General features: G+C 71.0%; 744 protein-coding genes, 16 tRNA genes, 3 rRNA genes, 1 other RNA gene, 15 pseudogenes and 2 riboswitches (2 of these 781 cut by a window edge). Of the genes and pseudogenes, 331 read left to right on the top strand and 448 right to left on the bottom strand.

Annotated features, from left to right (window positions below; genetic code table 11):
• On the bottom strand, positions 1 to 645 hold the 5' portion of the coding sequence (locus tag P8A20_RS24850; protein WP_306103739.1) for a class I SAM-dependent methyltransferase. 81 nt of this gene lie to the left of the window's left edge; 645 of the gene's 726 nt are visible here — the first part of the coding sequence; it begins with the start codon at positions 643 to 645; its stop codon lies off the left edge, out of view.
• 202 nt (positions 646 to 847) lie between these two features.
• Between P8A20_RS24850 and P8A20_RS24845 the strand changes: the two genes are divergently transcribed.
• The 4 genes from P8A20_RS24845 (at position 848) to P8A20_RS24830 (ending at position 5,642) form a co-directional block, all read left to right on the top strand.
• Positions 848 to 1,561 (top strand): TnsA-like heteromeric transposase endonuclease subunit, encoded by a 714-nt coding sequence (locus tag P8A20_RS24845; protein WP_306103740.1) that lies wholly within the window; start codon positions 848 to 850, stop codon positions 1,559 to 1,561.
• A gap of 95 nt (positions 1,562 to 1,656) precedes the next feature.
• A complete protein-coding gene (locus tag P8A20_RS24840) occupies positions 1,657 to 3,609 on the top strand; it encodes a transposase (protein ID WP_511104014.1) in 1,953 nt (650 codons plus the stop codon).
• Positions 3,606 to 4,658, top strand: coding sequence for an AAA family ATPase (locus tag P8A20_RS24835; RefSeq protein ID WP_306103741.1), 1,053 nt, complete (start codon positions 3,606 to 3,608; stop codon positions 4,656 to 4,658). Before P8A20_RS24840 ends, P8A20_RS24835 begins: the two co-directional genes overlap by 4 nt.
• A gap of 3 nt (positions 4,659 to 4,661) precedes the next feature.
• Positions 4,662 to 5,642, top strand: a complete 981-nt coding sequence (locus P8A20_RS24830; RefSeq protein ID WP_306103742.1) for a TniQ family protein — start codon at positions 4,662 to 4,664, stop codon at positions 5,640 to 5,642.
• A gap of 500 nt (positions 5,643 to 6,142) precedes the next feature.
• Here P8A20_RS24830 and P8A20_RS24825 read toward each other — a convergent pair whose 3' ends face one another.
• The 7 genes from P8A20_RS24825 to P8A20_RS24795 form a co-directional block, all read right to left on the bottom strand.
• Entirely contained in the window at positions 6,143 to 7,075 is a 933-nt protein-coding gene (locus P8A20_RS24825) for a hypothetical protein (protein WP_109881133.1), read from the bottom strand.
• A gap of 30 nt (positions 7,076 to 7,105) precedes the next feature.
• Positions 7,106 to 7,273: a hypothetical protein gene (locus P8A20_RS24820; RefSeq protein ID WP_181396811.1), complete on the bottom strand. Its 168-nt coding sequence runs from the start codon at positions 7,271 to 7,273 to the stop codon at positions 7,106 to 7,108.
• Positions 7,274 to 7,650: 377 nt separating this feature from the next.
• Positions 7,651 to 8,868 (bottom strand): hypothetical protein, encoded by a 1,218-nt coding sequence (locus P8A20_RS24815; RefSeq protein ID WP_236057213.1) that lies wholly within the window; start codon positions 8,866 to 8,868, stop codon positions 7,651 to 7,653.
• A gap of 135 nt (positions 8,869 to 9,003) precedes the next feature.
• Positions 9,004 to 9,426, bottom strand: a complete 423-nt coding sequence (locus P8A20_RS24810) for a hypothetical protein (protein WP_109881765.1) — start codon at positions 9,424 to 9,426, stop codon at positions 9,004 to 9,006.
• A 61-nt stretch (positions 9,427 to 9,487) separates the two neighbouring features.
• Positions 9,488 to 11,263 carry a ParB/RepB/Spo0J family partition protein gene (locus P8A20_RS24805; RefSeq protein WP_109881764.1) on the bottom strand — a complete coding sequence of 592 codons (1,776 nt, stop codon included), beginning with the start codon at positions 11,261 to 11,263 and terminating at the stop codon, positions 9,488 to 9,490.
• A gap of 93 nt (positions 11,264 to 11,356) precedes the next feature.
• Entirely contained in the window at positions 11,357 to 11,821 is a 465-nt protein-coding gene (locus P8A20_RS24800) for a DUF6197 family protein (protein WP_202077017.1), read from the bottom strand.
• 74 nt (positions 11,822 to 11,895) lie between these two features.
• Positions 11,896 to 12,624 carry a DUF2786 domain-containing protein gene (locus tag P8A20_RS24795; protein WP_181396874.1) on the bottom strand — a complete coding sequence of 243 codons (729 nt, stop codon included), beginning with the start codon at positions 12,622 to 12,624 and terminating at the stop codon, positions 11,896 to 11,898.
• 628 nt (positions 12,625 to 13,252) lie between these two features.
• Between P8A20_RS24795 and P8A20_RS24790 the strand changes: the two genes are divergently transcribed.
• Complete coding sequence (locus P8A20_RS24790) at positions 13,253 to 13,612, top strand: hypothetical protein (RefSeq protein ID WP_146224273.1); 360 nt, start codon at positions 13,253 to 13,255, stop codon at positions 13,610 to 13,612.
• Positions 13,613 to 14,314: 702 nt separating this feature from the next.
• Positions 14,315 to 14,470: pseudogene (locus tag P8A20_RS24785) on the top strand (IS5/IS1182 family transposase); the annotation flags it as partial.
• A gap of 232 nt (positions 14,471 to 14,702) precedes the next feature.
• Here the strand turns inward: P8A20_RS24785 and P8A20_RS24780 are convergent.
• From P8A20_RS24780 to P8A20_RS24755, 6 genes are all read right to left on the bottom strand, one after another.
• Entirely contained in the window at positions 14,703 to 15,737 is a 1,035-nt protein-coding gene (locus P8A20_RS24780) for a UvrD-helicase domain-containing protein (protein WP_109881759.1), read from the bottom strand.
• Positions 15,724 to 17,319, bottom strand: coding sequence for an ATP-dependent nuclease (locus P8A20_RS24775; protein ID WP_107414843.1), 1,596 nt, complete (start codon positions 17,317 to 17,319; stop codon positions 15,724 to 15,726). The genes P8A20_RS24780 and P8A20_RS24775 overlap by 14 nt, the downstream gene beginning before the upstream one ends.
• Positions 17,320 to 18,635: 1,316 nt before the next feature.
• A complete protein-coding gene (locus tag P8A20_RS24770) occupies positions 18,636 to 19,868 on the bottom strand; it encodes a tyrosine-type recombinase/integrase (protein ID WP_107411333.1) in 1,233 nt (410 codons plus the stop codon).
• Between the two features lie 101 nt (positions 19,869 to 19,969).
• Positions 19,970 to 20,046, bottom strand: a tRNA-Ile gene (locus P8A20_RS24765).
• 211 nt (positions 20,047 to 20,257) lie between these two features.
• Positions 20,258 to 20,330 (bottom strand) — tRNA-Asn (locus tag P8A20_RS24760).
• Positions 20,331 to 20,335: 5 nt separating this feature from the next.
• Positions 20,336 to 20,408: transfer RNA gene (locus P8A20_RS24755), tRNA-Asn, on the bottom strand.
• Between the two features lie 182 nt (positions 20,409 to 20,590).
• On the opposite strand from P8A20_RS24755, the gene P8A20_RS24750 reads away from it, so the two are divergent.
• From P8A20_RS24750 to P8A20_RS24735, 4 genes are all read left to right on the top strand, one after another.
• Complete coding sequence (locus tag P8A20_RS24750; protein WP_147963316.1) at positions 20,591 to 20,893, top strand: YtxH domain-containing protein; 303 nt, start codon at positions 20,591 to 20,593, stop codon at positions 20,891 to 20,893.
• An 82-nt stretch (positions 20,894 to 20,975) separates the two neighbouring features.
• Entirely contained in the window at positions 20,976 to 22,421 is a 1,446-nt protein-coding gene (locus P8A20_RS24745) for an FGGY family carbohydrate kinase (RefSeq protein WP_306104287.1), read from the top strand.
• 138 nt (positions 22,422 to 22,559) lie between these two features.
• A complete protein-coding gene (locus P8A20_RS24740) occupies positions 22,560 to 24,293 on the top strand; it encodes an ABC transporter ATP-binding protein (RefSeq protein ID WP_306104286.1) in 1,734 nt (577 codons plus the stop codon).
• Complete coding sequence (locus P8A20_RS24735; RefSeq protein ID WP_306104285.1) at positions 24,293 to 26,215, top strand: ABC transporter ATP-binding protein; 1,923 nt, start codon at positions 24,293 to 24,295, stop codon at positions 26,213 to 26,215. Before P8A20_RS24740 ends, P8A20_RS24735 begins: the two co-directional genes overlap by 1 nt.
• A 77-nt stretch (positions 26,216 to 26,292) precedes the next feature.
• Here P8A20_RS24735 and P8A20_RS24730 read toward each other — a convergent pair whose 3' ends face one another.
• The 5 genes from P8A20_RS24730 to P8A20_RS24710 form a co-directional block, all read right to left on the bottom strand.
• Positions 26,293 to 27,369, bottom strand: coding sequence for an RNA polymerase sigma factor (locus P8A20_RS24730; protein ID WP_306105197.1), 1,077 nt, complete (start codon positions 27,367 to 27,369; stop codon positions 26,293 to 26,295).
• Positions 27,370 to 27,546: 177 nt separating this feature from the next.
• The gene (dnaG, locus tag P8A20_RS24725) at positions 27,547 to 29,454 is read right to left on the bottom strand and encodes a DNA primase (protein WP_147963319.1); all 1,908 of its coding nucleotides are present in this window, start codon (positions 29,452 to 29,454) and stop codon (positions 27,547 to 27,549) included.
• Between the two features lie 96 nt (positions 29,455 to 29,550).
• A complete protein-coding gene (locus tag P8A20_RS24720) occupies positions 29,551 to 30,810 on the bottom strand; it encodes an NAD(P)/FAD-dependent oxidoreductase (protein ID WP_306104284.1) in 1,260 nt (419 codons plus the stop codon).
• A gap of 118 nt (positions 30,811 to 30,928) precedes the next feature.
• Entirely contained in the window at positions 30,929 to 32,239 is a 1,311-nt protein-coding gene (locus P8A20_RS24715) for a deoxyguanosinetriphosphate triphosphohydrolase (protein WP_147963321.1), read from the bottom strand.
• Positions 32,240 to 32,275: 36 nt separating this feature from the next.
• A complete protein-coding gene (locus tag P8A20_RS24710; protein WP_147963322.1) occupies positions 32,276 to 33,181 on the bottom strand; it encodes a sirohydrochlorin chelatase in 906 nt (301 codons plus the stop codon).
• A gap of 187 nt (positions 33,182 to 33,368) precedes the next feature.
• Between P8A20_RS24710 and P8A20_RS24705 the strand changes: the two genes are divergently transcribed.
• The gene (locus P8A20_RS24705) at positions 33,369 to 34,130 is read left to right on the top strand and encodes a SanA/YdcF family protein (RefSeq protein ID WP_306104283.1); all 762 of its coding nucleotides are present in this window, start codon (positions 33,369 to 33,371) and stop codon (positions 34,128 to 34,130) included.
• Positions 34,131 to 34,197: 67 nt separating this feature from the next.
• Entirely contained in the window at positions 34,198 to 36,273 is a 2,076-nt protein-coding gene (locus P8A20_RS24700) for a molybdopterin oxidoreductase family protein (protein WP_306104282.1), read from the top strand.
• On the opposite strand, the gene P8A20_RS24695 is transcribed toward P8A20_RS24700, so the two are convergent.
• From P8A20_RS24695 to P8A20_RS24685, 3 genes are all read right to left on the bottom strand, one after another.
• Positions 36,236 to 36,694 carry a gamma-glutamylcyclotransferase family protein gene (locus tag P8A20_RS24695; protein WP_306104281.1) on the bottom strand — a complete coding sequence of 153 codons (459 nt, stop codon included), beginning with the start codon at positions 36,692 to 36,694 and terminating at the stop codon, positions 36,236 to 36,238. The two genes, P8A20_RS24700 and P8A20_RS24695, sit on opposite strands and share 38 nt — an antisense overlap.
• Positions 36,691 to 37,029, bottom strand: a complete 339-nt coding sequence (gene cutA, locus P8A20_RS24690; RefSeq protein WP_147963326.1) for a divalent-cation tolerance protein CutA — start codon at positions 37,027 to 37,029, stop codon at positions 36,691 to 36,693. The genes P8A20_RS24695 and cutA overlap by 4 nt, the downstream gene beginning before the upstream one ends.
• Before the next feature lie 92 nt (positions 37,030 to 37,121).
• Entirely contained in the window at positions 37,122 to 37,700 is a 579-nt protein-coding gene (locus tag P8A20_RS24685) for an NADPH-dependent FMN reductase (protein ID WP_147963327.1), read from the bottom strand.
• 205 nt (positions 37,701 to 37,905) lie between these two features.
• On the opposite strand from P8A20_RS24685, the gene P8A20_RS24680 reads away from it, so the two are divergent.
• The 4 genes from P8A20_RS24680 (at position 37,906) to P8A20_RS24665 (ending at position 40,935) form a co-directional block, all read left to right on the top strand.
• Positions 37,906 to 38,700, top strand: coding sequence for an aminotransferase class IV family protein (locus tag P8A20_RS24680; RefSeq protein WP_306104280.1), 795 nt, complete (start codon positions 37,906 to 37,908; stop codon positions 38,698 to 38,700).
• Positions 38,701 to 38,729: 29 nt separating this feature from the next.
• Complete coding sequence (locus tag P8A20_RS24675; protein ID WP_306104279.1) at positions 38,730 to 39,209, top strand: DUF5990 family protein; 480 nt, start codon at positions 38,730 to 38,732, stop codon at positions 39,207 to 39,209.
• Positions 39,210 to 39,613: 404 nt separating this feature from the next.
• Positions 39,614 to 40,279 carry a GVDTG sorting domain-containing protein gene (locus P8A20_RS24670; protein WP_306104278.1) on the top strand — a complete coding sequence of 222 codons (666 nt, stop codon included), beginning with the start codon at positions 39,614 to 39,616 and terminating at the stop codon, positions 40,277 to 40,279.
• A gap of 23 nt (positions 40,280 to 40,302) precedes the next feature.
• Positions 40,303 to 40,935 carry a class F sortase gene (locus tag P8A20_RS24665; protein WP_147963331.1) on the top strand — a complete coding sequence of 211 codons (633 nt, stop codon included), beginning with the start codon at positions 40,303 to 40,305 and terminating at the stop codon, positions 40,933 to 40,935.
• A 67-nt stretch (positions 40,936 to 41,002) separates the two neighbouring features.
• Here P8A20_RS24665 and P8A20_RS24660 read toward each other — a convergent pair whose 3' ends face one another.
• Positions 41,003 to 41,794 carry a sulfite exporter TauE/SafE family protein gene (locus P8A20_RS24660; RefSeq protein WP_306104277.1) on the bottom strand — a complete coding sequence of 264 codons (792 nt, stop codon included), beginning with the start codon at positions 41,792 to 41,794 and terminating at the stop codon, positions 41,003 to 41,005.
• Positions 41,795 to 41,943: 149 nt separating this feature from the next.
• Between P8A20_RS24660 and P8A20_RS24655 the strand changes: the two genes are divergently transcribed.
• The 4 genes from P8A20_RS24655 (at position 41,944) to P8A20_RS24640 (ending at position 47,427) form a co-directional block, all read left to right on the top strand.
• Entirely contained in the window at positions 41,944 to 43,200 is a 1,257-nt protein-coding gene (locus tag P8A20_RS24655) for an NAD(P)/FAD-dependent oxidoreductase (protein ID WP_147963333.1), read from the top strand.
• Positions 43,200 to 45,785 carry a nitrite reductase large subunit NirB gene (gene nirB, locus P8A20_RS24650; RefSeq protein WP_306104276.1) on the top strand — a complete coding sequence of 862 codons (2,586 nt, stop codon included), beginning with the start codon at positions 43,200 to 43,202 and terminating at the stop codon, positions 45,783 to 45,785. Before P8A20_RS24655 ends, nirB begins: the two co-directional genes overlap by 1 nt.
• Complete coding sequence (gene nirD / locus P8A20_RS24645; protein WP_147963335.1) at positions 45,785 to 46,144, top strand: nitrite reductase small subunit NirD; 360 nt, start codon at positions 45,785 to 45,787, stop codon at positions 46,142 to 46,144. Before nirB ends, nirD begins: the two co-directional genes overlap by 1 nt.
• Before the next feature lie 116 nt (positions 46,145 to 46,260).
• Positions 46,261 to 47,427, top strand: coding sequence for an alkaline phosphatase PhoX (locus P8A20_RS24640; protein ID WP_306104275.1), 1,167 nt, complete (start codon positions 46,261 to 46,263; stop codon positions 47,425 to 47,427).
• A 56-nt stretch (positions 47,428 to 47,483) separates the two neighbouring features.
• Here the strand turns inward: P8A20_RS24640 and P8A20_RS24635 are convergent, their stop codons facing one another.
• The 5 genes from P8A20_RS24635 to P8A20_RS24615 form a co-directional block, all read right to left on the bottom strand.
• Positions 47,484 to 47,900 (bottom strand): VOC family protein, encoded by a 417-nt coding sequence (locus P8A20_RS24635; protein WP_147963337.1) that lies wholly within the window; start codon positions 47,898 to 47,900, stop codon positions 47,484 to 47,486.
• Positions 47,901 to 48,047: 147 nt separating this feature from the next.
• Entirely contained in the window at positions 48,048 to 49,052 is a 1,005-nt protein-coding gene (locus P8A20_RS24630) for an ArsR/SmtB family transcription factor (protein ID WP_147963338.1), read from the bottom strand.
• Between the two features lie 481 nt (positions 49,053 to 49,533).
• Entirely contained in the window at positions 49,534 to 52,245 is a 2,712-nt protein-coding gene (gene ppdK / locus P8A20_RS24625; protein ID WP_306104274.1) for a pyruvate, phosphate dikinase, read from the bottom strand.
• 573 nt (positions 52,246 to 52,818) lie between these two features.
• The gene (dusB, locus tag P8A20_RS24620) at positions 52,819 to 53,967 is read right to left on the bottom strand and encodes a tRNA dihydrouridine synthase DusB (RefSeq protein ID WP_147963340.1); all 1,149 of its coding nucleotides are present in this window, start codon (positions 53,965 to 53,967) and stop codon (positions 52,819 to 52,821) included.
• 141 nt (positions 53,968 to 54,108) lie between these two features.
• Positions 54,109 to 54,972 (bottom strand): helix-turn-helix transcriptional regulator, encoded by an 864-nt coding sequence (locus P8A20_RS24615; RefSeq protein WP_306104273.1) that lies wholly within the window; start codon positions 54,970 to 54,972, stop codon positions 54,109 to 54,111.
• Between the two features lie 149 nt (positions 54,973 to 55,121).
• Here P8A20_RS24615 and P8A20_RS24610 point away from each other — a divergent pair, with 149 nt between their 5' ends.
• Positions 55,122 to 56,543, top strand: coding sequence for an MFS transporter (locus tag P8A20_RS24610; RefSeq protein ID WP_306105196.1), 1,422 nt, complete (start codon positions 55,122 to 55,124; stop codon positions 56,541 to 56,543).
• Between the two features lie 76 nt (positions 56,544 to 56,619).
• Here P8A20_RS24610 and P8A20_RS24605 read toward each other — a convergent pair whose 3' ends face one another.
• The 3 genes from P8A20_RS24605 to P8A20_RS24595 all read right to left on the bottom strand — a co-directional run bounded on the left by P8A20_RS24605 (position 56,620) and on the right by P8A20_RS24595 (position 58,696).
• Positions 56,620 to 56,820 (bottom strand): DUF6243 family protein, encoded by a 201-nt coding sequence (locus P8A20_RS24605; RefSeq protein WP_147963342.1) that lies wholly within the window; start codon positions 56,818 to 56,820, stop codon positions 56,620 to 56,622.
• Positions 56,821 to 57,015: 195 nt separating this feature from the next.
• Complete coding sequence (locus P8A20_RS24600; RefSeq protein WP_306104272.1) at positions 57,016 to 57,219, bottom strand: hypothetical protein; 204 nt, start codon at positions 57,217 to 57,219, stop codon at positions 57,016 to 57,018.
• Positions 57,220 to 57,313: 94 nt separating this feature from the next.
• Complete coding sequence (locus P8A20_RS24595; protein ID WP_147963344.1) at positions 57,314 to 58,696, bottom strand: glycine--tRNA ligase; 1,383 nt, start codon at positions 58,694 to 58,696, stop codon at positions 57,314 to 57,316.
• Positions 58,697 to 58,912: 216 nt separating this feature from the next.
• Here P8A20_RS24595 and P8A20_RS24590 point away from each other — a divergent pair, with 216 nt between their 5' ends.
• From P8A20_RS24590 to P8A20_RS24575, 4 genes are all read left to right on the top strand, one after another.
• Positions 58,913 to 59,887, top strand: a complete 975-nt coding sequence (locus tag P8A20_RS24590) for a metal ABC transporter substrate-binding protein (RefSeq protein WP_306104271.1) — start codon at positions 58,913 to 58,915, stop codon at positions 59,885 to 59,887.
• A gap of 35 nt (positions 59,888 to 59,922) precedes the next feature.
• Positions 59,923 to 60,699 carry a metal ABC transporter ATP-binding protein gene (locus P8A20_RS24585; RefSeq protein WP_147963346.1) on the top strand — a complete coding sequence of 259 codons (777 nt, stop codon included), beginning with the start codon at positions 59,923 to 59,925 and terminating at the stop codon, positions 60,697 to 60,699.
• The gene (locus P8A20_RS24580; protein ID WP_306105195.1) at positions 60,699 to 61,598 is read left to right on the top strand and encodes a metal ABC transporter permease; all 900 of its coding nucleotides are present in this window, start codon (positions 60,699 to 60,701) and stop codon (positions 61,596 to 61,598) included. The genes P8A20_RS24585 and P8A20_RS24580 overlap by 1 nt, the downstream gene beginning before the upstream one ends.
• A 65-nt stretch (positions 61,599 to 61,663) precedes the next feature.
• The gene (locus P8A20_RS24575; RefSeq protein ID WP_147963348.1) at positions 61,664 to 62,098 is read left to right on the top strand and encodes a Fur family transcriptional regulator; all 435 of its coding nucleotides are present in this window, start codon (positions 61,664 to 61,666) and stop codon (positions 62,096 to 62,098) included.
• 65 nt (positions 62,099 to 62,163) lie between these two features.
• On the opposite strand, the gene P8A20_RS24570 is transcribed toward P8A20_RS24575, so the two are convergent.
• The 4 genes from P8A20_RS24570 to leuA form a co-directional block, all read right to left on the bottom strand.
• Positions 62,164 to 62,994: an isoprenyl transferase gene (locus P8A20_RS24570; RefSeq protein WP_147963349.1), complete on the bottom strand. Its 831-nt coding sequence runs from the start codon at positions 62,992 to 62,994 to the stop codon at positions 62,164 to 62,166.
• Between the two features lie 22 nt (positions 62,995 to 63,016).
• The gene (gene recO / locus P8A20_RS24565; protein WP_014156371.1) at positions 63,017 to 63,763 is read right to left on the bottom strand and encodes a DNA repair protein RecO; all 747 of its coding nucleotides are present in this window, start codon (positions 63,761 to 63,763) and stop codon (positions 63,017 to 63,019) included.
• 99 nt (positions 63,764 to 63,862) lie between these two features.
• Positions 63,863 to 64,564, bottom strand: coding sequence for a TerB family tellurite resistance protein (locus tag P8A20_RS24560; RefSeq protein ID WP_147963350.1), 702 nt, complete (start codon positions 64,562 to 64,564; stop codon positions 63,863 to 63,865).
• A gap of 235 nt (positions 64,565 to 64,799) precedes the next feature.
• The gene (gene leuA / locus P8A20_RS24555) at positions 64,800 to 66,593 is read right to left on the bottom strand and encodes a 2-isopropylmalate synthase (RefSeq protein WP_147963351.1); all 1,794 of its coding nucleotides are present in this window, start codon (positions 66,591 to 66,593) and stop codon (positions 64,800 to 64,802) included.
• A 292-nt stretch (positions 66,594 to 66,885) separates the two neighbouring features.
• Here leuA and P8A20_RS24550 point away from each other — a divergent pair, with 292 nt between their 5' ends.
• Positions 66,886 to 67,962 (top strand): M4 family metallopeptidase, encoded by a 1,077-nt coding sequence (locus P8A20_RS24550; protein WP_147963352.1) that lies wholly within the window; start codon positions 66,886 to 66,888, stop codon positions 67,960 to 67,962.
• Between the two features lie 76 nt (positions 67,963 to 68,038).
• A complete protein-coding gene (locus tag P8A20_RS24545; RefSeq protein ID WP_147963353.1) occupies positions 68,039 to 68,305 on the top strand; it encodes a protealysin inhibitor emfourin in 267 nt (88 codons plus the stop codon).
• Positions 68,306 to 68,383: 78 nt separating this feature from the next.
• Here the strand turns inward: P8A20_RS24545 and P8A20_RS24540 are convergent, their stop codons facing one another.
• Genes P8A20_RS24540 through P8A20_RS24530 form a run of 3 tightly spaced genes read right to left on the bottom strand, consistent with a single transcriptional unit; the run spans position 68,384 to position 70,796 of the window.
• Positions 68,384 to 69,412: a GTPase Era gene (locus P8A20_RS24540; protein WP_187282401.1), complete on the bottom strand. Its 1,029-nt coding sequence runs from the start codon at positions 69,410 to 69,412 to the stop codon at positions 68,384 to 68,386.
• Between the two features lie 51 nt (positions 69,413 to 69,463).
• Entirely contained in the window at positions 69,464 to 69,817 is a 354-nt protein-coding gene (locus P8A20_RS24535) for a cytidine deaminase-like protein (RefSeq protein ID WP_147963355.1), read from the bottom strand.
• A gap of 49 nt (positions 69,818 to 69,866) precedes the next feature.
• Entirely contained in the window at positions 69,867 to 70,796 is a 930-nt protein-coding gene (locus P8A20_RS24530) for a helix-turn-helix transcriptional regulator (RefSeq protein ID WP_306104270.1), read from the bottom strand.
• A gap of 101 nt (positions 70,797 to 70,897) precedes the next feature.
• Between P8A20_RS24530 and P8A20_RS24525 the strand changes: the two genes are divergently transcribed.
• Positions 70,898 to 72,313, top strand: a complete 1,416-nt coding sequence (locus P8A20_RS24525) for an MFS transporter (RefSeq protein WP_147963356.1) — start codon at positions 70,898 to 70,900, stop codon at positions 72,311 to 72,313.
• 15 nt (positions 72,314 to 72,328) lie between these two features.
• Here P8A20_RS24525 and P8A20_RS24520 read toward each other — a convergent pair whose 3' ends face one another.
• The 5 genes from P8A20_RS24520 to P8A20_RS24500 all read right to left on the bottom strand — a co-directional run bounded on the left by P8A20_RS24520 (position 72,329) and on the right by P8A20_RS24500 (position 76,722).
• Positions 72,329 to 72,682, bottom strand: coding sequence for an MmcQ/YjbR family DNA-binding protein (locus P8A20_RS24520; protein WP_147963357.1), 354 nt, complete (start codon positions 72,680 to 72,682; stop codon positions 72,329 to 72,331).
• A complete protein-coding gene (locus tag P8A20_RS24515; RefSeq protein ID WP_147963358.1) occupies positions 72,679 to 73,962 on the bottom strand; it encodes a hemolysin family protein in 1,284 nt (427 codons plus the stop codon). Before P8A20_RS24515 ends, P8A20_RS24520 begins: the two co-directional genes overlap by 4 nt.
• Positions 73,959 to 74,456 carry an rRNA maturation RNase YbeY gene (gene ybeY / locus P8A20_RS24510; RefSeq protein WP_014156362.1) on the bottom strand — a complete coding sequence of 166 codons (498 nt, stop codon included), beginning with the start codon at positions 74,454 to 74,456 and terminating at the stop codon, positions 73,959 to 73,961. Before ybeY ends, P8A20_RS24515 begins: the two co-directional genes overlap by 4 nt.
• A gap of 12 nt (positions 74,457 to 74,468) precedes the next feature.
• A complete protein-coding gene (locus P8A20_RS24505; protein ID WP_147963359.1) occupies positions 74,469 to 75,491 on the bottom strand; it encodes a PhoH family protein in 1,023 nt (340 codons plus the stop codon).
• Between the two features lie 127 nt (positions 75,492 to 75,618).
• The gene (locus tag P8A20_RS24500; protein WP_306104269.1) at positions 75,619 to 76,722 is read right to left on the bottom strand and encodes a carbohydrate kinase family protein; all 1,104 of its coding nucleotides are present in this window, start codon (positions 76,720 to 76,722) and stop codon (positions 75,619 to 75,621) included.
• 380 nt (positions 76,723 to 77,102) lie between these two features.
• Between P8A20_RS24500 and P8A20_RS24495 the strand changes: the two genes are divergently transcribed.
• On the top strand, positions 77,103 to 78,458 hold the full coding sequence (locus P8A20_RS24495; RefSeq protein WP_147963361.1) for an MFS transporter: 1,356 nt from the start codon (positions 77,103 to 77,105) through the stop codon (positions 78,456 to 78,458).
• Here the strand turns inward: P8A20_RS24495 and P8A20_RS24490 are convergent.
• The 7 genes from P8A20_RS24490 to hrcA all read right to left on the bottom strand — a co-directional run bounded on the left by P8A20_RS24490 (position 78,425) and on the right by hrcA (position 84,879).
• Positions 78,425 to 79,417 (bottom strand): adenosine deaminase, encoded by a 993-nt coding sequence (locus tag P8A20_RS24490; RefSeq protein WP_147963362.1) that lies wholly within the window; start codon positions 79,415 to 79,417, stop codon positions 78,425 to 78,427. The genes P8A20_RS24495 and P8A20_RS24490 overlap by 34 nt on opposite strands.
• 10 nt (positions 79,418 to 79,427) lie before the next feature.
• Positions 79,428 to 80,336 carry a ribonuclease Z gene (locus P8A20_RS24485; protein ID WP_306104268.1) on the bottom strand — a complete coding sequence of 303 codons (909 nt, stop codon included), beginning with the start codon at positions 80,334 to 80,336 and terminating at the stop codon, positions 79,428 to 79,430.
• Positions 80,337 to 80,348: 12 nt separating this feature from the next.
• Positions 80,349 to 80,708 (bottom strand): histidine triad nucleotide-binding protein, encoded by a 360-nt coding sequence (locus P8A20_RS24480; protein WP_306104267.1) that lies wholly within the window; start codon positions 80,706 to 80,708, stop codon positions 80,349 to 80,351.
• Positions 80,709 to 80,785: 77 nt separating this feature from the next.
• On the bottom strand, positions 80,786 to 81,532 hold the full coding sequence (locus P8A20_RS24475) for a 16S rRNA (uracil(1498)-N(3))-methyltransferase (protein ID WP_306104266.1): 747 nt from the start codon (positions 81,530 to 81,532) through the stop codon (positions 80,786 to 80,788).
• Positions 81,529 to 82,602 carry a nitronate monooxygenase gene (locus tag P8A20_RS24470; protein WP_306104265.1) on the bottom strand — a complete coding sequence of 358 codons (1,074 nt, stop codon included), beginning with the start codon at positions 82,600 to 82,602 and terminating at the stop codon, positions 81,529 to 81,531. The genes P8A20_RS24475 and P8A20_RS24470 overlap by 4 nt, the downstream gene beginning before the upstream one ends.
• 123 nt (positions 82,603 to 82,725) lie before the next feature.
• Positions 82,726 to 83,862, bottom strand: coding sequence for a molecular chaperone DnaJ (gene dnaJ / locus P8A20_RS24465; RefSeq protein ID WP_014156353.1), 1,137 nt, complete (start codon positions 83,860 to 83,862; stop codon positions 82,726 to 82,728).
• Entirely contained in the window at positions 83,863 to 84,879 is a 1,017-nt protein-coding gene (hrcA, locus tag P8A20_RS24460) for a heat-inducible transcriptional repressor HrcA (RefSeq protein ID WP_147963368.1), read from the bottom strand.
• A gap of 165 nt (positions 84,880 to 85,044) precedes the next feature.
• Between hrcA and P8A20_RS24455 the strand changes: the two genes are divergently transcribed.
• The 3 genes from P8A20_RS24455 to P8A20_RS24445 all read left to right on the top strand — a co-directional run bounded on the left by P8A20_RS24455 (position 85,045) and on the right by P8A20_RS24445 (position 89,616).
• On the top strand, positions 85,045 to 85,767 hold the full coding sequence (locus P8A20_RS24455) for an MBL fold metallo-hydrolase (protein WP_147963369.1): 723 nt from the start codon (positions 85,045 to 85,047) through the stop codon (positions 85,765 to 85,767).
• A 25-nt stretch (positions 85,768 to 85,792) separates the two neighbouring features.
• Positions 85,793 to 86,611 (top strand): DUF3097 domain-containing protein, encoded by an 819-nt coding sequence (locus P8A20_RS24450; RefSeq protein WP_147963370.1) that lies wholly within the window; start codon positions 85,793 to 85,795, stop codon positions 86,609 to 86,611.
• 119 nt (positions 86,612 to 86,730) lie between these two features.
• Positions 86,731 to 89,616 (top strand): ABC transporter substrate-binding protein, encoded by a 2,886-nt coding sequence (locus P8A20_RS24445; protein ID WP_147963371.1) that lies wholly within the window; start codon positions 86,731 to 86,733, stop codon positions 89,614 to 89,616.
• A gap of 89 nt (positions 89,617 to 89,705) precedes the next feature.
• Here P8A20_RS24445 and hemW read toward each other — a convergent pair whose 3' ends face one another.
• From hemW to lepA, 4 genes are all read right to left on the bottom strand, one after another.
• Positions 89,706 to 90,938, bottom strand: a complete 1,233-nt coding sequence (gene hemW, locus P8A20_RS24440; protein ID WP_147963372.1) for a radical SAM family heme chaperone HemW — start codon at positions 90,936 to 90,938, stop codon at positions 89,706 to 89,708.
• 11 nt (positions 90,939 to 90,949) lie between these two features.
• Positions 90,950 to 92,908, bottom strand: coding sequence for a SpoIIE family protein phosphatase (locus tag P8A20_RS24435; RefSeq protein ID WP_147963373.1), 1,959 nt, complete (start codon positions 92,906 to 92,908; stop codon positions 90,950 to 90,952).
• Between the two features lie 208 nt (positions 92,909 to 93,116).
• Positions 93,117 to 95,006, bottom strand: a complete 1,890-nt coding sequence (locus tag P8A20_RS24430) for an AMP-dependent synthetase/ligase (protein WP_147963374.1) — start codon at positions 95,004 to 95,006, stop codon at positions 93,117 to 93,119.
• Positions 95,007 to 95,283: 277 nt separating this feature from the next.
• A complete protein-coding gene (lepA, locus tag P8A20_RS24425; RefSeq protein ID WP_147963375.1) occupies positions 95,284 to 97,158 on the bottom strand; it encodes a translation elongation factor 4 in 1,875 nt (624 codons plus the stop codon).
• 215 nt (positions 97,159 to 97,373) lie between these two features.
• On the opposite strand from lepA, the gene rpsT reads away from it, so the two are divergent.
• Positions 97,374 to 97,640, top strand: coding sequence for a 30S ribosomal protein S20 (gene rpsT, locus P8A20_RS24420; RefSeq protein WP_014156344.1), 267 nt, complete (start codon positions 97,374 to 97,376; stop codon positions 97,638 to 97,640).
• 493 nt (positions 97,641 to 98,133) lie between these two features.
• Here rpsT and P8A20_RS24415 read toward each other — a convergent pair whose 3' ends face one another.
• On the bottom strand, positions 98,134 to 98,382 hold the full coding sequence (locus tag P8A20_RS24415) for a hypothetical protein (protein WP_147964472.1): 249 nt from the start codon (positions 98,380 to 98,382) through the stop codon (positions 98,134 to 98,136).
• A gap of 85 nt (positions 98,383 to 98,467) precedes the next feature.
• Positions 98,468 to 99,457 (bottom strand): DNA polymerase III subunit delta, encoded by a 990-nt coding sequence (gene holA / locus P8A20_RS24410; RefSeq protein ID WP_147963376.1) that lies wholly within the window; start codon positions 99,455 to 99,457, stop codon positions 98,468 to 98,470.
• An 89-nt stretch (positions 99,458 to 99,546) separates the two neighbouring features.
• Between holA and P8A20_RS24405 the strand changes: the two genes are divergently transcribed.
• The gene (locus tag P8A20_RS24405; RefSeq protein WP_147963377.1) at positions 99,547 to 99,792 is read left to right on the top strand and encodes a hypothetical protein; all 246 of its coding nucleotides are present in this window, start codon (positions 99,547 to 99,549) and stop codon (positions 99,790 to 99,792) included.
• A gap of 126 nt (positions 99,793 to 99,918) precedes the next feature.
• Here the strand turns inward: P8A20_RS24405 and P8A20_RS24400 are convergent, their stop codons facing one another.
• Positions 99,919 to 100,803, bottom strand: coding sequence for a YceI family protein (locus tag P8A20_RS24400; RefSeq protein WP_147963378.1), 885 nt, complete (start codon positions 100,801 to 100,803; stop codon positions 99,919 to 99,921).
• Positions 100,804 to 101,051: 248 nt separating this feature from the next.
• Complete coding sequence (locus tag P8A20_RS24395; protein ID WP_147963379.1) at positions 101,052 to 101,876, bottom strand: arylamine N-acetyltransferase family protein; 825 nt, start codon at positions 101,874 to 101,876, stop codon at positions 101,052 to 101,054.
• Positions 101,877 to 101,976: 100 nt separating this feature from the next.
• On the opposite strand from P8A20_RS24395, the gene P8A20_RS24390 reads away from it, so the two are divergent.
• The gene (locus tag P8A20_RS24390) at positions 101,977 to 102,432 is read left to right on the top strand and encodes a pyridoxamine 5'-phosphate oxidase family protein (RefSeq protein ID WP_147963380.1); all 456 of its coding nucleotides are present in this window, start codon (positions 101,977 to 101,979) and stop codon (positions 102,430 to 102,432) included.
• Positions 102,433 to 102,662: 230 nt separating this feature from the next.
• Here P8A20_RS24390 and P8A20_RS24385 read toward each other — a convergent pair whose 3' ends face one another.
• The 5 genes from P8A20_RS24385 to leuS all read right to left on the bottom strand — a co-directional run bounded on the left by P8A20_RS24385 (position 102,663) and on the right by leuS (position 111,807).
• On the bottom strand, positions 102,663 to 105,389 hold the full coding sequence (locus P8A20_RS24385; RefSeq protein WP_306104264.1) for a ComEC/Rec2 family competence protein: 2,727 nt from the start codon (positions 105,387 to 105,389) through the stop codon (positions 102,663 to 102,665).
• Positions 105,386 to 106,090: a ComEA family DNA-binding protein gene (locus tag P8A20_RS24380; RefSeq protein ID WP_371606791.1), complete on the bottom strand. Its 705-nt coding sequence runs from the start codon at positions 106,088 to 106,090 to the stop codon at positions 105,386 to 105,388. The genes P8A20_RS24385 and P8A20_RS24380 overlap by 4 nt, the downstream gene beginning before the upstream one ends.
• Before the next feature lie 825 nt (positions 106,091 to 106,915).
• Positions 106,916 to 107,761: a DegV family protein gene (locus P8A20_RS24375; protein WP_147963382.1), complete on the bottom strand. Its 846-nt coding sequence runs from the start codon at positions 107,759 to 107,761 to the stop codon at positions 106,916 to 106,918.
• A gap of 174 nt (positions 107,762 to 107,935) precedes the next feature.
• Complete coding sequence (locus tag P8A20_RS24370; RefSeq protein WP_147963383.1) at positions 107,936 to 108,631, bottom strand: hypothetical protein; 696 nt, start codon at positions 108,629 to 108,631, stop codon at positions 107,936 to 107,938.
• A 302-nt stretch (positions 108,632 to 108,933) separates the two neighbouring features.
• The gene (leuS, locus tag P8A20_RS24365) at positions 108,934 to 111,807 is read right to left on the bottom strand and encodes a leucine--tRNA ligase (protein WP_147963384.1); all 2,874 of its coding nucleotides are present in this window, start codon (positions 111,805 to 111,807) and stop codon (positions 108,934 to 108,936) included.
• 429 nt (positions 111,808 to 112,236) lie between these two features.
• Here leuS and P8A20_RS24360 point away from each other — a divergent pair, with 429 nt between their 5' ends.
• Both P8A20_RS24360 and P8A20_RS24355 read left to right on the top strand, forming a co-directional pair.
• Entirely contained in the window at positions 112,237 to 113,550 is a 1,314-nt protein-coding gene (locus P8A20_RS24360; protein WP_306104263.1) for a ferric reductase-like transmembrane domain-containing protein, read from the top strand.
• Positions 113,547 to 115,121, top strand: a complete 1,575-nt coding sequence (locus P8A20_RS24355) for an NADH-quinone oxidoreductase subunit NuoF family protein (protein ID WP_306104262.1) — start codon at positions 113,547 to 113,549, stop codon at positions 115,119 to 115,121. The genes P8A20_RS24360 and P8A20_RS24355 overlap by 4 nt, the downstream gene beginning before the upstream one ends.
• Before the next feature lie 81 nt (positions 115,122 to 115,202).
• Here the strand turns inward: P8A20_RS24355 and P8A20_RS24350 are convergent.
• The 9 genes from P8A20_RS24350 to P8A20_RS24310 form a co-directional block, all read right to left on the bottom strand.
• A tRNA-Ala gene (locus P8A20_RS24350) sits at positions 115,203 to 115,275 on the bottom strand.
• A 157-nt stretch (positions 115,276 to 115,432) separates the two neighbouring features.
• Entirely contained in the window at positions 115,433 to 115,666 is a 234-nt protein-coding gene (locus P8A20_RS24345) for a hypothetical protein (RefSeq protein WP_014156331.1), read from the bottom strand.
• Positions 115,667 to 116,105: 439 nt separating this feature from the next.
• Positions 116,106 to 116,178 (bottom strand) — tRNA-Ala (locus tag P8A20_RS24340).
• A 116-nt stretch (positions 116,179 to 116,294) separates the two neighbouring features.
• Positions 116,295 to 116,948 carry a histidine phosphatase family protein gene (locus tag P8A20_RS24335; protein WP_306105193.1) on the bottom strand — a complete coding sequence of 218 codons (654 nt, stop codon included), beginning with the start codon at positions 116,946 to 116,948 and terminating at the stop codon, positions 116,295 to 116,297.
• Entirely contained in the window at positions 116,945 to 117,376 is a 432-nt protein-coding gene (gene rsfS, locus P8A20_RS24330) for a ribosome silencing factor (protein ID WP_006124372.1), read from the bottom strand. The genes P8A20_RS24335 and rsfS overlap by 4 nt, the downstream gene beginning before the upstream one ends.
• Positions 117,377 to 117,448: 72 nt before the next feature.
• Positions 117,449 to 119,197 (bottom strand): LCP family protein, encoded by a 1,749-nt coding sequence (locus P8A20_RS24325; protein ID WP_147963388.1) that lies wholly within the window; start codon positions 119,195 to 119,197, stop codon positions 117,449 to 117,451.
• Between the two features lie 19 nt (positions 119,198 to 119,216).
• Positions 119,217 to 119,834, bottom strand: a complete 618-nt coding sequence (gene nadD, locus P8A20_RS24320; protein ID WP_014156328.1) for a nicotinate-nucleotide adenylyltransferase — start codon at positions 119,832 to 119,834, stop codon at positions 119,217 to 119,219.
• 38 nt (positions 119,835 to 119,872) lie between these two features.
• A complete protein-coding gene (locus P8A20_RS24315; protein WP_014156327.1) occupies positions 119,873 to 120,034 on the bottom strand; it encodes a hypothetical protein in 162 nt (53 codons plus the stop codon).
• A gap of 84 nt (positions 120,035 to 120,118) precedes the next feature.
• The gene (locus tag P8A20_RS24310) at positions 120,119 to 120,271 is read right to left on the bottom strand and encodes a hypothetical protein (protein ID WP_014156326.1); all 153 of its coding nucleotides are present in this window, start codon (positions 120,269 to 120,271) and stop codon (positions 120,119 to 120,121) included.
• A 110-nt stretch (positions 120,272 to 120,381) separates the two neighbouring features.
• Here P8A20_RS24310 and P8A20_RS24305 point away from each other — a divergent pair, with 110 nt between their 5' ends.
• Entirely contained in the window at positions 120,382 to 121,521 is a 1,140-nt protein-coding gene (locus tag P8A20_RS24305) for a M48 family metallopeptidase (RefSeq protein WP_147963389.1), read from the top strand.
• On the opposite strand, the gene P8A20_RS24300 is transcribed toward P8A20_RS24305, so the two are convergent.
• The 5 genes from P8A20_RS24300 to proB all read right to left on the bottom strand — a co-directional run bounded on the left by P8A20_RS24300 (position 121,451) and on the right by proB (position 127,285).
• On the bottom strand, positions 121,451 to 122,572 hold the full coding sequence (locus tag P8A20_RS24300) for an SCO2583 family membrane protein (protein ID WP_147963390.1): 1,122 nt from the start codon (positions 122,570 to 122,572) through the stop codon (positions 121,451 to 121,453). The two genes, P8A20_RS24305 and P8A20_RS24300, sit on opposite strands and share 71 nt — an antisense overlap.
• A 516-nt stretch (positions 122,573 to 123,088) precedes the next feature.
• On the bottom strand, positions 123,089 to 123,700 hold the full coding sequence (locus tag P8A20_RS24295; protein ID WP_147963391.1) for an SCO2584 family spore wall biosynthesis protein: 612 nt from the start codon (positions 123,698 to 123,700) through the stop codon (positions 123,089 to 123,091).
• Positions 123,701 to 123,806: 106 nt separating this feature from the next.
• On the bottom strand, positions 123,807 to 125,090 hold the full coding sequence (locus tag P8A20_RS24290; RefSeq protein ID WP_147963392.1) for a glutamate-5-semialdehyde dehydrogenase: 1,284 nt from the start codon (positions 125,088 to 125,090) through the stop codon (positions 123,807 to 123,809).
• Positions 125,091 to 125,548: 458 nt separating this feature from the next.
• Positions 125,549 to 126,034, bottom strand: coding sequence for a DUF8830 family protein (locus tag P8A20_RS24285; RefSeq protein ID WP_306104261.1), 486 nt, complete (start codon positions 126,032 to 126,034; stop codon positions 125,549 to 125,551).
• Positions 126,035 to 126,166: 132 nt separating this feature from the next.
• Positions 126,167 to 127,285, bottom strand: coding sequence for a glutamate 5-kinase (gene proB, locus P8A20_RS24280; protein ID WP_306104260.1), 1,119 nt, complete (start codon positions 127,283 to 127,285; stop codon positions 126,167 to 126,169).
• 295 nt (positions 127,286 to 127,580) lie between these two features.
• Here proB and P8A20_RS24275 point away from each other — a divergent pair, with 295 nt between their 5' ends.
• Positions 127,581 to 129,005, top strand: coding sequence for a polysaccharide pyruvyl transferase family protein (locus P8A20_RS24275; RefSeq protein ID WP_306104259.1), 1,425 nt, complete (start codon positions 127,581 to 127,583; stop codon positions 129,003 to 129,005).
• Between the two features lie 159 nt (positions 129,006 to 129,164).
• Here P8A20_RS24275 and P8A20_RS24270 read toward each other — a convergent pair whose 3' ends face one another.
• A complete protein-coding gene (locus P8A20_RS24270) occupies positions 129,165 to 130,451 on the bottom strand; it encodes an acyltransferase family protein (protein ID WP_306104258.1) in 1,287 nt (428 codons plus the stop codon).
• Between the two features lie 289 nt (positions 130,452 to 130,740).
• Here P8A20_RS24270 and P8A20_RS24265 point away from each other — a divergent pair, with 289 nt between their 5' ends.
• Together P8A20_RS24265 and rfbC are read left to right on the top strand one after the other, a co-directional pair.
• Entirely contained in the window at positions 130,741 to 132,765 is a 2,025-nt protein-coding gene (locus P8A20_RS24265; protein WP_261988974.1) for a glycosyltransferase family 2 protein, read from the top strand.
• A gap of 56 nt (positions 132,766 to 132,821) precedes the next feature.
• Entirely contained in the window at positions 132,822 to 133,421 is a 600-nt protein-coding gene (gene rfbC, locus P8A20_RS24260) for a dTDP-4-dehydrorhamnose 3,5-epimerase (RefSeq protein WP_147963397.1), read from the top strand.
• Between the two features lie 61 nt (positions 133,422 to 133,482).
• On the opposite strand, the gene P8A20_RS24255 is transcribed toward rfbC, so the two are convergent.
• From P8A20_RS24255 to rplU, 10 genes are all read right to left on the bottom strand, one after another.
• Entirely contained in the window at positions 133,483 to 134,277 is a 795-nt protein-coding gene (locus tag P8A20_RS24255) for an O-methyltransferase (RefSeq protein WP_147963398.1), read from the bottom strand.
• 189 nt (positions 134,278 to 134,466) lie between these two features.
• Positions 134,467 to 135,351, bottom strand: coding sequence for a dTDP-4-dehydrorhamnose reductase (rfbD, locus tag P8A20_RS24250; RefSeq protein ID WP_306104257.1), 885 nt, complete (start codon positions 135,349 to 135,351; stop codon positions 134,467 to 134,469).
• Complete coding sequence (rfbB, locus tag P8A20_RS24245) at positions 135,348 to 136,334, bottom strand: dTDP-glucose 4,6-dehydratase (protein WP_147963400.1); 987 nt, start codon at positions 136,332 to 136,334, stop codon at positions 135,348 to 135,350. Before rfbB ends, rfbD begins: the two co-directional genes overlap by 4 nt.
• Complete coding sequence (locus tag P8A20_RS24240; RefSeq protein ID WP_147963401.1) at positions 136,331 to 137,398, bottom strand: glucose-1-phosphate thymidylyltransferase; 1,068 nt, start codon at positions 137,396 to 137,398, stop codon at positions 136,331 to 136,333. Before P8A20_RS24240 ends, rfbB begins: the two co-directional genes overlap by 4 nt.
• 154 nt (positions 137,399 to 137,552) lie before the next feature.
• Positions 137,553 to 138,800 (bottom strand): glycosyltransferase family 2 protein, encoded by a 1,248-nt coding sequence (locus P8A20_RS24235; protein WP_147963402.1) that lies wholly within the window; start codon positions 138,798 to 138,800, stop codon positions 137,553 to 137,555.
• A gap of 256 nt (positions 138,801 to 139,056) precedes the next feature.
• Positions 139,057 to 141,252 (bottom strand): hypothetical protein, encoded by a 2,196-nt coding sequence (locus P8A20_RS24230; RefSeq protein WP_147963403.1) that lies wholly within the window; start codon positions 141,250 to 141,252, stop codon positions 139,057 to 139,059.
• 138 nt (positions 141,253 to 141,390) lie between these two features.
• Positions 141,391 to 142,890: a bifunctional cytidylyltransferase/SDR family oxidoreductase gene (locus P8A20_RS24225; RefSeq protein ID WP_147963404.1), complete on the bottom strand. Its 1,500-nt coding sequence runs from the start codon at positions 142,888 to 142,890 to the stop codon at positions 141,391 to 141,393.
• A 378-nt stretch (positions 142,891 to 143,268) separates the two neighbouring features.
• The gene (gene obgE / locus P8A20_RS24220) at positions 143,269 to 144,705 is read right to left on the bottom strand and encodes a GTPase ObgE (protein ID WP_147963405.1); all 1,437 of its coding nucleotides are present in this window, start codon (positions 144,703 to 144,705) and stop codon (positions 143,269 to 143,271) included.
• A 138-nt stretch (positions 144,706 to 144,843) separates the two neighbouring features.
• Positions 144,844 to 145,101 (bottom strand): 50S ribosomal protein L27, encoded by a 258-nt coding sequence (rpmA, locus tag P8A20_RS24215; protein ID WP_014045902.1) that lies wholly within the window; start codon positions 145,099 to 145,101, stop codon positions 144,844 to 144,846.
• A 14-nt stretch (positions 145,102 to 145,115) separates the two neighbouring features.
• Positions 145,116 to 145,436 (bottom strand): 50S ribosomal protein L21, encoded by a 321-nt coding sequence (gene rplU / locus P8A20_RS24210; RefSeq protein WP_015577124.1) that lies wholly within the window; start codon positions 145,434 to 145,436, stop codon positions 145,116 to 145,118.
• 277 nt (positions 145,437 to 145,713) lie between these two features.
• Here rplU and P8A20_RS24205 point away from each other — a divergent pair, with 277 nt between their 5' ends.
• Entirely contained in the window at positions 145,714 to 146,328 is a 615-nt protein-coding gene (locus P8A20_RS24205) for an acyltransferase (protein WP_306104256.1), read from the top strand.
• A 42-nt stretch (positions 146,329 to 146,370) separates the two neighbouring features.
• On the opposite strand, the gene P8A20_RS24200 is transcribed toward P8A20_RS24205, so the two are convergent.
• From P8A20_RS24200 to P8A20_RS24110, 19 genes are all read right to left on the bottom strand, one after another.
• A complete protein-coding gene (locus tag P8A20_RS24200) occupies positions 146,371 to 147,654 on the bottom strand; it encodes a nucleotide sugar dehydrogenase (RefSeq protein ID WP_306104255.1) in 1,284 nt (427 codons plus the stop codon).
• Entirely contained in the window at positions 147,651 to 149,279 is a 1,629-nt protein-coding gene (locus tag P8A20_RS24195; RefSeq protein WP_147963408.1) for a glycosyltransferase family 2 protein, read from the bottom strand. The genes P8A20_RS24200 and P8A20_RS24195 overlap by 4 nt, the downstream gene beginning before the upstream one ends.
• Positions 149,276 to 150,847, bottom strand: a complete 1,572-nt coding sequence (locus tag P8A20_RS24190) for a glycosyltransferase family 4 protein (protein ID WP_261988975.1) — start codon at positions 150,845 to 150,847, stop codon at positions 149,276 to 149,278. Before P8A20_RS24190 ends, P8A20_RS24195 begins: the two co-directional genes overlap by 4 nt.
• Positions 150,837 to 151,814 carry a Gfo/Idh/MocA family protein gene (locus tag P8A20_RS24185; protein ID WP_371606790.1) on the bottom strand — a complete coding sequence of 326 codons (978 nt, stop codon included), beginning with the start codon at positions 151,812 to 151,814 and terminating at the stop codon, positions 150,837 to 150,839. The genes P8A20_RS24190 and P8A20_RS24185 overlap by 11 nt, the downstream gene beginning before the upstream one ends.
• Before the next feature lie 38 nt (positions 151,815 to 151,852).
• Positions 151,853 to 152,971, bottom strand: coding sequence for a DegT/DnrJ/EryC1/StrS family aminotransferase (locus tag P8A20_RS24180; RefSeq protein ID WP_147963410.1), 1,119 nt, complete (start codon positions 152,969 to 152,971; stop codon positions 151,853 to 151,855).
• Between the two features lie 219 nt (positions 152,972 to 153,190).
• Positions 153,191 to 157,369 carry an Rne/Rng family ribonuclease gene (locus tag P8A20_RS24175; protein ID WP_306104254.1) on the bottom strand — a complete coding sequence of 1,393 codons (4,179 nt, stop codon included), beginning with the start codon at positions 157,367 to 157,369 and terminating at the stop codon, positions 153,191 to 153,193.
• Between the two features lie 229 nt (positions 157,370 to 157,598).
• The gene (locus P8A20_RS24170) at positions 157,599 to 158,378 is read right to left on the bottom strand and encodes a TIGR03936 family radical SAM-associated protein (protein ID WP_147963412.1); all 780 of its coding nucleotides are present in this window, start codon (positions 158,376 to 158,378) and stop codon (positions 157,599 to 157,601) included.
• Between the two features lie 122 nt (positions 158,379 to 158,500).
• A complete protein-coding gene (locus P8A20_RS24165; protein ID WP_306104253.1) occupies positions 158,501 to 159,637 on the bottom strand; it encodes a phosphatidylglycerol lysyltransferase domain-containing protein in 1,137 nt (378 codons plus the stop codon).
• Between the two features lie 76 nt (positions 159,638 to 159,713).
• On the bottom strand, positions 159,714 to 161,639 hold the full coding sequence (locus tag P8A20_RS24160; RefSeq protein ID WP_147963414.1) for a TIGR03960 family B12-binding radical SAM protein: 1,926 nt from the start codon (positions 161,637 to 161,639) through the stop codon (positions 159,714 to 159,716).
• A gap of 50 nt (positions 161,640 to 161,689) precedes the next feature.
• Positions 161,690 to 163,219, bottom strand: coding sequence for a CYTH and CHAD domain-containing protein (locus tag P8A20_RS24155; protein WP_306104252.1), 1,530 nt, complete (start codon positions 163,217 to 163,219; stop codon positions 161,690 to 161,692).
• A gap of 49 nt (positions 163,220 to 163,268) precedes the next feature.
• The gene (gene rodA, locus P8A20_RS24150; protein ID WP_147963416.1) at positions 163,269 to 164,462 is read right to left on the bottom strand and encodes a rod shape-determining protein RodA; all 1,194 of its coding nucleotides are present in this window, start codon (positions 164,460 to 164,462) and stop codon (positions 163,269 to 163,271) included.
• Positions 164,462 to 166,636, bottom strand: coding sequence for a penicillin-binding protein 2 (gene mrdA / locus P8A20_RS24145; RefSeq protein WP_147963417.1), 2,175 nt, complete (start codon positions 166,634 to 166,636; stop codon positions 164,462 to 164,464). The genes rodA and mrdA overlap by 1 nt, the downstream gene beginning before the upstream one ends.
• A gap of 79 nt (positions 166,637 to 166,715) precedes the next feature.
• Positions 166,716 to 167,378 (bottom strand): rod shape-determining protein MreD, encoded by a 663-nt coding sequence (gene mreD, locus P8A20_RS24140; protein ID WP_014156296.1) that lies wholly within the window; start codon positions 167,376 to 167,378, stop codon positions 166,716 to 166,718.
• An 11-nt stretch (positions 167,379 to 167,389) separates the two neighbouring features.
• Positions 167,390 to 168,448: a rod shape-determining protein MreC gene (gene mreC / locus P8A20_RS24135; protein WP_147963418.1), complete on the bottom strand. Its 1,059-nt coding sequence runs from the start codon at positions 168,446 to 168,448 to the stop codon at positions 167,390 to 167,392.
• Positions 168,449 to 168,568: 120 nt separating this feature from the next.
• The gene (locus P8A20_RS24130; RefSeq protein WP_031091955.1) at positions 168,569 to 169,588 is read right to left on the bottom strand and encodes a rod shape-determining protein; all 1,020 of its coding nucleotides are present in this window, start codon (positions 169,586 to 169,588) and stop codon (positions 168,569 to 168,571) included.
• Between the two features lie 292 nt (positions 169,589 to 169,880).
• A complete protein-coding gene (ndk, locus tag P8A20_RS24125) occupies positions 169,881 to 170,294 on the bottom strand; it encodes a nucleoside-diphosphate kinase (RefSeq protein ID WP_014156293.1) in 414 nt (137 codons plus the stop codon).
• Between the two features lie 86 nt (positions 170,295 to 170,380).
• Positions 170,381 to 170,749, bottom strand: a complete 369-nt coding sequence (locus P8A20_RS24120; RefSeq protein ID WP_147963419.1) for a DUF4233 domain-containing protein — start codon at positions 170,747 to 170,749, stop codon at positions 170,381 to 170,383.
• A gap of 4 nt (positions 170,750 to 170,753) precedes the next feature.
• Entirely contained in the window at positions 170,754 to 172,277 is a 1,524-nt protein-coding gene (gene folC, locus P8A20_RS24115) for a bifunctional tetrahydrofolate synthase/dihydrofolate synthase (protein WP_147963420.1), read from the bottom strand.
• Positions 172,278 to 172,399: 122 nt separating this feature from the next.
• A complete protein-coding gene (locus P8A20_RS24110; protein WP_147963421.1) occupies positions 172,400 to 175,021 on the bottom strand; it encodes a valine--tRNA ligase in 2,622 nt (873 codons plus the stop codon).
• A gap of 136 nt (positions 175,022 to 175,157) precedes the next feature.
• On the opposite strand from P8A20_RS24110, the gene P8A20_RS24105 reads away from it, so the two are divergent.
• Entirely contained in the window at positions 175,158 to 176,168 is a 1,011-nt protein-coding gene (locus P8A20_RS24105; protein ID WP_147963422.1) for a hypothetical protein, read from the top strand.
• Positions 176,169 to 176,305: 137 nt separating this feature from the next.
• Here P8A20_RS24105 and P8A20_RS24100 read toward each other — a convergent pair whose 3' ends face one another.
• The 7 genes from P8A20_RS24100 to P8A20_RS24070 form a co-directional block, all read right to left on the bottom strand.
• The gene (locus P8A20_RS24100; protein ID WP_147963423.1) at positions 176,306 to 176,611 is read right to left on the bottom strand and encodes a helix-turn-helix domain-containing protein; all 306 of its coding nucleotides are present in this window, start codon (positions 176,609 to 176,611) and stop codon (positions 176,306 to 176,308) included.
• Positions 176,608 to 177,009: a type II toxin-antitoxin system RelE/ParE family toxin gene (locus P8A20_RS24095; RefSeq protein WP_306104251.1), complete on the bottom strand. Its 402-nt coding sequence runs from the start codon at positions 177,007 to 177,009 to the stop codon at positions 176,608 to 176,610. The genes P8A20_RS24100 and P8A20_RS24095 overlap by 4 nt, the downstream gene beginning before the upstream one ends.
• 79 nt (positions 177,010 to 177,088) lie before the next feature.
• Complete coding sequence (gene clpX / locus P8A20_RS24090; protein WP_147963424.1) at positions 177,089 to 178,387, bottom strand: ATP-dependent Clp protease ATP-binding subunit ClpX; 1,299 nt, start codon at positions 178,385 to 178,387, stop codon at positions 177,089 to 177,091.
• Between the two features lie 156 nt (positions 178,388 to 178,543).
• Positions 178,544 to 179,227, bottom strand: coding sequence for an ATP-dependent Clp protease proteolytic subunit (locus P8A20_RS24085; protein ID WP_030122564.1), 684 nt, complete (start codon positions 179,225 to 179,227; stop codon positions 178,544 to 178,546).
• A 67-nt stretch (positions 179,228 to 179,294) separates the two neighbouring features.
• Entirely contained in the window at positions 179,295 to 179,900 is a 606-nt protein-coding gene (locus P8A20_RS24080; RefSeq protein WP_030122563.1) for an ATP-dependent Clp protease proteolytic subunit, read from the bottom strand.
• 286 nt (positions 179,901 to 180,186) lie between these two features.
• On the bottom strand, positions 180,187 to 181,587 hold the full coding sequence (gene tig / locus P8A20_RS24075; RefSeq protein ID WP_147963425.1) for a trigger factor: 1,401 nt from the start codon (positions 181,585 to 181,587) through the stop codon (positions 180,187 to 180,189).
• 150 nt (positions 181,588 to 181,737) lie between these two features.
• Positions 181,738 to 181,814, bottom strand: a tRNA-Pro gene (locus tag P8A20_RS24070).
• 178 nt (positions 181,815 to 181,992) lie between these two features.
• Here P8A20_RS24070 and P8A20_RS24065 point away from each other — a divergent pair.
• Positions 181,993 to 182,066 (top strand) — tRNA-Gly (locus P8A20_RS24065).
• A gap of 114 nt (positions 182,067 to 182,180) precedes the next feature.
• Here P8A20_RS24065 and P8A20_RS24060 read toward each other — a convergent pair.
• Positions 182,181 to 182,528: a DUF1330 domain-containing protein gene (locus P8A20_RS24060; RefSeq protein WP_147963426.1), complete on the bottom strand. Its 348-nt coding sequence runs from the start codon at positions 182,526 to 182,528 to the stop codon at positions 182,181 to 182,183.
• 291 nt (positions 182,529 to 182,819) lie between these two features.
• Positions 182,820 to 183,014 carry a hypothetical protein gene (locus P8A20_RS24055; RefSeq protein ID WP_014156281.1) on the bottom strand — a complete coding sequence of 65 codons (195 nt, stop codon included), beginning with the start codon at positions 183,012 to 183,014 and terminating at the stop codon, positions 182,820 to 182,822.
• A gap of 483 nt (positions 183,015 to 183,497) precedes the next feature.
• On the opposite strand from P8A20_RS24055, the gene P8A20_RS24050 reads away from it, so the two are divergent.
• Positions 183,498 to 184,661 carry an acyltransferase family protein gene (locus P8A20_RS24050; protein WP_187282403.1) on the top strand — a complete coding sequence of 388 codons (1,164 nt, stop codon included), beginning with the start codon at positions 183,498 to 183,500 and terminating at the stop codon, positions 184,659 to 184,661.
• 48 nt (positions 184,662 to 184,709) lie between these two features.
• Here P8A20_RS24050 and P8A20_RS24045 read toward each other — a convergent pair whose 3' ends face one another.
• Complete coding sequence (locus tag P8A20_RS24045) at positions 184,710 to 185,210, bottom strand: HD domain-containing protein (protein ID WP_147963428.1); 501 nt, start codon at positions 185,208 to 185,210, stop codon at positions 184,710 to 184,712.
• Between the two features lie 151 nt (positions 185,211 to 185,361).
• On the opposite strand from P8A20_RS24045, the gene P8A20_RS24040 reads away from it, so the two are divergent.
• Positions 185,362 to 186,540 (top strand): cation:proton antiporter, encoded by a 1,179-nt coding sequence (locus tag P8A20_RS24040; RefSeq protein WP_147963429.1) that lies wholly within the window; start codon positions 185,362 to 185,364, stop codon positions 186,538 to 186,540.
• Positions 186,541 to 186,671: 131 nt separating this feature from the next.
• Here the strand turns inward: P8A20_RS24040 and P8A20_RS24035 are convergent, their stop codons facing one another.
• Complete coding sequence (locus tag P8A20_RS24035; protein ID WP_147963430.1) at positions 186,672 to 187,817, bottom strand: PP2C family protein-serine/threonine phosphatase; 1,146 nt, start codon at positions 187,815 to 187,817, stop codon at positions 186,672 to 186,674.
• A gap of 105 nt (positions 187,818 to 187,922) precedes the next feature.
• Here P8A20_RS24035 and P8A20_RS24030 point away from each other — a divergent pair, with 105 nt between their 5' ends.
• Positions 187,923 to 189,155: a GNAT family N-acetyltransferase gene (locus P8A20_RS24030; RefSeq protein ID WP_147963431.1), complete on the top strand. Its 1,233-nt coding sequence runs from the start codon at positions 187,923 to 187,925 to the stop codon at positions 189,153 to 189,155.
• A 21-nt stretch (positions 189,156 to 189,176) separates the two neighbouring features.
• Here P8A20_RS24030 and P8A20_RS24025 read toward each other — a convergent pair whose 3' ends face one another.
• Together P8A20_RS24025 and P8A20_RS24020 are read right to left on the bottom strand one after the other, a co-directional pair.
• Positions 189,177 to 189,998, bottom strand: coding sequence for an Fpg/Nei family DNA glycosylase (locus P8A20_RS24025; RefSeq protein ID WP_147963432.1), 822 nt, complete (start codon positions 189,996 to 189,998; stop codon positions 189,177 to 189,179).
• A 74-nt stretch (positions 189,999 to 190,072) separates the two neighbouring features.
• Complete coding sequence (locus P8A20_RS24020; protein WP_147963433.1) at positions 190,073 to 190,561, bottom strand: ribose-5-phosphate isomerase; 489 nt, start codon at positions 190,559 to 190,561, stop codon at positions 190,073 to 190,075.
• Positions 190,562 to 190,813: 252 nt separating this feature from the next.
• Here P8A20_RS24020 and P8A20_RS24015 point away from each other — a divergent pair, with 252 nt between their 5' ends.
• Both P8A20_RS24015 and P8A20_RS24010 read left to right on the top strand, forming a co-directional pair.
• A complete protein-coding gene (locus P8A20_RS24015; protein ID WP_147963434.1) occupies positions 190,814 to 192,253 on the top strand; it encodes an amino acid permease in 1,440 nt (479 codons plus the stop codon).
• Between the two features lie 90 nt (positions 192,254 to 192,343).
• Positions 192,344 to 193,642 (top strand): FAD-binding oxidoreductase, encoded by a 1,299-nt coding sequence (locus tag P8A20_RS24010; protein WP_306104250.1) that lies wholly within the window; start codon positions 192,344 to 192,346, stop codon positions 193,640 to 193,642.
• A gap of 39 nt (positions 193,643 to 193,681) precedes the next feature.
• Here P8A20_RS24010 and P8A20_RS24005 read toward each other — a convergent pair whose 3' ends face one another.
• Positions 193,682 to 194,275 carry a biotin transporter BioY gene (locus P8A20_RS24005; protein ID WP_147961262.1) on the bottom strand — a complete coding sequence of 198 codons (594 nt, stop codon included), beginning with the start codon at positions 194,273 to 194,275 and terminating at the stop codon, positions 193,682 to 193,684.
• Positions 194,276 to 194,536: 261 nt separating this feature from the next.
• Between P8A20_RS24005 and P8A20_RS24000 the strand changes: the two genes are divergently transcribed.
• Positions 194,537 to 195,928 (top strand): amino acid permease, encoded by a 1,392-nt coding sequence (locus P8A20_RS24000; RefSeq protein ID WP_306104249.1) that lies wholly within the window; start codon positions 194,537 to 194,539, stop codon positions 195,926 to 195,928.
• 119 nt (positions 195,929 to 196,047) lie between these two features.
• Entirely contained in the window at positions 196,048 to 197,457 is a 1,410-nt protein-coding gene (locus P8A20_RS23995; protein WP_306104248.1) for an amino acid permease, read from the top strand.
• A gap of 79 nt (positions 197,458 to 197,536) precedes the next feature.
• Here P8A20_RS23995 and P8A20_RS23990 read toward each other — a convergent pair whose 3' ends face one another.
• The 3 genes from P8A20_RS23990 to P8A20_RS23980 form a co-directional block, all read right to left on the bottom strand.
• On the bottom strand, positions 197,537 to 198,601 hold the full coding sequence (locus P8A20_RS23990) for a hypothetical protein (protein WP_306104247.1): 1,065 nt from the start codon (positions 198,599 to 198,601) through the stop codon (positions 197,537 to 197,539).
• Positions 198,602 to 198,686: 85 nt separating this feature from the next.
• On the bottom strand, positions 198,687 to 199,157 hold the full coding sequence (locus P8A20_RS23985; protein WP_147963436.1) for a GNAT family N-acetyltransferase: 471 nt from the start codon (positions 199,155 to 199,157) through the stop codon (positions 198,687 to 198,689).
• A complete protein-coding gene (locus P8A20_RS23980; RefSeq protein WP_147964102.1) occupies positions 199,154 to 199,900 on the bottom strand; it encodes a type 1 glutamine amidotransferase in 747 nt (248 codons plus the stop codon). Before P8A20_RS23980 ends, P8A20_RS23985 begins: the two co-directional genes overlap by 4 nt.
• A gap of 813 nt (positions 199,901 to 200,713) precedes the next feature.
• Here P8A20_RS23980 and P8A20_RS23975 point away from each other — a divergent pair.
• Positions 200,714 to 201,661: an adhesin gene (locus P8A20_RS23975; protein WP_147963437.1), complete on the top strand. Its 948-nt coding sequence runs from the start codon at positions 200,714 to 200,716 to the stop codon at positions 201,659 to 201,661.
• Positions 201,662 to 201,931: 270 nt separating this feature from the next.
• On the top strand, positions 201,932 to 202,573 hold the full coding sequence (locus P8A20_RS23970; protein WP_306104246.1) for a superoxide dismutase: 642 nt from the start codon (positions 201,932 to 201,934) through the stop codon (positions 202,571 to 202,573).
• A 119-nt stretch (positions 202,574 to 202,692) separates the two neighbouring features.
• Here the strand turns inward: P8A20_RS23970 and P8A20_RS23965 are convergent, their stop codons facing one another.
• Positions 202,693 to 204,162 carry a pyridoxal phosphate-dependent decarboxylase family protein gene (locus P8A20_RS23965; RefSeq protein ID WP_306104245.1) on the bottom strand — a complete coding sequence of 490 codons (1,470 nt, stop codon included), beginning with the start codon at positions 204,160 to 204,162 and terminating at the stop codon, positions 202,693 to 202,695.
• Positions 204,152 to 205,525 (bottom strand): MFS transporter, encoded by a 1,374-nt coding sequence (locus P8A20_RS23960; RefSeq protein WP_306104244.1) that lies wholly within the window; start codon positions 205,523 to 205,525, stop codon positions 204,152 to 204,154. Before P8A20_RS23960 ends, P8A20_RS23965 begins: the two co-directional genes overlap by 11 nt.
• Before the next feature lie 119 nt (positions 205,526 to 205,644).
• Here P8A20_RS23960 and P8A20_RS23955 point away from each other — a divergent pair, with 119 nt between their 5' ends.
• Positions 205,645 to 205,917: a DUF3253 domain-containing protein gene (locus tag P8A20_RS23955; RefSeq protein WP_147963439.1), complete on the top strand. Its 273-nt coding sequence runs from the start codon at positions 205,645 to 205,647 to the stop codon at positions 205,915 to 205,917.
• Between the two features lie 63 nt (positions 205,918 to 205,980).
• On the opposite strand, the gene P8A20_RS23950 is transcribed toward P8A20_RS23955, so the two are convergent.
• The gene (locus P8A20_RS23950; protein ID WP_147963440.1) at positions 205,981 to 206,631 is read right to left on the bottom strand and encodes a mycothiol-dependent nitroreductase Rv2466c family protein; all 651 of its coding nucleotides are present in this window, start codon (positions 206,629 to 206,631) and stop codon (positions 205,981 to 205,983) included.
• Between the two features lie 143 nt (positions 206,632 to 206,774).
• On the opposite strand from P8A20_RS23950, the gene pepN (P8A20_RS23945) reads away from it, so the two are divergent.
• From pepN (P8A20_RS23945) to P8A20_RS23930, 4 genes are all read left to right on the top strand, one after another.
• Entirely contained in the window at positions 206,775 to 209,363 is a 2,589-nt protein-coding gene (gene pepN, locus P8A20_RS23945; protein WP_306104243.1) for an aminopeptidase N, read from the top strand.
• Positions 209,364 to 209,534: 171 nt separating this feature from the next.
• Entirely contained in the window at positions 209,535 to 210,542 is a 1,008-nt protein-coding gene (locus P8A20_RS23940; protein ID WP_306104242.1) for a hypothetical protein, read from the top strand.
• A gap of 144 nt (positions 210,543 to 210,686) precedes the next feature.
• On the top strand, positions 210,687 to 213,995 hold the full coding sequence (locus tag P8A20_RS23935; RefSeq protein WP_306104241.1) for a S8 family serine peptidase: 3,309 nt from the start codon (positions 210,687 to 210,689) through the stop codon (positions 213,993 to 213,995).
• A 184-nt stretch (positions 213,996 to 214,179) separates the two neighbouring features.
• The gene (locus P8A20_RS23930) at positions 214,180 to 215,208 is read left to right on the top strand and encodes an aspartate-semialdehyde dehydrogenase (RefSeq protein ID WP_147963444.1); all 1,029 of its coding nucleotides are present in this window, start codon (positions 214,180 to 214,182) and stop codon (positions 215,206 to 215,208) included.
• A 99-nt stretch (positions 215,209 to 215,307) separates the two neighbouring features.
• Here the strand turns inward: P8A20_RS23930 and P8A20_RS23925 are convergent, their stop codons facing one another.
• Positions 215,308 to 215,829, bottom strand: coding sequence for a DUF1203 domain-containing protein (locus P8A20_RS23925; protein ID WP_147963445.1), 522 nt, complete (start codon positions 215,827 to 215,829; stop codon positions 215,308 to 215,310).
• 113 nt (positions 215,830 to 215,942) lie between these two features.
• Here P8A20_RS23925 and pepN (P8A20_RS23920) point away from each other — a divergent pair, with 113 nt between their 5' ends.
• Positions 215,943 to 218,519 carry an aminopeptidase N gene (pepN, locus tag P8A20_RS23920; RefSeq protein WP_306104240.1) on the top strand — a complete coding sequence of 859 codons (2,577 nt, stop codon included), beginning with the start codon at positions 215,943 to 215,945 and terminating at the stop codon, positions 218,517 to 218,519.
• A gap of 171 nt (positions 218,520 to 218,690) precedes the next feature.
• On the opposite strand, the gene alc is transcribed toward pepN (P8A20_RS23920), so the two are convergent.
• The 5 genes from alc to P8A20_RS23895 form a co-directional block, all read right to left on the bottom strand.
• Positions 218,691 to 219,836, bottom strand: a complete 1,146-nt coding sequence (gene alc, locus P8A20_RS23915) for an allantoicase (RefSeq protein WP_306104239.1) — start codon at positions 219,834 to 219,836, stop codon at positions 218,691 to 218,693.
• A gap of 59 nt (positions 219,837 to 219,895) precedes the next feature.
• Positions 219,896 to 220,831: a LysR substrate-binding domain-containing protein gene (locus tag P8A20_RS23910; protein WP_306104238.1), complete on the bottom strand. Its 936-nt coding sequence runs from the start codon at positions 220,829 to 220,831 to the stop codon at positions 219,896 to 219,898.
• A 78-nt stretch (positions 220,832 to 220,909) separates the two neighbouring features.
• Positions 220,910 to 221,140, bottom strand: a complete 231-nt coding sequence (locus P8A20_RS23905) for a hypothetical protein (protein WP_442812088.1) — start codon at positions 221,138 to 221,140, stop codon at positions 220,910 to 220,912.
• Positions 221,141 to 221,160: 20 nt separating this feature from the next.
• The gene (gene malQ, locus P8A20_RS23900; protein ID WP_306104237.1) at positions 221,161 to 223,308 is read right to left on the bottom strand and encodes a 4-alpha-glucanotransferase; all 2,148 of its coding nucleotides are present in this window, start codon (positions 223,306 to 223,308) and stop codon (positions 221,161 to 221,163) included.
• Entirely contained in the window at positions 223,309 to 223,641 is a 333-nt protein-coding gene (locus P8A20_RS23895) for a hypothetical protein (protein WP_306104236.1), read from the bottom strand.
• Between the two features lie 350 nt (positions 223,642 to 223,991).
• On the opposite strand from P8A20_RS23895, the gene P8A20_RS23890 reads away from it, so the two are divergent.
• Positions 223,992 to 227,033 carry a glycoside hydrolase family 84 protein gene (locus P8A20_RS23890; protein WP_306104235.1) on the top strand — a complete coding sequence of 1,014 codons (3,042 nt, stop codon included), beginning with the start codon at positions 223,992 to 223,994 and terminating at the stop codon, positions 227,031 to 227,033.
• Here P8A20_RS23890 and P8A20_RS23885 read toward each other — a convergent pair.
• Positions 227,025 to 227,561: an HNH endonuclease gene (locus P8A20_RS23885; protein WP_104785722.1), complete on the bottom strand. Its 537-nt coding sequence runs from the start codon at positions 227,559 to 227,561 to the stop codon at positions 227,025 to 227,027. The two genes, P8A20_RS23890 and P8A20_RS23885, sit on opposite strands and share 9 nt — an antisense overlap.
• A 317-nt stretch (positions 227,562 to 227,878) precedes the next feature.
• On the opposite strand from P8A20_RS23885, the gene P8A20_RS23880 reads away from it, so the two are divergent.
• The 10 genes from P8A20_RS23880 to P8A20_RS23835 all read left to right on the top strand — a co-directional run bounded on the left by P8A20_RS23880 (position 227,879) and on the right by P8A20_RS23835 (position 239,985).
• Complete coding sequence (locus P8A20_RS23880; RefSeq protein ID WP_147963452.1) at positions 227,879 to 228,943, top strand: mechanosensitive ion channel family protein; 1,065 nt, start codon at positions 227,879 to 227,881, stop codon at positions 228,941 to 228,943.
• A 134-nt stretch (positions 228,944 to 229,077) separates the two neighbouring features.
• Positions 229,078 to 230,238, top strand: coding sequence for an ROK family transcriptional regulator (locus P8A20_RS23875; protein ID WP_306104234.1), 1,161 nt, complete (start codon positions 229,078 to 229,080; stop codon positions 230,236 to 230,238).
• 141 nt (positions 230,239 to 230,379) lie between these two features.
• Positions 230,380 to 231,720: an ABC transporter substrate-binding protein gene (locus P8A20_RS23870; RefSeq protein WP_306104233.1), complete on the top strand. Its 1,341-nt coding sequence runs from the start codon at positions 230,380 to 230,382 to the stop codon at positions 231,718 to 231,720.
• 11 nt (positions 231,721 to 231,731) lie between these two features.
• Positions 231,732 to 232,730 (top strand): carbohydrate ABC transporter permease, encoded by a 999-nt coding sequence (locus tag P8A20_RS23865; protein ID WP_306104232.1) that lies wholly within the window; start codon positions 231,732 to 231,734, stop codon positions 232,728 to 232,730.
• A gap of 1 nt (position 232,731) precedes the next feature.
• A complete protein-coding gene (locus tag P8A20_RS23860; protein WP_147963454.1) occupies positions 232,732 to 233,634 on the top strand; it encodes a carbohydrate ABC transporter permease in 903 nt (300 codons plus the stop codon).
• Positions 233,635 to 233,639: 5 nt separating this feature from the next.
• The gene (locus tag P8A20_RS23855) at positions 233,640 to 234,905 is read left to right on the top strand and encodes a 6-phospho-beta-glucosidase (protein ID WP_306104231.1); all 1,266 of its coding nucleotides are present in this window, start codon (positions 233,640 to 233,642) and stop codon (positions 234,903 to 234,905) included.
• On the top strand, positions 234,896 to 235,864 hold the full coding sequence (locus P8A20_RS23850; protein ID WP_147963456.1) for an N-acetylglucosamine kinase: 969 nt from the start codon (positions 234,896 to 234,898) through the stop codon (positions 235,862 to 235,864). The genes P8A20_RS23855 and P8A20_RS23850 overlap by 10 nt, the downstream gene beginning before the upstream one ends.
• A 301-nt stretch (positions 235,865 to 236,165) precedes the next feature.
• Positions 236,166 to 237,554, top strand: a complete 1,389-nt coding sequence (locus tag P8A20_RS23845; RefSeq protein WP_306104230.1) for a GlnX family signal transduction membrane protein — start codon at positions 236,166 to 236,168, stop codon at positions 237,552 to 237,554.
• Positions 237,555 to 237,565: 11 nt separating this feature from the next.
• Positions 237,566 to 238,600, top strand: a complete 1,035-nt coding sequence (locus tag P8A20_RS23840; RefSeq protein WP_147963458.1) for a glutamate ABC transporter substrate-binding protein — start codon at positions 237,566 to 237,568, stop codon at positions 238,598 to 238,600.
• A gap of 47 nt (positions 238,601 to 238,647) precedes the next feature.
• Positions 238,648 to 239,985, top strand: a complete 1,338-nt coding sequence (locus P8A20_RS23835; RefSeq protein WP_147963459.1) for a coiled-coil domain-containing protein — start codon at positions 238,648 to 238,650, stop codon at positions 239,983 to 239,985.
• A 34-nt stretch (positions 239,986 to 240,019) separates the two neighbouring features.
• Here P8A20_RS23835 and P8A20_RS38935 read toward each other — a convergent pair whose 3' ends face one another.
• Entirely contained in the window at positions 240,020 to 240,289 is a 270-nt protein-coding gene (locus P8A20_RS38935; protein ID WP_445978185.1) for a hypothetical protein, read from the bottom strand.
• Here P8A20_RS38935 and P8A20_RS23830 point away from each other — a divergent pair.
• From P8A20_RS23830 to P8A20_RS23795, 8 genes are all read left to right on the top strand, one after another.
• On the top strand, positions 240,273 to 242,711 hold the full coding sequence (locus P8A20_RS23830) for a serine/threonine-protein kinase (RefSeq protein ID WP_445978184.1): 2,439 nt from the start codon (positions 240,273 to 240,275) through the stop codon (positions 242,709 to 242,711). The two genes, P8A20_RS38935 and P8A20_RS23830, sit on opposite strands and share 17 nt — an antisense overlap.
• A gap of 2 nt (positions 242,712 to 242,713) precedes the next feature.
• Positions 242,714 to 244,111 carry a PP2C family protein-serine/threonine phosphatase gene (locus P8A20_RS23825; RefSeq protein WP_147963460.1) on the top strand — a complete coding sequence of 466 codons (1,398 nt, stop codon included), beginning with the start codon at positions 242,714 to 242,716 and terminating at the stop codon, positions 244,109 to 244,111.
• Positions 244,112 to 244,380: 269 nt separating this feature from the next.
• Positions 244,381 to 245,742: a vWA domain-containing protein gene (locus tag P8A20_RS23820; RefSeq protein WP_147963461.1), complete on the top strand. Its 1,362-nt coding sequence runs from the start codon at positions 244,381 to 244,383 to the stop codon at positions 245,740 to 245,742.
• A gap of 111 nt (positions 245,743 to 245,853) precedes the next feature.
• Positions 245,854 to 247,230, top strand: a complete 1,377-nt coding sequence (locus P8A20_RS23815; protein WP_306104228.1) for an FHA domain-containing protein — start codon at positions 245,854 to 245,856, stop codon at positions 247,228 to 247,230.
• A gap of 84 nt (positions 247,231 to 247,314) precedes the next feature.
• The gene (locus P8A20_RS23810) at positions 247,315 to 247,719 is read left to right on the top strand and encodes a globin (protein WP_015577180.1); all 405 of its coding nucleotides are present in this window, start codon (positions 247,315 to 247,317) and stop codon (positions 247,717 to 247,719) included.
• Between the two features lie 159 nt (positions 247,720 to 247,878).
• A complete protein-coding gene (locus P8A20_RS23805; protein ID WP_306104227.1) occupies positions 247,879 to 251,205 on the top strand; it encodes an FtsX-like permease family protein in 3,327 nt (1,108 codons plus the stop codon).
• A 1-nt stretch (position 251,206) separates the two neighbouring features.
• Positions 251,207 to 253,978 carry an FtsX-like permease family protein gene (locus P8A20_RS23800; protein WP_306104226.1) on the top strand — a complete coding sequence of 924 codons (2,772 nt, stop codon included), beginning with the start codon at positions 251,207 to 251,209 and terminating at the stop codon, positions 253,976 to 253,978.
• Positions 253,975 to 254,940 carry an ABC transporter ATP-binding protein gene (locus P8A20_RS23795; protein ID WP_306104225.1) on the top strand — a complete coding sequence of 322 codons (966 nt, stop codon included), beginning with the start codon at positions 253,975 to 253,977 and terminating at the stop codon, positions 254,938 to 254,940. The genes P8A20_RS23800 and P8A20_RS23795 overlap by 4 nt, the downstream gene beginning before the upstream one ends.
• A 78-nt stretch (positions 254,941 to 255,018) precedes the next feature.
• Here P8A20_RS23795 and P8A20_RS23790 read toward each other — a convergent pair whose 3' ends face one another.
• From P8A20_RS23790 to P8A20_RS23760, 7 genes are all read right to left on the bottom strand, one after another.
• Complete coding sequence (locus P8A20_RS23790) at positions 255,019 to 255,714, bottom strand: DUF8010 domain-containing protein (RefSeq protein WP_147963465.1); 696 nt, start codon at positions 255,712 to 255,714, stop codon at positions 255,019 to 255,021.
• The gene (locus P8A20_RS23785) at positions 255,711 to 256,133 is read right to left on the bottom strand and encodes an acyl-CoA thioesterase (RefSeq protein ID WP_073746812.1); all 423 of its coding nucleotides are present in this window, start codon (positions 256,131 to 256,133) and stop codon (positions 255,711 to 255,713) included. Before P8A20_RS23785 ends, P8A20_RS23790 begins: the two co-directional genes overlap by 4 nt.
• A gap of 5 nt (positions 256,134 to 256,138) precedes the next feature.
• Positions 256,139 to 257,803 carry an energy-dependent translational throttle protein EttA gene (ettA, locus tag P8A20_RS23780; protein WP_147963466.1) on the bottom strand — a complete coding sequence of 555 codons (1,665 nt, stop codon included), beginning with the start codon at positions 257,801 to 257,803 and terminating at the stop codon, positions 256,139 to 256,141.
• A 207-nt stretch (positions 257,804 to 258,010) separates the two neighbouring features.
• Positions 258,011 to 259,429: a Cys-Gln thioester bond-forming surface protein gene (locus P8A20_RS23775; protein WP_147963467.1), complete on the bottom strand. Its 1,419-nt coding sequence runs from the start codon at positions 259,427 to 259,429 to the stop codon at positions 258,011 to 258,013.
• Positions 259,430 to 259,677: 248 nt separating this feature from the next.
• The gene (locus P8A20_RS23770; protein WP_306104224.1) at positions 259,678 to 260,103 is read right to left on the bottom strand and encodes a single-stranded DNA-binding protein; all 426 of its coding nucleotides are present in this window, start codon (positions 260,101 to 260,103) and stop codon (positions 259,678 to 259,680) included.
• A gap of 155 nt (positions 260,104 to 260,258) precedes the next feature.
• A complete protein-coding gene (locus tag P8A20_RS23765) occupies positions 260,259 to 262,211 on the bottom strand; it encodes a GTPase (protein ID WP_306104223.1) in 1,953 nt (650 codons plus the stop codon).
• Positions 262,208 to 263,851 (bottom strand): GTPase domain-containing protein, encoded by a 1,644-nt coding sequence (locus P8A20_RS23760; protein WP_147963470.1) that lies wholly within the window; start codon positions 263,849 to 263,851, stop codon positions 262,208 to 262,210. The genes P8A20_RS23765 and P8A20_RS23760 overlap by 4 nt, the downstream gene beginning before the upstream one ends.
• A 319-nt stretch (positions 263,852 to 264,170) precedes the next feature.
• On the opposite strand from P8A20_RS23760, the gene P8A20_RS23755 reads away from it, so the two are divergent.
• Positions 264,171 to 264,243: transfer RNA gene (locus tag P8A20_RS23755), tRNA-Arg, on the top strand.
• A gap of 516 nt (positions 264,244 to 264,759) precedes the next feature.
• On the opposite strand, the gene P8A20_RS23750 is transcribed toward P8A20_RS23755, so the two are convergent.
• Positions 264,760 to 265,329 carry a hypothetical protein gene (locus tag P8A20_RS23750; RefSeq protein WP_306104222.1) on the bottom strand — a complete coding sequence of 190 codons (570 nt, stop codon included), beginning with the start codon at positions 265,327 to 265,329 and terminating at the stop codon, positions 264,760 to 264,762.
• Positions 265,330 to 265,582: 253 nt separating this feature from the next.
• Positions 265,583 to 266,179, bottom strand: a complete 597-nt coding sequence (locus P8A20_RS23745) for an NADPH-dependent FMN reductase (protein WP_306104221.1) — start codon at positions 266,177 to 266,179, stop codon at positions 265,583 to 265,585.
• 112 nt (positions 266,180 to 266,291) lie between these two features.
• Here P8A20_RS23745 and P8A20_RS23740 point away from each other — a divergent pair, with 112 nt between their 5' ends.
• A complete protein-coding gene (locus P8A20_RS23740; protein WP_147963473.1) occupies positions 266,292 to 267,131 on the top strand; it encodes a helix-turn-helix domain-containing protein in 840 nt (279 codons plus the stop codon).
• A gap of 32 nt (positions 267,132 to 267,163) precedes the next feature.
• Here P8A20_RS23740 and P8A20_RS23735 read toward each other — a convergent pair whose 3' ends face one another.
• Positions 267,164 to 267,964 (bottom strand): HAD-IIA family hydrolase, encoded by an 801-nt coding sequence (locus P8A20_RS23735; protein ID WP_147963474.1) that lies wholly within the window; start codon positions 267,962 to 267,964, stop codon positions 267,164 to 267,166.
• A gap of 120 nt (positions 267,965 to 268,084) precedes the next feature.
• On the opposite strand from P8A20_RS23735, the gene P8A20_RS23730 reads away from it, so the two are divergent.
• From P8A20_RS23730 to P8A20_RS23720, 3 genes are all read left to right on the top strand, one after another.
• Positions 268,085 to 269,359 carry a phosphoribosyltransferase family protein gene (locus tag P8A20_RS23730; protein WP_306104220.1) on the top strand — a complete coding sequence of 425 codons (1,275 nt, stop codon included), beginning with the start codon at positions 268,085 to 268,087 and terminating at the stop codon, positions 269,357 to 269,359.
• A gap of 86 nt (positions 269,360 to 269,445) precedes the next feature.
• The gene (locus P8A20_RS23725; protein ID WP_371934441.1) at positions 269,446 to 271,230 is read left to right on the top strand and encodes a serine/threonine protein kinase; all 1,785 of its coding nucleotides are present in this window, start codon (positions 269,446 to 269,448) and stop codon (positions 271,228 to 271,230) included.
• A 26-nt stretch (positions 271,231 to 271,256) separates the two neighbouring features.
• Positions 271,257 to 272,396 carry an FHA domain-containing protein gene (locus tag P8A20_RS23720; protein ID WP_147960790.1) on the top strand — a complete coding sequence of 380 codons (1,140 nt, stop codon included), beginning with the start codon at positions 271,257 to 271,259 and terminating at the stop codon, positions 272,394 to 272,396.
• Between the two features lie 54 nt (positions 272,397 to 272,450).
• Here P8A20_RS23720 and P8A20_RS23715 read toward each other — a convergent pair whose 3' ends face one another.
• The gene (locus P8A20_RS23715) at positions 272,451 to 275,537 is read right to left on the bottom strand and encodes a glycosyl hydrolase (protein ID WP_306104219.1); all 3,087 of its coding nucleotides are present in this window, start codon (positions 275,535 to 275,537) and stop codon (positions 272,451 to 272,453) included.
• Between the two features lie 482 nt (positions 275,538 to 276,019).
• Here P8A20_RS23715 and P8A20_RS23710 point away from each other — a divergent pair, with 482 nt between their 5' ends.
• The 6 genes from P8A20_RS23710 to P8A20_RS23685 all read left to right on the top strand — a co-directional run bounded on the left by P8A20_RS23710 (position 276,020) and on the right by P8A20_RS23685 (position 281,947).
• On the top strand, positions 276,020 to 276,589 hold the full coding sequence (locus P8A20_RS23710) for a GNAT family N-acetyltransferase (protein WP_306104218.1): 570 nt from the start codon (positions 276,020 to 276,022) through the stop codon (positions 276,587 to 276,589).
• 271 nt (positions 276,590 to 276,860) lie between these two features.
• Entirely contained in the window at positions 276,861 to 278,384 is a 1,524-nt protein-coding gene (locus tag P8A20_RS23705; RefSeq protein WP_147960792.1) for a sugar ABC transporter ATP-binding protein, read from the top strand.
• Entirely contained in the window at positions 278,381 to 279,433 is a 1,053-nt protein-coding gene (locus P8A20_RS23700; RefSeq protein ID WP_147960793.1) for an ABC transporter permease, read from the top strand. Before P8A20_RS23705 ends, P8A20_RS23700 begins: the two co-directional genes overlap by 4 nt.
• Entirely contained in the window at positions 279,417 to 280,469 is a 1,053-nt protein-coding gene (locus P8A20_RS23695; protein ID WP_306104217.1) for an ABC transporter permease, read from the top strand. Before P8A20_RS23700 ends, P8A20_RS23695 begins: the two co-directional genes overlap by 17 nt.
• Before the next feature lie 62 nt (positions 280,470 to 280,531).
• Entirely contained in the window at positions 280,532 to 281,617 is a 1,086-nt protein-coding gene (gene rhaS, locus P8A20_RS23690; protein ID WP_306104216.1) for a rhamnose ABC transporter substrate-binding protein, read from the top strand.
• A 15-nt stretch (positions 281,618 to 281,632) separates the two neighbouring features.
• On the top strand, positions 281,633 to 281,947 hold the full coding sequence (locus P8A20_RS23685) for an L-rhamnose mutarotase (protein ID WP_147963477.1): 315 nt from the start codon (positions 281,633 to 281,635) through the stop codon (positions 281,945 to 281,947).
• 45 nt (positions 281,948 to 281,992) lie between these two features.
• On the opposite strand, the gene P8A20_RS23680 is transcribed toward P8A20_RS23685, so the two are convergent.
• From P8A20_RS23680 to P8A20_RS23620, 13 genes and pseudogenes are all read right to left on the bottom strand, one after another.
• A complete protein-coding gene (locus P8A20_RS23680) occupies positions 281,993 to 283,186 on the bottom strand; it encodes a wHTH domain-containing protein (protein ID WP_147963478.1) in 1,194 nt (397 codons plus the stop codon).
• A 52-nt stretch (positions 283,187 to 283,238) separates the two neighbouring features.
• Positions 283,239 to 284,198, bottom strand: coding sequence for an STM4015 family protein (locus P8A20_RS23675; protein WP_147963479.1), 960 nt, complete (start codon positions 284,196 to 284,198; stop codon positions 283,239 to 283,241).
• Between the two features lie 109 nt (positions 284,199 to 284,307).
• On the bottom strand, positions 284,308 to 285,888 hold the full coding sequence (locus P8A20_RS23670) for a vWA domain-containing protein (RefSeq protein WP_306105191.1): 1,581 nt from the start codon (positions 285,886 to 285,888) through the stop codon (positions 284,308 to 284,310).
• Between the two features lie 126 nt (positions 285,889 to 286,014).
• A complete protein-coding gene (locus P8A20_RS23665; protein ID WP_147963480.1) occupies positions 286,015 to 286,899 on the bottom strand; it encodes an ABC transporter permease in 885 nt (294 codons plus the stop codon).
• A complete protein-coding gene (locus P8A20_RS23660; RefSeq protein ID WP_306104215.1) occupies positions 286,896 to 289,685 on the bottom strand; it encodes an alpha/beta fold hydrolase in 2,790 nt (929 codons plus the stop codon). Before P8A20_RS23660 ends, P8A20_RS23665 begins: the two co-directional genes overlap by 4 nt.
• A 217-nt stretch (positions 289,686 to 289,902) precedes the next feature.
• Positions 289,903 to 290,505 carry a DUF4291 domain-containing protein gene (locus P8A20_RS23655; RefSeq protein ID WP_371606436.1) on the bottom strand — a complete coding sequence of 201 codons (603 nt, stop codon included), beginning with the start codon at positions 290,503 to 290,505 and terminating at the stop codon, positions 289,903 to 289,905.
• Between the two features lie 224 nt (positions 290,506 to 290,729).
• On the bottom strand, positions 290,730 to 291,821 hold the full coding sequence (locus tag P8A20_RS23650) for a C40 family peptidase (protein ID WP_306104213.1): 1,092 nt from the start codon (positions 291,819 to 291,821) through the stop codon (positions 290,730 to 290,732).
• 214 nt (positions 291,822 to 292,035) lie between these two features.
• A complete protein-coding gene (locus tag P8A20_RS23645) occupies positions 292,036 to 293,079 on the bottom strand; it encodes an aminoglycoside phosphotransferase family protein (protein ID WP_306104212.1) in 1,044 nt (347 codons plus the stop codon).
• 73 nt (positions 293,080 to 293,152) lie between these two features.
• Positions 293,153 to 294,652 (bottom strand): CoA-acylating methylmalonate-semialdehyde dehydrogenase, encoded by a 1,500-nt coding sequence (gene mmsA, locus P8A20_RS23640; protein ID WP_306104211.1) that lies wholly within the window; start codon positions 294,650 to 294,652, stop codon positions 293,153 to 293,155.
• Between the two features lie 14 nt (positions 294,653 to 294,666).
• Positions 294,667 to 296,578 (bottom strand): annotated as a pseudogene (iolD, locus tag P8A20_RS23635) (3D-(3,5/4)-trihydroxycyclohexane-1,2-dione acylhydrolase (decyclizing)).
• On the bottom strand, positions 296,575 to 297,462 hold the full coding sequence (iolB, locus tag P8A20_RS23630) for a 5-deoxy-glucuronate isomerase (protein ID WP_306104210.1): 888 nt from the start codon (positions 297,460 to 297,462) through the stop codon (positions 296,575 to 296,577). The pseudogene iolD and the gene iolB overlap by 4 nt, the downstream one beginning before the upstream one ends.
• A 31-nt stretch (positions 297,463 to 297,493) precedes the next feature.
• Positions 297,494 to 298,384, bottom strand: coding sequence for a Cgl0159 family (beta/alpha)8-fold protein (locus P8A20_RS23625; RefSeq protein ID WP_147963488.1), 891 nt, complete (start codon positions 298,382 to 298,384; stop codon positions 297,494 to 297,496).
• Positions 298,381 to 299,478 carry a 5-dehydro-2-deoxygluconokinase gene (locus tag P8A20_RS23620; protein ID WP_306104209.1) on the bottom strand — a complete coding sequence of 366 codons (1,098 nt, stop codon included), beginning with the start codon at positions 299,476 to 299,478 and terminating at the stop codon, positions 298,381 to 298,383. The genes P8A20_RS23625 and P8A20_RS23620 overlap by 4 nt, the downstream gene beginning before the upstream one ends.
• Before the next feature lie 180 nt (positions 299,479 to 299,658).
• On the opposite strand from P8A20_RS23620, the gene P8A20_RS23615 reads away from it, so the two are divergent.
• A complete protein-coding gene (locus P8A20_RS23615) occupies positions 299,659 to 300,585 on the top strand; it encodes a sugar phosphate isomerase/epimerase family protein (protein WP_147963490.1) in 927 nt (308 codons plus the stop codon).
• A 224-nt stretch (positions 300,586 to 300,809) separates the two neighbouring features.
• Positions 300,810 to 301,001, top strand: coding sequence for a helix-turn-helix transcriptional regulator (locus tag P8A20_RS23610; protein ID WP_147963491.1), 192 nt, complete (start codon positions 300,810 to 300,812; stop codon positions 300,999 to 301,001).
• A gap of 220 nt (positions 301,002 to 301,221) precedes the next feature.
• On the opposite strand, the gene P8A20_RS23605 is transcribed toward P8A20_RS23610, so the two are convergent.
• Together P8A20_RS23605 and P8A20_RS23600 are read right to left on the bottom strand one after the other, a co-directional pair.
• Positions 301,222 to 302,274, bottom strand: a complete 1,053-nt coding sequence (locus P8A20_RS23605; RefSeq protein ID WP_306104208.1) for a zinc-dependent alcohol dehydrogenase family protein — start codon at positions 302,272 to 302,274, stop codon at positions 301,222 to 301,224.
• A gap of 166 nt (positions 302,275 to 302,440) precedes the next feature.
• Entirely contained in the window at positions 302,441 to 304,702 is a 2,262-nt protein-coding gene (locus P8A20_RS23600; RefSeq protein WP_306104207.1) for an MMPL family transporter, read from the bottom strand.
• 158 nt (positions 304,703 to 304,860) lie between these two features.
• Here P8A20_RS23600 and P8A20_RS23595 point away from each other — a divergent pair, with 158 nt between their 5' ends.
• The 3 genes from P8A20_RS23595 (at position 304,861) to P8A20_RS23585 (ending at position 308,837) form a co-directional block, all read left to right on the top strand.
• Entirely contained in the window at positions 304,861 to 305,685 is an 825-nt protein-coding gene (locus P8A20_RS23595; protein ID WP_306104206.1) for a TetR/AcrR family transcriptional regulator, read from the top strand.
• 97 nt (positions 305,686 to 305,782) lie between these two features.
• Positions 305,783 to 306,088, top strand: a complete 306-nt coding sequence (locus P8A20_RS23590) for a heavy-metal-associated domain-containing protein (protein WP_306104205.1) — start codon at positions 305,783 to 305,785, stop codon at positions 306,086 to 306,088.
• A 247-nt stretch (positions 306,089 to 306,335) separates the two neighbouring features.
• Positions 306,336 to 308,837 carry a heavy metal translocating P-type ATPase gene (locus P8A20_RS23585; RefSeq protein ID WP_306104204.1) on the top strand — a complete coding sequence of 834 codons (2,502 nt, stop codon included), beginning with the start codon at positions 306,336 to 306,338 and terminating at the stop codon, positions 308,835 to 308,837.
• 519 nt (positions 308,838 to 309,356) lie between these two features.
• Here the strand turns inward: P8A20_RS23585 and P8A20_RS23580 are convergent.
• The 3 genes from P8A20_RS23580 to P8A20_RS23570 all read right to left on the bottom strand — a co-directional run bounded on the left by P8A20_RS23580 (position 309,357) and on the right by P8A20_RS23570 (position 313,537).
• Positions 309,357 to 310,655: a citrate synthase gene (locus tag P8A20_RS23580; RefSeq protein ID WP_109879725.1), complete on the bottom strand. Its 1,299-nt coding sequence runs from the start codon at positions 310,653 to 310,655 to the stop codon at positions 309,357 to 309,359.
• Between the two features lie 197 nt (positions 310,656 to 310,852).
• Complete coding sequence (gene recD2 / locus P8A20_RS23575) at positions 310,853 to 313,093, bottom strand: SF1B family DNA helicase RecD2 (protein ID WP_147963497.1); 2,241 nt, start codon at positions 313,091 to 313,093, stop codon at positions 310,853 to 310,855.
• A gap of 171 nt (positions 313,094 to 313,264) precedes the next feature.
• Entirely contained in the window at positions 313,265 to 313,537 is a 273-nt protein-coding gene (locus tag P8A20_RS23570; protein WP_147963498.1) for a hypothetical protein, read from the bottom strand.
• 675 nt (positions 313,538 to 314,212) lie between these two features.
• Here P8A20_RS23570 and P8A20_RS23565 point away from each other — a divergent pair.
• Positions 314,213 to 314,959: a class I SAM-dependent methyltransferase gene (locus tag P8A20_RS23565; RefSeq protein ID WP_306104203.1), complete on the top strand. Its 747-nt coding sequence runs from the start codon at positions 314,213 to 314,215 to the stop codon at positions 314,957 to 314,959.
• An 86-nt stretch (positions 314,960 to 315,045) separates the two neighbouring features.
• Here P8A20_RS23565 and P8A20_RS23560 read toward each other — a convergent pair whose 3' ends face one another.
• From P8A20_RS23560 to P8A20_RS23545, 4 genes are all read right to left on the bottom strand, one after another.
• A complete protein-coding gene (locus tag P8A20_RS23560) occupies positions 315,046 to 316,986 on the bottom strand; it encodes a glycosyltransferase family 2 protein (protein WP_306104202.1) in 1,941 nt (646 codons plus the stop codon).
• A 299-nt stretch (positions 316,987 to 317,285) separates the two neighbouring features.
• Positions 317,286 to 318,119, bottom strand: coding sequence for a sugar phosphate isomerase/epimerase family protein (locus P8A20_RS23555; RefSeq protein WP_147963501.1), 834 nt, complete (start codon positions 318,117 to 318,119; stop codon positions 317,286 to 317,288).
• Complete coding sequence (locus P8A20_RS23550; protein WP_147963502.1) at positions 318,116 to 319,258, bottom strand: dihydrodipicolinate synthase family protein; 1,143 nt, start codon at positions 319,256 to 319,258, stop codon at positions 318,116 to 318,118. The genes P8A20_RS23555 and P8A20_RS23550 overlap by 4 nt, the downstream gene beginning before the upstream one ends.
• Positions 319,255 to 320,406, bottom strand: coding sequence for a Gfo/Idh/MocA family protein (locus P8A20_RS23545; protein WP_306104201.1), 1,152 nt, complete (start codon positions 320,404 to 320,406; stop codon positions 319,255 to 319,257). The genes P8A20_RS23550 and P8A20_RS23545 overlap by 4 nt, the downstream gene beginning before the upstream one ends.
• 111 nt (positions 320,407 to 320,517) lie before the next feature.
• Here P8A20_RS23545 and P8A20_RS23540 point away from each other — a divergent pair, with 111 nt between their 5' ends.
• The 5 genes from P8A20_RS23540 to P8A20_RS23520 all read left to right on the top strand — a co-directional run bounded on the left by P8A20_RS23540 (position 320,518) and on the right by P8A20_RS23520 (position 330,072).
• Complete coding sequence (locus P8A20_RS23540) at positions 320,518 to 321,582, top strand: LacI family DNA-binding transcriptional regulator (RefSeq protein WP_147963504.1); 1,065 nt, start codon at positions 320,518 to 320,520, stop codon at positions 321,580 to 321,582.
• Positions 321,583 to 321,720: 138 nt separating this feature from the next.
• Positions 321,721 to 324,789 carry a type 2 lanthipeptide synthetase LanM family protein gene (locus tag P8A20_RS23535; protein WP_306104200.1) on the top strand — a complete coding sequence of 1,023 codons (3,069 nt, stop codon included), beginning with the start codon at positions 321,721 to 321,723 and terminating at the stop codon, positions 324,787 to 324,789.
• Positions 324,786 to 324,983, top strand: a complete 198-nt coding sequence (locus P8A20_RS23530) for a hypothetical protein (protein WP_145801427.1) — start codon at positions 324,786 to 324,788, stop codon at positions 324,981 to 324,983. The genes P8A20_RS23535 and P8A20_RS23530 overlap by 4 nt, the downstream gene beginning before the upstream one ends.
• Before the next feature lie 78 nt (positions 324,984 to 325,061).
• Complete coding sequence (locus P8A20_RS23525; protein ID WP_147963506.1) at positions 325,062 to 327,977, top strand: helix-turn-helix transcriptional regulator; 2,916 nt, start codon at positions 325,062 to 325,064, stop codon at positions 327,975 to 327,977.
• A 211-nt stretch (positions 327,978 to 328,188) separates the two neighbouring features.
• A complete protein-coding gene (locus tag P8A20_RS23520) occupies positions 328,189 to 330,072 on the top strand; it encodes an AfsR/SARP family transcriptional regulator (protein ID WP_147963507.1) in 1,884 nt (627 codons plus the stop codon).
• On the opposite strand, the gene lanKC is transcribed toward P8A20_RS23520, so the two are convergent.
• From lanKC to P8A20_RS23505, 3 genes are all read right to left on the bottom strand, one after another.
• Complete coding sequence (lanKC, locus tag P8A20_RS23515) at positions 330,059 to 332,674, bottom strand: class III lanthionine synthetase LanKC (protein WP_306104199.1); 2,616 nt, start codon at positions 332,672 to 332,674, stop codon at positions 330,059 to 330,061. The two genes, P8A20_RS23520 and lanKC, sit on opposite strands and share 14 nt — an antisense overlap.
• Before the next feature lie 74 nt (positions 332,675 to 332,748).
• On the bottom strand, positions 332,749 to 334,074 hold the full coding sequence (locus tag P8A20_RS23510) for an MFS transporter (protein ID WP_306104198.1): 1,326 nt from the start codon (positions 334,072 to 334,074) through the stop codon (positions 332,749 to 332,751).
• Positions 334,075 to 334,249: 175 nt separating this feature from the next.
• On the bottom strand, positions 334,250 to 334,408 hold the full coding sequence (locus tag P8A20_RS23505; RefSeq protein ID WP_187282406.1) for a hypothetical protein: 159 nt from the start codon (positions 334,406 to 334,408) through the stop codon (positions 334,250 to 334,252).
• Positions 334,409 to 334,769: 361 nt separating this feature from the next.
• Between P8A20_RS23505 and P8A20_RS23500 the strand changes: the two are divergent.
• The 7 genes and pseudogenes from P8A20_RS23500 to P8A20_RS23470 all read left to right on the top strand — a co-directional run bounded on the left by P8A20_RS23500 (position 334,770) and on the right by P8A20_RS23470 (position 342,397).
• Positions 334,770 to 335,854, top strand: a pseudogene (locus tag P8A20_RS23500) (radical SAM protein).
• Positions 335,851 to 336,585 (top strand): iron-containing redox enzyme family protein, encoded by a 735-nt coding sequence (locus P8A20_RS23495; RefSeq protein ID WP_306104197.1) that lies wholly within the window; start codon positions 335,851 to 335,853, stop codon positions 336,583 to 336,585. Before P8A20_RS23500 ends, P8A20_RS23495 begins: the two are co-directional and overlap by 4 nt.
• A complete protein-coding gene (locus P8A20_RS23490; RefSeq protein ID WP_147964373.1) occupies positions 336,582 to 336,827 on the top strand; it encodes an aroma-sacti cluster domain-containing protein in 246 nt (81 codons plus the stop codon). Before P8A20_RS23495 ends, P8A20_RS23490 begins: the two co-directional genes overlap by 4 nt.
• Positions 336,828 to 336,914: 87 nt before the next feature.
• Positions 336,915 to 340,034, top strand: coding sequence for an adenylate/guanylate cyclase domain-containing protein (locus P8A20_RS23485; RefSeq protein ID WP_306104196.1), 3,120 nt, complete (start codon positions 336,915 to 336,917; stop codon positions 340,032 to 340,034).
• A gap of 3 nt (positions 340,035 to 340,037) precedes the next feature.
• Positions 340,038 to 340,919, top strand: coding sequence for a S8 family peptidase (locus P8A20_RS23480; RefSeq protein WP_147964375.1), 882 nt, complete (start codon positions 340,038 to 340,040; stop codon positions 340,917 to 340,919).
• A gap of 4 nt (positions 340,920 to 340,923) precedes the next feature.
• The gene (locus P8A20_RS23475; protein WP_147964377.1) at positions 340,924 to 341,499 is read left to right on the top strand and encodes a GAF domain-containing protein; all 576 of its coding nucleotides are present in this window, start codon (positions 340,924 to 340,926) and stop codon (positions 341,497 to 341,499) included.
• A 109-nt stretch (positions 341,500 to 341,608) separates the two neighbouring features.
• On the top strand, positions 341,609 to 342,397 hold the full coding sequence (locus P8A20_RS23470) for a sugar phosphate isomerase/epimerase family protein (protein WP_147964376.1): 789 nt from the start codon (positions 341,609 to 341,611) through the stop codon (positions 342,395 to 342,397).
• Position 342,398: 1 nt separating this feature from the next.
• On the opposite strand, the gene P8A20_RS23465 is transcribed toward P8A20_RS23470, so the two are convergent.
• A complete protein-coding gene (locus tag P8A20_RS23465) occupies positions 342,399 to 343,301 on the bottom strand; it encodes an EamA family transporter (protein ID WP_306104195.1) in 903 nt (300 codons plus the stop codon).
• Positions 343,302 to 343,400: 99 nt separating this feature from the next.
• Here P8A20_RS23465 and P8A20_RS23460 point away from each other — a divergent pair.
• The 3 genes and pseudogenes from P8A20_RS23460 (at position 343,401) to P8A20_RS23450 (ending at position 347,043) form a co-directional block, all read left to right on the top strand.
• Positions 343,401 to 344,310, top strand: a pseudogene (locus tag P8A20_RS23460) (LysR family transcriptional regulator).
• Positions 344,311 to 344,476: 166 nt separating this feature from the next.
• Positions 344,477 to 346,315, top strand: a complete 1,839-nt coding sequence (locus tag P8A20_RS23455; RefSeq protein ID WP_147963511.1) for a glycoside hydrolase family 3 protein — start codon at positions 344,477 to 344,479, stop codon at positions 346,313 to 346,315.
• Between the two features lie 125 nt (positions 346,316 to 346,440).
• Positions 346,441 to 347,043 (top strand): hypothetical protein, encoded by a 603-nt coding sequence (locus P8A20_RS23450; RefSeq protein ID WP_147963512.1) that lies wholly within the window; start codon positions 346,441 to 346,443, stop codon positions 347,041 to 347,043.
• Positions 347,044 to 347,086: 43 nt separating this feature from the next.
• Here the strand turns inward: P8A20_RS23450 and P8A20_RS23445 are convergent, their stop codons facing one another.
• The 3 genes from P8A20_RS23445 to P8A20_RS23435 all read right to left on the bottom strand — a co-directional run bounded on the left by P8A20_RS23445 (position 347,087) and on the right by P8A20_RS23435 (position 353,011).
• Complete coding sequence (locus P8A20_RS23445) at positions 347,087 to 348,571, bottom strand: S28 family serine protease (RefSeq protein WP_306104194.1); 1,485 nt, start codon at positions 348,569 to 348,571, stop codon at positions 347,087 to 347,089.
• A 77-nt stretch (positions 348,572 to 348,648) separates the two neighbouring features.
• Positions 348,649 to 349,092: a hypothetical protein gene (locus tag P8A20_RS23440; protein ID WP_371606788.1), complete on the bottom strand. Its 444-nt coding sequence runs from the start codon at positions 349,090 to 349,092 to the stop codon at positions 348,649 to 348,651.
• A 157-nt stretch (positions 349,093 to 349,249) separates the two neighbouring features.
• Positions 349,250 to 353,011 (bottom strand): ABC transporter ATP-binding protein, encoded by a 3,762-nt coding sequence (locus P8A20_RS23435; protein ID WP_306104193.1) that lies wholly within the window; start codon positions 353,009 to 353,011, stop codon positions 349,250 to 349,252.
• Between the two features lie 184 nt (positions 353,012 to 353,195).
• Between P8A20_RS23435 and P8A20_RS23430 the strand changes: the two genes are divergently transcribed.
• Positions 353,196 to 353,552 (top strand): hypothetical protein, encoded by a 357-nt coding sequence (locus P8A20_RS23430; protein ID WP_306104192.1) that lies wholly within the window; start codon positions 353,196 to 353,198, stop codon positions 353,550 to 353,552.
• Positions 353,553 to 353,608: 56 nt separating this feature from the next.
• Here P8A20_RS23430 and P8A20_RS23425 read toward each other — a convergent pair whose 3' ends face one another.
• The 3 genes from P8A20_RS23425 to P8A20_RS23415 all read right to left on the bottom strand — a co-directional run bounded on the left by P8A20_RS23425 (position 353,609) and on the right by P8A20_RS23415 (position 357,842).
• Entirely contained in the window at positions 353,609 to 355,291 is a 1,683-nt protein-coding gene (locus P8A20_RS23425) for a thiamine pyrophosphate-binding protein (protein WP_147963517.1), read from the bottom strand.
• The gene (speB, locus tag P8A20_RS23420) at positions 355,288 to 356,256 is read right to left on the bottom strand and encodes an agmatinase (RefSeq protein WP_306105190.1); all 969 of its coding nucleotides are present in this window, start codon (positions 356,254 to 356,256) and stop codon (positions 355,288 to 355,290) included. Before speB ends, P8A20_RS23425 begins: the two co-directional genes overlap by 4 nt.
• Positions 356,257 to 356,378: 122 nt before the next feature.
• Positions 356,379 to 357,842: a sodium:solute symporter family protein gene (locus P8A20_RS23415; RefSeq protein WP_306104191.1), complete on the bottom strand. Its 1,464-nt coding sequence runs from the start codon at positions 357,840 to 357,842 to the stop codon at positions 356,379 to 356,381.
• A 125-nt stretch (positions 357,843 to 357,967) separates the two neighbouring features.
• On the opposite strand from P8A20_RS23415, the gene P8A20_RS23410 reads away from it, so the two are divergent.
• From P8A20_RS23410 to P8A20_RS23360, 11 genes are all read left to right on the top strand, one after another.
• Positions 357,968 to 359,455 (top strand): PucR family transcriptional regulator, encoded by a 1,488-nt coding sequence (locus tag P8A20_RS23410; protein ID WP_306104190.1) that lies wholly within the window; start codon positions 357,968 to 357,970, stop codon positions 359,453 to 359,455.
• A gap of 103 nt (positions 359,456 to 359,558) precedes the next feature.
• The gene (locus tag P8A20_RS23405; RefSeq protein WP_147963520.1) at positions 359,559 to 359,822 is read left to right on the top strand and encodes a hypothetical protein; all 264 of its coding nucleotides are present in this window, start codon (positions 359,559 to 359,561) and stop codon (positions 359,820 to 359,822) included.
• Positions 359,823 to 359,976: 154 nt separating this feature from the next.
• Positions 359,977 to 361,317, top strand: coding sequence for a type VII secretion integral membrane protein EccD (gene eccD, locus P8A20_RS23400; protein ID WP_306105189.1), 1,341 nt, complete (start codon positions 359,977 to 359,979; stop codon positions 361,315 to 361,317).
• Positions 361,318 to 361,370: 53 nt separating this feature from the next.
• Positions 361,371 to 362,552, top strand: a complete 1,182-nt coding sequence (locus tag P8A20_RS23395; RefSeq protein ID WP_306104189.1) for a MinD/ParA family protein — start codon at positions 361,371 to 361,373, stop codon at positions 362,550 to 362,552.
• A gap of 41 nt (positions 362,553 to 362,593) precedes the next feature.
• The gene (gene eccCa / locus P8A20_RS23390; protein ID WP_306104188.1) at positions 362,594 to 366,568 is read left to right on the top strand and encodes a type VII secretion protein EccCa; all 3,975 of its coding nucleotides are present in this window, start codon (positions 362,594 to 362,596) and stop codon (positions 366,566 to 366,568) included.
• 43 nt (positions 366,569 to 366,611) lie between these two features.
• Complete coding sequence (locus tag P8A20_RS23385; RefSeq protein WP_147963523.1) at positions 366,612 to 368,030, top strand: DUF6177 family protein; 1,419 nt, start codon at positions 366,612 to 366,614, stop codon at positions 368,028 to 368,030.
• A 124-nt stretch (positions 368,031 to 368,154) separates the two neighbouring features.
• Entirely contained in the window at positions 368,155 to 368,490 is a 336-nt protein-coding gene (locus tag P8A20_RS23380) for a hypothetical protein (RefSeq protein ID WP_099172702.1), read from the top strand.
• A gap of 55 nt (positions 368,491 to 368,545) precedes the next feature.
• Complete coding sequence (locus P8A20_RS23375) at positions 368,546 to 368,857, top strand: pore-forming ESAT-6 family protein (RefSeq protein WP_147963524.1); 312 nt, start codon at positions 368,546 to 368,548, stop codon at positions 368,855 to 368,857.
• Positions 368,858 to 368,949: 92 nt separating this feature from the next.
• The gene (locus P8A20_RS23370; protein WP_147963525.1) at positions 368,950 to 369,378 is read left to right on the top strand and encodes a DUF6507 family protein; all 429 of its coding nucleotides are present in this window, start codon (positions 368,950 to 368,952) and stop codon (positions 369,376 to 369,378) included.
• Positions 369,375 to 371,549, top strand: coding sequence for a DUF8616 domain-containing protein (locus P8A20_RS23365; protein ID WP_306104187.1), 2,175 nt, complete (start codon positions 369,375 to 369,377; stop codon positions 371,547 to 371,549). Before P8A20_RS23370 ends, P8A20_RS23365 begins: the two co-directional genes overlap by 4 nt.
• Before the next feature lie 15 nt (positions 371,550 to 371,564).
• Entirely contained in the window at positions 371,565 to 371,948 is a 384-nt protein-coding gene (locus tag P8A20_RS23360) for a hypothetical protein (RefSeq protein WP_147963526.1), read from the top strand.
• Between the two features lie 1,474 nt (positions 371,949 to 373,422).
• Here P8A20_RS23360 and P8A20_RS23355 read toward each other — a convergent pair.
• Positions 373,423 to 373,560, bottom strand: coding sequence for a hypothetical protein (locus P8A20_RS23355; RefSeq protein WP_187282407.1), 138 nt, complete (start codon positions 373,558 to 373,560; stop codon positions 373,423 to 373,425).
• A gap of 140 nt (positions 373,561 to 373,700) precedes the next feature.
• Between P8A20_RS23355 and P8A20_RS23350 the strand changes: the two genes are divergently transcribed.
• From P8A20_RS23350 to P8A20_RS23335, 4 genes and pseudogenes are all read left to right on the top strand, one after another.
• The gene (locus P8A20_RS23350; RefSeq protein ID WP_187282408.1) at positions 373,701 to 373,859 is read left to right on the top strand and encodes a hypothetical protein; all 159 of its coding nucleotides are present in this window, start codon (positions 373,701 to 373,703) and stop codon (positions 373,857 to 373,859) included.
• The gene (locus P8A20_RS23345) at positions 373,856 to 374,719 is read left to right on the top strand and encodes an immunity 49 family protein (RefSeq protein ID WP_306104186.1); all 864 of its coding nucleotides are present in this window, start codon (positions 373,856 to 373,858) and stop codon (positions 374,717 to 374,719) included. The genes P8A20_RS23350 and P8A20_RS23345 overlap by 4 nt, the downstream gene beginning before the upstream one ends.
• Before the next feature lie 113 nt (positions 374,720 to 374,832).
• Positions 374,833 to 375,141, top strand: a pseudogene (locus P8A20_RS23340) (hypothetical protein); the annotation flags it as partial.
• Positions 375,142 to 375,534: 393 nt separating this feature from the next.
• Positions 375,535 to 376,446, top strand: a complete 912-nt coding sequence (locus P8A20_RS23335) for a hypothetical protein (RefSeq protein ID WP_306104185.1) — start codon at positions 375,535 to 375,537, stop codon at positions 376,444 to 376,446.
• A gap of 58 nt (positions 376,447 to 376,504) precedes the next feature.
• Here P8A20_RS23335 and P8A20_RS23330 read toward each other — a convergent pair whose 3' ends face one another.
• Positions 376,505 to 377,629, bottom strand: a complete 1,125-nt coding sequence (locus P8A20_RS23330) for a tetratricopeptide repeat protein (protein WP_187282409.1) — start codon at positions 377,627 to 377,629, stop codon at positions 376,505 to 376,507.
• On the bottom strand, positions 377,626 to 378,879 hold the full coding sequence (locus tag P8A20_RS23325) for an ATP-binding protein (RefSeq protein WP_147963532.1): 1,254 nt from the start codon (positions 378,877 to 378,879) through the stop codon (positions 377,626 to 377,628). Before P8A20_RS23325 ends, P8A20_RS23330 begins: the two co-directional genes overlap by 4 nt.
• 142 nt (positions 378,880 to 379,021) lie before the next feature.
• Between P8A20_RS23325 and P8A20_RS23320 the strand changes: the two genes are divergently transcribed.
• Entirely contained in the window at positions 379,022 to 379,432 is a 411-nt protein-coding gene (locus tag P8A20_RS23320) for a RidA family protein (RefSeq protein WP_147963533.1), read from the top strand.
• A gap of 14 nt (positions 379,433 to 379,446) precedes the next feature.
• On the opposite strand, the gene P8A20_RS23315 is transcribed toward P8A20_RS23320, so the two are convergent.
• Positions 379,447 to 379,755 (bottom strand): hypothetical protein, encoded by a 309-nt coding sequence (locus P8A20_RS23315; protein WP_147963534.1) that lies wholly within the window; start codon positions 379,753 to 379,755, stop codon positions 379,447 to 379,449.
• Positions 379,756 to 380,118: 363 nt separating this feature from the next.
• Here P8A20_RS23315 and P8A20_RS23310 point away from each other — a divergent pair, with 363 nt between their 5' ends.
• The 10 genes from P8A20_RS23310 (at position 380,119) to P8A20_RS23270 (ending at position 390,523) form a co-directional block, all read left to right on the top strand.
• The gene (locus P8A20_RS23310) at positions 380,119 to 380,913 is read left to right on the top strand and encodes a helix-turn-helix domain-containing protein (protein ID WP_147963536.1); all 795 of its coding nucleotides are present in this window, start codon (positions 380,119 to 380,121) and stop codon (positions 380,911 to 380,913) included.
• A complete protein-coding gene (locus P8A20_RS23305; protein WP_147963537.1) occupies positions 380,906 to 381,127 on the top strand; it encodes a DUF397 domain-containing protein in 222 nt (73 codons plus the stop codon). The genes P8A20_RS23310 and P8A20_RS23305 overlap by 8 nt, the downstream gene beginning before the upstream one ends.
• Positions 381,128 to 381,160: 33 nt before the next feature.
• A complete protein-coding gene (locus tag P8A20_RS38750) occupies positions 381,161 to 381,508 on the top strand; it encodes a hypothetical protein (RefSeq protein WP_371606426.1) in 348 nt (115 codons plus the stop codon).
• Positions 381,490 to 381,798: a hypothetical protein gene (locus P8A20_RS38745; protein WP_371934413.1), complete on the top strand. Its 309-nt coding sequence runs from the start codon at positions 381,490 to 381,492 to the stop codon at positions 381,796 to 381,798. The genes P8A20_RS38750 and P8A20_RS38745 overlap by 19 nt, the downstream gene beginning before the upstream one ends.
• A 195-nt stretch (positions 381,799 to 381,993) precedes the next feature.
• Entirely contained in the window at positions 381,994 to 383,286 is a 1,293-nt protein-coding gene (locus tag P8A20_RS23295; RefSeq protein WP_147963538.1) for an ABC transporter substrate-binding protein, read from the top strand.
• A gap of 31 nt (positions 383,287 to 383,317) precedes the next feature.
• Positions 383,318 to 384,259 (top strand): carbohydrate ABC transporter permease, encoded by a 942-nt coding sequence (locus P8A20_RS23290; protein WP_147963539.1) that lies wholly within the window; start codon positions 383,318 to 383,320, stop codon positions 384,257 to 384,259.
• 14 nt (positions 384,260 to 384,273) lie between these two features.
• Positions 384,274 to 385,101, top strand: a complete 828-nt coding sequence (locus P8A20_RS23285) for a carbohydrate ABC transporter permease (protein WP_147963540.1) — start codon at positions 384,274 to 384,276, stop codon at positions 385,099 to 385,101.
• Entirely contained in the window at positions 385,098 to 386,150 is a 1,053-nt protein-coding gene (locus P8A20_RS23280) for a LacI family DNA-binding transcriptional regulator (protein ID WP_147963541.1), read from the top strand. Before P8A20_RS23285 ends, P8A20_RS23280 begins: the two co-directional genes overlap by 4 nt.
• A 52-nt stretch (positions 386,151 to 386,202) precedes the next feature.
• Positions 386,203 to 388,137: a cellulase family glycosylhydrolase gene (locus P8A20_RS23275; RefSeq protein WP_147963542.1), complete on the top strand. Its 1,935-nt coding sequence runs from the start codon at positions 386,203 to 386,205 to the stop codon at positions 388,135 to 388,137.
• A gap of 25 nt (positions 388,138 to 388,162) precedes the next feature.
• Positions 388,163 to 390,523: a glycoside hydrolase family 3 N-terminal domain-containing protein gene (locus tag P8A20_RS23270; RefSeq protein ID WP_306104184.1), complete on the top strand. Its 2,361-nt coding sequence runs from the start codon at positions 388,163 to 388,165 to the stop codon at positions 390,521 to 390,523.
• On the opposite strand, the gene P8A20_RS23265 is transcribed toward P8A20_RS23270, so the two are convergent.
• Positions 390,501 to 390,842, bottom strand: coding sequence for a DUF5713 family protein (locus P8A20_RS23265; RefSeq protein ID WP_147963544.1), 342 nt, complete (start codon positions 390,840 to 390,842; stop codon positions 390,501 to 390,503). The two genes, P8A20_RS23270 and P8A20_RS23265, sit on opposite strands and share 23 nt — an antisense overlap.
• Positions 390,843 to 390,977: 135 nt before the next feature.
• A complete protein-coding gene (locus tag P8A20_RS23260; protein ID WP_147963545.1) occupies positions 390,978 to 391,418 on the bottom strand; it encodes an Asp23/Gls24 family envelope stress response protein in 441 nt (146 codons plus the stop codon).
• 278 nt (positions 391,419 to 391,696) lie between these two features.
• Between P8A20_RS23260 and P8A20_RS23255 the strand changes: the two genes are divergently transcribed.
• From P8A20_RS23255 to P8A20_RS23235, 5 genes are all read left to right on the top strand, one after another.
• Positions 391,697 to 392,854 carry an acyl-CoA dehydrogenase family protein gene (locus tag P8A20_RS23255; protein WP_014156144.1) on the top strand — a complete coding sequence of 386 codons (1,158 nt, stop codon included), beginning with the start codon at positions 391,697 to 391,699 and terminating at the stop codon, positions 392,852 to 392,854.
• A gap of 21 nt (positions 392,855 to 392,875) precedes the next feature.
• Positions 392,876 to 393,751, top strand: coding sequence for an acyl-CoA thioesterase (locus tag P8A20_RS23250; RefSeq protein ID WP_147963546.1), 876 nt, complete (start codon positions 392,876 to 392,878; stop codon positions 393,749 to 393,751).
• 28 nt (positions 393,752 to 393,779) lie between these two features.
• Positions 393,780 to 394,739, top strand: a complete 960-nt coding sequence (locus P8A20_RS23245) for a cation diffusion facilitator family transporter (protein WP_306104183.1) — start codon at positions 393,780 to 393,782, stop codon at positions 394,737 to 394,739.
• Between the two features lie 116 nt (positions 394,740 to 394,855).
• Positions 394,856 to 396,088, top strand: a complete 1,233-nt coding sequence (locus tag P8A20_RS23240) for a cytochrome P450 family protein (protein WP_147963547.1) — start codon at positions 394,856 to 394,858, stop codon at positions 396,086 to 396,088.
• A 501-nt stretch (positions 396,089 to 396,589) separates the two neighbouring features.
• Positions 396,590 to 397,558 (top strand): AraC-like ligand-binding domain-containing protein, encoded by a 969-nt coding sequence (locus P8A20_RS23235; RefSeq protein ID WP_147963548.1) that lies wholly within the window; start codon positions 396,590 to 396,592, stop codon positions 397,556 to 397,558.
• Positions 397,559 to 397,616: 58 nt separating this feature from the next.
• On the opposite strand, the gene P8A20_RS23230 is transcribed toward P8A20_RS23235, so the two are convergent.
• Complete coding sequence (locus P8A20_RS23230; protein WP_147963549.1) at positions 397,617 to 398,405, bottom strand: phosphatase; 789 nt, start codon at positions 398,403 to 398,405, stop codon at positions 397,617 to 397,619.
• 89 nt (positions 398,406 to 398,494) lie between these two features.
• Positions 398,495 to 399,109, bottom strand: coding sequence for an SACE_7040 family transcriptional regulator (locus P8A20_RS23225; RefSeq protein ID WP_147963550.1), 615 nt, complete (start codon positions 399,107 to 399,109; stop codon positions 398,495 to 398,497).
• A gap of 110 nt (positions 399,110 to 399,219) precedes the next feature.
• Between P8A20_RS23225 and P8A20_RS23220 the strand changes: the two genes are divergently transcribed.
• The 12 genes from P8A20_RS23220 to glmS all read left to right on the top strand — a co-directional run bounded on the left by P8A20_RS23220 (position 399,220) and on the right by glmS (position 414,753).
• Positions 399,220 to 400,836, top strand: a complete 1,617-nt coding sequence (locus P8A20_RS23220) for a carboxyl transferase domain-containing protein (protein ID WP_147963551.1) — start codon at positions 399,220 to 399,222, stop codon at positions 400,834 to 400,836.
• Positions 400,837 to 400,849: 13 nt separating this feature from the next.
• Entirely contained in the window at positions 400,850 to 402,898 is a 2,049-nt protein-coding gene (locus P8A20_RS23215; protein WP_306104182.1) for an ATP-binding protein, read from the top strand.
• Positions 402,899 to 402,915: 17 nt separating this feature from the next.
• Entirely contained in the window at positions 402,916 to 403,845 is a 930-nt protein-coding gene (locus P8A20_RS23210; RefSeq protein ID WP_147964113.1) for a hydroxymethylglutaryl-CoA lyase, read from the top strand.
• Between the two features lie 7 nt (positions 403,846 to 403,852).
• On the top strand, positions 403,853 to 405,019 hold the full coding sequence (locus tag P8A20_RS23205; RefSeq protein ID WP_306104181.1) for an acyl-CoA dehydrogenase family protein: 1,167 nt from the start codon (positions 403,853 to 403,855) through the stop codon (positions 405,017 to 405,019).
• Positions 405,020 to 405,204: 185 nt separating this feature from the next.
• Entirely contained in the window at positions 405,205 to 406,233 is a 1,029-nt protein-coding gene (locus tag P8A20_RS23200; RefSeq protein ID WP_147963554.1) for an ABC transporter substrate-binding protein, read from the top strand.
• Between the two features lie 74 nt (positions 406,234 to 406,307).
• Positions 406,308 to 407,159 (top strand): siderophore-interacting protein, encoded by an 852-nt coding sequence (locus tag P8A20_RS23195; protein ID WP_147963555.1) that lies wholly within the window; start codon positions 406,308 to 406,310, stop codon positions 407,157 to 407,159.
• Between the two features lie 158 nt (positions 407,160 to 407,317).
• On the top strand, positions 407,318 to 408,766 hold the full coding sequence (locus tag P8A20_RS23190) for a pyridoxal phosphate-dependent decarboxylase family protein (protein WP_306104180.1): 1,449 nt from the start codon (positions 407,318 to 407,320) through the stop codon (positions 408,764 to 408,766).
• Positions 408,750 to 410,036, top strand: a complete 1,287-nt coding sequence (locus P8A20_RS23185; protein ID WP_147963556.1) for a lysine N(6)-hydroxylase/L-ornithine N(5)-oxygenase family protein — start codon at positions 408,750 to 408,752, stop codon at positions 410,034 to 410,036. The genes P8A20_RS23190 and P8A20_RS23185 overlap by 17 nt, the downstream gene beginning before the upstream one ends.
• Positions 410,033 to 410,605: a GNAT family N-acetyltransferase gene (locus tag P8A20_RS23180; RefSeq protein WP_371934412.1), complete on the top strand. Its 573-nt coding sequence runs from the start codon at positions 410,033 to 410,035 to the stop codon at positions 410,603 to 410,605. The genes P8A20_RS23185 and P8A20_RS23180 overlap by 4 nt, the downstream gene beginning before the upstream one ends.
• Positions 410,602 to 412,383 (top strand): IucA/IucC family protein, encoded by a 1,782-nt coding sequence (locus P8A20_RS23175; protein ID WP_306104179.1) that lies wholly within the window; start codon positions 410,602 to 410,604, stop codon positions 412,381 to 412,383. Before P8A20_RS23180 ends, P8A20_RS23175 begins: the two co-directional genes overlap by 4 nt.
• 205 nt (positions 412,384 to 412,588) lie before the next feature.
• Complete coding sequence (locus P8A20_RS23170) at positions 412,589 to 412,864, top strand: hypothetical protein (protein ID WP_147963559.1); 276 nt, start codon at positions 412,589 to 412,591, stop codon at positions 412,862 to 412,864.
• Positions 412,865 to 412,923: 59 nt separating this feature from the next.
• Positions 412,924 to 414,753: a glutamine--fructose-6-phosphate transaminase (isomerizing) gene (gene glmS / locus P8A20_RS23165; RefSeq protein WP_147963560.1), complete on the top strand. Its 1,830-nt coding sequence runs from the start codon at positions 412,924 to 412,926 to the stop codon at positions 414,751 to 414,753.
• An 85-nt stretch (positions 414,754 to 414,838) separates the two neighbouring features.
• Here the strand turns inward: glmS and P8A20_RS23160 are convergent, their stop codons facing one another.
• A complete protein-coding gene (locus tag P8A20_RS23160; RefSeq protein WP_030875140.1) occupies positions 414,839 to 415,360 on the bottom strand; it encodes a universal stress protein in 522 nt (173 codons plus the stop codon).
• An 821-nt stretch (positions 415,361 to 416,181) separates the two neighbouring features.
• Between P8A20_RS23160 and P8A20_RS23155 the strand changes: the two genes are divergently transcribed.
• The 3 genes from P8A20_RS23155 to P8A20_RS23145 all read left to right on the top strand — a co-directional run bounded on the left by P8A20_RS23155 (position 416,182) and on the right by P8A20_RS23145 (position 418,226).
• Entirely contained in the window at positions 416,182 to 417,411 is a 1,230-nt protein-coding gene (locus tag P8A20_RS23155) for a helix-turn-helix domain-containing protein (RefSeq protein WP_306104178.1), read from the top strand.
• A 10-nt stretch (positions 417,412 to 417,421) separates the two neighbouring features.
• Positions 417,422 to 418,030: an oligoribonuclease gene (gene orn, locus P8A20_RS23150; protein WP_147963562.1), complete on the top strand. Its 609-nt coding sequence runs from the start codon at positions 417,422 to 417,424 to the stop codon at positions 418,028 to 418,030.
• Positions 418,031 to 418,153: 123 nt separating this feature from the next.
• Positions 418,154 to 418,226, top strand: a tRNA-His gene (locus tag P8A20_RS23145).
• A gap of 153 nt (positions 418,227 to 418,379) precedes the next feature.
• On the opposite strand, the gene P8A20_RS23140 is transcribed toward P8A20_RS23145, so the two are convergent.
• A complete protein-coding gene (locus tag P8A20_RS23140; protein WP_147963563.1) occupies positions 418,380 to 419,135 on the bottom strand; it encodes a GbsR/MarR family transcriptional regulator in 756 nt (251 codons plus the stop codon).
• Positions 419,136 to 419,360: 225 nt separating this feature from the next.
• On the opposite strand from P8A20_RS23140, the gene P8A20_RS23135 reads away from it, so the two are divergent.
• Entirely contained in the window at positions 419,361 to 420,029 is a 669-nt protein-coding gene (locus P8A20_RS23135; protein ID WP_147963564.1) for a DUF4097 family beta strand repeat-containing protein, read from the top strand.
• A 200-nt stretch (positions 420,030 to 420,229) separates the two neighbouring features.
• Here P8A20_RS23135 and P8A20_RS23130 read toward each other — a convergent pair whose 3' ends face one another.
• The 9 genes from P8A20_RS23130 to P8A20_RS23090 all read right to left on the bottom strand — a co-directional run bounded on the left by P8A20_RS23130 (position 420,230) and on the right by P8A20_RS23090 (position 433,617).
• On the bottom strand, positions 420,230 to 422,281 hold the full coding sequence (locus P8A20_RS23130) for a TerD family protein (RefSeq protein ID WP_147963565.1): 2,052 nt from the start codon (positions 422,279 to 422,281) through the stop codon (positions 420,230 to 420,232).
• Between the two features lie 187 nt (positions 422,282 to 422,468).
• Positions 422,469 to 423,515: a LacI family DNA-binding transcriptional regulator gene (locus P8A20_RS23125; RefSeq protein WP_147963566.1), complete on the bottom strand. Its 1,047-nt coding sequence runs from the start codon at positions 423,513 to 423,515 to the stop codon at positions 422,469 to 422,471.
• A 284-nt stretch (positions 423,516 to 423,799) separates the two neighbouring features.
• Positions 423,800 to 425,257 (bottom strand): GH1 family beta-glucosidase, encoded by a 1,458-nt coding sequence (locus tag P8A20_RS23120; protein WP_306104177.1) that lies wholly within the window; start codon positions 425,255 to 425,257, stop codon positions 423,800 to 423,802.
• Positions 425,258 to 425,429: 172 nt separating this feature from the next.
• A complete protein-coding gene (locus P8A20_RS23115; RefSeq protein ID WP_147963568.1) occupies positions 425,430 to 426,353 on the bottom strand; it encodes a carbohydrate ABC transporter permease in 924 nt (307 codons plus the stop codon).
• Positions 426,354 to 426,368: 15 nt separating this feature from the next.
• A complete protein-coding gene (locus tag P8A20_RS23110; protein ID WP_147963569.1) occupies positions 426,369 to 427,367 on the bottom strand; it encodes a carbohydrate ABC transporter permease in 999 nt (332 codons plus the stop codon).
• Between the two features lie 169 nt (positions 427,368 to 427,536).
• Complete coding sequence (locus tag P8A20_RS23105) at positions 427,537 to 428,859, bottom strand: ABC transporter substrate-binding protein (RefSeq protein ID WP_147963570.1); 1,323 nt, start codon at positions 428,857 to 428,859, stop codon at positions 427,537 to 427,539.
• A gap of 869 nt (positions 428,860 to 429,728) precedes the next feature.
• Positions 429,729 to 431,228, bottom strand: a complete 1,500-nt coding sequence (locus P8A20_RS23100) for a cellulose binding domain-containing protein (protein ID WP_306104176.1) — start codon at positions 431,226 to 431,228, stop codon at positions 429,729 to 429,731.
• Positions 431,229 to 431,452: 224 nt separating this feature from the next.
• On the bottom strand, positions 431,453 to 432,916 hold the full coding sequence (locus P8A20_RS23095) for a sensor histidine kinase (RefSeq protein ID WP_306104175.1): 1,464 nt from the start codon (positions 432,914 to 432,916) through the stop codon (positions 431,453 to 431,455).
• Entirely contained in the window at positions 432,913 to 433,617 is a 705-nt protein-coding gene (locus P8A20_RS23090; RefSeq protein WP_109881771.1) for a response regulator transcription factor, read from the bottom strand. The genes P8A20_RS23095 and P8A20_RS23090 overlap by 4 nt, the downstream gene beginning before the upstream one ends.
• A gap of 78 nt (positions 433,618 to 433,695) precedes the next feature.
• Here P8A20_RS23090 and P8A20_RS23085 point away from each other — a divergent pair, with 78 nt between their 5' ends.
• From P8A20_RS23085 to P8A20_RS23055, 7 genes are all read left to right on the top strand, one after another.
• Entirely contained in the window at positions 433,696 to 434,256 is a 561-nt protein-coding gene (locus P8A20_RS23085) for a hypothetical protein (protein ID WP_147963572.1), read from the top strand.
• A gap of 439 nt (positions 434,257 to 434,695) precedes the next feature.
• The gene (locus tag P8A20_RS23080) at positions 434,696 to 436,066 is read left to right on the top strand and encodes an MATE family efflux transporter (protein ID WP_261988984.1); all 1,371 of its coding nucleotides are present in this window, start codon (positions 434,696 to 434,698) and stop codon (positions 436,064 to 436,066) included.
• A gap of 45 nt (positions 436,067 to 436,111) precedes the next feature.
• Positions 436,112 to 437,269, top strand: a complete 1,158-nt coding sequence (locus P8A20_RS23075) for a glycosyltransferase family 2 protein (RefSeq protein WP_147963573.1) — start codon at positions 436,112 to 436,114, stop codon at positions 437,267 to 437,269.
• Positions 437,266 to 438,651 (top strand): DegT/DnrJ/EryC1/StrS family aminotransferase, encoded by a 1,386-nt coding sequence (locus P8A20_RS23070; RefSeq protein WP_261988985.1) that lies wholly within the window; start codon positions 437,266 to 437,268, stop codon positions 438,649 to 438,651. Before P8A20_RS23075 ends, P8A20_RS23070 begins: the two co-directional genes overlap by 4 nt.
• Positions 438,623 to 439,495: an HAD-IIB family hydrolase gene (locus tag P8A20_RS23065; RefSeq protein WP_306104174.1), complete on the top strand. Its 873-nt coding sequence runs from the start codon at positions 438,623 to 438,625 to the stop codon at positions 439,493 to 439,495. Before P8A20_RS23070 ends, P8A20_RS23065 begins: the two co-directional genes overlap by 29 nt.
• On the top strand, positions 439,495 to 440,532 hold the full coding sequence (locus P8A20_RS23060) for a Gfo/Idh/MocA family protein (protein WP_306104173.1): 1,038 nt from the start codon (positions 439,495 to 439,497) through the stop codon (positions 440,530 to 440,532). The genes P8A20_RS23065 and P8A20_RS23060 overlap by 1 nt, the downstream gene beginning before the upstream one ends.
• Positions 440,525 to 441,565 carry a LacI family DNA-binding transcriptional regulator gene (locus P8A20_RS23055; RefSeq protein WP_147963576.1) on the top strand — a complete coding sequence of 347 codons (1,041 nt, stop codon included), beginning with the start codon at positions 440,525 to 440,527 and terminating at the stop codon, positions 441,563 to 441,565. The genes P8A20_RS23060 and P8A20_RS23055 overlap by 8 nt, the downstream gene beginning before the upstream one ends.
• Before the next feature lie 34 nt (positions 441,566 to 441,599).
• Here the strand turns inward: P8A20_RS23055 and P8A20_RS23050 are convergent, their stop codons facing one another.
• From P8A20_RS23050 to P8A20_RS22995, 12 genes are all read right to left on the bottom strand, one after another.
• Complete coding sequence (locus tag P8A20_RS23050; RefSeq protein WP_261988986.1) at positions 441,600 to 442,628, bottom strand: aldo/keto reductase; 1,029 nt, start codon at positions 442,626 to 442,628, stop codon at positions 441,600 to 441,602.
• Complete coding sequence (locus P8A20_RS23045; RefSeq protein WP_306104172.1) at positions 442,622 to 443,623, bottom strand: lysylphosphatidylglycerol synthase domain-containing protein; 1,002 nt, start codon at positions 443,621 to 443,623, stop codon at positions 442,622 to 442,624. The genes P8A20_RS23050 and P8A20_RS23045 overlap by 7 nt, the downstream gene beginning before the upstream one ends.
• Before the next feature lie 40 nt (positions 443,624 to 443,663).
• Positions 443,664 to 444,695, bottom strand: a complete 1,032-nt coding sequence (locus P8A20_RS23040) for a glycosyltransferase family 2 protein (RefSeq protein WP_187282213.1) — start codon at positions 444,693 to 444,695, stop codon at positions 443,664 to 443,666.
• Positions 444,696 to 444,704: 9 nt separating this feature from the next.
• Positions 444,705 to 445,763 (bottom strand): UbiA prenyltransferase family protein, encoded by a 1,059-nt coding sequence (locus P8A20_RS23035; RefSeq protein WP_147960695.1) that lies wholly within the window; start codon positions 445,761 to 445,763, stop codon positions 444,705 to 444,707.
• The gene (locus tag P8A20_RS23030; RefSeq protein ID WP_261988758.1) at positions 445,760 to 446,932 is read right to left on the bottom strand and encodes a glycosyltransferase family 4 protein; all 1,173 of its coding nucleotides are present in this window, start codon (positions 446,930 to 446,932) and stop codon (positions 445,760 to 445,762) included. The genes P8A20_RS23035 and P8A20_RS23030 overlap by 4 nt, the downstream gene beginning before the upstream one ends.
• Entirely contained in the window at positions 446,929 to 448,149 is a 1,221-nt protein-coding gene (locus P8A20_RS23025; protein WP_147960694.1) for an endonuclease/exonuclease/phosphatase family protein, read from the bottom strand. The genes P8A20_RS23030 and P8A20_RS23025 overlap by 4 nt, the downstream gene beginning before the upstream one ends.
• A gap of 1 nt (position 448,150) precedes the next feature.
• Entirely contained in the window at positions 448,151 to 449,248 is a 1,098-nt protein-coding gene (locus P8A20_RS23020; RefSeq protein ID WP_371606420.1) for an NAD-dependent epimerase/dehydratase family protein, read from the bottom strand.
• Positions 449,242 to 450,672 (bottom strand): aspartate aminotransferase family protein, encoded by a 1,431-nt coding sequence (locus tag P8A20_RS23015; protein WP_306104171.1) that lies wholly within the window; start codon positions 450,670 to 450,672, stop codon positions 449,242 to 449,244. Before P8A20_RS23015 ends, P8A20_RS23020 begins: the two co-directional genes overlap by 7 nt.
• 113 nt (positions 450,673 to 450,785) lie before the next feature.
• Complete coding sequence (locus tag P8A20_RS23010) at positions 450,786 to 451,892, bottom strand: helix-turn-helix transcriptional regulator (protein ID WP_306104170.1); 1,107 nt, start codon at positions 451,890 to 451,892, stop codon at positions 450,786 to 450,788.
• 396 nt (positions 451,893 to 452,288) lie between these two features.
• Positions 452,289 to 453,356, bottom strand: a complete 1,068-nt coding sequence (locus tag P8A20_RS23005) for an aspartate-semialdehyde dehydrogenase (protein WP_306104169.1) — start codon at positions 453,354 to 453,356, stop codon at positions 452,289 to 452,291.
• 403 nt (positions 453,357 to 453,759) lie between these two features.
• Positions 453,760 to 454,647, bottom strand: coding sequence for a spermidine synthase (locus P8A20_RS23000; RefSeq protein WP_147960691.1), 888 nt, complete (start codon positions 454,645 to 454,647; stop codon positions 453,760 to 453,762).
• 87 nt (positions 454,648 to 454,734) lie between these two features.
• A complete protein-coding gene (locus P8A20_RS22995) occupies positions 454,735 to 455,097 on the bottom strand; it encodes a hypothetical protein (RefSeq protein ID WP_187282212.1) in 363 nt (120 codons plus the stop codon).
• Positions 455,098 to 455,469: 372 nt separating this feature from the next.
• On the opposite strand from P8A20_RS22995, the gene P8A20_RS22990 reads away from it, so the two are divergent.
• Positions 455,470 to 456,702, top strand: coding sequence for an NsdA family TPR-like regulatory protein (locus tag P8A20_RS22990; protein ID WP_511104022.1), 1,233 nt, complete (start codon positions 455,470 to 455,472; stop codon positions 456,700 to 456,702).
• A gap of 99 nt (positions 456,703 to 456,801) precedes the next feature.
• Here P8A20_RS22990 and P8A20_RS22985 read toward each other — a convergent pair whose 3' ends face one another.
• On the bottom strand, positions 456,802 to 457,398 hold the full coding sequence (locus P8A20_RS22985; protein WP_306104168.1) for a histidine phosphatase family protein: 597 nt from the start codon (positions 457,396 to 457,398) through the stop codon (positions 456,802 to 456,804).
• Between the two features lie 313 nt (positions 457,399 to 457,711).
• Between P8A20_RS22985 and P8A20_RS22980 the strand changes: the two genes are divergently transcribed.
• The 7 genes from P8A20_RS22980 to P8A20_RS22950 all read left to right on the top strand — a co-directional run bounded on the left by P8A20_RS22980 (position 457,712) and on the right by P8A20_RS22950 (position 464,100).
• Positions 457,712 to 458,659 carry a phosphatase PAP2 family protein gene (locus tag P8A20_RS22980; protein ID WP_306104167.1) on the top strand — a complete coding sequence of 316 codons (948 nt, stop codon included), beginning with the start codon at positions 457,712 to 457,714 and terminating at the stop codon, positions 458,657 to 458,659.
• Positions 458,556 to 459,740, top strand: coding sequence for a hypothetical protein (locus P8A20_RS22975; RefSeq protein ID WP_306104166.1), 1,185 nt, complete (start codon positions 458,556 to 458,558; stop codon positions 459,738 to 459,740). Before P8A20_RS22980 ends, P8A20_RS22975 begins: the two co-directional genes overlap by 104 nt.
• The gene (locus P8A20_RS22970) at positions 459,731 to 461,359 is read left to right on the top strand and encodes a hypothetical protein (protein ID WP_147963580.1); all 1,629 of its coding nucleotides are present in this window, start codon (positions 459,731 to 459,733) and stop codon (positions 461,357 to 461,359) included. The genes P8A20_RS22975 and P8A20_RS22970 overlap by 10 nt, the downstream gene beginning before the upstream one ends.
• Positions 461,356 to 462,690, top strand: coding sequence for an AAA domain-containing protein (locus P8A20_RS22965; protein WP_306104165.1), 1,335 nt, complete (start codon positions 461,356 to 461,358; stop codon positions 462,688 to 462,690). Before P8A20_RS22970 ends, P8A20_RS22965 begins: the two co-directional genes overlap by 4 nt.
• Positions 462,691 to 462,763: 73 nt before the next feature.
• Entirely contained in the window at positions 462,764 to 463,105 is a 342-nt protein-coding gene (locus tag P8A20_RS22960) for a DUF8844 domain-containing protein (RefSeq protein WP_147963581.1), read from the top strand.
• A 226-nt stretch (positions 463,106 to 463,331) separates the two neighbouring features.
• Complete coding sequence (locus P8A20_RS22955; RefSeq protein ID WP_147963582.1) at positions 463,332 to 464,036, top strand: hypothetical protein; 705 nt, start codon at positions 463,332 to 463,334, stop codon at positions 464,034 to 464,036.
• Positions 464,027 to 464,100 (top strand) — tRNA-Lys (locus tag P8A20_RS22950). Before P8A20_RS22955 ends, P8A20_RS22950 begins: the two co-directional genes overlap by 10 nt.
• A gap of 61 nt (positions 464,101 to 464,161) precedes the next feature.
• Here the strand turns inward: P8A20_RS22950 and P8A20_RS22945 are convergent.
• Positions 464,162 to 465,403, bottom strand: coding sequence for a M6 family metalloprotease domain-containing protein (locus P8A20_RS22945; protein WP_147963583.1), 1,242 nt, complete (start codon positions 465,401 to 465,403; stop codon positions 464,162 to 464,164).
• Between the two features lie 423 nt (positions 465,404 to 465,826).
• Between P8A20_RS22945 and P8A20_RS22940 the strand changes: the two are divergent.
• A pseudogene (locus P8A20_RS22940) lies at positions 465,827 to 467,693 on the top strand (putative bifunctional diguanylate cyclase/phosphodiesterase).
• A gap of 5 nt (positions 467,694 to 467,698) precedes the next feature.
• Here P8A20_RS22940 and P8A20_RS22935 read toward each other — a convergent pair.
• On the bottom strand, positions 467,699 to 468,799 hold the full coding sequence (locus P8A20_RS22935) for an LLM class flavin-dependent oxidoreductase (RefSeq protein WP_147963585.1): 1,101 nt from the start codon (positions 468,797 to 468,799) through the stop codon (positions 467,699 to 467,701).
• 63 nt (positions 468,800 to 468,862) lie between these two features.
• A complete protein-coding gene (locus P8A20_RS22930) occupies positions 468,863 to 469,627 on the bottom strand; it encodes a maleate cis-trans isomerase family protein (protein ID WP_306104164.1) in 765 nt (254 codons plus the stop codon).
• 184 nt (positions 469,628 to 469,811) lie between these two features.
• Here P8A20_RS22930 and P8A20_RS22925 point away from each other — a divergent pair, with 184 nt between their 5' ends.
• The 6 genes from P8A20_RS22925 to P8A20_RS22900 all read left to right on the top strand — a co-directional run bounded on the left by P8A20_RS22925 (position 469,812) and on the right by P8A20_RS22900 (position 475,045).
• Positions 469,812 to 470,771 (top strand): D-2-hydroxyacid dehydrogenase, encoded by a 960-nt coding sequence (locus P8A20_RS22925; RefSeq protein WP_147963588.1) that lies wholly within the window; start codon positions 469,812 to 469,814, stop codon positions 470,769 to 470,771.
• A gap of 218 nt (positions 470,772 to 470,989) precedes the next feature.
• Complete coding sequence (gene ehuB / locus P8A20_RS22920) at positions 470,990 to 471,892, top strand: ectoine/hydroxyectoine ABC transporter substrate-binding protein EhuB (RefSeq protein ID WP_147963589.1); 903 nt, start codon at positions 470,990 to 470,992, stop codon at positions 471,890 to 471,892.
• 19 nt (positions 471,893 to 471,911) lie between these two features.
• Positions 471,912 to 472,646: an ectoine/hydroxyectoine ABC transporter permease subunit EhuC gene (gene ehuC, locus P8A20_RS22915; protein WP_147963590.1), complete on the top strand. Its 735-nt coding sequence runs from the start codon at positions 471,912 to 471,914 to the stop codon at positions 472,644 to 472,646.
• Positions 472,643 to 473,287, top strand: coding sequence for an ectoine/hydroxyectoine ABC transporter permease subunit EhuD (gene ehuD / locus P8A20_RS22910; protein ID WP_147963591.1), 645 nt, complete (start codon positions 472,643 to 472,645; stop codon positions 473,285 to 473,287). The genes ehuC and ehuD overlap by 4 nt, the downstream gene beginning before the upstream one ends.
• Positions 473,277 to 474,110 carry an ectoine/hydroxyectoine ABC transporter ATP-binding protein EhuA gene (gene ehuA / locus P8A20_RS22905; RefSeq protein WP_147963592.1) on the top strand — a complete coding sequence of 278 codons (834 nt, stop codon included), beginning with the start codon at positions 473,277 to 473,279 and terminating at the stop codon, positions 474,108 to 474,110. Before ehuD ends, ehuA begins: the two co-directional genes overlap by 11 nt.
• A 176-nt stretch (positions 474,111 to 474,286) precedes the next feature.
• Entirely contained in the window at positions 474,287 to 475,045 is a 759-nt protein-coding gene (locus P8A20_RS22900; protein ID WP_147963593.1) for an IclR family transcriptional regulator, read from the top strand.
• Between the two features lie 77 nt (positions 475,046 to 475,122).
• Here the strand turns inward: P8A20_RS22900 and P8A20_RS22895 are convergent, their stop codons facing one another.
• The 6 genes from P8A20_RS22895 to P8A20_RS22870 form a co-directional block, all read right to left on the bottom strand.
• Entirely contained in the window at positions 475,123 to 476,751 is a 1,629-nt protein-coding gene (locus tag P8A20_RS22895) for a glycoside hydrolase family 13 protein (RefSeq protein WP_306104163.1), read from the bottom strand.
• Between the two features lie 71 nt (positions 476,752 to 476,822).
• Complete coding sequence (locus P8A20_RS22890) at positions 476,823 to 479,345, bottom strand: CBM35 domain-containing protein (protein ID WP_306104162.1); 2,523 nt, start codon at positions 479,343 to 479,345, stop codon at positions 476,823 to 476,825.
• Positions 479,346 to 479,376: 31 nt separating this feature from the next.
• Positions 479,377 to 480,264, bottom strand: coding sequence for a carbohydrate ABC transporter permease (locus P8A20_RS22885; protein ID WP_306104161.1), 888 nt, complete (start codon positions 480,262 to 480,264; stop codon positions 479,377 to 479,379).
• Between the two features lie 14 nt (positions 480,265 to 480,278).
• Positions 480,279 to 481,253, bottom strand: a complete 975-nt coding sequence (locus tag P8A20_RS22880) for a carbohydrate ABC transporter permease (protein WP_147963598.1) — start codon at positions 481,251 to 481,253, stop codon at positions 480,279 to 480,281.
• A 7-nt stretch (positions 481,254 to 481,260) separates the two neighbouring features.
• On the bottom strand, positions 481,261 to 482,634 hold the full coding sequence (locus tag P8A20_RS22875) for an ABC transporter substrate-binding protein (RefSeq protein WP_371606418.1): 1,374 nt from the start codon (positions 482,632 to 482,634) through the stop codon (positions 481,261 to 481,263).
• Positions 482,635 to 482,792: 158 nt separating this feature from the next.
• Positions 482,793 to 483,803: a LacI family DNA-binding transcriptional regulator gene (locus P8A20_RS22870; RefSeq protein WP_306104160.1), complete on the bottom strand. Its 1,011-nt coding sequence runs from the start codon at positions 483,801 to 483,803 to the stop codon at positions 482,793 to 482,795.
• 188 nt (positions 483,804 to 483,991) lie between these two features.
• Between P8A20_RS22870 and P8A20_RS22865 the strand changes: the two genes are divergently transcribed.
• A tRNA-Lys gene (locus tag P8A20_RS22865) sits at positions 483,992 to 484,065 on the top strand.
• Between the two features lie 66 nt (positions 484,066 to 484,131).
• Here P8A20_RS22865 and P8A20_RS22860 read toward each other — a convergent pair.
• The 3 genes from P8A20_RS22860 to P8A20_RS22850 form a co-directional block, all read right to left on the bottom strand.
• Positions 484,132 to 484,722: a lytic polysaccharide monooxygenase auxiliary activity family 9 protein gene (locus P8A20_RS22860; protein WP_147963599.1), complete on the bottom strand. Its 591-nt coding sequence runs from the start codon at positions 484,720 to 484,722 to the stop codon at positions 484,132 to 484,134.
• 168 nt (positions 484,723 to 484,890) lie between these two features.
• On the bottom strand, positions 484,891 to 486,495 hold the full coding sequence (locus P8A20_RS22855) for an SPFH domain-containing protein (protein ID WP_306104159.1): 1,605 nt from the start codon (positions 486,493 to 486,495) through the stop codon (positions 484,891 to 484,893).
• Positions 486,496 to 486,840: 345 nt separating this feature from the next.
• Positions 486,841 to 488,127 (bottom strand): peptidoglycan-binding protein, encoded by a 1,287-nt coding sequence (locus P8A20_RS22850; RefSeq protein ID WP_306104158.1) that lies wholly within the window; start codon positions 488,125 to 488,127, stop codon positions 486,841 to 486,843.
• A 169-nt stretch (positions 488,128 to 488,296) separates the two neighbouring features.
• Between P8A20_RS22850 and P8A20_RS22845 the strand changes: the two genes are divergently transcribed.
• A tRNA-Lys gene (locus P8A20_RS22845) sits at positions 488,297 to 488,370 on the top strand.
• A 538-nt stretch (positions 488,371 to 488,908) separates the two neighbouring features.
• On the opposite strand, the gene P8A20_RS22840 is transcribed toward P8A20_RS22845, so the two are convergent.
• The 5 genes from P8A20_RS22840 to P8A20_RS22820 all read right to left on the bottom strand — a co-directional run bounded on the left by P8A20_RS22840 (position 488,909) and on the right by P8A20_RS22820 (position 493,453).
• Entirely contained in the window at positions 488,909 to 489,631 is a 723-nt protein-coding gene (locus P8A20_RS22840) for a class F sortase (RefSeq protein WP_306104157.1), read from the bottom strand.
• Between the two features lies 1 nt (position 489,632).
• Positions 489,633 to 490,196, bottom strand: a complete 564-nt coding sequence (locus P8A20_RS22835) for a hypothetical protein (RefSeq protein WP_147963603.1) — start codon at positions 490,194 to 490,196, stop codon at positions 489,633 to 489,635.
• 66 nt (positions 490,197 to 490,262) lie between these two features.
• Complete coding sequence (locus P8A20_RS22830) at positions 490,263 to 491,057, bottom strand: HAD-IIA family hydrolase (RefSeq protein WP_147963604.1); 795 nt, start codon at positions 491,055 to 491,057, stop codon at positions 490,263 to 490,265.
• 142 nt (positions 491,058 to 491,199) lie between these two features.
• Positions 491,200 to 492,090 (bottom strand): hypothetical protein, encoded by an 891-nt coding sequence (locus P8A20_RS22825; protein ID WP_306104156.1) that lies wholly within the window; start codon positions 492,088 to 492,090, stop codon positions 491,200 to 491,202.
• 178 nt (positions 492,091 to 492,268) lie between these two features.
• Positions 492,269 to 493,453, bottom strand: a complete 1,185-nt coding sequence (locus tag P8A20_RS22820; RefSeq protein WP_306104155.1) for an ROK family transcriptional regulator — start codon at positions 493,451 to 493,453, stop codon at positions 492,269 to 492,271.
• Between the two features lie 56 nt (positions 493,454 to 493,509).
• Between P8A20_RS22820 and P8A20_RS22815 the strand changes: the two genes are divergently transcribed.
• Together P8A20_RS22815 and P8A20_RS22810 are read left to right on the top strand one after the other, a co-directional pair.
• The gene (locus P8A20_RS22815) at positions 493,510 to 494,616 is read left to right on the top strand and encodes a Gfo/Idh/MocA family oxidoreductase (protein ID WP_147963607.1); all 1,107 of its coding nucleotides are present in this window, start codon (positions 493,510 to 493,512) and stop codon (positions 494,614 to 494,616) included.
• Complete coding sequence (locus P8A20_RS22810; RefSeq protein WP_147963608.1) at positions 494,613 to 495,092, top strand: heme-degrading domain-containing protein; 480 nt, start codon at positions 494,613 to 494,615, stop codon at positions 495,090 to 495,092. The genes P8A20_RS22815 and P8A20_RS22810 overlap by 4 nt, the downstream gene beginning before the upstream one ends.
• A gap of 72 nt (positions 495,093 to 495,164) precedes the next feature.
• Here the strand turns inward: P8A20_RS22810 and P8A20_RS22805 are convergent, their stop codons facing one another.
• From P8A20_RS22805 to P8A20_RS22790, 4 genes are all read right to left on the bottom strand, one after another.
• The gene (locus P8A20_RS22805; protein WP_147963609.1) at positions 495,165 to 496,025 is read right to left on the bottom strand and encodes a fumarylacetoacetate hydrolase family protein; all 861 of its coding nucleotides are present in this window, start codon (positions 496,023 to 496,025) and stop codon (positions 495,165 to 495,167) included.
• A gap of 125 nt (positions 496,026 to 496,150) precedes the next feature.
• A complete protein-coding gene (locus P8A20_RS22800; RefSeq protein ID WP_147963610.1) occupies positions 496,151 to 496,921 on the bottom strand; it encodes a YidC/Oxa1 family membrane protein insertase in 771 nt (256 codons plus the stop codon).
• Between the two features lie 84 nt (positions 496,922 to 497,005).
• On the bottom strand, positions 497,006 to 497,338 hold the full coding sequence (locus P8A20_RS22795; protein WP_147963611.1) for a DUF6412 domain-containing protein: 333 nt from the start codon (positions 497,336 to 497,338) through the stop codon (positions 497,006 to 497,008).
• A 44-nt stretch (positions 497,339 to 497,382) separates the two neighbouring features.
• Positions 497,383 to 497,916: a winged helix-turn-helix transcriptional regulator gene (locus P8A20_RS22790; RefSeq protein WP_147963612.1), complete on the bottom strand. Its 534-nt coding sequence runs from the start codon at positions 497,914 to 497,916 to the stop codon at positions 497,383 to 497,385.
• Between the two features lie 133 nt (positions 497,917 to 498,049).
• Here P8A20_RS22790 and P8A20_RS22785 point away from each other — a divergent pair, with 133 nt between their 5' ends.
• Together P8A20_RS22785 and P8A20_RS22780 are read left to right on the top strand one after the other, a co-directional pair.
• Entirely contained in the window at positions 498,050 to 499,453 is a 1,404-nt protein-coding gene (locus P8A20_RS22785; protein ID WP_306104154.1) for an MFS transporter, read from the top strand.
• 125 nt (positions 499,454 to 499,578) lie between these two features.
• On the top strand, positions 499,579 to 500,586 hold the full coding sequence (locus P8A20_RS22780) for an SEC-C domain-containing protein (protein WP_147963613.1): 1,008 nt from the start codon (positions 499,579 to 499,581) through the stop codon (positions 500,584 to 500,586).
• Between the two features lie 41 nt (positions 500,587 to 500,627).
• Here the strand turns inward: P8A20_RS22780 and P8A20_RS22775 are convergent, their stop codons facing one another.
• From P8A20_RS22775 to P8A20_RS22765, 3 genes are read right to left on the bottom strand one after another with little or no spacing between them, the layout of a single operon-like run.
• Positions 500,628 to 502,061: an extracellular solute-binding protein gene (locus P8A20_RS22775; RefSeq protein WP_306104153.1), complete on the bottom strand. Its 1,434-nt coding sequence runs from the start codon at positions 502,059 to 502,061 to the stop codon at positions 500,628 to 500,630.
• Complete coding sequence (locus P8A20_RS22770; protein WP_306104152.1) at positions 502,058 to 504,733, bottom strand: substrate-binding domain-containing protein; 2,676 nt, start codon at positions 504,731 to 504,733, stop codon at positions 502,058 to 502,060. The genes P8A20_RS22775 and P8A20_RS22770 overlap by 4 nt, the downstream gene beginning before the upstream one ends.
• A 5-nt stretch (positions 504,734 to 504,738) precedes the next feature.
• Positions 504,739 to 505,314 (bottom strand): hypothetical protein, encoded by a 576-nt coding sequence (locus P8A20_RS22765; RefSeq protein WP_306104151.1) that lies wholly within the window; start codon positions 505,312 to 505,314, stop codon positions 504,739 to 504,741.
• Between the two features lie 228 nt (positions 505,315 to 505,542).
• On the opposite strand from P8A20_RS22765, the gene P8A20_RS22760 reads away from it, so the two are divergent.
• A complete protein-coding gene (locus P8A20_RS22760; RefSeq protein ID WP_147961364.1) occupies positions 505,543 to 505,758 on the top strand; it encodes a DUF4287 domain-containing protein in 216 nt (71 codons plus the stop codon).
• 38 nt (positions 505,759 to 505,796) lie between these two features.
• On the opposite strand, the gene P8A20_RS22755 is transcribed toward P8A20_RS22760, so the two are convergent.
• On the bottom strand, positions 505,797 to 508,127 hold the full coding sequence (locus tag P8A20_RS22755; protein WP_306104150.1) for an ATP-binding SpoIIE family protein phosphatase: 2,331 nt from the start codon (positions 508,125 to 508,127) through the stop codon (positions 505,797 to 505,799).
• Positions 508,128 to 508,326: 199 nt separating this feature from the next.
• Between P8A20_RS22755 and P8A20_RS22750 the strand changes: the two genes are divergently transcribed.
• The gene (locus tag P8A20_RS22750; protein WP_306104149.1) at positions 508,327 to 508,884 is read left to right on the top strand and encodes an SMI1/KNR4 family protein; all 558 of its coding nucleotides are present in this window, start codon (positions 508,327 to 508,329) and stop codon (positions 508,882 to 508,884) included.
• 184 nt (positions 508,885 to 509,068) lie between these two features.
• On the opposite strand, the gene P8A20_RS22745 is transcribed toward P8A20_RS22750, so the two are convergent.
• Positions 509,069 to 510,637, bottom strand: a complete 1,569-nt coding sequence (locus tag P8A20_RS22745) for an MFS transporter (protein WP_306104148.1) — start codon at positions 510,635 to 510,637, stop codon at positions 509,069 to 509,071.
• 114 nt (positions 510,638 to 510,751) lie between these two features.
• Here P8A20_RS22745 and P8A20_RS22740 point away from each other — a divergent pair, with 114 nt between their 5' ends.
• The 4 genes from P8A20_RS22740 (at position 510,752) to P8A20_RS22725 (ending at position 517,360) form a co-directional block, all read left to right on the top strand.
• Positions 510,752 to 511,672, top strand: a complete 921-nt coding sequence (locus P8A20_RS22740; protein WP_306104147.1) for a TetR/AcrR family transcriptional regulator C-terminal domain-containing protein — start codon at positions 510,752 to 510,754, stop codon at positions 511,670 to 511,672.
• Between the two features lie 141 nt (positions 511,673 to 511,813).
• Positions 511,814 to 513,343, top strand: a complete 1,530-nt coding sequence (locus P8A20_RS22735; protein ID WP_306104146.1) for an ATP-binding protein — start codon at positions 511,814 to 511,816, stop codon at positions 513,341 to 513,343.
• A gap of 49 nt (positions 513,344 to 513,392) precedes the next feature.
• Positions 513,393 to 516,317, top strand: coding sequence for a Z1 domain-containing protein (locus P8A20_RS22730; RefSeq protein ID WP_306104145.1), 2,925 nt, complete (start codon positions 513,393 to 513,395; stop codon positions 516,315 to 516,317).
• Positions 516,318 to 516,385: 68 nt separating this feature from the next.
• A complete protein-coding gene (locus tag P8A20_RS22725; protein ID WP_306104144.1) occupies positions 516,386 to 517,360 on the top strand; it encodes a NaeI family type II restriction endonuclease in 975 nt (324 codons plus the stop codon).
• A gap of 428 nt (positions 517,361 to 517,788) precedes the next feature.
• On the opposite strand, the gene P8A20_RS22720 is transcribed toward P8A20_RS22725, so the two are convergent.
• Entirely contained in the window at positions 517,789 to 518,550 is a 762-nt protein-coding gene (locus tag P8A20_RS22720; RefSeq protein ID WP_306104143.1) for a hypothetical protein, read from the bottom strand.
• A gap of 357 nt (positions 518,551 to 518,907) precedes the next feature.
• On the opposite strand from P8A20_RS22720, the gene P8A20_RS22715 reads away from it, so the two are divergent.
• From P8A20_RS22715 to P8A20_RS22700, 4 genes are all read left to right on the top strand, one after another.
• The gene (locus tag P8A20_RS22715) at positions 518,908 to 519,552 is read left to right on the top strand and encodes a KpnI family restriction enzyme N-terminal domain-containing protein (RefSeq protein ID WP_511104034.1); all 645 of its coding nucleotides are present in this window, start codon (positions 518,908 to 518,910) and stop codon (positions 519,550 to 519,552) included.
• A 64-nt stretch (positions 519,553 to 519,616) separates the two neighbouring features.
• Positions 519,617 to 521,029, top strand: a complete 1,413-nt coding sequence (locus tag P8A20_RS22710; protein WP_306104141.1) for a transcriptional regulator — start codon at positions 519,617 to 519,619, stop codon at positions 521,027 to 521,029.
• Entirely contained in the window at positions 521,026 to 522,861 is a 1,836-nt protein-coding gene (locus P8A20_RS22705) for a DEAD/DEAH box helicase (protein ID WP_306104140.1), read from the top strand. Before P8A20_RS22710 ends, P8A20_RS22705 begins: the two co-directional genes overlap by 4 nt.
• Positions 522,861 to 523,316: a very short patch repair endonuclease gene (locus P8A20_RS22700; protein WP_306105186.1), complete on the top strand. Its 456-nt coding sequence runs from the start codon at positions 522,861 to 522,863 to the stop codon at positions 523,314 to 523,316. Before P8A20_RS22705 ends, P8A20_RS22700 begins: the two co-directional genes overlap by 1 nt.
• On the opposite strand, the gene P8A20_RS22695 is transcribed toward P8A20_RS22700, so the two are convergent.
• On the bottom strand, positions 523,251 to 524,456 hold the full coding sequence (locus P8A20_RS22695; RefSeq protein WP_306104139.1) for a DNA cytosine methyltransferase: 1,206 nt from the start codon (positions 524,454 to 524,456) through the stop codon (positions 523,251 to 523,253). The two genes, P8A20_RS22700 and P8A20_RS22695, sit on opposite strands and share 66 nt — an antisense overlap.
• Before the next feature lie 161 nt (positions 524,457 to 524,617).
• Here P8A20_RS22695 and P8A20_RS22690 point away from each other — a divergent pair, with 161 nt between their 5' ends.
• Entirely contained in the window at positions 524,618 to 525,364 is a 747-nt protein-coding gene (locus P8A20_RS22690; protein ID WP_306104138.1) for an HNH endonuclease, read from the top strand.
• A 27-nt stretch (positions 525,365 to 525,391) separates the two neighbouring features.
• Here the strand turns inward: P8A20_RS22690 and P8A20_RS38740 are convergent, their stop codons facing one another.
• Positions 525,392 to 526,024, bottom strand: coding sequence for an ATP-binding protein (locus P8A20_RS38740; RefSeq protein WP_371934411.1), 633 nt, complete (start codon positions 526,022 to 526,024; stop codon positions 525,392 to 525,394).
• A 216-nt stretch (positions 526,025 to 526,240) separates the two neighbouring features.
• Here P8A20_RS38740 and P8A20_RS22685 point away from each other — a divergent pair, with 216 nt between their 5' ends.
• The 3 genes from P8A20_RS22685 (at position 526,241) to P8A20_RS22675 (ending at position 528,365) form a co-directional block, all read left to right on the top strand.
• Complete coding sequence (locus tag P8A20_RS22685; RefSeq protein WP_306104137.1) at positions 526,241 to 527,107, top strand: helix-turn-helix domain-containing protein; 867 nt, start codon at positions 526,241 to 526,243, stop codon at positions 527,105 to 527,107.
• Positions 527,088 to 527,297, top strand: a complete 210-nt coding sequence (locus P8A20_RS22680) for a DUF397 domain-containing protein (protein ID WP_306104136.1) — start codon at positions 527,088 to 527,090, stop codon at positions 527,295 to 527,297. Before P8A20_RS22685 ends, P8A20_RS22680 begins: the two co-directional genes overlap by 20 nt.
• 204 nt (positions 527,298 to 527,501) lie before the next feature.
• Positions 527,502 to 528,365 carry a M55 family metallopeptidase gene (locus P8A20_RS22675; protein WP_306104135.1) on the top strand — a complete coding sequence of 288 codons (864 nt, stop codon included), beginning with the start codon at positions 527,502 to 527,504 and terminating at the stop codon, positions 528,363 to 528,365.
• A 25-nt stretch (positions 528,366 to 528,390) separates the two neighbouring features.
• Here the strand turns inward: P8A20_RS22675 and P8A20_RS22670 are convergent, their stop codons facing one another.
• Positions 528,391 to 529,512: an MFS transporter gene (locus P8A20_RS22670; RefSeq protein ID WP_306104134.1), complete on the bottom strand. Its 1,122-nt coding sequence runs from the start codon at positions 529,510 to 529,512 to the stop codon at positions 528,391 to 528,393.
• 180 nt (positions 529,513 to 529,692) lie between these two features.
• On the opposite strand from P8A20_RS22670, the gene P8A20_RS22665 reads away from it, so the two are divergent.
• Positions 529,693 to 530,301, top strand: a complete 609-nt coding sequence (locus P8A20_RS22665) for a TetR/AcrR family transcriptional regulator (protein WP_147961351.1) — start codon at positions 529,693 to 529,695, stop codon at positions 530,299 to 530,301.
• Between the two features lie 13 nt (positions 530,302 to 530,314).
• Here the strand turns inward: P8A20_RS22665 and P8A20_RS22660 are convergent, their stop codons facing one another.
• From P8A20_RS22660 to P8A20_RS22645, 4 genes are all read right to left on the bottom strand, one after another.
• Positions 530,315 to 530,920, bottom strand: a complete 606-nt coding sequence (locus tag P8A20_RS22660; RefSeq protein ID WP_147961350.1) for a response regulator transcription factor — start codon at positions 530,918 to 530,920, stop codon at positions 530,315 to 530,317.
• Entirely contained in the window at positions 530,917 to 532,134 is a 1,218-nt protein-coding gene (locus tag P8A20_RS22655) for a sensor histidine kinase (protein WP_306104133.1), read from the bottom strand. Before P8A20_RS22655 ends, P8A20_RS22660 begins: the two co-directional genes overlap by 4 nt.
• A 106-nt stretch (positions 532,135 to 532,240) precedes the next feature.
• A complete protein-coding gene (locus P8A20_RS22650; RefSeq protein WP_306104132.1) occupies positions 532,241 to 533,053 on the bottom strand; it encodes an ABC transporter permease in 813 nt (270 codons plus the stop codon).
• On the bottom strand, positions 533,050 to 533,976 hold the full coding sequence (locus P8A20_RS22645) for an ABC transporter ATP-binding protein (RefSeq protein ID WP_147964049.1): 927 nt from the start codon (positions 533,974 to 533,976) through the stop codon (positions 533,050 to 533,052). The genes P8A20_RS22650 and P8A20_RS22645 overlap by 4 nt, the downstream gene beginning before the upstream one ends.
• A 464-nt stretch (positions 533,977 to 534,440) precedes the next feature.
• On the opposite strand from P8A20_RS22645, the gene P8A20_RS22640 reads away from it, so the two are divergent.
• The gene (locus tag P8A20_RS22640; RefSeq protein WP_306105185.1) at positions 534,441 to 536,654 is read left to right on the top strand and encodes a HelD family protein; all 2,214 of its coding nucleotides are present in this window, start codon (positions 534,441 to 534,443) and stop codon (positions 536,652 to 536,654) included.
• Positions 536,655 to 536,735: 81 nt separating this feature from the next.
• Here the strand turns inward: P8A20_RS22640 and P8A20_RS22635 are convergent, their stop codons facing one another.
• Positions 536,736 to 537,482: an SAM-dependent methyltransferase gene (locus tag P8A20_RS22635; protein ID WP_306104131.1), complete on the bottom strand. Its 747-nt coding sequence runs from the start codon at positions 537,480 to 537,482 to the stop codon at positions 536,736 to 536,738.
• A gap of 536 nt (positions 537,483 to 538,018) precedes the next feature.
• On the opposite strand from P8A20_RS22635, the gene P8A20_RS22630 reads away from it, so the two are divergent.
• Positions 538,019 to 539,056, top strand: a complete 1,038-nt coding sequence (locus P8A20_RS22630) for a MarR family transcriptional regulator (RefSeq protein ID WP_306104130.1) — start codon at positions 538,019 to 538,021, stop codon at positions 539,054 to 539,056.
• Between the two features lie 23 nt (positions 539,057 to 539,079).
• Here the strand turns inward: P8A20_RS22630 and P8A20_RS22625 are convergent, their stop codons facing one another.
• The 4 genes from P8A20_RS22625 to P8A20_RS22610 all read right to left on the bottom strand — a co-directional run bounded on the left by P8A20_RS22625 (position 539,080) and on the right by P8A20_RS22610 (position 544,481).
• Positions 539,080 to 540,162 (bottom strand): tyrosine-protein phosphatase, encoded by a 1,083-nt coding sequence (locus P8A20_RS22625; protein ID WP_147964390.1) that lies wholly within the window; start codon positions 540,160 to 540,162, stop codon positions 539,080 to 539,082.
• A 100-nt stretch (positions 540,163 to 540,262) separates the two neighbouring features.
• Positions 540,263 to 540,940 (bottom strand): response regulator transcription factor, encoded by a 678-nt coding sequence (locus P8A20_RS22620; protein WP_306104129.1) that lies wholly within the window; start codon positions 540,938 to 540,940, stop codon positions 540,263 to 540,265.
• A complete protein-coding gene (locus P8A20_RS22615) occupies positions 540,937 to 542,157 on the bottom strand; it encodes a sensor histidine kinase (protein WP_306104128.1) in 1,221 nt (406 codons plus the stop codon). Before P8A20_RS22615 ends, P8A20_RS22620 begins: the two co-directional genes overlap by 4 nt.
• 98 nt (positions 542,158 to 542,255) lie before the next feature.
• Positions 542,256 to 544,481: an MMPL family transporter gene (locus P8A20_RS22610; RefSeq protein WP_306104127.1), complete on the bottom strand. Its 2,226-nt coding sequence runs from the start codon at positions 544,479 to 544,481 to the stop codon at positions 542,256 to 542,258.
• A gap of 249 nt (positions 544,482 to 544,730) precedes the next feature.
• On the opposite strand from P8A20_RS22610, the gene P8A20_RS22605 reads away from it, so the two are divergent.
• A complete protein-coding gene (locus tag P8A20_RS22605; RefSeq protein ID WP_306104126.1) occupies positions 544,731 to 545,597 on the top strand; it encodes an AraC family transcriptional regulator in 867 nt (288 codons plus the stop codon).
• 113 nt (positions 545,598 to 545,710) lie between these two features.
• Here the strand turns inward: P8A20_RS22605 and P8A20_RS22600 are convergent, their stop codons facing one another.
• On the bottom strand, positions 545,711 to 546,022 hold the full coding sequence (locus tag P8A20_RS22600) for a hypothetical protein (RefSeq protein WP_261988766.1): 312 nt from the start codon (positions 546,020 to 546,022) through the stop codon (positions 545,711 to 545,713).
• 83 nt (positions 546,023 to 546,105) lie between these two features.
• Positions 546,106 to 546,993, bottom strand: a complete 888-nt coding sequence (gene aac(3), locus P8A20_RS22595) for an aminoglycoside 3-N-acetyltransferase (RefSeq protein WP_306104125.1) — start codon at positions 546,991 to 546,993, stop codon at positions 546,106 to 546,108.
• Between the two features lie 314 nt (positions 546,994 to 547,307).
• Between aac(3) and P8A20_RS22590 the strand changes: the two genes are divergently transcribed.
• From P8A20_RS22590 to P8A20_RS22555, 8 genes are all read left to right on the top strand, one after another.
• Positions 547,308 to 547,994 (top strand): hypothetical protein, encoded by a 687-nt coding sequence (locus tag P8A20_RS22590; protein WP_306104124.1) that lies wholly within the window; start codon positions 547,308 to 547,310, stop codon positions 547,992 to 547,994.
• Positions 547,995 to 548,200: 206 nt separating this feature from the next.
• Positions 548,201 to 549,877, top strand: a complete 1,677-nt coding sequence (locus tag P8A20_RS22585) for a cellulase family glycosylhydrolase (RefSeq protein WP_147960826.1) — start codon at positions 548,201 to 548,203, stop codon at positions 549,875 to 549,877.
• A gap of 209 nt (positions 549,878 to 550,086) precedes the next feature.
• The gene (locus P8A20_RS22580; RefSeq protein WP_147960827.1) at positions 550,087 to 550,455 is read left to right on the top strand and encodes a CU044_2847 family protein; all 369 of its coding nucleotides are present in this window, start codon (positions 550,087 to 550,089) and stop codon (positions 550,453 to 550,455) included.
• Position 550,456: 1 nt separating this feature from the next.
• Entirely contained in the window at positions 550,457 to 552,658 is a 2,202-nt protein-coding gene (locus P8A20_RS22575; RefSeq protein WP_147960828.1) for a VMAP-C domain-containing protein, read from the top strand.
• On the top strand, positions 552,655 to 553,647 hold the full coding sequence (locus tag P8A20_RS22570; RefSeq protein WP_306104123.1) for an AAA family ATPase: 993 nt from the start codon (positions 552,655 to 552,657) through the stop codon (positions 553,645 to 553,647). The genes P8A20_RS22575 and P8A20_RS22570 overlap by 4 nt, the downstream gene beginning before the upstream one ends.
• A gap of 2 nt (positions 553,648 to 553,649) precedes the next feature.
• Entirely contained in the window at positions 553,650 to 557,387 is a 3,738-nt protein-coding gene (locus P8A20_RS22565) for an SAV_2336 N-terminal domain-related protein (protein WP_306104122.1), read from the top strand.
• 82 nt (positions 557,388 to 557,469) lie between these two features.
• A complete protein-coding gene (locus P8A20_RS22560; protein ID WP_147960831.1) occupies positions 557,470 to 558,069 on the top strand; it encodes an isochorismatase family protein in 600 nt (199 codons plus the stop codon).
• Positions 558,070 to 558,341: 272 nt separating this feature from the next.
• Positions 558,342 to 559,316, top strand: a complete 975-nt coding sequence (locus P8A20_RS22555; RefSeq protein ID WP_147960832.1) for an ATP-dependent DNA ligase — start codon at positions 558,342 to 558,344, stop codon at positions 559,314 to 559,316.
• 59 nt (positions 559,317 to 559,375) lie between these two features.
• Here P8A20_RS22555 and ku read toward each other — a convergent pair whose 3' ends face one another.
• Together ku and P8A20_RS22545 are read right to left on the bottom strand one after the other, a co-directional pair.
• Positions 559,376 to 560,341 (bottom strand): non-homologous end joining protein Ku, encoded by a 966-nt coding sequence (ku, locus tag P8A20_RS22550; RefSeq protein ID WP_147960833.1) that lies wholly within the window; start codon positions 560,339 to 560,341, stop codon positions 559,376 to 559,378.
• 162 nt (positions 560,342 to 560,503) lie between these two features.
• Complete coding sequence (locus P8A20_RS22545) at positions 560,504 to 560,980, bottom strand: GNAT family N-acetyltransferase (RefSeq protein ID WP_306104121.1); 477 nt, start codon at positions 560,978 to 560,980, stop codon at positions 560,504 to 560,506.
• Between the two features lie 133 nt (positions 560,981 to 561,113).
• On the opposite strand from P8A20_RS22545, the gene P8A20_RS22540 reads away from it, so the two are divergent.
• Complete coding sequence (locus tag P8A20_RS22540) at positions 561,114 to 561,590, top strand: excalibur calcium-binding domain-containing protein (protein ID WP_306104120.1); 477 nt, start codon at positions 561,114 to 561,116, stop codon at positions 561,588 to 561,590.
• Here the strand turns inward: P8A20_RS22540 and P8A20_RS22535 are convergent.
• The gene (locus P8A20_RS22535; RefSeq protein WP_306104119.1) at positions 561,572 to 562,507 is read right to left on the bottom strand and encodes an RCC1 domain-containing protein; all 936 of its coding nucleotides are present in this window, start codon (positions 562,505 to 562,507) and stop codon (positions 561,572 to 561,574) included. The two genes, P8A20_RS22540 and P8A20_RS22535, sit on opposite strands and share 19 nt — an antisense overlap.
• Before the next feature lie 251 nt (positions 562,508 to 562,758).
• On the opposite strand from P8A20_RS22535, the gene P8A20_RS22530 reads away from it, so the two are divergent.
• Together P8A20_RS22530 and P8A20_RS22525 are read left to right on the top strand one after the other, a co-directional pair.
• The gene (locus tag P8A20_RS22530; RefSeq protein WP_306104118.1) at positions 562,759 to 563,601 is read left to right on the top strand and encodes a class II fructose-bisphosphate aldolase; all 843 of its coding nucleotides are present in this window, start codon (positions 562,759 to 562,761) and stop codon (positions 563,599 to 563,601) included.
• Between the two features lie 26 nt (positions 563,602 to 563,627).
• Entirely contained in the window at positions 563,628 to 564,407 is a 780-nt protein-coding gene (locus P8A20_RS22525) for a DeoR/GlpR family DNA-binding transcription regulator (protein WP_306104117.1), read from the top strand.
• 40 nt (positions 564,408 to 564,447) lie between these two features.
• On the opposite strand, the gene P8A20_RS22520 is transcribed toward P8A20_RS22525, so the two are convergent.
• The 3 genes and pseudogenes from P8A20_RS22520 to P8A20_RS22510 all read right to left on the bottom strand — a co-directional run.
• Entirely contained in the window at positions 564,448 to 564,981 is a 534-nt protein-coding gene (locus P8A20_RS22520; protein ID WP_147963617.1) for a hypothetical protein, read from the bottom strand.
• 48 nt (positions 564,982 to 565,029) lie between these two features.
• Positions 565,030 to 565,494, bottom strand: coding sequence for a TetR/AcrR family transcriptional regulator (locus P8A20_RS22515; protein ID WP_306104116.1), 465 nt, complete (start codon positions 565,492 to 565,494; stop codon positions 565,030 to 565,032).
• A gap of 172 nt (positions 565,495 to 565,666) precedes the next feature.
• Positions 565,667 to 567,082, bottom strand: a pseudogene (locus P8A20_RS22510) (MFS transporter); the annotation flags it as partial.
• A gap of 155 nt (positions 567,083 to 567,237) precedes the next feature.
• Between P8A20_RS22510 and argG the strand changes: the two are divergent.
• Positions 567,238 to 568,686: an argininosuccinate synthase gene (gene argG, locus P8A20_RS22505; protein WP_147963620.1), complete on the top strand. Its 1,449-nt coding sequence runs from the start codon at positions 567,238 to 567,240 to the stop codon at positions 568,684 to 568,686.
• A 131-nt stretch (positions 568,687 to 568,817) separates the two neighbouring features.
• Positions 568,818 to 569,123, top strand: coding sequence for a hypothetical protein (locus P8A20_RS22500; RefSeq protein ID WP_147963621.1), 306 nt, complete (start codon positions 568,818 to 568,820; stop codon positions 569,121 to 569,123).
• 157 nt (positions 569,124 to 569,280) lie between these two features.
• On the opposite strand, the gene P8A20_RS22495 is transcribed toward P8A20_RS22500, so the two are convergent.
• The gene (locus tag P8A20_RS22495; RefSeq protein WP_147963622.1) at positions 569,281 to 570,621 is read right to left on the bottom strand and encodes a DUF445 domain-containing protein; all 1,341 of its coding nucleotides are present in this window, start codon (positions 570,619 to 570,621) and stop codon (positions 569,281 to 569,283) included.
• Between the two features lie 153 nt (positions 570,622 to 570,774).
• Here P8A20_RS22495 and P8A20_RS22490 point away from each other — a divergent pair, with 153 nt between their 5' ends.
• A complete protein-coding gene (locus P8A20_RS22490; RefSeq protein WP_306104115.1) occupies positions 570,775 to 572,037 on the top strand; it encodes an SGNH/GDSL hydrolase family protein in 1,263 nt (420 codons plus the stop codon).
• Between the two features lie 102 nt (positions 572,038 to 572,139).
• Here P8A20_RS22490 and P8A20_RS22485 read toward each other — a convergent pair whose 3' ends face one another.
• The 4 genes from P8A20_RS22485 to P8A20_RS22470 all read right to left on the bottom strand — a co-directional run bounded on the left by P8A20_RS22485 (position 572,140) and on the right by P8A20_RS22470 (position 575,688).
• Complete coding sequence (locus P8A20_RS22485) at positions 572,140 to 572,817, bottom strand: DUF1707 domain-containing protein (RefSeq protein ID WP_306105184.1); 678 nt, start codon at positions 572,815 to 572,817, stop codon at positions 572,140 to 572,142.
• Positions 572,818 to 573,035: 218 nt separating this feature from the next.
• Positions 573,036 to 574,004 (bottom strand): ABC transporter ATP-binding protein, encoded by a 969-nt coding sequence (locus P8A20_RS22480; RefSeq protein ID WP_147964120.1) that lies wholly within the window; start codon positions 574,002 to 574,004, stop codon positions 573,036 to 573,038.
• Between the two features lie 18 nt (positions 574,005 to 574,022).
• The gene (locus P8A20_RS22475) at positions 574,023 to 574,895 is read right to left on the bottom strand and encodes an ABC transporter permease (RefSeq protein WP_371934410.1); all 873 of its coding nucleotides are present in this window, start codon (positions 574,893 to 574,895) and stop codon (positions 574,023 to 574,025) included.
• Positions 574,888 to 575,688, bottom strand: a complete 801-nt coding sequence (locus P8A20_RS22470; protein WP_306104114.1) for an ABC transporter permease — start codon at positions 575,686 to 575,688, stop codon at positions 574,888 to 574,890. The genes P8A20_RS22475 and P8A20_RS22470 overlap by 8 nt, the downstream gene beginning before the upstream one ends.
• 148 nt (positions 575,689 to 575,836) lie before the next feature.
• Here P8A20_RS22470 and P8A20_RS22465 point away from each other — a divergent pair, with 148 nt between their 5' ends.
• Positions 575,837 to 578,332 carry a transglycosylase domain-containing protein gene (locus P8A20_RS22465; protein WP_306104113.1) on the top strand — a complete coding sequence of 832 codons (2,496 nt, stop codon included), beginning with the start codon at positions 575,837 to 575,839 and terminating at the stop codon, positions 578,330 to 578,332.
• A gap of 52 nt (positions 578,333 to 578,384) precedes the next feature.
• Here P8A20_RS22465 and P8A20_RS22460 read toward each other — a convergent pair whose 3' ends face one another.
• The 3 genes from P8A20_RS22460 to P8A20_RS22450 all read right to left on the bottom strand — a co-directional run bounded on the left by P8A20_RS22460 (position 578,385) and on the right by P8A20_RS22450 (position 579,639).
• On the bottom strand, positions 578,385 to 578,705 hold the full coding sequence (locus P8A20_RS22460) for a DMT family transporter (RefSeq protein WP_014046245.1): 321 nt from the start codon (positions 578,703 to 578,705) through the stop codon (positions 578,385 to 578,387).
• Between the two features lie 45 nt (positions 578,706 to 578,750).
• Positions 578,751 to 578,816, bottom strand: a riboswitch (guanidine-III (ykkC-III) riboswitch).
• Positions 578,817 to 578,876: 60 nt separating this feature from the next.
• On the bottom strand, positions 578,877 to 579,212 hold the full coding sequence (locus P8A20_RS22455; protein WP_033298980.1) for a GroES family chaperonin: 336 nt from the start codon (positions 579,210 to 579,212) through the stop codon (positions 578,877 to 578,879).
• A 76-nt stretch (positions 579,213 to 579,288) separates the two neighbouring features.
• On the bottom strand, positions 579,289 to 579,639 hold the full coding sequence (locus P8A20_RS22450; protein ID WP_147963626.1) for a DUF3618 domain-containing protein: 351 nt from the start codon (positions 579,637 to 579,639) through the stop codon (positions 579,289 to 579,291).
• Positions 579,640 to 579,767: 128 nt separating this feature from the next.
• On the opposite strand from P8A20_RS22450, the gene bcp reads away from it, so the two are divergent.
• Positions 579,768 to 580,235: a thioredoxin-dependent thiol peroxidase gene (gene bcp / locus P8A20_RS22445; RefSeq protein WP_147963627.1), complete on the top strand. Its 468-nt coding sequence runs from the start codon at positions 579,768 to 579,770 to the stop codon at positions 580,233 to 580,235.
• Positions 580,236 to 580,363: 128 nt separating this feature from the next.
• Positions 580,364 to 581,860: a glycine betaine/L-proline transporter ProP gene (proP, locus tag P8A20_RS22440; protein WP_306104112.1), complete on the top strand. Its 1,497-nt coding sequence runs from the start codon at positions 580,364 to 580,366 to the stop codon at positions 581,858 to 581,860.
• A 75-nt stretch (positions 581,861 to 581,935) separates the two neighbouring features.
• Here the strand turns inward: proP and P8A20_RS22435 are convergent, their stop codons facing one another.
• The gene (locus tag P8A20_RS22435) at positions 581,936 to 582,349 is read right to left on the bottom strand and encodes a hypothetical protein (RefSeq protein WP_261988993.1); all 414 of its coding nucleotides are present in this window, start codon (positions 582,347 to 582,349) and stop codon (positions 581,936 to 581,938) included.
• A gap of 443 nt (positions 582,350 to 582,792) precedes the next feature.
• Between P8A20_RS22435 and P8A20_RS22430 the strand changes: the two genes are divergently transcribed.
• The 8 genes and pseudogenes from P8A20_RS22430 (at position 582,793) to P8A20_RS22400 (ending at position 586,881) form a co-directional block, all read left to right on the top strand.
• Positions 582,793 to 582,933, top strand: a complete 141-nt coding sequence (locus tag P8A20_RS22430; RefSeq protein WP_187282410.1) for a hypothetical protein — start codon at positions 582,793 to 582,795, stop codon at positions 582,931 to 582,933.
• 81 nt (positions 582,934 to 583,014) lie between these two features.
• Positions 583,015 to 583,929, top strand: a complete 915-nt coding sequence (locus P8A20_RS22425; protein WP_306104111.1) for a hypothetical protein — start codon at positions 583,015 to 583,017, stop codon at positions 583,927 to 583,929.
• Position 583,930: 1 nt separating this feature from the next.
• Positions 583,931 to 584,488, top strand: coding sequence for a YwqJ-related putative deaminase (locus P8A20_RS38735; RefSeq protein WP_187282411.1), 558 nt, complete (start codon positions 583,931 to 583,933; stop codon positions 584,486 to 584,488).
• Complete coding sequence (locus P8A20_RS22420) at positions 584,443 to 584,973, top strand: SUKH-3 domain-containing protein (protein ID WP_261988994.1); 531 nt, start codon at positions 584,443 to 584,445, stop codon at positions 584,971 to 584,973. The genes P8A20_RS38735 and P8A20_RS22420 overlap by 46 nt, the downstream gene beginning before the upstream one ends.
• On the top strand, positions 584,966 to 585,355 hold the full coding sequence (locus P8A20_RS22415) for a YwqJ-related putative deaminase (protein ID WP_147963632.1): 390 nt from the start codon (positions 584,966 to 584,968) through the stop codon (positions 585,353 to 585,355). The genes P8A20_RS22420 and P8A20_RS22415 overlap by 8 nt, the downstream gene beginning before the upstream one ends.
• Positions 585,352 to 586,296, top strand: a complete 945-nt coding sequence (locus P8A20_RS22410) for an SUKH-3 domain-containing protein (RefSeq protein ID WP_306104110.1) — start codon at positions 585,352 to 585,354, stop codon at positions 586,294 to 586,296. Before P8A20_RS22415 ends, P8A20_RS22410 begins: the two co-directional genes overlap by 4 nt.
• A 350-nt stretch (positions 586,297 to 586,646) precedes the next feature.
• Positions 586,647 to 586,832: pseudogene (locus P8A20_RS22405) on the top strand (hypothetical protein); the annotation flags it as partial.
• A tRNA-Leu gene (locus P8A20_RS22400) sits at positions 586,797 to 586,881 on the top strand. The pseudogene P8A20_RS22405 and the gene P8A20_RS22400, both read left to right, overlap by 36 nt.
• Positions 586,882 to 586,937: 56 nt before the next feature.
• On the opposite strand, the gene rdgB is transcribed toward P8A20_RS22400, so the two are convergent.
• The 4 genes from rdgB to P8A20_RS22380 form a co-directional block, all read right to left on the bottom strand.
• Positions 586,938 to 587,540, bottom strand: a complete 603-nt coding sequence (gene rdgB / locus P8A20_RS22395) for an RdgB/HAM1 family non-canonical purine NTP pyrophosphatase (protein ID WP_147963634.1) — start codon at positions 587,538 to 587,540, stop codon at positions 586,938 to 586,940.
• 21 nt (positions 587,541 to 587,561) lie between these two features.
• Complete coding sequence (locus P8A20_RS22390) at positions 587,562 to 587,951, bottom strand: DUF8711 family protein (RefSeq protein ID WP_147963635.1); 390 nt, start codon at positions 587,949 to 587,951, stop codon at positions 587,562 to 587,564.
• A gap of 112 nt (positions 587,952 to 588,063) precedes the next feature.
• Complete coding sequence (gene rph / locus P8A20_RS22385; RefSeq protein WP_104786209.1) at positions 588,064 to 588,801, bottom strand: ribonuclease PH; 738 nt, start codon at positions 588,799 to 588,801, stop codon at positions 588,064 to 588,066.
• A gap of 169 nt (positions 588,802 to 588,970) precedes the next feature.
• Positions 588,971 to 589,243, bottom strand: a complete 273-nt coding sequence (locus tag P8A20_RS22380) for a PTS sugar transporter subunit IIB (RefSeq protein ID WP_078468346.1) — start codon at positions 589,241 to 589,243, stop codon at positions 588,971 to 588,973.
• Positions 589,244 to 589,427: 184 nt separating this feature from the next.
• Here P8A20_RS22380 and P8A20_RS22375 point away from each other — a divergent pair, with 184 nt between their 5' ends.
• Both P8A20_RS22375 and P8A20_RS22370 read left to right on the top strand, forming a co-directional pair.
• Positions 589,428 to 590,687, top strand: a complete 1,260-nt coding sequence (locus P8A20_RS22375; protein ID WP_147963636.1) for a PTS transporter subunit EIIC — start codon at positions 589,428 to 589,430, stop codon at positions 590,685 to 590,687.
• Positions 590,688 to 590,926: 239 nt separating this feature from the next.
• Positions 590,927 to 592,192, top strand: a complete 1,266-nt coding sequence (locus P8A20_RS22370) for a PTS transporter subunit EIIC (protein ID WP_147963637.1) — start codon at positions 590,927 to 590,929, stop codon at positions 592,190 to 592,192.
• Between the two features lie 80 nt (positions 592,193 to 592,272).
• On the opposite strand, the gene P8A20_RS22365 is transcribed toward P8A20_RS22370, so the two are convergent.
• Complete coding sequence (locus P8A20_RS22365; RefSeq protein WP_306104109.1) at positions 592,273 to 593,025, bottom strand: MBL fold metallo-hydrolase; 753 nt, start codon at positions 593,023 to 593,025, stop codon at positions 592,273 to 592,275.
• Positions 593,026 to 593,199: 174 nt separating this feature from the next.
• On the opposite strand from P8A20_RS22365, the gene P8A20_RS22360 reads away from it, so the two are divergent.
• Positions 593,200 to 593,670 (top strand): type II toxin-antitoxin system PemK/MazF family toxin, encoded by a 471-nt coding sequence (locus P8A20_RS22360; protein WP_306104108.1) that lies wholly within the window; start codon positions 593,200 to 593,202, stop codon positions 593,668 to 593,670.
• Between the two features lie 90 nt (positions 593,671 to 593,760).
• Here P8A20_RS22360 and P8A20_RS22355 read toward each other — a convergent pair whose 3' ends face one another.
• The 7 genes from P8A20_RS22355 to clpS form a co-directional block, all read right to left on the bottom strand.
• Entirely contained in the window at positions 593,761 to 594,711 is a 951-nt protein-coding gene (locus P8A20_RS22355) for a PLP-dependent cysteine synthase family protein (RefSeq protein WP_147963639.1), read from the bottom strand.
• Positions 594,711 to 594,989: a MoaD/ThiS family protein gene (locus tag P8A20_RS22350; protein WP_147963640.1), complete on the bottom strand. Its 279-nt coding sequence runs from the start codon at positions 594,987 to 594,989 to the stop codon at positions 594,711 to 594,713. The genes P8A20_RS22355 and P8A20_RS22350 overlap by 1 nt, the downstream gene beginning before the upstream one ends.
• Positions 594,990 to 595,101: 112 nt before the next feature.
• Entirely contained in the window at positions 595,102 to 595,215 is a 114-nt protein-coding gene (locus P8A20_RS38730) for a putative leader peptide (RefSeq protein ID WP_015577357.1), read from the bottom strand.
• 119 nt (positions 595,216 to 595,334) lie between these two features.
• Positions 595,335 to 595,769 carry a M67 family metallopeptidase gene (locus tag P8A20_RS22345; protein WP_147963641.1) on the bottom strand — a complete coding sequence of 145 codons (435 nt, stop codon included), beginning with the start codon at positions 595,767 to 595,769 and terminating at the stop codon, positions 595,335 to 595,337.
• A gap of 111 nt (positions 595,770 to 595,880) precedes the next feature.
• Entirely contained in the window at positions 595,881 to 597,311 is a 1,431-nt protein-coding gene (locus P8A20_RS22340; RefSeq protein ID WP_147963642.1) for an amino acid permease, read from the bottom strand.
• A 311-nt stretch (positions 597,312 to 597,622) separates the two neighbouring features.
• A complete protein-coding gene (locus P8A20_RS22335) occupies positions 597,623 to 598,210 on the bottom strand; it encodes a DUF2017 domain-containing protein (protein ID WP_147963643.1) in 588 nt (195 codons plus the stop codon).
• A 47-nt stretch (positions 598,211 to 598,257) separates the two neighbouring features.
• The gene (gene clpS / locus P8A20_RS22330) at positions 598,258 to 598,566 is read right to left on the bottom strand and encodes an ATP-dependent Clp protease adapter ClpS (protein ID WP_109879765.1); all 309 of its coding nucleotides are present in this window, start codon (positions 598,564 to 598,566) and stop codon (positions 598,258 to 598,260) included.
• A gap of 88 nt (positions 598,567 to 598,654) precedes the next feature.
• Between clpS and P8A20_RS22325 the strand changes: the two genes are divergently transcribed.
• Both P8A20_RS22325 and P8A20_RS22320 read left to right on the top strand, forming a co-directional pair.
• A complete protein-coding gene (locus P8A20_RS22325; protein WP_147963644.1) occupies positions 598,655 to 599,983 on the top strand; it encodes a nicotinate phosphoribosyltransferase in 1,329 nt (442 codons plus the stop codon).
• 233 nt (positions 599,984 to 600,216) lie between these two features.
• Positions 600,217 to 600,801 carry an isochorismatase family protein gene (locus P8A20_RS22320; RefSeq protein ID WP_147963645.1) on the top strand — a complete coding sequence of 195 codons (585 nt, stop codon included), beginning with the start codon at positions 600,217 to 600,219 and terminating at the stop codon, positions 600,799 to 600,801.
• A 52-nt stretch (positions 600,802 to 600,853) separates the two neighbouring features.
• Here the strand turns inward: P8A20_RS22320 and P8A20_RS22315 are convergent, their stop codons facing one another.
• On the bottom strand, positions 600,854 to 601,198 hold the full coding sequence (locus P8A20_RS22315) for a hypothetical protein (RefSeq protein WP_147963646.1): 345 nt from the start codon (positions 601,196 to 601,198) through the stop codon (positions 600,854 to 600,856).
• Between the two features lie 123 nt (positions 601,199 to 601,321).
• A complete protein-coding gene (locus P8A20_RS22310) occupies positions 601,322 to 603,721 on the bottom strand; it encodes an immune inhibitor A domain-containing protein (protein WP_306104107.1) in 2,400 nt (799 codons plus the stop codon).
• 381 nt (positions 603,722 to 604,102) lie between these two features.
• Here P8A20_RS22310 and P8A20_RS22305 point away from each other — a divergent pair, with 381 nt between their 5' ends.
• The gene (locus P8A20_RS22305; RefSeq protein WP_147963648.1) at positions 604,103 to 604,393 is read left to right on the top strand and encodes a hypothetical protein; all 291 of its coding nucleotides are present in this window, start codon (positions 604,103 to 604,105) and stop codon (positions 604,391 to 604,393) included.
• Positions 604,394 to 604,404: 11 nt separating this feature from the next.
• Here P8A20_RS22305 and P8A20_RS22300 read toward each other — a convergent pair whose 3' ends face one another.
• Both P8A20_RS22300 and P8A20_RS22295 read right to left on the bottom strand, forming a co-directional pair.
• Positions 604,405 to 605,049, bottom strand: coding sequence for an RDD family protein (locus P8A20_RS22300; protein WP_147963649.1), 645 nt, complete (start codon positions 605,047 to 605,049; stop codon positions 604,405 to 604,407).
• A gap of 88 nt (positions 605,050 to 605,137) precedes the next feature.
• Positions 605,138 to 606,703, bottom strand: a complete 1,566-nt coding sequence (locus tag P8A20_RS22295) for an RDD family protein (RefSeq protein ID WP_306104106.1) — start codon at positions 606,701 to 606,703, stop codon at positions 605,138 to 605,140.
• A gap of 216 nt (positions 606,704 to 606,919) precedes the next feature.
• On the opposite strand from P8A20_RS22295, the gene P8A20_RS22290 reads away from it, so the two are divergent.
• On the top strand, positions 606,920 to 607,396 hold the full coding sequence (locus P8A20_RS22290) for an SsgA family sporulation/cell division regulator (protein ID WP_147964124.1): 477 nt from the start codon (positions 606,920 to 606,922) through the stop codon (positions 607,394 to 607,396).
• A 17-nt stretch (positions 607,397 to 607,413) separates the two neighbouring features.
• Here the strand turns inward: P8A20_RS22290 and P8A20_RS22285 are convergent, their stop codons facing one another.
• Entirely contained in the window at positions 607,414 to 608,781 is a 1,368-nt protein-coding gene (locus P8A20_RS22285) for an FAD-binding oxidoreductase (RefSeq protein WP_147963650.1), read from the bottom strand.
• Positions 608,782 to 608,878: 97 nt separating this feature from the next.
• On the opposite strand from P8A20_RS22285, the gene P8A20_RS22280 reads away from it, so the two are divergent.
• Positions 608,879 to 610,537, top strand: coding sequence for a tetratricopeptide repeat protein (locus tag P8A20_RS22280; protein WP_306104105.1), 1,659 nt, complete (start codon positions 608,879 to 608,881; stop codon positions 610,535 to 610,537).
• A gap of 59 nt (positions 610,538 to 610,596) precedes the next feature.
• Here the strand turns inward: P8A20_RS22280 and hppD are convergent, their stop codons facing one another.
• Positions 610,597 to 611,742, bottom strand: coding sequence for a 4-hydroxyphenylpyruvate dioxygenase (gene hppD / locus P8A20_RS22275; RefSeq protein ID WP_147963652.1), 1,146 nt, complete (start codon positions 611,740 to 611,742; stop codon positions 610,597 to 610,599).
• 122 nt (positions 611,743 to 611,864) lie between these two features.
• Between hppD and P8A20_RS22270 the strand changes: the two genes are divergently transcribed.
• The 8 genes from P8A20_RS22270 (at position 611,865) to P8A20_RS22235 (ending at position 618,405) form a co-directional block, all read left to right on the top strand.
• Positions 611,865 to 612,338: an Lrp/AsnC family transcriptional regulator gene (locus tag P8A20_RS22270; RefSeq protein WP_147963653.1), complete on the top strand. Its 474-nt coding sequence runs from the start codon at positions 611,865 to 611,867 to the stop codon at positions 612,336 to 612,338.
• 16 nt (positions 612,339 to 612,354) lie between these two features.
• The gene (locus P8A20_RS22265) at positions 612,355 to 613,002 is read left to right on the top strand and encodes an ABC transporter permease (protein ID WP_014155996.1); all 648 of its coding nucleotides are present in this window, start codon (positions 612,355 to 612,357) and stop codon (positions 613,000 to 613,002) included.
• Positions 612,995 to 614,266 carry a betaine/proline/choline family ABC transporter ATP-binding protein gene (locus P8A20_RS22260; RefSeq protein ID WP_147963654.1) on the top strand — a complete coding sequence of 424 codons (1,272 nt, stop codon included), beginning with the start codon at positions 612,995 to 612,997 and terminating at the stop codon, positions 614,264 to 614,266. The genes P8A20_RS22265 and P8A20_RS22260 overlap by 8 nt, the downstream gene beginning before the upstream one ends.
• Positions 614,263 to 615,117 carry an ABC transporter permease gene (locus P8A20_RS22255; RefSeq protein ID WP_147963655.1) on the top strand — a complete coding sequence of 285 codons (855 nt, stop codon included), beginning with the start codon at positions 614,263 to 614,265 and terminating at the stop codon, positions 615,115 to 615,117. The genes P8A20_RS22260 and P8A20_RS22255 overlap by 4 nt, the downstream gene beginning before the upstream one ends.
• Complete coding sequence (locus P8A20_RS22250) at positions 615,114 to 616,085, top strand: glycine betaine ABC transporter substrate-binding protein (RefSeq protein ID WP_147963656.1); 972 nt, start codon at positions 615,114 to 615,116, stop codon at positions 616,083 to 616,085. The genes P8A20_RS22255 and P8A20_RS22250 overlap by 4 nt, the downstream gene beginning before the upstream one ends.
• 76 nt (positions 616,086 to 616,161) lie before the next feature.
• Positions 616,162 to 616,782: an ArsR/SmtB family transcription factor gene (locus P8A20_RS22245; protein ID WP_147963657.1), complete on the top strand. Its 621-nt coding sequence runs from the start codon at positions 616,162 to 616,164 to the stop codon at positions 616,780 to 616,782.
• 13 nt (positions 616,783 to 616,795) lie between these two features.
• A complete protein-coding gene (locus tag P8A20_RS22240) occupies positions 616,796 to 616,978 on the top strand; it encodes a hypothetical protein (protein WP_306104104.1) in 183 nt (60 codons plus the stop codon).
• A gap of 2 nt (positions 616,979 to 616,980) precedes the next feature.
• Positions 616,981 to 618,405 (top strand): MFS transporter, encoded by a 1,425-nt coding sequence (locus P8A20_RS22235; RefSeq protein WP_306104103.1) that lies wholly within the window; start codon positions 616,981 to 616,983, stop codon positions 618,403 to 618,405.
• Here the strand turns inward: P8A20_RS22235 and P8A20_RS22230 are convergent.
• From P8A20_RS22230 to P8A20_RS22205, 6 genes are all read right to left on the bottom strand, one after another.
• A complete protein-coding gene (locus P8A20_RS22230; protein WP_306104102.1) occupies positions 618,335 to 619,123 on the bottom strand; it encodes a S16 family serine protease in 789 nt (262 codons plus the stop codon). The genes P8A20_RS22235 and P8A20_RS22230 overlap by 71 nt on opposite strands.
• A gap of 76 nt (positions 619,124 to 619,199) precedes the next feature.
• Positions 619,200 to 619,841 carry an IclR family transcriptional regulator gene (locus tag P8A20_RS22225; protein WP_147963660.1) on the bottom strand — a complete coding sequence of 214 codons (642 nt, stop codon included), beginning with the start codon at positions 619,839 to 619,841 and terminating at the stop codon, positions 619,200 to 619,202.
• Positions 619,842 to 620,373: 532 nt separating this feature from the next.
• Positions 620,374 to 622,155, bottom strand: coding sequence for a DEAD/DEAH box helicase (locus tag P8A20_RS22220; protein WP_306104101.1), 1,782 nt, complete (start codon positions 622,153 to 622,155; stop codon positions 620,374 to 620,376).
• A 150-nt stretch (positions 622,156 to 622,305) separates the two neighbouring features.
• Positions 622,306 to 622,695, bottom strand: coding sequence for a type II toxin-antitoxin system death-on-curing family toxin (locus tag P8A20_RS22215; protein ID WP_147963662.1), 390 nt, complete (start codon positions 622,693 to 622,695; stop codon positions 622,306 to 622,308).
• On the bottom strand, positions 622,692 to 622,892 hold the full coding sequence (locus P8A20_RS22210; RefSeq protein ID WP_147963663.1) for a ribbon-helix-helix protein, CopG family: 201 nt from the start codon (positions 622,890 to 622,892) through the stop codon (positions 622,692 to 622,694). The genes P8A20_RS22215 and P8A20_RS22210 overlap by 4 nt, the downstream gene beginning before the upstream one ends.
• 43 nt (positions 622,893 to 622,935) lie before the next feature.
• Positions 622,936 to 624,405, bottom strand: coding sequence for an MFS transporter (locus P8A20_RS22205; protein WP_147963664.1), 1,470 nt, complete (start codon positions 624,403 to 624,405; stop codon positions 622,936 to 622,938).
• A 329-nt stretch (positions 624,406 to 624,734) separates the two neighbouring features.
• On the opposite strand from P8A20_RS22205, the gene P8A20_RS22200 reads away from it, so the two are divergent.
• Positions 624,735 to 624,809 (top strand) — tRNA-Cys (locus P8A20_RS22200).
• A 195-nt stretch (positions 624,810 to 625,004) separates the two neighbouring features.
• Here the strand turns inward: P8A20_RS22200 and P8A20_RS22195 are convergent.
• From P8A20_RS22195 to P8A20_RS22155, 9 genes and pseudogenes are all read right to left on the bottom strand, one after another.
• On the bottom strand, positions 625,005 to 627,338 hold the full coding sequence (locus P8A20_RS22195) for a xanthine dehydrogenase family protein molybdopterin-binding subunit (protein WP_306104100.1): 2,334 nt from the start codon (positions 627,336 to 627,338) through the stop codon (positions 625,005 to 625,007).
• 76 nt (positions 627,339 to 627,414) lie between these two features.
• Positions 627,415 to 628,986 (bottom strand): 2Fe-2S iron-sulfur cluster-binding protein, encoded by a 1,572-nt coding sequence (locus tag P8A20_RS22190; protein ID WP_306104099.1) that lies wholly within the window; start codon positions 628,984 to 628,986, stop codon positions 627,415 to 627,417.
• Complete coding sequence (locus P8A20_RS22185) at positions 628,983 to 629,879, bottom strand: FAD binding domain-containing protein (RefSeq protein WP_147963666.1); 897 nt, start codon at positions 629,877 to 629,879, stop codon at positions 628,983 to 628,985. Before P8A20_RS22185 ends, P8A20_RS22190 begins: the two co-directional genes overlap by 4 nt.
• A 249-nt stretch (positions 629,880 to 630,128) precedes the next feature.
• Positions 630,129 to 631,768: pseudogene (locus P8A20_RS22180) on the bottom strand (beta-N-acetylhexosaminidase).
• Position 631,769: 1 nt separating this feature from the next.
• The gene (locus tag P8A20_RS22175; RefSeq protein WP_306104098.1) at positions 631,770 to 632,618 is read right to left on the bottom strand and encodes a carbohydrate ABC transporter permease; all 849 of its coding nucleotides are present in this window, start codon (positions 632,616 to 632,618) and stop codon (positions 631,770 to 631,772) included.
• On the bottom strand, positions 632,615 to 633,589 hold the full coding sequence (locus P8A20_RS22170) for a carbohydrate ABC transporter permease (RefSeq protein ID WP_306104097.1): 975 nt from the start codon (positions 633,587 to 633,589) through the stop codon (positions 632,615 to 632,617). Before P8A20_RS22170 ends, P8A20_RS22175 begins: the two co-directional genes overlap by 4 nt.
• Before the next feature lie 2 nt (positions 633,590 to 633,591).
• On the bottom strand, positions 633,592 to 634,896 hold the full coding sequence (locus P8A20_RS22165) for an extracellular solute-binding protein (protein ID WP_306104096.1): 1,305 nt from the start codon (positions 634,894 to 634,896) through the stop codon (positions 633,592 to 633,594).
• A gap of 261 nt (positions 634,897 to 635,157) precedes the next feature.
• On the bottom strand, positions 635,158 to 635,457 hold the full coding sequence (locus tag P8A20_RS22160; RefSeq protein ID WP_014155978.1) for a DUF3039 domain-containing protein: 300 nt from the start codon (positions 635,455 to 635,457) through the stop codon (positions 635,158 to 635,160).
• Positions 635,458 to 635,487: 30 nt separating this feature from the next.
• Complete coding sequence (locus P8A20_RS22155; RefSeq protein ID WP_306104095.1) at positions 635,488 to 636,087, bottom strand: YqgE/AlgH family protein; 600 nt, start codon at positions 636,085 to 636,087, stop codon at positions 635,488 to 635,490.
• A gap of 297 nt (positions 636,088 to 636,384) precedes the next feature.
• Between P8A20_RS22155 and murA the strand changes: the two genes are divergently transcribed.
• Entirely contained in the window at positions 636,385 to 637,725 is a 1,341-nt protein-coding gene (murA, locus tag P8A20_RS22150; protein WP_014155976.1) for a UDP-N-acetylglucosamine 1-carboxyvinyltransferase, read from the top strand.
• Positions 637,726 to 638,071: 346 nt separating this feature from the next.
• On the opposite strand, the gene P8A20_RS22145 is transcribed toward murA, so the two are convergent.
• The 6 genes from P8A20_RS22145 to P8A20_RS22120 form a co-directional block, all read right to left on the bottom strand.
• On the bottom strand, positions 638,072 to 638,353 hold the full coding sequence (locus tag P8A20_RS22145) for an HU family DNA-binding protein (RefSeq protein ID WP_003968811.1): 282 nt from the start codon (positions 638,351 to 638,353) through the stop codon (positions 638,072 to 638,074).
• Between the two features lie 402 nt (positions 638,354 to 638,755).
• Positions 638,756 to 640,189 (bottom strand): NAD-dependent malic enzyme, encoded by a 1,434-nt coding sequence (locus P8A20_RS22140; protein WP_147963672.1) that lies wholly within the window; start codon positions 640,187 to 640,189, stop codon positions 638,756 to 638,758.
• Positions 640,190 to 640,657: 468 nt separating this feature from the next.
• Entirely contained in the window at positions 640,658 to 643,027 is a 2,370-nt protein-coding gene (locus P8A20_RS22135) for a HelD family protein (RefSeq protein WP_147963673.1), read from the bottom strand.
• A gap of 123 nt (positions 643,028 to 643,150) precedes the next feature.
• Positions 643,151 to 644,014 (bottom strand): zf-HC2 domain-containing protein, encoded by an 864-nt coding sequence (locus tag P8A20_RS22130; RefSeq protein ID WP_147963674.1) that lies wholly within the window; start codon positions 644,012 to 644,014, stop codon positions 643,151 to 643,153.
• On the bottom strand, positions 644,011 to 644,598 hold the full coding sequence (locus P8A20_RS22125) for a sigma-70 family RNA polymerase sigma factor (RefSeq protein ID WP_147963675.1): 588 nt from the start codon (positions 644,596 to 644,598) through the stop codon (positions 644,011 to 644,013). Before P8A20_RS22125 ends, P8A20_RS22130 begins: the two co-directional genes overlap by 4 nt.
• Positions 644,599 to 644,730: 132 nt before the next feature.
• Positions 644,731 to 645,321 carry a CGNR zinc finger domain-containing protein gene (locus tag P8A20_RS22120; protein WP_147963676.1) on the bottom strand — a complete coding sequence of 197 codons (591 nt, stop codon included), beginning with the start codon at positions 645,319 to 645,321 and terminating at the stop codon, positions 644,731 to 644,733.
• Positions 645,322 to 645,438: 117 nt separating this feature from the next.
• Between P8A20_RS22120 and P8A20_RS22115 the strand changes: the two genes are divergently transcribed.
• The gene (locus P8A20_RS22115) at positions 645,439 to 646,041 is read left to right on the top strand and encodes a GNAT family N-acetyltransferase (RefSeq protein ID WP_147963677.1); all 603 of its coding nucleotides are present in this window, start codon (positions 645,439 to 645,441) and stop codon (positions 646,039 to 646,041) included.
• On the opposite strand, the gene P8A20_RS22110 is transcribed toward P8A20_RS22115, so the two are convergent.
• The 7 genes from P8A20_RS22110 to P8A20_RS22080 all read right to left on the bottom strand — a co-directional run bounded on the left by P8A20_RS22110 (position 645,974) and on the right by P8A20_RS22080 (position 654,605).
• Complete coding sequence (locus P8A20_RS22110; RefSeq protein WP_147963678.1) at positions 645,974 to 646,537, bottom strand: GNAT family N-acetyltransferase; 564 nt, start codon at positions 646,535 to 646,537, stop codon at positions 645,974 to 645,976. The genes P8A20_RS22115 and P8A20_RS22110 overlap by 68 nt on opposite strands.
• Positions 646,538 to 646,546: 9 nt before the next feature.
• On the bottom strand, positions 646,547 to 647,704 hold the full coding sequence (locus P8A20_RS22105; protein WP_147963679.1) for a uroporphyrinogen-III synthase: 1,158 nt from the start codon (positions 647,702 to 647,704) through the stop codon (positions 646,547 to 646,549).
• A 130-nt stretch (positions 647,705 to 647,834) separates the two neighbouring features.
• On the bottom strand, positions 647,835 to 649,166 hold the full coding sequence (locus P8A20_RS22100; RefSeq protein WP_147964125.1) for a nitrate/nitrite transporter: 1,332 nt from the start codon (positions 649,164 to 649,166) through the stop codon (positions 647,835 to 647,837).
• Between the two features lie 201 nt (positions 649,167 to 649,367).
• Positions 649,368 to 650,621 carry an acyltransferase family protein gene (locus tag P8A20_RS22095; RefSeq protein WP_147963680.1) on the bottom strand — a complete coding sequence of 418 codons (1,254 nt, stop codon included), beginning with the start codon at positions 650,619 to 650,621 and terminating at the stop codon, positions 649,368 to 649,370.
• Positions 650,618 to 652,810: a bifunctional polysaccharide deacetylase/glycosyltransferase family 2 protein gene (locus tag P8A20_RS22090; RefSeq protein WP_147963681.1), complete on the bottom strand. Its 2,193-nt coding sequence runs from the start codon at positions 652,808 to 652,810 to the stop codon at positions 650,618 to 650,620. The genes P8A20_RS22095 and P8A20_RS22090 overlap by 4 nt, the downstream gene beginning before the upstream one ends.
• Positions 652,811 to 653,479, bottom strand: a complete 669-nt coding sequence (locus P8A20_RS22085) for a hypothetical protein (RefSeq protein WP_261988997.1) — start codon at positions 653,477 to 653,479, stop codon at positions 652,811 to 652,813. It abuts the gene before it with no gap.
• A 154-nt stretch (positions 653,480 to 653,633) separates the two neighbouring features.
• Positions 653,634 to 654,605, bottom strand: a complete 972-nt coding sequence (locus tag P8A20_RS22080; RefSeq protein ID WP_147963682.1) for a LysR family transcriptional regulator — start codon at positions 654,603 to 654,605, stop codon at positions 653,634 to 653,636.
• 84 nt (positions 654,606 to 654,689) lie between these two features.
• On the opposite strand from P8A20_RS22080, the gene P8A20_RS22075 reads away from it, so the two are divergent.
• A complete protein-coding gene (locus tag P8A20_RS22075; protein ID WP_147963683.1) occupies positions 654,690 to 655,895 on the top strand; it encodes an MFS transporter in 1,206 nt (401 codons plus the stop codon).
• A gap of 75 nt (positions 655,896 to 655,970) precedes the next feature.
• Here the strand turns inward: P8A20_RS22075 and ssrA are convergent.
• The 5 genes from ssrA to ftsE form a co-directional block, all read right to left on the bottom strand.
• Positions 655,971 to 656,358: a transfer-messenger RNA gene (ssrA, locus tag P8A20_RS22070) on the bottom strand.
• A 122-nt stretch (positions 656,359 to 656,480) separates the two neighbouring features.
• Positions 656,481 to 656,969, bottom strand: coding sequence for an SsrA-binding protein SmpB (gene smpB / locus P8A20_RS22065; protein ID WP_306104094.1), 489 nt, complete (start codon positions 656,967 to 656,969; stop codon positions 656,481 to 656,483).
• 18 nt (positions 656,970 to 656,987) lie between these two features.
• Positions 656,988 to 658,175, bottom strand: a complete 1,188-nt coding sequence (locus P8A20_RS22060; RefSeq protein WP_306104093.1) for a S41 family peptidase — start codon at positions 658,173 to 658,175, stop codon at positions 656,988 to 656,990.
• A 68-nt stretch (positions 658,176 to 658,243) separates the two neighbouring features.
• Positions 658,244 to 659,164 (bottom strand): permease-like cell division protein FtsX, encoded by a 921-nt coding sequence (gene ftsX / locus P8A20_RS22055; protein WP_031100677.1) that lies wholly within the window; start codon positions 659,162 to 659,164, stop codon positions 658,244 to 658,246.
• A gap of 70 nt (positions 659,165 to 659,234) precedes the next feature.
• On the bottom strand, positions 659,235 to 659,924 hold the full coding sequence (ftsE, locus tag P8A20_RS22050; RefSeq protein WP_014046319.1) for a cell division ATP-binding protein FtsE: 690 nt from the start codon (positions 659,922 to 659,924) through the stop codon (positions 659,235 to 659,237).
• A gap of 259 nt (positions 659,925 to 660,183) precedes the next feature.
• Between ftsE and P8A20_RS22045 the strand changes: the two genes are divergently transcribed.
• Entirely contained in the window at positions 660,184 to 660,375 is a 192-nt protein-coding gene (locus P8A20_RS22045; RefSeq protein ID WP_147963685.1) for a hypothetical protein, read from the top strand.
• A gap of 132 nt (positions 660,376 to 660,507) precedes the next feature.
• Here P8A20_RS22045 and P8A20_RS22040 read toward each other — a convergent pair whose 3' ends face one another.
• From P8A20_RS22040 to P8A20_RS22025, 4 genes are all read right to left on the bottom strand, one after another.
• On the bottom strand, positions 660,508 to 661,374 hold the full coding sequence (locus P8A20_RS22040) for an LPXTG cell wall anchor domain-containing protein (RefSeq protein ID WP_306104092.1): 867 nt from the start codon (positions 661,372 to 661,374) through the stop codon (positions 660,508 to 660,510).
• A 358-nt stretch (positions 661,375 to 661,732) separates the two neighbouring features.
• Positions 661,733 to 662,839 carry a peptide chain release factor 2 gene (gene prfB, locus P8A20_RS22035; RefSeq protein ID WP_147963687.1) on the bottom strand — a complete coding sequence of 369 codons (1,107 nt, stop codon included), beginning with the start codon at positions 662,837 to 662,839 and terminating at the stop codon, positions 661,733 to 661,735.
• Positions 662,840 to 662,908: 69 nt separating this feature from the next.
• Positions 662,909 to 664,147, bottom strand: coding sequence for a serine/threonine-protein kinase (locus P8A20_RS22030; RefSeq protein WP_147963688.1), 1,239 nt, complete (start codon positions 664,145 to 664,147; stop codon positions 662,909 to 662,911).
• Between the two features lie 147 nt (positions 664,148 to 664,294).
• Positions 664,295 to 665,944: a serine/threonine-protein kinase gene (locus P8A20_RS22025; RefSeq protein WP_147963689.1), complete on the bottom strand. Its 1,650-nt coding sequence runs from the start codon at positions 665,942 to 665,944 to the stop codon at positions 664,295 to 664,297.
• 422 nt (positions 665,945 to 666,366) lie between these two features.
• On the opposite strand from P8A20_RS22025, the gene P8A20_RS22020 reads away from it, so the two are divergent.
• The 5 genes from P8A20_RS22020 to P8A20_RS22000 all read left to right on the top strand — a co-directional run bounded on the left by P8A20_RS22020 (position 666,367) and on the right by P8A20_RS22000 (position 676,056).
• Positions 666,367 to 669,699 (top strand): FHA domain-containing protein, encoded by a 3,333-nt coding sequence (locus P8A20_RS22020; protein WP_306104091.1) that lies wholly within the window; start codon positions 666,367 to 666,369, stop codon positions 669,697 to 669,699.
• 266 nt (positions 669,700 to 669,965) lie between these two features.
• Positions 669,966 to 671,330 carry an ABC transporter substrate-binding protein gene (locus P8A20_RS22015; protein ID WP_187282412.1) on the top strand — a complete coding sequence of 455 codons (1,365 nt, stop codon included), beginning with the start codon at positions 669,966 to 669,968 and terminating at the stop codon, positions 671,328 to 671,330.
• A 4-nt stretch (positions 671,331 to 671,334) separates the two neighbouring features.
• Positions 671,335 to 672,714, top strand: coding sequence for a carbohydrate ABC transporter permease (locus P8A20_RS22010; RefSeq protein ID WP_306104090.1), 1,380 nt, complete (start codon positions 671,335 to 671,337; stop codon positions 672,712 to 672,714).
• The gene (locus tag P8A20_RS22005) at positions 672,711 to 673,625 is read left to right on the top strand and encodes a carbohydrate ABC transporter permease (protein ID WP_147963692.1); all 915 of its coding nucleotides are present in this window, start codon (positions 672,711 to 672,713) and stop codon (positions 673,623 to 673,625) included. The genes P8A20_RS22010 and P8A20_RS22005 overlap by 4 nt, the downstream gene beginning before the upstream one ends.
• Positions 673,626 to 673,821: 196 nt before the next feature.
• Positions 673,822 to 676,056 carry a bifunctional glycosyltransferase/CDP-glycerol:glycerophosphate glycerophosphotransferase gene (locus P8A20_RS22000; protein WP_147963693.1) on the top strand — a complete coding sequence of 745 codons (2,235 nt, stop codon included), beginning with the start codon at positions 673,822 to 673,824 and terminating at the stop codon, positions 676,054 to 676,056.
• A gap of 78 nt (positions 676,057 to 676,134) precedes the next feature.
• Here the strand turns inward: P8A20_RS22000 and P8A20_RS21995 are convergent, their stop codons facing one another.
• From P8A20_RS21995 to P8A20_RS21970, 6 genes are all read right to left on the bottom strand, one after another.
• Positions 676,135 to 677,283 (bottom strand): glycosyltransferase, encoded by a 1,149-nt coding sequence (locus P8A20_RS21995; RefSeq protein ID WP_147963694.1) that lies wholly within the window; start codon positions 677,281 to 677,283, stop codon positions 676,135 to 676,137.
• Positions 677,280 to 680,126: a bifunctional glycosyltransferase/CDP-glycerol:glycerophosphate glycerophosphotransferase gene (locus P8A20_RS21990; protein ID WP_147963695.1), complete on the bottom strand. Its 2,847-nt coding sequence runs from the start codon at positions 680,124 to 680,126 to the stop codon at positions 677,280 to 677,282. Before P8A20_RS21990 ends, P8A20_RS21995 begins: the two co-directional genes overlap by 4 nt.
• Entirely contained in the window at positions 680,123 to 683,575 is a 3,453-nt protein-coding gene (locus P8A20_RS21985) for a bifunctional glycosyltransferase/CDP-glycerol:glycerophosphate glycerophosphotransferase (RefSeq protein WP_306104089.1), read from the bottom strand. The genes P8A20_RS21990 and P8A20_RS21985 overlap by 4 nt, the downstream gene beginning before the upstream one ends.
• A gap of 100 nt (positions 683,576 to 683,675) precedes the next feature.
• A complete protein-coding gene (locus P8A20_RS21980) occupies positions 683,676 to 684,542 on the bottom strand; it encodes a TylF/MycF/NovP-related O-methyltransferase (RefSeq protein WP_306104088.1) in 867 nt (288 codons plus the stop codon).
• Between the two features lie 11 nt (positions 684,543 to 684,553).
• Positions 684,554 to 685,288 carry a methyltransferase domain-containing protein gene (locus tag P8A20_RS21975; protein ID WP_147963696.1) on the bottom strand — a complete coding sequence of 245 codons (735 nt, stop codon included), beginning with the start codon at positions 685,286 to 685,288 and terminating at the stop codon, positions 684,554 to 684,556.
• Between the two features lie 91 nt (positions 685,289 to 685,379).
• On the bottom strand, positions 685,380 to 687,488 hold the full coding sequence (locus tag P8A20_RS21970; protein WP_306104087.1) for a CDP-glycerol glycerophosphotransferase family protein: 2,109 nt from the start codon (positions 687,486 to 687,488) through the stop codon (positions 685,380 to 685,382).
• A gap of 100 nt (positions 687,489 to 687,588) precedes the next feature.
• Between P8A20_RS21970 and P8A20_RS21965 the strand changes: the two genes are divergently transcribed.
• A complete protein-coding gene (locus P8A20_RS21965; RefSeq protein WP_306104086.1) occupies positions 687,589 to 690,993 on the top strand; it encodes a bifunctional glycosyltransferase/CDP-glycerol:glycerophosphate glycerophosphotransferase in 3,405 nt (1,134 codons plus the stop codon).
• 48 nt (positions 690,994 to 691,041) lie between these two features.
• On the opposite strand, the gene P8A20_RS21960 is transcribed toward P8A20_RS21965, so the two are convergent.
• Positions 691,042 to 691,647, bottom strand: a complete 606-nt coding sequence (locus P8A20_RS21960) for a TetR/AcrR family transcriptional regulator (protein ID WP_187282413.1) — start codon at positions 691,645 to 691,647, stop codon at positions 691,042 to 691,044.
• A gap of 104 nt (positions 691,648 to 691,751) precedes the next feature.
• On the opposite strand from P8A20_RS21960, the gene P8A20_RS21955 reads away from it, so the two are divergent.
• Positions 691,752 to 692,732, top strand: coding sequence for an ABC transporter permease (locus P8A20_RS21955; RefSeq protein WP_371606392.1), 981 nt, complete (start codon positions 691,752 to 691,754; stop codon positions 692,730 to 692,732).
• Positions 692,725 to 693,519, top strand: coding sequence for an ABC transporter ATP-binding protein (locus P8A20_RS21950; RefSeq protein WP_147963700.1), 795 nt, complete (start codon positions 692,725 to 692,727; stop codon positions 693,517 to 693,519). The genes P8A20_RS21955 and P8A20_RS21950 overlap by 8 nt, the downstream gene beginning before the upstream one ends.
• 91 nt (positions 693,520 to 693,610) lie before the next feature.
• Here the strand turns inward: P8A20_RS21950 and P8A20_RS21945 are convergent, their stop codons facing one another.
• From P8A20_RS21945 to P8A20_RS21935, 3 genes are all read right to left on the bottom strand, one after another.
• The gene (locus P8A20_RS21945; protein ID WP_306104085.1) at positions 693,611 to 698,629 is read right to left on the bottom strand and encodes an NAD-glutamate dehydrogenase; all 5,019 of its coding nucleotides are present in this window, start codon (positions 698,627 to 698,629) and stop codon (positions 693,611 to 693,613) included.
• Between the two features lie 466 nt (positions 698,630 to 699,095).
• Complete coding sequence (locus tag P8A20_RS21940) at positions 699,096 to 699,767, bottom strand: HAD family hydrolase (protein ID WP_306104084.1); 672 nt, start codon at positions 699,765 to 699,767, stop codon at positions 699,096 to 699,098.
• Positions 699,768 to 699,851: 84 nt separating this feature from the next.
• Positions 699,852 to 700,358, bottom strand: coding sequence for a DUF6912 family protein (locus tag P8A20_RS21935; RefSeq protein ID WP_306104083.1), 507 nt, complete (start codon positions 700,356 to 700,358; stop codon positions 699,852 to 699,854).
• Between the two features lie 280 nt (positions 700,359 to 700,638).
• Here P8A20_RS21935 and P8A20_RS21930 point away from each other — a divergent pair, with 280 nt between their 5' ends.
• Complete coding sequence (locus tag P8A20_RS21930; protein WP_147963702.1) at positions 700,639 to 701,055, top strand: Rv3235 family protein; 417 nt, start codon at positions 700,639 to 700,641, stop codon at positions 701,053 to 701,055.
• Positions 701,056 to 701,317: 262 nt separating this feature from the next.
• Here P8A20_RS21930 and secA read toward each other — a convergent pair whose 3' ends face one another.
• The gene (gene secA, locus P8A20_RS21925; protein ID WP_147963703.1) at positions 701,318 to 704,143 is read right to left on the bottom strand and encodes a preprotein translocase subunit SecA; all 2,826 of its coding nucleotides are present in this window, start codon (positions 704,141 to 704,143) and stop codon (positions 701,318 to 701,320) included.
• A 240-nt stretch (positions 704,144 to 704,383) separates the two neighbouring features.
• Here secA and P8A20_RS21920 point away from each other — a divergent pair, with 240 nt between their 5' ends.
• A complete protein-coding gene (locus P8A20_RS21920; RefSeq protein ID WP_147963704.1) occupies positions 704,384 to 704,974 on the top strand; it encodes a GNAT family N-acetyltransferase in 591 nt (196 codons plus the stop codon).
• Positions 704,975 to 704,983: 9 nt separating this feature from the next.
• Complete coding sequence (locus tag P8A20_RS21915; protein WP_147963705.1) at positions 704,984 to 706,159, top strand: winged helix-turn-helix domain-containing protein; 1,176 nt, start codon at positions 704,984 to 704,986, stop codon at positions 706,157 to 706,159.
• A 36-nt stretch (positions 706,160 to 706,195) separates the two neighbouring features.
• On the opposite strand, the gene P8A20_RS21910 is transcribed toward P8A20_RS21915, so the two are convergent.
• From P8A20_RS21910 to mtnA, 7 genes are all read right to left on the bottom strand, one after another.
• Complete coding sequence (locus P8A20_RS21910; RefSeq protein ID WP_147963706.1) at positions 706,196 to 706,948, bottom strand: response regulator; 753 nt, start codon at positions 706,946 to 706,948, stop codon at positions 706,196 to 706,198.
• A 173-nt stretch (positions 706,949 to 707,121) separates the two neighbouring features.
• Positions 707,122 to 707,811 carry a ribosome hibernation-promoting factor, HPF/YfiA family gene (hpf, locus tag P8A20_RS21905; RefSeq protein ID WP_147963707.1) on the bottom strand — a complete coding sequence of 230 codons (690 nt, stop codon included), beginning with the start codon at positions 707,809 to 707,811 and terminating at the stop codon, positions 707,122 to 707,124.
• A 329-nt stretch (positions 707,812 to 708,140) separates the two neighbouring features.
• The gene (locus P8A20_RS21900) at positions 708,141 to 708,860 is read right to left on the bottom strand and encodes a ComF family protein (protein ID WP_147963709.1); all 720 of its coding nucleotides are present in this window, start codon (positions 708,858 to 708,860) and stop codon (positions 708,141 to 708,143) included.
• 126 nt (positions 708,861 to 708,986) lie between these two features.
• Complete coding sequence (locus tag P8A20_RS21895; protein ID WP_261988999.1) at positions 708,987 to 710,852, bottom strand: LpqB family beta-propeller domain-containing protein; 1,866 nt, start codon at positions 710,850 to 710,852, stop codon at positions 708,987 to 708,989.
• Positions 710,842 to 712,875: an MtrAB system histidine kinase MtrB gene (mtrB, locus tag P8A20_RS21890; protein WP_306104082.1), complete on the bottom strand. Its 2,034-nt coding sequence runs from the start codon at positions 712,873 to 712,875 to the stop codon at positions 710,842 to 710,844. Before mtrB ends, P8A20_RS21895 begins: the two co-directional genes overlap by 11 nt.
• Position 712,876: 1 nt before the next feature.
• The gene (gene mtrA, locus P8A20_RS21885; RefSeq protein ID WP_187282414.1) at positions 712,877 to 713,566 is read right to left on the bottom strand and encodes a two-component system response regulator MtrA; all 690 of its coding nucleotides are present in this window, start codon (positions 713,564 to 713,566) and stop codon (positions 712,877 to 712,879) included.
• Positions 713,567 to 713,570: 4 nt separating this feature from the next.
• Positions 713,571 to 714,719 (bottom strand): S-methyl-5-thioribose-1-phosphate isomerase, encoded by a 1,149-nt coding sequence (mtnA, locus tag P8A20_RS21880; protein WP_147963711.1) that lies wholly within the window; start codon positions 714,717 to 714,719, stop codon positions 713,571 to 713,573.
• 140 nt (positions 714,720 to 714,859) lie between these two features.
• Here mtnA and P8A20_RS21875 point away from each other — a divergent pair, with 140 nt between their 5' ends.
• From P8A20_RS21875 to P8A20_RS21850, 6 genes are all read left to right on the top strand, one after another.
• Positions 714,860 to 716,059 carry a DUF7847 domain-containing protein gene (locus tag P8A20_RS21875; RefSeq protein ID WP_147963712.1) on the top strand — a complete coding sequence of 400 codons (1,200 nt, stop codon included), beginning with the start codon at positions 714,860 to 714,862 and terminating at the stop codon, positions 716,057 to 716,059.
• Between the two features lie 4 nt (positions 716,060 to 716,063).
• Positions 716,064 to 716,753: a DUF4129 domain-containing protein gene (locus tag P8A20_RS21870; RefSeq protein ID WP_306104081.1), complete on the top strand. Its 690-nt coding sequence runs from the start codon at positions 716,064 to 716,066 to the stop codon at positions 716,751 to 716,753.
• Positions 716,750 to 717,988: a DUF4350 domain-containing protein gene (locus P8A20_RS21865; RefSeq protein WP_147963714.1), complete on the top strand. Its 1,239-nt coding sequence runs from the start codon at positions 716,750 to 716,752 to the stop codon at positions 717,986 to 717,988. Before P8A20_RS21870 ends, P8A20_RS21865 begins: the two co-directional genes overlap by 4 nt.
• Positions 717,985 to 719,004, top strand: a complete 1,020-nt coding sequence (locus P8A20_RS21860) for an AAA family ATPase (RefSeq protein WP_147963715.1) — start codon at positions 717,985 to 717,987, stop codon at positions 719,002 to 719,004. Before P8A20_RS21865 ends, P8A20_RS21860 begins: the two co-directional genes overlap by 4 nt.
• A 10-nt stretch (positions 719,005 to 719,014) precedes the next feature.
• Positions 719,015 to 720,328 carry a DUF58 domain-containing protein gene (locus P8A20_RS21855; RefSeq protein ID WP_147963716.1) on the top strand — a complete coding sequence of 438 codons (1,314 nt, stop codon included), beginning with the start codon at positions 719,015 to 719,017 and terminating at the stop codon, positions 720,326 to 720,328.
• A 155-nt stretch (positions 720,329 to 720,483) separates the two neighbouring features.
• On the top strand, positions 720,484 to 720,987 hold the full coding sequence (locus P8A20_RS21850; protein ID WP_306104080.1) for an NUDIX hydrolase: 504 nt from the start codon (positions 720,484 to 720,486) through the stop codon (positions 720,985 to 720,987).
• A 151-nt stretch (positions 720,988 to 721,138) separates the two neighbouring features.
• On the opposite strand, the gene rrf is transcribed toward P8A20_RS21850, so the two are convergent.
• The 4 genes from rrf to P8A20_RS21830 all read right to left on the bottom strand — a co-directional run bounded on the left by rrf (position 721,139) and on the right by P8A20_RS21830 (position 728,014).
• Positions 721,139 to 721,255: ribosomal RNA gene (gene rrf, locus P8A20_RS21845) — 5S ribosomal RNA — on the bottom strand.
• 79 nt (positions 721,256 to 721,334) lie between these two features.
• Positions 721,335 to 724,459 (bottom strand): 23S ribosomal RNA (locus P8A20_RS21840).
• Positions 724,460 to 724,759: 300 nt separating this feature from the next.
• Positions 724,760 to 726,285 (bottom strand): 16S ribosomal RNA (locus P8A20_RS21835).
• Together the 16S, 23S and 5S rRNA genes form the textbook arrangement of a ribosomal RNA operon.
• A 721-nt stretch (positions 726,286 to 727,006) precedes the next feature.
• Positions 727,007 to 728,014: a stage II sporulation protein M gene (locus P8A20_RS21830; protein WP_147963718.1), complete on the bottom strand. Its 1,008-nt coding sequence runs from the start codon at positions 728,012 to 728,014 to the stop codon at positions 727,007 to 727,009.
• Positions 728,015 to 728,132: 118 nt separating this feature from the next.
• On the opposite strand from P8A20_RS21830, the gene P8A20_RS21825 reads away from it, so the two are divergent.
• Positions 728,133 to 729,068, top strand: a complete 936-nt coding sequence (locus P8A20_RS21825) for an RDD family protein (RefSeq protein ID WP_147963719.1) — start codon at positions 728,133 to 728,135, stop codon at positions 729,066 to 729,068.
• A gap of 146 nt (positions 729,069 to 729,214) precedes the next feature.
• Here the strand turns inward: P8A20_RS21825 and P8A20_RS21820 are convergent, their stop codons facing one another.
• The 9 genes from P8A20_RS21820 to P8A20_RS21780 form a co-directional block, all read right to left on the bottom strand.
• The gene (locus P8A20_RS21820; RefSeq protein ID WP_306104079.1) at positions 729,215 to 729,862 is read right to left on the bottom strand and encodes a hypothetical protein; all 648 of its coding nucleotides are present in this window, start codon (positions 729,860 to 729,862) and stop codon (positions 729,215 to 729,217) included.
• A 124-nt stretch (positions 729,863 to 729,986) separates the two neighbouring features.
• Positions 729,987 to 731,444, bottom strand: a complete 1,458-nt coding sequence (gene ahcY, locus P8A20_RS21815; protein WP_147963721.1) for an adenosylhomocysteinase — start codon at positions 731,442 to 731,444, stop codon at positions 729,987 to 729,989.
• A 262-nt stretch (positions 731,445 to 731,706) separates the two neighbouring features.
• Positions 731,707 to 732,783, bottom strand: a complete 1,077-nt coding sequence (locus tag P8A20_RS21810; protein ID WP_147963722.1) for a cation diffusion facilitator family transporter — start codon at positions 732,781 to 732,783, stop codon at positions 731,707 to 731,709.
• A gap of 87 nt (positions 732,784 to 732,870) precedes the next feature.
• On the bottom strand, positions 732,871 to 734,061 hold the full coding sequence (gene manA / locus P8A20_RS21805; protein ID WP_306104078.1) for a mannose-6-phosphate isomerase, class I: 1,191 nt from the start codon (positions 734,059 to 734,061) through the stop codon (positions 732,871 to 732,873).
• A gap of 56 nt (positions 734,062 to 734,117) precedes the next feature.
• Complete coding sequence (locus P8A20_RS21800) at positions 734,118 to 735,254, bottom strand: SIS domain-containing protein (RefSeq protein WP_147963723.1); 1,137 nt, start codon at positions 735,252 to 735,254, stop codon at positions 734,118 to 734,120.
• A gap of 40 nt (positions 735,255 to 735,294) precedes the next feature.
• Positions 735,295 to 735,477 (bottom strand): Trm112 family protein, encoded by a 183-nt coding sequence (locus P8A20_RS21795; protein WP_147963724.1) that lies wholly within the window; start codon positions 735,475 to 735,477, stop codon positions 735,295 to 735,297.
• A gap of 392 nt (positions 735,478 to 735,869) precedes the next feature.
• The gene (locus P8A20_RS21790) at positions 735,870 to 737,237 is read right to left on the bottom strand and encodes a phosphomannomutase/phosphoglucomutase (RefSeq protein WP_147963725.1); all 1,368 of its coding nucleotides are present in this window, start codon (positions 737,235 to 737,237) and stop codon (positions 735,870 to 735,872) included.
• 61 nt (positions 737,238 to 737,298) lie between these two features.
• Positions 737,299 to 738,915 (bottom strand): L-lactate permease, encoded by a 1,617-nt coding sequence (locus tag P8A20_RS21785; RefSeq protein WP_306104077.1) that lies wholly within the window; start codon positions 738,913 to 738,915, stop codon positions 737,299 to 737,301.
• A 159-nt stretch (positions 738,916 to 739,074) separates the two neighbouring features.
• Positions 739,075 to 739,446, bottom strand: a complete 372-nt coding sequence (locus tag P8A20_RS21780; protein ID WP_306104076.1) for a DUF3499 domain-containing protein — start codon at positions 739,444 to 739,446, stop codon at positions 739,075 to 739,077.
• Positions 739,447 to 739,768: 322 nt separating this feature from the next.
• Here P8A20_RS21780 and P8A20_RS21775 point away from each other — a divergent pair, with 322 nt between their 5' ends.
• The gene (locus P8A20_RS21775; protein WP_306104075.1) at positions 739,769 to 740,197 is read left to right on the top strand and encodes a metallopeptidase family protein; all 429 of its coding nucleotides are present in this window, start codon (positions 739,769 to 739,771) and stop codon (positions 740,195 to 740,197) included.
• Between the two features lie 18 nt (positions 740,198 to 740,215).
• Here P8A20_RS21775 and P8A20_RS21770 read toward each other — a convergent pair whose 3' ends face one another.
• The 3 genes from P8A20_RS21770 to P8A20_RS21760 form a co-directional block, all read right to left on the bottom strand.
• Positions 740,216 to 741,766 carry a DUF5719 family protein gene (locus P8A20_RS21770; RefSeq protein ID WP_147963729.1) on the bottom strand — a complete coding sequence of 517 codons (1,551 nt, stop codon included), beginning with the start codon at positions 741,764 to 741,766 and terminating at the stop codon, positions 740,216 to 740,218.
• Positions 741,763 to 745,677 (bottom strand): glycosyltransferase family 2 protein, encoded by a 3,915-nt coding sequence (locus tag P8A20_RS21765; protein WP_306104074.1) that lies wholly within the window; start codon positions 745,675 to 745,677, stop codon positions 741,763 to 741,765. The genes P8A20_RS21770 and P8A20_RS21765 overlap by 4 nt, the downstream gene beginning before the upstream one ends.
• Positions 745,678 to 745,950: 273 nt before the next feature.
• Positions 745,951 to 746,214, bottom strand: a complete 264-nt coding sequence (locus P8A20_RS21760; RefSeq protein ID WP_014155908.1) for a WhiB family transcriptional regulator — start codon at positions 746,212 to 746,214, stop codon at positions 745,951 to 745,953.
• A gap of 648 nt (positions 746,215 to 746,862) precedes the next feature.
• On the opposite strand from P8A20_RS21760, the gene P8A20_RS21755 reads away from it, so the two are divergent.
• The 3 genes from P8A20_RS21755 to P8A20_RS21745 all read left to right on the top strand — a co-directional run bounded on the left by P8A20_RS21755 (position 746,863) and on the right by P8A20_RS21745 (position 749,795).
• Positions 746,863 to 747,402 carry a cysteine dioxygenase gene (locus P8A20_RS21755; RefSeq protein ID WP_147963731.1) on the top strand — a complete coding sequence of 180 codons (540 nt, stop codon included), beginning with the start codon at positions 746,863 to 746,865 and terminating at the stop codon, positions 747,400 to 747,402.
• Positions 747,403 to 747,513: 111 nt separating this feature from the next.
• The gene (cofD, locus tag P8A20_RS21750) at positions 747,514 to 748,470 is read left to right on the top strand and encodes a 2-phospho-L-lactate transferase (protein WP_147963732.1); all 957 of its coding nucleotides are present in this window, start codon (positions 747,514 to 747,516) and stop codon (positions 748,468 to 748,470) included.
• Positions 748,467 to 749,795, top strand: a complete 1,329-nt coding sequence (locus tag P8A20_RS21745; RefSeq protein WP_147963733.1) for a coenzyme F420-0:L-glutamate ligase — start codon at positions 748,467 to 748,469, stop codon at positions 749,793 to 749,795. The genes cofD and P8A20_RS21745 overlap by 4 nt, the downstream gene beginning before the upstream one ends.
• 86 nt (positions 749,796 to 749,881) lie before the next feature.
• Here the strand turns inward: P8A20_RS21745 and P8A20_RS21740 are convergent, their stop codons facing one another.
• The 3 genes from P8A20_RS21740 to P8A20_RS21730 all read right to left on the bottom strand — a co-directional run bounded on the left by P8A20_RS21740 (position 749,882) and on the right by P8A20_RS21730 (position 753,602).
• The gene (locus tag P8A20_RS21740; RefSeq protein ID WP_306104073.1) at positions 749,882 to 750,880 is read right to left on the bottom strand and encodes a DNA-3-methyladenine glycosylase family protein; all 999 of its coding nucleotides are present in this window, start codon (positions 750,878 to 750,880) and stop codon (positions 749,882 to 749,884) included.
• Positions 750,881 to 750,979: 99 nt separating this feature from the next.
• Positions 750,980 to 752,071: a mannose-1-phosphate guanylyltransferase gene (manB, locus tag P8A20_RS21735; protein WP_147963735.1), complete on the bottom strand. Its 1,092-nt coding sequence runs from the start codon at positions 752,069 to 752,071 to the stop codon at positions 750,980 to 750,982.
• Between the two features lie 79 nt (positions 752,072 to 752,150).
• Positions 752,151 to 753,602 carry a peptidoglycan recognition protein family protein gene (locus tag P8A20_RS21730; protein WP_306104072.1) on the bottom strand — a complete coding sequence of 484 codons (1,452 nt, stop codon included), beginning with the start codon at positions 753,600 to 753,602 and terminating at the stop codon, positions 752,151 to 752,153.
• A 139-nt stretch (positions 753,603 to 753,741) separates the two neighbouring features.
• On the opposite strand from P8A20_RS21730, the gene P8A20_RS21725 reads away from it, so the two are divergent.
• From P8A20_RS21725 to P8A20_RS21710, 4 genes are all read left to right on the top strand, one after another.
• Positions 753,742 to 754,494, top strand: a complete 753-nt coding sequence (locus tag P8A20_RS21725) for a TIGR03089 family protein (protein WP_147963736.1) — start codon at positions 753,742 to 753,744, stop codon at positions 754,492 to 754,494.
• Positions 754,495 to 754,680: 186 nt separating this feature from the next.
• On the top strand, positions 754,681 to 756,057 hold the full coding sequence (locus P8A20_RS21720) for an LCP family protein (protein ID WP_306104071.1): 1,377 nt from the start codon (positions 754,681 to 754,683) through the stop codon (positions 756,055 to 756,057).
• A gap of 223 nt (positions 756,058 to 756,280) precedes the next feature.
• Positions 756,281 to 758,011 carry an LCP family protein gene (locus P8A20_RS21715; protein WP_306104070.1) on the top strand — a complete coding sequence of 577 codons (1,731 nt, stop codon included), beginning with the start codon at positions 756,281 to 756,283 and terminating at the stop codon, positions 758,009 to 758,011.
• A 49-nt stretch (positions 758,012 to 758,060) separates the two neighbouring features.
• Positions 758,061 to 759,743: an LCP family protein gene (locus P8A20_RS21710; protein WP_147963738.1), complete on the top strand. Its 1,683-nt coding sequence runs from the start codon at positions 758,061 to 758,063 to the stop codon at positions 759,741 to 759,743.
• 60 nt (positions 759,744 to 759,803) lie between these two features.
• On the opposite strand, the gene P8A20_RS21705 is transcribed toward P8A20_RS21710, so the two are convergent.
• A complete protein-coding gene (locus P8A20_RS21705) occupies positions 759,804 to 760,826 on the bottom strand; it encodes a glycosyltransferase family 2 protein (RefSeq protein ID WP_147963739.1) in 1,023 nt (340 codons plus the stop codon).
• A gap of 191 nt (positions 760,827 to 761,017) precedes the next feature.
• Between P8A20_RS21705 and P8A20_RS21700 the strand changes: the two genes are divergently transcribed.
• Complete coding sequence (locus P8A20_RS21700) at positions 761,018 to 762,520, top strand: LCP family protein (RefSeq protein WP_445978183.1); 1,503 nt, start codon at positions 761,018 to 761,020, stop codon at positions 762,518 to 762,520.
• An 86-nt stretch (positions 762,521 to 762,606) separates the two neighbouring features.
• Here the strand turns inward: P8A20_RS21700 and P8A20_RS21695 are convergent, their stop codons facing one another.
• Together P8A20_RS21695 and P8A20_RS21690 are read right to left on the bottom strand one after the other, a co-directional pair.
• Positions 762,607 to 764,028 (bottom strand): MFS transporter, encoded by a 1,422-nt coding sequence (locus P8A20_RS21695; protein WP_306104068.1) that lies wholly within the window; start codon positions 764,026 to 764,028, stop codon positions 762,607 to 762,609.
• Positions 764,029 to 764,032: 4 nt separating this feature from the next.
• Positions 764,033 to 765,271 carry a M20 metallopeptidase family protein gene (locus P8A20_RS21690; RefSeq protein ID WP_306104067.1) on the bottom strand — a complete coding sequence of 413 codons (1,239 nt, stop codon included), beginning with the start codon at positions 765,269 to 765,271 and terminating at the stop codon, positions 764,033 to 764,035.
• Between the two features lie 59 nt (positions 765,272 to 765,330).
• Here P8A20_RS21690 and P8A20_RS21685 point away from each other — a divergent pair, with 59 nt between their 5' ends.
• Positions 765,331 to 766,473, top strand: coding sequence for an Lrp/AsnC family transcriptional regulator (locus tag P8A20_RS21685; protein ID WP_306104066.1), 1,143 nt, complete (start codon positions 765,331 to 765,333; stop codon positions 766,471 to 766,473).
• A gap of 27 nt (positions 766,474 to 766,500) precedes the next feature.
• Here the strand turns inward: P8A20_RS21685 and P8A20_RS21680 are convergent, their stop codons facing one another.
• Positions 766,501 to 767,049: an acyl-CoA thioesterase gene (locus P8A20_RS21680; protein WP_306104065.1), complete on the bottom strand. Its 549-nt coding sequence runs from the start codon at positions 767,047 to 767,049 to the stop codon at positions 766,501 to 766,503.
• 119 nt (positions 767,050 to 767,168) lie between these two features.
• Between P8A20_RS21680 and P8A20_RS21675 the strand changes: the two genes are divergently transcribed.
• The gene (locus P8A20_RS21675; RefSeq protein ID WP_306104064.1) at positions 767,169 to 768,464 is read left to right on the top strand and encodes an LCP family protein; all 1,296 of its coding nucleotides are present in this window, start codon (positions 767,169 to 767,171) and stop codon (positions 768,462 to 768,464) included.
• An 83-nt stretch (positions 768,465 to 768,547) separates the two neighbouring features.
• On the opposite strand, the gene P8A20_RS21670 is transcribed toward P8A20_RS21675, so the two are convergent.
• Positions 768,548 to 768,757: a DUF397 domain-containing protein gene (locus P8A20_RS21670; protein ID WP_306104063.1), complete on the bottom strand. Its 210-nt coding sequence runs from the start codon at positions 768,755 to 768,757 to the stop codon at positions 768,548 to 768,550.
• On the bottom strand, positions 768,754 to 769,632 hold the full coding sequence (locus P8A20_RS21665) for a helix-turn-helix domain-containing protein (protein ID WP_147963745.1): 879 nt from the start codon (positions 769,630 to 769,632) through the stop codon (positions 768,754 to 768,756). The genes P8A20_RS21670 and P8A20_RS21665 overlap by 4 nt, the downstream gene beginning before the upstream one ends.
• 413 nt (positions 769,633 to 770,045) lie before the next feature.
• Here P8A20_RS21665 and P8A20_RS21660 point away from each other — a divergent pair, with 413 nt between their 5' ends.
• Positions 770,046 to 770,984, top strand: coding sequence for a helix-turn-helix domain-containing protein (locus tag P8A20_RS21660; RefSeq protein ID WP_306104062.1), 939 nt, complete (start codon positions 770,046 to 770,048; stop codon positions 770,982 to 770,984).
• A 35-nt stretch (positions 770,985 to 771,019) separates the two neighbouring features.
• The gene (locus P8A20_RS21655) at positions 771,020 to 771,913 is read left to right on the top strand and encodes a hypothetical protein (protein WP_147963746.1); all 894 of its coding nucleotides are present in this window, start codon (positions 771,020 to 771,022) and stop codon (positions 771,911 to 771,913) included.
• A gap of 76 nt (positions 771,914 to 771,989) precedes the next feature.
• Here P8A20_RS21655 and P8A20_RS21650 read toward each other — a convergent pair whose 3' ends face one another.
• On the bottom strand, positions 771,990 to 773,147 hold the full coding sequence (locus P8A20_RS21650; RefSeq protein ID WP_147964138.1) for an acyl-CoA dehydrogenase: 1,158 nt from the start codon (positions 773,145 to 773,147) through the stop codon (positions 771,990 to 771,992).
• A 231-nt stretch (positions 773,148 to 773,378) separates the two neighbouring features.
• Here P8A20_RS21650 and P8A20_RS21645 point away from each other — a divergent pair, with 231 nt between their 5' ends.
• A complete protein-coding gene (locus P8A20_RS21645) occupies positions 773,379 to 774,722 on the top strand; it encodes a UDP-glucose dehydrogenase family protein (protein WP_147963747.1) in 1,344 nt (447 codons plus the stop codon).
• Positions 774,723 to 774,776: 54 nt separating this feature from the next.
• Here P8A20_RS21645 and P8A20_RS21640 read toward each other — a convergent pair whose 3' ends face one another.
• Genes P8A20_RS21640 through P8A20_RS21630 form a run of 3 tightly spaced genes read right to left on the bottom strand, consistent with a single transcriptional unit; the run spans position 774,777 to position 777,650 of the window.
• Positions 774,777 to 775,970, bottom strand: coding sequence for a dipeptidase (locus tag P8A20_RS21640; protein ID WP_147963748.1), 1,194 nt, complete (start codon positions 775,968 to 775,970; stop codon positions 774,777 to 774,779).
• 7 nt (positions 775,971 to 775,977) lie between these two features.
• Positions 775,978 to 776,514 (bottom strand): 5-(carboxyamino)imidazole ribonucleotide mutase, encoded by a 537-nt coding sequence (purE, locus tag P8A20_RS21635; RefSeq protein WP_147963749.1) that lies wholly within the window; start codon positions 776,512 to 776,514, stop codon positions 775,978 to 775,980.
• Positions 776,511 to 777,650, bottom strand: a complete 1,140-nt coding sequence (locus P8A20_RS21630) for a 5-(carboxyamino)imidazole ribonucleotide synthase (RefSeq protein WP_147963750.1) — start codon at positions 777,648 to 777,650, stop codon at positions 776,511 to 776,513. Before P8A20_RS21630 ends, purE begins: the two co-directional genes overlap by 4 nt.
• 166 nt (positions 777,651 to 777,816) lie before the next feature.
• Between P8A20_RS21630 and P8A20_RS21625 the strand changes: the two genes are divergently transcribed.
• Positions 777,817 to 778,335, top strand: coding sequence for a GtrA family protein (locus P8A20_RS21625; RefSeq protein WP_147963751.1), 519 nt, complete (start codon positions 777,817 to 777,819; stop codon positions 778,333 to 778,335).
• 30 nt (positions 778,336 to 778,365) lie between these two features.
• Here P8A20_RS21625 and P8A20_RS21620 read toward each other — a convergent pair whose 3' ends face one another.
• Together P8A20_RS21620 and P8A20_RS21615 are read right to left on the bottom strand one after the other, a co-directional pair.
• Entirely contained in the window at positions 778,366 to 779,634 is a 1,269-nt protein-coding gene (locus P8A20_RS21620; protein ID WP_147963752.1) for a sensor histidine kinase, read from the bottom strand.
• A gap of 14 nt (positions 779,635 to 779,648) precedes the next feature.
• On the bottom strand, positions 779,649 to 780,326 hold the full coding sequence (locus tag P8A20_RS21615) for a response regulator transcription factor (RefSeq protein WP_147963753.1): 678 nt from the start codon (positions 780,324 to 780,326) through the stop codon (positions 779,649 to 779,651).
• Between the two features lie 489 nt (positions 780,327 to 780,815).
• Here P8A20_RS21615 and P8A20_RS21610 point away from each other — a divergent pair, with 489 nt between their 5' ends.
• Positions 780,816 to 782,306 carry an oligopeptide:H+ symporter gene (locus tag P8A20_RS21610; RefSeq protein WP_147963754.1) on the top strand — a complete coding sequence of 497 codons (1,491 nt, stop codon included), beginning with the start codon at positions 780,816 to 780,818 and terminating at the stop codon, positions 782,304 to 782,306.
• Between the two features lie 100 nt (positions 782,307 to 782,406).
• On the opposite strand, the gene P8A20_RS21605 is transcribed toward P8A20_RS21610, so the two are convergent.
• Together P8A20_RS21605 and P8A20_RS21600 are read right to left on the bottom strand one after the other, a co-directional pair.
• Positions 782,407 to 782,898 (bottom strand): ATP-binding protein, encoded by a 492-nt coding sequence (locus P8A20_RS21605; RefSeq protein WP_147963755.1) that lies wholly within the window; start codon positions 782,896 to 782,898, stop codon positions 782,407 to 782,409.
• 201 nt (positions 782,899 to 783,099) lie between these two features.
• Entirely contained in the window at positions 783,100 to 783,468 is a 369-nt protein-coding gene (locus P8A20_RS21600; RefSeq protein ID WP_147963756.1) for an STAS domain-containing protein, read from the bottom strand.
• 291 nt (positions 783,469 to 783,759) lie between these two features.
• Here P8A20_RS21600 and P8A20_RS21595 point away from each other — a divergent pair, with 291 nt between their 5' ends.
• The 3 genes from P8A20_RS21595 to P8A20_RS21585 all read left to right on the top strand — a co-directional run bounded on the left by P8A20_RS21595 (position 783,760) and on the right by P8A20_RS21585 (position 788,077).
• Complete coding sequence (locus tag P8A20_RS21595) at positions 783,760 to 784,740, top strand: RNA polymerase sigma factor SigF (RefSeq protein ID WP_147963757.1); 981 nt, start codon at positions 783,760 to 783,762, stop codon at positions 784,738 to 784,740.
• Positions 784,741 to 784,869: 129 nt separating this feature from the next.
• Positions 784,870 to 786,078, top strand: coding sequence for a DegT/DnrJ/EryC1/StrS family aminotransferase (locus P8A20_RS21590; protein ID WP_371934409.1), 1,209 nt, complete (start codon positions 784,870 to 784,872; stop codon positions 786,076 to 786,078).
• Entirely contained in the window at positions 786,071 to 788,077 is a 2,007-nt protein-coding gene (locus P8A20_RS21585) for a lipopolysaccharide biosynthesis protein (RefSeq protein ID WP_445978182.1), read from the top strand. The genes P8A20_RS21590 and P8A20_RS21585 overlap by 8 nt, the downstream gene beginning before the upstream one ends.
• Here the strand turns inward: P8A20_RS21585 and P8A20_RS21580 are convergent.
• The 10 genes from P8A20_RS21580 to hutU form a co-directional block, all read right to left on the bottom strand.
• The gene (locus P8A20_RS21580) at positions 788,052 to 789,134 is read right to left on the bottom strand and encodes a glycoside hydrolase family 26 protein (protein ID WP_371606786.1); all 1,083 of its coding nucleotides are present in this window, start codon (positions 789,132 to 789,134) and stop codon (positions 788,052 to 788,054) included. The genes P8A20_RS21585 and P8A20_RS21580 overlap by 26 nt on opposite strands.
• A gap of 47 nt (positions 789,135 to 789,181) precedes the next feature.
• Positions 789,182 to 789,604 (bottom strand): hypothetical protein, encoded by a 423-nt coding sequence (locus tag P8A20_RS21575; protein ID WP_306104060.1) that lies wholly within the window; start codon positions 789,602 to 789,604, stop codon positions 789,182 to 789,184.
• Between the two features lie 60 nt (positions 789,605 to 789,664).
• Positions 789,665 to 791,551 (bottom strand): hypothetical protein, encoded by a 1,887-nt coding sequence (locus P8A20_RS21570; RefSeq protein ID WP_306104059.1) that lies wholly within the window; start codon positions 791,549 to 791,551, stop codon positions 789,665 to 789,667.
• A gap of 200 nt (positions 791,552 to 791,751) precedes the next feature.
• The gene (locus tag P8A20_RS21565; protein WP_306104058.1) at positions 791,752 to 792,555 is read right to left on the bottom strand and encodes a polysaccharide deacetylase family protein; all 804 of its coding nucleotides are present in this window, start codon (positions 792,553 to 792,555) and stop codon (positions 791,752 to 791,754) included.
• Positions 792,552 to 793,829 (bottom strand): glycosyltransferase family 2 protein, encoded by a 1,278-nt coding sequence (locus P8A20_RS21560; protein ID WP_371606785.1) that lies wholly within the window; start codon positions 793,827 to 793,829, stop codon positions 792,552 to 792,554. Before P8A20_RS21560 ends, P8A20_RS21565 begins: the two co-directional genes overlap by 4 nt.
• A 159-nt stretch (positions 793,830 to 793,988) precedes the next feature.
• Entirely contained in the window at positions 793,989 to 795,071 is a 1,083-nt protein-coding gene (locus tag P8A20_RS21555) for a GNAT family N-acetyltransferase (RefSeq protein WP_306105181.1), read from the bottom strand.
• 164 nt (positions 795,072 to 795,235) lie between these two features.
• A complete protein-coding gene (gene hutI / locus P8A20_RS21550; protein WP_147963762.1) occupies positions 795,236 to 796,417 on the bottom strand; it encodes an imidazolonepropionase in 1,182 nt (393 codons plus the stop codon).
• Between the two features lie 173 nt (positions 796,418 to 796,590).
• On the bottom strand, positions 796,591 to 797,961 hold the full coding sequence (locus P8A20_RS21545) for a formimidoylglutamate deiminase (protein ID WP_306104057.1): 1,371 nt from the start codon (positions 797,959 to 797,961) through the stop codon (positions 796,591 to 796,593).
• Positions 797,952 to 799,175 (bottom strand): allantoate amidohydrolase, encoded by a 1,224-nt coding sequence (locus P8A20_RS21540; RefSeq protein WP_147964142.1) that lies wholly within the window; start codon positions 799,173 to 799,175, stop codon positions 797,952 to 797,954. The genes P8A20_RS21545 and P8A20_RS21540 overlap by 10 nt, the downstream gene beginning before the upstream one ends.
• An 89-nt stretch (positions 799,176 to 799,264) precedes the next feature.
• Positions 799,265 to 800,929: a urocanate hydratase gene (gene hutU / locus P8A20_RS21535; protein ID WP_147963764.1), complete on the bottom strand. Its 1,665-nt coding sequence runs from the start codon at positions 800,927 to 800,929 to the stop codon at positions 799,265 to 799,267.
• 365 nt (positions 800,930 to 801,294) lie between these two features.
• Here hutU and P8A20_RS21530 point away from each other — a divergent pair, with 365 nt between their 5' ends.
• From P8A20_RS21530 to P8A20_RS21515, 4 genes are all read left to right on the top strand, one after another.
• Positions 801,295 to 801,699 carry a hypothetical protein gene (locus P8A20_RS21530; RefSeq protein ID WP_147963765.1) on the top strand — a complete coding sequence of 135 codons (405 nt, stop codon included), beginning with the start codon at positions 801,295 to 801,297 and terminating at the stop codon, positions 801,697 to 801,699.
• Positions 801,696 to 802,496, top strand: coding sequence for a helix-turn-helix domain-containing protein (locus tag P8A20_RS21525; RefSeq protein WP_147963766.1), 801 nt, complete (start codon positions 801,696 to 801,698; stop codon positions 802,494 to 802,496). The genes P8A20_RS21530 and P8A20_RS21525 overlap by 4 nt, the downstream gene beginning before the upstream one ends.
• A 38-nt stretch (positions 802,497 to 802,534) precedes the next feature.
• Positions 802,535 to 803,002, top strand: coding sequence for a roadblock/LC7 domain-containing protein (locus tag P8A20_RS21520; RefSeq protein WP_147963767.1), 468 nt, complete (start codon positions 802,535 to 802,537; stop codon positions 803,000 to 803,002).
• 107 nt (positions 803,003 to 803,109) lie between these two features.
• A complete protein-coding gene (locus tag P8A20_RS21515; RefSeq protein ID WP_033305094.1) occupies positions 803,110 to 803,484 on the top strand; it encodes a hypothetical protein in 375 nt (124 codons plus the stop codon).
• 11 nt (positions 803,485 to 803,495) lie between these two features.
• Here P8A20_RS21515 and P8A20_RS21510 read toward each other — a convergent pair whose 3' ends face one another.
• Positions 803,496 to 804,035, bottom strand: a complete 540-nt coding sequence (locus P8A20_RS21510; RefSeq protein WP_147964143.1) for a hypothetical protein — start codon at positions 804,033 to 804,035, stop codon at positions 803,496 to 803,498.
• Between the two features lie 139 nt (positions 804,036 to 804,174).
• Complete coding sequence (locus tag P8A20_RS21505; protein ID WP_306104056.1) at positions 804,175 to 805,032, bottom strand: MurR/RpiR family transcriptional regulator; 858 nt, start codon at positions 805,030 to 805,032, stop codon at positions 804,175 to 804,177.
• A gap of 497 nt (positions 805,033 to 805,529) precedes the next feature.
• On the opposite strand from P8A20_RS21505, the gene P8A20_RS21500 reads away from it, so the two are divergent.
• Positions 805,530 to 806,105, top strand: coding sequence for a hypothetical protein (locus P8A20_RS21500; protein WP_261989001.1), 576 nt, complete (start codon positions 805,530 to 805,532; stop codon positions 806,103 to 806,105).
• Between the two features lie 125 nt (positions 806,106 to 806,230).
• Positions 806,231 to 806,812 carry a thioredoxin domain-containing protein gene (locus tag P8A20_RS21495; RefSeq protein WP_147963769.1) on the top strand — a complete coding sequence of 194 codons (582 nt, stop codon included), beginning with the start codon at positions 806,231 to 806,233 and terminating at the stop codon, positions 806,810 to 806,812.
• Positions 806,813 to 806,930: 118 nt separating this feature from the next.
• Here the strand turns inward: P8A20_RS21495 and P8A20_RS21490 are convergent, their stop codons facing one another.
• Positions 806,931 to 807,734 (bottom strand): maleylpyruvate isomerase family mycothiol-dependent enzyme, encoded by an 804-nt coding sequence (locus P8A20_RS21490; RefSeq protein WP_147963770.1) that lies wholly within the window; start codon positions 807,732 to 807,734, stop codon positions 806,931 to 806,933.
• A gap of 460 nt (positions 807,735 to 808,194) precedes the next feature.
• On the bottom strand, positions 808,195 to 809,601 hold the full coding sequence (locus P8A20_RS21485) for a cystathionine beta-synthase (protein ID WP_147963771.1): 1,407 nt from the start codon (positions 809,599 to 809,601) through the stop codon (positions 808,195 to 808,197).
• A 155-nt stretch (positions 809,602 to 809,756) separates the two neighbouring features.
• Here P8A20_RS21485 and P8A20_RS21480 point away from each other — a divergent pair, with 155 nt between their 5' ends.
• From P8A20_RS21480 to P8A20_RS21470, 3 genes are all read left to right on the top strand, one after another.
• Positions 809,757 to 810,911, top strand: a complete 1,155-nt coding sequence (locus tag P8A20_RS21480) for an SGNH/GDSL hydrolase family protein (RefSeq protein WP_261989038.1) — start codon at positions 809,757 to 809,759, stop codon at positions 810,909 to 810,911.
• Between the two features lie 119 nt (positions 810,912 to 811,030).
• Positions 811,031 to 812,251, top strand: a complete 1,221-nt coding sequence (locus P8A20_RS21475) for an acetyl-CoA C-acetyltransferase (protein ID WP_147963773.1) — start codon at positions 811,031 to 811,033, stop codon at positions 812,249 to 812,251.
• 557 nt (positions 812,252 to 812,808) lie between these two features.
• Positions 812,809 to 813,672: a hypothetical protein gene (locus tag P8A20_RS21470; RefSeq protein WP_306104055.1), complete on the top strand. Its 864-nt coding sequence runs from the start codon at positions 812,809 to 812,811 to the stop codon at positions 813,670 to 813,672.
• Here the strand turns inward: P8A20_RS21470 and P8A20_RS21465 are convergent.
• On the bottom strand, positions 813,669 to 813,998 hold the full coding sequence (locus P8A20_RS21465; protein ID WP_147963775.1) for a hypothetical protein: 330 nt from the start codon (positions 813,996 to 813,998) through the stop codon (positions 813,669 to 813,671). The two genes, P8A20_RS21470 and P8A20_RS21465, sit on opposite strands and share 4 nt — an antisense overlap.
• 100 nt (positions 813,999 to 814,098) lie before the next feature.
• On the opposite strand from P8A20_RS21465, the gene P8A20_RS21460 reads away from it, so the two are divergent.
• A complete protein-coding gene (locus tag P8A20_RS21460) occupies positions 814,099 to 814,329 on the top strand; it encodes a DUF4287 domain-containing protein (protein WP_147963776.1) in 231 nt (76 codons plus the stop codon).
• 83 nt (positions 814,330 to 814,412) lie between these two features.
• Here P8A20_RS21460 and P8A20_RS21455 read toward each other — a convergent pair whose 3' ends face one another.
• The 11 genes from P8A20_RS21455 to P8A20_RS21405 form a co-directional block, all read right to left on the bottom strand.
• Positions 814,413 to 815,297, bottom strand: a complete 885-nt coding sequence (locus P8A20_RS21455) for a Bax inhibitor-1/YccA family protein (protein WP_147963777.1) — start codon at positions 815,295 to 815,297, stop codon at positions 814,413 to 814,415.
• A gap of 164 nt (positions 815,298 to 815,461) precedes the next feature.
• Positions 815,462 to 815,995: a hypothetical protein gene (locus P8A20_RS21450; RefSeq protein WP_147963778.1), complete on the bottom strand. Its 534-nt coding sequence runs from the start codon at positions 815,993 to 815,995 to the stop codon at positions 815,462 to 815,464.
• Complete coding sequence (locus P8A20_RS21445; protein ID WP_147963779.1) at positions 815,995 to 818,088, bottom strand: hypothetical protein; 2,094 nt, start codon at positions 818,086 to 818,088, stop codon at positions 815,995 to 815,997. The genes P8A20_RS21450 and P8A20_RS21445 overlap by 1 nt, the downstream gene beginning before the upstream one ends.
• Complete coding sequence (locus tag P8A20_RS21440; RefSeq protein WP_147963780.1) at positions 818,088 to 818,537, bottom strand: hypothetical protein; 450 nt, start codon at positions 818,535 to 818,537, stop codon at positions 818,088 to 818,090. Before P8A20_RS21440 ends, P8A20_RS21445 begins: the two co-directional genes overlap by 1 nt.
• 264 nt (positions 818,538 to 818,801) lie before the next feature.
• Positions 818,802 to 818,888: transfer RNA gene (locus P8A20_RS21435), tRNA-Leu, on the bottom strand.
• 249 nt (positions 818,889 to 819,137) lie between these two features.
• Entirely contained in the window at positions 819,138 to 821,543 is a 2,406-nt protein-coding gene (locus P8A20_RS21430) for a glycoside hydrolase family 2 protein (RefSeq protein ID WP_147963781.1), read from the bottom strand.
• Entirely contained in the window at positions 821,540 to 822,433 is an 894-nt protein-coding gene (locus P8A20_RS21425; RefSeq protein WP_306104054.1) for an ATP-binding cassette domain-containing protein, read from the bottom strand. The genes P8A20_RS21430 and P8A20_RS21425 overlap by 4 nt, the downstream gene beginning before the upstream one ends.
• The gene (locus P8A20_RS21420) at positions 822,433 to 823,377 is read right to left on the bottom strand and encodes an ABC transporter ATP-binding protein (protein WP_147963783.1); all 945 of its coding nucleotides are present in this window, start codon (positions 823,375 to 823,377) and stop codon (positions 822,433 to 822,435) included. Before P8A20_RS21420 ends, P8A20_RS21425 begins: the two co-directional genes overlap by 1 nt.
• A 4-nt stretch (positions 823,378 to 823,381) precedes the next feature.
• The gene (locus P8A20_RS21415; protein WP_147963784.1) at positions 823,382 to 824,287 is read right to left on the bottom strand and encodes an ABC transporter permease; all 906 of its coding nucleotides are present in this window, start codon (positions 824,285 to 824,287) and stop codon (positions 823,382 to 823,384) included.
• A complete protein-coding gene (locus tag P8A20_RS21410) occupies positions 824,284 to 825,279 on the bottom strand; it encodes an ABC transporter permease (protein ID WP_147963785.1) in 996 nt (331 codons plus the stop codon). Before P8A20_RS21410 ends, P8A20_RS21415 begins: the two co-directional genes overlap by 4 nt.
• Before the next feature lie 84 nt (positions 825,280 to 825,363).
• Positions 825,364 to 827,097 (bottom strand): ABC transporter substrate-binding protein, encoded by a 1,734-nt coding sequence (locus P8A20_RS21405; protein ID WP_306104053.1) that lies wholly within the window; start codon positions 827,095 to 827,097, stop codon positions 825,364 to 825,366.
• A 224-nt stretch (positions 827,098 to 827,321) separates the two neighbouring features.
• On the opposite strand from P8A20_RS21405, the gene P8A20_RS21400 reads away from it, so the two are divergent.
• The 3 genes and pseudogenes from P8A20_RS21400 (at position 827,322) to P8A20_RS21390 (ending at position 831,875) form a co-directional block, all read left to right on the top strand.
• A complete protein-coding gene (locus P8A20_RS21400) occupies positions 827,322 to 828,341 on the top strand; it encodes a LacI family DNA-binding transcriptional regulator (RefSeq protein WP_147963787.1) in 1,020 nt (339 codons plus the stop codon).
• Between the two features lie 171 nt (positions 828,342 to 828,512).
• The gene (locus P8A20_RS21395; RefSeq protein WP_015577481.1) at positions 828,513 to 829,280 is read left to right on the top strand and encodes an ABC transporter ATP-binding protein; all 768 of its coding nucleotides are present in this window, start codon (positions 828,513 to 828,515) and stop codon (positions 829,278 to 829,280) included.
• Between the two features lie 58 nt (positions 829,281 to 829,338).
• Positions 829,339 to 831,875, top strand: a pseudogene (locus tag P8A20_RS21390) (ABC transporter permease).
• A gap of 54 nt (positions 831,876 to 831,929) precedes the next feature.
• Here the strand turns inward: P8A20_RS21390 and P8A20_RS21385 are convergent.
• From P8A20_RS21385 to P8A20_RS21320, 14 genes and pseudogenes are all read right to left on the bottom strand, one after another.
• The gene (locus P8A20_RS21385) at positions 831,930 to 833,234 is read right to left on the bottom strand and encodes a class I SAM-dependent methyltransferase (protein WP_147963789.1); all 1,305 of its coding nucleotides are present in this window, start codon (positions 833,232 to 833,234) and stop codon (positions 831,930 to 831,932) included.
• A gap of 271 nt (positions 833,235 to 833,505) precedes the next feature.
• Entirely contained in the window at positions 833,506 to 834,909 is a 1,404-nt protein-coding gene (locus P8A20_RS21380) for an NAD(P)/FAD-dependent oxidoreductase (RefSeq protein ID WP_147963790.1), read from the bottom strand.
• Between the two features lie 448 nt (positions 834,910 to 835,357).
• Positions 835,358 to 836,299, bottom strand: coding sequence for a Ppx/GppA phosphatase family protein (locus P8A20_RS21375; RefSeq protein ID WP_147963791.1), 942 nt, complete (start codon positions 836,297 to 836,299; stop codon positions 835,358 to 835,360).
• 34 nt (positions 836,300 to 836,333) lie between these two features.
• The gene (locus P8A20_RS21370; protein WP_147964145.1) at positions 836,334 to 836,876 is read right to left on the bottom strand and encodes a DUF501 domain-containing protein; all 543 of its coding nucleotides are present in this window, start codon (positions 836,874 to 836,876) and stop codon (positions 836,334 to 836,336) included.
• A gap of 88 nt (positions 836,877 to 836,964) precedes the next feature.
• Positions 836,965 to 837,435, bottom strand: a complete 471-nt coding sequence (locus P8A20_RS21365; protein WP_147963792.1) for an FtsB family cell division protein — start codon at positions 837,433 to 837,435, stop codon at positions 836,965 to 836,967.
• A 94-nt stretch (positions 837,436 to 837,529) separates the two neighbouring features.
• Entirely contained in the window at positions 837,530 to 838,816 is a 1,287-nt protein-coding gene (gene eno, locus P8A20_RS21360) for a phosphopyruvate hydratase (RefSeq protein WP_147963793.1), read from the bottom strand.
• Between the two features lie 328 nt (positions 838,817 to 839,144).
• Positions 839,145 to 839,837, bottom strand: a complete 693-nt coding sequence (locus P8A20_RS21355; protein ID WP_147963794.1) for a LysM peptidoglycan-binding domain-containing protein — start codon at positions 839,835 to 839,837, stop codon at positions 839,145 to 839,147.
• A riboswitch (cyclic di-AMP (ydaO/yuaA leader) is annotated at positions 839,838 to 840,011 on the bottom strand.
• 290 nt (positions 840,012 to 840,301) lie between these two features.
• Complete coding sequence (locus P8A20_RS21350) at positions 840,302 to 841,297, bottom strand: transglycosylase family protein (RefSeq protein WP_147963795.1); 996 nt, start codon at positions 841,295 to 841,297, stop codon at positions 840,302 to 840,304.
• A gap of 105 nt (positions 841,298 to 841,402) precedes the next feature.
• Positions 841,403 to 842,728, bottom strand: a complete 1,326-nt coding sequence (locus P8A20_RS21345; RefSeq protein ID WP_147963796.1) for a cytochrome P450 family protein — start codon at positions 842,726 to 842,728, stop codon at positions 841,403 to 841,405.
• Positions 842,725 to 843,711 (bottom strand): nucleoside triphosphate pyrophosphohydrolase, encoded by a 987-nt coding sequence (locus tag P8A20_RS21340; RefSeq protein WP_147963797.1) that lies wholly within the window; start codon positions 843,709 to 843,711, stop codon positions 842,725 to 842,727. The genes P8A20_RS21345 and P8A20_RS21340 overlap by 4 nt, the downstream gene beginning before the upstream one ends.
• 29 nt (positions 843,712 to 843,740) lie before the next feature.
• Positions 843,741 to 844,397 carry a SurA N-terminal domain-containing protein gene (locus tag P8A20_RS21335; RefSeq protein ID WP_306104052.1) on the bottom strand — a complete coding sequence of 219 codons (657 nt, stop codon included), beginning with the start codon at positions 844,395 to 844,397 and terminating at the stop codon, positions 843,741 to 843,743.
• Positions 844,398 to 844,567: 170 nt separating this feature from the next.
• Positions 844,568 to 846,128, bottom strand: a pseudogene (locus P8A20_RS21330) (serine/threonine-protein kinase).
• Positions 846,125 to 846,805: a hypothetical protein gene (locus P8A20_RS21325; protein WP_306104051.1), complete on the bottom strand. Its 681-nt coding sequence runs from the start codon at positions 846,803 to 846,805 to the stop codon at positions 846,125 to 846,127. The pseudogene P8A20_RS21330 and the gene P8A20_RS21325 overlap by 4 nt, the downstream one beginning before the upstream one ends.
• 98 nt (positions 846,806 to 846,903) lie before the next feature.
• A pseudogene (locus P8A20_RS21320) lies at positions 846,904 to 849,010 on the bottom strand (N-6 DNA methylase).
• Positions 849,011 to 849,208: 198 nt separating this feature from the next.
• Between P8A20_RS21320 and P8A20_RS21315 the strand changes: the two are divergent.
• Positions 849,209 to 850,024, top strand: coding sequence for a DUF4352 domain-containing protein (locus P8A20_RS21315; protein ID WP_147963801.1), 816 nt, complete (start codon positions 849,209 to 849,211; stop codon positions 850,022 to 850,024).
• Positions 850,025 to 850,201: 177 nt separating this feature from the next.
• Here P8A20_RS21315 and P8A20_RS21310 read toward each other — a convergent pair.
• From P8A20_RS21310 to P8A20_RS21295, 4 genes and pseudogenes are all read right to left on the bottom strand, one after another.
• Positions 850,202 to 850,333 (bottom strand): annotated as a pseudogene (locus P8A20_RS21310) (N-acetyltransferase); the annotation flags it as partial.
• Positions 850,334 to 850,353: 20 nt separating this feature from the next.
• On the bottom strand, positions 850,354 to 850,728 hold the full coding sequence (locus tag P8A20_RS21305; RefSeq protein ID WP_371606384.1) for a hypothetical protein: 375 nt from the start codon (positions 850,726 to 850,728) through the stop codon (positions 850,354 to 850,356).
• The gene (locus tag P8A20_RS21300) at positions 850,725 to 851,462 is read right to left on the bottom strand and encodes an HNH endonuclease family protein (RefSeq protein ID WP_306104050.1); all 738 of its coding nucleotides are present in this window, start codon (positions 851,460 to 851,462) and stop codon (positions 850,725 to 850,727) included. The genes P8A20_RS21305 and P8A20_RS21300 overlap by 4 nt, the downstream gene beginning before the upstream one ends.
• Positions 851,463 to 851,560: 98 nt before the next feature.
• A complete protein-coding gene (locus tag P8A20_RS21295) occupies positions 851,561 to 852,427 on the bottom strand; it encodes an SCO6745 family protein (protein ID WP_306104049.1) in 867 nt (288 codons plus the stop codon).
• A gap of 105 nt (positions 852,428 to 852,532) precedes the next feature.
• Between P8A20_RS21295 and P8A20_RS21290 the strand changes: the two genes are divergently transcribed.
• Positions 852,533 to 853,117 carry a TetR/AcrR family transcriptional regulator gene (locus P8A20_RS21290; RefSeq protein ID WP_306104048.1) on the top strand — a complete coding sequence of 195 codons (585 nt, stop codon included), beginning with the start codon at positions 852,533 to 852,535 and terminating at the stop codon, positions 853,115 to 853,117.
• Here the strand turns inward: P8A20_RS21290 and mfd are convergent.
• Complete coding sequence (gene mfd, locus P8A20_RS21285) at positions 853,095 to 856,625, bottom strand: transcription-repair coupling factor (RefSeq protein ID WP_306104047.1); 3,531 nt, start codon at positions 856,623 to 856,625, stop codon at positions 853,095 to 853,097. The genes P8A20_RS21290 and mfd overlap by 23 nt on opposite strands.
• A gap of 182 nt (positions 856,626 to 856,807) precedes the next feature.
• On the opposite strand from mfd, the gene P8A20_RS21280 reads away from it, so the two are divergent.
• Both P8A20_RS21280 and P8A20_RS21275 read left to right on the top strand, forming a co-directional pair.
• On the top strand, positions 856,808 to 857,050 hold the full coding sequence (locus tag P8A20_RS21280; protein WP_147963806.1) for a type II toxin-antitoxin system Phd/YefM family antitoxin: 243 nt from the start codon (positions 856,808 to 856,810) through the stop codon (positions 857,048 to 857,050).
• Positions 857,050 to 857,424, top strand: coding sequence for a type II toxin-antitoxin system VapC family toxin (locus tag P8A20_RS21275; RefSeq protein WP_306104046.1), 375 nt, complete (start codon positions 857,050 to 857,052; stop codon positions 857,422 to 857,424). The genes P8A20_RS21280 and P8A20_RS21275 overlap by 1 nt, the downstream gene beginning before the upstream one ends.
• 83 nt (positions 857,425 to 857,507) lie before the next feature.
• Here P8A20_RS21275 and P8A20_RS21270 read toward each other — a convergent pair whose 3' ends face one another.
• Both P8A20_RS21270 and P8A20_RS21265 read right to left on the bottom strand, forming a co-directional pair.
• Complete coding sequence (locus P8A20_RS21270) at positions 857,508 to 860,090, bottom strand: ABC transporter permease (protein ID WP_306104045.1); 2,583 nt, start codon at positions 860,088 to 860,090, stop codon at positions 857,508 to 857,510.
• Positions 860,087 to 860,875, bottom strand: coding sequence for an ABC transporter ATP-binding protein (locus P8A20_RS21265; protein WP_147963809.1), 789 nt, complete (start codon positions 860,873 to 860,875; stop codon positions 860,087 to 860,089). The genes P8A20_RS21270 and P8A20_RS21265 overlap by 4 nt, the downstream gene beginning before the upstream one ends.
• 338 nt (positions 860,876 to 861,213) lie before the next feature.
• Here P8A20_RS21265 and P8A20_RS21260 point away from each other — a divergent pair, with 338 nt between their 5' ends.
• Positions 861,214 to 862,830, top strand: coding sequence for an MFS transporter (locus P8A20_RS21260; RefSeq protein WP_306104044.1), 1,617 nt, complete (start codon positions 861,214 to 861,216; stop codon positions 862,828 to 862,830).
• A gap of 109 nt (positions 862,831 to 862,939) precedes the next feature.
• On the opposite strand, the gene P8A20_RS21255 is transcribed toward P8A20_RS21260, so the two are convergent.
• From P8A20_RS21255 to P8A20_RS21245, 3 genes are all read right to left on the bottom strand, one after another.
• On the bottom strand, positions 862,940 to 863,836 hold the full coding sequence (locus tag P8A20_RS21255) for a cellulose-binding protein (protein ID WP_187282417.1): 897 nt from the start codon (positions 863,834 to 863,836) through the stop codon (positions 862,940 to 862,942).
• A 205-nt stretch (positions 863,837 to 864,041) separates the two neighbouring features.
• Entirely contained in the window at positions 864,042 to 866,522 is a 2,481-nt protein-coding gene (locus tag P8A20_RS21250; RefSeq protein WP_371606784.1) for an SUKH-4 family immunity protein, read from the bottom strand.
• Between the two features lie 5 nt (positions 866,523 to 866,527).
• Positions 866,528 to 867,505, bottom strand: coding sequence for an SMI1/KNR4 family protein (locus tag P8A20_RS21245; RefSeq protein WP_147963812.1), 978 nt, complete (start codon positions 867,503 to 867,505; stop codon positions 866,528 to 866,530).
• Positions 867,506 to 867,743: 238 nt separating this feature from the next.
• On the opposite strand from P8A20_RS21245, the gene P8A20_RS21240 reads away from it, so the two are divergent.
• Both P8A20_RS21240 and P8A20_RS21235 read left to right on the top strand, forming a co-directional pair.
• Entirely contained in the window at positions 867,744 to 868,265 is a 522-nt protein-coding gene (locus P8A20_RS21240; protein ID WP_306104043.1) for a YwqJ-related putative deaminase, read from the top strand.
• Between the two features lie 10 nt (positions 868,266 to 868,275).
• The gene (locus P8A20_RS21235; RefSeq protein WP_306104042.1) at positions 868,276 to 868,794 is read left to right on the top strand and encodes an SUKH-3 domain-containing protein; all 519 of its coding nucleotides are present in this window, start codon (positions 868,276 to 868,278) and stop codon (positions 868,792 to 868,794) included.
• Between the two features lie 80 nt (positions 868,795 to 868,874).
• Here the strand turns inward: P8A20_RS21235 and P8A20_RS21230 are convergent, their stop codons facing one another.
• Entirely contained in the window at positions 868,875 to 870,191 is a 1,317-nt protein-coding gene (locus P8A20_RS21230; RefSeq protein ID WP_306104041.1) for a sensor histidine kinase, read from the bottom strand.
• A 289-nt stretch (positions 870,192 to 870,480) separates the two neighbouring features.
• Here P8A20_RS21230 and P8A20_RS21225 point away from each other — a divergent pair.
• From P8A20_RS21225 to P8A20_RS21200, 6 genes are all read left to right on the top strand, one after another.
• Positions 870,481 to 870,552 (top strand) — tRNA-Gln (locus P8A20_RS21225).
• Between the two features lie 162 nt (positions 870,553 to 870,714).
• Entirely contained in the window at positions 870,715 to 872,148 is a 1,434-nt protein-coding gene (gene glmU, locus P8A20_RS21220; protein WP_371934440.1) for a bifunctional UDP-N-acetylglucosamine diphosphorylase/glucosamine-1-phosphate N-acetyltransferase GlmU, read from the top strand.
• Between the two features lie 119 nt (positions 872,149 to 872,267).
• Positions 872,268 to 873,245 carry a ribose-phosphate diphosphokinase gene (locus P8A20_RS21215; RefSeq protein ID WP_014155809.1) on the top strand — a complete coding sequence of 326 codons (978 nt, stop codon included), beginning with the start codon at positions 872,268 to 872,270 and terminating at the stop codon, positions 873,243 to 873,245.
• Positions 873,246 to 873,476: 231 nt separating this feature from the next.
• Positions 873,477 to 874,064, top strand: a complete 588-nt coding sequence (locus P8A20_RS21210) for a 50S ribosomal protein L25/general stress protein Ctc (protein WP_147963814.1) — start codon at positions 873,477 to 873,479, stop codon at positions 874,062 to 874,064.
• Between the two features lie 111 nt (positions 874,065 to 874,175).
• Complete coding sequence (pth, locus tag P8A20_RS21205) at positions 874,176 to 874,769, top strand: aminoacyl-tRNA hydrolase (RefSeq protein WP_147963815.1); 594 nt, start codon at positions 874,176 to 874,178, stop codon at positions 874,767 to 874,769.
• 75 nt (positions 874,770 to 874,844) lie between these two features.
• A complete protein-coding gene (locus P8A20_RS21200; RefSeq protein WP_147963816.1) occupies positions 874,845 to 875,315 on the top strand; it encodes a hypothetical protein in 471 nt (156 codons plus the stop codon).
• A gap of 34 nt (positions 875,316 to 875,349) precedes the next feature.
• On the opposite strand, the gene ppc is transcribed toward P8A20_RS21200, so the two are convergent.
• Positions 875,350 to 878,079, bottom strand: a complete 2,730-nt coding sequence (gene ppc, locus P8A20_RS21195; protein WP_306104040.1) for a phosphoenolpyruvate carboxylase — start codon at positions 878,077 to 878,079, stop codon at positions 875,350 to 875,352.
• A gap of 331 nt (positions 878,080 to 878,410) precedes the next feature.
• On the opposite strand from ppc, the gene P8A20_RS21190 reads away from it, so the two are divergent.
• From P8A20_RS21190 to P8A20_RS21180, 3 genes are all read left to right on the top strand, one after another.
• Positions 878,411 to 879,397: an acyl-CoA desaturase gene (locus P8A20_RS21190; protein ID WP_147963817.1), complete on the top strand. Its 987-nt coding sequence runs from the start codon at positions 878,411 to 878,413 to the stop codon at positions 879,395 to 879,397.
• Positions 879,394 to 880,080 carry a TetR/AcrR family transcriptional regulator gene (locus P8A20_RS21185; RefSeq protein ID WP_147963818.1) on the top strand — a complete coding sequence of 229 codons (687 nt, stop codon included), beginning with the start codon at positions 879,394 to 879,396 and terminating at the stop codon, positions 880,078 to 880,080. Before P8A20_RS21190 ends, P8A20_RS21185 begins: the two co-directional genes overlap by 4 nt.
• Before the next feature lie 103 nt (positions 880,081 to 880,183).
• A complete protein-coding gene (locus P8A20_RS21180) occupies positions 880,184 to 880,786 on the top strand; it encodes a Uma2 family endonuclease (protein ID WP_147964147.1) in 603 nt (200 codons plus the stop codon).
• Between the two features lie 16 nt (positions 880,787 to 880,802).
• Here the strand turns inward: P8A20_RS21180 and P8A20_RS21175 are convergent, their stop codons facing one another.
• A complete protein-coding gene (locus tag P8A20_RS21175) occupies positions 880,803 to 881,600 on the bottom strand; it encodes a trans-aconitate 2-methyltransferase (protein WP_147963819.1) in 798 nt (265 codons plus the stop codon).
• Positions 881,601 to 881,688: 88 nt separating this feature from the next.
• Here P8A20_RS21175 and P8A20_RS21170 point away from each other — a divergent pair, with 88 nt between their 5' ends.
• Entirely contained in the window at positions 881,689 to 882,186 is a 498-nt protein-coding gene (locus P8A20_RS21170) for a MarR family winged helix-turn-helix transcriptional regulator (protein ID WP_147963820.1), read from the top strand.
• Here P8A20_RS21170 and P8A20_RS21165 read toward each other — a convergent pair.
• Positions 882,145 to 882,939 (bottom strand): response regulator transcription factor, encoded by a 795-nt coding sequence (locus P8A20_RS21165; RefSeq protein WP_147963821.1) that lies wholly within the window; start codon positions 882,937 to 882,939, stop codon positions 882,145 to 882,147. The two genes, P8A20_RS21170 and P8A20_RS21165, sit on opposite strands and share 42 nt — an antisense overlap.
• Positions 882,940 to 883,209: 270 nt before the next feature.
• On the opposite strand from P8A20_RS21165, the pseudogene P8A20_RS21160 reads away from it, so the two are divergent.
• Positions 883,210 to 883,647 (top strand): annotated as a pseudogene (locus P8A20_RS21160) (GNAT family N-acetyltransferase); the annotation flags it as partial.
• On the opposite strand, the gene galK reads toward P8A20_RS21160, so the two are convergent.
• From galK to galT, 3 genes are read right to left on the bottom strand one after another with little or no spacing between them, the layout of a single operon-like run.
• Positions 883,637 to 884,812 (bottom strand): galactokinase, encoded by a 1,176-nt coding sequence (gene galK / locus P8A20_RS21155; protein WP_147963823.1) that lies wholly within the window; start codon positions 884,810 to 884,812, stop codon positions 883,637 to 883,639. The pseudogene P8A20_RS21160 and the gene galK overlap by 11 nt on opposite strands.
• Positions 884,809 to 885,789, bottom strand: coding sequence for a UDP-glucose 4-epimerase GalE (gene galE, locus P8A20_RS21150; RefSeq protein WP_306104039.1), 981 nt, complete (start codon positions 885,787 to 885,789; stop codon positions 884,809 to 884,811). The genes galK and galE overlap by 4 nt, the downstream gene beginning before the upstream one ends.
• Entirely contained in the window at positions 885,786 to 886,829 is a 1,044-nt protein-coding gene (gene galT, locus P8A20_RS21145) for a galactose-1-phosphate uridylyltransferase (protein WP_306104038.1), read from the bottom strand. Before galT ends, galE begins: the two co-directional genes overlap by 4 nt.
• Before the next feature lie 238 nt (positions 886,830 to 887,067).
• On the opposite strand from galT, the pseudogene P8A20_RS21140 reads away from it, so the two are divergent.
• Positions 887,068 to 888,737: pseudogene (locus P8A20_RS21140) on the top strand (sodium:solute symporter family protein).
• 15 nt (positions 888,738 to 888,752) lie between these two features.
• Positions 888,753 to 889,040 carry a hypothetical protein gene (locus P8A20_RS21135; protein WP_147963827.1) on the top strand — a complete coding sequence of 96 codons (288 nt, stop codon included), beginning with the start codon at positions 888,753 to 888,755 and terminating at the stop codon, positions 889,038 to 889,040.
• Between the two features lie 39 nt (positions 889,041 to 889,079).
• On the opposite strand, the gene P8A20_RS21130 is transcribed toward P8A20_RS21135, so the two are convergent.
• The 4 genes from P8A20_RS21130 to P8A20_RS21115 all read right to left on the bottom strand — a co-directional run bounded on the left by P8A20_RS21130 (position 889,080) and on the right by P8A20_RS21115 (position 896,171).
• Entirely contained in the window at positions 889,080 to 889,775 is a 696-nt protein-coding gene (locus tag P8A20_RS21130) for a helix-turn-helix transcriptional regulator (RefSeq protein ID WP_147963828.1), read from the bottom strand.
• 245 nt (positions 889,776 to 890,020) lie between these two features.
• Positions 890,021 to 891,940 carry an outer membrane protein assembly factor BamB family protein gene (locus P8A20_RS21125; protein ID WP_306104037.1) on the bottom strand — a complete coding sequence of 640 codons (1,920 nt, stop codon included), beginning with the start codon at positions 891,938 to 891,940 and terminating at the stop codon, positions 890,021 to 890,023.
• A gap of 58 nt (positions 891,941 to 891,998) precedes the next feature.
• A complete protein-coding gene (locus P8A20_RS21120) occupies positions 891,999 to 893,849 on the bottom strand; it encodes an outer membrane protein assembly factor BamB family protein (RefSeq protein WP_147963829.1) in 1,851 nt (616 codons plus the stop codon).
• Positions 893,850 to 894,353: 504 nt separating this feature from the next.
• The gene (locus P8A20_RS21115) at positions 894,354 to 896,171 is read right to left on the bottom strand and encodes an ABC-F family ATP-binding cassette domain-containing protein (RefSeq protein ID WP_147963830.1); all 1,818 of its coding nucleotides are present in this window, start codon (positions 896,169 to 896,171) and stop codon (positions 894,354 to 894,356) included.
• Positions 896,172 to 896,318: 147 nt separating this feature from the next.
• On the opposite strand from P8A20_RS21115, the gene P8A20_RS21110 reads away from it, so the two are divergent.
• Complete coding sequence (locus P8A20_RS21110; RefSeq protein WP_306104036.1) at positions 896,319 to 896,957, top strand: lipoprotein; 639 nt, start codon at positions 896,319 to 896,321, stop codon at positions 896,955 to 896,957.
• Between the two features lie 114 nt (positions 896,958 to 897,071).
• Here the strand turns inward: P8A20_RS21110 and P8A20_RS21105 are convergent, their stop codons facing one another.
• The 6 genes from P8A20_RS21105 to rsmI all read right to left on the bottom strand — a co-directional run bounded on the left by P8A20_RS21105 (position 897,072) and on the right by rsmI (position 901,908).
• Positions 897,072 to 897,971: a 4-(cytidine 5'-diphospho)-2-C-methyl-D-erythritol kinase gene (locus P8A20_RS21105; RefSeq protein WP_306104035.1), complete on the bottom strand. Its 900-nt coding sequence runs from the start codon at positions 897,969 to 897,971 to the stop codon at positions 897,072 to 897,074.
• Entirely contained in the window at positions 897,968 to 898,840 is an 873-nt protein-coding gene (gene rsmA / locus P8A20_RS21100) for a 16S rRNA (adenine(1518)-N(6)/adenine(1519)-N(6))-dimethyltransferase RsmA (RefSeq protein WP_147963833.1), read from the bottom strand. The genes P8A20_RS21105 and rsmA overlap by 4 nt, the downstream gene beginning before the upstream one ends.
• A 9-nt stretch (positions 898,841 to 898,849) precedes the next feature.
• The gene (locus P8A20_RS38725) at positions 898,850 to 899,416 is read right to left on the bottom strand and encodes a ubiquitin-like domain-containing protein (RefSeq protein ID WP_371606376.1); all 567 of its coding nucleotides are present in this window, start codon (positions 899,414 to 899,416) and stop codon (positions 898,850 to 898,852) included.
• Positions 899,417 to 899,547: 131 nt separating this feature from the next.
• On the bottom strand, positions 899,548 to 900,414 hold the full coding sequence (locus P8A20_RS21090) for a TatD family hydrolase (RefSeq protein WP_147963834.1): 867 nt from the start codon (positions 900,412 to 900,414) through the stop codon (positions 899,548 to 899,550).
• Positions 900,415 to 900,446: 32 nt separating this feature from the next.
• Positions 900,447 to 900,839 (bottom strand): hypothetical protein, encoded by a 393-nt coding sequence (locus P8A20_RS21085; RefSeq protein WP_147963835.1) that lies wholly within the window; start codon positions 900,837 to 900,839, stop codon positions 900,447 to 900,449.
• Positions 900,840 to 901,011: 172 nt separating this feature from the next.
• The gene (gene rsmI / locus P8A20_RS21080) at positions 901,012 to 901,908 is read right to left on the bottom strand and encodes a 16S rRNA (cytidine(1402)-2'-O)-methyltransferase (RefSeq protein WP_147963836.1); all 897 of its coding nucleotides are present in this window, start codon (positions 901,906 to 901,908) and stop codon (positions 901,012 to 901,014) included.
• A gap of 53 nt (positions 901,909 to 901,961) precedes the next feature.
• On the opposite strand from rsmI, the gene P8A20_RS21075 reads away from it, so the two are divergent.
• Both P8A20_RS21075 and P8A20_RS21070 read left to right on the top strand, forming a co-directional pair.
• A complete protein-coding gene (locus P8A20_RS21075) occupies positions 901,962 to 903,728 on the top strand; it encodes a dolichyl-phosphate-mannose--protein mannosyltransferase (RefSeq protein ID WP_306104034.1) in 1,767 nt (588 codons plus the stop codon).
• 291 nt (positions 903,729 to 904,019) lie between these two features.
• Complete coding sequence (locus P8A20_RS21070) at positions 904,020 to 905,654, top strand: penicillin-binding transpeptidase domain-containing protein (RefSeq protein WP_306104033.1); 1,635 nt, start codon at positions 904,020 to 904,022, stop codon at positions 905,652 to 905,654.
• 43 nt (positions 905,655 to 905,697) lie between these two features.
• Here P8A20_RS21070 and P8A20_RS21065 read toward each other — a convergent pair whose 3' ends face one another.
• Positions 905,698 to 906,447 (bottom strand): GntR family transcriptional regulator, encoded by a 750-nt coding sequence (locus P8A20_RS21065; RefSeq protein ID WP_147963838.1) that lies wholly within the window; start codon positions 906,445 to 906,447, stop codon positions 905,698 to 905,700.
• A 170-nt stretch (positions 906,448 to 906,617) separates the two neighbouring features.
• Between P8A20_RS21065 and P8A20_RS21060 the strand changes: the two genes are divergently transcribed.
• The 7 genes from P8A20_RS21060 (at position 906,618) to P8A20_RS21030 (ending at position 913,906) form a co-directional block, all read left to right on the top strand.
• Positions 906,618 to 907,631 carry a BMP family protein gene (locus P8A20_RS21060; RefSeq protein ID WP_306104032.1) on the top strand — a complete coding sequence of 338 codons (1,014 nt, stop codon included), beginning with the start codon at positions 906,618 to 906,620 and terminating at the stop codon, positions 907,629 to 907,631.
• Positions 907,628 to 909,298 carry an ABC transporter ATP-binding protein gene (locus P8A20_RS21055; protein ID WP_306104031.1) on the top strand — a complete coding sequence of 557 codons (1,671 nt, stop codon included), beginning with the start codon at positions 907,628 to 907,630 and terminating at the stop codon, positions 909,296 to 909,298. Before P8A20_RS21060 ends, P8A20_RS21055 begins: the two co-directional genes overlap by 4 nt.
• Before the next feature lie 76 nt (positions 909,299 to 909,374).
• Positions 909,375 to 910,487: an ABC transporter permease gene (locus tag P8A20_RS21050; protein WP_306104030.1), complete on the top strand. Its 1,113-nt coding sequence runs from the start codon at positions 909,375 to 909,377 to the stop codon at positions 910,485 to 910,487.
• Positions 910,484 to 911,407 (top strand): ABC transporter permease, encoded by a 924-nt coding sequence (locus P8A20_RS21045; protein ID WP_147963841.1) that lies wholly within the window; start codon positions 910,484 to 910,486, stop codon positions 911,405 to 911,407. Before P8A20_RS21050 ends, P8A20_RS21045 begins: the two co-directional genes overlap by 4 nt.
• A 46-nt stretch (positions 911,408 to 911,453) precedes the next feature.
• The gene (locus P8A20_RS21040; RefSeq protein WP_147963842.1) at positions 911,454 to 912,449 is read left to right on the top strand and encodes an ornithine cyclodeaminase family protein; all 996 of its coding nucleotides are present in this window, start codon (positions 911,454 to 911,456) and stop codon (positions 912,447 to 912,449) included.
• A gap of 99 nt (positions 912,450 to 912,548) precedes the next feature.
• Entirely contained in the window at positions 912,549 to 913,058 is a 510-nt protein-coding gene (locus P8A20_RS21035; RefSeq protein ID WP_306104029.1) for a YbaK/EbsC family protein, read from the top strand.
• Complete coding sequence (locus P8A20_RS21030) at positions 913,055 to 913,906, top strand: EamA family transporter (protein WP_306104028.1); 852 nt, start codon at positions 913,055 to 913,057, stop codon at positions 913,904 to 913,906. Before P8A20_RS21035 ends, P8A20_RS21030 begins: the two co-directional genes overlap by 4 nt.
• A 27-nt stretch (positions 913,907 to 913,933) precedes the next feature.
• Here the strand turns inward: P8A20_RS21030 and P8A20_RS21025 are convergent, their stop codons facing one another.
• The 6 genes from P8A20_RS21025 to P8A20_RS21000 all read right to left on the bottom strand — a co-directional run bounded on the left by P8A20_RS21025 (position 913,934) and on the right by P8A20_RS21000 (position 919,067).
• Positions 913,934 to 914,422: a GNAT family N-acetyltransferase gene (locus P8A20_RS21025; RefSeq protein ID WP_306104027.1), complete on the bottom strand. Its 489-nt coding sequence runs from the start codon at positions 914,420 to 914,422 to the stop codon at positions 913,934 to 913,936.
• Positions 914,423 to 914,455: 33 nt separating this feature from the next.
• Positions 914,456 to 915,253, bottom strand: coding sequence for an SDR family NAD(P)-dependent oxidoreductase (locus P8A20_RS21020; RefSeq protein ID WP_147963846.1), 798 nt, complete (start codon positions 915,251 to 915,253; stop codon positions 914,456 to 914,458).
• Positions 915,250 to 916,410 (bottom strand): serine hydrolase domain-containing protein, encoded by a 1,161-nt coding sequence (locus P8A20_RS21015; RefSeq protein WP_147964148.1) that lies wholly within the window; start codon positions 916,408 to 916,410, stop codon positions 915,250 to 915,252. Before P8A20_RS21015 ends, P8A20_RS21020 begins: the two co-directional genes overlap by 4 nt.
• Before the next feature lie 77 nt (positions 916,411 to 916,487).
• Complete coding sequence (locus P8A20_RS21010; RefSeq protein ID WP_147963847.1) at positions 916,488 to 917,258, bottom strand: energy-coupling factor ABC transporter ATP-binding protein; 771 nt, start codon at positions 917,256 to 917,258, stop codon at positions 916,488 to 916,490.
• Positions 917,255 to 918,016 carry a cobalt ECF transporter T component CbiQ gene (gene cbiQ, locus P8A20_RS21005; protein WP_147963848.1) on the bottom strand — a complete coding sequence of 254 codons (762 nt, stop codon included), beginning with the start codon at positions 918,014 to 918,016 and terminating at the stop codon, positions 917,255 to 917,257. Before cbiQ ends, P8A20_RS21010 begins: the two co-directional genes overlap by 4 nt.
• Before the next feature lies 1 nt (position 918,017).
• On the bottom strand, positions 918,018 to 919,067 hold the full coding sequence (locus P8A20_RS21000) for an energy-coupling factor ABC transporter permease (protein WP_147963849.1): 1,050 nt from the start codon (positions 919,065 to 919,067) through the stop codon (positions 918,018 to 918,020).
• A 178-nt stretch (positions 919,068 to 919,245) separates the two neighbouring features.
• Here P8A20_RS21000 and P8A20_RS20995 point away from each other — a divergent pair, with 178 nt between their 5' ends.
• Complete coding sequence (locus tag P8A20_RS20995) at positions 919,246 to 919,677, top strand: SsgA family sporulation/cell division regulator (protein WP_147963850.1); 432 nt, start codon at positions 919,246 to 919,248, stop codon at positions 919,675 to 919,677.
• 205 nt (positions 919,678 to 919,882) lie between these two features.
• Here P8A20_RS20995 and P8A20_RS20990 read toward each other — a convergent pair whose 3' ends face one another.
• Together P8A20_RS20990 and P8A20_RS20985 are read right to left on the bottom strand one after the other, a co-directional pair.
• Positions 919,883 to 922,096 (bottom strand): MMPL family transporter, encoded by a 2,214-nt coding sequence (locus P8A20_RS20990; RefSeq protein ID WP_147963851.1) that lies wholly within the window; start codon positions 922,094 to 922,096, stop codon positions 919,883 to 919,885.
• A gap of 137 nt (positions 922,097 to 922,233) precedes the next feature.
• On the bottom strand, positions 922,234 to 922,746 hold the 3' portion of the coding sequence (locus P8A20_RS20985; RefSeq protein ID WP_147964479.1) for a TetR/AcrR family transcriptional regulator. The gene runs 60 nt beyond the window's last position; 513 of the gene's 573 nt are visible here — the last part of the coding sequence; its start codon lies beyond the right edge, outside the window — the gene reads right to left on this strand; it ends in the stop codon at positions 922,234 to 922,236.

Below are 922,746 nucleotides of genomic sequence, written 5' to 3'. Positions count from 1 at the left end.
CGCGATCAGCTCCGTCTCGACCTCCTGCCGCTCGCGGAAGCGCAGGGTGGAGTCCGACGTCATTACCTCCCCGTCGGCAGCGAACACATAGGTCCAGCGGAACGTCACCAGCGGCTCGCTCACCTCGATCACTTGGACCCAGCTTTCGACTGGGCCGACATCCGGGATCTCCGTCACGCGATATGAGGCTTCGCGGTTCCACTCCTCCCAGGCACGTCTGGCTGGGTCCCGGGTCTCGAACACCAGACGGCCACCAGGCTGTAGTGCTTCGTACGCGCCACGCAGGGTCTCGCGCCATGCCTGCGGATCAAGGATCTGCTGGGCGGCGTTCGCGGTCATGGTTGCCAGGTCGGCCCGCATCGGCGGAAGTGTCGTGGCATCGCCACAGATCCAGCGCACTCGCTCGCCGCCCCGCTTGGCTCGGGCCACGTCGATGGACGCTTGAGCGGGATCGACACCCACGACTTCGATCCCGCGTTCAGCCAGCAGAAGCGCGAACACGCCTGTTCCACAGCCGATGTCCAGCACTTGACGTGCCCCGAACTCCTCCGTCATCTGGACGTACGCGTCGAGATCGCCGCGATCGGGGTCGAGTGGGTCGTAGATCGCGGCGAGCCGTGGATGTCCAAAACATTCGTCTGTCATGCGGCCGAACGTAGGGGCCGCTGAGCTCGGACGCCTACTCAATTTCGCCGCGTGCCAGCGGCGTTGGCCTTCCTGCCGCGAGAGATCTTCGGCCGATCACTCGGATGGGGGATTTGGTCCCATTCCTTCCTCTCGTTCCCGCCGCTTCTGCACAGTGGTTCACATGGGGGCCCAAGGAACAGCACAGCAGGCGTTGCCAGCCGTGGACCAGTTTGAGGTCGGATGGCGGGATGCCGAGGGTGAGCATCGGCGACCGTTGGCGGATGTGCTCTCGGTGGAGTTTGAGGCAGGTCTGCCAGTACGCGGGTTCCCGTCGTACCGCGGCCAGCGAAACTTCCCGGGCCTGTACTGGTCGGCCACGACAGGCGGGCACGTGGGGTTCGAGTCGTGGCTGGAGCGGGATCACGCGATGCTGCTTGACTTCACGCCGGAGGTGACGGGGCTGCTGTCACAGCCTCTGTGGCTGTTCTGGAAGGACGAGCGGGGTAAGCGCATCTCGCACGCTCCGGACTACTTCGCTCGGTTCGAGGACGGGCGGGGGCTGGTGGTGGACTGTCGGCCGCTGGACCGGATCGACTCACGATCAGCAGCCAAGTTCGCCGCGACGCGCACAGCTTGCGAGGTGGCGGGGTGGGGCTACCGGGTTGTTGGCGAGGTGGACGCCGTGCGGATGGTGAACGTTCGCTGGCTGGCGGGATACCGGCATCCGCGGCACGGGGCCGACGAAGGGCTCGCGGCCCGGTTGTTGGCACTGTTCTCGGCGCCTTCGCCGCTGGTGCCACAGGCTGCGTTGCTCGGCGATCCGATCACGGTGTTGCCAGCGGTGTTCCATCTGCTCTGGCTGGGACGGCTGGCCGCCGATCTGTCACGGCCTCTGTCGGATGCCACGCTGGTGTCGCCGGCGGCGACCCGGTGAGCGGGCGCCCAGGGCCACGGGCGGCGTTGAGGGTTGGGGATCAAGTGCGCCTGGATGACCGGCTGCACGCGGTCGTCGGCCTGTCCGGGACGACGGTGCGGCTCCTCGACGAAGCCGGGTCGGCGAGTCTGGTGTTGCTGTCCCACCTACTGGCCTCCGAAGGCTTTGAGCTGATCGGCCAGGGTGTCGATCAGGGCCGTATGCCGCCGTTCGCGCTGTTGGACATCGTGCCGGAGCGGGAAGCGGAGAAGGCGGCGGCCTGGGAAAGCCATGTGACCGAGGTGGAGTTCGGCAAGCCACTGGATGCTGACCCCACGACTCCACCTCGCCCTGAATACGACCCGGCAAGCCACACAGTGGAAGAGCGAGTGGCGGCCAAGGCTGCGGAACTACGGGCTATCGGATGGCAGGCGAGTGCGGGAACCGTGCAGCGAATGCGCAGGCGCTACCGCGAGCAGGGCCTGTGGGGGCTGGTCGATCACCGCAAGACTCGGGTGTCCTCGCCGACGGGTCGGGCCGATGACCGGGTGGTCTCCGCCATCGCGGAGATCCTCGCCTCGACAACGAACGAGTCCACCGGCACCCGCGGCCGGCTGCGTCGGCGAGTGGAGGCGCTGCTGGCTGAGCGCCATGGCCCGGGAACGGTGCCGATGCCGTCGAAGTCGGCGTTCTACCGGCTCGTCGAGGCGATGAGCGAGGGCACGCATGCTTTCGGCGAGGCCACGTCCCGCAGGTCAGCGGCTCGCCGCCCGCAAGGAGCGTTCACCCCTTCCTCGGCCTGCCGCCCCGGCGAGATGGTGCAGATCGACACGACACCACTGGACGTGCTGGTGGTCCTGGAGGACGGGGTGAGCGGACGTCCGGAACTCACGATCGCCGTCGACGTGGCAACGAGGACGATCTGCGCTGCGGTGCTGCGACCAGCAGGCACCAAGGCCGTGGACGCCGCCCTGCTGCTGGCCAAGATGCTGGTCCCGGAGCCGCTACGGCCCGGCTGGTCGGAAGCACTGGCGATGTCGATGACGCTGATCCCCCACCAGAGGCTGTTGGAGCTCGACGCGCGCCTGGAGCAAGCGGCCGCCAAGCCGGTGATCGTGCCAGAGACGATCGGCATTGATCACGGGAAGGTGTTCGTCTCCAACACCTTCCTGACCGCCTGCCGGTCGCTGGGCGTCTCCGTCCAGCCGTCCCGCCCGGCGACCCCGACGGACAAGGGAATCGTCGAGCGGACGTTTTCCTCGATCAACACGCTGTTCTGCCAGCACATCCCTGGCTACACCGGTTCGAACACGACCCGCCGGGGGGCCGAGGTCGAGGCCGTCTGGACGCTCGCGGAAGTGGACGACCTGTTGCAGGAATGGATCGTGGCCTGCTGGCAGCAGCGGCCACACGAAGGACTGCGCAGCCCATTCCTACCGGGCCGGCCGATGTCTCCCAATGACGCATACGCCCTGCTGGTCTCCCGCACCGGCTACCTGCCGATGCCGCTGAGCGGCCCCGACTACTTGGAACTGCTGCCAGCACTCTGGCGTTCGGTCAACGACTACGGCATCCGCGTCGACCACCGCACCTACAACTGCCCCGGACTGAACCCGCTGCGGCGCCGCTCCTCAGGAGTGACCGCCAAGGGCGGACTCTGGGAAGTCCACTACGACCCCTACGACCTGTCCCAGATCTGGGTACGCGACGCGCGCACCGGAAAGTGGATCACGGTTCCGTGGACACACCGGCACCTGGTCTCCGCGCCGTTCGCGGACTTCACCTGGCGCCGGGCCCGGGACCTGCTCGCCATGCGGGGCCAGGACGACACCAACCAAGCCGCCGTGGCCATCGCAGTCGACCAGTTGCTGACGCGGGCGGAAAGCGGGCCGGACCGCCGCATCGCGGCCCGCACCCGCGCTGCCCTGGAGCCCGCCCGGTCCGTCCCTGCGCTGCCGCAGGCACCAGCTTTTGAAGACGCCGAGGACGAGGCCACCGTCCCGGAGCAGACATCGAGCGTCATTCCCTTCGGCGTCTTCGATGCCTTCACCGACGGGAGTCGCCTGTGAGCGAGGCTCCGCCACCGGACATCGCCAACCCGCAGATGTCGCTGACCACGAAGGAAGGCTGGCGGGCGTTCGTCGATGAGAACCCTGATCCCCCGCCATCGCTCCCGTCCGGCACCGTCCTGGACGAGGACGAGTCGGAGTCCTACAGGGAAGCGCGGATCGATTACCACACACGATCCGTCATCGTGAACACTCCCACGATCCGTGGCGTCGTCACCACGGGCCGCAAACGCATCGTGCTCAACCGGCACCAGGTCTCCGCCCGTCGCGGCCTGATCGTGTCCGGTTCGGCCGGCACCGGCAAGACCACGGCGATCACCCAGCTGGGCAAGAACGTCGAACAGATCACCCGGCGGCGCAACCCCACCACCGTCGGCGGACTGCCGGTCGTCTTCGTCACCGTCCCCCCGGCGGCTACCCCGAAGATGCTCGCAGGCGAGTTCGCCCGATTCCTTGGCATCCCGCTGGAACACCGCATGAGCCAGGTCCAGATCACCAACGCCGTCTGTGATCTGCTCGGCAAGCTCGGCACCACACTCGTCCTGGTCGACGAGATCCACAACCTCGACCTGACCACCCGCAATGGAGCTGAGGCATCCGATCAGCTCAAGTACCTCTCGGAACGGATCGCGGCCACCTTCGTGCTCGCTGGTCTCGACGTCGAAACCAGCAGCCTGTTCCAGGGCACGCGCGGACAGCAGATCGCCGGCCGCTATACGGTCATCCCCTCCCGGCCCTTCGGCCACAAGAATCGCGCGGACAAGGAGAGCTGGCAGGCCCTGGTGGTGACGATGGAGGACTCCCTGCGACTACAGGCCCATCGTCCCGGCACCTTGGTCGCCATGACCGATTACCTCCACGAGCGCACTGGCGGGCTGATCGGCAGTCTTTCCCAGCTCATCCGAGAAGCCGCAGTCGACGCCATCGACAGCGGCACGGAAAAGATCACCAAGCGCATGCTCGACGAGATCGAGCTCGACCACGCTGTCCAGAAGACCCGGCCCGATCACCCCCGAGCCAAATACGCCCGCAGGCCGAAGGCGGCCTGAGCAATGGAGCCCTGGGAAGCCCCGGTCAGGCTCCTGCCCCTTCCTCTGCCGCCTGTCCACGGGGAGGTCTTCGGCTGGTATCTGCATCGCCTCGCCGCCGCCAACCACGTGACGTCGGGCCAACTGGCGAAAACCCTGACCCCATTCAAAAATGCGCTGATCGGCAAGCGGACGGACACGTTATGGCGCTGGACTCCGATGGTTCTGCCGCGGCTGGCACTCCTGACGGGTCTCCCTCACGAGACCCTTCGGATGCTATTGCCAGCGGTCTCCCGGATTGAGGCGCGTACCGGAGGCGAGGTGATCCGCTACCGGCGGCGTCTCTACGTCGCGTGCTCGCACTGCATGCATCGCCGTGGAATCACCGAACCAGTCCTCGCGCATCGCCCCGCCGATCTTCAGCTCTGCCGCCGACACGGCATCTGGCTCGACGGCAACCGCCAATACCGCGTCGGCCACCTTCCAGAACTTGTCACCGCTCAACACCGGCACCGGCGAATCGCCCGCCGCTTCCCCGACACCCTGGAAGCAGCGACGAAGGAAGCGCAGCACATGGTCCGCTCCTGGCTTCTGAACAAGAAGCAGCCCCATCTGCTCTCACGCTGGAACGACCGTCTCGCGCAACTCCCGCCCAAGGAGGCCATCTACGAGAACATCATCAGGCGACGCGTCGACGAGCGGGAGTTCATCGCCACCTACCCGGAGTTCGTCACCATGCTCGGCATGGTGGCCGACCCTGCTTGGCGAGCACGACGGGCACCTCGCCAATGGGTGAACCTAAGCCAGCACCGGCGCACGATCGACGCCGTCTACGCAGAAGCCGAGCACCGGCTCAACGTCCCATCTCTCCGAGAGAATCGACACTCCCACACCTTCTACAACGACGCCCTCTTTCGCTGGACTGACTCCCTGGGACGATCACTGATGCTGGTGACGACGCCGGACGACTACGACGCCCTACGGGATGAGTCCCACCAGAACTGAAAGACACCAGGCCACGGCCATACCGTCCGACAGAACAAATGGGACCGTCTCAGCTCGCGCTCAAGCAGGCGCAGCAACGTCCAGATCCACTGGGCCGCCCGGCTTCCAACCCGTCCCAGCAGAACTGACAAGTCCCAGGTCAGAGACACCTCCTCGATCCAGATCTCTTGGGAACGGACACCTGCCCTTTTCCCGTGCCGCCGACCCGCACCCGCCCGGCCGGGCCCGGCCACAACGGGCCTGGGCGGGGTTCCCTCCTCGGTCGGACAGCTCCGCCGTACCAGGGTTCCGGGCGCGGTGTCCTGGCTCGCGTAGCGACCGCGCAGCGGCTCGGCCTGGACGCCGTGTCCGGGTTCCTGGTACGCCCCTTGGGGTGTCCGGCCGAGGAGGGAACCCCGCCTTCACCCGCACCACAACGCTCCCGCACCCGACCAACCAGCCCCCACCCCCTCCGAGGAGGACCCGCCGGAGGCTGCCTTTCGCTCTGGCCGGCATCCCGTTCACCACAAGGTGGACTGCACGGCGGACTTCCCGCTCGACCATGACCTTGTCGGGATCGAGGACTGCTCGGCTGGGGTGGCTGCCGCGTTCGGCACCTTCACCGCGGGGCAGTAGCCGCCTTCGTCTTCCCATCGGTCGGCGGCTTCGCGCTCGGCGCGTTCGTGCTGTTCGGTGAGCGTGACCGGCCTCCGGTAGAGCTTCCGTGCACTGGAGTCGAGCGGCGGCAGCAGGCGGGCGGCGGCCTTCTGGTCGTCGCGGCGCTTGTGGCGTCGCCGAACCTTGGCGAACCGCGCCTCGTAGGCTTCCCGGTCGGTGCGTTGCAGACCCGCCGGGTGGAGTCGCGCGAGTTCTAGGGCAACCTGGCCCATCGGGCTGGGGATCAGGGTGCGGGTGCCGTCGTCCTGGCGGACGGCGACGAGGAATCGGGCGGCGCACAGGGCCTGCGTCCGTTCGCGGTTGATCCGCCGGCCGCCGTCCCAGACGCCACGTCGTGCTGCCTGCCGGGCCCGTCCGCCCTGCCAGTACAGACGGCCGGACTCGGCGGCCTCCATCACACGGACGTGTCCCGCCGTCCAGCCGAGTTCAGCAACATGCCCTTGGGCGAGATACCGGTTCCTCGCCGCGCGGTCCGGGTTCTCCTGGTCCATGCCGGTGGCCGCCCGTTCCTCGGCCTCCTGCTCGGCCTCTTGCTGACGGCGGGCGCTCTCCTGCTCGGCGTACTCGGCCGCCGTCAGCTTCCGCTCCAGCTCGGCCCGCAGGTCGGCGGCGGTCGTCTCGACCCCGGCGGCCGACTGAGCACGCACGGCGTGGTCGACGGCCTGGCGGGCGCAGTACAACGGGGCGCTGCTTGGCATCGCGGGGTCGTCGGCGTACTGCTCCGCACGGTCGGCGTGGCGCTCGGCCTCGACGGCTTCCTTGTGGGCAGCGCGCATGACCACCTCCAGGCGGGCAGTGGCGCCCGATCAGCTGTGGCACACGGCGGTCATGGCGTCGTCGGCGGCGGTCATGGCGTCGTCGGCGGCGGTGACTGCGAGGATCGCGGCCTGCCTGGCGACCTGGATGCACGTCTGCGGAGACGGTTCTCCTGCCGTGGCGGCCTGGGGACGGACGGCGCAAGCGTTCTCGGGCATGGGGGTGTTCCTCGGGTGTCTCAGCGGTGCGGGCGGCGGCGAGCCGTGGCCTCGTCGTACGGGTGCCGCCCGTGGTCGCGCGGAGCGCGACGGACAGTGCCGTCGTGCCCGAAGGGCACGCCCTTCGGCCCAGCGTCCGGACGGAGCGGGAGGGCCGCCTGCGGCCCGGACGCTCCGGCCGGCTGCGAGCCGGGCCAGGCTGAGCCGTCCCGGAGGGACGCCCTTCGTACGGGGGCCAGTGAGTGGGGGCCGGCCGCCGACGCGGTCGGGCCCGGACGGCGGTGGGCGGAGCGTGGGGTGGGCGGCTCGACGCCGCCCACCCCACGGCCCGGCGGCCGGGGTCCGGCCGGGCAGTGCTTCCCGCCCGGCCGGGCCTGCTACGCGGCGACCGGTTCGCGTGCGGCGACGCGGCACCGGGTGAGAACCGTCTGTGCGGTCTCGCCGTAGATGCTGTGGTCCTTGACCGTGCCGGTCAGCTCGACCTCGTCGCCCTGGTCGGGGACGTCGGCGGCGCTGCTGAACCAGACGAACACGTTGCCCTGCGGGTCCTGGAACTTCACCAGTCGACGGCGCTGGGTCTGGTAGCCGTACGTCCGGCCCTCCAGCTCGATCACGGTGGTGACGGTGGCGGGGGTGGTGATGCGCTCGCCCACGGTGCCCTGCGGCTTGCTGTTCTGGGCGGCCCGCTCGGTGGCCTCCTTCTCCTGGTCGCGGTACCACCCCGCGATGGCGGACACGAGCGTCGGCAGGTGGCGCGGGTCAACGGTCTCGCCCTTCGCCAGCTGGCCCACCTTGTGTCGGTAGTCGGAGAGGCTGCCGTATCCCTGGACGGCCCACGCCCGGACGGCGGCGGCGGTGGTCGGCGCGTCGGGGTCGGCGTCGATGGCGGCCCGCCACTCCATCGGGGCCTTGCGGTCGAAGAAGTACGCTTCGACGCCGTCGGCGGTCGGCTGGGTGTTCTTCCACTGCTCAGACCGGCTGTAGAAGCGGCCCTCCGTGTTCACGATGGCGGCGGTCACCCGCAGGACCTCGGCCACCGGGACGCGGAGATCGGCCGGGATGCCGCCCTCTTCGCCGTCCCAATCGGAGTCCTTCAGCGTGCCGAACCGCCACAGGGCCTCAAGGCCCTTGATCGGCAGTCCGGTGTACGGCTCAACGCACGTGGTGCCCAACTGCCGCATCTCGCCGTTCTCGTGGCGGGCGAGATAGGTGGCGGTACGGTGCCTGGCGATGTTGCAGCCGTGACAGACGTTCGCGATGGCGTGGTATCCGCGCACGGCCTCGGCGTCCTGCTCGGGCAGGCCGGGGAACAGGCTGGTGATCGTCTCGCCCTCCTCGTCGTGGTCCAGACGGGCAAGGACGGTCCAGCCGTGGTGACGGGGGATGTCACCGGAGATCGTCACGGTGACGGTGGGGCGCTTGCCGATCAGGCGGCCGTCGATGTCGTGGTAGTCGGCCAGGAAGGGCGCGGAGACGTCGAGCGTGTAGGCGGTGAGCTTGTGGACGGCGGCGCGGGCGTTGGTGGCCTCGACAAGCTGGCGGACGCGGGCCTGGGCCGTGGCGGGGATGGGAAACCGCATGGCTGCGCTGGTCATCGTGGGTGCTCCTGCTGGTGAGAGAGGAATCGAGCGCCCGGCCGGGCGGGTTGCCCTCCGCGTACGGCCGGGGTCGGGCCGGCTGGCGGCCCGTGGGACCGGAAGGGGGTTGCCCTCCCCCTCCGACACCATTAATTAAACCATGTTTTGGGGTGTGGGGCAAGCATCCCGGCCGGGGATGTCGAGTGCGGCGCGGTCGCGCAGGAACGCGGCGAACAGGGCGGCGGTGTAGCTGTCGGCGGTGCCGTACGTGCGGCGGCAGTCCAGCGCACCGATGCGTTCGCCCCGGTGGCGGACGGGGAACGGCTGGCCGGGGGCCGGGATGGCGAGCGCGTACAGTCCGCGCGGGGTGTCCACGCGCAGGACGACGGCGGCGGCCTGGTGGTCGTAGGCGGCAGACCAGCGGGCGGGGCCAATGCCGAACTCTGCGAGTCCGCCCGCGATGGCGCGGGCCTGCATGATGTCGGCGGTGGTGCCGGGGTCGGGCTCGGCGGGGGCGGGGACGCATCCGCAACCGTGGTCGTCGGCGTGGGTGTCGAACAGAGCTGTACGGGTCACTGTGGGGCTCCTGGGGGTGCCGGGGGCGGTTCCCGCCCCCGGCGTCGGGCGGCTGAGGTGGTTAGGCGGCGGCTTCGTCGTCGCTGGCCGGGTCGTCGGCTTCCTCGGCCTCCGGCTCGCCCGCCTCCTCGTTGGTGCCGGGCTCCTGCTCGGTCTCCGGCTCGCTGCCGGACGTGATCGCGGCGCGGGGCTTCTTCTTCGACGGGTCGTAGGGCTCCTCATCCACGACCGACTGCTCAATGGGTGTGAGCGGGTACCCGAGGGACGCGAGCACCTGGAACCACCGGCCGGTGGGCTTCCGCGTCCACGGGGCGTGCTGGCTGTCCGTCCGCCACGCCGACCGGTTTGCGCACTTCTCCCGGACGGCGGCGATGGCGGCGAACTGGAGCTGAGGGGCCCGGCGCGGGTCCTTGGCGACGTGCCCGGCGAAGCTGCCCCGGTCCTTGGCCTGCTCGGCGTTCAGCCCCAGGAATCCGGCCAGGATCTCCGTGGTGCCCTCCTTGTTCAGGTCGTCGGAGATACCCCAACTGCCGTTCAGGAGAGCATTATTGACGTGTCCGATCAGGGTGTTGGTGGTGTTCTTCGGGAGGTTGCGCCGCTTGATCAGGTCCGTGATCCACTTCCGGCGCAGGGCCTCGGCCGCGTCCCAGTCGATGTTCCCCTTCTTGACGGCGGCGCGGGCGGCGCGCTCAGCCTCCTTGTCGGCGGTGGTCATCGTGCCGCCGCTGGCGCTGGCACCCTCGGGCACCGTGTGCCCGTACAGGCCGGGGGCGGAGCAGTAGGGCTCGTACCGGTCTGCCCGCCGGTCGTCGAACACCCACACCAACCCCTTGCAGTCGGCGTGCTCCTCGGTGCTGATGCCGCGCAGTCGCCACACGGGCATGGCGCGCTCGGACAGCTCCTCGGCGTCCCGGATCTTCTGCCCGGCCGCCTCCAGCTCCGCGCGGTGGGCCTCGGCCTTGGTCCGCTTGTCGCGCTTGGTCCGCTCGACGGCGATGGCCCAGTCAACGTCTCCCTCGTCGGCGTCATCGTCGGCGGCGGCCTCGGTGATCGCGGCGAGCGCTTCGGCGTCGTCCGCGAACTCCGACAGCGCGGCCAGGTGCTCGAACGTCCACTCGTAGCTGCTCGCGCCGCTGACGACGGCCGACAGCTTCTCGTCGGACCGGACCTTGACCAGCGTCTTGACGTCCTTCTGCCGCACGCCTGCGGCCTTGGCGATGCGGCCCAGAGGCGCGCCCGCCTCGGCCGCGCTGAACATGGCTTGGTTCACCTCGGAAGTGCTCAGGCTCTTGCGGTGCTGAGCGGTCGTGATCATGTCGAGGAACTGTCCGGCCGCGTCGCGGTCGTCGTCCTCCCACTCGTACGGCAGGTGGGTAAGGCCCGCGTCCGTCGCGGCGTGGTAGCGGCGGTTTCCGTCGTTGACCTGAAGGACTCCGCCGTCAAGGCGCTGGATCTTGACGGGGATGCGGCACCCCTCGGTGCGGAGCGATTCCACGAACGGCGCGTTGAGGTCCAGGTCTTCGCGGGCGTTCTTCGGGTGCGGGGTGAGCGCGTCAATCCGGATCACGGGGCGCGGGGTGACCGGCACGGCCTCCAGCCCTGCGGCGACGGCGGCGGCCAGTCGCTGGAACCCGTCGATGACCTGCGGCACGTCGCCGTGGGTGAGCACGACGTACAGCGGCTCCACGACGCCGTTGTCCTTCACGTCGGCCAGCAGATCGGCCGGGGCCTCGATGTCGCGGACGTTGCCGGGGTACGCGGCCAGCTCGGCGACCGAGAGGGTCGGCCACGGGGCAGGGGCAGTCTGGACGCCGGCCTGGGTCTTGGTGTTCGTCATCGATCCTTCTCTTTCTGGTGAGAGTTCTTCGGGCCGTTCGGCCCGGTGACGGTGTCGGTCGGGGGGTTGCCCTCCCCCTTCCGACACCATTAATTAAACCATGTTCTTGAGGGTGGGGCAACCGGGGAGGTTGTGATCGCCGTCACTCGGGTGCAGGGCTGCGGCGGCGCGGATCATGGCGGCGGCCTCTGCGGTGGTCCGCTCGGGTTCGTCCCCCCAGCACCACAGGAGGGCGCGCCGGTAGGCGTCCTCCGTGAGCCGCAGCTTTCGCCACCGGACCCCGGACACGGGACGGCCGTTGACCTGGTTGCTGAGCACCACAAGGGAGTCGAACAGGGCGCGTTGGAAGATGTTCCAGGGTTCACCGCGTACGGACCAGCGGGGCCGGACGGAGCGCACGCCGCGCTCCCATGCGTGCAGCACGGTGCACGGGGCGGTGTCGCCCATCCGGCCGGGCTGCCAGAGGTGGTCACCCTGGTAGAGCCCGACGCGTTCGATGTGGTCGGCGGCGGCAGTGAGGATGCGGGCGGGGGTGGCCGGGGGCTTTCGAGCGGGCACGGTCATGCCTCCTGGGGTAGGTCGCGGACTCGGCGGCCGGGGGCGGGGGACGGCCGCCCCCGGCCGCAATGGGGCTACGCGGCTATGGACCCGGCCGCAGTGCGGCCGATCCGCTTACCGCCGATGTCGGCGCGGCTTCCCGCCGTCCATCCGGCTCCGTACCCGTTGCCGGTCATGGTGGTGGTGCCCCCCTTCCGTGCACGGGGGTACGCCTGCTGATAGCTGCGCGAGACGACGACCTTGCGGTCCGCGAGCACGAGGGCCGCACTGCGGCCGGTGGCGGTGGTCTCGCCCCTGGCCTCGTCGCGTGCGCCGCGCTCGGCCTCCTCGATGCGGTCGCCCACCCGGTTGATGAAGCCGAGAAGCCAGGACCGACGCCAGGCACGCGCACCCTGGCCCGGCGGGACCGACTGAGCGGCCAGTCCGCTGTTCATCTGGAGAAGAAGGGAGGTGTAGAGCAGTTCGACACGCTGAAGATCGCTCGCGTACCCGAAGATGTGTACCCGGCGTGCCGGGCCGCTGCCGTCCCGCCCAAGGTGGATCAGCTCGCAGCCGAGAGCGAGCGCAATGCGGTTGATGAGGCGGACCCGCTCCATCGCCCACGGGTTATCCAGAACGATCTTGCGGTCCGTCGGGCCGTCGCTGGCCGGGTTGGCGTCGCTGAGCATCGCCTGTTCGACGCCGTACTTCGCCATCATCTCGAACGCCCGCTTCCGGGCCAACTCCGCCTCCGCCTCCGGAGTACGGGGGTCCTCCGCCTTAGCGAGAAGGGCGCGGATGGTTTCGAGCTTCGTGGTGCTCACGTTCGTTCTCCTGGTGAGAGAGGTTGTCGGCGGCCGGTCGGCCCGCCGTGTGCCGGTCGGGGGTTGCCCTCCCCTTCCGATATCACTAATTAAACCACGTTCTAGGGGTTGGGTCAACCCGGATACATGCTCTGACCTGCCCTTTTCCCGTGCCGCCGACCCGCACCCGCCCGGCCGGGCCCGGCCACAACGGGCCCGGGCGGGGTTCCCTCCTCGGTCGGACAGCTCCGCCGTACCAGGGTTCCGGGCGCGGTGTCCTGGCTCGCGTAGCGACCGCGCAGCGGCTCGGCCTGGACACCGTGTCCGGGTTCCTGGTACGCCCCTTGGGGTGTCCGGCCGAGGAGGGAACCCCGCCTTCACCCCCACCACAACGCTCCCGCACCCGACCAACCAGCCCCCACCCCCTCCGAGGAGGACCCGCCGGAGGCAGCCTTTCGCTCTGGCCGGCACCCAACGAAGGCGTGGTTCGAGATGTCCGCGGACCTGTGCCTACGGTGCGCACGACAAGCACTGACTTCGAACAGAACTGGGGGCATGGGTGAGCACGAATTCGGCAGGACCGGTGAGCGCGTCGGAGCTGCGGCGGCGGGTTCGCGCTGCTGAAGCGGTGAAGGCGAGGACGCGGGAGATGGCCGCCGAGCACGCGCTGACTGCACGCGAGGCTGCGGTGAAGGCGGCCAAGGCGAAGGAGGAAGCCGACGTCACGGCACGGGAGGCTGCTGCTGTAGTCCTGCGGCTGTTCGACAACGATGCCGAGTTGGTTTCGGAACTGCTGGGTGTCCCGGCGGAGGAGCTGGAACGCGAGGCGAAGCCTGTTACCGCCGCTCGGGCGAAGGAGATCATCGAATCGCTGCGAGCCCGCGCCGAGCGGCCCCGCACTACCCGAATTCGTAAGCCTCGGGCGGATGTGGCAGACGCGGCTTCCTCGACCTCGGGCACCCCGGCCCCGGTCGTCACGGCGGACGGCAGCCGGGCTGATGCCGCTTAACAACGACATCGGGCCCGGACTCTTCCCGCTCGCGGCGGTGAACGGGTCCGGGCCCGTTCACGTTGACGAGCAACTTTCCCTCATTGGCGAGCCAACGCCGGTCCGTATACCGGCCGTTGAGTGGATGTCCTGGCTGGCCAACGAGTCCGTTCGGGCCCGGTACTGGGCAAAGGTCTACCGAACCTCGTCAACCGAGGACTGCTGGTTCTTCTTCGGCGGGATCTCCAGCACCGGCCACGCCAGCTTCAGGGCGGCGTCGCGGCCGGGCAGGACGCGACGCGGCACGGTGCCGGGCCACCTCTACGGGTACCAGCTTGCGCACGGTGTCATCCCTCGGCTCGGCTGGGGTACCGACAGCCCAACCGTCTGCCACACCTGCGACAACCACTCCTGCCAGCAGCCTGCGCACCTGCGACTGGGGACAGCGGCGGAGAACCGGGCCGAATGGCTGGCCCGCCGCAGAGACCCGGGTAGCCCCCTCGCTGACCTTCGCGGCCCGGCCGGACGCTCCCGCACCATAGGTTCCGCCATCCGGGCCGGCCGGAACGGCGGGGAGTCCGAAGCGAAGATCGCAGCACGTATCCGTGCGGCGATTGCCGCGGGCCGTCCCCTCAGCCTCTGGTAATGCGAGGCACGGCCCTACCCGCAACCTTCATGATGCACCTTGGATGCATGCGAGCGTCCGGTCCGCAACGACGCGGGACGGTCTCGATCGACTCCACCGTCGCAAGGGCTCACCAGCACGCAGCCGGCGCCCGCGAAGAAAAGGGGGATCAACCCGAGGGCGAGTCGGATGAACCGGCAGCAGTTGCGGGTCGCGAGGCGCTCGGCCGACCCCGGGGCGGGCCGACTACCCGCAGTGCCGTCGTCGCTCATCCGCAGCAGCCGCGACCGGAACCTTTTACGGTAGTCATTCTCGACGCTGCTGAGCAGCGCGTTGGTGTCCATCATGCCGACCAGATGCGGTGCGCTTGAACTGAGAGATCAGGCGCACGTCTGACGATCGATAGACGCTGGTCTTCCGTCATGAGTCAACGGTAGTCGTCGGGCATGACGGCCTCCAGCAGGTTTCCAGAGTCAACAGGGTCTTTTACGGCATGACGAACGTGGCGCTGTACTTCGCCCGGGTCACCGCGACATAGAGCTTCGCTCTGTCTCCGGCCTGGGTGCAGTCTCGGGTCTGGTAGTAACTGATCATCGGCTTCGTCGGGAAGATGAGCACGCGCTCGAACGTGCTGCCCTTCGAGGTACCCATGTTCATTGCGTCGAGACCGCATGTATCGGCTCGCTTGTCCCAGCGCAGCACCATCGGCGCGTACTTCTCTGCATACTCCAACACAGCCGATTTGCTGATCGCGAAGATGCCATCGTGACCAGTCATTTCGGTGTTCTTGGACACGGTACGCGCAAGGTCGGGGTACAGATCGTCTGCGAAATCACAGATGTCCTGGTTGCAGCGGTAACTCTCTACTCGGTTTTCAACGAGGCATAGGTCGGTACGCATAGCCAACCACTCAACGATGCCGCTCCCCTTGTACTTCGAGTTCTTTGTAGCGTTGTTCGTTGCGAAGGTGGCCTGGCGGGGATCGCCAACCACCGTGACGGAAATCGGCGACTTCATCAGCAGGTCCAAGAGTTCGAGGTCGTACCCCGCCATGTCCTGGATCTCATCAATGAAAATGTGGTCGTACATCCGCGAAAGACGATCGACCACCATACCCTTGCTCAGTTTGTTAGCCTCGAAGGAGAACGCCGATACGCCGTCTCGATATGCCGACTTGCCACGGTCTAGGTAGTACTGCTGAGGCTTGCTTTTTGGGATGTACCTCGAACGCTGTCCCACGAAATTGAGCCCACCCATCATTCCCGCTTCGCCGAGAACAAAGCCCTGATAGGGGCGAGCACATTCGTTGAGAAGAAACGTGAACCAACCCATGACCGTGACGTGTCTCGGTAGCACTCCAGTGCCCGCGCTCAATCGGCTCACGATCTGGTGGAGGTTTTCGTTGGTGTAAGTCGTCACCAAGACGCGCTTGCTCGGATCTGCGATGACGCAGTCGATGATGTGCTGGGTCTTCCGCGAGCCTGCTGCCGCGATGACGGCCAGATTATTAGGCGACTGCATCCCTGATGTACTCCGGCATGTTGATGGTCTGGTCGCTAGAGAAGATCATTAGAGCACAGGTTGTCTTTCGATCCTCCATGTGTTCAAGCAAGTCTGCTTCGGAGGTAAAATTCTCTCCGAGGATAGCGTTCATTGCGATGAGACCGTTCGCCTTTAGGAGTTGCGGCTCAAGGGTCTTGTACGTCTTATCCTGTCCCACGTGAACAGAGATGTTCGGGAAGACAGTGTGAGCGGCGTACTTTCGCTGCACCTCTGCGGCCTCGGTACCGTCGTTGTCCCTCACGACGGCGACCACATTGCCGGTGAGTGATGCGATATCCAGGAACCGACGAAATGCCAGTCCACGAACGCTGATTACGTCTACGCCGTCTTCAATGGGCAGGCAACCATGAAGGTCCCTGTAGGCCCGCTGAACAATGAGTTCATCGGACGGCCCTTCCACAAGGATTGACCGTCGAGCAAGCACAAGGCGCAGGGTGTCGTAACCCGACAGCTTACGGAAGTAGTCCTGCGTGTCCGCCGGAAGGCTGTCGAGGCGGAAGCCCTCCGTCGCCGAAAGTAGGACGAGCTTCTCAAGCCCCAGCTTGTTCAGCACGTAGGAGCTGTGCGTAGTGATAAATACCTGCTTGCCGTCGCACTTGTCGCTGATCTTCTTAACCAGCTTGCCCAAGTTGGAGAATGACAGGTGGTTCTCCGGTTCTTCAACCAGGACGATGTGTGCGTCTTCGACCTTCTTGTTGAGAGCAAGAAGAATTTTGAGCGTACTCTGCTCCCCCTTGCCCACATACTGAAATGGCAACTCGTCGAGGTGTGGAACGATACTGCTTTCCCAGCTCGATTTCTGCGAAACATCGATACCGAGCGTTAGTTCGCGATCACTGACGTCACTTGGAGCGCCCCGCAGCTTCTCATTAATCTTTACAATCGAGTCGTCTGCTGCAAAATTCTCGCGGAGGCTGCGATAGGCGCGCGTTAGCTTTACGCGTTCATCTGGCGCAAGGTGCGAGTTGATGATTCCGTTCAGGTAGTAGTCGACACCACTCTGAAGGTGAATGTTAGAAGCGTCAATCAGGGAGGCCGTTGCAGGAATACTGCGGAAGGTAATGCCATTGCCCGAGAAAGCCAGCCAATCGACCCTGTAGTACTCGGTGGGAATCAATCTGACTTGCGTCGGATCCTTGATGAACTCCTTGTACTCAGGCTCGTAATCCGGGTTAAGCGCAACACGAATACGAACACCCGACTCATTGACCCTCAGAAGATTATTGGTTCCCATCAGCTCAGCAGGCGCAGTTTTACTGTCGAGGAACAGCTCAACGATGATCTCTGGTGGCCTGGCTTCTCGCCCCTCTCGGAGGGCGGCGATGTACTCGGCGGTGGCCTCTTGGTGGAACAGATACGGCGACAGCTCCTGGGCAAGCAGCCTGCCTCGCAGCCTGCCCGTGAGCGCAAGGCTGATTGCTTCAAGAATCGTCGACTTACCGGCGTCGTTATCCCCGACCAAGATGTTCATCTTGGGGTCGAAGTCGAGTTTGAAGTTGCGAAATGTGCGGTAATTCTGAATGATAATTTTCGAAAGCATCTGCCCCCCCATTTTCAACCTTCACCGCTCGAAGGCGAGCATTAGCTGAATCAACGGAATCGCTCCGTCGCTCAAACCCCCACCGCACGCCTTCGAACAAGTGGCGAGGATCGTAGCAGGCATCACCGCAGTTACAGGAGTAGAACCGACAAACTTCTTCTAACACCTATACGTTTGGAACAGACGTGCGAATCCCCCGGCCCGAACCACGCCGCTCGCGCTCTCATACGCCTCGGGCGACCTCAACGTCGGGGCAAGCTCCTCCATCGGTCGAGGGCTGCAACGAAGAAGACTCCCCCTATCCGGTGGTCGGTCACGGGGTGTCCTTCATTCCTGGGGCTGGAAACCCGACTCACCGACAGCCGGCCTCAGCCCTTGGGTCGAACCCACTCACTCCCCATCAAGATGGCGCCCAGTCCGGCGGGACCCGGCGGCATCTTCGAGGTCGGTAGGTGTGCGTGGGGTTATATGCCGCTCACGGGACCGCTCAGCGCGCTCGCCTGATGCAGCACTGCCCCGGCTTCTCGCTCGATCGCCGCTTCCAATAGTCCGCCGATGATTTGGTGTTCCGTGAGCTGCTCCAGAGACGGCACGATCACGTGGTGTGCGTCGTTGCGGAGGAAGCCGACGAACCAGAGAGCTGGAGCATCTGTGGCACCGCCCAGATGCAAGGTAGAGGACGGTGCACCGTGTCTCTTCGCTCTCTCACCGTTGCCACCGGCGCCGCAACTGGCGCCGTCTGTTCGTGGCCGTGCAGGCTCGGCGTTCGCCGCGAGCGGCCAGTGCCGCTACTCCTACACCACGACGGGTACGAAGCTGTCGCGACCCCGCCAGCGGCCAGTGCGTCAACTTCGCGACCATGGCCGCCGACCCCGCTACCGTCTCGCGAGCTCCCAAGAATCTGACCGATGCGACCGCTATCGTCTTCCTCGGTACCGACTGCGAAGGCGGCACCTACTACGTCCTGCCGCCCGGCAAGGGTGCCTCCGACCGCCTACGTACGCTCCGTCGTCTTCTCCTGAGAGGACGGGCGCCCATAATCATCCCCTGCGCCTCCCCCACGGACGGCCGGCGGGTCGACGTGATGGAGTTCTTGCGCCGTGCGGGCCTACCCGACGAGGAGCAGGCGCTCGATGACTTCGTGGTGCATGCGCACAGTTCTCGTGGCGGCGGCCCCAAGCGTCGACAGACCACCTCTGACCGATTAATGCTGCTGGGCAGTCGGATACCTCAGAAACCATGCCCGGTCGTGGCCGGAGCCGTGCCCATTCTTGGGAGTTCAGCATGAGAGCGCCTGGCCTCCGCCTCCTGGCAACTCACGCGGCTTTGGAGACATGCTCAGCTGTGGAACCCATAGCCCACTCAACAGCAGCCACGACCTCGTCGTCCGATGCCTCCAGCAGGTGTCCATACCGGTCGACGGTCGTCGTGATCGACTCATGGCCGAGGCGGGCCTGAATCACAGGCAGTGGGACCTTGCCGGCGATGAGCCAGGAGGCGTGCGTGTGGCGGAGGTCGTGGACGCGCGGACGCTTGGTAAGGCCAACAGCGTTGGCGGCGTCGATGGCAGGCTTCCAGCGGTGTGCGTAGAACACGCCGGAGTGCCAGGCCCCGCCTTCTGGCGCGGTGAAGATCAGGTCGGTCGGCTTCTTCCCCTGGCAGCGGCGCCGGAACAGTTTCACCTGCTCCGGGGTGAGCACGAGCGTCCGGCGTGACTTCTTGGTCTTGGGTGCGCCGAGGAACGTCCCGCCCTCTCCACGCCGCTTCCAGGCACGCTGCACGCGGAGCGTCGGCCGTTTCGACGCGAAGGTGAAGTCCCGGGGCTGTAGTGCCGTCATCTCGCCCCACCGGAGGCCAGTACTCACCAACGCATCGACGATGTCGACAGCGTCGGCACGCACATGCGTCTTAAGGAGGGCGTACTCCTCGGGTTCGAGGAAGACCTCGTCATCCTCGGTGTCGTTTCCCTTGGGCAAGCGGGTGTGGGCGCACGGGTTCGAGTCTCGCAGTGCGGGGTCGGCACTCACAGCGGACTGGAAGATGCTGTACAGCAGCCCGTGAAGGTTGGCGATCGTCTTCGGGGCATACGCCCGGCGCTTCGTACCTGCTGGGTGCAGGGGGCCGGGCCTCCCGTTCTGAAGGTCCAGAATCCACTGGCTGACGTGCTCTCGGGTGAGCCTGCTCCCCCGGTTGGAGACTGACAGCTCGCCGAACCACGGGATCATGTGGTTATCGATGAATCTCGTGTAGTTGGTTCTGGTGTGCTCAGATATGTCCGTCAGTAGCCCCACGTAGGCGTGCGCGTAGACCGCGAACTTCTCCGAGTCCGGCAGCGGAGGCTCGTTCGCCTCAACGAATCCCTCGCCCTTGACCCACCCCGGCGGCCATTGCTGTCCGTGACCGTTGACCAGGTCGCGGAACCGCTTCGCCGGATCGTCATCGTCGAAGGTCTCGCGACACCACGCCCCTGTTCGGGAGCCGCCGGCCCGCCACATGACGGTGTACGAGGGGGCTCCGGACAGCCGGGAATTGGTCTTGATGTAAGCCATGGGAGCAAGCGTACGAGGCTTCGGTGCGGCGTTCGTGCGGCGAATGCCTCGTCTGCGCTAGCGTGAAACCTACGTTTTCGCAGGTCACGACGTTTCTGCTGTGGTGGGGCGGGTGGGACTCGAACCCACGGCCGACGGATTATGAGTCCGCTGCTCTAACCGGCTGAGCTACCGCCCCGTTTCGGCGTGGCGCGTACAAGTGTGCGCGCCGTCTGCCGCAGCATAGCCGGTCATACGATCTCCTGCTGCGGATGCCCGGCTTCGCGTGACCATGAAGACCGCGCTGCGTGCTGCCCGGTTCCCGGCGGTACGGAATCCCCCCGAAAGAGTCACGGGCACCCCCGCGCGGGCACACGAAAAAGGACCCCGAAGGGCCCTCTTCCGTCTCGCTCCCCCGACTGGACTCGAACCAGTAACCCTCCGGTTAACAGCCGAATGCTCTGCCAATTGAGCTACAGGGGATCGCGCTCCCCCGACTGGACTCGAACCAGTAACCTGCCGGTTAACAGCCGGCTGCTCTGCCAATTGAGCTACAGGGGATTGCTGCGGGTGCCTCGAATCGTACCTACCTGGCTGCTGCCGAGCGGCGCGCGTTCGCTGCGACACATACATTAGCGCAAGCAGGGGGGTGCTCCGCCAATCGGTATCCCCCGGGGTGATCTCGGGTGTCCGCGGGTAGGCGGGCAGCACACGTCGCACGGAGCGAAGGAAGGGTGGCACCCATGCGGTACCGGCTCACGTTCATCGCCGGAGTGGCGCTCGGTTACGTGCTCGGCACGCGAGCCGGGCGCGAGCGTTACGAGCAGCTGAAGAAGGCCGCGCAGCAACTGGCCGAGAACCCCGCCGTGCGGAACGCGGCGGAGTCCGCCGCGCACGGCGGCCGGGACTTCGCCGGCAAGGCGTACCACTCGGTGAGCGAGAAGGTCGGGGACAAGGTCCCCGTGTCCGTCTCCGAACGGGTGCGCTCGCTGCGGGACCGCAGCGGCCAGAACGGCAGCGACGACTGGGGTACGACGAACACCTGAGGCGCGGTCCCGTGCCGGGCGCCTCCCGGTACGGGACCGGCCCGGTACGGGGCCCGCCCGCGGGTGCGGCAGAATCTTGTGCATGGGCATAGTGGCCGGCTTGGACAGTTCATCCGCCTTCACGCACATCGTCGTCTGTGACACGGACACCGGTGAGGTGTTGCGGCAGGGGTACGCCGCGCATCCGATCGAGGCCAGGGCCTCCGAGGTGGATCCGCAGGCGTGGCTGCTCTCACTCGGTGAGGCGGCCTCCGGAGGGCTGCTCGAAGGCGTACAGGCCATCGGCGTGTCCGCGCAGCAGCACGGGCTGGTGCCGCTGGACCACCAGGGCAATCTCGTACGTCCGGCGCTGCTCGGCAACGACCGGCGCGCTCAGGCCGCCGCGGCGGACCTGATCGACGGGCTCGGCGGGCGGCAGCCCTGGGCCGAGGCGGTCGGGGCGGTGCCCCAGGCCTCCCAGCCCGTGGCGAAGCTGCGCTGGCTGGCGCGGAGCGAGCCGGAGAACGCGCAGCGGGTCGCGGCGGTCCTGCAGCCGCACGACTGGCTGGTGTGGCAGCTCCTCGGCCGGCCCGCCCGCCGGACGACGGACCGCGGTGCCGCGTCCGGTACGGGTTACTGGTCGACGGGTTCCGGTTCCTACCGGCCCGACCTCGTGGAGCTGGCGCTCGGCCGGCAGGCCGCGCTGCCCGAGGTCCTCGGTCCGGCCGACGCCGCCGGGACGACGCCGGAGGGCCTGCTGATCTCGGCGGGCACCGGCGAGACGATGGCCGCCGCCTTCGGGCTGGGTGTCGCCGTCGGGGACGCCGTCGTGTCGCTGGGCGCCTCGGGCTCGGTGATGGCCGTGCACCACGAGGCGCTGGCCGACCCCACGGGGATGATCACTTCCTTCGCCGACGCGACGGGGATGCACTTGCCGGTGGTCCACACGTCGAACGCGGTCCGCGCGCTGCGCGGCACGGCGGAGATGCTCGGACTGGAGGGGCTCGACGAACTGTCCGCGCTGGCGCTGAAGTCGACGCCGGGAGCCTCGGGGCTCGTCCTGCTGCCGTACCTGGAGGGCGAGCGGACCCCTCAGTTGCCGCACACCGCCGGAACGCTGAGCGGGCTGCGGCGTGAGTCGATGAAGCCGGAGCACCTGGCGCGGGCCGCCTTCGAGGGGATGCTGTGCTCGCTGGCCGACGCGCTGGACGTGCTGCGCGACCGCGGCGTGGAGGTGCGGCGGGTGTTCCTGCTGGGAGCAGCGGCCGAACTGCCCGCCGTGCAGGCGCTGGCGCCCGCGCTGTTCGGCACCCAGGTCGTCGTGCCGCAGCCCGCCGAGTACGCGGCACTGGGTGCGGCCCGGCAGGCGGCGTGGGCCCTCGGGGTCTCGCAGGGAACGCTCGATCCGCGCACTCCCCCGGTCTGGCAGGCTGCGGCCGCGCAGGTGCTGGAGCCGGGTGAGGAGCTCGCGGTGGGCGGCGCGGTACGTCAGCAGTACGGGGCGACCCGCGACCAGATCCACCCCGGGGCGTTCGGCGGATCCGTCTGAGAGAAAGCGCCCCGCCCGGCCTGGACCGGCGCGGGGCCCATGATTTGACCCGCGCTTGAGCAAAAGCGTTGGCAGTCATGGACCGGAGTACCGGAGTATGTATCGGCCTCTTCCCTTCGCCGACTCCGAGAGACTCGTGTGCTCATAAAACTCCTGCGGACCTATCTGGGTCCGTACAGACGTCCCATCGTGCTGCTGGTGCTGCTCCAGCTCCTCCAGACCTGCGCGAGCCTCTATCTGCCCAGCCTCAACGCGGACATCATCGACAACGGTGTCGTGAAGGGGGACACGGGTTACATCCTGGAGTTCGGCGGCGTGATGATCGCCGTCAGCGTCGTCCAGATCGTCTGCAACATCGGGGCGGTCTACTACGGCGCCCGGACCGCGTCCGCGCTCGGGCGCGACGTGCGGGCGTCGGTCTTCGCGCGGGTACAGTCCTTCTCCGCACGCGAGGTGGGGCGGTTCGGGGCCCCTTCGCTGATCACCCGGACGACCAACGACGTGCAGCAGGTCCAGATGCTCGTCCTGATGGCGTTCACCCTGATGGTCTCGGCGCCCATCATGTGTGTCGGCGGCGTCATCATGGCGCTCGGCCAGGACGTCCCGTTGTCGGCGGTGCTGCTGGCCGTACTGCCCGTCCTCGGCGTCTCGGTGAGCCTGATCGTCAAGAGGATGCGGCCGCTGTTCCGCACGATGCAGGTACGGCTGGACGCCGTCAACCGGGTGCTGCGCGAACAGATCACCGGTAACCGCGTCATCCGCGCCTTCATCCGTGACGGTTACGAGGAGGAGCGCTTCCGGGGCGCCAACACCGAGCTGACGGACGTCGCGCTGTCGACGGGGCGGCTGATGGCGCTCATGTTCCCGACGGTGATGACGGTGGTGAACCTGTCGTCCATCGCGGTGGTCTGGTTCGGGGCGCACCGCATCGACGGCGGCGGGATGCAGATCGGGGCGCTGACCGCGTTCCTCGCGTATCTGATGCAGATCGTGATGTCGGTGATGATGGCCACCTTCATGTTCATCATGGTGCCGCGCGCCGAGGTCTGCGCCGAGCGCATCCAGGAGGTCCTGGAGACCGAGTCGAGCGTGGTGCCGCCCACCGCTCCCGTGACGAAGGTGCTGAAGCACGGCCATCTGGAGATACGGGGTGCGGAGTTCCGCTTCCCGGGCGCCGAGGAGCCGGTGCTGCGCTCGGTCGATCTCGTGGCCCGGCCCGGGGAGACGACCGCGATCATCGGGTCGACGGGCAGCGGGAAGTCGACGCTGCTCGGGCTGGTACCGCGGCTGTTCGACGCGACGGACGGCGAGGTGCTGGTCGACGGTGCGGACGTGAGGACGCTGGATCCCGTCCTGCTGGCGAGGACCGTGAGCCTGGTCCCGCAGAAGCCGTACCTGTTCTCGGGGACGGTCGCGACGAATCTGCGCTACGGCAATCCGGACGCGACCGACGAGCAGTTGTGGCACGCCCTGGAGGTGGCGCAGGCGAAGGACTTCGTGGAGCGGCTGGAGCACGGCCTCGACGCGCCGATCTCGCAGGGCGGAACGAATGTCTCCGGCGGGCAGCGGCAGCGGCTCGCGATCGCGCGGACGCTGGTGCAGGAGCCGGAGATCTATCTCTTCGACGACTCGTTCTCGGCCCTGGACTACGCGACGGACGCCGCGCTGCGCGGCGCGCTGTCGCATGAGACCTCGGGAGCGACCGTGGTGATCGTGGCCCAGCGGGTGTCCACGATCCGTGACGCCGACCGGATCCTGGTGCTGGACGAGGGCCGGGTCGTCGGGGCGGGCAGCCACCACGAGCTCATGGAAGGCAACGAAACCTACCGGGAGATCGTGCTCTCCCAGCTGACGGAAGCGGAGGCCGCCTGATGGCAGGACCGGGCGGACGGATGATGATGGGGCCCACGGAGCGCTCCATGGACTTCAAGGGGTCCGGGAAGCGGCTGCTGAGGAGGTTCAGCAAGGAGAAGGCCTCGCTGTACCTGATGCTGGGCGCCGTGGCGCTGAGCGTGGCGCTCTCCGTCGTGGGGCCCAAGATCCTCGGTGCGGCCACCGACCTGATCTTCGCGGGTGTCGTCGGACGGCAGATGCCGGACGGCGTCACCAAGGAGCAGGCCATCGGGAGCCTGCGCGAGAAGGGCGACGACGGGCTCGCCGACATGCTGACCGGGGTGGACTTCACGCCGGGCCACGGCATCGACTTCGGCGCCGTGGGCCAGGTCCTGCTCGCGGTGCTGGTGGTCTACGTCGGCGCGGGGCTGCTGATGCTGGTGTCGACCCGGGTGTCGATCCGGGTGATCAACCGGGTCGTCTTCCAGCTGCGTGAGGACCTGCAGACCAAGCTGGCACGGCTCCCGCTGTCGTACTTCGACCGGCAGCAGCGCGGTGAGGTGCTGAGCCGGGCGACGAACGACATCGACAACATCTCGCAGACGATGCAGCAGACGATGGGCCAGCTGATCAACTCCCTGCTGACCATCGTCGGCGTGCTGATCATGATGTTCTGGATCTCGCCCCTGCTGGCCCTGGTCGCGCTGGTGACGATCCCGCTGTCGGTGTTCGTCGCGGCGCGGGTCGGCAAGCGGTCGCAGCCGCACTTCGTGGCGCAGTGGAAGGTGACGGGCAGGCTCAACGCCCACATCGAGGAGATGTACACCGGCCACACCCTGGTCAAGGTCTTCGGACGGCAGGAGGAGTCCGCGAAGGACTTCGCCGAGCAGAACGAGGCGCTGTACGAGGCGGGCTTCAAGGCTCAGTTCAACAGCGGGATCATGCAGCCGCTGATGATGTTCGTGTCGAACCTGAACTATGTGCTGGTCGCGGTCGTCGGCGGGCTGCGCGTGGCGTCGGGTGCGCTGTCGATCGGTGACGTGCAGGCGTTCATCCAGTACTCGCGGCAGTTCTCGATGCCGCTGACCCAGGTCGCCTCGATGGCGAACCTGGTGCAGTCGGGCATCGCTTCGGCCGAGCGCGTCTTCGGTCTGCTGGACGCCGAGGAGCAGGCGCCCGACCCGGATCCCGCCGAGCGGCCGAAGGAGCTGCGCGGCAGTGTCGCGCTGGAGAACGTGTCCTTCCGGTACGACCCGGAGAAGCCGCTCATCGAGGATCTCTCGCTGAGCGTGGAGCCCGGCCACACGGTCGCGATCGTCGGGCCGACAGGTGCCGGCAAGACGACTCTGGTCAACCTGCTGATGCGGTTCTACGAGGTGACGGGCGGCCGGATCACCCTCGACGGGGTCGACGCGGCGAGGATGACGCGTGACGAGCTCCGTTCGGGCATAGGGATGGTGCTCCAGGACACCTGGCTGTTCGGCGGCACGATCGCGGAGAACATCGCCTACGGCGCCTCGCGCGAGGTGACCCGGGAGGAGATCGAGGAGGCGGCGCGTGCGGCCCACGCCGACCGTTTCGTGCGTACGCTGCCCGACGGGTACGACACGGTGATCGACGACGAGGGCGCCGGGGTCAGCGCCGGCGAGAAGCAGCTGATCACCATCGCGCGGGCGTTCCTGTCCGACCCGGTGATCCTGGTGCTCGACGAGGCCACCAGCTCGGTGGACACCCGTACCGAGGTGCTGATCCAGAAGGCGATGGCGCGGCTGGCCCACGGCCGTACGAGCTTCGTGATCGCTCACCGGCTCTCCACCATCCGGGACGCGGACGTGATCCTGGTGATGGAGAACGGCTCGATCGTCGAGCAGGGCACCCACGACGAGCTGCTGGCCGCCGAGGGGGCCTACGCCCGGCTGTACGCCGCCCAGTTCGCCCAGGCGCTGGCCGAGGTCGACTGACGGCGGCGCCCGGCGGCGCGACGGGAGAGGGGGCGGGGACGGCTCACGGGAGCGGTCCCCGCCCTCCGGCGTCCCGCTCAGTCCAGATAGCCGCGGAGCTGGTCGGCGAAGGCGTGGCCCCGCAGCTTGTCGAGGGTCTTGGACTCGATCTGGCGGATGCGTTCGCGGGTCACGCCGAAGATCCTGCCGATCTCCTCCAGCGTGCGGGGCCGTCCGTCGTCCAGTCCGTAGCGCAGCTGGACGACCTTCCTCTCGCGCTCACCGAGCGTGGAGAGGACCGCCTCCAGGTGTTCGCGCAGCAGGAGGAAGGCCGCGGTCTCCACCGGTGAGGCGGCGTCGCCGTCCTCGATGAGGTCACCGAAGGCGACGTCGTCCTCCTCGCCGACCGGGGCGTGCAGGGACACGGGTTCCTGGGCGAGGCGCAGGACCTCGGCGACGCGTTCGGGGGTCAGGTCGAGCTGTGCCGCGACCTCTTCGGGGGTGGGCTCGTAGCCGCGTTCCTGGAGCATCCGGCGCTGGACGCGTACGACCCGGTTGATCAGCTCCACGACGTGCACCGGGACCCTTATGGTCCGGGCCTGGTCGGCCAGTGCGCGGGACATCGCCTGGCGGATCCACCAGGTCGCGTACGTGGAGAACTTGTAGCCCCGTGCGTAGTCGAACTTCTCGACCGCCCTGATCAGGCCGAGGTTCCCCTCCTGGACCAGGTCGAGCATGGTCAGCCCCCGGCCGACGTAACGCTTGGCCACGGAGACCACGAGGCGGAGGTTGGCCTCGATGAGCCGGCGCTTCGCCATCCGCCCCATGACCACGAGCCGGTCCAGATCGACGGCGAGCCCGGAGTCGGGGTCCGGGGTGCCGGCGAGCCGTTCCTCGGCGAAGAGTCCGGCCTCGACACGGCGGGCGAGCTCCACCTCCTCGGCGGCGCTCAGCAGCGGTATCCGTCCGATCTCGCGTAAGTACTGGCGGAAGAGGTCGGAGGTCGGGCCGGCTGCCTCCGGGCGGCTCCGCGGCTGCGGGAGCTCCGGGGGCTCCACCGGTTCCTCCAGCACCGGTTCGGGCGTGCCCGCCGTCTCCGGGTGACGTGTGACCCGGTTCTGCGCGGGAATCGCCGGGACATGCTCGGTCGTGGTCGGCACGGTCCGGGTCTGCACGGGGGCGACCTCCAGGTGATCGCTGCCGGATCGCGGGGGTGGGGGTCCGCCCTCGACGGACCGGCCGCGCTCCGATGACTCAGGCACCGCCATCCAGTGTGGGGTACGACACATCGCCGCCACGAGGGGCGTGCGGTGACTTTTTGCGTCCGGAGCGTGACGGGGTGCTGATCCGCCTCAGAGGGCGGCGGCGCCGTGGCTGCGCAGCGACTGGGCGTACTGCTGGAGGACCCAGACCTCGTTCTGGGCGGCGGCCAGGTGGTCCGGGGCGACATTACTGCCGAGCCGGGCGAGGCTGCTCTGCACGTCGTCGATCCTGCGGTCGACGGCGCGCAGGCGGACCTTGACCAGGTGCTCGCCCGCGTAGGTCTCGTCGATGGACTTGCCGTGGAAGACCTCGACCGCGAGCTCGGTGACGAGCTTGCGCACGGTGTCGTCGGGGGTCACGTCGAGCACCTGGACGAGGTACTCGCGGGTCTCGGCGACGCCCATCTCGGCGCCGCCCGCCTCCGCGATGCACTGGCGCACCGCCGCGTAGGGCGGGGCGGTGAACTCGTCGATGCCGTAGGCGTCGAAGGCGGGCGAGACCAGTGCGGGCTTCTGCAGGGCGAGCTTGAGCAGCTCGCGCTCCGTGCGGTGGGCGGGGCTGCGGAGGTTGAGGGCGGGGCCGGAAGGTGCCGTGGGCGCCTGGATCTGGTGCTGCGGGGTTCCGCCCCGGGAGGGCTTGCCGGGCGCGGGTCCGCGCTCGCCGCGTCCGCGGGCCCACTGGGCGAGCTGGTTGACCCGGTGGACGACGAACTCCTGGTCGAGGATGCCGACGAAGCCCGCGAGCTGGACGGCCACCTCGCGTTGCACGCTGCTCGTCTTGATCTTCGCCACGACGGCGGCCGCCTCGTCGAGCGCGGCGGCGCGCCCGGCGGGGGTCTCCAGGTCGTACCGGCCGACGATCTGGCGGAGCGCGAACTCGAAGAGCGGGGTGCGGGGCTCGACCAGGTCTCGTACGGCGTCGTCGCCCTTGGCGAGCCGCAGGTCGCAGGGGTCCATGTTGTCCGGGGCGATCGCGATGTACGTCTCGGCGGCGAACTTCTGGTCGTCCTCGAAGGCGCGCAGGGCGGCCTTCTGGCCCGCCGCGTCGCCGTCGAAGGTGAAGATCACCCGGGCGCTGCCGTTGTCCATCAGGAGGCGCCGGAGGATCTTGATGTGGTCGTTGCCGAACGCGGTGCCGCAGGTGGCGATGGCGGTCGTGACCCCGGCGAGGTGGCAGGCCATGACGTCGGTGTAGCCCTCGACCACGACGGCGCGGCTCGCCTTGGCGATGTCCTTCTTGGCCAGGTCGATGCCGTAGAGCACCTGGGACTTCTTGTAGATCGACGTCTCGGGGGTGTTGAGGTACTTCGGGCCGTTGTCGTCGTCGCGGAGCCTGCGGGCGCCGAAGCCGACGGTGTCACCCGAGGTGTCGCTGATCGGCCACATCAGCCGGCCCCGGAAGCGGTCGATGGGGCCGCGGCGGCCGTCCTGGGAGAGACCGGAGCTGATGAGCTCCTTGTCGCTGAAGCCCTTGCCGCGCAGGAAGCGGGTGAGGTGGTCCCAGCCCGCCGGGCTGTAGCCGACGCCGAAGTGGGCCGCGGCGTCCTGGTCGAAGCCGCGCTCCGCGAGGAACTTCCGGCCGATCTCGGCCTCCGGGCCGTTCAGCTGCTCGCGGTAGAAGTCGGCGGCGATCTTGTGCGCCTCGACCAGCCGGATCCGCTCTCCGCGCTGGTGGGAGGGGTTGTAGCCGCCCTCCTCGTACCGCAGGGTGATGCCCGCCTTGGCGGCGAGGCGTTCGACCGTCTCGGAGAAGGTGAGGTGATCGATCTTCATCACGAAGGCGATCGTGTCGCCGCCCTCCTGGCAGCCGAAGCAGTGGAACAGGCCCTTGCCCGGGCTCACCTGGAAGGAGGGGGACTTCTCGTCGTGGAAGGGGCACAGACCCTTGAGGTTGCCGCCACCCGCGTTGCGCAGCTGTAGGTACTCGGACACGACGGCGTCGATCGGGACCGCGTCCCGGACCGCCTTCACGTCGTCGTCATTGATCCTGCCTGCCACGGGTGAAGTCTACGGGTGGGGCCGGGCATCCGGGACCGGCCGGCCGCGGGGCGGGCGCCCCGGGCGGCGGACGGGTCCCGGAGGCCCGGGCAGCGGTCAGAGCAGGGAGTCCAGGGGCACCGACGGGTCGCCCAGGGCGTCCGGGTCGACCGGCCGGGCGGCCTTGATCAGCTTCTGGATGTCCTCGGTGACGTCCCACACATTGACGTTCATCCCGGCGAGGACGCGCTGGTCCTTCAGCCAGAACGCGATGAACTCGCGCTTGCCGGCATCGCCCCGGATGACGACCTGGTCGTACGAACCGGGCGGTGCCCAGCCGGAGTACTCCAGGCCGAGGTCGTACTGGTCGGAGAAGAAGTACGGCACGCGGTCGTAGGTCACGTCCTGGCCGAGCATGGCCTTCGCCGCCGCGGGTCCGCTGTTCAGCGCGTTCGCCCAGTGCTCCACGCGCAGCCGGCCGCCGTAGAGCGGATGGTCGACGGACGCGATGTCCCCGGCAGCGTAGATGTGGGGGTCGGAGGTGCGCAGCGAGGCGTCGACGACGACACCGCCGCCCTGGGACCGGTCCGCCATGTCGAGCCCGGCGGCCTCGGCGAGCGAGGTGCGCGGGGCCGCGCCGATCGCGGCGAGCACGTCGTGGGCGGGGTGCTCCTCGCCGTCGTCGGTCCGTGCCGCGAGGACCAGGCCGTCCTGCCCCGTGATCTCGGTGAGGCGTGCGCCGAAGTGGAAGCGGACACCGTGTTCGGCGTGCAGGTCGGTGAAGATCTGGCCGACCTCGGGGCCGACGACGTGGTGCAGCGGGGTCGCCGAGGGGGCGACGACGGTGACCTCGGCGCCGTACTCGCGGGCGGCGGCGGCGATCTCCAGACCGATCCAGCCCGCGCCGGCGATCACCAGGTGTCCGTTGTCACGGCCGAGCGCGGCCAGGACGCCCCGCAGCCGCTCGGAGTGGGCGAGACGGCGCAGATGGTGGACGCCGACCAGTTCCGTGCCCGGGATGTCGAGGCGGCGGGGCTCGGCGCCCGTGGCGAGGAGCAGCTTGTCGTAGTGGACGACCGTGTTGTCGCCGAGCTGCACGGACCGGCCGGCCCGGTCGATGGAGGTGACCACCTGGCCGAGGTGCAGCTCGATGTCGGCGCCCGCGTACCAGGCGGTCTCGTGGACGAAGACCGACTCCCGTTCGTCCTTGCCCAGCAGGTAGCCCTTGGACAGGGGAGGCCGCTCGTACGGATGGTCGCGCTCGTCGCCGATGAGGATCACCCGGCCGCTGAAGCCCTCCGCCCGCAGTGTCTCGGCCGCCTTCGCTCCGGCGAGTCCTCCGCCGATGATGACGAACGTCCGATGTGCGTCGACCACTTGATGCCTCCTCGGTACTTGGCTGCGCGGCGCCTCCATCTGCGAGCGTCCCGCACGCAGCGTGATGGCGAAAGAGGGTGTGCCCCGATCAGGTCACGGCCTGTGGCATGTGGCCCGGTCACGGTCCAGTCTGCCGGGCGCCCGTGAGTGTTCCGTGAAGGGACCGGGCGGAAGCGTCCGTCAGTGCGGCGATCTGGTCGACGAGGACCCGCTTGCGGGCCCGGTCGTCGGGGGCCGACGTGTACAGGGCGCGGAACTGCGGCTCCAGTCCTTCGGGCGCGCGTGCGGTGAGGGCGGCGGCGAGTTCGGCGATGACGATGCGCTGTCCTGCCCGGATGACCTCCTGCTCGGCGCGCTGCATGACGTAACGGTCCGCGACTGCCTTGAGCACGGCGCACTCGTTGCGCACCTCGCGCGGGACGATGAGCTCGGCGCCGTATCTGCCGAGCCGTCCGGGGCCGTACGCGCTCTGGGTCGCGGCCTCCGCCGCGAGGCAGAACCGGCCGATGAGCTGGCTCGTCGCGTCCTTCAGCCGGGCCTGGGCGACCGCGGTGCCGTCGTAGCCGCGCGGCCACCACTCCTGGGCGGTGAGCCGGTCGAGGGCGTCGGCGAGCTCCTGCGGGTCGGTGTCCGCCGGGACGTACCGGCCGACGGCGACGGCCCAGATCTCCGCGCGCTCCGGCTCGGCGAAGAGGCAGCCCGGGTCGATGTGCCCGGCGTGCAGCCCGTCCTCGAAGTCGTGAACCGAGTAGGCGACGTCGTCGGACCAGTCCATGACCTGGGCCTCGAAGCACTTGCGGTCCCGTGGTGCGCCCTCGCGGACCCAGGCGAAGACGGGCAGGTCGTCCTCGTACACACCGAACTTCGGTGAGTCGGGGTCGGTGGGGTGCGCGCCCCGGGGCCACGGGTACTTGGTGGCGGCGTCCAGGGCGGCGCGGGTGAGATTGAGCCCGACGCTGACGTGCTCCCCGCTGCGGGGGTCGCGGACGAAGCGCTTGGGTTCGAGGCGGGTCAGCAGGCGCAGCGACTGGGCGTTGCCCTCGAAGCCGCCGCAGTCCGAGGCGAAGTCGTTGAGCGCCTGTTCGCCGTTGTGGCCGAAGGGCGGGTGGCCCATGTCGTGGGAGAGGCAGGCCGCCTCGACGAGGTCGGGGTCGCAGCCTAGGGCGGCGCCGAGCTCCCGGCCGACCTGGGCGCACTCCAGGGAGTGGGTGAGCCGGGTGCGCGGGCTGGCGTCCCAGGCGCCGCTGAGGGTGCCGGGCGTGACGACCTGGGTCTTGCCGGCGAGCCTGCGCAGGGCGGCGGAGTGCAGCACCCGTGCGCGGTCGCGCTGGAACGCGGTGCGGCCGGGCTGTTTGTCGGACTCGGTGTCCCAGCGCTCGGTGTCGGCTGCGCCGTACGGCGTGTCCCTGGGGTCGTGCGTACCGTCCATGCCCCCGACATTAGACCGACGGACTGACGGGGCGGGTCAGGCGCTGGCCAGCAGGGGCGGATGCGTCAGGGCTCCGTGGGCGGGCGTGTCGGTGGTCAGGGCCTGGTCGTAACGGTGCAGCAGGAGGCGTGCCATCGCCGGGTGCGCGCCGAGCGGCGCGGCGGCGACGCCCGGGGCGGCGGCGGCCGAGACCGTCGCGAACCGGCCGGGGGCCGTGAAGTACGAGGCGAGGGCCACCCGGTGGCGACCCCGGGCGGCGAGTGCGCGCAGGGCGGCCGGCACGTCGGGCGTGGCCGCGGAGGCGTATGCGGGGACGACGGGGACCCCGCCGAGGCGGTCGCTGAGCATGGCTGCGGTGCGGCGCGCGTCGACGTCCGAGTCGGGGTCGCGTGACCCGGCGGCGGCGAGCACGACGGCGGCGCTGCGGCTGGTGCCGTCCGCCTCCCGCCAGCCGGCCTCGACGAGTCGCTCGTACAGGGCCTCGACGAGCAGCGGGTGCGGTCCGAGCGGGGCAGCGACACGGGTACGGAGGTGGCTCGCGGCCGCCGCGGCGAGGGGCAGGTCGTGCCGGACGTGGTGGCCGCGGCCGAGCAGCAGCGGTACGAGCACGGCGTCGCCCCGCCCGATGCCGTCCAGTGTGTCCGGCAGCAGGGGCTCGTTCAGCTCGATGTGGCCGAGCCGGACGTCGAGGCCGGGCCGCAGCTCCCTCACCCGGTCCAGGAGCTCCAGGACGGTGCACAGGGCCTGCGGGTCCCTGCTGCCGTGCGCGACGGCCACCAGGGTGGGGGCGGATCTCCGGATGCGGTGCATGGGCCTGCGGGTTCCGTTCGGGGAGACGAGGCTGAGCTGGGTTCCGAGCTGGGCGGTGATGCGGGTCAGGAGTTGCGCCGTGCTGTCGAGGGGCAGGGGCTCACGGGGGTGTTCCGGTGCCGGCTCCGTCATGGACCGATGGTGCCGGGCGGACGTTGCCGGGCCGTTTCGCACCGGTGACGGGTGTTTGCCTCAGTCTCACGGGGAGGTGGCCGTCGGTGTCAGCACCCGCTGCTCCTCCCTGCCGGCGGCGCGAACCATTCACCCTCGCCGTTCGTCCCCCTCCACGAGGAATCCGGTACGAGGGCGGGGGCGCGGCATGCGGCTGAGGACACCGTGGAAGCGGGGCCGTGTGCGGCCGGCGGTTCCGGGACGGCTCGCGGTCGCGCGGCTGCGGCTGCGGCTGCCGAGGACCCGGCGGGGGCAGCGGCGGCTGGTGCAGGCGCTGATGGTGGTCTGTGCGGTGGCGCTGGCGCCCGCGACGTGGTTGCACACCACGGCCGACGCCCGGGTGCGGACGACGGCCGGGGCCCCGGCGCAGCAGGTCGCCGTGGTGTTCGGGGCCGGGCTGTGGGAGGGGCGGCCGTCGCCGTATCTCGCGCGCCGGCTGGACGCCGCCGCCGAGCTGTACCGGACCGGGAAGGTCCGGGTCGTGCTGGTCACCGGGGACAACAGCCGCGTGGAGTACGACGAACCGGATGCCATGCGCACGTACCTCACGGCGCACGGGGTGCCGGACGGGCGGATCGTCAGTGACCACGCGGGCTTCGACACCTGGGACTCCTGCGTCCGGGCGAGGAAGGTGTTCGGGGTCGACCGGGCCGTACTGGTGAGCCAGGGCTTCCACATCCGGCGGGCGATCGCGCTGTGCCGCTCGGCGGGGATCGACGCGTACGGGGTCGGGGTCGACGACGTGCACGACGTGACCTGGTACTACGGCGGGACGCGGGAGGTCCTCGCGGCCGGCAAGGCGCTCCTGGACGTCGTGTTCGAGCCGGATCCGCACTTCCTGGGGCCGCGGGAGCCCGGGGTGGCGGAGGCGCTCGCGGAGGACCTCACGGCGGCGGGCGGGGCGGGCTGAGGTGCGCGTACCGGGGGCGTAACCGGGCGCACCGGTACCCGTAATACCGGCCTCGCACGCTGGGCGCATGGCCCGCACCGAGACGTCCACCCACTGCCCGTACTGCGCGCTCCAGTGCGGGATGAAGCTGCGCCCGGTCACCGACGGCGGGGTGGTCGAGGTCGTGGAGCGTACCGAGTTCCCCGTCAACCGGGGCGCCCTGTGCGGCAAGGGGCGCACCGCGCCCGCCGTGCTCGCCGCCGGTGTCCGCCTCACGGGACCCCTCGTGCGGGACGCGGACGGCGAGCTGGCCCCGGCGAGCTGGGACGAGGCGCTGGGCCGGATCGCGGACGGGCTGAGCAGGACACGGGCGGGGCACGGCGCGGACGCCGTGGGGGTCTTCGGCGGGGGCGGTCTCACCAACGAGAAGGCGTACGCACTCGGGAAGTTCGCCCGGGTGGTGCTCGGGACCTCGCAGATCGACTACAACGGCCGCTTCTGCATGTCGTCGGCGGCCGCCGCACACCAGCGCGCGTTCGGCCTCGACCGGGGGCTGCCCTTCCCGCTGGAGGACATCCCACGGACCGGGTGCGTGATCCTGGTCGGTTCGAACCTCGCGGAGACGATGCCGCCGGCGCTGCGCTATCTGACCGAGCTGCGGGAGAACGGCGGCCGGCTGATCGTCATCGATCCGCGCCGGACCAGGACCGCCGAGCAGGCGGACCTGCATCTGGCGCCCCGGCCGGGCACCGATCTGGCCCTGGCGCTGGGCATGCTGCACCTGGTCGTGGCGGACGGGCGGGTGGACGAGGAGTTCGTCCGCGCCCGGACGAGCGGCTGGGACGAGGCCCGGGCGGGCGCGATGGCGCACTGGCCGGAACTGGTGGAGCGCCTCACCGGGGTGTCCGTGCCGCAGCTGCGCGAGGCCGTGGAGATGTTCTGCGGGGCGGAGGACGGGATGGTGCTCACCGCGCGGGGCCCCGAGCAGCAGGCCAAGGGCACGGACACGGTCGGGGCGTGGATCAACTTCTGCCTGGCCACCGGCCGGGCGGGCCGCCCGCTGTCCGGCTACGGCTGCCTGACCGGTCAGGGCAACGGCCAGGGCGGGCGGGAGCACGGCCAGAAGGCCGACCAGCTGCCCGGTTACCGCAAGCTCACGGAGCCGGCGGCACGCCGCCATGTGGCCGGGGTTTGGGGCGTCGACCCCGACTCGCTGCCCGGTCCGGGCCGTAGCGCGTACGAGCTGCTGGACGCGCTGGGGCGGGATGTGCGGTCGCTGCTGGTCATGGGGTCCAACCCGGTCGTGTCGGCGCCGCACGCGGGGCACGTCGAGGAGCGGCTGAAGTCGCTGGACTTCCTGGCCGTCGCGGACGTCGTGCTGTCGGAGACGGCGGCGCTGGCCGATGTGGTGCTGCCGGTGACGCAGTGGGCGGAGGAGAGCGGAACGACCACCAGCCTGGAGGGCAGGGTGCTGCTGCGGCGGCGCGCGGTCACGCCGCCGGAGGGGGTGCGCAGCGATCTGGAGGTGCTGAACGCGCTGGCCGGTCTGCTGGGGCACGGGAAGGGCTTCCCGGCCGATCCGGAGGAGGTCTTCGACGAGCTGCGCCGGGCTTCGGCGGGCGGTCCCGCCGACTACGCGGGCATCACCTACGCCCGGATCGCGGCCGAGGACGGGGTGTTCTGGCCCTGCCCGGACGAGGAACACCCCGGGACGCCGCGGCTGTTCCTGGAGCGGTTCGCGACGGACGACGGGCGGGCGAGGTTCGTCCCGGTCACGCACCGGGCCTCCGCGGAGGAGACCGACGCGGAGTACCCGGTGGTGCTGACGACCGGCCGTGTCGTGTCCCAGTACCAGTCGGGGGCGCAGACCCGCCGGGTGGCGGAGCTGAACGCCGCCGCGCCGGGGCCGTTCGTGGAGCTGCATCCCCGGCTCGCGGAGCGGATCGGGGTGGCCGAGGGCGAGGGCGTCGCGGTCACCTCACGGCGGGGGCGGGCGGTGGCACCGGCCCGGATCACCGTGGGCATCCGTCAGGACACCGTGTTCATGCCGTTCCACTGGCCGGGAGAGGGCCGGGCCAACTCCCTGACCAACCCCGCGCTGGACCCGGTCTCCCGGATGCCGGAGTTCAAGGTGTGCGCCGTGCGCGTGGAGGCCGCCGGCTGAGCCAGTCACCGCCCGGCACGGGTGTACCGCCGGTGCGCAGGGACCGGGCGACGGCGGCCGCGGCCAGGTAGACCCAGGCGCGGACGGGCTCACCGGGGACGTCCGGTGGCAGCCCGGGGACGGCCCGCCGGGCCACCCGCTCGTACAGGTTGCGCGGGTGCTCCGGCCCCAGGTACTGCTCCAGGCCGTCCAGCAGCCCGAGCAGTTCCGCGTACGCCCCGGGCGCCGCGGTGACCAGTGCGCCGCGGACGGTGCCGTGGCCCTCGATCGCGTACGGGTAGCCGGGGCCCTCGTAGAGGAGGGCCCCGGGCAGGACCGCGGGCCGTTCCTCGCGGGTGCGGCCGCGGAGGAACCGGTCGTGGTTGGGCTCGCCCGGGAGCAGCGTGCCGTATACGAAGAAGGGCAGCGGGGCGTCCGTCACAGCGTCGCCGTGGGCGCCGTCTCCGCGGACACCCAGGCGAGGTAGCGCTCGCTGCCGCGTACGACGGGCATCGCGATGATCTCCGGCGTCGCGTAGTCGTGCGCCGCGACGAGGTGGGCCTCGAGCTCGTCGTACCGCGCGGCCGTCGTCTTGAACAGCACCTGCCACTCCTCGGCCGTCTCGACGGCGCCCTGCCAGTGGTAGACCGAGGTGACGGGAGCCGGGATCTGGGCGCAGGCGGCGAGCCGTGCCTCCACCGCGCCCCGGGCCAGGGCGCGGGCCTTCTCCTCGCTGTCCGTGGTGGTCAGTACGGTCAGCCATGCGGGCTCGGTCATCCCGGCTCTCCTCGTTCTCGGCGTTCTGGGGGTCCGCGGGGCCTGCGGCGTCCGTGGCGCTCGCGGCCCCTCGATTGTGGGCCCACGGGGCGTCAGGCGCCGTACGGGTGCCGGGTCCTGGCCTCCCTGAGGGCGCGGCCCCACCAGACCAGCTGGTCGAGCATCCTCTTGGCCGCTCCGTCGGCCTGGGCCGGGTCGGTGAGTTCACCCCGGTCGTCGAAGAGGGCGCCCGCGTTGTGGAAGGAGACGGTGTCGCGCACGGAGACCGCGTGCAGTTCGGCGAAGACCTGGCGGAGGTGCTCGACGGCCCGCAGGCCGCCGGAGATCCCCCCGTACGACACGAACGCGACGGGCCTGGCCTGCCATTCGGCGAAGTGCCGGTCGATGAGGTGCTTCAGCGGGGCCGGGTAGGAGTGGTTGTACTCGGGGGTCAGCACGACGAAGGCGTCCGCGCGCGCCAGCCGCGCGGTCGCCTCGGCGGCGCCGGTCGCGGGCGGCTCGGTGTCGGCGACGTCGATCAGTTCGGTCTCGATGTCCGGGTGTCCGGCCGCGCGCCTGAGGAACCAGGCGGCGACCACGGGCCCGAAGCGGCCCTCGCGGTTGCTGCCGAGGATGACGGCCACCTTCAGCGGGGCGTCGGACGGGGTGGTGGCAGAGGTTTCGATGTCCATGCGCCGAAGACTCACACCTCAACCTGGATCGAGGTCAAGCGCCACCTAAAAGTTGTTGCAGAACTGGGCGAACGACGATTTTCCGCCATGATCCGAGTCCTCGCAGACGCCAATTTGCCCGCTTTCAAGCGGTGCTCGTGACGCTGACCATGAAGTGCTCCGCGATCTCCGATCCCCTTCTGCAACAACCTTTAGGCTGGAGGTCATGACGACTTCCGTGCCGGACCCCTACGTCGAGTTCGACGGGAGCCCCGCCACCGAGGAGGATCTGCGGATCCCTGCCTTCGCGGGCTACGGCCACTTCACCGCGATGCAGGTCAGGGACCGCACGGTGCGCGGCCTCACCCTCCATCTGGACCGCCTGGACTCAGCGAACCGGGAACTGTTCGGAGCACCCCTGGAAGGGGAGCGCGTGCGGGAACTGATCGGGCACGCGCTCGACGGCGCGGGGGCCCGGGACGCGTCGGTGCGCGTGCACGGCTACCACCCGCCGGGCAGCACGTCGACGGTGACGATGGTGACGGTGAGGGAGCCGGCGCGCGCGGACGGTACGCCGCGGAGCCTGATGTCGGTCCCGTTCTCGCGCTCCGTACCGCACATCAAGCGCCCTGGGGAGTTCGGCCAGATCTACTACGGGCAGCAGGCCGGGCGTGCGGGCTTCGACGAGGCGCTCCTGACCTCGCCCGGCGGCATGGTGACCGAGGGATCGATCACCAACATCGGCTTCTGGGACGGGACCTCGGTGGCCTGGCCGGACGCCCCGGCACTCACCGGGATCACCATGGCGCTGCTGGAGCAGGGGCTGGCACGGACGGGCCGGCCCTCGGTGCGGCGCGGGGTGACGCTGGAGGAGGTGGGCGCGTACCGGGCGGCGTTCGTCACCAACTCGCAGGGCATCGCGCCGGTCCACCGGATCGACGACATCGCCTTCGCCGTCGACGAGGACCTGATGGAGCTGCTCGCCCGGGTGTACGAGGACACTCCCCGCGAGCCCGTCTGACCCCTTCGGCGTACGCGACGATGGGGCGCATGCAGATCCACATCGAAGCATCGGACCTCCCTGGCCGCGCCTGCGGCCCCGACACCGACTTCGCCGGTTTCGACAACATCCACGTCGGCGTCCAGCGCAAGGACCGGCTCGACGAAATGCTCGGCCTGCACCCCGGCGACGCGGCCCGCGCCTCCTGGACCCTGGACTGCACCGCCGTGTCCACCACGGAGGGCGTCGAGGTGTCGGGGCCGTACGTCCAGAACCGGCTCGGGGGGCGCTTCGTCTATCTGTCCTGGGGCACCGTCGACGACTCCGGCGCCTTCACCATGTTCCGCCGGGCCAAGCTGATGATGAGCGACATCGAGCCGGAGGTCCTCCGGGCGGCGGCGCGGACGGGGCACCTCACGGCTCGTCTGCGCCTGAGCGACGACAGGGGGCAGCCGCGGTGCGCCCGGGTGCGCCCGCCGGACGTCAGCTGGTCGGCGACGGAGGGCGCAAGCGGCGGGGGCGGGGCCTGAGGGGCGCGCGCAGGGAGGGGCCCGGTCGGCGGACCGGGAGGCGGCCCGGGAGGTGGGAGACATGACACCGCCCTCACCGGTCCCGGGGGGGGTGGGCCGGTGAGGGCAGTTGCCGTGGGGGCGGCCGGGGGGCTGCCGTCCCGTGGGGGGGTAGAGACCGTTTGCCCGACCGACCCGACCTCACTCCTGTGACCTGCGTCACATTCGCCGGTGTGGGAGATCACCCGATCGGCACCGGCCCGGCACCACGACCTCCGTCACCGCCGCGACCTGCGCGGGCCGGGCGGACGGACGTACTCCCCCTGGTCCGTACGGGTGAAAGCTGATGGTGCGTCAGCATGCGGACGGCGGGTCAGGCCCGTTACCTCGAAGGCAGGACACATCCGTCTGCCCGGAGGATTCCCATGCGCAGCCCCGCCCGCCTCGTGACCGGTACCGCCGCCGCGGCCCTCACCGCCGCAGCGCTCGGCCTCGCCATCCCGTCGGCCCACGCGGACGGCCTCGGCGGGCCGGAGCGGACCGCGGCGACGGCGGCACCCGATCCGGCGGACTGCGGATCCGTGGACACCACGGCGGAGGTCCCCTGCGACAGCGGTGGGGTGGCGGCCGACGACCCGGGAGGGGTCGAGGACGGCCTGGACCCACTGGCGGATCCGGGGGCCGGGGAACCGGAAGAGCTCGACGGGCCGGACCCGGCCGACGAGCCGGCGACGCCGGACGATCCGGCAGCGGTGTCGGGGCCTTCCTGGCCGCAGACCGAGGAGGGCGACACGGGAACCGGGGATGATGCCGGAGCGGTCGAGCGGCCCGGGACCGGGACGGGGACCCGTCCCGCACCCCCCTCGGAGACCGACCCCGGATCCGCGAAGCCGCCCGTGCCCCCCGGGCACAGGCCCACACCCGCGCCCAGCCCCAGCCGGCCCTCCGGGCACGTGGGTACGGGAGTCGGTGGCAGCGCCGCCCCCGACACCGCCCAGCTCGCCACGGGCGCCGGCCTGGTCGGAGCGGCGGCCGTGGCCGGTGTCCTGCTGCTGCGCCGAAGCCGCCGCGCGTACGGCACGCGCCGCTGAGGGCGGCCGGCGGAGGACGGGCCGTGGACAGGACGGCGCTCAAGGCCAGGGCCTGGGTGGTGGGCATCGCCGCGCTGTGCGGGACCTGGCTGGTCCACAACGGGGCGGCCGTCCGGACCGCCGCCCCCCAGCCGTCCACCGCCGAGGCCTTCACCGCCGGCGCCGAGCTCCGGCCCGGCACCCGGGTCGCCGAACCGCTGCGCCCCTCCGTCCCGGTCAGGATCCGCATCCCGGCCATCGGCGTGGACGCGCCCATGACCGGCCTCGGGCTTGGGCCGGACGGCAGCCTCGACGCACCGCCCACCGGGAACCGCAACCTCGCCGGCTGGTTCGAGGGCGGCACCCCGCCCGGCACGAAGGGCACCGCGGTGGTCGCGGGCCATGTCGACGACGCGGAGGGGCCGTCGGTGTTCTACTCCCTCGGGTCCCTCAAGAAGGGGGCCGAGGTCGAGATCGACCGCAGCGACGGCCGCACCGCCGTGTTCGCCGTCGAAGCGGTCGAGGTGTACGAGAACGACGCGTTCCCGGACGACCGGGTCTACGGCGCCACCCCGGGCGCCTCGCTGCGGCTGATCACCTGCGGCGGCGGCTTCACGCGCGAGACCGGTTACCTGGGCAACGTGGTGGTGTACGCCCACCTCACCGGAGCACGCTGACCGGCCCGGGCGCCCGCCGGGCCGACCGGGGTGCGCGCCCGCCGGTCCGGCCCCCGAAAGCGCCCGGTCAGGCCGTCCACTGGTCGAAGCCGAGCTTGGCGACCAGCGAGAACACCACGACCAGCAGCACCCCGCGGACGAAGTCGCTGCCCTTCCTGAGGGCCATCCGCGCGCCGAGCATCGCGCCCGCCAGATTGAATACGGCCATGAGCGCGGCCAGCTGCCACAGGACGGTCCCCTGGTAGGCGAACATCGCCAGCGCGCCGGCGTTGGTGCAGACGTTCACGATCTTGGCGTTGGCGGACGCGGTTACCAGGTCGAGGTGGAGCACGGCGGTCAGCGCCAGCACGAGGAAGGTGCCCGTGCCGGGGCCGAACAGCCCGTCGTAGAAGCCGATACCGCCACCGACCAGCACGATCGCGGTGACCGTACGGGCCCGGGTGACCTTCTCGCCCCCGCCGTCACCGGCCACCGCCGTGCCGAAGGACGGCCGCAGCATCACGAAGGCGGCGACCGCGAGCAGCACCACCATGATCACGGGGCGCAGCACGTCGCTGCTGATGCCGGCCGCGAAGAAGGCGCCGGTCATCGATCCCGCGAGCGCCATGAGCCCGATGCGTACGGCGGTCCCCACCTGTACCGGCGCCTTGCGCACGTAGGTGACGGCCGCGCCGGACGTGCCGACGATGGCGACGGCCTTGTTGGTGCCGAGGATGTGCGCGGCCGGGACGTGCGGCAGCCCCAGCAGCAGGGCGGGCAGGAGGAGGAGCCCGCCGCCGCCCACCACCGCGTCGATCCAGCCGGCCGCCGCGGCGGCCAGACAGAGGACGACCAGGGTGGTGAGGGTTGTCTCAGGCATGCTCGCGACTAAAGCAGATGGTGGGTACACCGTCCAACCGGCGGTGCACCGGCCCTCACAGAGGGCGCCGGGACACGCTGAGCGCAAGGTTCCTCCCGGGAAACAGGAGGGATGCGGTCGGGTAACACCCGCCGCGCACTCTCGTCGGTATGAGGACACAGTCGGAGAACGCGGCACGGGTGGTGGTGATCGGCGCCGGGATGGCGGGCGCACGGCTCGCCGCCCGGGTCCCCGGCGTCACCGTCGTCGGCGAGGAGCCGCACGCACCGTACAACAGGGTGCTGCTGGCCGAGGTGCTCGCCGGCCGGTACGAGCCGGACGTCATCGCCCTGCCGCCCGCCGAGGTGCGGCGGGGGGTGCGTGTCGTGCGGATCGACCGGGCGGAGCGCCAGGTGCTCTGCGACGACGGCAGCGTCATCGGCTACGGGCGCCTGGTGCTGGCCACCGGTTCCAACCCGGTGCTGCCGCCGCTGCGGGGCCTCGGCCACACGCTGCCGGACGGGGTACATCCCTTCCGCACCCTCGACGACTGCCTGGCCCTGCGCGCCGCGGCGCGCCCGGGCGTGCGCGCCGTCGTCATCGGCGGCGGGCTCCTCGGGGTGTCGGCGGCCCGCGCCCTGGCGGAGTGCGGCGCCCAGGTGGTGCTGGCCCAGCAGGGCGAGCACCTCATGGAGCGCCAGCTGGACGCCGAGGCCGCCGGGATGCTGCGCCGTCATCTGGAGACCCTCGGGGTCGAGGTGCACACCGAGTGCCGGGTGCGCGGGCTTCGCTGCACCGACGGGGACACCCCGGCGGTGCGGGCCGTGGAACTCGCCGACGGCTACGAGCTGGAGGCCGAGATCACGGTGCTGGCCTGCGGCGTCCGCCCGAGGACGGGGCTGGCGCAGGCCGCCGGGCTCGACGTCCGCAAGGGCGTCGTCGTGGACGACGAGCTGCGCACCTCGGACCCGTACATCCACGCGGTCGGCGACTGCGCCGAGCACGACGGGAAGGTCTACGGGCTGGCGGGCGCCGCGCTCGAACAGGCCGACGTACTGGCCGAGGTGCTGGCGGGCCGCCCCGCCCGTTACGGGGGCACCAGGGCCCTGACACGGCTCACCCTGCGGTCCCCCTCGGCCGCCCCCGCACCTTCCGGAGCCGCCGTCGCCTCCGGGACGTCCGGGGGCCTCGACCTGGCCGCCTTCGGCGACTCCCGCCCGATGCCCGGCGACGACGTGATCCGGCTGGCCGACGCCACCCGGGGCGCGTACCGCACGGTCGTCGTCAGGGGCGACCGGCTGGCGGGCGGGGTGCTGTTCGGCGATCTCGCCGCGGTCGGCACCCTCGCCCGGACCTGGCAGGACGACGACCCCCTCCCCGCCGACATGTCCCTGCTCCACCTGCTCACCAACGACGGAGGCTTCTGATGCCGGTGTCCACTCCCCCGACCGCCCCCACCGCAGGCGTGCCGACGATCGTGGTCGTCGGGCACGGCATGGTCGGACAGCGGTTCCTGGAAGCGCTCGCCGACCGCGGCCTGACCCCCGCGGCGGGTACCGCCAGGGTCGTCGTGCTCTGCGAGGAGCCCCGCCCCGCGTATGACCGGGTGCAGCTGACCTCGTACTTCTCCGGGAGGACGCCGGAGGACCTCTCGCTCGTCGAGGCCGGGTTCATGGAGCGCCACGGCATCGAGCTGCGCGTCGGCGACCCGGCGGAGAGCGTCGACCGTGAGGCGCGCACCGTCACCGCGCGCTCCGGGGAGACCTTCTCCTACGACACGCTCGTGCTGGCCACCGGTTCGTACCCGTTCGTGCCGCCCGTCCCGGGCAAGGACGCGGAGGGCTGCTTCGTCTACCGCACCATCGAGGACCTCCTCGCGATCGAGGAGTACGCGAGGACGGCGAGGACCGGAGCGGTCGTCGGCGGCGGGCTCCTCGGTCTGGAGGCCGCGGGCGCGCTGAAGGGGCTCGGACTCGAGACGCACGTCGTGGAGTTCGCCCCCCGGCTGATGCCCGTCCAGGTCGACGACGGCGGCGGCGCGGCGCTGCTGCGCACCATCGAGAACATGGGCCTCTCCGTCCACACGGGTGTCGGCACCCAGGAGGTCACCGCGGGCGAGGACGGCCGGGTGAACGGCATGTCCCTGTCGGACGGTTCCTCGCTGGAGACCGACCTCGTCGTCTTCTCCGCCGGCGTACGCCCTCGGGACCAGCTGGCCCGTGACTGCGGTCTGGCGGTGGGCCCGCGTGGCGGCATCATCGTCGACGAGGAGTGCCGCACCTCCGACAGCGCCGTCTTCGCGATCGGCGAGTGCGCGCTCGCCTCGGACGGCCGGGTCTACGGGCTGGTGGCGCCGGGCTACGAGATGGCACTGGCGGTCGCCGAGGTGATCGCGGGCAACGCGGCCTCCTTCACCGGCGCCGACCTCTCCACCAAGCTGAAGCTCCTGGGTGTGGACGTCGCCTCCTTCGGTGACGCCCACGGCGCTGCCGAGGGTTGTCTCGACGTCGTGTACGCGGACTCCCGCTCGGGTGTGTACAAGAAGCTCGTGATCGGCCAGGACGGCACGCTGCTCGGCGGTGTCCTCGTCGGTGACGCCGACCAGTACGGCACACTGCGGCCGATGACCGGCACGGTGCTGCCCGTCGCCCCCGAGCAGCTGGTACTGCCGGCAGGTGCGGGCGGCCCGGTCACCCTCGGCCCGTCCTCGCTGCCCGACGACGCCGTGATCTGCTCCTGCCACAACGTCACCAAGGGCGCGATCTGCGAGCACACCACGCTGCCCGAGGTGAAGAAGTGCACCAAGGCCGGTACCGGGTGCGGCAGTTGCGTCAAGGTCATCGGTCAGCTGCTGCCGCAGCCCGAGGACCAGGGGCTGTGCGGCTGCTTCGAGTACACCCGCAGCGAGCTGTACGAGATCGTCCGCACCCTCGGTGTCACGACGTACGCCGGGCTCCTCGACTCGCACGGCCGCGAGTCGGCCCGTGGGGGCGACGGCTGCGAGGTCTGCAAGCCCACGGTCGGCTCGGTCATCGCCTCCCTGGCCCCGACGGTCGGCGCGAGCGGCTACGTCCTGGACGGCGAGCAGGCCGCCCTCCAGGACACCAACGACCACTTCCTGGCCAACCTCCAGCGCAACGGCTCGTACTCCGTCGTGCCGCGCATCCCCGGCGGTGAGATCACCCCGGAGAAGCTGATCGTGATCGGCGAGGTGGCCCGGGACTTCGGCCTCTACACCAAGATCACCGGTGGCCAGCGGATCGACCTGTTCGGCGCCCGTGTCGACCAGCTGCCGCTGATCTGGACCCGTCTGGTGGACGCGGGCTTCGAGTCCGGGCACGCCTACGGGAAGTCGCTGCGTACGGTCAAGTCCTGCGTGGGGCAGACCTGGTGCCGCTACGGGGTCCAGGACTCCGTGAAGATGGCGATCGACCTGGAGCTGCGCTACCGGGGGCTGCGTTCGCCGCACAAGCTGAAGTCGGCGGTCTCCGGCTGCGCCCGGGAGTGCGCGGAGGCCCGCGGCAAGGACTTCGGGATCATCGCCACGGCGCAGGGCTGGAACCTCTACGTGGGCGGCAACGGCGGCGCGACCCCGCGCCACGCGGATCTGCTCGCCCAGGACCTTTCCGACGCCGAACTGGTCCGTCTCATCGACCGGTTCCTGATGTTCTACATCCGCACGGCGGACCGTCTGGAGCGCACCTCGACCTGGCTGGACCGGATCGAGGGCGGCCTGGACCACGTCCGGGACGTCGTCGTCCACGACTCGCTGGGCCTCTGCGACGAGCTGGAGCGGCTGATGGCCGACCACGTCGGCGGCTACCGCGACGAGTGGGCCGCGACCATCGACGACCCGGAGCGGCTGAGGCGCTTCGTGACCTTCGTGAACGCCCCCGACGCACCCGACCCCTCGGTCAAGTTCGTCCCGGAGCGGGACCAGGTCAAGCCCGACCTCGACATCCTCGCGGGCCCGGTGCTCGCCATCCGCACTCTTGAAGGGACATCCTCCTGATGACGACGCAGACACTCGGAACGACGCGGGACACCCGGACGATCCGGCTCGCGGACGGGGACGGCTGGCTGACGGTCTGCGACCGCGAGCTGCTGACCCCCGGGCGCGGTGTGGCGGCGCTCCTCCCGGACGGCCGTCAGGTCGCGCTGTTCGTGGACCGCTCCGGGCGGGTGTACGCGATCGACAACCGCGACCCCTTCACCGGTGCGTACGTCCTCTCCCGCGGCCTGGTCGGTTCCGCCGGGGGCCGGCCGTTCGTCGCGTCGCCGCTGCTGAAGCAGCGCTTCGACCTGGAGACGGGCGCCTGCCTGGACGACGACGAGGTCTCCGTGCCGGTCTTCACGGTCCGCGCGGACTGACCCCGCCCTGTTCATGACACGTTGGAGCTCCGGCAACCACGCGCCCCTACTGTCCTGACGTTCGACCCGCCGGGCCGACCGGACCGGCGGGCCAGCACGTCACCCGTGGAGTGATCGTGGAACGTCGGACCTTCTTGCGCACAGCGGTGATCGGCACCTCGGCGGCGGCTTTCGGCGGCACCCTGTGGCGGGGTGCCGCCTTCGCGGACCCCGCCCAGCCTGCCACCGGCCCCTACGGCGCGCTGCAGGCGGCGAACAGCAACGGCATCCTGCTGCCGAGCGGCTTCACCAGCAGGATCATCGCCCGATCGGGACAGACCGTCCCCGGCACCTCGTACACCTGGCACAGTGCGCCCGACGGCGGGGCCACCTTCACCGACGGCGGCGGCTGGATCTACGTCTCCAACGCGGAGGTGTCCGCGAGCAGCGGCGGCGGGGCGAGCGCGGTGCGCTTCGACTCCTCGGGGACCGTCACGTCGGCGTACCGCATCCTGTCCGGCACGAACACCAACTGCGCGGGCGGGCGGACCCCGTGGAACACCTGGCTGTCCTGCGAGGAGGTCACCCGCGGCTCCGTGTACGAGACGGACCCCTGGGGAGTGAACGCCGCCGTGCAGCGCCCCGCGATGGGCCGGTTCAAGCACGAGGCGGCGGCCGCGGACCCCGACCACGGCTACGTCTACCTCACCGAGGACGAGACGGACGGGCGCTTCTACCGCTTCCGTCCCACCACCTGGGGCAGCCTGTCATCGGGCACGCTCCAGGTACTGGTCGCGGGCACCGGCACCTCGGGCCCGGTGACCTGGACGACGGTCCCCGACCCGGACGGCTCGCCCACCCAGACCCGCTACCAGGTCTCCGGCGCGAAGGTGTTCAACGGCGGTGAGGGCTGCTTCTACGCGGCGGGCACCTGCTGGTTCACCACGAAGGGCGACAACCGGGTGTGGGCGTACGACGCGAACGCCTCGTCCCTCTCGCTCGTCTACGACGACTCGCTCGTCACGGGCGGCAGCGCCCCGCTGACCGGCGTGGACAACGTCACCCGTGCCGCCTCCGGTGACCTGTACGTCGCGGAGGACGGCGGGAACATGGAGATCTGCCTGATCACCCCGGACGACACCGTCGCCCCGTTCCTGCGGATCAGCGGCCAGTCGGGTTCGGAGATCACCGGCCCGGCCTTCTCCCCGGACGGCAGGCGGCTCTACTTCTCCTCGCAGCGCGGCACCAGCGGGAGCTCGTCCGGCGGTATCACCTACGAGGTGACGGGGCCGTTCCGCTCCTGATCCGCCCCGGGGCGGCGTCCACGGGGCCGGCTCCGTGAACGCTGCCCCGCCGTGCGTCAGGCCTGGCCCTCGACGGCGGCCGGGTCCATCCAGACGACCTCCCAGATGTGGCCGTCCGGGTCCTGGAAGGACCGGCCGTACATGAAGCCCTCGTCCATGGGGTCGTTGGCGGGCGACCCGCCGTTGGCCAGCGCGGCGTCGGCCATCTCGTCGACCTTCTCGCGGCTCTCCGCGCTCAGGGCGAGGAGCACCTCGGTCGTCCGGGAGGCGTCGGCGATCTCCTTCCTGGTGAAGTCCTTGAAGCGCGGCTCGCTGATGAGCATGGCGAAGATCGTGTCGCTGATGACGAGACAGGCCGTCGTCTCGTCGCTGAACTGCGGGTTGAAGCCGAACCCGAGCTTCGCGAAGAAGTTCTTCGTCGTCCCGAGGTCCTTGACCGGAAGGTTCACGAAGATCATCTGAGGCTGAGGCATGGTGTCCCACTCTTCCGTCCGGCACTCTGCGGTGCTCCGGCGCTCCCTGCGAGCGCCTACAAGGGGTTAGACGGCCGGGGGCCGCGAAACTCATCGGCCGAAGAAAGAACGTTCCTCTGCAACTGCCCCGCCGACCGGCCGCGCCCTTCAGGGCACCGCGATCGGGGCTCCGCCCCTGATCAGGGCGGCGCCCAGTGGCGTCAGGGTGTGCAGGACCGAGCTGCCGTGGCGCAGGGTGCGGACCAGGCCGGCCTCGCGCAGCACACAGGCGTGCTGGCTCGCCGAGGCCAGGGAGACACCGGTCCTGCGGGCCAGCTCGCTCGTCGTGCAGCCGTTGTCTATGGACCGCAGGACCGCCGAGCGGGTGTGCCCCACGAGCCGGCCGAGCCAGGGGCCGGGTTCCGGGACCGCCGGGGCCCCGGGGTGGGTGACCGGGTAGACCAGGACGGGCGGGAGCACCGGGTCGCGGTAGACGACGGGGGTGGTCCGGCAGAAGAACGAGGGCTGCAGGAGCAGCCCCCGCCCGTCGAGGCTCAGTTCCCGGTCGACGGGGTAGTCCGCCTCCAGCACCGGGGCGCGCCAGCGGATCATCGGCGGCAGGGTGGCGAGGAGTTCGTCCGCGCCGCCGTCCAGCAGGGCACGGCCCCGGACGGCCCGGTCGGCCTCGACGCTCGCCCGGATGTGCGGCCAGTACGGCTCCACGGCCGCGCGGTGGTAGGCGCGCAGGGTGGAGATGAGGCGTCCCAGCGGCTCCGTACGCCCCTCGGCGAGTGCCTCCGGCAGCGCGGGCCCGGAAGGCGTCCTGCGCGTGAGGAGGGCGCTCCCCGTCAGCAGTCCGGTCTCCGCGCGGATCCGGTCCACCGGGGTGTCGCGCAGCGCCTCCATTCCGGCATCCAGTCCGAATGGCTCCGAACTCCCCTGAGAAGGCGTCAGGAAGTCGGGGAAATAGCCGCGGGGTGGAACGACGGTGGACAGCAGGCGTGCTTCACCATTCAACCTGGTTCGGGATTCCTTCCGCCATTTCCCGAACACGGTGGAACCCCGCCGGTCCCTCAGCCGGTGGAAACTGAGAATGGTTTCCCACATCGCGTCCGGCCTCGTGGCCATCCGCACGCGCGAAAGGTCCACCCCGGACACATGGATACGCAGCACCGAACCCCCACCTGTTGCACCCGCAATTGCCCCCGCCGAAGCGTATGCACGGCGTCACAGGAGGTCACCACGGGGTTTCGGCCACAGTTGAAATGTCTCGCCCGTATCCCTGCCACCCGAAAAGCTGTACGACGTCGGGTGCGTTACCGGAGTCACCGAAGAGCGGGTGAGGGCCGTGGGGGGCTTTGCCCGTTCGGCGGCGGTGAACGATGGTGCGGCTCCGCACCCGGCAGGGGTAAGCGGGTGCGGTCCGGGGGTGGGGATCCCCGGGCCGCACCCAGGCCGCACGTCCTCGATTTGCGCATCGAACGGTGAAAAGCGAACCACTTCGAATGGTTCGCCGTTCAATTGACGAAGCGGCGGCACCCCCGCACAGGGTGCCGCCGCTTCCGGGTAATCCGGCTCCGCCGTCGGACCCCGATGAGGGTCTCTGTGATCCGCCGGCGGTGTCCGGAGTCGTGACGATCGCTCGAAGCAGAACTCAGCGGCTGTCGCTGCCCCGCGATTCGGCGGCGGCGCGGCCCGCTTCGAGCCGGGCGACCGGAATGCGGAACGGCGAGCAGGAGACGTAGTCCAGGCCCACCTCGTGGAAGAAGTGCACCGACTCGGGGTCACCGCCGTGCTCGCCGCAGATTCCGAGCTTGAGGTCCGGGCGGGTGGCCCGGCCCGCCTCCACGGCACTGCGTACGAGGGCGCCGACGCCGTCCTTGTCGATCGTCTCGAACGGCGACACCCCGAAGATGCCCTTCTCCAGGTACGCGGTGAAGAACGAGGCCTCCACGTCGTCGCGGGAGAAGCCCCACACCGTCTGGGTGAGGTCGTTCGTGCCGAAGGAGAAGAACTGGGCGGCCTCGGCGATCTGACCGGCGGTCAGCGCCGCCCGGGGCAGCTCGATCATCGTGCCGATGCTCAGCCGCAGTTCCGTGCCGGTGGCCGCCTCGACCTCGGCGATCACCTGGTCCGCCTCCTCGCGGACGATCTCCAGCTCCTGCACCGTGCCGACGAGCGGGATCATGATCTCGGCACGCGGGTCGCCCTTCGCGTTCTTCCGCTGAGCCGCCGCTTCGGCGATCGCACGTACCTGCATCGCGAACAGCCCCGGGATGACCAGTCCGAGACGGACACCACGCAGCCCCAGCATCGGGTTCTGCTCGTGGAGCTTGTGCACGGCCTGGAGCAGGCGCAGGTCGTTCTCGTTGGCGTCCTTGCGGGACTCGGCGAGCGCGACCCGCACGGAGAGCTCGGTGATGTCGGGCAGGAACTCGTGCAGCGGCGGGTCGAGCAGCCGGACGGTGACGGGCAGCCCGTCCATCGACTCGAACAGCTCGATGAAGTCGGCCTTCTGGAGCGGCAGCAGCGCGTCCAGAGCGGCCTCGCGCTCGTCGTCGGTGTCCGCGAGGATCAGCTTCTCGACCATCTCACGGCGCTCACCGAGGAACATGTGCTCGGTGCGGCACAGGCCGATGCCCTGGGCGCCGAAGCGACGGGCCCGCGAGGCGTCCTCGGCGTTGTCCGCGTTCGCCCGTACCCGCAGACGGCGGACCCGGTCGGCGTACGCCATGATCCGGTGCACGGCGGCGACGAGCTCGTCGGCGTCGTCGGCGCCCGCGTGCATCCGGCCCTCGAAGTACTCGACGACCGGGGACGGCACGACCGGCACCTCACCGAGGTACACCTTGCCGGTGGATCCGTCGACGGAGACGAGGTCGCCCTCCTCCACCACGGTGTCCCCGACCGTGAGCCGGCGGCGCTTGGTGTCGACCTCGATCTCCTCGGCGCCGCAGACACAGGTCTTGCCCATGCCGCGGGCGACGACGGCGGCGTGCGAGGTCTTGCCGCCGCGCGAGGTCAGGATGCCCTCGGCGGCGATCATGCCGTCGAGGTCGTCGGGGTTGGTCTCCCGGCGGATCAGGATGACCTTCTCGCCCGACCGCGACCACTTGACGGCGGTGTAGGAGTCGAAGACGGCCTTGCCCACGGCCGCACCCGGCGACGCGGCGATGCCGCGGCCCAGCAGCACGCTGGCGGCGCCGTGGTCGAAGCGCGGGAACATCAGCTGGGCGAGCTGGGCCCCGTTGACCCGCTGGAGCGCCTCGGCCTCGTCGATGAGCCCCTGGTCGACGAGCTGGGTGGCGATGCGGAAGGCGGCGCCTGCGGTGCGCTTGCCGACCCGCGTCTGGAGCATCCAGAGCTGGCCGCGCTCGATGGTGAACTCGATGTCGCAGAGATCCTTGTAGTGGGTCTCCAGCGTCTCCATGATCTTCATCAGCTGGTCGTACGACGCCTTGTCGATCGACTCCAGCTCGGCGAGCGGCACCGTGTTGCGGATGCCCGCGACGACGTCCTCGCCCTGCGCGTTCTGGAGGTAGTCGCCGTAGACGCCCTGGTGGCCGCTGGCCGGGTCACGGGTGAAGGCGACCCCCGTGCCGGAGTCGGGGCCGAGGTTGCCGAAGACCATCGAGCAGATGTTGACGGCGGTGCCGAGGTCGCCGGGGATGCGCTCCTGGCGGCGGTAGAGCTTGGCCCGGTCGGTGTTCCACGAGTCGAAGACCGCCTTTATGGCCAGGTCCATCTGCTCACGCGGGTCCTGCGGGAACTCCCGCCCGGCGTCACGGGTGACGATCTTCTTGAACTGCTCGACCAGCTTCTTCAGGTCGGCCGCGTCCAGATCCACGTCGACCGTGACGCCCTTGGCCTCCTTCGCGGCCTCCAGCGCCTCCTCGAAGAGGTCGCCGTCGACACCGAGCACGGTCTTGCCGAACATCTGGATGAGGCGGCGGTAGGAGTCCCAGGCGAAGCGCTCGTCGCCGGCCTGGGCGGCAAGGCCCACGACCGAGGCGTCGGAGAGGCCGATGTTGAGGACCGTGTCCATCATGCCGGGCATCGAGAACTTCGCACCGGAGCGGACGGAGACCAGCAGCGGGTCGTCGGCCTGGCCGAGGTTCTTGCCCATCCGCTTCTCGAGCGCTTCGAGGTGCGCACCGACCTCGTCGCGCAGCTCCGCCGGCTCGTCACCGCTGTCGAGGTAGACCTTGCACGCCTCGGTGCTGATCGTGAAGCCCGGAGGGACGGGCAGCCCGAGGTTGGTCATCTCGGCGAGGTTGGCACCCTTGCCGCCCAGAAGGTCTTTCAGATCCTTGTTGCCCTCGGTGAAGTCGTAGACGAACTTCTGGGGATCTTTGTTTTCCGACACGGGTCTCGACTCCTCGAGGACGCGGTGGCTGCCCTGACGGCGAGGAACATACCCAGATCGAAGGTGTCGCGGTACGGCCACTTGCGCGTCGCGGGGGCTCAACCACCCGTCCGCCAGCAGATCGAAAGTAATGGGCCGGTCGCCCCCGGAAGGGCATCTCGTTCACCTCTTGAAGCCATGGTCACCGAGAGACCACCACGGGCACCCGTTCGGGAACTCACCGTGACGGATGACTTGATCGATCAAAGTAAACCCGCTTGGCACCCAGTGCCGTCATTTGAGAAGTACAGCCTGCCCGCGAGTGCTCATCTGAGCAAAACGCCTCTCAGGGGTGGCGAGAATCACGCTCCCGAGTGCGCTCAGATGTCACCATCCGGACGACCGCGGGACAACTGCCGGTCACCACGGCGCGACACAGCGTCGACAAAGCGATCCCGCCCACTTCCCCGAGAGGACCGACATCCGGGTCACGCCGTCGAATCCCCGGGAAGGTGACCGATCCGACGGGAAAAGCCCGCTCGTATGAGCGGGCTTTTCGGGGGCACTCGGTGCCCTGTCGTAGCGGGGAGGCGCTCAGCCGCCCGAGGTGTCCAGCTCCGCGTCGGCGCTGACTCCCGCGCAGTCGTACGGGTCCTTCAGCCAGCCGTCCGGCAGCGCCACCCGGTTGTTGCCGGAGGTGCGCCCCCGGGGGCCGTCCGCGCCGTCCGGCCAGGGCTGGTCCAGGTCGAGTTCCTGGAGCTGTCCGCCCAGTTCCTCCAGGGAGGAGGTGACCGCGAGCTTCCTGCGCATGTCCGAGCCGACCGCGAAGCCCTTGAGGTACCAGGCCACGTGCTTGCGGAAGTCGATCACTCCCCGGCTCTCGTCGCCGATCCACTCCCCCAGCAGCGTCGCGTGGCGCAGCATGACCTCGGCGACCTGGCGCAGGACGGGCTCCTGCCGCGTTCCCGTGCCCTCGAAGGCGCTGACCAGGTCACCGAAGAGCCAGGGGCGCCCCAGGCAGCCGCGGCCCACGACGACGCCGTCGCAGCCGGTCTCACGCATCATCCGCAGGGCGTCGTCGGCGCTCCAGATGTCGCCGTTGCCGAGGACGGGGATCTCGGGGACGTGCTCCTTGAGACGCGCGATGGCGTCCCAGTCGGCCGTGCCGCCGTAGTGCTGGGCGGTGGTCCTGCCGTGCAGGGCGACGGCGGTGACGCCCTCCTCGACGGCGATACGGCCCGCGTCGAGGTAGGTGGTGTGGTCGTCGTCGATGCCCTTGCGCATCTTGATGGTGACCGGGAGGTCGCCCGCCTGTGCCACGGCCTCACGGAGGATCGCGCGCAGGAGCGGCCTCTTGTACGGCAGGGCGGACCCGCCGCCCTTGCGGGTGACCTTGGGGACGGGGCAGCCGAAGTTCAGGTCGATGTGGTCGGCCAGGTCCTCGTCGACGATCATGCGCACCGCCTTGCCGACGGTGACCGGGTCCACTCCGTACAGCTGGATCGAGCGCGGCGTCTCGGTCGCGTCGAAGTGGATGAGCTGCATGGTCTTCTCGTTGCGCTCGACCAGCGCCCGCGTGGTGATCATCTCGCTGACGAACAGCCCCTTGCCGCCCGAGAACTCACGGCACAGGGTGCGGAAGGGCGCGTTGGTGATGCCGGCCATGGGGGCGAGCACGACCGGCGGCTGCACGGTGTGCGGGCCGATCCGGAGCAGCGGGAGGGCGGGGGCGAGCGTGGTCATGGCCCCATTGTCCCGTACGCGCGCGGTGGCGCGGAGACCGCCCGCCCGGGCCTCGCGGAGGAGTGCTCACGGGGCCGACGACCTGGCCTCCCCGGGAAGTGCCCGCAGGGCCTCCCGGAGGGTGCGTGCCGGGCCGTCCGCTCAGGTGTCCGCGAGGGCCGACTCCATCAGCCGCTCCAACCCCTGCCGGGACTCCTCGTCGGAGGGGACGTACGTCACCAGGCGCGGGCCCGCCGAGGGGCCCAGCCACAGGTCGGTGTGGTCGAGCCTGAGCAGCCCCACCCGGGAGTTACGGAAGACCTTGGTGCGGTTCACGGGTCCGACGACCTCGTGCCGGGCCCAGATCTCGCCGAACTCGGGCGAGGCCGCCTCCAGCCGCGCCAGCAGTGCCTTCCAGGCCGGTTCGGCCAGGTGTTCCGCCATCGACGCGCGGCACTTGGCGGCCATCGTCCGGCGCACCCCGGGCAGATCGACGACGGAGGCCCGCCAGTCCTCGTTGACGTAGGCGAGCAGCATGCAGTTGCGGTCCTCCGGCGGGACGTCGTCCAGGTCGCACAGCAGCCTGCCGTAGGTACGGTTGTAGGCGAGGATGTCGTACCTGCTGTTCTGGATGCAGGCCGGGAAGGGCTCCAGGCGTGTGAGCATCTCCTGGAAGGCCGGGGTGACACCGGCGCAGTCCGAGCCGGGTGCGGGGTCGACGGCCCCGGCGAGGGCGAAGAGGTGGGTCCGCTCGCTGCGGTCGAGCAGCAGGGCGCGGGCCAGCGAGTCGAGGACCTGCGGCGAGACCTGGATGTCGCGCGCCTGTTCCAGCCACGTGTACCAGGTGACGCCGACGGCCGAGAGCTGCGCGACCTCCTCACGGCGCAGGCCCGGTGTGCGCCTGCGGGGGCCTCGGGGCAGCCCGACCTGCTCGGGCGTGATCCGCTCACGACGGCTGCGGAGGAAGCCGGCGAGCTCGCTGCGCCGGACGTCGGTCCCGGACACCTCGGTCTGCGTGGTCGTCATACCCCCAGCCTGCCGAACGCCCCGGCGTATTGCCAGGTGCTGTCGGTACCAGGACAAGGAGACTCTGGTACCAGGCTGGGTACCGGTCCAGAGTCGGTGGAGTGAGTGAATCATCCGTACTGACGAAAACTTCCGCCACAGGCATCAAGGTGGCGCGCCACGACCACCCCGCGCCGGTGCTCGGCGGCCTCGGGCTGTTCACGGTGCTGATAGGCGCGGCCCTGCCGCTCATCGACTTCTTCATCGTGAACGTCGCCCTGCCCACCATCGACCACGACCTGGCCGCGGGCCCCGCTCTGCTCGAACTGGTCGTCGCGGGCTACGGCCTCGCGTACGCCGTGCTGCTCGTCCTCGGCGGCCGCCTCGGCGACATGGCCGGACGGCGCAGGCTCTTCCTCATCGGCATGGCCGCCTTCGGCCTCACCTCCCTCGCCTGCGGGCTGGCCCCGGACGCCTGGACCCTGGTGGGGGCGCGGGTGGCGCAGGGCGCCGCGGCCGCGCTGATGCTGCCGCAGGTGCTCGCCACCATCCAGGCGGCCACGGCGGGACACCGCAGGGCGCGGGCCATGAGTCTGTACGGGGCGACCGCGGGGCTCTCCATGGTCGCCGGGCAGATCCTCGGCGGCGTCCTGGTCTCCGCCGCCCCGCTGTCCTCGGTCCTCGGCGAGAGCGCCGGCTGGCGGTCGGTGTTCCTGGTGAACGTCCCGGTGGCGGTGGTGGGGCTGGTCCTGGCCGTCCGCACGGTGCCGGAGAGCCGCTCGGACCGGCCGGCTCCCGTCGACGTACCGGGCACGCTCCTGCTGACCCTCTCGCTGGTCACGCTGCTCGCCCCGCTGACGGAGGGGCGGGCCGCGGGGTGGCCGCTGTGGACCTGGGTGTCCCTGGGCCTGTTCCCGTTCGCCGCGGTGGCCTTCTACCGGGTCGAGCGACGGGCCGACGCCCGGGGGCGGGTCCCGCTGGTGCCGCCGAGCCTGCTGCGGCTGGAGTCGCTGCGGCGGGGCCTCGTGCTGGTGGTGCCGTTCTCGATCGGCTTCGGCGGCTTCATGTTCGTGATCGCGGTGGCCCTCCAGCAGGGCCTGGAGATGGGTCCGGCCGCGGCCGGAATGTCACTGGCCCCGATGGCCGCCGCCTTCTTCGCCGCGTCACTGGCAGGCCCCCGGCTGGTCCGGCGCTTCGGCAGCCGGGTGGTGACGGCCGGCGGGATGATCCAGGGCGTGGGTGTCACGGTGCTGGCACTGACCGTGTGGCACGGCTGGCCGGACCTCGGGCTGCCGGGGCTGCTGCCGGGCGTCGCGATCGCGGGACTGGGGCAGGGGCTTCAGCTGCCGGTCCTGATGCGGATCGTGCTGTCCGACGTGCCGGCCGAGCGGGCCGGAGTGGGCGGCGGCGTGATGACGACGACCCAGCAGGCGGCTCTGGCGCTCGGGGTCGCCACGCTGGGGACGCTCTTCCTGTCCCTGGCGCCAGGTGCGGGGATGCGGGACGCGCTGATCGTGACGCTGCTGGTGCAGCTCGCGGCCGTCGTCCTGACGACTCTGCTGAGTCTGCGGCTGCCCCGCGCGGTGAGGTGAGGTGAGGGGGAGGGACGGGCTCGGGCCCGGATCACGAGGTGATCCGGGCCCGAGCCGTGCGGGTCATGCGAGGAGGTCAGCTCCCGGCCGGTGCGTCCTGCGCCGGAGCGGCCTCAGCGGCGGCGCGCTCACGCATCTTGCGCACCAGCTCCTGCTTCCTGTCCTCGGCGACCTTGCGGTCCTTGTCGCGCGCGGGGCCCGCGCCCTGTCGTTCGGCGGCGGACAGCTTCTTGCGCTGCCCGCCCACGCCGAGAAGGTTGTTGCGGCTCTTTGCCACGGCGTTCTCCCGTTCATGGTGAGGAAGTGAGGATGACGTGTCGTGTATCGATCCGATGGGCGACGGGCGGTCGGGCCCGTCGCGCGCTCACTCGTAGATCTGGAAGAACGAAGACATGACGGAAAGGTACCCCGGCCGCGGGGGCACCTCATCCGGTTTTTCCCGGCCACGCCCCGAGTGCTCCCCCGCGCCGGCTCAGGCGGTCGGGTCGATCGTGGCCTGGTGGGCCTCGGCCAGGTGCTCCTCGGCCTTCAGCCAGGGCAGGAACTGGGCGCCCTTGCGCCACCCGCAGGTGTCGCAGGTCAGCTGCCGCCGGGTCCCCGACTTCCTTACGTGGACGACGTGTTCACGGCCGTGCCGGTCCCATCTGCTGACCTTGCTCGTGGTCATGGACGGCATACCGGGCCTCCCTGTGGACGAGTGCGCCCAGTGTGCACGAGGCCCCCGGTTCCGCGTGGCGGAACCGGGGGCCTCGTACGGACGGCGGGTGCGGTCAGCAGCCCAGCAGACGGGAGCCGAGGTAGCTCTGGATCTGGTCCAGGGAGACGCGCTCCTGCTTCATGGTGTCGCGCTCGCGCACGGTCACCGCGTTGTCGTCGAGGGTGTCGAAGTCGACGGTGACGCAGAACGGCGTACCGATCTCGTCCTGGCGGCGGTAGCGGCGGCCGATGGCACCGGCGTCGTCGAACTCGATGTTCCAGTTCTGCCGCAGGTCGGCGGCGAGGCCCTTGGCCTTCGGCGAGAGCTGCGGGTTGCGGGACAGCGGGAGGACGGCGACCTTGACCGGCGCGAGCCGCGGGTCCAGACGCATCACGGCGCGCTTCTCCATGACGCCCTTGGCGTTGGGCGCCTCGTCCTCGTTGTAGGCGTCGAGGAGGAAGGCCAGCATCGAGCGGCCGACACCGGCCGCGGGCTCGATGACGTACGGCGTGTAGCGCTCGCCCTTCTCCTGGTCGTAGTAGAAGAGGTCGGTGCCGGAGGCCTCGGAGTGCGCCTTGAGGTCGTAGTCGGTGCGGTTCGCGACGCCTTCGAGCTCGCCCCACTCGCTGCCGCCGAAGCGGAAGCGGTACTCGATGTCAGCGGTGCGCTTGGAGTAGTGGGAGAGCTTCTCCTTCGGGTGCTCGAACCACCGCATGTTCTCCTCGCGCAGGCCGAGACCGGTGTACCAGTTCCAGCGCTGCTCCATCCAGTACTCCTGCCACTGCTCGTCCTCGCCCGGCTTGACGAAGAACTCCATCTCCATCTGCTCGAACTCGCGCGTGCGGAAGATGAAGTTGCCCGGAGTGATCTCGTTCCGGAAGGACTTGCCCATCTGCGCGATGCCGAACGGCGGCTTCTTGCGCGAGGTCTGCTGCACCTGGCCGAAGTTGGTGAAGATGCCCTGGGCGGTCTCGGGGCGCAGGTAGGCGACCGAGCCGGTGTCCTGGGTCGGGCCGAGGTGGGTGGAGAGCAGACCCGAGAACGCCTTGGGCTCGGTGAAGGTGCCCTTGTTGCCGCAGTTGGGGCAGTTGAGGTCGGCCAGGCCGTTGACGGGCGGCTTGCCGTGCTTCTCCTCGTACGCCTCCTCCAGGTGGTCCGCGCGGTAGCGCTTGTGGCAGGAGGTGCACTCGGTGAGCGGGTCGGAGAAGGTGGCGACGTGGCCGGAGGCGACCCAGACCTCGGGGGCCAGGATGACCGACGAGTCGATGCCGACCACGTCCTCGCGCGCGGTCACCATGTAGCGCCACCACTGGCGCTTGAGGTTCTCCTTCAGCTCGACGCCCAGCGGCCCGTAGTCCCAGGCGGCCCGCTGGCCGCCGTAGATCTCACTGCAGGGGTAGACGAAGCCACGGCGCTTGCTCAGGCTGACGATGGTGTCGATCTTGTCGGCGGCCACGGTGCTCTCTTCATTACGACGGCGAAATTGGACAGGGGCGGCGCGGAGCGCCTCGCTGGGGGCTGTACGCGAGACGGGCGGGCGAATGCACCAGATTACCGGCGGGCGCACCCCTTGGATCAAATCGGTGGGGCGCATCGCGGTCACCGGGTTCGGATCCGGGCATCTCATCAGCCTTGTTGACAATCGTTTCCACTTTTGTTGAAAATGACTGTCATGAACGTACGTCGCCTCATACCCACAGCCGCCGTCGCCGGAGCAGTCGCCCTCGGCCTCACCACGCTCTCCGCCTGTTCCTCCTCCGACGCGGCCGAGGGCGGGAACGACGGCAAGCTGGACGTGGTGGCGTCCTTCTACCCGATGCAGTTCCTGGCCGAGGAGATAGGCGGGTCGCACGTCTCCGTCACCACGCTGACGAAGCCGGGCACCGAGCCCCACGACCTGGAGCTCTCCCCGCGGCAGACCGGCGGTCTGAGCGACGCCGACTACATCCTCTTCCTCAAGGGCGTCCAGCCCGCCGTCGACGACGCCGTCGAGCAGGCCGGCGTGAAGAACACCGTGGACGCGGCGAAGCTCACCACCCTCGAACACCACGGCTCCGAGGTCGGCCACGACCACGGGCACGAGGAGGAGGGCGAGGAGCACGAGCACGAGGGCGAGGAGGAGGCCGGACTCGACCCGCACATCTGGCTGGACCCCGTGAAGTACGCCGAGGTCGCCGAGGGTGTGGGCAAGTCCCTGGAGAAGGCCGACCCCGACCACGCCGCGGACTACCGCAAGAACACCGACGCCCTGGTCACCGAGCTGAACGCCCTGAACACCGCGTACGAGACCGGGCTGAAGAACGTCTCCACGAAGACTTTCATCACCACGCACTCCGCCTTCGGGTACCTCGCCGAGCGCTACGGCCTCACGCAGGAGGGCATCGCCGGCATCGACCCCGAGGCCGAGCCCAGCCCGGCCCGGATCGACGAGATCCACTCCGTCGCGGAGAAGAGCAAGGCGACCACCGTGTTCTTCGAGACGCTCGCCAGCGACAGGACGGCGAAGACCCTGGCGAAGGACCTCGGGCTGAAGACCGGCGTCCTGGACCCGCTGGAGGGAATCACCGACAAGTCCGCCGGCGCTGACTACATCGAGGTCATGAAGTCCAACCTCACCGCGCTGCAGAAGGCACTCGGCGCGAAGTGACCCAGGAAGCACCCCGACCCGCACCGGAGGCGATCGTGCCCGAGCCCAGTACGCCAGAAGCCGTGATCAGCATGCGCGGAGCCACGGCGACGCTCGGCGCACGCGCCGTGCTGCGGGGGGTGGACCTCACCGTCCACCGCGGCGAGGTCGTGGCGCTGCTCGGCGCCAACGGATCCGGCAAGTCCACCGCCGTGCGTTCCGTCATCGGCCAGGTTCCACTCACCGGCGGGACCGTCGAGCTGTTCGGGACGCCGCTGCGCCGGTTCCGCACGTGGTCCCGCGTCGGATACGTGCCGCAGCGCACCACCGCGGCGGGCGGTGTCCCCGCGACGATCCGCGAGGTCGTCTCCTCCGGGCGCCTGTCCCGTACGAAGCTCGGACTGCCCGGCCGGGCGGACCGGGCGGCCGTGGACCGGGCCATCGAGCTCGTCGGCCTCTCCGACCGTGCGAAGGACTCCGTGAACGCCCTCTCCGGCGGCCAGCACCAGCGGGTCCTGATCGCCCGCGCGCTCGCCTCCGAGCCCGAGGTGCTGATCATGGACGAGCCGATGGCCGGCGTGGACCTGGCCAGCCAGGAGATCCTCGCCTCGACGCTGCGCGAGCAGGTCGCCGGCGGGGCGACGGTGTTGCTCGTCCTGCACGAGCTGGGCGCCCTGGAGCCGCTGATCGACCGGGCGATCGTCCTGCGTGACGGCTGCGTCATGCACGACGGCCCGCCCCCCGAGGCCGTGGGCCAGCACGCGCTGCCCGGCCACGACCACGTACACCCCCACGCGGCCTCCGAGCCCGTCCGGACGGGACTGCTGACCTGATCATGCTGGAATTCCTGAACCCCCCCTTCATGCAGCGGGCACTGATCGCGGCCGTCCTGGTCGGGATCACCGCGCCCGCCATCGGCATCTACCTGGTCCAGCGCCGTCAGGCCCTGATGGGCGACGGCATCGGGCACGTGGCGATGACCGGTGTCGGCCTCGGCTTCCTGCTCTCCACCAACCCGGTGTGGATGGCGACGCTCGTCGCCGTGGCCGGCTCGGTCGTGATGGAGCTGATCCGCTGGTACGGCCGCACCCGGGGCGACATCGCCCTGGCCATGCTGTTCTACGGCGGCATGGCGGGCGGGGTGATGCTGATCAACCTCTCGGACACCGGCTCCAACGCCAATCTGACGTCGTTCCTCTTCGGCTCGCTCTCGACGGTCTCCGAGGAGGACGTCATCGCGATCGTCGCGCTGGCCGCCTTCGTGGTGCTGGTCACCGTGGGGCTGCGGAGGCAGCTGTTCGCCGTCAGCCAGGACGAGGAGTTCGCCCGGGTCACCGGCCTGCCCGTGCGGGCGCTCAACCTGCTGGTGGCCGTGACGGCGGCGATCACCGTCACCGTGGCGATGCGGGTCGTCGGGCTGCTGCTGGTCAGCGCGCTGATGGTGGTGCCGGTCGCCGCCGCGCAGCAGATCGCGAAGTCCTTCAAGGTGACGTTCGTCCTGGCAGTCGTCATCGGTACGGCCGTCACCCTGGCCGGCACGGTGACCTCGTACTACCAGGACGTGCCGCCCGGCGCGACCATCGTGCTGCTGGCCATCGCCGCGTTCGTCGTGCTCACGGCGCTCGCCACGCCGCTGGCCCGCAGGCGCGCCCGGGGCGGCGGGAGCGACGCCGACCGGTGCACCCTTGAGGTACCGGCCGCCCGCGCGGCGAAGGACGACGTGCAGGTGTGACCGTGACCCCCGGCCGGGCTGGCACAATGGCCCGACATACGTACGGGCGACACGAGGAGGCAGCTGTGGCGACGGCGCCGATCAGTGGCACGAACGCGGCCCCGGTACGCGGCCGGTCCACCCGGCAGCGGGCGGCGGTCGCGGCGGCGCTCGACGAGGTCGACGAGTTCCGCAGCGCCCAGGACCTGCACGACGTGCTCAAGCACCGGGGCGACTCGGTCGGACTGACCACGGTCTACCGCACGCTCCAGTCCCTCGCCGACGCCGGCGAGGTCGACGTCCTGCGCACCACCGACGGCGAGGCCGTCTACCGGCGCTGCTCGACGGGTGATCACCACCACCACCTGGTCTGCCGCGTCTGCGGCAAGGCCGTCGAGGTCGAGGGCCCCGCGGTGGAGCAGTGGGCCGAGACCGTGGCGGCGCAGCACGGCTATGTGAGCGTGGCCCATACGGTGGAGATCTTCGGCACCTGCGCGGACTGCGCGAACCCCGAGGACTGACCCCCGGCGGGGCTCAGCACGAACGGCCCGGAGGGGCCCCGGCGACGGGGCCCCTCCGCGCGGTGTCAGCCCTCCGCGGCCTTCTCGTCCTTGGTGATCTCCTCCGCGCCGCCGAAGCGCCGGTCGCGCCGGGCGAACTCCAGGCAGGCGTTCCACAGGTCACGGCGGTCGAAGTCGGGCCACAGGACGTCCTGGAAGACCATCTCGGCGTACGCGCTCTGCCAGATCAGGTAGTTGGACGTGCGCTGCTCCCCGCTGGGGCGCACGAACAGGTCCACGTCCGGCATGTCCGGGTAGTAGATGTACTTCGCGAACGTCTTCTCGTTGACCTTCGACGGGTCGAGCTTCCCCGCGGCGACGTCCTCGGCGATGCGCTGCGCGGCATCGGCGATCTCGGCCCGGCCGCCGTAGTTGACGCAGAAGTACAGCGTCATCCTGTCGTTGTCCTTGGTCTGCTCCTGGGCGACCTGGAGTTCCTGGACGACGGACTTCCAGAGCTTCGGCATACGGCCGACCCAGCGGATGCGGATGCCGAGCGCGTCCATCTCGTCCCGGCGGCGGCGGATGACGTCGCGGTTGAAGTTCATGAGGAACTTCACCTCGTCCGGCGAGCGCTTCCAGTTCTCCGTGGAGAACGCGTACAGCGAGAGGTTCTTGACGCCCATCTCGATGCAGCCCTTGAGGACGTCCATGACGACACCCTCACCGACCTTGTGGCCCTCGGTGCGCGGAAGACCCCGCTCCTTGGCCCAGCGGCCGTTCCCGTCCATCACGACGGCCACGTGCTTGGGCACGAGTTCGCCGGGGATCTTCGGCGGGGTGGCGCCGGAGGGGTGCGGCTCGGGGGTCTTGTACTCACGCCGGTTACGACCGCCGAGCATCCCGCGTACTGCCATGGGCTTCTCTCGTCTCCCTGTGTCACTTTTCCACGTACCGCAGCGAGCGCAGGCCGCGCTCGAGATGCCAGTGCAGATAGGCGGACACGAGTCCGCTCCCCTCCCTGACATGACGCGCCTCGGACGCGTCCGCCGTCTCCCAGTCACCGGTGAGCAACGCGCTCAGCAGTTCGACGGCCTCCGCCGAGGGTACGACGCTCCCGGGCACCCGGCAGTCGCCGCATATGACGCCGCCCGCCGCCACGGAGAAGAACCGGTTCGGTCCGGGCATACCGCACTTGGCGCAGTCGACGAAGCTGGGGGCGTAGCCGTTGACGGCCAGGGAGCGCAGCAGGAAGGCGTCCAGGATCAGGTTCGGCGCGTGTTCGGCGCGTGCGAGGGTGCGCAGCCCGCCGACGAGCAGCAGGTACTGCTGGACCGCGGGCTCACCCTCGTGGTCGGTGAACCGCTCGGCGGTCTCCAGCATCGCGGTGCCGGCGGTGTAGCGGGCGTAGTCGGAGACGATGCCGCCGCCGTAGGGGGCGATCGTCTCGCTCTGGGTGCACAGGGGGAGACCGCGGCCGATCAGCTCGCTGCCGCGCGCGAAGAACTGCACGTCCACGTGGGAGAAGGGCTCCAGGCGGGCCCCGAATTTGGACTTGGTGCGGCGCACCCCGCGCGCCACGGCGCGCACCCGCCCGTGGCCGCGGGTCAGGATCGTGATGATCCGGTCGGCCTCGCCCAGCTTCTGCGTGCGCAGCACGACGCCGTCGTCCCGGAACAAGCTCATGCGTCCATTGTCGCCCACCGGGCCGGGCGCCTGTCGGCGGTCCTCGGCCCCGCCGCCACCGCCGGGGTCCCCAAGGTCCCCGGAAGCCCTAGGGGAGCCTCAGGAAGGCGTACGCGCCGCTTCCAGCAGCTTCGCCGTCTCGGCGGGGCAGAGCTGCAGCGCGCCGCCCACCGTGGTCAGCACCTCGCGCTCCGCCTGGCCGTACGGGCCGTCGGCGAGGGCGATCCGGGCTCCCCGCAGGAGGATCGCCTCACGGCCGGGCACGGCCAGGTGCGGTGCGAGCGGCTTCAGCACCTCGTGCAGCTCGATGGCGAGGGCGGCTCCGCAGGCCTCGGCCGCGGGGTCGCTCCCGTCTCCGTGGCCGGCGTCGGCGGCGAGCACCTCGACGATGGTGAAGAGCTGTTCCTGGGAGCAGTCGTCGAGTCCGGCGTCGCGGACGACGGCTGCGGCCGTCTCCAGGACGGTGCGGGAGGTGGTCCCGCCGGCGGCGAGCACGGCGAGAGTGACCGTGTGCACGGCCTCCCGCAGCATGGCGGAGAAGCGGGTGGTGGTGGGGTGGTCGAGGGTGTCCGGCTCGAAGTGCGTGCCGCAGGCGGCGCATTCGACGACGGGCCCGGCGGTACCCCGGGCCAGCAGCGGCAGTCCGAGGACGGTGAGACGGTGGCGGCCCGTGAGGCGCCGGTAGTTGCGGTCGCCTCCGCAGCACGGGCAGAAGAACTCGCCGTCGCCGACGGTGTCCCAGACGGTGCGGATGCCGTAGAGGCGCAGTCCTACGGCGCGTTGTCCTTTGGCTGTCCGCACGTCGCACACCTCCGTGACTCCCCCGTACGCCTTCCGGGCACGGGAGGTGACCCCGCGGCCACATTGCCGCGTTGGACGTGATGTTAGCCACATGCGTGATGCGACGTCAGCATCCCGGACGTCACAACACCCGGATATGGCCGAACCCCGCCCACCTTCGTCGGGTGGACGGGGCTCTCGGGCCGTACGTTTCAGCGGCGTATCCGATGTTTGTCCGGAATGCCGCCTGCCGTTGTCAGCGGGTCGCGCGGTTGACCGCGGAGACGACCGCCTTGAGCGAGGCACGCGTGGTGTTGGCGTCGATACCGATGCCCCACAGCACCTTGCCGTCGATCGCGCACTCGATGTAGGAGGCGGCCTGGGCGCTCGCGCCCTCGCTCATCGTGTGCTCGGTGTAGTCCAGCAGACGGGCGTCGATGCCGATGGCCTGCAGCGCTTCGAAGAACGCGGAGATCGGGCCGTTGCCCGTGCCGGTCAGCACCGTGTCCGTGCCGTCGACGGTGGCCTCGACGGTGATGGTGTCCTGGCCGTCGCTCCCGGTGGTCGTCTGACCGGAACGGATCTGCACGCGGCCCCAGGCGTTCTCGGGGCTCGGCAGGTACTCGTCCCGGAAGGTCGACCAGATCTGGGTCGGCGTGACCTCGCCGCCCTCGGCGTCGGTCTTGGCCTGAATGATCCGGGAGAATTCGATCTGCATCCGGCGCGGCAGGTCCAGCTTGTGGTCGTTCTTCAGGACGTAGGCGATCCCGCCCTTGCCGGACTGCGAGTTGACCCGGATGACGGCCTCGTAGGAGCGGCCGACGTCCTTCGGGTCGATCGGCAGGTACGGCACCGCCCACTCGATGTCGTCGACGGTCACGCCCCGGGCGGCCGCATCGGCCTCCATGGCGTCGAAGCCCTTCTTGATGGCGTCCTGGTGGGAGCCGGAGAAGGCGGTGTAGACCAGGTCGCCCGCGTAGGGGTGGCGCGGGTGGACCTCCATCTGGTTGCAGTACTCGCTGGTGCGGCGGATCTCGTCGATCTGCGAGAAGTCGATCTGCGGGTCGACGCCCTGGGAGAACAGGTTCATGCCCAGGGTGACCAGGTCGACGTTGCCGGTGCGCTCGCCCTGGCCGAACAGGCAGCCCTCGATGCGGTCGGCGCCCGCCATGATCGCCAGTTCGGCGGCGGCGACGGCGGTGCCGCGGTCGTTGTGCGGGTGGACCGACAGGCAGACGTACGGGCGGCGGGTCAGGTTGCGGGACATCCACTCGAACCGGTCCGCGTGGGTGGAGGGCGTCGAACGCTCCACCGTGGCGGGCAGGTTGAGGATGATCTCGCGTCCCTCCTCGGGCTGCCAGACGTCGCAGACGGCCTCGCAGACCTCCAGGGCGAAGTCCAGCTCGGTGTCGGTGAAGATCTCCGGGCTGTACTGGTAGCCGAAGATCGTCTCGTCGCCCAGGATCTTGTCGGCGTACTCCATGACCAGCCGGGTGCCGTCCACGGCGATCTGCTTGACCTCCTCCTTCGAGCCGCGGAAGACCACGCGGCGGAAGGTGGGGGCGGTGGCGTTGTACAGGTGGACGGTGGCCCGGTGGGCTCCGCGCAGCGACTCGACGGTGCGCTCGATCAGTTCCTCACGGGCCTGCGTCAGGACGGAGATCGTCACGTCCTCGGGGATCGCGCCCTCTTCGATGATCGAGCGTACGAACGCGAAGTCGGTCTCGCCGGAGGACGGGAAGCCGACCTCGATCTCCTTGTAGCCCATGCGTACGAGCAGGTCGAACATCTCGCGCTTGCGGGCCGGTGACATCGGGTCGATCAGGGCCTGGTTGCCGTCACGCAGGTCCGTGGACAGCCAGCGGGGCGCCACGGTGACGCGGTTGTCCGGCCACGTGCGGTCCGCGATGTCGACGGCCTCGTAGCCGCGGTACTTGTGGACCGGCATCCCGGACGGCTTCTGCAGCTGCTTCGCGTTGGTCACCGGAGTGGGGCCACCGACGGGGGTGGTGACGGCATCGGTGTGCGCGGGGGGATTCACTGCGGTCATGGCGTACGGCTCCTCTGAGGTCCAGCAGGGGCGGCCGACTGTGTCGCTGCAACAGCGAACTCCGCGGGGAGGGAGCCGGCCTACGACTACAGGCCCTCGCCGCGGCAGCTAAGAAGGAGCAGCCCGAAACGCATGATGCGGCAACACTAACCGAGGGGCGCCTGGTGCGTCGGTCCGTATCAGTATGCGGGATCGGTGCCTCATGGAGGCAGAACAGTGATACATCACTCTATTTCGTCAATCGCGATCGCAACCAGTGACAGGTTGATGACGGAATGCCACAGTCGATCGCATGCAGCCTCGACCGAACAACGGGCTCCAGCCCGTCTTCTGCACCATCGTGCCGCCCCACGTCCTCGACAAGCTGTCCCAGGCCGACGACCCGCTCCTGGCCGATCCCGCACGTCGCACCCTGGAGGCCGACGGGGCCCGACGCCACCACCGGCGGGTGACCGCGCTCGCCTGGACACCCCAGGCGGCCCGCACCTCGGCCGCGGTCCCCAGCAAGCCCCACCGCACCCTGTACGACTGCCGTCACGGCACGGACCTGCCGGGCGTCAAGGTCCGTGACGAGGGCGATGACCCCACCCAGGACGCCAGCGTCAACCGTGCGTACGCGGGGCTCGGCGCCACCTTCGACCTGCTGCTCACGGAGTACGGCCGCAGCTCGATCGACGGCAAGGGCCTCCCGCTCATCGGCTCCGTGCACTACGACGAGAAGTACAACAACGCGTTCTTCGACGGCGAGCAGATGGTCTTCGGGGACGGCGACGGCGAGATCTTCCTCGACTTCACCATCGCGATCGACGTCATCGCGCACGAACTGGCCCACGGACTCACCCAGTACACCGCCAACCTGGCGTACGAGGGCCAGTCCGGCGCGCTCAACGAGTCGGTGTCCGACGTCTTCGGCTCCCTGGTCAAGCAGTACTCGCTGGGCCAGAGCGCGGACCAGGGCGACTGGCTGATCGGCGCGGGGCTGCTCGCCCCCCGGGTCAGCGGTGTCGCGCTGCGCTCGATGAAGGCTCCGGGCACGGCGTACGACGACGACGTTCTCGGCAAGGACCCGCAGCCCGCCTCGATGGACGACTACGTCGACACGGACGAGGACAACGGCGGGGTCCACATCAACTCCGGCATCCCCAACCGTGCCTTCCACCTGCTGGCCACGGCGCTCGGCGGCAACGCCTGGGAGCGGGCCGGACGGATCTGGTTCGACGTGCTGACCGGCGGTGAGCTGGCCCAGGACGCGTCCTTCACCGACTTCGCCAAACTCACCGTCAAGGCGGCGCAGCAGAGGTTCGCGGAGGGCGACGAGGCGGAAGCCGTCCTCAAGGCGTGGTCGGAGGTGGGTGTGCCGACCAGGTGACCGGGTGGATAGCTGCCCGGCGACCGGGTAGGTACGGGCAGGGCCGTCCGGACGGGGTCAGGCAGGAGCCAGACGCATGCGTATTCAGGTGAGCCGGACCGGCGGGTTCGCCGGCATCGCACGCCACGGCGAGATCGACACCTCGGGACGGCCCGACGCCTCGGAATGGGAGGCTCTGGCAGAGGCGGTGCTCGCCGCCGGGCGGGGCGGCCCTCCCGCGGGAGTTCCGGACGGTTTCCGCTACCGGATCACGGTGGGCGACCGGACGGTCGACTGCGCGGACCCCCGGCTCACCGAGGAGCAGCGGACCCTGATCTCCCGGGTCCTGAAGGAGGGCGCGTAGCCTCCCGGGTCGGGAAGAAGTACGTCCCCTGGGCCGTGCCCCGCATCAGGTGCGGGGCACGGCCCAGGGGGTTCTGCCTCAGAATCCGAGCTTGCGCAGCTGCTTGGGGTCGCGCTGCCAGTCCTTGGCGACCTTCACGTGCAGGTCGAGGAAGACCGGGGTGCCGAGCAGCGCCTCGATGTGCTTGCGCGACTTCGTGCCGACGTCCTTGAGCCGCTTCCCCTTCGGGCCGATGATGATGCCCTTCTGGCTGGGCCGCTCGATGTAGACGTTCGCGTGGATGTCCAGCAGCGGCTTGTCCGCCGGGCGGTCCTCGCGGGGCAGCATCTCCTCGACGACGACCGCGATGGAGTGCGGCAGCTCGTCCCGTACGCCTTCCAGTGCGGCCTCGCGGATGAGCTCCGCGACCATGACCATCTCGGGCTCGTCGGTGAGGTCGCCCTCCGGGTAGAGCGGCGGGCTCTCGGGCAGCAGCGGAGCGATGAGGTCGGCGAGCAGATCGACCTGGCCTGCCCCTCGGCCGCCACCACCCTTGTCCGAGGGAGTGCGTCCCGCCTCCTGCTCCGCCTTGACCGCGGAGACCGGGATGATCTCGGCCCACTCGAAACCGAGCTCGTCGGCCAGCGCGGAGACGGCGAGCAGCTGCTCGGCGAGCGCCTTGGGCTCGACGAGGTCGGTCTTGGTGATGATGGCGATCTTCGGGGTCTTCTTGATCCCGGCGAGTTCCTTGACGATGAACTTGTCGCCGGGGCCGAGCTTCTGGTCGGCGGGCAGGCAGAAACCGATGACGTCGACCTCGGCCCAGGTGGTCCGCACGACGTCGTTCAGCCGCTCCCCGAGCAGTGTGCGCGGCTTGTGGAGGCCGGGCGTGTCCACCAGGATCAGCTGGGCGTCGTCGCGGTGCACGATGCCCCGCACCGTGTGCCGGGTGGTCTGGGGGCGGTTGGAGGTGATCGCCACCTTCTGACCGACCAGAGCGTTCGTGAGGGTGGACTTGCCCGCGTTGGGGCGGCCCACGAAGCAGGCGAAGCCGGCCCGGTGGGGGGCGGTGTTCTCAGCCTGCTGCGCAGCAGCTTCTGTGTTCGGTCGAGCGCTCATGGCGCCCATTCTCCCCGATCCGCGCGGCGGCGGTGCACAGCAGGGCGCCGCCGCCCCGGATCAGCCCGCGGTCACCGTGGACCGGAGCGCCCCGTCGGGCCCCGCGAGCAGCACGGGGGTGTCCGGACCGCCCAGGTCACGGACGGCGGCGCGGTCGGCGTCGGAGGCGGTCGCGGCCTCGGAGACGACGGCCGCCGCCTCCAGGGAAGTGGCGCCGCCGGCCACCGCCATGGCGACGGCGGTCTGCAGTGCGCTGAGCTTCAGCGACTCCAGGGCCACGGTGCCGGCGGCGTACGTGCGTCCGGTCTCGTCCCGTACCGCCGCGCCCTCCGGTACGGCGTTGCGGGCGCGGACGCTGCGGGCCAGGGTGACGATCTTGCGGTCCTCGGGGCCGAGGTCGATGCTGTCGGTCATGCGCTGAGCATACGAAGTGTGAGGGCGCCCGCCCCGCGACGGGGTCCGTTCACCCCGGCACGGGGTACATCGAGCCGCGCCGGCCCTCGGGAGAGGCCAGCCACTGGAGCTTGGCCTCCGTGCCCGTGTCAGGGAGCGGTGTGTGCAGCACGATCACCAGGTCGGGGCGGGCCGGCACGCGCAGCTGGGTGGATTCCACGGAGAGGGTGCCGACCAGCGGGTGCTGGAGCTCCTTGCGGATCTGGCCGCCCGGGGTGACATCGCGCCGGTCCCAGAGGGCGGCGAACTCGGGGCTGAGTTCTCCGGCCTCGGCGACGACGGCCCGGAACCCGTCGTCCTCGGGTGATTCCGAGCAGGCCGCCCGGTACTGCGCGACGACCTGGTTGGCGATGGTCTCCCAATGCGTCGACCTGGCCCGGTACACCGGGTCGGTGAAGAAGGCGATCATGCAGTTCTGCACGATGCCGGGGCGCATCCCGAGCACCGCCGCCGCCGCGTCGTTGTAGAGCACGATGTTCCAGTAGCGGTCCATGATGTGCGCCGGGAAGGGCATCCAGGCGTCGATGAGCCGGTTCAGGCCCTCACACATGTCCTGGTGGGCCGGGTCCACCTCCAGGGCGGGCGGGTTGAGCCCGGCCAGCACGTAGAGATGGCGGCGCTCCGCACTGCTGAGGCGCAGCACCCGGGCGACGGAGTCCAGCACCTGGGGCGACACGGTGATGTCGCGGCCCTGTTCCAGCCACTGGTACCAGGAGACGCCGACCCCCGCGAGGACCGCGACCTCCTCCCGGCGCAGCCCAGGGGTGCGCCGGCGAGCACCGCCGTCCGGGAGGCCGGCCTCGGCCGGGGTGACCCTGGCCCTGCGGCTCATCAGGAACTCGCGGAGTTCGCCGAGGCGGTGGGCCTTGTCGTCGGTGCCGGTGCCGGTCCGGGGCGTGGTGCTCCGGACCGCGCGGCTGTTCCGGGCCGGTGAAGCCACGTACTCCCCCTGGTGTCCGTACGCGTGCCTGCCTGGTGGTGCGGGCAACAGGATAAGTGCCCGCTCCCCACGGATATTCCGGCGGATCCAGGGTGTGGGACATGGCGATCGAATCCCCGACCCCCGTGTCCGTCGGCCCTGCCGACCCCCTCGTACCGGCACCTCCCCGGCTCTCCGGCAGGGCCCGGCTGGTGCTGTTCGTGCTGTGCGCCGCCCAGTTCATGGTGGCGCTCGACTTCTCCGTGCTGAACGTGGCGCTGCCGGTCCTCGGTGAGGACCTGGGGCTGAGCCGCTCCGGACTGCAGTGGGCGGTGACCGCCTTCGCCCTGCCGTCGGGCGGTTTCCTGCTGCTCTTCGGCCGGATCGCCGATCTCTTCGGCAGGCGGAGGCTGTTCCTCGCCGGTCTCGCCGTCTTCGGGTTGTCCTCGCTGCTGGCGACGCTGGCCTGGGACCCGGTGCCCTTCCTGGCCGGGCGGGCTCTCCAGGGGCTCGGAGCCGCGGTGATCGTGCCGGCCGGGATGTCCCTGCTGACCACGACCTTCCCGGAGGGGCCGCTGCGGGACCGTGCGCTGGGCATCAACGGAACGGTGCTCGCGCTGGGCTTCACGGTCGGGATGGTCGCGGGCGGTGTGCTCACCGACACCCTGGGCTGGCGCTCCACGATGGCGCTGCTGACAGGTGCCGCGCTGATCGTGTTCGTCCTCGCGCCGAAGGTGCTCACGGAGTCGCGCCCGCCTGGCCGGCCGAAGCTCGACGTGCCCGGCGCCGTCACCGTCACCGGTGGTCTGCTCGCGTTGATCCACTCGCTCTCGACGGCGGCCGTGCGCGGCTTCGGGGGCGCGGACGTGCGGATCACCCTGGTGCTGGGGGTGGCCCTGCTGGCCGCGTTCGTGGTCGTCGAGTCCCGCGCCGCGGCACCGCTGGTCTCCCTGCCGATGCTGCGGCGCCGGACGGTCGCCTTCGGGAACCTGGGAGGTCTGGTCACCTTCTCGATGATGAGCACCGTCGTCTTCGTCCTGACCCTCTACCTCCAGGACCTGCTGGGGCTGTCGGCCCTCGGGACGGGTCTCGTCTTCGGTGTCCAGGGCCTGGCCTCGGCCGTCGCCGGGGTCTACGCCCCCAGGGTCGTAGGCCGCTTGGGAGCGCGGCCGACCCTGGTGCTCTCGCTGCTCGGCCAGGGTGTGTTCATCGGGGCGCTGCTCGGCCTGGGCGAGGACTCGGGCGTCCTGCTGGCCACGGTGGCCGTCTCGCTGGCGAGCGCCTTCCATCTGGGCGCCGTCATCGCCTACGGGCTGACGGTGACCTCCGGTGTGCCGGACGAGGAGCAGGGCCTGGCGACGGGCCTCGTCACGACCTCGCAGCAGGTGGGCGTCACGATCGGCATCCCGCTGCTGGGGGTGCTGTCGACCACGCAGGGCTCGATGCTCGACGGCGTACGGCTGGTGGTGGCTGCCGCGGCGGTGGTCCTGGTCGCGACGGGCCTCGTGGTGGCGGCAGGGCTTCGCCGGACCGCCTGACGGCCCGGCGCGGGCCTACGGCCGGTCCAGGCGCAGGCGTTCCGCCTTGGGGAGTCCGGCCACCACCAGGTCGTAGCTGTCCTCCACGAGCTCCCGGACCATCCTGTCCGGGAGCTCGGAGACGGTCACGGTGTTCCAGTGCCGCTTGTTGAGGTGCCAGCCGGGGACGATCGCGGGGTGCTCCTTGCGGAGCCGCAGCGCCTCGTCCGGGTCGCACTTGAGGCTGACCGTCAGCGGCCGGGAGTCGAGCGCGCTGAGGGCGAACATCTTTCCCAGGACCTTGAAGACGGAGGCCTCGGGCCCGAAGGGGAACTCCTCCGCGCTCGCGTTGAACTCCAGGCAGAACGAGCGCAGTTCTCGGGGCTTCATACGGATTCCGCTCCATCCGGTTCCACCAGCACCGTGACGATCTTGTTCCTGCGGCCCGCCGGGGACTCCGCGGTGAGGCGGAGCTTGCGCCCGTCGGGGAGGTCCACGATCGAGGAGGCCCCGGAGATCGGGACCCGCCCGAGCGCCTTCGCCAGCAGTCCGCCGACCGTCTCCACGTCCTCGTCGTCGTACGCGTCGAGGCCGAAGAGCTCCCCGAGGTCACCGATGTCGAGCCGGGCGGTCACCCGGAAGCAGCCGTTCTCCAGCTCCTGGACCGGCGGGAGTTCGCGGTCGTACTCGTCGGTGATCTCGCCGACGATCTCCTCGAGGATGTCCTCGATGGTGACGATGCCGGCCGTGCCGCCGTACTCGTCGATGACGACGGCGACGTGGCTGCGCTCCTGCTGCATCTCGCGCAGCAGGTCACCGGCGTTCTTCGTGTCGGGGACGAACGCGGCGGGGCGCATCGCCGTGGAGACCAGGTCCGCCTCGGCCTCCCGGTTGATGTGCGTCTTGCGGACCAGGTCCTTGAGGTAGACGATCCCGACGATGTCGTCCTCGTTCTCCCCGGTGACCGGGATCCGGGAGAAGCCGGAGCGGAGCGCGAGGGTCAGTGCCTGACGTACCGTCTTGTACCGCTCGATGCAGACCAGGTCGGTGCGGGGCACCATGACCTCGCGCACGAGCGTGTCGCCGAGCTCGAAGACGGAGTGCACCATGCGGCGTTCGTCGTCCTCGATGAGCGACTCCTGCTCGGCGAGGTCGACCATCGCGCGCAGCTCGGCCTCGCTGGCGAAGGGGCCCTTGCGGAAGCCCTTGCCCGGGGTCAGCGCGTTGCCGAGGAGGATCAGGAGCTGCGGGACCGGCCCCATGATCCTGGCCAGCGGCAGCAGCACGTACGCCGCGGCCGTGGCGGTGTTCAGCGGGTGCTGGCGGCCGATGGTGCGGGGCGAGACCCCGATGGCGACGTAGCTGACCAGGACCATGACGCCCATGGCCAGGGCCAGCGCCTGCCAGGTCTCGGTGAACTCCTGGAGGCAGGCGTAGGTGACGAGGACGCCGGCCGACATCTCGCAGGCCACCCTCACGAGGAGCGCGACGTTGAGATAACGGGTGGGGTCGGCGGCGACCTGCTCCAGCTTGGCGCTGCCCCGGCGCCCCGCCCGTACGGCCTCGGCCGCACGGAAGCTGGACGTACGCGCGATGCCCGCCTCGGCACAGGCCGCGAGCCAGCCGACGACGATCAGCAGGACCGCACCGGAGATGAGGGGGACGCTCACGAGACGGTGGGGGCGGGGGACGGCCCGGTCAGCCCGCGCTCGCCGCGCCAGCCGTCGACGATCGCCGCCTGGAGACCGAACATCGCGGCCTTCTCGTCCGGCTCCTCGTGGTCGTACCCGAGGAGGTGCAGCACCCCGTGGACGGTGAGGAGCTGGAGCTCCTCGTCCATCGAGTGCTGCGTCTCGGCGTCCTCGCCCTGCTTCTTGGCGACCTCGGGGCAGAGCACGATGTCACCGAGGAGCCCCTGCGGGGGCTCCTCGTCGTCCTTCGCCGGGGGACGGAGCTCGTCCATCGGGAAGGACATGACATCCGTCGGGCCCGGGAGGTCCATCCACTGGATGTGGAGCTGCTCCATGGCTGCGGTGTCCACCACGATCACCGAGAGTTCGGACAGCGGATGGATCCGCATCCGGGCGAGGGCGTAGCGGGCGATGTCGAGGATCGCCTGCTCGTCGACCTCGGTTCCGGACTCGTTGTTGACGTCGATCGACATGGTGCGCTGCGACTACTTCCCGTTGCGGCCGGTACGGCCCTCTGCGTTGTCGTACTTCTCGTACGCGTCGACGATACGGCCGACGAGCTTGTGCCGGACGACATCCTGGGAGGTGAGCCGGGAGAAGTGCACGTCCTCGACGCCGTCCAGGATCTCCTGGACCTGCCGCAGACCGCTCTTCGTGCCGGTCGGGAGGTCGACCTGGGTGACGTCACCGGTGATGACGATCTTCGAGTCGAAGCCGAGACGGGTGAGGAACATCTTCATCTGCTCGGCGCTGGTGTTCTGCGCCTCGTCCAGGATGATGAAGGCGTCGTTCAGGGTCCTACCGCGCATGTAGGCCAGCGGTGCGACCTCGATCGTGCCCGCGGCCATGAGCCGGGGGATCGAGTCGGGGTCGAGCATGTCGTGCAGGGCGTCGTAGAGCGGGCGCAGATACGGGTCGATCTTGTCGAAGAGCGTGCCGGGCAGGAAGCCGAGCCGCTCCCCCGCCTCGACGGCCGGCCTGGTCAGGATGATCCGGCTGACCTGCTTGGACTGCAGGGCCTGGACCGCCTTGGCCATGGCGAGGTAGGTCTTGCCGGTGCCCGCGGGGCCGATACCGAAGACGATGGTGTGCTTGTCGATCGCGTCGACGTACCGCTTCTGGTTGAGCGTCTTGGGGCGGATCGTGCGGCCACGGCTGGAGAGGATGTTCTGGGTGAGCACCTCTGCGGGGGTCTCCGCGCCCTCCCCGTTGCCGTTCCCGCTCGCCCTGAGCATGGCGATCGAGCGTTCCACAGCGTCCTCCGTCATCGGCAGACCGGTGCGCAGCACCAGCACCATCTCGTCGAACAGGCGCTGGATCAGGGCGACGTCCGTCGCGCTTCCAGTCGCGCTGATCTCGTTGCCCCGGACATGGATGTCGACGGCCGGGAACGCCGTTTCGATCACGCGCAGTAGCGAATCGCCCGACCCCAGGAGCATCACCATGGGGTGCGCGGCCGGAATGCTGATCCGGGCCGTCGCCTGCTGCTGTGTGGGTGACTGAGTCATGGGCCGGCCCTCGGGCCTGCGCATACCTCCCGTTGCAGGGCTGTCGCTGCTCGACCGCCTCTGGAGTACCAGCGTACGACTCCCCGCCGACATCGCCGAGAGGTTTTACCCGGTGATCATCCGCCCTTCACTGACGGAACCCGATGGTCGGGACTGCGCGGCGCAGGGGCCAGGCCCTGCTGTCGGCGGGGAGCAGCTCCTCCAGGAAGGCGTAGCGCTCCAGTGCTGCCGGGTCCTGGTCCGCGCAGGTGCGCACCTGCTGCCACCAGGCGGCGACCTCCGCCCATCCGGGTGCGGACAGGGATCCGCCGAACTCCTGCACCGACAGCGCGGCCGTGAGCCCGGCGAAGGCCAGGCGGTCGGCGAGCGGCCAGCCGGCCAGCGTCCCCGTGACGAACCCGGCGACGAAGACGTCGCCCGCCCCTGTGGGGTCGAGTGCCTCCACCTCGATGGCGGGCACCTCGGCCGCCGTCCCCGTCCGCCCGTCCACCGCGTAGGCGCCTTCCGCCCCGAGGGTGACCACCGCGAGGGGGACCCGCTCGGCCAGGGCGTGGGCGGCGGCGCGCGGGCAGTCCGTGCGGGTGTAGCGCATGGCCTCCTCCGCGTTGGGGAGGAAGGCGAGGCAGTGTCCGAGATCGGGAAGGGCGTCCAGGTCCCAGCGGCCGGTCTCGTCCCAGCCCACATCGGCGAAGACCAGCGCGCCGTTCCGGGCGGCCGAGGCGACCCAGGGGTCGCTGCGGCCGGGGGTCAGCGAGGCGATGGCGGCCCGGGCGCGGGGCGGGCAGTGCGGAAACGTGCCGCCCGGCACCTCGGAGGCGGCCGGGGGCGGCGCCTCGTGGCCGTGCGAGACCATCGTGCGTTCGCCCTCGTAGGCCATCGAGACGGTGACGGGTGAGTGCCAGCCGGGCACCGTGTGCGACATGGACAGGTCGATGCCCTCGCCCTGTTCGAGGGCGTCCCAGCAGTACTCGCCGTAGTGGTCGTCGCCGAACGCGGCTGCCAGCGAGGTGCGCAGGCCGAGCCGGGCGAGTGCGGTGGCCATGTTGGCGACGCCTCCGGGACTGGATCCCATCCCTCGCGCCCAGGACTCCGTCCCGCGCACCGGCGCGCTGTCCAGGCCGGTGAAGATGATGTCGAGGAAGACCGTGCCGGTCAGGAAGACGTCGCAGGCCGGGTCCTGCGGTGCGCGCAGCCCGAGCAGCGGGTCGATGCCTGGATTCGTAGTGCTCACCGTGCGCTCCCCGGCCGTGGCAGATCTGAACAGTGCGAGATCCGGCCAGTGTGCCGGATCCGCCCCCGTATCCGGAGGGCCCGCGCCGGGCCGCGCACACTCACTCCCACCTGCATAAACATGCGCAGCTACCCGGCCTGATGACGCATAAACATGTATGTGACCCAGATCACATCGAGCCGACTTTCCGTCGCCAGGGCGCGCTTGATACAAATTGCCCCGCGAGCACCGTTCGGGACGGTTGACGACGGGTGCCGCTCCTCCCGCTTTTCTCGCTCCACCCTCCCCTGCCACACCCCTGTCTTGCCCTCCCCTGCCTTGCCCCGCCTTACCCTCCCCTGCCTTCTTCCGCCTTCTCAGGCATGTCTTCGGGAACGCCCATGTCCTCGCGCCCTCGCGCCGCGTGGCCCCTGGTCGCCGTGTTCACCGCCGGTTACCTCGCCGCCTACCTGCTCCCCACCATCGTCGGCCGTCTCAGCACCTATCTGGGCCTCAGTTCCGCACAGGCCGGTCTGGTCGGCAGCGCCCTGCTGCTCAGCTCGGCCTCGGCCGGCTTCGCGCTGGCCGGACGCGTCGACAGATTCGGGTCGCGGAGACCGGCGCGCGCGGGGCTGCTGCTCGCCGCGCTCGGGTACGGCTGCGCGGCCCTGACCACCTCGATGCCCCTGGTGATCCTGGGAGTCGTCGTCGGCGGATTCGGATCGGGCACGGCGACCGCCGTCGCGGCATCCGGCATCGCCGCGCAGAAGGATCCGCACCGGACCTCGTCACTCGGGCTGCTCAGCGTCTCCGCGACGGCGGGCGCCCTCTATCTGACGATCCCTCACCTGGGTGGCGGTCACCGGCTGCCGTTCGCGTCCATCGCGCTGGTCGCCCTGCTCGTCTGGCCCGCCACCTCCAGGCTCGGCGGCTCCTCGCCGGCCGGCGGGACGTCACCGGTGCAGGGGCGGCTGCCGCACCGGCGGTCCGGACTGGTGCTGGCGGGCGGGATGCTCGTCTGGTCCATGGCGCAGAACGCCCTGTGGGGTGTGAGCAGCCGCATCGGCGCCGTCCAGGTCGGCCTCTCCGAGGTGACCATCGGCGCCGTGTTCGCCGCCGCGCTGGGTGCGGGACTGCTCGGCGTGATGGGGGCGGGCATGCTGGGAGCCCGGCTCGGGCGCGCGGTTCCGATCGGCCTCGGGACGATGATCATCGCCGGGAGCATCGTGCTGAGCTCCTCGGCCGATGACCTGGGATCGTTCGCGACCGGTGAGATCGCGTGGAACACCTTCTACCCGGTGGTCCTGTCGTATCTGATCGGGCTGGCGGCCTCGCTGGACGTGCGCGGCCGCTGGGCGGTCCTCGCGGGCTCGGCCTCGTCCGTCGGCACGGCGTGCGGCCCCCTGCTCGGCAGCGTGCTCTCCGAGCAGGCGGGCTATGCGGTGATGGGCCTGATCCTGGGAGCCGCGACGCTCCTGGTCGCGGCCCCCGTCACCGCGGTTGCTCTGCACACCGGCGGCCGGCCGCTGGTGCCCGGTTCCGTCCGGCGCAGGGGTGGTGCCCCGGCGGCACTGCTCGCGGCCACGACCAACAGCCTGTCCGGCGCGGTGCCCAAGCTGGGTGCGCCGGAACAGGCGGTCACGGAGATCAGCGTGCCCGCGCTACGGCGCAGGCGGCTGGGCCGGAGCGCGTTCCGCACGGCCGGGCCGGCCGGCGGTGCCGGTCAGTCGAACTCGTACGCCTCGACCTCGGAGTAGTAGCGCGCCCTGCGCTCCTCGTCGTGGTCGAGGAAGGCCGCCTCGAAGGAGTTGCGGGCCAGGGTGCGCAGCTGCTCGCGGTCCAGGCCGAGCGCCTCGTGGACGGCGTGGAAGGTGTCTCCGACGTAACCGCCGAAGTAGGCGGGGTCGTCGGAGTTCACCGTGCAGAGGAGCCCCGCGTCCATCATCGACCGCAGCGGATGCTGCTCCAGGACGTCGATGGCGCGCAGCCGTACGTTGGACAGCGGGCAGAGCGTCAGCGGGATCCGCTCGGAGACCAGTCGGTCGACCAGGTCCGGGTCCTCCATGCAGCGCAGACCGTGGTCGATCCGCTCGACGCCGAGGACGTCCAGGGCCTCCCGGATGTACTCCGGCGGGCCCTCCTCGCCCGCGTGGGCGACCTTGCGCAGGCCGAGGGCCGTGGCGGCCGCGTACACCTCGCGGAACTTCGCGGGCGGGTGGCCGACCTCCGCCGAGTCGAGGCCGACGGCGCTGATGCGGTGGACGTACGGCTTCGCGGCCTCCAGGGTCTCCAGCGCCGACTCCGCGGACTTGTCGCGCAGGAAGCACATGATCAGCTGGGTGGAGATGCCGTGCGTCTCCTCGCTGCGGTCCAGCGCCCTGCCGAGCCCCTCGATGACCGTACCGATCGGGACGCCCCGGTCGGTGTGGGCCTGCGGGTCGAAGAAGATCTCCGCGTGCCGGACGCCCTGGGTGGCTGCGCGGGCGAGGTAGGCGTCGGCCAGCTCGGCGAAGTCCTCCTCGGTGCGCAGCACTGCCATCAGGGCGTAGTACAGGTCGAGGAAGGTCTGCAGGTCCTCGAAGAGGTACGCCTTGCGCAGCTCCTCGGTGTCCGCGTAGGGCAGGTCCACGCCGTTGCGCGCGGCCAGTGCGAAGGCCAGCTCGGGTTCGAGGGTTCCTTCGATGTGGAGGTGGAGTTCGGCTTTGGGGAGGTGCACGGGGTTCTCGTTACGTGTGGCGGGTGGGTACCGGGACCCTGATCAGGTCCTGGGCGATGGTCAGTTCACCGTCGAAGCCGGCTGCCCTGACCTGGCGCTCGAAGGCGTCGGGGTCCGTGTAGCGCTGGGAGAAGTGCGTCAGCACGAGGTGCCGTACGCCGGACTCCTTCGCCACCCGGGCCGCCTGGCCGGCGGTGAGGTGACCGTGGTCGGCGGCGAGCCGGCCGTCCTCGTCGAGGAACGTCGACTCGATGACCAGCATGTCGCATTTCTCCGCGAGGGCGAACGCGCCGTCGCAGAGCCGGGTGTCCATGACGAACGCGCAGCGCTGTCCGCGGCGCGTCTCGGAGACCTCGTCCAGGGGGATGCCGCGCAGGACGCCGTCCCGCTGGATCCGTCCGACGTCGGGCCCCGCGATGCCGTGCTCGGCCAGCTTCGCCGGCAGCATGCGCAGCCGGTCGGGCTCGGTGAGCCGGTAGCCGTAGGACTCGACGGGGTGCGAGAGCCGGTGGCTGTCGAGGGTGTACGCGTCGGTGGTGGCGAGGACCCCGTCGGCGGCCACCGGTGCCTCGGTCAGCTCGACCGACTCCCGGTAGGCCGTCGCGTACCGCAGACGGTCGAAGAAGCGCTGCCCGCTCGCCGGGAAGTGCGCGGTGACGGGGTGCGGGACCTGGTCGAGATTGATCCGCTGGATCACGCCCGCCAGGCCCAGCGCGTGGTCGCCGTGGAAGTGGGTGACGCAGATCCGGTTGATGTCGTGCGCGGCGACGCCCGCCCGAAGCATCTGGCGCTGGGTCCCCTCGCCGGGGTCGAAGAGGATGCCCTCCCCGTCCCAGCGCAGCAGGTAGCCGTTGTGGTTGCGGTGGCGGGTCGGCACCTGACTGGCGGTGCCGAGGACCACGAGCTCTCGTACGGACACGGTGGCGGCCTGCTAACCGGGGGGCCACTGCATCCCGCGTCCGCCCAGGACGTGGGCGTGCGCGTGGAACACGGTCTGGCCGGCGCCGGCTCCGGTGTTGAGCACGATGCGGTAACCGGCCTCGGTGATCTTCTCGTCGGCGGCTACCAGGCCCGCCTCGCGCAGCACGTCGGCGGCGGCCTGCGGGTCGCCCGCGGCGAGGGCGGCGGCGTCCGGGTAGTGCGCCTTGGGGATGACCAGGACGTGGGTCGGGGCCTGGGGGTTTATGTCGCGGAAGGCGATGGTCGTCCCGCTCTCGCGGACGATGGTCGCCGGGATGTCCCCAGTAACGATCTTGCAGAACAGGCAGTCGGTCTGCGGCTCACCCGCCATGGCCCGGCCTCCTCGGTCGTTGGGTCCTCGTGATCAGTACACCGGCATGCTATCCGGCCGGGCGGGGCGGGCGGCTGTCAGCTCCAGCGCCCGGTGCGTCCCATCAGCAGGGCCGCAGCCGCGGTCCCCGCGGTCGAGGTGCGCAGCACGCTGGGCCCGAGCCGGTACGCGGGCGCTCCCGCCTCCGCGAAGGCGGCCAGCTCCTGGGGCGACACCCCGCCCTCCGGGCCCACGACCAACACGATCGTCCCGCCTGCGGGGAGTTCGGCGGTGGCGAGCGGTTCGCTGCCGCTGTCCCGGCCCTCGTGCAGGACGCCCGCGAAGTCCGCCGCGGCCAGCAGCACGGCAACCTGTTTGGTCGTCATGACCCCGGCCACCTCGGGGAAGCGCACCCGGCGGGACTGCTTCCCCGCCTCACGCGCGGTGCTGCGCCATTTGGCGAGGGACTTGAGACCTCGGTCGCCCTTCCACTGCGTGATGCAGCGCGCGGCCTGCCAGGGCACGATCGCGTCGACGCCCGTCTCGGTCATCGTCTCCACGGCGAGCTCACCGCGGTCCCCCTTGGGCAGCGCCTGGACGACGGTGACGAAGGGCACGGGCGCGGGCTCGTCGTGGACGCTCTCCAGGCCGGTGACCACGAGCCGGTCCTTGCCCTCGGCCGCCCGTACGACGCCTTCGGCCCAGCGGCCCTGCCCGTCGGTCAGGACGACGTCCTCGCCCGGGTTCAGCCGCTTCACGGACACCGCGTGCCGTCCCTCGGGTCCGTCCAGGACGAACTCCGGGCCGCTGGGCAGCTGTTCGACGACGAAGACCGGTGCCGTCACTGGGCACTCCTCACACTCACTGCCGCACGCGCGGCTTCCGTTTCTGCCGCGAGCAGTTCCACGAGTTCCCCGGCGGGCAGCTCGCGTGCCATCCGGTGGCCCTGACCCGCCCAGAGGGCCATGCCCTGGGCGTCCCCGGCCTTGGCCGCCGCCCCGCGCAGCCCGCTGGTCAGCTGGTGCACCTGCGGGTAGGCGGCGGGGGCGTACGGGCCGTGCTCCCGTACGAACCGGTTAACCAGTCCGCGTGCGGGGCGGCCGGAGAACGCCCGGGTCAGAGCCGTCGTCACGAACAGCGGGTTGGTCAGGGCCTCTTTGTGCAGCGGGTGCGCACCCGACTCCGGGCAGGGCAGGAACGCCGTGCCGAGCTGCGCGGCGTCGGCCCCGGCCGCCAGGACGGCGGTGATCTGGGAGCCGCGCATCAGCCCGCCGGCCGCGATGACCGGCAGGTCGACGGACTCGCGGATCTCGGCGGTCAGGGCGAGCAGTCCGGTGCCCGTGAGGCCGCCCTGGGGATCGTCGCGGTGCGTCGACTGGTGGCCGCCGGCCTCGACGCCCTGGACACAGAGTGCGGCCGCGCCCGACCACGCGGCGTTCCTCGCCTCCTGGGGCGAGGTGACCGTGACGACGGTGAGCGTGCCGGCGGCGGCGAACGCGTCGAGGACCTCGCGGGTGGGGCAGCCGAAGGTGAAGGAGACCACGGGTACGGGGTCGTGCAGCAGGATCGCGACCTTGGCGTCGTACCCGTCGTCCCCGCCGGCGTCCGGGTCGCCCAGGGGGGTCTCGTACCAGGCCGCCTCGCCGGCGAGCTGGTGGCGGTAGACCTCGACGGCTCCCGGGTCGGCGACGAGGGGCTGCGGCATGAAGAGATTGACGCCGAAGGGACGGCCGGTCAGCCTCCTGAGCTGCTTGATCTCGTTGTACATCCCGTCCGCCGTCTTGTAGCCGGCGGCGAGGAACCCCAGCCCTCCGGACTCGGAGACCGCGGCGGCCAGCTCCGGCCGGGAGGCGCCTCCCGCCATAGGTGCCTGCACGATCGGGTACCGGCAGAGAGCGGTGAGGGGCGAGGACATGACCGCATCGTGCCACGTCCGGCGGATCGTGCCGAATCAGCCCTTTCACCCGGACGGGAACACCGCCGCGGACACGGCGACGCCCGCCGGTGCGGAGACCGGCGGGCGTCGTGGTGACAGGGTTCAGCGGCCGTTGAAGGCGTCCTTCAGGCGGGAGAACAGCCCCTGCTGTCCCGGCTGGAACTGGCCCGTGGGCCGCTCCTCGCCTCGCAGCTTGGCCAGCTCCCGCAGCAGGCGCTCCTGCTCGGGGTCCATCTTCGTCGGGGTCATGACCTCGACGTGCACGATCAGGTCACCGCGTCCGCCGCCGCGCAGGTGCGTGATGCCGCGCCCGTGCAGCGGGACCGACTGGCCGGACTGGGTGCCCGGCCGGATGTCGATCTCCTCCAGGCCGTCGAGCGTCTCCAGCGGCACCTGGGTGCCCAGGGCCGCGGCCGTCATCGGGATGGTGACCGTGCAGTGCAGGTCGTCGCCGCGCCGCTGGAACACGGCGTGCGAGACCTCGTGGATCTCGACGTACAGGTCGCCGGCGGGGCCGCCGCCGGGGCCGACCTCGCCCTCTCCCGCGAGCTGGATCCGGGTGCCGTTGTCGACACCTGCGGGGATCTTCACGGTAAGCGTGCGCCGCGAGCGGATGCGGCCGTCACCGGCGCACTCGGGGCACGGGGTCGGCACGACCGTGCCGAAGCCCTGGCACTGCGGGCAGGGGCGCGAGGTCATGACCTGGCCGAGGAACGACCGGGTGACCTGGGAGACCTCGCCGCGGCCGCGGCACATGTCACAGGTCTGCGCGGAGGTGCCGGGTGCCGCGCCCTCGCCGCTGCAGGTCGTACAGACGACGGCCGTGTCGACCTGGATGTCCTTGGTCGTGCCGAAGGCCGCCTCGTTGAGGTCGATCTCCAGCCTGATCATGGCGTCCTGGCCACGCCGGGTCCGCGAACGGGGCCCGCGCTGCGTCGCGTTGCCGAAGAACGCGTCCATGATGTCGCTGAAGTTGCCGAAACCGCCGGCGCCGAAGCCACCGGCCCCACCACCGCCCGACTGGGAGAGCGGATCGCCGCCGAGGTCGTAGACCTGCTTCTTCTGCGGGTCCGACAGCACCTCGTAGGCGGCGTTGATCTCCTTGAACCGCTCCTGGGTCTTCGGATCGGGGTTGACATCCGGGTGCAGCTCGCGCGCGAGTCTGCGGAATGCCTTCTTGATCTCGTCCTGGGAAGCGTCGCGGCGCACGCCGAGTACGGCGTAGTAGTCCGTGGCCACTTACGACTCCGCCAGGATCTGTCCGACGTAACGTGCCACTGCGCGTACCGCTCCCATCGTTCCGGGGTAGTCCATGCGGGTCGGTCCGACCACGCCGAGTTTGGCGACTGCCTCGTCGCCCGAACCGTAGCCGACCGCGACGACGGACGTGGCGTTGAGGCCCTCGTGGGCGTTCTCGTGCCCGATCCGTACGGTCATGCCCGAATCCGTAGCCTCACCCAGCAGCTTCAGCAGCACGACCTGTTCCTCCAGTGCCTCCAGCACCGGACGGATCATCACGGGGAAGTCGTGTCCGAAACGGGTGAGGTTGGAGGTGCCGCCGATGATCAGCCGCTCCTCCGTTTCCTCGACCAGAGTCTCCAGGAGAACGGAGAGCACCGTCGAAACGGTTCCCCGGTCCTCGGTCTCGAAGGACTCCGGAAGATCCTGCACCAGCTGCGGGACGTCCGCGAAGCGGCGTCCGACGACCCGGCTGTTGAGCCGGGCCCGCAGATCCGCCAGTGACGTGTCACCGAACGGTGCAGGGCAATCGATCATACGCTGCTCGACCCGGCCCGTGTCCGTGATCAGCACGAGCATCAGCCGCGCGGGAGCCAGTGAGAGCAGCTCCACGTGCCGGACCGTCGACCGGGTCAGTGAGGGGTACTGCACGACGGCGACCTGCCTGGTCAGCTGCGCGAGCAGCCGGACCGTGCGGCCCACGACGTCGTCGAGGTCGACCGCGCCGTCGAGGAAATTCTGAATGGCCCGGCGCTCCGGCGACGACAGGGGCTTGACGCCCGCGAGCTTGTCGACGAAGAGCCGGTAGCCCTTGTCCGTCGGAATGCGCCCCGCACTCGTGTGCGGCTGGGCGATGAAGCCCTCGTCCTCCAGCACCGCCATGTCGTTGCGGACGGTCGCCGGGGAGACCCCGAGGCTGTGCCGCTCCGTGAGCGCCTTGGAGCCGACGGGCTCCTCGGTGCCGACATAGTCCTGGACGATGGCGCGCAGCACTTCGAGTCTGCGTTCGCTGAGCACCGCGCACACCTCCAGCTGTGGTTCTTCGGCGTCTGCCTGGCACTCTGTGCGTTCGAGTGCCAGCAATCCCCCCGGTCAGTGTACGGGGGCGGGGTGGGGCGTGGGCAAGGGCGACCGGCCACGCCGTCGTGGGACCGTGCAGGTCGTTGCCGATAGCGTCGCTGTATGGATGTCTCTTGGGAAGAGTTCGGCTGGGAGCGGTTGGGCAACGGTATCGGGCGGCGGCGCCTGCCCGTCTGGGACGCGACCGTGACGCTGGTGGCCGGGGCGGACGGCGTGCTGCTCCACGACACGGGTTCGACGCTCCGGGAGGGTGTGGAACTGAGGACCCAGGCGGAGGCCCTGCTGGGCCGGAGGGTGACGCATATCGCACTGAGCCATCCGCACTTCGACCATGTGCTGGGCACGGCCGCGTTCTCCGGGGCGGAGGTCTACGGCGCGGTCGGGACGGCGGATCTCCTGGCGCGGGGGGCCGGGGAGCTGCGGGCGGACGCGATGCGGCACGGGATGAGCGAGGCGGACGCCACGGCCGCCACGGACGCCCTGGTGCCCCCGCGTCACCAGGTGAGCGGCGAGTGGACGCTCGACCTCGGCGACGGGTTCCAGGTGCTGCTGGCCAATGTGGGCCCCGGTCACAGCGGCCACGACCTCGCCGTACTGGTGCCCGGTTCCCCCGTCGTGGTGCTCTGCGGCGATCTGGTCGAGGAGTCGGGCGAACCTCAGGCGGGCCGGGACGCGGTCCCCACGCACTGGCCGGCCGCTCTGGACCGGCTGCTCGAACTGGGCGGCGAGGACGCGCTGTACGTACCGGGGCACGGGGCGGTCGTCGACGCGGCGTTCGTACGGGCGCAGCGTGATCAACTCGCCGCCCGCTTCGGCGTGTCGTGAACGGGCGCCCGTTTATCGTCGTGCCATGCGCAGCTACCAGCCGGACCTGACCCCGCCGTGGAAGAAGTCCGCCCCCGCCCCGGAGGTGCCCGCCGAGCCCGATCTGGTGGTCGAGGAGGTTGTCAGCGGCTTCTGCGGCGCGGTGATCCGGTGCGAGAGGACGGCACAGGGGCCGACGGTCACGCTGGAGGACCGCTTCGGCAAGCACCGGGTCTTCCCCATGGAGCCCCGCGGCTTCCTGCTGGAGGGGAAGGTGGTCACGCTCGTGCGTCCGTCGGCCGGCGGCCCGGTCCGGCCCGCGCGGACCGCCTCCGGTTCGGTGGCGGTCCCCGGGGCGCGGGCACGGGTGGCGCGCGCGGGCCGGATCTATGTGGAGGGGCGGCACGACGCCGAGCTCGTGGAGCGGGTCTGGGGCGACGACCTGCGCATCGAGGGCGTGGTGGTGGAGTACCTGGAGGGTGTGGACGACCTCCCCGCGATCGTGCGGGAGTTCGCACCCGGCCCGGACGCCCGGCTCGGGGTGCTGGTCGACCACCTGGTCCCCGGCTCGAAGGAGTCCCGGATCGCCGCTCAGGTCACCGACGCCGACGTGCTGGTGGTGGGGCATCCGTACATCGACGTGTGGGAGGCCGTGAAGCCGTCGTCCGTGGGCATCCCCGGGTGGCCGGCCGTGCCGCGCGGCCAGGACTGGAAGACCGGCGTGTGCCGCGCGCTGGGCTGGCCGGAGAACACGGGAGCCGCCTGGCAGCACATCCTGTCCAGGGTCGGCTCCTACAAGGACCTGGAACCGCAACTGCTGGGCCGCGTGGAGGAATTGATCGACTTCGTCACCCTTCCTGCCTGATGTCCCGGTAGCGTCGAGGAGGATCCGGTATCGATCCCCGTGAACACCTGCGCCACACACGGACCATCCGTTATTGAGTGATGACGGCAGGGCCGGGCTCAGGGGAAGGCACGGGGCTGATGACGCGCGAAGTGTGGCGGGACAGTGCGGAGAACGAGGCGGCCTCCGCCGTCTTCCACCTCATGCAGCAGCTGATCGACCAGTACCGGGTCAACCGGCCGGTGATGCCTCTGGTCGTCGCGCAGGCCGAGGACGCCTCCGCCGGCCCGGAGACCGACGCCAGGGTCGAGCAGATCGTCCACCAGGTCCACCGTGCGAACCAGCTGCGCCGGGTCCCGGTGAAGCTCCTCGACGGGGGCGGTGACACCCCGTACGAGGCGGCGCTCTCCATGGTCCGCGCCCTCACCGAGCGGCCCTGGGAGACCCGGGGCACCTCGCAGTACAAGCCGTTCGTCTTTCCCCGCTCCCGGCTGCTCGCGGCCATCGAGCAGGCCACCGCGACGGTCGTCGCACAGCCGGGCCGGGGTTCCGCCCGGGAGCGCGACGAACGGATCCTGGAACAGCTGGGCAGCCTGCGCTGGCGGCCGAGCCGGTCGGGGCGCAACAGCTGGTGGGACTCCCTGCGCGCCTCGGTCCGCCCGGAGACCTTCCTGGGGGCCGTCTTCATCGCCGTGCTCAGCGTGCTGCTCGGCGAGATCGGCTGGGTGCTCACCGCCCTGGTGGCCGCCGCGGCCCTGCTCGGCCTGGCGGTCGTACGGCTGATGACGAGGGCGGCGCCGCCGCTGCTCTGGCTGCGCGGGGCCAGCAGATGGCTCGCGACCACGTCGTCCCTCGCCGCGTCGAGCACCGCGTACCCGTCCGACGGCTGGTCGCGCTTCTCCCCCAGCGGTTCGTGGCGGGTGATCCGGGCGCGGGCGGCCGCCGTCGCCGAGCGGGTGGCCGACGCGGCGGCCGGCGACGAGCACGCGCGCCAGTTCCATCTGGAGCTGCGGGTCCAGGCGCTGCTGGAGGACCTGCTGGACAGCTACCGGGCGCACGCCCCGGACTGGCGTCGCGGCAAGCGCACCGTCCCGCCGGTGGTCTTCCTCCCCACGGCCACCCAGGACAACGGCGGCGTCCTGCTGATCAACGCCGTCAACAACGTGCGTTCGCGGCGCAGCGAGGTGGATCCGCTGCTGCTCCTGGCCTCCCTGCCCGCCGACCGGATCATGCGGCACACCCCGCCGCTGCCGCCGGAGCCGCCCGCGAACGCCGGGGCGAGCACGGGGGCCCGCGCACGGTACGAGACCTGGGTCGAGGACCTGAGCGTGGGGCAGGCGCCGGCGGCGGCCGTGACGCTGGCCTGGGTGCTGCGGCTGCCCCTGTCCTCCGAGCAGCTGACCCACGAACACGCCCACCTCCAGCTCGTCACCCACCGCGTACGCCGTACCTGGGCGTGGTGGGTGATGTCGCGGAGGACCGTCACCCTCGTGCTGGTCTGCGCGCTGCTGGGGACCTTCCTGTGGAGCGCGCACTGGAAGGAGACGTACTGCTACGGCCCGCTCGTGGGCCGGAGCACGGACTCGGTCAGACTGGCCGGACCCGGGGGCGCCGACGAGTGCGTGGGGGTGGCGACGGTCCCGCAGGTGCGCTTCGCCGAGGGCAACACCCTCCAGCTCAACGGGGTGGGCAAGGGCGTCACCTTCGAGCGGATCGAGCAGGCGATACGCGAGCAGAACGCCGGCATCCCGCCGGGAGCGCCGCGTGTCACCGTCGTCTACGCGGGCCCGCTGACGGGCACCGACACGAACCGCGAGGACACCCGCAAGGGCCTGGAGGAGCTGACCGGCGTCTACCTGCACCAGCGGTTCGTCAACGACACGGCGAATCGTTCCGTCAAGCTCCGGGTGCTGACGGCCAACGGCGGCCAGGACATGCTGCGGCAGACGACGGCGGTCAAGAAGATCATCGAGGTGGCCCGGCGGGACTCCTCCGTCGTCGGCGTGGTGGGCCTCGGACGCAACACCACGGAGAGCGCGGCGGTCACCGGGCTCCTCCAGCGCGCCGGGCTGCCCGTGGTGGACACCACGAACTCGGGCAGCGACCTGGCCCGTGAGTACCCGAACTACTTCGGTCTGGCCGCCACCGACGAGGAGCAGGCGGACGCCGTCGGGCTCGTCGCCGGCCAGCTGGCGGACCGGCTGGAGGATCCGCAGGCCGTCGTCCTGTCCAGGAAGGTGGGCAACGAGGACAAGGACCGTTACACGACCGAGCAGCGCCGGGTCGGTCTGCGGATGCTGAAGGAGTCGGGCTTCGCCCTGGTCTCCGACACCCGGTACTCCCTGTCGAAGGACGGCAACTCCGCCAATCTCGACGCGCCCCTGCACGCCATCTGCGGGGCGGAGCGCGTGCCCGACGCCCTGTACTTCGCCGGCCGGGTCGAGGACGTCAACACGCTGATGTCCGGCCTCGGGCAGACGGCGGGCTGTTCGGACAAGGCCATCACGGTCTTCACGGGCGACGACCTCACCAAGGCACGGTTCGACGACGCGACGAAGCTCGCGGACAAGGTCACGCTCTACTACGGCGCCCTCGCACCGATGAGCCAGGGCGGGGGCCGGGCGTTCTACGAGGACTCCCGCAAGGCGCTGCAGTCGCTGCTCCCCGAGGGACAGCAGCTGCCCGCCCTGCCGAAGGAGCGCCCGTACGAGGACCGGCTGTTCACCAGCGGGCAGACCGTCATCTCCTACCAGGCGACGGCGGCCCTCTACGCGGCGGCCACCCGCAGCGACAACCCGCAGAGCGCGGCAGAGACCTGGGCGACGCTGTACTCGGTGGCCCTGCACGACATGCCGACCGGGACGATCACCTTCCGGGGGACGATTCCCTACACCGACCAGAGGGTGCACGGCCTGGACGTCGTCGAGGTCACCCGCCCGGGCCCGGACGCCCGGAGCCGCAGCGTGTGCGGCCGGGCCGCGGGTGACCGCACACCGCTCACCCGCGCGGACTGCCGGGTGCCGTAGGGGTGCTCCGGGGGGGGCGGCTGAGGCCTCTCCCGGTGCCGAGCATGCGGGCTCGGCGGGCTCGGCGGCTCGTCGGGCGTCCTGGCCGGCTAGTCCACCAGGTCCCGCACCACGGCGTCGGCCAGCAGCCGGCCGCGGAGGGTGAGGACCGCGCGTCCCTCACCGTACGGTCCGGGCTCCAGCAGCCCGTCGGTCACGGCGCGGGCGGCCGCCGCGAGACCTGCGGGAGCGAGCAGGGACAGCGGGCAGCCCTCGACGAGCCGCAGCTCCAGCAGGATCCGCTCGACCCGCCGGTCCTCGTCCCCGAGCACCTCACGGCCGGCCCCCGGCGAGCGGCCCTCGGCGAGTGCCTGCGCGTAGGCCCCGGGGTGCTTGACGTTCCACCAGCGCACCCCTCCGACATGGCTGTGCGCGCCCGGTCCGGCGCCCCACCAGTCGGCCCCGCGCCAGTACAGCTCGTTGTGCAGGCAGCGGCCCTCGGGCGTACGGGACCAGTTCGACACCTCGTACCAGGAGAAACCCGCGGCCGCCATCGCCTCGTCGGCAATCAGGTAGCGGTCGGCGTGGACGTCGTCGTCCGTCATCGGGACCTCGCCCCGGCGGATGCGGCGGGCGAGCTGGGTCCCCTCCTCCACGATCAGCGCGTACGCCGACACGTGGTCGGGTCCTGCGCCGATCGCCGCGTCCAGGGAGGCCCGCCAGTCGTCGTCGGACTCACCGGGGGTGCCGTAGATCAGGTCGAGGTTGACGTGCTCGAAGCCGGCCGCGCGGGCCTCGGCGACACAGGCCTCGGGCCTGCCGGGCGTGTGGGTGCGGTCCAGGACCTTCAGGACGTGCTGCCGGGCGCTCTGCATGCCGAAGGAGACGCGGTTGAAGCCGCCCTCCCGGAGTGCCGCGAGATAGGCCGGGTCGACGGACTCCGGGTTGGCCTCCGTGGTGATCTCCGCGTCCTCCGCCAGCCCGAACTCCTCACGGATCGCCGCGAGCATCCGGACGAGGTCGGCGGCGGGCAGCAGCGTCGGCGTACCGCCGCCGACGAAGACCGTGCGGACGGGACGGGGGTCGTCGCCGAGCACCTTGCGGGCCTGGCGGACCTCCTCGACGAGATGGGCGGCGTAGTTGTCCCGGGACGCCAGGGCGCCCCCGGAACCACGCAGCTCGGTCGCGGTGTAGGTGTTGAAGTCGCAGTAGCCGCAGCGGGTGGCGCAGTAGGGCACGTGCAGGTAGAAACCGAGCGGACGGCCGGCGGCGCCTTCCAGGGCATGGCGGGGCAGCGCCCCGTCGTCGGGCACGGGCTCACCATCGGGCAGTACGGAAGGCATACCGTCCATTGTCACTCGCCCGCGGAGTCATCCCGCACAGCCGTGTGCCGCCCCCCGTCGACCTGGAGCACCAGCAGGGCCAGGTCGTCGTCGGGCGGGCGCTCGGCGAAGGCGTGGACGGCCTGCTTGATCCGGTCGGCCATCCCGGCGGCGGTAAGCCCCGCGCAGCCCGCCAGGACCCGTGCGAGGCCGTCACCGTCGTCGAACATCAGCCGCCCCGAGCGCCGCTCCGTCACCCCGTCGGTGACGCAGAGGAGGCTGTCGCCGGGTGCCAGGTCGAAACTCTGGCTGTCGTACGCCACGTCCTCGACGACGCCGAGCAGCACCTGCGGCTCGGCGGCCGGGCGTACGGAGCCGTCGGGGCGCAGCAGCAGCGGGAGGGGGTGGCCGGCGCTCGCCACGGTGCAGCGCACCCCGCCGTCCGGGAGCGGCACGAGGGAGCCGTACAGCAGGGAGAGGAAGCGGGACTGAGTGCCGTCCTGGATCTGCTCGCCGCCCTGGAGCTGCTGGCCGCCGGCAGCCGCGACCATGAGGGCGGCGGCCTCGGCGGCCTCCATGGCGTCGTCCAGGAGGAGCCGGTTGAGCCGGTCGAGGACCTCTCCGACGCGGAAGCCCTCCCGGGACAGCAGACGCAGCCAGGGCCGGGCGAGGCCGGTGACGACGGCGGCCTCGGGCCCGCTGCCCTGGACGTCCCCGAGCACGAAGCACCAGCGGCCGCCGGGGCACGGGAACAGGTCGTAGAAGTCGCCGCCGACCACGCCGTCGTCACCCGGCTCGTACACCAGGGCGCTGGTGACCCCGGGTATCTCGGCGACCTTGCTGGGCAGCAGTCCGCGCTGCAGGATGCGGCTGATGGTGGCCTGCCGGGTGTAGGCGCGGGCGGCGCCCACGGCGAGGCCCACCCGCCGTACGAAGTCCGCGAGGAGGATGGCCACCTCGTCGGGAATGTGGTCGTCGCCCTCGCGGCCCACGAGCAGCGCGCCGAGCGTGCGCCCGCCCGAGACGATGCGGTGGGCCAGCGCGGCTCCCGTACCGTCACCGCGCTCCGCGGCGCCGCCCGGCCAGGGGATGGGTACGGGGCCGGCACCGACACTGCCGGGTAACCGGAGCGGTTCCTTCTCCAGCGTGGGGCGCAGCAGCTCGGTCCGTGCCTCGTCGCTGTGCCAGACCCCCGCGAGCCTGGGGGCGGCCGCCGGGCCGCCGCCCTCGCTCTCCAGCCATATCGCGCACCAGTCGGCGAGCCGCGGCACCAGGAGGCGGCCCGCTGTCGAGGCCACCGTGTCCTCGTCGAGCTGGCCCGCGAGGAGGCCGGAGGCCTCGGCGAGGAAGGAGAGCCCGCCACGCCCTGCCCAGCCCGCGTCGTCGCGCGCGGCCTGCCCGGCCGCGGGGGTGAGGATCCCGCCGTCGCGCAGTCCGCGCCTGCGCGAGGCGTCGTCGGCGGCCGGGGTGTCGGGCAGTCCGTAACGGTCGTCCCCGAGGAGGCGGGCCCAGACGGTCTTGAGGCCGGTGCGATAGGTGATGCCCCAGGACTCGGCGAGGGTGGCGACGAGCTGGAGCCCCCGGCCGTACTCGGCGGGGTCGGGCCGGTCGGCCCGCTCGTCGCGCACCGACCGGGCCGGATGGTGGTCGGTGATCTCCAGTACGAGGGCGGCCGGTTCGGGGCCGGCCGGGTCCTCCAGCCTGAGGAGCAGCTCGACGGTCGTACCGGCGTGCACGACGGCGTTGGTGACCAGTTCGCTGGCCACGGTCAGAGCGTCGTCGGTCAGCCGCTCCCCGAACTCACCGGACGAGGGAAGCCCCAGCCCCGTCCAGTCGGTGAGCGCGGCCCGGACGAATCTGCGGGCCGCGGCCGAGGCCTGCGGGATTCCGGGCAGGCTCGTGCGGGCGGCCGGACGCGGATCGCCGCTCTGACCTGCGACGACGGTGCCGGGACGCTGGACTGTGTCCCGCTGCAAGGGAATGGGCCCCACGGTGCGGCTCCTGACGGTCTCGCGAAACGCCGCTGACGTATCCCGACAGGGTGACAGACCGGGCGCACCCATAAGCACCGAGTGACGGAAGTCGCCGGGACGGGACGGAAACGGGCCGGGGCCGGTGGGTGCTCCCGCATCCACCGGCCCCGGCCCCGACGTGCTCCTTCGGCCGTCCAGCCTCGCCGGGAGCCCGTCCCCGTCTCGTCTACGCCTCGCGGGAGCCCGCGTACATGTCGTCGATCAGGTCCTTGTACTCGCGCTCGACGACCGGGCGCTTCAGCTTGAGGCTGGGGGTCAGCTCGCCGTGCTCGATGTCGAGGTCGCGCGGCAGGAGCCGGAACTTCTTGATGGTCTGCCAGCGCTGAAGGCCCTCGTTGAGGCGCTTCACATAGCCCTCGATGAGCTCCACGGCCTGGGGGGAGGCCACCACGTCGGCGTACGGCTTGCCGCCCAGTCCGTTCTCCTCCGCCCAGCCGAGGATGGTCGGCTCGTCGAGCGAGATGAGGGCGGTGCAGAAGTTACGGTCGGCGCCGTGCACCAGGATGTTGGAGACGAACGGGCACACCGCCTTGAACTGGCCCTCGACCTCCGCCGGGGCGATGTACTTGCCGCCGGACGTCTTGATCAGGTCCTTCTTACGGTCGGTGATCCGCAGGTAGCCGTCCTGGGAGAGCTCGCCGATGTCGCCGGTGTGGAACCAGCCGTCGGACTCCAGCACCTCGGCGGTCTTCTCGGGCAGCCGGTGGTAGCCCTCCATCAGCCCGGGGCCGCGCAGCAGGATCTCGCCGTCGTCCGCGATCCGGACCTCGGTGCCGGGGAGCGGCTTGCCGACGGTCCCGGTGCGGTAGGCCTCGCCCGGGTTGACGAAGGAGGCGGCACTGGACTCGGTCAGGCCGTAGCCCTCCAGGATGTGGATACCGGCCCCGGAGAAGAACAGGCCGATGTCGGGGGCGAGGGCGGCCGAGCCGGAGACGCAGGCTCGGAGCCGTCCGCCGAAGGCCTCACGGATCTTCGCGAAGACGAGGGTGTCGGCGACCTTGTGCTTGGCACCGAGCGCGAACGGCACCGAGGCCCTGCCCGTGCGCCGGAAGTTGTCCTGGGACACCGTGGCGTGCTCGCGGGCGACGTCGGCCGCCCACTGGAAGATCTTGTACTTGGCCCCGCCACCGGCCCGCGCCTTGGCGGCGACACCGTTGTAGACCTTCTCGAAGATGCGGGGAACGGCCGCCATGTAGGTCGGCTGGACCACCGGCAGGTTCTCGATGATCTTGTCCACGCGGCCGTCGACGGCCGTGACGTGCCCGACCTCGATCTGGCCGGAGGTGAGCACCTTCCCGAAGACGTGCGCGAGCGGCAGCCAGAGGTACTGGACGTCGCCCTCGGTGATCAGGCCGGTCGCCACGGTCGCCTTGGCCATGTACGACCAGTTGTCGTGCGGCAGCCGCACACCCTTGGGCCGGCCCGTGGTGCCCGAGGTGTAGATCAGGGTCGCCAGCTGGTCCGGGGTGATCGCCGCGACCCGGTCGGTGACCGCGTCGGGGTTCTTCACCAGGTGCTCGGCGCCCCGGGCCTCGAGCTCGGCAAGGGTGAGGACCCAGCCCTCGGGGTCGCCCTCGGCGGCCTCGGCGCCGGCCGGATCGATGACGACTACATGCGCCAGTTCGGGCAGATCGGCCCGGCTCTCCCGGGCCTTCGCCAGCTGGGCGGCATCCTCGGCGATCAGCACGCGGCTGTCGGAGTCGGCCAGGATGAAGGCGGACTCCTCGGTGTTCGTGGAGGGGTAGATCGTCGTCGTCGCCGCGCCCGCGCACATCACACCGAGGTCGGCGAGGATCCACTCGACACGGGTGGAGGAGGCGAGCGCGACACGCTCCTCCGGCCTGACACCCAGGGAGATCAGACCGGCCGCGATGGCGTGGACCCGCTCGGCGGCCTGCGCCCAGGTGAGCGACTTCCAGTCGTCCGGGCCCTGCCCCGACGCGGCAGGCACCGGATAGCGGTACGCCTCCCCGTCCGGAGTGGCCGCCACGCGGTCGATGAAGAGAGTCGCCACGGAGGGCGGTCGGCTATCGATCAAGGTCTGTGTGTCGCTCACGACGTCCTCCGGGCCTGCGGCATTGCTACGACCGGCTTATGGATGCTGCTGCTTGTATGTCCTGCTTCTCGTTCCCGCTCGGCCTGCTTGTTTAACTGGCGAGTAACTAACGGGTGGTGATCAGACTAGAGCGAGTGGGACCGTCGCGTAAGAGGCAACGGGCCGCCGCTTGATAACGAACCGGGCCCCTGCGCCACGGGTGTCCGCGGCACAGGGGCCCGTTGGGCTACTCCCAGGTACGCCCGACGGCGTACTCCCGGGTCGCCCCGGGCGGGTGCTACTTCTTGGCCTTGCCCTCACCGGCCGACTCGTCGGTCGACAGGACGGAGATGAACGCGTCCTGCGGCACCTCGACGTTGCCGACCATCTTCATCCGCTTCTTGCCTTCCTTCTGCTTCTCCAGCAGCTTCCGCTTACGGGAGATGTCACCGCCGTAGCACTTGGCGAGGACGTCCTTGCGGATGGCGCGGACGGTCTCACGGGCGATGACCCGGGAGCCGATGGCGGCCTGGATCGGCACCTCGAAGTTCTGCCGCGGGATGAGCTTCTGCAGCTTGGCGACGAGCCGGACGCCGTACGCGTACGCCTTGTCCTTGTGCGTGACCGCGGAGAAGGCGTCGACCTTGTCGCCGTGGAGCAGGATGTCGACCTTGACGAGCTGGGCGGACTGCTCCCCCGTGGGCTCGTAGTCGAGCGAGGCGTAACCGCGGGTCTTGGACTTCAGCTGGTCGAAGAAGTCGAAGACGATCTCGGCGAGCGGAAGGGTGTAACGGATCTCCACCCGGTCCTCGGACAGGTAGTCCATGCCGAGCAGGGTGCCGCGCCGGTTCTGGCAGAGCTCCATGATCGCGCCGATGAACTCGCTGGGCGCCAGGACCGTGGCCCTCACGACCGGCTCGTGCACCTTGTCGATCTTGCCCTCGGGGAACTCGCTCGGGTTGGTGACGATGTGCTCCGAGCCGTCCTCCATCTCCACGCGGTAGACCACGTTGGGGGCGGTGGCGATGAGCTCCAGACCGAACTCGCGCTCCAGGCGCTCACGGACCACGTCGAGGTGCAGCAGACCGAGGAAGCCGACGCGGAAGCCGAAGCCGAGCGCGGCCGAGGTCTCCGGCTCGTACACCAGGGCGGCGTCGTTGAGCTGGAGCTTGTCCAGGGCCTCGCGCAGGTCCGGGTAGTCGGAGCCGTCCAGGGGGTAGAGCCCCGAGAACACCATCGGCTTGGGGTCCTTGTAGCCGCCCAGCGCCTCGGTCGCCCCCTTGTTCAGGGAGGTGATGGTGTCACCGACCTTGGACTGCCGGACGTCCTTCACACCGGTGATGATGTAGCCGACCTCGCCCACACCGATGCCGTCGGCCGGAGTCATCTCCGGGGAGGAGACGCCGATCTCCAGGAGCTCGTGGGTGGCGCCCGTCGACATCATCTTGATGCGCTCGCGCTTGTTGAGCTGACCGTCGACGACCCTGACATAGGTCACGACACCGCGGTACGCGTCGTAGACCGAGTCGAAGATCATCGCGCGGGCCGGGGCGTCCGCCTGGCCGACCGGGGCCGGGACATCCCGGACGACCCGGTCGAGCAGCGCGTCCACGCCGACACCGGTCTTCGCGGAGACCTTGAGCACATCCTCGGGCTGGCAGCCGATGAGGTTGGCCAGCTCCTCGGAGAACTTCTCGGGCTGGGCGGCCGGCAGGTCGATCTTGTTGAGCACCGGGACGATGGTGAGGTCGTTCTCCATCGCCAGGTAGAGGTTGGCCAGCGTCTGCGCCTCGATGCCCTGGGCGGCGTCGACCAGGAGGACGGTTCCCTCGCACGCGGCCAGCGACCGGGAGACCTCGTAGGTGAAGTCCACGTGGCCCGGGGTGTCGATCATGTTGAGGATGTGGGTCGAGCCCTTGCCCTCGCCCTCGGTGGGTGCCCACGGCAGACGGACCGCCTGGGACTTGATGGTGATGCCGCGCTCGCGCTCGATGTCCATCCGGTCGAGGTACTGGGCGCGCATCTGCCGCTGGTCGACCACTCCCGTCAGCTGGAGCATCCGGTCGGCAAGGGTCGACTTGCCGTGGTCGATGTGCGCGATGATGCAGAAGTTACGGATCAGCGCCGGGTCGGTACGGCTCGGCTCGGGCACGTTGATGGGAGTCGCGGGCACGCAGGGTCCTGATTCTTGAGACGCCGGACGCCGTGTCTCGGGTCGATGTCGGGTCGGACGGATCGATACGTAGCCTCCATGGTCCCACGCCTGCGGGGCCGGGACCGGTTTGGGCCGGTCCGAGGGTGGCTGCTACCGTGGGCAGCTGTGCCTCGTGGCCCTCAGAAGCGGCGTGGCGCACATAGAAGATCCAACGAACCTGAAAAGGCTCTTTCGTGGCGAACATCAAGTCCCAGATCAAGCGGAACAAGACGAACGAGAAGGCGCGCCTGCGCAACAAGGCCGTCAAGTCCTCGCTCAAGACCTCGATCCGCAAGGCCCGTGAGGCTGCCGCTGCCGGTGACGTCGAGAAGGCCACTGTGGCCGTCCGCGACGCCTCCCGCCAGCTCGACAAGGCTGTCTCGAAGGGTGTCATCCACAAGAACGCCGCCGCCAACAAGAAGTCGGCGCTGGCTCTCAAGGTTGCCGCCCTCCAGGGCTGAGCTACTGATGTGATCGCCGGAACGGACACAGCGGGCCCTCTCTCCCGCTCCTGACCGGCACCCCGCGCCGCACACCGAACCTGCGTTCGCCACGCGGGTGCGGCGCACCAAGAGTGAACCGAAGGCCCCGGCCGTGTCCTCCCCAGGACGACGGCCGGGGCCTTCGTGCTGGGCACTCTCGGGCAGGGCGCTCACGGGAGCGGCCGGGCGGTGGGCCCGTCCGACCCGGGGCGCGCGGTGGGACGGGGTGCGCGGTGGGGGGCGGGCCGTAGGACCGGGCGGGCGGTGGGACGGGGCGGGCCGTAGGACCGGGCGGGCGGTGGGACGGGGCGGGCCGTAGGACCGGGCGGGCGGTGGGACGGGGCGGGCCGTAGGACCGGGCGGGCGGTGGGACGTGCGCGCGGGCGGATGAGCGGTGACGTCTGACCCGACCGGTGGAGGTGTGGTGGCCGGTCCTGCGCGGTGCGCAGACCGCGCGCGAGTGGCGGCCTGATCACTCGCTGACGTTCAAGGCCGCACAGTTCGACACCCCGAGATCGGACAGCACCGCCCGCAACCGCTCCAGGGCCGCAGTCGTGGCAGTCGTTTCCGAGTCCCCCTCGATTTCGAGGTCAAGATGGCAACGACCCATGCCACTGCCGGCGCCGATGATTTCGCCGTCGAGCTCGAACGCCGCTTCCAGAGCCTCCTCGACCTCATCACGGTCGATGGGCAGCCCCACGAAGACGATCTCGACGAACACCCCAGTCCCCCTCTCAACAGGCGACCCGGCGACCCGGCGACACGTAACGGTCGAGGCGCTGGCGGCCACTCGAGCGCGGGTACGGCTAGCGGCCGCCGGAGCGCGCCGCACGGGCTACGGCGACCACGGCCTTCTCCAGGGCGTACTCGGGGTCGTCCCCACCGCCCTTGACACCGGCGTCGGCCGCCGCGACCGCCATCAGGGCCGCCGCCACTCCGTCCGGTGTCCATCCCCGCATCTGCTGGCGGACCCGGTCGATCTTCCACGGCGGCATACCGAGCTCGCGGGCCAGGTCCGCCGGGCGTCCTCCCCGGGCGGAGGAGAGCTTGCCGATCGCCCGGACGCCCTGCGCGAGAGCACTGGTGATCAGGACGGGAGCGACACCGGTGGACAGCGACCACCGCAGTGCCTCGAGCGCTTCCGCCGCCCGGCCCTCGACCGCGCGGTCGGCGACGGTGAAGGACGAGGCTTCGGCGCGGCCCGTGTAGTAGCGGCCGACGACCGCTTCGTCGATGGTGCCTTCCACATCCGCCACCAGCTGCGAGACGGCGCTCGCCAGCTCCCGCAGGTCGCTGCCGATGGAGTCCACCAGCGCCTGGCATGCCTCGGGGGTCGCGGAGCGCCCGAGTGCCCGGAACTCCGACCGCACGAAGGACAGCCGTTCAGCCGGCTTGGTGGTCTTGGGACACGCGACCTCACGCGCCCCCGCCTTCCGCGCGGCGTCCAGCAGACTCTTGCCCTTGGCCCCGCCGGCGTGCAGCAGCACGAGGGTGATCTCCTCGGCGGGGGCGCCCAGGTAGGCCTTGACGTCCTTGACCGTGTCGGCGGAGAGGTCCTGTGCGTTGCGCACGATCACCACCTTGCGCTCGGCGAAGAGCGAGGGGCTGGTGAGCTCCGCGAGCGTGCCGGGCTGCAGCTGGTCCGGGGTCAGGTCGCGGACGTCCGTGTCGGAGTCGGCGGCTCGGGCCGCACCCACCACGTGCTGCACCGCACGGTCCAGGAGCAGGTCCTCCTGGCCCACGGCGAGCGTGACGGGGGCGAGCGGATCGTCGGTGGAATTACGCTTGGTGGCCATCGCGGTCCAGCATCCCACGGCCCTGTGACAACGCCGCGGGGCAGCCGCCCCGGCGTACCGCCCCACCTGACCTGCCGGACAATGACCGGGTGAGCGACGTGAGACATGTACTGGTCCTGCCCGACCGTGACGCGGCCGAGGAGGTCGCGGGAGAACTGGCCGACCGGTTCGGCGTGACCGAGGAGCCTCAGCTGGTGCGGGACGCACTGGCCGGCGAGGACGACGCCGACGACGCGCAGTGGCTGGTGGTGGTGGAGGATCCGGCCGCGCGGCTGGACTCCACGGCGCTCGACGCCTTCGCCGCGGAGTACGAGGGCTGGCTGGAGGCACCGTAACGGCGAAGACGTAAGCCGTGGGCCGGTACGCGTTGCTGGTGCGCCGTGCCGGTCCGGCGGTTCGGGGATCTGGCGATTCGGTCCGGGGATCCGGCAATCCGGTCCGGCGATCCAGGTGCGGCGCTGTCAGCCCTTCGGGATGATCTGGATGTCCATGTCGATCTTGATGCTCGGGCCGACCACGGCGATGCCGCGCGCCAGCATCGTCTGCCAGGTGAGTGTGAAGTCCTCACGGTGCAGTTCGGTGGTCGCCCGGCAGGCGGCCCGGGTCTCGCCCTCCAGGCCGTTACCCAGACCGAGGTACTGGGTGTCCAGGGTGACTGTGCGGCTCACACCGTGCAGGGTGAGCGCGCCGGTCACGCCCCAGCGGGTGCCGCCCCGGTGGACGAAGCGCTCGCTGTAGAACTCGAGGGTCGGATAGCGCTCGACATCCAGGAAGTCGCCGGACCGCAGGTGGTCGTCACGCATCCGGACATTCGTGTCGATGGACGAGGCGTCGATGACGACGTGCATGGCGGAGTCCTCCATGCGGTCGGCGATCCGCACGGCACCGGCGAACGTGTTGAACCTGCCGTGGATCCGGGCCATGCCGATGTGACGTGCCGTGAAACCGATCTGCGTGTGCGCGGGCTCGATCTCCCAGTCACCCGGATCGGGCAACTGGGGAGGCTGGGCCACCTGGAGGAAGACGTCTCCGAGGCTCGTGTGACCGCCCTGGTCCAGGGTGACCGAACGATGGAAGGGGGTGAAGCCCTCGGCTGTGACACCAAGCCGGTAGTCACCCGGGGGAACGGTCGCGACCACGTTCCCGAAGGGGTCCGTCTCCCCGCTGACGACCTTGCGGCCCGCGCTGTCGGCGACGACGAAGTCGGCCGGCCGCACAGGCTCGGAGACGGGGTCCAGCACACGGCAGCTCAGCATGGCGGCGTCCTGCGGCACCGGGAACCCGGCGGGAGCGTTGCTCTGTGCGGTGCCGGACTTCCCTCTGCTGCCTAGCCAACGGCCGAACATGTGCACGCACTCCCCAGGGTGGTTCTCACCTCGGACCCCTGACAGTCGGACGTCGTTGTCGGAGCAGCGGCCCGCCGACGAATAGGTATTCGATCACCGTTGCGACGTTCGAGGCAAACGCAGCAGCTCAGAGTGGGTTGTGCCGAGCTGTGCGGAGCTGTGCGTCACTGTACGCAGGTACCACCGAAGGTCCAGTTTTGTGCGGGTTGGAGGACTCGTGGGCGCCCTGTCCTGCGGTGCGGCACACGTCACATGGTCAGGGGCGGGCGCACCACCGGCGGGCGGGTGAGGGCCATACCGAAGTGGTCGTGGTAGGCCGCGAGAACCTCGGCGTCGTCCCGCAGCTCGGTCGTGTGGCGTTCGCCCCGCACGGTCGTGATCAGAGTGCGGCCGCGGAGGGTCACCCGGCCGTCCTCCGTGCACCGGGAGCAGACCAGTGACCGGGTGAAGTGGGAGTCCGGCGAGGTGCGGTGATACCAGGCCCCGGCCCGGAAGTCCGCCAGCACGCGCGGTCGCAGGTCGAGGCGGAACTGCCGCGAGCCGTCGCGCAGCAGGTCGAGGTCCCCCTGCGGCGCTTCCCGGAACCTGAACGTGCCGCTGGGATCGCTCTGTTCCGTGCGGACCGCCAGCTCGAGCGGGTGCAGGGCGTGGTCGCCGAACCCGACATCCGCGAGCCAGGGGCCCGCGCCGTCGTCGGTCTCCACGCGCAGGGCGATGTGGTCGTACGGGATGCCGAGGCGGCCTCCGTCGCCGAACACCTGCGCCTGGAGCGGAACTACACGAAAGCCCAGCTCTCGGAGAAGCGCGGCAAAGGCGCCGTTGAGCTCGTAGCAGAAGCCGCCCCGGCGGTCCGTCACGATCTTGTCGACGAGCTTCTCGTCCTCCAGGACGACATCCTGACCAAGGTGGACGGAGAGGTTCTCGAAAGGCACGGACATCAGGTGGCGGAGCTGCAGCTCGCGCAGCGCCGCGGCATCGGCCCGGGGTGGGCGGGCGGCGCCGATCCGTTCCAGATAGGCGCCCACCCAGCCGGGCGTGGGTGCGTGAGCGGTCTGCCGCGCGTCCTCGTGCATGCCGGAAGTCTGTCGCGGCCGGGCGGGCGGCGCCATTGGCCCCTGGACCTAGGACCGTCGGCCGAGGCGGCGGCCACAGCCGATGGCTAGCGTGTGAGTCATGACGGAGCGAGAGCCGGCACGCGGCCCCGAGCAGCGCAAGCAGGATGTACTCGATCATCTGGAGAAGGACGAGGACCTCTGGGTGTCGACCGCCTCCGCCGACGGTGTGCCGTGCCTGGTGCCCTTGTCGTTCGTCCTGGACGAGGACACCCTGCTGCTGGCCACCCGGCGCACCAACCCGACGGCGGTCAACGTGACCCCGTCGGGACAGGTCCGCGTCACACTCGGGCACACCCGCGATGTGGTGCTGATCGAGGGAACGGCCGAGGTCGTCGAAGGCGCGGATCTTCCCGCCGACTCGGGTGACGCCTTCGCCGAGAAGCTCGGCTGGGACGTTCGCGGACGCTCTTCGTGGGTGTATCTGCGCATCACTCCGCACACCGTCAAGGCGTGGCGCGAGGTGAACGAACTGGCAGGGCGCGAGCTGATGCTCGCCGGGACCTGGCTGGTCTGACAGCCGGGGCCCGCATGCCTGCACGGCCGGCATGCTCTCCACTGCCGGCCTTTTCACCACGGCCCGGGCGGGGGGACAGACCCGGGCAGCGGCATGGAGTCGGGCGGGGGTAAGGGCAGGGGACGGGGCAGGGGCACAGGACCGGGCAGCGGCACGGAGTCGGGAGGGGGTACGAGTCCGGGCAGGGGCGCGGGACCGGGCAGGGGTACGAGCCCGGGCGTTTCTCGTGTTCATGACCGGCCCGCCGCACGCAGCTGTGAGCCGGCGCCTGTCACCGCGATCGCGCCGTGGATGTCGGTGCGCAGAACCTTCGCTCCTGTCGCTTCGAGTGCCTCGACCGTGCGGGCCGCCGGATGGCCGTACGGGTTGTCCGTGCCGCAGCTGATCAACGCGAGCCTCGGGCCTGCGCTGCGCAGGAGCGCTGCGTCCTGATGCGCGGAGCCGTGGTGCGCGACCTTGAGCACATCGACCCGGGGCAGCGCCGGGTGGCTGCGCAGCACTCCCCTCTGCGCCGGTGGTTCGAGATCGCCGAGGAGAAGCAGGGTCAGTCCGCCGGAGCGGACGAGGAGCGTGACGCTGGAATCGTTCGGTTCCTCGGTCACATGGGCGGACGCCGTCCCCGGCGCACCGGCCGCCGGCCAGAGCACCTGCCAGTCCAGGGGGCCTGTCCGACGCCGCTCCCCCGGAACGGCCCGGGTCGTCGGGACGTGCGCCTGCGCCGCCGTCCTCCGCACGAACGCCGCCTGCTCCGGCGGCTCATCGAGACTCGTCGTCTGGATCGTGCCGACCTCGCGGCCCTTCAGTACACCGGGCAGGCCTCGCACATGGTCGGCGTGAAAGTGGGTCAGCAGCACGAGGGGCACACGGGTGACACCGAGATCGCGGAGGCACCTGTCGACGAGGCGGGGTTCAGGACCGGTGTCCACGACCACTCCCGTGCCGTCCCCGGCAGCGAGCACCATGGCGTCCCCCTGCCCCACGTCGCAGAGCGCGAAGGCCCAGCCGGGCGGCGGCCATCCCGTCATGAGCCGGGTGAGCGGCACCGGTCGCAGCACCGCGAGGACCAGCAGGAGCGCAGCAGCGGAGCACACCCAGGGGTGGCGGGCCAGGCGTCGGGCCGAAAGCGCCAACAGGGCCGTGATGACGGCCAGGAGCGCCGCTCCACGCCAACCCCCCGGCCAGTCCAGTTCCGCCCCGGGAAGTGCGGCTCCTGTGCGCGCCACGGACGCGATCCACCCGGCCGGCCAGCCTGCGACGTGGGCCAGCGCTTCCGCCACCGGTATGGAAACGGGGGCCACGGCGAGCGCGGCGAATCCCAGGACCGTCGCGGGCGCCACCGCGAATTCGGCCAGGAGGTTGCAGGGAATCGCCACCAAGCTGACCCTCGACGCGAGAACCACGACCACGGGCGCGCAGACGGCCTGAGCAGCTCCTGCCGCGGCCAGCACCTCGGCGAGCCGTGCAGGGACCCCGTGCCGTTGAAGCGCGCCACTCCATTTCGGGGCGAGTGTCAGCAGTGCTCCGGTCGCGAGCACGGACAGCAGGAACCCGTAACTACGGGCCAGCCACGGGTCGTACAGCACCAGCAGCAGAACGGCCGCGGCCAGTGCCGGGATCAGTGATCTGCGCCGGCCCGTCCCGATGGCGAGCAGTGTGATCACACCGCAGGCAGCCGCGCGCAGCACGCTCGGCTCCGGACGGCAGACGATCACGAAGGCCAGTGCGATCCCGCCGCCGGTCAGGGCTGTCATGCGCAGGGAGATGCCCAGTCGGGGTGCCAGGCCTCGGCGTTCGCTGCGCAGTGCCGTGCCCGGGGGGCCGATGAGAAGGAAGAGCAGAATCGAGAGGTTGGCGCCGGAGACGGCGAGCAGGTGCGTGAGGTCGGTGGCTTTGAAGGCGTCGTGCAGATCCGGCGGAACCCGTGAGGTGTCGCCGACCACCAGCCCCGGCAGGAGTGCCCGCGCATCGGCGTCGAGGCCGTCGGTGGCCTCCCGCAGACCGGACCTCAACTGCCCCGCCACACGTTGCAGCCGGGAGGGCTCCGCGATGACCCGCGGCGGGGCGTCCGCGTCGGTGCCGAGGACGGCTGCGACGTGCTCCCCCTCATGACGCGGAGGGGAGAGCCGTCCGCTGATGCGGAGGCCTGTCGAGGGCAGCAGCTGTTGCCACTGCGCCGCCGCAGCACCCGGGGCGACCATGACCAGGACAGGGGTCCGAAGCCTGGTGACCGTGCCGTCGGGGGCGGTCAGCCGGTCGACCTCGGCGTCCAGGAGCAGGGAAACAGGCGTGCTGTGATCGCCCCGCACACGTGGCCGGGTCTGTCGGGGATCGGATGTGACGGTCACGTCCACTTCGACCCGCTCGTACGACTCCGCCAGTCCGGGGAGCGGGCCCCTGCGGGCATCCGTGCCGTGCAGCCCGGCCACCGTCGCCCCAGCCGCCGCGCAGAGCAGCGCGGCGGCTGCCGCCGTGACGCGCGTTCCCCAGCGCCCGTTGTGTCCGGCAGGCGCCGACGGCTCGGTCGGCGGGACCACAGGCCCTGCCGGACGCACCCGGCTTCCTGGAGCGGCCGGAGCAGGAGCCGAAGCCGGAGCCAGAGCAGGCGCAGGCGCAGGCGCAGGCAGGGACGCCGAATTCACACCCGCTGGATCCACACCAACCGGACTCGTGGGTGCCGAAGTCGCGGTCACCGCGCCCGGTGGGGTTGCCGGACCCGCCCTGCCCCAAGGCCTGGTTCGTGCCAGGAAGCCGGATACAGCAAGGAGACCCAGGCCGGTGCACGCGCAGAGAACAGATCCGGTCACCACCCACCTGCCCGGCGCTCCGAGCGCCAGCGCCGCTGCCGCCCAGGCCGCCAAGGCCGGAGGGACCAGCCGTAGGTCGGCCGGAGTCGCCTGGCGCGGTTCGGCGGCACCGAGCCGCCGGCCCGAATCGGTATGGACGTCAGGAGCGTTCACGGCCTGACCAGCGGTCGGAGGTCGGCGAACCGGCGGTCCCCGATGCCATTGACCTCGCGAAGCTCGTCCACGGAGCGGTAACCCCCGTGCTCGGTTCGGTAGTCGATGATGTGCTGCGCGAGCACCGGGCCGACACCGGGCAGGGTTTCGAGCTGCTCGACGGTGGCCGTGCCTAGGCTCACCAGCGCGGCGGGGCCGGCCCGTCCCGTCGCGGATCCGCCTGTTCCCGGTCCGCTCGCGGGTGGCGGCGCACCGGGCACGCCCACCGCCACCTGCTCGCCGTCCGTCAGGACCCGCGCGCGGTTGAGTGAGGTGGCATCGGCGCCCTCCCGGATGCCTCCCGCCGCGCGCAGCGCGTCCGCGACACGTGAGCCCGCCGGCAGATACTGGATCCCCGGCCGTCGCACCTTGCCGCTCACATCCACGACGATCTGCTCGCCGGAGGCGGTGCCTGTGCTCGAACCCGTATGCGGGACGGGTGTGGGGCCGGAGATTTGAGCGCTCGGGGCCCCTTCCCCGTCCGCCCGGACCGCGGCCGCCTCCGTGACCCGGTCGGGAGCGCTCACCGCCTCCGGACGGGACGACCAGAAATGTGTCGCCGCGAATACCGCGGCGCCGACCAGGACAACGGCCAGCGCGGCCAGAGCGCGTGGCTCGAGGCCGCACCGCAGCTGCACCCACAGCGGTAACCGGTCGCGCAGCGCGGGGCCCGCTTCTCGCCACCACCGGGGCCTCGTGTCCGACGCGTCGGGTGCCTCGCGACGCGGTGGTGAGCCGGACCCGGCCGGCGGGGCTGCCGTGGGGCTCGCATCGGCTGCTGAGTATCGCGACGGGGCCGCGGCCCAGGACGGCGCCGCGCGGATGCGTCCGTCCTCGTCGCGCGGCAGCGAAGCCGTGGGCACTGTGGAAGCCGCGTCCGCCGTCGCCGCCCCACGCACCGCCGCCGCCCCGGCCGTCGCCTCACCCGCCGTCCCCGTATCCGCTGTCCCCGCACCCACCGTCCTCGTCACAGCCGTCGTCGCAGCGGCCAAGGGCCGGTCCGTCCCCAGGAGCGCGTCCGCACGGAGCCGGGAAGCCGCCGCGGTCCCGGTGTCCGGCCCACGCGTGGGGCGCCGTCGGAGCCTGTGCCGGGCCCCGGATGCGGTACCGGGCGAGGTTCCGGCCCCTCCGGCGGGGCGGACACCGGGCCTGAACCGGGCGCGCCCCGGCGGGCCTGCTCCCAGGGGCGCACCATGCGCGGACCCGTGTACGGACCTGTGCGCTGCCCGAGGCCTGGCCGCGCGCACCACCGCGTGCCGGGGTGGGTCCATGGCGGCATGCGCAGGAAGATCCGGAAGCCGGTGCGAGGCCGGGACCACGGCGCCATTGCCGAGGCCCTGCGGGTCGGTGGCGCGGCTGGGTGGGGGAAGCAGTCGGAAGGTCATGGCTCAGACGCTAGACACATCCGAAAAAATCCGTCGGGACGCCCCAAATACAGTGGATAACTCACCAGTTGTGGATAACTGCATCACCCGAGGAGGTGAAATTCAGTGCGGTGCGACGACTGCACCCAGCAGTCCCGGACCGGTGTGCGCCCCGATCACCGCACCGACTTCGCTCACATGCAGGTCGACGAGCCCTGGGATCCGTCCTCGCAGCCGTTCCGCCAGTCGCTCGGCTCCTTCGGGAGCGGCCAGGTGGTGAACGGCGATGTCCACGGCACCTGTGCCGGCCTGTCCGGCGACGATCTCCTCGAGCCGTGCGATCGCCTTGGACGCGGTCCGCACCTTCTCCAGCATCTCGATACGGCCGTCCTCCAGCCGGAGGAGCGGCTTGACCGCCAGGGCCGACCCCAGCAGCGCCTGTGCGGCGCCGATGCGCCCACCTCGGCGCAGGTAGTCCAGCGTGTCGACGTAGAAGAAGGCCGACGTCTCGGCCGCCCGTTTGTCGGCCGCTGCGACCGCCTCCTCCAGACCGCCGCCCGCCTCGCCCGCCTCGGCGGCTGCGAGAGCGCAGAACCCCAGGGCCATGGCGACCATGCCGGTGTCGACCACCCGCACCGGGACGGGCGCTTCCTTCGCCGCGAGCACGGCTGCGTCGTACGTACCGGAGAGCTCCGAAGACAGATGGAGAGAGACGATGCCGGTGGCCCCCGCCTCCGCCACCGCTCGATAGGTGGCGGCGAAGACGTCCGGACTGGGCCGCGAGGTGGTCACGGACCGGCGCTTCTGCAAGGCGAGCGCCAGTGACCGGGCCGAGATCTCCGTGCCCTCTTCCAGCGCCTGATCACCCAGGACGACAGTCAGCGGCACTGCGGTGATGCCGTGCCGTTCCATCGTCTGGGGCGGCAGGTAGGCCGTTGAATCGGTGACGATCGCGACATGGCGGGACATGAGCCGGAGGTTACCTTCCGAGGTGGGGACACGGCAGCCCGGGACCGGCCTACTGATCATCTCCGGTCCGCCGGGCACCCGTCCCCGGCGTGCCTCCGGCGTATCGGAGATGTCCAGGAATCACATGCTCCGTCGCTTGCCAGCCGAGGACCGTGGACCCGAATTGGATTCGTGTCAGTTCGTCGTCTCCGGCTTGGCGGACTTCTGCCACGGATAGCCCGTGCGCAGCCGGGGGTCCGGAGGGGTGAGCGACGGTGGTGTCTGTTGGTCCGCCGGTCCGGTCCAGTTGTGCCCGGCCGCCTCGCCCCGGGAGGCAGTCGGTTCCTCGGTCGTCCAGTGCCGCAGAGCCCCGGCCTCCAGGTCGATCTGCGCGCCGAGCGCGGCCAGATCGTCGTCGGCGAACTGCCTTGCACGGTCACGGGCAGCCCAACGCAGCGATTCCGCCGCGTGCGTGATGCGTTCCGTGCGCTCCTTCAGGCCCGGCAGCAGCGTGGCCACCGTCGCCCGGTCCGGCTCGCGTTCCAGCCGCTTGAGGTCCTCCTCGAGCTCACGTCCGTGGGCGCTCAGACGCTGGAAGAGGCCCAGCGACTCCGAGAGGGAGGCGTCCTCCGTCACCCCGGCGTTCAACGCGTCCTGAGTGGCCCGCATAGACGTACGCAGCGAGAGCCTCAGCTGGGCGAGCTCCCCCGGCACACCCGGCTGGCCATAGCTCTTGGCCCGCAGCGTGGTGTCCTCCACCGAGCGGCGCGCCTGCGTGATCGTCCGGTCCACACCCCGCTTGGCCGCGCGCACCGTCTTCACACCGGCGTACACACCGAGCGCCATGAACGCCACGAACAGCAGCGTCAGGATCAGGATCACGGCTTCCATGAACGCCCCTAGGTCGTCGAATCGGCTGCCCGTGTACGGTCGCCCCTTCTACCGTAAACGGAACGGGCAGGCCGAGGGTTCCACCGGAACCCCCAACCTGCCCGTAGGGGAAAGCCCTGGCCTCGAGCGAAAGCCCTGGCCTCGGGGAAAGCCGTGGCCCGCCCGGCCTGGCGGCCGCACGTTCGGCCTGGCCCAGCGCGCGCCGGTCAGCGCCTTCGGCCGACCGTCCGGCGCGAGGGCGCATGGGCGGGACTGCCGGCCGATGCCGTCACGCGCCGACGCCGCGGGCCACCCCGGCGCCGTTACGCAGGGACGATGTTGACCAGCTTCGGCGCCCGCACGATCACCTTGCGGATACCGCCCCCGCCCAGCGCGGCCACGACGTTCTCGTCGGCCAGGGCGAGCGCCTCCAGTTCCTCGTCCGTGATGGACGGGGAGATCTCCAGACGGGCCTTGACCTTGCCCTTGATCTGCACCACGCAGGTCACTGTCTCGTCCACGACGTACGCCGGGTCCGCGAACGGGAAGTCCTGGTGCACGACGGACTCGGTGTGGCCCAGCCGGCGCCACAGCTCCTCCGCCACGTGCGGTGCCAGCGGTGCGGTCAGCAGCACCAGCCGCTCGGCAACCGAGCGCGAGAGCGGGCCGCCCGCCTTCGTCAGGTGGTTGTTCAGCTCGGTGATCTTGGCGATGGCGGTGTTGAAGCGCATCCCCGCCATGTCCTGGCCCACGCCGTCGATGGCCTTGTGCAGCGCCCGCAGCGTGTCCTCGCCGGGCTCCGTGTCCACGACGGTGACCTCACCGGTCTCCTCGTCGACGACGTTGCGCCACAGCCGCTGCAGCAGCCGGTACTGACCCACCACGGCGCGGGTGTCCCACGGGCGGGAGACGTCCAGGGGTCCCATGGCCATCTCGTACAGCCGCAGGGTGTCCGCGCCGTACTCGCCGCAGATCTCGTCAGGCGTCACGGCGTTCTTCAGGGACTTACCCATCTTGCCCAGGACGCGGCTGACCTTCTCGCCGGCGTGGTAGTACGCGCCGTCGCGCTCCTCGACCTCGACTGCCGGGACCGCGATACCGCGGCTGTCCCGGTAGACGAATGCCTGGATCATGCCCTGGTTGTACAGCTTGTGGAACGGCTCGGCCGACGAGATGTGCCCCAGGTCGTGCAGCACCTTGGACCAGAAACGGGCGTACAGCAGGTGCAGAACCGCGTGTTCCGCACCACCGACGTACAGGTCCACGCCGCCGGTGGGCTGCCCCTCCCGCGGCCCCATCCAGTACTGCTCGATGGCCGGGTCGACCAGCCGCTGGTCGTTGTTCGGGTCCAGGTAGCGCAGCTCGTACCAGCAGGAGCCGGCCCAGTTCGGCATGGTGTTGGTCTCGCGGCGGTAACTCCGCGGGCCGGCGCCGTCACCCAGGTCCAGGGTTACGTTGACCCAGTCGGCATTCCGGGACAGCGGGGTCTCGGGCTGGGTGTCCGCGTCCTCCGGGTCGAAGGTCCGCGGCGAGTAGTCCTCGACCTCCGGCAGTTCCAGCGGCAGCATCGACTCGGGCAGCGGGTGGGCGATGCCCTCCTCGTCGTACACGATCGGGAAGGGCTCTCCCCAGTAGCGCTGACGGCTGAACAGCCAGTCACGCAGACGGAAGTTGACGGTCCCCTCACCGACACCACGCGCCTGCAGCCACTGAGTGATCTTCGCCTTGGCGTCGACGACACCCAGGCCGTCCAGCGAGACCTCGTCGTTGGCCGAGTTGACCAGCTTCGCCTCGTACGAGGCGAACGCGTCCTCCCACGTCGAGGTGTCCAGGCCTCGGTCGTCCGAGGGCTCGACCACGCAGCGCATCGGCAGCTCGAAGGCGCGCGCGAAGGCGAAGTCACGCGCGTCGTGCGCCGGTACGGCCATGATCGCGCCGGTGCCGTAGCCCATCAGGACGTAGTCGGCGATGAAGACGGGGACCTTCTTGCCGCTGACCGGGTTGGTCGCGTAGGCACCGGTGAAGACGCCGGTCTTGTCCTTGGCTTCGGCCTGCCGTTCCACGTCGGACTTGGCGGCGGCCTGCTTGCGGTACGCGGTGACGGCCTCGGCCGGGTTCGCGTGGCCGCCGGTCCAGACCGGGTGGGTGCCCTCGGGCCAGGCGGCGGGGATGATCCGCTCGACCAGCTCGTGCTCGGGTGCCAGCACCATGTAGGTCGCACCGAACAGGGTGTCCTGACGGGTGGTGAAGACAGTGATGTCTCCCGCACCGTCGACCGGGAAGTCGACGCGCGCGCCCTCGGAACGACCGATCCAGTTGCGCTGCTGCAGCTTGATCGCCTCGGGCCAGTCCAGCCCGTCCAGGTCGTCCAGCAGCCGGTCCGCATAGGCGGTGATGCGCATGTTCCACTGGCGCAGCTTGGCCTTGAAGACCGGGAAGTTGCCGCGCTCGGAGCGGCCGTCCGCCGTCACTTCCTCGTTGGCCAGCACGGTGCCCAGCCCGGGCGCCCAGTTGACGGGCGCGTCCGAGGCGTACGCCAGGCGGTACTGCCCCAGGATGTCGGCGCGGTCGGCGGCGCTCAGCGTGCTCCACTCCCGGCCTTCGGGAACCGGGCGCTCACCGCTCTCGAACTGGGCGACCAGGTCGGCGATCGGGCGCGCCCGGTCGGCGTCGGTGTCGTACCAGGAGTTGAAGATCTGCAGGAAGATCCACTGGGTCCACTTGTAGTACTCCGCGTCGATGGTCGCGAAGGAGCGGCGCTTGTCGTGGCCCAGGCCCAGCCGTCGCAGCTGGACCTTCATGTTCTCCATGTTGGCCTCGGTGGAGGCGCGCGGGTGTGTGCCCGTCTGCACGGCGTACTGCTCGGCCGGCAGGCCGAACGCGTCGAAGCCCAGGGTGTGCAGGACGTTGTGCCCGGTCATCCGCTGGTGGCGGGCGTAGACGTCGGTGGCGATGTAGCCCAGCGGGTGACCGACGTGGAGACCGGCACCCGAGGGGTACGGGAACATGTCCATGATGAAGCGCTTCGGCTTCGCCGCCAGCCCGGAACCGTCCGCCAGGTCACCGGTCGGGTTGGGCGCCTCGTACGTCCCCTCGGCGTCCCAGAAGTCCTGCCAGCGTGCCTCGATGTCGGCGGCCATCGCTGCCGTGTAGCGGTGCGGCGCGGCCACCTCGGCCGCGGAATTCGTCTCGCTCATGATCCTCAAAGCTCCATCGATCGTCATCTGCCGGCGCCCACGTCTACGGACACACGTCTACGGAAACGAAAAATCCCCTCGCACAGGAGGGGACGCCGCGCCGAGTCCGACCAGGCATTCTCACCGGTCGGGAGTGATCAGCGCGGCTCGCTGAGCAGAAGGCGTACGGCACGCATGGCGTCAGGGTACCGCACGGGCCCGGAGCCCGGCCCGGCACATATCCCGCCGGAAGATCGCCCGGGTCGCGCCACTCCGGCACCGACGGGCACACCGTCGGCGCGAAGCTTCCACACGACCCACACACTCCGGAGGTTACTCCGCGTACTGCCCCCTATCGGGGCAACCGCTCAAACCTCGTACCGGCCGGTAGACGGCGACCTAGCATGCGGCGACGGGACCGCTTTGCCGAGCCATTCGGAGTCGCCCCCCATGAAGCCTCATCGCAGGATCCGTTCCTCCTCGTCCTTGAGTTCCGGCCCAGGAACGAGCCGCCCGCTGCAGGGCGGACTGACCGTCGCGGCACTGGTGCTCATCCCTCTGCTCGCCGTCGCGGGGAGCGACGGCATGCGTGCCACGTTCGACTTCACCACCGGCGTACTGACGCTGGTCTCCCTCACCGCAGCGGTCGGCTGGGGCCTGTTGGCCACCGACCGGGTCTTCCTCTCGACCCGCCAGCGGCTCGTATGCCAGGGCATCCACCGAGCAGCCGCCGTCGCCTCACTCGGCTTTCTCCTCCTGCACGGCACCGTGAAGGTCGCACTCGGGCACGTCGGTCCGCTCGGCGCCCTCATACCGTTCGGCGCGGGCGTGAGCGGCACCGCGGGCCTCATCGGCTTCGGCTCACTGGCCGGGCTGCTGATGATCGTCGCCGCGGCCACCGGGGCGATGCGCAGCGCGTTCGCCACCCCCGGCAGGATCGCGGGCCGCTGGCGGGCCCTGCACGCGCTGGCATATCCCGCATGGTGCGCCGCCCTCGTCCACGGCCTGTACGCCGGACGCCAGCCCGCGACCTGGGTCGTCGTGATGTACATGCTCTGTCTGACCGCGGTGGCCGCCGCGCTCGCCCTGCGCCTGCTGCCCGTCCCGGCCAAGCGTCTGCTCACCGAGCTCGTCACCAGCCTGACGGGCCCGGACGCCCCTCCGTCGGCGTCGGATCCGGTCATACGCTCCTCCCCGCTCCCCGGCGCGGAGTCCGCGCCTGCGCTGTCCGGCCGGGGCCTCCCGCCCGGAGCCCCCGGCTGGGGCGACGACAGGGGCGTACGCGGCACCCCGGTCCGCCCCCGGACGCTCGCCGCGCCGGAAACGCCCGGAGCCCTCCCGCACGAGCCGACGGAATACGCGTCCCAGCCGTTCGGGCGGGCGCCGCAGGGACTACAGCAGTACGAAGCACCTCCGTACGGATCGCCACCGCTGTACGAACCCCCGCCCCGCAGCTCCGAGCGACTCGCCCCCGGTACCTTCCCCGCCCCGGCGCCGGGGGCGTCCCAGGGCTCCCGGACCGGCAACTCCGCGGCATACCGGGCCGTCTCCCGGGCCTCCGGCCCGCCCCCGGGGCAGACAGACGACCGCTGGCCCTCCCCGTCCCCCGCCCCTCCCCCACAGACGCTCATGCACGCGTACGCCCCGCCCCCGGAATCCGCCCCGGCGTCCGCCTCCGACCCGGTGACCGAGCAGCTGCCGGGACCGCTCTGTCCGCCCTCGGCGGGAGAGCCCTGGAACGCGCCGGCAGGAGACCGCCCGTGAATGTGCCCCTGCCCGATGTGCCCGAGGTCCGCGTCGTCGGGCTCCCCCAGTTGACCAGCGGCTTCGACCTGGTGGAACGCCTCGATCTCGCCATGCACCTGAAGGTGCACGGCCCGCTCGACCCGATGACCGGGGAGCGGCTGGCCGAGCTCGCGGAGTCCGTGTCACTGCGCGGGCGCGGTGGTGCGGGCTTCCCCTTCGGGAAGAAACTGCGGGCGGTCGCGAAGGCCTCCGTACGGCGTGGGGTGAGGCCGGTCGTCGTGATCAACGGGAGCGAGGGCGAACCCGCCTGCCGCAAGGACACCGTGCTCCTCAACCGCGCCCCGCACCTCATCCTCGACGGCGCCCTGCTCGCAGCGGAAGCACTCGGCGCACGCACGCTGGTCGTGGCCGTCACCCGGAACTCCACCGAGATCTCCGTGCGGTCCGCCCTGGCCGAACGAGGGCTGTCCGACCGGCGCGGGCAGCACCTTCGCGCCCGGGTGGTGCGCACCCCGGAGCGCATGGTCTCCGGGGAGGCGTCCGCGGTCATCCGCGCGGTGAACGGCGGCCCCGCCCTGCCGCCCGGCCGCCGCGAGCGGGCGGCGGAGTCCGGGGTGGCCGGCGCGCCGACCCTCCTTTCCAACGCGGAGACCTACGCGCAGCTCGCCGTCGCCGCCCGGCTGGGTTCCCGCCGCTACGGGCACACCGGTCTGCCCGACGAACCCGGCACCGTCCTTCTCACGGTTTCCGGGGCCGTGGCGCGTCCGATGGTCGTGGAGGTTCCCACCGGGGTACCCCTGCGATACGTCCTGCAGCTGGCGGGGGCGCCGCCTCTGCCCCAGGGCGTGCTCACCGGCGGCTACCACGGCAACTGGATCGACGCGCTCGCCCTGCACGACGCGGTGGTCTCCAGAGCCTCACTGGCCGCGGTGGGCGGGGCGCTCGGAGCCGGCGCCATCCTGCCGATCGGGCCGGAGACCTGCCCGATCGGGGAGTCGCTGAGGATCGCGAACTGGCTGGCCGCCGAGACCGCGGGGCAGTGCGGCCCGTGCAAGCTGGGTCTGCCCGCCGCCGCGGGCGGCCTCTCCGACGTCCTCAACGGCGGCGGTCCCGCCGCTCTGGAGGCGCTCCGTGAGGTGACGCAGGCGGTGAAGGGCCGCGGTGCGTGCAAACACCCGGACGGGTCGGCCCGTTTCCTGTCGTCCACCCTCTCCGCGTTCACCGACGACCTCGCCGCGCATGTGCTGGACGGCGGCTGCGGACGGGAGACGCTGGGCGTGCTGCCGTTGCCCTCCCCCGGCTACGAGGACCTGGAGGAGTCCATCCCCAGCGGCGAGAAGCTGGCGGTGGACTGGACGCTCTGCCAGGGGCACGGACTCTGCGCGGACATCGTCCCGGAGCTGATCAGGCTGGGTCCGGACGGCTATCCGGCGCTCGCGGACGCCGCCGTTCCGGTGCACCTGAGGGGCCGGGCCCAGCGCGCCGTACGGCGGTGCCCCGCCCTTGCGCTCCGCATCGAGCAGGCTCCCGCGGAACGGCCCGCGCTGCCGAGTGCCCAGCGCAGGGCCCTGGGCAGCGGACGCGACTGACCGCGCACCGCCGAGCACGTCGGGAGTGCCGGACGCAACAAGAAGCGGGCCATCCGATTCGGATGGCCCGCTTCTTCACTGTGGAGCTAAGGAGAATTGAACTCCTGACCTCCTGCATGCCATGCAGGCGCTCTACCAACTGAGCTATAGCCCCGTGCTGTTTGCCACCCGGTTTCCCTGGCGACATCGAGAACATTACACGGTCCCACCGGCCCATCAAAAATCGTTTCCACTCTGTCCCGAAATGACCGGCGGGCGAAGCCCTGACCAGCGGTTGCTCCGATCTTGAGCGGACCGGCGCTGGTACCTCGTCAGGCAGTGGCGAAGGAGTAGAACCGCTTGAGGGTGCAGTGCTCCTCCAGGAGGCGGCCGTAGATGGGCTCGCCTTCGAGCTCCCGGTACGTCTCGATGGGGTCGCCTTTTATGATCAGCGCCCGCGCGCACTCCTCGCACCAGTACTGGAACTCCGTGTTGACGGGGTCCATGTCCCTGACGATGGGCGTACCGCTGCCGCACCAGTCACATTTCCGCCTGTGCGCACCCATCCGGTCAGCTCCGACGGTGGCCGCAGGCCGTGCACGCGAAGGGACCCTCGTACGAGGCGCCGAGGTAGCGGGGTGCGGCGGAAGCGAGGGTGGTGGAGCGGTGGATCGCGGTGGGTGCAAGGGACGGACCCGGGGCCCGTACGCGGCTCGCAGGCATCGCGCTCCCTCCCGATCGGTCCGTCGCCCCCTCCGGCGCTCCGATTCTGCCACGGCGCCGCAAGCAGGTCAGCCCGACGACCGCCCCGCTGACCGCCTTTGTCCTGAAGGAGGCCCACGGGGACAGCCCGCGTACCTGCGAAGACAGCGCCGGAACACCCTTATGGCCCTTGTCCCAGGCGGGCCAGGGCAGTTGAGGCACGACCGGCGCGCGTCACCGGCCCGGTTCCACAGGACCATGAAAAAAAGATCCCGCCCCCTGCTGGGGACGGGATCTTGACTGTGGAGCTAAGGAGAATTGAACTCCTGACCTCCTGCATGCCATGCAGGCGCTCTACCAACTGAGCTATAGCCCCGCTGTCCGCTGTGTTTCCCTGCGTTTCCGCGCTGCGAACAAGAAGAACTTTAGCCTGCGACGAGCCGGAAAGTGAAATCCGGCCCCAGCCGCCCGGAGAGAGCCTCCGGGCGCCCGCTAATCGTCGTCCCCGAGCACCGGTTCGGGGAGCGTCCCGGCGTTGTGCTCGAGCAGGCGCCAGCCACGCGCGCCTTCGCCCAGCACCGACCAGCAGCAGTTGGAGAGCCCGCCGAGCCCCTCCCAGTGGTGGGACTCGAGCCCGAGCAGACGGCCGATGGTCGTCCGGATGGTGCCGCCGTGACTCACGACGACGAGCGTGCCGGCGTCGGGCAGCTTGCCGGCGTGCTCCAGCACCACGGGGGCTGCCCGGTCGGCGACCTCGGTCTCGAGCTCGCCACCGCCCCTGCGGACCGGCTCACCGCGCTTCCACGCCGCGTACTGATCGCCGTACTGTCCGACGATCTCCTCGTGCGTGAGTCCCTGCCAGGCGCCGGCGTACGTCTCACGCAGCGCGGAGTCGTGTGCGACGTCGAGGCCGGTGACCGAGGCGAGCTCGGCGGCCGTGGCCGCGGCGCGCCACAGGTCGGATGCCACGATCACGTCCGGCTTCAGCGACGCGAGCAGCCTGGCTGCCCGGCGGGCCTGCCCGACACCGGTCTCGGTCAGCTCGATGTCCGTGGAGCCCTGGAAACGGCGCTCCAGATTCCACGCCGTCTGACCGTGCCGCCAGAGGACGATCTTGCGGCCTCTGCCGCTCCTGCTGCCGTTCAGCTCTGGTCACCTTCCGTGCCGCCGTTGAGCTGGGCGTGCTCCTCGGCCTTGCCCCGGGTCTTGACCGCGTCCTCGGGGAGGGCGATCTCGGGGCAGTCCTTCCACAGGCGCTCGAGCGCGTAGAACACGCGCTCCTCGCTGTGCTGGACGTGGATCACGATGTCGACGTAGTCGAGAAGGATCCAGCGGGCGTCGCGGTCGCCCTCGCGGCGAACCGGCTTGGCGCCGAGCTCCTTCTGCAGCCGCTCCTCGATCTCGTCGACGATCGACTTGACCTGGCGGTCGTTGGGAGCCGAGGCCAGCAGGAAGGCGTCGGTGATCGACAGTACATCGCTGACGTCGTAGGCGATGATGTCGTGCGCGAGCCGGTCGGCGGCCGCCTGGGCGGCGGCGTTGATGAGCTCGATGGAGCGGTCCGTGGCGGTCACATGCAGGCTTTCGTCGGCGGTCAGATCAACCCCTAGGGTCTCACGGACCGCCGACAGCCCTTACGACGTCCGCTAGGAGATCTTGTAGTCCTGTCCGAGAGCGACGGACACGTCGGCGTTCGCCGCGGGCTCGCCCTTCTTGACCGAGCTCTCCGGCAGCCCCAGGGTCTTGGCGACCTCGACCGCCTTCGCCTTGTCCTCCGCGGCTCCGTACACCACCTGGGACGACGTCGCGGTGTCCGCCTTGCCGCTGTCGACGAAGGCGTAGCCGCCGTTGACGAGCTGGACCCTCGCGGACTCGGTGCCCTTCGTGTTCCCCGTGGCGTTCCTGATGCCGACGCGCACCGCCGCACCCTGCTCCGGGGCCTTCACCTTGCCGCCCAGGACGTCCTTGACCACGCTCGCGGTGGCCTTGTCCGTCAGGGTCCCGTCGCTCTGGACCGGAAGGAGCTCCGTCTTGTAGTCGCCCACCTTGGCGTGCCCGGCGAGCTTGGCCAGCGAGGCACCCAGGTCCTGCTCCGGCAGGGACGGATCAAGGATCTGGGCGAGCGTCTCGATGGTGACGGTCGCGGCCTTGGGGTCCTCGGACAGCTTGCGCAGCACACTGCGCATGACCTGGCCGAAGCGCGTGAGCTGCTTGGCCTCCGGTTCGCCCTCGCCCTGGTAGGTGGCGTACGCGACGGCCATCGGGCCGCTCAGCGTCTGTCCCTCCCCCTTTTCCACGAGCGGCGAGGCGCCCTTCTTGGAGTCGGGAACCGCCGTGTCCGTGTCGACCTCGATGTTGCCCACGAGCTCGACGAGGTTCTCGAGGTACGGCGTGTCGAGACGCCAGGTGCCGCTGATGCTGGTACCGAGCAGGGTGTCGATCGCCTCGCGGGTACCGGTGGACCCGTCGTCGTCGACGGACTTGCCGAGCGTGGTGGTGGATCCGTCCTCGCCTGCCACAGCCAGCGAGTTGGGGAGCAGGACGGTGGTGCCCTGTCCGGTGGTGACGTTGTCGACGAGCAGCGCCGTGGAGGTGCCGCCCTTCTTGGTGTTGTGCAGATGAACGACGATGACGTCGCGTTTCTGGGGGCCCGTCGCAGTGGTGCTCTGCTCGTCGCCTCCCGAGACACCCGGGATCTTCCCGGCGAACCAGAGATAGCCCGCTCCGCCGACGACCACCAGGGCCACGACGACTATGAGGGCGACCATCCGGTTGTGGCCGCGCCGTCGTGCCTCCTCGCGCCGCTCACTGCGGCTCTCGGTGAATTTCAGCCAGTCGATGACATCTTCGGAGTCCTCGTCGGGCTCCTCGATGAAGGCGAACTGCTCGGTGCCGGGCTGGCCCTCGGCACGGCGCCGGCCGGGAACGGCTGCGTCAGCCGGCGGTTCGGGGTCACGCCGCTGCTCCGGCATCGGCGGCGGGGCGGCGGGAGCGGCCGGGGCTGCGGCCCACTGCTGGGTCGAGTCGTCCACTGCGGGCTGTTGGCCGGTGTCGTAGCCGTACATGGCGTCGCCGTAGCCGTCGCCGTACCCGTATCCCTGCTGCGTGGGCTGCTGTGCCTGCTGTGGCTGCGGTGCCTGCTGCTGGGTGTGCTGAGCGGCGTACGGGTCGTACTGCTGCTGTTGCGCACCGGCGTACGGGTCGTAGCCGTAACCGTAGCCCTGCTGCGACTGCCCGTCCTGCTGCTGGGGCTGCTGGGGCTGCTGGGGCTGCTGCTGGGCGTACGGGTCGTACTGCTGCTGCCCCTGCTGCTGGTAGACCGGCTGCCCGTACTCGTCGTAGCCGATGATCTGCGGCTGCTGGTACGGGTCGTACGGGTTCTGTCGGTCGTTCACAGGTGCCCCTCTACGTGGCTCATTCGCCGCGGTACAGCTGGCGCTTGTCGATGTAGCGGACGACACCGTCCGGTACCAGGTACCAGACCGGCTCACCCTGTGCGACCCGGGCGCGGCAGTCCGTGGACGAGATCGCCAGCGCGGGCACCTCCACCAGCGAGACGCCGCCCTTGGGCAGGCCGTCGTCCGTCAGCAGGTGGCCCGGCCGGGTCACACCGATGAAGTGCGAGAGCGAGAACAGCTCCTCGGCGTCGCGCCAGGTCAGGATCTGGGACAGGGCGTCGGCACCGGTGATGAAGAAGAGGTCCGCGTCACCGTGGGCCGTGCGCAGATCCCGCAGCGTGTCGATCGTGTACGTCGGTCCGCCGCGGTCGATGTCGCTGCGGCTGACGGAGAACTGCGGGTTGGACGCGGTCGCGATGACCGTCATCAGATAACGGTCCTCGGCCGGGGACACCTGCTTGTGACTCTTCTGCCAGGGCTGCCCGGTCGGGACGAAGACGACCTCGTCCAGCTGGAAGTGGGCGGCCACTTCACTGGCCGCCACCAGGTGTCCGTGATGGATCGGGTCAAAGGTCCCGCCCATCACGCCGATTCGGCGCTTGCCGCGGCCGGTAGGCACTTCCTGCTCTCCCATGCGTGCAGACCCTACTGGTACAGCTGTTCGCCTCGGACTCAGCGGTCCCGGTTGAAGCGCGTCGTGATCCACAGCAGGAGCAACAGGGCGACGAGCGCGCCGCCACCGGTGAGGTACGGGCTGAGGCTTTCGTGGTTACCACCCTGCTCGCCTTCGGAGGCGAGGGTGACCAGCTGGTGCGCGGTGCTCGAGAGGCTCATCTTCTGCAGGACCTATCCATCGGGAATCAGGAGGGAGACGTCGGGCACATCGTATGCGGGCGTCACGGGCACGCTCACGCCGACTCAGTCGTTGTTGTCGTCGTTGCGGTATCCGCGCAGCAGGAACCAGGCGAGCAGGGCCGCTCCGACGAGCGCGACAAGCAGTACGACGCGAAGCGTGTTGCCCGGTCCCTGGTCCTCGGACACGGCGGCGAGCATGACGGCGGTATGCGGCATTCCGGGCGCTCCTCAAAGTTATCCACAGCCCCCCGCACACCGTAGCGCCAGCGCATACGCTGGCTTTTGTCAGGGGGACGAGCAACGTCTCGTACGAACAGGGGGCATCCATGACCGACACCAGTCACGAGAGCGTGCCGAGCAGGCAGCGCAGGCGATTCCCGGACATCTCCTCGCGGGCCTACGAACATCCGGCGGACCGCTCGGCCCTGGTGGCCCTGCGCAAGCTGAGCGGTTTCGACACCGTCTTCAAGGCGCTCAGCGGCCTGCTTCCCGAGCGCAGCCTGCGGTTGCTCTTCCTGTCGGACTCCGTCCGGGTGAGCGACGCCCAGTTCGCGCACCTCAACGACATGCTGCGGGACGCCTGTTACATCCTGGATCTCAAGAAGGTCCCTCCGATGTACGTGACACAGAACCCGCAGCCGAACGCCATGTGCATCGGCCTCGACGAGCCGATCATCGTCGTGTCGACCGGGCTGGTGGAGCTGCTCGACGAGGAGGAGATGCGAGCCGTCGTCGGCCACGAGGTGGGCCATGCCCTGTCCGGTCACTCGGTGTACCGCACGATATTGCTGTTCCTGACCAACCTCGCGCTCAAGGTGGCCTGGATCCCGCTCGGCAATGTGGCGATCATGGCCATCGTTACAGCGCTGCGCGAGTGGTTCCGCAAGTCGGAGCTGTCCGCCGACCGGGCCGGTCTGCTGGTGGGACAGGACCCGCGCGCGTCGATGCGCGGGCTGATGAAGATCGCCGGTGGCAATCATCTTCACGAGATGAATGTCGACGCCTTCCTGGCCCAGGCCGACGAGTACGAGAAGAGCGGCGACCTCCGCGACTCCGTGCTGAAGATCCTCAACGTGCTGCCTCGGACGCATCCGTTCACGGCGGTGCGGGCTGCCGAGCTGAAGAAGTGGTCGGAGAGCCGGGACTTCCAGCGCATCATGGACGGCCATTACCCCAAGCGGGACGAGGACAAGGACACGTCGGTGACTGACTCGTTCCGTGAGTCCGCCGCGCACTACGCGGACACGGTCCGCACCAGCAAGGACCCGCTGATGAAGCTCGTCGGTGACATCGCCGGCGGTGCGGGCGACCTGGGGGGCAAGCTCCGGGACAAGTTCACGGGCGCGGGCGGCGGGAACACCGGCGGCGGCAACGCGGGCAAGGGCGGCTCGGGCGCTACGGACGGCTCCGAGGGGACCTGGAGGCGTCCGGGCTCCGCGGAGGAGGGCCCGGAGTCGGGGACGTGATGCCCAGAGTGCCGCAGAGTGCCGCCGTCGGCACACCCTTGGCGTAGGGGTCGGTGCCCGCAGGACCGCGGGTGTCCGCCTGCCGGCCCGCGAGCAGAGGGCGCAGGGCTCCCGTCGTCACAGTCGAGCACGACTGGGGGCCGGCCTGGACGTAGGCACTGCGGACCTCCAGTCGGTGCAGCCGGATGTCCTCCCGGTCGAGCAGGAAATGCAGTACGCGACGCACGGTGAAGAGAGAGGCTCCGTCGGCCCGGTGGGGGCCGGGCACAGCGGGCCGCAGTGCGTAGGTGAAGGTGTGGTCGGACACCACCTCCAGGGTGTCCGACCCCGCCTCCGCGTAGGTGAGAGTGCCGTGGGCCCTGATGTCGGGGTCGGCAAGTTCCACTTCGGCCGGGTCGAAGCGCACCAGCCAGCCGGTCGCGCTGTGCTCGCCGTCGGCGGCCGGGGACTCCATGCTCCGGTCGAACTGAGCGGTCTGATCCGGGTCGAGGAGTCGTCCGACCGGCCGGACCACCCCGCCGGTGATGACGTCGGGGTCGAGAGAGGAGTTCACCAGGTAGTCCTTGACCGTGGTGAGGGCCATGGTCACCTGGCTGTCCGAGAAGTTCTTGGTCCGCCTGACCGACGGCAGGTTGATGCCTGAGGCGCCGGTGGCGTGGGCCGCTGCCGGACCGTCGTCGAGGAGCGACTCAGCTGTTCCTCCGGGTACACGGCCCTCGGGGGCGAGCGGGATCACCGTCGTCCGCAGCGGCTCCGCGCGCCTGGCGACGGGCGTCGGGTAGGGGTTCCGGAAGCCGAGATACACAGCGGCGGCGAATGCCAGCGCGATCAGCACGACGAGAGCGATACCGGCCCGCGGCCGGTGCCTGCGGGAGCCACGGCCGGGGAGGGAGCGCACGGCGCGCGCATGCCCGCCCATGCGTTCCTGCGCTGAGAATTCCTGCAGCCGGGCAGCGCGGACGAACGATTCGTCGAAGACGAGTGAGCGGTACTCGTCCTCCCCGCCCGGGTTGTCGGGCGGCCCTTCGGGCGGTTCTTCGCGGCCTGTCATGACTTCTCCCGATCTCCGCGCCACCGGCGGGAGCTGGCGCTGGGATCCGCCTGGGCACTTGGCCCCGGGCGGACCTGTCCGTCACGGGTTCGACAGATGGACAAGTGGCTGGCCCTCTCCCCGGGGACGGGGACGGGGAGGAGGGATCACAAGGTCGTACCTTCAGATTGGGTCGATCCTCATCAAGGTAAACGCCTCGCAGGTGGGAGCGCAGGCGGAGCGCGGCCGGGCGGGGTCAGGGGCGGCGCAGGAGAAGTCTCGTCCTGGCCCGGGGCCCGCAGGGAGGACGGCACGGGGAGCGGCCGAGGAGGGTCGGGAGGGATGGCGGGACGCCGGGCCGCCGGGACGGGTGGGATGCGACCGGAGAGAACAGCTCGGGAAGGCGGCCGGCGAGGACCTGGGCCTTGCTACGCGTTCACAGGTGCTGGTGCCGCGTGCCGGTGCCGCGTGCCGGTGCCAGGTGACGGTGCTCGGCCAGGCCTGGGCCTGCCGGACGTGGGGCCGTCGCGCCCCTGCTCATTCGGCGGCTGAAGGTGTGCGGGGAACAGCGGAAACCGCAGGGCGGGAGTAGTCGGCCGAGGCGGAAGGGGCCGCGCCCGGCTCACCGACGCCGCTGGTGGCCGGTGGCGGCACCTGGTCCTGCCGGTTGGCGGCCGCGCCCCGGTACACGGCGCTGAAGGCGAGCGCCACCATCCCGATCCCCATGAGCAGGGCGAGCAGCCACGCGACAGGCCGGTGCCAGCGGGCCGAGCCACGGTAGGGGCGCAGGGCACCGCCGTGCGGCCCGTAAGGGCCGTCATCGTCCTCGTGGACGGCGTCGGGGTCATCTGGGTCGTAGGAGCCGCCGAAGGCCCTCCCGTGGCCGTACACGCCGTCGGGGCCGTACCCGTCGTCGTAGAGATCGTCGTCCAGGGAACCACTGCCCGAACGCGCCCTGAACGCCTCGGCCTCGGCACGGTCCTGGGCGGCGGCGAGGAGACGCTCGACCGCGGTGGGTTCGTGGATCTCGGCCGACCTGACGAAGTCCTCGTCGAACACCACGGAGGCGAAGTCCTCGTCCGCGCCCCCGCGGTCGTCGTCGGGCTCCCAGCCGTCCGGGAACGGCCTGCCCCCCACGTCGTCCGGCACAGCCTCAGCGTAGCCCCGGCGGGGTGATTTGGGCAGGGAGCCCGCGAAATCGCCCGACCTGCCGCCTCACCCGACCTGCCGCCTCGCCCGGGCGGGAACGGTCCCGCTAACGGATGTGACCGTCGCCGGTGACGATGTACTTCGTGGATGTCAGCTCGGGCAGCCCCATCGGCCCACGGGCATGCAGCTTCTGCGTGGAGATTCCGATCTCGGCGCCGAACCCGAACTGACCGCCGTCCGTGAAACGGGTGGACGCGTTCACGGCGACCGTCGTGGAATCCACCAACTGGGTGAATCGGCGGGCCGCCGCCTGCGATGTGGTGACGATCGCCTCGGTGTGGCCTGAGGACCAGAGCCGGATGTGCGCCACGGCGGACTCCAGGGACTCCACGACCGCGGCGGCGATGTCGTACGAGAGGTACTCGGTCTCCCAGTCCTCCGGCGTCGCCGCCACGACGGTGGCCTTGGACCCCTCGGCGTGGGCGAGCACCCGCTCGTCACCGTGCACGGTCACCCCGGCCTCGGCCAGCGCGTCCAGGGCCAGGGGCAGGAAGTCCGCGGCGATGTCCTTGTGGACCAGGAGAGTCTCGGCCGAGTTGCACACGCTCGGGCGCTGCGCCTTGGAATTGACCAGGATCTCGACGGCCATGGCGAGATCGGTCTGCGCGTCGACGTACACGTGGCAGTTGCCGGTGCCCGTCTCGATGACGGGAACCGTCGACTCCTCCACGACGGTACGGATCAGCGAGGCACCGCCGCGCGGGATGAGTACGTCGACGAGGCCGCGTGCCCGCATCAGTTCGCGCACCGAGTCACGGCTCTCGCCCGGGACGAGCTGCACCGCGTCCGCCGGAAGTCCGGACCCGCCCACCGCGTCACGGAGCACCCGAACGAGTGCGGTGTTGGAGGCGTACGCCGACGAAGATCCACGCAGCAGCACCGCGTTGCCGGACTTGAGGCAGAGCGCGGCGGCGTCGACCGTCACGTTGGGCCGGGCCTCGTAGATGATGCCGACGACTCCGAGCGGCACCCGCACCTGACGCAGATCGATGCCGTTGGGGAGGGTGGAGCCCCGGACCACCTCACCGACCGGGTCGGGCAGAGCGGCCACGTCGCGCGCGTCCGCGGCGATCGCGCGGATCCGCTCCGGCGTCAGTGTGAGCCGGTCGACGATCGACTCGCTCGTACCGGCCTCCCGGGCCTTCGCGACGTCCTCGGCATTCGCCTCGACGATCTCGCTGGTGCGCACCTCGAGTGCGTCCGCGATCGCCATCAGGGCGTCGTCCTTCGCCGCGCGCGGGAGTGGCGCGATGTCGTCGGCGGCGGCGCGTGCCCGGTAGGCGGCCTGGGCGACCGGGGACATGTTGTCGTACGGCGAAAGCGTGGTCATGCCCGCAGGGTAGTGCGCACGCTGCGGGCATCCGCCACGTATCCCGTGATGCGAGACAGCCGTACCGCTGCCCGGACCCCCGCCAGGCCCACCTCGTCGGGGACCTCCACCAGGACTGCCCGGCCGACCGGTACCGCTCCACCTGCCCTGCCCTGTCGGTACGGATCCGACTGGCGCCGGCACGCCTCCCGGGCGGGCCTGCCGGCACCCTCTCGGCCGGTAGCCGCACCCCCGGTCGACGCGGACGCACCCCGTCACCGCGGACACACCCCGTCACCACTGGTGCACCCCGTCACCGCAGGCACACCCCGTCACCACTGATGCACCCCGTCACCGCGGGCACACCCCGCCGAAGCGGGGCGTACCTTCCGGTCGGCCCGGGTACTCCGTGCCGGCCACACCTCCCCGTCGGCAGCGGGCAACACCCCCGCACGCGGACACCCCCGTACGGGCGCACCTCAGTACGGGTGCACCCCGACGGGGAAGGCCGGCGGCGGGCCGTAGCCCTCCGCGACACGCAGGTGGTACGTCTCCCGGTCGATGACCTCCAGGCCGACGATCTCCCAGGGCGGGAGCCGTGCGCTGGACCGGTGCTCGCCCCACAGCCGCAGAGCGACCGCCGCGGCGTCGTGCAGGTCCCGGGCCTCTTCCCAGTAACGGATCTCCGCGTGGTCGTTGGCGTACCGGCTGGTGAGCAGGAAGGGGTGGTCGTGCGCCAGTTGCTCCAGCCCGCGTCTGATCTCCTTGAGGGGGGTCGGGCCGCCGGAGACACTGAGGGTGATGTGCCACAGCTTGGAGCGGGTCAGTTCCTCGTCCGTCACCACCGGTTCCTGTTCGAGGGTCTGGTCGGTGGGGGGACCGACGAAGTCGGCTCCCGCCCCGACGCTGGTCAGGGCACGGCTGCCCGTTCCGCGGGGCAATGCCCCCGGGCGCGCTCGTCTCACCGGCGGCCTCCTGTGAATGTGTGGCTGTCCCGACCCCTTTTTGTGTCCCTCTGACAAAGTTGACCAGCCCGGGGCCGGGCGTGGGGCGGTTTTCGTGAAGGTCTCAGCCCGAAGGCTGGACTTTCAGCCGTTTCAGGGGGCCGGACGAGGCGTGAGGACGACGAGATCGTCCCTGTGTACGACTTCCCGCTCGTAGGCGGGGCCCAGTTCACGCGCGAGGTCATGGGTGGACCGGCCGAGCAGCTGGGGGATCTCCTTGGCATCGAAGTTGACCAGCCCCCGGGCGACGGCCCGGCCGGCGGGATCCCTCAGCTCCACCGGGTCGCCCGCGGAGAACTCGCCCTCGACCGCGGAGATCCCGGCGGGCAGCAGGGAGGTGCGGCGCTCGACGACGGCGCGCACGGCTCCGTCGTCGAGCGTGAGGGCACCCTGCGGGGTCGAGGCGTGGGCCAGCCAGAGCAGCCGGTCGGCCGAGCGGCGTCCGGTGCGGTGGAAGTACGTGCCGGTGTCGCGCCCCGCGAGGGCGTCCGCGACGTGGCTCGCGGAGGTGAGGACGACGGGGATACCGGCGGCGGTGGCGATCCGGGCCGCCTCGACCTTGGTGACCATGCCCCCGGTGCCGACGCCCGCTTTCCCCGCGCTGCCGATGGTGACGCCTTCCAGGTCGGCCGGTCCGCTCACCTCCGCGATCCGGGAGGTGCCCGGTGTGCTCGGGTCCCCGTCGTAGAGGCCGTCGACGTCCGACAGGAGTACGAGGAGGTCGGCGTGGACGAGGTGCGCGACGAGCGCGGCGAGCCGGTCGTTGTCCCCGAACCGGATCTCGTCCGTCGCGACGGTGTCGTTCTCGTTGACGACGGGGAACGCGCCCATCTCGAGGAGCTGGTCGAGCGTGCTGTACGCGTTGCGGTAGTGGGCGCGCCGGCTGGTGTCGTCGGAGGTCAGGAGCACCTGTCCGACCCGTACGCCGTAGCGGGCGAAGGATGCGGTGTAGCGGGCGACGAGCAGTCCCTGGCCGACGCTGGCGGCGGCCTGCTGCCGGGCGAGGTCCTTGGGCCGGCGGACGAGGCCGAGGGGGGCGAGGCCGGCCGCGATGGCACCGCTGGAGACGAGGACCACCTCACGCTCCCCGCCGCTCCTCACCTTGGCGAGCGTGTCGACGAGCGCGTCCACCCGGTCGGCGTCGAGGCCGCCGGCCGCGGTGGTGAGTGAGGAGGATCCGACCTTGACGACGATCCGGCGGGCGTCCGTCACACCCGGCCTGCTCCCGGCGCCGCCGCCGGAGGAGGTGCGGGCCGCGCCTTCGGATCCCTCTGCCGCGCCTCGAGATTCCCTTGCCCCTGACACGTACGCCGTCCCCACATCACGTCGTCCTGCTCCGTCGTCCTCAATCTACGCGAGCGGGGCACACGGGCACCGCCCTGTCTCAGCTGCTGTCACCGCCGGGCTCCTTACACGGAAGCAGTGCGGACGTCGGCTGACCGACATACGCCCGAATGGAGTCATTTACGTAATCTCCACCAGGCATTCATCGGGCTACCCTCTTTATGTGACAGATGAACCGGCCCGCCAGAGGCGCATCCTCCTCCGATCAGGCAAGAGCCCCTTCGATGTGGCTTCGCTCGAACAGTCCCTCCACAGAGATGTCTTCGCCACCAACGCGGGCAATCTGATCTTCAGTGACGCGGCGCACAAGCTTCTGACAACTTCACGGGCCGAGGTCTTCTCCAACGGCATCCGTACGGACCCGTCGGCGGCCGACCGCATAAACGAGGAGTTCGACGCCTTCGTCGTGCCTCTGGCCAACGCGTTCCGTCCGACGTTCGAGCGTCCCCTGAAGCGGATGACGCAGCTGATCAAGAAGCTGCGCATCCCCGTCGTCGTCCTGGGTGTCGGCGCACAGGCGGACCTCAAGTACAACGCCGACCGCCTGAAGCCGATGGAGCCGACGGTCAGGGAGTTCGTCTCGGAGGTTCTCAACCACAGCGCGTCCATCGGCGTGCGGGGCGAGTTCACCGAGCAGTACCTGAACAACATGGGCTTCAAGGACGTCGAGGTCATCGGCTGCCCCTCCATGTTCATGCACGGCGAGACGTTCACGCTCGAGAAGGGGGCCGAGTCGCTCACCGCGGAATCCCGCATCTCGGTGAACGGCTCGCACAGCGCCGTGCGCTCGCACGGCCTCGACGCCATCATCCGGCAGGCCCACGAGCGCTATCCGCATCTCCGGTTCGTCGGGCAGAACCTCCTTGAGGCCCAGCTGCTCCACTGGCGGGAGACGTCGAACCCGATCGGCGCGCAGACCTCGATGCCGACCCATCCGTCCCACCCGATGTACCGCGAGGGCAAGGTCCGGCTCTACGTCGACCCGGCCACCTGGATCGAGGAGCTGCGCGCGTTCGACTTCTCGTTCGGCTCCCGCATCCACGGCAACATCGCGGCCCTGCTGGCCGGCGTGCCGAGCACCGTGCTCTGCAGCGACTCGCGGACCCTGGAGCTCTGCCGGTACTTCGGCATCCCGCACCGCAAGATCTCCGAGACGCCCAGGAACATCGACCCGGCCGAGCTGTACGAGGCCGCCGACTTCGGCGAGCTGGTGAACGGCCACAAGGAGCGCTTCCTCCGCTTCACCGGCTTCATGGAGAAGAACGGCCTGGAGAACACCTTCCACCACGGCGACAGCGGGAAGGCCTTCGACGCACAGCTCTCCAAGCTCGCCCTGCCGCCCGCCGTCCGCCCGTGGACCGACACGGATCCTGATGCGCTGAGCAGCCGCTTCAGCTTCATGCAGAGCCGGCTGGAGGAGCTGACCGAGCAGAACGCCCTTCTGCTCGGCCAGCTGGAGAAGAAGGGCAGCCGGCCGGTCGACATCAGGGTCCAGGCCGGCCAGGGGGCCGCAGCGTGGCCGTCCGCCTACCGGCGTGCCCGCCGCGTGGTGGGGCGTCCGGTCCGCAGGCTGCTGCGCCCGGAATAGCGGGGAGTACGTCCACTGCCGCCCGGCACCCACCCCCGTGACGTGCCGGGCGCAGGGCGGACGGCAACCGGCCGGCGCCGCTTCTCCAGCAGCTGCCGGCCACACCGCCTGCACCGGCCGCACGCCGGTGAAAGCCAGGGGGCAGGGCTCACAGCCGTGTCACGCCCGCTTGCCCACACCCTCGGCCGGCGACACGTCAGCGGTGACCGCTGACGAGACGCCACCGGGCGGATCCGGCACCGTCGGCCGTGCCGCGTCGCCTTCGCCCGTCGGACTCCGCCCGGCCGACCGGCTCGAGCCGAGGTCCTTGAGCCGCATCGCCGGCCGTTCCACCACATGCCATGAGAGCACCGCGGCGGCCAGTGCACCAGCGAGTGACATCCCCAGGTACGGCCAGAAGCCCCATCGGGTGAACCCGACCGCGACCAGGGACTGCTGGACGACGAAGCCGTAGATGTACATACCGTACGAATAGTCATGCCGAGCGCCGATGCGCCGGAACGGCGCGGGCAGGCGGATGGCGAGCCACAGCAGCAGGTAGGCGTAGGCGGGCAGTCCGACGACGAAGAAGTATCCGAAGCGGAGGCTGCCGAGGAACACCAGCGCTGATGCCACACCCAGAACGTCGCTGACCGGAACACGTTCGCGGTAGAGCTCGATCACAGAGCCGAGGGCGAAGGCGAGGCCGAGATAGAGGACGACGTCCGGGTCGAAACGGCCCATGAAATGAAAGAGCTCGAGACTCGTGTGGTAATCGGAGTCGTCGAAGCCCGACCAGAACGGCACCTTCAGCGCGTCCCGGACCACGAGCAGGCCGAGGACACCGACGACGAGCAGCACGACCCGCCGGGCACGCAGGAGCGCGCCCGTCAGTGCGAGCAGGGCCACCCCGACATAACAGAGCACCTCGTAACGCAGCGACCACAGGGCCGCATCGATGCTGGGGCTGTGCGCGAGGCCCGACTCACCGGCGGTGGCCACCACGCCGGAGACGTCGTTCTGCAGCGGCGCGACCGCCCAGTTCGACGACATGTAGCGCAGCGGCCCCTCCGGATGGCCCCAGAAGCCTTCCAGACCGCCCTGTTGCCGCCAGTACAGAAGCGGAGCGACCAGGAAAGCGGTCACCGCGAGGCAGACCCACAGCCCCGGCAGCAGTCTCAGCGCCCGGTGCCACAGGAAGCGCCCGAGAGGCAGCCTCTTTCCGCTTCTGGTGACGAGGATGCCCGACAGCACGAAGAAGCCGTAGACGGAGAGTTTGCCGAGGTCGGTCTGGCCGTGGCTGAAGTGGTGTCCGAATTCCTCGTCCCCGAAGCCGAGAATCCGGGCATGCGAGACCACCACCGCGGAGGCCAGGGTGAGCCGGAGGAAACCCAGACTGTTGTCGCGGCCGGAGAAAAGCTCGGCGACCGAACCCAACGACCACCGCAAACCTCTGGGAACACTCACGTTGCGCGAATGGATGGGGCCTCCTGGAACGAGCGGGGAGCGCGTCCTCGATCTGCTCGTCACGTGGATCGAAAAGACACAGAGGAGAACGGACCGCTCCAGCGGGTCAAGATCGGCCACCGGCCTCGGCCCGGCGACCCCGGACACCCTACCCTCGGAGGACGAACCCGAACTGTTCGATCCCGTGCAACCGCTAGAGTGCATGCGGGCGGCGCCCCCTGCTCCGAAGTCGACCGCCGGCCCCAACCCCCACCTTGTTGTCCATGGTTCTCAGAGATGGGGCACAGTCGTGTCAGTCAAAGTCAGTGTCGTTATCCCGGTCTACAATCCCGGCAAATACATCGATCCCTGCATCGATTCCCTGCTGCGTCAGACCCTCCCCGCAGACGAGTTCGAAGTCCTCTTCGTCAATGACGGATCGACGGACGACACTCGCGAACGGCTCGAGGAACTGGCCACCAGACACCCCCATTTCCGGGTGATCACCATTCCGAATTCAGGGTGGCCGGGAAAGCCTCGCAACATCGGTGTCGCGGAGGCGGCCGGCGAATACGTGCAGTTCGTGGACCAGGACGACTACCTCGCGTCCGAGGCGCTGCAGCGCCTGTACGCGATGGGGCACCGGAACGGCTCTGACATCGTCATCGGCAAGGTGGCCAGCAACTTCCGTGGGGTACCGCACGGTGTCTTCAAGGTGTCGCGCGAGAAGTGCACCCTGCGCGACGCGCCGCTGTACGACAGCCTGACCCCGCACAAGATGTTCCGCACGGAATTCCTCCGCGAGAACGGGATCGCCTACCCGGAAGGGAAGCGCCGCCTCGAGGACCAGCTCTACATGATGCAGGCCTACTTCCCGGCGAAGGTGGTCTCCATTCTCGGCAACTACACCTGCTACTTCTACTCGAAGCGCGACGACGGAAAGAACGCCGGGTCGGCGAAGATCGTCCCGTCCGGCTACTACGGGAACCTTCGTGAAGTGCTCGACGTGGTCGTCGAGAACACCGAGCCCGGTGAATTCCGCGATCTCCTCCTCCGCCGCTTCTACCGCGTGGAGATGCTGAGCCGTCTCAGCGAGCCGGCCGTCCTCAAGTACACCCCGGAGTTCCTCGACGAGATGTGCGACGCCGTCGAGGACGTGGCCAAGGACTTCATGGACGACGGCGTCCACGACGGTCTCGGCCCCGTACAGCGACTGCGCTCGACGCTGCTGCGCAACGACGACCGCCAGGGACTCCTGCGTATCGCCCGGTTCGCCGCGTCCGTGAAGGCGGGTGCGCGGCTGGATGAATTCGCCTGGCAGCCGAACGGCGAGATCGCCGTCACCGTCAGCGGCCGTCTCGTCCACGGTGACGACAAGGAACCGCTGCGACTGCTCGAACGCGAGGGGCGCTATTTCCTGCACCCCGACTTCACCGGCGGGCTGATGCCGGAGGGCGAACTCCTCGACGTCACCGACGACCTCGACGACTTCTCGGCGGAGATCTCGCTGCGCAACCGCGAGACAGCCGTCGAGTGGCCGTGCCCCTCGACCTTCACCACCGAGATCGAGAACCTCGGCGACGGTGTCTGCGAAGTCGTCCTGCACGGTTCCGGCACCGTTTCCTCGGAACGCGTCAAGGGCCGTGGCCGTGTCTCCCGCGGCTTCTGGGACGTGTGGGTCCCGCTGAGGGGCCTCGGGCTGGTACGCAAGGCCCGGCTCGGTGCCGACCGTGCGCCGCAGGTCGACGCCGCGTGTCTGCCCGCATCGCTGGGTTCCCCTGCACGAGCCGTCATTCCGTACTTCACGGAACCGCACGGCAATCTCACGCTCGACGTCGCCCGCCGCGGCAAGAAGCTGGCCCCGTATCTCGCGGACCGCCCGGTTCTGCTCGTCCCGGGCAGCAGGCCCGAACTCCGGCTGGATCTGTTGACCGCCCCGAAGACGGCCAGGTCCGAGGTGCGGCTGGTGCTGTCCTCGTCCGGCGCCGCCCACACGTTTCCCTCCACACTGGTCCCCACGGAAGGCCGCGCCCACCTCCTCCTGCCCGCTCTGGCAGGCGCCCCGGCCGGCACCTGGCAACTGGCCGCACAGCTGGACGGCGGGAACAACGCCCCCCTCCATCTCTTCGAGGTGTCCGTAGACGCCCGTGGACGGATCAAGCTGCCCGTCGGCCTGCCCCTGGCCGACCGGGATCTCGTGAACAGGGTGAACTCCAAGCACCGGAAGGTGACGGTCCGCCGTGCGCTGAGTGCGGTGGGCGGACCGCTCGCCCGCCGACTCCCCAGCCGGGCACGCGCCAAGGCACGCCGTCTCGCCAACCGGATCATCGGCTGACCGCACCTGCCTTTCGAGCAACTGAGACCAGCAACAAGCACAAGGACGTGATCAACATGCGGCAGCTCTCCATCGCGGGCGCCATAGTTCATGAACCGAAGGTCTTCCCGGACAGCCGCGGCAGCTTCCACGAGTGGTTCCAGGCACCGTCCCTCGCCGAGGGCATCGGGCACCGGCTGAGGCTCGAACAGGCCAACTGCTCCGTCTCCAGCCTCGGCACGCTGCGTGGAATCCACTTCGCCGACGTGCCGCCGAGTCAGGCGAAGTACGTCAAATGCGTCCGCGGCGCCGTGCTCGACGTCATCGTGGACATCCGGGTCGGTTCGCCGACCTACAAGCAGTGGGAGGCCGTGCGGCTCGACGACGTCGACCACCGGTCCGTGTACCTCGCGGAAGGCCTCGGCCACGCCTTCATGGCGCTGACCGACGACGCGACGGTCGTCTACCTGTGCTCCGAGGGCTACTCCCCCGGCCGCGAGCACGGCATCAACCCGCTCGACCCCGAGCTGGGCATCGAGTGGCCCGCCGGGATCACCCCGCTGCTCTCCGACAAGGACGCCGCGGCCCCCACCCTGGCCGAGGCCGAGCAGCAGGGCCTCCTGCCCACGTACGAGGCCTGCCAGGCCTACTACGAGGAGCTGCGCTCGCGCGCCTGACGGTGTGAAAAACGGGAAGCCCCCGGTCCGGATGCACACGGACCGGGGGCTTCGTCGTGGCTCAGACCGCGACGGCCTCCACGCTTCTGCGCAACGGAGCGAAGGCCGACCGGGGACGGCGCAGATTGCGCGCCCGGGCCAGAGCCGGCCAGAAGTCCGCGCCGAGGAGGGCCTCGGGGGCGACGGCGTTCTTGCGCACCAGTACCTCGTCCGGCACGTTCTGCGGGTCGGGTACGACGTACTCCTCGACGATCTTGTCGTAGGCGTTCTTCAGGACGGTGCTGTCGGGGTCGGCACCGAAGACGACCACCACGCCGGTCGGCTCCGTGTCGACCTCCACGACGAGGAGGTCGGGCCGGTAGCGGCGCAGCACCTCGGCCACCTTGTAGACGTCTCCGGTCCAGAATTTGGTGTGCCGGTCCCGGGCCGCCTCGTCGACGTCCCGCGGGAGCATGTCGTCCAGGACGATCACGCTCGACCAGCGGGAATGCCGCTCGACGTTCATGAAGTCCCGCAGCGCGTACTCGAACAGGTGCATGCCGTCGATGAAGGAGAGTTCCAGTTTCGGGTCCGCGCCGAGCAGGTTCAACGGATCACGGCGGGCAAGGGCCCTGAACGGGTTCCGGCCGTTGCGCAGGTGCAGCAGCGGGTCCTTGCGCTTGAAGAAGTCGTCGCTCGTCGCCTTGACCAGGTGGACGTCGCAGCTGATGTCCGTCACCACGCGGAATGCCGGGTCGACGGCTACGGAGGGAACCCTGGAAAGGGCCAGGCTCCTACCGTCGTTGACACCGATCTCCAGATAGTTCCGGGGCCGGTAGACACGGTGCAAGGACTGGAGAAACTCATGGCGGTTCACTGGAGCAGCCCTTCGACAGGAACCAACTGGCCTGGTTTTGCGAGCAAGCTATCCCATGAATGTGTCGCACGGGAGTCTTTCCGTAGGACATCTCCGCGCCCGGCGGAGGGTGGGGCCCGGATACGGCGAAGGCCGGGCTCTTCCTCTGGGGAAGGGCCCGGCCCTCTGCGTCGGCGCGGCTGAGAAGCGTCAGGATCGTTCCGCGGCGAGCAGCGCGGGGAACGCCTCGCCGAGCGCGCTCCGCCAGTCACGGAGCGGCTCGATCCCGGCCTCCTTCCAGCGGTCGTGCCCCAGCACGCTGTAGGCGGGTCGGGGAGCCGGCCGTACGAAGGCCTCGCTCGTGGTGGGGCGCACCCGCTCCGGATCGGTGTCCAGCAGTCGGAAGATCTCCCGGGTCAGTCCGAACCAGGTCGTCTCACCGCCGCTGGTGCCGTGGTAGACACCGGCGGGAGCGGTACCGGCGAGAGCGCCCTGCCCGAGCCGGACCAGCCGGTCGGCCAGATCGACGGTCCAGGTCGGCTGCCCGCGCTGGTCGTCCACCACGTCGAGGGTGTCCTTGACTCTTTCCAGCTTGATCATCGTCCGGACGAAGTTACCGCCGGCCGCACCGTACAGCCAGGCGGTCCGGACGATGTATCCGCTGTCCGGCAACACGTCCAGTACCGCCTGTTCCCCTGCCAGCTTGGTCCGGCCGTAGGCGCTGCGCGGGCCGGTCGGGGCGTCCTCCGGGTAGGGCCGGGCGGCGTCGCCCGCGAAGACGTAGTCCGTGGAGACCTGCAGGAGTACGGCTCCGTACTCCTGGCATGCCCGGGCGAGCACCGCCGGGCCCCTGCCGTTGACGCGCAGCGCGGCTTCCTCGTCCGTCTCCGCGTCGTCGACGGCTGTCCAGGCGGCGCAGTTGACGACCACTGCGGGGCGGTGCTCCTCGAAGGCGGCTCGGACCGCGGCCTCGTCGGCGATGTCGACGGTGTCCCGTCCCGCCGCCACTGCGGTGACGCCGTCGACGGCGAGCCGGGCCAGGACGTCCTGGCCCAGCATTCCTCCGGCTCCGGTGACGAGCCAGACGGCGCTCACAGCGCTGCCCGGTCCTTCAGCGGCTCCCACCAGGCGCGGTTGTCGCGGTACCACTGCACGGTGTCGGCGAGGCCCGTGGCGAAGTCCGTGCGGGGCTCGTAGCCGAGCTCCTCGCGGATCTTCGTGCAGTCGACGGAGTAGCGCCTGTCGTGGCCCTTGCGGTCCTCGACGTAGGTGACGCTGGTCTCCCAGTCGGCGCCGCAGGCTTCCAGGAGCAGTCCGGTGAGCTCCTTGTTGGAGAGCTCGGTGCCGCCGCCGATGTTGTAGACCTCGCCGGCGCGGCCCTTCGTGCGGACGAGCTCGATGCCCTGGACGTGGTCGTCGATGTGCAGCCAGTCGCGCACATTGGCGCCGTCGCCGTACAGCGGCACGGTCTTGCCGTCCAGAAGGTTGGTGACGAACAGCGGGATGACCTTCTCGGGGAAGTGGTGGTGCCCGTAGTTGTTGGAACAGCGGGTCACCCGCACGTCGAGGCCGTGCGTGCGGTGGTACGAGAGGGCGATCAGATCGCTGGACGCCTTGGCCGAGGAGTACGGCGAGTTCGGCTCCAGCGGGTGCGTCTCGGGCCAGGAGCCCTCGTCGATCGATCCGTAGACCTCGTCCGTCGAGATGTGCACGAAGGTCTTGACGCCGGCCAGGTGCGCGGCGTGGATCAGGGTGTGCGTGCCCACGACGTTCGTACGGACGAACTCCGCTCCGCCGTCGATGGAGCGGTCCACGTGGGACTCGGCGGCGAAGTGGACGACCTGGTCGTGCTCGGCCATCAGCTTGCCGACGAGCTCGGCGTCACAGATGTCGCCCTGGACGAAGGCGAAGCCCGGGTGGTCACGGACCTCGTCGAGGTTGGCCGGGTTGCCCGCGTACGTGAGCTTGTCGAGGACCGTCACGGCGACATCGCCCGGTCCCTGGGGGCCCAGCACGGTACGGACGTAGTGGGAGCCGATGAATCCGGCCCCGCCGGTCACCAGGATGTTGGTCGTCATGAAGAGATCTGCACCTTGCTGTGGTCACCGAGCACGAGCCGGTGGGCGGACGGGTTGCGGGGCGCGGGGGTCACTTCGACGTCCCGGCCGATGAGGGAGGCCTCGACCCGGCGCACACCGGAGATGGACGCACCGCGCAGGACGATGGAGTACTCGATCTCGCTGTCCTCGATCCGGCATCCCTCCGAGACCGAGGTGAACGGGCCGACGTAGGAGTCGCTGATGACCGCGTCGGCACCGATGATCACGGGGCCGACGATACGGCTGCTGGTGACCTTGGCCCCCGCCTCGATCCGCACCCGCCCGATGATCTCACTGCTCTCGTCGACGGTCCCCTCGGTGACGGCCTTCAGCGTCTCCAGGACGGAGCGGTTGACCTCCAGCATGTCGGTGACGTTGCCGGTGTCCTTCCAGTACCCGGAGATGGTCGTGGAGCGGACGTCGCGCTGCTGGTCGATCAGCCACTGGATGGCGTGGGTGATCTCCAGCTCGCCGCGCCACGAGGGCTGGATCGAACGCACGGCCTCGTGGACGGCCGGGGTGAACAGGTAGACGCCGACGAGCGCGAGATCGCTCTTCGGCTCCTTCGGCTTCTCCTCGAGGGAGGCGACCCGTCCCTGGGCGTCGAGTTCGGCGACGCCGAAGGCGGTCGGGTTGGGCACCTTGGTCAGCAGGATCTGCGCCTCGGGGCGTTCCGCGCGGAACTCCTCGACCAGTCCGGTGATTCCACCGACGATGAAGTTGTCACCGAGGTACATGACGAAGTCGTCGTCCCCCAGGAAGTCGCGGGCGATGAGCACCGCGTGTGCCAGGCCACGGGGCTCGTCCTGCGGGATGTACGTGACGTCGATCCCGAGAGCGGAGCCGTCGCCGACGGCCTCTCGGATCTCCGGAGCCGTGTCACCGACGATGATGCCGACGTCGGTGATCCCGGCCTCCGCGATGGCTTCCAGCCCGTAGAAGAGGACGGGCTTGTTCGCCACCGGGACCAGCTGCTTGGCCGACGTGTGCGTGATGGGGCGAAGGCGGGTGCCCGCCCCACCGGAGAGTACGAGAGCCTTCACTTTGTCCCTGTCCCGACGATGATATGTAGATCCCTTGAGGGACCATGAATATTGTGCGAGTTTATCCCTGAGTTCCCAGCCGTTGGGCCACCGGTCACCCGGCAGGACGGTGAACGGCCGTCCTTGTGCGCCGAGTGGACCACGGTGCCCGGCATCAGCTGGTGCTCAGTCGTGCGCGCCAGCCACGGAGCTCCCTGCGCAGCCGCCGGACGATACGCCGCGGCGTGGACGGCTGCTCCGGCGCGGACCGCAGGATGCGCTTCGGCCTGGTGACCCGGTCGGTGCCGTGCCAGTCGGGCACGGTGACCTGGTAGTCGGCGTCCCGGAGCCCGGCCTCCTCGTCCCGGAAGTGCGGATAGGCGAGGAAGAGCTTGTCGCCCTTGTCCGAGCTGACCAGGTCCGGGACCTTCTTGGCCCGCAGGAATTCCAGTACGTCGGCGAGCAGGTCGAGGCGGCCGCGCGCGACACAGGCGAGCCTGAGCCGCTCGGCCACCTTGATCTTGCGGGCCACACCGTTCGTCCAGTAGCTCCGCATCAGAGGAGCCGCGAGTTCCATCTTGTGCCGCTGTTCCTCCTCCGGCTGCTTCAGGAGGCCGGGGGTGAACTGCTGGAGCATACCGACCGTGAAGGGTCTGACCATGAGGAAGTCACGCTTCGGCCCGGCCGGCTCCAGTCTGTGGATGAGCGCCATCATGGCTTCCATCGCGTCGAAGCGCAGGACGTAACTGCCCCTCTTGGTCGCGTGCTTGCCGTCGTCGCGGCCGACGAGGTGGTAGCAGGTGTAGTCGGCGATGACGGAGACTCCCGCACCGCGCAGATACGCCTCCATCGTGAAGAGGGCGTCCTCGCCGGTCTCGAGCCGTTCGTCGAAACGCAGGCCGATGCGCTCCAGCAGGTCGCGCCGGAAGAGCTTCTGCGCGCTGAGGGTGTATATGACCTTGGAGCGGTGGACGTCCACCCGCTCCTCGGTCCGCGACCACATCGACTTGGGCGCCCCCCTGTTGACGCCGATCACCTTGCCGAGGATCACGTCGGTGCCGGCCCGGTCACCCATCGCGACCATGCGCTCCAGGGCCTCCTCGCCGAAGTAGTCGTCCGCGTCGAGGAAGAAGACGTACCGGCCTCGGGCGAGGCCGAGACCGACGTTGCGCGGGCCGCTGGGGCCTCCTGAGTTCTCCTGGCGGACGACGCGCATGTCGATCGCGGTCCTGGCGGCGAACTCCTCCAGGTACTCCCCCGTGCCGTCGGTCGATCCGTCGTCGACGGCCACGATCTCCATGCGCCCGGCCGGAAGCGTCTGGGCCTCGACGGACTCCAGGCAGCGGACCAGGTACGGCATCGCTTCGTAGGCGCCGATGATCACGGTCACATCTGGCGTGTTGGTGGTAGCGGTGGTGCCCATCTCTCCCCGGTTCACACATAAGCGTATTCATCAGGAGAAACGATGGAACGACGGCACATAGCTGGTTCCCGGCACAGACACGCCGAACGGCCCGTACGTTCCCCTCCCCCAGAAGGAGACGGGCGGGCCGTCGTATGGGTTGCGTCGAAAATCGTACAAACTTCGACCGGATGCCGGCGAGGCGGATAACACCAGGTGAACGACCTGGCGCCCGGCCGGCCCCACCGAGTTCGGCGGGGCCGGCCGGACCCCGTGATCAGCGGACCGTCGTGGGACCCGCGCCGATTCCGGCGTCGGCCTCCGGGGCGTCAGGCTCGTCCGGATCGACTGCGGCGTCCGCCTCGGCGATGATCTCGGCCGTGCCGTCACCCGCACCGCTGGACGCCGCCTCGGCGTCCGGCAGGGGTGCCGGCGGCTGCTGCCCGCCCACACGCTGGGCGACGCCGGCGTTGCGGGTCTCGGCCTTGGCCGCGAGTGCCAGGACAGCGGCGTTGAACTGCTCCATGGAGGTCGGCTCGTCCGGACCCAGCAGGTAGGTCTTCAGCTCGTGACGGCCTTCGGCGAGCGGGTCCGACGCCGGGTCGGCGACGGACCGCAGCAGCTCGTCGATCTCCGCGGCGCTGTTGGAGAGGATGACGGCGGCCCTCACGGCGGTGTTCTGGCGCTTGAACTCGTCCGCACCGAGCTCGGCCGAGTCGGTGACCGCGTACGGCTTCCCGCTCGCGATGAAGTCGGACACCACGCTGGAGATGTCCGAGACCATGGCGTCGGACTGGTTGAAGCAGTCGTACAGCTTCGGCTGGGAGCCGGTCACCGTCTTGTGCTCCCACCAGCCGAAGGAACGCCAGTAGGCGTCGTTCCACTCGGCACGCAGGGTGGTGATCTCGGTCTGACGGGCCGGGTCGGCGAGCGAGAGGCGGGAGGCCTCCGACTCGTCGGCGCCCGCGCGTCCCGGCTTCGCGAGCTCCGCCAGGCGGCCCTCGATCCGGACCAGCTCCGCCTTCGCCTCCGCCTGTCCGGCAGCGGCGGCGGCAGCCTCCTTCACCCAGCGGGGATCGGCGGCGCGCTGCTGCGCGGAGGTGGCGATCAGGTTCTCGATCCGGGCGTTGACGGCCTTTGCCTTGGCGCTGCGGATACCGGTGAAGGGGTGCGGCTTGTAGATGACCCGGACCGGGCTGTCGGCCTTCAGCAGCCGGCGGACGATGTTCTCACCGGCGAGGAGGAGTGACGTGTTGCCCGGGTTGTCGTCCCAGCCCTCCCAGGTGGGGGCGTACAGCACCGTGGGGACGGGGTTCCGCGTGGTGCCGCTCCAGGTCTCGATCGGCGCCAGCTGCGGTCGTCCCACCTCGACGATGTCCTCGTCGCGGACACCGACATCGGCCAGGGCGTAACGGTCGCGGCCTGCGCGGCCCGCCGTCCACACCTCGTCGTACACCTTGGAGTACGGGTTGACGCTGGCCAGCTTGTCGCTGTCGCCGTGGCCGATGAAGACGTGCTTCATCGTCGGGACGCGCAGCATGTGGATGTTCTTGCCGACGTTGGCCGGATACAGGCACACCCGGACGCTGGAGAGGTCCATGTTCATCAGGTGGGTGCCCGCCGGCACGCAGACCACGGGCACGGCGGTGTCCGCGAGCTGCGACACGAGGTTGCGTTCGCGCATGACGATCAGCGGGCGGCCCTCGACTGCGGCCATGGTGTCCAGCCACATGTTGCCCTGGTAGGCGGACTCGCTGGAGCCGGAGAAGTAGAGCACGACGGTCGGCTGGTACTCGCCCAGCCAGGTGTCCAGGGCCTTCAGCACGGCGGGGGCGGAGGGCGCCCGCCTGTTCCGGCGCAGGTACGGGACGAGCACCGCGTTGTAGCCGAGGGCCAGCACCAGCGTCAGAGCGGCACCGGCGTACCCGATGACGTCCTCGCCCGTGCCCGCTGCGATCAGGACCCCCACCACAGCGGGGAGGTCGAGGTGCAGCATCTTCTCGCTGGCCCGGTGCAGCAGTGCGCGCGGAGGACCGTCCGGGATGCGGATGGAGTGCAGGTCCACGTTCCGGGTGACGATCGGCAGGGTGCGGCGCAGACGGATCAGCGTCGTCAGCGCGCCGTGCGGAGCCTGGAGACCGTAGAAGAGCAGGAAGCAGGCGACAGCTGCGTAGAAGAGAGGTTCCTGCGAGAGGTCCAGCCGGGCCAGGAGCAGGATGATCATCAGCTGACGGAGCAGGAAGCGGATGGACAGACCCGCCCGCACCTTTCCGAGCCTGTTGACCAGGTAACTGCCGCGCTGGTGCAGGAACCAGTCCGCGATGTACGTGACAGCCGTGGCCGCCGCGAAGAACCAGATATCAGGGACGAGAGCGGCGACCATGACGCAGGGATAACCCAGCATCATCAGTATCGCTGCCGCCAGTTCAGACCCACTGCCCACACGGGCCAGGCGGATGGCTGTGGAAATCACGAAGAACCTGCTCCAGGGGGTGCCGGTTGTTTCACGTATTGAGGGAAATGTGAAGGTGCGGCTTCACGCATTCGGGCCTCTGGAATCACTGTCGAGTGATTCCAGAGGCCCGAAAAAAAGCACATTTGTCAAGAATTATTACACATCTTCTTGACGGTCCAGCACCGAGGCCAGGGCCTGTTCGAATCCAGACGCCTCCGCGACGTCACGGGTCGGGTCCTGCTGCCGTACGTCGATGACGTGGCCCGTCATCGCGGACAGGAGGACGTCGAGCGAGGTGCGCGCCACGGCCTCCGAGGAGAGCAGCGAGCCCTCCGGCTCCTGGCCGAACGCCTTGGTCCGCATGGGGGTGGCGGTGCGCTCCGGGTTCACGCAGTTGACCCGGACGCCCTCGCCCGCCCACTCGTCGGCGAGCGCCTGAGTGAGGTTCACCATCGCGGCCTTGGTGGAGGAGTAGAGGCTGTACTCGGCACGGCCCCGGGTGTAGCTGCTGGAGGTGTACAGGAGCAACTGCCCCTGGGTCTCCGCCAGGTACTTGTACGAGGCGCGGGCGATCTGCACGGGCGCCAGGTAGTTGACGTTCAGCGCTTCCTGGATCGTCGTGTTGTCCGTCTCGGCCAGCTTGCCGATGCGCAGCACACCCGCGGTGTTGATGACGTAGTCGATGCGGCCGGTCTCCGCGTAGGCCTTCGACAGCGCGTCGTCGATGTGCTCGGGGTTCTCCACGTGCGTACCGGTGGTGGAGCGGCCCAGGGCGTACACCTTGGCGCCGTACTGCTCGGCCAGCGTGCCGATGTCGGCGCCGATGCCGTACGAACCGCCGAAGACCACCAGGGTCTTGCCCGACAGCAGCTCACGGTAGGCGGCCTCGTCGGCCTGGCGCGGCGCCGCGGTGGAGGCCAGCTGGAAGAGCTTGTCCGTGATGAAGACGTCGACCGGCTGGGTGACCTTCATGTTGTACTCGTCGCCCGCGACCACGTGGATCGGCACGTCGGGGAGGTACCGCAGGACGACCGAGCAGTCGTCGGTGGCCTGGAAGTTCGGGTCGCCGGCCGCGACCTCGTACGCCTTGCGGATCGTGGACAGCTTGAACGCCTGCGGGGTCTGGCCGCGGCGCAGCCGGGACCGGTCCGGGACGTCGGTGATGAACTCGCCGTCCTCGCCGTGGGTTCGGGTCACGATGATCGTGTCGGCGGACGGGATGGCGACGTCGACGGCCTGGTAGCGGCCGAGGGCGTCGACGCAGTCCTTGATGACACGCTGCGACAGCAGCGGACGGACCGCGTCGTGGAAGAGGACGTTGCGGTCCTCACCCTCCGCGAGCCCCTCGCCGAGGGCCGCGATGGCACGCTCGGTGGTCTCGTTCCGGGTGCTGCCACCCTCGATGACCTTGATGACCTTGGTCAGCCCGGCCTTGGCGACGATCTTCTCGACGTCGGGCACGAAGCCCGGCGCCATCAGCACGATGACGTCGTCGATGTCCTCGGCGTTCTGGAAGATGGTCAGCGTGTGCTCGATGACGGCCTTACCGGCGATCTTCAGCAGCTGCTTGGGGATCGACAGGCCCACGCGTTGGCCGGTCCCACCGGCGAGCACGACCGCTGTGGTCCGGGGCTTGGCTTCATGCGGCACAGACACAGACGACCTACCTTGCGATGACAGGGGGGAACAGTGTGATGGTCGCACTCTCCGCGACCGTCTCGCAAGGCGGACGTTTACTGCCACTCGCCCCCGGGAAACCTGCGGTTCACCGTCTGGCCAGGCAGATTGGCTCCTCCGGGGCCCGACCCGAGCTGCCCGGCTACACAGATGTGTGACGCAATCTGCACATGAGCGGCCGCGCCGGGCCCGTCACCTGCCGGTTTCCGGTGGGATCCCGCCCCGGGCCCCCCGGTGCGCGAGCCCCGGAGCCCGCTGACGGATCGCCCGGGTCGTGCGGGGCCGGTGAAGCCCCGCACGACCCGTACGGGAGGTCCTGCGCCGTGGAGCGGAGTCCGCCCACGACGCGCGGCGCCCCTAGAAGGGGTCGAACTCGTCGTACTCGCGCTGCGGGTCGTCGCGCTCCGACTCGCGTTCGCGGCGTCGCTGAGCGGCGGGACGGGGCGCCTCCATGCGGTGGTCCTCACCTCGGCGGCCCAGCATCTCGGCGCCGGCGGCCATGGTCGGCTCCCAGTCGAAGACGACCGCGTTCTCCTCGGGGCCGATGGCCACGCCGTCGCCGGCCTGGGCACCCGCCTTGCGGAGCTGGTCCTCGACGCCGAGGCGGTTGAGCCGGTCGGCGAGGTAGCCGACGGCCTCGTCGTTGTTGAAGTCGGTCTGCCGGATCCAGCGCTCGGGCTTCTCGCCGCGCACGCGGTAGATGCCGTCCTCCTCGACCGTCACGGTGAAACCGGCGTCGTCGACGGCCTTGGGACGGATGACGATGCGCGTCGACTCCTCCTTCGGCTTCGTGGCCCGCGCCTCGGCGATGATCCCCGCCAGGGCGTAGCTGAGGTCGTTGAGGCCCTTGTGCGCGATGGCCGAGACCTCGAAGACGCGGTAGCCGCGCTCCTCCAGGTCGGGGCGGATCATGTCGGCCAGGTCCTGGCCGTCCGGGATGTCGACCTTGTTGAGCGCGACGATGCGCGGGCGGTCCTCGAGGCCGCCGTACAGCCGCAGCTCCTCCTCGATCATGTCCAGGTCGGAGAGGGGGTCACGGTCCGACTCCAGCGTGGCGGTGTCCAGGACGTGCACCAGGACGGAGCAGCGCTCGACGTGCCGCAGGAACTCCAGGCCGAGGCCCTTGCCCTGGCTGGCGCCCGGGATGAGGCCCGGGACGTCCGCGATGGTGTAGACGGTGGAGCCCGCGGTGACGACGCCCAGGTTGGGGACCAGGGTCGTGAACGGGTAGTCCGCGATCTTCGGCTTGGCCGCGGAGAGCACCGAGATCAGCGAGGACTTGCCGGCGCTCGGGTAGCCGACGAGCGCGACGTCGGCGACGGTCTTGAGCTCCAGGACGATGTCCCGGCTCTCGCCCGGCTCGCCGAGCAGCGCGAATCCGGGCGCCTTGCGACGGGCGGAGGCCAGCGCGGCGTTGCCGAGGCCGCCGCGGCCGCCCTGGCCCGCGACGAAGGTGGTGCCCTGACCGACGAGGTCGGCCAGTACGTTGCCGGCCTTGTCGAGGACGACGGTGCCGTCCGGGACGGGCAGCACGAGGTCCTGACCGTCCTTGCCCGAACGGTTGTCGCCCGCGCCGGGCTGGCCGTTCGTGGCCTTGCGGTGAGGGTGGTGGTGGTAGTCGAGCAGAGTGGTGACGGCCTGCTCGACGACGAGGATCACGTCGCCGCCGCGTCCGCCGTTGCCCCCGTCGGGGCCGCCCAGCGGCTTGAACTTCTCACGGTGCACGGAGGCCACGCCGTGGCCTCCGTTACCCGCGGCGGCATGCAGCTCGACGCGGTCCACGAAGGTGGTCATGGTGGGGCCTCCAGGTACTGCGGAAAAATACGGATTGTCTCTTGACGTAACGCGCCGAGGGCGGACCCGCTTCCCCGGATACCGGGAAAGCTGAGATCCGCCCTCGGAAGGTGCTGCGACGTTCAGCCGTTGCCTGGATCAGGCAGCGACGGGAACGATGTTCACGACCTTGCGGCCACGGTGCGTACCGAACTCCACCGCACCGGCGGTCAGCGCGAACAGCGTGTCGTCGCCGCCACGGCCGACGCCCGTGCCCGGGTGGAAGTGGGTGCCGCGCTGGCGGACCAGGATCTCACCGGCGTTGACGGCCTGACCGCCGAAGCGCTTCACGCCGAGCCGCTGAGCATTGGAATCGCGCCCGTTCCGAGTGGACGATGCGCCCTTCTTGTGTGCCATGTCTCCTCAGTCCCTTACTTCGCAGCCGCGGGGATACCGGTGACCTTGATCGCCGTGTACTGCTGGCGGTGACCCTGGCGACGGCGGTAACCCGTCTTGTTCTTGTAGCGAAGGATGTCGATCTTCGCGCCCTTGTGGTGGTCCACGATCTCGGCCTGGACCTTGATGCCGTCCAGCACCCACGGGTCGCTGGTCACGGCGTCGCCGTCGACAACGAGCAGGGTCGAGAGCTCGACCGTGTCGCCAACCTTGGCGGTGGAAATCTTGTCAACCTCAACGATGTCGCCGACAGCAACCTTGTGCTGGCGACCACCGCTGCGCACGATGGCGTACACGCGGATCTCTCTCTCACTCGGAACGGATCCCCTGATGCCAGCCGCCCGCACGGGCCGGGGCCCACGACAGTCCGGAAGGATGAGCGGCCTCCCCCGGGGACGGATCACCGGGAGGGATGTGCTCAGGGGGTAGGCGCACAGAAACACGCCGAGAGTCAAGATTACGGGGGCGCACCCCGGAGGGTCAAACCGGGTCCCGCCCGTCGCCTCCGCCCGGACAGGACCCCTGGGGCGACCGTACGATTTGCCCTGATCCGTCCCACGAAAGGTGCTGCACGTGAACTACAGGGTCCAGCCCACCGCCCAGGTCGACGAGAGTGCCGAGATCGGGGAGGGCAGCAGTGTCTGGGATCTCGCCCAGATCCGCGAGGGGGCCAGGCTCGGCGAGGGCTGTGTGGTGGGCCGCGGGGCGTACGTGGGCACGGGCGTGAGGATCGGCGACAACGTCAAGCTGCAGAACTACGCCCTGGTCTACGAGCCGGCCGAACTCGGTGACGGCGTCTTCGTCGGCCCCGCCGTGGTCCTCACCAACGACCGCAACCCGCGGTCCGTCGGCCCCGAAGGACGGCAGAAGCGCGGCGGCGACTGGGAGGCCGTGGGTGTGACGGTGGCCGAGGGCGCCTCGCTCGGCGCCCGGTCCGTGTGTGTCGCGCCCCTGCGCATCGGCCGGTGGGCGATGGTGGCGGCGGGCGCCGTCGTGACCCATGACGTCCCTGACTTCGGCCTGGTCGTGGGCGTGCCGGCCCGCAGGGTCGGCTGGGTGGGGCGCAGTGGTGTCTCCCTCGTCGAGCGCGCCGACGAGCCGGGCGTCTGGGAGTGCCCGGAGACCGGAGCGCTCCACGACGAGGCCGGTGGCGCCCTCACGGAGCGCACCACCGGCCGAGGTCTCTGACCCGGGACCGCCTGCGGACTCCCCCGGCGGATCCCGCTGAGGTCAGCCGCCGATCACCACCCTGCGCACTCCCTTCCACAGGTCCGGGTCCGTCGTGCGGCGGCCGTCGACGAGGACACGGACGTCCGGCAGGGCGTCCGCGGACAGCTCGCGGTACCCGGGGTGGTCGGTCTGGAGGATCGCCGCGGTGACGGTCTGGTCCTCGTGCGGGACGAGGCCCAGGGCCCGCAGCTCGTCGGGCCCGTACAGGGGGTCCGAGACGAAGGCCACCGCGCCGCGCTCCCGGAGCGCCTCGACCACGCCGAAGACGCCGGAGAACGCGGTCTCCTTGACACCGCCGCGATAGGCGGCGCCCAGTACCAGGACCCCGACGCCCTCCAGGTCGCCGTAGGCGGCGGCCAGCAGGTCGACGGCGTGGCGGGGCATCGCGGCGTTGGCCTCGCGGGCCGCCCGCACCACGGTCGCGTCCGGGTCGTTCCACAGGTACATCTGCGGGTAGACCGGGATGCAGTGGCCGCCGACGGCGATGCCGGGCCGGTGGATGTGGCTGTAGGGCTGGCTGTTGCAGGCGTCGATGACCTGCTCGACGTCGATGCCGTGCAGGCCGGCGAAGCGGGCGAACTGGTTGGCCAGACCGATGTTGACGTCCCGGTAGGTGGTCTCGGCGAGCTTCGCCAGCTCGGAGGCCTCCGCCGTACCGAGGTTCCAGACTCCGTTGCGACGGGGCAGGTCGTCACGCTCGTCGAAGTCGAGCACGGTCTCGTAGAACTCGACGCCCCGCAGCGTCGACGCCTCGTCGATACCGCCGACAAGCTTGGGGTAGCGCCGCAGGTCGGCGAAGACGCGGCCGGTCAGGACCCGTTCCGGGGAGAAGACGAGGGGGAAGTCGCGCCCCGGGGTGAGCCCGGATCCTTCCGCGAGCATCGGCGCCCAGCGCGTACGGGTGGTGCCGACCGGCAGGGTGGTCTCGTAGCTGACAAGGGTGCCGGGCCGCAGGCCCGCGGCGACGGCCTTCGTCGCCGCGTCCATCCAGCCGAAGTCCGGGGTGCCCCCGGCGTCCACGAACAGCGGGACGACGATCACGACGGCGTCGGACGCCGCGACCGCGGCCGTGGTGTCCGTCGTCGCGGAGAGCAGCCCCGCGCCCACCGTCTCCTCGATCCTGGCAGCCAGGCCGTGCTCGCCGGGGAACGGCTCGGTGGCCGCGTTCACCAGTGCGACGACCCTCTCGTCGACGTCCGCCCCGATGACCGTGTGGCCTTTGGCGGCGAACTGCACGGCGAGCGGGAGCCCGATCTTGCCAAGGGCGACTACACAGATGTTCATCGGCTTCGCTTCCTCTTCGGTCTCAACAGCCTCCACAGCCTGGTACCCGGTCCGTTCCGGGACTCCACCAGTGGAGCTGTCGTGATCACGAGCCGGCCCTTGGTGTTCGGCCTCGCCGCGACCCGGTGGGGCACGGCCTCGCCCCAGCGGCGGGCCAGCGGCATGGGCCGCCCCTCGGTTCGCACCGGGATCTCGTAGGTCGACCCCGCGACGTCGACGTAGACGCGGACCCCTTTCGTGGCCAGGACCGCGGGGACCGGGACGCGGGCGTGGACCTGTGTGCCGAGGCCGTCCGCGGTCGCCACGAAGGTGAAGTCGCCGGGTGCCGGTGGACGTCCGTCCCCGCCGGGCAGCCGGCGGGCGCCCGCCCGGTCCGCGCTCTGCGGCATGGCGCCCTGCACCAGGGCGACCACCAGGGAGTCCACGTCCCCGACGACCCGGAGCCTCAGCCGCACGACGAGCCGGAGTTCCTCACCGCTCTGTTCCCAGTCGGCCGACTCCAGCTCCGTACCCGCCGCGAGCCTGCCCGCCACCGTCTCGCCGAGGACCTCGTAGTACCGGTCGTCCAGTCCCACGCCGGGGTCCCTGAAGCCCGGGTGGACGGCGAAGGCGCGATCGCCCTCCAGCCGGAAGGGCGGGGCTCCGGAGGCGGCCTCGTCCGTGACGGCCCTGCTCAGGGCCTCCAGGGCCCCGCTCCCCGCCAGCCCGAAGCGGACCCGGCGCTTCACGCCCGTACCGTCGCGCAGCGCGTCGGTCCAGTACGCGTCCAGCAGCACGGACAGCCCTTCGCAGACGCGCCGCCGGGTGTCGGTGTCGAGCGCCGGGAAGTCCGTCAGCAGGAGCTTGGAGAGCTCCCAGGCGAAGTGCCGTGCGAGGAGCGCGTCCCGCCGAGGTCCGGCCGGGACGAGACCGGCCACGTGGTCCATGATCCGGGCGGTGCACCGCAGCCGGGCCAGGTGGTCGGCCCGGTAGGTGATGTTGCTCGCGTCGCCACGCTTGACGGCGTAGTAGCAGATGTAGTCGGCGAGCACCGAGATGCGGCGGGCGCGCACGCACGCCTCGATGGTGAACGGCTGGTCGCTGCCGACGGGCAGGTCCTCCGGGAAACGCAGGTGGTGCTTCTCCACCAGGTCGCGCCTGAACAGCTTGGTGTTCGCCAGGGTGAACGGCAGGGGTGAGTCGTACAGGCTGACGTCGGGGGCGTTGCGGGCGTACAGCTTCTGGTGCACGTACCGTCCGCCTACTCCGACCATCCGGCCCGCGACGACGTCCGATTCGTAGGTGTCCGCACAGGCCACCAGCCGCTCCAGCGCCTCCTCGCCCAGGTGGTCGTCGGAGCCTACGAAGAAGACGTAGCGTCCGGTGGCCTTGTCCAGGGCGCGGTTGCTCGGGGCGGCGGGACCACCGGAGTTGGGCTGGCGCAGCACCGTCACGACCGCCGGGTACCGTTCTGCGAACCGGTCGAGTTCCCTCGCGCTGTCGTCCGTGGAGCCGTCGTCGACCGCGATCACCTCCAGGCGTTCCGGCCCGATGCTCTGCTTCACCAGGGAGTTCAGGCACTCCGTCAGGTAGGGCATCGTGTTGTACACGGCGACGATCACGGTGACGTCGGGGCACGCCGTCATGAGGTCACCGGTGCCATCCGTTCGCCCACCGGTGCGCGCGCGCCCTCGACGAGCCGGGAGTACACGCTGTCGAGGACGGCCGCCTGCGCCTCCCAGGTCCACTCCGCGAGCATGCCCGGCCGGTGGTAGGCCTCGCGGTAGCGCCGGGGGTCGGCGAGGACCGCGGTCACCGCCCGCACGTAGTCCGTGACGTCCTCAGCGGTGAAGACCTCTCCCTGCCCGGTCGTGGTGGCCATCGCGCCCATCGTCCGGACGTCACTGACGACGAGGGGCAGCCGGGCGTGGGAGTACTCGAAGAACTTGGTGATCAGGGCGATCTCGTGGTTCGGCCAGTGGTGGATCGGGATGACGCCGACGTCAGCCGCGGCCAGGTGGCGGACCACCTGGTCGTGCGGCACGTACGGCAGGATGTGCACACGGTCCTGCACGGCGAGTGCGACCGCCCGCTTCTTGAGTGCCTGCATGTAGAGCGAGTTGCCGCGCGGGACGACGAAGGCGACGTGGGTGCCCGGGAGCTGCGGCAGGGCCTCGACCATGATGTCGAGCCCTCTCTGCGGAGCGGCGGAGCCGCTGTAGACCGCCAGTGGCACCTGGGGTCCGATACCGCACAGCGCCCGCAGGTCGGGGACGGGCTCGAAGGCTCCTTCCGCGGGGGTCACGGTGTCGGGAGCGTTGAGCACCACCTCCGGGAGTTCCCGCAGCCCGTGGTGCTCGACCAGCATCTGCGCGAGGGTGGCCGACACGGTCGTGACGGCGTCCGCGTACTTGGCGTGTTCCCGCTCGTGGGCGCACTGGGCGACGTGCCAGCGCGGGTGCGGGTTCCAGGGCTTGATGCCGGGCAGGAACTCGTGTGCGTCCCACACGAGTTTCACGGTGCGGCCCCTGGCCTCGGCCCGCAGCTTGGCACGCGCGCCCACGCCGAGCATCCGGAAGTCGTTGGCGTGGATCAGGTCGGGTTCGAGGGAGTCGATGACCTTGCCGTAGGCGAGCTCCAGGTCCCACAGACCGGGGTCGAGCCGACGCCAGGCCCTCTCCCCCATCGCACGGACCCAGAAGGCCGTGGTGAACCGGTCGAGCGGGGTGTCCATGTCCTTGCGGCGGCGCTCCAGCGCAGCGGTGTGCCGGGCCCGCAGCCGGACCCACCGGTGCATGCCCCGGGACAGCAGACGTGTCGGCAGCAGCCTTGTCCGCGCGACGGCGGAGCCGGTCCGCCCGGTTTCGATGACCTGGAGGTTGAGCTCGGCGCGCCACGCCTTCATCCGCTGCTTGCGGTATTCGGCAAGTGGTCCCGGCGGGTAGGCGAGCGGAGCGCGGAGCACCGCCCGGCGGTATTCGTGGCGGCGTCGGTGCAGGGGCGTCGGGACCGGCAGCAGGCGGACCCGGGCCTCACCCAGCCGCCAGCTCCTGGCCTTCTTGTCGGGGGACTTGCCGAGGAGCACCACGTCCCAGCCTGCCGCGGCGGCCGACAGGGCCTCCTTCTGGACCCGGGAATCACCCTTCACCCCGTTCTCGACCAGCATGACGATCTTCCCGCGCAGGGGCGCCGCGACCGGGTGGTCATGCTCCATGGCGCACCGCCTCCTCCGCCTCGAAGACCACCGTGCGCCCGCTCCTGGCCGAGTCGAGCAGGGATGCGGCCACCTCCACGGTGCGCAGCCCCTGCCGCAGTGTGCAGATGTCGGAGGAGATGCCCTGCACGGCGTCCCGGAAGAGTTCGTGTTCGACGAGCAGGGGCTCACGCTTGGGGATCGCGTAACGGATCATGTCGCCCTCGGAGACGCCGCGGAACGCCCGCAGGGCTTCCCATTCGGTGGCGACCGAGGCGTTCGAGTAGAACGTCAGGTCGGCGGTCAGGGTGTCCGCGACGAGGCAGCCGCGCTCGCCGGTGACCGAGGTGAAGCGTTCCTTGAGCGGGCTCAGCCAGTTGACCAGGTGGTTGACCATGGTCCCGTCGGAGAGCCGGCCCACCGCGCTGACCATGTCCTCGTACGGCCGGCCGGACTTCGACACCGTGTGGGCCGCGATCGACACATAGCTCCGGCCGGTCATCCAGGCCGTCAGGTCGATGTCGTGGGTCGCCAGGTCCTTGATCACGCCGACGTCGGCGATGCGGTGCGGATAGGGCCCCTGACGTCTGGTCACCACCTGGTACACATCTCCGAGTTCGCCGGTCTCCAGGCGGCTGCGGAGCGAACGCAGGGCGGGGTTGCACCGTTCGATGTGGCCGACGCCCGCCGTCAGGTTCCGTGACTCGAAGGCGTCCACGAGACGCAGGGCGCCTTCGACGGAGTCCGCGAGCGGTTTCTCGACGAGCACGCACACTCCGGCCTCGGCGAGTCTCAGGCCGACTTCCTCGTGCAGGCCCGTCGGGCAGGCGACGACGGCGTAGTCGATGCCCATGGCGAGCAGGTCCTCGACGTCCGTCAGCACGGGAGCCCCCTGCGCCCAGCCGTTCTTGTCGCCCAGCGGGTCGACGACGCCTGCCAGGGTGACGCCTTCCAGGGCGGTGAGAACGCGGGCGTGGTGGCGGCCCATGGAGCCGAGACCGATCAGACCGGCCCGCAGTCCGGCGTTCACAGGATTACCTCCAGGGCGTTGACGGCGGCTGCCACACGCTTCAGGTCCTCCGCCGTGAGGGAGGGGTGCACGGGCAGGGAGACGACCTCGGCGGCGGCCCGCTCGGTCTCGGGGAGGTCCCAGAAGCGGCCCGCCTTCTGGTCCGGCTCCCAGTAGGGCTTCAGACGGTGGATCGGCGTCGGGTAGTAGACCGCGTGGCCGATGCCCGCCTCGGCGAGCTCCGCCATCGCGGCGTCCCGGACCCCGGGGACGCGCACGGTGTACTGGTGGTAGACGTGGCGGGCGCCCTCGGCGACGGGCGGCGTGGTGACCCCGGGGACGGTGATGTCCGCGTCGAGGTGGGCGGCGTTGGCCCTGCGCTGCTCGGTCCAGGCCCCGATCCTGGTGAGCTGTACCCGGCCGACGGCGGCGGACACGTCGGTCATCCGCATGTTGGCACCGACGATCTCGTTGGCGTAGCGCTGTTCCATGCCCTGGTTGCGCAGCAGGCGCAGGGTGCGCGCGAGTTCCGCGTCTCCCGTGGTGACCATGCCGCCCTCCAGGGCGTGCATGTTCTTGGTCGGGTAGAAGCTGAAGGCACCGCCCGTGCCGAAGGCGCCGACGGGGGTGCCGTTCAGGGCGGCGGCGTGCGCCTGGCAGGCGTCCTCGACCACGGCGAGGCGGTGCTTTCCGGCGACGCGCGTCAGCCGGTCCATCGCCGCCGGGTGACCGTAGAGGTGCACCGGCATGACCGCCGCGGTGCGTGGTGTGACCGCGGCTTCCACCGCGGCCGGGTCGAGGCCGAAGCTGTCCGGTTCGATGTCGGCGAACACGACCTCCGCGCCGGTCAGGCGTACCGCGTTCGCGGACGCCGCGAAGGAGAAGGAGGGGACGATCACCTCGTCGCCCCTGCCGATGCCCAGGGCGAGCAGGAGCAGGTACAGGGCCGAGGTGCCGGAGTTGACCGCGACGCAGTGCCGTCCGCCCACCAGGCCGGAGAACTCCTCCTCGAAGGCGGCGACCTCGGGGCCCTGCACGACACGGCCGCTTCGCATCACACGGACCGCGGCCGCGATCTCGGCCTCTCCGATGACGGGACTGGCTGCTGGAACAGGCTGCTGGTTGGTGTTCGTCATCGACGCCCTCCTTGACGAGTGCGCCGTTCGCGCGCCTCTCGCCCTGCCACACCAGGGATGCGTCGAATAATGACACATCAGACATATGGGGCGCAGGAAATGAGCGGCCGCGGCCGTCCGTCGCGAGGACGGCCGGTGAAACGCATGTGTCCCGCCCCGAAGTTCTCGGGGCGGGACACATGCGTGCGGACGAGCGTCAGACGGCCGTCGGGGGAACGGTCACTCGCTCTCCCCCGTACGCGCGGAAGCGGCTGCGGAGGGCGACGACTGCTCGGCGGCGACGGTCTTCCTCGCCGGTGCCTTCTTCGTCGTCTTCTTGGCGGCGGTCTTCTTCGCGACCGTCTTGGTGGCGGTCTTCTTGGCCGCCACCTTCTTGGCCGTGGCCTTCTTCGCGGTCTTCCGCGCCGCGGTCTTCTTGACCGGGGCTTCCGATTCCGCTTCCTCGGCTCCGGCGGTCCCGGGCGTGTCGGATCCGGTGTCCGCGACGACCACGGCCGCCGCCTCCTCGGTCCCGGCAGGCGACCCGGCCGGTGCGGTGACCTTGCGGGTCACCCGGCGGCGGGCACGCGGCGGGGCGGCGGGAGCGGACTCCTCGTCGGCAGCCGGGGCCTCGGACGCCTTGGTGTCCTCCGAAGGCGCGGGAGCCGGGGCCGCGGGGGCCTCGACGACCGGGTCCTCGACCGCGACGGGCTCCGCCGCGGGCTCGGCCGGCTGCACCGGAGGCGTCACGTCGGCCTGCTTGGGCGAGCCCGCCGGAGCGGTCGCCTTGCGGGTCGCCCTGCGACGCGTACGTGCCGGGGGCGCTGCCTCGGCCTCGGCGGCGGGAGCCTCCACCGGTGCCTCGGCGACCGGTTCGGGCTGCGGCTTCTCCTCGGCCACCGGGGCCGCGGGAGCGGTCTCGGCGGCAGGAGCGGTCTCGGCGACACGGGCGGGAGCGCCGGCCGGAGCCGTCGCCTTGCGGGTCGCGCGCCGGCGGCCACGGCCGCGCGTCGCGGCAGCCTCGGCCTCGGCCGCGCTGCTGTACAGCTCCTCGTCGGCCACGAACTCCGGCTCGGGCAGGGCCACCGGGGCGGCGACCTCGGCGGCCACCTCGGCCTCGGTCTCGACCTCGGCCGGCTGCTCGGCGTGCGCGTGCTCCTGGCCGTGCTCGTGCTCGTGCCCGGCGCCACGGCCGCGCTTCTTGGACCGCTTGCCGCCACCGCCGCCCGCGGACGTGGGCTGCTCCATGTGGACGATCACACCGCGCCCGTTGCAGTGGACACAGGTCTCGGAGAAGGACTCCAGCAGGCCCTGGCCCACCCGCTTGCGGGTCATCTGGACCAGGCCCAGCGACGTGACCTCGGCGACCTGGTGCTTCGTGCGGTCGCGTCCCAGGCACTCCAGGAGCCGCCGCAGGACCAGGTCCCGGTTGGACTCCAGCACCATGTCGATGAAGTCGACGACGACGATGCCGCCGAGGTCGCGCAGCCGCAGCTGGCGCACGATCTCCTCGGCCGCCTCCAGGTTGTTCTTGGTGACGGTCTCCTCGAGGTTTCCGCCCTGGCCGGTGAACTTGCCGGTGTTGACGTCGACGACCACCATCGCCTCGGTCTTGTCGATCACCAGGGAGCCGCCGCTCGGCAGGTAGACCTTGCGGTCCAGCGCCTTCATCAGCTGCTCGTCGATGCGGTACGTCGCGAAGACGTCGACCTCGGACGTCCAGCGCGAGAGGCGGTCCGTCAGGTCCGGCGCCACGTGCGAGACATAGCCGTGGATGGTCTCCCAGGCGTCGTCACCGCTGACGATCACCTTCGAGAAGTCCTCGTTGAAGATGTCCCGGACGACCCGGACGGTCATGTCCGGCTCGCCGTAGAGCAGGGTCGGCGCGTTGGAGCTGCTGGTGCTCTTCGCCTTCTTCTGGATCTCTTCCCACTGCTGCTGCAGCCGCTCGACGTCACGGCGCAGCTCGTCCTCGCTCGCGCCCTCGGCGGCGGTGCGCACGATGACGCCCGCGTCCTCGGGGACGATCTTCTTGAGGATCGTCTTCAGCCGGGCGCGCTCGGTGTCGGGCAGCTTGCGGCTGATGCCGGTCATCGAGCCCTCGGGCACGTAGACCAGGTAACGGCCGGGCAGCGAGACCTGGCTGGTCAGGCGGGCGCCCTTGTGGCCGATCGGGTCCTTCGTCACCTGGACGAGGACGGACTGGCCGGACTTCAGCGCGGTCTCGATACGGCGCGGCCCGTGGGCCATGCCGAGTGCCTCGAAGTTGACCTCGCCCGCGTACAGGACGGCGTTGCGGCCCTTGCCGATGTCGACGAACGCGGCCTCCATGGAAGGCAGTACGTTCTGCACCTTGCCCAGGTAGACGTTGCCGACGTAGCTGGTCGCCTGCTCCTTGTTGACGTAGTGCTCGACGAGCACGTTGTCCTCGAGGACGCCGATCTGGGTGCGCTCGCCGCTCTGGCGGACGACCATGACACGCTCGACGGCCTCACGGCGGGCCAGGAACTCGGCCTCGGTGATGATCGGGACGCGACGGCGGCCCTGCTCACGCCCCTCGCGGCGGCGCTGCTTCTTGGCCTCCATACGGGTCGAGCCCTTGATGGACTGGACCTCGTCGAAGCCGGTGCCGGGCTCGCGCTCGGCCTCCTTCTTGCGGGGCTCACGGACCTTGACGACGGTGCGCTCCGGGTCGTCCGTGCCCGTGGCGGTGTCCTCACCGGAGGCGTCCCCGCTGCGACGGCGACGGCGACGGCGGCGACGGCTGCTGCTGGAGCCCGACGCGGACTCGTGCTCGTCGTCCTCGTCGTCGTCCTGCGACTGCTGCGGCTCGTCCTCGGAGTGGTCAGCGGCGCTGTCGTCCTGGTGCTCCGCGTCGTCCATGTCGTTGGCCTCACCGCGACGGCGACGGCGGCCACCACGACGGCGACGGCGCGAGGGCCGGTCCCCGTACTCGTCCGTCTCGTCGCCCTCGTGCTCGGCGTCCGTCTCGGACTCCTGCTCGTCCTCGGCGGTGACGGCGGGCTGCTCGGCCGGAAGCGTGACCGGGGTGGCGGCCGGCTCGGTCTCGACGGCCTCGCCACGACGGCGGCGACGACGGCGCGAACCACCCTGAGGTGCGGACTCGGACTCGGCGGGCGCGGCCTCGGCGGGCTGCTCGGCCTTGCGCGGCGCGCGATCGGCGGTCCGCTGCTCCTCGGCCTCGTCGCTCTCGTCGTACGCGGTGGCGGGGCCCGCGGCGGCGGCCGCGGCAGCGGCGGTCTCCGGGGTCTGGAACATCGGCTCGGCGAAGACCGGGGCCTGGAACACGGCCACGGCGGGGCGCGCCGCGCGACGGCCCTTGCGGGCGGGCTCCTCGGCCTTGCCGGTGAATTCGGGACGGCCCGCGGCGGCGGTGGCCCGGCGGCGCTGACGGCCTCGCGGCGCGGCCTCCTCGACCTGCTCGGTCTCGGTGGCCAGCTCCTCGGCGACGGCGGCGGGAAGACTCTCGGCCTTCTCGGCGGCGACCTCGGCGGCCTCCTCGGCGGGCTGCGGGGAACCGGCCGGCGCGCTCGCCTTACGGGAGGCGCGGCGACGGGTACGCGCCGGCGGCGCGGACTCGGCGGGCTCCTCCTCGCGGGCGGGCTCTTCCTCGCGGGCAGGCTCGACGGCGGGCTCGGTCACCGGCTCGGTGACGGTCTCGGCCGGGGCCTCGGCGGCCTGCGCACCCTGCGGCGCACCGGCCGGAGCCGACGCCCGGCGGCGCTGACGGCCTCGCGGGGCGGCCACGGGCTCGGCAGCGACCTCGGGCTCGGCCTCGGCCTCGGGAGCCTTCACGGGCTCGGCCACGGCGGTTTCCTGCGTGACGGTCTCGGCGGACCGGGGCGCGCCCGCGGGAGAGGTGGCCTTACGTGTGGCGCGGCGACGGCCGCGGGGGGCCTCCGCGACGGGGGCCTCGGTGGTCTCCTCGGCCTCTTCCTCGGCCGGAGCGGTCTCGGCGACCGGCTCCACGACCTCGGCGGCCTGCGGCGCACCCGCCGGAGCGGTCGCCTTACGGACCGCACGACGACGCGGACGCGCCGGCGGCGCGGCCTCGGCCGCCTCGGTGGTCTCCTCGGCCTCCTGCTCGGCCGGAGCGGTCTCGGCGACCGGCTCCACGACCTCGGCGGCCTGCGGCGCACCCGCCGGAGCGGTCGCCTTACGGACCGCACGACGACGCGGACGCGCCGGCGGCGCGGCCTCGGCTTCGGGCTCGGGTGTTACGACGTCGGCGGCCGGTACGGCAGGGGTGACGTCCTCGGGGGCGGCCGTACCCGGCGGGCCCGCGGGGCGGGAGGCGGCGCGGCGCCTGCGGCGCGGCGGCAGCTTGTCCCCGGGGGCGTTGTTGTCCTCCGCGTTCGCGGGGTTTCCGGTGGTACCGGCTTCGTTCGGCTCGTGCATGCGGGCGGTTCTCCCGTCGCGCTCCCGGGCGCCACGCCTGATTCCGGTCCGACGCGATGCGCGTGATGTACGCGCTACCGCCGTCCGGGGCGCGGGCGCCGCACGGGAGCTGATGTCTGGCTCGCCGGTTCCGTACGCGCTACGCACGGCCTGGCGAAAGTCTTATGGGGCGGTGCGCGGCCCGACCCAGGTGGCTCCCGAGTCCAAGGGCTGCGCTACAACGACCGCCTTACGCGGAACCTGCACCTTCAGGCGCCGTCGCGGCGGCTGCCGGATCGGCCGTGGTAACGGCCGGGGCTGCCTCGCGGTCGGGCGCGAGCGGGTCGGTCACCGTGCCGGACTCCTCGTCGAAGAGCCCCTGCGCCAGCCTGGTCACCGCAGCGGGGACCGGCGGCGTTAGGTCGGCCACAGCTCGGAGACCGGACAGGACGTCGTCGGGTCGCACGGCAGGTGTCACGTGCCGCACTACCAGCCGCAGTATCGCACAGGGCCCGTCCCCGGACCTATCAGGCTGTGGATCAAGGGCCTGCAGACCGACGACGGCGGCACGGGCGTCGAAGGTCCTCATGCCGTTCTTGGCACGGCGCTGGACCTCGACGGTCTCGGCGTCCATGAAGGCGGTGACGGCCTTCTCCGCATCCTCGACCGGTACGCCGTCCAGCCGCATCTCCCATACGGAGGCGGTCAGCCGGTCGGCGAGGCCGGAGGTACGGGCCTCCACGGCGTCGACGACGTCGAGCCCGTCGGGCATCGACGCGTCGAGCAGTTCGCGGAGGACGTCCGGATCCCGCGCCTCGGTGAGGGCGATCTCCAGGAACTCGGCCTCGCTTCCCGTACCCGTGGGGGCGGCGTTGGCGTACGACACCTTCGGGTGCGGGGTGAAACCGGCCGAGTAGGCCATGGGCACCTCGGAGCGGCGCAGCGCCCGCTCGAAGGCACGCTGGAAGTCTCTGTGACTGGTGAACCGGAGGCGGCCCCGCTTGGTGTAGCGCAGTCGGATGCGCTGCACCGCCGGTGCGGGCGGCGGGCCTTCGGGCTGTCGCTTGCCCAGTGGTTCTTCTCCTCGGTGCGGGGCGGCCGCGTCGGCGAGCCGCCCACGAAATACGGGGTGCCCCGGGGTGCCGCTCCGGCTCACCCCCGCTCGACGGTTTTGTCGGCGAGCAGGGAGATCTCGGGCGCGGGCGCCGCGCTGGGGACAGTCGTTGTCCTACCCAGGGTACGCGCAGCGGACCCTCCGAGTTCCCGCGCGTCCGTGACCTGCGGTGCTCCGACCAGAGCGCGCCAGGCGTCCCGGCGCGCGGAGCGGAGTGTCTCCCGCGCCGAGGCCAGGACGCCGCGGGCTGCGCGTGCCGCCTCCGCCGCGGCGCGCCGGGTCGGGGCCCAGACCGCGTCGCGCAGGAAGTGGCCCACCGGTGTGCACAGGGTGCGGTAGGCCCAGGCCACCGGCGCACCGACCAGGTGCCGGGCCAGCCATGCCAGTGCCCGGCCGACGGCGCGCGACACGAAGCCGGCCACCCGCCAGGCGACGCCGAAGGCCGCCGCGATCTCCCGGCCCACCGGGGCGAGGACCCGCCGGTGGAGCCATACGAGGGGCCGAACGAGCAGCGTCATGACCAGCCACACCACACCGGCCCACGTCCCCCGCCCGACAGCCGCGAGGCCCCGCCCGATCATCTCCGCCGCCCACGCGGCCCCGAGGCCCACCGGGGTCAGCACGTACCGGTACACCAAGGAGAGGGGCAGGAGGAACAGGTGGGTGACGAGCCAGTCCGCCGCGATGCCCGAAGGCCGCAGGAGGTACCGCCACACGCCGATGGCCGGCCACACCAGGAAGAAGGTGACGAGTCCGGACACCGCCGGCACGAGCAGCCTGGCGTAGGTCCATCGCAGGCCGTGCCCGAGCGGGGTCAGCAGGTTCTCGTACAGCCACACCAGCGGGAGCGCGACCCCGTAGCGGGCGACCGGGACGGCGACGTACCGCCACAGGCCCACCCAGGGCCACACGAGAAGAGCCACGGTCAGCCACGTGAGGGCCCTGCCGACCGGGGCGAACACCTGGTCGTACAGCCACTCCAGCGCCCGTCCCAGGGGGCGGAGCAGTACCCGCTGCAGGACGCGGCCGCCCGCGGTGAGGAGGTCCCACAGCATGCGCACGGGCAGGACCAGGACCAGCACCACGATCCGCACCGGGATTCTGACCAGGACCGTCAGACAGCCCTCCCCGCCTTCGTACGGCGCCGGTGTGCGGTGCTGCTTCTCGAGGTCCATGCGGGGAATGACGCGAACGCCCGGCCCAGGGTTTCCCGGGCCGGGCGTTCGTCACCGGTCTGTCACCCGAAGGGGCCTACTTCACGACGGTCAGCGGCAGGAGCTTCTTGCCCGTGGGGCCGATCTGGATGTCCAGGTCCAGCTGCGGGCACACGCCGCAGTCGAAGCAGGGGGTCCAGCGGCAGTCCTCGACCTCGGTCTCGTCGAGCGAGTCCTGCCAGTCCTCCCAGAGCCAGTCCTTGTCGAGGCCGGAGTCCAGGTGGTCCCAGGGCAGGACCTCCTCGTAGGTCCGCTCGCGGGTGGTGTACCAGTCGACGTCCACGCCGAAGGCGGGCAGCGTCTTCTCGGCGCTCCTCATCCACAGGTCGTAGCTGAAGTGCTCGCGCCAGCCGTCGAAACGGCCGCCGGACTCGTAGACCTCGCGGATGACGGCGCCGACGCGGCGGTCGCCGCGGGAGAGCAGTCCCTCCACGATGCCGGGCTTGCCGTCGTGGTAGCGGAAGCCGATGGAACGGCCGTACTTCTTGTCGTCGCGGATCTTGTCCCGGAGCTTCTTCAGCCGGGCGTCGGTGTCCTCGGCGCTGAGCTGCGGGGCCCACTGGAACGGGGTGTGGGGCTTGGGCACGAAGCCGCCGATGGAGACGGTGCAGCGGATGTCGTTCTGCCCGGAGACCTCACGGCCCTTGGCGATCACGTTGACCGCCATGTCACCGATCTGGAGGACGTCCTCGTCGGTCTCGGTGGGCAGACCGCACATGAAGTACAGCTTCACCTGGCGCCAGCCGTTGCCGTACGCGGTGGAGACCGTACGGATCAGGTCCTCCTCCGAGACCATCTTGTTGATGACCTTGCGCATGCGCTCGGAGCCGCCCTCGGGGGCGAAGGTGAGGCCTGACCTGCGGCCGTTGCGGGTCAGCTCGTTGGCCAGGTCCACGTTGAAGGCGTCGACGCGGGTGGAGGGCAGCGAGAGCCCGATCTTGTCGTCCGTGTAACGGTCGGCGAGGCCCTTGGCGATCTCACCGATCTCGGTGTGGTCCGCGGAGGAGAGCGACAGGAGCCCGACCTCCTCGAAGCCGGTGGCCTTGAGACCCTTCTCCACCATCTCGCCGATGCCGGTGATGCTTCGCTCCCGCACGGGGCGCGTGATCATGCCGGCCTGGCAGAAACGGCAGCCGCGGGTGCAGCCGCGGAAGATCTCCACGGACATCCGCTCGTGGACCGTCTCGGCGAGGGGGACGAGCGGCTGCTTCGGGTACGGCCATTCGTCGAGGTCCATCACGGTGTGCTTGGACACGCGCCACGGCACACCGGACTTGTTGGGCACCACACGGCCGATGCGGCCGTCGGGCAGGTACTCGACGTCGTAGAAGCCGGGAACGTAGACGCCGCCCGTCCTCGCGAGGCGGAACAGCACCTCCTCCCGGCCGCCGGGGCGGCCCTCGGCCTTCCAGGCGCGGATGATCTCGGTGATCTCCAGGACGGCCTGCTCGCCGTCGCCGATGACCGCGCAGTCGATGAAGTCCGCGATCGGCTCGGGGTTGAAGGCGGCGTGGCCGCCCGCCAGAACGATCGGGTGGTCGACGGTGCGGTCCTTGGACTCCAGCGGGATGCCCGCGAGGTCCAGGGCCGTGAACATGTTGGTGTAGCCCAGCTCGGTGGAGAAGCTGAGGCCGAACACGTCGAAGGCGCCGACGGGGCGGTGGCTGTCCACGGTGAACTGCGGCACCTTGTGCTCGCGCATCAGCTCCTCGAGGTCCGGCCACACGCTGTACGTGCGCTCGGCGAGGACGCCCTCGCGTTCGTTGAGCACCTCGTACAGGATCATGACGCCCTGGTTGGGCAGTCCGACCTCGTAGGCGTCCGGGTACATGAGTGCCCAGCGGACGTCGCATTCGTCCCACGGTTTGACGGTGGAGTTCAGCTCACCGCCGACGTACTGGATGGGCTTCTGCACATGCGGGAGCAGAGCTTCGAGCTGCGGGAAGACCGACTCGGCAGACATCTGAGGACCTTCGTAGCTGGCAGGGGTGACCATCAAGCGTAACCCGGTGCTCAACCTTCCAGCGCCGCGCGCGGTCCTGGGCGGGACGCCCGCGCCCAGACCTCGGGCAGCTCGCGTTCCCGTGCCTCCGCCGTCGCTTCCTCCCGGCCGTACAGGAGTCCCCAGGTGAAGGCTGACTCCCCCGCGCCGTGCGCCTGGACGGCCAGGGTGCGCAGGGCGTCGCGCGCGACGACGCTGTCCTGGTGGTCGCCGAGGACCGACTGCACGGACTTCATCCGCCTGGCGAACCTCTTGGCCGGCTTGCCCAGGGCCGGCCTGGCGGCCTCGGCGGCGTAGCGGACGCGTTTGGCGGCCTTGCGCGCCTCGTGCATGGCGGTGTCGCGCTCCTCGCCCGCGGGCAGGCCCAGGGCGTTCCCTACGCGCGTGGCGAGGCGTTCGTAGTCCTTGAGAACGGCGCGGGGCAGGGTGGCCCGCGGTGCCCGCGCCGCATCGGGACGCAGCGGCGGGTCGGCGAGGAGACCGTCCAGCGCGTCCAGCAGCGTCAGGTAGCGCTCCGCGTCGAGCACGGAGGCCACCCGCCTGCGCGAACCGGTGCGCCGGGCCACGGAGGTGATCCGCAGCCGGGCCTCCACGGGTCCCAGGACCAGGGTCCCCGGCAGCGCGGCGACACGGGAGCTCAGCCGTGCGTCGAGGACCTCCTGGTCGCGGTCGACGCCCAGCTCGGCGGCGAGCCATTTCAGTTCGTCGCGGAGCGGGTCGGTGACGCTCCGGTCGAGCACCTTCCGGTACGTCCTGAGGGCACTGCGCAGCCGGCGCGTGGCGACCCGCATGCGGTGGACACTGTCGGGCAGGTCACGGCGTACGGCGGGGTCGAGCTCGACCAGGGCCGTGACCTGGCGGCGTACGTAGGCGAGTACGTGATCACCGGCGGTGCGCGGGGCGGGTTCCTTCTTCTCCTTGCGCCGCGGCTTGCCCGGGGCGGTCTCGGCCAGGGCCCTGGACAGCTTGGAGGGCGCGGCCGACGGCCGGATCCCGGCCTTGCGCAGCCGGCGCTCGACGGCGTCGAGGAGGGCGGGGTCGGCGTCGTCGGCCAGTTCGACCTCCATCTCGGTCCACGCCGCGGTGGCACCGTGCCCCTCCTCGGTCAGGCGTTCCGCGAGGACCTCGTCGATGCTCACCTCGGCGAGAAGGGCGCCGTCCGCGTCGAGGAGGTGGTGGACGTCCCGTGCGGAGAGGATCCGGACCACGGGGTCCACCGGGGTCCGGCGCACACGGGAGCGGAGCAGATCACCGAGGCCGGGCGGCAGGGCGTCGGTGAGCGGCGCCCGGATCTCCTCGCGTACGTCGGCGGAGACGGGGATCTTGAGGTGCCAGCCGGCGTCGTCACCGCCGGTCCTGCGCCGGAGCGTCAGGGAGTCCGCGGCGAGCCGGAGGTCCGCGGTGTCGTAGTAGACGGCGTCGAGTTCGCCGAGCCCCCGGTGGACGACGGCCGAGATCCCGGCCGCACGGGTCAGGTCCGGCAGCCGGGTCTCAGGAGTCGCTTCGTACTTCCGCTCGACCTCACGCTTCGAGTCCGCCATATGACGAATCTATCCGCGATGCCCCGGAACATGCAGGGCTGGGCGAACCTCAGGCCGACATCGGCCGTTGCACCTTGATCGACTGGAGCAGCCCGATCGCCACCCAGACGGCGAACATCGACGAGCCTCCGTACGACACGAACGGCAGGGGCAGTCCGGCCACCGGCATGATCCCGAGGGTCATCCCGATGTTCTCGAAGGACTGGAAGGCGAACCAGGCGATGATGCCGGCGGCCACGATCGTGCCGTAGAGCTCGGTCGTCCCGCGGGCGATACGGCAGGCGCGCCACAGGACGACGCCGAGGAGGACGATGATCAGCCCGGCTCCGAGGAAGCCGAGTTCCTCGCCCGCGACGGTGAAGACGAAGTCGGTCTGCTGTTCCGGGACGAACTGGCCCGTCGTCTGTGACCCGTTGAAGAGTCCGGTGCCGGTGAGCCCGCCGGAGCCGATGGCGATGCGGGCCTGGTTGGTGTTGTAGCCGACACCCGCCGGATCGAGTGCCGGGTTGGCGAAGGCCGCGAAGCGGGCGATCTGGTAGTCGTCGAGGACGCCGAGCTGCCAGACGGCCACCCCGCCGGCCGCGCCCGCGCCGAGAAGCCCGAAGACCCAGCGGTTGGACGCGCCGGATGCGAGGAGGACGCCGAGCACGATGACGGCCATGACCATGACCGAGCCGAGGTCGGGCATCAGCATGACGACGGCCATCGGGACGAGCGCCAGTCCGAGCGCCTTGGCGACGGTCCGGTGGTCGGGGTGCAGCTGGTCACCCGCGTCGACGCGGGCGGCGAGCAGCATCGCCATGCCGAGGATGATCGTGATCTTGGTGAACTCGGAGGGCTGGAGGGAGAAGCCGCCGGGCAGGAGGATCCAGGCGTGCGCCCCGTTGACGGTGGCGCCCAGCGGGGTGAGGACCGCGAGGACGAGCAGGACCGACAGCCCGTAGAGGACCGGCACCGCTCCCCGCAGGGTGCGGTGCCCGAGCCAGATGGTGCCGATCATCAGCGCGAGGCCGATGCCCGTGTTGAGCGCGTGCCGGAAGAGGAAGAAGTACGGATCGCCGTGGGTGAGGGAATCCCGGCCACGGGTCGCCGACCAGACCAGCAGCGAGCCGACGAAGGACAGCGCGAGGGACGATCCGAGCAGGGGCCAGTCCAGCCGCCGCACGACCGAGTCGCGGGCGGTGAGCCTGGCCCAGACGGAGCGTTCCTCGGGGCCGTAGCGCGAGACGGAGAATCCGGCCATCAGTCACGCCTCCCGACGGTCGCCGGCAGGGCACCCGCAAGAGCCTGCGTGCCGTCGTCGACGGGCGCGGGGACGTACGGCTTGATCTTGGGCGACTCGATCTGGCCGTCGGGCTTGATCTTGGGCAGTGCCTTCTGGGGCTGGGGAAGCAGCGCCTTCTTGATGTCCTGCTTGCCGCTGGCGTCGAGCCCGTAGAGCGCGTTGTAGATGTTGCGCACGGCGGGGCCGGAGGCGCCGGAGCCCGTACCACCCTGGGAGATCGTCATGACGATCGAGTAGTCCTTGGTGTACGTGGCGAACCACGAGGTCGTCTGCTTGCCGTAGACCTCGGCCGTGCCCGTCTTGGCGTGCATCGGGATCTTGTCCTGGGGCCATCCGCCGAACCTCCAGGCGGCGCTGCCCCGGGTCGCGACTCCCGCGAGGGCTTCGTCTATCTCGTCGCGCGTGTCTCCCTTGAAGGGGAGCTTGCCGTGGGCCTGCGGCGCGATCTCCTGGACGGTCCTGCCGTCGCCGCTGACGATCGCCTTGCCGACGGTCGGGTCGTAGAGGGTGCCGCCGTTGGAGATCGCGGCGTAGATGGTCGCCATCTGGATCGGAGTGACGAGCGTGTCGCCCTGGCCGATCGAGTAGTTGACGGAGTCACCGGCGCGCATCTTGTTGCCCTCGAGGCAGCCTTCGTACGCGATCTTCTCGACGTACGTGCCGTCCTTCTTGCCCTGCTTGCACCAGGACGCCTTGTTGACGTCGTAGAAGTCCTGCTTCCACTTGCGGTCCGGAACGCGGCCGGCGACCTCGTTGGGGAGGTCGATGCCGGTCTCCTTGCCGAGCCCGAACTGGTGGGCCGTCCTGTAGAACCAGTCGGCGGGGTCCTTCTTCGGCTTGTTGCCGCCGTCCTTGGCCCATTCCTTGTGCGCCAGGCCGTAGTAGACCGTGTCGCAGGAGACCTCCAGGGCGCGCCCGATGCTGATGCTGCCGTAGCCCTGGGACTCGAAGTTCTTGAAGACCTGTCCGCCGATGGAGTACGAGCTGGGGCAGGGGTAGTTCCCGTCGAACGGGTACCCGGCGTTGACCGCCGCGGTCGAGGAGACGACCTTGAAGATCGACCCGGGTGCGGCCGTGCCCTGGATGGCCCGGTTCAGCAGCGGGAAGTTGGACTTCTTGCCGGTGAGCTTCGCGTAGTCCTTGGCGGAGATGCCGCCGATCCAGGCGTTGGGGTCGTACGTCGGCAGGGACGCCATGGACACGATGCGGCCGGTCTTGGCCTCCATGACGACGACGGCCCCGGAGTCGGCCTTGTACAGCTCGTTGGTGTTGCGGTCCATCTCCTTGCGGGCCGTCTCCATGGCCTTGTTCAGCTCGTACTCGGCGACGGCCTGGACCCGTGCGTCGATGGAGGTGACGACGCTGGAGCCGGCTTCGGCCTCGTCGTTCTGGGCCTGGCCGATGACGCGGCCGAGGTTGTCGACCTCGTAGCGGGTGACACCGGCCTTGCCGCGCAGTTCCTTGTCGTACGTACGCTCCAGGCCGGAGCGGCCGACCTGGTCGGAGCGGAGGTAGGGCGAGTCGCTGTCCTGCGCCTTGGTGACCTCTTCGTCCGTGACGGGCGAGAGGTAGCCGAGGACCTGCGCGGTGTTGGCCTTGCCGGGTGCGGCGTAGCGGCGCACGGCGGTGGGTTCGGCGGTGATGCCGGGGAAGTCCTCGGCGCGCTCGCGGATCGTGAGGGCCTGCTGGGTGGTGGCCTCGTCGGTGACCGGGATCGGCTGGTAGGGCGAGCCGTTCCAGCAGGGCTGCGGGGTCTTGGCGTCGCAGAGCCTGACCTTGTCCTGGACGTCCTTGGGCTTCATGTCCAGGACGTCGGCCAGGCGGTTGAGGACGCCGACGCCGTCGTCCTTCATCTTCATCAGCTCGGTGCGGCTGGCGGAGACGACGAGGCGGGTCTCGTTGTCGGCGAGGGGCACCCCGCGCGCGTCGAGGATGGCACCGCGGACAGCGGGCTGCACGACCTGCTGGACGTGGTTGTTCTTGGCCTCGTCGGTGTACTCCTGACCGTTGCGGATCTGGAGGTACCAGAGCCGTCCGCCGAGCGTCAGGAGCAGGGAGAACACGAGGACCTGGATGACGACGAGACGGATCTGGACCCGCTGGGTCCGGCCCGTCTCCGGAATGTTGCTCACGGGGCGCCCCCGGTGGTGGTGGGTCGGCCGGGGGTCCGGGGGTCGACGCCCCCGGTGCTCGTCCGGTGCCGGTACGGGCTCACAGTCGCTTGACCCCCTTGATCCTGCCTGCACGTGCGGCGCGGCTGCGGGCCGCCCTCAGGCGCATCCCGTTCCGCTGGTTCCCGATCCGCAGCCCGGTGCCCGAGGCCAGCCAGCCGGCGGCGACGTCACCGCTGCCGGAACTGTCGGCGACCGGGTCGTTCTCGGTGCGTCTGGCGAGCGCCATGATCAGCGGAACGGTGAACGGCGCGAGGAGCAGGTCGTACACGACGGCGGTGAACAGCAGACTGCCCAGGCCCACGTGGCGGGCGGCCGTGTCGCCGACGAGGGAGCCGACACCCGCGTACAGCAGGGTGGACCCGAGTGCCGCGACGACGACGAAGGCCATCGGGGTGAAGGCCGACTTGAGCCGGCCGTTGTCGGGGCGCGTCATGCCGGCGACGTAGCCGATGACGCAGAGCACCAGGGCGTAGCGACCGGCCGCGTGGTCGGCGGGCGGTGCCAGGTCGGCGAGGAGGCCCGCGCCGAAGCCGATCAGGGCGCCGCTGACGGGCCCGTACACGAAGGCGAGTCCGAGGACGACGAGGAGCAGCAGGTCGGGCGTGGCGCCGGGGAGCTGGAGCCGGGCGAGGACGGACACCTGGATGACGAGGGCGACCACGACCAGGGCGACGGAGAGCAGCATCCTGTTGATACGCATGGGGATCAGCTCTATTCCTGCTCGTTCGCCGCGTCACCGGCGGCCGGGTCGGCGTTGCCGGAGGCGTTCGGTGAAGCGCCCGGGGAGGCGGAGGAGCCGGGCTCCTCGTTGATGTTCCCGACGACCTTCCCGTTGCTGTCGACGAGGTCGCCGTTCGGCTGGGCGGTGACGGTGACCGTCGGGGTGGGCTTGGGCTTCTCCGGCTTCTTGGGCTGCGCGGGGAGGACCATGTCACGGGGGTTCTCGCGGGGCGCCTGGACGACGATGCCCACGATGTCGAGCTTGGTGAAGCCGACGAACGGGCGGACGTAGACCGTCCGGGTCAGGTCGCCGCCCGAGGGGTCGACACGGACGACCTCGCCGACGGGCACCCCCGGGACGAAGGGCTTGTCCTTGCTGGACCCGAAGGTGACCAGCCGGTCGCCCTTCTTCACGTCGGCCTTGCCGTTGAGGAACTGGACCGAGAGCGGCCGGGCCCCCTGTCCCGTGGCGAAGCCGAGTTCGTCCGTCTTCTCCAGCCGGGTGCCCACGGTGAAGTCGGGGTCGTTGGCGAGCAGGACGGTCGCGGTGTTCGGACCGACGGTGGTGACCCGCCCGACGAGCCCTTCGCCGTTCAGTACGGTCATGTCGCGCTGGAGACCGTCCTCGGCCCCGGCGTCGATGGTGATGGTCCAGGAGAAGCCCTGGGCCGCTCCTATGGCGATGACCTGGGCGGCCTTGATGCCGAACTGGCCGGCCCCGGCGCTCTTCAGCATGGTGTCGAGCTGACGGACCTTGCTGGTGTTGCGGTCGTCGCTGCCGAGCTTGGTCTTCAGCGCGGCGTTCTCGTGCTCCAGAGCCGCGATCCGGTCGTGCCGGTCACCGGAGTCCCGTACGGCGCCGATGGCGTTGCCCACCGGGTCCACCGCCGCCGCGACGCCGTTCTCGACCGGTCCGAAGACCGTGGCCGCGGCCTGCCGGGCTCCGTCCACCGGTGACTCCTCGCCACCGCGGATGTCCACCGTGATCAGGGCGAATGCGATGGCGATCAGCAGCACCAGGAGCAGCCGGCTCTCTCGTGTGTCCCTCACGTGCGGCGGCCGTGCCTTCCTCGTCGGAATGTTCGTGCCTGTATTCGAAATGTTGGTGCCTTTATACCGACGTTCCGCCGTACGGGACGGCAGTGCCCGTACGGCGGAACGTCGCGGTTCCTACCGCCGGGGCTGGGCGTCCAGCACCTGCTGGAGCGCCTCGAACTCCTCGACGCACTTCCCGGATCCGAGGGCCACCGAGTCCAGCGGGTCCTCGGCGATGTGGATCGGCATGCCCGTCTCGTGGCGCAGCCGCTCGTCGAGTCCGCGCAGGAGCGCGCCGCCGCCGGTGAGGACGATGCCGCGGTCCATCACGTCGCCCGAGAGCTCCGGCGGGCACTTGTCGAGCGTCGTCTTCACGGCGTCGACGATCGCGTTGACCGGCTCCTCGATGGCCTTGCGGACCTCGGTGGCGGAGATGACGACGGTCTTGGGCAGGCCCGAGACCAGGTCGCGGCCGCGGATCTCGGTGTGCTCGTCCTTCTCCATCTCGAACGCCGAGCCGATCGTGATCTTGATCTGTTCGGCGGTCCGCTCGCCGAGGAGGAGGGAGTACTCCTTCTTGATGTGCTGGATGATCGCGTTGTCCAGTTCGTCACCGGCGACCCGGATCGACTGGGCAGTGACGATTCCGCCGAGCGAGATCACGGCGACCTCGGTGGTGCCGCCACCGATGTCGACGACCATGTTGCCGGTGGCCTCGTGGACGGGCAGACCTGAGCCGATGGCCGCGGCCATGGGCTCCTCGATGATGTGCACCTGACGCGCGCCCGCCTGCGTCGACGCCTCGATGACGGCGCGTCGCTCGACCCCTGTGATGCCGGAGGGCACACAGACGACGACCCGCGGGCGGGCCAGGTAGCGGCGCTTGTGGATCTTGAGGATGAAGTAGCGGAGCATGCGCTCCGTGATCTCGAAGTCGGCGATCACGCCGTCCTTCAGAGGCCGCACGGCAACGATGTTGCCCGGCGTGCGGCCGATCATCTTCTTGGCCTCGGAACCGACCGCCAGGATTCCGCCGGTGTTGGTGTTGATGGCCACGACGGACGGCTCGTTCAGAACGATGCCGCGCCCCCTGACGTACACCAGCGTGTTGGCAGTCCCGAGGTCGATAGCCATGTCACGGCCGATGAACGACATTGAGTTCCCCTTGTTCCCCATGAGGATGCGTCGGGCCTTCCCAGGAAGCGAAGAATGGCTTGTTCTAGGTAGGCGAGGTTGGCGCTGCGGGCGTGGAAGCTTCCATCGTAGTGCCGTATGCACGGACACAGCGCGAGGGTCCTTCGCCGTGGCGGGCGGAACGGCTGCCCGTTCCACCCATGGTGACGTTACGTCGGAGGGATGCGTTCCCGCGATACGTGACCCTATGCCGAAGGGCGACCGAATTACTTCGGTCGCCCCAGGTCATGAGCGCTGATTGGCGGAGCCGAAGTCAGGAAAGCCCGGGAAAGAAAAGCTTGAGTTCTCGCTCTGCGGACTCCTCGGAGTCCGAGGCGTGGATGAGGTTCTCCCGGGTGATCGTGCCGAAGTCACCGCGGATCGAGCCGGGCGCGGCGGCGATCGGGTCGGTGGGACCGGCCAGGGCACGGACGCCCTCGATCACCCGCTCGCCTTCGGCCACAAGAGCGACGACGGGGCCGGAGGCCATGAACTCGACGAGCGGCTCGTAGAACGGGCGGCCCTTGTGCTCGCCGTAGTGCTGCTCCAGCGTCTCCTGGTCGAGCGTGCGCAGCTCCAGCGCGGTGATCGTCCAGCCTGCCTTGCGTTCGATGCGGCCGACGATCTCGCCGATCAGCCCACGCCGGACGGCGTCGGGCTTGAGAAGGACGAGGGTGCGCTGAGTCATGTGCGGCTCCTTGGAGACTTTCGGGTGCGGGTGAGGGCGAGATTACAGGGGTACGCCGGCCGGTCCGCGACCGGGCTCACGCTGCGTCATCCTTGGGCCGGAGCCTCCGCGCTCTCCTGCGCCTCGGCCTGGGCCGCCCATCGCGCCTTGGCCTCGTCGATCCTGCGGCCGTAGTGGACCGAGGCCCACCACAGCGCGGCGAAGATCACTCCGAGGATGAACATCATCGGGACGAAGAAGCCGCTCAGCACCAGCAGGATCTGGAGCCCCCAGCCGAGCTGGACGCCGCCGGGGCGGGTGATCACACCGCAGAGCAGGACGGAGAGCAGCATGCCGATGCCGCAGACCGTCCAGACCGTGGCCATGGACATGTCGTCGGACTTCATCGCCACGAGCCCGGCGAAGCCGATGACGAAGAATTCGCCGATCAGCGTCGAAGCACAGAGCGTACGCACAGGGTCAGCGCCTTCCCAGAAGCAGCCGGGCCTCGCCGACCGTGATCACGGATCCGGTCACCAGGACCCCGGCGCCCGCGTATTCGGCCTCTTCCTCGGCGAGGGTGATCGCCGCCTCCAGGGCGTCGTCGAGGCGCGGCTCGACCTGGACGCGTTCGTTGCCGAAGACCTCGACGGCGACGGCCGCGAGCTCGTCCGCGTCCATGGCGCGCGGGCTGGAGTTCTGGGTGACGACGATCTCGGCGAAGATCGGCTCGAAGGCTTCGAGGAGCCCCCGGACGTCCTTGTCGCCGCTCGTGCCGACGACGCCGATGAGCCGGGAGAAGCTGAACGCCTCGGAGATCCCCTCGGCTGCGGCGAGTGCGCCGGCCGGGTTGTGCGCCGCGTCCAGCACGACGGTCGGGCTGGACCTGACGACCTCCAGACGGCCCGGCGAGAGGACGGAGAGGAAGGCCTTGCGGACCGCCTCCACGTCCAGACTGCGGGCCTGCTCCGCGCCGATGCCGAAGAACGCCTCGACGGCGGCCAGCGCGACCAGGGCGTTGTGCGCCTGGTGCGCCCCGTAGAGCGGCAGGAAGATGTTGTCGTACTCGCCGCCCAGGCCCCGCAGGGTCAGCAGCTGGCCGCCGACCGCGATCTCGCGGGAGACGATGCCGAACTCCATGCCCTCGCGGGCGACCGTGGCGTCCACCTCGACGGCCTTCTTCAGCATGACCTGCGCGGCGTCGACCGGCTGCTGCGCCAGGATCACCGTCGCGTCCTGCTTGACGATGCCGGACTTCTCGCCTGCGATCTCGGCGGGGGTGGAGCCGAGGCGGTCGGTGTGGTCCAGCGAGATGGGGGTGACGACGGCGACCGTGGCGTCGATGACGTTCGTCGCGTCCCAGGTGCCTCCCATACCGACCTCGACGACCGCGACGTCGACCGGCGCGTCGGCGAAGGCCGCGTACGCCATGCCCGTCAGCACCTCGAAGAACGAGAGCCGGTAGGGCTGCTGGGCGTCGACCATCTCGATGTACGGCTTGACGTCGTTGTACGTCTCGATGAAACGCTCGGCGTCGATCGGGGCGCCGTCCAGGCTGATCCGCTCGGTGATCGACTGGACGTGCGGGGAGGTGTAGCGGCCGGTGCGCAGGTCGAGGGCGTTCAGCAGGGCCTCGATCATGCGGGCCGTGCTGGTCTTGCCGTTCGTCCCCGTGATGTGGATCGAGGGGTAGGCGCGCTGGGGCTCACCCAGCACGTCCATCAGGGCCGCGATACGGGTCACCGACGGCTCGAGCTTGGTCTCGCCCCAGCGGCCGGCGAGCTCCTGCTCCACCTCGCGCAGCGCCCGGTCGGTCTCGGGGTCGGCGGGGCGGTCGGGGACCGCCTCACCCTGGGGCGGTCCCGACTGGGTGCGCAGCGTGCGGCTCCCGGCCTCGATCACCGCCAGGTCGGGATCGCGCTGGGTCTCCTCGTCGACGATCTCCGCGAAGGTGTCGTCGGGATCGGACGCGTCGTGCCGGTCTGAAGGGCGGGGCTCACTCACAGGGCCAGTCTACGGATGGCCGCGGACATCGCGCGCAGCGCCCGGTGCCGCGCTCCCCCGGGCACGGCGGAGCCCCCGCGCTCCCGGTCGGTCGGGGGCGCGGGGGCTCCGCACTCAGGTCATCAGCCCTTCGGCAGGTTCGCCAGCTGGGCGCTGATCCGCTCGATGTCGGCGTCCGCCTTGGCGAGCCGGCCACGGATCTTGTCGACCACGTTGTCCGGGGCCTTCGCCAGGAAGGCCTCGTTGCCGAGCTTCCCGTTGGCCTGGGCCTTCTCCTTCTCGGCGGCGCCCAGGTCCTTCGTCAGGCGCTTGCGCTCGGCCTCGACGTCGATGGTGCCGGAGAGGTCGAGGCCGACCGTGGCGCCGGCGACCGGAAGCGTGGCCGTGGCGTGGAAGCCCTCGCCGGCGGGCTGCAGGCGCAGCAGCTGGCGGATGGCGGCCTCGTGCGGGGCGAGAGCCGTGCCCGTCAGGGTCAGCTCGGCCGGGACCTTCTGGCCGGGCTGGAGGCCCTGGTCGTTACGGAAGCGGCGGACCTCCGTGACGACCTGCTGGACGAGCTCGATCTCCTTCTCGGCCGCGTCGTCGCGGAAGCCGGAGTCGCCGGGCCACTCGGCGATGACGATGGACTCGCGCCCGGTGAGCGCGGTCCACAGCGCCTCCGTGACGAACGGGACGATCGGGTGCAGCAGCCTCAGCATCACGTCCAGGACCTCGCCGAGGACCCGGCCCGAGACCTCGGCCGGGCGGCCCCCCGCGAAGAAGGTGGTCTTGGAGAGCTCGACGTACCAGTCGAAGACCTCGTCCCAGGCGAAGTGGCGCAGGGACTCACTGATCCTGGCGAACTGGAAGTCGTCGTAGAAGGCGTCGACGTCCGCGACGGTCTTGTTGAGCCTGGACAGGATCCAGCGGTCGGTGACCGACATCTCCTCGACCGGGGGCAGTTCACCCTCGATCGTGGCGCCGTTCATCAGGGCGAAGCGGGTGGCGTTCCAGATCTTGTTGGAGAACTTCGCCGAGCCCTGGACCCATTCCTCCCCGATCGGCACGTCGGTGCCCGGGTTGGCGCCGCGCGCGAGGGTGAAGCGCAGGGCGTCAGAGCCGTACTTGTCCATCCAGTCCAGCGGATTGACCACGTTGCCGAAGGACTTCGACATCTTCTTGCCGTGCTCGTCGCGGACCATGCCGTGCAGGACGATGGTTCCGAACGGCGGGACGCCGTCGTTGACGTACAGGCCGAACATCATCATCCGGGCGACCCAGAAGAAGAGGATGTCGTAGCCGGTGACCAGGACGGAGTTCGGGTAGAACTTCGCGAGGCTGTCGGTCTGTTCGGGCCAGCCGAGCGTGGAGAACGGCCACAGGCCCGAGGAGAACCAGGTGTCCAGGACGTCGCTGTCCTGGGTCCAGCCCTCGCCGGAGGGCGCCTCGTCGTCCGGCCCGACGCAGACGACCTCGCCGTTCGGTCCGTACCAGACGGGGATACGGTGGCCCCACCAGAGCTGGCGCGAGATCGTCCAGTCGTGGAGGTTGTCGACCCAGTCGAAGTAGCGCTTCTCCATCTCCTGCGGGTGGATCTTGACGCTGCCGTCGCGGACCGCGTCACCGGCGGCCTTGGCGAGCGGGGCGACCTTGACCCACCACTGGAGCGAGAGGCGCGGCTCGATGGTGGTCTTGCAGCGCGAACAGTGCCCGACGGAGTGGACGTACGGCCGCTTCTCGGCGACGATCCGGCCCTCGGCGCGCAGGGCGGCGACGATGGCGGAGCGGGCCTCCAGCCGGTCCAGGCCCTCGAACGGGCCGGGGACGGTGATGACCGCGCGCTCGTCGAGGACGGTGAGGAACGGCAGGTCGTGGCGCCTGCCGATCTCGAAGTCGTTCGGGTCGTGCGCCGGCGTCACCTTGACGGCGCCGGTGCCGAACTCCGGGTCGACGTGGTGGTCGGCGACGACGGGGATCGTACGGTCCGTCAGCGGCAGCTTGATCTGCTTGCCGACCAGGTGCTTGTAGCGCTCGTCGTCGGGGTGGACGGCGACGGCGGTGTCACCGAGCATCGTCTCGGCGCGGGTGGTGGCGACGACGATCGTCTCGTCACCGTCCCCGTACGTCATGGAGACCAGCTCGCCGTCGTCCTCCTGGTACTCGACCTCGATGTCGGAGATCGCGGTGAGACAGCGGGGGCACCAGTTGATGATGCGCTCGGCGCGGTAGATCAGCCCGTCGTCGTACATCTGCTTGAAGACGGTCTGGACGGCCTTGGACAGGCCCTCGTCCATCGTGAAGCGCTCACGGGACCAGGCGACGCCCTCGCCGAGGCGGCGCATCTGACCGGAGATCTGACCACCGGACTCGTTCTTCCACTGCCAGACGCGCTCGACGAAGGCCTCGCGGCCCAGGTCGTGACGGGACTTGCCCTCCTTGCCGAGCTCGCGCTCGACGACATTCTGGGTGGCGATCCCGGCGTGGTCCATGCCCGGCTGGTAGAGCGCCTCGAAGCCCTGCATGCGCTTCCGGCGGACGAGAGCGTCGATCAGGGTGTGCTCGAAGGCGTGGCCCAGGTGCAGCGATCCGGTGACGTTCGGCGGCGGGATGACGATGCTGTAGGGCGGCTTGTCGCTGTTCTCGTCGGCTTCGAAGTAACCGCGTTCCACCCAGCGCTCGTACAGCTTCCCCTCTACGTCGGCCGGCGCGTACTGGGTCGGCAGTTCGGGGATGCTGGCTGGCTGCTGCGCTGCGTTCTCGGTCACGCCAGACAGTTTAGGGGCGTCACAGTCGTGCACTGAAACCGGTTTGTTGAGTAACGGTGTGCACCTGGGTGACCTGAGTGGGCGCCGTTTCCGTCAGGATGTTCGGAACGCATAAGCATTCGGAGGGGACAGCACCATGAGCTACAACCAGCCGGGCCCGTACGGCGGCCAGCCGCCGCAGGGCCAGCCCGGACCGTACGGACAGCAGCCGGGTCCGTACGGACAGCAGCCCGGCCCTTACGGCGGCCAGCCCCCGCAGGGTCCGCCGCAGGGCCAGCCCGGCTACGGCTACCCGCAGCAGGCCCCCCAGGGCGTCCCGCCGCAGCAGCAGCCCCCGCAGGGCTACGGCTACCCGCAGGGCCAGCAGCCGGGCCCCTACGGCCAGCAGCCGCCCACCCCGCCGTACGGCGGCCAGCAGGCGTACCCCGGCATGCCGCCTCAGCCGGGCGCCCCGAAGAAGAAGACGGGCCTGATCATCGGCGCGGCCGTGGTCGCGCTGGCCGTGGTCGCGGGCGGGGTGTACTTCCTCACCTCGGGCGGCGGCAACGGTGACGTGGCCGACTCGACCAAGGGCTACAAGATCACGCCGGCCGCCTCGGTGGGCGACTACAAGAAGAGCGACAGCGACTCGTCGTCGGACACGATGACGAGCAAGGAGAAGACCGAGGCCGAGGCCCTGGGCATCAAGGACGCCCACAAGGCCCAGGCGCAGTACCAGAGCGGCGACCTCGACAAGAACCCCCTCACGACCAAGATGCTGATGCTCTTCGGCAACTGGGGCGAGGTCTCCGACCCGGCGAAGGCCCTCGACGGCATGTTCACCCAGGCCAAGATCGGGATGGCCCAGAGCGACAACGAGGGCAAGGCCACTCTGGTCGGCAGCCCCGAGAGCGTCACACCCGAGGGCTTCGAGGGCGCACTCATGAAGTGCCAGCAGATGAAGGTGGTCAACGACGAGGCCGACGGCACCGCGGCAGGAGGCCCCAAGGAGATGCTGATGCCTGTCTGCATCTGGGCCGACTACAGCACCGTCGCGGCGGTCGTGGGCGTCGACATCGGCGCGGCGATGACCAACAAGTCCATGACGCAGGACGAGGTGGCCGGCCTGGCCGCCAAGCTCTACAACACCTCCCGCACCAAGGTCTGACCCTCGACGCCGAAGGGGCGCCCGGCCGTCGGCCGGGCGCCCCTTCGCGTGCGCGTCGTTCTCGTCGCCGCTACGCGGACTTCTCGTGACGGCCGCCGTCGTTCTTGCCGATCGCGCGGGAACGAGTGCGCGGCGAATCAGAGCTTCACGGACAGGTTTCCGACCGTCGCCAGTATCGTCAGCTCGCCTCCGATTGCGTGCAGGTAGGCCGACATCGTCGATGTGTCCAGACGCACGCCACCACGCTCGATCTGACTGATCCGCCCCTGAGTCACGCCCATGGCCTTCGCCACCTGGACCTGGGTCAGCCCCTGCGCCTTCCGGAGGGAAGCCAGCTCGTGGCCCCGCTCCGCGTCGACCATCTCGCTCTTGATCGCATCGATGCGGGCGCGCTTCTCCGGTGTGATGTCAGCCGCGAGGTCGGCCATGCTGCCGAGGTTCATCCGTCCTCCTCCTTCAGAGCTTCAAGGTAAGCCATGTACTTGGCATCGGCTTCTCTGATCGCCTTGGGGTACCAGGCTGCCCACTGCCGCCCGCTCGCCTTGTTTCCCGCGACGAGGAACACAGCTCGTCGTACCGGATCGAAAACGAAGAGCATCCGGATACTTACCGTGCTGCCGTTGCGTGGACGGAGCTCACGCATGTTGCGGTACCGGCTGTCCTCGATCGCCCCGACCGTCGGTCGCCGTAACGCCGGACCAGCCTCCTGGAGGCGCTCCAAGGCGGCTATGACGTGATCGTGACTATCCGGATCCTCCTTGGCCAGCGCATGAATCCAGTCCAGGACATCTGCGAAGAATCTGAGTTCGTACGGACCGTCCACAGTGAGAAATATTAGCACTGACTAATGCTGACGGGTCAAGAAAAGGGGCGCCCGGCCGTCGGCCGGGCGCCCCTTCGCGTGCGCGTGGTCGTCGCCGCTACGCGGACTTCTCGTGGCGGCCGCCGTCGTTCTTGCCGATCGTGCGCGGCTCGCGCGGGACCAGCGTCGGGTTGACGTTGTTGCGGACGACGTCCGGGGTGATGACCACGCGGGCCACGTCCTTGCGGGACGGCACGTCGTACATCACGGACTGGAGGACCTCTTCCATGATGGCGCGCAGGCCGCGCGCGCCCGTCTGGCGGAGGATCGCCTGGTCGGCGATGGCTTCGAGGGCCTCCCGCTCGAATTCCAGCTCCACGCCGTCGAGTTCGAACAGGCGCTGGTACTGCTTCACCAGCGCGTTGCGCGGCTCGATCAGGATCTGGAGCAGTGCCTCGCGGTCCAGGTTGTGGACCGAGGTCAGCACGGGCAGACGGCCGATGAACTCGGGGATCATCCCGAACTTCACCAGGTCCTCCGGCATGACCTCCTGGAACTGGTCGCTCGCCTGGATCTCCAGCTTGGAGCGGATCGTCGCGCCGAAGCCGATGCCCTTGGCGCCGGCCCGCGACTCGATGATCTTCTCCAGGCCCGAGAAGGCGCCGCCGACGATGAACAGGACGTTCGTCGTGTCGATCTGGATGAACTCCTGGTGCGGGTGCTTCCGTCCACCCTGCGGCGGTACGGAGGCGGTGGTCCCCTCCAGGATCTTCAGCAGGGCCTGCTGGACGCCCTCGCCGGAGACGTCACGGGTGATCGACGGGTTCTCGCTCTTGCGGGCGACCTTGTCGATCTCGTCGATGTAGATGATCCCGGTCTCGGCCTTCTTGACGTCGTAGTCGGCCGCCTGGATCAGCTTCAGCAGGATGTTCTCGACGTCCTCGCCGACATAGCCGGCCTCCGTCAGCGCCGTCGCGTCCGCGATGGCGAACGGGACGTTGAGCATGCGGGCCAGCGTCTGTGCGAGGAGTGTCTTGCCGGAGCCCGTGGGGCCCAGCAGCAGGATGTTCGACTTGGCGAGCTCGATGGCGTCGTCGCGATTCGAACCGCCGCCGTTCTCGCCGGCCTGGACCCGCTTGTAGTGGTTGTACACAGCGACCGAGAGGGCCTTCTTCGCGGGCTCCTGCCCGACGACGTACCCCTCGAGGAACTCGTAGATCTCGCGCGGCTTGGGGAGCTCCTCCCACCGCACCTCGGAGGTCTCGGCGAGCTCCTCCTCGATGATCTCGTTGCAGAGATCGATGCACTCGTCGCAGATGTACACACCGGGTCCCGCGATGAGCTTCTTCACCTGCTTCTGGCTCTTTCCGCAGAACGAGCACTTGAGCAGGTCGCCGCCATCACCGATGCGTGCCACGAGGTGCTTCCCCTTCGCCTGGGAGCAGCCTGGTTCAGCGGCTCCTGGTGCCTCTATCCGACGGTACCTTGCCTGGCCCCCCGTTCGGGCCCCCCTTGGCACGGTTCACACGGCCGGGGCCGTGCGGACGGAATGTGCCAAGGGGAAAGACCGACGTCAGACCGACGCGCCTGCGGTGGTCTTACGGGTGGAGACGATCTGGTCCACCAGACCGTACGCGAGTGCGTCGTCGGCGGTAAGGATCTTGTCGCGCTCGATGTCCTCGCTGATCTTCTCCAGCGGGGTGGTGGAGTGCTTGGCCAGCATCTCCTCGAGCTGGGTGCGCATCCGCAGGATCTCGTTGGCCGCGATCTCCAGGTCGGAGAGCTGCTCACGGCCGGTCTGCGAGGACGGCTGGTGGATCAGCACACGGGCGTGCGGGAGCGCCATGCGCTTGCCCGGGGTGCCCGCGGCCAGCAGGACCGCGGCGGCGGAGGCGGCCTGGCCCATGCAGACCGTCTGGATGTCCGGCTTCACGAACTGCATCGTGTCGTAGATCGCGGTGAGCGCGGTGAACGAGCCGCCGGGGCTGTTGATGTAGATCGAGATGTCACGGTCCGGGTCCATCGACTCCAGGCACAGCAGCTGCGCCATGACGTCGTTGGCCGAGGCGTCGTCGATCTGGACTCCGAGGAAGATCACGCGCTCCTCGAAGAGCTTCGCGTACGGGTCGTACTCACGCACGCCCTGCGAGGTGCGCTCCACGAAGCGCGGGACGACGTAGCGGTTGTCCACCTGCGGGCCGGTGTAGAGGCCGCTCGCGGAGGCGCCGGAGAAGTTGTTCATGTGGGTCTTCACCATCCTGGTGGCGTATCTGTGGGCTGTAGGTCTCGGCGTACGAGAGGGTGCGGGGTGGTGCACGCCCGGATCAGGCGCCGGTGCCGCCGCCGCCCGGGATGCCCGACGCGACCGTGATGATCTCGTCGATGAGGCCGTAGTCCTTGGCCTCCTCGGCGGTGTACCAGCGGTCGCGGTCGCCGTCGCGGATGATCGTCTCCACGGTCTGGCCGGAGTGGTGGGCGGTGATCTCCGCCATCCGCGTCTTCGTACGGAGCAGGTACTGCGCCTGGATCTTGATGTCCGAGGCGGTACCGCCGATGCCGGCCGAACCCTGGTGCATGAGGATGTCGGTGTTGGGGAGCGCGAAGCGCTTGCCCGCAGTGCCACCGGTGAGCAGGAACTGGCCCATCGAGGCCGCCATGCCCATACCGATGGTGACCACGTCGTTCGGGATGTACTGCATGGTGTCGTAGACCGCCATGCCTGCCGTCACCGAGCCGCCGGGGCTGTTGATGTAGAGGTAGATGTCCTTGTCGGGTTCCGCGGCAAGGAGCAGAAGCTGTGCGGTGATCTTGTTGGCGATGTCATCGTCGACCTGCTGACCGAGGAAGATGATGCGCTCGCCGAGCAGTCGGCTGTAGACCTGGTCACCGAGGCCTCCACCGAGGGACGGCTCTCCGGCGGCGTAGGGCATCAGATTCGTCACGTATCCACCTGCTCGTCTCTGACGGCTCCGGCCGTCTCAGCGTCTTCGTACCGGGCGGGCCGGGACTACCCGACCCTTCCTATTCATGGACCCTAACGCGCAGGTGGGACAACGCCATCCCGGTTCCCCAACTGTTCGCTGGGAGCGCAAGGTGAGCAGTCCGCACAAGGGTTCCCGGGTACCTCCCCCGGGCGCGGGCCGATACGACGGCGGGCCCCGGACGTGGTACGTCCGGGGCCCGCCGCGTGGATCAGGTCAGCGAGCTGAACGGGGCTCAGGCCTCGTTCTTCTCGTCCTTCTCCTCAGCCTTCTCGGTGCCCTCGGCGGCCTCGACCGTCTCGGCGGCCTCGTCCGCTGCCTCTTCCTCGTCCTCGAGCTCGACGATCTCACCGTTGGTGTCCGTGACCTTGGCGGCCTCGACGACGACGGCGAGCGCCTTGCCGCGGGCGACCTCGCCGACGAGCATCGGCACCTGGCCGCCTTCGACGACGGCCTGGGCGAACTGGTCGGGGCTCATGCCGGAGGAAGCCGCACGCCGCATGAGGTGCTCGGTGAGCTCCTCCTGGTTGACGTTCAGCTTCTCCTTGTTGACGAGCTCGTCAAGGATGAACTGGGTCTTGATGCCCTTGATCGCCTGCTCGGAGGTCTCGTTCTCGAACTCCTCCAGGGTCTTGCCCTGGATCTCGAGGTACTTCTCCAGGTCGAGACCCATCTGACCGAGCTGGTGGTGCTCGAGGTTGTGCTTGCGGGTCTGGACCTCGTCCGCGAGAAGCTTCTCGGGGATCGGGACCTCGGCCAGCTTCAGCAGCTCCTCGAGGACGCGCTCCTGGGCCTGGGTGGCCTGGTCGTACTGCTTGGTGTTCTCGAGGCGCTTGCGGCTGTCCTCGCGGACCTCGGCGAGCGTGTCGAACTCGCTCGCCATCTGCGCGAAGTCGTCGTCCAGCTCGGGCAGTTCGCGGGCGGAGACGGCGGTGACCTTGACGGTGACCTCCGCTTCCTTGCCCTCGGCGGAGCCGCCCTTCAGCTCGGAGGTGAAGGTGGCCTCGCCACCGGCCTCCAGGCCGGTCACGGCCTCGTCGATGCCGTCGAGGAGCTCGCCGGAACCGATGGTGTACGAGACACCCGCGGCCACGCCGTCCTCGAGGACCTCTCCGTCGACCTTGGCCTCCAGGTCGATGGTCACGACGTCGCCCTCGGCGGCGGCGCGCTCGACCGGGTTGGTGGACGCGAAGCGCTCGCGGAGCTGCTCCACGGCCTTGTCGACGTCCTCTTCGGTGACTTCGAGTGCGTCCACGGTGACCTCGATGCCGGAGTAGTCCGGAATCTCGATCTCGGGACGGACGTCCACCTCGGCGGTGAAGGCCAGCAGCTCGCCGTCCTTGAGCTCGGTGATGTCGACCTCGGGCTGGCCCAGAACGTTGAGCTCACCCTCGTTGACAGCTTCGGTGTAGAACTTCGGAAGGGCGTCGTTGACGGCCTCCTCCAGCACAGCACCACGGCCGAACCGCTGGTCGATGACGCGGTTCGGGATCTTGCCCTTACGGAAGCCCTTCACCGTGACCTGCTGGTTGATCTTCTTGTACGCCGCGTCGAGGCTGTCCTTGAGCTCCTCGAAGGGCACCTCGATGCTGAGCCGAACCCGAGTCGGGTTCAGGGTCTCCACGGCGCTCTTCACGGTTCGGTCTCCTTGGTGGCTGACTTCTTGGGGTTCTGCTGGGCCGCCGAGAGGCGGCTTCGCGGATCGAGCCCGGTACATCAGACACACGGGCACGCAATTTGCATAGTAACGGCAAGGTGGAGGACTCCCACAATGCGATCTTGCTGGTGGTCGGGGTGGCCGGATTCGAACCGACGACCTTCCGCTCCCAAAGCGGACGCGCTACCAAGCTGCGCCACACCCCGTCGGTGCGACACGTAGGGTACATGCCGACGAGCGCTGCGTCGGCCGCTTTGCACGGGCCGTCACCGAGCCCGTCACGGGGGCACGCCGATACGGGTGTGCGGACACCATCCCCGACCCGCTACGATGCTGTGCGTACCGAGTTCCGCCGGGCCTTTCCGGTCCGGTGACGCGGTGTCTGCGGGCGTAGCTCAATGGTAGAGCCCTAGTCTTCCAAACTAGCTACGCGGGTTCGATTCCCGTCGCCCGCTCCAACGGCCCAGGGCCGGGCGGAGGATTTTTCCTCCGCCCGGCCCTGGGTGTTTCGCGTGGCACTTCGCACGTGTGGCACAGGTCACGGGCGAGGGCCTGCGGCTCGGCGCCGGCCGCTACGCGTGAGGCAGCGCGTCCCGCACCGCCCTGGCGGAGGCGGCCGGGTCGTAGCCGTCGGGGACGCCCTCGACCAGGATGATGTCGCCCTCGATGTGCCGAGAGCGCAACGGCGCGATCTCCTGGTACTCGGGAGAGTCCCACCAGGCCCGCGCCTCGGCGATCCCGGGGAAGCCGAGCACCACGACACTTCCCGGCCAGGCACCCTCCTTCACCTCGTGCGGCATGAAGTGCACCAGGAAGCTGCCGCCGTACGTCTCGAAGGTGGCGGGTAGCCGCTCGACGTACTCGGCGATCTCCGGGTGCGGGGCGGCGTCCTGCAGGTGGGCTATGGCGTAGGCGGGCATGGCGTCCTTCCGGTCGGCGGGGCTGCGTCGCTCCGGAGCCTGGCAGGTCCGCTCCCCGGGTTCGATTACCCGGCGGGTAAGGAGGTCCGCCCGAGGCGGAACGGCGGTGCGGCCCGGGCGAGTTCGAGGCGCTCACAAACCGCGCACCCGCCCCGCTGCCGCGAACGCGCCGACGGGGCGGAGGGGTTCGGCCGCCCGCGCCGACGGGGCGGAGGGGTTCCGCCGCCGTTCGCCCGTGCGTAGGACCCGACGGGCGGTCGCCTGCCGGGCCGGGCACTTCCGTGTGACTCCTCAGAAGCTGATCTGGTTCAGCGTGTCGGCTATCGAGTTCATGAATCTGTTGATCGACGGCGCCATGCCCGTCGACGCCAGGAAGAAGCCGAACAGCACGGCGACGACCGCCGGCCCGCCCTTGATCGACCCACCGCGGATCAGCACCACCAGGACGACCCCCAGCAGAAGCACCACAGACAGTGAAATGGCCACGACTGATCACACCCTTGGTCGGTCCGCCTTGCCGGCCCGGTGGCATGCGGCCGGCACACACCTCCGTCGCGCCCATCGTGCCACCAACTCCCCTGCTGATGCTGCCGGGTGAAGGAGGGAAACGACCGGATCACGCCATCCTCCGCGCCCGCGCGCGCCCGGGCGTGACCGGGCGTGCGCCGTGGCGTCACGGGGGCGGCGCGGGCGCGGACGGCAAAGCTGTGCACCCGCTGTGCGCAGGGCAGTTCGAATAACGGTCGATGTGATCGTTTCCATATCCCCACACTTCATTCACAGCGATTTGCCAGGAGTTCGTGCGACGAAATTCACTCTCGCCAACCAGCCACCTATATGCCCTGTTTAAGGTGGATGAATCAGTACGTAACGGGCACTCATGGGTGGTTTCGCATTCGAATGACCGGGAACACGCGGTATTTCTAGCGAGTTTTACGCGTGCCGATCGACGGGTCTAAGGTGCAGCAGATGTCCAAAGCTCCGAGCGAAATTCAAAGGGCCCCGATCACCCCGGAGAGCCGGGAGTCGGAGCCGAGACGTGAGCAGGTGCTGACGGTCGAGCGCGCCCCCGCCGCCGCTTCACGGACCGCTCAGGACCGCACCGGTGCACCCGCTCCGGCCAAGCACCGCGACGCGTACTTCGACAATGTGAAGTACCTCGCGATCGTGCTCGTCGCCGTGGCTCACGCCTGGGAACCGGTGATGGACGGCAGCCGGGTCACCAGAGCGCTGTACATGTTCGTGTACACGTTCCACATGCCGGCGTTCATCCTCGTCTCCGGCTACTTCTCCCGTTCGTTCGACATGAGCTCGGCCAAGGTGAAGCGTCTCGTCACCGGGGTCGTCGTGCCCTATGTGCTCTTCGAGACGGCGTACTCGCTCTTCAAGCGCTATGCGGGCGGCGTGGACGACGCCCCCATCAGCCTGCTCGACCCGCTGTTCCTCACCTGGTTCCTGATCGCCCTGTTCATCTGGCGTGTCACCACACCGATCTGGCAGTCCCTGCGCCACCCGCTGCCCGTAGCGCTCGTGATCGCCATGCTCGCCTCGGTGTCCCCCGAGATCGGTGACGACCTGGACCTGCAGCGCGTCTGCCAGCTCCTGCCGTTCTTCGTGCTCGGTCTGCTGATGAAGCCGGAGCACTTCCAGCTGATCCGCCGACGCGAGGTGCGGCTGCTGGCCGTGCCGCTGGCCGCCGGTGCCCTCGCCTTCGCCTACTGGGCCGCGCCGCACATGCGGCTGGGCTGGTTCTACCGCAGCAACAGCGCGCAGGAGATGGACTTCCAGTGGTGGACGGGGCCCGTGATGACCCTGGCCATGTTCGGATGCGCGCTGCTGCTCACGTTCGCGTTCCTCGCCTGGGTCCCCCGCCGCCACATGTGGTTCACCGCGCTGGGTGCCGGGACCATCTGCGGCTACCTGCTGCACGGCTTCCTGATCAGGGCCGCTGACTACTACGGCCTGTTCGAGCACAACGAATGGCTCTCCGGCCCCGTGGGGCTCGTCCTCGTCTCCCTGGTCGCGGCCGTCGCCGTGACCCTGCTCTGCACCCCGCCGGTCCGGCGCGTCATGCGCTTCGCGACCGAGCCGGACATGAAGTGGGCGTTCCGCAGGTCCCCCGCCGAGCGCTGAGCCTGTCCGGATCGGCCCCCTCTCCCCGGGGGCCGGTCCCTCAGCACGTCAGCCCGTGGCGGGGTTGGCTTGATCCCGTCGTTCGACCGGCCCGGCGCCCCCGCCGAGCCCCAGCAGGCCGCGTACCTGCGCATATTTCTCGGTCAGACGGGTACGGGTCGCCGGCTCCAGGACCGCGAGCCGGTCGGGGTCCGCGTTGTGCGCCAGATCCGACTCCTTGATCAGCAGCGCTCCGGGCGTGGCGAGAATCCGCCCGGTGTACGCGAAGAGGTCCTCGCCGTCCCGCTTGGTGACGGCGAGGACCATTTCCTTTACCCGCCCGGACAGCGGGGCGTCCTCCAGCCACCGCCGGGACAGCGCGCCGTCCTCGACCGCGTCGTGCAGCCAGGCGGCGGCGATCTGCTCCTCGCTGCCGCCCCGGATCCGTACGCCCTCGGCCACCGCGGCCAGGTGCTCGGCGTACGGGCGCCCCGCCTTGTCGGTCTGCCCGTGATGGGCCTCGCGGGCGATCGTCTCCACCTGGGACAGGGTCAGATACGGCGTCGGCATGGGCCGACTGTACGCCCGGTCGTCATCTCCTCCGACGGTTCCACGAGTGCACCCCTGATCGTTCGGTAAACTAATTACTGACGATTCCTTGACGCGCTCTTGACCGAAAGAAGGAGACAGGCTCATCGGACACGCAGACACGCTCATCGCCATGGGGGGCGCGTTCCTCGCCGCCGCCGTCCTCGCCCGCGTCGGCGGCCGCATCGGACTGCCGACCATCCCCCTCTTCATCCTCGCCGGGATACTCCTCGGCCCGCACACCCCCGGGGTCGTCCTCCTCGACGACCCCCACGACCTGGAGATGCTCTCCGCGCTCGGCCTGGTCCTGCTGCTCTTCTACCTCGGCCTCGAGTTCCACCTGGACGACCTGAAGAAGGGCGGGCGCAAGATGGCGCTCGCCGGCGGCACCTATCTCGCCCTGAACGTCGGCGCCGGTCTCGGCTTCGGCTTCGCGCTGGGCTGGGGCACCTCGGAAGCGCTGGTGCTGGCCGGTGTGCTCGGCATCTCGTCGTCGGCCATCGTCACGAAGGTCCTGGTCGACCTCGGCCGGATCGGCAACCCGGAGACCCGGCCGATCCTCGGCATCATCGTCGTCGAGGACGTCTTCCTCGCCCTCTATCTCGCCGCGCTGCAGCCGATCCTGTCCGGCGCGGACAGCCTCGGGGCCGCGGTGCTCGACGGCGGCAAGGCCTTCGGCTTCCTGCTGCTGCTCGCCCTGATGGCCCGGTTCGGCACGAAACTCGTCGGCAAGCTGATGAACACCAAGGACGACGAGCTCCTCGTCATCTCCTTCCTCGGTGTCGCCGTCTTCGTGGCCGGGGTGTCGGAGTGGTTCGGGGTCGCCGACGCGATCGGCGCGTTCATGGTCGGCCTGATGCTGGGCAGCACCACTTCGGGCACCCGCATCCTGAAGCTGGTCCATCCGCTGCGGGACGCGTTCGGAGCGATCTTCTTCTTCGCCTTCGGACTCTCCATCAACCCGGGCGACCTGCCCAGCGTGCTGTGGCCGGTGCTGGCCGCCGTCGCGGTGACCGTGCTGATGAACGTCTTCGCCGGAATGGCCACGGCCAAGATCTACGCCTTCGGTCCGAAGGCCACGGCGAACGTCTCCACCACCTTGCTGGCGCGCGGTGAGTTCGCCCTGATCCTCGCCACGATGGCGGCGGGCGCGGGCCTGGACGAGCGGCTCTCGCCGTTCATCGCCGGGTACGTGCTCCTGCTCGCGGTCCTGTCGCCGCTGGCGGCCGGCCGCTCGCACTGGCTCGCCCGGATCCTCCCCGGAGGGCGCACGCGGGACAAGGAGACCGAGAAAGAGGCGGTACCGGTCTGAGGGGCGGCCGACCCGGGTGCGGAGGTCCTGGCCGCGCACCCGGGATGACGCCCTGCGGTTCCGCTCCACCTTCGGGTGATTGCAGGGCCCGGAAATTGACGCCTGTACGTTTTCGACCGCTTCCGTACGGTTCAGCCGCGACGGGAGAGCAGCAGGAGGGCGCGGTCGTCGTTGACGTCCTTCGCGCAGGCCTCGATCAGATGCCAGGCCGCGCCCTCGAAGCCCGTCGCGACGTAGCGGTCGGCCTCGCCGGTCAGCCGGTCGATGCCCTCCGCGATGTCCCGGTCGGACGCCTCCACCAGGCCGTCGGTGAAGAGCATCAGGACGTCCCCGGGGGCCAGCGAGCCCTTCACGGCGTCGAACTGTGCTCCGTCGTACACGCCGAGCAGCGGGCCTTCGGCCGCCTTCTCCTCCCACAGGCCGTTGCCCGCGTGGAGTTGCAGCGCGGGGGGATGGCCGGCGGAGAGGATCTCGTAGTCGCCGGACTCCAGGTCCAGGACGAGGTGGATCGAGGTGGCGAAGCCCTCGTCCCAGTCCTGGCGCAGCAGATAGCCGTTGGCTGCGGGCAGGAAGCCGTGCGGCGGGAGGGAGCCGAGGAGGCCGCCGAAGGCGCCCGACAGGAGCAGGGCGCGGGAACCGGCGTCCATGCCCTTGCCGGAGACGTCCGTGAGGACGACCTCCAGGGTGCGCCCGCCGTTGGTACGGGCGGCGACGACGAAGTCGCCCGAGAAGGACTGGCCGCCCGCGGGGCGCAGTGCCATCTCCCGGTGCCAGCCCTCGGGCAGCCGCGGCAGGGCGCTCTGGACCCGGATCCGCTCGCGCAGGTCGAAGAGCATCGTGCCGCCGCGTCGCCACGGCACCCCGACCCTGGCACGGAACTGGGCGAGGACGAGTCCGAAGAATCCGCAGGCCGCGACGACCAGGACGGTGCCCGGTGTGACCCGGGCGGGCCCGTCCGCGTAGGGGCCGAGGGCGATGGACTCGACGATCAGGGCGGCGGCGGCCGTGGCGTAGAGACTCAGCAGACTGGCCGGCCTCAGCAGGAGACCGCCCGCCACGATCGGCAGGGCCAGGGCGGTCGGGGAGCACCAGACCGGGTTGAGCAGCGTGGTGCAGGTGATCACCGGAATGATGATCAGCAGTCCGGCCAGGGCTATCCAGTCGGATCCGTCGCCACGGAAGTAGTCGACCCCGGACCGGCGCAGCGCGATGCGCGCCCGGTGCGCGGATCTGCGCCACCGGGCGGTGAAGGTTTCTGCCCCACTGCGACGTGCCATTGTCGGGACTTTATCCACCCGACGGCCTCCGGTGCAGGGGGACCCGGTGCCAATGTGTTCGAAACCAGGTCGCCCCGGGCCACGCGCCCCTGATAAGCAGGGCTCATGAACACGGATTTGCGCACATTGTCGGCCACGGAATGGGACTCCTGGCTCGGCTGTATCGAGTTGGCGTTCGGCGGCGTCCCCCTCTCCCCGGAGTCCCGCGAGCTGTACGCCGCACTGGCCGAACCGCAGCGGGCGCTGGGGCTCTGGGACGGTGCCGAATGCGTCGGTACGGCAGGTGCGTACAGCTTCCGGCTGACCGTGCCCGGCGGGGCGGCGGTGCCGGCCGCGGGGATCACGATGGTGAGCGTCGCCTCGACGCACCGCAGGCAGGGCCTGCTGACGTCGATGATGCGGCGCCAGCTGGACGACGTCCGCTCGTGGGGTGAGCCGCTCGCGGTGCTGACGGCGTCGGAGCCCGGTATCTACGGCAGGTTCGGCTACGGCGCGGCGTCGGCGGAGGCGAACCTGCGGATCGACAGCTCCCAGGTCGGCCTCGCGCTGCCGCCGGGCACGGACGGGGTGCGGGTGCGCCGGTCGTCCCCCCAGGAGGCGCTCGACGCCTGCGAGGCCGTGTACGCGCGCGTGGCGCCGGACCGGCCGGGCACCCTGGTGCGGCAGCCGGGCTGGGAGAGGGTGCCGGTGAGCGACCCGGAGAGCTCCCGGGGCGGGGGCTCTCCGCTCCAGTGCGTGCTCGCGGAGCGGGACGGCGAGGTCACGGGGTACGTCACGTTCCATCTGCGGCCCGGCTGGGACGGCGCCGTGCCCAAGGGGACGGTCGCGGTGCGCGACCTCGCGGCGCTCGACCCCGCGTCGTACGCGGCCCTGTGGCGCTTCCTGTTCGGGATCGACCTGACCTCGGTGGTCGAGTGCGGCAGCCGGCCCGTGGACGACGCGCTGCTCCGGCTGGTCTCGGACGTCCGGCGCTGCGAGGTGCGGGTGCGGGACGGGCTGTACGTGCGGCTGGTCGAACTGGGCGCGGCGCTGGAGGCCCGGTCCTACCGGGCCCCGGTCGACGTGGTGCTGGAGGTGGAGGACGCCTTCTGCCCGTGGAACGCGGGGCGTTGGCGGCTGACCGCCGACGCGAAGGGCACGGCCACCTGCCGGCGGACGGACGACGGGCCCGAACTGGCCCTGTCGGTGAACGAACTGGGTGCCGCGTATCTGGGTGGGGTGTCGCTGACGACGCTGGCGGCGGCCGGGGCGGTGCGCGAACTGCGGGAGGGCGCGCTGGCCGAGACCTCCCTGGCGTTCGGCTCGGACGCCCAGCCGTGGTGCCCGCACGGTTTCTGATACCGGCGTATCCCGGCCTGCCTACCTGCCCGCCGCGGAGGGCTGGCAGGCCGGGCACCAGAAGAGGTTGCGGGCCGCCAGGTCCGCCGTGCGGATCTCGGCGCCGCAGATGTGGCAGGCCTGCCGGGCGCGGCGGTAGACGTACACCTCGCCGCCGTGGTCGTCGACCCGCGGGGGACGGCCCATGGCCTCCGGCAGGTGCTCGGGGCGGACCGTGTCGATCCGGTTGTTCCGCACGCCCTCGCGCATCAGGACGCCGAGGTCGGCCCAGATCGCGTCCCACTCGGCCCGGGTGAGGTCCTTGCCCGCGCGGTACGGGTCGATGCCGTGCCGGAAGAGGACCTCGGCGCGGTAGACGTTCCCGACGCCCGCGACGACCTTCTGGTCCATCAGCAGGGCGGCGACGGTGACGCGGCTGCGGGAGATCCGCCGCCAGGCCCGTTCGCCGTCCTCGTCCGCGCGCAGCGGGTCTGGGCCGAGCCGGTCGTGTATCGCCCGCTTCTCGGGGCCGGTGATCAGGGCACAGGTGGTGGGGCCGCGCAGATCGGCGTGGTGGGCGTCGTTGAGCAGGCGCAGTCTGACGGTGTCGGTGGGCGGAGGCGCGGGGACCGTACCGAAGCCGAGCTTGCCGAAGAGGCCGAGGTGGATGTGGACCCAGGCCGATCCCTCGAAGCCCAGGAAGAGGTGCTTGCCGTGGGCGTCGACACCCGTGAGGGTCCGCCCGTCCAGCAGTGCCGCGCTGTCGGAGAACTTCCCCTGGGGGCTGCTCACCCGCACCGGGCGGCCCGCGAACCGCTCGCGGTGGTCGGCGGCGAGGCGGTGGATCGTATGCCCCTCGGGCACGGCATGTCTCCTGGTGACGCGCCCGTGCCGCCGGGCGGGAGCCCGGCGGCACGGAGGAAGCGGGTGCGGGCGGTTCAGCCCTGCTGGGGGTGGTGGGCCGGGATCGCGGGGAGCTCGCCGGTGTTCTCGTACGCCGAGAGCATCTCGATGCGGCGGGTGTGACGCTCCTCACCCGAGTACGGCGTGGCCAGGAAGATCTCGACGAACTTCGTGGACTCCTCCACCGTGTGCATCCGGCCGCCGATGGCCACCACGTTGGCGTCGTTGTGCTCGCGGCCGAGCGCGGCGGTCTGCTCGCTCCAGGCGAGCGCGGCGCGGACGCCCTTGACCTTGTTCGCGGCGATCTGCTCGCCGTTCCCGGAGCCGCCGATGACGATGCCGAGGCTGTCCTTGTCCGCTGCCGTCCGCTCGGCGGCGCGGAGACAGAACGGCGGGTAGTCGTCCTGGGCGTCGTAGATGTGGGGACCACAGTCGACGGCCTCGTGGCCGTGGGCCGCGAGCCACTCGACGAGGTGGTTCTTCAGTTCGTAGCCGGCATGGTCGGAGCCGAGGTACACGCGCATGGTGCGAAGTGTGGCACGGACCGGGCGGGGTAATCGTCAGCGGGGTCGGAGCCGCCGGGGTTTCCCGGGGGGCCGGTTCAGGTCCGGACCTGTGTGCCGTGCCACTCGGGCAACGATCGGGTCAAGGAACCGGATTAAGGGGTTCCGCTTCTGGTGCCGATCGGGCTTGAATGCGTGGCCTTGCCTTCGCACCACCCCTGCTGAAGCAAGCAATACCGACACACGTGATCAGAAAACGTAAGGATTCGATCCATGACGTCGCAGACGACTCTGGCCGGACCGGGCCAACAGCCCGGCGAGCCGGGTAAGCCCGATTCCCCGGACGGGCTTCAGGCAGGTCTCAAGAACCGTCACCTCTCGATGATCGCCATCGGCGGCGTGATCGGGGCGGGCCTCTTCGTCGGCTCCGGAGCCGGCATCGCCGCGGCGGGACCGGCCATCCTCCTGTCGTACGCGCTGGTCGGCCTCATGGTCGTGTTTGTCATGCGAATGCTCGGCGAGATGGCGGTCGCCCGGCCGAGCTCGGGTTCCTTCTCCGCCTACGCCGACCAGGCCCTGGGCCGCTGGGCCGGCTTCTCCATCGGCTGGCTGTACTGGTTCTTCTGGGTCGTGGTGCTCGCCGTCGAGGCCACGGCGGGTGCCAAGATCCTGGAGAGCTGGGTACCCGGCGTCCCGCAGTGGGCCTGGGCCCTGATCGTCATGGTGGTCCTGACGGCGACCAACCTGGTCTCCGTCGGCTCGTACGGTGAGTTCGAGTTCTGGTTCGCCGGGATCAAGGTCGTGGCGATCGGCGCGTTCGTCGTCGTCGGTCTGCTCGCCGTCTTCGGCGTCCTGCCGGGGTCGGACCACGCGGGGTCGGGCCTCGCCCACCTCACGGACACCGGCGGGTTCTTCCCCGAGGGGCCGGGGGCCATCCTCACGGGTGTGCTGATGGTCGTCTTCTCCTTCATGGGCAGCGAGATCGTGACGCTGGCCGCCGGTGAGTCCGAGGACCCGCGCCGCGCCGTCTCCAAGGCGACCAACAGCGTGATCTGGCGTATCGCCATCTTCTACCTGGGCTCGATCTTCGTCGTCCTCACCCTGCTGCCGTGGAACGACCCCTCGATCGTCGAGGACGGTTCGTACGTCGCCGCGCTCAACGTCATCGGTATCCCGCACGCCGGGCAGGTCATGGACGTCATCGTGCTGACGGCCGTGCTGTCCTGTCTCAACTCCGGCCTCTACACCGCCTCGCGCATGGCGTTCTCGCTCGGACAGCGGGGGGACGCGCCGAAGGCGTTCTCCACGGTGAACAAGCGGGGCGTGCCGCAGGCGGCGATCCTCTCCTCCGTCGTGTTCGGCTTCGTGGCGGTGTTCTTCAACTACCAGTGGCCCGACACGGTGTTCGCGTTCCTGCTGAACTCCTCGGGCGCGGTCGCCCTGTTCGTGTGGCTGGTGATCTGCTTCACCCAGCTGCGGATGCGCGGGATCATCCTGCGCGAGTCGCCCGAGAAGCTCGTCGTCCGGATGTGGCTCTTCCCGTATCTGACCTGGGCGACGATCGCGATGATCTCCTTCGTCCTCGTCTACATGCTGACCGACGACGCCGGGCGCGAGCAGGTGCTCCTCTCGCTGCTGGTCGCCGCCCTGGTCGTGGCCGTCTCGCTGGTGCGGGACGCGCGCAACCGGAAGGCGGCGACACCGGTCGAGTGATCGGTACGGATACCTGACGGCAGGTGTCAGGTATACCCGGAAGGCTCTCCCTCGCCACGCGATCCCGCGAGCGAACGGAGAGCCTTCGTCATGACAGCCACACCCACGGCCGGGAGTTTCCAGACCGGCTTCGCCATCCGTCCCGATCTCCTCGTGGAGGCCGGCGGGGCCGCCGACGTCCGGGACGCCGTCCGGGACGCCGCCGCACACGGCCGGTCCGTGGCCGTCCGCGCGACCGGCCACGGGCTGCCGGGCCCGGTCGAGGGCGGGGTGCTGATCGACACCCGCCGGATGGACACCGTGGAGATCGATCCGGAGCGCCGCACCGCGCGCATCGGGGCCGGCACGACCTGGGGACGGGTCGTCGGGGCAGCCGCCCCGCACGGACTCGCCCCGCTGAACGGATCGGCGCCGGGCGTCGGCGCCGTCTCCTACACCCTGGGCGGCGGTCTGGGGATCCTGGGCCGGGAGTTCGGCTACGCGGCCGACCTTGTGCGCGCGCTGGACGTGGTGACGGCCGACGGTGTCCTGCGCCGTGTCACCCCGGACACCGAACCGGACCTCTTCTGGGGTCTGCGGGGCGGCGGCCACCGGCTGGGCGTCGTCACGGAGCTGGAGATCGGCCTGGTGGCCGTGGAGCGGCTGTACGGCGGCTCGCTGGCCTTCGACGGGGACTCCGCACCGGAGGTGCTGCGGCGCTACCTGGAGTGGACCCGGACCGTGCCGGACACCTGCACCTCGTCGCTCGCGGCGCTGCGCCACCCCGACGTCCCGCAGATGCCGGACGCCCTGCGGGGGCGGTACGTCGTCTCGGTGCGTGTGGCGTACACCGGCTCCGCCACGGACGGCGAGGCGCTGGTGGCGCCGCTGCGGGCCATCGGCCCCGCGCTCTCGGACTCGCTGCGGGAGATGCCGTACACGGAGAGCCACACCATTCACAGCGATCCGCCGTTCCCGCACGCCTACTACGGCGAAGGGCTGATGCTGCGCGAACTGGACGCCGGGAGCGCGGCGCGGGTGCTGGAGCTGACCGGGCCGGGTGCCCCGATGATGACGGTGGTCCAGCTGAACCACCTGGGCGGCGCCCTGACTTCGCCGCCCCCGGTCGACAACGCGGTGCCGCACCGGGAGGCGGGCTTCCTGCTGCGGCTGCTGGCGATGACGGCGGGGACCGACGTGGCCGCCGCACGGGACCTGTTCTCGAAGGCCGCCGCGGAGACGGCGCCCCACGGCCTGGGCCGTGCGCTGAACTTCTCCTTCGGCGGCGGGGACCGCACCGGCGGCCTCCACGGCCCCGGGACACGCGAGAGGCTCGCCGGTCTGGTGTCGCGTCACGACCCGGCGAGCCTCTTCGGTGGTGCCTACGGCGCAGGGGGCGACGCCGGGTGAACTGGGGCGGCGTCGGTGACGACGCCCGGTGACCCGGTGTCAGCCTCGGCGGCCCGCCAGCTTCCAGGAGGCGGGCAGCGCGCCCATGGCAAGCGCGGCCTTGAGTGCGTCGCCGACCAGGAACGGCACGAGGCCGGCCGCGACGGCGGCGCTCATCGACATACCCGTGGAGAGCGCCAGGTACGGCACGCCGACCGCGTAGATGACGAGGGAGCCGACCGCCATCGTGCCCGCGGTGCGCAGGACGGACCGGTCACCGCCCCGGCGGGCGAGACCACCGACGACCGTGGCGGCCAGCAGCATGCCGAGGACGTAGCCGAAGGACGCGCCGCCCGGGCCGGACGTGCCCTCGGAGAACCACGGCATGCCTGCCATGCCGACGAGCGTGTACAGGGCGAGGGAGAGGAATCCGCGGCGGGCGCCGAGCGCGGTGCCGATGAGCAGCGCGGCGAAGGTCTGGCCGGTGACGGGGACCGGGGAGCCGGGGACGGGCACCGCGATCTGGGCCGCGATGCCCGTGAGTGCGGCACCACCGACGACCAGCGCGGTGTCCACGGCGTAGCGGTGCCGGGCTACGGGCAGCAGGTCGGCGAGGACCGCTCCGGAACGGGCGGGGGCGGCAGCAGTACTCATCGGGACTCCGCGGGTGAGGTCGGCAAGCAGGGACGGACTGAAGCGACGTTAGCCGACGCGATATCCCTCCATCACCATCAGCCGCCCACAAAGCGGCGGTTGCGGGATTGGTCGGGTTCACACAAAGAGCGTCGCGCAACAATCCCTCGGCGTGATGCTGGTCACGGAGGCAGAGGTGTACGCGGCCCTCGGTTCGGGAAGGGGCGCCGCCCCGTGAGACTGTAGGTTCCCCATAAATGATCCGAGAGTGATCCGCAGCTCATGCACGACGCGCCCCCCACGCACTCCCCCGTTCCGTCCGAGCCCCTGGCCCCCGGTCTGAAACAGCGCCATCTGACGATGCTCGGCCTGGGCGGGGTGATCGGTGCCGGGCTCTTCGTCGGTTCGGGCGCCGGGATCGCGGTCGCCGGGCCCGCCGTCGTCGTCTCGTATCTGATCGCGGGCGCGCTCGCGATGCTGGTGATGCGGATGCTCGGCGAGATGTCGGCGGCGATGCCCGCCTCCGGGTCGTTCTCCGTCCACGCGGAGCGGGCGCTGGGCCGGTGGGCCGGATTCAGCGTGGGCTGGCTCTACTGGTTCCTGCTGGTGGTGGTCCTCGCCGTGGAGGCGACGGCCGCCGCGCAGATCGCCCACGGCTGGGTACCCGCGGTCGATCAGTGGCTGTGGGTGCTGCTGTTCATGGTGGTGTTCACGGTGGCCAACCTGACGGCCGTGAAGAACTTCGGTGAGTTCGAGTTCTGGTTCGCCGCGCTGAAGGTGGGCGCGATCGTGGTCTTCCTGGTGCTCGGTCTGCTGGCCGTCCTCGGCGTCCTGCCCGACACCGGTCCGATGGGGCTGACGAACCTCACCGGCCAGGGCGGTTTCCTGCCCAACGGCTGGGACGGCGTGGTGTCCGGGGTGCTCACCGTGGTGTTCGCCTTCGGCGGGCTGGAGGTCGTGACGATCGCGGCGGCCGAGACCGACGATCCGGCGCGTGCCGTGGGCCGCGCGGTGCGCAGCGCGGTGGTGCGCATCCTCTTCTTCTACGTCGGCTCGATGCTGGTGATCGTGACCGTGCTGCCGTGGACCGCGCAGCAGGCCGGTCTCAGCCCCTACGTGAAGGTCCTGGACTCGATCGGGGTGCCGTCGGCCGGGCAGATCATGAACATCGTGGTGTTCGTGGCGCTGCTCTCGGCGCTCAACGCCAATCTGTACGGCTCGTCCCGGATGATCTTCTCGCTGGCCGAGCGCGGGGAGGCACCGCGGGGGCTGCTGAAGGTGTCCGGCGGGCAGGGCGGCGGTGTGCCCCGTAGGGCGGTGCTCGCCTCGGTGGCCTTCGGGTTCGTCTCCGTCCTGCTCAATCTGCGGTGGCCCGACACCGTGTTCCTCCACATGCTCAACTCGGTCGGGGCGGTCCTGCTGTTCGTCTGGGGCCTGATCGCCGCCTCCCAGCTGCGGCTGCGGCGCCGGCTGGAGCGGGAGGCGCCGGGCGCCCTGACGCTGCGGATGTGGTGCTTCCCCTATCTGACCTGGGTGACCCTGGCCGGTCTGCTGGCCGTCCTGCTGCTGATGCTCACCGATGACGCGGCCCGTCCTCAGGTGCTGTGGTCGGCGGGCGCCACCGGTCTCGTGCTGCTCGTCGCCGTCGTACGGGAGCTGCGCACGAGGCCGTAGGCAGGTGCGCACCTTGTGTGAGCCTGGTGACCGTATAGCGGACGTCCGTTCCCCCTGGGCGGGACCCGTGCCCAGACTGTGGCCCGACCCCTGTCCCGACCAGTGAACAGAGCCTGTCCATGTCCCGGACCTCCGCGCCGCCCCCCACGGACGCCACCTCCCCCGCCGCCGACTCCGCGCTCACCCACGGACTCAAGCAGCGCCACCTCTCGATGATCGCCCTGGGCGGTGTGATCGGAGCCGGGCTCTTCGTGGGCTCGGGTGCGGGCATCGCCGCGGCCGGTCCCTCGATCGTCGTCGCGTACGGCATCTCCGGACTGCTGGTCATGTTCGTGATGCGGATGCTCGGCGAGATGTCGGCGGCCAATCCCGCCTCCGGCTCCTTCTCCGTCCACGCGGAACGGGCGATCGGCCCCTGGGCGGGCTTCACCGCCGGGTGGTCGTTCTGGGTGCTGCTCTGTGTCGCCGTCGGGCTGGAGGGCATCGGCGCCGCGCAGATCGTCACCGGCTGGCTGCCCGGCACACCGGAGTGGGTCTGGGTCGCCCTGTTCATGGTGATCTTCCTCGGCACGAATCTGGCCGCCGTGAAGAACTTCGGTGAGTTCGAGTTCTGGTTCGCCGCCCTCAAGGTCATCGCGATCACCCTGTTCCTGGTGCTTGGTCTCCTCGCGATCCTGGGTGTACTGCCCGGCACGGACTCCCCCGGCACGTCGAACCTCACCGGGGACGGCGGCTTCATGCCGAACGGTTCGGAGGGGCTCATCATCGGTCTGCTCGCCTCCGTCTTCGCGTACGGAGGCCTGGAGACCGTCACCATCGCGGCGGCCGAGTCCGAGAACCCGGTGCGGGGTGTCGCCAAGGCGGTGCGTACGGCGATGTGGCGCATCGCCGTCTTCTACATCGGCTCGATGGCGGTCATCGTGACCCTCGTGCCGTGGGACGACCCCCAGGTCGCCGAGGTCGGCCCGTTCTACGCGATGCTCGACCACCTGGGCATCGGCGGCGCCGCGGAGATCATGAACGTGGTCATCCTGGTCGCCCTGCTGTCCGCGATGAACGCCAACATCTACGGCTCCTCGCGCATGGCCTGCTCCCTCGTAGCCCGTGGTCAGGGGCCGAAGGTCCTCGGCAGGATCTCCTCCGGTGTCCCGCGCAACGCCGTGCTCGCCTCCTCGGTGTTCGGCTTCCTGTGCGTGCTGCTCAGCTACTGGCGTCCCGAGGACGTCTTCCCCTGGCTGCTCAACATGATCGGCGCGGTGATCCTGGTCGTCTGGATCTTCATCGCGGTCTCGCAGCTGATCCTGCGCAGGCGGACGGAGCGCGAGTCCCCGGAGAGCCTGGTCGTGCGGATGTGGCTCTTCCCGGTCCTGACGATCGTGGCGCTGGTGGCGATGGCCGGCATCTTCGTCCTGATGCTGCGCCAGCCCGACACCCGGGACCAGCTGCTGGCGACCGGGGCGCTGACGGCGGTGCTGATCGCGATCGGTGCGGTGCGGCAGAAGCGGGCGGGGCTCGGGCCGGACGCCTGACGCTTCCGTGGCCGCCACACGCCCGGCGGCCACCGTGCGCGGACGAGGACGGCGGCCCGCCCGTGGCGAGGTGCCGCCGTCAGTCGCCCCCGCCGCCTCCGCCGTCACCGCCGCCGCCGTCCCCACCACCGCCGCCGGAATCCCCGCCGTCGCCGCCGTCCGCGCCCCAGCCGTCGCCGCCGCCGGACTCGTTGTCCTCGCGGCTGTTGCCGAGGTTGCTGAACCAGGGGCGGTCCCAGGACACGTCGCCGGCCACCGGCTCACCGCCGCCGCCGTCCGTGTGCCGCTCCGACCGGAACCGTGCGGTACCGGTCGTGTCGCCGATGCCGAAGGTGACGGCGAAGGCCTGGGCCATGACGGCGTCCAGCGGGTCGTCGGCCTCGTAGTGCACCGGGGACAGCGGCCTCAGCACGTTGTCCGGCGTGCGGGCCAGGCGCGGCGGGCGGGCCAGCAGGGCGACGCGCCGACCGTCACGCAGCAGCCACGAACTCGTGGCGCTCTCCCGCCGCAGCACCCAGTGCGTTCCTGGCAGCCGCACCTCCACCGCGCTTCTGGACCTGCGCAGCTTCTTCCTGAGCACGAGGTCCGCCGTGGCCTCACCGACCGTCAGGCGCAAGCCCTTCGACGGGTCAGGGGCGTCGCCCTGGAAGCCCCGGGGCGCGCGGACGCGTACGGCGGGGGCGTACGGGCCCCACACGTCCACGCGCACCAGCCGCCGGTCCACGGCGACGGCGACCGGCCCGGCGGGTCCGCCCGCGAGCCTCCGCGCGATCCACAGTGGTACGCCCTCGACGCGTGCCCGGTCCGCCAGGGCGGCCACCTGCCCGGGCCCACCGCAGCGCCGGACCGCCAACTCGCCGAACGCCCGGGCGAAGGCGGCAGCCTCCCGTGTCTTCAGCGGGGTGGTGGTGCCGGTGACGCGGGTGAGCGGGACGATCCCGGAGCCCTCGGCGAGCCGGTCCAGCGGGCGCTCCGCCCCACCGCCTCCCAGCCAGTGACCGCGCAGGTACGCCTCGGCCATGGCGCCGAGGTTCAGCTCGTCCAGCGGTGTGGTCCTGCCTCCCCTCCGCAGCCGCTCCTCGGTCAGCTCCACGGTCTGCGCCAGCGGATTCCAGGACCGCTCGCCGTACAGCACCTGGCTCACGTCAACCCCCGTAATACGTGCGTGGCTCGGGCAGGAGGACACCTTCACACACGGTGCGCCCCGGCCGTCCGCCGGGGTCGTGCCCTCAGCCCGCCCGCCGCCGGACGAGGCCGAGCTCCAGCAGCGGCAGCCTCCGGCCCGGCACTGAACCCGACGGCGTCGATCCGATCCGTACCGCTCCCATCGCCGTGTAGAAGGGCTCGGCGTTCGGGTCGGCGTCGATGGTGAGCCGTACGAACCCGGAACTGCGCGCCCGCGCCACGGTGTGCTCGAACAGCAGCCGCCCCACGCCCCGGCCGATGGTGTCCGGCTCGACGAACATCATGGCCAGGGCGCCCTCGGGCGGTTCCCCGGCCAGGGTGGTGAAGCCCAGGACGCGTCCGCCCTCCTCGGCGACCACCGTGCGTCCGTGCGCCATGTCGTCCGGAGTGACCGTCAGTTCGTCGCGGCAGGCGGCCATGAACGCCTCGTCGTACCCCCAGTGCGCCTTGGACCGCAGGGCCAGTCCGGTCAGCGCGGCGGTCTCCTCGGGCCGCCCCTCCCGTACGTACGTCATCGGCTCCGCCCCGCTCCCACGGCGGCCGAGGTCACCACGTCGGCGAAGCGGTGGGCCACGGTGCGCCAGACGGCGGTGGTGGCCGGCTCGTCGCGCAGGGCTCGGGCGTGCAGCACCTCCGGGGCGGGGGCGCCGTGCCGGGAGAGCCGGACGGGGTCCCACCGGAGGACACCCGCTGCCGTCGCCTCCGGATGGAACTGCGTGCCCCACGCCGAGGGACCGACCCGGAAGGCCTGGTAGGGGCAGTCGTCACTGTGCGCCAGCCAGTGTGCGCCGGGAGGCAGCGCGGTGACGGCGTCCACGTGGTTCTCGATGGCCCGGGGGTGCGCGGGCAGCCCCTGGAACAGCGGGTCGTCGCCGGCCTCGGGGCGCAGGCCGAGCCGGGTGCTGCCGAACTCGGGCGTTCCGTACTCCCCGCGCACCTCGCCGCCGGCCACCTGGGCGAGCATCTGGCCACCGAGGCAGATACCGAAGAACGGGGTCCGCCCGGCGAGGGCCTGGCGCACGAGCGTGCGGGTCGCGGGCAGCCACGGCGCGCGGGCGTCGTCGTCGGGCAGGTAGCAGCCGCCGAGGACGACGAGCGCCTGGTGTTCCAGCCGGCCGGGGAGCGGCGCGCCCTCATGGGCCGGGACCACGCGGACCGCGACGCCGCGTTCCTCCAGCCAGCCCTTCCAGCGGCCCGGGCCGTCCCCGGGTCCGTTCCGGATCACCAGTGCCGTGGCCGCTGTCGCCGTGCCGCCCATCCGTACCCCCACGCCGTCCTCCGCCCGCCGGTGCGGGGCCAGCCTACGCACGGCGGCGGGCGCGGGCGCGACCGCCGACCGGCCTGAGCGATCACCCTCGAACAAGCGCACGATACGGTTTGCCTCATGTCCGTCGGCCGCAGGCCTCGTGGGCATCATCCACCGTGCCCGCGTGGGCTGTTGGTCAGGACGGCGGCCGAGGATCGGCTCGCTGTTTCGGCCCCGCCTGCCGTGAGATCCCAGTGGGCGGAGACTGCCGCGGACCGCGCTGCGTGCCTGTGGTAACCGCACGATGCCGTCGCCGTCAGTTCTCATGCAGAGGAGTCCATCACCATGCCCCAGAACGAAGAGGCGGCGGACGAGCGGGAATACCCGGCCGCGCAGGACCGTGGCGCCGCCAGGACGGAACAGGCTCCTTCCCTGGAGCCGGGCGAGCGCGATCCTGCGGCTGGATCTGTACCCGCCTCCGCTACGGAACCGAGGGGTGAGGCCATCGGAGCCGAGACCGCGGCTGCAGGAGTCGGCAGGTCCGGCAAGCCGGGGCAGTCGAAGGGGCTCGGGGCGGATGCGGTGGATGCCGGGAGTACCGCGAAAGCCGGGAAGCCTGCGGACCCAGGGGAATCAGCGCGGTCCGAAGGAGCCGGGGGCGCCGGAGGTGCTGACGTTTCAGCCGGGACCGCGTCGAGCGGAACATCTCTGATATCCACCGACGCGGAGCGTCAGGCCACGGTGGCCGTCGGCGCCGGGAGGAACGGCGCGGCATCCGGCCCCGCAGCAACAGCCTCGGACAGCGGCCCAGTTGCTTCCAAGGAGGTGGGGCGCCCCGGTAAGGCACTGCTGGCCGCCGCAGCAATCGCCGGTGTCCTGCTCGTCAGTGTCCCCTTCCTGATCGCCGTCGGCGACGACAGTCGGCCCGGTGCGAGCGAGGCACCCGGCACGGTGCTCGGCGGTGGCGGCACAGACGCGCCCGGAACCTTCTCGGCGGCCTCACCTGACGCCCGGCAGGGTGGGGGGCCCAAGGCCGGTGGGGCCACGGCGCCGGGCAGCGGGGCGGAGGCATCCGGACGGGGCCCGGACGAGGTTGGCCTCACCGCGGGAGGGGACACGCCGGAGAACGAGGCGAAGGGCGGGGCCGGCGAGGCGGGGACGACTACCGCCCCCGCCTCCACTGCGGACAAGTCGGCTCCATCCCGGAATTCCGGCACCTCGTCCCCGCCGCCGAAGGCGCCGGCAGCCTCTGCCCTCGTCTACACGGGGGTCGTCGGACACGGTTGTCCCACCCCGTCCGGTGGCGGCTACAAGCAGGTCAATTACTTCAGCGACGGCACAGCGGGCTGGTACACCCGCACGACCGGAGCCTGGACGGGTGACGGGTGCAACGGCAGTTACGCTGCGGTCCCCATGTCCGGTTCCACGTCCACGGACGGGGAGAGCAGGGTGATGTGGTGGTGGAGGCCGGGCACCGAAGCGCGCACCTGCCAGATCTCCGTGTTCATCCCGCACAGCAACACGACCCTGTACGTGGGAGGGCACCCCTCCACGTATCACGTGCTGGTCGATGCCAACGACCGGACGACGAAGTACAGCAGTTTCACCGTCAACCAGGCAGGTCTGCGCGGTCAGTGGATCGGCGTCGGCACGTTTCCGGTCAAGGGCTCCACCATCGGCGTGAAGCTCCTGGACCGGGGTGACGACTGGTCCGATGGCTGGGGTAAGGCGCACCACGCGGCGGCGCAGATGAAGGCGACCTGCCGTTCCTGAGCGTCGGCCGTCGCGGGAGTCTCCCTCCGCACCGGCGTCTCTGTCGCGGTCGGCGCGCAGATCGCCACCGCGAGCGCACCGCTGGCGGCGCAGACCGCAGGGGCGACTGCCAGTACGTCATCGCGACCGGGGACCGGTCACATCGGCCCAGGGAGCCACTTCTCCGCGCTGAGGGACCAAGAGCTGATCACTTCCGCCGCTTCCTCCTGCTAGCCTGCAATTGCGAAAGACTTGCAATAACAACCAGGCAGCAGCTGGAGGGTTCGACCCATGGCCACGTACACGCTTCCGGAACTCCCGTACGACTACGCGGCGCTCGAACCGGTCATCAACCCGCAGATCGTCGAGCTCCACCACGACAAGCACCACGCGGCGTACGTCAAGGGTGCGAACGACACCCTGGAGCAGCTGGAGGAGGCCCGCGACAAGGGGGCCTGGGGCGCGATCAACGGCCTGCAGAAGAACCTCGCGTTCCACCTCTCGGGCCACATCCTTCACTCGATCTACTGGCACAACATGACCGGTGACGGCGGCGGCGAGCCCCTCGCGGCGGACGGCGTGGGCGACCTGGCGGACGCGATCGCCGAGTCCTTCGGCTCGTACGCCGGCTTCAAGTCGCAGCTGACGAAGGCCGCCGCGACCACGCAGGGCTCCGGCTGGGGCGTCCTCGCCTACGAGCCGGTCAGCGGCCGGCTGATCGTCGAGCAGGTCTACGACCACCAGGGCAACGTCGGCCAGGGCTCGGTCCCGATCCTGGTCTTCGACGCCTGGGAGCACGCCTTCTACCTTCAGTACAAGAACCAGAAGGTGGACTTCGTCGAGGCGATGTGGCGCGTCGTCAACTGGCAGGACGTGGCCAGGCGTTACGCCGCCGCCAAGGAGCGCGCGGACGTACTGCTGCTGGCCCCCTGACCGGCCTGAGGCGTCCTGCCTCGTGATCGTCTTCTCAACCTTCACCCGGCAGGCGGATGGACGGAGAACCCCCGCGAGGACATGACTCGCGGGGGTTCTCCCATGGGTGGGGCCGGGACTCAGATCCGGAAGACGGAGCCGATGAACTCGGCGAGCAGCCTCTCCTTGAGCGGACCCGGCAGCGCGTCCAGCAGGACGAGTACGGGCGCCGCCCGGTCCGGGAGCCCGGCGCCGTCGCCGAGCCCGGCGAACGCGAGGACGCCCGCCACCTCGTCGGGCCCGAGCGTGTCGGGGTCCAGCCCGGCGGCGAACGAGGCCAGGTCCGGGTCCACCACCACCGGTTCCAGGGCGCGGGCCTTCGCCAGCGCGACGTCGAGGTCGGCGAGCAGGGAGCCGACCTGGCCGACGGTGGCGGGGGTGAGCGTGAGGTGGAGGTTGGGCGGCAGCCCGTCGAAGGAGAGCTGCGGCTGGAGGTACCAGCCCAGCTCGCGCATCTCGTCGGCGAGGTGCAGGAGCAGGCTGAGGTCCGGGGTCACGCCGTCCTCCCCCTCGACGGTGAAGGCGACGAGCCCGGCGGCGGGATCGCCCAGGACCCGTACGCCGTCCACGGCTCGCAGCCCCGCGAGCAGCCGGTCCGAGGCCTCCCCGACCCGGGCCGCGAGAGCGGTGTAGCCCTCCTCGCCCACGTGCCGCAGGACCGCCCACGCCTGGGCCAGCAGACCGCCGGACTTGGTGCCCTGCACGGTCGGGTTGACGACGGGGTAGCCGGGCCAGCCGGCGTGGGCGAAGTACTGGTGGCGGCGGAGTGCGGCGTCGCGGTGGAGGACCACGGAGGCGCCCTTGTCCGCGTAGCCGTACTTGTGCAGGTCCACGGAGAGGGAGGTGACACCGGGGACGGACAGGTCGAAGGGTTCCACCGCGCGTCCGGAGCGCCGGAGGTACGGCAGGATCCACCCTCCGATGCAGGCGTCCACATGGCAGAGCACCCCGCGTGCGGAGGCGGCCGCCGCGATCCCGGCGACGGGGTCGATCACCCCGTGGGCGTAGGAGGGGGCGGAGGCGACCACCAGCGCGGTGCGGTCGGTCAGCGCGGCGGCCATGGCGGCCGTGTCGGCGCGGAACGTGACGGGGTCGACGGGTACGACGACCGGCTCGAGGCCCAGGTAGGCGGCGGCCTTGTGGAAGGCGGCGTGGGCGGTGGACGGCAGCACCAGCTGGGGTGCGCTGATCCCGCGCTCCGACCGGGCGTGGTCGCGCGCGGTCTTGACGGCGAGCAGGATGCTCTCCGTGCCGCCGCTGGTGAACGTCCCCTGGGCGCCGGGGGCCCCGAGCAGCGCGGCGACCGCACCGACCACGTCGTTCTCCAGCCGGGCCACGCTCGGGAAGACCGTGGGGTCGAGCCCGTTGACCGTGGCGAACGTGGTGTACGCCTCGGCGGCCAGTTCGTCGAGGCCGTCCAGCCCCGCGTCGTAGACGTAGGCGAAGGTGCGGCCCCCACGGGTGGGCGCGTCCGCCTCGCGCAGGGAGCGCAGTTCGGCGAGCACGTCGGCGGCGGGGCGGCCCTCGGGCAGGGCGGGTTCAGTCGGCACGGGCGGGCTCTTCCTGGAGGGGCCGGCGCACGGCCGGGGTCACGCGGTAGCGGCTCAGCAGGAGGAGGCTCGCCGCGGCCAGCAGGGCGGGCAGCACGCTCATTCCGACGCTGATGCCGGTCAGGGCCGCGGCAGGCTGTTCCACCTGGTGCGCCGCGTCGGAGGACCGGAAGCCGGTCACGGCGAGGACGAGGGCGAACACCCCGGCGCCCAGGGCGAAGGCGAGGGTCTCGGCTGCGGTCCACAGCCCGGTGAAGGTGGCCGCCCTGCGCCTGCCGGTGGCGGCGGCGTCGGCGGCCAGGGTGTCCGCGAGCATCGTCAGGGGCAGCAGCTGCAGCCCGGCGTAGGCGATCCCGACGAGGACGACCGCCGCGTAGCCGACGGCAGGCCCCACGGACCCGGTGAAGGCGAGGAGCACGGCGCCGGCGGTGTAGAGGAGCGACGCGCACCACTGGGCGTACGTCACGCCCTTGCGTCGGGCCAGGCGGTTCCACAGGGGCATGAAGAGGACCAGCGGGCCGATGAGGCAGGCGAACAGGGGGGTGACGGCGCCCGCCGAGCCGAGGGTGTACGTCGCGAAGTACTGGACACCTGCGAGCATCACGCCGATGGCGAGGGCCTGAAGGGTCCACATGCCGGCCAGGTACAGGAACGGCCTGCTGGACCGGGCGGCGGCGAACTGCGCCCGGAGCGAGGGTTCGGCCTCGCTGCGGGCGACGGCCGGGGCCCGGCGGGTGGCGGACCAGGCACCGAACATCCCGACCGCCAGGAGGACGGCCACGGCCGCGCCCATCAGCCGGTAGCTCCCCGGGGTGTCGCCGTCGGCGTGCGCGATCGCCGGGGCGAGCGCGCCGGACAGCAGGATCGCCACGCCGAGGAACCCCACGCGCCAGCCGAGGACGCGTCCGCGTTCGTGCGGGTCCTCGGTCATCTCGGCGGGCATCGTCACGTACGGCACCTGGAAGACGGCGTACGCGGTGGCGGCGAGCAGGAACAGCGCGGCGACGTAGCCGGCGGCCGGTGCGCCCCGGAGCGGCGGCGCGGCGAAGATCAGCGCGAAGAGCGGCGGCAGGGTGCAGGCGCCGATCAGCAGGAACGGCCGGCGCGGGCCGCCGCGCAGCCGGCTGCGGTCGGAGAGCGCACCGACCAGCGGGTTGACCAGGACGTCCCAGGCCTTCGGGAGGAAGACGGCGGCACCCGCGACGGCGGCGGGGACGGCGAGCACATCGGTGAGGTAGTAGAGCAGGATCAGGCCCGGCACGGTCGCGAAGGTGCCGGTGCACAGCGAGCCGAGCCCGTACCCGATCCGCACGGTGCGCGGCAGGGGCGGGGCCACGTGATGGTCCGCACCCGCAGCCGGCATGCGCAGATCATGAACGACGGTCCGCACGGTCGGCAATACCCGCGGGCCCCGCGACACACGACCGGAACACCGCGGGCGGCGTCCCCGCGTCCTGCCGGGCCCGCTGCGAGACTGACGGGGTGACGGACGACGGGCGGCAGACGGACCGGGGCCTGGAACGGGCCATCCTGGAACTGCTGGAACATCGCGGGCCGGGCGCGACGATCTGCCCCTCCGATGCCGCGCGTGCGGTGTACGAGGGGGACGGCGACGGCTGGCGTGCGCTCATGGAGCCTGTCCGCCGGGCGGCCGGGCGGCTCGTCGAGGCGGGCGAGGTGGAGATCACCCAGGGCGGCCGGCCCGTCGAGCCGGCGAAGGCCCGCGGTCCTGTCCGTATCCGCCGGGCCCGCTGACCCCGGGGGCCGCCGGGCGGTGCGGGCGCCCAGGTCCCGGGAGCCCGCACCGCCCGGACCGGGTCAGTCGAAGACGGGGCCCTGCGTACGGGTCCGCTTGATCTCGTAGAAGCCGGGGATCGACGCCACCAGCAGCGTGCCGTCCCAGAGCTTCGCGGCCTCCTCGCCCTTCGGGGCGGGGGTGACGACCGGGCCGAAGAAGGCGATCTGCTCGCCGTCGGCGCCGGGCACGGCGATGACCGGGGTGCCGACGTCCTGGCCGACCTTGTCGATGCCCTCCTTGTGAGAGGCGCGCAGCTCCTTGTCGTACGCGTCGGAGTCGGCGTACTCCAGGAGCTCGGCCGGGAGGCCGACGTCGGCCAGCGCGCCCGCGATCGCCTCGCGCGTAGGGCCCTCGCCGTTGTTGTGGATGCGGGTGCCGAGGGCCGTGTACAGCGGGCCGACGATGTCGTCGCCGTGCTTCTGCTGGGCTGCGACGACGACCCGGACGGGCGCCCAGGCCTGGGTGCGCATCATGTCCTGGTACTCCTCGGGCAGCTCGTCGAGCCTGGGCTCGTTGAGGACGGCGAGGCTCATGACGTGCCAGCGCACCTCCACGTCACGGACCTTCTCCACCTCCAGCATCCAGCGGGAGGTCATCCAGGCCCAGGGACAGAGCGGATCGAACCAGAAGTCGGCCGGAACCTTGCCGCCGGCCGTGCTGTTCTCGGGCATGTCTCTCCTCATGAGGTCGGTCTGGCACCTGCCTGCCCGAACACCACAGGGCCCTCCCGCCATTCCCGTGCACCGGCTCCGACGGCCGCATGGGAGGATCAAAGGTCTTCGAATGAGACACATGAGACACGAAGGAGTGCTCCGTGCCCGGTGAGAACCTGTCCCGCGACGAGGCCCGCGAGAGGGCCGAGCTGCTGACCGTCGACGGTTACGAGGTCGCCCTCGACCTCCGCTCCGCCGTCGGCGAGCCCGACGGGGGCGACGAGGCCGGTCCGCGCACCTTCCGCTCGCAGACCACGATCCGCTTCCGCGCCGCCCGCGCCGGGGCCTCGACCTTCGCCGATCTGCTCGCGCCGTCGGTGGACGCGGTGACGCTGAACGGCAGGGACCTGGACCCCGGGACCGTCTTCGACGGCACCCGGATCACGCTGGACGGACTCGCGGAAGGTGAGAACGTCCTGGTGGTCGACGCGCGGTGCGCCTACAGCCGGACCGGCGAGGGCATGCACCGCTTCGTCGACCCGGAGGACGGCGAGGTCTACCTCTACACGCAGTACGAGCCGGCCGACGCGCGGCGTGTCTTCGCCAACTTCGAGCAGCCCGACCTCAAGGCGCCCTACCGCTTCGAGGTGACGGCGCCGGAGGGCTGGCGGGTGTGGAGCAACGGCGCGGAGGAGCCGCAGGACGGCGAGGTCCACCGGTTCGCGGAGACCCTGCCCATCTCGACGTACATCACCGTGGTCGTCGCGGGTCCGTACCACTACGTGAGCGACCTCTACACCCGTACGTCCGACGACGGCGAGAAGCTGGAGATCCCCCTCGGCGCGATGTGCCGCAAGGGGCTCGCGCGCCACTTCGACGCGGACGACGTCTTCCTCGTCACCAAGCAGGGCCTGGACTTCTTCCACGACCACTTCGACTACCCGTACCCCTTCGGGAAGTACGACCAGGCGTTCGTGCCGGAGTACAACCTCGGGGCGATGGAGAACCCGGGCCTCGTCACCTTCCGCGAGGAGTACATCTACCGCGGCAAGGTCACCTCGGCGTCCTACGAGCGCCGCGCCAACGTGATCCTGCACGAGATGGCGCACATGTGGTTCGGCGACCTGGTCACCATGCAGTGGTGGGACGACCTGTGGCTGAAGGAGTCCTTCGCCGACTTCATGGGGACGTTCTCGATGGTGGAGGCCACCCGCTTCACCAACGGCTGGATCACCTTCGCCAACAACCGCAAGGCGTGGGCCTACCGGGCCGACCAGCTGCCGTCCACGCACCCGATCACGGCCGACATCCGTGACCTGGAGGACGCCAAGCTGAACTTCGACGGCATCACGTACGCGAAGGGCGCCTCGGTGCTCAAGCAGCTCGTGGCGTACGTGGGCCGGGACGCGTTCCTGGAGGGCGCGCGCCGCTACTTCAAGCGGCACGCGTACGGCAACACTCAGCTGGGCGACCTCCTCTCCGTGCTGGCCGAGACGTCGGGCCGCGACATGACGGCCTGGTCGCGCGCATGGCTGCAGACGGCGGGGGTCAACGTCCTGACGCCGGTCGTGACGTACGACGGCCAGGGGCGGATCGCGGAGCTCGCCGTGACCCAGGAGGCCGCGGCCTCACACCCGGAGCTGCGCCCCCACCGGGTCGCGGTGGGCCTGTACCGGCTCTCCCCGGAGGGCGAGCTGGTGCGGTTCGCGCGGACCGAGACCGATGTCGCCGGGGAGCGGACCGTGGTCACGGAGCTGGCGGGGTCCGAGAGGCCGGACCTGGTGCTGGTCAACGACGACGACCTCACGTTCTGCAAGGTCCGCTTCGACGAGGGGTCCCTGGCCACCCTCCGCGAGCACCTCGGTGACATCACCGACCCGCTGGCACGGGCCCTGTGCTGGTCCGCCCTGTGGAACCTGACGCGGGACGCGCTGCTGCCCGCCCGGGACTTCGTGTCCCTGGTGCTGTCCTTCGCCGGCCGCGAGTCGGACATCGGTGTCCTGCAGATGCTGCACGCGTGGGCGCAGTCGGCACTGGTGCACTACGCCGCGCCGGCCTGGCGCGAGGAGGGCGGCCGGGCGCTGGCCGAGGGCGCGCTTGCGGAGCTGCGGCGGGCCGAGCCCGGCAGCCAGCACCAGCTGACGTGGGCCCGGTTCTTCGCCGCCGTCGCGACGTCGGACGCGGACTTCCAGCTGCTGGGCGGGCTGCTCGACGGCTCCGCGGTGATCGAGGGCCTGGACGTCGACCAGGAGCTCCGGTGGGCCTTCCTGTCTCCGCTGGCCTCTCACGGCAGGGCCGACGAGGCCGCCCTGGACGCCGAACTCGCCCGGGACGACACGGCGTCGGGCAAGCGGCACCACGTGCGGTGCCTGGCGTCCCGCCCCTCGGCGGCGGTCAAGGCCCAGGCGTGGGCGGCGGTGGTGGAGTCCGACAAGCTGTCCAACGCACTCGTCGGGGCGACGATCGCCGGCTTCGGGCAGCCGTCGCAGCGGGAGCTGCTGGCGCCCTACACGGCCTCGTACTTCGAGGCGATCGAGCGGGTGTGGGCGGAGCGGTCCATCCAGATCGGGATGGACGTGGTCAGGGGCCTGTTCCCCGGGTTGCAGGACGACCCCGCGACCCTGTCCGCGACGGACGCGTGGCTGACCTCGCACCCGGACGCGGCACCGGCGCTGCGGCGGCTGGTCCTGGAGGCCCGGGACGATCTGGCGCGGGCGCTGCGAGGACAGGGGCGCGACGCGGCGGCGTGAGGATCCGGCGCGCGCCCCGCACAGACGTGCGGGGCGCGCGCCGCGCAATTCCCGCCGCGACCGCCCTTTTCGACATTCGAACTTCCGTGCTTTAGGACGGTGTTGTCCTGGAATGTCGACGGGCTTGTAACACGGGTTATCGGGCGGCGGGGCTGCGGGAATCTCCCCGGCATGACCCAGAACGCCCCGCTCCCCCCACGCCCCGTCCACGAAGCGGCCCGCCGCGTGCAGTCCGCCGCACAGCTGCGCGCCCGCGGTGTGACCGCCGCGCACACCGCCGCGCAGTGTCTGCCCGGCGGTCCGTGGCAGCAGCTGCTCCCCAGCGTGTACCTCCTGCACCGTGGAGCGCCCACGAACGACGACCGGGTCCGCGGCGCCCTGCTCTACGCCGGGCGGCCCCCGGCCGGCACCCTGCGGACCGTGCCCGCCCAGCACGGCCCCGGTTACGGCGAGTCGATGGTCACGGGCCTGGCGGCACTGGCCCTGTACGGCTTCACCTCCGCGCCCCCCATGATCGCCCTGCACCGGATCGACGTACTGGTGCCGCGTACCAGGCGGCTGCGCTCCACCCGGTTCGTCCAGGTGACCCGGGCCGCCGCCCTGCCCCGGCCGCAGCGCCGGCGAGGGGTGCCGCTGGCCCCGGTGGAGCGGGCCCTGGCCGACGCGGTGGCCTCGCTCACGGACGCCCCGACGGTGCGCCGGATCCTGACGGAGGCGGTGCGCGGCGGACACTGCGAACCCGGTTCCGTCGTGAGGGAACTGGGCGACGCGAAGCTGCTGGGCCGCGCGCACGTGGTGGACGCCGTCGAGGCGCTGCTGATCGAGGGGCGGGCCGCGGCGGAGGACCGGCTGTACGGGATGGTGCGCGCCCACGGTCTCCCCCAGCCGCTGTGGAACGTGGAACTGTCCCTGCCCGGCGGCGGATTCCTGGGCGGGGTGGACGCGTACTGGCCGGAACAGGCGGTCGCGCTCGAGATCGGCGCCCGCTCACCCCGCGAGGAGCGCGTCTCCTTCGCCGCGGAGCGGGAGCACCTGGAGCGGCTCGGGGTGACGGTGGTGCGGGTGACACCGAAGCAGCTGCGCGAATCTGCGGCACAGCAGTCGGTGGTGCTGCGTACGGCCATGATGGCGGCCGAGGACCGCGAACCGGCCGCGTACGTGGTGGTCCTGCCACGCTGAGTGGCGTAATGGCACCGGTGGCGGATCTACGCCATGTCCCTTTTCGATCACCGTCAACTCTCCACAAAACCCTGTCTTTTACGAAAGGCTGAGCGGTCATCGGGTACCGAATTCCGGACTCTCTCTTTCGTTCACACAACAGGGATGCTGATGACCAAGGAATCCCCCAGCTCCATACCCGGGGCGAGACGCGCGGCGCGTATAGCCGCCGCGGCCGGTCTGGCGGCCGCACTGGCCGCCTCCGGCGCGTCCCCCGTCCTCGCCGCCGACGACCCGGCCGCCTCCCCGGTGAAGCCCGCCGCCACGAGCGCGAAGGGCGACAAGCTGGGCGAGGCCGACGCCGCAGTGCTGGCGAAGGCCGAGGCCAAGGGCGAGAAGAACATCACGATGATGGTCGCCACCACCCCCGGCGCGACCGAGAAGGTCGCCGAACAGCTGGACTCCGTCAAGGGGTCCGTGGTGGGGCAGACGTACGACAAGCTCGGCTACGTCCGGGCGACCGTGCCGACCGCGACCGCCGAGGCCACCATCAAGGCGACGCAGAAGCTCTCCTCCGTCCAGGGCATCGATCTCAAGCAGGAGATCAAGCTGGACGACCCGACGCCCGCGGGCGACCGGGTCGCCGGGGCGAAGCAGCCGAAGGCCACGGGAAGTTACGCGGCGCCGGACAAGAACACCCCCGCGAAGAACCCGTACAACCCGTCCTTCGAGACGGGCGCGGTCGACTTCGTGAAGCAGCACCCGAAGGCCGACGGCCGCGGGATCACCATCGGCGTCCTGGACTCCGGTGTCGACCTCGGCCACCCCGCGCTGCAGAAGACCACCACCGGCGAGCGCAAGATCGTCGACTGGGTGACCGCGACCGACCCGGTCAACGACGGCGACGGCACCTGGCTGCGCATGACGGCCTCCGTGTCCGGCCCGACGTTCACCATCGGCGGCCGCACCTACTCCGCGCCGGAGGGGTCCTACAAGATCCAGCTGTTCTCCGAGGCCGCGACCCGCGGCGGCGACATGGCCGGTGACCTCAACCGGGACGGCGACACCACCGATGTCTGGGCCGTGCTCTACGACCCGGTCGCCGGCACCGTCCGCGTCGACCTGGACAACGACGCCGACTTCCGCAACGACACCGCGCTGAAGCCGTACAAGGAGAAGCACCAGGTCGGCTACTTCGGCACGGACAACCCGGCGACGCAGATCGTCGAGCGCATCCCGTTCGTCGTGGAGACCCGCAAGGACGTCGTCTACAACGCGGCCGGCGCGAAGGCCGACTACGTGAACATCGGCGTCATCGAGAGCGAGCACGGCACCCACGTCGCGGGCATCACCGCGGCCAACGGCCTGTTCGGCGGCAAGATGAACGGCGCGGCGCCCGGCGCCAAGGTCGTCTCCTCGCGCGCCTGCACCTGGTCCGGTGGCTGCACCAACATCGCGCTGACCGAGGGCATGATCGACCTCGTCGTCAACCGCGGCGTCGACGTCGTCAACATGTCGATCGGCGGCCTGCCGCCGCTCAACGACGGCAACAACGCGCGCGCCGAGCTCTACAAGCGCCTCATCGACATCTACGGCGTCCAGCTGGTCATCTCGGCCGGCAACGAGGGCCCGGGCCTGAACACCATCGGTGACCCCGGCCTCGCCGACCACGTCATCTCGGTGGGCGCGTCGATCTCCAAGGAGACCTGGGCCGCCAACTACGGCTCGAACGTCACCAAGAAGTACGACATGCTGCCCTTCTCCTCGCGCGGTCCGCGTGAGGACGGCGGCTTCACGCCGACCCTGACGGCACCGGGCGCGTCGATCAACACCACGCAGACCTGGTACCCCGGCGGTCCGGTCAAGGAGGCGGGCTACTCCCTCCCCGCCGGCTACTCCATGCTGCAGGGCACCTCGATGTCCTCGCCGCAGGCCGCCGGCGCCACGGCGCTGCTGCTGTCCGCCGCGAAGCAGAAGCACATCGAGCTGCCCCCGGCCGACCTGCGGACCGCGCTGACCAGCACCGCCACCCACATCGACGGTGTGCCCGCGCACGCCCAGGGTGCCGGTCTGATCGACATCGTCGGCGCCTGGAAGCAGATCGAGAAGCAGGGCGCCCCGGCGCACGAGTACTCGGTCAAGGCCCCGGTCGACACCGCGATCGACTTCGCGCTCAAGGACCCGGGCTTCGGCACCGGCCTGTACGACCGTGAGGGCGGCCTGAAGGCCGGCCAGAAGAAGTCGTACGACGTCACCGTCACCCGCACCACGGGCCCGGACAAGGCCGTGAAGCACAAGCTGTCGTGGAAGAACAACGACGGCACCTTCTCCCTGACCGGTTCGAGCACCGTCTCGCTTCCGCTCGGCAAGCCGGTGACCGTCAAGGTGCAGGCCAAGCCGCGCACCGCGGGCGTCCACAGCGCGATCCTGCGGGTGGACGACTCGAAGACCAGCGGCGTGGACCAGCAGATCCTCTCCACGGTGGTCGTCGCCAAGGACCTGGTGAAGCCGGGTTACGCGTTCTCGACGACCGGCTCGGTGCAGCGCAACGGCACCACGTCGTACTTCGTGAACGTGCCGGAGGGCGCCGAGACCCTGGAGGTCGCGCTGAGCGCCCTGCGCTCGGGCAGCCAGACGCGGTTCATCTCCATCCACCCCTACGGGGTCGCGGTGGAGGACAGCTCCACGATCAACTGCTACCCGAACTACGAGAACCCGGCCAACACCTGCCGTCCGGACACGCGCTCGTACAACGCGCCGCAGCCGGGCGTCTGGGAGATCGAGGTCGAGTCCCGCCGTACGTCGCCGCTGCTGGACAACCCGTACAAGCTGGACGTCTCGCTGCTCGGCGCCTCCTTCGACCCGGCGGTGCGGACCATCCCCGAGGCGAAGATCGGCACCCCGGCCGCGGTGGACTGGACGGTCACCAACAACGCGGGCGACCTGGAGGGCAAGCTCAAGGGCGGCTCGCTGGGCTCGGCCGACGTCGAGCGCCCGTCGATCTCCACGGGTGGCGAGTACACCAGGACGGTGACCATCGGTGCGGGCGTCGAGAAGCTGGACGTCGCCATCGGCAACACGTCGGACGCCAACGCGGACATCGACCTGTACGTCTACAAGGGCGACACCGAGGTCGGCGCCTCCACGACGGCGGGCTCCGAGGAGTCCGTCAGCCTGGTGAAGCCGGCGGCCGGCACGTACACCGTCGTCATCGACGGCTACTCGGTCCCGGCCGGTACCACCGAGTACGACTACCGCGACGTCTACTACGCGTCGTCGCTCGGTGAGATCAAGGTCGACGAGTCGAAGGCCGTGAACCTGGCCAACGGCGCGTCCGCCCAGGTCACCGCTGAGGTCGTGGTCGCCGGAGCGGCCCCCGAGGGCCGCCAGTTCTTCGGCGAGGTCCAGCTGGTGAACGCCCGCGGCACCGCGGCGGGCACCGGCAGCGTCGTGATCGAGAAGGTCGCGCCGTAGCCGTCACGGCGGTGTGATCCGTACGACACCTCATGACTGTGGGGCGGGAGCTATCAAGGGCTCCCGCCCCACAGCTCCGTGCGGCGCCCGTCCGCCTGCCGGACAATGGATTGGACAAGGGAGCCGGGGACATACGCATCATGGACCGGCAATCGTGCCCGTTCGCATCTGTGAGGGAGTCCCAGTGAAGGTCGGAATCGTCGGCGCCACCGGTCAGGTCGGCACAGTCATGCGCAGCATCCTGGCCGAGCGGAAGTTCCCCGTCGCCGAGCTGCGGCTCTTCGCTTCCGCGCGTTCCGCGGGTTCCACCATCGCTTACGAGGGCACGGACATCACCGTGGAGGACGCCTCCACCGCGGACTACACCGGTCTGGACATCGTGCTGTTCTCCGCGGGCGGTGCCACGTCGAAGGCGCTGGCCGAGAAGGTCGCCTCCCAGGGCGCCGTGGTGATCGACAACTCCTCCGCATGGCGTAAGGACCCCGAGGTACCGCTGGTCGTCTCCGAGGTCAACGCGCACGCGATCGCGAACCGCCCCAAGGGCATCATCGCCAACCCGAACTGCACCACGATGGCCGCCATGCCCGTGCTGCGCCCCCTGCACGACGAGGCGCAGCTGGACGCGCTGACCGTGGCCACCTACCAGGCGGTGTCCGGCTCCGGGGTCGCCGGTGTCGCCGAGCTGCACGGCCAGGCGTCCAAGGTCGTCGCGGAAGCGGACAAGCTGACGCACGACGGTGACGCGGTGGACTTCCCCGAGCCGGGCGTCTACAAGCGCCCGATCGCCTTCAACGTACTGCCGCTCGCCGGGGCGATCGTCGACGACGGTTCCTTCGAGACGGACGAGGAGCAGAAGCTCCGCAACGAGTCCCGCAAGATCCTGGAGATCCCGGAGCTCAAGGTGTCCGGCACCTGTGTGCGGGTCCCGGTCTTCTCCGGTCACTCCCTCCAGATCAACGCCCGTTTCGCCCGCCCGATCAGTGTCGAGCGCGCCTACGAGCTGCTGAAGGACGCCGAGGGCGTCGAGCTCTCCGAGATCCCCACCCCGCTCCAGGCGGCCGGCAAGGACGCCTCGTACGTCGGCCGCATCCGCGCCGACGAGACCGTCGAGCACGGCCTCGCACTGTTCGTCTCCAACGACAACCTGCGCAAGGGTGCCGCGCTGAACGCGGTCCAGATCGCGGAGCTGGTGGCGGCGGAGCTCAAGGGCTGACCCCACTCGTCCGCGGAAGGGCGGCCCCTGGTGCCCGGGGCCGCCCTTCCGCGTGCCCGCTCGCTCGTCGCCCCGGAGGGCGGGAGCGGGAAGGAGCGGCTACGCGAGGGGCACCCCGGCCCCGCCCCGCCGTACCTCGAAGTGGAAGCACCCGTACTCCACGGCCCGCACGTGTACCAGCGCCACGTCCGGGTCGGCGAAGGCCTCCGCGAAGGCGGCGTCGAAGCCCTTCTCCTCCTCGGCCGGGATCTCCAGCAGCCGGCCGCCGATGATCGCGCCCTCCGCGTCGTAGCGGCGGACGGTGCGCAGTGCGCCCGCCCGGGAGAACGGATAGCCGGTCCGGTCCCCCGCCGGGCCCTCGCACCGCTCGGCGTGGATGAAGACCGGGCCCTGTTCGTCGTACGCCCCCGGGCGCGCCCAGGTCTCCGCCGCCCAGCGTCTCAGCGGCGCGTAGGAGACGAGCGCGATCAGCTCCCCCGACTCCGTGCCACGCAGGCAGCAGCGCAGGGGGTCGCCGCCCTCCGTGGCCTTGTACGGGACGCAGGGACGTCCCGCGTCGTCGGTCGTCCGGAGCTCTTCCAGGGTGTCCGGCCCGATGGGCCGTGCCTCGTGTGCGGTCATGGTCCGAGGGTGGCCCGGACACCCGCGCAGGTCCGGCGGAAAACGGACATCGCGCTGCGCCCGCCCCACGTGGAAGGATGACCAGAAACATCGCATATCAAGGAGATGACCGCGTGCCTGGCACGAATCTGACCCGCGAAGAGGCACAGGAGCGGGCGCGCCTGCTGACCGTGGACGCGTACGAGATCGATCTCGACCTCTCCGGCGCACAGGAGGGCGGCACCTACCGGTCCGTCACCACCGTGCGCTTCGACTCCGCCGAAGCCGGTGCGGAGACCTTCATCGATCTGGTCGCCCCCGCCGTGCACGACATCGTGCTGAACGGCAAGGACCTGGACATCGCAGCCGTCTTCCGGGACTCCCGGATCGCGCTGAAGCACCTCCGGGCCGGCGCGAACAAGCTGAAGGTCGTCGCCGACTGCTCGTACACGAACACCGGCGAGGGCCTGCACCGCTTCGTCGACCCTGTCGACGAGCAGGCCTACCTCTACACCCAGTTCGAGGTCCCGGACGCCCGCCGGGTGTTCGCCAGCTTCGAGCAGCCCGACCTGAAGGCGACCTTCCGGTTCACCGTGAAGGCCCCGTCCGGCTGGACCGTGATCTCCAACTCGCCGACGCCCGAGCCGAAGGACGACGTCTGGTCGTTCGAGCCGACGCCGCGCATCTCCACCTACATCACGGCCCTGATCGCCGGCCCGTACCACTCGGTGCACAGCAGCTACGAGAAGGACGGCCAGTCCGTCCCGCTCGGCATCTACTGCCGGCCGTCGCTCGCCGAGTACCTCGACGCGGACGACATCTTCGCGGTCACCCGGCAGGGCTTCGACTGGTTCCAGGAGAAGTTCGACTACGCGTACCCCTTCGCCAAGTACGACCAGCTCTTCGTCCCGGAGTTCAACGCGGGCGCGATGGAGAACGCGGGCGCGGTCACCATCCGCGACCAGTACGTGTTCCGTTCGAAGGTCACGGACGCGGCCTACGAGACGCGCGCCGAGACGATCCTCCACGAGCTCGCCCACATGTGGTTCGGCGACCTGGTCACCATGGAGTGGTGGAACGACCTCTGGCTGAACGAGTCCTTCGCGACGTACACCTCCATCGCGTGCCAGGCGGACGCCGAGGGCTCGAAGTGGCCGCACTCCTGGACCACGTTCGCCAACTCCATGAAGACCTGGGCGTACCGGCAGGACCAGCTGCCGTCGACGCACCCGATCATGGCGGACATCCAGGACCTCGACGACGTCCTGGTGAACTTCGACGGGATCACGTACGCGAAGGGCGCCTCGGTCCTGAAGCAGCTCGTGGCGTACGTCGGCAAGGACGCGTTCTTCAAGGGCGTGCAGGCCTACTTCAAGGCGCACGCCTTCGGGAACACCCGTCTGTCGGACCTGCTGGGCGCGCTGGAGGAGACCTCCGGCCGTGACCTGAAGACCTGGTCCAAGGCGTGGCTGGAGACGGCCGGGATCAACATCCTGCGCCCGGAGATCGAGACCGACGGGAACGGCCACGTCACCTCGTTCACCGTGCTCCAGGAGGCCCCCGCGCTGCCCGCCGGCGCGAAGGGCGAGCCCACCCTGCGTCCGCACCGGATCGCCATCGGCTGCTACGACCTCGACGCGGCGGGCAAGCTGGTGCGCACGGACCGGATCGAGCTCGACGTGGACGGCGAGCGCACCACGGTGCCGTTCCCTTCCGGCACGGCTCGTCCGGCGGTCGTCCTGCTCAACGACGACGACCTGTCGTACGCGAAGGTCCGTCTCGACGAGGAGTCGCTGCGGGTCGTCACCGAGCACCTGGGCGACTTCGCCGAGTCCCTGCCCCGCGCGCTGAGCTGGGCCTCGGCCTGGGACATGACGCGCGACGGCGAGCTGGCGACGCGTGACTACCTGGCGCTGGTCCTCTCAGGGATCGGCAAGGAGTCGGACATCGGCGTCGTGCAGTCGCTGCACCGTCAGGTGAAGCTGGCGCTCGACCTCTACGCCGCCCCGGAGTGGCGCGAGGCGGGCCTGAACCAGTGGACCGAGGCGACGCTGGCGCACCTGCGCGCGGCCGAGCCGGCCGGTGACCACCAGCTGGCCTGGGCCCGCGCATTCGCCGCGACGGCACGCAGCCCGCTCCACCTCGACGTCCTGCAGTCGCTGCTCGACGGCACGCAGGAGATCGAGGGCCTGGCCGTCGACACTGAGCTGCGCTGGGCGTTCGTGCAGCGCCTGGCGGCGACGGGCCTCCTGGACGAGGAGGAGATCGCCGCGGAGTACGAGCGTGACAGGACGGCCGCGGGTGAGCGTCACGCGGCGTCGGCGCGCGCGGCCCAGCCCTCCGAGGAGGCGAAGGCCGAGGCGTGGGCGTCGGTCGTCGAGTCGGACAAGCTGCCGAACTCCCTCCAGGAGTCGGTCATCAGCGGTTTCGTGCAGACCGACCAGCGTGAGCTGCTGGCGCCGTACACGGAGAGGTTCTTCACGGCGGTCAAGGACGTCTGGGACTCGCGCAGCCACGAGATGGCGCAGCAGATCGCGGTCGGCCTGTATCCGGCTCTCCAGGTCTCGCAGGAGACGCTGGACGCCACGGACGCCTGGCTGGAGTCGGCGCAGCCGAGCGCAGCGCTGCGCCGGCTGATGTCGGAGTCCCGCTCGGGCGTGGAGCGTGCGCTGAAGGCGCAGGCGGCCGACGCCGCAGCGGCCACCGCCTAACGGTCCTGCGGTACACGCGACGAAGGGGGCGCCTCCTGCGGGGGCGCCCCCTTCGTCGTGCGTGGGGACGGGCGCGGACGCCCGGGGTTCACCGTGGTTTGGGACGTGGTGACCGCTGGAAGCCGCCCGGCGGGCGGGCGCGGTTGCGCAGCCGTCCGCCGGGCGGGGGCATCAGGCGCCGGACTCCTGGTGGCGGCGGGCCAGTTCGGCCGCGCCCGCCTCCGTCAGCGAGCCGTGGAGGCGCATCCGGGCCACCCCGCCGTCGGGGTAGGCGTCCAGGCGTACGTGGGTGACCACGGCCTCGGTGTCGAGGACGAAGCGGTGGAGGGTGTCGGGCTGGAGCCGGGTTCGGGGCAGGATCTCGAACCATTCGCCCGTGTCGCCGTCGCGGCCGTGGAGGCCGGCCCAGCCGGCCGCGTTGCCCTTGAGGTAGGCGGTGTCGATCTCGACCGCGCGCACCGCGCCCTGGGCGGGCAGACGGAAGCGGACCCAGTCGTTCGTGTCGCGGACCCGGCGGCGGCGGTTCTCCCAGCCGTCGTCCATCTTGCGGGAGGTGCCGGGCAGGATGATCTGGGCCGGCGAGGAGTAGAAGCGGTCCGAGGCGTCCTCGTACATGCCGCCGTTGAGGATCGAGATCAGGTCGATCGTGCCCAGCGCGGCGAGCCAGGCCGGGTCGGGGACGACCTCGCCGTGGACACGGAGGCGGGCGATTCCGCCGTCCGGGTGCTGGCAGATCCGCAGGTGCGTCCAGCGGCGGCCCCCGGTGACCTCGAAGCCGTTGGCGGCGTGGCCGCGCACGGGGGTGGGCGGGACGAGCTCCTCCCACTTCACGTCGTCGGCGAGGAGCTCCGCGGGGCCGGGGGCGCCTTCCACGGCCGTCGCCTGGACGGAGACGCGCTGCGGGTAGTTGCCGCGGAAGTGTGCGGTGTCGACGACGACGCCGCGGATGATTCCGGGCGTGCCCAGTCGGACGATCGCCCAGTCGTGGTCCTCGGGGGCCGGGAAGGGGTGCTCCGCGTCCGTGCCCCGGCGGCGGCGGGTCTCCCAGCCGTCCATGATCTTGCCCTTGTGGCCGAAGCGCTCGGGGTCGAAGACGGCGGGTTCCCGGATCAGGAGGTTCTCGCGCTCTGCGAAGAACTCGTCGTTCGCCGCGATCACTCCGGCGCCGAGGCGGCGGTCCGCGAGGTCGACCAGTTCGGTGAAGGGGAAGTCGCCCGCGCGGTAGTCGGCGTAGGGGTCACCACCGCCGTAGGGGGCCGCGTCGTTGGCGTGCGGGTCGCTGGGAGAAAGCTCCGTCTGGTTCTCGTCGGTGGGCATGGGCCCACTGTGCCGCCGCGACAACGATCAGGTCCATCGAAAGTTTTCGTACGGTTCTTTCAGCCCTGCTTAACGGTGGGCCGACCGGAAGCGGCCGCCACCTGCTGGAGCGCGCTCAGCACCCGGGCGACCGCGGGGCCGTCTTCGGCGCCCTGCCGTACGGCCGCCACCACATGGCGACAGGGCCGGTCCGCCTCCAGGACCCGCATGGCCACGCCGTGGTGCGGCCGGTCGGATGCGGAGACCATCCGGGGGACCAGCGCGACGCCCATGGACGCCCGCACCATGGCGAGGATGGCTGTCCAGCCGGCGGCGCTGTGGGCCTGCTCGGGAACGAAGCCGGCGGCCTCGCACGCGGCGGTGGTGATCTCCGACCAGGGGCCGGACCCGCCGAAGATCCAGGGCTCCTGCGAGAGGTCCGCGAGCCGCAGGGCGGGCGCTCCGGCGAGGCGGTGACCGGCGGGCAGCGCCACGTCCAACGGGTCGGCGAGGAGCGGCAGCAGGGTGAAGCGGGGGTCCCGGGCCGTCGGGGCGTGCGCCGCCAGGGAGAGCGCCAGGTCCACCTCACCGGCCGACAGCAGCTCGAAGGCCTGGGCCGCCTCCGCCTCACGTACGCGCACCTGGGGTCCGGGACGCCCCTCGGCGCCCAGCAGCCGCACGGCGGGCACCACGAGGGCGGGCACGGCGGTCGAGAAGGCGCCGACACGCACCTGGCCCGCCTCGCCCCGCAGATAGCCGGTGAGTTCGGCGTCGGCCCGCTCCAGCTGGGCGAAGACCGCCTCGGCGTGCCGCAGCACCAGGTGCGCGGCGTCGGTGAGCCGCACGCGGCGCCCCTGCGCCTCCAGCAGCTGTACCCCGAGCTGCCCGGCGAGGTTGGTGAGCTGCTGCGAGACGGCGGACGGCGTCATACGGAGGGCTTCGGCGGCGGCGGTGACGGTCCCCCGGTCGCGCAGGGTGCGCAGGATGCGGAGCTTCTTGACGTCCCACTCGGTCATGCCCGCAACCTACCGGGGTCCGGACACGCCGGTGCGCCGCGCGGTACGGAGTACCGGCGGCGCACCCGGGAGAATTCCCTAGGCCTGCTTCTCGGACTTGTCGAGGACCATCACGAGGCCCGCGATCACCAGGAACAGGACGATCGGCAGCGCGACGTAGAGACCGAGGGTCTCCAGCACGTTCAGCCCCGGCCCCGGGTCGTCACCGTCGTCGCGGGTGAGCGCGAGCGCCGGGGACGACATGAGCAGCATCATCAGCGTCGTACCGGCCGCGACGGCGCCGGCGCGCATAGCGTTCTTCTTGTCCACGGTGCAAACGTAGCGAACGCCTACGAGGGGCGCGCGCCCGGGGGTGCCGTACGGGACTCCGGACCCCCCGTCAGGACGGCCATCAGCCGGTGCAGCCGGGGCGAGGCGGTGATCTCCTCCAGGGTGACGGGGTGGCCTTCCGCGTCGGCGACGGGCAGGCGCCAGTTGGGGTACTGGTCCCAGGTCCCGGGCAGGTTCTGCGGACGGCGGTCACCCACGGTGTCCGGGAGCCAGACGCCGGACATCAGGGCCGGGGTGCTCCGCAGGAAGCGGTGGACGGCGCGGACGGCCGCCTCCTCGTCCCCCTCACCCTCGGGCAGCAGCCGGAGCCGGGCCAGGTAGGCGAGCCATTCCGCGGTGTCGGCGGCGTCCTCGGCCAGCTCCTGCTCCAGGGGGCGGGTCAGCAGACCGAGCCGGTGGCGGAGCGTCACATGTTCGCCCGTCAGCCTCGCGGCGGTGGAGGGCAGGTCGTGGGTGGTCGCCGTCGCCACGCAGCCCTCGCGCCACGTCCCGGGGGCGAGCGGGCGCCCGTTCCCCGCCCAGTCACGCTCGAACCAGAGCACGGAGGTGCCGAGCACCCCGCGCCGGGCGAGCGCCTCGCGTACGCCGGGCTCGACGGTGCCGAGGTCCTCCCCTATGACGACGGCACCCGCCCGGTGCGCCTCCAGGACGAGGACGGCGAGCATCGCCTCGGCGTCCTGGGTGACGTAGGCGCCCTCGGTGGGCGGGAGCCCCTCGGGGACCCACCAGAGCCGGAAGAGGCCCATGACGTGGTCGATGCGCAGGGCCCCGGCGTGGGCGAGGAGGCCACGCAGGAGGTCCCGGTAGGGGGCGTACCCCAACGCCGCGAGGGCGTCGGGGCGCCAGGGGGGCAGTCCCCAGTCCTGACCGTGGGCGTTGAAGGCGTCGGGGGGCGCGCCGACGGACATGCCCCGGGCGAACGCGTCCTGCTGCGCCCAGGTGTCGGCGCCGTCGGGGTGTACGCCGACGGCGAGGTCGTGGACGATCCCGACGGGCATCCCGGACTCCCGGGCGGCGCTCTGCGCGGTGGCGAGCTGGGTGTCCGTGAGCCAGGCGAGCCGGCAGTGGAAGTCGACCCGGTCGAGCAGGTCGGTGCGGGCCCGGGCGCTCTGCGGGGAGCGGGGGTCGCGCAGCCCTTCGGGCCAGGCGCGCCACTGCGGTCCGTGGACCTCGGCCAGGGCGTACCACAGGGCGTGGTCCTCCAGGGCCTGCCCCTGTGCGGCGAGGAAGTCGCAGTAGGCGGCGCGGCGGCCGGGAGTCAGGGGGACCTCGTGGACGATCTCCAGGGCCTGCTTCTTCAGTGCCCAGACGGCGTCACGGTCGATCAGCGCGCCCTTGTTCAGCACGGCCTCGCGCAGCGCCGCGGCTTCCTGGCGCAGGTCGTCCAGGGCCGCTCTGCCGGGCTCGCCGACATGGCCGTACTCGGGGATCGACTCGATGTGCAGATGGACGGGATCGGGGAAGCGGCGCGAGGAGGGGCGGTACGGGGACGGGTCGGTCGGTCTGCCCGGTACGGCGGCGTGCAGCGGGTTGACCTGGACGAATCCGCTGCCCAGGGTCCGTCCCGCCCAGGCGGCGAGGTCGGCCAGGTCCGCGAGGTCCCCCATGCCCCAGGAGCGGGCGGAGAGCATCGAGTAGAGCTGGACGAGGAATCCGTGCGTGCGCGGAGGCGGCTGGGGTACGCGGTCCGGAGCGACGACGAGCGTGGCGGTGATGTGGCGGTGGTCCGGGGTACGGACGGTCAGCCGGTGGACGCCCAGGGGCGGTTCGGCCCACCAGGCGGGCGTCCTCGGCGCGTTCTCGACGGGTGCGGGGGCGGGCAGGACCCGCATGCGCAGGGGCCGGGATGCGCCGGTGGTCCCCGGTTCGGGCTCGACCGTGAGGAGTGCGCCGGGCGGCAGCGCGGTGAGCGCGTCCGGCAGCGGCTCCCCCGACCAGGCCACCACCGTCGGCGGGAGCAGTCGGGAGGCCGCCGCCGATTCGGCTGCGGCGAGCGATCTCCGTACGTCGGCGGGTGTGGCGGCGTCGACGCCCAGCGCGGCGAGCACGGCGGTGACCGTGTCGTCGGGGACGGACACCGTGACGTCCGCGGACGGGGAGAAGGAGGTGGCGACGCCGTGCAGTGCGGCGAGCCGGGACAAGCCCATTCAGACTCCTGGGGACTCCATGCCCCCCGCGGTGCCGGGTGCTGTCGGCTCGCTGGTCAGAGGGGCGACGGCGGCGAGCGGTGGCTCGCTCGTGAGGGGTGTTGCGTCGGCGAGCGGAGGCTCGCTGGTGAGCGGGGGCTCACTGATGAGCGGGGCGCTGTCGGCGAACGCGGGCTCGCCGGTCAAAGGGGACACGTCGGCGAGCGGCAGCTCGCTGATCATCGGAGGGGCGGTGAAGTCGGGGGACGTCTTACCTGCCAGCGGATCGGGATCCATGGGGCTCGGTACCTGTTTGGAGAGGGCGGAGAGCAGAAGCTGCGCGGATGCGGGCACGTTGGCCTCCTGGCCATGGACAACAGGACACAGCAGGCCTACCCAGCGGGGGCGGGTGCAGGCGTGGACGTGACATAGGCGTTATGACTAACGAGCCCAACGTGCCGTGGGTCACATCACGTTCCCGCACTCGCCGGGTATGCGTGGTTTTCGGCCACTCGGCAACTCTTCCCCGAACACCCACACTCCACACCCTGCAGCACATCAGGCATATCCGACGTAACGGCCATGTGCATTGACACCTCCGCGCGCGGGTGGTGGGCTCGGACGTCATTGCCGGGGCAACGGTCCCGCTCGGACCGGGGGCCCGGTCCGGACGCCGGACCTGAGTGAGGACGAAGGGGTACGGCGTGCAGCTCGGGCGCAGGAGGCATGCGACGGCCGTCGCCGTCGCCGTGATCGGCGGGCTGCTCGGCCCGTTCGTGCCGGCCGCCGTGGCGGCCCCCGTCACCCCCGCCGCGACAGCGGCGGACCGCACCGGTGACACCCCACTGCCTCCGGTCTGGCCCCGCCCGCAGTCCGCGGAGGCGTCGGGGCGGGCCGTCACCCTGGGGACGGAGGTCACCCTCCTGCCCGGCCCGGAGGCCGATCCGTACGCGGTGGAGGCGCTCAGGGCCCTCCTGCGCGACTCCGGCGTGCGCACGGTGCACGACGCCCTGCCCGGCAGGGGGCCGGTGCTCCGGCTCGGCGGCACGGACGCCGGCCACGCCCTGCGGGCCCTGCGCGCGCCGGAACGCGCCGATCTGCCGTCCGGGGGCTACCGCCTCGCCGTGGGCGAGACCGGCGGCCGCGCCGTGATCGCGCTGGACGGCGTCGGCGAGGACGGCCTGTTCCACGGCGTCCAGACCCTGCGTCAGCTCGTGCGGGACGGGACCGTCGCCGGGGCCGTGGTCCGCGACTGGCCGGGTACCGCCGTACGCGGGACGACCGAGGGCTTCTACGGGCAGCCGTGGACCCGCGAGGAGCGGCTCGCGCAGCTCGGCTTCATGGGGCGCACGAAGCAGAACCGCTATCTCTACGCGGCCGGCGACGACCCCTACCGGCAGACCCGCTGGCGCGAGCCCTACCCGGCCGGCGAGCGTGCCGACTTCCGTGCGCTGGCGGCGAAGGCGCGGGCCGAGCACGTGACCCTGGGCTGGGCCGTCTCCCCCGGGCAGGCGATGTGCATGACCTCGGACGCGGACGTGCGGGCGCTGAGCCGGAAGATCGACGCGATGTGGGCGCTGGGGGTGCGGGCGTTCCAGCTGCAGTTCCAGAACGTCAGCTACAGCGAGTGGCACTGCGACGAGGACGCGGAGACGTTCGGCAGCGGGCCCGAGGCCGCGGCCAGGGCGCAGGCACGGGTCGCGAGCGCGGTCGCCCGGCACCTCGCGGACCGGCACCCGGACGCGGAGCCGCTGTCGGTGATGCCGACCGAGTTCTACCAGGACGGCGCCACCGACTACCGCACGGCGCTCGCCGCCGAGCTGGACGAACGGGTGCAGGTGGCCTGGACCGGCGTCGGGGTGGTGCCGAAGACGATCACCGGGCGGGAGCTGGCGGGTGCGCGGGCGGCCTTCCGCCGTCCCCTGGTCACCATGGACAACTACCCGGTGAACGACTACGCGCAGGACCGGATCTTCCTCGGCCCGTACACCGGGCGGGACCCTGCCGTGGCCGGGGGGTCCGCGGCGCTGCTCTCCAACGCCATGGAGCAGCCCTCGGCGTCCCGCATCCCGCTGTTCACGGCGGCCGACTTCGCCTGGAACCCGAAGGCCTACCGGCCGCAGGAGTCCTGGCGGGCGGCGATCGCGGACCTGGCGGGCGGCGACGCCACCGCGCGGGCGGCCCTGGAGGCGCTGGCGGGCAACAGCGCCACCTCTCTGCTGGGCGGCGACGAGTCCGCGTACCTCCGGCCTCTGCTGTCCGCGTTCTGGGCGACGCGTCCGGCCGCGCACACGGCGGACGGGGCGGCCCGCGACAGGGCTTCACGTGAGCTGCGGGCCGCCTTCGGCGTGATGCGGCAGGCCCCGGAGCGGCTGAGGACCCCGGCGGACGGCAGGCTCCAGGACGAGGTGCGGCCGTGGAGCGGACAGCTGGCCCGGTACGGCAGGGCGGGCGAGCTCGCCGTCGACCTCCTGCGGGCGCAGGAGCGCGGCGACGGGGCTGCCGCGTGGAAGGCCCAGCTGGCGCTCGAACCGCTGCGAGAGAAGATCGCGGCGAGCACGGCGACGGTGGGCAAGGGCGTCCTGGATCCGTTCCTGAAGCGGGTGGTCGAGGAGGCTGACGCCTGGAACGGCACCGGCCGCGACACGGGCACGACGAGCCGTGACGCCCACGGCCACACCCTCCGCCTCGACCGCGCACGCCCGCTGGAGGCCGTCACCACCCTGACCCTGCCCGGCGACGGGGCGGCGGACGCGGTCCTGGAGGCCCATGTCCCCGGCGAGGGCTGGCGCGGCCTGGGCCCCCTGTCGGCGGCGGGCTGGACGCGGACGGCGGCGAAGGGGCTGCGGGCGGACGCGCTGCGGGTCAGTGTGCCGTCCGCCCGTCCGGTCCTGGTCGGCCCCCCGGCCCCGGGGGTCACGGGCACGCACCCGTCCTTCGACGAGGTCCCGGAGGTGCGGGCGCTCGTCCCCTGGTTCGAGGACGAGCCGGCTGCCCGTCTCGCCCTCGTCCGCGACCGGACGGACGCCGTGATCGGAGGCGGTACGCAGCGGGTCGAGGCGCGGCTGGCGGGCGGGCGCCCCGGCGAGGTGAAGGGCAGGCTCACGGCGAAGGCCCCCGAGGGCATCGAGGTGAAGGTCCCGGAGCAGGCGACGGTGACGGGCGGCTCGCGCACCGACATCCCCGTGGACATCACCGTCCCGGCCGACACCCCGGCCGGTGAGTACGAGGTGCCGCTGCGCTTCGGGGGTGAGGAGAGCACGCTGACCGTGCGGGCCTTCCCTCCCACCGCGGGCCCCGATCTGATGCGTACGGCCACGGCGTCCTCGTCGGGCGACGAGACCCCGGACTTCCCGGCCTCGGCGGCCTCCGACGGCGATCCGGAGACCCGCTGGTCCTCACCCGCCGAGGACGGCGCCTGGTGGCAGGCCGAGCTGCCCGCCCCGGTCCGGCTGGGCCAGGTCGTGCTGCGGTGGCAGGACGCCTACGCCTCCCGCTACCGCGTGCAGGTCTCCCCGGACGGCCGCACCTGGCGTACGGCGGCGACCGTGCCGGACGGCGGGGGCGGGCGCGAGAGCGTCCGGACCGACGCGAAGGACACCCGCTTCATCCGGGTCCAGGGCGACGGCCGGGCCACGGAGTACGGCTACTCGCTCTGGTCGGTCGAGGCGTACGCCGTCGAGGCGGACGGCACGGACGCGCGCCCCGGGGGCCAGGAGACACCGAAGGCCCGGTCCTCAGGCTGAGACGCCGTCGATCCGGGCCATCACGTCGTCCGCTCCGAACGGCTGCAGATAGGGCAGCCAGCGCGGATCGCGGTGCCCCGTCCCGATGATCCGCCAGGCGAGCCCGCTGGGCGGCGCCGGCTGGTGGCGCAGCCGCCAGCCCAGCTCGGGCAGGTGGCGGTCCGCCTTGACGTGGTTGCAGCGGCGGCAGGCCGCCACGACGTTGTCCCAGGCGTGCTGCCCGCCCCGGCTGCGCGGGATGACGTGGTCGACGCTGGTCGCGGCGGCCCCGCAGTACATGCAGCGGCCGCCGTCCCTCGCGAAGAGCGCCCGGCGTGTGAGGGGGACGGGCCCCCGGTAGGGGACCCGTACGAACCGCTTGAGGCGGACGACGCTGGGCGCCGGTACCGCACGGGTCGCACTGTGCATGAAGGCGCCGGACTCCTCGAGGCAGATGGCCTTGTTCTCGAGGACGAGGACGAGTGCGCGGCGCAGTGGTACGACGCCGAGCGGCTCGTACGAAGCGTTGAGAACCAGGACGTGCGGCACGTGGATGCCTCCTTGTACGCCGGCGACGCGTGGCTCGCGCCGGGACGATCCGATCTCAGTCTCTCCTCATGCCTGGTCCGAGCGCCACCACGTGCGGGTAACGGGCCGGGGGGATTTTCCTCACGCGCCCGCCTCCCGAGCGGTCCGAGGACCCCTTGACAGGCGTTCCGGCAGGGCGTCCGGTCCCCTCGCGTGATCGTCCGCACCCTCTGCGTGCCCGGGTGAGACGTGTCTCTCCCCCGCCGGCGGCAACGAACCACGCCCCCTGCTTCGTTAGTCTTATCGGTCTGCTGTCGCCCCACCTGGAGGTCCCCGCCGTGTCCCTGTACGCCCTTCTGGCCGCGGCCCCGTCCCCCGGTGCCGCGGGCTCGCTGGACGAAGCGGCCGAGCGGGCCGGGAACGCCGCGGGCTGGGTCGAGGAGAACTGGTCCACCTGGCTGAACACCGGTCTCCGCATCATCCTCATCGCGGCCGTCGCGATCGTGCTGCGCTACCTGATCCGGCGCGCCCTGACCAACCTCATCGACCGGATGAACCGCAGCGCCCAGGCGGTGGAGGGCACGGCCCTCGGTGGCCTGCTGGTCAACGCGGAACGCCGCCGCCAGCGCTCCGAGGCCATCGGCTCCGTGCTCCGCTCGGTCACGTCGTTCCTGATCCTGGGCACCGCGGCCCTGATGATCCTGGGGGCCTTCCAGATCAACCTGGCACCCCTGCTGGCCTCCGCGGGGGTCGCCGGTGTGGCGCTGGGCTTCGGCGCGCGCAACCTCGTCACCGACTTCCTCTCCGGCGTCTTCATGATCCTGGAGGACCAGTACGGCGTCGGGGACTCGATCGACGCGGGTGTCGCCTCCGGCGAGGTCATCGAGGTGGGTCTGCGGGTCACCAAGCTGCGCGGCGACAACGGCGAGATCTGGTACGTCCGCAACGGTGAGGTGAAGCGGATCGGCAACCTCAGCCAGGGCTGGTCCACCGCCGGCGTCGACGTCACGGTCCGCCCGGTGGAGGAACTGGAACTGGTCCGCAGGGCGATCGCCGAGGCCGGCGAGACCATGACCAAGGAGGAGCCCTGGTCGGAGCGGCTGTGGGGCCCGGTGGAGGTCCTCGGTCTGGACGCGGTGCTGCTCGACTCGATGACCGTACGGGTCACGGCCAAGACCATGCCGGGCAAGTCCCTGGGCGTCGAGCGCGAGCTGCGCTGGCGGATCAAGCAGGCCCTGGACGCGGCGGGCATCCGGATGATCGGCGTCGTTCCCGCGCAGCCGGACGCCGCCACCGCCGACCCGACGGCGTCCATGGCGGCCCCGTCCGCCTACGCCTCGGCGACCTCCCCGCAGTCGCTGGCGGCGACCCCGATAGCACCGCCGCCCAATCTGTCGAAGTGAACACAGGCGCACAGCGCCCCCGAGGTAACGCTTTGGTTGCCTCGGGGGCGCTTCCCATTGACGGGTCCGGACCGTCGCCATACCGTCCTCCCATCGACAGTAAAGTTTCCTAACAGAAGGCGGGTGCGTCGCTCATGGCCGGAACCACACCGGGTACGCCGCGCGTGCTGCGGGCCATGAACGACCGGGCGGCGCTCGATCTCCTGGTCACCCAGGGGCCCCTCACCCGCACCCGCATCGGTGAGCTGACCGGCCTGTCCAAGCCCACCGCCTCCCAGCTGCTGGCGAGACTGGAGGAGGCCGGCCTGGTGCGGTCGACGGGCAGCCAGAGCGGGCGGCCCGGGCCGAACGCCGTGCTGTACGAGATCCACCCGGCCGCCGCCCATGTCGCCGCGCTCTCCGTCGGCCCCACCGGGATAGACGCCGTCGTCGCGGACATCACCGGCGCCGTGGTCGGCTCCTGCCGCGTCGAGGCCGACGCCGTCGCGGAGGACGTGCGTCACCGCACCGCCCAGCTCGTCGCCGAGGCCGTGGACGGCGCCCTGCGCCCGACCGGTCTCGGCCACGACGACCTCGACGCCGTGGTGATCGGCACGCCCGGCGCGATCGACCCGCACACCGGGCAGCTGCGTTACGCGCCCCATCTGCCCGGCTGGCACTCCCGCACCCTGCTCGCCGACCTCGCCGAGGTGGTCGGGCGGCCCGTGGTCATCGAGAACGACGTGAACCTCGCGGCGGTCGCCGAGCAGTACGAGGGCGCGGCCCAGGACCACGACCACTTCGTCCTCGCCTACCTCGACGAGGGCGTGGGTGCCGCGATCGTGCTGGGCGGCACCCTCCTGCGCGGCGCCACGGGCGGCGCCGGGGAGATCGGCTACATGCCGTTGCCCGGCGCCCCGCTCGCCCGCGGCGGCGCGGCCGACTGGGCGGGCCCCGACGCGGGCGGCGGCTTCCAGAGCCAGGTGTCCTGCCCCGCCGTGCGTGACCTGGCCGGGGGCAGGCCGCTGGCCGAAGCCCTCGCCGACGAGACCGTGCGCGCGGAGGTCGCCCGCCGGCTGGCGACCGGCCTGGCCTCCGTGGTCGCCGTGGTCGACCCCGAACTGGTCGTCCTTTCCGGCCGGGTGGCCCAGGAGGGCGGGGAGGAACTCCGTGAGCGGGTCGAGGCCGAGATGACCGGTCTCGCGCTGCCCAGGCCGCTGCTCCGTATCAGCGACATCGAGGGCGATCCGATCCTGACCGGCGCGCTGCGGACGGCCCTCGCCCAGGCACGCGACAGCGTCTTCGACACCGCCTGACCCGACCGCCGCACCGCCTGAACCACCCGCCACCGCACCGCGCCGCCCGTATCAGGTGGCGCGTACGGCACCCCCGTACCCGGCGCCCCGCCCCCGCGGCGCCCCGTCCCCCGCGAAGTACCGCTGCAAAGGAAGTCCGCTATGGCGCTACGGCGCTTTCGTACCCGCGTGCCCCTGGCGCTCGGCGCAGCCGCGCTGCTGCTGTCCGGCTGCGCCAGTCCGAGTACCGGCAGCAACACCGACGACCCCACGAAGCCCGTCACGCTGAAGTTCTGGCACGGCTGGTCGGCGCCCGGCGAGGTCAAGGCGATCAACGAGAACATCGCCCGCTTCGAGAAGCTCCATCCGAACATCGACGTCGTCTCCACCGGCAACGTGAGCGACGAGACGATCAACCAGGCTCTGCGCGCGGGCGGCGGAGACGCACCCGACGTCGTGACCTCCTTCACCACCAACAACGTCGGGCAGTACTGCTCGTCCGGTATGTGGGTGGATCTCGACCCCTTCATGCGGAAGAGCGGGATCGACAAGGCGAAGGTCTTCCCGAAGACGCTGCTGGACTACACGCGGTACGAGGGCGTCCAGTGCGCGACGCCTCTGCTCGCAGACGCGTTCGGCATGTACTACAACAAGGACGCCTTCGAGGCGGCGGGGATCACCCGGCCCCCGCGCACCATGTCGGAGATGAAGGCCGACGCGGTCAAGCTGACGCTGAGGAACAAGGACGGCTCGCTGAAGCGCGCCGGCTTCATGCCGAACTTCCAGCTCTACCAGAACTCCCCCGACCGGATGTTCGCGCAGTGGGGACCGGAGTACTTCGACGGCGAGGGCAGGGCGAAGCTCGCCGACGAGCCGAAGACCGAGGACTTCTTCAGCACCATGCGCGACCTCTCCGACGCACAGGGCGGCTACGCGGCCATGGAGAGGCTGCGCGCCCGCTTCGGTGACGAGATGTCGTCGCAGAACGGCTTCCTGACCGGCAAGCTCGCCATGCACCTGGACGGTGAGTGGCGCGGGCTGATGCTCGACGAGGCGAAGGCGGACTTCGACTGGGCGGTCGCCCCGCTGCCGGTCCCCGACGACCAGGCGGACACCTACGGACGCGGCTATCTGACGGGCACCGTCGCCGGCATCGCGCACAGCAGCATGCACCAGAACGCGGCCTGGGAGCTGGTGAAGTACCTGACGGTCGACACGGAGCCGGTCGTGCACTTCGCCAACGCGATCCACAACGTGCCGTCCACGTTCGAGGCGCTGAAGTCCCCCGGCCTGGACGCGGATCCGGCGTTCCGCACCTTCATCGAGATCGCGCGGAACCCGCACAGCCAGGCCGTTCCGCCCTCGAACAACGGCGGTCAGTACATCACCTCGTTCGGCGGCTTCTCGCAGTCCGTCGAGGCGGGCAGGACGAAGGACCTGCACCGCGCGCTGAAGGACCTCGACGACCAGATCGACGCCGACAACCTCCAGTCGGAAAACTGAGGAGCCGAGTCATGGCACTGTCCCTCTCCACCCCGGCGAAGTCCGCCGGACGGGCGACCGATCCGGCCCCCCGCGACTCCCCCCTGCGGCGCAAGCGGAACCGTGAGCGGCTGCGCAACCTGGGATTTCTCTCGCCCTGGATCGTCGGGTTCTCGGTCTTCTTCGGATACCCGCTGATCGCGACCGTCTACTTCTCGTTCATGCACTACAACCAGATCAAGGCGCCCACCTTCGTGGGGCTGCGGAACTGGCGGTACGTGCTGGAGCAGATGCCGCTGTTCGGCCCGGCCCTGTGGAACACGCTGTGGCTGGTCGTCGTGATGGTCGCGCTGCGCGTGGTCTTCGGCCTCGGCATCGGCCTGCTCATCACGAAGGTCAAGACGGGTGTGGGGCTGTTCCGTACGGCCTTCTACATCCCGTACCTGGCTCCGCCCGTCGCGGCCACGGTCGCCTTCGTCTTCCTCCTCAACCCGTCCACCGGGCCGGTCAACGAGGTGCTGTCGTGGATCGGTCTGCACGGGCCGAACTGGTTCAACGACCCGAACTGGTCGAAGCCCTCGCTGGTCCTGCTCTCCCTGTGGGGCATCGGCGACCTGATGGTCATCTTCATGGCCTCGCTGCTCGACGTCCCGAAGGAGCAGTACGAGGCCGCCGATCTGGACGGCGCGGGCGCCTGGACTAAGTTCCGTTACGTCACCTGGCCCGCCATCATCCCGATCGTGCTCTTCGCCGTCGTCACCGGAGTGGTGCAGACGATGCAGTACTACACACAGGCCCTCGTCGCGGGGAAGCTCGCCTCGGGCGTCTCCATCGGCCCCGGCACGGTGATCCAGCCCGGGTATCCGGAGCACTCCACCCTGACGGTCCCGCAGCTCGTCTACTCGCTGGGCTTCCAGAACTTCAACACCGGCGCCGCGTGCGTCCTCTCCCTCGTGCTCTTCGCCATCGCCATGGCCGTGACCCTTCTGCTGATGCGCAAGAGCGTCGGCCTCATCCCGGCGGAGGACTGAGATGACCACCACCACCCTGACCAGGCCGGACACCGCCGTGCCGGGCCGACCGGGCGGCACCGACACGGCCAGGCACCGCCGTAAGCGGATCCTGAACTGGATCGCGGTCCACTCCGTGGCCGTCGCGCTCGCCCTGTTCTTCGTCCTGCCGTTCGTCTTCGTGTTCCTCACGTCGGTGATGAGCGACGACCAGGCGATGAGCGGCGATCTGTGGCCTGGCTCGTGGAACTGGTCGAACTACTCGACGGTCTTCCACACACCCGGGTTCCTCGACTGGTGGCGCAACTCGCTGATGTACGCGCTGCTGGGCACCGTGTTCACCGTGTGCTCGTCGGTGCCGGTCGCCTACGCCCTGGCCAAGTTCCGTTTCCGTGGCCGGCGCACGGCGATGATGCTCGTCATCTCCACGATGATGCTGCCGCCGCAGGTCATCATCATCCCGATGTACCTGGTGTGGGCACAGCAGTTCCACCTGTCGGGCTCGCTCTGGCCGCTGATCATCCCGATGGCGTTCGGCGACGCCTACTCGATCTTCCTGCTGCGGCAGTTCCTGCTGACCATTCCGCAGGAGTACATCGAGTCGGCGAAGGTCGACGGGTGCGGTGAGCTCCGCACCCTGCTCAGGATCGTCGTCCCGATGGCCAAGCCGGGGATCGCGGCCGTGGCGCTCTTCCAGTTCTTCTACTGCTGGAACGACTACTTCGGGCCGCAGATCTACGCCGCGCAGAATCCGGGCGCCTGGACCCTGAGCTACGGCCTGGAGTCCTTCAAGAGCGCCCACGCGGTCAACTGGAACCTGACGATGGCCGCGACCCTGCTCGTCATGGCGCCGGTCGTCATCGTCTTCTTCTTCGCACAGAAGGCCTTCGTAGAAGGCGTCACCCTCACCGGAGTAAAGGGCTGAGAACCATGAAGCTCGCAGTAGTTGGTGGCGGGTCCACCTACACCCCCGAACTGATCGACGGCTTCGCGCGGCTGCGGGACACCCTGCCGGTGGAGGAGCTCGTGCTCGTCGACCCGGCGGCCGACCGGCTGGAGCTGGTCGGCGGCCTGGCGCGGCGGATCTTCGCCAGGCAGGGCCACCCCGGGAAGATCGTCACCACCTCCGACCTGGACGCCGGGGTCGCCGGCGCCGACGCGGTGCTGCTCCAGCTCCGCGTCGGCGGGCAGGCCGCCCGCAACCAGGACGAGACCTGGCCGCTCGAATGCGGCTGCATCGGCCAGGAGACCACCGGCGCGGGCGGTCTGGCCAAGGCGCTGCGCACGGTGCCGGTCGTCCTCGACATCGCCGAGCGGGTCCGCCGCGCCAATCCCGACGCGTGGATCATCGACTTCACCAACCCGGTCGGGATCGTGACCAGGGCGCTGCTCCAGGCGGGGCACAAGGCGGTCGGCCTGTGCAACGTGGCGATCGGGTTCCAGCGCAAGTTCGCCGCGCTGCTCGACGTGACGCCCGGTGAGGTGCACCTCGACCACGTCGGGCTGAACCACCTGACGTGGGAGCTCGGGGTGCGTCTCGGCGGCCCGGACGGCGAGGACGTCCTGCCGAAGCTGCTCGCGGAGCACGGCGACGCGATCGCCGGCGACCTGCGCATGCCCCGGCAGATCGTGGACCGGCTCGGTGTCGTCCCCTCGTACTACCTGCGGTACTTCTACGCGCACGACGAGGTGGTGAGGGAGCTCGGCACGAAGCCGTCCCGCGCCGCCGAGGTGGCCGCGATGGAGAAGGAGCTCCTGGAGATGTACGGCGACCCGGCCCTGGACGAGAAGCCCGCGCTGCTCGGCAAGCGGGGTGGGGCCTTCTACTCGGAGGCCGCGGTGGACCTGGCGTCCTCGCTGCTCGGCGGGGGCGGCTCCGCGGTGCAGGTGGTCAACACGTACAACAAGGGGACGCTGCCGTTCCTGCCGGACGACGCGGTGATCGAGGTCCAGGCCCGGGTCGACGGCACGGGCGCCGCCCCGCTCGCCGTCCCCGCGCTGGACCCCCTGTACGCGGGGCTGATCGGGCACGTCACCGCCTACGAGGACCTGGCCCTGGACGCCGCGCTGCGCGGGGGCCGCGACCGTGTGTTCAAGGCGCTGCTGGCGCACCCCCTGATCGGCCAGTTCGAGTACGCCGAGGCGCTCACCGACAAGCTGATCGCGCACAACCGGGAGCACCTGGCGTGGGCCTGACCGCACATGTGCTCGCGGTCGACGCGGGCAACAGCAAGACGGACGTGGCCGTGATCGGCGCCGACGGAACGGTTCTCGGCAGTGCGCGCGGGGGTGGGTTCCAGCCGCCGGTCGTCGGGGTCGACGTGGCCGTGGACGCGCTGGGAACGGCCGTGCTCGCCGCGTTCGAGCAGGCCGGGGTGACGGGGGTCGGGCATGTGTCGGCCTGCCTCGCCAACGCCGATCTCCCGGTCGAGGAGCGGGAGCTGGCCGAGGCGCTGGTGGCCCGCGGCTGGGGCCGGACGGTCGAGGTGCGCAACGACACCTTCGCGATACTGCGCGCGGGGGTGGACGAGCCCCGCGGGGTGGCCGTGGTGTGCGGCGCGGGGATCAACTGCGTCGGGATGGGGCCGGACGGCGCCACCGCCCGGTTCCCCGCGATCGGCCGCATGTCCGGTGACTGGGGCGGCGGTTCGGGGCTCGCGGAGGAGGCGATGTGGTTCGCGGCGAGGGCCGAGGACGGCCGCGGTGAGCCGACCGAGCTGGCCCGGACCCTGCCGGGGCACTTCGGGCTCGACTCGGTGTACGCGCTGATCGAGGCGCTGCACCTGGGACACATCCCGTTCGGGCGCCGGCACGAGCTGACCCCGGTGCTGTTCTCGACCGGCGCGGCGGGCGACCGGATCGCGCAGGGCCTGGTCGAACGGCAGGGGGACGAGGTCGTGGCCATGGTCTCGGTCGCGCTGGCCCGGCTCGGCCTGCTGGAGGAGGAGACGCCGGTGGTGCTGGGCGGCAGCGTGCTGGCTGCCCGCCACCCGGCGCTGGACGACCGGATCACCGGGCTCCTCGCCGTACGTGCCCCGAAGGCGGTGATCCAGGTGGTGTCGGCTCCGCCGGTCCTGGGTGCCGCGCTGCTGGGTCTGGACCGCACCGGCGCCGCCCAGGAGACGCACGACAGGCTGCGGGCGCAGTACGTCTGAGGCCCGCGACGAAGGGCGCCCCGTGGCTGTGCCGCACGGGGCGCCCTTCGCGTGCATGGGGAACCGACGGGTACTCCCGGACGTGTTCATGGAGGGGGAATCGGGGCGTGGGGAGCCGGCGCCCCGCCGAATCGCCTTGAACGTCTGCGCCCGTCCTGGTCGAATACGGGCAACGACGCGTGATCCGGGCACTCCTGGTGGATGGACGGCGGCCCCGGGGGTCATACTTCTGGCCAGGACCAGTCGTCCTCCGATCGGCCGGGGGGCCCGGGCCGTCGTCAGTGACCGAGGGGGAGGTCAAGTGACATACCCGCCGAGCGGGACCGCGCTGCGGGAGCCCGGCCAGGACCGGCCGTCCGCGCCCGTGACCGTACCCGCGCCGCGCCGTGGTGCCGGGGCCGAGGCCGCCGCGCGGCTGCGCACCGCGGCGACGACCGAACCGGGCAGGCTGCAGATCTACGGTGCCGTACTGGCCCTGCTGGTCCTGGTGTTCGGGGCCGTCACCTGTCTGGAGATCGCCGGAAGGGCCTCGTCCGCCGACGACGTGGTGACCCGGAGCCAGCCGCTGAGCGCGGACGCCGCGAGCATCTACCGTTCGCTGGCCGACGCGGACACGATGGCCGCGAGCGGCTTCCTCGCGGGTGCGCAGGAGCCCACGGACGTGCTCGCGCAGTACGACGCGGACATCAGGGAGGCCTCCCGGCTGCTGATCGACGCGGCGGCGAGCACCGACTCCTCGACGACGTCGCACGACGAGATCACGACGCTGAGCCGGCTGCTCCCCGTTTACACGGGCCTGATCGAGCGGGCCAGGGCCAACAACCGGCAGGGACTGCCGCTCGGAGGCGCCTACCTCCGGTACGCCAACCAGAAGATGACGAACGAACTGCTTCCGGCGGCCGAGCGGTTGTACGCGGCGGAGACGGGCCGGCTGGCCACCGACTCGGCCGACGCACGACGGCTGCCCTTCCTGTCCCTCGGGGCCGGGATCGTCGCGCTGGGCGCGCTGGTGTGGATGCAGCGGCGCAACTACCGCAGGACGAACCGCGTCTTCAACCACGGGCTGCTCGCGGCGACGGCCGCGGCCACGGTGGTCCTGCTCTGGCTGGCCGTGGGGCACACGGTGGCCAGGGCCGAGCTGCGGGGCGCGATGGTGCACGGCCAGGAGTCGCTCGACGTCCTCAACAAGGCACGGATCAACTCCCTGAAGGCACGCGCGAACGAGAACCTCACGCTGGTCGCCCGAGGTGCCGTGCTCACCCCGGACGGCACGCGGGACCAGTACGAGACCGACTACGGCACGGGCATGAAGGAACTCGGCGCGCAGCTCGAAAAGGCGCGGGAGCTCGCCGACGACGCCCGTGGGAGCAAGCCGGTGAAGGACGCGATCGACGGTGTGTCCACGTGGCAGGACCGCCACGGGAAGGCCCGGGCGACGGACGACCGGGGCGACTACGACAGTGCGCTGCGGCAGATCATCGGCCCCGAGGACTCCACGGGCGAGTCCTTCGAGCAGGTCGACGACGCGCTGGAGCGGGCACTCGCCCACGAACAGGACGAGTTCGACGCGGCGGCACAGGACGGGCGCGGGGCGCTGGGCGGGCTGCCCCTCGGGGCCGCCGTCCTCGCCGTACTGGGTGCGGTGGCCGTGATCGTCGGGGTCAACCGCAGGCTCTCGGAGTACCGGTGAGGGGACGAGCGATGACCAGGGCGAAGGGCCGGGCCACACGCGGCGGGCTGCGCGGCTGGGGCGGGGTGACGGGCATGGCGGTCGCCTGTGCCGTCACCGCCTCGCTCACCCTGCTGCCGCTGGCGCACGGCGACGGGACGTTCGGCGGGCAGAGCGCCGGCCACGGCGCCGCCCCGGCGGCGCCCGCCGAGGCGGAGGAGTGCAAGGACCCGGAGGCGAGCCTCCCGGCCGAGGACGCGGACGGGCCGAGCATCGAGAGGATCAGGAAGCGCGGGAAGCTGATAGCGGGCGTCGACCAGAACAGCTTCCAGTGGGGTTACCGCAACCCTGAGAGCCGCACGCTCGAAGGCTTCGACATCGATCTCGTGCACGCGATCGCCGAGGACATCCTCGGCGACCGCGACGCGGTGATCTTCCGTGCCATCCCCACCAACCAGCGCATCGCCGCGCTGGAGAACGACAAGGTCGACGTCGTCGTCCGCACGATGACGATCAACTGCAGGCGCATCGGCCAGGTGGCGTTCTCCACGGCCTACTTCCAGGCCGGCCAGCAGGTCCTGGCGCCCAAGGCGTCCACGATCGACGGCTACAACGAATCGCTGAAGGGCAAGCGGGTCTGCACGGCTGAGGGTTCGACGGCGTTCGACGCGCTGAACGAGAAGTCCTTCGGCGCGGTCTTCGAGGACGAGCACGACGGCACCGGGCAGGACGAGGACCGGCTGACCGTGCCCAACCAGCTGGACTGCCTGGTGCGGCTGCAGCTCGGCGAGGTCGACGCGGTGGTCACGGACAACGCGCTGGCGGCGGGCCAGGCGGCCCAGGACCCGGCCGTGGAGCTGAAGGGCGACAAGCCCTTCACCACGGAGTACTACGGCGTCGCCGCGAAGCTCGGTGCGGACGACCTGGTGGCCAGGGTCAACCATGTGCTGGAGGATTACCGCCGGGGCGGTGCCGACAGCCCCTGGATGACGTCGTACCGGGCGTGGCTGGCGACGGGGCTGCCCGGGATCACGGGCCCTCCGGCGCCCAAGTACCGGAGCAACTGACCCTGCACGGGCCCCCGGGCCCGGCGGAACGAGCGGAGAGGTGATCGATGGGCGTCGCGGGTTCCTTCCCCAGCTTCGCGGGGAGGCCCCCCGGCCCGGTCATGGGCCGGGACGAGGCGGACCGTACGCTGGCCCGGCTCGGTGCCGAGCACGAGGCCATCGAGACCTCGCTCCTCGCCCTGGAGGAACACGCCGGCCGCCGGCTCCTGGAGGGCGCCACCCTGTCCGGTGTCACCAAGGAGCGCTGGGGACCCACCAAGCGGTCGATCACACTGCTCTGGCAGTACTTCGACACCTACGCCGGGACGCTGGCCTCGGCCCGTGAGATCCGGGCCAGGCGCCGCTACCCCGGCAGGAGCGACCTGGTGGCCCTGACCGACCTGCTGCGCGGCGACGGTGTGACCGTGGCAAACCAGGGAGTGGCCGGCCCGGGTTCCTCGCTCACCGGTCCGGCCCGGCTCTCCGAGCGGTTCACGCTGGAGGAACTGGTCGCCCGGATGAACGAGCTGTACGCCCAGGCGCTGGACATGGTCCTCGCGTCGGACTCCGTGTGGTCGGCGCTGCCCGCCCGGATCGATCTGCTGGCCGCCGAGCTGCGCCGCACCGGCTCGCTGGCGCACTCCGTCGGGGTGCGGCCCGGGGAGCATCCGGCGGGCGACGACCTGGAGTCGATCGCGGAGGAACTGACCGCGCTGCGGGCGCAGGTGATCTCCGATCCGCTGGCGTTCTGGGTGCCGGGCCCCGGCAGTGCCGCGCCCGGCGGAGGGCGGCCCGACACCACGCGCTACGACCGCGCGGCCCGCGCCCTGGAGGAGGTGCGCCGTGAGATCGAGGCGGTGCTGGCGGTCCGGCAGGACGCCGAGCAGCGTCTGATCCAGGTGCGTGACCTGCTGTCGCGCGCGAACCGCACGCTCGCCGAGGCCCGGTTGGCGCGCGGCGAGGTGCTGGCGAAGATCGCCGCCTCCGAGGTGCCCGCGGTGAGCGGGCCCCCGACCGTGCTGCAGGAGCGACTCGCGACGGCGTCGGCGTACCGCAGGCACGCTCAGTGGAACCGGCTGTCACCGCTGCTGGAGTCGCTGGAGCGGGAGGCGGAGGACGAACTGCTGCGCGCCCGGGAGTCGCTGACGTCAGTCACCGAGCCGCTCGCGGTCCGGGCGGAGCTGCGGGGCAGGCTGGACGCGTACCGGGCGAAGGTGGTCCGGCACGGTCTGGCGGAGGACCCGCTCCTGATCGAGCGGTACGACGCGGCCCGGCGGATGCTGTGGAGCGCCCCGTGCGATCTGCGGGTCGCCGGGCAGGCGGTACTGCGCTACCAGCGGGCCGCCACGGATCAGCTGACACAACGCCGTCCGGGCGGGCACGACGGACAGGGGGAGACATCATGAGTACGGAGTGCCAGCGCCCCACCTGTGAGGGCAGCTACGAGGACATGGGCGGCGGGGAGCTGTACTGCGACACCTGCGGCCTCGCTCCGGTCGTGTCGCCGACGGGCATGGTGAGTTCGCCGCCCACCGGCATCGCGGCCGGCGGCCGGACCGGCGACAGCGCCTCGCAGCGGACGGGTTCGCGGGCGTCCGCGCGTTCCTCGTCCCGCTCGTCGACCTCTCGGCGCTCGGTGTCCGGGAGGCTCTCGCGCTCGTTGTCGGGAAGCCCCACGTCCCGCTCGGTCTCGGTGCGCTCCTCGGGCACCTCGACGGGCTCCGCCTCGGGGCGCGGCCGGCTGGGCGCCGGCCTGGTGCTCGTCCCCGACGTGCCGCGGCCCGACCCGCACACCGCGGTGATGGAGGACCCGGAGGTCCCCGAGCGGAAGCGGTTCTGCTCGCGCTCCGACTGCGGCGCGGCGGTGGGCCGGGCCCGCGGCGAACGGCCGGGCCGTACCGAGGGGTTCTGCACCAAGTGCGGCCACCCCTACTCCTTCGTGCCCAAGCTGCGCGGCGGTGACATCGTGCACGGGCAGTACGAGGTGGCGGGCTGCCTGGCGCACGGCGGGCTCGGCTGGGTCTATCTGGCCGTGGACAGGGCGGTCTCCGACCGCTGGGTCGTCCTCAAGGGCCTGCTGGACACCGGGGACCAGGACGCGATGGCCGCGGCCATCTCCGAGCGGCGCTTCCTCGCGGAGATCGAGCACTCCAACATCGTCCGCATCTACAACTTCGTGGAACACCTCGACCAGCGCACGGGTTCGCTCGACGGCTACATAGTGATGGAGTACGTCGGCGGGAAGTCGCTCAAGGAGATCGCCAACGAGCTCCGCACACCGGCCGGGAAGCGGGACCCGCTGCCGGTGGAGCAGGCCTGCGCGTACGGGATCGAGGCGCTGGAGGCGCTCGGCCATCTGCACAGCCGCAACCTGCTGTACTGCGACTTCAAGGTCGACAACGCGATCCAGACCGAGGACCAGCTCAAGCTCATCGACATGGGCGCGGTGCGCAGGATGGACGACGACGAGTCGGCCATCTACGGCACCGTCGGCTACCAGGCACCCGAGGTGGCCGAGGCCGGACCGTCGGTGGCCTCGGACCTCTACACGGTCGCGCGGACGCTCGCGGTGCTGACCTTCGACTTCCAGGGGTACACGAACGTCTTCGTGGACTCCCTGCCCGATCCGGACAACATCGAGGTGTTCCGGAGGTACGAGTCGTTCTACCGGCTGCTCGTGCGCGCCACCGACCCCGACCCGGCCCGCCGGTTCTCCTCGGCCGCGGAGATGGCGGAGCAGCTGACGGGTGTGCTGCGGGAGGTGATCGCGCTGCAGACGGGACGTCCGCGCCCGGCGCTCTCGACCCTGTTCGGGGTGGAGATGCGCGTGACGGACACGGAGTTGTTCGCGGAGCTGACCGAGGAGGTGTCGCGGCTCGGCGTCCGGAGGGATCCGTCCGGCGGCGGAGGGCGCTTCGGCCGGCGCCGGGCGTCATCCGTTCCGGCGGCCGCCCTCCCCTCCCCTGCCCTGACCGCGACGCCCGCTCCCCCCGCCGCGGCCCCGCAGGCGGGGGGTGCCGCGCCCCTGTACGCGCCCGACACCCATGTCAGGGGAAGTGCCGGAAGCGGGACCCCGGGCGGCGCGGTGGCCCACGTCCAGCGGGCGTCCGTCCCCGCGCCCCGCCCCGCGGTCCCGGCCCCGGGTGCGCTGCCGTCCGTGATCCCCGGCGCGGGTCCCCGGCTCGCCGCGTTCGACGCGCGGGCGACGTCCCTGGCCCTGCCGGTCCCCCGGGTCGACCCGAACGACCCCAACGCCGGATTCCTCGCGGGGGTGATGGCCTCGGCACCCGCGGAGCTGATCTCCGCACTGCACTCCGTGCCCGCCGCCTCGCTGGAGACCCGGCTGCGGGAGCTGCGCGCCCGCCTGGAGATGCGCGAACTCGACTCCGCCGTGCGGGCGCTGACAGCGGTGGAGGCGCAGCACCCGGACGACTGGCGGGTCGTCTGGTACCGCGGTGTCACCTCGCTGGTGACCGGTGACAACGAGAACGCCGCGCTGTCCTTCGACGCGGTCTACGACGCCTTCCCCGGCGAGCCGGCGCCGAAGCTCGCGCTGGGGGTGTGCGCGGAGGTACTGGGGCAGCTGGACAACGCGGCGGAGTACTACCGCCTGGTGTGGGCGACGGATCCGAGCTTCGTCAGCTCGGCGTTCGGCCTGGCCCGGGTGCAGATCGCCGCCGGGGACCGGGCGGCGGCGGTGCGCACCCTCGAATCGGTGCCGGAGTCGTCGATCCACTACACGGCGGCCCGGGTGGCCGCGGTGCGGGCGAGACTCCGCGGGCGTGCCCCGCAGGAGCCGCTGATCCACGACCTGTCCGCCGCAGCGGACCAGGTGACCGCGCTGAAGGGATACGGCCTGGACGCGGTGAGACGCGAACGGTTGTCGACCGAGGTACTGGGTACGGCACTTGACTGGGTACTCTCCGGTAGTCCCACGGCTCAGCCGGCGGCTCCGTCCTCCCCCGCAGCCGCGGGGCCGGGGACGGTCCTGGGCAGCGAGCTGGACGAGCGGGGCCTCAGGTCAGGTCTGGAACGCTCGTACCGGATGCTCGCCCGGCTCGCGCAGCGGGGCGACGAGAGGATCGAACTGGTGGAGCGGGCCAACCGCCTCCGCCCCCGGACCTGGGTGTGAAGATGTCACAGAGCCACCAGCAGGCCTCCTTGCCGGGGTGCCCCAGCTGCGAGGAACCGCTGGAGTCGGGCGACCGCTTCTGCGGTGCGTGCGGGTACGACCTCTCGGCCGTGCCCGCGCCTCCCGGTGACCGTCCGACGGTCGCCATCACCGTGCCGGCGCAGGGCGTCGGCTCGCCGGTCGCCGCCGGGCAGGTGGAGTGGCCGCGTGCCTCCGAGACGGACAGCTCCGATCTGCCCGCGCCGACGCACCGCCCGGCCGATCTGCCGGGCGTGGACTCGGGCGGCAGGCCGCTGCCCCTCGCGGACGGGGCGGCTGTCCGCTTCGACGGACCGGACGCCCGGGCGACCCCCGCCCCCGGTGACGCCCAGGCGGCCCCCGGCCCTGGTGGGCCGGACGATCCCTCGGGCGACTTCGAACTGGCCGCGCCCGACCCCCGCACCGTGGAACACGCCACGGCCGACGGCTCGGTGGCCGGTGCGAAGGTCTGCGTGGCCTGCCGCTCGGGCCATGTGGACACCGACGGCTACTGCGAGAACTGCGGCCACGCCCAGCCCCGTGAGCGCGACCACATGGAGCAGGAGCTCGATTCGGTCGCGGCGGTCAGCGACCGCGGTCTGCGCCACCACCGCAACGAGGACGCGTTCGCGGTGTCCTCCACCGCCCTGCCGGACGGCTCCCCCGCCGTCGTCGCCATCGTGTGCGACGGCGTCTCGTCGGCGAGCCGCCCGGACGAGGCGTCGGCCGCGGCGGCGAGCACGGCCAACGAGTCGCTGCTGGAGTCGCTGCCCCGCGGGACGCATCCGCAGCAGGCCATGCACGACGCGATCGTGGCGGCGTCCGAGGCCGTCAACTCCCTCGCGCAGGACCCCGGTCAGGCTCTGGAGCACGATCAGCACCGTCATCAGAACGCCCCGGCGTGCACCCTGGTCGGCGCGGTCATGGCGGGCGGTCTGCTGATCATCGGCTGGGTCGGCGACAGCCGCGTCTACTGGGTCCCGGAGGACCGCGCCCACCCGCCGGCCCGCCTCACGGAGGACGACTCCTGGGCGGCACAGATGGTGGCGGCCGGCCTGATGAACGAGGCGGAGGCGTACGCCGACGAGCGCGCCCACGCCATCACGGGGTGGCTCGGCGCCGACGCGTACGAGCTGGAGCCGCACACGGCGTCGTTCAAGCCGGACCGGTCCGGTCTGGTGGTGGTGTGCACCGACGGCCTGTGGAACTACGCGGAGGGCGCGGCGGAGATGGCCGCGGCCGTGCCGGCCGACGCGTTCGAACGGCCGCTGCACGGTGCCCAGGTGCTGGTCGGTCACGCGCTGGACGGCGGGGGCCACGACAACGTAACAGTGGCGCTGCTGCCGTTCGCCGTGGCGGCGCCAGGGGCAGGATCCGCCTGAACCGCGGCCGGTCCGCCGGCGTACGGCCGGCGCTCCGCCCTGTCCCGACGCCCTGTCCCGACGTCCTGTCCCGTCTCCCAGCCCCGACGCCCTGTGCGACGCCTCGTCCCGACGCCCCTCGTGCGCGCGCTTCCCGTCCCGAGTCCGGCTTTCGTGTCCCGCACCTCCGCGTCACACGTCCTGGAAATCCGTCCTGGAAATCCGTCCTGGAATTCAGTCCGCACCACTGTCCTCGTCCGACACAGGTGGAGCCTCAAGGAGCCGATCAGATGGCCAACTTCTCCAAGTCCAACGTGCCGCAGTTCTCCGTCGAGGTGTACCAGAACGAATACCTGCCCGAGGGCGGCCGTGACGTCAATGCGATCGTCACCGTCACCTCCACGGGCGGAGGTACGACAGGCGGCGTGCCACTGACCGACGGGGTGCGGTCGTCCGCTCGCGTCCCGGGGCAGGCCCCGGCCGCCGCCGTGGTGCTCATGGTCGACTGCTCGGGCTCGATGGACTATCCGCCGACCAAGATGCGTAACGCGCGTGACGCGACGGCTGCGGCCATCGACACCCTGCGTGACGGCACCCGGTTCGCGGTCGTCGCGGGGACGCACACGGCCAAGGACGTGTATCCGGGCAACGGGCAGCTGGCGACGGCCGGTCCGGAGACCAAGGCCCAGGCGAAGGAGGCCCTTCGGCGGCTCAGCGCCGGCGGGGGCACCGCGATCGGGACCTGGCTGCGGCTTGCCGACCGTCTCCTGGGGGCCGCGGAGGTGGACATCCGGCACGGCATCCTCCTCACGGACGGGCGCAACGAGCACGAGTCCCCGGAGGATCTGCGGGCCGCGCTGGACTCCTGTGCGGGCCGGTTCACCTGTGACGCGAGAGGCGTGGGCACGGACTGGGAGGTGAAAGAGGTCACAGCGATCGCCTCCGCCCTGCTCGGCACGGCGGACATCGTGGCCGATCCGGCCGGGCTCGCCGCGGACTTCACCGAGATGATGGGGAACGCGATGGGCAAGGAGGTCGCGGACGTCGCACTGCGGATCTGGACGCCCGTCGGCGTCGAGATCGTGTTCGTCAAGCAGGTGGCGCCCACGGTCGCCGACCTGACCGGCCGCCGCACCGGGGCGGGGCCGCGCGCCGGTGACTATCCGACCGGCTCCTGGGGCGACGAGTCCCGGGACTACCACGTGTGCGTCAGGGTTCCCGAGGCCGGCATCGGCCAGGAGATGCTGGCGGCCCGGGTCTCGCTGATCCTGCCGCCCGCCTCTGCGGGCGGTGTCCCGCAGACACTTTCGCAGGGGCTCGTACGGGCGGTGTGGACGGACGACATGGCCGCGTCCACCTCGATCAACCCCCAGGTCGCGCACTACACAGGACAGGCGGAACTGGCGCAAGTCATCCAGCAGGGACTCGATGCGCGTAAATCGGGCGACTTCGACGGCGCCACGGCGAAACTGGGCCGTGCGGTGCAGCTCGCTTCGGCCTCCGGAAACGCGGATACTGCGAAACTGCTTTCGAAGGTGGTCGACGTCGTCGACGCGGCGACCGGTACTGTGCGACTGAAAGCGAGGGTCGCGGATGCGGACGAGATGACACTCGAAACGCGCTCGACCAAGACGGTTCGCGTCAAGAAGTAGCGGTACGAACCACACGAAACAGCCGTACGAAGAGCCACCCCGGCCCACCGGACGGCGCACCGACAAGCATGGCGGCCTCCGGGCCGGACGAGGAGAGGGGGAAGCGCCGACATGCCGACCTGCCCGAACGGACACCAGTCGGGTTCCGAGGACTGGTGCGAGGTCTGCGGACATCGCATGGCCGGGACGGGCGCGCCCGCGGGCTCGGTCCCGCCGCCGCCTCCCCCGCCGCCCGCGCGCGGTTACGGCTACCCGCCGCAGGGCGGGGAGCCGACCGCGCAGGCCGAACTCTGCCCGCAGTGCCGGACCCCGCGTGAGGCGATGGCTCCGTACTGCGAGGAGTGCCGCTGGAACTTCCTCACGAACACGGCGACGTCGTACACCCCGCTGGCTCCGCAGGGCGGGGCAGGCGCCCCGCCCGGACTGAACCTTCCGCCCGGCTTCCAGGCGCAGCAGGGACCGCCGCAGCAGCAGCGGGACCCGTTCGAGTACCAGGGCTCCCGGCCTTCCCAGGTGAACCGGCCGGCCGAGCCGCTCTCGCCCGAGCAGGACGGCCGCCCGGGTCCGCCGCCGCCTCCGCCGTCCTTCCAGCAGGGGCCGCCGCCCCCGCCGGCGTTCCAGCAGCAGTCGCCGTCCCCGTTCGAGCCGCAGGGCCGGCCGGGGCAGCCGGGTCCAGGGCAGCCTGGCCAGCAGCTTCCGGGTCAGCAGGGTCCGGGCCAGCAGGGTCCGCCGCTTCCGGGTCAGCAGGGTCCCGGTCCGCAGGGCCAGGGCCAGGGTCAGAGCCCGCAGGGTCCCGGCCGGTCCGGCCCGCCGTCGCCGTTCGAGCCCCAGCGGCAGGGGCCGCCGCCCCCGTCGTTCCAGCAGCAGTCCGCGCCGCCCGCGCCACAGCGGCCGCAGGCGCCGGGGACGGGTGGGGGCGACGACTGGATGCTGCCGCCGCCTTCGCAGCAGCAGTCGCCGCCGGCCGCCTTCCAGCAGGGCACGCAGGCTCCGCAGGGTCCGCAGTCGCCGCAGGCACCCCAGCCGCCGCAGCAGCAGTTCCCCGGCCAGGGCCCCGCCCAGGGCGGACGGGACCAGGGCCCGGGCAGCTGGACCGCCGTGATCGCGCCGGACCGTGACTACTTCCTGGCCATGATGCAGCGCAGCGGCCCCGAGGCGACGGGGCTCAACCTGCCCGCGTACTCACCGGAGCAGCGCCTCGCGCTCACCGGCAACCAGATCACCGTCGGCCGTCGCCGGCACAGCACCGGTGAGTCCCCCGACATCGACCTCGCAGTACCGCCGGAGGACCCGGGCGTCTCGCACCAGCACGCCGTGCTGGTGCAGCAGCCGGACGGCGGCTGGGCCGTCGTCGACCAGAACTCCACCAACGGCACCACGCTCAACGGCGCCGAGGACCCGATCCAGCCGTACGTCCCCGTCCCGCTCCAGGACGGCGACCAGGTGCACGTCGGGGCCTGGACGACGATCACGGTCCGCCGCGACTGACCTCCGGGCCGCGCGGCGCACGTCTGTACGGACCGGGGTCCTAGGACCCCGGTCCTCGGCCGGTGCGTCTGCGACGATGGACGGGTGACTGAGATTCCGCGCGACACGCTTCAGGAGCAGACCTTCTACGAGCAGGTCGGCGGCGAGCAGACGTTCCGGCGCCTGGTGCACCGCTTCTACCAGGGCGTCGCCGACGACCCGCTGCTGCGGCCGATGTATCCCGAAGCCGATCTGGGCCCGGCCGAGGAGCGCTTCGCGCTGTTCCTGATGCAGTACTGGGGCGGTCCGCGCACCTACAGCGACCGGCGGGGGCACCCTCGGCTGCGGATGCGGCACGCCCCGTTCCAGGTGGACAGGGCGGCGCACGACGCCTGGCTCGGTCACATGCGGGTGGCGCTCGACGAGCTCGGTCTCTCCCCCGAGCACGAGCGGCAGTTGTGGGACTACCTCACCTACGCCGCGGCCTCCATGGTCAACACCGCGGACTGAACCTGTGTGCGGAATCCGGTACTCCACAGCCGCATAACGGTCACGATCCCATCAAGGTGCGCCCACAGGCGGTTTCCAGCGACCGGTGCACTCTGAAAGCATCCGTTACACGCCGGGGGGCGTGCGGGGCGTACGGCTACTGAGGTTCGGGGGATACAGGTGATGGGGTTCGTCCTTCTGCGGGTGCGTGCGCACCGGCTCCTGCTCACCGCCGCCCTTCTGGCCGTCGTGCTGACCACGTGCGTGCTGGCCGCGCTCACCGCGTTCTCCGGTTCGATGGGCGACGCCGCCCTGCGGCACACGCTCACCCACCGCTCCGCCGAACAGGCCGCCCTCTTCGTCTCCGCCGACGTGGACCGCGAGGAGCGCGCGGAGGCCGACTCGGCGGTGCGCCGTGCGGCCCGCGACACGTTCGACGGACTGCCGGTGACCGTGCGGAAGCTGGAGAGTTCGGGGCCCTACGCCCTGCCCCGTGAACTCCAGGCACCCGCCGCGCGGCGCGGCCAGCCCGACCTCACGCATCTCGCCTCGCTCGACCGCAGCCGGGTCCGTCTGGTCGCGGGAAGCATGCCGGACGCCGGGGCCGGGGGCGCGCAGGATCCGGTGCAGGTGGCGCTGCCGCGTACCGCCGCCGAGGCACTGAAGCTGGAGCCGGGTTCCCGCGTCACCCTCACGGACCGGCTGCGCGAGACTCCGCTCCCGGTCGAGATCACCGGTCTCTACGAGGCGTCCGACCTGGACGATCCGTACTGGCGGCTGGACCCGCTCGGCGGGCGCGGTGCCCGCAAGGTCGTCTTCACCACGTACGGCCCGCTGCTGGCCGATCCGGCCGTCCTCGGTTCGGGCCGGGTGGCCGAAGGCGCGGTGTCCTGGCTGGCCTCCGCCGACTTCCGTACGGTGACGACGGGCCGGACCGAGGCGCTGCACCGGGCGTCGACGGAGGGGCCGAAGAAGCTGTCCGCCTCGGCGGTGTTCGGGGACGGGGCCACCGTACGGACCTCGCTGCCGACCGTCGTCGACCAGATCGAGCGGGCGCTGCTGGTGTCGCGTTCGACGATCATGATCGTCGCCGTGCAGCTGGTCCTGCTCGCCGGGTACGCCCTGCTGCTGGTGGCCCGGCTGCTGAGCAGCGAACGCGGCGGTGAGACCGAACTCCTGCGGGCCCGGGGCGGGTCCAGGGGCCGGATCGCCGCACTGGCCGCGGTCGAGGCCCTGCTGCTCGCGGTGCCCGCCGCGGTCGTCGCGCCGCTGCTCGCCGGTCCGCTGACCCGGCTGCTGGCGGACCGGAGCGCGCTCGGCCGGATCGGGCTGCGGCTCGACGGCGGGGTGGACGGCACGGTCTGGCTGGTGGCCGGCGGCGTCGCGCTGGCCTGTGCGCTCGCCGTCGTCGCCCCCGCTCTGGCGGCGGGCGCGGGAGGACGCCGCGGGGCCCGGGCGGCCGCGCTGCCCACCCCGGTGAGGGCGGGCGCCGACGTCGGGCTGCTGCTGATCGCCGGTGTGGCGTACTGGCAACTGGACCGTCGGACCGGGGCGTCCGGCAGCGGTGTGCTCAGCGGCGACCGCGAGGGCGAGCTGGGCATCGATCCGCTCCTCGTCGCCGCTCCGGCACTGGCGCTGCTCGCGGGCACCGTGCTGACCCTGCGTCTGCTCCCGCCTGCCGCCCGGCTCGCCGAGCGTCGGGCGGCGGGCGGCCGTGGGCTGTCCGGGGCGCTGGCGGGCTGGCAGTTCAGCCGCCGGCCGCTGCGCGGCGCGGGCCCGGTGCTGCTGCTGGTGCTGTCGGTCGCGATGGGCATGCTGGCCATCGGCCAGAGCGCGTCCTGGGACCGTTCGCAGGGCGACCAGGCGGACTTCAGGTCGGGTGCGTCGGTGCGCATGGTGGGCACGCTGTCCGGCGATCCGGCGAAGGCGGCGGCGTACTCGGATCTGCCGGGTGTACGGGAGGCGGCACCGGCGTTCCGCACGACGGCGGACCTGTCCGGCGGCCGGACGGCCGAGGTGCTCGCCCTGGACACCGCGCACGCGGACGAGCGGATGCTGATGCGCGCGGACCTCTCCGGCACACCGCCGCAGGGGCTGTTCGACGCGATCGCCCCGCGGAGCACGGCGCGGACCGGGGTCGTCCTGCCCGAGGGCAGCGAGCGGGTGCTGTTCGACGTGCGGATCCGTGACACCTCGGCACCCGGCGGGAAGTCCCCGTCAGGTTCGTCGGGCCTGGTCAGTGTGCTGTTGGAGGACCGTTACGGCCTCGGGTACCGGGTCGGTGCGGGCAGCGTCCCTCTCGACGGCCGTACGCACGGCCTGTCCTTCCCCGTGTCGGCGTCGGGTGAACTGGCGGTGACGGGCTTCGAGCTGGACAGCGACGTGCCAGAGGGCCGCGCCGAGACGCGCGTGGTCTCCCTGACCGGGCTCAGGGGCGTGACCGCGGGCGGGGACGAGCGGCCGGCCACCGGCTCGGACGGGGTGCGCTGGCAGGCGAAGGCGACCATGGCGGCGGCCGGGGAGGAGCAGGCCGCGGAGCCGCCGGGGGCGGTGACGGGCTCGGGTGCCTCGCCGGCCTTCCGGTACGGAACCGGTTACACCCCCGCGGAGGGCGGCTACTACGGCGACCCGGTCAGCACCCTCCGCGTCACCGCGGTCCGCCCCGCGGCGCCCGTACTCAAGGCGGTGGCCACCGACGCGTATCTGACGTACGCGGGCGCGAGGCCGGGCCAGGAGGTCGACCTCACGCTGGCGGGCAACACGGTCCGGGTCACTCTGGTCAAGTCCGTGCGGGAGCTGCCGACCACCGGACCGGGGGCGGTCTCCGGGGCGCCCGGGGGCACCTCGGTGGACGCGTCCGCGAAGCCGGGCGGCAGTCTGCTGCTGGACCTCAGGGCGGTGTCGGAGGTGCTCGCCCACCGGGAGGGGGCCGCCCTCGCGCCCACCGAGTGGTGGCTGAGCACCGCACCCGGCGACGGTGCGGAGGTGGCGGCGGAACTGCGGGCGCTGCCCGGTACGGATCCCGCGCAGGTGCGGGTGCGGGACGAGGTGGCGCGGGAACTGGCGGACGACCCGCTGGGGGCCGGGCCGCAGGCGGCGCTGATGGCAGTCGCCGTGGTGGCCGCGGCACTCGCGGCGGTCGGCTTCGCCGTCGGGCTCGTGGGTTCGCAGCGCGAACGGGCCGCCGAGTTCGCGGTGTTGCGGGCGCTGGGTACCCCACGCCGGCGGCTGGCCCGGATGGCGGCCGCCGAACAGGGCGTGCTGATCACCCTGGCCCTGCTGATCGGCCTCGCCCTCGGGGCGGTGCTCACCAGGGCCGTCGTACCGCTCGTCGTGCTGACCGGGCAGGCCGCCCGGCCCGTACCGGACGTACTGGTGATGCTGCCGGCAGGCCAGGTCGCGGTCCTGCTCGCCTCGGTCGCCGCCCTGCCGCTGCTGATCGTCGCGGCGCTCACACTGCGCCGCGCCGATCCCACGGTGTCGCTGCGCCACCAGGGGGACAACTGACATGAACGCCGCCAAGATCCAGGCTGCCTGCGCCCCTTGGGTGCGTACGCGGCTGCGCACCGCCCCAGGTGTCTCCGCCGCCCTGGCCGTCCTGGTGTTCCTGACCGCCTTCCTCGCCGCCGCCTACCCGCGCTCCGTGGACGCGTACGAGACGAAGGCGCTGCGCCACGACATCACGGCCGCCTCCCCGGGACAGAGCGTGCTCGAGGTGACGACACTGCCGCCCCCGCTCGGCCTGGCTCCTTCCGTGCGTGAGGCCGCGATGCGGGAGAAGGTGCTGGCCTGGGCCCAGGGTGAGCTGATCGGGGCGCTGCCCGCCCCGGTGCGCGCGGACGTGCCCGCGTCCTCGTACGGGGTGCACACCACGAAGCCCCTCGTCGCGGACGAGCCGTGGCTGCCCCGCCCCGACGCGGTGCCGCCCCGGCTCACCTATGCCGCGCCCTCGGCGCTGCCGGAGCACAGCACCCTGCGGTCGGGGCGCTGGCCCGTCGCCCGGGACGCGGTGACGCTGGACACCCGCGAGGTGGAGGCGGCCGTCACCGAGGAGACGGCGGGCGAGCTGAAGATCGAGCCGGGCTCCACCGTCGCGGTGCCCACCACGACCGGTACGCCGCTGACCGTGCGCGTCACCGGCATCGTCACCCCGTCGCAGCCGAAGAGCGGCTACTGGGCGGTCGACCCGCTGTTGCGGGCCCCGTCCCTGGTCAGGGACCCCGGGTCCCCGACGCCGGTCTTCTACTGGCGGGCCACGCTGCTTCTGGCCCAGGACACCGGCCCGGCCCTGCTCGCCACGACCGGTGAGCCGGAGATGTACTGGCGGCTCGCCCCCGACGCCACGGGGCTGACCGCGGCCGACGTGCCCGCGCTGGAGAGCGGCATCGCGGCCGTCGAGAACGGCCCGGGGCTGCTGGAGCTGCGCGACATCGCCGGGCCGAACACCACGCTCACCACCGACCTCGACGCGATCCTCGGCGCCTACTCCTCGATGCGGGCCGCCATCGGGCCCGTCGTCACCGTCGCCGCCGTGGGCATCGGGGCGGTGGCCGCCGTCGTCCTGCTGATGACGGGCGGTCTGATCGGCACCCGCCGCCACCACGAGATCGCCCTGATGCGGTCCCGTGGCGGGTCCCTGCGGGGCATCGGCGGGCGGCTGCTGGCCGAGACGGCGGTGTCCGTCGTTCCGGCGGCGGCGCTGGGGCTGGCGGCGGCCGTCCTCCTCGTCCGGGAGGCGCGGTTCCTGCCGGCGCTGGTCGGCGCCGCGGCGGTCGCAACCCTCGTCTGCGTGGTGCTGCCGCTGCGCACGGCCCTGCACCACCGCAGGCCGATGCTGCACGGTGCCCGCGAGGACGTGACGCACGCCAGACCCTCCCGGCGCCGCACGGTGGTCGAGCTGACCGTCCTCGTCCTGGCGGTCGGCGCCGTCGCGGCACTGCGCCGCCGCGGCACGTCGACTGGCTCGGGCGCCGATCTGCTGGTCAGTTCCGCACCCGTCCTGGTGGGGCTGATCGCCGCCCTCGTCCTCGTGCGGCTGTACCCGCTGCCGCTGCGGCTGGCGGCGCGCCCCGTGGCCCGGACGCGCGGAGCGGTCGGATTCCTGTCGCTGGCCCGCGCGGGCCGCGCCTCGTCGAGCGGCACCCTGCCCCTGCTGGCCCTGCTGATCGCCCTGACCACGGCTGCGTTCGGCGGCTCGGTGCTCGCGGGGGTCGCGGACGCCCGGGACGAGGCGGCGCTGCGGGCGGTCGGCGCGGACGCCAGGATCAGCGGGGAGGGAGCGCTGTCCCCGGTCTCCGACGGCTTCCTCCGGCAGGTGCGGGAGACCGCAGGGGTGGAGGACGTCGCACCCGTACGCATCGAGTACGGGACCCCGCTGGCACCCTCCGCGGACGTCCGGTCGGACACGAAGCGCGCCACACTGGTGGGCGTGGAGCCGGAGTCGTACGCGCGCCTGGCCATCGGTACCGGGCTGCCGGCCTTCCCCGTCGCCTCCCTGACGAGCGGGCCGGGGCAGGACGGGGTGCTTCCCGCGGTGGTCTCGCCCGCGCTGGCGGAGCGGTTCGGCGACCGGCCGCACACCGTCCGGTCGGAGGCGGGGGACGTCACGGTGCGGGTCGCCGGGGTGCTCCCGCGCACCTCCGCGGTGACCGGCTCGGAGTTCATGGTCGTCGACGCGGGGAAGCTCGCGAAGCCGGGCACCACGACGTTGCTGGTCACCGGCTCCTCGCTCGACAGGCGGCAGTTGCGGGCCGCCGCGCGGGAGGCCGGACCGGAGTTCGGCGTGCGACTGCGGTCGGTGGAGCGCGCCAGGTTCACGGACACCCCGATGCAGTCGGGCGGGGAACGGATCTACGGGGCGGCGGTCGTGGCGGGCGCGGGCTACGCGCTGCTCGCCGTGCTCCTCTCCCTGCTGCAGTCCGCGCCGGAGCGCACCACGCTCCTGGCCCGGCTGCGCACCATGGGGCTCACCACCCGGCAGGGGCGGCGCCTCCTCGCGTCCGAGGCGATGCCCCAGGCGCTGCTGGCGGCGTTCGGTGGGCTCCTCGTCGGCTGGGCGACCATCGTCCTGCTGGCGCCGGGGATCGATCTGGGGGCGCTGGCACTGGCCGGCGGCGACCCCTCGGCGCAGCACACCGCTTCGCTGAGGGCCGACCTGCCGTCGCTCGTTCTTCCGGCGGTCGGCGTGGTCGTCCTCGCCGCCGCCGTCGCCGGCGTCCAGGCGTGGTGGGCGAGCCGCCGTGGCTCGGTCAAGGAACTCAGGGCAGGAGACACCCGGTGACATCGTCGACAGAGACCACGCTGGCGGAACTCGAGAAACGGGCCACCGCGCGCCGCGACCGGCCTTCGTACGGGCACGACGCCCTGATCGCCTGCGACCGGCTGGTACGCGTCTTCTCCACCGACGGTGTGGAGGTGCAGGCGCTCCAGGGGCTCGACCTCCTGGTCACCGAGGGCGAGTTGATGGCCCTGGTGGGCGCCTCGGGCAGCGGGAAGTCGACGCTGATGAACATCCTGGCGGGTCTGGACGTGCCCACGGCCGGGTCGGCGAAGGTGGCGGGCTGCGACCTGCTGGCCATGGGGCAGAAGGAGCGGCTGCGCTACCGCCGGGACGTCGTCGGTTTCGTCTGGCAGCAGACCTCCCGCAACCTCCTGTCTTATCTGACCGCCGCCCAGAACATCACGCTCCCCATGCAGCTGCGCGGCGGCGGCCGCAACCGCGAACGGGCAGCGCGGGCCGAGTCGTTGCTCACGATGCTGGACGTCGCGGACTGCCGGGACCGCCGGCCCGCCCAGATGTCCGGCGGGCAGCAGCAGCGGGTGGCGATCGCGGTGGCCCTCGCCAACAACCCTTCGGTGCTGCTCGCCGACGAACCGACCGGTGAGCTGGACTCCGCGACCGGCGAGCAGGTGTTCGCCGCGTTCCGCCGGGCCAACGAGGAGCTCGGCACGACGATCGTGATCGTCACCCACGACCAGGCGGTGGCGAGCGAGGTACGCCGCACGGTCGCGATCCGCGACGGCCGTACGTCCTCCGAGGTCCTGCGGCGCACCGAGGTGGACGCGGCGACGGGGCAGGAGTCCCAGGTGGCGCGGGAGTACGCGATGCTCGACCGGGCGGGCAGGCTCCAGCTGCCCGCCGACTACACCGCGGCGCTGGGGATGGAGCACCGGGTGATGCTGGAGCTGGAGCAGGACCACATCGGGGTGTGGCCGGACGCACCGGACGCGCCGAAGGAGTAGAGCCGGCCGCGGAGGACCGGGCCCGGAGCCGGCCGTTCCGGCAAGAGGGGGGCTGTTCCGGCGGGAGGGGGCCGTTCCTCAGACGGTCCCGACCGTCACGGCGAGCGTGCCGAGGCCGCCGCCCGTGCCCCGCAGGGCGATCGAGCCGAACGGCGTGCGCAGCCGGAGCCAGGCGCCGGCCGTGAGCAGCGCGACGGGGAAGTCGGGGGCCGGGCGCAGGAAGCCGAGGGACTGCGCGGCGTGCACCGCGCGCAGCGGCAGTTCCGTGTCTCCGACGGTCCGGGACCAGATGTCGCGGCCGATCAGGTCGCGTTCCGCCCGGGTGCGCCGGTCCTCCGGCAACGCCGCGTCGCGGGACCGGAATTCGGCCACCGCGTCGGCGAGCCGGGTGCGGAGGTCCAGGGGTCCCGGCAGCCCGGGGCGTTCCCGCCAGCCTCCACGTGGTGGCAGCATCCCCGCCCACGGGGGCCCGGTGACGGCGGACGGGAGCGCGCTCACACCGGCCTCGCCGTCGGTGCCGTCCGTGTCCAGGGATTCGAGGAGTTCGCCGGCCGAGACCGTGACGTCGAACTCGTGGGTCGCCGACAGCCTGGCCGTCCGGATCGCGAGGACCTCGAACGACGGCGGCCGGCCGAATACGGCCAGTGCGCCGCCGCCCGCCTGGAGACGGACGGCGGCGGCCCGGTCGTAGTGCAGCAGTCGGCCGAGGAAGGCGGCGAGGTCCGCCGCCTCCCTCGCGTCGGCGAACCGCGGCGACCGTACGGGCACTGTCATACGACGGCGGGCTCCTGGTCGAGGTACTCCTGGAGGAAGAGCTTCTCCTCGGCGGTGATCCGCCGGGGCCGCTCCTCGGCCAGGTTGTAGGGCACGACGACCGTCGACGCCCGTACGTAGACCTGCTCGGGGTCCTTGACCTCGTAGGCGATCGTCAGGGACGCGGCCGTTATCTTCGTGACCCAGGACTCGATGGTCACCGGCGCGTGCCGGTGGACCAGCGGGCGCACGTAGTCGATCTCGTGCCTGGCCACGACCGAGCCGCCCGAGAAGGACGGCGAACCGTCCCCCGGCGCCAGCCGGAACATGAAGTCGATGCGCGCCTCCTCCAGGTAGCGGAGGAAGACCACGTTGTTCACGTGGCCGAAGGCATCCATGTCCGACCAGCGGAGTGGGCAGCTGTAGATGTGACGGGCCAACTCGATCAGCCTCGCGTGAGCTTCTTGTAGGTGGCACGGTGCGGGCGGGCCGCGTCCGCGCCGAGACGCTCGACCTTGTTCTTCTCGTACGACTCGAAGTTGCCCTCGAACCAGTACCACTTGGAGTCGCCCTCGTACGCCAGGATGTGCGTGGCGACGCGGTCCAGGAACCAGCGGTCGTGGGAGATGACCACCGCTGCACCGGGGAACTCCAGCAGCGCGTTCTCGAGCGAGGACAGGGTCTCGACGTCGAGGTCGTTGGTGGGCTCGTCGAGGAGCAGCAGGTTGCCGCCCTCCTTGAGCGTAAGCGCCAGGTTCAGACGGTTGCGCTCACCACCGGAGAGGACACCGGCGGGCTTCTGCTGGTCCGGGCCCTTGAAGCCGAACGCGGAGACGTACGCCCGCGAGGGCATCTCGACCTGGCCGACGTTGATGTAGTCCAGCTCGTCCGACACGACGGCCCAGAGGGTCTTCTTCGGGTCGATGTTGGCGCGGGACTGGTCGACGTAGGAGATCTTGACCGTGTCGCCGACCTTGATGGCGCCGGAGTCGGGGGTCTCCAGGCCCTGGATCATCTTGAACAGCGTGGTCTTGCCCGCACCGTTCGGACCGATGACGCCGACGATGCCGTTGCGCGGCAGCGTGAACGACAGGTCGTCGATGAGGACCTTGTCGCCGAAGGCCTTCGAGAGGTTCTCGACCTCGACGACGATGGAACCGAGCCGCGGGCCCGGCGGGATCTGGATCTCCTCGAAGTCCAGCTTCCGCATCTTGTCCGCCTCGGCCGCCATCTCCTCGTAACGGGCGAGACGTGCCTTGGACTTGGTCTGCCGGCCCTTGGCGTTGGAGCGGACCCACTCCAGCTCTTCCTTGAGCCGCTTGGCGCGCTTCTCGTCCTTGCGGCCCTCGACCTTGAGGCGGGTGGCCTTCTTGTCGAGGTACGTGGAGTAGTTGCCCTCGTAGGGCAGGGCGCGGCCCCGGTCGAGCTCGAGGATCCACTCGGCGACGTTGTTCAGGAAGTACCGGTCGTGCGTGACGGCGACGACGGCGCCCGCGTACTTCGAGAGGTGCTGCTCCAGCCAGTTCACCGACTCGGCGTCGAGGTGGTTGGTGGGCTCGTCGAGGAGGAGGAGGTCCGGGGCCTCGATGAGCAGCTTGCAGAGCGCCACACGGCGCTTCTCGCCGCCGGAGAGGTTGTTGACGGGCCAGTCGCCGGGCGGGCAGCCCAGGGCGTCCATGGCCTGCTCCAGCTGGGCGTCGAGGTCCCACGCGTTGGCGTGGTCCAGGTCCTCCTGGAGCTTGCCCATCTCGTCCATGAGCGCGTCGGAGTAGTCGGTCGCCATGAGCTCGGCGACCTCGTTGAAGCGCTTGAGCTTGCCCATGATCTCGGCGGCGCCGTCCTGGACGTTCTCCAGCACGGTCTTGCTCTCGTCGAGCTTCGGCTCCTGCATGAGGATGCCGACGCTGAACCCGGGCGAGATGAAGGCGTCGCCGTTGGACGGCTGCTCCAGGCCCGCCATGATCTTCAGCACCGTGGACTTACCGGCACCGTTGGGCCCCACGACACCGATCTTCGCGCCGGGCAGGAAGTTCAGGTTGACATCATCGAGAATCACCTTGTCGCCGTGCGCTTTGCGCGTCTTGCGCATGGTGTAGATGTACTCAGCCAAGAGAAACCGTCCGGCAGCAATAGAGGTGTGGGCAGATACACCCATCTTGCCTGACGTCCGTGCCCGGATGGAAACCCGTCCGGTCCCCGGTACGGGCCGGACCCCTTGGGGCGGCCCGCCCGGAGGGGCCCGGGGAACACGAAGGGCCTGGTACGGAGGTCCGTACCAGGCCCTTCACCGGCGCATTCCCGCTGCGCCTGTGCTCAGTCACTCACCGCTGGTCTGCGGCTTCTTGCGGCGGAGCATGAAGACCGCGCCGCCGCCGAGGACGACGAGGGCGATGGCGACACCCGCGATGACGGGGGTGGCGCTGGAACCGCCGGTCGCGGCGAGGTCACCCTCGGTGCCCGGGGTGCTCGCGGCGGGCGCGGGCGTGGGCTCGGAACCGGTCTGGGTCGTGGTGTCGTCACCCGGGGCCGGGGTGCCTGCGGTCTCGCAGTCCAGGACGCCCTTGAAGTTCTCGCTGAAGCCGCCGGGGCCGGTGATCGTGAAGTCGTAGGCCTCGTCCTCGCCGACCGGGACGGTCACCGTGCGGGTCTCACCGGCCGGGATGGTGTGCTCGGTACCGGCGAGCTCGAAGGTGAACGCCTCGTCACCGGTGTTGCTCGCGGTGATGTCGACGCCGCCCTTGGCGCAGTTCTTCTGCGCGGTGACCGCCGGGACGGCACCCTTCTCGGCCCAGGTGGCGGTCGCCGTCGCGGAGACGGTCGACTCGCTGGAGCCGGCGAGGATCATGGTCTGGCTCTTGGTGAGCCCGGCGAAGACCCGGCCGACCGGCACGGACGTGGTGGCCTGGACGGTCAGCGAGGCGGAGCCGTCGGTGGCGTCCTCGGGGACGGAGAAGTACAGGTCGGAACCGTCGGCGGCCTCGGTGACGGCCTTGCCGGCCTTGTCCGTGACCTGGACCCCGCTGGCGGCGGCGTCGGCGGGCGGTGCCACCGAGACCTGGCCGGCGTCGGTGTGGACGGTGATCGGACCCAGCTTCTCACCGGCCTTGCCGGAGACGGCGGCCGGAGACAGCCCCACGGACGCCTTGGGCTCCGCGACGTTCTGCGCGTTCGCCTCCAGCCAGTCGGCGAGCTTCTCGGCGTTCTCGTCCTTGGCCGTCACATCGGCCTTGTCGGAGAAGCGCCAGATGGCGACCTGGGTGCCGGCGGCGGCGGTCTTCTCGTTGAGCGGGCCGGTACCGGCCTCCTTGGCGAGCGCCGCGAAGTCGTTGACCTGCGGGTAGGAGTGCTGCAGGATCCAGCGCACCTTGCCGGCGTCCGCGTTGGCACCGAGCGAAGACTGGTCCCAGGGGGTCTCCAGGTACTTCGCGCCGTCCTTGGTGGGCGTGTGGAAGTCGATGCAGTACGTCTGGATCGTGCCGCCGCCGTCGACCTTCATCTCGAACAGGCCGGCGGGCAGCTCCTGGGGCTTCTTGCCCTCACCGGTGTTGAGCTGGGCGGTGCCGTAGGTCTTCAGACCGTCCAGTACGGCGACCGCACCACCCTGGTGCGCACCCGACTCGTCCGCGGGCGCGGCCGTGGCGGCCGTCGCTCCGACGATCGTTCCCGCGGCGACCAGCCCGGTGGCCAGCATCGCGGCGGCCGTCCTGACGAGACCGCGGCCCTTGCTCGGGCCCACTGGGGAGCCCTCCGTCGCCGCCGTGGACGACGAAGTGAACGCTGAAGACACAGAAATCACAGAATTCCCCTCCGGGCGAGGCCTTCACGCGTGGTGTGCGTGTGGGAGGTGCCTCGCCAGCAAACTCAAGTGCCGCATGAGTACGGGGGAATCGTAAGGAGCGAGCGGAGGGGAATCCCCCGTCATGCCGTCAGATAAGCATTCCGACTCGTAATCGTTATAGCCCTGTTCGGCGCGCCCCCTCCCCTTCAGGACACCGATGTCATTTCTGTGGCCGGTTTCTGACGGTGCGTAGGCGCTGTCAGGGCGGGGTCGCATCTGACCACGCGCCGGAACGCGGCCGTGCCCCTCGTCAGGTCGTGTCCCACCGCCACCGCGTCGATGTCCACGGAGGTCCGCCACACCCCGTCCCGCTCCTCCTCCCGCACCTTCAGACGGCCGTGGACGACGAGCGGCTCTCCGACGGAGACCGAACCGGACAGGTTCGCCGCGAGTGTCCGCCGTGCCCACACCGTGTAGAAGCCGGTGCTGCCGTCCGTCCAGACCTGCTGCTCCCGGTCCCACCGCCGGGGTGTCACAGCCAGCCGGAATCGCGCCGTCGATCCCGTCGCCGTCTCCCTGAAATCCACCGGGGTCGCCGCGTTTCCCACCAGCGTCACCATGGTCTCGTTCATTTCCCGTCCCCGATTCCCCGCGGCATTCCGTCCGCTTTCCGTCCCGCCGGCCGCCCCGCACCGACGCGGTGCGAGGACCGTGCGGTCCGGCGCCCGGGGCCGGACCGCTGAGACCATGCTGGACGGAAACGCGGAATCCCGCCGGGGCCTGTGGATCACGCACCGGTTGTGGAAAACTCCGTCACCGCCACATAGCGTTCCCGCACCTCCCGGTAGCGCGCCAGTTCCGCCGCCACCGGATCGAGGACCCTGGCCCTGCCGCAGCCGGCCGCCGCCTCGCGCAGGCGCCGCTCCGCCTCCTGCCCGTACCTGCGCGCCGGACCCCGCGCCGCGGCCGCGCACGACCACTCCACGAGCGGTCCGCCGATCACTCCCGCCAGCATGAGCAGAGCCGGGGTGAGCAGGCCGGGTTCGATCACGCCCACGATCTGGCCGAGCAGCCACAGGCCCCCGAAGATCTGGAGCAACGTCATCGAGGCCTGCGCGAAGACGGCCGCCGGCCACCACGCGGGGCGCGGCGGCCTGGTGCCACGCGTCACCGGGGCCCCGGTGACGGGTGCGGTCGCCCTGCCCGACGACGCGGAGCCACGCTTTCCCCGCCCCGCCGCCGTGGTGGACCCGCCCTGCCCGACGGGAGCGGATCCGGTGTCCGTGTTGCCTCCGCGGCCCCGGCCGCCGCCTCCCGACTGCGCGTTCCGTGACAGGTCGTCCAGCGCCTCGGGCAGTCCCTTCGCCCCGTTCACCGCCGCCTCGCGCACGGCCTGGGCCCATGGCGTGGGCAGCCCGTCGACGGCGTCGTCCGCCAACTGCCGCACGGCCTGTTCCACCCGTTGCCGGGCGGTCAGCTCCTCCTCCGGAGGTGCGAGCACCTGCGCCATCAGGTCGAGGCCCCCGAGCTGCCGGGTGGACTCGTACCAGCGCCAGAGCCGCAGCCAGGGAGTCCCGCAGGCCCGGCCCGCGTTCCTGCGCCACTCACGCTCCGCCGCCTGGCCGGCCGCCGCCGCTCCTACGGCCTCCGCGAGGCGCTCGGTGAACTCGTCGCGGGCCCGCTCGCCGAGTCCGGGCCGCCCGTCGGCGACGTACACCGACCGGAGCCGTGCCGCGGCCGCGTCCACGTCGGCGGACAGCCTGCGCGCCGCCGCGGTGCGGTCCTGGACGAACCTGCCGAGCAGTTCACGCAGGTCGCCCACCCCGGCCCCGCTGAGCGCGGACAGCGACATGACCGTGGCGCCGGGTTCGCCGTGTTCCCCCACCGCCATGCCGTCCTCGTCGAGCAGCCGGCGCAGATCGTCCAGCACCAGGTCGGCGGCCTCGCCGGACAGCCGGTCGATCTGGTTGAGCACGACGAAGGAGATCTCGGCGTGCCCGGCGAGCGGCCGCAGATAGCGTTCGTGCAGGGCGGCGTCGGCGTACTTCTCCGGGTCGACGACCCAGATCACCGCGTCGACCAGGGCCAGCACCCGGTCCACCTGATCCCGGTGCCCGGTCGCCGCCGAGTCGTGGTCGGGCAGGTCCACCAGGACGAGACCCTGCAGCGCCTCGTCGACGGCCGTACCGCCCTGCACCGGCCTGCGCCGGAGCCGTCCCGGGATGGCCAGCCGGTCGAGCAGCCCCGCGGCACCGTCGGTCCAACTGCAGGCGATGGGCGCCGAGGTGGTCGGCCTGCGCAGCCCCGTGTCGGAGATCTGCACGCCCGCGAGTGCGTTGAAGAGGGTGGACTTCCCGCTTCCGGTGGCCCCCGCGACGGCAACGACCGTGTGCCGGGCCGACAGCCGCTGGCGGGCCGACGCCTCGTCGAGCACGCGTCCGGCCTCGGCCAGGGTTCCGCCGTCGAGCCGGGCGCGGGAGAGTCCCACCAGCTCGCGCAGCGCGTCCAGCCGGGGCCTGAGCGAGCTGCCGGGCATCGCGTACGCCTCGGCCTCGGGCCCCGGTTCGTCCTGCGGGGGCCGTTCGGCCTCCAGCCTGTCCTGCGCGGCCTCGGCGGCGCGGCGGGCGATGAGCCCGTCGTCCCAGCGCCGCACGTCGTCGCCCGGGACCTCCGCCGGCCCCTCCCCTTCGGGCCCGTGTCCTTGTCCGTGGTCCCGGCCCTGGTCAGTGACGGCAGTCATCGCTGCCACCTCGCCTTCTGCAGTAGGGACAGCGCTGCGATGAGTTCGGCCTGTGGTTCGGGGGCGACCTCGAGCCCGTCCAGCGGGGCGAGCCGGCGATCGCGCTCACCCTGCATGACCTGGTCCAGGCAGCCGGTGAGCAGCGCCCCGCCCTTGTCGCGGAGGCGCAGCGCCCCCTGGGCGCCGATCCGTTCGGCGAGCTGCTCCCCCGCGCCCCTGGCGCGGCGCCCGCCGAGGAGGGCGGCGGCCAGGAGCGCCGCCACCGTCTCGGCGTCGGGCGCCGCGTTGCGTTCGAGCAGCCGCGCCTCCTCCTCGGCGAGTTCCTCCAGCACCCGCCGCCAGCGCCGTACGGCCATGCCGATCCGGCCCTGGATGTCCTCGGCGGGCCCCCACCCTCCGGCCTCACGGCCCGCGTCCTCGAACCGGAAGATCCCGGCGGCGGGCTCGCGTTGCCAGGTCGCGCGGATCTGCTCGTCGGAGGCCGCCACCGCGCACTGCAGCAGGGCCACCAGGCTCTCCACCAGCGCGTCCAGGAGTTCTCCCGCGGTGCTGTACAGCGGGTATCCGCGCCACCGGGTGCGTGCTCCGCCGGCCAGCACCGCGCCGTTGCCGAGCCGCCGCCGCACGCGTGCCAGCTCCTTCCCGTACGCCTCCTCGACCACGCCGGTGAGCCGCACGGCCGCCGCGTACTGCGCCGCCACCGCCCCGGCCAGCTCGGGCATCCGCACGTTGAGCGAGTCGATGACCCCGGTCGCCGTGCGTCCCACGGCCTGCTGACGGGCTGCCGGGTCCTGCGCCCGGTGGGTGAGCCAGGCGCGCAGGGGCGCGACGGCGGTGGTGGGCAGCAGTCCGCTGCCCCCGCCCGCGGACTCGGGGAGCTCCGGGATGGTGAAGCGGGGCACCTCGCCGAGACCGGCCCGGGTGAGCAGGGCGGCGTACTGCCGGGACACCTCGGCGATCACCTGGTGCGGCACCCGGTCCAGGACGGTGACCAGGGAGGCGTCGTACTCCTTGGCGGTGCGCAGCAGGTGCCACGGCACGGCGTCGGCGTACCGGGACGCGGTGGTCACCATCACCCATACGTCGGCTGCGCAGATGAGCTCGGCGGCCAGGACCCGGTTGCGTACGACGAGGGAGTCGATGTCGGGTGCGTCGAGCAGCGCGAGTCCCCTGGGCAGGGTCGCCGCGGTCTCGACCCGCAGCACGGTGTCGTCCCGGTCGCCGTCGATCCCCAGGTGGTCGAGGCCGTCCGGGTCCGGGACCTGCCCCGGAGGCAGCCACACCCGTGTCAGCTGGGGCAGCACCCGCACCCCGGCGAACCAGTGGTGGTCGTCCGGGTGGCAGACGAGCACGGGGGTGCGCGTGGTGGGGCGCAGCACCCCGGCCTCGCTGACCCGGCAACCCACCAGCGAGTTGACGAGCGTCGACTTGCCCGCGCCGGTGGATCCCCCGATGACCGCGAGCAACGGCGCCTCGGGGTCCTTGAGACGGGGTACGAGGTAGTCGTCGAGCTGGGCGAGCAGTTCGGTCCGCGTCTGCCGGGCGCGCGGGGCGCCCGGCAGCGGGAGTGGAAGACGCACGGCAGCGACACGGTCGCGCAGGGCGGAAAGTGCGTCGATGAGCTGGGGCCGTACATCCATGGTTACCACATGTGAAGAATGCCCAATTTTGGAGCCATTTTGAAGCGTATAGGCCCCTCTGCGCGGCGAATCCATCCCGGGGGACAGAGGGGACGAGTAGGGCGCAGGCATAACGAGTGCACAACGCCCGGGGCGCGAGGCGCGAAAAGCGATGCATGAATCGCACCTACCTGCGATTATCGGTTCGCTTCACCGAACCTCCACATCGTGCCACGCAGGTGAAGCAACCGGGACGAGGTGATCTGAGCCCTATCCTTGTCCCGGCAAGGTCCGCGGATGGCTTGAACCAGCGCCCTCCGGGGCATCAGGCCGACACCCGGCCCCCGTAGCTCAGTGGATAGAGCAGGCGCCTTCTAAGCGCTTGGCCGCAGGTTCGAGTCCTGCCGGGGGCGCTCAACGTGCACCACTGTGAGGCCCTCCACCCCGGAGGGCCTTTTCGCTGGTCAGGGGCACGTTACCGAGTGATGCGTAGCGGGAACGTAAGCGCCGGACCGGCCTCATGTGACCACGAGGACGGTCCGGCGCTGTCCGGCTGTCACCGGGCTTCCGACCGATCGGGCGTGTACAGCGAACGGCCGGCGCCCGCGCGTGGACCGTCGTATCGTGCGCTTGCGGTAAGCGTGAGGCAGCGGGGGGTAGGTCGCCGTGCCCGTGACCGCCCGCCCTCTTCCGCTCCTCGACACACTCACCGAAGCGCAGCGCCGCGGCGCCGACCGCGTGTTCCGTGCAACGCCCCTGCGTACCGAGCCGACGAGTGCGGCGTAGCGAACGCGTGAGCGCCGGGCCGGCCTCGCTCGGCTGCGAGGGCGGTCCGGCACGGTCGGTCTTCCGGGTACCGGGGCGGCGCGCGGCGTGACTCCGTCCGCCGACAGACCCCGGGACTCCTTGCTCCTGGGACGATCAGCGATTCACTTCTTCACCGGCGGGCAGGTCCCCGTGTCCTCGCCGATGGAGTTGATCTCGGCGTTCGACCGCGAGTCGTCCGCGTAGTCGATCTGGTCCGTGCACTTCGTGTCAGGGTCCTTCGGCGTACCCGACCCCTCACCGGCCTTCTGCACCGGCGGGCACGTCCCCGTGTCCTCGCCGATGGAGTTGATCTCGGCGTTCGACCGCGAGTCGTCCGCGTAGTTGATCTGGTCCGTGCACTTCGTGTCAGGGTCCTTCGGCGTACCCGACCCCTCACCGGCCTTCTGCACCGGCGGGCACGTCCCCGTGTCCTCACCGATGGAGTTGATCTCGGCGTTCGACCGCGAGTCACCCGCGTAGTTGACCTGGTCCGTGCACTTCGTGCCGGACTCCGCAGGCGTGTCGGACGACTTGCCCTCCGCGGTGCCGGACTGCGGGGTGTCCGAGGCCGTCACCGACGAGCTGCTCGCAGAGGAGGACGCGTCGCCGCCACCGTCGTTGTTGCATGCCGTCAGCGCCAGGCCGAGGGCCACGGCGGTCATGGTCAGTACCGAGATCTTCCGAGTGCGCATGCTGGTCTTTCCTCTGCGTGGGGGAGCGGGCGACTGGGCTGGGCGGTTGTTCGCCCGTGTGGCTTTCTGCCTCCCGAGACGGCCGGTGGGGTTGCACGAGTTGCCTCTTGATCGTCTTCAGGACACGTTCGTGACATGCCGGTGGTCGCGTCGTGAAGTCCGCATCGGGCATCGACGCGGGTGAGCGCAGCGCGCGCGGGAGCGCCGGACCACCCTCCAGGTCGCGCAGGGGAGGTCCGGCGCCGGGTTCCCGTCAGGCGGGGTACGGGTTCGCCTCGCGCGCCGCCCGGAGGGCACCCGCCCACCAGGCCAGTTGTTCGAGCAGCGTCTTGGCGTACCCGGGGGCCCCGGGGTCGAGGGGGCGGCCGTCCTCCCACGCCGTGTAGTAGTTCGGGAAGGCGAGACCGTCGCGGATCGTGACGGCGTGCAGTTCGGTCAGTACGTTCTCCAGGTGCAGCACCGCGTGCCGGCCGCCCGCCGCCCCGCCGTAACTCACGAACGCGACGGGCTTGGCCGTCCACTGGGTGAAGTGCCAGTCGATGGCGGCCTTCAGCGACGCGGGATAGCTGTGGTTGTACTCCGGCGAGACCACGACGAACGCGTCGGCGCCCTCCAGGGCCGACGTCAGCGCCGCCATCCCGGCCGGGCGGGGATAGTCGTCCCCGGCGTACTTCGGCGACGCCGCCGGAAGCTCCAACGGGATGTCGAGATCGGCCAGATCGACGATGCCGACGTCGAACGCGCCGTGGGCTGCCGCCTGTTCGGCGACCCATGAGGCCACGACCGGGCCGAACCGTCCCTCGCGAACGCTTCCGACGAGGATCACCAGCTTGTGCCTGTTGCTGTCCATGCCCTCACGATCGGACCACGCCGCGGCCACAGCCAGACCGTGCTCAGGCTGGCCCCCGCAGGGCCTCCCTCGGCCCTCCGCGATCCGCCCGCCGCGCCCTATCCTCGAACGCATGGGGACGCCGTTGGGAGACTTCATCCGGGCCAGACGTGACAGCATCCAGCCGCAGTCGCTGGGCCTGCCGGACCACGGGCGGCGCAGGGCACCGGGGCTGCGGCGCTCGGACCTCGCCGGGCGTGCCGGTATCAGCGTGGAGTACTTGACCCGCCTGGAGCAGGGCCGTGACCGCAACCCCTCGGTCGCGGTGGTGAACGCGGTCGCGGACGCGCTCAGCCTCAGCGCCTCCGAGCGCGAGCATCTGCGCTTCCTCTCGAAGATCACCGGCGGCGAGTGCACCGCCCACGCCCGGCCCGCACCGCCGCTCCGGGAGGTCCGCCCGCAGGTACTGGAGACGCTCCGCCTCCTCGAACCGGGCATCGCCATGGTGACCAACCGGCTGGGCGACGTCCTCGCCCGCACCAGCGCGTACGAGTCGGTGACCGGCGGGACCGGGCTTCTCGACTCCGACGCCCCGAACCTCACCCGCTACGTCTTCACCGACCCCCGCGCCCGGACGTTCTTCGCCGACTGGGACGCCGTCGCCGACGAGCAGGCCTTCGACCTGTGGCTCGCGCCGTCCATCGGGAGCTCCGAGCGGCTCACCGCGGAACTCGCCCCCGTAGCGGGCCCCGACTTCACCCGCCGCCTGAACAGCCATGAGGTCCCGCGACGCGGAGCCCTCCGCCTCAAGCACCCGGCCGGGGGCGAACTCCGACTGCTCCGCGAGACGCTCGACCTCGCCTCGGACGCCCAGCAACTGGTCGTCTTCCTCCCCGCCGACGAGGAGACGTCGCAGGCGCTGGCCCGGCTCCCCGACCTGCCGACGCACGGGCGACTCCGGGCCATCTCGTAACAGCGGTCCGGCCGGAGCTCCCCCAACTTCACTCAGCGGCCCGACCGTTCCAGCAGCGCGGGTACGTCCGCGAAGGAGTCGACCACGTGGTCCGGGGTGCCGTCGGCCGCCGCGTGGGTCTCCGGCCGGTACTTGCCTGTTCTGACCAGTGCCCCGGTGATGCCGTGGCGCTGGGCGGCCAGCACGTCCGTCTCGATGTCGTCGCCCACCATCAGCGTCCGGGCGGGGTCGGCACCGAGGTGTGCCAGCGCCGCGGCGAAGAACGCCCCGGACGGCTTGCCGGTGACGACGGCCTCGGTGCGCGCGGCGCGCTCCAGGCCGAGGAGGAAGGCGCCGGTGTCGAGGTCGAGTCCGCCGGCGGTGCGCCAGTACAAATTGCGGTGCATGGCGACGAGGGCCGCGCCCCGCTGGACGAGGTGGAAGGCCCGGTTGAGCGCGGCGTAGGTGAAGGCGGAGCCGGCGCCGCCGAGGACGACGACGTCGGGGACGGCGCCCTCGGTGTCCTCCTCCTCGACGAGGGGCACCCCGGACAGGTCACCCCGGACGTCACCGGTGTTGATCAGCAGGCAGCGGGCTCCGGGGTGGTGCTCGCGCAGGTGGGTCGCGGTGACGGCGGGCGCCGTGAGGATGTCGTCGGGACCGACGGAGAAGCCCGCATCCGCGAGCCGCCGGGCGATCGCGGCGCGCGTCCGGGACGTCGTGTTGGTGACCAGCGCCAGCGGCACCTCCGCGGCCCGCAGGGCCTCCATGGCCTCCACCGCACCGGGCAGCGGCTCCCAGGACACGGTGAGTACGCCGTCGATGTCGATCAGGACCGCGCCGATTCGCTCCATACGACCGACCGTCCCCGACTTGCCGAACCGGCGCAAATGGGATTGTTTCGAAGGTGGGGGATGTGCGTGTGCGTTCCGTGCTCCCCCACTGACGAGTACCTCTCCTGGAGGTGAACCACCGTGCAGTTCACCGACCGCACGGACGCCGGGCGCCGGCTCGCCGCGGCGCTGCGGCATCTGGGGAAACACGAACCCGTCGTCCTGGGGCTGCCGCGCGGCGGGGTACCGGTGGCCTACGAGGTCGCGCAGGCCCTGGGCGCCCCGCTCGATGTGATCGTGGTCCGCAAGCTCGGGGTCCCGTACCACCCCGAACTGGGGTTCGGCGCCATCGGCGAGGGCGGGGTGCGGGTCATCAGCGAGGAGATCGTCCGTCGTACCGGGGTCGGCGAGAAGGACCTGGTGGCCGTGGAACGCACCGAGGCGGCGGAGCTCGTCCGGCGGGCGCACGCCTACCGGGAGGGGCGGCCCCGCCTGTCGCTGGAGGGGCGCGCGGTGGTCGTGGTGGACGACGGGGTCGCCACCGGGGCGACCGCGAGGGCTGCCTGCCAGGTGGTGCGGGCCCAGGGCGCCGCCCATGTCGTCCTGGCCGTACCGGTCGCGTCGCCGGATGTCGCCGCCAGGCTGCGCGAGGACGTCGACGAGGTCGTCTGCCTGTCCACGCCGAGCCTCTTCTCCGCCGTCGGCGAGTGGTACCGGGACTTCTCCCAGACGTCCGACGAGGAGGTCGTCGCCCTGCTGGCGCGGGCTTCCGCCGATGTCGCCACGGCCGAGGAGGTCGAGGTGGACGCGGGCGGGGTACCGCTCTCCGGGGATCTGGTGCTCCCGGCGGACGCCGGGGCGGTCGTGGTGTTCGCCCACGGTTCGGGCAGCAGCCGCCACAGTCCGCGCAACCGTTCCGTGGCCGCGGTCCTGAACCGCGCCGGCCTGGGCACGCTGCTCTTCGACCTGCTCACGCCCGGTGAGGAGGTCTACCGTGCGAACGTCTTCGACATCGGGTTGCTCGCCGGGCGGCTGGCCGACACCACCCGCTGGCTGAGGAACCGCGTGGATCTCCCGGTCGGCTCGTTCGGGGCGAGCACGGGAGCGGCTGCGGCGCTGCGGGCCGCCTCCGCTGCCGACTCGGGCGTCGGCGCCGTGGTCTCCCGTGGCGGGCGCCCCGATCTGGCCGGTGCCGACCTGTCCGGGGTACGGGCTCCCACCCTGCTCGTCGTGGGCGGTGACGACACCACGGTGATCGGCCTCAACCGGCAGGCGCAGGCCGCGCTGCACTGCGAGAACCGGCTGGAGATCGTCCCGGGTGCGACCCATCTGTTCGAGGAGCCGGGCGCCCTGGACCGGGTCGCGGACCTCGCCCAGGACTGGTTCACAGCACATCTTCTTCCGCGTCGTCCGTAACCTCCCAGGACGCACCGAACGTACGAACTCACTTTCACAAGAAGTGATTTGACAGAGCATCAGCTGTCGTAGGCTCCCGTTCGGGCATTTTCGGCAGGGACGAGCAGGGGAGGCTCCCCATCAGCACCGACGGCGACATCTTCAGACCTCTTGGCCCCCAGGATCCGGGCGAGACCGCCGGGTACCGGCTCCTCGCCCGCATCGGCGAGGGCGGCATGGGCACCGTCTACCTCTCGCACACCCGGGGCGGTCAGGCCGTCGCCCTGAAGCTGATCCGGCAGGAGTTCGGGGACGACCCCGAATTCCGCCGCCGGTTCGAACAGGAGGTACAGGCGGCCCGTCGGGTGCAGGGCTACCACCTGGTACCCGTGGTCGACCACGACACCTCGGGGCCCCTCCCCTGGCTGGCTTCGGTCTACGTCCCCGGAGTGTCGCTCCAGAACGCCCTGGAGACGTTCGGGCCGTTGCCCCTCCCCGCCGTGTTCCAGCTCGTCGGCTGCACCGCGCAGGCCCTGGCCGCGATCCACGCGGCGGGTGTCGTGCACCGCGACCTCAAGCCCGGCAACGTCCTTCTCGGCCCGGCCGGGCCCTGCGTCATCGACTTCGGCATCGCACGCGCCGTCGACGCCACCCAGCTCACCCGCAGCGGCGGTCTCATCGGAACCCCGCAGTTCATGTCGCCGGAACACGCCCTCGGTGACTCCGTCGGACCGGCCTCGGACGTGTTCTCCCTCGGCCTGATCGCGGCTCTCGCGGCCACCGGCCGCCACCCCTACGGATCGGGCGGCGTGATCACCGTCGCCGCGCAGATAGCCAACACCTCCCACCGGCCTCCCCAGCTGGACGACTACCCCGACCCGCTGCGTCCGCTCCTGGAGCGCTGCCTGACCGCCGACCCCCTGGAACGCATCGCGCCGGCCGAGCTGGCCCAGCTGTGCGAGCAGGCGGCAGGCCGGTCACTGCGCGACTTCGACGACTGGCTGCCCCCGGCGCTCGCCGCGGAGATCTCCCGGCGCGAGCAGGCCTCCCGGCAGCCCCTGCCGGCCCCCGACCGGGGCACGGCGGAGACCGGGCCGGGTCAGGGAGCCACGGTGCCGCCCGGCACCGGCCCGGGCCTGCCGCCCGCCTCCTCGGGCACCTGGGCGCCGGCCCCGCCGGGCACCGCGCCCCGGCACCCCACCACGGCCCCGCCCGCACCCACGCGGCCCGCCCGGCGCGTCCCGCCCGCCCTGCTGGTGGCCGGGGCGGTGATCGCGCTCGTCATCGCCGTCACCGCGACCTGGATGATCGCGAGGCCCGACGGCGAGGGCACAGACACGTCCGCGGGCCCGCGTACGACCGCGGGAACCGGCAGCACCTCCGCGTCCCCGAAGGAGAGCGCGTCCGCCGGGCCGGGGCAGGGGGGATCGAACGCCCCGGCGGAGCAGGCCACCTACACCGAGGTCTTCGCGGGCAAGCCGCTCACGATCCGCGCGCCCGCCTACGGCACCGGCACCCACGTGGACCTGGACGCACCGAAGCTGTTCCCGAAGGGCATGATCGGCGAGGTCGAGGACCTGGAGATGACGTATCAGGACTGGTCCAACGACGACCTGCAGTTCCTCACCCCCATGGGCAGGAGCGCGGGCAAGGAGCCGCAGCAGTGCCGCGACGGTGCCGACACGGACACCCTGCCGTCGAGCATCCTCGCGGAGGACCTGAAGGCCGGCGAGGTCATCTCCGAGGGCACGATCCTCTGCACGGTCACCGCCGAGGGCAACCTCGCGATGCTGGAGATCACCGACGTCCTTCCGAACTCGGTGAAGGGCGACCTCGCCAACGAGCTGCCCGACTTCGTGACGAAGCTGACCCTCTGGAAGATCGACGAGTAGCGGCCGGCGGCGCGGAGGCCGATCCGATGGACAAGCACCTCACCACCGACTTCCACGAGGCCTGCTTCCTCGTGGACCTGTCCAACGTCGTACGCGACCGGAGGCTCGGGGAGCCAGGCGCCCGGTCGCTGCGCCGGCTGCGGCTGCTCGTGGAGGCCGCGAAGGCACTGGCACGCGACCCGGACGTCAAGCTGTATCTGGTCGCTGACACGAGCCTGCGCCACGGCGGACGCCGGGAGTTCGGCGATCCGGCGGACATCCGGCTGCTCGGGAGCTGGGTGCGCCGCGGCCTGGTCGAGGAGCTGCCCGACGCCGACGACCGGCTGCTGGAACTCTGCGAGCTGACCGGCATCCCGGTCGTCACGGGCGACCGCTTCCGAGGCGCGCGGGGTGAACGCCCCTGGCTCCAGGGGAACACCGACGACTTCCTGGAGCCACTCCCGGGCCCGGGCGGAACCGTCCGTCTCGTACCCGTCGACATGGGCGTCGCCGCCGCCGTGGCCATCTCCATGAAGCTGGAGGAGGACGCCCTCAAGAAGCAGGGCCTGCTGGACTCGCGCCGCAGGCCCCGCTTCGACGTGGTGAGCCGCAACTGGCGCTGCGAGGACCGGCGCTGCACGCTCTACGACACCGCCAGGGGCGCCGCGGCGCTGCTCCCCCGGATGCGCCGCGGCGCACCGACGTGCGAGGTACACGGAGGTGTCCTCTCCGACGACGGCCCCCGCACCGCCACCGTCCAGCTGAAACTGCTGCTGGACGGGGAGCTGAAGGCGAGGTTCACGCTGGAGAACGGCACGACGGTGCCCGTCGGCAGGGCCCCCGGCCCGGCGGGGATCGCCCTCCACGGGCTCGTCCCGCCCGAGCGGACCGCCGGCCTCAGCCGCGTCCACGTGAGCCTGCGGATCAGCGACGGGATCGTCCACGTCCTGGACCGGAGCAGCTACGCGACCACCCGGTGGCGCTCCTCCGCGGGGCGTGGCGGGCCCGGTGCCTGGCGGGCGCTCGGCACGGCGGAGGAGCGCTTCGGCGGCGGGGACGAAATCCTGCTGGTGGAGGGAGTGGTGCTGGCCCGGAGCGGGCGCCGCTTCCCCACCGAGCTGGCCCAGGAGTGGCAACGGCGCAGGCCGTTGCCACCCGGCGCGGCTGACGTGACCAGGAAGCACTGACCCGGACACGTCGTCCGGGAGCCACCCGGCCCGCGTCAGCCCCGTCCCCTCGTCTCAGCGGCCGGCGGCCGCCCTGCCGTACGGAACGAGTCGCACGGGCCCCACCAGGCCGTACTTCTGCCGCTGCGCCACACCGAAGACGGGCGCGTTCGACACCCTGAGCCGGTTGAGCAGGGTCGTGGCGACCTCAACCTCGATGGTGTTGGTCCCCCTGCGCAGATACGGACCGACGTCGACGGCGGTCGTCACCTGGTCCGCGGGCGGCAGATGGCGCCCGTTGACGGTGACCCGGTAGGTGTCGAAGACCTCGCCCAGCTCCAGCGTCGCGCCGTGACCGCCGGTCCAGGGCCGGCCGAGGCCGAGGGTGACGCGGTAGCGGCCGATGCCGGAGGAATCGGCCAGCTCCGGGATCTCGGACCAGGGGACGAGCCCGTCGAGCTCGACCGTGCGGCGGGTCCTGCGGGTGGTGGAGGGGGTGGCGCCCGGGGTCCAGTCCTCGGCCGTCAGCGTCCAGCGGGTCAGCGGGACCGGCTCCGGTACGTCGTCGATGACCGCCGTGACCGTGCGGCCGTCGCCGAGGGTCGTGGCGTACGTCCCCGGGCGGGTGTCCCGGATCTCGGGCCTGCCGTCGGCGGCGCGGCGCACCTCGGCGGCCTCGGTCGCGGTGGCGTGCCACTGCGGGGCGGGGCCGGTGGCCCAACGGCCGGGCCGGGCGGTCGCGATGATCGTGGTCGCGCCGGGTTCGAGGGTGACGCGGATCCGCAGCCGTCCGTCGGACAGCCGCGTGTAGGCCGCGAGCGGTTCGATCGTGCCGGTCCACGCGTCGAGGCGGTACGGCACGACGTCGCGGTGGCGGGTGGTGAGCGTGACGTCGTGGCTGATCCGGGTGCCGGTCGAGTTCTTCCTGCTGACCGCGTCGTTGGCGAAGAAGTAGTAGTCGGCGTCGCTGTCGGCGCGGTGGTTGTGCAGCAGCATCGACGGTTCGGCGTACTCGACGTCCCGGGTCAGGCCGAGCGCCGCGATGCCCTGCGGGACGTCGGGGCGGTCGGGGACGTTGCTGACGGTGGGCTGGGCGAGGAGCTTCCGTATCAGTGCGAGGAGCCTGTCGTTGTCGCCGGTGCGGGGCATGCCCGGCACATGGCCGTCGCTCCAGTCGCCGATGACGATGATCGGCAGGCCCTTGCGGGCGTAGCCGAGGAGTTTCTCGGCCACGTCGGTCTGGAGGGTGTGCTCACGGCCGATCATGACGTCGCCGTCGACGAGCAGCGCCTTGTACGCCGGCCCGTCGGGCGCGAGTACGCCGTTCCTCACCACGGCGTTCGGGAGGTCGAGCAGGCGTGGGCTGAGGAAGAGGTGGGTCCAGCCGACCGGTACACCGTCGGCGGTGAACCAGGACGCGCCGAGTCCGGAGCCGGCGTAGCCCTTCTGCCACAGGACACCGACGTCGACCTTGTTGACCCCGGTCTGAAGCACCTGCTGGGTGCGGCTCAAGTAGCCCGCGATGTCCGGGAAATGTCCCCAGGTCGGCTGGCGCGGGCCCCAGGCCTCGCCGTAGCCCGTACCGCCGTTGTACGGGGAGAAGGCGGCGAAGCCGGGCCAGGCGGCGCCGGGCGCGGAGGCGTAGGCGAAGCCGTGGAAGACGGCCTGGTTCACTCCGGCCGCGTACTGGGTCACGAGCTTCTTGAGCGTGGCGTCCCAGGTGGTGGCGTAGGCGCCGCCCGCGGTGCCGCCGGCCTCGTTGGAGAGGATGAGCTTGCCGCCCATGTCCCGGCCGCCCGCCAGGGTGCGGAAGTCGTCGAGGTTCTTGAAGCCGAGCGACTCGCCCTCGGAGATGTCGAGGACGGCCGCCTTGTACATGGCGTCGGTCTGGAGTCCGTACGGCTGGATGCGCAGCTGGAGCCCGAGGGAGTGGGCCCATTTCTGCACCGGCAGCAGGTGGTTCTCGACGTACAGCTCGGTGACGACCTCCATGAAGTCCCGCCGGACCGCCTTGTTGGTGACGGCGTCGAAGGCGAAGACGTACTTCTCCTTCGTCTGGAGGAGCGCGGGCAGGTACGGGGCGAGGGCGTAGCCCGTGCGGCGTTCGAACTCGGCCGCGATGCCCGGGGTCCAGAGCGTGGCGTGCGTCTCCATCTCGATGGAGTCCTCGAAGAGCGCGCCGCCGTTCTCGCGCAGCAGCGCGCGCATGCGGGAGGTGAGGATGTGCTCCTCCCAGTGGTCGATCACCGCGCGGGTGCCCGCCGCGCTGAAGTGGTCGACGACGTAGCTGAGCGGGGAGGTGTGCGCGGGGCCTTCGGGGCGCTGGCCGGAGCCCCGCTCCCAGCAGGCGATGACGAGCCATGTGCCCTCGTCGGGGGCCGTCCACTCCAGGGTTCCGTCCGCGGGCACGCGGGAGGTGAGATCGGTGACGGTGTCCAGGTCGAGCTGTACGGGTGTGGCCGTGGGCGAGGCACCGGCGGCGACCCGGGCGGCCAGGGCCCGGTGGAGCGTGCGGGTGGTGACGCCGGAGCCCGGGGCGGTGACGGGCTCGGGCAACGGCCCGGAGTACGCGCCGCCGGCCGGGAGGACCGTGACGCCGTGGGCGAGCTCCTTGACCGCGCCGGGGCTGTCGGGCGTGATGCCGGGGACGGCCGCCGGCCAGGCCGGACCGAGGGTGAGGTCGACGACGATGTCGCGCTTGCGGGCCCTGCGCAGAGCGGTTTCGACGGCGTCGGTCCAGGCGCGGGTACCCCAGCCGTGTCGTACCGGGTCGACGGGTTCGGAGAGGCTGTGGGTGACCGCGGCGATCTCGACGCCGCCGAATCCGGCGGCCGCGATCTGATCGATCTCGCGCTCGATCTCGTCGCTGTCGACCAGCGCGTCCGGCCACCACCAGCGGAACTTGGGCCGGACGGGAGCGGCAGGGTCGGCGAAGCGGCGGGCGAAGGCGCCCTTGGCGGCGGGGCCGCCGGCCGGGGAGGCCGGCGCGGCGGTCGCGGTCCCCTCGGAGAGGGGCAGCGCGGCGAGGGCACCGGCCGCCGCGGCCATCCCGAGGACGGCCCGTCGTCGGAGGCTGCTCAGCGGGCCTGTCCCGTCGTCCGCTCCGGCTCTCGTCGCCGCTTCGTTCCCGGCCGTCTCTCCGGAGCCCGGTCTGTTCTGCATCTCGCCACCCTGCTGGTTCGCCCGTCGGCACGCATGCCGTCCGAGCGGACGGACATGCAGGTTTTAACGTTTCAATATCCCGGCAGGAAGATACGCAGACCGCCACGTCGACCACAAGAGCCGTGCACGACCTCCTCCCCCACGGGCGCCGCGAGTCGGGAGAACCGATGCGGAGCAGTGCGGACAACAAGTGACGAAACACCCTGCGCCACAGGGCAGTTCCCCGCCGGAGAGCATCCCGGGGCCGCACAGCAGGGGGCCCTCTCGCGCCGATGAAGGCATAAAACGATTCAACCGCGCCTCGACGTCACCCCCAGGATGAAGCGCTCCACACCCCATCCCCCGGTCCACTCGCCCCGCAGGCTCCGCACAGGAGACCGCGAACCTCCCCGTCGAGACCCCGGGTGCCGCCACGACGGCACTTCGGGCCGGGGCGTCGCGACCTATCCTTTCCGGAACGGTCCAGGGCGGGGAGTGGTGCGATGACGCGGATCCGGCGGATGGAAGGTGCGGACCTCGCCGCGCACACCGAAGGGATCCGCCAGGTGTACGCCGACGTGTTCTCGGCGCCGCCGTGGAACGAGGGCCCCTCGGCGGCAGCCCGGTACGCCGAGCGGCTCGCCGGCGACGCGGCGCGCCCCGGGTTCACCGCAGCCCTGGCACTCGACGGGGACGCCGTCACCGGCTTCGCCACCGCCTGGACCACACCCGGCACCTTCCCCTCCGGCCGCAGCTACGGGCATGTCGCCGAGGCGCTCGGCCCGGACCGGGTCACGGCGTGGCTGTGCGGGGCCGTGGAAGTGGACGAACTGGCCGTGTCCCCCGGATGCCGAGGCACCGGACTGGGGGCGGCGCTGCTGTCGGCGGTCACCGAGGACGCACCGGGCGGTCGGTGCTGGCTGCTCACATCCGTGCACGCCGAGGCGGCACTGCGCTTCTACCGGCGCGCGGGCTGGCACCAGGTCCAGGTGCCGGTTCCCGGCAGGGCGGGGCTGACCGTTCTCCTCGGACCGGCCCATCCGGCAGCCGCGGACCCCGCCGTCCGGACCTGAACGGGCGGCACCTGGTGCGCACTTGCGAGTGCAGCGATGCATGACCGTTATATGAATCGATTCAAGCGCACGGAAGATAGTGGACTGCCCTGAACGCTGTCAAGGGCGCCCGCCCCTCACCCCCTTTCAGGTCGTACATCGCGCCTCTTCCTGGAACTTCTCGGCATCAACCCATTGACTGCGCCCGCAATCCCCGTTTAGCTTCCGAGCAACCTGATTGAAACCTTTCACGGCGGGTGGCGCGGAACGGTCCCACCGCTGAGGAGCTCCCATGAACCAGTCCGCCCCGGACCCGGCCCCGGTCCTGGCCTTGAAGGGCGTGAGCAAGTCCTTCGGTGCCGTACGGGCTCTGCAGGACGTGTCTTTGCAGTTGTTCCCCGGCGAGGCCCACGCACTCGCGGGGGAGAACGGCGCAGGCAAGTCGACCCTGATCAAGGCCCTCGCCGGAGTGCACCGACCGGACAGCGGCGAGGTGCTCCTCGACGGCGAGCCCGTCGTCTTCCACGGCCCGGCGGACGCACGCGACGCCGGCATCGCCGTCATCTACCAGGAGCCGACGCTATTCCCCGATCTCTCCATCGCGGAGAACATCTTCATGGGCCGTCAGCCCCGGCGGTCCCTGGGGCGCATCGACCGCAGAGCCGTGCACGAGACAACCGCCGCACTGATGCGGAGGCTCGGGGTCGATCTCGCCCCGGACCGGCCCGCCCGCGGGCTGTCGATCGCCGACCAGCAGATCGTCGAGATCGCCAAGGCGCTCTCCTTCGACGCCCGCGTCCTGATCATGGACGAGCCGACGGCCGCCCTGACCGGCAGCGAGACCGCCCGGCTCTTCGCCGTCGTCCGCGCACTGCGCGCGGAGGGCGCGGCGGTGCTGTTCATCTCCCACCGCCTCGACGAGATCTTCGAGCTGTGCCAGCGCGTCACGACCCTGCGGGACGGCCGGTGGATCTCCTCCGAGCCGCTCGAGGGGCTCACCGAGGACGACCTGGTGCGCAGGATGGTGGGGCGTGACCTCGACGACCTCTACCCCAAGCAGGACGCCGAGGTCGGCGAGGTCGCCCTGTCGGTGCACCGGCTGACCCGCGAGGGCGTCTTCCGCGACGTGTCCTTCGACGTCCGCCGCGGCGAGATCGTCGCGCTCGCCGGGCTTGTCGGTGCCGGGCGCACGGAGGTCGCCCAGGCGGTCTTCGGTGTGGACCGCGCCGACGCGGGCGAGGTGAAGGTGGCGGGCACGGTGCTGCGCCCCGGTTCGCCGACCGCCGCGATGGACGCCGGTCTCGCGCTCGTACCGGAGGACCGGCGCCAGCGTGGTCTGGTCATGGATATGTCGATCGAGCGCAACATCGGCCTCACCGGCTTGAACGAGGTCCGCAAGCGCGGGCTCGTCAGCCGGGCTCTGGAGCACGACAGGGCCGCCGACTGGGCGGTGCGCCTCCAGCTCAAGTACAACCGGCTGGCCGACACCGTGGGCGTGCTCTCGGGCGGCAACCAGCAGAAGGTCGTGCTGGCCAAGTGGCTGGCGACCGGGCCCGCCGTGCTGATCGTCGACGAACCGACCCGCGGGATCGACGTCGGCACCAAGGCGGAGGTCCACCGGCTGCTCTCCTCACTCGCGGCGGACGGCCTGGCCGTACTGATGATCTCCTCCGATCTCCCCGAGGTCATCGGGATGGCCGACCGGGTGCTCGTGATGCACGAGGGCCGGCTCGTCGCCGAGATCCCGCGCGGCAGCGCCACCGAGGAGTCGGTCATGGCCGCGGCCACCGGACGCAATGAAAGGGCAGCGGCATGACCACCACCATCGGGAGTCCCCCCGACACCGCGAAGGCGCCGGAGCGGAGTGCCTCCTCGCTCGTGGACGCGGTCTTCCGGGCGCGCGAGATCTCCATCGCCGGGGCGCTGGTCCTGCTGATCCTCGGAACCTACCTGGCCAACCCGCTCTTCCTGTCCGACCAGGGCGTCAAGGACCTGCTGCTCAACGCGTCGATCCTGGTGCTGCTCGCGGTCGGCCAGTCCGCCGTGGTGATCACCCGGAACATCGACCTGTCGGTCGGCTCGGTCGTGGGCCTCTCCGCCTTCGCCTGCGGCAAGTTCGTCGCGGGGACCGACCACGGGGTGCTGACGGTGATGCTGCTCGGCATTGCCATCGGTGTGGTCTGCGGCCTGGTGTCCGGCGCCCTCGTCAGCTTCGGCAGGGTCCCGGCGCTCGTGGTGACCCTGGGCATGCTCTACATCATCCAGGGCATCGACTACTGGTGGGCGCAGGGTGAGCAGATCAGCGCCTCCGACGTGCCCGAGGCGGTTCTGGGCCTCGGCAGCGGCAGTGTCCTGGGCGTCCCGTACCTGCCGCTGATCGCGCTGGTCCTGCTCGCGGCGACGGCGTACTTCCTGCGCGGCTACCGCTCGGGGCGCGAGCTGTACGCGATCGGGTCGAGCCCCGAGGCCGCCCGCCTCGCCGGAATTCCGATCCGCCGCCGGGTGCTCGCCGCGTACGCCTTCTCCGGGGCGGTGGCCGGCTTCGCCGGGGCCCTGTGGCTGGCCCGCTTCGGCACCGTCGTCGCGGACAACGCGCACGGCTGGGAGCTGACCGTCGTCAGCGCCGTCGTCGTGGGCGGTGTCGCCATCACCGGCGGCACCGGCACCGTATGGGGCGCGGCGCTCGGCGCCCTGCTGCTCACCACCATCGGCAGCGTCCTGGTCGTGCTGAAGGTGGACTCCTTCTGGCAGGGCGCCATCACCGGTGCCCTCCTCCTGCTGGCCATCAGCGTCGACCGGATCGTGAACCTGCGGATGACCGCCGCACTGAGGAAGAGGAACGCCCGTCATGACCACGGCGCCTGACACCAAGGCGGCTCCCACGCCGCGGGCCGGATCCAAGCCCTCTCCCGTGCGCAGCCTGGCGCTGCGCTGGGACACCGCGGTCGGTGTCCTGCTGGTGGCGGTTCTCGTCGTCGGGCTCGGGACCACCGAGGGCTTCGGTTCAGCTGAGAACCTCGCGTTCGCCTTCAACGACATCGCCGAGGTCGCGATCATCGCCCTGCCGATGACCCTCCTGGTCGTCGCCGGCCAGGTCGATCTTTCGGTCGCCTCCATGCTGGGCCTGGGCAGCGCGCTGACCGGTGCGCTCTGGGAGGCGGGCTGGGCGTTCGAGACGATCGTCCCGGTGGTGCTCCTGGTGGGCGTCGCCGGAGGTCTCCTCAACGGCTGGCTGGTCACCAAGGTGGGGCTGCCGTCCCTGGCCGTCACCATCGGCACCCTGGCGCTCTACCGCGGGCTGGCCTCGGTGGCGCTCGGCAGCGACGCGGTGACGGACTTCCCGCAGGTCTACGCGGACTGGGCCGTCGACACCACGACCGTCCCGGGCACCTTCCTCACCTATCCGGTGCTGCTCTTCATCGTCCTGGCCGCGGTCACCGCGGTGGTGCTGCACGCCACCGGACTCGGCCGCTCCCTCTTCGCGATCGGCTCCCAGGAGGAGGCCGCGTACTTCGCCGGCATCCGGGTCAAGCGGATCAAGCTGCTGCTCTTCGTCGTGACCGGGCTGTTCTCCGCGTTCGCGGGTGTCGTCTTCACCCTCCGGTACGGAAGCGCCCGCGCGGACAACGGACTCGGCTTCGAAATGCTCGTCATCGCGTCCGTCCTGCTCGGCGGCATCGACTTCGACGGCGGGAAGGGCACTCTCTTCGGCGCGGTCGCCGGTGTCCTGCTGATCGGTGTCCTGAAGAACCTGCTCACGCTCAACGACATCGCCAACGAGGTGCAGGTCATCGTGACCGGACTGCTGCTCGTGGCGTCCGTCCTGACCCCACGGGTCATCGCCACGGTCGTCGAACGACGGCACCGGCGGGCCGCGAACACCCCCGCGCCCCAGCCGTGACCCCTCCCCCTCTCCCCCGTCTCCGTCCTTCCCAGCTCCTTCATCGAAAGGCACACGCCGCCATGATGCTCCGCAATGCCGCCGGGCGCCGCGCCGTCGCGACCGCAGCCACCGCCGTCTCCCTCGCCCTGGCCCTGACCGCCTGTTCCGGCACCACGAAGGACAGCAAGGAGAGCGGGGGCGCGAAGGCCGCGAGCTCGGCGAAGGCCGACCCGGACGCCCCGCTGAAGAAGGGCCTGAAGATCGCCTTCCTGCCCAAGCAGATCAACAACCCGTACGAGAAGATCGTCGACGAGGCGGGCATCGAGGCGGCGAAGGAGTACGGCGGCACGGGCAAGGAGGTCGGCCCGTCCGACGCGAACGCGTCCTCGCAGGTCTCCTACATCAACACCCTGATCCAGCAGCGCCAGGACGCCATCCTCGTCGCGGCGAACGACCCTAACGCGGTGTGCGGCCCGCTCAAGCAGGCGATGAAGAAGGACATCAAGGTCGTCGCGTACGACTCCGACACGGCGAAGGACTGCCGGCAGCTCTTCATCAACCAGGCCAGCTCGGAGGAGATCGGCCGCAGCCTGGTGAGGCACCTCGGGGAGCAGATCGGCTACAAGGGCAAGGTCGCGATCCTGTCGGCCACGCAGAACGCGACGAACCAGAACACCTGGATCGAGTTCATGAAGGAGGAGCTGAAGCTCCCCGAGTACAAGGAGATGGAACTGGTCAAGGTCGCGTACGGCGACGACGCGGACCAGAAGTCGTTCCAGCAGACGCAGGGCCTCATGCAGGCCTACCCGGACCTCAAGGGCATCATCTCCCCCACGACGGTCGGTATCGCCGCCGCGGCACGCTACCTGAGCGACTCCTCGTACAAGGGCAAGGTCGTGCTGAACGGTCTCGGCACGCCGAACCAGATGCGCAAGTACGTCAAGGACGGCACGGTCGAGCAGTTCTCGCTCTGGAACCCGGAGGAGCTCGGGTACCTCGGCTCCTACGCGGCCGCCGCGCTGGCATCGGGGCAGATCACCGGCGCGGAGGGCGAGAAGTTCGAGGCGGGCAAGCTCGGTGAGTACACGATCGGCAAGGACGGCGAGGTCATCCTCGGCGAGCCGACCGTCTTCGACTCCAAGAACATCGACACGTTCGACTTCTGATCGGGGGCCGACTCCATGCAGCGCGTCTGTTTTCTGCTGAAGGTCCGTGAGGACCGCAAGGACGAGTACCGCGAGCGCCACGCCGCGGTGTGGCCGGACATGCTCGCCGCGCTGTCGGAGGCGGGCTGGCACAACTACTCGCTGTTCCTGCGCGAGGACGGCCTGCTGGTCGGGTATCTGGAGACGGAGGACTTCGACGCGGCCCGGAACGCGATGGCCGCGACGGAGGTCAACGCCCGGTGGCAGCGGGACATGGCCGAGTTCTTCGAGCAGTCGGAGGCCGCCGACGAGGCCATGGTCCCGCTGACCGAGGTGTTCCACCTGGCCTGACCGGCGTCCGCCCCGGCTGTCCGTGACGGCCGGGGCGGACCTGGGTCAGGACGCGGCGAGCGCACCCCGTACGTCCGGGTACTCCACCTCGTCGGGGAGCGTGTAGCCCAGGGCGGTCAGCCGTGAGGCGACGTCCGCGGGGCTCCGGCCCGTCAGGCTCGCGCTGCGCAGGACGTTCTCCAGGTGGACGTCGTCGAGGTAGGACCGGTCGACGGTCTCCAGCAGCCGGACGTCCGCCTCGTCGGCGGTTTCCGGCAGCTCGGCGTTCTCGTGCAGCCAGTGCCCCAGCTCGGTCAGCCTCGCGGTGATCCCGGCGGGGCTCCGCCCGGTGGCGAGGGCGGCGCGCAGGATGTGCCGCATCCGAAGGCCGACGACCGTGTTCCTCTGCAACCAGGGCCGGCAGCCGTCGAGTTCCTCGCTGAGGATGACGAGGTCGTCGTCCTGCGGGGAGTCGGGCACCGCTGCGCCCGGTCCCCCGACCCCCAGCACCTTCAGCCTGGCCACGATGTCCGCGGGCCGGCGCCCCGTCTCCCGCGCGACGGCGAGGACGTGCCCGAGGGGTGCCGACGCGTAACGGCCGGGATAGCGGGCGTGGTGGGTGTCACCGAACCTGAGGATCCGCTCGTCGTCGGGCTCGGGGGTGTACGGGAGCCGGAGGCCGAGAGCGGACATGCGCGTGGCGGCGGCATGTGGGCTGCAGGCCAGGTACTCGGCCGCCTCGAGCACATGGGCGGCGGACACCTCGTCGCCCCATCCGAGCCAACTGCCGTCGCCCCGGCGGTCCGTGCGGATCAGCATGACGTCACGGGGGTTCGGCGACCCGGGGAGCGGTCCGCTGTCGCCGAGCCGGTAGCCGAGGGCCGTCAGTCGGCGGGCGATGTCGGCGGGAGAGCTCTTGGCGTGCCCCGCCGTTTCGACGATCTCGCGCAGTGACACGGGCTCACCGACATCGATCCACTGCTGCGAGTAGCTGTCGTGCCCCTTCCTCTTGACCAGCTCGGCGTCCTCGATGCCGATGGAGTCGGGCCAGAGGGCTCCGGAATGCTGGACATCGGTGTGTCCCAGGGCGGCCAGCCGGGCGACGACCGCGGTGGGGGCGTGGCCCCGTACGGCCGCGGCGTACAGCACATGCGCGTACGGCACCTGCCCGGTGGGGCTCAGCCAGGGGCGCCGGCCGTTGAGATGGCGGCTGACGAGCAGAAGGTCGTCCGGGTCCTGGAACTCGGGGGTGTATCTCATCGTGCGGGCCTTTCGACAGCGGAGGAGGAGCGGCCGGGCTCGGCGAGGGCGGTCATTCGCTCACGGCGACGTACCGGTTGGGCCCTGTCCCGAGCTCGGGAAACCTTTCGTCCTCCTCTTCGTTCCGTGCGGTGAGGTCCACCCGCACCCCCTGCGGCTCCAGCTCCGTCCAGATCCGCAGCATCATGTCCTCGCTGAGGAAGTGGTGCGAGAGGTCGAGCTCCCGCAGGTGGCCGAGCGACTGGCCGGTCAGGAGCGCCTCCGCGCCCCCGTCGCCGAGGGTGCCCATCGACAGGCTCAGCGAGCTGAGCCGGCGTACGACCGGGGCGGAGGCCAGGGCCGCCGCCAACTCGTCCTGGTGCGGGCCGTTCTGCAGCCCCAGGTGTCGCAGGGCGGGCTTGCCGGTGCCGGCGAGCAGGGGGGCCAGGTCCTCGGCCGTGGTGCCACCGCCGTAGTCCTCGTCGCCCAGCCACAGCTCCAGGCGTTCCAGGGACGGCAGGGAAGCGGCGGCGATCTGGGCTGCGGCGGCGGGCGGCAGCCCGCCGGACTCGACGCGCAGCACCCGAAGCCCTTCGTGGCCCGTCACGGGGAACCGCAGCCCGTCGCCCCCTCGCACGGCCAGTTCCCGCAGGCCTGGAAACGTCTCCAGGAGCTCCGCGAGATCGTCCAGAGCGATCGTGGAGATCATCGCCTCCTCGTCCTCCAGATCGCCGAGGAACAAGGCTTCGAGCCCGGTGAACCGGGGAGCCAGATCGATCAGCTCGTGCAGACCGCTGCCGCCCTCGCCGTCGTACCAGGGGCTGCCGAAGACCAGGGCGCGTATCCCGCCCAGGTCGACCGACTCGGTGAACCGCCCCCAGTAGGATTCGTATTCTTCGTCGGACGAGTACGGCCCGCAGTGCAGACGCCAGGCCACGGCTCCCGCGTCGGGCAGATCCGTGGGGTCCGCGTACGGCGGAAAGGTGAAGGCCGGCAGTCCGTGGAACTGCGCGACATGGTGGACGTACGACAACTCGCGTCTCCTGAAGGCCTGTTCGGTTGGTGTCGTAGTTTTCTACCAGCCGCCACCGACAGGACGGGCCCGGTCGGGGTACTCACCCGCCGGGCCCCGGTCGGCCGTGTCAGCCGAGCTCGCCCTCGTCACCCGGCGGTTCGTCGTCGCCGCCGCTCCTGATCCGGTCGGCCTGCTCGATCATCGTGGCGAGCCTCTCCACCGCGCTGTCCTCGGTGGATGAGGCCAGCTTCCTCGCCCGGGTGGCGAGTTCGCCGAGCGCGGGCGTCCCGGGGAGGTCGCCGCCTCGCAGGGTGTCCGCGAAGTACGCGGCCACCGCGGTCACCTGGAGCCGTGCGCCTGCACCGTCCCAGAGCTTTCCGCCGACCGCGCCGGTCTCCACCGAACCGGTCTCCTCGTGGGCCTTCCGCGTCTTCGGGTCCAGCCAGCGCACGGTGGCCGTCGCGACGTGGCCGGAGGCACCCTTGCGGAGCCGTACGGCGTAGAGCGCGGTCACCGTGTGGCCGGGGCCGACCTCACCGCCGTCGACACCGTCGTCACGGAAGTCCTCGTCGGCGACCTTGCGGTTCTCGTAGCCGATCAGTTCGAACTGCTGGACCGTCCTGCGGTCGAAGGCCACCTGGGCCTTGGCGTCACGGGCCCGGAGTTCGACATGGGCGGGAAGCTGGTCGACGAAGACCTTCCTGGCCTGTGTCTCGTCGGCGATGTAGGTGGTGTTGCCGTCGCCCTTGTTGGTGAGGCGTTCCATCAGCTCGTCGCCGTAGTCGCTGCCGACCCCGACCCCGAAGAGGGTGATGCCGTACTCCTTGCGGGCGTCCCCCACGCGTTCCAGGATCGCGTCGGCACCGGTCTCGCCGGTGTTGGCGAGGGCGTCGGAGAGCAGGACGACCCGGTTGGTGGCGCCCTTGCGGTGACCCTCGACCGCCTCCCCGTAGCCCCGTTCGACGCCGGCCGCCACGTTCGTGGAGTCGGCGGGCTCCATCTCCTCGATGGCGTCGCGGAGCTTGGCGCGGTTGCCCTGGAGCCGGGTCATCGGAAGCCGGGTCTCTGCCTCCTCGCTGAAGGTGACCAGGGACACGGAGTCGTCGTCGCGCAGTTCGTCGGCGAGGATCCCCAGCGAGGTCTTCGCCAGGTCGAGGCGGCCCGGTTCGGCCATGGAACCGGAGATGTCGACGACGAAGGTCAGTGCGGCGGGAGGGCGTTCAGCGGTGTTCGAGGCGGCCTTGGTGGCGAGCCCGACCCGGACGAGCGACCAGTCCGCGGCGTCGGAACGTGCGCCGTCGACGCTCACCGCGAAGCCGTTGCCCTTCGGGCGCTCGTAGCCCTGGCGGAAGCTGTTGACGAACTCCTCCGGGCGCACCGTGTCCGCTGCCGGCAGCTGTCCGTCGCCGAGGGTGCGGCGCGCGTATCCGTAGCTCGCGGTGTCCACGTCGAGAGCGAAGGTCGACAGGTAGTCGGGCGCCGCGCTCTCCCGGGCCGGGCCGTCCTCCGCCCGGCTCGCTCCGTCCTCCTGCTGCGGTGCCGCGGACCCGCCGGAGGGCTGCCTCCCCCCGGCGGGTCCGCCACTGCCGGCACCGCGGTCGAATCCGGAATCGCTGGTCGTACCCGATCCGCTGCATCCGGTCATCAGGATCCCGCCCACCAGGAGGAGCGCGAGCCCTCCCCGATACGTCCTTGCCCTGCGGTCCATCCGTACCCCCCACGTCGTAGACATCTGTGAATGTGACGTGTGAGGAGGCCGGGCGGAGTCGTCAGAAGCGTTGCGGAACCGTCTCGATGGCGCAACGGCGGGCGGTGGCGTGGCGGAACGTCAAGGTCAGGACACGATGTCCTTACGACTGAACCCGCGGAAGGCGAAGGCGAACAGGATCAGGGCATAGGTCACCGACACCGCGGCGCCCTTGACCATGCCGCCCCATTCGAGATCGGGCTGGAGTGCGTCGGCCCAGGCGAACTGCCAGTGCGCGGGCAGGAACTCACGCCAGTCCCCGAGAGCGGTGACCGCGTCCAGGACGTTGCCGACGATCGTCAGCCCGACCGCGCCTCCCACGGCGCCCAGCGGTGCGTCCGTCTTCGTCGACAGCCAGAACGCCAGCCCCGCGGTGACGAGTTGCGAGACGAAGATGAAGGCGACGACCAGTGCGAGGCGGGGCACGGTGTCCGAGGTGGCCAGCGCGCCCCCGGTGGGAAGCTTGAGCGGCCCCCAGCCGTACGCGACGGCTCCCGCGCCCAGTGCGACGAGCGGCAGCAGCACCATTGCGGCGAGGCTGAAGCCGAGTGCCACGACGAGCTTGCTCCACAGCAGCCTGGCCCGGGGCACGGGTGCCGCGAGGAGGTAGCGCAGCGAGGACCAGCTGGCCTCGGAGGCCACGGTGTCCCCGCAGAACAGGGCGACCGGGACGACGAGCAGGAATCCGGCGGAGACGAAGAGGCAGGTCGCCGCGAAGTTCGCCCCGGACTCCGTCGCGACGTCCATGAGGTTGATCCGCGAGCCGCCCCCGCCGCCTCCTTCGCCACCCGGCGTGCCGCCGATGGCGAAGGCGATGATCAGGATGAACGGCAGGGCCGCCAGCACCCCGCCCATGAGCAGGGTGCGGCGCCTGCGCAGCTGCCTCATCGCCTCGACGCGCAGCGGCAGGGTCCGGCGGGCGTGGTAGCCGGGGGCTTCGGCGAGGGCCTGGATCTCTGGTGCGGAGCTCATGCGGATCCTTGGGAGATGAGGGTGAGGAACGCGTCCTCCAGGCGGCGGTGCGGCCCGACGCCCGTCACCGGCACGTCGAGACGCACCAGTTCGGCGACGAGCTGCGCCGCGGTGGCGCCGTCGAGACGGACCAGCAGCCCGTGGCCGTCGTCCGTGCGGACGGCGGAGCCGATGCCCGGAAGGGCGGCCGCCTTGTCCACGAGTGCTTCGGTGACCTCGGCGCCCGTGGTGACGAGCAGCATGTCCCCGGAGCCGGTGATCTCGGCGACGGGTCCGGCCTGGACGAGCTGTCCGCGGTCCATGACCACCAGGTGCGTGCAGGACTGTTCGACCTCGGAGAGGAGGTGGCTGGACACGATCACGGTCCGGCCGCCGGCCGCGTACCGGATCATGACGTCCCGCATCTCGCGGATCTGGGGCGGGTCGAGGCCGTTGGTCGGTTCGTCGAGGATGAGCAGGTCCGGCATGCCGAGCATGGCCTGGGCGATGGCGAGACGCTGCCGCATGCCCTGGGAGTAGGTGCGCACGGCGCGGGCCAGGGCGTCGCCGAGCCCGGCGATCTCCAGGGCCTCGTCGATGTGGGCGTCCTCGGCGGGCCGCCCGGTCGCCTGCCAGTACAGCTCCAGGTTGGAGCGGCCGGACAGGTGCGGGAGGAAACCGGCGCCTTCGACGAAGGACCCCACGCGGGACAGCACGGGCGCCCCGGGGCGGATCGCGTGCCCGAAGACCCGGATCTCGCCGGCGTCGGGGGTGATGAGCCCCATCAGCATGCGCAGGGTGGTGGTCTTCCCGGCGCCGTTCGGTCCGAGGAGGCCGAGGACCTGACCCTTCTCGACGCGGAAGCCGAGGTCGCGCACCGCGTACCGGTCGGTGGACTTGGCGTACTTCTTGGACAGGCCCGTGATCTGCAGAGGAACACCGGTCAGGGCCGGGTCCGGGGCGGGGGTGGCGGTGCGCCTGCGTGCGGTGAGCAGGAGGGCCGCGGCGATGACCGCGGCTGCTGCGGGGAGGCCCCAGGTCCACCAGGGCAGGGTGGCCGCCGCGGTCTTCACGCCGGGTGCGGTGGGCACGGTCAGCGCCCCGTCGAGGGTGACGGTGTACGTCGCGGGCTCGGCGGGTGAGGCGTAGGCGAGGTCGGTCGCCGAGAGGACGAGGCGGAGCCGGTGTCCGGCGTCGACCTCGTGGTCGACGGCGGGCAGGGTCAGCTCGACCGGCTTGCCCTGCTCGGCAGGAGTGATCCGGTAGGGGGAGACGAGCTGGGAGGGCAGCACCTGCTGCTTCCCGTCCGGCGAGACGTCGTAGACCTTGCCGAACAGCACCGCGTCGCCGTGGTCCGCCTTCACGTCCACGGTGACGGTGGGAGATCCGGTGATGTGGACGGAGCGCTCCAGCGGGGCGGACTCGAAGCGTGCGTACTGCCCGGGGAAGTCGAGGGAGAGCCCGACGCCGAGGGACGAGAGCTGGGAGAGCCCGCCCCCGATGCCGGGGAGGGCGGAGACGGAGGGCGGGGCTGCTCCGGCGGGGTTGCGGAAGGTCTGGGTGAGGCCGTCCGGTGCCTTACGTCCGCTGCCTGCGCCGCCGGTGGCCGGGGTGTCCTGGTCCCCTCCGCCGGTGGTGTCGTCCTGCCCGCCACCACCGGTCATGCCGCCCTGGCCGCCGCCCGTCGCGGGCTGCTGCCCGGCGCCGGTCAGGGGGATCTTCCGTCCGCCGCTGGTCAGCCCGGGGTAAGCGTCGCTGTCGGCACCGCGCTTCAGGGCGGCGCCGTCGGTGGAGTCGACGCCACCGGTCCGGGTCACACGGAAGCCGGGCCCGGTGTCGGCGCCCTCGTCCTTCTTCAGATAGCGGTCGAACCAGTCACCGACCCGGCCCTGGACGCGATCGCCCTCGTCGTCCCCGCCGTCGTGCCCTCCGGAGATCCAGTCGACGGACACGGGTGCGCCGTTGGCCTTGATGGCCTCGGCCATGGCGTCCGCCTGGCCGAGGGGGAACAGGGAGTCGCTCTGGCCCTGGAGGATGAGCGCCGGCACGTCGATCCGGTCGGCCACGGCCTCGGGGGAACGTTCACTCAGCAGTTCACGCGCGGCGGTGTCCGGCTTGCCGCTGACCGCGACCCGCTCGTACATCTCGCACAGCTCCTTCTGGAACCTCTGGCAGCCGCCGCCGGAGCTGACGAAGATCCCGGCCCAGAGCTTCTTGAACACGCCGTCGGGGAACAGCGCGTCGGCGAGGTTCCAGTAGCTGATCACCGGTGCGATGGCGTCGACGCGTTCGTCGTACCCGGCGGCGAGCAGGGACACGGCGCCGCCGTACGAGGCGCCGGTGACACCGACGCGCGGGTCGCCCTTCGCGTCGAGCTCCACCTCGGGCCGGTCGGCGAGCCAGTCGATGAGCCCGGAGACGTCCTTGACCTCGCCGTCGGGGGCGTTGAGGGTGATCTCCCCGGTGGTCCTCCCGAATCCCCGGGCGGACCAGGTCATGACGGCGTACCCGTCGGCCGCCAGCTTCTCGGCCTGTGCGCGCACGTCGTTCTTGCTGCCGCCGAAGCCGTGTCCGATCAGGACGGCCGGCCGGCGCCCGGTGCCTCCGGACGTGAAGTACGAGGTGTCGACCGACACCCCGTTCATCTTCAGCATCTGGTCCTGCCGGTGCACGGACGGCTCACTGTCGTCGGCGGTGGCGGTCCAGGTACCGGCGCCCACGAGCACGGCGAGGGCGGCGACGACCGCGGCCCACCGGCCTCGGGTACGGGGCAGCCGGTGCCGCCACCGGGAAGTCGGGTTCTCCATGACTCGACCCTAAACGGAGCGGCCCGGAGGCCGGGGCGCCCCCGGGGGGAGGTGCGCGGCATCCCTGGGAGGTACGTCCGGCCCTCCTCGTACTCCGCATGCGGTACACCCGGCCCCACGAAAGGGCACATACGCGCACATCCGCACCAGTCGCGCCACCACCACCGCGGGGCTCCCCTGCGCGCTTCCGAGGACGGAGCCGTGGAGGTGCCGGCCCTCAGCGGCCGGCCGGCACCGGAGCACCGAGGCCGGTGAGGGGTGTTTCGACGGGCAGGAGAGCGGATGCCCTGTCGGTCTCGCCCGTCCTGACGAGTGCGTGGATCTCGTGGGCGAGCGGCGTGACGTCGGTGACGGAGACCAGCCACTCGTCCGCGTAACGCCGTGCCGCCTCCCCGCTCAGTCCGAGCTGGAGGGAGCGGTGCGGCAGCGCGTTCAGGTGGAGGTCGCGTTCCGGGTCCCACTGGACGCGGGTGGGGCTGCGGCGCAGGTTCCGCCGCCAGGTGGCCTGGTCCGGGTGCACTCCCCTGACGTAGTGCGAGAGTTCGGCGTTATCCAGGGCCCAGGCGAGGCCCTCGCGGGTGATCTCCACGGCGAGTACGGTCTCCTGGCCCTCCTTGGTGCCCCAGCCGCAGCGGTACATCATCCACAGGAAGCTGGGCTTGATCCACGTCATGCGGTCGCGCTTCCAGGCGGGCGGGAAACGCCCGTCACGGGCGGCGGGCAGTCCGATCGCGGGTTGATAGGCCTGGTACACGGTGACGGTGGAGTCGGTGTGCCGCGCGCGGATCTCGTGACGCGGCTGACCGGTCTGGTCGTTCATGCGCCTCAGCATGAGGGCTCTCCGCGCCTTACGGCATCCGGTTTTCGCCGCGTGGACCGGGCCGTCCCGGTCTCGTCGGTGATCGCGGGCCACGCGCCGGCGACGGACGGGGCGGGCACGGCGACGGACGGGGCGGGCACGGCGACGGACGGGGCGGGCACGGCGACGGCTCCTTCCCGCCGCCTGCGCGGTGGGAAGGAGCCGTCGCCCAGGGGCCGCCCGCGTCAGCGGGTGCCGAGCAGGACGCGCCAGGTCTCCGGGCCGACGACGCCGTCGACCTTCAGGTGGTGCTTCTTCTGGAATGCGACCACCGCCGACTTCGTCTTAGAGCCGTAGGAGCCGTCGAGCGCGAGACCGTAGCCGTAGACGTTCAGCTGTGTCTGCGCCGCCTTCACCGCCTGGCCGGTCGAACCGGACCGCACCGTCCTGATCAGCTTGGACCAGGTGTTCGGGCCGATGACGCCGTCGGCGGCCAGGGACCGGGACCTCTGGAACGTGATCACAGCGGAGCGGGTCTTCGTGCCGAAGACGCCGTCGGCCTCGACCTTGTGGCCCCCGGCGGCCAGCAGCCGCTGGGCGGACCTCACGTCCGCGCCCCGGGAACCGCTCTTGAGGACCGGCCAGGAGACGCTCGGGGAGGGAAGCTGCCCGCCACCGCCACCGCCACCCAGCTTGACCGGACGGAAGGGGTCGTAGTTGTCACTGCCGATCCCGTACCTGAGCTGCCGGTGGGTCGTGCCGTACGTACCGCGCTGTTCGTACGCCCAGTAGGCACTGTGCGACGCGTTGACCCACTTCTCGAAGATCACCACATGGCGGAAGTCGCCGTCGGTGGTGCTGTAGTCGATCAGCAGGTCACCCTTCTTGAGCTGACTCACGCTGCTGAGCCGCTTGGTGACACCGTTGCGCGAGTCGGCCAGTCCCACGGTGTTCAGGCCGGGCTTCCCCAGCCCGAGCGCCATCGACACGAAGCCGGAGCAGTCCTGCCGGTATCCGTCCTTCCAGTTGCGCTCCATGCTGTAGGGGACCGGGCCCCCCTTGTCGGCCGTGAGCCACGTGCGGGCCCGGTTGATCATCGTGTCGCGCGAGAGCGTGGCCGTGGCCATCGTCGAGAACTCGCCGGCCTGGGTGACGAGCGCGCTGTCGGCCTCGGGCTCGGGCCCGTAGTCGGTCTCCTGTCCCGCGGCGACCGTCACCGGATCCGAGGAGTCACTGATGGCGATCGACGTCACGGCGATTGCGGACGCAACGCCTCCGGCGGCAACACCCATGAGAGCGAGACGCGTACGCCGCGTGAGCTGGCTTCGAAGAGACATGATTCCCCCGTATTCCTTCTGCTGTGGCACATGTTGTGGCACGCCGACCCGGGTGGGCCGAGCGGGTTCCGAGCACTTGCCGTACTTCGGGGACTACGTGAGCCCCTGGCGAAGAATCACAATGGCAAACTTTGCAGCCCGGGCCCAGCCCTGTACGGAAGCCACATCAGTCAGTGACGCGACCCCGACAATGTCTCGGCTGTGTGACTGCCGCTCAGGGGCGCCGCGTGGGCACCGGGCGGAGCGCCGGCCAGCGGTCGAGGAGCGCGCGTCGCAGGTCCGACGCGAGAATCCGGAGTCTCCGCAGCTCCCTGTGGTCCGCCGTCGTCGCGGCGACCACTCCGAGCCGGTGGACGAGGCGTTGGCGGGCGGTGGCCGTGCCCCATCGCCAGTCCTCGTGCGGGAGCCGGGCCAGATGGTCGGTGCTGCCCCGGTGGGCGCGCTGGACCAGGGCGTCGCCCCGGATCAGCCAGCCGGCGCAGGCGTCGGCGAGACCGGCGTCCGGGAGCGGGGTGCCGGTCCCGGCGTGCCAGGCCGTGCGGTAGGCGGTCTCCGCGCGTTCCAGCAGGGGGCCTGCCGCCCTGGTGACGCACCAGCAGGTCGGGAACCCGACGCGGAGATAGGCGAGTTCCATCAGGCCGCTGCCGAGGGAGGCCTGCTCGAAGTCGATGAACCTGACGCCGTCGGGGGTGTGCAGGTCGTTGCCGGGGCACGGGTCGCCGTGGAGCAGGGCGGTCCCTTCCGCCCGGCCGAGGCGGTCCACGAGGGCGTGGAGCTCGTCCCGCACCCCGGGCCCCTCGGTGACCCCGAGCGTCCCGGCCAGGGTGAGGAACGAGCTGACGTCGGCGGCGGTCGGGCCCTGCCAGCGGGGAAGGGCACCGGCGTCCTCGGGGCCGGCGGTGCTGTGCAGCCGGGCGAGGGCCGTCGCGTAGTCGACGATCCACTCGGCGGCGGGCCGCCGGTGGTCGAGGTGTTCGAGGACGAGGACCCGCTCGGCGGGGTCGGTCCCGAGGAGGGCGGGCACGACCGGGGAGCCGGGCGCCCGGCCGGCGATGCGCAGGGCCGCCACCTCGCGCGTGTACCGCTCGTCGGCCTCGGGGGCTTCCACCAGTTGTTTCAGCACGGCCGGCCGACCGGCCAGCTCGATGCGCCAGACCCGTGAACGGGGGCTGCTCTCCAGGAGGGACGGGTCCGCGGCGGGCGGGCCCAGCCGGTCCCTCAGCGCCTCACCGAACGGAAGCTGCGACGGCGTCTCCATGGGGCCAGTGTTCCACTGCGGGCTCCCGCGTCTCCCTGGTTTTCCGGGGGGACGCGGGAGCCCGGAGGCCGGATCAGTGGTTGCGGGGGAAGCCTAGGTCGACGCCCGCCGGGGCGTCGGCGGGGTCCGGCCAGCGGGTGGTGACGACCTTGCCACGGGTGTAGAAGTGCACGCCGTCGTTGCCGTAGACGTGGTGGTCGCCGAAGAGCGAGTCCTTCCAGCCGCCGAAGGAGTGGTAGCCCACCGGCACCGGGATCGGGACGTTGACGCCGACCATGCCGGCCTCGATCTCCAGCTGGAAGCGGCGGGCCGCGCCTCCGTCGCGGGTGAAGATCGCGGTTCCGTTGCCGAAGGGCGACGCGTTCATGAGGGCGACGCCGTCCTCGTACGTCTCCACGCGCAGGACGCACAGGACGGGGCCGAAGATCTCGTCGCGGTAGGCGTCGGATTCGGTGGAGACGTTGTCCAGGAGGGACAGCCCGATCCAGTGGCCGTCCTCGAAGCCCTCGACGGTGTGGCCGGTGCCGTCGAGCACGACGTCGGCGCCCTGCGCGGCGGCGCCGGTGACGTAGGAGGCGACCTTGTCGCGGTGGGCGGCGGTGATGAGCGGGCCCATCTCGGAGGTGGGGTCCGTCCCGGGGCCGATCTTGATCTTCTCGGCGCGCTCGCGGATCTTCGCCACCAGTTCGTCCGCGACGGAACTCACCGCGACGACCGCGGAGATGGCCATGCAGCGCTCACCGGCGGAGCCGTACGCGGCGGAGACGGCGGCGTCGGCCGCGGCGTCCAGGTCGGCGTCGGGGAGGACCAGCATGTGGTTCTTCGCGCCGCCGAGCGCCTGGACACGCTTGCCGTTCGCGGAGGCGGTGGCGTGGATGTACCGGGCGATGGGGGTGGACCCGACGAAGGAGACGGCGGCGACGTCGGGGTGGGTGAGGAGCCCGTCCACGGCGACCTTGTCACCGTGCAGGACGTTCAGCACACCGTCGGGCAGGCCCGCCTCGGCGGCGAGCTCGGCCAGCAGGTTGGCGGCCGACGGGTCCTTCTCGCTGGGCTTCAGGACGAAGGTGTTCCCGCACGCGATGGCCAGCGGGAACATCCACATCGGCACCATGGCGGGGAAGTTGAAGGGCGTGATGCCCGCGACGACGCCCAGGGGCTGGCGGATCGAGGAGACGTCGACCCGGCTGGAGACCTGTGTCGACAGCTCGCCCTTGAGCTGGGTGGTGATGCCGCAGGCCAGTTCCACGATCTCCAGGCCGCGGGCGACCTCACCGAGCGCGTCGGAGTGCACCTTGCCGTGCTCGGCGGTGATCAGTGCGGCGATCTCGTCGCGATGGGCGTCGAGCAGGGCCCGGTAGCGGAAGAGGACGGCGGTACGGGCGGAGAGCGAGGAGGTGCCCCAGGTCCCGTACGCCGTCTTCGCGGCGGCGACCGCGGCGTCGACCTCCTCGGTGGAGGCGAGCGCGACCTGGGTGGTGACGGCGCCGGTCGCCGGGTCGGTGACCGGACCGTGGTTGCCCGACGTGCCCTCGACGGTCTTGCCACCGATCCAGTGGTTGACGGTCTTCATGAACGGGGTCTCCTTCACAGGTGGCGGCGTCGGGCTGCGATCTGCCGGTCGTACTCTTTCCTGGCCTCGACCGCCGGCGGGCGGGTCGCGGTTTCGGCTACGGGAACATCCCACCACGCCTGCGCCGGGGGAGGCCCCGACACTGTGTCTGCCGTTTCGGTCTCGACGTAGACACAAGTGGGACGGTCCGCGCCGCGCGCCTCGGCGAGGGCCCGGCGCAGCTCACTCACCGACGCGGCGCGCAGCACCCGCATGCCCAGCGAGGCCGCGTTGGCTGCGAGGTCGACGGGCAGCGGGGCGCCGGTGAACTCCCCCTCCGCGGTGCGGTGCCGGTAGGCGGTGCCGAGGCGTTCGGCGCCGACGGACTCGGAGAGGCCGCCGATGGACGCGTATCCGTGGTTCTGCAGGATGACGAGCTTCACGGGTAGTCCCTCCTGCACGGCGGTGACGATCTCGGTGGGGTTCATCAGATACGTGCCGTCCCCGACGAGGGCCCAGACGGGCCGGTCCGGCGCGGCGAGCTGGACCCCGAGGGCGGCGGGGATCTCGTATCCCATGCAGGAGTAGCCGTATTCGACGTGGTACTGCCGCGGGGAGCGGGTCCGCCAGAGCTTGTGGAGGTCGCCGGGGAGGGAGCCGGCGGCGTTGATCAGGATGTCGTCCTCGGTGACCAGTTCGTCGAGCAGTCCGAGGACCTGGGCCTGCGTGGGACGGGCGTCCGGGTCCGCGGTCGAGAAGGCCGCGTCGACGCGCTGCTCCCAGCGGCCCTTGGCGTCGGTGTACTCGGTCTCGTAGGCGGGGTCGACGCGGTGTCCGCGTGCGCCCAGGGCCTCGGCGAGCGCCTCGATCGCGGTACGGGCGTCCGCGACGAGGGGCAGCGCGGAGAGCTTGTGGGCGTCGAAACCGGTGATGTTGAGGTTGAGGAAGCGCACGGCAGGGTCGGCGAAGAGGGTGCCGGACGCGGTGGTGAAGTCGGTGTAGCGGGTGCCGATGCCGATCACCAGGTCGGCCTCACGGGCGAGCGCGTCGGCCGTGGCGGTGCCGGTGTGGCCGACGCCGCCCACGTCGGCGGGGTGGTCGTGGCGCAGGGAGCCCTTCCCGGCCTGGGTGGAGGCGACGGGGATGCGGGTGGCGGCGGCGAAGGCGGCGAGGGTCTCCTCGGCGGCGCTGTGGTGGACTCCGCCGCCCGCGACGATCAGGGGCCGGCGCGCGGCGCGCACGGCGCGGACGGCCTGGTCGAGTTCGTGGGGGTCGGGGCGGCCTGCGGACGTTCCAGACCCGTGTCGCGAAGAACTCCTCCGGCCAGTCGTACGCCTCGGCCTGCACGTCCTGCGGCAGCGCGAGAGTGACGGCACCCGTGTCCGCGGGGTCGGCGAGGGTGCGCATGGCCTGCAAAGCGGCGGGGATCAGCGCCTCGGGTCGGGTGATCCGGTCGAAGTAGCGGGACACGGGGCGCAGGCAGTCGTTGACCGAAACGTCGCCCGAGTGGGGCACTTCGATCTGCTGGAGCACGGGGTCGGCGGGCCGGGTGGCGAAGGTGTCCCCGGGCAGCAGCAGTACGGGCAGGTGGTTGACGGTGGCGAGCGCGGCGCCTGTGACGAGGTTGGTGGCGCCGGGGCCGATGGAGGTGGTGACGGCGTGGACGGACAGCCGGCCCGACTGGCGGGCGTATCCGACGGCGGCATGCACCATGGCCTGTTCGCTGCGGCCCTGGAGGTACGGCATCGCGGGGCCGGCTTCGACGAGCGCCTGTCCGACTCCCGCGACGTTGCCGTGGCCGAAGATGCCCCAGGTGGCGCCGATCAGACGCTGACGGCGGCCGTCGCGCTCGGTGTACTGACGGGCGAGGAAGGCGATCAGGGCCTGCGCGGTGGTGAGCCTGCGTGTGGGCGCGGTCGTGCCGGAGGTGCGGCGTGATGCGGTCACCGGGTGGCCTCCGGACCCTGGAGCGGCAGGCGTGGGTCGACGGGCTGCCCGGGCCAGGTGTCGCGGATCCAGCGGTGGTCCGGGTGGTCGCGGATGAGCCACTCGCGCTGCTCTCCAGGGCCCGCCATGACGTTCAGGTAGTACAGGGTCCGGCCGGGCGGGGCGATGGACGGGCCGTGCCAGCCGTCGGGGATGAGGACGGCGTCCCCCGTGGCGACTTCGGCGAGGACGTCCGTGCCGCCCTCGCGGGACGGCGACACCCGGTGGTAGCCGAGGCCGTCGCCCTCGACCTCGAAGTAGTAGATCTCCTCCAGCACGGATTCGGCACCGGGGTGGTGCTCGTCGTGCTTGTGCGGCGGGTACGAGGACCAGTTGCCGCCCGGGGTGAGGACCTCCACGGCGATGAGCCGGTCGCAGTCGAAGGTGTCGGCGGCGGCGAAGTTGTTCACCTGGCGCGAGCAGGTGCCGGCGCCGCGGAGTTCGACCGGTACCTCCGGCGCGGGGCCGTAGCGAGCGGGGAGTCGTCGCTCGCACTTCGCTCCTGCCAGGGCGAAGCGGCCTCCTGCGCCGGAGGCGATCTGGGCGCGGGCGTCGCGAGGGACGTAGGCGAAGTCGGTCACGGCGCCGAACACGTCTTTTCTGCCCAGCAGTTCAAAGATCTCACCTGCTGTGTGCACCGTACAGCCACCGGACAACGGGAGGACGATCCATTCGCTCTCCCCGGTTACCAGAGTGTGAACACCACCCGGTTCGAGCTCCAGGACGCGCAGACTCGACCGCTCCCACCCGGCCCGCTCGGGACCGATGTCGAGGGCGTAGGGGCCGCTCGCCGCGTGCCCGGCCCTGAGGTGGTACCTCTGCTGCTCGTCGGACGTCGTCGTCATGGCACCATCCCTACCCGTCGTCAGGCCTCGTTCACAGAAGTCCTACGGCCGTGTCGACCGCTCCCGCCACGTCACCGTCGGCGGGGTAGAGCAGCGAACGCCCGACGACCAGCCCCTGGACGGTCGGCAGCCGCAGCGCGCCGCGCCACCGCTCGTAGGCCGTGTCCGGGTCCTCCGAGATGTCGCCGCCGAGCAGGACCGCGGGGAGGGTCGAGGTCCGCATCACCCGCTCCATGTCCTCGGGGTCGTGTGTGACGGGGACCTTGAGCCAGGTGTACGCGGAGGTGCCGCCGAGCCCCGAGGCGATGGCGATGGACGTCGTGACGGCGGCGGCGCCGAGGTCGGTGCGGATTCCCGCGGGGGTTCGCCGACAGAGGAAGGGCTCGACGAACACCGGCAGCCGGTGGTCGGCCATGGCGTTCACGGTGCGGGCGGCGGTGTGCAGGGTGTCCAGGGAGCCGGGGTCGTCGTGGTCGATCCGCAGGAGCAGCTTGCCTGCGTCGAAGCCCTGCCGGGAGAGGTCGACGGGGCGGTGGCCGGTGAAGCGGTCGTCCAGTTCGAAGGAGGCTCCCGCGAGCCCGCCGCGGTTCATGGAGCCGATGACGATCCTGTCCTCCAGCGCGCCGAGGAGCAGCAGGTCCTCCAGGACGTCGGCGCCCGCGAGCACCCCGTCGACACCGGGACGGGCCAGGGCGAGGCAGAGACGTTCGAGCAGGTCGAAGCGGTCGGCCATGGCCAGGTCGTCGTCGCCGACGGCGAGGGCGCCACGGGCCGGATGGTCCGCGGCGACGATCATCAGCCGTCCGGTGGGCCCGAGGAGGGGGCGTCGGCGGCGGGCCCCGGCGGCCTCGGCGACGGCCTCGGGGCGGTGGGCGCGGAGCCGGACGAGATCGGCGACACCGGCCGCGGCGGGCGAGGTCATGGGGCTTCATCTCCCGTGGCCGCGCCCACCACGCCGTAGGCGAGGGCCTGTTCGACCTCGTGCGGGAACGGCATAGCGGAGGAGCAGGCGAGCCGGGAGGCGACGATGGCCCCGGCCGCGTTGGCGTAGCGCATGACGTGTTCGATGTCCCAGCCGGCGAGCAGACCGTGGCAGAGGGCGCCACCGAAGGCGTCCCCGGCACCCAGGCCGTTGACGACGTCGACGGGGAGGGGCGGGATCTCGGCCGTGGTGCCGTCCCGGTGGACGGCCAGGACCCCGCCCGGGCCCTGTTTGACGACGGCGAGTTCGGGTCCGGCGGCGAGCAGGGCGGTGGCTGCGGCGTGGGGTTCACGCTCCCCCGTGGCGATCTCGCACTCGTCGAGGTTGCCGACGGCGACCGTGGCGTGGGCGAGCGCCTCGCGGTAGTGGGCGCGTGCGGCTTCGTCGTCGCCGCCCTTCTGCTCGCCCCAGAACATGGGGCGCCAGTCGAGGTCGAAGACGGTGACACGAGGAACTCCCGGCGCCTCCGGGGACTCGGCGCGGGCCGACGCGGCCGGGGCTCCGCTGTCGGGGTGACTGTGCGAGGTCTCGGCGCGGGCCCGGCCGTCCGCGGCCTCGGCGCGGGCCCGGAGTGCGGTGAGGGTGGCGGTGCGGCTGGGCTCGGCGCACAGCCCGGTCCCGGTCATCCAGAAGACCCGGGCGGCCCTTACCGCGTCGAGGTCCAGCTCCTCGCTGCGGATCTCCAGATCAGGGGCCTTGGGCTGCCGGTAGAAGTAGAGCGGGAAGTGGTCCGGCGGGAAGATCTCGCAGAAGGTGACCGGGGTCGGGTACTCCGGGACTGCGCTCACCCACCGGTCGTCCACACCGAACTCCCCCAGCGCCTGGTGGAGGTAGTCGCCGAAGGCGTCCCGTCCGGTCCGTGTGATCACAGCCGTACGCCGTCCCAGCCGGGCGGCGGCCACGGCGACGTTGGACGGTGAGCCGCCGAGGAACTTCCCGAAGGTCTCGACCCGGGCCAGCGGTACACCGGTCTGCAGCGGGTAGACGTCCACCCCGATCCGCCCCATGGTGATCACGTCGTACGGCTCAGGCATACGCATCCCTTCGACCCGGTACTCCGACCGGTGCTCCGGCCCGGCGCAGCACCTCTGGAGTCGGCCACGGCCGGACGGCCGCTCCCAGGTCTAGCCCTCGTCCGGAACCCTGTCAACACTTTGTCCGGACATTCGGACGAACTCTTGACACTGTTTCCCGAGGGCTGGAGGGTGGGCGATATGACCTCCTCCGTACCCTCTTCGGCCCGCATCCGTATCGGCTCGGCACCCGATTCGTGGGGGGTGTGGTTCCCCGACGATCCGCAGCAGGTGCCCTGGGAGCGATTCCTCGACGAGGTCTCCGAGGCGGGCTACGAGTGGATCGAACTCGGCCCGTACGGTTACCTGCCGACCGACCCCGCCCACCTCGCGGACGAGACCGCCCGCCGGAATCTCGCCGTCTCCGCGGGCACCGTGTTCACCGGATTGCACCACGGTCCGGCGGTCTGGGACCGGACCTGGGAGCATGTCGCCGGCGTCGCGGCACTCACCCGGGCGATGGGCGCCGGGCACCTCGTGGTCATCCCGTCGTTCTGGCGGGACGACAAGACGGGTGAGGTGCTGGAGGACCGTACGCTCACCGCCGCCCAGTGGCGCGACCTCACCACCCAGACCGAACGTCTGGCCCGCGAGGTGCGTGACCGCTACGGGCTGCGGATCGTGGTGCACCCGCATGCCGACACGCACATCGACGGCGAGGAGAACGTCAACCGCTTCCTCGACGCCACCGATCCCGAACTGGTCTCCCTCTGCCTCGACACGGGCCACTACGCGTACTGCGGCGGGGACAGCGTCGAACTCATCCGGACCTACGGCGAGCGGATCGGCTATCTGCACCTCAAGCAGGTCGACCCGGCGGTGCTCGCCGATGTCGTGGCGGACGAGGTTCCGTTCGGCCCGGCCGTGGCGCGCGGTGTGATGTGCGAGCCGCCGGGCGGAGTGCCCGCACTGGAGCCGGTGCTGGACGCCGCACGCGCCCTGGGCACCGACCTGTTCGCCATCGTCGAGCAGGACATGTACCCCTGCCCGCCCGACAAGCCGCTGCCCATCGCCCGCCGCACCCGCGAGTTCCTCCGCATCTGCGGGCCCGCGCGACCGTCCTCCTGAGTCCCGACCCTCCGAGTCACTGGATCCTCTCCAGTCACCGCGGTCACCGCGGTCACCGCGGTCACTGCGGCCACTGCGGCCACTCGCCGCTGCAGTCACTCCTCTGTCACGTATGTCCGGGTTCCACCGGTCCTGTGTCACAGCCTCGCGACGTCCCCTGCCCGGACCTTGAGCCCGTCGTTCACCGGAACAGAGGTGCACGGACGTACGGAGAGGTGTCATTCATGACGGACAGAACGCTCTGGTCGTACAAGGACATTGCGGCGCACATCCAGGTCCGGCCGGACACGATCCGTTCCTACCGCAAGCACGGTCTGCTGCCGCCTCCTGATGACGTCCGGCACGGGAAGCCCTATTGGTTCGTGGAAACCGTCCTCGCGTGGATCGCGTCCCGGCCCAGCAACCGGGGCCGTTGAGCCGGGGACCGACACCGAGGCCCTCGAACCGGAGCTGTCGGGTCGGGGCCGGGGCCGGTGGTCCTGGCTGTCGGGTCGGGTCGACGGGCTGGGCGTCGGGTCGGGGCCGGCGGTCCGGGCTGTCGGGTCGGCGGGCCGGGCTGTGGGGGCGGGCGGTTCAGGTCGCCCGGACCTCCGTCAGCCCGCTCCGGGCCCGGCCTCCGGGCTCGTCGACCGGTGCTCAGGCCTCCCTCGCCGGCTCGATGATCGTGACGCCCGCTCCGGGCGCGTTGCCCATCGCGGCGAGGGCCGCCGGGGCGGCGTCCAGGGTGATGGTGGAGGTCACCAGCAGGTCCGGCCGCAGCGCCCCGGCCCGGACCATGTCCATCATCGGCGGGTAGTCGTGGGCGGCCATGCCGTGGCTGCCGAGGATCTCCAGCTCCAGGCCGATCACCCGCGCCATGGGAACGACGGGATCACCGGCGGCCGAGGGCAGCAGCCCGACCTGGACATGACGGCCCTGCCTGCGAAGGCTCCGCACGGAAGCGGAGCAGGTGACCGGGGAGCCCAGCGCGTCCAGCGACAGATGGGCCCCGCCGCCGGTCAGTTCGCGCACCGCCTCGTCCGCACCGGCGGGGTGCGAGGAGGCGTCCACACATGCCGAGGCACCGAATGCCCGCGCCAGCTCCAGGGCACGCTGCGAGACGTCGACCGCGACGACCCGGGCTCCGCACGCCACCGCGATCATCACGGCGGACAGCCCGACACCGCCGCAGCCGTGCACGGCCACCCACTCCCCCGGCGCCACCCGCCCCTGCCCCACGACGGCCCGGAACGCCGTGGCGAACCGGCACCCGAGCCCGGCCGCCGTGGCCGACGACAGCCCGTCGGGCACCGCGACCAGATTCACGTCGGCCTCTTCCAGCGCCACGTACTCGGCGAAGGATCCCCAGTGCGTGAAGCCCGGTTGGGTCTGACGTTCACACACCTGCTGGGCGCCGGCCGCGCAGGCGGGACACCGGCCGCAGGCGCAGACGAAGGGCACGGTGACCCTGTCGCCGGCACGCCAGTTACGCACGCCGGGGCCCACCTCCTCGACCACCCCGGCCAGTTCGTGCCCGGGTACGTGCGGGAGGACGATGTCCGGGTCGTGGCCCACCCAGCCGTGCCAGTCACTCCGGCAGAGCCCCGTGGCCTCCACCCTGACCACCACTCCCGCGCCGGAGGGGACGGGATCCGGAAGGTCCCGGACCCGGGCCTCCTGCCCGAACTCCTCGAACACCACTGCCCGCATCGACTCCGCCTCCCAAGATCCGGCCACCGTCGGGCGACCAATGCCGGCCGACAGCCGTGGGCCGTCGGCCGGCTGTCGTAGAACGTCATCCGTCTGCCGTCATGCTGCTGCCGTCGTTCGGCAACCGGGGTCCGGCCGTCGCCGGCCCGCTCGTGATCCGGCGAATCTACGCCCCGGCCGTGATCTTGTCCCGCTCCCGCCCGGTTGCCTCGGGCCGCTCCTCGTCGTCCTGGCCGGGGGTCGGGGCCGGCTCTCCCTCGCTCAGCCCGAACCGCCGGTGGAAGGCGCGCAGCGGCGCGGGGGCCCACCAGGTGACCCGGCCCATCAGCTTCATCACGGCCGGCACCAGCAGACTGCGCACCACCATCGCGTCCATCAGCACGGCCAGCGCGATCCCGAGCCCGAGCATCTTGGTATTGGTCACCCGCGAGGTGCCGATGGCGACCATCACCACGGCAAGGATCACGGCGGCCGCGGTTATCAGTCCGCCGGTGCGGCGGAGCCCGAACGTCACCGCGTGCTCGTGGTCGCCGGTCCGGTCGTACTCCTCCTTGATCCGGGAGAGCAGGAACACGCCGTAGTCCATGGAGAGACCGAAGGCCACGCAGAACATCAGCACGGGCAGTGTCGTCTCTATGTCACCTGTGCTGGTGAAGGAGAGGATCCCGGAGAGGTTTCCGTCCTGGAAGACCCAGACCACCGCTCCGAACATCGCGGTCAGGCTGAGTGCGTTGAGGACGACCGCCTGGAGGGGGATCAGGACACTCCCGGTCAGCAGGAAGACCAGCAGCAGTGTCACCACGACGATGATTCCCACCGCCCAGGGCAACCGGTCCGCGATGGCGTCCTTGGAGTCGACCAGGACAGCCGCCGTGCCGGTGACCGAGGTGTCGAACGGCGCCGGCTCGACTCGCAGCTTCCGGACCAGATCCTGGGCCCCCTGCCCGACGGACTCCCCCTCGGGCAGGACGTCGTAGTACGCGAAACCGTCCCCGGTGACGGGGCCGTTCACCTGCCGCACTCCGGGGAGCGCCTCGATCCGCTCCTTGAAGTCGGCATACCGGCCGGGGCTCGCCTCGCCCTCCGCGAGGACTTCGAGTCCGCCGCCGGGGCTTCCGGGGAAGCCATCCCGTATGTGTTCCTGGACGACGCGCGACTCGGCCGTGGCCGGCAGTTGCCGGTCGTCCGCCGTGCCGAACCTCACGCCGAGGAACGGGAGCCCCAGGAGCACGAGTCCGACCGTGGTGACGACGGCGAAGACGGGAGCCCTTCGCATCACGAGCACCGAGAAGCGGGCCCATCCCTTGCCCGGGTCCTCGGACGCGTCCGAGGAGGCGCCCGGCCCGGAGACCTGCTTCCCCCTGCGGCGGCGCAGCGGTTGGCGCAGGTCGAGTGCGTTGACCCGTGGGCCGAGCAGCATCAGGGCTGCCGGCAGCAGGATCAGGGCAGCGGCGGCGGCCAGCAGCACCACGGCGATGCCCGCGTAGGCGAAGGAGCGCAGGAAGTACTGGGGGAAGACCATCATCGCGGCCAGCGACACCGCCACCGTCAGCGCGGAGAAGAGCACCGTGCGTCCCGCCGTGCGCAGGGTGGTGCCGATCGCCGTGCGGGGGTCTGCCCCGGCGGACAACTCCTCGCGGAACCGGCGCACGATGAACAGCGCGTAGTCGATGGCGAGCCCCAGCCCGAGGGCCGTGGTGAGGTTCTGGGCGAAGACGGAGACATCGGTGAACTCGGTGATGCCGCGCAGCACCGCGTTGGTCCCGAGGATCGCCACGATCCCGACACCGAGCGGCAGCAGGGCGGCGACCGCGCTGCCGAAGACCATGACGAGCAGCACCAGCGTGACCGGCAGAGCGATGAGCTCGGCTCGCAGGAGGTCTTCCTGGATGATGCTCTGCATCTCGTGCTGGACGGCGACGGGCCCCCCGACCGAGACCTCCACCGGGCCGTGCGTGCCCTGGTAGACGGGGGCTATCCGGTCCAGGATCTCACCGGCGCCCTTCTCGTCGCCCCCGATCCGGGCTGCGACGATCGCTTCGTGCCCGTCCGCGGAGCGCAGAGCGGGAGCCTTCGTCTGCCAGTACGAGCCGACGCCAGTGATCCCGGGCTCGGCCGACAGCCGGTCGGTCAGCCGGGCAGCCTCGGCCGCCACCGCGGGGTCGTCGACCGAGGCGCCGCCGCTGTCGACGAGCAGGAGCAGATTGGGCTGCGACGCCGGGAACTCACGCTCCAGCACCCGGGTCGTCCAGGTCGACTCGGCGTCGGGTGCCTCCCAGCCGCCGCTGCCCATCCGGTCGGCCACTCCACTGCCCGCGAACACGGCGAGCGCCGTGATCACGAGAGCGGCCAGCAGCGCGAGCCGTGGCCGCGCGGTGACGAAGCGGGTCCACCCCCCGACGCGCTCCGAGCTGTTGACTTCCGACATGGTGCGGTGTCCCCTTCACCGGGACCCGGGCTGCGCAGGGCAGCATGGGTCAGCCATTGCCCCGTACACTGACAAACACGAGTCCTCGCTCGTGTTTCATCAGAATGCGAGTGACCACTCGTGTTTGTCAACCGCGTCTTGAGAGCTGGGGATCGACCGTGCCGGAGGCCAGAGCGGAAGAAACCGCCACACCCGAACCGAGCGGCGGGCCCGGCAAGCCCGGCGGCAGAGCAGGCGACGGGCCGGGCGCGGGGACCGGCACCAGAGCCGGACACGGGCCGGACGCAGGAGCCGACACCGGGACCAAAGCCGGAGCCGAAGCCGGGCCGGGCGGCGCGACCGGCCGGCCACGCCGTCGCCAGGCGCGCGGCGAGGCCCGCATCGCCCAGCTGCTCGAAGCAGCCGCCGACGTCTTCTCCGCCAGCGGATACAACGGCGCCAGCACCAACGCCATCGCCCGCGAGGCGGGCGTCTCACCCGGCACGCTCTACCAGTTCTTCCCCAACAAGGAAGCCATCGCCATCGAGCTGGGCGAACAGCTCATGCACCGCTGGCGGGAGACGTACGGCGCCGCGTTCGTCATCAGCCGCATCGAGCTGCCGCTCGACAGGCTGCTGGACACGGTCCTCGACCCGCTGATCGCCTTCAACTGCGAGAACCCGGCCTTCGCGGTGCTCACCCACGGCTCCGAGATCCCGGGCGTGATCTCCCGGGAGCACGACGCCCTGCACGCCACCATGCTCACCAGGACGGAAGCACTCCTGGCCGCCTATCTGCCGGATCTTCCCCCCGACCAGGTCGCCCGCACCGCCGAGATGTCCTTCGTCCTCTTCAAGGCCGGACTCGACCTGATCATGTCGCACGAGGATGCCGAACGGGAGGCGTACACGGAGGAGTTGAAGACCGTGATGTACCGCTACCTGGAGCCCCTGGTGTGCGACACACCCGGCAGGGCGACCGGACGGAACATCGATACCCCCTAGGGGTATAATTTGGGGTGCGGGCAGGCTCACCGGGCCTTCCGGTGCGCCCTCGCGCCCCATCCGTCACACGATGTGTGCCTGCGAAGAGGAGAACGCCATGACCACCGAGACAGACACGCCCCGGACCTCCGGTTCCTGCTGCTCGTCCACCGGCTCCTGCGGCGAAGGGGCGGCCGACGCCCGGACGGAGGGCGTCACCGCGGTGTACGAGGTCAAGGGCATGACCTGTGGTCACTGCGAGGGAGCGGTCTCCGAGGAGATCTCCGGACTGGAGGGGGTGACCTCGGTGAAGGCGGAGGCGGCCACCGGCCGGGTGACCGTGGCCTCCGCGGCAGCCCTGACCGACGAGGCCGTACGCGCCGCCGTCGACGAGGCGGGCTACGAGCTCGTGGGCCGCGTCTGAGACGGGCCCCTCTCCCGCCCGCCGGCGCACGGCCTGCCGGGCACGCGCCATCGGAGCGCGTGCGCCGACACGGGAGCGCGGCAATGCGGGAGCCCGCACTCCGGCACGGGGCGTCACCACGCGCCGCCGCTGCGGGAGCCACGCTCGGCTCGCACCGCCCAGCGCCTGCCCTCGGGCCGGTTCCGCCACCAGGAAGCAGATACTGGTGGGGAAACGGCCCGACTGTTCGACCCAGGAGTCCGCACACATGGCCAGCACCACGGCAGCCGAGACCCCGGTGGCCGAAACCTCCGACGCCGAACTGACGATCGGCGGGATGACCTGCGCCTCGTGCGCGGCCCGCGTCGAGAAGAAGCTCAACCGGATGGACGGGGTGACCGCCACCGTCAACTACGCGACCGAGAAGGCCCGCGTCTCCTACGGCGCGGGCACCACGCTCGACGACCTCGTCGCCACGGTCGAGAAGACCGGGTACACCGCACAGCCCGTCGTCCGCCCCGCCCCCGCGCGACAGCAACCGACGTCCGAGGCGCAAACGCCACCGCGCACCCCACCGGCAGGCGAAGCCGCCGCGGCCGGGCTCGTGACCGGCACCACTCATGCCGCCGCCGGGCTCGTCACCAGTTCCCCCCGCGACCCCGCCCAGCACGAACCCGGCACCATCCGCGACCCCGCCGGGCACGAGCCCCCACCTTTCCGCGAGGGCGGCGGGCCCAGGGGTGACGACCCCGTCGAGGCCGCCGAGCGCCGGGCCGACGAAGCCCTCGCCGCGCTCCGGCACCGCCTCCAGGTCTCGGCGGTGCTGGCCGTGCCGGTGGTCCTGATGGCCATGGTCCCCACCCTCCAGTTCGACAACTGGCAGTGGCTCTCCCTCACCCTCGCGGCCCCCGTCGTCGTCTGGGGCGGGCTGCCCTTCCACCGCGCCGCCTGGACGAACCTGCGGCACGGTGCCGCGACCATGGACACCCTGGTGTCGATCGGCACGCTCGCCGCCTTCGGCTGGTCGCTCTGGGCCCTGTTCCTCGGCACGGCGGGCATGCCGGAGATGCGCCACGGGTTCGAGATCACCGTTTCCGGGTCCGACCCCTCCTCCACCATCTACCTGGAGGTCGCGGCCGGAGTCGTCGGCTTCATCCTGCTGGGCCGCTACCTGGAGGCACGGTCCAAGCGGAAGGCAGGTTCCGCCCTGCGCGCCCTGCTCCGTCTCGGGGCGAAGGATGTCACGGTCCTGGTTCCGGACACGGGGCCGGAGCAGGGGGTCACCGAAATACGCGTCGCCGTCGACCGGCTCCTGGCCGGCGACCGGTTCGTCGTACGGCCCGGCGAGAAGATCGCCACGGACGGCACCGTCGTCGAGGGCTCCTCGGCCGTCGACGCCTCCATGCTCACCGGGGAGTCCCTTCCGGTGGACGTCGCTCCGGGCGACTCCGTCACCGGCGCCACCCTGAACGTGTCCGGACGGCTGGTAGTCGAGGCCACCCGGGTCGGCGCGGACACCCAGCTGGCCCGGATGGCCAGGCTCGTCGAGGACGCGCAGAGCGGCAAGGCCGCCGCCCAGCGCCTGGCGGACCGGATCTCCGCGGTCTTCGTCCCCGTGGTGCTGCTGATCGCTTTGGTGACGCTGGTCGCCCAGCTGCTCGCCACCGACGACATCACCGCCTCGTTCACCGCCGCCGTGGCCGTGCTGATCATCGCCTGCCCCTGCGCCCTGGGGCTCGCCACGCCCACGGCCCTCATGGCCGGCACGGGACGGGGCGCGCAGCTCGGCATCCTCATCAAGGGCCCCGAGGTCCTGGAGACCGCACGGAGGATCGACACGGTCGTCCTGGACAAGACCGGGACGGTCACCACCGGCCGCATGACTCTCGGGCGCGTCCACACCGCTCACGGGACCGCCGAGGCCGACCTGCTCCGCCTCGCGGGCTCCCTTGAGCACGCCTCCGGGCATCCGGTGGCCCGCGCGGTGGCCGCGGGTGCAGCCGACCGCACGGGCGCGGCGTTCCGCGCACCGGCGGACTTCACCGACGTCCCCGGTCTCGGGGTGCGCGGCACTGTCGAGGGGCACGTCGTGCTGGCCGGCCGGGCGAAGCTCCTCGCCGAAGCCGGGATCACCCTCCCGCCGTCACTGACGGGCGCCATGGCGCAGGCGGCGGGCCGGGGGAGCACGACGGTCGCCGTGGCCTGGGACGGCGAGGCGAGGGGGATCCTGGAGGTGGCCGACACCGTGAAGGAGACCAGCGCGGAGGCCGTCGCGGAGCTCCGGGCACTGGGCCTGGACCCGATCCTGCTGACCGGCGACAACCGGGCCTCGGCAGACGCCGTGGCCCGCGCGGTCGGCATCGACACGGTTCACGCGGAGGTGCTCCCGGAGGAGAAGGCGCAGGTCGTGCGGCGTCTCCAGGGCGAGGGCCGGTCCGTCGCGATGGTCGGCGACGGCGTCAACGACGCTGCCGCACTCGCCGTGGCCGATCTCGGCCTGTCGATGGGCACCGGCACGGACGCGGCGATCGAGGCGGGCGACCTCACGCTGGTGCGTGGAGATCTCAAGGTGGCCCCTGCCGCCATCCGGCTGTCGAGGCGTACTCTGTCCACCATCAGAAGCAACCTCTTCTGGGCTTTCGGCTACAACGTGGCCGCACTGCCTCTCGCTGCGTTCGGGCTGCTCAGCCCCATGATCGCGGGTGCGGCAATGGCGTTCTCGTCGGTCTTCGTCGTGACGAACAGCCTGAGGTTGCGCTCCTTCACATGATTTCCACAAAGAGACTTAGATCACACCGATTCGAGGGTAACCATCTGATGGGTTGGTGAGTCTAAGAGTGCGATGCCAAGGATGTCTTGGGGGACGTCCGATGGAGTGTCTTGGGGGACGCTCCTGGCAAGTGTTGGCCGGGGCACGTGCACCGGGGAGCTTTGAGCGGCCCTCCTGTCCGTACGTACCCCGGCGGCCCGCACAGCAGGACCGAACTGAATAGGCACCACCGCACAACAACGGGAGTTCAGGCTCCCTGCAGACGCCCGGCCGGATCCCGTGGGGGGAATCCGCTCCGGGATATGGGAAGCGCCCTGTCCGTCGACCCGTGGGGGGATCGGCGGCGGGGCGTTTCTCGCTTGTGCCACAGGCCGGCCGAATGGCCACCACAACGGCACCGGACAAACCCCTGAACGCCGAATCGCCCCGGACACCGCGCTCCGAAGTGTGCGAGCGCGGTACGCGGGGCGAAGGATGCCGGCCGTGAGCGGCCGGGTTGGAGCAGCTGCCCTAAAGGCTTCAGCGGCCCTCGACCGGGACGAAGTCGCGCAGGACCTCGCCGGTGTAGATCTGGCGCGGGCGGCCGATGCGGGATCCCGGCTCCTTGATCATCTCGTGCCACTGGGCGATCCAGCCGGGGAGGCGGCCGAGCGCGAACAGCACGGTGAACATCTCGGTCGGGAAGCCCATGGCGCGGTAGATCAGGCCCGTGTAGAAGTCCACGTTGGGGTAGAGGTTGCGCGAGACGAAGTACTCGTCGGAGAGCGCGTGCTCCTCCAGCTTGAGCGCGATGTCGAGCAGCTCGTCGGACTTGCCGAGCGAGGACAGCACGTCGTGCGCGGCAGCCTTGATGATCTTGGCGCGCGGGTCGAACGACTTGTACACCCGGTGGCCGAAGCCCATCAGGCGGACGCCGTCCTCCTTGTTCTTCACCTTCTGGATGAAGGAGTCGACGTCGCCGCCGTTGGCCTGGATGCCCTCGAGCATCTCCAGGACCGACTGGTTGGCGCCACCGTGCAGCGGTCCCCACAGGGCGGAGATGCCGGCGGAGATCGACGCGAACATGTTGGCCTGCGAGGAGCCGACCAGACGCACGGTGGAAGTCGAGCAGTTCTGCTCGTGGTCCGCGTGCAGGATGAGCAGCTTCTCCAGCGCGGAGACGACGACCGGGTCCGGCACGTACTCCTGGGCCGGGACGGAGAAGGTCATGCGCAGGAAGTTCTCGACGTAACCGAGGTCGTTGCGCGGGTAGACGAACGGGTGACCGATCGACTTCTTGTACGCGTACGCCGCGATCGTCGGGAGCTTGGCCAGCAGCCGGATCGTCGAGAGGTGACGCTGTTCCTCGTCGAACGGGTTGTGGCTGTCCTGGTAGAACGTGGACAGCGCGCTGACGACCGAGGACAGCATCGCCATCGGGTGGGCGTCGCGCGGGAAGCCGTCGAAGAAACGCTTGACGTCCTCGTGCAGCAGCGTGTGCTGGGTGATCTCGTTCTTGAAGGCCGACAGCTCGTCGACCTTGGGAAGGTCGCCGTTGATCAGCGTGTAGGCGACCTCGAGGAACGTCGAGCTCTCGGCGAGCTGCTCGATCGGGTAGCCGCGGTAACGCAGGATGCCCTGCTCGCCGTCGAGGTAGGTGATGGCGGATTTATACGCGGCCGTGTTGCCGTATCCGCTGTCCAGCGTGACCAGGCCAGTGTTGGCCCGGAGCTTCCCGATGTCGAAGCCCTGGTCGCCGACGGTGCTGTCGATCACCGGGTAGGTGTACTCGTCATCGCCGTACCGCAGTACTACAGCGTTCTTGGTGTGCTCGCTCACGTCATCCCTCACCGACGTAGTGCCTCTTCTTCGAGGTGCCCTGACTGTCTCCACCCTCCCCCATTTGGCTCAGGAGAGTGCACTCGGGGTCGTCCATTGGACCTACCCACGGCACTGAGTGCCGTCAACTTTCTCATCCTGCCCCCTTGACCGCGGTTCCGGAAGAGCTCAGTGATGTTTCCCACCGTTTTGATCGATCATTTTTTCGGGAAGTCTTCCGCCGTACCGCCGCTGAGCCGGAAATCCAGTGCCGTACAGCGCCTGCCTGCGGAAACGGTGCGGACCGCCTGGCCGATGGCCTTGCGCGAGCCGACCAGCACGACCAGCCTCTTGGCCCTGGTCACGGCGGTGTACAGCAGGTTCCGCTGGAGCATCATCCAGGCGCTGGTGGTGACCGGGATGACGACCGCCGGGTACTCGCTGCCCTGCGAGCGGTGGATGGTCATCGCGTAGGCGTGGGCCAGTTCGTCCAGCTCGTCGAAGTCGTACGCGATCTCCTCCTCCTCGTCCGTGAGGACGGTCAGCCTCTGCTCGTCCACGTCGAGTGCTGTCACGACACCGACCGTGCCGTTGAAGACCCCGTTCTCCCCTTTGTCATAGTTGTTTCTGATCTGTGTCACCTTGTCGCCTACCCGGAAGACCCGGCCTCCGAACCGTTTCTCGGGCAGACCCGGGCGGCCGGGGGTGATGGCCTGCTGGAGCAGCCCGTTGAGATGGCCGGCGCCTGCCGGGCCGCGGTGCATCGGGGCGAGGACCTGCACGTCACGGCGTGGATTCAGGCCGAACTTGGCGGGGATGCGGCGGGCGGCGACATCGACGGCCAGCACCCCGGCGTCCTCCGTCTCGTCCTCGACGAACAGGAAGAAGTCGTCCAGCCCCTGGGTCAGCGGCGGCACCCCGGAGTTGATGCGGTGGGCGTTGGTGACGACGCCGGACTTCTGGGCCTGCCGGAAGATGGTGGTCAGCCGGACCGCGGGGACGGGGCCGCCCTCGGCCAGCAGATCGCGCAGCACCTCCCCCGCGCCGACCGAGGGCAACTGGTCCACATCGCCGACCAGAAGGAGATGGGCACCGGGTGCCACGGCCTTGACGAGCTTGTTGGCGAGCAGCAGATCGAGCATCGACGCCTCGTCGACGACGACCAGGTCGGCGTCCAGCGGCCGTTCGCGGTCGTACGCCGCGTCCCCGCCGGGCTTCAGCTCCAGCAGCCGGTGCACGGTGGACGCCTCGGCGCCGGTCAGCTCCGAGAGGCGCTTCGCCGCCCGCCCGGTGGGAGCGGCCAGCACGACCTTGGCGTTCCGGGCACGGGCCAGCTCGACCACGGAGCGGACGGTGAACGACTTCCCGCAGCCGGGTCCGCCGGTGAGGACGGCGACCTTCCTGCTGAGCGCGAGCCGGACGGCCGCCTCCTGCTCGGGGGCCAGCGTCGCCCCGGTACGCCGCGCGAGCCAGGCCAGCGCCTTCTCCCAGTCGACGTCCTGGAAGCCGGGCATCCGGTCCTCCGGGGTACGCAGCAGGCGCTGGACCTGGGCGGCCAGGGAGATCTCGGCGCGGTGGAAGGGCACCAGGTACACGGCGGTGACGGGCTGTCCGTCCTCGGGGCCCGGCACCTTCTCCCGTACGACGCCTTCGGGATCCTCGGCGAGCTCGGCCAGGCAGTCGATGACCAGCCCTGTGTCGACCTGGAGCAGCTTCACCCCGTCGGCGATCAGCCGCTCCTCGGGCAGGAAGCAGTGCCCCTGGTCGGTGGACTGGGAAAGGGCGTACTGGAGCCCGGCCTTGACCCGCTCGGGGCTGTCGTGCGGGATGCCCACGGCCTGGGCGATGCGGTCGGCGGTGAGGAATCCGATGCCCCAGACGTCGGCGGCCAGCCGGTAGGGCTGGTTCTTCACGACGGAGATCGAGGCGTCCTCGTACTTCTTGTAGATGCGGACGGCGATCGAGGTGGAGACGCCCACGGTCTGGAGGAAGACCATGACCTCCTTGATCGCCTTCTGTTCCTCCCAGGCCGCGGCGATCATCTTCGTCCGCTTCGGACCGAGGCCGGGCACCTCCACGAGCCTCTTCGGCTGCTGCTCGATGATGTCGAGGGTGTCGACGCCGAAGTGGGTGGTGATGCGGTCGGCCATGACCGGCCCGATGCCCTTGATCAGGCCGGAGCCGAGGTAGCGGCGGATGCCCTGGATCGTGGCGGGAAGGATCGTCGTGTAGTTCTCGACGGTGAACTGCTTGCCGAACTGCGGATGGGACCCCCAACGGCCCTCCATGCGCAGCGACTCGCCGGGCTGCGCCCCGAGCAGCGAACCGACGACGGTGAGCAGATCGCCCGCACCACGGCCGGTGTCGACGCGGGCGACGGTGTACCCGTTCTCCTCGTTGGCGTAGGTGATGCGCTCCAGGACGCCTTCGAGGACGGCCGTGTTCGGCGTGGTGGACATGTGCCGACGCTACCGGCCGGTGCCGACAGAACCGGAACCGTCACATGGCGACCCCAGCGGCCACCGGTCACGTCGCAGCGATGGCGATCAACGCCTGGTGCGCATCGGGTGCCACGGACGCACTCGCCGACGGCCGTGAAGCGCGGACCGGGACCGCCGGCGAAGCGGGGGTCACCTGCCGGAGGGCGCCCCCCTCAGGACGTAGGAGAGGCAGACCAGCAGCAGGCCTGTGACGGTGAGCGCCATGCTCACGCCGAAGCCGGCGAAGCGCACGGCCGCTGCGGCCAACGCGAGCACCAGAGCGCCCGCACCCCACACCATCGGCTCTCGCACGGAGCCGCGCAGCCACGGGATCGCCACCCGTCCCGTGACCGCCGTCATCACCCCGGCGGATCCGAGCAGCAGGGCGATCACGACGCTGAGCAGAATGTAGAACGTGGGCACGCGCTCTCCCCTCGACCACTACGGCCGCCGTCCTCGCAGCGGTCCGGTCCGAAGATAGCAACACAGGGATCCCGCGGCCTCGACGTGCGGACGACAGCATCATTCCGCGCTGACCACGCCTATTTTGACGGCACGTCATATTGCGCCCCAGGGCCGCCGGCGGCCACTACCGCTACGGCCCGCTGTGGGCCACGGTAGACCCCTTCGGCGGCCCGGTCGGTGCCGGTGTCGCACTCCTGAAGGCCGGCTGGTCCGGGTTCTTCCAGAAGGCCGCGGCCAAGGCCAACGGCAAGAAGAAGTGCATGGCGCTCGGTGCCGGCGGAACCCGGTACGGCCCCGGAGTCGCCTACGGCGGGCCGTACCGCTACACCCGTCGCTGCTTACACCCGTCCGTCCGCGAGCGACCGGCTCGCCCTGAACACACCGCGCCCGCGGGCCCACAGAACTCGCGGGCGCGGTACGTCCTGCGAAAGGTGCCTCGGCGAAGCCGGGGGTGCCCTCCGGACGGCCTTCGGGCCGGGCGTGGAACGGCGTTCACCCGCACCTGCGGGGGTAGTGGAACCCATGGTTGCGGGAAGGCCGCCATGCGGCACGGCGGGCGTCGGCCCCCGTGCTCCGGCCTGCGGAAACACCCTGCTGAAGCCTAGAGTCGGTGCTTCTGGAAGGGGGCTCCGGATGGACCGGAACATACGCTCGGTGGACGATGTACTGGCGCTCATGGACAGCCTGTTCGCCCCGGAGGCCGACCGGTGGACCAGCGAGGCGGGGGCGTGGTGGGACGGGTTCTACGAGGACCGGTCGAGGCCCGTGCCGTTCTTCGTGGACAAGCCGGACGAGAACCTCGTCTCCGCGCTCGACCGGGGTCTGATCGCCCCCGGCCGCGCACTCGATCTCGGCTGCGGGCCGGGGCGCAACGCACTGTTCCTCGCCTCGCGGGGCTTCGAGGTGGACGCCGTCGATCTGTCGCCGGGGGCCGTCGCGTGGGCCGAGGAGCGGGCCGCCGAGGCGGGGGCGGACATCCGTTTCCGCTGCGGTGACGCCTTCGCCGAGGGAGCGACGACCGGGCCGTACGACCTGATCCACGACTCGGGCTGCCTCCACCACCTGCCGCCGCACCGGCGTGTCAGCTACCTCCGGCTCGTGGAACGTTCCCTCGTGCCGGGCGGGCACCTCGTCCTCACCTGCTTCGCCTCCGGCGCGATGGGTTCCGAACTGCCCGACTCGGAGCTCTACGGCACGGGTGGGCTGCAGGGCGGACTCGCGTTCACGCCCGAATCGCTCCGCTGGATCTTCGAGGGGATGGAGGAGGTCGAGCTGCGCCGGATGCGGGACGAGCCGGCCGAATCCCCCTGTTTCGGCGAGGACTTCCTCTGGGCCGCGCTCTTCAGGAAGCCCGAGGGGCCCGGGCCCTTCGGGCCGTGACCGCCGTGGTCCCCGCCTCCACCAGGTGAGCGGGGGCGTCCGGCGCCGCGACCCCCGGGGCGAAGCCCGGCAAAGGCTGTGCCGCCTCAGCCAGGCCGGCCGGGCAGCCGTCGTCGTACGCGCCGGACCTGGCGGTTGTCGGCGACCGCGTCGAGGATCCGGCGCCCGGCACCGGCCTCGTACGCCGGGCCCTCCAGCCGGAGCAGGGCGCCGCCACGGATCACGGCGTACGCGACCGGGGCGTCCGCCTTCGGCAGGGTGACAGGATGGCGTCCGTCCGGGAGCTTCAGGCGGGCCGGGAGACGCAGCAGCGCCGTCGGGCCGTCGGCGTCGGGGGCCACTTCGGCGGTGGTCTTCAGGCCGGACACGGTGACCTTGACGGAAGCCGGCGTTCCGGGCCCGGCGGCCACGTACGGCAGCGGGAGCGTCCGCTCTCCGCGCGCGGAGTTCGCGGCGGCGGCATCGGCGGTGTCGGGACCGAGCCGGCGCAGGCGCTGGTCCACGTCGAGGGTGAGCTGGCCGACGCCGGCCGTCCGGTACGGCAGGGCGAGCCGTCCGCCGACGAGCGCCGGGCCCGCGGCCGGGGCGCCCGGGGCTCCCTGCCCGATCACCCGGACCATGCGGTCGACGCCCAGCAGGTTGACGAACGCCCACACGTCGTACACCCCGCGCCCGACCGGCTGCCCGCCGGCCAGCCGCTGCGGATCGAGGTGGAGGCGCCCCGAGGCGCTGAGCCCGGACCGGCCGTCGCCCAGGGGCCGGAGCCTGACCTCCAGATCGCCTTCCGGATACCACCAGTCCTCCCGGTCCCGGTCCTTGACGACGATCTCCGCGTAGGCCATCCGGAACGGGTCGCGGACCTCCCAGCCGTCTTCCGCCCCCGGTACGCCGGTCAGCAGCTCCGGGTCCAGCCACCACGTCCCGTCGCGCTCGGTCAGCACGACCGGCTCGCTGTCGCCGCGCAGGAGTTCCACCGTGAGGTCGGCGACGAGGCGGCCGTCCTGCCAGTGCGGTGTGCCGAGCTCGCTGCGGACGTTCACGGCGCGGATGTGTTCGGCGAACGCGGACGCCCCGTCGAAGTCGCCGCCCTCCAGCAGTTCGGCCCTCAGGCCGCTCACCGCGGGCAGTCCGCGCCGCACGGCGGCGGGGAACTCCTCCAGCGCCACCTCGCGGGCGGTCTCGAACCGCCGTCGCTGTTCGGCGGGGTCCTCGCGCAGGATCTCGGGCTCGCGAGCCCTGGACAGGACCTCGACGTGGTAGAGGCGGTGCAGGAGCCGGTTCTGCAACCCGTCGACGTCGTCGGAGGGTTCGGTGCCGCCCTTGATCTGGCCGATGACGGTGCGGAGGTTGGGCCAGAAACCGTGGCGCGGATTGAAGCGGTGGCGGGTGTTGTTGCCGCCGTCGTCCCGCTTCATCCAGTAGTAGCAGGGGTAGTCGGCGAGGACCGATATTCGCTCCGCCTTCAGGTAGGCGGCGGTGACGAAGGCCAGGTCCTCCATGATCCAGGGGCCCTCGGGGAAAAGCAGCCCGTGCTCCTCGACGAAGGCCCGCCGGAACATCTTGTGCGGCGACATGCTCTGCATGAGTTCTTCGTTCTCGATGGTGCAGCTGTCCAGAGTGTGCCGGAACAGCCGCCGGGGCCGCACCATCGTGCTGGACATCTTGCCGATCACCACATCGGCCCGGTTGCGCGTCGCGTGGTCGTACAGCCGCTCCAGGGCTTCGGGGCCGAGCATGTCGTCGTGGTCGACGAACTGCACGTACTCGCCCTTGGCGTGCCTCATGCCCCGGTTGCGCGGCCCGCCCGGCCAGCCGGAGTTGGGCTGGGTGTGCACCTGGACGTGCCGGTGCCCGGCCGCCAGTTTCTCCAGCCGTGCCAGGGTGTCGTCCGTGGACCCGTCGTCGACGTAGATGACCTCGTACTCGTCGGCCGGAAGGCTCTGCCCGAGCAGCGACGGCGCGCACTCGTCGACGTACTTCCCGGTGTTGTACACGGGGACGATCACGCTGACTTTGACTCTTGGCATTCCCACGGACCTCACTGTTGGCATGCGCGGGGTACCTGGGCCGTCCCCCGCGGGACCGGGCTGCGGGGGGCCGCGACCTGATCCGTCTACAGAAACCTTCCGGGCGCTCCACGGACGGCTCACGAAAGCGGAATGGGGCCCGGCCATGAGGCCGGACCCCCCTCGCTTTCCCCCTCCGTCGGGCTTCCCGATCCCCCCGGACCCCTCCCCAGAAGTCCCGACGCAGAGTACGACCGGGGAAGGTACACAAAGGTTGCACGCCTTGACGATCTCTTTACCTTTGTGTCGCGGACCCGCTCTCAGCAGGCATGTTCCAGGTACCGGGCGGCCACTTCACCGATCACTTCGGCGCCGTCACGCGCCCAGAGCCCCTCGTTGAAGATCTCGACCTCGATCGGCCCGTCGAATCCGGTGGCCTCGACCTGCCGCCGCATGGCACGGAAGTCCACGCAGCCGTCGCCCAGTTGCCCCCGGCCCACCAGAACGCCCGCCGGGAGCGGGGTGATCCAGTCGGCGAGCTGGAAGGAGTGGATCCGTCCGCCGGCGCCCGCCCGGGCGATCTGCGTGGCGACCTGGTCGTCCCACCAGATGTGGTAGGCGTCGACGACCACCCCGACCTGCTCGGCAGGGAACCGCTCCGCGAGGTCCAGTGCCTGGGAGAGTGTCGAGACCACGCACCGGTCCGAGGCGAACATCGGGTGCAGCGGCTCGATCGCGAGCCGGACACCCCGCTCGTAGGCGTACGGCGCCAGTTCGGCCAGGGCGTCGGCGATCCGCTCACGTGCCGCGTGCAGGTCCTTCTCCCCCGCGGGGAGCCCGCCCGAGACCAGGACCAGGGTGTCGGTGTTCACGCCCGCGGCCTCGTCGACCGCCGCGCGGTTGTCGTCGAGCGCGCGGGCGCGCTCGGCGGGGTCGGTCGCGGTGAGGAAGCCGCCGCGGCAGAGGCTGGTGACGGTGAGACCGGCGTCCTTCATCAGCTGTCCGGCGCGCTCGACGCCGTACTCCTGGACGGGGGCGCGCCACAGGCCGACCTGGCCGATACCCGCCTTGGCGCAGCCCTCGACGAGCTCGGGCAGGGACAGCTGCCGGACCGTCTCCTGGTTGACGGACAGGCGGGAGAGTTCGGTGCTCATCGGCTTCCTCCGTGGACGGTCAGCAGGGCGCGCATCCGGGACTCCGCAAGCTCGGGGTCCGGGAACAGGCCCAGCCGGTCGGCCAGTTCGTACGCCTTCGCCAGGTGCGGCAGCGAACGGGCCGACTGCAGGCCGCCGACCATCGTGAAGTGGTCCTGGTGGCCCGCCAGCCAGGCGAGGAACACCACGCCCGTCTTGTAGAAACGGGTCGGGGCCTCGAACAGGTGCCGCGACAGTTCGACCGTGGGGTCCAGCAGGTCGCGGAACCCCTGCACGTCCCCGGTGTCCAGGACCCTCACCGCGTGCGCGGCGAGCGGGCCCAGAGGGTCGAAGATGCCGAGCAGCGCGTGACTGAAGCCCCGGTCGTCACCCGCGATCAGCTCGGGGTAGTTGAAGTCGTCGCCGGTGTAGCAGCGCACCCCGCTCGGGAGACGGCGCCGTACGTCGATCTCCCGCTCGGCGTCCAGGAGCGAGATCTTGATGCCGTCGACCTTGTCCGGGTGTTCGGCGATGACCTTCAGGAAGGTGTCCGTGGCGGCGTCGAGGTCCGAACTGCCCCAGTAGCCCTCCAGCGCCGGGTCGAACATCGGGCCGAGCCAGTGCAGGACGACCGGTTCGGTGGCCTGGCGCAGGAGGTGGGCGTACGTCTCCAGGTAGTCCTCGGGGCCGTTCGCCGCGGCGGCCAGCGCGCGGGAGGCCATCAGGATGGCCTGCGCCCCGCTCTCCTCGACCAGGGCGAGCTGCTCCTCGTACGCGGCGCGCACCTCGGACAGGGAGGCGGGGCCGGTGAGCTGGTCGGTGCCCACACCGCAGGCGATCCGGCCCCCCACGGACCTCGCCTCGGCGGCGGAGCGGCGGATCAGCTCGGCCGCACCGGCCCAGTCCAGCCCCATGCCGCGCTGCGCGGTGTCCATGGCCTCGGCGACCCCCAGACCGTGCGACCAGAGATGGCGGCGGAAGGCGAGGGTGGCGTCCCAGTCGACGGCGACGGGGTCGTCGGGGCTGATGTCGGCGTACGGGTCGGCGACGACGTGGGCGGCGGAGAAGACCGTACGGGAGGCGAGCGGCGCCCCGTCCGGCGCCAGGTCGAGCGGCGTGGCCCGGGGTTCGTACGGTCCCTGCGGGAGGTGGATGGTCACAGGCTCAGCTCCGGTACGTCGAAGCGGCGGCCCTCGGCCGATGACTTGAGGCCGAGCTCGGCGAGCTGGACGCCCCGGGCGCCCGCCATGAGGTCCCAGGTGTAGGGCTCGTCGAGGACGATGTGGCGCAGGAAGAGCTCCCACTGGGCCTTGAAGCCGTTGTCGAACTCGGCGTTGTCGGGGACTTCCTGCCACTGGTCGCGGAACGGCTCGGTGACCGGGAGGTCGGGGTTCCAGACCGGCTTGGGGGTGGCCGAGCGGTGCTGGACACGGCAGTTGCGCAGGCCCGCGACGGCGGAGCCGTGGGTGCCGTCGACCTGGAACTCGACGAGCTCGTCTCGGTTGACGCGGACGGCCCAGGAGCTGTTGATCTGGGCGACGGCGCCGCCCGCCAGCTGGAAGGTTCCGTACGCGGCGTCGTCGGCGGTGGCGGCGTAGGGCTTGCCCTGCTCGTCCCAGCGCTGCGGGATGTGGGTCTGCACGTGTGCCGAGACGCTGGTGACCTGGCCGAACAGCTCGTGCAGGACGTACTCCCAGTGCGGGAACATGTCGACGACGATGCCGCCGCCGTCCTCCGCGCGGTAGTTCCAGGAGGGGCGCTGGGCGTCCTGCCAGTCGCCTTCGAAGACCCAGTAGCCGAACTCGCCGCGCACGGAGAGGATCTCGCCGAAGAAGCCGCCGTCGATGAGGCGCTTCAGCTTGAGCAGGCCCGGGAGGAAGATCTTGTCCTGGACGACGCCGTGCTTGATGCCGGCGTCGCGGGCGAGGCGAGCCAGTTCGAGCGCGCCCTCGACGTCGGTGGCGGTGGGCTTCTCGGTGTAGATGTGCTTGCCGGCGGCGATGGCCTTCCTGATCGCCTCGACGCGGGCCGAGGTGACCTGGGCGTCGAAGTAGATGTCGATCGACTCGTCGGCGAGCACCGCGTCCAGGTCGGTCGACCACTCGGTCAGGCCGTGCTGTGTGGCGAGTGCCTCCAACGCGTGGGCGCGGCGGCCGACGAGCACGGGTTCCGGCCAGAGCACCTGGCCGTCACCGAGGTCGAGGCCGCCCTGCTCGCGGATCGCGAGGATCGAGCGCACCAGGTGCTGCCGGTATCCCATGCGTCCCGTGACGCCGTTCATGGCGATGCGCACTGTCCTGCGTGTCACGAAAGTTCCCTCCATACAGCCGTAGCAAGCGCTTTCTATGCGGTATGACGCTAGCCTGCCGACAGCGGCCCGGACAAGGGGGTCCGCTTCACAACTCCTCGGAGGAGAGCCATGACAGTCACCCTGGCGGACGTCGCGGCCCGCGCCCGGGTGTCCCCGGCCACCGTGTCCCGTGTCCTGAACGGCAACTACCCGGTGGCCTCGTCCACCCGGGAGCGGGTCCTGCGCGCGGTGGACGATCTGGACTACGTGCTGAACGGCCCGGCCAGCTCGCTCGCCGCCGCCACCTCCGACCTGGTGGGGATCCTCGTCAACGACATCGCCGACCCGTTCTTCGGCATCATGGCCGGGGCCGCGCAGAGCGAGATCGGCGGACCGGGCGACGGATCGGGCCGCGGCGGCGGCGAGAAGCTCGCCGTCGTCTGCAACACCGGTGGCTCCCCCGAGCGCGAACTCACCTACCTGACCCTGTTGCAGCGCCAGCGCGCCGCGGCCGTCGTCCTCACCGGCGGGGCGCTGGAGGACCCGGCTCACCAGGCCGCGATGGCCGTGAAGCTGGCCAGGCTCGCGGACGCGGGCACCAGGATCGTCTTCTGCGGACGCCCCCCGCTGCCGGACACCGACGCGGTGACCGCAGCGCTGGCCTTCGACAACCGGGGCGGTGCCCGGAGGCTCACCGAGCATCTGATCGGCCTGGGGCACCGCCGGATCGGCTACGTCGCCGGGCCCCTGGAGCGCACCACGACCCGGCACCGGCTGGAGGGCCACCGCGAGGCCATGAAGGCGGCCGGGCTGTACGGCGACGAGGAGAACGTCACCGTGCACGGCCCCTACGACCGCAGTTCCGGCTACGACGCCACGCTCGAACTCCTGCGCCGCGAGCGCGAGGTGACGGCCGTCGTCGCCGCCAACGACACCGTGGCCCTGGGCGCCTGCGCGGCGGTCCGGGACCTCGGGCTCCGCATCCCCGAGGACGTCTCGGTGGCCGGCTTCGACGACCTGCCGTTCTCGGTGGACGCCGTACCGGCGCTGACGACCGTGCGGCTGCCGCTGTTCGAGGCGGGGGCACGGGCGGGCCGGCTGGCCATGGGCAAGGAGACACCGCCGCCCGGCGGCGTCGCGACCATCGCCGCCGAGCTCATGGAACGGGGATCGACGGCGGCACCCTCCCGCTGACCTGGCACTCCCGTACCGGCCGGGCCCCGTACCCCGAAAGATGGGGGCCACTCCCCCATGTGCGGGACCCGGGCGCCCTCCAGGATGGGCACGGGAGAACCGCTGGGGCCTCCCTGGACCGGGGAGGTGAACGCGGTGATGGAGAAGGAAGCGATCGGCGGTACGGCGTCATCGGACGGCGCGGGCAGCGAGGACCACGCCCCCGTACCGGACACCGCCGGCCTCTTCGGATTCCGGGAGCACGGCGAACCGTGGTGGGTTCCCGGCACGGTCGGGCCGCGTCCGGCGGCCGAGCCCGAGTGGGCCTGCTTCGCCCGGGAGGCCGTCGGCCGGGCGCCGCGCGCGGCGTGGATCGAGGACCGGGCCTACCCGGACCTGACCGGCTTCGTCCCGGTCGTCGCCCCGTTCGCCGCCCGGGCGGCCGACCGGCTGGTGTCCGCGCCGTCCGGGGACGGCGGCGCGCGGCCGGCACCGGCCGCCTGCTCCGCCGGTGTGCTGGACGGCTTCCGGCGCGACGTGGAACGTCGCCTGGCCGTGCTGGCCGCCCGGACCCTCGTGTCGGAGCTGCACGTCGCGCGGGTCGGCGGCAGGCTGACGGGACCGGGACCGCGTGAGCGCTTCCGGGACTTCCTGCGGCTGACCGCGAGCCGGGCGGGCCTCGCCTCGCTGGTCACCGCCTATCCGGTCCTCGCCAGGGTCCTCGCGCAGGCGGCCATGAACGCGGCGGACGCGTTCGCCGAGATGCTCGGCAGGCTCGCCGCGGACGGTGTGCCCCTCGCTTCCTCCACGGTCCTGGGGGACCTGGGCGCGGGACGGCTCACCGACTACGGGCCGCACACCCTGACCGAGGTCGAGGCGGGTACGGGGGACAGCCACCGCGGTGGCCGGTCGGTGATGCTGCTGCGGTTCTCCGACGGCGCCAGGCTGGTCTACAAGCCGCGGCCGCTCGCCGCGCACCGGCACTTCGACACCCTGGTGCAGTGGTTCAACTCCCTGGAGGGGACGCCCGGTCTGCGGGCGCCCCGGGTCCTGGACCGGGGCGCGTACGGCTGGGCCGAGTTCATCGAGGACTCCCCCTGCGGATCGGCGGCCGGGACCGCGCTCTTCTACCGGCGCCTGGGTGCGCTGCTGGCCCTGCTGCACGTCCTGGACGGCACGGACCTGCACCACGAGAACCTCATCGCGTGCGGGGCGCATCCCGTCCTGGTCGATGTGGAGACGCTGTTCCACCCGCCTCTGACACAGGTCCCGCCCGCCGATCCGGCCGCCCGTGCCCTGTACAGCTCGGTGCACCGTGTCGGGCTGCTCCCGCAGTTGCTGGTCGGGGACACCACCGCGCTGGACATGTCCGCCGTCGGCGGCGGCCGGGCGGCCTCCTCCCCGCTGGAGACGGCTTCCTGGGCGGCGGCGGGCACCGACACCATGCATCTGGTGCGCACCACCGGGCGGTTCGGCGCGTCGGCCAACCGCCCCACCCTGGACGGGGCTCCGGCCGATCCGTTCCGGTTCACCGACGCCCTGTGCGACGGTTTCCGCGCCGCGTACACCGCTGTCAGCGACTCGCGCGCCGAACTTCTGGGCCAGAAGGGCCTGTTGCGGCTCTTCGCGGACGACGAGACCCGCTTCGTGCCCAGGCCGACCTGGACGTACGCCACGCTGCTGCACGAGTCCACCCACCCGGATCTGATGCGCGACGCCGCCGAGCGCCAGCAGGTGTTCGCGCTCCTGCGCACCGGCGCCCTGGGCACCCCCGCGCTGGCCGGTCTGGAGGACGAGGAGATCGCGGAACTGTGGCAGGGCGACGTCCCGGTGTTCACCACGCGTCCGGACTTCACCGAGGTGTGGAGCGGCTCCGGGCGCAGGATGCGAGGGCCCGCCGGGCCCACCGGGCTGGCGCGGGTGGAGGCGAAGATCCGGGCCCTGGACACCGTGGACCGGCTGGACCAGGAACGGATCATCCGAACGGCCATGGTGAGCACCTCCACGGAGCCCCCGCACGGCGCCGCCGGGTCCGCGCGGCCCAGGACCGAGGCCACCGCGCCGGAACCGGAGCGGCTGCTGTCCGCCGCCCGTTCGGTGGGTGACCAGCTCGTCTCGCTCGCGTACCACAGCGGCAGCCGGACCAACTGGATCGGCCTGGAGCTGCTCGGCGAGCGCTACTGGCGCCTCACGCCGCTGGCGGCCGACCTCGCGGGCGGCTACACGGGGCCCGCGCTGTTCCTCGCGCAGCTGGCGTCGCTGACCGGCGCCGCCCGGTACGCGGACGCGGCGCGGGCCGCGCTGGCACCCCTGCCGGGCCTGCTGGACGCGCTGCACCTGCGCGGGGACGACCTCGGGATGCTCGGTTCCGGCGCCTTCTCCGGCCTCGGGGGCATCGCGTACGCACTGACCGAGGTCGGGACGCTGCTGGACGACAGCCGGGTCCTGGACTGGTCCGGGCCCGCCACGCGGCTCGCCTGCGCGGCGAGTTCGGCCGAGGAGGGGCTCGGGGTGCGCGGCGGTGCGGCCGGGGGGCTGGTGTCGCTGCTCGCCGTGCACCGCGCCACCGGCCGGACCGAGGCCTGGCGCGGTGCCGAGCGGTGCGCCGAACGTCTCGTGGCGACGGCCCCGCCCACGTCCGGGGGCTTCGCGGACGGGGCGGCGGGCATCGGCTGGGCACTGCTGCGGTTCGCCGGGGCGGGGGGCGGCCCACGCCACCGGAACGCCGGGCTGGAGGCCCTGCGGGGTGCAGTACGGGGTGCCGGGAGCGGCCGGGCCTGGTGCGAGGGGACGTCCGGGATCGCGCTCGCGGTCGCCGACAGCCCCGAGGCCCTGGCCGATCCGGTGCTGCGCGACTGGCTCGCGGAGCAGGCCGGTGACGTGGCCCGGGCCGCGCCCCAGACGGACGACAGCCTGTGCCACGGGGAACTGGGCGTACTGGAACTGCTCGGTCATGCCTCCCTGCCCCGGCTGCGCCCCCACTGGCTGCGCCGGACCGGCACGCTGCTGGCCGCCGCCGACCGGGCGCAGTCGCACTGCGGGACGCCCGGACACGTACCTCACCCCGGGCTGCTCACCGGCCTGTCGGGCATCGGACACGGGCTGCTGCGGGCGGGATTCCCCGACCGCATCGGGCCGGCACTGCTCATGCGCCACTCCACGGGGGCCGACCGGACCCACGTACCCATGACGTTCTCGATCAACGACCAGAAGAAGAGGCAGAGATGACGCAGATCAGCGAGTCGGCCGGATACGTGGACGTCACCGCGGCGCACGAGGGCGCCTTCGAGCACCCTGCGGGCCGGATATCACTGGGGAACAACGGGGGCCTGGGGCTGAGAAGCAGACTCCTCAGCGCCTCGGACGGGGACGTCGTCAACGGCCCCGACCTGCCATGGACGACGTTCACGGTACCGATGTAACCGATTCCCGCCACCGTGCACTTCATGACGGGAATGTGCCTACTGCCGCACTCTGTACGGCTCCAGTAGCCTGCGGCCATGCGTGCGAATTCGCCGGTCGTCGTCGGACGTGACGAGGAGATCGGTCTGCTGAGCAGCGCCCTGGACGCCGCGCGACGGCGTTCGGGGCGCGCGCTGTTCCTCGTCGGCGAGGCGGGGATCGGCAAGTCCCGGCTGGTGGGCGAATGTGCCTACCGGGCCTACGGGCTGGGCATGCCGGTGCTGCGCGGGCGGGCGGGCTCCACCGGCCTGGTCGTGCCGTTCCGGCCCCTGGTGGAGGCCCTGTCGTCCCACTTCCGTGCGGCGGGCACCCCGAAGGACCCGGAACTCGCCCCGTACCACCCGGCGTTGGCCAGGCTGGTCCCGGAGTGGCGGAGCGGGGCGCCGGCCGGATACACGGAGACCGTGGTCGAGCTGGCGGAGGCCCTGCTGCGGCTGTTGTCGGTCCTCGGCCGGGACACCGGCTGCGTGGTGCTGCTGGAGGACCTGCACGACTGCGACACGGAGACCGTCGCGGTCGTGGAGTACGTCATCGACAACCTGGCGGACCTGCCGGTCCTGCTGCTGGGCACCCTGCGCCCGGAGCAGGGGACCGCCCTGGACCTCGTACGCTCCGCCGAGCAGCGTCACACCGCGACGGTGGTGGAGTTACGCGGGCTCGGCGACGCGCACGTACGGACCCTGACCGGGGCCTGTCTGGAGACGCCGCCCGAGCTGATACCCGAAGCGGTGCAGAGCCGTCTGGTCGAACGCGCGGCGGGCAACCCCTATCTGGTCGAGGTGCTGCTCGACGACCTCCTCGACACCGGCAGGCTGCGGCGCACGGAGACCGGATGGGAGGCGGCGGACCAACCGGACGGAAGCCTCCCGTCGCGCATCCTGCGGAGCTGGGCCCACCGGCTGGACCGGATGGACGAGCCGGTGCGGGACCTGCTGCTGACGGCTGCGACCCTGGGCGGCCAGTTCTCCGTGGCCGTGCTCCAGACCGTCACCGGGCTGGAGGACCGGGCCCTGTTCACCCACCTGCGGTCCGCGGTCGAGACCGGTGTGATCGCCCCCGACGGCGCGGCCCCCGACCGCTACACCTTCCGCCACGCCCTCACCGCCGAGGCGCTGGTCTCCTCGCTCGCGCCGGCCGAGCGCGCCGCACTGGCCCGCCGTGCCGCCGCGGCGGTCGAGCGGTCGGGGGAGCCGCTCGACGAGGACCGGCGGCAGCTCGTGGCCACGCTGGAGCTCGCGGCGGGCAACCGCGCGCGGGCCGCGCTCCAGTTCGCCGAGGCGGGCCGGCGGATGCTCGCTTCGGGTTCGCACGGTTCGGCCGTGGTGCTGCTGGAACGTTCCCTCTCCCTGGCGGCGGACGCCGATCTCGCGGCCGTCACCGAATCCCTGGCAGTGGCCCGGGCCGAGGGCGGCGATCTCGACGGGGCCCTGGCGCTGGCCGACGGCCTGCCGCCGCTCCCCGCCCGCTCTGAGGCGGCCGCCCGGCGCGGGGACGCCCACATCAAGATCGCCTGGGTGGCGGTCATGGCGGAGCGCTCCGAGGACACGGCACGTCAGATCGCTGCCGCGCGAGCACTGTTCGGCCCCACACCGTCCCCCGCCCGCCGCGCCTCGCTCGCCGTCGTGGACGGTCATCTCTCCCTGCTCCCCGGGGAGGACCGGCGGGAGCCGGAGGCAGCGGAACGGGCCGCGCTCGATGCCGCCGGGACCGCCGAGGCGGAGGGACTTCCGGTCGTGGCCTGCCAGGCCTGGCAGTTGCTCGCGCTGCTCCACCGGGAGCGGGGCTTCGACGCCGCCGACGCGTGTCTGGAGCGGATGCTCACCCTGTCCACCGAGCACTCCCTGCCGCTCTGGCGGGTGGAGGCTCTGGTGCGCCTGGGGGTGAACGGCTTCATGCGGACCGGTGACGCGGCCCGCCTGCACTCGGCACGGGCGGCCGCGGCGGAGCTGGGTTCCCTGCTGCTGGCGCAGACGGTCGACGGGCTGCTCGCGATGAACGCGGTGATGTGCGCCCGGTGGGACGAGGCGGAGGAGATCACCGGGCGTTCGGTGGAGGCGAGCGCCAGGATCGGCAACCACGGCGCGCACCGCTATCTGCTGCTGGCCGGGGCGGCGGCCGCGGCGCACCGGGGCCGCCGGCGGGAGACGGACCGGGCCCTCGTCGCGTTCCGCAGGGCGGGTGGGGAGCAGTCCGCGCTCGTGCCCCTGCGGCTGGGGTTCTGCGGGGCGATCGGGGCGTTGCTGGAGGAGGACCGCCCCGCTGCCGCGGCGGCACTGGACGCCGCCCTTGCCTGGGAGCGCGACCACCCCAGCTACTACTACCTGAGCGGCCGTTACGGACTGCGCCCGCTGCTGCGGGTGCTGTCGGGCGACGCGGCGCGCGGGGAGTACGAGGAGGTGGCCGGGGCACCCGGCGCCGCCCTGGCCTGGAACCGGCAGTTCCTCGAACTGACGGAGGCGGTGCTGCTGGGCAGGGAGGGCGACACCGCGGGTGCCGCGCGGCGGATGACGTCCTTCCACGCCCGGTCCGTGGCCTTCCCTGTGGCCCGTCATCTCGGTCTGCGGCTGGTCGCGGACGCGGCGCTCGCCGACGGGTGGGGCGAGCCGGTCGTGTGGCTGCGCACCGCCGAGGAGTTCTTCCACTCGGCCGGGGTGCAGCCGGCGGCCGCGGCGTGCCGGGCGGCGCTGCGGCAGGCGGGGGTGAGCGTGACCCAGCACCGTGACGGACGGGACCGGATCCCTCCGCCGCTGCGGACCAACGGGGTGACCCCGCGCGAGTACGAGGTGTTCGTGCTGCTGGCGGAACGGCCGGGCAACCAGCAGATCGCCCGGCGGCTTTCCATCTCACCCCGCACGGTGGAGAAACACCTGGCCAGCCTGCTGAGCAAGACGGGCCGGGCGAACCGTACGGCCCTGTGCGAGTTCGCCGCCGAGTGCGTGGTCGACGTGCCCTGAGCAGGCGTTCCCCCATCCGGCCGGCCTACCCGCCCGCACCAGGCCCTCGGGATGGGGGAACAGGCCCTCAACATGGGGGCATCGGACGGCGGGGGTCGGGTGCGTCGCCCGGAAGATGCGGGGCGGTCACCGATGTGCCCCGTTCCGCGTCGCGGCAGCATCGGCACGGTACGGCAGCTCGTCGCCCCTCCCCCGGCCAGGAGGCCCGCTGATGCCCCTTCCCCCCGTCCGCCCCGGCTCCCCCGCCACGGTGTACTTCTCGCTGCTCGGGCCGCTCTCGGCGGTGATCGACGGCAGGCCGCTGCCGCTCGGACCACGCAAGCAGAGGCTGGTCCTGGCCACCCTGCTGTCACGGCCCAACACCCCCGTGCCGGTGGACGTGCTCACCGACGTGGTGTGGCCGGAGGGCCCGCCGCGCACCGCGCGCAAGAACCTCCAGGTCTATGTCAGTGCCGCCCGCGCGCTGTTCGGGGCCGTGGACGGCGACGACCGGGGCCGGGTGGTGCACGACTGCGGCGGCTACCGGCTGCGGGTGGAGGAGGGAGAGCTGGACACCCTGCGCTTCCGGACGCTGGCCCGGGCGGGCCGGGCCGCGGGTGAGCGGGGCGACCTGCGCACCGCCGCCCGGCTGCTGCGGGAGGCACTGGACCTGTGGGGGGAGCGTCCGCCGCTGCACGACCTCCGGGACTCCGCCGGGGTCGCGGAGGAGGCCGAACGCCTGGAGGCCCGCTGCCTCACGGTCTACGAGGACTGGGCCGAGGCCGAGATCGAGACGGGCCGGGCGGGCGTCGCGGTGGACGGCCTGCGGGACCTCGTCGAACGCCACCCCTTCCGGGAGCGGCTGCGGGCCGCGTGGATGAACTCCCTGCACCAGACCGGGCGTCAGGCGGAGGCACTGGCGGTGTACGACGACTACCGGCAGCTGCTCGCCCGGGAGCTGGGTCTGGAACCCAGTCCGGCGATGGCGGGCCTGTACCGGGCGATGCTCGGCGAGGGCCGGTCCTCGCGGGCCTCCGCTCCCCGGAGCGCGGCGGGCGGTGTGTCGCTGCCCGCGGACAGCAGGCACTTCACGGGCCGCGAGGACGAACTGACGCGGCTGCTCGACGTGTCGGGGAGCCCGGAGGGTGCCGTGCTGGTCGTCTCCGGCCCGGCCGGTGTGGGGAAGTCGGCACTGGCCGTCCGGGCGGCCCACATGCTCGCCGACAGCTTCCCCGACGGTCGGGTCCACGTACGGGCGCGCAGGGAGGACGGCGTGCCCCGCTCCCGGAACGACATGCTGGACGAGCTGGGGCGGTTGTGCGGGGTGGGCGGCCCCGGCCGGCCGGATGCCGCGCGGGCCGAGGAAGCCTGGCAGGACTGGCTGGCGCGGCACCGGGCGCTGATCGTGCTGGACGACGTGGCGGACGAGGCGTCGGTTCGCGGACTGCTGCCCCGGGCCGGGCGGAGTTCGGTGCTGCTCACCGCCCGCGGTCAGCTCGCCGGTCTCGAAGCGGTGCACCGGACGGCGCTCGCCGCCCTCGGGGAGGACGAGGCACTTGAGCTGCTGGGGACGCTGATCGGCGGGGACCGGCTGCGGACGGACCGGGCCTCCGCGGTGCGCATCGTGCGGGCGTGCGGGGCACTGCCGTTGGCGGTTGCGGTGAGCGGGATGCGGCTGGCGGTGCTGCGGCACCTTCCGCTGGCGGAGTACGCGGACCGGCTCGACGACCCGGCGGCGGCCCTGGACGAGCTGGTGGCCGGGGACGTGTCCGTACGCTCACGGCTCGCCGCGGGCTGGCGGGACCTGGGGGCCCGTGACCGGGGGGCCCTGGCCCGTGTCGCGGGGCTCGCGTGGGACGGCGGCTTCACGCTGGAGCGGGCGATGGCGGCGCTGGACAGCGACGAGCGGGGCACGATCCGGGCGGTCGAGTCACTCATCGACACCGGCGCGGTGACCTCCCCCTCGGGCGAGGTCACCGCACATGCCGCGCTGTACGAGGTGCCCCGGCTCCTCTGTCTGTACGTACGTGAGGAGGCGGGCCCCGAGGGGGCCGGCGCACGCCGGCCGGCGCTCTCCCCCGGGGGCGGTGCTTCCCGTCTCCTCAGCCGAGGGTGAGCAGGTCCAGCAGGCCGGGGAGGTTCTCCCCGGCCTGCTGGTCTCCGGGGTCGCGTCCCCCGGCGCCCCCGTCGCGGCCCCCGGACAGGAAGTGCAGGGCGAGCAGCAGACCCGCCGCTCCCGTGCCGAGGTCGGCGGAGAAGCGCCGCAGCGTCGCACCCGGGACGAGCAGCCGGTCCTCGTCGGCGACGAGGTGCCAGGCGAGGTTGCGCACGGAGGCCAGGACTCCCTGGCCGGTCCGGGTCACGGGGTCGAGCTGGCCGGCGGCGGCCGCGAGGCCGGCGCGCCCGGTGAACAGCCCCGGCTCGCGGACGAACTCCATGGCGCAGCCCTGGGCCACGCCCGGGATGAGAGCGCTCAGCTCCTCGTCCTCGTACCGGGCGGTGTACGCCTGGGAGACCAGCGCGACCCCTGAACTGCCCTGTCCGAGGTAGAGCAGATGGCGTCGGCCGTCCTTCACCTGGAGCGAGCCGTCGTCCATGGTGACGAGGTGAGCGGCCTCGCGTCCCAGGGCGGTGCGGGCCGCCCGGCGCAGCCATTCCTCGCCGGTCAGCGTGTGCAGTTCGAGGAGGAGCAGGGCGGCTCCGCTCAGCCCGCGCAGCAGTCCGGCCGACTCCGGCAGCCGCATGCCGTCCACCTGTTCGCCCCGTACCAGCCGGTCCAGGTCCCGGGCGGTGCGCAGGGCGTCGTCGACCAGCCGGGGGTCGGGGGCCGCACCGTCCACGCGGGCCATGCGAAGGGCCGCGAGCGCGGTTCCGGCCCGCCCGGTGAACAGATCCGCCGAGGCCGTCGCCGGTGCGAGGGACGTCGCACGCTCCCACACCTCGCGTCCCTGCTCGGCGCGGCCCAGGAGGGAGAGCACCAACGCGGCGCCGGGCAGCCCGTCGTAGAGTCCGCCTGCCCCTGCGGGGTCCCTGCGCAGCGCAGCCGCCGCGAGCCAGTCGGTCCACTCCGCGGGGACGGGGGCACCGGTCCGGTGCAGGGCGTACAGGACGCCCGCCGCACCGTTCACGAGGTCGGTGCCGCCGGTGGCGAAGAGGTCGGGCCCGCCCGGGAAGAGGCGGTCCGCCCGCCCGGGTGTGGCTCCGGCGTGGATCCCGGCCAGCAGCCGGGTGCGGAGCCCGGCCCAGTCCACCTCCGGCCCCTCGAACAGGGCGGCCACCTCGTCCTCGCGCCGTCGCGAGGCGTCCAGGCCGTGGAGGAGTCCCGGCCTGCGGGGGCCCGCTCCGGCCGGGAGCGAGTACCGCCGTCGGGCCCAGCGCTCCAGGGTGAGGGCCTTCGCCCGCTCCAGTCCGGCCATCTCCATGACCGGCATCAGCATGCTGAGCCAGGTCGCCCAGAGCGCGTAGGCGTCGGCCTCCGTCCCGGGGGTGCCCTGCGGTGCCTGGAGGCCCTGGGCGCCGGCCAGCGGGGTGTCCTTGTCGTCGAGCGCGGTGGCGTACTCGAAGTCGACGAGGGCGATCCGCCCGTCGGGCCGGACGATGATGTTGGAGGGGTGCAGATCGCCGAAGCGCAGGCCGCGCGCGTGGATCGCCTCCAGCGCCCGGGCGAGTTCACCGGTCACCGACTCGGTCCAGGCGACGTAGGGGGCGAGTTCGTCCGCCGAGTCGGCCCCGCGTACGAGGGCGAAGCGGGCGACGATCTCCTCCAGCAGGGTGTTCCCCTCGATGTGCTCCTCGATCAGGAAGTGGTGCTCCCACACGGTCCGCACCCCGTACACCCGGGGTACGCAGTCGAGTCCGGCCAGCGCCGTCAGCGCCCGGTGCTCGCGGTGCAGGCGGGTGACGGCGTCGTCGCCCGCGGCGTCGAGTCCGCAGTGCGGACGTGCCTCGCGCAGCACCACGCGCCGCCCCGTCCCCGTGTCCTCGGCGAGGTAGATCCCGCCGGCGTTGGAGAACTGCAGGGCCTCGGTGACCTTGTACGGGAAGGTGTCGTCGCGGGCGGCGGCGCGTGCAGCGAGGTGCGGGCGCAGCGCCTCGGGGACCTCGACCCAGGAGGGCGTCCGGAACACCACACCGCGCTCGTCGGGGACGAGCTTCCCGGACGGGTCCCGCAGGGCGAGGACCCGGCGGCCCCCGGCGTCGTCGCACCAGCGGGGGACGAAGGCGCCGTAGCGCGTGTAGACCGGTGCGTCGCCGATCCGGAGGTCGCTGAGGACGTAGGGGCCGCTGCGTCCCGCCAGCGTCCGGGACAGCTCGTCGGCCAGCGCGAGGAACACGGGCTCGTCGGGCGGGTAGGCCGCGATGAACTTACCGGCGCCGCTGCGGTTCATGTGCTTGCCCGCCACCAGCAGCAACGCCTTCTCGCTGCGCAGGAATTTGAAGGGCACACCGTGGCGGACGCAGATCCGGGCGGTGTCGCGCAGGGTGGCCTCGGCCTCGCCGGGGACGGTGGACACATGGATCTTCCAGCCCTGCTCGGCCGGTTTCACCCCCTCGGGCACCAGCGAGGTCCACAGCCCCACGGCCTCACGGCGCCAGCCCTCCGGAGGCGGATCGGTGTCGAGCCGGTACCGCGACTCCTCGTCGGGCAGCCGGGCCGGAGTGTCGTAGTACGTACGGTCGGCGAGGCAGTACAGCTGGGTGTCCTGGATGCCTGGCACGCTCGGCTCTCTCTTCTCGAAGCCCGCGGGAAGCGCGGACGGTGGCGGTGGGGGGCGGGCCCCGGGTTCGCGGATCAGTCCCCGGTGCCGGAGGGGTTCGCGCCCGCAGGCGCGCGGGCCGGTCCCGCCCCGGGCTCGGTGCCGGTCCCGGGCTCGGTGCCGGTGTCCTGCCGGCCGGTGGGCTCCCCCGCCGGGGGCGGGGCCGGCTTCGTCCTCGCCGAGCGGGCGAAGGTGACCACGAGGGCGGAGACGGCCAGCACGCAGCCGGTCAGGGCGAAGGCCCAGCGGGCGCCGAAGGCGGTCAGCAGGGCGCCTCCGGTCAGCGGCCCGAACGGCTGGACCATGGAGGACAGGAAGCCCGCCGCGCTCTGGACCCTGCCCACCTTCTCCTCCGGGGTCACGACCAGGAGCTTCGAGAGGAATCCGATGCTGGCGATCGTCGACAGGCACATGGTGAGCGCGCACATGATCCCGGCCACCAGCGGTTGGCTGATCCAGGCCATGACCCCGGCGGCCGCCACACAGGTCCAGCAGGTGGCGACGATCAGGACCCGGGAGTGCCGGGCGGGGCTGATCCGCGGCGCGAGCAGCGCCCCGGACAGCGCCCCGGCGGAGACGCAGGTGAGGACGAAGCCGCCGCCGACCCCCGACGTGCCCCCGTCGGAGAACGCGGTCAGGGCGGTGAAGGTGAGCGCCCCGAAGGCGAAGTTCATGCCCAGCCCGAACACGAGGAGGACCGTACGGAGGTAGGGCAGGCCCCACAGGAAGGTCAGGCCCGCGAGGAGTTCGCGCCGGCTGAACACGGCGCCCGCCTTCGCCCTGGCCCGGGAGCGGGTGCGCACGAGGGCCACGCAGACGGTCGACAGGAACAGGCCCAGGGCCTCGGCCGCGAACGGCAGGGCCGGGTGGATGCCGAACAGCGCTCCCCCGACGAGTGGTCCGACGAGCCGGGCGGTCTGGGTGCGTGCCTGGAGCCGCGCGGTGGCGGTGCCCATCTGGTCGGCCGGGACGACCGCGCGCATGAGGCCGAAGACAGCCGGCCCGTAGACGCTGCCGATCACCGCGCCCGCCGCGGCGCAGAGCAGGACAAGTGGCATGGGGACGTGTCCGGACCAGACGGCCACGGTGAGGGCGGTGACGACGATCAGGCTGCCGACGTCGCAGACCCGCATCAGCCGGCGGCGTTCGACACGGTCGGCCATCACCCCGCCGGGCAGCATCGTGATCAGCACGGTTCCCACGGACACCGTCCCGATGGCTCCGGCCTGCACCGCCGATCCGGTCTCCTTGAGCACCAGCAGCGGAAGGGCGAGGGCACTCATCTGCCCGCCCAGGACCGCGAAGAGGCCGCTCAGCCAGAGCAGCCGGAAATCCCTGTTGCCGCGCAGCGGCGTGGTCATCGTGAACTCCCGGGGGGACGGTCTGGGTCGTGACGAGGGGTGCGGGCCCGTCCGGGCCGCGGAAGCGACGGCGGGGCGGCTCCGTCAGACGGAACCGCCCCACATCACCAGCCGGCCGGGCGCCACGGCGGGAGCTCCTGCAGCCGCCCCCCGCGGCGCCGCCCGGTGCGTCCGGCTAGTCCGCCAGGACGACGCTGATCACGCTGACGCAGCTGCCGCCCGGCGCCTCGATCTCCTTGTTGGCCGTCTCCTGGAGGTCCAGTACGGAGTGCGCCTCGACCTCGGGGGTCTCGTCGGTGTTGTCGTCGGCGGCGGGCTTGGTGTTCTCGGCCATGGTGGTCTCCGTCCACTTGTGACTGCACTGGTTCCGGGGGCCCTGAGGTGCCGGGTTTCCGGTGCGGCGGGCCGTTGCCTGCCGTTGCCGAGAAAGTTAGGACGGCCCGCCTGGCGATCGCTTCGGCGGCGGTATGGCTCCGGTATCGGCCCAGTTCAGGGCCGCTCCGTGCACCGCACCCGGCTTCCGGGGCGGGCCCGGGACCCTGCCTGAGCTGCGCCCATACCGCTCCTGAAGCATCGGTGGACCGTCGTCGAACCGCCGCCCCGCAGCCTGGGTGCACTTCCGCGCACGCCGGTGGGTCCACGGGAAACGGTCCCTCCGCGCGCACGCTCCGGCCCCGACAAGGAGGCGGCCCCGCATGGAACTCGGCGAACTCGTCGGCCGGCGGCCCTTCCCCGCCGCCGGTCTGCTGCTCGGCCTCACCCGGCGTTGCCCGCTGAGCTGTGCCCACTGCTCGACCGGCTCGTCCCTGTCCACGCGGGAGGAACCGGACGCCGGCCGTCTGGTGCGCTTCGTCGGCTCGTTCACCCGGGAGAACCGTCCCGACGTGGTGATGCTGACCGGTGGCGAACCGCTGCTGCTGCCCGCGCTCGTCGAGGAACTGAGCGCACGGGCCCGCGCCGCGGGATCGCGTACGGCGCTGCTCAGCGGCATGTTCTTCGCCCGCTCCCGGGAGATCCCGCCGCCGGTCCTGCGCGCGATCAGGGGCGTGGACCACTTCTCCGCCAGTCTCGACGCCCACCACGAGCGGGAGATCCCCCGGGCCGACGTGTTCCGCGCGGTGCACCGGATCCGGGAGACGGGTGTGGCGGTGAGCTTCCACCTCACCGGCGAGGGGGCGGACGACCCCTACCTCGCGGACATCACCCGTGCCGTCGACTCGGAGTTCGGCGGCCAGGTCCCCTCACTGGTCAACGAGGTGCGGGCGTTCGGGCGGGCCGCCTCCTGGGCCGCCCCCGCCCGCACCGGCCCGGATGCCGGCACGGTGTCCCCGTGCGCCATGGCCGCCTGGCCGGTGGTCGCCTTCGACGGCGCGGTGCTCGCCTGCTGCAACCAGGACACCGTGGACCTGCGGCCGGCCCCGCCCACCTGTACCTCGGGCACGTCGACACCGACGACTGGGCGACCGTACGCGGCCGGGCCCTGGAGTCACCGGTGCTGCGCATGATCCGCACGGTCGGTCCCGCCCATCTGGCCGCGCGCGCCGGGGTCTCCCCCGGCGGCGCCCCGTACTGCCACGGCTGCCGGGCCCTGGGGTCGGACGACAGGGTCGCCGACGAGGCCCGTTCGGTGGCGGCGGGGGCCGTCGGGGCGCTGCTGGACCTGACCGCGGCACGCCGCGGGGCGGCCGAGGGCCCGGTGGGCGTCGTACGGCACCACGGCTGTGCCGCGTACGCGCCCCTGGTCCTGGCCCGCGTTCCCGCTGGGGACGGCTCCCGGTGAGCGCCCCCGGGCCGAGTTCCTCGGCGCGGCTGCGGGTCACGCTGCGGCTGCTGGACGCGGAACTGCTGGGTGCGATGGAGCACATGTGGCGTCCCGAGGACCTGCTGCCGCGCTACCGGCGCTACCTGTGCACCATGCACGCCGTGGTGCGGGCCTCCGTACCCCTGATGGAACGCGCCCTGGAGCGCGCCCTGTCGCTGGACGTCCGCGGCGACCCGCTGGCCGGGCCGCTGGCCGCGTACCTGCGCGAGCACATCCAGGAGGAGGAGGGGCACGACGCCTGGCTGCTGGAGGACATCCTCGCGGCGGGCTCGCTGCCGGGGGACGCGCTCGGCCCGATGCCCTCGCCGGTCGTCGCCGCGCTCGCGGGCTCCCAGTACTACTGGGTCGAGCACCACCACCCGGTGGCCCTGCTCGGCTACATCGCGGTGCTGGAGGGTTACGCGCCCGCCGGGGACCTGACGTCCCGTATCGCGGCGACGACCGGCCTGCCGGACACGGCCCTGCGGACGGTGCGGGAGCACGCGGCGCTGGACACGGGACACGTGGACGAGCTGTACGCGCTGCTGGACCGGATGCCGCTGACCCGCGATCAGGAGTCCGACGTGACGGTCAGCGCCATGCACTCCCTCGACGCGCTCACCCGGCTGTTCGTCCGGCTCGGGCGTTCCGCGGCGGCACCGCTGCCGCGGGGGGCCGGACCCTCCACACCGACGGGAGTCACCCCATGACCCGACCATCCGAAGGCAACGGCACCCCCCGGGCGCCCGGAGACGTCGAACGGCCCACGCTGCCGGACGCGTTGTACGAGGCCGGCCTGCCGGTGGACATGCTCACCGACGAACAGCGCCTCGTGCTCAGCGAGCTCACGGAGGAGGAGCTCGCCGTGCTGCTCGACATCAAGAGCCGGCTGGACGCGGTGGAACCCGAGGTCCAGGCACACGGCGAGATCGCCGGCGGCGCCCTGTTCTGAGCGGTCCCCGTGCGGGGGCGGGGCCGGTGCGCCGGCCCCGCCCTCCCGGCAGCAGCGCGGCCCCACCACCGGAGAGAAGGGAACGTCATGAACTGCACCACGTGCCGCCAGGACCTGCCTCAGGACGCCAGGTTCTGCTCGTCCTGCGGGACGCCGTGCGCCGTCGCGGCCGCGCCCGGGGAGGACGAACGCAAGCCGGTGACGGTGCTGTTCTGCGATCTCGTCGGCTCCACCGCACTGTCGGGAGTGCTGGACCCCGAGACCCTGCGCACCGTGACGCTGCGGTACTTCGAGGCGATGAGCGCGCAGATCGTGGCCCGGGGCGGTACTCCGGAGAAGTTCATAGGAGACGCCGTGATGGCGGTGTTCGGTGTGCCGGTGGTGCGGGAGGACGACGCCCGTCGGGCGCTGGCCGCCGCTCTGGGCATGCGGGACGCGCTGGCCGAGCTCAACGAGGAGCTGCACGCCACCCTCGGCATCACGCTCGCCACCCGGGTCGGTGTCAACACCGGTCAGGTGGTGGCCGGCGGCGACGCGTCGGCCCGTCAGGCGCTGGTGTCCGGGGAGACCGTGAACATCGCCGCGCGCCTGGAGCAGCACGCCGGGGCGGGTGAGATCCTCCTCGGCCCGGACACCCTGCTGGCGGCGGGGCCCACGGTCTCGGCCGAGCCCACCGGTCCGCTCCGGCTGAAGGGCAAGCAGGACAGTGTGGAGGCCTACCGGCTGCTGGCCCTGGGGGCGGACGATCCGGAGCTGCTGCGCCGCTTCGACGTGCCTTTCGTCGGGCGCCGCGCCGAGCGGGGCGCCCTGGACGCGGCCCTGTCGGACACCGTGCGCGCGGGGCGGGCCGGTCTGCTGCGCGTCGTCGGCGAGCCCGGCATCGGCAAGACCCGGCTCGTACGGGAGTGGCTGGCCGGGCGGTCCGCCTCGGGGGCCCTCTCCTACGGCGCCGGCCGGTGCCGCGGACACGGGGACCGGGGCACGCTCACCCCCCTAGCCGACGCCCTGCGTGAGCTGCCCGACCTGGCCGCCCGCCAGGAGGCTCAGGTGGCCGACGACGCGACGGCCCTGCTGTCGGCGGGGCTGCTGCGCGACGGCACGCCGAACGCGCCGTTCGAGGACATGTGCGCCGCGCTGGCGACGACGCTGGGCCGTGCGGCCCGGGAGAGGCCCTTCGTGCTGGTGCTCGACGACACGCACGAGGCGGCGCCCCTGTTGACGCGCACCCTGGAACGCCTGGTGGACGGCTCGGGGCCCGCCGGTGTTCTGATCGTCTGTGTGGGCCGGCCGGACGGGACGGCCGACTCCGGGGACTGCCTCCAGCTCACGGGACTGCCCCCCGAGGAGAGTGCGCGGCTCGCCGGCCTGCTGGCGCGGCTCGACGGTGGCGCGGGGCCGGTGGACGAGCGTCTCCTGTCCCGCGCCGAGGGCAATCCGCTCTATCTGGAACAGCTCCTGGTCGGCGGCCGGATGGACGGCGCCGGGTCGGGGCTGCCTCCCACGCTCCAGGCCCTGCTGGGCGCCAGGATCGGGGCGCTGGCCCGGACCGAACGGACCATGGTCGGCCTGGCCGCCGTGATCGGCCGCGAGTTCACCTCGGTGGAGCTCCTGCTGCTGGAGACGTCCGCGCGGCTGGCGGAGCTGCGGGGGCCCGCGGCTGTGAACGTCTCCCCCGCCGACCGGGCGCACCGGCTGGGGCTCATCGAGGAGGTGCTGGTCGCGCTGGCCGGGCGGCGGCTCGTGGAGCCGGGGGCGGGCCCGGAGCCGACGGCGTACCGGTTCAGCAGCGGGCTGGTGCACGAGGTGACGTACGCGTCGTTGTCCAAGCGCGCCAAGGCGGACCGTCATGCCTGGGCGGCCGAGCTGCCCGCGGTGCTGCGGGCGGGTGACGGCGCCGTCGGCGGCCATCTCGAACGGGCCTGCCGCTACCGGGCCGAGCTGGGGCTGCTCGACGACCGGACGGGGCGGCTGCGCGGCCGTGCCGCCGCCGCGCTGGGCCGCGCCGGGGCCCAGGCGGCGTCCCGGTCCGACCTCGCCTGGGCCGACGACCTGCTGGAGCGGGCGGTCGAGCTGGACCCGGACGACGCGGGCTCGGTCCGCAGGCTCGGCGAGGTCCGGGTGGCACTGGGCAGGACCGCGAGCGGGGCGCGGCTGCTGCGCCGCGTGGCCGGACTGGACTCGGAGTCCGTGGAGTCCGCGCATGCCAGGCTCGCGCTCGCGGTGCTGGACCCCTCGGGTCCGGGTCCCGGGCTCACGGCGACGGCGCGGGCGGTGCTGCCGGTCTTCGAGGCGGCGGGCGACGCGGTCGGCCGGGCCAGGTCCCATCTGAGGCTCGCCCAGCACCTCCAGCAGGCCGGCCTGCACGAGGAGGCGGAGCGTGACCAGGCGTGCGCCCTGGAACAGGCGGTGCTGGCCGGAGCCGAACCGGAACGGGCCGGAGCGCTCGGGGCCATCGGCATCTCCCTGTGGCGCGGTCCGGTGCCCGCCCCCGAGGCGGTGGCCCGCTGCCTGGGCCTGCTGGCCGCGCACGGGGAGGGCCGCCCGACGGTCAGACTCACCCTGAACTGCCCCCTGGCCGTGCTGTACGCGCTCCAGGACCGGCCCCGCGAGGCGTACGCCTGCCTCTCCGAGGCCCAGGAGCTGGCGGGGAGACTGCGGTTCGCCGAGGCCGAGGTGTTCCTGCCCGTGTTCCGGGCCGCCGTCGAGGCACTGCTCGGACGCGGCGGCACGGCGCTGGAGCTGCTGGCCGGGGCCGACGAGGTGGCCCGGCGCGCCGACGCGGCGGGGCTGCGGACCGCCGTGGCGCTGGACGCGGCCCGGATCGAGCTGGACGAGGGCCGGACCGGGCGGGCGGTGGCCTGGATCTCGGGCATCGGTGAGGCGTCGGAGCTGAGCCCCGCGGACGCCGTCGACCTGAACGGGCTCCGGGGCCGGCTGGCCGCTGCGGACGGGCGTCCGGCGGAGGCGGCGGGGCACGCGGACCGGGCCGTGCGGGCGTCGCTGCTCACGGACTCCCCGCTGGTCCGGGCGACGGCCGAACTGGACCGGGCCCGCACGCTGTTCGCACTGGGGCGGCAGGCCCCCGCGCTGGTCTCGGCACGTGCGGCGCGGGAGCACTTCACGAGCAAGGGGCATCTGCCGGGGGCCCGCCGGGCCGCCGGCTGTGTGCCGGACGAGGCCATGGTCACCACGACGGAGAGGAGCTGACCGATGGGAACCGTCGGAACAGGCACGGTCCCGGGGCAGGGACTCACCTGGAGCCTGCGCGGACGCGGCCCCGACGACGTACCGGTCCCCGCGGACGAGGGGCCGCCGGGCGGTCTGCCCGCGCGGCAGGCGACCGGGCGCGGGGTGCGGGTGTGCGTGGTGGACTCCGGTGTGGAGCTCGACCACCCGCTGGTCGGCCCGGTGGAGAGTTCCTGGGTGGTGGTCAAGGACCCGGGGAGCGGAGCGGTCACGGTCGAACCGACCGACACCGGCGACACCTGCGGACACGGCACGGCGTGCGCGGGGATCATCCGCCGCACCGCGCCGGACTGCGAGATCCACAGCGTACGGGTGCTGGGCGAGCGGTTCTCCGGCACCGGCGAGGTGCTGATGGCCGGGCTCCGCTGGGCGGTGGAGCAGCGCTTCGACGTGGTGAACCTGAGCCTGTCGACCACCCGCGCCCGGTTCGCCCCCGAGCTGCACGGCCTCGCCGACCGGGCGTACTTCGGCCGCACGGTGATCGTCGCCTCGGCGCACAACACCCCTGTGGAGAGCTTCCCCTGGCGGTTCGCCTCGGTGATCTCCGTGGGCAGCCACCAGGAGGACGACGAGCTGCACCTCTACAACCCGGAGCCCCCGGTGGAGTTCTTCGGGCCGGGTCAGAACGTGTCCGTGCCGTGGCTGGGGGGCCGGACGATCCGCACCACGGGGAACAGCTTCGCCACCCCGTACGTCGCGGGGCTCTGCGCCCGCGTCCTCTCCGGGCATCCCAGGATGACGGCCTTCCAGCTCAAGAACGCCCTCTACCTCTCCGCGGCCAACGTGCACGCGGACCCGCGTCCTTCCACAGCGGCAGGAGACACCCGTGACGACTCCGAGAACTGACGCCATGCCCACCTCCCCGTCCTTCCACGCCCCGGGTGACGCCGCCCGGCACGAGTTGCTCCAGTCGGTCGTCGACGTGGCGCGGGCGATCTTCGGGGCGGCGGCCAGCTCCGTCTGCCTGCTGGACGAGGAGGCGGACGAGCTGGTCTTCCAGGCGGTCTCCGGCGAGGGCGAGGCCTTCCTGGTGGGGCGCAGGTTCCCCGCGGGGCGCGGTATCGCCGGCTGGGTGGCGACCTCGGGTGAGCCGATGGTGGTGGACGACCTGAGCCGGAACACGTCGTTCGACCGCTCGTTGGCGGAGTCCACCGAGTACGTCCCGGACGCCCTGATGGCCGCCCCGCTGATCAGCGAGTCACGCGTCCTAGGGGTGCTGGAGGTGCTGGATCCCTCCCCCCAGGCGCGGTCGGGCGTCCGTGAGCTGGACCTGCTGGCGATGTTCGCCCGGCAGGCGGCGGCGGCGCTGCGGGTGCTCGCCCCGCACGCGGCCGCCACCGGCGGGCGGGGGCTCGAGGGCGAACGGCGCGAGGACGCGCTGGAGTTGCTCGGCAGCCTGGAGCGACTGCTGCGGGGTACGGGCTGAGGGGCCGTACGCTGGGCGTCGCGCGGGAGTGACGGCCGGTTCCGGAGGGCAGGAGCCGGGTGAGTGCCGGGCCGTTCCCGCGCCGGCTCCCAGTGGAAGGACACAGATCGTGAAGCTCGCTTTCTCGACCCTCGGAGTACCGGGCATGCCCGTCGCGGACGTGGTGCGGCTCGCCGCCGGGCAGGGCTACCAGGGGGTCGAGCTGCGCGCCCACCCGGAGGAGCCGGTGCACCCCGGCCTGGGGTCGTTCGAACGGGCCGCTGTGGTGGAGGAGTTCAAGCGGGGCGGGGTCGAGATCCTCACCGTCGCCGGTTACGTGAAGGTCGCCGCCGCGGGCGAGGACGGGCCGGTGCTCGCGGAGCTCGCCGGGCTGGTGGAGCTGGCCCGTGACCTGGGCGCCCGGTACGTCCGGGTGTTCCCCGGGGGCGGGGACCAGGATCCCGCCGAGTCCGACGCGATCGCCGCCCGCCGGCTCGGGGCCGCCGCCCCGCACGCCGCCGACCTGGGAGTCCGGATCCTGCTGGAGACGCATGACTCGCACCGGGGCGGGGCCGACGTCGCGCGGGTGGTGGGCACCGTCGGGCACGGGCAGATCGGCGCGCTCTGGGACGTCATGCACACCTGGCTGGCCGGTGAGGAGCCCGTGGCCAGCCACGCGGTGCTGGCCCCGCACCTGGGATACGTACAGGTGAAGGACATCGCCTCCGCCGAGGACACCACCCCGCTGGCCCTCGGTGCCGGGGTGCTGCCGCTGCGGGAGTGCCTGGACACGCTGGACCAGGACAGCTGGGTCTGCTGGGAGTACGAGAAGCGGTGGTACCCCGAGGCCGCCGGGCTGCCGGAGCTGCTGGCGGCGGGACGCGAACACGTCCTGCGGCTGGGCGCGCCGAAGCAGTAGGTCAGACGGCCGGCTCCCGGACCTCCGGCAGCGGGGGCGCGACGGCGGGGCGGGGACGGGGCAGTGAGGTCAGGGCCACCCCGCCGACCAGCAGCGCGGCGGCGCACCACCGCAGCGGGCTGACCGCCTCGTCGAGGATGAGCGCGGCCGAGGACATCCCGAAGACGGGCACGAGCAGGGTGAACGGGGCCACGGACGAGGCCGGGTGGTGGCGGAGCAGGAATCCCCAGGCCGCGAAGCCGAGGACGGTGGAGATCCAGGCGACGTAGAGGACGGTTCCGGCGCCGGTCAGGTCGAGCGCGGCCAGGGCCTCGGTGTCACGGTCCCAGCCCTCGAAGATCAGCGAGAGGCCGAGCAGCGGCAGCACCGGGACGGTCGAGACCCACACCATGAAGTTGAGGGAGTCCCGCGGGGCGGCCTTGCGGGTGATCACGTTGGACACGCCCCAGCAGGCCGCCGCCAGGATCACCAGGACGAAGGCGAGCACGGTTCCGCCCGTCCCCTCGTCGACGGCGGCCACCCCGATGCCCGCGAGCGCGATCCCCATGCCCAGGACGCGTCGCCCGCCGGGCCGTTCGGACAGGAACAGGGCCGCGAACAGCGCGGTGAAGACGGCCTGGACCTGGAGGACGAGCGAGGAGAGCCCGGCGGGCATCCCCTGGTCCATCCCGATGAAGAGCAGCCCGAACTTGGCCACTCCCAGCGCGAGGCCGACGCCGATGATCCACTTCCAGGCCACCGTCGGCCGGCCGACGAGGAACACGGCGGGCAGCGCGGCGACGAGGAAGCGCAGGGCGGAGAAGAGCAGGGGCGGGAAGTGGGCGAGGCCCAGCTCGATGACGACGAAGTTCACACCCCAGACGGCGGCGACCAGCGCGGCCAGGGCGATGTGGAGGGGACGCATGCACCGAGCATCCGGCGCGGGGACCATGTAGCACCAGCGCGGATTTCTTCATGGTTGGATTGAGCACTGCTTACGCTTCCCGCTCGCCCGGAGGTCCCGGTGCTCGACCTGTCCCGGCTGCGCGCCCTGCACGCCGTCTCCGTCCACGGCTCCGTCGCGGGCGCCGCCGCCGCACTCGGCTACACCCCCTCCGCCGTCTCCCAGCAGATCACCAAGCTGGAGCGGGAGACCCGTACGACCCTGCTGGAACGGCGTGGGCGTGGCGTGGCGCTCACCGAGGAGGCGCTCCATCTGGCCTCCACCGCGCAGCAGTTGCTGGCCATCGTGGAACAGGCGGAGACGACGCTGGAGCAGCGCAGGGGGCTTCCGACGGGGCGTCTGTCCATCGCCGCGTTCGCCTCCGCCGCGCGCGGGCTGCTGCCGGGGGTGCTGGCGGAGCTGGGACGGGAGCACCCGGCGCTGGACGCGCGGCTCACCGAGGTGGATCCGCATCTGTCCGTCGACCTGGTGGCCAAGGGCGTGATCGATCTCGCGGTCGCCCACGACTGGGACATCAGCCCGCCGCCCGCTCCGGAGGGCGTCGCCCAGGCGGTGCTCGGTGACGACCGGTGCGATCTGCTGGTGCCGGAGGGGCACCCGCTGGCCGGCCGGGAGGCGGTGCGGCGGGAGGAACTGGCCAAGGAGCGTTGGGTGTGCCAGCCGGCCTGGCACGGTGTGCCACGACTGGCTCGTACGGACACTGCGGGCGGCGGGGTACGAGCCGGACATCCGGCACCGGGCGGAGGAGAACCACACACAGCTGGCCCTGGTCGCCGCCGGGCTGGGCGTGGCGATGATCCCGAGGCTGGGACGGGGTCCGCTGCCGGAGGGCGTGGTCGCGGTGCGGCTGGACCCCGTGCCGGTCAGGCGGCTGTACGCGCTGTGGCGGACGGAGGCGGCGCGGCGGCCCGCGATCATCGCGGCGGTGTCGGTCCTGCGCGACCGTGGCGCGGGAGCGGGCCTGACCTGAGCGGAGGGCGGCGGACGGCGGGGCCCGGCCGCGCGCGCCGCGCTCCCGGGGCGCCACTCACCCGTCCGGGTGCCACACCGTTCTCGGGCCACCCTCTTGACTGGTAGTTACTTTCCATATATCCGTACCTTCTTGGAAGTTTCTTTCAGTACCGGAAGGGGCTCACGTGCACCACCGCACCTCCAGACGCACTCTCCTCACCGCCACGGCGGCGGCCGCCGCGGCTGCGGCGACCGGCGTCGCCGCTCTTCCCGGCACCGCGCAGGCAGCCGCCTCCGCCACCTCCACGGACAGCCGTCTCAAGCGGCTCATCGCCCGGATGAGCCTGGAGGAGAAGGTCGGCCAGCTCTTCGTGATGCGGGTGTACGGGCACTCCGCGACCGAGCCCGACCAGGCGGACATCGACGCCAACCTCGCCGAGATCGGGGTCCGGGACGCCGCCGAGCTGATCTCGACGTACCACGTCGGCGGCATCATCTACTTCGCCTGGGCGCACAACACCCGCGACCCGCACCAGATCGCCGACCTCTCCAACGGCATCCAGCGGGCCGGGCTGGCCGGACGCACCCCGCTGCCGCTCCTCGTCTCCACCGACCAGGAGCACGGCATCGTGTGCCGGGTCGGCGAACCGGCGACGCTGCTGCCCGGAGCGATGGCCCTGGGCGCGGGCGGGTCACGCTCCGACGCCCGCACGGCGGGCCGGATCGCCGGGGCCGAGCTGGCGGCGCTGGGCATCAACCAGAACTACGCGCCGGACGCCGACGTCAACGTCAACCCGGCCAACCCCGTCATCGGTGTGCGCTCCTTCGGCTCCGACCCGGAGGCGGTCGCCGGGATGGTCACCGCACAGGTGAAGGGGTATCAGAGCTCCGGGATCGCCTCCACCGCGAAGCACTTCCCGGGACACGGTGACACCAGCACCGACAGCCACACCGGTCTGCCCGTCATCCTTCACACCCGGGAGGAGTGGGCCGAGCTGGACGCCCCGCCGTTCCGCGCGGCCGTGGCGGCGGGCATCGACTCGATCATGACGGCGCACATCGTGGTGCCCGCCCTTGACCCGTCGGAGGACCCGGCCACCCTGTCCCGCCCGATCCTCACCGGCATCCTGCGCGAGGAGCTCGGTTACGACGGCGTGGTGGTCACCGACGCCCTGGGCATGGAGGGCGTCCGCACGAAGTACGGCGACGAGCGCGTACCCGTCCTCGCGCTGCTGGCGGGCGTCGACCAGCTGCTCAACCCGCCGGACCTGAAGGTCGCCTGGAACGCCGTGCTGAGCGCGGTGAGGAGCGGCGAGATCAGCGAGGCCCGCATCGAGGAATCGATTCTGCGCATCCTGCGGCTGAAGACGAGGCTCGGGCTGTTCCGCGACCCCTACGTCACCCACCGGGGTGTCGACCGCACCGTGGGCGTACGGTCGCACCTCGCCACCGCCGACCGGATCGCCGAGCGGACGACCACGCTGCTGTCCAACACCGGCTCGCTGCTGCCGCTGTCCCGCCGGTCCCACCGGAACCTCCTGGTGGTGGGGGCGGATCCGGCCTCGCCCTCCGGCACGACCGGCCCGCCGACCACCACGCTCGCCGGGGCCTTCGAGGAGCTGGGGTTCGCGGCGACGGCGCTGTCCACCGGCACGGCACCCACCCAGGCGAAGATCGCCGAGGCTGTGGCCGCCGCCGCGGGCAAGGACGCGGTGGTCGTGGGCACGTACAACGTGTCGGCGACCAGCTCGCAGCGCACCCTGGTCAGCGCCCTGGCGGCCACCGGCGTCCCGGTGATCACGGTCGCGATCCGCAATCCGTACGACATCGCCCAGCTGGCCGGGACGGGCTTCGCCGCGAGCCTCGCCGCGTACTCCTGGACGGACGTCGAGCTGCGGGCCGCCGCCCGGGTGATCGCGGGGCGGGCCCGCCCCGAGGGCAGGCTGCCGGTGCCGGTGCAGCGGGCGGACGCCCCCGCACAGGCGCTCTACCCGGTCGGCTACGGGCTGTCGTACCGGGTGTAGGCCCGCCGCCACGCCGTGACAACCACCCGATGAGCTGAAAACACCCCGTGCACCTGGCGTGCGCCCGCTCCGGCGGGTCACGCTGGGTGCACGTCCCTGTGGGCGTACAGGGGGGGTCGTCGTCCATGGAAGAGCGCCGTGCCGTGCGGGTGTCGCGCGTCCTGCTGCCCGTCGTCGCGGCGCTCGTCCTGAGTGCCTGCCGGCAGCCGGTGACCGGCACGCCGGGCACGCCCGCCGGGAGTCCGCGCGTGGGCACGGCGGCCACGGGCCACGGGCCGGAGTTCCTGGGCCCGGCCGAGTGCGGTTCGCGCGGAGAGGCGGTCCGCGAGGTGTCGTGCGGCAGCGAGAAGGCGGCGGCGCGGGTACTGGCCCGGCACAGCGGCACCCCGTCGGACGGTCCCGCGTGTCCGCCCACGACCGACTTCGTCCTGAACATCTCCCGCGGCGGCCCTTCCGCTCCCCGGGGTTACGCGTGCATGCGCAACCTGGAGTCCCCGCACCCGGGTGATCCGGGACAGGGCGGCGGTCCGCGCACGGTCGTCGGGGACTGCGTCCACGGCTTCCGCGACGGCGAGGTCAGGGAGACCGCGTGCGACGGATCGGGCGAGCGCCCGCCGGAGTTCGAGATCGGGTCGGCGGTGGCACGGCGTGCCCTCTGCCCGGACACCACGGATCTGTATGTGCGGCTGGGCGGGGACAGGCCCGTGGGCTGCGCCCACCGGGTGTGATCGGCACCCGGCGGACACAGCCCACGTCGGAGCTGGGTGCCTGTTACGGCCTCAGCGTCCCCCGGTTCCGCTGGAGTTCGTCGTCCCGCTTGTCGAGGCGGGCGTCGAACTTCGCGAGGGGCTTCGCCTTCGCCGGGTCGGCCTCGACGGCCGCGGGCGCGACCCCGGCCCAGCGCAGGATGGCGGCGGTCGCCTTCGCCTTCTCGTCGGCGACGAGGCCGGCGACCTTGGAGCCGTGGTTCCCGCCGGGCACGGTGTAGACGTAGCTGTCCCTGGCGCCCTTGCCGAGGCGGAAGGGCTCGGCACCCCACGGGTCGTTCTCGCCGTAGACGTACATCATGTGCCGGGCGTTGTTCCTGACCCAGCTGTCCACGTCACGCATGGCCGAGTGCTGGAACTTCATCGGGATGGAGCGCGGCACGAAGTTGCGCGGCGGCTGGTAGCCGTAGCGGCTGAGGTTGCCGAGCCAGGGCTGCCGGATGTCGGGCGAGCCGAGCTGGGTGCCGGCCTGGTAGTAGTACGGCGTGTACGTCGCCAAACCCTGGTCCGCGTAGGCGGAGAAGCCCGAGATGCCGTCGACGGAGTCCCAGATCTCCTGGTCGGTGGCGTTCTTCGCGTCGGCCGGGACGGACTCGCAGTCGGCGAGGAGGCTGTACTGCCAGAACGCCCAGACGTAGTCCATGACGACGGCCTCGTACGCCTTGTCGAGCGTGCCGACCGTGTCGAAGGTGAGGCTGTTCTCGGCGGCGTAGGCCGCGAACTTCTTCTCCAGCGGCTCCCGGCGGACGAGGGCCTCGCGCTGGACGCCGCTCAGCCGGTCCCGGCACTCCTTGGTGCCGACGCGGGCGAAGAACCGGTCGTACGCCGAGTCCTCGTCGTTCACCACGTCGTTGGGGGCGACATAGGCGACGACGCCGTCCATGTCCTTCGGGTAGAAGCGCTCGAAGTAGGTGGCGGTCATGCCGCCCTTGGAGCCGCCGGTGGTGAGCCAGTTCTGTGAGTAGATCTTCTTCAGCGCCTTGAAGACCCGGTGCTGGTCGCTGGCGGCCTGCCAGATGTCCAGCTTCGACCAGTCGGCGGGAGCCGGGCGGGACGGGGTGAAGAACCGGTACTCCAGGGACACCTGGTTGCCGTCGATGATCTGCGTCGGCTCGCTGCGGCTCGGGTTGGTCGAGACGTTGTAGCCGCTGGTGAAGAAGACCGTGGGCCGGTTCGTGTCCTTGTGCAGCAGGGTGACGCGCTGCTGGAACGTGCCCTTGGACGGGTGCTTGTGGTCGACCGGCTGGGTGTAGTTAAGGACGAAGAAGCGGTACCCGGGGTACGGCTTCTCCTCGATCAGACTCATCCCCGGGATGGCCAGGATGCGGTCCTTGATGTCCTCGCTGCTGCTCTCGCTGCTGCTGCTGTGGCCGCTGCTCTGCTTCGCGGCCGGTTCCGCGGCGGTGGCCGCCCCGGCCGAGGCCCCGGTCGCACTCACTGTGCCTATGAGCACCGCGAGCGACAGAACACCTCTGAGCGCCTTGCGCATGCACCCTCCCCTTGATTCACGACAGTCGCCGTGAACCTAGCGGGGGTCGCACCCGCCACGCCAGACCCACTCGCACCTCAGCACAGGATCCACCCGGTGGAGCCGGAGGAGCCTCCGACGGAACCCGAGGCGCGGACACAGCGGTTCAGCGCGTGCACCGTGACCGGTCCGGCCAGCTGGGTGAACTTCCCGCTGTCGACGACCGCACGGCCGCCGCGCGGCTGGAGCGACACCCGCATCGCGCGGCGCGCGCCCGGCTTCTCGGCGACGCTCACGGCGCACGCGTAGGCACGGCTCTTGTAGACGCGCAGCGAACCGGTGGAGAACGTCACCGTCTTGACGAGCCGCCCGGAACAGGCGGACGCGGCATGCGCCGGGGCCGATCCGGTGGGGCCGAGCACCAGGCCGAGTGCCCCGAGGAGCGGGAGGACGAGCAGCGCCGCCATCGCACGCCGGCCCTCCGGTCGCCCCGGCCGTCCCGATGACCTCAGCGGTCCCGTCACGCCGTCCACCCCATCCACCCCGCCCGCTTCATCGAACACTTTGACCTTCACCGGACACACGTACGCACGGGTGTACGACGCGGGAAGGGGGCCATCGGGTTCCGGAGCGGCGGAAACGGGTGCCCGGTGCCGTCCGGCGGTCGCCCGCTGCCGTCCGGCGGGTGCCCGGCGGGCGTCACACGCCTGCCGGGGTGTCCTCGCCCAGGTCCTCCCCTATGAAGGTGCGCCACAGTCGCGCGTACGCGCCTTCCCTGGCCAGCAGCTCGTCATGCGTACCGTCCTCGGCGACCCTGCCCCGGTCCATCACCACGACCCGGTCGGCCCGGGCCGCCGTGGTCAGCCGGTGGGCGACCACCAAAGTGGTGCGCCGGCCCGCCAACCGGTCGGTGGCCTGGTTGACCTGGGCCTCACTGGCGAGGTCGAGGGAGGCGGTCGCCTCGTCGAGCAGCAGGACGTCGGGGTCGACCAGCTCGGCACGCGCCAGCGCGATCAGCTGGCGCTGGCCGGCCGAGAGGTTGCGGCCGCGTTCGGCGACCCCGTGGAGGTAGCCGCCCTCCAGGGTGGCGATCATGTCGTGCGCGCCGACCGCCCGGGCCGCCGCCTCCACCTGCGCGTCGGTGGCCTCCGGCAGCCCGTACGCGATGGCGTCGCGGACCGTCCCCTCGAAGAGGTAGGACTCCTGCGGCACGACTCCGAGCCGGTGCCGGTACGCCGTCCTGTCGAGCCTGCGCAGATCCGTGCCGTCCGCCGTCACCCGCCCGCTCGTCGGGTCGTAGAAACGGGCGACGAGCTTGACCAGGGTGGACTTGCCCGCGCCGGTCTCGCCGACGAAGGCGACCGTCTGGCCGGCCGGGATCCGCAGATCGATGCCGGTCAGGGCCTCCTCCTCGCCCGTGTAGGCGAAGGACACGTCCTCGAACGCGATCTCCCCGCGCAGCGACGTCACGTCCTGGGGCTCGTCGTGGTCGGCCGTGGAGGTCGGCTCCCGCAGGAGTTCCTGGATGCGGCCGAGGGAGACGCTGGCCTGCTGGTAGCCGTCGAAGACCTGGGACAGCTGCTGCACGGGGGCGAAGAACAGGTCGATGTAGAGCAGGTAGGCGACCAGCGCACCGGTGGTCAGCGTTCCGTTGTCGACCCGGCCGGCTCCCACGATCAGCACGGCGGCGGCCGCGACCGAGGCCAGGAGCTGCACGAACGGGAAGTAGACGGAGATCAGCCACTGCCCCCGCACCCGGGCCTGGCGGTAGTGGTCGCTGCGCGCCGCGAACCGCTCGGCGCCGTCGGTCTCGCGCCGGAAGGCCTGGACGATCCGCAGCCCGGCGACGGACTCCTGGAGGTCGGCGTTGACGACGCTGATGCGTTCACGGGCGAGCTCGTACGCCTTGACGCTCTTGCGGCGGAAGAAGAAGGTACCGACGATCAGCACCGGCAGCGTCGCGAACACGACCAGGGCCAGCTGGATGTCGAGGACGAGCAGCACGACGGTGATGCCGAAGAAGGTGACGACGGAGACGAAGGCGGTGACCAGGCCGGTCTGCAGGAAGGTGGACAGGGCGTCCACGTCCGTCGTCATCCGGGTCATGATCCGGCCGGTCAGCTCGCGCTCGTAGTAGTCGAGGCCGAGCCGCTGGAGCTGCGCGAAGATCTTGAGGCGCAGGGAGTACAGCACGCGTTCGCCGGTGCGGCCCGTCATCCGGGTCTCACCGATCTGCGCCAGCCACTGCACGAGGACGGCGAGCAGTCCGAGTCCGGCCGCCGCCCAGACCGCGCCGAGCGCCATCTTCGTGACGCCGTCGTCGATGCCGTGCCGGATCAGCACGGGCAGGAGCAGACCCATGCCCGCGTCGACGGCGACCAGGCCCAGGCTCACCAGCAGCGCGGCCCCGAAGCCGTGCAGCAGCCTGCGCAGGCCGTACGACTTCTCCGGGCGTACCGCGCTCGCCTCGTCGATGGCGGGGACATCGGTGGCCGGGGGCAGCGCGTCGACCTGGGCCAGGAGCTCGGGGGTGGCGGGCATCCCGGCGGCCGCCGTGTCGCGCTGCTCCTCCTTGCGGATCCACAGCCCGGGGGTGACCCCGCGCTCCGCGTCGAACTCCGCGTCGAGCTCCTCCAGGAGCGCGCGGTCGTCCTCCGGCTCCGCCACGACCGCCTTGGGCCGGTGGCCGGGAGAGGTGCCGCCCATCTCGTCCGGGTCGGTGAGCAGCCGGCGGTAGAGCGCCGACCGGCGCTCCAGCTCCGCGTGCGTACCGATGTCGGCGAGCCGGCCCTGGTCGAGGACGGCGATGCGGTCGGCGAGGCCGAGCGTGGACCTGCGGTGGGCTATCAGCAGGGTCGTGCGGCCCTCCATGACCTGGGCCAGTACCTCGTGGATCTCGTGTTCGACCCGGGCGTCGACGGCGGAGGTGGCGTCGTCGAGGAGCAGCAGGCGGGGGTCGGTGAGGATGGCGCGGGCGAGGGCGACGCGCTGGCGCTGGCCGCCGGAGAGGGTGAGCCCGTGCTCGCCGACCTTGGTGTCGTAGCCCTCGGGCAGCTCGGAGATGAAGCCGTGCGCCTGCGCGGCCCGTGCGGCCCGCTCGATCTGCTCCTGGGTGGCGCCGGGGTGTCCGTACGCGATGTTTTCGCCCACGGACTCGGAGAAGAGGAAGCTGTCCTCCGGCACGAGCCCGATGGCGGCCCGCAGCGAGTCCTGGGTGAGCTCACGGACGTCGTGGCCGCCGACGAGGACGGCGCCGTGCGACACGTCGTAGAAGCGGGGCAGCAGGAGCGAGACGGTGGACTTGCCGCTCCCGGAGGCGCCGACGACGGCGACGGTCTCGCCCGGCTCGATGGTGAGGGAGAACCCGTCCAGGACCGGGCGGTCGTCTTCGTAACCGAAGCGGACGTCGTCGAACTCGACGCTGGCGGGGGCATCGGCCGGGAGCGTCCTGGTGCCGTCCGTCATGGAAGGCTCGGTGTCGATCAGCTCCAGGACGCGCTCCACACCGGCCCTGGCCTGCTGGCCGACGGTGAGGACCATGGCGAGCATCCGGACCGGGCCGACGAGCTGGGCGAGGTAGGTGGAGAAGGCGACGAACGTGCCGAGCGTGATCTCGCCCCGGGTGGCGAGCCAGCCGCCGAGGGCCAGCATCGCGACCTGGCCGAGCGCGGGGACGGCCTGGAGCGCCGGGGTGTAGCGGGAGTTCAGCCGGATCGTGCGCAGTCGGCCCGCGAAGAGCTTGCGGCTGACCTCGCGGAGCTTGCCGGTCTCCTGCTCCTCCTGGCCGAACCCCTTGACGACCCGGACGCCGGAGACGGCCCCGTCGACCACTCCGGCGACGGCGGCGGCCTGGCTCTGGGCGTACCAGGTGGCGGGGAAGAGGCGGGTCTTGGAGCGGCGGGCGATGAACCACAGGGCGGGGGCGACGGCGAGGGCGATCAGGGTCAGGGGCAGCGAGAGCCACGCCATGATCACCAGGGAGATGAGGAAGAGCAGGATGTTCCCGATGGTCATCGGGAGCATGAAGAGCAGCCCCTGGATCAGCTGGAGGTCACTGGTGGCGCGTCCGACGACCTGCCCGGTGGAGAGCTCGTCCTGCCGCTTCCCGTCGAGCCTGGTCAGGGTGCCGTACATCTCGGTCCGCAGGTCGTGCTGGACGTCGAGGGCGAGCCGGCCGCCGTAGTAGCGGCGGATGAAGGTCGCGACGTAGACGAGGACGGCTGCACCGATGAGGAGGCCGGTCCAGACGCCGAGGGAACGGGTGTGGCTGCCGACGACGTCGTCGATGATCACCTTGGTGATGAGCGGGACGAGGGCCATCACGCCCATGCCGGCGAGCGAGGACCCGAGGGCCAGGACGACGTTGCGCCGGTAGCGCCAGGCGTACCCGGTCAGCCTCCGGCCCCAGCCGGGCTCCCGGGTGTCCCGCTCCTCCGCGCCCTGTTTCTCCGCGCCCGCCACCCGTGCCTCCTGATTTCGCCCCGTTGCCCCGCCTGACCTACCGCATCTCACCAACGCGGTCAGCAGCGGATTTCATCCTTCCGCAACAATTCCCGGCCGATGGGCGGAGGCGGGGGCGGGGTGGTCCTAGGACCACGGGGGTATGGATGAGCCCGCACACCGGAACCACAGGACGGGGACGTCGATGGCGAGAGACATCGAGGCGGATGCCTACCTCTGCGGCAGGCTGTACGCGGCACTGGCCGAGTTGCAGAGGCTCGGCATCGGGGAGCACCACTCCCTGGGCAGGCAGGAAACCCTTCGGAAGCTGGCCAAGGAGCCGTCCAAACACCTGATCGATCACCTGCACAAGGCCGGGAAGTATCTGGTGGACGCCGGGAGACGAGGGCAGGGAAGCCCTGCGGCCACGGTGTTCAGGTCCCTCCCGGATCTGCTGCCCACCGGACGGGAGCTGCCCGGCTGTCTGCGCGACGCCGCTCTGCAGGAACGCTTCCAGGCCGGGATCACGGCCCAGAGGGCGGAGATCGCCAAGGCCGTCTGACGGCGGGTGCGGCCGGACGACGGGCTGTCCGCTCCCATCCGGCCGCAGCGGACGGGCTACAGGTGCGTCGGCTCGAACATCCTCAGCAGGGCGGGGAGCACCACCACCGACGGGCCGGGGGCCGCGAGGGCCTTGCCGAGGTCGGCGGCCAGGGACTCCGGCGACGTACGGACCGCCGGGACGCCGAAGGACTCGGCGAGGGCGACGAAGTCCGGGCGGGAGAGCTCGGTGGCCGTGGCCTCGCCGAAGGCGCCCGTCATGTACTCGCGCAGGATGCCGTAACCCCCGTCGTCGACGATCAGCCAGGTGACGGGCAGGTCGTACTGCCGCGCGGTGGCGAGCTCGGCGATCGAGTACATCGCGCCGCCGTCGCCGGAGACCGCCAGCACGGGCCTGGTGCGGTCGGCGGCGGCCGCGCCGATCGCGGCCGGGAAGCCGTAGCCGAGGCCGCCCGCGCCCTGCGCCGAGTGCATGGTGTTGGGGTGGCGGGCGTCGAAGGCGGACCAGGCCCAGTAGGCCAGGATCGTCATGTCCCAGAAGCTGGGGGACGTGTCGGGCAGCGCCTCGCGGACGGAGGCCAGCACCTGCTGCTCCAGGGTGAGGTCCTGCGCCGCGATGCGGTCGTGGACCCGCTCCAGGAGCTCGCGCACCCGTTCGGCCGCTGTGGCGTCCTCGCGGGGCTCCACCGTTTCGAGGAGGTCGGCGAGGGCCTCCCGGGCGTCGGAGTGGATGCCGAGTGCGGGGTGGTTGGACTCCAGCTTCCCGGCGTCGGCCTCGATCTGGATGACCCGGCCGCGCGGGGCGAAGGTGTGGTAGTTCGAGGAGAGCTCGCCGAGCCCCGATCCGACGACCAGCAGCACGTCGGCGGATTCCAGGAAGTCCGTGGTGTAGCGGTCCTCCAGCCAGGACCGGAGCGAGAGCGGGTGTTCCCAGGGGAAGGCACCCTTGCCGCCGAAGGTCGTGACGACCGGGGCGTCGAGCTTCTCCGCGAGCGCGCGCAGCTTGCCGGCCGCGTCGGAGCGTACGACTCCGCCGCCCGCGATGATCGCGGGACGCTCGGCGTTCGACAGCAGGTGGGCCGCCGCGAGGGTGAGCTCCGGGCGCGGGTACAGCTCGCGCGGGGTCGCGTCGAGGGCGCTGACGACGGGCAGGACCGTCTCGGCGAGCAGCACGTCCTGCGGTATCTCCACCCAGACCGGGCCGTGCGGGGCGGTCAGCGCGGACTCCCAGGCGGCGGCGATCGCCGAGGGGATCTGCGACGCCGTGCGGACGGTGTGCACGGACTTCACGATGTCGCGGACGGAGGCCTTCTGGTCGCGGAGCTCGTGCAGATAGCCGTGACGTCCGCCGCCGAGCCCCGCGGTGGGGATCTGGCTGGAGATCGCCAGCACGGGCGCCGACGCTGCGGCCGCCTCCTGGAGCGCGGCCAGGGAGGTCAGCGCGCCGGGACCGGTGGACAGCAGCAGGGGCGCCACCTCACCGGTGATCCGGCCGTAGGCGTCGGCGGCGAAGCCCGCGTTGTTCTCGACGCGCAGCCCGACGTACGAGAGTGAGGAGCGCCGCAGCGCGTCGAACATGCCGAGCGCGTGCTGGCCGGGCAGCCCGAAGACGGTGGTGGCGCCGAGGCCCTGGAGGGTCTCGACGACCAGGTCACCGCCGTTGCGGCCGGGCGGAGGGTTCAGCGCCGCCTCCGCCTGCGCGGCGGTGAGCTGCGGCCGGTCGTCGTGGTCGTGGCTCACTTGGTGCGGCCCTCCGCGATCTGGCGGGACATGATCGTCGTCAGCTCGTACGCCGTGTGGGAGGCGGCGACGGAGGTGATCTCCGCGTGATCGTACGCCGGGGCGACCTCGACCAGGTCGGCCGAGACGAGGTGGCAGGAGGAGAGGCCGCGCACGATCTCCAGGAGTTCGCGCGAGGTGAGGCCGCCGGCCTCGGGGGTGCCGGTGCCGGGTGCGTGCGCGGGGTCGAGGACGTCGATGTCGATGGAGATGTAGAGCGGCCGGTCGCCGATGCGCTGCCGCAGCTGGTCGGCGATCTCGTCGACACCGCGCCGCATGACGTCGGCGGAGGTGACGATGCCGAAGCCCATCTTGGCGTCGTCGGTGAGGTCCTGCTTGCCGTAGAGCGGGCCGCGGGTGCCGACGTGGGACAGGGCCTCCGTGTCGAGGATGCCCTCCTCGACGGCGCGGCGGAACGGGGTGCCGTGGGTGTACTCCGCGCCGAAGTAGGTGTCCCAGGTGTCCAGGTGGGCGTCGAAGTGCAGCAGGGCGACGGGGCCGTGCTTCTTGGCGACCGAACGCAGCAGGGGCAGCGCGATGGTGTGGTCGCCGCCGAGCGTCATCAGCCGGGCGCCGGTGGAGAGCAGGTCGTCGGCGGCGGCCTCGACGGTCTCGACGGCCTCGTTGATGTCGAAGGGGTTCACCGCGATGTCACCCGCGTCGGCGACCTGGGCGAGGGCGAAGGGCGAGGCGTCCTGCGCCGGGTTGTAGGGGCGCAGGAGGCGGGAGGCCTCCCGGATCGCGTTGCCGCCGAAGCGGGCACCCGGACGGTAGGAGACGCCGGTGTCGAAAGGCACGCCGACGACGGCGACGTCGGTGGAGCCGACCTCGTCGAGCCGTGGCAGCCGGGCGAACGTCGCGGGTCCGGCGTACCGCGGGACGCGGGAGGAGTCGACGGGGCCGCGCGGCGTCTCGTTGCTGCTCATGGGTGCGGGTGCCTTTCGTTCGGTCATGCACGCCTTGTGGGCGTTCATACGGTATTCAGTCTGCCAGGGCCCGTTCGGACCCCTGTTCCGTCGGTCGCCGGTCGCCGGTCGCCGGTCGTCGGTCAGACGGTGACCGGGTCCGGGGTGGCCGGCTCCTCGGTTCCGCGTCCCGCCAGCCGTTCGCGCCAGGCGGTCAGCACGGCGGGGTCGGTCGGCTTCGTCGCCAGCGAGACGACGACGTACACCGCGAGCGAGGCGAGCAGTCCGTAGTAGACCGGCTCGTTGGCGAGGATCCCGTATCCCGCCATCAGCCCGATCACCGAAGCACCGCCGACCGCGACCGCGGCGAGGGCGCCCGCCGCCGTGCCCCGGCGCCAGAGCAGACCGCCGAGGATCGGCACCAGCAGTCCGCCGACCAGCAGGTTGTAGGCGACGGTCAGTGCCTCGACGACGTTGTTGAGCGCGATGGCGATCACGATGACGGCGACGCCCATGATCAGAATGAAGGCACGGTTGCCCTTCACCTCGTCCCGTTCGTCGCCGTCCTCCTTGGCGACCACGCCCCGCAGCCGCGACCAGATGTCGTTGTTGGCGACGGTCGCGCAGGCGATGAGCGCGCCGGAGGAGGTCGACATCACCGCGGCGAGCGCGGCGGCCAGCACCAGGCCCCGCACACCGACCGGCAGTTCGTCCTTCACGATCGTCGCGAACGCGGCGTCGGCGCTCGGCAGCTTCGGGTACATCACCTTGGCGGCCGTGCCGATGACGGCACCGGCGAGCGCGTACACCAGACAGTAGGTGCCGGCGACGGTCCCGCCCCAGCGGGCCGTGCTGTCGCTGCGGGCGGTGAACACGCGCTGCCAGATGTCCTGGCCGATGAGCATGCCGAAGGTGTAGATCAGGACGTACGTGAAGATCGTCTCGCCGCCGATGCCCAGCGGGTCGAAGTACTCGGTGGGCAGCTTCGCCTTCATCTCGCTGAAGCCGCCGGCCTTGACGACGGCGATCGGCAGGAGCAGGAGCAGGACGCCGATCGTCTTGACGACGAACTGCACCATGTCGGTGATCGTGATCGACCACATGCCGCCGAGCGTCGAGTACGCGACGACGATGGTGCCGCCCAGGATGATCGCGACGGTCCGGTTCACGTCGAACAGGACGTCGAAGATGGTGGCGTAGGCGATGGTCGAGGTGACCGCGAGCATCAGCGTGTACGCCCACATGACGATCCCGGAGATGACACCGGCCCGGCCGCCGTAGCGCAGGTCGAGCATCTCGGAGACGGTGTAGACCTTCAGCCGCGCGATGCGGGCCGAGAAGAAGACGGACAGGGCGAGCAGCCCGAGGCCGATGGTGAAGACCATCCAGGCGCCGGAGAGCCCGTACTGGTAGCCGAGGCCCACGCCGCCGATCGTCGAGGCTCCGCCGAGGACGATCGCGGCCATGGTGCCGGAGTACATCCAGGGGCCGAGCCGCCGTCCGGCGACCAGGAACTCGCTCTTGGACTTGGCGCGGCGCATGCCCCACCAGCCCATGGCGAGCATGCCGGCCAGATAGACGACGATCACCGCGTAGTCGACAGCCATGGGCTTCCTCCGTCTCGTTTTCCGCTCAGGGGCCGGATGTGGTGATGGAGACGGTAGGTGGCCGGAAGCCGACGCTGAAGTGTACGTTTCCTCCATCCTCGACCCCATGAGTGGATGGAACATCCATGCCGGACTCCCCCGCCGGGCCCCCCACCCCTCCCATCCCGCTGGCCGAGCTGCTGGCCCGGGAGGAACTCGGCCTGCGTCGCATCGCCGGCCCGGAACACGCGGATCTGCTGTGGGTGCACACCTCGGAGATGGCCGACCCGTATCCGTATCTGCTCGGCGGTGAACTGCTGCTGACCGCGGGGGTCCAGCTGGCGGACGCGGACACCTACGTCGCCCGGCTCGTGCAGGCGGGGGCTTCGGCGCTGGGCTTCGGGGTGGCGCCGGTGCACGACACGGTGCCGGCCGCCCTGGTGGAGGCGTGCGAGCACCACGGCCTGCCGCTGGTGGAGGTGCCGCCCGAGACCCGCTTCACCACGATCGCCCGGGCGGTCTGGCGGCTCATGGCGGAGGCGCGGCACCGGGAGCTGCGCCGGGTCACCCGGGCGCAGCAGGCCCTGGCGACGGCGGCGGCCCGCCCCGATCCGGTACCGGCGGTGCTGCGGCAGCTCGCCGTGCAGCTGGAGGGCCGGGTCGCGCTCCTCACGGCGGACGGCGGGGTGCTGCACGCGGCGGGCGGGCACCCGGCCCCGGACGTGCGGGCGGCACTGGCCCGGCTGGCCCGGGTCGTGACACCGGCGGCCCTGCCCGGGACGCCCTCCTCCCCCTCCCGTAAACCGAGTCCGTCGTCCGCGACCGACACCCGGGGCGACACCCATCTGTTCGCGTACGCGCTCGGCGGCGGCCAGGGGCTGACCCTCGTCCTGGCGACACCCCGCCGCGACTCCGGTGACCACACCGTCGCGGGGATCGCCGTGGTGCTGCTGTCCCTGCTCACCGCCCCGCACCAGGGCGCCGACGCGGCGGGGCGTTCGGCCGCACTCGTACGTCTCCTGCTGGGCGCGGCCCCGCAGGACGTGGCCCCGCTGCTGGGCGACGGGGACGGCGACGACTGGACGGTGGTCCACGCCCGGCGGGCCGACGGCACCCCGGCCGACGCGCTGAACGCGGGAGCCCTGGGCGCGGCACTGGGCTCCGCACTGTCGGAGGTGGACCGCGACACCGTACGGATCCTGCTTCCCTGTCCACACGAGGCGGTGGCCCCGCAGCCCGGCTGGACCCTCGGCGTCTCCGGCCCCGCCCCGGTCACCGCCCTGCCCGACGCCGACACCCAGGCGTCCCGCGCCCTCGGCCACGCGGAGGCGACCCGCACCCCGCTCGGCACCCACCGCCCGGGCGCCGGGGGCCTGGCCGGCCTCATCCCGGCCGACCGCGCCGAGGCCCACGCCCGCGCCCTCCTGGCCCCGCTCACCGACCCCCTGGCCGAGACCCTGCGCTGCTGGCTGAGCCTCCACGGCAGCTGGGACCGCACGGCGGTCGCGCTCAAGGTCCACCGCAACACGGTCCGCCAGCGCATCGCCCGGTGCGCGGCGCTGCTGGACACGGACCTGGACGACATGGACGTACGGACGGAGCTGTGGTTCGCGCTGCGGGGCCGCACACCGTGAGCCCGCCCTGAAACCGCCCCTGAGATGTGCTCCTCACCGACGCGTGCCTTATGTTTCAGGACGACCGACTGACGCGACGACCGACCGAGGCGACGGACGACGAATGGCACGGGATTACGACAGTCAGCTACTGGAGTCGGTAGGGGTACGCCGACGCAGAATGCGCGACGCCCTGCTGTTCGGCGCGCAACGTGCGCGGCGGACCGCCGATGAGCGGCTCGGGAAGGTATTCGCGGGAATCGCCATCGCGGCCGTGATGTGCGCGGGCTGTGTCGGATGGTCATTCCTCCAGCACACGCTGGACAAACAGAAGGCCGAGCAGGAAAAGCAGCAGCGCCAGGCCCAGCGGTACGACCACAACGGCTGACCGGAGGCGAGGGAACCACTCACGGAATTCCGGCAAATACCGGATGATTCCCTCGGATTGAGCACGGAAAAGACCACGGTTACCGGTACGCCCCTTTAGCCACGAAAGCTCTCGAAGCCGTGATGATAGGTTCCCGTAAGTGGTGACCACAGCGATAACTTCCCGGACGGAACTGAGCCGGGTGACCCTGGTCGGCGAACGACGCAGGGCCGACATCGTCCTTCCGTCGGACACCCCGATCGGTCAATTGCTCCCGGACATCCTCCAGGTACTCGACGACCGGATCGCCTCGCGCCCGCTGACACGGCAGTTGATGACGTCCGACGGCTCCGCACTGCCGCACGACAGCACCCTGGCGTCGGCCGGGATAGCCGACGGCGCCGTACTCCGGCTCGTCAGGACGCATTCCGCGCCGCCGGCGCCCGTGGTGCACGACGTCACCGACCAGGTGGCCGACGACCTCGATCTGCGGGCGTGGCGCTGGCGTCCCGCCGCGCGCCGGGCGGCCGGGGGTGTGGCGACCGTCGTCTTCGCGGTGATCGCCGCGCTGCTCGCCCGCCGCGAATTCCCGCTCGGCGCCCTGGCCGGCTCCCTCACCGTTGTCACATCGGTCCTCATGGCGGCCGGTGCCGTCGTCGCGAAGGCGGGACAGGGGAACCGGGGCCTGGCGACAGCGCTCCTTTTTCTCTCCGGCGCGATCGGCACCCTCGCCGCGTGGACCGCGGCCGACGCCTACGACTGGCCGGGCACTCTGCGCCTCGCCGCCGTCGCGGGAGCGGTGATCCTGACGCTGGTGATGCTCGGCTACTTCTCCCCGCTCGGCCGCGGCGGGCTCATCGGCGCCGTGGCGACTGCCGCGCTCACCGTGGTGTGGGAGGGTGTCGCCGCCGTTCAGGGGGACCCGGCCCGGCTCGGTGCCGTCATGGCGGTCGTCTCCGTCGTCCTGCTCGGCCTGTTGCCTCGCCTGGCCCTGATGGCGTCGGGGCTGACCGCACTCGACGACCGCCGTTCGGGCGGCGTCTCCGTCAGCCGTCACGAGGTGGGCAACGCGCTCGCGGCCACGCATCGCGGCCTCGCCCTCGCGACCCTGGCCACCTCGGTCTCGGCTGCAGGCGCGGGCTGGCTGATCACCCGGGCCGAGACGCAGACGGTGTGGACCGTGGTGCTGACCTCGGTCGTCACCGTGGTCCTCCTGTCACGGGCACGCGCCTTTCCCCTGGTCGCGGAAGTGGTCGCGCTCTTCGCCGCCGCGACGGTCCTCGTCGTGCGCCTGGTGATGCTGTGGATGCAGCACGGCGGGAGCGCCGGGCCGATCGTCGTGCTCGGCGGGGCAGCGGTTCTGCCGCTGCTCGTCCTGGCTGTGCAGCCGCCGGAGCACGTGCGGGTCCGGCTCCGTCGGACGGCCGACCTGGTCGAATCCATCGGCATGGTGGGTCTCTTCCCGCTCGCCGTCGGCGTGTTCGGTGTGTTCGGACAGCTGCTCAACAAGTTCTGAGTCAACGCGCGGACGCTCCGGCAGGGGCACCACGGCGGAGAAGAAGGGCAGAGATGCCGAACGCGGACAACTGGCAGGGCGATGTACTGCGCGACCTGGGAGGCGCTGCCCCCGGTGGCGGTCGTCGCCCCGGCGATGCGGCACACGCCGTCGGCGCCCACTCGCAGGGCACGGACATCCCCGCCCCCGGTGCCCCGGTGCCGGACGCCGGCCCTGCGAGGGGTGCGCCCGGTCAAAACGTTCAGGCCGCTCACCAACGCCAGGAACGGCCTGCTCCGGCGCCGTACACGCCTGGTGCCCGGGCTCCCCGCAGCACCCCCGACTCCCGGCCGGTGGTGGACGACGGCCTGGCCGGGGCGGTACGCAAGCCGCGCCATGGGGAGCCCTTCGCGGCACGTGCCGCACATGCCCTGCGCCGTATCGTTTCCTCTTCCGCCGCGCGCGAGGTCGCCGAGATCACCCGCACCGCCGAGCGGCTCCAGCAGCCTGTGACGACCGGCCGCCAGATCGCCGTCACCTCCATCCGGGGCGGCGCGGGCAAGTCGACCGTCGCCGCACTGCTCGGCACCACGTACGCCCACTACCGGCAGGACCCGGTCCTCCTCGTGGAGGCCGATCCGGCGCTCGGTTCGCTGCCACTGAGGCTCGGCTCCCAGTCCCTGCGCTGGACCACCGGTGACGTCGCGGACATCGTCGAACCGCAGATGTCGCTGCTGGACGTCACCGGCTACCTCGTCCAACTTCCCGACAACGCCTGGCTCCTGCCCGGAAGCCAGGGCCGGATCGGCGCGATGCTGGACACGAGGGCGTACGAACGGGTCATGGTCTCCCTGCGGCGCTACTTCGGGGTGACGGTCGTCGACTGCGAGACGCTGCCCGCGGAGGTCGCCCGGGTCGCGCTCTCGGCCTCCCAGGCCCGCGTGCTGACCGCCCCGGCGACCCTGGAGGGCGTCACGAGCACGTACAACGTGCTCGAGTGGGTGAAGGGGCTGCCCCGCCACGTGATCGAGGGCACGGTCGTCGTCCTCACCGAGCAGACGCCCCGCGCCGGGATCGACCTCGGCAAGGCGGCGCAGAAGCTCGGATCCACCGGCGCGAGCGTCCAGGTCCTCCCCTACGACCGGCATCTGGCCGCCGGCGGCGCCATCCGCACGGAGCTGCTCGCCCGCTCGACGAGGCAGGCCGCCACCCGCCTCGCCGCGGACGTCTTCCAGCTCTCGCAGAAGCGTCGCTGACCCATGCCGAGCCCGAGCCCGACCGCGAGTGACGGACGATCATGAGTACCCGACTGATACACCGCCCGGCCAGGACCACCCGGCCGCCGGCAGCCACCGAGGCACGCATCATCGAGGCCCCGCCCAACCTCCCCGAGGGGAAGGCGGGCAACATCGCGATGTCGCTGCTGCCCGTCGCCGGGGTCATGTCGTCGGTCGTGATGATGACGGTCGTCCGCAACAGCCAGTTCGCCGCTCTGGGCGCGATCATCCTGGTCGTCACGGTCATCGGCTCCGTCGCGCTGCTCTTCTCGCAGCGCGGCAAGGCACAGCGCACCCGCCGGACCCAGCGCGAGGCCTACCTCGCCTACGTCGAGGACCTGCGGGAGGAACTCTCGGGCGAGGAGCGGGCGCGCCGTGAGCTCGCCGACGTACTGAACCCGCCGCCGCACGCCCTCTACGACATCGTGCGGGACCCGGCCCGTCTGTGGGAGCGCCGCCGTGTCGACGCCGACTTCCTCCGGGTGCGGCTGGGCACCGGCGAGATGCCCGTACGTGATCTGAGGATCGCCGACCAGGGCTCGTCGGTCCTCACCCCGCCCGACCTCTTCATGCTCAACGAGGCGTCGGCGCTGATGACCCGCTTCCGCACCGGCACCGAACTCCCGCTCACCGTCCCGCTCGACCGGGTCGGCAACATCAGCGTCGTCGGCCCCCGCGAGGACTGCCTGCGGGTGGTCCGCGCCCTCCTCGTGCAAGCGGCGGCGACCCACGCCCCCGACGACGTGGCGATGGCTCTCGCCGTGCCCGGCGACCGGGTCGCCGACTGGGAGTGGGCCAAGTGGCTGCCGCACCTGCTGGACCCCGACCAGCTGGACGGCCCGGTCGCCGCCCGGCGTATCGCCCCGTCCGCCCCCCAGCTCGCCCGGCAGCTCGGCCCCGAACTCCGCCGCCGCGCCTCCTACGCGGCCGAGCTGCGCCGTGGCCTGGCCGGCAAGGACGCCCTGTCCATGACCTCCCGACTGCTCGTCGTCACCGACGGCCACGGTGAGGACGCAGTCGACCTGCCGCGGCCCGATGACGCTGTGGGGCTGCGCGACATGGGCGTCACGGTCCTGCATCTGCTCGAACAGCGCGTCCAGGAACCGGGGCACGTCGGCATCCGGATCACCGTCGAAGGCACCGAAGTGCTCATCGAGGACCTGCGGGAGCAGGAACCGGTCAGCGCCCACGGCACCGTCGACGAGGTCGGCATCCCGTTCGCCGAAGGTCTGGCCCGGATGCTGGCACCGCTGCGCCTGTCCGCCGAGTCGCTCGTCGACGCTCCGCTGTCCGGCCCCGTCGACTTCGCCGGCCTGCTCGGCATCGACGACGTGGCCCGGCTCGACCTGTCCCGGCTCTGGGCCCCGCGCGGCGAACGCGCCTTCCTGCGCGTGCCCATCGGCATCAGCGACTCCCACGAACCGGTACTCCTCGACCTGAAGGAGTCCTCGGAGCTCGGCATGGGTCCGCACGGCCTGTGCGTCGGCGCCACGGGGTCCGGGAAGTCGGAGCTGCTGCGCACCCTGGTCCTCGCCCTGGTGGCCACGCACCCGCCGGAGGACCTTGCCCTGGTCCTCGTCGACTACAAGGGCGGCGCGACCTTCGCACCGTTCGCGAACCTGCCGCACGTCGCCGGTGTGATCACCAACCTGGAGAACCAGGCAGGTCTCGTCGAGCGCGTCCACGCCTCCCTCGCCGGTGAGGTCAAGCGCCGCCAGCAGGCGCTCAAGGACGCGGGCAACGTCGCCGACATCGGTGACTACGCCGCGCTGCGCGCCGAGAAGCGGCCCGACCTGGACCCGCTGCCGCACCTGTTCGTCGTCATCGACGAGTTCGGTGAACTCCTCACAGCCAAGCCGGACTTCATCGACCTGTTCCTGTCCATCGGCCGTATCGGCCGCTCCATCGGCGTGCATCTGCTGCTGTCCAGCCAGCGCATCGAGGGCGGCAAGCTCAAGGGCCTGGACACCTACCTCTCCTACCGGCTCGGTCTGCGCACCTTCTCCGCCGACGAGTCCCGCACGGTCCTGGACACCACGGACGCCTTCCATCTGCCGCCGCTGCCGGGCTTCGGCTACCTCAAGGTCGACACCAGCCACTACGCGCGCTTCAAGGCCAGCTACGTCTCGGGGGGCTACCGAGGTCCCGTCCAGCGCGCGGACGAGGAGGAGACGGGCCCGCTGGCCCTCGAGTACGAGGCGTTCAACACCTTCTCCGCATCCGGCGATTCCGGCCCGCAGGAGCCCTCGACGCGGCGCCGCGAGACGGGGCCGACCGAGCTGGGCGTCGTCGTCGGACAGCTGGAGGGTGCCGCCGGACCGGTGCGCAGCATCTGGCTGCCGCCGTTGCCGGCCGCTCTCACCCTGGACAGCGTGGCGGGCCCGCTGGACGCCGGCCCGCGCGGCATGCAGCTCGCCGGACGCCGGGGCCCGCTCCAGGTGCCGCTCGGTCTGCTCGACGACCCGACGAAGCAGTGGCAGGGCCGGTGGTTCCTGGACCTGACCGTGGCCGGCGGTCACGCCGCCTTCATCGGGGGCCCGCAGTCCGGCAAGACGACTCTCCTGCGTACGTTCGTCCTCTCGCTCGCGCTGACCCACACCCCGCAGGAGGTCGGCGTCTACGGCCTCGACCTGGTGGGCGGTGGCCTCCAGGCGTTGTCGGGCCTGCCCCACGTCGGCGGTGTCGCGGGCCGTGCGGACCGCGAGCGCGCGGGACGCACGGTCGAAGAGGTGCGGAACATGCTCGCCACCCGCGAGGAGCTCTTCCGCGAGCACGGCATCGACTCCGTCGAGCAGCTGCGCACCCTGCACGCGGCGGGCAGGCTGCCTCAGCTCGCCTCGGCCGAGATCGTGCTCGTCATCGACGGGTTCGGCGCGCTGCGCGACGACTTCGAGGAACTGGACGACGCCGTCGTCGACATCCTCAAGCGCGGGGGCGGCTACGGAATCCACGTCGTCGCGGGCATGCTCCGCTGGAACGACGTACGCATCGCCACCCAGTCCACCTTCGGCACCCGCCTGGAGCTCCGGCTGAACGACCCGGGCGAGTCCAGCATCGACCGCAAGCTCTCCCAGACCCTGTCCCCCGACGAGCCCGGCCGCGTCCTCACCGACGGCAAGCTCTTCGCCCAGGCGGCTCTGCCCCGTACGGACGGGCTCGCCGACGCCACCGGCCTGGGAGCGGTCCTGGAGCGCACGGCCCGTACGGTCCGCGCCACATGGAGCGGAGAGGTCGCCCAGCCGGTGCGGGTCCTGCCGCACGTGCTGGAACCGCACCTGCTGCCGGGCCCTGCCGCCGAGCCCCGGAGGGTACCGATCGGCGTCGACCAGACGGCGCTGGAGCCCGTCCTCCTGGATCTGTTCGAGCACGACCAGCACCTGCTGGTCATGGGTGACAGCGAGTGCGGGAAGACGAATCTCCTGCGGACCGTCGCCGCCGGGCTGATCGACCGTTACGGCGAGGACGAGCTGGTCTTCGCCGTGATGGACCCTCGACGGAGTCTGCGCGGCGCGATCCCCGAGGAGTTCAGGGGCGGTTACGCGTACAACGCCAAGCTGTGCTCCGGCCTCTCGGCCGGGATCGCCACCGAGCTGGAGAAGCGGCTGCCCGACGGCAGCACGCCCGTCGAGGACCTGGAGCCCGGCAACTGGGGCGGCGGTCCGCGGATCGTGGTCCTCATCGACGACTACGACGTACTGACGACGGCCGGCCAGTCGCCTCTCTCGCCGTTCCTGCCGTACATTCCGTCCGCGGTGGACATCGGCCTCCACTTCGTCCTGACGCGCCGCGTCGCGGGTGCGTCGCGCGGGATGTACGAGCCGCTGGTGCAGGGCCTGCGCGAGTCCGGTGCCTCGGCCGTCCTCATGACGGGCGACCGCAGCGAGGGCCAGCTGTTCCCTGGCGTGTACGCCACCCGACAGCCGCCGGGACGCGGCGTGCTGATCCGCCGGGGCTACGCGAACCGCCTGATACAGACCGTGTACACGCCCGGCTGACCACCGGCACACCTCCACGAACGACGAAGGACCGGACGACCCAATGACCAAGGACGTCATCGCCCTCACCACCCGCATGCCCGACCCGTGGACCGTGCTCGTGGGGCTGCTCTCCGGGGGTCCCGACAAGCTGGTGGGCACCCACGGTGACGGCGCCGTCGTACAGCTCTGCGACCCGGAGGGCCGTCCCCTGGTCTCCGTCGAGGCACCGCTGCTCGTCCAGGTGGCCGGCGAGGCGGAGCGACTGCTCGGGGCCACGGCGCCGGCTGTCCCGTTCTGGTGGACGGAGGCCCGCGCCACCACAGGTGTCACGGAGGCCGAACAGCTCGCGGGCACGTTCGCCGCCCGGCTCGCCCACCTGGCCGGCGGCTCCGCCTGGCCCCCGGAGGCCGCCCGTTCGCTGGCCGTGGTGCCGACCGACGGTGTGAGCGTGGCGCCCACGCCGGCCGCCGCGGTCCCCGCCGTCGACGTACTCACCGAGAAGGTCGCGGTCGTCATCCAGGACCGTCCGGTGGTCGCCCTGACGGCATGGCTCGCGGACGCCTACCGGGCCGCCACGGAGGCCGGGCTGGGACTCCAGGTCGTCGCACCGTCCGGCACGACACTCTCCCCCGCCGCTCGGCACCTCCTGGGAACGTGGCCGTCGCGCTGGATCGTCCAGGACGAACGCGACGGCTACTACGACGGGCTGTCGGGTGCCGTGCTGCGCTGGCAGGACGGCATCTTCGCACCGGTCGAAGGCCCCGGTTCGACCGCGGACGATCCGCGGAGCCCGGTCGCCGCGTCCTACGGAGAGGTGTCGGACACCGGCGAGCGGCAGCTGGCACTGACGTTCCGCTCGATCCACCCCGCCGACGACCGACTGGTGCTGGGCGGCGGCCTGGAGTCGGTGTGGCGCGAGCTCACCGGCGCGCCCCCGGCGGGCTGGGGGACGGCCGAACCCGCCAACCTTCCCTGGTCACCGCAGCGTCTGACGGACCTCGCCTTCGAACGGGCCCCCCGGCCGACCTGGACCGTGGTCGTCGGCACCCCGGAACGCCCCGGGCTCGCCACCGTGCGCGTCACCCGCACGACGGCGGGAGTGGAGGAGGAGGTGACGCTGGCGTTCGGCTACGGCGCCGACGAGGAGATGCCGCTGGACGCGCTGCCCCGGGCCGCGGAGGTGCTCGCCACGCGCCACCGGCTCCAGTCGATGCTCGTACAGGTCCGCAAAGCCCGCCGGGACCTCGCGGTGCCTCCCCGCTTCGAAGGGCCGGGCGTCCCGGTGGCCTTCGTGCTGGGCGCCGACGAGGTCCGCGCGATACCGGGCGACCGTGCCCGGCGTACGCCCCTGACCGCGAAGCCCGTTCAGCTCGGCCCCAGGGCACGCCCCGCGTTGTACTACCCCCTGCCGGGCGATCCGTCGGACCTGGCGGGCTGGCAGGACTACGAGCGGCTGATGCGGCATCTGAAGGGTGCGTGACGGGGGTCTTCCGCCGAAGTGTATTGGGATGGTCACAGTGACCTGATTGCTGATTGCATCAGCGATGTCCGGGTTGATAGACATGGTGATTCGTACGGTTGTTCAGTCTGGTGGGGGGAACCTGATGAAGTTCGACATGGGGGCATCGGTTCTGACGAACCTGATGTCGCGCTCCTCGGAGTCGAGCACGGACCTGGGCACGCTGATCAATCAGCTGATCCAGGCGGCGCAGCCCCTGGAGGGCAAGTTCAACGGTGCCGGCAAGGCCGCGTTCGACTCGTTCAAGATCCGCTCGGACGAGATCACCGCGGCGCTGAACGGCTCTCTGGCCGCGCTGCTCGGTGGCCAGTCGGGGATGGACGCCGCGTTCGGTGAGGGTGACCAGGAGCAGGGCGAGAACGCGAGGTCGCAGATGGCATCGGCGAACTTCGACGCCGCCCGCTTCTCCGGTCGCGGCTGACCGCCCCTCTTTCCACTCGCAGGCTCGGATCTCATTCCACGGGGAGTAATCGACTATGGCCACGGACAGCGACCGCCGCTCCTACGACACGGGTGCGTCCACGGAGGCGCAGGGCAACATCCAGGCGGTCATCGCCCGCCTGGAGCAGGTGATCTCGGCGCGGGACGCGCAGGTGAAGGCAGCGATGCTGGACTTCGCCGCGGACGGTGTGGCGGACGAGTACCACGGCAAGGAAATCCGCTGGAACAACACCTCCACCGAGGTCAGGAACATCATCCAGCTGCTGAAGACGACGCTGGAGAAGAACGACGGCACCGCGCAGCAGACGCTTGCACGCGCGAAGGCAGCGGTCGACAACATCGGCTGACGTAGGGCGCGTTCGGGTTGGAGGAACGTTCCCTCCGACCCGGACGGGGCAGCGAGACGGTTCGGCGCAGGGGTACACGGGGGTGGGCGTTCATGACGGCGTGGGACATCAAGCCGCAGGGGGTGCAGGGCCAGTTGCAGGTCACCGGCACGCATGCGGGTGACCTGGAGAAGGCTCTGACGGCTCTGGTCACGACGATGTCGGAGGCGGCGACGGCCGCGGGGACCGCCGTGCCGGGTTCGGAGGCCTCGGTGCCGTTGCAGGGCCCGGTGCCGGTGGGCGCGGCCCCGCTGTCGGCACCCACGCTCGGGCCGGTGGCCTCCGCGCTGAGCCAGTACCTGGAGACGCGCCAGGGCTACCTGAAGTCGATGGCGGAGCGTATCCAGGCCGCCGTGCTGGGGGCGGCGAAGGCCACCAACGAGTACGTGGCGGGCGACCTGGACGCGGCGAAGCACGCCCAGGACGCGGCCAAGGCCGTGCGGCTGGACCTGCTGAAGGATGCTCCCGGGGGGCACAAGTGAGCAACGACAAGCCGATCCCCCTCGAAGGCATACCGGTCTTCACGGGAAACCTGGCGACACTGGATGTGAAGGTCACCGAGCTGACCTCGGCCGCGGAGACCATCGCGACGACCACCGGTGACGTGCACAGCAGCTTCGGCGGCCTCCAGGCCTTCTACCAGGCGCCCGAGGCGGACCAGCTGTTCGCGACGACGAAGCCGGTGGAGACCAGCGGGCAGACCCTGAAGTCCGACCTCAAGTCCATCGCCGGGGCACTGAGCACGTACTCGGACGAGGTCTACCCGCTGGTCGAGAAGCTCAGGGAGATCAAGCGGGACGCCGGCGCGTTCCTCGTGAAGATCAACGCCGACGACAAGTGGCGCGAGGACGGCGACCTGATCGAGGAGAACAACCAGCGCCGTGACGAGATCGCCGAGACCCTGGCCGCGTTCCAGGAGGCGGAGGTCGCCTGTTACAACAAGATCGTCGCCCTGGTCTGTCTCCTGCCCCTGAAGACGAGCGACGGCTCGGACAGCAAGAACCAGTACGGCTTCGACGCCGAAACCCTCAAGCACGCCGAAGGCCTCCCCTGGGGCGACCCGCTCGTCGAGTCCACGCCCGGCTGGCAGGTGTGGGAACACGCCTGGGACTTCACCAAGGGCTTCTTCGTCGACGGGGTCTGGGGCACGATCAAGGGCCTGGGCACCCTGGTCGGCGTCGACGGCTGGGACGCGGCCGGGCAGGCCTGGAAGGGCCTGGCCCAGCTCGCCACCGGTGTGGCCATCTCCCTCAGCCCGGTGGCGGCCGTGCAGTTCTGGACGGCGAAGGACGAGGACCTGCCGACCTGGCTGCGTGAGTCCCGCACCGCGGTGAAGGAGACGGGCAAGGCGCTGATCGCCTACGACCAGTGGGGCGAGAGCCCCGCCCGGGCAGCCGGCGCGGTCACCTTCAACGTCGTCACCACCGTCTTCACCGGCGGCACCGGCGGCGCGGTCGCCGGCGGCGGCAAGGCCGCGCTCGCGGCCAAGGCCCTGTCCGCGGCGGGCAAGGTGGGCCGATTCGTCGACCCGATGACGTACATCTTCAAGGGCGCGGGCTTCGGCCTCACGAAGATCGGCGACGTCATGACCGGCCTCAAGGGCCTGGGCACCATCGAGATACCGCCACTCCCGGACAACGTCTTCACCCTCCCCGAAGGCGCGGTACGCCTGTCCGACGGCACGGTCGACCTCCCCGCGGGCACGGCGATACCGGAGGGAGCGGTCCGGCTCGCGGACGGCACGGTCAGACTCCCGGAGGGAGTGATCGCGCTCCCGGAAGGCACACTCAAGAACCCCTTCGACGAGGGCGCCGCCTACGCTGACCGCGAGGGCAACCTGTACGACGAGAGCGGCAACCTCGTCCAACGCGCCGATCAAGCCCGCGTGGAGACCCCGGTCAGGGTTCCGGAAATGGCTGGAGCGCGTGACGAAGCGGGATCATCCGCTCCCGCAGGTCATTCCTCTGACAGCACGCACGCACATGACTCAAGTGGTCACGGCCCCGGTTCCGACGAAGTACCTGGGGGCGGCGATCGCCCCGATGTACCGGATGGCCAGGACGAATCAGTCCTGCCTGAATTTGATGGTGCTTCCAGTAGCGAGGCCGCCGACATGGCCACTCGCCGCGACTTCGAAGCGCGTGTCTCACCTGAGTCCACCATTCCGGCACCACCCAAGGAACCTGGCCATTACGTACTGGAAACTGGCGACCCTGTCTACTTCAGCGACGGCAGAACGGCCATCGGTTACGACAGGAGCACCAAGGTCAACTTTGACTACGTCCGACCGCTAAACGGATACCACGACGTGGTGGTCCACGGGAACAATCAAGGATTCTTCGAGCCTGGCCGGGTCAATGAAGCTGGTTCTGGCTTCTCTGCGGGGGACACCCACCCCACGCACATCGCCAATGCGATCCGCGCTAACCCAAGCTATGCCGGGGGCCCCGTACGGCTGGTTTCGTGCCACACAGGAACGGTCACAGAAGGAGCCTTCGATGTTCCTGCAGCCCAGTCCGTCGCTAACGAACTGGGAGTACCCGTGATGGCTCCCACCAACAAGGTTGGTGTGAGCACAAGGCTAGGACCCGGCCAGACGCCGACCATCTTCGATGGAGGATACTGGCGAACGTTCTTGCCCCTAGCGCACTAGTAGAGGATATTACGCATGCAAATCGCTGGTTTCTTTCAGGAGCTATGGGCACCGTCTTTCGGACAGGCCGCAGGAAGCGTCCAGGACTTCGTTATGCCGACCCCCTACACAGACGCGAAGAAGATCACAGAGTACCTACTGGCTGGGCACGATATTTTCAGCGTGATGGGCTCCTCCCGCGACGTCCTGGGCTCAGGCAAGACCGTACTCGGGGGGGACTCGATCCTGAGTGACAATGAATGGATCTGGCGGGGCGACCTCTGGTTCTACGTCTGGAACCATCGCGTACAACTACCCGGTGAATTTCTTGCGCGCCTGAGGGCGAATAATTACGAGATGCCTGCTGAGAACGAGCAACGGCTTACAGAGATCGCCAGGTACGTGCAGTCCAATCTGTGAGGTTGCCAACGCGCGCCACCGAGGGCGGGCTGCTCCACCATCCACCGATACGCACTCGAATACCCTTCTGCTCGGGGCGGCTCGTGCGTCAACTTTTCCCAGCGTGACGGAACGGCACCAGATCGAGGACGTGCAACAGGGAGCCCCTGCGGCGGCCCACTCCTGCGGTGTCTCCCCAATGGAGCGCCACCAGGTCGAAGCCGACCACCTCGCGCCCCCATCACGTTGTGCGCCTGCAGCGTCACCAGGGCGGCGAATCGGAAGTCCCACGGCTCACGGGTCAGCGCCGAAACAGCGAGCATCAGCACGTCCACGGCTACTGCCGTGTCACCGTTGGTCGTCCCCAGGTACCGCGCGTCACCCCTGCGGAACACCTTCACGTACGGAGAGCGGGCAATGGGGCCTCAACCCGATTGCCTTGCTGGCTCAGCCCCACAACGCCCCACCCCGGAAGGCACACTCAAGAACCCCTTCGACGAGGGCGCCGCCTACGCTGACCGCGAGGGCAACCTGTACGACGAGAGCGGCAGCCTCGTCCAACGCGCCGATCAAGCCCGCGTCGAACCCGGCAAAGCCGACTTCGACGCGGACACCCCGGACCACGCCCGGGTGGAGACCCCGGCACGGCAGCCGGTGCTGGTGGGGGCGGGGGCGCGGGTGGGCGACGAGCTGGGAGATGTCGGCCGGGCCGCAGACGGCGCGCAGGGTGGCGGAGCTGTCAACCCAGCGCCCGGCGGTGGGTCAACAATGGCCTGCCGAGCAACAGCCTGTCCAGCGGTAACGCCGGCAACGGACTGCCCGGTGGGCGAACAGAGACGCCCGGCACAGGTCCTGCGAACAACCAAGACCTGCCCGGCAGCCACGCAGCCGACAATGGCCCTACCGGCGGCTCCAGGCACCCCGCGACACCGAGCACCGGCAGCCTTGACAGCGCAGCCCGCACGGGGAACGACGCGACCACTCCGGCTGGCGATAGTGCTGTTACGCCCCAGCCCGTACCGCGTCCTCGCTTCATGCGTGAGGGGCCGAATCCATACGGCCCTCCTGGTTCACTCGCCTTGGAGCAGATCGAAGACATCTAAGTTTACCGTGCCAATGAAGAACCAGGCTATTTCGATCACCACTACCGGAAAGATGGCACTCGCAAAAACCTGGAGACCTACGACACGAGCGGGCTCACTCCACCGCAACTCACCCGACTTTCGGAAGATTCCCCCTGGATCCGCGCCAAGGATGCGCCAGCACCGCCCTCTCCCCACTACCTAGATGCCGCTTACGTCAAGGTGAGTGCGGACACTGTCACGAGCGATGCCAGACTTGCAATTCTTGACGAGGCCGCCCAGAAACGACACTTCGCCGTACAATGGGACAACTTATTACCGATTGGAAAGCGGAAGCTGGAAGGGCTCACGCTAGCCAGCCGACCCACGAATCGGCCGGGCTCTGGGGTGAATCAAAGGGCACTTACAAGGAATCACACACCGAGATGAGTAAGGCGGCCGAAGCCTTCGGAGAGAAGGTCGCCACACACCACTACATTGCCCAGCGCCACTTGGGCTTCGACCGTCAGCCTCTCCTCGGTCCGAAGAATGGAAATGATCAGTTCGATCAAGTATCGAAGCATGACGATGGGCGTGTCGTCGTTGTCGAGGCCAAGAGCAGCCCTGGGACAGAGCTCGGCAGGCGCACGCTTTCGAATGGTAGGCAAGTTCCCAAGGGAGCAGAGAGTACTTCCTCGACATCATGAAAGCTATGTCGAAACGCGGCGAAGACGAAGCCGTTCGCGCTCTGAGGGATGCACTCAGGGACGGAAAGCTGGAATACGTCGTAGTCAAGGGGGAGAAGAACGCGGGCAGGTACACTGGATATCAGTACCGGCGGTTCGACATCACCAAAAGGACTCTTCCGTGATCGCAAATATCACCCGTCACGACATGCCGGGTGGCCCTGATGCCGAAAATTTTGCAGATCGGCTAACCAGGAGCCAGGCAAAGGACATTGATGAGCTTGAAGAGTCAGCAGACCTGATCGACTTCACATTTACAACATCCCTTTTGGCGCTGCACGCCCGCTGCGTCATTGACCCCCGCGCCGCAGCAATTGAAACATGGGAAGCCGCAGTCAACGCGATGCAGTTGGGCTCGACGCTTTTCGCCGTGACCGGTGCGAGCAATGGGACCATCGAGTGCCGTATCGATCGAAAGTTGCGGTCCATTCCGGCACTCGGCTCTATGTCAACTGCCGATGCGGGTAACTGGCTGACAGCTTTCTGGCTTGCTGTTATCTGTCGCGAACAGCAACGGATGACGCAACTTTGCGAGATCCGGTTGGAAATGCTCCGGTCACCTGATGGTTCCTACGACGAGTTCGTGTACAACTGGGTGGATGTCCTACAGACCTACTGGCTGCGGCGCCCGGGACTGGTGGACAAACTAATTGCCACGATCGAGGCGTCGGATCCGGCAGCGACCCGGATCACTCCGCGAGACATGCTGCAAGGTGTGCTTTATCCGCCGATCAACCTCTTTTACCACTTCGTGCGCAAGGACGAAGAGGGCTTCAGTCCCGCTCTGGCTGACGCATTGAAGCTGCACAAGGCTTACTGGACCATGAATGAGGAACGGGAGAAGGACATCGACGGAAGCTTCGCTCTGGGGCCGCTTGCCATCGCCTGTCTCGCATACGACGGCGGGTTCACAATCGGAGTCGAATCCGAGTACCTGCCCAAGCACCTCCTCCAGCGCGAATGGCTCGGCGAGTTCCCTACCTGACAGTAGTAAGGATCGTCCATCTGGGCAGCCTCTATGCCGAGCCGGGAGCGAAGAACAGCACGTCGGCGTGCAGAGTGGCGGCTCCTTCGCATTGACGCCGAGGACATCTGAGCCCGGTGGCGGCGGTGCAGTTCTGGACGGCGAAGGACGAGGACCTGCCGACCTGGCTGCGTGAGTCCCGCACCGCGGTGAAGGAGACGGGCAAGGCGCTGATCGCCTACGACCAGTGGGGCGAGAACCCTTCTCGGGCAGCCGGCGCGGTCACCTTCAACGTCGTCACCACCGTCTTCACCGGCGGCACCGGCGGCGCGGTCGCCGGCGGCGGCAAGGCCGCGCTCGCGGCCAAGGCCCTGTCCGCGGCGGGCAAGGTGGGCCGCTTCGTCGACCCGATGACGTACATCTTCAAGGGCGCGGGCTTCGGTGCTCTGTCCGGCTCAGCCAGCCTCCTTCCGATCGCACCAGATCGTCGCCACGGTTGGCCCCATTCACCTGCCCTCCCTGGCCGGGACTCTGCGTTGCCGGCTGAGCCCCGCGGCACTGCTGGACACGGACCTGGACGACGTGGACGTACGGACGGAGCTGTGGTTCGCGCTGCGGCAGGGACGACCGGCCGGACGCGTGCTGCACGACGTGCCCCGGACCGGCCTGGCATCCGCCCGGACCGGTGACCTGATCATCTATTAGAATGACACCACGCACACGGGCACGTACCTCGGAGGCGAACCATATGGTCCACGTTCCGTGGCCCGGACAAGCGACTGCACCGCCTTGTTCCATGGCCGTCCTCGGCGTGCTCCGGTCCGGTGTCTGAGCGGATGTCCCACTCGTTGACGCCCCGTGACGCGGGGAACCTCCCCACACTCAGCGCACAGCCACTCATCCGTCTCGACGCCTACGTGGCGGAGGACGGGTCGACGGTCGTCAACGGCCACCTGCTGGCGATGGGCGGCACCCGCCCGCCCAACGAGGCGATTCTCGACGCTGTGGCCATGTTCGCCCGCACCCTGGGAACTCCGGTGGCGGCGACCGTCATCGACCGCAGTGTGCGGCAGGTGGCGCGGCTTCGAGTCTTTCCCGACGGCTCCAGCCGGACCATCGCCGAGGAGGAGGACCTGCCGCCCGGGCGTGAGCGAACCACCGCCGAGGAGAAGGCGTTTCCTCCGCTCGCCCGCGTCGAGCGGATCATCCAGCACGCTCAGCGTGAGGAACTGCACGCCGCGTTCGTCCTCGCCGGCGCACTGCGGGAGCATCTGACCCTGCGCCGGGGCGCGGAGGACGAACTGTCACTGGAGGCCAGGGCGATCGAGGCGTACATCGCTTATCGCCGCGGCGACTACACGACCTCCACCGGCCTCGCGCTGACCGTCGCGCGCATCCGCTGCGGCAGCGATCTGCACCGGGCCGTGCCCGAGGTGGCCCGTGCCACCGCGGCGTGGCAGCGGCTCCAGGACCAGGCTCAGGTGGCGACCAGGGGGCAGGAGCTGCTCCACATGTGGGAGAAGTTGTCTGCGGAAGGTCTGCTGCGGGAACCGTCCCACCACGCCATGGCCCAGGCCGTCCGGAGCCGGATCGAACGGGGCAGCCCGTACGCGGAGACCCCGGCCCCCACCCCCGCGGCGGCCCTGCCCGCGGCTCCGCGCCCGGTCGCCCCCGAGGACACGCCTCTCGCGCCCACCCGAAGGGGGATACGGCGCTTCACCAGGCGGGCGGGACGACGGGACAGTTGAACCCGGGCTGTGTGAGCGAAGTCGTGCGGTAACCGGGGCCCTCAGGTTGCCGTCCGGCTCAGCCGGTCTTCCTCCGGTCGAACCACATCGTCGCCACCGTCGGCACCAGGCCGGCCCAGAACAGTACGAGCGGAACCGTGCGCTCCGTCCAAGGTATCTGGATGATCAACAACGCACAGAGCATGACCCACGCCGCCTGGCCCAGGACGATGCGGGGCCACGTGCGGCGCCGGATGATCGATCGCAGGTTGACCTGGACACCGGCGCGCAGGCGGCGGTAGCGCAGCAGTGCGCCCAGGACCCAGACGACGGCCATGGGGACGAGGTCCCACAGCCGCTGGCCGAGCACGAGCGGCAGCTCCCGCTGGGTCTCCCCCTCCGTCTCGAACAGGTCGATACCCACGGCTGCGAAAACCAGGCAGAGCAGAGCCAGCCAGCGGACGCCGCGCAGCAGGCGGTAGGAGGCGTCGTCCAGGCCGCGCTGCATCAGCTCCGAGCCGGGGGCGGAGGCCAGCGCGTCGGCGTAGAGGGTGGCGGCCTCCTTCGCCATGACGCCGGGGGCGGCCGCCGCCTTCTTCGCCTGCCGGGTCAGGGCGTCCTCATGCTGCGGGTCGATCCGGAGGACAGCCCGCTCCCACTGGTCGGCGGCGGCCCGGTCGCCCAGCATGTCGACGATCCGCAACCCCACCTCATAGGCGTACACCTCCTCGGGGCCCAGCCGGATCGCCTCCCGGACGAGTGCGTCGGCCTCCCGCAGGCCGGGCAGTACGTCCTCGCGCCGTGCCTGGCCGCCGTTGGCCTGTCCGGAGTGGATCAACCTGATGCGCCACAGCCAGTCGGCGAGCAGCGCGTAGCCGTGCCAGTGGTCGGGGTCGAGCCGGATCACGTCGCGCAGCACGCCCTCCGTCTCCGGGAAGCGGCCCGACGCCCGCAGGGCATGGGCGTGGATCGTGAGTGCCCCGGTGTCCTCGGCGTTCAGGGCCAGTGCCCGCTCGGTGGCTTCCAGCGCCTTCGCGCCGCCCTTCTCGTCCCAGAGATGGCTGCGGGCCAGCTTGACCCAGGCCCGGATGTCCTCGGGGTCCTCCGCGAGCCTCTGGGTCAGCAGTTCCCTGGCCTCTTCGTACCGCTTCAGGTCGATGAGCAGGTCGGCCCGCTCCACGGCGGGGTGCAGGGTCGCGGTCACAGCTTGCGCCTCTTCTTCAGGTAGGCCACCAGGTCGTCGTACATCCCGCCCTCGTTGGCGAACATCGCCACGTTGCGTGCGGAGGCGAACCACGGTTCCGCGGACGGAACCACGTCGTCGGCCGCGGCCAGCAGGTCCTTCATGCCGATCATGCGTACGGTGCCGGTACGCACCGAGTCCAGCAGTGCCCGCTCGGCCGCCGCCTCGCAGAGATGGGCCAGGTCCGCGCCGGACAGACCGTCGGTGATCTTGGCCAGCTTGCTCAGGTCGATGTTCTCGATCGGCCTCTCCCGCAGGTGGTGGCGGAGGATCGCCTCCCGGGCGGTTCTGTCGGGCGGCAGGACGAGGATCGTCCGGTCCAGGCGTCCGGGGCGGCGCAGGGCGTTGTCCACGTCCCAGGGCACGTTGGTGGCGGCCAGCACGAACACGCCCTCGTTCGCTGCCGAATCGATGCCGTCCAACTCGCTGAGCAGTTGGTTGACCGTGTTGCGCATGCCGCTGTGCGCGGTACGACTGCGCTTGGCACCGAGTGCGTCCAGCTCGTCCAGGAAGACCACGCAGGGCGCCTGGCGGCGGGCGGTCTCGAAGATCTCGTGCATGTTGCGTTCGGAGTTGCCCATCCACATGTCGAGGACGTCGTTCACCGACACGGATAGGAAGGCGGCGCCCAGCTCACCGGCCACCGCCCGCGCCACGAACGTCTTGCCGCAGCCGGGCGGCCCGTACAGCAGCAGCCCGCCACGAAGGCTCTTGCCGTACAGCTTGCGCAGCTCGGGGTTGCGCAGAGGCGCGAGGAAGGCTGCCTCCAGACGGTCCTTGACGTCCTGCATGCCACCGACGTCGGCCAGTCGCACGGTGCCGGGTTCCTCCACGTCCCACGCGCCAGCATCCGCGGAATCGTCCTGCCCGTCCGCGCGGGCGGGCGTCTCGGCGAACCGCGGCGGCACGGCGTCCCCGACCTGTTCCGCGGCGGCCTTCCAGTCGAACCCGGCCCGCGGGCCCGGGCGTTGCTCCGACTGCGGGGGCTTCGCCGGCGACGACGGCGCCATGCCCATCGCCTGCGCCATCAGGGCCCGAGCCTGGGCGTCGCCCGGTACGTACTGCAGGGCCACGGCCGCCTCGGCGACGGCGTCATCGGACCGTCCCTCCTCCAGCAGAAGCTGGGCCAGGTGCAGCCGCAGGGGCACATCGGCGGGTACGGCGGAAACCGCGGCACGCAGGCTCTGTATGAGAGGGGAGTCGTCCGGCATGATCCTCAGACTAACGTCGCCGCGGCCACCCCCCTGAAGAGGCCGCACCCCTGGCCCCGGGCGTGAAAAAACGAGGCGGTGACAGCCGCGCCCTGTGAGGATGGAGCGCCCCTCGCTCCCCTCTTCGAAGGTCGGAACACCCATGGCCCGCGCTGTCACGCTCATCAGATCCGCCTCACTGTCCGACGTGGCCGAGTACGCCTACGCCGCCACCGCCCCCGCCGACGCCCGGCTGATCTTCCTCGCCGGCGCATGCCCGCTGAACGAGGACGGTTCGACGGCGGCGGTGGGCGACTACGCGGGCCAGGCGGCGAAGGCGTTCGAGAACATGCGCACCGCCCTCGCCGACGCCGGCGCCTCGCTGGAGGACGTCATCAGTACGCGGGTGCTCGTCGCGTCCTCGCGGCAGGAGGACCTGGTGACCGCCTGGGGCGTGGTCCGGTCAGGTTTCGGCGAACACGACGCCCCGAGCACACTGCTGGGCGTCACGGTCCTCGGGTACCACGACCAGCTCGTGGAGATCGAAGCGGTCGCAGCGGTGCTCGACGCCTGAGAGCGGTCGCCCGCTCAGCCCTGGGGGCCGGCGCTCGGAGCCGCGAGTCGTTCACCCCGGCTCCGGGCGATCCGGTGCACGTCGCGCAGCGACTCGGCCAGGCGCGCCACCACGTAACGGAGTTGCGCTGCGGTCACCTGCCGGTCGTCGAGCATGTCTGCCGCGTGGTCGAGCAGTTCGGCAGCCATGGCGAGCTGGACGCTCTCGGTGCCGTCCGCGATCCGGGAGACGTGCCCCGTCCCGTCGCCGATGACATAGCAGGGCTTGCCCTCCGGGCCGGCCCACGGCAGCAGTCGTGCCGCGTCGGGGATCCGACCGGTCATACGATCCGCCCCATGCCGCACCTCGGGCAGTGCCTGATGTCGATGCCGTACATGGCGAGCCACAGCGGGCGCTCCGGCAACGACTCGGACGACACAGGCCCGGGAGGAGGGGGCACCCGGAGGTCCGGCGGGACCGGCGGGACCGGTTGAAGGAGACACAGCAGCGTCTCGAGGATGCGGATGGCGCAGTGCAGCACGTCGTCGACTCCGTTGCATGGGTGGGCGATGGCCGCGTGGTCGTGCCTGGGGCCGACACCTGGCCATCTGTCGCTGAGTAGCGATTCGCTCACAGAGTGGGACGACCGGGACTAGGCTCGCCAGGGGGTCGTTGGTGACAAATCATTCGTCACATGGGAGTCGACGTTGAGTAACACCTATGGGGAATGGCTCAGGGAAACGCGTCGGGCGGCCGGGCTCACACAGCAGGAACTGGCAGACGCGGCGGTGATGACCCGTTCGCACATTGCACACATCGAGGCGGGGCGTCGCGTGCCGTCGAAAGAGGACGCACGGCGGCTGGACACTGCCCTGAACACCGGAAACGTGCTGAGCAGCTTCCTTCCGGACGACGACGCGGCGGTCGCCGACTACTTCGAATCGGCTCTCGTGCTCGAACAACAGGCGTTGATGCTGCGTGAGTTCGCCCTCTCGTTCGTCCCGGGAATCCTGCAAACGGAAAGGTACGCGCGTGCGGTTCTGAGCACGTCGTTCCCTCCGGTGAGTGAAGAGGAATGTGACAGGCTCGTTGTCACACGGCTCGATCGAGCGAAGATCCTTGCCGCTCCGGTACGGCCTGTGGTTTGGGCGCTGCTCGACGAGGCGGTGCTACGCCGCGCTGTCGGCAAACCGGATGTCATGGCAGAGCAGATCATGCACATCGTGGGTCTGGTGGAGAAGAGGCGCGTCCGCGTCTACGTGCTGCCCTTCGGCCTCGGGGTCCACCCCCTCATGCAGGGCATGCTCACTTTGATGCGCTTCGAGGACCAGCCCCCTGTGGCCTACTCGGAGGGCATTCAAGTCGGCAAGGTGCACGACTCGCCGGCCATGGTCGAGCGGCTCGAAGGCGCCTACGATCTTGCCCTGGGCGACGCGATGCCGTTGCAGGAGTCATTGACCTTCATGAGGGCGACCGCAAAGGACTACGGATACCGTGGCTGAACACACCATTCCCGACGCTTCCGCGCTCACCGGCTGGCGCAAGTCCACCTTCAGCGGCAACGAAGGCGGCAGCTGCCTGGAGGTCCTGGACGGCCACCCCTCCGGCGTCCCCGTCCGGGATTCCAAGTCGCCGCAGGGCCCGGCCCTGTTGATACCGGCCGCAGGCTGGTCGTCCTTCGTCGCCGCCGTCAAGGCCGGGTGCCTCTCCGCCTGAGCCGCGCACCCCGCCCCGGCTAGGGTCGCGGGCATGCGTGGTGTGCGAGTGGTCCTGATCGGGGGCACGTCGAACGTCGGGAAGTCGGCCGTCGCCAAGGCAGTGGCGGACAGGCTCGGCTTCGACTGTCTGTCGACCGACGGTCGGGCCCGGCACCCGGGCAGGCCCTGGCGGACGCCGGAGCGGGAGGTGCCGCCGCACGTCGCCGAGCACTACGGGACCCTCACGGTCGACGAGCTGATCCGGTCCGTCCTCGACCACTACGAGCGGCTGTGGCCCCGCATCGAGGCGCTGGTCACGACCCGCGCCACCGGTGGCGGCGCGGTACGGGCCTGGTCCTGGAAGGCTCGGCGCTTCGGCCGGTGCCCGTCGCCGGGCTGAAGGTCCGGCACACGGCCGCCGTATGGCTCACCGCCGACGTCGCGGTGCTGCGCGCACGGGTGCACGCGGCCGGGCACTACGACGCCGCGACGACGCGGGAACAGCTCCTGATGGACGCGTTCCTGGCCAGGACGGAGCGCTACCAGAGGCTCATGCTCGACGCCGTCGACGGGCTGGGCCTGGACCTCGTCGACGCGGGCGCGGGGCACGCGGTGGCCGGCTTGGCCGAGTCGGTGCTCGCGGCCGCCGGTGCGCAGGACGCCGTAGGCCGGCGGGCCGCCGGAGGCTGACCGGGCCCGCAGCACACAGAGCACGGCCAGGTCGAGCCCGCACCACACGACTGGCACAGCCAGCCCGAAATGTCGCCCTTTCCAGCATGCGCAACCGGGGGTTGACCATTCCTTCCCTCGCACCTAAGTTTCTCGCAACCCGCTGGTACATCGATTAACCACTCCGGTTAACGTCCTGGTTGGAGACATCCCGCTGTGCGCTCACCCCTGAGTCGGCGCGGTTTCCTTGCCGCTGGTTCCGGCCTCGCCGCCGCTACCGCGCTGCCCGCAATGTCCGGCTGTTCCACGCTCGCCTCGGCCGATTCCGACCCCGGCACGCTCGTCGTCCACACCCAGCTCGGCACGACCGCGCCGGGCTCGCCCACGTACACCGCCGCCGTGAAGGACTTCGAGAAGGAGAACCCGGGTCTCCGGGTGAAGAACCTCGTCAACGGCGACGACCTCCCCCAGGTCTACGAGACCTCGCGGCTGGCCCGTAAGGAGCCGGACGTGGTCATGGTCAACCTGTACGACAAGACGCTCGCCTGGACCGACGTCGGCGCCACCGTCGACGTCAAGGGCTACCTCGACGACTGGGGCCTGCGCGAGCGCGTCCTGCCCGCCGCGCTCACCGAGTGGACCGACGACGAGGGCAGGATCCGCGCCTTCCCCTACTTCGCCGCCAACTGGCCGGTCGCCTTCAACACCCATCTGCTCGACCGCGCCGGTGTCGGCGCGATCCCCACCACCGGGGACCAGCTCATCGGTGCCGCGCGGAAGCTGCGGGCCAAGGGCATCGCACCGGTGACCGTCGGCGGCAACGACTGGACGGGGCAGAAGCTGCTCGCCCAGATCATCCAGACCTTCCTCACCCCGGAGGAGGCCCGGCAGATCTACACGACCGGGGACTTCAGCGGGAGCCGGGGCGCCCGCGCGGGCATCGACTACTTCGTGACGCTCCGGGACGCGGGCGTCTTCGCCGACAAGGCGCAGGGGCTGACCTCCGACTCGATGACCACGCAGTACAACACGGAGGCGGCGGCCATCCAGTCCGCGATGTCCTCCGCCCTGGCCAAGGTCCCGGCGAAGGCTGCCGGGCACACCGAGATCGGCGGCTGGCCGCTCGCGCCGGGCGCCGCCCACGAGAAGCCGACCATCCTGCGCTCGTTCACCCTCATCGGCTTCTGGATCAGCCCGAACGGCGTCAAGAAGCTGTCCTCGGTCGAGAAGTTCATCCGCTTCATGTACCGCCCCGAGATCGTGTCGCGCTTCATCACCGAGAGCGGCCGTGACATGGCGCTGGTGACCGACACGGTCAGCAAGGACTTCCCGCTGGTGGCCGAGGCCCAGCAGCTCGGCGACCGGGTCGGCCAGGCGCTCCTGCCCGACCTCTACGTCCCGCCGACCGCGACCCAGCCGCTGATCACCGCGACCAGCACCGCCTTCACCCGGGGGACGAGCGCGGCCTCCGTGCGCTCCGCCCTGGAATCCGCCTACCGCACGGCCTGATCCGCGCGCCCGAGCCTTTGCGAGTCCTCCTATGACGATGCTCTCGTCCGCCCCGGGCGGCGCCTCGGTCCGCGGACCGGTCACTCCCCCGCCGTCCGCCTCCGTCACCAAGCGCCGTACGCAGGGCGGGGTCATCCTCGCCGTGCCCGCGCTGGTCTGGTACCTGGTCTTCATGGTCGGCCCACTGGTCGCCATCTTCGTCATCGCGGCCCTGCACTGGCCGGGCATGCTCCAGCCGGTCTCGTTCGCCGGTACCGGCAACATCAGCACGGTCCTTGACGATCCGGTCTTCTGGGACGCGGTGCAGAACACCGCGGTGCAACTCGTCGTGGCAGTGCCGCTGATGATCGTCGGCGCGTACATGCTCGGGTACTACGTCGCGCAGAAGCCGCCGGGACACCGCGTCCTGCGGTACCTGCTCTTCATCCCCGGGCTGATCTCCACCCCCGCCAAGGCGATGGTGTTCTACGCGGTCCTGTCGCCGGACGGCCTGCTCAACGGCGCGCTGGACAAGGTGGGTCTCGGCTCGCTCACGGACGCCTGGCTCGCGTCGCCCTCCACCGCGCTCGCCTCCCTCATCCTCCTCGACGTGTGGAGCGGCATCGGGTTCACCGCCGTGCTGTTCGCGGCCCGGCTCGGCAGCGTGCCGGACGAGATCGGTGAGGCCGCGCAGCTCGACGGCGCCGGTCACTGGCGCGCCATGTGGCGCATCCACTTCCCCGTCATCAGGGACTTCGTCGGTGTCGTGACGATGCTCCAGTTCCTCTGGACGCTCTTCGGTTCGGCGCAGAACGTGCTGCTGCTGACCCAGGGCGGCCCGGGGAGCTCGTCGACGACGTTGTCCTTCCTCGTGTACCAGAAGGCGTTCATCGCGGCCGACCTCGGCTACAGCCAGACCGTCGGAGTGGTCCTCTTCCTGGTCGGCCTCGCCGGGCTGCTCACCATCCGCCGCGTCTTCCGCCAGAACTACTGATCGGAGCAGGTCCCATGAAGTTCGGAAGGTCCTGGCTGCCGGCGCACATCTTCGCCTGGCTGTACATGGTGCTGCTGGTCGTACCCCTCTACTACCTGCTGGTCTCGGCGTTCAAGACGAACGACCAGATCTTCGGGAGCCCGTTCTCCCTGCCCACCTCCTTCTCCACCACCAACTTCACCGAGTCGTTCTCCTCCGCGCACCTCGGGCCCGCGATCCTCAACTCGATGCTCGTGACCGCGCTGGCGCTGGTGCTGACCCTGGTGCTCGCGATACCCGCCGCCTTCGCGATCGCGCGGACGGAGGGCCGGCTCGGGGCCCTGGTGGAGCGGGTGTTCTCGCTCGGCTTCCTGGTCCCCACCTTCGCCGCGCTCTTCCCCACCTTCCTGCTCGCCGCCGCCACCGGGCTGTTCCACACCCGGGCGTTCATGGTGCTGTTCCTGCCGGCGACGGCGATGCCGCTGTCCGTCGTCATCCTCGTGCAGTTCATGCGGACCATCCCACGCGAGATGGAGGAGGCGGCCCGCATGGACGGGGCGTCCACCTTCGCCGTCCTGCGGCACGTCTACACGCCGATGTGCATGCCGGGCATCGCGACGATCCTGCTGCTGAACTTCCTGACGTTCTGGAACGAGTACCTCTACTCGCTGGTCATCATCGGTCCCGACCCGGACCTGCGGACGGTGCAGGTCGCCCTTCCCACGCTCAAGTCCCTGACGGGGACGGACTACGGCATCCTTACCGCGGGCACGGTGCTGACCCTGGTCCCGGTCTGGGTGGTCTACACCGTGCTCCAGAAGCGGATGCAGCAGGCCCTCGTCAGCGGAGCGGTGAAAATGTGAACAAGCGTCTCGAAGGGCGTGCCCCCGCGCGCCCCACGATCAAGGCCGTGGCCGCGGCGGCCGGGGTGTCGACCGCGGCGGTCTCCCAGGCCGTCAACGGCACCGGCCGGATCTCGGAGGCCACCCGCCGCCGGGTCCTGGACGCGGCCACGGAGCTCGGCTGGTCCCCCAGCGCCTCCGCGACCGCGTTGCGCCGGGCCCGTACGCGCACGATCGCGCTCGTCGTCCGGCGGCCCACCGACGTGCTGGGCTCCGACCCGCACTTCAGCGAGCTGATCACCGGCCTGGAGGGCGAACTCGCCCCCCGGGGCTACGGTCTGCTGCTCCACCTGGTCGCCGACATGGCCCAGGAGAGCGCGCTGTACGAACGCCTCGCCGCCGAGGGCCGCATAGACGGCGCCGTCCTGACCGACGCCCGCGCCGACGACCCGCGTCCGGACCTGCTGCGCGGCCTCGGGCTGCCCGCCGTCCTGCTGGGCGCCCCCGACCCCGGATCGCCGGTCCCCCGGGTGGGCCTCGGGCAGCAGGGTGCGGGCATACGGGAGGCGGTGGGTCATCTGCTGGAGCTGGGCCACCGGCGCGTCGCGTACGTCGCGGGACCGGCCGAACTGCTGCACACCCGGCTGCGGTTGCACGCCTTCGAGGAGGCGCTGGCCGAGGCCGGTCTGTGCCCCGTCGCCGTACGGCACAGCGACTTCACCGAGCGGGCGGCCGTCGACGTCACCGAGGCTCTGCTCTCCCTGCCCGACCGGCCGACCGCCCTCGTGTTCCCCAACGACTCCATGGCCGTCTGCGGCATCGGCACGGCGCAGCGCGCCGGGCTGCGGGTGCCGGACGACCTGTCGGTGGTCGGCTACGACAACCTCTCGCTCGGCCGCTGGGTCCATCCCCGGCTGACCACCGTCGACCAGCAGGTGCAGCGCGTCGGCGCGGCCGCCGCGCGCACCCTCCTGGCCGGCTGCGGCGAGGACGTTCCCCCGCCCGTGCTCGACGGCCGTCCGCGTCTGGTCGTACGTGAGTCGACCGGCCCCGTGCCGTCCCCGACCTGAACCACCGCACCGCCACCGCACCCCCCGCACAGCGAAGAGGACCTGTAGAACCATGCGACGCCACAGCGCCCAGCTCACCCACGACTCCGCCGTCCTCCCGTGGCTCGGCGCCAACTTCTGGTCCCGCACCGGTGGTCCGCTGATGTGGCGGAACTACGAGCCGAAGACGGTGCGCGAGGAGCTGGGCGTGCTCAGGGAGCACGGTCTGAACATGACCCGGTCGTTCTTCTACTGGCCGGACTTCCACCCGGAGCCGGGCCGCGTCGACGAGGAACTCTGCGACCGTTTCCGCGACTTCCTGGACGCCCACCACGAGCTGGGTATGGGAACGGTCCCCACCTTCATCGTCGGTCACATGTCGGGCGAGAACTGGGACCCGGCCTGGCGCGGTGACCGGGATCTGTACGAGGACGTGTGGCTCGTCGGCCGGCAGGCGTGGTTCGTCTCCCAGATGACCCGCCGCTTCAAGGACCACCCGGCGGTCACGGGCTGGCTGATCACCAACGAGATGCCCGGCTACGGGCGGATCTACCAGGTCGACCCTCCGTCGAGCGATGTGGTCACCGCCTGGGCGCAGTTCATGTGCGACGCCGTGCGCGCGGCGGGCGGTACCCAGCCGGTGTCGCTCGGCGACGGGGCCTGGGGCATCGAGGTGACCGGCCGCGACAACGGTTTCTCGCTGCGGGAGACCGCCGAGTACGTCGACTTCGTGGGGCCGCACGTCTACCGGTCGGACACGGACCGGCCGCGCCAGCACTACCGGGCCGCGTTCGAGTGCGAGCTGGCCGCCGTGACGGGCCAGCCGGTCGTCCTGGAGGAGTTCGGGCTCTCCACGGACGTCGTCTCCGCCGCGAACGCCGGGATCTTCTACCGGCAGACGCTGCACAACTCGCTGCTCGGCGGGGCGACCGGCTGGATGGCGTGGAACAACACGGACTACGACGACCTGTGGGAGCAGTCCCCGTACGACCACCACCCCTTCGAGATGCACTTCGGGATCACCGACAGTTCCGGGCGGCCCAAGGAGCCGCTGCGTGAACTGGCGTCCTTCGCGAAGGTTCTGGAGCGGGTCGAATTCCCGCGCTGCCGCCGCACCGACGCGGACGCCGCGCTCGTCGTGCCGTCCTTCCTGGAGCGCGGCTACCCGTACAGCCGGCCCGCCGATCGTCCGCTGATCTTCACCTCGCTGCACCAGGGCTACGTGGCGGCGCGCGGCGCCGACCTACCGGTGGCGTTCGCCCGTGAGGCGGACGGGCTGCCGGAGGACGCCTCGCTGTACCTGCTGCCCTCGACCCGTCAGCTGACCACCCGTACGCGCCGGGACCTGGAGCGCAGGGCCAGGGAGGGGGCCACGGTCTACCTGTCGTTCTGCTCGGGCGAGTACCCGACGACCCGCGGCCCGTGGTTCCACGACCTGGACGGGCTGTTCGGGGTGGAGCTCCAGCTGTCCTACGGGGTGGCGGAGCCGATCGAGGACGACGTCCTGGAGATGACGTTCGCCGAGGACTTCGGGTCGATCGCGGCGGGCGAGGTACTGACCTTCCCGGTCGCGGGCAACGAGGACAGCCGCGCCTATCTGCCGGTCGTCCCGGACGGCGCGCGGGTCGTCGCGACGGACGCGCACGGCCGTCCGGCGCTGCTGCGGTACGAGACGGGCGCGGGCCGCACGGTCCTGGCGACGTATCCGCTGGAGCACATGGCGGCGCGCACCGCGCGCGCCAATCCGGAGCAGACGCACCGGCTGTACGCGGCCCTGGCCGATCTCGCGGGCGCCGCGCGGCCGGTGACCGTCGACACCCCGTACGTCAGCGCGGACACGCTGGTCCGGGAGGACGGTACGCGTTTCGTGTGGCTGGTGAGCCAGTCCGGCGAGGAGCTGACCGTGCGCCCGGTGGCGGACGGGGAGCTGCGCGAGCTGACCGGCGGGGAGCCGGTGGGGGACGTGACCCTGGCCCCGTACGGGGTGCACGTGCTCGAACTGCGCTGACCGCCCGACCCCTTGAGGAGCCGCGATGTCCGAACCACTGTTCCGCGATCCGGAGATGCCCGTCGCCGACCGGGTCCGCGACCTGCTGTCACGGATGACGCTCACCGAGAAGGTGGGCCAGGTCAACCAGCGGATGTACGGCTGGGACGCCTATGAGCGCACCGGGTCGGGTCACCGGCTGACGGACGCGTTCCGGGCGGAGGTGGCGCGCTTCGACGGGATGGGCGCGCTGTACGGGCTCCAGCGCGCCGACCCCTGGTCGGGCGTGACCGCGGAGACGGGGATCGGAGCCGGGGACGGGGCACGGGTGTCCGACGCGGTGCAGCGGCACGTCGTCGAGAACACCCGGCTCGGCATCCCGGTCCTGCTGGTCGAGGAGATGCCGCACGGGCTTCAGGCCCTGGACGGGACTCTGCTGCCGGTCAATCTCGCGGTCGGCGCCACCTGGAATCCTGAGCTGTACGAGGAGGCGGCCGGGCTCGCGGCCGCCGAGCTCAGGGCGCGCGGCGGCCATGTCGCGCTGGTCTCCGCACTCGACCTGGTGCGGGATCCGCGCTGGGGCCGCGCGGAGGAGTGCTTCGGCGAGGACCCGTATCTGGCGGCTCGGTTCACCGAGGCGCTGGTGCGCGGTGTGCAGGGTCCGGCCGGGGCGGCCATCGGGCCGGACCGTGCGGCCGTGGTGCTCAAGCACTTCGCCGGGCAGGGTGCGACGGTGGGCGGGCGGAACAGCGCGGCGACCGAGCTGGGCGCGCGGGAGCTGCACGAGATCCATCTCGTGGCGGCGCGTGCGGGCGTGCGGGCCGGGGCCGCGGGTCTCATGGCGGCGTACAACGAGTTCGACGGTGTGCCGTGCGCGGCGAGCCACCACCTGCTGACCGGGATCCTCCGGGAGCGGTGGGGCTTCGAGGGCCTGGTGATGGCCGACGGGCTCGCGGTGGACCGTCTGGTGCGGATGGCCGGTGATCCGGTGGCGGCGGGGGCGCTGGCGTTGCGGGCGGGGACCGACCTGAGCCTGTGGGACGACTGCTACCCCGGGCTCGGGGAGGCGGTCCGGCGGGGGCTGGTCGAGGAGTCCGTGCTCGACCGGGCGGTGGGCCGTGTCCTCGCGCTGAAGTTCCGCCTCGGCCTCTTCGAGCGCCCGTACACCGTCGAGCGGGCCCCGGACCCCGGCCGGCTGGAGCGGCTGAGTGAGCGTATGGCCCGGGAGTGCGTCACCCTCCTCGAACACGACGGGGTGACACTGCCGTTGGCGGACCTCCCTGCGGGGACCGTCGCGGTCATCGGGCCGAACGCCGATTCCGTACCTCAGCAGATCGGCGACTACACCGCTCCCCAGCGGCCCGGCACCGGAGGTGGCGTGCTCGCGGGTGTCCGTGCCTCGGCGCCGGAGGGCACCGAGGTCGGGTACGCCCGGGGCTGCGGCCTCGTCGGCGGTGATCTGTCCGGTCTTCCCGAGGCGGTGGCACTCGCCGCGGGGGCGGATGTGGCGGTGCTGGTCCTTGGCGGTTCGAGCGCACGTGAGCAGGACACGCGGTTCGACGCCAACGGGGCGGCCGTCGTCTCGACCGGCAATCCCGTGGAGATGACCTGCGGTGAGGGCGTCGACCTGGCCGAGCTGGGGCTGCCGCAGGGCCAGTCGGCGCTGCTGGACGCAGTCGCCGCGACCGGGACCCCGGTGGTCGTGGTGCTGGTCCAGGGCCGGCCGCACGCCCTGCCGGACCTCACCGGGAAGGCCGCGGCGGTGCTGAGTGCCTGGTATCCGGGTCCGTGGGGCGGAAGGGCGGTCGCCGACGTGCTGTTCGGCGCGGCAGGACCGCAGGGGCGGCTGCCCGTCTCCGTGCCCCGCTCGGCGGCCCAGCTGCCCGTCTTCTACAACGGGAAGGACCACGGCTACCGGGGTTACGTCGACCAGCCCGCCACCGCCCGCCATCCCTTCGGGCACGGGCTGTCCTACACGACGGTGGAGTACGGGGAGCCCCGGCTGTCCGGCGCCGCCGCGGCAGCCGACGCGTTCGCACAGGACGACGGCCCCGCGCCCGTCGTCTGCGAGGTGCGGGTCTCGAACACGGGGGCCCGGCCGGTGCGGGAGACCGTGCAGCTCTACGTGCGCCGGGTGCTCGGCGGCACCACGTGGCCCCGGACGCGCGAACTGCGCGGCTTCGCCCGGGTGGAGCTGGCACCCGGTGAGAGCACCGACGTCACCTTCCCGGTGGACGCGCGCACCCTGGCCTCGTTCACGTACGCCGGTGAATGGGCCGTGGAACCCGGTGAGTTCGCGATCGGGACGGGGCCGTCGTCACACCTCACCCAGGAGGCCCGGCTCACGGTGACGGCGGGCGGGCGGGCGACGCTCCCCGGGGACCTCACCAGTCCCGGGTCGCGATGAGCTCCTCCACATCCGCCCCGGTGAAGCCGTAGGCCATGGCGATCGACCAGAAGTCCTCGGCTATCTCCTCGCGGGCGACCGTCTCGATCTCGCTCCCCGCCGCCTCGAACTCGGCTTCCAGGGCGTTGAACTCCTCGGTCGCCGCGTGCGTGAGCGCGTACAGCGCGGCCAGGTCCGCCGGGTGTTCCGCCTCGATGCGCTCGCAGAGCCGGACCAGGACGGCCCTGCCCCGGTCGACGAGACGGTCCGGGAAATAGGGGTCCCGGTACAGCCCGCCCAGGAACGCGTACTCCGCCATGCGCCGGTCGCTGATAGCCATGCCCCGTCCCCGCCCTGCCGTCGGCCCGTGGGATCACGTCCTCGCGGTGATCCACAGGTCCGATGGTGCACCACACCACTGACAGTCAGTGGAGGGTGCGCGGGCGGCGGGCGTGGGACTGCGCGGGGGCGGTCGTCACTGCACGCGCGCGGAGGACCGGCCGCCGTCCCCCTCGTCGTCATCGTCGTCGTCGCCCGGGATGTGGACGTCGAAGACGTTGATGTTGATCTCGACGACCTCCAGGCCCGTCATCGTCTCCACCGCGTCGGTCACATGGGTCCTGACCTTGTCGGCGAGTTCATGGATGGGGATGCCGTACTCGACCTCGATGTCGACGTCGACCGCGGTCTGCTTCTCCCCCACCTCCACCTTCACGCCGCGCCCTCCGCCGGAGGACCCGCCCACGCGTCCCGCCACCGCGCCTATCGCCTTGGACGCTCCCCGTCCCACCGAGTGCACGCCCTCGGTCTCACGGATGGCGATGCCGGCGATGGTGGCCACCACTCCGTCCGCGATGGTGGTCCTGCCACGCGTCTTCTCCCCCGAACTCCCGCCCGAGGTCTCGAATTCAGCCATGACTGCCTCACAGAGAATCGATGCGGCGAGGCTGCTCGCGTCCTCACCGGCTCTCATCTCACTGTGCGCCTGCCCGCCGCCCCTCGCCATCGAGACGCACACAGCGCTCGCGGCGGCCACGCTCCGCGACCACCCGCCCCCGGCGGGCCCTGCGGGGAGCCGGGCGTGCTGCGCATCACCCTGGACAGCCGCCGTGACCGCCGGGTAACTTTTGACCAGGACTGAGCAAGCGCTTAGCCACTGCGACCGAAGCCGAAGCTGACACCAGGAGGCACCCCGTGCGCCGTACGGTTTACAACGAGGACCACGAGGCGTTCCGGGAGACCATCCGCGCCTTCATCGAGGCCGAGGTCGTCCCCGTCTACGACGAGTGGTTCGCAGCGGGCCAGGCGCCTCGCGACTTCTACTACAAGCTCGCCGAGCTGGGCATCTTCGGCATCGAGGTGCCCGAGGAGTACGGCGGCGCCGGCGAGGAGTCCTTCAAGTTCGAGGCGGTGCTGTACGAGGAGACCGCCCGCGCGGGCATCTCCTTCGGCGGCTCCGGCGTGCACGTCCTGCTCTGCCTTCCGTACCTCAAGGCGTACGCCACCGAGGAGCAGAAGAAGCGCTGGCTGCCGGACTTCGTCTCCGGCAAGTCCATGTACGCGATAGCCATGACCGAGCCGGGCACCGGTTCGGACCTGGCCGGCATGAAGACGACCGCCAAGCTCTCCGAGGACGGCACGCATTACGTCCTCAACGGCGCCAAGACCTTCATCACCGGTGGTGTGCACGCCGACAAGGTCATCGTCTGCGCCCGCACGGACGCCCCCAAGGCCGACGACCGCCGCCACGGCATCTCGCTCCTGGTGGTCGACACCAAGTCCGAGGGCTACTCGGTCGGCCGCAAGCTGGACAAGCTGGGCCTCAAGGTCTCCGACACCGCCGAGCTGGCCTTCGTGGACGTCAAGGTGCCCGTCGACGACCTGCTGGGCGAGGAGAACAAGGGCTTCTCCTACCTCGGCCAGAACCTCCCCCAGGAGCGCCTGGGCATCGCCGTCGGCGCGTACGCGCAGGCGAAGGCCGCCGTGCGGTTCGCCCAGCAGTACACGCAGGACCGCACCGTCTTCGGCAAGACCGTCGCGTCCTTCCAGAACACCAAGTTCGAACTGGCCGCCTGCAAGGCCGAGGTCGACGCGGCCGAGGCCGTCTGCGACCGTGCGATCGAGGCCCTGGACGCCGGCGAGCTCACCCCCGCCGAGGCCGCATCGGCGAAGCTGTTCTGCACCGAGGTCGCGCACCGCGTGATCGACCGCTGCCTCCAGCTGCACGGCGGCTACGGCTTCATGAACGAGTACCCGATCGCCCGCCTGTACACGGACAACCGGGTCAACCGCATCTACGGCGGCACCAGCGAGGTCATGAAGTCGATCATCGCCAAGTCCATGGGCCTCTGAGAGCGGCTACGTTTCTCCTCCATGAGCGCAGCACTCGAATCCCTGCTCGATCTGCTCGACCTGGAGCGGATCGAGCAGGACATCTTCCGGGGCACGAGCCGTTCGGCGGTCGTGCCCCGGGTCTTCGGCGGCCAGGTCGCGGCCCAGGCCCTGGTCGCCGCCGGGCGCACGGTCCCCGGGGACCGTGGCGCCCACTCCCTGCACGCGTACTTCCTGCGCCCCGGGGACCCGGGCGCGCCGATCGTCTACAGCGTGGACCGGATCCGCGACGGGCGCTCCTTCACGACCCGCCGGGTGGTCGCCGTCCAGCACGGCAAGCCGATCTTCCACCTCTCGGCGTCGTTCCAGGTCCACGAGGAGGGCATGGACCACCAGGCGGTCATGCCCCCGGCGCCGGACCCGGAGACCCTGCCGACGGCGGCGGAGATGCTGCCCCGCCACGCGCACCGCTTCACCGACCCGAGCATGGTGGACCGGCTGCTGGAGGCCCGGGCCGCCGTCGACCTGCGGTACGTCGACGCGCCGCCGTTCGCCACGGCCGGTGAACCCCGCGAGCCCCGCTCCCAGGTCTGGTTCCGGACCCACGGCAAGCTGGCGGACGACCCGCTGCTGCACGTCTGCATGGCGACGTACGTCTCCGACATGACGCTCCTCGACTCCGTGCTGCTCGCCCACGGGCGCGGCGGCTGGTCGGTCGGCGACGTGGTGGGCGCCAGCCTGGACCACGCGATGTGGTTCCACCGCCCCTTCCGGGCCGACGAGTGGCTGCTGTACGACCAGGAGTCACCGTCCGCGTCGGGCGGGCGCGGTCTCGGGCAGGCCAGGATCTGGACGGCGGACGGCAAGCTGGCCATCACGGTCATCCAGGAGGGCCTGGTACGCGTCCCGAGGGACTGAGGCCGAGCATTCGGACATACTGCCCACCATGGGTGACGAGCAGACCGAGGGCGGCGAGTCCACGTCCACCGTCGTCGTCGCGGCGGCCGCCAATCTCGGCATCGCGGTGGCGAAGCTGGTGGCGGGCCTGATCAGCGGTTCGAGCGCGATGCTGTCGGAGGCGGCGCACTCGGTCGCCGACACCGTCACCGAGCTCATGCTCCTCACCGCGCTGAAGCGCAGCGAGAAGCCGCCGGACGAGGACCACCCGCTGGGCTACGGCCCCGAGCGGTACATCTGGGCGATGCTCGCCGCCGTCGCGACGTTCGTCGGGGGCGCGGTGTTCTCCCTGTACGACGGCATCCACACCCTGCTGAAGGGTGAGGAGCTGGGCGATCCGCTCGTCTCCTACGTCGTCCTCGCGGTGGCCTTCCTGCTGGAGGGCTTCTCGCTGCGCACGGGGGTACGGCAGGTGCGCGGGGAGGCCGCGCGGCTCCGGATGCCCGCGCCGCGCTATCTGCGCCGGACCCCCGACACCGCGGTCAAGGCCGTCGTGATGGAGGACTCGGCGGCCCTGGCGGGGCTGCTGCTGGCGGCCGGCGGGCTGCTCGGCGGGCAGCTGTCCGGTTCGGCGGTGTGGGACGGCATCGCCTCGATCCTCATCGGCGTACTGCTGGTGTACGTGGCGTGGGTGCTGTGCCGGTCCAACGCCCAGCTGCTGATCGGCCGGCCGCTCCCGGCGGACATGCGGGCCGGGGTGCGCGAGGAACTGTTGTCCGTGCCGCACGTCGTCGAGGTGCTGGAGCTGACCACGCTGATCCAGGGCCCCTCGGAGCTGCTGGTCGCCGCGAAGGTCGATTTCCGGGACGCCTCGACGGCCGCGCAGATCGAGTGGGCGTGCGAGGAGGCGGAGCAGCAGCTGCGGGAGCGCTACCCGTCGATCCAGCGGGTGTACCTGGACCCGACACCGGGGCGCGCACAGCGGGCGGCGGCGCGCCCGGGCGGCTGATCCGGGCGCGGGGCGGACACGCGCGGGAATGTGAGGGTGCTGCGGGAGGCGGGGTCCGCGCTCGCCGCGAGGGGTAGAACCGTGGCGATCTCTTTCCCTACCGAGGAGAACCGTTCGTGCCCCAGCATCCCGCCCCCATCGTCCTCGACCCGGCCGCCCGTGACGCGGACGCCGAGCACGAGCTCTTACGCGCCCAGGGTCCCGCCGCACGCATCGACATCCTCGGGGTGGAGGCGTGGTCGGTGAGCGACCCGGTTCTGCTCAAGCAACTGCTGACCAGCCCTGAGGTGTCCAAGGACGGACGCCGGCACTGGCCCGGCTTCGACGAGGCCGTCCGGACCTGGCCGCTGGCCCTGTGGGTCGCCGCGACGAACATGTTCACCGCCTACGGGGGCGACCACCGCCGTCTGCGGCGCACCGTCGCGCCCGCGTTCAGCGCCCGGCGCGTCGCGGCCATGAGGCCGACCGTCGAAGGCATCGTGGAACAGCTCCTGGACGCCCTGGAGGCCACCCCCGCCGGTGAAGTCGCCGATCTGCGCGACCGGTTGGCGTATCCGCTGCCCATAGCGGTCATCGGCCGGCTCCTGGGCGTCCCCGACGACCGGGCCACCGAGTTCCGCTCCCTGGTCAACGACGTGTTCTCCACCACCCTGACCCCCGAGGAGGCCGCGTCCAACGCCGAGCAGCTGTACGCCATGCTCGACGCGCTCATCGCCGCCAAGCGGGCCGCCCCCGGTGAGGACATGGCGTCCGTGCTGATCGCCCTGGGCGAGGAGAACGCCGACGGGCAGGGGCTGGCCGAGGAGGAGTTGCGCGACACTCTCCTCCTGATGATCAACGCCGGTTACGAGACGACCGTCAATCTGATCGACCAGGCCGTGACGCACCTGCTCACCGACCCGGACCAGCTGGCCCACGTCCGTGCGGGCCGCGCGTCGTGGACGGACGTCGTGGAGGAGACGCTGCGTCACTCGCCGCCGGTGAAGCACCTCCCCCTGCGGTTCGCCGTGACCGACATCGCGCTGCCCGACGGACGGACCATCGCGAAGGGCGAGGCGATCCTCGCCTCCTACGCCGCGGCCAACCGCCACCCCGGCTGGCACCGGGACCCGCACGCCTTCGACGTCACCCGGATCACGAAGGAACACCTCGCCTTCGGCCACGGGATCCACTTCTGCCTGGGCGCGGCACTGGCCAGGATGGAGGCCGAGATCGCGCTGGAAGCCTTCTTCGACCGCTTCCCCGACGCCGCGATCGCCCCCGGGGAGGGGGACATGGGGCCGGTGGCTTCGCTGATCAGCAACGGGCACCGGGCTCTCCCAGTGCGCCTGCGTCCGCGACGGGACTGACCGTCGCGTCATCCCGCGGCGTGACCGGGTGGTGCTCGATGCGGCTGCGCTCCACACCCCCGTGACCGGTGGAGCGCAGCCGCATCGTGGGCCGAACCCCGCCCCCGCCGGGATCAGCCACGAGCGCCGCGGTCCGGACCCCTCCGGTCCGGTCGCGGCTTGCCCGACAGACCTTAGGGCGGAGAGGGGGTGCGCACTGTGTCGGTCGTGCGCAAAACTTTGTCAGCAGCGCGAGTTCGGGGGCGGTCACCCCACCGGCCGTCGTCCGAGCGCCCCTGGCCGAGGACGGCGCGCGGAGGCCGGGGATCCCTCCACAGCGTTGCGCGGGGTAGCGGAACACTGCCATCCTGTTGCCCGGGTCATGCGTGTCTAGGGGTGGATCATGGAGGAACGGGCCAGAGGGTTTCCTGACGGACCGTGCGGACCTGACGGACCGTGCGGACCTGACGTGGCGTACGGATCCGGGGGATCTCGCGCCCCGCACCGGCGAAGGCTTTTCCGGTGAGCTCGGTCCTGGACACCTCGGACATCCCGGCGCGGGACCGTGAAGAGGTGATCCGGCACGCGGTGTGGGAATCCCTGGTGCGGATCGACATCGATCATCACCTGTCGCCCGAGGACCTCGCGGTTCACATCGGGCTGGACACTGCGGGCCCCCTGGGGATCTGCTCGGCGCGAGCGACCTCGATGACCATCAGGCGGACCCCGCGCCTGGCACGGGAGGACGAGGAGCCGGCCGTCTTCCTCGGCCTGCAGGTGTCAGGCACCAGTCTGGTGGCGCAGAACGGCCGCCAGGCTCTGCTGAGGCCCGGGGACTTCGCCCTCTACGACACGGTCACGCCCTACACGCTCCTCTTCGACGAGGGGGTGCACCATCACTTCATCCGGTTTCCCCGCGCGGCGCTCGCGCTTCCCGAGCGGGCACTCCGGGACGTCACCGCGGTCACCCTCGGCTCCGGCAATCCGCTGGCGGGCCTCGCCTCCACGTACTTCTCCCAGCTGGTCGTCAGCGAAGAGCTGCACAGCGGTTCGTACGCGGACGCGGTCGCGGAACCCAGCATCGAACTCGTCCGTGCCGTCGTGGCGACCCAGCTCGGGAGCCAGGACCTGGCCAGGGCGCCGCTGGAGGCCACGCTGGGCCTGCGGATCAAGCGGTACATGCGCGCGCACCTGGCCGACAGGGACCTGTCCGCCGCACGGATCGCCGCCGCGCACGACATCTCGGTACGTCACCTCTACACGGTGCTGGCCCGGTCGGGTATCGCCCTCGGAGACTGGATCCGCTCGCACCGCCTCGAGGAGTGCAAGCGGGAGCTGGCCGGCCCCGCGGGAAGGGCCCGGACCATAGCGGCGGTCGGACGGAGCTGGGGCTTCGTGGACGCGACTCACTTCAGCAAGGTGTTCAAGAAGGCCTACGGCGTCTCGCCCCGGGACTGGCGCGAGGAGAACCGCCCCCGCGCCTCGCCGTGAGGGGGCGGGGGCGACGACCGCGGTGAGGCGCGCGGGTCACGAACCGGCGTCACTCCCGTTAGACGGAGGGGAGCAGCCCGGCCGCGTCCAGCAGGTAGTCGGTCATCGGGTCGTAGTAGCGCGGGTCGGCGACATGGTCGTCCAGGGGCACCGTGACCTGGAGGGTGCCCTCCGCCTCCCCCAGGAAGAGTGCGGGGTCGTTGCAGTCCGCGTAGCCGATCGAGTCGATCCCGCGCTGCCCGGCGCATCCGGCCCAGCCGTGGTCGGCCACGACCAGGTCGGGCCGCGGCCGGCCCTCGCGCTCCAGGCCGTCGAGGATGGCGGCCATCGGCACCGGCGAGTGCGTGTGCCAGAGGGTCGCGCCGCGCTCCAGCACGGCGACGTCGGCGAACTGGAAGACCATGCCCTCGTCCGCCATCAGGCCGCCCGGGATCCGTACGATCTCGCATCCGGCCTCCCGCAGGGCGTTCGCGGTCTGCCGGTGCACGTCGAGCAGCCCGCCGGGGTGACCGGTCGCGAGCAGCACCCGCTCCCCGTCCGCGGCCGCCTTGCGCAGCCGGGCCGCCATCCGGTCGAGGGCGTCGACCGTCAGTTCCGGGTCGATGGTGTCCTGCCCCTGCCGGTGCTCCGGGTCGTCGTTGACCCCGCATCTCTCGGCCATCACGGCCAGCACGTCCTGCTCGTCCGTCCAGCGGTCACCGAGCTCCAGCCCCAGCCAGAAATGGCGGTTGCCGTTGGCGAGCTGGCGGTAGTGGGAGAGGTTGTTGTCGCGGGGGGTGGCGACGTCGCCCGCGATACGGGTGCGGACGAGGTGCTCGACGAGGGCGGCGCGGCTGGGTATCGGCATGCACCCATTGTGCCGTCGGGTACGCGGTGTGTGCCCGGTGTCTCGACCGGCGGGATCCCGAGTGCGCCCGTACGGGTCCCGCGCGGGTGCTACGAACCCGCCGCCTCGAAGGCGCCGCGCGCGAGGCGGTGCAGCAGGGCGGCCGTGGCCGTGCGGTCCGGGAGGGCCTCGGGGCGGGTCAGGTGGGGGGTGGAGTTCAGCAGGCCGAACACCGCGTGGACGGTGACCCTGGCCTGGTTCTCCGCGAGGGCCGGGTAGAGGGCGCGTACGACGTCGACCCAGACCTCCACGTACTGCCGCTGGAGCTGGCGCACGCGTTTGCGGTCCGTGTCGCGCAGACGGTCCAGCTCGCGGTCGTGGAGGGTGATCAGGGGGCGGTCGTCCAGTGCGAAGTCGATGTGGCCCTCGATGAGGGCGTCCAGGAGGGCGTCCGGGGAACCGCCGCGGGAGGCGCCGTCCTCGGTGACACGCAGCCTGCCGCCTGCCAGCAGGCGCTCGCTGATGCCGACGAGCAGTTCGGCGAGCATCGCGTCCTTGCCGGGGAAGTGGCGGTAGAGGCCGGGGCCGCTGATCCCCACCGCGGCCCCTATCTCGTCGACCCCGACACCGTGGAAGCCGCGCTCGGCGAAGAGGCGGGCGGCCTCCCTGAGGATCTGCTCGCGGCGGGTGGGAGCCGCGACACGGGCGGCGGCATGGGTGCTCATGAGGATTCATTCTAGACAGGCGGGTTAGCGCTCGTTAACCTGAGCTGCGTTCGTTAACGTTCACTAACTCCCATCGGACTACTGCGGTACGGGCAAGGGGGCTCGACAGGATGCAGCAGGCACCGGTCCTGGTGAGCGCGGCAGATCCCGCCTCGGAGGCCTGGCAGGCCAACGAGGCGGCGCATCACGCGCTCGCCGAGGAGCTGCGCACGCGGCTCGCCACGGCACGGCTCGGCGGGGGTGAGAAGGCCCGCGCCCGGCATGTGGCACGCGGCAAGCTGCTGCCCCGGGAGCGGGTGGACACGCTGCTCGACCCTGGTTCGCCCTTCCTGGAGCTGGCGCCTCTCGCGGCCGAGGGGCTGTACGGCGGCGCGGCGCCGGCGGCCGGCGTGATCGCCGGGATCGGCCGGGTCAGCGGCCGCGAGTGCGTGATCGTCGCCAATGACGCGACCGTCAAGGGCGGCACGTACTACCCGATGACGGTGAAGAAGCACCTGCGCGCCCAGGAGGTGGCCCTGGAGAACCGGCTGCCGTGCCTCTACCTCGTCGACTCGGGAGGCGCGTTCCTCCCGATGCAGGACGAGGTGTTCCCCGACCGGGAGCACTTCGGCCGGATCTTCTACAACCAGGCCCGCATGTCCGGTGCCGGCGTCCCGCAGATCGCGGCAGTGCTCGGCTCCTGCACGGCGGGCGGGGCGTACGTCCCGGCCATGAGCGACGAGGCGGTCATCGTCCGGAACCAGGGCACGATCTTCCTGGGCGGCCCGCCGCTCGTGAAGGCGGCCACCGGTGAGGTGGTGACGGCGGAGGAGCTCGGCGGTGGCGAGGTGCACTCCCGTACTTCCGGGGTCACCGACCATCTGGCCGAGGACGACGCGCACGCGCTGCGGATCGTACGGAACATCGTCGCGACCCTCCCGGAGCGGGGCCCCCTCCCCTGGTCGGTGGAGCCCGCCGAGGAGCCGAAGGCCGACCCGGCCGGGCTGTACGGCGCGGTGCCCGTCGACTCGCGTACGCCCTACGACGTGCGGGAGGTCATCGCCCGGGTGGTGGACGGCTCACGCTTCGCCGAGTTCAAGGCGGAGTACGGCCAGACGCTGATCACCGGCTTCGCCCGCATCCACGGGCACCCCGTCGGCATCGTCGCCAACAACGGGATCCTGTTCTCGGAGTCCGCCCAGAAGGGCGCCCACTTCATCGAGCTGTGCGACCAGCGCGGCATCCCGCTGGTGTTCCTCCAGAACATCTCCGGCTTCATGGTCGGCCGGGACTACGAGGCCGGGGGCATCGCCAAGCACGGCGCCAAGATGGTGACGGCCGTGGCGTGCACGCGGGTACCGAAGCTGACGGTCGTCGTCGGCGGGTCGTACGGCGCGGGGAACTACTCCATGTGCGGCCGGGCCTATTCACCGCGGTTCCTGTGGATGTGGCCGAACGCCAAGATCTCGGTGATGGGCGGCGAGCAGGCGGCGTCCGTGCTGGCCACCGTCAAGCGGGACCAGATCGAGGGCCGCGGCGAGGAGTGGCCGGCCGAGGACGAGGAGGCCTTCAAGGATCCGGTCCGCGCGCAGTACGAGCAGCAGGGCAACGCCTACTACGCCACCGCCCGGCTCTGGGACGACGGTGTGATCGACCCGACGGAGACCCGGCAGGTGCTGGGACTCGCTCTGACCGCGTGTGCCAACGCCCCGCTGGGCGACCCCCAGTTCGGCGTCTTCCGGATGTGATGTGAGGACTTCCATGTTCAGCACAGTTCTGGTCGCCAACCGTGGCGAGATCGCGGTCCGGGTCATCCGGACACTGCGCGAGCTCGGCGTGCGGTCGGTGGCCGTCTTCAGCGACGCCGACGCGGACGCCCGGCACGTCCGGGAGGCGGACACGGCGGTACGCATCGGGCCCGCGCCCGCCTCGGAGAGCTATCTGTCGGTGGAGCGGCTGCTGGACGCCGCCCGCCGCACGGGCGCCGAGGCGGTCCACCCGGGCTACGGCTTCCTCGCGGAGAACGCGGGCTTCGCGCAGGCCTGCGCGGAGGCGGGGCTGGTCTTCATCGGGCCGCCCGCCCCGGCGATCTCGCTGATGGGCGACAAGATCCGCGCCAAGGAGACCGTCGCCGCGGCCGGCGTCCCGGTGGTGCCGGGCTCCTCCGGGAGCGGGCTCACCGACGCCCAGCTGCGAGCGGCCGCCCGGGAGATCGGGATGCCCGTCCTGCTGAAGCCCTCGGCGGGCGGTGGTGGCAAGGGCATGCGGCTGGTGCGCGAGGAGGCGCTGCTGGCCGACGAGATCGCGGCGGCGCGGCGCGAGGCGCGCGCCTCGTTCGGTGACGACACGCTCCTCGTGGAGCGGTGGATCGACCGGCCGCGCCACATCGAGATCCAGGTCCTGGCCGACGGCCACGGCAACGTCGTCCACCTCGGCGAGCGCGAGTGCTCCCTCCAGCGCCGTCACCAGAAGATCATCGAGGAGGCTCCCTCGGTCCTGCTCGACGAGCGGACCCGGGCCGCGATGGGCGAGGCGGCCGTGCAGGCGGCACGGTCCTGCGGCTATGTGGGCGCGGGAACGGTCGAGTTCATCGTCCCGGGCGACGACCCCTCCTCGTACTGGTTCATGGAGATGAACACCCGTCTCCAGGTCGAGCACCCGGTCACCGAGCTGATCACCGGCCTCGACCTGGTCGAGTGGCAGCTGCGGGTCGCCTCCGGCGTCCGCCTGCCGTACGCCCAGGCCGACATCACCCTCACCGGGCACGCCGTCGAGGCGCGGGTCTGCGCGGAGGACCCGGCCCGCGGCTTCCTCCCGTCCGGCGGCACGGTGCTCGCCCTGCACGAGCCGCAGGGCGGCGGGCTGCGGACGGACTCGGGGCTCAGCGAGGGCGTGCCGGTCGGGAGCACCTACGACCCGATGCTCTCGAAGGTCATCGCGTACGGCCCGGACAGGCCCACGGCGCTGCGCCGGCTGCGCGCGGCCCTCGCGGACACGGTGGTGCTTGGCGTGCCGACGAACGCCGGCTTCCTGCGGCGGCTGCTGGCACATCCGGCGGTGGCCGCGGGCGACCTGGACACCGGCCTCGTGGAGCGCGAGGCGGGCGGCCTGGTGCCGGAGGGGGTGCCGGAGGAGGTCTACGCGGTGGCGGCGCTGCTGCGGCAGCCGCCCCCCGTGCCCGCGGCCGGCTGGGTGGACCCGTTCTCGGTGCCGAGCGGCTGGCGGCTGGGCGGCACCCCCGCGGAGACCTTCCACCACTTCCGGGTGCCGGGCCACGACCCGGTGCGCGTGGGACTGCGTAAGGGCGCGGCGGGCTCGGCCTCGCTGACGTTCGGCCACGCCGGGGACCGGGAGGAGCGGGCGGACGCGTGCGGGCCGGTGCCGTCGCTGCCCGGCTCGGAGAGTGCCCGGCTCGTCGAGGCGTCCGGGGCGCGCGTCGTCATCGAACTCGACGGCCTGACGCACACGTTCAGCCGGGCGTCGTCCCCGGAGGGGGTCTGGCTCGGACGGGACGGCGACACCTGGCACGTCCAGGACCACGACCCGGTCCAGGCGTCCCTCGGTGGCGCCGGCCGGTCCGGCGCGGACACGCTCGCCGCGCCCATGCCCGGGACGGTCACGGTGGTGAAGGTGGCCGTCGGGGACGAGGTCGTGGCCGGGCAGAGCCTGCTGGTCGTCGAGGCGATGAAGATGGAGCACGTCATCTCCGCCCCGCACGCCGGAACGGTCACCGAACTGGACGTCATCGCCGGCGCCACGGTCGCCATGGACCAGATCCTGGCCGTGGTGGCCCCGAGGGAGGAATCGTGACCGACACCGGACTGCCCATGACGGTGCCCGCCCAGGGGCTCCCGGGCCGGGTGCGCATCCATGAGGTCGGCGCCCGCGACGGACTTCAGAACGAGAAGTCCGTCGTACCGACCGAGGTGAAGGCGGAGTTCGTCCGCCGGCTCGCGGAGGCGGGGCTCTCCACGATCGAGGCGACCAGCTTCGTGCACCCGAAGTGGGTGCCCCAACTGGCGGACGCGGAGCAGCTGTTCCCGATGCTCGGTGAGATCGCCGACGTCGGGGACGTGGCGCTCCCCGTCCTCGTGCCGAACGAGCGCGGCCTGGACCGGGCGCTCGCGCTCGGCGCCCGCCGGATCGCCGTCTTCGGTTCGGCCACCGAGACGTTCGCCGCCCGCAACCTCAACCGCACGGTGGACGAGTCGCTCGCGATGTTCGAGCCGGTGGTGGCCCGGGCCGAGGACGCCGGGGTGCACGTGCGCGGCTATCTGTCGATGTGCTTCGGCGACCCGTGGGAGGGCGCGGTCCCCGTCGCGCAGGTCGTCCGGGTCGCGAAGGCCCTGATGGACCTCGGCTGCGACGAGCTCTCCCTCGGCGACACGATCGGCGTCGCCACCCCGGGCCATGTGCGGGAGCTGCTGTCCGCGCTGAACGACGCTGGCGTGCGCACCGACACGATCGGGGTGCACTTCCACGACACGTACGGCCAGGCGCTCTCCAACACCCTGGCCGCGCTCCAGCACGGGGTGACGACGGTGGACGCCTCGGCGGGCGGCCTCGGCGGCTGCCCGTACGCGAAGAGCGCCACCGGCAATCTCGCCACCGAGGATCTCGTGTGGATGCTCGACGGTCTCGGTGTGCACACCGGGGTCGATCTCGGCGCACTCACCGCCACAAGCGTGTGGATGGCCGAGCAGCTGGGCCGCCCGAGCCCGTCCCGTACCGTCCGCGCGCTGTCCCACAAGGAGTGAAGCACCCATGTCCCTTGACCACCGGCTGACCGCCGAGCACGAGGAACTGCGCCGTACCGTAGAGGAGTTCGCACATGATGTGATCGCCCCGAAGATCGGCGACCTCTACGAGCGCCACGAGTTCCCCTACGAGATCGTGCGGGAGATGGGCCGGATGGGCCTGTTCGGCCTGCCGTTCCCGGAGGAGTACGGCGGCATGGGCGGGGACTACCTCGCCCTCGGGATCGCCCTGGAGGAGCTGGCGCGGGTCGACTCGTCCGTGGCGATCACCCTGGAGGCCGGCGTCTCGCTCGGCGCCATGCCCGTCTTCCGGTTCGGGACCGAGGAGCAGAAGGAGCGGTGGCTGCCGAAGCTCTGCGCGGGAGAGGCACTGGGCGCGTTCGGGCTGACGGAGCCGGACGGCGGCTCGGACGCGGGCGGCACACGGACGACGGCCGTCCTGGACGAGGCCACCGGCGAGTGGGTGATCAACGGCTCCAAGTGCTTCATCACCAACTCCGGTACGGACATCACGGAGCTGGTGACGGTGACGGCGGTCACCGGCCGCAAGGAGAACGGCGCCCCGCGCATCTCCGCGATCATCGTCCCGTCCGGTACCCCGGGCTTCACGGTGGCCGCCCCGTACTCCAAGGTCGGGTGGAACGCGTCGGACACCCGTGAGCTGTCCTTCTCCGACGTCCGCGTCCCGGCGGCGAACCTGCTCGGTGAGGAGGGCCGCGGGTATGCGCAGTTCCTGCGGATCCTGGACGAGGGCCGGATCGCCATCTCGGCGCTGTCGACGGGCCTGGCGCAGGGCTGCGTGGACGAGTCGCTGAAGTACGCGAAGGAGCGGCACGCCTTCGGGAGGCCGATCGGCGCCAACCAGGCCATCCAGTTCAAGATCGCGGACATGGAGACCCGGGCGCACATGGCCCGGATCGGCTGGCGCGACGCGGCCTCGCGGCTCGTCGCGGGTGAGCCGTTCAAGAAGGAGGCGGCCATCGCGAAGCTGTACTCGTCGACGGTGGCGGTGGACAACGCCCGGGACGCGACGCAGATCCACGGCGGGTACGGCTTCATGAACGAGTACCCGGTGGCACGGATGTGGCGCGACTCCAAGATCCTGGAGATCGGCGAGGGCACGAGTGAGGTGCAGCGGATGCTGATCGCCAGGGAGCTGGGCATGGACGCCTGACGGACGCGCTCCAGGGGACACCGGAAGAGCCTCCCTCCCCGCCGGGGAAGGGAGGCTCTTCCGCGCGCGGGTAACGGAACGGCCGCTGCCCCTTGCCCTCCTCGCCCGCCATATGTGAGGTTAGGCTAGCCTTCCCTCGAATCGTCAGCGGGCGCCCTGCGGCGCGTACGAAAGCAGACTCACTCATGACCGTCCTCCGGACCAGCTCACTCTCCCGCCGCGGCCTGTTGGCCGTCGGTGGCGCCGTCGGTCTCGGTGCCGTCCTCGCGGCATGCGGTGACAGTGACGAGAAGGGCTCCGCCTCGGGTTCGGGTGCGGAGAAATCCGGCCCCTGGTCCTTCGAGGACGACCGTGGGCAGACCGCCGAGGCCGAGTCCACGCCGAAGAACATCGTCGCGTTCATCGGTGTCGCCGCCGCGCTCCACGACTACGGCGTCGAGGTGAAGGGCGTCTTCGGCCCGACGAAGACCTCGGACGGCAAGGCCGACGTGCAGGCGGGCGACCTCGACATCAGCAAGGTCGAGATACTCGGCAACGTCTGGGGCGAGTTCAACGTCGAGAAGTACGCGGGGCTCGCACCGGAGCTCCTCGTCACCGCCATGTGGGAGAAGGACGCCCTCTGGTACGTGCCGGACCAGTCCAAGGACAAGATCCTCAAGCTGGCCCCGAGCGTCGCCCTGTGGGCCGCCCAGACCACGGTCCCGAAGGCGATCCAGCGCCACGAGGACCTCGCCGCCTCCCTCGGCGCCGACGTCAAGGCCAAGAAGGTCACCGACGCCAAGGCCGCCTTCGAGAAGGCGGCGGCCCGGCTGCGCGCCGCCGCCAAGTCCCAGCCGAACATCAAGGTCCTGGTGGGCTCGGCCAGTCAGGACCTGTTCTACGTCTCGCTCGCCAAGACGTCCGCGGACACCCTGTACTTCCAGGAGCTCGGCGTGCAGTTCGTCGAGCCGAAGGTCAACGAGGCAGGCTTCTTCGAGGAGCTGAGCTGGGAGAACGTCGACAAGTACGACGCCGACATCATCATGATGGACAACCGCTCCTCCGCGCTCCAGCCCGACGCCCTGACCTCGAAGCCGACCTGGGCCGGACTGCCCGCCGTGAAGGCCGGTCAGGTCATCCCGCGCACGACGGAGCCCATCTACTCCTACGACAAGTGCGCCCCGATCCTCGACGCCCTCGCCGAGGCCATCGAGAAGGCCAAGAAGGTCGGCTGATCCCCTGGCCCGGCCCGGAGCGTCTCCGGGCCGGGCCGTCATCCGCCGCTCCGCCTCCCGGGAGGAACCCTCGTATGACGACCGCGACCGCACCCGCCATCGCCCCCTTCCGGTTCTTCGGCCTGACGGTCCTGCGGACCAGCCGGCTGAGCCCGTCGATGCGGAGGATCACCTTCGGCGGGCCGGGGTGCGACGGCTTCGTCGCCGGAGGCCGCGACCAGAGCCTCTCGGTCTTCCTGCCGCATCCGGGCCAGACCGAGGCCGTGGTCCCGGTCGACGGGAACGGTGAGTGGTTCCCGGCCTGGCGCGCCCTGCCCGCCGACGTCAGGGCGGTCATGCGGTCGTACACCGTGCGCGCCCAGCGGTACGCCCCGGACGGTTCGACCGAGATCGACATCGACTTCGCGCTCCACGAGGACGGCGGGCCCGCCTGCCGCTGGGCCGAGGCCGCCGTACCGGGGCAGCGTCTGACCGTCCTGGGCCCCACCGGTGAGGCCAACAACGGCGTCCGTTTCCAGCCGCCGCAGGACACCGGCTGCGTGCTGATCTGCGCCGACGAGACCGCGCTGCCCGCCGCGTCGGCCGCACTGGAATGGCTGCCGGCCGGCACGAAGGCCCGGGCCTGGCTGGAGGTCCCGCACAGCCTGGACCGTCTGGACATCCGCACCGAGGCCGACGTGCGCATCACCTGGCTCGTGCGGGCGGAGGGCGCTCCCTCCGCCGTCGACGCCGTGCGCGCGGAGGAACTGCCCGAGGGCACCCCGTACGTCTGGATCGCCGGTGAGTCGTCCGGGGTCAAGGCCCTGCGCCGCCACTTCGTCCGGGAGAGGCTGCTCGACCGCCGCCGGGTCACCTTCACCGGCTACTGGCGGCGCGGGCTGAGCGAGGAGCAGCTGAGGGAGCAGGCGGCGCGGGTCGCGGCGTAACACCCCTGCGTGTCTTGTGGGGTTCCTGTGACGGACACCCCGGGGGCGAAGGACGCGAACATTGTTAGGTTAGGGTTACCTAACTTAACCGTCGCGCCCTCGCCCCCCTCTCTCTGCCCGGAGGGCCGCGACGACGTCCCCACCCGGGAGGCCCCCTCATGCGTTCCCACCTGCTCAACCGCACGACGGCGGAGGACTACCGTCGCTCCGTCACCGCGGGAGTCGAACAGGTCGCGGCCAGACTCGCCTCCACCGAACGCCCGTTCACCGGCATGGACGCCGACGGGCTCGGCCCCGTCGTCGACGCCATCGATCTGGACCGGCCGCTCGGAGACACCGCCGCCGTACTGGACGAGCTCGGCGAGGTCTACCTGCGCGACGCGGTGTACTTCCACCATCCCCGCTACCTCGCCCACCTCAACTGCCCGGTGGTCATCCCCGCGGTGGTCGGCGAGGCGGTGCTCTCCGCCGTCAACTCCTCCCTGGACACCTGGGACCAGAGTGCGGGAGGCACACTGATCGAGCGCCGGCTGATCGACTGGACGGCCGGCCGCATCGGCCTCGGACCCGCGGCGGACGGCGTCTTCACCAGCGGCGGCACGCAGTCCAACCTGCACGCGCTGCTGCTGGCGCGCGAAGAGACCAAGCTCCCTCCGCAGGAGTTCAGCCGGCTGCGGATCCTCACCTCCGAGTGCAGCCATTTCAGTGTCCAGAAGTCGGCCAAGCTGCTCGGCCTCGGCCCCGACTCCGTCGTGTCCGTCCCCGTGGACCGCGAGAAGCGCATGCAGACCGTCGCGCTGGCCGCCGCCCTCGAACGCTGTGCGGCCGAGGGCACCGTGCCGATGGCCGTCGTCGCCACCGCGGGGACCACGGACTTCGGCTCCATCGACCCGCTGCCCGAGATCGCCGCCCTCTGCGACCGGTACGCCACCTGGATGCACGTCGACGCCGCCTACGGCTGCGGGCTGCTCGCCTCGCCCACCCGGCGCGAGCTGATCGACGGCATCGAGCGGGCCGACTCCGTCACCGTGGACTACCACAAGTCCTTCTTCCAGCCCGTGAGTTCCTCCGCCGTGCTGGTGCGTGACCGGTCCACGCTGCGTCACGCGACCTACCACGCGGAATACCTCAACCCGGAGCGGACCGTCCGGGAACGCATCCCCAACCAGGTGGACAAGTCCCTGCAGACCACACGCAGGTTCGACGCCCTGAAGCTGTGGATGACGCTGCGCACCATGGGCGCGGACGGTGTCGGGGAGCTGTTCGACGAGGTGTGCGACCTGGCCGCCGAGGGCTGGCGGCTGCTGGCCGCCGACCCGCGCTTCGACGTCGTCGTGGAGCCGCGGCTGTCCACCCTGGTCTTCCGCTACGTCCCGGACCGCGTCCGGACGTCCACCGACATCGACCGGGCCAATCTGTACGCCCGCAAGGCCCTGTTCGCCTCGGGTGAGGCCGTGGTGGCGGGTACGAAGGTCGGCGGCGGCCAGTACCTGAAGTTCACCCTGCTGAACCCCGAGACGACCACGGCCGACATCACCGCCGTCCTCGATCTGATCGCCGGCCACGCCGAGCAGTACCTGGGAGAGTCCCTTGACCGCGTTTCCTGAGCCCCGCACCGCCCCGTACGACTTCATCGGGATCGGGCTCGGTCCGTTCAACCTCGGGCTGGCCTGCCTGACCGAGCCCGTCGAGGAGCTGGACGGCCTGTTCCTGGAGTCCAAGCCGGACTTCGAGTGGCACTCGGGGATGTTCCTCGAAGGGGCCCACCTCCAGACCCCGTTCATGTCGGACCTGGTCACGATGGCCGACCCGACCTCGCCGTACTCCTTCCTGAACTACCTGAAGGAGCGGGGCAGGCTCTACTCGTTCTACATCCGGGAGAACTTCTACCCGCTGCGCACCGAGTACAACGACTACTGCCGGTGGGCGGCGGCCGAACTAGGCAGTATCCGTTTCAACCAAACCGCACAGTCGGTTACGTACGACGAGGGCGACGGCCTCTACACCGTCCGCACCGCCGACAGCGCGTTCCGTGCCCGCCACCTGGTCCTGGGGACCGGCACCCCGCCGCACATCCCGGAGGCCTGCCAGGGGCTGGGCGGCGACTTCCTGCACAACTCCCGCTATCTGCGGGAGAAGGCGAACCTCCAGGCCAAGAAGTCCATCACTCTGGTGGGCAGCGGCCAGAGCGCGGCGGAGATCTACTACGACCTGCTGTCCGGGATCGACGCCCACGGCTACCGGCTGAACTGGGTGACGCGCTCCCCCCGCTTCTTCCCGCTGGAGTACACCAAGCTCACGCTGGAGATGACCTCGCCGGAGTACGTGGACTACTTCCACGCCCTGCCCGAGGACACCCGCTACCGGCTGGAGTCCGGCCAGAAGGGCCTGTTCAAGGGCATCGACGGCGAGCTGATAGACGCCATCTTCGACCTGCTCTACCAGAAGAGCCTGCACGGCCCCGTGCCCACCCGGCTGCTCACCAACTCCGCTCTGGACAGCGCGCGTCACGACGCGTCGACGGGGACGTACACCCTGGGCCTGCGCCAGGAGGAGCAGGGCAGGGACTACGAGCTGCACAGCGAGGGACTCGTCCTCGCCACGGGCTACCGGTACACCGCGCCGGCCTTCCTGAAGCCCGTCACGGACCGGATCCGGTACGACTCCCGGGGCCGTTTCGACGTGGCCCGCAACTACAGCATCGACACCACCGGGCGCGGGATCTTCCTGCAGAACTCCGGGGTGCACACCCACTCGATCACCTCGCCCGACCTGGGCATGGGTGCCTACCGCAACGCGTACATCATCGGCGAGCTGCTCGGCCGCGAGTACTACCCGGTCGAGAAGTCCGTCACGTTCCAGGAGTTCGCAGCATGACCCGCACGCAGCAGACCGGGGCGTTCTCCGTGCGCCCCATGGACACCGGCCCCGGAAGGAAGGGCGGCAGGTCCGACGCGGAACTGGTCCACGAGTGGGTCACCCATCCCAGGTCGGCCTTCTGGATGATGGGCGACGCCCGGCTGGAGGACGTCGAGCGGGAGTACGCGGCGATAGCCGCCCACCCCCACCACGACGCCTTCATCGGCCTGCACGACGGCCGGGCCTTCCTCATGGAGCGCTACGACCCCACCGAGGTCGAGCTCGCGGGGCTGTACGACGCGGAGCCCGGGGACATCGGGATGCACTTCCTGGTCGCCCCGCCCGAGACCCCCGTGCACGGCTTCACCCTGGCCGTGATCACCACCGTCATGGAGACGCTGTTCGCCGACCCGGCGGTACGCCGGGTCGTCGTCGAACCGGACGTCACCAACAGCGCGGTGCACGCGCTGAACAAGGCCGTCGGCTTCGAGGTGATCCGGGAGATCACCAAGCCGGAGAAGCAGGCCCTGCTCAGCGCCTGCACCCGTGAGCAGTTCGAGGCCGCGACCACTGGAGCCGACCGATGACCACACATCCCGCGACCGCCGCGGTCGACCACCTGACGCCCGAGCGCTGGGCCGTCGCCAACCGGCAGCTGATCCGCAAGGCGCTGGCCGAGTTCTCCCACGAGCGGCTGCTGGACCCCGCCCCGCTCGACGACGGCCGCCATGCCGTGCGCAGCGACGACGGGACCGTCGAGTACCGCTTCGCCGCCCGGCGCTTCGCGCTGGACCACTGGCAGGTCGACGCCGGGTCGATCACGCGCCACCGGCACGGCTCGGACCTCCCGCTGGACGCCCTGGAGTTCTTCGTCGAGCTCCGCGCGACGCTGGGCCTGTCGGCGGAGATCCTGCCGGTGTACCTGGAGGAGATCTCCTCCACGCTGGCCGGAACCGCCTACAAGCTGACCAAGGAACCGACCACCTCCGCTCAGCTCGCCGTGGCCGGTTTCCAGGCGATCGAGACGGGGATGACCGAGGGTCACCCCTGCTTTGTCGCCAACAACGGGCGGCTCGGCTTCGGGGTCGGCGAATACCGCGCCTATGCCCCCGAGGCCGCGACCGGAATCCGGCTGATCTGGCTGGCGGCCCGCCGTGATCGCGCCACCTTCACGGCGGGTGCCGGGCTGGACTACCCCACCCTCGTCGCCGACGAGCTCGGTGAGGAGACCCTCGGCAGGTTCGCCGCGAGGATGCGGGACCTGGGGCTCGACCTCGACGACCACCTGCTGATCCCGGTCCACCCCTGGCAGTGGTGGAACAAGCTCGCCGTCACCTTCGCCGGAGAGATCGCGCGGCAGCACCTGGTCTGTCTGGGCGAGGGCGACGACTCCTATCTGGCCCAGCAGTCGATCCGGACCTTCTTCAACGCCGACCACCCCGGGAAGCACTACGTCAAGACGGCACTGTCCGTGCTGAACATGGGCTTCATGCGCGGGCTGTCCGCCTCGTACATGGAGGCGACCCCCGCGATCAACGACTGGCTGGCCGGTCTGATCGAGCGCGACGACCTGCTGCGCGGGAGCGGGTTCTCGATCATCCGGGAGCGGGCCGCCGTCGGCTACCGCCACCACGCCTACGAGGCGGCGACCACCAAGGGCTCCCCCTATCTGAAGATGCTGGCCGCCCTGTGGCGGGAGAGCCCGGTCGCCTCCCTGACCGGGGGCGAGCGCCTCGCCACCATGGCCTCCCTGATCCACACCGACGACGAGGGCCGCTCGGTGGCGGGCGCCCTGATCGCCGAGTCGGGGCTGGCCCCGGCCGACTGGCTGCGCCGCTACCTGGACGCGTACCTGGTGCCGGTGCTGCACAGCTTCTACGCGTACGACCTGGTGTTCATGCCGCACGGCGAGAACGTGATCCTCGTCGTCGAGGACGGCGTCGTGCGCCGGACGGTCTTCAAGGACATCGCCGAGGAGATCGCCGTCATGGACCCGGACGCGGTGCTGCCGCCCCAGGTCGAGCGGATCCGCGCCGACGTCCCCGAGGACATGAAGCTGCTCTCGGTGCTCACCGACGTCTTCGACTGCTTCTTCCGCTTCCTGGGGGCCGGTCTGGCCACCGAGGGGGTACTCGACGAGGACACCTTCTGGCGGACGGTCGCCGAGTGCGTCCGGGGCTACCAGGAGTCGGTGCCGTACCTCTCGGACAAGTTCGAGCAGTACGACATGTTCACGGAGGACTTCGCGCTGTCCTGCCTGAACCGGCTGCAGCTGCGGAACAACCGGCAGATGGTCGACCTGGAGGACCCGGCGGGCGCGCTCCAGCTGACCGGCCGGCTGCGGAACCCGATCGCGGGGTACTGAGCGGGGGTCCGGCCCCGCCCACTCCGGGCGGGGCTTCTCCGGGCGCGGCTTTCCCGGGCGCGGCTTTCCCGGGCGGGGCTTATCCGGGCGGGGCTGGATGAGAATCTTATGCTCATTCCAGACATAAGCCCCTCCTGGATGAGATCCCTGCCCGATTTCGGGCAGATTTCTTGCGTAACGAGACCGCTCCACGCAATATCGACGAGTGCTCGAACACCGTCCCGCGCATGACGACCTCATCGACCACCTCGTACGTTCCACCGCGCTCCGGCGCGGCGAGGCGGCCAGGGTGGTCCTCGACGTGCTGGCGTACTTCGACGAGACGACCGAGGGCTTCGTGCGCCGCCGCCACCGCGAACTGCAGGCCGGCGGTCTGGTGAACACGGAGATCTTCGAGCGGATCGCGGCCGAGCTGCCGCACCGCGCGGTGGCGCCGCAGGAGCTCTCGCTCCGCCAGCTGCGCCGCATCGTCTACGGCTGAGCGATCGGCGGCGGGCCGGGCACCGAACTTTTGTACGTCGATGGAGGGGCAGAGAATCCATGTGCGGGATCGTCGGATACATCGGGAAGCGTGACGTGGCTCCGCTGCTGCTGGAGGGCCTGCAGCGGCTGGAGTACCGGGGCTACGACTCCGCGGGCCTCGTCATCACGGGCAAGGCCGCGGCGGGCAGGCCCGGCACCCTGAAGATGGTCAAGGCCAAGGGCCGGGTCCGCGAGCTGGAGGCCCGCGTGCCCAAGCGGTTCGCCGGCACCACGGGCATCGCCCACACCCGCTGGGCCACCCACGGCGCCCCGAGCGACGAGAACGCCCACCCGCACCTGGACGCGGAGGGCAAGGTCGCCGTCGTCCACAACGGCATCATCGACAACGCCTCCGAGATCCGGGCAAAGCTGGTCGCCGACGGCGTCGAGTTCCTCTCCGAGACGGACACCGAGGTACTGGTCCACCTGGTCTCCCGCTCGCAGGCACTCACGCTGGAGGAGAAGGTCCGCGACGCATTGAAGTCGGTCGAGGGCACGTACGGCGTCGCCGTGCTGCACGCCGACTTCAACGACCGCATCGTCGTCGCCCGCAACGGCTCCCCCGTCGTGCTGGGCATCGGCGAGAAGGAGATGTTCGTCGCCTCCGACGTGGCCGCCCTGGTCGCGCACACCCGCCAGATCGTCACCCTGGACGACGGCGAGATGGCCACCCTCAAGGCCGACGACTTCCGCACGTACACCACCGAGGGCTCGACCACCACGGCCACGCCCACGACCGTGGAGTGGGAGGCCGAGTCGTACGACATGGGCGGCCACGACACGTACATGCACAAGGAGATCTCGGAGCAGGCCGACGCCGTGGACCGCGTGCTGCGCGGCCGCATCGACGACCGCTTCTCGACCGTGCACCTGGGCGGCCTGAACCTGGACGCGCGAGAGGCCCGCGGGGTCCGCCGGATCAAGATCCTGGGCTGTGGCACGTCCTACCACGCGGGCATGATCGGCGCCGGGCTCATCGAGGAGCTCGCCCGCATCCCCGCGGACGCGGAGCCCGCGTCCGAGTTCCGCTACCGCAACCCGGTCGTGGACCCCGACACCCTGTACGTCGCCGTCTCCCAGTCCGGCGAGACCTACGACGTGCTGGCGGCCGTCCAGGAGCTCAAGCGCAAGGGCGCCCGCGTCCTGGGCGTGGTGAACGTCGTCGGCTCGGCGATCGCCCGCGAGGCGGACGGCGGAATGTACGTCCACGCCGGCCCCGAGGTCTGCGTCGTCTCCACGAAGTGCTTCACGAACACCGTCGTCGCCTTCGCGCTGCTCGCACTGCACCTGGGCCGCATCCGCGACCTGTCGGTGTCCGACGGCAAGCGGATCATCGAGGGCCTGCGCAAGCTGCCCGAGCAGATCGGCCGCATCCTCGAGTCGGAGGACGAGATCAAGAAGCTCGCCGAGGAGTACGCGGGCGCCCAGTCGATGATGTTCATCGGGCGCGTCCGGGGCTACCCCGTCGCACTGGAGGCCTCCCTGAAGCTCAAGGAGATCTCCTACATCCACGCCGAGGCCTACCCGGCCTCCGAGCTCAAGCACGGCCCGCTCGCGCTCATCGAGCCCGCGCTGCCCACCGTCGCGATCGTCCCGGACGACGACCTGCTGGAGAAGAACCGCGCGGCGCTGGAGGAGATCAAGGCCCGCAGCGGCCGTATCCTCGCCGTCGCCCACCGCGAGCAGGAGAAGGCCGACCACACGATCGTCGTCCCCAAGAACGAGAACGAGCTGGACCCGATCCTGATGGGCATCCCGCTGCAGCTGCTCGCCTACCACACGGCACTCGCCATGGGCCGTGACATCGACAAGCCTCGCAACCTCGCGAAGTCCGTCACCGTCGAGTAGCCGAGTGGCGGACACCACCCGTCCGCCCGCCCGCACGACGGCACCGTGAAAGGCCCCTGACGCCCCGTCAGGGGCCTTTCACGGCTCAGGGGATGACGATGACCGGGCGCTGCGCCCGACGCGCCAGACGGCCGGCCACGGATCCGAAGATCCGGCCCACGATGCCGTGCGTGGAGCCGACGACGATGGCGTCGGCCGAGTACTCCCGGCCGACCTCCTCCAGCTCGTGGCAGATGTCCCCGCCGCGCTCCACGAGCACCCAGGGGACCTCGGTGAGATAGTCCGCGCACGCCAGCTCCAGCCCGAGGACCTCGGTGCGGTGGTCGGGGACGTCGACGAACACGGGCGGCTCGCAGCCGGCCCAGACGGTGGTCGGGAGCCGGTTGGCCACATGGACGATGATCAGTCCGGAGCTGTGCCGGTGCGCCATACCGATGGCGTACGCGAGGGCGCGCTCGCTGGACATGGAGCCGTCGAAGCCGACCACGACACCATGCCGGAAGGCGGGATCGCAGGAAGGGCGCGACTCTCCGACCGTCTGAGGCTCCGACCCGGGGTCGGCTACCTGCTTGCGGTCTGCGGGTTCAGGGATTTCGTGACCGGCCATCGGTGTCTCGGCGAAGAGAGTCCTCGTGAGGAGAGCGGTTTGGAGGTGTACCTGCGAGCGATGGAGCTGTGTCCGGGAAACATCTTCCCAACCCCCTACCCCCAAGGGTACGGCGCCACTCCTCCACTGCCCAGCCCTCGCACAGCGCATGCGGCGGTGGAGGGAGCATGCCGGAGAACGCCCCGGTATGGCAATGCCGGTTGCGTCGTACATCCAGCTCGTGGACGCTCGGACGGGTTCCCGCCACTCCGTCCGGACGACCCTCGCGCCGGCTCCGGCCGGACGGCCGAATGCACTACCCGACCGCTCGGCCCGGAACGTCACGCCCCGCCATCATGCAATTGCACAACGTCGACCTCGGGGGGCCGGACGGCCTCAAGAGGCCCCTGAGGCGCATGGAGGCTCCCGAGGACAGGGGGCGTACGCCGGTCACATGACTGGAATACACGCACGCAACCATCGGTTTTCAGCCAACTTCACCCACACCCCGTTCCCTTGGTGTCACCAGGGCTCAACCCGCTTGCCACCAGGAAGGAATAGACCGCGCGGTACGCTTTGACCCTATGGGGACGGGCCATGATCGCGATGCGCACTTCCCTGTGGGGCTCGCGAGTGAAACGCTTCGTGATCGAACGCTTCGCGCCAAGTTGCCTTGTCGACATAGTGCCGGTGGGGGAACGTGTCACGTCGGCACCACGGAACGCAGTAGATTCGATCATGAGTCGAGGACTGGGGACCCGTGCGAGACCGAGGGGAAACGTGCAGGAGCGACAGGCCCGTAGGGACCAGGAAGACGCGAACACCGAGGGGGGCTTAGCGTCATGAGCCAGGACTCCGCCACCGCAACGGAGGCCGCACGGAAACTGACCGGGCGGCGACGCCGGGAAGTCGTAGCCGTACTGCTGTTCAGTGGCGGCCCTATCTTCGAGAGCTCCATTCCGCTCTCAGTTTTCGGAATCGACCGGCAGGACGCGGGCGTTCCCCGCTACCGCCTGCTGGTCTGCGGAGGCGAGGAAGGACCGCTGCGCACCACAGGCGGGCTCGAACTCAGCGCGCCGTACGGCCTGGAGGCGATCAGCAGGGCAGGCACCGTCGTGGTGCCCGCCTGGCGGTCCATCACCTCCCCGCCGCCCGCAGAGGCACTGGACGCGCTGCGCCGCGCCCATGAGGAGGGTGCCCGCATCGTCGGTCTGTGCACGGGGGCCTTCGTCCTCGCCGCGGCCGGCCTGCTGGACGGCCGCCCGGCCACCACACACTGGATGTACGCACCGACGCTGGCCAAGCGCTATCCGTCGGTGCACGTCGATCCGCGTGAGCTCTTCGTCGACGACGGCGACGTGCTCACCTCGGCCGGGACGGCGGCCGGAATCGACCTCTGCCTCCACATAGTCCGTACCGACCACGGCACCGAGGCGGCCGGGGCCCTGGCCCGCAGGCTCGTCGTACCGCCGCGGCGCAGTGGCGGTCAGGAGCGCTACCTCGACAGGTCTTTACCTGAAGAGATCGGCTCCGACCCGCTCGCCGAGGTCGTGGCCTGGGCGCTGGAGCATCTCCACGAGCAGTTCGACGTGGAGACGCTGGCCGCGCGCGCCTACATGAGCCGGCGGACCTTCGACCGCAGGTTCCGCTCGCTCACGGGCAGCGCACCGCTCCAGTGGCTCATCACGCAGCGCGTGCTGCAGGCGCAGCGGCTGCTGGAGACCTCCGACTACTCGGTCGACGAGGTGGCGGGCCGCTGCGGCTTCCGCTCACCGGTCGCGCTGCGCGGGCACTTCCGCCGCCAGCTGGGCTCCTCCCCCGCCGCGTACCGCGCCGCGTACCGGGCACGCCGTCCGCAGGGCGGGGTGCTGGAGAGCGTCACCACGGCCATCGACACGTCCGTGCCCCTCCAGGGCACGGCATCGGGTCGGCGGGCCGCGGCGGCCTCCTCCGGCCCGGCCCCGGTCGTCGCGGCCACGGGTCCGGGGGGCGGTGTGGAACGTCTGGGGGCGGTTCCCGAGGCGTACGTTCCGGGCCGCCCGGCCCTGCCGGGGCAGCGCAGCGCCCCGTAGGGTGGGGCCCATGAACGATCGCATGGTGTGGATCGACTGCGAGATGACCGGGCTCTCGCTGACGGACGACGCACTCATCGAGGTGGCCGCGCTGGTCACCGACTCGGAACTGAACGTGCTCGGTGAAGGGGTGGACATCGTGATCCGCCCGCCGGACGCGGCCCTGGAGACCATGCCCGAGGTGGTGCGGCAGATGCACACCGCCTCGGGCCTCCTCGACGAGCTGGCCGGGGGCACGACCCTGGCCGACGCCGAGGAGCGGGTCCTGGCCTACATCCGCGAGCACGTGAAGGAGCCCGGCAAGGCCCCGTTGTGCGGAAACTCGGTCGGCACCGACCGGGGCTTCCTGGCTCGGGACATGCCGTCACTGGAGGGCTACCTCCACTACCGGATCGTCGATGTGTCCTCGGTCAAGGAGCTGGCACGCCGCTGGTACCCGAGGGCGTACTTCAACAGTCCGGAGAAGAACGGCAACCACAGGGCGCTGGCCGACATCCGCGACTCCATCACGGAGCTGCGGTACTACCGGGACGCGGTCTTCGTGCCGCAGCCCGGCCCGGACTCCGCCCGCGCCAAGGAGATCGCGGCGCGCCACTCGCCGTCCACCGGACAGCAGTAGAAGACCCGCTGGTCACGGGCCCTCCGGGGCCCGTGACGCGGCCCTGAGGAACTCGGGCGCGAGCACCCGCTCGGACCCTGTACACTTTTTCTCGGCCGGTCAGTGAAACGACCGGACGACATGGTGGGTATAGCTCAGCTGGCAGAGCACCTGGTTGTGGTCCAGGATGTCGCGGGTTCAAGTCCCGTTACTCACCCTGAATGATCAGCCCCTGACCTGGGACAACGGGTCAGGGGCTGATCTTTTGCGTTCGCGGGCCCACGACGACCGTGCCGGAGGTCATCCGCGCCGAGCGGCTCCTGCCGGCGGCACGGGGTCGACCACCGCCCCGGACCGCTCAGGGCCCTGATTATCCGTCGTCCGGGTCCGGCCCGTCGGTGCCGGCCGCGGCCTCCTCCGGTTTCACGTAGAGGATCTCGCGGGCCTGTTCCGCTGCGCGGGTCGTGCTCTCGCTGATGAAGTCGAGGAAGCGGGCGATGTTCTCCAGGCGGACGGCGGCCGGGGTACCGGGGCCGAGGACCCCGACGCCCTGCCGTGCGGTCTCTATGACCTGCATGAGGGCCTGGGCGCTGGCGATCGTCGCCTGGTACCAGACGTCGTCGTCGACGACGTAGCGCTCGCGGCGGCGTTCGTCGCGCTCCCTGCGGACAAGGCCCTGACTCTCCAGGAAGGTGATCGCCTTGGAGATGGACGCCGGGCTCACCTGGAGTCGCTGGACGAGCTCGGAAGCGGTGAGGCTGCCCGAGTCGGTGATGTAGAGGCAGGACATCACGCGGGCCATCATCCTGGGTGTGCCCGACGCCATCATGACGGTGGTGAACACCTCCTCGTACTCCTTCACCGCCTCGGCGTCACGCCCGTGGGGCTGCGGGAACGCCTCGGCCCCCCGGGGCGCGGCCTGCCTGCGGCGGTGGGTGCGCTGTTCGGTGGCGCGGTGGGCGAGGTCGGCGCGGTAGCCGGCGGGGCCGCCGTTGCGCATCACCTCGCGCGTGATCGTCGAGGTCGGACGTTCCAGGCGCCTGGCGATCTCCGCGTAGGCGAGGCCGTCGCCCAGTCCCAGCGCGATCTGCTGACGTTCCTGCTGGGTGAGTCTGCCTCCCGGCATCGCGGTCTCTCCTTCGTCCGGTGCGTGGTACCGCCACCCTAGCGTTCACTCCCATTCTGTTGCAACGAGTGATTCATATCCTGTTGCGTTCGGATCTGGTCCGTTGCAACGATATTCCTGCGACCACCTGCTATTACGTGCCCGCGGCGCAACAAAGCCGTTGCCACATCAATGAACGCAACGTAGCGTTTCACTCATCGGAAACACGATCCCAAGGAGCGCGTCATGCAGAACTTCGACACCCCCGCCCTGGTCTCCACCACCCTCGACGTCCCCTCGGGACTCATCAGGATCGTCGCCTCCGACCGGACCGACACCTCTGTCGAGGTCCGGCCCGCGGATGCCTCGAAGAGCCGCGACGTGAAGGCGGCGGAGGGCACCGAGGTCTCCTACCGGGACGGTGTCCTGCGGATCGCGGTACAGGGAGCGACGAGCCGGGTCCTCGGAAACTCCGGATCCGTCGAGGTGACGGTCCAGCTGCCCGCCGGCTCGCACGTCGACGCGAGGACGGCCGCCGCCGGGTTCCGGGGCGTCGGACGACTCGGCGACGTCACCTTCGAGGGCGCGGCAGGCTCGGTCGAGCTGGACGAGACCGCGAGCGCCCGCCTCGCCCTCCAGGCCGGCGACATCGCGGTCGGCCGCCTGGGCGGCCCGGGCGAGATCAGCACCCAGAAGGGCGGCATCCGTGTCGCCGAGGCCGCCGGCGGCACCCTCACCCTGCGCACCGAGGCCGGGGACATCTCCGTCACCGCGGCCCGCGGAGTGTCCGCCGCCCTGGACGCCGGCACCGGCTACGGGCGGATCGACAACGCGCTCAGGAACACCGACGGCACGCCCGGCCTGTACATCAAGGCGACCACGTCCTACGGCGACGTCACCGCCCGGAGCCTCTGAGCCGCGGGCTCCTCAGAGCTACGGGCTCCGGAGCCCGGCCACATGGGCGAAGCACCGAGGCCCGGCCCGGGGGCGGCGCGAACGGCCCGGGTGACACCGGCCACAGAGGACTCCGGGCCGCATGACGAGCCGCACCCCGGGCATCCGATCCACAGGCCCTGCCGCGCGTTCCCCCGACGCGGCAGGGTCTCCTCGTGGGGTCAGCGAGCGGCCTCCACCCCACCACCCGGACGACGTGCTCCGCGAACGTCCAGCTGAGCGATCACGAGGGCGTGGAAGCGGTCCACCGCCTCGTCGACGCTCCGGATGAACCCGGTCTCCGCACTGCCACGCCCGTTGCCCATTCCCTTGAACAGGGACAGCCGGAAGCCCACGATCTCCCCGCCGCCCTTGGGAAGGAGGTCTCCGGGCTCGGGCCGCAGACGTTCCAGTGTTCCGCGTGGCCCGACGCCGTCCCCTTCGAGAAGCGTCTCGATGTGCAGGTCCGCAGGCGCCGAGGAAAGCTGCCTGATCAGACGCTTCGCCCGATTGAGCGGATACCCCTGCTCGGCCGCCGCCACCTCGATCGACGTACGCAGCTTCCCCGTGCGCAGGTCCGCGGCGATGGCCAGATTCCCCGGAGTGCCCTCGATACGGAGCTCGGCCTCCAACCGCCCCTGGGAACAGAGCCTGTCGGCGAGCTCGGCACGTCGGGCGTGGGGGTCGGACCCTCGTCTGGTCCGCTGGACGGGAAGGACCTTCTGGCCCAGTTCACCCCCGAGCCGCAGGCACACCTGCCGGACGAGCCTTTCCCAGCTCTCGATGACCTCGGTGGCCCGCGGATCGCCCTGGCAGAGCGTCTCGTCGTCGATCCCCTTACGGACGGGCACCCAGGCTGCGCCCATGTTCTGGAATCCGTGGCAACCCGACTGCTCGTGCTGCAGGTAGTGCAGAAGCTCCTGCAGCAGCCAAGCGTGCGCGGCGTTGACCACTCCCTCATGACGGATCAGCATCTGTGCCTGGTGGGCGACTTCGGCCCAGGAGAGGTGCCAGAGCGCGACCTTGTGCTTGCGTCTGCCGTCGATCCTGACGTCCACGAGGGGGCTGCCTTCGAGCGCGACGTCGTTGGAGAGGGTGATGACGGCCTCGTAGCCGCGGCGGGCGGCGATGTCCATGTACGCCTGCACCTGGTCCGGCTTCAGGGCGTTGCCGTTCGTCTTCGTCTCGACCAGGGCGGTCCACAGTTTGCCTGCCCGCTCGACACGGATGACTCCGTCGGGCCGACGGGGCGAGTCGCCGTGCGGCAGTGACACCTCGGTGAAGGTCTCCATCCTCCCGGCGGGCGCGCCGAACCCGGCTGTGAGCCGTCGCCCGAACTCGGGCACCTGCGTCATCACCGACAGGAGCACCGACGTCGCGCGCATCTCACGTTCGCGGTCGCTCCTGAGGGTGGAGAGCGGGAACAGCCTGGCCGTGCGCCAGGAGTCGTTCTCGGCGAGCGTCTTCCTCGTGGCCCTCGGAAGTGTGACCTTCTTCTTGGCCGTGCGCGGCCGGGCGCGCCTCTTCGGCTCGGGCGGCGTCGCCTCGCCGGCCGTCACGGGAGCCGGTGGTTCCGGGGCCCGGGGCGCCGGAACCACCGGCTCCCGGCCTCCGCCCTCCTGCCCCCGCGCCACGGGCTCCTCCCCGGGGTCCCCTCCCCGGGCCTCCTCTTCCCGGGCCTCCTCCTCGTCGTCGTCGATGTCGACGCCGAAGTCCGTTGCCAGCCCGCCCAGACCGGATGCGTAGCCCTGCCCGACGGCCCGGAACTTCCACTCGCCGGTGCGGCGGTAGAGCTCCCCGAAGATGAAGGCACTCACGGCTCCCGCGTCCTCGACGGAGAACTGGACCAGACCGTCACCGGAGCTGTCCGCGAGCTTCAGACAGAGGTCGTTCAGATCCCCGAAGCTGGATCCGCCGTAGCGGCTGGCCGCCACCACGATCTGCTCGACCTCCGGCGGTACAGCGTCGAGATCGAAACTGATCCGGTCCTCGTTGCCGTCAGCCGTGGGGCTCTTCCCGAGCAGTTGGACGCTGCCGTTGCCGACCGCCGGGTTGTTGTAGAAGCAGAAGTCGGAGTCACTGCGGACCTTGCCGTTGCCGTCGAGCAACAGCACGGACACATCGGCGTCGCCCTCGCCCGACGGGCTGCTCCACCCGAGGCTCATCACCACGGACCCGACGTCGTCACTGAGCGTGCCCAGCCCGACGTTCGCGCCTTTGACCATCTTCTGCATGCGGCCCCCCAGATGCACTGCCGGACCAGAGCGCACGCGCGGCAGATCGCTACATGGCGTCGTGTGGTGCGTCACACACTCGCCGAACTCCGGGAACCATATCGGCCGGGTGGACGCCGCATGGAGAACTTGTGAAAAATAAGCCGGTCGTGTGTGCGCACCTCCGCTGCCGACGACGCGGCACGCCTCAGGACGACTCGCGTACCACCAGCTCCGTGGGCAGCACGATCCGCGGGCGCTCCCGCGTGCCGTCGCCAGAGGAACGGTTCGCGATCTCCTGGAGCAGGACGCGCGTCATCGTGCGGCCCATCTCCTCGATCGGCTGGCGCACGCTCGTCAGGGGCGGATCCATGTGGCGGGCCACCGCGGAGTCGTCGAAGCCGATCAGGGCCACGTCGTCCGGGATACGGCGGCCGGACTCGCGCAGGACGTGGCGGGCGCCCGCCGCCATCACGTCGGAGGCGGCGAAGACCGCGTCGACGTCGGGGCGGCGCTCCAGCAGCTCGCGCATCGCGCGGGCCCCGCCCTCCTCGCTGAAGTCGGCGGGTGCGATCAGCCGTTCGTCGGGGTCCAGGCCGGCGGTGGCGATGGCCTTGCGGTAGCCGTCGAGGCGGCGCTGGGCACCGTAGACGTCCAGCCGGCCGGTGATCGTGGCGATGTTGCGGCGGCCTCGCGATATGAAGTGGTCGACGGCCGCTCGGGCACCCTCGAAGTTGTCCGAGTCCACGGAGGGCAGCGTCTCCGCCGCGTGCCTGCGGCCGCTGATCACGGCGGGCATGCCGAGCTGTTCGAGGAGATCCGGCAGCGGGTCGTCCGCGTGGACGGAGACCAGGAGCACCCCGTCGACCCGGTGCGCGGTCAGGTACTGGGCCAGCCGTCGGCGCTCGCGGTCGTTGCCGGCGAGGGTCAGCAGCAGCTGCATCTCGGTGTCGGCGAGGGCCGCCCCGACTCCCCGCACGATGTCGGAGAAGTACGGCTCCGCGAAGAACCGGGTCTCGGACTCGGGCACGACGAGGGCGATCGCGTCCGTACGGTTGCCGGCGAGCGCACGGGCCGCGCGGTTGGGTACGTACCCGAGCTCGGCGACGGCCGCCTCGACGGCCTCCCTGGTCTGGGCGCTGACCCGGGGCGAGCCGTTGATGACGCGAGAGGCCGTGCCCCGCCCCACTCCGGCCCGGGCCGCTACCTCTTCGAGCGTGGGCCGCCCGCCACTCCGTACTCGCGCTGCCGCCATGGCTGCCTCCCGTTCGCGGTCAATTTCTCACAGCGGGATGGCCAAACCAAGTCCCACCGTCCGATCCCTTGACACTCGTCCGGACCCGGCGGTCTCAGCAGCGCCACAACTCTTGGGAGCGCTCCCAAGCGTACGGGGTCCGGATGACGAACACGTAAGGCGGGCCACAGGACGATGCCGCCCGGTGGCCGACGCGCCCGCCCGGGCAAACGGAAAAGCGGGACCCGGCGAAGTGCCGGGTCCCGCTGTGAAACCTGTCCGGGGTCGGACGGTGCCGATCCGGGTCAGACGCCGCCGACCGGGGGCAGCGCGTGACGGCGGATCACGTCGGAGTACCAGTGGGCACTCGTCTTGGGGATCCGGCGCTGCGAGGCGTAGTCGACGTACACGGCACCGAAGCGCTTCGAATAGCCGTACGCCCACTCGAAGTTGTCCATGAAGGACCAGAGGAAGTAGCCACGGACGTCCGCGCCGTCGGCGACGGCCCGCTGCACGGCGTCGAGGTGCCCGTGCAGGTAGGCGACGCGCTCGGGGTCCTCCACCTTGCCCTCGGGCGAGACGTAGTCGTCGAACGCCGCGCCGTTCTCGGTGACCATGAGCGGCAGGCCGGGGTGGTCCCGGTGGGTGTCCATGAGCAGGTTGTAGAGCCCGTCGGGGTCGATCGACCAGTCCATCGCGGTGCGCTCCTTCCCCTCGGGGAGGTGGAAGGCGACGTGCTCGGATCCGGGCCACGGGGAGTGGTCGCTGGCGCCGTGGGCGTCGCTGCGCGCGTAACTGGCGCCCTGTGCCGGGGTGGAGACCAGCGTCGGCGTGTAGTAGTTGATGCCGAGGGCGTCGACCGGACGGGAGATGGTGGCGAGGTCGCCGTCCTTGACCAGCTTCGACCAGTCCACCAGGTGCGAGGTGTCGGTGATCAGGTCCTCGGGGTACTCGCCCCGCAGCATCGGACCGGTGAAGACACGGTTACCGACCGCGTCGATGCGGCGGGCGGCGTCCGCGTCGGCCTCGCTGTCGGTGAGCGGGCGGACCTGGTGGAGGTTGAGGGTGACCGAGGTCTGCGCAGCAGCGGGGAGTTGGGCGCGCAGAACCTCGATCGCCCGGCCATGGGCGAGGTTGAGGTGATGGGCCGCCTGCAGCGCGGCTGCGGGCTCGGTGCGTCCGGGGGCGTGCACGCCGGATCCGTAACCGAGGTAGGCCGAGCACCACGGCTCGTTGAGGGTGGTCCACATGCCGACGCGGTCACCGAGCGCGCCGGAGACGATCGCGGCGTAGTCGGCGAAGCGGTCGGCGGTCACGCGCTCGGGCCAGCCGCCGGCGTCCTCGAGCTCCTGGGGCAGGTCCCAGTGGTAGAGGGTGGCGACCGGCATGATGCCGGCGTCCAGCAGTTCGTCGACGAGCTTGCGGTAGAAGTCCAGGCCGCGTTCGACGGCCGGGCCGCGGCCGGTGGGCTGGACCCGGGACCATGAGACGGAGAAGCGGTAGGCCTTCAGCCCGAGCTGCTTCATGAGGGCGACGTCGTCGCGGTAGCGGTGGTAGTGGTCGGCGGCGATGTCGCCGGTGTCGCCGTTGCGGACCTTGCCGGGTGTCCGGCTGAAGGTGTCCCAGATGGACGGCGTGCGGCCGCCCTCGGCGGCGGCACCCTCGACCTGGTAGGAGGCGGTCGCCGCGCCCCAGATGAAGCCCGTGGGGAACTGCGTCCCGGGCGCCTGCTTCGGGGTGGTGTCGGGTCGTACGGCAGTCATGCGGGAGCGCTCCCATGGGTGGAGGGACAGGGACAGGAAGTGCGGGGACCCGGCCCCCGTACGGCCTGCGGTCAGGTACAGGCCGTACGGAACGGCCGTGGGCCGGGCCGGGAAGGACGGAAGGCCGGGTGGAACGGCTGTGCCGGGATCGGACCGGAAGGGCGGGCCGGGGTCAGCCCTTGACCGCGCCCGACATGATTCCCCCGACGATCTGCTTGCCGAATATGACGAAGACGACGAGCAGGGGCAGGGTGCTGATCAGTGCGCCCGCCATGACGATGCTCTGGTCGGGCACGTAGGACGCGCTCAGCTGGCCGAGGGCCACCTGGAGCGTGGGGTTCTGCTGATTCAGCGCGAGGTACGGCCAGAAGAAGTCGTTCCATGACTGGACGAAGGTAAGCATACCGAGCACCATCATGGCCGGTCGGGCGACCGGCAGCACGATGCTCCACACGATGCGGAGGTTGTTGGCCCCGTCCATCCGGCCCGCCTCGATGAGCTCGTACGGCAGCGCCTCCAGGAGGTACTGACGCATGAAGAACACGCCGAACGCGCTCACCAGGGTCGGGAAGATCACCGACTCCAGCTGACCGCCCCAGCCGATGTCCGACATCATCATGAACAGCGGTACGACGCTGAGTTGCGGGGGGATGGTCAGCGTGGCGATGACCGCGGTCATCAGCGCGCCGCGGCCCTTGAAGCGCATCTTGGCGAAGGCGTAGCCGGCCAGGGTGCAGAAGAACAGGGTCGCCACGGTGATGCTGGAGGACACGATGACCGTGTTGACGATGGCCTTGCCGAGGTTGGCCTGTTCCCAGGCCGCCTCGAGGTTGTTGAAGAGGTTGCCGCCCGGGATGAGGGGCGGCGTGGTGTCCAGCACCTCGTCCTGGGTGCGGGACGCGGCCACGAGCGTCCAGTACAGCGGGAAGATCGAGCCGAGGCCGACGACGACGAGCGCGAAGTAGGCGAAGGGGCCCGCGTGGTGCTGGCGCCCGGCCCCAGGCTTGAAGCGGCGCCGGCGCGGAGGCTCGTCACCGACGGCGGCCTTGGAGACGCGGCGGTGGTCCGGGGCGGTGATGGGGCTGGTGGTGGTCATGGATATCGCTCCCCGTCAGGCCGCGGTCTTGCGCATGAAGCGCCCGACGAGCCAGTTGATCGCGGCAATGAGCAGCAGCAGGACGAGCATGGCCCAGGCGACCGCGGCGGCCGGACCGAGGTGTCCGAGGTTCCAGCCGTAGTTGTAGAGGTAGATGCTGAGGGTCTCGTACTGGTGCTCGGTGCCGCCCCGCGCTCCGACCTGACCGCCTTCGAGCAGCAGGGGCTCACCGAACAGCTGCATGGACCCGATGGTGGAGATGACGATCGTGAAGAGGATCGTGGGCCTGAGGGCGGGGATCGTCACGTTGCGGAACTGCTGCCAGCGCGAGGCGCCGTCGAGCGAGGCCGCCTCGTAGAGGTCGGACGGGACGGCCTGCATCGCGGCCAGGTAGATCAGGGTGTTGTAGCCCGTCCAGCGCCAGATCACGATGACCGCGATGGCGATGTTGGACGACCAGTGTCCGTTGGCCCAGTTCGTCTCGCCGGCGCCGAAGAAACCGAGGACCCAGTTCAGCAGGCCGCCGTCCGCCCGGAACACCAGGGCGAACACGAGGGCCGCGGAGGCCACCGAGGTGGCGTAGGGCGTGAGGATCACGGTGCGCCAGAAGGTGCTGGCGCGCAGTTTGTAGTTCAGCAGGTGGGCGAGGCCCAGCGCGATCATCAGCTGCGGCACGGTCGAGATGACGCCGATGACGAAGGTGTTGGTGACCGCGGTCCAGAATTCGGAGTCCTGGAGGATGGTGCTGAAGTTCCCCCAGCCGACCCATTCCATCTGGTCGAGGCTGGTCATCTCCACCCGGTGGAGGGCGATCCAGCCGGTGTAGATGAGCGGGTAGAGCCCGAAGGCCCCGAAGACGAGGAAGAAGGGCGCGATGTAGGCGTACGGCGACGCCTTGTCGTCGAAGCGCCACAGTCGGCTGCGCCAGGCCTGGCGGCCGGGCGTCATGGGCTTCGGGGCGCGGCGGCCGGGCCGCGGGCCCTGTACGCCCCGGGTGGGGGTGGTGGTTGCCACAGGTGGGAGTCCTTCCCTGGGTGTGCCGACACCGCAGGGGCAGGCCGGACCTCTGGTCAGGTCCGGCGGAGGTGTCGGAGAAGGTGCGCGGTGCCGGTGGGAGAACCGGCACCGGTGCGGGCCGGCCGGGACGCGTGGAAGTCGTCCCGGCCGCCCGCACCGGCGAGGATCAGCCGATCACCTTGTCGATCGCCTCGGTCGCCGCCTTCCAGGCGTCGTCCGGCTTGGTGCCACGCTGCTCCATGTTGTTGATCTGGGTGGAGATGGTGTCCTTGATGACGCCGTCCTTCGGGCCGAGCACCGCCGCGGGGATGGCCTGTGCCTCTTCGGCGTAGATCTCACCGATCGGCGCGTTGTTGAAGTACTCGAGCTTGGCGGTCTTCACGTCGGGCAGGTCGTAGGCGCCCTTGTTCGACGGGAAGAGGCCTGCGGCCTTGAACACGGCGGCCTGCTGCTCGGGCGCGGTCAGCCACTTGACGAGCTCGCCGGCCTCCTTGACGTGCTTGCCCTTCGCGGGCACGGAGAGGAACGAACCGCCCCAGTTGGCCGCGGTCTCACCCGGGGTGCGGGCGATGTCCCACTTGCCCTTGAAGTCGTCACCGGAGTAGGTGGCGATCTGCGCGGCCATCCACGCGGGGCAGGCCACGGTGGCCATGCTGCCCTTGCGCAGGGCGGCCTGCCACGGCGGGCTGAACTGGGCCAGGCCCTGGGTCAGCTTCTTGTCGACCGCCTCGGAGGCGAGCTTCCAGCCCGCCTGGACGCCGGCACTCTCCTTGTAGATCGCCTTGCCGTCCTTGGAGTAGTACTGCTCCGAGTCGGAGCTGACCACGCCGTTGTACATGGCGCTGGCGGAGTCCATGAAGAAGGTGTCCTTGGGGGCCTTCTTCTTGTACTCCTCACCCAGCGCGAGGTAGTCCTCCCAGCCGCCGGCGAGCTTCGCGGCGACCTCGGTGCGGTCGGTCGGCAGACCCGCCTGCTCGAAGAGGTCGCGGCGGTAACAGATCGACATGGGGCCGATGTCGGTGCCGGCACCGATGACCTTGCCGTCGTCGGTGCTCGCCTGCAGCGCCTTCCAGTTCACCCACTGGTCGGGGTCGATCACCTTGGAGAGGTCGGCGAAGGCGTCCGCCTTGGTGTCGACGAGCTCCTTCACGCGGCCGACCTCGATGCCCTGCACATCGGCCAGGCCGCTGCCCGTGTTGAGCTGCTGGAGGAACTTGGGGTAGTAGACCTGCTCGTCGGCCGTGACGTTTTCCTTGACCGTGATGTTCGGGTGGAGCTCGTGGTACTTCGCGAAGAGCCCCGCCTCCTTGTAGCCGAACTGTCCGAAGTCGGCCACGGTCAGGGTGATGTTGCCGTTCGCGTCGGCCTCGTCCGAGTCCGATCCCGAGTCGCTGCAGCCGGTCAGCAGCAGGGCGGCGGCCGAGAGGCCCGTGGTGGCCATGACGGCGGTTCTGCGGCCTCGACCTGCGACGGTGCGGGTGATGCGCATTCCACTACTCCTTGTTCCAGGGTGGGACTGGCGTTCGATCTGCTCGGCATACGCACGAGTGGCGCGCGTGCCAGTGGTACGGAGAGGACATGGGCGGTGCCGTCCCCGTACGAGCGAAAAACCTCGTTCGATATGGGAGCGCTCCCATGCGCTGATGCCGGAAGGTTGCTGCCTCAAGGGGGTGGGTGTCAAGAGTTGAAGACGCTTCCGTTGCCCGAGCGTGTCCTGCAAGTCACGGGAACGTGTCCGACCGAGGGCTTGCGCTTGGTCTCGCGCCCTGCATGCGTGGGGTGTTGCTCTCCGGATCACCGCAGGTCAGCCGGGGTATCGGGCCGCGATTCGCCTCTGAGGGCCCGGGAAGGACCGCCGCGCCCCACGGATCCCCGCGCCTCGCGCCACGGGGCGCCGGCGGCCCGCCAACCCGCTGATGCCCGCCGGAAGATGAACGGGACGAGGGTGCCGTGGGGGCGCACAGGGGGTCACGAGAGGTTTCCGCGTTCTTTCCCCGAACTCCACCACGGGGCAAAGGGGGTTCCGCTTCGCTCCGGACAAGCCGGCGGAAGGAGGACACGCCGGACGCGACGGAGGGGTCCGGCAGACGCGACGGACGGGTCCGGCAGACGCGACGAACGGGTCCGGCAGACGCGACGGACGGGTCCGGCGGACGCGACGGACGGGTCCGGCGGGCGGGACGGACGGGTCCGGCGGGCGGGACGGGACTCGCCCCTCCGTGTGCCGGAAGCGCGGACGCACAGGGGCGCGCGCCCCGGCCGGATGTGGGGGGTGTGGGGGCCGGCCGGGGCGCGCGGAGGGGGGTGGGTCGAAGGGTGCGCCTGAGCCCACGGGGAGGGGGCCGGAAGGCCGCCGGACTACCGGAAGGCGCCGAACGCCTTGGTGAAGGCCAGCGGCTCCTGGAGGATCGAGCTGCACGTCGCGTCCGCGGTCGGCTTCGCGCCGCCCGCGCACTGGGCGTCGCGTGTGCCCGACCACATCGCCAGCCTGCCGATGCCCTTCTCCCTTGCGAACGAGACCAGTTGGGTGGCGTCCTGAACGGTGAAGATCTCGGTTGCGACGTCGTTCACGCCGATCATCGGGGTCACCGCGACCGCCTTCCAGGCAGCCGCGTCCGAGAGCCCGAGCACGCCCTTGATCTGCGCCTGGGTGGCCGTGGCTGCCTGGGCGGCGTAGTCGCCCATGTCCCCGCTGTACGAAACGCCGTAGTCCATCGCCATGATGTTGACCGCGCCGATCGTCACGCCGTTCTTCTTCGCGTCCGCGATCAGATCCACGCCCGGCTGGGTCAGGCCCTCCGGCATCACCGGCAGCGTGAAGGACACGTCCAGCCCGGGGTGCGACCTCTGGAGCTGGGTGATGGCCTGCGCACGACGGGAGTTGGCGGCGGAGTCGGGCAGCGCCCCGCCTTCGATGTCGAAGTCGACCTTGGTCAGGCCGTAGGCGTCGATGACCTTGCCGTACGCCGTGGCGAGTTCGGCGGCGGAGGAGCAGTGCAGAGCCAGTTCGGCACCCGCGGCTCCACCGAAGGAGACCCGCACGTCACCGCCCGCGGCTCGCAGCGCGGTGATCTGGGCGGCCACCTTGTCGTCGCCGAGCCCCGTGACCCCGCCCCACAGCGGGGCGCAGCTGCCGCCCGAGGTGATGAACGCCAGGGTGAACTCCTTGACGCCCGTCTTCGACGCCGTGTCCAGCAGGTCGTAGGCAGGGTGGAGGGAGGTGTCGACGTACGGGGCGAATCCGGCCCCGTCGGCCGTGCCGCCGGCCGGACCGGAGGGCTCGGCGGTCGGCTCGGCGGTCGCGGTCTCCGTCGGCCCGGCGGTCGCGGTGCCCGTGGGCGTCGGGGTCTTCGTGGGCGCCGGGGTCGGCGCGGCCGTCGGGGTCACGGTCGGGCGTCCGCTCGGTTCGGGCGCGGTGCCGCCGTCCGTGGAACAGGCGGCGTCGTTGATGAGGCAGCTCCGCGGATCGGCGGCGGTTCCGGCGGAGGCGGCGACGAAGCCGACCGTCACGGATCCGCCCGGGGCGATGTCCTTGTTCCAGCTCGCGGGCTCGACGGTCACGTGGTTGCCGCTGACGGTGTGCTCGCCGTTCCAGAGGGACTCGATCTTCGTCCCGGCGGGCAGGTCGAATTCGAGCGTCCACCCGGACTGCACGGTCGCGGTGTCGTTCGAGACGACGTACTGCCCCGTGTAGCCACCGGTCCAGCCGCTGGCCCTGGTGTACGTGGCGCCGACGGCGGCCGCCTGCGCCGTGCCCGTGAGTGCGAGGACCGTGCCGCCCACGACCGCTGCGGCGACGAGCGCGCCGACCGCCTTCGTGCGGGTACTCGCCGTACGCCGGTGCGTGCTGGTGCCCATCGCGTGCCTGCCTTCGTCCTGCCGGGGGTGATTGCGCCTGAACGCTAGCCGCCTCGAACCGGGCAAAAGGCACTCATGGGAACCGGGCCGGTGTTCTTAGGGTTTGCTTAAGGAGGACATCGGTACGGGTTAAGACCGCGGGTGCCGGCGGCGGGCCGGGGCAGCTGTTCGCGCTCCCTCAGGCGTCCGTTCGCGGGCCCGGCGGTGCGACTGTTCGCGCTCCCTCAGCTGCCCGTTCGCGGGTCCCGGGCGCCATGGAGTTCCGCGTTCCGCCCTTTGCCTCCCCGCGGGCCCCGGCTTCCGCTTCGCCGCCCGACCCGGTGCCCCCGGCGCGCCCGCTCGGCCGGTCCGCCGTCCAGCCCGATCCAGATGCGCACCTCGGTGCCACCGAGCACCGACCGTCCGATCCGCAGGTCACCGCCGGTGGATTCGGCGACCCGGCGGACGATGTCGAGCCCCAGACCGGTCGATCCCACCCCGCCCTGAGCCCCGTTCCGCCCGCTGGCACCGCGGGCGAGGGCGGACTCCGGATCGGGTATACCGGGGCCGGCGTCCGAGACGAGCACGAGCACCGCGTCGCCGCTGTGGTGCACGTCGACCGCGAAGGCGGTGCCCTCCGGGGTGTGCCGGAAGACGTTGCCGAGCAAGGCGTCCAGAGCCGCCGCCAGTTCGGGCCTGGCGACCGGGATCCGCACCGTGCGGTCCACTCCCGCCAGCCGCACCGTGCGTCCCTCGTCCTCGGCGAGCGCCGACCAGAACCCCATGCGTTCCCGGATGACTTCGGAGGCGTCGCACCCCGCTCCCGCGCCCGACTGCTGGCCCTGGGTCTGCGGGCGCTGCTCACGCGCCGTGCGGATGATCGTGTCGACCTCGTGCTCCAGCTGCTCGACGGCCGCCCTGGTCTGTTCCGCGGCCGGGCCCTCGCCCAGCGAGGCGGCGTTGAGGCGGAGCACGGTCAGCGGGGTGCGGAGCCGGTGGGAGAGGTCGGCGGCCAGCTCGCGCTCGTTGGCGAGGAGCTGGACCACCTGGTCGGCCATGGAGTTGAACGCGACCGCCGCGGAGCGGAGTTCGGTGGGCCCCTCCTCGGGGACCCTGGTGCCCAGCCGCCCCTCCCCCAGGTCCTGGGCGGCGCCGGCCAGGCGCTGGGCGGGCTGCACCATCCGTACGCCGAGCCGGTCGGCCACGGCCACCGAACCGACGATCAGCGCGATGCCGACACCGGCGAGCACCAGCCAGGCGGTGCCGACGCCGTTGGAGACGTCGTCGTCGGCCACGAAGACCTCCACGACGGCGATGCCCCCCGAGCCCAGCGCGGTGGGCTGGAGCAGTACGGAGCCGCCCGGTACGTCCGCGATGGAGGCGCGTCCGGACGCTCCGACGGTCGCCAGGTCCTCACGGGTGGCGCGGCGGGTGCCGATCTCCAGTCGGGGGCCGCCCGTCCCGTCGGCGGGGACATGGACCGCGAGGCGTCCTTGGCCGCCGGGTTCGGTGGACAGGACGGCGCGGATCAGCTCCTCACGGTCGGTGGTGATGGTGAGGGTGGGGCCGATGGTGGCGGCCTGCCGCTCGGCGTCGGAGAAGGCGCGGTCGCGGGCCATCTCCTTGATGACGAGTCCGAGTGGCACGGCGAACGCGATCACGACCATGGCGGTGACGGCCAGACATACCTTGACCAGGGCCCATCTCATGCGGCGGGCCCCGCGGCCGGTGGTTCGAGTTTGACGCCGACTCCCCGCAGGGTGTGCAGATAACGCGGCCGGGCCGCCGTCTCGCCCAGCTTGCGGCGCAGCCAGGAGAGGTGGACGTCGATGGTCTGGTCGTCGCCGTACGACTGCTTCCAGACCTCGGCCAGCAGCTCGCGTCGCGGGACGACGACACCGGGGCGGCCGGCGAGGAAGGCCAGCAGGTCGAATTCGCGGCGGGTCAGGTCCAGTGCCGTGCCGTCCAGTTCGGCCTGACGGCGCAGCGGGTCGATGGAGAGCCCGCCGACCTGGAGGACGCGCGGGGGCGGCGCCTGCGCACCGGCTCCGCGCGTGCGGCGCAGGACGGCCGCCATCCGGGCGGAGAGGTGCTCGACCGAGAACGGTTTGGTGAGGTAGTCGTCGGCACCGTCGTTGAGGAGCCTGACTATCTCCGCCTCGTCGTCCCGCGCGGTCGCGATGATCACCGGTACGTCGGTGATGGAGCGCAGCATCTTCAGTGCCTCGGCGCCGTCGAGGTCGGGCAGCCCGAGGTCGAGGACGACGACGTCGAAGCGGAAGTGCGCGACCTCGCGGAGCGCTTCGAGGGCGGTGCCGACGCTGCGCACCGTGTGCGAGGCCTCGGTCAGGTGCCGGATGAGGGCGGAACGTACGAACTGGTCGTCCTCGACCACGAGCACACTAGGCATGCGCCGCACCGTAGCCCATCCGGAGTAACGGGGTCCCCTCCAGGACAGGGCCGGTGCGGGTGGTGCAGGATGTGCCCGATGCAACGAGGACTCGTACACGCGATCGCGTGGTCGCTCGCCACGGGTGCGGCGGTCACCCTGTCGTGGTGGGGCGTGCACACGGTCATGTCGGGCACCGTGTACGACCCGCCCCGGGCCGTTCCGATCTCGGTGGGGGCCAGGAGCGGGCAGGCGACGGACGAGCCGGTGTCGTCCTCGACGCACCGCGCGGCTCCCCCGGCCTCTGCTTCTGTCCCGCCGAGCGCGACGGCGTCCACGCCCGCGCCGTCGGCCGCTCCTTCCCGGCAGCCGTCCTCCCGCCCGCCGGACCGGAGCCCGGGCCCCGCGAAGACCTCGCCGCCCGCGGCGGACGCGGGCGAGGTCAGGAGCTATCCGACGCGCGGCGGCAGGGTCGTCCTGGAACTGGCGGACCACTCGGCGAAGCTGGTCTCGGCGACGCCCGAGCCGGGGTGGTCGATGCAGGTGTGGACGAACCCGGAGTGGATCCGGGTGGACTTCAGCGACGGGGCGGGGGCGACGCTGTCCGTCTTCTGCACCTGGAACGGCCATCCGCCGACGGTCGAGGTCGTCGACCAGTAGCCACGTGCGGGCGCGCGGTGCCGCCCGTCTCCCTCCCGGCTCGCACCACCGATGTGAATCGGCCGATCCGCGCGAGAGTATCGGCCACACGCGACCGTTCCGTCGCGCCTGTGACAAGCCGTGTTCCTCCGGCTTTCCGTCACGGACGGTGTCTCCGGGATTCTCCTTCGAACACTGGCAGGTGTTTCATCCCTTTCCGGCCGTGACTCCTGGTCACTCGTCCCGAGTACCGGCCGGCAGCCGTCGCGGCGCGGAATCGTCGCCTCCTTTTGGATACTTGCTTCCTGGAGAAGTCGGCGTGCGGATAACATCGCGCTGCCCGACCGGAGGAACGGATTTCCCCAGATCCCGTCCCCGAGCCCTGAGGCTTTCCGGCCGTGTCGTTCGGCATTTCGTACGGATACGGCCCGACAGGGCAAGGGAACGGAGACGCACGGTCGTGCCGCCAAAAGGTAATCTCGGGGTCTTCTCCCTGAGCTGGCCCATCTTCCTCCAGCTGCTGTCGACGTATTCCATGGGTCTGGTGGACGTCTGGGCGCTGGGCCGGATCTCGGACGACGCCGCGGGCGCGGTGGGTTCGGTGAACACCGTCGCGACGTTCGTGCTCATGATGTTCTCCTTCATGGGGCAGGGCGGCAGCCTCGTGTACGCACGCGCGCTGGGCCGGGGGGAACCGGGGCAGGTCCGGGAGTACTACTTCGTCGCCCTGCTGCTGCACGTGGTCCTGGGCGCGGCGGTGAGCATCGCGTTGTTCGTCCTCGCCGAGGACGTGGCCGGCCTGATGGGACTGCGCGGGCAGCACCTCGCCTTCGGTACGACGTTCCTGCAGATCGTCGGGGGAAGTGCGGTGCTGCACTCCCTGGTGGCCATGCTCGGCGGAGTGCTGGCCGCGAACGGGTTCACCCGGCACGCGATGTTCGCCGCCGTCTTCACCAACGTCGTCAACGTCACGCTGATCCTCGTCCTGGTGCTGTCCACGTCAGGCCCCCGCTGGGGCGTCAGGGGTGTCGCCCTGTCGACGGCGCTCGCCACCTGCGCCGGTCTGCTGTACAGCCTGTGGCTGGTGTTCTTCAGGATCCGGATCAGGTTCCGCCGCCCGGGAACCGTGGGGCAGTTGAAGGCGCACGCCGCTCTGCTCGTCGCCTTCTCCCTGCCCACGATGCTGGAGCCCGCCTTCTGGCAGCTCGCACAGATCGTCACCACGCGGATCATCTCGGCCGTGGGGACCGACGAACTCGCCGCGCGCATGTACACGCTCAGCATCACCAACATGATCGGCATGTTCTCCTCGGCGCTGTCCCAAGGCCTCCAGATCGCGCTCGGGCACCTCGCGGGAGCCGGGGAGACCAACCGCATCCGCCGGCTCGCGCGCAACACCCGTGCCGCCGGGGTGGTGGCCGCGGTGGCCCTCGCCCTGGTGACGGGCCTGTCCGGCGAATGGATCATGCGGGGGTTCACCACCGATCCGGAGATCGCCGACGCCGGGAAGCTGCTGCTCTGGTGCGGCCTGCTCTATCTCCCCGGTTCCTCGCTGATCATGACGACGGCGAGTTCCCTGCGTGCCGTCGGTCATGTCGTGTTCCCGGCCGTGGTCGGCATCGTCGTCCTGTGGGCGGTCTTCCTCCCCCTCGCCTACGCCCTCTCCCTTCCGCTGGGGCTCGGAATACTCGGAGTGATGATCGCCATGGCGGTCGACGAAAACCTCCGTGCCCTGCTGATGGATATCCGCTGGCGCCGTCTTCCCGGGAAACGCCAGGAGCGTCCAGCGCTTCCCGAGCAGACGAAAAGGGCGTCCGTCTCCGATACCTGATCCGACGCGCCCCGCACTGCTGATGACCGATTCCTTAGGAGATCCGTGAAGGTCAGCCTCGTCATTCCCACTTACAATTCGAAAGAACTGCTCGCACCCTGCCTGGTGTCCCTGAACCACCAAATCGTGGCGGCACCGGACGCATTCGAGGTCGTACTCGTCGACGACGGCTCGACGGACGGAACGGGTGAGATGGTGGACGCCCTGTCGCTCACGTATCCGCTCCGCAGGCTGTACCTCCCCCGCACCGAGCGCTCCTGCCGCTCGGCCGCCCGCAACGCGGGTGTCGAGGCGGCCGACGGCGAGGTGATCGCCTTCGCGGACGGCGACCAGATCATCGACCCCCTCTTCGTCCAGGAGCACGTCCGCTGCCACCGGGACCGCACCGACGTCGTCGCGATCGGCTTCCGTGACTACCTGGCGCCGGGCCCGGTCGATCTCGGCCTCCTCGGGAAGGAGTTCGCCCCCGAGGCGTTCCCGCCCGTGGCCGAGGCGGACGAGCGCGCGGAGGTGACCCGGGCCCTTTCGGAGAACCTGGCCGGTCTGGCGACGGGCTGGCACTTCCTGTACGGCTGCAACGTCTCCGTGCGCAAGGAACGGCTGCTGGCCGTGGGGGGCTTCGACGAGAACATCAAGAGGTGGAGCTTCGAGGACGTCGAGCTGGGATACCGCCTGCACCGCGCGGGCCTCGTCCTCGTCCACACCCCCTACGCCCGTGTCTACCACCAGGCCCACCCCGAGTCCGACCGGGAGCGCTACGCGGACTGGCGTGAGAACTTCGCCTACTTCGTCGACCGTCACCCCGGGACCGAGGTGCGGTTGCAGTGGATCCTGGACGACTACTTCGACCCCGACCGCGAGAACCGGCTCAGCTGGTTCGACGCCTACCTCCGGTTCGAGTTCGCCTGCCGGGCCCTGGAGGGGAGGCTGCCCCTGGGGCGGAGGTACGAGGTTCTGGTCGTGGACGGCACCGGCCTGCCCGGTGCGGCGGCGGAGGTGGCCCGGCGCGGCGCCCTGACGGACCTGGTCGTGATCGACACCACCGACGACCGGGATCTGCCCCTCACCGTCCAGGGCCTGCGAACGGGACGGGAACTCCTCTACTTCAAGCGCCCGGACCCTCGGGTGCTCCGGAAGGCGGCCGACGCCTTCGGCTTCACCGCTCCGGAGGTCCCGGCGGCGTACGAGGAGGCCGCGGCGTGACCACCGTGGCCCAGGATCTCCCTGACACCGGGGTGCCCCGGGGCGGTGTCTTCACCGGGGACAGCCAAGGTCTGCACGGGCTGGTGCTGGACGTACGCGGCGGGACCGTCCCCGCGTACACGTCCTCCGGCTGCGTCGCCCACGGTGAGCTGGCCGGTCTGCTCGCCGGACGTACGGACCGCCTCGACCCGTCCGCCCCGGACTCCGTCTTCCACCGGGAGGAGCACGAACCGCTGCCGGGCGAGCGGCGTCCGGTCCCGTTCCTGCCGAAGTCGCGGCTGCTGACGCCGGCGGAGCAGCGGGTCGCGGCCGAGTGCTTCGCGCGCACCCTGGCGACGGGTGAACTGACCAGCGGGCCGGCGGTGGCCACGTTCGAGGCGGCGCTCGCCGATTTCACCGGTCTGCACGCGACCGCCACCAGCAGCGGCACGGACGGCCTGATCGTCGCGCTGCGTTCGGTCGGGGTGGAGCCCGGCGACGAGGTGATCATCCCTGCCAACAGCTTCGCGGCGACCGAGAACGCCGTCCTGGCCTGCGGGGCCGTCCCCGTCCTCGCCGACGTCGAGCCCGAACGCCACACTCTGGACCCCGTGTCGGCCGGGGCCGCCGTCACCTCCCGCACCAGGGCCGTCCTGCCGGTCCACCTGTACGGGCGGCTGGCCGACATGGCGGCGCTCCGCAGGACCGCCGACGCCCACGGTCTGCGGGTCGTGGAGGACGCCTGCCAGGCGATCGGCGTCACGGGCGTCGGACGGCACTCGGACGCGGCCGTCCTGAGCTTCAACCCGTACAAGAACTTCGGACTGACCGGCAAGGCGGGGGCCGTCCTCACCGGGGACGGTGAACTCGCCGAGCGGGTCCGGGCGATCGCCTACCACGGCTTCCACCCGGACACGAAGAACGTGAAGACGGAGCCCTGGGGGCTCAACTCGAAGATCGACAACCCGATCGCCTCGGTCGCCATGGGGCTGCTGCCCGGACTGACCCTCAAGAACTACCGGAGGGCCTTCCTGGCCGGGCGCTACGTCACCGGCCTGGCGGAGCTGCACGCCGCAGGACTGCTGACGCTGCCGTCCTTCACCCCCGACCACGCCTGGCACCTCTTCACCGTGCGGGTTCCGGGCGGGCCCGCGGAACGGGAGAGGATCCGCGCCCGTGTGCGGGAGGACGGCGGAGTGGAGACGGACATCTACTACCCCGTACTCACCCACCGGCAGCGGACCCCGCTGCACGGGAGGCTCTTCTCCCGCAGTCGGCTTCCGCACACCGAACAGCTCCACACGACGGCGTTCCAGATCCCCCTGCACAACCAGCTGTCCCTCACCGAACAGAACCGAGTGATCGAGGCGTTGCATGCTGCCGTCCGTCCGACCGCGCGCTGAACCCGCCTCCCTGCCGGTGCCGCGGCGGGTCGGAGCGGTGGCCTTCTGCGACTTCGACGAGACCTATCTGGCCCATGCCCCGACCGCCGCCGAGGTCGCCGACCGGGAGGCGCTGGAGGACTTCCTCGTGGAGGCGGCCGGGCGTCACGGGCTGCTCTTCGGCTGGGTGACCGGCAGTTCGCTGCCGTCCGTCATGGACAAGGTCAGGGCCCACCGGCTGCGGAGACTGCCGCACTTCATCGCCTGTTCCCTCGGGACCGAGCTCCTGTACCTCCGTGACGGTGTCGCGCACCCGGACCCGTCCTGGCAGGAACGGCTCCCCGAGCCCGGACGGCTGGCCTCGCTCGCCGAGGCGGTGACCGGGGAGCTCGCGGACCGGGGGGTGCCGCTCGTGCCTCAGGAGGGCAGGCCACCCGGCAGCCTGGTGCGGAGCCACTACTACTACGCCCGTACGCCCGCGAGTGACGAGCGGAGCCTGGCCCTGGTCAGGAGCACGGCCGAGAGGTACTCCCTGGGCGTCGGGGTGAGCCGCTGCAACCCCGCGGCGGGCGATCCGGAGAACTGCTACGACGTGGACTTCCTCCCGGCGGACTGCGGGAAGCGGGCCGTCGTCCGGCATGTACGCCGGGCGTACGGTGTGCCGCCCGCGGACACCTTCGCCTTCGGGGACAGCGGCAACGACCTGGAGATGCTCCGGGAGGCCGGCCGTGGGGTCCTGGTCGCCAACTGCACAGCCGAGGCGCGCAGTCGTCATCCGGACGTGTCGGGCCTCCCGTACGCGGCCGCGATCCTCGCGGTCCTGCGCGACCGTCCAAGAGAAGAACCACGGAAGGAGTCCCGTTGATGCGCGTGGGAATCATCGGCGCGGGGAACATCGGCAGGGTGCACGCCCGGGCGGTCCTGGCGTCGGCCGACGACGGCGTCTCGCTCGCCGGCCTCTTCGATGTCGACCAGGGGCGGGCGGACACACTGGCCGCGGACCTGGGGACGCGGGCCTTCGCCTCGCTCGGCGAGCTCCACGAGGCGGCCGACGGGATCGTCGTCGCCTCTCCCAACCGCACCCACGCCGCCTACGCGTGCGAGGCCCTCGCGCAGGGCAGGCACGTGCTGTGCGAGAAGCCGATGGCCACCTCGCTCGCGGAGGCCGCCGACATGCTGCGGCTTTCCTCGGGCGCCGCGGGGGTGTCCTGCGTCGGCTTCAACTACCGCTATCTGCCGGTGGTGCGGGAGATCCGCCGGCGGATCGAGGAGGAGGAGATCGGCCGCGTGCTCCATGTGGCCGTCGCCCTCCGGCGTTCCAGCGCGGTGACCCGGGCCCGCTTCACCTGGCGGGACGGCCCGACCGAGCGGTCGACCAGCGGCGCGCTCGGTGATCTGGGGGTGCACCTCGTGGACATGCTGCACTTCCTTTTCCGGAGTCCGGTCGACACCGGCAGCTGCCGGGTCGGGCTCCAGACGAGGGTGGCGACGAAGGAGGGGCACGACGTGGTGGTCGACGACCACGCCTTCGTGAGCGGCGGTCTGACGGGCGGCCCGCACTTCACCCTCACCGCCTCGAAGTCGTCGGCGCCCGAGGAGCTCGGTCTCGCCGTCACCGTCACCGGGAGCCGCGGGGAGCTCGTGTACCACTCACGTGACGGCCAGCTGCTCCAGGTGCGTACGGGAGTGGACGTCGAGCCGGTCAAACTCCTCGGCCCCGCCCGGCTGCCGGACCCGCCGGGCGAGGTGACGGGCTGGGGCGACTCCTTCCTGGAGCAGCTCCAGGAGTGGGCGGGCGCCGTGTCCGGGACCCGGCCGGGGGCGCTGGCCGGCTTCGACGACGGGCACCTCGCCCAGCGGGTCCTGGAGGATCTGCTGCGCCGGGGAGAGCGTCTTGGGTAGGCGCTCCGGGGGCCGGCGGCCCACGCTGGACGCCGTGGCCCGGCGGGCCGGGGTGTCCCGGTCCGCGGTGTCACGCGTGGTCAACGGCGAGCCGGGGGTGCGCGCCGCGGTCGCCGAACGTATCCGGGTGGCGGTGGCCGAGCTCGGTTACGTGCCGAACCAGGCGGCCAGGAGCCTGGTGACCCGCCGCAACAACGTGGTGGCCGTGGTGGTGACGGAGCCCCAGAACCGCCTGTTCGTCGACCCGTTCTTCGCGGAGCACCTGCGCGGGATCAGGGAGGAACTCGCAGTCCGGAAGGCCCAGCCGGTACTGGTCTTCATCGAGTCCCCGGACGACTACGCGCGGGTCGGCCACTTCCTCGGCGGCGGGCACGTGGACGGCGCGCTGCTGTTCTCGCTGCGTGCGGACGACCCGCTGCCCGCGATGACGGAGCAGCTGGGGATCCCCGTCGTCCTCGGCGGACGGCCCGTGGTGGGAGGTGGCGAACGGGCCCGCACCCACCTGTACGTGGACGCCGACAACCGGGGCGGCGCCCGGGAGGCCGTACGCCATCTCGTCTCGCTCGGCCGGAAGCGTGTCTCGACCGTGACGGGCCCGCTCGACCAGGCCGCCTCGGTGGACCGGCTCGACGGCTATCGCGACGTTCTCCTGGACGGGGCACCCGAGTTGGTCGTCGAGGGTGACTTCACCCGGCGGGGCGGCGCGGAGGCGATGGCCGCCCTGCTGGAGCGGTGCCCGGACCTGGACGGGGTGTTCGTCGCCTCCGACCTGATGGCCGCGGGGGCGCTGGACCTGCTGCGGGAGCGCGGGGTGCGTGTGCCCGAGGACGTGGCGGTCGTCGGGTTCGACGACCTCCCGTCCCTTGCCGGCACGATGGACCCGCCGTTGACCACGGTGCACCAGGACATCGTGGGCATGGGCAGGACGATGGCCCGCCTGCTGTTCCGCGAGGCGTCCGGCGTGGCCGGCGGGAGCCACCCCCTGTCCTCCGTGATCACCCCGACCCGGCTGGTCGTACGGGAGTCCGCCTGACCTGCCGGGCCCGGGCGGGTGCCACGGAGGGCTGCTACCGGCCGTCGCCGGGCACCGGGGCTCCGGCGGGGGACGCGTGCGACGGGCCGAGGGGGGCGAGCGCGTCGAGTTCGTCCCGGATCTCCGGCCCGAGGTCCAGCTCCAGCCCGTCCATGGCCTCGTCCAGCTGGGCGACGCTGCTCACGCCGAGCACCGGCATGACGGGTACGGCGCCACCGGCCATCCACGCCAGGGACAGCTGGTTGGCGGTCACCCCCAGCCTTCCGGCGAGTTCCCTCAGCCGGCTCAACCGCTCCTCGTTGCCGGGGCTCCGGTACTCGGGGGCGAGCGGGCGGTCGGCCCGGGTCAGGGCTCCCTGGAGCAGCGGCGAGTACCCCTGGAGCAGGGCGCCGTGCTCGTGGGCGTGGGCGAACAGGGCGTGGTCCAGGGGAAGCTGCGGCCGGATGTCGGCCGCCGGGTCGGGCCAGAGGTAGGAGTGGCGTGCCTGGATGACCCGCGGGGCCGCCGTCGTGGGGTCGTCCGCCGCGAGGCGGGCCGCCTCGGCCAGCCGGGCCGCGTCCGGGTTGCTCGCGCCGACGACACCGACCCGTCCCGAGCGCACCAGTTCCGACAGGGCGCCCAGGGTGTCGGCGAGCGGTGTCCGCGGGTCGTCGGCGTGGCTGAAGAACACGTCGACGGAGGGGCGTCCCAGCCGCTCGGTGCTCCGCTCGAACTGCTTGAGCACCACCTCCGGGCTGAGCCCTTCGGCGGACTCGGGGAACGGGCCGTCGAGCGGATCGGGCAGGCAGCCGACCTTGGTGGCGATCAGCAGCTCGTCCCTGACCCCCGTCGCGGCCAGCCAGCGGCCGATGACCAGTTCCGACTCCTCGCCCGTGCCGCCGGGCGCCCAGAAGGCGTAGCAGTTCGCGGTGTCCAGGAGGCGGCCGCCGCGCTCGGCGAAGCGGTCGAGGATCTCCCGGGAGGTCCTCTCGTCGACGGTGGTACCGAAGTACATGGTGCCGAGGGCGGCTCGGGTGCCCCGGAGCCGGTCCATGACCGATTCTCCGTAGACCGTCGTCAGCATGCGTCGTCCTTTCGTGGGTGGTGCGGTGCGGTGGATGGGACGGGGGAGGCCGGGGCGAGGGAGCGGGGGGTCCGCGCGGCCAACGAACCGTAGCCGAAGGCGAGTACGTCGGCAGCCGCCAGAACCAGCCGACTGGCGGCAGCCGCCGCGGCGGCCTCCGGCGCGGGCAGGACGGAGGCGAGGGACACCGCGAGAAGCGCCTCGCGCACCCCGAGCCCGTCCGGGACGACCACCACCAGACTGCTCAGCGAGGTCGCGACGGCGAACCCCGCGACACAGGGCAGTACGGCCCGGAGCGGGTCGGCGCCGAGCGCGACGGCGAACAGCCACAGGTGGACGCCGGTCACCAGCCACGACGCGGCGCACAGCCACACGGAGCGGCGCAGCACGCCGAGCGGGACCGGCGCCAGCCTGCGCGCGAGCGCCGGCACCACCTTCACCAGCCGCACCGACACCGCCAGCAGCCGGGGAAGGAGGAGCAGCAGGACGGGGGCCAGGGCGGCGGCGGCGAGCGCCGCCCCCGTCCCGTAGGCGTGATGCGCCAGGGCGGCCAGCCCCAGCACACCGCCGGTGCCCAGGGACACGGCGGCGTACAGCCCGAAGGCCGCGGTGAAGTGGAAGACGGTGATTCCCGAGGCGGCGGCGAGTCGGGACTGCAGCACGATCGACCACATCACCCCCGGTACGTACTTGCCCAGTTGGCCGGCCGCGAAGATGCGTACGGCGGAGGGGCGGGACAGCGGGACCGACAGGGCCTGCAGGGGTTCGCGCCAGGAGAGCGCTGTCAGCCACAGCCCCGCCAGGGCCGGGACGAGGGCCAGGGGCAGCACCGGTCCCAGCAGCCCGACGGCCGTGCGGGTCGCCTCCCCGTCCCGGGCGAAGGAGTGCGCCAGGAACCCGGCGCACAGCGCGAGCACCAGCGCGGTGGCCGTGCCCCGGACCCAGGGGCGCCGTGCGAAGGCCCGCAGTGTGTCCAGGCGTCCCCGGCCCCCCAAGGAGACCGTTTCCCCGGGGGCGGGGGGCCCGGGCGCGGTGCTAGACATCGGCGACCGCGCCGCCCGTGGCCGGCGGGTTGGAGTAGCGGCGCCGGAAGGACGGTGAGCCCGTCCATCGGACCGCCCCCACCAGGGCGGCCACCCCGGTGGTCGCGGTCATCAGGGTGTGCAGCCCGGCCATCAGCGGCAGGGCGCGGGCGCCCGCCGTCGCGTGCAGGAACCGCAGCAGTCCCCACTCCTCGGCGACGAACGCACCCACCCCCGCCGTGACCGCGACGGCGCCCGCCACCGGCCACAGGGGTGCCGCGGCGAGGCCGGTCAGGGCCAGGGCGGTACCGGCGACCGCCCTGGGACGGTAGGCGGTGTCCGACAGCTGCGGCCTGCCCGCACGGTCGCGGTCGCTGAAGAGCGCGACCAGGGGGACCGAGCGGCGGTACTGCTTGCGCAGCAGGATCCCGATGCGGTCGTCGTCGTCGTGGCGGCCCACGATCCTCGGGTCGAGCAGCACGGTCGAGACGGCCGAGAGCCGGGCCCCGTACTCCACGTCCTCGGTGTCGCGCAGCGACTCGTCGAGCGGTCCCGCGCGGTCGTAGGCCGCGCGCGGCATGGCCCCGAGCGAGAAGTACGCGGCCTTGACCTCGCCCGCGGTCCGGCGGCGCCAGTAGTGCCCGTGCAGCACCTTGTAGCGCTCCACAGGTCCGTCGTCGATCAGCGGTACGGAGTCGTAGATGCCGCAGACGAAGCCGATCCGCGGGTCCGACTCCAGTACGTCCACGGCGCGTCGGACGGCGTCGGGGCGCAGTGCGATGTCGGAGTCGAGGAAGAAGAGGATGTCACCCGTGCTGTGCCGCACGCCGGTGTTGCGGGCGGCGGAGACCCCCGCGTTGGCCGTGCGTATCAGCCGCACGTCGAACTCCTCGGCGATCTGCGGTGACGCGTCGGTGCTGCCGTCGTCGACGACGACGATCTCGATGTCCGGATAGCTCTGGCCGGCCACGGCCGTGAGGCACTGCCGGATGGTCCGCGCGTAGTTGTAGTTGGGAATGATGACGGAGACACGGGGCGGTCGCACGAGCACACCTCACAGGAGTCGGCCGGCGGCCAGGCAGGCCAGCCACAGCACGGCGTTGATCACGAGTGGCACATCCGTGAGCACGTCCCGTCCGGGCTCCCCGCCGCTGCTCCTGACCGCCACCATCTGGACGTAGCGGCAGACTGCGAAGACGGCGAAGGGCACGGTGGCGACGGCCAGTACGGCCGCGTGCGGATGTGATGCGGACAGGACGAACATCTCGTAGCTGATCAGCGTGGCCGCCAGCAGCAGGGTCATCAGCTGGTCGAGCAGCGGCACCGAGTACCCGGCGAGGGCCGGGCGTTGGGCGGAGGCCTGCCCGAGCAGTTCGGCGGCCGCCAGCTCGTGGCGGCGCTTGCCCAGTGAGAGCAGCAGGCAGGTGCAGTAGACACAGATGATCAGCGCGGGGTTGAAGGGGGCCGCCACCGCCACGCAGCCCGCCACGGCGCGCAGGACGAATCCCGAGGCGACCAGGCTGACGTCGACGAGCGCGTGGTGCTTCAGCGCCAGGCAGTACGCCAGGTTGATCACGCCGTATCCCGCGATCGCCGCCTGGGCCTCGCCGGGGAGGAACGACGCCGAGACGGCCAGGGCCGCCAGGCAGGTCAGGCCCAGCAGTGCCGCACCGAACGGGCCGATCCGCCCGCCGGCCAGGGGCCTGTGCCGTTTGACCGGATGCAGCCGGTCCCTCTCGCGGTCCAGCCAGTCGTTGAGCACGTAGACGGCCGCCGAGGCCGCCGTGAACGCCACCACTGCGGCAGCGGCCTTACCCGGGTGCCGGAGCAGGGCGGCGGGGTCCAGGGCCAGGGGCGCGACCAGGACGAAGATGTTCTTGATCCATTGCCGGGGCCGCAGGAGCACCAGCGCCGCGGGCATCCTCCTCCGGCGCCTGGGCGGTCTGCGGGCCTCGCCCGCGGGCGGAACGGGCTGCTGCCGACCGCGCCACTCGCGTGCCGGCGCCTCGGCGGTGACGACGGCGGTGGCCGCCCGTCGGGAGGGGGCGGGCGGTACCGTCCTGCTCTCCGGTTCCTCGGTGTCCACGGCGTCGCCGCCGCCGACCCGGTTCACAGCCGCCCACCGGGCAACAGCCGCCGAAACGCCTCTTCGTGGGCGTCGAGGAACGCCTCTCCGCCGAAGAGCTTGGTCGCCGTCTCCGCGCCGGCGACGCGGTCCTCGGCGGGCATGTGCGCCATCTCCAGCAGTGCCTCGCGCAGGGCGTCGGGGTCCCGGGGCGGGACCAGCCGCCCGAAGCCGGTGGACGCCACCGGGTAGCGGGAGCCGGACAGGTCGGTGCTCACCGGTGGGATCCCGGCCATCATGGCCTCGACCTGCACGATGCCGAAGGACTCGGATATCGACGGGAGAGCGAAGACGTCGATCGAGGCGTAGAAGTCGCGTACGGCCTCGCCCCGGAGCAGACCGGTGAAGCGGATCCGCGGGTCGTCGCCGGCCTCCGCGCGCAGTTCGGCGATGTTGCTGCCGCCCGCGACGGTGGTGTAGTCCCCCGCGATCAGCAGCCGTGCCTCCGGGTCCGGCATGGAGCGGAAGGCACGTATGAGGTATTCGATGCCCTTGTCGACGGTGATCCGGCCCATGAAGCCGATGTGCAGCCCGTCGCCGTCGCGCAGCCGCGGTTGGCCGCCGCTGCGGTCGACGCAGGGCGAGGAGATGGGCAGGAGCTTGCGGCGGCGGATCGTGGGCCAGATCCGCGACCCCCGTGCCTGGTCCTCGCTGTTGGTGATGACGATGTCCGCCTTGCGGACGGCGCTCTTGCAGACCTCGTCGACGGCGCGCATCCCGAAGCGGTTCACCGGGCCGTCGGGCAGGAACACGTCGATGTGGTAGGTCACGACGAGGCGGGCCTTGCCCTTGAGCGCCGCGACGAGGGCCGCCTCGGGGTTGGGCAGGTGCATGTGGACGATGTCGGAGCGGGCGGCGAGACGCCGGGCCAGCAGGGGCAGCGCCGGGGAGACGAAACCACGGCTGATGTTGGCGAGGACGGGCGCGCGGAACACGTGGACGCCGTTGATCACCTCGTAGCGCGGCAGTGCGGGGTCGTGCTGGGCGCACACGACCGCGATGTTCCAGCCGCGGGCGGCCAGGCCCTCGGCGGTCAGTCGGGCGGCCTCGGTCAGGCCGCTGATGTAGGGGGCGTAGTAGTCGAGCATCACCGTCACGTGGAACCGGCTGGGGCGCATGGTGGATCCCTCGCTCAGGGGGTTGTCCTGCGGGCTCATCGGGTCTCCTTCGGGTGTCCGGAGGCGGTGGGGTCGGGAACGACGAGACGGATCTCCTGGGCCGCGTGGTCGGAGAAGTCCCCGCCGCCGCCGAAGCGGTAACCGGGCACGGCCAGGTCCTCGGTGGTGAACAGCCAGTCCAGCCGCCACAGCCGGGGCAGTGGGTAGTCGGAGACGGGCCAGGAGCGGGCGGGGAGTACGCCGCTCCCGGGGCTGTGCGTCCGGGTGCCGGGGGCGGGGTCGAGGAGGCTGCCCGTCCACGGCGAGTTGAAGTCCCCGGTCAGCAGTGCCGGGTTGGGGTTCTCCGCGAGATCGGAGCGCAGTGCGTCCAGTTCGCGGTCGCGCCAGTCGTACTGGTCCTGCAGGAAGCGGTAGAAGCGGCCGGAGAGCGGGTTGTCGCCGACCTGGAAGGGGACCGGCATGTGCACGTTGTAGAAGGAGACCGTGCGGGCGCCGACCCTGATGTCGGTGCGCTGCGCCTTGCTCCCCTCCCGGTACCAGGCGGTGCCGGTGTCCGGTACCCGGCGGTGGTGCTCGGCGACCACGGGCAGCCGGGAGAGCGTGATCAACTCCCCCTCGACGGAGATGTGGTAGCCGGGGAACTCCTCACGCAGCCGGGCCGTGTCGTCGATCCTGACCGGCTCGTCGCCCTCCCAGTACAGGTACTCCTGGAGGAGGTACACGTCGGCGTCCCTGCCACGGAGGAAGGCGTAGAAGTCCTGCTTGTCGTCGTCCATCTGCCAGTAGTCCGTGCTCCAGGCGAACACCTTGACCGGGGTGCCCCCGGCGGTGGTGCCCGGCCCGCCCGACAGAACCGGTCCGAACCCGGCCAGATGGGCGCCGGCCAGGAGCAGGAGCACCAGCACGGGGGCCAGCCACCGGCGTACCGGCCGCGCGAGCGGGGCCAGTGCGAGCAGCAGCAGCGGCACGGCCACCAGCGTCAGCGGGGGTACCGCCTCCACGAGCAGCCACAGCCACCAGCGCCCCGCGAGCAGGACGTGCAGGACGAGGAGCACGGCCCATACGCCGGTCGCCGCCACCAGCAGGCGGGTGCCGCGGCACCAGCGGCGGGCCCGCGGGCCCTCACCGGTGCCGCCGTCCGGCCGCCCGTCCGGAGGCGGGCCGGCCGCGGTGTCCCCGTGCGCACCGGGGGCGTCGTCCGTGCCGGGGACACCGGATGTGGGCATGGGTGTCCCCGGCACCTGGGTTCCGGCCATGTCAGAAGAAGACCTTCGCGAGACCGAGGGCTCCCTGCCGCCACGGATCCGTGCTGGTCCGGCCGCCGTCCCGGCTCGCGGCCGGCGGCGGGGCGGCCGCGCGCTGCCCGCGCCACCAGTCGTACGTGCGCAGGATGGCTTCCCGGTTGGACTGGCGGGGCCGGAAGCCGAGCCGTTCCTGCGCCTTGTCGACGCTCACGTAGGAGTCGTCGAGCAGCTTGTACAGCAGCCGCCCGTAGACCGGGGAGATGCCCGTCCGCTCCAGTGCCCGCAGCACGGCCACCGCGGGGCGGCCCGGGATCGAGACGACCGACTTGCCGTGCCCCGCCGCGTCCAGCACCGCCTGGAAGTCCTCGCGCAGGGTGGCGAACTCGACGGCGCCGATGTTGTACGTGTCGTGCGCGACCTCGTCCGGGGCGCGCAGCACGGTGACCACCGCGTCCACGAGGTCGTCCAGGGCGAGCATCTGGATGCGCACGTCGCCCTTGCCGAGCACCGGGAAGTTCCGGCCCTCCTCGGCCCACTGGAAGAGCATGTCGAACAGGCCCATGCGGCCCGGTCCGACGAAGGTCTTGGGCCTCAGTACGGGCAGGCACATCCCTCCGGCGCGGAACCGCTCGGCGACCTTCTCCGCCTCCGCCTTGGCCGTGCTGTAGGTGTCCACCGGCTCGTGCGGGTGGTCCTCCGGCGTCGGCACCAGTTTGGGCAGCCCGTACACGGCGGTCGAGGAGATGTGCACGACCCTCGGGGTCCGGACCGCTTCGGCCGCCTCCAGCACGGTGGTGGTGCCCTCGACGACGATGGACCGGATGTCGGCGGCGGGGTAACTGGGCAGTGCCGACGCGCAGTGCACCAGGGCGTCCGCGCCGTCGAGCGCCCTCCTGACGGCGCGTGGGTCCCGGATGTCGCCGGTGGAGGAGGTCAGGCCGGAAGCGGCCGGCACCGGTCTGAGGTCGAAGGCATGGACCTCACGGCCCTCCTTCAGCAGCCGCTCCACCAGCTGCGCGCCGAGGACACCGGCGGCGCCCGTGACCGTGACGCGTCCGGGCAGTGGGGGCAGGGCGTCCCCGGCTTCCGTCTCGTTCCACGGGTTCACCACAGCGAGCTCACCCGCTCCTTCATGAAGCGTGCCAGCAGCCGGTTCATGCCCTCGGAGAGGGTGGCGTCCAGGGCGTCGAGGAACCGTTCGACCTCGTCGGGTCCTGCCACCAGGGGCGGGCTCACGACCAGCGGACTGCGGCCGTTGAGCGTGTAGTAGGAGTAGACGTCGTGCTTGCGGTACAGGGTGTCGATCACCGCCGCGGTGATGATCTTCGTCCTGATCAGCGGGTCCTTGGCGAGACCGCCGGCCGGCAGCTTGCCCACCAGATCCAGGACCTTGGGGCCGCCGGACAGGAACACCCCGAAGAGCGCCCCCGATCCGCGCACCTCGGCTATCAGGTCCGGGTAGGTCTTCTGGATGCGTTCCAGCCCCGGCCGCAGCACGTCCTCGATGGCACGGGCCCGCGCCGGGTAGTCGTCCTCCACCGCCACCGAGACGGCCTCGATCGCGGTCGCGGTCTCCTCACCGAAGCCGTAGTACGTCGTGCTCGTACTCTGCATCATGGCGTCCGTCATGTTGTCGTACACCTTGCTGAACACGGGTTCCCGTGCGACGAAGGCGGAGATGGAGGACTTGCCGCCGCCGAACGACTTGGAGGTCGTCACGACGTCGGGGACCAGGCCCTCGTAGCGCGTGAAGTGGAACATGCTGCCGGTCTTGCCCCAGCCGGTGTAGATCTCGTCGAAGATCAGCACGATGTCCTCGGCCGTGCACAGTTCACGCAGGCCGCGCAGGAACTCCTCGGAGCACCAGCGCATCGTGGAGGCGCTGAACGGCTCGATGAGCAGCGCGTACACGTCGCTGCGGCCGTTCGCGTCGCGGGCCTCGGCCAGCGCCCGGCGGACCGAGTCGAGGTCGTCGTACGCGAAGGTGCCGATGCCGGGGATGGTCGGGAAGTCGAAGTGGTTCTGCGTGCTCCCGGTCAGTCCCCCGGAGCCGAGCAGCTTGCCGTGGAAGCTGATGTCGGCCCGCAGGATCCGCTTGCGCCGGCCGCCGTGGTACTTGTACGCCAGCTTGACGGCTCCTTCCACCGCCTCCGCACCGGAGTTCGGCAGGAAGGAACGGTTGAGGTCGCCCGGCATGACGGCGGCCAGGTTGTGGCCGAGAGCGGCCAGGTAGGGCGAGAAGTAGGTCTTGTGCACCTCCATCCGCAGCTGTTCCTGGAAGCGCTTGCGGGCCGCGACGATCCGGGGGTGGTTGTGCCCGTGGTTCAGCACGCCCACGCCACCGGTGAAGTCGAGGATCTTGCGCCCGTCGCGGGTGTGGACGTAGGCGCCTTCCGCGTGGTCGATGAGCTCCTGGCCGAAGCCGAAGGAGGTCATCAGGCGGACCTGGCTCTTGTTGATGTAGGTGCGGTAGAGATCGTGCACTTCGTCGACGTCGAGCTTTTCGGCCTCGTCGAGGGTGATGAGCTGTGCCATTGGGCCTCTCCCATGCGACATCGTCGTGAGACAGCGGTGTCTGTCGGCGCTCACAACGTCGCACGGGAGAGAACCCTGGCACGAGGTGCCACCGGCGTCCTGTGCCGGTACGGCTACTTGTGGACAGCGAGTTCCTCGCCGGCCGGATCGTGGCCCGGAACGTCGCCCGTGACGCTGTTCGCGCCGCTGCCCTGGACGTCGCCCGTGACGCTGTCCACACCGCCGGCCGCACTGTTCTCCGCGGCCTGGCGGCCGAGGAGGACGCCTGCCTGGAAGCGGCTGGTGGCACCCAGTTCCGTCATCAGGGCGGAGATGTAGCGGCGGCAGGTACGGGCGGCCATCCCCAGCCGGCGCGCGATGACTTCGTCCTTGAGTCCCATGGCCATCAGCCGCAGGATGGACGACCGCAGTTCCGCGCTCACCTGTTGCTGGTCGGCAGGCTCCGTGCTGGTGAACGGCCGGCCCACCTGCCAGGCCGCCTCGAACGAGCGGCAGAGATAGGCCACCAGGGTCGGATCGGTGACGACGGCCGCGCCGGGCGGCTCGGAGCCCTTCCGCTCCTTGGGCACGAAGGCGGTGCGGCGGTCGTAGACGATGAGCCGCTCGGAGAGTTCGGCCGAGGTGCGCACCTCGGCGCCGGCTTCGGAGATCTGCGCGACATAGCTGCGGGTGGTGAGGCTCGAGCGCGCGGTGTGCTGATAAAGAGTGCGTACCCGGACACCGCGCCGTAATAATTCCTGCGTCTGTACGAGATCCGACTGAAGAAGGTGGGCCGATCTGCCGCCCCCGGGCTGAAGACTCATTCGCTCTTTGGTGCAGCGACGCCGGGCGAGGTCGATCTCGCGGCGCACATCGGCGGCATTATCGAGAACTCGTATCGACACATCTGTGCCCTGGTGGTGCTCGACTGAGCGGTATAGCGTTGACAAAGTGCTCAACTGGCGGTGAATTCCCGCTATCTGTCTTCGCTGACGGGCGACCGACATCTCCAGCGGTGCGATCAGTTCGACCTCGACGACCTCGGGGTCGAGGGGGACGGCAGGTCCTTCGCCCCCCTGGCTCAACAGGCGCAAGCCCTGGAGGGCCTTGCGCGCTTCGGCGATCCGCGCCCTGTCCACCCCGAGCTCGGTGGCGATCCTCTCGTCGATGAAGACCCCGGCCCTCAGCGCTGATCTGTAGGCGTCGACCGCAAGTTCGTCCAACAGTGTCTGGCTCTCCACGCGTCCCTCTTCGCTCGGCGTCCGGCGCTTTCCACTTGTGGCCGCGCCATCATAGGACACCCAATGAACCGGGATCGGGAACGATTTGGCTGGCAGGCTCTGAAGCTCCCGACCAACGGGTGCCACGAGTTGTCGAATGAATCGAATCGAGGGAAAAACAATGGCGAACAATCGCCGGTTTGAAGTCCGTTTCCTGCTTGCACCCCTCCTCCTGGCCGGAATTACCGGTTCCGCAGGTATCACGGGTTACGCCGCCCTGGCAGGCCCCGAATCCGCCGTGTTCACGACCGCCGACGACCAGTGGGACTCCGTCCCCCACACCCCCGGCGAGGGGGCGGCCTCGTACGTTGGTGCCCGGCAGTAGCGCGGCCGCGTCCGGAGCACGCCGGAGCCGCCTCAGCGGGGGAGGCTTTTCGGCCGCTCCCCGGACGCGCGGGAGGCCAGTGCGATCCGTGCGATCCGCAGGAGGGTCGAGGCGCCTCCCGCCCGTAGGTTGTCGAAGACCAGCCACAGCAGGAATCCCCGCGACGTGTGCGGACCGACCCGCACCCTGCCCACGTGGAAACGGTCCGGGTCGCCGGCCGTCAGCGGGGTCGGGGCCGAGCCCAGGTCCTCTCCCTCGTGCACCACGAAATCCGGGAGCGAGGACAGGAGTTCCACGAGTTCCGGCCGGTCCACCGGGGCATCTGTCTCCACGAAGAGCGTCGCCCCGTGTCCGCTGACCACCGGAACCCGTACGCAGGTCACCGCCACGTCCATGTCCGGCAGCTCCAGGACGCGTCGCGCCTCCTGGACGAGGCGCTGTTCCTGACGGCTGGCCCCGTTCTCCAGGATCCGGTCCACGGCCGGCAGGACGTTGAACGCCAGGGCGGGACGGAACCGGTCGGCGGGGAGCTCCGCCCCCGGGTCGGACAGCGTCAGCTCGGCTCCGTCCAGCAGTTCGTCGACCCCCTGGTGCCCCAGCCCGGAGGCGGCCTCGTACGTGCTCAACACCGCGTGGCGCACCCCCCGCCACCGCTCCACCGCGTGCAGCAGGACCGTCAGGGGCACGGTCATGCCGCTGGGCACCGCGACGACCTCCGCGGGACGCTCCGTCAGCAGGCGGTCGTTGACGGAGGGGACGACCAGGGGGATCTCAGGGTGCGAGCTGAAGGCACCGGAGGCGTCGACGACCAGCGCACCCTCCGCCATCGCCACGGGAACCCAGCGGCGGCTCACCTCCTCGCCCGCGCAGAACAGGACGAGGTCGGCGCCCGCGAAGTCGAACTCCTCCAGGTCGTGCACGGTCTCGGCCCGTCCACCGACCGGAATCCGCCGGCCCGCCGACCGTGCCGAGGCCACGAGCCGTATCTCCCGGTGCCGCATGCGGTGTTCCACGATCAGTTCGAGGACGGTGGCTCCGAGCGCACCGGTCGCGCCGACCAGGACGATACAAGGGTCCGCGGGGAGCTGGGCACTTACCATCAGGCACTCCGATCTGGCGAGGACCGAGCCCAGGCACGCGTTCCGCCGACCGGTCCGGCCGGCGGCGCACCGTCTCCGAACCGGGAGGCGCGGAGAGCTCGTACGGCGGGAACGGCGTAGCCGGTTCCGCATGCCGCGTCCTCCATGAAAACCCTGAACCCGCCCCTCCGGCACAGGGCGGTGCTGTCAGGAAGCGGACAGGCCGGAGCATGCCATCACCGGGCCCCGCACGCCCGCCACCTGGGCCGGGGCCCGCACAGGAAGCACACCACACCGCGGAAGCGCTTCACCACCGAAACCCCTGTTCCACCGGGGTCGGCGTCCGCACGGCAGGCACACCGCACCGCGGAAGCGCTTCACCACCGGGACGGCCTCGGCGGCTCCCGGCCGCGGAACGGACCGCTCAGTCGAAGGCGTCCGGCGGCGGGGCGGGCGACGGTTTGGCGCCCTCGTCGGTGACCACCGCGGCGCCGCCCGTGAAGTCGGCGAGCACACGGCCCTGTTCGACACGGCCGGGATGCGGGTCGCTCGCGACCCGCCTGGTCAGTTCGGCGACCGCGATCGGCAGGTCGGACGCGACCAGGACCGCGTTTCCGAAGCGGCGGCCGCGCCAGACGGTCGGATCGGCGGCCAGGGCCAGTTCGGGGAAGAGGGAGGCGGCAGTGGCGACCTGTCCGCGCAGATGGGTGAGCGGGGGGCCGTCGGCGAGGTTGGCGGCGTACTGGCCACCGGGCTTCAGCACCCGCCGTACCTCGGCGAGGAATTCGGCGGAGGTGAGGTGCGCGGGTGTACGGGCACCACTGAACACGTCGGCGATGACGAGGTCGGCCCAGCCGTCCTGGATCCTGCCGAGCCCGGCGCGGGCGTCCGCCGAGCGGACCCGTATCCGGGCCTGCGGGTCCAGGGGGAGCTCCCGGCGCACCAGCTGGACGAGCGGCGCGTCGATCTCCACGACCTGCTGGGTCGAGCGGGGGCGGCTCGCGGCGATGTACCGGGCGAGGGTGAAGGCTCCGCCGCCGAGGTGGACCACCTGGAGGGGCCGGCCGGGCGGCGCGGCAAGATCGATGACGTGGCCGAGCCTGCGCTGGTACTCGAACGAGAGGTAGGAGGGGTCGTCCAGGTCGACGTGGGACTGCGGGGCGCCGTCCACCAGCAGGGTCCAGGCGCGCGGGCGTTCACGGTCGGGCACCAGCTCCGCGACGCCGCCGTCGACCGTCGCGGTGACGGGCTCCTGCCGGCGCTCGGACCGCTTGCGGTCACCCGCGCCCTTGGCCGCTCCTCGACGTGCCACGCGCGTCCGTCCTCGCTCACCTGTCGGGCCGGTCACCTGGGACGGCCGGCCGCGGCGGGACCTCCGCCCACCTGGCCATTATGGCCCTCAGCGGCAGTTGTCGGCCGCCTCGATGAGCCGGGCCGCCTGGTCGAGGGCGGCCCGCAGGACGGCCGGGTCGGTGACGGGGGTCTCCGCGGCGGGCGGCAGGAGCCAGCCACCTCCGACGGCGGGCGGCTCGGCGGGGATGCGCAGCCCACGGCCGTCCGTCCGCGTACAGGCGCTCCCGGGAACGTCCCATGCCTCCGCCGTGCCGGGCGGCACCAGGAAGCCGAGGACGGCGCAGGCCCCGTCGTGCAGGACCGGGCCGACCGGCTCGTTGTCCGCCGCCCTGCGCAGGATGTCCACGGCCTCCAGCCCCTGGCGCGCGGGGACGGTCACCAGGTCGCACGGCGTGGTTTCCGGGCCCATGTGAGGCAAGGGAACCCCTCCTCTTCGTCTCGCCGGGTCGGGGCCACGCCCCTTCTCCTCATGGACCAACGCGCCGACGGCGTCAACGGCTACGGCGGCACGCCGCCGCAAAGGGTGGCAGTTCATGGCAGATCAGGGGCGAGATGTCCGCTTTATAGGCAAACGCTGTGTGTGCGAGTCGTCACAGCAGGTACGTTCTTGCTCCGCCGGGACACCGGACGCAGGATCCCGGCGCACCAGAGAGGGCCCCGCCATGGTGTCGACACGGGCAGTTCCCAACCTCGTCTTCCGTCGGCTGCGCGGCCGGCGCTCCGCCGGGGAGTTCGCGGCCGCGGTCCGCCGGGCCGCCCGCGAGATCGGTGAACAGGTCGCGTGCGACGCCCGGTACATCGGGCGCGTGGAGTCCGGCGAGATCCGCTGTCCCAACTACGCCTACGAACGGGTGTTCCTGCACATGTTCCCCGGGACGAGCCTCTCGGACCTGGGCTTCTCGGACCGCGAGAGCGTGCGCGGCCGGGGGGCCCGCACGGCACCCGCCCCTCCGTCCACCACACCCCCCACGCTCGACAGCGACATCCACGAGGAGAGCGACGTGCTGCGTCGCGTGTTCATGACCGGCGGTACCGCCACGGTGGCCGCGTCCCTGGGGCTGGGCGGCCGTTCCGCCGCCGCCGGCCCCTCGCCGTCCCCGCCCAGCGCCGGGTGGGCGAGGCCGAGGTCAGCGCTGTGGAGAAGGCGGTACGCCGGATCCGGCTGCTGGACGACCGGCACGGCGCGGACGGCCTCTACCGGCAGGCCTCCCAGCCGCTGCGGGCCGCCTACGCCCTGCTCGACTCCGGGACGGCGACGCGGGGCAGCACGGCGGACCGGCTGCACGCGGGCGCCGGTGAGCTGGCGATCTCCGTGGGATGGCTGGCCCACGACTCGGGCCGTTTCGACGACGCCCGCTCCCATTACGCGGAGGCGCTGGCGACGGCGCGGCTGGCCGGGGACGCCGCGCTGGAGGCGCACGCGTTCTGCAACGCGTCGTTCCTGGCCCGTGACACCGGGCGGGCCCGCGAGGCGGTCCGTGCCGCGGAGGCCGGGCAGCGGGCGGCCCGGCCGCTCGGCTCACCGCGGCTGCTGGCGCTGCTGACACTGCGGGAGGCGGGGGCCCGGGCGTGGCTGGGCGACCGCACCGGGTGCGAGAAGGCGATCGGGCGTGCCCGTGCGGCCTTCGACCGCGGCGCGCGCGACTCCGACCCGGAGTGGATGTCCTTCTTCCGGGAGGCCGAGATGGAGCTGCTGGAGGCCCAGTGCTGGTCGGCGCTGGGTGACTGGGCGCGTGCGGCACGGCACGCGCTGCGCGCGACCCGTCTGCAGGACCCGCACTTCACCCGGAACCTCGCGCTGTACCGGGCGCAGCTCGCCTGCGACCTGGCGTGCGCGGGCACGGCCGACGAGGCCGCGGCGGCGGGGCACCAGGTGCTGGACCTGCTGGACCGGGTCCAGTCCTCCCGGATCCGCGGAATGCTGTCGAGCGCCGTGCGAGCGCTGCGGCCGAGGGGCGGGCCGGAGGTGACGGCCCTCCTGGCCCGCTACGAGGAACTGCCGCCCGGCGTCTGAGGTCCCGCCCCGCTCAGGGCCCGCCCCGGCGTCCGACGGACCCGCCCCGCTCGTGACGCCCCGGCGCCCGAGGGACCACCCGCCCGGTACCGCCCCGGCTCAGCGGTCGAGGTGCCCGGTGTCGTTCCAGCGTTCCAGCGCGGGGAGACCGTACGCCCAGCCCAGCACCGACAGGGATGTGGGTTCCAGCCGGATCCGCGCGGCGAAGGACACGTCCTCCCCCAGCCACCGCGCGCCCAGCACCCGCAGGATGTGCCCGTGGGCGAAGACCAGCACGTCGCGGTCGGCGGAACGCGCCCACTCGACGACCTCGTCGGCGCGGGCGGAGACCTCGGCGAGGGTCTCGCCCCCGGGGACGCCGTCGCGCCAGATGAGCCAGTCCGGCCGGTCCGCCTTGATCTGCGCGGGGGTCAGGCCCTCGTAGTCCCCGTAGTCGAACTCCATCAGCGCGTCCCAGGGCTCCGCCCGCTCGCCGAAGCCGGCGATGGCGCAGGTCTCCGAGGCCCGGACCAGCGGGCTGGTCCGCACCTCGACGCCCGGCAGGCCGCCCCAGGGCTCCCGGTGCAGCCGCTCGCCGAGCAGCTTGGCGCCCTCGCGGCCTGTGTCGAGGAGGGGGATGTCGGTCCTGCCGGTGTGATTGCCCTGGACGGACCACTGGGTCTGTCCGTGCCGGGCGAGCAGGATTCGCGGTGCCATGACGGCTCTCCCTGAAAATACGAAGATCCGAATAGGTGTGGACCCTAGGATCTGGTGGGTCCGGGACAGCGGTGTCCGGGACGGCGACGGAACGGCGAACGCGGGCGTCCGGCCGGAGGACCGGAGCGGGCTCGGGCCCCGCTCCATCATCCCGCACCCGTCGCACGAGCAACCCACGGGGCGTCGCAGGCGTCCCTCCGTGCGCATGACCTGGGACGCCCGCGGGGGAATGCCCCGCCGGAAATCGAGGCATACGACCACCGTACGGTTGAACGCCCGCCGTCGACCGAATGAACATGGGGAGAGCTGCCGGATGCCGCACGCCACCGCCGCGACACCGCCGTCCGGTCACCGGCCCCGCTGGTGGACGGAGCTTCCGCTGATCGCGGTGGTGTACGGCCTGTACTCGATGGGCCGGCTCCTGGTCCACGAGAACATACCGGCGGCCGTCGACAACGGTCTCGCGATACTCCGCCTGGAGAAGGCGCTGCACCTCAACGCCGAGCACCCTCTCAACCGGCTGCTGACGGCCAACCCCGCGCTCGGCATACCCGCCGACTTCGCGTACGCCTCCCTGCACTACCTGGTCACACCGGCCGTCCTGGTCTGGATCTTCCGGCGCCGCAGCGCCGCCTACCGGGCCGCCCGCACCTGGCTGATGACCTCCACACTCCTCGGGCTGGTCGGCTTCACTCTGATGCCGACCTGTCCGCCCCGGCTCCTCGACGCCCACCACGGCTTCGTCGACACGATGGCCCAGTACAGCTCCTACGGCTGGTGGGGCGCGGGAGCCAGCGCCCCGCGCGGCCTCAGCGGGATGACCAACCAGTACGCGGCGATGCCGAGCCTGCACGTCGGCTGGGCGGTCTGGTGCGGCGTCCTGCTGTGGCGCCACGGCCGTCATCCGCTCGTCCGCGCGGCGGGCGTCGCCTATCCGCTGATCACCGTCCTCGTCGTGATGGGGACCGCGAACCACTATTTCCTGGACGCCGTGGCCGGGGCCGCCGTGATGGCCGTGGGCGCCCTGCTGACCAGGCCGTTCATGCGGCTCGCGGACCGCGTCAAGGACCGGGTACGGATCGTGTTCGCACGGGTGCCCGCATCCGTCACCCCCGCGAAGTCCCCGATTGTCAGTGGCGGATGCAAGACTTCCGCGGGTGAGCGAATACCCGGCCAGCGGACCGCCTCCGCAGATTCCAGCGACGCGCGCACCCTCTCCCCAGCCGAGGCCGACGACGACGCTCCGGCAGCGGCTCGCTGAGCTGCGCGGCCCTTCCGTCGCGCCGCATCCGCTCGACGCGCGCGCGCTGGCCGCGCTCGCCGCCAACCCGGGATGCAAGCGGCGCGCCCTGCTCGACGGCGCGGGCGTCGACAAGGCCGGGCTGGCCACCGCGCTCGGCTCCCCCGCCGCGTTCGGCCAGTCCCAGTTCGCGTTCATCCGCGGGAACGCCTTCGAGGCGAAGGTCAAGGCCGACGGCGGCACCGAGCTGCTGCGCCTCCTCGTCGAACGGCTCGGCCACGGCGCCGAGGCACCCGCAGAGGCGAAGGTGCCCGATCTGACGGCCGCCGGCCCGGAGGGCCGCGCCGCGCGTACGGCGCTGGCGCTGCGCGAGGCCACGGCGGCGGGCGACTGGGCGCTGCTCGACCATCCGATGCTGGCCCTGGAGGTCGCGGGCTCACCCGCCTACCTGGAGCCCGACGCCGTGGTGGTGCACCCCGACGGCACCTGGACGGTCGTCGAGATCAAGTCGTTCCCCATGATCGACGGTTCCGCGGACGCGGCGAAGGTCGGTGCGGCGGCCCGCCAGTCCGCCGTCTACGTCCTGGCGCTGGAGCGGATCGCGGCGGTGACCGAGGGCGCCGAGGTCGGCCACCGGGTCCTGCTCGTCTGCCCGAAGGACTTCTCCAACCTGCCGACCGCCTCGGTCGTGGACGTGCGCAAGCAGCGCGCCGTGACCGACCGCCAGCTGACCAGGCTGACCCGCGTCGAGGACATCGCGGCGGCCCTGCCCGAGGGCACGACCTTCGCCCCGGACCGCTCCCCCGAGGAGCTCGGCACAGCGGTCGAGGCGGTACCCGCCGCATACGCCCCCGAGTGCCTGGCCGCGTGCGAGCTGGCCTTCCACTGCCGGGCGAAGGCCCGCGCGGAGGGCGCGGTGGGGTCGCTCGGCCGCAGTGTGCGGGGCGAGCTCGGAGGCCTGACGACGGTCGCCGGGGTGCTGGCCGCCGCAGCCGGCAAGGAGGGTGACCCGGCCGACCCGACGGTGGCCGCTCTGCGCAGGGCCGCCGCCCTGCGCGCCGAGGCCCTGGCCGCGGTGGGCGGCGGTGTCGCATGTCGCTGATCAGCACCCTCGCCCGGCTGGAGGCGGTCGACAGCGGACGGGCCCAGCCGCTGGCCACCGTGCGGCACCGGCATCTGGCCGACCGGCCGCTCGTGCTCGTGCCGCTGACGACCGCCGGTGAGGCCGGCGCCCCGCTCGGCGCGCTCGTGGGCACGGACCGCGCGGCGCCCCGGCTGCTCGCGGTGCCCCAGCCGCGCGACCGCGACCTCCGGTTCGCCTTCCTCGCCGAGCTGGCCGAGGCCGTGCTGCCGCACATCGAGTCCTGCGCCGACGACGTCGAGCCGGCTGAGCGCAACGAAGTGGATCCCGGGACCGGCAAGAAGGTCAAGGTCGAGGTGGAGCTGTGCGCGGACGCCGCCCAGCTGATCGTGCCCAGCAGGGCCGGCATCGACTTCGTACGCCTGCTCGGGCGGTCCATGCGGTTCCGGCGGACCGCCGAGGACGATCCGGACACCCCCTTCCCGGCTCCCGCCCGGGTGCCGCTGCTCGGCCGCTGGCTGACGCACTACGGGGAGCGGGCCAGAGTGCCGGGCAGCTCGCTGCTGCTCGCCACGACGGACCTGGTGAACCGCCACTGGGCGACCGGCCAGAGCAGCCTGGAGGACCAGCATCTCGGCGCGCTCCTCGCCTGGGTCGACCCGCACGGGGGATCCGGTGCGGAGGCGGCCCTCCGGGCGGAGCTGGAGCGGGACCGGGACGGTCAGCTCATCTGCCCGCCGGCCGGGCCGGCGACGGATCCGGCCTTCGACAACAAGCTGCTGGCGCCCGCGATCGAGCGGTACGACCGGGCGCGCTCGGCACTGGGCGCCGCGGAGGACGGCCTCGACGCGGACACCCGGCTCGGTGAGCTGAGCGGCGCCGAGCGGGAGATCAGGTCTCTGCTCGCGGGGGTGCTGCTGCCCACCTGGGACGCGGTGTGGCGGGGACTCGACCTGCTGCGGGAGCTGCCGGAGGGGACCCGGGCGCAGGACCGCTGGACCAGGGACCGCTGGTCGTTCACCGGGCACCGGGACCGGGTGCTGGCGGGCGAGCCGCCGCAGCCGCGCCGGGACGACGCGGTGACGGCGGCGCAGAAGCTCGCCTCGCGGGAGACGGCCCAGGCGCAGCTGGACGCCCAGGAGGCCCTCGACGATCCGCTGGTGCTGGCGGGGCGCAGGCTGGCGGGCGAGGCGTTCGTCGGGGAGGTGACGGAGGTGGAGATGGCGTACAGCGAGTCGAAGCGGCCCTCGCCCCGCCCCCTGGTCACCGTGCGGACGGAGGAACGCCCGCATCTCGGTGAGCGGACCAAGGTGTACCGCTCCCTGGAGGGCGATCCGGTCAGGTCGCAGACGGCGGAGTTCGTCGCGTACGCGACCGAGGAGACGGAGGACGGGGAGGAGGCGGTCGGTCTGGTGCTGCGGATCATGGACCGGATGGGCCGGGGCAAGGAGCCCGCGCCCGGTTCGGTGCCCGAGCCCGGCGACCGGATCGCCTGGACCCTGTTCGAGCACGACCAGCGCGGCGGCCCGAAGCTGCCCGATCCGGAGGACACCCCGTGGACCCACGGCGGCCCGCCGGGCGCCGCCGGCACGGCAACCGCCGAGCGGCCCGATCCCGTGACCGCGGAGGACCTCCTGTGACAGCCGTTCTCGATCCGGGTGCCGCGGCTGCGCGGGCGACCGACGCGATCCTCGGCGACACCCTGCGCGGTACGGCGCGCGGTGTCGTGGTGGACTCGCCGCCGGGCGCGGGCAAGTCGACGCTGGTGGTGCGGGCCGCACTGGAGCTGGCCGCGGCGGGCCGCCCGCTGATGGTGGTAGCGCAGACCAACGCCCAGGTGGACGACCTGGTGGTGCGGCTGGCCGAGAAGGCGCCCGATCTCCCGGTGGGCCGGCTGCACAGCAGCGACTCCGATCCGTACGACAAGGTCCTGGACGGTCTGGACAACGTCCGCACGTCGGCGAAGGCGGCCGATCTGGCGGGCCTGGACATCGTGATCTCCACGGCCGCCAAGTGGGCGCACGTGAAGAACGTGGAGCCGTGGGGCCACGCCATCGTCGACGAGGCGTACCAGATGCGGTCGGACGCGCTGCTGGCCGTGGCCGGGCTGTTCGAGCGCGCCCTGTTCGTCGGGGACCCGGGCCAGCTGGACCCGTTCTCGATCGTGGGCGCCGACCAGTGGGCCGGCCTCACGTACGACCCCTCGGCGAGTGCGGTCTCGACCCTGCTGGCGCACAATCCGGAACTGCCGCAGCACCGGCTGCCCGTGTCGTGGCGGCTCCCCGCGTCCGCCGCGCCGCTGGTCTCGGACGCGTTCTACCCGTACACGCCCTTCCGCAGCGGCACGGACCACGGTGACCGGCGGCTGTCGTTCGGCGTGCCCTCGGACGGTTCGGGGCCGGACCGGGTGCTGGACGAGGCGGCGGGGTCCGGCTGGGGGCTGCTGGAGCTCCCAGCCCGCCACACCCCCCGCACGGACCCGGAGGCGGTCCGGGCCGTGGCCCTGGTGGTGCGCAGGCTGCTGGACCGGGGTGGTGTCGCGACGAGCGAGCGCGGCCCCGACCCGGTTCCGGTGACGGCGGAGCGCGTCGCGGTCGGCACGGCCCACCGCGACCAGGCCGCCGCGGTGCGTGCGGCGCTCGCCGAGCTGGGTGTGACGGGCGTGGCGGTCGACACGGCGAACAGGCTCCAGGGCCGCGAGTTCGACGTGACGGTGGTCCTGCACCCGCTGTCGGGGCGCCCCGACGCCACGGCGTTCCATCTGGAGACGGGCCGCCTGTGCGTACTGGCCTCGCGGCACCGGCACGCGTGCGTCGTGGTGTGCCGCGCCGGGGTGGCCGACCTGTTGGACGAGCACCCGTCCACGGAGCCGGTGCAGCTGGGCGTGACGGTGAAGTTCCCCGACGGCTGGGAGGCGAATCACGCGGTCCTGTCCCACCTCGCCGAGCACCGCGTGCATTGGTCGCCCTGATCCTGGGCAGCGCTCTTGCGCCGGGCTGGACAATGGAAGGTGGCCGTCCGGCCGTACGAGAAGGGAAGACCACATGGCACAACCCGAGCGGAACGAGCGGCAGAGGCTGCGTCCGGCGCCGCTGCTCTTCGAGCCGTCGGAGGCGGCAGCCGACCCGGAGCACTTCTTCGACCTGGAGTCGATGGAGGACCCGAAGGAACTGCTGGCCCGCGCGACGGAGCTGACGCTCGCCTTCCGGGCGGCGACCGACCGGGCCGTGGAGTTCCAGGCCGTGGCAGCCGCCCAGCTCGCCGATCCGCGGCGCTTCGACCGGCTGACGGCCGCGGAGATAGCCGGGCGCGCGGAGTGGACCGAGGACTACGCCAAGAAGATGATCGAGTTCGGCCGGTCCCTGCTCGACGCCCCGGCACCCTGACCCGGCGCCGCAGGACGCGGGCCCTGACACGGGCGGGGCCCCGCCCGCCCCTCACGACGCAGCCCCGGGTGCCCCTCCGGCCCCACACGCCGCACGACCGTGCGTCCGTCACTGCGGGTACACCCCTGGCATATGCCGTCGGGCAAGATACTCCGTCGGCCCGTGCCCTGTCCGGCTTTCGGCAACTCTGCGGGACAGGAGCGTCACAGCCGGTAGACATGACGCCATGAGCGCCTGGCTGAACGACGAAACGACCCCGCGGACCGGCACCGGCACCGCCCCGCACCGCGGTGTCGACATCTTCGCCCTGCTGCGGGACCGTACCGGCCACCGGACCGACGACGGGGCCGCCCAGGTCACGGCGTCGGGAGCCGCGTGGCTGGCGGGCGCCTCCGCCCACCCCCGCAGCACGCTCTCGCAGTGGGAGGCCCGCCCCTGTGCACCCGGGGTGCTGCCGTGCGGCTCCGCGTTCGACGTGGTGAGCGTGCCGGCGCTGTTCGGCAGGCGCATGCTGGAGCGGCTCTGGGCGGAGGGGCCCGGATCGGGCCCGGTCGCCACGCACCGGGGCCGGATGCTGCTGTTCGCCTCCCCGGGGACGGCCCAGCGGCTGCCGTCCCTCCTGGCGTGGGAGGAGTGGGGCACCGGTCCCGCCGGCGGGCTCCACGGGCATGAGGGCTCCCTGCCGCCGGTGCTCTGCCACGGGACGGGGGACGCGGTCACCGTCCCGCCCCTGACCGGCGGCGCGGACGGCGGCGGGCCCCGCTGGGTGGTGGCCCCGGACACCCGTGACCCCTGGCTTCCGGGGCCGGACGTGCTGCTGTGGGCCTGCGTGCGGGTGGGCAGGTCGGCGGCCCCGTCGACCACCGGGAATTCGATTTTTCCTCCCGCCGATCCGGGTGCTAATGTCTACGACGTCACCAGGCGCCGTTAGCTCAGTTGGTTAGAGCAGCTGACTCTTAATCAGCGGGTCCGGGGTTCGAGTCCCTGACGGCGCACCGACGGAAGAAACCCCCTCGCGGAAGCGAGGGGGTTTCTTCGTGTGCGCGTCCGCCCAGGTCAGACGCCGGTGGTGACGCGGACGGTCCACGCTCCCGACCGGGTCCGGTCGGCGACCTCGATGCGGATGCGCTCGCCCGGCACGGTGTAGCGCTCCCCTTCCCGGAGGGGGGCGTCGGCGAGCGGCGGGTAGACCGACCGGTCCCAGCAGGCGTCCGATTCGGGGTGGGTGTCCAGCACCTCGACGGGGCCGCCGCCGGACGGCGTCGCGTTGCGGATGCGGTAGACGAGGACTCCCTCGGTGCAGGTCGCGCGGTCGTTGCCCGTGGCACTGCGGGCCTCGATGGCCAGGGCGCTGTCCGTGCCGGTCCTGACGACCGCGAGCCGGGTCCCGACGGACGCCCCGGGCAGGGGCACCTCGGCCATGGGCTGCAGGGTGAGGTCGGCCGATCCCTGCACGCACACGACCTCCTGGCCCTCCAGCCAGCCGAGCTTCCACTTGTGCCAGCCGAACAGGTCGGGCGACAGTCCGAACTGGCTGCCCATCACGTCCCAGTCACCGACGTAGGTGTCCCAGTCGCCCTTTCCGTCGTCCGGCCGGTGGTAGAGGTCGGCCAGGTCGAAGACGTGCCCGGTCTCGTGCGCGAGGACGTTGCGGTCCGGCGGGTGCTCCTCGAACACGGTGACCACGCGCCTGATGTCCGTACCGTCCGCGCGCACCGGCCGGTCGAAGTTGACGACCTTGGTGGCGTCGGAGTCGACGCCCGGGGCATCCGGGTCGGCGACCAGGTAGACGATGTCGTACGCGGAGAAGTCGGTCTGCTCGTCGGCGGCTCTGATCGCGTCGCGCAGATAGGCACCGCGGCGTTCCGAGTCCCAGTCGCGCTCTATGCCGTACCAGGTGGACGGGTGCGGCATGGCCGTCCACTGCCGCTGCGGGTGCGCGCGCAGGGTGAACTTCCCGTACGAGGCGCGCTGGAAGAAGTGGGTGGTGGAGGGGAAGTAGTCGGCGGCGAGCACCTCCGGGGGCACCACGGGCTCGGAGTCGGGGAACGAGAGGAAGACCATGACGGCGTCGAGGCCTCGTTCGGGGCGCGGGTAGGCACCGTTCCAGGTGTCGAGGCCGAGGGAGTGGTGCGCTCCGGTCCTGGGCAGCGCGCACGGTCCCGCGTCGCCCGAGGCCGCCACGGCCGGTCCGGCGACCAGCCCGGTGGCGGCGAGCGCCAGGAGGGAGGTGAGGGCAGCCGCCGCACTGCGCAGTCTCGGCCTCTCCGGTCCCCCGGGTCCGTGCTGACGCGGCACATCTACCTCCGGGTGGCGAATGCGGGGCTTGTTCCTCACCCTGTGCCGATTCGCCGGTCCACGCCCTGTTGTGCTGCCCCACACGGGTCAGTGGGGGCCCGGCCGGCCCATCCATGGACGGATGATCACATTCACAGACAGTCACATTTGCTCACGCGGAAATCCGAATGAACCAGATCGGCGCAAAAGCGATCACCTATCACCAAAATGCAGGAGTGCGTCTGTCCTGTGTGGGCACCGGGCAGACGTGGGCCATGCGCGTGCCAGGTGTCCGAAACGGCGGACGCGCTGGAACGGCCGGTGCGCCACCCTCTATGCTTCACCTCGCTTTCCTGCGTGGTTGCCGCCTCTGGGACGGCGTTCCACTCCACGCGCCTGCCCGGCCATACCTGTTCACGACGATCTGCACAGCGGGAGCGAGCGGTGAGCGGAACCGACGAGGGGCCGATGCCCCGAGCGGGCACGACCCCCGGCGCCGGGCCACCGGAGGTCACTCAGCGTGATCACCTGAGGCCGGGTCTGTCGGAGCTGCGCGACTACCGCGCCGCGTTCGCGGCGGCCGCCCTCCCGATGGCCGTCGTCGACCTCCGCGGCCAGGTCGTCACGCCGAACGACGCGCTGGCCGGGCTGCTCGGCACCGACCCGGCGTCCCTGACCGGCCGGCCCGCGGCAGACCTCGTCGGGCTCTCCTCGGACGGCCCCACCTGGCGGGCGTACAACGAGGTGCTGCGCGGCACCCGGCCCAGGCTCCGGTGCACCAGGCGGCTCAAGCACGCCGACGGCCGGCCGCTGTGGGCGGAGGTCACCGTCGTGCCGATGGGCAACCCGGCCGGCGGCGCGGAGCGGGTGCTGCTGTCCGTCGCCGACGTCAGCGACCGGCGTGAGCTGCGGGAGCGGCTGCGCCATCTGCGGATGCACGACCCCGTGACCCGGCTGCCGAACCGCACTCTGTTCTTCGAGCGGCTGGCGGGCGCCCTGGAGGCACCGGCTGCCGCGCAGGCGCCGGACACCCTGCCGCCCCAGGACGGGACGCCGCCGGCACCCGGCCGGATCGGCATCTGCTATCTGGACATCGACGGCTTCAAGGCGGTCAACGACACCCTGGGGCATCGCACCGGCGACCGGTTGCTGGCCGCCGTCGCCGGGCGGCTCACCGACTGCGCCGAGGCCGACGGGCACCGCACCGGCGGCCATCTGGTGGCACGCCTGGGTGGTGACGAGTTCGCCATCCTCGTCGAGGACTCGTCGGGGACGCATCAGCTCACGGAGCTCGCCCGTTCGGTCCTCGCCGCCCTCCAGCGGCCGTTCGAGGTGTCCGGACACCGGCTGTCGGTCTCCGCGTCGATCGGCGTGGTGGAGCGGTCGTCCGCCGGTACCTCGGCCACCGCCCTGATGCAGGCGGCGGACACCACGCTGTACTGGGCCAAGGCCGACGGCCGGGCCCGCTGGACCCTGTTCGATCCCGAGCGCAACGCCCACCGGATGACCCGGCAGGCGCTCTCCTCCACGCTCCTCCCGGCCGTCGAACGCGGGGAGTTCACGCTGGAGTACCAGCCGCTGGTCGGCATGGCGGACGAGATCGTACGAGGTGTGGAGGCCCTCGTCCGCTGGAACCACCCGCGGTTCGGGCTGCTGGCTCCCAGCCGGTTCGTCCCGATCGCCGAGGAGGACGGCACCATCGTCCAGCTCGGCCGCTGGGTACTGCGCACCGCCTGTCTACAGGCCCGCAGCTGGCAGCTCGAACACCCGGAGGATCCGGCGCTGTTCATCAGCGTCAATGTCGCCGTGCGACAGCTCTGGGACTCGGATCTGGTCGCCGACGTCGCGGAGATCCTGGCCGAGACCGGCCTGGAACCCGGTCTGCTACAACTGGAGCTGACCGAGTCGGCCGTCATGGGTTCCCCGGGCCGGCCGCTGCGGGTGCTCCAGGCACTCAGCGACATGGGCATCCGCATCGCGATCGACGACTTCGGTACGGGCTACTCCAACCTCGCCTACCTGAGCCTGGCTGCCCGTGTCCGTGCTCAAGCTCGACGGCTCCTTCGTGCGCGGGTTCCGCTACGAGGACGGCGCCCACCCCAGCCCGGCCGACGAGACGATCGTCGAGGCCATGGTGCAGCTGGCGCACCGCCTGGGCCTGACGGTCACCGCGGAGTGCGTGGAGACCTCGGGCCAGGCGGAACGGCTGCGACGGATCGGCTGCGACACCGGGCAGGGGTGGCTGTACTCACGTGCGGTGGCCCCGGAGCGGATCGCCGAACTGATCGGCGCCAGGCCTCCGGAGGGCTGACCGGGTCAGTCCACCCGGGGCAGACCGTAGGCGTCGGCGATGAGCTCGTACGAACGCAGCCGGGCCTCGCCACCGTGTGCGTTGGCCGTGATCATCAGCTCGTCCGCGCCGGTGCGCTTGGCCAGGTCGTCCAGGCCCGTGCGGACCTCGTCGGCCGTGCCGTGCACGATGTCCTTCAGCCAGCCGTCGACGAACTCGCGCTCCATGGGGCTGAAGTCGTGCGCCTCCGCCTCCTCCGGGCTCGGCACGAGACCCGGGCGTCCGGTGCGCAGCCGGACCATGGACAGGGCACCGGTGAGCACCTGGCGCCTGGCCTCGCGCTCGTCGTCGGCGGCCAGTGCCGCGACCCCGATGAGTGCGTAGGGGGCGTCGAGTACCGCGGAGGGCTTGAAGGACTCCCGGTACAGGTCCAGGGCCGGCACCGTGTTGCGGGCCGAGAAGTGGTGGGCGAAGGCGAACGGCAGTCCGAGGACACCGGCCAGCCGGGCGCTGAAGCCGGAGGAGCCCAGCAGCCAGACGGGCGGGCGCGCGGGCGACTGGACGCCGCCGGGCGAGGTGGCCTGCACGGGTCCGGGGACGGCGTGGATGCGGGCGTAGGGGTGCCCGTCCGGGAAGTCGTCGTCCAGGAAGCGGGTCAGCTCGGCCAGCTGCTGCGGGAAGTCGTCGGCGCCCTCGTTCAGCCGGTCCGTGCGGCGCAGGGCGGCGGCGGTGGCGCCGTCCGTGCCGGGGGCCCGGCCGAGGCCGAGGTCGACGCGGCCGGGGGCCATCGCCTCCAGGGTCCCGAACTGCTCGGCGATCACCAGCGGGGCGTGGTTGGGCAGCATCACGCCGCCGGAGCCGAGCCTGATGCGCTCGGTGTGGGCGGCCAGGTGCGCGAGGATCACGGCTGGGGACGAGGAGGCCACACCGGGCATGGAGTGGTGCTCGGCCACCCAGAAGCGGTGGAAACCGCGGCTCTCGGCAAGCTTGGCGATGTCCACGCTGGTGCGCAGGGCCTGGGTGGCCGTGCGGCCCTGGCCCACGGTCACCAGGTCGAGCACGGAGAGGGGCACGGAGGCCGTACCGCCCTTCGTGCCGCGAATCTGGTCGCCTCGGTTCTCGTCCACGTGTTCGGCCTCTCCGGTGCTACGTCTGTGTACCGGAGATTGCAAACAGGAGGATGGCTCCGCTTATTCCCGCACCTCGATGCCCCGGGGCTCGGAGGCGCCCAGCGGGGGCTCCCGGGTGGCGAAGAGCGTGCCGAGGGTGGGTGCCCAGATGCGGCGTTCGGCCAGCCGGAGGCCTTCCCAGACGGCCACCTGGTTGGCGGTGAGCACCGGCTTGCCGAGGAGTTCCTCCAGCTCGGGGACGTACGCGGCGGTGTGCAGGGCGTTGTCGGGGAGCAGGACCACCTCGGCGTCCGGGTGGTCGCCGGCCACGGCGAGCTCCTTCACGAGCTCCACGTCCGCGGCGGCGGCGTCGGACGCCCCGATGATGCCGCTGCCCCGGGTGGCGGTGACCTCGACGCCTCCGGACTCCAGGAAGCCGGCGAAGAGCGCGGCGATGTCCTCGGAGTAGGTGGCGGCGACCGCGACGCGGGAGGCGCCCAGCTCGCGCACGGCCTGGACGAACGCGACGGACGAGCTGGACGCGGGGAGCCCTGCGGCCCTGGCCAGCGCCGCCGCCTGCTCGTGCGCCCCGTCCCAGCCGTAGGCGAAGCTGCCGCCCGAGCAGGCCCAGACCAGCGACTCGGCACCCGCCATGCGCAGTTCCTCGACACCGGCGCTCAGACGGTCGGGCGCGCCCGCCTCGCGGAGGTTCTCGACCCTGCGGGCGTCCTCGTCGATGTCGGTGTGGAAGAGCGGCACTCTGATGTCGCTGTCGAGCATGACCTCGATCCGCGGGAAGTCGTCCTCCGCGGCATGGCCCGGGTAGAGAAGTCCTACGGTCGTCATGTCCATCCTTCCCCTGCGTTCCGGATGTCCCGCGGGCGCTCGCGCCACCGCTGCCCCTGCTGGGACAAGTATTCCCCTTCCGGCCCCCTGCCGTCGCCCGCAACGGGCGTGACCTGCGGTTTCTCCCACGGGGTGGAGGCCCTGTTGACGGGCGTGTGCCCCGGTGCGAGCGTGGTCATTCCTGATGACCGCTCCTGTGATCCTCGTCCTGGACACCGACCCGCCGCCGCGCCTGGGCCGGCTGGCCGGCCGGGCCGTCGTCCGGTACGCCGACGGGCGGACGCTTGCCGGGCTGCTGCCCGGGGCGGACGTGCTGCTGGTCTGGGACTTCACCTCCGACGCGGTCCGCGAGGCCTGGCCCGGCGACGGTCCCCGTCCCCGCTGGGTGCACACCGCGAGTGCCGGGGTGGACCGGCTCCTCTGTCCCGAGCTGGCCGCCTCCCCCACCGTCGTCACCAACGCCCGGGGCGTATTCGAGCTGCCGATCGCCGAGTACGTCGCGGGGCTGGTGCTCGCCTTCGCGAAGGACCTCCCCCGCACGCTGGAACTCCAGCGGCAGCACCGGTGGGGCCACCGGGAGACCCGGGGGCTCGCCGGCACCCGCGCCGTGGTGGTCGGGGCGGGCCCCGTCGGCCGGGAGATCATGCGGCTGCTGAACGCCCTCGGCGTCCAGGTGGCACTCGTCGGTCGGACGGCGCGGCGCACGATCCACGGCGTGGAGGACCTGGACCGGCTGGCGGCGGGAGCGGACTGGGTGATCGGCGCGGCCCCGCTGACGGACGCGACGCGCGGCATGTTCGACGCCCGCTTCTTCGGGCTCCTCCAGCCCTCCGCGCACTTCGTCAACGTGGGGCGCGGCGCGCTCACCGTCGAGGAGGACCTGGCCGAGGCCCTGCGCCGGCGGTGGATCGCGGGCGCCGCGCTCGACGTGTTCCAGGAGGAGCCGCTGGGCTCCCGCAGCCCTCTCTGGGAGGTGCCCCGCCTGCTGGTCTCCCCGCACATGAGCGGCGACACGGCCGGCTGGCGCGACCGGCTGGGCGAGCAGTTCGTCTCGATGTACGAACTCTGGTCATCCGGGGAGCCCTTGCCCAACGTGGTGGACATAAGGCGTGGTTACGTACCTTCCACCGATATCCCGGACTGATGATCGGACATAACGGGTAGTCATGAAAGCGGACCGGTCCGGGAATACACCCTGCGACCCGGCCGTCGCCCTCCGCCCATGACGAGACACGGGAAGGTCACCCTCCGGCCACCGTTCGGTTACATGGCAGCGCTTGCTGCATAGGCGTCCCGGATCGGGCAGGTGCTCACCCTGTCCGGACCGTTCGACACCCCGATTTCTCCAGGAGATTGCGAACCATGGCTGACTTCCCTCACCTGTCCCGTCGAGGCTTCCTCAATCGATCCGCGGCTGTCGGAGGTCTGCTCGTCGTTCCCGGCCTGCTCTCCGCGTGCAGCAAGACCGACGCCGGCGCCGCGGACGGTGAGGGCGCGCTCGACAAGCTCCGCAAGCAGGGCTTCGTCAGGGTCGCCTACGCCAACGAGGCCCCGTACGGCTACATGGAGGGCAAGGAGCTCAAGGGTGAGGCCCCCACACTGCACCGGGAGATATTCAAGGCCCTCGGCGTCGACGAGCTGAAGCCCACGCTCTCGGAGTGGGACGGCCTGATCCCCGGCCTCCAGGCAGGCAAGTACGACGTGGTCAGCGCGGGCATGGCGATCACACCCGAGCGGTGCGCCAACGCCCTCTTCTCGGAGCCGGAGTTCATCTCCCCCACCGCCCTGATGGTGAAGAAGGGCAACCCGAAGAAGGTCACCGACCTGGCGTCCGCGAAGGCGGCGGGGATCACCGTCGGCGTGATGTCCGGTGCGGTCGAGGGCTCGTACGCCAAGGGCGCGGGCATCGCCGAGGGGAAGATCAAGACGCTGCAGAAGCCCCAGGACGGCGCGGACGCCGTCAAGGGCGGCCGGATCGACGCCTTCCTGCTCACCGGTATCTCGCTGCGCTGGCTCGCGAAGACCAACCCGGACACCGAGGTCACCGAGGCGTTCGTCCCCGAGCTGGACGGCAAGCAGCAGTTCTCCCCGGGCGGCGCGGTCTTCCGCCAGGGCAACGAGGACCTGCGCGACTCCTTCAACCGGGAGCTCAAGAAGATCGTCTCGGACAGGTCGCGTTACGTCGGACTGCTCCAGGACTACGGCTTCGGCGCCACCGAGATCCCGCCGGCCACACTCAAGACGGCCGACCTGTGCAAGGGCTGACAAGGGCGGACCACACCGTATGAGCGACTTCTTCTCCACGCTTCTCGACGAACTGCCCCAGGTCGGCGCCGGCCTGTGGGTGACGGTCCAGGCCACCGTCCTGGGCTCCCTGCTGGCCCTGCTCCTGTCGTTCACCCTGGGCCTGGCGGCCGGAAGCGGGCTGCTGCTGGTGCGCGGGGTCTCCCGGACCGTCGTGGAGTTCTTCCGCGGCACCTCGCTGTACATCCAGCTGTTCTGGCTCTACTACGCCATGCCCCAGCTGACGGGCTACGAACTGACCCCGCTGCTCTGCGGTGTCGTCGCGTTCGGCCTGAACTACGGGGCGTACGGCTCCGAGATCGTGCGCGGCGCGATCAACTCCGTGCCCCGCGCCCAGTACGAGGCGGCGGTGGCGCTGAACATGACGCCGCTGCACCGGATGCGGAAGGTGATCCTGCCGCAGGCCTGGGTGCAGATGATCCCGCCCTTCACCAACCTGCTGATCCAGCTGCTGAAGTGCACACCGCTGCTGTGGCTGATCTCCGCCGCCGACTTCATGACCACGATCGAGCACATCCGCAGCCTCACCGGTGAGACCCTCACCGCGTATCTGCTGCTGCTGGCCGTGTACTTCGTGCTCGCCTACACGCTGACCCTGCTGATGAACCTGCTGGAGCGGTCGGCCAAGCGCCGGCTCGGCCTCCACACCGGCGGGCGCAGCCTGCTCAGGACCCGCACGGCTGAAGCCGTCACCACCACCGGAGGTACCCGGTGAACCAGACGTTCGACTGGGACGCCGCCGGCGACGCCCTCCCCCTGCTGCTCGAAGGATTCCGGGTCACCCTGCTCGCCACCGTGCTCGGCACGCTCGTGGCGGCGGTGCTCGGGCTCGCCATCGCGGTGGCCGGCCGCGCGCCCTCCCGGTTCGTGACGGTGCCGGTGAAGGCGGTGATGGAGTTCGTGCGCGCCACCCCGCTGCTCGTCCAGCTGGTCGGCGCGGCGGCCCTCTTCACCTCCGTCGAGCCGCTGACGATCGGCATCGTGGTCCTGGGCATCCACTACGCCACCTACACCTCCGAGGTGTACAGGGCCGGGATCGACGGCGTACCGAAGGGCCAGTGGGAGGCCTGCCGGGCACTCTCGATGTCGCCCCGCCGGACGTGGCAGGCGGTCATCCTGCCGCAGGCGGTGCGCAACGTACTTCCGGCCCTCGGCAACTACGCGATCTCGATGTTCAAGGAGACCCCGTTCCTCGCCGTGATCACGGTGCACGAGATGGTCTTCGAGGCCCGCAGTTACGGCGCCGACCACTTCGCCTACACCGAGGCATTCACACTCGCCGGACTGGTCTTCCTGGTCGCGAGCTACCCCACGTCGCTGCTGATGAGAAAGCTGGAGAAGCGCCTTGGCCACTGAACCCGCCCCCCTGGAGAAGATCGCCGACGCGGCCGGGGATCCCCTGCTCACCGGTGTCGAGCCGCTCGTCCGGTTCGACAGGGTCGTCAAGCGCTACGGCGACCACGTGGTCCTGGACGAGCTGGACTTCAGCGTGCGGCGCGGCGAGCACGTCACCCTGATCGGGCCCAGCGGCTCGGGCAAGACCACCATCCTGCGGCTGCTGATGACGCTGGAGAAGGTCAGCGACGGCGTGATCTGGGTGGACGGTTCACCCCTCTCGCACGTACGCAGGCCGGACGGTTCGCTGAAACCCGCGGGCGAGAAGGAGCTGCGCGAGTCCCGGAAGAAGATCGGGATGGTCTTCCAGCAGTTCAATCTCTTCCCGAACATGAAGGTCCTCCAGAACATCACCGAGGCACCGGTCAACGTCCTCGGCATGGACAAGGACGAGGCCGAGTCGCGGGCCCGGGAACTGCTCGACCTGGTCGGGCTCTCCGGGAAGGTCGACGCCCACCCCTCCCAGCTCTCCGGCGGCCAGCAGCAGCGCGTCGCCATCGCCCGCGCGCTGGCCATGCGGCCGGAGATCCTGCTGCTCGACGAGGTGACGTCGGCGCTGGACCCCGAACTCGTGGCCGGGGTGCTGGACCTGCTGGGCGACATCGCCAGGACCACCGACATCACGATGCTCTGCGTGACCCACGAGATGAACTTCGCCCGGGACGTGTCGGAGACGGTCCTGATGTTCGACGCGGGGCGGGTCGTGGAGTCCGGTTCGCCGGAAAAAATATTCACCGACCCCGAACACGAACGTACGCGCGAGTTCCTCAACGCGGTGCTGTGACCTTGCCTTTGACATACCGCTCATGACGTTGGCATATGCCAAGCGGGTGCGCCCCTGCTGACCGGGCCGGGGCGCACCGCCAACTCCGCTACAGGGCCTGTAATTCGGCCATTTGGCGACTATCGTGGGTCGTGAGCTTGCGGTCACAACCTGGTAGAGGCCCTGGAGGGGGAACCGTGGCGTTGAAGCCCGAGCCGAAGGCGCCATTCCTTTCGGTGCAGTACGCCCTGCGGGTGCTGGAGTCGGTGTCCACGCACGGCGACGGGGTGACGGCGGCCCGCATCTCCCGGGAGACCGGCCTGCCCGCCGGGCATCTCGCCCCTCTGCTGCTGACACTGCGCCGCGAGGAATACGTCGAGCAGATCGCCGACGGCGCGTACGTCGTCGGGCCCTCGCTCCTGGAGCTGGGCTCCGGCACCGCACGCAGGCGGGCCCTGGAGGCGAAGCTCCAGCAGACGCTGGTGCAGCTGCGGGACTCGGTCGGCGCGGCGGTCTACGTCAGCCGCTACGTGGACGGGGAGATCCGGATCACGCAGGTCGCCGACGGCCCGCGCACGCCCGCCGTCAACGAGTGGGTCGACTTCCGCTCGGCGGCCCACGCCAGCGCGATCGGCAAGTGCCTGCTGACACAGCTCGACCAGAACGGCCGCCGCGACCACATGGCCCGGCACCGGATCGCACGGCTGACCTCCCGGACGATCACGAGCGAGAAGGTGCTCTTCTCGAAGCTGGACAGCCAGCCGGCGACGGTTCCGGTGCTCGACCTCCAGGAGTACGCCGTGGGCACGGTGTGCGCGGCGGTCCCGCTGACGGCGGGCTCGTCGGCCGGGTGCCTGGCGCTGTCCCTGCCGATCGAGCACGCGCACCGGCTGCGCGCCGCCGCGGACACCCTGAACCGGCGCGCGGCGCCGGTGCTGCTGTCGCTGGCGCTCTGACGCGGGACCAGGGGCGAGGCGTTCCGGGTGACCGGAACGCCTCGCCCCTGGTCCCCGCCGGGAAGGGCGCCCTCCTGTCAGAGGGAAAGCCAGACCGCCGTGTCCGGGGGCACAGCGCCGTCCGGGAGCGGGCCGCTGGCGAGCAGGACCCGCGCGCCCTCCGGTAGCGGCACCGCCGTCGCCGACGCGTTGAGCAGGCAGCGGAAGCCGTCCTCCCGGTCGAAGCACACCGTCCCGGGCTGTGCGTCCACCCAGGTCAGCGACTCCGCCATGCCGGCCAGGCGGTCCCGGCGCAGGGCCAGCGCGGAGCGGTAGAGGCTCAGGAAGGACTCCGGGTCGGTCTGCTGGGACGCCACGCTCAGTTCGGACCAGGCCGCCGGCTGCGGGAGCCAGGGGGTCGCCCCGGACGCCTCGGATGCCTCGGGCGAGAAGCCCAGCGAGGGCCCGGACCCGCTCCACGGCAACGGCACCCGGCACCCGTCCCGCCCCCGGTCCGTCCCGCCCGACCGCACGTAGGTGGGGTCCTGGATCAGGTGGTCGGGCAGGTCCTGCACCTCGGGCAGGCCCAGTTCGTCACCCTGGTACACGTACACCCCGCCCGGCAGGGACAGCGTCAGCAGCGCGGCCGCCCTGGCCCGGCGGCGGCCGAGCACCGGATCGCTCGGGTCGAGCAGCCGCTTGTCACCCATGTCGAAGGAGGTGTCCTCCCGTCCGTACCGTGTGACGTGGCGGATGGTGTCGTGGTTGGAGAGCACCCAGGTGGGCGGAGCCCCCACCGGAGCATGCCCGGCCAGGGTCTCCTCGATGACCCGGCGCAGCGCGTCGGCCTCCCACGCGCAGCACAGGAAGTCGAAGTTGAACGCCGAGTGCAGCTCGTCGGGGCGCAGATAACGTGCCGACTGCTCAGGGGTCGGCAGCCAGACCTCACCGACGAAGGTGCGCTCGCCGTCGTAGGAGTCGAGAATCTTGCGCCATGAGCGGTAGATGTCGTGCACCGCGTCGCAGTCCTGGTAGGGGAGGTCCGTGATGTCCGGGTCCGGACCGACGTCGGGCAGGCCGGGCTTCTTCGCCAGGCCGTGGGCGACGTCGATACGGAAGCCGTCGACACCCCGGTCCAGCCAGAAGCGCAGGACGTCCTCGAACTCGGCACGGACCTCGGGGTGCTCCCAGTTCAGGTCGGGCTGTTCGGGCGCGAACATGTGCAGGTACCAGGGCCCGGCGCTTCCGTCGGCCTCGGTCACCCGGGTCCACGCGCTGCCGCCGAAGTAGGAGGTCCAGTCGTTGGGGGGCAGTTCGCCCGCCTCCCCCTTCCCGGGGACGAACCAGAAGCGTTCGCGCTCGGGGGATCCGGGCCCCGCGGCAAGCGCCTCACGGAACCAGACGTGCTGGTCGGAACAGTGGTTGGGCACCAGGTCGATCAGGACCCGCAGACCGTGCTCGTGCGCCCGGGTGATGAGTTCCTCGGCCTCTGCGAGGGTGCCGAACAGCGGGTCGACGTCGCGGTAGTCCGCCACGTCGTAGCCGCCGTCGGCCATGGGTGAGGTGTACCAGGGGTTGAACCACAGGGCGTCGACGCCGAGCTCCCGCAGGTACGGGAGGCGGCTGCGGACCCCGGCGAGATCACCGGTGCCGTCCCCGTCACCGTCCGCGAAACTGCGTACGTAGATCTGGTAGATCGCGGCGTGCCGCCACCAGTGGGTGGTCACTGAAGCTCCTTGCTCTGTTTGTATGTGGTGGTGCGGGCCCGCAGGTCAGGGGCGGGCCCGCACCGTTCGGGCTACCAGCCGGTGTTGCCGGTGCCCCGGGTGATCGTGAAGCCACCCGTGCTGGAGAGGCCGCCGGCGGCGGCGCCGGCGACGGTGACGCCGGAGAACGTTCCGGCGCCCGCGGAGTTGATCTCGATGCCGTGGGAACCGGCCTTGTCGATCTTCAGGCCGTCGACGGTGAGCGCGCCGACGTTCTTCTGCCAGGAGATGAGCAGCCCGCTGTAGGTGCTGTCGAGGATCTCGTTGTCCTTGACGAGGACGGGCGCGGTGATGTCGGAGGAGTCGGCGTAGATCCACAGGGCGCCGAGCTCGCTCTGCCAGTTGGGTTCGTAGCCGCCGGTGCGGGTCAGGGTGTTGCGCTGCACGGAGGTCGTCCCGCTGAAGGGCACCGGGGCGAACCGGCTGCTGATGGCGATGCCCGAGGAGCCCGTCACCGTGTCGGCCAGGAGGTTGTCCTCGACCCGGTTGCCGTGGCCGCCGTAGACGCCGACGGTGTTGGCCAGCATCGGGAGCTGCACCGTGTTGAAGCGGAACGCGCTGTCCGTGACGGCCTGGGCCTCGGAGTACATCGCGAGCCCGTCGTCACCGGTGTTGCGGACGCTGCTCTGGGACACCTCGGTCGCCCTGGTGCCCTTGTGGAGGTTGACGCCGTCCGCGAAGGTGTCGCGGATGCGGAGCCCGGAGGCGTACAGACCGTCGGTCGGGGCGTCGGTCCAGAGGCCGACCTTGGTGTGCTGGATCCAGAGGTTCGTCAGGGTGGACCCCTTGCCGAAGTCACCCTCGACCGCCGCGTCGAAGTTGGCGTCGTCGCGGTAGGAGACGTCACCGGCGATCATCAGGTCCTGGACGTTGCTGGTGCCGCCGCGTCCGAAGAGCCCGCCCTTGCCGTTCCTGCCACGGAGCACGGTGTGCCACTGCCCGGCGCCCCGCAGGTCCGCTCCCGCGAGGTCGACGTGCCCGGAGATGTTGTACGTCCCGGCGGGCAGCCAGAGCCCCTTGCCCTGCGAAGTGGCGGTGGCTACGGCGGTGTTGAGGGCACCGGTGTCGTCGGTGGAGTCGTCCGGGGTGACTCCGAGAGTGGTGGCGGAGACGAAGCCGGTGGCCGGCATGGTCAGGGCACCCGGCGCGGTCTCGGTCTCGACGAGGTCCAGGGTGTAGGAGGCGGCGGTGTCGCCGGCGTCCTTCTGGAATTTCAGCACGGTTCCGGCAGGCAGCCCGGCGGTCAGCAGGGTGCGGGTCTCGTCGAAGAAGTGGTGGCCCGCCCCCTGGGACGGGTCGTTGCCGTAGGGATAACTGCCGTAGACCCAGCTGTACTTCGAACTGAGGGACAGGTCGCGGAGCTGGGTGCCGTCGGCGTAGACGCTGAGCGTGGTGTCGATACCGGTGCCGGCCGCGTTGTCCGGGACCGAGTAGCGCAGGGTCAGCGCGTTGGCGGGCTCGGTCAGCGTGAACTGCACGTACTCGCCGGTGGCGTCCAGCACGACGGCCTTGCGGCCGGACGACTCGGACGGGACGGTGAGATAGGTGCGGTCGGGTCCGATGGTCGTGGCGTTGGTGCTGCCGCTCTCGGCCTCGTACGTGGTGTACGGGAGGGTCGCGCCCCGGGCGCTGTTGGGCGTGGAGCCGGTGACTCCGATGCCGTCGAGCTGGAGGGTGCCGTTGTCCCCGGCCGCGGTGCGCAGGCTGACGTGGTTGAGCGCGGCGCGCAGTGGGACGTCGGTAGCCGCGCTCTTCCAGGCGCCGCCGGTGCCGGGCAGGGTCACCCGGCGGACGGTGGTGCCGTTGGCGAGCAGGGTGACGGTGGACGCGGCCGCGTCCGGGGTGCGGTAGCGCACGGTCAGCGGGTACGTCGCCGCGCCGGGGGCGTTGACCGCGAAGACGGCCCGGGCACCGGTGGCGGTGAAGCCGGAGAGGTAGGCGCTGCCCTCGTAGCCGGAGGCGGTGGTGGCCTTCGCCGGGCCGCCGGACACGAAGGCGTCCTCGGCCTGGTGGGTCAGGGTGGTGGGGCCGCCCGGGTCGGTGGGCGTGGTGGGGGTGGCCGGGGTGGCGTTGTCGATGTTGACGTTGCCGCTGTCGGCGGTGGTGAACGTCCACGCGACGGTGTTGGCGCCCTTCGCGTACGTCACCGCCTCCTGGTGTGTCGCCCAGGTGTCCCAGTTCGCCGTCGCCGGGAGACCGACCTGACGGACCTTGGCCCCGTTGACGTACAGGCTCAGCGTCATCGTCGCACCGGTGCCGTTCGCGTACCGCAGCGACACCGAACCGGCCCCCGCGGTCTCCGCCGTCACCCCGAAGGACACGGACGCGGAGCCCTTGTTGGCATCGGTGAAGCCACCGACGAAACCGGTTCCCGTGTAGCCGCTGTGGTCGGTGGAGACGGCGGCGCCGCCCGACAGCCGGCCCGACTCGGCTTCCAGGGTGACGGTCGCCGCCTGCGCCGCCGTCCCGTACAGGACGGTGCCGAGGAGGGAGAGGAGTACGGGGTATATGAACCGCGCTGCGGCTCGGGAGCGCTTCCTTGGTGCAGGAGACACGGCTGTGTGTCCTTCCCTTGAGGGTGGTGGGTCAGCCCTTGAGGCTGCCCGCGGTGAGACCCGCGATGATGTGGCGCTGGAAGATCAGGAAGAGGACGAGCAGGGGGATGCTCGCCATGACCATCCCGGCCAGCAGCTGGTTGGCCGGCATGAACTCCGAGAGCCGGTTGAGCGCGACGGTGATGGGCTGCTTCGCCTCGTCGGGGAGGACGAGCATCGGCCAGAGGAAGTCCTTCCAGACCCCGACGACCGCGAAGATCGACACGACGGCGAGCACCGGCCGGGAGAGCGGCAGGACGACCGAGATCAGGACCCGGAGCGTGCCGGCCCCGTCGATCCGCGCCGAATCCAGGAGTTCGACGGGAATCTGGTCGAAGAACCTCTTCAGGATGAAGATGTTGAAGGCGTTGGCGGCCGCCGGCAGCCAGATGGCGAAGGGCGTGTTGATCAGGTTGACGTGGAAGAGCGGCACGTCGACGACGGTCAGATAGGTCGGCACGAGCAGCGCCGACACCGGGAGCATCAGGGTCGCCAGCATCATGCCGAGGACGACGTTGCCGAGCACGGGCCGGAGCTTGGACAGGGCGTAGGCGGCGGACACGTCGATCAGCAGCTGTGTGAGCCAGGCCCCGAAGGCCAGCAGCAGTGTGTTGAGGAAGAACTGGCCGAGGCCGACGTTCGTCCAGGCGTCGGCGTAGCTCTCGGGGTGCCAGCTCCGGGGGAACAGGCTGAGGTTCTGGTCGGCGAGCTCGGACGACGACTTCACCGCTCCCGTCGTCATCCAGTAGAGCGGGAAGACGAAGGCGACCGTGAAGCCGGTCAAGGTGGCGACGAGCACGAAGCGGTAGAGGAACCGGCCTGTGCGCCGGTTCATCTCGGCGGGCGCGATCAGTGTGCGTACGGGAGTTTCGGCAGCCATGGCAGCAGTTCCTCTCAGCCCTTGCTCCGGGTCAGGCGCAGATAGACGACGGAGAAGAGGCCGAGCACCACGAAGAGCAGCGTGCTCATGGCGCTGGCCAGGCCGAAGTCGTTGTAGACGAAGGCGTAGCGGTAGAGGAGCAGGAGCACGGTGACGGTGGCGTCATCGGGTCCCCCGCCGGTGAGGACGAAGGGTTCGACGAACACCTGCATGGTGCCGATGACCTGGAGAAGCAGGGTGATCATCAGGATGAAGCGCATCTGCGGGATCGTGACGTGCCAGAGCCTCTGCCGGACCGAAGCGCCGTCGAGCTCGGCCGCCTCGTACAGCTCGCCGGGGATGCCGCCGAGCGCCGCCAGGTAGATCAGGGTGGTGGTGCCCATGTTGGCCCAGGTGGAGACGAGGACCAGGGACACCATCGCGAGGTTCTCCGACTCCAGCCACTGCTGGGCCGGCAGCCGGAAGACCTCCAGCACGCTGTTGAACAGGCCGGGGCCCGGGTCGTAGAACTGGCGCCAGAGCAGCATGGTGACGATCGGCGGCAGCATCACCGGCAGGTAGACGGTCATACGCAGATACGACCGCCCGTGCCGCAGTTCGTTCAGGACGACCGCGGTGGCGAAGGGTGCGGCGAAGCCGAACACGAGGGCGAGCAGGGTGAAGTATCCGGTGTTCTGCCAGGCGGTCAGGAACAGCGGGTCGTCGAACAGGCGCCGGAAGTTGTCCAGGCCCACCCAGCGGGCTGGTTCGGCGAAGGTGACCTGCTGGAAGCCGAGCAGGGCCCCGCGCACGATCGGGTACCAGGAGAAGAGCGCGAAGCAGAGCACTCCCGCCGCGAGGAAGAGGTACGCGACCAGGTTCTCGCGCACGGCCCTGCGGATCCGGGGGTTCAGGATCGCGGCCCCCCTGCGGGGCCGGGGCCCTGACCGCCGGGGGCCGTCGTCCCCGGCGGTCTTCTCCGCGGCGTCGGAGAGCGGCTGGACGGACATCGTCACGTCACTTCACCGAGGCGAGGACGGTGTCGGCCTTCTTGGCGGCCTCGGCCAGCAGGGCGTCGAGGTCGGCGTCCTCCTTGGTCAGCACCGACTGCATGACACCGTCGAGGATCGTGTAGAGCTGCTGGGCGTTGGGCGGCTCGACCTTGGTCTCCACCTGGGCGTTCCGCTCGATGAAGGGCTGGTAGTTCTCGACCGGGGTGTTGGCGTACCGGCCGTGGATCCTGTCGATCTCCGCCTGCGTGTCTCCCGCGAAGAGCCGGGGCTGCGGCAGCCCGATCGGAACACCGGACTTCTTGGCCCGCTCGCTGTCCACCGCTTCGCGCTCCGGGCTGCGCAGGTACTTCCACTGGACCCACTGCAGCCCGGCCTTGATCTTCTCCGGGGACGCCTTGGGGTTGAACATGAAGCCGTCGCCGCCGCCGAGCGTCGCCGTGCCGGGCAGCGCGGTCAGGCCGTACTCCTCGTACTCGCGCTCGAACTGCTTGACGATGGTGGGGATGTTGTCAGGGCCGGCCATGTACATCCCCAGCTTGCCCGAGCCCATCATCTTCTGGACGTCGGCTATCTCCAGGAGCTGGCGGGTGCCCATGGACCTGTCGGTCCACCGCATGTCGTGCAGGGCCTGGAGCGCCTTGCGCCCCGCCTCGCTGTCGAACGCGGCCCTCCACCTGCCGTCCTGCCGTGCGGCCACGTCACCGCCCATGGAGTAGATCCACGAGGTGAGGTGCCAGCCGCCCTGGTTGTTCTTGCTGTAGTCCGCGTAACCGACCGTGCCGTCACCGAGGGAGCTGATCTTCTTCGCGGCGGTGCGGACCTCTTCCCAGGTGGCCGGCGGCTTGTCGGGGTCGAGTCCGGCCTTGGCGAACAGGGACCGGTTGTAGAGCAGGCCGAGCGAGTAGTTGCCGGTGGGCAGTCCATAGGTCTTGCCCTCGCCGTCCTTGAACACCTTCATCAGCGCGGGGTCGATGTCCTTGTGGAACGGCACGTCCGCGACGTACTCGCTGATGTCGGCGGCCTGACGCCGCTGGATGAGTCCGGCCGGGTCGGTGAAGTAGACGTAGTACACGTCCTCCAGCTGGCCGCCCGCGAGCTTGGCCGCGAAGGTCTTCGGGTCCATCTGGCCCTCGCGGGCGTCGATCCTGATCTTCGGGTGGCCCTTCTCGAAGGCCTTGACGTCCTCCATGAAGTTCTGGCGGTCCAGTGCCTGGGTCTTGGCGGGCATGCCGTTGACGCTGATCGTGACCACGCCGTTCTCGTCCTTCCCGGACGGCGAGGAGCCGGAGCCGCCGCACGCCGTGAGGGCGAGGGAGAGAGCGACGGCTGTCGCCGAACCGAGGACCTGACGTCTGCTGATGCCGGGCATGCCAACCATGGGGATCGTGCCTTCCTGGAGGTCCGCCACGGGGTTGTCGGACCCCGCGCACTGAGCTGCGCCGAAGGTAGAAGCCCGTTACGCAAGAAGTCAATGCATCTACGCAAGAAAGTAATCTCAGCGGCTTGTGCAAGAAACACGGCACCCGCCCGGGTCACTCAGTGCGGCCGGGCGGCGGTGGACCTCCGGACGATCAGTTCGGTGTCGAACATCAGAAGCTCGTTCGCACCCGCGTGGCCGTCGATCTGTGCCACCAGCGAGGACACGACCGCCGAGGCCATCGCCTGGATCGGCTGCCGGGCGGTGGTCAGCGGCGGGTCCGTGGCCACCATGAACGGCGAATCGTCGAACCCGACCACCGAGAGGTCCTGGGGCACGGACACCCCCTGCCTGCGGGCGCCCCGGATCACCCCGAGCGCGAGGGCGTCGCTGGCGCAAACGATTCCGGTGACCCCCTCCGCCAGGAGGCGCGGCAGCGCGGTGGCACCGCCCTCCATCGTGAAGAGCGCGTGCGCCACCAGCCGCCGCCACTCGTCCGCGGCGATACCGCGGCGCGCGCAGAAGGCGGCGAAGCCGGCGAGCTTCCGGGCCGAGGGGACGTGCCCCACCGGACCGAGGACCATGCCGATCCGTTCGTGCCCCAGCGCCGCGAGGTGGGTCAGCGCCTGGTCGGCGGCCAGCGTGTCGTCAACCCTGACCTGAGCGACACCCGCGTTCTCGTCGGCGGCGTTGAGCAGCACCATCGGGACCTTGCGTTCACGCAGGGCACGGCCGTGTTCGGGGCCGGCGTCGGCGTAGCTCGCCCCGATGAAGACGATGCCGCCGATGTTCTGCTTCAGCAGCATCTCGATGTAGTGCGCCTCGGAGACGCCGTCGGCGGTCCTGGTGCAGAGCACGGGTATGAGGCCGCGCTTGTTCAGCAGCCCGCACAGAGCCTCGGCGAACGCGGAGAAGATCGGGTTCTGCAGGTCGGGCACGACCAGGCCGATCAGCGCGGCGCGCTCGGCCCGGTAGCGGCTCGGCCGTTCGATCCCGCAGACGTCCAGTGCGCTCAGCACCGCTTCGCGGGTCGTGCTCGCCACATCGGGGCTGCCGTTGAGGACGCGGCCGACCGTCGCCACGCTGACACCCGCGTACTCGGCCACCTGAGAAAGTCGTCGTTTCGTCACGGAGCTCACCCTACAAAGAGCTACGCAAAAATGAAGATCACTTACGAAAGAAAGTGACTTTTGCTGCGCGAGGGGCCCGCGAGCCACGTGGAGGGCCGAACGGAAGGCAGTGGCCGGGGCCACACGGCAGGGAGCGGGCGCGTGTCATCACCACCCCCGAGGACCAGGTATTATTTTCGAGTCAGCAGGCGCCGTTAGCTCAGTTGGTTAGAGCAGCTGACTCTTAATCAGCGGGTCCGGGGTTCGAGTCCCTGACGGCGCACAGACACCACAGTGGGCGGTCTCCTTCGGGAGACCGCCCACTGTGCGTTGTGCCGTGCCGGTACTGTCAGAACTGCACGTCGGAGCACGCGTAGAACGCGTTGGTGGTGTCCGCGACGTTCCAGACGGCCAGGACGATGTGCTTACCGGTCTTCTGGGTGGGCATCGAGCCCTGGTGCGTCAGCGTCGCCGGGGGCTGCTGGTTGCCGTACGGCACCGTCATGAAGGGCTGCGATTCCAGGGCGGCCCTGGTGAGCGGCTTGCTGGAGTCCCAGCCGTTCTTGGTGATGTAGTAGCGGAAGTCGCTCGTGGAGTGCCGGGCGGTGAACTGCCAGCGGAAGCTGTAGCCCTGCCCGGCGGTGACCTTGGTGGCGGGCCAGGCGCCACCGCGCGGGTCGTCGAGCTGGGCGAACTGACTGTTCCCGCCGGAGCAGATCTTGCCGTCCGCCGGTCCTGCCGCCGGGAAGCCCTTGGGGCCCTCGACGCTCTGCGGCTCCCACTGGATGTTGCCGCAGTTGGCGACGGTGCCGTTGGCGCAGAGCTTCTGCCGGCTGATGGGGGAATCCGTGTAGCCGTGACTGCTGGCACTGCCGGTGGCGAACATGGAGACGCCCGCTATCGCCAGGCCGATGACGGCCGCGCTTGCCCTTTTCCGCATGCTGTGTCGCTCCTCGAGAACGTGGGGGATGTTCTGGGGATGATCCGAGCCGTGCTGCGCGCATCGTTCGTGCGGTCTAGACCAAGTCCAGATTATTGACACGGCATGAACATGTCCAGACCAATGTGGATCGGGTTTCGGCGCCCGTTCCCCTGCGACCGGAGGCGTTCAGACCCCTTCTCCGCTGCCGCGTCCGGTGTAGAAAGCCACCGTCAGATCCCTGACCAGGGCCTTGTGTTCGTAGGCGTCGAGCTCGACGATGCCGCGTGCCGTCAGCCTGCCGACCGTGTCGTCCACGGCATCGACCACGGAGGTCAGCACCCCGTCCCGGTGCTTCGCGTCGATGGCCGCGACCCGGCACCGCTGCATCGCCGCGGCGATCTCGGGGGCGTACTCGATACCGGTCGGCTGCGCCGAGTACACCTCGACGCCCACGGGCACGCAGTCCGCCTTCAGCACCCGGGTCAGCGCGTCGCCCACCGCCTCCGCGTCGCGCAGGGTGTGGGTGTCCTCGTGGAAGGCGTCGGCGGGCAGTTGCGAGAGGACCCGGGCCAGGGCCGCCTCCACCTGGTCGCGCAGATAGCGCTCGTGGTCCGCGACGCCGAGCGTGGCGCGGGCGGTGTCCCTCACCCGCCAGACGACGAGGACCTGGACGCGCAGCGCGGTGCCACTGGCGTCCACGGCGGGCAGCGGCTCGCTGCGCCAGTGCCGCAGGCGTACGTCGACACGGCGGCGCCTCAGCAGCGGGGAGATCCAGAGGAGGCCGGTGCGCCGGACGCTCCCCCGGTAGTCACCGAAGAGCGTCAGCACCGAGGCGTGACCGGCCCGGCCCCGCCCCAGACCGCAGCAGGTGAACAGCACCACGGCCACCAGGAGACCGAGCAGCGCCCAGGCCAAGGACCCGATGCCGTTGTCGGGGCGCGCCCCGAGTCCGATCCGGCCGGTCACCGCGGCGGGCAGCGCGCCCTGCCACCAGAGCAGGGCCAGCCCTGCGGCCACTCCGGTTGCCGCCGTGAACAGTGCCGCCCAGCCGGGCAGCACGGGGCCGGGCCGCTCGGCGATCCGGGGGTCGGCGAGGGGCGAGGGCCGGGTGGGAGCCTGCACCTGGGGCGACCGCGGCATCGGCGGGCGGCGGTCACCGGAGCGCCGGGCCGGGCCGGTCCCGGCGGAGGCACCGGCGGAGGTCCCCGCGGAGGCGCCGCCCGGACCTGCGGCCGTGATGCCGGGGTCGTCACGGAAGAGCAGGTGCACGGGGATGGTCGCGGTGGTCTCGGTGGCGATGACGGGCTGCCGCCGCCCGGCACCCCACCAGGCGACCGGGTCCGCGGCACCGACGGCGAGCGCCACCGGGGCGCGCTCCTCGTCGACCGACACGCGGGGCGCGCCGGGCGCGGTCCTCCGGGGACCCGGGGCCGCAGGCTCCACGAACTTCACGGACTCTGCAAGCTCCGCGGAATCCACGGGCTCCGCGGGCTCCACCGACTCCATGGGCTCTGCGGGCCCCACGGGCTCCGCAGCCGGAGGTTCCGCGTCACGCACCGCCCCCGGCAGCGCGTCGTTCACCACGTCGTTCACCACGTCGGTCACCGCGGCCCGCCCGGGTTCCGCCGGCAACGGCTCCGGACCACGCACCGCCCCCCACAGCACCGGCTCCGCCGACAGCGGGGCCGGTTCGGGATCCGGGTCCGGGGCCGGCGCATGCGGGCCGGTTTCCGGCGCCGCGCCCAGGTCCAGGTCGAGTTCCACCGGGGCGGCGGGGCCGACCACGGCCACCGCGTCCAGGGCCGGCCCAGGTCGGCCGGGATGTACTCGTCCTCCGGGCCGGGGGGATCGCCCACCACGGGCAGCACGCCCGGCACCCCCACCGGCACCACATCGGACACCCCCACCACGGGCACCGCATCGACCGCGGAGTCCGCCACCGCGCCCGGCTCCGGGAGCCGGGCCCCACGGTTCTGCGTCACCGCCTGCCCCGACGCGTCCCCCGTGCCGGGCCCGGTGCCGGGCCCCGGCACGATCACCCGCGTGTCCCGCTCGCCCAGCTCGTCCCACTCGCCCCGCACGTTCTCCGTGGATCGCATTCCCGCCTCCGTCATGTCCGTTCCGTCACTTCAGCCGTCACGCGAAGAGCCGCCGCCATGTCTCCGGCCCCGGATAGCCGTCGGCCGCACTCCCGCTCCAGCCCTGGGCGCGCTGGAACGCCTCGACGTTGCGGCGGTCGGCCTCCGTCCAGCGCGGGCCGGGGCCCGTCAGGTAGTGCGCGCCGTACCCCTTCTTCACGAGCTGGGCGCCGAGCTTCCGGACGTGGTCGTTGGACTGCCCGGAGGCGAAGAAGCTCTTCCCCGGGTACGCCGCGGTCCCGCCCTGGGTGCTGCCGGTCCCGGCGGCGGGGATCCGGTGGCCGGTGCCCTTGATCAGCAGGCTCCAGGTGCCGGGGCCCGGGAGGCCGTCCGCCTCCTTGCCCTTCCACCCCTGTGCCAGCTGGAACGCCTGCGTCGCCCGCTTGTCCGCGTCGCTCCAGCGCGGCCCGGCGCCCGCCGTGTAGAAGCGCTTGCCGCCCTGGGCGATGAGCAGCTGCCCGAGCCGGGTCACGTGCGCGTTGTTCTTCCCGGGGCCGAACTTCGCGGCCCCGGGGAACGCGGTGACCGAACCGCTGCCGCTCGTGCCGCTGACGATCCCCTTGTAGCGGTAGGCGACGTACTTGGAGGAGTTGCTCCAGTACGCCATCGGCGTCGTCGCCTTCCTCGCGTGCGGACTGGTCTGCTCGTACGCGAGGTAGTGGGTGTGCGTGTGGTCGGTCCAGCCGCCGAAGACCGTGACGTGCGACCCCACCGAGGGGTCCGCGAGGTTGTGGAAGAGGAGGATGTCGCCGGGCTCCAGATCGGCCCGGGCGATCTTCGTGCCGAAGGCGGCGAGGCTGCCGGTCCACTCGTTCGTACCGAGGTTCCACGCCATCGACACGAAGCCCGAGCAGTCCTGGCGGTAGCCGTCCGACCAGTAAGCCGCCATGTTGTACGGGACCTTCGCCGTCACCCATTTCTGGGCGCGGCTGATGATGTCGGTACGTGTCGTCGTGCGCTGCGTGGTGTCCGGGGTGGAGGGCGGCCCCGAGGCTCCGCTGCCGCTCAAGGGGCCCACCGTGCCCTGCGGGCTGCCCGGCTGGGGGTCCACCGCCGTATCGGCGCGCGCGCCCCGTGCGGCGGCGGTCGCGGCGGCCTGGCCCGCCCCGCAGGACAGGACCACCCCGGCCGCGGTGACCATGACCAGCGCCCGTCGCGCGCCGTGCGCGGCGGGGTGGCCGCCGTGGCGCACGGGCAGCGCCGCAGCCGTACGACGGCGCCGTGCACAGCCCGGACAGCCGCAGTCGGCGGGGGGTTCGTACTCCTCGAAGACCGGCACAGTCATGCGACTCCTCTTCCCTTCGGCAGTCGTCCAGATCTTCCATAGATCAACATTCCCGGCGTATGCCATGGTGACTGATTAAAGGGACAAAACGACCATCCGACAGGCCGTACCGGAAAGGAATTGGTCAGGAGCACTCCCGCAGATCGGGTAAAGTTCTCCAGGTCAGCAGGCGCCGTTAGCTCAGTTGGTTAGAGCAGCTGACTCTTAATCAGCGGGTCCGGGGTTCGAGTCCCTGACGGCGCACGCAACATCGAGGCCCCCTCACCGAGTGTGAGGGGGCCTCGCTGCTGTGCGCGACGGCGTACGGCACGCCCCGGGGGGCGCCTTTCGCCACCCCTGTGCGCCCTCTTCACGGTCTCCACCCAAACCGCACGCATGTCGGTCGAACCCGCAGGTTTCGCCCTTGTGTTCATGCCGCACAGCCGCCGATCCGGCCGAACCCCGTCGCGACCACGGCTTTCCCCGGGCGGTCCGGACGCAAGGGCCTCCACATCCGCGCGCCCGTACCGGCCGGCCGACGACCGCATCCCGTCGCGGCACAGCGGACCGGGCCCCGGACGCTCCCGCCCGGATCCGGACATCCTGCCGGAACCACTCGGGGCCCCGGGCATAGTCGCTCTACAGTGTCGTGTCAGTGAACGACCCGACCTCCCGCGTCGTGTCCGGGCCACTCCCGCGACCCGGACGCCGCGGTAGAGGACCGGCCCGGCCGGCGACTCCGAGGGGGAGCGGACGCCGGCCGGGCCAGGTCATCCCGTCGCGACGGGTCACATGCGGCACGTCAGGTGCGGCTCCCCGCCGCTCCCTTCGCCGCGTTCACCGGGCCCCCCGCCTCCGTGCTCCTCCCGGCGGACTTCTCCGCCGTCAGGTACGCGGAGACGACGACATTGGCCGTGTACGCATGGGACGCGTGGTCGTACGTACCGCCGCAGGTGATCAGCCGGAGCTCCGCCCGCCCGTCCTCACGCGGTCCGTACGCCTTCTGCGCGTCGAACCGTTCCCGGGTGAAGACCTGCACGTCGTCGATGGTGAACTCGGCGATCTTTCCGTCGGACCGGCTCACCCGGACCTTCTCGCCGGGCTTCGCGGCACTCAGGCCGTAGAACACGGCGGGCTTCGTCTCGGTGTCGACGTGGCCGACGAAGAGAGCGGCGCCCTCCGTCCCCGGTTCGGTGCCGTCCGCGTACCAGCCGACGGCTTTCGGCGTTTCGAACGGCGGGGGCTCGATCGCCCCTTCGTCGTCGAGCCCGCGCCGCACGACGGTCGCGTCGATCCCGACGGAGGGGATCTCGACCCGCTGCGGCGCGGCACCGTCGAGCGGATCGTGGGCCGGGGGCAGCGGTACGCCCAGGGGGCGGCCGACCGCGGCGACGTCACCGGTCGTCGGGGCCGAGTTGCCGGCGGTGGCGGCCCGGCCCCACAGCCACAGGCCCAGCAGGAGGACGGCCCAGGTGACACCCGTCAGCAGGCGGCCCGTTCCGGCGGGGCGGTCGGGGGCCGCCATCTCAGTGGAGCGCCGAGCGGCGTCGGCGCGCGCTGCGGAACGCGACGGCGACGGCCGCGACGGCGCCCAGCCCGAGTCCGATGATCGCGTGCCGGGTGCCGGGGCCCTCGTCGGCCGCGGCTTCCTCGGCGAGCACCGCGGCGCCTCCGCCGCCCGCCCTTACGGGGGCGACGGGCGAGGGACGGCCGTGATGGACGACGGTGACCGTGCCGGTGGCCTTGCCGTGGCCGTCCTTGCAGGTCACCCAGATCTCGTAGTCGTCAGGGGCGGCGTCGGAGCGGATCCGGGCGTGGGCGACGAGGCCCTTGCCGTCGGCCGGTTCGAAGCGTGCTTCGGAAGCGAACGCCTCGGAGTTGCCACGGGCCGACCTGTCCTTGCCGCAGACGTCGACCCGGAGCTCCACCTCCCCGCCGGGGGAGACACGCGACGGGCTGACCGAGACCGTTCCGGAACGCTTCTCGTTCGCGGGGTCCTCGGCCTTGGACTCGGCCAGTGCGGCGGACGCGGGAAGGGCTATCGTCCCGGCCACGATCGCGGCACAGAACGTGAGGGGCAGTGAACGCATCGTAAACCTCCTGAGGGAAGGTTCACGCCTGCGGGGCCGCCCCGCATCCGCTGTAGCCCGCTCGGGTCACGGCATCGGCAGGTCGACCAGGTCGACGAGGTCCGCGATCGATTCGACCACCGTGGAGGGCCGGAAGGGGTAGCGGTCCATGTCGGCCTCCGTGGTCAGACCGGTGAGGACCAGGAAGGTCTGCATCCCCGCCTCCAGCCCGGCCAGCACGTCGGTGTCCATCCGGTCGCCGATCATGGCGGAGGTCTCGGAGTGCGCGCCGATCGCGTTGAGCCCGGTCCGCATCATCAGCGGGTTGGGCTTGCCCGCGAAGTACGGGGCCTTGCCGGTGGCCTTCGTGATCAGCGCGGCGACCGAGCCGGTCGCGGGCAGCGGGCCCTCGGCGGACGGGCCGGTCTCGTCGGGGTTGGTGCAGATGAAGCGGGCACCGCCGTTGATCAGGCGGATCGCCTTGGTGAGCGCCTCGAAGCTGTAGGTGCGGGTCTCTCCGAGGACGACGTAGTCCGGCTCGTGGTCGGTGAGGACGTAGCCGATGTCGTGCAGCGCCGTGGTGAGGCCCGCCTCGCCGATGACGTACGCCGTGCCGCGCGGCCGCTGGTCGTCCAGGAACTGGGCGGTGGCCAGGGCGGAGGTCCAGATGTTCTCCACGGGCACGTCCAGACCCATGCGCTTGAGGCGCGCGTGCAGGTCGCGGGCGGTGTAGATGGAGTTGTTGGTGAGGACCAGGAAGGGCAGTCCGGAATCCCGCAGCCGCTTGATGAAGGCGTCGGCCCCGGGGATCGGCGTGCCCTCGTGGATGAGGACGCCGTCCATGTCGGTCAGCCAGGATTCGATCGGCTTGCGCTCTGCCATGTGACGGACTCCTGCCGTACGCGCTGTGCACCGAGGTGCTGGACGCCGGCGGCACCGCGTTGTGCAGCGCCGACGTCCCCGATCCTAGGCTGCCTGTTCCCGCGGACGGAACCGGTTGATCACACGGACCTGCGGTGCCTGATCAGCGGTGTCCTCCGCGCAGGCGCCGGGACCAGAGCAGCGCGGCCGCTCCGGCGAGCACGAGTGTGACGGCTGCGAGGCCGGCCCGGAGCGCGCGGGCCTGGCCGGTGCGGGCGAGTTCGGGCACGGCGTCGCCCTCCGCGTCCGTCGTGGCCCCGTCGTCCCCGGGCGCCTCGATGCCGCCGTCGACGACGGCGAAGGAGTAGGCGGCGGACTCTCCGACCCAGTCGCCGTCGCTGCCGGCCTGCTCGGCTTCGTCCCCGGCGGCGCGCCGCTGGACGATGGCGGCGTGGGCCGTGACCTTGCCGGGCCGGGTGTCGGAGGTGAACGCCATCCGGACCTCGACCGTGACGGTCTTCCTCGCGGGGACGGTGAAGCCGGGGAAGTCGTCGTCCTGCTCCCCGCCGCCGAAGACACCGATCTGCTCGTCGCGGTCGGTGGACTCCCAGCTCACCCGGTGTTCCTCGTCGGGGTGCGCCCGCTCGGTGAACTGCAGCTGGATCTGTTCGGCCGTGAGTGTCCGGTCCTCGTCGGTGAGCACCAGGACGGGGTGGATGGAGTGGCACGACTCGGAGGTCGTGTTGGTGAGGTCGAGGAACCAGGTCCCGTAGCCGCCGCCGGAGGCGTAGGTGTCGGGGCCTCCGTGGATCCGTGTCTCGATGGGGAAGTCCTCGCCGTCGGGATCGCCGCAGGCGGGCGACTCCGGGGCCGCGACGGTCACGGCGTCGGCCACGGCTCCGGTCGCGGCTCCGGTCGCGGCGGGGACGGTGACCGGGATGGCGACGGCGGCCGGGACTCCGAGGAGGCTCACCGGGACGACCAGCCCCGCGGCCAGTCCGAGGCGGGTGAGGGCACGGCCGTCGCGCAGCCGTGCGGGAGGCTTGCTGGACATGGTGGGTTCACCCTTCGCTGCTCGCGAACGGCCGGGGCGGGCGGCCACCTGCTGGGGGCGGCGGCGCTGCCGCGCGCGGCCGGACGTACGGCCATGGCGGTTCGTTTCAGTCCGCGACGCTGTCACGCGCGTGCGTGCGGCCGCCATCGCTCGGCGGGGTGCACCGCCCGTTCGGGCGTCACGATCCGCTCGATCGGCCCCGCCCTGTGGCGCCCTGCCGCAGCGGGGCCCGCTCGCCGCCGTCCTCTCCCGCCCGGCCGAAGAGCGGGGCGAGGACGAGCTGGGCCGCCCCCTCCGCGACGGGGCGGTCCCCGCCGCCGGCCACGGTGACGGGGACGGCCGCGCCGGTGCCCTCCCGGCGGGCACGCTCCTCGATGACGGCGCGGACCCCGCTCACATAGGCGTCCTCGTGGGCGGCGACCGTACGTCCGCCGAGGACGACCCGGTCGATGTCGAGGAGCCCGACGAGGTTGGCGGCGCCCGCTCCGAGGACCCGGGCCGCCTCGGCGATGTCGCCGCGGGCGTCGGCGGCCAGGCAGAGCGCCTCCACGCAGCCACGCCCGCCGCAGTCGCACGGGGGCCCGTCCAGCTGGAGCGTCTGGTGGCCGAACTCTCCGGCCCCGGTGCGCGCCCCGCGGTGCACGGCTCCTCCGAGGACGAGTCCGGCGCCGAGGCCGGTGCCCAGGTGGAGGTAGGCGAAGTCGGCGTCGGCCCGTTCCCGCAGGGCGAGACCGAGGGCGGCGGCGTTGGTGTCCTTGTCGACGACGACGGGCAGCCCTGTGTGCTCGGCGAGGGCGTCGCGCAGTGGGTAGCCGTCCCACTGCGGGAAGCCGGTGACCCGGTGCAGCACCCCGCCGCGGTGGTCCAGCGGGCCGGGCAGGGCGACGCCCACGCCGAAGACCTGCGGGGCCGCGGCCCCGGGGGCCAGAGGGGCGTCGGCCCGTACCGTCCGCACCGCGCGGGTGGCCGTGGCGAGGACCTCGGCGGCCGGGGCTCCGAGGTCCAGCGGGAGGGTGCGGGTCGCGACCGTGGTGCCGGCGAGGTCGGCGAGGACGGCGGTGAGTTCGTCGCGGTCCAGGTGGAGCCCGACGGCGTATCCGGCTTCCGGGACGAGGCGCAGGACGGTGCGGGGCTTGCCTCCGGTGGAGGCGAGCCGGCCGGCTTCCGCGGCGAGGCCCTCCGTCCGGAGCCGGGCGGTGATCTTGCTGACGGCCTGCGGGGTGAGTCCGGTGCGCTCGGCGAGCTCCAGCCGGCTGATGCCCTGCTCACCGGCCACGCGCAGCAGGTCGAGGACGAGCGACGCGTTGTGGTGGCGCAGGGAGGGGAGGTTCGCCCCGCCGCTCCTGCTGTTACTCCTGTTCACCGCACCATTGTCTCCATCGCTTGCACTTTGGCAACAGCGTTGCTTAAGTGGTTTGCATGACTGTCAACGCTCCTCTCCGCGTCGGGCTCGTCGGCTACGGCCTGGCGGGTTCCGTCTTCCACGCCCCGCTGGTGTCCGCGACCGGGGGCCTCGTCCTCGACACGGTCGTCACGTCGAACGAGGAGCGGAAGGCGCAGGCCCGCGCCGAGTTCCCCGGCGTGCGGCTGGTCTCCTCGCCCGAGGAGCTGTGGCCGCGCGCGGACGAGCTGGATCTGATCGTGATCGCCTCTCCGAACAGGACCCATGTCCCGCTCGCCAGGGCCGCTCTGGAGGTGGGGCTTCCGGTGGTCGTGGACAAGCCTCTCGCCGGTACGGCCGCCGAGGCACGCGAGCTGGCCGCACTGGCCGCGGAGCGGGGGCTGCTGCTCTCCGTCTTCCAGAACCGCCGCTGGGACAACGACTTCCTGACGCTGGCCGGCCTGATCGAGGAGGGCCAGCTCGGTGAGGTGCAGCGCTTCGAGTCGCGCTTCGAGCGGTGGCGGCCGCAGCTGAAGGGCGGCTGGCGCGAGTCGGGCGACCCGGAGGAGATCGGCGGGCTGCTGTACGACCTGGGCAGCCATGTCGTCGACCAGGCGCTCACCCTGTTCGGCCCCGCGGTGCAGGTGTACGCGGAGTCCGACGTACGCCGTCCGGGCGCGGCCGCCGACGACGACACCTTCATCGCGATCACCCACGTCGACGGGGTGCGTTCGCATCTGTACGCGAGCGCCACCACGGCGCAGCTCGGCCCGCGCTTCCGGGTGCTCGGCTCGAAGGCCGGCTATGTGAAGTACGGCCTGGACCCGCAGGAGGCGGCTCTGCGCGAGGGCGCGCGCCCGGTGACCGGCGAGCCGTGGGGCGAGGAGCCCGAGGAGCTGTGGGGGCGGGTAGGTTCGGGTGAGTCCCCGCTGACCGGCGGCGGTGACCCGGTCCGCACGCTGCCGGGTGACTACCCCGCGTACTACGCCGCTGTGGCCGCCGCCCTGCGGGGCGAGGGTGAGAACCCGGTGACGGCGCTGCAGGCCGCCGCCGCCCTGGACGTCCTGGAGGCGGCACGGCGCTCGGCCCGCGAGGGCGTGTCCGTGACCCTCCTCCCCCACCACGACGAGGAGCGGCACGCATGAGCACCGGTGCACCGACCATCTCCGAGCTGATCGCGCAGGAGCGGCGTCTGACGCTGCCGCGCTTCGGCTACGACGACGCGTACGCGCTGGGCGGCCTGCTGGTCGCGCTGGCCCGTGAGCGGCACGCCCCGGTCGCGATCGACATCCGGCGGGGCGGTCAGCAGCTGTTCCATGCCGCGCTGCCGGGTTCGAGCGCGGACAACGACGCCTGGATCGAGCGCAAGCGCAGGGTCGTGGAGCGGTACGGGGAGAGCTCGTACCTCGTCGGGACGCGTTTCCGGGCGAAGGGCACGACGTTCGAGCAGTCCTCGCGACTGGACCCGGACACGTACGCCGCGCACGGCGGCTCGTTCCCGATCGCCGTGGAGGGTGCGGGCGTGATCGGTTCGGTCACGGTGTCCGGTCTCCCGCAGGCCGAGGACCACGCGCTGGTGGTGCAGGCGCTGGAGCAGTTCACGGCCGGCCCGCGGGACTGAGGGAGGGCGCACCCTCGGACCCGGTGAACGGCCGAAGCGGCCGCCGGGTTTTCCCGGCGGCCGCTTCCGTGCCTACGCGTCCTTGAATTCCTGGCGCTGGCGTCCGAGCCCCTCGATCTCGAGCTCCACGACGTCGCCCGCGCGGAGGTAGGGCTTGGGCTCGGGGTGGCCCATGGCCACCCCGGCGGGGGTGCCGGTGTTGATGACGTCGCCCGGGTAGAGCGTCATGAAGTGGCTCAGATAGCGCACGACCTCGCCGACCGGGAAGATCTGCTGGGCTGTCGTGCCGTCCTGCTTCAGTTCGCCGTTGACCCAGAGCTTCAGCGGCAGCGCCTGCGGGTCGGGCACCTCGTCGGCGGTGACGAGCCAGGGGCCGAGCGGGTTGAAGGTCTCGCAGTTCTTGCCCTTGTCCCAGGTGCCGCCGCGCTCGATCTGGAACTCCCGCTCGGAGACGTCGTGCGAGGTCGCGTATCCGGCGACGTGCCCGAGCGCCTCCTCGGCGGTGTCCAGGTAGCGGGCGGTGCGGCCGATCACGACGGCGAGCTCGACCTCCCAGTCCGTCTTCCGGCTGCGGCGCGGCACGAGGACGGTGTCCTCGGGGCCGACGACGGTGTCGGGGGCCTTGAAGAACAGGATCGGTTCGTCCGGGATCGCCGCTCCGGTCTCGGCCGCGTGGTCGTGGTAGTTCAGCCCGATGCACACGATCTTGCCGATCCGCCCGAGAGGCGGTCCGACCCGGAGGCCGTTCGCGTCGAGCGGGGGCAGAACGTCGGGCGTCTGGGCGGCCTCGCGCACCCGGGCCAGCGCCGAGGCATCGGCGAGGAGCTCTCCGTCGATGTCGGTGACGAGGCCCGAAAGGTCACGCAAGGTCCCGTTACGGTCAAGCAGTGCGGGGCGTTCCGCGCCAGCCGTACCCACTCGAAGAAGCTTCAACGGTCCATCTCCCCTTGGTCGAGATCGAGCCTGTCGATGGGTTGCGGCCAGCGAAAGGCTTGGCTGATCCTCCAAGACATCGGATCACTTCGCAAGACCCTGTTCACGTACTGGACCCGGACCGCTCAGACGGCGGGGGCGACGGCGGCCTCGGCGGCCGGGGTCTCCCGGTAGAGGTAGGCGCGCTCCAGGGCGGTCCAGGTGGTGCTGGTGACGATGTACAGAGCCGCCGCGAGCGGCACGTAGGCGACGGAGACGAGGGTCAGGAAGGACATCAGCGGCATGACCTTCGTCATCGCTCCCATGCCGGGGACCGGCTGTCCGTCCGGGCCGGTGGCCGGCGTCATGGGGTTCGCCGCCATCTGGCGCTTGGTGCGTCCGTAGTTGAAGGTGGCGACGGCCGCGACGATCACGAACAGCCCGAGGTAGACGAGCCCCTGCTGGCCGAAGGGCCCGCCCGCGGAGAGCGCGTGGTGCCAGCGCTCACCGAGGGGGGCGCCGAAGAGCTCGTGGCCGAGCAGCGAGTTCGGGTCGCCGCCGATCCTCTGGCTGGAGAAGAGGTGGTAGAGCAGGAAGAAGGCGGGCATCTGGAGCAGGCTCGGCAGGCAGCCGGAGAGGGGCGAGACCTTCTCCTTCGCGTGGAGCTCCATGAGCGCCTTCTGCATCCGGTCGGGGTTCTTGGAGTGCTTCCTGCGCAGTTCGGCGATCTGCGGCTGGAGCTTGGTGCGGGCTTTCTGCCCGCGCGCCGCCGCCCGTGAGAGGGGGTGGACGGCGAGCCGCACGAGGGCGGTGAACAGGACGATCGCGGCGGCGGTGGAGGCGTTCTGGAAGAGGGGCTGGAGCAGGTCGGCGAACGCGCCGACCAGGCTCGCGAAAGCGGACATGAATGCGGACATGGGTGAGCCCTCCGGGGGTCTCGTCGTGCCGGGGAGTGATGACTCGGCAGGACGACCCGCGCAGGGGCGTGACAGATGTGCCCTCTACGCGGCCGTCAGGAGGGCGGCCCCGGGCGCTCGGGGCCTGGTGCGTCCCCGGGCGTCGGGGTCGCGTTGCGGGAGGAACGCGGTGCGCTTCTCCCGGTCGCGCATGGCGGTGCGCACTCTCGTACGGGGTACGGGGGCGGCGCAGCGGGCGCTGATGACGGAGCAGACGAGGAGGGCCGAGCCGGCGGCCGCGGTGGCGGCGAGCGCGACGGCGGCGGAGAAGCTGCCGCCCTCGGCGAGGAGGACCTCGGTCAGGAACAGAACGAGGAAGGCGGCGGGGCGGAAGAGCCGGACGACCGCCCGGCGTACGCGGTTCATGTCGTCGTTCATCGGCCCTCCCCCCTCGCTTCGCGTTCGATCGTGTCCTTCAGCCGTTATACACGATCGGCGTCCAGCGGCTGAAGGAGCCGGCGGGGGGAGAGCAGCGCCCGGCTGACGGGGTCCTCGGGGTCGGGGTCGAGTCCGGTGCCGGGCCGCATCTCCACGTCCTCCAGCGGGACGCCGGTGTTCCCGCAGGCCGGGCACTGCCCGTAGACGCCGAGCTCGGTGCCGCAGTCGGCGTGGAAGAAGAGGCGCATGGGGAGGGTGCCCTCGATGTGCTCGCGGCCCCAGAGACCGAGGGAGCGCACGGTGGGCCAGAGGGCCTTGCCGCTGTCGGTGAGGACGTACTCGTCGCGCGGCGGCGACTCCTGGTAGCGCACCTTGGCCAGGACCCCGGCCTCGGTGAGGGCCTGGAGGCGGGAGGCCAGGACGGCGCGTGGGATGCCGAGGTGGCCGAGGAAGTCGTTGTAGCGGCGTACGCCGTAGAAGGCGTCGCGCACGACGAGCAGGGTCCAGCGTTCGCCGACCACTTCGAGAGCGCGGGCGATCGAGCACTGCTGTGCCGCGTAGTCCTTGCCGAGAGCCATGGACACGACTTTACCCCCATCGGTTCGGTGAATGAACCTACCCGTGCTAGCGTGTGCCGCCTCAGTAGGTTCATTCAACGAACCTTCGGCCATGAACCTGGTCAGCAGGCGGGCCGATCCCCGGAGGGACGTCATGACCCAGCAGCCCGTACGGACCGCCACCGCTCCCGCGCCACGGCCCGTCCGCCTCCGCCCGCCGCACCGGCCCGGTGCGACGCTCGCCGTCACCAGCGCCGCCACCGCCGTCGCGCTGATGAACTACACCGCGCCGATGGCGGCGCTCCCCGCCCTCTCCGCCGCCTCAGCCACCCCGCCGGCCGCCCAGGCGTGGCTGCTCAACGGGGCGCCGCTCGGTCTCGCGGTGCTGCTGCTGGTCGCGGGCAGCCTGGCCGACGACTTCGGCCGTCGCAGGCTGTTCCTCATCGGCACCTTCGGCCTCGGCCTGACCGCCGCGCTCGGCGCCCTCACCACGGACACCGTCGGCTTCACCCTCGCCCGGGCCGGTCAGGGCGCCGCGAGTGCGGCGATCCTGGCCACAAGCCTCGGACTGCTGGTCGGCGCCTATCCGGTCGGCCATGCGCGGATCAGGGCCATGGGGGTGTGGGGCGCGTTCGTCAGCGCCGGGATCGCACTGGGCCCGCTGCTCGCGGGCTCGCTCGGCGGCCTCGACTGGCGGCTCACGTACCTCGCCCTGGGCCTGGCCGCCCTCGTCACCGGGATATTCGCGGTCCGGACGCTCACCGAGTCCCGCGCGCCCCGCGCCGGGCGGCCCGACATCGTGGGCGCCGCCGTGCTCGGTCTGGCGATGACCGCGCTGCTGACGGCGCTGACGCTCGGCCGTGACGGCTGGCTGCGCGCGCCCGTCGGTCTGCTGCTGCTCGCGGCCCTGGCGCTGACCGCCGTGTTCGCCGTGGTGGAGCGCCGCGCGGCGGCCCCGCTGATCGACCTGTCGCTGTTCCGCAGCCGCGCCTTCCTGGCCTCGGCGGTGGGTGGCCTGTTCACGGGGCTCTCCGTGATCGGCCTGTTCAGCTATCTGCCGACCCTGCTCCAGCACGCGCTCTCGATGTCCGCGCTCGACTCGGCCTGGCTGTTCCTCCTCTGGTCCGGTACGTCGTTCGCCGTGGCCCTGCAGTCTCGGCGGCTGACCGGCCGGGTCTCGGCCCGGCACCAGCTGGCGGCCGGTTTCGCGTTCCACGCGGTGGCGGTGCTGCCGATGCTGGGGACGCTGACCGGCGCACCGGGCGACGCGGGGGCGTCGGTGTGGGCGCGGCTCGTCCCGGCCCTGGTCGTGGCGGGTGCGGGCAGCGGCCTGATCAACGCGGCACTGCCCCGCCTGGCGGTCGAGTCCGTACCGGCGGAACGCGCGGCCATGGGGTCCGGCGCCAACAACACCGCCCGCTACCTCGGCTCCTCCGCGGGTGTGGCCGTCACGATCGCGGTGGCGACGACTCCGGCTGGCGCCGACGGGGCGGTGCTGCTGTCCGCCGTCATGGCGGTCGTGGCCACGGCGGGTGTCCTCCTCCTCCGGGAGCACTGAGCGCCCTCCCGGCCCGTACGCCCCCGCGCTCCTGGCCGGGTGTTCTCCCCGGCGCCCTCCAGGCTTCATCGGCGCTCCCGACCGCGCCCTCTCACCTCACCCCCGTCCCGCAGTACCGTGTGGCCATGCGCCCCGACACGCCTGCTGACCACATCACCGAAGCCGAGCGCCTGCTCCGCACCGCGGGGCAGTATCCGGAGGACCACGAACCGCTGTTCCTCCAGGCCGCCGCCCATCTGGAGCTCGCCGGAGAGCGCGCCCGCGCGAGCACGCTCTACGACGAACTCCTGGGATCCACCGATATCCCCGTCGAGAACCCGCACCGGGTCAAAGCGCTCAAAGCGTCCAACCTGTGGGAGTACGGCCACGAGGCGGAGGCCCGCGCGATCATCGACGGCATCCGCGCCGCAGGTCCGCTCGACGCGGCACCGTGGGAGATCGCCGCGGAGACGCTGGAGGCGCACGACGAGCTGGAGGCGGCCCACGACTTCTTCTCGACCGCGCTGACGCTCCTCCTCGCGCCGGGCGAGGAAGTGCCGTACGCCACCGAGTCGCTCCTGATCGGACGGCACCGGGTGCGCAGGCTGATGGGCGTCGCCCATGACGCGTGGGACGAGCTGGCCGACACGCTCCACACGGCCGCCGTCCCGCTGGACGAGCTGCACGACCCGAAGCGCCTGTGGGCCCTCGGCTCGTCGGACCCGGGCGAGCTGCGGGCGGAGATCAACCGGCTCCGCGCCGAACTGGGCACCTACCGGAGCGCGTTGTCCCGTCCGTTCCCCGTCGCGGTACTCCACTGGCCCGAGGACGAGCTGCGTGAACTCCTCACCGCCTACCCGGAGCTGGCCCAGGAGTACGTCTCGCACGAGGACCATCTGGCGCGTCTGGAGGCCGCGTTGCGGGATCTGCATGCCGCCGGCACGCCGAACCTCGGCATCGTGACGGGCACGGTCCCCTCCTACGAGGCGTTCGCCGCCTCGGAGGCCGCGTCCCCCTCCGACCCCGACCTGCTCCCCCAGTACGCGACGACGCTCGCGGCCCGGGGCCGCGCCGTCCCGTGGCCGCCGGCGCGCAGCGCGGCGTGCTGGTGCGGTTCGGAGCGTCCGTACCGCTCGTGCCACGGGGTGAGCTGACACGTCCCGCACTCCGCGGGTGGGAGGGGCCCGCGCTCCTCTCACCTGCCCGCGAACACGTCCCGCAGGGCGTGGTCGAGATGGTCGGCGGCCGCCGCGGTGTCGGGTCTCTCCGCGGCCAGCAGCGCGTGCACATGGGACTGCAGGACCTGGGTGAACGCCCCGTAGTAGGGGGTGCGCGGACGCTGCACGGCCTCGGTCAGCGCCGCGCCGAGGAGCCGGATGTACGCGTTGCGTGCCTCGGGCCCCTGCCCCTTGGGGGTGCCCTCCCCCGTGGCCGCCGCCTTCGGTGAGTCCCCGGCGGGCCGGAGGGCGGCGGCGACGCGGGGCCAGCAGGGCTTGGGCGCGCTGCCGTACACGGAGGCCCGGGTCGCGGCGAAGCCCGCGTCGAGCAGGCAGCGCTCGCTCTCGCGGGAGGTCAGGAAGGTGATGAGGGCGCGGGCGTTCTCGGCGCGCGGCGAGTCGGCGGTGACGGCGAGGTTCTGACCGCCGAGCACGGCCTTCCCCGGCAGCCGGTTCACGGCGTACTCATCGGCCTTCATCAGGTTGCCCAAGGCCCCGTAGGCGTAGGGCCAGTGGCGCAGGAAGACGGCACGGCCCTCGGCGAAGTCGGTGAGGGACGCCGTCTCGTCGGAGGTGAGCGCGGCGGGCTGGACGCGGCCCCGGCCGACGCGGTCGAGGAGCGAGTCGAGTCCCTTCTTCAGCTCTCCGGGGCTGGAGCTGTACCGGCCCTCGCTGTCGGTGAGATGGACCCCTGCGTCGGCGAACGCCTCGACGGTGTTGACGGTCAGCCCTTCGTACTGCTTCAACTGGGTCGTCCAGCCCGCCCGTTCGTGGGGGCGGACCGGGTTCAGCCCGAGTGTCCTGACCGAGGAGTAGAGCTGGTCCCAGGTCCAGTTGGCGTTGGGCTGCTTGTCCGGCTCGATGTCGGCGTCGGTCAGGAGGTCGGGCCGGTAGTACAGCAGTCCCACGTCGGTGTTGAACGGCCGGGCGTAGGTGCGGCCCTTCCACACGGTCGTGGCGTGGACCTGCCGGATGAAGTCGGCGTCGTCGTCGGCGCCGCTCTCCGCGACGGGCAACGGGCTGATCAGTCCGGCCTCGGCGAACTCCGGGATCCAGGTGATGTCGAGGTTCACCACGTCGTAGCGGGCACTGCCGGACTGAAGGGCGCCCAGAAGCTGACTGCGCTGCTGGTCGGCGGCCCCGGGCAGCTCCACGAGCTTGGCCTGCCGGTCCTTCGATCCGGCGTGCCGGCGGTTCCACTCCTCTATCAACTGCTGCCGCACACTGCCGGAGCCGGTGACGTCGAGCCCGCTGGCGACGACGATGGGGCCCGCCGCCGTCTCCTTCTCGCCGGACTTCCCGGAACCCTCGCCCCCGCCGGTGCAGGCGGCTGAGACGAGCGCGAGGAGACAGCCGAGAGCCACGGCGGCCCTGGCCCGGCGGCGGGCGGTGCCACGTTCGGCGTGCGTCATTCCGCGTCCCCCGTACCGGCCTTGGCGACCTCCGCCGCTAGTTCGGCCGCGATGTCGTCGCCGGGATCCAGGCAGCGTCCGCCGCTCGCCACAGCGAGCCGGTCGCCGAACCTGCCGGGTGCGCAGGCCCCGTCCTGGAGCGAGACCGTCACGATCCTCACGGGCGGCGTCCTTCCCGCGTCCGTGACCAGCGCCGCCTGCTCGCTCTTCCCGACGTCCTCGAAGTCCTCGCCGTCGGTGACCAGGACGAGGAGGCGCGGCTGTTCCGCGACGGTGGAGTCACCGCGCAGGGCCGTGAGCGCGGCGCGCAGCCCCGCCCCGATACGCGCGTCGAAGGCGGCCGTCCCGGCTCCGGCGACGGCCTTCCGCACAGCGGCACCGGTGTTCGGCCCGAGCCCCACCAGCTCCGTCACCGGTTTCCCCGGGGCGACCGCGGCCGTCCACACCCCGTACGAGTCCTCGGCCCCCAGGGACCCCATCGAGCGGGCCACGAGTTCCTTGGCACCACCGGTGCCGTCCCAGAGCCGTTTGTCCGCCACGGAGGTCGAGTTGTCGAGGAGGTAGAGCACCCGGCCGGGCCCGAGCGCCCCCCGGTAGCGGCTCAGGGTCTCGTTCAGCGACGCCGACGCGTCGGCGTTCGGGCCGGTCGTGGGGATCCGTTCGCGCACGGCCGTCGTGTTGTCCTCGGACCGCAGCACCGAGTCGTCACCGGGCGGCGCCGGATCGCCCTCGTCGACACCGCGGAAGCCGTCGTCGGTGAAGCACTCCTGGGCGGCCCGGTCCGTGACCAGCCACTCGTAGAAGTCCTCGACGGCCGTCCTCCGGGCGACGGCGTCCCTGTCGGCACCTTCCCAGGAGACCCGGACGAAGGGCAGGTCCAGCATCGGCACGTCGGAGGGGTAGTGGGCCACCCGGTGCGCCAGGGCCTCGGTCGCGCAGGCGGGGCGGCCGGTCTCGCCCGCCGAGAGGTTGAACTGCGCCAGGGTCTGCTCCGGCACGAGGACCGCCGCCCGGTCCTCCAGGTCGTTGTGCGTACCGTCGGCCAGGGCGCACATCAGTTCCCGCGCGGTGGAGGGCATGGGCCGCAGAGCCCCCGCCATGCCCTGTTCGACCGTGGAGGCGTGCCCGTCGGCGGAGGTGGCGTACAGCGCGTCGGTCGCCAGCAGGGCCGCCTCGGTACCCTCGGGATCGGGGCGCAGGATCTCGACCTCCTGGGCGGCCTCCAGCCCGGTGATGATCTCGCCGAGCGGGTCGTCGGTCTGGAGGCTCTGGGGCAGGGACATGGTGTCCGGCACCCCGAGGACAATCGGCGTGTAGGCGACGGAACCCAGACGGTCGAGCTTCACGACGCTCCTCCCCGTGCTCGTGGACGTCTCCCCGCCTCCCGGGCCACCGCCCGCCCCTTCGGCGGTCGCCCGCTGCCATGCGCTGCCCGCGGCCGGGATCCAGACATCGGGCTGTGCGCCCACGTCCCGCTGGGGCCGCGGGCAGACGCCGGAGGCCGGGCAGACGGCGGGCGGTTCCTGCCAGAGCGAGGAGGACCGGAGGGCGGACACCGCGTCGGTGGCCTTGGCGTCGTACACGTTGATGCCGACCGTCCGGCAGCCGTGGGCGTCCCTCCTGGGATAGGCGTCGGCGGCCTTCTGCACGGTGGGCCTCAGGTCGGGGTCGGTGAGCACCCGCAGTTCGAGGGGCGAGTCGCACGCGCCCTCGGCGGACCCGCCCAGGAGGTACCACGTACCGCCCGTGGCCAGGACGGCCACGCCCGCCAGCACGAGTGCGGTCGTCCGGGTCATGCGGCGGACCAGGACGGGGAGCAGGCGGTGCGGGAGGGCCGGGGCGGAGAGCCGCGGCCACCGCCTCGTGTGCCCCTTCGGCGCGCCGTCCCGCGGTGGCTGCCGCGGGGGTTCGGGTCCCGCGGCGAGCGCGAGCACCACGTCGTCGCCGTGCCGCCGCTCGTCCGGCACCCACGGATGCCCGTCGACGGCCTTGTACGGCGCCATCGCCCGGCGGATACCGGTGACGATCCTGGTGAAGGTGACCGGCTCGCCCTCGCCCGTGGTCAGCAGCCGGTGCAGGGCCGCCGTGAACTCCGTACCGGTGCCGGGGTCGCCGGGCGGGATCTCCACTCCCGGCTCGGCGGCGGTGAGCAGCGCGAAGTTCTGTCCGGCCGCGGGGCTGAAGGCCCAGAGGGCGTTGCCCGCGAAACAGCAGTCGAGGATGACGACGACCCAGTCGGCGCGGGCGTAGCGCAGCTCGGGCATGATGTCGTCGCGCCAGGACAGGGTGTCGACGAAGGGGTGGTGCCGGTCCCTGGTCACCCGGGAGTCGGTGAACATCAGGTTGAGGTCGCTGCCGTCGGGCCGCACGATGCCGTGTCCGGCGAAGTAGACCACCAGCAGGCCGGTGACCTCCTCACGGGCCGCGGTCAGGGCGGCACGCACCCGGAGCGGGTCGACGGTGGCCGGGCCGCCGTCCGCGGGGACCTCCACGAGGTCGTCCGGGCCGAGCATGCCGGTGCGTTCGGCGGTCAGCGCCTCGCGCATGAGGCGGAGGTTGGTGGCGACGGCCGGGAGGTCGTTCCGCGCGCCCTCGTAGTGCTCCACCCCGATCAGCACGGCTCGGTGCCGCTTGGCTCTGTTCGCCTCGCCGCGCGCGTCGTACGGCGGCACAGCCGCTAGTCCTGTCCGGGCTCGTCGCCGCCGCGCGGCCGGTTCGGCCCGCCGGAACCGGGTCCGGTACCAGGTCCGGCGTCCGGGTCCCCGTCACGACCGCTGCCGGAGTCACGCCTGCCGGTGCCAGGGTTGCCGGTGTCGCGGCCGTCGGTGTCGCGGCCGTCGGTGTCGCGGCCCTCGGTGTCGCGGCTCAGGCCGGAGCCAGGCCCCTCGGACGGTCCGTCGAGGGTGACGCGGGGTGTCTCCTCGGGATCGGCGAACCGGCGCCGGTTGCGCAGCCAGGTCTCCACGGACCGCCACGCGTTCTCGGTCACGGAGCGCGCCACCTCGACGGAGACGACGAGGATGATGTCCTGGATCAGCTCCCCGCTCATCGCCTCGGTCTGCGTGAGCGAGTCCTTGCGCGCCAGGCCGGCCTCGCCCCGTTCGAGCGCGTCCTCCAGGACCGGCGCGCTCTGCAGCCAGGTGTGGAGGGCTTCGAGGTCGTCGCGCCGGGTGTGCGTCCCGCTCACGGCGATCCGTAATTCGACCTTCTCCTGCCCCGGCTCCCCCGCGCCCGTGTCCACCCCGTCCGCCATGCGTGCCCCCATCGGCCCCATCGCCCTCGTCCCGCAAGGGACTGGTCTCTGAACACACGAGTATTTCATGGGCATTGACACCAGGCACCCCTTTGTTCCGGGTTCCCTCAAGGCCCTTGCGTCTCCGCCGATGAGTTCTTCCGCCGACCGCGGTCATACCAGCTGACAGACTTCCGACCGCAACGTGGGCGCAGGCCACGACGGAACCGAACGACGGGACGCGACGACATGACCGATGCAGTGAAGGGCCCCGCGAGCTACTTCCCCTCGATCGAGAAGAAGCACGGCCGCCCGATCGCGGAGTGGAAGGGACTCATCCGCTCCTCGCCCCTGACCAGGCACATGGAGATCGTCGCCTGGCTGAAGGCCGAACACGGTCTGGGCCACGGCCACGCCAACGCCCTGGTCGCACACACCCTCGCCGAGGACGAGGCGGCCGGGTAGGCCCCGGCTCAGTTCTCCCCGCCTCAGTTCTCCCCGGCTCAGTTCTCCCCGGCTCGGGTCTCTCCCCCGGGGATCGCCTGTTCCGACCAGACGGTCTTGCCCTCGGGGGCGTAGCGGGTGCCCCACAGCGAGGCGAGCTGGGAGATGATGAAGAGCCCCCGCCCGCCCTCGTCGACCGCTCCGGCGTACTTCATGTACGGGGCGGTGGTGCTGCCGTCCCGGATCTCGCAGGTCAGTCCCCGGTCGAGGATGAGGCGGAGTTCCACGGGCGGACTGCCGTAGCGCACCGCGTTGGTCACCAGCTCACTGACGATCAGCTCGGTCGCGTCGCCCGTGTCGCCCTCCAGGTGCCAGTCCGCCAGCGTCTTGGACGTGAGGCGGCGCGCGGTCGCCGGTGCCGACCTGTCGTAGGGCAGCTCCCAGGCCGCGTACCGGTCCGCGGGCATGGCGTGCGTCCGGGCCAGCAGCAGGGCGGCGCCGCGGAGTTCGGGGTTGTCCGGCAGCGCGCGGGCGACCGCGTCGCACAACTCCCCCATCGGCCGGTCCGTGGGCAGGAGTGCCTGGCGCAGCGCGCCGGAGGTGGGCTGGGCGTGGCCGCGCAGCGCGTTGCTGTGGAGCGCGACCAGGCTGCCTTCCTTCAGCGAGAGGGAGACGGCGGCGACGGGGGCCCGGTCGGCGGTCCCCAGCGGCGGCCCCACGGGCAGCCCGACGACGTAGGCGGCGCCGTCCGGTTCGACGACGAAGGGGGCGGGGTGGCCGGCCGACGCCACGGTGCACGTCTCGGTGAACGGGTCGTACACCGCGTACGCGCAGGTCGCGGCCAGCGGTTCCTGGTTGAGCGGGTCGCTCTGCGGCAGCTGGGCCCGTTCCTCCGCGAGCCTCGCCGCCGTGTCGTACAGCCGGGCGAGGAGCTCGTCGGGCTCCAGGTCGAGGGCGGCGAGCGCGTGGACGACGGTGCGCAACTGCCCCATGGTGGTGGCCGCGTGGATGCCACGCTCGGAGACCTCCCCGATGACGAGTCCCGTGCGGGCCCCGGACAGGGCGATGGTGTCGAACCAGTGGCCGGCGTCCCCGCCGGGCAGCAGCAGGTGGTCCGTCTCGACGGCGGGCTGGGGGGCGGTGCTCTGCGGCAGCAGCCTGCGCTGGAGGGCGCTGGCGATGGTGTACTCGTGCACGTAGCGGCGGGCGTTGTCGATGCCGAGGGCGACACGGGAGACCATCGCCGACACCACCGGGATGTCCGCCTCGGTGAACGGTTCGGAGTCGCCGCACCGGTAGAGGCTGACCAGCCCCAGGACCGCCCCGTGCACCGTGAGCGGGGCCACCAGCAGTGTGTGCGCACCGATCCTGCGGAGGGAGCCCGCGCGCGCGGAGTCGGCGTCGGCCCAGGGGGCGTCGTCCAGCGGAAGGACTCGGATCCTCAGATCGGACAGGGCCCGGTGGTAGGGGGTCCCGGGGGCCACCGCCCGTACGTCCCCGACCGGGTGCGCGGCCTGTCCGATGCCGTCGTACGCGGCGCGCCTCAGCGGTACCTCCAGGCTCAGCGGCCCGGGGTCGGGGGTCTCGCCGCGCAGCACCGCGTCGACGACCTCGACGACGCCGACGTCCGCGTAGTCGGGGACGATCGCCTCCACGAGTTCGCGGCAGGTGGTGTCGACGTCCAGCGTCCCGCCCACGCCGTCGCGGACCGCGTCGAGCGCGACGTCCCGGCGCAGGCGTCCGACCTGCTCGCTGATGTCGACGACGGACACGGACACCCCCAGCACATTGCCGCCGTCCCCGGGCCGCGCCCCGCTCCCCTCCTGGAGCCGGAACGCCGTCAGGGCGAGGGTGCGCCGCCCGCCGGGTACGTCGCCGTGGGCCGCGCGGAAGGGCCGGTCGACCCCGGGTTCGCCGGTGCGCAGGACCTCCCGCAGGAAGACCTCCACCCGCTCGGGTTCCTCGAAGGCGCACACGTCCCGGAAGGGCCGTCCGCGCAGGCTCCCGTTCCGGTGCGTGCCGGAGGCCGTGGAGGGATCGCTGATCCGCAGGAGGCGCAGGTCCGGATCGAGTACGTGGACCCGCACGCGTGCCTGCGAGAACATCACGTCCAGCAACGCCGCCCCGACCGCGTCGTCGCCCTGGCCGCCGGTTCCGTGGCTGCCGCCGGCCGCCCAGACGGCCCACCCGGAGCCCGCGAGGGGCTCCAGCCGCAGGCCACCCGGCGCCTCGCCGTCCCCGGCGGACCGCCGGGTGTCCCCTGCCAGGACGTCCATCACGCGCAGGCCCAGTGCGTCGGCGGTGGCGGGGCCGAAGCGCCGCTCGGCCGCCCGGCTCCAGCCGGTGACCACTCCGGCGCCGTCCACGACCATCAAGGGCGCATCAGCCATGAGCGCGACTCCTTCGCCCCCTCACGGGACCAGGACCGGTGCCTTCCGCGAATGACCCGGGAACGGGCCTCCGCACACGTCGGCACGTACGCAACCAGCATCGGTCCCAGGTGCGCCGCCCGCGACCGGAGGGCACGGGCCCGGGCCGTGGCCCGCCGGGCGGTGGCCCGGTGTCGGTGGCGGCCCCTAGCCTGCGGCCATGAGCAGCGCGACCGACACGGACCGCACCTTCCCCGCCGCCCTCGCCGCGGTGGCCGAGGTCGACTTCTACGACGACCACTACCTCAGCGTCGACGAGGACGAGGACGAGTACCACCGCTTCGACTTCGAGCCGACCGCTTACTTCGAGTCGGCCGAGTGGACGGCCGGCATGTTCCGGAGCTGGACGGGGAACCCCGAGGCCGACGGTGACGTCTACCTCCCCTTCGGCCAGGACGGCGCGGGCGGCCGGGCCATGGTCTGGCGTGCCCGCCCCGGCCGCCCCCTCACCGACCAGCCGATCGTGTTCCTCGGCTCGGAGGGCGAGGTCGGCGTGGTGGCGGGCAGCCTCTCCGACTTCCTGTGGGTCCTGGCCGACGGCTACGGCCCGATGGAAGCCGCGCTTGCCGAGGAACTCGCGTCCCGCCCCGAGGAGCCCCTGGTCCGCCTCGCCGAACGCCACGCGACCACACCGCGGCGGACGGCCGAGGAGATCGTCACGGAGACCCGGGCGGAGTTCCCCACCTTCGAGGAGGACATCCACGCGATGTGCCGGTGACAGCGGCGCCTGCCCGGTGGTGACTCGGGCCGGACCCGGTCCGCCGTGTCGATCTCGCCGTCTCGCCGTCTCGATGTCCCGATGTCCCGATGTCTCGATGTCTCGATGTCCACGAGGCCGTGTCAGGACTCGCCGGCACGGCAGGGCGTCCTGACACGTCAGCGCGGCACGGCGTCCTGACACGTCAGCGCGGCACCGTGTCCGGGCTGGTCCGTCCGGCGTCCGGTGCCGAAGAGGGCCCGGTCGTCGCGCCCGCACCCCGCAGGAGGCCGACCGACAGGGCGGCTGCGCACACCATGACCAGGGCCGCGCCGACCGCCGCGATGCCCAGCCCGTGGGTGAAGGCCTCGCGTGCGGCCGTCAGCACGGCGTCCGCCGTCGCGGGCGGCAGTTCGGCCGCGACGGCTGCCGCGCCGCCAAGGGTCTCGCCCACCGCGTCGGCGTACTGCGTTCCCGCGGGCAGTGCGTCCGCCATGTCCCGGCTGTAGACGGCCGCACCGACGGAACCCAGGATCGCCATGCCCAGGGCCCCGCCCAGCTCCTGCCCCGACTCCAGCACGGCCGCCGCCGAGCCGGCCCGTTCCGGCGGGGCGGCGCCCAGCGCGAGTTCGTTGGCCAGGGTCATGGCGGCCACGAGTCCGCCCGCGTAGACGGCGGCGCCGACCAGGCCGACCCACAGGGGCGAGTCGGTGTGCAACCGCGTCATCCAGAGGAAGCCGCAGGCGGCCATGAGGAAGCCGCCCCCCATGACGTACGCACGGTCGATCCGCTGGGCGAGCGCGGCGCCGGTCGGCGCCATGACGGCCACTCCCGCCGCCGGCACCAGGCTCCACAGGGCGGCGGTCAGGGGGCTCAGTCCGAGCACGGACTGCATGTACTGGGTGAAGAAGACGGCCATGCCCACCGTGGCGAACATGGCGAGCACGTCGGCGAGCACGGGGCCGCCGAAGGACCGCCGTCCGATGAGGCCGAGGTCGATCAACGGGTGGGCGAGGTGCTTCTGGCGGCGTACGAAGACTGTTCCGAGCACGAGCCCCACGAGGACGCAGACCGCGGGCAGCGGTTCGTAACCGTGCCGGGCCCATTCCTTGATGCCGTAGATGACCGTGAGGAGGGCACCCAGCGAGAGCGCGGCGCTGAGGACGTCGAAGCGGCCGTGAGCGGCGGTCGCGGTCTCCGGCACCAGGATGGGGACGAGCACGAGCAGCAGCACCATGGCGGGGAGGTTGATGAGGAACACCGAGCCCCACCAGAAGTGTTCGAGCAGCAGCCCGCTGACGACGGGGCCGAGCGAGATGCCGGCGGTCATGACACCGGTCCAGATGGTCACCGCCTTCGCACGCTGCTTCGCGTCGTGGAAGAGGTTGCGGATCAGCGCGAGGGTGGAGGGCATCAGGGCGGCACCGCCGATCCCGAGCAACGCACGTGCGGCGATGAGCATCTCGGCGGACTGCGCGTACGCGGCGGCCACCGAGGCCGCTCCGAACACCGCCGCTCCCGCCAGGACGAGCGTGCGCCGCCCGATGCGGTCGCCGAGGGAGCCCATGACGATGAGCAGGCCGGCGAGCACGAAGCCGTACATGTCCAGGATCCACAACTGCTGTGTGGCGCTGGGCTCCAGGTCCTGGCTGATGAACGGGATGGCGAAGTAGAGGATGGACACGTCCATCGAGACGAGGAGCAGCGGCAGCATCAGGACGCCGAGGGCGGTCCATTCCTTACGGCCCGCGAGGGGACCGGATGTGTTCTCCATGCTCCGTACGGAAGCGGGCTGTCACGTACACCGCAAACAGCAACCTAGTGCACCGGCGAGAACCCGCAGATGAAAGGGTTACGACAGCACCAGGTGCACTAGTACGGTGCCGCCATGACGACCGAACCGCCCTACCTCCGCATCGCCGGGGAGATCCGCCGCCGCATCGAGTCGGGCGAGCTGGGCCCGGGCGATCCGGTCCCCTCCACCCGCCGGATCACGCAGGAGTGGGGCGTGGCGATGGCCACCGCGACGAAGGCCCTCGGGGCGCTGAACCAGGAGGGACTGGTGCGGGCGGTGCCCGGCGTCGGCACGGTGGTCGCGGAGAGCGGCCGAGAACGCGCCACCACGCCTGCCCGCCAGCTGAGCCGGGAACTCGTCATCCGCACGGCGATAGAGCTCGTGGACGCGGAGGGCCTCGCAGCCCTCTCGATGCGGCGCATCGCGACGGAGTTCGGCACGTCCACCATGGCGCTCTACCGCCACGTCCCGAGCAAGGGCGAACTGGTCCGCCTGATGGCGGAAGCGGTGTTCGGCAGCGGCCCGACAGGCCCCCGCCCGACGGGCTGGCGCCCCCACCTGGAACGGGAGGCCCGCTGGCTGTGGAAGCAGTACGCCCGCCACCCCTGGCTGGCCCGCTCCGTGGCCGGCCTCACCCGCCCGATGGCCTCCCCGAACGCGATGCAGTACACGGAACGGGTCCTGGCAGGCCTGGCCGGCCTCGGCCTCACCCCGGAACAGATGCTGCACATCCACCTCACGATCCTCGGCTACGCCCAGGGAATCGCGATGGCCGTCGAGCTGGAGTCCCAGGCACGCCAGGACAGCGGCATGACGGCGGAGGAGTGGATGACGTCGATGGAACCCCGCATGGCCGCCGTCCAGACGACCGCGGCCTACCCGGTCCTGTCCACGTTCTTCGGCACCGACGACTTCGAGCTGGAACTGGGCACCCTCTTCGAATTCGGCCTGGCGCGGGTGCTGGACGGGGTGGAGGGGCTGGTGGAGGGGGCCAGGCCCGGCGTGAGGCCGTGAACCGCGCGTCCAATATCAGCCGTTGGCCGAATTCACCGGGGATTCCCCTATGTCTCACCTTTGCAATACGATCACATTCAACAATCAGCTACGGGCCGCTCACCCCCACACAGGTCCCGTTCCGTCTGTGCGAGGAAGCCCATGCCGCCCTACCAGCCGTCCTCGGACTGGCAGTACGAGATCCCGACGACCGGCAGCAAGCGGCTGCCGCCCGCCGCGCGTTACGTCGAGTCGCTGGCGCACCAGGGATACGGTTTCGAGGCTGCGATCGCGGACCTCGTCGACAACTCCATCGACGCGGGCGCGCGCAACGTCGTCATCAGCTTCCTCCGGGACGAGGACCGGCTGGTCAGTCTCCTGGTCGTCGACGACGGACAGGGCATGAACGACGAGGCGCTCGACACCGCGATGACGGTGGGTGGGCGGCAGGAGTACGGGGCCAAGGCGCTGGGGCATTTCGGCGCGGGCCTCAAGGCGGCCTCGCTCTCGCACGCCGACTCCCTGACCGTGATCAGCCGCACCAAGCGCAGCCCGTCCACCGGCCGCCGGTGGCTGACGGCACGTGCCCAGGCCGACTTCACCTGCGACATCGTGGACCCCGGCTACTGCCAGGATCTCGTCGACCGGTACGACGGCCTGATCGAATGGCACGGCACGATCGTCCGCTGGGACAAGGTCCGGGCCTTCGACACGATCACCGCGGGGCAGGCCGACCGCTATCTCGACGACGCCATCGAGAAGCTGGAGACCCATCTCGGGCTCCACCTGCACCGCTTCCTGGCTGATGACGCGTTCAACGTCGACATCGTGGTCGAGGACGTCACGACCACGGAGGAGCTCGACCACCGCGGTGTGGAACCGATCGACCCCTTCGGCTACCGCCTGCCCGGCCGGGCGGGCTACCCGCGTACGTACACCGCTCCCGTCGAGGGGGTCGGCGACGTGGCACTGACCGCGCACATCTGGCAGCCGAAGTCCCCGTTGGTCAGCTTCCGCGGCATCGGACCGCTAGCGGAGCGGCAGGGCTTCTACATCTACCGCAACGACCGTCTCGTCCAGGCGGGCGGCTGGAACAGCACCCGCAGCCCGGAGGGTCACCTCGCGCTGGCCCGTATCGCGATCGATCTCCCGGCTGAGGCGAACGACGTCTTCAGCCTCACGGTCAAGAAGGACGGCGTGACGGTCACCCCGGCCTTCGCCCGAGGGCTGGAACAGGCGACGGACGCGACGGGCCACACGTTCGGCGAGTACGTCCAGGAGGCCCAGACGACGTACCGGGAGGCTGCCAAGCGGGTCACCGAAGTGACGCGCGACGCCGTCATCCCCGCCGGCAAGGGGCTGGACCCGAAGCTGCGGCGAACGCTGCGGGACGAACTGCCGGAACTGGAGGGGGAGGAACCGATCACCTTCCGCTGGGCGTCCCTGGCACCGGATCTGTTCTTCGAACTCGACCGCGACGTACGCGAGATCAGGCTCAACAAGCTGTACCGGACGGCGTTCAACGGTGACCGCAGGGGCGGACTCAACGACGCTCCGGTCGTCAAGAGCATGCTTTATCTGATGGTGGAGGAGATCTTCCAGAAGTCCCGGGTCCGCGCCTCGCGAGCCGACAAGATCGCTCTGTGGAACAGCGTCCTGGTGACAGCAGCGCGCTGCGAGATGACCCGCTGAGCTCCGCCTCGATCCGCTCCTGTCACACCTCCGAGAAAGCCGTCCCGCCATGACCGACCATCTGTTCAACCTGCACGGCGACGTCCTGGCGTCCTTGCGCCGGGGCCCGAAGGCATTCGCGAGGCTGGCCCTAGCGCACTCGGAGTCGGACGAACCGGCCGACATCGACCTCGGTCATTTCCGGGACCGGCTCGTCGCGGCCGGACCGGGTGACGAACTCGTCGCACTGTGGCACCGCACTCTGACCGCCTGGGACCTGGCGGAGCAGACGGACTGGTCCGATGCCCCGGCCCGTACGGACGCCCGGCGCACCGACATCCTCGACCGTCTCGGCTTCGGTGCGGACCTGCGCAAGGCGCTGGACGAGGCCGTACCGGTGTTCAAGGAGCCCGGGGCCACGGTCATCAGCAAGGAGTTCACGTCCTGGTACTCCAGGGACGCCGCGGCAGCACGCGCCTTCTACTGGAACTCCTACGAGCAGACACTGCGCGGCAAGGGCTGGTCGGACGCGGCCGTGTCGAGCCTGGACGAAGCCAGCCACGCCGTGGTCGAGCGCCTCTCCGATCCGACCCGTACCGAGGCGTACGGGTCCCGGGGCCTGGTCGTCGGATACGTGCAGTCGGGCAAGACGGCCAACTTCACGGGTGTGACGGCGAAGGCCATCGACGCGGGGTACCGCCTGGTCATCATCCTCGGCGGCACCCTGAACCTCCTGCGGGGCCAGACCCAGCGTCGCCTGGACATGGAACTGATCGGCCGGGAGAACATCCTGCGCGGGACCGACCCGGCGGACACGGACGCACTCATCGGCGTCGACTACCAGGACGACGAGGATTGGCCGGCGAAGTTCGTCAGCCATGGCGGCCGTCCGTCGACGCTGGGCTCGTTCGACATCGAGCGCCTCACGACGCGGGACAACGACTACAAGAGCCTGGAAACAGGCATCCGGGCCCTCGAATTCGACAAGCAGGACCGCACCCAGCCCCTGTACTCACCGGACAACCTGCATCACGCCGCCGCACGCGTGATGGTGGTGAAGAAGAACTCCTCGGTGCTGGCCAAGCTCATCAAGGACCTGAAGAAGATCGGTCCGATCCTCTCCGAGGTCCCGACACTGATCATCGATGACGAATCCGACCAGGCGTCGGTGAACACGACGGATCCCAAGAAGTGGGAGGACGGCAAGGTCGCCCGCAAGGCCATCAACGGCCAGATCACACAGCTCCTCGGCCTGCTTCCGCGCGCCCAGTACGTCGGCTACACGGCGACGCCCTTCGCCAACGTCTTCGTCGATCCGGGCGACGAGGAGGACATCTTCCCCAGAGACTTCCTGATCTCGCTCCCCAGGCCGACCGGCTACATGGGGGTTCAGGACTTCCACGATCTGGAGTCCGACGGCACGGCCGAGGAGACGCACGTACGCGGGATCTACGACGACACCGGAGACCGCCTCCAGGAAGCACTGGACGCCTTCGTCCTCACGGGAGCGCTGAAGCTGTACCGCGCGGACCGTGACGTGCCCGCAGGGCCGTTCCGCCACCACACCATGCTGGTCCACGAGTCCGTGCAACAGCGGGAACACGCGGCCCTCGCGCTGCGGATCAACTCGATGTGGCACCGGTCGGCATACACGGGCCAGGAGGGCCACGCACGCCTCTCCGCCCTCCTGGCATCCGATTTCCAGCGCTTCGCGGACGACGGCCTGCCGACCCCCATGTCGTACGACGACCTGAGGCCGTACGTCTCCCGGGCCCGCCAGTTGATCAACTCGGGCGGCGAACCCGTGATCATCGTCAACGGGGCCACCGAACGCGACTACGAACAGGCCGAGCTCGACTTCGACCGGACCCCGCACGTGTGGAAGATCCTGGTGGGAGGCACGAAGCTCTCCCGTGGCTTCACGATCGAGGGCCTCACGGTCACGTACTACCGCCGCCTCGCCCAGCAGGCCGACACCCTGATGCAGATGGGCCGCTGGTTCGGCTTCCGCCCCGGCTACCGCGACCTGGTCCGCCTCTACATCGGCCGCGAAGAACCGATGGGCAAGAAGAAGACCGTCGACCTCTACGAGGCCTTCGAGGCGATCTGCCGCGACGAGGAGACCTTCCGCGCCCAGCTCACCCGCTACGCGACCCTGGTGGACGGAAAGCCGCAGATCACCCCGGCCCAGATCCCGCCGCTGGTATCGCAGCACCTGTCCTGGCTCAAGCCGGCGGCCCGGAACAAGATGTTCAACGCGGAGCTGGTGGAGATCCGGTCGCCGGGGCAGCCAATTGAACCTGCCGCCTACCCCGCGGACGCAGCGGCAACCAGGCGTAACACCGAACGCTGGCGGCCTCTGCTTAACGCTCTCGGCTCAGCGCCTGTGACGCTCACGAACCCCTCGGACAATACGAGCTCACTCTCACGCAACTTTTCCGCTCTCACAGCGACCATCTCCCACGCTGAGCTTGTCTCCCTCTTGAGTGCGCTTGAGTGGGATCGGCCCGAACTCTTCCGGCCCCATCTCACCTACCTCGCGCAGCTCGACGGAAGGCTGGCCACTGTGGATGAATGGCTGGTCATCGTTCCCCAGCTGTCCCGATCGAACCGGACCGAAGCAAGCATCCTGGGTTCGGTCCCACTTTCGCTTGCACGTCGAAGTCGTCAGGCAGGAAAAGCGGTCTTCGGGCGCATCTCAGGTGTGGAGCACCGAACTTCAGCTCAGCGGCTCATCAATGGGCCAGGCAGCGTGGATATCTCGGTCAGCCCGACCACAGGAGTGATGCTGCTGTACCCAGTGGTAGAGAGCCAGAACGACGCGGACACCTCCGCAGCAGCACCCCATGGTGTAGCTGACCCGTCAAAGGTCACAATGGCCTTCACCCTGATTCCGCCGAAATCTGCCATCGACTCCACGCGGCAGCTCCTTCGCTTCCAGGCCAAGGACTCCAGCCACGCCCGGGACGTCTTCGTAACGACGAAATCCTCCTGACGGGAACTGCCGGTGACCAGGCAGTCAGCTCAGATACCCCCTCCGCGCAATCCACGAAAGAGCGTCAAGTGACTCTTTTTGACCTTCCGGGGCCGGCACAGGGCGTCTGCGACGACCCTGAACTGATGCTGGTCCACCAACACCTCATGACGCTCGACCCGGATGGCTCACGCTTCTCCCGGGTACTGCGGGACACTATCGACCAGCTGCTAAATGGTGAGGCCACGGGCAGGTACGACTGGAAAACGCTGTTCAAAACTGAGAAGACCCACGCCGGCACACTCGTTGAGATCAACCTGCAGCGCGAGTTCGAGTTCGATGACGGCATCGACATGGACTATCGCATCGAAGGAATCGACGTCGACTGCAAGTACTCCCAGAAATTCGGCGCCTGGATGATTCCACCGGAAGCAGAAGGGCACTTGTGCTTGCTCGTCTGGGCTGACGACTACGTGAGTCGCTGGAGTGCTGGACTGCTACGCATAGAGCGCGAATGGCTCAACGTGGGCACGAACAGAGACATGAAGTTTACGGTCAAGGCGGAGCACCGCAGCAGGATTACCTGGCTCTGGAAGGATGCGACGCTCCCAGAAAACGTCCTTCTCCATCTCGACGATGCCACGCGAACACGCATCCTGATCCCGGGGAAGCAGAAGGGGCAAGCTCGCGTCCGTGAGCTCTTCCGCTCCGTGCTCGGCAAGCGGATCGGACGCGGTGTCGTGCGCACTGCTGCTCAGCAGCTGGACTACATGGCACGTGTCCGCGAAGGAGACAAGGGACGCGCTCGCCCAGCGCTGCGCCCAGAGGGCATCATCATCCTCGGTGACTACCACTCTCACCAAGCAGTAGCCCGCGCACTCGGAGGCCCCGTCCCAGGAGAAGGTGAGTTCGTTGCCCATCGTGTCACTCGAGCTCTCCCTGAACACGGCGATCGCCCGCGAGCAGAAATCGACGGAGATCTCTGGGTTGTAGCTGAGCCCGGCGAGGCTGTCGGCACGGCGCCACGGCTCCCGGAGGCGCAAGTCGGCCGAGGGGGCTACTGACACTGCCAGCGCCCTCAGCGGGCACATCCGGCCGCGAGAGGACACCGGCTTCCGGCGCCCTCCCGCGGCTACGCAGGTCAGCCCTCACACGGCCCGCCACCTGGTGCAAGCTCCGACTGGCGCGAAGTTCCGAACACATCAGGACGCAGGCTCCGGAGGCATACTGTCGGAACTCCCGCTGCGCACTACGGTGACGGTCACCGATTCAATCGTGGACCAGGATGCACCGTCCTCGTACACCAGAGGGGCGACAGGACGCTTCCTCTCAACGCGGGTTGTGATTTCGGACCAACTGGTTCGCGTGTCATCAGAACTGTCCATGGGGGTTATCTCCGCTTCACTGAAGGTGAACGTACACAGGGGTAGCCAGCGGGGCGTCATGCCTCCCTGGCACGAGGCTGGCAGGGATCTGATCGTGAACGTGCCGGTTACTGATAGCCGCTATGGCCCTGACCTGCGTCACCGACCGACGGGAGCGCCGCTCGCATGACCAGCTCGGCATATGCGGTGAGTTCTCGCTCTATCAGCGCAAGAGCAAGACGCATCGATTCGTCCTGAACGCGCTCACGTCCCCCCAGAATGACCGTCTCCGCAAGGTCCTCCCGGCCCATGTCGTGTAGCTCAGCCACGGTTGCGCTGATCTCGCTCGGCGCCATGGCCTTACTGGCGGACCACGCGATGCCAAGCAGCGTCCTGCGCTCGCCAGCCGCGCCCGCAGCGATAAGTGCGTCAATCGTTTGAGAGGCCACACTGCCCGGAGCGTTGCGCCGGTCCTGTGCCGAAAGTGCCGGACGAGTCATGCACGACCCTGCCGAAACAGGCGTCTTGCCGTTGCTACGAGGTGCCGAAGCAGTGGTGGACACACTCAATGCCGCACGTTCATCCCGGCTCCGCCGCGCAGCAGAGCGGCGGAGCCGCTCAAGCTCGGACAGTGTGACAGCGACGCTCTGCGGTTTCGCCACCACGGCGAGCGCGCGGTGCATCTCTTGCAGCCTTTGCTGGCCCGGCACCCGGCGGCCGCTCCAGTAACAGGAAAGACTACTCACCGGTATCCCCAGGAACCTGGCACGAGCCCCCTGCATCGAGTAGGGACTACTCCTGAGCAACTGACGGAAGCTGTCGGCGAACGCTATGCGGTCGAGGTCGCAACCCTTCCAGTAGTCCTCGCTGACACAGCCAGCGGCAGCCATAAGTCCCCCTCGTATGAGTCGCGTTGAGCAAGAGCCAGTCTTTCCTGGATCGGCAGGAGCGCAACCCCCATCGTCGGCTTCCGCTCGTCAACTTGTTTGCATGTCGCCGAACTTGAGCAACAAGTGTTTGCACTTAGGATCGAGGCGTCGGCGACTTGTTTGCGTTCGCCCGCAAAGACCTGAAGGGACTTGCCCGGACAGCAGGCGTGCACGTCCAATAGAGGACGTGGGGTGCCGCCTGCCACGGCCGCAACGGCCGCCAGTTCGCGCCCCCTTGGAGACCGCTACCAGGCGCGAAGGGTAGAAATAGTGATTTCACCGGATATTCCCTCATGGCAGGATCCGGGCCGCGGAACAATGGCCCGGTGCGCACTTTGGCTAGTCGCAGAGGTGGGCGTGGGTGAGGTGTTCACGAAAACCGAACTTCGTGACGCCTTTCCCGAGACATCACAGATCGACCGCCGAATGCGGGACCTCCGGGATCGCGGATGGAAGATCGCCACAAACAGGGACGACCCGTCCCTGACGTCAAGCGAGCACCGCTTCGTCGCGATGGGAGCTGAGGTCTGGAAGCCGGGCCAGTCGAAGGCCAAAACGCCGGCCTCCAGCGTCACGGCGACGCAGCGTCGTGAGATTTTCGAGGCTGACGAGTATCTGTGCCGCGTCTGCGGCATCGCCGCCGGCGAAGTGTACGAAGGCGGTGTGGAAACCGCTCAGCTCGACGTCGCACGACGGGAGGTCATCAGGCCGGGGGCCAAGGTGGCAACTGAAATGATCACCGAGTGCCGGCGTTGCAGGATCGGCGGCCGAGGCGGCCAAGCTGACCTAGCGGGGCTCCTAGGCCGCTTGGGGCAGATGAGCCAGATCGAGCGCGATCACTTCTCCCAGTGGATGACGTTGGACCGCCGGGACTTCAGCATGATGGAACGCCTCTGGGGTCAGTACCGGACGCTGCCCGCAGAGTCACGCAAAACAGTCCGGGACACCATGAGGCGGGCCTAGCGCTAAAAAGCGTGAACGGTGCTCCGCCGAGGGCGGAGCACCAGAGAGAACATGAGGAATGCAGATGCTGAAGTTCAGTCCTCCTCCGAAGGCTGCGAGAAACGCCGATTTCATCGCTCGTCGACTCAAAGAGGCCATTGAGGGAGACGGGCCACGCGAGTCAGTAACCGTGGAATGGAACGGGCGACCGCTCCATGTAGGCGTGATCAACATGCCTTTGCGAGACGTCTACTACAATCCTGCGACTCACCGAATCAGGGCGCAACGCGATCACGATCCTGTGCTTGCAAAAACTTTGGAGTCGGACCCCTGGCTGGAAGAAAGCCAAGAATACCTCAACCGCCTATTGGTCGGCAGGCCGACTAGCCCCGAGGATCCTGACCCGGATTTCATTGCTCTGATGAATAGTCTCGGCGAGGTTGATCAACAAGAGCCCGGGTTGATCACGCACGAGGGAATTCTGGTAAACGGAAACACCCGGGCCGCCGCATTGAGGAAACTGAAGAAAACCTCAATTCGCGTCGGGGTACTCCCCCCTTCATTCACCTGGGAGGACATCAATGCAGTCGAGCTTGCATTGCAGCTTCGCCCAGATGCACGGCGAGACTACTCATACATCAACCGCTTGCTGGCAATGGAAGAGCAGGAGCTACTGGGACGGGCAGCAGAAGATATCGCCAAAGAATTCCACATCTTGCTGAAAACTTTCAAGCAGGAGCGTTGGATTCTTGGAGTAATCCAAGAGATGATTGATCGAAGCCGAACAAAGGACGGTTCACAGCTAAGCCTGACGGATTTCGAGGGACACCAAGAGAACCTTAAGGAATTGCATCGAAATTACCTCAAGGAGGAGGCCTCCAGCCAGGAAATCGCCGAACAGGTGAAAGAGAATAGGGTCGCGGCGATTATCCTCGACTTCGCCAAAACCAAGACACGACTAATCGATGGCAGGTTTCAAAAAAATTACCTCAAGGACGCAATTCCTCATAGCTTTAACAAAGATTACCCACAAGCAGATGCAGGGATTTCAATCCCAGGACTCAGCGTTTCTGTGGCCCCGCCTTCCCTACCTGTCAGCCAGGCTCGGGCATTCACAGATGAAATCCTTCAGGCTCAGTCTCTTAGTTCCGGACGTCACACTTCCGCAGAAACCAAGGAAACAGCCCAGCGCACCCTGATCTCGATGAAAAAGACGATGCGAAGGGCGCTAGACGCGGCCGATCGTGATGACCGGCTGAAGAAGGTACAGCAGACCACCGCGGAACGTTTGGACGACGCCAGTGCCGCCATCAACCAAAGCGTTAGCGACTTGGCGCGCGCGTTCGCGACCAGCAGCCTGGATGAGGAGAGCTTCGACAGCGCACTGCTCCGTCTCAAGGAGAGCGTTCTGAAACTGGCGCGGCAGGCCAACCGCGGGATCCGTGAGCCCGGCGACGGCATGACGTGGCTCATCAAGGCCAGTGAGGAACGGACATGACAGTTTCCGGCGAACCCTCGCTGCGACTCAGTTTCCACGAGACCCGCACCAAGGTCATCTTGAGGGCACAATCCGAAAGCCACGAGCAACTGGTGCGGTTGGCCGCCCGGTTCGGCAGTGGCAGCCAACGGGGGGCGCTGGCTGCTGAGGTTGACCTTGAGGACTTCCTCTCCCATCTAGCATTTCTTAGCCAGTGGCATGATCCTGCTGGGGTGTCCTTTTCTCCCGACCTGAAGGCCCTTGCGGAAGGGTCGGTAAAGGACTCGCAGGCAGTCGACTCTCGACTGGCAGCAGGGCGCCAAGGACTGGAATTTTCCGAGACGGTTACCCCCGTCGATGTACCAGGCCGGCTGGGGACCGCATGGAGGGCACCGCTGGCTGAGTTCCAAACTCGCGATATCGCCAAGCTGCTGTCACTCACGCATGGCGCGAACTTCAGCGTGCCCGGCGCGGGCAAGACCAGGGCAGCAATGGCTGTCTATGCGGCGCTTCGTCATGCTGGCAAGGTCAGACGCTTGCTCGTCGTCAGCCCCAAGTCCGCGTACGAAGCATGGCAGGACGAGAGCGAACACTGCTTCACAGCACCGCTGACAGTCCGCGTCTTCGAGCGGCGCCCCAGTACCGACGTTGAATTGCTGTTGGTCAACTACGAACGGCTGAGCCGCTACCAGAAGGATCTGGCGGACTGGCTGAGCGCTGCGCCGGCCTTGATGGTCCTGGACGAGGCCCACAGGATGAAGCTGGGAGTCCGAGGAACGTACGGCACAGCTTGCATGGCACTCGGTCCATTGGCGCGTCACCGTCTGATCCTCACGGGAACGCCCGCCCCAAATGGCGTCAAGGATCTGGAGAGCTTGCTCTCTTTTGTGTGGCCGGGACACGGCCGACGAGCTGTGGACAAGGCGGTGGCAGGTGGCGACCTGGCCCACGCGAGTAAGATCCTTCGCCCTCTGTTTACGAGGACGACGAAGAACGAACTTGACCTTCCTCCTGCAGATGTGCGAGTTCACTACGTCGATCTTCCACCCGCCCACCGGGAGTTGTACTCAGCTCTGCGTAAAAGGCCGCACGGTGCAACGAATGCGGAACAGGATGAGTTCTCGAGACTGGGTAAGGTTCTTGTCTACCTGATCATGGCCAGCACCAGCCCAAAGCTGCTGGACAAGGGTGCTGACCGTTACGATCCCCTCCCCTTCATTTTCCCTCCGTATGAACCGCCACGTGACGGATCTCTACGGGACCTCATGCGGGACCTGCCACACTATGAGATGTCACCTAAGTACGAGGCTGTGCTTCGAACTGTTGCAGAGAACGCGCGGCTGGGGCGCAAGACGCTGGTCTGGTCAACATTCGTCCGCAACCTGACCACGCTGGGGATCGCACTGGAAAAATTCCATCCGGCGGTCGTGCATGGCGGAAGCATCGATCGGGATGAGCAGATCAGAAGGTTCCGGCAGGATCCTGATTGCATGGTGATGCTTTCGAACCCTGCAACGCTTGGGGAAGGTATTAGCCTTCACCACGTATGCCACGATGCCGTGTACCTAGACCGTGACTTTTCGGCCGGCAGGTTCCTGCAGAGCTTGGACCGCATCCATCGCCTTGGGCTGAAGACCGGCACGGAAACCCGTATCACGGTCCTGATCGCAAGAGGAACAATCGACGAGGAAATCCACAACCGCCTCGGGAAGAAACTGGATTTCATGGGAAAGATCCTGGATGACCCATCAGTGCAGGAGCTGGCAGATCCAGACGAAGAAGTGGCACCGTGGGGGATGGATATCAAAGACCTCCGAGCCCTCCTAGAGCACCTGGATGACCCCAAAATATGATGGACGAAGAGAGCGACTGGCAGCCGCCAGACGGCTCATGGGCGTCATCGGCCGCCCGCCGCCGGAACATGCAGGCGATCAGGAGCCGGGATACCAAACCGGAGCTACTGATCAGAAGACTTTTGCACGCGCGAGGACTGCGGTATCGGGTGGCGGCCAAACCGCTGCCTGGGCTTCGTCGGACGGCAGACATTGTCTTCCGCCCAACGAAGCTCGCAGTATTTGTCGACGGCTGCTACTGGCACGGTTGTCCGGAGCATTACGTCCCGCCTAAAACGAACACCGGCTACTGGTCCAGCAAAGTAATTCGGAACGTGACCCGCGACAGAGACACCGATCAGCGTCTCGCTGACGCAGGGTGGACTGTGCTCCGCTTCTGGGAGCATGAGTCACCCGACGACTGCGCCCTCGCGATCGCGGCTGCCGTCAGCCGCCTCCGACACGCTCGGCACTGAGAGATCCGCCATCGTGAACAGCAGCTCGCTCTCCCTGACCCGGGACTGGGTCTCCAGCATCTCGGCCGTGACGCCGGCGTCCTTCGCGGCCTTCAGGGCGGCGATGATCTGCTGTCCAACCGCCTCGGCCACTGGCGGAGGGAATGCATTCCCCACTTGCCGGTAGGCCGCAGTCTTCTTTCCTTCAAACTTCCAGCTTGGGGGAAAGCCCTGGATGATCGCTGCTTGCTCTACCGTCAGCTTCGGCCCCGCCTCAGCAAAAAGATCACGCTCCTGGCTTTCCTGCCGTTTCATTTCCGCGGAGTCATTCGCTACGCCGAGGCCGCAGACTCCCAGTGACGCCCACGCCCTTTTGGCACGAGTCGGGCCGAGGTCAGCGCCACCATGCTTCTTCGAACCACCAACAAGCGTCGGCGCTACCCCCTTCGAGGCGTCCCTCAACCAGGCCTTGAACGCTTCATCGGCCCTGGGGTCATCTACCTCTGCGAAACGCTTGCGCATGGAGTGTTCCAGAGCCTCCCCCACTGTAAGAAGTGCGCGCTTCTCCGGCTCTCTAGCGGCGAAGAACGGGATCAGAGGCTCCTTCAGCGCGACCAGAATGGCCCGAGGGCGAAGCTGGGGAACTCCGTAGTTCTTGGCTTCCAGCACTTTCCAGTAGCACTGCCCGTAGCCCATGTCCGCAAGCTCTCCCAGAAGCTCCTCCCGGTACTCCAGGAACTTCTCCCATGGCTCCAGCAGGCCGCGGACATTTTCGATCATGACGGCTTTGGGCCTCAGCTCGTCCACGAGTCTCATCATGTCCGGGAAGAGATCCCGCTCGTCGTCCCGTCCAAGCTGCTTGCCTGCAAGAGAGAACGGCGGGCACGGCACACCACCGGCCAGCAGATCAAGCTCCCCCACTTCCAGCCCTAGCTCCAGCCTCAGGTCCTGCGGCTTGAGTTTCGTCAGGTCAGCCTGCTTGACCTTGCAACCTTCCCACTCTGCATTGCCCTCAACGTTCGACTTGAGAGTCGCAACTGCGTTCACATCAATCTCGATGAGCGCGAGATGCCTGAAGAGCGCGTTGTGCAAGCCCAGGGCCTGCCCACCCGCCCCAGCGCAGATCTCAACTGAGGTGAACTCCCTCTCAGTGCTGGTCATGCACCCTCCTCACAAGCTTTCCCGACTGGCGCCCATTGCCGCCAGTCGTCACAGAGGGTGACAGACCCCACTGACAACGCGACCGCTTCCAAGTGTGCGTCACACACCAATACCCTCCGACCGCCCCACACGTGACAGCGAACACTCATACGATATGGCCCGTGCCGAAAAGCCCTGCATGGACCCGTGACGAGCTACTGCTGGCCTGCGCCCTCGTGGTCGAGAACAACTGGAATGAGCTGCGGGAAGGTGATCCACGAGTCCTCGATCTCTCCGGCCTGCTCAGATCGCTGCCCTTGCACCATGGCGCTGCGCAAACAATCCCGAAGTTCAGATCCGTCGGCAGCGTCAGTCGCAAGACGTCAGATCTCGCCTCGAACCACCCTGAGTACGTCGGCGTCTCCACCAAGGGCGGGCGGCTGGACAAAGAGGTGATCGCCGCCTTCATCGCCCGGCCCTCCGAGATGCTTGGGGCTGCCGCCGCTCTGCGCCAGGGTATCGGCACCGGCGCGTTGTACGAGATTCCGGCTGACCCCGACGAGGTCGATGACGACGGGAGCTCGGCTGTCGAGGGGCGCCTCCTCACTCGCTGGGCCCTGCATCGAGAGCGTGACCGCGGAATACGGGCTCGCAAGATCGCCAGGGCCGAGAAGTTGGGACAGCCCTTGCGCTGCGAGGTCTGCACCTTCGATTTCGGTCGCTTCTACGGGCCCCTCGGCAAGGGCTACATCGAGGTTCACCACCGCCTGCCTCTCCACATCTCCGGGCCGCGCGAGACCGGACTGGACGATCTGGCACTCCTGTGCGCCAACTGTCATCGCATGTGTCACAGGAGCAGCCCCGGTGCATCCTGGCGCACGCCTGGCGCCCTGAGAGCTGAGATGGACCAGCCCCCGCCGGGCCCCTGACCAGGCGCCCGGTCTGCCGGGCCACATTCACGCGGCAGCCAAATCGGCCTCATATCGCAGCTGCGCGCAGTCAAGGACGTCGCCCGGGTCACAGTCCTGGGAGTTCAGCCAGTGCAGAAGATCCACAATCAATGCGGCCGCTCGCTCCTCTTGCGCCCGCGGATAGCTGAGCAGCGGCACAGCCTCTGCTGGGACCAGCTCCCGATATTCATTGAGAACCAGGCTGGCACGCCGGACCCGTACACACTCGGCGCTCTCAGGACGAGACATATCGCACCAGACCGCCTTCCCTGATGCGGTAATGCGGGTACCCCAGCCACGGGCAACTGCTGACAGCAGGTGAAGACCACGGCCGCATTCCGAGGCGTACCCAGGCTGTGCAAGGGACGGGACCTGATGACTTGAGTCATGTACCTCGATCCGGATCACATCAGCGCGACACGCAAGGACGAGGGCGGCAGCGCTTCCGAGCCCTACGTGCCTGATGACGTTCGTCGCGAGTTCTGTAACCACAAGTTCGGTCTCATCCGCGAGGCCAGCCAAGCCCCACAGGGCCAGCTCCGTCCGAACGGCTCTCCGCAAGACGCATAAGGCATCGGGGGAAGCCTTGAACGGAAGGACATACAGGTGCGGAGCCTGCGAGTGGTTGTGACTCGTCATGCCAGGAACTCCCTCCTGAGCACGGCAGTGCCGGGCTCACAGTATCCAGACGGCTGCGCTGCGTAGCGCTTGGAGGCGAGTATGGCATTGAGAGATTCCGCTGTGTAACTTCTCGTCGCTCTCGAATGAGTGAATCCGGTAGTTCGGTAAGTCAGCGCCGATCTAGCCTCGTAGGGCCGCGGCAGCCGCCCCCGGCATCCGCTGAAGGGAAGCTGTATGCCAGCGAGGGCCACCACCCGTCGACGCCATCTCGGCGCGACGATGCGCAAGCTGCGCGCCCGCACGGGGATGACTCTTGAGGAGGCGGGGCAGCTCGTCGGCGTATCCAAAGCCACGGTGAGCCGCTACGAGACCACTGAGGGCCCGGTCAAGTGGCTCGTAATCGACGCTCTCTGCCGCGAGTACGGAGCGAGTGCTGCTGAGCGTCAGGTGATTGTGGCCTTGGCCAAAGACGCCCGGCAGCAGGGTTGGTGGAGCTCGTTCGTCGACCACATCCCCGAGACCATGAACCTCATGCTCACCCTCGAAGACGAGGCAGTGCGTGAAGATCACTTCTCCTGTGTGTACGTCCCCGGCCTGCTTCAGACACGGAGTTACACAACTGCTCTTCAGCAAGCCAACGAGATGCGCCGCTCCGCTGAGGAGATCGACCGTCTCGTGGACATCCGCATGCGCCGGCAGGAGATCCTCAGCCGTCCCGACGCTCCGCACCTCTGGGCAATCCTTGACGAGTCCGTGGTGCGTCGAGTGATGGGCTCCCCTGCCATCATGCGGGAGCAGCTCAGCCACCTGCTCGCCAGCAGCGTCTCAGGAAACGTGACTCTGCAGATCCTGCCGTTTTCTCGTGGTGCTCACAGTGCAGCGCTTGGCAGCTTCGTCATTCTCGGTGGGCCGGAGCCCTCCCTTGACGTGGTGTACGTCGACCTCCATGTCGGATCCGTCTTCATGGAGAAGGACGCGGAACTGGCACGCTACCGGCTTGCGTTCGAATACCTGCGCGCACAAGCGTTGGACATCGAAGCTTCACGGGAGCTCATCAGCCGTGCCAGGGAGGACCTGAAGGATGACGAGAACGAGCATTGAGGGACCAGACGCCGCCTGGTTCAAGTCGTCGTACAGCGGCGGCAACGAGACAGAGTGTGTAGAGACAGCCTTCGTCGATTCTGGTACTTCAGTACGTGACAGCACGCGCCCACATGAGGGACTACTTCATGTGCGGTCCGCAGCCTGGACCGTCTTCGTCGACTCGCTGGGAGGTGGTCAGCTCAGCTGAGGCGGCCTGCAACCTTGTGTCCTCCGGGTCGCGGAACTCGGTCCCATCCAGTTCCCGCGGTGGTGAGGACCGACCTGCACGCCGTGTCGAATAGCCGCCGGGGGTGGCATCTAGCGGCGGGACAGCGCGCTCCGGTGTCCCGCCCCTGCGGCTTCACTCCGGCAAGGCGACACGCCCCCGCTCTGCCCGTAGGCTCCCCGTTCCATGAAGGCACCGAAGGAAACGAACGAAACGAAGTCCCCGAAGGTACTCATCTCCGTCGACATGGAGGGCGTCTCCGGGATCGTCCACACCTCCGAGACCAACCCCGACCGCTACGACTACGAGCGCGGCCGGGCGTTGATGACCGCCGAGGCCAACGCCGTCGTCGCCGGTGTCCTGGATGCCGAGCCCGCGGCCGACGTCCTGGTCGCCGACGCGCACGGGCCGTTCCGCAATCTGCTGCCGGAGCAGATGGACCGGCGGGCGCGCCTGGTCCGGGGGAAGCCGCGGTCCCTGGGCATGGTCGCCGGGCTCGACGAACACACCGACGCCGTGCTGCTCGTGGGCTATCACGCGCGTGCCGGTGCCGGGCCCGGCGTGATCGCCCACACCATGAGCGGCGACATCCTGGATGTCCGGGTGGCCGGGCGTTCCCTCGGGGAGATCGGCCTCAACGGTGCCCTGGCCGGGCACTTCGGCGTCCCCGTCGTGATGCTCAGCGGTGACGACGTCGCCTGCGCCGAGTTCGAGGAGCTGGTCCCCTCAGCGGTCGGCGTAGCCGTCAAGGAGGCCATCGCGGGGTCTGCCGCCGTCACCCTGCACCCGGAGGAGGCCCGGAAGCGGCTCCGTGCCGCCGCGGCCGAGGCCGTCGGGCGACGCGCTCACGTCCCGCCGCTGGTTCTTGACGGCCCTGTCGCTGTCGAAGTGGACCTTCTCAGCCCGTTCTCCGTCGACCTGGCCCTGCTCGTGCCGGGTGTCTCGCGTGCCGCGGGCGGCCGTACGGTCGCCTTCACCGCCGCCGACTTCGCCGAGGTGCACCGGCTGGTCCTCCTGCTCGTACAGCTCGCCTCGATCAAGCCGGGCTAGGGGCTCCCGCGCGGGCGCCGACCGCTCACCGCCCCGTGGGGAACGCCGCGCGGCGGCCGACGCCGACCATGATGATCGCGACGACCGCGAGCGCGATCATCCCGGCCGGCAGGACCCGTGCGCCCACTCCGTCCACGAGGACGGCTCCCACGGCTCCGGCCGCGAAGATCGCCAGGTTGAAGGAGGTCGTCAGCATCGCGTTGGCCGCATCGGCGTTGTCGCCCGCGGCCTCCCCCATGGCCGTCTGCAACTGTGTCGCGGCGCCGCCGAACGCGATGCCCCACAGGACGACCGCCGTCAGCGCGCCCACGGTGGACTGCTGCGCCACGGCGAGGAACGCGCCGGCGACGACGAACAGGGCCACGCTCGCCAGGGTGAGTCGGCGCAGTGCGCGGTCGATGAACACACCGGTGAACCAGATCCCGCCGAGTGCCGCGAGGCCGAAGACGAGCAGGGTGAGGTCGGGCCGGAGTGCGAGGCGCATCTGCTGCAGGTAGGAAGCGATGTAGGTGTAGAGCAGGTTGTGCGCGAGCATCCAGACGAAGACGACGGCGAGGATGGTCGCGACGCCGGGAATGCCCAGCACCCGGCCGAGCGGGGCGCGTGTCCGCGCGGCCTGCCCCGGGGCGTCGGGCACGAGGTACTTCGCGAAGACCATGACGACGATGCTGAGCAGCGACATCGCGGCGAAGGACCAGCGCCATCCGACCGTGGACCCCAGCCAGGCCCCGAGGGGGGTTCCGACGGCGAGCGCGACCGGGGTTCCGGTCATGGCGATGGCAAGGGCGCGCCCTGCGTGTTCAGGTGCGGCGATACGTCGGGCATAGCCGGCGAGCATGCCCCACAACAGGCCGGAGAAGGCTCCCCCGACGAACCGGGCGACAAGGGCGACGGAGAACGACGGGGCCAGCGCGGTGACGGTGTTGGCGACGAGGAACCCGAGCAGGCCGGCGAGGAGGAGCGGTTTCCGCCGCATCCCGCGCGTCAGGGTGATCGCCGGGATCGCCGCGAGGACGGTCCCGATCGCATAGGCGCTCACGAACTGCCCGGCGCTGCCTTCGGAGACGTCCAGGCCGGCGGAGAGCTGCGGGAGCAGTCCTGCCGGCAGCGTCTCGGTCATGATCACGATGAATCCGGTACACGCCATCACCACCAGCGCCGGAACGGGGAACGCATCACGTGCTCGCTCGTGAATCGGCGGCGTGGGGCACGTTGTGGCCATCGGACGGACTCCCTCAATCAGATATGGATCGACCGATCCGATATTGACGAGGGCGGCTGCCGGTGTCAAACTGGATCAGTCAGTCCGCAATCGAGGAGGTTCGCCGTGTCACCCGCCGGCCGTCCCCGCACCTTCGACATGGAGGCCGTCCTGGAGTCGGCGATGCTGCTGTTCTGGGAACGGGGCTACGAATCGACCTCGCTGGCCCAGCTGCGCGAGGCGACGGGACTTTCCTCAGCGAGCCTGTACGGCGCCTTCGGCTCGAAGGAAGGGCTGTTCGAGAAGGCGGTGGAGCACTACGTCGCCGGGCCGGGCCGGGTCACCGATGTGGTCGCCGACGAGGAGATCAGCCCTCGCGAGGCCGTCGCGGGGCTCCTCCACGGGTCGGTCAGCATGCAGACCGACCCGTCCCACCCGCGCGGGTGCCTCGTCGCCCTCACGGGAACGGTCCGCCTGCCGGGAGCGGAGGATGCCGGGGTGCGGGAGGTCGTGGCGGCGCGTCGCGCAGTCGACCGGGCGCGCATCAGGGCATGTGCCGTGCGCGGTATCGCCGCGGGGGAGCTCGCCGAGGACACGGATGCGGATGCCGTCACATCGATGGTCCACGGCTTCCTGCTCGGCATCTCCACCCAGGTGTGCGACGGCGTCCCGGCCGCGCACCTGCACGCTGCGGCGGACGCCCTCCTCGTGAACTGGGGCGCACCGGAACGCTGATGCCGTGTGTGCGTCAGAGCCACCCCCGCTCCCGCGCGATACGCGCGGCCACGTGCCGGTTCTCCGCGCCCAGCTTCATCGCGGCGGAGGAGAGGTAGTTGCGGACCGTCCCGCTGGACAGCGATGCGCGGGTGGCGATGTCGGCGACCGGGGCGCCGTCCTCGGCGTACGACAGGAGTTCCGCCTCCCGGGGTGTCAGGGGTGATTCGCCGGCGGCGATGGCGTCGGCGGCGAGTTCCTGGTCGACGTAGCGGCCGCCGGTGTGCACCGTGCGGATGATCTGGGCCAGTTCGTGCGCGGACACTGTCTTGGGCACGAAGCCGCGCACCCCCACGCTCAGGGCGCGCTTCAGGGCTCCTGCCCGGGCGTGGCTGGTGACGATCATCGAGGCGCAGCCGGGCACGGATTCGCGCAGCCGTGTGGCGACCCCGATGCCGTCGAGGCCCGGCATCTGGAGGTCGAGCACGGCGACGTCGGGGCGGTGCGCGACGGCCATGGCCAGCGCCTCGTCGCCGGTTCCGGCCTGCGCGACGACGGTGATGTCGTCCTCCAGGGTGAGCAGCGAGGCGAGCGCGCCCCGGATGAGGTGCTCGTCGTCCGCGAGCAGGACCGTGATCATGCGTCTTCTTCCCAGGGGATGCGTGCGGTGAGGCGGAAGATGCCGCCGGGTTGGTGTTCGGTGGTCAGCGTGCCACCCGGGCCGGTCAGGCGTTCCCGGAGCCCCGCCAGGCCCGTGCCGCCGCCGGAGGGGGTGTCGGGCGCGCCGTCGTTCTCCATGACCAGCAGGGCCGTGGTCGGGCCCGCGGTGCGCAGCGCCATCGTGCAGCGGGTCGCGGCCTGCGCGTGGCGCAGGACGTTCGTCGTGCCCTCGCGCACCACCCAGCCGAGGGCGGACTGCACGTCGGGGGGCAGTCGGCCCGCGGGGCCGTACTCGATGCGGCAGTCGATGCCCGCGGCCTCCAGGACGGAGCGCGCTCCGACGAGTTCGGTGTGGAGGTCGGCGGTACGGTAGCCGCGTACCACCGACCGGATCTCGCGCTGGGACTCCCGCGCGATGCGCTGCACCTCCACCATGTGCTCCTCCGCCTCGGGCAGGCCGCGCCGCGCCAGTTGTGCCGCGAGTTCGCTCTTGAGCGCCACGACCGCGAGGTTGCGGCCCAGCACGTCGTGCAGGTCGCGGCCGAAGCGCAGGCGTTCCTCGGCGACGGCCAGGCGGGACTGTGTCTCGCGTGCGGCGGCCAGTTGCTCGATCAGCCGGACGCTCCAGCCGGACGCCCGGGACGCGGTGGCCATGAACGGCACCATGAACACGCTGGCGCTGACGGTGAGTACCAGGGACGGGCCGGGCAGCCCCGCCACGCCGGCCCCCGCCAGGGCCGCGACCGCGACGACCGCCACCAGGGCCGCTCCCCGGCGGAGCGACAGGGCTAGGGCGGGCGGTCCGGCCCAGAACATCAGCAGCCACACCATGTAGGACGTCAGCGCTCCGGCGCCGATGCGTCCGGACGACAGCAGTACGCACCCCACGGCCGCCATGACCAGGGTCAGGGCCGTGTACGCCACCACGAGCAGGGTGGGCCGTCGGCCGGCGGTCAGGTAGTGGCTCAGGGCGGACCGCCACAGCATGAACTGGACGACGGCGTGCACCGCGCCCAGCACGGCCACGGTCGCCAGTACGGGGGCGTCACCGTCCGACTGGAACATCCAGATCGTCCAGAGACCCACCTCGGTGAGGGCGAGAAATCCGACGCTGCCCACCGCGTACCGGCGGTACCGCTCGGGGCCGTCCTGGCCGCCGAGCCGTTCCACCCAGTCCTCCACGCTCACGCTCATGATCTCCGACTTCCCCGTCCGGCGGCCGTCGCACCAGGTGGCTCGCACCAGGTGGACCGCACCGGGTGCGGGGCCGGCCGCGCCGACCCCGGTGGTTCCGACCTGGTCAGCCGCGCGGTCCCCAGCGGAACCACCGCCGCACACCGAGCGCCGCGAGGCCCGTCCAGGCCAGGGCGAGGAGCAGCGCGCGGCCCTGGTCGGCGGCGCCGAGGTCGCCCGTCCAGCCGCCCCGCAGGAGGTCCATCACCGGTGAGAAGGGCAGCCAGGCACTGATGTCGCCCACCACGCCGGGCAGTACCTCGCGCGGTACGAACATCCCGGAGCCGGCCATGCTCAGCAGCCAGAACGGCAGGAACGTCAGCTGAGCGCTCTCCGCCGTCCGGGTGACCGCGGCGGTCAGGGCGCCCGCGGCCACGAGCATCGCGCCGCCGATGAGCAGTCCGAGGACCATCAGGTGCGGGGCGGTCGGTGCGGGTGCGTCCAGGACGACCGTCAGGCCGATGACCAGCAGCGCGCACTGTACGTACGCCAGCAGCAGGGCGGGGAGTGCTCCGCCGGCGAAGATCTCCCAGTCGCGCACCTCACCCGTGCGCAGCCGCTTGAGCACGAGGCTCTCGCGGCGGGTGACGTAGACGCCGACAAGGTTCGTGTACACGGAGAAGATCAGCGCCAGGCCGAGTGATCCGGGCAGGAGGACGGTGGCGATCGACAGGCCGGTGCCGTCCAGGTCCAGGCCGTTGACCACGCCTCGCATCGAGAAGGTCGTGATGGCCGGTACGAGCAGCGCGGTGATCAGCGCCGCCCGGCTGCGCAGCAGCAGGGTCAGTTCGGCGCGGCCGAGGGCGGCCATGCGGGACGCGGAACCGCGTCGCACGGGCGGGGCGGTGTCCAGGGGGCGGGAGGGCGCGGTCGTCGTCATCGTGTCTCCTCGTGGTCCAGGCCCTTGGCGATCTCCATGAAGGCTTCTTCCAGTGATGCGGACCGGGCGTCGAGGCCGTGCAGCGTGACGCCTGCGTGGTGGGCCCAGGTGAGCAGTTCGGTGGCCGTGCGCTGGAGGTCCCTGGTCTCCAGGCGGACCGTCCCGCCCACGGTCTCGTGCCGGGTCACGCCCATGGCCGGGAGCGGGGGGAGCTCGCCGAGGAGGCGGTCCTGGGGCAGCCGGAAGCTGATCCGGGCGGGCCGTTCGGCCACCACGTCGGCCACGCGCCCGGTGGTGGCGATCAGCCCCTGGTGCATGATCGCCAGCCGGTCGGCGAGCTGTTCGGCCTCCTCCAGGTAGTGCGTGGTGAGGAGCACGGTCGTGCCCTGGAGCTTGAGCTCCCGGATGAGTTCCCAGGTGTCGCGGCGGGACTGGGCGTCGAGGCCGGTGGTCGGCTCGTCGAGGAACAGCACCTCGGGGCGTCCGAGCAGGGCCAGCGAGAGGTCGAGGCGCCGGCGTTCGCCGCCGGAGAGCTGCTTGACCCGCACGGCCCGACGGTCGGACAGGTTGGTCATTTCGAGGGCCTCGTCGGCGGGCCGGGCACCGCTGGTGCAGCCCGCCCACATCCGCACGGTCTCCAGGACGGTCAGCTCCGGCGGGAAGCCGCCCTCCTGAAGCATCACGCCGATGCGGTGCCGCACCGCCGACCGGTCGCGGAACGGGTCGTGGCCCAGCACCCGGACGGATCCGCCGGTGGGAGTGGCCTGGCCTTCGAGGAGTTCGAGGGTGGAGGTCTTTCCGGCGCCGTTGGTGCCCAGTAGGGCGAACAGCTCACCGCGAGCGACCGTGAAGTCGATGCCCTTTACGGCGTCGAAGTCGCGATAGCTCCGTTTCAGTCCGACGGTTTCGATGACGGGGTTCATGCACTCCACACTCCCGGCGAAACGGGGCCGGGGGCAGTGCGCTCTGTCATCAGACGCGTATGACACCTGTAATGCGGGTCCATGACATATGGCACCCCACCTGCTCGGCACCCCACCGGTGCGGGAGCCGGGCGGCACGGCGGCCGGGCGGTCACGAGGAGCTGCGGTGCCGGTGGTCCAAGTGGTTCCGGTGGTCCCGGTGGTCCCGGTGCCGGCGTGGGACCGCAGCATCACGCGGACATGCCGAACGCCCTGCGGCGCCGACCGGTCGGGCCGCTGCCGGAGGGGGGTGCGCAGCGGGAGCCGCCGAATACGGCAAATCCCCGGTCCGTAATTGCGGACCGGGGATTTCCTCACGTATATTGGGTCGTTCTGTGCACCCACAGAAAAGGCCCCTCAGAGGGGGCCACTAGAAACACCATATCCGGCAGGGAGCGATTTTGTCAACTCGCGAAAACGTCGAATTGCAGAAGGAGCAGGAATTCATCGACCGGCTCTACGACCGTGTCGACACGCTGCGCGGGGACACCGCTCAGCGCGTCGAGGACGCGTTGACCCCGGTGGGGAACGGCTTGCAGGCCCGGCTCGAACGCGACGTGCTCGTCGCCGAGCGTTCCGGCCTGCTCGCCGCCCTGAACGCGGTGGACGGCTCGCTGTGCTTCGGCCGTATCGATCTTCGCGACGGCGCCGCGCACCACATCGGCCGGATCGGTATTCGTGAGGACGACACCGAACACACGCCCCTGCTCATCGACTGGCGCGCCCCGGTGGCCCGGCCCTTCTATCTCGCCACCGGGCACACGCCCATGGGGCTGCGCCGGCGCAGACACCTCACCACCGAGGGCCGCACGGTGACCGAGCTGCACGACGAGATCCTCGACCTGGGGGACCGCGAACGCACCGGCTTCGAGGACCCGAGCGGCGACGCCGTGCTGCTCGCCGCGCTGAGTTCCGCCCGCACCGGCCGCATGGGCGACATCGTGCGGACCATCCAGGCCGAGCAGGACCGCATCATCCGCGCCCCGCACCGAGGTGTCCTCGTCGTCGAGGGAGGGCCCGGCACCGGCAAGACGGCGGTCGCCCTGCACCGTGCGGCCTTCCTGCTGTACGAGCACAGGGAGCTCCTGGCCAAGCGTGCGGTCCTGGTCGTGGGCCCCAACCCGGCCTTCCTCCGCTACATCGGCGAGGTGCTGCCCGCGCTCGGCGAGACCGGCGTCATGCTCGCCACGCAGGCGGAACTCTTCCCCGGCGTCCACGCCCGTGGCACCGACACCCCCCGCGCGGCGGCGGTCAAGGGCGGTGCGGACATGGCGGAGGCGCTGGCCCTCGCCGTGCGCGACCGGCAGGCACTGCCCGAGCCCGGCGCGCCGGTGATCGTCCCGCACGACGACGGTGACCTCGTCCTGGACTGGGAGATCGCCTACGAGGCACGGCAGGCGGCCCGCGAGACCCGGCTGCCGCACAACCTGGCCCGGCCGTACTTCACGTTCCACGTCATCGACGCGCTCACGAAGCAGCTGACCGAACGCATCGGCGCGGACCCGTACGGCGGCCCCAACTTCCTGGGCCCGGACGACGTCGCCCAGCTCGGCAAGAGCGTCGCCACGAGCGAGGAGGTGCACGCCGCCGTCGGGGACCTGTGGCCGCTGCTCACCCCCGAGGGGTTCCTCGCCGACTACCTGGCCGAGCCGGTGTACGTGCCCGACGAGGACGCCGAGGCCATCCGGCGCACCCCCGGCGACGGGGAGTGGACCCCGGCCGACGTCCCCCTCCTCGACGAGGCTGCCGAGCTGCTCGGGGCCGACGACAGCGCCGAGCGGGCCGCAGCCGAGGCGGAGCGCCAGGAGCGGGTCGCCTACGCGCAGGGTGTGCTGGACCTGTCGCGGGGTTCGGAGACCTACGAGTTCGAGGACGAGGAGGACTCGGAGATCCTGGCCGCGCACGACATCATCGACGCCGAGCGGATGGCGGAGCGGCAGGAGGAGGCCGACCACCGGAGCGCCGCCGAGCGGGCCGCGGCGGACCGGACCTGGGCGTTCGGCCACATCATCGTCGACGAGGCGCAGGAGCTGTCGCCGATGGCCTGGCGGCTGCTGATGCGCAGGTCACCGACCCGCTCGCTGACCCTGGTCGGTGACCCGGCGCAGACCTCGGAGGAGGCCGGCATCGGCTCGTGGGACCGCATCCTGGAGCCGTACGTCGGTGACCGCTTCGAGCATGTGCGGCTGCGCGTCAACTACCGTACGCCCGCCGAGATCATGGACCTGGCGGCGAAGGTCGTCCGCGCCCAGGACCCGTCCTTCGAGCCGCCCGGGTCGGTGCGCTCCACCGGCGAGACGCCGTGGACGCGGGATTCCGGTGCGGATCTCGCGGGCGCCGTGGCACGGGCGGTGGAGGAGCTGACGCCCGAGGAGGGGCGTCTCGCGGTGATCGCGCCGCGTGAGCTGCACGAGGAGATCGCGGCCCCGCTCGACGGGATCACGGCCGGCGCCGAACCCGACCTCACCCGTCCCGTGGTGCTGCTGGGCCCGCGCGAGGCCAAGGGGCTCGAATTCGACCACGTCCTGGTCGTGGAGCCCGGACGCTTCGGTACGAGCGACCTGTACGTGGCGCTGACCCGGGCCACGCAGCGCCTGGGCATCGTGCACCGGGAGGACCTGCCCGAGTCGCTGCGCTGAGGGCGCACCGGGGGAAGGCGCGCCGGGAGAGAGCGTGGGTCCGGGCGGCGTGTGCCGCCCGGACCCACGCCGGTCAGGCCGTCAGCGGGCCATCAGTGCGAAGACACCCCAGCCGAGGTACTCGCGCTGGTACCGCGTGTAGCGCGCGGGTTCGGTGGTGAGCTCGGCCCGCACCTCGGCGGTCAGCTCGTCGTCGGGGTTCCGGTCGAGCCAGCGGCGGAGGTTGAGCCACTGGGCCGCCTGGTACCGGTCCCAGCTGTCCTGGTCGGCCAGGACCATCTCGACGACGTCGTACCCGAGGTCGCCGAACCGCTCGACCAGCTCCGGGAGAAGCAGGAATTCCGCCTTGCTGCCCGCGTGGCAGGCCCGGGCGGTCTCCTCGTCCGGCACCTCACGGCGCCAGTACGGCTCGCCGATCAGCATCAGGCCGCCGGGGCGCAGACTCCTGCCCAGCAGCTCGACGGTCCCGGCCGCGCCGTCCCCGATCCAGGTGGCGCCGATGCACGCGGCGAGGTCGACCGGCTCGTCCGAGACGTAGCCGACGGCGTCGTCGTGCAGGAAGGTGACCCGGTCGGCGACACCGAGTTCGGCGGCGCGGGCGCGGGCCTCCCCGGTGAACACGGTGCTGATGTCCACCCCGGTCCCGGTGACGCCGTGGTCACGGGCCCAGGTGCACAGCATCTCGCCCGATCCACTGGCGAGATCGAGCACGCGGGTCCCGGGCGCCAGGTGCAGCGCCTGACCCAACGCGGCGAGCTTGCCGGGGGTGAACGGGTTGTGGATGCGGTGGCTACTTTCGCGAACGGTGAAAATGCGTGGAAGATCCACGAGAGGTGTTCCTTCGGTTCGATGAGGTCATTGCGTCTGCGGGGAACAGCCGACCGGAGTCGACCGCCGTGGCTCGGACCGTCATCAAAAGCACCTCGTTCGAACGTATGGATCTACAACCCGGTCACCGTAGGCCTTCCGGATTCACGTCTCCACCGATTTTCCGGCTCTTCGGACGGGGGTCCGAAGATGTCCGGCGCTCGGAGCTCAAGTCCCGGGATCCGAGCTCCGTCTCCGGCAGGGTCACTCGTTCGGGGCCCGGAATCAGATCCTCCGCCCGGCACCCGAGCTTCGGGACCCGGGCGTCGGGATCCGAGGTCCGGGATTCGAGCGATGCCTTCAACCGGTGGGGAAAAGAAGGGTTTTGGGAAAACCTCCCCGCCCTCCCCACCCCGTCACGGCCAGCAAGTATGACTAATTGTGACCAACTTGCGGCGGAGCGTGGCGACTGCCTACGGTGCGGGAACCAAGCGACCCCGACGCGGTGTTGGCACACCGGGCCGGGGTCTCACCGCAAGATCGAAGAAGGCGATCCCGTGGCTACCCCGCACAGTAACTCCGCCCTGCGCGCCCCCGCATCCCCGCGCCCGTACCCGATGGCCAAGCCCGGTTACGGCAAGCGCTCCATGCCGGACCAACGCGCCCGCAGCGCCCATGACTTCGCCCTACTTCCGGCCCGCGAGCGGTATGTCGCCGGGTTCGTCGACCAGCTGCCCGACGGCGCCTCGATGGACGTCAAGAGCCTCGCCAAGCAGCTGCCGCTGTACGGCCAGCAGGCCGTCGGCTCGGCTCTGAGGGCTCTGGCCACCGCCGGGCATCTGCGCCGTGTGCGGTGCCTGGTCGGCGAGTCGGGCCAGGTGCGCTGGGTGTCACGGACGTTCTGGTCACGTACGGCCCGCGACAACGAGTGGTGGGCCGCCACCGAGGTCACCGTCACCCTGGCAGCGGCGCCCGCGATCGCACCCGCCACCGAGCTGGTGCACAGCAAGCCGATGCACACCGAGCCCGCACCCCCGCCGGTGCCGCCCGCCGCCCCCGCCGCGCCTGCCACGCCCCCGACGCCCGCCGCGCCCGCCGTGCCGCAGCAGCGGGCCCCGGGAAGCGCCACGGCCCCCGAGGCCCCCTCCCCCGCCTATCTCGCGCTGGCGCGGCTCGGGCGCGTCGACTCCCGCCTCGCCCTGTCCGCCGCCGACTGCGCCGCCCTGGAGTCCAGGGCCGCCGAGTGGCTCGCTCGCGGCGTGGACGCGGACTACCTCACGCAGGCGCTGACCGCCGGGCTCCCCGACCGGGTCGGCTCCCCCGTCGGCCTGGTCCGCCGCCGCCTCACCGACAAGATCCCGCCGCACGCCCCCACCGCACCGACGCCTCCCGCTCCCGGTGCGCCCGTCCGTCTCGTCATGCTGGAGTGCACCGAGTGCGGCACCCCGGGGCGCCCGGAGGCCCTGCCCGACGGCCTCTGCCGCCCGTGCCGCAGCCAGGGCCGGGACACCGCGCTCCCGGCAGCTGATCACCCGAGCGAGGAGGACGTCCGTGCGTTCGCCGCCGGGCTCAGGGACATGCTCAAGTCGCCCTGAGCAGGGTCGGCCTCACCGGGGTGTCAGCCCACCAGCAGGTCCCGCTTCAGGTCACGGACGTCCCCGGCGTCCAGGCCGAGCGCCTTCTTCTCGTAGCCGCCGAACGAACCGAACCGCTCCCTGACCTCGTCGAAGCCCGAGTTGAGGTATTCGGGGCGCACGTCCAGCAGCGGCTTGTACACCGCCGCCTGCGCGGCCGGCATGGAGGCGAGGGCCGCCGCGTTGGCCTCGGCGCGGTAGTCGTTGGAGGCCAGGTAGTCCGCCATGACGGTCGCGCGCGGGACGCCGAGCGCCGTCAGGAGGGCCGCGTTCGCCCAGCCGGTGCGGTCCTTGCCCGCCGTGCAGTGGAAGACGACGGCGTGCGAGGAGTCGTCCGTGATCCCGCCGAAGACCGTGCGGTAGGCCGTCTTCGCGGTGTCACCGCTGACCATGAACTTCTCGCCCTCGACCATCATCGCGACGCCCTCCTCCGGGGTCGTCGGCATCGCGGTGAAGGTGGGCGACCCCGCCAGCACGTCGGCGACGACGTGCGTGGCACCGGCCGGGACACGGTCGGGCGCGGCCGAGCGCTCGGACTCCGTGCGCAGGTCGTAGACCGTACGGACCGACAGCCGCCGCAGCTTCGCCAGATCGGCGGTGGTGAGCTTGTCCAGGGCGTCCGAGCGGTAGATCTCGCCCATCTTCACCCAGTGGCCGTCGGCCGTGCGGTAGCCGCCCGCGTCACGGAAGTTGACGGCTCCTTCGAGTGCGATGAGCCGGTCGGCGAGGTGCAGCCTGCCGCCGCGCTCGGGCACCAGGTCGAACCACTGGCGGTCGGCGGCGGGCAGCCCTCGCACCGTGACCTTGCCGGTCGACCCGCCGGAGGCGACGGTCCGTCCGTTCGCCCTGACGGCGACGTGGCGTATGCCGGGCGCCTTCCACTCCACCGTGTACGAGCCGTCGTCCGAGGCGGTGACCTCGGCCTCGGTGAAGGGGATGCGCGTGTGGGACCCCTGCGCCTGACCGGCGTGGGCGTGGTGTGCCGAGGCGGCGGGGGCGGTGATCCCGACGAGGAACGCGGCGGCCAGGGCGCAGGAGGAGACCCTTGCGCGGGTCATGTGTGTCATGGCGTGATCGTCGGAGAGCCCGACGAGTGCCGTCGGAACAGCGGGTGAACACCACCGGAAAGCCCGCCGAACACGGCGGTCCCGGCCCTCGGCGTGTGCGTCAGCCGCCGTAGGGGCGGGGCTGGACCAGCCCGCTCTGGTAGGCGACGACGACGAGCTGGGCGCGGTCGCGGGCGTGGAGCTTGTTCATGGCGCGCTGGATGTGGCTGCGGACCGTCAGCGGGCTGACCACGAGCCGGTCGGCGATGTCGGTGTTGGACATGCCGTGGGCCGCCAGGGCCATGACCTCGCGTTCGCGGTCCGTGAGGGCGGCGAGACCCTCGGGCGGGGCGAGCGGGGAGTCCTGGGGGGTGGCGAGGAAGCGGGTGATGAGCGCGCGGGTCGCCGTGGGGGAGAGCAGGGACTCGCCCGCGGCCACGGTACGGATGCCGGTCAGCAGGACGTCCGCCCCGACGTCCTTGCCGAGGAACCCGCTGGCACCGGCGCGCAGGGCCTCGGCGACGTTCTGGTCGTTCTCGAAGGTGGTGAGGATCAGGACGCGGGTGGCCGCCAGTTCCGGCCGGGAGCAGATGTCGGTGGTGGCGGCCAGCCCGTCGGTGCCCGGCATGCGGATGTCCATGAGGACCACGTCCGGACCGTGTTCGAGGGTCAGGTCGACCGCCTCCCGGCCGTCGGCGGCCTCGGCGACCACGGTCATGCCGGGGTCCGACTCGATGAGGATGCGGAAGGTGGCCCGCAGCAGGGCCTGGTCGTCGGCGAGCAGGACGCGGATGGTCATGGGGCATTGCTTCCGTCGGGGTCGGCCGGGAAGAGGGGGCCGTCCAGGGGCAGGGTGCAGGTCACGTCGAATCCGCCGTCGGGGAGCGGCCCGGCGTGGAAGGTGCCGCCCGCGGCGAGGGCGCGCTCGCGCATCCCGAGGAGCCCGAAGCCGTGCCCGGGGCCGGGCCGGTCCGCGGGGCGGGCGGAGCGAACGGTGTCGTTGGTGACCGTGACGGTCAGGCGGCGGGGGGTGTACCCGAGCCGTACCCGCGCGGTGCGGGTGGCGGCGTGCTTGGTGACGTTGGTCAGGGCCTCCTGGACGATCCGGTACGCCGTCAGGTCGAGGCCCGGTGGCAGGGGCCCCGGCTCTCCCTCCACGGCGACGGAGACCTCCAGGCCGGCCGTCGCGCAGGCGGCCACCAGGTCGGGCAGTTGCGCCAGGCCGGGTGCCGGAGCCAGGCCGTCGTCGGTGTCGGCGTCGCTGTCCTGGCGCAACAGACCGACGGTGGACTTGAGTTCACGCAGAGCCGCGGCCGTGGTCCCGGAGAGCTTGTCCAGGATCGCGTACGCCTGCTCCGGGTCGGTCCGCGCCAGGTGGGCGGCGGTACCCGCCTGCGCGTTGGCCAGGGCGAGGTGATGGGCGACGACGTCGTGGAGTTCCCGCGCGATGCGCATGCGCTCCTGGACGACGCGGTGGCGCGCCTCCTCCTCGCGTTCGCGGGCGGCGTGCTCGGTGCGTGCGGCGGCGTAGTCGCGACGGACGCGTACGTAGCTTCCGAGCGCGGCGGAGAGCAGGACCCAGGCCGCCGGGTTGACGACGCCGATGACCCAGCCGCTGTGGAGTTCGCTGTGCCCGACGACAGACACGATCGTGGCAGCCGCCGCCGCGACCGCCGTGCTCCAGGCGGTCACGCGGTTGACCCGCAGGTTGGTGGAGTACTGCGCGGTCAGCAGCGGGCTGAACAGGAGGGGCGTCATGAGGTAGCCCATGCTGCCCTCGGCGACGGCGCACAGGGTGGTCAGCGCGAGGACCGGAAGAGGGTGACGACGGCGCCGGATCAGCGCCGCGGAGCCGACGGCGGAGAGGACGACCACGGGCCACAGGGAGCGCGGGCCCGGCATCGTCCAGTGGCTGAGGAGGCCTCCGCCCACGGCGATCACGAACACCAGCACGATCTTCGCGGCCTCGGTGGTGCGGGGGCTGCTCGTCGCCCGGCGCTGCCAGGTGGTGCTCATCGTGTGCTCTCCGGGGTCATGTCCAGGTGCGGCCATCGTGGCAGACGCGGGCCGCGGAGCCGCCGAAGACGGCTCCGCGGCCCGCCGGGCGGGTCCGCTCAGGTGCGGGCGGGTTCCTGCGGGCGGGTGCCGGTGCCCGTGGAGTCCTGCGCGTGCGGGGCAGGGGCCCGGGTGATACCTGTTCCCTCGACGTCGACGCGGGGCAGGATCCGGTCGAGCCACCGGGGCAGCCACCATGCCTTGTCCCCGAGCAGGGCGAGGACTGCGGGCACGAACGCCATGCGGACGACGAACGCGTCGAACAGCACGGCGACCGCGAGGCCGAAGCCGATCGTCTTGATCATCGACTCCCCCGCGCCGATGAACCCGGAGAAGACCGCGATCATGATGACCGCCGCTGCGGTGACCACACGGGCGCTGTGCCGGAAGCCGGTCACCACCGCCTGCGGCGGCCGCTCCCCGTGGACGTACGCCTCCCGCATCCGGGCGACGAGGAACACCTCGTAGTCCATGGCCAGTCCGAACACGATGCCCACCAGGAAGATCGGCATCAGGCTCATGATCGGCCCGGCCTGCTCCACGCCCAGCAGTTCGGCGCCCCAGCCCCACTGGAAGACGGCGACGACCGCGCCGAGCGACGCGAGCACCGACAGCAGGAACCCGAAGGCGGCCTTGACGGGCACCAGCACGGAGCGGAAGACGACCATCAGCAGCACCAGCGACAGGAGCACGATCACGATCAGGTACGGGACGAGGGCGTCCTGAAGCGCCTGGGCGACGTCGATGTTCATCGCGGTCGAACCGGTGACCTCGAAGGTCGCCCCGGTCCCCTCCTCCAGCGCGGGCCGCTCGGCCCGGATGGTCTGCACGAGGTCCTTGGTGGTCTCGTCGCTCGGCCCGGTGGACGGCACGACCGAGAGGAGCGCGGCGTCGCCCGCGGGGTTGAACTGCGCCGGGGAGACGGACACGACACCGTCGGTGCCCTTGATCTGCTCGGCGATCGTCGCGGCGGCGGCCTTCGGATCGGCCGCGCCCCTGACGTCGGCGACGACCGTCAGCGGACCGTTGAATCCCGCGCCGAACCCTTCGGCGAGCGCGTCGTAGGCACGGCGTTCCGTCGAGGAGACCGGCTTGGCCTCGGCGCCCGGCATGCCCATCTGCAGATCGGCGGCGGGCAGGGCGAGCACGCCCAGGCCGACGACACTGGCCAGCAGCACCGTCACCGGGCGGCGCAGCACGAAACGGGCCCACCGGGTACCGCCGTTGCTCCCGGCTCCCGCGGACCGGCCGGCCGGTCGCCGCCGGGCCTTCCGGGACAGGACGGCGTCCGGCCACATCCCGAGCAGCGCGGGCACCAGCGTCAGCGCGACCAGGACGGCGAGGACGACCGCCCCCGCCGCGCAGAGGCCCATCTTCGTGAGCATCGGCACGCCGATCACGGAGAGCCCGGCCAGGGCGATGACGACCGTGAGACCGGCGAAGACCACGGCGGACCCCGCCGTGCCGGTCGCGATTCCCGCCGCCTCCCGGGGCTCGTGTCCGTTGGCCCGTTCCTCCCGGTAGCGGGACACCACGAGCAGGGCGTAGTCGATGCCGACGGCGAGACCGAGCATGGAGGCGAGCGTGCCGGTGGTCATCGACAGGCCGAAGGCGCTGCCGAGGGCGAGGATCGTGCACATGCTGATCCCGACGCCGATGACGGCGGTGAGCAGGGGGAGCCCGGCCGCCGCGACGGAACCGAAGGTGATCAGCAGGACCACGGCGGCGAGTCCGATGCCGATGGCCTCCCCCGCCCCGCCCGCGGCCGGCTGGGTGGCGAGCGCGGTTCCGCCCGTCTCCACGGTGAGACCCGCGTCGCGGACCTCGTCGACGGCGCTCTCCAACGCCGCCTTGTCCGCGTCGGTCAGATCGCCCGCGGCAACCTTGTAGCTGACGGTCGCGTACGCCGTCGAGCCGTCCTCGCTCACCGCGCCGGCCTCGAAGGGATCGACGGCACGGGCGACCTGCGACTGGCCGGCGGCCTCCTCGACCAGTGTGTCGATGGCGGCGCGATTACCGGCCGCGGTGACCTTCTGGCCCTCGGGCGCGATGAACACGATCCGCGCGTCGGCGCCGTCGGCGTCCGAGCCCGGGAAGCGCTCGCCTATGAGGTCGAACGCCTTCTGCGCCTCGATGCCCGGCATGAAGGAGGTGCCGTCGTCGCCGGCGGCGGGTGCCTTGGCGGCGCCCGCTCCGACGGCGCCGAGGACCACCGCCCACAGCAGGACGACGAGCCAGCGCCGCCGGAAGGCGGTGCGGCCCAAGCGATAGAGGAAGGTAGCCACGAGTCTGAGATCTCCGCATCCGATGTGGGGTACTGCTCAAGACTCGCGAAACGGGGCGTCCCCGGCGTCATGCGCCTACCGGCACTTGTGCCTGGTGCGTCCGCACGAGGCGGGGAGCACGGTCGTCCCCCGGGATGAGGAGAGCCCCGCCGCGCGGACCGGGCCGGCCCCACCGCATCGGGCACAGGATGTCGGGTCCGGCAGGGTGGGCCCTTCCTAGCGTGGGTGAGGACAGGGAAGGAGTCCGGAATGCTGGAACGGCTGAACCAGGCCATGGAGCACATCGAGTCGCATCTCGACCAGCCGCTCGACGTGGCAGGCCTGGCACGCGTCGCGATGACGTCGGAGTACCACTTCCGGCGCATGTTCTCCGCGCTGGCGGGCCTCCCGCTGTCGGAGTACGTCCGGCGCAGACGGCTGACGGTGGCGGGCGCCGAGGTGCTCGCCGGCGAGCGGACGCTGCTCGACATCGCGACGCGCTACGGCTACGGCTCGGGCGAGGCCTTCGCCCGTGCTTTCCGGGCCGTGCACGGCGTGGGTCCGGGCGAGGCCCGGCGCACGGGTGCGGCGCTGCACTCCCAGCAACGGATGTCCTTCCGCCTCATCGTCGAAGGGACCAGCAGCATGCGATACAGGATCGTGGACAAGGCCGGTTTCCGCGTGGTCGGCAGGAAGGCCCGCGTACCGCTCGTCCATGAAGGTGCGAACCCGGCGATCGCCGGCTTCATCCGGGGCATCGGCCCGGACGTGATGCGCCGCATCACGGCACTCGCCGACCAGGAGCCGGCCGGGATCGTCGGGGTCAGCGACCAGCTCGACCCGAGCCGGGCCGAGGGAACCGAACTCGACTACTACCACGGGGTGGTGACCGGCGCCGAGGTGCCCGAGGACATGGACGCCCTGGACGTCCCGGCCGGCCAGTGGGCCGTCTTCGAGCACTCGGGACCGTTCCCGCAGTCCCTCCAGTACCTGTGGCGCGACGTGTTCACGCAGTGGTTCCCGTCGAACCCGTACGAAAGCAGGCCGGGGCCCGAGATCCTGAGCGTCCGGCTCTCCCCGGACGGGGAGCGGGCGGACGCGGAGCTGTGGATCCCCGTGGAACGGTCCGCCGCCTGAGGGGCGTGCGGGTCCGGGGCTGAGGGCTGTCCCGTGATCTCCGGTGGATCAGCGCGCGGCGTCAGATGCGGTGCACCGCAAGGCGGAGGGACGCCAGGTGTGTGGCCGCCGTGTCAGGCCGGCTCGAAGCCGCTCCGGAAGACGCCGCCGTACTCCCCGGGCACCTCCCAGCACGTGTAATGGCGGCCAGGAAGATCGGGCAGGTCGACCCCCAGCGCCTTCGCCAGGTCGGCGGCACCGGTCCTGCGGGTCCGAGAGGGCTCATCGGCGGCGTGGTAGAGGGCAGTGGCGCCGCGCAGTCCGATCACCACGTACTCCACACGCCTCCCCGCACCGACGACCGATTCCTCGTGGTGCTGCTCGTGCCGGGCATCCACAACCTGCCCGCAGAGCCCGCATCCCAAGTCGTCCCGTGAGGTGTCCACGGCAGGCATCGTACGGCTCACTCGTACGCGTGGGGCCACCAGCCGTCCTCACCCCGGACAGCCAGCCGGCGGCCCTGGTCCCATCACTGATCCGAAACGCCCTGGCGGGCGCCGCCCAGCTTCTCCCTGAGCCAGGTGAGGCCGAACTCCACGACCTCACCCGCCTCCAGGAGCAGACTGTCGGCGGCGCCGACCCTGCCCCGGCGCCCGGCGCCGGTGGCCAGCATGTCCCGGACGATCGTCTCGAACGAGTCCTGGCCGACGGGCGTGACGGAGGAGTAGTCGAAGGCACCCTGCGAGGAGTCGATGTCACGGAAGCGGCGCCAGACCTGCCGCCCGCCTTCCAGGACCGGCTGCTCGTACTCCACGAAGCGCTTGCCCGGCACGTCGGACAACGCCTCCGCGTGGTGGAGCAGGGTCAGGGTCTCCAGGGGCGCGCCCAGCATCAGCACCCTGCCGCCCAGGGCGACGAGCCGGGCGAGCGGACTGCCGGGACCGTGCGGGTCGTCCCACGGGTGGTCGGCCGTCAGCTCGGCGGCCGCCGCACCCAGCGCGGCCACGCTGACGTCGGGGTGCCGGCTGCGGACGGCGCCCGGCCACCGGCGCAGGGCCTCCGGGAGACGGCCGTTGTCGTGGTCCGCCTCGCTCAGCACCGGGTCGTACACGAAGGGTTCGGACCGTACGGCGTCCTGCCAGGGGCTCGGCCAGTCGGAGAAGTCGTACGGCAGGGCGTCGTTCCAGCCGCACGTCACCATCAGGGTCCCCCGCTCCCCCACGGCCTCGCGCAGGGCACCGATGAGGGCCGGGGGGCCGCCGACGACGTATCCGAGGGCGGACATCCGCGTATGGAACATCACGGTGTCGCCCTCGGTGAGCCCGAGCGCGCACAGGTCGCCGACGAGCCGGCCCCGGGTGACGGGCCCGCCTGCACGGGCGAGCAAGGCGGCCTGGTCCGGGCGTGGTTGGTCCATGGAGGCGACGCTACCGCTCACCGGGGCGGCGGGGCGGGCGGTCGCCGGTCGGGCCGGACGGCGGCACGGCCCGACCGGAGCGCCGGTCGGCGGCGCCCTCTCGGGCCCGGCGGGCCGGGAGGACGCCGCCGTCACCGCCCGGATCCGGCCCCGTTCCGGTCTCCGTTCCGGCCACCGTTCCGGTCTGCGTGCCGTTCACAGACACTCCACAGACTCGGGGAACCGCGCCGCGCGGTCCGGCCGTCCTCACGCCCGAACCACCGTGCGGATTCAGCGGATGCCGTGCGGGACACGCCAGGTATCCAAGGAGCAGCATGACCTTCCACCGCAGCACCAGACCCCGGAACAGCCGCTCCGGCGACGCCGCCTCCCCGTCGCCGCGCGGCGCGCGTACGGCTCTTCGCAACTGCGCGAAGGGCGTCCTGGTGCTCACCCTCGCGCTCGGGGCGACCACGGCGTGCGGGCCCTTCTCGGACAGCGGCAGCGGGTCGTCGAAGGACCGCAACGGTTCGTCGAACAGCGGCAGCCAACCGTCCAAGGACTGGAAGGCCGGGGACTGCGCCGGACCGGACACGAGCCGGTCGAAGGACGGCTTCCAGGCCCTCGACTGCGACGACCCCAAGGCCACGATCAAGGCACTGGAGGTCAAGGACGGCGAGATGTTCGCCGGGGCCGTCGAGTGCCCCGCCGGGACCGACGAGATCATCTCGGTGAAGGTGTCCTTCGGCGGCGACGCGAGCGCCGGCCTCCCCAGCAAGACCATCTGCGGGCGCAACCTCTCGGACGACCACCCCGGCGACGCGGGCGCGGGCGGCGGACAGCTCGTGGTGGGCGACTGCGTGGACGACCGGGCGAAGGAAGTCGCCTGCGCGAGCGGCGGGAACAAGGTCCTCGCCCTCACCAAGACATCCGAGGAGTGCCCGGCGGAGGCGGACAACCCCATCGAGCTCTTCCCGAGCCCCGGCCGCCCCTACGACGCGATCTGCACCAGCAAGGCCTGACGGCAGGACACGCGGGCGAGGCCCGACGGACGCTGTCCGGTCCCGCACCCGACGGTGCTGGGGCCGGGCAGCGTCCGTCCGCGAGCGGCCGGGCGTCGAACTGTGCGCGATGTCTTGACGTGCCCCTGGCGAGATGGCTTTATGGGAGCGCTCCCACGTCCTCGTCCGATGTTTGCGTCCCCCGGCACCCACTTTCTGGAGTCGCAGTGAGATCAGCAACGAGCACGGCACGAACGAGCCCCCCGGCCCTTCTCCTCAGGGCGATGGCCGCCCTCATCGGCGTCGTCCTGCTGGGCGCCCTCGGCCCGGCCGCGGCCCAGGCCAGGCCCGCGCAGGCGGAGGCCGCGGCGACCGGCCTGCACATCAGCGACGGCCGTCTGCTGGAGGGCAACGGCAACGACTTCGTCATGCGCGGCGTCAACCACGCGCACACCTGGTACCCGGGCGAGACGCAGTCGCTGGCCGACATCAAGGCCTTCGGCGCGAACACCGTCCGCGTCGTCCTCTCCGACGGTCACCGCTGGACACGGAACGGTCCGGCCGAGGTCGCGGGCATCGTCGCCGACTGCAGGACCAACCGGCTGATCTGCGTACTGGAGGTGCACGACACCACCGGATACGGGGAGGACGCCGCCGCCGGCACCCTCGACCACGCGGCCGACTACTGGATCAGCCTCAAGGACGTCCTCGCGGGCCAGGAGGACTACGTCATCGTCAACATCGGCAACGAGCCCTGGGGCAACACCGACCCCGCCGGCTGGACCGCGCCGACGACCGCCGCCGTGCAGAAGCTGCGTGGCGCGGGATTCGCCCACACGATCATGGTGGACGCGCCCAACTGGGGCCAGGACTGGCAGGGCGTCATGCGCGCCAACGCCCAGGCCGTGTACGACGCCGACACCACAGGCAACCTGATCTTCTCGATCCACATGTACAGCGTCTACAACACGGCCCAGGCGGTCACCGACTACCTGAACGCCTTCGTGAACGCCGGACTGCCCATCCTCATCGGTGAGTTCGGCGGCCCTGCCGACCAGTGGGGCGACCCGGACGAGGACACCATGATGGCCACCGCCGAGCAGCTCGACCTCGGCTACCTGGCGTGGTCCTGGAGCGGCAACACCGACCCGATCCTCGACCTGGCCATCGACTTCGACCCGAGCCGGCTGAGCTCCTGGGGCGAGCGCATCTTCCACGGCGCGAACGGCATCGCGCAGACCTCCAAGGAGGCGACCGTCTTCGGCGGCGTCACCCCGGGCGACACGCAGGCCCCGACCGCCCCCGGCACCCCGACCGCCTCCGCGGTGACGGCCACCTCAGCCACCCTCTCCTGGACCGCTGCCACCGACAACGTTGCCATCGCCGGGTACGACGTCGTCCGCGTCAACGGCGCCACCGAGACCCCCGTCGCCTCCTCCACCACCAACAGCGTCACGGTGACCGGCCTCACCGCGGAGACGGCGTACTCGTTCGCCGTCTACGCCCGCGACGCCGCAGGCAACCGCTCGACACGGTCAGCCACTGTGAGCGTCACCACCGACCGGACCACGCCCACGCCGGGCGTGGGCTGCTCCGTCGGATACCGCGTGGTCGGCGAGTGGCCCGGCGGGTTCCAGGGCGAGATCACCATCCGCAACACCGGTACCGCCGCCGTCAACGGCTGGAACCTCGGCTTCAGCTTCGCCGACGGGCAGACGGTGTCGAACATGTGGGGCGGGACCCCCACGCAGAGCGGAGCCACGGTCAGCGTCGCCCCCGCCGCGTACACGGCGCAGATCGCCGTGAACGGCTCGGTCACGGTCGGCTTCACCGGCAACAAGGGAGCCAAGAACACGGCACCGGCCGCGTTCACGCTCAGCGGCACCGCCTGCACGACCGCCTGACCCACGCGCCGCACCGGCCGGGGCCACCCGTCCGACCCGAGCGCCGCACCGGCCGGCAGGGACCATCACCCTGCCGGCCGGTCCTCTTCCCGTATCTGGTGCCCCTGGAGTGGGCCAGCAGCCGTCCGGCCGCCCGCGCTCATGCCGGTCCCGCGGATCATCTTTCCCAATCGAGCCTAATAACAGGGCCGTTGGGAGAGGATTGCTCCGTGTCAGACTTCATGGAATTCGAATTCGACGACGGTTCGGCCCTGGCGCTCCAGGTGTTCCCGGCAACCTCTCCGGACGAGACCTCGGCACCGGGCTTCGGCACCTCCGTGCCGGTGGCCCGGGGCGCGCGGCTGGGAGCCGTGGCCGGAACCGCGTTGCGGGGGGTGCTGGCCCCGCTGGTCCCCCTCCTCCAACAGATCCGTGACACGGCGGCCTCGGTGCCCGATTCGCCCGACGAGATCTCGGTCAGTTTCGGCGTCAGGATCGGGCACGATCTCAAGCTGGGTGTCGTGGGTGTGGCGGGCGAGGCGACGCTGACCGTCACCGCGAACTGGCACCTGGGACAGCAGTCCGCCACGGACAGCTGAGATGCGCGGACGGGACGATCGTGGCGCGTCCGACAGGGACGCCGCACGGCTGTCCCTGGTGTCGGTCCTGAGCCCGGGCACGGCCCGGATCGTCGGCAGCGGCGTCTACGTGGGTGAGCGGCGGCTGCTCACCTGCGCCCATGTGGTCAACGAAGCCCTGGGCCGTGCCATGTTCGCCCGGCCGGCTCCGGAGAACGCCTCCCTGCCGGTGCGATTCCCGTGCGCGCCCGAGCGGCCCGCCCTCGCCGCACGGCTCGTGGCGTGGAAGCCCGCGCACCGCGCGGGGGCCCCCGACATCCCCGTCATCCTCGGTGAGCCGTTGTGGGGCGGTGATCTGGCCGTACTGGAACTCATGGAGGAGCCCTCGGCACCCGCGGCGCCCGCGCCCTGGCGGTACATGGACCGCGGCCAGGAGGTCCGTGCGTGGTACGGCGACGGCGCGTCGTTCACCTACGCGGACAGCAGCGTCGGCTCGGTGCAGCACGACCACGGATTCGTCGACGGCGCGCCGCGTGGGGCCGCGATCGGCCCCGGCTACAGCGGAGGGCCCCTGTGGTGCGACAAGGAACAGGCTTCGGTCGGGCTCGTGCTGGGTGTGATGTCACCACCGGACGGCCCCTTCCGCGGCGAGAACGTGCTGCGCCGGGCCATCGTCGCGCCGTGGCAGACCGTCGAGCGCTTCCTGGCCGCACTGGAGATCCGCGTCGGCCCGGCGCGGAGCGACACCGGCAGTCTCCCGCCCGGTTCGGTCGCCCCGGTCCTGCGGCACAAGCTCCACACAGTGATCCTGAACCTCCTGCCGGACGAGGAGCAGCGTCTGCGCCACACCCACCGGGTGCTCTCGGCGCTCGGGCTGCCGGGCGGTTCCGCGGCCGACTCGTCGGTGGCCGCACTCGTGGATCTCGTACTCACCCGGCCCCGAGCCGCCGCCGTCCTCACGGACGAACTGCCCCGCGCGCTGCGTGAGACGGCGCTGAAGCTGCTTTCGCTGTGCCGGGGTGCGCTGGTCCCTGGCATCCTCACGCCGCTGGAGCTCGCCTCCCTGCTGGCCCTGCTCGACGGGGAGCCCGGGCGGCTCCTCGAAGAGGCGGCGCGCGACGCACTGGTCAACACCACCTTCTGGGACGAGCCGCTCGAAACACTCCGTGGCGAGCCGGACGACGCCGTGCGGCATCTCGTGCTCGCGCTGGAGAACTACTGGGGCGACAGCGGGTCCACCGACACCCCGCACCGCGTGCCCGCCCTGCTCACCGCGGTGGAGTACGTCGCCGCGCTCACCGCGCCCGGGCAACGGAGCGAGCTGCGCGAATGGGTCGCGGCCGTGGCGGAGAGGACCGGCGTGCACGAGTCGGTCCTGTTGTCGCGACGCACCGACGCGGAGGACTGGGCCCGCGCCAGGCGGGCCCGCACGACACCCGCCGAGCCGCGTCTGACCGTGCGACTCGACAGGGACCCGTCGGGCGGGCACCGCTGCATCATCTGGTACGACCCCGGCACCGGACAGGACGGCGCCCTGCGGCAGGTGCTGGCGGACGACGAACCGCGCGGGCCGCAGGACGTGGCCCGGCTGGTCCAGGACGTCCTCCTGCGCGAGGTCCCCGCCACCGTGCGGGTGCGCAGTTCCCCGCTGGTCGAGTTCCTCGTCGAGCCGGAGGACCTCGACCTCCCTGTGGACCGCTGGGACGACGGCGACTCGGAAAGCGGCTTCCCGTCCGTCCTGGGCGTGGAGTACGCCGTCGTCGTGCGGTGTCCGGAACTGCGCACACAGTCGTTGAAAAGGCTCAGGGCCTGGGAGACGCGGTCGGTGGGCTTCCCCTCCGGAGGGTTCGCCCGGCTCATGCCGGAGCACAGCGAGCCGGAGCACGTGTACAAGCTCCTTCACCAGGACCAGCAGACGGGCCGGCTGGCCATAGGCTGCGCCCCGGAGCACCGGCCCAGGCTCCAGGTCGTCTGTCTGGCCCACGGCATCCCCGTCGTGCTGTGGGACCGCAACGACTCACCGCGCCGGATCGACCAGCTCACCGCACTCATGCTCAACGGCCACCCCCGCAGCCTGCCCGAACGCGTCCGGGCACACCGTGCGCGGACGCTGGGCAACTCCGGGGAGGAGGCGGTGGCCCCCGTACTCGTGTGGGACGACGCTTCCCGCACTCCGCCCGACCCCTACTGGAGCGACCCGTCCTGGGAGGACGCGACCTCATGACGGCAGCAGAGCACCCCACTTCGCAGGACCCCGGCAGCTGGCGGCTCTTCCGCGGCGAAGGACCGCCGCGCCAGGTGACGATGCCCCCCGCGCCGCCATGGCGGCGCTTCGGAGAGCGGGACACGGCCGGGTCCGGCGGGACGACCGCCCCGGGCGACCCGCGCCCCTATCTGATCGGTCCGACCCAGCGGGACATCGTCAACGCCGCTCTGCATCTGCGCAGACCGCTGCTGGTCACCGGCCATCCGGGAACAGGAAAATCGTCACTGGCCCACGCGGTGGCCCATGAGCTCGCCCTGGGCCCCGTGCTGCGGTGGCCCGTCAACAGCCGGTCCACACTCGCCGAGGCCCTGTACCACTACGACGCGGTGGGCAGGCTGCGCGAGACCAACCTTCGGCAGCACGCGGACGACACAGCCCCCGGCATCGGCTACTTCATCAGGCTCGGACCGCTGGGCACGGCCCTGGTGACGGCCGGACGTCCTCGCGTGCTGCTCGTGGACGAGCTCGACAAGGGGGACGTCGACCTGCCCAACGACCTCCTGACGGTCTTCGAGGAGGGGGAGTTCGAGATCCCCGAACTCTCACGGCTGCCACCTGGCGAGGACGACGTCGAGGTCCACAGCGCGCGGGGCGGCGACACCGTGACCGTGCACAGGGGTGTGGTGCGCTGCCAGGAGTTCCCGGTCGTGGTGATCACGAGCAACGGAGAGAGGGAGTTCCCGCCCGCCTTCCTTCGTCGCTGTCTGCGGCTGGACCTGCCGGACCCGGACGAGCAACGGCTGCGCGCCATCGTCGCGGCTCATCTGGGCGCGGAGGCCCTGCCCCGGGTCGACGATCTGGTCCGGGCGTTCCTCGCCAGACGGGCCCCTGGCGAGCTGGCGACGGACCAGCTGCTGAACGCGGCGTTCCTCCGGCTGGGCGGAGTCGATCTGGACGCCGACGGACTGCTGGAAGCGGTGCTGCACAGGCTGGGGGGTGCTCTGTAGCCGTGCCCGACCGTCTGCTCTCCCTGCTGCGGGACGTCGGGTTCGACGTCACGGCCGAGGAACTGGTCGACTGCCTGTGGCTGGCCGAGCGGATACCGGCCGACGCGCCGCTGGCGGTGGCCGCGGGTCTCCTGGGCACGGACACCGACGCTCTCGGCGCCGCCCAGGAACCCGGCGCTCCGTCGGTGACCGCGTGGCCGGAGGCGAAGAGGGGGGCAGGCCTGCCGGAGGCGACGGACGCGGAGCAGCCGCGGGCCGAACTGCACTCCGCCGCGGCCGTGCCCGAGGAGACACCCCGAGCCGGCGGGAGTGACGACACCGGCCCCGACGACGGCGTCGCGCAGGACCGGGACCCCGACGACGGATCCGGTATCCCCGATCCAGGGACCCCGGCGGAGAACCGGCAGCCCGAGGAGAACCGGAATCCCGCGCTGCCCGTACGGATCCCCCATCCGCACGCGCTCGCCCTCCCCTTGCGGACGGCACGCGCGTTGCGGCCTCTGAAGCAGTACCGCCCGCATCCGTCGGCGGAGGAGCTGGACGAAGCGGAGACCGCCTCGCAGATCGCGCATTCGGGTCTCCTCGACGTGGTGACGCGTCCCGCCCGTGACCGGTGGCTGAACCTCGCGGTGGTCGTCGACGACGGCGTCTCGATGCTCCTGTGGCAGCAACTCTGCTCGGAGCTCAACTCGCTGCTCGCACACCTCGGCGCCTTCCGCCAGATCCGCACCTACGGACTGCGGCTGAGGCCCGGCCGGGTGCCGAGGCTGAGCTCGCGGCCCTTCGTCCCGGACACGCCGACCGTGTCCGCCGAGGTACTCACCGACCCGTCGGGCCGGACCATGACCCTGGTGATCTCCGACGGGGCCGGGCCCGGGTGGCGTACCGGTGCCATGCGGGACGTGCTGTCGCGCTGGGCGGCACACGGCCCCACCGCGGTGATCCACACCCTGCCGCCCCGCATGTGGCGGGGTTCCGGGCTGCCCACCCGGCGCTGGGCGGTACAGGCGCCGGGCCCCGGGGCAGCCAACGCGACGTGGCGGGTGCGGGACACCGTGCTGTCCGAGGTGCTCTCCCCGCTCGCCATGACGCCCGTCCCCGTCCTGACCCCGTCCCCCCAGGCGTTCGCCGAATGGGCCAGGGTCACCGCGTCCGGAGGGTCCGGCGGTGTGCTGGCCCTGTGGGACGCAGAAGCAGCGGAGCGGCAGCGTCCGCCCGGTGCCGCGACCTCCTCACGCAGGAAGAGGCCCGCTCCCCGCGTCCGGCCCGACGCTCAGGTGCAGCGATTCCGCCGGGCCGTCTCACCCGAGGCCTACCGCCTGGCCGCACACCTGGCGGCGGTGTCGCCGCTGACGATCCCGGTGATGCGCCTGGTGGTCCGCTCCCTTCCGCGCCCGGTCACCACGGCCCATCTGGCCGAGGTGTTCCTGAGCGGCATGCTCCGGCCGGCGGAGGCCGAGCACGGGCCCGCCGCCGCCACGGTCCTGCCCCAGCAGCGCGTGTTCGCATTCACCAGCCGGTCCCGGGACATCCTTCTGGATGCGGTCCCCACCACCGAGGTGCTCGCCTCCACCCGCCGGGTGTCCGAGCACATCGCCGAACTCGTGGGCCGTTCACCGGACTTCCCCGCCTGGCTGAACCGCCCCGACGGGACGAGCCGCCTGCCCGACGACAGCAGCGCCTTCGCCTGGCTGAGCCCCGCGCTCCAGGACCGCCTCGGGCTGACCGGGCTGTCGGCGCAGGAGTGGGCGGAACAGCCGACGCTGCCGCAGGAGATCCGGCTCAGCCCTCCGGGGAGCATCTACCCCCAGTTCCCGATGGTGGGCTACTCGCAGACGAGCACCACCTGGTCGGCCCTGGACGGCGGATCCCTGGAGACCATCGGCGGATACCGGCTCACCTGGCAGGCCAAGCAGCCTGGCGGGCCCTCCCTGTACGCCGGAGCCAAGGGTGAGGACACCGCGGTGATCCGGGCGGGCTCGACGCGGGGGACGTCCGTGCTCCGTCGGGAGGCTCTCGCCCTCGCCCGGTTCGATCACCCCTGCCTCCCCTCGCTCCTCGACGCCGACTTCGCCGCCACCAACCCCTGGGCCGCCGCCACGGGCGCCCTCACCCGGCTGGGACAGGGAGCACCGACGCTGCGCGCCCTGGCCCAGGGGCTGCGGGTGTACGAGAGCTTCGGCACCGACCTGATCCTGGTGCTCGGCCAGAGGCTCGCCTCGGCCCTGGACCACAGTCACCACGCGGGGGTCGTGCACGGCCATCTGACGGCGGACCGTGTGCTGCTCACACTCGACGGACCACTGCTCGTCGGCTGGCACCACTCCAGGATCTCCGGGCCGGGTGTCGGCCCCGAACCCGGCCGGACGGGTGCGGACGTGCGCGCGCTCGCCGCTCTGCTCGCACTCCTCGGGGCTCGTACGGACTGGCACCCGATGAGCGGGAGAAGGTTCGCACCCCTGCTGTCCGGTGACGGCGATGCGCAAGCGGCGGGTCACGAGCTCGCCGACGAGATCTCGGATCCGTCCCTCGCCGCGGTACTCCGCCCTTTCCTGACGCTACCGACGCACGACGTAGCGATGTCGGCGGAGTCCATGCTGGCCGCCTTCCGCGACCGCGTCCCCCGGGACGCGTTCCTGCAGCCGTTCTCCTGGTGGCTCCCCCGGAGCACGACGGCCCTCGTCGACCACGCCCGGCTCGACCTGTCCTCGAAAGCCGCGCCGGATCCGCGCCTCCTGCTCCCGGCACCGCTGCCGCCCGGGGCCGAGGTGCCCGCCGTTCCAGGTTGGGAGCTCCTGAGGGAAGGCGAGGGGGAGGACGCCCACGAGCCGGGCCGGCGAGGACGGCAGCTCACGAAGTGGTTCCGGCTGCCGGGCCGTCCCGAGCGCGTCTCGCGCCGCAACCTGCGACGCCTCAGGAAGGCGGGCGAGGAGACAGTCATCCGTCCTTTCGACAGCAGGACGGACCGCCAGGGTCGTATCGCCCTGGTGTTCGGTGCGGGGACCGGCTGCGGACGATCGACCGTGTCCGTGCAGCTCGCCTCCGCTCTCGCCGACGCCACGCCCGCCTCCGGGCGCCCCCCTGTGCTGATGCTGCCCTTCCATCCTGCGGCGCACGTACTCGGATACCGCATGGTGGCCGACGAGGGGGCCGCGTACCGGCACGGGGGCTCCGGCTACCGGGTGTCGGCGACGATCTCCCCCGACGACGTACGGCTCTCCCCCACCGGGGTCTGGGTCACCCTGAAGGACTCCAGCCGTGCGGACTTCGTCCACCAGCACGCTCCGGCCGGACAGCCACCGCCCCCGCCTCGGGAACACCGGGACATCCTGGCCCGTATGCGCAGGATGGGCACCCTCGTGGTCGACTTCACCGGCGGTTTCGCACCGCCCGGTCCGTCCCTGCGCGGAACCTTCGGCGACGTCGACCGGCTCGTGGTCGCCTGCTCCGGAGACCCCGGTGAGGTGACCGGCACCCTGGCCGAACTGAGCTGGCTCGCCCAGCACGGCCACGCACCGCTCGTGTCCGGGGCCCTTCTCGTCCTGTCCGACGTGGCGGGCACGCCTGAAGCACTGTCCGGTCACGACGAGGCGGAGAGCCGGCTCGGCCCCCTCGTGAGGACCGTGGTGCGTGTCCCCTACGACCAGGCGCTGGGCGACGACGGGCTGGTCGACTTCTCCGCTCTCGACCCCCTGACGAGAGGCGCGTTCAGGACGGCCGCCCACACTCTCTTCGACTGAAGCCGCTTGCCTCCGGGCCCGCATTCGGACGGACCACGCTCTGGACGCCCGGATCCCCGCCTCCCCGGGCCATGATGGCGGCATGACCTCCCGAGCGGCCCACCCGCATCCAACTCACCTCGAAGCTCTCATCGTTGTCGACGTCCAGCGGGCCTTCGTCCGTGGTGACGGGGCGCTGCCCGAGGCGGCGCGTCTCGTGGACCGGACGGCGGAACTGATCGCGCGGGCACGGGAGGCGGGGGCTCTCGTCGTGCACGTCCAGAACGACGGCCCCGCCGGAGCGGACGACGAGCCCCACACCGCCGGGTGGGAGCTCCACCATCCCGTCGAGGCGGGACGCGGGGACGTGGTGATCCGCAAGACGCACGACGACGCGTTCCAGGAGACTTCCCTGGAGGGACTGTTGACGTCTTCCGGGGTGCGGTCACTGGCCGTCTGCGGCCTGATGTCCGAGATGTGCGTCCAGGCGACGGCGCGTACGGCCGTGGCACTGGGACACCGCGTCGTCCTGCCGTACGACGCCCACGCGACGTACGACATACCGGCCGAGCCCGGAATCAGCGCGGTGGTCCCCGCGGCCATGGTCTCGCGGGTCGCCGCATGGCCCCTCAGCAGGGACGCCGATGTCACCGCCCGCACCGCCGACGTCAGGTTCACGGCCCCTGCGGCCACGGGTTCCTGAGCTGTCGCACACCGTCGCGCCGTGGCGGGTCACCGCTCTCGGTCGAGCCCTTCGATCCGGTCGAACCCCTCGTCCCGGCCGAGCCCTTCGACCACCCGCCGGAGTTCGCGGGGCCCGCTTCTCGGCATCGCCCCCATCGCGGGCGCGACAGCCCTCGCCGGCATCCGGGAGCTGCGCGCGGCCGAGGGCCATGACCTGTCGGTCATGGCGGGGTGACGGCGTACCCGTGGTGTCACCAGGCCCGGCGGGGTGGCTGCTGAGAGGCTGCGGCCATGACCTCCCTGCCCCTGATCGCCCCCATGCTCGCCACCCCGGGCCGTCTGCCGCCCGCCGCCGTCGACGAGCAGTGGGCCTACGAGGTGAAGCAGGACGGCCAGCGCGCCATGGCCTATCTGCCGGGAGACGGCTCGATCCGGCTGCTGGCCAGGTCGGGGGCCGTCATCACTCCGGCGTATCCGGATCTGGTGGCTCTCGGTCCCGCGCTCGGGGGCGTGCCGGCGGTTCTGGACGGTGAGATCGTCGCGCTGGACGACCAGGGACGCAGCGACTTCGAGCGGCTCCAGTCACGGATGGGGCTCTCCGGGTCGCCCGCGAAGGCCGCCCGCATGGCGCAGCGCGTACCGGCGCACCTGGTGCTGTTCGACGCCGTGTTCCTGGGCGACCGGAGCCTCGTACGGCTGCCCTGGGCGGAGCGCCGTGCGGCGCTCGAAGGGCTCGGGCTGGACGGGCCGCACTGGTCGACGCCCGCCGTGGTCGTGGGGCACGGCGAGCAGGCCCTGACCATGACGCGGGAGGCCGGGCTGGAGGGACTGGTCGCGAAGCGGCTGAGCTCGGTGTACGAGCCTGGGGTCCGCGCCCGTACGTGGATCAAGATCCGGCACGCCCACACGGCGGACGTGGTCGTCGGCGGCTGGGTGCCCGGGCGGGGCCGGCTGGGCGGCCTGCCGGGGGCGCTGCTGGTCGGCGAACGGCACCCGGGCGGCCTGCGCTACGCGGGGAGCGTCGGCACCGGCTGGAGCGACGCCGAAAGAACCAGGCTCGCCGAGCTGCTGCGGGTCGCGGCCGTCGACACCTGCCCCTTCGACGAGACGCCACCGGTGGCCGGTGCCCGGTGGGTGCTGCCCCGGCTGGTCGGCGAGGTGCGGTACTCGACCCGGACGAGGGCGGGGCGGCTGCGCCAGCCCTCCTGGCACCGGCTGCGGCCGGATCTCGCGCCGGACGACCTCGCACCGGGCGACCCCGGGTGACGCCTGTGCCCCGCCGCCCGCCGCCCGCTGCCCGGGGCACCCACCGGCCGCCGTGCTGCTCAGGAAGCGGTGCGCTTCTTCGCGGCCGTCTTCCTGGCCGGCTGTTTCCTGGCCGCCGCCGTCTTCCCGGAGGCGGCCTTCTTCGCCGACGTCCTCTTCCCCGCCGTCTTCTTCCCCGCCGGTGCGGCCTTCTTCCGGGCGCGGGGCCTGCCGGGTGTCATCTCGTGCACGGTCGCGTCCTCGCCCCGCGTCTGTCTGGCCTCCTTCACCGAGGCGTTCAGCGCGGCCATCAGGTCCATGACCTTGCCCGGCTCCTCCTCCTCGGCGCCCGCCGCCGCCGGAAGGGCCTTGCCCTCGGACCTGGCCGCGAGCAGCTCCTCCAGTGCCTCCCGGTAGCGGTCGCGGAAGCCGGAGATGTCGTCCAGGGCCATGCTGTCGGTGAGCTGCACGGCACGTTCGATCTCGTCCTCGTCCAGCTCGGTCTCCCGGGGTGCGAGGGACTCCGGGCTGCGGATCTCGTCGGGCCAGCGCATCGAGTGCAGCACGATCGCGTCCTCCCGCACCCGCAGCAGACCGAGGCGCTCGCGGTTGTGCCAGGCGAACTTGGCGACGGCGACCTTGTCGCTGCGCTCCAGCGCCTTCCGCAGCAGCGCGTACGGCTTCGCCGCGACCTGGCCGTCGACCGCGAGGTAGTAGCTGTCACTGATCCGCACGGGGTCGATGCTGTCGGCCTCGACGAACGCGACGATCTCGATGGCCTTCGCCGTGGGCAGCGGCATCCGGTCGAGCTCCTCGTCCGTGACGGGCACCGTCCGGTCCTTGGCGACCTCGTAGCCCTTGCCGATCTCCTCCTGCGACAGGACCTCGCCGTCGAGCTCGCACACCTTGCGGGTGCGGATCCGGCCCATGTCCTCACGGTGGTACTGGTGGAAGGAGATCGAGTGGTTCTCGGTGGCGGACACCACCTTGATCGGGATCGTGACCAGCCCGAAGCTGATCGCGCCCGTCCACAGGGGCCGTGGCATCCGGTACCTCCAGACCCCCCTGGCGGCTTGGCCGGGAGGCGGACCGGTGCGCCTGGAAGGGAGAACCGGCCCGAGAGGGCCTTGGCGCGAACCGGGCCACCGCCCGTATCCCCGATCCTCGCGCCCCCGGCCCGGGACCGCATGTGGATCACCGGGCACGGGTCACCCGCGGGGCAGGCTCAGCTCGCCGACGACCTGGTCCCCGCTCGTCTCGCCGGTCTTCCGGAACCCGAGCCGCAGATAGAACCCCTCCGGCCCGTGCTCCCCCTCCCCCCAGGTCACCGCCACCCCGCTCCCGCCGCGCCGCCGGATCTCCTCGCACACCTGGTCCACCGCGAAGCGGCCGTACCCGCGGCCCTGTTCCCCGGCTGCGATCGCCAGCCGCCAGAGCCCGGAACGGGGCCGGTCCTCCGGCTTCTCGGGGTAGAACCGGACGTCGAAAAAGGCCATCACGAAGCCGACCAGCCGCTCACCGTCGAAGATCAGCCGGGGCCAGGCCGTGCCGGGGTCGGCGTAGGCCTCGGCGAGGGACCTGGCGACCGGGGAGACGAAACGTTCCTGTTCGGGTGCGACCTTCAGCCGGCACGCGTCGAGGACGTTGGCCGGGGTCACCTTCTCCAGGCGGAGCTGCGTAGTCATGCGCGCACCGTACGGGCGCATCCGCGCTCCGGGCCATCGAAATAGCGCCCGGCCCGGCGCAGGAGGTCACCAGGCGGCGGGGCCGGCCGCGTCGAAGAATCCGCCGGTGGGGGCGGCCTAGTACGGCCTGACCGTGGAGGGCCCGGCCGCGCACGGCACCGTCACGGTCGAGGGCGGGGCCTTCGTCTACACCCCCACCGACGAGTACGCGGGCGAGGACGAGTTCACCTACGAGGTGGCCCTGAAGGGCAGGAGCAAGGGTCCGGCGGACGACAGTGCCGTCGTGCGGATCACCGTCTCCGAGCCGACTCCCACACCCACCCCGACGCCCACGCCGACCCCCACGGTCGCGCCGGCTCCCGAGGTGAAGGCCACGAAGCCCGCCGAGCCGTCCGTGTACTACGAGAACTGCCACGCGACACGGGCCGCCGGTGCTGCGCCCGTCCGGCGCGGTGAGCCTGGTTACGCCGCCCACCTGGACCGGGACGGCGACGGGGTCGCCTGCGAACAGGCCACCGCTCCCGCCGATATCTGCGCAGCCGCCTCCGGAATCACCGGAGGCGGCTGCTTCCGCCCTGGACCTGCGCTCCGTCAGCCCTTGAGGGCGTAGGCCGAGTTCGGACCCGCCTCGATGGAGGTGACACCCGACTGCACGGAGCTCGGAGCCGTCCGCCCGCTGCCCCAGGCGATGACCTTGCCGTTCTTCAGCGCCAGGCTGTACCACTCGCCGGCGGAGATCGCCGAGACTCCGGACCGGGCCTCGGTGGGCACGGTGGTCTGGTTGTAACGGTTGTCGCCCCAGGCGATGACCTTGCCGTCCTTGAGCGCCAGGCTGTGGAAGATGCCGGCGGCGACGTCGTCCACACCGGACTGCGCCTCGGCGGGCACCGTGGTCTGGCCGAAGTAGTTGTCGCCCCAGGCGATCACCCCGCCGTTCTTCACGGCGAGCGCGGTGTAGACGCCTCCGTCCAGCGCGGTGACGCCCGACTGGGCCTCGGCGGGCACGGTCGACTGTTCCGCACTGTGCTGCCCGAACACGATCACCTTCCCGTCCTTCAGCGCCAGACTCACCCAGGCTCCGGCCGCTATCGCGTCGACACCGGACCGGGCCTCGGCGGGCACGGTCGTCTGGCCGTACTCGTTGCTGCCCCAGGCGATGACCTCGCCGTCCTTGAGCGCCAGGCTGTGATCGTTGCCTGCCGCGATCGCGTCCACGCCGGACTGCGTCTCGGCGGGCATCGTCAGCTGACCGTCGAAGTTCGTTCCCCAGCCCAGAACCCGGCCGTCCTTCAGGGCCAGCCCATGGAAGTAACCGCCGGCGATCGCGTCGACCCCCGACTGCGCCTCGGCGGGGACCGTGCCCTCGCTCCAGTCGTTGTTCCCGCCCCAGGAGACGACCGAGGTCGAGGCCGACGGAGCGGCGGACGGTTCGGCCGCCGTCGCGGGGACTGCGGACAGGGCGGACAGGAGACCGCTCATCACCAACGCCGCTCCGAGGCGGTGGAGTCGGACGATTCCGTTCGGCATGGATCAACCCTCGCAAGGTCGTCGTGGAACGCGTGTGTGATCGCCATCCAAGTACAACCTCCGACCTGTCAGGGGGAGTTAATCAGCCAACCCCCGGCGCGAGAGAGGACCGAGAGCGCGCGGACCGCACCTTCACGACCGCACGGACAGCAAGAACGCTCTTTTCCAATCTGCTTCAAACAAGCTATAAATGAGCAACTTCGAGCACCATTCGCCTGGGTTCACGCAACCCGCACCCGCGAAGGACGCCCATGCCGCTCATATCCACCGGCGAGATCACCGACGGAGCACGGTCCGGCGCGACCGGCGTCGGGGCCTTCAACGTCGTGCAGATCGAACACGCGCAGGCCATCGCGAACGGGGCGCAGTCCGCCGGACTGCCGGTGATCCTGCAGGTCAGTGAGAACACCGCCCGCTACCACGGCGGCCTCGAACCCATCGGGCTCGCCTCGCTGGCCGTCGCGCGGGCCGCGGGCGTACCGGTGGCCGTGCACCTCGACCACGCGGAGTCCGCCGACCTGGTGCGCGAGGCCGTGCAGCTCGGCTTCACCTCCGTCATGTTCGACGCGTCGGCGCTCCCCTACGCCGACAACGTCGCCGCGACCCGCGATATCACCGCCTACTGCCACAGCCACGGCGTGTGGGTGGAGGCGGAGCTCGGGGAGATCGGCGGCAAGGACGGCGCCCACGCCCCGGGGGTGCGCACCGACCCGGACGAGGCCAGGGCGTTCGTCGAGGCCACCGCGGTCGACGCCCTCGCCGTGGCCGTCGGCAGTTCGCACGCGATGCTCACCCGCGACGCCGTCCTGGACCTCGCGCTCATCTCCCGGCTGCGCGACGCGGTGGGGGTCCCGCTGGTGCTGCACGGCTCCTCGGGCGTCGGCGACAAGGGTCTCGCCGCGGCGGTCCACGCCGGCATGACGAAGGTCAACATCTCCACGCACCTGAACAAGCTGTTCACCCGGGCCGTCCGCACCTATCTGGACGCACACACCGAGGCGGCCGACCCCCGCAGATACCTCGGGCCGGCCCGCGACGCGGTCGCCGCGGAGGTGGCACGCCTGCTGGACGTCCTGGCCCGGCCCGGGCGATAGGGTTCACTGCGAGCGAGGAGGACCAGGTGGCGGCACACACACGATGGACCCGGCTGCTGGAGATCCTCGGCAACCAGGGTCAGATCGACGTACTCGACGCCGCCGAGCAGCTCGGCTGTTCCGCGGCCACCGTCCGCCGCGACCTGGACGAGCTGGCCCGGCAGAACCTGCTGACCCGCACCCGGGGCGGGGCCGTCGTGAGCACCGTCGCCTACGACCTGCCGCTGCGCTACAAGGCGGCCCGCAGGGCCGACGAGAAGCAGCGCATCGCGAAGGCCGCGGCCGAGCTGATCCCGACCGGCTCCACGGTGGGGCTCAACGGCGGCACGACGACCTCCGAGGTCGCCAGGGAGCTGGCGCTGCGGCCGGAGCCCTCGGGCGGCGGCGTGGCGCTGACAGTGGTGACCAACGCGATCAACATCGCCAACGAGCTGGCGGTCCGCCCCCAGGTGAAGATCGTCGTCACCGGCGGGGTCGCCCGGCCGAACTCGTACGAACTCGTGGGCCCGCTGGTCGACTCCGTACTGCGCACCCTCGCCCTGGACTACACGATCCTCGGCGTGGACGCCGTGCACGCCCGGTTCGGCGCGGCCACGCACGACGAGTCCGAGGCCGGCGCCAACCGTGCCCTCGCCGAGTGCGCGGGCACGGTCGTGGTGGTGGCCGACTCCTCCAAGCTCGGCCGCCGCGCCTTCGCCCAGGTCTGCGAGACGAGCGCGGTGTCGGTGCTGGTCACGGACCGGGACGCCCCCGAGGACGTCGTCGAGGAGTTCACCGGCCTGGGGATCGACGTCCTTCGGGTGTGATCCTTCGCAGGTGTCAGCGGGGTGTGATCCTCCGCAGGTGTCAGCGGTAGTCCTCCGGGTGCCCCTGCATCCAGGTGTTGATGCGGTCCCGGGTGCCGGTCAGCTCGGTGCGGTGCTTCTCCAGGTTGGGTGTGGACACGTCGCCGTCCAGTGTCGTGCGCAGCGTGCCGATCCAGGCGACGGGCTCCGCGAAGTGACCCGGACCCTTCTTGTCGGCCTTCATCGCCTTGTCGAGACGGTTCAGCTCGTCGTTGACCCGGCCCAGGAAGTAGGCGCAGTTCCCGTCCCCGGGGGTGCAGCCGTCCTGGTAGGTGGCCTGGAGCCCGGCGAAGGCGTCGCGGACGAGTTCCGGCGCGCTCGGATCCTCCTGGATGACGAGCGTGGGCGTCGGTGAGGGCGTGGCCATCGGGGACGCCCCGTCGGCCTCCGCCGCCGCCGCGACCGCCGCGGAGGGGTCCACGTACGGGACGTCGCCCCCCGGGCCGTCGGTGGTGGTAGCCGCACTGCAGCCCACCAGGAACGCCGCCAGTACCGCGGCCGGAATCACGGCACGCAGGCCGGTACGGATCAACATGAGGCCCCCCTCGTCGCTTCAGGACCGGACCCTACCGCTACCGGTGGATCAGCCCGCCACCAGAGCCTGCATCGCGGGGGCGTAGAGGTCCGCGAGGTGCTCCGGCGTCGCGAGGGAGCCCGCCCCCTCGCGGTGGAGGCTCAGGGTGGCGCCCAGGCCGATGAGCTGGCCGGCGATCAGCTCGGCACGCAGGGCGGGTTCACGGCCGGGGAGGCGGGCCGTCAGCCGTGCGGTCACCTGCTCGTGGAAGCGGTCGCGGAGCAGGGAGCGTTCGTCGTGGTTGCCGAGGGAGAAGACGACCCGCAGCAGGGGGTCGCCCTTCTGTTCCCTGCGCCGGCGTACGAGCGTCAGCACCATGTGACGGCCGAGACCGTCGAGCGGGGCGTCGAAGAGCTCCTCGGCGGCCGGACCGAAGTCGGCGACGGTGTTGAAGAGTTGCTCCTTGCGGCCGAAGTGCTTCACCACGAGGGAAGCGCTGACCCCGGCGTCGGCGGCGATGCCCCGGATCGTCACCTCCGCGTACGGACGCTGCGTGAAGGCCCGGCGCGCGGCGAGGAGGATCGCGTCCCGGCCCGTCGCGGACGCGCCGGGAGCCGCGGCCGGTGCCGTCGCTGCGGTGGCTCTGGCGGTCAAGCGCCCTCCTGGATCGGCATCGTCCGCGTACGGCCGCTGCTCCTGCGTCTCCCCCGACCGTACCCGTGCCGGCGCGTTCGGAGGGGAGGCACAGCGTCACCGCGAGGGCGAGCAGGGCCGCGCCCGCGGCGATGAGGAAGACCAGCCGGTAGGCGCCCAGCGTCGGAGCCGGGCGCCCGGCGGCCAGGAAGGTCATGTTGGCCAGCACGGCGGCCACCGTGGCGCTGCAGAACGCCTGGCCGATCGAACGCATCAGCGTGTTCAGACCGTTGGCCGCTCCCGTCTCACCGACGGGGACGCCGCGCATCACCAGCGCCGGGAGCGCGGAGTACGCGATCGCCGTGCCCGCCGCCACGACGGTCGCGCCCGCGATGATCGTCCAGAGGCTGTGGCTGGTGAAGTACCGCACCACGTAGCCGACGGCGATGATCCCGGAGGCCAGCGCCAGGCTGGTCCTGGGTCCGTGTCTGCCGGAGATGCGGGCCGAGACGGGCGAGAGCAGCACCATCGTGACGCCGCCCGGCAGCAGGCACAGCCCGCTGACGACGATGGAGGCGCCGAGGCCGTAGCCGGTGGCCTTCGGCTCCTGCACCATCTGGCCGGTGACCAGGGAGTTGGCGTAGAACGCGAAGCCGATCAGCAGGGCCGCGATGTTGGTGAGCAGCACGGCGGGGCGGGCCGACACCCGCAGATCGACCATGGGGGTCCGCACCCGGAGTTCGTACGCCCCCCAGACCAGCGCGATCACGGCCGAGGCGGCGAGCAGGCCGAGGGTACGCGCCGAGGTCCAGCCCCAGCCGCCGCCCTGGGTGACGGCGAGCAGCAGGCAGACCAGCGTCGCCGTGAGGCCGAGCGCGCCGAGCGCGTCGAAGCGGCCGCGGGAGCGGATCGGGGACTCCGGTACGCAGCGGAGCACCAGGACGATGTCGAGGAGCCCGATCGCCGCGGAGACCCAGAACATGGTGTGCCACTCGAAGTTCTGGATGACCACGGCCGCGATCGGCAGGCCCACCGCCGCGCCGATGCCCATCGAGGAGCTCATCAGCGCGACGGCGGACAGCACCCGCTCGGGCGGCAGCTCGTCGCGCAGGATGCTGATGCCGAGCGGCACGACGGCGATGGCCGCGCCCTGGAGGGCCCGGCCGGCGATCAGCACGCCGATCTGGGAACTGACGGCGCACAGGACGGAGCCCACGACGAGGACGCCCAGGGAGGCGATGAGGACCCGGCGCTTGCCGTACATGTCGCCGACCCGGCCCAGGACGGGGGTGAACACCGCACCGGTGAGGAGGGTGACGGTGACCAGCCAGCTGGCGGCCTCGGGGGTGGCGCCGGTGAGGTCCGGTATGTGCGGGAGCAGCGGGACGACGATCGTCTGCATGATCGCGACCACGACTCCGCAGAAGGCGAGGACGCCGGTGGCGAGGCGTGGGTGGTGCGGGGCGGCGGCCGGTGCGGGTGCGGTCATCGGGGCTCCGTACACGGGAAGAGGTGGGGTGCACAAGCGTTCACCCCACAGGGTAAACGCTTGTGCACCCCGGCGCTCCGGGGTGCCCGATCCGGCGGGCACACCTCCCCATGACGGCATTTGCATATACATGCGAGCGAGTGCATACTCTTCCTATGTCTAAGGTCCTCACCTCCCTGCCCACCGGCGAGCGCGTCGGCATCGCCTTCTCCGGCGGCCTCGACACCTCGGTCGCGGTCGCGTGGATGCGCGACAAGGGTGCCGTCCCGTGCACCTACACCGCCGACATCGGCCAGTACGACGAGCCCGACATCGCCTCGGTGCCCGGCCGCGCGAAGGCCTACGGCGCCGAGATCGCGCGCCTGGTCGACTGCCGAGCGGCACTGGTCGAGGAGGGCCTGGCAGCGCTCGCCTGCGGCGCGTTCCACATCCGCTCGGGCGGCCGTGCCTACTTCAACACCACGCCGCTGGGCCGCGCCGTGACCGGCACCCTGCTGGTGCGGGCGATGCTCGAGGACGACGTACAGATCTGGGGCGACGGCTCCACCTTCAAGGGCAACGACATCGAGCGGTTCTACCGCTACGGCCTCCTTGCCAACCCGCACCTGCGCATCTACAAGCCGTGGCTCGACGCCGACTTCGTCACCGAGCTGGGCGGCCGCAAGGAGATGTCGGAGTGGCTGGTGGCCCACGGGCTGCCCTACCGCGACAGCACCGAGAAGGCGTACTCGACCGACGCCAACATCTGGGGCGCCACCCACGAGGCGAAGACGCTGGAGCACCTCGACACCGGTGTGGAGACCGTCGACCCGATCATGGGCGTCCGGTTCTGGGACCCCTCGGTCGAGATCGCCACCGAGGACGTCACGATCGGCTTCGACCAGGGCCGCCCGGTCACGATCAACGGCAAGCCGTTCGCCTCCGCCGTCGACCTGGTGATGGAGGCCAACGCGATCGGCGGCCGGCACGGCCTGGGCATGTCGGACCAGATCGAGAACCGCATCATCGAGGCGAAGAGCCGCGGCATCTACGAGGCGCCCGGCCTGGCCCTCCTGCACGCCGCCTACGAGCGCCTCGTCAACGCGATCCACAACGAGGACACCCTCGCCCACTACCACAGCGAGGGCCGCCGCCTCGGGCGGCTGATGTACGAGGGCCGCTGGCTGGACCCGCAGGCGCTGATGGTCCGCGAGTCGCTTCAGCGCTGGGTCGGCTCGGCCGTCACCGGCGAGGTCACGCTGCGGCTGCGTCGCGGCGAGGACTACTCGATCCTGAACACCACCGGCCCCGCGTTCAGCTACCACCCCGACAAGCTGTCGATGGAGCGCACCGAGGACTCGGCGTTCGGCCCCGTGGACCGCATCGGCCAGCTCACCATGCGCAACCTCGACATCGCCGACTCGCGCGCCCGCCTGGAGCAGTTCGCCGGCCTGGGCCTCGTCGGCGCTGCCCAGCCCTCACTGATCGGCGCGGCCCAGGCGGCGGCGACCGGTCTGATCGGTGCCATGCCGGAAGGCGGCGCCCAGGCCATCGCCTCGCGCGGCGAGGTCTCCGGCGACGACGAGCTGCTGGACCGCGCCGCGATGGAGTTCGGCACCGACTGACGGGTGCCCCGGCCGGTACGCCGACACGGATCCGTATCCTCGGAATCCGAGGACGCACGACGGACACGTCGGCGCACCGGCAGGCACGGCGGACACGCCGGCGCACAGGCAGGAAAGCGAAGGTGGCGGCAATGGCGAAGGTCCCGGCAGCGGCAGTGGCGGCGGGCGGTCTCCTCGGCGGTTACGGAATCGCCCGCTGGACCGGGAAGCGCCCGCTGGGCGGTGTCGCCCTGGCCGCCGCCGGGTCGGTGGCGGCGTACGAGTGGAACCGGCAGGCCGGGGCCCGCGCCGCCACCGGGCTCACCGTCGCCTACGTCGCCGCGTTCGCCGGCTCGCACCCCCTGGCCAAGAAGCTCGGTGCCTGGCCCGCCGTGTTCACCGTGGCCGGCGGGGTCGCCGCCGCGTCCTGGGCGGTCACCCGCCGCAGCGCGCGATAGCCCCGGCACGGCGTCCCGGCCGGCCTGCCGGACGGGGCCCCGCGGGAAAAAGTCCGGCCCCGGGGATTGAACACGGGCGCCGCGGGGTGCGTACTGAAGAGCAACTCCCCGCGTGACCCGGGGGCGTGCCCGTACGACAGGACGGGCACGCCTCCGGTCAGCCCCCCAGCGCGTGCGACACCGAATAGATCGCCAGCCCGGCCAGCGCACCCACCACGGTCCCGTTGATCCGGATGAACTGCAGGTCACGGCCGATGTGCGCCTCGATCTTCTTCGACGTCTGGTCCGCGTCCCAGCCGGCCACCGTGTCGCTGATCAGCGAGGTGATCTCCGTGCGGTACGTCGTGACGACATACGCCGCCGCATCCTCCAGCCAGCCCTCCAGCTTGGCCTGCAGCCGCTCGTCCGAGGCCAGCCTGGCGCCCAGGGACATCAGCGACGCCCGCGCCCGCATCCTCAGCTCGCTCCGCTCGTCCTCGGCCGCCGCGATGATCATCGAGCGGACGGAGGACCAGGCGGACGCGATGACGTCCTGGACCTCACCACGCCCCAGGATCTCCGACTTCAGCCGCTCCACCCGGGCCCGGGTGTCCGTGTCCGTCTGGAGGTCGGCGGCGAAGTCCGTCAGGAACGTGTCGATCGATCCACGTGCCGGATGGCCCGGCATGTCACGCATCTCCGTGACGAAGCGCAGCAACTCCTTGTAGACCCGCTCACCCACCCGCTTGTCCACGAACCGCGGCGTCCAGCCCGGCGCCCCGCCCTGCACCGCGTCCATCACGGAGTCCCCGTGCAGGACCAGCCAGTCGTGGGCCCGTACGCAGACGAGGTCGACGACCCTGCGGTGACCGCCGTCCGAGACGATCTTCTCCAGCATCTTCCCCATCCCCGGACCGACTTCCGCCGCGTCCGCCCGCCGGGTGATCGCCTCCCCGACCACCGCCTGCACGTCGGAGTCCCGCAGGACGGTCAGCGCCCCGCGCAGCGCGGTGGCCAGCTCGGCGGTGACGCGGTCCGCGTGTTCCGGGTCCGCCAGCCAGGTCCCGAGCCGCGAACCGACGCCCAAGGCGTGAATTCGGTCACGAACGACGTCTCCGGAGAGAAAATTCTCGCCCACGAAGGAACCGAGTGACTCCCCCAACTGGTCCTTCTTGGTAGGAATGATGGCGGTGTGCGGGATGGGCAGGCCGAGCGGACGCCGAAAGAGCGCCGTGACGGCGAACCAGTCCGCCAGCGCACCCACCATTCCGGCCTCGGCGGCCGCTGCGACGTAGCCCGGCCAGCCGCCCACACCCTCGTTCTTCGCCCAGGTGGCGAGGACGTACACGAGCGCGACGAGCAGGAGCAGCCCCGTGGCGGTGGTCTTCATACGGCGCACACCGCGCCGCTTCTCCTCATCGGCGGCGGTGTACGCGAACCCGCCGAGCGTCGGCCTCGGCCGGACGGCCCCGGGGCCGTCCGTCCCGGGCGCCGTTCCCTGTCCCGCGTCCTGTTCCATCCGCTCCACCCGTCCGCGTACGCGTCACGCCGTGCCGTACGCATTGTCCCTACCTCACCTACTCCCGGGCCGCACGTCGAGTTCCCCGCGGCCTGTCGCATCATGAGAGAAACCCGAACACCCGGCCGAACCCCGCAAGGAGAATCACCGCAGATGCCCAGGCGCCAGCGCTACGCCCTGCTCATCGCCCTCGCAGCAGGCACCGCGACGCTCGCCACCGCCGTCGCCTTCGGCACGACGCTGATCACCGACGAGCGGCAGACACCGCCGAGCGGGTCCCCGAGCCGCACCGCGGCCCACAACCCCGCCGCGCCGGCCAACTCCCTCGGCACCTGGGTGGCCACCTGGACCGGAGCACCCGTCAGCGCGGAACCCGCCGCCGGACAGGGCTACCCCGGCCGCACCATCCGCAACGTCGTGCACACCAGCGTCGGCGGTGACGCCGCCCGCATCACCCTGTCCAACCTCTTCGGCACCGCCCCGCTCGTCATCGACCAGGCCGCCGTCAACACCCGCCCGGTGACCTTCCAGGGGCGTCCCACCGTCACCGTCGCCGCGGGCCGGCAGGTCGTCAGCGACCCCGTCGTCGTCCCCGTCGCCCCCGACGCCGACCTGGAGGTCACCCTCCGCACCCCGTACGCCTCCGGACCCGTCACCCAGCACCCCAACACCCACCAGACGTCCTTCCTGGCCGACGACCACGGCACCTGGAGCACCACCCGGTGGCGCTACCTGACCGCCGTCGACGTCCGCAACACGACCTCTCCCGGGGCGATCGTCGTGATCGGCGACTCCCTCACCGCGGGCAGCGGCTCCACGACCGACGCCAACGCCCGCTGGCCGGACGTCCTCTCCGACCGCCTCCGGCACACCTACGGCATCGCCAACCAGGGCATAGCCGGCAACCGCCTCCTGCGTGACAGCCCGCTCGCCGTGGGCGGCGTGAAGAGCATCGGCGGCCTGAGCGGCACCCACCGCTTCGACCGCGACGTCCTGTCCGTCACCGGAGCGAAGACCGTGATCATCGCGCTCGGCATCAACGACGTACAGCAGTTCCCCCAGGAACCGGACCCCGAGCGCATCATCGCCGGGCTCCGCGCCCTCACCGAGCGGGCGCACGCCCAGGGGCTCCGGGTCGTCGGCGCGACACTGACACCCTTCGAGGGCTACTCGAACTGGACGCCCGAACGCAACGACGTGCGCCTCACGGTCAACAAGGAGATCCGCTCCGGCAGGATCTTCGACGCGTTCGCCGACTTCGACGAGGCCGTACGCGACCCGTACGCGCCCGACCGGATCCTGCCCGAGTACGACTCCGGTGACCGGCTGCACTTCAACGACGCCGGCTACCGCGCCCTGGGCCGCGCCATCGACCTCGGCACGGTCGACGGGACACCGAAGGCCGACGCCTTCTGACCCGCGCACCACGCGAAGGCCGGACGGACGACCGGCCTTCGCACCCCGGCAGGATCGGGCCTACGCACCACGGCGATATCCGGCCTTCGCACCCCGGCAGGATCAGCCGAGCTCCTTGCGCCCGTCCCCCGTGTCCGGCTTCTGCAGCCGCAGCCGCTCCTGCTCCTGGAGCCGCCGCTTCTCCGCCTTGCTCCGCTTGCGCTCCACACCGACCCCGCCCATCAGCGCGAACCCCGTGATCCTCACCCGGGGCGCGTCCGGAGCCGGCTCCGGCTCCTCGTCGAGCTTGGAGTGCTCCCCGAAACCGCCCATGATGCCGAGGCCGTTGACCTGGACGTTCAGGTCCGGCGGCACCGTCACCTGCATCCCGCCCATGATCGTGAAGCAGCGGATCACGACATCCCGCTCGGCGAAGTGCGCCTCCCGCAGGTCGATCTCGCCGCCGCCCCACATCGCGAACGCGGTGAACTTCGGTCCCACCGTCCAACGGCCCTTACGGCTGAATCCGCCCCAGAAGGCGAACGCCCCCGACGACGTGGGAGCACCACCGATCCGCGCGGGCCAGTTCGCCGACGACCCCTTCCGCCCGGCCACCGCAGCGGCCTCCGGCCCGCCCGGCGCCGGGAGGTCGCGCACGAGCGGCACCAGCTCCCCGTGCGTACGCGCCTTGAACGTCGCGTCGAGCCGCTGCTCGAACTCGTCCATCTCCAGCCGGCCCTCGGCCACGGCCTCCCGCAAGGTCTCGGCGACCCTCTCGCGTTCCGCGTCGGAGGCACGCATGTCCGGGTTCTCACTTGTCATACCGCGCACCCTATAGAGCAACCACGGCACGGCCTAAGGGCTGTCCCGTAATCCCTGGCGGGCGCACGACGACAGCTACGGCACCTCGCCGCGTTGTCGGAACGCCCGAATACATCCAGTATGCGGGTGTCCCTCCGCCTTGCGATGCACCGCATCCGACGCCGCGCGCTGATCCACCACGGATTGCGGGACAGCCCTCAGGCGGCGGAATCCGACGCGTACATCTTCGCGATGACGGACTCGATGTCCGGCTCCCGCACCGACAGATCGACCAGCGGATAGTCCGCCGCGATACGCGCCACCAGCGGCGCGGCCGACGTCGCCGCCGGGAACGCCAGCCACTGCCGGGGCCCCTCCACCTTCACCACCCGCGCCGAGGGCTCCGACCCCAGCTCGATCGGCGGCAGTTCCCGCTCCAGGTCCACCACCAGCGTGCGCTCGCTCTCCCCCACCTCGTGCAGCCCGGCCAGCGCACCGTCGTACATCAGACGGCCGTGGTCGATCACCATCACCCGCTTGCACAACTGCTCGATGTCGGTCAGGTCGTGCGTCGTCAGCAGCACCGTCGTCGACCGCTCCGCGTTCAGGTCCCGCAGGAACCCACGCACCTTGGCCTTCGACACCACGTCGAGCCCGATCGTCGGCTCGTCCAGGTACAGCACCTCCGGGTCGTGCAGCAGCGCCGCCGCGATATCGCCCCGCATCCGCTGCCCCAGCGACAGCTGACGCACCGGCACCTCCAGCAGCGCACCCAGATCCAGCAGTTCGACACACCGGTCCATGTTCTCCCGGAACCGGCTGTCCGGGATCCGGTACATCCGGTGCATCAGCCGGTACGAATCACGCAACGGAAGGTCCCACCACAGCGTCGTACGCTGCCCGAACACCACACCGATCCGGTGCGCCAGCTTCGTACGCTCCCGCGACGGGTCGATGCCCGCGACCCTCAGCCGGCCGCCGCTCGGTGTGAGGATCCCCGTCAGCATCTTGATCGTCGTCGACTTCCCGGCGCCGTTCGGCCCGATGTAACCGACCATCTCACCGCGCGGCACCCGGAAGCTGATCCCGTCCACCGCCCGCACCTCCCGCCGCTCACGGCGCATGAAGCCCGTCCTGCGGCGCACGTCGAAGACCTTCTCGACGCCGTCGAGCTCGATGAAGTCCATGTCGTCCACGCCCACTCCTCAGCTTCCCGTACTGCGGTACGCCCGCAGCCCCACCCGCCACGCCAGCCCCGCGACCACCCAGCACCCCACCGCCACCAGCGGCGGCAGGAACGCCACCCAGCGCGGCAGGTCCAGCGGATAGTCCCGGCCCAGCACGTACAGGGCCGGCAGCCAGCTCACGAACGCCAGCGGCACCACGAACGTCACCCCGCGCACCAGGTCCTTCGCGAACACCGACGGCGGATACTGCAGCAGCGTCGTCCCTCCGTACGTGAACGCGTTCTGCACCTCGGAGGCGTCCTGGGCGTAGAACTGGAACGCCGCCCCCACCACGAACACCGCTCCGAAGACGGCCGCCCCGCTCAGCACCATCATCGGCAGCATCGCGACCTTCAGCGGCGTCCACTCGATGTCCAGCACCACCAGCGCGTAGCCCAGCACCAGCAGCCCCTGCGTGATCCGCCCCAGCCTGCGCAGCGCGAACCGGTCGGCGGCCACCTGCGCCAGCACCGGCACGGGGCGCACCAGCAGCGTGTCCAGCGTCCCGTCCCGCACCCGCCGCCCCACCCGGTCCATCGACCCCAGCACCAGGTCGGCCAGCCCGAACGCGGTCGCCGACGCGCCGTACAGCAGGGCGATCTCCGGCAGCGTGTAGCCGCCCAGCACGTCGACGTGCGTGAACATCAGCATGATCGTGACGAAGTCGAAGCCCGTCGCCACGAAATTCCCCACGGCCGTCATCACGAACGACGCGCGGTACGCCATGGTCGAACGCAGCCACATCGCCACGATCAGCCCGTACGCCCGCACCCCCTCGACCAGCCGCGACCTCTCGGCGAACGCGATCCCCGGCTCCGCCCCGACGACGCCCTCCACCCCGACCTCAGCCACCCTGGACCACCACCCTCCTGGTCGCCACCGACTGCAGGAGCCGTCCCGCGAGCAGCAGCACCACCGCCCAGCCGGCCTGGAAGGCGTACGCCCCCGCCAGGTCCCAGCCCGCGTAAGTACCGAGGAACACATCGGCCGGCACCTGCAACAGGGACGACCACGGCAGTGCGCGGGCCACGTCACCGAGCACACCGGGGAACAGGTTCAGCGGCAGCAGCATCCCGGAGAAGAACAGCCCCGCCAGCCACGCGATCTGCATCGCCCCCGCCCCGTCCATCAGCCAGAAGGCCGAGAGCGCCACCAGGAAACGCACCGCGAAGCTCACCACCACCCCCAGCGCCACCGACACCAGGAACGCGAGCCAGGTCCACGGGGAGCCCGGCAGCGCCAGATCGAAGGCCAGTGCGCCCAGCACCATCGGCACGATCCCACGCCCCAGCAGATGGAAGGCGGCCCGGCCCAGGTCCCCCGCCATCCACCACAGCTGCAGATCGGCGGGCCGGTACAGATCGACCGCGATGTCGCCCGTCCGGATCCGCTCCATCAGCTCGTCCTCGAAGCCGCCGCCCATCATCGCGCAGGTCATCAGCAGGGCCTGACCCAGCCACACATAGGTCAGCGCCTGCGACATGTCGTACCCGCCGAGGTGCGGGCGCTCGTCCCACAGGGCGATGTAGGTGTACGCCATGATGAAACCGAAGACGGTGTTGGTGAACACCCCCGCGAGCGTGGCCACCCGGTAAGTGGCGTACCGCCGGAATCCCCCGGCCGCCACCACGGCATAGAGCCGCACCTCGCTCCCCCCTCTTCCGCCAAAGCGCACGACCTTAGTCGAGGCCCGCCGGCCGCCGCGACCCTATTTCAGCCCGAAGAATCCGAGGGTTATCCGCCCGAAAAGTGCACTATAGGAAAATCATCCGCAGTCGAGGAGCCTCACAGTCATGAGCCAAGAGCCACCGCAGGACGGCGGAGACCCTGGTCAGCAGGGCTCCCAGGGCTGGACCCCCCGAGACCCCTCGGCCGCGGCCCCCGACCCCGACCCCCAGCACCCGAACGGCGCAAAGGACGCCGAAGGGCGCACAAAACGCCCCAAGCGGCCCAAGCGCACCGGCTGGCGACGCGCCGTCCCCACCTGGCGCATGGTCCTCGGCGGCGTACTCCTCCTGGCCCTGCTCCTCGTCGGCGGATTCATCGCCGGCTACCAGATCGTCGACATCCCCGCCGCCAACGCCAGCGCGACCGCCCAGTCCAACGTCTACCTGTACGCGGACGGAAAGACCGTCATCGCCCGCGACGGCGAGATCAACCGCGAGAACATCCCCCTCCGCCGCATCCCCCGCACCATCCAGCACGCCGTACTAGCCGCGGAGGACCGGGACTTCTACTCGGAGGACGCCATCGACATCAAGGCCACCCTCCGCGCCGGCTGGAACACCGTCACCGGCAAGGGCAGGCAGGGCGGTTCCACCATCACCCAGCAGTACGTCAAGAACTACTACCTCGGCCAGGAACAGACCGTCGTCCGCAAGGCCAAGGAATTCTTCATCTCCATCAAGCTCGACCGCGAACAGAGCAAGGACGAGATCCTCGAGGGCTACCTCAACACCAGCTACTTCGGCCGCAACGCCTACGGCATCCAGGCCGCCTCCCACGCCTACTACGGCAAGGACGTCGAAGACCTCGACGCAGGCGAGGGCGCCTACCTCGCCTCCCTGCTCAACGCCCCCAGCTCCAACGACGTCGTCGCCCACCCCGAGAACAGGAAGGCCATCCTCGCCCGCTGGGACTACGTCCTCGACGGCATGGTCGAACACCACTGGCTCACCCCCGACGACCGCGACGCCATGACCTTCCCAGTCCCCGGCAAGGCCAAGCCCGCCACCGCGCTCTCCGGCCAGCGCGGCTACATCGTCCAGGCGGTCGACCACTACCTCGCCGCCAACAGGATCCTCGACGAGAAGACCCTCGCCACCGGCGGCTACCGCATCACCACCACCCTCCAGAAGAAGAAGCAGGACGCCCTCGTCGAAGCCGTCAAGGACAACGTCCTGTCCAGGACCAGCGACGAACGCGACGCCGACCGCAACGTCCGCGCCGGCGGCGCCTCCGTCGACCCCGGCACCGGCCACGTCGTCGCCCTCTACGGCGGCGTCGACTACACCAGACAGTTCGTCAACAACGCCACCCGCCGCGACTACCAGGTCGGATCCACCTTCAAGCCGTTCGTCCTCGCCGCCGCTCTCGCCAACGGGTCCACCACCCAGAAGGACCGCCCCATCACCCCCAACACGCACTACGACGGCGACAACGAACGCACCGTCCAGGCCGCCACCGGCCCCACCGACTACTCCCCCGCGAACGAGGACGACGTCGACTACGGCTCCATCACCGTCCGCGAGGCCACCGACAAATCCGTCAACGCCGTCTACGCCCAGATGGCCCAGGACGTCGGCCCCCAGGAGGTCAAGGACACCGCCGTCGCCCTCGGCATCCCCCAGGACACCCCCGACCTCACCGCCTCCCCCTCCATCGCACTCGGCCCCGCCACCGCCAGCGTCGTCGACATGGCCTCCGCCTACGCCACCCTCGCCGACCACGGCGAACAGCGCCCCCACACCCTCGTCTCCAGGATCAGCAAGAACGCCGACGAGCTCGACCTCCCCAAGAGGACCACCCGGCGCGCCATCAGCCGGGAAGCCGCCGACACCACCACCTCAGTCCTGCGCAGCGTCGTAGACGGCGGCACCGGCACCGCGGCCCAGAGCTCCGGCCGCCCCGCCGCCGGCAAGACGGGCACCGCCGAGGAGGACAAGGCCGCCTGGTTCGCCGGCTACACCCCCGACCTCGCCACCGTCATCGCCGTCATGGGCCAGGACCCCGAGACCGGCGTCCAGAAACCCCTCTACGGCGCACTCGGCCTCGCCCGCATGAACGGCGGCGGCGCACCCGCCGAGACCTGGGCCGCCTACACCAAGGCCGCCCTCGAAGGCAGCCCCGTAAAGAACTTCGACCTACAGGCCGACGAAGGCCCCGAGGAACCGGACCCGGACGAGAGCGGGGACCCGGACGAGAGCGGGGACCCCGACGACACCGAGGAAGCCGGAGGCACCCGGAAACCGAGGGGCCGCGAGGACACCGACGAACCCGGCACCGCGGACTCCCGCGAGGAACGACGCGGAACACGCACCCGCACGCCCGACTCCCCCTCGGAAGCCACCCGCGCCCCCCAGGAACCCCGCACCGCCGACCCCGCCGCCGCACCCCCACGCACCGACGGCCGGGACCGCGGAACCGACGCCCGCTCCCCCCACCGGCCCGGAACGGAACCCGCCCACCGGGAACCCGCCCACCCGGAACCCGACCGCCCCGGCGCGGGCCCCCCGGCCGACCCGCACGACAGGGACGGGCAGGACCCCCACGGCCCCACCCGCCCCTGAACACACGATGGCGGCGCCCCCGGACCCGGGAGCGCCGCCATCGCCGTTCAGCTCAGTGACCGGACGTCGCCTTCAGCCCCACCACCGCCACCAGCAGCAGACAGACGAAGAAGATACGGGCGGCGGTCACCGGCTCGTTCAGCACGACCATGCCCAGCACCGCCGCACCGGCCGCACCGATCCCCACCCACACGCCGTACGCCGTACCGATCGGCAGCGTCTTCGCCGCCTGCGACAGCAGCATCATGCTGGCCACGATCCCAAGGCCCGTGAACACACTCGGCCACAGCCGCGTGAACCCCTCGGTGTACTTCATCCCGATCGACCAGCCCACTTCCAGCAGACCGGCAACGACCAACAGAACCCACGCCACGACGGCACCTCCACGACGAAACACGCGAAACACGTGACCAACACGGGCGCGTCGTCTTTGCGGAAACCCGGTACGGCGCATCTCGTCGGGGTCCCACCACCGTAGCAAGCCCACAGAACAGCCAAAAGGCCTGGTGACCACAGTCACCAGGCCCACCCGACACACAACTACCTACAGATACAGCCCGGTCGAATCCACCGAACCCTCGAACCGGTCCGCCGCCACCGCATGCAGATCCCGCTCACGCATCAGCACGTACGCCACACCCCGCACCTCGACCTCGGCACGGTCCTCGGGGTCGTACAGCACCCGGTCACCCGGCTCCACGGTCCGCACGTTCTGACCGACCGCGACCACCGCGGCCCACGCCAGACGCCGGCCGACCGCCGCCGTCGCCGGAATCAGGATCCCGCCACCCGACCGCCGCTCACCCTCGGGCGAGTCCGACCGGACCAGCACACGGTCGTGCAGCATCCGGATCGGCAGCTTGTCATCGGTGTTGCTCATGCCGTTGTCGCTCACGCGCAGAAACCTACCTGCCCCGAACCGCTCCGAACGCCCCAGGGCCGCACGGAAACCGCCCTCAGCGCCTCTTGCGCCGCACCGACCGCGCAGGCCCGGAGGACCGCGACGACGACACCGTCAGCAACGCCACCGCGGCGACCACCACCACCGCCGCCGGAATCACCCGCTCCAGCCGCGGCGAACCGTCCTCCGCCACGAACTGCGCCTTCACATCCGAAACCGAACGGTTCACCGCGACGTACGCACGCCCCGCCGTCCGGTCCACCGTCGACGCGACCTTGGCCTTCGCGTCACCGATCATCGTCTTCGGGTGCACCCGCACCCCGATCTCGTCCAGCACCACCGCAAGCTGCGCACGCCTGCTGATGATGTCCGCCTCGATCTGCGCAGGGGTCCTGGTATCCGACACTGCGCCGCCTCCGTGGTCGTCTCGGGTAAACCTTCATCGACAGTCTGTCAGCTCGGCCGCCCCCACACCCGGCGGCACCCCCTATTACGCTCGGTGCCACACAGCACACGTGCCACTCGAGGAGAGACATGAGCGAGCGACTCCAGACCGGCGACACCGCCCCCGCCTTCACCCTTCCGGACGCCGACGGCAACGATGTCTCGCTCGCAGACCACAAGGGCCGCAAGGTCATCGTCTACTTCTACCCCGCCGCACTTACCCCCGGCTGCACCAAGCAGGCCTGCGACTTCACCGACAACCTGGAGCTGCTGACCGGCGCCGGCTACGACGTCATCGGCGTGTCGCCCGACAGGCCGGAGAAGCTCGCGAAGTTCCGCGAGAAGGAGAACCTCAAGGTCACACTGGTCGGCGACCCCTCCAAGGAGACCCTGGAGGCGTACGGCGCGTTCGGCGAGAAGAAGCTCTACGGCAAAGTGGTGACAGGAGTGATCCGCTCCACGATCGTGGTCGACGAAGAGGGCAAGGTGGAGAAGGCCCTCTACAACGTCAAGGCGACCGGACACGTCGCCAAGATCATCAAGGACCTCGGGATCTGACCCGATCCAGGGGGGTCCTGGCCGAAAAAGGTGTGACCGAGGTCGCAATCTCCCGTTGATTCGGTTTGCAACCGCCATGACTGCGCAGAAGCCTTTCCTGGAACACCGTTCGACGAAAGGAACCGGCCATGGCGGCCTCCGACCCCCACCAGGCGGCCGACCCTGATGCGGTCAAACGCCACCCGGCACTCTTCCGGGCCATCCGGAAGCGCCAGAACCCCCGGCTCCGTCGGACGGACATCACCATCACCGACGACCAGGCGGTCAAGCGTGCCGTGAAGGCGGCATCGCTCGGTAACGCCATGGAGTGGTTCGACTTCGGCATCTACTCCTACCTGGCCGTCACCATCGGGCACGTCTTCTTCCCCTCCGGGAACGACACCACCCAGCTCCTCTCGTCGTTCGCGACCTTCGCCGTGGCATTCCTCGTCCGGCCCCTGGGCGGCATGTTCTTCGGCCCCATGGGCGACAAGATCGGCCGCAAGAAGGTCCTCGCCCTCACCATGATCCTCATGGCGGTCGGCACCTTCGCGATCGGCCTCATCCCCTCCCACGACACCATCGGCGTCTGGGCCGCCGTCCTGCTGATCTTCTTCCGGATGCTCCAGGGCTTCTCCACCGGCGGCGAGTACGGCGGCGCGTCCACCTTCATCGCCGAGTACGCCCCCGACAAGCGCCGCGGCTTCTTCGGCAGCTTCCTCGAATTCGGCACCCTGGCCGGCTACGTCGGCGCAGCCGGACTCGTCACCCTGCTGTACGCCCTCCTGGACACCGGCCAGATGGAGTCCTGGGGCTGGCGCATCCCGTTCCTCGTCGCCGGTCCCCTCGGCCTCGTGGGCCTCTACCTGCGGCTCCGCCTGGACGAGACCCCCGCCTTCCAGAAGCTGGAGGGCGGCACCGCGCACGCCACGGAGGCCGCCGACCACGTCGAGTCCACCGCCAAGGGCGACCTCGCGAAGATCTTCCGCCAGTACTGGCCGACGCTGATCCTCTGCATCGCCCTGGTCGGCGCGTACAACATCACCGACTACATGCTGCTGTCGTACATGCCGACGTACCTCTCCGACGAGCTCGGCTACAGCGAGACCCACGGCCTGCTGATCCTGCTCGGCGTCATGGTGTTCCTGATGCTGATCATCAGCCAGTTCGGCAAGCTCTCGGACCGCTTCGGCCGCAAACCGCTCCTGATGACCGGCATGCTCGGCTTCCTGTTCCTGTCGCTGCCGGCCTTCCTCCTGATCCGGCAGGGCAGCATCCCGGCGATCATCATCGGCATGCTGATGCTGGGCCTCTCCCTGGTCTGCCTGCTGGGCACGATGTCCGCCGCCCTCCCGGCCCTGTTCCCGACCAACGTCCGCTACGGCTCCCTGTCGGTCGGCTACAACCTCTCGGCGTCGATCTTCGGTGGCACGACCCCGCTGGTGATCACCGCCCTGATCAGCTGGACCGGCTCGAACCTCATGCCGGCGTACTACGCCATGGCCGCGGCCCTGGTCGGCGTGATCGCGGTGGCCTGCATGAAGGAGACCGCCAACCAGCCTCTGGCCGGCTCCCCGCCCTCGGTGGAGACGGAAGAGGAAGCGGCGGACCTGGTCCACTCCCAGAGCCCGGACCCGAAGTTCTGACGCACGCTCCTCGCGGGAGGGCCTGCCATCGGGGAGTACCCGGATGGCAGGGCTTCCCTCCGGCGCCTGCGGCCTTCAGCCGCGCATGAGGTCCTGGTTGACACGTTCGACGTGTGCGTGCAGCGGCCCCTCGGTGACCACACCCTCGCCCTGGCCGCGCCTCCAAGGATCCACCTCGATCACAGTGACCAGTGCGTTGCCCAGCCCGATCACCACCCACCAGTCCCGGCCATCAGCATGGACCCGCCAGGTCGACTTGACCCACTTGCCGGTATCTGTGCGTACGTCGGCCGAGACCAGGGCCCAATGATCCGGGTCGAACGCCGTCAGCTCCTCGACGGGCGCGTTGCGCTGCTGGAGACGCTCGATCACGTGAGCCCCCTGCGCCTTCAGCCGCGCCGGCTCGCGCAGGATGTGGCGCACGCGGGTGAACAGGGAAGCCGGCCCGGACTCGGCGTGGAAGCGGGCTGTCTCGAAGCGGTGTGCCACGGTGATTCCTTGGGCAGTTCGGTCAGGTGCTGTGTTGGAAACGCACCGGCGCGCTCAGCACAGCCCGGGCGCCTGCGAAGTCGGCCGGACGGGCCGCCACCATGGCGACGGCGAAACGTTGCGGTAGGGCGGCGGAGAACTTCAGGCCGCGTATTGCGCGCGGCAACGCCGCCAGTCTTGTCCTCGTCCGGCGGAGCCGTCTCACTGGGGCGTGGACCGCAGCAGTGCGACGCGGCGCCTGCCCCCGCCGTCCCCCGTCAGGGAGTCGGCGAGGGAGGGGGTTGTGCAGCACCTCGACCAACTGACGCAATGGTGTTGATCCCATTGCCCTATCGACTCGTCGGGTGTCCGGGAAATGCCTGGGCTTACGAACTCGTCGCATGGCATGCTCATTGATCTTGCTACAAAGCGGTTATCTGCTGAATATCGGGGGTTGAGGCATCGTGGGGTACACGATTCCTGAGGGCGTCGACACGATGCTCGATGTGGTCGGTGTGGGCTGGCCGAACGTAGACGAGGACGCCTACCGCGACATGGCGGACGCACTGCGGGAGTTCGGGGACGACGCAGACGACGACGCGTAAGCCGCCTACCAGCACATCCAGAAACTGCTGGCGACCGGGCAGAGCGAGTCACTGACCGCGCTCGACAAGCACTGGTCGAAGGTGCAGGGCAAGCATAAGGATCTGGCGAAGGCCGCGCGGCTCGTCGCGGGTGCGCTGGACCGGGTCGCGGACATCATCGTGGCCCGCAAGATAGCCGCCGTGGCCGAACTGGCCGACCTGTGCGCGACGGTGGGAATCACCCTGGCCTTCGCACCGCTGACCGCCGGGCTGTCGACGCTGCTCGCCGGCGCGAAGATCGCGGCGACCCGTATCGCCTTCAAGCGGATCCTCAAGGAGATGGCTGAAGCCGCCGTATCGGAGATCGTCGCGACGCTTACCGAGCCGGCGGTCGCCGCGATCGAGAACATCGTGGCGGATCTGGCGGTCCAGACGGCGCTGAACGTCGCGGGTGTACAGGAAGGCTACGACCCAGGCCAGACGGCACAGGCGGGCAAGGACGCGCTGCAGATCAACTCGGTTGGCGGGTCCGGTGGCCCGGGCGGTGGCCCGGTGATCGACCACGATGCGCACAGCAAGGCCGGGATGCACCTGGCCGGTGTGCAGATCACGATGCGCGAGAAGACGGGCGGCAAGCTCGGCAAGGCCAAGGGGCACCATGGCCGGGCCAAGGGCAAGGACTCCCTGACCGCTGTACTCGACACCACGATCGAGGGGGTGGTGGAGAAGCTCGGCAAGGCACTGGGTGATCTTGGCGACCACGTCGGCAAGACGGTTCCCGATGGCATCACCAGGAGTTCCAAGACGCACAAGGACACCGACCACGACATCCGCGACGGAGTCCAGAAGATTCATGCCCGGGTAGGCGAGGACAAAAGCGGCTCCGGCGGGGGGCGGTGGAGGCGGAGGGGGAGGGGGAGGGGGAGGGGGAGGGAGAGGGGGCAGGGATGGCGGCGGAGACCCCAACGGGAAGCCGATAAGTCCTCAGCCGGGCTGGCACGGGAAGAGCGCCGGTAAAATGAAGCACCACCGACGTGACGCGTTGGACGTGAGCCACCTGAGCCCGGAACAGCAGCGAGACGCCCTCCGTCGGGAAACGCGCGGACTTGCGGACGATGCCCAGAAACAGGCACCTGGCCATCACCCGACCGGCAAGGATCGCCTGGTGAAATCATGTGCAGGAGCTTTGCTGCACGAGGGAACTCTGACGAGCCACTCGAGCTCCACCAAGCGGCACGGCCAAGTACTCCTCGACACCCACCCGGCGCTCAAAAATGTCGTCGATCAGGTGGAAAGAGACATCCGAGCAGATAACGAGAACCCGGGTGCCGGGCACGGCAAATGTGCCGAGGTTGCACTCATATCCGACCGTCTGCACGGCATAGAGACAAGAGACAACATAAAGATCAGCACACCCGACGACATTCGCAGGGCCATGAGCGGCGCACTCGTATACTCCCTGCAGATCGGGGAGCAGGATTCTCCCACCGGACTCAAGAAGCACGGGGACTACAAAGAGCCCTGCCGGTCATGTTCAAGAATTCTTCCGCTGGTCGGCGTCACAGCACACACATAGGCAAGGGAAATATGTCAATTCTTTCCACAGCAGAAGAAGTGGATGCGTGGCTGTCAGAGGCCGGATGGCATCCGGGGCGCAACGTCGGAGACGAGGCATCCGAAGCAGTTTCCGCCGTCGTCGAGCGATATCGCTCGTACGGCGTGGAGATCGAACCTTCCGCCCCCGCCCTCGCCTTCATTCGGGAGCATGCATTCCTTCGGGCGGTCATCGACACCGCGCCAGAGAATTTCGCCGTCTTTACGCCGCATCTCGTATTCAAAGGGGATGCCGAGGAAATCTCCGAACTCGCCACAGACCTCGGTGTACAGCTTTTCCCGGTCGGGTACGACACCTACGATGGTTCCACCCTGCTCATTGACACGAACGGGCGATTCTTTTTTTCGCATCACACAGGAGCATACTATCTGGGGCGCGAAAAATACGAGGCACTGATGAGCCTCATGAGTAGCGAGATGGAAGATGCGGAGAACTACTTTGTCTGACCTCGTCCCCGGAGTGGCGGCTTCACTACTCGTCAACGGCCAGATCTTCAGTCAGACCAATCTCGGTGGTGATGGACTGCCTGACCTTCACCCTGCGGTGCGGGACTTCTTCGACGCCCTCCCCACGGAGAACCGCGAGTACTTCGTCGGGCACTGCGCCGAGTCCGCCTTGGTCTCGGACCAGTTGTGGGGGCTGGACCGTCAGCGCCCCGACGGGGGGACGACAACCCTCGACGAGGCCGCATCCCACTTCACCGGGGCTGCCCTCGTCGCGAAGAAGATTCGCAGCCAGGGCGACCCCGATCACGGCTCCCCGGCTCAGGTATGCCGTTCCTGCTCGGCGCTGCTCGAGCGGCTCGGCATCGACGTCATCAGCTCATGACACGCGGCGAGGATGTACTGGCATCCGCCGGGTGGCACCAAGGCCGTGATGTCGAATCGGAGGCCTTGTCAGCTGTCTTCAGGGCTGTCGCGCTCGTAGAGCCGACGCCCGGCACCTCGCCGTGGGTGCTGTTCCCCGCTGCCGAGCAGGCACTGCGCGCATTTCACGGACTGCGCTCGCGTCCGGCCGGGCCTGGTCAACAGGTCGCGCCCACGGGATGGGTGATCGACCCCGTGGCGGTCCGGCATGCCGGACATCCGCTGTCGCGTCTCACGGAGAGCACGGGATCCCGGCTGTTTCCGCTCGGACGCACGGACGCCGACGCAATCCTCGCCGTAGACGAAGAGGGGCGACTCTTCTCGATCGATCACGGAGGACAGTGGCTGCTCGGTGAAACGGTCCGTGAAGGCCTCGCCGCGTTGACTGAAGGACGTGCCCCGCACAGGATCGCCGCCCGGCAGTGGGCTTGGACCGTCTCGTCGCCGAACGGGGAGCCGCTGGCCGACGTCATACACACGGCGCTTGTCGCTGTCTACGTGCTGCACCACCGGCAGGTATTCAGCGCCCGACACCTTCGGCTGATCGTCACGCCCCTACGTGGCATAGCTCCGGTCGCCCTGGACCGTACTGTCCCCTTGCCTGGCGGTTCTCTGGAGGACGGTGCAGTGCCCCTTGCGGCAAAGATGGAAGCCCTGATCGAGGCTGAGGATGTGACGACACGAGGAGCAGAACTCAAGGTGGAGGTGCCTGCTCCGCGTAACGCCACCGCTCAGCAGTCGTCCGTCAGTTGCGCTGTGCGCACGGGACACCTCGCGAAGACCCCTGCGACCGTGGAGCTGCATCTCGCCGCAGGTGCGGATGCCTCGATCGGCCGCCTCCGGACAGCCGTTCAAGCGTGTTCCGAGGACCTGGCCCGACAAGCCCCGGCCCTCTCTGCCTGAGAGAGGCCCGTCACCAGCCGCGAGTCCGAACACGGCCAGGACCGGCCCGCCCATGGGACGGCCAGCCAGGCAGGTCAGCGAGTTCCAGAACAGGGCCTGGTGTGGTGACTGCGTCGGTTCACCGGGTTGCCCGTTGTGCTGGTGGAAAGTGACGATGCTTTCGACCAGCAGGGGAGGCGGAATGGCAGCACCGGTCAGGGCCCTGCGGCTGACGAAGCAGGCCCTCATGCCCCGCACCACCCCGCCACGCCCCCTCGACGTAGAAGCGATCTTCCCTGCCCTGGCAGCCCACTGGCGCACAACCACACGGCTCCACCCTCGCCACGACTCTCCCAGGCCCCAGGAAGCTGAGCGACGGCCGCATGGAGAATCTGCGGCTCCTGTGCCCGAACTGCCATGCGGTGACCAGTACGTGGCGCCGAGGGGCGCACGCCGAACGGGGGGCTCTGGAGACTCCCTCACCAGCTGAGCCGGCAGGCCGGTACGATGACAGACGGCTAGCGGCGGTGGTGCAACTGGCGACACAGCAGACTTAGGATCTGTGGCCCGTGAAACGGCTTGAGGGTTCGAATCCCTTCCGCCGCACCGCAAACGGCCTGCGAATCGAAGGATCGATGCGCAGGCCGTTTTTGCGTCCAATCTCAGCCCACCAACTCCCGCACCACCGGCACCAGCGCCCTGAACGCCTTCCCCCGGTGGCTGATCGCGTTCTTCTCGTCGGGGGTGAGCTCCGCGCAGGTCCGTGTCTCGCCGTCCGGCTGGAGGATGGGGTCGTAGCCGAAGCCGTAGGCGCCGGCCGGGGCGGTGCGCAGGGTGCCCGTGAGGCGGCCCTCCACCACGCGTTCCGTGCCGTCGGGGAGGGCCAGGGCCGCGGCGCAGGCGAAGTAGGCGCCGCGGTGCGGGGCGTCGATGTCTCCGAGCTGGGCGAGGAGCAGGTCCAGGTTGGCCCTGTCGTTGCCGTGGGCGCCCGCCCAGCGGGCGGAGAAGATGCCGGGGGCTCCGCCGAGTACGTCGACGCAGAGGCCGCTGTCGTCGGCGACGGCCGGGTGGCCGGTGGCCCGGGCCAGGGCGTGCGCCTTGAGGAGGGCGTTCTCGGCGAAGGTGACGCCGGTCTCCTTGACGTCGGGGACGTCGGGGTACGCGTCCGCGCCGACGAGGTCGTGGGTCAGGCCCGCGTCGGCGAGGATCGCGTGGAGTTCGGTGATTTTCCCGGCGTTGCGGGTGGCGAGGATCAGGCGCGTCATGCGTCGATTATCGCCGACCGGTCAGGGAGTGCAGACCTTGCCGATCTCGGCGGCCGCGTCGGTGACGGGGGTGATGTCGGGGGTGGCGTCGCCCTTGTCGATGGAGTCGCGGACGTTGCCGACGCCCGCCTGGAGGTCGTCGACGGCCTTGCTCAGGTCGGCGTTGTCCGTGGTGTCGCCGAGGTCCTTGAGTTCCTTGTCGATCTGGTCCAGGGATTCGGACGCCTGGGTCGGGTCGTCGGAGGCGTTGGACACGGCCTGCTGGAGATTGTCGACGCTGGTGGCGATGGCGTCGGCGGTGCGGACGCAGTCCAGGGCCTTGTCGACGGCGCCGCAGCCTGCGGCCGCTGTGAGCGTCAGCAGGGTGGCGGTGACGGCGAGTGCGGTGCGTTGGTGGCGGCGCAAGGCCATGGTGCGGTCCCTCCCCGGGGGCGGATACGTGGACGGACGCACGGTTCGACCCGTGCGCCCGTATCCGCTACGACGCCGTGCGCTGGGTATTTGGTTGCTTCTTTACCCGCCTTTACTCGCCGAGTGTGCGGGCGAGTGCCTCTTCCTGGAGCTTGGCGAGGTCGGTGCAGCCGGCGGTGGCGAGGTCGAGGAGGGCGTTGAGCTCGTCGCGGTCGAAGGGCTCGGCCTCGGCGGTGCCCTGGACCTCGACGAAGCGGCCGTCTCCGGTGCAGACGACGTTCATGTCGGTCTCGGCGCGGACGTCCTCCTCGTAGCAGAGGTCGAGGAGGGGGGTGCCGTCGACGATGCCGACGCTGATCGCGGCGACGGTGCCGGTGAGGGGCTTGCGGCCGTGCTTGATGATCTTCTTGCCCTGGGCCCAGGCGATGGCGTCGGCGAGGGCGACGTAGGCGCCGGTGATGGCGGCGGTGCGGGTGCCTCCGTCGGCCTGGAGGACGTCGCAGTCGAGGACGATGGTGTTCTCGCCGAGGGCCTTGTAGTCGATGACCGCGCGGAGCGAGCGGCCGATGAGGCGGCTGATCTCGTGGGTGCGGCCGCCGATCTTGCCGCGTACGGATTCGCGGTCGCCGCGGGTGTTGGTGGAGCGGGGCAGCATGGAGTACTCGGCGGTGACCCATCCTTCGCCGCTGCCCTTGCGCCAGCGCGGGACGCCTTCGGTGACGGAGGCGGTGCAGAAGACCTTGGTGTCGCCGAAGGAGATGAGTACGGAGCCTTCGGCGTGCTTGCTCCATCCGCGTTCGATGGTGACGGGGCGGAGCTGTTCGGGGGTGCGGCCGTCGATACGAGACATGGCGTCGAGCCTATCGGCTGAGGGGGCCGGGTCCGTTCGGGTGTGAGGTGGGTGCGGGGCGGGCGGGGAGCCGGCGCGGGGCGGATGCACGGCAGGCCCCGCTCCGTGCCGGTCGGGGGCGGAGCGGGGCCTGCGCGTGGGATCTTGGTGGGCCGGCCGGGTCAGCCGGTCACATCATGTCTTCGATGTCGGCGGCGATGGGGTCGGCGTCGGTGCCGATGACGACCTGGATCGCGGTGCCCATCTTGACGACGCCGTGGGCTCCGGCGGCCTTGAGCGCGGCTTCGTCGACCTTGCTGGGGTCGTGGACCTCGGTGCGGAGGCGGGTGATGCAGCCTTCGATCTCGTCGATGTTCTCGATACCGCCGAGCCCGGCGACGATCTTCTCAGCCTTGCTGGCCATGTCCTTCTCCCTGGTCTGTACGTGCGTGGGGCGGCCCACCGTGGGTCCGTTTCGTCACGGTAACGCACGGTTGGCCCAACTTCACGGGCGGGTAACCGCGCTGTCCCCAATGATGACGATCACCGGCGCCCTGCCTCACGACGGGGCTCCGCACCCTATCGAAACTGGTCTACACCAGTTTGCGACAACCTCCAAACCTCATGTGTGCCGGGAGGACTTGCCGATGAGTTCGAGCGCGGCTGCAGCACCGCAGCGGAAGTGGTGGAACGGGCCGGTCCAGGGCTTGCAGAAGGTCGGCCGGAGCCTCCAGCTGCCGGTGGCCGTGCTGCCCGCGGCGGGCCTTCTCGTCAGCCTGGGCAACCTCTTCGACTCCTCGCTGCACGGCGCCTTCTGGGACAAGTTCGCGAAGGTCCTCCTCAATGGCGGGACGGCGATCCTCGACGGCGAGGTGGGGCTGCCCCTCCTCTTCTGCATCGGTGTCGCGATCGGCTTCGCGAAGAAGGCGGACGGTTCGACGGCCCTGGCCGCCGTCGTCGGCTTCCTCGTCTACCGGGGCGTGCTGGCGGCCTTCCCGGTGGACGACTCCGTGACCGAGGCGACGCCGGACGGGGTGCCGCAGAATCCGGGGGTGCTGGGCGGCATCATCATCGGGCTGCTGACCGCCGTGGTCTGGCAGCGGTACCACCGCACGAAGCTGGTCGACTGGCTGGGCTTCTTCAACGGGCGCCGCCTGGTGCCGATCCTGATGGCGTTCCTCTGCGTGATCCTGGGGGTGCTGTTCGGCCTGCTGTGGCAGCCGGTCGGTGACGCGCTGACCTGGTTCGCCAAGCAGCTGATCGATCTGGGTGCCTGGGGTGCGGCGATCTTCGGTTTCGCGAACCGGCTGCTGATCCCGATCGGCATGCACCAGTTCCTGAACACCTTCTTCTGGTTCCAGGCGGGCGAGTTCACCGGGTCCGACGGCGGCACGGTGCAGGGGGACATCTCCCGCTTCTTCGCCGGGGACCCGTCGGCGGGCCAGTTCACCTCGGGCTTCTTCCCGATCATGATGTTCGGCCTGCCGGCCGCCGCGCTGGCGATCGCGCACACCGCGCGTCCGGAGCGGCGCAAGGAGGTGTCCGGTCTGATGCTGTCCGTGGCACTGACGTCGTTCGTGACGGGCGTGACGGAGCCGCTGGAGTTCTCGTTCCTCTTCGTCGCCCCGCTGCTGTACGGGGTGCACGCGATCCTCACCGGGGTCTCGATGGGGGTCACCTGGGCGCTCGGCGTGCATGCGGGGTTCAGTTTCTCGGCCGGGCTGATCGACTACGTCGTCAACTGGCACCTGGACACCAAACCGTGGCTGATCATCCCGATCGGGTTGTGTTTCGCGGTGATCTACTATGTGATCTTCCGGTTCGCGATCACCAAGTTCAACCTCCAGACCCCCGGGCGTGAGCCCGTCGAGGAGGAGGAGAAGATCGAGGAGGACCTCACGAAGTAGGCCCTCTCCGTTCTCCGCGCGCCCCCGGACCCCATGGTCCGGGGGCTTCGCCGTGTCACCCAGGGTGGCGGGCGGACTACGGCGCAAATTGAAGGTTCCTTATCTAACCCTCACCGTGCTAAAACTGGTCTACACCACTGAGTGGTCCAGACCACGCGGCCGTCTCCCGCCGCGTTCCTCGAGTCGCCGCCTCCCCGGAACCCCGTCCCCGGCGGCGCCTTGCCTACCGGAGGAAGTTCATGAGTACGGACACCGTTCCGGCCGCCCCCGCGAAGAAGCGTGGCGCCGGCGTGATGGCTGTCATGCAGCGCATCGGCCGCAGCCTGATGCTGCCCGTCGCGGTCCTGCCCGCGGCGGCGCTGCTGGTCCGGCTCGGCAATGCCGACATGCTCGGCCGCGAGTCGTTCCCGACCTTCATAACGAAGCTCGCCGGGTACATGGCCGCGGGTGGCGGTGCGATCCTCGACAACATGCCGCTGCTGTTCGCCGTCGGCATCGCCATCGGCTTCGCGAAGAAGTCGGACGGCTCCACCGCCCTGGCCGCCGTCACCGGATACCTGGTCTTCCAGAAGGTGCTGGCCACCTTCACCGACGGCAACCTCCCGCAGGTCGCGAGCGTCGCCGACGGCAAGATCGTGATGAACGACGCCCCCGTCAACGCCGGTGTCCTCGGTGGTGTCGTGATGGGCATCGTCGTGGCCCTGCTGTACCAGAAGTTCTACCGGACGAAGCTGCCCGACTGGGCGGGCTTCTTCAGCGGCCGCCGCCTGGTCCCGATCCTCTCCGCCTTCGCGGGCCTGGTCATCGGTATCGTCTTCGGTCTGATCTGGCCGGTCCTCGGCGCCGGTCTGCACAACTTCGGTGAGTGGCTGGTCGGTTCCGGCGCGGTCGGCGCGGGCATCTTCGGTGTCGCCAACCGTGCGCTGATCCCCGTCGGCATGCACCACCTGCTGAACTCCTTCCCATGGTTCCAGGCCGGCGAGTACGACGGCGCCCACGGCGACATCGCCCGCTTCCTGGCAGGCGACCCGAACGCCGGACAGTTCATGACCGGCTTCTTCCCGATCATGATGTTCGCCCTCCCGGCCGCCTGCCTGGCGATCGTCCACTGTGCCCGCCCCGAGCGCCGCAAGGTCGTCGGCGGCATGATGTTCTCGCTGGCGCTGACCTCGTTCGTCACCGGTGTGACCGAGCCGATCGAGTTCACGTTCATGTTCATCGCCCCGGTGCTGTACGCGATCCACGCGGTGCTGACCGGTGTCTCCATGGCGCTGACCTGGGCGCTCGGCATGAAGGACGGGTTCGGCTTCTCCGCCGGTCTGGTCGACTTCCTGCTGAACCTGGGCATCGCGTCGAAGCCGTGGCTGCTGGTGCTGGTCGGCCTCTGCTTCGCGGCGGTCTACTACGTGGTCTTCCGTTTCGCGATCACGAAGTTCAACCTTCCGACGCCGGGCCGTGAGTCCGACGAGGAGCTCGCCGAGCTCCAGAAGGCCGAGGCCAAGTAGTCCGGCCGCTGCCGCAGCACGGCGAAGCCCCCGTTCCCTCCGAGGAGGGAACGGGGGCTTCGCCGTGCTGTCGCCTGTCGTCAGATCTCGTAGACCGCGCCGGGCAGGGCGAGGTCGACCGGGCCGTCGTAGACCTCGCGGGCGTCGGCGAGGTTGCGGTCGGCGTCGGTCCACGGCGGGATGTGGGTGAGGACCAGGCGTCCCGCTCCGGCGCGGGCGGCGTACTCGCCCGCCTCGCGGCCGTTGAGGTGGAGGTCCGGGATGTCCTCCTTGCCGTGCACGAACGATGCTTCGCAGAGGAACAGGTCGGAGCCCTCGGCGAGTTCGGCCAGCGCCTCGCAGGTGCCGGTGTCGCCGGAGTAGGTGAGGGCGCGTCCGTCGTGCTCGACCCTGATGCCGAAGGTGTCGACGGGGTGGCGGAGCTTCTCCGTGCGGACCGAGAAGGGGCCGATCTCGAACGACCCGGACTTCAGCGTGTGGAAGTCGAAGACCTCGCTCATCGCGTGGTCGGACGGGGTGTCGGCGTGGGCCGTGGTGAGCCGCTGCTCGGTGCCCTCCGGTCCGTACACGGGGATGGCGGCGGGGCGTCCGCCGTCGAAGCGGTAGTACCGGACGACGAAGTACGCGCACATGTCGATGCAGTGATCGGCATGGAGGTGGCTGAGGAAGACGGCGTCGAGGTCGTAGAGACCTACGTGGCGCTGCAGCTCGCCCAAGGCGCCGTTGCCCATGTCGAGGAGCAGCCGGAAGCCGTCGGCCTCTACGAGGTAGCTCGAGCATGCCGAACCCGGTGACGGGAACGAGCCGGAGCAGCCGACGACGGTGAGCTTCATGGAGCGTGAACCTCCGAGGCCTGGGAACGGGGAGGGTTCGTGCGGTCCGTCGAGCGTAAGGCGCGAAACCGCTGGTCGCTCCTCCACGGCCTGCCGTTGTGGGGGAACTCACCTGTGCTGTCACCGGTTCGATGGAAGGCCGGGTGCGGTGCGGCGCGCCGGTACGGTCGGTGCATGAACTCGTGGTGGTGGGCGGCACTGGCCGTCGTTGTCCTGCTGGCGCTCGTGGCGACGGTCTCCGATGCGCGGGGGCGTGGTGGGCGTGGTCCGCGGCGTCCGGGTGGGCGGACGCGTCCGCCGGGGCGTGCTCCGGAGCGGAAGAGGGGGCGGCCGCACGGGGAGCCGCGGCCCGGGGAGATCTGGTGGGCGGACGTGCCGTTCGAGGACGGGCCGGGGTCGAAGGACCGGCCGTGTCTGGTGCTGTCGGTGCGGGGCGGTACGGCGGTGGTCGCCAAGATCACCAGTAAGCACCATGAGGAGCGGCCGGGGGTGATCGCGTTGCCGGCGGGTTCGGTGGGGGACGCGCGGGGCCGGCGGAGTTTTCTGGAGACGGACGAGCTGAGGGATGTCGCGCTGTCGGGGTTCCGGCGGAAGGCGGGCGAGCTGGACCGGGGGGTGTGGGGGCGGGTGCGTGATCTGGGGTGAGCGTGCGGGAGGCGCGGGGCGGGGTGTTCTCCCGTCCCGCGCCTCCTGAGCGTGTGGCCGTTGTTCCTCGGGTGCGGTCCCGAGGGTCCGTCAGGCCCAGAGCTGGCCGTGCAGGGTTTCGATGGCGGCTTCTGTCGTGGGGGCGGTGTAGACGCCGGTGGACAGGTACTTCCAGCCGCCGTCCGCGACGACGAAGACGATGTCGGCGGACTCTCCGGCCTTGACGGCCTTGCGGCCGACGCCGATGGCGGCGTGGAGCGCGGCGCCGGTGGAGACGCCCGCGAAGATGCCTTCCTGCTGGAGGAGCTCGCGGGTGCGGGTGACGGCGTCGGCGGAGCCGACGGAGAAGCGGGTGGTGAGGACGGAGGCGTCGTAGAGCTCGGGGACGAAGCCTTCGTCGAGGTTGCGCAGGCCGTAGACGAGGTCGTCGTAGCGGGGTTCGGCGGCGACGACGCTGACGTCGGGCTTGTTCTCCCGGAGGTAGCGGCCGACGCCCATGAGGGTGCCGGTGGTGCCGAGGCCGGCCACGAAGTGCGTGATGGAGGGGAGGTCGGTGAGGATCTCCGGTCCGGTGGTGGCGTAGTGGGCGCCGGCGTTGTCCGGGTTGCCGTACTGGTAGAGCATGACCCAGTCGGGGTGTTCGGCCGAGAGTTCCTTGGCGACGCGGACGGCTGTGTTGGAGCCGCCTGCCGCCGGGGAGGAGATGATCTCGGCGCCCCACATGGTGAGGAGGTCGCGCCGTTCCTGCGAGGTGTTCTCCGGCATGACGCAGACGATGCGGTAGCCCTTGAGGGTGGCCGCCATGGCGAGCGAGATGCCGGTGTTGCCGCTGGTGGGTTCGAGGATGGTGCAGCCGGGTGTCAGCCGGCCGTCCTTCTCCGCCTGCTCGACCATGTGGAGCGCGGGGCGGTCCTTGATCGAGCCGGTGGGGTTGCGGTCCTCGAGCTTGGCCCAGATGCGGACGTCCTCGGACGGGGACAGCCGCGGGAGGCGGACCAGGGGGGTGTTGCCCACGGCCGCCAGCGGGGAGTCGTACCGCATCAGCGCATGCCGCCGGCGACGGCCGGGAGGATGGTGACGTTGTCGCCGTCGGAGAGCTTGGTGGTGATGCCGTCGAGGAAGCGGACGTCCTCGTCGTTGAGGTAGACGTTCACGAAGCGGCGGAGCTGGTCGCCGTCGACGATGCGCTCACGGATGCCGTTGTGGCGGGTCTCCAGGTCGGTGAGGAGGTCGGCGAGGGTGTCCCCGTTGCCTTCGACGGCCTTGGCGCCGTCGGTGTAGGTGCGGAGGATGGTCGGGATGCGGACCTCGATGGCCATGGCGTGGGCTCCTGTCGAAAGCGGGGAGGTGGCGTGGGGCGCGCGTTTGTGTGCCCCCGCGCGGGGGTGGTGCGTACGTGGTGCGCTCGGACCGCGGCTCAGGCCGGGCGGTTCACGGGCAGGCGGCAGCCGGACACATCGCGCTGGAAAGCCTGCACAGGTCGACGTGCAGCCGCGCGACGAGCAGCATGCCCGGCGTCTTGTCGCTCACGTCATGGGGAACCATGGGCTCATCGTATCGATTCCCGACCGGGTTTCCGGAGTGTGATTCCACATCGTGGATGGTGAGCGTTCGCCATGTGGACAGACGGTGGGGCGGCGGGGTGCCGGAGCCGCCCCCGCGCGTCAGGCTGCGGTGGGGTAGGCCTCGACGACCTCGACTTCTTCCTCGGTGATCTCGCCGTCGACGATGCGGTAGGACCGGAACTGGAAGGGGCCTTCGTCGTCGGTGTCCGCGGTGGAGACCAGCACGTAGTGGGCGCCGGGTTCGTTGGCGTACGTGAGGTCGGTGCGGGAGGGGTAGGCCTCGGTCGCGGTGTGGGAGTGGTAGATGATCACCGGCTCCTCGTCGCGGTCGTCCATCTCGCGGTAGAGCTTGAGCAGGTCCGCGGAGTCGAATTCGTAGAACGTGGGTGAGCGTGCGGCGTTGAGCATGGGGACGAAGCGTTCCGCGCGGTCCTCTCCGGCCGGGCCGGCGACCACTCCGCACGCCTCGTCGGGGTGGTCCGCGCGGGAGTGCGCGACGATCTGGTCGTAGAGCGCCTGGGTAAGGGTCAGCATGGCGCCCAGGATAAGCAGAGGGCCCCCGCGTACCGAGGAGTGGTACGCGGGGGCCCGTATGCCGGACAGTGCCGTTGGGGCGGCGGTGTCCTGGGGCTGCCGTCGCGCGGGTCAGCGCTTGGCGAAGGCCTTGTTGTCGGGGTTGCGCGCCTTGAGGACCAGGTAGGAGACGCCCAGGATGAGGCCCCACAGCGGCGCGCAGTACAGGGAGATCCTGGCGTCCTTGTCGATGGCCATCATGACGATGACGAGGCCGATGAACGCGAGGGCGAACCAGCTGCTGAAGGGGGCTCCGGGAGCCTTGAAGCTGGACTGGGGCAGTTCGCCTCGGTCGGCCTTGGCGCGGAAGCGGATCTGGCAGACGAGGATCATGATCCAGGCCCACATGCCGGAGATGGTGGCGAAGGAGACGACGTAGTTGAACGCGTCGCCGGGCCACTGGTAGTTGATCCAGACGCCGACGAGCATCAGCGCGGCGGAGAAGGTGGTGCCGGCCAGCGGGAGGCCGTTCTTCGTCAGCTTGGTGAAGGCCTTCGGGCCCTGGCCGTTGATCGCGAGGTCACGGAGCATGCGGCCGGTGGAGTACATGCCGGAGTTGCAGGAGGAGAGCGCGGCGGTGAGCACGACGAAGTTGACGATGGCGGCGCCGATGCCGAGGCCCATCTCCTCGAAGGCGGCGACGAACGGCGAGACGCCCGGCTTGAAGGTGCTCCAGGGGACCACCGAGAGGATCATGATCAGCGCGCCGACGTAGAAGACGGCGATGCGCCACGGCACGGTGTTGATGGCCTTGGGCAGGACGGTCTTGGGGTCCTTGGACTCTCCGGCGGTGACGCCGACGAGTTCGACGGCGAGGAACGCGAACATCACGATCTGGAGGGTCATCAGCGTGCCGCCGATGCCCTGGGGGAAGAAGCCGCCGTCGTTCCACAGGTTGGCGACGGTCGCGGTGTCACCGGCGTCGGAGAAGCCGACGGTGAGCACGCCGGCACAGATGAGGATCATGCCGATGATCGCGGTGACCTTGACCATGGAGAACCAGAACTCGAGCTCGCCGAAGAGCTTCACCGAGATCAGGTTGGCACCGTAGAGAATGACGGTGAAGACCAGCGCGGACAGCCATTGCGGGATATTCCACCAGTACGTCATATAGGTGGCGGCCGCGGTGACTTCGGTGATTCCGGTGACGACCCAGAAGAGCCAGTACGTCCATCCGGTCACGAATCCGAAGAAGGGGCCGAGGAATTCGCGGGCGTACTCCGAGAAGGAGCCGGACACCGGGCGGTACATGAGGAGTTCGCCCAGGGCGCGCATGATGAAGAAGATGACCAGGCCCGCGATGGCGTAGGCGAGGATGAGGCTGGGCCCGGCCCTGTCGATGGCCTTGCCCGCGCCGAGGAAGAGTCCTGTGCCGATGGCTCCGCCGATGGCGATCATCTGGATCTGACGGGCTCCCAGGCCACGCTGGTAGCCCTCGCCCGCCGGGGCGTCGACGGCCTTCGGGCCGTCCGCCTGTCCGTTGTCGACCTGCGCCGATGTCATGGTGGTGCGCCTTTCTCCACGCCGATCCGCGCCGCCCTCGGCGTCGGATCAGGTCCTGATCCCCCCGGATATGGATGGAGTGCCGCCGGCGTTCGGCCGGCTTGTAGCGCCCCCGGGGACAGGGGTGGCGTCCCCGGGCGGTCGTGAAGATTTATCACGACCGCCGGGCGAGCCCGACGGACATTATGTGGCGCACACCACAGGAAAAAGCGGACAAGCGTTTCCAGGCGCTGCAAAGAACGCCGTTCAGGTGACGGGATCGTTATTCGGATTTGAGCATCCGTTGAGCGAGCCCGTGGTTCCCGGGGATCTCAGTCGGGCATCAGCGTTTCGATGAGGGTTTCCTGGAGCGCGCCGAGCCAGAGATAGGCCATGACCATGGGTTTGCGGGGGTCGCTGTCCGGGAGCCGGTAGAGCGATCCGTCCTGGCCCTCGTCCTCGTCGGACACCTCGAGGCGGGTGCCGATGGTGAGCCGGAGGTCGTTGAGGGAGCCCAGCCAGTGGCGGCACTCGTCGGCGGCGAGGGAGAGCACCGCGCCGTCTTCGGGTACGGGCGCGAGCGCGTCGAGCGACCGCACGACGGCGAGGGCGTCCTCGCGCTTGCGCGTGCGCAGGTCGTTCTCGGTGAAGCGGCGGAACTCGGCGGACGCCTCACGCAGCTCCTTGTCCGCGTCGCCGTACGCCTCGGGGAAGAGCCGGGCCAGGGCCGGGTCGGAGGGCGGTTCGCTCGGCCCTTCCGCGAAGAGCGCGGCGAGCGGGTCCTCGCCCTCGGCGGGTTCGGTGCCCGGGCCGATCAGTTCGAGCAGCTGGACGGCGAGGGAGCGCAGGATCGCGACCTCGACCTCGTCGAGGGCGACGGACGCGCCGCCGCCTGGGGTGGCCTCGAAGTGGCCGGCCATGAATTCTCCGATGGTGGGTCGGACGGAGGGCAGCGGTGGTGGGTGGGTCAGTTGCGGTCCTGGGTCAGGGTGGCCCAGAGCCCGTATCCGTGCATGGCCTGGACGTCGCGTTCCATCTCCTCGCGGCTGCCGCTGGAGACGACGGCGCGGCCCTTCTGGTGGACGTCGAGCATCAGCTTGTGCGCCTTGTCCTTGGAGTAGCCGAAGTAGGCCTGGAAGACATACGTCACATAGCTCATGAGGTTGACCGGGTCGTTGTGCACCAGCGTCACCCACGGGACATCGGGCTCAGGGACGGCGAAGGTCTCCTCGGCCGATTCGGGACGTTCGATCTCTACGGGGGAAGCAACGCTCACCTACCCCATGCTGCCACCAGAGGGGGGCCCGCGCACAAACGGCGCCCCCATCTCGTCACTTTGACGAATAGGGAGTAGCATCCCCGGCATGAACTCAGCGGACCTTGGGCGACGGGTCGGTGTGCCGTCGACCGCGCTCTTCACCGACCAGTACGAGCTCACGATGGTGCAGGCCGCACTGAAGGCCGGCACCGCGGACCGGCGCTCCGTCTTCGAGGCCTTCACGCGCCGACTGCCCGAGGGGCGGCGCTACGGCGTCGTCGCGGGCACCGGGCGCGTGCTGGACGCGGTGGAGAACTTCCACTTCGACGACGAGATGCTCGCCTTCCTGCGCGACCAGAACATCGTGGACGCCTCCACCGTCGACTGGCTGGCGGACTACCGCTTCAGCGGCGACATCTGGGGCTACCCGGAGGGCGAGGTCTACTTCCCGGGCTCGCCGCTGCTGCGGGTCGAGGGCTCCTTCGCCGAGTGCGTGCTGCTGGAGACCGTGATCCTGTCGATCCTGAACCACGACTCGGCGATCGCCGCCGCCGCGTCCCGGATGTCGGCCGCCGCGGGCGGGCGCCGGCTCATCGAGATGGGCGCCCGGCGCACGCACGAGCTGTCGGCGGTGGCGTCGGCCCGCGCGGCGTACGTCGGCGGCTTCCACACCACCTCGGACCTCGCCGCGGGCTTCCGCTACAACATCCCGACGGTCGGGACGAGCGCGCACGCCTTCACCCTGCTGCACGACAGCGAGCGGGACGCGTTCCAGGCCCAGGTGGACTCGCTGGGCCGCGGGACCTCGCTGCTGGTCGACACCTACGACGTGACCGAGGCGGTCCGTACGGCGGTGGAGATCGCGGGACCGGAGCTGGGGGCCGTACGCATCGACTCGGGCGACCTGCTGCTCGTCGCCCACCGGGTGCGGCAGCAGCTGGACGAGCTGGGCGCCACGGAGACGAAGATCGTGGTGACGTCCGACCTGGACGAGTACGCGATCGCCTCGCTGGCCGCCGCCCCGGTCGACGCGTACGGGGTGGGCACCCAGCTGGTGACCGGGAGCGGGCACCCGACGTGCTCCATGGTCTACAAGCTGGTGGCGCGTGCGCGATCCGCCGATCCGGCCGATCCGCTGCTGCCGGTGGTGAAGAAGTCGCTGGGAGCGAAGTCGTCGAGGGGCGGCCGCAAGTGGGCGGCTCGCCGGCTGGACGAGTACGGGGTCGCGGAGGCCGAGGTGATCGGCACCGGTGACGTCCCGGCGGAGCTGGCGGACCAGCAGCTCCTGGTGGAACTGGTCAGGGGCGGCGAGGTCGTCGCCCGGGAGCCGCTGGAGGCCGCGCGGGAACGCCACAGCGCGGCACGCGCCGGGCTCCCGATGTCGGCGATGCAGCTGTCGCGCGGGGAGCCGGTGCTGCCGACGGAGTACGCCTGAGGCCCTCGGGGTACACGTGGGACCTGCCCGCCCCGTCCCCGGGCGCCGGTCCGGTTCCGGGGAGCCCGCCCGCGCGTGCTCCCCGGAACCGGCGCCGCACCGTCGGGCGTGTCGGGGGGGAGAGCCGATGCGTGCACCCCCTCCCGCCGGGTGCGCCGAGTCTCTAGGCTCGGTGGCATCCCCACCGCACCGGTCCGCGGAACACGCCGAACCCCCATCGAAGGACAACCGTCATGCATCGCGCCTTGATCGTCGTCGACGTTCAGAACGACTTCTGCGAGGGCGGCAGCCTCGCGGTGGCGGGCGGCGCAGATGTCGCCGCCGCCATCACCGACCTGATCGGCGAGGCCCAGCCCGGCTACAGCCATGTCGTGGCCACCCGGGACCACCACATCGATCCCGGTGACCACTTCTCCGCCGCTCCCGACTTCGAGCGCTCCTGGCCGCCGCACTGCGTCGCCGGCACGGAGGGTGTGGGCTTCCACCCCAATTTCGCCCCCGCCGTCGCCTCCGGGGCGATCGACAGCGTCTTCGACAAGGGCGCGTACACCGCGGCGTACAGCGGTTTCGAGGGCGTCGACGAGAACGGCACCGGGCTCGCCCAGTGGCTGCGGGACCGGTCCGTCACCGCGGTCGACGTCGTGGGCATCGCGACGGACCACTGTGTGCGGGCCACCGCGCTGGACGCCGCCCGTGAGGGTTTCGCCACGCACGTGCTGCTGGCCCTGACGGCCGGAGTCGCCGAGGGGACCACGGCGCGGGCTCTCGAGGAGCTGCGCACCGCGGGCGTGGAGCTGTCGGGCAAGCCGGTCGTCTGATCCCGCGGGCCTGGGTCGCGGGGCCGGCCGGTCCGCCCCGTGCCGGGCGCGCTCAGGCCGCCGGGCGGGCGGGTCCGGCGTATCCGGCGGAACCCAGCAGCGCCCGTATCGGGTGCCAGAGCTCCTGGCCGGTCTGGGGCGCGGTGCGCCAGAGCAGCCCGTCCGGGTGGTGCAGGACCGCCGTGACCTCGTCCGGGGTCGGCGGCTGGGCGTTGCCCCGGAGGTAGACGGCACGCATTCCGAGGTTGCGCAGCCTGGTCAGGGCGCGCGCCCGGTTCGCGGCGTGCACGAGCACCCGCACCTGTTCTCCGGGGCCCGGTCCGGCCGCCGGGCCGTTCAGGGTCAGTGCCACCACCACGGTGCCGTTGGGCAACCTGCAGAAACCTCCGCCTGCCATGCTTCGCGCTCCCCCCGTAAGACTTCGTGTCAATAAGGATTCGGTAGGACGCACCTAAACACGATCGGCCGCCGCCCGCTAGAGGGCGACGGCCGATCATGCTGTGACCTGGCGCTTTGTCGACTACTTGCCCGAGGGCCCGACCTTCACGGTCATCGTCGAGCCGCTGAGGGGCTCGTTGACGATGGTGATCCGGGTGTTGGTGTCAGAAACCTTGACACTTCCTGTCGGGTTTTCCTCGTACCAGTAGGTGCCCTTGCGGTCGTCGAAGACCGGGACGCCCAGCGACGGCTTGATCTTCAGCGGGACGTCCGCGTTGTGCAGCGTGAAGCCCTTGTTCGGGTACCAGCTGAACGGCGCGTCGAAGGGCTGGATCTTGTTGCGCAGGAGCGAGCCGTTCGTCCACTTCAGCGGCTTGGCGTGCGAGTCCACCGGCAGGATCAGGCCCTGCCCGGGGTGCACGGACGTGTTGTTGTCCTTCTGGGAGGTGTCCCAGAGCCACACCATCAGGCCGTTCTGGTACGAGTAGTGCTCGACCCAGTCCGGACGGGTGGTGGTGAAGCCGAAGTTGTACGGGCCGACCTCGAGGGTCTTGTCGTACGAGACGTACTGGCGGTTCTCGGCGATGTAGTACTGCGGGTAGTCGTTGGTGAACGACTCACCGATCCGCGAGAAGCCCTTGGCGGTCCAGCCGTTGTCGTCGCCCTCCGCGTCGTCCGCGAAGAGGACGGCGCCGTCGGCGGTGACGGTGATGGCGTCGGCGGTGAAGCCCTTGCCGCCCGCGCCGCCGTCCGTCTGGTAGCGGAAGCGCAGGTCGATCTTCTTGCCCGCGTAGGCGTTCAGCGGGTACGAGAGCTTCTTGACGGCGCCGGAGACGTCGGTCAGGGCCGGCTTGTCGCTGGCGTCACGCGGGATGGCCTTGCCGTCCGCCGTGCCGTCGAGCGCGGTCCAGCTGGTGCCGCCGTTGTCCGAGACCTCGGTGTAGAGGTAGTCGTAGTCGGCCTCGATGTCGTACCAGCCGGACAGGTCCAGCGACGCGGACGTCATTCCGGTCAGGTCGACCGGGCGCGTCAGGGTGTTCGACAGGTCGTCGCCCATGTCGCTCCACCACTGCTTCGAGCCCTGCGCGGGCTTCGTGACGGTGGTGGTGACTTCCTTCTCGGGCAGCTCGACGACGAGCGCCTGCTTGTCCTTGGTGTTGTACTCCGAGACACCCAGCTTGTGCGTCGACTTCGTCGCGGCCTTCGCCGTGTCGTAGTCGAGCCAGCCGAGCTGCAGCTTGTCCCAGGCGGTCATGTCGCCGGGGAGGTTGCCGATCTCGCCCTTGCCGGTGCCGAGCCAGGAGCCCGCCGACATCAGCGACCAGAAACCGACCGAGTTCTCGCCGCCGCCGGAGGTGTCGTACAGGTCCGGGAGGCCGAGGTCGTGGGCGTACTCGTGGGCGAAGACGCCCAGGCCGCCGTTCTCGGGCTGCGCGGTGTAGTCACCGACCCAGATGCCCGTGTCGCCGATCTCGGCGCCGCCGGCCTTGTTGCCCGTGGGGCCCGTCGCACCGGCGTTGGTGCCGTAGGCGTACCAGCGGTGCGCCCAGATGGCGTTGGTGCCCTCGGCGCCGCCGCCCGCGGACTCGTCCTCGCCGGCGTGGACCAGCTGGAAGTGGTCGATGTAGCCGTCGGGCTCGTTGAAGTCGCCGTCGCCGTCGAAGTCGTAGCGGTCCCACTGGTCGTACTGCGCCAGGTCGGCCTTGATCTGGTCCTGCGTGCGGCCCTTGGCCTTCTGGTCGGCGACCCAGGCGTTGACCCCGTCGCGGACCGCGTCCCAGACGTTGGCGCAGTTGGTCGAACCGCAGTAGTTCGAGCCGTAACGGGCCTCGTTGTAGGGGACCTTGACCCAGTCGGAGACCTCGCCGTCGACGGAGTAGCGCCCGGAGGACGTCTTCTCGTAGTACGTCTTGAGCGATTCCTTGCCCTTGCCCTCACCGAAGTAGAGGTCCTGGAAGTGGGCCTGGTCGTAGTCGGCCTGCCAGGCGGTGCTGTTGTCCTTCGCCGGGTCCGGCTCGGCTATCTCGTTGTGCAGCGGGCCGGGCGTGCCGCCGTACTTCTTGACCGGGGGCTTCGGGCCGTCGCCGTCGGGGTCGAACATCGTGGTGTCGTCGACCTGGTCGCCGAACTCCACGAGGATGGTGAAGATCTTGTCGGTCTTCTCCCGGCCGAGCTCGACGTACTTGCTCTTGCCGAGCTTGACGACCTTGGAGCCGTCCCTGGCGGTCACCTTCTTGTCGCCGGACAGGACCTGCTCCAGCGCGGCCTGCCGCTGGGCGTCCTGCTCCTTGCTGAAGGGGCCTTCCAGGTCGTGCTCGTGGGCCTTGACCGGTGCGGGGTCGCGCCGGTCCACGGTGGTGGCGCCGGATGCCGGCGCCCTGTCGTCCGCCTGCGCCGTGGCGAAGGCTGAGGCCGTCGCGGCGGTGGCGGCCAGGCACACGGCTACGGCGGTTGCGCGCAGCGCCCGTCTCTGAGTGGTCACTTGATGCAGTCCTCCCCGGCGTTCGCGTCCGCGGCCAGGGGGTGATTACGGGGCCGCGCGCGTTCAACGCGTCACAAGTGACGACATTTGATCGGAGTTATGAGAGAAAAGACAGACCTTGACTTGCACACACCAAGTGCACTATGCGGGAGTCCTCTTCCGGTATCCGGACGGGGCCGCGGGACCCTCGATCTGTCAACCGGCGCGTCCGAAACCCTCGTCGGCAGGAGCGTGACTCAGTGCGCCCCCCGTGCACCGGCACCGTGGGTTAGGCCACGCTTACTACCGGTTCCCCACGGGCATCCACCGTCGTAGAGTCGATTGACAGTGCGAACGTGTTGAGAGACCTCCCTATCCGACACCCCGAGGACGGATACCGCCATGCCGCGTCCGACTGCCGCACAGTTCTCCTACGGTTCGGCCACCGTCGTCTTCTCCGCCCTCGCCATGCTGCTGCTGTTCCGCACGGAGTCCGGCATCGGTGTCGCCGCCGTGGGGACCGCCGCGATGGTGCTCGGCCTGCTGGTGGCCGTGGCCCTGCCGGCCCGCACGAGGACGGTCCGGGAGGCGACGCCGCCGCCCACCGCCGCCCGTACGCACCGCACGATCGAGGACATCGAGATCGCCGCCGCTCAGCGCCGGCAGGTCGGTGAGCACTCGCTGCGCCGCTGAACACCCGCCGCTCACGGGACGGTGACGACCACGGTCTTGCCCGCCTTGTCCTGCAGGCCCTGCCGGTAGGGCTTGTCGGTGAACATCAGCACGATGTTGATGAGCCACCACAGGCACGGGCAGCACAGCAGCGCCGGGAGCCAGAGCACGACGGCACGCATCAGCGAGGAGCTCGTGTCGGGGACCGAGCCGTCGTTGAGCATCGCGACGCGCATCTTCAGCAGCCGCTTGCCCGGAGTCCGGCCGTCCTTGTGGGTGAAGTACGTGTCGTAGGCGACGTACACCACCAGGCCGATCAGCGACCAGACGAGCTGGTGCCCTGTGTAGGCGTTGCCCACCGCGTTGCCGAAGTCGTCGTTGCCGTCGTCCGAGACGTCGACCGCCCCGCCGAAGGGCAGCGAGATCAGATACAGCGGGATCGAGATGATGAGGAAGTCGATCAGCCGCGCCAGGATCCGCTTGCCCGGTTCGGCGAGCGGCGGCATGCCGGCCAGCGGATCGGCACCGCCGTAGGGACCGCCGCCGCCGTACGGGTCGTTCGGCGGCGGGGGCGGAGGCGGCCCGCTGTCGTAGGGCGAACCGCTCGGAGGCCCCTGCGGCGGCCTCTTCGAGAAGGGGTCGTCGTCGGGCGGCGGAGGCGGTGGTTCAGTGCTCATGGGGGCAGTGCACCCCGGCCCGTGAAGGCCCGCAACGGCTGAGGTCCCTTCGGGGGACGGGGCGTCAGCACACGGGCGTACGCCGCCCCTACCGGCCCGCGACGAAGGTGCGGGCGGCCTTGTCGTGCCAGCACTGGCGCCACGGACGGTCGATCAGACACCAGAGCACGTTGACCACACCGACGACGGCCAGACCAAGCACCCCGTAGACCAGCCACCGGCGCAGGGCGGCCCCCAGGCTCGGCGCGTCGTGGGACTCGATGTCCCGCACCTCGATGCCGCACAGCTTCTTGCCCAGCGTGCGGCCCCACTTGGAGGTGGGCACGGCCTCCAGGAGGAAGCCGAGGACCAGGAAGGCGGCGAGCACCCCGCCGAACAGGCCGGCCGTGGTGGAGTCCAGGAGCCAGACGGTCACCGTCTCACCGGACATCTTCGCCGCTTCGATCTTCCGGTCGATGTGCTCCAGCGCCTGGGTGACCAGCGGGAAGCCGACCGCGCCGACGACCGCGCCGAGGACGACCGTGTCCAGCAGCCGTGCGGCCAGCCTCTTGCCGAGCGCCGCGGGCCGGGCGGCGGCCTGGGACCGGACGAGCTGCTGGAAGGGGTCGTCCGCCACGGGCTTCCAGGGCACGACGGGCTGCTGCTGCCCGGGCCCGGCACCCTGCTGCTGCGTGGGCATCGGGCTCTGCTGCGGCCGGGGCTGCTGGGGGCGCGCCGCCTGCTCGGGCTGGGCGAGCTGGTGGACCTGCTGCGGCCAGGACGCGGATCCGCCGCCGGGGCCCGGCGTCAGAGGGGTGTTCAGCCCCTGCGGCTGCGGGACCGGCGCAGGGGCCGGGGCGGGCTGCGCGGTGCCCCCGGGCTGCACGGCACGGATCGTCATCGTGCCGTCGGCGTGCGCGGGACCCGCGGGCCCCTCCGCACGCGGACGCCGAGGACGGTCGGCGGCGGGGCCCACTGCGCGGATCGTGACCGTACCGTCGGTCGGCGGACGGCCGCCGCTTCCGGGACGGTCGGCGCGGATGGTCACGGTGCCGTCGGGCACCTCGTCGTTGCCGTCGCGCATACCGGGCAGGGCGCCGCGCGTCGGGTCCGGGCCGCCGGGCCGCCGTGGGTCGGCGGGCGCGCCGTCCGCCGGGGCGGAGGCGGCGGGCGGGGCACCGGGGCCGGACGTACGGGGCTCGGGGGTGCGGGCCTCGGGGCCGGACGTGCTGGCCTCGGGGGCGCGCGGGTCCTGGCCGCCCCACGAGACGCGGTTGTCGCGGTCGCCGCCGAAGCCGGTCTGCCGGGAGGTGTCCGCCTGCCAGGCGGTCGATGGCAGGGACCGGCCGCGGGCCGCGTCCACCTCGGCGGCGCCCGGGCCGGCGTCCCCCCGCGCCGCGTCCGCCCCCTCGACCTCGTCCAGGTACATGGGCCCCGTCTCGTCCACCGGGGCGGGCCTGCCCGGGGCCGCGTCGGCCGCCGGGGAGGGCGGCGTCGCGGGAGTCGGAGCGGGTGTCGTCGCGCGAGTCGTCCGGCCCTGCTGGGGCGCGGGCCGACTGGTGCCGGGGACCCACGAAGCGCCGTTCCAGTACCGGACGTATCCGGGGATGGACGGGTCGGGGTAGTAGCCCTCGCTGGGGCTTTCGTCACCGGGTGCCGGGGTTGGGGCGCTCATCACCGTGGTCCCGTATCTCTTCGAGGCCTCAATACAAGGGTCCACATCTATCAGACCGCCGAGCACCCCCGGGCCTGTCCTGCCGTTTGGACCACTTTCAGGGTCCGGGCAAGTTTTTCTGGGAAGTCGCGTCATAGACGTCCGGGAGGGCGCTCTCTCCTTGTGAGGACCGGTCGAGGAACCGGCCCCTACGAGCATCGGAAGGTCGTGCACCTCATGCAGAACGCCGTGGAACGCGAGCTCGAAGTGAAGCTGGTCCTGTCGCCGGAGCGGTCGGTCCCCGTGCCCGCCCGGCTCTCGTACTTCACCGACGACCCGTACGCCGTGCACGTCACCTTCCACATCGGCTCCGAGTCGCCCGTGCACTGGACGTTCGCCCGCGAGCTGCTGGTGGAAGGGGCGTTCCGGCCGTGCGGGCACGGGGACGTACGGATCTGGCCGACGAAGGTCGAGGAACGGGGCATCATCTGTGTCGCCCTCACCTCGCCCGACGGCGACGCCCTGCTGGAGGTGCCGTCCGTCGCCGTGACCGCCTGGGTGGAGCGCACCCTGCGGGTGGTGCCCCCGGGGACCGAGAGCGGACTGCTGGGCCTGGACGGGGCGCTCTCCGAGCTGCTCACCCCGCTGCCGGCCGACGACCTGTGGCTGAGCGATCCGTGGTCCCAGGACGAGCCGCAGGACGGCGAGGGGTGAGCGGTGGTACGCCGCCCTCAGAACAGCTTGCCGGGATTGAGCAGTCCGAGCGGGTCGAAGGCGGCCTTGATACCTCGCTGCAACTCGAGCCCGACCTCGCCCAGTTCGCGGGCGAGCCACTCCTTCTTCAGTACACCGACCCCGTGTTCGCCGGTGATGGTGCCGCCCAGTTCGAGGCCCAGCGCCATGATCTCGTCGAAGGACGCGCGGGCCCGGCGGGATTCGTCGGGGTCCGTGTGGTCGAAACAGACGACGGGGTGGGTGTTGCCGTCGCCCGCGTGGGCGCAGACACCGATGGTCAGCGCGAACTTCTCGGCGATCGCGGCGGTTCCCTCGATCATGGCGCCCAGCCGGGAGCGCGGCACGCACACGTCGTCGATCATCGTGGCCGACTTGACGGTCTCCAGGGCGGGAAGGGCCGACCGGCGGGCCTGCAGCAGGAGTTCGGACTCGGCGACGTCGTCGGCGGGCACCACCTCGGTGGCTCCGGACGCCTTGCAGAGTTCCCCGACGGCGGCGAGGTCCGCCGCCGGGTCGGGCGTGTCGAACGCGCAGAGCAGGAGGGCCTCGGTGGATTCGGGGAGGCCCATGGAGGTCATCGCGTTGACGGCACGCACGGTCGTACGGTCCATCAGTTCGAGGAGTGACGGGGTGTGTCCCCGCTCCATGATCCGGCACACGGCGTCACAGGCCGCCGCCGCGGAGGGGAACTCCGCGGCGAGCACGAGCTGCTGCGGCGGCCGGGGCCGCAGCGCGAGGACGGCCTTGACGACGATGCCGAGGCTGCCCTCGGAGCCGACGAAGAGCCGGGTGAGGTCGTATCCCGCCACGCCCTTCGCGGTACGCCGGCCGGTGTTCAGCAGCCGTCCGTCGGCCAGGACGACCTCCAGGCCCAGGACGTACTCGGCGGTGACGCCGTACTTCACGCAGCACAGTCCGCCGGAGGCGGTGCCGATGTTCCCGCCGATCGTGCACATCTCCCAGCTCGACGGGTCCGGCGGGTAGTACAGCCCGAGTTCGCCGACCGCGCGGGAGAGCGCGGCGTTGACGACGCCCGGTTCCACGACCGCGATCCGGTCGACCGGGCTGATCTCCAGGATCCGGTCCATCCTGACCAGGGAGAGCACGATGCAGCCGTCGGAGGCGTTGGCCGCGCCCGACAGACCGGTCCTCGCGCCCTGGGGGACGACCGGGACCCGCAGGGCGGTGGCGGTCCGCATGACGTGCTGGACCTCCTCGACCGTGCGCGGGAGCACGACGACGGCGGGGGTGCCGGCATCGCAGAAGCTCGCCATGTCGTGGGCGTACGAGGCGGTGACGTCCGGATCGGTGATCAGGGCCTCGGCGGGAAGACCCGCGCGCAGTCGTTCGAGGAGTGCGTCCATGATCCAAGCGTGGCACCCGGGGCCAATGGTGTGAACCCGTCTGCGTCGGCCTTCACGGAGCGCGATGCGATCTTCGTACTGACGCAGAGTGATGGTCATGGATGCCAAGCCGCAGCAGAACCCGGAGCCGCCCTACTCCCCCCTGCCGCCCCAGGGCGCGACGTCCGTCCCACCGCCTCCCGCGCCGATCCGCACCACACTGCGCAGGGCGGCCTTCGGCGCGGTGGCCGGAGCCGTGCTCGTGGCCGGTGCGGTGATCGCCGTACCGGACGACGACATGGCCGCGCCGCCGGCACCGGGGCCCGTGGCACGGGCCGAGGCCGCGGCGGCGGCCGGGTCACCGGCGTCCCTGTCCGATCTGACGGCCCTCATCGGTGACCGGCAGAAGTGGGTGGAGACGCACCCCGCGGACGCCCCGTCCTGGGCGGTGCTGGGCTCGGCGTACGTCGAGTGGGGACGGCGGTCCGCGGACGCGGCGTACTACTCCCGGGCCGAGCAGGCCCTCCAGCGTTCGCTGGCCGCTCAGCCGGGTGAGCGCGGGAACACGGAGGCGTGGGTGGGTCTCGGGGCGCTCGCCAACGCCCGGAACGACTTCCTCGCCGCGAAGAAGTGGGGTGAGACGGTCCGTTCGCGGCAGCCGAAGGGCTGGACGGCGTACCCGGTGCTGATCGACGCCTACAACGGCCTCGGCGACTACGCGGCCGCGGCCAAGGCCACGGAGAAGTACGGCACTCTCCGCAAGGGTGTCCCGGCGCTGGCCAGGACGTCCGAGATGTACCGCAACCAGGGCTGGCGCGAGGACGCCCTGGCCACCGCCCGGGAGGCGGCGGACCACGCGGGCACGGCGGCCGAGAAGGCGGTGGCCCTGCACCGCCTCGGGGAGCTCGCCGCGGAGCGGGGGGAGCCGGCCGAAGCCCTCGCGGAGTACGACGCGGCCCTGCGCACCGACCGGAGCCACCTCGTGTCCCTCGCGGGCCGGGCGCGTGCCCTGGCCGCCCTGGGCCGCACCGACGAGGCCCTGGCCGACTACCGGACCGTGACGACGAAGCTGCCCCGCCCCGAGTACGTGCTCGAACTCGGCGAGCTGTTCGAGTCGCTGGACCTGGACGGCGACGCCCGCACCCAGTACACGAGGCTCCGCGGCCTCCTCTCGCAGGCGAGGACGGCCGGGGTCGACGAGTCCCTGACCGAGGCCCGTCTGGAGGCCGACCACGGCGACCCGGAGGCGGCGGTGGAGCTGATGCGCACCGCGTGGGAGGCGCAGCGCCGCAGTTCGGCAGTGGCGGACACGCTGGCCTGGTCGCTGCACAGGGCGGGCCGGAGCGAGGAGGCCATGCAGTACGCGGACCAGGCGGTGGGGACCGGGGTGCGGAACGCCTCCTACGCCTATCACCTGGGCGTGATCGAGAGTTCCCTCGGCCAGGACGGTCCGGCCCGCGGCCATCTGGAGGAGGCCCTGCGCACGAATCCGGACTTCTCGCCGCTGGCCGCCCCGCTCGCGCGGGAGGCCCTGGACGAGCTGGGTGATCCGGCGGAGGGCGGCCCGGCCCAGATGCAGCCGCCGGCGCCCGAGCCCTCGGCCGAGCCGGAGCCGTCGCAGGAACCGTCGCCGGAGCCGTCGCCGGAGTCCGGGGCGGGGGCCTCGCCCGAAGCTTCGGAGAAGCCCTCGCCGGACGGCGGGAAGGGGAGCCCGGAGCCTTCGGCCTCGGTCTCCCCGTCCCCGCGGACGAGGGACGGGGCCACGGCGGCCCCGTAGGGCACCGCACGCGTGAGGGGCCCCCTCCCACCCGGGAGGGGGCCCCTCACGCGTCGTGGTCAGAGGTTGCCGCGCTTCTCCTGCTCGCGCTCGATCGCCTCGAAGAGGGCCTTGAAGTTGCCCTTGCCGAAGCCCATCGAGCCGTGCCGCTCGATCATCTCGAAGAAGACCGTCGGGCGGTCCTGGACCGGCTTGGTGAAGATCTGCAGCAGGTAGCCGTCCTCGTCACGGTCGACGAGGATCTTCAGCTCGCGCAGTGTCTCCACGGGGACCCGGGTCTCGCCCGCCCACTCCCCCAGGGTGTCGTAGTACGAGTCCGGGGTGTCCAGGAACTGCACGCCCGCCGCCCTCATGGCGCGCACGGAGGCGACGATGTCGTTCGTGGCGAGCGCGATGTGCTGGACGCCCGCGCCGCCGTAGAACTCCAGGTACTCGTCGATCTGCGACTTCTTCTTCGCGATCGCCGGCTCGTTGATGGGGAACTTCACCTTGAGCGTGCCGTCGGCGACGACCTTCGACATCAGGGCGGAGTACTCGGTGGCGATGTCGTCGCCCACGAACTCCTTCATGTTGGTGAAGCCCATGACCTTGTTGTAGAAGGTCACCCACTCGTTCATCCGGCCGAGCTCGACGTTGCCGACGCAGTGGTCGACGGCCTGGAAGGTCCTCTTGGCGGCAGGCTCGACGATCGGGTCGGCGGCGGCGTAGCCGGGGAGGTAGGGGCCGTCGTACCCGGAGCGGTCGACGAGCGTGTGGCGGGTCTTTCCGTACGTGGCGATGGCGGCCAGCACGACCGTGCCGTGCTCGTCCTTGATCTCGTACGGCTCGGTGACGCCGGTCGCTCCGTGCTCGACGGCGTAGGCGTACGCCTTCCGGGCGTCGGGGACCTCGATGGCGAGGTCGACCACACCGTCGCCGTGGGTGTGCACGTGGTCGGCGAGGAAGGTGCCCCACTCGGTGGACGCCTTGATGACGGAGGTGAGGACGAAGCGGGCGGATCCGTTGGTCAGGACGTAACTCGCGGTCTCGCGGCTGCCGTTCTCCGGCCCGGAGTAGGCCACCAGCTTCATGCCGAAGGCGGTCGAGTAGTAGTGCGCCGCCTGCTTGGCGTTGCCCACGGCGAAGACCACCGCGTCCATTCCCTTGACCGGGAAGGGATCGGCCTGCCGGGCGGTGTCGGGGGTGGTGTGCACAGTCTCAGTCATGTCCGAAGGTTCCCGCCGCTCCGCAAGGTGCGCAACAGTTCGTACATCCACTGGTCAATACGTCCAGCCTGACGCGAGGATGGGCGGGCCATCTGTACAGCCTGACCATCGGGAGACGGATCATGGCGATCGATCATCTGGACGGCCGGCTCATCCTGCTGCTGGCCCGCGAGCCCCGTATCGGTGTACTCGAGGCGTCCAGACGTCTCGGGGTGGCGCGCGGGACCGTGCAGGCCCGGCTGGACCGGCTTCAGTCGAATGGCGTCATCCGTGGTTTCGGCCCGGAGGTGGATCCGGCGGCGCTCGGCTACCCCGTCACCGCGTTCGCCACGCTGGAGATCAAGCAGGGCCAAGGCACCGACGTACGGGCCCATTTGAGTGGCGTGCCCGAGGTGCTGGAACTGCACACGACGACCGGTCACGGGGACATGCTCTGCCGCCTCGTCGCCCGGTCGAACGCCGATCTCCAGCGGGTGATCGACCGCGTCGTGGGCTTTGATGGCATCGTCCGGGCCTCCACGGCGATCGTCATGGAAAACCCGGTGCCCCTGCGTATTATCCCGCTGGTTGAGCAGGCTGCAGAGGACACCGACTGAGCCTACGGAGCAACATGTGAACTTCTGGGAGTATGTGGGCACCCGCCACCAGCAACTGCTCACCGACACGTATCAGCACGCCAGCGCCGTATTCCAGTGCATGGTCATCGCCACTCTTCTCGGCGTCCTGATCGGTGTCGTCAGTTATCGGAGCAACTGGGGCGGCTCCCTGGCGATCACGTCCACCTCGGCGATCCTCACCATTCCCTCGCTCGCCGCGATCGGTCTGCTGATCCCCCTGGTCGGCCTGGGAGTCCCGCCCACCGTGATCATCCTGACGCTGTACGGGCTGCTGCCCATCGTCCGTAACTGCATCGTCGGGCTGCGCGGGGTCGACCCGTCGCTCGTCGACGCGGCCAAGGGCATCGGGATGTCCAGGACACGACGGCTCCTCAAGGTCGAACTGCCCCTCGCGTGGCCGCCCATCCTCACCGGCATCCGGGTCTCCACCCAGATGCTGATGGGCATCGCCGCCATCGCCGCCTACGCCTCGGGCCCCGGACTCGGCAACGAGATCTTCGGGGGCCTCGCCTCACTGGGAAGCGCAAACGCCATCAACAAGGTCCTTGCCGGCACGATCGGCATCGTCATCCTCGCTCTGCTCTTCGACGCCGCCTACGTGCTCCTCGGACGGCTCACCATCCCTAGGGGGATCCGTGCCTGAGACCGCGATCGGGTCGACGGAGTCGGGTCCGCCCCGCCCCGCCTCCACCTCCGGCGCCACCATCCAGCTGGAGAACCTCAGCAAGTCCTACCCCGGCAGCCCCGCCCCGGCCGTGGACGAGGTGTCCATGGACATCAAGGCCGGTGAGACCGTCATCCTCGTGGGCCCCTCCGGCTGCGGGAAGTCCACCACCCTCAAGATGATCAACCGCCTGATCGAGCCGACGTCCGGGCGGATCAGGATCAACGACGAGGACGTCACCGACATGGACCCGGTGAAGCTGCGCCGCAAGATCGGTTACGCCATCCAGTCCTCCGGTCTCTTCCCGCACATGACGGTCGCGGAGAACATCGCCCTCGTGCCGAAGATGACCGGCTGGTCGAAGTCCGGGGTGAAGGACCGGGTCGAGGAGATGCTCGACCTGGTCGGGCTGGACCCCCGGGAGTTCCACGGGCGTTATCCGCGCCAGCTCTCCGGAGGCCAGCAGCAGCGCGTGGGAGTGGCACGGGCCCTGGCCGCCGACCCGCCGGTGCTGCTGATGGACGAACCGTTCGGGGCGGTCGACCCGATCACCCGCGACCACCTCCAGGACGAGCTGATCCGGCTCCAGCACGAACTGCACAAGACGATCGTCTTCGTCACCCACGACTTCGACGAGGCCATCAAGCTGGGCGACCGGATCGCGGTGCTCCGGGAGCGTTCGCACATCGCGCAGTTCGACACCCCCGAGGCCATCCTCACCAACCCGACGGACGACTTCGTCTCCGGCTTCGTGGGCGCGGGCGCCGCGCTGAAGCGGCTCAACCTCACCCGTGTGCGGGACGTGGGGATCGCCGACTTCCCCACGGTGAACGTCGAGGACCCGCTCCAGTCGATCTTCAACAAGCTGCGGGACGGCCGGCACAACGAGCTGCTGATGCTGGACCGCCGCAACCGGCCCTACAAGTGGCTTCGGCGCGGCGATCTGATGCGGGCCAAGGGTTCGCTCGCCAGGGCCGGTCAGCTGGTGCACGACACCGTGACCCGGGACGCGACGCTGCACGACGCGCTGGAGGCGGTCCTGACCGACAGCGGCGGGCGGGTCGCGGTGACGGGGCGGCGTGGTGAGTTCATCGGCGTCGTCGACATGCACACCCTGATGAACTCCGTCCAGGAGCTGCTGGAGGCCGACCGCCTCGCCGCCATGGAGCACGAGCACGACCTGGAGGAGCTGCGCGTCCACCGGACGGAGCAGGAGCAGGAGGGCGGTGGCAGCGGGCTATGACCCCCAGTCATCAGGCTCCCCCCAAGGGATCACGACCGCCCGGAGAGCACGACGTCGGCGGACACGCCTTCCGTGACGAGGAGGCGGAGCCCTCCCCGCCGCAGCCGGCGCCGGCACGGCGGGTCACCTGGCAGAAGCTCGTGCTGGTGCCGGCCGTCTGCGCGGTCGTCCTGGTCGCGACCTACCTGTGGATCTCCCAGGTCGAACTCGACTCGATCGCGAAGAACTCGCTGGCCGGGGACACCGTCGAGGTCCGCTGGTGGCAGCACGTCAGGCTGACCGCGATCTCCACCTTCTGGGTGCTGATCATCGCGATCCCGCTCGGCATCGCCATGACCCGGCGCGGCCTGAGGAAGGCCGCCCCCGGTGTCACGACCCTCGCGAACATCGGACAGGCCACACCCGCGATCGGGCTGCTGGCCCTGCTGGTGATCTGGCTGGGCATCGGCCCGTCGACCGCGATCATCGGCATGGTGATCTACGCGGTGCTGCCGGTCTTCTCCAACACGGTGGCAGGCCTGAACGCCATCGAGCCGACACTCGTCGAGGCCTCCCGGGGCATCGGAATGTCGGCGATGGGCACCCTCACCAAGGTCGAACTGCCCCTCGCGGTCCCGCTGATCCTCGCGGGCGTGCGGACGGCGCTGGTGCTCAACGTGGGCACGGCGACGCTCGCCACCTTCGGGGGCGGCGGCGGACTCGGCGACCTGATCACCTCCGGGATCCAGACGCAGCGCATGCCCGTGCTGGTGCTGGGCTCCGTGCTGACGGTGGTGCTGGCGCTGCTGGTGGACTGGCTGGCGTCGCTGGCCGAACTGTGGCTGACGCCGCGCGGACTGGAGGAAGCGTGAGGGTACGTACGGGCCTGGCATCGGCGGCCGCGCTCGCCCTCCTGCTCACGGGGTGCGGGCTGAAGAGCGGATCGCCGCTGGTGGACGACGTGGGACCGGGGTCGCTCGGAAAGGGACAGCCGCTCAAGGGCGCGTCGCTGACGGTGACCTCGAAGAACTTCAGCGAGAACATCATCCTCGGGCAGATCATCGGCCTGCTCTTCAAGGCGGCCGGTGCCGAGGTCCTGGACCGGACGAACCTGCCCGGGTCGATCAGCGCCCGGGAGGCGGTCGTCAAGGGCGAGGCGGACGCGCTGTACGACTACACGGGCACGGCCTGGATCACCTACCTGGGCCACGCGGAGCCGGTCGTCGACCCGCAGAAGCAGTACGAGGTGGTCCGCGACGAGGACAAGGGCAACGGGGTGACCTGGCTCCCGCCGTCCACCCTGGACAACACCTACGCCCTGGCCATCAGCAAGAAGAACAACGCCAAGTACCACCTGAAGACGCTGTCGGACGTGGCCGCGCTCGCGAAGAAGGACCCGAAGGCCGTGACGGTCTGCGTGGAGAACGAGTTCGCCTCCCGCGACGACGGGCTTCCCGGCATGCAGAAGAAGTACGGGATGAGCCTGCCCGCCTCGAACATCCAGAAGATGGACGCCGGGATCATCTACACCCAGGTGTCGAAGTCCGACTCCTGCCTGCTGGGCGAGGTGTACACCACGGACGGCCGGATCAAGGCGATGAACCTGGACGTCATGGAGGACGACAAGCAGTTCTTCCCCAACTACAACGCCGCGCCGGCCATCCACACGGCGACCCTGGACAAGTACCCGGAGATCGCGGAGCTGCTGGCGCCGGTCACCGAGAAGCTGACGACCCAGCTCGCACAGGAGCTGAACTCCAAGGTGGACGTGGACGGGGAGGACCCTCACGAGGTCGCGAAGGACTGGCTGCTGAAGGAAGGATTCATCAAGGAGGGCTGAGCGGAAGCCGGGCTTCCAAAGAAGTCTCTGCAAAAAGAGTGTTGCAAAGCTGTCTTTGCAACTTTATGGTCGTGCCATGCCTGCGAACGTGCCCGAGGAACGGCCGACCCCTTACACCTCCGACGACCCGAGGCTCCACCACGTCGACACCCGCACCCTGCGCGGTCTCGCCCACCCGCTGCGCATCCGACTGCTGAACGCCCTGCGGGAGTTCGGCCCGGCCACCGCTTCCGGACTCGCCGACCGGCTCGGCGAGTCCAGCGGGGCCACCAGCTACCACCTGCGCCAACTGGCGGCGTACGGCTTCGTCGAGGACGACCCGGAGCGCGGGAAGGGGCGCGAGCGGTGGTGGAAGGCCGTCCACTCGGGCACGGTCTTCGGGCGCGGCGAGAACTTCCTCCAGCACCCGGACCCCGAGGTGCGCGGCGCCATCGGGGTCGTCCTCCACGAGGTGGCGACCACGCACACCCAGGAGCTGAACACCTGGCTCGGGACGATGGGCGACTGGTCCGAGGAATGGCGCCGGACCTTCGACCTCAGTGACTTCAAGCTGCGCCTCACACCGGAACTCTCCCTGGAGCTCACGGAGAAGATCCATGAGCTGGTGAACAGCTACCGGGGCCGTGTCCCCGAGGACGCCGAGGGGTCGGCCGTGGTCCGCACCCACCTGCACGTGTTCCCGCGCCCCACCGACTGAGGGGATCACCGTCATGCACAGCGACATCCACTTCCTGCTGCACGCCCACCGGTCCTCCGAACTGCGCCGGGAGGCGGCCGCGTTGCGCGCGGTGCGCCCGGGGATGCGTCACCGGGTGGGCTGGGCGATGGTCGAGCTGGGCCTGCGTCTGGCACAGGCCAGGCCCGCCCCCGCCCGCGCCGCCAGAACGGCCTGACCGTGGACGGGGGGAAGCCGGTTCGGCGCCGTACGCCGCTCGCCGCAGTCCTGGCTGCCAACTCCATATCGACAGCGGGAACTTCGCTCACCCTCATCGGCGTGCCGTGGTTCGTCCTGGAGACCACGGGGAGTGCGGGCCGGGCCGGTGTCGTGGCCTTCTGCGCGACCCTGCCGATCGTCGTCGCCGCCCTGATCGGCGGGCCCGTCATCGACCGGATCGGCCGGCGGCGGGTCTCCGTCGCCTCCGACGCGGTGTGCGGTGCGGCCGTCGGCGCCGTTCCCCTGCTGCACCACGCGGGCGCACTCGAATTCTGGATGCTGTGCGCGCTGATGGCGCTGAACGGGCTCGCGCACACCCCCGGCAACACCGCGCGTTACGTCCTGGTCCCCGACCTCGCCGAACACGCGGGCACCACCCTCGCCCGCGCCGCCAGCCTCTTCGACGCGGTGTCGCGCGGCGCCCGCATGGTCGGCGCGGCACTCGCCGGTGTGCTGATCGCTGTCGCCGGGGCCGAGACGGTACTGCTGCTGGACGCCGCCACGTTCGCGTTGTCGGCCCTGCTGGTGGCGGCCGGCGTACGCGGGGTCCGCGCGGCCGAGCCCCGCAGGGACGCGGCCCCGGTCTCGCTGCGGACGTACCGCGCCGAACTCCGGGAGGGGTACGCCTACCTGCTGGGCAACAGGCTTCTGCTTGCCGTGGTCGTCATGGTGATGTTCATGAACGGCACGGACCAGGGCTGGAACGCCGTCCTGCTGCCCGTGCACGCCGAGGGCGAGCTGGGCGGGGCGAGGGACCTGGGGCTGCTCACCGCTCTGTTCGGGGCGGGCGGACTGGCCGGGGCCCTGCTCTACGGGGCGGTGGGCCACCGGTTCTCCAGGCGGGCCGTCTTCTCGGTGTGCGTGGTGCTGTGCGGCGCCCCCAGGTTCCTGGTCGCCGCGCTGACGGGGACGACCCTGCCGCTCGCGGTGACGATGGCACTGGGCGGCGTCGCCGGCGGCATGCTCAACCCGATCCTGACGACGGTGACGTACGAACGCGTCCCCGAGGAGCTGCGCAGCAGGGTGTCCGGTGCGCTCACCGCGGGCTGCGAGCTCGCCATGCCCGTCGGCGGCCTCGCGGCGGGCCTGCTGGTGGAGGGGGCGGGCGCGACGGGGGCGCTGCTGGCGATGGGCGGTGTGTACTTCCTCGCGACACTGAGCCCGCTGGTCCTCCCGGCGTGGCGGGACATGGAGGGCCCGAAGGAGCGGACCGGCGGACCGGGTTCGGAGCCGGAGCCGGATTCAGGTCCGGAGCCGGGTTCCGGCCCGGCTTCAGGTCCGGACCCGGGTTCAGGCCCTGAGCAGCAGCCGCAGGTCAGCAGCTCGGGACCTTGCCCCCCTGGTCCAGGGCCCGCAGAGATGACACCGCGCTCGTCAGTGTCGTGACGGGGATGAGCCGCAGACCGTCGGGCTGCTCGGCCTCGGCCTGCTTGCACTCGGCCTTCGGGACGAGGAAGACGGTCGCACCGTCGCGCCGGGCGGCCTGCGTCTTGAGAGAGACCCCGCCGACCGCGCCGACCGTGCCGTCCGCCTCGATCGTCCCCGTACCCGCGACGGTACGGCCGCCGGTCAGGTCACCGCCGGAGCCGTTGCCGACCAGCTTGTCGATGATGCCCAGGGAGAAGAACAGGCCCGCGCTGGGACCGCCGACGTCGGCGAGGTGCAGGGTGACGTCCACGGAGCCGGGCTTCTTGTCCAGGTACTCCAGGGCCGCGTCGACGGCGACGTTCTGCGACTTCTCCATGTCCTGGAGGTTGTGCCGTTCGATCTCCTTCTCGGAGCCGCCTGTCGGGTAGACGGAGTCGCGCGGCATGACCGCCCGGTCCGTCCTGAACCAGCTGTCGACGACGTCCCCGACACCGACGTCGGCGGTGGGCGCGGTCGCCAGGATCGTCGTCATCCTCAGCTCGCCCTCGGTGGTCCGGGTGGGCGTGCCCTTGATCGTGATGACCGGCTTCCCCTTGTCGTCCCCCAGGACGTCGGCGGTACTGCCGGGCTGCGCCACGGTGAACGGCAGGGGAGCGAAGGCCGCCGTGCCGAACAGTGCGAGGACGGGCAGCGCACAGAGGGCGAGGGCGCGGGGGCGGGAGAGACGAATGGCCACCCGACCAATCTAACCGCCGCTCGCCTTCGTCCCCGACCGCCCGTGCGGTCGGGGACGACGACGTCGGGCCTTGTCTCTAGCGCAGCGCGTCGGCGACCTCACGAGCCGCGTCGAGGACCCGCGGCCCGACCCGTTCCGGTACGGCGTCCGCGAGCATCACCACACCAACGCTGCCCTCCACGCCGGAGACCCCGACCAGCGGAGCGGCGGCCCCGCAGGCCCCCGCCTCGAGCTCGCCCTGCGTGAGGGTGTAGCCCGGGTGGCCGGCCGTCTTCTGCCGGGCGGTGAGGATCGCCCGGCCCGCCGCGCCCCTGTCCAGGGAGTGCCGGAAGCCGGCCCGGTAGGCCACGTGGTAGTCGGTCCAGGTCGGCTCGACGACGGCGACCGCGAGCGCGTCCGACCCGTCGACGAGCGTGAGGTGCGCCGTGGCCCCTATGTCCTCGGCCAGGGAACGCAGCGCGGGCAGCGCCGCCTCCCTGACGAGCGGGTGCACCTGGCGGCCGAGGCGCAGCACGCCCAGGCCTACTCGGGCCCGGCCGCCCAGGTCGCGCCGGACGAGCGCGTGCTGTTCCAGGGTGGCGAGCAGTCGGTAGACCACGGTGCGGTTGACGCCGAGTTTGTTCGACAACTCGGTGACGGTCAGGCCGTGATCGGTATCGGCGAGCAGTTTGAGGACACGCAGTCCCCGGTCGAGCGTCTGAGAAGTCTCCGCGGTCACGACGCCCTCTCCCTCGTGGTGAGCGGGGCGGTTGTCTCAGGGGTGCCGACGCCGGTCCCACGGCGACGCACCGAGAGGCCGCCGACTGGCCATGGCACCGGCTGCGCTCCGCGGCCACATTGCCACGGGGCGTTCATGTTTCGGGGAGATTAGCGAGAGGGTCCGCTCAGCGGAAGCCCTCGTCCAGAATCCGGGCGCCCCCGAGAACGGTGCGGCATAACCGCCGGTCAGCGGCGGGCCGTCCGGAACGCGAACATCTACGCGCGTTCTAGTCGGGTGACTCGGCGGCAACGCTCCGTGCATCACATGTGAACGATTGTTAACCCACAGTGAATGAGCAACGCAAAAAAATTTCCGACCCCGGCGCCCGGCACCCCGGCACACGCCTGCCGACGCCCTCGCGCGCCTCTCGCACCGAGGCGGTCGCACGGCTCCGCGTGCCCTTCCCTGGGTGGCCGGCGCGCCATGGGCCGGCCCCGGAACCCGGTGCGCGGACGGACGTCCGCCGCGCACCGGGCCGCTCGGGCCGGACTCAGCGCATCCGCGTGGCCCACTCCTGGACCTTCTTGATCCGGTCCTGGATCTGTCCGGCCGTCGCCTCCGCGCTCGGCGGGCCGCCGCACACCCGCCGCAGTTCCGTGTGGATCACGCCGTGCGGCTTGCCGCTCTGGTGCGTGTACGCCGACACCATCGTGTTGAGCTGCTTCCGGAGCTCCAGCAGCTTCTTGTGCGTGACCACCGGCCGCTCCTCCGCGGCCTTCTCCAGGAGGTCGGCCTCCGAGGCCGGCTTCTGGCGGCTGTGGGCGATCTGCCGGGTCTGCCGCTTCTGGAGCAGCAGCTGCACCTGGTCGGGTTCCAGGAGGCCGGGGATGCCGAGGTAGTCCTGCTCCTCCTCGCTGCCCGGGTGCGCCTGCATGCCGAACTCGGCGCCGTCGTACAGCACCCGGTCGAAGACCGCGTCGGACTCCAGGGCCTCGAAGGGCAGCTGGTCCTCGGTCTCCTCGTCCTCCAGCTTCTCCGCGTCGGCGAGGAGCTGGTCCTCCTCCGCGAAGGGGTTCTCCTCGTCGCTGCCCTTCTTCGGCTTGTCGAGCACGTGGTCGCGCTCGACCTCCATCTCGTTGGCGAAGTCGAGCAGCATCGGAATGGTCGGCAGGAACACCGAGGCGGTCTCGCCGCGCCGCCGGGACCGCACGAAACGGCCGACCGCCTGGGCGAAGAACAGCGGGGTGGAGATGGTCGTCGCGTAGACGCCGACCGCGAGACGCGGCACGTCGACGCCCTCCGACACCATCCGTACCGCGACCATCCAGCGCGACCCGTCCTGGCTGAACTTGTCGATGTTCTTGGACGCGGCCTTCTCGTCGGAGAGGACCACCGTCGGCTTCTCCCCGGTGACCGACTTGAGGATCTTGGCGTAGGCGCGCGCCGAATCCTGGTCCGTCGCGATGACGAGCCCGCCGGCGTCCGGGATGCCCTTGCGCACCTCGGTCAGCCGCTTGTCGGCGGCGGCCAGCACGTTGGGGATCCAGTCACCGGTCGGCGCGAGCGCCGTGCGCCAGGCCTGCCCGATGGCGTCCTTGGTCATCGGCTCGCCGAGCCGTGCGGCGATCTCGTCCCCGGCCTTGGTGCGCCAGCGCATGTTGCCGCTGTAGCTGAGGAAGATCACGGGACGCACGACGCCGTCGGAGAGGGCGTTGCCGTAGCCGTAGGTGTAGTCGGCCGAGGAGCGGCGGATGCCGTCGTTGCCCTCCTCGTACGCCACGAACGGGATCGGGTTCGTGTCGGACCGGAACGGCGTACCCGTGAGGGCGAGGCGCCGGGTCGCCGGGTCGAAGGCCTCCTGGCACGCCTCGCCCCAGGACTTCGAGTCACCGGCGTGGTGGATCTCGTCGAGGATCACGAGCGTCTTGCGCTGCTCGCAGCGGTTGCGGTGCAGCATGGGGCGTACGCCGACACCGGCGTACGTGATCGCGACCCCGTGGTACTCCTTGCTCACGGGACCCGCGCTGTACTCGGGGTCCAGCTTGATCCCTATGCGTGCGGCTGCCTCCGCCCACTGCTTCTTGAGGTGCTCGGTGGGCGCCACGACGGTGATCTGCTGCACCACGTGGTGGTGCAGCAGCCATGAGGCGAGGGTCAGCGCGAAGGTGGTCTTGCCCGCGCCGGGGGTGGCGACCGCGAGGAAGTCGCGCGGCTGCTCCTGGATGTACTTCTCCATGGCACCCTGCTGCCAGGCTCGCAGCTTCCCGGCGGTCCCCCAGGGGGCGCGGCCGGGAAAGGCGGGTGAGAGGTGGTGGGAGGCGGTAGTAGTCACGGTCTCCGGTTCGGGGCACTCGGGTACGTGGGGCGCTGTCCGTGCGGGCCGCGGGCAGCCCGTACGCGATACGACAACCGGGCCACCCTACCGGCGGGCGGCGCCGGACCTTCCTGGGCGACGCCGCCCGGGAGGATAGTGCGACAGCGGTCACACCTTGGCGACGACCAGCTCGCGCAGCCCCTGGGCGATGACCTTCACCTCGTCGGTCTCACCGGTCGCCACCGCGATGACCAGGCGTTCCGCCGCATCGATGTCCGGACGCAGGTCCACTCCGTTCATCGCCAGGAACGAGACGCAGGACAGCCAGGCCATACGCTTGTTCCCGTCGAAAAGCGGATGATTGATCGCAAGGGACTGCAGGAGAGCCGCAGCCTTGTCGATCACGTCCGGGTACGCCTCTTCGCCGAACATGGCCGCGGAAGGGCGGTGCGCAGCAGATTCGAGAAGCCCGGCGTCCCGTACGACGATCTGCATGTCGGCGCAGGCATACCCCGCAATGACCAGGATGTCCTCGGACGAGAGATAGACGCAGGTCACTTCAGACGGTCCATGAGCTCGCCCCACTTGGCGGCCTGCTCCTTGGCGGTCTTGCGAACGATGGCCTCCTGCGCCGTCCGAGCCAGGTAGTCGTCCACAGCCTTCAGCAGTATCGCGTGCATGCTGGTGCCCTCCTGCTCGGCCCGCTGCTTGAGTGCCTCGGTCTGATCCTCGCGGAGACGCAGGTTCATAGCCATACCAAAACGGTACCATCGCGTGGGGTCACATCAGTACCATTGTCTATTCGTGGGGTTGCACCCGGCTCGCCACCCACACCCCCACCAGCGCCACCGCCGCCATCGGCAGGAAGACGACGGTGAAGGCGCCCGGATGCGCCGCTGCCGTGCCTCCACCCACGGCACCGTGCGCCGCCGCGCCCACCGCGCCACCTCCGAGGGCGGCGAAGGCCGCGCCACCCGCCGCGAGCAGCAGCACGTTGGCGAGCCCGTCGGAGATCTGCAGGGCGGCGGAGTTCGCCCCCGCGTCCTGCGGCGCGGACAGCTTCAGCAGCAGCACGCTCGTCGACGCGATCACGATGCCCATGCCGAAGCATCCGACGCCCCAGACCGCGGCCAGGGTCCAGACCGGCACCGCCTCGATGAGCACGCTCGGCGCGGCGACGATCGCCGCTGTCACGAGCACCATGCCCATCACCATGAGAGCGCCCCGGTGCTGCTCCAGCCGGGGCCGGGCCAGGACCCACGAGCCGAGCGCCCAGGTCAGACCGCCCGCCGCCAGGGAGAGGCCGGCGAGGGTCGGGGACAGCCCGCGCTGGGTCACCAGCATCAGCGGGACGAAGGACTCGGCGACGATGAACGAACCGGCTGCGATCCCCCGGAGCAGGATCACCGCGGGCAGTCCCCGCGCCGCACGCATGGTGCCCCGGGGCAGCAGTCCGCGCACGGCGGGGACGAGCAGGGCGGCCCCGGCGAGCGCCGGGACCAGGGACAGCCACCTCAGTTCCTGCCCCGCGTACTGGAGCAACCCGGCACCGGCCGAGATCCCGAGCGCGAGCCGGATGCGGCGGGCGTCGAGGGGCTCCGCCGCGGCCTCCGCGTCGGCGGGGCCGCCCGCCATCCGCCGGATCGCGGGCAGGGCGAGGCCGAGGGGCAGGAGGATGAGCACCGGGATGCCCACGAAGACCCAGCGCCACCCCAGGTGCTCGGTCACGGTCCCCGAGGCGAGCGGCCCGACGACGGACGGCACGATCCAGGCGGCCGAGAACGCGGCCATGATGCCCGGCCGGATCCTCTCGGGATAGGCGCGCCCGATGACCACGTAGAGCGCCACGATCACGAGACCGCCGCCGATGCCCTGGACGGCCCGGCCCGCGATGAACGTCCACATACCGCCCGCGGTACCGGAGAGCAGCAGCCCCACCCCGAACGCGCCGATCCCCGTGGCCAGCGGCGCGAGCGGCCCGCGCCGGTCGGCCCACTGCCCGGAGAGCACCATGGCGAAGAGGCTGGTCGTGAAGTACGCGGAGAACGCGAACGCGTAGAGCGGGATGCCGTGCAGCTCGCGGGCGGCGACCGGCATGGCCGTACCGACGGCGGTCGCCTCGAAGGCGATGAGCAGGACGACGGACACGATGCCGATGCTGAGAGCCCTGTACGTACGCCCGAGCACGCCCTCTGCGGGAACGGGTGCGGTGGTCGTCTCCACGAGGGCGGCCGTGACCTCGGCGTCACGGGGTTCCAGGGCAGTCATGAGCCCCAGAGTAAGGGCCGCAATGGCGGGTGACCCCTGTCGGTGGGCGGTATCCGGCTGGTCCCTTGGTCGTACGACCGGAGCTTCGCCCGGCCCGTGTACGGGAAGGCGGTACGGCGGTCGCGTCGCACCCCGCCCACCGCCCTTGAGCACGAGGGCGGGCGTTGCCGTGTCCGGGCGTGCGCGAGCGCTGCCGCGGAGAGTCGCGGCTCGGCCCTGCCGTCGTTCATGAACGGCGTGTGGCAGTCACGTTGCGGCAGGCCCGCGTCCCTTGAGGTGCCAGCGCCCCGGCCGTACGGTCGTGAGCACGGGGAGAGCGACACCACCTCGACCGTGTGCCCGAGAGGCTCAGGGGCTCGACTGCAACTCGAGTTACACCGGTTCGATTCCGGTCACGGTCTCCACCCACGGCGCCGGCGCGGAACATCCGCCCGGCGCCGCGCCGTTGCCGCCACCGGGCGCGGACGTAGGATCCGGCCCCTTGTCCGGGCACGTGATCAGCGGATCCACGGGGGACCACGCCGGGCAGCACCCTGACCGAGTACGACGTCACCGCCACCGTCGGGGACGGCGCCTGCTGAGCGAGGCGCCGCCCCCGCTCAGGACTTGGGCGTGGCCACCGCCGCCTGGGGGCGGATCGGAAGGCGGTTGACCGGGCGGCCCGTCGCGGCACGGACCGCCGAGGCGACCGCGGCAGGGGACGTGACCACCGGGACCGCCGAGGCCGGCTTGGCGCCGAAGGGGGCCACCACGTCGCGTTCCTCGATCAGCTTGACGATGCGGATGTCCGGCGCGTCCAGGGCCGTCGGGAGCGCGTACCCGGTGAGGTCCGGGTGCCGGATCAGTCCGCGGGCGGTGCGGAGGTTCTCCGTGAGTGCCGCGCCGATGCCCTGCGTGACGCCCGCCTCGATGCGGGTCGCCAGCTGCGACGGGTTGAGGATCCGGCCGACGTCCTGGGCGACGGCCATCTCGACCACCCGGACCGAGCCGAGCTCGATGTCGACGTCGACCACCGCGCGGACCGCGCAGAAGGCCAGACCCACGAACGCGTCGCCCTGCCCGGACTCGTCCAGGGGTTCGGTGGGGTGGGGGCGGCACTGGGCGGTGGCCCAGAGTTCCTTGCCGTCCATGGCCTCGGTGACCGTCGTGGACAGCACACCGTCGTAGGAGGTGATCTTCCCGTCGGCGATCTGGAGGAGCTCGGTGGACATGCCGAACTTGTGGGCCAGCGGCTGGAGGAGCTGTGTGCGGACCATCCTGGCGGCGCGTTCGACCGCACCGCCCGAGACCCAGGTGTGGCGGCCGTGCGTCGCGGGGCCCGCGGGAGGCTGGTCGGTGTCCACCGCCGCCACGTGGACCTCTTCGACACCCAGCGTCTCCTGGACGATCTGCCGGGCGAGCGTGGTGAATCCCTGGCCGGTCTCGACGGCAGCGCAGATGACGGTGGCGACACCGTCGTGGACCCGCACCGTGGCCGTGGAGACCTCGTCGGCCCCCTCGGCCCCGAGCATGTGGACCATGCCCAGGGCGTAGCCGACTCCCCTGCGGACCGCCCCGGGCTCCCCGGCGCCCTCCGGGCCGCCCGGGAGCAGCCAGTCGTCCTCCGGGGCGTCCTTGGGGAGCGCGGGCAGCGGGAAGTCGCGCAGTTCGCCGAGGAGTTCGGCGACGGGGGCGGGGCAGGTCACCGTCTGGCTGGTGGGGAGGATGTCTCCCGTGGACAGGGCGTTGCGCAGCCGGAGCTCGACCGGGTCGATGCCCAGCTTCGCCGCCAGCTTGTCCATCTGGCCCTCGTAGGCGGCGCAGACCTGCATCGCGCCCTCGCCCCGGACGTGCCCGGACGGCGGGTTGTTCGTACGGACCGCCCAGCCCTCGATGAAGGCGTGCGGGACGACGTACGGGCCGCAGGCGAAGGCCACGGCGGCGGCGAGGGACTCGGACGAGGAGTCCGCGTAGGCGCCCGCGTCGAGGAGGATCTGCGCCTCGACCTTGACCAGCCTGCCCTCCGCGTCCGCGTGGTGGCGGTAGCGCAGCAGGGTCGGGTGGCGGTGGGCGTGCCCGAGGAAGGACTCCTCGCGGGTGGCGGCCAGCTTGACGGGGCAGCCGGTGTGCAGGGCGAGCAGGCCGAGCGGGATCTGGAAGCCGGGGTCCTCCCGGTCGCCGGTCGCTCCGGGGACACCGGTCACGACGACCTTGACGTGCTCGGGGTCGAGGCCGAAGCAGGCGGCGGCCAGGTCGCGGTCGGTGTGCGGGTCGGTGGACGCCGTGTAGAGCTCGACGCCCCCGTCGGGGCGCGGCACGGCGAGGCCGGCCTCGGCGCCGATCGGGGCCGGGTCCTGGCGGCCGATGCGGTACAGGCCCTCGACGATGACCTCGCCGACGGTGTCCGGGTCGCCGTAGCGCAGCGGGATGTGGCGGATGAGGTTGCCGTCGGGGTGCAGGGGTTCGGCGGCGAAGGCCTTCTCGGGGTCGGTGACCGGTTCGAGCACCTCGTACTCGACGGCGATCGCCGCGGCGGCCAGCCTGGCCGTGTCGGGGTGGTCCGCCGCGACCGCGGCGATCGCCTCACCGTGGTGGCGTACGAGGTCGGAGGCGAACACGGGCCGGTCGACGACCCGGCGGCCGTACGAACCGTCTCCGGGGATGTCCTCGTGCGTGACGACCGCGCGTACCCCCGGCATGGCGACGGCGGCGGTCGTGTCGATCGACAGGATGCGCGCGTGCGGGTGCGGGGAGCGCAGCATCGACGCCCACAGCAGCCCTTCGGCCCACAGGTCGGCTGCGTAGGGGAACGTGCCCTCGGTCTTGGCGCGGGTGTCGGCGGGCGGCAGCGAGGCGCCCAGCCCGAGCGCGGGCACTTCCTTCTCCGGTTCCGCGCCCTCGGACTGCGGTGTGGTCCGCGTGGTGGTGGTCGCGGTGGCTGCGTCGCTGGTCACGCCGCCTCCTTGTCGTTCGCTCCGCTGCTACGGCTGTCGTCGGGGGTGACCGGTCGTGCGGGGGACGCCACGGAGTTCACCGGACGTCTCCCTCGTGCGTCTGGACGCCGCCCTCACCGGGCGCGGCCTGGTGCGGGATGCGCGGTTCGGCGTCGTCCGGTGCGGTGGCCTCCGTCTCGGCGGTCGCCTCCCGGGCCGCGACGACGTCGCGTACGGCGTCGAGCACACCCCGGTAGCCGGAACACCGGCAGAGGTTGCCGCACAGCGCCTGCCGGGTCTCCAGCTCGCTGGGGGCGTGGTTGCCCTCCAGGAGGTCGTGGACCGTCATCGCCATGCCCGGGATGCAGAAACCGCACTGGACGGCCCCGCAGTCGGCCAGGGCCCGCTGCACGTCGGACGGTTCGCCGTCCACCGCGAGGCCCTCGACGGTGCGGACCTCGCTGCCGGCCGTCGTGGCGGCGGGGACCAGGCAGGAGGCCACCAGGCGTCCGTCGACCTGGACGTTGCAGGCTCCGCACTCGCCCTGCGAGCAGCCGTCCTTGGCGCCGGCGAGGCCGAGGCGTTCGCGGAGCACGTACAGGAGCGACTCGCCGATCCAGGCGTCGCTGACGGGGCGGTCCGCACCGTTCACATGGAGGAGGTACGAGGTCGAGGGGTGCTCGCTGGGGCCGTCCGGCAGGACGGGAGCGGTGCTCTCCTCGGGGGGCACGAGCTCGTGCTCGGGGGTGGGTTCGGGACCCGGGGTGGGTTCGGGACCCGGGGTGGGTTCGGGGTCCTGCGCGCGTTCCGCCTCGGGCGCCGCCTCCGGTGCCTCGGCCGCGGGGGCCTCGGCGACGGGGGCCTCCATGACGGGGACATCCCCGACGGGAACCTCCGCGGGCTCCTCGGGTCCGGGGGCCTGCGGGGCCGTCTCAGGGGCCTGCCGAGTCTCCTGGGGTGCCTCGGTGGCCTCCGGGGCGTCCAGGGCCTCCACGGGCTCCGGGGACCCCGCGTGGGCCTCCTCCGCGGCGGGCACGGGCTCGGCCGGCCGCTCCTGCGTCGCCCAGGGCGCGGGGGCCCCGCCCGGCAGAGTTGCCGGGGGCGCGTCCGCGTACCACTGGGAGGCCATCGCGGAGGCGGCGAACTCGCCGGACTCCTCCGGGAGGTCACCGTTGGCGACCGGGATGGTCCACTCGCCGGTGTGGCCGGCGGGCTCCGGGGCCGGCTCCGGCTCGGGGACGGCCTCGGTGAAGTTCCACTGGGCCGTGGTGGACGACGTCTGCGCGTACTGCGAGGTGTCCGGGTACGGCTGCTGGTACGGGTCCTGCTGCTGGTTCGGGTCGGGCCAGTGCACGGTCTCCGGCGCGGCCTCGGCGTTCGCGGACCGGTCGGCGGCCCTCTCCTGCTGGCTCTGCGTCTGCACGACCCAGCTGCCCGTCGCCGCGGGGTCGAGACCCGCCGCCGGGGTCAGCGGCAGGATCATCGGCGGCACGTAGCTGTGGCCGGGGGCGGCCAGCGGGTCGTTCCCGAGGGCCGCGAGGTCCTCCGGGGGCAGGTGGACGAAGGCGGTCGCCTCGGCGTCGTACTCACCGCCCTGCGGGGTCGGTGTCCAGCCGGCGTACGGGTCGGGCTGCCCGTGCTGCTGCTCGGGGTTCTCTTCATTGCTCACGACAGTGCCCTCCCCAGTGCGCGTCGGGCGAGCGCGGCGACCGTGCGCCGCAGGTGCAGGACGGCGGGCGACAGCGGAGGTGCCTCGCTCCCGTCGTCCGGTGGAGCCTGGTCCGGGATGCAGGCCGCTGCGACGTACTCGCCGAAGGCGGCCAGCGCGTCGGGGGCCAGGCCGCGTTCGCCGTCCCAGTCGATCAGGGAGGCGATCCAGCGCTCGGCCTCCAGCGGCCGCAGCGGCATCGGGGCGATCGCGCCGACCGCGCAGCGCACTCCGCGCCGGGCCGGGTCCAGGACGATCGCGACGGAGGCGGTGGCCCGGCCGGGACCGGTGCGGCCGGTCGCCTTGAGGAAGACCTGTGGGGCGTGCAGGAGCGGCACGCGGACGAAGCCGATCAGCTCGGCGGGTTCGAGCATCTCGCGGCCCGCCAGCAGGTGTGAGACGGGAATCTCACGGCGGGAGCCCCCGGCGCCCGCGATGACCAGTTCGGCCTCCAGGGCGGCGAGCACCGGCAGGGCGTCACCGGTCGGCGCCGCTGTGGCGATGTTGCCGCCGAGCGTCCCGGCGTTACGGATCTGGGGCGGGCCCGCGGCGCGCGCGGAGGCGGCCAGTGCGGGGATCAGCGCGGCGAAGTCGGGCCGTCCCATGCGCGCATGGGTGAGACCGGCGCCGAGCAGGGCGTGGCCGTCCTGGTAGTGCCAGCCGCGGAGCTCGCTGATCCGGCCGAGGCCGACCAGTCCCGAGGGCCGCAGCAGGCCCTTGTTGACGGCCGACATGAGGTCCGTGCCGCCGGCCACGGGAACGGCGGCGGGCATGGCGCCCAGAGCCGCCACGGCCTCGTCGAGCGAGGCCGGCAGCGTCACCGACTGCGTCGCCTGCGGTGCGTGCGTGGTCAACCCAGCTGCCCCTTCCCGGTGTCCCGGCAGTCCCGCCTGTCCGCCGTACGGTACGTGCTCACGGCCGGGACGTGGCAACTCTGGCACATCTTCCGGGCTGTCCGACGCGAGGGTCCACGAAGGGAGATTCCGTCCCCGACCAGGGGAAAAGTCACCTTTGCCAAAGCTTCTTCCCGACGTACGAATTGCACCTCTTCGGAGAGTTCGTACGACTTATTCGGTTCCCCTGGCCGGGATGTGGGGCGCGGGTCACACGATCGGGGGTGGTCCCTCGATCGGGCGACCCAGGATGCCGGGCCGGCGTTGCCACGGAAGCGGGCCCGCGTGCGGCCGGTAGTCGACGCCCAGGGCGTCGAGCCGGGCGTAGTGCGTCTCCATCCGGCCTTCGAAACCGGCGAAGTCCCGCTCACCGGAAGCCGGGAGCCGGGACCAGGCGACCTCGGCGAAGGCGGCGAGCCGCGGGAAGACCTGGTAGTCGACGCGCTGCCGGTTCTGCATGACCTCGGTCCACACGTTCGCCTGGGTGCCCATGATGTGCCCGGCCGCCTCCTCGGAGATGCCTGGCGGCACGGGCTCGAAGCGGTAGACGTCCTCCAGGGTGCGGACGAACCCGATGGGCATCGGCTCGTCGGGGCCGCCGTCCTGACGGTGGTCCAGATACACCTGCTGCTCGGGGCACATCACCACGTCGTGCCCGGACTCGGCGGCGGCGATCCCGCCCGCGTAACCCCGCCAGGACGACACCGCGGCGCCGTCGGCGATGCCGCCCTCCAGGATCTCGTCCCAGCCGATCAGCCGGCGGCCCCGGTCGGTGAGCCAGCGGTCGAAGTGGCGGATGAACCACGACTGGAGTTCGTCCTCGTCCTCCAGCCCGAGTTCCGCGATGCGGGCCTGCGCGGTGGGCGACTGCTTCCACTGTTCCTTGGGGCATTCGTCACCGCCGACATGGATGAACGGCGAGGTGTCGGCCGGGAAGAGGCCGAGCAGTTCCTCGAAGACGCCCTCGAAGAAGCTCAGGGTGTTGTCGGTGGGGGCGAGTACGTTCGGATTGACGCCCCAGGTGTCCCACACGGAAAGGGCGGTGGTGTCGATGACGTCGGTGTTGCCGAGTTCCGGATAGGCGCTGATGGCTGCCTGCGAGTGGCCCGGGATGTCGATTTCGGGGACGACCCGGATATGGCGTTCGGCGGCGTAGGCGACGATTTCGCGGATGTCGTCCTGGGTGTAGAAGCCGCCGTGCGGTGTCTCGTCCCAGAGTTCCGACGCGCGGTGGCCGTATTTGGTCCGCGCGCGCCAGGCTCCGACCTCCGTGAGGCGGGGGAAGCGCTTGATCTCGACGCGCCAGCCCTGGTCGTCGGTGAGGTGGAAATGGAAGACGTTCAGTTTGTGCGCGGCCAGCAGGTCGAGCATGCGCAGCACGCCGTCCTTGGGCGTGAAGTGCCGTGCCACGTCGAGCATCAGACCGCGCCAGCCGAAGCGCGGGCCGTCCTCGATGTCCGTGGCGGGAAGGCGGGGGCGCGCGGCGGGGCCGGCTGCGCACGACGGAACGCCTCGGGGCCGAGGAGCTGACGGAGGGTCTGTGCCGCCCAGAACACCCCGGCGGGGCTCCCGCCGGTGATCAGCACGCCCCGGGCGGGTCGCACGGTGAGCCGGTAGCCCTCGGGCTCCAGGGCGGGGTCGACGCGCAGCTCGACGGTGTTCGCGGCCTCCTCGGCCCCCGCGGCCGCGGGGGCGAACGGCAGGCCGTAGGCCGCCCCGAGGGTGGAGCGCAGCCAGCGTTCCGTGCCCTCGGTACCGGGGCCGGCCGTGATCGTGGTGGACGCGTCCAGGAGGAGTTCCCGGCCGTCGTCGCCGGCGGTGCGCAGGGGCGCCGGAATCAGATGGTGCATGTCAGTCCTTCACCGCCCCGCCCAGTCCGGAGACCAGACGGCGCTGTACGAGTACGAAGAAGACCAGCACGGGAATGGTCATCACCGTCGAGGCGGCCATGATCCCTCCCCAGTCGTTCTCGTCGGGTTTGAAAAAGACCAGCAACGCCATGGGCAGCGTCGACTGGGAGGTGTCGCTGATGATGAACGACTTCGCGAAGAGGAAGTCGTTCCAGGTCGAGATGAACGAGAAGACGCTGGTCGCCACGAGGCCGGGGAAGACGAGCGGGAAGAGGATCTGCCACAGGAATCGGGTGCGGCTCGCCCCGTCGATGTAGGCGGCCTCCTCCAGGGCGTCCGGGACGGCCTTGACGAAGCCGCGCAGCATCCAGATCGCGAAGGGCAGCGAGAAGGCGAGGTGCGGCAGGATCAGTGATCCCAGCGTGTTCAGCTGGCCGAAGTCCCGCATCAGGAAGAACAGCGGGATGGTCAGTGCCTCGACCGGCACCATCTGCGCCACGAGGAACATGATGAGCAGCGTCGTGCGGAACTTGAAGCGGAACCGAGTGACGGCCGTCGCGGCCAGGAACGCGATCAGTGCGGACGCCATGACGACCGTGCCGGCGACGACCAGACTGTTGAGGAAGTAGCGGCCGAATTCCTGTTGTTCGAAAACCCGGCGGAAGGAGTCGAGTGAGGGCGCCAGGGTCCAGGGGCGGGCCTCGGTGGACTGGATCTCGCCCGCCGGCTTGAAGGCCGAGAGCACCATCCAGTAGAGCGGGAACGCGACCGCGGCGGCGATGACGAGGGCAGCCGCCTCCGCCGCCAGCCTCCCGGGCAGGCGGACGCGCAGCAGGGCACGTGTACTCACAGTTCCTCCCCCTGGCGCCGCACCAGGCGCAGGTAGACCAGCGTCACGGCCAGCAGGATCACCAGCATCACGACGCCGATCGCCGATCCGAGGCTGTACTGCGAGGACGCGAACGCCTTCTGGTACGCGTACACGTTGAGCACCAGGTTCTGGCCGGCGATGCCGCCGCCGTTGGTCATGACGTAGATCTGGGTGAAGACCTTGAAGTCCCAGATGACCGACTGGATGGTGACGACGATCAGGATGGGCCGCAGCATCGGCGCCATGACCGACCGCCAGATCCGCCACTGCGAGGCACCGTCGAGCGAGGCCGCCTCCAGCACCTCGGTGGGGATCGCGCGGATGCCGGCGTACACGGTGACCATCACGAACGGGAAGGAGCACCAGAGCACTTCGAGGAGCACCAGGGCGAAGGCGCTGTAGCGACCGTACGTCCAGGAGAAGTCGCCGAGTCCCAGCACCTTGTTGACCGGGCCGAAGTCCGGGTCGAAGAGGAAGACCCAGACGGTCGACCCGGTGATCGCCGGCGTCGCCCAGGCGCCCAGCGCGGCCATCATGAGGGCGAGCCGGGGCACGGCGCGGATCCGGGTCAGCAGGACGGCCAGGGCGCAGCCGACGAACAGGGTGGTGAGCACGCAGGCCGCGGCGAAGACCACGGTCGCGAGGAGCACCTGCCAGAACTGGCTGTCACCGAAGAGCGTGGCGTAGTTGCCGAAGCCCTGGAAGGTGGCCGGTTCACCGCCGCTGACCTGGGCCTGGGTGTACTCCAGGAAGGAGATCAGACCCAGCTGGTAGATCGGGTAGACGAGGAGTCCGCCGAGCAGGACGAGCGCGGGCAGCAGGTAGAGCCAGGGGGTCCAGCCGGAGCGCCGTGCCGGGGACGCCGGGCGGCGCCGGGGCGGGCGGGTCGTGACCCCGCCCGCCCCGGGCCGCCCGGGGGTCTTGCGGAGTGTCGTGGTGTCCGCGGTCATCGTCAGCCCGCTTCGGCGAACGCCGTGTCCATCTTCTTCGCCGCGTCGTCCGAGGCGGCGGCCACGTCCTTACGGCCGCTGACGATCTCCTGGAACATGGTCGGCAGGACCAGCGAGGCGTCGATCTGGCCCCAGGCCGGTGAGGCCGGGACGAACTTCGCGCCCGCGCCGAGCGTGTTGACGAAGGGGCCGACGAAGGGCTCCTTCTCCGCGACGGATTCCAGTACGTCGGTGTACGTCGGCAGGAAGCCCATGGCGTCGAACATCTCGGCCTGCGTCTTCTTGCCGGTCAGCGACTTCATGAGGTCGACGGCGAGGGTGCGGTGCGAACTGCTCTTCAGGACACCGATGTTGTTGCCGCCGGCGAACGCGGGGGCGATCGAGCCCTCCTTCACGCCGGGCAGCGGCACGACCGCGTACTTGCCCTTCACCGTGCCGGCCTTGACGGCGGCGTGGCTGAAGTCGCCGCCGATCGCCATGGCCGCCTTGCCGGAGGCGAAGGCGGTGACGGTCGCGTTGCCGCCCATGGCCGCGCACTTGGCCGCCGGACAGTTGTCGTCGCCGAACAGCGAGGTGTACGCCTCGATGCCCTTGCGGGCCTTCGCGCTGTTGATCGCGGACCGGTAGGTGACCCCGGTCTCGTCGGCGAGTTCGCCGCCCTGCGCCCAGATGAACGGCATGGCGCCGTAGGTGTACGCGCCGCCCACCGCGAGGCCGTAGAGGTCCGGCTTCTCCTTGTGGATCTTCTTGGCGGTGGAGATCAGCTCGGCCTGGGACTTCGGGGGCTCGATGCCGAGCTCGTCCAGGACGTCGGTGCGGTAGTACAGCGCCCGTACGCCGACGAAGAGCGGCGCCCCGTACACCGAACCGTCCACCGTCACGGACTGCTTGGCCGTCGGGTCGGTGTCCTTGGCCTCGTCCCAGGCCGCGAACTCCTTGCTGATGTCGGCCAGACCGCCGTCCTTCACGTAGCCGGCGGTGTCGGTGTTCCCGTACTCGATGAGGTCGGGGGCGCTCTTCGGGTCGTTGAAGGCGGCCTTGATGCGCTGGGCCCGGGTGTCGACGGGTATGTACTCGACCTCGACCTCCGCGCCCTCGTGGGACTTCTCGAAGTCGGCGACCGCGGCGTCGACGACCTTCTGCTTGGGCTTGTTGCCGACCTCCTGGAAGAGCCAGACGCGGAGCGTCCCGGTCTTCTTGTCGCCCTCGGAACTGGTGTCGGAGGTCTGCGGCGCGCAGGCGGTGGCGGTGAGGCCGGCGAGCACAAGAGCCGCGGCCGGCGCGGCAATTCGGGCAGAAAGCTTCATCCGGAACCCCTACCGGTCATTCGTTGCATTCCATGCAACGTGCGTTTCGTTCTGCACAACTGGCAGGAGACTAAGGGGGTCCCTCCGCGCCGACAAGTGGTCTCAACCACTCTGTGACCACGCGGTGCAGCCCGTGCAACGCACACCCCCGCGCCCGGCACGCCGACGGCCCCCGGGGCGCGCGTATCCGCGCGCCCCGGGGGCCGTGGTCGGAATCAGGAAAACGGGATAAAGGGATGAAAAGATAAGAGGCCGGGCGGACTACTTCTTACCGCTGTCCTTGCCGCCCTTGCCCTTGTCCTTGTCGCCACCGGCGCCCATGGACTCGTAGATCTCCTTGCACATGGGACAGACCGGGTACTTCTTCGGGTCGCGCCCCGGGACCCAGACCTTGCCGCAGAGTGCCACCACGGGAGTGCCCTCCAGGGCGCTCGCCATGATCTTGTCCTTCTGGACGTAATGGGCGTAGCGCTCGTGGTCACCGTCGCCGTTCGACACCTGCGGCGTCGGCTCTACGAGGGTCCCCGTACCTGCCCCACGCTCGGGCTCAAGAGTGCTCATAACTGCCAAGCGTACTGAAAGCTCCGAGCATCAGTTCAGCGAAGGGTCGTCCGGATACGTCGCGATCATGGCCAGTTCGCTGCGCTGTCGCCGGAGAACGGCACGCCAGAGGTTCTCCGGGTGCGGGGACGAGACGTCGCCCGGCTCCGACTCGACCACGTACCAGGCTCCGTCCGTCAGCTCCGACTCCAGCTGACCGGGTCCCCAGCCCGCGTATCCGGCGAAGATCCGCAGCGAACCGAGCTCGGCGGCCAGCAGTTCCGGCGGGGCGTCCAGGTCCACCAGGCAGATCGCCCCGTGCACCCGCCGCCAACCGAGGGGCGCCGCTCCCCCGCCCGGGCGCCCCGCGCTTCCGGAGCCCCCCTCGTCCCCGGGGATGAGGGCGACGCCCAGCGCCGAGTCGAGCGACACCGGGCCCCCCTGGAAGACCACGTCCGGCCGGCCGGCCAGGCCCGCCCAGGACTCCAGGATGTCGCCGACGCCCACCGGGGTCGGGCGGTTGAGGACGACACCCAGCGAGCCCTCCTCGTCGTGGTCGAGGAGCAGCACCACCGCGCGGTCGAAATTCGGGTCCGCCAGGGCGGGTGCGGCCACGAGCAGCCGTCCTGTGAGCGAGGACACCTCCGTCATGGCACAGATGATCCCGCATCTTCGCCCTCCGCGGGGGCCAAGTGGCCTGCCCGGTCCCGGCGGGCGCCCGTCCGCAGCTCAGGGCGCACGGAGGCGGCACGGGCGCACCGGGAGCGCACGGCCGGGGAGCTGCCGGACGCACCGTACGGATGGTGACCCTCCGCAAGGCATCGCGCGCAGAACGTGTTGTGGCGGATTCATGACGTTCGTATACCCCCCGGCGCCTTACGGAAGGGGGGCGGAAGCCCATTACCCTTTTGATGGCCCCCTGCCCGACCACTCCGGAACGCGAGATACATGACCGGCACAGACGATGTCCTGCTTGTCCACGGCGGCACCCCGCTGGAGGGCGAGATCCGCGTCCGAGGCGCCAAGAACCTGGTGCCGAAGGCAATGGTCGCCGCGCTGCTCGGCAGCGGGCCCAGCCGGCTCCGCAACGTGCCCGACATCCGCGATGTGCGGGTGGTCCGGGGACTGCTGCAGCTGCACGGCGTGACCGTCCGGCCCGGTGACGAGCCGGGCGAACTCATCCTCGACCCGTCGCACGTCGAGAGCGCGAACGTCGCCGACATCGACGCGCACGCGGGCTCGTCGCGCATCCCGATCCTCTTCTGCGGCCCTCTGCTGCACCGCCTCGGCCACGCCTTCATCCCGGGCCTGGGCGGCTGCGACATCGGCGGCCGGCCGATCGACTTCCACTTCGAGGTGCTCCGCCAGTTCGGCGCGACCATCGAGAAGCGGGCGGACGGCCAGTACCTGGAGGCCCCGCAGCGGCTCCGGGGCACGAAGATCCGTCTTCCGTACCCGTCGGTCGGCTCCACCGAGCAGGTGCTGCTGACCGCCGTCCTCGCCGAGGGCGTCACCGAGCTGTCCAACGCGGCCGTCGAGCCGGAGATCGAGGACCTCATCTGCGTACTGCAGAAGATGGGCGCGATCATCTCCATGGACACCGACCGGACCATCCGGATCACAGGTGTCGACAGGCTCGACGGTTACACCCACCGGGCGATCCCGGACCGTCTGGAGGCCGCCTCCTGGGCGTCCGCGGCCCTGGCGACCGAGGGCAACATCTACGTGCGCGGCGCCCAGCAGCGCTCGATGATGACCTTCCTCAACACCTTCCGCCGTGTCGGGGGTGCCTTCGAGATCGACGACGAGGGCATCCGCTTCTGGCACCCGGGCGGCGCGCTGAACGCCATCGCGCTGGAGACGGACGTGCACCCCGGCTTCCAGACCGACTGGCAGCAGCCGCTGGTGGTGGCCCTGACGCAGGCGGCCGGACTGTCGATCGTCCACGAGACGGTCTACGAGTCCCGGCTCGGCTTCACCTCGGCGCTGAACCAGATGGGTGCGCACATCCAGCTCTACCGGGAGTGCCTCGGGGGCTCCGACTGCCGCTTCGGGCAGCGGAACTTCCTGCACTCGGCGGTCGTGTCCGGTCCCACGAAGCTCCAGGGCGCGGATCTGGTCATCCCTGACCTGCGCGGTGGGTTCTCGTACCTGATCGCCGCCCTGGCGGCCCAGGGGACGTCCCGGGTGCACGGCATCGACCTGATCAACCGCGGCTACGAGAACTTCATGGACAAGCTCGAGAAGCTCGGCGCCAAGGTCGAACTCCCCGGCGGCTCACTCGTCTGACGCACCGCCCGGCGCGCTCCGGCGCGCGCACGGTGCTGCCGCACACAGCATTGCGCACCCGCACACCACAGTCCGCCGCCCCGGCCCCGCGAGGGACCGGGGCGGCGGGCTTTTCCGTGCCGTCGGGCGCCCGTCACCCGTACGGGCGCCACAGAACGCCCGTACAGAGCCGAACGGGGCGGACCGGCCGCCCGGGTCGGCCGGAGGGCGCCGGGGCGCCGCAGCCCGCCTCACAGAGCCCGCACGGGCGGTGTGCGCCCGCGACGTGGCTCCCGGCGCCGCCCCGGGTACGCCGAAGGGCGGCCGCCCCTGCCGGGACGGCCGCCCTTCTTGCTGCCTCGAGGCCTTACTTGCCCTTGGCGGCTTCCTTGAGCTTCGAGCCCGCGGAGACCTTCACGCTGTAGCCGGCCGGGATGTTGATCGGGTCGCCGGTCTGCGGGTTACGAGCGGTGCGAGCGGCACGGTGGGTGCGCTCGAAGGTCAGGAAGCCGGGGATGGTGACCTTCTCGTCGCCCTTGGCGACGATCTCGCCGACGGTCTCGGCGAGCGCGGCCAGAACGGCGTCGGCGTCCTTGCGGGTCACCTCGGCACGGTCGGCCAGGGCGGCCACCAGCTCACTGCGGTTCATGTTTGTACTCCCGTGTTCTTCTTGCCTGTGAGGCGTGAGATCGAAGCCGATGCTGCCAGGGCCCTCTGACAGTCCCCGGACCCGGGTCTGATGTCAGACCCTCGCGCCCGAATACGCATCCTGCCCCCACCTGCGGCGCTAACGCCAATCCGGAACCCCTCGACGTCACACGAAAAGCACCACCGAATGCCTGTGATGACGTTCCGTCGACTTGTTGGAGCGGTCCGCAGCGGATGCCGGGCCGGTGGGTCTCGCTGCCCGCCCACCCTAAAGGGGCGTTTGGGACGCCGCGACCCACGACGCGCCGTACGGACCGCCCGGACGTGAGCTACGGCACCGTCCGCGGGGGCCGTGGCCGACCCCCGCGGACGGCGTGTGGCGGCGCCGTCCGGGGGTACGGGCCTACGCGGGGTCGGAGGCCGCCTCGGCGATTCCGGCCGCCTTCGCTGCCTCACGGACGGCACCGGCGACGGCGCCCGCGACCTTGTCGTTGAAGACCGACGGAATGATGTAGTTCGCGTTCACCTCGTCCTCCGCGACGACATCGGCGAGGGCGCGCGCCGCGGCGAGCATCATCTCCGTGTTGACGGTGCGGGACTGAGCGTCCAGCAGGCCGCGGAAGACACCCGGGAAGACCAGCACGTTGTTGATCTGGTTCGGGAAGTCGGAGCGCCCGGTGGCGACGACCGCGGCCGTCTCACGGGCGATCGCCGGGTCCACCTCGGGGTCCGGGTTCGCGAGCGCGAACACGATCGCGCCCTCCGCCATGGCCGCGACGTCGGAGCCGTCCAGGACGTTGGGGGCGGAGACGCCGATGAAGACGTCGGAGCCCGCGACGGCCTGCTTGAGGGTGCCGGTGACGCCCTCCGGGTTGGTGTTGTCGGCGATCCAGCGCAGCGGCGAGTCCGGGGTGGCGTCCACCAGGTCCTCGCGGCCCGCGTGCACCACGCCGTGGATGTCGGCGACGACCGCGTGCTTGACGCCCGCCGCGATGAGCAGCTTCAGGATGGCCGTACCGGCCGCGCCCGCGCCGGACATGACGACCCGTACGTCACCGATCGACTTGTCCACCACGCGCAGCGCGTTGGTCAGGGCGGCGAGGACGACGATCGCGGTGCCGTGCTGGTCGTCGTGGAAGACGGGGATGTCCAGGGCCTCGCGCAGCCGTGCCTCGATCTCGAAGCAGCGGGGGGCGGAGATGTCCTCCAGGTTGATCCCCGCGAAGCCGGGGGCGATCGCCTTGACGACGGCGACGATCTCGTCGGTGTCCTGCGTGTCCAGGCAGATCGGCCAGGCGTCGATACCGGCGAAGCGCTTGAAGAGGGCCGCCTTGCCCTCCATGACCGGGAGCGACGCCATCGGGCCGATGTTGCCCAGGCCGAGCACCGCCGAACCGTCCGTGACCACCGCGACGGAATTCCGCTTGATCGTCAGACGGCGGGCGTCCTCGGGGTTCTCCGCGATCGCCATGCAGACCCGCGCCACACCCGGGGTGTAGATCATCGAGAGGTCGTCACGGCTGCGGATGGGGTGCTTGGACGCCATCTCGATCTTGCCGCCGAGGTGCATCAGGAACGTACGGTCGGAGACCTTGCCCAGCACGACGCCGTCGATGTCACGCAGACCTTCGACGATCTCGTCGGCGTGCGAGGTCGAGGAGGCCGCGATCGTGACGTCGATCCGCAGCTTCTCGTGGCCGGAGGCGGTCACGTCGAGGCCGGTGACCGAGCCACCGGAGGACTCCACGGCCGTGGTCAGCTGGGAGACCGCTGTGCCGCTCGCGGGCACCTCCAGCCTGACCGTCATCGAGTACGAGACGCTGGGCGCCGTTGCCATGGCCGAGTCCTTCGCTTTCCTGAGCTTCGTTGCCGCACGCGAACGGGGGCTCAGCCCCGCACGTGCGTTCCGATCGTCGCACCTACCGGCCGGTAGCAGGTAATGCCTGCCACCTTTCGGAAACTTTTTTCCACCATACGAGAAGTAGCGGTTCGGCGTAACCCCGATCCGCCGTGAAACGCTCCGTGGGACGCGGCAACGGCGCTCCGGGCCTCGCCCGGACCCGTACATACGAACAGACCCGCGCCACCATCAGGTGACGCGGGTCTGTCTTCTCGCGGTCAGGTGACACCGGCCCGCCATGCTCGCCTCGCGGCAAGTGGTCGCTCGTAGCGACGAAGGTTGGGCCCGGGGGCTTGGATCGAGCCGGTGTCAGATCCAGGCTAACAAACACCCCGCAGAAGTGAATCCCGTGCGACGGGCAGACTCGGAAAAGTGCTTCCTCCTCCGGCCGCCCGACGCCTCCGCTCAGTCCCTCAGCAGGTCCGGAACCCCGTTCCCGTCCGGCATGTCACGCTCCCCCGAGACCACGGTGAGCTGTTGCGTCGCACGGGTGAGTGCCACGTACAGCACCCGCAGGCCGGCCGGTGACTCGTCTGCGATCTCCGCCGGGGAGACCACCACCGTGGCGTCGTACTCCAGGCCCTTCGCCTCCAGGCTGCCCAGCGCCACGACCCGCTCCCCGAGCTCCTCCAGCCAGGCACGGGCCTCGGCACGGCGGTTCATCGCGACGACCACGCCGACCGTGCCGTCCACCCGGGTGAGGAGCCTGCGCGCCTCCTCGCGGACGGTCGAGGCGAGGTCCCCGTCCCGCACGGTCTCGAAGCGCGGCTCGACCCCCGTCGAGCGGACCGCCGCCGGTGACTCCATGCCGGGCATGGCCAGCGCCAGCACCTTGGCCGCGAGCTCGGCGATCTCCGCCGGATTGCGGTAGTTCACGGTGAGGGTGAAGTGGCGCCGCGGCCGGTTGCCGAGCGCCTCGTCGCGGGCGGCGGACGCCTCGTCCGGGTCGGACCAGGAGGACTGGGCCGCGTCACCGACGATCGTCCAGGTGGCGTGCCGGCCGCGGCGGCCGACCATCCGCCACTGCATCGGCGTCAGGTCCTGCGCCTCGTCGACGATGACGTGGGCGTACTCCGTGCGCTCCGCCGCCAGCCGCTCGGCCCGCTCACGCTGTGTCTCCTCGCGCTGCGGCATCAGCTCCTCCAGACCGGTGAGCTGGTCCAGCGGGTCGGCCTCCCGCTTCCGCTTCGGGCGGGCCGGGGTGCCCAGCAGGGTCTGCAGCTCGTCCAGGAGCGCCACGTCGTGGACGGACAGCGCGCCCTTGCCCTCCTCGTCCAGCCGTCTGAGCGAGCGGGCCAGGCGGCGCACCTCGCCCTGGTTGAGGATCCTGCGCGCCCACCGGTTCAGGCGCCGCTCGTCGGACATCGCCGCCAGGACCTGGCGTGGGGTGAGTTCCGGCCACCAGGCGTTCAGGAAGGTGAGGAACGGTGTCTCGGTGGACACGTCCTCGTCGAACGAGGAGCGCAGTTCGGCGGCCAGCTCGGGGTCGGTGTAGCGGCCCCGGCCCGACGACTTGTTCCAGAGGGCGTCCAGGAGCAGCTTGCGGGCGCGCGGGCGCAGCAGGTTGACCGGTGCCGTGCCGCCGAGGACGTTGTGGCGGATCCGCCGGAGCTCGTCCGCCTCCAGCTCGACGCGGGCGCCGAACGCCACCACCCTCAGCCGGGTGGGGGTGCCCGCCTCGGCCCGGTCCTCTCCGAACTCCAGCTGCCCCTCCTGGGGGGCGGGCCGCGCAGCGGGCTGCTCCAGTGCCCCGCGGGCCGCCTTGCGCAGCACGTGGAGCATCCGGGAGGACCCCTTGACACGGGCGACGGCGGGCTCGTCGTACGTGGTCGCCCCGTCCGGCCCCGAGGCCTCGTCGGACAGCGATCCGACGGCGCGGATCGCGACCTGGCCCTCCTCGCCGAGCGAGGGCAGCACGCCCTCGGTGTACGCCACGAGGAGCGGGGTCGGCGAGACGACGAGGATGCCGCCCGAGTACCGCCGCCGGTCCTGGTAGAGGAGATACGCGGCCCGGTGCAGGGCCACCGCCGTCTTGCCCGTGCCGGGTCCGCCGGACACCTCGGTGACGGAGGCGGCGGGGGCACGGATGACCATGTCCTGCTCGGCCTGGATCGACGAGACGATGTCCCGCATCGTGTGGCTGCGGGCCTGCCCCAGCGCGGCCATCAGGGCGCCGTCGCCGACCACGGGAAGGGCCTCGCCCGCCAGGGTGGCGGTGAGCTCCGGACGCATCAGGTCGTCCTCGACCCCGAGGACCCGGCGGCCCTTGGAGCGGATGACCCGGCGGCGTACGACCCTGCCCGGCTCCTTCGGCGTCGAACGGTAGAACGGCGCGGCCGCGGGCGCCCGCCAGTCGATCACCAGCGGCGCGTAGTCGGAGTCGAGTACTCCTATGCGGCCGATGTGGAGGGTCTCCTCGATCCCGGCGGTGCCGTCCTCGCCCACGGCGTCGTCGGCCGCCTCGACGGACGTGAAGGCGCCGTCCGGGCCCCGTTCGCCGTCCTTGCCGCGCAGCAGGTCGATCCGCCCGAAGAGGAAGTCCTCGAACTCGCTGTTCAGCCGGTTGAGATGGATTCCGGCGCGGAAGACCTGCGCGTCCCGTTCGGCGAGTGCGCCGGGGGTACCCACCTGGCCCCGTTTGCCGGCGTCCTGCATGAGAAATTCCGCCTCGTCGATCTTCTCCTCGAGACGGCGGTAGACCCGGTCCAGATGTTCTTGTTCGACACCGGTCTCCCGGTCCCGCAACGAATCGACAGCGGCATCCTGCGCGGCCACCGGGGCCCCCTTCTGACGTGCATCGAGCAGCCGTCAACCGTACGCGAAAGGGGGCCCCGAGCGCACCTGCCGCTCGGGTCACGTTTCGGGTGGTGCATGCCTCCGGGCCGGCCGCGCGGCCGCTCAGGCGCCGATCTCCACCAGCCGCTCGCCGTCGAAGGTGCGCACCTCGAAATGGTCGATGTCGGAACGGGCCATCGCGGCGCCTCCGTGCACGTACAGCGGGTTCCGTGCGCTCTCGTGGGCGGACCCCTCGATGCCGTATCCCCATTTCGGTACGGACCAGGACGTGACGACCTCCTCGTCGCCGTTCCTGGACACGGCGACCAGGCTGCACTTCTGCGGGCCCTTGACGTTCTCCAGCCGCAGGACCGTGTGCGTGCCCCAGGCCTTCGGCTCCATGCCGACCGTGGCCTCCACCCGGGTCACGGGATCGGTCGCCTGCTTCTTCTCGGGCATGTGGTGGAAGAAGGCGTCCTCGGCGGGGCTCGTGGGATGGGGGTCGGCCGCCTCGACCTTCGTGCGGGAGTCCTCACCGGCCGTGGCCGTGACGGCGGCCACCGGGCCCCCGATGACGAGGACCGCCGCCGCGACCAGGTACCGGGTACGCCGGCGCCGCTGGGAGCGCTTCCGCGCGACCTCGTCGACCAGGCCGTCCAGCAGCCGCGGCGCGGGGCGCTCCGGGACGTGCGGCACCGGGCGCGCGCCCGGGACGGCGGACGGGGACTCCGCCAGCATGGCCAGCACGGGCTCCATGCCGGCGAACTCGTCGAGGTGCGCGGCGCAGGACGCGCAGCCGGCCAGATGCGCCTCGAAGGCGGCCGCCTCGGCCTCGTCCAGGATTCCCAGCACGTAGGCGCCGGCGGCGTCGTGACCGGCGCCCTCCTCGGGGAGGGCGAACGGGTCGCCGGGCGGCACGGGCGGGCCCTGCGGCCCCCGGGGACCTGCCGGCCTGGGCCCGAAGGGCTGCCACTCCTGGTCGCTCATGCCGTGATCCCCCTCTCCTCGAGTGCGAGCTTCATGGAACGCAGTGCGTAGAAAACCCGGGACCGCACGGTCCCGCTGGGGACACCGAGGATCTCGGCTGCCTCGTTGACCGTACGGCCTCTGAAGTAGGTCTCGACCAATGCTTCCCGGTGGGCCGGGGTCAAATCGTCGAGTGCGTCCGAGAGCGTCATCAGCCACAACGCCTTGTCGATCTCGTCCTCCGCGGGAATGACCTCCAGCGGCGACGGATCGACCTCGCGCGGCCGGGCCTGCCGGCTGCGGTGGCCGTCGATGACGATGCGCCGTGCGACCGTCACCAGCCAGGGGCGGACGGAGCCGGTTGCCCGGTTGAGCGAACCGGCGTTCTTCCAGGCACGGATGAGCGTCTCCTGCACCACGTCCTCGGCCCGCTGGCGGTCCCCCGCGACGAGGCGGAGCACGTAGGCGAGCAGCGGGCCCGCGTGTTCGCGGTAGAGCGCCCGCATCAGCTCCTCGTCGGGGACGTCGGAGGGAGGGCGGCGCACTGCACTGCGATGTCGAGCCCTGTGCGGACGGTCATCGGCCACGGCCGCATCCTTGCGCACCCGAACCTCCCGGTCGAGACCCTGTCGAGCTCTGTGGCCATCGGTACGGATGCGGGCGCGAGTTCATTCAGATGCCGGGCAACTTTCTTTCGGGCAGGGCCGGTTCGGGACCGACTACGACATCCGGCCGCGTCAGGTCAGGGCCTTCGCCCGGCGGCGGTGCCGGGCCACCCGCTCCCGGTTGCCGCACACCTCGCTGGAGCACCAGCGGCGCCGCATCCCCCGTGACGTGTCCAGGTAGAGCCTTCGGCAGGCGTCGCCCTGGCACCGGCGCAGGGCCGCCCGCGCCACCGGGTCCGTCAGCAGGTCCAAGGCGTCCCGGGCGACCGCGGCGAGCAGCGCCCCGCACGCGGGGTCGGCGATCGGCGCCCGTACGAGCGTCCCGCCCTGCCCCCGCACGGCCCGCAGGCCCGGCGGGGCGCCCGCCGCCAGTGCGTTGACCTGTTCCAGGTCGTCGTCGGCACCGCCGCCGGTCAGCTGAGCCGTCATCAGCCGGTCGATGCCCGTCCGCAGCCGCAGGAAGCGGGCCACCCAGGTCTCGTCGACGGTCTCCAGCGGTGTCCCGCGAGGGACCAGCCGCGATGCCACCAGCCACTCGGCGAGGGACGCGGGACCGTCGATCTGCTCGCGGGTGCCGGACATCTCGGCGCCGGTCGCCACCAGGTCCAGGCAGAACCGTCCCGAGTCGAACCGCCGGCCGTACGTGCCCCTGCCCTCCGCCATGAGCCTGTCACCGCCTCGGGGGTCACCTGTGGGAGGAGAGTCACCCCCAGAGTGCCCCCGTCCGGCCCGGCCCGGTACCCCTCCTGCCGCCCCGGGACTCCGCCGTACGGTGTCCTCATGAACGACGGAACGGTCACCCTGTCGGCGGGGCACCTCCGGCTGCGCCCCTGGCGGCGGGACGACATACCGGCGCTGCTCGCGGCGTACGACGACCCGGCCATGCGGCGATGGCTGCGGACCCAGGTCGCCGACGCCGAGGAGGCGGAACGCTGGATGACGGTCCAGGAGGAGGGCTGGGCGTCCGGCGGCCGGTTCAGCTTCGCCGTGACCGACACGGCCCGGGAGGGTGTGCTCGTCGGCAATCTCGCGCTGAACCGCGTGCCCGGCGCCGCGAGCGCCCAGGCCGGTTACTGGACGACGGCGGCGGCCCGCGGCAGGGGCGTGGCCCCGCTGGCGCTGCGATCGCTCACCGGCTGGGCGTTCGGCAGGTTCGCGGAGGACGGCCTCCGGCGCCTGGACCTGTTCCACGGCACGGGCAACGAGGCGTCCTGCCGGGTGGCGGAGAAGTCCGGGTTCGCCCTGGCCGAGTCCGTGCCCGCCGAGCCGCCGCGGTGGCCGCTGGGCGGCCACCGGCACTCCCGGCAGGCAGCGGTCAGCCCTGCGGCGGGCCGTCGTGCAGGATCCGCTGGAACATCCGGTGGTCCTGCCACGCCCCGTTGATGTGGAGATAGCGGGGCGCCGTGCCGTACAGCTCGAAGCCGCACTTGGCCAGGACGCGCTGCGAGGCGACGTTGTCCAGGACCGTCCCGGCCGCGATCCGGTGCAGTCCGAGCCCGTCCCGTGCCAGTTCGCAGACCCGGGTGACGGCGGCCGTGGCCAGGCCCCGGCCCGCCCGGTCGACGTCGGTCCAGTAGCCGAGCCGGGCGTTGCGGAAGGGCCCGCGTTCGATGGAGGCCAGCGTCACCGCCCCCACGACCCGGTCCTGGTCGTCGGCCAGCGCCCAGGGCATGACGCGCCCCGCGTCCCGGTCGGCCAGCAGCCCGGTGAGCCGCTGGACCTGGCCCTCGACGGTGTAGAAGGTGTCGGGGCGCACCGGCTCCCAGCGCCGCATGTAGGCCCGGCTGCGGGTGTACGCCTCGGCGAAGGACTCCGCGTCGCCGAGTGTCGCCGGCCTGAGCCCGACCCCGTCGGCCAGGGGATGGATGTCGTCGATCATCCCCGCACGTTAGCCGCCGGTCCGGACCCCGTCGTACTTGGTGTCCGCGGAGGGGTCCAGCGCCAGCCGGTAGCCGCGCTTGACGACCGTCTGGATCAGCCGCGGAATCCCGAGTGCCGTACGCAGCCGCGCCATCGCCGTCTCCACCGCGTGCTCGTCGGTGCCGTTGCCGGGCAGGGCGCGCAGCAGGTCGGCGCGGGAGACCACCCAGCCCGGTCTGCGGGCGAGCGTGTGCAGCAGGGCCATCCCGGCCGGGGGCACCGGGCGCAGGGCACCGTCGACGAGCACGGCGTGGCCGCGGATCTCGACCCGGTGACCGGCGACGGGGAGCACACGGGCCCGGGCGGGCAGCTGGGCGCAGATCACCTGGACGAGGGGTCCGAGCCGGAAGCGCTCCGGCTGCACGGTGTCGATGCCCTTGGCCTGCAGGGGCAGGGCGGTGACCGGTCCGACGCACGCCGTGAGGACGTCGTGGCTCAGTGCGTCCAGCACCTCGGGGAGTATGCCGCGGGCCTCCGCCCGGTTCAGGTAGGAGGCGGCGGCGGGAGCGCTGGTGAAGGTGAGGGCGTCCAGGCCGCGCCCGACGGTGGCGTCGAGCATGCGGTCGAGCGGGGCGATGTCCTCCGGGGGCATCCACCGGTACACGGGTACGCCGACGACCTCGGCGCCCGCCGCGCGGAGCGACTCGACGAAGCCGGGCAGCGGTTCGCCGTGCAGCTGGAGCGCGATCCGGCGGCCGGGGACGCCCTCCTCCATCAGCCGGTCCAGGACCTCCGCCATCGACTCCGACTGCGGCGACCACGCCTCGGTGAGCCCGGCCGCCCGGATGGCGCCCTTGACCTTCGGGCCACGGGCCAGCAGCTCTGTGCCGCGGAGCAGTTCGAGCAGCCCGTCACCGATGCCCCAGCCGTCGGCGGCCTCCACCCAGCCCCTGAAGCCGATGGCGGTGGTCGCGATCACCACGTCCGGTGGGTTGTCGATGAGTTCCTTGGTCGCGGCCAGGAGCTCGCTGTCGTCCGCGAGCGGAACGATCCGCAGCGCGGGCGCGTGCAGAACCGCGGCGCCCCTGCGCGTGAGGAGCGTCCCGAGCTCCTCGGCGCGACGGGCTGCGGTCACCCCGACCGTGAAGCCCGCCAGGGGCCCGTGCTGTGCGTCGTCGTCGTGCATGGCGTGATACCCGGCTCTCGTCCCGCTGTTGCTCGATGATGCGGAGGACCGAGAGTGTCAACGCTGCGTGACAGTCTCGGTCCTCCTGTATTTCCCGCCCGTTACGTCCTTCGACGCCTCCCGGTCACCCTCACACCTCGGCATAGCTGAGCTGGGGCTTCGCGGCGACCGCTTCGGTACGCCGAAGGTATACCGCCCACGTGAGGGTGAAGCAGACGGCGTAGAAGCCGAGGAAGCTCCAGAAGGCGGCCGTCCCGCTGCCCGAGGTGGCGAACGACTGACGGAACGCGAGGTTGATCGCGAGACCGCCCAGCGCCCCGACCGCGCCGATGAGTCCCATGGCCGCGCCGGACAGCCGCCGCCCGTACGCCGCGGCCTCCTCGCCGCGCAGCCCCTTGGCGATCCCCTGGGCATGGAAGATGCCCGGGATCATCTTGAAGGTGGAGCCGTTGCCGAGCCCCGTCAGCACGAACAGCGCGATGAACCCGACGAGGAACACCGCCAGCGACTCGATGCCCGAGGCGTACACGACGACGCCGGTCGCCACCGCCATCGCCGCGAAGTTCCACAGGGTGATCCGGGCGCCGCCGTAGCGGTCGGCGAGCCAGCCGCCCGCGGGCCGGATCAGGGAGCCGAGCAGCGGGCCGATGAACGTCAGCGAGGCGGCCTGCAGCGGGGTCCGGCCGAACTGGGTCTGCAGGACGAGTCCGAAGGCGAAGCTGTAGCCGATGAACGAGCCGAAGGTGCCGATGTAGAGCACCGACATGATCCAGGTGTGCGGCTCCCGGACGGCCTGGAGCGCCGCCCCGGTGTCGTTCTGGACGGGCCGCAGGTTGTCCATCCTGAGCGCCGCGCCCAGCGCTGCGACGACGATCAGGGGGACGTACACCCCGAGCACGATCCGCGGGTGCGCGGCGCCGGCCGTGCCGATCACCAGCAGGCCGACGAGCTGGACGACGGGGACGCCGATGTTGCCGCCGCCCGCGTTGAGCCCGAGCGCCCAGCCCTTCTTGCGGAGCGGGAAGAAGGCGTTGATGTTGGTCATCGACGAGGCGAAGTTGCCGCCCCCGATGCCGGTGAGCGCGGCGACGACGAGGAACGTGGTGTACGAGGTGCCGGGTTCCATCACCCAGAAGGCGGCGCAGGTCGGCACGAGGAGCGACAGCGCGCTGACGATGGTCCAGTTGCGCCCGCCGAACAGCGCGACCGCGAAGGTGTACGGCACCCGGACGACGGCGCCGACCAGGGTGGCCGTGGAGATCAGGAAGAACTTCCCCGCCGGGTCGATGCCGTACTCCGGCCCCATGAACAGGACCATGACGGACCACAGGGACCAGATCGAGAACCCGATGTGCTCCGAGAGCACGGAGAACCACAGGTTCCTGCGGGCGGTCCTCTCGCCCGTCTCCCGCCAGAAGGTCTCGTCCTCCGGCTCCCACTTCTCGATCCAACGACCGGCCATCATGCGCCTCCACAGGGGTCGGGGTGTTGTCCTGCCGACCCTACGGAGCCCGCGTTTCGGTGCGGTGCCAGGAGGTGACCTGTGCGCAACCTTGCTCTCACTCGGGCTCCGGGAGCGCGGTGAGCAGGGCCGCCGGGGTGCGGTGAGCAGGGCCGCCGGGGTGCGGTGAGCAGGGCCGCCGGATCACCGCACCCCGGCCGGTCAGGCCCCGCGCTTCCCGCCCGCCCCGTTCGGCCAGAGGCGCGGGCGGCGCCTGGCGGCGACGTCCTCGACCCAGCCGAACGCCAGGATCGCCAGCGCTGTCAGCGGCCAGATGACGATCAGGATCAGCACCTCGTACGACTGCTCGATCCGCGTGCCGAACGTGTCGCCGAGCCACGGCACGGACCAGAGCTGGTCCACGAGGTGCGCGCCCGCCATCAGCAGCAGGTTGTGCCAGAGGTAGATCGTCACGGCCCGGTTGTTGGCCAGTGTGACCAGGCCGTCCCAGGCCGCGAGCCTGCCGGGGAGCTTCTGCCAGGCCGGGGCGTGGACCAGGAGGATCGCGCAGAAGCCGAGGGACCAGGTGGCCTGGGCGAGCGGGATCTCGTCGAGGTTCCAGCCCTCCTCCGTGAGGTGCCCGGACGCCCACCACAGGCCGAATCCCATGACGATCGCGGCGGACGACACCGCCAGGTAGCGCGGGATCTCCTTCAGCAGGCCGTCGTTGTGGGCGAATCCCAGGATCCAGCAGGATCCGAACACGGCGAAGTCGACGAGGCTCTCCCCGAAGGTGCCGGGGACCGTCACGAGACCCGTGCCGATGACGGCGGTGAGGGCGACCGGGGCGAGCAGGGTGACCCACGGCAGCCTGCGGAACGCCTTGAGCAGCAGGGGCGAGGCCAGCACGAACCAGAGATAGGCCCGGATGTACCAGAGGGGCCCCGCCGCCTGGTCGGCCCAGCTCAGCTCCAGCCATCCGCCGGCCGAGCCGTTCTCCTCGGGGAAGGGCGGCGCGCCGAGCGGGAACAGATAGCTGCCGAGCCTGACGAACCACCACAGCCCCTCCTCACGGACCGGCTTCCAGCTCAGCGCGAACATCACCGGCACGACGACGAGCGAGAACGCCCACATCGGGGGCAGCAGCCTGCGCAGCCGGCTGCGGATGACGCCTGCGGCCGGCCGGGCCAGCGAGCGGGCCATCAGCGAACCGGCCAGGGCGAACATCACGCCCATGGACGGGAACAGGATCGTCAGCCAGGCCCAGCCGAAGAGGTGGAAGACGACGACCCGGACGAGGGCCACGGTCCTGAGCAGGTCGAGGTAACGGTCCCGCCCGGGCCTGGCACGGGGTGCGGTGGCGTCACCGGCGGTGTCCGGCCCGGCGGGCAGGCGCTCCGGACGGGCCGACGGGACGGGCCGGGCGGACGGGGCGTACCCGGCTCCGTCCTGCCGGGGCGGCTGGGGGTAGGTCATGCCACCGGCCTCCGTTCCGTTTCCTTGCGCCGGTTCGTCGTACCGCCCGGCGCCTCCACCACGCCGGTGCGCCGCAGCTTCTGCCAGCGCAGCCGGCCGCCGGTGAGAGCGGTGATCCAGGACTGGAGCAGCACGACGTACATCAGCTGCCGGTAGAGGATCTGCTGGAGCGGCAGGGAGATCAGATGGGTCATGCGCTCCCGGTCGAGCCGGAAGGCGTACGCGGCGCAGACGGCCTGCACCAGCAGGACCCCGAACCAGGCGGCGACGGTCTTCCCCGTCGGGCCGAAGACCAGTCCGTACAGCAGGAAGACGTCGATCAGGGGCGCCAGCAGCGGGGCGACGACCATGAACAGGGAGACGAACGGCAGTCCCACACGCCCGAAACGGCCCGAGGGCCCGCGCTCCACGACCGCGCGGCGGTGCTTCCAGATGGCCTGCATCGTGCCGTACGACCACCGGTAGCGCTGCGACCAGAGCTGCTGCACGGACTCGGGGGCCTCGGTCCACGCCCGGGCGTTCTCCGCGTAGACGACGCGCCAGCCGTCACGGTGCAGGGCCATGGTGACGTCGGTGTCCTCGGCGAGGGTGTCCTCGCTCATGCCGCCGATGCGGTCCAGCGCGTCCCTGCGGAAGGCTCCGACCGCGCCGGGGATGGTGGGCATGCAGCCCAGCAGGTCGTACATCCTGCGGTCGAGGTTGAAGCCCATCACGTACTCGATGTGCTGCCAGGCGCCGATCAGCGAGTCGCGGTTGCCGACCTTGGCGTTGCCGGCGACCGCGCCGACCCGGGGGTCGGCGAACGGCTGCACCAGCTCACGCACGGTGGAGGGTTCGAAGACCGTGTCGCCGTCCATCATCACGACGATGTCGTGACGGGCGTTCGCGATGCCGTTGTTGAGCGCGGCGGGCTTGCCCGCGTTGCGCTGGCGGACGACCCGGACGTTCGGGATCCACATCGCCTCGACGAGATCGGCCGTTCCGTCCGTGGAGCCGTCGTCGATGACGACGACCTCGATCGGGTGGTCACTGGCCACCAGCGACCGCACGGTGGCCTCGATGCACTCGCGCTCGTTGTACGCCGGCACGAGGACCGAGACCGGGCGGGTGAACTGCCCGCCCCAGCTGAAGTCCTTGCGGCGCACCTTCCTGGCGTGCAGGAAGGAGAGCAGCAGCATCAGCCCGAAGCGGACCATCACGAGGACGCCGATGGCCGCGAGGCCGACCACCAGGACACCGGTGACGTGCTCGGAGATCTCCACCGCCCCTATGAACGCCTTGCCCTTCCAGAGCGCGAACCCGGTGACCGGGGTGTGCGCGCTGGGGGCGCCGAGCGCCGAGGTCAGGTTGGTGAATTCGTAGCCCTGCCGCTGCATCCGCGGCAGGAACTCCCCCAGGGCGGCCACGGTCTGGGACCGGTCGCCGCCGGAGTCGTGCATCAGGACGATCGCGCCCCTGCCGTCCTTCGGCGTGGCGCGCTCGATGATCGCGGGGACGCCGGGGCGCTTCCAGTCCTCGCTGTCGGTGTTGTTCACGACAGTGAGGTAGCCGCGGCTGCCGATGTACCGCGTGACCGGCCAGGACTTGTCGTCCATGGCGTCGGAGAACGAGGAGTAGGGCGGCCGGAACAGGGACGTGCGGATACCGGCCGCACCCGCCAGCACCAGCTGGTTCTGGGAGAGCTCCCAGTCGATGCGGCTGGTGGACTGGAACGAGAGGTCGGGGTGGTTGAAGGTGTGCAGCCCGATCTCGTGCCCCTCGTCGACCATCCGCCGCACGAGCTCCGGGTGGCGGGAGGCCATGGTGCCGGTGACGAAGAAGACTCCGTGCGCGTGGTTCTTCCTGAGCTCGTCCAGGACGCGCGGGGTCCAGACCGGGTCCGGACCGTCGTCGAAGGTCAGGACGATCTTGCGGTCGGGTATCCGGAGCGTCCTGGCGTTCCCGCCCGCGGTGCGGGCGTCGATGACCGGGCCGCCTTCGAGCACGCTGTCCGGCACCTGGTCGGTGGGAGCGGGTGCCTGGACGCGGTGGTCGGCGAGGATCTCGCTGTGCACGTATCCGCGCAGCATGAGCATGGCGAGCAGGGCCACAAGGAGGACTGACGGAAGCAGATAGCGCATGGGAAGCCTGCGCCGGACGGTCCGCTTCTTCTTCCGGTTGTGCCTGCCCCGCGAAACGGGGGGTGTCATCTACTGAGTGCCTTCTTGAGGTTGCACCGGTGATTCCGAGGGGTCCGGGGACGCCGGCGGACTCTCCTCGACGGGCGGTTCGGTGGTGACCGACGGCGAGGGCTCGCCGCTCGGCTGTTCGGAGACCGGGGCGCCCGGGACGGGGGCCGAGGATGTGGAGGCGCCCTTCGTGGGCTTGCCGGCCGCGGAGGCCGGGGCGCTCGCGGCGGGCGCGGCGGAACCGGACGCGGAGGCGCCGCCGGACGCCAGGGCCGCGGCGGAACCGGAAGCCGACGACGCCGGGGCGCCCGGCGTGGCTCCGGGGCTCTCCGACACGACGTCGCCGCTCGGCGCGGGCCGCACCTCGACCTCTTCCGCGTGCTTCTTGTCCTGCCCGGAGAGCGGCAGCCAGGGAGCGCTGGAGTTCCCGCCGAGCACGGCGACCACGAGCGTCACCGCGTACACGGCACTGACTGCGGCGAGCACCCAGCCCACACGCCGGTACGTCTTGCTGCGCCGGCCGCTCTCGTCGACGAAGACCGGCCCGTCCGAAGGGTCCGGAGGAGCGGGTTCGACAGGTAGTTCGGAGAGCTGACGCCCCAGACCGTCCAGTTGGACGGTGACGTCGCCCGGCTCATGCGTGTGCCCGGTTCGGGTACCTTCGCGCCAATTTTCCACAGGTGTTCGCACATCCCCCACTCAATGAACCGGGTGCACGTGGAATGACTGGAAACGCGCCATCGGACAGGGCCCCCACCCCGCCGTACGCCACCCGCCACCGAGCACCCGAAGCGCGAATGTAGCGCACTACCGCGTCAGAAAGAGGGATGTATCACCATGTTGCTCATGACCGGCGATCCATGAGTGAAGCATCGATTCCGGGCAGCCACGAAGTGGATGGCCTCTCCAACCATCCTTCCGAACCGGCGAGTTCGGCCACCGCTGCACTCAACGCGGACAGACCTGGGTGGTCGAGTCCCCTGCGCCACACCATCAGCAGCGGGGACAGCGGCACCGGCCGCACGAGCGGGCGCAGCACCGTCCCCGGCAGCGGCGGAAAGCCCTCGACGGCCAGTACGGGGTGGCCAGTCTTCGTCATGACCCGCTGAAATTCGGCCACGCCGACGGCTAGCGGAGCCGGCGGAGCCAGCACGATGTCCCACTCCGCGAAAAGCATCGATGCGAGATTCGTCCACTCGCGCGTGCGCGTATTGCCCGCCCCCGCGTAGACGGTTTCACCGGCCAGGTCACTCATGGCGACCGTCGCACGCCCCGCCAGAGGATGATCGCCCGGCAGGAGTACGGCCATCGGCTCGTACCGCACCGGCTGTACGGAGAGCTGGGCGAGGACCGCGGGGTCGAGCCCGGCGGCCCGCCCGAAGGAGACGTCCAGCCGTCCGGCGAGCACCTCGCCGGCCGCCCAGGTCAGCCCGCTCTCGAAGCGGGCCATCAGCTCGCAGTCGGGGGCGAGCTCCCGCGCCCGGGCCAGCACCCGGGCCGCGGTCATCCCGTCGGTGTTCAGATCGACGAGCAGCGGGCGGTCCGCCGGGTCCGCGAAGGCGGCACGGAGCGCGGCGTGCGCGTCGAGCACCCGGTGGGCGTACGGCAGGAGGCGCTCACCGTCCGGGGTGAGGGACACCTGCCGGGTGGTGCGGACGAAGAGCTCCCTGCCCAGCTCGCGCTCCAGCCTGCGGATGTCCCGGCTCAGCGCCTGCTGCGCCACGTAGAGCCGGGCGGCGGCGCGGGTGAAGTGGAGTTCCTCGGCCACGGTGACAAAGGCGCGGAGGATGCGGGGATCGGTGTCGATGGCGGCCACCGGCCGAATTTACAACAGAAGTGCGTCAGTGGCCTCCGATCAGGTGTTGGACAGCACGGGCCACCCGATCCGAGGCTGGAGGACGTGCCTCTCGAAACCGCCGGCCCGGCTCCTGCTGCCCCGGCTCCCGCCGGCCCGTCCAATCCGTACGTACGGCTGCTCGCCACCCCCGGCGCGCGCGCCTTCACTGCGGGCAACCTCCTCGCCCGGCTGCCCATGGGGATGTTCAGCGTCAGCGCCGTCATCATGATCGCCGGGGCCCACGGTTCGTACGCCCTGGCCGGGGCCGTCACCGCGACCGGACTGGCCGCGACCGCAGTGGTCGCCCCCTGGACCGCCCGCCTCGTCGACCGGTACGGCCAGGCCAGGATCGCGGTGCCCGCCACGGCGGTCGCCGTGCTCGGCTCACTGGCCCTGGTGCTCTGCGTACACCACGACGCACCGGTCTGGACGCTCTTCGTCGCCTACGCCGCGACGGCCACCACCCCGAACACCGGTGGCATGTCGCGGGCTCGCTGGGCCCATCTGCACCGTGGCGACCCGGCGGCCCTGCACACCGCCAACTCCTTCGAACAGGCCGCGGACGAACTGTGCTTCATGCTCGGCCCGGTCCTCGCCGCGTCCCTGTGCGGCGCCCTCTTCCCCGAAGCCGGCACCCTCACCGGAGCGGTCCTGCTGATGACCGGCGTCCTGGTCTTCGCCGCGCAGCGTGCCACCGAACCGCCGGTGACCCCCGGCACCCGGGCAGCCTCGCCCCTGCGCACCCCCGGCATGGCCGCCCTGCTCGCCGTGTTCCTCGCGACCGGGGCGGTCTTCGGCTCGATGGAGGTCGTCTCCATCGCGCACGCGGGGGGCGCGATCCTCGCGCTCCAGGCCGGGGGCTCCTGCGTGGCCGGGCTGCTGTACGGGTCGCTGCGCCCCGCCGCGCGGGTCGGGCGCCGGCTGCTGCTCTGCCTGACGGGAATGACCGCGCTGATGTCCCTCCCCCTGCTGGCCACGGCCACGACCGGCTCGCTGCCCGTGCTGGCGTGCTGCCTGCTGCTGGCGGGGGCCGCCACCGCGCCCACCATGGTCACCGGGATGACCCTGGTCCAGCGGCTCACCCCGCAGGCGCAGCTCAACGAGGGCATGACGCTCGCTGTCACGGCTCTGCTGGGCGGGGTGGCCGTCGGCTCGGCCGTGGGCGGCTGGGCGGTGGAGCACGCGGGAACGGTCGCCGGATACGCGGCTCCGACGTGCGCGGCCGCACTCGCCCTGGCCGTCGCGGCCGTGGGGACACGCCGGGCCTGACGTGCCCGGGCGGCACACATGAAAAAACGAGGACCCCGCTGCCGACAGGCAACGGGGTCCTCGTTCACATGGGAATTGTGGAGATGGCGGGAATCGAACCCGCGTCCAACGGTGCGGAACCAGGGCTTCTCCGAGTGCAGTTCGCTACGCTTTTCTCGGCCCCGGAGGTCACGCGAACAAGCCTCCGACAGGCCCAGCCACTGTTTGATTTCCTCCTAGGCCCCGTGACCGGGCTTAGAAGTTTAGATCCCTAGTTGATGCCAGGATCCGGGTCGGGATCACCCCCGGGCTGACACTCCGCAGAGTCTTCGCTTAGCTGCTAATTAGGCAGCGAGGGCGAAGGCGGAGGAATCGCGCTTGGAATTGGCGATTATTGTTTGCGACATATGGTTTACGAGATCATTGCCGCTTCCTCGACTCGCTTCCCCTGCTTCGACATCCGCTGTCGAAACCGATCATCCCCATGTTGTTTTTTCAAATGCGCGCACCCTCTGTGAGGTGCACGGCCCATCGTACGTGACCAACGCACGCGGATGCCACCGTATTCCGGTGGCTCCGGGGCGCGGGCCCCGGTCCGGGTGGCGGCTACGCGCTGCGCTGCCGCCGGCGGGCCGCCGAGATCGCACGGTTCGTCTCCCGCGTGTCCTGCTTCTCGCGCAGCGTCTGACGCTTGTCGTACTCCTTCTTGCCCTTCGCGAGCGCGATCTCGACCTTGACGCGGCTGTCCTTGAAGTACAGCGCGAGCGGCACGATCGTGTGGCCCGTCTCCTGCGACTTGGACTGGAGCTTGTCGATCTCGGCCCGGTGCAGGAGCAGCTTGCGCTTGCGCTTCGCCGAGTGGTTGGTCCAGGTGCCCTGCACGTACTCCGGGACGTGGATGTTGTGCAGCCACGCCTCCCCGTTGTCGATCTGGACGAAGCCGTCGACCAGCGACGCCCTGCCCATCCGCAGCGACTTGACCTCGGTACCCATCAGTACGAGACCGCACTCGTAGGTGTCGAGGACGTGGTAGTCGTGCCGCGCCTTCTTGTTCTGCGCAATCATCTTGCGTTCGGTGTCTTTTTCCTTGGCCATAGTGCGGTCATTTTCGCACTACGACCCACCCCCGAGGCCACTCAATACCGTCTCGCCCCGCTGCTGGGCCTCCGGACCCGCCCCGACGTCCGGCGTGATGCCGCTTCCCTCGACGCTGCGGCCGGCCGGAGTGCGGTAGTGCCCCACGGTCAGCTCGGCCACCGAGCCGCCCGGAAGCTTGCTGGGCATCTGCACGGATCCCTTGCCGAAGGTGCGTGATCCGACGGTCACCGCCCGCCCCCGGTCCTGCAGCGCGCCCGTCAGCAGCTCGGCCGCGCTCATCGTGCCGCCGTCCACCAGGACGACCACCGGCCGACCGGTGTCCCCACCGGGCTCGGCGTACAGGGCACGCTGCTCACCGTGCACGTCGTAGGTGGCGACGAGCCCGCCGTCCAGGAAGGCGGAGGAGGCGGTGACGGCCTCGGTGACCAGCCCGCCCGAGTTGGCCCGCAGGTCCAGGAGGATCCCGGCGTCCCCGGGCACCTCCTCCACGGCGTCGCGGACCGCGGTGCCCGCGCCCTTGGTGAACGCGGCGACCTTGATCAGCACGGCGGAGGAGGGGCCCTGCCCGAGCCGCCGGACGCTCACCGGGTCGGTGCTGAGCCGGGCCCTGCGCAGGGTCGTGGTCCAGGTGTGTCCGCCGCGGCCGATCCCGAGGACGACCGGGGAGCCCTCGACCGCCTTCGCACGGTCCCCGCGCAGCAGCGCGACCACCTCGGCGACGGGGCGCTTCTCGACCGGACGGCCGTCCACGGTGCGCAGCAGGTCTCCCTTGCGCACGCCGGCCAGGTCCGCCGGTCCGCCGGACTGGACCGCGGTCACGGCGACCTCGCCACGGGCCGAGCGGCGGGCGGAGACACCCACCCCGGTGTACGAGCCGTCGAGGGCCTGCTCGAAATCCTCGTACTCCCGCTCGTCGTACACCGCGCCCCAGCGGTCCCCGCTGCGGCTGACGACCTCCTCGGCGGCGTCCGTACCGGACTTCCCGTCGGCCTCCGCGTCGGCGGCCGCGTCCGCGATCTCCTCACGGTCCACACCGCCGACCGTGGAGGACACCGCCCGTGTCCTTATCTCCGTGCCCGTGTCGTCCTCGCGGGGCAGGGACCCGGTGGCCGCGGCGGTGGCCAGCACGCTCGCGAACACCAACGTCAGGGCCGCCCCGCGGTAGATCCCGCGGGGTTTCAAATGGTACGTATGGCCCGGCATGTGGCCGAGTGTAGGACAACGCCCCGTCCGCACACGGCGCGTTCGCCGCATGCGGTACGGGGCGCTCGTCACACCTTGAGGTACTTGCGCAACGCGAAGAGAGCGGCAACGGCGGGCATCAGCAGCCCGATCGCGATGACCAGCGGAAGCTTCGTCAGCACCGCTTCCCAGCCGATGAAGTCGATCAGGTTCAGCTTCTCCTGGAGCGCGAGTCCGCCGTCGATCAGGAAGTACCTGGCCGCTATCAGGATCACGCAGGCGAGCAGTCCACCGATCAGGCCGGCGAACGCGGCCTCCATGATGAACGGCATCTGGATGTAGAAGCCCGAGGCTCCCACCAGCCGCATGATGCCCGTCTCCCGTCTCCGGCTGAACGCCGAGACGCGGACGGTGTTCACGATCAGCATCAGCGCGATGACCAGCATCAGCCCCATCAGGAAGATAGCGGCCACGTTCATGCCGTTCATCAGCCCGAAGAGGTTGTCCAGGATGCTCCGCTGGTCCTGGACGGACTGCACGCCGTCACGGCCGGCGAAGGCCGTCGCGACGACCTTGTACTTCTGCGGGTCCTTCAGCTTGACCCGGAAGGACTCCTGCATCTGGTCCGGCGTGATGTTGCCGGCCATCGGCGAGTCGCCGAACTGCTCCTGGTAGTGCTTGTACGCCTGGTCGACCGTCTCGAAGAGGACCGGCTTCTCCACGGCCTCCATCTTCTCGAGGTCCGCCTTGATCTCCTTCTTCTGCTCCGCCGTGACGGCGCCCTTGGCGCACTTGGGCACGTCCTTGGCGTCGTTCTTGTTGCAGAGGAAGATCGAGACGTTGACCTTGTCGTACCAGTAGGTCTTCATCGAGCTGACCTGCTCGCGCATCAACAGCGCACCGCCGAACAGGGCGAGCGAGAGGGCGACGGAGACCACGACCGCGAAGGTCATCGTGAGGTTACGACGAAGACCGACGCCGATCTCCGACAGGACGAACTGGGCGCGCATGGCGTCCTTTCAGTACTCGATGCTCGTGCAGAGGCTCACAGGGGCCGGCGGACCGAGCCGCCGGCCCTTCTCAGTGCTGGTAGCCGTAGACGCCGCGCGCCTGGTCACGTACGAGACGGCCCTGCTCGAGCTCGATGACGCGCTTGCGCATCTGGTCGACGATGTTCTGGTCGTGGGTCGCCATGATCACGGTGGTGCCGGTCCGGTTGATCCGGTCCAGCAGCTTCATGATGCCCACGGAGGTCTGCGGGTCGAGGTTGCCGGTCGGCTCGTCAGCGATCAGCAGCATGGGGCGGTTGACGAACGCCCGCGCGATCGCGACACGTTGCTGCTCACCACCGGAGAGCTCACCGGGCATGCGGTCCTCCTTGCCCCCGAGACCCACGAGGTCGAGCACCTGCGGCACGGCCTTGCGGATCTCGCCGCGGGGCTTGCCGATGACCTCCTGCGCGAAGGCCACGTTCTCGGCAACGGTCTTGTTGGGGAGGAGCCGGAAGTCCTGGAAGACGGTGCCCAGCTGGCGGCGCATCTGCGGCACCTTCCAGTTGGACAGCCGCGCCAGGTCCTTGCCGAGCACATGGACCATGCCCTGACTGGCGCGCTCCTCACGGAGGATGAGCCGCATGAAGGTGGACTTGCCGGAGCCGGAGGAGCCCACCAGGAAGACGAACTCGCCCTTCTCGATGTCGAGTGAGACGTCCCGGAGAGCTGGGCGGCTCTGCTTCGGGTAGGTCTTGGAGACGTTGTCGAATCGGATCACGGATGCACCACGGTCGGCCGGGGGTAGGTGAGCGTGACCATACGCGAACCGGGTGAGCGCGTGCAGTCGGCGTCCGTCAATGAGGGATTTGTGACGGAAAGCGGCATGGAACGAAACGGGGCGTGCCGGACCTTGCCCTTCGGGCCGCGCCGAAACCCGCCCGAGCTGGCACAGTGGTAGGGGGAACAGTCTCGTTTCCCGGAGCGTTGTGCGGAGAGAACGTGAATGCGGCTCCCGCCGCGCGGGAGGAGGACTGCGCATGACCTATGACCGACTGGTGTGCGCGAACTGCGCGGCGCCCGTGAACGAGGGCCGCTGCCGTGTCTGCCGGGCGAGCCGGGAGCGGATGCAGGAGCAGGGACCCTTCGCCGGGCTCAGCCCGGCGATGCTCGTCGCACTGATGGTGATCCTGGTGGCCGCCCTCGCGCTGCTGGCACACCAGGCCATCTGAGCCGGAGGCGGCACCTCGCCGCCCGGCGGGGCTGAAACGTGTGCGTACGGCCGCAGGAGCGGCTCGGTACACGGAAGGGCCCGGGAAGGCCGTAAAGGCTCTCCCGGGCCCTTCTGCATGCGCTTACGGGCGTCAGGCGACCGTACGACCGCCGCCGACCAGACGCGGCAGGAGGCGGAAGCCGATGCCACCGGCGATCATCGTGGCAGCACCGAGCAGCAGGAACGTGGTCTCGGCCGCACCGGTCTCGGCGAGCTCGTCCTTGCCCTTGCCCTGCTCGACCGGCTGGTTGCCGACACTGTCCGTGTCGGTGTTGTCATCGGCGTCCGGGTAGGACGGGTCCGGCGTACCGGTGGATCCGCCGTCGGTCCCGCCGTCGGTGCCCGCACTGGAACCACCGTCGGTGCCACCATCGGTACCACCGTCGGTACCACCATCGGTGCCGCCGTCAGTACCACCATCGGTACCACCGTCAGTACCACCATCGGTACCACCGTCAGTACCACCATCGGTACCACCGTCAGTACCACCGTCGGTGCCGCCGTCAGTACCACCGTCGGTGCCGCCGTCAGTACCACCATCGGTACCGCCGTCAGTACCACCATCGGTACCACCGTCAGTACCACCATCGGTACCACCATCGGTACCACCGTCGGTGCCGCCGTCAGCACCACCATCGGTACCACCATCGGCACCGCCGTCAGCACCCCCGATGAGGCCGCCGATGAGACCACCGGCGCCACCGTCGGTGCCGCCGTCAGTACCACCATCGGCACCGCCGTCGACGCCACCGGCACCGCTCTCGCCACCGCCGTCGACGCCGCCGGCATCGCTGCCGCCCGCCGTGCTCTGGGTGCTGACAGTGGCCTCTTCGGTGTCCACACCGATGTTCACGATGCCCGCAGCCTGGGCCGCACCGGCGGCCGTGAGCGAGGCACCTGCGGCGATAACCGCACCAGCGGCTATACGCGCGACGCGGATTCGCGTCTTCTTCGTCATCTGTTGCTACCCCCAGTAGCTGATCTCGTCGATGGAGCAGCCATATGCGGTCCTCGGCCCTGCGGGGTCACTTTCTCTGCAGGGCCACGCCGTACGTGGTCATCCCGCCCGCCCCCGATCACACCTGTCCCAGACATACGCGTGCTGCTCTAGCACCCTGTCCAGAGATAAGGGCTACGTCAAGGCCGTTTCGGGGGCATACGGGCCGCTATGGGGGTTCTTGACGGCTATTCGGAATCACGACTGTGACTCATCGGTCACATCTCCCCCTCAACTACCGGGCATACACGTCGAGGTGAAAAGAGGGCGGGCCCGGACAGGGAAAACTGTCCGGGCCCGACAATCCCTACGGGTGAGGCTACTTCTCGTTCTGCTTGCGCCAGCGGATGCCGGCCTCGACGAAACCGTCGATCTCGCCGTTGAAGACCGCTTCCGGGTTACCCATCTCGAACTCCGTACGCAGGTCCTTGACCATCTGGTACGGGTGCAGGACGTACGAACGCATCTGGTTGCCCCAGGAGTTGCCGCCGTCGCCCTTGAGCGCGTTCATCTTCGCCTGCTCCTCCTGGCGGCGGCGCTCGAGGAGCTTCGCCTGGAGGACGTTCATCGCGGACGCCTTGTTCTGGATCTGCGAGCGCTCGTTCTGGCAGGAGACGACGATGCCGGTGGGCAGGTGGGTCAGACGGACGGCGGAGTCCGTGGTGTTGACGCCCTGGCCGCCGGGGCCCGACGAGCGGTACACGTCGACGCGGAGCTCGGACTCGTCGATCTCGACGTGGTCCGTCTGCTCGACCACGGGCAGCACCTCGACACCCGCGAAGGACGTCTGGCGCCGGCCCTGGTTGTCGAAGGGCGAGATCCGGACGAGCCGGTGGGTGCCCTGCTCGACGGAGAGCGTGCCGTAGGCGTACGGCACCTCGACGGCGAAGGTGGTCGACTTGATGCCGGCCTCTTCGGCGTACGCCGTCTCGTAGACCTCGGTCTTGTAGTTGTGCCGCTCGGCCCAGCGGAGGTACATGCGCTGGAGCTTCTCGGCGAAGTCGGCCGCGTCGACGCCACCGGCCTCGGCGCGGATGGTGACCAGGGCCTCGCGCGCGTCGTACTCGCCGGAGAGGAGCGTGCGGACCTCCATCTCGTCCAGCGCCTTCCGGACGGACTCCAGCTCGCTCTCCGCCTCGGCGCGCGCGTCGGCGTCGCCCTCGTCCTCGGCGAGCTCGAAGAGGACCTCGAGGTCGTCGATGCGGCCGCGCAGGGTCTCGGTCTTCCGGACCTCGGCCTGGAGGTGCGAAAGCTTGCTGGTGATCTTCTGCGCCGCGTCCGGGTCGTCCCAGAGGGACGGCGCCGCCGCCTGCTCCTCGAGCGCGGCGATGTCGACCCTCAGCGCATCGAGGTCCAGGACGGCCTCGATCGACCCCATGGTCGAGGAGAGGGACTTCAGCTCTTCGGAAATATCGACGACTGCCACGGGTCCAGCGTAACGGCTGGACGGGTGAACCTGCCCCTCCCCCGGACCCCGACTCTCCCGGGCCGCCTCTCAGGGGGCCGTGGGCGCCGAGTTCCGCGTGTCATCGGGGGACGAGCCCGGGTCGTCGCCGCTCGTGGCGAACCATCCGCCGACCCCTATCGCGGCACACAGGGCGACGGTCGCCACACCGAGGGTGATCCTGCGCTTGCGGACGGCCGCCGACTTGTTGCGGGCCGAGCCGGGGCGTGGCCTGCCGGGCGCGCGGGGGGCGCGGGCCGTGCCGAGGGGGCCGCCGGAGAGTTCGTCGGGGGCGGGGACGCGCATGCTCGTGTGGGTGTCGCGGTTGGAGTCGGGGGAGGATCCGGGCACCAGCGGGACCGCTCCGCGGCGGCGGGGCTCCTCGCGCGCCGGGGTGTACTGCTGCTCGTCGTAGGTCTGCGGTTCGGCCTCGTTGTCCGGCTCGTCGACGTCGAGCGGGGGTATCCCGGACAGGAGCGGGATCAGTTCACGCAGCCGGGTCGCGAGCTCGGAGGCGCGCAGCCGGGAGGCCGGGGCCTTGGCCAGGCACTGGACCAGCAGCTGCCAGAGCTCCTCGGGGATGCCCGGGAGCGGGACGACCGTCTCGGTCACATGACGGCGCAGGACGGCCCCGGGGTGGCCGCCGCCGAAGGGGGTGAAGCCGGCGAGGAGCTCGTAGAACACGGTCGCGAGGGCGTAGATGTCCACCGCGGCGCGGGGCGGAAGCCCTTCGACGATCTCGGGGGCCAGGTAGTCCGGCGTGCCGATGATCTTGGTGGCCTTGGTGCGGCGCGGGGTGTCGATGAGCTTGGCGACGCCGAAGTCGGTGAGCAGCGCGGGGTGTGAACCGCCGGGGCCGAGCGGGCCCTCCATGTCGAGCAGGATGTTCTCCGGCTTGACGTCGCGGTGGACCACTCCGGCGCGGTGCGCGGCGGCGAGGCCGTCGGCGACGTCCGCGACGATCGCCGCGGCGGCCTCGGGCGCGAGACGGCGCTCCCGGTCCAGGCGGGTGCGCAGATCCGTGCCCCGCACGAGGTCCATCACCAGCGCCAGGTCGGTGCCGTCCACGACGAGGTCGCGGACGGCGACGACGTGCGGATGGCTGAGCCCGAGCAGCGCGGTGCGTTCCTGTACGAAGCGGCCCACGAGCTCCTGGTCGGACGCGAGGTCCTCGCGGAGCAGCTTGATGGCGACCGGGCCCTCGGGCCCTTCGCCGAGCCACACCGTGCCGGCGCTGCCGCGCCCCAGGATCTGGTGGGCGGTGTACCGGCTGCCGATATTCCGTGCCAAGACTGCTCCCTCAGCGGCTGGCGTTGACCCCCCGGTCGACAAAGTTACGCGGCGAACGGGGGGTCGCGTGCCCGGGATGGCGCCAACCTTCACTTCTGCGGGCGAATTGGGCCCGCAGAAGTCGACAAAGACACGAACCGGGGGATGTTACTGACCGGTCGTGCCGCCCGAATCGGTCCCGCCGAGTTCCTTGAACCAGTCGGTGACGTTGCCGATGCCGTCCCCTATGGCGTCCCAGAAGCTCTGCCCCTGGGCGATCCAGTCCTGAAGCGGCGTCAGTTCCCAGATGAGCCAGGCGGCGACGACCAGCAGCACCACGGAGAACAGGCAGCCCTTGAGGCAGCCGAGGCCGGGGATGCGCATCGGGTTGGCGCTGCGCTGCCTCGGCTGTCGCGGGGCCGGCGGCTGGGGTGCGGGCTGCTGCGGGGGCGCGTACTGCTGCCGCTGCTGGGGCTGCTGCGGCTGCTGGTAGCGCTGCGGCTGCTGCTGGGGGTACTGCTGGGGCTGCTGGCGCTGCGGCTGCCGTCGTTGCGGGGCCTGGGGCTGCTGTTGCTGCTGTTGCTGCTGCGCCTGGGGCGGCTGCTGGCGCTGGGGCCGACGGCGCAGCGGGTCCTGGCTCGGGTCGAGGTACTGGACCTGCGTCTGCTCGTTGCGGTCCCGGGCTGCCCGGAGCTGGGACTGCCAGGGGTGCGGCTCGTCGGGCTGCGGGGGGCCGTCGGGGCGCGGCGGTACGGGCGGCATCATCGCGGTCGGGTCGGCCTGGCCGCCCCCGCCCGGGGTCTGCTGCATCACGCTGGTCGGGGCCGCGGGGTCGTACGAACCCGCGTTGCTCGGCAGCACCTGGGTCTGGTCCGCGGCGCCCGGGGTTTCCGGGACGGCGGCGGGCGCCGGGTCGGGGGCCAGCAGGGCGCCCACGCCCTCGGCGGCGGCGATCTGCGCCGAGTTCGCGTGCACGCCGATGCCCTCGCCGACGGTACGCAGCGCGCGGGCGAGGTTCACGGCGCTGGGCCGCTGGTCCGGGTCCTTGCGCAGGCAGCGTTCGATCACCGTCCACAGCGGCTCGGGGACGTTGCCGGGGCGGCGGGGCTCCTCGCTGAGGTGCCGGTGCAGGACCTCCAGAGCGGTGCCCCCGGCGAACGGCGGACGGCCGGTGACCAGTTCGTACAGGAGGATGCCGGCGCCGTAGATGTCCACGGCGGAGGTCTGCGGACGGCCTTCGGCCGACTCGGGCGCCACGTAGGCGGGCGTGCCGACGAACTCGTGCGTCCGGGTCAGGCCCGGGGAGTCCGCGAGGCGCGCGATGCCGAAGTCGGTGAGCATCGGGTGCATCTCGCCGTTGCGCTCGTCGAGCAGCACGTTGGCGGGCTTCAGGTCACGGTGCACGACACCGTCCGCGTGGCTCGCGGCCAGCGCGTCCGCGATCTGCGCGGTGAGCAGCGCGGCGGCGACCGGGGTGAGCGGACCGTTCTCACGGAGATAACGGTGCAGGTCGGGGCCGTCGACCAGGTCCATCACCAGGGCGAGGAGATCGCCCTCGACGACGAGGTCCCGGGTGCGCACGATGTTCGCGTGGGTGAGCCGCAGCAGCACGGAGCGCTCACGCAGGAACCGCATCACGACATCCGCGTCGTTGGCGAGTTCCTCCTTGAGCACCTTGATCGCAACGGTCTCACCGGGCTGCCCGGCGACGGCCGCCTCGGCGCCCGCGGTCTCCCGCTGGCGGGCTCGCCAGACGGTGCCCGTGGCGCCGCGTCCGAGCGGCTCCTCGAGCAGGTACTTGCTGCCTACCGGCCGCACGTCATGCGCTCCCTGCTGGTCGATGTGCTTGCGGTCCCCCCGGGCCCGCCCGGATGTGTTCCGGCCCACTCTAATGCCGCCGTACGGGGCACCGGTCGGTCGTCCTCCGGTCGCGTCACCGCTGTGTCAGCGGGAAGACGCGCACTCGGAAGAGTTGGTTGCCGAACGAGTGTGCAGCACCTCCCCGGCAGGACCAAGCAGGCACTTTTACACCCACACTCGGCCATTCAAGATCACTAAGCGGTCACCCCCGGGCGTGTTGTCAGTGGCAGGTGCGAGGATGCCTGCAGCACAGAACCGTGGGGTACGGAGCCTCACGTTCCGTGACGACCTGTACCGGACGACGCGTCCGTGCCGGGTGGGGGGAATCACAGGGCTTTTCCCCTGCCGGGCACCCCGCGCAGAAGGGACCGCTGACGGCGATGCAGATCCGGCTGACCGTCCTCGCGCCGCACAGCGGCCAGAACCCGGCGCGCGCCTGCGACGTGCTCGTCACCGCCCCGGCCGGCACGGCTCTCGCCGCCGTCGCCTCCGGCCTGGCCACGGCGGTCGCGGGCCCAGAGGGCTCGCAGGGCGGTGGCGCCATCGTGCTGTACGCCGGGCGCGAGCGGCTCGACCCCCAGCGCTGCGCCCTCGGTGAGCCGCCCCTGACGGACGGCGCGGTGCTCTCCCTCCAGGTACCCGGGGACGACGAGGCGGCCGACGACGCCGTTCCCGCACAGCTGCACGTGATCGCTGGACCGGACGCCGGCGGGGTCCATCTGCTGCACGGCGGACAGATCCGGATCGGCCGCTCCGCCGAGGCCGACGTCCCGCTCGACGACCCCGACGTGTCCCGGCTGCACTGCGCCGTGACCGTCTCGGAGGACGGCCGGGTGTCCGTCGCCGACCTCGGGTCCACCAACGGCACCTCCCTGGACGGCGCGGACGTCCACGACCGCCCGGTCCGGCTGGCCCCCGGCGCCCTGCTGCGGCTCGGGGAGTCCACGCTCCGGCTCACGTCCGGAACCCGTACGCCCACGCTGACGACCGCACCCGACGGCGAGGGCCATCTCAGGGTGGCCCTCGCCGAGGCCCCGGGCGTCCCGGTGCCGGCCGGCACGGGGACGGGCCCGGCCGGCACCGGGGTGCACGGCCACGCGTACAGCACCGCCGCCGAGCACCCCACGCACCGGACCTACGACGACGGGCCGGCCGGGCACGACGACCCACAGCGCCACCCGTCTCCCCAGGTCACCCACGGCCGCGGCGCCCCGCTCACCCACCCTGAGCCCTCCAGACGCGGCGGCATAGGCGCCTGGGCGCGGCGGCTCGCCGGCGGCAAGGGGGAACAGGCGCACGAAGCGATGCCCGGTGACCCGTCGGCAGCCGGACAGGATCCCGCACGGGCCGCGCACGCCCCCTCCGCACCCCTTCACTCCCCCTCCGCGCCCGCGGGGACCTGGCCGGATCCCGCGACCGTGCTCCTCACGGCGCTCGGCCCCGGTCCCCGCCTCTGGGAGCGCGACACCACCCACCCCGAGGCCTTGGTCGTACGGCTGGGGACGACGGAGCGGGCCGACCTGCCCGCCGTGCCGGTCACCGTGGGCCTGCGGGAGGCCGGCTCGCTGGGGCTCGCGGGTCCGCGCGCCCGGCTGTCCGGGCTGGCCCGGTCGACGGTGGCGCAGCTCGCCGCCCTGCACTCCCCGTTCGACCTGGAGATCGTGCTGATCAGCACGGACCGGTCCCGGAGCCTGGAGGAGCGGCGGCGCGAGTGGTCCTGGCTCGGCTGGCTGCCCCATCTGCGTCCGATGCGCGGCCAGGACTGCCGCCTGCTCCTCGCCTACGACCGCGAGCAGGCGGGCGCCCGGGCCGCGGAGCTGGAGCGCCGCATGCAGGAGGGCCCTCTGGGGTCCGGCTGGGCGAGCGCCGACCGGTCCGCCGTCGCGGAGGCGGCCCGCCGGCACGCCGGGCCGTACACCGTGGTGATCGTGGACGGCGATCCCGGCTCCGCGGCCCTGCGCGAGACGACGGCCGGGCTGGCCGGAGCCGGAGCGGCCTCCGGGATCCATCTGATCTGCCTGGCCGAGACCCCGGCCGCCTCCCCGACGTCCCCGGTCGCCGCGACCTACGACACCGCGTGCCGGGCCTCGATCGCCTTCAGGGAGTGCGGAGCGGTCGCCATGCTCAGCGGCGACGTGGCGACGGCGCTGCGGCTGCTGCGCACGGCGGGAGGCCAGGCGGCGGGCCACGGCACCGTCGCCGCGGTGGACGCCGTGTCGGTCGCCTGGGCCGAGCGGTTCGGGCGTGCCCTCGCCCCGCTGCGCGACGAGGGCTCGACCGCCCTGCCCGGCCGGCCCACGGCGGCAGCCCTGCCGCCGTCCGCCCGTCTGCTGGACGAGCTCGGTCTCGCCAGAGCCACACCGGCCTCCCTGATGGCCCGCTGGGCCTCCACGGCCGAGGAACAGCCGGGCGCGACGGTCCGCCCGGCCGCATCCGGCGCGGCGGACCTGGACACGACCGGTTCCGGCCGCACCCTGAGCACCGGGCCCCGGGTGGCCGCGCAGCGCGAGTCCCCCGACTCCGGCCGCACCCCGTTCCGGGGCAGCGGGCCGACCAGCGCGGGCTCCGGCCGCTCCGCCTACACCACCGCGGGGGACGGCGGCTCCCCCCGGATCGGCGCGCAGCGGCGTGACAGCGGGGCCGTGGAGACGGGGCCCGCGGCAGCGTCCGCCGGGTACGCGGGACGCCCCGTGATCGTGCTGGGCGCCGGTCCCAGGGGTCCGCTCTCCGTCGACCTGGCCGACGAAGGCCCTCATCTGCTGATCGAGGGCCCCGCGGGCAGCGGCCGTACGGAGCTGCTGCGCGCCGTCGCCGCCTCACTGGCCGCCGCCGCACGGCCCGACCGGCTCGGCATACTCCTCATCGACGGGGCGGGCGGTGAGCACGGGGAGCGCGGCGAGGGACTGCGCCCCTGCACGGAGCTGCCGCACGTCCACACGCATCTGGTGGCCTCCGACCCCGTACGCATGCGGGAGTTCGCGCAGGCGCTGGGCGGCGAGCTCAAGCGCCGGGCGGAGCTGCTCGGCTCCCTGGACTTCACCGAGTGGCACGCCCGGTACGAGGAGTCGCAGACGCTCACCGGACGCCGTCCCGCGAGCGCCGCCGAACAGCGCGGGGACCTCGAATCGCCCGCGAGCGGCACCCTGCGGCTGAGACCCGCCGCGGCGCGTCCCGCGGACCCCGGGCCCTCGCCGCTTCCCCGGCTGGTCGTCCTGGCCGACGACTTCGACGCCCTGGTCGCCCCGGCGCTCGGCAGCCCCGGGCGCCCGTCCGCCGGGTCCGTGGTCCGTGTGCTGGAGGCCGTGGCCAGGGACGGCGGGCGTCTCGGCGTCCATCTGGTCGCCACGTCCGCCCGCCCGGACCGCACCGAGGACACCGAACTGGCGCGGGGCGCGCGGCTGCGCATCGTGCTCGACCCGCCCGTCGTCCCCCCGTCCCCGGACGAGGCGGCGCCGGGGCGGGGGCGGCTGGGGCATCCTGACGGCCGGGTGACGCCCTTCCAGGGCGGCCGGGTGACCGGCCGCATCCCGCGCACGGCGACCCTCCGCCCCACCGTCGTACCGCTGGAGTGGGAGCGGATGGGCGATCCGCCGGCCCGTCGGCCGGTCCGCGAGCTGGGCAACGGCCCCACGGACCTGGCCCTGCTGGCCAGCGCCCTGGAGAGGGCCGCCCGTTCGGTGAACGCGGAGCCGCTCCCCCCGCTGATCCCCTGAGCGCCGTCCCATGACGGCACGCCGGCCGGCCGGTGTCGCTCGCTGCCGCTCCGGGAGCGGCGTCGGCGGTCCACCGACGTGACGTCACGAGCCGATCACGATCACGGAGTTGGCGCGGACGGCGGTATTGCGGCCACGGTGCGCCGGGCATAGGACTGTGCGCACGGACGATGTGAACCGCACGATGTGAGACGTGAACGGCACCGCAGGGTCCCACCGTTGGTGCCGGTCCGCGCTCATGCGCGCGCAGGAGAGACGGGGCAGGGATGCGCAGAACCCTTCGAATGCGTAGGGCCGCACTGGTGTTCACCGCGATCGGGGCGCTGGCTCTCACCGGATGCGGTGACGACGGCGCCGGTAAGGACAAGCCGGGCGACGACGCCGGCAAGGGCGAGGGCAGTGCGCCGAGCGTCACTCTGCCGAAGCTCGACGGCGAGAAGATATCGGTGGCCGCGGTCTGGACCGGGCCCGAGCAGGCCAACTTCACCAAGGTCCTCGACGAGTTCGAGGCACGGACGGGCGCCACGGTGACCTTCGTCCCGGCGCAGGACCCGATCGTCAACTTCCTCGGTACGAAGATCGCGGGCGGCCAGCCCCCGGACGTCGCGATGATCCCGCAGGTGGGCGCGATCCAGCAGGCCGTGGCCAAGAAGTGGGCCAAGCCGGTGGGCGCGGAGGCGAAGGCCGAACTGAGCAAGAACTACGCGAAGGTCTGGCAGGACCTCGGCGCTGTCGACGGCACCCAGTACGGCGTCTACTTCAAGGCCGCCAACAAGTCCCTGGTCTGGTACAACGCCAAGGCGTTCGAGAACGCGGGCGCGAGCGAGCCGAAGACCTGGAAGGACTTCGTCGCCACGGCCGAGACGGTCTCCGCCTCCGGTGTCACCCCGGTCTCGGTGGGCGGCGCCGACGGCTGGACCCTCACCGACTGGTTCGAGAACATCTACCTCTCCCAGGCAGGCCCGGAGAAGTACGACCAGCTGGCCAAGCACGAGATCAAGTGGACGGACCCGTCCGTCAAGGACGCCCTGACCTCGCTCGCCGAGCTCTTCGGCAAGCCGAGCCTGATCTCCGGCGGCGCCGACGGGGCCCTGCAGACCGAGTTCCCGGTGTCGGTCACCCAGACGTTCACCGGCGGCGACCAGCCCAAGGGCGCGATGGTCTTCGAGGGTGACTTCGTCTCCGTCAACATCGCGCAGACCGAGGCGAAGATCGGTACGGACGCCAAGGTGTTCCCGTTCCCCGCGGTCGGCGCGGACTCCCCCGTGGTGACGGGCGGCGACGCGGCCGTGGCGCTCAAGGACGGCAAGGGCGCCCAGGCGCTGCTGACCTGGCTCGCCTCGACGGACGCGGCGAGGATCTGGGCCGAGGCCGGCGGGTTCATCTCGCCCAACAAGGCTCTGGACGCCGCCGCGTACCCGAACGACGTGCAGCGCAAGATCGCGGAGGCGCTGATCGCCGCCGGTGACGACGTCCGGTTCGACATGTCCGACCAGGCCCCGCAGTCGTTCGGCGGGACGCCGGGAAAGGGTGAGTGGAAGACCCTCCAGGACTTCCTGAAGAACCCGAAGGACATCGCGGGGACTCAAGCGAAGCTGGAGTCCGACGCGGCCAAGGCGTACACGAGCTGACGGGGTGACCACAGCGACAGCGGGGGGCGCCGGGAGCGCGCCCCCCGCCGACAAGCATCCTGACACGGGTCCTGGCACGGGCAGGCGGCCGCGTGGAAGCGTGACCGGCACCAGGAGGGCCGTCGCGGCGGCGTTCCTGCTGCCGGCCCTGGTGCTGCTCGGCGCACTCGTCGTCTATCCGATCGTGTACTCCGTCTACCGCTCGTTCCTCGACCAGTCCGGCACCGGTTTCGCCGGCCTCGACAACTACGAGGCGTTGTTCACGGACGCCACCATCCGGACCGCGGTCAAGAACAACGCGATCTGGGTGGTGTTCGCACCGACGGTCGCCACCGTCCTGGGGCTGATCTTCGCGGTCCTCACCGAACGGATCCGTTGGGGTACGGCGTTCAAGCTGATCGTCTTCATGCCGATGGCGATCTCCATGCTGGCCGCGGGCATCATCTTCCGGCTGGTGTACGAGCAGGCGCCGGAGCGCGGTGTCGCCAACGCCGTGGCGGTCGGGGTGCACGACACGTTCGCGGAGTCCTCCGGTTTCCCGAAGGCGCATCCGCTGCCCGTCCATCCGCTGAAGGCCGGCGGCGATGGTTCCTTCGTGACGAAGGAGACGGTGCGCGCCGGGCAGCCGGCGAACCTGCCGCTGGTCGGCGTGGTGCCCGCGAAGATGCCGGGCGACGCGGAGCCCGCGAAGGCGGCCACCGCGTCCGGTGACGGCATCACCGGGACGACCTGGCTCGACTTCACCAAGGGCGGCGGCGGGAAGCCCAACGTCGTCGACCCGGAGGAGCTCGGTCTCAAGGGCCTCACCGTCGAGGCGGTGAAGGACGGCAAGGTCGTGGCCACGGCCACGGCGGGCCCGGACGGTGTGTTCACCCTGCCGGCCTCGGCCGACGGGTCCCTGCTCCGGCTGCCGGCGGACAACTTCCGCGAGCCGTACAACGGTGTCGACTGGCTGGGGCCGTCCCTCGTGACGCCGGGGATCATCGGCAGTTACGTCTGGATGTGGGCCGGATTCGCGATGGTGCTGATCGCCGCCGGGCTGGCGGGCCTGCCACGCGAACTCCTGGAGGCCGCGCGCGTGGACGGGGCGAACGAGTGGCAGGTGTTCCGCCGGATCACGGTCCCGATGCTGGCGCCCGTGCTCGCGGTGGTCCTGGTCACCCTGATGATCAACGTACTGAAGATCTTCGACCTGGTCTTCATCATCGCGCCGGGTTCCTCGCAGGACGACGCCAATGTCCTGGCCCTCCAGCTGTACCGCACCTCGTTCGGCACTGACGCGGATCTCGGGGTCGGCAGCGCCATCGCCGTACTGCTGTTGCTGCTGGTGATCCCGGTGATGCTGTTCAATGTCCGCCGGATCCGGAAGGAGGGGCGCCGGTGACGACGACCGAGACCTCACAGGCCGAACAGGGCCGGCGGGCGGGCAGGCCCGCCGGAGCCACGGAATCCCTGGGCGCGCGGATCGCCGCCCGGGCCGGCGGCGGAGTCATGCGGGTCTTCCTCGTCCTGGTGGGCCTGTTCTGGCTGATGCCCACCATCGGACTGCTGCTCTCCTCGCTGCGCGGACCCGAGGACATCGCGGCGAGCGGCTGGTGGAAGGTGTTCACCGCCCCCTCCGAGCTGACCTTCTCCAACTACCAGCGTCTGCTGGACAATTCGACGATCACGGATTCACTGTTCAGTACGGTCCTGATCACCGTTCCGGCCACGTTCCTGGTGGTCGTCATCGGCTCGCTCGCCGGGTACGCCTTCGCCTGGATGGAGTTCCCCGGCCGCGACTGGTGGTTCCTGGTGGTCGTGGGGCTGCTGGTGGTCCCGGTGCAGGTCGCCCTCATCCCGGTGTCCGAGCTCTTCGGCACCATCGGGATCTTCGAGACGACCTTCGGCGTGATCATGTTCCACACCGCGTTCGGGCTGCCGTTCGCCATCTTCCTGCTCAGGAACTTCTTCGCCGAGATCCCGCGCGAGCTGCTGGAGGCCGCACGGCTGGACGGCGCGGGCGAGATCCGCCTGTTCACCCGGGTCGTGATGCCGCTCGGCGGCCCCGCGATCGCCTCACTCGGGATCTTCCAGTTCCTCTGGGTGTGGAACGACATGCTGGTGGCACTGATCTTCGCGGACTCGGAGTCCCCGCCGATCACGGTGGCGCTCCAGCAGCAGGTACGGCAGTTCGGCAACAACATCGACGTGCTGGCGCCCGGCGCCTTCGTGTCCATGGTGATCCCGCTGGCGGTGTTCTTCGCCTTCCAGCGGCAGTTCGTCTCCGGTGTGATGGCCGGAGCGGTCAAGTGACGGGAGCCGGCGCCGACACGTAGCGGGGCCGGCACCGGACAGCACATGCGTTCGTCAACATCAGGGCGGTCCGTTCACTCTCGAACGGGCCGCCCTACCTCGCACTTCCCCCGTATGCCACATCCGGCGTAACCATGTCACTCCTTCGGCCGTTTGCGGGCCACCTGCCCGCCCGCGAGCGACCCCTGGATGTGTTGTGCCCCGGTTCAGTGTCATCGTGCCCGCGTACCGGGTCCAGGCGTATCTGCACGCGTGTCTCGACTCCGTGCTGAACCAGTCCTTCAAGGACTACGAGATCATCGTGGTCGACGACTGTTCACCGGACGCCTGCGGCCCGATCGCCGACGAGTACGCCGTACGCGACCCCCGGGTCAGCGCCGTCCACCTGCCGCGCAACTCCGGTCTCGGCCCCGCCCGCAACGCCGGGGTGGCCAGGGCCACCGGAGACTACCTGCTCTTCCTCGACGCCGACGACACCTTCGCCCCCGAGGCGCTCCAGGCCATCGCCGACCGGCTGGAGGCCACCGGCGGCCCCGACGTCCTGGTCTACGACTACGCGCGGACGTACTGGTCGGGCGAGAGCGTGCGCAACACCTTCGCCGAGCACCTCTCCGAGACCGGCCCGGCCTCCTTCCGGCTCGCCGACCGTCCCGAACTGCTCAAGGTGCTGATGGTCGTCTGGAACAAGGCGTACCGCCGCGAGTTCATCGAGGCCGGGGGGTTCACCTTCCCGCCGGGCTACTACGAGGACACGCCCTGGACCTACCCGGTGCTGATGGCCGCCGGGTCGATCGCCGTGCTCGACACCGTCTGCGTCGGCTACCGCCAGCGGCGCCGCGGCAACATCCTCTCCACGACGACCCGCAGGCACTTCGACGTCTTCGACCAGTACGACCGGGTCTTCGCCTTCATCGACGGGCGCCCCGAACTCGCCGTCTGGCGACCGGTGATGTACCGCAGGATGCTCGACCACTTCTCGACCCTCTTCACCTCCAGGGACCGGCTGCCGCGCGGCACCCGGGTCCAGTTCTTCCGGCGGGCCCGCGCGCACTGCCGCCGCTACCGCACGCCGGGCGCCCCCGTGCCACGCCGGGCGCGGCTTCGGCACGCGCTGTTCAGGCTGGGCGCCCACCGCACGTACCGCGCCCTGTGGACCGCTCAGCGGCTGCGCGGCCGGCTCGGGCGCACCGCCGCGTCGGTGAACCGGGCGGCGCGCGCGGCGGCGCTCCAGCTGCACTACCGCGTCCAGCTGCTGCTGCCCGTACGGAGCGGGGACGCGGTGTTCGCGGCCTACTGGCACCGGGGCTACACCTGCAGCCCCGCGGCGCTGGAGGCCACGGCCAGGGCCCTCGTGCCCGGGCTGCGCACCTCCTGGATCTGCCGCCCGGAGGACGCCCGCACGGTGCCAGACACGACCCGTGTACTGCACCCGGGGACGGCCGCGTACTGGGCGGCCCTGGCACGCTCCAAGTACCTAGTGAACAACGTCAACTTCGACCGCAGACTCGTGAAGAGACGGGGGCAGGTCTTCCTGCAGACCCATCACGGCACGCCGCTGAAGACCATGGGCACCGACCTCGTGCACCGGCCCGCGGCGGCCGGCGGCATGGACTTCGAACAGCTGCTGCGCAACGTCGACAAGTGGGACTTCTCGCTCTCGGCCAACCAGCACTCCACGCTGGTGTGGGAGCGCACCTACCCGTCGGGTTACACCACGCTGGAGTACGGCAGCCCGCGCAACGACGTCTTCCACCGCGCGGACCCCGGCAGGACCGCGCGGCTGCGCGAACGCCTGGGCGTGCCGGAGGGGAGCACCGCCCTGCTGTACGCACCGACGCACCGCGACTACCGCCGCGCCCAGCAGCACGCACTGGACCTCGATCAGCTGATCCGCGTCCTGGGCCCGCACTTCGTGATCCTGGCCCGCTCCCACTACCTGGACACGGCGTCCCGGGCCGCCGCCGGGCACATCCGGCACCCGCGGATCATCGACGTCAGCGCCCACCCGTCCGTCGAGGAGCTGTGTCTCGCCTCCGACGGGCTGATCACGGACTACTCGTCGCTGATGTTCGACTACGTCAACCTGGACCGGCCGGTCGTCCTGCACCTGGAGGACGCACAGGCCTACGAGGCGTCCCGGGGCACGTACTTCGACCCGGCGGCCTTCCCTCCCGGCGCGGTGGCCCGGGACCAGGAGGAGCTGCACGAGATCTTCGCCACCGACCACTGGCGCGGGCCCCGGTCCGCGCAGCGCCGGGCGGCGTTCCGCGCCCGGTTCTGTCCGTACGACGACGGGCACGCGGCGGAGCGGGTGGTGCGGCGGGTCTTCCTGGACGACACGTCGGAGATGCCGCTGCCCGCCCAGCCCGCGGGCCGCGGGCCCACCGGGGTGCCGCGGCAGGTACCGGTACGGGAGTACACCAACGGGTGACGCCCGGGCCCGGGTGCACAGGACACGCGCGGCACGGGCCCGGGGGCACGGGCCCGGCCGAGGGCGGCGTCTGCCCGGTCAGCGCTCCAGGAGGGCGAACAGCTCTTCCCAGCGGCCCATGGTCTCCGCCTCGGAGAACCGCTGGACGTTGGTCCGCGCCCGGTCGCCCATCGCGTCCCGCATCCGGGGGTTGCCGGTGAGCCGGAGCAGCCGGTCGGCGAGGGCCCCGATGTCACCGGCGGGCGCGAGCAGCCCGTCCTCGCCGTCGCGGATGATCTCCCGTACGCCCGGCGCGCAGTCGAACGCCGCACACGGAACGCCGCTGGCCATGGCTTCCAGCAGCGCGAGCGGGAAGCCCTCGCCGCGTGAGGACTGGACGAAGACGGAGGACTCCGCCAGCGCTCCGGGGACGTCGTCCGTGCGCCCCCGCCAGTCGACGGAGGTGTCGAGGCCCAGGGCGGTGCACTGCGTTCTGAGCTGCGTCTCGTCCTCCCCGGTGCCGTACACGTCCAGTCGCCAGTCGGGACGCTGCGGAGCCACGAGTGCCCAGGCGTCCAGGAGCATGTCGATGCCCTTCTGGTCGCTGAGCCGGCCGATGCTCGCCACGGACTTCTCGCGGCGCGGGGACGGCACCTCGGGCAGCCCGGCCAGGGCGTTGGGCATGAAACCGACGTTGTTCATCCCGTCGCCCGCCCACTTGTCGGCGTCCTCCGCCGTCAGGACGAGCCAGTGGTCGAGCGACGGATAGTGGTTCCTGATCCAGCGGTAGCGGTGGCTCGCACGGGAGTAGTCGTAGGACTCGTGGCTCATCCCGATGACCCGGAGCCCTCCGGTGTCCGCCTCTCCGACCCATTCCATCGCCCAGACCTGGCTGACGATCACCACCCCACCGGGCCGGGCCCCCCGGAAGATCTCCGAGAGCTGGTCGACGGCACGCCGTTTACGTACGACGCGGCGGGCCTCGGCCCGCCGGGCGGGGATACGGAAGCGGTCCCGCAGCCCCTTGGGCGCCCAGGGGGTCGCAGGGTGCGCCGGGTGGAGAGCGGTCACGGGGTAACCGGGCGGATCGGGCAGGGCCATCTTCCGCTCGGCGGCGTGGACGCCGACGGTGTGCACCCGGTGGCCCGACTCCTGGAACAACTGGGCGGTCCGGTGCATCCAGCCCGTCACCCCGCCGAGCTCGTCGGTGCTGTTGGACACGATGAAGATGTCACGGCTGCCGCTCATCGGCCGGCCTCCCCGGTAGGGACGGTGCGGGAAGGGGTGACGTGCCGGGCGAACACGGTGTCGACCACCGCGCGGGCCGCGTCCCCCCGGTCGTAGGCGCCGAACTCCTCGGCGAACGCGGCGCGTCGCTCCTGGAACCCGGTGTCGGCGGTCTTCAGCCGCTCCAGCACGGCGAACAGCTCCTCCTCGGTCGCCGTCACGGGTCCCGGCGCCTTCTCCCGCAGGTCGAAGTAGCTGCCCCGCTCCGCGGCGTAGGCGTCGAGATCGGGGGCGAAGAGGACGATCGGGCGGTCCAGGAGGGCGTAGTCGAACATGATCGACGAGTAGTCCGTGACCAGGACGTCGGTGAGCGCGAGGAGTTCGCTGACGTCGTGGTGACGCGAGACGTCCACGACCGTCCCCGGCGGGCACGCCGGGAGACTCGCCGCCTCCAGGTAGTGCGCCCGCACCAGCAGCGTGTACCTGTCGCCGAAGCGTTCCGCGAATCGCGCCGCGTCCAGCAGGAGCCGCTGTCGCTTGCGCCTGCCCGGCCCGCCCCGGAAGGTCGGCGCGTACAGCACGACCTTGCGGTGGTCGGGCAGGCCGAGCTCGGCCGCGAGCGCCGGCCGGGGCAGCCGCCCCTCGGCCTCGTCCCGCGCGCGTGCGGCGAGCAGGACGTCGTTGCGGGGGTACCCGGTGCGCAGCAGCGTCCGCTCGGGCAGCCGGTAGGCACGGGCCAGTGTGCGCTCGTCGTGCTCGGAGCGTACGAGGAAGTGGTCGAAGCGTTGCACGGCCTGCTGGAGCCGTTCGCGCTGAGGGGTGTTCTGCAGGCGCACCCGGGTCTCGTCGAAACCCATGCGCTTGTACGCCGACCCGTGCCAGGTCTGGAGGTAGGTCGTGCCGGAGGGCTTGTCGAGGTTCTGCGGGAACCCCTGGTTGTCGACCCAGTACTCCGCCCTGGCGAGGGCCCACAGATAGCGCCAGGACCAGCGGCGCACGAGCCGGGCGTCCGTGGGGAAGCCCTCCGTGGAATCGGCGTACGCCCAGACGGGGCGCAGCCGGAGCCCTCGGGCGCGTACCTCCTCGTGGACGGCGCGGGGACTGTCGCCGTAGCAGGTGCCCATGTGGCTCTCGAAGACCACCGACCCCTTGCGCGCGGGCAGTCGCAGCAGCCAGGAGCGGTACACCGCGGTCTTGAAGCCCCTCGCGTGCAACCGGTCCCGGCGTCTGCCCAGGGCGCGCAGCGCCAGCCTCAGCCGGCGTGCGGGGCGGAAGTGGGTGGCGTAGTGGACCAGCCGCCGGGCCGTGCGGGCGGGGCGGTGCCGGGCTTCGAGCCTGAGTGCCAGATGGTCCCGGAGAGTGATGTAGGGCTGCCAGGTGTCCCCGGTCGTCCTGCCCAGCCGCGGCCGGGCGGGGGAACGGTCCCCGGGCCCGACGAGGTCGTGCGGCGCGAAGAGGTCGCTCACCGAGCTGGTCCGGCCGTCCTCCACCACCATCCGCGCGTCCCACACCGTGTCGCGCGGGCCGAAGGGGCGAAGCAGGCGCGTCACGTCGAGGCCGGTGGACCAGCTGATCCCGGTCGCGTCGGGCCGCAGCGAGTCGACCGAGGCGCGGAAGGTGCGGGAGCCGTCGCGTACGCGGAACTCGAGACGGGCGGTGAGGGGGCCGTCCGGGTCGGGCCCGGTGTGGGAGGGCAGGACGAGCCGGCCCGCGAGCAGGACCCGGCTGCCGTGCGCCTCGTAGCGGGTGACCCGGTTCATCAGCCGCAGCTCGCCGAACGGCCGGTACTGGTGGCCGAGTCCGGTGACGTCCAGCACGGGGTCGGGGCCGCCGTGCCAGTACACCCGGCCGTCGTCCTTCAGCGAGAGGGGCGCTGCCACGGCACCCCTGCGCCGCAGCGCGTACGCCGCCGTGAGCACCCCGTCCGCGTCGCCCCGCTCCAGCAGCCGGACGCCGACGCGCTCGACGGGCGGCAGGGTCAGCAGGACCGGTTCGGGGACGACGTCGGGCAGCACCCGGGCCGCCGTCGCCGCAATGCGTTCGCGGGCGGCGGCGGGCCGTTCGGGGAAGGTCCGCACGAGCGGCACGAGGTGGTCCAGCAGGAAGGCCCGGTCCCGCTCCTCGCGCAGTCCCGCCAGTCCCTGGGCCACCAGCACATGGCACACACGCCGGTGCGCCTCGACGAGCCCGGCGAGATCCCGGCCGGCGTCGGGCGCGGCCCGCCCCGAGACGATCCGACGGCGTACGAGTGCGATCCGGCCGACCACGGCCGCCACCAGGGGACCGAACAGGACCGCGCTGTGGGTGAGGTCCTCGTCGTAGCGAAGGGCATGGCGTTCCAGTGCCGCGCGGCGTACGCAGAATCCGGTCAGCAGAGCGTCGCGCACGGCCAGTTCGGGGGCTTCGGTGAACCGGGCGACGGTGCGGGAGCGTGCGAACAGCGGTTGCTGCCAGGAGGGTTCGCGTTCCTTCGTCCCGTCCCCGGTGAGACGGCTCCAGCGCCCGGCGACGAGATCGGCACGGGTACGCGTCCCGGCCTCCCAGAGGTTGCGGCAGGCGTGCCGCTGGAGGCGTTCACCGGCATCGAGCACGAGTACGTAGGTGCCGCGCGCCGCGTCCAGACCGGTGTTGCGCAGCGAGGCGGCGCGGTCCGTGCCGGGGTCGAGCACCCGGACCCGGTCCGGGAAGCGTCCGGCCTGTGTCCCGGCCGCCGCGCGCAGCGCGGCAGGGGCCCCGGAGGGCAGCACGACGACGGCCTCGACGGCGCGCATGCTCTGTTCCAGCACGGATTCGAGGGAGGCGGCCAGTGCCTCCTCCCCGCCCTCACCGGCGGTGATCACACAGCTGAAGTCGGGCGTGCTCATGCCTGGGCCCCCTTCAGCATCAGGTCCACGACCCGTGCGGCGGCGGTCCCGTCGTCGAAGTCGCAGAAGGCCTCACGGAAGCGGGCGTACGCCTCACGGTGGCCCGCGGTCGCGGCGTCCGGGTCGCGCAGTGCCTCGACCACCGCCGCCGAGTCGGTGATCAGCGGGCCGGGCGCCCGGTTCTCGAAGTCGAAGCAGAAACCGCGCAGGGTGTCGCGGTAGTGCTCCAGGTCGTAGGTGTGGAACAGCATGGGCAGGCCCGTCTGGGCGAAGTCGAACATCAGGGACGAGTAGTCCGTGACCAGCACATCGCTGATCAGCATCAGCTCGGCGACGTCGGGGTGGCGCGACACGTCACGGACGAAGTCGCTCTCCGGGACACTCCCACCGACCAGGTAGTGGCGGCGCACCAGCAGGACGTGGTCCTCGCCGAGCGCCTTCCGCGCCTGTCGCAGGTCCAGTTGGAGGTCGAGCCCGTAGCGGCCGCCGTGCTTGGGCCGGTCCTCGCGCCAGGTCGGGGCGTACAGGACGACCCGCTTGCCGTCGGGCACGGCGAGCGACCGCCGGACCGCGTCGGCCGTCTTCGCCCGGTCGGGGGCGTACAGCAGGTCGTTGCGCGGGTAGCCGCATTCGAGCACCTCGCCCGTGTGACCGAAAGCGCGGCGCAGGATCGGTGTGGAGAAGCTGTTCGGCGACACGAGCACGCTCCACTGGGCGGCCCGCCGCGGCATGGACTCCATGTACGCGGTGTCCGCGAAGGCGGTTCCGGCCAGGTCGCGGCCGATGCGCTTCAGCGGGGTGCCGTGCCAGGTCTGGACGACGAACTGACCGTCCGCACGTTCGAACCACTCGGGCAGCTGGGTGTTGGTGACGATCCACCGGCTCCGGGCCAGGGCCTCGTGCCACTCGGCGCTGTGCAGGGCCACGGCGCGCACCCCGGCGGGGACGACGGCCTGCTGGTCCCGGACCACCCAGAGGTGTTCGACGCCGGTGCCGCGCCGGGCCAGCTCCTCGTGGACGGCGCGGGGCGAGTCGGAGTACTGCCGCCCGTCGAAGCTGGAGTACAGCACGGCGTCGCGCAGCTCCTCCCCGCGCGCGCCCGCCCAGCGCTCGCGCAGCAGCCGCTGCCCGTACGCGCCCCGCTCCGCCGGTGCCAGGGCACTGCCGGACCGCAGGGAGAGCCGGTCGTGGAAGCGCCGCTCCAGGGTGAAGCGGCGTCCTCCCTCCTCCCGCCACAGCGGCAGCCCGGCGTGCAACTGGTGCACCACGCGCAGCGGGAAATAGCGCTCCGGGTCGGTCTCGCCCACTTGCCGGAGGAAGGGGTACCACCGGCCTTCGGCGAGCGGCAGCACACCTCCGGGGCCGTCGACGGACCCGGGGGACAGCACCACACGGAACCCTGCGCCCGTGCGCTCCACGGCGAAGGTGTGCTCCTCCTGGTGTCCGCTGTGCCGCAGGACCAGCTCGTCGGTGTGGTAACGCACCGCGGGGAAGGTCCCTTCGAGGACCAGACCCGTGCCATCGGCCCAGGACGTGACAGTGATGACGGGCCGCACGTCCCGGTCGGTGAGCACCAGGTCCCCGGAGGGATTCGCGGCGGCATAGACCTCACGGCCGCCGGGCAGCGGGTAGCGCGCGGCGTCGGTCTCCGGGCGGGCGGCGACCGGCAGCCGGCGCGTCCCGCCGGTGAGCTGGACGCCCCAGTCACCGTCGGAGCCCCGGAACGTCATCAGCGGCACCTCGGCGACGACGGTGCGGCCGTCCGAGCCCTCGTCCGCCGCCAGGGGGAACTCGCGGATCTCCTTCGTACGCCACTCCTGGAGACACAGGACCGTCGGCGCCTCCCCGCACATCAGCCGCACCGCGATCCTGATCCCGTCACCGGCGTCCGTCGGCCCGTGGCCGGCGAGCACGGCGTCGACCCGCTCGGCGCGCAGCTCCAGCTTGTTCCCGGAGAGCAGCGGGACGACCCGGGTGCGCTCGTCGACGTACCGCACCGCGGGCGCGGCCGGATTGCCGAGCAGCCGCATCGGTCCACGGCGCGGCCGTCCGGCGCCGACGACGACGGATTCCAGCTTCCACAGGGTGCGGGTGCCCCGCGCGGTCGCCCGGGTGACGAGCCGGCGCGGGTCGAGGACCGTCTCGAAACCGGAGCGTTCGTAACCGTGCAGCGAACGGCCCGATCCGGCCGCCGCTTCGTCGGTCACCGTCCTGTGCAGCCGGAGCGGGACCAGCCGGCGGCCCGACCTCAGCCAGCCCGCCCCCACCGGCCCTCCCGGGGCGTTGCGGACGTACGCGTACCCCTTGAGGTGCAGCAGCCCGTCCCGCCACACCGCCTCGGTGAGGTGCGCGTGCACGGGGAGGTCCTCGGCGGACAGCGCGGTGACCTTGCCCGGCAGGGGTGCGACGACGCCCGGATACCCGGCCCGCGGCCGCAGCCACCCCCGGACGTGAAAGGTGTCGCGGTCCGTGGACTCATGGGCCAGGAGCGCGAGCAGCTCCGCCGTCCTGCGCTCCCGGATCAGCTGCCACTTGACCCGCAGGTGCAGGGGCAGTCCGTCGAGGACGGCGGGGTCGACCGTGTCGGCGAAGGCGTTGGCGTGCGTGAGGAAGGCCTCGTGGAAGTCCTCGTCGCCCTCCGGGAGCGCCTCGATGAACAGCCAGAGGTCTCCCGAGAGCGCGTGCTCGTCGTAACGCCGCTTCGCGTCGCCCATGTCCCGGTCCGCGAGGAAACGGCTCACCGTGGACACCGCCGTGACCCGGTCGCGGATGCCCCGGGCCACCGCGCGCCGGGTGGTGATCGAGCCGTCGCGGTCCCGCCAGTGGTAGACCGGCTCCTCCACGACGTCGACGCTCCGCGCCAGGAAGTGGGCCGGCAGGACCACCGCGATGTCCTCGTACAGGACACCCGTCGGGAAGGCGAAGGCGTGCTGGTCCCAGAAGGACCTGCGGAAGACCTTGTTGCACGCGATGCGGTCGCCCAGCAGGATCCAGTCCCGGGTGACGTGGGTGGCCCGGCGGGCCCTCTCCATCGGCCTGCGGAACATCGGGGACTGTTCGAGCAGTCCGTTCGCCCGGAGCCTCAGGACGTTGCCCGTCGCGAAGTCCGAGCCGGAGGCGTCGAGTTCGCCGACCATCCTGGCGAAGGCGCCCGGCGGCACGATGTCGTCGCTGTCCACGAACGTCAGGAACACGGCGTCCGGATGCGCCTGCCCGGCCCCCGCGTTGCGTGCCGCCCCGAGCCCTTCGTTCTTCTGCCGGATCAGCCGGAAGCGCGGGTCGCGCCGGGAGAACTCCAGTGCCACATCGGCACTTCCGTCCGTCGAGCCGTCGTCGACCATGACGACCTCCAGGTCGGCCATGGTCTGTCCGGCGAGCGACTCCAGGCAGGCTCCGAGGTACTCCTCGACGTTGTAGAGCGGGACGACGACGGTGAGACGGGGTGCCATGACGCTGCGCACGATCCTTCCGGACGGACGAACATACTTCCTCTAGTGGAACGAGCCCCGTGCCGGGGAGGCACGGGGCTCGCGACGGGGCACCGCCCGCTCAGGGTTTGACGGCGATGCGGCCCTCGTCCATGCGCAGCAGCAGGAGTTGCTCGCCGGTCTCCTCCAGGAACTCGTCCACGGCCTGGCGCGAACCCTGCCAGTAGCCGTAGTCGTCGATCAGCAGCACACCGCCGCTCACCAGACGGCCGTACAGGTGCCGCAGCTCGTGCTTGGTCGACGCGTACCAGTCGGTGTCCAGCCGGAGGATGGAGATCTGCTCCGGCGCACGCTCCGGGACGGTGTCCTCGACCTTGCCCTGCACGTAGTGGACGCGGTCCTTCGGGTACGGGACCTGCTCGAACCCGGCCTGCACGTCCTCCAGGGAGGCCACGGCCCAGATCGGCCGGTCCTTGCCCTGCGCGTCCAGCAGTTCCCGGGCCGGCCTGCCGTCCCGCCGCAGGTCCTCCGCGGTGGGCGGGGTCATGCCCTCGTACGTGTCGAAGAGGTAGAGGTCCCGTTCCGTCTCGCCGAGCGACAGGAGCGTCTTCGCGCAGGCCTGCATGGAACCCCCGCGCCAGACACCGCACTCGACGATGTCTCCCGGGATCCTGTGCCTGACGATGTGCCGGGTCGCGAGGACGAAGGCGTTGAGCCGCTCCGGGGAGGTCATCGTGTACGGCTTCACCGCACGGATGATGTCCTTCGCCTCGTCGTCGTAGTCCGCGGGCAGGGCCGGCTTCTTCACCGCGGCCGGCTTCGCCACGACGGGCTTCACCACGGGCGGGGCCTGGGTGGCCGCCGGGGCGGACCGGGGAGCGGGCACGGTCGCACGCCTGAGCTGGTATCCGGTGAGTTGCTGAAGGACGCCGTTGACGGCGTTGCGCCAAGCCATGGGGCCGGACAGTACGCGCGCTTTGCGGCTCATGTCATCTTTCGTCAACCTGTAGTTGATGGGACCGTACGGCTGTCCGGGCGTCCGCACCGCTCCCGTCCGTCCAGCGGACGCGGCAGCGGGATCCGGTCCACTCCCCCGGCCCGGTCGGCCCACCAGACCGCCGTCTCCCGTACGGCGAGGTCGACCAGCGTGTTCTTCAGCCGGGTCACCGGCCGCCGGTCGGGCCGCGGCCTGCGGAAGACACCCACCGAGTCGCCCCAGTAGGCGGCCCCGGAGTCGATGGAGGCGTAGTCGTGCCAGATCCCTCTGGCCGGCGGGAAGTCCGTGTAGGCCTCGCGGAGTTCGAGCCGCGAGTGGGCGGCCATGGCGCGGAAGCCGTCGGGGTAGTAGCGCCAGCAGTCCTGCGCGTCGTGGGCGTGCCCGCGCGAGGGCGCGGTGATGAAGGCGTGGCCGCCCGGCCTGAGCACGCGGGCGATCTCCATCATCGACACCCAGAAGAAGGGGATGTGCTCGAACGCCTGGCCGGACAGCACCACATCGGCGCTCCGTGACTTCACGGGGATCCGGTAGGGGCGGGTCATGACCGCGTCCACGTTGGGGCCGTCGAGGACGTCGACGCCGAAGTAGTCGACGTCATGGCCGGCCAGCAGCCCGCGGTGGGTGCGGGTCTGCTTCCCGGAGATCCGCGAGCCGAGGTCCACGACGCGGTGCCTGCGGTCCTTGGGCAGATACTCCTCGATGCAGAGCTGCATCTGCTCGTAGGCCGACCGGTGCATGAGCTTCTCCCAACGTTGCCTGATGCGCGCGCTGTCGAGCACAACGACGGCGGGGTGCGGAGGGGTCGCCCCGTACGGGTGACGCCCTCGCTCAGTCCGGCTCCACCGGGAAGATCCGCCGCACCACGCGCTCCGCCGCGTGCCCGTCGTCGTACGGGCAGAAGCGGTCGCGGAACGCGGCGCGCAGGGCGTCGGCCTCCGGGGATCTCCAGGCACCGCCGCGCAGTACGCCGACGAGCTCGTCCTCGGTGGTGGCGACCGCCCCGGGGGTGTCGCCGGGGCGGCCGGACAGCAGGTCGACGTACGTACCGCGAGCTGCGCGGTAGGCCTCCCAGTCGGGGACGTAGGCGATGATCGGGCGGTCCAGGCAGGCGTAGTCGAACATCAGGGACGAGTAGTCGGTGATCAGCCCGTCGGCGGCCAGGAAGAGTTCCTCGACAACGGGGTGCGCGGTGACGTCGACGACCCGGCCCCCCGCCTCCGTCCCGGCCGGACGCCCGTAGAAGTAGTGGGCGCGCACCAGCAGCGTGAATCCGGGGCCGAGTTCACGGCTGAGGCGTTCCAGGCCGAGCCGGGGGACGAATCCCCTGCGGTAGTCACGGTGGGTGGGCGCGTACAGCAGGACGGTCGATCCGGGCGCGATGCCGAGTTCCGCCCGGATCTTGCCGGTCAGCTCGGGGGAGGCCGTGCACAGGACGTCGTTGCGCGGGTAGCCGTACGGCAGTTGCTCGTAGGAGGAGGGGTAGACCCGGTCCCAGACCTCGGTGCTGTGCGGGTTGGCGGAGAGGCTGAAGTCCCACTGGTCGGCGTGGTCGACGATCCGCTCGAAGCTGACACCACCGGTGAGGGCGGGGTAGGGGAGCTGGTCCAGGCCCATGGTCTTCAGCGGGGTCCCGTGGTGGGTCTGCAGATAGGTCTGGCCGGCCCGTTTGGTGAAGCCGCCGGGAAAGCTGGAGTTGTTGACGAGGTACGTCGCGGTGGCCATGGCACGCCAGTAGGCGCGGGAGCCCTCGATGACGTACGGCACCCCGGGCGGCATCCGGTCGCGGTGGCGGGAGGAGACGGCCCAGACACCCCGGATGTGCGGGACCAGTTCGCGGGCCTTGGTGTAGACGGCGGCCGGATTGCAGGCGACGCCCCTGTTCCAGTAGGCCCCGTACACGGCGAGGCGGGGGTCCAGCGGACGGCGCAGGTCGGCGCGGTAGAGGATTCTCAGCACGCGGGCGCGCAGCGACCTCCGGCCCGCGCGCGCGAGGGCTCGCGCCCGTGCACGCCCGGCGCGGACCGCTGCCCGGACCCGGTGCGAGAGGTGGCGGCCGGGGAGCTCCGCCGCCCGGAAGAAGGCGGCGCGGTCGCCCGGGGCGATGCGGCCCGGGTCGTCGAGCACGGCCGTCAGGTGCGCGACGCGCGCGGCCCGGATCCGCGGGTCGCCTCCGGTCTCGACGGCGAGCCGCTCGTAGGCGCGGATGACGGCGAAGTGCGCGCGGCCCGGCGTCGTGGCCGGCGTTCCGGTGCGGCGCAGTCCGTGGCGTACGCAGATCCGGTCGAGCTCGGCGAGGGTGCCGGCGTCGGACGCGAGGAGGGCCGCACGGTGTACCGGCACGACGTCGTCGTACGGGCCCTCGGTGAAGCGGAGCCGGTGGGCCTCCCAGAAGGCGCGGCGGAAGAGCTGGTTGCGGGCGGCCGGGAGGGTGGTGTCGCCCGGCCGGACCGTGCCCCACCAGTCGACCCGGTCGTGGCCCAGGCGCAGCACGTCGGGCGGGTCGTGCGGCCGGCGGGCGCCGGAGGGGTCGTGCGGCCGGCGCCCGTCCGGCCGGTCCGCGGGCCGGTCCTCGTCGGGCCGGTCCGCGTCCGGCCGGTCCGCCGAGAGCCGTGCGGAGATCTCCGCCACCGCTCCGGGAAGGAGCAGGTCGTCCCCGTCCAGGAAGAGCAGATAGGTCCCACGCGCCGCCGCCGCACCGGCGTTCCTCGCCACGCCCGTGTCCCAGGGACCGTCCAGGACCAGCACGCGCACCCGGGGGTCGCGCTCGGCGGCCTCCCGTGCGACGGCGAGCTCCAGTGGACCGTCCGGCGTGCAGACGGCGATCAGCTCCGGGTCCGCCCGGCCGTCCCCGGCCGGTGCCTGCCCGGTCACGGACTCCAGGGCCGCCCTCAGGTACCCCTGAACACGGTGGGCGGGCACGACGACACTGAGGAGCATGGCAGCCGAGCGTAACGGGGCCCCCACCGCCCGCCCTAGCGATCTTCACCCGATCGGGTCAGCCGCGTGACCCGGGGCGCTCCTCCGGGTTGATCCGTACATGAAGCCACTCCTCAGCGTCGTCGTCCCCGTGCACAACGTCGAGGACTACCTGGCGGAGTGCCTCGACTCGCTGGCCGGGCAGTCCCTCGATGCCATCGAGGTGGTGATGGTCGACGACGGTTCGACCGACGGGAGCCGCCGGATCGCCGAGGAGTTCGCCGCACGGGACGACCGCTTCCGCTGCGTCCACCAGCCCAACGCGGGCCTGAGCGCCGCACGGAACACGGGCGTCGCCCGCACCACCCCCGGTGTCCCGTACCTGGCGTTCGCCGACAGCGACGACGTACTCGTCCACGACGCGTACGAACGGATGCTGGCGTCGCTGGAGTCGACGGGCTCCGACCTGGTGACGGGCAACGTGTGGCGGCTCACCGGGCAGGGACTGCAACAGGCCTGGCAGTACCGTTGGCTGACCGGCGACCGCCTCCGCACCCACATCACCCGCGACGCCCGGCTGCTCGCGGACCGCGTCGCGTGGAACAAGGTGTTCCGGCGCTCCTTCTGGGACCGGCACGCCTTCTCCTTCCCGGTGGGCAAGCTCTACGAGGACACCCCGGTGATGATCCCCGCGCACTACCTCGCCGGGTCGGTGGACGTGCTGCACGAGCACGTCTACCACTGGCGGATCAGGGAGGGCTCGATCACCCGGCGGCGCACGGACGTGCGGGGCGTACGGGACCGGATCGCCGCCTGCGAGCAGGTCAGCGCCTTCCTCTCGGACCGCGGCGCCGGGCAGCGGCTGCGCTACGACGCCTCGTGCCTGCGCGACGACTTCGTGTACTTCCTGGAGGGTCTGCCGATGGGCGGCCCCGCCTACCGTTCCGCCTTCATGACGGACGCGGGCGCGTTCCTCGACCGGGCGGGTGACGCGGCCCTGGCCGGGCTGCCGGCCGAGGCGCGCATCCGCTGGCGACTGGTGCGGGAGCGCAGGGTCCACGAACTGCTGGCCGTGCTGGAGTTCGAACGGGCCAACGGTACGGGCACGTTCGCCGTGGCGGGCCCCCCGGGCCGGCGGCGGGCCGTGCACCCCGGGGTGGCGGACGGCAGGAGTGTCTCGGCGCGCCTGGGCAAGGGCGATCTCCCGGCCGTGGCACGGCTGGTGGACCCGTCGTGGGCCGACGACGGCACACTGCGGCTGCGCGGATACGCGTACATCCGCAATCTCCCGGCAGAGTCGGCCCGGCAGTCGCTGAAGGGCGCCCTGGTGCGGGAGGCGGTGGGCGGGCGGATGCGGCCCGTCCCCGTTCGCACGGTCCGGACCGACCGGGCCACCACCGACTCCGGCCAGGAGCTGCACCGTTACGACCACGCGGGCTTCGAGATGGTCCTCGACCCGGGACGGCTGGGGCCGGGCCGCTGGCTGGTGGGGGTGGTCGTCGCCGGCCACGGTGTCGTACGGCGGGCCGCCCTGCGTGCGGTGGAGGCGGCCTCGGCCCAGCCCCTGGTGCGGGACCTGGGCGGGGGGCTGCGCGCGGCACTCGGTTACCGGGACGGCCGGCTGGAGCTGACCGTGACCCGGCTGCCCGCGACGGCCACCGGCCACGACCGCGGGCGGGGCATGCTGGAGTTGACCGGGCGGCTGCACGGGGACGCCGCCCGGCCGACCGCCCTGGTACTGGCCCGCGAGGGGGCCGAGGACGTCGTCTGCCCGGTGCGGTCCGGAGGTGGCGACGGCATGGACCGGGACGGCAGCGGTTTCGGCGTGCGGCTCCCGCTCGACGCGCTCGCGGCCGGTTCCGCGCCCGGGCAGGGCCGGTGGCGGGCGGCGCTGCTGACCGACGGTGTCCGGGTGCCGCTCGCCGCGGCGCCGGACCTGCCGCCCCCCGCCTTCGCCGACGCCGAGGGCAACCTGGTGGTGGACCTGACCGGCGACCCGTACGTGGACCGTGCCGGGCCCACCGCCGACGGCGGGCTCCGCATCCACGGGGCCGGGACCGGCACACTCGAACTGCGGCACGGCACCCTCGGCTGGACGGTGCCCGTCCCCGTCTCGCGGCAGAAGTCCGTCGAGCCGCAGGAGCCCGCCGAGAGGCGGGAGCAGCGCTTCGCCGCCGTGCTCGCCCGGCCGCCCCGTGAGGGCGACTGGGAGGTGTTCCTGGGCGGCAGGCCCGTGCGGGTGGGGACGGCGCTCGCCGCCCGTCTGCCGCTGGGCGCCTCCGGGTCCGGATTCCACCTCGGCCGACGTCACGGCGACCGGCTGACCGTGCACTGCCCCTCTCCGCTCGGCGAAGCGGAGCGGAGCGCGTACCACCAGGGCCGTCTGCGGACGGCGCACCTCCCCGCGCAGCGCCGGCTTCCGCTCCGGGACGTCGTGCTCCACATCGGGGACGGTCCCGTGCGCGCCGTGCACACCGAGCTCGCGCGCCGGAGCACGGACGCCGAGCTGCTCTGGGTCACCGACGGGTCCGCGGGCACCGCGTCCGCCGTCCCGCCCACCGCCGTCCCCGTCGTGGCGCACAGCAGCGCCTGGTACGAGGCGCTGGCGCGGTCCCGAAGGATCGTCGTGTCCGGCCATCTGCCCGCGTGGTTCGAGCGCCGCCCGGACCAGACGGTCGTGCAGATCTGGCACGGCTCCCCGCTCGGCAGGTTCGGCCTGGACCTCACCGGCTCCCTGTACGCCGACCACCAGGACCTCGCCACGCTGGCCCACCGCTCCGCCCAGTGGTCGGTCCTGGTCTCCCCCGGCGACTTCGCCACCCCGCACCTCCGCCGCGCCCTGGCCTACCGCGGTGAGGTGCTGGAAGCGGGTTCACCGGCCGACGACCTGCTGTTCGCCCCCGGCAGGGACAAGACGGCCGAACGGGTACGCCTGCAGCTGGGCGTCCCGGACGGCCACCGGGTGGTGCTGTACGCACCGACGTACCGCGACCACCTCGCGCACGCGCCGGGCGACGTCCCCCTCGGCTCGGCGCCGCTGTACCGCTGGGACCCCGCGCTCGACCTGCCCGCGCTGACCCGCTCGCTGGACCGGCGCACCACCGTGCTGGTCCGCAGGCACCCGCGGGTGACGGGCAGCGTGCCCGTCCACCCCGCCCTGCGCGACGTGTCCGCGCACCCGGACGCCACCGAGCTCCTGCTGATCGCCGACGTGCTGCTCACCGACTACTCGGGCCTGGTGTTCGGCTTCGCGCACACGGGCCGCCCGATGCTCTTCCACACCTACGACCTGGAGCACTACCGGGACACGGTGCGCGGCTTCTGTCTGGACTTCGAGACCCGGGCCCCCGGGCCGCTGCTCGTGACCACCCAGGAGGTGGCCCAGGCCCTGCGGACGACTCCGGCGTCGGCGGCTCTGCACGCGGAGGCGTACGAGAGCTTCCGGCGGGACCACCGCGGTCCTGCCGACGGCGGCGCGGCCCGCCGCGTGGTGGACAGGCTGCTCGGGAGCCCCGGCTCCGCGTAGGGCGACGGGCCGTGAGCGTCCGGGCGTCAGGCCTTGAGCGCCCCGGCGTCAGGCCTTGAGCGCCCGGACCGCCGAGGCCGCGAGGTCGTCGAGGTATCCCTCGGGCAGCTCGCCCCTGACCACGGCCAGGCGCCAGTACAGCGGTCCGACGATCAGGTCCAGCGCCCTGTCGGGGTCGCTGCCCTCGGGCAGTTCGCCCCGCGCCACCGCGGCCCGTACGACCACGGCGGCCACCCCCTGCTGCTGGTCGAGCAGGGCGGCCTTGATGGCGTCGGAGATCTCCGGGTTGCGGGCCGCCTCGACCAGCAGGTCGGGGATCACCTGCGAGGCCACGGGGTGGCGGAGCGCGTACGCGGCCAGTTCCAGGACGGCGCGCACGTCCCCGTGGAGCGAACCCGTCGCGGGCGCGGGCATGCCCTGCGCGGCGACCGCCGCGACCAGGTCCAGGACGAGATGGAGCTTGGACTTCCAGCGGCGGTAGACGGCGGTCTTGCCCACCCCCGCGCGCCGGGCGATGCCCTCGATCGACATCCGTGCGAATCCCACGGCGGCCAGCTCCTCGAAGACGGCGCCGCGGATCGCGTCGGTGACGTCCTCGCGCAGCACCGCGGCACCTGCCGGGGTGCGGCGCCCGGTTCGCCGTTCGGTGGTCATGGCCCGAATGATAGACCGTAACGACGAAACGGTTGCGTTGCGACGTACAAACGTCCTACTGTCAGCGTTGCGACGATACGGTTCCGTCCCATCGACCCGGATCTATGCGCACCGACACCCCCGCCCCCCTGTCGAAAGCGATCGTGGTGAGCCAGACAGCAGCCCCGCCGGCCCCGGTGGACACCGCATCACCCGCCCTCCTCCCCGTGTACGAACCCGGCGAGCTGGCCGCGCTCGCGGCCCGGCACGGCCTGACCGTCAGCGGGGCACGGCCGACGCTCGGCGCCTACGTCCGCCAGCTCTGGGGGCGCAGGCACTTCATCACGGCCTTCGCCACGGCGAAGCTGACCGCGCAGTACAGCCAGGCGAAGCTCGGCCAGATCTGGCAGATCATGACCCCGCTGCTCAACGCGACGGTCTACTACTTCATCTTCGGCGTCCTGATGAACACCAAGCACGGAGTCCCCGACTACGTGCCCTTCCTCGTCACCGGCGTCTTCATCTGGACCTTCACCGCCAGCTCGATCACCGCAGGCACCCGGGCCATCAGCGGCAACACCGGACTGGTCCGTGCCCTGCACTTCCCCCGGGCGTCCCTGCCGATCGCCCTGGCCATCCAGCAGCTCCAGCAACTGCTGTTCTCCTTGGGCGCGCTGACCCTGATCCTGCTGGTGTTCGGCCAGTACCCGCGGCCCTCCTGGCTGCTGGCGATTCCCGCGCTCACGCTCCAGGCCCTGTTCAACACCGGCCTCTCGATGGTCATGGCCCGGCTGGCGGCCAAGACCCCCGACATCGCCCAGCTGACCCCCTTCATCCTGCGCACCTGGATGTACGCGTCCGGCGTCATGTGGAGCCTGGACACCCTGCTCTCCGCCGACCGCGTCCCGCGGCTCGTCCTGCTGGCCCTGGAGTGCAACCCGGCGGCCGTCTACATCGACCTGATGCGATACGCCCTGATCGACAGCTTCTCCGGCACGCAGCTGCCCCCGCACGTGTGGGCCGTCGCGACGGGCTGGGCGCTCGTCTGCGGCATCGGCGGTTTCGTGTACTTCTGGAAGGCCGAGGAGAGGTACGGACGTGGCTGACACCGCCGACACCCGGGCACCCACCGTCGTCGTCGACGACGTCCACATCACCTACACGGTGAACGGCGCGCGCACCGGAAGGGGCAGCGCCACCTCCGCCCTGAACAGGATCGTGTCGCGTGGGCAGCCCCGGGGCGCACGCAAGGTGCACGCCGTGAAGGGCGTCAGTTTCGCGGCGTACAAGGGCGAGGCCATCGGCCTGATCGGCTCCAACGGATCCGGGAAGTCGACACTCCTCAAGGCGATCGCGGGGCTGCTGCCCCCTTCGCAGGGCCGCGTCCACACCCAGGGCCAGCCCTCGCTGCTCGGCGTGAACGCCGCCCTGATGAGCGACCTGACCGGGGAGCGCAACGTCGTGCTCGGCGGCCTGGCCATGGGCATGACGCGCGAGCAGATCCGCGAGCGCTACCAGGACATCGTCGACTTCTCCGGCATCAACGAGAAGGGCGACTTCATCACCCTGCCCATGCGGACCTACTCCTCCGGCATGGGGGCCCGGCTGCGCTTCTCCATCGCGGCCGCCAAGAGCCACGACGTCCTGCTGATCGACGAGGCGCTGTCCACCGGCGACGCGAAGTTCCAGCGACGCAGCAAGGACCGCATCAAGGAGCTCCGCGAGGAGGCCGGCACGGTGTTCCTGGTCAGCCACAGCAACCGGTCGATCACCGAGACCTGCGACCGGGCGATCTGGCTGGAGGCGGGCACCCTGCGGATGGACGGCCCGGCCGAGGACGTCGTCGCCGCGTACGAGGAGTTCACCGGGCCCGCCAAGCCCCGGAAGAAGTGACGCCCTGACGTCATGAAGCCGTCCGCCGGACGGGCCCGGTGGGGCCCGCCCGGCGGACGGCTTTCGTCGCGGCGCGTGCGGCCGCGCCGGGTCAGGCGTGCGTACGCAGCAGGGTCCGCATCGTCCGCATGGCCACCGACAGGTTCGCCAGGTCGAAGGACTCCGAGCCCCGGATCTCCTCCAGGGTGGCGCGCGAACGCGCCAGGATCGCCGCGTTCTTCTCCTCCCAGGCCGTGAACCGCTGCTCGGGCGACGAGGTCCCGTTGCCGACGGACAGCACGTCCGACGTGAGCGCGGCGTGCGCCGCGTACAGGTCCTCACGGATCGAGGCGCGGGCCATGGACTGCCAGCGGTCGGCCCGCGGCAGGTCGATGATCCGGTCCATCAGCTGGGTGATCCCCAGCCGGTCCGCGAGGTCGTAGTACACCTCGGCGACGGCCAGCGGGTCCTTGTCCGTACGGTCCGCGATGGCCACGATGTCCAGCGCCGGGAAGGCCGAGGAGAATCCGGCCACCCGCACCGCCAGCTCGTCCGGCACACCCACCGAGGTGAGCTCGTCGAGGATCGACCGGTACCAGTCGGAGTCCGCGCCCTTGAGCAGCTTGGGCAGCTCGTTCCAGACGCGCTCGACGCCCTCGCGGAAGAAACCGATGGTCTCCGCGATCTCGACCGGCTGCGGCCGGTTGCCGAGCAGCCAGCGCGAACCGCGCTCGACGAGCCGGCGCGAGTGCAGCCGGACACGGGTCTGCACGTCGGCCGCCACCGTGTTGTCGAGCGCCTCGACGGCGTCCCACACGGCGGACAGCCCGAAGATCTCACGGGCGGCGTACTGCGCCCGCACGATCTCCTCCAGCGACGCCCCGGTCTCCTCGCGCAGCCGGTGCAGGAACGTCGAACCCGCACTGTTCACGGTGTCGTTGACCAGCACCGTCGTGATGATCTCGCGGCGCAGCGCGTGCCCGTCGACCGCCTCCGGGAAGCGCTCGCCGAGCTGCTTCGGGAAGTAGGCGTGGACCAGCTTCTGCAGGTGCGGGTCGTCCGGCAGGACGGTGGCGACCAGCTCCTCGGCCGCCGTGATCTTCGTGTAGGCGATCAGCACGGCCAGTTCCGGCTGGCTGAGGCCCTTGCCGTGGTTCAGCAGTTCACGGATCTGGCGGTCGTTCGGCAGGAACTCCAGGGCGCGGTCCAGGTGCCCGTCGCGGCCGAGCCTGCGCATGAAGCGCTGGTGTGCGTGGAGGAGTGACGGCGCCTGGGCGCAGGCGTTGGCGAGCGCGGTGTTCTGCGCGTAGTTGTTGCGCAGCACGAGCTGCCCGACCTCGTCGGTCATCTCCGCGAGCACCTTGTTGCGCTGCTTCACGGTCATGTCGCCGTCCCGGACGAGACCGTTGAGCAGGATCTTGATGTTCACCTCGTGGTCGGAGGTGTCCACACCGGCGCTGTTGTCGATCGCGTCGGTGTTGATCCGGCCGCCGGCCCGGGCGAACTCGATCCGGCCGAGCTGTGTGGCCCCGAGGTTGCCGCCCTCCCCGACGACACGGGCGCGCAGGTCCGCGCCGTCGACGCGGATCGAGTCGTTGGCCTTGTCACCGACGTCGGCGTTCGACTCGGTCGTCGCCTTGATGTAGGTGCCGATGCCGCCGTTCCACACGAGGTCGACCGACGCCTTGAGGATGTTCTGCATCAGCTCGGCGGGCGTCATCTTGGTGACCTTCGCGTCGATACCGAGCGCCGCGCGGATCTGCGCGTTGACCGGGATCGACTTGGCGGAACGCGGGTGGATGCCACCGCCCGCGGACAGCAGGTCCTTGTCGTAGTCCGCCCAGGAGCTGCGCGGCAGGTCGAACAGCCGGCGCCGCTCGGCGTACGAGGTCGCCGCATCAGGGTTCGGGTCGATGAAGATGTGCCGGTGGTCGAAGGCTGCGACCAGCCGGATGTGCTCGGAGAGCAGCATCCCGTTGCCGAAGACGTCACCGGACATGTCACCGACGCCGACGACGGTGAAGTCCTCGGTCTGGGTGTCGTGGCCCAGCTCGCGGAAGTGCCGCTTGACGGACTCCCAGGCGCCGCGGGCGGTGATGCCCATGCCCTTGTGGTCGTAACCGGCGGAGCCGCCGGAGGCGAAGGCGTCACCGAGCCAGAAGCCGTAGGCGACGGCGACGTCGTTGGCGATGTCGGAGAAGCTCGCGGTGCCCTTGTCGGCGGCGACGACGAGGTAGGTGTCGTCCTCGTCGTGACGGACGACCTCCGCGGGGTGCACGACCTCGCCCGTCACCATGTTGTCGGTGATGTCGAGGAGCGCCGAGATGAAGATCTTGTAGCAGGCGATGCCCTCGGCGAGCCAGGCGTCACGGTCCACCGCCGGGTCCGGCAGCTGCTTGGCGACGAAGCCGCCCTTGGCGCCCACCGGCACGATCACGGTGTTCTTGACCATCTGCGCCTTGACCAGGCCGAGGATCTCCGTACGGAAGTCCTCCCGCCGGTCCGACCAGCGCAGCCCGCCGCGGGCGACCTTCCCGAAGCGCAGGTGGACGCCCTCGACACGCGGCGAGTAGACCCAGATCTCGTACGCCGGGCGGGGCGCCGGGAGATCCGGGATGGCCTGCGGATCGAACTTCATCGAGACGTAGTTGTGCGGCTCGTGGTCGTCGGCCAGCTGGAAGTGGTTGGTCCGCAGCGTGGCCTTGATGACGGTGAGGAAGGACCGCAGGATCCGGTCCTCGTCCAGCGAGGCGACCTGGTCGAGGGCCCCGTCCAGCTCCTCGAGGATCCCGTCGATCAGCTCCGTACCCGCCTTCTGCCGGGTCGGGGACATCCGGGCCTCGAAGAGCGATACCAGCAGCCGGGTGGTGTGGACGTTGTTGCGGAGGGTGTCCTCCATGTAGTCCTGGCTGAAGGTCGAACCCGCCTGGCGCAGGTACTTCGCGTAGGCGCGCAGCACCATGGCCTGGCGCCAGTCGAGCCCGGCGCCCAGGACGAGCGAGTTGAAGCCGTCGTTCTCCGCCTCGCCGGTCCAGATGGCCGCGAACGCCTCCTGGAAGCGGAGGCGGGCGTCGTCACCGAGGTGGTCGCCGTTGCCCGTGGCCTTCGGCAGGCGCAGCCCGAAGTCGTAGATCCAGGCGTGCGTGCGGTCCGCGCAGCGCAGTTCGTACGGGCGCTCGTCGACGACCTCGACACCGAGCCGCTGGAGCGCGGGCAGGACGGCGGAGAGCGAGACCTGCTCACCGGTCCGGTAGATCTTGAAGCGGCGCTCGGCGGGGCCGGCACCGACCGGCTCGTACAGGCTGAGCGCGAAGTCCTTGCGCTCGCTCTTGAGCTCTTCGAGGTGGACCAGGTCGGCCACGGCCGCGCGCGGCGAGTGGTCGGCCTTGTAGCCCTCGGGGAAGGACTGGCCGTAACGGCGCAGCAGCTCGGCGGCACGCTCCTCGCCGCACTCGGCGTTCAGCGCCTCCTGGAAGCCGTCGGCCCAGGAGCGGGCGGCCTCGACGAGGCGCGCCTCGATGCGGTCCGCGTCCGAGTCGGTGAGGTGCGGGAGCTCGGTGCCCGGCGGGACACGGACGACGAAGTGCAGCCGGGAGAGGATCGACTCCGTGTTCCAGGCCGTGAAGTCGACGCTGGTGCCGCCGAGTTCCTCCTTGAGGATGTCGATCAGGCGGAGTCTCACCCCGGTGGTGTAGCGGTCCCGCGGCAGGTAGACGAGGGCGGAGTAGTAGCGCCCGTACTCGTCCTGACGCAGGTAGAGCCGCAGCCTGCGGCGTTCCTGGAGGTACAGCACGGAGGTCACGATGGAACGCAGCTGGTCGACGGGCGTCTGGAAGAGCTCGTCGCGCGGGTACGTCTCCAGGATCTGGAGCAGGTCCCGGCCGTCGTGGCTGTTGGGCGTGAAGCCCGCACCCTCCAGCACCTCGGCGACCTTCCGGCGCACGACGGGCACCCGGCGCACCGACTCGGTGTACGCGGCGGAGGAGAACAGACCGAGGAAGCGGCGCTCACCGATGACGTTGCCGTCGGCGTCGAACTTCTTCACCCCGACGTAGTCCAGGTAGCTGGGGCGGTGCACGGTCGCCCTGCTGTTCGCCTTGGTCAGGACGAGGAGCCTGTGCTCCCTGGCCTTGGCCCTGGCGTCCGCGGGCAGCCGGTCGAAGGACGGGCTCACGGGGTGCGCCTCGTCCTCGCTGTGCTGCGGGTCGGAGCGCAGGATGCCGAGCCCGGAGCCGGGGACGGCCGTCAGGGTGTCGGAGTCGCGGAGCTCGTACTCGCGGAACCCGAGGAAGGTGAAGTGGTCGGCGGCCAGCCAGCGAAGCAGCTCGCGGGCCTCCTCGACCTCCTCGTCGGCGAGCTCGTCGAGCGGCTCGGAGGGGAGATCGTCGGCGATCCGCAGGGCGGTGTCGCGCATCTTGTCCCAGTCCTCGACGGTCTCCCGTACGTCGGACAGGACACGCAGGAGGTCGGCGGTGATCTGCTTCAGGTCCGCGCGGTCGGTCTCCCGGTCGATCTCGACGTGGATCCACGACTCGACGAGCGCGTCGTGCGGCAGCTCCTGCCCGGCGTCCTTGCGGCCTCCGGAGCGCTTCCCGTTGGCGCGCGCACGGTCGTCGGCGAGCACCTCGATCAGCTTGCCCGCGACATCGCGGCGCACGAGGACCTGCGGGTGGATCACGAGGTGGATACCGCGGCCCTGCCGGGACAGCTCGTTGGTGACGGAGTCGACCAGGAACGGCATGTCGTCGGTCACGACCTCGACGACGGAGTGACTGCTCGTCCAGCCGTTCTCGTCGACGGTCGGGGTGTGCACCCGCACGTTCGCGGTGCCCTGCGGGCGGTTCTCGGCGAGACGGTAGTGGGAGCAGGCAGCCCCGAAGACGTCGACCGGGTCGCGGTCGCTCACGTCCTCCGGAGCGGTGTGCAGGTAGTAGCGCTGGAGATAGGCGAGCAGCGTGTCCCGGCCCGGTTGCTCGTCCTGGCCGGTCCCGGCTTCGGTACCGGTCGCTCCGGCAAGGTGCACCCGGAGGCCACCTCCCGGGCCACCGACACCACCGCCCGGACTGTTGTCAGCTACCCGGGCCGCCCGTGCGAGCAGCTCGGCCTTGGCTTCGTCCAGCTTGGTCTGCATGTCCTCTGGCTCCTGTCGCGCGCCGTTGCGTGACGTAGGTGAGAAAGACGGCGTACCGCCACGACGCGGGGTTTCCGGTCGGGTTCGACGCTATGCCGCCCGGGAAGATGCCCGGGACCGTATCGGCCATGTTCGGCAGACGGCCCGGGACGCGGAGATCGCGCATGGCCCGGGTGCTGTGGCACTCCGGGCGCAGGCCGGGGGCTTCACTGCCCCCGAGGGATATCGCGCTGATCACGGGACCAGGCTATCCCTCCCGCACCCACAACCGTCATGAGCCGCATATGTACAAAAGAACAACTCGAACTTTGACACTCTGGACATCGCACGGGATCACCTCTGCGCGTAAGGGCACGCACCCGGACCGACGTGTCCGGCGCTCCACCCGGCGCGGGTCCGTGTCCGGCGCTCCGCCCGGCGCGGGTCCTCGGCGCGCTCCCGGCCGGTGTGCCGATCGGCCGTCGCCTCAGTCCGCCATCAGCTCGGCCAGCGCCACGGCCTCGGCCAGGGTGTCCACGACGGGCACACCGGCCGCCTCCAGGCTGCTGCGGCTGTGCGATCCGCCCGTGTACAGCACGGCGCGGGCCCCGACGTGGGCCGCGGCCACGGCGTCGTCCACCGCGTCGCCTATGACCACCGCGGATTCGGGGGCTATGCCCCCGAGCACCTCGAAGTGGCGCTCCATGTGCAGCGCCTTGCTGCCGCCGGAGGGCCCGGTCCGGCCGTCGACGCGCACGAAATGGCGTTCGATGCCGTAACCCCGCACCACGGGGACCAGGTGCTCGTGCCCGTACATGCTCAGGAGCGACTGGCTGCGGCCGCCGCTCAGCCACCGGACCAGCAGCTCCTCGACGCCCTCGGTCAGCCCGCAGGCGGCCCGTTGCTCGGTGTAGTGGCGGTGGAAGAGGCCGTCCATGCGCTCCCACTCGGCGGGAGTGGGAAGCCTGCCCATGAGCCGCTCGTAGAACTTGGGTATCGGCACGCAGTACGTCTCGCGGTACTGCTCCAGCGTGAGCGGCGCCAGGTCGACCTCCGCGAAGGCCGCGTTCGTCGCCCCCAGGACCGCGTGGATGTCGTCCAGCAGTGTGCCGTTCCAGTCCCAGACCAGATGCGTGCGGTGCTTCCCCGGTGTCGCCATACGGAAAAAATACCCGCCCGGTACGACAGTGGCCCCGGCACGGCCACCGGGACCCGGGGCGCCGGGGTCCCGGCCACCGGGGCCTCAGGCGATGAGGCCGGGGATCTCCTGGATCCCGAACCACAGCAGCTCGTGGTCCTCCGCCCCGTCCACTGTGAAACGGGCGTCGTCGTCACCGAGGTCCGCCGCTCCCAGGGCCGCCGCCGCGGCGGCGACATCCTTCTCCGCGTCGTCGGCGTCCACGTGCACCGCGGCGGCCTTCGACAGCGCCACCGCGTCCGCGATGCGCACCTCGCCGAGCGACGAGGCGTCCAGGACGTGGTCCGGATCGGCGGCGGCCGCCCCCTCCGGCACGTCGAGGGCGACGACGACCCGGCGCCGGGGCTCCTCCGGCCGGCCCGCGATCAGCCGCAGCGAGGCGGAGGCGGCCCGGGTGAGCGCCGCGTACTCCAGTTCCTCGATGTCGTCGGAGACGTACCACTCGCGCAGACCGGGCGTCACGGCATAGGCGGTGAGCGGTCCCGGACCGATCTCGCCCGCGCCGTGCACCGTGGCGAGACCGGAGAGGGTGAGAGGGACGTACACACGCATGGATGACCGCTTCCGTAGTCGATGACGCCCTCAGGATACGTGCGACGTCCCCCTTCGGGGTTGCCGATCCGCCCTCCGCCGTCCACCGCGCGAGGCCCGTCACCCTCGCCGTTCCCTTGCGGCGCCGGGCCCGCCACCCGGATAGGTGATCCCGCCGGATGCCCGGCCGGCCCCCGATGCCGGTTGCGGGGCCGTCGACCGGCCCCGTAGAAGATCCCCAGCAGAAGTTACCGCCCGGTATCAGCACGGGCTACGGACAGCAGCCACGGGGGCTATGAGCATGAGCACGGACAGGACGAGGCCGGCCGGACGACACGACCGCAGCAGGCCGGGCACGGTGCCACCGCAACGGCCCCGGCGGCCGCTGCGCCCGCACCAGTGGTTCGCGGAACGCCTGCTCGCCGTCCTCAGCGGCCAGCGCCCGGTGCACTGGATGCTCGGCCACACGATCGGCGAGGCGTACGACCAGCTCGCCGAGCTCGCGCCCGACGCCCCGCTCGGCGCCGGCGGCAGGCGGCCGGTCGTGCGCGCCTGCCGCGGCACCCAGCCGGCCAACGGCGTGGTCGAGGCCTTCGCCAGCATCGCCACCGGCGAGCAGGTCCGCGCCATGGCCTTCCGTCTGGAACAGGGCCCCGACCTGCGCTGGCGCTGCGCGGCGATCGATCTGGGCGGCGAACGTCTCCCGGCGCTCCGATGACGTGACGGGCATACCCACACCAAGGCCACAGAACGGCTCCAGCGGGCCGCACGGCCTCCCTGCCGCCCCTCCGTAGCCCTCCGAGGGCCCGAAGGGCCGGACGGACGCGGGAAGGCCGCAGGTGCTCTCCCACGGCCCCGGGACCCCGGAACCCTTCTCCGGAGCCGTGGGACCCCGGGACCCCAGGACCCTGGGAAACACCCCGGCCCGGACACCTGGCGGTGTCCGGGCCGGGGCGACGTCACATCGGACGGGCCGCGCGCTACTTCTTGCGGCGCCGGCCACCCGTGCTCTTCTGCGCCTTGCGGCGCTCCGCACGCGTCATCCCGTCCGCCTCGGACCGCGCACCGTCACCGTTGGAGAAGTCGCCCTCGACGACGCCGCCCTCCCCGTCCACGGTGGGAGCGGAGAAGTGCAGCCGGTCCGGACGCTGCGGCGCGTCCAGGCCCTTGGCCCGGATCTCCGGCCGCCCGCCCGCCGCGGCCGCCACCGGCGCGTCCTGCTTCTCGAGCGAGGGGCGCTCCGCGCCCTCCGCCACGGGAACCTCCTCGACCTGCTGCTCGACCTGGACCTCCAGGTTGAACAGGTAGCCGACGGACTCCTCCTTGATGCCCTCCATCATGGCGTTGAACATGTCGAAGCCCTCGCGCTGGTACTCGACCAGCGGGTCCTTCTGCGCCATGGCCCGCAGGCCGATGCCCTCCTGGAGGTAGTCCATCTCGTAGAGGTGCTCGCGCCACTTGCGGTCCAGGACGGACAGGACAACGCGCCGCTCCAGCTCACGCATGATGTCCGAGCCGAGCGTCTTCTCCCGCTCCGCGTACTGCTCGTGGATGTCGTCCTTGACGGACTCCGCGATGAAGTCGGCCGTCACGCCGGCCAGGTCGCCCGCGGCCTCCTCGAGCTCCTCGACGGTGACCTTCACCGGGTAGAGCTGCTTGAAGGCGCCCCACAGCCGGTCGAGGTCCCACTCCTCGGCGAAGCCCTCGGCCGTCTCCTGGCGGATGTAGTCGTCGATCGTGTCGTCCATGAAGTGACGGATCTGGTCCTGCAGATCCTCACCTTCCAGGACACGGCGACGCTCGCCGTAGATCACCTCGCGCTGCCGGTTGAGCACCTCGTCGTACTTCAGGACGTTCTTACGCGTCTCGAAGTTCTGCTGCTCCACCTGCGACTGCGCGGAGGCGATCGCGCGGGTCACCATCTTGTTCTCGATCGGCACGTCGTCGGGAACGTTGGCCATCGACATGACGCGCTCGACCATCTGCGCCTTGAACAGCCGCATCAGGTCGTCGCCCAGCGACAGGTAGAAGCGGGACTCGCCCGGGTCGCCCTGACGGCCGGAACGGCCGCGCAGCTGGTTGTCGATACGCCGCGACTCGTGCCGCTCCGTGCCGAGCACGTACAGCCCGCCGAGGTCCTTGACCTCTTCGAACTCCGCCTTCACGGCCTGCTCGGCCTTCTCCAGCGCGGCGGGCAGGGCGGCCGCCCACTCCTCGACGTGCTCCACCGGGTCGAGACCGCGCTGGCGCAGCTCCGCCTCGGCGAGGTCGTCCGGGTTGCCGCCGAGCTTGATGTCGGTGCCTCGGCCGGCCATGTTCGTGGCGACCGTGACCGCGCCCTTGCGGCCGGCCTGGGCGACGATCGTCGCCTCACGGTCGTGCTGCTTGGCGTTGAGGACCTCGTGCTGGACACCGCGCTTGGAGAGCTGCTGCGAGAGGTACTCGGACTTCTCGACGGAGGTCGTGCCGACCAGGATCGGCTGCCCCTTCTCGTGCTTCTCGGCGATGTCGTCGACGACCGCGGCGAACTTCGCGACCTCGGTGCGGTAGATCAGGTCCGACTGGTCCGCGCGGACCATGGGCCGGTTCGTCGGGATCGGGACGACGCCGAGCTTGTAGATCTGGTGGAACTCGGCGGCCTCGGTCATCGCCGTACCGGTCATGCCGGAGAGCTTGCCGTACAGGCGGAAGAAGTTCTGCAGGGTGATCGTGGCGAGCGTCTGGTTCTCGTCCTTGATGTCCACCCCTTCCTTCGCCTCGATGGCCTGGTGCATGCCCTCGTTGTAACGGCGACCGGCGAGGATACGGCCGGTGTGCTCGTCGACGATCATGACTTCGCCGTCGATGACGACGTAGTCCTTGTCCTTCTTGAAGAGTTCCTTGGCCTTGATCGCGTTGTTCAGGTAACCGACGAGCGGGGTGTTGACCGACTCGTAGAGGTTGTCGATCCCGAGCCAGTCCTCGACCTTGGAGACACCGGGCTCGTGGATGGCCACGGTCCGCTTCTTCTCGTCGACCTCGTAGTCGCCGGTCTCCTCGATGCCCTTCAGCGGGTTGCCCGCCTCACCCCTGGTGAGACGCGTGACCAGCTTCGCGAAGTCGCCGTACCACTTCGTGGCCTGGTCGGCCGGGCCGGAGATGATCAGCGGGGTGCGGGCCTCGTCGACGAGGATCGAGTCGACCTCGTCGACGACGGCGAAGTTGTGGCCGCGCTGGACGAGCTCGTCCTGGGACCACGCCATGTTGTCGCGGAGGTAGTCGAACCCGAACTCGTTGTTCGTGCCGTACGTGATGTCGCAGGCGTACTGCTCACGGCGCTGGGCCGGAGTCATGTTGGCGACGATGCAGCCGACCTCGAGACCGAGGAACTTGTGCACCCGGCCCATCATCTCGGAGTCACGCTCGGCGAGGTAGTCGTTGACCGTGATCAGGTGCACGCCCTTGCCGGAGAGCGCGTTGAGATACGCGGGCAGGGTGCCGACGAGGGTCTTGCCCTCACCGGTCTTCATCTCGGCCACGTAGCCGAGGTGGAGGGCGGCACCGCCCATCATCTGGACGTCGTAGTGGCGCTGTCCGAGGACGCGCTTGGCGGCCTCACGGACCGTCGCGAACGCTTCGGGAAGCAGGTCGTCCAGGCTCTCGCCGTCCGCGTACCGTTCCTTGTACTCGTCGGTGAGCGCCCGCAGCTCGGCGTCGGAGAGGTTGACGAAGTCCTCTTCGATGGAGCTGACCTGGTCCGCGATGCGGTGCAGTTTGCGCAGGATCTTGCCTTCGCCTGCACGCATGAGCTTGTTGAAGACGGACACTGAGGCTGGTCTCCTTGCCGGTCGGGCCTGGCACTGGGTCGTGTTATGGACTCTGGCGCGGGCACGGCAGGTGGGCCCCACCGCAACGGCCATCGTAAGCGAGGACCACGCCGCGCCGGGAGGGCTGCTGCCGCGTTGCCCTCGCCGCACCCTCACAGGACAACGGCCGGAAGGCGCGGAAGGTGCCGGGAAGCCCCAAAAGTACTCGCATCCCGCGCACAGGATCCCCAGAATCCATGCATGGAGCCGATCACCCTCACCACCGAACGCCTGCTGCTGCGCCCCTTCGGCCCCCAGGACGCCGAAGCCTCCTACCTCGCCTGCCAGGACCCCGACATCCAGCGCTGGACCGTCATCCCCTCCCCGTACTCCCGTGCCGACGCGGAGCTGTGGACGGAGAAGCTGGCACCCGCGGGCTGGAGGGAGGACACGATGTACAACTTCGCGGTGGTTCGCCGGGACGACGGGCCGCTCGTCGGCGCACTCGGTGTCAACCGCTGCACGCTGCCGGGCACCTTCGAAGTGGGTTTCTGGACGGCTAAGGAACACCGCGGCGCCGGATACACCACGGAGGCTGTGCTCGCCGCGGCACGCTGGGCCTTCACGGCTCTCTCCGCGGACCGCCTCGAATGGCGGGCGGAGATCGGCAACACCCCGTCCAGAGCGGTTGCCCTGCGTGCCGGCTTCCGCATGGAGGGTGAGCAGCGGTCGGCCCTGTTCAACAAGGGGATACGGCGTGACACCTGGACCGGCGCACTGCTCCCGGCCGATCTGGGACTGCCCGGCACGTATCCGCACCGGTCGTCCCCGGGTGTCAGAGGCGCGCTCTAGGGTCGACGCATGACGTCCCTGCCGCAGCCCGTCCTGGAACTCTCCGCCGACCAGGCCCGCCGCATCGCTCTGCGCGCCCAGGGCCTCCTGGGTGCTCCGGACCGCCGCGGCGGGGTCCCGGGCGTGCTGCGCCGCCTCGGAGCCGTCCAGCTCGACACCATCTCCGTCCTCGCCAGGTCGCACGAGCTCGTGCCGTACGCCCGCCTCGGAGCGCTCGGCCGCCGCACGGTCGACGACGCCTACTGGTCCGGGGGCCGCTCCTTCGAGTACTGGTCGCACGCCGCGTGCATCCTGCCGGTCGAGGAGTGGCCGCACTTCGCGTTCCGTCGCCGCGCCTACCGGTCCCGGCCGCACTGGAACCACGACCTGCCCGACGGTTCCTACGAGACGGTGATCAAGCAGCTGCGCGCCGAGGGCCCGCTGACGGCGACCGAGCTCGGCGGCGCGAAGAACGGCGGCGAGTGGTGGGACTGGTCCGCCTCCAAGGTCGCCGTCGAGCGGGCCCTGATGTACGGCGAGGTTGTGTGCACCGAGCGGCGTGGCTGGAAGCGGGTCTACGACCTGGCCGAGCGCGCGATCCCGGACGCCGTGCTCCACGACGACCTGGACGACGCGGAGTGCCTGCGCAGGCTGGTCGCCCTCGCGGGGCGGTCGCTGGGCGTCGGCACCCGGGCGGACATCGCCGACTACCACCGGCTCAAGGCCGAGCAGTTCGACGCCGTCGTGGCGGACTCCGGGCTGGTTCCGGTGTCGGTGCGCGGCTGGGCGAAGCCCGCCTGGGCACACCCCGAGGCCCTGGCCTCGGAGCCGCGCGGACGACACCGCACGACACTGCTGTCACCGTTCGACTCGTTGATCTGGGAACGCGCGCGCACGGAGCGGATCTTCGGCTTCACCCACCGCCTGGAGGCGTACGTCCCCCGGCCCAAGCGGATCCACGGCTACTTCGCCATGCCCTTGCTGGCGGGAGGCCTGCTGCGGGGCCGGGTCGACCCGGGCAGGGAGGGAACCACCCTGGTCGCCCGCCAGGTGTCCCTGGACGGCGCGAAGTCCGTGCCCTACATGGCCCAGGCCCTCGTGGAGGCCGCGTCATGGGTCGGCTGCACCGACGTACGGCTGGAGCGCGTCGACGCACCGGAACTGCGCGAGCCGCTCGCGGCGGAGATCGCCCGCGTCCTTCCTTAGGTGCTGGGCGGCCGCGCCGCGTCACCCGTCTCTGCGCTACCTGATCTCGAGGATCTTCTCCCGCATGGCATAGACCACCGCTTCCATCCGGGAGTGCAACTGGAGCTTCTCCAGGATATTGCGCACGTGGTTCTTCACCGTGTTCTCGGAGATGAACAGTTCCTTGGCGATATCGCGGTTGTTCATGCCCGTGGCCACGAGTTTGAGCACTTCGAGCTCACGCTCGGTGAGCCGCGGCGCGGGTACGAGCCGGCGCTCGTCGGTGCGCTGGATCATCGACTTGAACTCGGTGAGCAGTTTGGAGGCCATCGACGGGCTGATCTGGGACTGCCCGTCCGCGACCGCGCGAATGGCCGTGGCCACCTCGTCCGTCGAGATCTCCTTGAGCAGATAACCGGTGGCGCCCGCCTTGATCGCCTCGTAGAGGTCGGCCTCCTCGTCGCTGATCGTCAGCATGATGATCTTCGCGCTGGGGGCCACCTCCTTGATGGAGGTGCAGGCCTCGATACCGCCGCGCTTGGGCATCCGGACGTCCATCAGCACGATGTCGGGCAGCAGGTCCGCGGCCTTGTCGACCGCCTCGGCCCCGTCCCCCGCCTCCCCGACGACCTGGATGTCCTCCTCCTGCGCGAGGACGATCTCCAGACCTCTGCGGAAGAGAGCGTGGTCGTCGACGACGAGAACCCTGATGGGCTCCTTGGGGGGGCTGCCGTCGTCCGCGACGGATTCCGCACCGGCAGCGCCGCCGGCGTCGCTCGTCCCGCGCACGGGCCCGAAGGTGTCCGCCATCGTTCCTCCCCCTGAAGCCACTGCCTGAGGTCACAGGCTGCCCGCCAACAGCAGTGCGCAGCGCACCGATTGGCATGGGACGCCCATGCTTTCATGCCTGGCCGCCGAAGCGGTGCCCCCGAGGCCGCAGAGACGCTTCAGGGGCACCGTGTGCCGGCTGTGACAGGTGGGTGTCAGCCGCCGAGGGCGCCGCCCGCGCCGCCGGCCTCGTCGGAGGCCAGCGGGTCGGTCCTCAGGTGGATGACACCGTAGTCGTAGGCGTGCCGCCGGTAGACGACACTGGGCTCCTTGGTCTCGGAGTCCACGAACAGGTAGAAGTCGTGCCCGACCAACTCCATCTCGTAGAGCGCCTGGTCGAGTGTCATCGGCGCTGCGACGTGCATCTTCTCGCGCACCACGAGCGGGCCTTCACCCTGGACCTCGAGCGAACCGATCCTGGTGGTGGGCACGGACGGCGTGGTCTCCTCGGGGATGAGCTCGCCGTCCCCGTTGAAGGAGGCGGCCCCCGGCACGACCTCCGCGACCTCGGACGCCGACAGCCGGCCGTTACCACGCCTGCTGTAGCGCTTGTCGTGCTCCTTGCGCAGCCTCGCATCCAGCTTGTCGGTGGCCAGGTCCAGCGCTGCGTAAGGGTCGCCTGCCGCCGCTTCCGCCCGGATGACCGGCCCACGCGAGCGGAGCGTGATCTCCACCCTTGCCGCACGGTCCGCCTGACGGGGATTCGGCTCCTTGGACACCTCGACGTCGAGGCTGATCACCTTGCCGTCGAACTTCTGGATCTTGTCCAGCTTCAGCTTCTCGGCCACGTGCTTGCGGAACCGCTCGGGCACCTCGGTCTTGCGGCCCTTGACGACGATGTCCACGCAGAACTCCGTTCCCGGATCGCTCCGCTTCGGCGGCGGAGCATCTCCCTTTTGCACCAGGCCCCGGTGATCGCCGGAGCCGCGGACTCGGTGGCTTTCACCTCCTCCTCCCCCATCGGCGGGGACTCCACCCCACCGAATTCCATGCTTCTGGCCTACCGGTGAGTTACCTGCCCGAAACCTGGTGGTGCATTCGTCGAGGTGCGGAATTCACCGCCCCTCACAACCGAACATAGCCTGCCCACCGCTGTGTCGGCACCCGCTACTCACGCGTACCTCCGACCGGGGCCCTTTACCCACTCACCACCTGCAACGATGCAAGTTATCTGTCAGTTCCGGTTTATTTCGAAAGCACTCGGAGAAGCAGCGACAACGACGGCCCGGAGTCCATCCGCCGTGGAACCGCCGACGTGGCCCGCGGCGCGGACCGCACGTGCCGCCTCCGCCAGCGTCGACCCGGTCGTCAACAGGTCGTCCACCAGCACGACCCGGCCCCCGTCGAGCAGCCTCCGGGCGCCGTCCGCCACCACGAGCGCGCCCGCCAGGTTCGCCTGCCGGTCCCTGGCCCCCAGCCCCGCCTGGTCCGCCACCGCGCGCCGCTGGCGCAACGCCGTGAGCACCCGGGCTCTCGTGCCCCCACGCCGCAGCTCGGCCGCGGCCGCGGCCGCGATCCTGCGCACCGGATCATGCCCTCGCCGTGCCGTGGCCCGCCGTGCCGAGGGCACGGGCACCAGGAGCAGTGGGCCCCCGTCCCCCGCATGCCCCGCTCCGGCCCGCACAGCAGCCGCCAGCGCCCCGCCGAGCACTCCCGCCAGCCCGAGTGCCCCGCGCTCCTTGTGGGCCAGCAGCATCGCGCGTACGGCGTTCTCGTACGGCGCCACGGCGTGGACGACGGGAAACCCCGCAGGCTCGGGAGCGGGTCTCGCACGGCGCGGCTCGGCATCCAGCGCGGCGGCGCACTCCTCGCACAGCTCTGTCCGTGGACTGCCGCAGCCCCCGCAGGCCGCGGGCAGCACCAGCCCGGTCATCTCCCGCCACCAACTCCGCACGGTCCCACTGTGCCCGGGCAGCGGAGACCCGGCCATCCCTGTGGAAAACCCCTGTGGACAACCGACGGGGGACGCACGCCCGGGTGCCTTGTGCGCCCCTCCCCCGGACGCGGGCCACCCGTCGGCTCAGCCCGGGTAGACCAGCGAGGAGCCCCCCTTGAGGACCGTCTGCCAGTTGTCCCCCGGCGACAGCTTCACTATCCCGTCGCTCTCGGTGTCAGCCATCAGCGGCAGCTGCTCGTCGTCCGAGGCCGCGACGGCCGTCACCTGGTTCACACCCGGCAGGACCCCGGAGGACGAGGTGGACCCGTCGGCCTGCACGTAACGCACCTGCTGCACGCCGCCCTCCTCCTTGCCGACCACCACGAGACGGCTGCGGCCCGACCAGGAGACAGCGGTCACGTCGGCCAGCTGGGGTGCGGCCTGACGCAGGTCCTCCACCGATACCTGCTCGTCCTTCCCCGAGCCATGGCGTTCGACCCGGCCGATGTTCAGCGTCGTATGACCGTCCCTCGACACCCTCAGGGCGATCCGGACCCCGTCCGCGGACATCCGGAGCGACTCGATCCGCCCACCGTTCAGCCCCGGTACCGAGACCTCCTGCGGCTCTCCGGCACCGTCGACGAGACGCAGGAGCCTGGGATCCGACGGGTTGCGGTCGGCGACCCACAGGTCGCCTCCGCCGTCCCAGCTCGGTGCCGACAGCCGGTCCTCCGGCCGATTCGCGCTGCTGGCCACCACAGGGGCGGCCGGCTCGCTCTCCTCGACGAGGGAGGACACGTAGAGGTGCTGCTGATCCGCCGACACCGCGGCGGCCTGCTGTTCGTCCCGGGCCACACCCACGGAGCCCATGGCCACCGTCCCGTTGCCCAGCGGGCCGGTCACCGGCTCAGGATCACCGCTGCCCTTGCTGCTGCCGGGGATCCGCTGCACATGCCCCTTGTCGTCGACGAAGTACTGGCTGTCGGGGCTCTGGGAACCACGGTCCGCGGCGAACTCCTCGGCCTCGTCGGCCCCCAGCGAGCACAGCGGACCGCGCTCCCCCTGCAGCTCCACCTGCCCCACCCGGGCGGACGTCAGGTCCCGCAGGGTGAAGAGCACCTGGGCGGCCATCATCCGGCAGGCGCTCTGCCCGGCCTTGTCGGCCTTCTTGTTGAGCGGCACCTTCAGCACGTTCTGGTCGTCCGGCGCCAGCGAGGTGACCCCGGCCTTCAGCGCCGTGCCCTCGGGGAACCGGGAGTCGACCACCGGCCGCAGCCAGTTCGAAGGGCCCTCCAGCAGCGTCCGCACGGTCTGTGTGGCCGTGTCCATCCGCGTGACAGGATCCGTGCGGTTCCGCACGTACACGGGGTCGGCGACCAGTGCGGTCTCGTCGTCCGCACGCCCGCCGGCGAAGTAGTACTTGTTCACCGACCGGTAGAGGCGCTTGAAGTCGGACTGCCCGAGCACCAGACCGTCCGGCACGATGTCGATGCGCCATTCCTGCTTGCCGTCGGCCCCCTTCTCACGGACCAGATGAAGCATCTGGGAGTACTCCGAGGGGGCGAGGGGACGGTAGGAACTCTGTGCGTCGACCGCCGCCACCTGTTCGCCGGTCAGCGTGTACGTGGTCTCGGCGGTCCTGCGTTCCTTGTCGTGGATCGTGGGCCCGTTGCGGTTGGGCGCCTTCGCGAGCACCGTGGTGCCCTCGCCGGGCTGCCAGGTGCGGGCCGCTTCCGAGGTCAGGTACTTACGGGTGGTCCGGAAGTCGGGGTCGTCGCTGGTCATCGACTCCAGGAAGCCGTCGACGACCTCGATGGGCGAGGCGCCCTCCCTCGGAGCGACGGCATACACCTGCACCTGTGAATCACCCGGCTGCGAGGCGTCGACCGCCTTGACGTCACCGGTGACCGGCATCGCTCCGCACCCGGCGAGCACCACGACGCCGCAGCCCAGCAGCGCGGACAGCCGCACCGCCCGGCCGCGGCCGCCCCGTCGGCGGTCAGTGTCCACGAGTGGTGTCCTCCTGCTCCGGGTCCTGCGTCTCGGGGTCGGTGCCCGCGTCCGTCCGGTCCACGGCCGGACGCGACACCACACGTGCCCCGCTGCCCGGGAGTGCCGCCGGGTGCACCGACACCGGCGTCCTCGCCGCTGCCGGACCGTGCGCCGGCACACCGAGGTGGGAGTGAGCCGCGGAGCCCGACTGGTTCGGTACGGACATGAGCCTGTGCTCGTCCGCCGCCGGTACCGCCTGTTCACGCTCGCGGTCCTCGCGGTTGCGCCGGGAGTCCTCGGGCTCCAGCGGTATCGGCGAACCGCGCAGCGGCTCGTCCGCCGTACGCGGCAAGGTCAGCCGGAACTGCGATCCTCCACCGGGCTCGCCCCAGGCCTGCAGCCAGCCGCCGTGGAGGCGGGCGTCCTCGACCGCGATCGAGAGCCCCAGGCCGGTGCCGCCGGTGGTGCGGGCACGGGCCGGGTCCGCCCGCCAGAAGCGGTTGAAGACCCGGGTCGCCTCGCCCGGCTTGAGCCCCACTCCGTAGTCCCTGACCGCCACGGCCACGGCTCCCTGCGCGACGCCCATGTGCACGACGACGTCCCGGCCCTCGCCGTGCTCGACCGCGTTGACGACGAGATTGCGCAGGACCCGCTCGACACGGCGCGCGTCGGCCTCCGCGACCACGGGCTGTTCGTCACCCACCACGCGGATCCGGGTCCCCTTGCGCTCCGCCAGCGGCTCGGCACCACCGATCACCCGTCGGACGACCGTACGCAGATCTATCGGTTCGGCTTCCAGCGCCGCGGCCCCCGCGTCGAACCTGCTGATCTCCAACAGATCGGAGAGGAGCGACTCGAAGCGGTCGAGCTGGTCGCCCAGCAGCTCCGCGGAACGCGCCGTGACCGGGTCGAAGTCGACACGCGCCTCATGGATGACGTCGGCGGCCATCCGCACGGTCGTCAGCGGGGTGCGCAGCTCATGGCTGACGTCCGAGACGAAGCGCCGCTGCATGCGGGAGAGCTCCTCCAGCTGCTGGATCTTCAGCTGCAGGTTCTGCGCCATCTTGTTGAAGGCCTCACCGAGGCGCGCGATGTCGTCCTCGCCGGTGACCTTCATCCGCTCCTGGAGCAGGCCGGCGGAGAGCCGCTCGGCGATCCCCGCCGCCATCCGTACGGGCGTGACGACCTGGCGCACCACGAACCATGCGATGGCACCGAGCAGCACGACCACGAACAGGCCGGCCGTGGCCAGCGTCGTCGTGACCAGGGTCAGCGTCTTCTCCTCCTGCGTGAGCGGGAAGAGGTAGTACAGCTCGTACGGGTTGTGGTCGACGTCGTAGAGCCTCTTGCCGACGACGAGCCCGGGCTCCGGGTCCTTCCCGTACGAGTACCGGATCAGCGAGTACGTCTGGAAGGCGCCCGCGCCCTTGCCGACGTCGTCCCGCAGCCTCTGCGGGATGCTCGACGCCTCCACGCTGCCCGAGCCGCGCGGGGCGCGGCTGGTGGTGTCGTGGCCGACGGAGTCGGCACTGAGCGCCACCACGTTGAACGCGTTCGCACCACCGCTGGCGAGCTGGTCGACGAGTTCCGTGCGCCAGGAGGTGTTGGCCGTCATTCCGTCGGCGCTCTCCTCGCTCTGGTCCCCCGGGACCAGAGGCGCGTTCGCGTTGGTCTGGGCGGCCGCGAAACCGCCGGCCGCCTGCGTCTGCGCGGCCTTGCCCTTCGCCTCGAGCAGGCCGTTACGGACCTGGCCGATCACGACGAAGCCGAGGAGGAGCACCACGGCGATCGACATCAGCAGCGTTCCCGCCACGACGCGCAGCTGAAGATTGCGCCGCCACAGCCGGACGGCCGGCAGCAGAGGCCCGCTGATCCAGCGCATCAACAGCCGCGGCACGGGACCGCCGGACGTCCGGTCGCGGAACAACCGGCCGCCCAGCGGGACCCTGCCGAAACGGGAAGTTCCCCGCACCGGACCGGCAGCCCGCTCCGTACGGGCCCCGGGCACCCCGGGTGGCGGAGCAGCGCTGCCCAGGGTCATGTCAGCTCGGTCCGGCCTTGTAACCGACACCGCGGACGGTCACGACGATCTCCGGCCGCTCCGGGTCCTTCTCGACCTTCGAGCGAAGACGCTGGACGTGCACGTTGACCAGGCGTGTGTCGGCGGCATGGCGGTAGCCCCAGACCTGCTCGAGCAGCACCTCACGGGTGAAGACCTGCCACGGCTTGCGTGCGAGGGCGACCAGCAGGTCGAACTCCAGCGGGGTGAGGGCGATGGACTGCCCCTCCCGCTTGACCGAGTGACCGGCCACGTCGATGACGAGGTCCCCGATCGTCAGCTGCTCGGGCGCGGGCTCCTCTGACCTCCGCAGACGTGCTCTGATCCGGGCGACCAACTCCTTCGGCTTGAACGGCTTGACGATGTAGTCGTCGGCCCCGGATTCCAGGCCCACCACCACGTCCACCGTGTCGCTCTTGGCAGTGAGCATGACGATCGGCACACCCGACTCGGCCCTGATCAGCCGGCAGACCTCGATGCCGTCCCGTCCGGGCAGCATGAGATCCAGCAGCACCAGGTCCGGCTTGGCCTCTCGAAAAGCAGCCAGTGCCTTGTCGCCGTCCGCTACGAACGACGGCTCGAAACCTTCTCCCCGCAGCACGATGCCGAGCATCTCGGCCAGTGCGGTGTCGTCGTCGACGACAAGGACGCGTCCCTTCATAAACGACATCATCCCATTAGCTAATCGTTACCTGCGATGACCTGGCACACAGCTCTGCCAGTCCGACCCCCGTGACCGGGGAAATGACACCCTCCTCCGTGACGATCGCCGTGACCAGTTCGGGCGGCGTGATGTCGAATGCGGGGTTGTACGCCTTGGCTCCCAGGGGTGCGACGGCCATGCCGCCGCCTCCGTCCCCGGCCGGCACACCCGGTTTCGATGTGATCTCCGTCACCTCGGCCGCGGAGCGCTGCTCCACGACGATCGATGTACCGTCCACCGTCTCCAGATCCACCGTCGTCGTCGGTGCCACGACGAGGAAAGGCACATGGTGGTACTTCGCGAGCACCGCCAGCGGATAGCTCCCCACCTTGTTGGCCACCGAGCCGTCGGCGGCGATGCGGTCCGCCCCGATGAGTACGGCATCCACCTCCCCCGCGGCAAACAGCGAACCCGCCGCGTTGTCCGTGAGCAAGCTGTACGGCATCCCGTTGCGATCGGCCTCGTACGCCGTCAGCCGCGCGCCCTGGAGCAGCGGCCGCGTCTCGTCCACCCACAGCTGCCGCAGGCAGCCCTCCCGGTGAGCCCGGAGAGCCACCGCGAAAGCAGTACCCGCACCGCCGGACACGAGTGCTCCGGTGTTGCAGTGGGTCAACAACCGGTGCCCGCCTCCTTCCGGCAGCAGTTCGGCCAGCAGTTCCAGACCGTACTGCGCCATGCGCCCGCTTGCCGCCGCGTCCTCCTGATGCAGGGCACGCGCCTCGGCGAGTGCCACCGCGGCGGCGGCCTCCGGGCCGGCTCCGCTCTCCACAGCCGCCTGATACTCCCGTGCCACCCGGCGCGCCCCGTACCCGAGATTCACCGCGGTGGGCCGCGCCTGCTCCAGCAGCTTCGCGGCCCGAGCCACGTCCTCACCCCGGACGGCAGCCAGCGCCACCCCGTACCCCCCGGCGATGCCCAGCAGGGGCGCCCCCCGCACCGCGAGCATCCGGATCGCCCGCACCAGGGACGGCACATCGGCACACACCAGCTCCCTCTCCTCGGCGGGCAGCCGCGTCTGGTCGAGGAGCACCACAGCGGAACCTCCCGGAGACTCCTCCCAGCGGAGTACGGAGAGGGCCGGAGGGTCGACAGCCACCGGCGTTTGAGCGTCCTGATCAGCCATCCGCCCAGTCTGCCCGCTGAACCGCCCGCGCACGAAGGCAAGAAGGAGATACGGCCCCAGGCCCGCACGGGAGCGCCGCGTGGCACGATGGCTGGCAACCTGCCGCCCCGATGAGCGGGCAGGACTGTGAAGGAGCGACGATGAACGACTCTCCGGGCTGGGCTTCGCCCGGATCCGCCCCCTCCGACGGCCAGGAGACGGGCATCCCCAAACCCTCCTCGCCCGTTGACGGAAGCGGTCAGTGGTCTCCGGCGCAGCCACCTCCGGGACAGTGGTGCCCGCCGAGCGCCCCCGGCAACGGGCCGGGCGCACCGCCCCCGGCTCCTGGCTGGGGCGGCATGCCCCAGGGCCCCGGCTGGGGCCGCCCGCCCATGGCCGCGAAGCCCGGCGTGATCCCGCTGCGCCCCCTGGGCGTCGGTGAAATCCTCGACGGCGCCGTGTCCACCATGCGCACCCACTGGCGAACGGTCCTGGGCATCAGCCTCACCGTCTCCGTGATCGCCCAGATCGTGATCATCCTCCTGCAGCGCTACGTCCTGCCGGAACAGAAATCCGTCGATCCGAACGCGACCGGCGCGGAGGCGCTCCGCCAGGCCACCGACTCGGCACAGTCGCAGCTGATCAACAGCGCCCCGAGCACGCTCATCGCGATGATCGCCACCCTCTTCACCACCTCGGTCCTCACCGTCGTGATCAGCCGCTCCGTGCTGGGCCGTGGCGTGACGCTCTCCGAAGCGTGGTCCGAGGCCCGCCCCCGTCTCCTTCCGCTGCTCGGACTCAGCCTTCTGCTCAGCCTCATGAGCGCGGGGATCATGGCGGTGGGCCTGCTTCCGGGCCTCGCCCTCGGCAGCGGGGCCGGCGGGGTCGCGCTGACCTTCCTCGGCTTCCTCGCCTCCTGTGTCGTCGTGCTCTGGCTGATGATCCGCTTCACGCTGGCAGCACCGGCACTCATGCTGGAACGGCAGCCCGTGCTCGCCGCGCTCCGCAGGTCCGCCAAGCTGGTCAAGGGCAGTTGGTGGCGAACCTTCGGCATCCTGGCACTGACCTACCTGCTCGTCATCGTCCTGGCCCTGGTCATCACAATCCCGTTCGGCGTCATCGCGGTGACGCTGGACAGCGACGGCCTGAGCGAGCTCCTCAACAGCCGCTCGCCGGACTTCGGCTGGCCCTTCCTGATCGTCACGGGCATCGGTGAAGTGATCGTCTCGACGCTCGCCTATCCCTTCACCGCGGGAGTGATGGCCCTGCTCTACATCGACCAGCGCATCCGCCGCGAGGCGCTCGACCTGGAGCTCGCCCGGGCAGCGGGCGTGCCCGGCTACGACACCCCCAGGAGCTGATGCGGTGACGGGGGCGGGGGGTGCAGCGGCAGTACGGCTCATCGGGGCGGGCGAGGACATACCCGTGGACACCCCACGCGTCCCCGCCCGCGAAGCGGCGCAGGACGAACTGTCCGACCCGATGTACCACGAGCATGATCCAAACCTTCTCGAACGCGGCCTCGACCGCTTCTGGGACTGGATCGGCGATCTCTTCGCCGGAGCCGCCGGGGCCGCCCCCGGCGGCCCGCTCGGCCTCGTCGTAGTCGTCCTCGCGGTCGTCGGCCTGGCTGCCGCACTGTGGTGGCGGCTCGGCACACCGCGGCGCACGGCACGCTCCCCGGAGACACTCTTCGGCAGCACCGCCCGCGGCGCGACGGACCACCGCGCCGCAGCCTCCGCACACGCCGAGGCCCAGCGCTGGACCGAAGCCGTCCAGGAACGGATGCGCGCCCTCGTGCGCGCCTTGGAGGACCGGGCCGTGCTCGACCCGCGTCCCGGCCGCACCGCGGACGAGGCAGCCGCCGAGGCCGGCCAGGTCATGCCGGCGCACGCCGCCCGGCTCCGCGCGGCCGCCCGAACCTTCGACGACGTCACGTACGGCGGCCGGGCCGCCGACGAGGCCACGTACCTGACCCTCTGCACGCTGGACTTGGACCTCGATGCGACGAAGCCGCTCCTGGCCACAGGAACAGCCCAAGGGGGCACCGGTTGACCGCCACCGCGGCCGTTCCCGCCACCTCGGAATCCCGGACTCCCCAGCAGGTCTGGCGGCGTGTCCGAGGAGTGCTGCTCGCCGTCCTCATCCTCGTCGTCGCAGGTGTCGCCTTCGCCGCCGTACGCTCCGGCGGCCAGCACGGCCGGCTCGATCCCCGGTCCGCGGATCCCTACGGCAGCCGGGCCGTCGCCCAACTCCTCGAGAAGCGCGGCGTGTCCGTCGACGTCGTCACCACCCTGGACGAGGCGGCCGGCGCGACGGGCCCCGGCACGACCCTGCTCGTCACCGGCCCCAACATGCTGACCGGCCACCAACAGCGGCGCCTCCACGACGCGACCGCCGGCTCCGCGGGCCGTACCGTCCTCATCTCTCCCGGCAGCCCCTCCGTCGCCCGCCTCGCACCCGGCGTACGAGCGGAAGAGCGCGGACCGGTGACAGCACGCGCCCCACGCTGCGGACTCCCCGCAGCCCGCACAGCGGGGATCGCCGACATGGGCGGGATCCATTACGCGACGGACGCACCGGAGGCCACCGCCTGTTACCCGGACGACGGACTCGCCTCGCTGCTCGTCCTGCCGGAACGGGGAGCCGGCGACACAGTGCTGCTCGGGTCCCCCGACATTCTGCACAACAACCGTCTCGACCAGCAGGGCAATGCCTCGCTGGGGCTTCAACTTCTCGGCTCGCGGCCGCATCTCGTCTGGTACCTCCCCTCGCTCGATGACCCTTCCGCGGCCGAAGGCCGGGACGGCGACACGGATGGCCGGGACGGCGCCGGTGGCGAAGAAGCCGGAGGGGAGAGCGGCTTCATCAGCCTCATTCCTCCGGGCTGGCTCTGGGGCACCCTCCAACTCGCCCTGGCCGCCGTCCTCGCGGCCCTCTGGCGCGGCCGCCGCTTCGGGCCCCTGGTCACAGAACGGCTACCGGTGGCCATCAGGGCCTCCGAATCCACCGAGGGACGGGCACGCCTCTACCGGAAGGCCGACGCCCGCGACCGCGCCGCCACCGCACTGCGGTCCGCCACCCGTACCCGTATCTCCCCTCTGCTCGGCGTGTCCCCACAAGACGCGGACTCCCCCGCCGTGCTCATTCCCGCCGTCGCCGCACGACTCAGCACACCGGGCAGTGACCCCGGCGCCCTCCTCTTCGGCCCGGCACCGGCCGACGACGCAGCTCTTCTCCTTCTGACCGAGCAACTCGACGCCCTCGAAAGAGAGATACGCACCTCATGAGCGCCCCGACACCGGAGACCGCCGAGCTCGCGCCGGCCGCTGACCCCCATGTGGCCGCCACGAACTCCGACAGCGCCCGCGCGTCCCTGGAAACTCTGCGTTCCGAGATCGCGAAGGCCGTGGTCGGGCAGGACCCGGCAGTCACCGGACTGGTCGTCGCGCTCCTGTGCCGGGGCCATGTGCTCCTGGAAGGCGTACCCGGAGTCGCGAAGACCCTCCTGGTCCGCGCACTTGCAGCCTCACTGGAACTGGACACCAAGCGAGTCCAGTTCACCCCTGACCTGATGCCGAGTGATGTCACGGGCTCCCTCGTCTACGACGCCCGCACCGCCGAGTTCTCCTTCCAGCCCGGACCCGTGTTCACCAATCTTCTGCTCGCCGACGAGATCAACCGCACCCCTCCCAAGACTCAGTCCTCGCTGCTGGAGGCCATGGAGGAACGTCAGGTCACCATCGACGGGTCACCCAGGCCACTGCCCGACCCCTTCCTGGTCGCGGCCACCCAGAACCCCGTCGAATACGAGGGCACCTACCCGCTGCCCGAAGCCCAGCTGGACCGTTTCCTTCTCAAGCTGACCGTCCCCCTTCCCTCGCGCGAGGACGAGATCAACGTGCTCACTCGCCACGCGGACGGATTCAACCCCCGGGATCTGAAGGCCGCGGGCATTCGACCCGTGGCAGGCGCGGCCGACCTCGAAGCTGCGCGAAACGCAGTCGCCAGGACTTCGGTGTCCCCCGAGATCGCCGCCTACGTAGTGGATATCTGCCGCGCCACTCGTGAATCCCCCTCGCTCACCCTGGGCGCCTCCCCCCGAGGCGCCACCGCGTTGCTTTCCACTGCGCGGGCCTGGGCCTGGCTCACGGGCCGGGACTATGTCACCCCGGACGACGTGAAAGCCCTTGCCCTTCCCACGCTTCGTCATCGCATACAGCTGCGACCTGAAGCGGAGATGGAAGGAGTCACTGCGGACTCCGTCATCACCGCTGTCCTCGCCCACGTCCCCGTCCCCCGGTGAGGCGGTGACCATGGCCCTTACCGGACGGGCCGCCTTGGTGGCGGCTCTGGGGTCACTCCCCGTAGGCATTCTGGCCCCGAGCTGGACAGGCATGCTCGCGGTCAATGTCCCCCTGTCACTGGCAATTCTGTGCGACTACGCCCTGGCTGCGCCAGTGCGCAGCCTCCGGTTCACCCGATCCGGTGATACATCCGTTCGACTCGGCGACACCGCATCAGTGCAACTCACCGTGACCAATCCGTCCGGGCGCCGACTCCGCGCCCACCTCCGCGACGCGTGGCCTCCCAGCAGCTGGACCTCGGAGACCGAACAGGTCTTGTCCCGGCACCGGTTCGTCCTGGCTGCCGGCGAACGCAGGCGCCTCACCACCCTCCTCCGTCCGTCCCGTCGGGGAGACCGCCAGGCGGACCGCGTCGCCGTCCGGTCGTTCGGCCCGCTCGGTCTCGTGTCCCGTCAGGGATATCACCGTGTCCCCTGGACGGTCCGGGTCCTGCCGCCCTTCACCAGCCGGAAGCATCTGCCGTCACGGCTCGCCCGGCTTCGTGAGCTGGACGGCCGTACCAGCGTGCTCACCCGCGGGGAAGGCACGGAGTTCGACAGTCTGCGCGCCTACGTGCCAGGGGACGACACCCGCTCCATCGACTGGCGGGCCACCGCGCGTCAGTCAGCGGTTGCTGTCCGCACCTGGCGCCCCGAACGCGACCGCCACATCCTCGTCGTGCTGGACACCGGACGAACCTCGGCGGGCCGGGTCGGCGACGTGCCGCGACTCGACGCCGCCATGGACGCCACCCTGCTCCTCACGGCCCTTGCCACGCGCGCCGGCGACCGTGTGAACGTGATCGCTTACGACCGGCGTCTCCGAGCCCAGGTGCAGGGCAGGTCGGCAGCAGGGGATGTCCTGTCCACGCTCGTCGGCACTCTGGCCACGCTGGAGCCCGAACTCGTGGAGACCGACGCCCGGGGTCTTGCGACAGCAGCCATGGCGAACGCTCCTGGTGGCTCCCTGGTCGTTTTGCTGACCGGCCTGGACCCCGCGCCCGTCGAAGAGGGCCTCCTACCGGTCCTGCCGCAGCTCACCCGACGCCACACGGTTCTGGTCGCGGCTGTCTCGGACCCTCACGTCGAGGCCATGACCCAGGCGCGGGGCACAGTGGACGCGACGTACGAGGCCGCTGCCGGCACTCAGACGCAGACCCAGCGCCGTCGCACAGCGGACCAGCTCCGACGTCATGGCGTCACGGTCGTCGACGCCTCGCCGGATGGCCTCGCACCGGCACTGGCTGACGCCTATCTCGCGCTGAAGGCGGCTGGTCGACTGTAGGAATCCGTGCGGGGCCGAAGGAAAAGGCCTCGCATCCCGGAGCTGAGCACTGCCTGACACTCCAGCCTCGGATGGGGTTCTCCGCCTGTGGGCCAAGGCCTGCCGGCAGCCCCGGTTCGGCCCGAGCGAACCGTGCACCACGTACGGTCTGCGGCATGACAACAGAGACTTCAAGGGCCCCGGTGCCCCGGGTGCAGTTGGTCATCGGCATTGTCCGAAGAAGCAACGAAATCCTGCTCGTGCGAGAGCGCCTCGGCATCGACGGCGAGCTGCTCTGGTCCCTGCCCGGTGGCGGAGTCGAGGACGGCGAGCTCATGCACGAAGCTCTCCGGCGGGAGATGCGGGAGGAGACCGGACTACTCGTGGGCGACCCGGTGCGAACCGCATTCCTCATACACATCGACTCCGAACAGTGTCCGTCGGCATTGGCCGCTGCCTTCGAGATCGACGAGTGGTCGGGAGAGGTCGCTCCTAGGGATGACGACATCGAGCAGGCCGCCTTCGTCCCCCTGCCTGACGCCCTGAAGCTGCTGGGTGAGCTGGACAGCGCAACTCAGCGGGAGCCCATCGTCAGCTATCTGACCGGGGACGTCGCGCCGGGTACTACCTGGCTGTACCGCAACCGGGGCATGGAGGAGAGGCTCGTCGCCCGCTGGTGACGCCGGACGGTGGCGCCCTCGTGGAAGGTACGGTCTGCAGCTGGAGTGCCGAGCCGATTCGGCTTCCGGCCGGCTTCTGGGGTCCGGACACCTGCCCGTGAACGCAGAAAAGCCCCGTGCCACAAGGGCACGGGGCTTTCCCGGAATAATTGTTCGGCGGCGTCCTACTCTCCCACAGGGTCCCCCCTGCAGTACCATCGGCGCTGAAAGGCTTAGCTTCCGGGTTCGGAATGTAACCGGGCGTTTCCCTAACGCAATGACCACCGAAACACTATGAAATTAACCAACACCGGATGAAAACACGGCCGTTCGTTATTTCAGAACTAACACAGTGGACGCGAGCAACTGAGGACAAGCCCTCGGCCTATTAGTACCAGTCAGCTCCACCCGTTACCGGGCTTCCACATCTGGCCTATCAACCCAGTCGTCTACTGGGAGCCTTAACCACTCAAGGTGGTGGGAATACTCATCTCGAAGCAGGCTTCCCGCTTAGATGCTTTCAGCGGTTATCCTTTCCGAACGTAGCCAACCAGCCATGCCCTTGGCAGGACAACTGGCACACCAGAGGTTCGTCCGTCCCGGTCCTCTCGTACTAGGGACAGCCCTTCTCAATATTCCTACGCGCACAGCGGATAGGGACCGAACTGTCTCACGACGTTCTAAACCCAGCTCGCGTACCGCTTTAATGGGCGAACAGCCCAACCCTTGGGACCGACTCCAGCCCCAGGATGCGACGAGCCGACATCGAGGTGCCAAACCATCCCGTCGATATGGACTCTTGGGGAAGATCAGCCTGTTATCCCCGGGGTACCTTTTATCCGTTGAGCGACAGCGCTTCCACAAGCCACTGCCGGATCACTAGTCCCGACTTTCGTCCCTGCTCGACCCGTCGGTCTCACAGTCAAGCTCCCTTGTGCACTTACACTCAACACCTGATTGCCAACCAGGCTGAGGGAACCTTTGGGCGCCTCCGTTACTCTTTAGGAGGCAACCGCCCCAGTTAAACTACCCATCAGACACTGTCCCTGATCCGGATCACGGACCCAGGTTAGACATCCAGCACGACCAGAGTGGTATTTCAACGGCGACTCCACAACCACTGGCGTGGCTGCTTCAAAGTCTCCCACCTATCCTACACAAGCCGAACCGAACACCAATATCAAACTATAGTAAAGGTCCCGGGGTCTTTCCGTCCTGCTGCGCGAAACGAGCATCTTTACTCGTAGTGCAATTTCACCGGGCCTATGGTTGAGACAGTCGAGAAGTCGTTACGCCATTCGTGCAGGTCGGAACTTACCCGACAAGGAATTTCGCTACCTTAGGATGGTTATAGTTACCACCGCCGTTTACTGGCGCTTAAGTTCTCAGCTTCGCCGACCCGAAAGTCAGCTAACCGGTCCCCTTAACGTTCCAGCACCGGGCAGGCGTCAGTCCGTATACATCGCCTTACGGCTTCGCACGGACCTGTGTTTTTAGTAAACAGTCGCTTCTCGCTGGTCTCTGCGGCCACCCCCAGCTCACCGAGTAAATCGGATCACCAGTGATGGCCCCCCTTCTCCCGAAGTTACGGGGGCATTTTGCCGAGTTCCTTAACCATAGTTCACCCGAACGCCTCGGTATTCTCTACCTGACTACCTGAGTCGGTTTAGGGTACGGGCCGCCATGAAACTCGCTAGAGGCTTTTCTCGACAGCATAGGATCATCCACTTCACCACAATCGGCTCGGCATCAGGTCTCAGCCTTAACGTGTGACGGATTTGCCTACCACACGGCCTACACCCTTACCCCGGGACAACCACCGCCCGGGCTGGACTACCTTCCTGCGTCACCCCATCGCTTACCTAGTACAAGTCTGGTTCGTCGGCTCCACCACTACCCTCAACTCCGAAGAGATCGGGCCGGCTTCACGGACTTAGCATCGCCTGATTCAGTATTGGGCGTTTCAAAGCGGGTACCGGAATATCAACCGGTTGTCCATCGACTACGCCTGTCGGCCTCGCCTTAGGTCCCGACTTACCCTGGGCAGATCAGCTTGACCCAGGAACCCTTAGTCAATCGGCGCACACGTTTCTCACGTGTGTATCGCTACTCATGCCTGCATTCTCACTCGTGAACCGTCCACAACTCGCTTCCGCGGCTGCTTCACCCGGCACACGACGCTCCCCTACCCATCCATACTCCCGTTGGGGATATGTGTATGAATGACACGACTTCGGCGGTACGCTTGAGCCCCGCTACATTGTCGGCGCGGAATCACTTGACCAGTGAGCTATTACGCACTCTTTCAAGGGTGGCTGCTTCTAAGCCAACCTCCTGGTTGTCTCTGCGACTCCACATCCTTTCCCACTTAGCGTACGCTTAGGGGCCTTAGTCGATGCTCTGGGCTGTTTCCCTCTCGACCATGGAGCTTATCCCCCACAGTCTCACTGCCGTGCTCTCACTTACCGGCATTCGGAGTTTGGCTAAGGTCAGTAACCCGGTAGGGCCCATCGCCTATCCAGTGCTCTACCTCCGGCAAGAAACACACGACGCTGCACCTAAATGCATTTCGGGGAGAACCAGCTATCACGGAGTTTGATTGGCCTTTCACCCCTAACCACAGGTCATCCCCCAGGTTTTCAACCCTGGTGGGTTCGGTCCTCCACGAAGTCTTACCTCCGCTTCAACCTGCCCATGGCTAGATCACTCCGCTTCGGGTCTAGAGCGTGCAACTCAATCGCCCTATTCGGACTCGCTTTCGCTACGGCTTCCCCTCACGGGTTAACCTCGCTACACACCGCTAACTCGCAGGCTCATTCTTCAAAAGGCACGCAGTCACGACTGCATGTGCAAGCACATACAGCGACGCTCCCACGGCTTGTAGGCACACGGTTTCAGGTACTATTTCACTCCGCTCCCGCGGTACTTTTCACCATTCCCTCACGGTACTATCCGCTATCGGTCACCAGGGAATATTTAGGCTTAGCGGGTGGTCCCGCCAGATTCACACGGGATTTCTCGGGCCCCGTGCTACTTGGGTGGTTCTCAAGCAAGCCGTTGATGTTTCAGCTACGGGGGTCTTACCCTCTACGCCGGACCTTTCGCATGTCCTTCGCCTACACCAACGGTTTCTGACTTGCCGACCAATCGGCAGATTGATCAAGAGAACTCCCACAACCCCGCATGCGCAACCCCTGCCGGGTATCACACGCATACGGTTTGGCCTCATCCGGTTTCGCTCGCCACTACTCCCGGAATCACGGTTGTTTTCTCTTCCTGAGGGTACTGAGATGTTTCACTTCCCCTCGTTCCCTCCACACTGCCTATGTGTTCAGCAGCGGGTGACAGCCCATGACGGCTGCCGGGTTTCCCCATTCGGAAACCCCCGGATCAAAGCTTGGTTGACAGCTCCCCGGGGACTATCGTGGCCTCCCACGTCCTTCATCGGTTCCTGGTGCCAAGGCATCCACCGTGCGCCCTTAAAAACTTGGCCACAGATGCTCGCGTCCACTGTGCAGTTCTCAAACAACGACCAGCCACCCATCACCCCACCCTTACAGGTGAGTGCACTGGGGCCGGCAACCGAAGGCGACCGTAACCGGCCGTACCTTCAGATACCCAACAGCGTGCCCGACCCGACCGATCCCTCACCACGTTCCACGCCGAAGCAGTACTAGCAGTGAGTTACCTGTCGTGCCGAATAGTCAACGTTCCACCCTTGAGCAACCACCGTCGAACATTTGCCGACGAAATGGTCTCTGGATTCCCCGAAGGAAACCTAGATGCTCCTTAGAAAGGAGGTGATCCAGCCGCACCTTCCGGTACGGCTACCTTGTTACGACTTCGTCCCAATCGCCAGTCCCACCTTCGACAGCTCCCTCCCACAAGGGGTTGGGCCACCGGCTTCGGGTGTTACCGACTTTCGTGACGTGACGGGCGGTGTGTACAAGGCCCGGGAACGTATTCACCGCAGCAATGCTGATCTGCGATTACTAGCAACTCCGACTTCATGGGGTCGAGTTGCAGACCCCAATCCGAACTGAGACCGGCTTTTTGAGATTCGCTCCGCCTCGCGGCATCGCAGCTCATTGTACCGGCCATTGTAGCACGTGTGCAGCCCAAGACATAAGGGGCATGATGACTTGACGTCGTCCCCACCTTCCTCCGAGTTGACCCCGGCAGTCTCCTGTGAGTCCCCATCACCCCGAAGGGCATGCTGGCAACACAGAACAAGGGTTGCGCTCGTTGCGGGACTTAACCCAACATCTCACGACACGAGCTGACGACAGCCATGCACCACCTGTATACCGACCACAAGGGGGGCACCATCTCTGATGCTTTCCGGTATATGTCAAGCCTTGGTAAGGTTCTTCGCGTTGCGTCGAATTAAGCCACATGCTCCGCTGCTTGTGCGGGCCCCCGTCAATTCCTTTGAGTTTTAGCCTTGCGGCCGTACTCCCCAGGCGGGGAACTTAATGCGTTAGCTGCGGCACCGACGACGTGGAATGTCGCCAACACCTAGTTCCCAACGTTTACGGCGTGGACTACCAGGGTATCTAATCCTGTTCGCTCCCCACGCTTTCGCTCCTCAGCGTCAGTAATGGCCCAGAGATCCGCCTTCGCCACCGGTGTTCCTCCTGATATCTGCGCATTTCACCGCTACACCAGGAATTCCGATCTCCCCTACCACACTCTAGCTAGCCCGTATCGAATGCAGACTCGGGGTTAAGCCCCGAGCTTTCACATCCGACGTGACAAGCCGCCTACGAGCTCTTTACGCCCAATAATTCCGGACAACGCTTGCGCCCTACGTATTACCGCGGCTGCTGGCACGTAGTTAGCCGGCGCTTCTTCTGCAGGTACCGTCACTTTCGCTTCTTCCCTGCTGAAAGAGGTTTACAACCCGAAGGCCGTCATCCCTCACGCGGCGTCGCTGCATCAGGCTTTCGCCCATTGTGCAATATTCCCCACTGCTGCCTCCCGTAGGAGTCTGGGCCGTGTCTCAGTCCCAGTGTGGCCGGTCGCCCTCTCAGGCCGGCTACCCGTCGTCGCCTTGGTAGGCCATTACCCCACCAACAAGCTGATAGGCCGCGGGCTCATCCTTCACCGCCGGAGCTTTTAACCCCGCCCCATGAGGGACAGAGTGTTATCCGGTATTAGACCCCGTTTCCAGGGCTTGTCCCAGAGTGAAGGGCAGATTGCCCACGTGTTACTCACCCGTTCGCCACTAATCCACCCCGAAGGGCTTCATCGTTCGACTTGCATGTGTTAAGCACGCCGCCAGCGTTCGTCCTGAGCCAGGATCAAACTCTCCATGAATGTTTTCCCGTAATCGGGAGAGCACCATGCAAGAGCGGAACAACCAGGTCGGAATATGACCGGTTGTTCACAGCGTCCTCGCTGATGTTGCCTACCCGGTCCGAGGACCGTGCAGGACTTTTCAAAGGAACCACCAACCTGCGTGATGCAGGCCGGGGTATCAACATATCTGGCGTTGACTTTTGGCACGCTGTTGAGTTCTCAAGGAACGGACGCTTCCTTCGGTCCCGTTTCACCGGGGCCCTCCGGGCGCTTCCCTTCGTTCTTGCGTTTCCGACTCTATCAGACTCTTTCGTGTCCGATTCCCGGTCGAAGCGGGTTACTGCTTGGCGGTTGATTAACCACCGTGCTTTCCAGTTCTTCGCTTTCGCGTTTCCCTTTCCGGCGATTCCAACTTTACCAGACTCTTTTCCGTTCCGTTTCCGGTCCGAATTTGATTCCAGCGGCCTGTGGAGTGGCCTTTGCCTTTCGGCTGACTCGACTTTATCAGAAGCGTTTCGGCCGAAGCGAATCCGGCTGTCTGCTTGAAAAGAAGAAGAATCGGTCGGCTCGGCAAGGATCACGTCCTCTGCACGAGCTAGATGAACTTTAGACGTTCCCACCCGAGCTGTCCAGCTCGTTGGAACCGTTAAAATCTACCTCCCCACGCGGACTGTGTCAACAGTTTTTTGTGGGCGATCAGGAGACTAGCAGGTCAGCGCCCTCATACGCACATCGGCTCTCAGGCAGCGGCGGGAAGCTCCGCGCTTCGCCCCTCGGCTTCGAGGTCGCCCGTGTCGCCGGCCCTGGCCGCACGGCCTCCGAGGACATAGACGTAGACGAGAAATGCCAGCTCAGCCGCTACCCCGATGGTGATGCGCGCCCAGGTCGGAAGGCCCGACGGGGTGACGAATCCTTCGATGACGCCGGAGACGAAGAGGACCAGGGCAAGGCCGATGGCCATGCCTATCGCGGCTCGGCCCTGCTGGGCCAAGGCCGAGCGCCGAGTCCGTGGGCCCGGGTCGATGACCGTCCAGCCGAGGCGTAGGCCTGTCCCCGCTGCGACGAAGACGGCGGTGAGTTCGAGCAGTCCGTGGGGCAGCACGAGCCCGAGGAAGGTGTCCAGGCGGCCGGCGGAGGACATCAGCCCGATCCCGACGCCCAGGTTGAGCACATTGACGAAGAGGATCCAGACCACCGGTAGGCAGAGGAACGCCCCCAGGACCAGGCACATGGCTGCCGCCTGGGCGTTGTTCGTCCAGACCTGCGCGGCGAAGGACGCGGCCGGGTGGCTTGAGTAGTACGTCTCGTACTCGCCACCCGGCCGCGTCAGGGCGCGCAGGTCCTCGGGGGCGGCGATCGACGCCTGGACCTCCGGATGGGTGCCGATCCACCAGCCGATGACGGCCGCCAGCAGGGTGGAGAGGACTGCCGTGGGTATCCACCAGTGCCGCGAACGGTAGACCGCGGCGGGGAAGCCGGCGGTCAGGAATTGTGCGGCGTCACGCCACGATGCTCGGCGCGTTCCCGTCACCGTCGAGCGCGCGCGGGCCACGAGCTGGGTGAGGCGGGCAGTCAGCAACGGGTCCGGGGCGCTGGACTGGATCAAGGACAGGTGTGTGGCGGTGCGCTGATACAGGGCGACGAGCTCGTCCGCCTCGTCTCCCGTCAAACTCCGCCCTCGGCGCAGAAGATGGTCCAGGCGGTCCCACTCGGTGTGGTGGGTGTTCACGAAGACGTCGAGATCCATGGTCGGCTGCTGCTCCAGGCATGGTGCGTACGGGTCCGTACTACGGCGGTGCGCTGCGGGTCAGCTTGGCAGACTGTGACCTCGATCGGCAGTGAAGGGCGGCGAGGGGTGGGTGGCGATGAATGAGCTCGTGACCGGGGACGCGGTCGTACTGGGGTTGCAGCCGGCGAGGCTGCCCAGCCGGGTGTTGGCGATCGCCATCGATCTCGCGGTACTTCTGACGGTCTTCGTGCTTCTTTCCATCGGCCTTGCCGTGGCGTCCGTGACGCTCGACGACGCGGCGGCGGCCGCGATCGCCGTCGCCACGTTCCTCCTCGTGCTGGTGGGCGGTCCGGTCGCGGTCGAGACCCTCAGCCACGGCCGTTCGCTCGGAAAGCTCGCATGCGGGCTTCGCGTGGTGCGGGACGACGGCGGCCCGATCCGCTTCCGGCACGCACTCGTGCGGGGAGCGATGGGAGCGGTCGAGATCCTGGGGACCTTCGGCGTGGTGGGGAGCATCGCCTCCCTGGTCTCCGCGCGTGGCCGTCGGCTCGGTGACGTCTTCGCCGGCACGCTCGTCATCCGTGAGCGGGTGCCGGCCGGGCACACTCCGGCCACGCCCCCTCCCCCGCCATGGCTCATGGGTCGTTTCGCGCAGCTGGACCTCTCGGGTGTCCCGGACGGTCTGTGGCTGGCGATACGGCAGTACTTGACCCGGATGAACCAGCTGGATGCGACGGTGCGGGGAGCGATGGCCGAGCGGTTGTCCACGGACCTCGCGGCGTGCACCGGCACTCCGGTACCTCAAGGGGTGCCCGCCGTTGCCTATCTGGCAGCCGTGGTGCACGAGCGTCAGGTCCGTGACGTCCGGCGGGTGGCCGCGGCGTCCGGCCACGGCAGCAGGCCCCCGGCGCCCTGGCCCGTGCCCGCGCGCCGGGATCTGGTCGGCGAACGCACGACGGACGACCGTCCGCGAGGGGTGCGGCAGGGAGATCCGGACATGCCCTCTGCGACTGTTCAGGGCAGGGACGGGGCCGAGGCGCAGGCCACGACCGGGTTCGCACCACCGGCCTGAGGGTTCGTGCACCGGCCTGAGCGTGAGCCGCGTCGCGCGCGACCGGACGGGGACGCTCGGCCGGGCCTTGGGTACCCAAAAGCCTCCAAGGTGTCGAGGGCCACGCCTGCCGCCCCCGGGGCCCCGTCCGCCCCTGCCGCTCGGCCCTACTCGTCCGCGCCTTGGTCCCCGTGCGTCGGGCGGGGCATGGCCGAAGGGGGCGATTCCAGGTGCTCGAGCTCGATGCCCGGAGCCGCCAGCACCACGTCACCGGCGATGTGCACGGCGTGCTGGTCCCCGGTGTCCAGCGCGTTGACCTGGTATTCGTCCACGATCAGAGGCCCGTTGTCAGTGGCGTGCGCTTCACTGTTCAGCAGCGACCAGGACTGGTCGACGGTGCGGGGGGCGAGAACCGGGTCCGTGAAGGTGACCAGACGGACGCGGGTCGCGGGGGAACCGGGGGTGAGGCGCAGGAGCCGGGCGGTGGCGACGAGAAAGGCGGGGGACGTGCCGGAGAAGCTGTGGGCGCGGACATTGCCTTCGGTGGCGTGGGAGCCGGTCGGATTGTTCCGTACCCAGGTGACCCCGTCGAGGGCGGCGCCGCGTACCTGCCAGCTCGCGGCGTGCAGTTCTAGGCGGATGGGGCGGCCGAGTTCGTCCAGTGCCAGATCGACGGAACCCAGGTGGGCGCCCGAGGGCCCGGTCGTCTGGGAGACGTAGCGCCAGCCGGAGGGGCCGGGCGCGCAGTGGAAGTGTTCTTCGCCGAGGGGGGTGTGGTCGTGGACATCATGGAGCGAATAACGGCCGCGGGGCATGGGGTCCTTCGGGTTCCTCGGGCTGTGCGGGTGCGGTACGGGGCAGGCCCCCGACACGGGGGTGCGGGGGCCTGCGCTCGGACCTGCTGCTGAGAGCTGCGCCGGCCGTCGGCCGACGGCCGGCTCAGTAGCGGTAGAGGTCGGACTTGTACGGGCCTTCGACCGGGACACCGATGTAGTCGGCCTGCTCCTGGCGCAGGGTCGTGAGCTTCACGCCCAGCGCGTCGAGGTGGAGGCGGGCGACCTTCTCGTCCAGGTGCTTCGGCAGCACGTAGACGTCGGTCGGGTACTCCTCGGGCTTGGTGAACAGCTCGATCTGGGCCAGGGTCTGGTCCGCGAACGAGTTGGACATGACGAACGAGGGGTGACCGGTGGCGTTGCCGAGGTTCAGCAGGCGGCCCTCGGACAGCACGATCAGGACCTTGCCGTCCGCGAACGTCCAGGTGTGGACCTGCGGCTTGACCTCGTCCTTGACGACGCCGTCGATCTTGGCCAGGCCGGCCATGTCGATCTCGTTGTCGAAGTGGCCGATGTTGCCGACGATGGCCTGGTGCTTCATCCGGGCCATGTCGGAGGCCATGATGATGTCCTTGTTGCCCGTCGTCGTGACGAAGATGTCCGCGGTCTCCACCACGTCGTCCAGCGTCGCGACCTGGTAGCCGTCCATCGCGGCCTGCAGGGCACAGATGGGGTCGATCTCCGTGATGATCACCCGGGCGCCCTGGCCGCGGAGCGACTCGGCACAGCCCTTGCCGACGTCGCCGTAGCCGCAGACGACGGCGGTCTTGCCGCCGATCAGGACGTCGGTGGCGCGGTTGATGCCGTCGATCAGCGAGTGGCGGCAGCCGTACTTGTTGTCGAACTTCGACTTGGTGACCGCGTCGTTGACGTTGATCGCCGGGAACAGGAGGGTGCCGTCACGGTGCATCTCGTACAGCCGGTGCACACCGGTGGTGGTCTCCTCGGTCACGCCGCGGATCTCGGACGCCAGCTGGGTCCACTTCTGCGGCGACTCGCCGAGGGTGCGGTTCAGCAGGGTGAGGATGTACGCGTACTCCTCGCTGTCCGCCGTCGACGGGTCCGGGGCCTCGCCGGCCTTCTCGAACTCGACGCCCTTGTGGACGAGGAGGGTGGCGTCGCCACCGTCGTCGAGAATCATGTTCGGACCGCCGGTGGGCGTGTTGGGCCAGGTCAGAGCCTGCTCCGTGCACCACCAGTACTCCTCCAGGGTCTCGCCCTTCCAGGCGAAGACCGGAACGCCGGCGGGGGCGTCCGGAGTGCCGTTCGGGCCGACCGCGATGGCGGCGGCGGCGTGGTCCTGGGTGGAGAAGATGTTGCAGGAGGCCCAGCGGACCTCGGCGCCCAGGGCGACGAGGGTCTCGATGAGCACCGCGGTCTGCACCGTCATGTGCAGCGAGCCGGTGATCCGGGCGCCGGCCAGCGGCTGCGTGGCGGCGTACTCCTTGCGGATCGACATCAGGCCGGGCATCTCGTGCTCGGCGAGGGTGATCTCCTTGCGCCCGAAGGGGGCGAGGGAGAGGTCGGCGACCTTGTAGTCCTGGCGATTGGCGGCCGTCGTCATAACGGGCTGCTCCTCGTAGTGGGTCGAGGGTGGACTGGCTGGCTCTGCGGCGGCCACGGGCACACGAATGCCCGGGCGATCCGCAGTGCAGTCCGTCGGAGGCCCTCTCTCCCTCGGCCGGCCCGCTTCCGCGAACCGATCGACCGCCATCAGCAGCGACGTCTGGTACTCCCCCGAATCTACACCGAACGGCCCAGCGTGCCCCAGCCCGCCCGGGCAGCGGTGTGGGTCACGGGGCCGTTCGGGGCTGATCCTCAGCGGGTCAGTGGCCGGATTCCTTCGGCGCGTCGCCCGGAGACGAGCTGCCGTCCGACGCATCGCCGTGCGACCCACTGCCGTCCGACGTAGCGCCGTCCGGCGTGGCAGTGCCGTCGGGAGACGCCGGGCCGCCCGGGGCCTTGCCCGGGTTCGCGCCGGCCGCGGCGGCGGCCTCGTCGTAGATGTCGGGCTCGAGGTAGATGACACGGGCGATCGGGACGGCCTCGCGGATCCGCTTCTCGGCGGCGTTGATCGCGTCCGCGACCTCCGCGGCGGACTCCTCCGCCCGCACCGCGATCTTGGCCGCCACCAGCAGTTCCTCCGGACCGAGGTGGAGGGTGCGCATGTGGATGATGCGGGTCACGGTGTCGCCGTCGACGACCGAGGCCCGGATCTTCTCGACGTCCTCGACGCCGGCGGCCTCACCGAGCAGCAGCGACTTCGTCTCGGCGGCGAGGACGATCGCGATCACGATCAGGAGGATGCCGATGCACAGGGTGCCGATGCCGTCCCACACCCCGTTGCCGGTGCCCAGCGCCAGGCCGACGCCTCCGAGGGCCAGGACAAGGCCGACGAGCGCGCCGAGGTCCTCGAGGAGGACGACCGGGAGCTCGGGTGCCTTGGCGCGGCGGACGAACTGCGTCCAAGACAGCTTGCCGCGGGTCTGGTTGGACTCCGCGATGGCCGTACGGAAGGAGAAGCCCTCGGCGATGATCGCGAAGACCAGCACGCCGACCGGCCAGTACCAGGCCTCGATCTCGTGCGGGTGCTTGATCTTCTCGTAGCCCTCGTAGATGGCGAACATGCCACCGACGGAGAACAGCACGATGGAGACGAGGAACGCGTAGATGTAGCGCTCGCGCCCGTATCCGAAGGGGTGCTGGGGGGTCGCCTCGCGCTTGGCCTTCTTGCCGCCGAGCAGCAGGAGGCCCTGGTTGCCCGAGTCCGCCAGCGAGTGGACGCTCTCCGCCAGCATCGATGACGAGCCACTGAAGAGGAACGCCACGAATTTGGCCACTGCGATCGCGAGGTTGGCGGCGAGTGCCGCCACGATCGCCTTGGTTCCGCCTGACGCGCTCATGGGTGCCTGGTGTCCCTTCCTCGGTGCTGCGGCACGGGCGCCGCGTTACGGCCGGACATTGTTGCAGCCGCCGGTGAGGACCGTACGTCAGACCACCACGGTCGCCCGGAAAAGGGTTCCCGTACCGGCCACTTCGACTGTTTCGTCCGCCGGGACGAACACGGATTCGCCGGGTGCGAGATCGATCTGTCCCGCTCGCGGGGCACCTGCCGTGCAGAGCAGGATCTGCGGGGTGGCCGCCGTGAGGTCGACGGGGGCGCCACCGGGCGGCAGGACGTAGCGGGACAGCCGGAACTCGTCGACCGGCGTCTCGTACAGCTCCTCACCGGTGGGTGCGGCCTCGGGACGCAGGACGGCCGGTTCGGTGGCCTCGAAGCGCACGATGCGCAGCAGTTCGGGTACGTCGATGTGCTTGGGGGTCAGACCGCAGCGCAGCACGTTGTCGGAGTTGGCCATGATCTCGACGCCCAGACCGCCGAGATAGGCGTGCGGGACGCCTGCGCCGAGGAACATGGCCTCGCCGGGCTGGAGTTGTACGTAGTTCAGCAGCATGGCCGCGATGACGCCCGGGTCGCCGGGGTAGTGGTGGGCGATCTGGGCGTACGGGGCGTGCGCGCCACCGAGCCGTTCCGCGGCCTCGGACGCCTCGACGACCGTGTGCGCCATCTCGTCGGGGTCCGCGGTGAGGACGGCCGTGAGGACCTCGCGCAGCGCCCTGTCCTCGGGGCTCGCCCGTAGCAGGTCCACGTACGGCTTGAGGGAGTCGACGCCGAGTGCGGCGATGAGGTCGGCGGCTTCCTCGGGCCTGCGGAAGCCGCACAGTCCGTCGAAGGGCGTGAGCGCGCAGATCAGTTCGGGCTTGTGGTTCGCGTCCTTGTAGGTGCGGTGGGGTGCGTCGACGGGGACGCCCCGTCGCTCCTCGTCCGCGTAGCCCTGCTGTGCCTGTGCGAGGTCGGGGTGGACCTGGAGGGACAGGGGGGCGCCGGCCGCGAGCAGCTTGAGCAGGAAGGGGAGGCGGGGGCCGAAGGTGCGGACCGCGGCGGAGCCGAGTTCGCGTTCGGGGTCGGCGTCGATGACGTCCGTGAGGGACTGTTCACCGGCCCCGGAGCCTGTGGAGTCCGCCGCGGCGGGGCGGGTGAGGCGCGATGGGGCTCCCGGGTGGGCCCCCATCCACATCTCGGCCTGCGGTTCACCGGTCGGGGCTGTGCCGAGCAGTTCGGGTATGGCCGTGGTGGACCCCCAGGCGTAGGGGCGCACGGTGTTGGAGAGCCGGTCCATGGAGATGTGTCCTCGTGTGGTGCGCGCGGGCGTGGGCGCCCGGGGATGGCGGGCTGTCAGGCCCGGTTGTCGGAGGCCAGGGAGGCGTAGACGGCGGCGAAGTCGGTGACCGCGAGGAGTTCGGCGAGGGCTTCGAGCTCGCTGCCCTCCTCCGGTTCCAGTTCGCTGATGGCCGTGTCGTGGCTCAGGGCCAGCTCTCGGGCGGCCGGACCGGCGCTCAGGCCTCCGGTCGGGCGGTCGCGGAGGAGGACGACACGGGCCCGCATGGCCTCGGGCTCGTCCACCCGGTCCCGGAAGAAGTCGTCGGGGTCGGCACCTGCGGCGAACGCTCCGGCGAGCAGCCCGCCGTGGGAGGGCAGTGCCTCCGGCAGCTCGGCCACGAGGGCGGGGCGGCCGGCGAGCTCGGCCAGGACGGCGGCGAACCGGCGCCCGACGGGGCCCGCGGCATCCCCTTCCGTCCAGACGAGGGGCAGGCTGTCGGCGAGTTCCGAGGCGAGGGTCTTCGCCGGGTTGCTGTAGGTGGCGATGGCCGGTCCGCAGCGCTCGGCGGTGCGGTCGAGGCGGTCGGCGACCTTCTGCAGCGTGTCGGGGGACGCGTCGATCAGCCCGACCCGGTCCAGGAGTGCGAGCAGCGGGGTGAGCAGGGCCCAGAGCGTGCCGGGGCCGGCCGCGGAGGTCTCGGCGTCGTACTCGCCGTGCGGGGCGGCCGCCATGGGTACGACGAGTCCGTGGACCCCGTCGACGGCTTCACGCAGGGGCGACCGGACGGGCGCGACGGCGACGACCGTGCAGCCGCGGCGGTACGCCTGCTCGGCGAGGAGCGCGAGACCGGGTTCCGATCCGTCGGCCGTGGCGATGAGCAGCAGGTCCACGGAGCCTGCCCACCCGGGCAGCGTCCAGCGCAGTGCTCCGGCGGCCGCCGCGACCCCGGTGGGGCGGATAGCGGTGACGGGTGCGGAGGCGCCGGCGAGGGCACCGACCAGGTCGGCGACTCCGGCCGCGGCCGTGCCGGGGCCCGCGACGAGGACGGCGCGGGGCCGGCCCTCGGGCGCGAGCGTGCCGATTCCGGCCTCGGCGGCGTGCCGGGCCGCGGTGCGCACGCGGGCCCCGGCCTCGGCGGCACCGCGCAGCAGACCTCGGCGGTCTGCTCGGGCCAGGGCGTCCGGTGCGTCGAGCAGCGACTCGTCGAGCATGGTGGTGGGCCTCCGATCGCCGTGCTGATCAGGGTGCGGGTCAGGCGGGGCGGCGGGCCTCGTCGACGAGGAGCACCGGGATGCCGTCCCGGACCGGGTAGGCGAGACCGCAGTCGGTGCCGGTGCAGACCAGCTCGGGGTTCTCGGCCGCGGACCGGTCGTCGAGCCCTGCGTGGCAGGCCGGGCAGGCGAGGATCTCCAGGAGGCCGGCTTCGAGCGGCATGGGGTGGGTCCCTTCAGGCATGCGGTGCGGTTCCGGTCCGGACCCGGTTCGGGTCCGCGGAGCTTGGGGCGTGGTCAGCCTACCGCCGGGCCGAGAGGGTCGCGGCCCGGCAGGCCCCGCCCGACGGGGCATGCGTCGGGCGGCATGCTCGCGGCGGGCGGTACACGCACCGTGGGGCTCATGAGCACCATGGGCGCACACGATGCCTGTGCCATGGGTGCGTGTGCCCCGATGCCCGCCGGTGACGCGTGGAAGCGCGCACAGCGAGAAAGAGGGCGGACGCACCGGTCACGCGCGGACCGGTGCTCGTACGGTCACGCGCGGACCGGTGCTCGTACGGTCACGCGCGGACCGGTGCTCGTACGGTCACGCGCGGACCGGTGCTCGTACGGTCACGCGCGGACGACAGCGAGGACCTCGTCGCGGACCGCCGTCATCGTCTTCTCGTCCCGGGCCTCGACGTTCAGGCGCAGCAGCGGCTCGGTGTTGGAGGCCCGGAGGTTGAACCACCAGTCGGGGCCGGTCACCGTGAGTCCGTCGAGCTCGTCGAACCGCACGTCGTCGCGGCCGTCGTACGCCGCCCTGATCGCGGTGAGCCTGGCCGCCTGGTCGGCGACGGTGGAGTTGATCTCGCCGGAGCCCTTGTAGCGGTCGTACCGGTCGAGGAGGCCCGACAGCGGGCCCTCCTGGCCGCCGAGGGCCGCCAGCACGTGGAGGGCGGCAAGCATCCCCGTGTCGGCGTTCCAGAAGTCGCGGAAGTAGTAGTGGGCGGAGTGCTCGCCGCCGAAGATCGCTCCGTGCTCGGCCATCTCCGCCTTGATGAAGGAGTGGCCGACGCGGGTGCGGACGGGGGTCCCGCCGTTCTCGCGGACGACCTCGGGGACGGACCAGGAGGTGATCAGGTTGTGGATGACGGTGCCCTCGCCGCCGTTGCGTGCCAGTTCCCGGGCGGCGACCAGGGCCGTGACCGCGGACGGGGAGACCCCTTCGCCGCGCTCGTCGACGACGAAGCAGCGGTCGGCGTCGCCGTCGAAGGCGAGGCCGAGGTCGGCGCCCTCGGCGAGGACGCGGGCCCGGAGGTCGACGATGTTCTTCGGGTCGAGGGGGTTGGCCTCGTGGTTGGGGAAGGTGCCGTCGAGCTCGAAGTACATGGGTACGAGGTCCAGGGGCAGCCCCGCGAAGACGGTGGGGACGGTGTGGCCGCCCATGCCGTTGCCCGCGTCCACGACGACCTTGAGCGGCCGGATCCCGTCGAGGCCGACGAGGCCCAGCAGGTGGGCGGCGTAGTCGGTGAGGGTGTCGCGTTCGGTGACCGTGCCCGGGGTGGTGGCGGCCGCGGCGGGGAGGCCGTGCTCCGACCACTGTTCGACGAGCGTGCGGATCTCGGTCAGGCCGGTGTCCTGGCCGACGGGCGCGGCCCCGGCGCGGCACAGCTTGATGCCGTTGTACCGCGCCGGGTTGTGCGAGGCCGTGAACATCGCTCCGGGCAGGTCCATCGCCCCGGACGCGTAGTACAGCTGGTCGGTGGAGCAGAGCCCGATGAGGGTCACGTCGGCCCCGCGTGCCGTGGCACCCCGGGCGAAGGCGTCGGCCAGGCCGGGCGAGGACGGCCGCATGTCGTGGCCGATCACGATGGCGTCCGCCGCGGTGACCTGGACGAAGGCGGCGCCGAACAGCTCGGCGAGCGGCTCGTCCCACTGGTCGGGCACGACTCCGCGCACGTCGTACGCCTTCACGAGCTGCGACAGGTCAGCAACCACGGCCGGTCCTCCTGGGGTCTTTACGGACCGCCCAAACTACCGGGCGGCACGGGGCCGCCGGTCAGGGGAGCATCCAGCCCAGCACCGCCGTGCTCTGGGCCGTCACGACCAGGCACATCACCAGCAGCAGGCCGAGGCTCCACGGCAGGACCTTGCGCAGCAGATCACCCTCGCGTCCGGCGAGACCGACGGCCGCGCAGGCGATCGTCAGATTCTGCGGGGAGATCATCTTGCCGAGCACTCCCCCGGAGCTGTTGGCCGCGGCGAGGAGTTCCGGCGAGAGGCCGGACTCCCGTGCCGCGGACACCTGGAGAGCTCCGAAGAGGGCGTTGGCCGAGGTGTCGGAGCCGGACACGGCGACTCCGAACCAGCCGAGCACCGGGGAGAGGAAGGCGAGTCCGGCACCGGCCGCCGCGACGGACTGGCCGATGGTGGCGGCCTGCCCGGAGAGGTTCATGACGTAGGCGAGGGCGAGTACGGATGTCACCGTGAGGATCGCGTAGCGCAGTTCGTGCACGGTGGCCGCCCATTCCCGCGCCGCGGCCCCAGCCCTTACGCCGATCACGGCGGCGGTGACCAGGCCGGCGAGCAGGACGAGGGTACCGCCGGTGCCCAGGAGCGGGAGCGTGAACACGTTGGCTCCGACCGGTTCGCCGTCGGGGCCGGCGACGTCGAGGAACGGCCAGTCGAAGACCTGGGTCGCCTCTGCCAGCAGTCGCTTGACGGGCGGGATCTGGGCGATCGAGAACACGACGACGATCAGCGCGTAGGGGGCGTAGGCGCGCAGCACCTCGCGGCGCGGGTCCTCCTGGTCGAGGTCCTCGCTGCGCACGCCGGTCAGCACGGCCGCGCGTACGGGTTCGTCGGCGGGCTTGCGGGCGCCGGGGAGAGCGATCAGCGCACCCGCGCCGACGAGTGCGGCGGCGATGTCGGCGAGCTGGGCGGAGACGAAGTTCGATGCGGCGAACTGCGCGACGGCGAAGGCCACTCCGCAGACGAGCGCGGGCATCCAGGTCTCCCGCAGCCCCCGCCTGCCGTCCACCAGGAAGACCAGGATCAGCGGGACGACGAGCGCGAGCAGCGGCGTCTGCCGGCCGACGACCGTGGCGACGTCGTCCAGCGGCAGGCCGGTGACCTGAGCGAGCGTCACCACAGGTGTGCCCATGGCGCCGAAGGCGACGGGAGCGGTGTTGGCCACGAGGGAGACGACGGCGGCCTTCACCGGGTCGAAGCCGAGCGCGACGAGCATGACCGAGCAGATCGCGACGGGTGCGCCGAAGCCGGCCAGCGCCTCCAGGAGTGCGCCGAAGCAGAAGGCGATGACCAGCGCCTGGATGCGGGGGTCGTCGGAGACACGGCCGAAGGAGCGCCGCAGGATGTCGAAGTGCTGCGTACGGACGGTCATCCGGTACACCCAGAGGGCGTTGACGACGATCCACATGATGGGGAAGAGCCCGAAGAGGACACCCTGCGCCCCCGCGGACAGGGTCTGCCCGAGAGGCATGCCGAAGGCCGGCCAGGCGACGAGCACGGCGACCGCGAGTCCGATGAGTCCGGCGCGGTGGGCTTTCATCCGGACGGCGCCGAGCAGGACGAGAACGGTCACGAGTGGCAAGGAAGCGACAAGAGCGGACAGGGCGAGCGAATCGGCTACGGGTTCGAGTTGCTGGACAAACACACAGACCTCCCCGGATTCCGTGATGCGGAAGCGATCTCTCACGGGTGGGGGAATGGTCGTGTCCGCGACAAGTCGGCGTCAATGCTCCGCACCGGAAAACTTCCAGCCGCCCGGCACGGGGCGGGTGTGGCAGGCGGGACGGAAGGAGCAGAAGGTGTGTCAGGACTCCGGGGAGCGCAGCACCCGGAGATGTCCGCGGCGCGCGACCTCCACCGGGTCCGCCGCACGTGGCCCCCGGCCGCCCTGCTGCCGGTCCTGGGGACGGGCCGCCTCGCGTACGGCGTTGGCGAGCGCTTCGAGATCGTCGTTGCTGGGGCGCGCGGGAGCCGAGGGGTCGGCGAGCCGGACGACTTCCCACCCGCGTGGCGCGGTGAGCCGCTCGCCGTGCTCGGCGCAGAGGTCGTAGCAGTGGGGCTCGGCATAGGTGGCGAGCGGGCCGAGGACCGCGGTCGAGTCGGCATAGACGTACGTCAGTGTCGCGACGGCGGGACGGCCGCACGCGGTTCGCGAACAGCGACGTACAGGGCTCACGAGGTTGGACGGTACCGCACTCTTGAGCGGGCTGCGACGACCCTCCCTCGGCCGACCCCCTCGTGTCGCCTCTCGGACAGGCCCCCGCACCCCTCCCCCGCAACCGTTCCGACCTGCGAGGAAGCCGGTGCGCGCGGGTGCTCGGGGGCCGGTCGGCGGTCACCGGGAAGAACATGAGCGGTCATTCGGCGCAGGGCCGGCGATCGGAGCAAGGCCCGAAATGACACTTCGGGCCGGCCTGAACGTTCATCTCGGATCATCCGGCGGGCCGGAGCGGAAGCAGTGATCGTCCCCGCCCGGGGAGGGTTACGCTGCGTCGGTGATGGACAGTTCCGTACCGCCCCTCCCGCCCGAGCCACGGCCCCGCCGCCGCGACCGCCACGGCCGCGGCATGCGCGGACCGGTCGCACCGCCCCAGGTGCCGCTGTCCGTGAGCAGGGCCGAGAGCTTCCGCGATCTGGTGCAGGACTCGGTGGAACGGCTGGAGCGGCGCTGGCCGCAGCTGACCGACGTCGACTTCCTGGTCCTCGACGTACCCGGCTCCCTGGAGGACACCGTCCCCCTGGGCCGCGCGCTGTCAGCCGCGAAGGGGCAGCCCGCGCAGATCGTCGTCTACCGGCGGCCCGTCGAGATCCGCACCAAGAGCCGCGACGAGCGCGCGCTGCTGGTGCACGAGGTCGTGGTGGAGCAGGTCGCGGAGCTGCTCGGCCTCTCCCCGGAGTCGGTCGACCCGCGCTACGGGCAGGACTGAGCCGCCCGCGGCGCGCCCTCAGTCGTCCAGGACCGTCAGGTCCTGCTCGGCCGCGGGCACTTCGACCGTGCCCCCGTCGTCCGGCAGCGTCTGCACGGTGAACATGTCGATCCCGCTCTCCTTCAGCGTGAGCGTGCGGGCCGCGTGCACCGGCCCGCCCGACTCGGTCTCCACCGTCAGGGCGTAGCCGCCCTTCAGACCGGCCGGGACCTCGGGGGTGACCTCCAGCGTCGTACCGCTCTTGACCGTGTACGTCTTGACGGACGCCGCGCCGCCCTCGCTGCCCTCCGACGTCGTGACCTTGACCTTGGCCGTCTCTCCCGGGGCGGTCAGGGAGAGCACCGAGCCCTTCGCCCGGTTGTCGGAGACGGTCGCGCGTTCGCCCACGGGGCCGGTCGCGGGGATGAACGCCACTTCCTGCTCGGCGCCGGTGCCGCGCACCACGCGCAGCGCGGCGACCACCGGAGTCCGGCTGCCGTCTGCGGGGGACAGCCGGATCGATCCGGGCTCACCCCGCGTGACGTCCTTGAGGTCGATGCTCGCGGTCATACGGGACTTGATGTGCAGGGTGGAGTTCCCGGCCGGGGAGAACGTCGCGTTCTTGCCCATGAGCTGCACCTTCACATCGGCGTCGTCCTCCCCGGGGGCGAATGCCACCAGGCGTACGGAGGTGGCGTCGGCCGGGATGCCGGGCAGGATCTGGGTGCTCGCCGGGTCGGCGGAGGCGGCCAGCCAGTCGCTGCCCACCTCGTCCTCGGCGGCGCTCACGACCGCGCCGACACGCCCTGTCCGGGTGGTGACGTGGACGGTGACGTTCTCTGCGGCCTCGCTGGTCAGGGTCGAGATCAGCATGGGGACGCTCGACCTCGCCGGGACCGTGATGCCCTCCCCGACATCGGACTTGAGGGCGCCCTCGGCGCCGAACAGCTCAATGTCGGCGACGGCGGCGGTGTCGTCGGGGTTGGTCAGGTGGACGTAGTCCTGACGGGACGCCCCGGTGCCGGCCCCGGGGAACCAGAAGTCCGTGTCGGGGGCGGTGCAGCTGACGCCGAGAAGGCCGCGGGCACCGCCCGCGGCCGCGACGGTGGTCTGCTGTGCGGTCCAGCCGGGGGCGAAGCTGCCGGTGGCGGTGCCGACCAGGGCGGGGGCGTCGGACTTGGAGGTGTCGGCGGTGGCCGGCTTCCCGAGGTCCTTGAGGGAGATGACGGGCTTGGCCCCCGCCGCCTCGTCCTTGTCGTCCTTGTCGTCCTTGTCGTCCTTGTCCTTCTTCTTGTCCGCGTCGTCCGCCGGCACGTCCTCGTCCGCCGGGAGGGACTCCGCCGGCGTCAGCTCGGCCGTGCCGGCCTCCCCGCCGCCCTCCCCCGCCGGAGTGAAGGACGTGTAGGTCGTGTCCGCCAGATCGGACGTACTCGGCGCCGGGCAGAGCAGGCTGGAGCGTTCGACGGGGAGCCGGGCAGCCGCCTTCGCCTCCGTCACGGTCTCGTCGCCGGGCGCGGTGAGCGCGGCGAACCCGGTGACGGCGGCGAGGGCGACGACGCCCGCGATGAGGGACAGGGGGGTGGACTTCACTCGGACTCGCCTCGCGATGCGTTGCCGTTGCCGTTACCGTGCGGCCACGGGCCCTGGCCCGGGGTCGTGTTCTCGTCGTGCCCGTCATGCCCGTCGTACGGGGCGGCTTCGCCCGTCCCCGTGGCATAGGGCTGCTGCTGGGCGTAGCCGTACTGGTCGTAGGCGCCCTGCTGCTGATACGGGTCCTGCTGCTGGTAAGGGTCCTGCTGCTGGTAGGGAGCCTGCTGGTAGGGATCGGCCTGGTAGTACTGGCCGGCGTCCTGTCCGCCCTGGTGCTGGCCGTAGCCGGCGCCCTGGTACTGCTGGGCGTCCCACTCGCCGTAGTTCTGCTGCGGCACCGCGGCGTAGGTGCCCGTCCCGTCCTGGTCGCCCTGGACAGCCGCGTAGGTGCCCGTCCCGTCCTGGTCCCCCGGAATCGCCGCGTACGTCCCGGTCCCGTCCTGGTCGCCCTGGACCGCGTACGGATCGGAGCCGTCCTGGGCCCCCGGGGCCGGGGCGTACGGGTCGGTGTCCTGCTGCGCAGGGATGTACTCCCCGGGCTCCTGCCCGGAGGTGCCGCCGGCCTCGTCGCCGTACCCCGGCGCCGTGCCGTCCTCGGCGTACGCCGCTCCCGCCGCTTCCTCGCCCGCCGCAGCCGCTTCGGCCTGGGCGGCCGCGCGCAGCCTGCGTGCCCGGCGTCCCTCCCCGGCGACCGGTTCGGCCGCAACGGCCTCGGTCTCCTCGGGAAGGTCGTCGTCGATCTCCCGGCGGCGGCCCGGCAGGGCCAGGACCACCAGGACCACTCCGAGCGCCACCTGCGCCCAGACCCACGCGGTGTGCGTGAGGGGTGCGTCGTACGTCAGGTCCAGGGTGCCGCCCTCGGTGGGGAGCTCGAAGCCCTGTGCCCAGCCGTCCACCGTCTTCGGGGTCAGCGCCCGGCCGTTGAGCGTGGCCTGCCAGCCCGGGTCGGCCACGTCGGCGACGCGAAGGATCCGGCCGGTGTCACCCTCCGGGATCCTGGTGTGCGCCTCGACGGGCAGCGAGCCGACGGGCACCGGCTCGGCCCCCTTGCCGGAGGGGACGATCGCGAGCCGGGAGACCTGGCGGTCGACCCGCCACAGGGCGCTCCCGTCCAGCTGGCTCAGCCTGCTCAGGCCCGGGGTCGAGTCCAGCACCCGGCTCATCTGCCGGGGCGCCCCGTCCCGTACGAGGACGTAGCGGACCGCGAAGCCGCTGAGCTGACTTCCCTGGTCGGCGCCGGAGCCCGCGACCAGGTTGGCGACGACCTTGTCGAGGTGGCTGTTGCTGCCGCCCGCCTCGGTCAGCTCGGCATCGCCGAGACGGGCGCCCGAGCCGCGGACCAGGGTGTAGGAGACGGCGTCCGGCGACGTGCCCCCGAGCACCAGCGTGCGCGCCTGGTCGCGGGTGCTGCTCTCCTCCGCGACGAACGCGGGCACCTGCACGGGGTCGCGGCGCTCGACCGGGCCGGCCGCGCCGCCGATCATCCAGCCGGCCGCGGCCAGGGCGGGCGCGAGCCCGGCGGCCAGGGCGATCAGTGCGGCGACCGGCTGACGCCAGCCGAAGCTCAGGGCGGCGACCCGGACCCGGGCCCCGTCGGCGCCGAGGAGCGCGGCGGTCAGCAGCGCGATGCCGTAGACGAGGGTGGCGGGACCGGCCCAGGTGGAGCCGTTGGAGACCGCCGCGAAGATCAGGGAGACCAGCACCACGACCCAGGCGCTACGGATCGCGAACTGCCGCTCTCCACGCAGCAGCGCGGCCAGCGCCGCCAGCACGATGCCCAGCAGCAGGACGCCGCCCGCGGCCTTGGGGCCGCCGGGGCTGATGCCGAGCAGGTCGAGGGCGGAGGCGGTGCCCGCGCCCATGTCGAGCCCTGCCTCCTTCAGGAAGCCGGACGGGCTCGACAGCAGGGACAGCGACCAGGGCGCGAGGACCAGGATCGGGGTCCCGGCGGTGGCCAGGAAGCGCAGTCCGTACGCGGTGATGTCACCCCGGCGCAGCACGAGCACCCCGATGCCGAGGACCACCGCGAGCGGCCAGACGATCGGGGTGAAGGCTGTCGTGAGGGTGAGCAGCAGGGTGTACGCCCAGGTGGCGCGCCAGCTGCCGCGTGCGGTGGAGTCGTCGCCGCGCAGCCCGTGAGCGGCGACGGCGGCGCGGGCGATCAGCGGGAGCAGGACGGCCAGGACGGCTGTGCCGAGACGGCCGGTGGCGAGCGCTCCGGTGGCGGCGGGCAGGAAGGCGTACGCGACGCTCGCCCAGGCCCGCAGCAGCCGGGACTCGATCAGCGGCCGGGAGGCGAAGTACGCGGTGAGCCCGGCGAGCGGGACCGAGCAGACCAGCAGGAGGGTGAGAGCGAAGCCCGTGGAGCCGAGGAACAGCGCCGACAGGGCGGCGAGCACACCGAGGTAGGGGGGTGCGGTCTGGGTTCCGCCGGTACCGACGGTGTGCCAGGCGTCCGCGTAGCGCCCCCAGAGGTCGGAGACGTCGGCGGGTGCGGGCAGCAGCGCGCCGCCCGCGAGGGCGCCGCCGGCCAGAAGCCCCCGGCAGGCCACCAGCGAGACGAGGAGGAGGAGGGCGAAGAGCACGGGGCCGGGCTTGCGGCCGACCTTCTTGAGCCGTGCGAACTGCTCGACCTCCAGGAAGTCGGCGTCGTCACCGCCCGGACCGGACTCGACGACTCCGTGCCGCGAGCCGCCGGAGTCGGAGTCGGTGCGGTTGCCGAAGTTGCCGGCGACCCCCTCGACGGTGGCGCGGACCGTGGCTCCGGGCGGCGGGAAGAGCGACCTCAGCTCGGACGCGTCCACAGTCCCTCTGCCGCGCGCACGCCGGGCGGCGAGGATCCGCCCGGGGCGCAGCAGGGTGCCGAAGAGCCCGGCGACCTCGTCGAGCGCCTGGCCGGGCACCTTTCCGACGAGATAGGCGAGGGTGCGGAGCAGGGTGCCGACGAGGAGGCGCACCAGGGCCCACGGCAGCTGTTTGCCGCGGGCGTTGACGAGCATGGTGTAGACGGCGCCGGCCTTGTCGACACGGTGCGGGCTGGCGACCGAGCGTCCGGCGCAGTCGATGGGGCGGCGCTCCCTGGCGGAGGCCTCGGCATGCCGCAGGACGGCGTCGGGGGCGACGAGCACCCGGTGGCCGGCCATGTGGGCACGCCAGCACAGGTCCACGTCGTCACGCATCAGCGGGAGCCTGCGGTCGAAGCCGCCGAGCTCCTCCCAGACGTCGCGTCGGATCAGCATGCCCGCGGAGGAGACGGAGAGGACGGTTCGCACCTGGTCGTGCTGGCCCTGGTCCTGCTCACGGCGGTCCAGTCCGGTCCAACGGCGTCCGCTGTTGGCGATGGAGACGCCGACCTCGAGGAGCTGCTTGCGGTCGTACCAGCCGCGGAGCTTGGGTCCGACGATCGCGGCGTGCTTGTCGCCGTCGACGACGCGCAGCATCTCGGCGAGCGCGTCGGGCTCGGGGGCGCTGTCGTCGTGCAGCAGCCAGAGCCACTGGACGGGCTCGCCGTGCGGGAGTTCCGGCAGGTCGTACGCGTCGTCGCGCCAGCTGCGGGTGACCGGGTCCCAGCCGCTGGGGCGCTTCAGGTAGGGCAGGTCGTCGGGGGTGAGGACACCGGCCGTGCGGGTCGCCTCGTCGACTGCGGTGCCGAAGCTCGTGCGCCGTGCCAGGTGGAGGACGCGCTCACCGCCGAGCGCCTCGGTCACCAGGCGGGCGGAGTCGTCGGCACTGCCGGTGTCGGCGGCGACGACGTTCTGTACGGGGCGCTCCTGCCCGAGCAGCCCGCCGAGCACGTGGGGCAGCCAGCGTGCGCCGTCGTGGGAGACGAGCACGGCGGTGACGACGTGCCGGGGGAACTCTGGGGCGGCGGCGGCCTCGTTCGGCGCCGCCGTGTGGCTGTGCACGGACATCGGGGTTCGGGCCCTCCGGCCGGATCCGGAGGGGGTTCCCCCGGGGGCTGCATCGGTGTACACGCGCGCCGCGGCGGGGCGTTGGCGCGTCTCTCGGACGGGGCCCCACACTAACGGTACGGATGTCCGCCCCGCGCCGGTCGGTTGACCAGCGGGAACCGGGGGCCGCCGGAGATGCCGGAGATGGCCGGACATGCCGATGGCCTGGGGGCCGCGCCCTGCGTTCAGGGTGCGGCCCCCAGGCCACCGGGGTCCCGGCGTCGTCGTGCGGCGTCAGATGGCCGCCTTCTTCAGGCGCCGCCGCTCCCTCTCGGAGAGGCCGCCCCAGATCCCGAAGCGTTCGTCGTTGTTGAGGGCGTACTCGAGGCATTCGGAGCGGACTTCGCAGGCGAGACAGACCTTCTTGGCCTCCCGGGTGGAGCCGCCCTTCTCAGGGAAGAAGGACTCGGGGTCGGTCTGGGCGCACAGCGCGCGCTCCTGCCAGCCGAGCTCTTCGTCCGCGTCGTCGACCAGCAGTTGCTGGAACAGCTCGGTCATGTGCGCCCCTCGTCTGTCTCTTGCGTCCCCGTGATGCGGCCGTTATCGATGCGGCCGAACGACACGAGTGAAATTACAAGTGTGTAGCTTCGGGCCAGTCAAGCGAAGATCTGCTATTGGCCTCGGTATTCACTCTGTGGAACCAAGCGTATGCAGAAAGTGTTCAAATCACCAAAAATCTGACATATGACACGCGCGTCGGCCTCCGTCATCTCTCACCGGGTGAGACGAGTGGGGCTGCTCCGATGTTTCGATTTGATCACCGGAGCGACCAAGATCACAGTAGGGTCACGGCCCCCGAACCGCGTTTGGACACACGGCTGATGCGCCACCTTGCCGCTCCGACGGCAGGCAAAACCTTTCTCCACCCCCTTCAACCGGATGGGGTGAAACATTGCCGCCAAATCGGGCATTGAGTTGACAGAACGCGCATCGGACCGGTCTCCTTGACTCCATGCCAGCGACCGCAGCGATGTACACGACCCACATCCGTGGGTTCCGTACCGCTGTTCAGGCCCGCTGTTGCTGTTCCAGCTGTCACAGCTGTTGAAGCCGTAGCGCTCCAGCTCTGATCCAGCCTTCTCCACCGCATTCCGGTCTTCGCGACACTCCACGTACGCGCATCCACATGCCGAGGAACCACCGCACATGAACAGCGACAGCGACCTCTCCATCGCCGGCGACATCCTCGAGGTCCAGCACCTTCTCCAGCCGGCCCGCCCTCACCCCTCCACCGTGTCCGAGTTCGTCGGACTCGCCCGCTCCATCGCCGCGGACCGCGACCGGTGGGCCCCGCTCGTCCAGTACGACACCGCCACCCGCTGGTACCACCGGCTCAGGGCGGTTCCCCAGACCCTCGGCTCCGACCCGGCGGGGGAGGCCCCGATCGGCTACGAGGTCTGGCTGCTGAGCTGGGTCCCCGGCCAGGGCAGCGGACGCCATGACCACGGCCTCTCCTCCGGGGTGCTCACCGTCCTCGAAGGCGAGTTGACCGAACACACGGCGCGCGGTGCGCAGCGCCTGGGCTCCGGCGCCCAGCGCGTCTTCGCGCCCGGCTACGTCCACGAGGTCGTCAACGACTCCCTGGAACCCGCCGTCAGCCTGCACATCTACTTCCCCGGCCTGACCGACATGCCGATGCACTCGGCACAGTGCGCCCCGGCCGCCCGGAACGCGGTACCGGCCTGATCACCCGTCGCCCGCCACCACCCCCACAAGGATCAGGCTCCGCCTGACATCCCACCCGTCGCCCGCCACCACCCCCACAAGGATCAGGCTCCGCCTGACAGACTGTTGTGCATGCGCATTGTGGTTCTGGCCGGCGGTATCGGTGGTGCTCGTTTCCTGCGTGGCCTCAAACAGGCCGCGCCCGACGCGGACATCACGGTGATCGGCAACACCGGCGACGACATCCATCTGTTCGGGCTGAAGGTCTGCCCCGACCTCGACACAGTGATGTACACCCTCGGTGGTGGCATCAACGAGGAACAGGGCTGGGGGCGTACCGACGAGAGCTTCCGGGTCAAGGACGAGCTCGCGGCGTACGGCGTGGGGCCCGAGTGGTTCGGCCTCGGCGACCGTGACTTCGCGACCCACATCGTCCGTACGCAGATGCTCGGCGCCGGCTATCCGCTCAGCGCGGTCACCGAGGCCCTCTGCGCACGGTGGAAGCCCGGGGTCCGGCTGATCCCGATGTCCGACGACCGCGTCGAGACGCATGTGGCGGTGGAAGCGGACGGCGAGAGCAAGGCCGTCCACTTCCAGGAGTACTGGGTGAAGCTGCGGGCCTCCGTGCCGGCGCAGGCGATCGTGCCCGTGGGCGCGGACCAGGCCAAGCCCGCGCCCGGTGTGCTGGAAGCCATCGCCGAGGCGGACGTCATCGTCTTCCCGCCGTCCAACCCCGTCGTGTCCGTGGGCACCATCCTCGCCGTACCCGGTATCCGTGAGGCCATCGCCGAGGCCGGGGTCCCCGTCGTCGGGCTCTCCCCCATCGTCGGCGACGCCCCCGTACGGGGCATGGCCGACAAGGTGCTGGCCGCGGTGGGCGTCGAGTCCACCGCCGCGGCCGTCGCCCAGCACTACGGTTCCGGGCTGCTCGACGGCTGGCTCGTCGACACCGTGGACGCCGGAGCGGTCGACGAGGTCGAGGCGGCCGGCATCCGCTGCCGCGCCGTCCCGCTGATGATGACGGACGTGGACGCCACCGCGGAGATGGCCCGCCAGGCCCTGGCGCTGGCCGAGGAGGTACGGGCATGAGCGGTGGACCCGCCGACGGGACACCCTCGTACCGGGTGTGGGCACTGCCCGGGATGCCCGAGGTACGGCAGGGCGACGACCTCGCGAAGCTGATCGCCGCGACGGAACCGGGTCTGGTGGACGGCGATGTACTGCTGGTCACGTCGAAGATCGTCTCCAAGGCCGAGGGCCGGATCGTCGAGGCCACGGACCGGGAGGCGGCGATCGACGCCGAGACCGTCCGGGTCGTCGCACGGCGCGGGACGCTCAGGATCGTGGAGAACCGGCAGGGGCTCGTCATGGCCGCAGCCGGCGTCGACGCCTCGAACACCCCGGCGGGGACGGTGCTTCTGCTGCCCGAGGACCCGGACGCCTCGGCCCGGGCAGTCCGGGACGGTCTGCGGGACGCGCTCGGGGTGGAGGTCGGCGTCGTCGTCACGGACACCTTCGGGCGTCCCTGGCGCAACGGCCTGACGGACGTGGCGATCGGAGCCGCCGGGGTCAAGGTGCTGGACGATCTCCGGGGCGGTACCGACGGATACGGCAACCCGCTGAGCGCCACCGTCGTGGCCACGGCCGACGAACTGGCCTCGGCCGGTGACCTGGTGAAGGGCAAGGCGTCCGGGCTGCCGGTCGCCGTGGTGCGCGGTCTCCCCCACGTGGTGGCGGAAGCCGGCACGTCCGGGGACGACGGGGCCCGGGCGATGGTGCGGGTCGCGGCCGACGACATGTTCCGGCTGGGTACGTCCGAGGCGGTGCGGGAGGCGCTGAACCTCCGGCGCACCGTGCGGGAGTTCACCGACGAACCGGTCGACCCCGGCGCCGTACGCCGTGCGGTGGCGGCGGCGGTCACGGCCCCCGCTCCCCATCACACGACTCCCTGGCGGTTCGTGCTCCTGGAGTCGCAGGGCGCGCGGACCCGGCTGCTGGACGCGATGCGCGACGCGTGGATCGAGGATCTGCGGCGGGACGGCCGCAGCGAGGAGTCCGTCGCGAAGCGGGTGCGACGCGGCGACGTGCTGCGCAACGCCCCGTACCTGGCGGTGCCGTGCCTCGTGATGGACGGCTCGCACACCTACGGCGACGAGCGCCGGGACACCGCGGAGCGCGAGATGTTCGTGGTCGCGGCCGGCGCCGGCGTGCAGAACTTCCTGGTGGCGCTGGCGGGTGAGCGGCTCGGCTCGGCGTGGGTGTCGTCGACGATGTTCTGCCGGCCCGTGGTCCGCGAGGTCCTGGACCTGCCGGACACCTGGGATCCGCTGGGCGCGGTGGCCGTGGGGCACCCGAAGGGAACGGCGCCGCCGCGGGCCGCACGCGACGCCGAGGCGTTCCTCACCGTGCGCTGAGGACGAACCGCGCGCTGGGACGGGCCCGGCCCGGAGGAGGGCGGGCCCGATCCGGAAGAAGACGGCCCCGGCCCGGAGTAGGGCGGCTACAGCCGGGCGATGTCGCGCGGCGTCATCTTGGGGGCCCGGCGGGCCGGGGTGTGGCCCGAGAGCATGATCAGGCGGGTCGCGCGGTGGCGCTGGCCCTCGTACGGGGCGAGGAGCTCCAGCATCTCCTCGTCGTCGGCGTTCCGGTTGCCCGCGAGCGCGTGACCGACGATCCCCGGCAGGTGGAGGTCCCCGACCGTGACCGCGTCGGCCGCGCCGTTCGAACGCTGGAGGGTCTCCGCCGCCGTCCAGGGACCGATGCCCGGGATCAGCTGGAGCCTGGCCATCGCCTCGGGGAGCTCCATCGCGGCCGCCTCCTCCATGCGCCGGGCCACCCGGACCGCGCGCAGGACGGTGGCGGAGCGCTTGGAGTCCACCCCCGCGCGGTGCCACTCCCAGGACGGGATGAGCGACCAGGTCCTGGCGTCGGGCATCACGTACAGGCCGTACGTGCCGAAGGTCGCGCCGGAGGGGCCCGGGGCGGGGGTTCCGTAGATGCGGACCAGCAGGCGCCAGGCGCGGTAGGCCTCGTCGGTGGTGACCTTCTGTTCCAGGATCGACGGGATCAGGGACTCCATGACCAGCCCGGTGCGCAGCAGACGCAGGCCGGGCCGCCGGTGCCGGGTCAGGGCGAGCAGCCGGTGGCGCGGACGGAAGTCGTCCGGGGTGTCGCCCGCGCCCAGCAGTGCCGGGAGCCCGTCGAGGAGCCACTGTGCGCCGGGGCCCCAGGCCGTGGCCGAGACCGTGCCGTCGTGGGCCGCCGAGACGCGCAGGGTGCCGGGGCCGGCCGGGGTGCGGGTCGCGCGCCAGAAGGTCCCGTCGGGCAGTGCGCGGTAGGCGGGGTCCGCCGGGCCGCGCCGCAGCGGGCCGAGGACCAGCCGCAGGTCGAGCGGCCCCGGTGGGGTCCAGGTCCGTGTCGTGGCGGACGCGGAACCGGCACCGGACCCGGGCTCCTGTCGGGGCACGGCGGTGGTGCGGGGTACGAAGCGTCCTGCCACGGGTGGGGTCCTCGGTCGTCGGGGGTGCCTATCGAGGGTAAGGCCGACGGGACCCGTACACCGTTCGATGGGACACCCGTACCGACGGAAGGTGGCCGCTCACTGGTCGGACGAGAAGCGGACCGAGGCGTCCGGCAGGACCGCGCCGCACCAGATCCGGATCCCGTCACGCAGTTCGTTGTCGGCACCGACGTGAGCACCGTCACCGATGACCGCACCGGTGAGGACCGAACGGCTGCCGATCCGGGCACCCGCGCCGACCAGTGAGTCCGTGATCACCGCGCCGGGTTCGACGACGGCGCCGTCCAGCACGGTGGAGCCCGTGATCCTGGCGCCCTCGCCGATCAGCGCGCCCTCGCCGACGACCGTGCCGCCGGTGAGCTTGGCGTCGGCGGCGACGGACGCGGTGGGCAGGACGAGCCGGTCGCCGCAGCGCCCGGGGACCGCGGGGGACGGAGCGCGGCCGAGGACCAGGTCCGCGGAGCCGCGGACGAAGGCCTGCGGAGTGCCGAGGTCCAGCCAGTACGTGGAGTCCACCATGCCCTGGAGATGGGCGCCTGAGGCCAGCAGCCCGGGGAAGGTCTCCCGCTCGACGGAGACCGGCCGGCCGGCCGGAATCGTGTCGATGACCGACCGGCGGAAGACGTACGCCCCCGCGTTGATCTGGTCGGTGACTATCTCCTCGGGTGTCTGCGGCTTCTCCAGGAAGGCCGTCACCCTGCCCGTGTCGTCGGTCGGCACGAGACCGAAGGCGCGGGGGTCCTCCACCCTGGTGAGGTGCAGGGAGACGTCCGCCCCGGAGGTGGCGTGCGCCGTGACCAGGGCCCGGATGTCGAGGCCGGTGAGGATGTCACCGTTGAACACGATGACGGGTTCGTCCGGGCCCGAGGCCAGCCGTGACGCCACGTTCCGGATGGCGCCGCCGGTACCGAGGGGTTCGTCCTCGGTGACGTACTCGATGGAGAGGCCGAGCGACGAGCCGTCACCGAAGTACGGCTCGAACACCTCCGCGAGGTAGGACGTCGCGAGCACGATGTGCTCCACCCCGGCGGCCCTGGCACGCGCCAGCTGGTGCGTGAGGAACGGCACCCCGGCCGCCGGAACCATCGGCTTCGGGGTGTGCACCGTGAGCGGACGCAGTCGGGTGCCCTTGCCACCGACCAGGAGGATCGCTTCTCTTGCCTCTGTCACAGCACCGTCTCTGCTTCCTGCTGGGGCCGGGCCTCGTTTCGGCTGGCCAGTGTATGCAGACCGTTCGAACGCCTCCCGGTCAGCGGCCCTGCAGCTTCGCGGAACTGGTCCGGGCCGTGCCGAGCTTCTTGTAGAGACGGATTCCTGGGCATTCGGTTGCGAACCCGTCGCGGTGCCCGGAGATGACGTTGAGTTTGGCCTTCGCACCCTTCTTGTACTTACCGCTGCCACCGGAGACAAGCGTGACCTTGCCCTTGGGGTTGCGGCCGAACAGACCGAGCTTCCAGGCGGTGAGCTTGGCGATGGCGGTGACGGCGGCGGCGGGCGGGTTCTTCGAGGTGTACGTCCCGAGTACCGCGATGCCCATGCTGTTGGTGTTGAAACCGAGGGTGTGGGCCCCGAGGACCGCCTTGGTCACGCCTCCGGCGCGGCCTTCGTAGATGTTCCCGCACTTGTCGACGGCGAAGTTGTAGCCGAAGTCTCGCCATCCGCTGCTCTTGACGTGGTAGCGGTAGATACTGCGCAGGACGGAGGGCGCCTGGGCGCATGTGTAGTTGTTGCCGGTGGCGCTGTGGTGGATGAAGGCGGCCTTGACCGTCGAGGTGTAGGCGAAGGCGCGTTCACGCAGGCTCTCGTCGGCGCCCCAGCCCTTACGGGTGACGATGCCGGGCCGCGGTCCCACGAACGGCTTGGCGCCGGCCGCGACGACCGCCTGCTCCTCCGACTCCGCCTTGCTCAGGGCGGGGATCTCGGTGGCGCCCAGCGGCGCGAGGTCGGCGTTGACCGCGGAGCTCTCGGCGGCGGCCGCGGTGAGGCCCGCGGAGTCCGGGAGCGCGCCCGGCTGGGCCACCGCCGTGGCGGGCGTCGCGACCCCGGCCGACGGAGTGACGGCGGACGGGGCGCCTGTGGCGGGGGTGGCTTCGGCGCGCGGCTGTTCCGGGTCGTCGCCCGGGTCGACGAGTTCGACCTGGAGACCGGCGGGGAGCGGGGCCGTGTCCACGGGGCCGGTCCGCGGTCCGGCGTTCTCGGAACGGACGCGCACCTCGACGCCGTCCGAGTCGCCGACCCAGAGCGGGGCCGTGGAACCGCGCACCTTGCCCGACTCGCGCTCGGGGCTGCCCGCGTCGGCCGCGTGGTCTGTGTTGTGGGTCTCCAGGGACTGCCAGCCGGACCACTGGGTGGTGCCGGTCGCACGGGTGCGGACCTGGACGGTGCCGTGGAGCTCGGCGTCGGCGTCGTCCCAGACCACACCGACGAGGGAGAAGCGGTGCGAGTCGCGGCGCTGGAGGCCCTGTGCGGCGTCGGGGTGCATGGACTCGGTGGGTTTGCCGGTGGCCCGCGGGAGCGCGTCGGTGAGCGGTCGCAGGGGCAGTGACTGGGTCGAACCCGCGGGTTCGCCGGGGGATGCCGCGGGCGCCTGTGCGACCGGGGCCCTGGCGGGGGCGGGGGCGGCGGGAGCGGGCGCGGCGAGCGGGAGGGTGAGTGCCGTCGCGCAGGTTACGCCGATCGAGGTTGCAAGAAGTGCACGCATACAGGAAATACTTGGCAGATTCCGGCATGTCCGGCTACTGGAGTTAAGCCGCCACCAGTTGACGCACCGTCTGCCGACCGGTGTACAGGGCACCCGTCGGGCCCAGCCGGTCCGCCGCCCGCCGCGTACCCTTGCGCGGATGAACGCCAGTGATCGCACCCCCGCCGACCTGCTGCGATCCGCGCTCGCCGCGGACCCCGCCCGACCTCTGGTCACTTTCTACGACGACGCAACCGGAGAGCGCGTCGAACTGTCGGTGGCCACCTTCGCCAATTGGGTGGCCAAGACCGCCAATCTGCTCCAGGGCGACCTGGCCGCCGAACCGGGTGACCGGCTCGCTCTGCTGCTCCCCGCCCACTGGCAGTCGGCGGTCTGGCTGCTGGCCTGCTCGTCCGTGGGCGTCGTCGCCGAGGTGCAGGGCGACCCGGCCGGCGCCGATCTGGTCGTCAGCGGACCGGACACGCTCGACCGGGCCCGCGCCTGTCGGGGCGAGCGGATCGCCCTGGCCCTGCGCCCGCTGGGCGGCCGCTTCCCGCAGCCGCCCGAGGGCTTCGCGGACTACGCGGTGGAGGTCCCCGGCCAGGGCGACCGCTTCGCCCCGTACGCCCCGGTGGACCCGGCGGCCCCCGCGCTGACCGTGGGCGGGATGGGCCTGACGGCGGACCAGTTGGTCACACGGGCCCGCGAGGACGCGGCGGAGCTGGGACTCGGCCCGGGATCCCGGCTGCTGACGGGGCGCACCTACGACACCTGGGAGGGACTGTCCGCGGGTCTCTTCGCGCCGCTGGCGGCCGGTGGCTCCGTGGTGCTGTGCCGTCACCTGGACCAGCTGGACGCGGACGGGCTGGCCAAGCGCGTCGAAAGCGAGCGGATCACCGGCACCGCGGTATGACAAGCGCTCCGAGAGCCACCCGTCCGGCCCATGGCGGGCCGAGCCCCCGGGACTGAGCACCGACGGCGGTACATGATCGGTCGTTACGGGGCATCGTCGAGAACGCGGCCTGAATGCACAACCAAGCGTGAGGTTCAGCCGTCTACTTCTGCGACCGGCGGCCCCTCGCGCCGCCGAACGTGAAGGATGGACGCAGACGTGAGCGACAGCCCCGGCACTCCGGCCGAACCGGACCACCCGGACGACCCGGCCGGGGGCGATCCGGCCGAGGGGTCGCGGGACGCGTCCGGTCCGGCCTCCCGGGACGAGACGTCCGCCGGGCCCTCCGAGGCCGGTGACGCCGGGGCAGGGCCGGGCGGGAGCGACGGCGACGGGGGGCCGGGGACCTGGGAGGAACGGCCCGAGCGGGGGCCGGACGGCAGGCGCCACTGGCTGCGCTGGACCGCCCTCGCCGCCTCGTTCCTCGTCCTGGTCGCCGCCGGCGTCGGCTGGTGGCTGTACAAGAAGCTCGACGGGAACATCACGACCGACACGAGTGCTGCCGCCGAGCTCAAGGCGTACGAGAAGGACCGCCCGCTGCCGATCGCGCGGGACGCCCAGAACATCCTGCTCATCGGCTCCGACACCCGCTCCGGCGACAACAGCGCGTACGGGCGGGACGACGGCGGCAGCCAGCGTTCGGACACCACGATCCTGCTGCACCTCGCGGCCGACCGCAGGAGCGCGACGGCGGTGTCGATCCCCCGCGACCTGATGGCAGAGATCCCCAGCTGCCACACGGACGAGGGCAAGGCCACGAAGCAGCAGTTCGCACAGTTCAACTGGGCGTTCGAACTCGGCGGCACGGCCTGCACGATCCGTACGGTCGAGAAGATGACCGGCATCCGCGTCGACCACCACATGGTCATCGACTTCAACGGCTTCAAGGACATGGTCGACGCCGTGAACGGTGTCGAGGTCTGCCTCAAGAAGCCGGTCGACGACGCCGACGCCCACCTCAAGCTCCCCGCGGGCCGGCAGGAGCTGGACGGGGAGGAGGCCCTGGGATACGTCAGGGCCCGTAAGTCGATCGGCAACGGCAGCGACACCGAACGCATGGACCGTCAGCAGAAGTTCCTGGGCGCGCTGGTCAACAAGATGCAGAGCAACGGGGTGCTGCTGAACCCGACGCGGCTCTACCCGGTGCTGGACGCGGCGACCAAGTCGCTCACCACGGACCCCGGCCTGGACTCGCTGAGGGACCTGTACGACCTGGTGCGCGGGATGCGGAACGTGCCGACGGAGAAGGTGCAGTTCCTGACCGTCCCCCGGACCGAGTACCGCGCCGACCCGAACCGCGACGAACTCGTACAGCCGGACGCCGACCGGCTGTTCACACAGTTGCGCGAGGACGAACCCGTCACCGTGGTTCCCGCCGACAAAATCAATTCAGGGGATTCACAGGCCGGTCACAGCTCCGAGAAGGATCCGTCCGGCCAAAAGCCCGGCGATACGGGCGGGAGCCCGACCCCCGCCCCCACCTATTCGGGGTCGAATGCGGCGGACGACCCTTGCGGCTCGTAAAACAATTGCCAAGCCATGGACAGCAATCGGAGCGGAATAGGCGGAATGCCCGGTTGTAAGGAGCGTGGAATGTGTCACGCGCGTCCCCTGTGGCCGATTCGGCCGGATAGTGTGACGCGATCCGGTGCTCGTGGCCAAGAGGCCGCGCACGGCCGGACCGAGCGACCGAGCGCCCGGCCGGGGAGGGCGTCCCGCGTGGCACCGACGGAGGATTCAGGAAACCGTGGACGGGCATAGCCGTGGACGGGCGGACGAAATCGATCCCGCCGACCAGTGGGTGCTCAACCCGCGGACCGGCAATTACGAATTGCGACTGGACAACTCCGGAAGAGAGTCATCGGAACCTCCGCGCGCACGGGACCGCTCCGGTGCCTCGCGTACACGGGACCGCTCCGGCGGCCGGAGGCAATCCGCTTCCCCCCGCGGCGATGTCCCCTCCCAGCGGGGCCGCAGGCAGCCCGGACAGGGGCGCGGCCAGCAGCCGCCGGCCGCCCGCAAGGGCCGCAGGCCGTTCTCCCCGCGGCGGAGGAAGGCCCTGCTGTGGACCGGCGGGGTCACGGCCTTCGTGATCGTGGCCGGATCGGCGGGCGCCTACGCGCTCTACCAGAAGTTCAACGGCAACCTGGACACCGTCGACGTCGGTGACGCGGGCAGCAAGAACGTCGCCGGCGACGGCCCGCTCGACATCCTGGTCATCGGCACGGACAAGCGGACCGGCGAGGGCAACGAGGGCTACGGCGACAAGGGCAGCACGGGCCACGCCGACACCAACATCCTGTTCCACGTCTCCGCCGACCGGACCAACGCGACGGCGATGAGCATCCCCCGGGACCTGATCACGAACATCCCGGACTGCACCACCAAGCAGCCGGACGGTTCGCGGAAGGTCGTACCCGGCACACGGAACGTGCGCTTCAACGTGAGCCTCGGCCAGGAGGGACGCGACCCGGGCTGCACCATGCGGACGGTCAAGGAGATCACCGGCCTGTCGGTGGACCACTTCATGATGGTCGACTTCAACGCGGTGAAGACCCTCTCCACGGCCGTCGGCGGTGTCAAGGTCTGCCTGGACAAGGCGGTCAAGGACCCTGACTCCCATCTCGACCTGCCGGCCGGGGAGTCCACGGTCGAAGGGGAGGACGCGCTGGCCTTCGTCCGCACCAGGCACAGCTTCGGGAACCAGAGCGACCTCGACCGGATCAAGGTCCAGCAGCAGTTCATCGGCTCGATGATCCGTCAGATGAAGTCCGACGACACGCTGACCGACCCGGGCAAGCTCTTCGACCTGGCCGACGCGGCGACCAAGGCGCTCACCGTGGACTCCGGGATCGGGTCGATCAACAAGCTGACCTCGCTGGCCCGGGAACTCGGAAAGATCGACACGAAGAACATCACCTTCGTGACGATGCCGGTGAAGGACAACCCGGCCGAGCCGACGCCGGTCACCGTGGTCGTGGAGCCGCAGAAGGCCGGACCGCTGTTCGCCATGATGCGCTCCGACACCTCGCTCACCGAGGTGAAGAAGAAGGAGCAGGCCGCCAAGGACAAGCAGCAGGCGGTCCTGGAGGGCAGCAGGGCCGAGGCCGCCGACATACGCGTCGACGTGCTCAACGGCGGCGGCATCACCGGCGCGGCGGGCGCGACCGTCGAGTGGCTGCGGAGCGAGCAGGGGGTCACGCAGTCCACGAACGAGGCGAACGCCCCGGCGAAGATCGACAGGACGACTCTGGCGTACGCGCCGGACCAGGCGGATCAGGCCCGCGCGCTCGCGGACATCATGGGCCTGCCCGCCACCGCACTCAAGCAGGGGACGTCGGACTCCGACGGCCTCCAGGCCATGGTGCTGACCCTCGGGGCGGACTTCGAAGGGGCGGGGGTCCCTCTCACGGGTCCGGCAAAGGCGCCGGAAGACATCCAGAGGGCCGACGCCGACACGGCGGTATGCGCGAAGTGACGACGGGTCGTCGCGCCACATCGGAATTCAGACGAGCAGGGGGGCCCTGGTGGGACGAAGCAGCACGCGCGGGGAGGGGACGCGGCCACGCGGACGGCACGACGGACCGCAGGGCGACGGCGGAACCGGCGCTTCCGGCGGCCGGGCGGCCGGACGCGGAGGACACGGCCGACGGCAGCGGACCGCCCCGCCGGAGGGCGGTGACAAGGCGACGGGACCCAACCGGCGGGCACGCCGGGCGGCCAAAGGCGGCAAGCGTCGCATACTGCGCTGGGTGGCGGCCGTCCTCTCCCTGCTGATACTCGGCACCGGCGCCGCCGGTTACGTCTACTACCGCCACCTCAACGCCAACATCAAGAAGGAGGACCTGACCCTCGGCGACAAGGAGATGGCCGATCACAAGGCCAATGCCGCCGGGCAGACCCCTCTGAACATCCTGATCATCGGCTCCGACGCCCGGGACTCCAAGGAGAACCAGAAGCTCGGCGGCGCGAAGGAGACCTTCGGGGGCACCCCGCTCGCGGACGTGCAGATGCTGCTCCACCTGTCCGCGGACCGCAGCAACATCTCCGTGGTGAGCATGCCGCGCGACACGATGCTCACGATGCCGAAGTGCACGGACCCGGACACGAAGAAGGTGTACGCGGCCAGCACGACGGCCGTCCAGACGAACGAGAGTCTCGGCCGCGGCGGCCCCGGCTGCACGGTGGCCGCCTGGTACGAGCTGACCGGCATCACGATCGACCACTTCATGATGATCGACTTCGCGGGTGTGGTCTCGATGGCCGACGCGGTCGGCGGCGTACCGGTGTGCGTCGACGCCAACATCAGTTCGCGCGGCCTCGACGGCAAGGGGTCCGGGCTGAAGCTGAAGGAGGGCACCACGTCCATCAAGGGCGAGCAGGCCCTCCAGTGGCTGCGCACCCGGTACGGCTTCGAGGACAACACCGACCTGGGGCGGGCGAAGGCCCAGCACCAGTACCTGAACTCGATGGTGCGTGAGCTGCGCAAGGGAACGAAGCTCACCGACCCCGGCAAGCTGATGAACCTCGCCGAGGCCGCGACGAACGCGCTCACCGTGGACAAGGGGCTCGACACGGTCAAGAAGCTGTACGACCTGGCCGAGGAGCTCAAGAAGGCCCCGACGAACCGCATGACCATGACGACGATGCCGAACGTCTACGGGACGGGCAATCTCAGCGGCCGGGTGTTCCCCAAGCCGGGCGAGGCCGAGCAGCTCTTCCGGATGATCCGGGAGGACATCCCGCTGGACGGCAAGGCCTCCAAGCGCAAGACCCCGGTCGCCAAGGACACCTCGGGGCCCACGGACGAGATCGCGATCACCGTGCGCAACGCGACCGGCACGGACGCCCAGGCCCCCGCCCAGGGCCGGGCGAGCACGGTCAGGGAACTGCTGACCGACGCCGGCTTCGACAAGGCCGGCATCGACTCCCAGGACGTCGAACCGGCGGCCACGACGGGGGTCCTCTTCCCCAGCGCGGACCTGGAGGGCGACGCCCAGGCGGCCGCCAAGGCCCTCGGGATCCCGGTCTCGCAGGTCAAGAAGTCGACCGAGGTCTCGGGCATCGTGCTGGCGGTGGGTGCCGACTGGCGCGCGGACGGGCCCTACCCGGCCAAGTCGGGCAAGGAGAAGACGCCCGAGTCGGCGGGTGCGCTCAACGGTGCCAACGAGGAGGCGTGCATGCACGTCAACCCGAACTACACCTGGTAGGAAACCGACGAGGAGGGGCCCGCCGTGAACGGCGGGCCCCTCCTCGTTCCCCCGGTGCGGTCAGACCGTCTGCTCCCGCACGGCCGGACGGCGGCTGGCGATGACCTTCTTCGCCAGCGAGCGGGGGCTGGTCAGGAAGCCGTAGCCCCACGACATGTGCATGGTGGCCAGCGCCACCGGGATCTGCGCGCGCGCCTTCAGCGGCAGCCCCTTCCCGGCGGGCAGCGATCCGGCGGCGATCGCGACGGCGTACCCGGCCGGTACGACGAACGCCCACGGGGTGACGGCCGCGCCCACGACGATGCCGGCCGCGATCGCGCAGACGGCGGTCGGCGGGGCGAGGTAGCGCAGGTTGATCGAACCGGAGTGGTACCGGGCCACGACGTGGCGCCAGCGGCCGTACTCCTTGTACTGCTTGGACAGGGCGCGGATGCTGGGCCGCGGGCGGTACTGGACCTTCAGCTCCGGCGAGAACCAGATCAGGCCGCCGGCCTCGCGGATGCGGAAGTTCAGCTCCCAGTCCTGGGCGCGGATGAACTCCACGTTGTAGCCGTCGGCGCGCTCCAGCGCCTCACGGCGGAAGACCCCGAGATACACGGTCTCGGCCGGGCCCGCCTTCCCACCGGTGTGGAAGGCGGCGTTGCCGACGCCGATCTTCGACGTCATGGCGGCGGCGACGGCGTCCTCCCAGGCGTTCTCGCCCTCGGCGTGCATGATGCCGCCCACGTTCTGCGCGCCGGTCTCCTCCAGGAGCCGCACCGCCGTCGCGATGTAGTTCGGCGAGAGCATGCCGTGGCCGTCCACGCGTACCACGATCGGGTGATGTGACGCCTTGATCGCGGCGTTGAGCGCCGCGGGGGTGCGGCCGGTCGGATTGGGGACCGTGTGGACCCGGGAGTCCTCCCGGACCAGCTCGGCGGCGATCTCGTCCGTACGGTCGTCCGACGGACCGAGGGCGATCACCACCTCCATCTCGCCGGGGTACTCCTGCTCCAGGATGTGCCGGACCGAGTTCCTGAGATGGCGTTCCTCGTTGAGCACCGGCATGATCACGGAGACGGCGGGGTACTGCGCGGCAGACATGTGGTCCTCGGGGGGTCCTCGGGGGTTGCCGGGGTTCCGGGGGATGTCGCATCCCAGGAGGCGGCGTGATTCGGCCGCCACGTTACCGCGAACGGGGGACAGCGGCGCGCGCCGCCGGGTCTCCTCCCGGTCTGCAAGTCGTATGGGCCTACCGTGCGAAAGTCCCACTCGCTCGCGCGGAGGTGTCCCTCGTGCCCACGCCGCACCGACCAGCCCGTCCACCGCACCCCCGCTCCGCTCCACCGCAGCGCAGGCCCGCACGGCAGCCCGGAGCGAACGGCCGCCCCTCGGGGCGGAACGGGAAGCGGAAGCCGCCGCCCCGGTGGGGCATGCGGATCGTCACCGGGCTGTCCGTTCTGGTGCTCGGCGCCGGCGGGATCGGCCATGCCGTGGTGAGCGGCCTGGAGACGGGCATCGACCGGGTCGACCCCTTCAAGGACATGAAGAACCGTCCCGCCGGCGGCCACGGCATGAACTTCCTGCTCGTCGGCACCGACGGCCGCGACAAGATCACCCCGGCGGAGAAGAAGAAGTACAAGCTGGGCGGCGCGCCCTGCCACTGCACCGACACCCTCATGCTCGTCCACGTCTCGGCCGACAAGCAGCGCGCCAGTGTCGTCAGCCTGCCGCGCGACAGCTACGCCGAGCTCCCGGAGCACACCGACGGCACGACCGGCGAGAAGCACTCCGCCCATCCGGTGAAGCTGAACGCCGCCTATGCCGAGGGCGGCCCCCACCTCACGGTGCGGACCGTCGAGCAGATGACGGGCGTCAAGATCGACCACTATCTGGAGGTCGACTTCACCAGCTTCATGAAGACGGTCGACACCCTGGGCGGGGTGGAGATCTGCACGGCGAAGCCGCTCAAGGACTCGTACACCGGCCTGGACCTGACCGCGGGCACCCACAAGCTGGACGGCGGCCAGGCCCTTCAGTACGTACGCTCCCGGCACCTCGACGGGGCGGCCGACCTGGGCCGGATGCAGCGCCAGCAGAGGTTCATGGCCGCGCTGATCAAGCAGACGACCAGCAGCGGTGTGCTGATGAACCCGGTGAGGTTCCAGGAGGTCGCCTCGTCGATGCTGGAGTCGGTCCGCGCCGACAAGGGCTTCGGGACGGAGCAGATGCTGGAGCTCGGCAAGGCCATGCGCGGGTTCACCCCGTCCTCGTCCGAGTTCGCCTCCGTGCCTCTCGAGGAGGAGGGCTTCCAGGTCAAGGGCATCGGCTCCACCGTGAAGTGGGACGCCGAGAAGTCGAAGAAGATGTTCCTCGCCCTGCGTGAGGACCGGCCGCTCGCCCCGCAGATGCCGAAGGAGCCCAAGGCCACGCTCGTCGACGTGGCCCCGGAGCAGATCCGGGTGCAGGTCTACAACGGGACGTCGAAGGACGGGCTCGGGCAGGACGTCGACGAGGCGCTGCGCGGCACCGGCTTCAACACCACCCGCGCTCCGCTGGGCGGCGGGGCCGGAGACCTGGAGCGGACGGTGGTCTCCTACGACCCGCGCTGGGACCGGTCGGCGAAATCCCTGGCCACCGCGCTGCCCGGATGCGAACTCCGGGCGGTGAAGGGACAGGGCGGGACCATGAAGGTCACGGCGGGTTCGGACTTCGCCAAGGTGCAGCGCGTGAAGGCCGAGGACCCGCAGCAGGGTGAATTCGGCACGGTCACGGGCGACCAGGTGGTCTGCCCGTGACCGTGCCTCCGGAGGGGACCCCCCGCGGCACCGGGGGCGTGCCCCCCGGGGTCACCCCTCGCGGCGCCGTGGCTTCCCTCCGGGGGTCACCCCTCGCGGCGCCTTGAGAAGGCGGTCGCCACGAGTGCGATGACCGCCGCGGCCGAGGCTGCCAGCCAGAGAGCGGTGTAGCCGCCCTCCCCCGGTTCGCCGGTGGCCGGCGAGAGGAACGCGCCGAGCAGCGCGGCGAAGACCCCGCCCGCCACGGCCCCGCCCAGCGTCTTCACGTTGTTGTAGAGCGCGGCGGCGATACCGGTCCTGGACGGGTCGGAGGCCTCGACGATCACCGTCGGCATGGCACCCAGTGCGAGTCCGATCCCCAGACCGGTGAAGGCGGACCCGGCCGCCATCTGCCAGATCTCCTCGTGCAGGAACGCGAACTGCAGGAAGGTCAGCGCGACCAGCCCGAAGGCCGCCATGAGCGTGGGCCGGTAGCCGAAGCGCCGGGCGACGGCCGCCGTGGCCAGCGAGCCGACGACACTGCCGACGGCGCCGGGCAGCAGCACCAGAGAGATGGACAGCGCGCTCAGCCCGAACCCGTACCCGGTGACCTCGGGGTCCGCCGCGTAGAAGGTCGAGTTGGGCGCCTGGCTCCCGAAGTAGAAGACGCCGAAGAGGAACGCCGCGCAGTAGAAGGGGGCGGTGGTCCGGGCGGCCAGCGCCCGTACGTCGACCAGGGGCTCGGAAGCCCGCAGTTCCACCAGCGCCCACACCGCCAGCAGCACGATCCCGAGCGCCACGGGTCCCAGGACCCGTGCGGAGCCCCAGGAACCGCCCTCCGCCCCGGAGACCCCGCCGAGCAGGGCCACCATCGCACCGCCGAGCAGCACGACACCGGCCCAGTCCACACGGCCACCGGCCCTCTCGCGCGATTCCGGTACGGCGACGAAGGAGACGGGCACACAGATCACGGCCAGCGCGGCGGGCACCAGCAGCGTCAGCCGCAGGTTGCCGAACACGGAGTCGACCAGCCCCATCACGACACCGCCCGCCATGGCGCCGAGCGTCAGGGCGCCCACCAGGCGGGCGATCGCCCGTCGCGCGTCGGCGACCGGGAGCCGGTCCCGGACGAGGGCGATCTCCAGGGGCAGCAGAGCCGCGATCGGCCCCTGGAGCACCCGGCCGGCGAGGAGCGTCGGGTAGTCCGGGGCGAGCGCGACGACGATCGTGCCCGCCGCGATCAGCGCCAGGGCGACGCGGAGCATCCGCCGGTGGCCGTAGAGGTCGCCGAGGCGTCCGAACAGCGGGACGCAGACGGCCGCGGCCAGCAGTTGCACGGAGACGACCCAGTTCAGGGCGGCCGAGCCCATCCCCAGGTGGTCGGCCAGGTCCGGCAGCAGCGGGGCGAGCCCGACCTGGAGGAAACCGCTGGTCACCTCGAAGAGGACCAGGAGCCCGACGACGGCGGTGACGGACGCGGGCAGCGGCTCGGCCGGGGCGTCCGGCGGCGGGGTGGCGGTGGCTGTCATGGGCCTACTCCGCCGTGGAGGCCGCGAGCGGGGAGCCGGCCTCCGGTGTGAGCGGAGCCCCGAGCCTGCGCAGCGCCAGTCCGGCGAGGAGGGCGGCGGCGTGCGGCAGGGCGTCGTCGTCGTAGACGGCCTGCGGCGAGTGGTTCATGGGCGCGGTGGCCGGGTCGGTGCCTGGCGGGCAGGCTCCGAGGCCGACGAAGGCGCCGGGCACGTTCCGCAGCACGAAGGAGAAGTCCTCGGCCCCCGCCATCGGCTTGGGCGCCTCGAAGACGTGGTCCGCGCCCAGGACCTGTCGCGCGGTCTCCAGGGCGAACGCCGCCTCGTCCGTGTCGTTGACCGTCGGCGGGTACTGCTCGACGTAGTCGATCTCGGCACTCACGCCGTGGGCGGCGGCCACACCGTGCACGGTCCGCTCGAAGGCGGCGCGCACGCGTGCGTGGGAGGCGTCGGAGAACGTCCGTACGGTGGCGGCGAACCTCGCGGTCTCCGGGATGACGTTCGCGGCGGTGCCGGCCTCGATCCTTCCGACCGTGACGACGGCCGGGTCGAACACGTCGATCTCCCTGGTCACGGCCGTCTGGAGCGCGGTGACCATGGCGCACATCGCGGGCACCGGATCGGCGGCGGAGTGCGGCGACGAGCCGTGCCCGCCCCGCCCTCGCACCGTGACCTCCACCGCGTCCGAGGCGGCGAGCATGGGGCCGGGCCGGGTCGCGGCGAATCCGGTGGGCGCGCCGGTGGAGATCACGTGCAGGGCGTAGGCGGCGACGACCCGCTCCCCCGCGGCGTCGAGCACCCCCTCGTCGATCATGATCCGAGCCCCGCCCTGGCCCTCCTCGCCGGGCTGGAACATGAGGACGACGTCTCCCGCCAGCTCCTCCCGCCGGGCGGCCAGCAGCCGGGCGGCGCCGACGAGCCCGGTGACGTGCAGGTCGTGCCCGCACGCGTGCATCCGCCCGTCGAGGACGGAGGCGTAGGGGAGCCCGGTGTCCTCCTGGACCGGGAGGGCGTCCATGTCGCCGCGCAGCAGGACGGCGGGGCCGGGCCTGGCGCCCCGCAGCACCGCGGTCACCGAGCTCAGCGCGGTGCCGGTGCGTATCTCCAGGCCGAGGCCGTCCAGTGCGGCAAGGATCTTCGCCTGGGTCAGCGGCAGGTCGAGGCCGAGCTCGGGTTCCCGGTGCAGGGCGTGCCGGAGTTCGGTCAGGGCGGGGGCGAGGTCACGGGCCTCGTGGAGCAAGGACATGGGCGTATCGTGCGGAACGAGACCCCTCATCCATGATCGTCCGCAGGAAAGCGCTCCCCATGAGCCGATCGACGCACGAATCCGCCGGGCACGAATCCGCCGGACTCCCCGAGCGCCTGTTGCGCACCGGGCAGCCGGAGCCGCTGGACGAGCTGGACTACCTCCTGATCACCGCGCTCCAGACCTCCCCCCGGGCGGAGTGGGCGCAGATCGGGAAGGTGCTCAGGGTGGACGCCTCGACGGCGGCCCGCCGCTGGAACCGGCTCACGGAGGCCGGGCACGCCTGGCTCAGCTGTTACACGGTGGCGGTGGGGCCGACGGTGCCGATCATCGCGTTCATCGAGGTGGACTGCGCGGCCGGTGCGCTGCACGACGTGGCGGCGGAGATCGCCGACGATCCGCACCTGATCACCATCGAGCACGTCACGGGCGCCCGGGACCTGGTGCTCACCGCGGCCTTCCCCGACCTGGCGATGCTGGCCCGTTACGTCGGCTTCCGCCTCGGCCGACTGCCCGGGGTGTCGGCGACCCGGTCCCAGACGGCGACCGCCGTCCACACCGAGGGAAGCCGCTGGCGGCTGGACCGGCTGGACCCGGACAGCCAGGACCTGCTGGCGAAGGACCGGACACCGGTCATGCCACGCCGCGGCCTGCCCGCCCCCGACGCGCTGGACACCCGGCTCTACCTGCTGCTGAGCGAGGACTTCCGCCAGCCGGCCGCCCGCCTCGCCGAGCGTCTCGGTGTCAGCCCCACCACCGTGCGCCGCCGGCTGGACCGCATGCACCGGCAGGACGCGCTCATCTACCGCTGCGAGGTGGCCCGCTACCTCTCAGGCTGGCCCATCTCGGTCACCCTGTGGGGCATCGCACCGGCCGGCGAGACCGCGCGCATCACCGCCCAGCTCATCCGCATGCGGGAGACCCGGCTCTGCGCGTCGCTGACCGGCCCGCACAACCTGATGCTCACGGTGTGGCTGCGCTCCGCGGAGGACATCGGGGCGTTCGAGGCCAGGCTGGCGGAGCGCTTCCCGGAGTTCACCGTCGCGGACCGGGCGGTGGCCCTATGGCAGCTCAAGATCGCCGGCCATGTCCTGGACCCCGGGGGCCGCCACATCAGGGGCGTGCCCGTCACGTTCTGGGAGGACCCGGGCGCGGACCGGGCCGAGGACGCCCTGCTGGAACGGCTGCGGGTCCCCCGCTGACCGCACCGGTCGTGCCCTGCAGCGCCCTCAGTCGTCGATGCCCTCGGCCGCGCGCTGCTCCCGCAGTTCCTTGATCGCGCGTCGCCTGGCAAGACGGTGCGTGCGCCGGATCTGCGCCTCCTGGTAGCGCCGCTTGTCGCGCTCCGTCTCCGGCACGACCTGCGGAACACTCCTCGGCCTGCCGTCCTCGTCGACCGCCGCGAACACCAGATAGGCACTGCCGACCTGCTGGGCCGGGGTGGACTCGTTCCAGCGTTCCGCCATGACGCGGACGCCGACCTCCATCGAGGAGCGGCCGGTCCAGTTGACCTGGGCGCGGACGTGAACGAGGTCACCGACCCGGACCGGCTCCAGGAAGACCATCTCGTCCATGGAGGCCGTCACGGCAGGGCCGCCGGAGTGCCGGCCGGCGACCGCCCCCGCCGCGTCGTCGACCAGCTTCATGATCACGCCGCCGTGCACCGTACCCAGGAGGTTGGTGTCGTTGCCGGTCATGATGTGGCTGAGGGTGGTCCGGGAGGCCGAGGTGGGCTTGCCCGGAATCTCGCCCTCCGGTGGCTGGGGCTGATCTGTCATACCGTCCACCTTATGCGGGGGCTTGCCCCCGGTTGCATTGCATCAGCTTCGCAACAGCCGTGACCCGATCTCCGGTACACCCTGTAAGAGGCACAGGTCGAGGCGGCACACTGTTCCGCATGAGCGAATGGCCCGAAGGACGGAACGGCCGACCCGACGACCGCTACGGGCGGGGGAGTGCGAACTCCCAGCCCGAGAGCGCGCGTGCCATGCCGCACGTCCGGCGGCGCCCCGCGCCTCCGCAGTCCCCGCCCCGGATCCCGCCGCAGCAGGGCCAGGGACACGACGGCTACGGCGAGGCACCCGGCTACGACAGCGGCTACAACACGGGCCAGGTCTACGGCGGCGGTGGCGGTGGCGGCCAGCGTGGCGGCGGTCAGGGCGGTGGCCGCGGCGGCCGCGGCGACGGCGGCTACGTCCAGCCCCGCCCCGCCCCGAACTGGGGCCGGCGCCTCAAGGTCGGCACCCTGACCCTCGTGGTCGTGCTGCTCGCGGTCTCCATCGGCACGTACTTCTGGGCCGACGGCAAGCTCAAGCGCGAGGTCGACCTCTCCAAGGTCATCGAGCGCCCCTCCGAGGGCGACGGCACGAACTACCTCATCGTCGGCTCCGACAGCCGCGAGGGCATGACGGCCGAGGACAAGAAGAAGCTGCACACCGGCTCCGCCGAGGGCAAGCGGACCGACTCGATGATGATCCTGCACGACGGCTCCAACGGCCCGACGCTGATCTCGCTGCCCCGTGACTCGAACGTGGAGATCCCCTCGTTCGTCGGGTCCGAGTCCGGCAAGAAGTTCGCGGGCACGGGCCGGACGACGAAGCTGAACGCCGCGTACGCCGAGGACGGCCCGGAGCTGCTGGTCCGCACGGTCGAGTTCAACACCGGGCTGCGCATCGACCACTACGTCGAGATCGGCTTCGGCGGCTTCGCCCAGATCGTGGACGCGATCGGCGGCGTGGAGCTGGACATCCCCAAGGCGTTCAAGGACAAGAAGTCCGGCGCCGACTTCCAGGCCGGCAAGCAGACGCTGAACGGCGAGCAGTCCCTCGCCTTCGTCCGCACCCGGTACGCGTTCGCGGGCAGTGACCTGGACCGCACGAAGAACCAGCAGAAGTTCCTCGCGGCACTGGCCTCCCAGACGGCGACCCCGTCGACGATCCTCAACCCGTTCAAGCTGTACCCGACGATGGGCGCGGGCCTGGACACGCTGATCGTGGACAAGGACATGTCGCTCTGGTCGCTCGGCAACATGTTCTTCGCGATGAAGGGCGTCACCGGCGGCGAGGGCACGTCGATGAACATCCCGCTCTCGGGCCAGAGCGTGAACGGCAACCTCGTCTGGGACAAGGACAAGGTGAAGCAGCTCGTCGAGCAGCTGAAGAACGACGAGAAGGTCACGGTCAAGGGCAACTGACCGGCGGTACGTACGACGAGGGCGGGCCGGGGATGTCCCCGGCCCGCCCTCGTCGTACGTACCGCCGCTCCCCCGCGTCCCGGTCAGTCCCTGGAGGCGTGCTCCACGAACGCCGCCCAGGCGGACGGGGCGAATCCGAGCCGGGGTCCGGACGCGTCCTTGGAGTCGCGGACCAGGACGGAGTGCGTGCGGGCGGCGACCTCGACGCAGTCGTTGCCGTCGCTGCTGTCGCTGTAGCTGCTCTTGAACCACTCCAGCCCGGATGCTTCCTCGGCAATGACCTTGCGGATCATGTCTCTCCCAGCACTTGCTCGATGAAGGCCAGCGACTCCCCTGGCGAGAGAGCCCGAGCCCGGATGATGCCATACCTCAGTTCGAGGATTCGGAGCTGCTTGGGATCGGATACGGGGCGGCCTGCAAACTCATTGTCCGTACGCCCCACAGCCGAGCCGTCCCCGAACTTCAACACCTGGATCCGCCCTCCCGTGCCGGGGTGATCTCCCCGGCACGTGGGCATCACCTGGATCTCCACGTTGGGCAGGTTCCCTACCTCCACGAGGCGTTCAAGCTGTTGGCGCAGCACCATTGTCCCTCCGATCGGGCGGCGCAGGGTCACCTCTTCCTGGACGAAACTGAACTCCGGGGCTGGTTCGCGCTCAAAGACCGAACGCCGAGCCATGCGGGCCTCCACCATGCGTTCGAGCTCGGGTCGGGAGTACGCAGGCCGGCGGGTGGCGAGCAGCGCCCGCATGTACGTCTCGGTCTGCAACAGCCCGTGGATGTTGTGGTTGCCGTAGGCCGCGAGCTCGACCGCCTTGGCCTCCATCTTCGCCAGGTCCCGCACCTTCTTCGGGTACCGCACCTCCGCCACGTCCTGCTTCATGGCCGCGAGCTTGCCGCCCGCGCGCAGGACCTCGTCCGCACGGTCCAGGAACTCGGGCCGGGGGATGCGCCGCCCGCCCTCCACCTTGTAGACCAGGTCCTCGCCGTACCCGATCGCCGCCCCGAACTCGCCGGCCCGCATGCCCGCCGACTCCCGCCAGGCCTTGATCTGGCGGCCGACCGTGGCGATCACCGCGACGCCGGACTCGTCGTCGGGATCGACGTCCCAGCCAGGCTCGTCCGCTCCGCCGTCACCGTGCTGCGTACCGGCCCCGTCCACACTCATCCGTGCCCCGCTTTCCACGTACGTGCCGTCACCGTTCAACCCCGGATGTTCCCCGCACGTCACTCCGGACAGCCAGGACAAGACCGGACAGGCACCGGACAACCGCACCGTGACCGCGCGCACCGGGTCGCGGGAATCCACGACCCGGTGGGCCGCGACATGGTGGGCCGCGACCCGGTGGGCCACGACGTAAAAAGCTGTCAAGTACGTGGGAAAAGAACTTCCCCAACCACACCCGACCCCACCCTGGCCCCAGGTCACTCGCGCGGGTGACATATGGCAACTGGGCTGGATTTGAGACGGGTTGAGTGTCATATGCTCGCCGCGACAACCCATTCAGACATGCGACGGCCCCCGTCGGGACGGCAATCCCGGACGAGGGCCTGACCACCGAGGAAGTAGACGTCTTCCCGATGGATACCCAGCAGGATATCGCGCCCCCGTGCGCCCCACCCGGTACGACCGAGGATGCCAAGCCGTCCTCCGGCGTCGTCCACATCAACTCCCGGCACACCAGCGACTTCACCGTCATCGGCAACCACCTCAGCCGTCATCGGCAGCTGTCCCTGGTCGCCATCGGGCTCGCCGTGCACATCCAGTCGCTGCCCGCCGGAGCGAGAGTCGGCATCAAGCGGCTTGCCGAGCGCTTCCCGGAGAGCGAGACGCGCATCGCCGCCGCCCTGCGGGAGTTGGAGGGCGCGGGCTATCTGCACCGCAGCCGGATGCGGCTCCCCGACGGCCGTGTCGTGACCCGCACCGTCTCCCGCAACCGGCCGGACACCGGACAGGCCGCACCACCGCCCCCTCGGCCGCCGGAAAGGCCCCCGACGCGAACAGCGTCGCCACCCACACCGCATGAGCCCGCGCCCGAGCCCTCGGCGCCACCACCGCCCGCCCCGGTCTGCGTACCCGCCCCCACGGCACGTACGGCGCCGCCCCCACCCGTCCCCCGCCCGGCGACGGACACCCCGGAGCTGCTGCGCGCCGCCGGAGCGCTCCTCGCGGACCTCCGCCGGCTGTCACCCCAACTCGTGCTGTCGGAGCGGGACATCGCGACCCTCGCCCCGGGAGTGGCCACCTGGCTGGAGCGCGACGCCCACCCCGACACGATCCGCCACGCCCTCACCGCCGACCTGCCCGTGCCGCTGCGCCACCCGGCCAAGCTGCTGCGGCACCGGATCACGACCCTCCTGCCGCCGCCGCTGCCCGGCGCCCACGACCTGGCGCCGCCACAGCGCCCCGGCGTGATCGTCATCCCGTTCCAGAACTGCGACCGCTGCGACCGCGCCTTCCGCTCCCGCCACCCCGGCCACTGCCGCGACTGCCGAGCGGAGACACAAGCAGCGGCCTGACCCGGCACACCATCCGCCAACCCGAACGGACCTCCATGGTCAGCGCACCCCACGAGGCGATGCACCGCGTCTTCCAGGAGTACCCGGAGCTCTTCTCCCGGGTCTCCGAAGTGCTCGGAGTCGCCTTCCCGCCCTTCGTGTCCGCCGATGTCGTCACCACCGACCTGACGGAGTCCCGGCCTGTCGAACGCCGCGTGGACACCTTGCTGCGCATCGAGACGGAGGACAACGGGCCCTTCCTCCTCGCGGTGGAAGCCCAGGGGAAGAAGGACCCCGACAAACCGACGAGCTGGGCGTACTACGTCTCCTACCTGCTGGAGAAGTACCGGCTGCCCACCACGCTGCTGGTCGTCTGCCAGGACCGGGCCACCGCCGCGTGGGCTGCACGCCCGGTGCCGCTGGGCTCGCCCCATTGGCCTGTGCTCACCCTCCGGCCGCTCGTAGCGGGCCCGCACAACATCCCCGCCGTCACCGATGTGGCCGAAGCCCGCAAGGACCTGGCACTCGCCACGCTGTCCGCCATCACACACGCGGGCGAACCGGACGTCGGTGCCATACTGAAAACGCTGTCCGCAGCCCTTCGCGGCGCCCCGGACGAAATCGCCGCCCCCATCGTCGAACTCACCGCACAAGGCCTGGGCAACCGCCCCGCCGCACAACAGTGGAGGAACCTGGTGGCCGTGGACCTCTCTTTCTACATCTCGCCCCTCTCCGAAGAAATCCGGGACGAAGGCCGTGCCGAAGGTGAGGCACGGGGCCGTGCCGAGGACATCCTGCTCGTGTTCGACGAGCGTGGGATCGATGTGCCCGACGGAATCCGCAGCAGAATCACCGGCTGCCGCGACCTCGAAGTCCTTCGCCGATGGCTCCGTCGAGCGACCACGGCCAACTCCGCCGAAGAGATCCTTGACGGGGACCGCCCCGCCTGAACCGGCCGATCCCACAAGCGTGCGACGAAAAGGGAGCCCCCACCGAAGCGGAGGCTCCCTCGTCCGATGCGGGGGACTACGGCAGGTTGCGGGCCATGACGATCCGCTGGACCTGGTTCGTGCCCTCGTAGATCTGGGTGATCTTGGCGTCGCGCATCATGCGCTCGACCGGGTAGTCACGGGTGTAGCCGTAGCCGCCGAGCAGCTGCACGGCGTCCGTGGTGACCTCCATCGCGACGTCGGAGGCGAAGCACTTGGCCGCGGCGCCGAAGAAGGTCAGGTCGCCGTCGAGGCGCTGGGACTTGGCGGCGGCGCTGTAGGTGAGCTGGCGGGCGGCCTCCAGCTTCATGGCCATGTCGGCGAGCATGAACTGGATGCCCTGGAAGTCGCCGATCGGCTTGCCGAACTGCTTGCGCTCCTGGACGTAGCCCTTGGCGTAGTCGAGGGCGCCCTGGGCGATGCCGAGGGCCTGGGCCGCGATCGTGATGCGGGTGTGGTCCAGGGTCTTCATCGCCGTGGCGAAGCCGGTGCCCTCCTCGCCGATCATGCGGTCGGCGGGGATGCGGACGTTGTCGAGGTAGACCTCGCGCGTCGGCGAGCCCTTGATGCCGAGCTTCTTCTCCGGGGCACCGAAGGAGACACCCTCGTCGGACTTCTCGACGACGAACGCCGAGATGCCCTTCGAGCGCTTCTCCGGGTCCGTCACGGCCATCACCGTGTAGTACTCGGACTCGCCCGCGTTGGTGATCCAGCGCTTCACACCGTTGAGGACCCAGAAGTCACCGTCGCGGACGGCCTTGGTCTTCATGCCCGCGGCGTCGGAGCCCGCGTCCGGCTCGGACAGGGCGTACGAGAACATCGCGTCGCCCTTGGCCAGCGGGCCCAGGTACTTCTTCTTGAGGTCCTCCGAGCCGGAGAGGATCACCGGGAGCGAGCCCAGCTTGTTCACGGCCGGGATCAGGGAGGAGGACGCGCAGACGCGGGCCACCTCCTCGATCACGATGACCGTGGCGAGCGCGTCGGCGCCCGCGCCGCCGTACTCCTCCGGCACGTGGACCGCGTGCAGGTCCGAGGCGACGAGAGCGTCCAGCGCCTCCTGCGGGAAGCGCGCCTCCTCGTCCACCGCGGCGGCGTGCGGGGCGATCTTCGCCTCGGCGAGCGAACGGATCGTCTCGCGGAGCATGTCGTGCTCCTCGGCCGGACGGTACAGGTCGAAATCGGTCGAACCCGCCAAGACGTTCACTCCCCAAGGATGCTAACTACCGTTAAGTAACCCAATTTTAGTGGCCTCGTCGAGCGGAGGCATACGGGCGCGGCACGTGAGCTTGCCGACAGACCCGGGGGCGGCCCCTGACACGGCCCGGGGACGGCGCGGGAGGCCGCCCCGGGGCGGCCGGAAACCGGCGTTCCGCACGCCCGGATATGCTCGGCTCCGCACGTCTGTCCGCATCGTTCAGGAGCACCCATGGCCCTCAGGATCACCGTGATCGGCACCGGCTACCTCGGCGCCACCCATGCCGCGGCCATGGCGGAGCTGGGCTTCGAAGTCCTCGGGCTCGACGTGGTGCCCGAGAAGATCGAGATGCTCTCGGCCGGCCGGGTGCCGATGTACGAGCCGGGGCTCGAGGAGATCCTGCAGAAGCACGTGGCGGGCATCGAGGGGTCCACCGGGCGCCTGCGGTTCACCACCTCCTGGGAGGAGATCGGCGCCTTCGGCGACGTGCACTTCGTCTGCGTGAACACTCCCCAGAAGCACGGCGAGTACGCCTGCGACATGAGCTACGTGGACAGCGCCTTCGAGTCGCTCGCCCCGCAGCTGACCAGGCCCGCGCTGGTCGTGGGCAAGTCGACCGTCCCGGTGGGCTCCGCCGCACGGCTGGCTGAGCGGCTGGCGGAGCTGGCACCGGCGGGCACGGACGCCGAGCTGGCCTGGAACCCCGAGTTCCTGCGCGAGGGCTTCGCGGTGCAGGACACCCTCCACCCCGACCGGATCGTGGTCGGGGTCGAGAGCGAGCGGGCCGAGAAGCTGCTGCGCGAGGTGTACGCCGGACCGATCGCCGAGGGCTCGCCCTTCGTCGTGACGGACTTCCCGACCGCCGAGCTGGTGAAGACCTCCGCGAACTCCTTCCTGGCGACCAAGATCTCCTTCATCAACGCCATGGCCGAGGTCTGCGAGGCCGCCGACGGCGACGTGGTGAAGCTCGCCGAGGCCATAGGGCACGACGAGCGCATCGGGAAGAAGTTCCTGCGGGCCGGGATCGGCTTCGGCGGGGGCTGCCTGCCCAAGGACATCCGGGCCTTCATGGCGCGCGCCGGTGAGCTGGGCGCCGACCAGGCGCTGACCTTCCTGCGGGAGGTCGACTCCATCAACATGCGCCGCCGCGGCCACATGGTGGAGCTGGCCCGCGAGGCCGTGGGCGGGGGGTCCTTCCTGGGCACGCGCGTCGCGGTGCTGGGCGCCACCTTCAAGCCGGACTCCGACGACGTACGCGACTCACCCGCCCTGAACGTCGCCGGGCAGATCCATCTGCAGGGCGGCCAGGTGACGGTCTTCGACCCGAAGGGCATGGACAACGCCCGCCGCCTCTTCCCGACCCTCGGCTACGCGGACACGGCGCTGGACGCGGTGCGGGGTGCGGACGTGGTGCTGCACCTGACGGAGTGGCGGGAGTTCCGGGAGCTGGACGCGGCGGAGCTCGGCGAGGTCGCGGGGCGGCGGATCATCCTGGACGGCCGCAACGCCCTCGACCCCACGGTGTGGCGCGAGGCCGGCTGGACCTACCGGGCGATGGGCCGCCCGAAGGCCTGACGCGAGGAGGCGGTGGCCACCGGGCCACCGCCTCCTCGCCGAGCCGTGCGGGAATCAGCCCGTCGGGCCGTCCAGCTCGTCGATCGTCGCGTGGGAGGGCCCGACGCGGGCGCTCAGGTCACGGGACACCGCTTCCGCGTCACGCAGGACACGCACGGCGTTCTGCCACGTCAGCTTGGCCAGGTCTGTCTCCGACCAGCCGCGGGTGAGCAGCTCCGCGATCAGGTGCGGATAGCCCGAGACGTCCTCCAGCCCCAGCGGGAGGAAGGCCGTGCCGTCGTAGTCCCCACCGACACCGATGTGGTCGATCCCGGCGATCTCCCGCATGTGGTCGAGGTGGTCGGCGATCGTCGCCACGGTGGCCATCGGGCGCGGGTTGAGCGCTTCGAAGTCCGCGTGGATCCGCATGGCGGCCGGGGTGGTGTCCAGGTGGTGCAGGCCGTGCTCCCGCATGTTGCGGTCGGCGGCGAGCGTCCACTCGACGGCCGCGGGCAGGACGAACTTCGGCACGAAGGTCGCCATGGCCACACCGCCGTTGGCCGCGAGCATCCGCAGCACGTCGTCGGGGATGTTGCGCGGGTGGTCGCAGACCGCCCGGGCGGAGGAGTGCGAGAAGATCACCGGCGCGACGGAGGTCGCGAGCGCGTCGCGCATCGTGGTGGCCGCCACGTGGGAGAGGTCGACCAGCATCCCGACACGGTTCATCTCACGCACGACCTCACGGCCGAACTCCGAGAGCCCGCCGACGCGCGGGGAGTCGGTCGCCGAGTCCGCCCAGTCGGTGTTGTCGTTGTGCGTGAGCGTCATGTAGCGGACGCCCAGGGTGTGCAGGGCCCGGAGGGTGGCCAGGGAGTTGTTGATCGAGTGGCCGCCCTCGGCCCCCATCAGGGAGGCGATGCGCCCCTCGGCGCGGGCCTTCTCCATGTCGTCCGCGGTGAGGGCGCGGCGCAGGTCGTCCGGGTAGCGGGCCAGCATCTCGCCCACGACGTCGATCTGCTCCAGCGTGGCGCTGACCGCGTCGTCACCGGCCAGATGGGGTGCGACGTAGACGGACCAGAACTGCGCGCCGACACCGCCGGCCCGCAGCCGCGGGATGTCGGTGTGCAGGGTGCCGGTCTGGTCCCGCGAGATGTCACGGGCGTCGAGGTCGTAGCCGACCTGCTCGCGCAGCGCCCAGGGGAGGTCGTTGTGGCCGTCGACGACGGGGTGGCCGGCGAGGAGCAGCCGGGCGCGGTCCAGGTTGTCCATCGCCTGCCTACTTCCCGAAGCCGAAGTGGTCCGCACCCTGGGCCTTGGCGCGCAGCCGCTTGCCCTTCTCCGTCGCCTGGTCCTTGAGCTCCTGCTGGAAGTCCTTCATCCGCGCCAGCAGCTCACCGTCGTGGGCGGCGAGGATACGGGCGGCGAGCAGACCGGCGTTACGGGCGCCGCCGACGGACACGGTGGCCACGGGGACACCGGCCGGCATCTGGACGATGGACAGCAGGCTGTCCATGCCGTCGAGGTACTTCAGCGGGACCGGGACGCCGATCACGGGCAGCGGGGTGACGGAGGCGAGCATGCCGGGCAGGTGCGCCGCGCCGCCCGCTCCCGCGATGACCGCCTTGAGGCCGCGGTCAGCCGCCGACTCGCCGTACGCGATCATCTCGTGCGGCATGCGGTGGGCGGAGACGACGTCGACCTCGTAGGGGATCTCGAACTCGCCGAGGGCCTTGGCGGCCGCTTCCATCACGGGCCAGTCGGAGTCGGAGCCCATGACGATGCCGACGACGGGGGCGGAGCCTGGTGCGGTCATTCGGTGATCGTTCCTCGCAGATAGTCGGCCGCGTGCCGGGCGCGCTCCCGCACGTCCGCCAGATCGTCGCCGTAGGTGTTGACGTGGCCGACCTTGCGGCCGGGCTTCACGTCCTTGCCGTACATGTGGATCTTGAGCTGCGGGTCGCGGGCCATGCAGTGCAGGTACGCCTGGTACATGTCCGGGTAGTCGCCGCCGAGGACGTTGGACATGACCGTCCACGTGGCGCGCGGGCGGGGGTCGCCGAGCGGGAGGTCCAGCACGGCCCGCACATGGTTGGCGAACTGCGAGGTGACCGCGCCGTCCTGGGTCCAGTGCCCGGAGTTGTGCGGGCGCATCGCGAGCTCGTTGACGAGGATGCGGCCGTCCCGCGTCTCGAAGAGCTCGACCGCGAGGTGGCCCACCACACCGAGCTCGGCGGCGATCCGCAGGGCGAGCTGCTGGGCCTCACCGGCAAGGCGTTCGTCGAGGTCGGGCGCCGGGGCGATGACGGTGTCGCAGACCCCGTCGACCTGGACGGACTCGACCACGGGGTAGGCGACGGCCTGGCCGTGCGGCGAGCGGACGATGTTGGCCGCCAGCTCGCGTGCGAAGTCGACCTTCTCCTCGGCGAGGACGGGGACACCCGCGCGGAAGGGCTCGGCGGCGTCCGCCTCGGAGCGGACCACCCAGACGCCCTTGCCGTCGTAGCCGCCCCGGACCGTCTTGAGGATGACGGGGAAGCCGCCCACCTCGTCGGCGAAGGCCGCGGCGTCTGCCGGGTCGGCGACGATGCGATGGCGGGGGCAGGGTGCGCCGATCTCGGTGAGCTTGGCGCGCATGACCCCCTTGTCCTGGGCGTGCACCAGGGCGTCGGGGCCGGGGCGCACGGGGATGCCTTCCGCCTCCAGGGCCCGCAGGTGCTCGGTCGGCACGTGCTCGTGGTCGAAGGTGATCACATCGCAGCCGCGGGCGAAGGCGCGCAGCGTCTCCAGGTCGCGGTAGTCGCCGACCACGACCTCACCGACCACCTGGGCGGCCGAGTCCTGGGGTGTGTCACTGAGGAGCTTGAATTTCAGGCCGAGGGGGATACCCGCCTCGTGGGTCATACGGGCGAGCTGACCGCCGCCGACCATGCCGACTACAGGGAACGTCACGTGTACCAGGGTATCGGGCGTGCGGAAGGTCCCCCTCACCCTCTCCCGCCGGGCCCCGGCCGACTCCCTCGTCACACGGTCCCCAGGGCTCACAGGCATCACACGGGAGGGCTGGTTAGCATGGCCGGGTTGACGGGAACCGAACGGACGGGGCTGAGCGATCACCATGAGCGAACGGGGCGCACTGCGGACCCGGCTTGACCTGCTGGGACGCGAGGTCGCCAAGTTCGGCGCGGTAGGCGCACTCGGGCTGGTCGTCAACATCGCCGTCTCCAACCTGATCTGGCGCACCACGGAGATCCCGGTGGTGCGGGCCGGTCTGATGGGGACGGTCGTCGCCATCCTCTTCAACTACGTCGGCTTCCGCTACTGGACCTACCGGGACCGCGACAAGACCGGCCGGACCCGCGAGCTGACGCTGTTCCTGCTGTTCAGCGCCGTCGGTGCGGTGATCGAGACGGGCGTTCTCTACGCGGCGACGTACGGCTTCGGGTGGAACAGCCCGGTCCAGAGCAACGTGTTCAAGATCCTCGGTATCGGCATCGCCACGCTGTTCCGCTTCTGGTCGTACCGCACCTGGGTGTTCAGGGCGCTGCCCGCCGAGGAGGCCGTGCTCGACACGGAGCGATTTCTGGAGCAGCGACGACCCTCCGACGAGGTAGCACCCGGCCCGGTGGCCCACTGACGACGGCGGCCCCGACCACGCCCGGAGGGCTCAGCGCACCGGGCGCGCGTACTCCTTGCGGCTCGGCACGACCCTGCTGAGGAAGAGGGCGAAGACCGGGGGCTGCTGCTGGAGCAGTTCGAGACGGCCGCCGTCGGCCTCGGCGAGGTCCCGGGCCACCGCGAGGCCGATCCCGGTGGAGTTCCGGCCGCTGATGGTGCGCTCGAAGATCCGCGCCCCGAGGTCGGCGGGGACACCGGGGCCCTCGTCGGTGACCTCGACGACGACCTGGTTGCCGGTGACACGGGTGCGCAGCGCGACCGTGCCGCCGCCGTGCATCAGCGAGTTCTCGATCAGGGCGGCGAGCACCTGGGCCACGGCTCCGGGAGTACCGACGGCCTCCAGCCCGTGCTTGCCCGAGCAGACGACGGCGCGCCCCGCGCTGCGGTAGGCCGGGCGCCACTCCTCGATCTGCTGCTTGACGATCTCGTCGAGGTCGAACACGACGGCGGAGCCGGTCCGCGGGTCACGGGCGTTGGTCAGCAGCCGCTGCACCACGTCGGTGAGCCGCTCGACCTGGGTGAGCGCGATGTTCGCCTCCTCCTTCACCGTGTCGGGGTCGTCGGTGACCGAGATCTCCTCGATCCGCATGGAGAGGGCCGTCAACGGCGTACGGAGCTGGTGCGAGGCGTCCGCGGCCAGGCGCCGCTCTGCCGTGAGCATGCGGGCGATCCGTTCGGCGGAGGAGTCCAGGACGTCGGCGACCCGGTCCAGCTCGGTCACCCCGTACCGCTTGTGCCGGGGCCGCGGGTCGCCCGATCCGAGGCGCTCGGCGGTCTCGGCGAGGTCGGTGAGCGGTGAGGTCAGCCGGTCGGCCTGGCGCACGGCGAGGAGCACGGCGGAGATGATGGCGAGCAGCGCCACCGCCCCGATGATCAGCAGGGTCCGGCCGACCTCGCGGGTCACGGTGGAGCGGGACTCCTCGACGGTGACCTTCTCGCCCTGCTCCCCGGTCTCCGTGCTGCGGATCGAGTCGCCGTCCGCGGGGCGCTCGCCGACCTCGATCGGGGACCGCCCCGGGATCTCGACGCGGGCGTAGCGGCTGGGGTCCACCTGCTCGGCGAGGACCTGGGGGGTGATCCGTTCGGCGCCGAGCAGCCGGCTCTCGACGACGCTGATCAGCCGGAATGCCTCGGCGTCGACGCTCTCCTGGGCGCTGTTGCTGATGGTGCGGGTCTCGACGATGACGAGGGAGACGCCGAAGACGGCGATCACGACGAGCACCACGGCGAGCGTGGAGTTGATCAGTCGGCGGCGCATGAGTGTTCTGTACGTCAGCTCTTCTCGAACCGGAAGCCGACGCCCCGGACCGTGGCGATGTACCTCGGATTGGCGGCGTCGTCCCCGAGCTTCTTGCGGAGCCAGGAGATGTGCATGTCGAGGGTCTTGGTGGAGGACCACCAGGTGGTGTCCCACACCTCGCGCATCAGCTGGTCACGGGTGACGACCCGCCCGGCGTCCCGGACGAGGACCCGGAGCAGGTCGAACTCCTTGGCGGTGAGCTGGAGTTCCTCGTCGCCCATCCAGGCACGGTGCGACTCGACGTCGATCCTGACGCCGTGCGTGGCGGGCTGCGGGGCGGGCTCGACCGCGCCGCGGCGCAGCAGGGCGCGGACCCGGGCGAGGAGCTCGGCGAGGCGGAAGGGCTTGGTGACGTAGTCGTCGGCGCCGGCGTCCAGACCGACGACGGTGTCGACCTCGTCGGCGCGGGCGGTCAGCACCAGGATCGGCACGGCGTGGCCGTCGGCCCGCAGCCGTCTGGCGACCTCCAGGCCGTCCATGCCGGGGAGCCCCAGGTCGAGGACGACCAGGTCGACGCCTCCCTGGAGTCCGGCGTCGAGTGCGGTCGGACCGTCCTCGCGGACCTCGACCTCGTAACCCTCTCGACGCAGGGCGCGGGCCAGCGGCTCCGAGATGGATGCGTCGTCCTCGGCGAGCAGTACACGGGTCATGCAGTGATGGTAGTCCGCGCAGGCCCGCCGGGGTGAGGCACTGGTGAGGCCCTGCGGGTCAGGCCCACGAATCGGTCATCCTCCTTCGAATATGCGACCGTGGTTCCACGTCGACCTGTGATCCATATCTCAAGTCCTTTCATATCCCCGCGTGTCGTGTCGTATGGTTGCTCGACGCCTGTTGCACCACCGAATGACCTTTGGGCAGCTTTTCGCGCCAAGGGTCACTTTTGTGTACGGGCCGGTTCCCGCCGGCCCCGACCAGTGAATGACCTGTGGGCCGGGCCCGGAGCGCGAGAACGCGCGCCGGGCGTGGATCCCGGAGCGGTCTGTCCCGCGAGTCGCCCCCGCACTCCCTACGGATCGGGTGGCCGGATCGAATCCCCTTGAGGCGTCAGGGGTGGGGCTCTCCCGCACCGGTGCCGGCTACCCCCCACCGGGCGCGTACCGCTCACGAGGCGAACGCGTCCCGACCAGCAAGGATCGACCATGGCGTCCAGCCTGACGAAGGACTCGGCCAGTACTTCTGGTTCGGAGAAGACCTTCTTCGGCCACCCCCGCGGCCTGGCCACTCTCTTCATGACGGAGATGTGGGAGCGTTTCAGCTATTACGGCATGCGCGCCCTTCTCCCGCTCTACCTGATCGCTCCCAACGGGCTTCACATGAACCCCGCCACGGCCACGGCGATCTACTCGGTCTACCTGTCGCTGGTGTACCTGCTCGCCATGCCCGGCGGCTGGTTCGGCGACCGCGTCTGGGGCCCCCGCAAGACCGTCGCCATCGCGGGCGGCGTCATCATGCTCGGCCACCTGACGCTGGCACTCCCCACCGAGGGCACCTTCTTCGCCGGACTCGGCCTGGTGGCCATCGGCTCCGGTCTGCTGAAGTCCAACATCTCGACGATGGTCGGCCACCTCTACGACGGCCCGGACGACCCGCGCCGTGACGGTGGCTTCACGATCTTCTACATGGGCATCAACATGGGTGCCTTCGCGGCGCCCCTGGTCATCGGCACCGTCGGCGAGAACGTCAACTGGCACCTGGGCTTCGCCCTGGCCGCACTCGGCATGGGACTCGGCGTCGCCCAGTTCCTGCTCGGCACGCGCCACCTGGACGAGCGCAGCCTCGTCGTGCCGAAGCCGCTCTCCGCGGACGAGCGCGCGTCCACACTGCGCAAGTCGATGATCTGGCTCGGCATCGCGGCCGTCTTCTACATCGGCACGGTCGTCACCGGCGTGTACACGCTGAACTGGCTGCTGGTCCCGATCACGATCGCCGGTCTGATCATCCCGGTCATGGTCCTGGTGCGCATCAAGCGCGACAAGGAGCTCAGCCAGACCGAGCAGAAGAAGATGTCCGGCTACATCTGGTTCTTCGTCGCCGCCGCCATCTTCTGGATGATCTACGACCAGGGCGGTTCCACCCTGGCGATCTTCGCCGACTCCTCCGCGGAGAACTCGGTCCTCGGCTGGGACTTCCCGGTCTCCTGGTACCAGTCGGTCAACCCGGTCCTGATCATGGCGCTGGCCCCGGTCTTCGCCGCCTTCTGGCTGGCGCTGAACCGGCGGGGCAAGGAGCCGAGCACGGTCGTGAAGTTCAGCTCCGGTCTGGTGCTGGTCGGCGCGTCGTTCTTCCTCTTCCTGGCGCCGCTGACCATCGCGGGCGACGGCCACAAGGCCGCCGCGATGTGGCTGGTCGCGATCTACTTCGTGCAGACCGTCGGCGAGCTGACGCTCTCCCCGGTCGGCCTGTCGGTCACCACGAAGATGGCCCCGGCCAAGTACGCCAGCCAGATGATGGGTGTCTGGTTCCTGGCCGTGACCGCCGGTGACTGCACCACGGGCCTGCTCTCCCTCGCGGGTGTCGAGCTCAACGGCACCGGGGTCGTCGCACTCCAGGCCACGCTCGCCGTCCTCGCGGGTGTCGCGATCTTCATGTACCGCGGCAAGGTCAAGGAACTCATGGGCAACGTCCGCTGACACGGTCCGCCCGCACGGAAGAGGCCCCGCACCGGACGATCGGTGCGGGGCCTCTTCCGTGTGTGTACAGATATCCGGCGGAGCATACGGGCGGGCCGGGTTACGCCGGTGCCGCGAGCTCCGCCCAGACCGTCTTGCCGGGCTGGTCCGGTGTGCGTGAGACGCCCCAGTCGAGGCAGAGCCGCTGCACGATGAACATGCCGTGCCCGCCGGGCCGCCCCGCGCGGTGCGGGGTGCGGGGCGCCGGCTGGCCCGCGCCGCCGTCGACGACCTCGACCCGCAGGCTCTTGGAGGAGCGGCCGATACGGAGTTCCTCGGGGCCCTCCGCGTGCAGGCAGGCGTTCGTGACGAGCTCGGAGACGACCAGCAGGACGTCCTCGGCGGCCGCCCGCCTGTCGGCGCTCGACGCGGGCAGCCAGCCCCAGTCGTGGAGCGCGGACCGGGCGAAGTCGCGGGCCATCGGCACGATGCCGCTGGCGTCTCTCAGCGAGAGCGCGCGCCACTGCCGGTCGGACGGTACGGCAGAGGCGGAGCCCGTGCCGTCCGGCTCGCGGCCGAGGCCGCCCGGCGGATGCTGCCGGGTGGTGCTCATCAGCGCTTCACCTCACCGATTCACCGTGTGTTGCCATCGAACAGATATTGATCAGATACAGAGTGTGCGGGCTTCATGACCCCGACGGGATCTCTCCTGCCCGGCCGAATGGTGACGACACCCACTTCGGCTACGCCATCAGCGTGACGCGCGCGATAGTCGGGGCACCGGGTGCCGGGTAGACGCATGGGAAGCGCCGCTTCAGCTGCTCAGAGCGTCTTCGAGCGAGGCGTGGACGGTGAAGACCGCCTCCGCCCCCGTGATCTCGAAGACGCGAGCCACCACGGGCTGCATTCCGGCCAGGTGAACCGCTCCTCCGGCCGCCTCGGCCTTCAGGCGGGCACCGAGCAGCACGTTGAGCCCGGTCGAGTCGCAGAAGTCGAGCCGCGAGCAGTCCACCACCAGCCGGGTACGCCCGTGCTCGACGGCGTACTCCAGAGGTTCGCGCAGCAGATCGGCGGTGTGGTGATCGAGCTCACCCGCCGGTGTCACGACTTCGCTTCGGCCCTCGGTCCGGACGTCGACCTGAAGCCGACCCCGGTTCGCGCTGCCGACCGTCCCGCGGTCCATGCCGTCCCTCTTCGCCGTCCGTCACTACCCGCGCCCCTGTGTGCGCGGCTTCATCGTGGCTGCCCCCGACGTGCGTGAAACATTACGCGTTTCCCTCGCCACACGGTAGTCGAAGAACTCCATAAACCGGACATACAGGAGCATTTGGCGCTTGTAACTCGTGGCTGGAACCGGGTAAGGGTAGAAGGGACATCTGCACCAGGAATTTCGATCGGCTTCGGAGGCGCCGCTTCACCGCAGGAACACGTATGGGCATCGGCAGCCATATGCCGAGAACGATGGAGGAGAACCATGTCACCCCGGCTCGACGTATCGCGTACCCACATCGCGACGTCGGCATGTCCTCAGGGACCGACCGATTCCGACTCCGCTGCCGCGAGCGCCGTACCCGGCCCGCGCACCAGCACCCGCACCACCGCCCCGGCCGCCGACGACCACTTCACGGTCGAGGAGTTCGAGGGCATCGAAAGCCTTCCCGAGATCCCGCACTACGCCGAGATCGGCGCGCTGGACGCCAGGGCCCTGTCGAAGACGCTCTTCGCGCGGCTCGAAGCCCTCGAGGAGGGCACCCACGAGTACGCGTACGTCCGCAACACCCTCGTCGAGCTGAACCTGGCCCTCGTCAAGTTCGCCGCCTCCCGGTTCCGCACCCGCAGCGAGCCCATGGAGGACATCGTCCAGGTCGGCACCATCGGCCTGATCAAGGCGATCGACCGCTTCGAGCTCAGCCGGGGCGTGGAGTTCCCGACGTTCGCGATGCCCACCATCGTCGGCGAGATCAAGCGCTTCTTCCGTGACACCAGCTGGTCCGTGCGCGTCCCGCGCCGGCTCCAGGAGCTGCGTCTGGACCTGGCCAAGGCGGGCGACGAGCTGTCCCAGCAGCTGGACCGCGCCCCCACCGTCATGGAACTCGCCGACCGCCTCGGCCTCAGCAGGGACGAGGTCGTCGAGGGCATGGCCGCGAGCAACGCGTACACCGCGAGCTCGCTGGACGCCAAGCCCGACGACCACGGCGACGGCAACGAGGGCGCCCTCGCGGACCGCCTCGGCTACGAGGACCACGGGCTCGAAGGCATCGAGTACATCGAGTCCCTCAAGCCGCTCATCGCCTCGCTGCCCCTGCGCGACCGCACGATCCTCTCCATGCGGTTCGTCTCCAACATGACGCAGTCCGAGATCGGCGAGGAGCTCGGCATCTCCCAGATGCACGTGTCCCGGCTGCTCTCCCGGACCCTGGTCAAGCTCAGGAAGGGCCTGACCGTCGAGGAGTGACCCGGCGTCACCGGAACCCCCCGGTACACCTTGCGGAAGGACCTGACCCGGACAACGGGCGGGTCCTTCCGCATTGTTGACGAAGTGCCACGGACTGGGTCACATTGGGCGGGGTTCTGGGGGGAACACATGGCTCATGGGGAGAGCGGTCCGGGAGACCGTGCCGTCGCGGGAGCGCTGGAAGCGGCGATGGGCACCCGGCTCGGCCGGGAGTGCCTGTACGTCCCGTCATGCAGGCTCGGCCTCTACGTGGCGCTGCGCCACTGGTGCGAACCCGGCGGAAAGATCCTGATGTCCCCGGTCAACGACGACGTCATCCTGTTCGTCGTCCTCGCCTCCGGCCTGCGCCCCGTCCAGGCCCCGCTGTCGGCCACCGACGGGTCGATCGACGTGGACGCGGTGCCCGAATCCGTATGGAAGGGCCTCCGCGCCGTCCTCACCACCAACCTGTACGGAAACCCCGACCAGGCCCGGCGGCTGCGCGGGCGCTGCGACCGGCTGGGCATCCCGCTGATCGAGGACGCGGCACACGCCATCGGCAGCGTCACCGACGGCGCTCCCGTCGGCTCGTTCGGGGACGCCGCCGTCTTCAGCCTCTCCAAACACGTCGGCGCGAAGGCCGGCGGCTTCCTCGCCGTCGCCGACCCGGCCCTGCGCGCACCGCTGGAGCGGGCCCGGGACACCCTGCTCGACCCGGTCCGCCTCACCGCCGAACTCGCCTACGCCGTACGCCCGTACGCGGAGTCGGCCGTCCGCGGGCTGCGGCTCGCCCCGGCGGCCTGGTGGGCCCTGCGGCTCCTCGGACTCCAGGAACGGCAGGAGATCCGGATGCCGTTGCGGCCCGGCGAACTGCGGCAGGCCCTGGACGCCGCACCCTCGCTGACCGCCCTCCACTCCTGGGTCCGCGTCGACATGCACGACTACCGCATCGCTCCCGGCCGATTACGGCTGCGCCGCATCCAGCACCTGCTGGCCCGCCTCGACGGACGGCTCTCCGCCCACCGGGCGGGCACCGAGCGCCTCCTCGCGACCCGCTGGGCGCCCCCCGTCCATCCGGGCTCGCCCGTACAGCCGCTGTTCCGGGTGCCGTTACTGGTCGCCGACCGGGAGACCGCCGTCGCCGCGCTCGCCCGTCGCCGCATCACCGTCGGCTACCTCTACGACCCACCGCTCGACGCCTACGCGGGCGAACGGTTCACCGACCCCTCGCCCTCCCCCGCCGGAGCGGTCCGGTTCGCACGCCACGCCCTGCCCGTCGACCCGCTGCGGGCCGGTCCCGTCATCGACGTACTCACCTCGGCCGGCATCCGCCCTCTGGGGGAGCTGCCCGGTGGCTGACACGGCGAGAGCACGCCCGCAGGAGACCGCAGCGGTGCCCCCGCCCGTTCCGGAGAGCGGTGCGAGCGGCGACTCCATGTTCCGCAACGCCTACGCCCTCATGCTCTCCACCGGCGTCTCCGCCGCCCTCGGCCTCGGGTTCTGGCTGGTCGCCGCGCGCTACTACACCGAGGAGGCCGTCGGGCAGGGATCCGCCGCCATCGCCGCGATGCGGCTCCTCGCCTCGGTCACCGCCACCACGATGATCGGCGCCGTCGTCCGCTACGTCCCCCGCGCCGGACGTGCGACCGCGTCCCTGGTCGCCCGCACCTATCTGGTCAGTTCCTTCGTCGTCACCCTGGCCTGTGTGCTCTTCCTGCTCACCCTGGACCTGTGGGGCGACTCGTACGCCCCGCTCGGCACCCTGTCCGCGGGGCTCGTCTTCACCGGCTCCTGCGTCGCCTGGGCGGTCCTCACGCTCCAGGACGGGGTGCTGACCGGGCTGCGCAAGGCCGTGTGGGTGCCCGTCGGCAACGCGGTGTTCTCCGTCGGCAAGCTGCTGCTCCTCGCCGCATTCGCGACCGCCCTGCCCGTCCTCGGCGTCTTCGTGTCCTGGGCCGCGGCCATCGCCCTGTCCGTACTGCCCCTCGGCTGGCTGGTCTTCCGCAGGCTGATCCCACGTCAGGCAGGGGCCGACCGGGACCGCGAACCGCCCCGGCCGCGCGAGATCGGCAGGTTCCTGGCCGGCGACTCGGTCGGCGCGCTCTTCAGCCTGGCGATGATCAACCTGCTGCCGGTGATGGTCGCCGTACGCTTCGACGCAGCGCACAACGGCTTCTTCTACATCGCCTACACCGTCGGCGGCACCATGGAGTTCATGGCCATCAACATGGCCTCCTCCCTCACCGCCCACGCCTCGCACAGCCCCGGCCGGCTGGCAGAAGGCGTACGCGGGGCGCTGCGCCGCATGGCCGTCCTGCTGGTCCCCGTCGTACTCGTGCTGGTCCTCCTCGCCCCGCAGATCCTCAGCCCCTTCGGCGCCGACTACGCGGAGCACGGCACCCTGGTCCTGCGGCTGCTGGCGGCCGCCGCCCTGCCCCGGGTGGTCGTGGAGCTGCACATCGGTGTGCTGCGGGTGCAGGGCCGCACCGGTGCGCTGGCCGTCCTCCAGGGCACGATGTGCGTCCTCGTGCTGGGCAGCGCGGCCCTGCTGCTCGGACCCGCGGGAATCGCCGGAGCCGGCTGGGCGGTACTCGTCGCCATGAGCGCGGTCGCGACGGTGTCCGCACTGGGACTGCGCTCGGCCCTCACCGGGCGGCCGCCGTGGGGCCTTCGGCGTGCGGGGCGGGATCGCGAGGAGTTCGGGACGAGCTGGGCCCGCCTCGCGGCGGAGCAGACCTCCGGCACCGGCCCGCGGGGCGCCTCCGACAGGGGTGCGGCTCTGCTGTGGGGGCTGCTGGGGCTCGCGGCCGTGCTGTTCTGGGTGACGCTGTCCCGTGCGGCGCCCGACGGGCGCACACGGCTGACCGGCACGCAGCTGGTCGACGCCCTGCCGCCCGCCACCGTGGCCGCCGGGGCCCTGCTGGTCGTCGTCCACTGCGCCGCCGTCGCCCTGCGCCGCCCGAGGCCCGTGCTGCTGGGCGCGACCCTGCTGGTGACCGCGACCGCCCTGCACTCCGCCCCGCTGTTCCTCGGCGTCCGTCCGGCCGCCGCGTCGGGGGAGTGGCACGGTGCCCTGGCCGGACTCCTCGCCGGGGCAGCCTCCTCGGACGACGTGCTCCGCGCCCTGCCGTTCGCGCTCCAGCTGCTCTGTCTGGCGTCGGCCGCGGTCCTGCTGCGGGCCGTCGGGGTCCACTGGCGGGTCACGGCGGCCTCGTTGTGGGTGCTCGCGGTCGCCGGATGGGTCGCGCAGGACGCCCTCGCCGTGGCCGGACTGCCCGTCCTGTGCGGGCTGTCCGCGGCCGCGGCGGTGGCGTACGGCGTCCGGGGGAGGGTCAGCGGCCGGGCACCGGCTGCCTGAACCAGTCGTCCTGGCCCGCCGTGCGGTACCCCTCGAGGCCCGGCCCCTCGTCGACCGTGAGGTCGCAGCCCTTCCCGGGGACCGCCCGGTTCCAGTGCACCAGCGCCTTGGCCCCGGGCATCGTACGGACCACCTCCGGGATCTCCTCGTACCACTCGCGCTGGCGGTCCTCGTCCGCCGGATCGGGCACCGTGGAGAACTCCGCGAACATCAGGGGCTTCGCGGCACTGATGTGGGTGCGCAGCCACTCGTACGCCGGCCGTTGACTGCGGTCGAAGTCCTTCCAGTCCGTGGTGTCGTGGCAGGTGAAGTAGTTGTACTGGTCCATGCCGATCCAGTCGACGTAGTCGTCCCCCGGGTAGAGCCGCTCGAAGAGCCCGCCGTTCGCGAGGTAGCCGGAGACCGTCCACACCCACACCACGTTGTCCACACCGAGCTCCTCGAAGCGGTCGTGGAGGTGACGGTAGGCGGCGATGTACTCCTCGGGCGTGCCCGCGTCACCGACCCGGGCGTCGGTCTCCTGGTCGAAGGAGAGGAACACCCGCTTCCCGTACGCCTTGAGGCGCCGTGCCTGGGGGTCGATGATCTCGCGGTCGTACGCCCCCGACGCGACCTTCGCCCAGCCGAGCTGGTCCTCGGTCCAGTTGGCGTGGTGGGGCTCGCGCCACACCGTGGACTCCCAGGCCAGCATCAGCATCCGGTCCCGGCCGAGGACCTGCTCGTCGGGGGTCAGCAGCTGACCGTCGAGCTCGGTGTTCGACATGTCGTGGTACGTGTACAGGAGGTCGAGTTTCCGGCCGATCTTCTTCTCGAACGCGTACACCGCGTCCTTGAGCGAGCCGTTCCCGGCGTGCGGCACGTAGGCCCCCCACCAGGCCCCGCACGGTGGCACGAGCGTGGCGGTGGGGGCGCACCTCCCTCCGGTCACCGGGCCGGAGGCGGCGTCGGAGGGGAGGGAGCCGGCGGAGGGCGTCGTGCCGTCGTCCCCACCCGAGGACGGCGTGCCGTGCCAGGCGAGGAGCCCGGCCAGCAGTGCGGCGACGGAGACCAGGGCGATCACGAGGGGGGTACGGGGCCCACGCTCCCCGGAGACGCGGTGGCGGGTCACCGGCGCCCCACGGATGTCGCCCGGCCCCTCTCGACCGCGCCCCGGGTGGCCGCGGGCAGCGGAAGGCCCGGCAGGGCGGCGGCGAGGGTGGTGAACGCGGCGAGCGACACCAGGAAGGCGGTCCCCGAGAATCCCTCCAGCAGGAACAGCGTGGTGGCCACGACGACGGACAGGGAGAGTCCGAGGGGCGCGGCGAGCGCGGCCGTTTCGAGCCGGGCACCCGGCCTGAGGAGTCCGGTCTGCGGATACAGCAGGGCGAGCCCGGGGCCGAAGCACACGAAGAGGAGCACGGGTGCCCAGCGCAGGGGCGCGCCCCCCGGCAGCGCGGTCGCGGCGAGCGCCACCCAGCCGGAGAGCGCGAGCACGGCTCTGACGAGGGTCCGCCTGGCGGGGAGCTTCGGTTGCCGGTCCTCGGACACGTGGCTGCCTTCCTGGTCAGGTGGGTTCGCGGGTGCCCGGAGCGGGCCGGGCGGGGTGCCTCAGGGGCTGTCGTAGCGCAGGACGACGCCGTGGCCGGTCCGCTCGACCACGTGGAAGAGGGGTGATGCGGTCAGGTCCCGGGTCAGGGCGGCGAAGCCGCCGGGCGGCAGCAGCCCCTCACCGGCGGTGTAGATGCCCTGGGTGCGCGTGAGGATGACGAAGGCCGTCGTGCCGGGGGGCAGCCGCGTCGAGAGGTAGCGCGCCGGGTCCTGGAGCATCTCGACGTTGCCAGGCAGTTCCTGCTCGGCGAAGAACCAGTGCTCCAGCCGGTCGTAGTCGTGCAGCGCCTGCGGGAAGGAGCCCGTGGTCGCGAGGATCAGGGCCCCGTCGGGCGCCGCGTCGATGGTGCGGGTGACAAGCGCGGTCTCGGCGGGCGGGGTGTAGTTCATCCGCTCCTTGCCGTAGTAGGAGGGCATGAAGCCCGCCGCCAGGGCGGTCAGCACCACGGGGAGGGCGACCGCGCAGACTCTCCGTACAACCGGCCGGATCCGGTGCGCCCCGGCGTCGCCGGCGGCCGGGACGAGCGCCGCGGCGGCGAAGAACGCGGCGCCGGGGAGCGCGAACAGATAGACGCGGAAGAGCATCTCGCCGCCGTAGTCGTTGACGACGAACAGGGGAACGGGCGCGGCCGAGGCCAGCAGCAGCGGCAGGGCGCTGTGCACCAGGCGGCGGCGCAGCAGGAGGGCCGCGCCCGCGAGGCCGGCGACGGCCAGCACCATCAGGACGTTGGCCCGGCCGGCGAGCTCGGGTCCCGCTCCGGTGAGCTGACCGGCGTACCCGGCACGGGAGTTCTGGGTGAGCTGCCCCAGGGAGTCCTTCAGCGTGCCCAGCGTCTCGGTGAACAGGGGCCGGCCCATGGTCAGGTCCCATGCCAGCATGATCAGCACGGCCAGGGCCAGGAGCCCGGGATTGCGGTAGCGACGGGTGAGGTTGAGCGCGAGCAGGGTGGCGCAGAGCATCACCGGGGTCAGCTGGTGCACCGCGTTGACCGCCACGATCAGGGGCACGAGGACGACGGCACCGAGCGCGCGCTGCCGGGTGCCGGTGGGCGGCGGGACGCCCGCGGCGGCGGGATCGAGCCGGGCGCGTGAGCGCAGCCGCCCGGCCGAACCGGGACGCACGAAGTGGCGTACGACGACGGCGAGTACGGCCAGGTGGAGCAGGTAGGCGAGGCCCTGGGGGGCCAGGTAGTCCTGGCCCACCCAGTTGGCGAGCTGGAAGATCCAGACGGCGGTCCAGACGAGGCGCCAGTCCTCGCTGAACGTGCGGTAGATCAGGATCAGGACCGGCATCATCAGCAGGCCGAGGACGACGGGTGCCCAGTTCAGGTAGGAGGCTGCGCCCTCCACGCCGAACGTCCGGACGAGCCCGCCGTTGAGCGTGAAGAAGCCGGGCCACTGGTCGTAGGCGGACATGTTGCCGGACAGGCCCTCCCCGGGGCGCAGTTCGCCGTTCGCCAGCAGGTGGTCGATGACGGCGTCGTGCTTCGAGGCCCAGGGGTAGCGCTCCGAGTCGTAGAGGACGGCGGGTACGCCCTTGAGCGCCATCAGCAGCGCGGCGCAGTACAGCGCCGGCCACCACGGGGCCGTGCCCGCGCGGCGGAGGGCGGCCAGGAAGCCCGCGGTCAGGACGAGCAGGGAGAGGTAGTAGGTGAGCGGCAGCCGGTCCAGGAGCCCGTACTCGCCCATCGAGCGGAACCCGACGTGGGGAAGTGAGGAGGTCCAGAGCCCGGCCGCCAGGAGTAACGGCAGCCAGGTGAGGAGCGTCCCGGGTCTCAATGGGCCGGGGGGACGGCGGGGCGCTCCACCGGAGGCGGCGGGCGGCGGGCCGGGGGGAGGTGCGGCCCCGGCGTCCCCCTTGACCGGTGCGGGCACATGCTGCGGCACGGTGCGACTCCCCCCACGGCTGTGGTCGCGGCCGTCACGCCGCTGCCCCTCAGGACTGTCCCCTTAAGCGAAGTATAGGAACGCGCTTCGGCTTTGTGGGGCTCTCGCCCATTTCCACAGGCGCCCGCGGCCCGTCCTGCTCACTCCCCCACTCCGTCGCCTCCCTCGCCCCTCTCACCCCCTCTCGCCCCTCCCCCCCCTCATCCCGCGAACTCAGGTCCGCGCACGGTGGCTCGCGCCCGCCGGTACCAGCGCCAGCCCACGGTCTGCGGTGAGTCGGGGAACGGGGCCACGCGCACGCCCTCGCCCGCCATCCAGCGCTCGACGTCCCGCGCCGTGTGGCTCCGCCGCAGGATCAGCCGGGCGATCCGGTACGGCTCGTCCCGGCCGGAGCTCAGTGCGTGCCGTACGGCCGCCGCGCTCTCGTATCCGGCGGCCCGCGCGGCGCGGCGCACACGCGCGCTGTTGTATCCGTGCGGATAGGCGAGGTGGGTCACCGCGTGCCCCAGCACGTCCTCCAGCGCCGCCTTGGAGTCGACGAGTTCGGACCTCAGGGCGGCTGCGGGCAGTGTGTCCAGCTGGGCGTGGGTGACGGTGTGCCCGCCCACCTCCATGCCGTACCGCTGGAGCAGCGGCGCCTGCTCCAGCCTCATCATCGGGGCGGGCGGCAGCAGGCTGCCCCCGCCGGACCGGGTCAGCGCACCCGTCGTGAGATACGCGGTCGCCGGCATCGACCGCCCGGCGAGGGCCTCGGCCGTCGGCCCGGGCAGGTCCGCGAAACCGTCGTCGAAGGTCAGGACGACCGGACGGTCCGGCAGCGGCTCACCGCCCGCGAGATGGGCCACGAGGGCGCCGACCGGGACCGCCGTACGGCCGCCGGCCTCGATCGCGTCCAGCTGCGCGGCGAACGCGGCCGGTGTGACGGTGAACTCGGCGATCCAGCCGGGCGGGTCGTCCATCACCGCGTGGTACAGCAGCACGGGGATCCGGCCCCCCGCACTCATCCCTCCGCCCGGGGGCGTGACGCGCCGTGGAGCGCGAGCCGGGCGCGTACGTACCCGAGGGGCCCGTACAGCAGCCCCCTGCGCTCCAGCCGGGACAGATGTCGGGGCCATGGATAGGTGTACGTGCCGTGCGCGCCGGGAACACCGCCGCGCCCCGACGCGTCCGTGCCGCGCGACGCCGTCATCGTGCGGGCATGGGCGAGGCCCCGGGGCAGCCGGGCCAGCAGGGACGGCAACAGGGCGGGCCTGCGGACGAGGAGCGCGGTGAGACAGGCGGTGAGCCCGGCACCGTAACCGTAGGCCTGTCCGCACAGGTCGCCCCAGCGCTCCCGGTGGTGGTGCCAGACGATCGCTTCGGGCGTGTAGCGCAGCGGATACCCCTCGGCGAGGAGACGCACGAAGGCGTAGAGGTCGTCGCCCCCTCGGGCCGGGGTCCCGGTGCCGGTGGCCGGGTCGAAACCGCCGACCGCCCTCAACGGCCCGGCCCGGAAGGCCATGTTGGCGCCGGAGCCGAACCGTCCGGCGGTGAACGGGAACAGCGGCTCGTCCGCGGGCGGGTGTGCGGGGTCGTAGTGGCGCGCCGTGAACCCCTTGGCGAATCCGCCGTGGCTCTCCAGCAGGACTTGCGCCGGGGTGGTCAGCCTGGCGGGCAGGATGAGGCCGGTGACGCAGGCCGTCCGGGGGTCCTCGCCGAAGGGCCTGGTCAGCGCGGTGAGCCAGTGCGGGTCGGCGACGACGTCGTCGTCGGTGAAGGCGAGGACCTCGGACGTGGCGGCGACGACGCCCCGGTTGTGCGCGGCCGCCAGACCCGGCACCGGCTCCACCACGTGTCGCACGCCCCGGCCGGCGTAGGCGGAGGTGACGAGCTCACGGGTGGAGCCGGTCAGCGGGGCGTTGTCGACGACCACGATCTCGAAGTCCGGGTGGTCCTGGGCGAGCAGCGAATCGAGGGCGCGGGCGAGTTGGCCGGGCCGCTCCCTGGTGGCGACGACCACCGTGGCCCTGGGGATCTCCCTCGCCGGTGGCCGCTCCGGGGCGTCCGGGACGACGATCTCGTCCGCCGCCTGTTTCGCGAGGACGGAGGCGGGGTCCTCGCCCTCCCGGACGCGCCCGACAACCGTGCCGACCGGTCGCCCGCGCAGCCGCACGAGGGCGAAGAACCGCCGTCCGTCACCGTCGCGCGGTGCGGCGTCCAGGGGCGGGCCGCCCGGCACGGGTCCGATCCGTACGCCCGTGCCGTCGGCCGCGTCCAGCTCCAGTTCGGCGACGGCCAGACCGGCGAGCCGGCTGATGTCGGGTAACCGCCGGGTGTTCCCCGCTCGTTCGTTCCGGTACGGCATCCGGTCCCCCCGGTCGTGACGTGTGGACGGTCCTGCTTCGGCGCCGGTCGTGACGTGTGGACGGTCCTGGTCCGACGCCGGTCGTCGCTGTTCTCAGGGCCGCTTCGGTCCGCGCAGCCGCCCGGCCCGTGCGAGGCCGCGCTGCGCCAGGCCCGCCAGCCGGGGCCGGTCGCGTACGAAGCCGTGGGCGCGGCGGGAGGGTTCGCGGCCGAGCCACCGCAGGGCCGCTCCCGCGCCCGGTGCGACCGAGGCGCCCTCGTACACCGTCAGTTCGCCGGTCTTCAGGGCGTCCTTGTACTCGGCCGCCCCGCGCCCCATGTCGAGCATCCCGATGCCGTCGTCCGCCGCGGCCCTCGCCATCCGCAGATGCAGGATCAGGCCCGGTGAGAACTTCGCGAACTCCGGGTCGTAGGCGGGGAACCAGCACGAGAGCACCGTCCGCGAGCGCAGCCCGAAGTGCGCGGCCACGGGGCGTCCGCCCGCGTACAGGACGGACAGCAGACCGGAGCATCCGGGTGCGCGGGTGTGGAAGAGGAACTCCGTCAGGTCACGGATCCACGGCTTGGCGAACCGGTCGCGGCGGCCGGTCCTCCGGTACTGGGCGGACTTCCATCCCATCAGGGTCCGCAGCATCTCGGGGTCCCGCTCGTCGAGGACGAGCCGCACCTCGCCGGCCTCGCGGCCGAGCTTGCGCTCCTTGGCCAGGGTCGTCCTGAGGAACTTCGGCGACCCGGCGCGCAGCGCCTTCTCGTAGCTCTCGTAGCCGTCGCCGACATCGATGACGTACGAGGGGTACGAGCGGGCCGCGGCCGGCTCGAAGAGGGTCTGACCCTCCTCCAGGTTGTCGAACTCCCAGGCGGAGAGGCCGCAGCCGCGCAGCAGCTCCCTCGCCGCCGGTGCGAAGCCTGGGCGGAGCACCGCGCCCTGGACGTCGGATACCCCGAGGCCGATGGCCCGGCCGCGGCCGAGCCGCCCCCGTTCGAAGGGGAGGAAGCCCGCCGTCCTCCCCGTCCCGTCGCTGATGACCGCCACCCGGGCGTGCGGCCGGACACGGCCGACGGCCAGGGCGAACTCCGGTTCCATGAACGGGTGGGCCGGGGCGCCGGACTTCGCCCGGAGCTCCCGCCACGTCTCGATGTCCCTGGTGCCCAGATCACCGGGCCTGATCACACGTATGCGCCTGCCGCCCACAAGACCCCCCGGTCCTACCCCCTGAGCCACGCTGCCTCAGAACGGTACCGGGAGGAGTCACCCGGCGGTAGACAGCCGCGACATCGTGTGACCGACCGGTGGAAACCGGATCACCCGTCGCACGGCTGTCACCCCCTGAGCCGTACCCGTCATACGGTCCTCTCCCCCGCACGCCACACCGCACGGACCAGCGGGACTCCCGGCCGGTAGGCGAGGTGGACGTGGCTCGGCGCGTCGAGGAGCACCAGGTCGGCGCGTGCGCCGGGGGTGATGCGGCCGATGTCGGTGCGGCGCAGGGCGGCGGCGCCTCCGGCGGTGGCGGACCAGACCGCCTCGTCGGGGGTCATGCCCATGTCCCGTACGGCGAGGGCGATGCAGAACGGCATGGAGGAGGTGAACGACGAGCCCGGGTTGCAGTCCGTGGACAGCGCGACCGTGGCCCCCGCGCCGAGGATGCGGCGGGCGTCGGGCCAGGCCGCGCGGGTGGAGAACTCGGCGCCGGGCAGCAGGGTCGCGACGGTGGAGCCCTGGCCGAGGGCGTCGAGGTCGGCGTCGTCGAGGTGGGTGCAGTGATCGGCGGACGCGGCGTCCAGCTCGACGGCGAGGCGTACGCCGGGGCCGTGGCCGAGCTGGTTGGCGTGGACGCGGGGATGCAGGCCCCTGGCCAGGCCCGCGGTGAGGATCGTGCGCGCCTGGTCCTCGTCGAAGGCGCCCCGCTCGCAGAAGACGTCGATCCAGCGGGCGTGCGGCGCGCACGCGTCCAGCATCGGCCCCGTCACGAGGTCGACGTAGCCCGCGGGGTCGTCGGCGTAGTCGGGGGACACGATGTGCGCGCCGAGGAAGGTGACCTCGTCGGTGTGCCGGGCGGCGATGCGCAGGGCGCGCGCCTCGTCCTCGACGGTGAGGCCGTAGCCGGACTTGGTCTCGAAGGTGGTGGTGCCCTGCCGGAGCGCCTCGTCCAGGTAGCGCGCGACGTTCGCGGAGAGCTCGTCGTCGGAGGCGGCGCGGGTGGCCGCGACCGTCGTGCGGATGCCGCCCGCCGAGTAGGGACGGCCGGACATGCGGGCGTTGAACTCGGCGGTCCGGTCGCCCGCGAACACGAGGTGGGAGTGGGAGTCCACGAAGCCGGGGACCACGGCACGGCCGCCCGCGTCGACGGCGTTGTCGGTGGCGGGTGCTTTGCTGGATTCACCGGTCCACACGACGCGGTCGCCGTCGATCACGACGGCCGCGTCCCGGATCAGGCCCAGGGGGGTCCCGTCACCGAGGGAGGGGTCGTTGGTGACCAGGTTCGCGATGTGGGTGATGGCGGTCGTGGTGGTCGTCGTCATCCGGACACAGCTCTCTTCGGGTTCGCCCGGCTGGGCTGCCGGGGTGGTCGGCCGGGGTCGTCGGCGCGGGCGGACATCCGGTGCGCCCGGGGTGGTCGGCCCGGGTCGTCGGCCCGGGCGGACATCCGGTGCGCGGCCCGCCCGGGCGCCCGGCGTGCGGGCCGGCCGGGTGGTCAGTGGTGCAGGGCGGCGACGGCCGAGGCGAGTGCTCCGGGCACGTCCTCGATCCGGGTGTGCCGTCCGTCCCGCACGATGTGCCGTCCGGCCACCACGGTGTGCCGCACATCGGCGGCCGTGGCGGCGAATACGGCCGCTTCGGCCCCCAGCCTCGGTACCGGCCCCGCTGTTCTGACGGAGTCCAGTGCGACGGTCGTGAGGTCGGCGGGCGCACCCGGTTCCAGCGTCCCCCCGTCCGGCCGGCCGAGCGCGGCATGTCCGTCGGCGGATGCCGCCCTGAGCAGCGCGGACGCCGTCCAGTGCCCGCGCACGTGGGTGCGCAGGCGTTCGTTGAGCTCCATGGCCCGGGCCTCCTCGAAGAGGTCGATCACGGCATGGCTGTCGCTGCCCAGCGAGAGGGGGGAGCCCGCGCCCTGGAGCGCGGCGGCGGGGCCGATGCCGTCGGCGAGGTCGCGTTCCGTCGTGGGGCACATGCAGGTGCCCGTCCGGGACGCGCCCAGCAGCTCGATGTCCTCGGCGGTGAGGTGCGTGTTGTGGATGCCGGTGGTGCCCGGACCGAGGACCCCGTGGTCGGCCAGGAGCCGCGTGGGGGTCCGGCCGTGGGCGGCGAGGCAGGCGTCGTTCTCCGCGGTCTGCTCGGAGAGGTGGACGTGCAGCGGGACGGCCCGCTCCTGTGCCCACCGGGCGACGGTGGCCAGCTGCCCCGCAGGCACGGCCCGTACGGAATGGATCGCGGCGCCGATCACCACCAGGTCGTCGTCACCCTCCAGGAGGGAGGCACGCTCGGCCCAGGCGTCGGCGGTGACGTCGGAGAAGCGCGTCTGGTGCCGGTTCGGCTCCTCCCCGAACCCGGCGGCGAGGTAGGCGGTGTCGAGCAGGGTGATCCGGATGCCGGCCTCGGACGCCGCGGCGATGAGCGCCTCGCCCATGGCGTTCGGGTTGTCGTAGGGCGTTCCGCCCGGCGCGTGGTGCAGATAGTGGAACTCGCCGACCGCGGTGATCCCGGCCAGCGCCATCTCGGCGTACGTGGCGCGGGCCAGGTCGTAGTAGGTGTCGGGGGTGAGACGCGAAGCCGTCCGGTACATCGTCTCGCGCCATGTCCAGAAGGTGCCCGAGCCGACCTGCACGGTGGAGCGCAGCGCGCGGTGGAAGGCGTGCGAGTGGGTGTTGGCCAGTCCCGGGACGGTCAGCCCGTGCAGCACGGTGGCGCCGGGTGGCGGTGTGCCGACGCCCGTCCGGACGCCGGCGATGCGCCCCCCGGACACGTCCAGGAGCACGCCCGGCTCGACATGGGTGCCGAGCCAGGCGTGCGACATCCAGTACGTCGCGGTGACCGGTGTGCCCGTCGGTTGCGTCGTCAGCTGCACGCGAGGCCTTCCAGTACGTCGGCGAGTGCCCTCACTCCGGCCACGCAGTCGTCCTCCGCGGCATGTTCCGCGGGTGAGTGCGAGATCCCGGTGGGGTTCCGTACGAACAGCATGGCGGTCGGCACGGAAGCGGACAAAATACCCGCGTCGTGTCCGGCTCCCGTGCCGAGCACCGGCACGGCGCGTCCCTCGGCGTCGAAGCCGTCACCACCCCGCTTCTCCAGCACCCGGCGGATCTCGTCCCGCAGCGCGTGCTGGAAGTCCACCACCGGCGTGAACGACTCGCGTACGACGTCGAGATCGATCCCGGCCCGCTCGGCGTGCTCCCGCGCGGCCCGCTCGACACCACTCACCACCGCGTCGAGAGTGTCCTGGTCGGCGGCTCGTGAGTCGAGCCAGCCCCGCACCAGGGACGGGATCGCGTTGACCCCGTTCGGCTCGACGGCGATCTTGCCGAAGGTCGCGAGGCCTCCGGCGAGCTCCGCCTCCCGCCGGGCCGCGAGCACGGTCTCGGCGTACGGGAGCATCGGGTCCCGGCGGTCGGCGAGCCGTGTGGTGCCGGCGTGGTTGGCCTCGCCCCGGAAGTCGAACCGCCAACGGCCGTGCGGCCAGATGGCCGAGGCGACGCCGACCGGGTCGCCGCTCAGGTCGAGGGCGCGCCCCTGTTCCACATGGAGCTCGACGAACGCGCCGATCCGGGCGAGGCGTCCGGGGTCGGGTCCGATGGCGTCCGGGTCGTACCCGGCCGCCTCCATGGCCCGGGGCAGCGCGACCCCGTCCCCGTCCCGGAGCCGGTGCGCGTCCGCGACCGTCAACTGCCCCGCGGCGAGCCGGGAACCGACGCAGGCGAGCCCGAAACGTGCCCCCTCCTCGTCGCCGAAGTTGACGACGGCGACGGGCCTGGTGAACACCGCTCCCCTGCGCCGGAGTTCGTCCAGAGCGGCGAAGGAGGACACCACGCCGAGAGGGCCGTCGAAGGCTCCGCCGTCGGGCACGGAGTCGAGATGGGATCCGGTGACCACGGCGTCCCCCGCGAGGGGGTCACCGTGCCAGGCCCACTGGTTGCCGTTGCGGTCGACCTCGTGGACGAGCCCACGGGACCCGGCCTGGGCGCGGAACCACTCGCGGCAGTCCGCGTCGGCCCCGCTCCAGGCGTACCGGCGGTAGCCGCCACTTGCCGGGTCGAGTCCGAGGGGCGCGAGTCCGCGCCACATCTCCTGGAACGACTCGGGCTCACCGGACCGGGGCCCGGACGCAGCCGGCCCCGGCAAGCCCCGCTCCGGGCCGTCGTCCACGGACCGGGTCACCGGGCGTCGTCCTCCGTCATCGGGACGCGCACGCCCTTGTCCGAGGCGACGGACTCCGCGATGTCGTAACCGGCGTCGACGTGCCGGATGACGCCCATCCCGGGGTCGTTCGTGAGGACCCGCCGGATCTTCTCGCCCGCGAGCTCGGTGCCGTCGGCGACCGTGACCTGTCCCGCGTGGATCGAACGCCCCATGCCCACACCGCCGCCGTGGTGCAGGGACACCCAGGACGCCCCCGAGGCCACGTTGACCATGGCGTTGAGCAGCGGCCAGTCCGCGATGGCGTCGGAGCCGTCGAGCATGGACTCGGTCTCGCGGTAGGGCGAGGCGACCGACCCGCAGTCCAGGTGGTCACGTCCGATGGCCAGGGGTGCGGCGAGCTCGCCGCTCGCCACCATGTCGTTGAACCGCTCGCCCGCCCGGTCGCGTTCGCCGTAGCCGAGCCAGCAGATCCGGGCGGGCAGACCCTGGAAGTGGACCCGCTCGCCGGCCATCCTGATCCAGCGGTGCAGCGACTCGTTCTCCGGGAAGAGTTCGAGCAGCGCCTTGTCCGTCCTGTGGATGTCCGAGGCCTCGCCCGACAGGGCCGCCCACCGGAAGGGCCCTTTGCCCTCGCAGAAGAGCGGCCGGATGTAGGCGGGCACGAAGCCGGGGAAGTCGAACGCGCGGTCGTAGCCGGCGAGCTGGGCCTCTCCCCGGATCGAGTTGCCGTAGTCGAAGACCTCGGCCCCCGCGTCCATGAAGCCGACCATCGCCTCGACGTGCGCGGCCATCGACTCCCGGGCACGCCGGGTGAAGTCGGCGGGCTTCTCGGCGGCGTAGGAGGCCATGTCGTCGAAGTCGACGCCGACGGGCAGATAGGCCAGCGGGTCGTGGGCGCTGGTCTGGTCGGTGACGATGTCGACGGGAGCGCCCTCGGCCAGCATCCGGGGCAGCAGCTCCGCCGCGTTGCCGAGGAGGCCGATGGAGAGCGGGCGCCGCGCGTCGCGGGCCTCGACGGCCAGCTGGAGTGCGTGTTCGAGCGAATCGGCGCGCACGTCCAGGAAGCGGTGCTCGATACGGCGCTCGATGGCGCGCGGGTCGCAGTCGACGCAGAGGGCCACGCCGTCGTTCATCGTGACGGCCAGCGGCTGGGCGCCGCCCATGCCGCCGAGTCCGGCCGTCAGCGTGATCGTGCCGGCCAGCGTCCCGCCGAACCGCTTGGCGGCGACGGCGGCGAACGTCTCGTACGTGCCCTGGAGGATGCCCTGGGTCCCGATGTAGATCCAGGAACCCGCGGTCATCTGCCCGTACATGGTGAGCCCGAGGGCCTCCAGACGGCGGAACTCCTCCCAGTTCGCCCAGTCGCCGACCAGGTTGGAGTTGGCGATCAGGACACGCGGCGCCCACTCGTGGGTCTGCATGACGCCGACCGGGCGCCCGGACTGGACGAGCATCGTCTCGTCCTGCTTGAGCGTCCGGAGGGTGCGGACCATGGCGTCGAAGGACCGCCAGTCGCGGGCCGCCTTGCCCGTGCCGCCGTAGACGACGAGCTTGTCGGGGTGTTCGGCGACCTCGGGGTCGAGGTTGTTCTGCAGCATGCGGAGGGCGGCTTCCTGCTGCCATCCCAGGGCGCTCAGTTCCGTACCGCGCGGTGCCCGTACGGGGCGGGGTCCTGACATGGGGCTGCCTCCTCGCGAATGTGACTCACCTATTCACATCCTGTCCGCCTGAATACTCCTAGTCAACAGGCGCACCGTCGTCCCGTCCGGCCGGTCACTCCCCCGGGGATGCCTCTCGACCGCACCGCGGGCGGCTCCCCGGGTGGCCGACGGGAAGGGCGGACGGCGGGCACCGGAGGGCGGAATTCCGCCACTCGAAGGGTGGTCGGCCGGACAACTTCCGACCACCGCCGGGCGCCCACCAGCGGCTCTTTACACGGCCGTTCGCATGTACCACTGGAAAATGCCAGAACTCCCACCAGGAATGCACACGTTGCGTAGCCTCTCCATTACATCCGTACGCCACGTCGGGAGGGGAGTCCGCGTTGCCCGGAATCGACGAGTGCCTGATCGAGGTCATGAGGCTGCCCGGCGCCCGGGGTGCCTCGGTGGTCGACTGGACGAGCGGTCTCGCGCTCGGCACCATCGGCGAGTCGCCCAACGGCGACCACGAGGCCACCGCCGCCGAGACGGCCGAGGTGGCGAGGATGGCCGCCGAACAGCCGGTCTTCGCTCAGGCCGGACCGTTCGCCGGACCGACGGGCCCGCCCGTCCCCGCCGTCGAGGACGTCATCGTGACCACCGCCCCCGGCTACCACATCCTTCGTTTCGTCGAGACGGCCTTCGACAGCAGCGTCTTCCTCCACCTCTGGCTGGACCGCGCGGATGGCAACCTGGCGATGGCGCGGATACGGCTCGGCGAGATAGCGGAGCGGCTGGTCCTGGCATGAGCCCCACCGTCGCCGACCGGCCCGGCACACCGGAACGGGCCGCTCCTTCGCCGATGTTGCAACGGCTCGCGGCGGAGCGCGCAACCGGCGCACTGATGCGCGACCGCGGCACCCTGTATCTCGCCGACGGCCAGGTGGTCCATGCGGAGAGCCCCGCCACCCCCGGAATCGACGTCCTGCTCACGACGGGCGGCGCTCTGCGTTCCGAGGGCTGGTGGGACGCGATCGCCCAGGCGGGCGCGGGCCGGAGGGTCGGCCGCTACCTCGTGGACAGCGGCCGGGTACCCGGCGGCGCCCTGGAGCTCTGCCACCTGGGGGCGCTGTACGACGCGGCGTTCTTCGCCCTGGCCCCCACGAACACCCCCGCACGCTTCCGCTACGGGGTCTCCCACTGGATCGGTCCCGTCCGTCCCGTACCCGTGCACGCGGTGCAGCGTGAGACGCTCCGGCGCCGCGAACTCCTGGACCGGATCTGGCCGGACGCGCTCACCGACAGTGCGCCGCTCGCGCCCACGGCCCACTCGGTCGACGCCCCGGTACCCGCACGCCAGCGGCACGTACTGGCCCTGGTGAACGGCGAGCGCACGGCCACCGACATCGCCCAGCACCTGGGCCGCTCGGCCTTCCACACCCTGGTCGACCTGCGCCGGCTGGCGGCCGCCGGGCTGGTCGAAGCGGTCCGCCCGGCCGCTTCCGGCTCATTGTCCGGGCACAGCCGCATCACGCTGCCGGAGGTCACGAACGACCCCGACGTCGCCCTGCTGCGCCGGCTCAGAGACGCATTGGAGGCCCTGTGATACGCGCGCTCAGACAGCGTGCCGGGAGGAGACAGCTGATGGTGCCCGAGGCAGAGGTCAAGGATGTCCTCGACGAGCTCCAGCGGTTACGCGCCCGGGTGCCGCTCCTGACGGGCGCGCTGGCCGCCAGCACCGACGGCCTGATCGTCGCCCAGGACACCCCCGGCGTCGAGGCCGAGGGCGTCGCCGCGCTGACCGCCGCCGCACTCGGTGTATCGGTCCGGATGTCCGACGCGACCGGCCGCGGCGCCTTCCGCGAACTCCTGATCCGCGGCGAGAACGGCTACATCGCCACCTACGCGGCGGGCCGCTCCGCCGTCCTCACCCTGCTGGCCGAGGACCGCATCAACGTCGGCCGCCTCCACCTCGAGGGCCGCCGCGCCGGCGCGCGCATCGGCGAGGTCGTCGACGCCGCGCAGGACCGCGCCGACCGCCCCGTGCCGCCCCCGCGCCCACAGCAGTCCGGCGCCCTGCCGCGCCGAGGCACCACACCGGATCCCACGTGACACCCGCACCAGCCGCGGACGGCCCCGGCCGTCCGCGCACCGACCGGAAACGCACCACGAAGTTACGGACCGGCCACCGGGCCGGCCAGGGAAAGGAAACGAACACCATGGCCAACACCGAAGCGTCACTGAAGGATGCGATGGCGTCGATCGAGGGGACCCTCGGTGTCGCTCTCGTCGACTACACCAGCGGCATGGCCCTCGGCACCCTCGGCGGTGGCAAGGACTTCAACCTGGAGGTCGCGGCGGCCGGCAACACGGACGTCGTACGGGCCAAGCTCCGGACCATGGAGCACCTGGGCATCAAGGACGAGATCGAGGACATCCTGATCACCCTCGGCACCCAGTACCACCTGATCCGGCTGCTCAAAACCCGCGGCAGCAACGGCCTGTTCCTCTACCTCGTACTGGACGGCGGCAGGGCCAACCTCGCGATGGCCCGCCACCAGCTGCGGAAGATCGAGGCGGACCTGGAGGTCTGACCTCCGCGCCCTCACCGGCGGCGACGCCGCGCCCCTCCAGGTGCGGCGTCCCCCGCCACGGGTCCGGTCGTCCGGTAGCCCTTGACCTTCCCGCCCGCTGGACGGCCCCGCTCGGCCCAGTCGGTACGCACCCAGTACAGGACGTCGTCCCGCCGCTCCCGCTGCCCCAGCCGTACCGCCTTCAGCCACAGCCCGGCGCCGGCCCCGGCCAGCACGAGCCCTCCGGCACCCGGCAGGACGTAAGCGCTCGCGACCGCCACGAGGAACGCTCCCGCCAGCCACCAGCGGTACGTCCGCCGCCAGTTCCGTACGGTCACGTCCCGGTCCTGGAGGAAGTCGCCGCGGCCGGCCCGTGTGGCGCCGTTCGCGAGCTCCGCGTACCGCCCCGTCCTGGTGAGCGCCACGGCTCCCAGGACCACCAGGAACAACGCGGCCCCGGCCAGCAGGCCGATCCGCCGTCCCGTGAGCCCCGGGACGAACGCCCCGACGGCCGCCGCCAGCAGCCCCGGCCACCACAACGGCGCGGCCCCGGCCCGTACGATCACGGCCACTCTCGCCAAGGACTGCGCTCCGCGCCCCACGTCCGTACCCCTCTCCCACGGTTCCCCTGCGGACCCTCTGGGCGCGGAGGTTAATAGGCGCAGATGAGCGACGTCTGAGAACCGGCGGTGAGCTGACACCGAGCTGGGGCTACTCGACGAACAGCCCTCGTGCGGCAGCCCTCGCGTCGAAGTCCTCCAGCCGGGCCTGCGCCTCGGGCAGCCCGTCGCACATGGCCTCCAGCAGCACCCGGCCCATCAGCATCGGCGCGCACGCCGTGTCGAAGGCCAGCCCGGTGCCCACGGCGGCAGGGATGAGCAGATCGCTGTGGGCCGCCACCGGCGCGAACGCCGAGTCGGCCACGGTCACGACGGTCAGCCCCTGCTCGCGCGCGTACGCCAGCGCGTCCACGACCTCGCGCGGGTGCCTCGGCAGCGCGAAGCACATCAGCGCGCTCGCACCCGCACGCCTGGCGGCGTCCACACGGTCGTGCAGCATGCTGCCGCCCTCGTCGACGACCCGTACGTCCGGGTGCACCTTGGCGGCGAAGTACCCGAATCCCCGGGCCTGCGAGGAGGCCGCCCGCAGTCCGAGCACGAGGAGGGGCCTGGAGGCGGCGAGCAGCCGCCCCGCCCGCTCCACCGGCGCCGGATCGGCGAGCAGCTCGGAGAGCTGACGCAGGTTCTCGATCTCCGCCCGCACCGCCTGCTGGTACTCGTTGAGCGTGTCCTCCAGGCCGTCCGCGTCGGCCGCGTCGGCCGCGTCGACGGGCGAGACCTCCCTCAGGTGCTTGCGAAGCGCGGGGTAGCCGTCGAACCCGAGGGCCACGGCGAAGCGGGTGACGGACGGCTGACTCACCCCGGCCAGCTCGGCCAGCTCCACACTCGAGAGGAACGGGGCATCGGCGGCCCTGCGCACCATGGAGTGCGCGATCCGCCGCTGGGTGGGTGTGAGCCGCCGCCCCTCGAAGAGCCGCTGCAACCGCGCAGCCGGGCTGCTCCCGCTCATGCTGTCCCCTCCAGAGTCCCTCCGCACCGGTCCGGCACCGAGGAATCCATTCAGCCAGCAAGCGCTCTGCATGTCCATATACAGCCCACGCTCCGGACAGCGGCCGGGGCCACGGTCACCCCGTCCACTCCTGGAACGCGCGCGCGACCGTACGGGACCATCGCCGCCTCCGCGATTTCACGTGTTCCCCACAGTTCGTGTCGGGCGGCTTCGCGCAGACCAAGGGCCGACCTCCCGCGGCAGGGAGCTCACACTCCCTCCCCGGCAGCGGGCGTGTGAGCGATGAATGCCGCCACCAGCGCCACCCGCTCCCGGTCGTCAACGTCGGGCGACGGGCTTCACACCCTTCGGTGAAATTCCCCCTCGCGATCCGATGCGGTCGGCGACCACATCGGAGCATGTGGAGAAAACGTGCCCGCACCGGCCGCCCCCACACCCAGACCGGCCGCCCCACAACGCGCGCCGCCTCCGTCCACGCCGTCAGGAAGACACTCCCCATGTCCCAGCAGTACCCGCAGAATCAGCAGCATCCGTATCAGGGCGGTCCCGCCGCCCACCCCGGCGGACCGGTCCCGCCGCAGCAGCCTCAGCCGAAGAAGTCCTGGTTCGCCCGGCACAAGGTGCTCACAGCTCTCGGAGGCGTGTTCGCGTTCTTCATGGTCCTCGCGATCGCCACGAGCGGCGGCGATGTGGACAAGGGTTCCGGGACGGCGGCCACAGCCCCGCAGAAGCAGGCTTCCGCCGATGCCGTGGAGGCAGCCGACGACAAGCCCGCCGAGGAGAAGCGGAAGCTCTCGCAGGCGGACCGGTTCAAGGCCTTCGTCGCCGAGAACGGCACCGCCGCCGAGAAGGCCGCGGCCGAGCACGTCACCAAGGTCCAAGGCGCGGACGGGTCCAACGGAATCCTGGACGCCGCCGATGTCTACACCGACTTCACGGGCGGCATGATGGGCCCGCACCAGGGCGAGGGCAAGCTGCTCGCCTCCGCGTTCGCCGACTGGAAGGACTCGGAGAACGGCCTCGTCACCGTCTACGACGAGGGCGGCGAAATCCTCTCCAACGGCAACTACTGACAGAGCAGCCGGCGGGGACACCCGCCGGCCCGCACCCTCGCCCCGGCTCCGGGCACCGCGCCCGGCGGCCCCACCGATACGCCGCTCGCATTGCGGGACCGTCCGCCCCTGCCGAACCTGGGGTCATGATCCCAGCGAACACGAGAGGGCCGGGTGGCATCGTCGTCCGCTACGGCGACCCCGATGCCGCACACGTGCTGAGCGTCTACGCCGACCTGCGCTGCCCCTACTGCAAGCGCATGGAGCTCGGCCTCGGAGCAGTGATGGAGCGGGCCGCCGACGAGGGCAGGTTCGCGGTGGACCACCATTTCGGCACGTTCATCGACGACTCGGCCGGCGGCAGCGGTTCCCTGGAGGCGCTGGCCGCGCTGGGAGCCGCGGCGGACGAGGGCCAGAAGCCGTTCATGCACTATCTGCGGGCCCTGTACGCCGATCAGCCCAGCGAGGACGTGGACGCATTCGCCGACCGCGACACCCTGCTGCGGCTTGCCGACGAGGTCCAGGCGCTGCACACCGACGCCTTCCGGCAGAAGGTCATGGAGCGCACCTATCTGCCCTGGGCGGCGCAGGTGGCGGCGGCGTTCGAGACGAGCGGCGTCCGCTCCACCCCGACGGTCCTGATCGACCGCACCCCCGTCGCCGTCATCAACCCCACGGGGTACGCCGTCACACCCGAGGCCTTCCTCGCCGGGGCGACTCCCCGGTGAGCTTCTTCGGCACCCGCCCTGACCAAGTGTGCGGACCGCGCGCCCGGACTGTGGCGCGGACCGTGCACCCAGGCGGTGCGTGCGGGCACCCGGACCGTGCGTGCGGGCGCCGAAGGTCTCAGAACACGACGCGTGCCGCCGTCAGCGCCTCCCGCGCCCCGGGATCGCCCTCCAGCTCCAGGCGGCCTCGCGTCGGCCTCCCCGAGACGTGCCGGGCGAAGTCGAGCGCCTCCGCGCGGAGGGTGGCCGCCGGGGTGCCGATGCCCAGCAGGTGGCGTCCTCCCGCCGGGCCGTGGAGGTCGATCTCCACGGCGGGGCCCGTCCAGGCGAGGGCCAGGTCCAGCACCACCTGATCGACGATCTCCCGGTCGTGGCCGTCGAGGGCCACATCGGCCCCGAGGGCGTCGACGAGGTCCACCCGGTGCATCCAGGTGTCGCGGACCACGAGGACGCTCCCGAGGTAGTCGACCGAGTCGTCGGGCAGGGCCCTCGCCTCCGGGTAGAGGAGGCTCAGCCGGGTTCTGCGGCGGACCGGGGCCGGGACGCGGCGCAGGGCGATGAGCGCCTGGGGTGCGAAGTGGGCCAGGGCGCCGATCAGTTCGCGCCCGGGAACGGCCTGCCGGTCCTCGATCTGGATCTCGTTGTGCCCGTCCAGCCGCCCGAGGTGCGGATGGGTCCGTGCGGCGCGACGGATCCGGCGCACGGCGACCCAGGGGCGTGGCAGTTCCTCGTACTGGCCGACGGTGTGGGCCAGCATGTCCCGCACGGTCCAGCCGGTGCAGTGGGTCGGCCGCCGCCAGTCCTCGTCGGAGAGCTCGCGGAACGTCGAGAGCGTCGCCCTGAGCTCGGCCTCGTTGACCATACGTGCCCGTGTCCCGGACGTGCGGGGGATGGCACGGGCGGACGATGTCGTGGTGGCCATGGGCGCGCCTCCCGTCTCCCGGCAACAACGCTACGCCGAACGGGCAAGGCCCGCCCTGCGCGGCGGACCGCCGGGTCGGTGGGGCCGGCCCCACCGACCCGGCGCCCGGGATTCGTACCGTGAGGCGCACGGAAGAGTCTGGGAGCCGGCGGGGAGCGCGGGACGGGCGATGAGCCCGGACGTCCGCGGACATGAATAGTCGCGGGGACCGCCGCACCCCCGGTTGCCCGGAGGGCGGGACGACGGCGGTCCCCGCGAGGGGCGCGATCCCCGGGTCAGGGCCGGGTGTCACGTCCTGGCGACGGTGGAGGTCCGGGAGCCGCTCCGTAGTCCGTGTCGCCGTATGTGGTGTCGGCGGGTTTCCCTGCCGACACCCATTACTCTGCCGGAGCCGTGTTAAGCCGGTGCTGCGCCGACGTGTCGCGCTCGTACCGTTTTCGCGAACCCCGGAGAACGCGGGTCACTGCTTCGGGGCCGAGGAGCCCTTCGCGAGGAAGGCCAGCAGGTCCTGCCTGCTCACGACGCCCGTCGGCTTGCCCTCGACGAGGACGATGGCCGCGTCGGCACCGTCGCCGCCGCTGAGCACGGCCATCAGGTCCTCGACCGGCTCTCCCGAGCCGACCTGCGGAAGCGGGGCCGACATGTGCTTCTCCAGCGGGTCCTGGAGCGTGGCCCGCTGGGTGAACAGCGCGTCCAGGAGCTCCCGCTCCACCACGGAACCGATGACCTCGGCGGCCATGACGTCGGGGTGGCCGGCACCCGGCTTCACGATCGGCATCTGCGAGACGCCGTACTCCCGGAGCACGTCGATGGCGTCTCCGACCGTCTCCTCCGGGTGCATGTGGACCAGCGAGGGGAGAGGCCCCTCCTTGAAGTCGAGGACGGCGCCGACCCTGGCCGACGGGCCGGTGTCCTCCAGGAAGCCGTAGTCGGCCATCCACTCGTCGTTGAAGATCTTGCTCATGTACCCGCGGCCGCTGTCCGGCAGCAGGACGACCACCACGTCCTCGGGGCCGAGGCGCTTGGCGACCTCCAGTGCCGCCACGACGGCCATGCCGCAGGAGCCGCCGACGAGGAGGCCCTCCTCCTTGGCGAGGCGCCGCGTCATCTGGAAGGAGTCCTTGTCGGAGACCGCGACGATCTCGTCCGTGACCGTGCGGTCGTAGGCGCTCGGCCAGAAGTCCTCACCGACGCCCTCCACGAGGTACGGGCGTCCCGAGCCGCCGGAGTAGACGGAACCCTCCGGGTCCGCGCCGACGACCTGCACGCGGTTCTCGCTGATCTCCTTGAGGTAGCGGCCCGTGCCACTGATCGTGCCGCCCGTACCGACGCCCGCGACGAAGTGGGTGATCCTCCCCTCCGTCTGCTCCCAGAGCTCGGGGCCCGTGGTCTCGTAGTGCGAGCGCGGGTTGTTGGGGTTGGAGTACTGGTCGGGCTTCCAGGCACCCGGCGTCTCACGGACCAGGCGGTCCGAGACGTTGTAGTACGAGTCCGGGTGCTCCGGGTCGACGGCCGTGGGGCACACGACGACCTCCGCGCCGTACGCGCGCAGAACGTTGATCTTGTCCGTGGACACCTTGTCCGGGCAGACGAAGATGCACTTGTAGCCCTTCTGCTGGGCGACGATGGCCAGGCCCACGCCCGTGTTGCCGCTGGTCGGCTCCACGATCGTGCCGCCGGGCTCCAGCTCGCCGCTCTGCTCGGCGGCCTCGATCATGCGCAGCGCGATGCGGTCCTTCACCGACCCGCCGGGGTTGAAGTACTCGACCTTGGCCAGGACCGTCGCCTGAATGCCTGCCGACACATTGCGCAGCCTGACGAGCGGGGTGTTGCCGACAAGACTGATCATCGAATCGTGGAATTGCACCGTGTACTCCGGGGTCTCCGAGATATTCAGGCAAGAGTATGCGTACGGGCAGGAGATCGGTCGAAGCGATTGAGCTACGCCCCCCACGGGGCAGGTAGTGCTGTGTACGGCTGTACGGCACGGAGGAGGTGGACCGGACTGTGTCGAGAGCGAGGGTGGCACGGCGGATCGCAGCGGGTGCGGCCTACGGGGGCGGCAGCGTCGGACTGATCGGCGCGGCGACGGTGGGCCTGGTGCTGGCCGAGGTGCAACTGGCGAAACGACAGGTGGGCGGGGGTAAGGCCCCCGTCCCGCCGAGCGCGGACGGACGGTACGGGGTGGCGTTCGCCGGCCCCACCGACCCATTGCGTTTCGTCATGCTGGGAGACTCGACGGCTGCCGGCCAGGGGGTGCGCAGAGCGGGCCAGACACCGGGGGCCCTGCTGGCGTCCGGACTCGCGGCGGTGGCCGAACGGCCGGTGGATCTTCGTAACGTGGCCCTGCCGGGTGCCCGGTCGGACGATCTGGAGCGTCAGGTCTCCCTGGTGCTGGCGGATCCGTCGGGGGTACCGGACGTCTGCGCGATCATGATCGGCGCGAACGACGTGACCCACCGGATGCCCGCGACGCAGTCGGTGCGCTGTCTGAGCACGGCGGTACGTCGGCTGCGCACCGCAGGCGCGGAAGTGGTGGTGGGCACCTGCCCCGATCTGGGCACGATCGAGCCGGTCTACCAGCCCTTGCGGTGGCTGGCCCGGCGGGTGAGCCGGCAGCTGGCGGCGGCCCAGACGATCGGAGCGGTCGAACAGGGCGGACGGACGGTCTCGCTGGGCGACCTGCTCGGTCCGGAGTTCGAGGCGAACCCGCGGGAGCTCTTCGGCCCCGACAACTACCACCCCTCGGCCGAGGGGTACGCGACCGCCGCGATGGCGATGCTGCCGACCCTGTGCGCGTCCCTCGGCCTCTGGCCGGATTCCGATCATCTGGACGGCTCGCGCCGGGAGGGCATCCTGCCGGTCGCCAAGGCGGCGTCCCGCGCCGCACGGGAAGCCGGCACGGAGGTGACGGCGGCGCGCGCCCCCTGGGCCCTGCTCAAGCACCGCAGGCGCAGGCGTCTGCCCGCCCACACGGAACCTGTGCCGCACGGGGACGAAGGGGCAGGCGCGGACGAGGGGCCGGCGCGCGGACGCGCATCGGCGGCGGCATGGCGGTGGGTGGACCGCGGCCACCTCCACCGCGGCAACAACACGGGCGGCAGTCACGGAAACGGCACAGGCGGCAGTCACGGGAACGGAACGGGCGGCCACCACGGGAACAACGCGGGAGACTGAGCGGTTGCTTAGAAAAGAGGTCCGCATCACATCGCCTGTTTGGTGACCTCAGCTATACGTCCGGGTAACTTCCAAGGCAGCCCAGCCTTCCTGCCTTCCAGCCCTCATGGAGCCGCGTGATGCCCGAAGCCGTGATCGTCTCTGCTGCCCGTTCCCCCATCGGCCGGGCCTTCAAGGGGTCCCTCAAGGATGTGCGTGCGGACGACCTGACCGCGACCATCATCCGAACCGCACTGGCCAAGGTCCCCGAGCTGGACCCGAGGGACATCGACGACCTGATGCTCGGCTGCGGTCTCCCCGGCGGCGAGCAGGGCAACAACCTGGGCCGCATCATCGCCGTGCAGATGGGGATGGACCACCTTCCCGGCTGTACGGTCACCCGCTACTGCTCGTCCTCGCTCCAGACCAGCCGCATGGCGCTGCACGCCATCAAGGCCGGCGAGGGCGACGTCTTCATCTCCGCCGGCGTCGAGATGGTCTCCCGCTTCGTGAAGGGCAACTCCGACAGCCTGCCGGACACGCACAACCCGCTCTTCGCCGAGGCCGAGGCCCGCACCGCCGCCCGTGCTGAGCAGGAGGGCACGAGCTGGACCGACCCGCGCGAGGAGGGCCTCGTCCCGGACGCCTACATCGCGATGGGGCAGACCGCCGAGAACCTGGCCCGGATCAAGGGCGTCACCCGCCAGGACATGGACGAGTTCGGCGTGCGGTCGCAGAACCTCGCCGAGGAAGCCATCAAGAACGGCTTCTGGGAGCGCGAGATCACCCCGGTCACCACGCCGGACGGCACGGTCGTCTCGAAGGACGACGGCCCCCGCGCGGGCGTCACGCTGGAGGGCGTGCAGGGGCTGAAGCCGGTGTTCCGCCCCGACGGTCTCGTCACCGCGGCCAACTGCTGCCCGCTCAACGACGGTGCCGCCGCGCTCGTCATCATGTCGGACACCAAGGCCCGCGAGCTGGGCCTGACCCCGCTGGCCCGCATCGTCTCGACCGGCGTCTCCGGCCTCTCGCCCGAGATCATGGGCTACGGCCCGGTCGAGGCCAGCAAGCAGGCGCTCAAGCGCGCCGGGCTGACCGTCGACGACATCGACCTGGCCGAGATCAACGAGGCGTTCGCCGCCCAGGTCATCCCGTCCTACCGGGACCTCGGCCTGCCGCTGGACAAGGTCAACGTCAACGGTGGCGCGATCGCCGTCGGCCACCCCTTCGGCATGACCGGCGCCCGCATCACGGGCACGCTGATCAACAGCCTGCAGTTCCACGACAAGCAGTTCGGCCTGGAGACGATGTGCGTGGGCGGCGGCCAGGGCATGGCCATGGTCATCGAGCGGCTGAGCTGAGTCGCAGCGGAGGGTTGGGGTCGCCCGAGGAACGAGGGCGGCACCAGCCCGCAGCGCAGGCGAGGCTCAGCGCGACCACGAACACCGAGCGGCTGAGCTGAGTCGCAGCGGAGGGTTGGGGTCGCCCGAGGAACGAGGGCGGCACCAGCCCGCAGCGCAGGCGAGGCTCAGCGCGACCACGAACACCGAGCGGCTGAGCTGAGTCGCAGCGGAGGGTTGGGGTCGCCCGAGGAACGAGGGCGGCACCAGCCCGCAGCGCAGGCGGACGGCAGCCGCCCGAGAGGGACAGGGTCCACTCCCCCGATGCCAAGCCCGGGCGGGCCTCGCTTCCCGCGCGGGGGCCTTCTTGAACCGGGGCGAGCCCCGATCGTGACCGAATCTCCCCCAGGATGTGATCTGCGTCCCGGGGGAGAGTCGTTTCTGCAGGTCACACCAGCCACAGAGCTGAACACCGGGCCGAAAGACCTGTCCAATTCGTGACGTAATGCACTGACAGCGGGTGCCGCCGCAGGACAAGCTGATGTAGGAAGTCGGGGGTGTCGATTGAAACCGGGAGTATGTCAGTGAGCGCCATGCCGTTTGCCCTGTTGCTGACCACCGCCGCTGCCACGGCCGTCGGCGCCGCCGCTCTGCACGCTGCTCACGGGCTGCGCAAGCAGGTCACAGCCCTGCGCACGGAGCTGGCGGAAGGCCGCAGCCTTCACGCGTCGCTGCCCGAGCAGCAGAACCGGAACACCGCCACGTCCGCCGAGGAGATACGCGCGGCGGTCGCCGAGGCACTCGCCGAGGAGCGGGAGCGCGAGCTCGCCGAGGCCCGTGCCTTCTGGGCGGCCCAGGAGGCGCGCGACGCCGCCGACGCCCCGTCCCTGCTGGGCGGCCTCGGTGACGACATCCCCTTCTTCATGCCCCGGCAGTCCGACTTCACGGGGCTGGAGGCGATGGGCCTCGATGCCGATGACGCCCTGGACGAGCTGGTGGAGCTGGCGGAGCTCACCGACCTGCCCGAGGCCGCCGAGGTCGCGGAGTACGCGGAGTTCGCCGAGGACTCCCCCGAGCTGGCCGCGGCCCGTCGCCGTCACCCCTCGCACCCGGACTTCGTCCCCGTACAGACACCCGTCGTGACCGACCATGAGCGTACCGTGAACCGCCTCGAGCGGCTCGCCGACACCGGTACGGAGCTGACCGACGTGCGTCCCGGTCCGCTGGGCACGCTCGACGTCTACGTCTTCGCCGACGGCACCACGCTCTGCATGACCCCGGGCCACCGGGAGACCGCCGAGCGGCTCGCCGACTCGCTGCGCTCCGGTGAGCAGCCGGTGCTGCTGGGCGGTTCGGGCGTCTCCGGCGCCTACGCGCTGACGTTCTCGTGCGGCGAGGAGAACGTCTACATCCTCGCCGACCGCGTCATCGCCTCCTTCTAGCGCGGCCCGGGTGCGAACGCCCGCGCAGCCGCCTCCTCGACACACCGCACGGCCTCGTCCAGCTCCTGGGACGAGGCCGTTTCCAGTGCCACGGACAGGTCACGGCCCGCGACCGCGACCTGGTCGCCGACCGCGAATATCCCGACGTCCGGCATGACCCTCGGCTCCCGGTCCGGCGCTTCGGCCCGCTGGGCGCGGACGGAAAGCTTCCTGGCCGTCACCAGCGCCTCGGCGGCCACGCCGTGCTGCAGCCTGCTCTGCGGCGTACTCCGCAGGCGGTCGGCGAATCGGTCCACGGCGGTGATGAGCGGGGTCGTATCGAGCACGCCGTGACCCTACGCGCCCCTGCACGATGGTTGCCAACGCGCCGACGCTCGGGCACGGTGTCGGGAAGGTTCAGCAACGCGCACTGCGTCGGAGGCGCCGATGTCTCAAGTCTTCTCCGAAGAAACCCATCGCAACCTGCTCTCCCGGATCCCCCATTGCACCGGCCGCGACATCGCGACCTGGATCCGCACCGTCGACGAGGGCCCCTCGCTCCTCCGCTTCGAGGAGAAGGTCAGCTGGCTGCGGGGCGAACACGACCTCACCTACGGGCACGCGAAAGCGATCATCCACGAGTACGACCTGAGACGAGCCGCACGAAAGCTCCTCTGAGGCACGCGCATCCTCCCCGCGACAGACGGAACGGCCCGCAGGCGGTGCCTGCGGGCCGTTCCGTCGTCGTCGCGCCTACGGGGTCAGTCGTCCCCGTTGAGGATGGAGAGCAGGCGCAGCATCTCCAGGTAGATCCACACCAGGGTCATGGTGAGGCCGAAGGCGGCCAGCCATGCCTCCTCGCGCGGTGCGCCGAAGTTGACGCCGTCCTCGACCTGCTTGAAGTCCAGAGCCAGGAAGCACGCGCCGAGGATGATGCCGATGACGCCGAAGAGGATGCCGAGGCCGCCGCTGCGGAAGCCCAGGCCGTCACCTCCGCCGAACACGGAGAACAGCAGGTTGACCACCATCAGGAGCATGAAGCCCATGGCCGCGGCCATCACGAAGCCGTAGAAACGGCGCGTGACACGGATCCAGCGCATCTTGTACGCGATGAGGACACCGGCGAAGACACACATGGTGCCCATCACCGCCTGCATCACCGTGCCGGGGCCGATGTAGGTGCTGACCGCGCTGGAGATCACTCCGAGGAAGACACCCTCGAAGGCCGCGTACGCGAGGATGATCGCCGGCGACGCCTTGCGCTTGAACGACTGGATCATCGCGAAGACGAACGCCACCAGGGCGGCGCCGATCGCGATGCCGTACGACTTGCCGAGACTGGCCTCGTCGACCGGCAGCAGGGCCCAGGAGAGCGCGGCGGTGAGCACCACGGTGCCCAGCGTCATGGCCGTACGCGTGACGACGTCGTCGATCGTCATCGCGCCGGAGCGCGCCGGCGCCTGCGGGGCGCCGTACTGGGTGTCCTGCTGGGCGTACGGGTTCGTCGCGTACGGGTTGGCGGTGCCCTGCGCGTACGGGTTGGTACCCGCGGTGGCGGCCCCGGCCTGCGGCGCCGCGTTGAAGCCCGCGTAGCCGTTGTCGCGGCTGAACCCCCGTCGCGAGAAGACCGGGTTGCTGCTCCTCATCTCACTCCTCCATGGCCACCGTGCGTGGCCTTCCCCTAAGAGTAATGGGTAGGCAAAACAATGACCCTAGTGCCAGAGGAGGATCTTTGAGAGAAGATCCATCCTCCGCAGGCACGGATTCCCCCCGGATCCAGGCATGACCTGCCCGGATCCGGGAAGTGCGGTCAGGCGGTGCAGGCCAGCTCCTTCTTGACCGACGGGACGAAGGTCAGGGCGAACGCCTCCATGTCGGCGCGGCGCCGGTCCGCGTCCTCCTCGGCACGTTCCCCGACACTGACGGAGACCGTGAGGTGGGAGACATCGGGCGTGCCGCACGGGGTGCTGATCACGAAGTTCTTGTCTCCCATGGCCCCTGCTCCGCCGAACGGCAAAGGACCCATCTTCTTACGGTTGGTGAACTTGTACTCGACCAGCTCACCCATCGGGTCGTAGAACCTGTCGGTCTTCTCGACACCGGCGACCACGCCCTCGCGCGAGTCCACCGTGACGAAGCACATGCCAGACATATCGGCCAGCCGATCACCCTGCATCACGAGCCTCTCTCCTTCAGGAAGCAGAGGAGAGATCGACTTCTCACTCACCGGCACCCCGCACACGTCCTTGGGCAGTGCGTACTCCCTGCCCCCGCCGCATCCGGCCGCGAGCAGAGCGAGACCGCAGAGCAGGGCCGGGGCGGACGTACGGACCGATCGCCTCATCACTGGTCCCCCGCCACCCCTTCTGCCTTCTTGTTCCCGTCGTTGGCAGCTGCTCCGATGGTGTCGTACACGCCATAACTCTTGGAATACCCCTCGTGTGCGGGATCTTCCGCCCAATCCGAGTTCACCGAGTACCACTCGTCCGCCAGCCTGTGGAGCTGGTGGTTACGCCGCTGGTAGGTGTTCTGGTGATCAGCCGTGGCCTTGTCGTTGATCTCGTTGGTCTCGTCCTGGAGCACGGCCGTGGTGATCGCGTCGACCCCCCGCTGCAACGGGTCCCCGATGACACCGCCACCGAGCGGCGTGAGCACACCACCGACCAGGTGGTACGTCCATGCCTTCTTCCACGACGCGTCGGTGATGTCACCGTCCTTCTCGTCGTTGGTGGCCTGGTACCTGGCTTCCTCAAGGAATCCGACGGTCCTGCCGGCCTTGGTGAGACTGTCCTCAGGGTGTGCCGTCTCGGTGAGGATGTCGGCCCTCATGGCGTGGTTCATCTGCTCCCCGAGCAGCATGTACGTGTCCTTGTTCCGCGAGATCTGCTTACTCACCTCCATGAGCTGGTCCGCAGGCAGCCCATGTGAGCCCAGCGGGTCACTCATGGCCTTGTGGACGGTCTCCCCGTGGTTCCCCATGGCCCTGGCCATGTCGTCGCGCAGCTCCGACGGGAAGTCGTTGCCTGTGGCCGCGAGGTACTCCAGCGAGCGCTTCATGGCATCCGTCTGCTGCGGCGTGTGCGCGGCGAACTCCGCGCCCGGGGCGTCGGGGTCGCTGACGCCCGAGACCGCGGCGAACATCGCCTTGCCAGTAGCCTCCAGAGCCGGGTTGGGCCCGTCTGCCAGCGGCGTGTCATCGAAAGACGTGCGCTCCTTCAGCACCCATTCCGCGTTGTCCTGGGGGTCCTTGGAGTTGAAGAACTCCGTGGACGCGTCGGGGCTGTTGGAAAGCGCCGTCATGAAGCCCGTCATCGGGTCCCGGCCGAAGTCGTCACCGTCCATGAAGTTCATCTTCGGCACCGGACTGCCGAGACCCTGCCAGTAGTTCCCTGGCAGCTTCATCTTCTTCTCGGTCTCGACCAGGGAGTCGCCGTACTTGTTGAGGAATCCGTCGTCGTAGTCACCGACCCGCATCAGGTTGCTCATCAGCTGGTACCCGTACACCCGCGAACCGTGCGTCTGGTACTGCTCGCCCGCGGACTTCACCATGTCGTTCTCCCACTGCCGCATGGCAGGGCTGTCCGACTGGGTGGCTCCTGCGAGGGTCAGGCTGAGGTTCTTCTGGAAGTCACCGAGCTGGTCCCGCTGGGTACGCGCCAGGTCGTTCGGCGAGGAGACGTCCGTGAGGTCGGCCCAGAACTCCAGCGTGCCCTTGGGACCCAGTGTCCTCGCGAACTGTTCCTGGAAAAGCGGGTCGTTCTTGTACGAGTCGAGGGTGGAGTTGAGCTTCCGGAACTCCGCGGGCGACATCTCGTCGCCCTTCTCCTTGATGAGCTTCGCCGCTGCCTCGGCCTTCTCCACGGCGTCGACGGCGGCGTCACGGTCCCCGTACTTCGCCCCGGAGAAGCCGACCTCGGCCTGGTCGGCGATGGTCTTCAGCACTCGGGCCGCGCTGCTGTCGCTCTCGGTCGCCCTGCCCAGGATCCTCTGTACGTCGTCACGGAGGTGATCGACGTCCTGCTGCGAGTGATCGGCCACCTCTGTGCCCTCGGCGGCCCGGTCGGGGTGGATGAGCATCGTGACGGTGAAACCGCCACCGCCGGTGGGCACCACCGTGATGTTCTTCTTCCTGCCACGCTCCAGCGCCTGGTCCAGCTCCTCCTTGTACCCGACGAGTTCGTCGCGGGTGTCCTTGAGGATGTTGTGGATCGTCGTAGCCTGCGTGTGTGCGTCGGAGAACTCGCCCACCGTCTTGGTGACGAACTCCTTGGTGATCGTCGCGTTCTCGCCGGCCCAGTTCGCCTTGTCCGCCTTCGCCTTCAGGTCGTCCCGGGCGGCGTCCTCCATCGTCTTGAGCTTGTCGACCACACCCTTCCACCCTGTGAGGGCCTCGCCGAGCTTCGCGAAATCACCGTCCCGCAGCGTTTCGAGGTCCATCAGCGCTGGGTCCTCTCGGTGAAGCCGTCGTCAAGGGCGGAGATGCTGCTCACCGTGGAGTAGATGTGGTACTCGTCGCCCGCGTGCGCGTTCCTCGTGAAGTCCATGTGGTTGGAGATGTGTGCGCAGGCGTCCAGCAACGACTGGAGTTGCTTCTCCCACCGTTCCTGCACGTGGTCCAGGCCGCCACCGAGATCGAAGCCCTGCGTCGTCAGGTCCTTCGCCGCCGTCTGGCTGACCGACCAGGCGTCACGTCCGTGCCTGCCGAGCGTCTCGAAGAGCTTGAAGGCGCTGTCGCCCACCGCGGCCAGGTCCTGCTGGTCGACCTTGAGGTCCCCCTGCGGTCCGGCCCCAGCCCCGCCCTCGGACGGAACCTGGTTCAGTTGCATCCCCGTCGAGTGTCTACGAGCCGCCTCACTCTTGAGTTGCTCCCACTCGTCCCAAGCCATATCTGGTCCCACCCCGTGCGGATCGACTTTAACGGCCCTTTAACGTACCAACTACTTGCATGAGGCACGCAAGCACGATCGGGAAGTCGGCCATGCGCGGGCGCCCGGGCGGCGGCGCGCGGCGGAACGGTTCGGTACGCACAGTGACCGGGCGACCGCGCGGCCGCTCCGCCGTAGGGGCGGTCACAGGCGGGTGACGATCGAACGGTGGCCGCGGAGCGCTCGAAGCAACGGGAGGCCGGGCGGCTCCACCGGCGGCGCGGGTGGTGCCCGGAGCCGGACTCGAACCGGCACGCCCCCGAGGAGGCAGCGAGGTTTAAGCTCGCCGTGTCTGCATTCCACCACCCGGGCGTGGGCGCGCGACTCCGCGTTTGGCAAAGACCCTATCCGGGGGCATCCCTCGAACAGCGGAACATCAACTCGATGTTGTCTTATTTTATTGATCGTGTGAGGGTCCGTCAGACACCGCCCACCCCGTCAGCACACGCCCCGCCCGGTGGAGCGGGACGAACCCCGGCAAACGGGAATGACGGAAACTCGCCGCACCCGTACGGCTCATCCGCCATGGGGCGCGCCACCGTTCGCCAGGGGCCCGCCACCTCACCCGTCGACGAGGTCGTTGACGCACCGGAGAACGGGCCGGGATCCCAGTGCTTCCGGGTCCTTCAGCACCGCCCCCGTCACGTGGAGGACGGCACGCTCGCCGGGCAGCAGCGTGACGAGCATGTCGTCCACCTCGGCCGCCGGATCCAGCCGGTCGGGGAAGAGCGCGAGGTCTCGAAGCAGCGTCCGCGCCGTCACGGTGACCCGGTAGCCGATGCCCGCCTCGTCACCCTGGGTGACAGTCACGTCGTAACGTGCCGGCGGCAGCGCGACACGGGTGTCCTCCTCGAAGAACTCGACCGTCCTGAGTTCGCCCAGCTCCGCCACCAGCACCTCGCGGGTGCTGTCGTCGGGCTCGGCGACCGACGGCGGCAGGGGCACACGGGTGACCCCGCGGGCGCCCGTGGCCACGGTCACCGTCTCCTCGGCCAGGACGGTTCCGTCCAGGGAGCGGCGTGTCAGCCGTAGCGCGCCCTCCCACGCGAGGGCGGAGTCGTTGACCAGGTGCAGGGCGCCGTCCCGTACGGCCATCAGCCGGTCCGCGTAGACCGAGCGCAGGGCGTACCAGAGCGGCTTGCGGCGGCCGTCGCCGTCCACGGCCGCCCAGGAGACGACCGGCCAGCAGTCGTTGAGCTGCCACACGATCGAGCCCGTGCAGTACGGACCGTGCGAGCGGAAGTGCCGGATCCCGAAGGCGACCGCGCGAGCCTGGTTCAACTGGGTGAGCCAGTGCCAGTCGTCGAACGACCCGGGCTGCGGAAGGTGGTCCCCCAGGCCCTCCAGCAGCTTCCGGTCGCCGTCCTCCGCCTTCTGGTGGTGGGTCATCAGCGGGGCGCCCCGGCTCAGCGGACCGCTGACGGCCCGGCGCAGGGTGGCGTACGCGGGCGGGCCCTGGAAGCCGAACTCCGCCACGAAGCGGTGCGCGGTGTCGGCGTAGTGCGTGTAGTCGACGCGGTTCCAGACGTCCCAGAGGTGGACCGTGCCCCGGGCGGGGTCCTGCGGGGGCAGTTCCGGGGAGCCGGAGTAGGGCGAGCCGGGCCAGTAAGGGCGGGAGGGGTCGATCTCGGCGCACAGGGCGGGCAGCAGCTCGTGGTAGTAGGCGTGCCCCCAGGTGCGGCCCTCCAGCTTCTCCTGCCATCCCCAGTCGGCGTGACCCTCCAGGTTCTCGTTGTTGCCGCACCACAGCACCAGCGACGGGTGCGGGGCGAGCCGCACGATGTTCTCGCGGGCCTCCGCGGCCACCTCGTCGTACAGCGGCTGCTCCTCCGGATAGGCCGCGCAGGCGAACGGGAAGTCCTGCCAGACCAGCAGCCCCTTCTCGTCGGCCAGTTCGTAGAAGTCGTCGCTCTCGTAGAGGCCGCCGCCCCAGACCCGGATCAGGTTGACGCCCGCGGCGATCGCCTGGTCGAGGCGGTCGGAGATCCGCTGCCGGGTGATCCGCGCCGGGAAGCAGTCGTCGGGGATCCAGTTCACCCCGCGTACGAAGACCGGCTCGTCATTCACCGAGATCCGGAACGCCTCACGTTCCAGGCCGACGCTCCGGAAGCCCGTCCTTCCGCTCCACGCGTCGTCGCCGAGGCGGACGGTGACGTCGTACAGCGGCTGCTCGCCGTGGCTGTGCGGCCACCATCGCGCGGCCCCGGGGACGGAGAGGGTGACGGCTGCCCGGTCCTCGCCGGCCGGGACGGTGAGCACGGTCCGCTCGCCGGCCACCTCCACCGACGCCTCCAGGGGGCCGTCCCCGGCACGGTCGGTGTCGAGGGTGAGCGACAGGCGCGGCACCCCGTCCCCGTCGAGGTCGCCGACGGCCTCCACCTCGGCGATGCGGTGGCCGGTCCATGACTGAAGCGCGACGGGCCGCCAGATGCCGGAGGTGACCAGGGTGGGGCCCCAGTCCCAGCCGAAGTTGCAGGCCATCTTGCGGATGAAGGCGTACGGCTCGGCGTAGGCGCCTGGTCGGTCGCCGAGCTTGTCGCGGAGCGCCTCGGCGTAGGTGTACGGGGCGGTGAAGCGTACGACGAGGGTGTTGGGGCCCTCGCGCAGCAACTGCCGCACGGGGAAGCGGTAGCTGCGGTGCTGGTTGGCGGTGGAGCCGACCTCGGTGCCGTTGAGCAGGACCGTGGCGACGGTGTCGAGGCCGTCGAAGCACAGGTCGGTGAACTCGTGCCCGTCGTCGGACCACACGAAGTCGGTGCGGTAGGTCCAGTCGGTGCGGCCGATCCAGCCGAGCCGTTCCTCGTTGTCGTCGAGGTAGGGATCGTCGATCAGTCCGGCGGCCAGCAGGTCGGTGTGGACGCAGCCGGGCACGGCCGCGGGGACGCCGCCCGTGGGGAGAACCGGCGGCACGGGGCCGTCGGCGGTGAGCGTCCAGCCGTCGTGGAGGGGGAGGTGGCGAGGGGTCACGCGAGGGTCCTTCCGCAGTCGGGGAGTCCGGCGCAGGCGACGAAGTGGTCCGGCTCGGTCTCGTACAGGTCGGTGTCCCGTGCGCCGCCCGCGTGGAAGGCGCACACCTCCACGGGTTCCGCGGACGTCCAGGGCTGGTTCAGCCGGGGCACCGCGGCCAGCAGGGTGCGGGTGTAGGGGTGGAGGGGGTTGCCGAAGACCTTCTGCGTGTCGCCGCGTTCGACGACACGGCCGCCGCGCAGCACGACCGTCTTCTCGGCGAGGTAGGTGCCGAGCGAGAGGTCGTGGGTGATGTAGAGGACGCCGAGGCCGCGTTCCTTGAGCCCCGCGAGAAGGTTGAGCACATCGATGCGGGTGGAGGCGTCGAGCATGCTGGTGATCTCGTCGGCGACCAGGAAGCGCAGGTCGAGCAGGAGGGCGCGGGCGATCAGCAGGCGTTGCAGCTGCCCGCCGCTCAGTTGGTGCGGGTAACGGCCGAGCACCTGGCCGGGGTCCAGGCGTACGTCCCGTACCGCCTTCTCGACACGGTCCGCCCACTCCTTGTCGGAGACGCCCGGGTGGTAGGCGCGGCGGACGAGAGCGAAGACGCGGTCGGCCTTGAAGACGGGGTTGTAGCAGCTGAAGGGGTCCTGGAAGACGCCCTGGACCCGGCGGTAGAAGTCCTTGCCGGGCCGGACCTGTTCGCCGTCCAGGGTGAGGCTGCCCGCGCTGACGTGGGTGAGCCCCAGGACCATGCGGCCGATGGTGGACTTGCCGCTGCCGCTCTCGCCGATGAGCGAGACCAGTTCGCCGGGAGACGCCTGGAAGGACACCCGGTCCACCGCGGTGACGGAACCGCCGCCGAAGGCGCCGGCCCGGAAGGTCTTGGTGACACGGTCGAGGGTCAGCATCAGGCCGCCTTCCAGCATGCGACGGTGTGGCGGGGTGCTACCTCGACGACCGGCGGTTCCTCGGCGCACCCGCTGTCGGCGAGCGGGCAGCGGGCGCGGAAGCGGCAGCCGGCGGGAGGGTCCAGCAGGGAGGGCGGGGAGCCCTCGATGCCGCTGAGCGGCTTGTCCTTGTGACGGGCGCCCACCTGGGGCAGCGAGCCGATCAGCATCCTCGTGTACGGGTGGCGGGGCCCGCTCGTCAGCGCCTTCGTGGGTGCCTTCTCGGCGAGCTTGCCCGCGTACATCACCATGATCGAGTCGGCGATGTGCGAGGTCAGTGCGAGGTCGTGGGTCACGAAGATCATGCTGGTGACCAGGCCCTTGTCGCGGAGCCCGGTGAGGGCGCCGACGACGGCCTGCTGGTTGGAGACGTCCAGGGCCGAGGTGACCTCGTCGGCGACGAGTACGGAAGGGTCGAGCAGCGTGGAGATCACCATGACGGTGCGCTGCTTCATGCCGCCGGACAGCTCGATCGGGTAGCGGTCCAGGACGTCGGGTTCCAGGCCGACCAGGGCGAGCCGCCGGTGGAGTTCGTCCGTGTCCACGGTGACGCCTCGTGAGGCGAGGAGCTCACGGATCATGCGGCCGATCCGGCGGGTCGGATTGAGCGCGCTCATGGAGTACTGGGGGACGAGCGAGATCTTGTGGAAGCGGTAGGCGTTCATGGCGCGGTCGTCGGACAGCGGCAGTTCGTCGCCGTCCAGCGTCACCGTGCCGCCCGCGTGCCTCATCCGGCCGTCGAGCCGGATGAGCGACTTGCCCAGGGTCGTCTTGCCGCAGCCGGACTCGCCCGCCAGGCCCAGGATCTCGCCGTCCGCCAGGTCGAAGCCGACGCCGTCCAGGGCCCGGACCTCGCCGCGCAGCGTGCGGTAGTGGACCCGCAGGTCGTTGACGGTCAGGGTCATGTCCTCAGGACTCCCTCAGCTTCGGGTTGAAGACCTCGTCGAGGCCCACGTTGGCCACGTAGAGCGCGCCGACGATCGCGGTGATCCCGGCGCCCGGAGGGACGAACCACCACCACATGCCGAGTTGGAGCGCGCTCCACTGCTGGGCGCTCTGGAGCATCAGGCCGAGCGAGACGCCCTCGGTCGGGCCGAGCCCGATGAAGTCCAGCGAGGAGGCGATGAGGATGGACCCGCCGAAGAGCAGGATGAACATCATGAAGAGGTACGAGCTCATGTTGGGCGCGATCTCGCGGAAGACGATCCGCCAGGTTCCGCTCCCGCTGAGCCGGGCCAGGTCCACGAACTCCCGGGTGCGCAGCGAGAAGGTCTGCGCGCGGATCGCGCGGGCCGCCCAGGGCCACGAGGTCAGGCCGATGAAGAGGCCCTGCACGGCGACGCTGCGCACCCCCATGTAGGCGTTGATGATCAGCAGGACGGCGAGGGCGGGGATCACCAGGACGACGTTGGTGAGCATGTTGAGGATCTCGTCGGTGACTCCGCCCCGGTAGCCGGCGAGGAAGCCGACGAGCATGGCGATGACGGCGGCGATGGCACCGCCGACGACGCCCACCAGGAAGGTCGCGCGCAGCCCGTGCACGAACTGCGCGTACACGTCCTGCCCGAAGGTGGTGGTGCCCAGCCAGTACGTGCCGTCGGGGGCGGACGCCTGCGGTCCGACGTACTCGTTGGGGTTGCCGTTGTCGAGCAGCATCGGGCCCACGACGCCGGCCGCCAGCAGGATCGCGACCAGGCTCGCCCCGATGATCAGCTTGGGGTTGCGGACCGCGTAGTGCAGCGACTCGCGGCCGGGCTTTGCCACGGGGGTTTCGGCGGAGGGTGCCTCGGGCGCCGGGTCGGGCAGTGTGCTCATGACGTGCCTCCTGCCATGCCCGTACGGGTGCGGGGGTCGACGACGACGTACACGATGTCGATGAGGAAGTTGGCGATCAGTACGCCGATGACGATGAACAGGAACGCGCCCTGGAGCAGGAAGAAGTCCTGGTTCTGGATCGCGGCCAGGATCAGTGAGCCGAGCCCCGGGTAGGCGAACACGATCTCGGTGACGAGCGCCCCGGCGACCAGCACGCCCAGTTGCAGGGCGAGCCCGGTGACCTGGGGCAGGACGGCGTTGCGGAAGGCGTAGCGGCGGATGAGCCGCTGGGGCGCTCCGAGGGCCGACAGGTACGACGCGTAGTCGGACTCCAGCTCGTAGATGATCATGTTCCGCATGCCGATGGCCCAGCCGCCGAGCGCGACGAGGAACAGCGAGAGGAACGGCAGCACCCAGTGGTGCAGGGCGTCCAGCACGAAGGCCGCGCTCCAGCCGGGCTGGATGTCCAGGCTGTAGCCACCGGATATCGGGAACCAGCCCGCCTTGGCCCCCAGCGCCCAGGCGAGGATGACTGCGATCCACATGTACGGCATCGCGGTCAGCAGGTATCCGGCCGGCAGCACGGTGTTGTCCAGGACCTTGCGGCGGGCGGACAGCGCGCCGATCCAGTTGCCGACGAACCAGCTGAGCAGGACGGCCGGGATCATCAGGCCGAGCGTGTACGGGAGCGCGTCGAGCAGGACGTCGCCGACGGGCGTGGGGAAGACGAAGATGGAGATCCCGAAGTCGCCCTGGAGGAGCGCACCCCAGAAGTGGAGGTACTGCTGCCACAGGGGTTCGTCGAAGCCGAACAGGTTGTTGTAGTAGCTGCGCATCGCCTCCGCCGCCTCCGGCTGCGAGACGCGGGCGCGGGCGACCATGGCGGAGACCGGGTCACCGGGCATGAAGCGCGGGATCATCCAGTTGACGGTGACGGCGACGACGAACGTCAGCGCGTAGACGAGAAGTTTGCGGGCGAAATAGCGGCGCAAGGGTGCTCCCCTGGTGGAGAGCCCCGCCGGGCGCGCACGGTCAGGTGGCGCGCGCACGGCGGGGCGGTCATGGAGTCGGCGACGTCACTTGGCGGGCTTCAGCTGCGTGAGCGTCTCGAAGCCGCCCATCTCCAGCCAGTTGCGCCACAGGGCCGGCGCGGTCTTCGGTGCTCCGGCGGCGTCCGACGGCCAGTTCTTCCAGGTTCCCGTGGTGGACTGCGACCACAGGCCGTTGTACCAGAGCGGGATGATGGGCATCTCGGTCAGCTGGATGTCCTGGATCTTCGACACTGCGGCCTTCATGCCCGCGGTGTCGTCGGTCTTCACCCCTCCGAGCGCCTGCACCAGCTTCCAGGCCTCCTCGTTCTCGTACCGTCCGAAGTTCACCGTGTTCTGCTGCTTCTGGACCGGCATCTGGAAGATGTAGTCGTAGTACGTCCAGGGGGTGTTCGACAGCTGGCGCTCGTTGTTGATGACGAGGTCGAAGTCCCCCTTGCCACGCTGCTCGTTGAGGGCGTTCTGGTCGGGGAACTCGGTGGTGACCTTGATGCCCGCGTCCTCGGCACCGGCGGCGATGACCTTGGCCGCCTCCATCCAGTCGGTCCAGCCCGAGGGCACGGCCAGCTTCAGGCTGAGGGCGGACCCGTCCTTGTTCTCGACGAAGCCGTCGCCGTCCTCGTCCTTGTAGCCGGCGTCCGCGAGCTCCTTCTTCGCCGCGGCGGCGTCGTGCGTGAAGCCCTTCTCCGCGATGAGGGCCTTGTCCTCGAACTGCTCCCACTGCGGCAGCAGACCGGTCGGGGAGGCCGGCTTGACCAGGTCGCCGTAGACACCCTTGACGATCTTCCCGGTGTCGACGGACGCGGCGAGCGCCCTGCGGAAGGCGGCGTCGTCCATCGGCTTCCTGGTGGTGTTGGGCACCAGCCAGGCGGTGTTGGCGGAGAGCATGTACGGGGCCTCGTCGTAGTACGACACGACCTTCTTGCTCTTGACCAGCGAGGAGGCGCCGGGCAGGAAGTTGTTGCTGAGGTCGAGCTGCCCCTGGCCGAGCTGGCCGATGACCACCTCGTTGCTCGGGTTGGAGACGTCGACGATGTAACGCGGGGCCGGCGTCATGCTCAACGCCTTCGTGCCCCACCAGTCGTCGCGCCGCTCCCACACGACCCGGTCCTGGGTCTTGCTCTTCAGCTTGTACGCCCCGGTCCCGACCGGCTTGTCGTTGACGCCGTTGAGGATGTCCTCGTCGGTGCGCGAGCCCCAGACGTGCTCGGGGACGATCGGCTGGCCGTAGAGGGTGTAGTCCCACTCCTGGTAGCGGGCCTCCTTGAAGGTGAAGCGGACCGTGGTGTCGTCCACCGCCTTCGCGTCGGACAGCCAGCTCCACAGCGAGTGGAAGGCGGACGCCTCGATCTTGCCCAGGCCGTAGGAGTACGCCACGTCCTTCGCGGTGAGCGGCTTGCCGTCGGCCCAGGTGATCCCCTGGCGCAGCTTCACCTCGTACGTCTTGTCCCCGGTCCAGCTGCCCGACTCGGCGAGCCAGGGCGTCAGCTCGCCCTCGTTCGGGTCGAAGTGGAACAGGGTCTCGTAGACCAGTCCCTTGGTGCCGGTCGCGTGGTCCCAGTTGCGCAGCGGGTTGTAGTTGGCCGGAGGCCCCCACTGGGTGCCGGTCGTGTAGAGCGTCTCGTTGCGCGGCAGAGAGCCGCCCTTGCCGGCCGGGCCGCCGGTGCCGCCCGTCCCGGAGCCGCCCCCCGTGCACGCGGTCGCGGCGAGTGTGAACACGGCGAGTGCGGTGGTGACCCGCAGCCGGGTACGCGTACCCATAGCCCCTCCTTTTTCCCCGCGCCGTCCCTGCCGAGCGGAGTTACTGAACCGGGTAAGTGCCGTGAAGGTATGGGCGTCCCGAAGTCGTGTCAATAGAGCGGGAGCGCTCCCATTCCAGTTTTTCCAGGGAATTCCGAAGAGGTCTGGACCGCCCGGAGGAAGACAGAGGTCAGGGACCTGCGGCTAGGATGCGCCTTGAACACGAACCGGTTAAGCGAGGTCCCATGTCCAAGCACCGCCCCACGATCGCCGACATCGCGCGCCGCGCCGGGGTATCGAAGGTCGCGGTGTCGTACGCCCTGAACGACCGCCCGGGCGTCTCCCCCGCGACCCGCGCCTCCATCAAGGCCATCGCGCAGGAGATCGGCTGGCGCCCCAACAGCGCCGCCCGCGCCCTCACCCGTGCCCGCGCCGACACCGTGGGCCTCGCACTGTCCCGCCCGGCCAGGATGCTCGGCGTGGAGCCGTTCTTCATGGAGCTGATCAGCGGCATCGAGACCGAACTCTCCACCCGGGGCTGCGCACTGCTCCTCCAGGTCGTCGCCGACCCCGCGCAGGAGCTGGAGATGTACCGCCGCTGGTGGGGCGAGGGCCGCGTGGACGGGGTGTTCCTCGCCGACGTGCGCTCCCCGGATCCGCGGATCGGGGGCATCGCCGAGCTGGGCATGCCAGCCGTCGTGATCGGCCACCCCTCGGCGGCCGGGCCCCTCACCCCCGTGTGGTCGGACGACTCCGCGGCCCTGCGGGACACCCTGACGTATCTGTCCGCGCTCGGTCACCGCTCCGTCGCCCGGGTCGCCGGACTGCCCGAACTGGCCCACACCCGGCTGCGCGACAGCGCCCAGCGCGAGATCAGCGCCGAACTCGGACTGGACGAGCCGGTGGTGGTGCACACCGACTACTCCGGCGAGGAGGGCGCGCACGCCACCCGGCGGCTGATCAGCTCCGCCTCACGGCCGACCGCCGTCATCTACGACAACGACATCATGGCCGTCGCCGGGCTCTCCGTCGCCCAGGAGATGGGCCTGGACGTGCCCGCCGACCTGTCTCTCGTCGCCTGGGACGACTCCCAGCTCTCCCGCGTCGTGCGTCCCCCGCTGACCGCTCTGAGCAGGGACATCCCCGCCTACGGCACCCACGCTGCCCGCACCCTGCTGGCGATGGTCGCCGGCGGCTCGGCCCCGGGGTTCGAGGACGCCGCGGCCCGCCTGGTCCCCCGCGGATCCACCGCCCCGCCCCGCTGAGGGACCAGGACACTCAGGGTCGGTCTCCTACCTCAGGTGTACGCCGACGCCCGGCGGGTGCGACTCAAGAGGGCCCCGGGAACGGGCACGAGGGCTGACGACCCGGCCCGGGTCCGGAGGCGAGGATGAGGGGGTCCCCGCGAACCTCACGTCCGAACCTGGAGTACCCCTGTGACCACCACCACCGTTCACCGCACCACCGCGGTCGCCGCCCGCGCCACGGAGCTGTCGAAGGTCTACGGCCAGGGTGAGACCCAGGTCGTCGCCCTCGACCGGGTGACCGTGGACTTCCCGCAGGGCGAATTCACCGCGATCATGGGCCCGTCGGGTTCCGGCAAGTCCACGCTGATGCACTGCGTGGCCGGTCTCGACAGCTTCAGCAGCGGCTCCGTGCGCATCGGCGAGACGGAACTGGGGACGCTGAAGGACAAGCAGCTCACCCAGCTGCGCCGGGACAAGATCGGCTTCATCTTCCAGGCCTTCAACCTGCTCCCCACGCTGACCGCGCTGGAGAACATCACCCTGCCGATGGACATCGCGGGCCGTAAGCCCGACGCCGCCTGGCTGCAGAAGGTCATCGACATGGTGGGCCTCTCGGAGCGGCTGAAGCACCGCCCCACGGAGCTCTCGGGCGGCCAGCAGCAGCGCGTCGCGGTGGCCCGCGCCCTGGCCTCGCAGCCCGAGATCATCTTCGGTGACGAGCCCACCGGTAACCTCGACTCCCGCTCCGGCGCCGAGGTCCTCGGCTTCCTGCGCAACTCGGTGCGCGAGCTCGGCCAGACCGTGGTGATGGTGACCCACGACCCGGTGGCAGCCTCCTACGCGGACCGCGTGGTCTTCCTCGCGGACGGCGCGGTCGTCGACCAGATGCTGAACCCGACCGCCGACGGTGTCCTCGACCGGATGAAGGCTTTCGACGCGAAGGGCCGCACCAGCTGACGCGGCGAGGCCGCCGCTCCCCTCCCCCCTTCCGGAACCCATCCCAGGACACACAGACATGTTCCGTACCGCCCTGCGCAATGTGCTCGCGCACAAGGCCAGGCTGCTGATGACCGTGCTCGCCGTCATGCTCGGCGTAGCCTTCGTCTCCGGCACCCTCGTCTTCACCGACACCCTCGGCAACGCCTTCCGCAACCAGTCGGCCAAGAGCTACGACGACGTCGCCGTCGCCGTCAAGACCTGGGCCCAGCGCGGCGACGACCAGGCAGACGGCATCGACGAGGCGACCCTCAAGAAGATCCAGGACCTCGACGGGGTGGCCGGGGCCACCGGGCGCGTCTCCGGGTTCGCCGGCGTCGCCGACACCGGCGGCAAGCTCATCGGCGACGGCTGGTCCAACACCGGCTCCAACTTCTCCCCCGGGGCCGGCGGCAAGGACGCCCAGTACACGTTCACCGACGGCACGGGGCCGATGGAGTCCGGCCAGGTCGCACTCGACAAGGAGACCGCCGCCAAGGGCGAGTACCGCGTCGGCAAGCCGGTGCGGGTCGCCACGAACGGGCCGGTGAAGGAGTACACCCTCTCCGGGATCTTCACCACCGAGGACGGAGCGGTGAACGCGGGCGGCAGCCTGGTCCTCTTCGACACCGAGGTCGCCCAGCAGCTGTACCTGCGGCCCGGCGAGTTCAGCGACGTCACCGTGGCCGCCACGGCGGGCACGTCCGACCAGAAGCTCCTGGACGCCGTGAAGCCCCTCATCCCGGAGACCGCCGAGGCCACGACGGGCGCGGACCTGGCGGACGAGGAGGCCAGGATGACCGAGTCCGGTCTCAAGAGCCTCAACGCGATGCTGCTGGCCTTCGCGGCCATCGCACTCTTCGTCGGCGTGTTCCTGATCGCCAACACCTTCACCATGCTGATCGCCCAGCGCACCAAGGAACTCGCCCTGATGCGCGCCGTCGGCGCCTCCCGCCGGCAGGTCAAGCGGGCCATCCTGCTCGAAGCGGGTGTGGTCGGCGTGGTCGCCTCGGTGATCGGCTTCGCCCTCGGCGTCGCGCTCGCGGTGGGACTGCGCTCCGCGATGGGCGCGTTCGGCGGGAAGATCCCGGCCGGTCCGCTGGTCGTCTCCCCCACCGCGGTCGTCTCCGCGTTCGCCGTCGGCGTGCTGATCACCGTGTTCGCCGCCTGGCTGCCCGCCCGCCGGGCCGCCAAGATCCCGCCGGTGGCGGCGATGAGCAGCGTGCACGCGGTGGCCACCACCAAGTCGCTGGTCGTACGGAACTCCTTCGGCGCCGTGCTCACCCTCCTCGGTTCCGCCCTGATCGTGGCCGGTGCCGCCCAGGGTGACGAGAACGGCCGGTGGCTCCTCGGCGGCGGTGCCTTCCTCGCCCTCGTCGGTGTCATCGTGCTCATCCCGCTGCTCTCCCGTCCGGTGATCGCCCTGGCGCGACCGCTGCTGCGGAAGCTCTTCGGGGTCTCCGGCAAGCTGGCCGCGCAGAACGCGGTCCGCAATCCGCGCCGCACCGGGGCGACCGCGTCTGCCCTGGCGATCGGACTCACCCTGGTCACCGGCATCTCCGTGCTCGGCGTCACGCTCGGCCAGGCCATCGACAAGATGACGACGGACAACATCCGGGCCGACTACATGGTCTCGATGGCCAGTGGGGACTCGCTCGACGAGTCGGCCCTCACCGCCCTGCGCAAGGCCGACGGTGTCGCGGCGGCCTCCCCCAGCGGTCCGTCTGGCTCACCGTCGGCGCCGAGGACGAGGCGGGCGTCTCGGCCTCCGGCGTCACCCCGGGCGACGTCGAGAAGGTCTTCGACCTGAAGACGGTCTCCGGTTCGCTGTCCTCGCTGAAGGACGGTGAGATCGCCGTCGACCGCAAGACCGCGAAGTCGCACGGCTGGAAGACCGGCGACAGCGTCCCCGTGACGTTCCAGGACGAGAAGAAGGAGACCCTGAAGGTCGGGGCGCTCTACGAGGGCAACGAGTTCCTCTCCCCGGTCCTCATCTCCGAGACCGTCGTCACCCCGCACGAGAGCGCCGCCGACATCCGCGAGGTCTGGCTGACCATGGAAGGCGGCCAGAGCGACGCCAACGAGGCGGCCGTGGTCAAGGCGCTCGGCGACAACCCCGCGATGAGCATCATGGACCGCCAGGGCATCCGGGACATGTTCGGCGGGTTCATCAACACCGCGCTGAACATCATGTACGGGCTGCTGGCGATGGCCCTGGTGATCGCCGTCCTCGGAGTGGTCAACACGCTGGCCATGTCGGTCTTCGAACGACAGCAGGAGATCGGCATGCTGAGGGCGATCGGCCTCGACCGGCGCAGGGTCAAGCGCATGATCCGGCTGGAGGCCGTCGTGATCTCGGTCTTCGGAGCGGTGGTCGGAGTCGCTCTCGGTACGTTCATCGGCTGGGCGATCGGGAAGAGCCTGTCCGCCGACATCCCCGGCTACGCCCTGGTCATCCCGTGGGACCGGCTCGCGATCTTCCTGGTGCTGGCAGGACTCGTGGGCGTGCTGGCCTCGCTGTGGCCGGCCCGCAGCGGCGCGAAGCTGAACATGCTGACCGCGATCAAGACGGAGTAACCGCACGAGGGAAGGGCCGGCACCCGCGGGTGCCGGCCCTTCCGCGTTCCCGGGTCAGCCGTTCGCCGACGCCGTCCAGTCACGGGCCCGCAGCGGCATTCCGGCCGCTCCGCCCTCCCGCGGGCGCACCGCGAGGATCTGGTTGACGCCGATCTTGTTGTGCTCGAAGGAGAGCGCGGAGGCGGCCATGTAGAGCCGCCACACCCGGGCCCGGCCCGGCGAGGTGGCCCGGACGGCCTCCTTCCAGTGCTTCTCCAGATTGGCCACCCACTGACGCAGGGTCAGCGCGTAGTGCTCGCGGATCGCCTCGACGTCCCGGGCCTCGAAGCCGGCCTCCTCCAGGGTGGTGACGGTGCGGCCCACCGGGGCGAGTTCACCGTCGGGGAAGACGTAGGCGTCGATGAAGTCGTCGACGTGGTAGGCCGACTCGTCCCTCTCCGGGCGGCGGGCGATCTGGTGGTTGAGCAGCCGGCCGCCGGGCCGGAGGAGTGCGTAGAGGTCGTCGGCGTACTCACGGAAGCGGATCGACCCCACGTGCTCGGCCATGCCGATCGAGGAGATGGCGTCGTAGGGGCCGTCCCTGACGTCCCGGTAGTCCTGGACCCGGATCTCGATCCGGTCGGTGAGGCCCTCCTCGGCGATGCGCTTGCGGGCGAAGGCGGCCTGTTCGGTGGAGAGGGTCACCCCGGTGACCCGGGCTCCGTACTCGCGGGCCGCGTGGATCGCCATCGAGCCCCAGCCGCAGCCGACGTCGAGGAGGCGGTCGCCCTCCTTCAGGGCCAGCTTGCGGCAGACGAGGTCGAGCTTGTCGCGCTGGGCGTCCTCGAGCGTGGAGCCGTCCTGCCAGTAGGCGCAGGAGTAGACCATGGACGGGCCGAGGACCATCGCGTAGAAGTCGTTGCCCACGTCGTAGTGGTGGCTGATGGCTTCCTTGTCGCGGCGTCTGGTGTGCAGCGTCCCGGCCCGGCGGCGGATCTCCTCGGCGGGCGGGGGCGGCGGCGGCCAGGGGCCGGCCAGCTCGACGAGGCCGCGGCCGAACGCGCGCACCTTCGGGTCTCGGAGCGGGTGGACGCTGTCCTTCGCGTCGGCGCCGCGCTCCCAGAGCAGGGAGGCCATGGCGTCCAGGACCGCGTACAGGTCGCCGTCGACGTCGATCTCCCCGGCCACCCAGGCGCGGGCCAGGCCCAGTTCGCCGGGCTTCCAGAGCAGCCGGCGCAGGGCACGGCGGTGGCGCAGGACGAGGGTGGGGGCACCCGGCGGCCCGGATTCGCTGCCGTCCCAGGCCCGGATCCGGACCGGCAGGGGCTCTCCCAGCAACTCTTCGGCAAGAGCGGTCAGCCGCGACGCGGCGTCGGCCATGGTGCACACCTCCGTGGTGGTGTTTCCGAATGTGCCTAAATTCGCATATACGCATCCGAACCGGGCCGCGACACCTCGGGGCCGCGGCGAGGTACACAGGCGTCAACGCCGCCCGGCACCCGCGCCATCCCGTTCCACGGCAACGGAACGGCAAAATACCTGCACTGGCCATCTAGTTGACGGTGCGCAGAGGGGCCACGGAGCGCCGGGAACGCCGAAGGGGCCGTCCGCACCACGGATGGCGGACGACCCCTTCGGTTACGTACAGGCGCTAGGAGGCCTTGGCCTTCTCGCCGGCCTTGTCCTTGTCGCCGTCGGCCTTGGCCGCGACGGGCGCGGGGCTCGGCTTGGCGGCCTCGTAGAACTCCTCGCGGGGAGTCTCCATGGCGCCGAGCGAGACGACCTCGCGCTTCAGGAACATCGCCAGCGTCCAGTCCGCGAAGATCCGGATCTTGCGGTTCCAGGTCGGCATGGCCATGCCGTGGTAGCCACGGTGCATGTACCAGGCGAGACGGCCCTTGACCTTGATCTTCACCTTGCCCATGACGATCATCGCGACGCCCTTGTGCAGGCCGAGCCCGGCGACCGCACCCTTGTTGGCGTGGCTGTACTCCTTCTGCGGGAAGCCCCGCATGCCGGAGATGACGTTGTCACCGAGGACCTTGGCCTGACGCAGCGCGTGCTGGGCGTTCGGCGGGCACCAGGCGTTCGGGTTGCCCGCGCGGCGGCCGACCATGTCCGGGACCTGGGCGTTGTCGCCCGCGGACCAGATGTAGTCGGTGCCCTGCACCTGGAGCTTCTCGGACGTGTCCACGTGACCGCGGGGGCCGAGCGGCAGGCCGAAGCGCGCCAGCGCCGGGTTCGGCTTCACGCCGGCCGTCCACACGATCGTGCTGGAGTCGACCTCGAGGCCGTTCTTCAGGACGACGTGACCGTCGACGCAGGAGTCCATGGAGGTCGAGAGGTAGACCTCGACACCACGGCTCTCCAGGTGCTCCTTGCCGTACGCGCCCAGCTTCGGGCCGACCTCGGGAAGGATCTTGTCGGCGGCGTCGACCAGGATGAAGCGCATGTCCTCGCGCTTCACGCTCGTGTAGTACTTGGCCGCGTCGCGCGCCATGTCCTCGACCTCGCCGATGGTCTCCGCGCCGGCGAAGCCGCCACCCACGAAGACGAACGTCAGCGCCTTGCGGCGGACGTCCTCATCGGTCGTCGAGTCGGCCTTGTCCAGCTGCTCGAGGACGTGGTTGCGCAGACCGATGGCCTCCTCGATGCCCTTCATGCCGATGCCCTGCTCGGCGAGGCCGGGGATCGGGAAGGTACGGGAGACCGCGCCCATCGCGATGACCAGGTAGTCGAAGGGCAGCTCGTAGGCCTCGCCGACGAGCGGCGCGACCGTGGCGACCTTGCGGTCCTGATCGATGGTCGTGACACGGCCGGTGAGAACCTCGGCCTTCGGCAGTACGCGTCGCAGCGGGACGACGACGTGCCGAGGCGAGATGCTGCCGGCAGCAGCTTCGGGGAGGAAGGGCTGGTACGTCATGTACGAGCGCGGGTCGACGACCGTGACGGTCGCCTCTCCATACCGCATCTTCTTCAGAATGCGACGAGCTGCGTACAGGCCTACGTACCCACCGCCTACAACGAGGATCCTGGGACGCTCCGTGGTGCTCATGCCATCGAGTATCCACCCCCCTCGGGGGGCACGCTCGTGAGCCCCTTCACAAGGTATGGGCCACCCTCTGCTACACTTCGCCGCCCACGTGACCCAGGTCATGGTGCGGGTGGGGAACCAGGACGCTCCGGCGAACGTTGTTCACCACTTGTGAGCTGGCCCTGGAGCCACCGACGGGGATGAACCACCCGCCCGGGACACGTCCCGGCCACACCCCCGAAACGTCCGCGCAGCGTCCGCGTGCCGGCCCCGGGCCGCCCGGACAGCCCCCCGGAGGAAGAACTTCGCCCAGTAGGGCCGAATTCCTTGTGAAGAAGTTCACGAACTTCGTCGCGGCGCCTTGCGAAAGGCCTCCCCGGACGGGTCCGGGGAGGCCTTTCGCAAGCTCAGAAGTGCAGGCCGGAATGCGTTTGAGCAGCAGCTCACCGCGTCCGCACCACCCCTGTGATCAGGCTGCCGACCAGGCGATCCCGTCGAGGATGTCGTGCTCACTGACGACGACCTCACGGGCACCGGTCCGCTCCATCACGGCGAGCAGGACGAGGGCGCCCGAGGCGATCACGTCGACCCGGCCCGGGTGCATCGCCGGGATCGCCGCGCGTTCCTCGTGCGTCGAGGCCAGCAGCCTCTCCGTGATCTCCCGGACGCGCTCGACGGAGACCCGGGAGTGGTGGATCGCCTCGGAGTCGTACTCCTCCAGCCCGAGCGCCATCGCGGCGACGGTGGTGACCGTCCCCGCCAGGCCGACGAGCGTCGCCGCGGAGGAGATCGGCACGGTCTCCTCCGCCAGGTCCAGAGCGGCGTCGACGTCCGCGCGGATCGCGGCGATCCGGTCGGGCGTCGGGGGGTCCACCACGGTCCCGTCCACGACGAGATGACGCTCGGTCATGCGTACGCAGCCGATGTCCACGGACCTGGCGGCACGGACACGGTCGTCGCCCACCACGAACTCCGTGGAGCCGCCGCCGATGTCCACGACGAGGTACGGCTTCTCCAGGTGGTCACCGCCAACCAGTTCCTTGGTGGCACCGTCGAAGGACAGCTGCGCCTCCCGGTCGCCCGTGACGACCTCGGGCTCGACACCCAGGATCTCCAGGACACCGCGGACGAACGTGTCGCTGTTCTCCGCGTCCCGGGAGGCGGACGTGGCGACGAACCGGATCCGCTCGGCACCGAGCTCCTTGATCGCGGCCGCGTAGTCACGGCAGGCGTCGAGGGTGCGCTCCAGCGCCTCGGGGGCCAGCCGGCCGGTGCGGTCGACACCCTGGCCGAGCCGGACGATCCGCATCCGGCGGTCGAGCTCGGTGAAGTCTCCGGTGGCGGGGTCCACGTCCGCCACGAGCAGGCGGATGGAGTTGGTACCGCAGTCGATGGCGGCAACGCGGGTCATGGGGCTCCTGTGGTTGTACGGGTACCGCGGAGGGTCAGGACGCGTCGGAGCCGGCTGCGGGGGAGCACGGCGTGACGCACGGGCCCTTCGCCCACCACTCCGGCAGCATCGCGATCGCCTCGTCGCCCAGCGGGTTCACCCCGGGGCCCGCCACCAGAGAGTGGCCGACCAGGACGTGCAGGCACTTCACACGGTCCGGCATTCCGCCGGCGCTCGGGAAACCCTCCAGCACCTCGATGGCGTCACGGCGGGCGATGTAGTCCTCGTGCGCGGCGCGGTAGGCGGCGGCCAGCTCGGGGTCCGTCGCCAGGCGCTCGGTCATCTCCTTCATGACCCCGTTGGCCTCCAGCGTGCCGATCGCCGAAGCGGCGCGCGGGCAGGTCAGGTAGTACGTCGTCGGGAACGGCGTGCCGTCCTCCAGACGGGGCTGCGTCTCGACCACGTCCGGGTTGCCGCACGGGCAGCGGTGCGCGATGGCGCGCAGCCCACGCGGCGGCCGGCCGAGCTGGAGCTCGAACGCGGCGATGTCCGCGGCGGTGGGCGTGGTGGATTCGGTCTGCGGAGGGGGCGTGTCCATGCCTGCCTTGAATGTCATCGGTCGGACTGTATGAATCGGTGCGGGGACGGGGCACGGCGCGTGCCCACGGTCCCGTAACGGTGCGGGGTCATTCCCGGTCGGCGCTGTCGACGCCGTCCCAGAGGTTCGAGTGCCAGGGCCGCCCCGTCGCCCCCGGCTCGCCCCGGCGCACGTCGGCCGCGTCCGGGTCGACCACCGTGTAGCCGGTCTCCCCGGGCAGCACGTAGTGCAGGTGCTGGCGCGCGAGGCGGCGGACGTACGCGTCGTCCTTGAGCCGCGCCTTCTCGTCACGCAGCTCCTCGGTCCGCCGGTGGGCCTCCTGCGAGAGCCTCTCCTGTTCGGCGATCTGGTCGCGCTGGGAGATGTACTGCCGCATGGGGTACGCGAGGGCGACCACCAGCGAGCAGACGATCAGCGCGAGGAACGCGGCCCGGCCGGTGAGCCGGGAGCGCCGGGCCTGGCGGCGGTTCTGGGACCGGTAGACGCGGGCCGCCGTCTGCTCCCCCAGCAGCCGCAGCCTGGTCGCGGTGGAGAACCGGTCGCGGTCCTTCCCGGCCATGTCTCACGCCTCCCCGTTACGCACGTCCGTCCCCGCACACGGTACGGGACCGGATGCGGGGACGGACGGAGGCTGGTGCTCCGGACTCGGGCTGTCAGCCCTCGTAGCGGAACCGCGGGAACGCCGAACGCCCGGCGTAGACCGCGGCGTCGTCGAGGATCTCCTCGATGCGCAGCAGCTGGTTGTACTTGGCGACGCGGTCCGAGCGGGCCGGGGCGCCGGTCTTGATCTGGCCACAGTTCACGGCGACGGCGAGGTCGGCGATGGTGACGTCCTCGGTCTCACCGGAGCGGTGGGACATCATGCACTTGAAGCCGTTGCGCTGGGCCAGCTCGACGGCGTCGAGGGTCTCGGTCAGCGAACCGATCTGGTTGACCTTGACGAGCAGGGCGTTGGCCGAGCCCTCCTCGATACCGCGGGCGAGGCGCTCGGGGTTGGTGACGAACAGGTCGTCACCGACGATCTGCACCTTGGAGCCGAGCTTGTCGGTGATGACCTTCCAGCCCGCCCAGTCGTCCTCGTACAGCGGGTCCTCGATGGAGACCAGCGGGTACGCGGAGACGAGCTCCTCGTAGTACTCCGTCATCTCGGCGGCCGAACGGGACTTGCCCTCGAACTCGTAGACGCCGTCCTTGTAGAACTCGGACGCGGCGACGTCGAGCGCGAGCGCGATGTCGCGGCCCGGGACGTAACCGGCCTCCTTGACGGCCTCGAGGATGAGGTCGAGGGCGGCGCGGTTCGACTCGAGGTTGGGGGCGAAGCCGCCCTCGTCACCGAGACCGGTGGACAGGCCCTTGGTCTTCAGGACCTTCTTCAGCGTGTGGTAGATCTCCGCGCCCCAGCGAAGGGCCTCGGAGAAGGACTCGGCGCCGATCGGCGCGATCATGAACTCCTGGATGTCCACGTTGGAGTCGGCGTGCGAGCCGCCGTTCAGGATGTTCATCATCGGAACGGGCAGCAGGTGCGCGTTCGGGCCGCCGAGGTAGCGGAACAGCGGGAGGTCGGAGGCCTCGGACGCGGCGTGCGCCACGGCCAGCGAGACACCGAGGATGGCGTTGGCGCCGAGGGAGCCCTTGTTCTCGGTGGCGTCCAGGTCGAACATCGCCTGGTCGATGAGGCGCTGCTCGGTGGCGTCGTAGCCGACGAGCTCCGGGCCGATCTGCTCGATCACGGCGAGGACGGCCTTCTCGACGCCCTTGCCCTGGTAGCGGTTGGGGTCACCGTCGCGAAGCTCAATGGCCTCGAACGCGCCGGTGGAGGCGCCGGACGGAACAGCAGCACGTCCCGTGCTGCCGTCGTCGAGGCCAACCTCGACCTCGACCGTGGGGTTACCCCGGGAGTCGAGGATTTCCCTGGCTACGACGACGTCGATGGACGGCACGAGGCATCTCCTTCTGGGATCTGACACTGGTTGGGCAGGGTCACTGTGGCCTTGCGCCACGAGCCTAACCGTCTCGGCCCGCTGCGTCGGCCGCCAGCCCGTCCCCTGGGACGAAAAAGGACCCAAGGACCTGCATAACGGGCAAAGCTCCAGAATTCTACTGGCAAGTAACCACAAGAATTGAACGCCGGCCCCCCGGGGCGGGCAGGCGGCCGCGCACGGATCACGCCCACCGAGGGGCCCTGACACGGCCACGGCCCGGCGCGCGGGGGGTATGCGCGCCGGGCCGGGCCGCCGGGGCAGGAGGGGGACCCCGGGCCGTTTCCGACTACTTCAGGTGGAGCTGCTGACCCGGGAAGATCAGGTTCGCGTCGTCGACGATGTCGTCGTTCAGCTTGAAGAGCTTCTCCCAGCCACCCTTGACCTTCTTCGCGTCGGCGATCTTGCTCAGGGTGTCGCCGGCCTTCACCTTGTACTCGCCGTCACCCTTCTCGACCTTCTGGCCGGTCGGGGTGGTGACGGTCTTCTCGGGAGCCGTGCGCTTCTCGCTGCGCGTGGTGGGCTGCTCGGCCTTGCGCTCCGGCGCGGCCTGCGGGTCCGTGTCGCCGTTCTTCGCGGAGCCGGTGTCGACGCCCGGGTCCACACCGTCGTTCGTCAGGCCGCCGGCACCGGCGCAGGCCCAGGCACCCGGGCCCTGCAGGTCGAGGAGCTTCTCGGCGGCGGCTATCTGCTGGCCCTTGGTGGCCAGGTCGGCGCGGGCGGCGTACTGCGTACCGCCGGCCGCGGCCCAGCTGGACTGCGAGAACTGCAGACCGCCGTAGTAGCCGTTGCCCGTGTTGATGGACCAGTTGCCACCGGACTCGCACTGGGCGACGGCGTCCCAGGTGTCGACGGAGGCGGCGGAGGCACCGGTCGCGCCCATCAGCGGGACCGCGACGGCGGCACCGGTGACACCGGCCAGGGTCGCGATGCGAACGGCCTTGGACGGGCGACGGTGCTTGCCCTTGCTGGAAAGCAGCATGGTTCTCCTCACCGACGCCTACGAGGTGAGCTGTCGGGTTCGGGCCTGTGAGTTGCCCGGCCACCCGCACTCGCGGACGGCTTCACCCCCAGCCGGTCCCCCGCCCGTCCTCCGACGGCCGGAATGCCGGCACTTACCTGGGTCCCCCGCTCCTGCCTACGGCGCTTTACGCGTCGGTCCCCTTCGGCCGACGGCAGGATTCGGCGTGACGGTCGAAGGTGCCCGCGGTGCGAGCGGCTCCGACCGTAGACACACGCAACCCCCACATTCAAAGATGGACATAACGGCCAATCAGCCCTTAACGGTCCAGCCTCATGGTCCGTTTTCGCAGGTCATGGCCAAAGTGGACGGACCGGACGGACGGGGCGTGCCAGTTGAAGCAAAGAGACCCATGTCTCACTTACGCATAAGTGGACATAGGTCTCTTAACTACCCCCACTTTCGGGGTGTTTTCCCGCTTTTGATCAGTTGGCCGCGGCCGTCTCCGCCGCGGAGTCCTGCGCATCCGTCACGAGACCGAGGTTCAGGCTCTGGCCGGGCAGGATGAGGTCGGGGTCGGAGCCCAGCTCGTCCTTGTTGGCCTCGTAGAGAGCGGTCCAGCCACCGGAGAGCTCCTGCGCGTCGGCGATCGCCCAGAGGTTGTCGCCCTCTCGGACCGTGTACGCCTCCTCGGCGCCCTGACGGGCCTCGGAGTCGCCCCGGGAGGCGTGCCGGCCGGACTCGCGCCCCTCGTCCAGCTCCGACCCGGTGCTGCCCTCGGGAGCCGGGGTGCCACGGTGCTTCCCGCCCGTCTCGGCGTCACCCTTCGCGGCGTGACCACCCTTCGCCGCGCCGGACGTCTCGGACGCCTCGGGGGACGGGGTGGCGGACGGCGACGCGTCGGTGCTGCCCGCGTCGTCGCTCGCGTCCGCCGTGTCGCCGGCGGCGTTGCCCTTGGACTCGCCCTTCTCGTCCGCCTCGTCCTCCGACTCCGCGTCGTCCGCCGATCCGGCCGGATCCGACGCCTCGGAGGACGGGGTCCCGGTAGCGGTGTCGGAGTCCTCCGCCGACGGATCGCCGCCCGGGTCGATGCCCGGCAGCGTCCCGTCCAGGGCCAGCCCGGAGATCACGGCGCAGCTGGGCCACGCCTGCGGCCCCTTGTCCTCCAGCACCTTCTCGGCGACCGATATCTGCTGCGAGCGGCTCGCGAGGTCGGCGCGGGACGCGTACGCCGTGCCGCCGTAGGCACTCCAGGTGTCCTCCGAGAACTGCAGGCCGCCGTAGTAGCCGTTGCCCAGGTCGGCACTCCACATGCCGCCGCTCTCGCATTCGGCGACCCGGTCCCAGGTCGACGCGTCGGCGGCTTGAGCGCCGCCCGCACCGAGCAGGGGGATGGCGATGGCCGAGCCGGTGACGCCTGCGGCGACGACGATGGCGGGTGCCTGGCGAGGGCGACGGTGTCTGCCGGTCGCGGAGCCCATGGGATTGCCTTCCGTGTGACTGACATGTGACGGGTGAGTCGAACGGTGAACCTAGCCGTACTCGAACGTGTGTCACAAGTCGATGCAGCGGAGATCACGTGAAAGTCACAGAGTTGACAGCGTGTCACCTTTACCGGCCGGCCGTCCGGGACCGAACTCCACCGGAAGGGTGCGCAGTCCACGCATGATGAGCCCGCCACGCCAGCGCAAATCGGCAGGTTCCGCAGCGAGCCGCAGGTCGGGGAGGCGTCGCAGCAGCGTCGCCAGAGCCACCTGACCCTCCAGACGGGCCAGCGGAGCTCCCAGGCAGTAGTGGATTCCGTGGCCGTAGCCCAGATGCTGATTGTCACTCCGAGCGAGATCCAGGGTGTCCGCATTCTGGAATCTGTCCGGATCCCGATCCGCGGCGGCCAGAACCACGAGTACGGGGTCCCCCGCCGCGATGTCCTGTCCTCCCAGGGTCACGGGCTCGGTGGCGTAGCGCCATGTCGCGAGCTCCACCGGCCCGTCGTAGCGCAGCAGCTCCTCGATGCCCGTGGCGAGCAGCTCCGACTCCCCTGCCGCCAGCGAGCGTTCCAGCCGCTCGCGCTGGGACGGATTGCGCAGCAGTGCGTAGGTGCCGTTGCCGATCAGGTTCACCGTCGTCTCGAAACCGGCGAACAGGAGGATGAAGGCCATGGCCGCGGCCTCGTTCTCGCTGAGGTGCTCGCCGTGGTCACTTGCCCGGATCAGCCCGGAGATCAGGTCGTCGCCCGGGTTCTCCCTCTTGCGGTGGATGAGCTCGGCGAGATAGCCGCGCATCTTCTTGACCGACCTGGCGACCCCGCCGCGCGGACCCCCGCCGTGCCGGATCATCATGCCCGCCCAGTCCCGGAAGTCGTCCTGGTCCTCGCGCGGCACACCCAGCAGGTCGCAGATCGCGTAGATGGGGAGGGGGAAGGCGAAGTCGTGGATGAGGTCCGCCTCCCCCTTCTCGGCGAAGCCGTCGATGAGGCTGTCCGTCAGCTCCTGCACGCGCGGCGCGAACTCCGCGACCCGGCGCGGGGTGAACGCCTTGGACACGAGCCGGCGCAACCGGGTGTGGTCCGGCGGGTCGATGTTCAGCAGATGCGTCATCAGCTCCGCCTTGCGCTCCCCGGGGATGCCCGTCTTGCCCTTGGCGTTCGCGGACCCCGCGTGGTGGGCCGGGTTCTTGGAGAGCCTGGTGTCGGCGAGCGCCTGCCGGGCATCGGCGTACCGGGTCACCAGCCAGGCCTCGACCCCGCTGGGCAGTGTCGTGCGGTGCACGGGACTGTGCTCGCGGAGCCATGCGTAGGCGGGGTACGGATCGGTGGCGAACTCCCAGGTGAAGAGTTCGGGCGCCGCGTCCGGCGCGGAGTGCGTATCGGGCGCCGCGTCCGGCGCGGAGTGCGTATCGGGGCTGTCGTTCACTCCTCGACGCTATCCGGGCCGGTCCCGAGCCCCTCGGCCGCCCGGATCACGTCCCGGTAGGCACGCGCGGCGGCCCGCAGGGCGGCCTCCGGGTCCGTGCCGTCCTGCTCGGCCCGTACGGCGAGGGCGAGCAGCCGGTGCCCGACCCCCTCGCCCTCGGGGAGCGCGATGTCGAGACCCGCGGCGCGGGCCCTGCCGCCGAGCTTGGCCGCGAGCGCCAGGCCGGGCTGCCCGAGCGGCACCCCGTCGGTGACCGACGCACGCTGCTTCTCGATCGCCTTCGTGCGCAGCCAGTGGGCGTGGACGTCCTCCGGCGTCTCGGCGGTCTCGTCGCCGAACACATGGGGATGGCGGTGGATCAGTTTCTCGACGATCGTGGCAGCGACGTCGTCGATGGCGAACGGCTCCTCCTGGTCCTCCTGCGCGATGCGCGCGTGGAAGACGACCTGGAGCAGGACGTCGCCGAGCTCCTCTCGCAGTTCCTCGCGGTCGCCGTCCTCGATCGCCTCGACCAGTTCGTACGCCTCCTCGATGGCGTACTTAGCGAGACCCTTGTGCGTCTTCTGCGAGGTCCACGGGCATTCGAGCCGGATCCGGTCCATGACCTGGACCAGATCCAGGAGCCGGGCACCGGGCAGGTCGTACGAACCTGGCAGCAGTTCCAGGTCCGGCATCTGCACCCGGCCCGAACCGCCGAGCCTGGCCAGGCCGTCGGTGAGCGGCTGGTTCCCCTCGCCGCCCACCAGCACCACCACGGTCCGGCCGCCCGCGCAGTCGTCCACCAGCTCCTCGGCCGTGGGTGCGTCGTGCTCGACGGCGACCCCCGCCTCGTCCAGGTACGGCAGCTGCGGATGGTCCCGCTCGGCGCACAGCACCCGGTCGGCGGCCCGCAGAGTCTGCCAGGCGGGCCAGGACAGCAGACCGGGGGCGACCCGGTGGCTGGCGGTGAGCAGGACGATACGGCCGGGGTCTTCAGCGTTCACACCCCGAACCTACCCCCGGACGAACGGGGTCAGGCGCCTGCCTCGGGCTCCTGGCCCTGCACGGGCGTGACCTGGGTGATCCACGGCGCCTTGTACGTGCTGAGCTGGACCTTCCGGTTGTCCCAGCTGCCGTAGCGCGGGTTGACTTCGATGTGCAACGCCTTCGACGCCTCGGTGAGGGCCTGCCCGACGGCCTGCACCCCGGTGGGGCTCTGCAGGTCGGCGCCCAGCGCCCCGGCCAGCTTCTGGAGCTGGACCTCCTGGCGCAGGCTCGCCTCGATCTGGCCGGGCGCGACCCAGCGCTGCTCCAGCATCAGGGTCCGCACGCCCTCCTCCCCGCCGGACTGCTCGGCGGCGACGCCGCGGATCTGCTGGATCTCCTTGCGGCTGACACCGACCCCCGCGTCCTTCGCGGCCCGGTCCAGGACCCGCCCGAAGATCATCCCGGACAGCTTGACCCTGGTCAGCTGGCCCGACTTGGCGACCAGCTCCTCGGACTGCTCCGACTTCTGCTGCGCGGTGCGCACGTCGGCCGCCTGCGCCTGGACGGTGGCCACGTCGATCCGGTCGCCGCCCACCACGGCCGCGGCACCGGGGTGGGCCTCGCTGCCACAGGCGGTCAGGAGGGGGGCCGCGACGAGCGTTGCGGCGGAAAGGGCGAGCGCGGTACGACGACGGCGGTGCAAAGGAGCCTCCCGGGGAGAGTTTGTGCATCAGTGCACAAAGCCTTGCGGTGATCGATGTTAGGCAGTGGACGTGATTCGGGCCACTGCTTCGACCAACGATTTCCGGACCGGTCAGTGTGGGGTCGGGGACGAAATCCCTTCCGTCCCGCCGTCGTCGGCCGTCCTGCGGTTCACCTCGATCCGCGTACGTCCTGGTGGTGCACCAGTTGGCGGCGGAGCTCCGTGGGAAGAGCGTGGTGCGGGCCGTAGGCGCGCTCCGTGTCGTACAGCAGGGCCTGCAGCTGGCCGCGGCCCGCCGTGTGGTCGCCCATCCCGAGCAGCAGGTGCGCGATCCGCCTGCGGATGTCGAAGGCGCGGCCGGGGCCGGTGGAGGTCACGTATCCGTTCTCGTAGAAGGGGAGGACCACGCGGTACTCGGCGAGGGCGGCGGCTGCCTCACCGAGCTGCTCCAGGCACTGCGCGGCGTCGTAGCGGTACTGCAGGGTCTGGGGGTCGGCGGGGCCGGCCTTCCGCCGCGCGGTCCTCGGCGAGGCGGCGGAGCTCCGGGAGGGCGCGGCGGAACTGGCCGTCGTCCATCAGGGTCGCCGCGTACTGCTTGCGCAGGATCCGTACGACCGGCGAGTGCTCGCCGTGCTCCTGGGCCGCGGCGGGCAGGATCCCGCCGAGGACGTCGACGGCCTGGGTGATGCGGCCCTCGCCGAGCAGCCGCTTCACGTCGTCGACGGCCTGCGCCACGTTCGGCCTGGCGGGCGGGTGCTGGGGCGGGGCGGGCACCTGCTGGACGGGGACGGGCGGCGCCGACGCCGGCACGGCCGCCCGGTCGGGCCAGGGTGCGTGCGGGCGGAGGAACGGACGGGTCGGGTCGAGGGGGCCCGAGGGCGAACCGACGGCGGGCAGCAGGGGCCGCAGGGACTCGTAGACCTCCTGCGCGGAGGCCGGCCGGTGCTGCGGGTCCTTGGAGAGCAGCCGCAGGACGAGGGCTTCGAGCGCCTCGGGGACCTCGGGCCTGAGATGACGGACCGGGAGGGGCGGCTCGTAGAGGTGGCGGTGCAGGACGCCCAGGGCGGTGGAGCCGGCGAACGGCACGTCCCCGCTCAGGAGTTCGTGCATCAGGACGCCGAGGGCGTACAGGTCGGTGTAGGGGCCCACGGCGCCGCCCATCGCCTGCTCGGGCGCCATGTAGGCCGGGGAGCCGATCGGTGAGCCCGTGTGCGTGAGGCGGGTGGTGTCGGTGTCCATGACGGAGGCGATGCCGAGGTCGAGCACCGTGAGGGTGCCGTCGGGCTTCACCATCGCGTTGCGGGGCTTGAGGTCGCGGTGGACGATCGGCACGGCGTGCACCGCGGAGAGCACCGCGCACAACTGGGCGGCGATCGCCACGGCCCAGGGCCACGGGTAGGGGTCGTGCTCGGCCAGGTGGTCGGCCAGGTCCGCGCCCTCGACGTACTGCATGACGAGATACAGGTCCTCGCCGTCGCTCCCCGCGTCGTGGACGGTGACGAGACCGGGGTGGTCGACCTGCGCGGTCACCCGGCACTCGCGGACGAAGCGGCGGCGCACGTCGTCGGCGGCCTCGCTCCCGGAGGGCCCTGCGACCCGGTCGGGCCGCAGGAGCTTCACCGCGACCCTGCGGTCGAGGCGCTGGTCGTACGCCGTCCAGACCTGCCCCATCCCTCCCTGGCCGAGAATCGTCGCCAGCGCGTAACGGCCGGCGATGACACGCCCGTTCACCGGCCGTCACCCTCCTTGCGGAGGTAGTCACTCAGCTCGTCGAGCTCGGCGCGCACCTGGTCGAGGCGCTGGGGCGAGGCCGGCCTCGGACCGTCCGGTGGCGGGGTGGGCGCGGGGCCCTGCTGGGGCGCGGGGCCCTGCTGCGGGACGGGGCCCTGCTGCGGGGCGGGCGGGTAGCCGTAGGCCGGGGCGGACGCCACGGGCGGATCGGGAACGGTCCGCCGCGAGGCGTACCCACCGGACGGGAACGTCGGCGCCCCCGGGTGCCCACCGCCGTACGGGCCTGCGTAGGGACCTGCGTACGGAACCCCCTGCGGGCCGCCGTAGGGGCCGAAGTGCCGGATCTCCGTGTACAGGTAGTAGGTGACCGTCCCGACGAAGACGACCAGCATCCAGGTCAGGGTCACGACCGCCTGTCCGTCCGTCAGCACCTCGTCCTCCTCCGGCAGCATCCCGAGGTACACGAGGAGGCCGACGTTCAGTGCCAGCACCAGCCCGAACAGCCACCAGTCACGCTGCGTGCGGGTGACGACGGCCAGTCGCAGCATGGCGGCCCAGGCGAGGATTCCGCAGCTCAGCAGGGCGAGCGCCACGAAGACCACGCGCAGCGTGACCAGCGTGGCCGAGGACGGACGGCGCGTCGGCTGCTGCTCCGGCGGATAGCCGTAGCCGTGCATGTGCTGCTCCCGGAGGGCGTGGATCGGACGTGTGCAGTGAGCGTATACACCGACACGGACAACGGGTCCCGGGTTGTGCGCAACCGTTGTGCTTCAGGTCACTTCGGCGCGACCGACCCGTCCGTCAGCCCGTCGTACATCCCCTGCACCAGTTGCCCGCCGAGCCGTCCCGCCTCACGGAGCGCGTCCTCGAACGCGGCGAGGGCGCCGAACTGCTCGCCGTAGCGACGCTGTTCGTCGAGCGGGAGGCGGGGCACCTGGATGCGGCGTGCGTCGAGCCGGGTCGCGGTGGAGGCGTAACTGCTGGCCTGGCGGTTGTTGGCGGTGCCACGCAGGAAGCCCGCGAGGAACCAGGGGTCGAGGGCGGCCGGATCGGGGCGCAACAGCTGGAGGTTGCGGCCGAGCACGGCGCCCGCGGTGACCTCGTCGACGACCCTGGCGACGGATCCGCCACCGACCACGGGCACGACGACGTCACCGGGTTCCAGGAGCAGCGGCTCCTCCTCCGGTGACCCGGCCGGCGCGGAGGGCGTACCGCTGGGGGCCGTGCCCGCGAGGACGTCGTGCTCGGTGAGGACGGGGGCCGTGCCGCCGCCGGTGCCCGATCCGGTGCGCAGGTGCAGGGCGCCCGCGCGCGCCAGTTCACCGACCGTCGTGAAGGGCCGCCTGGCCTGTTCGCCGGGGACCGCGGGCGGGGGCGTGAGCCGGGCGGTCAGCCTCAGGGTGTCGTCCAGCCGCTCTCTCACCCTGGCCAGCTCGGCCGCGTCCCCGCCGGTCGCCGGGGGCGGGAGGTGTCGGGCGGGGGTCAGGTCCACGTCGTCGTCGAGGAGCTCGATGACGGGAACGGCCTTGCTGGTACCGGGGCGCTCCTCGACGGGCTCGCGGCGACCCGGTGCGTCGAAGGACGTCCACGCGTCGAGCACCGCGCCGCGGACGGCCGGCCAGTCCAGCCGGTCACGGCCGGCCGGGCGCCGGCCGCCTCGGACTCCGCCGCGTCGACGACGAGCAGTTCGGGTACCGGGGCCGGCCGGCGCCCGGCTTGCGGAGGACCCAGATGTGGAGCGGGATCCCGTACGGGGGCGCGGCACCGGCGGGGAGCGCGATGACGGCTCGCAGGGCACCGCGCCGCAGCAGGTCGGCGCGGATACGGCGCCCCGAGCGGCGTGAGGCCGCGGCGGGGGGCATCAGCACGACGGCGGTCCCGCCCTCGCGGAGGTGGGCGAGGGCGTGCTGGACCCAGGCGAGTTCGGACTCGGTGCGGGCGGGGAAGCCGTACTCCCAGCGCGGGTCGTAGGCCAGGTCGTCATGGCCCCAGTTGCGCTCGTTGAACGGCGGGTGGCAGAGCACCGCGTCCACCGTGAGCCCGGGGAAGGCGTCGGTGCGCAGGGTGTCGCCGGTCCGTGCCGTGAGCGTGGGCGCGTCGGTCCCGCTCCCGGGCGAGTACAGGGCGAGGCGCAGTGCGGTGAGCGCCGACAGGCCGGGGTCGGCCTCCTGTGCGTACAGGGCGGTGGGCCGGCCGACGGCGCACAGCAGCGCGCCCGTTCCGGCGGCGGGATCGAGGACCGTGCGGGAGTTCCCCTTGCCGCCCCGCCGGACGGCGTCCCCGGCCGGCTTCGCGAGGTCGGCCATGAGCTCGGCGAGCCCGGGGGGCGTGAGCGTGTACTGACGCGGGTTGGCGTCCAGCTGCCGGCCGAAGAGGAAGTCGAAGGCCTGCCGGGTGCCCGCCTCCGCAGCGAGTTCGGCCGTGGCGCGCAGCAGCGGTACGGAGGGCAGCAGGGCGGACGCCGTGGGCGTGGGCACCGCCCGCCCTTCCCCGAATCGGGCCGTGAGTACGTGGTCGAGCGCGACCGGCAGCACGTCCGCCATCCGGACGTCCGAGACTGCGGCGATCTCCAGCCAGGACGTGGGCCTGTCCCGGACGAGCAGAAGGGCACACCCCGCGTGGACGAGCGCGGTCACCGCTCCGTCGGGGTGGCCCGACAGCTGCTGCCAGACCCGCTCACGCAGAGGGACCTCGGCAAGTTTGCCCTGGTCGCGGAGCCACTGTTCGACCTCGGGGAGCGCGAAGGACGGGCTGGTCTCCGTGCCGCCGACAGGCTTCGGGAAGTCGGTGTGCCGACGGCGCCAGTTGCTGACGGCCGCGCGGCCCACGCCCGCGAGCCTGGCGATTCCGGCCGCGGTCACCTCTGTCGAGCTATCCGGCACTGGCCTGTCTCCCGTTCCGCGCACGTCGGTTGGCGCCTGCTGTGTGTGGGCGAGCATACCGATTCCACGGCTCTGCCGGTTCACGCAATTTTCCATGTTGACTCGGTTCACACTCGATGGTCTTATTGACCTGTCGCACAGGACTCCGCGACGAACTGCTCCGCTCACACTCCCTGTTCGTCATCGAAGGGCACAGCCATGTCCCAGTACACGCAGCCCCAGCAGCCGTACACCCCGGCGCAGCCTCCGGGCTCCCGCCCCGCCCGTAACGGCCTCGGCACCTCCGCTCTCGTCCTCGGCATCATCGGGACGGTCTCGGGGCTCATCCCGTTCTTCTTCTGGCTCGCCGGGATCCTCGGCCTCATCGCCCTGATCCTGGGCCTGGCCGGCCGGGGCCGCGCCAAGCGCGGTGAGGCCACGAACAAGGGGGTGACGACGTTCGGCGCCGTTCTCGGCCTCGTCGCCCTGATCCTGTCGGTCGTCGGGGCCGTCCTGACCTTCAAGGCCGTGGACGACGTGGTGACCGACATCAACAAGGCGGTGGCGGACAGTTCGGCCTCCGCGAAGCCCGCCGCGGGCGGCGGGGCGGCCGGAGGGGATGCCGGCGGGACCGAGGGTAAGGACGACGTCCTGAGGGAGGGTGACTCCGCCGCGTACGACGACGGCCTGGAGGTCACCGTGAACGCCCCGGCCTCCTACACCGCCGACGAGTTCGCGATCGGCCACACCAAGGGCAACAGCGCCTACACGGTCTCGGTCGTCATCGAGAACAAGGGCAAGGAGAAGTTCGACGCGACGCTCGTCACCGTCGACGCCCGCGCCGGCGAGGACGGCGTGAACGCCGAGCAGATCTTCGACGGCAAGGTCGGCGAGGGCTTCTCCGGCACCGTCCTGCCCGGCAAGAAGATCACGGCAACGTACGCCTTCGACGCTCCGGCCGACGCGAAGGACCTGACCGTCGAGGTCGGCCCCGGTCTCGACTGGGACGCGAGCCAGTGGGAGCTGAAGCTCTGAAGGGCCCCGGCCCGTCCCGCACCGCGGGCACCCCGCCGAACATCCGCGCAGGGCCTCCCTCCGGACCCACACGGTCCGGGCCGGAGGCCCTGCGCGCGGGCCCGTCATCCGCACCACCGCGTGCGGCGGCCGCTTCACGCGACAGCCCTACGTGCGACGGCCTTGCATACGCCGGCCCTACGTGCGGTGGCGCACCCACACGTTCGGTTCGACGTACACCGCGTAACCGTGACGCACCGAGCACTGCACGGGCACCAGCGCGCCGGGCACCTCCACCGGCCCCTCGGTGCCGAAGGGAAGACCCGTCCAGCAGCCCCCTGGCCCCGGACTCACACGTACGTGTTGGTGATCAGCACAGCCGTCGGCACGAGCGTCAGCAGTGCCCCCGCCGTCCAGTAGAGGCACGGGGCCAGCGCGGTCCTGCGGCAGACCGCGTCGTTGGCGAACCACCAGACGAGACCGAAAACCGCGACCACCGGTACGACGATCACCAGCCACAGCATCATGCCGTCGTTCTCCGTCGGCTCCCTCTGTGTCCATCCGCCCTCAGCGAGCGGGCCGTTCGCGAGGACGTACCAGATCAGCCACATCGGGACGATCCCCGGCACCCCGAGCGCCAGGTTGGCTCCCACGGCCGCCAGCCGCCATCCCCAGGTGCGCGCGACGCCCGCCGCGGCACCTTCCGGCAGCGGGTCGTGACTCAACGCGTGGGCGCTTCCGTCGGGTTGCCGCCCGCGAGCAGCTTCTGCCGGGGGCAGGCGGTCAGCACCTCCTTCATGGCGTCCTGTTCCGCCTGCGTGACCCACAGCCCGTACTTCTTCTTCACCGAGACCTGGCCCGCGACGTACGCGCAGCGGTAGTCCTTGTTCGGGGGCAGCCAGGTCGCGGTGTCACCGTCCCCCTTGCGGCGGTTGGTGGACGAGTCGGCGGCCACCAGGTTCAGCGGGTCGTTGGCGAACGCCCGCCGCTTCGCGTCGCTCCACTTCTGGGCGCCCTTCTGCCAGGCGTCGGAGAGGGCGACGAGATGGTCTATGTCCACCTTGCTGCGTCCGCGCTCGAACGAGATGCGGGTCCCCGTGTACGGGTCGGGATCCAGCACACCGCTGACCACCTTGCAGCCGTCGGCGTCCCGGGAGACGTCGTCGAGCTGCTCGGCGAGGATGTCGTCCCGGGTACCGCAGCCGTTGCGGTCGGTGTCGATCCAGGCCGACCCGAACTCGTCCCGGGCGTAACCGGTCTTCGGGGCCCGGCCCTTGACGGTGAGGCCTTCGGCCGCCTGCAACGCGCTGCCGCCGGGCGCCGGTGCCGCCTCGGAGCGCGTGGGGTCCGGCAGTTCGTCGAGGGAGTCGCACCCGGTCAGGGCCAGAGAACCCGTCAGGGCCACGGTCGCCAGGGCGAGGAAACGGTTTCGGGGGCTCGCTGCGTCAGAAGGCTTCACAGCGAACCAGATTAGGCGTCAGGCCGGCGTGACGGCACGGGGCGGGTGTCTCCCCCGTCACGACACCGGCCCGTGCCGTCACGCCGGCCCGGGCCGGTTCACACCTTCCCGATCCCCAGTGTCGTCTCGGACGGCAGCAGTCCGGAGCCGATCATCTCCACCCACAGCGGTCCCAGCAGCTCCACGAGCCGCTCCCGGGCCTCGGGGCCGAGCTCCCGCCAGGGCTGCGCCGCGCTCTCGTCCGTACGGCGTTCCACCTCCGCCCGCAGCGCGCGGCCCGCGAGCGTGGCCGTCCCGTCCTCCTCCAGCAGTCCCCTCCCGGCCAGCCGGGCACGGGCGGACTCCCACTCCTCACCGCTCCACCCCCGGCTCGCGAAGACCTCCGGGCGGGCGGCGCCGACGGCCGCGAAGGAGACCAGGGACTCCACCGGATCCAGGTCCGCCCCGAGGAGCGCCGCCACATGGCCGTCCCCCCGGTGCTCCCGCAGGATCGTCGCCGCGTGCCAGAGCGCCACGTGCGGCTCGTCCGGCCAGGGCAGCGCGGCGGCGGCCCCGGCGAGGGGACGCCCGGTCACGTCCGCCGCCGACGCCGCCCGCCGGGCGAGCTCGGCGGCCTCGGCGAGCTCCGGGCCGTCCACCCGGTCACCGAACAGCGTCCGGTACGCCCGGTCGACCGCCTTCCCCCTGGACGTGAGCACCGCCTCCGGGGAGGCGACGGACCAGACAGCCGGCACGTACGCGGCGGTCATCCAGGGACTGAAGCTGTGGAACGTCCTCGTCACCCGGTCCGCGTCCACCGCCCCGAGCGGCGCGGCACGCCAGGCGAAGTAGCTCGGCCACCGCTCGTCCGTGGCGTATCCCAGCGACGCGGCCTCCTCGAAGGCCTCCGGCGCGTAGTAGACGACGGCGTGCAAGGGCTCCAGCAGGTGCCACATCTGGCGCACGCGACCCCATTCGTCGGACATCTCCCGACCTCCCGCTCCCCGGTCAATCTTGTCACTGACTAGATGTTCAGGGTGCGCCACTCCCGCGAACTTGTCAATGACTAGATTCCGCGTACCGTACGTCCCATGACCAGCGAACGCGCGTACCACCACGGTGACCTGCGAAGGGCCCTGCTCACCGCCGCCCTCGACGTCATCACCCAGGACGGCCCCGACGCCTTGTCCCTACGCGACCTGGCACGCCGCGCGGGCGTCTCGCACGCCGCACCGGCCCACCACTTCAGGGACCGCACCGGCCTGCTCACCGCCGTCGCCGCCGAGGGGTACGCACTCTTCGCCGACGCCCTGGCCCAGGCCCCCGACCTCCAGGAACGGGGCGTGGCCTATGTACGGTTCGCCGCCCGGCATCCGGCGCACTTCCAGGTGATGTTCCGTCCGGAGCTCTACCGGCCCGACGACACGGAGCTGCTCACCGCGAAGGCGCGTGCCACGGACGAGCTCCGCGCGGGTGTCGACCACCTGCCCGACGCGGCCCGCGGCGAGGACGCCCGGCTCGCCGGCATCGCCGCATGGTCACTCGCCCACGGCTTCGCCACCCTGCTGCTGACGGGCAACCTGGACGGACCGGTCGACGGACGGGACCCCGCCGAGCTGTTCCGGTCCATCGCCGGATTCCTCTTCGGCTCCCCTACGACCCCAGGATCGTCGTGAGGAACTCCCCGGTCCACGAGAGGAGTTCGCGGCCCACCACAGGCTTCCCGCCGATCCGTCCCGCCGTCGGGCGCGGCACCAGGATCTGGCGCGTGGCCGGCTTGAAGATCGTCTTGGGGTGCAGCCGCTTCAGCCGCAGCTCCTGCGACTCGCGCAGCTCCACCGGCGCGAAGCGGATGTTCGGCCCCTGCAGCACGATCTCGCCCACCCCGCAGGCCCGGGCCAGCATCCGCAGGCCCGCCACCAGCAGGAGGTTCTCCACCGGCTCCGGCAGCTTGCCGTAGCGGTCGGTGAGCTCCTCGCGCACCGCCCGGATGTCGTCCTCCGAGTTCGCGGAGGCGATGGCGCGGTACGCCTGGAGGCGCAGCCGCTCCCCCGGGGCGTAGTCGTGCGGGACGTGGGCGTCGACCGGCAGCTCGATCTTGACCTCCAGCGGCGGCTCCTCCTCGACCCCGCCGTCCACCGCGGCCCGGTAGTCCGCCACCGCCTCGCCGACCATCCTGATGTACAGGTCGAAGCCGACCCCCGCGATGTGGCCGGACTGTTCGCCGCCGAGCAGGTTCCCCGCGCCGCGGATCTCCAGGTCCTTCATGGCCACGTACATGCCCGCACCCATCTCGGTGTGCTGGGCGATCGTCGCCAGACGCTCGTGCGCGGTCTCCGTCAGCGGCTTCTCCGGCGGGTACAGGAAGTAGGAGTAGCCCCGGTCCCGGCCACGGCCGACACGGCCACGCAGCTGGTGCAGCTGCGAGAGACCGAAGTTGTCACCGCGCTCCACGATCAGCGTGTTGGCGTTGGAGATGTCGATGCCGGACTCGACGATCGTGGTGGAGACCAGTACGTCGAACCTCTTCTCCCAGAAGTCGACGACGACCTGCTCCAGCTGGCTCTCCCCCATCTGCCCGTGCGCCGTCGCGATCCGCGCCTCGGGCACGATCTCGCGCAGTCGCGCCGCGGCCCGGTCGATGGACTCGACCCGGTTGTGGATGTAGAACACCTGGCCCTCACGCAGGAGTTCACGGCGCACGGCCGCGCCGATCTGCTTCTCCTCGTACGGGCCGACGAACGTGAGGACGGGGTGCCGCTCCTCGGGGGGCGTCGTGATCGTCGACATCTCGCGGATGCCCGTGACGGCCATTTCGAGCGTACGGGGGATGGGGGTCGCCGACATCGTGAGCACGTCCACGTTGGCCCGGAGCTTCTTCAGCTGCTCCTTGTGCTCGACACCGAAGCGCTGCTCCTCGTCGACGATGACCAGGCCCAGGTCCTTGAACTTCGTCTCCGACGAGAACAGCCGGTGCGTGCCGATGACCAGGTCCACCGACCCGTCCTTCAGCCCCTCCAGCGTCGCCTTCGACTCCGTGTCCGACTGGAAGCGGCTCAGCGCCCGGACGTTGACGGGGAACTGGGCGTACCGCTCGGTGAAGGTGCCGAAGTGCTGCTGGACCAGGAGCGTCGTCGGCACGAGCACCGCGACCTGCTTGCCGTCCTGGACCGCCTTGAAGGCCGCGCGCACCGCGATCTCCGTCTTGCCGTACCCGACGTCGCCGCAGATCAGCCGGTCCATCGGGACGGACTTCTCCATGTCCTCCTTGACCTCGGCGATCGTCGACAGCTGGTCGGGCGTCTCCGCGTACGGGAAGGCGTCCTCCAGCTCACGCTGCCACGGGGTGTCCGCCCCGAAGGCGTGACCGGGCGCCGCCATCCGCGCCGAGTACAGCTTGATCAGGTCGGCGGCGATCTCCTTGACCGCCTTCTTGGCCCGCTGCTTCGTCTTCGTCCAGTCGGCCCCGCCGAGCCGGTGCAGGGTCGGGGCCTCGCCGCCGACGTACTTGGTGACCTGCTCCAGCTGGTCGGTGGGGATGTAGAGCCGGTCGCCGGGCTGGCCGCGCTTGGCCGGGGCGTACTCGACGAGGAGGTACTCGCGGGTCGCGCCCTGCACGGCGCGCTGGACCATCTCGATGTAGCGGCCGACACCGTGCTGCTCGTGGACGATGTAGTCGCCCGCCTGAAGGGTGAGCGGATCGACGGACTTGCGGCGGCGGGCGGGCATCCGCCCCAGGTCCTTGCTCGCCGTGCGCTGGCCGGTCAGGTCCGTCTCGGTCAGCACCGCCAGCTTCAGGGCCGGGTCGACGAAACCGTGGTCGATGGCCCCGCACGAGACGTGGACGAGCGACGGCGTGATCTCGGTGAGGTGCTGGTCGAGGCGGGCCGGGATGCCCTCGCCGCCGAGCACCTCGACCGTCCGGGAGGCCGGGCCCTGCCCCTCGGTGACGTACACCGTGCGCCAGCCCTCGGCCAGCCATCCCTTGGTGTCGGCGAGCGCCCGGGCCGTGTCGCCGCGGTACGCCTCCGGGGCGTGCATCCCGAGCTTCAGGGTGTCCCCGTCCAGCTCCTCGTCGGCGGCGAACGGGGAGGTCGACCACCACATCATGCCCAGCTCACGGGCCCGCTCCCGGACATCGGCGATGCCCCACAGGGAGGCCGCGCCGACGTCGATCGGGGCCTCTCCCCCGCCCGCGGTGGCCGCCCAGGACGCCTGGAGGAACTCCTGGCTGGTCGCCACGAGGTCCGCCGCGCGTGTCCTCACCCGCTCCGGGTCGCAGACAAGCGCCATCGAGCCCTTCGGCAGGACGTCGAGCAGCAGCTCCATCTCGTCGACGAGGACCGGGGCCAGCGACTCCATGCCCTCGACGGCGATCCCCTCGGCGATCTTCCCCAGCAGCTCACCCAGCTCCGGGTGCGCCTCGGCGAGGGCCGCCGCCCGGGTACGTACGTCCTCGGTGAGCAGCAGCTCACGGCAGGGCGGAGCCCACAGGCCGTGCTCGGCGACCTCCAGGGACCGCTGGTCGGCGATCTTGAAGTAGCGGATCTCCTCGACGTCGTCGCCCCAGAACTCGACCCGGAGGGGGTGCTCCTCAGTCGGCGGGAAGACGTCCAGGATTCCGCCGCGCACGGCGAACTCCCCGCGCTTCTCGACCAGCTCCACACGGGCGTACGCCGCTGCCGCGAGCGCGTCCACGACCTCGCCCAGATCCGCGGTCTGCCCACTGCTCAGCGCGACGGGCTCCAGGTCGCCGAGGCCCTTGACCTGCGGCTGGAGCACGGAACGCACCGGTGCGACGACCACGCTGACCGGGCCGGTCTCAGGGTCGTCCGGCCGGGGGTGCGCGAGCCTGCGCAGCACGGCGAGACGGCGGCCCACGGTGTCGGAGCGGGGCGAGAGCCGCTCGTGGGGCAGGGTCTCCCAGGAGGGGAACTCCGCCACGGTGTCGGGGGGCAGCAGGGTGCGCAGCGCCGCTGCCAGGTCCTCGGCCTCGCGGCCGGTCGCGGTGACGGCCAGCACGGTGCGCCCGGCCTCGCGGGCCAGCGCGGCCACGGCGAAGGGGCGTGCGGCGGGCGGGCCGACCAGATCGACGTGGGCCCGGTGACCGTCGGATGCGGCCTTCACCGCTTCGGAGAGCGCCGGGTCGGTGACGACGACGTCCAGCAGACCGTGCAGGCTCATGAAGGGTTCCGTCCGGTGTGGCGAGTGGGCAACGCGAAGGGCCCGACACGTGGGACGGGCCGGGGTCTCCAGCGTACGACGCCGGTGTGTCACTCGCGCGAGGGAACGCCGTTGTCCGTACGGCGGCAGCGGGGCTAGCCTTAGTCCAGCAGCTAGTCCACCTCTGGTCCGAGCGAGGCGTCATGGAAGCAGCCCGGCAGTACAACGTGCACGAGGCCAAGACGCACTTCTCGCGCATCCTGCAACAGGTCGAGACCGGCGAGGAGGTCGTGATCAGCCGGGCCGGGGAGCCCATCGCGAAGGTCGTGCCCCTTCATCCGAAGGTACGGCGGACCGGTCGCGGATCCCTCCGGGGACAGATCCACATCCCCGACGACTTCGACGAGCTTCCGGACGACATCGCCGACGCCTTCGGGATGCGCTGATGCGCCTCCTGCTCGACACCCACGTCGCCCTGTGGTGGCTCGACGACTCCCCTGAGCTCTCCGACGAGCTGAAGGACCTCATCGACACGGAGCCCGCCGTCTACCTCAGTGCCGCGACTCCGTGGGAGATCGCCATCAAACAGTCGGCCGGAAAGCTGGCTGGTCCCGATGACCTGGCCGAGCGGGTCCGCGACTGCCAGCTGACCAGTCTCGCGATCACCGCCGGCCACGGCGTCAAGGCGGGCCGCCTCCCCCCGCTCCACCGTGATCCCTTCGACCGCATCCTCGTCGCCCAGGCCCAGACCGAAGGCCTGACGGTCGTCACCCGCGACAAGTGGATCCCCCAGTACGACGTACCGGTCATGCACGCCTGACGTCGGCGGCCCGGGACGCGATCCGGCCCCGGGCGCTCGGAGGAGCGCCCGGGGCCGGGTCGGTCAACCTACGTCCGGCACCGTCACCCGTCCGTGGCGATCGCGTTGAGGACGTTCATCCGGCCGGCCCGGAAGGCCGGGACCAGTGCGGCGAACAGTCCCACGAAGGCCGAGGCGACGAACACCGTGATGATCGTCGGCCACGGGATCTCCAGGACGCCGAGCCCTTCCAGGGCCAGCAGCTTCTGGGCCGAGGTGCCCCATCCCATGCCCAGCCCGAGTCCGAGCAGCGCGCCGAACAGGGCGATCACCACGGACTCCAGCCGGATCATCCGGCGCAGCTGGCGGCGGGAGAGGCCGATCGCCCGCATCAGGCCGATCTCCCGGGTCCGCTCGACGACCGACAGGGCCAGGGTGTTCACCACACCGAGCACCGCCACGATGATCGCCAGGGCGAGCAGGCCGTACACGATGTTCAGCAGCTGGCCGACCTGGTCCTTCAGGTCCTCCTTGAAGTCGGCCTGGTTCTGCACCTTGTACTGCGGGTACGCGGCGAGCTCGCTCTTCAGGGCCGCGTACGCCTCCTTCTCCTTGCCGTCCTGCGCCGAGGCGAACATGATCATGTTCGTGGGCATCCTGTCGGCGGGGACGTAGCGCTCGGCGGTCGTGGTGTTGATGTACATCGCGCCCTGGTCGACGGTCGTGTCGTCCGAGGTGATCGCGGCGACCTTCAGCTTCGCCGTCGCGCCGGCCTTGAACGCGACGGTGATCTCGTCCCCCGCCTCGATCCCGTGCAGCGCGGCGTAGTCCGAGCCGACCGACATGGCGTTCTCGCCGTACGCCTTCGCCAGGTCACCGGCCACGGTCGTGCGCCGCAGGTCCTGCGGGTAGGTCGGGTCGGCGGCGGTGACGTGCTCGTCGACGGTCGAGCCGTCGGGGTTGGTGAGCTTCGCCGCGAGGACCTTGTAGTCGGTGACGTGCTCGATGCCCGGGACCTTCTTGATGGCCTCCGCGGCCTGCGGCACGATCAGCTGGCCGGTGTTCGACTGGACGATGAAGTCCGTGCCGACCGACTTGTCCAGCTCGTCGGTGGCCGAGGCGACCATGGAGGAGCCGACGACGGAGAGACAGGCGACCAGGGCGAGGCCGATCATCAGGGCGGCGCCGGTCGCTCCCGTACGACGCGGGTTGCGCAGCGCGTTGCGCTCCGCCAGGCGTCCGACCGGGCCGAACAGCCGCAGGACGACGAGGCCGAGGACCCGGACGACCCCACCGGCGAGGAGCGGGCCGATCACGATGAACCCGATCAGGGTGAGGACCACGCCGAGGCCCAGGTAGAGCGAGCCCTCGCTCGCCTCGTCGGCCCGGGTCGTCGCCCACAGGGCGGCGGCGCCGGACCCGGTGAGGACCAGGCCGAGCACCGCCCGGATCCAGCCGGACCTGGTGTCGGCCGGGGTGCCGGCGTCGCGCAGGGCGGCCATCGGGGAGACCTTGCCGGCCCGGCGGGCCGGGACGTACGCGGCGAGGACGGTGACGACGATGCCGAGCGCCAGCCCGATCGCCGGGGTCGTCCAGGCGACCGTGAGGTCCCTGGTGGACAGTTCCATGCCGATGGCGCCCATGAGCTTCATCAGCCCCACGGCGAGGCCGATGCCCGCTGCGACGCCCAGGACCGATCCGACGACTCCCAGCAGGACCGCCTCGACGAGCACGGACCGGTTGACCTGCTTGCGGCTGGAGCCGATGGCCCGCATCAGACCGATCTCGCGGGTGCGCTGGGCGACCAGCATCGAGAACGTGTTGACGATCAGGAAGATGCCCACGAGGAAGGCGATCCCGGCGAAGCCGAGCATCGCGTACTTCATGACGTCCAGGAAGGAGCCCATGGAGTCCTTGTTGGCGGCGGCGGCCTCCTTCTGGGTCTGCAGCTTGTACGTCGCCGGGTCGCCCAGGGCCGCGGCCACGCCCTTCTTCAGCTCCGTGTCGCTCACGCCGGGTCCGGCGGTGACCGAGATGTGCGAGAAGACGCCGGAGGCGCCCAGCAGTTTCCGCTGCGCGGTGGCGGTGTCGAGGTAGACGACGGCCGCACCGGGGTTGGTGACGGTGAACGCGGCGATGCCGGAGATCTTCGCCCTGATGTCACCGGTGACGGCGATGGTGCGCACCTCGTCACCGAGCTTCAGGTGGTGCTTCTCGGCGGTGTCGGCGTCGATCATCGCCTCGGTCGGGCCGCGCGGGGCGTGCCCGGAGGTGATCTCCATGGAACGCAGGTCGTTGTCGGTCCAGTTGCCCGCGATGGTCGGCGCACCGGTGTCGGACCCGAGGTTCCTGTCGTGGCTGTCGACGAGCGTGACGGCCATGCTGACGACCGCGCCCTCGGCCTTCTCCACCCCGTCCACGCCGGCGATCTCGGCCACGACGGATGCCGGGAGCGCCTCGGGCTTGCCGTTCTCCGGGAAGTCGTCGGCGTCGGCCGCCGCCTTCGGGCTGACCGTCACGTCGGCGGACGTCGCGGCGAAGAGCTTGTCGAAGGTGGTGTTCATCGTGTCGGTGAAGACGAGCGTGCCGCACACGAACGCCACCGACAGCAGGACGGCGACGGCGGAGAGCGCCATCCGCCCCTTGTGCGCGAGGAAGTTGCGCATCGAGGTCTTCCACACGGTCATGACGTCCGCCCGCGCGCGTCGAAGTCCTTCATGCGGTCCAGGACCTGCTCGGCCGTCGGGTTCTGCATCTCGTCGACGAGGGAACCGTCCGCGAGGTAGATGACCCTGTCCGCGTAGGAGGCGGCCACCGGGTCGTGGGTGACCATGACGATGGTCTGGCCCAGCTCGTCGACCGAGGTGCGGAGGAAGGACAGCACCTCGGCGCCGGCCCGCGAGTCCAGGTTCCCGGTGGGCTCGTCACCGAAGATGATCTCGGGGCGGGCGGCGAGCGCCCTGGCCACCGCCACGCGCTGCTGCTGGCCGCCGGAGAGCTGTGTGGGCCGGTGCCCCAGCCGGTCGGCGAGGCCGACGGTCTCCACGACCTGCCGGAGCCAGTCGGCGTCGGGCCTACGGCCGGCGATGTCCATCGGCAGCGTGATGTTCTCGATGGCGTTCAGCGTCGGGAGGAGGTTGAACGCCTGGAAGATGAAACCGATGCGGTCCCGTCGCAGTTGCGTCAGCTTCTTGTCCTTGAGACCGGTGATCTCGGTGTCGGCGAGGTGGATCTGCCCCGAGGTCACCGTGTCCAGGCCGGCCAGGCAGTGCATCAGGGTCGACTTCCCGGACCCCGACGGGCCCATGATCGCCGTGAACTGCCCGCGGGCGATGTCGACGTCGACGTGGTCGAGCGCCACGACCCGGGTCTCCCCGGCGCCGTACGCCTTGACGACCTGCCGCGCCCTCGCAGCAACGGCCGTACGCCCTCCAGTGTCCCCGTGCCTGGGAATGGTCACAGCCGTTGTCACGGTTTTTCTCCTATGTCGGTCGATGCGCGGACGTCTCTGTGTACGTTCCGAGTCTCTGGTGGAAAGGGGTTCCGGCGCGCTGGTGCCCGGGCCCCTCTTCGTGGGGGGCTACCCCCACCCCGTTCCCTGTGGCCGGCCACATCCGCGATGTAGGAACACCGTAAGGAGCGGGGCCCCCGCCTCTCGTCCTCCGGCGGGAGGAACGGCCCCTGGACCCGACTACGTAGCTCCCCCTAGGGGTTCGAGCCCCTGGGACGAGGCCCGGCCAGGGGTCTCACGCCTCGGCCGACGACTCCCGCGAGGCCACGGGCGGTGAGACAGTGACCCCCAGGAAATAGATGCATAGGGAAGGGACCCCTGTGGGCGGCACGGACGGCATCGGCGACACGGACAGCCCGGAAGCGGTGCACGGCGAGGCCGCACCGGACGGGGCGTCCGACACGGCCCGCGGCCGCCGGCCGGTCGCCGCGGCACTCATGCTCGGCATGGGCCTCGCCGCCATCGACGGCACCATAGTCGCGACCGCCGTCCCGCAGATCGTCGGCGACCTCGGCGGCTTCTCCGTCTTCTCCTGGCTGTTCTCCGGCTACCTGCTCGCCGTGACCGTCACCCTGCCGGTGTACGGGAAGCTCTCCGACACCTTCGGCCGCAAGCCCGTCCTGATCGCCGGGATCATCCTCTTCCTGGCCGGCTCCCTGCTCTGCGCCGCCGCCTGGAACATGGCGGCGCTCATCGCCTTCCGCGTCGTCCAGGGCCTCGGCGGCGGCGCCCTCCAGGGGACCGTGCAGACCATCGCCGCCGACCTGTACCCGCTCAAGGAGCGGCCGAAGATCCAGGCGAAGCTGTCCACCGTGTGGGCGACCTCGGCCGTGGCCGGCCCCGCGGTGGGCGGGCTCCTCGCCGCGTACGCCGACTGGCGCTGGATCTTCCTGATCAACCTGCCGGTCGGCGCCGTGGCCCTCTGGCTGGTGGCCCGTCACCTCCACGAACCCGCCCGGCCGCGCCCCGCGGCCCGCCCCCGCGTCGACTGGGCGGGCGCCCTCGCGATCTTCGCGACCGGCGCGCTCCTGCTGACCGCACTCGTCCAGGGCGGAGTCGCCTGGCCCTGGCTCTCCGCCCCCTCGCTCGGGCTGCTGGGTGCGACCGCCGTACTGGGCGCCCTGACCGTCCTCATCGAGCGCCGCGCCGCCGAACCCGTCATCCCGGGCTGGGTCTGGCGGCGCCGCACCATCGCCTCGGTCAACCTCGCCCTCGGGGCGATGGGGCTGCTCATGGTCGCGCCGACCGTGTTCCTGCCGACCTACGCCCAGTCGGTCCTCGGACTCGGCCCGATCGCCGCCGGGTTCGTGCTGTCCGTGATGACCCTGAGCTGGCCCGTCTCCGCGGCACTCTCCGACCGGGTCTACAACCGCATCGGCTTCCGCCGCACCGCCGTCATCGGCATGTCCGGCGCCGTGCTGGTCCTGCTCTGCTTCCCGTTGCTGCCCTACCCCGGTGCCGCCTGGCAGCCCGCCCTGCTGATGCTGCTGCTCGGCGCGGCGCTGGGCCTCTTCCAGCTCCCGCTGATCGTCGGGGTCCAGTCGACCGTCGGCTGGACCGAACGCGGGACGACCACCGCCTCCGTGCTCTTCTGCCGCCAGGTCGGCCAGAGTCTGGGCGCCGCGCTCTTCGGCGCCGTCGCCAACGGGATACTCGCCTCCCGGCTGGCCGACGCCCCCGTCCCCGGACTCCCCGGCGACCTGGACGCGGTCTCGCGCGCCCTGGAGGACCCCTCGGCGCTCTCGGCCGCCGCGACGGACCACCTGCGCAGGGCCGTCGACACGGCCGTCGACCACGTGTTCGCCGGCGCCGCGGTCGCCGCCGCTCTCGCCCTGCTGGTGCTCGTCCTCCTCGCCCCACGCCGCTTCCCTGTCCTGACGGAGCACGAGAGCGCTCCCCGGACACCGAAGGACTAGACAACCGGCGCGCTACCTCAACGCCGCCGCTACGAAGCCGCCGAACCTCGGATCCTCGTCGGCGCCCCACCCGCCGGACACCGCTGACGACCCGGCGCGGCACGGGACCCTACTCCGCCGGGCCCGCGGCCACCCGGCCCGTCAACGCCGCCAGCGAACTGCGTACGTGCGCCATGTGCGCCTGCACCTCCTCGCGGCCCTCCTCGTGCTCCCGAAGCACCCTCTCCGTCTCCCGCACCACACGCTCCTCCGCCGCCCTGGCCCCCGACACCAGCTCCGCCGCCCGCGCCTCCGCGTCCTCCTGGCCGTGCCGGGCCGCCTCCTCCGCCTCGGCGAGCTCCCGCCGCGCCTGCGCGAGCAACGCCTCCCCGCGGTCCGTCAGTTCCTTCTCACGCCGCACCATCGCGGCATCCGCCCCGGCGATCTCCGCGTCCCCCGCCTTGCCCCGCTCGGCGTGCTCCTCGTCCTGGTGCGCCAGCACACCCGCCGTACGGCGACGCGTCTCCGCCATCTCCGCCTCCGCGGCACCACGCACCTCGGCGGCCTCCCGGCGCGCCTCCTCCACCGCAGCCACCCCGGCGTCCCGCGCCGCCGCCGACGCCTCCTGCGCACGGGCCTCCGCCGCTTCCCGCACGGACCCCGCCCACTCACGCGCCGCCCCACGGACCTCCCGGCCCGCGACGTCCGCCGCGTCACCCCACTCCTGCGCGTCCTCCACCGCCGCACTCCGTGCCGCGTCCGCCTCGGCCTCCGCCAACGCCAGGATCTGCTGCGCCCGCTCCCCCAGCGACTGATACGTCTGCGGCGCGAGCGACGCCACCACCTCACCCAGCCGCGCCGACTCCGCCTCCAGCTCCTCCGCCAGACCGGTCAGCCGCGCGATCCGCTCCAGGGCCCCGTCCCGCTCCGCCGACAGCGAGGCCACCATCCGGTCCACCTGCTCAGGGCGGTAACCACGCCCCCGCACACCCACGAACCCGTACGCGGACACCGGTCCACCACTCATCCCTGAAGCCCTCTTTCCCGCTCTCCGACTCCCCGACCATGAAGCAATACGTCAAGGATGCGGTAATTGGCACGGAAGTCGGAATCGATCAGCTGCATTCAGGACGGAAGCGACCCGCGTCACAGAACCCCGCACAAAAAGCGCCCGCCCCCACCAGGGGACGAGCGCCTCTCGCACACGACGGATCAGAACCGACCGGACCGCCTCACAGCAGCCCGTCCCACATCTGCTCCAGCAACACCGACCACCAGCCCTCCGGCGACGCCAGCGCCGCCGGATCGATCGCCACCAGCTGCGCCTGGAAATCGACCGTCCAACGGCCCGCCTGCTCCGGATTCAGCCCGAACCGCAGCCGCCACATCCGGCCCAGCAACGCCATCGACCGCACGAACTCCGGCAGCCCCGTGTTCACGAACTGCGGCGGCACCGGCTGACCACCCGGACCCGCCTCCACCGGAACGGCCACGATGTTCGCCGTCCCGTACTGCACACAGATCGCCCGGCCGAAGTCCGAACCCATCACCAGATACGAACCCGCGTCCGACGCCGGCTGCACCTGACGCTGCGCCGCCAGCTCCGCCAGCGTCGGCACCACCGGATGCCCCGGCTGCGCCCAGAAGAACGGCCCGAAATCGGCGGGCAGCCCCGCCCACATCAGCGTCCGCGCCACCACCTCCGGCACACCCTGACGGGACACCGCACGCTGATCGAAGCGCAGCACACCGGGACCGAACGCCCCGTGCAGCTCCTCCGCCAGTGCCTCCGGAGGCACCACCCCGGCCGGCGGCATCTGCGGCAACGGAGCCCGCACCGGAGCAGGCCGCGCCGGGCCGTCCGCCACCTGGTGCAACTCGCCCTGATGCGTCAGGAGATGCTGCATCCCCTGCTGCCGGCTCGCATGATCCGTACCGTACGGCGCCACACTCGTGATCCGGACCTGCGGCCAGGTCTCCCTGATCATCCGCGCACAGTAACCACCGGGCAGCTCACACGACTCCAGCTCCGTGTGCAGCTCGATGACCTGCTGCGGCGGCACGCCCATCGCGCGCAGCTCGTGCAGCATCTGCCACTCCGGATGCGGGGTACCCGGCGCCGAACGCCGGATCAACTGCTGCTCACTGCCGTCCGCCGCACGGAAGCGCAGCACGGCCTGATAGCCCGGACCGACCGTCGGCTGCCCCGCCGGCTGCTGCGGATAGCCGTACGCACCCGGAGGCGGCGGAGTGTGCGGACCCTGCCCCGGCATCCCGGGCGCACCGGGAGGACCCGGAGGCTGGGGCGCCCCCGGACCGACCTGGCCCGGACCCGCCAGCATCGTCGCGGCATGGTGCACCCCGCCGCCCGGAGGCGGCGTCGCACCCGGAGGAGGACCGGGAGGGCCGGGAGGACCGGGCGGAGGCGTGGACCCCGGAGGCGGCGGCGTCACACCCGCGCCGGGAGCACCCGGAGGCCCGGGAGGAGCGGGCGGACCGGGCGGCCCCGGAGGACGCGGCGCGTTCGGCCCGCCGATACTCGCGTCGGCGAACATCGTCGCGGCATGGTGCATCCCGCCCCCCGGAGGCGGCGTCGCACCGGGCGGTCCGGGAGGACCGGGAGGAGCAGGCGGCGGCGTCGCACCGGAGGGCTGCGCCCCCGGAGGGCCGAGCTGCGAGACGAGCTGCGTCGGCACGTAACCACCCGCGGGCGCACCGGGCGCGCCCGGCCCCGACGGCGGCGGAGTCGCCCCCGGAGGCACCCCGGGAACACCGGGCGCACCGGGCGGCGGCGGAGTCGTCGACCCCACCCCACGGGCACCACGCGGCGGCACCGTGGCCTTGCTCGTCGCGGCGTCCGCGATGTCCCGCGCACCGGCACCAGGAGCGCCGGGAGCACCGGGAGCAGGTGAGGCAGGAGCCGCAGGGCCCGGAACAGGAGACCCCGGAGGCGGCGCATGCGGATCCAGCCCGGGAACGACCGCCGTCGGCGGCAACTGGCTGCCACCCGACATCAGCGCCGTGGGCGCCTCCGCGGGGACGACCGGCGGCGGAACCCCGTCGTCGTCCGACCCGGACAACGGCGGCGCGAACACCGTCGCGGGCAGCGGCACCGCCCCCTCGTCCGACCCCCCGTTCGTGTCCGTACCCGCCCAGGGCGTCGCCCCGGCCGGCACCCCGTCGTTCGCCGTCGGCTCGTGATCCGCCTGCCCACCGGCAGCCGGCCACCGCGCACCCGAACCGTCCCGCGCCGGCGCGGGAACGGACGGAGCAGGAGGCTCGGGAGCAGCGGGCCCCGGAGCAGAAGACGCATCGGCATCGGCATCCGCACGCCGGTCCGGAATCCCCAGCTTGTCCGCCGCCTCCTGCAGCCACTCCGGCGGAGTCAGCAGGAACGACGTCTGATTCAGATCGATACGCTGCGGCGCCTCCGGAGCCGGCTGCGCCTCCCCCGACGCCCCGTAGTCCTCCTCGTACCGCCGTATCACCTCGCCCACCGGCAGCCCGGGCCACAACGTGGCCTCACCACTGTCCCGGGCGATCACCAACCGCTGACGGCCCCCGTCCGAGACAGGGCCCTCCGCGCGGTCCTCGGCCCACACCACGAAACCCAGCTCGAACTCACGGACCCGGACCTCACGGTGCTGATACGCGGGCACGTCACCGTTGACCCACTCATCCGCCCGCTCCTGCGCCTGCGCGAACGTCACCACCGCGCTCACCCCTCCACCGGGACGGCCCGCGCGAAGCCACCGTCCACCATCAGGTTCGCCACCGTCTCCAGCTCCGGCGGATTACCCGCGAGCCGCTGGAGGAACGCATCGAAATCCTCACCGCACGGCAGCAGCAGCCGGTCCACCCGCTCCTGCACACCCCAGCCGTCCTGATCCCGCGCGTCGTCGTACGCGCAGAACCACACCGACCCCACACCCTGGCCGCGCACCTTCACGGCCACGATGCCGCCCTGGACGAAAGCCACGCCCAGGAAGTCCTTGGTGAAGTGGTCCCGCAGACACTTGTTGACGTACACCAGATCGTTCACAGCCGCTTCCTCACGCACCGTGAAGAACGGCTGGTCCACCAGCAGACCCAGCTCCGCGTCCAGCGCAGCACCCACCGGAGCGGAACCACCCGCCGCCTTCAGGAACGACCGGTACGCACCCGGGAGCCGGTACCCAAGATCCTCCTCGACCTGAAGGATCTGCTGCTCACCCACCGCCACCGATGCCTTCGGCAGCCGGAAATGGGCGGGCCTGGTCTCCTGCAGCGGCCGCGTACCCCGTCGGTTCTGATCCACCGCCGTCGTCGCCAGCCCACCGTGATGGCGCAACAACGCCTTCACCTCGACGGGCACCAGCTCCATCCGCCGGCCACCCGCCACGTGATGCCACGTCCAGCCGTGCGGCGTCGCCACCGCGGGAATCGTGTCCCACAGCTCATGACCGCTCGCCGCCAGCGCCGCGTTCGCCGACACGTAGTCCGTCAGCCGCAACTCGTCGATACCGAAGCCCGGAGGAGGATCCGCGATCTCCGCGGCCGCACGCGCATACGGCGAAAGCACCGGATGGCCGTTCCCGTCCACGCGCACACCTCTGGGGTGGCGGGACGCCCGGACAGGGTCCGGGAAATGCACGACCTGCCCGGCATAGGCCGCGTTCGGTGGCGCGGATTGCTGCCCGAGCCGACCTGTCGTCATGGCGGTTGCCCCCTGCTGCGTCCGGTGTTCCGCACAGCCTATGCGGTGGCGCAACAAGGCCCCCCGCCCCCGCTCCTCCACTCACCCAACGTCACCGTGGCGTGACGGACACGCCACAACAGGACCCCCGCCCCGCGACACGAGGACACGTTTCACCCACCCAGCTTCCCCACCACCCTGCATATTTGGCAGGCTGTCCCCCGCAACTCGGGGGATTGCAGGGAGGGACACCAGCACCATGTACTCAGCACAAACAGTCACATCCGGAGACCCGCGTCTCAGTTGGAGCACCACCGAGCCCAGCCGAGCACCCCACCTCCAGCACCGCCGCGACGGCATCCTGCCCGCGGTGGCCGCAGCCCTGTCCGTACGCGGGGAGACACTCACCTGCACCGCGGGCAAGGGCGATCAGCCACCCGTCCTCCACCCACTCGTACAGGACTTCCTCGACACCCTCACCAGCAACCAGCGCGAACGCTTCACCGGACGCTGCCCCGAAGCCATACTCCTGTCACGCCAGCTCACCGCCGCCGACGACAGCCGCTCCAAACGGGCCCAGCGCAAGCCCCTCACCAACGGCGAAGCCCGCCGCGCACTCAAACACGCCCGCCTCACCGCCCGGCGCATCCGCGAGGACGGCGACCCCCTCCACGGCAGCTACGCACCCCCCTGCCGCTCCTGCACGGTGATGCTCGCCCACTTCGGCGTACGCCCCGTCGACCTCACCACGAGTGCGGCGGCCACCGCCGAGAAGGGCTGAACCCACCACCATGCGCGAGCGGACCGACCTACCCGGCCAGCAGAGCCGGACCTCCACCACCCGCTTCCCCGTCGCCGTCGACGCCGCACTCCGCGACGCCGGATGGCAACCCGGCCGCTGGGACATCCGCCAGGCCGAGGAATGGGCCGACGCCCTCCGCTCCCACGCCTCTCCCGCCGGACACCGGCACGCCGTCTTCCCCGCAGCCGTCGAAGCCTGGGCCGAATTCGGCGGACTCCGCATCACCTCCACCGCACCCGGCCGGCAGATCGCCGCCGCCGCCGTGCGCATCGACCCGCTCAGCGGGCTCCACCTGGCACGCACCCTCGGCGACCTCGGACGCGCGCTCGAGACCGAGGTCGCCCCCCTCGGCGAAGAAGGAGACGGCCAGGCGGTCCTCGCCATCGACAGCGAAGGCCGCGTCTACTCCATCGACCACACCGGCGACTGGTACCTCGGCTCCGACATCGACCGCGCCCTGGAAACCCTCATGACGGGCGTCCAGCCCTCCCGCCTCACCTCGGGCTGAGCGCCCCCCACACCGGGCCGAGCGCCGCCCCACACCTCACCGGCGTCCCGGCCCGCGCCCCCACGCCTCGCCGGGCCCCCTCACGCCTCCCGCGCGTCCGGCAGCACCGCCGACACCCGGAATCCCCCCGCATCCGTCGGCCCCGACACGAACACGCCCCCGAGCCCCAGCACCCGCTCCCGCATCCCCACCAGACCGTTGCCACCACTGGGCAGCCCCGCATCCGCCGTCACACCGTCCGTGGGGCCGTTCTCCACCTGCATCGCCACCTCGGCACCCCGATGCGCGAGCCGCACCCACGTCTTCGCACCCGCGGCGTGCTTGTGCACGTTCGTCAACGCCTCCTGCACCACCCGGTACGCCGTCTGCTCCACCTCCGGCGCGTACGGACGCAGCTCCCCCTCCACGGACAGCTCGACCGTCATCCCCGCCTCGCGCGACTGCGCCACCAGCGCGTCCACCTCGCGCAGCCGCGGACCGTCCTCCACCACCACCGCGGCAGCCATCGCGGCCACCCGCCCCACCGAGGCCAACGGCACCCGCCCCGCCTCCGGAGCCACCGACGCGTCCGAGCTCCGCAACACCCCGAGCATCTCCCGCAGCTCCGTCAACGCCTGCCGCCCCATGTCCCCGACCAGCGCGGCATTACGCACCGCCTTCGCCGGATCCTTCGGAGCCACCGCCTGCAACGCCGCCGCGTGCACCACCATCAGACTCACCCGGTGCGCCACCACGTCATGCATCTCCCGGGCGATCCGGGTCCGCTCCTCCGTACGCGCCCACTCGGCCCGCTCCTCCGCACGGTCCGCCAGCAGCGACAGCTCCCGCTCCAGCGAGTCCGCACGCTCCCGCAGGCTCTCCATCAGCCTGCGCCGGGCCCCGATGTACAGACCGAACAGCACCGAGGGCGCCGTCAGCCCCAGCGACATGAAGAGGGACACCACCGGGACGTACCAGACGCCCGGCCCGAAGTCCGCGTCGGCGTCCACGCTCTGCCGCAGCCGCACGTACGACACGATGAACGTGCCGACGAGCGTCATCCCCGTCAGGACCACCGTGATCCTGCGCGGCACCTCCGAAGCCGCCAGGGTGTACAGCCCGACGATCCCCATCAGGAAGCCCATCTCGGCCGGCGTCGTCGCTATCGACACCAGCACCACCGCGATCGGCCAGCGCCTGCGCAGCACCAGCACGGACCCCGCGAACAGCCCGAAGAGAACGGCCAGCGGCACCGGAAGCCCGGTGTCCCCGGCGAACTGCACCCCCTCGAGCGCACACTCCAGCGCCGAAACCAGCGCCAGCCCCACGTCCAGGGCGACACTGCGCCGCCGCTCCCACCACCAGTAGCCGCGGGTGGTCGGACCCGCCGCTTCCCGGTCTGCCCCCGTTGCGGTCATGGCATCCAGCCTACGGGCGGCCGCATCCCTTTTTCCGGAGACTCCATCAGCACGGAAAAGTGTCCGTTCGAGCAACAGAACGGGGCAGACCGCGCGATCCGGTGAACCGACGGACGGCCGTCGGGAAGCGCGGCCCCAGGACGGCGCGGAAGAACACCGGTGACAACCAACGAGGTTGCTCGACCGTCCACGCGACCAGAAGTGCGGAGCTCCATCGTCGCGCGGAGGGTGCCTGGTACGGCATAGTGTTGGGTGCCAATAGGGCGGGCTGGAGAAATGTCCGCTTTGATCCCCCATGGTGTAATTGGCAGCACAGTAGCTTTTGGTGCTATTTGTCCGGGTTCAAGTCCTGGTGGGGGAGCTTCTCGTGCGGGCCCCGACCTCACCGGTCGGGGCCCGCGTTCGTTTCGGGCATATACGCCCCCGGTATCCTGCGGGTGTCCACCACCCGAAGCCGAAGGGCAATCCCGTGAGCGTCCACCCTCCCCAAGTTCTCGGCTCCGCTCGAACAGGGGACGCACCACTGGCCGCCGTCGTCGTCCTCGCAGCGGGTGAGGGCACCCGCATGAAGTCGAAGACACCCAAGGTCCTGCACGAGATCTCCGGGCGCTCGCTCGTCGGGCACGTCGTCGCCGCCTCCCGTGAGCTCGACCCTCAGCACCTCGTCGTGGTCGTCGGCCACGCCGCCGAGCAGGTCACCGCGCACCTCTCCGCCGGCGAGACCCCCGTGCGCACCGCCTTCCAGGCCGAGCAGAACGGCACCGGTCACGCGGTCCGCATGGGCCTGGAGGAGCTCGGCGGCACCGTGGAGGGCACCGTCGTCGTGGTGTGCGGCGACACCCCGCTGCTCTCCGGCGAGACCCTCTCCGCGCTCGCCGCGACCCACACCGCGGACGCCAACGCCGTCACCGTGCTGACCGCCGAGGTCCCGGACTCGACCGGCTACGGCCGGATCGTCCGGGACGCGGCCACCGGGGCGGTCACCGAAATCGTCGAGCACAAGGACGCCACCGACGCGCAGCGCGCGATCCGGGAGATCAACTCCGGCGTCTTCGCCTTCGACGGCCGCCTGCTGAGTGACGCCCTGGGCAAGGTGCGCACGGACAACAGCCAGGGCGAGGAGTACCTCACCGACGTCCTGTCGATCCTGCGTGAGGCCGGGCACCGCGTGGGGGCGTCGGTGGCCGACGACCACCGCGAGATCCTCGGCATCAACAACCGCCTCCAGTTGGCCGAGGCCAGGCGGCTGCTCAACGAGCGTCTCCTGGAACGCGCGATGCTGGCGGGCGTGACGGTGGTGGACCCGGCGTCCACGCTGATCGACGCGACGGTGACGTACGAGCGCGACGCGATCGTGCACCCGGGTACGCAACTGCTGGGTGCGACCCACCTCGCCGAGGACGCCGAGGTGGGGCCGAACTCCCGGCTGAAGGACACCGTCGTGCACGCGGGCGCGCGGGTGGACAACACGGTCTCGGACGGTGCCGAGGTGGGCCCGGGCGCGACGGTCGGCCCGTTCGCCTACCTGCGGCCCGGTACGCGCATGGGCGCCAGGTCCAAGGCGGGTACGTACGTCGAGATGAAGAACGCCACGATCGGCGAGGGCACGAAGGTGCCTCACCTGAGTTACGTCGGGGACGCGACCATCGGCGACCACACCAACATCGGTGCGGCGAGCGTGTTCGTGAACTACGACGGGGTGGCCAAGCACCACACGACGATCGGGTCCCACTGCCGGACCGGGTCGGACAATATGTTTGTGGCGCCTGTCACGGTCGGGGACGGCGTTTACACCGCCGCGGGTTCGGTCATCACCAAGGACGTACCGTCCGGTTCACTGGCCGTGGCCCGGGGCCAGCAGCGGAATATCGAGGGCTGGGTCGCCCGGAAGCGTCCCGGGAGCGCGGCGGCTCAGGCCGCTCAGGCGGCCACGTCGGAGCCCGACGGCGAAAGCTGACCGGAAACAGGTGCGCCAAAGGCGGCGTACCGTGATAGATGCTCACCCATTTCGGCTGGCTCGTCGCACTTCGGGACCCATGCGTGCGGTGCCAGATACACGTCTGAGGAGACTGTGCTGTGACCGGGATCAAGACGACCGGCGAGAAGAAACTGATGCTCTTCTCCGGCCGCGCCCACCCCGAGCTGGCCGAGGAGGTCGCACACCAACTGGGTGTCGGTCTCGTGCCGACGAAGGCCTTCGATTTCGCCAACGGTGAGATCTACGTCCGCTTCCAGGAGTCCGCCCGTGGCGCCGACTGCTTCCTGATCCAGAGCCACACGGCTCCGATCAACAAGTGGATCATGGAGCAACTGATCATGCTGGACGCGCTGAAGCGCGCGTCGGCGCGGTCGGTGACGGTCATCGTGCCGTTCTACGGCTATGCCCGTCAGGACAAGAAGCACCGTGGCCGTGAGCCGATCTCGGCCCGTCTGGTGGCGGACCTGATGAAGACGGCGGGTGCGGACCGTGTCCTCACCGTCGATCTGCACACGGACCAGATCCAGGGCTTCTTCGACGGTCCGGTGGACCACCTGTTCGCGCTGCCGATCCTGGCCGACTACGTCGGTGCGAAGGTGGACCGGTCGAAGCTGACGATCGTGTCCCCGGACGCCGGCCGTGTGCGGGTCGCGGACCGCTGGTGCGACCGCCTGGACGCGCCGCTGGCGATCGTCCACAAGCGCCGCGACAAGGACGTGCCGAACCAGGTGAGCGTGCACGAGGTCGTCGGCAACGTCGAGGGCCGGGTGTGCGTGCTGGTCGACGACATGATCGACACGGGTGGCACGATCTGCGCCGCCGCGGACGCCCTGTTCGCGCACGGTGCCGAGGACGTCATAGTGACGGCGACGCACGGGGTGCTCTCCGGCCCCGCCGCGGACCGGCTGAAGAACTCCAAGGTCAGCGAGTTCGTGTTCACGGACACGCTGCCGACGCCGGGTGAGCTGGAGATCGACAAGATCACGGTGCTCTCGATCGCTCCGACGATCGCGCGTGCGGTGCGTGAGGTGTTCGAGGACGGTTCGGTGACGAGCCTCTTCGAGGAGCAGGGCTGATCACCTTCGGGTGACATCCCTCCGGAGGACGGCCTCCGGACGACCGCCTGCGGGTGATCGACTTTGGGCGCGGCCTCCCCGCCGGGTAGACTCAGTGAGTTGCTCGGCGAGGGAGGCCGTTCTCATGCGTGGTCATGGGAATCGGTGGTCCGTTATCGACGCGCTCTTCGTAGCAGGCCTGTCGTGGGCCGGGTGACCATCGGATTTTCGTCACCTTACGAGGAGTGCAGCATGGCTGAGATCAAGCTCGACGCAACGGTCCGTACGGAGTTCGGCAAGGGCGCTGCCCGTCGCACCCGTCGCGCCAACCTGGTTCCCGGAGTCGTCTACGGCCACGGTGCCGAGCCGGTCCACATCAACCTGCCGGGTCACGAGCTGCAGCTCGCCCTGCGTACCGCCAACGTCCTGATCGGTCTCGAGATCGACGGCAAGGACGCCCTGGTGATCCCCAAGGCCGTGCAGCGCAACGCCATCAAGGGCAACATCGAGCACGTCGACCTGCTGACCGTGAAGCGCGGCGAGAAGGTCAACGTCGAGATCGCGGTGCACGCCGAGGGCGACCTGGCGCCGGGCGCCAACCTGCTGGAGTACGTGCAGAACACCCTGCTCGTCGAGGCCGAGGCCACCCACATCCCCGAGTCGGTCACGGTCTCCGTCGCCGGTCTGGACGCGGGTGACTCGATCGCCGCGAAGGACATCGAGCTGCCCAAGGGTGCCGTGCTCGCCGGTGACGAGGACGCCATCGTGCTGCAGGTCGTCGCCGCGCAGGCCGAGGAGGCGCCTGCCGAGGGCGCCGAGGCCGCAGGCGCCGAGGCCTGAGCCTCGCCCCACCTGCTTGACTGACGGGGTGGCGGTTCCCTTCCGGGGGTTCCGCCGCCCCGTTTCCCTGTATCGACCGGTATGTACGCACTGCGAGGAGACCGAGCTCTGATGTCCGACGCCACCGACCCCTGGCTGATCGTGGGCCTCGGCAATCCCGGTCCCGACTATGCGGCGAACCGGCACAACGTGGGCTTCATGGTGGCCGATCTGCTGGCGGAGCGGATGGGCGGGAAGTTCAAGCGGGCACAGAAGGCGCAGGCGCAGGTGCTGGAGGGGCGGATCGGTCCGCCCGGGCCGTCGAGCCGTCGTGTGGTGCTGGCGAAGCCGATGTCGTACATGAATCTGTCGGGCGGTCCGGTGACGGCCCTGCGGGACTTCTACAAGGTGCCGACGGATCATGTGGTGGCGGTTCATGACGAGTTGGACATCGATTTCGGGATGCTGCGGCTGAAGCTGGGCGGGGGTGACAACGGGCACAACGGGCTGAAGTCGATGACGAAGGCGATGGGTCCGGATTATCACCGGGTGCGGTTCGGGATCGGCCGGCCGCCGGGGCGGATGCAGGTCGCGGACTTCGTGCTGAAGGATTTCTCGTCCGCGGAGCGCAAGGAGCTCGCGTATCTGGTGGACCGGTCGGCGGACGCGGTGGAGTCGTTGCTGGCGGAGGGTCTGGAGCGGGCCCAGTCCGCGTACAACTCCTGACATTCCTGTTGCTTCTCGGGTGTTTTTCGGCCACAGGTTGACCGACGGCAGGGCTCTGCCCAAGGATCTGCCCCCATGAAGCGGAGTTCCTCGCACCGACTGCTGGCCCATGGGCGTACGTTCGCCGCGGGCTGTGTCGTCCTGTTGTTGCTGGCCGCAGGTGTGTGGACGTCGTGGGAGACCGCGCACCACATCGTTCTGGCGAAGGGCCGTGAGCACGGGACGATGGTGGTGACGGCGTGCGGTGAGGACACCTGCACGGGGTCGTTCTCGCCGGACCCGGCTTCGTCCGACCGGCCCTCGGTCACGGTGGAGCGGTCCGTCGCGGCGAGGAAGGGGGATCGTTTCCCCGTCGTGGTGAAGCCCGGGACCGGGGACGTGGTGCGTACCGGGACACCGGGCTTTCTGCATTCCTGGGCGCCACTGGGCGGTGCGCTGGTGCTGGCCGCACTGGTGATCGGTGGCGGCATGCGGCTGACGCGGACGGCGTGGGGGGCGGGGATCGCGGGTGCGGCCCTGCTGACGGCGACCTTCGTCGCCCTCTGACAGGACCGCACCGCGCGGTCTTCCCCTGTGGGGGTCAGCCGGTGTTACGGAGTCCCGCGGCCACACCGTTGACGGTGAGCAGCAGGGCGCGGGCCAGGAGCGGGTCCGCTTCCTCGCCGCGTTCGGCGGCCTGGCGCTGGCGGGCGAGCAGGGACACCTGGAGGTAGGAGATCGGGTCCAGGTAGGCGTCACGGATGGCGAAGGTCTGCTGGAGCACCGGGCTGGTGCCGAGGAGTTCCTTGCCGCCGGTGACCTTGAGGACTTCCTGCACGGTGAGTTCGTGCTCGGCCTGGATGACGTCGAAGACGTGCTTGAGCTCGTCGGGCACGAGGGTGTCGACGTAGTGCCGGGCGATGCGCAGATCGGTCTTGGCGAGGGTCATCTCGACGTTGGAGAGGAAGTTCTGGAAGAAGTGCCACTGTTCGTGCATCTCGTCCAGGACGGTGTCGAGACCGGCTTCGCGCAGTGCCTTGAGGCCGGAGCCGACGCCGAACCAGCCGGGGACGATCTGGCGTGACTGGGTCCAGCCGAAGACCCACGGGATGGCGCGCAGGCCGTCGAGCGAGACGCCCGAGCCGGGGCGCCGGGAGGGCCGCGAGCCCAGGTGCAGGTCGGCGAGCTGGTCCACCGGGGTGGAGGCCAGGAAGTAGGCCGGCAGGTCCGGGTCCTCGACGAGCTTGCGGTAGGCGTCGTGGGCGGCGTCGGAGACGGTGTCCATGGCCGCGTCCCAGCGGGCCAGCGCCTCGTCGGACTGGCGGGGTGCGGTGTGCAGGGCGGAGGCCTGGAGGGTGGCCGCGACGGTCAGCTCCAGGTTCTCCCGTGCCAGTGCCGGGATGAGGTACTTGTCGGAGATGACCTCGCCCTGCTCGGTCACCTTGATCTCGCCCTCCAGGGTCCCCCAGGGCTGCGCGAGGATCGCGTCGTGCGAGGGGCCGCCGCCGCGGCCGACGGTGCCGCCGCGGCCGTGGAAGAGGCGCAGGCGTACGCCGTAGCGGTGGGCCACGTCGCGGAGCCGGCGCTGGGCGCGGTGGATCTCCCACTGCGAGGTGGTGATGCCGCCGAACTTGGAGGAGTCGGAGTAGCCGAGCATGACCTCCTGGACGTCGCCGCGGAGTGAGACGAGGCGTCGGTAGGAGGGGTCGGCGAGCATCTCGTCGAGGATGACGTCGGCGGCCTTGAGCTCGTCGGTGGTCTCCAGGAGCGGGACGATGCCGATCTTGGCCCAGCCGCCGTGGAGGTCGATGAGGCCGGCCTCGCGGGCGAGGACGGCGGCTGCGAAGACGTCGTCGGCGCCCTGGCACATCGAGATGATGTAGGACTCGATGACTTCGGGGCCGAAGCGTTCGAAGGCCTGCTTGATGGTGTGGAAGACGCCGAGGGTCTTCTCGCCGGCGGCGTCGAGCGGGGCCGGGGTGGGTGCGAGGGGGCGGCGGGAGCGGAGTTCCTTGGCGAGGAGCTTCTGCCGGTAGTCGCGGGGCATGTCGGTGTAGCGCCAGGATTCCTCGCCGAGGCGGTCGAAGAGCTGGCCGAGGGTGTGGTGGTGGGCGTCGGCGTGCTCGCGGACGTCCATGGTGGCGAGCTGGAGGCCGAACGCGGTGAGCGTGCGGATGGTGCGGTTCATGCGGCCGTCGGCGAAGAGTCCGCCGCGGTGTTCGCGCAGGGAGGTCTGGATGAGCGCCAGGTCGGCGATGAGCTCGGCGGTGCCGAGGTAGTCGCAGCCGGGGCGGTGGGGCGTGCCGGAGGCGAGGCGCTCGCGGGTGTTGACGAGCTTCTGGCGTACGCAGGTGGCCTTGAGCCGGTAGGGCTCCTCGGCGTTCAGCCGCTTGTAGCGGGGGCTGATCTCGGGGAGGCGCTCCAGGTCGGTCTGGAGCGAGGTGAGGAGCTCGTCGGTGGCTCCGGTGTAGCGGATGGAGTTGGAGAGCAGTCCGCGCAGCTGGTCGACGAGTTCGAGGGCGTCGGTGATGCCGTGCTCGTGCTGGAGGATGAGCACGTCCCAGGTGACGGTGGGCGTGACGTTGGGGTTGCCGTCGCGGTCGCCTCCGATCCAGGTGCCGAAGGTGAGCGGGCGGGTGTCGGCGGGCAGTTCGACGCCGACGCGCTCCAGCTCCGCGGCCAGGTCCTCCAGGACGTCGCCCACCGCGTTGGCGTGGAGTTCGTCGAGGTAGTAGATGGCGTTGCGGGCCTCGTCGGCGGGCTCCGGGCGGACGACGCGGAGTTCGTCGGTCTGCCAGATGAGGTCGATGTTCTCGGCCAGCCGGATGTCCTGGCGTCGTCGGTCGGCCTCGATGACGGGCGTTTCGAGGAGTTCGGCGATGCGGCGGAGCTTGTTGAGCACGGAGCGCCGTGCGGCCTCGGTGGGGTGCGCGGTGAAGACGGGCCGGACGTTGAGGTTCTTGACCGTCTCGCGCAGGTGCTCGGGGTCGGCGTCCTTGAGGCGGTCGGCGGTGCGGGCGAGGAGCCCGCCCTCGGCGGACCGGCGGTCGCGCATCTCGTGGGCGCGGTGGACCTGCTCGGTGACGTTGGCGAGGTGGAAGTAGGTGGAGAAGGCGCGCACGAGCTGCGCGGCGGTCTCCAGGTCCGTGTCGCCGAGGAGCGCGGCCGCTGCCTCGCCGTCCTCGCGGGTCAGGGCGCGGACTCGCTCGACGAGGTCGAGGAGGTCCTGGCCCTCCTGTCGTACGAGGGTCTCGCCCAGCAGGTCTCCGAGGCGGCGGATGTCTGCCCGCAGTTCGGTGTTGGCGGCAGGGGTCTGGTCGGCACTGCTCACAGTGTGCGGCTCCTTGCAGTGGTTGAGCACGTCTGTCAGGGGAGGCCGGGGCGCTCGCGGTGCTGACGGGTCACCCCGGGTGTGCAGAGTGCGGACCGCGCTGTCCGACGCACCCAGGATAGGTGTCCGGCCGTCCGGCGTGCTCGCTGCCCTGCGGGGTGGCCCGGATCGGGGGTACCCGAGGAGTGGGAGGCCTCGCCGCACAAGGGTTGTCGCGGTGGTGGTCGCGTGTCGTGAGCCTCTTCGCTGCCATACTTACGTTGCCGTAGGTTACGGAAGCGTAGCCCACTCATACCGTCATATTTTTCCTCACCTCACAGGGGACTCCCCAATGCCCACCAGCCCCGAAGTGATCGACGACGGCCTGCCCACGGCGGCAGGCGGCCCAGCGGCCCCCTCGGCCACGCTGGGCGGCGACAAGAAGCGCTCGGTCGAGCAGCTCGCGCTGCTGCTGTTCATCGTGGTGCCGTTCGCGGCCCTGGTCGCGGCGGTGCCGCTGGCCTGGGGCCGCGGTGTCAGCTGGCTCGACCTGGGTCTCCTGGTGGTCATGTACTACTGGGGCTGCCACGGCGTGACGATCGGGTTCCACCGCTACTTCACGCACGGCTCCTTCAAGGCGAACCGCGCCCTGCGCCTCACCCTGGCCGTCGCCGGCTCGATGGCGGTCGAGGGCCCGCTGGTGCGCTGGGTGGCCGACCACCGCAAGCACCACCGGTTCTCCGACGCCGAGGGCGACCCGCACTCGCCGTGGAGGTTCGGCGAGAACCTCCCCGCACTGATGAAGGGCCTTTGGTGGGCCCACATCGGCTGGATGTTCAACGAGGAGCAGACGCCGCAGCAGAAGTACGCCCCCGACCTGGTCAGGGACCCGGCGATCCGCGCGATCTCGCGTCACTTCCTCAGCTTCACGATCCTCTCGCTGGCGATCCCCCCGCTGGTCGGCGGCCTGGTCACCATGTCGTGGTGGGGGGCGTTCACCGCCTTCTTCTGGGGTTCGCTGGTCCGTGTCGCGCTGCTGCACCACGTGACCTGGTCGATCAACTCGATCTGTCACGCGGTCGGCAAGCGGCCCTTCAAGTCCCGTGACAGGTCCGGCAACGTGTGGTGGCTGGCGGTGCTCTCGTGCGGCGAGTCCTGGCACAACCTGCACCACGCGGACCCCACGAGCGCGCGTCACGGGGTGATGCGGGGGCAGATCGACTCCAGCGCCCGGCTGATCCGCTGGTTCGAGAAGCTGGGCTGGGCGCACGACGTCCGGTGGCCCGACGCCTCGCGTATCGCCTCCCGGCGCAAGCCCGCGGCCGCCGACCCTGCATGATTGACGACGTGGCGACCGACGGAAGCACCAGCGGCGAGAAGAGCATGCCCGCACCGACCCGACGGGCCCGGCGGGTCCGGATGACGGGTAAGGAGCGCCGCGAGCAACTGCTGGACATCGGGCGCACCCTGTTCGCCGACAAGGGCTTCGAGGGCACCTCCGTGGAGGAGATCGCGGCGCGCGCCGGAGTCTCCAAGCCGGTGGTGTACGAGCACTTCGGCGGTAAGGAGGGCCTGTACGCCGTCGTGGTCGACCGTGAGATGCGTCAGCTGCTGGACCTGGTCACGGGGGCGCTCACCGCCGGTCATCCGCGTGAGCTGCTGGAGCAGGCGGCGTTCGCGCTGCTCGACTACATCGAGACGTACACGGACGGTTTCCGGATCCTGGTCCGTGACTCCCCGGTCGCACAGTCCACGGGCACCTTCGCGTCGCTGATCAGCGACATCGCCACGCAGGTCGAGGACATCCTGGGCCTGGAGTTCAAGGCCCGGGGCTTCGACCCGAAGCTGGCCCCGCTGTACGCCCAGGCCCTGGTCGGGATGGTGGCGCTGACCGGCCAGTGGTGGCTGGACGTGCGGAAGCCGAAGAAGGCCGAGGTGGCCGCCCATCTGGTGAATCTGGCGTGGCACGGGCTGGAGAACCTGGAGTCGAAGCCGCGCCTGATAGGGCACCGGAAGAACTGAGCCCGGCCGCGGTGCACGCGTGATCACTCGTTGTGATGACGGAGCGGCGGACCGGACCCTACTGTGGTGGAGCAGGACCAGAATCCCGTCCATGGGAGGAATCATGACCGCCGAGCCGATCACCGGGCACAGCAGCCGCTGGCCGGTGCCCCCGCAGGACGGATACACCGTGGACGACCTGTTCACGCTGCCCGATCTCCCGCCGCACACGGAATTGCTCGACGGGAGCCTGGTTTTTGTGAGTCCGCAGCGCATCTTTCACAGCCGGATGATCGACCTGCTGACGTACGGGTTGCGCAGCGGTGCGCCACGCGACTTGAAGATCGTCAGGGAGATGACCGTCGTCCTCGACCGGCGCAACGCGCCCGAGCCGGATGTCTGCGTCGTGCGGGCCGAGGCTGTCACCGGGCGGGAGCTGACCCGTTTCGAGGCGGCGGACGTGCTCCTCGCCGTCGAGGTGGTCTCCCCCGACTCCGAGGCCCGCGACCGTGACACCAAGCCGCAGAAGTACGCCGCGGCGGGCATCCCGAACTTCTGGCTGGTCGAGATGGCCGGGAGCGACCGGCATCCGGTGGTGCGGGTCTACGAACTGGACCCCGTGAACAAGGCGTACGCCCTGACGGGCATCCATCACGACCGGCTGAAGACCGGGGTCCCGTTCCCCGTGGATCTCGACATCTCGCCGGAGGCCCTGGACGCGTTGTGACGCCCGGCCGCGGCGGTCACCCGGCGGTGCGGGTGACGGCGAAGATCCGGCGGAACGGGAAGACCGTGCCGTGCGGGCCCGCCGGGTAGGCGGTGCGCAGCAGGTCGCGGTACTCGGTGAGGAAGGCGTCGCGGGCCTCGGGGTCGTCGGCGAGGGCGTCGAGGACGGGGCGCAGGCCGGTGCCCTTGACCCAGTCGAGGACGGGGTCCTCGCCCTGGAGGAGGTGCAGGTAGGTGGTCTCCCAGACGTCGGCGGTGCGCCCGGGCGCGGTGAGCTGCTCCAGGTAGTGCGACGGGGTGTGTACGGCGTCTCCGTGACGCAGGAGGCCTCCGAGGCGGTCGTGCCAGCGGGGGGATTCGGCGAGTTCCCGCATGAGGGTGTGGCTGGGGGCGTCGAAGTTGCCGGGGACCTGGAAGGCGAGGGTTCCGCCGGGGGTGAGGGCGTCCAGCCAGTGGGGGAAGCGGGCGGTGTGGCCCGGGACCCACTGGAGGAGAGCGTTGGAGACGATGAGGTCGTAGGTCTCGGTGGGTGTCCAGGTGCCGGCGTCGGCCTCGGCGAAGTCGAGGAGGGGGCCGGTGTGGGTGCGGGCACGTTCGAGCATCTGGGGTGAGCTGTCGTATCCCGTGACGCGGGCGGCGGGCCAGCGCTCGCCGAGGAGCGCGGTGACGTTGCCGGCGCCGCACCCGAGGTCGGCGATGCGGGGTGCCGGTTCGTGCGGCAGGGGCCCGATGCGGGCCAGGAGGTCGTGGAAGGGCCGGGTGCGGTGGTCGGCGTGGCGAAGGTACTGCTGCGGGTCCCAGGTGGGTGCGGTCATGGGGTCAGGATCACCACGAGGGTATCTTGATGTCAAGACACTTGAATTCAAGAGACTTCATGTCGAGGGACCCTCTACACTGATCGACATGGAGGACGAGGTCGACCGACTGGTCGCTGCATGGCGCCGCGAGCGCCCCGACCTCGATGTGGAACCACTCGAGGTCCTGAGCCGCGTCTCCCGCCTGGCCCGGCATCTGGACAGGGCCCGCAGGATCGCTTTCGCCGAGCACCAGCTGGAGCCCTGGGAATTCGACGTCCTGACGTCGCTGCGCCGCGCCGGAGCCCCGTACCAGCTCTCCCCCGGCCAGTTGCTCACGCAGACGCTGGTCACCTCGGGCACGATGACCAACCGCATCGACCGTCTGACGAAGAAGAACCTGGTCGAACGGCTGCCCGACCCGAACGACCGCCGCGGCGTCCTGGTCCGGCTGACCGACCTGGGCCGCGACAAGGCCGACCAGTCGCTGGCCGGGCTGCTCGACCAGGAGCGCGCCATCCTGGGCGAGCTCTCCCGCCGGCAGCGGGCCGAACTCGCCGGACTGCTACGCCAGCTGACCGCCCCGTTCGACAACATCCCCGGTTAGCGAGGCTGGTCCCACCCCGGCCCGCCGGGCCAGCGCCACGGCGGCCAGGGTCGAGTGCACGCCCAGCTTCCCCAGCACGTTCTGCATGTGCGTGCGCACCGTGTGCGGGGACAGGAAGAGCCGCTCCGCGACCGCCTTCCGGCCCAGACCCGCCACCATGCAGCGCAGGACCTCACGCTCGCGGGGCGTCAGAGACTCGACGAGCTGCTCGCTCTCGGTGCGGTGCCTGCGGGCGGTTGTCAGCTCCCGCAGCACACCCGTCAGCAGGGCCGCCGGCAGATGCGTCTCGTCGCGCAGCACGCCCCGTATGACGGTCAGCAGACGCTGCAACGAGCAGTCCTTGGCCACCCAGCCCGAGGCCCCGGCATGCAGGGCGGCCGCGGCCCTGCGCGGATCGTCCCTCTCGGCGAGCACCACCGTCCGGATGTGCGGCTGCCCCGATCGCACCCCGGCGACCAGCGAGATGCCGTCGACCGGGCCGGCGGCCTGTACGCCCTCCGGTGCGCCGCGCGGCGCGGGAACGGTGCGGGCACCGCCCTGGGCGAGTATGCCCAGGTCGGCGTCGACCAGCATCACGTCGTAGCGGCGCCCCTCGGCGGCCGCACGCTCCAGACACCGCTGCGCGGCGGGACCACTGCCCGCCGCGGACACTTCGACGTCCGGTTCGGCCGCGAGCGCCGCGGCGAGGGACTCGGCAAAGATGCGGTGGTCGTCGACCACCAGAACCCGGATACGCGCCACAGACACCCCCATGCTGTGTGAACTCCTGGGGCGCCCCGTACATGGCCGGCCCCGGCGGGGACGGACCGCGACGGACACGACACCCGGAGCGCTCCGGTGAACCGCCTGCGCACGGCCGCCGCCGTGTGCCGGCCGCCACCCGCCCCGGGTGTCGTATCCGACTGTCTCGTCCCCTGAAACGACACCGGCCCCCACCGGTGCTGAGCATCAGCGTACGGGGGGCGGTGGGTGCCGGAAGGGGATTCGCAGAACTGACCACCCGACGTGTTTAGGGTGTTGTTCATGTTCCGTCTTGAGACCGAAGTGGACAAGGAACGTCGTATTCTGCTGGGCCGTCGGCTGCACGCCGACAACTGGGACGGTTCACCGGAGCTGCGTGCCCTGCACTCCACCTCCGCCGAGCACGAAGTCCCGCTGGACGTCTGGCTCCTGGACGACGCGGGCGGGCTGGCCGCCGGGCTGAGCGGGCGGACCTGGGCCTACTGGCTCCATGTGGACCTGCTCTGGGTCGACGGCCGCCACCGCGGCCTCGGCCTCGGCTCGCGGCTCCTCGCCGAGGCGGAGCGCCTCGCCCGCGACGACCGGGCCTGTACCCGCTCCCGGCTGGAGACCTGGGGCTTCCAGGCCCCGGACTTCTACCGGAAGCAGGGGTACGAGGTGGTCGGTGAGATCGAGGACTACCCGCCCGGCGTCGCGGAGTTCATCCTGGTCAAGCAGCTGGAGCGACCCGCCGGCCCCCCGCCGAAGGCACCGCGGGGAAGACTCCCGGGGTGGCGTGCCCGGCTACGGAGAAGGCCTCCGTGACGGCCTTGGCGACGGTGTCGGCCGTCGCCTCCTCCACCAGGACGATCGCCGAGCCGCCGAAGCCGCCGCCGGTCATCCGGGCCCCGAGCGCCCCGGCCGCGTTCGCCGCCGAGACCACGAGGTCCAGCTCCTGGCACGAGACCCGCAGATCGTCGCGCAGTGAGGCGTGGCCCTCGTTGAGGACCGGGCCCGCCGCGCGCACGTCGCCCGCGTCGAGCAGCGCGATGATCTGCTCGACACGGTGGTTGTCGCTCACCACATGGCGGACGTACCGCACGACCGACTCGTCCTCGCCGGCCGCCGCGAGGGTCTCCAGCGCGGTGCCCAGGTCCTCGAACGGGAGGTCGCGCAGCATGTCGATCCCGAGCGCCCGGGCTCCCGCCTCGCAGCCTGCCCGGCGCTCCGCGTACGCGCCGTCGCCGAGGGCGTGCTTGACGCGGGTGTCGACGACGAGCAGCTGCAGCCCGTGCGCGGCGAGGTCGAAGGGGACCTGGCGCTGGGTGAGATCGCGGGTGTCGAGGTACAGCGCGTGGCCCTCGGTGCAGCACGCCGAGGCCATCTGGTCCATGATCCCGCAGGGCACGCCGACGAAGTCGTTCTCGGCGCGCTGGCCGAGCACGGCGACCTCCGGGGCGCTGAGGCCCAGCTCGAAGAGGTCGTTCAGGGCGAGCGCGGTGACGACCTCCAGGGCGGCCGAGGAGGAGAGACCGGCGCCGACCGGCACCGTGGAGGTGAGCTGGATGTCCGCGCCGGTGACCGCGTGGCCGGCCTCGCGGAGCGCCCAGACGACACCCGCGGGGTAGGCGGCCCAGCCGTGGCCGGAGTGCGGGGTGAGTTCGTCCACACGCAGGGAGACGACCCCGCCCGGCACGTCGGTGGAGTGCAGGCGCAGCTGTCCGTCCGTGCGGCGGGCGACGGCGGCGCGGGCGTGGTGCGGGAGGGCGAGCGGCATGACGAAGCCACCGTTGAAGTCGGTGTACTCACCGATCAGGTTCACTCGTCCGGGTGCTGCCCATATCCCCTCGGGGGCGGTCCCGTACAACTCGGTGAAGGAGGCGGTCAGCTCGGCGTTGTCGGTCATGGTGCGGTGGGTTCCTCTCGGCGGGCGAACGTCCACGCGTCGGCGACGATGGCGGCCAGGTCGGGGCGCGACGGCTGCCAGCCGAGCCGCTTCCTGGCGGTGTCGGCGGAGGCGACGAGGACGGCCGGGTCGCCGCCGCGACGGGGTGCGGCGACCTCGGGGACCGGGTGGCCGGTGACCTGGCGGACGGTCTCGATGACCTCGCGCACGGAGAAGCCGTTGCCGTTGCCGAGGTTGCAGATGAGGTGCTCGCCCGCGGTGGCCGCGTCCAGGGCCAGCAGGTGGGCCTCTGCGAGGTCGGCGACGTGGATGTAGTCGCGTACGCAGGTACCGTCCGGTGTCGGGTAGTCGTCGCCGTAGACGGAGATGGACGCGCGCTGTCCGAGGGCGACCTGGAGGACCAGCGGGATGAGGTGCGACTCGGGGTCGTGGCGCTCGCCGCTGTTGCCGTAGGCGCCCGCGACGTTGAAGTACCGCAGCGAGACGGCGGCCAGCCCGTGCGCGGCCGCCTCACCGCTGATCATGTGGTCGACGGCGAGCTTGGAGGCGCCGTAGGGGTTGGTCGGGGCGGTCGGGTCGGTCTCCGTGATGGGGCTGGAGACGGGCTCGCCGTAGGTCGCCGCGGTGGAGGAGAAGACGAGCGTCCGCACACCCGCGTCGCGCATGGCGGCGAGCAGGGAGGTGGTGCCGCCGACGTTGTTCACCCAGTACTTCTCGGGATCGACGACGGACTCGCCGACCTGGGAGAACGCGGCGAAGTGCAGCACGCCGTCGTAGGAGGGGTCCAGCCACTCGGCGGCGTCCTGGATGCGGCCCTCGAAGAACTCCGCCCCCTGGGGGACGCCCTCACGGAAGCCCGTCGACAGGTCGTCGAGGACGGTGACGGTGTGTCCCGCCTCCAGCAGGTGTGCCGTCACGACACTGCCGACGTATCCCGCGCCGCCCGTCACCAGGTACTTCTTCGCGGTGTTGCTCACTCGCTCGCTACCTCTCGCAGTCGCTGGGCCGCGGCCTCCGGCGGCACGTCGTTGATGAACACGTTCATGCCTGACTCGGAGCCCGCGAGGAACTTCAGTTTGCCGGAGGTCCGCCGGATGGTGAAAAGCTCGAGATGCAGCGCGAACTCCTCACGGCCGGGGGCCCGGAAGGGCGCCTGGTGCCAGGCCGAGATGTACGGCGTCGGCGGCTCCCCGGGCCCGAAGATCCGGTCGAATCGCCTCAAGAGTTCCAGATAGACCTGTGGGAACTCCGTGCGTGCTGCCTCGTCGAGTTCCCGCAGGTCCGCGACGCGGCGGCGCGGGTGGAGGTGGACCTCGTAGGGCCAGTGCGCGGCGTACGGCACGAAGGCGACCCAGTGCTCGCCCTCCAGGACCACGCGCTCCCCGTCGGCGAGTTCCCGTGCGACGACGTCGTCGAAGAGGTTCCGGCCGGTCTCGGCGCGGTGGGTCTCCATCGAGCGGAGCATCTGCTCGGTTCGCGGGGTGACGAAGGGGTAGCCGTAGATCTGTCCGTGCGGGTGGCCGAGGGTGACGCCGATCTCGGCGCCCCGGTTCTCGAAACAGAACACCTGGGCGACCTGCGGAAGCTCGGCGAGGTCGGCCGTCCTGTCGGTCCACGCCTCCAGGACCAGGGCCGCCTGGTCCTCGGTGAGACCGGCGAAGGACACGTCGTGGTCGGAGGTGAAGCAGACGACCTCGCAGCGGCCGGAGTCACCGGCGAGGGAGGGGAAGCGGTTCTCGAAGACGGCGACGTCGTAGTCGGTGTCGGGGATCTCGCTGTGGCGGCCCTCCCGCGAGGGGCAGAGCGGGCACTCGTCGGCCGGCGGGTGGTAGGTGCGCCCCTGCCGGTGCGAGGCGATGGCCACCGAGTCGCCGAGCAGGGGATCGCGGCGGATCTCCGAGGACGTCGAGACGGCGTCCAGCGGCCGCGGATCGACGGCGTCGCGGACTGTGTCGTCCGCGGAGTCGTAGTAGATCAGCTCGCGGCCGTCGGCGAGGGTCGTAACCGTCTTCTTCACCAGGCTCCTCCATGTGAGGCCCTCTAAACAGAACCGAACATAACAAATCACAAGTCAACACAGTGCGTCAATGCCGCTGAGTCCTGTGGGCACCCCACCCTCACGGAGGGCCAGACTCGGACATTTCAACTCGTCCGATCACGATCAAACAAAGAACGCCACTCGAACTGTTCAGTTTCTGAACACAAAGGCGTAGGTTCCCTCGGGTTCAGTTCGCGCAACGAAGCGAGTACCCCCCATGCAATATCTGGCCGAAGGGCTCCGGCTCCCCACGAACGGGCTCGACTACACAATTCTGGCGATCTACTTCGTCGTGGTGCTCGGCATCGGCTTCGCCGCCCGGGCCAGCGTGAAGACGAGTCTCGACTTCTCCTCTCCGGACGTTCACTGCCCGCCTGGGTGACCGGCCTGGCCTTCGTCGCGGCGAACCTCGGTGCCACCGAGATCCTCGGCATGGCGGCCACCGGCGCGCAGTACGGCGTCGCGGTCGTGCACTGGTACTGGATCGGCGCCATCCCCGCCATGGTCTTCCTCGGCCTGGTGATGATGCCCTTCTACTACCGGTCGAAGGTCCGCTCCGTGCCGGAGTTCCTGCTCCAGCGCTTCGACAGGTCGGCCCACCTGCTGAGCTCCATACTCTTCGCCTTCGCGGCGATCCTGATCGCGGGCGTGAACCTCTACGCCCTGTCGATCGTCGTGGAGGCGCTGCTGGGCTGGGACCGCTGGATCGCGATCGTCGTCGCCGGCGTCTTCGTCCTGCTCTACATCACCATCGGAGGACTCTCCTCCGCGATCTACAACGAGGTGCTGCAGTTCTTCGTCATCCTCGCCGCGCTGATCCCTCTCACCATCCTGGGCCTCAAGCGTGTCGGCGGCTGGGACGGCCTCAGCGGCTCGCTGGAGAAGCAGCACGGCGCGGACTTCATGTCCGCCTGGGGCGGCACCGGCATCGGTGACGTCAACCCGCTCGGCGCCAACTGGCTGACGATCATCCTCGGGCTGGGCTTCGTGCTCTCCTTCGGCTACTGGACCACCAACTTCGCCGAGGTGCAGCGCGCCCTGTCGGCGAAGAACCTGTCCGCCGCGAAGCGCACCCCGCTGATCGCCGCCTTCCCGAAGATCTTCATCGTGTTCGTGGTGATGATCCCGGGCCTGGTCGCCGCTGTCGTCGTCCCGAACATCGGGTCGAAGGAGTCGGGCCTCACGTACAACGACGCCATCCCGCTGCTGATGCGGGAACTGCTCCCCAACGGTGTGCTCGGTATCGCGGTGACCGGTCTGCTGGCCGCGTTCATGGCCGGTATGGCGGCCAACGTGTCGTCGTTCAACACGGTGTTCACCACGGACATCTGGCAGCGCCACGTGAAGAAGGACCAGTCGGACGAGTACTACCTGCGCTTCGGCCGGGTGATCACCGCGGTGGGTGTGCTGGCCTCGATCGGCACGGCGTTCATCGCCGCCAGCTTCTCCAACATCATGACGTACCTGCAGACGCTGTTCTCGTTCTTCAACGTCCCGATGTTCGTCGTCTTCATCATCGGCATGTTCTGGAAGCGCGCCTCCATGAAGTCCGGCGTCTGGGGCCTCGTCGCCGGCACCACGGCCGCGATGGTGAACTACTTCGTCTTCTACGAGCAGGGCATCATCGACATCCCGTCCGACCAGGGCGCCAACTTCGTCTCCGCCATCGTCGGATTCGTGGCCGGCGCGGTCGTCATGGTCGTCGTCACCCTCTTCACCGCTCCGAAGCCCGACGCCGAACTGGCCGGTCTGGTCTACGGGACGGAGTCCCCGGACGCCGACGAGGCACCGGACGAGGGTGACAGCGCCTGGTACCGCAAGCCCGCCCTGCTCGGCTGGGGCGCCATCGTCCTCGCCGCCCTCTGCTACCTGCCCTACTCGCTCTGATCGGAGGCACTCACCATGTCCGACCTGCACAAGGAAGTCTCCGAACTGGAGCGCACGTCCGCGACCGCGGCCCGGCTCTTCGACATCCGGCGGATCATCGGCGGTCTCTTCGTGGTCTACGGAGTGATCGTCACCATCGCCGGGATCAACCCCTCCGAAGCCGACCTGAAGAAGGCCGAGGGCATCCACATCAACCTGTGGACGGGCCTGGCCATGCTGGCGCTCGGGCTCTTCTTCCTGATCTGGATGAAGCTGCGCCCGGTCCAGGTGGCCCAGGAGACCCCCGGCACGCCGGAGAGCTGACCGGCGCCACCACCCCGCGGGGGCCGGACGATCACGCGTTCACGCGAGGCCGTCCGGCCCCTGCGGCGTTCCCGCCGCCGCCCGGTCGAGCAGCCCCGTGCGGGCGGCGAGTGCGGCGGCCTCCAGCCGGGAGCCGACGCCCAGCTTCATCAGCACCCGCTGCACATGCGTACGCGCGGTGCTCGGCGCGATGCCCATGCCGGCCGCGATCAGCCGGGTGTCCTCACCCTCGGCGACCCTGACCAGCACCTCGACCTCACGCGGGGTCAGCATCCTCAGCAGCCGCTGCCCTTCGTCGTCCGGCTGGACCGCAGGGTGCAGCAGCTCGGCGAACGCGCCCCGCAGGAGCTGCGGGGCCACCGCGACCTCTCCCGCACGGGCCTTGACCATGGCGCGCTCCACGCCCTCTATGCGTTCGTCGTGGCGCACGTAGCCGGCCGCTCCCGCGGCGAAGGCGGCGGCGATCCCGCGCGGGTTCGGCACCGGGCCGAGCACCACCACGGCCACCTGGGGGCGCTCCCGTCCGATCCTCGTGATCGGGTCGAACGCCCCGGGTTCGGCGGGCGCGGCCGTGCCGAACAGGCAGACCTCCGGCGCCCTGCTGATCACCAGTTCCGCTGCACCGGACGTCGGCGCGGCCGCCGCGAGCACCCGGTGTCCGCGCAATTTCAGTGCCGAGGCGAGTGCCTCGGCGAGCAGACGGTGGTCATCGACCACCATGAGCCGCACGCCCATCGGAAAAAGCCCCCATGTGTACAGCGCTGTACCGCTGCGTGTCCCTGAACAGGCCCCCCGGCCCCTCTGACCCGGCAAGCTACACGCTTGTTCGACGCCATGCGCCCATTACCGGGCAGGAGCCCCCCGGATTGCCGAATTCTGCGTCGTTCAGGGCCGGGTGCACGTCGGAAAACGACCGGCCCTGCCGGTCGATGATCAACCAGCAGGGCCGTCACGGATGACCCGGGAACGGGCCGGGCGGGTCAGTCGGTGCTGAAGGAGACGACGAGGAACTGCTTGTCGTCCAGCGAACTGGACTTGCTGGGCTCGCTGACCATCTTCTCGGAGATGAACAGCCGCCCCTTCTCGTAGATGAACTCGGCGTAGTCCACGGAGAAGCTGGTCTCCGCTTCGCGCACCGCCTCGTCGTCCGGGTTCACCATCAGCACGGTCTCCTTGAAGGTGGAGCCGTCGATGGACACGATCTGACCGCCCTTGTCGTACGGGGGCCGCTTGTAGGCGATGACGTTCGTGCCGTCCATCCGCAGCGGGGTCAGCGTGTAGCGGTCGCCCGCGTCCGCCCTTCCGCCGACGAGCTTGCCGGTGGTGAGGTCGAACGCGACGATCTCGTTGGTGTCGCCGTACTCGCCGCCGCCCTCGTGCTCCTCGGTCGGCACGTAGATCCGGTTGTTGCCGACGGCCAGGGAGCCGCACTGCTCGACCTCGGTGGAGCCGCAGTCCGCGGCGTACTTGTCCGCGTCGGCCGAGATGCGGACGATGAGCTTGCCGGTGGCCGCGTCGATGGAGAAGAAGTCCGAGATGCTGCTGCCGTCACCCGCGGTGTCACCGACATCGGCCGCGACGACGAGCGGCTTGGTGGAGACGATGCTCGCGTACTCGACGCCGGGCGGCATGGAGTAGGAGGAGAGGGGCGCGCCGGTGGACGGGTCCAGCGCCTGGATCGTCAGCTGGGGGTCGTCGTAACTGCCGCACTTGCGGACCACCGCGAGAGCCTCGCCGCCGCCGTAGCCCATGTCGTAGCAGTTGTTGGTGTCGGCCTTGGGCTTCCAGAGCTCGGCTCCGTCGGCGAGGTTGAACGCGGCGCCGCCGCTGGTGCCGCCCGCGGCGACGGTGGAACCGCTGAGCGTGACCTCGCCGAACCTGACGGGCCGGTCACCGCTGGACGCCGAGGTGACGGACTTGCTCCACATGAGCTTGCCGGTGGCGAGGTCGAGCGCGCCGACCTGGTTGCACGAGGGGTACTTGTCCGAGGCGCTCGGCTTGCCCTCCTCGAAGGCGATGGCGGTCTTGTAGTCCTTGCTCATGTGCCGGGACGCGGCGCAGACCTGGCCCTTCAGCGGGATCGACCAGACCTTGGTGCCCTTGGCGAGGTCGTAGCCCACGACCTCGTACGCGCCGGTCTTCACGTACACCTTGTCCGTGGCCCAGGAGCTGGCCACGACCGTGGTGTCGGTGACCTTGGGGTGGGGCAGCTGGAAGGCGACCTTGGCCTTGGTGTCGGACGGGGCCTTCTCGGTACCGCCGGCCAGGCCGTCGCCCTCGCCGCCCTTGTCCTCGCCGCCGTTCGTCCCGGCCGAGGCCGCCTCGTCCTTCTTGCCGCCCTCGTCACCGCTGCTGGAGGCGTAGAAGACCCCGCCGCCGACGATCAGCACCACGGCGACGGCCGCGGCGACGATGATCTGCATCCGGGTGCTGAACTTCTTGCCGCCGCCGGGCTGCTGGGGCGCGCCGTACTGCGGCTGCATCGGTGCGGTCGGGTAGCCGTACCCCTGCTGCGGGTGCATGCCGGGCTGTCCGGGCGGCGGTCCCTGCGGGAAGCCGTAGCCGGGCTGGGTCGGCGGCTGCCCCGGGGGCGGGGTCTGCGGGTAGCCGTACCCCGGGTTCTGCGGCGGCGGGGCCCCGTAGCCACCGGCGGGCGGAGGCGGAGGCGAACCGTAGCCGCCCGCGGGCGGGGTGGGCGGGCTGCCGTAGCCACCGGCAGGCGGGGTGGGCGGGCTGCCGTAGCCGCCCGCCGGCGGGGTGGGCGGCGTGGCCGGGGGCTGCTTGGCGAGCGGGTCGGCGGGCGGCGGGGTGGGTGCGCCGAATCCGCCGGGCGGCGTGTCCTGCGGGGAGCCGAAACCGCCCTGGGGCGGCTCGTTGGGGGGCTGGGGCGGCTGGGTCATGGCGTACGTACCTCTGCGGGGTCTGAGGAGAAAGGGCTGCGGTTGCCGTGGTCGGCCGTCACTTGCCGAAGGCCATCATGGTCGTCTGCTCCTTCTCCTCCTCGTCGTTGCTCGCGCTGACGCGATCGCTGACGATGAAGGAACGGCCGCCCGCGTAGACGATCTTCGACGAGAAGAAGTTCTCGATCCGGGTCGTCGAGTCCGGGTGCTGGAGCAGCACCTTCGGTGCGCCACCGGTGGGTGCGATCGTGGCGATCGCCCCGCCCTTGTCGTACGAGGGCTCCAGGTAGACCAGGACGTTGCCGCCCTCCATGCGCAGCGGCTTCATGGTGCGTTCGGCGGGCGCCGCGGACTTCCACTTGGTCTTGCCGGTGTTCAGGTCGAACGCGATGACCTTGTTCGTGCGGCCGGAGCCGCTGGTGTCGTCCTCGGTCATCATGTAGAAGGTGTTGGCGTCGGCGGCGATGCCGCTGCAGCCTTCGAGCTTCTCCCCGAAAATGGCGAAGTCGCTTCCGCAGTCGACGGAGGGGTTGTCCCCCTTGTCACTGATCAGCTGGGACCTGAGCGTCCCGTTCTCCTTGAGCGCGAGGATGCCCCACTTCTTCTCCTCGCGCTGGGTGAGCGAGACGACGAGGGGGTTCACCGAGTAGACCTTCTCGACCTCCCAGCCCCGCTTGGGCTGGTACGACCACTTGGCCTTGCCGGTGGTCGGGTCGATCTCCTGGATCTGGTGCTGGGGGTTGTTCACGTCGTCGGTGCGGCAACTGGTGGCGGCGATGAGCTTGGGGCCGCCGGCGAAGGCGAACGGCTTGCAGTTGCCCGACGGATTGCCGAACAGCTCCTTGCCGTCGCTGACCCGGTAGGCGTTGGAGTTGCTGGTGCGGCCGACGGTCACGGTGTCACCGCTGATCGCGAGACCGATGTCGGACATCAGGTCCCAGGTGCCGTTCTTCTTGACCGACGTCTTCCAGCCGGCCTTGCCGGTGTTGAGGTCGATCATCTGCAGATCGGCGCAGTCGGCCTTCTCCGTGGTGCCGTTCATCACGCCGATGACGATCTTGCCGTCGGCCGTGGGGTTCCCGGGCGCCGCGCACATGTCGGCGGGCAGCGGCAGGCTCCACTTCTGCTTGCCGTCGGCCACCGAGTAGCCGTTGACCGAGCGGTACATGCCCTTGACGATCGTGTCGCCGACGATCCACGGGCCGTAGACGTCCTTGCCGTTGCGCGGCAGGTCGACGTCGTTCTTCGTCAGCCAGAGGACCTTCGCCTCGCCGTCCTTGCGCCCGGCGTTGAGGTCGTCGTTCACCTCACGGCCGTCGCCCTTGCCGTCGCCCTGGTCGACCTCGGCCGACTCGCTCGGGTCCACGGGGGCGCCGCTGGTCTTGGCGACGGGGTCCTTCTTGTCGTCGTCGCCGCTCGTGAGGAGGAAGATGCCACCGCCGACGACGAGGAGCGCGGCGAGCGCCGCACCGATGACGACGGCGGGCTTGCCCTTGAAGGGGCCGCCGCCGGAACCGCCGGGCGCGGGAGCGCCGGGGTACTGCTGCTGCGGGTAGCCGTAACCGGGCTGCTGGCCGTAGGGGCCGGGCTGCTGGCCGTAGGGCCCGGGCTGCTGCGCGTACGGACCGGACGGGGCGCCGTACGGGCCGGGTTGCTGGGCGTACGGGCCGGGTGCCGCCTGGCCGGGCGCCTGGGGGTAGCCGTAACCGGGCTGTGCCCCGGGTGCCTGCGGGTAGCCGTAGCCCGGCTGCGCCGGGGGCGTCTGCGGAGCACCGGCGGGCGGCGTCTGCGGAGGGGCGGGCGGCATCTGCGGCGGAGTCGGCGGCTGGGACGGCTGGGGAGTGCCCTGCGGTTCCTGCGGAGCCCCGAAGCCCCCCTGCGGCGGTTGCTGGCTGGGCGGCTGGGTCATCAGCACGTCCCCCTTCGTGCGGTCCGGTGCCCGTTCCGGTCTCCCCCGCGATTCCGCTGGGCTCAGAGGATCAGGTGCAAGAAATCTCTGAATTCCCCCCGGAAAGGAGCGAATCGGGCATGGCTTCCGCGGCGTTACGACAGTCGAGCGGGGCTTCTTTGTACCACCCGCACCACACCCGGCAGCGGTTCGGTCCATGCCCTGTTCCCAAGGGAGGACCGGGCCGTGATGCCGTCGTTACGCGCCTGTCGTGGCCATGCGGGGCGCTCGCTCCCGATGCTCCGTCAACTGTGCCCGAGCGGGGCGACTTTCACGGAACCCTCGCAGTCACCCCGCCATTCACCGACGAACAGCACCCCGGGCCCCGCCTCCTCCGCCTCCCCACCGATCCGCCGCGGGAGGAGGAGGGAACGTTCGTAGCGGCAGGTGACCTTCGGCAGAAGGAGGGAGGTCTCGGTCCCGGCCGCCGGCCCCGGATGCTTCATCAGGGTCGTGCACGCCCCGTCAGGCGTCCTCGGCCAGCTCCAGCCAGCGCATCTCCAGCACGTCCCGCTCCGCGACCAGTTCACGCAGCTCGGCGTCGAGCTTGGCGACCTTCTCGAAGTCGGTGGCGTTGTCGGCGATCTGCGCGTGCAGCGACGTCTCCTTCGTCGACATCTTCTCCAGCTGCCGCTCGACCTTCTGCAGCTCCTTCTTCGCGGCGCGCGCCGCCTGCGGCGAGACGGTCTCGACCGGCGCCGCCTTGGGCGCCGAGGACCCCGCGAAGGACGCGGGCGTCGCCGTCTCCTCCATCCGCTGCCTGCGCTCGATGTACTCGTCGATGCCGCGCGGCAGCATCCGCAGCGCGCGGTCGCCGAGGAGCGCCATCACCTTGTCCGTGGTGCGCTCGATGAAGAACCGGTCGTGGGAGATCACGATCATCGATCCGGGCCAGCCGTCGAGGAGGTCCTCCAGCTGGGTCAGCGTCTCGATGTCCAGGTCGTTGGTGGGCTCGTCGAGGAAGAGGACGTTGGGCTCGTCCATCAGGAGACGCAGGATCTGCAGACGCCGCCGCTCACCACCGGACAGGTCGCCGACCGGGGTCCACTGCTTCTCCTTGGCGAAGCCGAACTGCTCGCAGAGCTGTCCGGCCGTCATCTCACGGCCCTTGCCGAGATCGACGCGGTCGCGCACCTGCTGGACGGCTTCGAGCACCCGCAGGTTCTTGTCGAGCTCCGTGACCTCCTGGGAGAGGTAGGCGAGCTTGACCGTCTTGCCGACGACGACCTTCCCCTCGGCGGGCTGTACGTCGCCCTGGCTGCGGGACGCCTCGGCGAGCGCACGCAGCAGCGAGGTCTTGCCCGCGCCGTTCACGCCGACCAGACCGATGCGGTCGCCGGGGCCCAGCTGCCAGGTGAGGTGGGTGAGCAGGGTCTTGGGACCGGCCTGGACGGTCACGTCCTCCAGGTCGAAGACGGTCTTGCCGAGCCGCGCGTTGGCGAACTTCATGAGCTCGCTCGTGTCGCGCGGGGGCGGCACGTCGGCGATCAGTTCGTTGGCGGCCTCGATGCGGTAGCGCGGCTTGGACGTCCGGGCGGGGGCACCGCGCCGCAGCCAGGCCAGCTCCTTGCGCATCAGGTTCTGCCGCTTGGACTCCTCGGTCGCGGCGATGCGCTCCCGCTCCGCCCGGGCGAACACGTAGTCGCTGTAGCCGCCCTCGTACTCATGGACCGAGCCGCGCTGGACGTCCCACATGCGGGTGCAGACCTGGTCCAGGAACCACCGGTCGTGGGTGACGCAGACGAGCGCGGAGCGCCGGGCCCGCAGGTGTCCGGCGAGCCAGGAGATCCCCTCGACGTCGAGGTGGTTGGTGGGCTCGTCCAGGACGATCAGGTCCGGCTCGCCGATCAGCAGCTTCGCCAGGGCGATCCGGCGCCGCTCACCGCCGGAGAGCGGGGCGATGACGGTGTCCAGGCCGTGCTCGAAGCCGGGGAGCGCGAGGCCGCCGAAGAGCCCGGTCAGCACGTCGCGGATCTTGGCGCTGCCCGCCCACTCGTGGTCCGCGAGGTCGCCGATCACCTCGTGCCGGATCGTGGCCTTCGGATCCAGCGAGTCGTGCTGCGTGAGGACACCGAGGCGCAGCCCGCCGTTGTGGGTGACCCGGCCGGTGTCCGCGTCCTCCAGCTTGGCGAGCATCCGGATGAGCGTCGTCTTGCCGTCGCCGTTACGGCCGACGACGCCGATCCGGTCGCCCTCGGACACCCCGAGGGATACACCGTCGAGCAGGGCACGGGTGCCGTACACCTTGCTGACCTGCTCGACATTGACCAGATTGACGGCCATTTCACTCCTGCCTCGGGGATCCCTGCGTCGGGGACCGCTCGACGTCCCAGAATAGTCGCCACGCGGGGTGCGATAGCGTGCGGCGATCGATCATGGGGCGTAACCCCAGGTCGGAGCGGTTCGGATCATCTCTGGGGTGGGGACTTCATGATGCGTCGTGCAATACGGGCCCTGCTTCCGGCGGCCCTGACGACGGTGGTGCTGGCCGGCTGTTCGTCGCCGTCCGGCGGCGGGGAGACGGGCAGCGGGAACGGGGACGGTGCTCCTTCGAGGGCCGCGGAGAGCGGTGCCGTGGAGAAGGGTGTCACGCTCGGCGCCCCCGGCTCGGCGTGCGAGCTGCCGGTGACATTCGACCTGGCGGCGGACTGGAAGCCGCAGGCCGTGGAGGTGGATCCCGGCTCCGACTTCGCGGAACTGGGGCAGCAGGGCTCGGCCACGATGGTCTGTGAGATCGACGCCAAGCCGGCCGGGAACATCGGCTACATCCGTGTGTGGCGGGGGGAGGGTTCCGGCACCGCCCCGCGCGCCGCGCTGGAGGACTTCCTGGCCGGCGACCCGAACGCGGCCAAGGCCTCCTACGAGGAGACCGAGGCGGGACGGGTGGCGGCCTCGGAGGTCAGCTACACGGTGCGCTCCGAGCTGACGGAGGAGAAGCCGGAGCGGGCCTTCGCGGTCGCCACCCCGGACGGCCCGGTCGTGGTGCACCTGGGCGGGCTGGACTCCACGGAGCACGAGGAGATGCTCCCGGCGTACGAGCTGGCGAGGAAGACGCTGAAGCTGGGCTGAGAGTCTGCGGCTGAGGGTCTGCGGGAGTCTGCCGGACATCTCCCGTGCGCATACGGTCGCGCCGCGCGAGGGCGGCAGCGCGACCGTACTCGGTTCCCGTACGAGTACCGGGGGTCAGACGACGGTGGCCCCCGGAGCGGGTGACGGCGCCACCCGGGCGCTGCGGCACGTGCCCGACGCCAGCAGGGCGTCGGCGACCTTGCGCGCCGACTCCTCGTCGGCGGTCAGGAACGCCGTGGTCGGCCCGGACCCGGAGACGAGTGCGGCCAGGGCGCCCGCGGCGGTGCCCGCCGCGAGGGTGTCGGCCAGCGAGGGGCGCAGGGAGAGCGCGGCGGCCTGGAGGTCGTTGACGAGGGCGTCCGCGAGCGCGTTGACGTCCCCCTTGCGCAGTGCGGTCAGGAGCGCGGGGGAGGCGGCAGGCTCGGGGACGTCGGTGCCGGCGGTCAGGCGGTCGAACTCGCCGTACACGGCCGGCGTGGAGAGTCCGCCGTCGGCGACGGCGAAGACCCAGTGGAAGGTGCCGCCGACCTCGACCGTGGTCAGCCGCTCGCCCCGGCCGACGCCGAGCGCCGCCCCGCCGACCAGGCTGAACGGCACGTCGCTGCCCAGCTCCGCGCAGATCTCCAGGAGTTCCTCACGGCTCGCGCCGGTGCCCCACAGGGTGTCGCAGGCCAGCAGGGCCGCGGCGCCGTCGGCGCTGCCGCCCGCCATGCCGCCGGCCACGGGGATGTCCTTGGCGATGTGGATGTGCACATCGGGCGCGATGCCGTGCAGGCCGGCCAGGGCGATCGCGGCGCGGGCCGCGAGGTTCGTGGCGTCCAGCGGCACCTGTGCGGCGTCCGGTCCCTCGCAGGTGACGCGCAGGTCGTCGGCCGGGGTGACGGTGACCTCGTCGTACAGGCCGACGGCGAGGAAGACGTTGGCCAGGTCGTGGAAGCCGTCGGGGCGGGGGGCGCCCACCGCGAGCTGCACGTTCACCTTGGCGGGTACGCGGACGGTGACGCTGCGGGTCATGCGGAGGGCTCCGGCTTGTTCTCGGCGATGGCGGCGAACTCCTCGACGGTGAGCGCCTCGCCCCGGGCCTGCGGCGAGATCCCCGCGGCGGTGAGGGCGGCCTCGGCGGCGGGCGCGGAGCCCGCCCAGCCCGACAGGGCCGCGCGCAGCGTCTTGCGGCGCTGGGCGAAGGCGGCGTCCACGACGGCGAAGACCTCGGTCCTGCTCGCGGTCGTGCGGATGGGTTCCGTACGCCGGACCAGGGACACCAGCCCCGAGTCGACGTTGGGCGCGGGCCAGAACACCGTGCGGCCGATCGACCCGGCGCGCTTGACGTCGGCGTACCAGTTGGCCTTGACCGACGGCACGCCGTACACCTTGTTGCCGGGCCTGGCGGCCAGCCGGTCGGCGACCTCGGCCTGCACCATCACGAGCGTCCGCTCGATGCTGGGGAAACGCTCCAGCATGGTGAGCAGGACCGGCACGGCGACGTTGTACGGCAGGTTGGCGACGAGCGCGGTCGGCGCCGGGCCCGGCAGCTCGGTGACGAGCATCGCGTCCGAGTGGACCAGGGCGAAGCGGTCGACGCGCCCGGGCAGCCGGGCGGCGACCGTGGCCGGCAGGGCGCCTGCGAGCACGTCGTCGATCTCCACGGCGACGACCCGGTCTGCGGCCTCCAACAGGGCCAGGGTCAGCGAGCCCAGACCGGGCCCGACCTCGACCACCACGTCGTCGGGCCGCACCTCGGCGGTCCGTACGATCCTGCGGACCGTGTTGGCGTCGATGACGAAGTTCTGGCCGCGCTGCTTGGTGGGGCGTACGCCCAGCGCTGCGGCCAGCTCGCGGATGTCTGCGGGGCCCAGGAGGGCGTCGGGCTCAGTGGTGCTCACCCGTTAAGCCTACGGCCGCCGTGGGGCCCGGGGGCCACGGCCCGGCACGGGCCCGGAGCCGCGTGTCCCACGCCGGACGACGATCTCGTCGCCGTCGTCGAGCCCGGTGGCGGGGGCCGGGGCGACGGTGTCCCGGGCACCGACCGTGACGCCTTCCGCGTCGAGGAGCTCCCCGACGTCGTCGGCGAAGGTGTGCAGGGTGCGCGAGGTCCCGTCGACGCTGACGTGGACGGCCTTGTCCTGGGCGAGGAACACGACGGTCCCGCCGGCCAGGACGGCGACGACCAGGGCGCGCGGAACGATCCGCCGCAGGCTCTCCGGGGCAGCCCGGTGCCGTGGGGCCGCCCGGTGCCCGGCGGGTTCACGGCGCGGGGCGGGCAGCCGGGGCGCCGTCGGGGTGTCGAGGACGGTGGGGTCGTGGACCTGCGGGAAGCCCGGTGGCAACCGGGCGACGATCGTCCGCTCCTCGTGGAGGGAGCGCGGCGGAGCCGGGGGCGGGGCGGGGACCCGCGCCACGGCCCGCGCCGTGCGCCGACTGCCGCGCGGCGCGCGGTGACTGCCCTGCGAATGGCCCACGACGCTCCAGACGTTCCGGCCTGCCGACCCCGTTGCGCGGGCACGATAGCCGAGATTCCGCCACCCCCCGGAGTCGTACGATTACCCCACGTGTCGGGTGGGCCACGCGCGGGCCGACGTGGGCACGGACGTCAGAAGTCGAACGCCCGTGCGGTGTTGTCGTAGACGGCGGCGGCCAGGGTGTCCTCGTCCGTGCCCCGCACCTCGGCCATGGCGCGCAGCGTCACCGGAATCAGGTAAGGCGCGTTGGGCCGGCCGCGGTACGGCGCGGGGGTGAGGAAGGGCGCGTCCGTCTCTACGAGCACGAGCTCGGTGGGGGCGACGGCCAGCGCGTCGCGCAGCGGCTGCGCGTTCTTGAAGGTGACGTTGCCGGCGAAGGACATGAAGTAGCCGGCCGCCGCGCAGATCCGGGCCATCTCGGCGTCCCCGGAGTAGCAGTGGAAGACGGTCCGCTCCGGGGCGCCCGCGTCGGCGAGGACACGCAGCACGTCCGCGTGGGCCTCCCGGTCGTGGATGACCAGGGCCTTGCCGTGCCGCTTGGCGATCTCGATGTGCGCCCGGAAGGACTCCTCCTGGGCGGCGATGCCCTCGGGGCCCGTACGGAAGAAGTCGAGGCCGGTCTCCCCGACCGCGCGTACGTGGGCGAGTGCGGCCAGGGCGTCGATCTCGGCGAGGGCCTCGTCGAGGGCCGCCTTCCCGCCGGGCTCGCGCGCGCCCTGGCGGGCCGTGCCCTCGGGGTCGCCGTGCACGATGCGGGGCGCCTCGTTGGGGTGCAGGGCGACGGAGGCGTGGACGGACGGGTGGGCGGCTGCGGTCTCGGCGGCCCAGTGCGAGCCCTTCACGTCGCAGCCCACCTGGACGACGGTGGTGACGTTGACCGCCGCGGCGCGGGCCAGGCCCTCCTCGACGGTTCCGTCCTGCATGTCCAGGTGGGTGTGCGAATCGGCGACCGGAACCCTGAGGGGTTCGGGGAGCGGCGGGGCTTCGGTACGGCTCATGCCCCCGACTCTACGAGGGCATGAGCTCCCGCTCACCGCCGGTGGAAGGGACGCAGCAGGTCGGACAGGTGCCAGTGGTGTGCCTCGGGTCCGGGGGCGCGGACCGCCGCGACGGCCATCTCCTCGGCCGCCGTCTCCTCGCCGGGCTTCTTCGGTCGTACGGTCTGCTGGGGGCGGAGCAGTTGCTGGACGGTGGAGACCCGGCCGGCCCGCATGATCCGGACCACGTGGCCGCCGCACTTCGCGCAGGTGGGTGTGGACAGCGGCGAGGGCACACGCAGCCCGTCCGCCTTGTAGACCACGTAGGCGTTGCCCGAGTGGTCGACGTGGTGCTCTATGTCGTAGGCCTGTTCCCAGCCGAATCCACACCGCATGCAGGCGAAGGCATACGCCTCGTGCACGGTGGGTGCTGCGATCTCACTCATGCCTGCTCCTCTTGTCCGATGGACAAGCACTCCGGACAAGCACTCCGGATGGTGCGTTCCACCCTCAAGTGGACGCCCTCACCGGCGGCGGGGCACCAGGTCTGCCGAGTGTTGGAACGCTTTTGGCCGATCCGTGGCCGAGGGGCCCGGTTTCCGGCTAGGGCTTTACATTTCAGGCTAGTCCCTTGCCCTGTTCCTGGCCGGTCCGAGCCGCGTTCTTTGCCGCCACCACCGCATCGAAGACCTCGCGCTTGGGCAGCCCCGCCTCGGCCGCGACCGCCGCGATGGCCTCCTTGCGCCGCTCCCCCGCCTCCTCGCGCACCTGCACCCTGCGCACCAGCTCGGCGGGGTCCAGGTTCTCGTTCCCCGAGTCCGTGGCGCCCTCGACGACGACGGTGATCTCACCGCGCACACCCTCGGCCGCCCAGGCGGCCAGATCGCCGAGGGGGCCGCGCTTGACCTCCTCGTACGTCTTGGTCAGTTCCCGGCACACGGCGGCCCTGCGGTCCGCGCCGAACACCTCGGCCATCGCGGCCAGGGTGTCGTCCAGCCGGTGCGGGGCCTCGAAGAAGACCATCGTGCGGCGCTCGTCGGCGACCTCGCGCAGCTTCCCGAGCCGCTCGCCCGCCTTGCGCGGCAGGAAGCCCTCGAAGCAGAAGCGGTCCACGGGCAGGGCGGACAGTGCGAGTGCGGTCAGCACGGCGGAGGGTCCCGGCACGGCGGTGACCTTGATGTCCTGCTCCACGGCGGCGGCGACCAGCCGGTAGCCGGGGTCGGAGACCGACGGCATGCCCGCGTCGGTGACGAGGAGGACCCGCGCCCCGCCGGCCAGCGCCTCGACGAGTTCGGGCGTGCGCGCGGACTCGTTGCCCTCGAAGTAGGACACGACACGCCCCGTCGTGTGGATGCCCAGTGCCTGGGTGAGCCTGCGCAGCCGCCGGGTGTCCTCGGCGGCCACGACGTCGGCCGTCTCCAGTTCCGTGGCGAGCCGTGGCGGGGCGTCCGCCACGTCACCGATGGGGGTCCCTGCGAGTACGAGCGTTCCAGTCGTTCCAGTCACATCGCCCATCCTCCCAGCACGGGCGGCACCACTCGCACAGATGCGTTCCCTACGATGGCGCGGTGACGAGTACTGCGCCCGAAGCCCAGCAGGGCAACGACGCCGGGGATCACGCCGGCGAACAGCCGCCTTCCTGGCAGCAGCGGCTGCGCCGCTTCGGCCATTCCCCACGGCCGGAGACGGGGCTGCGCGAGCGCCTGGTCCCGCCCTACACCCGCCCCGGCGGCCAGTTCTGGAACGTGCTCGCGGTGCCCCCGACCCTCGCCGGGCACCTGGTGCGCTGGTCGGCCTGGGGCGGTCCGCTCCTGGTGGCGCTGGTGGCCGGGGTGCTGCGGTTCTGGAACCTGGGCAGTCCGAAGGCGGTGATATTCGACGAGACGTACTACGCCAAGGACGCCTGGGCCCTGGTCAACCAGGGGTACGAGGGTTCCTGGCCCAAGGACGTCGACAAGCTGATCCTTAAGGACCCGTCCTCCGTGGACATCCCGGTGGACCCGGGCTACGTCGTCCATCCGCCTGTCGGCAAGTGGATCATCGGGTTCGGTGAGCAGCTCTTCGGCTTCACCCCGTTCGGCTGGCGCTTCATGGTGGCCCTGCTCGGCACCCTCTCGGTGCTGATGCTGTGCCGCATCGGCCGCAGGCTGTTCCGCTCGACGTTCCTGGGCTGCCTGGCGGGCACCCTGCTGGCCGTGGACGGACTGCACTTCGTGATGAGCCGCACCGCGCTGCTCGACCTGGTGCTGATGTTCTTCGTCGTCGCGGCCTTCGGCTGCCTCCTCGTCGACCGTGACCGGTCCCGCCGCAGACTGGCCGCGGCGCTCCCGGTCGACGAGGACGGGATCCTGCGGCCGGACGCCCACATTGCCGAAACGCTCCGCCTCGGATGGCGCCCGTGGCGGATCACGGCCGGCCTGATGCTCGGCCTGGCCTTCGCCACGAAGTGGAACGGGCTCTACATCCTGGCCGCGTTCGGCGTGATGGCGGTGCTCTGGGACGTCGGCGCGAGGCGCACGGCGGGCGCGGTGCAGCCGTACCGGGCGGTGGCCCTCAGGGACCTGCTGCCCGCGTTCGTCTCCACCGTGCCGGTCGCGATCGGCACGTACCTGGTCTCGTGGACCGGCTGGATCGTCACGGACAAGGGGTACTACCGCAACTGGGCGGCCACCGAGGGCAGGGGCGGCAGCTGGACCTGGCTGCCGGACTGGCTGCGCAGCCTGTGGCACTACGAGTACCAGGTCTACGAGTTCCACGTCGGCCTGACCTCCGGCCACACCTACCAGTCCAATCCGTGGAGCTGGATCGTGCTGGGCCGCCCCGTCTCGTACTTCTACGAGGAGCAGACGGGCTGTCTCACGTCCGGGACCGGCAAGTGCGCCCGCGAGGTCCTGGCGCTCGGCACACCGCTGCTCTGGTGGACGGCGTGCGTGGCGCTGCTGTACGTCCTGTGGCGCTGGTTCTTCCGCCGCGACTGGCGGGCGGGCGCGATCGCGTGCGGCGTGGCGGCCGGCTGGGTCCCCTGGTTCCTCTACCAGGAGCGGACGATCTTCCTCTTCTACGCGGTCGTGTTCGTGCCGTTCCTGTGCCTGGCGGTCACGATGATGATCGGCGCCCTCATCGGCCCGGCGGTCGGCGCGGGCACCGGCTCCCGTCCGGGAAAGGACACCACCGACCCGACGGGCGAGCGCAGACGCACACTGGGCACGATCGCGGCGGGTGTCCTGGTGCTGCTGATCATCTGGAACTTCGTCTACTTCTGGCCGATCTACACGGGCACGTCGATCCCGGACACGTCCTGGCGCGACCGGATGTGGCTGGACACCTGGGTGTAGGCCGCCCGGTCGCGAGAGACGCGCGGGACAGCCCGCCGCCCGTTCACGGACCACTGCCGAGTGGTCCCGCGAACGGGCGGCGGGCTGTCGTCGTGAGCGGGTCCTGGCACCCGTTCCGGACTCCCCGGCCCCGGAGTGGCCGGAACCTGACAGCAGGCGCGGAAAGCGCTCTCTCGCGGTGCGTCGCGGTCCGGTAACAACCGCCACAGGGCCCACCCGTGTCCCGTACAGTGCCGGAGGAATGCTCCCTTGAACACGTTCAAGTGAGCTTACGGGGAGGGGACCTGACAGGTGCGCAGTGGAGCGAAGGTCGCGATGGTCGGCGGGGTGTTCGTGCTGGTGGCCGGGGGGCTCGGCTACGGCGTGTACGACGTGGTGCTGGGGGGCGGCGACGGCGGGGGCACGGAGACCGCCTCCGCGTCGTCGGAGGTGAGGACCGGGCCGCCGGACAAGGAGGAGATCGAGGAGACCGCCAGGAGCTTCCTCGGAGCCTGGGCGTCCGGCGACGCGTCGGCCGCGGCACTCCTCACGAACAACGAGGCCGTCTCCGAGCAGCTGCTGGCCGGCTACTCGTCGGACGCCCACGTCACGAAAGCGGTGATCACACCGGGCCCCGCCGTCGGCACGAAGGTGCCGTACACGGTGAAGGCGACGGTGTCGTACGAGGGCAGGACCAAGCCCTGGTCGTACTCCTCCGAACTGACCGTGGTGCGCGGCCTGACCAGCGGCAAGGCGCTGGTCGACTGGCAGCCCACGGTGATCCATCCGCAGCTGTCCGACGGGGCGGTGCTGAGGACGGGCGAGTCGTCGACGGCCGCGATCGAGGCCGTCGACCGCGACGGCAAGGTGCTCGACAAGGAGAAGTACCCGTCGCTGGGGCCGATCCTCGACAGCCTGCGCGAGAAGTACGGCGACAGCACCGGCGGGTCCCCGGGCATCGAGACCTGGATCGAGCCCGAGGGCGGGTCCGCGGCGAACACCACGCTGCTGACGCTCGCCGAGGGGAAGCCCGGCAAGCTGCAGACCACGCTCGACGCGGACGCCCAGGCGGCGGCCGAGAAGGCGGTCAAGCAGTTCAGCGGGGCCTCCGTGGTGGCCGTGCGGCCGTCCACGGGATCCATCCGCGCCGTCGCGAACAACCCGGCGACCGGCTTCAACGCGGCGATGCAGGGCAAGCAGGCACCCGGCTCCACGCTGAAGATCATGACCGCGGCGATGCTGATGGACAAGGGACTCGTCTCGGCGAACAGCCCGGTCGAGTGCCCGAAGGAAGCGACCTGGCAGAGCCGGACGTTCCACAACCTCGAGTACTTCGAGCTCCCGCCCACCGACACGTTCACCACGAGCTTCGCCCGCTCGTGCAACACCGCCTTCATCAAACTGATCGACGACACCAAGGACGACACCGCGCTCGCCAAGGAGGCACGGGACGTCTTCGGGATCGGCCTGGACTGGAAGACCGGTGTCGTCTCGTTCGACGGAAGCGTGCCCGAGGAGACCGGCGGTGAGGCGGCCGCCCAGTACATCGGCCAGGGCACCGTCCAGATGAACGCGCTCAACATCGCGTCCATCACGGCGACCGCCCGCACCGGTACGTTCCACCAGCCGGTGATCGTCCCTCAGGACCTGGACGACCGGCAGCTCGCGACCGCGTCCCGCTCGCTGTCGCAGAACGTCACGCGGCAGCTGAACGACATGATGCGGGCCACCGCCTCCTGGGGCACCGGCAAGGCGGCCATGGCCTCGGTCGGCGGCGACAAGGGCGCCAAGACGGGCTCCGCCGAGGTCGACGGACAGGGCACGTCCAACAGCTGGTTCACCGGCTTCAGCAACGACCTCGCGGCAGCGGCGGTCGTCCAGTCCGGCGGCCACGGCGGCGACGCGGCGGGCCCGGTGGTGGCGGCGGTGCTGCGCGCGGGGTCGTGACCCCCGGGACGCGCAGAGGATGACCGGCCGGGCCGGAGGCGGATCACGCCTCCGGCCCGGCCCGCTTTCCGCCGTCACCCCGTCCGCGCCGCCGGCGCGCGGCGACCGCCTCGGGGTCGATGTCCGGGAGGGACCACTGCTCCGCGAGCGCGAGGCTGGTGGCTCGGCCGTCCGCCACGTGCTCGTGGGCCAGCCGGGCCGCACGGTCGGCGTCACGCGCGGCGATGGCCTCGTACATGCGCTGGTGTTCCGCGCACTGCCGGTCCGGGTCCCGCTGCGCCGTCAGCCGGAAGAGCCAGTGCATGCGAGCCTCCAGGGGCCGCATCACGCCGCTGAGCAGCGTGTTGGCCGCGAGCTCGACGATGTCGGCGTGGAAGGCCGCGTTGGCCGCCGCGATCGCGGCACGGTCGTGTGCGCGCGTCGCGGCGCGGGCGGCCTCCAGCCCGCCGGCCAGCCGGGCCAGTCCGTCCTCGTCCGCCCGCTCCGCCGCCAGCCGGGCCGCGAGGGACTCCAGCGACTCCCGTACGTCGAAGAGGTCGCGTACGTCGGCGGGCGTGAAGGGGGCGACCAGCGCGCCCCGGTGCGGCACCAGCAGGACGAGCCCGTCTGCCGCCAGGAGCCTCAGCGCCTCGCGCAAGGGGATGCGCGAGACCTCCAGCTCCGCGGCCAGGTCGCGTTCCACGAGCCTTTCCCCCGGCTGGAGTTCGACCTCGATGATGCGCCGGCGCAGGGTCTCGTACGCAAGGTCGCGCAGCGAGGGGCGCCCCGCGTCGGACGGTCGGGCTGCTGTCACCAAGGCTTTCCCTCCGGATTCGGAACGGTCCCACCGTATGCGGGCCGCGCGGCCGCTCCGCTACTGCTAACCGCTCGCTAACACGGCGGCAACAAACGACCCGGAAACTGGGGCGCCATAGCGGTATACCACTAACCGGCTCGCGGGCCCCGTCCTCTGGAGGCATCCCAGTGGCACCTTCCCGACCTCTCCTCAGTCCCGTCGCCGTCGCCACGGCCGTCGTGTCGGGGCTGCTCCTGCTGACCGCCTGCGGCGGGTCCTCCGCGGCCGACGGGGGGAAGGACGACGGCACGCTCAAGGTCGGCGTCCTCTTCCCCGGCTCGCTCTCCGACGACGGCTTCATGGGCTCGGCCCACCTCGGCTACCAGCGGGCGGCGAAGGAGCACGCCGGCGCGGTGGAGTTCAGCAAGGTCGAGCAGGTGGCGACCGCGGACTACGAGAAGGCCCTGGTCCGCTTCGCCACCACCTCCGACCTGGTCATCTCCATCGGCGGCCAGACCGACGCCGACGTGCGCAACGTCGCGGCGCGCTTCCCCCGGGTGAAGTTCGTCGAGATCGGCGGACCGGCCGACGGCAAGCCCCTGGCGAACCTCTCGCTGTACGACCCGCAGCAGGCCGAGGGCGCCTTCCTCGCGGGAGCGGCGTCCGCACTGCTCTCGAAGAGCGGGACGGTCGGATTCATCGGCGGCGCGGAACTCCCGGCGATCGTGAACGCCGCCGAGGAGTACAGCCGGGGCGCCGAGGCGGCCGACCCTGACGTGAAGGTCCTCGCGCCGCAGTACGTCGGCGACTTCAACGACGTCGCCAAGGCCAAGCAGTCCGCGCTCGCCGACTTCGGCGCCGGCGCGGACGTCCTGGGGCAGGTCCTCAACCTCGGCCACAAGGGGGTCGCGCAGGCGGCGGGGCAGCGCGACGGAGCGCTCATCGGCGGCCCGATCGCCCACGAGTGCGGGAGCGACCCGGCGTACGCCGGATATGTGGAGACGGACATCGGCGCGGAGATCGAGTACGCGGTGGACCACCTGGTCGCCGGCGACTGGAAGGCGGAGGCCGTCCACTTCGGGCTGACCTTCGCGGAGCCGCGCAACGACATCGTGCTCTGCGACGCCAGCGACCCCGCGGTCGGCGAGAAGCTCGACGAGCTGAAGCGGAAGATCGCGTCCGGCGAGATCAGGACCCGATGAGCACGGCGGCTCCCGCGCTGGAGATCACCGGACTCACCAAGTCCTTCGGCACGATGCGGGCCCTGGACGAGGTGGACCTCGTCGTCGAGTCGGGCACGGTCCACTGCGTGCTCGGGGAGAACGGCGCCGGCAAGTCGACCCTGTGCCATGTCGTGGGCGGCTCGCTGGTCCCGGACGAGGGAGGTCTGCGGCTGTACGGATCGCCCTACGCTCCCCGCCGGCCCGCCGACGCGCTCGCCGCCGGGATCGCCATGGTCCACCAGCACTTCAGCCTCGTCCCCACCCTGACCGTGGAGGAGAACCTGCGCCTGCTGCGCCTGCGGGACCTGCCGCGGCGGGTGGCGCGGGTGCGCGACGAGTACGGACTCGAACTCGAACTCGGCGCACGGGTGGGTGAGCTGCCCGTCGGTGTGCGCCAGCGCGTCGAGATCGTCAAGGCGCTTCTGCGGGAGCCCCGGCTCCTCGTGCTGGACGAGCCGACGGGCGTCCTCGGACCAGCCGAGACGGACGCCCTGCTCGCGACCTGCCGGCTGATCGCCGGGTCGGGCCACGCGGTGGTCCTGGTGACGCACAAGCTCGGCGAGGTGGCGCGGGCCGGGGACGCGGCGACCGTGCTGCGCGGGGGCCGGGTCTCCGGCGGCGGGCCGCTGTCCGAACTCCCGCCGGAGCGGCTGGTACCGCTGATGATCGGCCGTCCCGCGGGCTCACTGGACGCGGGACCGGCCGGGACGATCGGGCTGGCCCCCGAGGAGAGCGGGCCGGGGAAGGACGCGGCACCGCGGCCCGGTGCCACCGCTCCTCACGGACGTACCGGGGCGGCGCTGCGCCTGCGGGACGTCGGTGTGCGGCGGGCCGACGGGACCTCCGCGCTGGGCGGGGTCCGTCTGGACGTCGGGTTCGGGGAGGTCGTCGGCGTCGCCGGTGTGGAGGGCAACGGTCAGAGCGAGCTCATGGCACTGCTCGGCGGCTCGCTCGCCCCCACCTCGGGGAGCGTGGAGCTCGACGGGCGGGACCTCACCCGGGCCACGCCGCGTGAGCGGAGCCGTGCCGGGCTGGGTGTGGTGCCCGAGGACCGCCTCCACGAGGGGTGCGTCCCGCAACTACGGGTCTCGGACAACCTGTTCCTCGGCCGGCTCGACCGGTTCCGCCGCTACGGGGTGTTCCTGGACCGCCGGGCCATGGGCCGCGCGGCGGACGAGGTGCTCACCGGGCACGGAATCCGGGCGGCGGGCCCGGGGGCCCTGATGTCGTCCCTGTCCGGCGGGAACCAGCAGAAGGTCGTGCTGGCACGGGAGTTGGCGCTCGATCCGCTGGTCTGTCTGGCGGCGGCCCAGCCCACCCGCGGCCTGGACATCGGGGCGGTGGGCGCCGTGCACGCCCGCATCCGCGACGCGGCGGCCGCCGGGACGGGCGTCCTCGTGGTCTCCAGCGAGCTGTCCGAACTCCTGGTCCTGTGCGACCGGATCGTCGTGGCGTACCGGGGCGAGCTGCTGGGCCCCGTCGACCCGTCGGCGCCGGACGCCCGGGACCGCATCGGAGCCCTGATGCTCGGCGCGCACACCCCGGAACCCGGTGAGGGCGACGCGGCCCGCACACCCGGAGCCGTGCCGCACACCCCGGAACCGGGCGGGAGCGACGCGACCCGCACACCCGGAGCCGTGCGCTGAACCACCCACGCAGCACCCGCGTCCCGGCCGGCACCCCCGGCCCGGCGCGTGCCTCACGACACCTCAAGGAGCCGCCATGTCACCACCGACACCTGCCCTGTCCACCCCCGCGCCGGCTCCACGCACGGCCGCCGCCCGCATCGCCCCCGCCCTGAGGCACCCCGTCACCGTCGGCGTCCTGGCGGTCGTGCTCGCGGGCGCGGTCGGGCTGGGACTCGTCGAGGGGGCCGGAACAGCGCCCGCGGTCGCCTGGGACGCCCTCGTCGAGGGCATGTTCGGATCGCCTTACGCCGTGGGGAGTTCGCTGAACTCGGCCGCCGTACTGGCGCTCATCGCCACCGGGTTCACCGTCGCCCACCGCGCGGGACTGGTGAACGTGGGCGGCGAGGGGCAGCTGTGCGCGGGCGGGCTGGCCGCCGCCGCCGTGGGGACCGCGCTGCCCTCCGGAGTCCCGGCGGCGCTCGGAGTGCCGCTGGTCCTCGTCGCGGGAGCCGTGGCGGGTGGCGCCTGGGCCGGGATCGCCGGGCTGCTGCGGGCGAAGCGCGGCACCAGCGAGGTCATCACCACACTGCTGCTGAACTTCGTCGGGGTGGGGCTGGTCTCGGTGGCCGTCCACGAGGAGGCGCTGCTGCGCCAGCCCGTGACCTCGTCCGAGACGCTGCCGCAGTCGGCGCCGCTGCCCGAAGGGGCGCGGCTGCCGCTGATCGGCGGCATCGAGTCACCGGCCACCGCGATCGTCGTGATCGCGGCCGTCGCGGCCCTGGTCACCGGCCTGGTGCTGCGGCACACCGCCATCGGTCTGCGGCTGCGGTCCGTGGGGCACTCCCCCGCCGCCTCGGCCCGGCTCGGGCTCCCCGTGACGCGCCTGGAGACGGGCGGCCTGGCCGTCGCCGGCGCCGCCGCCGGGCTCGCGGGCGCGTCCCTCGTCGCCATCGCCCCGTACATGCTGGCCGAGCACTTCTCCTCCGGCTACGGCTTCTCCGGGCTGGTGGTGGGCCTGCTCGCACGCGGCTCGCTCACCGCCGTGGCCGCCGTGTCGCTGCTCTTCGGCTTCCTGACCAACGGCGGCATCAACCTGCAGCTCGCGGCGGGGGTCCCCGCCTCCTCCGTGCAGATCGTGCAGAGCCTGCTCGTCCTGTTCGTCGCCGCGGCCATGTTCGGAACCACACGCAACGGGAGGGCCTCATGAGCACGGTCGTCGAGGAGCTCGCCTCCGGTGGGGTGCGGCTTGCGGTGCCCCTCCTGCTCGCCTCGTCGGGGGAGCTGCTGAGCGAACGCGCGGGCGTGCTCAACCTCTCCGTCGAAGGCATGATGCTGACCGGCGCGTTCGCGGGCGCGGCCGGCGCCCTGGCCTCCGGGAGCGCGGGCGTGGGGGTGCTGGCCGCCCTGGTCGCCGGCCTGCTGTTCGCCGCGCTGCAGGCCCTGCTCAGCGTCGTACTGCGCGCGGACCAGATCGTCACCGGCATCACCGCGAACGCCCTGGCGCTCGGGGCCACGACGTACGGCTCCCGTGTGCTGTTCGGCGACGGGGCGGCGGACTCCGTGCCCGGGTTCGACCCGGTCGCCGTGCCCGTCCTGCACAGCATCCCCGTGCTGGGGCCGGCCCTCTTCGAGCAGACCGTCCTCGGTTACGCCGCCTTCGCCGTGGCCGCCGCACTTGCCCTGGGGTTCAGCAGGCGCACGGGGTGGGGCCTGGCCGTCGACGCGATCGGGGAGGACGCGACCACCGCCGACCGCTGCGGGCTCCCGGTACGCGCCGTCCGCTTCGCCGCCGTGCTGCTCACCGGGGCCGTGTCCGGCCTGGCGGGCGCCCAGCTGGCCCTGTCGGAGGTGCACGCCTTCAGCGACAACATCACCGGCGGCATCGGCTACCTCGCGGTCGTCGCGGTGATCGCCGGACGCTGGCGGGCCTGGCCCACGATCCTGGCCTGCCTCTTCTTCGGCGTCGCGCAGTCGCTCCAGTTCGCCGCGCCGGCCCTCGGGCTGCATCTGTCCGCGCCTCTCCTGACCACGCTGCCGTACGTCGTCGCGCTGCTCGCGGTCAGCGGGCTGGTCGGCCGCAGCCGGGCGCCCTCGGGGCTCACCACCCCCTTCCTGCGCGGCAACTGACCGCCGCCCCGGCACCCGCATCACTCCCCTTCTGAGGACTCACGACATGACGCTGATCCTGACCCGCTCCGACATCGCCGCGCTGCTCGCGGACGCACGGGAGGACATCGAGAGGGCGGTGGAGAACTGCCACCTGGATCTGGCCCTGGGCAGAGCCGTCCTGCCGGCCCCGCCGGCGATGCCGCTCCCGGGTTCGGACGGGACCTTCCTCGCCATGGCGTCGGCGTCCGCGCCCGCCGGTCTCGCCACCGTGAAACTGCTGGCCGACCTCCCCGGCAACCGCGAGCGGGGCCTGCCCGTGCAGCGGTCGGCCGTCCTCGCCGTGTCCGCGGACACCGGCGCCTGCGAGGCACTGCTCGACGGGGCCGAGGTGACCCGGGCGAGGACCGCCGCCGCCACCGCCGTCGCCACCCGCGCACTCGCCCGGAAGGACGCGCGCGTCCTGGGGCTCGTCGGGACCGGCCCGCTGGCCCGGGCCCACGCCCGCGCCCTGCTGCCGGGCCGCGCCTACGAACGGATCGTGCTGTGGGGGCGCGACGCCGGCCGGAGCCACGAACTGGCCGCCTGGATCCGTACGGAGCTCGGCGTCGACGCCCAGGTGCTGGCCGGGCCGCGGGAGGTGACGGAGGCCTCGGACGTCCTGTGCACGCTGACGCCGTCGCGGGAACCGCTGATCCGGGGCGCGTGGCTCTCCCCCGGCCAGCACGTCAACGCGGTCGGCGCCCCGCCACGCCCCGACCACCGGGAGATCGACACGGAGGGCGTCGTACGCTGCCGGATCGTCGTCGACGCCTGGACGACGGCCCGCGCGAAGTCCGGCGAGGTCCTGATCCCGCTCGCCGAGGGGGCGCTCACCGAGGACGACTTCCGCCGTGAGCTCGGCGACGTCCTCGCGGGGACCGAGCCCGGCCGGACGGCGGACACCGATCTCACGCTGTTCAACTCGGTGGGTGTAGGCCTCCAGGACCTGGCGGTGGCCCGGCTGCTGATCGACGCCGCGACCGAGCGCGGCACGGGCACCCGGATCGAGCTGAGCGGCTGAGGCCCGCGCGGGGACGGGTGCGGCGGTCCGGGCGATGACCGGCGCAGCCGCCGGAAAGGCTGTGGTCGGCGGCGGGGCCGTTTCAGTAGCGTGCGGGGTATGAGCACTTCCGACACCACCCCCGCCGCGACCACGTCCGAGGCCCATCCCCGGTTCGCCGAGGCGCTGAGGGAGCTGGGCCTCGAAGTCGAGGTACGCCGCTTCCCCGACGCCACCCGCACCGCGGTCGAGGCCGCCACGGCGATCGGCTGCGAGCTCAGCCAGATCGTCAAGTCCCTGATCTTCGAGGCGGACGGCGTGCCCGTCCTGGTCCTGATGGACGGCTCCTCCCGGGTGGACCTGGAGCTCGTGCGCGGGGAGCTGGGCGCGGCGAAGGTCCAGCGGGCCCGTGCCGACCTCGTCCGCGAGACCACCGGCTACGCGATCGGCGGCGTGCCGCCCTTCGGCCACCGCACGAAGACCCGGGTGCTGGCCGACCGGGGGCTGCTCGGCCATGCCGAGGTGTGGGCGGCGGCGGGCCATCCGCACGCCGTCTTCCGGATCGCTCCCGCCGACCTGGTCGATCGCGCGGGCGGCACCCTCGTGGACGTGCGTGAGCGGACCGCGTGACCCCGCTGGTGGCGGCGGCCGTCCTGGCCGCCGCGATCACGCACGCGAGCTGGAACGCCATCGCCCACGCGATACGCGACCAGCTGCTGTCCTTCACCCTGATCTCCGGCGGCGGGGCGCTGATCGGGGCGGTACTGGTCTGTCCCGCGCCGCTTCCCGCGGCCGGTGCCTGGCCGTACCTGCTCGCCTCGGCGGGCCTGCACATGGCGTACATGCTGCTGTTGATGCGCTCGTTCACCCTGGGCGACTTCGGCCAGATGTACCCGATCGCCCGGGGTACGGCCCCGCTCGTCGTGACGGTGCTGGCAGCCGTCCTCATCGGTGAGATCCCGGACGGCTGGGCGACGGCGGGGGTGGCCGTGGCCTCGGCCGGGCTCGTCGGGCTGGCGCTGTGGGGCATCCGGGGCGCCGGCAGCCGGCCCCACCGGCCGGCCGTCCTGGCGGCCCTCGCGACGGGCCTGGCCATCGCCGGCTACACCACGGTCGACGGGGTCGGGGTACGCGCCTCGGGAACACCCGTCGGCTACATCGGCTGGCTGATGATCGCGCAGGGCCTGGCCATCCCCGCGTACGCCTACATGCGCAGGCGGGGCGAACTCCTTTCTCAGCTGAGGCCGTTCATGGCGCGGGGCCTTCTCGGCGCGGCCCTGTCGGTCGCGGCCTACGGTCTCGTCCTGTGGGCCCAGACGAAGGCCCCGCTCGCCCCGGTCGCCGCGCTGCGGGAGTCCTCGATCATCGTGGGTGCCGCGATAGGGACGCTCTTCTTCAAGGAGCGCTTCGGGGCTCCGCGGATCGCGGCGGCCGGACTCATGGTGGTGGGCATCGGCCTGATGCTGCACACGAGTTGAGCCGGCGCCCGTCCGCCGGGCCCCCCGTCACCCGGGCACGACGGCGGAGGCGGCCAGTTCCACGACCACCTCGTCGTCCTCGGCCTCGCCCGTCGGCCGGAACCCGAGCGAGGTCCAGAGCGCCGCGGCGCCGGTGTTGTCAGGGTCGTAGGACAGCCGGACCACCTCGCAGCCCTCGCGGCCCGCGAGCCACTCCGCGAGCGTGCGCGCGGCGGCGCGCCCGATCCACGCGCCCTGCTCGGGCCCGTCGATCAGCACCCCGCCGATCCAGTACGAACCGTCCTCGTCCCGGGCCCACATCACATGGCCGAGCGGGGCGTCCCCGGCGTGCACGGCGAGTGAGTGCCAGGTGTCCTCGCGCGAGGTGAGGAGCAGATAGCGGGCCGCGAGCGCGGGGGAGAAGTCGCGCTGCTCGTCGAGCGGCGCGACGTCCGCGACCGCACGCCAGGTGTCGTCGGTGACCTCGCGCAGGGTGACGGGGCGGCCGGTCCGGTCGGTGTAACCGTGGTCGATCATCGGGGGAGAGTAGAGCGCGGGCCGCCGCCCCCGCTACCGGGTTTCGGACTCCCCCGTCATCGCCTTGCGGAACCCCGTGTTGACGGCGAGGAGACCGCCGTCGACCCGCAGCGTGATCCCCGTGATCCACTGCGCGTCCCGGGAGGCGAGGAAGGCGACGGCGGACGCGATGTCCTCCGGTTCGCCGATCCGGCCGAGCGGGTAGAGGGCGCTCGCCCTCGCGAGCGCCTCTTCGCGGCCCGCCCAGCCCTCCGTGCGGATCGTGCCGGGGGCGACGAGGTTGACGCGGACACCGCGTGGTCCCGCGTGGCCGGCGAGCGTACGGGTCAGGCTGGCCAGGCCCGCCTTGGCCGCGCTGTAGGCGTGCCCGCCGAAGTCCTGTTCGCCGTTGACCGAGCCGATGTTGACGACGGCGCCCCGGCCCGAGGCGACCAGGTGCGGCAGCGCGGCACGGGAGCAGCGGTAGGGGCCGTTCAGGGTGATGTCGAGGGTGCGGGCCCAGGGTTCGTCGGCCTCGTCCTCGAAGAGCGGGGCGTCGTCGTGGTTGGCGTAGGCGTTGTTGACCAGGACGTCGAGCCGGCCGAAGGCGGTGACCGCGTGGGCCACCGCCGCGTCCACCGCCGCCCGGTCCCCGACGTCGCAGGCAAGGGACTCGGCGGTGCCGCCCGTCTCGCGTATCGCGGCAGCGGTGCGCTCGGCGCGTCCGCCGTCCAGGTCGGTGACCAGGACGGCCGCGCCCTCGGAGGCCAGCCGGCGGGCGGTGGCCGCCCCGATGCCCTGTCCCGCGCCGGTGAGGAGCGCGGCGTACCCGTGGAAGCGAGGAGGAGTCATAGCGCCGACCGTACTGCCCTGACCAGGGCCTGGGCACGGGGATCGGCGGTGACTCCCTTCTGCAGACCGTTCGTCACATAGCCGAGTGCGATGCCCGATTCGGGGTCGGCGAAGCCGAGCGAGCCTCCGCGGCCGGGGTGCCCGAACGATCCGGGGCCCAGGAGCGGTGCGGACGGGCCGTGCAGCATGTAGCCCAGCCCGAAACGGGTGTTGACGACCAGCACACGGTCCGGCCCGGCGGACTCCTCGGTGCGGGCCAGGGTGAGCGTGGCGGGGGCGAACAGCCGGTGCCCGTCGACCTCGCCGATCATGGCGGCGTAGCAGCGGGCGAGACCGCGTGCGGTCGCCACGCCGTTGGACGCGGGGAGTTCGGCCGCGCGGTAGCCCGGGTCGTTCTCGTCGGGGAAGGGGTCGATCGCCCCGAAGGCGCGCCGGGTGAGCGAGGCCGGGTCGCCGTAGGCGTCGACGACGGACCGCTTCGGGCGCATCCGCAGGGCGCCGCTGCCCTCGGCCGGCGGGGGTTCGACGGGGCCGATCCGTCCGATCCGGTGTGCCTCGTCCTCGGGGAGCCCGAACCAGAAGTCCAGGCCGAGCGGGCGGGCGATCTCCTCGGCGACCCAGCGGCCGATGGTCCGCCCGGTGACCCGGCGGACCAGTTCCCCGACGAGCCAGCTGTGGGTCTGTGCCTGGTACCCGTGGTCGGTGCCGGGCTCCCACTGGGGCCGCTGCTCGGCCACGGCTCTGGGCCCCGACACCTGGTCGGCGGCCTCCTCGGGTGTCAGCGTCGTGTCGAGGGCGACCACCCCGGACCGGTGGGCGAGGAGGTGGCGCACGAGGACGCGCTCCTTGCCGTTCGCCTTGAACTCCGGCCAGTAGGTGCCGACGGGGGCGTCGAGGTCCACCTGCCCGCGCTGGTGCAGCAGCAGCGGCACGGCGGCCGCGACTCCCTTTCCGGCCGAGCGGACGACCTGCACGGTGTCCACGGCCCAGGGTTCGGCGCCGTCGACGTCTCTCGTACCGGCCCACAGGTCCACGACCTTGCGGCCGTGGTGGTAGAGCGCGACGGCTGCCCCCCGTTCGCCGCGCTGTTCGAAGTTACGGACGAAGGCGTCCCGTACCGCCTCGAATCCCGGTGCCACCGTGCCCCGTACGTCCACGCCTGCTCCCGCGCTCCCGCTCATCCCCCCATGGTGCATCGCGTCCCTGGTGGAACGGGTGGCGGGTCACCATCTGTTCACGGACGCGGAACCGACACGGAACGCGGGTCGAAGCCGAAGGGCAGCTCCAGCCGGTGTTCGCGCATGAGCGCGTCGTCGCACAGCAGGTCCTGCGTCCGGTCGTCGGCGGCGATCACCCCGTCGCTGAGGACGACGGCGCGCGGGCAGAGTTCGAGGGCGTACGGCAGGTCGTGGGTGACCATCAGCACGGTGACGTCCAGGGACCGCAGGATGTCGGCGAGTTCGCGCCGGGAGGCCGGGTCCAGGTTGGAGGAGGGCTCGTCCAGGACGAGGATCTCCGGCTCCATTGCGAGGACCGTGGCGACGGCGACGCGGCGGCGCTGGCCGAAGGAGAGGTGGTGCGGGGGCCGTGCCGCGTACTCCGCCATGCCGACCCGCTCCAGGGCGGTCATGACCCGCTGCTCCAGCTCCGGTCCGCGCAGCCCTGCCGAGGCCGGGCCGAAGGCGACGTCCTCGCGGACGGTCGGCATGAAGAGCTGGTCGTCGGGGTCCTGGAAGACGATGCCGACGCGGCGCCTGATCTCCGCCAGGTTCTTCTTCTCCACGGGGAGCCCGGCGACGCGGACGGTTCCGGCGCCCGCGTCGAGGATGCCGTTCAGGTGGAGCACGAGGGTGGTCTTGCCCGCGCCGTTGGGCCCGAGGAGGGCCACGCGTTCGCCGCGGGCCACGGTCAGGTCGACGCCGAAGAGGGCCTGGTGACCGTCGGGGTAGGCATAGGCGAGGCCGCTGACCTCGAGGGACGGCGCGGTGGCGGGGGGCAGGCTCATACGGTCCATCCCAGCAGACAGACGACGAGGGCGAGCACGGGGAGTGCCGCGGCGTGCGCCCACTGGGTCCGGGTCGCGGTCACCTCGTCGATCACCGGCATGGTGCCGGTGTAGCCGCGGCTGACCATCGCGAGGTGGACGCGTTCGCCCCGCTCGTAGGACCGGATGAAGAGGGCGCCCGCGGTCTTGGCGAGGACGCCCCAGTGCCGTACGCCGCTCGCCTCGAAGCCGCGGGAGCGCCGGGCGATCGACATCCGTCGCAGCTCGTCGCTGATCACGTCGCCGTAGCGGATCATGAAGGACGCGATCTGGACGAGCAGCGGCGGCAGGCGCAGCCGCTGGAGGCCGAGCAGCAGGGCGCGCAGCTCGGTGGTGGAGGCCAGGATCACCGAGGCGGCGACGCCGAGGGTGCCCTTGGCCAGGACGTTCCACGCGCCCCAGAGTCCGGGGACGCTGACGGAGACACCGAGGAGTTCGGTCTGCTCACCGGGTACGACGAACGGCATGAGCAGCGCGAACGCGACGAACGGCACCTCGATGACCAGGCGCTTCAGGAGGAACCCGGGCGAGATCCGGGCGACGGCGGCGACGGCGGCGAGCAGCGCCGCGTACAGCGCGAACGCCCAGACCGCCTCGCGCGGGGTGGAGACGACGGCCACGACGAAGCAGAGGACGGCGGCGAGCTTGCAGTGCGGGGGGAGCTCGTGGACGGGTGTGTGCCCGTGCCGGTAGAGCTTGTGCGCGTGGCCGGCGCCCATGTCAGACGGACCCGGTGGTGCGGGCGTCCGGCCCCTCGGGCGTGCGGCGGCTGCGCACCGCCCAGAAGACACCGGTGCCGACGACGACGGTGACGCCCACCCCGATCACTCCGGCGAGGCCCCCGGAGAGGCGGGCGTCGGTGACGTCCTTGACGCCGTAGTCGGCGAGCGGGGAGTCCGCCGCGCCGTGTTCCTGGACCTTCTCGTCGATGCCCTTGTCCGCGGCGACCTTCTCCAGGCCGTCGGGGTTCGCGGAGGCGTAGAAGGAGACGAAGCCCGCGAGGACGAGCGCGGCGGCCAGGCCGGTGGCCCAGACCTTGCGCGTGGAGCGTGCCGCGACGGGCGCGGGGGCGGCGGCCGGTGCGTCGACGAGTTCGCCGTCGACCCGGAGCTTGAGCGGGGCGCCGGTTCCGCGGGCACCGTGCACGAGGTCGGGGCGCACCGCGATCACGGCGCCGACGGTCAGGGCGGTGATCGCCGCCTCCCCGATGCCGATCAGGACGTGGACGCCGACCATCGCGGTGAGGACCTTGCCGATGGGTACGTCGGTGGTCCCGCCGATCGCGTAGATCAGCGTGAAGGCGAGAGCGGCGGCCGGCACGGAGACGAGCGCGGCCACGAAGGCCGCGGCGGTCGTCGAGCGGCGGGTGCGGGGCAGCACACGGGTCAGCCCGCGGAAGAGGGCGTAGGCGACGACGACGGTGACGACCCCCATCACCGTGATGTTCACGCCGAGCGCGGTGAGGCCGCCGTCGGCGAAGAGGATGCCCTGCATCAGCAGGACGACCGCTATGCAGAGCACCCCGGTGTACGGCCCGACCAGTATCGCCGCCAGGGCACCGCCCAGGAGGTGGCCGCTGGTGCCCGCCGCGACGGGGAAGTTCAGCATCTGCACGGCGAAGATGAACGCGGCGACGAGCCCGGCCAGCGGGGCCGTCCGCTGGTCCAGTTCACGCCGGGCGCCACGGAGGCCGACGGCGACCGCACCGGCGGCGACGACACCTGCGGCGGCGGACACGGGTGCGTCGATGAAACCGTCGGGTACATGCATGGAGTGGCTCCGCTTTCGGGCGTTACTGCTGGCGGGGTCGGAAAACGCTCCACTATAGAGCCTTCTTGCAAAGGGTTCGCAAGAGCGCAGCGATGACAACTGACCCCACCCCCGACATGCCCAAATAGGAAATTATGGGACATTAGGGGGAGAGATTTTCACACAGGAGGAGCCGGCCATGTCCCTCGTGATCCAAGAGCACGCCCGAGCCCGGCTCATCACCGACGGCCCCGACCCACGCCGGGTCCCGGTCGAACTGCGTTACGACCCCGAGGATCCGGACACCGTGCGGGTCCGGATGCCCGGGGGCGTCGACCGGTCCTTCGCCCTCGACCTCCTGGAACGCGGCCTGCGCTCCCCCGCCACCCGCGGCGACATAGGGATATGGCCGTGCGGCCGCGCCCAGCTGGTTCTCGAACTGCACGCGAAGGACGGCGTCGCCGTCTTCCAGTTCGACAGGGCGCCCTTCATCCGCTTCCTGTCGCAGATCGACGCGAGGACGGCGAAGCACCCGGCGACCGCCAGGACGACCAAGACCACCAGGACGACCAGGACGGACGAGGCGACCACGGCGGCCGGCGCCGCACGGGCCACAGCCACCCCCGCCTGACACCGAAGGCCCGGACGGCGCGGGCACCCCGGGCCACCGGACGCGCGAGAGCCCCCGTGCCGCGTGCACGGGGGCTCTCCTCGGCCCCGGCCCCCCGTCCCCACAGGTAACCGGCGCTCCGGGGCGCGTTCCGCTCATCCGCTCGGACGCGGCCCCGGGGTCGTGGGGTGCGCGCCGCGGCTCGCACCGCGACGCGCACCGTCGGTCATGCGCGGACCAGCTCCCGCTCCCCGCCGCCCTCGGCCGGGCCTTCGGAGAGGTCCTTGCGCAGGCCCTCGCCCTCCACGTCCACGTTGGGCAGGACGCGGTCCAGCCAGCGCGGCAGCCACCAGGCGCGCCTGCCGAGCAGCGCGAGCACCGCGGGCACGACGGCCATGCGGACCACGAAGGCGTCGAAGAAGACCGCGATGGCGAGCGAGAAGCCGATCATCTTGATCATCTGCTCGGAGGAGCCGATGAAGCCGGCGAAGACGGCCATCATGATCACCGCGGCCGCCGTGACCACCCGGGCCCCGTGCTTGAAGCCGGTGACGATCGCCTGGCCGGGCGTCTCCCCGTGGACGTACGCCTCCCGCATCCGCGTGACCAGGAAGACCTCGTAGTCCATGGCGAGACCGAACACCACACCGACCATGAAGATCGGCATCATGCTCATGATCGGGCCGGTCTGCTCGACCCCGAAGAGCGATCCGAGCCAGCCCCACTGGAAGACCGCGACGACGGCGCCGAGCGCGGCGACCACGGAGAGCAGGAAGCCCAGGGCCGCCTTGAGCGGGACGAGGATCGAGCGGAAGACCACCATCAGCAGCAGGAACGCCAGGCCGACGACGAGCGCCAGGTAGGGCAGCAGCGCGCTGTTCATCTTCTCGGAGAAGTCGATGTTCATCGCCGTGGCACCGGTGACCAGCAACTCGGCGCCGGTGTCGTCCTTGATCTGCGGACCCGCGTCACGGATCGCGTGGACGACGTCCTCGGTCTCCGTGGAGCTCGGCCGGTCCTGCGGGATGACCGTGATGGTCGCCGCGTCGCCGGCCTTGTTGAAGGCGGCCGGGGTGACGGCGGCGACGTGGCCGATGCCCTCGATCTCCTGCGAGACGCGGTCGACGGCGCTCTTCCCGTCCGAAGCGCCCTTCGTGTCCACGACGACGAGCAGCGGACCGTTGAACCCGGGGCCGAAGCCGTCGGAGAGCATGTCGTACGCCTGGCGCTGCGTGGTCGACTTCGGCTGGGCGCCGTCGTCCGGCAGACCCATCTCCAGCGAGGCGGCCGGTACGGCGATGGCGCCCAGGCCGAGGACACCGACCAGCAGCACCCACACCGGCCTGCGCAGCACGAACCGCGCCCAGCGGGTGCCCATGTTCGGCTTCGCCTCGGGCTTGTTCTCCGCCTCGGCGGCCTTGCGCGCCTTGCGCCCCATGACCCGCTTGCCCGCGAAGCCCAGCATCGCCGGGACGAGGGTGAGCGCGATGAGGACGGCGATCGCGACCGTACCGGCGGCGGCGAAGCCCATCTTGGACAGCATCGGGATGTTGACGACGGCAAGGCCCACCAGGGCGATGACGACCGTCAGACCGGCGAAGACGACGGCGGATCCCGCCGTGCCGACGGCCCGGCCGGCGGCCTCCTCGCGCTCCCGGCCCTCGGCCAGCTCGGCGCGGTAGCGGGAGACGATGAACAGCGCGTAGTCGATACCGACCGCGAGGCCGATCATCATCGCGAGCGTGGAGGTCGTGGAGCCGAGGTCCAGCACGTTCGCCAGGGCGGTGATCGTGGACACGCCGATCCCGACCCCGATCAGGGCGGTGAGCAGCGGCAGCCCGGCGGCGATCAGGGACCCGAAGGTGATCACCAGCACCACGGCGGCGATGGCGACGCCGATGATCTCGGTGGCTCCGGTCTCCGGCATCACCTGGAGCGCGTCACCGCCGATCTCCACCTTCATGCCGCTGTTCTGCGCGTCGTGGCCGGCGTCCTCCAGCGCCTCCCTCGTCCCGTCGGTCAGCTCCATCGAGCTGACCTTGTAGGAGACGGAGATGTACGCGGTGGAGCCGTCCTCGCTGACCGCCTTGGCGGCGAAGGGGTCGGCGACCGAGGCGATCTGGTCCGAGCCGGACTTCAGATCGCCGACGATGTCCTGGATCTCGGCCTTGTTGGCCGCCGAGGTCACCTTCTCGTCCCCGGGCGCCTTGAACACGACCCGGGCGGTCGCGCCGTCGGCGCTGCCTCCGGGGAAGCGCTCGTCGAGCAGGTCGAAGGCCCTCTGGGCTTCCGTCCCGGGGATCGAGAAGGAGCTGGAGGTGGCGGTGGACGCGGAGGCGGCACCGAATCCGGCGAGCGCCAGCAGCGCGACCCAGATCAGGGCGACGTAACGGCGGCGTCGGAACGCGAGCCGTCCGATTTTGTACAGGAATGTGGCCACGGAGGGGTACTCCCGGTCGGGTCGTGGAGTGAAAAAGGGCGTGAGGAACCAGCCCGACGACGAGAGCGGCGTGTCAGGTGGAGCGTCGGGGAGTCAGTTCTTACGGAGGGTCGTGCGGTGAAAGGAAAGCGGGGACGTCAGACGCCGAGGGCGGGGAACACCACGGCTTCCGCGTAGTCGATGAGGAACGCCTGGTCGACCGTCCGGTCCTCGACCAGCTCGCGAGCGGCGAAGGCACCGATGATCATGTGCGCGAGATAGGGCAGAGCCGGGTTGTCCGGACTCACCTCGCCCCGGTCCACGGCCCGTCTGACCATCAGTCCGAGACCGGTGAGTTCCGGCTCGATCATCAGGTCACGAAGCGCCTGGAGGAGGTCGGGGTTGCTGTGGACCGCCTGACCGAGCCCCCGCAGGAGCGCGGAGTTCTTCTCCATCTGGCAGTCGTCGGTCCGCCGGAGCGTGGCGGTGAAGTCCCCGCGCAGCGAACCGGTGTCGATCTCGCCGAGTTGCACCGGCTTGTTGTGCCGCAGCGCCTTGACGACCAGCTCGGCCTTGCTCCCCCACTGGCGGTAGAGGGTGGCCTTGCTGGAACGGGTACGGGCGGCAACGGCGTCCATGGTCAGGGCTTCATAGCCGACCTCGCCGAGCAG

The organism is Streptomyces sp. Alt3, assembly GCF_030719215.1.
GTDB classification, from domain to species: Bacteria; Actinomycetota; Actinomycetes; order Streptomycetales; family Streptomycetaceae; genus Streptomyces; species Streptomyces glycanivorans.
The sequence above is the reverse complement of the archived record's forward strand: the minus strand, read 5'-3'. Positions and strand labels throughout refer to the sequence as shown.

What these genes read in the sequence shown, in the direction of transcription:
- P8A20_RS24680 (WP_306104280.1), top strand. Translation starts at nt 37,906, where the DNA reads ATGACGACTTCCGTGCCGGACCCCTACGTCGAGTTCGACGGGAGCCCC.
- P8A20_RS24450 (WP_147963370.1), top strand. Translation starts at nt 85,793, where the DNA reads ATGCGCAGCTACCAGCCGGACCTGACCCCGCCGTGGAAGAAGTCCGCC.
- P8A20_RS21515 (WP_033305094.1), top strand. Translation starts at nt 803,110, where the DNA reads ATGGCCAACACCGAAGCGTCACTGAAGGATGCGATGGCGTCGATCGAG.
- P8A20_RS23555 (WP_147963501.1), bottom strand. Translation starts at nt 318,119, where the DNA reads ATGAGCACCGAACTCTCCCGCCTGTCCGTCAACCAGGAGACGGTCCGG.
- alc (WP_306104239.1), bottom strand. Translation starts at nt 219,836, where the DNA reads ATGCCCACCGACGAGAACCAGACGGAGCTTTCTCCCAGCGACCCGCAC.
- P8A20_RS21605 (WP_147963755.1), bottom strand. Translation starts at nt 782,898, where the DNA reads ATGAGCACCACCCGGCAGCATCCGCCGGGCGGCCTCGGCCGCGAGCCG.
- P8A20_RS23115 (WP_147963568.1), bottom strand. Translation starts at nt 426,353, where the DNA reads ATGACCACCACCAGCCCCATCACCGCCCCGGACCACCGCCGCGTCTCC.
- P8A20_RS24400 (WP_147963378.1), bottom strand. Translation starts at nt 100,803, where the DNA reads ATGTTCGGCCGTTGGCTAGGCAGCAGAGGGAAGTCCGGCACCGCACAG.
- mfd (WP_306104047.1), bottom strand. Translation starts at nt 856,625, where the DNA reads ATGAGCCTGCACGGTCTGCTGGACGTCGTCGTCACCGACCCGGCGCTC.
- P8A20_RS22095 (WP_147963680.1), bottom strand. Translation starts at nt 650,621, where the DNA reads ATGACCTACCCCCAGCCGCCCCGGCAGGACGGAGCCGGGTACGCCCCG.
- P8A20_RS24545 (WP_147963353.1), top strand. Translation starts at nt 68,039, where the DNA reads ATGCGTATTCAGGTGAGCCGGACCGGCGGGTTCGCCGGCATCGCACGC.
- P8A20_RS23615 (WP_147963490.1), top strand. Translation starts at nt 299,659, where the DNA reads ATGACCTCCTCCGTACCCTCTTCGGCCCGCATCCGTATCGGCTCGGCA.
- P8A20_RS23605 (WP_306104208.1), bottom strand. Translation starts at nt 302,274, where the DNA reads ATGCGGGCAGTGGTGTTCGAGGAGTTCGGGCAGGAGGCCCGGGTCCGG.
- P8A20_RS21980 (WP_306104088.1), bottom strand. Translation starts at nt 684,542, where the DNA reads ATGAGCCGCAAAGCGCGCGTACTGTCCGGCCCCATGGCTTGGCGCAAC.
- P8A20_RS21275 (WP_306104046.1), top strand. Translation starts at nt 857,050, where the DNA reads ATGCGCCTCCTGCTCGACACCCACGTCGCCCTGTGGTGGCTCGACGAC.
- P8A20_RS23325 (WP_147963532.1), bottom strand. Translation starts at nt 378,879, where the DNA reads ATGCCGGACGACTCCCCTCTCATACAGAGCCTGCGTGCCGCGGTTTCC.
- glmS (WP_147963560.1), top strand. Translation starts at nt 412,924, where the DNA reads ATGTGCGGGATCGTCGGATACATCGGGAAGCGTGACGTGGCTCCGCTG.
- P8A20_RS23510 (WP_306104198.1), bottom strand. Translation starts at nt 334,074, where the DNA reads ATGACCACGCCGCTGCGCGGCAACAGGGATTTCCGGCTGCTCTGGCTG.
- P8A20_RS22570 (WP_306104123.1), top strand. Translation starts at nt 552,655, where the DNA reads ATGACGGCAGCAGAGCACCCCACTTCGCAGGACCCCGGCAGCTGGCGG.
- P8A20_RS23800 (WP_306104226.1), top strand. Translation starts at nt 251,207, where the DNA reads ATGAACGCCGCCAAGATCCAGGCTGCCTGCGCCCCTTGGGTGCGTACG.
- P8A20_RS22720 (WP_306104143.1), bottom strand. Translation starts at nt 518,550, where the DNA reads ATGGCTGCCGCTGGCTGTGTCAGCGAGGACTACTGGAAGGGTTGCGAC.
- P8A20_RS24750 (WP_147963316.1), top strand. Translation starts at nt 20,591, where the DNA reads ATGCGGTACCGGCTCACGTTCATCGCCGGAGTGGCGCTCGGTTACGTG.
- P8A20_RS24390 (WP_147963380.1), top strand. Translation starts at nt 101,977, where the DNA reads ATGACGGAGCGAGAGCCGGCACGCGGCCCCGAGCAGCGCAAGCAGGAT.
- P8A20_RS24670 (WP_306104278.1), top strand. Translation starts at nt 39,614, where the DNA reads ATGCGCAGCCCCGCCCGCCTCGTGACCGGTACCGCCGCCGCGGCCCTC.
- P8A20_RS21365 (WP_147963792.1), bottom strand. Translation starts at nt 837,435, where the DNA reads ATGGCCGGGAAGGACCGCGACCGGTTCTCCACCGCGACCAGGCTGCGG.
- P8A20_RS21405 (WP_306104053.1), bottom strand. Translation starts at nt 827,097, where the DNA reads ATGGGTACGCGTACCCGGCTGCGGGTCACCACCGCACTCGCCGTGTTC.
- P8A20_RS21825 (WP_147963719.1), top strand. Translation starts at nt 728,133, where the DNA reads ATGAATGAGCTCGTGACCGGGGACGCGGTCGTACTGGGGTTGCAGCCG.
- P8A20_RS22860 (WP_147963599.1), bottom strand. Translation starts at nt 484,722, where the DNA reads ATGCGGAAAAGGGCAAGCGCGGCCGTCATCGGCCTGGCGATAGCGGGC.
- P8A20_RS21955 (WP_371606392.1), top strand. Translation starts at nt 691,752, where the DNA reads ATGCGCACCGACACCCCCGCCCCCCTGTCGAAAGCGATCGTGGTGAGC.
- P8A20_RS21645 (WP_147963747.1), top strand. Translation starts at nt 773,379, where the DNA reads ATGGCCCTCAGGATCACCGTGATCGGCACCGGCTACCTCGGCGCCACC.
- nadD (WP_014156328.1), bottom strand. Translation starts at nt 119,834, where the DNA reads ATGGGAGAGCAGGAAGTGCCTACCGGCCGCGGCAAGCGCCGAATCGGC.
- P8A20_RS23155 (WP_306104178.1), top strand. Translation starts at nt 416,182, where the DNA reads ATGAGCCAGGACTCCGCCACCGCAACGGAGGCCGCACGGAAACTGACC.
- P8A20_RS23385 (WP_147963523.1), top strand. Translation starts at nt 366,612, where the DNA reads ATGACCAAGGACGTCATCGCCCTCACCACCCGCATGCCCGACCCGTGG.
- P8A20_RS22060 (WP_306104093.1), bottom strand. Translation starts at nt 658,175, where the DNA reads ATGCCGGGCCATACGTACCATTTGAAACCCCGCGGGATCTACCGCGGG.
- mtrA (WP_187282414.1), bottom strand. Translation starts at nt 713,566, where the DNA reads ATGATGTCGTTTATGAAGGGACGCGTCCTTGTCGTCGACGACGACACC.
- leuS (WP_147963384.1), bottom strand. Translation starts at nt 111,807, where the DNA reads ATGAGCGAGACGAATTCCGCGGCCGAGGTGGCCGCGCCGCACCGCTAC.
- P8A20_RS22285 (WP_147963650.1), bottom strand. Translation starts at nt 608,781, where the DNA reads ATGGACGCACTCCTCGAACGACTGCGCGCGGGTCTTCCCGCCGAGGCC.
- P8A20_RS21295 (WP_306104049.1), bottom strand. Translation starts at nt 852,427, where the DNA reads ATGTCCGACGAATGGGGTCGCGTGCGCCAGATGTGGCACCTGCTGGAG.
- P8A20_RS24495 (WP_147963361.1), top strand. Translation starts at nt 77,103, where the DNA reads ATGTCCTCGCGCCCTCGCGCCGCGTGGCCCCTGGTCGCCGTGTTCACC.
- P8A20_RS22695 (WP_306104139.1), bottom strand. Translation starts at nt 524,456, where the DNA reads ATGACCAGCACTGAGAGGGAGTTCACCTCAGTTGAGATCTGCGCTGGG.
- P8A20_RS23335 (WP_306104185.1), top strand. Translation starts at nt 375,535, where the DNA reads ATGTCCCACTCGTTGACGCCCCGTGACGCGGGGAACCTCCCCACACTC.
- P8A20_RS21020 (WP_147963846.1), bottom strand. Translation starts at nt 915,253, where the DNA reads ATGACTCCTCCTCGCTTCCACGGGTACGCCGCGCTCCTCACCGGCGCG.
- hppD (WP_147963652.1), bottom strand. Translation starts at nt 611,742, where the DNA reads ATGACTGAGACTGTGCACACCACCCCCGACACCGCCCGGCAGGCCGAT.
- P8A20_RS23740 (WP_147963473.1), top strand. Translation starts at nt 266,292, where the DNA reads ATGGGGACGCCGTTGGGAGACTTCATCCGGGCCAGACGTGACAGCATC.
- P8A20_RS23090 (WP_109881771.1), bottom strand. Translation starts at nt 433,617, where the DNA reads ATGCCTAGTGTGCTCGTGGTCGAGGACGACCAGTTCGTACGTTCCGCC.
- P8A20_RS22685 (WP_306104137.1), top strand. Translation starts at nt 526,241, where the DNA reads ATGCCAGCGAGGGCCACCACCCGTCGACGCCATCTCGGCGCGACGATG.
- P8A20_RS22670 (WP_306104134.1), bottom strand. Translation starts at nt 529,512, where the DNA reads ATGGCGTGTACCGGATTCATCGTGATCATGACCGAGACGCTGCCGGCA.
- P8A20_RS21600 (WP_147963756.1), bottom strand. Translation starts at nt 783,468, where the DNA reads ATGGACCGCGGGACGGTCGGCAGCGCGAACCGGGGTCGGCTTCAGGTC.
- P8A20_RS21260 (WP_306104044.1), top strand. Translation starts at nt 861,214, where the DNA reads ATGCATAGGGAAGGGACCCCTGTGGGCGGCACGGACGGCATCGGCGAC.
- ehuB (WP_147963589.1), top strand. Translation starts at nt 470,990, where the DNA reads ATGGCTGACTTCCCTCACCTGTCCCGTCGAGGCTTCCTCAATCGATCC.
- P8A20_RS21445 (WP_147963779.1), bottom strand. Translation starts at nt 818,088, where the DNA reads ATGGACCTCGAAACGCTGCGGGACGGTGATTTCGCGAAGCTCGGCGAG.
- P8A20_RS23860 (WP_147963454.1), top strand. Translation starts at nt 232,732, where the DNA reads ATGACCACCACCACCCTGACCAGGCCGGACACCGCCGTGCCGGGCCGA.
- P8A20_RS23650 (WP_306104213.1), bottom strand. Translation starts at nt 291,821, where the DNA reads ATGTCTCTTCGAAGCCAGCTCACGCGGCGTACGCGTCTCGCTCTCATG.
- speB (WP_306105190.1), bottom strand. Translation starts at nt 356,256, where the DNA reads ATGAGCAGCAACGAGACGCCGCGCGGCCCCGTCGACTCCTCCCGCGTC.
- P8A20_RS24360 (WP_306104263.1), top strand. Translation starts at nt 112,237, where the DNA reads ATGAAGCCTCATCGCAGGATCCGTTCCTCCTCGTCCTTGAGTTCCGGC.
- P8A20_RS23865 (WP_306104232.1), top strand. Translation starts at nt 231,732, where the DNA reads ATGGCACTGTCCCTCTCCACCCCGGCGAAGTCCGCCGGACGGGCGACC.
- P8A20_RS21375 (WP_147963791.1), bottom strand. Translation starts at nt 836,299, where the DNA reads ATGACCCGCGTTGCCGCCATCGACTGCGGTACCAACTCCATCCGCCTG.
- P8A20_RS23840 (WP_147963458.1), top strand. Translation starts at nt 237,566, where the DNA reads ATGACCAGGGCGAAGGGCCGGGCCACACGCGGCGGGCTGCGCGGCTGG.
- P8A20_RS22980 (WP_306104167.1), top strand. Translation starts at nt 457,712, where the DNA reads ATGCCGCACGCCACCGCCGCGACACCGCCGTCCGGTCACCGGCCCCGC.
- P8A20_RS24310 (WP_014156326.1), bottom strand. Translation starts at nt 120,271, where the DNA reads ATGCCGCATACCGCCGTCATGCTCGCCGCCGTGTCCGAGGACCAGGGA.
- P8A20_RS21165 (WP_147963821.1), bottom strand. Translation starts at nt 882,939, where the DNA reads ATGGGGGTGTCTGTGGCGCGTATCCGGGTTCTGGTGGTCGACGACCAC.
- P8A20_RS24445 (WP_147963371.1), top strand. Translation starts at nt 86,731, where the DNA reads ATGACGCGCGAAGTGTGGCGGGACAGTGCGGAGAACGAGGCGGCCTCC.
- P8A20_RS21315 (WP_147963801.1), top strand. Translation starts at nt 849,209, where the DNA reads ATGTCCCAGTACACGCAGCCCCAGCAGCCGTACACCCCGGCGCAGCCT.
- P8A20_RS23970 (WP_306104246.1), top strand. Translation starts at nt 201,932, where the DNA reads ATGGCCACGTACACGCTTCCGGAACTCCCGTACGACTACGCGGCGCTC.
- P8A20_RS22555 (WP_147960832.1), top strand. Translation starts at nt 558,342, where the DNA reads ATGACCTCCCTGCCCCTGATCGCCCCCATGCTCGCCACCCCGGGCCGT.
- rhaS (WP_306104216.1), top strand. Translation starts at nt 280,532, where the DNA reads ATGATGCTCCGCAATGCCGCCGGGCGCCGCGCCGTCGCGACCGCAGCC.
- P8A20_RS21965 (WP_306104086.1), top strand. Translation starts at nt 687,589, where the DNA reads ATGAAGCCACTCCTCAGCGTCGTCGTCCCCGTGCACAACGTCGAGGAC.
- P8A20_RS22360 (WP_306104108.1), top strand. Translation starts at nt 593,200, where the DNA reads ATGAACTCGTGGTGGTGGGCGGCACTGGCCGTCGTTGTCCTGCTGGCG.
- P8A20_RS22675 (WP_306104135.1), top strand. Translation starts at nt 527,502, where the DNA reads ATGAAGGCACCGAAGGAAACGAACGAAACGAAGTCCCCGAAGGTACTC.
- P8A20_RS22090 (WP_147963681.1), bottom strand. Translation starts at nt 652,810, where the DNA reads ATGACACCCCCCGTTTCGCGGGGCAGGCACAACCGGAAGAAGAAGCGG.
- P8A20_RS24060 (WP_147963426.1), bottom strand. Translation starts at nt 182,528, where the DNA reads ATGCCCGCCTACGCCATAGCCCACCTGCAGGACGCCGCCCCGCACCCG.
- P8A20_RS22160 (WP_014155978.1), bottom strand. Translation starts at nt 635,457, where the DNA reads ATGAGCACTCTTGAGCCCGAGCGTGGGGCAGGTACGGGGACCCTCGTA.
- P8A20_RS22645 (WP_147964049.1), bottom strand. Translation starts at nt 533,976, where the DNA reads ATGAACCCCGTCATCGAAACCGTCGGACTGAAACGGAGCTATCGCGAC.
- P8A20_RS22560 (WP_147960831.1), top strand. Translation starts at nt 557,470, where the DNA reads ATGACCTCCCGAGCGGCCCACCCGCATCCAACTCACCTCGAAGCTCTC.
- P8A20_RS24235 (WP_147963402.1), bottom strand. Translation starts at nt 138,800, where the DNA reads ATGGGCACCACCGCTACCACCAACACGCCAGATGTGACCGTGATCATC.
- P8A20_RS23645 (WP_306104212.1), bottom strand. Translation starts at nt 293,079, where the DNA reads ATGGAGACGCCGTCGCAGCTTCCGTTCGGTGAGGCGCTGAGGGACCGG.
- P8A20_RS24775 (WP_107414843.1), bottom strand. Translation starts at nt 17,319, where the DNA reads ATGCTTTCGAAAATTATCATTCAGAATTACCGCACATTTCGCAACTTC.
- P8A20_RS23285 (WP_147963540.1), top strand. Translation starts at nt 384,274, where the DNA reads ATGAAGTTCGGAAGGTCCTGGCTGCCGGCGCACATCTTCGCCTGGCTG.
- obgE (WP_147963405.1), bottom strand. Translation starts at nt 144,705, where the DNA reads ATGACCACCTTCGTGGACCGCGTCGAGCTGCATGCCGCCGCGGGTAAC.
- P8A20_RS22835 (WP_147963603.1), bottom strand. Translation starts at nt 490,196, where the DNA reads ATGCGTTCACTGCCCCTCACGTTCTGTGCCGCGATCGTGGCCGGGACG.
- P8A20_RS21010 (WP_147963847.1), bottom strand. Translation starts at nt 917,258, where the DNA reads ATGAGCCTGCCCCCCGCCACCGCGCCGTCCCTCGAGGTCAGCGGCCTC.
- P8A20_RS24535 (WP_147963355.1), bottom strand. Translation starts at nt 69,817, where the DNA reads ATGACCGACAGCATCGACCTCGGCCCCGAGGACCGCAAGATCGTCACC.
- P8A20_RS24735 (WP_306104285.1), top strand. Translation starts at nt 24,293, where the DNA reads ATGGCAGGACCGGGCGGACGGATGATGATGGGGCCCACGGAGCGCTCC.
- P8A20_RS23625 (WP_147963488.1), bottom strand. Translation starts at nt 298,384, where the DNA reads ATGACCTCGCCCGCCGCGGCCGGTGTCGCCGATCTCGTCCGGCTCCGC.
- P8A20_RS22815 (WP_147963607.1), top strand. Translation starts at nt 493,510, where the DNA reads ATGACTGTCAACGCTCCTCTCCGCGTCGGGCTCGTCGGCTACGGCCTG.
- P8A20_RS22625 (WP_147964390.1), bottom strand. Translation starts at nt 540,162, where the DNA reads ATGACACACATGACCCGCGCAAGGGTCTCCTCCTGCGCCCTGGCCGCC.
- P8A20_RS23765 (WP_306104223.1), bottom strand. Translation starts at nt 262,211, where the DNA reads ATGACTGCCGTCACTGACCAGGGCCGGGACCACGGACAAGGACACGGG.
- P8A20_RS21655 (WP_147963746.1), top strand. Translation starts at nt 771,020, where the DNA reads ATGGTCAGCGCACCCCACGAGGCGATGCACCGCGTCTTCCAGGAGTAC.
- rsmI (WP_147963836.1), bottom strand. Translation starts at nt 901,908, where the DNA reads ATGGGCGATGTGACTGGAACGACTGGAACGCTCGTACTCGCAGGGACC.
- P8A20_RS23225 (WP_147963550.1), bottom strand. Translation starts at nt 399,109, where the DNA reads ATGAGCACCCATGCCGCCGCCCGTGTCGCGGCTCCCACCCGCCGCGAG.
- P8A20_RS22850 (WP_306104158.1), bottom strand. Translation starts at nt 488,127, where the DNA reads ATGACTGTGCCGGTCTTCGAGGAGTACGAACCCCCCGCCGACTGCGGC.
- P8A20_RS24190 (WP_261988975.1), bottom strand. Translation starts at nt 150,847, where the DNA reads ATGGAGCATGACCACCCGGTCGCGGCGCCCCTGCGCGGGAAGATCGTC.
- dusB (WP_147963340.1), bottom strand. Translation starts at nt 53,967, where the DNA reads ATGACCACGCTCGCCCCCGCCCTCCCGCTGCTCCGGATCGGCCCGCAC.
- murA (WP_014155976.1), top strand. Translation starts at nt 636,385, where the DNA reads ATGACCGGCACAGACGATGTCCTGCTTGTCCACGGCGGCACCCCGCTG.
- P8A20_RS22780 (WP_147963613.1), top strand. Translation starts at nt 499,579, where the DNA reads ATGCGCCCCGACACGCCTGCTGACCACATCACCGAAGCCGAGCGCCTG.
- rfbC (WP_147963397.1), top strand. Translation starts at nt 132,822, where the DNA reads ATGCGGCAGCTCTCCATCGCGGGCGCCATAGTTCATGAACCGAAGGTC.
- P8A20_RS23465 (WP_306104195.1), bottom strand. Translation starts at nt 343,301, where the DNA reads ATGCGTCCCCTCCACATCGCCCTGGCCGCGCTGGTCGCCGCCGTCTGG.
- P8A20_RS22110 (WP_147963678.1), bottom strand. Translation starts at nt 646,537, where the DNA reads ATGATCGACGACATCCATCCCCTGGCCGACGGGGTCGGGCTCAGGCCG.
- P8A20_RS23140 (WP_147963563.1), bottom strand. Translation starts at nt 419,135, where the DNA reads ATGCCGGGAGGCAGACTCACCCAGCAGGAACGTCAGCAGATCGCGCTG.
- P8A20_RS21505 (WP_306104056.1), bottom strand. Translation starts at nt 805,032, where the DNA reads ATGAGCGGGAGCAGCCCGGCTGCGCGGTTGCAGCGGCTCTTCGAGGGG.
- bcp (WP_147963627.1), top strand. Translation starts at nt 579,768, where the DNA reads ATGAGCGAGCGACTCCAGACCGGCGACACCGCCCCCGCCTTCACCCTT.
- P8A20_RS22700 (WP_306105186.1), top strand. Translation starts at nt 522,861, where the DNA reads ATGGACGAAGAGAGCGACTGGCAGCCGCCAGACGGCTCATGGGCGTCA.
- P8A20_RS24180 (WP_147963410.1), bottom strand. Translation starts at nt 152,971, where the DNA reads ATGACGAACACCAACCAGCAGCCTGTTCCAGCAGCCAGTCCCGTCATC.
- P8A20_RS23450 (WP_147963512.1), top strand. Translation starts at nt 346,441, where the DNA reads ATGGAAGAGCGCCGTGCCGTGCGGGTGTCGCGCGTCCTGCTGCCCGTC.
- P8A20_RS22020 (WP_306104091.1), top strand. Translation starts at nt 666,367, where the DNA reads ATGCAGATCCGGCTGACCGTCCTCGCGCCGCACAGCGGCCAGAACCCG.
- P8A20_RS23375 (WP_147963524.1), top strand. Translation starts at nt 368,546, where the DNA reads ATGGCCACGGACAGCGACCGCCGCTCCTACGACACGGGTGCGTCCACG.
- P8A20_RS22100 (WP_147964125.1), bottom strand. Translation starts at nt 649,166, where the DNA reads ATGGCCGGTCGTTGGATCGAGAAGTGGGAGCCGGAGGACGAGACCTTC.
- P8A20_RS22705 (WP_306104140.1), top strand. Translation starts at nt 521,026, where the DNA reads ATGACAGTTTCCGGCGAACCCTCGCTGCGACTCAGTTTCCACGAGACC.
- P8A20_RS21800 (WP_147963723.1), bottom strand. Translation starts at nt 735,254, where the DNA reads ATGCTCGACGAGTCGCTGCTCGACGCACCGGACGCCCTGGCCCGAGCA.
- P8A20_RS23825 (WP_147963460.1), top strand. Translation starts at nt 242,714, where the DNA reads ATGTCACAGAGCCACCAGCAGGCCTCCTTGCCGGGGTGCCCCAGCTGC.
- P8A20_RS23720 (WP_147960790.1), top strand. Translation starts at nt 271,257, where the DNA reads ATGGACAAGCACCTCACCACCGACTTCCACGAGGCCTGCTTCCTCGTG.
- rpmA (WP_014045902.1), bottom strand. Translation starts at nt 145,101, where the DNA reads ATGGCACACAAGAAGGGCGCATCGTCCACTCGGAACGGGCGCGATTCC.
- P8A20_RS23835 (WP_147963459.1), top strand. Translation starts at nt 238,648, where the DNA reads ATGGGCGTCGCGGGTTCCTTCCCCAGCTTCGCGGGGAGGCCCCCCGGC.
- P8A20_RS21270 (WP_306104045.1), bottom strand. Translation starts at nt 860,090, where the DNA reads ATGACCGTGTGGAAGACCTCGATGCGCAACTTCCTCGCGCACAAGGGG.
- galK (WP_147963823.1), bottom strand. Translation starts at nt 884,812, where the DNA reads ATGACCGACAACGCCGAGCTGACCGCCTCCTTCACCGAGTTGTACGGG.
- P8A20_RS22500 (WP_147963621.1), top strand. Translation starts at nt 568,818, where the DNA reads ATGGCGAAGGTCCCGGCAGCGGCAGTGGCGGCGGGCGGTCTCCTCGGC.
- P8A20_RS24520 (WP_147963357.1), bottom strand. Translation starts at nt 72,682, where the DNA reads ATGAAGCCCCGAGAACTGCGCTCGTTCTGCCTGGAGTTCAACGCGAGC.
- P8A20_RS24155 (WP_306104252.1), bottom strand. Translation starts at nt 163,219, where the DNA reads ATGGCGGACTCGAAGCGTGAGGTCGAGCGGAAGTACGAAGCGACTCCT.
- P8A20_RS23380 (WP_099172702.1), top strand. Translation starts at nt 368,155, where the DNA reads ATGAAGTTCGACATGGGGGCATCGGTTCTGACGAACCTGATGTCGCGC.
- P8A20_RS23760 (WP_147963470.1), bottom strand. Translation starts at nt 263,851, where the DNA reads ATGGATGTACGGCCCCAGCTCATCGACGCACTTTCCGCCCTGCGCGAC.
- P8A20_RS23135 (WP_147963564.1), top strand. Translation starts at nt 419,361, where the DNA reads ATGCAGAACTTCGACACCCCCGCCCTGGTCTCCACCACCCTCGACGTC.
- P8A20_RS23360 (WP_147963526.1), top strand. Translation starts at nt 371,565, where the DNA reads ATGCAAATCGCTGGTTTCTTTCAGGAGCTATGGGCACCGTCTTTCGGA.
- P8A20_RS23130 (WP_147963565.1), bottom strand. Translation starts at nt 422,281, where the DNA reads ATGCAGAAGATGGTCAAAGGCGCGAACGTCGGGCTGGGCACGCTCAGT.
- P8A20_RS23705 (WP_147960792.1), top strand. Translation starts at nt 276,861, where the DNA reads ATGAACCAGTCCGCCCCGGACCCGGCCCCGGTCCTGGCCTTGAAGGGC.
- P8A20_RS22810 (WP_147963608.1), top strand. Translation starts at nt 494,613, where the DNA reads ATGAGCACCGGTGCACCGACCATCTCCGAGCTGATCGCGCAGGAGCGG.
- P8A20_RS22605 (WP_306104126.1), top strand. Translation starts at nt 544,731, where the DNA reads ATGCTGGAACGGCTGAACCAGGCCATGGAGCACATCGAGTCGCATCTC.
- P8A20_RS24305 (WP_147963389.1), top strand. Translation starts at nt 120,382, where the DNA reads ATGACCGACACCAGTCACGAGAGCGTGCCGAGCAGGCAGCGCAGGCGA.
- ftsX (WP_031100677.1), bottom strand. Translation starts at nt 659,164, where the DNA reads ATGCGCGCCCAGTTCGTCCTGTCGGAGATCGGCGTCGGTCTTCGTCGT.
- P8A20_RS22245 (WP_147963657.1), top strand. Translation starts at nt 616,162, where the DNA reads ATGCCTGCGAACGTGCCCGAGGAACGGCCGACCCCTTACACCTCCGAC.
- hutU (WP_147963764.1), bottom strand. Translation starts at nt 800,929, where the DNA reads ATGTCAGGACCCCGCCCCGTACGGGCACCGCGCGGTACGGAACTGAGC.
- P8A20_RS22390 (WP_147963635.1), bottom strand. Translation starts at nt 587,951, where the DNA reads ATGGCCTTGCGCCGCCACCAACGCACCGCACTCGCCGTCACCGCCACC.
- P8A20_RS24505 (WP_147963359.1), bottom strand. Translation starts at nt 75,491, where the DNA reads ATGACTCAGTCACCCACACAGCAGCAGGCGACGGCCCGGATCAGCATT.
- P8A20_RS23820 (WP_147963461.1), top strand. Translation starts at nt 244,381, where the DNA reads ATGGCCAACTTCTCCAAGTCCAACGTGCCGCAGTTCTCCGTCGAGGTG.
- P8A20_RS23475 (WP_147964377.1), top strand. Translation starts at nt 340,924, where the DNA reads ATGCCCACCTCCCCGTCCTTCCACGCCCCGGGTGACGCCGCCCGGCAC.
- P8A20_RS21615 (WP_147963753.1), bottom strand. Translation starts at nt 780,326, where the DNA reads ATGACCCGTGTACTGCTCGCCGAGGACGACGCATCCATCTCGGAGCCG.
- P8A20_RS22420 (WP_261988994.1), top strand. Translation starts at nt 584,443, where the DNA reads ATGTTCAAGAATTCTTCCGCTGGTCGGCGTCACAGCACACACATAGGC.
- P8A20_RS23315 (WP_147963534.1), bottom strand. Translation starts at nt 379,755, where the DNA reads ATGACCGGTCGGATCCCCGACGCGGCACGACTGCTGCCGTGGGCCGGC.
- P8A20_RS23935 (WP_306104241.1), top strand. Translation starts at nt 210,687, where the DNA reads ATGCTGATGACCAAGGAATCCCCCAGCTCCATACCCGGGGCGAGACGC.
- P8A20_RS21500 (WP_261989001.1), top strand. Translation starts at nt 805,530, where the DNA reads ATGTCCCAGCAGTACCCGCAGAATCAGCAGCATCCGTATCAGGGCGGT.
- P8A20_RS23535 (WP_306104200.1), top strand. Translation starts at nt 321,721, where the DNA reads ATGGAGAAGGAAGCGATCGGCGGTACGGCGTCATCGGACGGCGCGGGC.
- P8A20_RS23160 (WP_030875140.1), bottom strand. Translation starts at nt 415,360, where the DNA reads ATGGCCGGTCACGAAATCCCTGAACCCGCAGACCGCAAGCAGGTAGCC.
- P8A20_RS23205 (WP_306104181.1), top strand. Translation starts at nt 403,853, where the DNA reads ATGTCCCTTGACCACCGGCTGACCGCCGAGCACGAGGAACTGCGCCGT.
- P8A20_RS24790 (WP_146224273.1), top strand. Translation starts at nt 13,253, where the DNA reads ATGGCCGCCGAGCACGCGCTGACTGCACGCGAGGCTGCGGTGAAGGCG.
- P8A20_RS24035 (WP_147963430.1), bottom strand. Translation starts at nt 187,817, where the DNA reads ATGGCACGTCGCAGTGGGGCAGAAACCTTCACCGCCCGGTGGCGCAGA.
- P8A20_RS22985 (WP_306104168.1), bottom strand. Translation starts at nt 457,398, where the DNA reads ATGGCACCGCGAATCCTGCTCGCCCGGCACGGACAGACCCAGTGGTCC.
- pth (WP_147963815.1), top strand. Translation starts at nt 874,176, where the DNA reads ATGTCCGACGCCACCGACCCCTGGCTGATCGTGGGCCTCGGCAATCCC.
- P8A20_RS21045 (WP_147963841.1), top strand. Translation starts at nt 910,484, where the DNA reads ATGAGCACGGTCGTCGAGGAGCTCGCCTCCGGTGGGGTGCGGCTTGCG.
- P8A20_RS21350 (WP_147963795.1), bottom strand. Translation starts at nt 841,297, where the DNA reads ATGGGCTCCGCGACCGGCAGACACCGTCGCCCTCGCCAGGCACCCGCC.
- P8A20_RS22620 (WP_306104129.1), bottom strand. Translation starts at nt 540,940, where the DNA reads ATGACCATCCGCGTCCTGCTCGCCGACGACCAGGCCCTGCTGCGGGCC.
- P8A20_RS22880 (WP_147963598.1), bottom strand. Translation starts at nt 481,253, where the DNA reads ATGTCCGTCCAGCCGCTCTCCGACGCCGCGGAGAAGACCGCCGGGGAC.
- P8A20_RS23710 (WP_306104218.1), top strand. Translation starts at nt 276,020, where the DNA reads ATGACGCGGATCCGGCGGATGGAAGGTGCGGACCTCGCCGCGCACACC.
- P8A20_RS21920 (WP_147963704.1), top strand. Translation starts at nt 704,384, where the DNA reads ATGGAGCCGATCACCCTCACCACCGAACGCCTGCTGCTGCGCCCCTTC.
- P8A20_RS21380 (WP_147963790.1), bottom strand. Translation starts at nt 834,909, where the DNA reads ATGAGCACCACGGAGCGTCCCAGGATCCTCGTTGTAGGCGGTGGGTAC.
- P8A20_RS24300 (WP_147963390.1), bottom strand. Translation starts at nt 122,572, where the DNA reads ATGACAGGCCGCGAAGAACCGCCCGAAGGGCCGCCCGACAACCCGGGC.
- P8A20_RS23585 (WP_306104204.1), top strand. Translation starts at nt 306,336, where the DNA reads ATGGCCAGCACCACGGCAGCCGAGACCCCGGTGGCCGAAACCTCCGAC.
- P8A20_RS21665 (WP_147963745.1), bottom strand. Translation starts at nt 769,632, where the DNA reads ATGAGTGTGGACGGGGCCGGTACGCAGCACGGTGACGGCGGAGCGGAC.
- P8A20_RS21190 (WP_147963817.1), top strand. Translation starts at nt 878,411, where the DNA reads ATGCCCACCAGCCCCGAAGTGATCGACGACGGCCTGCCCACGGCGGCA.
- P8A20_RS21025 (WP_306104027.1), bottom strand. Translation starts at nt 914,422, where the DNA reads ATGATCGACCACGGTTACACCGACCGGACCGGCCGCCCCGTCACCCTG.
- P8A20_RS22730 (WP_306104145.1), top strand. Translation starts at nt 513,393, where the DNA reads ATGACCGACCATCTGTTCAACCTGCACGGCGACGTCCTGGCGTCCTTG.
- P8A20_RS22240 (WP_306104104.1), top strand. Translation starts at nt 616,796, where the DNA reads ATGCACAGCGACATCCACTTCCTGCTGCACGCCCACCGGTCCTCCGAA.
- P8A20_RS23105 (WP_147963570.1), bottom strand. Translation starts at nt 428,859, where the DNA reads ATGCGCATCACCCGCACCGTCGCAGGTCGAGGCCGCAGAACCGCCGTC.
- P8A20_RS21990 (WP_147963695.1), bottom strand. Translation starts at nt 680,126, where the DNA reads ATGAGCACGCCCGACTTCAGCTGTGTGATCACCGCCGGTGAGGGCGGG.
- P8A20_RS24005 (WP_147961262.1), bottom strand. Translation starts at nt 194,275, where the DNA reads ATGAGTACTGCTGCCGCCCCCGCCCGTTCCGGAGCGGTCCTCGCCGAC.
- P8A20_RS22165 (WP_306104096.1), bottom strand. Translation starts at nt 634,896, where the DNA reads ATGAAGCTTTCTGCCCGAATTGCCGCGCCGGCCGCGGCTCTTGTGCTC.
- P8A20_RS22530 (WP_306104118.1), top strand. Translation starts at nt 562,759, where the DNA reads ATGCCGCTCATATCCACCGGCGAGATCACCGACGGAGCACGGTCCGGC.
- P8A20_RS23265 (WP_147963544.1), bottom strand. Translation starts at nt 390,842, where the DNA reads ATGGCTATCAGCGACCGGCGCATGGCGGAGTACGCGTTCCTGGGCGGG.
- P8A20_RS23925 (WP_147963445.1), bottom strand. Translation starts at nt 215,829, where the DNA reads ATGACCGCACACGAGGCACGGCCCATCGGGCCGGACACCCTGGAAGAG.
- P8A20_RS21620 (WP_147963752.1), bottom strand. Translation starts at nt 779,634, where the DNA reads ATGCGCCGCCGACTGATCAACTCCACGCTCGCCGTGGTGCTCGTCGTG.
- P8A20_RS23215 (WP_306104182.1), top strand. Translation starts at nt 400,850, where the DNA reads ATGTTCAGCACAGTTCTGGTCGCCAACCGTGGCGAGATCGCGGTCCGG.
- P8A20_RS22105 (WP_147963679.1), bottom strand. Translation starts at nt 647,704, where the DNA reads ATGCACGACGACGACGCACAGCACGGGCCCCTGGCGGGCTTCACGGTC.
- P8A20_RS22045 (WP_147963685.1), top strand. Translation starts at nt 660,184, where the DNA reads ATGACCTATGACCGACTGGTGTGCGCGAACTGCGCGGCGCCCGTGAAC.
- P8A20_RS21730 (WP_306104072.1), bottom strand. Translation starts at nt 753,602, where the DNA reads ATGCGTGCACTTCTTGCAACCTCGATCGGCGTAACCTGCGCGACGGCA.
- P8A20_RS24085 (WP_030122564.1), bottom strand. Translation starts at nt 179,227, where the DNA reads ATGGTGAAGACCCACATGAACAACTTCTCCGGCGCCTCCGCGAGCGGC.
- P8A20_RS24550 (WP_147963352.1), top strand. Translation starts at nt 66,886, where the DNA reads ATGCAGCCTCGACCGAACAACGGGCTCCAGCCCGTCTTCTGCACCATC.
- holA (WP_147963376.1), bottom strand. Translation starts at nt 99,457, where the DNA reads ATGGCCACCAAGCGTAATTCCACCGACGATCCGCTCGCCCCCGTCACG.
- P8A20_RS23320 (WP_147963533.1), top strand. Translation starts at nt 379,022, where the DNA reads ATGGCCCGCGCTGTCACGCTCATCAGATCCGCCTCACTGTCCGACGTG.
- P8A20_RS21000 (WP_147963849.1), bottom strand. Translation starts at nt 919,067, where the DNA reads ATGCATGTACCCGACGGTTTCATCGACGCACCCGTGTCCGCCGCCGCA.
- P8A20_RS23520 (WP_147963507.1), top strand. Translation starts at nt 328,189, where the DNA reads ATGCCCCTTCCCCCCGTCCGCCCCGGCTCCCCCGCCACGGTGTACTTC.
- P8A20_RS22930 (WP_306104164.1), bottom strand. Translation starts at nt 469,627, where the DNA reads ATGACGACCGTAGGACTTCTCTACCCGGGCCATGCCGCGGAGGACGAC.
- P8A20_RS21685 (WP_306104066.1), top strand. Translation starts at nt 765,331, where the DNA reads ATGAGCCGATCGACGCACGAATCCGCCGGGCACGAATCCGCCGGACTC.
- P8A20_RS23015 (WP_306104171.1), bottom strand. Translation starts at nt 450,672, where the DNA reads ATGGCACAGCTCATCACCCTCGACGAGGCCGAAAAGCTCGACGTCGAC.
- P8A20_RS24000 (WP_306104249.1), top strand. Translation starts at nt 194,537, where the DNA reads ATGCACGACGCGCCCCCCACGCACTCCCCCGTTCCGTCCGAGCCCCTG.
- P8A20_RS21930 (WP_147963702.1), top strand. Translation starts at nt 700,639, where the DNA reads ATGAGCACGGACAGGACGAGGCCGGCCGGACGACACGACCGCAGCAGG.
- P8A20_RS24200 (WP_306104255.1), bottom strand. Translation starts at nt 147,654, where the DNA reads ATGAACATCTGTGTAGTCGCCCTTGGCAAGATCGGGCTCCCGCTCGCC.
- P8A20_RS21115 (WP_147963830.1), bottom strand. Translation starts at nt 896,171, where the DNA reads ATGGCCGTCAATCTGGTCAATGTCGAGCAGGTCAGCAAGGTGTACGGC.
- P8A20_RS24185 (WP_371606790.1), bottom strand. Translation starts at nt 151,814, where the DNA reads ATGGGCCGCCACCACGCCCGCGTTCTCACCGCCCTGGAAGGCGTCACC.
- P8A20_RS21625 (WP_147963751.1), top strand. Translation starts at nt 777,817, where the DNA reads ATGAGCGAACGGGGCGCACTGCGGACCCGGCTTGACCTGCTGGGACGC.
- P8A20_RS22300 (WP_147963649.1), bottom strand. Translation starts at nt 605,049, where the DNA reads ATGAGCACTGAACCACCGCCTCCGCCGCCCGACGACGACCCCTTCTCG.
- P8A20_RS22535 (WP_306104119.1), bottom strand. Translation starts at nt 562,507, where the DNA reads ATGCCGAACGGAATCGTCCGACTCCACCGCCTCGGAGCGGCGTTGGTG.
- P8A20_RS22655 (WP_306104133.1), bottom strand. Translation starts at nt 532,134, where the DNA reads ATGAGCGTGAGCGTGGAGGACTGGGTGGAACGGCTCGGCGGCCAGGAC.
- P8A20_RS22465 (WP_306104113.1), top strand. Translation starts at nt 575,837, where the DNA reads ATGAGCCAAGAGCCACCGCAGGACGGCGGAGACCCTGGTCAGCAGGGC.
- P8A20_RS23405 (WP_147963520.1), top strand. Translation starts at nt 359,559, where the DNA reads ATGGCACGGGATTACGACAGTCAGCTACTGGAGTCGGTAGGGGTACGC.
- P8A20_RS23565 (WP_306104203.1), top strand. Translation starts at nt 314,213, where the DNA reads ATGGACCGGAACATACGCTCGGTGGACGATGTACTGGCGCTCATGGAC.
- P8A20_RS23030 (WP_261988758.1), bottom strand. Translation starts at nt 446,932, where the DNA reads ATGAGCCCGCAGGACAACCCCCTGAGCGAGGGATCCACCATGCGCCCC.
- P8A20_RS23350 (WP_187282408.1), top strand. Translation starts at nt 373,701, where the DNA reads ATGTCGAAACGCGGCGAAGACGAAGCCGTTCGCGCTCTGAGGGATGCA.
- P8A20_RS23415 (WP_306104191.1), bottom strand. Translation starts at nt 357,842, where the DNA reads ATGGCTGTCGACTACGCGGTGATCGTCGTCTATCTGGCCGGCATGCTC.
- P8A20_RS24045 (WP_147963428.1), bottom strand. Translation starts at nt 185,210, where the DNA reads ATGCCGACGCCGTATCTGACCCTGTCCCAGGTGGAGACGATCGCCCGC.
- P8A20_RS23940 (WP_306104242.1), top strand. Translation starts at nt 209,535, where the DNA reads ATGACCCAGAACGCCCCGCTCCCCCCACGCCCCGTCCACGAAGCGGCC.
- P8A20_RS21855 (WP_147963716.1), top strand. Translation starts at nt 719,015, where the DNA reads ATGGCCCTTACCGGACGGGCCGCCTTGGTGGCGGCTCTGGGGTCACTC.
- P8A20_RS24635 (WP_147963337.1), bottom strand. Translation starts at nt 47,900, where the DNA reads ATGCCTCAGCCTCAGATGATCTTCGTGAACCTTCCGGTCAAGGACCTC.
- P8A20_RS21970 (WP_306104087.1), bottom strand. Translation starts at nt 687,488, where the DNA reads ATGCTCCTCAGTGTCGTCGTGCCCGCCCACCGTGTTCAGGGGTACCTG.
- P8A20_RS22295 (WP_306104106.1), bottom strand. Translation starts at nt 606,703, where the DNA reads ATGAGCGCCCCAACCCCGGCACCCGGTGACGAAAGCCCCAGCGAGGGC.
- P8A20_RS21810 (WP_147963722.1), bottom strand. Translation starts at nt 732,783, where the DNA reads ATGAGCGCGTCAGGCGGAACCAAGGCGATCGTGGCGGCACTCGCCGCC.
- P8A20_RS24770 (WP_107411333.1), bottom strand. Translation starts at nt 19,868, where the DNA reads ATGGCTTACATCAAGACCAATTCCCGGCTGTCCGGAGCCCCCTCGTAC.
- P8A20_RS23560 (WP_306104202.1), bottom strand. Translation starts at nt 316,986, where the DNA reads ATGCCAAGAGTCAAAGTCAGCGTGATCGTCCCCGTGTACAACACCGGG.
- P8A20_RS21280 (WP_147963806.1), top strand. Translation starts at nt 856,808, where the DNA reads ATGGAAGCAGCCCGGCAGTACAACGTGCACGAGGCCAAGACGCACTTC.
- P8A20_RS23430 (WP_306104192.1), top strand. Translation starts at nt 353,196, where the DNA reads ATGGCGAGAGACATCGAGGCGGATGCCTACCTCTGCGGCAGGCTGTAC.
- nirD (WP_147963335.1), top strand. Translation starts at nt 45,785, where the DNA reads ATGACGACGCAGACACTCGGAACGACGCGGGACACCCGGACGATCCGG.
- proP (WP_306104112.1), top strand. Translation starts at nt 580,364, where the DNA reads ATGGCGGCCTCCGACCCCCACCAGGCGGCCGACCCTGATGCGGTCAAA.
- P8A20_RS24660 (WP_306104277.1), bottom strand. Translation starts at nt 41,794, where the DNA reads ATGCCTGAGACAACCCTCACCACCCTGGTCGTCCTCTGTCTGGCCGCC.
- P8A20_RS24600 (WP_306104272.1), bottom strand. Translation starts at nt 57,219, where the DNA reads ATGCCGTCCATGACCACGAGCAAGGTCAGCAGATGGGACCGGCACGGC.
- P8A20_RS22590 (WP_306104124.1), top strand. Translation starts at nt 547,308, where the DNA reads ATGACCTTCCACCGCAGCACCAGACCCCGGAACAGCCGCTCCGGCGAC.
- P8A20_RS22830 (WP_147963604.1), bottom strand. Translation starts at nt 491,057, where the DNA reads ATGGCAGAGCGCAAGCCGATCGAATCCTGGCTGACCGACATGGACGGC.
- P8A20_RS23085 (WP_147963572.1), top strand. Translation starts at nt 433,696, where the DNA reads ATGCAACGAGGACTCGTACACGCGATCGCGTGGTCGCTCGCCACGGGT.
- P8A20_RS23485 (WP_306104196.1), top strand. Translation starts at nt 336,915, where the DNA reads ATGAACTGCACCACGTGCCGCCAGGACCTGCCTCAGGACGCCAGGTTC.
- P8A20_RS24345 (WP_014156331.1), bottom strand. Translation starts at nt 115,666, where the DNA reads ATGGGTGCGCACAGGCGGAAATGTGACTGGTGCGGCAGCGGTACGCCC.
- P8A20_RS23250 (WP_147963546.1), top strand. Translation starts at nt 392,876, where the DNA reads ATGAGCGCAGCACTCGAATCCCTGCTCGATCTGCTCGACCTGGAGCGG.
- P8A20_RS23100 (WP_306104176.1), bottom strand. Translation starts at nt 431,228, where the DNA reads ATGGGCACCAGCACGCACCGGCGTACGGCGAGTACCCGCACGAAGGCG.
- P8A20_RS23245 (WP_306104183.1), top strand. Translation starts at nt 393,780, where the DNA reads ATGGGTGACGAGCAGACCGAGGGCGGCGAGTCCACGTCCACCGTCGTC.
- P8A20_RS24820 (WP_181396811.1), bottom strand. Translation starts at nt 7,273, where the DNA reads ATGCCCGAGAACGCTTGCGCCGTCCGTCCCCAGGCCGCCACGGCAGGA.
- P8A20_RS22755 (WP_306104150.1), bottom strand. Translation starts at nt 508,127, where the DNA reads ATGGCTGATGCGCCCTTGATGGTCGTGGACGGCGCCGGAGTGGTCACC.
- P8A20_RS23065 (WP_306104174.1), top strand. Translation starts at nt 438,623, where the DNA reads ATGCTGCCGTCCGTCCGACCGCGCGCTGAACCCGCCTCCCTGCCGGTG.
- P8A20_RS24175 (WP_306104254.1), bottom strand. Translation starts at nt 157,369, where the DNA reads ATGCACGAGCCGAACGAAGCCGGTACCACCGGAAACCCCGCGAACGCG.
- purE (WP_147963749.1), bottom strand. Translation starts at nt 776,514, where the DNA reads ATGACCGCACCAGGCTCCGCCCCCGTCGTCGGCATCGTCATGGGCTCC.
- P8A20_RS23525 (WP_147963506.1), top strand. Translation starts at nt 325,062, where the DNA reads ATGCGTGCGAATTCGCCGGTCGTCGTCGGACGTGACGAGGAGATCGGT.
- P8A20_RS24715 (WP_147963321.1), bottom strand. Translation starts at nt 32,239, where the DNA reads ATGGACGGTACGCACGACCCCAGGGACACGCCGTACGGCGCAGCCGAC.
- P8A20_RS21935 (WP_306104083.1), bottom strand. Translation starts at nt 700,358, where the DNA reads ATGCGTGTGTACGTCCCTCTCACCCTCTCCGGTCTCGCCACGGTGCAC.
- P8A20_RS22305 (WP_147963648.1), top strand. Translation starts at nt 604,103, where the DNA reads ATGCCGCGTCCGACTGCCGCACAGTTCTCCTACGGTTCGGCCACCGTC.
- P8A20_RS21470 (WP_306104055.1), top strand. Translation starts at nt 812,809, where the DNA reads ATGTCAGTGAGCGCCATGCCGTTTGCCCTGTTGCTGACCACCGCCGCT.
- P8A20_RS21050 (WP_306104030.1), top strand. Translation starts at nt 909,375, where the DNA reads ATGTCACCACCGACACCTGCCCTGTCCACCCCCGCGCCGGCTCCACGC.
- P8A20_RS22335 (WP_147963643.1), bottom strand. Translation starts at nt 598,210, where the DNA reads ATGGCCGGCCACTTCGAGGCCACCCCAGGCGGCGGCGCGTCCGTCGCC.
- P8A20_RS23735 (WP_147963474.1), bottom strand. Translation starts at nt 267,964, where the DNA reads ATGGAGCGAATCGGCGCGGTCCTGATCGACATCGACGGCGTACTCACC.
- P8A20_RS23980 (WP_147964102.1), bottom strand. Translation starts at nt 199,900, where the DNA reads ATGGGCGGCACGGCGACAGCGGCCACGGCACTGGTGATCCGGAACGGA.
- P8A20_RS22115 (WP_147963677.1), top strand. Translation starts at nt 645,439, where the DNA reads ATGAACGACGGAACGGTCACCCTGTCGGCGGGGCACCTCCGGCTGCGC.
- P8A20_RS21135 (WP_147963827.1), top strand. Translation starts at nt 888,753, where the DNA reads ATGTCCGACCTGCACAAGGAAGTCTCCGAACTGGAGCGCACGTCCGCG.
- P8A20_RS22710 (WP_306104141.1), top strand. Translation starts at nt 519,617, where the DNA reads ATGCTGAAGTTCAGTCCTCCTCCGAAGGCTGCGAGAAACGCCGATTTC.
- P8A20_RS24370 (WP_147963383.1), bottom strand. Translation starts at nt 108,631, where the DNA reads ATGGAAGCCGTGATCCTGATCCTGACGCTGCTGTTCGTGGCGTTCATG.
- P8A20_RS22650 (WP_306104132.1), bottom strand. Translation starts at nt 533,053, where the DNA reads ATGACGACGACCGCGCCCTCCCGCCCCCTGGACACCGCCCCGCCCGTG.
- P8A20_RS21290 (WP_306104048.1), top strand. Translation starts at nt 852,533, where the DNA reads ATGACCAGCGAACGCGCGTACCACCACGGTGACCTGCGAAGGGCCCTG.
- P8A20_RS21525 (WP_147963766.1), top strand. Translation starts at nt 801,696, where the DNA reads ATGAGCCCCACCGTCGCCGACCGGCCCGGCACACCGGAACGGGCCGCT.
- P8A20_RS24040 (WP_147963429.1), top strand. Translation starts at nt 185,362, where the DNA reads ATGGGGGGCGCGTTCCTCGCCGCCGCCGTCCTCGCCCGCGTCGGCGGC.
- P8A20_RS23610 (WP_147963491.1), top strand. Translation starts at nt 300,810, where the DNA reads ATGACGGACAGAACGCTCTGGTCGTACAAGGACATTGCGGCGCACATC.
- P8A20_RS21670 (WP_306104063.1), bottom strand. Translation starts at nt 768,757, where the DNA reads ATGATCCGCAAGGTCATTGCCGAGGAAGCATCCGGGCTGGAGTGGTTC.
- P8A20_RS21370 (WP_147964145.1), bottom strand. Translation starts at nt 836,876, where the DNA reads ATGGACACGCCCCCTCCGCAGACCGAATCCACCACGCCCACCGCCGCG.
- P8A20_RS23270 (WP_306104184.1), top strand. Translation starts at nt 388,163, where the DNA reads ATGTCCGAACCACTGTTCCGCGATCCGGAGATGCCCGTCGCCGACCGG.
- P8A20_RS21725 (WP_147963736.1), top strand. Translation starts at nt 753,742, where the DNA reads ATGAACGCCAGTGATCGCACCCCCGCCGACCTGCTGCGATCCGCGCTC.
- P8A20_RS21680 (WP_306104065.1), bottom strand. Translation starts at nt 767,049, where the DNA reads ATGACAGATCAGCCCCAGCCACCGGAGGGCGAGATTCCGGGCAAGCCC.
- ku (WP_147960833.1), bottom strand. Translation starts at nt 560,341, where the DNA reads ATGCCACGGCCCCTGTGGACGGGCGCGATCAGCTTCGGGCTGGTCACG.
- P8A20_RS22740 (WP_306104147.1), top strand. Translation starts at nt 510,752, where the DNA reads ATGACGACCGAACCGCCCTACCTCCGCATCGCCGGGGAGATCCGCCGC.
- P8A20_RS23960 (WP_306104244.1), bottom strand. Translation starts at nt 205,525, where the DNA reads ATGCCGGCTGCGGGTGCGGACCATCACGTGGCCCCGCCCCTGCCGCGC.
- P8A20_RS23200 (WP_147963554.1), top strand. Translation starts at nt 405,205, where the DNA reads ATGACCGTCCTCCGGACCAGCTCACTCTCCCGCCGCGGCCTGTTGGCC.
- P8A20_RS24710 (WP_147963322.1), bottom strand. Translation starts at nt 33,181, where the DNA reads ATGACGGAGCCGGCACCGGAACACCCCCGTGAGCCCCTGCCCCTCGAC.
- P8A20_RS23175 (WP_306104179.1), top strand. Translation starts at nt 410,602, where the DNA reads ATGACCACACATCCCGCGACCGCCGCGGTCGACCACCTGACGCCCGAG.
- P8A20_RS21040 (WP_147963842.1), top strand. Translation starts at nt 911,454, where the DNA reads ATGACGCTGATCCTGACCCGCTCCGACATCGCCGCGCTGCTCGCGGAC.
- P8A20_RS22775 (WP_306104153.1), bottom strand. Translation starts at nt 502,061, where the DNA reads ATGACGCACGCCGAACGTGGCACCGCCCGCCGCCGGGCCAGGGCCGCC.
- P8A20_RS21125 (WP_306104037.1), bottom strand. Translation starts at nt 891,940, where the DNA reads ATGACCCAGCCGCCCCAGCCCCCCAACGAGCCGCCCCAGGGCGGTTTC.
- mtrB (WP_306104082.1), bottom strand. Translation starts at nt 712,875, where the DNA reads ATGACCCTGGGCAGCGCTGCTCCGCCACCCGGGGTGCCCGGGGCCCGT.
- P8A20_RS22320 (WP_147963645.1), top strand. Translation starts at nt 600,217, where the DNA reads ATGCATCGCGCCTTGATCGTCGTCGACGTTCAGAACGACTTCTGCGAG.
- P8A20_RS22365 (WP_306104109.1), bottom strand. Translation starts at nt 593,025, where the DNA reads ATGAAGCTCACCGTCGTCGGCTGCTCCGGCTCGTTCCCGTCACCGGGT.
- P8A20_RS22660 (WP_147961350.1), bottom strand. Translation starts at nt 530,920, where the DNA reads ATGATCACGGTCCTGCTCGCGGACGACGAGCACCTCATCCGGGGCGCG.
- P8A20_RS21765 (WP_306104074.1), bottom strand. Translation starts at nt 745,677, where the DNA reads ATGTCCGTGCACAGCCACACGGCGGCGCCGAACGAGGCCGCCGCCGCC.
- P8A20_RS23815 (WP_306104228.1), top strand. Translation starts at nt 245,854, where the DNA reads ATGCCGACCTGCCCGAACGGACACCAGTCGGGTTCCGAGGACTGGTGC.
- P8A20_RS22345 (WP_147963641.1), bottom strand. Translation starts at nt 595,769, where the DNA reads ATGCTGACCCTTACCCAGGCGCTCTACGACCAGATCGTCGCGCACTCC.
- P8A20_RS23025 (WP_147960694.1), bottom strand. Translation starts at nt 448,149, where the DNA reads ATGGCCGGAACCCAGGTGCCGGGGACACCCATGCCCACATCCGGTGTC.
- P8A20_RS23480 (WP_147964375.1), top strand. Translation starts at nt 340,038, where the DNA reads ATGGGAACCGTCGGAACAGGCACGGTCCCGGGGCAGGGACTCACCTGG.
- P8A20_RS23700 (WP_147960793.1), top strand. Translation starts at nt 278,381, where the DNA reads ATGACCACCACCATCGGGAGTCCCCCCGACACCGCGAAGGCGCCGGAG.
- P8A20_RS24010 (WP_306104250.1), top strand. Translation starts at nt 192,344, where the DNA reads ATGACAGCCACACCCACGGCCGGGAGTTTCCAGACCGGCTTCGCCATC.
- P8A20_RS24050 (WP_187282403.1), top strand. Translation starts at nt 183,498, where the DNA reads ATGTCCAAAGCTCCGAGCGAAATTCAAAGGGCCCCGATCACCCCGGAG.
- P8A20_RS21495 (WP_147963769.1), top strand. Translation starts at nt 806,231, where the DNA reads ATGATCCCAGCGAACACGAGAGGGCCGGGTGGCATCGTCGTCCGCTAC.
- P8A20_RS22615 (WP_306104128.1), bottom strand. Translation starts at nt 542,157, where the DNA reads ATGAGCACCACCTGGCAGCGCCGGGCGACGAGCAGCCCCCGCACCACC.
- P8A20_RS23230 (WP_147963549.1), bottom strand. Translation starts at nt 398,405, where the DNA reads ATGCCGATACCCAGCCGCGCCGCCCTCGTCGAGCACCTCGTCCGCACC.
- P8A20_RS21610 (WP_147963754.1), top strand. Translation starts at nt 780,816, where the DNA reads ATGGCGTCCAGCCTGACGAAGGACTCGGCCAGTACTTCTGGTTCGGAG.
- P8A20_RS22145 (WP_003968811.1), bottom strand. Translation starts at nt 638,353, where the DNA reads ATGAACCGCAGTGAGCTGGTGGCCGCCCTGGCCGACCGTGCCGAGGTG.
- recD2 (WP_147963497.1), bottom strand. Translation starts at nt 313,093, where the DNA reads ATGTCCACCACGCCGAACACGGCCGTCCTCGAAGGCGTCCTGGAGCGC.
- P8A20_RS22015 (WP_187282412.1), top strand. Translation starts at nt 669,966, where the DNA reads ATGCGCAGAACCCTTCGAATGCGTAGGGCCGCACTGGTGTTCACCGCG.
- P8A20_RS21105 (WP_306104035.1), bottom strand. Translation starts at nt 897,971, where the DNA reads ATGACCCGCAGCGTCACCGTCCGCGTACCCGCCAAGGTGAACGTGCAG.
- P8A20_RS23855 (WP_306104231.1), top strand. Translation starts at nt 233,640, where the DNA reads ATGAAGCTCGCAGTAGTTGGTGGCGGGTCCACCTACACCCCCGAACTG.
- P8A20_RS22140 (WP_147963672.1), bottom strand. Translation starts at nt 640,189, where the DNA reads ATGGCAACGGCGCCCAGCGTCTCGTACTCGATGACGGTCAGGCTGGAG.
- P8A20_RS38750 (WP_371606426.1), top strand. Translation starts at nt 381,161, where the DNA reads ATGCGTGGTGTGCGAGTGGTCCTGATCGGGGGCACGTCGAACGTCGGG.
- P8A20_RS20995 (WP_147963850.1), top strand. Translation starts at nt 919,246, where the DNA reads ATGTCCCTCGTGATCCAAGAGCACGCCCGAGCCCGGCTCATCACCGAC.
- P8A20_RS23060 (WP_306104173.1), top strand. Translation starts at nt 439,495, where the DNA reads ATGCGCGTGGGAATCATCGGCGCGGGGAACATCGGCAGGGTGCACGCC.
- P8A20_RS23590 (WP_306104205.1), top strand. Translation starts at nt 305,783, where the DNA reads ATGACCACCGAGACAGACACGCCCCGGACCTCCGGTTCCTGCTGCTCG.
- P8A20_RS24825 (WP_109881133.1), bottom strand. Translation starts at nt 7,075, where the DNA reads ATGCGCGCTGCCCACAAGGAAGCCGTCGAGGCCGAGCGCCACGCCGAC.
- P8A20_RS24165 (WP_306104253.1), bottom strand. Translation starts at nt 159,637, where the DNA reads ATGGACCTCGAGAAGCAGCACCGCACACCGGCGCCGTACGAAGGCGGG.
- mtnA (WP_147963711.1), bottom strand. Translation starts at nt 714,719, where the DNA reads ATGGCTGATCAGGACGCTCAAACGCCGGTGGCTGTCGACCCTCCGGCC.
- P8A20_RS22355 (WP_147963639.1), bottom strand. Translation starts at nt 594,711, where the DNA reads ATGCGGTACGACTCCCCGCTGGCGGCCGTGGGCAACACCCCCCTGGTC.
- P8A20_RS23620 (WP_306104209.1), bottom strand. Translation starts at nt 299,478, where the DNA reads ATGCCTGAGCCGTACGACGTGATCACCATGGGGCGGATCGGGGTGGAC.
- P8A20_RS24375 (WP_147963382.1), bottom strand. Translation starts at nt 107,761, where the DNA reads ATGTCCCGCCATGTCGCGATCGTCACCGATTCAACGGCCTACCTGCCG.
- P8A20_RS21355 (WP_147963794.1), bottom strand. Translation starts at nt 839,837, where the DNA reads ATGCTGCTTTCCAGCAAGGGCAAGCACCGTCGCCCGTCCAAGGCCGTT.
- P8A20_RS24830 (WP_306103742.1), top strand. Translation starts at nt 4,662, where the DNA reads ATGGAGCCCTGGGAAGCCCCGGTCAGGCTCCTGCCCCTTCCTCTGCCG.
- P8A20_RS21995 (WP_147963694.1), bottom strand. Translation starts at nt 677,283, where the DNA reads ATGAGCGGCAGCCGTGACATCTTCATCGTGTCCAACAGCACCGACGAG.
- P8A20_RS21985 (WP_306104089.1), bottom strand. Translation starts at nt 683,575, where the DNA reads ATGGCACCCCGTCTCACCGTCGTCGTCCCGCTCTACAACGTCGAGGAG.
- P8A20_RS23290 (WP_147963539.1), top strand. Translation starts at nt 383,318, where the DNA reads ATGACGATGCTCTCGTCCGCCCCGGGCGGCGCCTCGGTCCGCGGACCG.
- P8A20_RS23540 (WP_147963504.1), top strand. Translation starts at nt 320,518, where the DNA reads ATGACAGTCACCCTGGCGGACGTCGCGGCCCGCGCCCGGGTGTCCCCG.
- P8A20_RS23260 (WP_147963545.1), bottom strand. Translation starts at nt 391,418, where the DNA reads ATGGCTGAATTCGAGACCTCGGGCGGGAGTTCGGGGGAGAAGACGCGT.
- P8A20_RS24315 (WP_014156327.1), bottom strand. Translation starts at nt 120,034, where the DNA reads ATGAGCCTCTCGAGCACCGCGCACCAGCTGGTCACCCTCGCCTCCGAA.
- P8A20_RS22290 (WP_147964124.1), top strand. Translation starts at nt 606,920, where the DNA reads ATGCAGAACGCCGTGGAACGCGAGCTCGAAGTGAAGCTGGTCCTGTCG.
- P8A20_RS21035 (WP_306104029.1), top strand. Translation starts at nt 912,549, where the DNA reads ATGAGCACTTCCGACACCACCCCCGCCGCGACCACGTCCGAGGCCCAT.
- P8A20_RS23745 (WP_306104221.1), bottom strand. Translation starts at nt 266,179, where the DNA reads ATGGACAGCAACAGGCACAAGCTGGTGATCCTCGTCGGAAGCGTTCGC.
- P8A20_RS21705 (WP_147963739.1), bottom strand. Translation starts at nt 760,826, where the DNA reads ATGTCTGCCGCGCAGTACCCCGCCGTCTCCGTGATCATGCCGGTGCTC.
- P8A20_RS38730 (WP_015577357.1), bottom strand. Translation starts at nt 595,215, where the DNA reads ATGGTTCCCCATGACGTGAGCGACAAGACGCCGGGCATGCTGCTCGTC.
- P8A20_RS21235 (WP_306104042.1), top strand. Translation starts at nt 868,276, where the DNA reads ATGCGCGAGCGGACCGACCTACCCGGCCAGCAGAGCCGGACCTCCACC.
- P8A20_RS21130 (WP_147963828.1), bottom strand. Translation starts at nt 889,775, where the DNA reads ATGGGCGTGCGGCTCATGGTGGTCGATGACCACCGTCTGCTCGCCGAG.
- P8A20_RS21440 (WP_147963780.1), bottom strand. Translation starts at nt 818,537, where the DNA reads ATGGCTTGGGACGAGTGGGAGCAACTCAAGAGTGAGGCGGCTCGTAGA.
- P8A20_RS24290 (WP_147963392.1), bottom strand. Translation starts at nt 125,090, where the DNA reads ATGACCACGCTTTCGCCGTACGACAACATGTCCCCGGTCGCCCAGGCC.
- P8A20_RS21325 (WP_306104051.1), bottom strand. Translation starts at nt 846,805, where the DNA reads ATGCACGGCTACGGCTATCCGCCGGAGCAGCAGCCGACGCGCCGTCCG.
- P8A20_RS23985 (WP_147963436.1), bottom strand. Translation starts at nt 199,157, where the DNA reads ATGACGTACGTACGGGAGGGGCGGCCCGAGGAGACCGCCGCGCTGACC.
- P8A20_RS21090 (WP_147963834.1), bottom strand. Translation starts at nt 900,414, where the DNA reads ATGAGCCGTACCGAAGCCCCGCCGCTCCCCGAACCCCTCAGGGTTCCG.
- P8A20_RS22795 (WP_147963611.1), bottom strand. Translation starts at nt 497,338, where the DNA reads ATGAACGACGACATGAACCGCGTACGCCGGGCGGTCGTCCGGCTCTTC.
- cofD (WP_147963732.1), top strand. Translation starts at nt 747,514, where the DNA reads ATGCGCATTGTGGTTCTGGCCGGCGGTATCGGTGGTGCTCGTTTCCTG.
- P8A20_RS24705 (WP_306104283.1), top strand. Translation starts at nt 33,369, where the DNA reads ATGCGGCTGAGGACACCGTGGAAGCGGGGCCGTGTGCGGCCGGCGGTT.
- recO (WP_014156371.1), bottom strand. Translation starts at nt 63,763, where the DNA reads ATGAGCTTGTTCCGGGACGACGGCGTCGTGCTGCGCACGCAGAAGCTG.
- P8A20_RS21110 (WP_306104036.1), top strand. Translation starts at nt 896,319, where the DNA reads ATGATGCGTCGTGCAATACGGGCCCTGCTTCCGGCGGCCCTGACGACG.
- P8A20_RS24015 (WP_147963434.1), top strand. Translation starts at nt 190,814, where the DNA reads ATGACGTCGCAGACGACTCTGGCCGGACCGGGCCAACAGCCCGGCGAG.
- P8A20_RS22520 (WP_147963617.1), bottom strand. Translation starts at nt 564,981, where the DNA reads ATGTTGATCCGTACCGGCCTGCGTGCCGTGATTCCGGCCGCGGTACTG.
- P8A20_RS22120 (WP_147963676.1), bottom strand. Translation starts at nt 645,321, where the DNA reads ATGGCGGAGGGCAGGGGCACGTACGGCCGGCGGTTCGACTCGGGACGG.
- P8A20_RS21400 (WP_147963787.1), top strand. Translation starts at nt 827,322, where the DNA reads ATGTCCAAGCACCGCCCCACGATCGCCGACATCGCGCGCCGCGCCGGG.
- P8A20_RS24805 (WP_109881764.1), bottom strand. Translation starts at nt 11,263, where the DNA reads ATGACGAACACCAAGACCCAGGCCGGCGTCCAGACTGCCCCTGCCCCG.
- P8A20_RS22995 (WP_187282212.1), bottom strand. Translation starts at nt 455,097, where the DNA reads ATGGGCCCGGAAACCACGCCGTGCGACCTGGTGACCGTCCCCGCGCGC.
- P8A20_RS23950 (WP_147963440.1), bottom strand. Translation starts at nt 206,631, where the DNA reads ATGCCCGAGAACAGCACGGCCGGCGGCAAGGTTCCGGCCGACTTCTGG.
- P8A20_RS21915 (WP_147963705.1), top strand. Translation starts at nt 704,984, where the DNA reads ATGACGTCCCTGCCGCAGCCCGTCCTGGAACTCTCCGCCGACCAGGCC.
- P8A20_RS23120 (WP_306104177.1), bottom strand. Translation starts at nt 425,257, where the DNA reads ATGACTGCCGTACGACCCGACACCACCCCGAAGCAGGCGCCCGGGACG.
- hemW (WP_147963372.1), bottom strand. Translation starts at nt 90,938, where the DNA reads ATGCCTTCCGTACTGCCCGATGGTGAGCCCGTGCCCGACGACGGGGCG.
- P8A20_RS21910 (WP_147963706.1), bottom strand. Translation starts at nt 706,948, where the DNA reads ATGGCGGACACCTTCGGGCCCGTGCGCGGGACGAGCGACGCCGGCGGC.
- P8A20_RS21565 (WP_306104058.1), bottom strand. Translation starts at nt 792,555, where the DNA reads ATGAGTGCGGGGGGCCGGATCCCCGTGCTGCTGTACCACGCGGTGATG.
- P8A20_RS24470 (WP_306104265.1), bottom strand. Translation starts at nt 82,602, where the DNA reads ATGTCCTCGCCCCTCACCGCTCTCTGCCGGTACCCGATCGTGCAGGCA.
- P8A20_RS21540 (WP_147964142.1), bottom strand. Translation starts at nt 799,175, where the DNA reads ATGTGGCGCGGACTCGCGCCCCTCGGACTCGACCCGGCAAGTGGCGGC.
- P8A20_RS23660 (WP_306104215.1), bottom strand. Translation starts at nt 289,685, where the DNA reads ATGGAGAACCCGACTTCCCGGTGGCGGCACCGGCTGCCCCGTACCCGA.
- P8A20_RS23665 (WP_147963480.1), bottom strand. Translation starts at nt 286,899, where the DNA reads ATGAGCTCCGCACCAGAGATCCAGGCCCTCGCCGAAGCCCCCGGCTAC.
- P8A20_RS23670 (WP_306105191.1), bottom strand. Translation starts at nt 285,888, where the DNA reads ATGGACCGCAGGGCAAGGACGTATCGGGGAGGGCTCGCGCTCCTCCTG.
- P8A20_RS21520 (WP_147963767.1), top strand. Translation starts at nt 802,535, where the DNA reads ATGGTGCCCGAGGCAGAGGTCAAGGATGTCCTCGACGAGCTCCAGCGG.
- P8A20_RS22350 (WP_147963640.1), bottom strand. Translation starts at nt 594,989, where the DNA reads ATGGCCATCGAGGTCCGCATCCCGACCATCCTCCGCACCTACACCGAC.
- P8A20_RS22745 (WP_306104148.1), bottom strand. Translation starts at nt 510,637, where the DNA reads ATGGAGAACACATCCGGTCCCCTCGCGGGCCGTAAGGAATGGACCGCC.
- P8A20_RS23275 (WP_147963542.1), top strand. Translation starts at nt 386,203, where the DNA reads ATGCGACGCCACAGCGCCCAGCTCACCCACGACTCCGCCGTCCTCCCG.
- ahcY (WP_147963721.1), bottom strand. Translation starts at nt 731,444, where the DNA reads ATGACGACGGCCGCCAATCGCCAGGACTACAAGGTCGCCGACCTCTCC.
- P8A20_RS21185 (WP_147963818.1), top strand. Translation starts at nt 879,394, where the DNA reads ATGATTGACGACGTGGCGACCGACGGAAGCACCAGCGGCGAGAAGAGC.
- P8A20_RS21455 (WP_147963777.1), bottom strand. Translation starts at nt 815,297, where the DNA reads ATGAGGAGCAGCAACCCGGTCTTCTCGCGACGGGGGTTCAGCCGCGAC.
- hutI (WP_147963762.1), bottom strand. Translation starts at nt 796,417, where the DNA reads ATGACGACGACCACCACGACCGCCATCACCCACATCGCGAACCTGGTC.
- P8A20_RS21745 (WP_147963733.1), top strand. Translation starts at nt 748,467, where the DNA reads ATGAGCGGTGGACCCGCCGACGGGACACCCTCGTACCGGGTGTGGGCA.
- P8A20_RS23995 (WP_306104248.1), top strand. Translation starts at nt 196,048, where the DNA reads ATGTCCCGGACCTCCGCGCCGCCCCCCACGGACGCCACCTCCCCCGCC.
- mmsA (WP_306104211.1), bottom strand. Translation starts at nt 294,652, where the DNA reads ATGAAGACCGTCAACCACTGGATCGGTGGCAAGACCGTCGAGGGCACG.
- ndk (WP_014156293.1), bottom strand. Translation starts at nt 170,294, where the DNA reads ATGACTCAGCGCACCCTCGTCCTTCTCAAGCCCGACGCCGTCCGGCGT.
- P8A20_RS22270 (WP_147963653.1), top strand. Translation starts at nt 611,865, where the DNA reads ATGGCGATCGATCATCTGGACGGCCGGCTCATCCTGCTGCTGGCCCGC.
- P8A20_RS23685 (WP_147963477.1), top strand. Translation starts at nt 281,633, where the DNA reads ATGCAGCGCGTCTGTTTTCTGCTGAAGGTCCGTGAGGACCGCAAGGAC.
- P8A20_RS22255 (WP_147963655.1), top strand. Translation starts at nt 614,263, where the DNA reads ATGACCCCCAGTCATCAGGCTCCCCCCAAGGGATCACGACCGCCCGGA.
- rdgB (WP_147963634.1), bottom strand. Translation starts at nt 587,540, where the DNA reads ATGACGCGCCTGATCCTCGCCACCCGCAACGCCGGGAAAATCACCGAA.
- P8A20_RS23395 (WP_306104189.1), top strand. Translation starts at nt 361,371, where the DNA reads ATGCCGAACGCGGACAACTGGCAGGGCGATGTACTGCGCGACCTGGGA.
- P8A20_RS21830 (WP_147963718.1), bottom strand. Translation starts at nt 728,014, where the DNA reads ATGGATCTCGACGTCTTCGTGAACACCCACCACACCGAGTGGGACCGC.
- P8A20_RS21170 (WP_147963820.1), top strand. Translation starts at nt 881,689, where the DNA reads ATGGAGGACGAGGTCGACCGACTGGTCGCTGCATGGCGCCGCGAGCGC.
- P8A20_RS21960 (WP_187282413.1), bottom strand. Translation starts at nt 691,647, where the DNA reads ATGACCACCGAACGGCGAACCGGGCGCCGCACCCCGGCAGGTGCCGCG.
- P8A20_RS24080 (WP_030122563.1), bottom strand. Translation starts at nt 179,900, where the DNA reads ATGCCCTACGCCGCCGGAGAGCCGTCCCTCGGTGGAGGCCTCGGTGAC.
- P8A20_RS24590 (WP_306104271.1), top strand. Translation starts at nt 58,913, where the DNA reads ATGAACGTACGTCGCCTCATACCCACAGCCGCCGTCGCCGGAGCAGTC.
- P8A20_RS24020 (WP_147963433.1), bottom strand. Translation starts at nt 190,561, where the DNA reads ATGCGCGTGTACCTCGGCTCCGACCATGCCGGCTACGAACTGAAGAAC.
- P8A20_RS21675 (WP_306104064.1), top strand. Translation starts at nt 767,169, where the DNA reads ATGAGCGAATGGCCCGAAGGACGGAACGGCCGACCCGACGACCGCTAC.
- P8A20_RS24100 (WP_147963423.1), bottom strand. Translation starts at nt 176,611, where the DNA reads ATGAACCTCGGCAGCATGGCCGACCTCGCGGCTGACATCACACCGGAG.
- P8A20_RS22205 (WP_147963664.1), bottom strand. Translation starts at nt 624,405, where the DNA reads ATGACTGCCCTGGAACCCCGTGACGCCGAGGTCACGGCCGCCCTCGTG.
- P8A20_RS23505 (WP_187282406.1), bottom strand. Translation starts at nt 334,408, where the DNA reads ATGGCCGAGAACACCAAGCCCGCCGCCGACGACAACACCGACGAGACC.
- P8A20_RS21860 (WP_147963715.1), top strand. Translation starts at nt 717,985, where the DNA reads ATGAGCGCCCCGACACCGGAGACCGCCGAGCTCGCGCCGGCCGCTGAC.
- P8A20_RS21055 (WP_306104031.1), top strand. Translation starts at nt 907,628, where the DNA reads ATGAGCACGGCGGCTCCCGCGCTGGAGATCACCGGACTCACCAAGTCC.
- P8A20_RS23695 (WP_306104217.1), top strand. Translation starts at nt 279,417, where the DNA reads ATGACCACGGCGCCTGACACCAAGGCGGCTCCCACGCCGCGGGCCGGA.
- P8A20_RS24130 (WP_031091955.1), bottom strand. Translation starts at nt 169,588, where the DNA reads ATGTCGTTCATCGGCCGTGACATGGCTATCGACCTCGGGACTGCCAAC.
- mreD (WP_014156296.1), bottom strand. Translation starts at nt 167,378, where the DNA reads ATGCGTATCAACAGGATGCTGCTCTCCGTCGCCCTGGTCGTGGTCGCC.
- smpB (WP_306104094.1), bottom strand. Translation starts at nt 656,969, where the DNA reads ATGGCCAAGGAAAAAGACACCGAACGCAAGATGATTGCGCAGAACAAG.
- P8A20_RS24745 (WP_306104287.1), top strand. Translation starts at nt 20,976, where the DNA reads ATGGGCATAGTGGCCGGCTTGGACAGTTCATCCGCCTTCACGCACATC.
- P8A20_RS22575 (WP_147960828.1), top strand. Translation starts at nt 550,457, where the DNA reads ATGCGCGGACGGGACGATCGTGGCGCGTCCGACAGGGACGCCGCACGG.
- P8A20_RS24105 (WP_147963422.1), top strand. Translation starts at nt 175,158, where the DNA reads ATGAGCTACAACCAGCCGGGCCCGTACGGCGGCCAGCCGCCGCAGGGC.
- P8A20_RS22715 (WP_511104034.1), top strand. Translation starts at nt 518,908, where the DNA reads ATGGCCCGGTGCGCACTTTGGCTAGTCGCAGAGGTGGGCGTGGGTGAG.
- P8A20_RS22155 (WP_306104095.1), bottom strand. Translation starts at nt 636,087, where the DNA reads ATGACGGAGGTGTCCTCGCTCACAGGACGGCTGCTCGTGGCCGCACCC.
- P8A20_RS21425 (WP_306104054.1), bottom strand. Translation starts at nt 822,433, where the DNA reads ATGCTGACCCTCGACCGTGTCACCAAGACCTTCCGGGCCGGCGCCTTC.
- P8A20_RS22325 (WP_147963644.1), top strand. Translation starts at nt 598,655, where the DNA reads ATGAACTCAGCGGACCTTGGGCGACGGGTCGGTGTGCCGTCGACCGCG.
- P8A20_RS22790 (WP_147963612.1), bottom strand. Translation starts at nt 497,916, where the DNA reads ATGGCTCTCGGCAAGGACTACGCGGCACAGCAGTGCTCGATCGCCCGC.
- P8A20_RS22750 (WP_306104149.1), top strand. Translation starts at nt 508,327, where the DNA reads ATGAGCAGCGCGACCGACACGGACCGCACCTTCCCCGCCGCCCTCGCC.
- P8A20_RS22875 (WP_371606418.1), bottom strand. Translation starts at nt 482,634, where the DNA reads ATGGTTGGCATGCCCGGCATCAGCAGACGTCAGGTCCTCGGTTCGGCG.
- P8A20_RS24700 (WP_306104282.1), top strand. Translation starts at nt 34,198, where the DNA reads ATGGCCCGCACCGAGACGTCCACCCACTGCCCGTACTGCGCGCTCCAG.
- P8A20_RS21180 (WP_147964147.1), top strand. Translation starts at nt 880,184, where the DNA reads ATGACCGCCGAGCCGATCACCGGGCACAGCAGCCGCTGGCCGGTGCCC.
- P8A20_RS21640 (WP_147963748.1), bottom strand. Translation starts at nt 775,970, where the DNA reads ATGGACAACCTGGACCGCGCCCGGCTGCTCCTCGCCGGCCACCCCGTC.
- P8A20_RS23410 (WP_306104190.1), top strand. Translation starts at nt 357,968, where the DNA reads ATGCCGGACTCCCCCGCCGGGCCCCCCACCCCTCCCATCCCGCTGGCC.
- P8A20_RS23050 (WP_261988986.1), bottom strand. Translation starts at nt 442,628, where the DNA reads ATGCTGACGACGGTCTACGGAGAATCGGTCATGGACCGGCTCCGGGGC.
- ybeY (WP_014156362.1), bottom strand. Translation starts at nt 74,456, where the DNA reads ATGTCGATCGACGTCAACAACGAGTCCGGAACCGAGGTCGACGAGCAG.
- P8A20_RS22970 (WP_147963580.1), top strand. Translation starts at nt 459,731, where the DNA reads ATGTCGCTGATCAGCACCCTCGCCCGGCTGGAGGCGGTCGACAGCGGA.
- P8A20_RS21850 (WP_306104080.1), top strand. Translation starts at nt 720,484, where the DNA reads ATGACAACAGAGACTTCAAGGGCCCCGGTGCCCCGGGTGCAGTTGGTC.
- P8A20_RS22680 (WP_306104136.1), top strand. Translation starts at nt 527,088, where the DNA reads ATGACGAGAACGAGCATTGAGGGACCAGACGCCGCCTGGTTCAAGTCG.
- P8A20_RS22765 (WP_306104151.1), bottom strand. Translation starts at nt 505,314, where the DNA reads ATGGCGGACGGGGTGGACACGGGCGCGGGGGAGCCGGGGCAGGAGAAG.
- P8A20_RS23680 (WP_147963478.1), bottom strand. Translation starts at nt 283,186, where the DNA reads ATGAGATACACCCCCGAGTTCCAGGACCCGGACGACCTTCTGCTCGTC.
- P8A20_RS21490 (WP_147963770.1), bottom strand. Translation starts at nt 807,734, where the DNA reads ATGGCCACCACGACATCGTCCGCCCGTGCCATCCCCCGCACGTCCGGG.
- P8A20_RS38735 (WP_187282411.1), top strand. Translation starts at nt 583,931, where the DNA reads ATGAAGCACCACCGACGTGACGCGTTGGACGTGAGCCACCTGAGCCCG.
- P8A20_RS24525 (WP_147963356.1), top strand. Translation starts at nt 70,898, where the DNA reads ATGGCGATCGAATCCCCGACCCCCGTGTCCGTCGGCCCTGCCGACCCC.
- P8A20_RS22375 (WP_147963636.1), top strand. Translation starts at nt 589,428, where the DNA reads ATGAGTTCGAGCGCGGCTGCAGCACCGCAGCGGAAGTGGTGGAACGGG.
- P8A20_RS23370 (WP_147963525.1), top strand. Translation starts at nt 368,950, where the DNA reads ATGACGGCGTGGGACATCAAGCCGCAGGGGGTGCAGGGCCAGTTGCAG.
- P8A20_RS21460 (WP_147963776.1), top strand. Translation starts at nt 814,099, where the DNA reads ATGTCTCAAGTCTTCTCCGAAGAAACCCATCGCAACCTGCTCTCCCGG.
- P8A20_RS22130 (WP_147963674.1), bottom strand. Translation starts at nt 644,014, where the DNA reads ATGAGCGACCAGGAGTGGCAGCCCTTCGGGCCCAGGCCGGCAGGTCCC.
- P8A20_RS21595 (WP_147963757.1), top strand. Translation starts at nt 783,760, where the DNA reads ATGTCACCCCGGCTCGACGTATCGCGTACCCACATCGCGACGTCGGCA.
- P8A20_RS21775 (WP_306104075.1), top strand. Translation starts at nt 739,769, where the DNA reads ATGGACAGTTCCGTACCGCCCCTCCCGCCCGAGCCACGGCCCCGCCGC.
- P8A20_RS23715 (WP_306104219.1), bottom strand. Translation starts at nt 275,537, where the DNA reads ATGCAGAACAGACCGGGCTCCGGAGAGACGGCCGGGAACGAAGCGGCG.
- P8A20_RS23910 (WP_306104238.1), bottom strand. Translation starts at nt 220,831, where the DNA reads ATGACCGAGTGGGACGTCAAGAAGCTCCGCATCCTGCGCACCCTGCGC.
- P8A20_RS21175 (WP_147963819.1), bottom strand. Translation starts at nt 881,600, where the DNA reads ATGACCGCACCCACCTGGGACCCGCAGCAGTACCTTCGCCACGCCGAC.
- P8A20_RS21210 (WP_147963814.1), top strand. Translation starts at nt 873,477, where the DNA reads ATGGCTGAGATCAAGCTCGACGCAACGGTCCGTACGGAGTTCGGCAAG.
- malQ (WP_306104237.1), bottom strand. Translation starts at nt 223,308, where the DNA reads ATGGGCTTGTCCCGGCTCGCCGCACTGCACGGCGTCGCCACCTCCTTC.
- P8A20_RS24395 (WP_147963379.1), bottom strand. Translation starts at nt 101,876, where the DNA reads ATGCACGAGGACGCGCGGCAGACCGCTCACGCACCCACGCCCGGCTGG.
- P8A20_RS22885 (WP_306104161.1), bottom strand. Translation starts at nt 480,264, where the DNA reads ATGGCTGCCGAAACTCCCGTACGCACACTGATCGCGCCCGCCGAGATG.
- P8A20_RS21940 (WP_306104084.1), bottom strand. Translation starts at nt 699,767, where the DNA reads ATGGCGACACCGGGGAAGCACCGCACGCATCTGGTCTGGGACTGGAAC.
- ehuC (WP_147963590.1), top strand. Translation starts at nt 471,912, where the DNA reads ATGAGCGACTTCTTCTCCACGCTTCTCGACGAACTGCCCCAGGTCGGC.
- rph (WP_104786209.1), bottom strand. Translation starts at nt 588,801, where the DNA reads ATGTCTCGTATCGACGGCCGCACCCCCGAACAGCTCCGCCCCGTCACC.
- P8A20_RS21420 (WP_147963783.1), bottom strand. Translation starts at nt 823,377, where the DNA reads ATGACCCTGACCGTCAACGACCTGCGGGTCCACTACCGCACGCTGCGC.
- P8A20_RS23220 (WP_147963551.1), top strand. Translation starts at nt 399,220, where the DNA reads ATGCAGCAGGCACCGGTCCTGGTGAGCGCGGCAGATCCCGCCTCGGAG.
- P8A20_RS21720 (WP_306104071.1), top strand. Translation starts at nt 754,681, where the DNA reads ATGGACGCAGACGTGAGCGACAGCCCCGGCACTCCGGCCGAACCGGAC.
- P8A20_RS23530 (WP_145801427.1), top strand. Translation starts at nt 324,786, where the DNA reads ATGACGCAGATCAGCGAGTCGGCCGGATACGTGGACGTCACCGCGGCG.
- P8A20_RS22210 (WP_147963663.1), bottom strand. Translation starts at nt 622,892, where the DNA reads ATGGCTATGAACCTGCGTCTCCGCGAGGATCAGACCGAGGCACTCAAG.
- P8A20_RS24160 (WP_147963414.1), bottom strand. Translation starts at nt 161,639, where the DNA reads ATGTCTGCCGAGTCGGTCTTCCCGCAGCTCGAAGCTCTGCTCCCGCAT.
- P8A20_RS23490 (WP_147964373.1), top strand. Translation starts at nt 336,582, where the DNA reads ATGACCCGACCATCCGAAGGCAACGGCACCCCCCGGGCGCCCGGAGAC.
- P8A20_RS21975 (WP_147963696.1), bottom strand. Translation starts at nt 685,288, where the DNA reads ATGCACCGGTCGGCCTACGAGCAGATGCAGCTCTGCATCGAGGAGTAT.
- P8A20_RS23770 (WP_306104224.1), bottom strand. Translation starts at nt 260,103, where the DNA reads ATGAACGAGACCATGGTGACGCTGGTGGGAAACGCGGCGACCCCGGTG.
- P8A20_RS21820 (WP_306104079.1), bottom strand. Translation starts at nt 729,862, where the DNA reads ATGCCCCGCGGCCGTTATTCGCTCCATGATGTCCACGACCACACCCCC.
- P8A20_RS24195 (WP_147963408.1), bottom strand. Translation starts at nt 149,279, where the DNA reads ATGACGGCGTGCCCCGACGTCACCGTGATCGTCGCCGTGTACAACACG.
- P8A20_RS21230 (WP_306104041.1), bottom strand. Translation starts at nt 870,191, where the DNA reads ATGACCGCAACGGGGGCAGACCGGGAAGCGGCGGGTCCGACCACCCGC.
- rfbB (WP_147963400.1), bottom strand. Translation starts at nt 136,334, where the DNA reads ATGACGACCAACATCCTGGTGACCGGCGGGGCCGGATTCATCGGCTCC.
- P8A20_RS22040 (WP_306104092.1), bottom strand. Translation starts at nt 661,374, where the DNA reads ATGACGAAGAAGACGCGAATCCGCGTCGCGCGTATAGCCGCTGGTGCG.
- eccCa (WP_306104188.1), top strand. Translation starts at nt 362,594, where the DNA reads ATGAGTACCCGACTGATACACCGCCCGGCCAGGACCACCCGGCCGCCG.
- P8A20_RS23210 (WP_147964113.1), top strand. Translation starts at nt 402,916, where the DNA reads ATGACGGTGCCCGCCCAGGGGCTCCCGGGCCGGGTGCGCATCCATGAG.
- P8A20_RS24030 (WP_147963431.1), top strand. Translation starts at nt 187,923, where the DNA reads ATGAACACGGATTTGCGCACATTGTCGGCCACGGAATGGGACTCCTGG.
- P8A20_RS24540 (WP_187282401.1), bottom strand. Translation starts at nt 69,412, where the DNA reads ATGGGCGCCATGAGCGCTCGACCGAACACAGAAGCTGCTGCGCAGCAG.
- P8A20_RS22490 (WP_306104115.1), top strand. Translation starts at nt 570,775, where the DNA reads ATGCCCAGGCGCCAGCGCTACGCCCTGCTCATCGCCCTCGCAGCAGGC.
- P8A20_RS21695 (WP_306104068.1), bottom strand. Translation starts at nt 764,028, where the DNA reads ATGACAGCCACCGCCACCCCGCCGCCGGACGCCCCGGCCGAGCCGCTG.
- P8A20_RS23875 (WP_306104234.1), top strand. Translation starts at nt 229,078, where the DNA reads ATGGCCGGAACCACACCGGGTACGCCGCGCGTGCTGCGGGCCATGAAC.
- P8A20_RS24455 (WP_147963369.1), top strand. Translation starts at nt 85,045, where the DNA reads ATGGATGTCTCTTGGGAAGAGTTCGGCTGGGAGCGGTTGGGCAACGGT.
- P8A20_RS24615 (WP_306104273.1), bottom strand. Translation starts at nt 54,972, where the DNA reads ATGACGACCACGCAGACCGAGGTGTCCGGGACCGACGTCCGGCGCAGC.
- P8A20_RS22955 (WP_147963582.1), top strand. Translation starts at nt 463,332, where the DNA reads ATGAGCGCCTGGCTGAACGACGAAACGACCCCGCGGACCGGCACCGGC.
- P8A20_RS22785 (WP_306104154.1), top strand. Translation starts at nt 498,050, where the DNA reads ATGACCCAGCAGCCCGTACGGACCGCCACCGCTCCCGCGCCACGGCCC.
- P8A20_RS21240 (WP_306104043.1), top strand. Translation starts at nt 867,744, where the DNA reads ATGTACTCAGCACAAACAGTCACATCCGGAGACCCGCGTCTCAGTTGG.
- P8A20_RS23125 (WP_147963566.1), bottom strand. Translation starts at nt 423,515, where the DNA reads ATGGCGGCAGCGCGAGTACGGAGTGGCGGGCGGCCCACGCTCGAAGAG.
- P8A20_RS21875 (WP_147963712.1), top strand. Translation starts at nt 714,860, where the DNA reads ATGAACGACTCTCCGGGCTGGGCTTCGCCCGGATCCGCCCCCTCCGAC.
- manA (WP_306104078.1), bottom strand. Translation starts at nt 734,061, where the DNA reads ATGGACCGGCTCTCCAACACCGTGCGCCCCTACGCCTGGGGGTCCACC.
- P8A20_RS23180 (WP_371934412.1), top strand. Translation starts at nt 410,033, where the DNA reads ATGACCCGCACGCAGCAGACCGGGGCGTTCTCCGTGCGCCCCATGGAC.
- P8A20_RS23445 (WP_306104194.1), bottom strand. Translation starts at nt 348,571, where the DNA reads ATGCGCAAGGCGCTCAGAGGTGTTCTGTCGCTCGCGGTGCTCATAGGC.
- P8A20_RS24570 (WP_147963349.1), bottom strand. Translation starts at nt 62,994, where the DNA reads ATGGCAGTACGCGGGATGCTCGGCGGTCGTAACCGGCGTGAGTACAAG.
- P8A20_RS21200 (WP_147963816.1), top strand. Translation starts at nt 874,845, where the DNA reads ATGAAGCGGAGTTCCTCGCACCGACTGCTGGCCCATGGGCGTACGTTC.
- P8A20_RS21245 (WP_147963812.1), bottom strand. Translation starts at nt 867,505, where the DNA reads ATGACGACAGGTCGGCTCGGGCAGCAATCCGCGCCACCGAACGCGGCC.
- P8A20_RS24780 (WP_109881759.1), bottom strand. Translation starts at nt 15,737, where the DNA reads ATGCAGTCGCCTAATAATCTGGCCGTCATCGCGGCAGCAGGCTCGCGG.
- P8A20_RS22840 (WP_306104157.1), bottom strand. Translation starts at nt 489,631, where the DNA reads ATGGCGGCCCCCGACCGCCCCGCCGGAACGGGCCGCCTGCTGACGGGT.
- P8A20_RS24655 (WP_147963333.1), top strand. Translation starts at nt 41,944, where the DNA reads ATGAGGACACAGTCGGAGAACGCGGCACGGGTGGTGGTGATCGGCGCC.
- P8A20_RS24815 (WP_236057213.1), bottom strand. Translation starts at nt 8,868, where the DNA reads ATGACCAGCGCAGCCATGCGGTTTCCCATCCCCGCCACGGCCCAGGCC.
- rodA (WP_147963416.1), bottom strand. Translation starts at nt 164,462, where the DNA reads ATGGCCGGATTCTCCGTCTCGCGCTACGGCCCCGAGGAACGCTCCGTC.
- P8A20_RS23790 (WP_147963465.1), bottom strand. Translation starts at nt 255,714, where the DNA reads ATGACAGTGCCCGTACGGTCGCCGCGGTTCGCCGACGCGAGGGAGGCG.
- P8A20_RS22340 (WP_147963642.1), bottom strand. Translation starts at nt 597,311, where the DNA reads ATGACATCGGCGCAGGTCGACAACGGACAGGCGGACGGCCCGAAGGCC.
- P8A20_RS23655 (WP_371606436.1), bottom strand. Translation starts at nt 290,505, where the DNA reads ATGAACGACCAGACCGGTCAGCCGCGTCACGAGATCCGCGCGCGGCAC.
- P8A20_RS22485 (WP_306105184.1), bottom strand. Translation starts at nt 572,817, where the DNA reads ATGCGTGCCTCCGACGCGGAACGCGAGAGGGTCGCCGAGACCTTGCGG.
- P8A20_RS24675 (WP_306104279.1), top strand. Translation starts at nt 38,730, where the DNA reads ATGCAGATCCACATCGAAGCATCGGACCTCCCTGGCCGCGCCTGCGGC.
- P8A20_RS21450 (WP_147963778.1), bottom strand. Translation starts at nt 815,995, where the DNA reads ATGAGGCGATCGGTCCGTACGTCCGCCCCGGCCCTGCTCTGCGGTCTC.
- P8A20_RS23600 (WP_306104207.1), bottom strand. Translation starts at nt 304,702, where the DNA reads ATGTCGGAAGTCAACAGCTCGGAGCGCGTCGGGGGGTGGACCCGCTTC.
- P8A20_RS21760 (WP_014155908.1), bottom strand. Translation starts at nt 746,214, where the DNA reads ATGACCGAGCTGTTCCAGCAACTGCTGGTCGACGACGCGGACGAAGAG.
- P8A20_RS23095 (WP_306104175.1), bottom strand. Translation starts at nt 432,916, where the DNA reads ATGAGATGGGCCCTGGTCAAGGTATGTCTGGCCGTCACCGCCATGGTC.
- P8A20_RS21795 (WP_147963724.1), bottom strand. Translation starts at nt 735,477, where the DNA reads ATGCCGCTCGAAGCCGGCCTCCTGGAGATCCTCGCCTGCCCGGCCTGC.
- P8A20_RS22315 (WP_147963646.1), bottom strand. Translation starts at nt 601,198, where the DNA reads ATGGCAGGCGGAGGTTTCTGCAGGTTGCCCAACGGCACCGTGGTGGTG.
- P8A20_RS22495 (WP_147963622.1), bottom strand. Translation starts at nt 570,621, where the DNA reads ATGGAACAGGACGCGGGACAGGGAACGGCGCCCGGGACGGACGGCCCC.
- P8A20_RS21755 (WP_147963731.1), top strand. Translation starts at nt 746,863, where the DNA reads ATGAACAGCGACAGCGACCTCTCCATCGCCGGCGACATCCTCGAGGTC.
- P8A20_RS23750 (WP_306104222.1), bottom strand. Translation starts at nt 265,329, where the DNA reads ATGCGCACTCGGAAGATCTCGGTACTGACCATGACCGCCGTGGCCCTC.
- nirB (WP_306104276.1), top strand. Translation starts at nt 43,200, where the DNA reads ATGCCGGTGTCCACTCCCCCGACCGCCCCCACCGCAGGCGTGCCGACG.
- leuA (WP_147963351.1), bottom strand. Translation starts at nt 66,593, where the DNA reads ATGACCGCAGTGAATCCCCCCGCGCACACCGATGCCGTCACCACCCCC.
- P8A20_RS22280 (WP_306104105.1), top strand. Translation starts at nt 608,879, where the DNA reads ATGGATGCCAAGCCGCAGCAGAACCCGGAGCCGCCCTACTCCCCCCTG.
- P8A20_RS23190 (WP_306104180.1), top strand. Translation starts at nt 407,318, where the DNA reads ATGCGTTCCCACCTGCTCAACCGCACGACGGCGGAGGACTACCGTCGC.
- P8A20_RS23005 (WP_306104169.1), bottom strand. Translation starts at nt 453,356, where the DNA reads ATGGTAAGTGCCCAGCTCCCCGCGGACCCTTGTATCGTCCTGGTCGGC.
- P8A20_RS22960 (WP_147963581.1), top strand. Translation starts at nt 462,764, where the DNA reads ATGGCACAACCCGAGCGGAACGAGCGGCAGAGGCTGCGTCCGGCGCCG.
- P8A20_RS21690 (WP_306104067.1), bottom strand. Translation starts at nt 765,271, where the DNA reads ATGTCCTTGCTCCACGAGGCCCGTGACCTCGCCCCCGCCCTGACCGAA.
- orn (WP_147963562.1), top strand. Translation starts at nt 417,422, where the DNA reads ATGAACGATCGCATGGTGTGGATCGACTGCGAGATGACCGGGCTCTCG.
- P8A20_RS21660 (WP_306104062.1), top strand. Translation starts at nt 770,046, where the DNA reads ATGGATACCCAGCAGGATATCGCGCCCCCGTGCGCCCCACCCGGTACG.
- P8A20_RS24685 (WP_147963327.1), bottom strand. Translation starts at nt 37,700, where the DNA reads ATGGACATCGAAACCTCTGCCACCACCCCGTCCGACGCCCCGCTGAAG.
- P8A20_RS22545 (WP_306104121.1), bottom strand. Translation starts at nt 560,980, where the DNA reads ATGACTACGCAGCTCCGCCTGGAGAAGGTGACCCCGGCCAACGTCCTC.
- P8A20_RS21945 (WP_306104085.1), bottom strand. Translation starts at nt 698,629, where the DNA reads ATGCAGACCAAGCTGGACGAAGCCAAGGCCGAGCTGCTCGCACGGGCG.
- P8A20_RS21590 (WP_371934409.1), top strand. Translation starts at nt 784,870, where the DNA reads ATGGCTCATGGGGAGAGCGGTCCGGGAGACCGTGCCGTCGCGGGAGCG.
- P8A20_RS24480 (WP_306104267.1), bottom strand. Translation starts at nt 80,708, where the DNA reads ATGGCGGGTGAGCCGCAGACCGACTGCCTGTTCTGCAAGATCGTTACT.
- P8A20_RS21085 (WP_147963835.1), bottom strand. Translation starts at nt 900,839, where the DNA reads ATGAGTGAGATCGCAGCACCCACCGTGCACGAGGCGTATGCCTTCGCC.
- P8A20_RS22480 (WP_147964120.1), bottom strand. Translation starts at nt 574,004, where the DNA reads ATGGACTTCATCGAGCTCGACGGCGTCGAGAAGGTCTTCGACGTGCGC.
- P8A20_RS38740 (WP_371934411.1), bottom strand. Translation starts at nt 526,024, where the DNA reads ATGACGAGTCACAACCACTCGCAGGCTCCGCACCTGTATGTCCTTCCG.
- P8A20_RS22370 (WP_147963637.1), top strand. Translation starts at nt 590,927, where the DNA reads ATGAGTACGGACACCGTTCCGGCCGCCCCCGCGAAGAAGCGTGGCGCC.
- P8A20_RS23195 (WP_147963555.1), top strand. Translation starts at nt 406,308, where the DNA reads ATGACGACCGCGACCGCACCCGCCATCGCCCCCTTCCGGTTCTTCGGC.
- P8A20_RS22800 (WP_147963610.1), bottom strand. Translation starts at nt 496,921, where the DNA reads ATGTCCGCATTCATGTCCGCTTTCGCGAGCCTGGTCGGCGCGTTCGCC.
- P8A20_RS22735 (WP_306104146.1), top strand. Translation starts at nt 511,814, where the DNA reads ATGCCGCCCTACCAGCCGTCCTCGGACTGGCAGTACGAGATCCCGACG.
- P8A20_RS22170 (WP_306104097.1), bottom strand. Translation starts at nt 633,589, where the DNA reads ATGACCGCGGACACCACGACACTCCGCAAGACCCCCGGGCGGCCCGGG.
- P8A20_RS21120 (WP_147963829.1), bottom strand. Translation starts at nt 893,849, where the DNA reads ATGACCCAGCCGCCCAGCCAGCAACCGCCGCAGGGGGGCTTCGGGGCT.
- P8A20_RS22760 (WP_147961364.1), top strand. Translation starts at nt 505,543, where the DNA reads ATGACCGATGCAGTGAAGGGCCCCGCGAGCTACTTCCCCTCGATCGAG.
- P8A20_RS22410 (WP_306104110.1), top strand. Translation starts at nt 585,352, where the DNA reads ATGACACGCGGCGAGGATGTACTGGCATCCGCCGGGTGGCACCAAGGC.
- P8A20_RS21475 (WP_147963773.1), top strand. Translation starts at nt 811,031, where the DNA reads ATGCCCGAAGCCGTGATCGTCTCTGCTGCCCGTTCCCCCATCGGCCGG.
- P8A20_RS23870 (WP_306104233.1), top strand. Translation starts at nt 230,380, where the DNA reads ATGGCGCTACGGCGCTTTCGTACCCGCGTGCCCCTGGCGCTCGGCGCA.
- P8A20_RS22455 (WP_033298980.1), bottom strand. Translation starts at nt 579,212, where the DNA reads ATGAGCAACACCGATGACAAGCTGCCGATCCGGATGCTGCACGACCGT.
- iolB (WP_306104210.1), bottom strand. Translation starts at nt 297,462, where the DNA reads ATGACGACGACGTCCGACGAGCAGCAGAGGTACCACCTCAGGGCCGGG.
- P8A20_RS21415 (WP_147963784.1), bottom strand. Translation starts at nt 824,287, where the DNA reads ATGAGCACACTGCCCGACCCGGCGCCCGAGGCACCCTCCGCCGAAACC.
- P8A20_RS21255 (WP_187282417.1), bottom strand. Translation starts at nt 863,836, where the DNA reads ATGAGTGGTGGACCGGTGTCCGCGTACGGGTTCGTGGGTGTGCGGGGG.
- P8A20_RS22925 (WP_147963588.1), top strand. Translation starts at nt 469,812, where the DNA reads ATGACCGCTCCTGTGATCCTCGTCCTGGACACCGACCCGCCGCCGCGC.
- cbiQ (WP_147963848.1), bottom strand. Translation starts at nt 918,016, where the DNA reads ATGGGCGCCGGCCACGCGCACAAGCTCTACCGGCACGGGCACACACCC.
- P8A20_RS22825 (WP_306104156.1), bottom strand. Translation starts at nt 492,090, where the DNA reads ATGTCCAGCAAGCCTCCCGCACGGCTGCGCGACGGCCGTGCCCTCACC.
- argG (WP_147963620.1), top strand. Translation starts at nt 567,238, where the DNA reads ATGTCTAAGGTCCTCACCTCCCTGCCCACCGGCGAGCGCGTCGGCATC.
- P8A20_RS21385 (WP_147963789.1), bottom strand. Translation starts at nt 833,234, where the DNA reads ATGGCCGACGCCGCGTCGCGGCTGACCGCTCTTGCCGAAGAGTTGCTG.
- cutA (WP_147963326.1), bottom strand. Translation starts at nt 37,029, where the DNA reads ATGACCGAGCCCGCATGGCTGACCGTACTGACCACCACGGACAGCGAG.